This is a genomic window from Nocardioides eburneiflavus (assembly GCF_004785795.1).
GTDB lineage: Bacteria > Actinomycetota > Actinomycetes > Propionibacteriales > Nocardioidaceae > Nocardioides > Nocardioides eburneiflavus.
Window position 1 is genome coordinate 3962802 of sequence record NZ_SRRO01000001.1, and the last position, 916852, is coordinate 4879653.

Annotated in this window: 871 protein-coding genes, 8 tRNA genes, 3 rRNA genes, 7 pseudogenes, 2 riboswitches and 5 other annotated features (2 of these 896 only partly in view); of the genes and pseudogenes, 294 read left to right on the forward strand and 595 right to left on the reverse strand. The window is 71.4% G+C overall.

The window, feature by feature from the left end; all coding sequences use genetic code 11:
• A protein-coding gene (locus EXE59_RS18550) for a hypothetical protein (RefSeq protein WP_135840225.1) crosses the window boundary here: on the reverse strand, positions 1-489 show its beginning. The gene continues 588 nt to the left of window position 1, outside the view; the window shows 489 of its 1077 coding nt (coding positions 1-489); it begins with the start codon at positions 487-489; the stop codon falls past the left edge of the window.
• 726 nt (positions 490-1215) lie between these two features.
• Between EXE59_RS18550 and istA (EXE59_RS18555) the strand changes: the two are divergent.
• Positions 1216-2491: pseudogene (gene istA, locus EXE59_RS18555) on the forward strand (IS21 family transposase).
• Positions 2491-3300, forward strand: coding sequence for an IS21-like element helper ATPase IstB (istB, locus tag EXE59_RS18560; RefSeq protein ID WP_135839305.1), 810 nt, complete (start codon positions 2491-2493; stop codon positions 3298-3300). The pseudogene istA (EXE59_RS18555) and the gene istB (EXE59_RS18560) overlap by 1 nt, the downstream one beginning before the upstream one ends.
• 1106 nt (positions 3301-4406) lie before the next feature.
• Here the strand turns inward: istB (EXE59_RS18560) and EXE59_RS18565 are convergent.
• Positions 4407-5135: an ANTAR domain-containing protein gene (locus tag EXE59_RS18565; RefSeq protein ID WP_168218595.1), complete on the reverse strand. Its 729-nt coding sequence runs from the start codon at positions 5133-5135 to the stop codon at positions 4407-4409.
• Here EXE59_RS18565 and EXE59_RS18570 point away from each other — a divergent pair.
• Positions 5126-5428, forward strand: coding sequence for an MFS transporter (locus tag EXE59_RS18570; RefSeq protein ID WP_168218596.1), 303 nt, complete (start codon positions 5126-5128; stop codon positions 5426-5428). The genes EXE59_RS18565 and EXE59_RS18570 overlap by 10 nt on opposite strands.
• A gap of 187 nt (positions 5429-5615) precedes the next feature.
• Here EXE59_RS18570 and EXE59_RS18575 read toward each other — a convergent pair whose 3' ends face one another.
• Entirely contained in the window at positions 5616-5897 is a 282-nt protein-coding gene (locus EXE59_RS18575; protein ID WP_135840228.1) for a hypothetical protein, read from the reverse strand.
• Between the two features lie 408 nt (positions 5898-6305).
• Here EXE59_RS18575 and EXE59_RS18580 point away from each other — a divergent pair, with 408 nt between their 5' ends.
• The 4 genes from EXE59_RS18580 to EXE59_RS18600 all read left to right on the forward strand — a co-directional run bounded on the left by EXE59_RS18580 (position 6306) and on the right by EXE59_RS18600 (position 9448).
• Positions 6306-6860, forward strand: coding sequence for a helix-turn-helix domain-containing protein (locus tag EXE59_RS18580; protein ID WP_135840229.1), 555 nt, complete (start codon positions 6306-6308; stop codon positions 6858-6860).
• A gap of 340 nt (positions 6861-7200) precedes the next feature.
• Positions 7201-7524, forward strand: coding sequence for a transposase (locus EXE59_RS18590; protein ID WP_135840230.1), 324 nt, complete (start codon positions 7201-7203; stop codon positions 7522-7524).
• Positions 7482-7610: a sequence feature (AL1L pseudoknot), on the forward strand. (Overlaps the previous gene by 43 nt.)
• A 212-nt stretch (positions 7611-7822) precedes the next feature.
• Positions 7823-9063, forward strand: a protein-coding gene (locus EXE59_RS18595; protein WP_135838094.1) for an IS3 family transposase whose coding sequence is annotated in 2 segments (ribosomal slippage) — positions 7823-8105 and positions 8105-9063 — 1242 coding nt in all. Because the reading frame shifts where the segments join, the coding sequence is not laid out codon by codon here.
• Positions 8104-8232 (forward strand) — a sequence feature (AL1L pseudoknot). It overlaps the preceding gene by 129 nt.
• 118 nt (positions 9064-9181) lie before the next feature.
• Complete coding sequence (locus EXE59_RS18600; RefSeq protein WP_210429067.1) at positions 9182-9448, forward strand: hypothetical protein; 267 nt, start codon at positions 9182-9184, stop codon at positions 9446-9448.
• Positions 9449-9870: 422 nt separating this feature from the next.
• On the opposite strand, the gene EXE59_RS18605 is transcribed toward EXE59_RS18600, so the two are convergent.
• Positions 9871-10098 (reverse strand): homocysteine S-methyltransferase family protein, encoded by a 228-nt coding sequence (locus tag EXE59_RS18605; RefSeq protein ID WP_246056889.1) that lies wholly within the window; start codon positions 10096-10098, stop codon positions 9871-9873.
• Between the two features lie 139 nt (positions 10099-10237).
• Here EXE59_RS18605 and EXE59_RS18610 point away from each other — a divergent pair, with 139 nt between their 5' ends.
• The 6 genes from EXE59_RS18610 (at position 10238) to EXE59_RS18635 (ending at position 16934) form a co-directional block, all read left to right on the forward strand.
• Positions 10238-10609 carry a response regulator gene (locus EXE59_RS18610; protein WP_135840231.1) on the forward strand — a complete coding sequence of 124 codons (372 nt, stop codon included), beginning with the start codon at positions 10238-10240 and terminating at the stop codon, positions 10607-10609.
• Positions 10603-11886 (forward strand): sensor histidine kinase, encoded by a 1284-nt coding sequence (locus tag EXE59_RS18615; RefSeq protein ID WP_135840232.1) that lies wholly within the window; start codon positions 10603-10605, stop codon positions 11884-11886. Before EXE59_RS18610 ends, EXE59_RS18615 begins: the two co-directional genes overlap by 7 nt.
• Positions 11886-13562, forward strand: coding sequence for a sensor histidine kinase (locus EXE59_RS18620; protein ID WP_135840233.1), 1677 nt, complete (start codon positions 11886-11888; stop codon positions 13560-13562). The genes EXE59_RS18615 and EXE59_RS18620 overlap by 1 nt, the downstream gene beginning before the upstream one ends.
• Positions 13550-14203 carry a response regulator transcription factor gene (locus EXE59_RS18625; protein ID WP_135840234.1) on the forward strand — a complete coding sequence of 218 codons (654 nt, stop codon included), beginning with the start codon at positions 13550-13552 and terminating at the stop codon, positions 14201-14203. Before EXE59_RS18620 ends, EXE59_RS18625 begins: the two co-directional genes overlap by 13 nt.
• A 57-nt stretch (positions 14204-14260) precedes the next feature.
• Entirely contained in the window at positions 14261-15769 is a 1509-nt protein-coding gene (locus EXE59_RS18630; RefSeq protein ID WP_135840235.1) for a TRAP transporter substrate-binding protein, read from the forward strand.
• Between the two features lie 97 nt (positions 15770-15866).
• Positions 15867-16934 carry a TolB family protein gene (locus EXE59_RS18635; RefSeq protein ID WP_168218597.1) on the forward strand — a complete coding sequence of 356 codons (1068 nt, stop codon included), beginning with the start codon at positions 15867-15869 and terminating at the stop codon, positions 16932-16934.
• A gap of 66 nt (positions 16935-17000) precedes the next feature.
• On the opposite strand, the gene EXE59_RS23940 is transcribed toward EXE59_RS18635, so the two are convergent.
• The 4 genes from EXE59_RS23940 to EXE59_RS18650 all read right to left on the reverse strand — a co-directional run bounded on the left by EXE59_RS23940 (position 17001) and on the right by EXE59_RS18650 (position 20175).
• Entirely contained in the window at positions 17001-17159 is a 159-nt protein-coding gene (locus tag EXE59_RS23940) for a hypothetical protein (RefSeq protein ID WP_168218598.1), read from the reverse strand.
• A gap of 378 nt (positions 17160-17537) precedes the next feature.
• The gene (locus EXE59_RS18640) at positions 17538-18389 is read right to left on the reverse strand and encodes a class I SAM-dependent methyltransferase (RefSeq protein ID WP_168218599.1); all 852 of its coding nucleotides are present in this window, start codon (positions 18387-18389) and stop codon (positions 17538-17540) included.
• 4 nt (positions 18390-18393) lie between these two features.
• Positions 18394-19770: an FAD-binding oxidoreductase gene (locus tag EXE59_RS18645; RefSeq protein ID WP_135840238.1), complete on the reverse strand. Its 1377-nt coding sequence runs from the start codon at positions 19768-19770 to the stop codon at positions 18394-18396.
• Positions 19771-19812: 42 nt separating this feature from the next.
• Entirely contained in the window at positions 19813-20175 is a 363-nt protein-coding gene (locus EXE59_RS18650; protein WP_135840239.1) for a cupin domain-containing protein, read from the reverse strand.
• A gap of 188 nt (positions 20176-20363) precedes the next feature.
• On the opposite strand from EXE59_RS18650, the gene EXE59_RS18655 reads away from it, so the two are divergent.
• The gene (locus tag EXE59_RS18655; RefSeq protein WP_168218600.1) at positions 20364-23255 is read left to right on the forward strand and encodes an ATP-binding protein; all 2892 of its coding nucleotides are present in this window, start codon (positions 20364-20366) and stop codon (positions 23253-23255) included.
• 16 nt (positions 23256-23271) lie between these two features.
• Here EXE59_RS18655 and EXE59_RS18660 read toward each other — a convergent pair whose 3' ends face one another.
• From EXE59_RS18660 to EXE59_RS18715, 13 genes are all read right to left on the reverse strand, one after another.
• Positions 23272-23541: a DUF4242 domain-containing protein gene (locus EXE59_RS18660; protein WP_135840241.1), complete on the reverse strand. Its 270-nt coding sequence runs from the start codon at positions 23539-23541 to the stop codon at positions 23272-23274.
• 275 nt (positions 23542-23816) lie between these two features.
• Complete coding sequence (locus tag EXE59_RS18665) at positions 23817-24761, reverse strand: site-specific integrase (protein ID WP_246056890.1); 945 nt, start codon at positions 24759-24761, stop codon at positions 23817-23819.
• 1126 nt (positions 24762-25887) lie between these two features.
• On the reverse strand, positions 25888-26607 hold the full coding sequence (locus EXE59_RS18670) for a TetR/AcrR family transcriptional regulator (RefSeq protein WP_135840243.1): 720 nt from the start codon (positions 26605-26607) through the stop codon (positions 25888-25890).
• Between the two features lie 51 nt (positions 26608-26658).
• Entirely contained in the window at positions 26659-28320 is a 1662-nt protein-coding gene (locus EXE59_RS18675) for an ABC transporter substrate-binding protein (protein ID WP_135840244.1), read from the reverse strand.
• The gene (locus EXE59_RS18680; RefSeq protein ID WP_246056891.1) at positions 28317-29222 is read right to left on the reverse strand and encodes an ABC transporter ATP-binding protein; all 906 of its coding nucleotides are present in this window, start codon (positions 29220-29222) and stop codon (positions 28317-28319) included. The genes EXE59_RS18675 and EXE59_RS18680 overlap by 4 nt, the downstream gene beginning before the upstream one ends.
• Positions 29219-30328, reverse strand: a complete 1110-nt coding sequence (locus tag EXE59_RS18685) for an ABC transporter ATP-binding protein (RefSeq protein WP_135840245.1) — start codon at positions 30326-30328, stop codon at positions 29219-29221. The genes EXE59_RS18680 and EXE59_RS18685 overlap by 4 nt, the downstream gene beginning before the upstream one ends.
• The gene (locus EXE59_RS18690; protein WP_135840246.1) at positions 30325-31194 is read right to left on the reverse strand and encodes an ABC transporter permease; all 870 of its coding nucleotides are present in this window, start codon (positions 31192-31194) and stop codon (positions 30325-30327) included. Before EXE59_RS18690 ends, EXE59_RS18685 begins: the two co-directional genes overlap by 4 nt.
• Positions 31191-32213, reverse strand: coding sequence for an ABC transporter permease (locus EXE59_RS18695; protein WP_210429068.1), 1023 nt, complete (start codon positions 32211-32213; stop codon positions 31191-31193). Before EXE59_RS18695 ends, EXE59_RS18690 begins: the two co-directional genes overlap by 4 nt.
• Positions 32210-33829: an amidohydrolase gene (locus EXE59_RS18700; protein ID WP_135840247.1), complete on the reverse strand. Its 1620-nt coding sequence runs from the start codon at positions 33827-33829 to the stop codon at positions 32210-32212. Before EXE59_RS18700 ends, EXE59_RS18695 begins: the two co-directional genes overlap by 4 nt.
• Before the next feature lie 283 nt (positions 33830-34112).
• Positions 34113-34265: a hypothetical protein gene (locus EXE59_RS23945; protein ID WP_168218601.1), complete on the reverse strand. Its 153-nt coding sequence runs from the start codon at positions 34263-34265 to the stop codon at positions 34113-34115.
• A gap of 60 nt (positions 34266-34325) precedes the next feature.
• Positions 34326-35981 carry an urease subunit alpha gene (locus EXE59_RS18705; protein ID WP_135840248.1) on the reverse strand — a complete coding sequence of 552 codons (1656 nt, stop codon included), beginning with the start codon at positions 35979-35981 and terminating at the stop codon, positions 34326-34328.
• Positions 35978-36847, reverse strand: coding sequence for an urease subunit gamma (ureA, locus tag EXE59_RS18710; protein ID WP_135840249.1), 870 nt, complete (start codon positions 36845-36847; stop codon positions 35978-35980). The genes EXE59_RS18705 and ureA overlap by 4 nt, the downstream gene beginning before the upstream one ends.
• A gap of 108 nt (positions 36848-36955) precedes the next feature.
• Positions 36956-38047, reverse strand: a complete 1092-nt coding sequence (locus EXE59_RS18715) for a C45 family autoproteolytic acyltransferase/hydrolase (RefSeq protein ID WP_135840250.1) — start codon at positions 38045-38047, stop codon at positions 36956-36958.
• 107 nt (positions 38048-38154) lie between these two features.
• On the opposite strand from EXE59_RS18715, the gene EXE59_RS18720 reads away from it, so the two are divergent.
• A complete protein-coding gene (locus EXE59_RS18720; RefSeq protein ID WP_281280348.1) occupies positions 38155-39207 on the forward strand; it encodes a LacI family DNA-binding transcriptional regulator in 1053 nt (350 codons plus the stop codon).
• Positions 39208-39258: 51 nt separating this feature from the next.
• Here the strand turns inward: EXE59_RS18720 and EXE59_RS23950 are convergent, their stop codons facing one another.
• From EXE59_RS23950 to EXE59_RS18735, 4 genes are all read right to left on the reverse strand, one after another.
• Positions 39259-39414, reverse strand: a complete 156-nt coding sequence (locus EXE59_RS23950; RefSeq protein WP_168218602.1) for a hypothetical protein — start codon at positions 39412-39414, stop codon at positions 39259-39261.
• Between the two features lie 106 nt (positions 39415-39520).
• A complete protein-coding gene (locus EXE59_RS18725; protein WP_135840251.1) occupies positions 39521-40588 on the reverse strand; it encodes a C45 family autoproteolytic acyltransferase/hydrolase in 1068 nt (355 codons plus the stop codon).
• Positions 40588-41757 (reverse strand): agmatine deiminase family protein, encoded by a 1170-nt coding sequence (locus EXE59_RS18730; protein WP_246056893.1) that lies wholly within the window; start codon positions 41755-41757, stop codon positions 40588-40590. Before EXE59_RS18730 ends, EXE59_RS18725 begins: the two co-directional genes overlap by 1 nt.
• 77 nt (positions 41758-41834) lie before the next feature.
• Complete coding sequence (locus EXE59_RS18735) at positions 41835-42422, reverse strand: TetR/AcrR family transcriptional regulator (RefSeq protein ID WP_246056895.1); 588 nt, start codon at positions 42420-42422, stop codon at positions 41835-41837.
• A 170-nt stretch (positions 42423-42592) separates the two neighbouring features.
• On the opposite strand from EXE59_RS18735, the pseudogene EXE59_RS25165 reads away from it, so the two are divergent.
• From EXE59_RS25165 to EXE59_RS18745, 3 genes and pseudogenes are all read left to right on the forward strand, one after another.
• Positions 42593-42781, forward strand: a pseudogene (locus EXE59_RS25165) (TetR family transcriptional regulator); the annotation flags it as partial.
• Positions 42782-43264 (forward strand): TetR family transcriptional regulator C-terminal domain-containing protein, encoded by a 483-nt coding sequence (locus tag EXE59_RS18740; protein WP_246056896.1) that lies wholly within the window; start codon positions 42782-42784, stop codon positions 43262-43264.
• Positions 43265-43735: 471 nt separating this feature from the next.
• Positions 43736-45148 carry an ABC transporter substrate-binding protein gene (locus tag EXE59_RS18745; RefSeq protein ID WP_168218603.1) on the forward strand — a complete coding sequence of 471 codons (1413 nt, stop codon included), beginning with the start codon at positions 43736-43738 and terminating at the stop codon, positions 45146-45148.
• Between the two features lie 192 nt (positions 45149-45340).
• Here the strand turns inward: EXE59_RS18745 and speB are convergent, their stop codons facing one another.
• The 8 genes from speB to ald (EXE59_RS18785) all read right to left on the reverse strand — a co-directional run bounded on the left by speB (position 45341) and on the right by ald (EXE59_RS18785) (position 53825).
• Positions 45341-46297, reverse strand: coding sequence for an agmatinase (gene speB, locus EXE59_RS18750; protein ID WP_425464523.1), 957 nt, complete (start codon positions 46295-46297; stop codon positions 45341-45343).
• The gene (locus EXE59_RS18755; RefSeq protein WP_135840256.1) at positions 46294-47289 is read right to left on the reverse strand and encodes a nitrilase-related carbon-nitrogen hydrolase; all 996 of its coding nucleotides are present in this window, start codon (positions 47287-47289) and stop codon (positions 46294-46296) included. Before EXE59_RS18755 ends, speB begins: the two co-directional genes overlap by 4 nt.
• 96 nt (positions 47290-47385) lie before the next feature.
• On the reverse strand, positions 47386-48558 hold the full coding sequence (locus tag EXE59_RS18760; protein ID WP_135840257.1) for an acyl-CoA dehydrogenase family protein: 1173 nt from the start codon (positions 48556-48558) through the stop codon (positions 47386-47388).
• The gene (locus EXE59_RS18765) at positions 48555-49700 is read right to left on the reverse strand and encodes a CaiB/BaiF CoA transferase family protein (protein WP_135840258.1); all 1146 of its coding nucleotides are present in this window, start codon (positions 49698-49700) and stop codon (positions 48555-48557) included. The genes EXE59_RS18760 and EXE59_RS18765 overlap by 4 nt, the downstream gene beginning before the upstream one ends.
• Before the next feature lie 269 nt (positions 49701-49969).
• Positions 49970-50881, reverse strand: coding sequence for a pyridoxal 5'-phosphate synthase lyase subunit PdxS (gene pdxS, locus EXE59_RS18770; protein WP_135840259.1), 912 nt, complete (start codon positions 50879-50881; stop codon positions 49970-49972).
• A 61-nt stretch (positions 50882-50942) separates the two neighbouring features.
• Complete coding sequence (locus tag EXE59_RS18775; protein WP_135840260.1) at positions 50943-52307, reverse strand: NAD-dependent succinate-semialdehyde dehydrogenase; 1365 nt, start codon at positions 52305-52307, stop codon at positions 50943-50945.
• A gap of 28 nt (positions 52308-52335) precedes the next feature.
• Positions 52336-52710, reverse strand: a complete 375-nt coding sequence (locus tag EXE59_RS18780) for a cupin domain-containing protein (RefSeq protein WP_135840261.1) — start codon at positions 52708-52710, stop codon at positions 52336-52338.
• On the reverse strand, positions 52710-53825 hold the full coding sequence (gene ald / locus EXE59_RS18785; protein ID WP_135840262.1) for an alanine dehydrogenase: 1116 nt from the start codon (positions 53823-53825) through the stop codon (positions 52710-52712). Before ald (EXE59_RS18785) ends, EXE59_RS18780 begins: the two co-directional genes overlap by 1 nt.
• Positions 53826-54005: 180 nt before the next feature.
• Between ald (EXE59_RS18785) and EXE59_RS18790 the strand changes: the two genes are divergently transcribed.
• Positions 54006-55382 carry an aspartate aminotransferase family protein gene (locus EXE59_RS18790; protein ID WP_135840263.1) on the forward strand — a complete coding sequence of 459 codons (1377 nt, stop codon included), beginning with the start codon at positions 54006-54008 and terminating at the stop codon, positions 55380-55382.
• A 59-nt stretch (positions 55383-55441) separates the two neighbouring features.
• Here the strand turns inward: EXE59_RS18790 and EXE59_RS18795 are convergent, their stop codons facing one another.
• Positions 55442-56317, reverse strand: coding sequence for a LysR family transcriptional regulator (locus tag EXE59_RS18795; protein ID WP_135840264.1), 876 nt, complete (start codon positions 56315-56317; stop codon positions 55442-55444).
• 72 nt (positions 56318-56389) lie between these two features.
• Here EXE59_RS18795 and gabT point away from each other — a divergent pair, with 72 nt between their 5' ends.
• From gabT to EXE59_RS18815, 4 genes are read left to right on the forward strand one after another with little or no spacing between them, the layout of a single operon-like run.
• Positions 56390-57733, forward strand: a complete 1344-nt coding sequence (gabT, locus tag EXE59_RS18800; RefSeq protein ID WP_135840265.1) for a 4-aminobutyrate--2-oxoglutarate transaminase — start codon at positions 56390-56392, stop codon at positions 57731-57733.
• Positions 57730-59001, forward strand: coding sequence for a Glu/Leu/Phe/Val family dehydrogenase (locus tag EXE59_RS18805; protein WP_135840266.1), 1272 nt, complete (start codon positions 57730-57732; stop codon positions 58999-59001). Before gabT ends, EXE59_RS18805 begins: the two co-directional genes overlap by 4 nt.
• Positions 58998-60401, forward strand: coding sequence for an NAD-dependent succinate-semialdehyde dehydrogenase (locus EXE59_RS18810; RefSeq protein ID WP_246056901.1), 1404 nt, complete (start codon positions 58998-59000; stop codon positions 60399-60401). Before EXE59_RS18805 ends, EXE59_RS18810 begins: the two co-directional genes overlap by 4 nt.
• A 38-nt stretch (positions 60402-60439) precedes the next feature.
• Positions 60440-61468 carry a LacI family DNA-binding transcriptional regulator gene (locus tag EXE59_RS18815; RefSeq protein ID WP_135840268.1) on the forward strand — a complete coding sequence of 343 codons (1029 nt, stop codon included), beginning with the start codon at positions 60440-60442 and terminating at the stop codon, positions 61466-61468.
• A gap of 105 nt (positions 61469-61573) precedes the next feature.
• Here EXE59_RS18815 and EXE59_RS18820 read toward each other — a convergent pair whose 3' ends face one another.
• Together EXE59_RS18820 and EXE59_RS18825 are read right to left on the reverse strand one after the other, a co-directional pair.
• On the reverse strand, positions 61574-63070 hold the full coding sequence (locus EXE59_RS18820; protein WP_246056903.1) for an amidohydrolase: 1497 nt from the start codon (positions 63068-63070) through the stop codon (positions 61574-61576).
• Positions 63071-63147: 77 nt separating this feature from the next.
• Positions 63148-64614, reverse strand: a complete 1467-nt coding sequence (locus tag EXE59_RS18825) for an APC family permease (RefSeq protein ID WP_135840270.1) — start codon at positions 64612-64614, stop codon at positions 63148-63150.
• Positions 64615-64697: 83 nt separating this feature from the next.
• Between EXE59_RS18825 and EXE59_RS18830 the strand changes: the two genes are divergently transcribed.
• Both EXE59_RS18830 and EXE59_RS18835 read left to right on the forward strand, forming a co-directional pair.
• A complete protein-coding gene (locus EXE59_RS18830) occupies positions 64698-65339 on the forward strand; it encodes a TetR/AcrR family transcriptional regulator (protein ID WP_135840271.1) in 642 nt (213 codons plus the stop codon).
• Between the two features lie 185 nt (positions 65340-65524).
• The gene (locus EXE59_RS18835) at positions 65525-66499 is read left to right on the forward strand and encodes a serine hydrolase domain-containing protein (protein ID WP_246056905.1); all 975 of its coding nucleotides are present in this window, start codon (positions 65525-65527) and stop codon (positions 66497-66499) included.
• Between the two features lie 224 nt (positions 66500-66723).
• Here the strand turns inward: EXE59_RS18835 and EXE59_RS18840 are convergent, their stop codons facing one another.
• The 14 genes from EXE59_RS18840 to EXE59_RS18905 form a co-directional block, all read right to left on the reverse strand.
• Positions 66724-67434 (reverse strand): ABC transporter ATP-binding protein, encoded by a 711-nt coding sequence (locus EXE59_RS18840; RefSeq protein ID WP_135840272.1) that lies wholly within the window; start codon positions 67432-67434, stop codon positions 66724-66726.
• Complete coding sequence (locus EXE59_RS18845) at positions 67427-68209, reverse strand: ABC transporter ATP-binding protein (protein WP_135840273.1); 783 nt, start codon at positions 68207-68209, stop codon at positions 67427-67429. The genes EXE59_RS18840 and EXE59_RS18845 overlap by 8 nt, the downstream gene beginning before the upstream one ends.
• Complete coding sequence (locus EXE59_RS18850; protein ID WP_135840274.1) at positions 68206-69048, reverse strand: branched-chain amino acid ABC transporter permease; 843 nt, start codon at positions 69046-69048, stop codon at positions 68206-68208. The genes EXE59_RS18845 and EXE59_RS18850 overlap by 4 nt, the downstream gene beginning before the upstream one ends.
• Position 69049: 1 nt before the next feature.
• Entirely contained in the window at positions 69050-69925 is an 876-nt protein-coding gene (locus EXE59_RS18855) for a branched-chain amino acid ABC transporter permease (RefSeq protein WP_135840275.1), read from the reverse strand.
• Positions 69926-69971: 46 nt separating this feature from the next.
• Positions 69972-71171, reverse strand: a complete 1200-nt coding sequence (locus EXE59_RS18860) for an ABC transporter substrate-binding protein (protein ID WP_135840276.1) — start codon at positions 71169-71171, stop codon at positions 69972-69974.
• 49 nt (positions 71172-71220) lie between these two features.
• Complete coding sequence (locus EXE59_RS18865) at positions 71221-71733, reverse strand: flavin reductase family protein (protein ID WP_210429069.1); 513 nt, start codon at positions 71731-71733, stop codon at positions 71221-71223.
• A gap of 16 nt (positions 71734-71749) precedes the next feature.
• Positions 71750-72106 (reverse strand): cupin domain-containing protein, encoded by a 357-nt coding sequence (locus tag EXE59_RS18870; RefSeq protein ID WP_135840278.1) that lies wholly within the window; start codon positions 72104-72106, stop codon positions 71750-71752.
• Positions 72103-73581, reverse strand: a complete 1479-nt coding sequence (locus tag EXE59_RS18875) for a 4-hydroxyphenylacetate 3-hydroxylase family protein (protein ID WP_135840279.1) — start codon at positions 73579-73581, stop codon at positions 72103-72105. The genes EXE59_RS18870 and EXE59_RS18875 overlap by 4 nt, the downstream gene beginning before the upstream one ends.
• Position 73582: 1 nt before the next feature.
• Positions 73583-74272 carry a DUF2848 family protein gene (locus EXE59_RS18880; protein WP_135840280.1) on the reverse strand — a complete coding sequence of 230 codons (690 nt, stop codon included), beginning with the start codon at positions 74270-74272 and terminating at the stop codon, positions 73583-73585.
• Positions 74269-75090: a carbon-nitrogen family hydrolase gene (locus EXE59_RS18885; RefSeq protein ID WP_135840281.1), complete on the reverse strand. Its 822-nt coding sequence runs from the start codon at positions 75088-75090 to the stop codon at positions 74269-74271. The genes EXE59_RS18880 and EXE59_RS18885 overlap by 4 nt, the downstream gene beginning before the upstream one ends.
• 101 nt (positions 75091-75191) lie before the next feature.
• Positions 75192-76172, reverse strand: a complete 981-nt coding sequence (locus EXE59_RS18890; protein WP_135840282.1) for a helix-turn-helix domain-containing protein — start codon at positions 76170-76172, stop codon at positions 75192-75194.
• Positions 76091-76459, reverse strand: coding sequence for a DMT family transporter (locus EXE59_RS25170; RefSeq protein WP_135840283.1), 369 nt, complete (start codon positions 76457-76459; stop codon positions 76091-76093). Before EXE59_RS25170 ends, EXE59_RS18890 begins: the two co-directional genes overlap by 82 nt.
• 9 nt (positions 76460-76468) lie before the next feature.
• Positions 76469-77092 carry a response regulator gene (locus EXE59_RS18900; protein WP_135840284.1) on the reverse strand — a complete coding sequence of 208 codons (624 nt, stop codon included), beginning with the start codon at positions 77090-77092 and terminating at the stop codon, positions 76469-76471.
• Positions 77089-78306 (reverse strand): sensor histidine kinase, encoded by a 1218-nt coding sequence (locus EXE59_RS18905; RefSeq protein ID WP_135840285.1) that lies wholly within the window; start codon positions 78304-78306, stop codon positions 77089-77091. The genes EXE59_RS18900 and EXE59_RS18905 overlap by 4 nt, the downstream gene beginning before the upstream one ends.
• Before the next feature lie 142 nt (positions 78307-78448).
• Between EXE59_RS18905 and EXE59_RS18910 the strand changes: the two genes are divergently transcribed.
• Positions 78449-79423 (forward strand): SMP-30/gluconolactonase/LRE family protein, encoded by a 975-nt coding sequence (locus tag EXE59_RS18910; RefSeq protein ID WP_246056907.1) that lies wholly within the window; start codon positions 78449-78451, stop codon positions 79421-79423.
• On the forward strand, positions 79420-80733 hold the full coding sequence (locus EXE59_RS24220; RefSeq protein WP_210429070.1) for an ankyrin repeat domain-containing protein: 1314 nt from the start codon (positions 79420-79422) through the stop codon (positions 80731-80733). Before EXE59_RS18910 ends, EXE59_RS24220 begins: the two co-directional genes overlap by 4 nt.
• Before the next feature lie 276 nt (positions 80734-81009).
• On the opposite strand, the gene mobF is transcribed toward EXE59_RS24220, so the two are convergent.
• Complete coding sequence (gene mobF, locus EXE59_RS18920; protein WP_342777232.1) at positions 81010-84615, reverse strand: MobF family relaxase; 3606 nt, start codon at positions 84613-84615, stop codon at positions 81010-81012.
• Between the two features lie 1243 nt (positions 84616-85858).
• On the opposite strand from mobF, the gene EXE59_RS25210 reads away from it, so the two are divergent.
• On the forward strand, positions 85859-86284 hold the full coding sequence (locus tag EXE59_RS25210) for a hypothetical protein (protein ID WP_135840286.1): 426 nt from the start codon (positions 85859-85861) through the stop codon (positions 86282-86284).
• Positions 86285-86311: 27 nt separating this feature from the next.
• On the forward strand, positions 86312-88240 hold the full coding sequence (locus tag EXE59_RS18930; RefSeq protein WP_135840287.1) for an AAA family ATPase: 1929 nt from the start codon (positions 86312-86314) through the stop codon (positions 88238-88240).
• A gap of 170 nt (positions 88241-88410) precedes the next feature.
• Here the strand turns inward: EXE59_RS18930 and EXE59_RS18935 are convergent, their stop codons facing one another.
• Positions 88411-90048, reverse strand: a complete 1638-nt coding sequence (locus tag EXE59_RS18935; protein WP_135840288.1) for a hypothetical protein — start codon at positions 90046-90048, stop codon at positions 88411-88413.
• Positions 90049-90341: 293 nt separating this feature from the next.
• On the opposite strand from EXE59_RS18935, the gene EXE59_RS18940 reads away from it, so the two are divergent.
• The 5 genes from EXE59_RS18940 to EXE59_RS18960 all read left to right on the forward strand — a co-directional run bounded on the left by EXE59_RS18940 (position 90342) and on the right by EXE59_RS18960 (position 95019).
• Positions 90342-91004, forward strand: a complete 663-nt coding sequence (locus EXE59_RS18940) for an HNH endonuclease (protein ID WP_168218605.1) — start codon at positions 90342-90344, stop codon at positions 91002-91004.
• A 120-nt stretch (positions 91005-91124) separates the two neighbouring features.
• The gene (locus EXE59_RS18945; protein ID WP_135840290.1) at positions 91125-91370 is read left to right on the forward strand and encodes a hypothetical protein; all 246 of its coding nucleotides are present in this window, start codon (positions 91125-91127) and stop codon (positions 91368-91370) included.
• Between the two features lie 251 nt (positions 91371-91621).
• On the forward strand, positions 91622-91828 hold the full coding sequence (locus EXE59_RS18950) for a hypothetical protein (RefSeq protein ID WP_135840291.1): 207 nt from the start codon (positions 91622-91624) through the stop codon (positions 91826-91828).
• Between the two features lie 281 nt (positions 91829-92109).
• Positions 92110-93363, forward strand: a complete 1254-nt coding sequence (locus EXE59_RS18955) for an IS256 family transposase (RefSeq protein ID WP_135837333.1) — start codon at positions 92110-92112, stop codon at positions 93361-93363.
• A gap of 1122 nt (positions 93364-94485) precedes the next feature.
• A complete protein-coding gene (locus EXE59_RS18960; RefSeq protein ID WP_135840292.1) occupies positions 94486-95019 on the forward strand; it encodes a hypothetical protein in 534 nt (177 codons plus the stop codon).
• 300 nt (positions 95020-95319) lie between these two features.
• Here EXE59_RS18960 and EXE59_RS18965 read toward each other — a convergent pair whose 3' ends face one another.
• Positions 95320-95616 (reverse strand): DUF4193 domain-containing protein, encoded by a 297-nt coding sequence (locus tag EXE59_RS18965; protein ID WP_135840293.1) that lies wholly within the window; start codon positions 95614-95616, stop codon positions 95320-95322.
• A gap of 239 nt (positions 95617-95855) precedes the next feature.
• On the opposite strand from EXE59_RS18965, the pseudogene EXE59_RS25180 reads away from it, so the two are divergent.
• Both EXE59_RS25180 and EXE59_RS18970 read left to right on the forward strand, forming a co-directional pair.
• A pseudogene (locus EXE59_RS25180) lies at positions 95856-96011 on the forward strand (DUF4236 domain-containing protein); the annotation flags it as partial.
• Between the two features lie 21 nt (positions 96012-96032).
• A complete protein-coding gene (locus EXE59_RS18970; RefSeq protein WP_246056908.1) occupies positions 96033-96842 on the forward strand; it encodes a tetratricopeptide repeat protein in 810 nt (269 codons plus the stop codon).
• A gap of 125 nt (positions 96843-96967) precedes the next feature.
• Here EXE59_RS18970 and EXE59_RS18975 read toward each other — a convergent pair whose 3' ends face one another.
• Complete coding sequence (locus EXE59_RS18975) at positions 96968-97669, reverse strand: thermonuclease family protein (protein WP_135840295.1); 702 nt, start codon at positions 97667-97669, stop codon at positions 96968-96970.
• A gap of 119 nt (positions 97670-97788) precedes the next feature.
• Between EXE59_RS18975 and EXE59_RS18980 the strand changes: the two genes are divergently transcribed.
• Positions 97789-98232: a helix-turn-helix domain-containing protein gene (locus EXE59_RS18980; protein ID WP_135840296.1), complete on the forward strand. Its 444-nt coding sequence runs from the start codon at positions 97789-97791 to the stop codon at positions 98230-98232.
• Here the strand turns inward: EXE59_RS18980 and EXE59_RS18985 are convergent.
• The 7 genes from EXE59_RS18985 to EXE59_RS19015 all read right to left on the reverse strand — a co-directional run bounded on the left by EXE59_RS18985 (position 98225) and on the right by EXE59_RS19015 (position 105877).
• Entirely contained in the window at positions 98225-98419 is a 195-nt protein-coding gene (locus EXE59_RS18985; protein ID WP_135840297.1) for a hypothetical protein, read from the reverse strand. The two genes, EXE59_RS18980 and EXE59_RS18985, sit on opposite strands and share 8 nt — an antisense overlap.
• Before the next feature lie 464 nt (positions 98420-98883).
• Positions 98884-99231, reverse strand: coding sequence for a RidA family protein (locus EXE59_RS18990; RefSeq protein WP_246056909.1), 348 nt, complete (start codon positions 99229-99231; stop codon positions 98884-98886).
• 41 nt (positions 99232-99272) lie between these two features.
• Positions 99273-100064 carry a hypothetical protein gene (locus EXE59_RS18995; protein ID WP_135840298.1) on the reverse strand — a complete coding sequence of 264 codons (792 nt, stop codon included), beginning with the start codon at positions 100062-100064 and terminating at the stop codon, positions 99273-99275.
• On the reverse strand, positions 100061-101068 hold the full coding sequence (locus EXE59_RS19000; RefSeq protein ID WP_135840299.1) for a membrane dipeptidase: 1008 nt from the start codon (positions 101066-101068) through the stop codon (positions 100061-100063). The genes EXE59_RS18995 and EXE59_RS19000 overlap by 4 nt, the downstream gene beginning before the upstream one ends.
• Positions 101065-102795 (reverse strand): hypothetical protein, encoded by a 1731-nt coding sequence (locus EXE59_RS19005; RefSeq protein ID WP_135840300.1) that lies wholly within the window; start codon positions 102793-102795, stop codon positions 101065-101067. Before EXE59_RS19005 ends, EXE59_RS19000 begins: the two co-directional genes overlap by 4 nt.
• Complete coding sequence (locus EXE59_RS19010; RefSeq protein WP_135840301.1) at positions 102792-104258, reverse strand: aldehyde dehydrogenase family protein; 1467 nt, start codon at positions 104256-104258, stop codon at positions 102792-102794. The genes EXE59_RS19005 and EXE59_RS19010 overlap by 4 nt, the downstream gene beginning before the upstream one ends.
• The gene (locus EXE59_RS19015) at positions 104255-105877 is read right to left on the reverse strand and encodes a BCCT family transporter (protein WP_135840302.1); all 1623 of its coding nucleotides are present in this window, start codon (positions 105875-105877) and stop codon (positions 104255-104257) included. The genes EXE59_RS19010 and EXE59_RS19015 overlap by 4 nt, the downstream gene beginning before the upstream one ends.
• Before the next feature lie 149 nt (positions 105878-106026).
• Here EXE59_RS19015 and EXE59_RS19020 point away from each other — a divergent pair, with 149 nt between their 5' ends.
• Entirely contained in the window at positions 106027-106917 is an 891-nt protein-coding gene (locus EXE59_RS19020) for a LysR family transcriptional regulator (protein WP_135840303.1), read from the forward strand.
• A gap of 95 nt (positions 106918-107012) precedes the next feature.
• On the opposite strand, the gene EXE59_RS19025 is transcribed toward EXE59_RS19020, so the two are convergent.
• Together EXE59_RS19025 and EXE59_RS19030 are read right to left on the reverse strand one after the other, a co-directional pair.
• A complete protein-coding gene (locus EXE59_RS19025; protein WP_135840304.1) occupies positions 107013-108209 on the reverse strand; it encodes a tyrosine-type recombinase/integrase in 1197 nt (398 codons plus the stop codon).
• A gap of 6 nt (positions 108210-108215) precedes the next feature.
• Entirely contained in the window at positions 108216-108446 is a 231-nt protein-coding gene (locus EXE59_RS19030) for a helix-turn-helix transcriptional regulator (protein ID WP_135840305.1), read from the reverse strand.
• Between the two features lie 454 nt (positions 108447-108900).
• On the opposite strand from EXE59_RS19030, the gene EXE59_RS19035 reads away from it, so the two are divergent.
• Together EXE59_RS19035 and EXE59_RS19040 are read left to right on the forward strand one after the other, a co-directional pair.
• Positions 108901-109119: a helix-turn-helix transcriptional regulator gene (locus EXE59_RS19035; protein ID WP_135840306.1), complete on the forward strand. Its 219-nt coding sequence runs from the start codon at positions 108901-108903 to the stop codon at positions 109117-109119.
• A 5-nt stretch (positions 109120-109124) separates the two neighbouring features.
• Positions 109125-110306: a tyrosine-type recombinase/integrase gene (locus EXE59_RS19040; RefSeq protein WP_135840307.1), complete on the forward strand. Its 1182-nt coding sequence runs from the start codon at positions 109125-109127 to the stop codon at positions 110304-110306.
• Between the two features lie 104 nt (positions 110307-110410).
• On the opposite strand, the gene EXE59_RS19045 is transcribed toward EXE59_RS19040, so the two are convergent.
• A tRNA-Pro gene (locus tag EXE59_RS19045) sits at positions 110411-110484 on the reverse strand.
• 187 nt (positions 110485-110671) lie between these two features.
• On the opposite strand from EXE59_RS19045, the gene EXE59_RS19050 reads away from it, so the two are divergent.
• On the forward strand, positions 110672-111328 hold the full coding sequence (locus tag EXE59_RS19050) for a M23 family metallopeptidase (protein ID WP_135840308.1): 657 nt from the start codon (positions 110672-110674) through the stop codon (positions 111326-111328).
• Positions 111329-111331: 3 nt separating this feature from the next.
• Here EXE59_RS19050 and der read toward each other — a convergent pair whose 3' ends face one another.
• The 15 genes from der to EXE59_RS19125 all read right to left on the reverse strand — a co-directional run bounded on the left by der (position 111332) and on the right by EXE59_RS19125 (position 126117).
• Positions 111332-112711, reverse strand: a complete 1380-nt coding sequence (gene der, locus EXE59_RS19055) for a ribosome biogenesis GTPase Der (RefSeq protein WP_135840309.1) — start codon at positions 112709-112711, stop codon at positions 111332-111334.
• A 6-nt stretch (positions 112712-112717) separates the two neighbouring features.
• Positions 112718-113467: a lysophospholipid acyltransferase family protein gene (locus tag EXE59_RS19060; RefSeq protein WP_135840310.1), complete on the reverse strand. Its 750-nt coding sequence runs from the start codon at positions 113465-113467 to the stop codon at positions 112718-112720.
• A complete protein-coding gene (cmk, locus tag EXE59_RS19065; protein WP_135840311.1) occupies positions 113464-114171 on the reverse strand; it encodes a (d)CMP kinase in 708 nt (235 codons plus the stop codon). Before cmk ends, EXE59_RS19060 begins: the two co-directional genes overlap by 4 nt.
• 11 nt (positions 114172-114182) lie before the next feature.
• Positions 114183-115268, reverse strand: a complete 1086-nt coding sequence (locus EXE59_RS19070; RefSeq protein ID WP_135840312.1) for a prephenate dehydrogenase — start codon at positions 115266-115268, stop codon at positions 114183-114185.
• Positions 115261-115638 carry a chorismate mutase gene (gene aroH, locus EXE59_RS19075; protein ID WP_129457000.1) on the reverse strand — a complete coding sequence of 126 codons (378 nt, stop codon included), beginning with the start codon at positions 115636-115638 and terminating at the stop codon, positions 115261-115263. Before aroH ends, EXE59_RS19070 begins: the two co-directional genes overlap by 8 nt.
• A 26-nt stretch (positions 115639-115664) precedes the next feature.
• Positions 115665-116468 carry a pseudouridine synthase gene (locus EXE59_RS19080; RefSeq protein ID WP_135840313.1) on the reverse strand — a complete coding sequence of 268 codons (804 nt, stop codon included), beginning with the start codon at positions 116466-116468 and terminating at the stop codon, positions 115665-115667.
• 25 nt (positions 116469-116493) lie between these two features.
• Positions 116494-117216 carry an SMC-Scp complex subunit ScpB gene (gene scpB / locus EXE59_RS19085; RefSeq protein WP_135840314.1) on the reverse strand — a complete coding sequence of 241 codons (723 nt, stop codon included), beginning with the start codon at positions 117214-117216 and terminating at the stop codon, positions 116494-116496.
• Positions 117213-118091 (reverse strand): segregation and condensation protein A, encoded by an 879-nt coding sequence (locus EXE59_RS19090; RefSeq protein ID WP_210429072.1) that lies wholly within the window; start codon positions 118089-118091, stop codon positions 117213-117215. The genes scpB and EXE59_RS19090 overlap by 4 nt, the downstream gene beginning before the upstream one ends.
• A gap of 32 nt (positions 118092-118123) precedes the next feature.
• The gene (locus EXE59_RS19095; RefSeq protein ID WP_246056910.1) at positions 118124-118486 is read right to left on the reverse strand and encodes a hypothetical protein; all 363 of its coding nucleotides are present in this window, start codon (positions 118484-118486) and stop codon (positions 118124-118126) included.
• Positions 118471-119529 (reverse strand): ParA family protein, encoded by a 1059-nt coding sequence (locus EXE59_RS19100; RefSeq protein ID WP_342777217.1) that lies wholly within the window; start codon positions 119527-119529, stop codon positions 118471-118473. Before EXE59_RS19100 ends, EXE59_RS19095 begins: the two co-directional genes overlap by 16 nt.
• Before the next feature lie 159 nt (positions 119530-119688).
• Complete coding sequence (locus EXE59_RS19105; protein WP_135840316.1) at positions 119689-120528, reverse strand: hypothetical protein; 840 nt, start codon at positions 120526-120528, stop codon at positions 119689-119691.
• Between the two features lie 116 nt (positions 120529-120644).
• Positions 120645-123269 carry a DEAD/DEAH box helicase gene (locus tag EXE59_RS19110; RefSeq protein WP_135840317.1) on the reverse strand — a complete coding sequence of 875 codons (2625 nt, stop codon included), beginning with the start codon at positions 123267-123269 and terminating at the stop codon, positions 120645-120647.
• Between the two features lie 59 nt (positions 123270-123328).
• Positions 123329-124261: a site-specific tyrosine recombinase XerD gene (xerD, locus tag EXE59_RS19115; RefSeq protein ID WP_135840318.1), complete on the reverse strand. Its 933-nt coding sequence runs from the start codon at positions 124259-124261 to the stop codon at positions 123329-123331.
• 17 nt (positions 124262-124278) lie between these two features.
• Positions 124279-125394 (reverse strand): alanine dehydrogenase, encoded by a 1116-nt coding sequence (gene ald / locus EXE59_RS19120; protein WP_135840319.1) that lies wholly within the window; start codon positions 125392-125394, stop codon positions 124279-124281.
• A 78-nt stretch (positions 125395-125472) separates the two neighbouring features.
• Positions 125473-126117 carry an NUDIX domain-containing protein gene (locus EXE59_RS19125; RefSeq protein WP_135840320.1) on the reverse strand — a complete coding sequence of 215 codons (645 nt, stop codon included), beginning with the start codon at positions 126115-126117 and terminating at the stop codon, positions 125473-125475.
• A 45-nt stretch (positions 126118-126162) separates the two neighbouring features.
• On the opposite strand from EXE59_RS19125, the gene pepN (EXE59_RS19130) reads away from it, so the two are divergent.
• The gene (gene pepN / locus EXE59_RS19130; RefSeq protein WP_168218607.1) at positions 126163-128610 is read left to right on the forward strand and encodes an aminopeptidase N; all 2448 of its coding nucleotides are present in this window, start codon (positions 126163-126165) and stop codon (positions 128608-128610) included.
• A 24-nt stretch (positions 128611-128634) separates the two neighbouring features.
• On the opposite strand, the gene EXE59_RS19135 is transcribed toward pepN (EXE59_RS19130), so the two are convergent.
• The 8 genes from EXE59_RS19135 to EXE59_RS19170 are packed head-to-tail and all read right to left on the reverse strand — an operon-like array spanning position 128635 to position 137243.
• Positions 128635-130332 carry a CTP synthase gene (locus EXE59_RS19135; RefSeq protein ID WP_135840322.1) on the reverse strand — a complete coding sequence of 566 codons (1698 nt, stop codon included), beginning with the start codon at positions 130330-130332 and terminating at the stop codon, positions 128635-128637.
• Positions 130333-130343: 11 nt separating this feature from the next.
• Positions 130344-131240, reverse strand: a complete 897-nt coding sequence (locus EXE59_RS19140; protein ID WP_168218608.1) for a copper transporter — start codon at positions 131238-131240, stop codon at positions 130344-130346.
• Positions 131237-132436, reverse strand: a complete 1200-nt coding sequence (gene steA, locus EXE59_RS19145) for a putative cytokinetic ring protein SteA (protein WP_135840324.1) — start codon at positions 132434-132436, stop codon at positions 131237-131239. The genes EXE59_RS19140 and steA overlap by 4 nt, the downstream gene beginning before the upstream one ends.
• A 15-nt stretch (positions 132437-132451) precedes the next feature.
• Positions 132452-134224 carry a DNA repair protein RecN gene (gene recN / locus EXE59_RS19150; RefSeq protein WP_135840325.1) on the reverse strand — a complete coding sequence of 591 codons (1773 nt, stop codon included), beginning with the start codon at positions 134222-134224 and terminating at the stop codon, positions 132452-132454.
• Positions 134217-135182: an NAD kinase gene (locus EXE59_RS19155; RefSeq protein ID WP_135840326.1), complete on the reverse strand. Its 966-nt coding sequence runs from the start codon at positions 135180-135182 to the stop codon at positions 134217-134219. The genes recN and EXE59_RS19155 overlap by 8 nt, the downstream gene beginning before the upstream one ends.
• Positions 135179-136018 carry a TlyA family RNA methyltransferase gene (locus tag EXE59_RS19160; protein ID WP_135840327.1) on the reverse strand — a complete coding sequence of 280 codons (840 nt, stop codon included), beginning with the start codon at positions 136016-136018 and terminating at the stop codon, positions 135179-135181. Before EXE59_RS19160 ends, EXE59_RS19155 begins: the two co-directional genes overlap by 4 nt.
• Positions 136019-136024: 6 nt before the next feature.
• The gene (locus EXE59_RS19165; RefSeq protein ID WP_135840328.1) at positions 136025-136213 is read right to left on the reverse strand and encodes a hypothetical protein; all 189 of its coding nucleotides are present in this window, start codon (positions 136211-136213) and stop codon (positions 136025-136027) included.
• A gap of 10 nt (positions 136214-136223) precedes the next feature.
• Complete coding sequence (locus EXE59_RS19170; protein WP_246056912.1) at positions 136224-137243, reverse strand: HAD-IIA family hydrolase; 1020 nt, start codon at positions 137241-137243, stop codon at positions 136224-136226.
• A 48-nt stretch (positions 137244-137291) separates the two neighbouring features.
• On the opposite strand from EXE59_RS19170, the gene EXE59_RS19175 reads away from it, so the two are divergent.
• The gene (locus tag EXE59_RS19175; RefSeq protein ID WP_135840329.1) at positions 137292-138410 is read left to right on the forward strand and encodes a DUF1015 family protein; all 1119 of its coding nucleotides are present in this window, start codon (positions 137292-137294) and stop codon (positions 138408-138410) included.
• Here the strand turns inward: EXE59_RS19175 and EXE59_RS25010 are convergent.
• The 13 genes from EXE59_RS25010 to argC form a co-directional block, all read right to left on the reverse strand.
• Entirely contained in the window at positions 138385-138924 is a 540-nt protein-coding gene (locus EXE59_RS25010; protein WP_342777218.1) for a single-stranded DNA-binding protein, read from the reverse strand. The genes EXE59_RS19175 and EXE59_RS25010 overlap by 26 nt on opposite strands.
• A gap of 99 nt (positions 138925-139023) precedes the next feature.
• Positions 139024-139141, reverse strand: a 5S ribosomal RNA gene (rrf, locus tag EXE59_RS19185).
• Positions 139142-139282: 141 nt separating this feature from the next.
• Positions 139283-142410, reverse strand: a 23S ribosomal RNA gene (locus EXE59_RS19190).
• Between the two features lie 483 nt (positions 142411-142893).
• Positions 142894-144409 (reverse strand): 16S ribosomal RNA (locus tag EXE59_RS19195).
• The 16S, 23S and 5S rRNA genes sit together here, the layout of an rRNA operon.
• A 464-nt stretch (positions 144410-144873) precedes the next feature.
• On the reverse strand, positions 144874-145437 hold the full coding sequence (locus tag EXE59_RS19200; protein ID WP_135840330.1) for a DNA-3-methyladenine glycosylase: 564 nt from the start codon (positions 145435-145437) through the stop codon (positions 144874-144876).
• Positions 145421-146857 carry an argininosuccinate lyase gene (gene argH, locus EXE59_RS19205; protein ID WP_135840331.1) on the reverse strand — a complete coding sequence of 479 codons (1437 nt, stop codon included), beginning with the start codon at positions 146855-146857 and terminating at the stop codon, positions 145421-145423. Before argH ends, EXE59_RS19200 begins: the two co-directional genes overlap by 17 nt.
• Positions 146857-148290: an argininosuccinate synthase gene (gene argG, locus EXE59_RS19210; RefSeq protein ID WP_135840332.1), complete on the reverse strand. Its 1434-nt coding sequence runs from the start codon at positions 148288-148290 to the stop codon at positions 146857-146859. The genes argH and argG overlap by 1 nt, the downstream gene beginning before the upstream one ends.
• Positions 148287-148820 (reverse strand): arginine repressor, encoded by a 534-nt coding sequence (locus tag EXE59_RS19215; RefSeq protein WP_135840333.1) that lies wholly within the window; start codon positions 148818-148820, stop codon positions 148287-148289. Before EXE59_RS19215 ends, argG begins: the two co-directional genes overlap by 4 nt.
• Positions 148817-149752: an ornithine carbamoyltransferase gene (gene argF, locus EXE59_RS19220; protein ID WP_135840334.1), complete on the reverse strand. Its 936-nt coding sequence runs from the start codon at positions 149750-149752 to the stop codon at positions 148817-148819. The genes EXE59_RS19215 and argF overlap by 4 nt, the downstream gene beginning before the upstream one ends.
• Positions 149752-150951 carry an acetylornithine transaminase gene (locus tag EXE59_RS19225; protein ID WP_135840335.1) on the reverse strand — a complete coding sequence of 400 codons (1200 nt, stop codon included), beginning with the start codon at positions 150949-150951 and terminating at the stop codon, positions 149752-149754. Before EXE59_RS19225 ends, argF begins: the two co-directional genes overlap by 1 nt.
• 70 nt (positions 150952-151021) lie before the next feature.
• Complete coding sequence (gene argB / locus EXE59_RS19230; protein WP_135840336.1) at positions 151022-151966, reverse strand: acetylglutamate kinase; 945 nt, start codon at positions 151964-151966, stop codon at positions 151022-151024.
• Positions 151963-153114, reverse strand: coding sequence for a bifunctional glutamate N-acetyltransferase/amino-acid acetyltransferase ArgJ (gene argJ, locus EXE59_RS19235; RefSeq protein WP_135840337.1), 1152 nt, complete (start codon positions 153112-153114; stop codon positions 151963-151965). The genes argB and argJ overlap by 4 nt, the downstream gene beginning before the upstream one ends.
• On the reverse strand, positions 153111-154139 hold the full coding sequence (gene argC, locus EXE59_RS19240; RefSeq protein WP_135840338.1) for an N-acetyl-gamma-glutamyl-phosphate reductase: 1029 nt from the start codon (positions 154137-154139) through the stop codon (positions 153111-153113). Before argC ends, argJ begins: the two co-directional genes overlap by 4 nt.
• Positions 154140-154240: 101 nt before the next feature.
• Here argC and EXE59_RS19245 point away from each other — a divergent pair, with 101 nt between their 5' ends.
• Positions 154241-155053, forward strand: coding sequence for a maleylpyruvate isomerase family mycothiol-dependent enzyme (locus EXE59_RS19245; protein WP_246056914.1), 813 nt, complete (start codon positions 154241-154243; stop codon positions 155051-155053).
• Positions 155054-155119: 66 nt separating this feature from the next.
• Here EXE59_RS19245 and pheT read toward each other — a convergent pair whose 3' ends face one another.
• The 7 genes from pheT to EXE59_RS19280 form a co-directional block, all read right to left on the reverse strand.
• On the reverse strand, positions 155120-157627 hold the full coding sequence (gene pheT, locus EXE59_RS19250) for a phenylalanine--tRNA ligase subunit beta (protein ID WP_135840340.1): 2508 nt from the start codon (positions 157625-157627) through the stop codon (positions 155120-155122).
• 15 nt (positions 157628-157642) lie between these two features.
• On the reverse strand, positions 157643-158743 hold the full coding sequence (pheS, locus tag EXE59_RS19255) for a phenylalanine--tRNA ligase subunit alpha (protein ID WP_135840341.1): 1101 nt from the start codon (positions 158741-158743) through the stop codon (positions 157643-157645).
• Positions 158744-158898: 155 nt separating this feature from the next.
• Entirely contained in the window at positions 158899-161547 is a 2649-nt protein-coding gene (locus EXE59_RS19260; RefSeq protein ID WP_135840342.1) for a DUF4153 domain-containing protein, read from the reverse strand.
• On the reverse strand, positions 161544-162254 hold the full coding sequence (locus EXE59_RS19265; RefSeq protein ID WP_135840343.1) for a response regulator transcription factor: 711 nt from the start codon (positions 162252-162254) through the stop codon (positions 161544-161546). The genes EXE59_RS19260 and EXE59_RS19265 overlap by 4 nt, the downstream gene beginning before the upstream one ends.
• Before the next feature lie 71 nt (positions 162255-162325).
• The gene (locus tag EXE59_RS19270; RefSeq protein ID WP_246056915.1) at positions 162326-163411 is read right to left on the reverse strand and encodes a sensor histidine kinase; all 1086 of its coding nucleotides are present in this window, start codon (positions 163409-163411) and stop codon (positions 162326-162328) included.
• A 21-nt stretch (positions 163412-163432) separates the two neighbouring features.
• Positions 163433-163699 carry a DUF4031 domain-containing protein gene (locus tag EXE59_RS19275; protein ID WP_135840344.1) on the reverse strand — a complete coding sequence of 89 codons (267 nt, stop codon included), beginning with the start codon at positions 163697-163699 and terminating at the stop codon, positions 163433-163435.
• A gap of 33 nt (positions 163700-163732) precedes the next feature.
• The gene (locus EXE59_RS19280; protein ID WP_135840345.1) at positions 163733-164851 is read right to left on the reverse strand and encodes an epoxide hydrolase family protein; all 1119 of its coding nucleotides are present in this window, start codon (positions 164849-164851) and stop codon (positions 163733-163735) included.
• A 78-nt stretch (positions 164852-164929) separates the two neighbouring features.
• On the opposite strand from EXE59_RS19280, the gene EXE59_RS19285 reads away from it, so the two are divergent.
• Positions 164930-165910 carry a helix-turn-helix transcriptional regulator gene (locus EXE59_RS19285; protein WP_135840346.1) on the forward strand — a complete coding sequence of 327 codons (981 nt, stop codon included), beginning with the start codon at positions 164930-164932 and terminating at the stop codon, positions 165908-165910.
• Positions 165911-165934: 24 nt separating this feature from the next.
• Here EXE59_RS19285 and EXE59_RS19290 read toward each other — a convergent pair whose 3' ends face one another.
• From EXE59_RS19290 to EXE59_RS19310, 5 genes are all read right to left on the reverse strand, one after another.
• Positions 165935-166711: a TrmH family RNA methyltransferase gene (locus EXE59_RS19290; RefSeq protein WP_135840347.1), complete on the reverse strand. Its 777-nt coding sequence runs from the start codon at positions 166709-166711 to the stop codon at positions 165935-165937.
• Positions 166712-166716: 5 nt separating this feature from the next.
• Positions 166717-167103: a 50S ribosomal protein L20 gene (gene rplT, locus EXE59_RS19295; protein ID WP_135840348.1), complete on the reverse strand. Its 387-nt coding sequence runs from the start codon at positions 167101-167103 to the stop codon at positions 166717-166719.
• Positions 167104-167166: 63 nt separating this feature from the next.
• Complete coding sequence (locus tag EXE59_RS19300) at positions 167167-167379, reverse strand: large ribosomal subunit protein bL35 (RefSeq protein WP_056606600.1); 213 nt, start codon at positions 167377-167379, stop codon at positions 167167-167169.
• Positions 167380-167497: 118 nt separating this feature from the next.
• A complete protein-coding gene (gene infC, locus EXE59_RS19305; RefSeq protein ID WP_246057089.1) occupies positions 167498-168181 on the reverse strand; it encodes a translation initiation factor IF-3 in 684 nt (227 codons plus the stop codon).
• Between the two features lie 303 nt (positions 168182-168484).
• The gene (locus tag EXE59_RS19310; protein WP_246056917.1) at positions 168485-169027 is read right to left on the reverse strand and encodes an SseB family protein; all 543 of its coding nucleotides are present in this window, start codon (positions 169025-169027) and stop codon (positions 168485-168487) included.
• 45 nt (positions 169028-169072) lie between these two features.
• Between EXE59_RS19310 and EXE59_RS19315 the strand changes: the two genes are divergently transcribed.
• From EXE59_RS19315 to EXE59_RS19330, 4 genes are read left to right on the forward strand one after another with little or no spacing between them, the layout of a single operon-like run.
• Positions 169073-169552: a cellulose synthase gene (locus EXE59_RS19315; protein ID WP_135840349.1), complete on the forward strand. Its 480-nt coding sequence runs from the start codon at positions 169073-169075 to the stop codon at positions 169550-169552.
• On the forward strand, positions 169549-170766 hold the full coding sequence (locus EXE59_RS19320) for an amino acid deaminase/aldolase (protein WP_135840350.1): 1218 nt from the start codon (positions 169549-169551) through the stop codon (positions 170764-170766). The genes EXE59_RS19315 and EXE59_RS19320 overlap by 4 nt, the downstream gene beginning before the upstream one ends.
• Positions 170766-171320, forward strand: a complete 555-nt coding sequence (locus EXE59_RS19325) for a uridine kinase family protein (protein ID WP_135840351.1) — start codon at positions 170766-170768, stop codon at positions 171318-171320. Before EXE59_RS19320 ends, EXE59_RS19325 begins: the two co-directional genes overlap by 1 nt.
• Before the next feature lie 29 nt (positions 171321-171349).
• Positions 171350-172255, forward strand: coding sequence for an aldose 1-epimerase family protein (locus tag EXE59_RS19330; RefSeq protein WP_135840352.1), 906 nt, complete (start codon positions 171350-171352; stop codon positions 172253-172255).
• A gap of 23 nt (positions 172256-172278) precedes the next feature.
• Here the strand turns inward: EXE59_RS19330 and EXE59_RS19335 are convergent, their stop codons facing one another.
• The 9 genes from EXE59_RS19335 to EXE59_RS19375 all read right to left on the reverse strand — a co-directional run bounded on the left by EXE59_RS19335 (position 172279) and on the right by EXE59_RS19375 (position 179788).
• A complete protein-coding gene (locus EXE59_RS19335) occupies positions 172279-172758 on the reverse strand; it encodes a PH domain-containing protein (protein WP_135840353.1) in 480 nt (159 codons plus the stop codon).
• Positions 172742-173587 carry an ATP phosphoribosyltransferase gene (gene hisG / locus EXE59_RS19340; protein ID WP_135840354.1) on the reverse strand — a complete coding sequence of 282 codons (846 nt, stop codon included), beginning with the start codon at positions 173585-173587 and terminating at the stop codon, positions 172742-172744. Before hisG ends, EXE59_RS19335 begins: the two co-directional genes overlap by 17 nt.
• Positions 173588-173618: 31 nt before the next feature.
• Positions 173619-173882 (reverse strand): phosphoribosyl-ATP diphosphatase, encoded by a 264-nt coding sequence (locus tag EXE59_RS19345; RefSeq protein ID WP_129454324.1) that lies wholly within the window; start codon positions 173880-173882, stop codon positions 173619-173621.
• A 53-nt stretch (positions 173883-173935) separates the two neighbouring features.
• On the reverse strand, positions 173936-174412 hold the full coding sequence (gene ribH, locus EXE59_RS19350; protein ID WP_135840355.1) for a 6,7-dimethyl-8-ribityllumazine synthase: 477 nt from the start codon (positions 174410-174412) through the stop codon (positions 173936-173938).
• 37 nt (positions 174413-174449) lie between these two features.
• Positions 174450-175724 carry a bifunctional 3,4-dihydroxy-2-butanone-4-phosphate synthase/GTP cyclohydrolase II gene (locus EXE59_RS19355; protein ID WP_135840356.1) on the reverse strand — a complete coding sequence of 425 codons (1275 nt, stop codon included), beginning with the start codon at positions 175722-175724 and terminating at the stop codon, positions 174450-174452.
• Positions 175721-176428, reverse strand: a complete 708-nt coding sequence (locus tag EXE59_RS19360) for a nicotinamide mononucleotide transporter family protein (RefSeq protein ID WP_210429073.1) — start codon at positions 176426-176428, stop codon at positions 175721-175723. The genes EXE59_RS19355 and EXE59_RS19360 overlap by 4 nt, the downstream gene beginning before the upstream one ends.
• Positions 176425-177060 carry a riboflavin synthase gene (locus EXE59_RS19365; protein WP_135840358.1) on the reverse strand — a complete coding sequence of 212 codons (636 nt, stop codon included), beginning with the start codon at positions 177058-177060 and terminating at the stop codon, positions 176425-176427. The genes EXE59_RS19360 and EXE59_RS19365 overlap by 4 nt, the downstream gene beginning before the upstream one ends.
• A complete protein-coding gene (ribD, locus tag EXE59_RS19370) occupies positions 177060-178118 on the reverse strand; it encodes a bifunctional diaminohydroxyphosphoribosylaminopyrimidine deaminase/5-amino-6-(5-phosphoribosylamino)uracil reductase RibD (RefSeq protein ID WP_246056919.1) in 1059 nt (352 codons plus the stop codon). The genes EXE59_RS19365 and ribD overlap by 1 nt, the downstream gene beginning before the upstream one ends.
• Before the next feature lie 79 nt (positions 178119-178197).
• Positions 178198-178327, reverse strand: a riboswitch (FMN riboswitch).
• Between the two features lie 117 nt (positions 178328-178444).
• Positions 178445-179788, reverse strand: a complete 1344-nt coding sequence (locus tag EXE59_RS19375) for a M20/M25/M40 family metallo-hydrolase (RefSeq protein ID WP_135840359.1) — start codon at positions 179786-179788, stop codon at positions 178445-178447.
• Positions 179789-179868: 80 nt separating this feature from the next.
• Between EXE59_RS19375 and EXE59_RS19380 the strand changes: the two genes are divergently transcribed.
• The 3 genes from EXE59_RS19380 (at position 179869) to EXE59_RS19390 (ending at position 183099) form a co-directional block, all read left to right on the forward strand.
• Positions 179869-179954 (forward strand) — tRNA-Leu (locus EXE59_RS19380).
• A 194-nt stretch (positions 179955-180148) separates the two neighbouring features.
• Positions 180149-182776, forward strand: a complete 2628-nt coding sequence (locus tag EXE59_RS19385; RefSeq protein WP_135840360.1) for a glycoside hydrolase family 25 protein — start codon at positions 180149-180151, stop codon at positions 182774-182776.
• Positions 182773-183099, forward strand: coding sequence for a hypothetical protein (locus EXE59_RS19390; RefSeq protein ID WP_135840361.1), 327 nt, complete (start codon positions 182773-182775; stop codon positions 183097-183099). Before EXE59_RS19385 ends, EXE59_RS19390 begins: the two co-directional genes overlap by 4 nt.
• A 23-nt stretch (positions 183100-183122) precedes the next feature.
• Here EXE59_RS19390 and EXE59_RS19395 read toward each other — a convergent pair whose 3' ends face one another.
• The gene (locus tag EXE59_RS19395; protein WP_135840362.1) at positions 183123-183563 is read right to left on the reverse strand and encodes a VanZ family protein; all 441 of its coding nucleotides are present in this window, start codon (positions 183561-183563) and stop codon (positions 183123-183125) included.
• Positions 183564-183594: 31 nt separating this feature from the next.
• The gene (locus EXE59_RS19400; protein ID WP_135840363.1) at positions 183595-184527 is read right to left on the reverse strand and encodes an SDR family oxidoreductase; all 933 of its coding nucleotides are present in this window, start codon (positions 184525-184527) and stop codon (positions 183595-183597) included.
• 120 nt (positions 184528-184647) lie between these two features.
• Between EXE59_RS19400 and EXE59_RS19405 the strand changes: the two genes are divergently transcribed.
• A complete protein-coding gene (locus EXE59_RS19405; RefSeq protein WP_135840364.1) occupies positions 184648-185484 on the forward strand; it encodes a helix-turn-helix transcriptional regulator in 837 nt (278 codons plus the stop codon).
• A gap of 11 nt (positions 185485-185495) precedes the next feature.
• On the opposite strand, the gene EXE59_RS19410 is transcribed toward EXE59_RS19405, so the two are convergent.
• From EXE59_RS19410 to ppk2, 4 genes are read right to left on the reverse strand one after another with little or no spacing between them, the layout of a single operon-like run.
• A complete protein-coding gene (locus EXE59_RS19410; protein WP_168218609.1) occupies positions 185496-186425 on the reverse strand; it encodes a universal stress protein in 930 nt (309 codons plus the stop codon).
• Positions 186422-186883, reverse strand: coding sequence for a DUF2238 domain-containing protein (locus EXE59_RS23955; protein WP_168218610.1), 462 nt, complete (start codon positions 186881-186883; stop codon positions 186422-186424). The genes EXE59_RS19410 and EXE59_RS23955 overlap by 4 nt, the downstream gene beginning before the upstream one ends.
• Positions 186884-186895: 12 nt before the next feature.
• Positions 186896-188272: an MBL fold metallo-hydrolase RNA specificity domain-containing protein gene (locus tag EXE59_RS19415; protein ID WP_135840366.1), complete on the reverse strand. Its 1377-nt coding sequence runs from the start codon at positions 188270-188272 to the stop codon at positions 186896-186898.
• Positions 188273-188274: 2 nt separating this feature from the next.
• Complete coding sequence (gene ppk2, locus EXE59_RS19420) at positions 188275-189264, reverse strand: polyphosphate kinase 2 (RefSeq protein ID WP_135840367.1); 990 nt, start codon at positions 189262-189264, stop codon at positions 188275-188277.
• A 135-nt stretch (positions 189265-189399) separates the two neighbouring features.
• Between ppk2 and EXE59_RS19425 the strand changes: the two genes are divergently transcribed.
• The 5 genes from EXE59_RS19425 to EXE59_RS19445 all read left to right on the forward strand — a co-directional run bounded on the left by EXE59_RS19425 (position 189400) and on the right by EXE59_RS19445 (position 195065).
• Positions 189400-190380, forward strand: coding sequence for an Acg family FMN-binding oxidoreductase (locus EXE59_RS19425; protein ID WP_135840368.1), 981 nt, complete (start codon positions 189400-189402; stop codon positions 190378-190380).
• Positions 190381-190427: 47 nt separating this feature from the next.
• Complete coding sequence (locus tag EXE59_RS19430; protein ID WP_135840369.1) at positions 190428-192065, forward strand: bifunctional 3'-5' exonuclease/DNA polymerase; 1638 nt, start codon at positions 190428-190430, stop codon at positions 192063-192065.
• A gap of 76 nt (positions 192066-192141) precedes the next feature.
• A complete protein-coding gene (locus tag EXE59_RS19435) occupies positions 192142-192678 on the forward strand; it encodes a flavodoxin family protein (protein ID WP_135840370.1) in 537 nt (178 codons plus the stop codon).
• 82 nt (positions 192679-192760) lie between these two features.
• On the forward strand, positions 192761-194473 hold the full coding sequence (locus EXE59_RS19440) for a BCCT family transporter (RefSeq protein WP_135840371.1): 1713 nt from the start codon (positions 192761-192763) through the stop codon (positions 194471-194473).
• A 10-nt stretch (positions 194474-194483) separates the two neighbouring features.
• Positions 194484-195065 (forward strand): LysR substrate-binding domain-containing protein, encoded by a 582-nt coding sequence (locus tag EXE59_RS19445; protein WP_135840372.1) that lies wholly within the window; start codon positions 194484-194486, stop codon positions 195063-195065.
• Positions 195066-195069: 4 nt separating this feature from the next.
• Here EXE59_RS19445 and EXE59_RS19450 read toward each other — a convergent pair whose 3' ends face one another.
• Genes EXE59_RS19450 through EXE59_RS19465 form a run of 4 tightly spaced genes read right to left on the reverse strand, consistent with a single transcriptional unit; the run spans position 195070 to position 199264 of the window.
• Positions 195070-195735, reverse strand: coding sequence for a sulfotransferase family protein (locus EXE59_RS19450; RefSeq protein ID WP_168218611.1), 666 nt, complete (start codon positions 195733-195735; stop codon positions 195070-195072).
• A gap of 1 nt (position 195736) precedes the next feature.
• Positions 195737-197170 (reverse strand): GuaB1 family IMP dehydrogenase-related protein, encoded by a 1434-nt coding sequence (locus tag EXE59_RS19455; RefSeq protein ID WP_135840374.1) that lies wholly within the window; start codon positions 197168-197170, stop codon positions 195737-195739.
• Between the two features lie 10 nt (positions 197171-197180).
• Positions 197181-197804 (reverse strand): hypothetical protein, encoded by a 624-nt coding sequence (locus EXE59_RS19460; RefSeq protein ID WP_135840375.1) that lies wholly within the window; start codon positions 197802-197804, stop codon positions 197181-197183.
• 23 nt (positions 197805-197827) lie between these two features.
• Entirely contained in the window at positions 197828-199264 is a 1437-nt protein-coding gene (locus tag EXE59_RS19465) for a pyridoxal phosphate-dependent decarboxylase family protein (protein WP_210429074.1), read from the reverse strand.
• 97 nt (positions 199265-199361) lie between these two features.
• On the opposite strand from EXE59_RS19465, the gene EXE59_RS19470 reads away from it, so the two are divergent.
• Positions 199362-199649, forward strand: coding sequence for a YiaA/YiaB family inner membrane protein (locus EXE59_RS19470; RefSeq protein ID WP_135840376.1), 288 nt, complete (start codon positions 199362-199364; stop codon positions 199647-199649).
• Between the two features lie 57 nt (positions 199650-199706).
• On the opposite strand, the gene EXE59_RS19475 is transcribed toward EXE59_RS19470, so the two are convergent.
• Positions 199707-200921: an acyl-CoA dehydrogenase family protein gene (locus EXE59_RS19475; RefSeq protein WP_135840377.1), complete on the reverse strand. Its 1215-nt coding sequence runs from the start codon at positions 200919-200921 to the stop codon at positions 199707-199709.
• Positions 200921-202294: an acyl-CoA dehydrogenase family protein gene (locus tag EXE59_RS19480; protein ID WP_135840378.1), complete on the reverse strand. Its 1374-nt coding sequence runs from the start codon at positions 202292-202294 to the stop codon at positions 200921-200923. The genes EXE59_RS19475 and EXE59_RS19480 overlap by 1 nt, the downstream gene beginning before the upstream one ends.
• Positions 202295-202382: 88 nt before the next feature.
• On the opposite strand from EXE59_RS19480, the gene def reads away from it, so the two are divergent.
• The 3 genes from def to EXE59_RS19495 are packed head-to-tail and all read left to right on the forward strand — an operon-like array spanning position 202383 to position 204460.
• Positions 202383-202985 (forward strand): peptide deformylase, encoded by a 603-nt coding sequence (gene def / locus EXE59_RS19485; protein WP_135840379.1) that lies wholly within the window; start codon positions 202383-202385, stop codon positions 202983-202985.
• A 3-nt stretch (positions 202986-202988) separates the two neighbouring features.
• Complete coding sequence (locus EXE59_RS19490) at positions 202989-203783, forward strand: TrmH family RNA methyltransferase (protein WP_135840380.1); 795 nt, start codon at positions 202989-202991, stop codon at positions 203781-203783.
• A gap of 14 nt (positions 203784-203797) precedes the next feature.
• Positions 203798-204460 (forward strand): DedA family protein, encoded by a 663-nt coding sequence (locus EXE59_RS19495; RefSeq protein ID WP_210429075.1) that lies wholly within the window; start codon positions 203798-203800, stop codon positions 204458-204460.
• Here the strand turns inward: EXE59_RS19495 and EXE59_RS19500 are convergent.
• Together EXE59_RS19500 and cobA are read right to left on the reverse strand one after the other, a co-directional pair.
• Entirely contained in the window at positions 204408-205211 is an 804-nt protein-coding gene (locus tag EXE59_RS19500; RefSeq protein ID WP_135841413.1) for a TrmH family RNA methyltransferase, read from the reverse strand. The two genes, EXE59_RS19495 and EXE59_RS19500, sit on opposite strands and share 53 nt — an antisense overlap.
• A 10-nt stretch (positions 205212-205221) precedes the next feature.
• Entirely contained in the window at positions 205222-206472 is a 1251-nt protein-coding gene (cobA, locus tag EXE59_RS19505; RefSeq protein ID WP_135840381.1) for a uroporphyrinogen-III C-methyltransferase, read from the reverse strand.
• A gap of 50 nt (positions 206473-206522) precedes the next feature.
• On the opposite strand from cobA, the gene EXE59_RS19510 reads away from it, so the two are divergent.
• The 5 genes from EXE59_RS19510 (at position 206523) to EXE59_RS19530 (ending at position 210582) form a co-directional block, all read left to right on the forward strand.
• On the forward strand, positions 206523-207044 hold the full coding sequence (locus EXE59_RS19510; RefSeq protein WP_135840382.1) for a YbhB/YbcL family Raf kinase inhibitor-like protein: 522 nt from the start codon (positions 206523-206525) through the stop codon (positions 207042-207044).
• 342 nt (positions 207045-207386) lie between these two features.
• The gene (locus EXE59_RS19515) at positions 207387-207902 is read left to right on the forward strand and encodes a CAP domain-containing protein (protein WP_135840383.1); all 516 of its coding nucleotides are present in this window, start codon (positions 207387-207389) and stop codon (positions 207900-207902) included.
• 86 nt (positions 207903-207988) lie between these two features.
• Positions 207989-208801 (forward strand): ABC transporter permease, encoded by an 813-nt coding sequence (locus EXE59_RS19520; protein WP_246056921.1) that lies wholly within the window; start codon positions 207989-207991, stop codon positions 208799-208801.
• Complete coding sequence (locus EXE59_RS19525; protein ID WP_135840384.1) at positions 208794-209600, forward strand: ABC transporter permease; 807 nt, start codon at positions 208794-208796, stop codon at positions 209598-209600. Before EXE59_RS19520 ends, EXE59_RS19525 begins: the two co-directional genes overlap by 8 nt.
• Position 209601: 1 nt before the next feature.
• A complete protein-coding gene (locus EXE59_RS19530; RefSeq protein WP_135840385.1) occupies positions 209602-210582 on the forward strand; it encodes an ABC transporter ATP-binding protein in 981 nt (326 codons plus the stop codon).
• A gap of 16 nt (positions 210583-210598) precedes the next feature.
• On the opposite strand, the gene EXE59_RS19535 is transcribed toward EXE59_RS19530, so the two are convergent.
• Positions 210599-211744 carry a PP2C family protein-serine/threonine phosphatase gene (locus EXE59_RS19535; protein WP_135840386.1) on the reverse strand — a complete coding sequence of 382 codons (1146 nt, stop codon included), beginning with the start codon at positions 211742-211744 and terminating at the stop codon, positions 210599-210601.
• An 80-nt stretch (positions 211745-211824) separates the two neighbouring features.
• Between EXE59_RS19535 and EXE59_RS19540 the strand changes: the two genes are divergently transcribed.
• Positions 211825-212820, forward strand: coding sequence for an alpha/beta hydrolase (locus tag EXE59_RS19540; RefSeq protein WP_246056922.1), 996 nt, complete (start codon positions 211825-211827; stop codon positions 212818-212820).
• 12 nt (positions 212821-212832) lie between these two features.
• On the opposite strand, the gene EXE59_RS19545 is transcribed toward EXE59_RS19540, so the two are convergent.
• The 4 genes from EXE59_RS19545 to EXE59_RS19560 form a co-directional block, all read right to left on the reverse strand.
• Positions 212833-213576: a sulfite exporter TauE/SafE family protein gene (locus tag EXE59_RS19545; protein WP_425464525.1), complete on the reverse strand. Its 744-nt coding sequence runs from the start codon at positions 213574-213576 to the stop codon at positions 212833-212835.
• Positions 213577-213590: 14 nt separating this feature from the next.
• Positions 213591-214691, reverse strand: a complete 1101-nt coding sequence (locus EXE59_RS19550; RefSeq protein WP_135841417.1) for an SPFH domain-containing protein — start codon at positions 214689-214691, stop codon at positions 213591-213593.
• Positions 214692-214808: 117 nt separating this feature from the next.
• Positions 214809-215270, reverse strand: a complete 462-nt coding sequence (locus EXE59_RS19555; protein ID WP_135840388.1) for an NfeD family protein — start codon at positions 215268-215270, stop codon at positions 214809-214811.
• Positions 215271-215299: 29 nt separating this feature from the next.
• The gene (locus EXE59_RS19560; RefSeq protein ID WP_135841418.1) at positions 215300-216106 is read right to left on the reverse strand and encodes an ABC transporter ATP-binding protein; all 807 of its coding nucleotides are present in this window, start codon (positions 216104-216106) and stop codon (positions 215300-215302) included.
• Positions 216107-216179: 73 nt separating this feature from the next.
• Here EXE59_RS19560 and EXE59_RS19565 point away from each other — a divergent pair, with 73 nt between their 5' ends.
• On the forward strand, positions 216180-216890 hold the full coding sequence (locus EXE59_RS19565; protein WP_246056923.1) for a hypothetical protein: 711 nt from the start codon (positions 216180-216182) through the stop codon (positions 216888-216890).
• A gap of 19 nt (positions 216891-216909) precedes the next feature.
• Here the strand turns inward: EXE59_RS19565 and EXE59_RS19570 are convergent, their stop codons facing one another.
• The gene (locus EXE59_RS19570; RefSeq protein WP_135840389.1) at positions 216910-217353 is read right to left on the reverse strand and encodes a DUF805 domain-containing protein; all 444 of its coding nucleotides are present in this window, start codon (positions 217351-217353) and stop codon (positions 216910-216912) included.
• A gap of 167 nt (positions 217354-217520) precedes the next feature.
• Between EXE59_RS19570 and serB the strand changes: the two genes are divergently transcribed.
• Positions 217521-218738, forward strand: a complete 1218-nt coding sequence (gene serB, locus EXE59_RS19575; RefSeq protein ID WP_135840390.1) for a phosphoserine phosphatase SerB — start codon at positions 217521-217523, stop codon at positions 218736-218738.
• An 18-nt stretch (positions 218739-218756) separates the two neighbouring features.
• Here the strand turns inward: serB and EXE59_RS19580 are convergent, their stop codons facing one another.
• Complete coding sequence (locus EXE59_RS19580) at positions 218757-219560, reverse strand: putative protein N(5)-glutamine methyltransferase (RefSeq protein ID WP_135840391.1); 804 nt, start codon at positions 219558-219560, stop codon at positions 218757-218759.
• The gene (locus tag EXE59_RS19585) at positions 219557-220075 is read right to left on the reverse strand and encodes a SixA phosphatase family protein (protein WP_135840392.1); all 519 of its coding nucleotides are present in this window, start codon (positions 220073-220075) and stop codon (positions 219557-219559) included. The genes EXE59_RS19580 and EXE59_RS19585 overlap by 4 nt, the downstream gene beginning before the upstream one ends.
• Positions 220076-220141: 66 nt before the next feature.
• Here EXE59_RS19585 and EXE59_RS19590 point away from each other — a divergent pair, with 66 nt between their 5' ends.
• Together EXE59_RS19590 and cphA are read left to right on the forward strand one after the other, a co-directional pair.
• Complete coding sequence (locus EXE59_RS19590) at positions 220142-221119, forward strand: cyanophycinase (protein ID WP_135840393.1); 978 nt, start codon at positions 220142-220144, stop codon at positions 221117-221119.
• Positions 221119-223902, forward strand: a complete 2784-nt coding sequence (gene cphA, locus EXE59_RS19595; protein ID WP_135840394.1) for a cyanophycin synthetase — start codon at positions 221119-221121, stop codon at positions 223900-223902. Before EXE59_RS19590 ends, cphA begins: the two co-directional genes overlap by 1 nt.
• Here the strand turns inward: cphA and EXE59_RS19600 are convergent.
• From EXE59_RS19600 to EXE59_RS19620, 5 genes are read right to left on the reverse strand one after another with little or no spacing between them, the layout of a single operon-like run.
• Entirely contained in the window at positions 223866-224507 is a 642-nt protein-coding gene (locus EXE59_RS19600) for a class I SAM-dependent methyltransferase (RefSeq protein WP_135840395.1), read from the reverse strand. The genes cphA and EXE59_RS19600 overlap by 37 nt on opposite strands.
• Positions 224504-226195 carry a Mur ligase family protein gene (locus EXE59_RS19605; protein ID WP_135840396.1) on the reverse strand — a complete coding sequence of 564 codons (1692 nt, stop codon included), beginning with the start codon at positions 226193-226195 and terminating at the stop codon, positions 224504-224506. Before EXE59_RS19605 ends, EXE59_RS19600 begins: the two co-directional genes overlap by 4 nt.
• Positions 226196-226226: 31 nt before the next feature.
• Positions 226227-226997 carry an enoyl-ACP reductase FabI gene (gene fabI / locus EXE59_RS19610; RefSeq protein ID WP_135840397.1) on the reverse strand — a complete coding sequence of 257 codons (771 nt, stop codon included), beginning with the start codon at positions 226995-226997 and terminating at the stop codon, positions 226227-226229.
• 45 nt (positions 226998-227042) lie between these two features.
• On the reverse strand, positions 227043-227792 hold the full coding sequence (gene fabG, locus EXE59_RS19615) for a 3-oxoacyl-[acyl-carrier-protein] reductase (RefSeq protein WP_281280330.1): 750 nt from the start codon (positions 227790-227792) through the stop codon (positions 227043-227045).
• 38 nt (positions 227793-227830) lie between these two features.
• Entirely contained in the window at positions 227831-228043 is a 213-nt protein-coding gene (locus EXE59_RS19620; RefSeq protein WP_135840398.1) for a dodecin, read from the reverse strand.
• A 62-nt stretch (positions 228044-228105) separates the two neighbouring features.
• On the opposite strand from EXE59_RS19620, the gene EXE59_RS19625 reads away from it, so the two are divergent.
• Both EXE59_RS19625 and EXE59_RS19630 read left to right on the forward strand, forming a co-directional pair.
• A complete protein-coding gene (locus EXE59_RS19625) occupies positions 228106-228396 on the forward strand; it encodes a DUF3099 domain-containing protein (RefSeq protein ID WP_135840399.1) in 291 nt (96 codons plus the stop codon).
• Positions 228397-228591: 195 nt separating this feature from the next.
• Positions 228592-228792, forward strand: a complete 201-nt coding sequence (locus EXE59_RS19630; protein WP_135840400.1) for an acetone carboxylase — start codon at positions 228592-228594, stop codon at positions 228790-228792.
• A gap of 35 nt (positions 228793-228827) precedes the next feature.
• On the opposite strand, the gene EXE59_RS19635 is transcribed toward EXE59_RS19630, so the two are convergent.
• The gene (locus EXE59_RS19635) at positions 228828-229256 is read right to left on the reverse strand and encodes a hypothetical protein (RefSeq protein ID WP_135840401.1); all 429 of its coding nucleotides are present in this window, start codon (positions 229254-229256) and stop codon (positions 228828-228830) included.
• On the reverse strand, positions 229253-230242 hold the full coding sequence (gene moaA / locus EXE59_RS19640; protein ID WP_135840402.1) for a GTP 3',8-cyclase MoaA: 990 nt from the start codon (positions 230240-230242) through the stop codon (positions 229253-229255). Before moaA ends, EXE59_RS19635 begins: the two co-directional genes overlap by 4 nt.
• A 69-nt stretch (positions 230243-230311) precedes the next feature.
• Between moaA and EXE59_RS19645 the strand changes: the two genes are divergently transcribed.
• Positions 230312-231232, forward strand: a complete 921-nt coding sequence (locus EXE59_RS19645) for an SURF1 family cytochrome oxidase biogenesis protein (RefSeq protein ID WP_135840403.1) — start codon at positions 230312-230314, stop codon at positions 231230-231232.
• Here EXE59_RS19645 and EXE59_RS19650 read toward each other — a convergent pair.
• From EXE59_RS19650 to EXE59_RS19665, 4 genes are all read right to left on the reverse strand, one after another.
• On the reverse strand, positions 231176-231946 hold the full coding sequence (locus tag EXE59_RS19650; protein ID WP_135840404.1) for an SDR family oxidoreductase: 771 nt from the start codon (positions 231944-231946) through the stop codon (positions 231176-231178). The two genes, EXE59_RS19645 and EXE59_RS19650, sit on opposite strands and share 57 nt — an antisense overlap.
• 9 nt (positions 231947-231955) lie before the next feature.
• Positions 231956-233848, reverse strand: coding sequence for an ABC transporter ATP-binding protein (locus EXE59_RS19655; protein WP_210429076.1), 1893 nt, complete (start codon positions 233846-233848; stop codon positions 231956-231958).
• Positions 233849-233933: 85 nt separating this feature from the next.
• Positions 233934-234716 (reverse strand): enoyl-CoA hydratase/isomerase family protein, encoded by a 783-nt coding sequence (locus tag EXE59_RS19660; protein WP_135840405.1) that lies wholly within the window; start codon positions 234714-234716, stop codon positions 233934-233936.
• Positions 234717-234744: 28 nt separating this feature from the next.
• Positions 234745-236343, reverse strand: a complete 1599-nt coding sequence (locus tag EXE59_RS19665; protein ID WP_135840406.1) for an ABC-F family ATP-binding cassette domain-containing protein — start codon at positions 236341-236343, stop codon at positions 234745-234747.
• 111 nt (positions 236344-236454) lie between these two features.
• On the opposite strand from EXE59_RS19665, the gene ypfJ reads away from it, so the two are divergent.
• Positions 236455-237378 carry a KPN_02809 family neutral zinc metallopeptidase gene (gene ypfJ, locus EXE59_RS19670; RefSeq protein ID WP_135840407.1) on the forward strand — a complete coding sequence of 308 codons (924 nt, stop codon included), beginning with the start codon at positions 236455-236457 and terminating at the stop codon, positions 237376-237378.
• A gap of 12 nt (positions 237379-237390) precedes the next feature.
• Here the strand turns inward: ypfJ and EXE59_RS19675 are convergent, their stop codons facing one another.
• From EXE59_RS19675 to EXE59_RS19715, 9 genes are all read right to left on the reverse strand, one after another.
• Positions 237391-238314, reverse strand: coding sequence for a phosphotransferase (locus EXE59_RS19675; protein ID WP_135840408.1), 924 nt, complete (start codon positions 238312-238314; stop codon positions 237391-237393).
• A 67-nt stretch (positions 238315-238381) separates the two neighbouring features.
• Entirely contained in the window at positions 238382-239698 is a 1317-nt protein-coding gene (locus tag EXE59_RS19680; RefSeq protein WP_135840409.1) for an HNH endonuclease, read from the reverse strand.
• Between the two features lie 109 nt (positions 239699-239807).
• Entirely contained in the window at positions 239808-240416 is a 609-nt protein-coding gene (locus EXE59_RS19685; protein WP_135840410.1) for an acVLRF1 family peptidyl-tRNA hydrolase, read from the reverse strand.
• Between the two features lie 20 nt (positions 240417-240436).
• Positions 240437-240679, reverse strand: a complete 243-nt coding sequence (locus tag EXE59_RS19690; protein ID WP_135840411.1) for a helix-turn-helix transcriptional regulator — start codon at positions 240677-240679, stop codon at positions 240437-240439.
• 22 nt (positions 240680-240701) lie between these two features.
• Positions 240702-241277: an ABC transporter permease gene (locus EXE59_RS19695; RefSeq protein ID WP_135840412.1), complete on the reverse strand. Its 576-nt coding sequence runs from the start codon at positions 241275-241277 to the stop codon at positions 240702-240704.
• Positions 241278-241299: 22 nt separating this feature from the next.
• A complete protein-coding gene (locus EXE59_RS24890) occupies positions 241300-241548 on the reverse strand; it encodes an ATP-binding cassette domain-containing protein (protein ID WP_342777219.1) in 249 nt (82 codons plus the stop codon).
• Positions 241549-241600: 52 nt separating this feature from the next.
• Positions 241601-242146, reverse strand: a complete 546-nt coding sequence (locus EXE59_RS19705) for an NYN domain-containing protein (protein WP_135840413.1) — start codon at positions 242144-242146, stop codon at positions 241601-241603.
• Between the two features lie 31 nt (positions 242147-242177).
• Entirely contained in the window at positions 242178-242579 is a 402-nt protein-coding gene (locus EXE59_RS19710) for a hypothetical protein (protein ID WP_135840414.1), read from the reverse strand.
• Between the two features lie 43 nt (positions 242580-242622).
• On the reverse strand, positions 242623-243405 hold the full coding sequence (locus EXE59_RS19715) for an aminoglycoside adenylyltransferase domain-containing protein (RefSeq protein WP_135840415.1): 783 nt from the start codon (positions 243403-243405) through the stop codon (positions 242623-242625).
• Positions 243406-243524: 119 nt separating this feature from the next.
• Between EXE59_RS19715 and EXE59_RS19720 the strand changes: the two genes are divergently transcribed.
• On the forward strand, positions 243525-244487 hold the full coding sequence (locus EXE59_RS19720; protein ID WP_135840416.1) for an SMP-30/gluconolactonase/LRE family protein: 963 nt from the start codon (positions 243525-243527) through the stop codon (positions 244485-244487).
• 126 nt (positions 244488-244613) lie between these two features.
• Here EXE59_RS19720 and EXE59_RS19725 read toward each other — a convergent pair whose 3' ends face one another.
• From EXE59_RS19725 to EXE59_RS19770, 10 genes are all read right to left on the reverse strand, one after another.
• Positions 244614-245006, reverse strand: a complete 393-nt coding sequence (locus tag EXE59_RS19725; protein ID WP_135840417.1) for a metal-sulfur cluster assembly factor — start codon at positions 245004-245006, stop codon at positions 244614-244616.
• A complete protein-coding gene (sufU, locus tag EXE59_RS19730) occupies positions 245003-245497 on the reverse strand; it encodes a Fe-S cluster assembly sulfur transfer protein SufU (protein ID WP_135840418.1) in 495 nt (164 codons plus the stop codon). The genes EXE59_RS19725 and sufU overlap by 4 nt, the downstream gene beginning before the upstream one ends.
• Positions 245494-246732, reverse strand: coding sequence for a cysteine desulfurase (locus EXE59_RS19735; protein ID WP_135840419.1), 1239 nt, complete (start codon positions 246730-246732; stop codon positions 245494-245496). Before EXE59_RS19735 ends, sufU begins: the two co-directional genes overlap by 4 nt.
• 61 nt (positions 246733-246793) lie before the next feature.
• Positions 246794-247552 carry a Fe-S cluster assembly ATPase SufC gene (gene sufC, locus EXE59_RS19740; protein WP_135840420.1) on the reverse strand — a complete coding sequence of 253 codons (759 nt, stop codon included), beginning with the start codon at positions 247550-247552 and terminating at the stop codon, positions 246794-246796.
• On the reverse strand, positions 247549-247884 hold the full coding sequence (locus tag EXE59_RS19745; RefSeq protein ID WP_135840421.1) for a non-heme iron oxygenase ferredoxin subunit: 336 nt from the start codon (positions 247882-247884) through the stop codon (positions 247549-247551). Before EXE59_RS19745 ends, sufC begins: the two co-directional genes overlap by 4 nt.
• Entirely contained in the window at positions 247884-249104 is a 1221-nt protein-coding gene (gene sufD / locus EXE59_RS19750; RefSeq protein WP_135840422.1) for a Fe-S cluster assembly protein SufD, read from the reverse strand. Before sufD ends, EXE59_RS19745 begins: the two co-directional genes overlap by 1 nt.
• A 111-nt stretch (positions 249105-249215) precedes the next feature.
• Positions 249216-250634, reverse strand: a complete 1419-nt coding sequence (gene sufB, locus EXE59_RS19755; protein WP_135840423.1) for a Fe-S cluster assembly protein SufB — start codon at positions 250632-250634, stop codon at positions 249216-249218.
• Positions 250631-251323: a helix-turn-helix transcriptional regulator gene (locus tag EXE59_RS19760; RefSeq protein WP_135840424.1), complete on the reverse strand. Its 693-nt coding sequence runs from the start codon at positions 251321-251323 to the stop codon at positions 250631-250633. Before EXE59_RS19760 ends, sufB begins: the two co-directional genes overlap by 4 nt.
• A gap of 99 nt (positions 251324-251422) precedes the next feature.
• The gene (locus EXE59_RS19765; RefSeq protein WP_135840425.1) at positions 251423-252283 is read right to left on the reverse strand and encodes an ABC transporter permease; all 861 of its coding nucleotides are present in this window, start codon (positions 252281-252283) and stop codon (positions 251423-251425) included.
• Positions 252280-253278 carry an ATP-binding cassette domain-containing protein gene (locus EXE59_RS19770; RefSeq protein ID WP_135840426.1) on the reverse strand — a complete coding sequence of 333 codons (999 nt, stop codon included), beginning with the start codon at positions 253276-253278 and terminating at the stop codon, positions 252280-252282. Before EXE59_RS19770 ends, EXE59_RS19765 begins: the two co-directional genes overlap by 4 nt.
• A 64-nt stretch (positions 253279-253342) precedes the next feature.
• Here EXE59_RS19770 and EXE59_RS19775 point away from each other — a divergent pair, with 64 nt between their 5' ends.
• From EXE59_RS19775 to EXE59_RS19785, 3 genes are read left to right on the forward strand one after another with little or no spacing between them, the layout of a single operon-like run.
• Entirely contained in the window at positions 253343-254281 is a 939-nt protein-coding gene (locus tag EXE59_RS19775; protein WP_246056925.1) for an ABC transporter ATP-binding protein, read from the forward strand.
• Entirely contained in the window at positions 254278-255084 is an 807-nt protein-coding gene (locus EXE59_RS19780; protein ID WP_135840427.1) for an ABC transporter permease, read from the forward strand. Before EXE59_RS19775 ends, EXE59_RS19780 begins: the two co-directional genes overlap by 4 nt.
• Positions 255084-256013 (forward strand): COX15/CtaA family protein, encoded by a 930-nt coding sequence (locus EXE59_RS19785; RefSeq protein WP_246056926.1) that lies wholly within the window; start codon positions 255084-255086, stop codon positions 256011-256013. The genes EXE59_RS19780 and EXE59_RS19785 overlap by 1 nt, the downstream gene beginning before the upstream one ends.
• On the opposite strand, the gene EXE59_RS19790 is transcribed toward EXE59_RS19785, so the two are convergent.
• From EXE59_RS19790 to EXE59_RS19800, 3 genes are all read right to left on the reverse strand, one after another.
• Positions 256010-256498 carry a class F sortase gene (locus EXE59_RS19790; protein ID WP_135840429.1) on the reverse strand — a complete coding sequence of 163 codons (489 nt, stop codon included), beginning with the start codon at positions 256496-256498 and terminating at the stop codon, positions 256010-256012. The genes EXE59_RS19785 and EXE59_RS19790 overlap by 4 nt on opposite strands.
• The gene (locus EXE59_RS19795; protein WP_135840430.1) at positions 256495-257460 is read right to left on the reverse strand and encodes a hypothetical protein; all 966 of its coding nucleotides are present in this window, start codon (positions 257458-257460) and stop codon (positions 256495-256497) included. The genes EXE59_RS19790 and EXE59_RS19795 overlap by 4 nt, the downstream gene beginning before the upstream one ends.
• Positions 257461-257607: 147 nt before the next feature.
• Positions 257608-258576, reverse strand: coding sequence for a heme o synthase (locus EXE59_RS19800; protein ID WP_135840431.1), 969 nt, complete (start codon positions 258574-258576; stop codon positions 257608-257610).
• Between the two features lie 203 nt (positions 258577-258779).
• Between EXE59_RS19800 and tkt the strand changes: the two genes are divergently transcribed.
• From tkt to EXE59_RS19835, 7 genes are all read left to right on the forward strand, one after another.
• Positions 258780-260909 (forward strand): transketolase, encoded by a 2130-nt coding sequence (gene tkt, locus EXE59_RS19805; RefSeq protein WP_135840432.1) that lies wholly within the window; start codon positions 258780-258782, stop codon positions 260907-260909.
• 40 nt (positions 260910-260949) lie between these two features.
• Complete coding sequence (gene tal, locus EXE59_RS19810) at positions 260950-262065, forward strand: transaldolase (RefSeq protein ID WP_135840433.1); 1116 nt, start codon at positions 260950-260952, stop codon at positions 262063-262065.
• Between the two features lie 7 nt (positions 262066-262072).
• Complete coding sequence (gene pgi, locus EXE59_RS19815; RefSeq protein WP_135840434.1) at positions 262073-263728, forward strand: glucose-6-phosphate isomerase; 1656 nt, start codon at positions 262073-262075, stop codon at positions 263726-263728.
• Positions 263725-265248, forward strand: coding sequence for a glucose-6-phosphate dehydrogenase (gene zwf, locus EXE59_RS19820; RefSeq protein WP_135840435.1), 1524 nt, complete (start codon positions 263725-263727; stop codon positions 265246-265248). The genes pgi and zwf overlap by 4 nt, the downstream gene beginning before the upstream one ends.
• Entirely contained in the window at positions 265245-266162 is a 918-nt protein-coding gene (locus tag EXE59_RS19825) for a glucose-6-phosphate dehydrogenase assembly protein OpcA (protein WP_246056928.1), read from the forward strand. Before zwf ends, EXE59_RS19825 begins: the two co-directional genes overlap by 4 nt.
• The gene (gene pgl / locus EXE59_RS19830) at positions 266159-266884 is read left to right on the forward strand and encodes a 6-phosphogluconolactonase (protein WP_135840436.1); all 726 of its coding nucleotides are present in this window, start codon (positions 266159-266161) and stop codon (positions 266882-266884) included. Before EXE59_RS19825 ends, pgl begins: the two co-directional genes overlap by 4 nt.
• Before the next feature lie 178 nt (positions 266885-267062).
• Positions 267063-268016 (forward strand): type IV toxin-antitoxin system AbiEi family antitoxin domain-containing protein, encoded by a 954-nt coding sequence (locus EXE59_RS19835; protein ID WP_135840437.1) that lies wholly within the window; start codon positions 267063-267065, stop codon positions 268014-268016.
• Positions 268017-268071: 55 nt separating this feature from the next.
• On the opposite strand, the gene EXE59_RS19840 is transcribed toward EXE59_RS19835, so the two are convergent.
• From EXE59_RS19840 to uvrA, 11 genes are all read right to left on the reverse strand, one after another.
• The gene (locus tag EXE59_RS19840; protein WP_129454445.1) at positions 268072-268431 is read right to left on the reverse strand and encodes an RNA polymerase-binding protein RbpA; all 360 of its coding nucleotides are present in this window, start codon (positions 268429-268431) and stop codon (positions 268072-268074) included.
• Positions 268432-268465: 34 nt separating this feature from the next.
• The gene (secG, locus tag EXE59_RS19845) at positions 268466-268705 is read right to left on the reverse strand and encodes a preprotein translocase subunit SecG (protein WP_135840438.1); all 240 of its coding nucleotides are present in this window, start codon (positions 268703-268705) and stop codon (positions 268466-268468) included.
• Positions 268706-268748: 43 nt separating this feature from the next.
• Positions 268749-269552: a triose-phosphate isomerase gene (gene tpiA, locus EXE59_RS19850; RefSeq protein ID WP_135840439.1), complete on the reverse strand. Its 804-nt coding sequence runs from the start codon at positions 269550-269552 to the stop codon at positions 268749-268751.
• Between the two features lie 5 nt (positions 269553-269557).
• A complete protein-coding gene (locus tag EXE59_RS19855; RefSeq protein ID WP_135840440.1) occupies positions 269558-270772 on the reverse strand; it encodes a phosphoglycerate kinase in 1215 nt (404 codons plus the stop codon).
• A gap of 5 nt (positions 270773-270777) precedes the next feature.
• The gene (gap, locus tag EXE59_RS19860; protein ID WP_135840441.1) at positions 270778-271773 is read right to left on the reverse strand and encodes a type I glyceraldehyde-3-phosphate dehydrogenase; all 996 of its coding nucleotides are present in this window, start codon (positions 271771-271773) and stop codon (positions 270778-270780) included.
• Positions 271774-271972: 199 nt separating this feature from the next.
• A complete protein-coding gene (gene whiA, locus EXE59_RS19865; protein ID WP_135840442.1) occupies positions 271973-272959 on the reverse strand; it encodes a DNA-binding protein WhiA in 987 nt (328 codons plus the stop codon).
• A 69-nt stretch (positions 272960-273028) separates the two neighbouring features.
• Positions 273029-273997 (reverse strand): gluconeogenesis factor YvcK family protein, encoded by a 969-nt coding sequence (locus tag EXE59_RS19870; protein ID WP_246056930.1) that lies wholly within the window; start codon positions 273995-273997, stop codon positions 273029-273031.
• Between the two features lies 1 nt (position 273998).
• On the reverse strand, positions 273999-274877 hold the full coding sequence (gene rapZ, locus EXE59_RS19875) for an RNase adapter RapZ (RefSeq protein ID WP_135840444.1): 879 nt from the start codon (positions 274875-274877) through the stop codon (positions 273999-274001).
• 22 nt (positions 274878-274899) lie between these two features.
• A complete protein-coding gene (gene uvrC, locus EXE59_RS19880) occupies positions 274900-276948 on the reverse strand; it encodes an excinuclease ABC subunit UvrC (RefSeq protein WP_135840445.1) in 2049 nt (682 codons plus the stop codon).
• A gap of 42 nt (positions 276949-276990) precedes the next feature.
• On the reverse strand, positions 276991-277452 hold the full coding sequence (locus EXE59_RS19885; RefSeq protein ID WP_135840446.1) for a Rieske (2Fe-2S) protein: 462 nt from the start codon (positions 277450-277452) through the stop codon (positions 276991-276993).
• Positions 277453-277493: 41 nt separating this feature from the next.
• On the reverse strand, positions 277494-280481 hold the full coding sequence (uvrA, locus tag EXE59_RS19890) for an excinuclease ABC subunit UvrA (RefSeq protein WP_135840447.1): 2988 nt from the start codon (positions 280479-280481) through the stop codon (positions 277494-277496).
• A gap of 163 nt (positions 280482-280644) precedes the next feature.
• Between uvrA and EXE59_RS19895 the strand changes: the two genes are divergently transcribed.
• Genes EXE59_RS19895 through trxA form a run of 3 tightly spaced genes read left to right on the forward strand, consistent with a single transcriptional unit; the run spans position 280645 to position 282732 of the window.
• Positions 280645-281349: a maleylpyruvate isomerase family mycothiol-dependent enzyme gene (locus tag EXE59_RS19895; protein WP_168218612.1), complete on the forward strand. Its 705-nt coding sequence runs from the start codon at positions 280645-280647 to the stop codon at positions 281347-281349.
• Positions 281343-282032, forward strand: coding sequence for an MBL fold metallo-hydrolase (locus EXE59_RS19900; protein ID WP_135840449.1), 690 nt, complete (start codon positions 281343-281345; stop codon positions 282030-282032). The genes EXE59_RS19895 and EXE59_RS19900 overlap by 7 nt, the downstream gene beginning before the upstream one ends.
• Before the next feature lie 19 nt (positions 282033-282051).
• The gene (gene trxA, locus EXE59_RS25015) at positions 282052-282732 is read left to right on the forward strand and encodes a thioredoxin (RefSeq protein WP_135840450.1); all 681 of its coding nucleotides are present in this window, start codon (positions 282052-282054) and stop codon (positions 282730-282732) included.
• Between the two features lie 13 nt (positions 282733-282745).
• Here the strand turns inward: trxA and EXE59_RS19910 are convergent, their stop codons facing one another.
• Positions 282746-283309: a cytochrome b/b6 domain-containing protein gene (locus tag EXE59_RS19910; RefSeq protein ID WP_135840451.1), complete on the reverse strand. Its 564-nt coding sequence runs from the start codon at positions 283307-283309 to the stop codon at positions 282746-282748.
• 9 nt (positions 283310-283318) lie between these two features.
• On the reverse strand, positions 283319-283780 hold the full coding sequence (locus EXE59_RS19915; protein ID WP_135840452.1) for a hypothetical protein: 462 nt from the start codon (positions 283778-283780) through the stop codon (positions 283319-283321).
• A gap of 206 nt (positions 283781-283986) precedes the next feature.
• Here EXE59_RS19915 and EXE59_RS19920 point away from each other — a divergent pair, with 206 nt between their 5' ends.
• Positions 283987-284631 carry a sulfotransferase family 2 domain-containing protein gene (locus tag EXE59_RS19920; protein ID WP_135840453.1) on the forward strand — a complete coding sequence of 215 codons (645 nt, stop codon included), beginning with the start codon at positions 283987-283989 and terminating at the stop codon, positions 284629-284631.
• Here the strand turns inward: EXE59_RS19920 and EXE59_RS19925 are convergent.
• The gene (locus tag EXE59_RS19925) at positions 284622-285278 is read right to left on the reverse strand and encodes a sulfotransferase family protein (RefSeq protein ID WP_135840454.1); all 657 of its coding nucleotides are present in this window, start codon (positions 285276-285278) and stop codon (positions 284622-284624) included. The two genes, EXE59_RS19920 and EXE59_RS19925, sit on opposite strands and share 10 nt — an antisense overlap.
• 61 nt (positions 285279-285339) lie before the next feature.
• Positions 285340-286296, reverse strand: coding sequence for a zinc metalloprotease (locus tag EXE59_RS19930; protein WP_210429078.1), 957 nt, complete (start codon positions 286294-286296; stop codon positions 285340-285342).
• A gap of 132 nt (positions 286297-286428) precedes the next feature.
• Between EXE59_RS19930 and EXE59_RS19935 the strand changes: the two genes are divergently transcribed.
• Genes EXE59_RS19935 through EXE59_RS19945 form a run of 3 tightly spaced genes read left to right on the forward strand, consistent with a single transcriptional unit; the run spans position 286429 to position 289179 of the window.
• Positions 286429-287169 carry a dienelactone hydrolase family protein gene (locus EXE59_RS19935; RefSeq protein WP_135840455.1) on the forward strand — a complete coding sequence of 247 codons (741 nt, stop codon included), beginning with the start codon at positions 286429-286431 and terminating at the stop codon, positions 287167-287169.
• A 30-nt stretch (positions 287170-287199) separates the two neighbouring features.
• Positions 287200-288504: an alpha/beta hydrolase gene (locus tag EXE59_RS19940; protein WP_135840456.1), complete on the forward strand. Its 1305-nt coding sequence runs from the start codon at positions 287200-287202 to the stop codon at positions 288502-288504.
• 18 nt (positions 288505-288522) lie between these two features.
• Positions 288523-289179, forward strand: a complete 657-nt coding sequence (locus EXE59_RS19945) for a class I SAM-dependent methyltransferase (protein ID WP_135840457.1) — start codon at positions 288523-288525, stop codon at positions 289177-289179.
• On the opposite strand, the gene EXE59_RS19950 is transcribed toward EXE59_RS19945, so the two are convergent.
• The 6 genes from EXE59_RS19950 to EXE59_RS19975 form a co-directional block, all read right to left on the reverse strand.
• Complete coding sequence (locus EXE59_RS19950) at positions 289141-290256, reverse strand: prenyltransferase/squalene oxidase repeat-containing protein (RefSeq protein ID WP_135840458.1); 1116 nt, start codon at positions 290254-290256, stop codon at positions 289141-289143. The two genes, EXE59_RS19945 and EXE59_RS19950, sit on opposite strands and share 39 nt — an antisense overlap.
• Entirely contained in the window at positions 290253-290996 is a 744-nt protein-coding gene (locus EXE59_RS19955) for a class I SAM-dependent methyltransferase (RefSeq protein WP_135840459.1), read from the reverse strand. Before EXE59_RS19955 ends, EXE59_RS19950 begins: the two co-directional genes overlap by 4 nt.
• A complete protein-coding gene (locus EXE59_RS19960; RefSeq protein ID WP_135840460.1) occupies positions 290983-292260 on the reverse strand; it encodes a glycosyltransferase family 4 protein in 1278 nt (425 codons plus the stop codon). Before EXE59_RS19960 ends, EXE59_RS19955 begins: the two co-directional genes overlap by 14 nt.
• 75 nt (positions 292261-292335) lie before the next feature.
• Entirely contained in the window at positions 292336-293307 is a 972-nt protein-coding gene (locus EXE59_RS19965) for an NAD(P)/FAD-dependent oxidoreductase (RefSeq protein ID WP_210429079.1), read from the reverse strand.
• A gap of 64 nt (positions 293308-293371) precedes the next feature.
• Positions 293372-293890, reverse strand: a complete 519-nt coding sequence (locus EXE59_RS19970; RefSeq protein WP_135840461.1) for a hypothetical protein — start codon at positions 293888-293890, stop codon at positions 293372-293374.
• Between the two features lie 10 nt (positions 293891-293900).
• Positions 293901-294395, reverse strand: a complete 495-nt coding sequence (locus EXE59_RS19975; RefSeq protein WP_135840462.1) for a hypothetical protein — start codon at positions 294393-294395, stop codon at positions 293901-293903.
• A 66-nt stretch (positions 294396-294461) separates the two neighbouring features.
• On the opposite strand from EXE59_RS19975, the gene EXE59_RS19980 reads away from it, so the two are divergent.
• Positions 294462-295121 carry an ion channel gene (locus tag EXE59_RS19980; protein ID WP_246056931.1) on the forward strand — a complete coding sequence of 220 codons (660 nt, stop codon included), beginning with the start codon at positions 294462-294464 and terminating at the stop codon, positions 295119-295121.
• 14 nt (positions 295122-295135) lie between these two features.
• Here the strand turns inward: EXE59_RS19980 and EXE59_RS19985 are convergent, their stop codons facing one another.
• A complete protein-coding gene (locus EXE59_RS19985) occupies positions 295136-295693 on the reverse strand; it encodes a hemerythrin domain-containing protein (protein ID WP_135840463.1) in 558 nt (185 codons plus the stop codon).
• 77 nt (positions 295694-295770) lie between these two features.
• Between EXE59_RS19985 and EXE59_RS19990 the strand changes: the two genes are divergently transcribed.
• Complete coding sequence (locus EXE59_RS19990) at positions 295771-296289, forward strand: DUF1707 SHOCT-like domain-containing protein (RefSeq protein ID WP_168218613.1); 519 nt, start codon at positions 295771-295773, stop codon at positions 296287-296289.
• Between the two features lie 10 nt (positions 296290-296299).
• Here the strand turns inward: EXE59_RS19990 and uvrB are convergent, their stop codons facing one another.
• Complete coding sequence (uvrB, locus tag EXE59_RS19995; RefSeq protein WP_135840465.1) at positions 296300-298429, reverse strand: excinuclease ABC subunit UvrB; 2130 nt, start codon at positions 298427-298429, stop codon at positions 296300-296302.
• Between the two features lie 49 nt (positions 298430-298478).
• Here uvrB and EXE59_RS20000 point away from each other — a divergent pair, with 49 nt between their 5' ends.
• The 3 genes from EXE59_RS20000 to argS all read left to right on the forward strand — a co-directional run bounded on the left by EXE59_RS20000 (position 298479) and on the right by argS (position 302388).
• Positions 298479-299285, forward strand: a complete 807-nt coding sequence (locus tag EXE59_RS20000; protein ID WP_135840466.1) for an aminoglycoside phosphotransferase — start codon at positions 298479-298481, stop codon at positions 299283-299285.
• 82 nt (positions 299286-299367) lie between these two features.
• The gene (locus tag EXE59_RS20005) at positions 299368-300612 is read left to right on the forward strand and encodes a phospholipase D-like domain-containing protein (RefSeq protein ID WP_342777220.1); all 1245 of its coding nucleotides are present in this window, start codon (positions 299368-299370) and stop codon (positions 300610-300612) included.
• A 39-nt stretch (positions 300613-300651) separates the two neighbouring features.
• Positions 300652-302388, forward strand: coding sequence for an arginine--tRNA ligase (gene argS, locus EXE59_RS20010; protein ID WP_135840468.1), 1737 nt, complete (start codon positions 300652-300654; stop codon positions 302386-302388).
• Here the strand turns inward: argS and EXE59_RS20015 are convergent.
• The 3 genes from EXE59_RS20015 to EXE59_RS20025 all read right to left on the reverse strand — a co-directional run bounded on the left by EXE59_RS20015 (position 302324) and on the right by EXE59_RS20025 (position 305928).
• Positions 302324-303232: a hypothetical protein gene (locus EXE59_RS20015; RefSeq protein ID WP_135840469.1), complete on the reverse strand. Its 909-nt coding sequence runs from the start codon at positions 303230-303232 to the stop codon at positions 302324-302326. The two genes, argS and EXE59_RS20015, sit on opposite strands and share 65 nt — an antisense overlap.
• Positions 303229-304905, reverse strand: a complete 1677-nt coding sequence (locus tag EXE59_RS20020) for an NAD(P)/FAD-dependent oxidoreductase (RefSeq protein ID WP_135840470.1) — start codon at positions 304903-304905, stop codon at positions 303229-303231. The genes EXE59_RS20015 and EXE59_RS20020 overlap by 4 nt, the downstream gene beginning before the upstream one ends.
• A 78-nt stretch (positions 304906-304983) precedes the next feature.
• Entirely contained in the window at positions 304984-305928 is a 945-nt protein-coding gene (locus EXE59_RS20025; protein ID WP_246056933.1) for a DNA-3-methyladenine glycosylase family protein, read from the reverse strand.
• Between the two features lie 63 nt (positions 305929-305991).
• On the opposite strand from EXE59_RS20025, the gene kynA reads away from it, so the two are divergent.
• Positions 305992-306858 carry a tryptophan 2,3-dioxygenase gene (gene kynA, locus EXE59_RS20030; protein ID WP_246056934.1) on the forward strand — a complete coding sequence of 289 codons (867 nt, stop codon included), beginning with the start codon at positions 305992-305994 and terminating at the stop codon, positions 306856-306858.
• 19 nt (positions 306859-306877) lie between these two features.
• Here kynA and EXE59_RS20035 read toward each other — a convergent pair whose 3' ends face one another.
• Positions 306878-307693, reverse strand: a complete 816-nt coding sequence (locus EXE59_RS20035) for a resuscitation-promoting factor (RefSeq protein WP_210429080.1) — start codon at positions 307691-307693, stop codon at positions 306878-306880.
• 160 nt (positions 307694-307853) lie between these two features.
• On the opposite strand from EXE59_RS20035, the gene EXE59_RS20040 reads away from it, so the two are divergent.
• Entirely contained in the window at positions 307854-308873 is a 1020-nt protein-coding gene (locus EXE59_RS20040) for an App1 family protein phosphatidate phosphatase (protein ID WP_135840471.1), read from the forward strand.
• Between the two features lie 9 nt (positions 308874-308882).
• On the opposite strand, the gene EXE59_RS20045 is transcribed toward EXE59_RS20040, so the two are convergent.
• Both EXE59_RS20045 and EXE59_RS20050 read right to left on the reverse strand, forming a co-directional pair.
• A complete protein-coding gene (locus tag EXE59_RS20045; protein WP_135840472.1) occupies positions 308883-309539 on the reverse strand; it encodes an SRPBCC family protein in 657 nt (218 codons plus the stop codon).
• Between the two features lie 13 nt (positions 309540-309552).
• Positions 309553-310176, reverse strand: coding sequence for an SRPBCC family protein (locus tag EXE59_RS20050; protein ID WP_210429081.1), 624 nt, complete (start codon positions 310174-310176; stop codon positions 309553-309555).
• A gap of 199 nt (positions 310177-310375) precedes the next feature.
• Between EXE59_RS20050 and EXE59_RS20055 the strand changes: the two genes are divergently transcribed.
• Positions 310376-311737 carry an HNH endonuclease gene (locus EXE59_RS20055; protein ID WP_135840473.1) on the forward strand — a complete coding sequence of 454 codons (1362 nt, stop codon included), beginning with the start codon at positions 310376-310378 and terminating at the stop codon, positions 311735-311737.
• A gap of 14 nt (positions 311738-311751) precedes the next feature.
• Here the strand turns inward: EXE59_RS20055 and EXE59_RS20060 are convergent, their stop codons facing one another.
• Together EXE59_RS20060 and EXE59_RS20065 are read right to left on the reverse strand one after the other, a co-directional pair.
• Complete coding sequence (locus tag EXE59_RS20060; protein ID WP_135840474.1) at positions 311752-312363, reverse strand: hypothetical protein; 612 nt, start codon at positions 312361-312363, stop codon at positions 311752-311754.
• Positions 312360-312974, reverse strand: coding sequence for an FMN-binding negative transcriptional regulator (locus EXE59_RS20065; RefSeq protein WP_135840475.1), 615 nt, complete (start codon positions 312972-312974; stop codon positions 312360-312362). The genes EXE59_RS20060 and EXE59_RS20065 overlap by 4 nt, the downstream gene beginning before the upstream one ends.
• A gap of 61 nt (positions 312975-313035) precedes the next feature.
• On the opposite strand from EXE59_RS20065, the gene EXE59_RS20070 reads away from it, so the two are divergent.
• Entirely contained in the window at positions 313036-314553 is a 1518-nt protein-coding gene (locus EXE59_RS20070) for an ATP-dependent DNA ligase (protein WP_135840476.1), read from the forward strand.
• A gap of 6 nt (positions 314554-314559) precedes the next feature.
• Here the strand turns inward: EXE59_RS20070 and EXE59_RS20075 are convergent, their stop codons facing one another.
• Complete coding sequence (locus EXE59_RS20075) at positions 314560-315441, reverse strand: S1 family peptidase (protein WP_168218614.1); 882 nt, start codon at positions 315439-315441, stop codon at positions 314560-314562.
• Between the two features lie 44 nt (positions 315442-315485).
• On the opposite strand from EXE59_RS20075, the gene EXE59_RS20080 reads away from it, so the two are divergent.
• Positions 315486-316202: a TetR/AcrR family transcriptional regulator gene (locus tag EXE59_RS20080; RefSeq protein ID WP_135840478.1), complete on the forward strand. Its 717-nt coding sequence runs from the start codon at positions 315486-315488 to the stop codon at positions 316200-316202.
• Here the strand turns inward: EXE59_RS20080 and EXE59_RS20085 are convergent.
• From EXE59_RS20085 to efp, 3 genes are all read right to left on the reverse strand, one after another.
• The gene (locus tag EXE59_RS20085) at positions 316199-317011 is read right to left on the reverse strand and encodes a DUF1206 domain-containing protein (protein WP_135840479.1); all 813 of its coding nucleotides are present in this window, start codon (positions 317009-317011) and stop codon (positions 316199-316201) included. The genes EXE59_RS20080 and EXE59_RS20085 overlap by 4 nt on opposite strands.
• Positions 317012-317075: 64 nt before the next feature.
• Positions 317076-317486 carry a transcription antitermination factor NusB gene (gene nusB / locus EXE59_RS20090; RefSeq protein WP_135840480.1) on the reverse strand — a complete coding sequence of 137 codons (411 nt, stop codon included), beginning with the start codon at positions 317484-317486 and terminating at the stop codon, positions 317076-317078.
• 7 nt (positions 317487-317493) lie between these two features.
• Positions 317494-318057: an elongation factor P gene (gene efp / locus EXE59_RS20095; RefSeq protein ID WP_129454524.1), complete on the reverse strand. Its 564-nt coding sequence runs from the start codon at positions 318055-318057 to the stop codon at positions 317494-317496.
• Positions 318058-318289: 232 nt separating this feature from the next.
• On the opposite strand from efp, the gene EXE59_RS20100 reads away from it, so the two are divergent.
• Entirely contained in the window at positions 318290-318943 is a 654-nt protein-coding gene (locus EXE59_RS20100) for an SDR family oxidoreductase (RefSeq protein WP_135840481.1), read from the forward strand.
• A gap of 47 nt (positions 318944-318990) precedes the next feature.
• On the opposite strand, the gene EXE59_RS20105 is transcribed toward EXE59_RS20100, so the two are convergent.
• The 3 genes from EXE59_RS20105 to EXE59_RS20115 all read right to left on the reverse strand — a co-directional run bounded on the left by EXE59_RS20105 (position 318991) and on the right by EXE59_RS20115 (position 320466).
• Positions 318991-319179 (reverse strand): hypothetical protein, encoded by a 189-nt coding sequence (locus EXE59_RS20105; RefSeq protein ID WP_135840482.1) that lies wholly within the window; start codon positions 319177-319179, stop codon positions 318991-318993.
• A gap of 126 nt (positions 319180-319305) precedes the next feature.
• Positions 319306-320145: a PhzF family phenazine biosynthesis protein gene (locus tag EXE59_RS20110; RefSeq protein ID WP_135840483.1), complete on the reverse strand. Its 840-nt coding sequence runs from the start codon at positions 320143-320145 to the stop codon at positions 319306-319308.
• 42 nt (positions 320146-320187) lie between these two features.
• Positions 320188-320466 carry a hypothetical protein gene (locus EXE59_RS20115; protein ID WP_135840484.1) on the reverse strand — a complete coding sequence of 93 codons (279 nt, stop codon included), beginning with the start codon at positions 320464-320466 and terminating at the stop codon, positions 320188-320190.
• A 95-nt stretch (positions 320467-320561) separates the two neighbouring features.
• Here EXE59_RS20115 and EXE59_RS20120 point away from each other — a divergent pair, with 95 nt between their 5' ends.
• Together EXE59_RS20120 and EXE59_RS20125 are read left to right on the forward strand one after the other, a co-directional pair.
• The gene (locus EXE59_RS20120) at positions 320562-320993 is read left to right on the forward strand and encodes an aldo-keto reductase family protein (protein WP_135840485.1); all 432 of its coding nucleotides are present in this window, start codon (positions 320562-320564) and stop codon (positions 320991-320993) included.
• A 5-nt stretch (positions 320994-320998) separates the two neighbouring features.
• Complete coding sequence (locus EXE59_RS20125; protein WP_210429082.1) at positions 320999-321763, forward strand: helix-turn-helix domain-containing protein; 765 nt, start codon at positions 320999-321001, stop codon at positions 321761-321763.
• Here EXE59_RS20125 and EXE59_RS24900 read toward each other — a convergent pair.
• The 23 genes from EXE59_RS24900 to EXE59_RS20235 form a co-directional block, all read right to left on the reverse strand.
• Positions 321760-321891 carry a DUF402 domain-containing protein gene (locus tag EXE59_RS24900; RefSeq protein WP_484213860.1) on the reverse strand — a complete coding sequence of 44 codons (132 nt, stop codon included), beginning with the start codon at positions 321889-321891 and terminating at the stop codon, positions 321760-321762. The two genes, EXE59_RS20125 and EXE59_RS24900, sit on opposite strands and share 4 nt — an antisense overlap.
• A 91-nt stretch (positions 321892-321982) precedes the next feature.
• Positions 321983-323092, reverse strand: a complete 1110-nt coding sequence (gene aroB, locus EXE59_RS20130) for a 3-dehydroquinate synthase (RefSeq protein ID WP_135840487.1) — start codon at positions 323090-323092, stop codon at positions 321983-321985.
• Positions 323089-323589, reverse strand: coding sequence for a shikimate kinase (locus EXE59_RS20135; RefSeq protein WP_168218615.1), 501 nt, complete (start codon positions 323587-323589; stop codon positions 323089-323091). Before EXE59_RS20135 ends, aroB begins: the two co-directional genes overlap by 4 nt.
• Before the next feature lie 8 nt (positions 323590-323597).
• Positions 323598-324776 carry a chorismate synthase gene (gene aroC, locus EXE59_RS20140; protein WP_135840488.1) on the reverse strand — a complete coding sequence of 393 codons (1179 nt, stop codon included), beginning with the start codon at positions 324774-324776 and terminating at the stop codon, positions 323598-323600.
• Positions 324777-324788: 12 nt separating this feature from the next.
• A complete protein-coding gene (locus EXE59_RS20145) occupies positions 324789-325550 on the reverse strand; it encodes a prepilin peptidase (RefSeq protein ID WP_135840489.1) in 762 nt (253 codons plus the stop codon).
• 24 nt (positions 325551-325574) lie between these two features.
• Positions 325575-326414, reverse strand: a complete 840-nt coding sequence (locus EXE59_RS20150) for a shikimate dehydrogenase (protein ID WP_210429083.1) — start codon at positions 326412-326414, stop codon at positions 325575-325577.
• Complete coding sequence (gene mltG / locus EXE59_RS20155) at positions 326408-327595, reverse strand: endolytic transglycosylase MltG (RefSeq protein ID WP_135840490.1); 1188 nt, start codon at positions 327593-327595, stop codon at positions 326408-326410. Before mltG ends, EXE59_RS20150 begins: the two co-directional genes overlap by 7 nt.
• Positions 327588-328049, reverse strand: a complete 462-nt coding sequence (gene ruvX / locus EXE59_RS20160) for a Holliday junction resolvase RuvX (protein WP_135840491.1) — start codon at positions 328047-328049, stop codon at positions 327588-327590. Before ruvX ends, mltG begins: the two co-directional genes overlap by 8 nt.
• Before the next feature lie 2 nt (positions 328050-328051).
• On the reverse strand, positions 328052-330751 hold the full coding sequence (alaS, locus tag EXE59_RS20165; protein WP_135840492.1) for an alanine--tRNA ligase: 2700 nt from the start codon (positions 330749-330751) through the stop codon (positions 328052-328054).
• On the reverse strand, positions 330751-331059 hold the full coding sequence (locus EXE59_RS20170) for a DUF6167 family protein (RefSeq protein WP_135840493.1): 309 nt from the start codon (positions 331057-331059) through the stop codon (positions 330751-330753). The genes alaS and EXE59_RS20170 overlap by 1 nt, the downstream gene beginning before the upstream one ends.
• A complete protein-coding gene (locus EXE59_RS20175) occupies positions 331059-331586 on the reverse strand; it encodes a hypothetical protein (RefSeq protein WP_135840494.1) in 528 nt (175 codons plus the stop codon). The genes EXE59_RS20170 and EXE59_RS20175 overlap by 1 nt, the downstream gene beginning before the upstream one ends.
• A 19-nt stretch (positions 331587-331605) precedes the next feature.
• The gene (locus tag EXE59_RS20180) at positions 331606-333276 is read right to left on the reverse strand and encodes an alpha-amylase family protein (RefSeq protein WP_135840495.1); all 1671 of its coding nucleotides are present in this window, start codon (positions 333274-333276) and stop codon (positions 331606-331608) included.
• A 32-nt stretch (positions 333277-333308) separates the two neighbouring features.
• Entirely contained in the window at positions 333309-334265 is a 957-nt protein-coding gene (locus tag EXE59_RS20185) for a TIGR03885 family FMN-dependent LLM class oxidoreductase (protein WP_135840496.1), read from the reverse strand.
• Between the two features lie 44 nt (positions 334266-334309).
• On the reverse strand, positions 334310-336076 hold the full coding sequence (locus EXE59_RS20190) for an ABC transporter substrate-binding protein (protein WP_135840497.1): 1767 nt from the start codon (positions 336074-336076) through the stop codon (positions 334310-334312).
• 4 nt (positions 336077-336080) lie between these two features.
• On the reverse strand, positions 336081-337418 hold the full coding sequence (locus EXE59_RS20195; RefSeq protein WP_210429238.1) for a replication-associated recombination protein A: 1338 nt from the start codon (positions 337416-337418) through the stop codon (positions 336081-336083).
• Positions 337419-337509: 91 nt separating this feature from the next.
• The gene (locus tag EXE59_RS20200) at positions 337510-338682 is read right to left on the reverse strand and encodes an ABC transporter ATP-binding protein (protein ID WP_135841434.1); all 1173 of its coding nucleotides are present in this window, start codon (positions 338680-338682) and stop codon (positions 337510-337512) included.
• A 152-nt stretch (positions 338683-338834) separates the two neighbouring features.
• A complete protein-coding gene (locus tag EXE59_RS20205; protein ID WP_135840498.1) occupies positions 338835-339926 on the reverse strand; it encodes an ABC transporter ATP-binding protein in 1092 nt (363 codons plus the stop codon).
• An 11-nt stretch (positions 339927-339937) separates the two neighbouring features.
• Complete coding sequence (locus EXE59_RS20210) at positions 339938-340948, reverse strand: ABC transporter permease (protein ID WP_135840499.1); 1011 nt, start codon at positions 340946-340948, stop codon at positions 339938-339940.
• Between the two features lie 171 nt (positions 340949-341119).
• Positions 341120-342895 carry an ABC transporter substrate-binding protein gene (locus EXE59_RS20215; protein ID WP_135840500.1) on the reverse strand — a complete coding sequence of 592 codons (1776 nt, stop codon included), beginning with the start codon at positions 342893-342895 and terminating at the stop codon, positions 341120-341122.
• 94 nt (positions 342896-342989) lie between these two features.
• Positions 342990-344024 carry an ABC transporter permease gene (locus EXE59_RS20220; RefSeq protein WP_135840501.1) on the reverse strand — a complete coding sequence of 345 codons (1035 nt, stop codon included), beginning with the start codon at positions 344022-344024 and terminating at the stop codon, positions 342990-342992.
• Positions 344025-344199: 175 nt separating this feature from the next.
• Positions 344200-345996, reverse strand: a complete 1797-nt coding sequence (gene aspS / locus EXE59_RS20225; protein ID WP_135840502.1) for an aspartate--tRNA ligase — start codon at positions 345994-345996, stop codon at positions 344200-344202.
• Positions 345980-347410, reverse strand: a complete 1431-nt coding sequence (gene hisS / locus EXE59_RS20230; RefSeq protein ID WP_135840503.1) for a histidine--tRNA ligase — start codon at positions 347408-347410, stop codon at positions 345980-345982. The genes aspS and hisS overlap by 17 nt, the downstream gene beginning before the upstream one ends.
• Complete coding sequence (locus EXE59_RS20235) at positions 347410-348111, reverse strand: MBL fold metallo-hydrolase (protein ID WP_135841435.1); 702 nt, start codon at positions 348109-348111, stop codon at positions 347410-347412. The genes hisS and EXE59_RS20235 overlap by 1 nt, the downstream gene beginning before the upstream one ends.
• 112 nt (positions 348112-348223) lie before the next feature.
• On the opposite strand from EXE59_RS20235, the gene EXE59_RS20240 reads away from it, so the two are divergent.
• Positions 348224-349486, forward strand: a complete 1263-nt coding sequence (locus EXE59_RS20240; RefSeq protein WP_135840504.1) for a DUF349 domain-containing protein — start codon at positions 348224-348226, stop codon at positions 349484-349486.
• Between the two features lie 176 nt (positions 349487-349662).
• Here EXE59_RS20240 and EXE59_RS20245 read toward each other — a convergent pair whose 3' ends face one another.
• From EXE59_RS20245 to pdxT, 8 genes are all read right to left on the reverse strand, one after another.
• A complete protein-coding gene (locus EXE59_RS20245; protein WP_246056936.1) occupies positions 349663-351954 on the reverse strand; it encodes a RelA/SpoT family protein in 2292 nt (763 codons plus the stop codon).
• Between the two features lie 68 nt (positions 351955-352022).
• Positions 352023-352571, reverse strand: coding sequence for an adenine phosphoribosyltransferase (locus tag EXE59_RS20250; protein ID WP_135840505.1), 549 nt, complete (start codon positions 352569-352571; stop codon positions 352023-352025).
• On the reverse strand, positions 352564-352869 hold the full coding sequence (gene yajC, locus EXE59_RS20255) for a preprotein translocase subunit YajC (RefSeq protein ID WP_168218616.1): 306 nt from the start codon (positions 352867-352869) through the stop codon (positions 352564-352566). The genes EXE59_RS20250 and yajC overlap by 8 nt, the downstream gene beginning before the upstream one ends.
• A 68-nt stretch (positions 352870-352937) precedes the next feature.
• Positions 352938-354038, reverse strand: coding sequence for a Holliday junction branch migration DNA helicase RuvB (gene ruvB / locus EXE59_RS20260; RefSeq protein WP_135840507.1), 1101 nt, complete (start codon positions 354036-354038; stop codon positions 352938-352940).
• 13 nt (positions 354039-354051) lie between these two features.
• A complete protein-coding gene (gene ruvA, locus EXE59_RS20265) occupies positions 354052-354651 on the reverse strand; it encodes a Holliday junction branch migration protein RuvA (protein WP_135840508.1) in 600 nt (199 codons plus the stop codon).
• On the reverse strand, positions 354648-355193 hold the full coding sequence (ruvC, locus tag EXE59_RS20270; protein ID WP_135840509.1) for a crossover junction endodeoxyribonuclease RuvC: 546 nt from the start codon (positions 355191-355193) through the stop codon (positions 354648-354650). The genes ruvA and ruvC overlap by 4 nt, the downstream gene beginning before the upstream one ends.
• A gap of 126 nt (positions 355194-355319) precedes the next feature.
• On the reverse strand, positions 355320-356105 hold the full coding sequence (locus EXE59_RS20275) for a YebC/PmpR family DNA-binding transcriptional regulator (RefSeq protein WP_135840510.1): 786 nt from the start codon (positions 356103-356105) through the stop codon (positions 355320-355322).
• A gap of 47 nt (positions 356106-356152) precedes the next feature.
• Positions 356153-356752: a pyridoxal 5'-phosphate synthase glutaminase subunit PdxT gene (gene pdxT, locus EXE59_RS20280; protein WP_135840511.1), complete on the reverse strand. Its 600-nt coding sequence runs from the start codon at positions 356750-356752 to the stop codon at positions 356153-356155.
• Between the two features lie 45 nt (positions 356753-356797).
• Between pdxT and EXE59_RS20285 the strand changes: the two genes are divergently transcribed.
• Positions 356798-357940 carry a serine hydrolase domain-containing protein gene (locus tag EXE59_RS20285; RefSeq protein ID WP_135840512.1) on the forward strand — a complete coding sequence of 381 codons (1143 nt, stop codon included), beginning with the start codon at positions 356798-356800 and terminating at the stop codon, positions 357938-357940.
• Positions 357941-357957: 17 nt separating this feature from the next.
• Here the strand turns inward: EXE59_RS20285 and pdxS (EXE59_RS20290) are convergent, their stop codons facing one another.
• Genes pdxS (EXE59_RS20290) through EXE59_RS20300 form a run of 3 tightly spaced genes read right to left on the reverse strand, consistent with a single transcriptional unit; the run spans position 357958 to position 360343 of the window.
• Positions 357958-358890, reverse strand: a complete 933-nt coding sequence (gene pdxS, locus EXE59_RS20290; protein ID WP_135840513.1) for a pyridoxal 5'-phosphate synthase lyase subunit PdxS — start codon at positions 358888-358890, stop codon at positions 357958-357960.
• A gap of 43 nt (positions 358891-358933) precedes the next feature.
• Positions 358934-359557: a phosphatidylinositol phosphate synthase gene (gene pgsA, locus EXE59_RS20295; protein WP_135840514.1), complete on the reverse strand. Its 624-nt coding sequence runs from the start codon at positions 359555-359557 to the stop codon at positions 358934-358936.
• A 9-nt stretch (positions 359558-359566) separates the two neighbouring features.
• The gene (locus tag EXE59_RS20300; protein ID WP_135840515.1) at positions 359567-360343 is read right to left on the reverse strand and encodes an inositol monophosphatase family protein; all 777 of its coding nucleotides are present in this window, start codon (positions 360341-360343) and stop codon (positions 359567-359569) included.
• A gap of 69 nt (positions 360344-360412) precedes the next feature.
• Between EXE59_RS20300 and EXE59_RS24905 the strand changes: the two genes are divergently transcribed.
• Complete coding sequence (locus EXE59_RS24905; protein WP_281280332.1) at positions 360413-360547, forward strand: hypothetical protein; 135 nt, start codon at positions 360413-360415, stop codon at positions 360545-360547.
• A gap of 12 nt (positions 360548-360559) precedes the next feature.
• Here the strand turns inward: EXE59_RS24905 and EXE59_RS20305 are convergent, their stop codons facing one another.
• A complete protein-coding gene (locus tag EXE59_RS20305; protein WP_135840516.1) occupies positions 360560-361075 on the reverse strand; it encodes an HIT family protein in 516 nt (171 codons plus the stop codon).
• Positions 361076-361098: 23 nt separating this feature from the next.
• Here EXE59_RS20305 and EXE59_RS20310 point away from each other — a divergent pair, with 23 nt between their 5' ends.
• Entirely contained in the window at positions 361099-361587 is a 489-nt protein-coding gene (locus EXE59_RS20310) for a GNAT family N-acetyltransferase (RefSeq protein ID WP_135840517.1), read from the forward strand.
• A gap of 618 nt (positions 361588-362205) precedes the next feature.
• On the opposite strand, the gene EXE59_RS20315 is transcribed toward EXE59_RS20310, so the two are convergent.
• The 7 genes from EXE59_RS20315 to EXE59_RS20345 form a co-directional block, all read right to left on the reverse strand.
• Positions 362206-363621, reverse strand: a complete 1416-nt coding sequence (locus tag EXE59_RS20315) for an HNH endonuclease signature motif containing protein (RefSeq protein ID WP_135840518.1) — start codon at positions 363619-363621, stop codon at positions 362206-362208.
• Between the two features lie 114 nt (positions 363622-363735).
• Positions 363736-364890, reverse strand: a complete 1155-nt coding sequence (locus EXE59_RS20320) for a MalY/PatB family protein (protein ID WP_135840519.1) — start codon at positions 364888-364890, stop codon at positions 363736-363738.
• Complete coding sequence (locus EXE59_RS20325) at positions 364887-365198, reverse strand: hypothetical protein (protein WP_135840520.1); 312 nt, start codon at positions 365196-365198, stop codon at positions 364887-364889. Before EXE59_RS20325 ends, EXE59_RS20320 begins: the two co-directional genes overlap by 4 nt.
• Before the next feature lie 7 nt (positions 365199-365205).
• Complete coding sequence (gene thrS / locus EXE59_RS20330) at positions 365206-367197, reverse strand: threonine--tRNA ligase (protein ID WP_135840521.1); 1992 nt, start codon at positions 367195-367197, stop codon at positions 365206-365208.
• A gap of 84 nt (positions 367198-367281) precedes the next feature.
• The gene (locus EXE59_RS20335) at positions 367282-368253 is read right to left on the reverse strand and encodes an SDR family NAD(P)-dependent oxidoreductase (protein ID WP_135840522.1); all 972 of its coding nucleotides are present in this window, start codon (positions 368251-368253) and stop codon (positions 367282-367284) included.
• 62 nt (positions 368254-368315) lie between these two features.
• Entirely contained in the window at positions 368316-368600 is a 285-nt protein-coding gene (locus EXE59_RS20340; protein ID WP_135840523.1) for a DUF1876 domain-containing protein, read from the reverse strand.
• A 238-nt stretch (positions 368601-368838) separates the two neighbouring features.
• On the reverse strand, positions 368839-370638 hold the full coding sequence (locus EXE59_RS20345) for an ABC transporter ATP-binding protein (protein ID WP_246056938.1): 1800 nt from the start codon (positions 370636-370638) through the stop codon (positions 368839-368841).
• Positions 370639-370846: 208 nt separating this feature from the next.
• On the opposite strand from EXE59_RS20345, the gene EXE59_RS20350 reads away from it, so the two are divergent.
• Genes EXE59_RS20350 through idi form a run of 6 tightly spaced genes read left to right on the forward strand, consistent with a single transcriptional unit; the run spans position 370847 to position 376164 of the window.
• Positions 370847-371677 (forward strand): UbiA family prenyltransferase, encoded by an 831-nt coding sequence (locus tag EXE59_RS20350; RefSeq protein ID WP_135840525.1) that lies wholly within the window; start codon positions 370847-370849, stop codon positions 371675-371677.
• Positions 371674-372945: an NAD(P)/FAD-dependent oxidoreductase gene (locus EXE59_RS20355; RefSeq protein ID WP_135840526.1), complete on the forward strand. Its 1272-nt coding sequence runs from the start codon at positions 371674-371676 to the stop codon at positions 372943-372945. The genes EXE59_RS20350 and EXE59_RS20355 overlap by 4 nt, the downstream gene beginning before the upstream one ends.
• A gap of 1 nt (position 372946) precedes the next feature.
• Positions 372947-374002, forward strand: coding sequence for a type III polyketide synthase (locus tag EXE59_RS20360; RefSeq protein WP_135840527.1), 1056 nt, complete (start codon positions 372947-372949; stop codon positions 374000-374002).
• Entirely contained in the window at positions 373999-374538 is a 540-nt protein-coding gene (locus tag EXE59_RS20365) for an isoprenylcysteine carboxyl methyltransferase family protein (RefSeq protein WP_135840528.1), read from the forward strand. The genes EXE59_RS20360 and EXE59_RS20365 overlap by 4 nt, the downstream gene beginning before the upstream one ends.
• Positions 374531-375568 carry an NAD(P)/FAD-dependent oxidoreductase gene (locus EXE59_RS20370; protein WP_135840529.1) on the forward strand — a complete coding sequence of 346 codons (1038 nt, stop codon included), beginning with the start codon at positions 374531-374533 and terminating at the stop codon, positions 375566-375568. The genes EXE59_RS20365 and EXE59_RS20370 overlap by 8 nt, the downstream gene beginning before the upstream one ends.
• A complete protein-coding gene (idi, locus tag EXE59_RS20375; protein ID WP_135840530.1) occupies positions 375565-376164 on the forward strand; it encodes an isopentenyl-diphosphate Delta-isomerase in 600 nt (199 codons plus the stop codon). The genes EXE59_RS20370 and idi overlap by 4 nt, the downstream gene beginning before the upstream one ends.
• 43 nt (positions 376165-376207) lie before the next feature.
• Here idi and EXE59_RS20380 read toward each other — a convergent pair whose 3' ends face one another.
• On the reverse strand, positions 376208-377236 hold the full coding sequence (locus tag EXE59_RS20380) for an NADP-dependent oxidoreductase (RefSeq protein WP_135840531.1): 1029 nt from the start codon (positions 377234-377236) through the stop codon (positions 376208-376210).
• 6 nt (positions 377237-377242) lie between these two features.
• Positions 377243-378250: a zinc-binding dehydrogenase gene (locus EXE59_RS20385; RefSeq protein WP_135840532.1), complete on the reverse strand. Its 1008-nt coding sequence runs from the start codon at positions 378248-378250 to the stop codon at positions 377243-377245.
• Between the two features lie 193 nt (positions 378251-378443).
• Here EXE59_RS20385 and EXE59_RS20390 point away from each other — a divergent pair, with 193 nt between their 5' ends.
• The 3 genes from EXE59_RS20390 (at position 378444) to EXE59_RS20400 (ending at position 382466) form a co-directional block, all read left to right on the forward strand.
• On the forward strand, positions 378444-379487 hold the full coding sequence (locus EXE59_RS20390) for an ABC transporter substrate-binding protein (protein ID WP_135840533.1): 1044 nt from the start codon (positions 378444-378446) through the stop codon (positions 379485-379487).
• Between the two features lie 127 nt (positions 379488-379614).
• The gene (locus EXE59_RS20395) at positions 379615-380775 is read left to right on the forward strand and encodes an ABC transporter ATP-binding protein (protein ID WP_135840534.1); all 1161 of its coding nucleotides are present in this window, start codon (positions 379615-379617) and stop codon (positions 380773-380775) included.
• Positions 380772-382466, forward strand: coding sequence for an ABC transporter permease (locus EXE59_RS20400; protein WP_135840535.1), 1695 nt, complete (start codon positions 380772-380774; stop codon positions 382464-382466). Before EXE59_RS20395 ends, EXE59_RS20400 begins: the two co-directional genes overlap by 4 nt.
• A 58-nt stretch (positions 382467-382524) precedes the next feature.
• On the opposite strand, the gene EXE59_RS20405 is transcribed toward EXE59_RS20400, so the two are convergent.
• The 3 genes from EXE59_RS20405 to EXE59_RS20415 form a co-directional block, all read right to left on the reverse strand.
• Entirely contained in the window at positions 382525-384117 is a 1593-nt protein-coding gene (locus EXE59_RS20405; RefSeq protein ID WP_135840536.1) for a gluconolaconase, read from the reverse strand.
• Positions 384118-384240: 123 nt separating this feature from the next.
• Positions 384241-384993 (reverse strand): enoyl-CoA hydratase/isomerase family protein, encoded by a 753-nt coding sequence (locus EXE59_RS20410; protein ID WP_135840537.1) that lies wholly within the window; start codon positions 384991-384993, stop codon positions 384241-384243.
• 1 nt (position 384994) lies between these two features.
• The gene (locus EXE59_RS20415) at positions 384995-386167 is read right to left on the reverse strand and encodes a thiolase family protein (RefSeq protein WP_135840538.1); all 1173 of its coding nucleotides are present in this window, start codon (positions 386165-386167) and stop codon (positions 384995-384997) included.
• A gap of 88 nt (positions 386168-386255) precedes the next feature.
• Here EXE59_RS20415 and EXE59_RS20420 point away from each other — a divergent pair, with 88 nt between their 5' ends.
• Positions 386256-387011, forward strand: a complete 756-nt coding sequence (locus EXE59_RS20420) for an SDR family NAD(P)-dependent oxidoreductase (protein ID WP_135840539.1) — start codon at positions 386256-386258, stop codon at positions 387009-387011.
• A gap of 32 nt (positions 387012-387043) precedes the next feature.
• Here the strand turns inward: EXE59_RS20420 and EXE59_RS20425 are convergent, their stop codons facing one another.
• The 14 genes from EXE59_RS20425 to EXE59_RS20490 all read right to left on the reverse strand — a co-directional run bounded on the left by EXE59_RS20425 (position 387044) and on the right by EXE59_RS20490 (position 401164).
• Positions 387044-388072, reverse strand: coding sequence for an MBL fold metallo-hydrolase (locus EXE59_RS20425; RefSeq protein ID WP_246056940.1), 1029 nt, complete (start codon positions 388070-388072; stop codon positions 387044-387046).
• Positions 388069-388407, reverse strand: coding sequence for an EthD family reductase (locus EXE59_RS20430; RefSeq protein WP_135840540.1), 339 nt, complete (start codon positions 388405-388407; stop codon positions 388069-388071). The genes EXE59_RS20425 and EXE59_RS20430 overlap by 4 nt, the downstream gene beginning before the upstream one ends.
• A gap of 72 nt (positions 388408-388479) precedes the next feature.
• On the reverse strand, positions 388480-389100 hold the full coding sequence (locus EXE59_RS20435; protein WP_135840541.1) for a TetR/AcrR family transcriptional regulator: 621 nt from the start codon (positions 389098-389100) through the stop codon (positions 388480-388482).
• 73 nt (positions 389101-389173) lie between these two features.
• A complete protein-coding gene (locus tag EXE59_RS20440) occupies positions 389174-390673 on the reverse strand; it encodes a class I adenylate-forming enzyme family protein (RefSeq protein ID WP_135840542.1) in 1500 nt (499 codons plus the stop codon).
• A gap of 4 nt (positions 390674-390677) precedes the next feature.
• The gene (locus tag EXE59_RS20445; RefSeq protein ID WP_246056942.1) at positions 390678-391760 is read right to left on the reverse strand and encodes an alcohol dehydrogenase catalytic domain-containing protein; all 1083 of its coding nucleotides are present in this window, start codon (positions 391758-391760) and stop codon (positions 390678-390680) included.
• Positions 391757-392524, reverse strand: coding sequence for an SDR family NAD(P)-dependent oxidoreductase (locus EXE59_RS20450; protein WP_135840543.1), 768 nt, complete (start codon positions 392522-392524; stop codon positions 391757-391759). Before EXE59_RS20450 ends, EXE59_RS20445 begins: the two co-directional genes overlap by 4 nt.
• The gene (locus tag EXE59_RS20455) at positions 392524-393294 is read right to left on the reverse strand and encodes an SDR family NAD(P)-dependent oxidoreductase (RefSeq protein WP_135840544.1); all 771 of its coding nucleotides are present in this window, start codon (positions 393292-393294) and stop codon (positions 392524-392526) included. Before EXE59_RS20455 ends, EXE59_RS20450 begins: the two co-directional genes overlap by 1 nt.
• Positions 393291-394517 (reverse strand): acyl-CoA dehydrogenase family protein, encoded by a 1227-nt coding sequence (locus EXE59_RS20460; RefSeq protein WP_135840545.1) that lies wholly within the window; start codon positions 394515-394517, stop codon positions 393291-393293. The genes EXE59_RS20455 and EXE59_RS20460 overlap by 4 nt, the downstream gene beginning before the upstream one ends.
• A 42-nt stretch (positions 394518-394559) precedes the next feature.
• On the reverse strand, positions 394560-395540 hold the full coding sequence (locus EXE59_RS20465; protein WP_135840546.1) for a phosphotransferase family protein: 981 nt from the start codon (positions 395538-395540) through the stop codon (positions 394560-394562).
• On the reverse strand, positions 395537-396736 hold the full coding sequence (locus EXE59_RS20470; RefSeq protein WP_135840547.1) for an acyl-CoA dehydrogenase family protein: 1200 nt from the start codon (positions 396734-396736) through the stop codon (positions 395537-395539). Before EXE59_RS20470 ends, EXE59_RS20465 begins: the two co-directional genes overlap by 4 nt.
• Entirely contained in the window at positions 396733-397887 is a 1155-nt protein-coding gene (locus tag EXE59_RS20475; protein ID WP_135840548.1) for a thiolase family protein, read from the reverse strand. Before EXE59_RS20475 ends, EXE59_RS20470 begins: the two co-directional genes overlap by 4 nt.
• Positions 397884-398276, reverse strand: a complete 393-nt coding sequence (locus EXE59_RS20480; protein ID WP_135840549.1) for a Zn-ribbon domain-containing OB-fold protein — start codon at positions 398274-398276, stop codon at positions 397884-397886. The genes EXE59_RS20475 and EXE59_RS20480 overlap by 4 nt, the downstream gene beginning before the upstream one ends.
• Before the next feature lie 54 nt (positions 398277-398330).
• Positions 398331-399122, reverse strand: coding sequence for an enoyl-CoA hydratase/isomerase family protein (locus EXE59_RS20485; RefSeq protein WP_135840550.1), 792 nt, complete (start codon positions 399120-399122; stop codon positions 398331-398333).
• Between the two features lie 107 nt (positions 399123-399229).
• A complete protein-coding gene (locus EXE59_RS20490; protein ID WP_210429085.1) occupies positions 399230-401164 on the reverse strand; it encodes an oxidoreductase in 1935 nt (644 codons plus the stop codon).
• Between the two features lie 247 nt (positions 401165-401411).
• Between EXE59_RS20490 and EXE59_RS20495 the strand changes: the two genes are divergently transcribed.
• The 4 genes from EXE59_RS20495 to EXE59_RS20510 are packed head-to-tail and all read left to right on the forward strand — an operon-like array spanning position 401412 to position 404447.
• Entirely contained in the window at positions 401412-401900 is a 489-nt protein-coding gene (locus tag EXE59_RS20495) for a nuclear transport factor 2 family protein (protein ID WP_135840552.1), read from the forward strand.
• A gap of 1 nt (position 401901) precedes the next feature.
• Positions 401902-402378, forward strand: a complete 477-nt coding sequence (locus EXE59_RS20500; protein WP_135840553.1) for a nuclear transport factor 2 family protein — start codon at positions 401902-401904, stop codon at positions 402376-402378.
• 37 nt (positions 402379-402415) lie between these two features.
• Positions 402416-402850, forward strand: a complete 435-nt coding sequence (locus EXE59_RS20505) for a nuclear transport factor 2 family protein (protein WP_168218617.1) — start codon at positions 402416-402418, stop codon at positions 402848-402850.
• Between the two features lie 37 nt (positions 402851-402887).
• The gene (locus tag EXE59_RS20510; RefSeq protein ID WP_135840555.1) at positions 402888-404447 is read left to right on the forward strand and encodes an aldehyde dehydrogenase; all 1560 of its coding nucleotides are present in this window, start codon (positions 402888-402890) and stop codon (positions 404445-404447) included.
• Between the two features lie 26 nt (positions 404448-404473).
• Here the strand turns inward: EXE59_RS20510 and EXE59_RS20515 are convergent, their stop codons facing one another.
• Together EXE59_RS20515 and EXE59_RS20520 are read right to left on the reverse strand one after the other, a co-directional pair.
• On the reverse strand, positions 404474-405277 hold the full coding sequence (locus EXE59_RS20515) for an SDR family NAD(P)-dependent oxidoreductase (RefSeq protein ID WP_135840556.1): 804 nt from the start codon (positions 405275-405277) through the stop codon (positions 404474-404476).
• Positions 405274-406905 carry an MFS transporter gene (locus EXE59_RS20520; protein ID WP_246057094.1) on the reverse strand — a complete coding sequence of 544 codons (1632 nt, stop codon included), beginning with the start codon at positions 406903-406905 and terminating at the stop codon, positions 405274-405276. The genes EXE59_RS20515 and EXE59_RS20520 overlap by 4 nt, the downstream gene beginning before the upstream one ends.
• An 88-nt stretch (positions 406906-406993) precedes the next feature.
• On the opposite strand from EXE59_RS20520, the gene EXE59_RS20525 reads away from it, so the two are divergent.
• Positions 406994-408313, forward strand: a complete 1320-nt coding sequence (locus EXE59_RS20525) for an FAD-binding protein (RefSeq protein ID WP_246056943.1) — start codon at positions 406994-406996, stop codon at positions 408311-408313.
• Positions 408314-408316: 3 nt separating this feature from the next.
• Here the strand turns inward: EXE59_RS20525 and EXE59_RS20530 are convergent, their stop codons facing one another.
• Positions 408317-409432 (reverse strand): acyl-CoA dehydrogenase family protein, encoded by a 1116-nt coding sequence (locus EXE59_RS20530; RefSeq protein ID WP_135840558.1) that lies wholly within the window; start codon positions 409430-409432, stop codon positions 408317-408319.
• Positions 409433-409539: 107 nt separating this feature from the next.
• On the opposite strand from EXE59_RS20530, the gene EXE59_RS20535 reads away from it, so the two are divergent.
• From EXE59_RS20535 to EXE59_RS20550, 4 genes are read left to right on the forward strand one after another with little or no spacing between them, the layout of a single operon-like run.
• Positions 409540-409920, forward strand: coding sequence for a nuclear transport factor 2 family protein (locus EXE59_RS20535; protein ID WP_135840559.1), 381 nt, complete (start codon positions 409540-409542; stop codon positions 409918-409920).
• The gene (locus EXE59_RS20540; RefSeq protein ID WP_135840560.1) at positions 409917-410282 is read left to right on the forward strand and encodes a hypothetical protein; all 366 of its coding nucleotides are present in this window, start codon (positions 409917-409919) and stop codon (positions 410280-410282) included. The genes EXE59_RS20535 and EXE59_RS20540 overlap by 4 nt, the downstream gene beginning before the upstream one ends.
• Positions 410279-411292 carry a phosphotransferase family protein gene (locus EXE59_RS20545; RefSeq protein ID WP_135840561.1) on the forward strand — a complete coding sequence of 338 codons (1014 nt, stop codon included), beginning with the start codon at positions 410279-410281 and terminating at the stop codon, positions 411290-411292. The genes EXE59_RS20540 and EXE59_RS20545 overlap by 4 nt, the downstream gene beginning before the upstream one ends.
• 34 nt (positions 411293-411326) lie before the next feature.
• Positions 411327-412532, forward strand: a complete 1206-nt coding sequence (locus EXE59_RS20550; protein WP_135840562.1) for an acyl-CoA dehydrogenase family protein — start codon at positions 411327-411329, stop codon at positions 412530-412532.
• A gap of 38 nt (positions 412533-412570) precedes the next feature.
• On the opposite strand, the gene EXE59_RS20555 is transcribed toward EXE59_RS20550, so the two are convergent.
• On the reverse strand, positions 412571-413338 hold the full coding sequence (locus tag EXE59_RS20555) for an SDR family NAD(P)-dependent oxidoreductase (RefSeq protein ID WP_135840563.1): 768 nt from the start codon (positions 413336-413338) through the stop codon (positions 412571-412573).
• Positions 413339-413420: 82 nt separating this feature from the next.
• Between EXE59_RS20555 and EXE59_RS20560 the strand changes: the two genes are divergently transcribed.
• The gene (locus EXE59_RS20560; RefSeq protein WP_135840564.1) at positions 413421-413879 is read left to right on the forward strand and encodes a MaoC family dehydratase; all 459 of its coding nucleotides are present in this window, start codon (positions 413421-413423) and stop codon (positions 413877-413879) included.
• Between the two features lie 145 nt (positions 413880-414024).
• On the opposite strand, the gene EXE59_RS20565 is transcribed toward EXE59_RS20560, so the two are convergent.
• Together EXE59_RS20565 and EXE59_RS20570 are read right to left on the reverse strand one after the other, a co-directional pair.
• A tRNA-Val gene (locus tag EXE59_RS20565) sits at positions 414025-414096 on the reverse strand.
• 48 nt (positions 414097-414144) lie between these two features.
• Complete coding sequence (locus EXE59_RS20570; protein ID WP_135840565.1) at positions 414145-414648, reverse strand: PGPGW domain-containing protein; 504 nt, start codon at positions 414646-414648, stop codon at positions 414145-414147.
• 223 nt (positions 414649-414871) lie between these two features.
• Here EXE59_RS20570 and EXE59_RS23960 point away from each other — a divergent pair, with 223 nt between their 5' ends.
• Positions 414872-415306, forward strand: a complete 435-nt coding sequence (locus EXE59_RS23960; protein ID WP_168218618.1) for an SsgA family sporulation/cell division regulator — start codon at positions 414872-414874, stop codon at positions 415304-415306.
• A 17-nt stretch (positions 415307-415323) separates the two neighbouring features.
• On the opposite strand, the gene EXE59_RS20580 is transcribed toward EXE59_RS23960, so the two are convergent.
• The 9 genes from EXE59_RS20580 to EXE59_RS20620 all read right to left on the reverse strand — a co-directional run bounded on the left by EXE59_RS20580 (position 415324) and on the right by EXE59_RS20620 (position 425557).
• Entirely contained in the window at positions 415324-417132 is a 1809-nt protein-coding gene (locus EXE59_RS20580; RefSeq protein WP_246056944.1) for an ABC transporter ATP-binding protein, read from the reverse strand.
• On the reverse strand, positions 417129-418958 hold the full coding sequence (locus EXE59_RS20585; protein WP_246056946.1) for an ABC transporter ATP-binding protein: 1830 nt from the start codon (positions 418956-418958) through the stop codon (positions 417129-417131). Before EXE59_RS20585 ends, EXE59_RS20580 begins: the two co-directional genes overlap by 4 nt.
• Positions 418959-419096: 138 nt before the next feature.
• Entirely contained in the window at positions 419097-419846 is a 750-nt protein-coding gene (locus tag EXE59_RS20590; protein ID WP_135840567.1) for an amino acid ABC transporter ATP-binding protein, read from the reverse strand.
• Entirely contained in the window at positions 419843-420712 is an 870-nt protein-coding gene (locus EXE59_RS20595; protein WP_135840568.1) for an amino acid ABC transporter permease, read from the reverse strand. Before EXE59_RS20595 ends, EXE59_RS20590 begins: the two co-directional genes overlap by 4 nt.
• A complete protein-coding gene (locus EXE59_RS20600) occupies positions 420712-421629 on the reverse strand; it encodes an ABC transporter substrate-binding protein (protein WP_135840569.1) in 918 nt (305 codons plus the stop codon). The genes EXE59_RS20595 and EXE59_RS20600 overlap by 1 nt, the downstream gene beginning before the upstream one ends.
• A gap of 26 nt (positions 421630-421655) precedes the next feature.
• Complete coding sequence (hisF, locus tag EXE59_RS20605; RefSeq protein ID WP_135840570.1) at positions 421656-422429, reverse strand: imidazole glycerol phosphate synthase subunit HisF; 774 nt, start codon at positions 422427-422429, stop codon at positions 421656-421658.
• Positions 422426-422872 carry an NUDIX hydrolase gene (locus EXE59_RS20610; RefSeq protein WP_135840571.1) on the reverse strand — a complete coding sequence of 149 codons (447 nt, stop codon included), beginning with the start codon at positions 422870-422872 and terminating at the stop codon, positions 422426-422428. Before EXE59_RS20610 ends, hisF begins: the two co-directional genes overlap by 4 nt.
• Positions 422873-422874: 2 nt before the next feature.
• Entirely contained in the window at positions 422875-423627 is a 753-nt protein-coding gene (priA, locus tag EXE59_RS20615; protein WP_135840572.1) for a bifunctional 1-(5-phosphoribosyl)-5-((5-phosphoribosylamino)methylideneamino)imidazole-4-carboxamide isomerase/phosphoribosylanthranilate isomerase PriA, read from the reverse strand.
• Positions 423628-424084: 457 nt separating this feature from the next.
• Complete coding sequence (locus EXE59_RS20620) at positions 424085-425557, reverse strand: HNH endonuclease signature motif containing protein (protein ID WP_168218619.1); 1473 nt, start codon at positions 425555-425557, stop codon at positions 424085-424087.
• Positions 425558-426419: 862 nt separating this feature from the next.
• Between EXE59_RS20620 and EXE59_RS20625 the strand changes: the two genes are divergently transcribed.
• Entirely contained in the window at positions 426420-426935 is a 516-nt protein-coding gene (locus tag EXE59_RS20625; RefSeq protein ID WP_135840574.1) for a hypothetical protein, read from the forward strand.
• 560 nt (positions 426936-427495) lie between these two features.
• Here the strand turns inward: EXE59_RS20625 and EXE59_RS20630 are convergent.
• Positions 427496-429205 (reverse strand): alkaline phosphatase family protein, encoded by a 1710-nt coding sequence (locus tag EXE59_RS20630; protein WP_135840575.1) that lies wholly within the window; start codon positions 429203-429205, stop codon positions 427496-427498.
• 113 nt (positions 429206-429318) lie between these two features.
• On the opposite strand from EXE59_RS20630, the gene EXE59_RS20635 reads away from it, so the two are divergent.
• Positions 429319-429822 (forward strand): polyketide cyclase, encoded by a 504-nt coding sequence (locus EXE59_RS20635; RefSeq protein ID WP_135840576.1) that lies wholly within the window; start codon positions 429319-429321, stop codon positions 429820-429822.
• Here the strand turns inward: EXE59_RS20635 and EXE59_RS20640 are convergent.
• The 6 genes from EXE59_RS20640 to hisD are packed head-to-tail and all read right to left on the reverse strand — an operon-like array spanning position 429819 to position 434671.
• Positions 429819-430451, reverse strand: a complete 633-nt coding sequence (locus tag EXE59_RS20640) for a hemerythrin domain-containing protein (RefSeq protein ID WP_135840577.1) — start codon at positions 430449-430451, stop codon at positions 429819-429821. The genes EXE59_RS20635 and EXE59_RS20640 overlap by 4 nt on opposite strands.
• Before the next feature lie 54 nt (positions 430452-430505).
• Complete coding sequence (locus tag EXE59_RS20645; RefSeq protein ID WP_168218620.1) at positions 430506-430949, reverse strand: VTT domain-containing protein; 444 nt, start codon at positions 430947-430949, stop codon at positions 430506-430508.
• A 35-nt stretch (positions 430950-430984) separates the two neighbouring features.
• Positions 430985-431623 (reverse strand): imidazole glycerol phosphate synthase subunit HisH, encoded by a 639-nt coding sequence (hisH, locus tag EXE59_RS20650; RefSeq protein ID WP_135840579.1) that lies wholly within the window; start codon positions 431621-431623, stop codon positions 430985-430987.
• The gene (gene hisB / locus EXE59_RS20655; RefSeq protein ID WP_135840580.1) at positions 431620-432228 is read right to left on the reverse strand and encodes an imidazoleglycerol-phosphate dehydratase HisB; all 609 of its coding nucleotides are present in this window, start codon (positions 432226-432228) and stop codon (positions 431620-431622) included. The genes hisH and hisB overlap by 4 nt, the downstream gene beginning before the upstream one ends.
• Positions 432225-433358, reverse strand: a complete 1134-nt coding sequence (locus EXE59_RS20660; RefSeq protein WP_135840581.1) for a histidinol-phosphate transaminase — start codon at positions 433356-433358, stop codon at positions 432225-432227. The genes hisB and EXE59_RS20660 overlap by 4 nt, the downstream gene beginning before the upstream one ends.
• Complete coding sequence (hisD, locus tag EXE59_RS20665; RefSeq protein WP_135840582.1) at positions 433355-434671, reverse strand: histidinol dehydrogenase; 1317 nt, start codon at positions 434669-434671, stop codon at positions 433355-433357. The genes EXE59_RS20660 and hisD overlap by 4 nt, the downstream gene beginning before the upstream one ends.
• 79 nt (positions 434672-434750) lie before the next feature.
• Between hisD and EXE59_RS20670 the strand changes: the two genes are divergently transcribed.
• Together EXE59_RS20670 and ybaK are read left to right on the forward strand one after the other, a co-directional pair.
• A complete protein-coding gene (locus EXE59_RS20670; RefSeq protein WP_135840583.1) occupies positions 434751-435419 on the forward strand; it encodes an LON peptidase substrate-binding domain-containing protein in 669 nt (222 codons plus the stop codon).
• Between the two features lie 126 nt (positions 435420-435545).
• Positions 435546-436073, forward strand: coding sequence for a Cys-tRNA(Pro) deacylase (gene ybaK, locus EXE59_RS20675; RefSeq protein ID WP_135840584.1), 528 nt, complete (start codon positions 435546-435548; stop codon positions 436071-436073).
• 27 nt (positions 436074-436100) lie between these two features.
• Here the strand turns inward: ybaK and EXE59_RS20680 are convergent, their stop codons facing one another.
• From EXE59_RS20680 to mraZ, 28 genes are all read right to left on the reverse strand, one after another.
• Entirely contained in the window at positions 436101-437855 is a 1755-nt protein-coding gene (locus EXE59_RS20680) for a DUF3352 domain-containing protein (RefSeq protein WP_135840585.1), read from the reverse strand.
• Between the two features lie 69 nt (positions 437856-437924).
• On the reverse strand, positions 437925-438464 hold the full coding sequence (locus EXE59_RS20685) for a hypothetical protein (RefSeq protein WP_135840586.1): 540 nt from the start codon (positions 438462-438464) through the stop codon (positions 437925-437927).
• Positions 438461-442036, reverse strand: coding sequence for a DNA polymerase III subunit alpha (gene dnaE / locus EXE59_RS20690; RefSeq protein WP_135840587.1), 3576 nt, complete (start codon positions 442034-442036; stop codon positions 438461-438463). The genes EXE59_RS20685 and dnaE overlap by 4 nt, the downstream gene beginning before the upstream one ends.
• Positions 442037-442194: 158 nt before the next feature.
• Complete coding sequence (locus EXE59_RS20695; protein WP_135840588.1) at positions 442195-443157, reverse strand: DUF2332 domain-containing protein; 963 nt, start codon at positions 443155-443157, stop codon at positions 442195-442197.
• 33 nt (positions 443158-443190) lie between these two features.
• Positions 443191-443703, reverse strand: a complete 513-nt coding sequence (locus EXE59_RS20700) for a DUF6886 family protein (protein WP_135840589.1) — start codon at positions 443701-443703, stop codon at positions 443191-443193.
• A 2-nt stretch (positions 443704-443705) separates the two neighbouring features.
• Positions 443706-444404, reverse strand: coding sequence for a GNAT family N-acetyltransferase (locus tag EXE59_RS20705; protein WP_135840590.1), 699 nt, complete (start codon positions 444402-444404; stop codon positions 443706-443708).
• A complete protein-coding gene (locus EXE59_RS20710; RefSeq protein ID WP_135840591.1) occupies positions 444394-445332 on the reverse strand; it encodes an RluA family pseudouridine synthase in 939 nt (312 codons plus the stop codon). Before EXE59_RS20710 ends, EXE59_RS20705 begins: the two co-directional genes overlap by 11 nt.
• A complete protein-coding gene (gene lspA / locus EXE59_RS20715) occupies positions 445329-445937 on the reverse strand; it encodes a signal peptidase II (RefSeq protein ID WP_135840592.1) in 609 nt (202 codons plus the stop codon). The genes EXE59_RS20710 and lspA overlap by 4 nt, the downstream gene beginning before the upstream one ends.
• Positions 445910-446773, reverse strand: a complete 864-nt coding sequence (locus tag EXE59_RS20720; RefSeq protein WP_135840593.1) for a TraR/DksA family transcriptional regulator — start codon at positions 446771-446773, stop codon at positions 445910-445912. Before EXE59_RS20720 ends, lspA begins: the two co-directional genes overlap by 28 nt.
• 178 nt (positions 446774-446951) lie before the next feature.
• The gene (locus EXE59_RS20725) at positions 446952-447692 is read right to left on the reverse strand and encodes a DivIVA domain-containing protein (RefSeq protein ID WP_135840594.1); all 741 of its coding nucleotides are present in this window, start codon (positions 447690-447692) and stop codon (positions 446952-446954) included.
• A 103-nt stretch (positions 447693-447795) separates the two neighbouring features.
• Positions 447796-448089, reverse strand: a complete 294-nt coding sequence (locus EXE59_RS20730) for a YggT family protein (protein ID WP_135840595.1) — start codon at positions 448087-448089, stop codon at positions 447796-447798.
• 14 nt (positions 448090-448103) lie between these two features.
• Positions 448104-448589, reverse strand: coding sequence for a cell division protein SepF (locus EXE59_RS20735; RefSeq protein WP_135840596.1), 486 nt, complete (start codon positions 448587-448589; stop codon positions 448104-448106).
• Between the two features lie 61 nt (positions 448590-448650).
• Positions 448651-449352 (reverse strand): YggS family pyridoxal phosphate-dependent enzyme, encoded by a 702-nt coding sequence (locus EXE59_RS20740; protein WP_135840597.1) that lies wholly within the window; start codon positions 449350-449352, stop codon positions 448651-448653.
• Complete coding sequence (gene pgeF / locus EXE59_RS20745; protein WP_135840598.1) at positions 449349-450044, reverse strand: peptidoglycan editing factor PgeF; 696 nt, start codon at positions 450042-450044, stop codon at positions 449349-449351. Before pgeF ends, EXE59_RS20740 begins: the two co-directional genes overlap by 4 nt.
• A gap of 10 nt (positions 450045-450054) precedes the next feature.
• Positions 450055-451293: a cell division protein FtsZ gene (gene ftsZ, locus EXE59_RS20750; RefSeq protein ID WP_135840599.1), complete on the reverse strand. Its 1239-nt coding sequence runs from the start codon at positions 451291-451293 to the stop codon at positions 450055-450057.
• Between the two features lie 313 nt (positions 451294-451606).
• Positions 451607-452389 (reverse strand): cell division protein FtsQ/DivIB, encoded by a 783-nt coding sequence (locus tag EXE59_RS20755; protein ID WP_135840600.1) that lies wholly within the window; start codon positions 452387-452389, stop codon positions 451607-451609.
• Positions 452390-453802, reverse strand: a complete 1413-nt coding sequence (gene murC / locus EXE59_RS20760; RefSeq protein WP_135840601.1) for a UDP-N-acetylmuramate--L-alanine ligase — start codon at positions 453800-453802, stop codon at positions 452390-452392. It lies immediately after the preceding gene.
• Positions 453799-454890: an undecaprenyldiphospho-muramoylpentapeptide beta-N-acetylglucosaminyltransferase gene (gene murG / locus EXE59_RS20765; protein WP_135840602.1), complete on the reverse strand. Its 1092-nt coding sequence runs from the start codon at positions 454888-454890 to the stop codon at positions 453799-453801. Before murG ends, murC begins: the two co-directional genes overlap by 4 nt.
• Before the next feature lie 10 nt (positions 454891-454900).
• A complete protein-coding gene (ftsW, locus tag EXE59_RS20770) occupies positions 454901-456205 on the reverse strand; it encodes a putative lipid II flippase FtsW (RefSeq protein WP_246056948.1) in 1305 nt (434 codons plus the stop codon).
• 25 nt (positions 456206-456230) lie between these two features.
• Entirely contained in the window at positions 456231-457682 is a 1452-nt protein-coding gene (murD, locus tag EXE59_RS20775) for a UDP-N-acetylmuramoyl-L-alanine--D-glutamate ligase (protein ID WP_246056950.1), read from the reverse strand.
• A gap of 26 nt (positions 457683-457708) precedes the next feature.
• Positions 457709-458821, reverse strand: coding sequence for a phospho-N-acetylmuramoyl-pentapeptide-transferase (gene mraY / locus EXE59_RS20780; protein ID WP_135840604.1), 1113 nt, complete (start codon positions 458819-458821; stop codon positions 457709-457711).
• A complete protein-coding gene (locus EXE59_RS20785) occupies positions 458818-460236 on the reverse strand; it encodes a UDP-N-acetylmuramoyl-tripeptide--D-alanyl-D-alanine ligase (protein WP_135840605.1) in 1419 nt (472 codons plus the stop codon). The genes mraY and EXE59_RS20785 overlap by 4 nt, the downstream gene beginning before the upstream one ends.
• Positions 460233-461780, reverse strand: coding sequence for a UDP-N-acetylmuramoyl-L-alanyl-D-glutamate--2,6-diaminopimelate ligase (locus tag EXE59_RS20790; RefSeq protein WP_246056951.1), 1548 nt, complete (start codon positions 461778-461780; stop codon positions 460233-460235). Before EXE59_RS20790 ends, EXE59_RS20785 begins: the two co-directional genes overlap by 4 nt.
• Before the next feature lie 17 nt (positions 461781-461797).
• Positions 461798-463573 carry a peptidoglycan D,D-transpeptidase FtsI family protein gene (locus EXE59_RS20795; RefSeq protein WP_246056953.1) on the reverse strand — a complete coding sequence of 592 codons (1776 nt, stop codon included), beginning with the start codon at positions 463571-463573 and terminating at the stop codon, positions 461798-461800.
• Positions 463574-463661: 88 nt separating this feature from the next.
• Positions 463662-464237 (reverse strand): cell division protein FtsL, encoded by a 576-nt coding sequence (ftsL, locus tag EXE59_RS20800; protein ID WP_135840606.1) that lies wholly within the window; start codon positions 464235-464237, stop codon positions 463662-463664.
• Complete coding sequence (rsmH, locus tag EXE59_RS20805; protein WP_135840607.1) at positions 464234-465220, reverse strand: 16S rRNA (cytosine(1402)-N(4))-methyltransferase RsmH; 987 nt, start codon at positions 465218-465220, stop codon at positions 464234-464236. The genes ftsL and rsmH overlap by 4 nt, the downstream gene beginning before the upstream one ends.
• 4 nt (positions 465221-465224) lie before the next feature.
• Complete coding sequence (locus EXE59_RS23965; RefSeq protein ID WP_168218621.1) at positions 465225-465386, reverse strand: hypothetical protein; 162 nt, start codon at positions 465384-465386, stop codon at positions 465225-465227.
• Between the two features lie 283 nt (positions 465387-465669).
• The gene (mraZ, locus tag EXE59_RS20810) at positions 465670-466098 is read right to left on the reverse strand and encodes a division/cell wall cluster transcriptional repressor MraZ (RefSeq protein WP_056607086.1); all 429 of its coding nucleotides are present in this window, start codon (positions 466096-466098) and stop codon (positions 465670-465672) included.
• A 354-nt stretch (positions 466099-466452) separates the two neighbouring features.
• Between mraZ and EXE59_RS20815 the strand changes: the two genes are divergently transcribed.
• From EXE59_RS20815 to EXE59_RS20825, 3 genes are read left to right on the forward strand one after another with little or no spacing between them, the layout of a single operon-like run.
• Positions 466453-467448 carry an AAA family ATPase gene (locus EXE59_RS20815; protein WP_135840608.1) on the forward strand — a complete coding sequence of 332 codons (996 nt, stop codon included), beginning with the start codon at positions 466453-466455 and terminating at the stop codon, positions 467446-467448.
• Positions 467441-468709 carry a DUF58 domain-containing protein gene (locus tag EXE59_RS20820; protein WP_135840609.1) on the forward strand — a complete coding sequence of 423 codons (1269 nt, stop codon included), beginning with the start codon at positions 467441-467443 and terminating at the stop codon, positions 468707-468709. The genes EXE59_RS20815 and EXE59_RS20820 overlap by 8 nt, the downstream gene beginning before the upstream one ends.
• Positions 468706-471072, forward strand: coding sequence for a transglutaminase TgpA family protein (locus EXE59_RS20825; RefSeq protein WP_135840610.1), 2367 nt, complete (start codon positions 468706-468708; stop codon positions 471070-471072). Before EXE59_RS20820 ends, EXE59_RS20825 begins: the two co-directional genes overlap by 4 nt.
• Positions 471073-471145: 73 nt before the next feature.
• Here EXE59_RS20825 and EXE59_RS20830 read toward each other — a convergent pair whose 3' ends face one another.
• From EXE59_RS20830 to EXE59_RS20860, 7 genes are all read right to left on the reverse strand, one after another.
• Positions 471146-471592, reverse strand: a complete 447-nt coding sequence (locus EXE59_RS20830) for a DUF3040 domain-containing protein (RefSeq protein WP_135840611.1) — start codon at positions 471590-471592, stop codon at positions 471146-471148.
• 127 nt (positions 471593-471719) lie between these two features.
• Positions 471720-472889, reverse strand: a complete 1170-nt coding sequence (gene dinB / locus EXE59_RS20835) for a DNA polymerase IV (protein ID WP_246056955.1) — start codon at positions 472887-472889, stop codon at positions 471720-471722.
• A gap of 63 nt (positions 472890-472952) precedes the next feature.
• Positions 472953-473711, reverse strand: coding sequence for a methyltransferase domain-containing protein (locus EXE59_RS20840; protein WP_135840612.1), 759 nt, complete (start codon positions 473709-473711; stop codon positions 472953-472955).
• A 28-nt stretch (positions 473712-473739) separates the two neighbouring features.
• Positions 473740-477588: a DNA polymerase III subunit alpha gene (locus EXE59_RS20845; protein WP_135840613.1), complete on the reverse strand. Its 3849-nt coding sequence runs from the start codon at positions 477586-477588 to the stop codon at positions 473740-473742.
• A gap of 9 nt (positions 477589-477597) precedes the next feature.
• Positions 477598-477999, reverse strand: coding sequence for an SAV_6107 family HEPN domain-containing protein (locus tag EXE59_RS20850; protein WP_135840614.1), 402 nt, complete (start codon positions 477997-477999; stop codon positions 477598-477600).
• A gap of 10 nt (positions 478000-478009) precedes the next feature.
• Positions 478010-478342 carry a DUF6504 family protein gene (locus EXE59_RS20855; protein ID WP_135840615.1) on the reverse strand — a complete coding sequence of 111 codons (333 nt, stop codon included), beginning with the start codon at positions 478340-478342 and terminating at the stop codon, positions 478010-478012.
• A gap of 191 nt (positions 478343-478533) precedes the next feature.
• A complete protein-coding gene (locus EXE59_RS20860; protein ID WP_135840616.1) occupies positions 478534-479001 on the reverse strand; it encodes a hypothetical protein in 468 nt (155 codons plus the stop codon).
• A 47-nt stretch (positions 479002-479048) separates the two neighbouring features.
• On the opposite strand from EXE59_RS20860, the gene EXE59_RS20865 reads away from it, so the two are divergent.
• The 3 genes from EXE59_RS20865 to EXE59_RS20875 are packed head-to-tail and all read left to right on the forward strand — an operon-like array spanning position 479049 to position 481471.
• Positions 479049-479522 (forward strand): YbaK/EbsC family protein, encoded by a 474-nt coding sequence (locus tag EXE59_RS20865; RefSeq protein WP_135840617.1) that lies wholly within the window; start codon positions 479049-479051, stop codon positions 479520-479522.
• Between the two features lie 11 nt (positions 479523-479533).
• Positions 479534-480124 (forward strand): DUF4126 domain-containing protein, encoded by a 591-nt coding sequence (locus EXE59_RS20870; RefSeq protein ID WP_135840618.1) that lies wholly within the window; start codon positions 479534-479536, stop codon positions 480122-480124.
• 30 nt (positions 480125-480154) lie between these two features.
• A complete protein-coding gene (locus tag EXE59_RS20875; protein WP_135840619.1) occupies positions 480155-481471 on the forward strand; it encodes a phytoene desaturase family protein in 1317 nt (438 codons plus the stop codon).
• On the opposite strand, the gene EXE59_RS20880 is transcribed toward EXE59_RS20875, so the two are convergent.
• The gene (locus EXE59_RS20880; protein ID WP_135840620.1) at positions 481465-482067 is read right to left on the reverse strand and encodes an SIMPL domain-containing protein; all 603 of its coding nucleotides are present in this window, start codon (positions 482065-482067) and stop codon (positions 481465-481467) included. The two genes, EXE59_RS20875 and EXE59_RS20880, sit on opposite strands and share 7 nt — an antisense overlap.
• A 49-nt stretch (positions 482068-482116) precedes the next feature.
• Complete coding sequence (metF, locus tag EXE59_RS20885; RefSeq protein ID WP_210429086.1) at positions 482117-483019, reverse strand: methylenetetrahydrofolate reductase [NAD(P)H]; 903 nt, start codon at positions 483017-483019, stop codon at positions 482117-482119.
• A 63-nt stretch (positions 483020-483082) separates the two neighbouring features.
• On the opposite strand from metF, the gene EXE59_RS20890 reads away from it, so the two are divergent.
• A complete protein-coding gene (locus EXE59_RS20890; protein WP_246056956.1) occupies positions 483083-484147 on the forward strand; it encodes a polyprenyl synthetase family protein in 1065 nt (354 codons plus the stop codon).
• 117 nt (positions 484148-484264) lie between these two features.
• On the opposite strand, the gene EXE59_RS23970 is transcribed toward EXE59_RS20890, so the two are convergent.
• From EXE59_RS23970 to EXE59_RS20905, 4 genes are all read right to left on the reverse strand, one after another.
• Positions 484265-484402 (reverse strand): hypothetical protein, encoded by a 138-nt coding sequence (locus EXE59_RS23970; RefSeq protein WP_168218622.1) that lies wholly within the window; start codon positions 484400-484402, stop codon positions 484265-484267.
• Between the two features lie 38 nt (positions 484403-484440).
• Complete coding sequence (locus EXE59_RS20895) at positions 484441-484875, reverse strand: barstar family protein (protein WP_135840622.1); 435 nt, start codon at positions 484873-484875, stop codon at positions 484441-484443.
• Between the two features lie 61 nt (positions 484876-484936).
• The gene (locus EXE59_RS20900) at positions 484937-485509 is read right to left on the reverse strand and encodes a guanyl-specific ribonuclease (protein ID WP_135840623.1); all 573 of its coding nucleotides are present in this window, start codon (positions 485507-485509) and stop codon (positions 484937-484939) included.
• Positions 485509-485880 carry an Rv2175c family DNA-binding protein gene (locus tag EXE59_RS20905; protein ID WP_135840624.1) on the reverse strand — a complete coding sequence of 124 codons (372 nt, stop codon included), beginning with the start codon at positions 485878-485880 and terminating at the stop codon, positions 485509-485511. The genes EXE59_RS20900 and EXE59_RS20905 overlap by 1 nt, the downstream gene beginning before the upstream one ends.
• Before the next feature lie 92 nt (positions 485881-485972).
• Here EXE59_RS20905 and EXE59_RS20910 point away from each other — a divergent pair, with 92 nt between their 5' ends.
• The 6 genes and pseudogenes from EXE59_RS20910 to EXE59_RS20930 all read left to right on the forward strand — a co-directional run bounded on the left by EXE59_RS20910 (position 485973) and on the right by EXE59_RS20930 (position 492106).
• Positions 485973-486773 carry a glycoside hydrolase family 16 protein gene (locus EXE59_RS20910; protein WP_168218623.1) on the forward strand — a complete coding sequence of 267 codons (801 nt, stop codon included), beginning with the start codon at positions 485973-485975 and terminating at the stop codon, positions 486771-486773.
• A 185-nt stretch (positions 486774-486958) separates the two neighbouring features.
• Positions 486959-487753 (forward strand): lytic transglycosylase domain-containing protein, encoded by a 795-nt coding sequence (locus EXE59_RS20915; protein WP_168218624.1) that lies wholly within the window; start codon positions 486959-486961, stop codon positions 487751-487753.
• A gap of 161 nt (positions 487754-487914) precedes the next feature.
• Positions 487915-488796, forward strand: a pseudogene (locus EXE59_RS25185) (protein kinase domain-containing protein); the annotation flags it as partial.
• Positions 488797-489075: 279 nt separating this feature from the next.
• Positions 489076-490053, forward strand: coding sequence for a PASTA domain-containing protein (locus EXE59_RS25190; RefSeq protein WP_425464545.1), 978 nt, complete (start codon positions 489076-489078; stop codon positions 490051-490053).
• Positions 490054-490070: 17 nt separating this feature from the next.
• On the forward strand, positions 490071-490970 hold the full coding sequence (locus EXE59_RS20925) for a DMT family transporter (protein ID WP_246056958.1): 900 nt from the start codon (positions 490071-490073) through the stop codon (positions 490968-490970).
• Between the two features lie 59 nt (positions 490971-491029).
• Positions 491030-492106 carry an NADase-type glycan-binding domain-containing protein gene (locus tag EXE59_RS20930; protein ID WP_135840627.1) on the forward strand — a complete coding sequence of 359 codons (1077 nt, stop codon included), beginning with the start codon at positions 491030-491032 and terminating at the stop codon, positions 492104-492106.
• Here the strand turns inward: EXE59_RS20930 and EXE59_RS20935 are convergent.
• From EXE59_RS20935 to EXE59_RS20975, 9 genes are all read right to left on the reverse strand, one after another.
• Positions 492084-493085: a threonine aldolase family protein gene (locus EXE59_RS20935; RefSeq protein WP_135840628.1), complete on the reverse strand. Its 1002-nt coding sequence runs from the start codon at positions 493083-493085 to the stop codon at positions 492084-492086. The two genes, EXE59_RS20930 and EXE59_RS20935, sit on opposite strands and share 23 nt — an antisense overlap.
• Positions 493082-493417 (reverse strand): hypothetical protein, encoded by a 336-nt coding sequence (locus EXE59_RS20940; protein WP_135840629.1) that lies wholly within the window; start codon positions 493415-493417, stop codon positions 493082-493084. Before EXE59_RS20940 ends, EXE59_RS20935 begins: the two co-directional genes overlap by 4 nt.
• Positions 493418-493478: 61 nt before the next feature.
• The gene (locus EXE59_RS20945; RefSeq protein ID WP_210429087.1) at positions 493479-494855 is read right to left on the reverse strand and encodes a class II 3-deoxy-7-phosphoheptulonate synthase; all 1377 of its coding nucleotides are present in this window, start codon (positions 494853-494855) and stop codon (positions 493479-493481) included.
• Between the two features lie 100 nt (positions 494856-494955).
• Positions 494956-496242, reverse strand: a complete 1287-nt coding sequence (locus tag EXE59_RS20950) for an ABC transporter substrate-binding protein (protein ID WP_246056959.1) — start codon at positions 496240-496242, stop codon at positions 494956-494958.
• 47 nt (positions 496243-496289) lie between these two features.
• On the reverse strand, positions 496290-497471 hold the full coding sequence (locus tag EXE59_RS20955) for a branched-chain amino acid ABC transporter permease (RefSeq protein ID WP_135840630.1): 1182 nt from the start codon (positions 497469-497471) through the stop codon (positions 496290-496292).
• Complete coding sequence (locus EXE59_RS20960; RefSeq protein WP_135840631.1) at positions 497468-498379, reverse strand: branched-chain amino acid ABC transporter permease; 912 nt, start codon at positions 498377-498379, stop codon at positions 497468-497470. Before EXE59_RS20960 ends, EXE59_RS20955 begins: the two co-directional genes overlap by 4 nt.
• Complete coding sequence (locus tag EXE59_RS20965; protein ID WP_246056961.1) at positions 498376-500208, reverse strand: AMP-dependent synthetase/ligase; 1833 nt, start codon at positions 500206-500208, stop codon at positions 498376-498378. Before EXE59_RS20965 ends, EXE59_RS20960 begins: the two co-directional genes overlap by 4 nt.
• Positions 500205-501008, reverse strand: a complete 804-nt coding sequence (locus tag EXE59_RS20970; protein ID WP_135840632.1) for an ABC transporter ATP-binding protein — start codon at positions 501006-501008, stop codon at positions 500205-500207. Before EXE59_RS20970 ends, EXE59_RS20965 begins: the two co-directional genes overlap by 4 nt.
• The gene (locus EXE59_RS20975) at positions 501005-501805 is read right to left on the reverse strand and encodes an ABC transporter ATP-binding protein (protein WP_246056962.1); all 801 of its coding nucleotides are present in this window, start codon (positions 501803-501805) and stop codon (positions 501005-501007) included. The genes EXE59_RS20970 and EXE59_RS20975 overlap by 4 nt, the downstream gene beginning before the upstream one ends.
• Positions 501806-501986: 181 nt before the next feature.
• Between EXE59_RS20975 and EXE59_RS20980 the strand changes: the two genes are divergently transcribed.
• On the forward strand, positions 501987-503231 hold the full coding sequence (locus tag EXE59_RS20980; RefSeq protein WP_135840633.1) for a PucR family transcriptional regulator: 1245 nt from the start codon (positions 501987-501989) through the stop codon (positions 503229-503231).
• A 30-nt stretch (positions 503232-503261) separates the two neighbouring features.
• Here EXE59_RS20980 and EXE59_RS20985 read toward each other — a convergent pair whose 3' ends face one another.
• A complete protein-coding gene (locus EXE59_RS20985) occupies positions 503262-504602 on the reverse strand; it encodes a metallophosphoesterase family protein (RefSeq protein ID WP_135840634.1) in 1341 nt (446 codons plus the stop codon).
• A 61-nt stretch (positions 504603-504663) separates the two neighbouring features.
• Positions 504664-506133: an APC family permease gene (locus tag EXE59_RS20990; RefSeq protein ID WP_135840635.1), complete on the reverse strand. Its 1470-nt coding sequence runs from the start codon at positions 506131-506133 to the stop codon at positions 504664-504666.
• A gap of 155 nt (positions 506134-506288) precedes the next feature.
• Between EXE59_RS20990 and EXE59_RS20995 the strand changes: the two genes are divergently transcribed.
• On the forward strand, positions 506289-507485 hold the full coding sequence (locus EXE59_RS20995) for a pyrophosphate--fructose-6-phosphate 1-phosphotransferase (protein WP_135840636.1): 1197 nt from the start codon (positions 506289-506291) through the stop codon (positions 507483-507485).
• Between the two features lie 13 nt (positions 507486-507498).
• On the opposite strand, the gene EXE59_RS21000 is transcribed toward EXE59_RS20995, so the two are convergent.
• Entirely contained in the window at positions 507499-508749 is a 1251-nt protein-coding gene (locus EXE59_RS21000) for an MFS transporter (RefSeq protein WP_210429088.1), read from the reverse strand.
• Positions 508750-508803: 54 nt separating this feature from the next.
• Between EXE59_RS21000 and EXE59_RS21005 the strand changes: the two genes are divergently transcribed.
• Positions 508804-509661, forward strand: coding sequence for a DUF1028 domain-containing protein (locus EXE59_RS21005; protein ID WP_135840637.1), 858 nt, complete (start codon positions 508804-508806; stop codon positions 509659-509661).
• Complete coding sequence (glpK, locus tag EXE59_RS21010; protein ID WP_135840638.1) at positions 509658-511127, forward strand: glycerol kinase GlpK; 1470 nt, start codon at positions 509658-509660, stop codon at positions 511125-511127. The genes EXE59_RS21005 and glpK overlap by 4 nt, the downstream gene beginning before the upstream one ends.
• On the opposite strand, the gene EXE59_RS21015 is transcribed toward glpK, so the two are convergent.
• Positions 511124-512029, reverse strand: coding sequence for a coiled-coil domain-containing protein (locus EXE59_RS21015; RefSeq protein ID WP_135840639.1), 906 nt, complete (start codon positions 512027-512029; stop codon positions 511124-511126). The genes glpK and EXE59_RS21015 overlap by 4 nt on opposite strands.
• Before the next feature lie 9 nt (positions 512030-512038).
• Positions 512039-512485, reverse strand: coding sequence for a GNAT family N-acetyltransferase (locus EXE59_RS21020; protein WP_135840640.1), 447 nt, complete (start codon positions 512483-512485; stop codon positions 512039-512041).
• A gap of 135 nt (positions 512486-512620) precedes the next feature.
• On the opposite strand from EXE59_RS21020, the gene EXE59_RS21025 reads away from it, so the two are divergent.
• From EXE59_RS21025 to EXE59_RS21035, 3 genes are read left to right on the forward strand one after another with little or no spacing between them, the layout of a single operon-like run.
• The gene (locus tag EXE59_RS21025) at positions 512621-513481 is read left to right on the forward strand and encodes a DUF4397 domain-containing protein (protein ID WP_135840641.1); all 861 of its coding nucleotides are present in this window, start codon (positions 512621-512623) and stop codon (positions 513479-513481) included.
• A 26-nt stretch (positions 513482-513507) separates the two neighbouring features.
• Positions 513508-514131: a class F sortase gene (locus tag EXE59_RS21030; protein ID WP_168218625.1), complete on the forward strand. Its 624-nt coding sequence runs from the start codon at positions 513508-513510 to the stop codon at positions 514129-514131.
• Positions 514128-515003, forward strand: coding sequence for a hypothetical protein (locus EXE59_RS21035; protein ID WP_135840643.1), 876 nt, complete (start codon positions 514128-514130; stop codon positions 515001-515003). The genes EXE59_RS21030 and EXE59_RS21035 overlap by 4 nt, the downstream gene beginning before the upstream one ends.
• 14 nt (positions 515004-515017) lie before the next feature.
• Here EXE59_RS21035 and EXE59_RS21040 read toward each other — a convergent pair whose 3' ends face one another.
• The 5 genes from EXE59_RS21040 to EXE59_RS21060 are packed head-to-tail and all read right to left on the reverse strand — an operon-like array spanning position 515018 to position 518963.
• Positions 515018-515653 carry a response regulator gene (locus EXE59_RS21040; RefSeq protein WP_246056964.1) on the reverse strand — a complete coding sequence of 212 codons (636 nt, stop codon included), beginning with the start codon at positions 515651-515653 and terminating at the stop codon, positions 515018-515020.
• Positions 515654-515699: 46 nt separating this feature from the next.
• Positions 515700-516224, reverse strand: a complete 525-nt coding sequence (locus tag EXE59_RS21045) for a flavin reductase family protein (RefSeq protein WP_135840645.1) — start codon at positions 516222-516224, stop codon at positions 515700-515702.
• A 4-nt stretch (positions 516225-516228) separates the two neighbouring features.
• Positions 516229-517377, reverse strand: coding sequence for a MacS family sensor histidine kinase (gene macS, locus EXE59_RS21050; RefSeq protein WP_342777234.1), 1149 nt, complete (start codon positions 517375-517377; stop codon positions 516229-516231).
• Positions 517374-518141, reverse strand: coding sequence for a lysophospholipid acyltransferase family protein (locus EXE59_RS21055; protein WP_135840646.1), 768 nt, complete (start codon positions 518139-518141; stop codon positions 517374-517376). Before EXE59_RS21055 ends, macS begins: the two co-directional genes overlap by 4 nt.
• A gap of 9 nt (positions 518142-518150) precedes the next feature.
• Positions 518151-518963 carry an alpha/beta hydrolase gene (locus tag EXE59_RS21060; RefSeq protein ID WP_246056968.1) on the reverse strand — a complete coding sequence of 271 codons (813 nt, stop codon included), beginning with the start codon at positions 518961-518963 and terminating at the stop codon, positions 518151-518153.
• A gap of 101 nt (positions 518964-519064) precedes the next feature.
• Between EXE59_RS21060 and EXE59_RS21065 the strand changes: the two genes are divergently transcribed.
• From EXE59_RS21065 to EXE59_RS21075, 3 genes are all read left to right on the forward strand, one after another.
• On the forward strand, positions 519065-519523 hold the full coding sequence (locus EXE59_RS21065; protein ID WP_135840647.1) for a hypothetical protein: 459 nt from the start codon (positions 519065-519067) through the stop codon (positions 519521-519523).
• A 73-nt stretch (positions 519524-519596) separates the two neighbouring features.
• Positions 519597-520832 carry an ornithine cyclodeaminase family domain gene (locus EXE59_RS21070; RefSeq protein WP_135840648.1) on the forward strand — a complete coding sequence of 412 codons (1236 nt, stop codon included), beginning with the start codon at positions 519597-519599 and terminating at the stop codon, positions 520830-520832.
• 86 nt (positions 520833-520918) lie between these two features.
• A complete protein-coding gene (locus tag EXE59_RS21075; protein WP_168218626.1) occupies positions 520919-522298 on the forward strand; it encodes a hypothetical protein in 1380 nt (459 codons plus the stop codon).
• Here EXE59_RS21075 and EXE59_RS21080 read toward each other — a convergent pair.
• Entirely contained in the window at positions 522291-523268 is a 978-nt protein-coding gene (locus EXE59_RS21080; RefSeq protein ID WP_135840650.1) for an ROK family protein, read from the reverse strand. The genes EXE59_RS21075 and EXE59_RS21080 overlap by 8 nt on opposite strands.
• Before the next feature lie 167 nt (positions 523269-523435).
• Between EXE59_RS21080 and EXE59_RS21085 the strand changes: the two genes are divergently transcribed.
• Positions 523436-523873 (forward strand): TadE/TadG family type IV pilus assembly protein, encoded by a 438-nt coding sequence (locus EXE59_RS21085; protein ID WP_135840651.1) that lies wholly within the window; start codon positions 523436-523438, stop codon positions 523871-523873.
• Entirely contained in the window at positions 523870-525060 is a 1191-nt protein-coding gene (locus tag EXE59_RS21090) for a pilus assembly protein TadG-related protein (protein ID WP_168218627.1), read from the forward strand. Before EXE59_RS21085 ends, EXE59_RS21090 begins: the two co-directional genes overlap by 4 nt.
• Positions 525061-525066: 6 nt before the next feature.
• Here EXE59_RS21090 and EXE59_RS21095 read toward each other — a convergent pair whose 3' ends face one another.
• From EXE59_RS21095 to EXE59_RS21105, 3 genes are read right to left on the reverse strand one after another with little or no spacing between them, the layout of a single operon-like run.
• A complete protein-coding gene (locus tag EXE59_RS21095) occupies positions 525067-525453 on the reverse strand; it encodes a hypothetical protein (protein ID WP_135840653.1) in 387 nt (128 codons plus the stop codon).
• Positions 525450-526649 carry an ArsA family ATPase gene (locus EXE59_RS21100; RefSeq protein ID WP_135840654.1) on the reverse strand — a complete coding sequence of 400 codons (1200 nt, stop codon included), beginning with the start codon at positions 526647-526649 and terminating at the stop codon, positions 525450-525452. Before EXE59_RS21100 ends, EXE59_RS21095 begins: the two co-directional genes overlap by 4 nt.
• Positions 526650-526663: 14 nt before the next feature.
• Positions 526664-527101: an SRPBCC family protein gene (locus EXE59_RS21105; RefSeq protein WP_135840655.1), complete on the reverse strand. Its 438-nt coding sequence runs from the start codon at positions 527099-527101 to the stop codon at positions 526664-526666.
• 95 nt (positions 527102-527196) lie between these two features.
• On the opposite strand from EXE59_RS21105, the gene EXE59_RS21110 reads away from it, so the two are divergent.
• The 10 genes from EXE59_RS21110 to EXE59_RS21155 all read left to right on the forward strand — a co-directional run bounded on the left by EXE59_RS21110 (position 527197) and on the right by EXE59_RS21155 (position 538354).
• Complete coding sequence (locus EXE59_RS21110; RefSeq protein WP_135840656.1) at positions 527197-528993, forward strand: AMP-dependent synthetase/ligase; 1797 nt, start codon at positions 527197-527199, stop codon at positions 528991-528993.
• Positions 528994-529257: 264 nt separating this feature from the next.
• The gene (gene cpaB / locus EXE59_RS21115) at positions 529258-530037 is read left to right on the forward strand and encodes a Flp pilus assembly protein CpaB (RefSeq protein WP_168218628.1); all 780 of its coding nucleotides are present in this window, start codon (positions 529258-529260) and stop codon (positions 530035-530037) included.
• Complete coding sequence (locus EXE59_RS21120; RefSeq protein WP_135840658.1) at positions 530034-531272, forward strand: CpaE/TadZ family protein; 1239 nt, start codon at positions 530034-530036, stop codon at positions 531270-531272. Before cpaB ends, EXE59_RS21120 begins: the two co-directional genes overlap by 4 nt.
• A gap of 2 nt (positions 531273-531274) precedes the next feature.
• On the forward strand, positions 531275-532732 hold the full coding sequence (locus EXE59_RS21125) for a TadA family conjugal transfer-associated ATPase (RefSeq protein WP_135840659.1): 1458 nt from the start codon (positions 531275-531277) through the stop codon (positions 532730-532732).
• Positions 532729-534624, forward strand: coding sequence for a type II secretion system F family protein (locus tag EXE59_RS21130; RefSeq protein WP_135840660.1), 1896 nt, complete (start codon positions 532729-532731; stop codon positions 534622-534624). The genes EXE59_RS21125 and EXE59_RS21130 overlap by 4 nt, the downstream gene beginning before the upstream one ends.
• Before the next feature lies 1 nt (position 534625).
• Positions 534626-535558 (forward strand): type II secretion system F family protein, encoded by a 933-nt coding sequence (locus tag EXE59_RS21135; protein ID WP_135840661.1) that lies wholly within the window; start codon positions 534626-534628, stop codon positions 535556-535558.
• A gap of 130 nt (positions 535559-535688) precedes the next feature.
• Positions 535689-537140 carry a sensor histidine kinase gene (locus EXE59_RS21140; RefSeq protein WP_135840662.1) on the forward strand — a complete coding sequence of 484 codons (1452 nt, stop codon included), beginning with the start codon at positions 535689-535691 and terminating at the stop codon, positions 537138-537140.
• A complete protein-coding gene (locus EXE59_RS21145; RefSeq protein WP_135840663.1) occupies positions 537115-537762 on the forward strand; it encodes a response regulator transcription factor in 648 nt (215 codons plus the stop codon). The genes EXE59_RS21140 and EXE59_RS21145 overlap by 26 nt, the downstream gene beginning before the upstream one ends.
• A 178-nt stretch (positions 537763-537940) precedes the next feature.
• Positions 537941-538123, forward strand: a complete 183-nt coding sequence (locus tag EXE59_RS21150) for a Flp family type IVb pilin (RefSeq protein ID WP_135840664.1) — start codon at positions 537941-537943, stop codon at positions 538121-538123.
• 72 nt (positions 538124-538195) lie between these two features.
• Entirely contained in the window at positions 538196-538354 is a 159-nt protein-coding gene (locus tag EXE59_RS21155) for a Flp family type IVb pilin (RefSeq protein WP_135840665.1), read from the forward strand.
• Positions 538355-538433: 79 nt separating this feature from the next.
• Here EXE59_RS21155 and EXE59_RS21160 read toward each other — a convergent pair whose 3' ends face one another.
• Positions 538434-539630: a M1 family metallopeptidase gene (locus EXE59_RS21160; protein ID WP_135840666.1), complete on the reverse strand. Its 1197-nt coding sequence runs from the start codon at positions 539628-539630 to the stop codon at positions 538434-538436.
• Between the two features lie 58 nt (positions 539631-539688).
• Positions 539689-540609 (reverse strand): C40 family peptidase, encoded by a 921-nt coding sequence (locus tag EXE59_RS21165; protein ID WP_246056970.1) that lies wholly within the window; start codon positions 540607-540609, stop codon positions 539689-539691.
• Positions 540610-540709: 100 nt separating this feature from the next.
• Positions 540710-540838: riboswitch (cyclic di-AMP (ydaO/yuaA leader) on the reverse strand.
• 283 nt (positions 540839-541121) lie between these two features.
• On the opposite strand from EXE59_RS21165, the gene EXE59_RS21170 reads away from it, so the two are divergent.
• Positions 541122-542462, forward strand: a complete 1341-nt coding sequence (locus tag EXE59_RS21170; protein ID WP_135840668.1) for a hypothetical protein — start codon at positions 541122-541124, stop codon at positions 542460-542462.
• On the opposite strand, the gene EXE59_RS25020 is transcribed toward EXE59_RS21170, so the two are convergent.
• Positions 542392-543987 carry an NYN domain-containing protein gene (locus tag EXE59_RS25020; RefSeq protein WP_135840669.1) on the reverse strand — a complete coding sequence of 532 codons (1596 nt, stop codon included), beginning with the start codon at positions 543985-543987 and terminating at the stop codon, positions 542392-542394. The genes EXE59_RS21170 and EXE59_RS25020 overlap by 71 nt on opposite strands.
• Positions 543988-543997: 10 nt before the next feature.
• Positions 543998-544258, reverse strand: coding sequence for a hypothetical protein (locus EXE59_RS21180; protein WP_135840670.1), 261 nt, complete (start codon positions 544256-544258; stop codon positions 543998-544000).
• A gap of 91 nt (positions 544259-544349) precedes the next feature.
• On the opposite strand from EXE59_RS21180, the gene EXE59_RS21185 reads away from it, so the two are divergent.
• The 3 genes from EXE59_RS21185 to EXE59_RS21195 are packed head-to-tail and all read left to right on the forward strand — an operon-like array spanning position 544350 to position 547512.
• Entirely contained in the window at positions 544350-544859 is a 510-nt protein-coding gene (locus EXE59_RS21185) for a hypothetical protein (RefSeq protein ID WP_135840671.1), read from the forward strand.
• Positions 544856-545710, forward strand: coding sequence for a hypothetical protein (locus EXE59_RS21190; protein WP_135840672.1), 855 nt, complete (start codon positions 544856-544858; stop codon positions 545708-545710). Before EXE59_RS21185 ends, EXE59_RS21190 begins: the two co-directional genes overlap by 4 nt.
• Before the next feature lie 11 nt (positions 545711-545721).
• On the forward strand, positions 545722-547512 hold the full coding sequence (locus tag EXE59_RS21195; protein WP_135840673.1) for a DEDD exonuclease domain-containing protein: 1791 nt from the start codon (positions 545722-545724) through the stop codon (positions 547510-547512).
• A gap of 41 nt (positions 547513-547553) precedes the next feature.
• Here EXE59_RS21195 and EXE59_RS21200 read toward each other — a convergent pair whose 3' ends face one another.
• Entirely contained in the window at positions 547554-547832 is a 279-nt protein-coding gene (locus tag EXE59_RS21200) for an Lrp/AsnC family transcriptional regulator (RefSeq protein ID WP_129457122.1), read from the reverse strand.
• A gap of 162 nt (positions 547833-547994) precedes the next feature.
• Here EXE59_RS21200 and EXE59_RS21205 point away from each other — a divergent pair, with 162 nt between their 5' ends.
• Both EXE59_RS21205 and EXE59_RS21210 read left to right on the forward strand, forming a co-directional pair.
• A complete protein-coding gene (locus EXE59_RS21205; protein ID WP_135840674.1) occupies positions 547995-552602 on the forward strand; it encodes an Ig-like domain repeat protein in 4608 nt (1535 codons plus the stop codon).
• 100 nt (positions 552603-552702) lie between these two features.
• Positions 552703-553326, forward strand: coding sequence for a YgjV family protein (locus tag EXE59_RS21210; RefSeq protein ID WP_135840675.1), 624 nt, complete (start codon positions 552703-552705; stop codon positions 553324-553326).
• Positions 553327-553330: 4 nt separating this feature from the next.
• Here EXE59_RS21210 and trpD read toward each other — a convergent pair whose 3' ends face one another.
• From trpD to EXE59_RS21225, 3 genes are all read right to left on the reverse strand, one after another.
• Positions 553331-554365 (reverse strand): anthranilate phosphoribosyltransferase, encoded by a 1035-nt coding sequence (gene trpD, locus EXE59_RS21215; protein WP_135840676.1) that lies wholly within the window; start codon positions 554363-554365, stop codon positions 553331-553333.
• A gap of 94 nt (positions 554366-554459) precedes the next feature.
• Positions 554460-554873 carry an Rv3143 family two-component system response regulator gene (locus tag EXE59_RS21220; RefSeq protein WP_135840677.1) on the reverse strand — a complete coding sequence of 138 codons (414 nt, stop codon included), beginning with the start codon at positions 554871-554873 and terminating at the stop codon, positions 554460-554462.
• A gap of 185 nt (positions 554874-555058) precedes the next feature.
• Entirely contained in the window at positions 555059-555979 is a 921-nt protein-coding gene (locus tag EXE59_RS21225; protein WP_135840678.1) for a cytochrome c oxidase assembly protein, read from the reverse strand.
• 74 nt (positions 555980-556053) lie between these two features.
• On the opposite strand from EXE59_RS21225, the gene ctaE reads away from it, so the two are divergent.
• From ctaE to qcrB, 4 genes are read left to right on the forward strand one after another with little or no spacing between them, the layout of a single operon-like run.
• Entirely contained in the window at positions 556054-556695 is a 642-nt protein-coding gene (gene ctaE / locus EXE59_RS21230; RefSeq protein WP_135840679.1) for an aa3-type cytochrome oxidase subunit III, read from the forward strand.
• 35 nt (positions 556696-556730) lie between these two features.
• Positions 556731-557603, forward strand: a complete 873-nt coding sequence (gene qcrC, locus EXE59_RS21235) for a cytochrome bc1 complex diheme cytochrome c subunit (RefSeq protein ID WP_135840680.1) — start codon at positions 556731-556733, stop codon at positions 557601-557603.
• A complete protein-coding gene (gene qcrA / locus EXE59_RS21240; RefSeq protein WP_168218629.1) occupies positions 557600-558673 on the forward strand; it encodes a cytochrome bc1 complex Rieske iron-sulfur subunit in 1074 nt (357 codons plus the stop codon). Before qcrC ends, qcrA begins: the two co-directional genes overlap by 4 nt.
• Before the next feature lie 5 nt (positions 558674-558678).
• Positions 558679-560427, forward strand: a complete 1749-nt coding sequence (qcrB, locus tag EXE59_RS21245) for a cytochrome bc1 complex cytochrome b subunit (protein WP_425464546.1) — start codon at positions 558679-558681, stop codon at positions 560425-560427.
• A gap of 326 nt (positions 560428-560753) precedes the next feature.
• Here the strand turns inward: qcrB and EXE59_RS21250 are convergent, their stop codons facing one another.
• The 4 genes from EXE59_RS21250 to ctaC all read right to left on the reverse strand — a co-directional run bounded on the left by EXE59_RS21250 (position 560754) and on the right by ctaC (position 565143).
• Positions 560754-561977: a L,D-transpeptidase gene (locus tag EXE59_RS21250; protein ID WP_135840681.1), complete on the reverse strand. Its 1224-nt coding sequence runs from the start codon at positions 561975-561977 to the stop codon at positions 560754-560756.
• 102 nt (positions 561978-562079) lie between these two features.
• Positions 562080-562478, reverse strand: coding sequence for a cytochrome c oxidase subunit 4 (locus EXE59_RS21255; RefSeq protein WP_135840682.1), 399 nt, complete (start codon positions 562476-562478; stop codon positions 562080-562082).
• On the reverse strand, positions 562475-564190 hold the full coding sequence (gene ctaD, locus EXE59_RS21260; protein ID WP_425464547.1) for an aa3-type cytochrome oxidase subunit I: 1716 nt from the start codon (positions 564188-564190) through the stop codon (positions 562475-562477). The genes EXE59_RS21255 and ctaD overlap by 4 nt, the downstream gene beginning before the upstream one ends.
• Positions 564191-564246: 56 nt before the next feature.
• Positions 564247-565143 carry an aa3-type cytochrome oxidase subunit II gene (gene ctaC, locus EXE59_RS21265; protein ID WP_246056975.1) on the reverse strand — a complete coding sequence of 299 codons (897 nt, stop codon included), beginning with the start codon at positions 565141-565143 and terminating at the stop codon, positions 564247-564249.
• A gap of 181 nt (positions 565144-565324) precedes the next feature.
• Between ctaC and EXE59_RS21270 the strand changes: the two genes are divergently transcribed.
• Entirely contained in the window at positions 565325-566452 is a 1128-nt protein-coding gene (locus EXE59_RS21270; protein WP_135840684.1) for a cysteine desulfurase family protein, read from the forward strand.
• Entirely contained in the window at positions 566449-566706 is a 258-nt protein-coding gene (locus tag EXE59_RS21275; RefSeq protein WP_135840685.1) for a sulfurtransferase TusA family protein, read from the forward strand. The genes EXE59_RS21270 and EXE59_RS21275 overlap by 4 nt, the downstream gene beginning before the upstream one ends.
• Here EXE59_RS21275 and EXE59_RS21280 read toward each other — a convergent pair.
• On the reverse strand, positions 566696-567682 hold the full coding sequence (locus EXE59_RS21280; RefSeq protein WP_135840686.1) for a carbohydrate kinase family protein: 987 nt from the start codon (positions 567680-567682) through the stop codon (positions 566696-566698). The genes EXE59_RS21275 and EXE59_RS21280 overlap by 11 nt on opposite strands.
• Before the next feature lie 64 nt (positions 567683-567746).
• On the opposite strand from EXE59_RS21280, the gene EXE59_RS21285 reads away from it, so the two are divergent.
• Complete coding sequence (locus EXE59_RS21285) at positions 567747-568001, forward strand: hypothetical protein (RefSeq protein ID WP_135840687.1); 255 nt, start codon at positions 567747-567749, stop codon at positions 567999-568001.
• 272 nt (positions 568002-568273) lie between these two features.
• Here EXE59_RS21285 and erpA read toward each other — a convergent pair whose 3' ends face one another.
• Both erpA and EXE59_RS21295 read right to left on the reverse strand, forming a co-directional pair.
• Positions 568274-568633, reverse strand: a complete 360-nt coding sequence (erpA, locus tag EXE59_RS21290; protein WP_090971856.1) for an iron-sulfur cluster insertion protein ErpA — start codon at positions 568631-568633, stop codon at positions 568274-568276.
• A 166-nt stretch (positions 568634-568799) separates the two neighbouring features.
• Complete coding sequence (locus tag EXE59_RS21295; protein WP_135840688.1) at positions 568800-569906, reverse strand: glycerate kinase family protein; 1107 nt, start codon at positions 569904-569906, stop codon at positions 568800-568802.
• Positions 569907-569991: 85 nt separating this feature from the next.
• Here EXE59_RS21295 and EXE59_RS21300 point away from each other — a divergent pair, with 85 nt between their 5' ends.
• Both EXE59_RS21300 and EXE59_RS21305 read left to right on the forward strand, forming a co-directional pair.
• Positions 569992-570405 (forward strand): SRPBCC domain-containing protein, encoded by a 414-nt coding sequence (locus EXE59_RS21300; protein WP_135840689.1) that lies wholly within the window; start codon positions 569992-569994, stop codon positions 570403-570405.
• A complete protein-coding gene (locus tag EXE59_RS21305; protein ID WP_210429090.1) occupies positions 570402-571289 on the forward strand; it encodes a GNAT family N-acetyltransferase in 888 nt (295 codons plus the stop codon). Before EXE59_RS21300 ends, EXE59_RS21305 begins: the two co-directional genes overlap by 4 nt.
• Positions 571290-571292: 3 nt before the next feature.
• Here the strand turns inward: EXE59_RS21305 and EXE59_RS21310 are convergent, their stop codons facing one another.
• A complete protein-coding gene (locus EXE59_RS21310; RefSeq protein ID WP_168218630.1) occupies positions 571293-572528 on the reverse strand; it encodes a glucose-1-phosphate adenylyltransferase family protein in 1236 nt (411 codons plus the stop codon).
• A gap of 56 nt (positions 572529-572584) precedes the next feature.
• Between EXE59_RS21310 and nadA the strand changes: the two genes are divergently transcribed.
• On the forward strand, positions 572585-573781 hold the full coding sequence (nadA, locus tag EXE59_RS21315; RefSeq protein WP_135840691.1) for a quinolinate synthase NadA: 1197 nt from the start codon (positions 572585-572587) through the stop codon (positions 573779-573781).
• A gap of 40 nt (positions 573782-573821) precedes the next feature.
• Positions 573822-575012: a winged helix DNA-binding domain-containing protein gene (locus tag EXE59_RS21320; protein ID WP_135840692.1), complete on the forward strand. Its 1191-nt coding sequence runs from the start codon at positions 573822-573824 to the stop codon at positions 575010-575012.
• An 18-nt stretch (positions 575013-575030) separates the two neighbouring features.
• Here EXE59_RS21320 and EXE59_RS21325 read toward each other — a convergent pair whose 3' ends face one another.
• From EXE59_RS21325 to EXE59_RS21345, 5 genes are read right to left on the reverse strand one after another with little or no spacing between them, the layout of a single operon-like run.
• On the reverse strand, positions 575031-576209 hold the full coding sequence (locus EXE59_RS21325) for a sensor histidine kinase (protein ID WP_135840693.1): 1179 nt from the start codon (positions 576207-576209) through the stop codon (positions 575031-575033).
• On the reverse strand, positions 576206-576778 hold the full coding sequence (gene pspAB / locus EXE59_RS21330; protein WP_135840694.1) for a PspA-associated protein PspAB: 573 nt from the start codon (positions 576776-576778) through the stop codon (positions 576206-576208). The genes EXE59_RS21325 and pspAB overlap by 4 nt, the downstream gene beginning before the upstream one ends.
• A 9-nt stretch (positions 576779-576787) precedes the next feature.
• Complete coding sequence (gene htpX / locus EXE59_RS21335; RefSeq protein WP_135840695.1) at positions 576788-577693, reverse strand: zinc metalloprotease HtpX; 906 nt, start codon at positions 577691-577693, stop codon at positions 576788-576790.
• A 13-nt stretch (positions 577694-577706) separates the two neighbouring features.
• Positions 577707-577985 carry a PspA-associated protein PspAA gene (gene pspAA / locus EXE59_RS21340; RefSeq protein WP_135840696.1) on the reverse strand — a complete coding sequence of 93 codons (279 nt, stop codon included), beginning with the start codon at positions 577983-577985 and terminating at the stop codon, positions 577707-577709.
• Complete coding sequence (locus EXE59_RS21345) at positions 577982-578782, reverse strand: PspA/IM30 family protein (protein ID WP_210429091.1); 801 nt, start codon at positions 578780-578782, stop codon at positions 577982-577984. The genes pspAA and EXE59_RS21345 overlap by 4 nt, the downstream gene beginning before the upstream one ends.
• A gap of 230 nt (positions 578783-579012) precedes the next feature.
• Here EXE59_RS21345 and EXE59_RS21350 point away from each other — a divergent pair, with 230 nt between their 5' ends.
• From EXE59_RS21350 to EXE59_RS24225, 5 genes are all read left to right on the forward strand, one after another.
• Entirely contained in the window at positions 579013-579594 is a 582-nt protein-coding gene (locus tag EXE59_RS21350; protein WP_135840697.1) for a DUF3043 domain-containing protein, read from the forward strand.
• Positions 579595-579604: 10 nt separating this feature from the next.
• The gene (locus tag EXE59_RS21355) at positions 579605-580165 is read left to right on the forward strand and encodes a GNAT family N-acetyltransferase (RefSeq protein WP_135840698.1); all 561 of its coding nucleotides are present in this window, start codon (positions 579605-579607) and stop codon (positions 580163-580165) included.
• Positions 580166-580266: 101 nt separating this feature from the next.
• Positions 580267-580494: a hypothetical protein gene (locus tag EXE59_RS21360; protein ID WP_135840699.1), complete on the forward strand. Its 228-nt coding sequence runs from the start codon at positions 580267-580269 to the stop codon at positions 580492-580494.
• A gap of 18 nt (positions 580495-580512) precedes the next feature.
• Positions 580513-581244, forward strand: coding sequence for an AzlC family ABC transporter permease (locus EXE59_RS21365; RefSeq protein ID WP_210429092.1), 732 nt, complete (start codon positions 580513-580515; stop codon positions 581242-581244).
• A complete protein-coding gene (locus EXE59_RS24225; RefSeq protein WP_246056977.1) occupies positions 581244-581540 on the forward strand; it encodes an AzlD domain-containing protein in 297 nt (98 codons plus the stop codon). Before EXE59_RS21365 ends, EXE59_RS24225 begins: the two co-directional genes overlap by 1 nt.
• 16 nt (positions 581541-581556) lie before the next feature.
• Here the strand turns inward: EXE59_RS24225 and dapB are convergent, their stop codons facing one another.
• Complete coding sequence (dapB, locus tag EXE59_RS21375; protein ID WP_135840700.1) at positions 581557-582324, reverse strand: 4-hydroxy-tetrahydrodipicolinate reductase; 768 nt, start codon at positions 582322-582324, stop codon at positions 581557-581559.
• Between the two features lie 81 nt (positions 582325-582405).
• Between dapB and EXE59_RS21380 the strand changes: the two genes are divergently transcribed.
• On the forward strand, positions 582406-582921 hold the full coding sequence (locus tag EXE59_RS21380; protein ID WP_129454792.1) for a class I SAM-dependent methyltransferase: 516 nt from the start codon (positions 582406-582408) through the stop codon (positions 582919-582921).
• 110 nt (positions 582922-583031) lie between these two features.
• Positions 583032-583202, forward strand: a complete 171-nt coding sequence (locus EXE59_RS23975) for a hypothetical protein (protein ID WP_168218631.1) — start codon at positions 583032-583034, stop codon at positions 583200-583202.
• A gap of 21 nt (positions 583203-583223) precedes the next feature.
• Here the strand turns inward: EXE59_RS23975 and EXE59_RS21385 are convergent, their stop codons facing one another.
• The 4 genes from EXE59_RS21385 to EXE59_RS21400 all read right to left on the reverse strand — a co-directional run bounded on the left by EXE59_RS21385 (position 583224) and on the right by EXE59_RS21400 (position 587846).
• Entirely contained in the window at positions 583224-584531 is a 1308-nt protein-coding gene (locus tag EXE59_RS21385; protein WP_135840701.1) for a M16 family metallopeptidase, read from the reverse strand.
• Positions 584532-584615: 84 nt separating this feature from the next.
• Positions 584616-586844: a polyribonucleotide nucleotidyltransferase gene (locus EXE59_RS21390; protein ID WP_135840702.1), complete on the reverse strand. Its 2229-nt coding sequence runs from the start codon at positions 586842-586844 to the stop codon at positions 584616-584618.
• A 278-nt stretch (positions 586845-587122) separates the two neighbouring features.
• A complete protein-coding gene (gene rpsO / locus EXE59_RS21395) occupies positions 587123-587398 on the reverse strand; it encodes a 30S ribosomal protein S15 (RefSeq protein ID WP_135840703.1) in 276 nt (91 codons plus the stop codon).
• A gap of 181 nt (positions 587399-587579) precedes the next feature.
• On the reverse strand, positions 587580-587846 hold the full coding sequence (locus EXE59_RS21400; protein ID WP_135840704.1) for a DUF6458 family protein: 267 nt from the start codon (positions 587844-587846) through the stop codon (positions 587580-587582).
• 116 nt (positions 587847-587962) lie between these two features.
• Between EXE59_RS21400 and EXE59_RS21405 the strand changes: the two genes are divergently transcribed.
• Positions 587963-590095, forward strand: a complete 2133-nt coding sequence (locus tag EXE59_RS21405) for a molybdopterin-dependent oxidoreductase (RefSeq protein WP_135840705.1) — start codon at positions 587963-587965, stop codon at positions 590093-590095.
• Positions 590096-590234: 139 nt separating this feature from the next.
• Here the strand turns inward: EXE59_RS21405 and EXE59_RS21410 are convergent, their stop codons facing one another.
• The 4 genes from EXE59_RS21410 to ptsP all read right to left on the reverse strand — a co-directional run bounded on the left by EXE59_RS21410 (position 590235) and on the right by ptsP (position 596038).
• Positions 590235-590669: a PTS mannitol transporter subunit IIA gene (locus tag EXE59_RS21410; protein WP_135840706.1), complete on the reverse strand. Its 435-nt coding sequence runs from the start codon at positions 590667-590669 to the stop codon at positions 590235-590237.
• 175 nt (positions 590670-590844) lie between these two features.
• Complete coding sequence (locus tag EXE59_RS21415; RefSeq protein ID WP_135840707.1) at positions 590845-592350, reverse strand: PTS mannitol transporter subunit IIBC; 1506 nt, start codon at positions 592348-592350, stop codon at positions 590845-590847.
• Between the two features lie 194 nt (positions 592351-592544).
• Positions 592545-594281 (reverse strand): alcohol dehydrogenase catalytic domain-containing protein, encoded by a 1737-nt coding sequence (locus tag EXE59_RS21420; RefSeq protein WP_135840708.1) that lies wholly within the window; start codon positions 594279-594281, stop codon positions 592545-592547.
• 65 nt (positions 594282-594346) lie between these two features.
• Positions 594347-596038 carry a phosphoenolpyruvate--protein phosphotransferase gene (ptsP, locus tag EXE59_RS21425; protein WP_135840709.1) on the reverse strand — a complete coding sequence of 564 codons (1692 nt, stop codon included), beginning with the start codon at positions 596036-596038 and terminating at the stop codon, positions 594347-594349.
• Between the two features lie 89 nt (positions 596039-596127).
• On the opposite strand from ptsP, the gene EXE59_RS21430 reads away from it, so the two are divergent.
• Genes EXE59_RS21430 through EXE59_RS21445 form a run of 4 tightly spaced genes read left to right on the forward strand, consistent with a single transcriptional unit; the run spans position 596128 to position 600217 of the window.
• Positions 596128-596895: a DeoR/GlpR family DNA-binding transcription regulator gene (locus EXE59_RS21430; RefSeq protein WP_135840710.1), complete on the forward strand. Its 768-nt coding sequence runs from the start codon at positions 596128-596130 to the stop codon at positions 596893-596895.
• Positions 596892-597857, forward strand: a complete 966-nt coding sequence (locus EXE59_RS21435; RefSeq protein WP_135840711.1) for a 1-phosphofructokinase family hexose kinase — start codon at positions 596892-596894, stop codon at positions 597855-597857. The genes EXE59_RS21430 and EXE59_RS21435 overlap by 4 nt, the downstream gene beginning before the upstream one ends.
• A complete protein-coding gene (locus tag EXE59_RS21440; protein ID WP_135840712.1) occupies positions 597854-599926 on the forward strand; it encodes a PTS fructose transporter subunit IIABC in 2073 nt (690 codons plus the stop codon). Before EXE59_RS21435 ends, EXE59_RS21440 begins: the two co-directional genes overlap by 4 nt.
• Positions 599927-599974: 48 nt before the next feature.
• Positions 599975-600217: an HPr family phosphocarrier protein gene (locus EXE59_RS21445; RefSeq protein ID WP_135840713.1), complete on the forward strand. Its 243-nt coding sequence runs from the start codon at positions 599975-599977 to the stop codon at positions 600215-600217.
• Positions 600218-600377: 160 nt separating this feature from the next.
• On the opposite strand, the gene EXE59_RS21450 is transcribed toward EXE59_RS21445, so the two are convergent.
• The 3 genes from EXE59_RS21450 to EXE59_RS21460 form a co-directional block, all read right to left on the reverse strand.
• Positions 600378-601361 (reverse strand): hypothetical protein, encoded by a 984-nt coding sequence (locus EXE59_RS21450; RefSeq protein WP_135840714.1) that lies wholly within the window; start codon positions 601359-601361, stop codon positions 600378-600380.
• Positions 601358-602293: a bifunctional riboflavin kinase/FAD synthetase gene (locus EXE59_RS21455; protein WP_135840715.1), complete on the reverse strand. Its 936-nt coding sequence runs from the start codon at positions 602291-602293 to the stop codon at positions 601358-601360. The genes EXE59_RS21450 and EXE59_RS21455 overlap by 4 nt, the downstream gene beginning before the upstream one ends.
• A 90-nt stretch (positions 602294-602383) precedes the next feature.
• The gene (locus EXE59_RS21460; RefSeq protein WP_135840716.1) at positions 602384-603004 is read right to left on the reverse strand and encodes a sulfotransferase family 2 domain-containing protein; all 621 of its coding nucleotides are present in this window, start codon (positions 603002-603004) and stop codon (positions 602384-602386) included.
• A gap of 223 nt (positions 603005-603227) precedes the next feature.
• On the opposite strand from EXE59_RS21460, the gene EXE59_RS21465 reads away from it, so the two are divergent.
• Genes EXE59_RS21465 through EXE59_RS21480 form a run of 4 tightly spaced genes read left to right on the forward strand, consistent with a single transcriptional unit; the run spans position 603228 to position 607652 of the window.
• Positions 603228-604460 carry a glycosyltransferase domain-containing protein gene (locus tag EXE59_RS21465; protein WP_168218632.1) on the forward strand — a complete coding sequence of 411 codons (1233 nt, stop codon included), beginning with the start codon at positions 603228-603230 and terminating at the stop codon, positions 604458-604460.
• A complete protein-coding gene (locus EXE59_RS21470) occupies positions 604453-605679 on the forward strand; it encodes a glycosyltransferase family 2 protein (protein WP_135840718.1) in 1227 nt (408 codons plus the stop codon). The genes EXE59_RS21465 and EXE59_RS21470 overlap by 8 nt, the downstream gene beginning before the upstream one ends.
• A gap of 12 nt (positions 605680-605691) precedes the next feature.
• Positions 605692-606429 carry a class I SAM-dependent methyltransferase gene (locus EXE59_RS21475; RefSeq protein ID WP_168218633.1) on the forward strand — a complete coding sequence of 246 codons (738 nt, stop codon included), beginning with the start codon at positions 605692-605694 and terminating at the stop codon, positions 606427-606429.
• A 44-nt stretch (positions 606430-606473) separates the two neighbouring features.
• A complete protein-coding gene (locus EXE59_RS21480; protein ID WP_135840720.1) occupies positions 606474-607652 on the forward strand; it encodes an LCP family protein in 1179 nt (392 codons plus the stop codon).
• Positions 607653-607661: 9 nt separating this feature from the next.
• On the opposite strand, the gene truB is transcribed toward EXE59_RS21480, so the two are convergent.
• The 6 genes from truB to rimP all read right to left on the reverse strand — a co-directional run bounded on the left by truB (position 607662) and on the right by rimP (position 613966).
• A complete protein-coding gene (truB, locus tag EXE59_RS21485) occupies positions 607662-608519 on the reverse strand; it encodes a tRNA pseudouridine(55) synthase TruB (protein ID WP_135840721.1) in 858 nt (285 codons plus the stop codon).
• Complete coding sequence (rbfA, locus tag EXE59_RS21490) at positions 608519-609001, reverse strand: 30S ribosome-binding factor RbfA (RefSeq protein ID WP_135840722.1); 483 nt, start codon at positions 608999-609001, stop codon at positions 608519-608521. Before rbfA ends, truB begins: the two co-directional genes overlap by 1 nt.
• A 147-nt stretch (positions 609002-609148) precedes the next feature.
• Positions 609149-611977, reverse strand: a complete 2829-nt coding sequence (gene infB / locus EXE59_RS21495) for a translation initiation factor IF-2 (protein WP_135840723.1) — start codon at positions 611975-611977, stop codon at positions 609149-609151.
• 99 nt (positions 611978-612076) lie between these two features.
• On the reverse strand, positions 612077-612424 hold the full coding sequence (locus EXE59_RS21500; protein ID WP_135840724.1) for a YlxR family protein: 348 nt from the start codon (positions 612422-612424) through the stop codon (positions 612077-612079).
• A 67-nt stretch (positions 612425-612491) separates the two neighbouring features.
• Positions 612492-613469: a transcription termination factor NusA gene (gene nusA / locus EXE59_RS21505; protein ID WP_135840725.1), complete on the reverse strand. Its 978-nt coding sequence runs from the start codon at positions 613467-613469 to the stop codon at positions 612492-612494.
• Positions 613469-613966 carry a ribosome maturation factor RimP gene (gene rimP, locus EXE59_RS21510; RefSeq protein WP_135840726.1) on the reverse strand — a complete coding sequence of 166 codons (498 nt, stop codon included), beginning with the start codon at positions 613964-613966 and terminating at the stop codon, positions 613469-613471. The genes nusA and rimP overlap by 1 nt, the downstream gene beginning before the upstream one ends.
• 116 nt (positions 613967-614082) lie before the next feature.
• Between rimP and EXE59_RS21515 the strand changes: the two genes are divergently transcribed.
• Positions 614083-614613 (forward strand): hypothetical protein, encoded by a 531-nt coding sequence (locus tag EXE59_RS21515; RefSeq protein ID WP_135840727.1) that lies wholly within the window; start codon positions 614083-614085, stop codon positions 614611-614613.
• Entirely contained in the window at positions 614610-615038 is a 429-nt protein-coding gene (locus tag EXE59_RS21520) for a ferritin-like domain-containing protein (protein WP_135840728.1), read from the forward strand. Before EXE59_RS21515 ends, EXE59_RS21520 begins: the two co-directional genes overlap by 4 nt.
• Before the next feature lie 236 nt (positions 615039-615274).
• Here the strand turns inward: EXE59_RS21520 and EXE59_RS21525 are convergent, their stop codons facing one another.
• The 4 genes from EXE59_RS21525 to EXE59_RS21540 all read right to left on the reverse strand — a co-directional run bounded on the left by EXE59_RS21525 (position 615275) and on the right by EXE59_RS21540 (position 621742).
• The gene (locus tag EXE59_RS21525; protein WP_135840729.1) at positions 615275-615991 is read right to left on the reverse strand and encodes an HAD family hydrolase; all 717 of its coding nucleotides are present in this window, start codon (positions 615989-615991) and stop codon (positions 615275-615277) included.
• A 19-nt stretch (positions 615992-616010) separates the two neighbouring features.
• Entirely contained in the window at positions 616011-617093 is a 1083-nt protein-coding gene (locus EXE59_RS21530; protein WP_135840730.1) for a fibronectin type III domain-containing protein, read from the reverse strand.
• Positions 617094-617218: 125 nt separating this feature from the next.
• Positions 617219-618994 carry a proline--tRNA ligase gene (locus EXE59_RS21535; RefSeq protein WP_246056979.1) on the reverse strand — a complete coding sequence of 592 codons (1776 nt, stop codon included), beginning with the start codon at positions 618992-618994 and terminating at the stop codon, positions 617219-617221.
• A 153-nt stretch (positions 618995-619147) separates the two neighbouring features.
• Positions 619148-621742: a CHAT domain-containing protein gene (locus tag EXE59_RS21540; RefSeq protein WP_135840731.1), complete on the reverse strand. Its 2595-nt coding sequence runs from the start codon at positions 621740-621742 to the stop codon at positions 619148-619150.
• Between the two features lie 79 nt (positions 621743-621821).
• Between EXE59_RS21540 and EXE59_RS21545 the strand changes: the two genes are divergently transcribed.
• Entirely contained in the window at positions 621822-623105 is a 1284-nt protein-coding gene (locus EXE59_RS21545; RefSeq protein ID WP_135840732.1) for a S8 family peptidase, read from the forward strand.
• Positions 623106-623121: 16 nt separating this feature from the next.
• Here EXE59_RS21545 and EXE59_RS21550 read toward each other — a convergent pair whose 3' ends face one another.
• The 6 genes from EXE59_RS21550 to dxr form a co-directional block, all read right to left on the reverse strand.
• Positions 623122-623583, reverse strand: coding sequence for a hypothetical protein (locus EXE59_RS21550; RefSeq protein WP_135840733.1), 462 nt, complete (start codon positions 623581-623583; stop codon positions 623122-623124).
• Positions 623580-624173, reverse strand: coding sequence for an RNA polymerase sigma factor (locus EXE59_RS21555; RefSeq protein ID WP_135840734.1), 594 nt, complete (start codon positions 624171-624173; stop codon positions 623580-623582). Before EXE59_RS21555 ends, EXE59_RS21550 begins: the two co-directional genes overlap by 4 nt.
• Positions 624174-624276: 103 nt before the next feature.
• On the reverse strand, positions 624277-625128 hold the full coding sequence (locus tag EXE59_RS21560) for a GNAT family N-acetyltransferase (protein WP_135840735.1): 852 nt from the start codon (positions 625126-625128) through the stop codon (positions 624277-624279).
• Between the two features lie 50 nt (positions 625129-625178).
• Positions 625179-626327, reverse strand: a complete 1149-nt coding sequence (ispG, locus tag EXE59_RS21565) for a flavodoxin-dependent (E)-4-hydroxy-3-methylbut-2-enyl-diphosphate synthase (RefSeq protein WP_135840736.1) — start codon at positions 626325-626327, stop codon at positions 625179-625181.
• Positions 626328-626549: 222 nt separating this feature from the next.
• Positions 626550-627896 (reverse strand): M50 family metallopeptidase, encoded by a 1347-nt coding sequence (locus EXE59_RS21570; RefSeq protein WP_135840737.1) that lies wholly within the window; start codon positions 627894-627896, stop codon positions 626550-626552.
• Between the two features lie 26 nt (positions 627897-627922).
• A complete protein-coding gene (gene dxr, locus EXE59_RS21575) occupies positions 627923-629008 on the reverse strand; it encodes a 1-deoxy-D-xylulose-5-phosphate reductoisomerase (protein ID WP_210429094.1) in 1086 nt (361 codons plus the stop codon).
• A gap of 26 nt (positions 629009-629034) precedes the next feature.
• Between dxr and EXE59_RS21580 the strand changes: the two genes are divergently transcribed.
• Both EXE59_RS21580 and EXE59_RS21585 read left to right on the forward strand, forming a co-directional pair.
• Complete coding sequence (locus EXE59_RS21580) at positions 629035-630099, forward strand: tetratricopeptide repeat protein (protein WP_168218634.1); 1065 nt, start codon at positions 629035-629037, stop codon at positions 630097-630099.
• 22 nt (positions 630100-630121) lie between these two features.
• Positions 630122-631360, forward strand: a complete 1239-nt coding sequence (locus EXE59_RS21585; RefSeq protein ID WP_246056981.1) for an AAA family ATPase — start codon at positions 630122-630124, stop codon at positions 631358-631360.
• A 29-nt stretch (positions 631361-631389) separates the two neighbouring features.
• Here the strand turns inward: EXE59_RS21585 and EXE59_RS21590 are convergent, their stop codons facing one another.
• Entirely contained in the window at positions 631390-631992 is a 603-nt protein-coding gene (locus tag EXE59_RS21590) for an AMP-binding protein (protein WP_135840739.1), read from the reverse strand.
• Positions 631993-631999: 7 nt separating this feature from the next.
• On the reverse strand, positions 632000-633439 hold the full coding sequence (locus EXE59_RS21595; RefSeq protein ID WP_135840740.1) for a M1 family metallopeptidase: 1440 nt from the start codon (positions 633437-633439) through the stop codon (positions 632000-632002).
• Positions 633440-633625: 186 nt separating this feature from the next.
• Between EXE59_RS21595 and EXE59_RS21600 the strand changes: the two genes are divergently transcribed.
• A complete protein-coding gene (locus EXE59_RS21600; protein WP_135840741.1) occupies positions 633626-634534 on the forward strand; it encodes a serine protein kinase RIO in 909 nt (302 codons plus the stop codon).
• 18 nt (positions 634535-634552) lie between these two features.
• Here EXE59_RS21600 and EXE59_RS21605 read toward each other — a convergent pair whose 3' ends face one another.
• Positions 634553-635404, reverse strand: coding sequence for an alpha/beta fold hydrolase (locus EXE59_RS21605; protein WP_135840742.1), 852 nt, complete (start codon positions 635402-635404; stop codon positions 634553-634555).
• Between the two features lie 64 nt (positions 635405-635468).
• On the opposite strand from EXE59_RS21605, the gene EXE59_RS21610 reads away from it, so the two are divergent.
• Positions 635469-636539 carry an LOG family protein gene (locus EXE59_RS21610; RefSeq protein WP_135840743.1) on the forward strand — a complete coding sequence of 357 codons (1071 nt, stop codon included), beginning with the start codon at positions 635469-635471 and terminating at the stop codon, positions 636537-636539.
• 3 nt (positions 636540-636542) lie between these two features.
• Here the strand turns inward: EXE59_RS21610 and EXE59_RS21615 are convergent, their stop codons facing one another.
• The 10 genes from EXE59_RS21615 to rpsB all read right to left on the reverse strand — a co-directional run bounded on the left by EXE59_RS21615 (position 636543) and on the right by rpsB (position 645288).
• Positions 636543-637712, reverse strand: coding sequence for a glycosyltransferase family 4 protein (locus EXE59_RS21615; RefSeq protein ID WP_135840744.1), 1170 nt, complete (start codon positions 637710-637712; stop codon positions 636543-636545).
• An 82-nt stretch (positions 637713-637794) separates the two neighbouring features.
• On the reverse strand, positions 637795-638931 hold the full coding sequence (gene rlmN / locus EXE59_RS21620; RefSeq protein WP_135840745.1) for a dual-specificity RNA methyltransferase RlmN: 1137 nt from the start codon (positions 638929-638931) through the stop codon (positions 637795-637797).
• 46 nt (positions 638932-638977) lie between these two features.
• A complete protein-coding gene (locus EXE59_RS21625) occupies positions 638978-639325 on the reverse strand; it encodes a hypothetical protein (protein ID WP_246056982.1) in 348 nt (115 codons plus the stop codon).
• A gap of 77 nt (positions 639326-639402) precedes the next feature.
• A complete protein-coding gene (locus EXE59_RS21630; RefSeq protein WP_135840746.1) occupies positions 639403-639915 on the reverse strand; it encodes a histidine phosphatase family protein in 513 nt (170 codons plus the stop codon).
• Entirely contained in the window at positions 639912-640706 is a 795-nt protein-coding gene (locus EXE59_RS21635) for an SDR family oxidoreductase (RefSeq protein ID WP_135840747.1), read from the reverse strand. The genes EXE59_RS21630 and EXE59_RS21635 overlap by 4 nt, the downstream gene beginning before the upstream one ends.
• 1 nt (position 640707) lies before the next feature.
• Positions 640708-641619, reverse strand: coding sequence for a phosphatidate cytidylyltransferase (locus tag EXE59_RS21640; RefSeq protein ID WP_135840748.1), 912 nt, complete (start codon positions 641617-641619; stop codon positions 640708-640710).
• 11 nt (positions 641620-641630) lie between these two features.
• The gene (gene frr / locus EXE59_RS21645; RefSeq protein WP_210429243.1) at positions 641631-642185 is read right to left on the reverse strand and encodes a ribosome recycling factor; all 555 of its coding nucleotides are present in this window, start codon (positions 642183-642185) and stop codon (positions 641631-641633) included.
• A 54-nt stretch (positions 642186-642239) separates the two neighbouring features.
• On the reverse strand, positions 642240-642983 hold the full coding sequence (gene pyrH, locus EXE59_RS21650) for a UMP kinase (protein WP_135840750.1): 744 nt from the start codon (positions 642981-642983) through the stop codon (positions 642240-642242).
• A 363-nt stretch (positions 642984-643346) separates the two neighbouring features.
• Complete coding sequence (gene tsf, locus EXE59_RS21655; protein ID WP_135840751.1) at positions 643347-644159, reverse strand: translation elongation factor Ts; 813 nt, start codon at positions 644157-644159, stop codon at positions 643347-643349.
• 115 nt (positions 644160-644274) lie between these two features.
• Positions 644275-645288: a 30S ribosomal protein S2 gene (gene rpsB / locus EXE59_RS21660; RefSeq protein WP_135840752.1), complete on the reverse strand. Its 1014-nt coding sequence runs from the start codon at positions 645286-645288 to the stop codon at positions 644275-644277.
• 432 nt (positions 645289-645720) lie between these two features.
• On the opposite strand from rpsB, the gene EXE59_RS21665 reads away from it, so the two are divergent.
• A complete protein-coding gene (locus EXE59_RS21665) occupies positions 645721-646296 on the forward strand; it encodes a M23 family metallopeptidase (protein ID WP_135840753.1) in 576 nt (191 codons plus the stop codon).
• Between the two features lie 91 nt (positions 646297-646387).
• Here the strand turns inward: EXE59_RS21665 and EXE59_RS21670 are convergent, their stop codons facing one another.
• The 14 genes from EXE59_RS21670 to EXE59_RS21735 all read right to left on the reverse strand — a co-directional run bounded on the left by EXE59_RS21670 (position 646388) and on the right by EXE59_RS21735 (position 657925).
• Positions 646388-647329, reverse strand: a complete 942-nt coding sequence (locus EXE59_RS21670; RefSeq protein WP_210429096.1) for a tyrosine recombinase XerC — start codon at positions 647327-647329, stop codon at positions 646388-646390.
• 28 nt (positions 647330-647357) lie between these two features.
• Entirely contained in the window at positions 647358-648542 is a 1185-nt protein-coding gene (gene dprA / locus EXE59_RS21675) for a DNA-processing protein DprA (RefSeq protein WP_135840755.1), read from the reverse strand.
• Positions 648539-650143 carry a YifB family Mg chelatase-like AAA ATPase gene (locus EXE59_RS21680; RefSeq protein WP_135840756.1) on the reverse strand — a complete coding sequence of 535 codons (1605 nt, stop codon included), beginning with the start codon at positions 650141-650143 and terminating at the stop codon, positions 648539-648541. Before EXE59_RS21680 ends, dprA begins: the two co-directional genes overlap by 4 nt.
• Positions 650143-650544 (reverse strand): YraN family protein, encoded by a 402-nt coding sequence (locus tag EXE59_RS21685; protein WP_135840757.1) that lies wholly within the window; start codon positions 650542-650544, stop codon positions 650143-650145. The genes EXE59_RS21680 and EXE59_RS21685 overlap by 1 nt, the downstream gene beginning before the upstream one ends.
• A 170-nt stretch (positions 650545-650714) precedes the next feature.
• The gene (locus EXE59_RS21690) at positions 650715-651023 is read right to left on the reverse strand and encodes a DUF2469 domain-containing protein (protein WP_129454740.1); all 309 of its coding nucleotides are present in this window, start codon (positions 651021-651023) and stop codon (positions 650715-650717) included.
• Positions 651020-651742: a ribonuclease HII gene (locus EXE59_RS21695; RefSeq protein WP_210429244.1), complete on the reverse strand. Its 723-nt coding sequence runs from the start codon at positions 651740-651742 to the stop codon at positions 651020-651022. The genes EXE59_RS21690 and EXE59_RS21695 overlap by 4 nt, the downstream gene beginning before the upstream one ends.
• Positions 651743-651780: 38 nt before the next feature.
• Entirely contained in the window at positions 651781-652536 is a 756-nt protein-coding gene (gene lepB, locus EXE59_RS21700; protein WP_246056984.1) for a signal peptidase I, read from the reverse strand.
• Between the two features lie 148 nt (positions 652537-652684).
• A complete protein-coding gene (gene rplS / locus EXE59_RS21705; RefSeq protein WP_135840759.1) occupies positions 652685-653035 on the reverse strand; it encodes a 50S ribosomal protein L19 in 351 nt (116 codons plus the stop codon).
• Between the two features lie 195 nt (positions 653036-653230).
• Positions 653231-654421, reverse strand: coding sequence for a tRNA (guanosine(37)-N1)-methyltransferase TrmD (trmD, locus tag EXE59_RS21710; RefSeq protein ID WP_135840760.1), 1191 nt, complete (start codon positions 654419-654421; stop codon positions 653231-653233).
• Positions 654418-655008, reverse strand: a complete 591-nt coding sequence (gene rimM / locus EXE59_RS21715) for a ribosome maturation factor RimM (RefSeq protein ID WP_246056985.1) — start codon at positions 655006-655008, stop codon at positions 654418-654420. Before rimM ends, trmD begins: the two co-directional genes overlap by 4 nt.
• Before the next feature lie 173 nt (positions 655009-655181).
• On the reverse strand, positions 655182-655424 hold the full coding sequence (locus tag EXE59_RS21720) for an RNA-binding protein (RefSeq protein ID WP_129454827.1): 243 nt from the start codon (positions 655422-655424) through the stop codon (positions 655182-655184).
• Between the two features lie 5 nt (positions 655425-655429).
• The gene (gene rpsP, locus EXE59_RS21725; protein WP_135840761.1) at positions 655430-655960 is read right to left on the reverse strand and encodes a 30S ribosomal protein S16; all 531 of its coding nucleotides are present in this window, start codon (positions 655958-655960) and stop codon (positions 655430-655432) included.
• 179 nt (positions 655961-656139) lie between these two features.
• On the reverse strand, positions 656140-656793 hold the full coding sequence (locus EXE59_RS21730; RefSeq protein WP_135840762.1) for a GNAT family N-acetyltransferase: 654 nt from the start codon (positions 656791-656793) through the stop codon (positions 656140-656142).
• Positions 656794-656851: 58 nt separating this feature from the next.
• Positions 656852-657925 (reverse strand): amidohydrolase family protein, encoded by a 1074-nt coding sequence (locus tag EXE59_RS21735; protein ID WP_135840763.1) that lies wholly within the window; start codon positions 657923-657925, stop codon positions 656852-656854.
• A 115-nt stretch (positions 657926-658040) separates the two neighbouring features.
• On the opposite strand from EXE59_RS21735, the gene EXE59_RS21740 reads away from it, so the two are divergent.
• On the forward strand, positions 658041-658841 hold the full coding sequence (locus EXE59_RS21740; protein WP_135840764.1) for a lysyl oxidase family protein: 801 nt from the start codon (positions 658041-658043) through the stop codon (positions 658839-658841).
• 143 nt (positions 658842-658984) lie between these two features.
• Positions 658985-659326 (forward strand): hypothetical protein, encoded by a 342-nt coding sequence (locus EXE59_RS21745; protein WP_135840765.1) that lies wholly within the window; start codon positions 658985-658987, stop codon positions 659324-659326.
• Between the two features lie 39 nt (positions 659327-659365).
• On the opposite strand, the gene EXE59_RS21750 is transcribed toward EXE59_RS21745, so the two are convergent.
• The 5 genes and pseudogenes from EXE59_RS21750 to EXE59_RS21770 all read right to left on the reverse strand — a co-directional run bounded on the left by EXE59_RS21750 (position 659366) and on the right by EXE59_RS21770 (position 665303).
• Positions 659366-659728, reverse strand: a complete 363-nt coding sequence (locus EXE59_RS21750) for a hypothetical protein (protein WP_135840766.1) — start codon at positions 659726-659728, stop codon at positions 659366-659368.
• Positions 659725-661299, reverse strand: a complete 1575-nt coding sequence (ffh, locus tag EXE59_RS21755) for a signal recognition particle protein (RefSeq protein ID WP_135840767.1) — start codon at positions 661297-661299, stop codon at positions 659725-659727. Before ffh ends, EXE59_RS21750 begins: the two co-directional genes overlap by 4 nt.
• Positions 661300-661403: 104 nt before the next feature.
• Positions 661404-663644 (reverse strand): annotated as a pseudogene (locus EXE59_RS21760) ([protein-PII] uridylyltransferase); the annotation flags it as partial.
• A 19-nt stretch (positions 663645-663663) separates the two neighbouring features.
• A complete protein-coding gene (locus EXE59_RS21765; RefSeq protein ID WP_135840769.1) occupies positions 663664-664002 on the reverse strand; it encodes a P-II family nitrogen regulator in 339 nt (112 codons plus the stop codon).
• Positions 663999-665303, reverse strand: a complete 1305-nt coding sequence (locus EXE59_RS21770; protein ID WP_246056986.1) for an ammonium transporter — start codon at positions 665301-665303, stop codon at positions 663999-664001. Before EXE59_RS21770 ends, EXE59_RS21765 begins: the two co-directional genes overlap by 4 nt.
• Before the next feature lie 200 nt (positions 665304-665503).
• On the opposite strand from EXE59_RS21770, the gene EXE59_RS21775 reads away from it, so the two are divergent.
• Positions 665504-666448, forward strand: a complete 945-nt coding sequence (locus tag EXE59_RS21775) for a rhamnan synthesis F family protein (protein ID WP_135840770.1) — start codon at positions 665504-665506, stop codon at positions 666446-666448.
• A complete protein-coding gene (locus tag EXE59_RS21780) occupies positions 666438-669428 on the forward strand; it encodes a glycosyltransferase family protein (protein WP_135840771.1) in 2991 nt (996 codons plus the stop codon). Before EXE59_RS21775 ends, EXE59_RS21780 begins: the two co-directional genes overlap by 11 nt.
• 198 nt (positions 669429-669626) lie before the next feature.
• On the opposite strand, the gene ftsY is transcribed toward EXE59_RS21780, so the two are convergent.
• The 5 genes from ftsY to smc all read right to left on the reverse strand — a co-directional run bounded on the left by ftsY (position 669627) and on the right by smc (position 676049).
• A complete protein-coding gene (ftsY, locus tag EXE59_RS21785) occupies positions 669627-670763 on the reverse strand; it encodes a signal recognition particle-docking protein FtsY (protein WP_135840772.1) in 1137 nt (378 codons plus the stop codon).
• A gap of 12 nt (positions 670764-670775) precedes the next feature.
• Positions 670776-671687 carry a class I SAM-dependent methyltransferase gene (locus EXE59_RS21790; RefSeq protein WP_135840773.1) on the reverse strand — a complete coding sequence of 304 codons (912 nt, stop codon included), beginning with the start codon at positions 671685-671687 and terminating at the stop codon, positions 670776-670778.
• 66 nt (positions 671688-671753) lie between these two features.
• The gene (locus tag EXE59_RS23980; RefSeq protein ID WP_168218635.1) at positions 671754-671930 is read right to left on the reverse strand and encodes a hypothetical protein; all 177 of its coding nucleotides are present in this window, start codon (positions 671928-671930) and stop codon (positions 671754-671756) included.
• A gap of 103 nt (positions 671931-672033) precedes the next feature.
• Entirely contained in the window at positions 672034-672492 is a 459-nt protein-coding gene (locus EXE59_RS21795; protein ID WP_135840774.1) for an acyl-CoA thioesterase, read from the reverse strand.
• Positions 672489-676049, reverse strand: coding sequence for a chromosome segregation protein SMC (smc, locus tag EXE59_RS21800; protein ID WP_135840775.1), 3561 nt, complete (start codon positions 676047-676049; stop codon positions 672489-672491). The genes EXE59_RS21795 and smc overlap by 4 nt, the downstream gene beginning before the upstream one ends.
• 132 nt (positions 676050-676181) lie before the next feature.
• Between smc and EXE59_RS21805 the strand changes: the two genes are divergently transcribed.
• Positions 676182-676811: a sensor domain-containing protein gene (locus EXE59_RS21805; RefSeq protein WP_135840776.1), complete on the forward strand. Its 630-nt coding sequence runs from the start codon at positions 676182-676184 to the stop codon at positions 676809-676811.
• A gap of 16 nt (positions 676812-676827) precedes the next feature.
• On the opposite strand, the gene EXE59_RS21810 is transcribed toward EXE59_RS21805, so the two are convergent.
• From EXE59_RS21810 to EXE59_RS21820, 3 genes are read right to left on the reverse strand one after another with little or no spacing between them, the layout of a single operon-like run.
• Positions 676828-678372: an LVIVD repeat-containing protein gene (locus EXE59_RS21810; RefSeq protein WP_135840777.1), complete on the reverse strand. Its 1545-nt coding sequence runs from the start codon at positions 678370-678372 to the stop codon at positions 676828-676830.
• Between the two features lie 55 nt (positions 678373-678427).
• Positions 678428-679534, reverse strand: a complete 1107-nt coding sequence (locus EXE59_RS21815; RefSeq protein ID WP_135840778.1) for a pyridoxal-phosphate-dependent aminotransferase family protein — start codon at positions 679532-679534, stop codon at positions 678428-678430.
• Between the two features lie 22 nt (positions 679535-679556).
• A complete protein-coding gene (locus tag EXE59_RS21820) occupies positions 679557-680918 on the reverse strand; it encodes an FAD-binding oxidoreductase (protein WP_135840779.1) in 1362 nt (453 codons plus the stop codon).
• Between the two features lie 90 nt (positions 680919-681008).
• Between EXE59_RS21820 and EXE59_RS21825 the strand changes: the two genes are divergently transcribed.
• On the forward strand, positions 681009-681896 hold the full coding sequence (locus EXE59_RS21825; protein WP_210429097.1) for a class I SAM-dependent methyltransferase: 888 nt from the start codon (positions 681009-681011) through the stop codon (positions 681894-681896).
• On the opposite strand, the gene EXE59_RS21830 is transcribed toward EXE59_RS21825, so the two are convergent.
• From EXE59_RS21830 to EXE59_RS21875, 10 genes are all read right to left on the reverse strand, one after another.
• Positions 681891-683210 carry an MFS transporter gene (locus EXE59_RS21830; RefSeq protein WP_135841468.1) on the reverse strand — a complete coding sequence of 440 codons (1320 nt, stop codon included), beginning with the start codon at positions 683208-683210 and terminating at the stop codon, positions 681891-681893. The two genes, EXE59_RS21825 and EXE59_RS21830, sit on opposite strands and share 6 nt — an antisense overlap.
• An 82-nt stretch (positions 683211-683292) precedes the next feature.
• Positions 683293-683487, reverse strand: a complete 195-nt coding sequence (locus EXE59_RS21835) for a hypothetical protein (RefSeq protein ID WP_135840781.1) — start codon at positions 683485-683487, stop codon at positions 683293-683295.
• A gap of 96 nt (positions 683488-683583) precedes the next feature.
• The gene (gene mutM / locus EXE59_RS21840; protein ID WP_135840782.1) at positions 683584-684441 is read right to left on the reverse strand and encodes a bifunctional DNA-formamidopyrimidine glycosylase/DNA-(apurinic or apyrimidinic site) lyase; all 858 of its coding nucleotides are present in this window, start codon (positions 684439-684441) and stop codon (positions 683584-683586) included.
• Between the two features lie 3 nt (positions 684442-684444).
• Positions 684445-685200 (reverse strand): ribonuclease III, encoded by a 756-nt coding sequence (rnc, locus tag EXE59_RS21845; RefSeq protein WP_135840783.1) that lies wholly within the window; start codon positions 685198-685200, stop codon positions 684445-684447.
• On the reverse strand, positions 685155-685340 hold the full coding sequence (gene rpmF / locus EXE59_RS21850; protein WP_129454709.1) for a 50S ribosomal protein L32: 186 nt from the start codon (positions 685338-685340) through the stop codon (positions 685155-685157). Before rpmF ends, rnc begins: the two co-directional genes overlap by 46 nt.
• 46 nt (positions 685341-685386) lie before the next feature.
• Positions 685387-685965, reverse strand: a complete 579-nt coding sequence (locus tag EXE59_RS21855) for a YceD family protein (protein ID WP_246056987.1) — start codon at positions 685963-685965, stop codon at positions 685387-685389.
• A gap of 97 nt (positions 685966-686062) precedes the next feature.
• On the reverse strand, positions 686063-686548 hold the full coding sequence (coaD, locus tag EXE59_RS21860) for a pantetheine-phosphate adenylyltransferase (RefSeq protein ID WP_135840785.1): 486 nt from the start codon (positions 686546-686548) through the stop codon (positions 686063-686065).
• Positions 686549-686588: 40 nt separating this feature from the next.
• Positions 686589-687158 (reverse strand): 16S rRNA (guanine(966)-N(2))-methyltransferase RsmD, encoded by a 570-nt coding sequence (rsmD, locus tag EXE59_RS21865; protein ID WP_135840786.1) that lies wholly within the window; start codon positions 687156-687158, stop codon positions 686589-686591.
• 37 nt (positions 687159-687195) lie between these two features.
• Positions 687196-689403: an ATP-dependent DNA helicase RecG gene (locus EXE59_RS21870; protein ID WP_135840787.1), complete on the reverse strand. Its 2208-nt coding sequence runs from the start codon at positions 689401-689403 to the stop codon at positions 687196-687198.
• A 17-nt stretch (positions 689404-689420) separates the two neighbouring features.
• A complete protein-coding gene (locus EXE59_RS21875) occupies positions 689421-691073 on the reverse strand; it encodes a DAK2 domain-containing protein (RefSeq protein ID WP_135840788.1) in 1653 nt (550 codons plus the stop codon).
• 224 nt (positions 691074-691297) lie between these two features.
• Here EXE59_RS21875 and rpmB point away from each other — a divergent pair, with 224 nt between their 5' ends.
• Positions 691298-691483: a 50S ribosomal protein L28 gene (gene rpmB / locus EXE59_RS21880; RefSeq protein ID WP_056602600.1), complete on the forward strand. Its 186-nt coding sequence runs from the start codon at positions 691298-691300 to the stop codon at positions 691481-691483.
• 174 nt (positions 691484-691657) lie between these two features.
• Here rpmB and EXE59_RS21885 read toward each other — a convergent pair whose 3' ends face one another.
• Positions 691658-692608 carry a thiamine-phosphate kinase gene (locus tag EXE59_RS21885; protein ID WP_135840789.1) on the reverse strand — a complete coding sequence of 317 codons (951 nt, stop codon included), beginning with the start codon at positions 692606-692608 and terminating at the stop codon, positions 691658-691660.
• 117 nt (positions 692609-692725) lie between these two features.
• Between EXE59_RS21885 and EXE59_RS21890 the strand changes: the two genes are divergently transcribed.
• Together EXE59_RS21890 and EXE59_RS21895 are read left to right on the forward strand one after the other, a co-directional pair.
• Positions 692726-692962, forward strand: a complete 237-nt coding sequence (locus EXE59_RS21890) for an Lrp/AsnC family transcriptional regulator (protein WP_135840790.1) — start codon at positions 692726-692728, stop codon at positions 692960-692962.
• Between the two features lie 17 nt (positions 692963-692979).
• Positions 692980-693486, forward strand: a complete 507-nt coding sequence (locus EXE59_RS21895; protein WP_168218636.1) for a DUF3515 domain-containing protein — start codon at positions 692980-692982, stop codon at positions 693484-693486.
• Between the two features lie 10 nt (positions 693487-693496).
• Here the strand turns inward: EXE59_RS21895 and EXE59_RS21900 are convergent, their stop codons facing one another.
• Positions 693497-694642: a D-alanine--D-alanine ligase family protein gene (locus EXE59_RS21900; protein WP_135840792.1), complete on the reverse strand. Its 1146-nt coding sequence runs from the start codon at positions 694640-694642 to the stop codon at positions 693497-693499.
• Between the two features lie 32 nt (positions 694643-694674).
• On the opposite strand from EXE59_RS21900, the gene EXE59_RS21905 reads away from it, so the two are divergent.
• Positions 694675-695748: a trans-sulfuration enzyme family protein gene (locus tag EXE59_RS21905; RefSeq protein ID WP_135840793.1), complete on the forward strand. Its 1074-nt coding sequence runs from the start codon at positions 694675-694677 to the stop codon at positions 695746-695748.
• Positions 695749-695911: 163 nt separating this feature from the next.
• Here EXE59_RS21905 and EXE59_RS21910 read toward each other — a convergent pair whose 3' ends face one another.
• Together EXE59_RS21910 and EXE59_RS21915 are read right to left on the reverse strand one after the other, a co-directional pair.
• Entirely contained in the window at positions 695912-696913 is a 1002-nt protein-coding gene (locus EXE59_RS21910) for an NAD(P)H-dependent glycerol-3-phosphate dehydrogenase (RefSeq protein ID WP_135840794.1), read from the reverse strand.
• The gene (locus EXE59_RS21915) at positions 696910-697689 is read right to left on the reverse strand and encodes a lysophospholipid acyltransferase family protein (protein WP_135840795.1); all 780 of its coding nucleotides are present in this window, start codon (positions 697687-697689) and stop codon (positions 696910-696912) included. The genes EXE59_RS21910 and EXE59_RS21915 overlap by 4 nt, the downstream gene beginning before the upstream one ends.
• 128 nt (positions 697690-697817) lie before the next feature.
• Between EXE59_RS21915 and cofC the strand changes: the two genes are divergently transcribed.
• Positions 697818-698492 carry a 2-phospho-L-lactate guanylyltransferase gene (gene cofC, locus EXE59_RS21920; protein ID WP_135840796.1) on the forward strand — a complete coding sequence of 225 codons (675 nt, stop codon included), beginning with the start codon at positions 697818-697820 and terminating at the stop codon, positions 698490-698492.
• A gap of 31 nt (positions 698493-698523) precedes the next feature.
• Here the strand turns inward: cofC and EXE59_RS21925 are convergent, their stop codons facing one another.
• From EXE59_RS21925 to leuC, 3 genes are all read right to left on the reverse strand, one after another.
• The gene (locus tag EXE59_RS21925) at positions 698524-699192 is read right to left on the reverse strand and encodes an HU family DNA-binding protein (protein ID WP_135840797.1); all 669 of its coding nucleotides are present in this window, start codon (positions 699190-699192) and stop codon (positions 698524-698526) included.
• A gap of 115 nt (positions 699193-699307) precedes the next feature.
• Complete coding sequence (gene leuD / locus EXE59_RS21930; RefSeq protein ID WP_135840798.1) at positions 699308-699907, reverse strand: 3-isopropylmalate dehydratase small subunit; 600 nt, start codon at positions 699905-699907, stop codon at positions 699308-699310.
• A 51-nt stretch (positions 699908-699958) separates the two neighbouring features.
• A complete protein-coding gene (gene leuC, locus EXE59_RS21935) occupies positions 699959-701371 on the reverse strand; it encodes a 3-isopropylmalate dehydratase large subunit (protein WP_135840799.1) in 1413 nt (470 codons plus the stop codon).
• A gap of 80 nt (positions 701372-701451) precedes the next feature.
• Here leuC and EXE59_RS21940 point away from each other — a divergent pair, with 80 nt between their 5' ends.
• From EXE59_RS21940 to EXE59_RS21945, 3 genes are all read left to right on the forward strand, one after another.
• Positions 701452-702174, forward strand: coding sequence for an IclR family transcriptional regulator (locus tag EXE59_RS21940; protein WP_090972091.1), 723 nt, complete (start codon positions 701452-701454; stop codon positions 702172-702174).
• Positions 702175-702347: 173 nt separating this feature from the next.
• Entirely contained in the window at positions 702348-702509 is a 162-nt protein-coding gene (locus EXE59_RS23985; RefSeq protein WP_168218637.1) for a hypothetical protein, read from the forward strand.
• 48 nt (positions 702510-702557) lie between these two features.
• Positions 702558-703001, forward strand: a complete 444-nt coding sequence (locus tag EXE59_RS21945; protein WP_135840800.1) for a hypothetical protein — start codon at positions 702558-702560, stop codon at positions 702999-703001.
• Here the strand turns inward: EXE59_RS21945 and EXE59_RS21950 are convergent.
• The 4 genes from EXE59_RS21950 to EXE59_RS21965 all read right to left on the reverse strand — a co-directional run bounded on the left by EXE59_RS21950 (position 702998) and on the right by EXE59_RS21965 (position 707339).
• Complete coding sequence (locus EXE59_RS21950) at positions 702998-703480, reverse strand: methylated-DNA--[protein]-cysteine S-methyltransferase (protein WP_135840801.1); 483 nt, start codon at positions 703478-703480, stop codon at positions 702998-703000. The genes EXE59_RS21945 and EXE59_RS21950 overlap by 4 nt on opposite strands.
• A gap of 1 nt (position 703481) precedes the next feature.
• Positions 703482-704963 (reverse strand): AlkA N-terminal domain-containing protein, encoded by a 1482-nt coding sequence (locus EXE59_RS21955; protein ID WP_135840802.1) that lies wholly within the window; start codon positions 704961-704963, stop codon positions 703482-703484.
• Between the two features lie 64 nt (positions 704964-705027).
• A complete protein-coding gene (locus tag EXE59_RS21960; protein WP_135840803.1) occupies positions 705028-705720 on the reverse strand; it encodes a response regulator in 693 nt (230 codons plus the stop codon).
• Positions 705717-707339 carry a sensor histidine kinase gene (locus EXE59_RS21965; RefSeq protein ID WP_210429098.1) on the reverse strand — a complete coding sequence of 541 codons (1623 nt, stop codon included), beginning with the start codon at positions 707337-707339 and terminating at the stop codon, positions 705717-705719. The genes EXE59_RS21960 and EXE59_RS21965 overlap by 4 nt, the downstream gene beginning before the upstream one ends.
• 114 nt (positions 707340-707453) lie before the next feature.
• Between EXE59_RS21965 and EXE59_RS21970 the strand changes: the two genes are divergently transcribed.
• From EXE59_RS21970 to EXE59_RS22000, 7 genes and pseudogenes are all read left to right on the forward strand, one after another.
• Positions 707454-708449 carry a Bug family tripartite tricarboxylate transporter substrate binding protein gene (locus EXE59_RS21970; RefSeq protein ID WP_135840804.1) on the forward strand — a complete coding sequence of 332 codons (996 nt, stop codon included), beginning with the start codon at positions 707454-707456 and terminating at the stop codon, positions 708447-708449.
• Complete coding sequence (locus EXE59_RS21975; RefSeq protein WP_210429099.1) at positions 708446-708982, forward strand: tripartite tricarboxylate transporter TctB family protein; 537 nt, start codon at positions 708446-708448, stop codon at positions 708980-708982. The genes EXE59_RS21970 and EXE59_RS21975 overlap by 4 nt, the downstream gene beginning before the upstream one ends.
• A complete protein-coding gene (locus tag EXE59_RS21980; RefSeq protein ID WP_135840805.1) occupies positions 708982-710526 on the forward strand; it encodes a tripartite tricarboxylate transporter permease in 1545 nt (514 codons plus the stop codon). The genes EXE59_RS21975 and EXE59_RS21980 overlap by 1 nt, the downstream gene beginning before the upstream one ends.
• Complete coding sequence (locus EXE59_RS21985; protein WP_135840806.1) at positions 710523-710933, forward strand: universal stress protein; 411 nt, start codon at positions 710523-710525, stop codon at positions 710931-710933. The genes EXE59_RS21980 and EXE59_RS21985 overlap by 4 nt, the downstream gene beginning before the upstream one ends.
• 287 nt (positions 710934-711220) lie before the next feature.
• Positions 711221-711739 carry a helix-turn-helix domain-containing protein gene (locus EXE59_RS21990; protein ID WP_246056988.1) on the forward strand — a complete coding sequence of 173 codons (519 nt, stop codon included), beginning with the start codon at positions 711221-711223 and terminating at the stop codon, positions 711737-711739.
• Positions 711739-712278: a DUF6036 family nucleotidyltransferase gene (locus tag EXE59_RS21995; protein WP_210429100.1), complete on the forward strand. Its 540-nt coding sequence runs from the start codon at positions 711739-711741 to the stop codon at positions 712276-712278. Before EXE59_RS21990 ends, EXE59_RS21995 begins: the two co-directional genes overlap by 1 nt.
• Before the next feature lie 553 nt (positions 712279-712831).
• Positions 712832-713092: pseudogene (locus tag EXE59_RS22000) on the forward strand (transposase); the annotation flags it as partial.
• Positions 713093-713908: 816 nt separating this feature from the next.
• Here EXE59_RS22000 and EXE59_RS22005 read toward each other — a convergent pair.
• Positions 713909-714166 (reverse strand): hypothetical protein, encoded by a 258-nt coding sequence (locus EXE59_RS22005; protein ID WP_135840807.1) that lies wholly within the window; start codon positions 714164-714166, stop codon positions 713909-713911.
• A gap of 161 nt (positions 714167-714327) precedes the next feature.
• On the opposite strand from EXE59_RS22005, the gene EXE59_RS22010 reads away from it, so the two are divergent.
• Entirely contained in the window at positions 714328-715575 is a 1248-nt protein-coding gene (locus EXE59_RS22010) for an IS256 family transposase (protein WP_135838745.1), read from the forward strand.
• Positions 715576-715593: 18 nt separating this feature from the next.
• Here the strand turns inward: EXE59_RS22010 and EXE59_RS22015 are convergent, their stop codons facing one another.
• The 7 genes from EXE59_RS22015 to istA (EXE59_RS22045) all read right to left on the reverse strand — a co-directional run bounded on the left by EXE59_RS22015 (position 715594) and on the right by istA (EXE59_RS22045) (position 727048).
• Positions 715594-716046 (reverse strand): hypothetical protein, encoded by a 453-nt coding sequence (locus EXE59_RS22015; RefSeq protein ID WP_135840808.1) that lies wholly within the window; start codon positions 716044-716046, stop codon positions 715594-715596.
• Positions 716043-716480 carry a DUF2283 domain-containing protein gene (locus tag EXE59_RS22020; protein WP_168218638.1) on the reverse strand — a complete coding sequence of 146 codons (438 nt, stop codon included), beginning with the start codon at positions 716478-716480 and terminating at the stop codon, positions 716043-716045. Before EXE59_RS22020 ends, EXE59_RS22015 begins: the two co-directional genes overlap by 4 nt.
• A gap of 151 nt (positions 716481-716631) precedes the next feature.
• A protein-coding gene (locus EXE59_RS22025; RefSeq protein ID WP_135838094.1) for an IS3 family transposase occupies positions 716632-717872 on the reverse strand; the annotation gives its coding sequence in 2 pieces (ribosomal slippage) (positions 716632-717590 and positions 717590-717872; 1242 coding nt in all).
• Positions 717463-717591 (reverse strand) — a sequence feature (AL1L pseudoknot). Its footprint overlaps the gene before it by 129 nt.
• A gap of 141 nt (positions 717873-718013) precedes the next feature.
• Positions 718014-718367, reverse strand: a complete 354-nt coding sequence (locus EXE59_RS22030; RefSeq protein WP_135840810.1) for a hypothetical protein — start codon at positions 718365-718367, stop codon at positions 718014-718016.
• Positions 718364-724741, reverse strand: coding sequence for an RHS repeat-associated core domain-containing protein (locus tag EXE59_RS22035; RefSeq protein WP_135840811.1), 6378 nt, complete (start codon positions 724739-724741; stop codon positions 718364-718366). Before EXE59_RS22035 ends, EXE59_RS22030 begins: the two co-directional genes overlap by 4 nt.
• A 223-nt stretch (positions 724742-724964) precedes the next feature.
• Positions 724965-725774 (reverse strand): IS21-like element helper ATPase IstB, encoded by an 810-nt coding sequence (gene istB / locus EXE59_RS22040; protein ID WP_135839305.1) that lies wholly within the window; start codon positions 725772-725774, stop codon positions 724965-724967.
• Positions 725774-727048, reverse strand: a complete 1275-nt coding sequence (gene istA / locus EXE59_RS22045; RefSeq protein ID WP_135840812.1) for an IS21 family transposase — start codon at positions 727046-727048, stop codon at positions 725774-725776. Before istA (EXE59_RS22045) ends, istB (EXE59_RS22040) begins: the two co-directional genes overlap by 1 nt.
• Before the next feature lie 369 nt (positions 727049-727417).
• Here istA (EXE59_RS22045) and EXE59_RS22050 point away from each other — a divergent pair, with 369 nt between their 5' ends.
• A complete protein-coding gene (locus EXE59_RS22050; protein WP_135837333.1) occupies positions 727418-728671 on the forward strand; it encodes an IS256 family transposase in 1254 nt (417 codons plus the stop codon).
• 126 nt (positions 728672-728797) lie between these two features.
• Positions 728798-730038 (forward strand): IS3 family transposase gene (locus tag EXE59_RS22055; protein ID WP_135838094.1). Its coding sequence is split into 2 segments (ribosomal slippage): positions 728798-729080 and positions 729080-730038, totalling 1242 coding nucleotides; the frame shifts between segments, so codons are not numbered across the junction.
• Positions 729079-729207: a sequence feature (AL1L pseudoknot), on the forward strand. (Overlaps the previous gene by 129 nt.)
• A 691-nt stretch (positions 730039-730729) precedes the next feature.
• Here the strand turns inward: EXE59_RS22055 and EXE59_RS22060 are convergent.
• Positions 730730-731970, reverse strand: a protein-coding gene (locus EXE59_RS22060) for an IS3 family transposase (protein ID WP_135838094.1) whose coding sequence is annotated in 2 segments (ribosomal slippage) — positions 730730-731688 and positions 731688-731970 — 1242 coding nt in all. Because the reading frame shifts where the segments join, the coding sequence is not laid out codon by codon here.
• Positions 731561-731689 (reverse strand) — a sequence feature (AL1L pseudoknot). Its footprint overlaps the gene before it by 129 nt.
• A gap of 202 nt (positions 731971-732172) precedes the next feature.
• Here EXE59_RS22060 and EXE59_RS22065 point away from each other — a divergent pair.
• Positions 732173-732403: a helix-turn-helix domain-containing protein gene (locus tag EXE59_RS22065; RefSeq protein ID WP_135840813.1), complete on the forward strand. Its 231-nt coding sequence runs from the start codon at positions 732173-732175 to the stop codon at positions 732401-732403.
• A 38-nt stretch (positions 732404-732441) separates the two neighbouring features.
• Positions 732442-733494, forward strand: a pseudogene (locus EXE59_RS25195) (tyrosine-type recombinase/integrase); the annotation flags it as partial.
• Between the two features lie 195 nt (positions 733495-733689).
• On the opposite strand, the gene EXE59_RS22075 reads toward EXE59_RS25195, so the two are convergent.
• The 6 genes from EXE59_RS22075 to EXE59_RS22100 form a co-directional block, all read right to left on the reverse strand.
• Positions 733690-733762 (reverse strand) — tRNA-Glu (locus EXE59_RS22075).
• 88 nt (positions 733763-733850) lie between these two features.
• Positions 733851-733922, reverse strand: a tRNA-Gln gene (locus EXE59_RS22080).
• 72 nt (positions 733923-733994) lie between these two features.
• Positions 733995-735002, reverse strand: coding sequence for a CPBP family intramembrane glutamic endopeptidase (locus EXE59_RS22085; RefSeq protein ID WP_135840814.1), 1008 nt, complete (start codon positions 735000-735002; stop codon positions 733995-733997).
• Positions 735003-735009: 7 nt separating this feature from the next.
• The gene (gene gltX / locus EXE59_RS22090) at positions 735010-736476 is read right to left on the reverse strand and encodes a glutamate--tRNA ligase (protein ID WP_135840815.1); all 1467 of its coding nucleotides are present in this window, start codon (positions 736474-736476) and stop codon (positions 735010-735012) included.
• Between the two features lie 22 nt (positions 736477-736498).
• Positions 736499-737311 (reverse strand): fumarylacetoacetate hydrolase family protein, encoded by an 813-nt coding sequence (locus EXE59_RS22095; RefSeq protein WP_135840816.1) that lies wholly within the window; start codon positions 737309-737311, stop codon positions 736499-736501.
• A 22-nt stretch (positions 737312-737333) separates the two neighbouring features.
• Complete coding sequence (locus EXE59_RS22100) at positions 737334-738701, reverse strand: pyridoxal phosphate-dependent decarboxylase family protein (protein ID WP_135840817.1); 1368 nt, start codon at positions 738699-738701, stop codon at positions 737334-737336.
• A gap of 92 nt (positions 738702-738793) precedes the next feature.
• On the opposite strand from EXE59_RS22100, the gene EXE59_RS22105 reads away from it, so the two are divergent.
• Positions 738794-739657, forward strand: a complete 864-nt coding sequence (locus tag EXE59_RS22105; RefSeq protein WP_135841472.1) for a 3-methyladenine DNA glycosylase — start codon at positions 738794-738796, stop codon at positions 739655-739657.
• On the opposite strand, the gene EXE59_RS22110 is transcribed toward EXE59_RS22105, so the two are convergent.
• Positions 739645-740286 (reverse strand): sulfotransferase family 2 domain-containing protein, encoded by a 642-nt coding sequence (locus tag EXE59_RS22110; protein ID WP_135840818.1) that lies wholly within the window; start codon positions 740284-740286, stop codon positions 739645-739647. The two genes, EXE59_RS22105 and EXE59_RS22110, sit on opposite strands and share 13 nt — an antisense overlap.
• Before the next feature lie 41 nt (positions 740287-740327).
• On the reverse strand, positions 740328-741878 hold the full coding sequence (locus EXE59_RS22115) for an amino acid permease (protein ID WP_135840819.1): 1551 nt from the start codon (positions 741876-741878) through the stop codon (positions 740328-740330).
• Positions 741879-742094: 216 nt separating this feature from the next.
• Here EXE59_RS22115 and EXE59_RS22120 point away from each other — a divergent pair, with 216 nt between their 5' ends.
• The 6 genes from EXE59_RS22120 to EXE59_RS22145 are packed head-to-tail and all read left to right on the forward strand — an operon-like array spanning position 742095 to position 747819.
• The gene (locus EXE59_RS22120; RefSeq protein WP_135840820.1) at positions 742095-743471 is read left to right on the forward strand and encodes a glutamine synthetase family protein; all 1377 of its coding nucleotides are present in this window, start codon (positions 742095-742097) and stop codon (positions 743469-743471) included.
• Positions 743458-744255, forward strand: a complete 798-nt coding sequence (locus EXE59_RS22125) for a gamma-glutamyl-gamma-aminobutyrate hydrolase family protein (protein ID WP_135840821.1) — start codon at positions 743458-743460, stop codon at positions 744253-744255. Before EXE59_RS22120 ends, EXE59_RS22125 begins: the two co-directional genes overlap by 14 nt.
• A gap of 5 nt (positions 744256-744260) precedes the next feature.
• Positions 744261-745631 (forward strand): aldehyde dehydrogenase family protein, encoded by a 1371-nt coding sequence (locus EXE59_RS22130; protein ID WP_210429247.1) that lies wholly within the window; start codon positions 744261-744263, stop codon positions 745629-745631.
• Positions 745628-746416: a 3-oxoacyl-ACP reductase gene (locus tag EXE59_RS22135; RefSeq protein ID WP_135840823.1), complete on the forward strand. Its 789-nt coding sequence runs from the start codon at positions 745628-745630 to the stop codon at positions 746414-746416. Before EXE59_RS22130 ends, EXE59_RS22135 begins: the two co-directional genes overlap by 4 nt.
• 4 nt (positions 746417-746420) lie before the next feature.
• Positions 746421-747146 carry a FadR/GntR family transcriptional regulator gene (locus EXE59_RS24910; protein ID WP_135840824.1) on the forward strand — a complete coding sequence of 242 codons (726 nt, stop codon included), beginning with the start codon at positions 746421-746423 and terminating at the stop codon, positions 747144-747146.
• Between the two features lie 37 nt (positions 747147-747183).
• On the forward strand, positions 747184-747819 hold the full coding sequence (locus EXE59_RS22145; protein ID WP_246056989.1) for a pentapeptide repeat-containing protein: 636 nt from the start codon (positions 747184-747186) through the stop codon (positions 747817-747819).
• A gap of 5 nt (positions 747820-747824) precedes the next feature.
• Here the strand turns inward: EXE59_RS22145 and EXE59_RS22150 are convergent, their stop codons facing one another.
• The 4 genes from EXE59_RS22150 to EXE59_RS22165 form a co-directional block, all read right to left on the reverse strand.
• Positions 747825-748376 (reverse strand): TetR family transcriptional regulator, encoded by a 552-nt coding sequence (locus tag EXE59_RS22150; protein WP_135840825.1) that lies wholly within the window; start codon positions 748374-748376, stop codon positions 747825-747827.
• Positions 748377-748678: 302 nt separating this feature from the next.
• A complete protein-coding gene (locus EXE59_RS22155) occupies positions 748679-749062 on the reverse strand; it encodes a VOC family protein (RefSeq protein WP_210429101.1) in 384 nt (127 codons plus the stop codon).
• A gap of 12 nt (positions 749063-749074) precedes the next feature.
• Positions 749075-750499 (reverse strand): amidase, encoded by a 1425-nt coding sequence (locus EXE59_RS22160; RefSeq protein WP_135840826.1) that lies wholly within the window; start codon positions 750497-750499, stop codon positions 749075-749077.
• A gap of 104 nt (positions 750500-750603) precedes the next feature.
• Positions 750604-751158: an NAD(P)H-dependent oxidoreductase gene (locus EXE59_RS22165; RefSeq protein WP_135840827.1), complete on the reverse strand. Its 555-nt coding sequence runs from the start codon at positions 751156-751158 to the stop codon at positions 750604-750606.
• A gap of 73 nt (positions 751159-751231) precedes the next feature.
• On the opposite strand from EXE59_RS22165, the gene EXE59_RS22170 reads away from it, so the two are divergent.
• Positions 751232-751822, forward strand: coding sequence for a TetR/AcrR family transcriptional regulator (locus EXE59_RS22170; RefSeq protein WP_246056990.1), 591 nt, complete (start codon positions 751232-751234; stop codon positions 751820-751822).
• A gap of 27 nt (positions 751823-751849) precedes the next feature.
• On the opposite strand, the gene EXE59_RS22175 is transcribed toward EXE59_RS22170, so the two are convergent.
• Positions 751850-752527, reverse strand: coding sequence for a DUF305 domain-containing protein (locus tag EXE59_RS22175; RefSeq protein WP_168218639.1), 678 nt, complete (start codon positions 752525-752527; stop codon positions 751850-751852).
• Positions 752528-752709: 182 nt separating this feature from the next.
• Between EXE59_RS22175 and EXE59_RS22180 the strand changes: the two genes are divergently transcribed.
• Positions 752710-754482, forward strand: a complete 1773-nt coding sequence (locus EXE59_RS22180; protein WP_135840830.1) for an LVIVD repeat-containing protein — start codon at positions 752710-752712, stop codon at positions 754480-754482.
• Positions 754483-754527: 45 nt separating this feature from the next.
• Here the strand turns inward: EXE59_RS22180 and cimA are convergent, their stop codons facing one another.
• The 5 genes from cimA to EXE59_RS22205 all read right to left on the reverse strand — a co-directional run bounded on the left by cimA (position 754528) and on the right by EXE59_RS22205 (position 762284).
• Positions 754528-756108, reverse strand: coding sequence for a citramalate synthase (gene cimA / locus EXE59_RS22185; RefSeq protein ID WP_135840831.1), 1581 nt, complete (start codon positions 756106-756108; stop codon positions 754528-754530).
• A gap of 270 nt (positions 756109-756378) precedes the next feature.
• Positions 756379-756795, reverse strand: coding sequence for a hypothetical protein (locus EXE59_RS22190; protein WP_135840832.1), 417 nt, complete (start codon positions 756793-756795; stop codon positions 756379-756381).
• Positions 756796-756941: 146 nt separating this feature from the next.
• Positions 756942-759278, reverse strand: a complete 2337-nt coding sequence (locus tag EXE59_RS22195) for a PQQ-dependent sugar dehydrogenase (protein WP_210429102.1) — start codon at positions 759276-759278, stop codon at positions 756942-756944.
• Between the two features lie 185 nt (positions 759279-759463).
• Positions 759464-760483 (reverse strand): zinc metalloprotease, encoded by a 1020-nt coding sequence (locus EXE59_RS22200; RefSeq protein WP_135840833.1) that lies wholly within the window; start codon positions 760481-760483, stop codon positions 759464-759466.
• A gap of 97 nt (positions 760484-760580) precedes the next feature.
• On the reverse strand, positions 760581-762284 hold the full coding sequence (locus EXE59_RS22205) for a serine/threonine-protein kinase (RefSeq protein WP_135840834.1): 1704 nt from the start codon (positions 762282-762284) through the stop codon (positions 760581-760583).
• Positions 762285-762373: 89 nt separating this feature from the next.
• Between EXE59_RS22205 and EXE59_RS22210 the strand changes: the two genes are divergently transcribed.
• Positions 762374-762718, forward strand: coding sequence for a TraR/DksA family transcriptional regulator (locus EXE59_RS22210; RefSeq protein ID WP_135840835.1), 345 nt, complete (start codon positions 762374-762376; stop codon positions 762716-762718).
• Between the two features lie 310 nt (positions 762719-763028).
• Here the strand turns inward: EXE59_RS22210 and EXE59_RS23990 are convergent, their stop codons facing one another.
• The gene (locus EXE59_RS23990; RefSeq protein ID WP_168218340.1) at positions 763029-763289 is read right to left on the reverse strand and encodes a hypothetical protein; all 261 of its coding nucleotides are present in this window, start codon (positions 763287-763289) and stop codon (positions 763029-763031) included.
• 64 nt (positions 763290-763353) lie between these two features.
• Here EXE59_RS23990 and EXE59_RS22215 point away from each other — a divergent pair, with 64 nt between their 5' ends.
• Positions 763354-764415 carry an HNH endonuclease signature motif containing protein gene (locus EXE59_RS22215; protein WP_246056991.1) on the forward strand — a complete coding sequence of 354 codons (1062 nt, stop codon included), beginning with the start codon at positions 763354-763356 and terminating at the stop codon, positions 764413-764415.
• A gap of 609 nt (positions 764416-765024) precedes the next feature.
• Here the strand turns inward: EXE59_RS22215 and EXE59_RS23995 are convergent.
• The gene (locus EXE59_RS23995) at positions 765025-765279 is read right to left on the reverse strand and encodes a hypothetical protein (protein WP_168218640.1); all 255 of its coding nucleotides are present in this window, start codon (positions 765277-765279) and stop codon (positions 765025-765027) included.
• Positions 765280-765451: 172 nt separating this feature from the next.
• On the opposite strand from EXE59_RS23995, the gene EXE59_RS22220 reads away from it, so the two are divergent.
• Positions 765452-766579 carry a sensor histidine kinase gene (locus EXE59_RS22220; protein WP_168218641.1) on the forward strand — a complete coding sequence of 376 codons (1128 nt, stop codon included), beginning with the start codon at positions 765452-765454 and terminating at the stop codon, positions 766577-766579.
• Complete coding sequence (locus tag EXE59_RS22225; protein ID WP_135840838.1) at positions 766576-767220, forward strand: response regulator; 645 nt, start codon at positions 766576-766578, stop codon at positions 767218-767220. The genes EXE59_RS22220 and EXE59_RS22225 overlap by 4 nt, the downstream gene beginning before the upstream one ends.
• Here the strand turns inward: EXE59_RS22225 and EXE59_RS22230 are convergent.
• Genes EXE59_RS22230 through EXE59_RS24000 form a run of 5 tightly spaced genes read right to left on the reverse strand, consistent with a single transcriptional unit; the run spans position 767199 to position 772132 of the window.
• Entirely contained in the window at positions 767199-767879 is a 681-nt protein-coding gene (locus tag EXE59_RS22230) for a DUF2306 domain-containing protein (RefSeq protein WP_135840839.1), read from the reverse strand. The genes EXE59_RS22225 and EXE59_RS22230 overlap by 22 nt on opposite strands.
• A 57-nt stretch (positions 767880-767936) precedes the next feature.
• Positions 767937-769799, reverse strand: coding sequence for a Na+/H+ antiporter NhaA (nhaA, locus tag EXE59_RS22235; protein ID WP_246056992.1), 1863 nt, complete (start codon positions 769797-769799; stop codon positions 767937-767939).
• Positions 769796-770884, reverse strand: coding sequence for a branched-chain amino acid aminotransferase (locus EXE59_RS22240; protein ID WP_135840840.1), 1089 nt, complete (start codon positions 770882-770884; stop codon positions 769796-769798). The genes nhaA and EXE59_RS22240 overlap by 4 nt, the downstream gene beginning before the upstream one ends.
• Positions 770885-770901: 17 nt before the next feature.
• Positions 770902-771981, reverse strand: a complete 1080-nt coding sequence (locus EXE59_RS22245; protein ID WP_135840841.1) for a 3-isopropylmalate dehydrogenase — start codon at positions 771979-771981, stop codon at positions 770902-770904.
• 10 nt (positions 771982-771991) lie between these two features.
• Positions 771992-772132 carry a hypothetical protein gene (locus EXE59_RS24000; RefSeq protein WP_168218642.1) on the reverse strand — a complete coding sequence of 47 codons (141 nt, stop codon included), beginning with the start codon at positions 772130-772132 and terminating at the stop codon, positions 771992-771994.
• Between the two features lie 433 nt (positions 772133-772565).
• Between EXE59_RS24000 and EXE59_RS22250 the strand changes: the two genes are divergently transcribed.
• The 3 genes from EXE59_RS22250 (at position 772566) to EXE59_RS22260 (ending at position 775310) form a co-directional block, all read left to right on the forward strand.
• On the forward strand, positions 772566-773132 hold the full coding sequence (locus tag EXE59_RS22250; RefSeq protein ID WP_135840842.1) for an O-methyltransferase: 567 nt from the start codon (positions 772566-772568) through the stop codon (positions 773130-773132).
• A 158-nt stretch (positions 773133-773290) separates the two neighbouring features.
• Positions 773291-773923, forward strand: a complete 633-nt coding sequence (locus EXE59_RS22255) for a hypothetical protein (protein WP_135840843.1) — start codon at positions 773291-773293, stop codon at positions 773921-773923.
• A 46-nt stretch (positions 773924-773969) separates the two neighbouring features.
• On the forward strand, positions 773970-775310 hold the full coding sequence (locus EXE59_RS22260) for a signal peptidase I (protein ID WP_135840844.1): 1341 nt from the start codon (positions 773970-773972) through the stop codon (positions 775308-775310).
• Here EXE59_RS22260 and yczE read toward each other — a convergent pair.
• Positions 775272-775988, reverse strand: coding sequence for a membrane protein YczE (gene yczE / locus EXE59_RS22265; RefSeq protein WP_135840845.1), 717 nt, complete (start codon positions 775986-775988; stop codon positions 775272-775274). The two genes, EXE59_RS22260 and yczE, sit on opposite strands and share 39 nt — an antisense overlap.
• A 62-nt stretch (positions 775989-776050) precedes the next feature.
• Here yczE and yczR point away from each other — a divergent pair, with 62 nt between their 5' ends.
• On the forward strand, positions 776051-777517 hold the full coding sequence (gene yczR, locus EXE59_RS22270; RefSeq protein ID WP_135840846.1) for a MocR-like transcription factor YczR: 1467 nt from the start codon (positions 776051-776053) through the stop codon (positions 777515-777517).
• Between the two features lie 27 nt (positions 777518-777544).
• Here the strand turns inward: yczR and serA are convergent, their stop codons facing one another.
• Positions 777545-779155, reverse strand: coding sequence for a phosphoglycerate dehydrogenase (gene serA / locus EXE59_RS22275; protein WP_246056993.1), 1611 nt, complete (start codon positions 779153-779155; stop codon positions 777545-777547).
• 145 nt (positions 779156-779300) lie between these two features.
• On the opposite strand from serA, the gene EXE59_RS22280 reads away from it, so the two are divergent.
• The gene (locus EXE59_RS22280) at positions 779301-779873 is read left to right on the forward strand and encodes a YdeI/OmpD-associated family protein (RefSeq protein WP_135840848.1); all 573 of its coding nucleotides are present in this window, start codon (positions 779301-779303) and stop codon (positions 779871-779873) included.
• A 6-nt stretch (positions 779874-779879) separates the two neighbouring features.
• Here EXE59_RS22280 and EXE59_RS22285 read toward each other — a convergent pair whose 3' ends face one another.
• From EXE59_RS22285 to EXE59_RS22315, 7 genes are all read right to left on the reverse strand, one after another.
• Entirely contained in the window at positions 779880-780593 is a 714-nt protein-coding gene (locus tag EXE59_RS22285) for a DsbA family oxidoreductase (protein WP_135840849.1), read from the reverse strand.
• A gap of 39 nt (positions 780594-780632) precedes the next feature.
• Entirely contained in the window at positions 780633-782132 is a 1500-nt protein-coding gene (locus EXE59_RS22290) for a purine-cytosine permease family protein (RefSeq protein ID WP_135840850.1), read from the reverse strand.
• A gap of 91 nt (positions 782133-782223) precedes the next feature.
• A complete protein-coding gene (gene ilvC / locus EXE59_RS22295) occupies positions 782224-783252 on the reverse strand; it encodes a ketol-acid reductoisomerase (RefSeq protein ID WP_281280334.1) in 1029 nt (342 codons plus the stop codon).
• Between the two features lie 31 nt (positions 783253-783283).
• Positions 783284-783835 (reverse strand): acetolactate synthase small subunit, encoded by a 552-nt coding sequence (gene ilvN, locus EXE59_RS22300; protein WP_135840851.1) that lies wholly within the window; start codon positions 783833-783835, stop codon positions 783284-783286.
• Entirely contained in the window at positions 783835-785592 is a 1758-nt protein-coding gene (locus EXE59_RS22305; RefSeq protein WP_135840852.1) for an acetolactate synthase large subunit, read from the reverse strand. The genes ilvN and EXE59_RS22305 overlap by 1 nt, the downstream gene beginning before the upstream one ends.
• A 241-nt stretch (positions 785593-785833) precedes the next feature.
• Positions 785834-786523 (reverse strand): 4a-hydroxytetrahydrobiopterin dehydratase, encoded by a 690-nt coding sequence (locus EXE59_RS22310; RefSeq protein WP_135840853.1) that lies wholly within the window; start codon positions 786521-786523, stop codon positions 785834-785836.
• A gap of 49 nt (positions 786524-786572) precedes the next feature.
• Positions 786573-787589 carry a S66 family peptidase gene (locus EXE59_RS22315; RefSeq protein WP_135840854.1) on the reverse strand — a complete coding sequence of 339 codons (1017 nt, stop codon included), beginning with the start codon at positions 787587-787589 and terminating at the stop codon, positions 786573-786575.
• A gap of 25 nt (positions 787590-787614) precedes the next feature.
• On the opposite strand from EXE59_RS22315, the gene EXE59_RS22320 reads away from it, so the two are divergent.
• Complete coding sequence (locus EXE59_RS22320) at positions 787615-788067, forward strand: DUF6973 domain-containing protein (RefSeq protein ID WP_135840855.1); 453 nt, start codon at positions 787615-787617, stop codon at positions 788065-788067.
• Here EXE59_RS22320 and EXE59_RS22325 read toward each other — a convergent pair.
• The 8 genes from EXE59_RS22325 to EXE59_RS22365 form a co-directional block, all read right to left on the reverse strand.
• Positions 788051-788494, reverse strand: coding sequence for a deoxycytidylate deaminase (locus EXE59_RS22325; protein ID WP_135840856.1), 444 nt, complete (start codon positions 788492-788494; stop codon positions 788051-788053). The two genes, EXE59_RS22320 and EXE59_RS22325, sit on opposite strands and share 17 nt — an antisense overlap.
• Positions 788491-788907 (reverse strand): VOC family protein, encoded by a 417-nt coding sequence (locus EXE59_RS22330; RefSeq protein WP_135840857.1) that lies wholly within the window; start codon positions 788905-788907, stop codon positions 788491-788493. The genes EXE59_RS22325 and EXE59_RS22330 overlap by 4 nt, the downstream gene beginning before the upstream one ends.
• A 1-nt stretch (position 788908) precedes the next feature.
• Positions 788909-789682 carry a GNAT family N-acetyltransferase gene (locus EXE59_RS22335; RefSeq protein WP_135840858.1) on the reverse strand — a complete coding sequence of 258 codons (774 nt, stop codon included), beginning with the start codon at positions 789680-789682 and terminating at the stop codon, positions 788909-788911.
• Positions 789679-790884, reverse strand: a complete 1206-nt coding sequence (gene kynU / locus EXE59_RS22340; RefSeq protein ID WP_246056994.1) for a kynureninase — start codon at positions 790882-790884, stop codon at positions 789679-789681. Before kynU ends, EXE59_RS22335 begins: the two co-directional genes overlap by 4 nt.
• A gap of 50 nt (positions 790885-790934) precedes the next feature.
• Positions 790935-792626, reverse strand: a complete 1692-nt coding sequence (ilvD, locus tag EXE59_RS22345) for a dihydroxy-acid dehydratase (RefSeq protein WP_135840860.1) — start codon at positions 792624-792626, stop codon at positions 790935-790937.
• 94 nt (positions 792627-792720) lie between these two features.
• Positions 792721-793443, reverse strand: a complete 723-nt coding sequence (locus tag EXE59_RS22350) for a helix-turn-helix domain-containing protein (RefSeq protein ID WP_168218643.1) — start codon at positions 793441-793443, stop codon at positions 792721-792723.
• 284 nt (positions 793444-793727) lie between these two features.
• On the reverse strand, positions 793728-794207 hold the full coding sequence (locus EXE59_RS22360; protein ID WP_135840862.1) for an SRPBCC family protein: 480 nt from the start codon (positions 794205-794207) through the stop codon (positions 793728-793730).
• A gap of 9 nt (positions 794208-794216) precedes the next feature.
• Positions 794217-795317 carry a sialidase family protein gene (locus EXE59_RS22365; RefSeq protein WP_135840863.1) on the reverse strand — a complete coding sequence of 367 codons (1101 nt, stop codon included), beginning with the start codon at positions 795315-795317 and terminating at the stop codon, positions 794217-794219.
• A 65-nt stretch (positions 795318-795382) separates the two neighbouring features.
• Between EXE59_RS22365 and EXE59_RS22370 the strand changes: the two genes are divergently transcribed.
• From EXE59_RS22370 to EXE59_RS22380, 3 genes are read left to right on the forward strand one after another with little or no spacing between them, the layout of a single operon-like run.
• Complete coding sequence (locus EXE59_RS22370; RefSeq protein ID WP_135840864.1) at positions 795383-795964, forward strand: PadR family transcriptional regulator; 582 nt, start codon at positions 795383-795385, stop codon at positions 795962-795964.
• Positions 795965-795973: 9 nt separating this feature from the next.
• Positions 795974-796885, forward strand: coding sequence for an EamA family transporter (locus tag EXE59_RS22375; RefSeq protein WP_135840865.1), 912 nt, complete (start codon positions 795974-795976; stop codon positions 796883-796885).
• Complete coding sequence (locus tag EXE59_RS22380) at positions 796882-798024, forward strand: PQQ-dependent sugar dehydrogenase (protein ID WP_135840866.1); 1143 nt, start codon at positions 796882-796884, stop codon at positions 798022-798024. The genes EXE59_RS22375 and EXE59_RS22380 overlap by 4 nt, the downstream gene beginning before the upstream one ends.
• Positions 798025-798028: 4 nt before the next feature.
• Here the strand turns inward: EXE59_RS22380 and EXE59_RS22385 are convergent, their stop codons facing one another.
• The 9 genes from EXE59_RS22385 to gatC all read right to left on the reverse strand — a co-directional run bounded on the left by EXE59_RS22385 (position 798029) and on the right by gatC (position 809529).
• Complete coding sequence (locus EXE59_RS22385) at positions 798029-798817, reverse strand: ECF transporter S component (RefSeq protein ID WP_425464526.1); 789 nt, start codon at positions 798815-798817, stop codon at positions 798029-798031.
• Complete coding sequence (locus tag EXE59_RS22390; RefSeq protein WP_135840867.1) at positions 798814-800415, reverse strand: ABC transporter ATP-binding protein; 1602 nt, start codon at positions 800413-800415, stop codon at positions 798814-798816. The genes EXE59_RS22385 and EXE59_RS22390 overlap by 4 nt, the downstream gene beginning before the upstream one ends.
• Entirely contained in the window at positions 800412-801539 is a 1128-nt protein-coding gene (locus tag EXE59_RS22395; protein ID WP_135840868.1) for an energy-coupling factor transporter transmembrane component T family protein, read from the reverse strand. Before EXE59_RS22395 ends, EXE59_RS22390 begins: the two co-directional genes overlap by 4 nt.
• A complete protein-coding gene (locus EXE59_RS22400; protein ID WP_135840869.1) occupies positions 801536-802543 on the reverse strand; it encodes a hypothetical protein in 1008 nt (335 codons plus the stop codon). Before EXE59_RS22400 ends, EXE59_RS22395 begins: the two co-directional genes overlap by 4 nt.
• A gap of 26 nt (positions 802544-802569) precedes the next feature.
• On the reverse strand, positions 802570-804300 hold the full coding sequence (locus EXE59_RS22405) for a prenyltransferase/squalene oxidase repeat-containing protein (RefSeq protein WP_135840870.1): 1731 nt from the start codon (positions 804298-804300) through the stop codon (positions 802570-802572).
• Positions 804301-804607: 307 nt separating this feature from the next.
• The gene (locus tag EXE59_RS22410) at positions 804608-806017 is read right to left on the reverse strand and encodes a prenyltransferase/squalene oxidase repeat-containing protein (RefSeq protein WP_135840871.1); all 1410 of its coding nucleotides are present in this window, start codon (positions 806015-806017) and stop codon (positions 804608-804610) included.
• A 163-nt stretch (positions 806018-806180) separates the two neighbouring features.
• Positions 806181-807704 carry an Asp-tRNA(Asn)/Glu-tRNA(Gln) amidotransferase subunit GatB gene (gene gatB, locus EXE59_RS22415; protein WP_135840872.1) on the reverse strand — a complete coding sequence of 508 codons (1524 nt, stop codon included), beginning with the start codon at positions 807702-807704 and terminating at the stop codon, positions 806181-806183.
• Positions 807704-809230: an Asp-tRNA(Asn)/Glu-tRNA(Gln) amidotransferase subunit GatA gene (gatA, locus tag EXE59_RS22420; RefSeq protein ID WP_135840873.1), complete on the reverse strand. Its 1527-nt coding sequence runs from the start codon at positions 809228-809230 to the stop codon at positions 807704-807706. Before gatA ends, gatB begins: the two co-directional genes overlap by 1 nt.
• Complete coding sequence (gene gatC / locus EXE59_RS22425) at positions 809230-809529, reverse strand: Asp-tRNA(Asn)/Glu-tRNA(Gln) amidotransferase subunit GatC (protein WP_135840874.1); 300 nt, start codon at positions 809527-809529, stop codon at positions 809230-809232. Before gatC ends, gatA begins: the two co-directional genes overlap by 1 nt.
• Before the next feature lie 149 nt (positions 809530-809678).
• Between gatC and EXE59_RS22430 the strand changes: the two genes are divergently transcribed.
• The 3 genes from EXE59_RS22430 to EXE59_RS22440 are packed head-to-tail and all read left to right on the forward strand — an operon-like array spanning position 809679 to position 812847.
• A complete protein-coding gene (locus EXE59_RS22430) occupies positions 809679-811271 on the forward strand; it encodes a N,N-dimethylformamidase beta subunit family domain-containing protein (RefSeq protein WP_135840875.1) in 1593 nt (530 codons plus the stop codon).
• Between the two features lie 35 nt (positions 811272-811306).
• Complete coding sequence (locus EXE59_RS22435) at positions 811307-811942, forward strand: hypothetical protein (protein WP_135840876.1); 636 nt, start codon at positions 811307-811309, stop codon at positions 811940-811942.
• 26 nt (positions 811943-811968) lie between these two features.
• Entirely contained in the window at positions 811969-812847 is an 879-nt protein-coding gene (locus tag EXE59_RS22440; RefSeq protein WP_246057101.1) for an LCP family protein, read from the forward strand.
• Between the two features lie 9 nt (positions 812848-812856).
• Here EXE59_RS22440 and EXE59_RS22445 read toward each other — a convergent pair whose 3' ends face one another.
• From EXE59_RS22445 to ligA, 4 genes are all read right to left on the reverse strand, one after another.
• Positions 812857-813504 (reverse strand): response regulator, encoded by a 648-nt coding sequence (locus tag EXE59_RS22445; RefSeq protein WP_135840878.1) that lies wholly within the window; start codon positions 813502-813504, stop codon positions 812857-812859.
• A 34-nt stretch (positions 813505-813538) separates the two neighbouring features.
• Positions 813539-815791, reverse strand: coding sequence for a sensor histidine kinase (locus EXE59_RS22450; RefSeq protein ID WP_135840879.1), 2253 nt, complete (start codon positions 815789-815791; stop codon positions 813539-813541).
• Between the two features lie 57 nt (positions 815792-815848).
• The gene (locus tag EXE59_RS22455) at positions 815849-817105 is read right to left on the reverse strand and encodes a calcium-binding protein (protein ID WP_135840880.1); all 1257 of its coding nucleotides are present in this window, start codon (positions 817103-817105) and stop codon (positions 815849-815851) included.
• A gap of 142 nt (positions 817106-817247) precedes the next feature.
• Positions 817248-819395, reverse strand: coding sequence for an NAD-dependent DNA ligase LigA (gene ligA / locus EXE59_RS22460; protein WP_135840881.1), 2148 nt, complete (start codon positions 819393-819395; stop codon positions 817248-817250).
• Positions 819396-819554: 159 nt separating this feature from the next.
• On the opposite strand from ligA, the gene EXE59_RS22465 reads away from it, so the two are divergent.
• From EXE59_RS22465 to EXE59_RS22475, 3 genes are read left to right on the forward strand one after another with little or no spacing between them, the layout of a single operon-like run.
• Positions 819555-820184 carry a TetR/AcrR family transcriptional regulator gene (locus tag EXE59_RS22465; protein WP_135840882.1) on the forward strand — a complete coding sequence of 210 codons (630 nt, stop codon included), beginning with the start codon at positions 819555-819557 and terminating at the stop codon, positions 820182-820184.
• On the forward strand, positions 820181-821800 hold the full coding sequence (locus EXE59_RS22470) for an MFS transporter (protein WP_135840883.1): 1620 nt from the start codon (positions 820181-820183) through the stop codon (positions 821798-821800). The genes EXE59_RS22465 and EXE59_RS22470 overlap by 4 nt, the downstream gene beginning before the upstream one ends.
• Before the next feature lie 50 nt (positions 821801-821850).
• The gene (locus EXE59_RS22475; RefSeq protein WP_210429103.1) at positions 821851-822492 is read left to right on the forward strand and encodes an alpha/beta hydrolase; all 642 of its coding nucleotides are present in this window, start codon (positions 821851-821853) and stop codon (positions 822490-822492) included.
• A gap of 31 nt (positions 822493-822523) precedes the next feature.
• Here EXE59_RS22475 and EXE59_RS22480 read toward each other — a convergent pair whose 3' ends face one another.
• The 4 genes from EXE59_RS22480 to EXE59_RS22495 are packed head-to-tail and all read right to left on the reverse strand — an operon-like array spanning position 822524 to position 826756.
• Entirely contained in the window at positions 822524-823513 is a 990-nt protein-coding gene (locus tag EXE59_RS22480) for a uroporphyrinogen decarboxylase/cobalamine-independent methonine synthase family protein (protein WP_246056995.1), read from the reverse strand.
• Complete coding sequence (locus EXE59_RS22485; RefSeq protein ID WP_135840884.1) at positions 823510-824475, reverse strand: serine hydrolase domain-containing protein; 966 nt, start codon at positions 824473-824475, stop codon at positions 823510-823512. Before EXE59_RS22485 ends, EXE59_RS22480 begins: the two co-directional genes overlap by 4 nt.
• The gene (mnmA, locus tag EXE59_RS22490) at positions 824472-825575 is read right to left on the reverse strand and encodes a tRNA 2-thiouridine(34) synthase MnmA (RefSeq protein ID WP_135840885.1); all 1104 of its coding nucleotides are present in this window, start codon (positions 825573-825575) and stop codon (positions 824472-824474) included. The genes EXE59_RS22485 and mnmA overlap by 4 nt, the downstream gene beginning before the upstream one ends.
• Complete coding sequence (locus EXE59_RS22495; RefSeq protein ID WP_135840886.1) at positions 825575-826756, reverse strand: cysteine desulfurase family protein; 1182 nt, start codon at positions 826754-826756, stop codon at positions 825575-825577. The genes mnmA and EXE59_RS22495 overlap by 1 nt, the downstream gene beginning before the upstream one ends.
• Positions 826757-826828: 72 nt before the next feature.
• Here EXE59_RS22495 and EXE59_RS22500 point away from each other — a divergent pair, with 72 nt between their 5' ends.
• On the forward strand, positions 826829-828082 hold the full coding sequence (locus tag EXE59_RS22500) for a basic secretory protein-like protein (RefSeq protein WP_135840887.1): 1254 nt from the start codon (positions 826829-826831) through the stop codon (positions 828080-828082).
• Position 828083: 1 nt separating this feature from the next.
• On the opposite strand, the gene EXE59_RS22505 is transcribed toward EXE59_RS22500, so the two are convergent.
• The 7 genes from EXE59_RS22505 to EXE59_RS22535 all read right to left on the reverse strand — a co-directional run bounded on the left by EXE59_RS22505 (position 828084) and on the right by EXE59_RS22535 (position 837047).
• Positions 828084-828740 carry a nucleotidyltransferase domain-containing protein gene (locus EXE59_RS22505; RefSeq protein ID WP_135840888.1) on the reverse strand — a complete coding sequence of 219 codons (657 nt, stop codon included), beginning with the start codon at positions 828738-828740 and terminating at the stop codon, positions 828084-828086.
• A gap of 349 nt (positions 828741-829089) precedes the next feature.
• Positions 829090-830211, reverse strand: a complete 1122-nt coding sequence (gene proB, locus EXE59_RS22510; protein WP_135840889.1) for a glutamate 5-kinase — start codon at positions 830209-830211, stop codon at positions 829090-829092.
• Positions 830201-831793 carry a GTPase ObgE gene (gene obgE / locus EXE59_RS22515; protein WP_135840890.1) on the reverse strand — a complete coding sequence of 531 codons (1593 nt, stop codon included), beginning with the start codon at positions 831791-831793 and terminating at the stop codon, positions 830201-830203. The genes proB and obgE overlap by 11 nt, the downstream gene beginning before the upstream one ends.
• A 99-nt stretch (positions 831794-831892) precedes the next feature.
• A complete protein-coding gene (gene rpmA / locus EXE59_RS22520) occupies positions 831893-832147 on the reverse strand; it encodes a 50S ribosomal protein L27 (RefSeq protein ID WP_135840891.1) in 255 nt (84 codons plus the stop codon).
• A 44-nt stretch (positions 832148-832191) separates the two neighbouring features.
• Positions 832192-832491: a 50S ribosomal protein L21 gene (gene rplU / locus EXE59_RS22525; protein WP_056908626.1), complete on the reverse strand. Its 300-nt coding sequence runs from the start codon at positions 832489-832491 to the stop codon at positions 832192-832194.
• 193 nt (positions 832492-832684) lie between these two features.
• On the reverse strand, positions 832685-835981 hold the full coding sequence (locus EXE59_RS22530; RefSeq protein ID WP_135840892.1) for an Rne/Rng family ribonuclease: 3297 nt from the start codon (positions 835979-835981) through the stop codon (positions 832685-832687).
• 337 nt (positions 835982-836318) lie between these two features.
• Entirely contained in the window at positions 836319-837047 is a 729-nt protein-coding gene (locus EXE59_RS22535; protein ID WP_246056996.1) for a TIGR03936 family radical SAM-associated protein, read from the reverse strand.
• Between the two features lie 121 nt (positions 837048-837168).
• Here EXE59_RS22535 and EXE59_RS22540 point away from each other — a divergent pair, with 121 nt between their 5' ends.
• From EXE59_RS22540 to EXE59_RS22560, 5 genes are all read left to right on the forward strand, one after another.
• Positions 837169-838521, forward strand: coding sequence for a hypothetical protein (locus EXE59_RS22540; protein ID WP_168218341.1), 1353 nt, complete (start codon positions 837169-837171; stop codon positions 838519-838521).
• A gap of 5 nt (positions 838522-838526) precedes the next feature.
• Positions 838527-839972 (forward strand): glycosyltransferase family 39 protein, encoded by a 1446-nt coding sequence (locus EXE59_RS22545; RefSeq protein ID WP_135840894.1) that lies wholly within the window; start codon positions 838527-838529, stop codon positions 839970-839972.
• Between the two features lie 116 nt (positions 839973-840088).
• Positions 840089-841234, forward strand: a complete 1146-nt coding sequence (locus EXE59_RS22550) for a DegT/DnrJ/EryC1/StrS family aminotransferase (protein WP_135840895.1) — start codon at positions 840089-840091, stop codon at positions 841232-841234.
• Between the two features lie 20 nt (positions 841235-841254).
• Positions 841255-841956 (forward strand): LbetaH domain-containing protein, encoded by a 702-nt coding sequence (locus EXE59_RS22555; protein ID WP_168218644.1) that lies wholly within the window; start codon positions 841255-841257, stop codon positions 841954-841956.
• Positions 841957-842004: 48 nt separating this feature from the next.
• The gene (locus tag EXE59_RS22560; RefSeq protein ID WP_135840897.1) at positions 842005-843117 is read left to right on the forward strand and encodes a DegT/DnrJ/EryC1/StrS family aminotransferase; all 1113 of its coding nucleotides are present in this window, start codon (positions 842005-842007) and stop codon (positions 843115-843117) included.
• Positions 843118-843178: 61 nt separating this feature from the next.
• On the opposite strand, the gene EXE59_RS22565 is transcribed toward EXE59_RS22560, so the two are convergent.
• Positions 843179-845155, reverse strand: coding sequence for a DUF7657 domain-containing protein (locus EXE59_RS22565; RefSeq protein WP_135840898.1), 1977 nt, complete (start codon positions 845153-845155; stop codon positions 843179-843181).
• A gap of 190 nt (positions 845156-845345) precedes the next feature.
• Between EXE59_RS22565 and EXE59_RS22570 the strand changes: the two genes are divergently transcribed.
• Genes EXE59_RS22570 through EXE59_RS24915 form a run of 3 tightly spaced genes read left to right on the forward strand, consistent with a single transcriptional unit; the run spans position 845346 to position 847953 of the window.
• Positions 845346-846545, forward strand: coding sequence for a glycosyltransferase family 4 protein (locus EXE59_RS22570; RefSeq protein WP_135840899.1), 1200 nt, complete (start codon positions 845346-845348; stop codon positions 846543-846545).
• A gap of 42 nt (positions 846546-846587) precedes the next feature.
• The gene (locus EXE59_RS22575) at positions 846588-847511 is read left to right on the forward strand and encodes an NAD-dependent epimerase/dehydratase family protein (RefSeq protein ID WP_135840900.1); all 924 of its coding nucleotides are present in this window, start codon (positions 846588-846590) and stop codon (positions 847509-847511) included.
• 7 nt (positions 847512-847518) lie between these two features.
• Positions 847519-847953: an acyltransferase gene (locus EXE59_RS24915; RefSeq protein WP_135840901.1), complete on the forward strand. Its 435-nt coding sequence runs from the start codon at positions 847519-847521 to the stop codon at positions 847951-847953.
• Here the strand turns inward: EXE59_RS24915 and EXE59_RS22585 are convergent.
• Complete coding sequence (locus tag EXE59_RS22585) at positions 847940-848893, reverse strand: Gfo/Idh/MocA family protein (protein WP_135840902.1); 954 nt, start codon at positions 848891-848893, stop codon at positions 847940-847942. The genes EXE59_RS24915 and EXE59_RS22585 overlap by 14 nt on opposite strands.
• Before the next feature lie 147 nt (positions 848894-849040).
• On the opposite strand from EXE59_RS22585, the gene EXE59_RS22590 reads away from it, so the two are divergent.
• Positions 849041-850024 carry a lysylphosphatidylglycerol synthase transmembrane domain-containing protein gene (locus EXE59_RS22590; RefSeq protein WP_135840903.1) on the forward strand — a complete coding sequence of 328 codons (984 nt, stop codon included), beginning with the start codon at positions 849041-849043 and terminating at the stop codon, positions 850022-850024.
• A gap of 46 nt (positions 850025-850070) precedes the next feature.
• On the opposite strand, the gene lhgO is transcribed toward EXE59_RS22590, so the two are convergent.
• Positions 850071-851273, reverse strand: coding sequence for an L-2-hydroxyglutarate oxidase (gene lhgO / locus EXE59_RS22595; RefSeq protein ID WP_246056997.1), 1203 nt, complete (start codon positions 851271-851273; stop codon positions 850071-850073).
• Between the two features lie 75 nt (positions 851274-851348).
• Between lhgO and EXE59_RS22600 the strand changes: the two genes are divergently transcribed.
• Both EXE59_RS22600 and EXE59_RS22605 read left to right on the forward strand, forming a co-directional pair.
• Positions 851349-851939 carry a hypothetical protein gene (locus EXE59_RS22600; protein ID WP_135840905.1) on the forward strand — a complete coding sequence of 197 codons (591 nt, stop codon included), beginning with the start codon at positions 851349-851351 and terminating at the stop codon, positions 851937-851939.
• 5 nt (positions 851940-851944) lie between these two features.
• Positions 851945-854497, forward strand: coding sequence for a rhamnan synthesis F family protein (locus EXE59_RS22605; protein WP_246057102.1), 2553 nt, complete (start codon positions 851945-851947; stop codon positions 854495-854497).
• Positions 854498-854512: 15 nt separating this feature from the next.
• Here the strand turns inward: EXE59_RS22605 and EXE59_RS22610 are convergent, their stop codons facing one another.
• From EXE59_RS22610 to EXE59_RS22680, 15 genes are all read right to left on the reverse strand, one after another.
• On the reverse strand, positions 854513-856972 hold the full coding sequence (locus EXE59_RS22610) for a rhamnan synthesis F family protein (protein ID WP_135840907.1): 2460 nt from the start codon (positions 856970-856972) through the stop codon (positions 854513-854515).
• An 8-nt stretch (positions 856973-856980) separates the two neighbouring features.
• Positions 856981-857511 (reverse strand): hypothetical protein, encoded by a 531-nt coding sequence (locus tag EXE59_RS22615; protein ID WP_135840908.1) that lies wholly within the window; start codon positions 857509-857511, stop codon positions 856981-856983.
• Between the two features lie 20 nt (positions 857512-857531).
• Positions 857532-858230: a hypothetical protein gene (locus tag EXE59_RS22620; protein WP_135840909.1), complete on the reverse strand. Its 699-nt coding sequence runs from the start codon at positions 858228-858230 to the stop codon at positions 857532-857534.
• Entirely contained in the window at positions 858227-859081 is an 855-nt protein-coding gene (locus EXE59_RS22625; protein WP_135840910.1) for a hypothetical protein, read from the reverse strand. The genes EXE59_RS22620 and EXE59_RS22625 overlap by 4 nt, the downstream gene beginning before the upstream one ends.
• Positions 859082-859115: 34 nt before the next feature.
• The gene (locus tag EXE59_RS22630; RefSeq protein ID WP_135840911.1) at positions 859116-861089 is read right to left on the reverse strand and encodes a TIGR03960 family B12-binding radical SAM protein; all 1974 of its coding nucleotides are present in this window, start codon (positions 861087-861089) and stop codon (positions 859116-859118) included.
• An 85-nt stretch (positions 861090-861174) separates the two neighbouring features.
• On the reverse strand, positions 861175-862362 hold the full coding sequence (gene rodA / locus EXE59_RS22635) for a rod shape-determining protein RodA (RefSeq protein WP_135840912.1): 1188 nt from the start codon (positions 862360-862362) through the stop codon (positions 861175-861177).
• Between the two features lie 5 nt (positions 862363-862367).
• Positions 862368-864518: a penicillin-binding protein 2 gene (mrdA, locus tag EXE59_RS22640; protein WP_135840913.1), complete on the reverse strand. Its 2151-nt coding sequence runs from the start codon at positions 864516-864518 to the stop codon at positions 862368-862370.
• The gene (mreD, locus tag EXE59_RS22645) at positions 864515-865027 is read right to left on the reverse strand and encodes a rod shape-determining protein MreD (RefSeq protein WP_135840914.1); all 513 of its coding nucleotides are present in this window, start codon (positions 865025-865027) and stop codon (positions 864515-864517) included. The genes mrdA and mreD overlap by 4 nt, the downstream gene beginning before the upstream one ends.
• On the reverse strand, positions 865024-865962 hold the full coding sequence (mreC, locus tag EXE59_RS22650; protein ID WP_135840915.1) for a rod shape-determining protein MreC: 939 nt from the start codon (positions 865960-865962) through the stop codon (positions 865024-865026). Before mreC ends, mreD begins: the two co-directional genes overlap by 4 nt.
• Positions 865962-866990 carry a rod shape-determining protein gene (locus EXE59_RS22655; RefSeq protein WP_135840916.1) on the reverse strand — a complete coding sequence of 343 codons (1029 nt, stop codon included), beginning with the start codon at positions 866988-866990 and terminating at the stop codon, positions 865962-865964. The genes mreC and EXE59_RS22655 overlap by 1 nt, the downstream gene beginning before the upstream one ends.
• 134 nt (positions 866991-867124) lie before the next feature.
• Positions 867125-867550: a nucleoside-diphosphate kinase gene (gene ndk, locus EXE59_RS22660; protein WP_135840917.1), complete on the reverse strand. Its 426-nt coding sequence runs from the start codon at positions 867548-867550 to the stop codon at positions 867125-867127.
• 23 nt (positions 867551-867573) lie between these two features.
• Positions 867574-867960: a DUF4233 domain-containing protein gene (locus tag EXE59_RS22665; RefSeq protein WP_246056998.1), complete on the reverse strand. Its 387-nt coding sequence runs from the start codon at positions 867958-867960 to the stop codon at positions 867574-867576.
• Positions 867957-869327, reverse strand: coding sequence for a bifunctional tetrahydrofolate synthase/dihydrofolate synthase (gene folC / locus EXE59_RS22670; RefSeq protein ID WP_135840918.1), 1371 nt, complete (start codon positions 869325-869327; stop codon positions 867957-867959). The genes EXE59_RS22665 and folC overlap by 4 nt, the downstream gene beginning before the upstream one ends.
• 68 nt (positions 869328-869395) lie before the next feature.
• On the reverse strand, positions 869396-870424 hold the full coding sequence (locus EXE59_RS22675; protein WP_135840919.1) for a hypothetical protein: 1029 nt from the start codon (positions 870422-870424) through the stop codon (positions 869396-869398).
• Positions 870425-870433: 9 nt separating this feature from the next.
• A complete protein-coding gene (locus tag EXE59_RS22680; protein WP_135840920.1) occupies positions 870434-871351 on the reverse strand; it encodes a GNAT family N-acetyltransferase in 918 nt (305 codons plus the stop codon).
• Positions 871352-871427: 76 nt separating this feature from the next.
• Between EXE59_RS22680 and valS the strand changes: the two genes are divergently transcribed.
• Positions 871428-874073, forward strand: coding sequence for a valine--tRNA ligase (gene valS / locus EXE59_RS22685; RefSeq protein ID WP_135840921.1), 2646 nt, complete (start codon positions 871428-871430; stop codon positions 874071-874073).
• A 7-nt stretch (positions 874074-874080) separates the two neighbouring features.
• Here the strand turns inward: valS and EXE59_RS24240 are convergent, their stop codons facing one another.
• From EXE59_RS24240 to EXE59_RS22710, 5 genes are all read right to left on the reverse strand, one after another.
• Positions 874081-874692, reverse strand: coding sequence for a hypothetical protein (locus EXE59_RS24240; RefSeq protein ID WP_210429104.1), 612 nt, complete (start codon positions 874690-874692; stop codon positions 874081-874083).
• A 138-nt stretch (positions 874693-874830) separates the two neighbouring features.
• Positions 874831-876111 carry an ATP-dependent Clp protease ATP-binding subunit ClpX gene (gene clpX / locus EXE59_RS22695; RefSeq protein WP_135840922.1) on the reverse strand — a complete coding sequence of 427 codons (1281 nt, stop codon included), beginning with the start codon at positions 876109-876111 and terminating at the stop codon, positions 874831-874833.
• Between the two features lie 169 nt (positions 876112-876280).
• The gene (locus EXE59_RS22700; protein WP_135840923.1) at positions 876281-876889 is read right to left on the reverse strand and encodes an ATP-dependent Clp protease proteolytic subunit; all 609 of its coding nucleotides are present in this window, start codon (positions 876887-876889) and stop codon (positions 876281-876283) included.
• A 2-nt stretch (positions 876890-876891) separates the two neighbouring features.
• Positions 876892-877512, reverse strand: coding sequence for an ATP-dependent Clp protease proteolytic subunit (locus EXE59_RS22705; protein WP_135841482.1), 621 nt, complete (start codon positions 877510-877512; stop codon positions 876892-876894).
• A gap of 125 nt (positions 877513-877637) precedes the next feature.
• Positions 877638-878063 carry a MarR family winged helix-turn-helix transcriptional regulator gene (locus EXE59_RS22710; protein WP_135840924.1) on the reverse strand — a complete coding sequence of 142 codons (426 nt, stop codon included), beginning with the start codon at positions 878061-878063 and terminating at the stop codon, positions 877638-877640.
• A gap of 24 nt (positions 878064-878087) precedes the next feature.
• On the opposite strand from EXE59_RS22710, the gene EXE59_RS22715 reads away from it, so the two are divergent.
• Complete coding sequence (locus tag EXE59_RS22715; RefSeq protein ID WP_135840925.1) at positions 878088-879290, forward strand: phosphotransferase; 1203 nt, start codon at positions 878088-878090, stop codon at positions 879288-879290.
• A 74-nt stretch (positions 879291-879364) separates the two neighbouring features.
• On the opposite strand, the gene tig is transcribed toward EXE59_RS22715, so the two are convergent.
• The 6 genes from tig to EXE59_RS22745 all read right to left on the reverse strand — a co-directional run bounded on the left by tig (position 879365) and on the right by EXE59_RS22745 (position 883662).
• Positions 879365-880762, reverse strand: a complete 1398-nt coding sequence (gene tig, locus EXE59_RS22720) for a trigger factor (protein ID WP_168218645.1) — start codon at positions 880760-880762, stop codon at positions 879365-879367.
• A gap of 166 nt (positions 880763-880928) precedes the next feature.
• Positions 880929-881001: transfer RNA gene (locus EXE59_RS22725), tRNA-Pro, on the reverse strand.
• 46 nt (positions 881002-881047) lie between these two features.
• Positions 881048-881121: transfer RNA gene (locus EXE59_RS22730), tRNA-Gly, on the reverse strand.
• A gap of 84 nt (positions 881122-881205) precedes the next feature.
• Positions 881206-882261: a PP2C family protein-serine/threonine phosphatase gene (locus EXE59_RS22735; protein WP_246056999.1), complete on the reverse strand. Its 1056-nt coding sequence runs from the start codon at positions 882259-882261 to the stop codon at positions 881206-881208.
• On the reverse strand, positions 882258-883163 hold the full coding sequence (locus tag EXE59_RS22740) for an Fpg/Nei family DNA glycosylase (protein WP_135840927.1): 906 nt from the start codon (positions 883161-883163) through the stop codon (positions 882258-882260). The genes EXE59_RS22735 and EXE59_RS22740 overlap by 4 nt, the downstream gene beginning before the upstream one ends.
• Complete coding sequence (locus EXE59_RS22745) at positions 883156-883662, reverse strand: ribose-5-phosphate isomerase (protein WP_135840928.1); 507 nt, start codon at positions 883660-883662, stop codon at positions 883156-883158. The genes EXE59_RS22740 and EXE59_RS22745 overlap by 8 nt, the downstream gene beginning before the upstream one ends.
• Positions 883663-883766: 104 nt before the next feature.
• Here EXE59_RS22745 and EXE59_RS22750 point away from each other — a divergent pair, with 104 nt between their 5' ends.
• Together EXE59_RS22750 and EXE59_RS22755 are read left to right on the forward strand one after the other, a co-directional pair.
• Positions 883767-884813 carry an IS30 family transposase gene (locus tag EXE59_RS22750; protein WP_135839945.1) on the forward strand — a complete coding sequence of 349 codons (1047 nt, stop codon included), beginning with the start codon at positions 883767-883769 and terminating at the stop codon, positions 884811-884813.
• Positions 884814-884884: 71 nt separating this feature from the next.
• On the forward strand, positions 884885-886243 hold the full coding sequence (locus EXE59_RS22755) for an HNH endonuclease (protein ID WP_135840930.1): 1359 nt from the start codon (positions 884885-884887) through the stop codon (positions 886241-886243).
• 223 nt (positions 886244-886466) lie between these two features.
• Here the strand turns inward: EXE59_RS22755 and EXE59_RS25200 are convergent, their stop codons facing one another.
• The 5 genes from EXE59_RS25200 to metG are packed head-to-tail and all read right to left on the reverse strand — an operon-like array spanning position 886467 to position 890790.
• Entirely contained in the window at positions 886467-886853 is a 387-nt protein-coding gene (locus EXE59_RS25200) for a DUF3626 domain-containing protein (protein ID WP_425464527.1), read from the reverse strand.
• Positions 886854-886857: 4 nt separating this feature from the next.
• Entirely contained in the window at positions 886858-887736 is an 879-nt protein-coding gene (locus tag EXE59_RS22765) for an alpha/beta hydrolase (protein WP_246057103.1), read from the reverse strand.
• Positions 887736-888377, reverse strand: coding sequence for an NADPH-dependent F420 reductase (locus tag EXE59_RS22770; RefSeq protein WP_135840932.1), 642 nt, complete (start codon positions 888375-888377; stop codon positions 887736-887738). The genes EXE59_RS22765 and EXE59_RS22770 overlap by 1 nt, the downstream gene beginning before the upstream one ends.
• A 15-nt stretch (positions 888378-888392) precedes the next feature.
• The gene (locus tag EXE59_RS22775; protein WP_246057000.1) at positions 888393-888974 is read right to left on the reverse strand and encodes an LURP-one-related family protein; all 582 of its coding nucleotides are present in this window, start codon (positions 888972-888974) and stop codon (positions 888393-888395) included.
• Between the two features lie 13 nt (positions 888975-888987).
• Positions 888988-890790 (reverse strand): methionine--tRNA ligase, encoded by a 1803-nt coding sequence (gene metG, locus EXE59_RS22780; RefSeq protein WP_135840933.1) that lies wholly within the window; start codon positions 890788-890790, stop codon positions 888988-888990.
• 94 nt (positions 890791-890884) lie between these two features.
• Between metG and EXE59_RS22785 the strand changes: the two genes are divergently transcribed.
• The gene (locus EXE59_RS22785; protein ID WP_135840934.1) at positions 890885-892462 is read left to right on the forward strand and encodes a cation:proton antiporter domain-containing protein; all 1578 of its coding nucleotides are present in this window, start codon (positions 890885-890887) and stop codon (positions 892460-892462) included.
• Here the strand turns inward: EXE59_RS22785 and EXE59_RS22790 are convergent.
• The gene (locus EXE59_RS22790; protein ID WP_135840935.1) at positions 892455-893054 is read right to left on the reverse strand and encodes a mycothiol-dependent nitroreductase Rv2466c family protein; all 600 of its coding nucleotides are present in this window, start codon (positions 893052-893054) and stop codon (positions 892455-892457) included. The genes EXE59_RS22785 and EXE59_RS22790 overlap by 8 nt on opposite strands.
• Before the next feature lie 80 nt (positions 893055-893134).
• Between EXE59_RS22790 and pepN (EXE59_RS22795) the strand changes: the two genes are divergently transcribed.
• Positions 893135-895687 carry an aminopeptidase N gene (gene pepN / locus EXE59_RS22795; protein ID WP_135840936.1) on the forward strand — a complete coding sequence of 851 codons (2553 nt, stop codon included), beginning with the start codon at positions 893135-893137 and terminating at the stop codon, positions 895685-895687.
• A gap of 117 nt (positions 895688-895804) precedes the next feature.
• Here the strand turns inward: pepN (EXE59_RS22795) and EXE59_RS22800 are convergent, their stop codons facing one another.
• Positions 895805-896185 carry a DUF5130 family protein gene (locus EXE59_RS22800; protein WP_168218646.1) on the reverse strand — a complete coding sequence of 127 codons (381 nt, stop codon included), beginning with the start codon at positions 896183-896185 and terminating at the stop codon, positions 895805-895807.
• Positions 896172-896561, reverse strand: coding sequence for a hypothetical protein (locus EXE59_RS22805; RefSeq protein WP_135840938.1), 390 nt, complete (start codon positions 896559-896561; stop codon positions 896172-896174). Before EXE59_RS22805 ends, EXE59_RS22800 begins: the two co-directional genes overlap by 14 nt.
• 30 nt (positions 896562-896591) lie before the next feature.
• Here EXE59_RS22805 and EXE59_RS22810 point away from each other — a divergent pair, with 30 nt between their 5' ends.
• Both EXE59_RS22810 and EXE59_RS22815 read left to right on the forward strand, forming a co-directional pair.
• Positions 896592-897728 (forward strand): mechanosensitive ion channel family protein, encoded by a 1137-nt coding sequence (locus EXE59_RS22810; protein ID WP_246057001.1) that lies wholly within the window; start codon positions 896592-896594, stop codon positions 897726-897728.
• Between the two features lie 32 nt (positions 897729-897760).
• Complete coding sequence (locus tag EXE59_RS22815) at positions 897761-898138, forward strand: globin (RefSeq protein WP_135840939.1); 378 nt, start codon at positions 897761-897763, stop codon at positions 898136-898138.
• On the opposite strand, the gene EXE59_RS22820 is transcribed toward EXE59_RS22815, so the two are convergent.
• On the reverse strand, positions 898122-898982 hold the full coding sequence (locus EXE59_RS22820) for an acyl-CoA thioesterase (RefSeq protein ID WP_135840940.1): 861 nt from the start codon (positions 898980-898982) through the stop codon (positions 898122-898124). The two genes, EXE59_RS22815 and EXE59_RS22820, sit on opposite strands and share 17 nt — an antisense overlap.
• A 35-nt stretch (positions 898983-899017) precedes the next feature.
• Positions 899018-899200, reverse strand: coding sequence for a hypothetical protein (locus EXE59_RS22825; RefSeq protein ID WP_135840941.1), 183 nt, complete (start codon positions 899198-899200; stop codon positions 899018-899020).
• A gap of 142 nt (positions 899201-899342) precedes the next feature.
• Between EXE59_RS22825 and EXE59_RS24005 the strand changes: the two genes are divergently transcribed.
• Genes EXE59_RS24005 through EXE59_RS22840 form a run of 3 tightly spaced genes read left to right on the forward strand, consistent with a single transcriptional unit; the run spans position 899343 to position 901747 of the window.
• Complete coding sequence (locus tag EXE59_RS24005; RefSeq protein ID WP_246057002.1) at positions 899343-899951, forward strand: TetR/AcrR family transcriptional regulator; 609 nt, start codon at positions 899343-899345, stop codon at positions 899949-899951.
• Positions 899952-900008: 57 nt separating this feature from the next.
• Positions 900009-901223, forward strand: a complete 1215-nt coding sequence (locus EXE59_RS22835; protein WP_135840942.1) for an acetyl-CoA C-acetyltransferase — start codon at positions 900009-900011, stop codon at positions 901221-901223.
• Positions 901224-901258: 35 nt separating this feature from the next.
• Positions 901259-901747, forward strand: a complete 489-nt coding sequence (locus EXE59_RS22840; protein ID WP_210429107.1) for a MarR family winged helix-turn-helix transcriptional regulator — start codon at positions 901259-901261, stop codon at positions 901745-901747.
• Here EXE59_RS22840 and ettA read toward each other — a convergent pair whose 3' ends face one another.
• The 5 genes from ettA to EXE59_RS22865 all read right to left on the reverse strand — a co-directional run bounded on the left by ettA (position 901748) and on the right by EXE59_RS22865 (position 908633).
• Positions 901748-903430, reverse strand: a complete 1683-nt coding sequence (ettA, locus tag EXE59_RS22845) for an energy-dependent translational throttle protein EttA (RefSeq protein ID WP_135840943.1) — start codon at positions 903428-903430, stop codon at positions 901748-901750.
• Positions 903431-903479: 49 nt separating this feature from the next.
• Positions 903480-903920 carry a single-stranded DNA-binding protein gene (locus tag EXE59_RS22850; RefSeq protein WP_135840944.1) on the reverse strand — a complete coding sequence of 147 codons (441 nt, stop codon included), beginning with the start codon at positions 903918-903920 and terminating at the stop codon, positions 903480-903482.
• A 158-nt stretch (positions 903921-904078) separates the two neighbouring features.
• A complete protein-coding gene (locus EXE59_RS22855) occupies positions 904079-905734 on the reverse strand; it encodes a YfjP family GTPase (protein WP_135840945.1) in 1656 nt (551 codons plus the stop codon).
• A gap of 41 nt (positions 905735-905775) precedes the next feature.
• The gene (locus tag EXE59_RS22860; protein WP_246057003.1) at positions 905776-907518 is read right to left on the reverse strand and encodes a dynamin family protein; all 1743 of its coding nucleotides are present in this window, start codon (positions 907516-907518) and stop codon (positions 905776-905778) included.
• Positions 907515-908633, reverse strand: a complete 1119-nt coding sequence (locus EXE59_RS22865) for a PrsW family intramembrane metalloprotease (protein ID WP_135840946.1) — start codon at positions 908631-908633, stop codon at positions 907515-907517. Before EXE59_RS22865 ends, EXE59_RS22860 begins: the two co-directional genes overlap by 4 nt.
• Before the next feature lie 104 nt (positions 908634-908737).
• Here EXE59_RS22865 and EXE59_RS22870 point away from each other — a divergent pair, with 104 nt between their 5' ends.
• On the forward strand, positions 908738-910120 hold the full coding sequence (locus EXE59_RS22870) for an aminopeptidase P family protein (protein ID WP_246057004.1): 1383 nt from the start codon (positions 908738-908740) through the stop codon (positions 910118-910120).
• 55 nt (positions 910121-910175) lie between these two features.
• Positions 910176-911237 carry a methyltransferase domain-containing protein gene (locus EXE59_RS22875; protein ID WP_246057005.1) on the forward strand — a complete coding sequence of 354 codons (1062 nt, stop codon included), beginning with the start codon at positions 910176-910178 and terminating at the stop codon, positions 911235-911237.
• 10 nt (positions 911238-911247) lie between these two features.
• Here the strand turns inward: EXE59_RS22875 and EXE59_RS22880 are convergent, their stop codons facing one another.
• Complete coding sequence (locus tag EXE59_RS22880; protein ID WP_135840948.1) at positions 911248-911853, reverse strand: hypothetical protein; 606 nt, start codon at positions 911851-911853, stop codon at positions 911248-911250.
• Positions 911854-911884: 31 nt separating this feature from the next.
• Entirely contained in the window at positions 911885-912553 is a 669-nt protein-coding gene (locus EXE59_RS22885; protein ID WP_135840949.1) for a hypothetical protein, read from the reverse strand.
• A gap of 249 nt (positions 912554-912802) precedes the next feature.
• On the opposite strand from EXE59_RS22885, the gene EXE59_RS22890 reads away from it, so the two are divergent.
• Entirely contained in the window at positions 912803-914194 is a 1392-nt protein-coding gene (locus EXE59_RS22890) for a dicarboxylate/amino acid:cation symporter (RefSeq protein ID WP_135840950.1), read from the forward strand.
• 80 nt (positions 914195-914274) lie between these two features.
• On the opposite strand, the gene EXE59_RS22895 is transcribed toward EXE59_RS22890, so the two are convergent.
• Positions 914275-914348: transfer RNA gene (locus EXE59_RS22895), tRNA-Arg, on the reverse strand.
• A gap of 20 nt (positions 914349-914368) precedes the next feature.
• On the opposite strand from EXE59_RS22895, the gene EXE59_RS22900 reads away from it, so the two are divergent.
• Positions 914369-914836 carry a group I intron-associated PD-(D/E)XK endonuclease gene (locus EXE59_RS22900; protein WP_210429108.1) on the forward strand — a complete coding sequence of 156 codons (468 nt, stop codon included), beginning with the start codon at positions 914369-914371 and terminating at the stop codon, positions 914834-914836.
• Between the two features lie 172 nt (positions 914837-915008).
• On the opposite strand, the gene EXE59_RS22905 is transcribed toward EXE59_RS22900, so the two are convergent.
• On the reverse strand, positions 915009-915581 hold the full coding sequence (locus tag EXE59_RS22905; protein ID WP_135840951.1) for an ABC transporter substrate-binding protein: 573 nt from the start codon (positions 915579-915581) through the stop codon (positions 915009-915011).
• A gap of 292 nt (positions 915582-915873) precedes the next feature.
• Here EXE59_RS22905 and EXE59_RS24920 point away from each other — a divergent pair, with 292 nt between their 5' ends.
• A complete protein-coding gene (locus tag EXE59_RS24920; protein ID WP_281280335.1) occupies positions 915874-916008 on the forward strand; it encodes a hypothetical protein in 135 nt (44 codons plus the stop codon).
• A 20-nt stretch (positions 916009-916028) separates the two neighbouring features.
• Here EXE59_RS24920 and EXE59_RS22910 read toward each other — a convergent pair whose 3' ends face one another.
• Positions 916029-916852 carry the 3' portion of an adenosine deaminase gene (locus EXE59_RS22910; RefSeq protein WP_135840952.1) on the reverse strand. Its footprint extends 205 nt past the window's final position, so 824 of the gene's 1029 nt are visible here — the last part of the coding sequence; its start codon lies off the right edge, out of view; its stop codon occupies positions 916029-916031.

The following is a 916852-nucleotide window of genomic DNA, read 5'->3' on the forward strand; positions in this document are numbered from 1 at the left end:
CGCCATCGAGTAGACGGTGTAGGCGTAGACGAGGTAGAGGAGCGTGCCGAGCCACACCAGCCCAGCTCGGTGGGACCCGTTGTGATGGCGGTAGCCGCTGATCCACAGCGTAACCACGGCGAACAGATTGCCGATGTCCTGGCCTCGCGCCTGGCTCGCCCAGTTCTCCGTCTCCTTGGCATACACGCCCTCATCCATGAGGCCAAGCACGCTCGCCACCGTCACCAGGGCGGAGATGGCCGTCGTCCAGACGAGAACCGACCTGGATCCGTGGGTCGTCATTGTCGCCTTCCTCATCATCGTCGATCGTTGCGGGTGTCCTGGTGGTTCGGGCCTTCGGTAGGTCAGCGACCACCAGTGGGCTCCGGTCCGCTCGTCGCGAGTCCAGCCCGCCTTGATCAGATCCGCGTCCAGCTCCTGGAGGCGTTCGACGGCGGTGTCGATCCAGCCGTTCGGCTCGGCGCGGTCGTCGAGGTCCTGGAGGCGCACGGCGGGGAAGCCGGCCCCGACGGCGACGTGCTCCTGAGCGTCATGAGCGCCGGGAGCGGTGGCGACGAAGCGGTACTGGGCGCTGCCGTAGCTGCCGGTCAGGGTGTTCAAGAGGGACGCGACCCAGGAGTGCTGGCCCAGTTCCTCGAGATGAACCTGGACGGTGTGGGGCTGCGGCGCGCCGACGCACGTGGTGGGTGGGACTCGCGACGTCATGTGTGCACCTCCAGCTCCAGCGAACCCCTTCTTCCTCACCGCAGGGAAGGACCAAAGGCCCCTCCGAGCGTCTCGAAGGTCATCAACTTCTCGGACGGCATGACGACCTGACGCGACTGCGAACGGCGGAACGTCAGCCCTCACCGCAATCCGCCCCGGATGGACTCGGCGGCTCGACGTTCGGAGGCCCCGGACAGACGCACTCGCTGAGGCGCATCAAGTCCCATGCGGATGTCCCCGATGTGGTGCTCACGCGTCGGGCGAGCGCGACGAGGGACGATGGACGAGGGTCAGGGGTCTTGGGGTCCTTCGCCCCACGTGATGGGCGGGTGAGGGGCCTGTGTCCCACCCATGTCTCCGACCCGACGCAAGCTCCGCACAGTCCCCACGCCCGTTCGTCGCCTGCGTTTCCTTGTGTCGACGGCACGTGAAAACTGACCCCCGGACGGCAACTGAGAACTGACCCCCTCCGAGACCCTGTCCTTGAACCTCGAGGCAGGGGGATACGGAGTGTTGTCAGTGGAGGACTGGGCTGAGATCCGCCGGTTGCACCGTGCGGAGGGAGTGCCGATCAAGGTGATCGCCAGGTCGATGGGGATCTCGAAGAACACGGTGCGCAAGGCGCTGCGTGATGAGGGTCCGCCGCGCTACGAGCGGCCCGCGCGAGGGTCGTTGGTCGACGAGGTGGAGCCGCGGATCCGCGAGTTGTTGCGGGTCACGCCGACGATGCCGGCCACGGTTGTCGCTGAGCGGATCGGCTGGGAGCACTCCGATCCGGACCCTGCGTACCCGGGTGAGCGAGCTGCGGCCGGTGTACCTGCCACCGGACCCGGCGTCGCGCACGACCTATGAGGCAGGCGAGCTGGCGCAGTTCGACTTCTGGTTCCCCGACATCGAGCTCCCGGTCGGCTACGGCCAGACCAGGACGGCGAAACGGCTGCCGGTGATGACGATGTGCTCGGGCTACTCCCGGTGGACGGGTGCGGTGCTGATCCCTCGTCGAGAGTCTGAGGACCTCTTCGCGGGTTGGTGGCATCTGATCCAACAGCTCGGCGCGGTGCCGCGCACGCTGGTGTGGGACGGCGAGGGCGCGGTCGGGCGTTGGCGCGCCCGACGACCCGAGCTGACTGCCGAGTGTCAGGCATTTCGCGGCGTGCTCGGTGCCAGCGTGTACATCTGCAAGCCGGCTGACCCTGAGGCAAAGGGGATGCTGGAACGGTTCCACGACTACCTCGAGCGGTCCTTCCTGCCCGGGCGGACATTCACCTCACCCGAGGACTTCAACACCCAGCTGGGCAAGTGGGTGGCCAGGGCCAACACACGTCGGATGCGGGTGCTGGGCTGCTCGCCGGCGGACCGGATCGCAGCGGACAAGGCCGCGATGATGCCGTTGCCGCCGGTCGCGCCCGAGGTCGGCTGGCGCAAGAGCGTGCGGCTGCCGCGCGACCACTACGTCCGCGTCGACTCGAACGACTACTCGGTCCACCCGGCTGTGGTCGGACGGCGGATTGAGGTCCACGCCGACCTCGACCGGGTCTGGGTGACCTGCGAGGGCGCGGTCGTCGCCGACCACGTCCGGGTGTGGGCACAGCACCAGACCATCACCGACTTCGAGCACACCGTCGCGGCCAAGCAGCTGCGTCACGGTCGAGCGGACCTGCTGCGGCCGGTCGCCGACGTTGTGACCGGTGAGGAGGTCGAGATCCGGTCGCTGACCACCTACGACCGAGTCCTCGGCCTGGTCGACGAACCGGACGACGAGCTCGTGGATGAGGAGGTGTCGTGATGGCCACCCGTGCCACGAAGACGGCATCGAAGACGGGTCGTGATGTCACCAGCGAGTTGGAGTTCCTGACCCGAGCATTGAAGGCACCCACGCTGCGCGAATCGGTCGCCCGGCTGGCTGAGCGTGCCCGCGAGGAGTCCTGGACCCATGAGGAGTTCCTGGCAGCGTGCCTGCAGCGCGAGGTGTCAGCGCGCGAGTCCCACGGTGGCGAGGGCCGGATCCGGGCCGCCCGGTTCCCGGCACGCAAGTCGTTGGAGGACTTCGACTACGACCACGCCCGTGGCCTGAAGCGGGAGACCATCGCGCACCTGGGCACCCTGGACTTCGTCGCCGGCAAGGAGAACGTCGTGCTCCTCGGCCCGCCCGGCACCGGGAAGACCCACCTGGCCACCGGGCTGGCGATCCGGGCCTGTCAGGCCGGGCACCGCGTCCAGTTCGCCACCGCGTCCCAGTGGGTCGACCGGCTTGCCGACGCCCACCACGCCGGCAGGCTGCAAGACGAGCTCCGCCGACTGGTCCGCTATCCGGTGCTGGTCATCGACGAGGTCGGCTACATCCCGTTCGAGCCCGAGGCAGCCAACCTGTTCTTCCAGCTCGTCTCATCGCGCTACGAACGCGCCAGCCTGATCGTCACCAGCAACAAGAACTTCGCCCGCTGGGGCGAGGTCTTCGGCGACGACACCGTCGCTGCCGCGATGATCGACCGGCTCGTCCACCACGCCGAGGTCATCGCCCTGAAGGGCGACTCCTACCGGCTGAAGAACCGAGAGCTCGGCCGCGTCCCCGCGGCCGTCAACGAAGAGAACTAGAACCAGGGGGTCGGTTTTCACTTGCCGCGCGGGGGTCAGTTTTCAGCCGCCGTTGACACCTTGGCACCGGGTTCAACGACCTGTTCCTCCTGCATGCGGCCGTCCGTGCCCCAGGGCTCGTCACGCTGGTCCTGACGCTGGCATCCCTCGACGTGAGTTGTCTTGCCGCGTCGGTCAGTCCTGCGACCAGAGTGCGCACGATCGCCGGGATCCTCGGCGCTCGCGGTTGCGCTCTGCGGCATGTGGGCCTACCTCGCCGTGGACAACGCCGTGACGGGTGGCGTGTCGACGGGCAGCAAGCTCGTGGAGGCCGAGGCGGTGGTCCGCCTCGGGATGGCACTGGACCCAGCTGTGCTCGTGCCGATGTACGCCGCGGCGGCGGTGTTGTTGTGGCGGCGCGCACCATGGGGCTTCGCGCTTGCAGGTCTTGGGGCTCTTCGCGGGCCTCCTGCACCAGCTCACCCACCTGGTGGATGGCGTTCCAGGTCATGGCCGAGGTCCCCCATCCCGTCGCCTTCGACCCCGGCGAGCCCGTCATCGTGCTGCTCTACCTGACCACACGGCACCAAGGCGTGAGATTCCAGCGGATCAGGGGCGTCACGTGCGACACCCCATGCCACACTGCAGGCAGGCGTCGCGGTACCTCGGGCACGTGGGGGTGTGGCGCCTGGACAGAACCGTCCACGGGTCACGCATCCTTGGGCGGTTTTGTGCGTCAGGCCCGAGCCGTGAGGGACACCATCCGGGTGCTGACCCTTGGGTCCTGCGCGCGGTCGGAACGTTGCCAGCAGCGCCTTGGCCTGCGGCGCCGGTTCCGCGCCGGCCATCATTGCGGGACCCGACTCTCGCCAGCGATATCGACCGCTGGATCGCGTACGCGCACGAACTGGAGGGGCGCGCGAAGGATGGCAGCACGGAGCCACCGAGCCGGGCGGCGGAGCACCCCTACCCAGTGGCCTGCGCGTCGTTCACGCGCTCGCCAGCCGGCAGGCCTGAGCGGCTCGTCCAGACATCGAGACCGGTCCGGGACACCGTGGAACGGTGCCGTCGGACGTCCCGGGACAGCACACGACAGGATTCTGCCGGTCCCGATCCCGAACCTCGGACTACCTGACCGGCGACGGCCGGGCCGGTGGGCTGTCGTGGGGCCGTCCGGCGCCGCGGGCCTCGTCGAGTATCAGGCGCGCCATCTCGAACGGGGTCAAGGCTGCGAGCTGGGCGTCCTGGGTGAGCCATCGTTCTGCCTCGTCGAGGTCGAGTCCTTGCTCCAAGAGGTAGCCGATGGCCCTGTCAACAGTCTGCCTGGTTCGGATCTGCGCAGGTGCGAGCTCGGCGTCGAGCCTGGAACGGAAGCCAAGGTCGTCGTTCAACACCGAGGTGTCTGGCACGGCGCCAACCGCGTGTTCGATCCAGGAGACACGGCCGGTGAACGCCTGTGCGTGCCGCGAGTAGACGGTGACGATCGCCGTGAGCCGGGTCTCTGCCGCGATGTGCAGCGCGAGGCTCGACCGCATCGTGTGGAGAGTGGGTTCGCCGGTGCCCGGGTTCACTGCACCCTCCTTGTCGATCATGGTGAGGGTGAGGTCCTCGTCGACGAACCAGATGCTCAACGCTGAGGCAGGGACCATGTCGAGGACAGCCTTCGCCACCCGGCGCAGCCTGTCGTTGGTCGTCTCGTCACCGAAGGCGGCCAGCTGCTCGATGGCCTCTGCGGTGGCCGGCAGTAGTTGCAACACGGATGCCTGACTGGCGTCGACACGCTGACCAGCCAGCTGCTGGGTGTGCGTACGCCTTCCCTCAACAACGTACCCGTCACTCCCATGGAGTGCTGACACGCGCTGCCGCGTCATCGACGACGACAGGGGAGCCGCATTGCCAGCAGAAGGCCCGCGGGCCCGCGATCTGGGGAGCAATAGGCTGCCTCGGCATCGCCGTCGGCGTTGCGCTGGGCGGCGTCCTCACCACGTGGACCAGCTGGGAGGCCATCTTCTGGATCAACGTGCCGATCGGCGTTCTGGTCATCGCCGCCACCCTCCAAGTCGTCGCGAAGGACCACAAGGGACCCGCCAGCCTGGCCCAGTTCGACGTTCCCGGGGCCTGGTCGGCGTCGGATCACTCGCCACCTTGATGTTCACCCTGGCGCGTGTGGAGTCCCAGGACTGGGCCTCCCTCCAGACCGCTCAGCAGCCCTTGGTGCACCCGCACACCTGGAGGATCTCGAGCCTGGTGTCGAGCACCACGGTGATGCTCGCCATCACCGGACTCCTCATGGCAGTGGTGTTCCTGACCTCCATCCTCGGACAGACGGCCCTCGGCTACTCCCCCTGGAGTCCGGACTCGCGTTCCTTCCGCTCGCCGCGACCCTCGTCGTCGGCACCCACCTCGCCGCTCACGGCAGTGCCCACCTCCCGGTCCGCACCATTGCCGCCTTCGGCCTCGCCGTCGTCGCAACCGGTGGCGTCCTCCTCTCCCGGGCCGACGACGCGTCCTCCTACGTCGGCGGACTGCTCCCCGGACTGTGCCTCATCGGGGTCGGTGCGGGCCTGGTGTTCGCTGCCGTCGCCGGCACTGCCATGAGCGGCGTTCGCGCCGAGCACGCCCGCATGGCATCGGGATTCCTGATGACGGGACACGAAGTCGGCGCAGCCGTCGGAGTGGCCGTCATGTCAGCTATCGCGGGCACGGCGGGCAACCTCGCGGCGGCATCAGGCGTGGCCGAGGCGTACGGTCGCGGCGCCCAGACCATCACCGTCGCGGCCGTGGTTTCGCGGTCCTGGCCGCCGCATGGATGCTCAGCGGCAAGGCCTACGCCGCTCACATGCACATGCACTGACTGAGGCCGCAGTCGAGGCGTCCGTCCTGGACACGTCTGGTGGTCTCGTGGATGCCGATGAGCCGAGATGACGAACCGACAGTGTGCTGGTTCAGGACATCCCGGACACATGTCTCACGACATCCCGGACAGATGTCTCAAGACATCCGCGACACCGCGCTGATGCTCAGCCATGTCAAAGGCACGCTTGGTCATCACCGCCGTTGTCGTGGAGGGGCGACCCGTCGCCGAGGTCGTCGCGACCTACGGCGTGTCCCGCTCGAGGCTCTACGAGCTCCTCGCCCGCTACCGAGACGAGGGCGAAGCCGCCTTCGAACCCCGCTCCAAGGCCCCGAAGACCTCGCCGAGAGCAACCCCGCCCGCGACCGTCGACCCGGTCCTCACGCTGCGCAAGCAACTCCTCGAAGCCGGCCACGATGCTGGCGCGGAAACGATCTGCTGGCACCTGCTCCAGCACCACGAGGTGAGGCTGGCGCGGGCCACGATCCACCGGATCCTGACCCGCCACGGCGCCGTCACCCCCGAGCCGCGGAAGCGACCCAAGTCGTCCTACATCCGGTTCGAAGCAGCAATGCCGAACGAGTGCTGGCAGTCCGACTTCACCCACTACCCCCTCACCGACACAGCAACCTTCCCCAAGGGCGTGGAGATCATCACCTGGCTCGACGACTGCACCCGCTACGCCCTGCACATCTCCGCACACCGGGCGATCACACCCCGATCGTGAAGGCCACCTTCCGCGAAGCCGCAGGTCAGCACGGCATCCCCGCCTCGACATTGACCGACAACGGGATGGTCTACACCGTCCGCCTGGCCGGCATCGGTCGCCGCGGCGGCCGCAACGGCTTCGAGCAACAACTCCGCGACTGGCACGTCGTGCAGAAGAACAGCCGGCCCAACCACCCCACCACCTGCGGGAAGGTCGAACGCTTCCAGCAGACCATGAAGAACTGGCTACGCGCCCAGCCCACCCAGCCCGCCACCATCGCAGCACTACAGACGCTGCTGGACCGGTTTGAACCGCCCCGGGATGTCCGGAGAGCTGATTCGTTGGAAGGATCACTCTCATGGCACGTCCCTCGAAGTACCCGCCCGAGTTGCGTGAGCGCGCGGTGCGGATGGTGTTGGAGTCGCGTGTGGACTATCCGCACGAGGCGGCTGCGATCAGGTCGATCGCGGCGAAGCTCGGGATCACCTCGACCGAGTCGGTGCGCAAGTGGGTCAGGCAGGCCGAGATCGATGGTGGTGTCCGGGCCGGGAAGACCAGCGAGGAGCTGGCTGAGATCAAGGCGCTGAAGCGGGAGAACGCCGAGCTGCGGCGGGCGAACGAGATCTTGAAGAGCGCCTCGGCTTTCTTCGCGGCGGAGCTCGACCGCCCCAACAGGTATTGATCGACTTCATCGACACCCACAGGGCCGACTACGGGATCGAGCCGATCTGTCGTGTGCTCGCCGAGCACGGGATCAAGATCGCCCCGTCGACCTACTACGACGCCAGGGTTAGACGGCCCTCGCGACGTGCTCGGCGTGACGCCGAGATCGTCGCGGTGATCGCGGCCGAGAGGGGCCGGCAACGGCTGCTGGCGCGGTTCGGGTCACGCAAGATGTGGCTCCACCTACGCCGGCAGGGTCACGACGTTGAACCGCCCCGGGATGTCCGGAGAGCTGATTCGTTGGAAGGATCACTCTCATGGCACGTCCCTCGAAGTACCCGCCCGAGTTGCGTGAGCGCGCGGTGCGGATGGTGTTGGAGTCGCGTGTGGACTATCCGCACGAGGCGGCTGCGATCAGGTCGATCGCGGCGAAGCTCGGGATCACCTCGACCGAGTCGGTGCGCAAGTGGGTCAGGCAGGCCGAGATCGATGGTGGTGTCCGGGCCGGGAAGACCAGCGAGGAGCTGGCTGAGATCAAGGCGCTGAAGCGGGAGAACGCCGAGCTGCGGCGGGCGAACGAGATCTTGAAGAGCGCCTCGGCTTTCTTCGCGGCGGAGCTCGACCGCCCCAACAGGTATTGATCGACTTCATCGACACCCACAGGGCCGACTACGGGATCGAGCCGATCTGTCGTGTGCTCGCCGAGCACGGGATCAAGATCGCCCCGTCGACCTACTACGACGCCAGGGTTAGACGGCCCTCGCGACGTGCTCGGCGTGACGCCGAGATCGTCGCGGTGATCGCGGCCGAGAGGGGCCGGCAACGGCTGCTGGCGCGGTTCGGGTCACGCAAGATGTGGCTCCACCTACGCCGGCAGGGTCACGACGTGGCCAGGTGCACGATCGAGCGGCTGTACCGCCAGCAGGGCTGGGAGGGCGCACGACGGTTGAAGAAGGTCCGCACCACCATCGCCGATCCCGCGGCCGACCGTCCCCTGGATCGTGTGGACCGGCAGTTCTGGGCTGCGCGTCCGAACCAGCTGTGGGTTGCTGACTTCACCTACGTCGCGACCTGGTCCGGCACCGTCTACGTCGCATTCATCTTCGACGTGTTCTCCCGCCGCATCGTGGGCTGGCGGGCAGCGACGAGGATGACGACCGACCTGGTCCTCGACACTCTCGAGCACGCGATCTGGACTCGCCAGCAGGCCGGCATCACCGACCTGTCGGGGTTGGTCCATCACACCGATGCCGGGTCGCAGTACGTCAGTTTCGCGTTCACCGAACGGCTCGTTGACGAGGGCGTCGACCCTTCTGTCGGATCGGTCGGCGATGCCTACGATAACGCGCTCGCCGAGTCTCAGATCGGGCTCTACAAGGCTGAGCTGATCCGTCCCGAAGGACCTTGGCGCGGTGTCGAGCACGTCGAGCTCGAGACCCTCAACTGGGTCGACTTCTTCAACAACGAGCGCCCGCACGAGGCCATCGACGACCTGACCCCGGTCGAGGCCGAAGAACTTCACTACGCTGCAAGAAACCAGCTCACGCCGACCGGCTGAGCCACCAAACCCAGCCTCCGGAAACTCCGGGGCGGTTCAGTTCCAGCGCGAATACAACCAGCAGCGACCACACCGATCCCTGCCGCACCGCGCCACCCCGGCCGCGCTCTACGACACCATGCCAAAGGCCCTACCCGGCCCCAGCCGCGAACCCGACACCCACGACCGAATCCGGCACGACCGCGTCGACAAGTCCGGCAGCGTCACGCTGCGCATCGCCGACAAACTCCGCCACATCGGCGTCGGACGAACCCACGCCCGAACCCACATCATCCTGCTCGTCCACGACCTCGACGTCCGCATCGTCAACGCCATCACCGGCGAACTCCTCCGCGAGCTCACCATCGACACCAGCAAGGACTACCAACCACGCAACCCCAAATGAAGAACACCCGAACCTACGTTTCCGTAGGTCCGGGTGTCCGCGATGTCCTGCGACATCACACAGTCGGGCTGACAGGATTTGAACCTGCGACCCCTTGACCTTGAACAGGCTGAGAAGCGCGTTTGGTCCTACTTGCTCCCACCGGCTCTGACCTGCAAAGACCCCGACTCGAGGCCTTGCTGGACTTTGTGCGAACGAGTCCGCATTGGCCGGAATCTGACGAGGTTTTCGACCAGTAGACGTCCATCGCTTTGCGCTGGGGTGCGGTGGCCGTCAATGCCGCAGCCTCCGGCTAGGTTCAGCGACACGCGCCCCGGAAGCACAGCGCGGTCCCGCAGTTCCGCGTGACCCCAATCCGCTTGGGCATGCCGGCAGGTGTTGCACACGTCGGGCTGGGGGGCGACTGCGATCGCAACGCCACCTCACATCTGGCCTTGAGGCATTCTGGCCCGGTAGCTCGCCGTCGCGACGTCGGCGCCCGCCTCGAAGTACGCGCGGTGCATGGCCGCGATCTCAGCGACGCCGCCGCGGAGCAGCCGGGCGGTCCACAGGTCATCGGACAGGTCGTGACCTCGGTCCTCCAGAGCATTGGACATCTCGCAGTCGAGGATCACCATGCTGCGCTTGAACACGTCGTCGAATCGCGGCACCGATGCAGTCTGCATCCTCACGCCCGTGGGTAGACGGGAGACCGTGCCGAAGGCGAGATGACACGGTCCGAAGGGACGTGACCGCTCCTCCGGGCTTGCCCTGATGACGGCGACGCACGGCACGACGAGAATGCGGGGTATGCCGCCCGCGCGCGTGTTGGTCGTGGACGACCACGAAGGGTTTCGGGTGGTGGCGCGCGCGCTCCTGGAGGCTGACGGGCTCCAGGTGGTGGCGGAGGCGATCGACGGCGTGACGGCGGTGGAGGCCGCCGAGCGGCACGAACCCGACCTGGTGCTGCTCGACGTCCACCTGCCGGATCTCGACGGCTTCGAGGTGAGTCGGCTGCTGGCCCGGCTGCCAACGCCGCCGATCGTGGTGCTCACCTCGAGTCGACCGATCGGGGACCTGCACCGACGTGTGGCGGAGAGCCCTGCGGCGGGCTTCATCGCGAAGGACGGCCTGTCGGGCGCCGCGCTCTCGGCGCTGATCGCAGGCGGGCGGCCGTGCTGATCCTCCTGGACGCGGCGGCGGGGCTCGCGCTGCTGGCCGTGGGGCTGATGGGCTGGACGAGGGCTCGCACGAGCGCGGCGTTCGCGACGGCGGCCGGTATGGCGTGGTTCGCGGCGTCGGCGTGGCCGGAGACGGCCCTGCTGCACCGCCCGCTGCTGCTCCACGCCGTCGTCGCGCTGGCGGGCACGTGGGGCCGACCCGTCGTGCCGCGGGCGCTGATCGTGGCCGCGTGGGTGGGCATCGCGCTGCCCGCTGCCGTGCAGTCATGGGTGTCGGTGATCCTGGCGGCGCTGTGCCTCGCGTCGGCGTTCGAGCTCCGGGCGAGCACGCGACAACTATGGCGAGCGACGGCGTCGCGGCAGGCGCTGGTGGTGCTGGCGGCGGGGCTCGCGCTCCCGTGGCTGGAGCGGCTGGTCTGGCCGCGCTACGCCGACGCGGGGCTACCGCTCGGCACCTACCTCGCCGCCGTCATCCTCTGCGCCGGCGCGCTCCTGCGCGGGATCGCTGCCCCGGGACTCCACGACACCGACGCGGTCGTCGAGCTGTCCGGGCGGACGCCGGCGGAGGCGGCGGTCGAGCTCGCGCGGCTCGCGCAGGACGAGTCGGACCCCAGGCTCCGCGAGGCGATTCGCCAGGCGGTCGCGCTCCTCGATGACAACGCGCGGCTGCAACTCGAGCTCGCGCAGCGCATCGACGACGTACGTGCGTCGCGCCTACGACTGAGCGACGCGGCCGTCCAGGAACGCCGACGCCTCGAAGGCGTCCTGGCGCACGGCGCGATGCGCTACCTCGACGAGCTCGAGGAGTGCCTCGGTTCGGCGGGCGATAGCGAGCCGGTCCGCGCCTGCCTCGACGAGATCACCCGCACCCGCGAGGACCTCGAGCAGCTCGGCCGCGGCCTCCATCCGCGCTCCCTCACCGAGCACGGCCTCGCAGCCGCGCTCTCCGACCTCAGCCGGCGCAGCACCCTCCCGATCGAGGTGACCGCACCCGTGGGCAGGTGGCCGGAGCGCATCGAGTGCGCGGTCTGGTATGCCCTGGCGGAGTCCCTCGCCAACGTCTCGAAGCACGCCCAGGCGACCCGGGCCTCGGTGACCGTGGAGTGCTCGGACGACGAGCTGCGCGCGATCGTCACCGACGACGGGGTCGGCGGAGCGGTGCTCATCGGCGGCGGCGGGCTGGCCGGACTCGTCGACCGGCTCGCCGTCGTGGATGGCACGGTCGACGTGGTGAGCACCCCCGCGGGCACCACCGTGACGCTGGCGGTGCCGCTGTGATGCGGGTCCTGCGGGTCGTCGTCATCGTGGCGGGCCTGGCCGGCCTGGTCGCCGTCGTCCCTGTCGTCCACAGCTCCCCCGACGCGACGTATGGCGGCGCGGACGTCCGGCTCCTTGTGCTCGAGGTCGCGGCCGCGCTTGCCCTGCTGGGCTTGTCGGCGGCGGGGCCCGCCCGCGCCTCGTCCCTGCTCGTCGGCATGGCCGGAGCCATGTGGATCGTTCCCGAGCTCGCCGGCGGCGTGGACGTCCCGCTGACCGCGCGGACCGCGGCCGACGCGCTCCCGCCACTGCTCGTCGCCACGCTCCTCGTCGCCGCACTGCTGCGCGACGCCGCACCGGGAAGCGTGGCCGTCTGGACGCTCGCCGGCGCGGGTGTGGCCGCGGGTGCCCGACTCCTGTTCGTCGATCCCTTCGACCGCCTCGACTGCTGGCGCGCCTGCGAGCACAACCCGCTCCTACTCGGTGACGGCCTTCCCGTCCTCGAGACGCTGGGCCGAGCGGGCGTGGTGGTCGGCGTCGGCTGGGCCGCCGTCATCTGGTGGCGGCGCCGACTGAGCCCGTCAGGGGCCGACCTCGCGAGGTGGGCGGTCGTCGCTGCCGCGGGCGTGTGGCTGGTGGTCCCGCCGAGCGGTATCACCTCGGCCACCGACGACGTGGCGGCCGTGACGGCGTTCGTGGTCACCCAGGTCGCCGTCCTGACCTGGCTGGCGCTCGAGGTCAGAGACGTCGTGCTCCGGTGGCGATTGGAAGCCAGGCTCGCCCGCCAGGTGAGCCTCATCCCGGCCGGCCGCGATCCCGAGGAGCTGGTCCACAGCATCCGCGCGGCGGTGCGGGAGCCCTTGCTGCGCCTGGCCTTCTGGGCTCCCGAGCGCAACGCGTTCGTCGACTCGCGTGGTCGCCTCACCGACCCGGCGCCAGGGCCGAACGAGCGGACGACGACCTTCACCCGAGAGGGCAAGGTCGTCGCGGCGTTCACCCACCCGGCGCGGCTGGACTCCCAGCGCCTGGAACGTGCCCTCGGTCCCGCCCTCCTGCTCGCGCTCGAGAACGGCCAGCTGAGGGCAGCCGCCCTTGCCGAGCTCGGCGAGCTGGAGCGGTCGCGCGCCCGTGTCGTGGAGCGGGCAGCGCTGGAGCGACGACGACTGGAGCGCAACCTGCACGACGACGCCCAGCAGCGCGCAATGTCGCTGTCGCTCCTGGTGCGGATGCTTGAGGGACGCTCCCCGGTCGCCCCCGTCGTCGTGCACCGCGCCGCCCTACTAACTCGCGCCCTCACCGAGGAGCTGCGGCGCGTGGCGCGCGGCATCTATCCCGCCGTCCTGGCCGACACCGGCCTCGCCGGCGCCGTGCTCGACCTCGCCGAACGCTCCACCGATGTGCCCGTCCTAGTGGGCGACCTCCCCGACGTGCGCTGCCCCGGGATGGTCGAGACCACGGCCTACCTTGTGGTCAGCACGGGCGTCGAGGACGCCCGACGAGGCGGCGCGAGCGAGGTCAGGGTGCACGGCGCACGGGTCGCCGACGGGCTCCGCGTCCTCGTCGAGGACGACGCCACGGCACCCGCCAGTGGAGCCGAAGAGTTGACCGACCAGGTGGGCGCCCTCGGCGGCACACTGGTGATCGACGGAATCCCAGGACGCCGACGGATCGAGGTGGTGCTGCCGTGCGAGTCGTGATCGCCGATGACGCCGCGCTCGTGCGCTCCGGCCTGGCCACCCTCCTGGCGGAGCAGGACGTCGAGGTCGTCGGCGAGGCGGCCGACGCGCCGTCCTTGCTGGCGCTCGTCGCCCAGGTGCGGCCAGACGCCGCCGTGATCGACGTCCGCATGCCACCGACGCACACCACCGAGGGCATCGCGGCCGCCCGCGAGATCCGAGCGCGCCACCCCGAGGTGGCCGTGCTCGTGCTCTCCCAGTACGCCGAGTCGGCCTATGCCGCGGACCTCATCGAGGAGGACCCCTCGGGACTGGGCTACCTGCTGAAGGACGGCGTCGCCTCCGGCGCCACCCTCGTCGACGCCCTGCACCGACTGACGGCAGGCGAGTGCGTCGTCGACCCGGTCCTCGTCCGCCGTCTCCTAACCCGCGCGCGGCGGCCCGACCCGCTCGCCCACCTCACCCCCCGCGAGCAGGAGGTGCTCGGCCTCATGGCCGAAGGCCGCTCCAACGCCGCCATCTGCGACGCGCTCGGGCTCGGCGCCAAGACCCTGGAGACCCACATCAACCGGGTCTTCTCCAAGCTTGGCCTCACCGAGGGCGCCACCGGGCACCGACGCGTCCTCGCCGTGCTCGCGTTCCTGCGTCGGGGCAGGCCCTGATGGGCGGTCAGGGTCCGCGCCGACGACGCGGACGCCGGATCGCCGGACAGTGACGTCATGAAGACGACGACCCTGCCCCTGTTGGTCGCGAGCACTCTCCTCGCCTGCGCGGCCTGCACCGATGCCCCCGACAAGTCCGGTGGCGGCGCACCCGTCACGACGCTCGTGATGGCCAGCAACGACGGAGCCGGTCTGGAGAACGCGCCCGCCGTCGGCCGCTTCGTGGACCTGGTGTCCGAGCTCTCCGACGGCCGGCTCGAGGTCGAGGTCACCGGGAAGTGGTACATCGCCGGTGAGCAGAAGGTGCTCAACTCCGTCGCGACGGGCGAGGCCGACCTCGCCTGGAGCGGCACCCGCGCCCTCGACACAATCGGCGTGGACAGCTTCCGCCCGTTGCATGCACCGTTCCTCGTCGACTCCTACGCGGCCCAGGCTGCCGTGCTGGGCGATGACCTGGCCGACGAGATGCTCGCCGGCTTCGAGGGCACGGGGCTCACCGGCCTCGCCGTGCTCGCCGACGAGCTCCGCTTCGTGGCCAGCGCGGAGGGACCGATCCGGAGCGCGGACGACCTCGCCGGTCTCGAGTTCGGCACCTTCCCCTCCAACACCCAGACGGCCGCCCTTAAGGCTCTCGGAACCCACGTCAAGGCCCTCCGTACCCCGCACCCCCCGGACACCGACGGCCTGCACGCGCTCGAGACGAGCTGGCCGACCTACCTCGCCAACCGGCAGGTCGAGTTCATGCCCTTCGCGAGCCCCGAGGCGGTGCTCTGGCCACGCAGCACGGTGCTGGTCGCCAACGCCGACCTGTGGTCAGGACTGCCGGAGGAGGACCAGGAGGTCCTGTCGGAGGCCGCGGCCGAGGCGGCCGCCTGGTCGCTCGAGCATGCGGACGACCGCGTCAGCGGCGAAGTAGGCCGCGCGTGCCGCGCCGGCGCGCGCATCGTCTCGACCTCCGACGAGCAGCTCCAGACCCTGCGCGCCGCCGCCGCTCCGGCGTACGACGACCTGCGGTCCGACCCCGACCAGGCAGCGACCCTGAGCGCCATCGAGGCGCTCGTGGACAAGAGCGGCCCCGAGACCGTCGAGGTCCCCGAGGGCTGCGCCTACCGACGCGGCGACGAGGATCACGTCGCGGTGTCCGTCCTGCCCGCCGTGCTCGACGGCCCCGGCCGGACCGGCGACCTGCCCCAGGGCACCTACCGCTACGAGCTCGGGCACCAGGAGATCCTGGACGGCGGCGAGTTCAGCGAGGAGTTCGCCACGGCCAACGCCGGCGTCTGGACCTGGACCCTGCGTGACGGGCGCTGGGACTACGAGATGAAACTCATCGCTCAGGAGCTCCCGGCCGGCTACGCCGGCACCACCTGTGAGGGCTACTACGACGTCGTCGGGGACGAGATGCGCTTCACCACCGTGACGGTCTATGCCACTGGTGATTGCGCGTCGGAGACGTGGAAGGCCACGTGGCGGGAGACCGCCGACGGGCTCGCCATGGACGTGACCACGGACGGGGACGACCTCGACTTCCTCTTCGGCAGCAAGCCCTGGGAACGCATCGGCTGACCCGGCACCACCCCTCTCCGGCACGTACGTCGCGTGCCCAGGGCCGCAGTCGCGCGCGCCCACCACCCACCTCTCGGGACCATCGGAAGGAATGCACATGTCCAGACGCACAACCAGGACCGCCGCTCTCGTGGCGGTCACGACCGGGATCCTCCTCGCCACCACGCTGGCGCCGGCGGAAGCCACCCACCCTGGATCAAACGGCCGGATCGCGTTCCTCCGCTGGGACGGCAATGGGATCGCCCAGGTCTTCACGGCCAACCCCGACCTCACCGCCGAGCAGCAGCTCACCTTCGGTGAGGCAGGCAGCGGATGGCCGGCGTGGTCGCCGGACGGGACGCGGATCGCGTTCGACAGCGACCGCGCCGATCCCGACCGCTCCGACGACGTCCTCGTCAACGACGTCTTCACGATGCGAGCCGACGGCACCGACGTCCGCAAAGTCACCGACTCGGCCGGCTTCAGCGGCGACCCGGCTTACTCACCGGACGGGTCCCTCATCGCCTTCGACGCCGACCGTGGCGTGCCGAGCACCGACCCGGAGCCACCCTCGGCGTTGCCGGGCCTCAGTGTCTGGGTGATCCGGCCGGACGGGACCGGCCTACGGCGGATCACCACGCCGCCGGCGGGCAGGACCGACACCGAGCCGCGCTTCTCCCCCGACGGCACCCGCCTGCTCTTCACCCGCTTCCGCACCGGGCACACCCTCAGGAACGGCGGCCTGCAAGGAGACCAGTCGGCCATCTTCACGGTCCGGCTCGACGGCACCGGTGTGCAGCGGGTCACCGCGTGGGGCTACAACACCGGCCAGGGCGACTGGTCGCCCGACGGGACGAAGATCGCGTTCGAGACGGCCTGCTGCCGCCTTGCCGCGGCGGGCATCTACACCGTGCGCGCCAATGGGAGCGGCCTCAAGGCGGTCGTCAACGGCCACGGCGTGACCGGCATCGGCAACGAGCAGGCGCTCCAGGTCGACGGCTACTACGACCCGATCTGGTCGCCCGACGGGGCTCACCTGCTCGCGGGTCGCGAGTTCCTCGAGGATGACGGCACCTTCCGGGAAGGGCTCGTCATGGTGAACGCCGACGGGAGCGACCTGCACTGGGTCGCCGACGGACTCGGCGCGGAGCACCAGCCCGACTGGGGCACGGCTCCTCTCCAGTAGGCACAACGAGCACAAGACAGGCTCTGGCCGGTCGGGTCGTCCCGGCCGGCCAGAGTCAGGGATGGGTCAGTCCGGCACCCCGAAGGAGTAAACCTCGTTGTTCGGGGTGCCGGACCACGTGTGGCCCGACCCCCAGTACAACCGGCCCTCGCAGATCGCCGCCCCGGCGAGGCAGGAGCCACCGCTGGCGAAGGTCCAGAGGATCTCGCCGGTCGCGCCGTTCATCGCCTACATGTGGCCGCCGAGGGCGAGCGCACAGGCGAAGACCGCGCCGTTCGCCGTCGTCAGTCCCGGAAGAGCCGCCCGCTAGTTCCTCCCGGGAAGGGGACGGCGTGCGGGCCGACGCAGTACTCCCCCGCCGCAAACCATCACGCTCGGCCAGACCGGCGCCAGGATTTGAACCGAAAACCTCTGGGCAAGATCGGAGGCCTGTCCCGAACTACCTGAGACTTCGGGTCCCGCTGGAGAACCTCGGGTTCTTACGGAGATTCTCCATCGGACACTTTCAACTGTATCGGAACGTCTCGGGACAGTTGCCCATCGTTTCCGATGACCTTGTGATGACGTGTTTAATCCGACTCCCCTGATGCCTGAGCACCCCGCTCACCATCCCGGGGTAGCGGCCGGCGCGCCCAGCAACGGAAGTTCGGCCGTTGCCTCGGGAACCTGAGCAGTGAAACCGACACAGTCGATCTCGGCCCGAAGCGGCAGTCCTTCGCGGACGCGCTGAATCGCCAACTCCACGCAATAGCGGTGGAACTCCTCCTCACCAACGGCCTGGATCGCCTCGTACGCCGGGCCGGTCGAGGCCAGCATGCGGGCATAGGTCTCCGGGTCGGGGAACTCCCATGCGAACGGCACCGCGTGGCGTCGCACGCCGACGAAGCCGGCCTCAGCGAGCAGCTCCTCGCCCACACCGGGGCGGCCGATGGAAACCATCCGGGCTTGGGCGTCGACCTTCTCCTCGGGCGCCAGCACGAAAGGAGCGAGCGCCCACGCGCCCGGTGAGACCTTGAGATGTCCCCAGCTCGTAACCGAGATCCGGCCGCTCGGACGCAACACTCGGGAAGCCTCAGCCAAGGCCTCCCGAGTGGTCCCCCACATCCCCCGGAAGCTGGTCACCACATCGAACGAGTCGTCGTCCCACGGCAGCGCGGCCATGTCGCCCACCCGCACGTCAGCGTCCGGCACCCGGTCCCGGGCGATCGCGATCAACCGTGGGGATGCGTCGATCCCGGTGACCACGGCCCCCCGGGCCGCGGCAAGTTCCATCGCCAAGCCCGACCCGCAGGCGATGTCGAGCAACCGGTCACCCTCGCGGACCTCGAGGTGGTGGTGCATCGCGACGTACTCGCGACAGGCGGCGGGTTCGAGAAGTGAGGCGAAGTCGATGGCCCGCCGCCCCCAGCCCTCGTCGACGGTGAGCCACTGCGGCGCCTGTTTGTCGACGGTCATCGACCTACTCCGCTGGAGCGATGTTCTGGTTGATCCGGAACTGGTTGCCGGGGTCATAGGTCTTCTTGACCTGCCCCAGCCGGTCGTAGTTGGGGCCGTAGTTGGCGCGGATCCGGCCCTGGTCGTCATCGGCCATGAAGTTGATGTAGCCGCCATCGCTGGTGTGCGGCTCGAGGGCCGCGTGGTAGTCGCGCACCCAGGCGATGTTGGCCTCGTTGTCGGCCGGGTCAGGCCACATGCCGGCGACCACCGGCGAGAAGTTGACGTTGCGGTGGGCGAACGCGGTTGCGTCCACCGCCACGTCGTGGACAGCGCCATCGATCGAGTAGAGGTGCATCGTCGACTCCATCGCCGGCACCCTGGGTCCGTGGGTGAGGTGAGCGGCGATCGCGCCGTCGGTGAGCTCGGGCAGGAAGGCGGCCTTCCAGTAGTGCTGGAGCCCGGCGGGGAGGAGTCCGTCGAACGCACTGTTGAGGGCCGGGTAGGGCATCCGGCCGACATGCTCGGCCACGGGAGTGCTGACCGCGCGGAGCTGACCGAGCAGCGCTTCAGCGTCCTCATCGCTTCCGTTGAAGCAGGTGACGATCAGCAGGAACGGCTCACCGACCCGGTCCTCGGGGATGAAGGGCAGCGGCGGGGCGATCTGAAACCCCGGGAAGGCACCCATTGCGCGGGGTGCTGCGGCGATCCAGTCGCGGTAAGTGGTGAGGAGCGCCTCGGCGTCGTCGAGCTCGAAGAACATCGGGCCGCCGTAGATGGTGTCGACCGGGTGCAGGTCGAACTCCATCTCGGTCACCACACCGAAGTTGCCGCCACCGCCGCGCAGCGCCCAGAACAGGTCCGGGTGCGAGGTCTCGGAGGCGGTCACGAAACTGCCGTCGGCGAGCACCACGTCGGCGGAGCGCAGGTTGTCGATGGAGAGACCGTGAGCGCGGGACAGGTAGCCGATGCCGCCGCCCAGGGTCAGGCCGGCAACGCCGGTGGTGGAGATGATCCCGCCGGTGGTGGCCAACCCGAAGCCGTGCGCGGCGTGGTCGAAGTCGCCCCAGTCGCAGCCCCCCTGGACCCGACCGACCCGTTTCCCCGGATCGATCCGGATGCCCTTCATCCGGCACAGATCCAGCACGATCCCGTCATCGACGGTGCCGAAGCCGGGCACACTGTGGGCGCCGTCCCTGATCGCGAGCGGCAGCCCACTCTCCCGGGCCGCGTTGACCGCGATGCGGACGTCGGTGACGTCGACCGCCCGCACGATTGCCAGGGGGCGCCGGTCGATCATGCCGTTGTAGACGGCCCGCGCCTCGTCGTACTCGGGCGTGTCGGCCGTGATCACCTGACCGCGGGCTGCTTCGAGGATGCTCAGTGCTGGTGTGCCGTTCATAGCTTCTCCTGAATGAGGTGTGGGGCGAGACAGAACGAGGGGTCAGCCGAAGACGCGCAGGGCGTGCTCATGGAACTCGCGCATCGGAGCGACCGGGCCGATCTCGATGAAGACCGCGCCTTCGGTCGAGGTGGCGGTGTGACCGGCGGGCCAGTAGTAGACCTCGCCGGCAGACGCGGTCTCGGATGATCCGTCCGCGTGCTCGAGCCGGAGAGAGCCTTCGAGCACGACTCCCCAGTGCGGGCTGGGGCAGCGATCGTCGGGCAGCCCCTTCAAGACCGGGGTGAAGTCGGTGCCGGCCGGGACCCGTGCGTGGCGGATCGCCATGTCACCGAGCTCGACGTACCTGGTCTCCAGGTCGCCCTGGGCGACTTCGACGGGCAGATCCTTGATCGGTGTTGCCATGACGGACTCCTCGCATCGGGGTGGTTACCTGCGACGCTACGGAGAACCACCGGGCCGACACCTGACCTGATCTGGTCGAAGCTGCGCCCAGTTTCGTGACGAGGGGTTCAGATCTGACTATCTCCGCGGGGCCCGGACCGGGCTAGTGTCGAGAGGTGGTCGAACCTGCTCCCAAGAGCCCCCCTACGGTGCCCGGTCGCAGCGGTACTCCGTTTGTTGGGCGGCGCCCGGAGATCGAGCGCCTCGAGGCGGTCTGGTCAGCGGTGGAGGACAACAGGCGACAGATCGTCTTCATCGGCGGGGAGCCGGGCGTCGGCAAGACCCGCCTGGTGGCTGAGGCCGCGGCCGCGCTGCGCCGGTACGGCGTCACCGTGCTTTCTGGTGCATGCCGAGAAGATCTCGACATCCCCTACAGGCCATTTGTCGCCATCCTCGAACAAGCCCTCGACCAGGTGGATCCGGAGGTCCTGCGCAGCATTCCGTCCGAGGCGGCAGCCCCGCTCGTGCGCTTGAGTGCCAAGGCGGCGTTGCATTGGCCAGGCACCGCGAGCCCGACCTCTGGCGAGAGCCAGTCTCGGCCAGCGCTGTTCGACGCGGTGTTGCGCGTCCTGGTCGCCGCGGCCGAGCAGCGACCGCTCGCACTGGTACTGGAGGATCTCCACTGGGCCCCGGAACCGACCTTGGCAATGCTCGCACACCTGGTCGAGTCCACCGCCGGGGAGCAGTTGCTGGTGTTGGCCACCCGACGGACCACCGCCCCTGACCGCACCGACGCGGTCACCTTCGCGCTGGCAGACCTGCATCGGCTCGACGGTGTGGCGCGCATCGACCTAGTCGGACTCGAGACCGAGGATGTGGCGGAGTACCTCGTTCGTGCGGCCGGGGTCCCACGCGTCTCGGCCCGGTCAGCGGCACCCCTGTTGCGGGACCAGACCGGCGGCAACCCGTTCTTCCTCCAGGAGTATTGGCACGACCTGGCAGGCCACGGAGGGCTCGAGGCGATGCGGTGCGCCACAGCCCAGGCGCCGCAGTCGGTGCAGGATGCGCTCCGTCGTCGGCTGGCCGGGTTCCCTCCCGACCACGCCCAGGTCATCGAGATTGCAGCCGTCGCCGGCGACATCGTCGACCCCTCGGTCCTCACCGAGGCCTGCGACCTCGAGGCGAGCGTCGTTCTCGAGGGGATCGACTTCTGCGAAGGCGCGGGTCTCCTGGTCGCGGACGCCGATGATGGCCGCTTCCGGTTCGCGCACGCGCTAGCCCGGCAGGCCGTGCTCGATCGGATGTCCTCCACCTGCCGCGCGGCGGCACACGCGCGAGTCGCCAAGGCACTGGAGTTGCACGCCGGGGAGGACGACCCGGCGCTAGTGGCCCAACTGGCCCACCACTACGGGCAGGCGCGTGCGCTCGGGCACGCGGACAAGGCGATCCACTATCTCGTCCTCGCCGCTCAGCAGGCCGAGCGCGGCATTGCTCACCGCGAGGCCGCGGCGCTGTACGAGCGGGCAACGCAGCTCCATTTGCACCAGGGCCCGACCAGGGTCGGGCTGCTCTTGGCCGCTGCGAGGTGCCACATGCACGGTGGTGACTTTCCGGCAGCCCGTCGCATCTACGAAGAGCTTTGCACCGACGAGGACGCCCGGGTCAGGTTGCTGGCCGCCATTGGCCACGAGGATGCCTCGTGGCGTCCCTCGCACAGCGGAGAGCGTTCGCTGGCGCTGCTCGCCGAGGCCTTGGCTGCCGCCGGGCTGGACGACGACGACTCGCTGCGCATACGAGCCCGCGCCAGCATGGGCCGGGCGGCGGCGTTCACCGGTGAACTCCGACGGTCCCGCACGATCGGTGAGGAGGCATTGCTGCGGGCTCGCAGGACGGGAGATGAAGCGCTGGTCGCCCATGCGCTCGGCGCGACCTTGTGGCAGGGCCTGACCCCGGATCTCGCTCCCGAACTGCTGGCCCGTGCCCTGGAGCTCCAGGAGATCGGGGCGCGGATCGGCGACGGTGGTTTCGCCGGGATGGCCGCCTTCCACCGCGGCGGCTTCGCCTACACCGTGGGCAACCAGCCTGTGTGGAGCAGTGCCCAGCGCGACCTGACCGAGCTCGCGCTCTCCGGCGGCCAGCCCTTCTTCCGCTACGTCGCCGGGTGCTCTCGCTACGCCCACAGGTTCGCGGCCGGCGACTTCGCGGGAGCGGGACGCATCGTCGACTGGCTGGACGACCAGTTCCGCGACGAGTTCGACGGCGGGACCGAAGGCGCCTGGGGAGTGCAGCAGTTCATGCTGCGGCGGGTAGCCGACGGTCTGGACGAGGTCCGGCCGCTCGTGACGGGAGACGAGAGCCTTGCCGAGCACTGGCTTCCGGGCCTGCTGGCGCTCTACACCGAACTCGAGTTGTGGCAGCCGGCTGCCCGACTGCTCACCCACTTGCGCGAACACTTCGACGAGTACCGCGCCGGCGCCCAGTGGGCGGGCGTGCTGGCCTTCGCGACGGAGGCCGCCGTCGGCCTGGACGACACGGCCGCGGCCGCGCAGCTGCGACCCCTGCTGGCCGAGTACGCCGGCGCCAACCTGCTGGCCGGCGCGAACGCCGCAGTCTTCGGAAGCGCCGACCGGTATCTGGCCATGCTCGACTCACTGCTGGGCGCTCCCGACGCCGACCAGCACTTCGAGCGTGCCCTCGCCATGGACCGGCAGATGGGCGCCGTCACCCACCAGGCAGAGACCCTCGCCGCCTGGAGTTGGCACCGGACCAGACACCCGGAGACGACCGGCCCGCCAGCCATACGGCTCGTCGAAGAAGCGCGAGCCTTGGCCCGGCGAATCGGCCACCGCCGCGTCCTTAGCAGACTTGACGCCGACGCTGCACCGCAGGAAGTGCCGCCGACGCTGCCCAGCGGCCTGACCGAGCGGGAAGTCGACGTACTCCGCCTGGTCGCCGAGGGCCTGTCCAATCGGGAGATCGGCGAACGCCTATTCATAAGTGCCAATACGGCGGCCAACCACGTGCGCAGCATCCTGATCAAGACCGACGCATCCAATCGCACCAAGGCAGCGGTCTTCGCCACTGAGCACGGATTGCTGTAGCCCAGATCGGGGAGCGCTACAGCGGCGCGAAAGTGCCGTCCGGCGCGATGGTGCCGGACAGCTCCACGATCGCGTCGGCCGGGATGCCGGCGCGCACCGCCGCGGTCCGGATCGCCTCGACGTCGTCGGCCTCGTAGAGGCAGAACGTCTTGCGCTTGTCCGCGGACAGGAACGAGCTGAGCCAGCGCACACCGGAGTCGTCGTTGACTCGGTTGATCCCGTCGAAGGCGCCGGGTGCTGCCTCCAGTTGGTCCGCGAACTGACGCTCCACCATGAAGACCGGCATCGGTTTCCCTTTCCGTCGTCATCGGGAGCGACAGGCGAAGCCACCGATCGGAACAGTCGCTCCGGTCCTTTCACCGTAGGCGAAACGGATGCCCGGCGCAGGCGAACCCGAAGCGCTCCGCGGTGACCTGCTCGTTTCAGGCGTGGATTGCTGTGATCCCAGCCCACCAGTGCAGGCTCCCTCTCACCTTGCACACTAGGGCCGACGACCCCGCCGATACGGCTCCTCCGACGGGCTCAGCGCCAGCCGTTGGTACCGCCATCAGCGCCAGGAAATCAGAGGCCGAGGTCCTTGCTGGACGTGGCCGCGAGCGCTTCGAGAGGCCGGATGTATCGGTTGACGAGGACGCCGATGTCCTTGTGCCGGGTCTGCGCAGCGATCCGGTCGAGTGGAACGCCGGCGAGTGCGGCGGTGGTGGCGTGGCCGGCGCGCATCGAGTGGGCGGTGATCCGGGTCCCGTCGAGTCCGGCGGCTTCGGCTCGGGCGCGGAGCATTCGGGCGGGGACGTGTCCGGTGAGTGCCTGGAGGCTGATGGTGCTCCCCCAGATGCGGGTGAACACCGGACCGGGGGCTGCGCCTCGAATGCCGCGCCAGGCGTTGAGGGCTGCGACGGGGTCGGTGGCGGCGCGCTGTCCGTGGGCGACGCCGACCACCGCGCCGTGGCCGTCGGGATCGGTCTTGGACCGTCGGATGTGGAGCAACAGGCCGGCGGGCTTGTCCTCGATGTCACCGAGGGTGAGCGCGACGAGCTCGGAGCGGCGCAGCGCGGAGGCGTACCCGAGCAGGATCATCGCGGCGTCGCGGATGCCGATCGGGGTGGCGCGGTCGATGCCGTCGACGATCTGGTGGATCTCCTCGACCGACAAGGGTCGGGCCAGGCGCCGGGGCGCCGAGCCGTAGGTGCGGCGCAGGCCGCGGCGTACCTGGTGGACGGCAAGGGCGTCGGTGGGGTTGTGCAGGTCGCACATGCGGTGGACATGGCGGATCACCGTGCAGATGAGATCGAGGGTGCCCATCGCGCGGCCGTCGGCGGCCTGCTCGGTGAGGTAGGCGCAGACCGCGAGCGGGTCACTCGGGAGGACCGCGACGCCGCGGCTGGCACACCAGCGCTCCCAGCGGCTCCAGACCCCGGCGTAGACACGGCGGGTCGACTCGGTGCGCGCCGCAGCGATGGCGGCAGCGATGCGTTCGCCGTCGGTGTCGGTCAACCCCTGCGGCATGACACCGACTGTGTCGATGGGACGGACAAGGGCGGTGGCCGGCAAGGCGGAGCTCATCATCGTGGTCATGGCCTTGTCGTAGCGGCGACCTCGCCAGCCGTGCCCACCGGCGGGACGCCTCACCGAGGCTCACCGCGAGGATTGGTCAGAAAAGACTGACTTTGTGATGACCGAGTCAAGTTAGAAAGCTTTCAGGCTCGGTTCCCCAGAGGGAACCGAGCCTGAATTTGGTAGCGGGGGCAGGATTTGAACCTGCGACCTCTGGGAGAGATCGGGCGCTACGGATGGACCGGAGAAATCGCGGAAATCCTCGGGTTTACGCGGAGGATGGTGCGGATGCACATCGGAGTCTAGCGGGGACGAACGGGATCGCGGCCGGTTGTAAGTGTCTAGTTTGTGACAGCGAGTCGGGAACCAAAGAGCAGCCCGGTCGGCCCGCTCCATCCCCCCGCGAGGGGCCAACCCCCTGACCTTCTCTTTGCGAGAGAGGCGGCGCCACGTGTCGCCGAATCTCGGAGAAGTTCGATGGAACCCGCTCTGACCTGGGCCAACACCCGACATCGGTGTCGTTGACGAGCACGACGCTACCTGAACCGCAGGGACTATCGCGGAGTCTCTCGCCCCCAATCCGCGGAGTAAGCGCGGAGCAGGCAACCGGCGGAAAGGTCGGCAATGAAGAGATTCCGATCGCTGCCTGCAGATACCACTCCGGCTGGCGAGCGATCACGACACCGCACCTGCACACGGCGTAAGCCTGCATCGGCTCCGCGCCCCGCCCTGGCCGACCGCGGCCGCGGCGCTCAGCTGATCGACTCGGTCACCATGACCAAAATCGTCTGACGAGAATCGCTGGTGGGGTAGACGGTTGGCGGCGAGGCGCCGTCAAGCGGGTAGTCGCGTCGCCAGTGCGGGTTGCATCCTTCCAACTCACGAGGATGCGGCGGGAAACCGGGGGGCTCTTCAGTCCATCAATGTTCATTCGTCTGTCGGGCATTGCGCGCAGCGCGATTTCAGGCTGGTTGGCGCAGTTCACTGGGGCAGCGGCTGGGGCGGCCGCTGCTACGTCATGGCGCGGCAGGCGTCGGCCGGCAGTGTCGGAGCGGGCCCGGCGTCGAGCCGGCTGTGGTCAGCCAGTCCCGGAGGTCGTCCTGGCGCTGGACTGCAGTGACTCGAGCATCATCTCGAGTGCGGTCTCGAAGTTCTGTGGGTCGTCGAGGGCGGGCAGTGCGTGGGCGACGGCGTGGATGTTCGGGTACTCCTCGCGCGGCAGCGTCCGGTAGTCAACAGTCCAGGCGCGCATGTCGGTGTTCTTGGTATCGGTGTCGAGCGCTGCCAGGCTGGCGTCTTGTGCGGAGTAGGCGAGCACGAAGTCGCTGAACACGCGGTAGTTGCGTGCCGCGTCCTCGGGCGAGAAGCCGGCCCGCAGCATGCAGCCGATGACGCGGTCCACCTTCGCGAACTCGTGCTGCCGGCGGGCAGTACGTGCGCCGGAGAACTGCGCGACGTGAGGGTGCCGCATGAAGGCGGCGTGGGTGGCTCGGGCCAGCTCTCGCAACTCCTGGACCCAGTCCCCGCCGGGTTGTGGGGTCGCTTCGAGCGCCTCGGCGTGCAGCGCGTCGAGAAGGGCGAGCATCAGGTCGTCCTTCGTGCGGAAGTGACGGTAGATGGCGGTGGGGTGCGCCTCGAGCTCATCGCCGATGGCTTGGAACGTGATGCCTTGCGCACCTGCCTGTTCGGAGACTCGGAAGGCCGCCGCGACGATGCGCTCCTGGCTGAGCCACGCCTTGGGCCCGGGCCGACGCGGACTCTTGGCGGTGGGCTGGCGGCCTGCGTGCGAGGCTGTCACGGCGGCTCTCCGGTCATCGAGGTGAGTGGGGACTGGACGGGGTCGTTCAGGTCATTCTGTTCCACCGACGTGGGCGGCCCACGGGTAGTACAGGAAGTTGAACGCAGCCGGTGCTCCGGTGATGCGGTTGTTCATCCACACGGTGTTGTGGATCTCGAGGCCGGGAACCATCGGCAGGAGGTCTTCGCGGAGCTTCTCCTCCATCTGCAGGATCAGCTCGGCCTGCTTGGCCGGGTCCTTGGTGCCCTGGGCTTCGGCGAAGAGGTCGTCGATGCCGGTGTAGCCGTACTGGTTGAACAGGCCTCCCGTGACGGCGGTCAGGCTGAGCCAGTCAAGCGGGTTGGGGATGTTGGACCAGAAGGTGGTGTAGAAGATGTCGATGTCGCCGCGGGTGGCAGGGTCGTACAGGTAGTTCGAGTAGCCGGTTTCGGGGACGACCTTGAGCTTGAAGTTCAGCCCGATCCGGGTGGCCGCGTCCTTCACGGCGAGGGCGAACTGCTGGGTCTCGGCGACTGCGGGCAGGACCATGGAGATCTCTTCGGACCGGACGGAGGCGGGAAGCGCGTCGACGATCTTCTTGGCTTCCTCGTATTTGGCTGACGGTGGTTCGGGCAGGGTGTCGACGTACTCCTGGAGATCGTCGTTGGCTGCTCCGAACGCGTACCGGGGTGTCTGGATCTTCAGCGGCTCGGCGGTGTCCTTGTACACCGACTCCGCGATGCCCTTCCAGTCGATCGCCATCTGCAGCGCCTTGCGCACCTCTGGGTTCGCGGCGGCGCCGTCGGAGTTGGCGTAGACGAAGGTGAGGTTCAGCGGCGCGGGCCCCGCGGTGACGGTGCCCCGACCGCTGTTGCGCAGCTGGTCGATGCCGGCCTCGGGGACGAAGTAGGTGCCGTCGATTTCGCCGGAGAGCAAGGCGGAGGTGATGGCGGCGGAGTCGACGAGGAAGGTGAACTCGAAGGTGCGGACCTTGGGCTGGAGCTCGTCGTTCCAGTAGTCGTCGTTGCGGGCGAGCGTGATGGACTCGCCCTTCGTCCACTTCTCGTACATGTACGGGCCGGTGCACATCACTCCGGTGGCCGGCGAGCCGTAGGTGTCCTCGTTGGCTTCGTAGTGCTTCTTCTGCACGACGACGCCAGCGAAGCTGGCGAGCTCGTCGTTGAACAGGTAGTCGGGGCGCTTGAGGGTGACGGTGACCTCGTGCTCGCCGGTGACGTCGACGGACTCGACGTTGGAGTAGAGGTAGTTGTAGAACGTCGCTGGGTCGGTCCTGTTGTGTTCGAGGCTCCAGGCGACGTCCTCGGCGGTCATCGGAGTGCCGTCCCAGAAGGTCACGTCGTCGCGCAGCGTGTACACCCAGTGCAGGGGGTCGGGGTTTTCGAACGACTCTGCGAGGTTGGGGGCGATATCAAACTCGTTGGTCTGCGACAGCAACGTCTCGCACATGTTCGAGTTGATCATGTTGGGCGTGTAGTCCGCAGACCGGAACGGGTCCACGGTGGACGGCTCGCCCTGGAAGACGTTCCACTTCACCGAGTCGACCTCCGAGGTCGCCTCCTCGGTGAGGACCTGCAGGTCGCCCAGGCGGGACTCCCCGTCGCCGCCGGAGGACGACGCCTTGGTGCCGGCGGTGCACCCAGTGACGAGCGCGAGGCCCAGGGCGCCGCAGGTGGCCAGCGCTAGGCGTGATCGGAGTATGCGGGTCGTTGTCATGAAGTCGGTTCCTCACTGGGGGTAGGGGCGGCCTCGGATGAGGTGGCGCCAACGAGTTCGGGCTGCCGCGTCGCGGGCGGACGCCACCCCGGTCGGGGGACGCTGTCGCGCAAGAGCTGGGTGTAGGCGTGAGTCGGCCTGTCGAGGACGTCGGCGGTGGTGCCCCGCTCGACGACCAGCCCGTCGCGCATGACGATCGTGTCGTCGGTGAGCTGGCGGATCACAGCCAGGTCGTGGCTGATGAACAGGTAGCTGACGCCGGTCTGTTCGCGGATGTCGGCGAGCAGGTTCAGGATCTGTGCCTGGATGGACACATCGAGCGCGGAGACGGCTTCGTCGAGGATGACGATGCGCGGTTCCGCCGCGAGCGCGCGGGCGATCGCGACCCTTTGGCGTTGTCCTCCGGACAGTGCGCGGGGCATGGCGCGCAGCTGCCGCTGGTCGAGTCCGACCATCTCGGCGAGCTCGTCAACGCGGGCGCGAGCGTTGCCGCTGTCGCTGCCGTGGATGCGCACGACTTCGAGAAGGCAGTCGCGGACGCGTTGGCGTCGGTCCAGCGAGGTGAACGGGTCCTGGAAGACCATCTGGATCTGTCGGCCGCGTGAGCGCCAGTCCCGCACTCGCTTGGGCGGGTCGGTGTGGTCGACGCCGTTGAGGAGGATGCGGCCGGAGGTTGGCTTCTCGAGTCCGATGAGCATTTTGGCGGTAGTGGTCTTGCCGGAGCCCGACTCTCCCACGATGCCCAGCGAACCTCCGCTGCGCAGCTCGAACGACACCTCGGAGGCTGCCACGACGGGCTCGCGGCCCCGGGACTGGTAGGCCTTGGTGAGGCCTTCGACGACGAGGACCGGAGCTTCGGAGCCGTTCACAGGGTGGTTGGCGTCATGCTTGGTCGTAGTCACAGGACCACCGTCCGCTCCGTCGTGGGGCCACTTGTCGGGTCAGACGTCGGGCCAGTCGTCGTGCCTGTTGTCGTGCCCGTTGTCGCGTCGGTCTGCGGGGATGTGGGGGCCGTGACTGGCGTGACCGGCTCCAGCAGCCGGCCGCGCAGCTCGGTGCTGCGCCGGCACCGGGTGTGACCGCCGTCGAGGACCTCAAGCGCGGGCTCTGCTTCACGGCACTTCGGTTGGACGTACTCACAGCGCGGCGCGAACGAGCATCCCGTTGGGGCCTCGTAGGCGCTGGTGGGGTGACCCTGGATGGCTGGCAGACGCTCGACGGCGTGGTCGATGTCGGGCCTGGCCCGCATGAGCGCGGCGGTGTACGGGTGGAGGGGGTCGACATGCAGGATGTCCGACTGCCGTCGTTCCACGACGGTTCCGGCGTACATCACGACGGTTTCGTCGCACACAGCCGCGGCGAGCTCGAGGTCGTGGGTGATGAACAGCATCGCCATGCCATGCTCTCGTTGGAGGTTCGCGAGGATCCCCATGACCTCGGCCTGGGTCGTGACGTCCAGTGCCGTGGTCGGTTCGTCGGCCAGGATGAGCCGGGGCTTGGCGGCGAGGTTGGCAGCGATCATGACCCGTTGCAGCAGACCGCCGGACAGCTCGTGCGGGTACTGCTCCAGGCGCCTTTCGCCGTCGCCGATGCCGACCGCGGCGAGGAGACGGACCGCTTCTGCTCGGGCTGCCTTCTTGGCGGTTCCGCGGTTGTAGCGCAGCGCCTCGGTGAGGAAGTCGCCGATGGTGCGCACCGGGTTGGTGTGGGCGCGGGGATCTTGGAAGATCATGGACACGTCGTTGCTGCGGTACTTGCGCAGTGCGGAGCCGCGCAGGTCGAGCACGGACGTGCCGTCGAAGGTGACGCGCCCGCCTACCTTGGCTCCTGGTGGCAGAAGTCGGTCGATGGTGCGCGCGGTCATGGACTTGCCGGACCCGGATTCTCCGACCAGGCCGAGCGTCTTGCCGGCTTCAACTTCAAAGGACACTTCGCGCAGCACTGTGCGCATGGTTCCGTCGACGGGCAACTGCACGGAGAGCCGGTCGACTTGGAGGAGGGCGGTCATGACTTCTCCTGGGCTGCGCGGGTGAGTCGCTCACCCAGCAAGTTCGCGGCACCCACCGTGATGACGATCAGCGCGCTGGGGTAGATGGCGGTCTGCGGGTAGTTGAGCAGGATTCCCGGGACGCCTTCGGCGACCATGACGCCCCAGTCGGCGGTGGGCGGCTGTACGCCGAGGCCGAGGAACGACAGGCCGGCCAGGTCGATGAGCGCGAAGCCGAACGCGAGGGCGGAGTTGGCGATGATGAGGGTGAACACGTTGGGCAGGATGTGGCGCCCGCAGATGCGCAGCCCCGACACGCCCTGGATGCGCAGGGCCGCCACGTAGGGCAGGTTCCGTTCCCGCAGTGCCGCACTTCGCACGATCCGGGCGATGTAGGGGGTGTAGGCGATAGTCAGCGCGGCGACCGCGGCGGTGAGGCCGGCGCCGAAGAGGGCCGCGGCCAGAATGGCGAGCAGCAGGCCGGGGAACGCGAACAGGGCATCGACGACCCGAGCCACCATCGTGTCGAACCAGCCGCCGAACCACACCGCGGTCAGGGCGATGGTGGTGCCGAGCACAGCCGAGGCGATGACGACGAGCAGGGGCCCCACGAGCGCCGTGCGGGAGCCGTGCACGAGCCGGGCGAGGAGGTCGCGTCCGTTTGCGTCCTGCCCGAGCGGGTGCCCGGCGCCAGGGGCCGCGTACGCGTCGCCGAGGTTGACCTCGTTCGGGTCGGCGGTGACCAAGGTGGGGCCAAGCAGGGCAATGAGGAACACCAGGGCCAGCACGGCCACGGCCAACCAGCCGGTGAACCCCAGCAGGGGAAGGCGGCGGGTGCTGGCCTTCGGTCGCGCAGCGACGGGGATGTTGATGTCGAGGGTGCTCATGGGCGTCCACCGTTCATGGCAATGCGCGGATCAAGCAGGGAGTAGGCCACGTCGATGAGGGTGTTCAACACGATGAACGCCGCGACGTAGAGAAGGCAGATCGCCTGCACGACCGGGAAGTCCTTCTGCTGCACTGCAGTGACCAGGAAGCTGCCGAGGCCGTTGAGCTGGAACGCCTGTTCCACGATCACGCTGGCGGCGATGAGCCCGGCCACGGTCAGGCCGGCGACCGTCAGGATGGGGATGGCTGCGTTCCGCAGTACGTGGCGTCCGATGACGGTGCGTCGCGGGAGCCCGCGGCTGGTTGCGGTCTGCACGTGCTCGGAGGTGAGCTCTTCGCGCACGGCGGTCTGGGTGAGCCGGGCGACGAAGGCCACCGACGACAAGGCGAGCGCGACCGCGGGCAGGATCATGTGCTCGATGCGGCCCCGAAAGCCGTCGCCCGGACCGAACGCGGGCAGCCAGCCGAGCTGTACGGCGAACACGAGAGTGAGCACGACGGCGGCGACGAAGGCGGGCACGGCCATGGCACCGGTGGCCACGACCATCGCCAAGCTGGACAGGCGTCCGGGGCGCAGGCCGGTGATGACGCCAAGGACGAGTCCAACGACGATGATGAGCACTGCCGCGCACGCAACCAGGACCACGGTGTTCATCGCCCGCTCCGCGACGAGGGAGGCCACGCTGTCCTTGTAGAGGATGGAGTTGCCGAAGTCGCCTTGCACGACGCCGCTGAGCCAGTGCCAGTACTGGGCGGGGATCGACTCGTCGAGGTGGTACTGCTTCTCGAGCGCAGCGATGGCCTCGGGAGAGGTGGACCGACCCTGGGTCAGGAACGTCAGCGGAGAGCCGGGGGCGATGAGCAAGGCGCCGAACACGACCATGCTGGAGAGAAGCAGGGTGATGAAGAGGCCGAGCACGCGACTGCCGATGACGCGCAGGACACCGATGCTGTGGCTCAGTCGGGCAGAACACTTCTTCTTCTGCACCGGTGGCGTCGTGGCCATGAGGGCGCTCATGCGCTCCGCACCTCCTCTCCGCCGACGACGGTGCTGACTACCCCGGCTTCGAGCAAGCTCTCGGGGGCCTCCTCGAACACGTCGCGGTCCACGACGACGAAGTCGGCTAGCCGGCCCGGTGCGAGCGCCCCGAACTGGTCCTCGGCGCGGCACGCCCAGGCGGCGTCGCGGGTGGCATGCCCAATCGCGTCGGCCAGCGGGAGCGCGAACTTCTCAACGTTGGGCGTCAAGGTGGGGTCGAACGCCGAGCGGCGAGTGGCGGCGATGAACATGTTCCGCAGCGGCGGGTAGGGCGCTGTCGGAGAGTCGGTGCCGAACGCGAGCGGCGCGCCGGCGTCGGTCATCTCGGACCAAGGGAAGCCGCGGTCAACGCGGTCGTCGCCCAGCATCGCGCGCCAGTTCTCCTGGATCGCGGGGTCTGCGTGCACCGGCTGCATGCTCGCGGTCAGGCCGAGTGCGGCGAGGCGCTGGATGTCGGCGTTCTCGACGACCTCGAGGTGCTCGATGCGGTGGCGCCGGTCCAAAGGTCCATTGGCCTCGACAGCGGACTCCACCGCGGTGATCGCCTGACGAATCGCCTCGTCGCCGATGGCGTGCATCGCGACCTGTAGTCCGGCCGCGTCGGCGGCAGTGACCACGGCACACAGTGCGGCGGTGTCCCAGATCGGGTCGGCGTTGGTGCCGTCGACGTACGGCACGCCGAGCGCGGCGGTGCACCCGTCGACCGTCCCGTCGAGCATCAACTTGATGCCCGTCACCCGGAGCCGGTCGGTGTGGTGACGAGACGCCAGCTCGGCTGCGTGTGCAACCTCCGCGAGGTCCTCGCCGGTGCGGCCGCTCGGTGCGATGCGCCAGTGGGCGACGATGCGAGCCGTGAGCTCCCCTGCCTGCTCGGCGCGAGCCATGGCGGCCAGGTCGCGCTCGTGCAGTCCCATGTCCACGGCGGCGGTGACGCCGACGTTGCGGTAGCCCCGCAGCGCGGACGCCAGGTGGCGGTCGAGATCGGCGTCGGTCTGGAGGTCTTCGAGGAATGGCCACACGTAGGCATGCATGGCGGTCTCGTCGACGTACCCGGTGGGCAGCCCGTTCTCGTCGCGCCACACCTTGCCGCCGACGGTGTCAGTGGTGTCGGAGTTCAGGCCAACCTCGGCGATGGCTGCGGAGTTCAACCAGATCGAGTGGAAGTCGTACGTCTGCACGTACACGGGCCGGTCGGCAACAACCGCGTCGAGCATCTGGCGCGTGGGACGCTCGCCCAGGATGGAGGCCGGTTCCCAACTGTGGGCGCGGATGCGGGGCTCACCGGGATGGGCATCGGCCCACACCTTGATGCGGCGGTGCACCTCGGCGAGGTCGGCGGCGCGGCTGAGATCGATCTGCTCGCTCACCTCGCCGGTGCTGACTATGTGGGCGTGGGCGTCCACGAAGCCGGGCAGGACGAGCTTCCCTTCGACGCGGTGCTCTTGCGCCGTGGCGCCGGCGATGCGGCGAGCGGTGCGATCGTCGCCGACGTAGAGCAGCCGGCCCGCGGCCACCACCATTGCCTCGGCCCACGGGCGCTGCTGTGCGGTGAAGATCCGAGCCCCGGTGAAGAGCTTGGGTGCCTCAGTGGTCATGGTGACCCTTCTACTGGTCTAAGCGTGTGACGGCGGTCATAGCGAACCATCGCGTCACGACATCTGTCAACGGTCCTGACAGATGTCGTGACAGAAAAGCTGACGGAGGCTTCTCGCCGTTCAGGCGAGTCCGACACGGCAGCTGGGGTGGCGGCAGCCGCCCGCGGGCGGATGGTGTCCGATGCCCGCCGGCGAATCGGTCTAGCGGGTGCGCCGGCCGGAGGTGGCCAAGCCGGACTCTTCCTGCAGGCACTGCAGGGTGGAGCCGAGGGTTGTCCTCACATCACCACCCGCGCTCGGACAAACGGCTCGGCTGCAGGATCTCGTCGGGCGAGAGCCATGTCTCTACGTGGTCGCAGCCGGGCAGGCCGCGTGTAGTCGTCGATGTGGCGTCGCGGCGGCGGAAGTCGTCGTCGTAGGTGCCGGGCTCGAACATGAACCGACAGCAGATCAAGGGGCTCCTCGAGCGGGCCGGATTGTCGGCGCTTCGGCGGGGTCAGAGGAAGTAGGTTCGGGACAACGCGATGCGTTCGGCCGGCTCGCTGGTGAGGAGCTCGCCATCGAGGGACACCTGCGCGGACGTCACGTCGACATGGACTTCCCCGAGACGTCCGTGTCGCACCATGGTGGTCAGGTCGACGGACCGGACGCCGTTGACCGCGACCCGCAGCCGCCGGGTGGGGGTCCGGTCGCCTCCGTTGGCGACCGCTGCTGCTGAGACGTAGGCGACCGACAATTCGACCGCGGCTGCGCCGTGGGCGCCGAACAGGGGGCCCATGACGAGCGGTTCTGCGTGTGTGATGGAGGCGTTGGGGTCACCGGTGACGCCCCATGCGGGGAACCCGGACTTGAGGACCATCTCGGGGGTGGTGCCGAATCGGCTCGCCGACCACAGGACAAGGTCGGCGCGCTTGCCCACCGCGACGGTGCCGATGTCGTGGCCGAGTCCGTGCGCGAGCGCCGGGTTCACGGTCAGCTTGGCCAGGTAGCGCAGCACCCGCTCGTTGTCGTGCCGTTCGTGCTCGGGGCCACGTTCTCCCTTCATCTTGCCGGCGAGCGCAAAGGTGCGGCGCACCGTCTCCCCGGCGCGGCCCATGCCGAGGGCGTCAGAGGAGGTGATCGGGATGACGCCTAGGTCGTGCAGGACGTCTTCGGCTGCCATGGTGCCTGCCCGGACACGTTCGGCTGCCCGTTGCTCGTCTGCTGCGTGGTCCATGCTGTGGCCGTGAACCGCCAAGATCATCGGGAGGTGCTCGGCGATGGCGTCGCGTCCGTAAGGCAGCGTGGGGTTGGTCGAGGACCCGATCACGTTCTGCACCCCGGCCATCTGCAGCACGTCGGGCACGTGTCCGCCGCCGCACCCTTCGATGTGGAACGCGTGCACGGTCCGTCCGCCGATGACGGCAAGCGTGTCGGCCACCGACCCGGACTCGTTGAGGCCGTCGGTGTGCAGCGCCACCTGCACGTCGTACTCGTCGGCGACAGTCAGCGCGGTGTCCAGGGCGCGGGGGTGAGCGCCGAGGTCCTCGTGCACCTTGAACCCGCAGGCGCCTCCCTCGACGAGGGCTTCGGTGAGCGCGCCGGGGGTGGAGGAAGAGCCGCGCCCCAGGAAGCCGATGTTGACCGGCCAGGCGTCGAAGGCTGCGGTCGCGGTCCTCAATGCCCACGGGGAGTTCACCCCGACTCCCCACACCGGCCCGAACTCCTGCCCGATGACGGTGGTCACGCCGCTGGAGATGGCTTCCTCCATCACGCGCGGCGTCAGCAGATGCACGTGGGTGTCGATGACGCCGGCGGTGAGCAACAGCCCGTCCGCGTCGATGATGCTCGTGCCAGTGCCGACCACCACCTCGACACCGTCCATGGTGTCGGGGTTCCCGGCGCGGCCGATGCTGCTGATGCGGCCCTCGCGAATGCCGATAGACGTACGAACGATGCCCAGAAGCGGGTCGAGCACCAGCGCGTTGACCACCACGACGTCGCACGTCTGTGTGGCGGCTGCGGCCTTGAGGTGCAGTCCGTCGCGGGCCGTCTGGGCGAACCCGACGCTGAACTCATCGCCAGGGTTCTCGGCGTCCGACTCGACCTCGATGACCAGGCCGGTGTCGCCCAGGACGATCCGGTCGCCGACGGAGAACCGTGACGCGCTCATCTGTTCTCCTCCTGGTCGTTGGCGTCCTGGTCGTGGTCGCCCTGCGTCTGGTCGCCCTGCTTGTGGTCACCCTGCTGGTGGTCGTGCCTGCGTACTGCGTCGCGGGCGCGCTGGAGCGCGGCCGCTTTCACTTGTGGGTCGTCGAGCGGACCATCGACATAGCCGGAGAACCCGTAGGCGATGCGGGCCCCGCCGATGTCGACCAGCTCCACCGTCACGTCCTCGCCCGGCGCGAACCGCACCGTCTCACCTCCCGGGAGCGCGAGTCGGCGCCCGTAGGCCGCCTCGCGGTCGAACCGCAGCCGTGGATTCACCTCGAAGAAGTGGAAATGTGAGGTGACCGTGATCGGCACCTCGCCGGTGTTGCGCACCTCGACGGTGACCCGCCCTTCGCGTTCGCGTGCGGCGCGGCGCGCCTGAGCGAGGTGGTCCCCGGCGGGAATGATCGTCCCGGGCGGCAATGCGCCGGCAGCCACCGAGTCGAGCGGCGAGTCGCCCGAGCGGCCTGAGGCGTGCACCGCGTCGGGTACCTCGCCGGCGCGCGTCGTGTCGGTGTGGCTCCCGGTCCCGAACGGGTCGGGCACGACGACCAGCCGGGTGCCGTCCTCGAAGGTCGCTTCGACGTTGACCGTTCCGACGACCTCGGGGACGCCTGGGAGCACCTCGTCTCGCGTGAGTACCTGCTGACCGGTCGCGACCGCTTCCGCCTGTCGGCGCCCCTCGCGGGCAGCCTCCGCCACAGCGTCGGCGATCAGCGCGGTGGCTTCGGGAGCGTTGAGCAGGAGTCCGCGCGAGCGGCGAGCACGCGCCAATTCAGCGGCCAGGAACAGCAGCAGTCGGTCACGTTCAGTGGGGGTGAGATGCATCGGTCAGCCCCTCCCGGGTCCCGGCCACACTCTTGCGCGCCCCGCCCGGCGTACGTCCAGCGTCTCGGCTCGTTGGCTGGAGGTGCCTGCTCGCTGATCCATGCCGGCTCACGCCACCAGGTCGCGCCAGCCAGCGGCGCGTGCGGTGATGGGGGTGCCGGCAGCAATACGTGCGCTGCGGGTGCTGGGCTCCATGACGACGGTCGCGAGGGTTCCCCACCGCTCCCCCAGGCTCAGCGTCATGTCTGGGATGTGACACAGGGCTGGCTGGCCAGGGTCCGAGTAGAGGTAGGTGGGCAGGTCGTCGGACTGCCTGGGGGCCGGGTAGTAGCCGAGTCGTGAGCGGACAAGTTCGTACCGGTCGGTCGAGTCGGGCTGGTAGAGCTCGCCTCGTTCGCCGTCTCGGGGCTGAGGGTGGAGGAAGTGGTTGGTCCGCACCACGGTGCCGTTGACCGGTTCGATGGGCCACACGCCGAAGCCGGCGATCTCCACCGACGTCACCGAGTCCTCGTCCAGCAGCGTCAACGCGCTGGATGCGGACACCGGGGCGCTGCGGATGATCTCCACCGCCTCGGCGACCGACCCCGCCTCCTCGAGCACGGTCGCGGCCAGCACGTGGACCGGCACGCCGCCGACAGTGTCGGTGTGGTGGCCGAGGATGTTGAAGTGGGTGGCCAGGCCGGCGCTGTTCATGCCGATCTTGCCGAGCATGCCGTGCTCAGCCAGCCCGACCACGTCGTGGGCGCCGCCGCGGGTCTCGTGGGTGTGCCAGTACTGGTCCAACTCGACGTGCCAGTCCCAGGTCTGGACCGAGAACGTCTGCACACCATCCCCTTCGGTGCGCCGGTGCGCGATCGTGGAGCACTCGCCAGGTAGCGCGCGAGAGCTGGTGGCAAGGATTTCGGTGCGCGCGTTCAGGGCGTAGACCTGCCACGGATCGACGCCCGCACCGGCCGCGACCCCGCCCATCTCGTCGATACAGCCGTGCCGCCACTCCCCCACAGCGTCCGCGGACCGCAATGCGTGGTCGCGGGCCTCGGACTCAGTGATCCCCACCTGAGCGAACAACTGCAGGTAGGTGTCGAACGCGGCCGCGAAGTCCTCGCGCAACTGTTCGCCGCGCAGGCGCCCGCGCTCGAAGCGGTCGGAATGAGTGGCTTCGACGTGAAGCCGGGCGCGGGCGGGCGCGATGGTGTCCATCAACAACTGTCCCCTCGTGACGATCGGTTCCGCTGACCGTACCAAATCGATTTGTGCAAGCGGTCCGATCTCCAGTCAGAGCCCAGCTGGTTTGGTACTGTCAGCCGGTGTCAGCAGGGGCCGGACGGGCGACCATCACCGATGTCGCGCTCCGGGCGGGTGTGTCGCGCACCACCGTCTCGCACGCGATGAACGGCAAAGGCACCGTCAGTCCGGCGACCTCGGAGCGGGTGCGGGCCGTCGCTGCCGAGCTCGGCTACGAACCGAATGCCGTCGCTCGGGGGTTGCGGCAATCCCGACTGGGAGTCATCGCGCTGATCATCCGGCCTCTCGACAGCCTCGACACCGCCAACCCCGAGGGCGTTGACTACTTCCTGCGCTTCGCCGGCTCAGCAGCGTTGAGCGCGGTCGACCGTGGCTACGGTCTGCTGCTCGCCTCGGACCCCACCCGCGACGACGCACCGGCGCCTGGACCCGCTGCGGACGGGTTCATCGTGGACTCACCCGTCGAGGACGACCCGCTCATTGCGCTGCTACGCCGCCGCGGGACCCCGTACGTGGCCGTCGGCGTCGCTCCAGACTCATCCGACGACACGCCCGCGGTGACCCACGACGCGGAAGCGGATACCGATCGGATCTTGGCGCACCTCACCGCGGGCGGAGCCCGACGGATTGCGCTGGTCACTGGTACTGACCGCAACGACTGGAACCGTGTCGCCCATGCCGCGTACGTGGCGTGGGTCCAGCGCCACGGCCACCTTGTGGACGTCCACGCGCTGGACGAGAGCAGCGGCGTGGCCGGCGGTCGCGCACTCGGTCTCGACCTGCTCAGCGGGAAGCTCGACGGTCAGTCGGGCCGGGGTGGGCGGCCGGACGCGGTGTACTGCCTCACCGGCCGGCACGCCGCCGGCGTCGCCGACGCCGCGAAGGAGCTGTCTCTGCGCATCCCGGATGACGTGCAGGTCGTTGCGGGCTCCGACGCCGTGATGTGCCGTACCTCGGAGCCGCCTATCACCGCCCTGGACCTCAACCCGGAGCAGAACGCGCGCACGGCCGTGAACGCACTGGTCGCCGCCTTGTCCGGTCAACCTCCGCGATGGCCGCTGAGGGGAGCCGAGAACCACCTCATCGTGCGCGAGTCCACGTCGGCTCGGCGCTAGGCGCGTCGTTTGTACGGCCCTGTCGGCAGGGGCGGCAGCGAGCGCACGTGCCTAGCTTGGCCAGTGCGCGCCCTGAAGGTTGAGGATCACGACTCCGACGGCCACACTCAGTAGGGCCAGCATCTTCGGTGCGCCCCAGCAGTCGCCCAGCCCCGCGGCGACCTCGGCGGCGACCGCGAGCCGCAGGAGGGGCAGCGCGGTGGACATGGGATTCCGTTCTGGGTGGCGGCCGGATGACGGTTCAGCGACCGTTCCAGTGGCCGTCATGGGAAGCTCGCAGCGACCCCGCAGGCTGGGCTCGCGAGTCGAGGATTCAGATTTCGAGCCAGTCGTCTGCGGTGGTGTCGCACAGGTTTCCGTCCCGATACCGCAGTTGCGACCGCTCGAGGTCGAGCGAGATGGTGACGAGGGTGCGCCACCGCTGGCTCGGGTCGTCGGGGCGGCCAGGGTGTCGGCAGATAGCCGCGCCGTCGCTGGTATGGCTCAGCATGGCGGCTGTCCTGGCGCGGAGGTCCTCGCTTGTGAGCTCTGGGGCTTTGGCGGCGAGGCGGATCAGGCGGGCCCGGCTGTCGGGCTCGAGGGGACTGGGGCGCCGACCTTGAGAGAGGCTGGTGTCGATGAAGTGGTTGGTGTGACGCAGGAATCCATCAGGGTTCGCGTCCATCCGGCTCACTCCCGTCGGCGCAACCTCGAAGCATGCGCCCGTGGCGCGGCGGCCGTCGAAGGCGATCACGGTCAGCGCGACAGACGACGACACAGGGGCCGACCCGATGATGGCCTCCGCTGAGTCCACGTCGACGGCCTCGTCGAGGACTCGTCTCGCCAGCACGTGGACCGGGACCCCCGGGTCACCCGAGTCCGATCCGTGACGAAGCAGGTTGAAGTGAACGCCAAGGCCTGCCCTCGAGACACCGATCTTCCCGACGATGCCGCACTCCGTCAGTGTCTTGACGGTCGCGCCGGACGACGACCGAAGCTGCCACGCGACGGTCAGGTCGGCGAGCGCTTCGTGCCAGTCCCACGTCTGGATGGTCCGCGGTGCACCCGAGCTGGGCAGGAAGACGGCCGTGGAGCATTCACCCGGCAGCCGGGTGACGGCGTGGGCCAGGATTTCGCTGCGCGCGTTGAGAGCAGCGATGTTCCACGGGAGCAGGCCGCTGCCCTCGGCGATGCCGAGCATCTCCTCGGCCAGGTCGGGGGCCCAGTCCTGCACGCGGTCGAACGACGCCTCGGCGACGTCGTGGGCGAGGTGGGTCACGCCGTTCTCGGCGAAGATGGCCTTGTAGGTGTCCCACACGCGACCGACCGGCGAAGTCGCGCCCAGCTCGTAGCCCCGTGTGCGCGGGTCCGCCGCGTCGGTGCGGACGACTGCGGTGCCCATCAGCGAGGAGACACAGCTGGGGCGGCCGGCTGCTGCTGGGTGATGCAGTGGATCCCGCCTCCGCGCTCGAACAGGGGTCGTGCGTCGAGCTGCACGACGTTCCGGCCGGGGTAAGCGGCGGCCAGGACTTCACGAGAGACGTCATCGCCGGGGTCGCCGAACGCGCAAGCCACCACGACACCGTTGGCGACGTAGTGGTTGACGTAGCTGTAGTCGACGAACCCGTGGTGGTCGCGGAGCACGGTTGGTGCTGGCAGCGCCACCAGGTCCATCGGGTTGCCGTCCGCGTCCGTGGCTGCGGAAAGCACCGCGAACAGCTGCTGGGACACGGCGTGGTCGGGGTGTTCCGCGTTTGTTTGGTGATGCACCAACACACGGCCCGTGGCGTCGAAGGTGGCGAGCAGGTCGACGTGGCCCTTCGTGCCGAACCGTTCGCTGTCGCGGGTCAGGCCGCGCGGCAACCAGATCACCGACCGGGCGCCGAGGGTGCGGTTCAGCTCGTCCTCCACCTGCTGCTTGGTCCAGCCGGAGTTGCGCAGCTGATCGAGCTGCACCGTCTCGGTCACGAGGAACGTTCCGCGGCCGTCGGTGTGGATGCCGCCGCCCTCGTTGACCATGGGAGAGTCGATCCGTGTCGCGCCACTGACGTCGGTCGCCACGCCACTTGCGAGGGCGTCGTGATCCCAGGTGGCCCAGTCCTGCTGGCCCCACCCGTTGAAGACCCAGTTCACCGCCCCCAGGGGACTGAAGCCACCAGAGGCGCCCGAACCTCCTGACGCGGCGCGGCCGTGGACGAACGTAGGTCCGATGTCGCGATACCAGGCATCATCGAGCTGCACCTCGTGGACGTCGATGTCATCGGCGAGCAGCCGCCGGGCCTTCTCACGCTCGCGGGGCGGCACGAGCATGCGCAGCGGCTCGTACTCCGCGATGGTGTTGGCGACCGACGCCCACATCGCACGAGCCACGTCCGCTTCATGAGCGGTGTCGCCGAGGGTGTAGCCGCCGCCCGGCCACGCCATCCACGTGCACTCGTGCGGATCGGTCTCCGAAGGCATGGACCACTCGCCGATGCTCCTGCCACTCACGTGCTTCTCTCCATCCTGACCGACTGCTGCTTGATTTGAACGGCGCTCAAACTTGCGCCCAAGATAGGCCCCGGCCCCCAACGCCGCAAGTGGCGACCGGATCGCGAAACCCGAATCAAGGGTCGCCGCGGGCGTGATGGCCCCATGGGCCGCGCTGGTCAGTGCGTGGGGGCGAGCTCGGGCACGAGGGCGGCGACGTGGCGCCACACGAGTGAGACGTCGATGGCGTCCTCGCCAGTCATGATCGCGACGCTGAGCCCGTCCAGCAGGGCGACGATGCGACGCATCACGAGCTCTGGCTCGTGCACGCCGGCTTCGTCAAGCAGTGCCGTGAAGTCTGGGCGCCACTCGTGGTCCAAGGCTGCCTGCGATCTGGCGAGTCCTTCGACGCGCAGGGCCCGGGGCCACATCTCGATCCACAGCAGCCACCGCGGGTCGGCCGGACCGGTGGGGACGTAGAGGTTCACGAGCCCCTCGAGCTTGTCGGACACCGAGTTCTCCGACGCCATCACCGCGGCCCGCTCTACGGCGAGCTGGCTCTCGCTCCACCGCAGCACGTCGAGGAGCAGCTCGTCCTTGGACCCGAAGTAGTAGAGCAGGTGACTGGCGCTGGTCTCCACGCGCCGGCCCAGCTCGGCCAGGGTCAGCTCAGCGAGGCCTCGTTCGATCACCAGCTCCCACGCAGCCTCCAGTACCCGCTCGCGCGGCCGGTCCAGCCGGCGGTTACGACGCGAAGGCGTACTCACCGGCCTGAGCCTAGGGCAGCGTGCCCACAACGCCGGGCGCGTGTAGTGATTGGCGGCACGCGTCGGGCCCATCGGGACGCCTGTCCCCTCACCGGTCGGCTGCCGAGATTTGTTGGCCCTCTGACCAACAACCTATTGGCCAAACGACCAAAAGCGGCTAAGTTCCCTCCGTGACGACAGCAACGGGCCGACCGCGGACACGGCTTTCGCCTGAGCACCGGCGAGCCGAGATCGTCACCGCAGCGGCCGAGGTCGCCCTTCGTGAGGGCCTGGAGTGCATCACGCTGCGTCGCGTCGCGGCCGCCGTGCACGTGCGCCCTGGGCTCATCAGCCACTACTTCTCGGAAGTTGACGCTCTCGTGGCGGCCGCCTTCGCCCACGCGACGAACGGCGAGAGCCAGATCTTGTTCCCCGCGGACGACACCCGGTCCGTGGACCGCCGCGTTGTCACGCTGCTCGACGGGGTTCTCTCCCCCGATGCCGCTGACTTCAGCCGACTGTGGATGAGCGCCAGAATCGTGAGCCGCCACAACGCGGCCCTGCGGGCCGTGGTGACCGCGCAGGAGGAGACGAACCGACACCAACTGATCCAGCTGATCCGAGCTGGAGTGGAGGGCGGCACATTCGCCTGCACGACCATCGAGCGGTCTGCGCTGCTCATCTTCATCCTGCTCGACGCGACCACGACTTACGTCAACAAGGACGTCACCGAGGTGACCGACCTCGTCGGCACCTTGCTGTTCGACACCACCGAACGCGAGCTCGGCGTGCCGGCCGGCACCCTGCGTTCGCTGTCCGCCCAGCTGGCCCCCGCGGGGCTGGCGGCGACCACCTCACCATGAGCTTCCCTCCGGTACCCCAGTCTGGCCGCCGCGCGGGTAACCCCCGACGGCACGGCCGTGGTGGGTAGCGCCGACATTGCCGAGCAGCGGCCGATCGCCAGCTGCTCGACCACAAGGGCCACCCCGCCGCTTCACGGGCCATGACAAGGCCCGCTCGCGGCGATCCCGCCTGCACACACCTAACACTGAGCCGCCGCGCCGACGCCGAGCTCTGACCCAACGGAGAACCGTATGACACACAGCACCCAACGACGACTGGCCGCGCTGGCCGGAGTTGCCATCTTGGCGAGTGGCACGCTCGCTGCCTGCGCGAGCAGCCCGGAACGCGATCAGTCGGACAAGGAGTCGTCCTACGAGCTCACGACCATGACCCCGGAACCGACGACGGAAGTCGACTCCGTGAGCTGGAACGTGTTTCAGGGCGAGCCCTGGACGCTGAACCCGTTCAACTCGGCCGATTACGCGCCCAACATGATCAACTCGAACATGTGCGAGACGCTGCTGCAGCAGACGCCAGACTTCGAGATCAAGCCCAACCTGGCGCAGTCGTACAAGAACATCGACCCCCTCACCTGGGTCTATGCCCTACGCGAGGGGGTCACATTCTGGGACGGCTCCCCGATGACCGCCGCCGATGTGGCGGCGTCGATGAACTACAGCCTCGAGAATCCCACCTCGTTCCAGCACTACCTGTACGCCGGCGTGGACTCCGTGACCGAGACCGGACCCATGCAGGTCACCGTGAAGCTGAAGAAGCCCAACTACCTGTTCAACGACCAGCTCGCCAGCTACGCGGGCGTCGTGGTGCAGAAGAAGTACCTCGAGGCGCACCCTGACGACCTCGGGACCGCCGAAGGCGGCCTGATGTGCACGGGGCCGTTCCAGTTCGACTCCTGGAAGCGCGGAGACTCCATCACCCTCAGCCGATACGACGGGTACTGGAACGACGCGCTCAAGCCGAAGACCGAGCAGCTGAAGTTCACGTTCCTCACTGACGACAACGCCATCACCTCCGCGCTGCTGACCGGCGAGATCGACGGCACCTACGCCCCGCCGGCGGCCGCCACCAAGCGGCTGATGGGCAGCGAGGTCGGTGAGCTGGCGTTCGGGCCGGCGCCGCTGGTCGTCACGCTGTTCTTCCCCAACCCCAAGGGCGCGATGGCCGACTCCGCCATCCGCAAGGCCCTCCAGGCCAACATCGACTGGGCCGGGATCGCAACCGAGGCCTTCGGGGGCATCGGCGGCCCGGCACCGCTGCAGACAGCACCCGCCTCCTACGGCTCCGCCGAGGAACAGCTCACTGCGCTGGCCGATGAGTACGAGACGACTGGCGAACCGAACCTCGAGGCCGCCAAGTCGGCCCTCGAGGCCGCCTCGAAGGAGGCACTGGCCAAGACCATCACGATGGTGGTGCCCGAGCAGGCGGAGACCCAGCAGCTCGGCGTCGCAGTGAAGGCCGCCGCGGACCAGCTGGGGCTGAACTTCGAGCTGCAGGTTGTCCCCGCGACGCAGTACACCAACTACCTGTACGACCCGAAGACCCGCGGCACCACCGACATCCTCTACACCACCTTCTGGCCGAACATCCCCAACCCCCTGGACTGGATGCAGATCACGGCCGTCACCGGCGGCTCGTTCAACCCCTATGGCTACGACGGCATCGACGACATGTGGGCAGAGGCCGTCGCCACCAAGGACATCAACGAGCGGGCCAGTCTCACCGCCGACATCGAGCGGAAACTGCGTGAGGACCTGCTGCCCATGACCCCGGGCATCTACCAGGACAACGCCGTGTGGCAGCACAACCGAATCACCGGCGCACCGGCCGCGTTCAACTACACCTTCTACCCGTGGGCCGCGCACATCGGCGGGACAGGCGAGTAGCAGCGACACGCCGCACGAGGGCCGTGTTCGGAGACCCCGGGCACGGCCCTCGTTGCCCAAGACGGGGCAGTCGCCGCGGGTCTGATGGAGGCTCTGACCTGCACCACCATTCGTGCAGCAGTCCCGAATGGACAAGGAGCTGCCTCGCTGCACCCCTTCTGCCGGGCGGTCTAGATTCCTCGGGACCCTGGGTCACGGCTGCGACGTCGAGTTCCGTCCCAGAACTGCCAAGAGCTCGTACGCCACGTGGGCTGCCGCGATTCCTGTGATCTCGGCATGGTCGTATGCAGGCGCTACTTCGACGATGTCGGCTCCGACAACTTGGCAGCCGACCAAGGTGCGCAGGGTATGCAACAGCTCGCGGCTCGTGAGCCCGCCAGCCTCGGGGGTCCCGGTCCCGGGAGCGAACGCCGGATCGAGTACGTCGATGTCGATCGAGACGTAGACGGGCCGGTCCCCGAGCCGCTCCTTCATGCGATCCGTCACCGCGCTCAACCCGTGGGTCTGATAGTCGTCCGCTGACACCACCTGGAATCCGAGTGCTCGGTCGTCCGCCAAGTCCTGGGCGCCGTACAAAGGGCCGCGGATCCCCACGTGAAGGCATCCCTCTGGATCGAGGAGGCCTTCCTCGGAGGCTCGGCGGAAAGGCGTCCCGTGCGTGTAAGGAGCGCCGAAGTAGGTGTCCCAGGTGTCGAGGTGGGCGTCGAAGTGGAGCACGGAGATGGGTCCGTGCCGACGGTGCAGGGAGCGAAGCAGAGGCAACGCGATGGTGTGGTCGCCACCGATAGTCAACAGAGAGCGCGAGCGCTCGGCGAGTCCGTCGGCTCCTCGCTCGATCGTGTCGATCGCTTCGACGAGATCGAACGGGTTCACGGCGAGGTCTCCGGCGTCGGCGACCTGCTGAACTCCGAACGGGTGCACGTCCAGAGCGGGGTGGTAGGGCCGCATCAGCTTGGAGGCAGCACGGACATGGCTCGGGCCGAATCGCGCTCCAGGACGGTAGGACACACCGGAGTCGAATGGCACACCCACGATGGCTACGTCAGCCTCGGCGACAGCGTCCAGCTCGGGCAATTTGGCGAACGTTGCTGGACCCGCGAAGCGCGGGACTCGGGAAGCGTCCACAGGACCCGCTGGCGGCTTCATCATGACGACCTTTCGGTGTGCGCGGCGTGGTGGTCTCCGACGAGGGACCCGCTGATCGCGCCCTGCGGCGCCACGAGGGTCCCGTAGGTGTCAGGCCGCCGTGTGGTGAGGAACGGGAACAGTTCCAGCCAGTCGGTGCGCTGGTCCAGGTCGAGCGTGGCCACCAGCACCACGTCGCCCGCCCTGGGCGCTTCCACGAGCACGCGACCGTAGGGGTCGCTGATGAACGAGGAACCGTAGAACGTGATGAGGCCTTCATCGCCCCACCGGTTCGGAACCACCATGAAGAGTCCGCTGGTGATCCCGTGCCCGACGATGACGTGACGCCACAGGGGCTGGGTATCGAAGTCGTCGTGGTCAGGTTCAGACCCGATGGCCGTGGGGTAGGCGAGCACCTCCGCGCCCGCCAAGGAGTAGGCCCGAGCCACCTCCGGGAACCATTCGTCCCAGCAGGTCGGGAGGCCGACCTTGGGCGCAGACGGGAGCGGCAACTCGTACACCGGGTAGGGCGTCTCCGCAGGGCCCGGGCGGAAGTAGGTGTCCTCGTAGTAGCCCGCCGTCACCGGGATGTGCAACTTGCGTGTGCGTCCGACGAGCCGACCATCGGGGGCGACCATGATGGCGGTGTTGTAGCCGCGTCCGTCGTCACCGGGGGCGGCCCGTTCGTAGAGCGAGGCGTGGACGAACACGCCGTGGGCATTCGCCAGCCTGGAGGCGAGGCCGAATGTGGGGCCGTGTTCGAGGTCCTCAGCGCCGTCGACGGGACGGTCGCCAGCGGGGACATCAGCGGGATAGCGCATGAGGGTGAGCTCGGGCAGGAAGACGACTTCGGCGCCGGCGTCGGCCGCTGATCGGACCCCGTCTTCGATCACGGCAGCATGTTCGTCCGCGTCCTCGTGCCACTGGGTTTGGACGGCTGCCACGGTGAGCGCGGCACGGTCCCTTGCCCCGACGCGTGCCAAGGACGGCAGGGTTTCGGCTCGCAAGATGTTCATGATCGTTCTCCATTCGAGGCATCAGAAGGCCTGTGGATCCGCGGCAGTGTGGACTGCTGCTGGGCTGGGTGTCGCGGGACGCTGGGAGGCTCTCCTCTAGCGGAAGGCTGGGATGCCAGTCATGGCTTGGCCCACAACGAGGGTGTGCATCTCGACGGTTCCCTCATAAGTCAGGACGGACTCGAGGTTGTTCGCATGCCGAATGACTGGGAACTCCAACGAGATGCCGCTGGCGCCGAGCACCGTTCGGGCGGTTCGGCAGATCTCCAGTGCTTCTCGCACGTTGTTGAGCTTCCCGAGGCTCACTTGTTCGGGTCGCAGGGTTCCGAGATCCTTGCGTCGGCCGAGGTGAAGCGCGAGCAAGGTGCCCTTGGTGTACTCGAGTTCCATCTCGACCAGCTTCTGCTGGGTGAGCTGGAAGGAAGCGATGGGCTTGCCGAACTGTTCGCGCTCGCCGGCATATTTCACGGCCACTCTCACTGCGGACCTGGCCGCCCCCATGACACCCCACACGATTCCGAAACGGGCCTCGTTCAGGCAGGAGAGCGGGCCCTTGAGACCACGAACGTGGGGAAGCGCGGAGGTCGCCGGCAGTCGCACCGAGTCCATGACGAGCTCGCTGGTGACCGAGGCACGTAGGGACATCTTGTGTGTGATGGCAGACGCCTCGAAGCCCTGGGTGTCGGTCGGTACCACGAAGCCGCGGACGCCTTCGGAAGTGTTGGCCCAGACGACTGCGACATCGGCGATCGATCCGTTGGTGATCCACATCTTGCGTCCGTCGAGGATCCAGTCTCCCGACGGTTCTTGGCGTGCACGAGTGCGCATGCTTGCCGGATCGGACCCAGCGTCGGGTTCGGTGAGTCCGAAGCACCCGATCGCATCACCCGTCGCCATCCTGGGCAGCCAGTTCTGCTTGTGCTCCTCCGAACCCCATTTCCAGATCGCGTACATGGCGAGGGAGCCCTGGACGGACACCATGGAGCGCACGCCGGAGTCAGAGGCTTCGAGCTCTAGGCAGGCGAGGCCGTACTCCACGGCGGACATGCCGGCGCATCCGTAGCCTTCGAGGTGCATGCCAAGCAGACCAAGTCCTCCCAGGTCCTTGGCCAGGCCGCGTGGGTCGTCGATCTCGCCGCGTTCGAACCAGTCGGCCACGAAGGGGTCCAGTCGTTCGGCGCACAGTTGCCGTACCGACGATCGCACATCCTTCTCCTGGGGGCTCAGAAGGTCGTCGATTCCGGCGACGTCGAGTGTCGTGGTGGTCAAGGAGTCTCCTCTTGAAGCCAGCGGCGGATGTCGTCGCCGTTCTGGTCGAGTTGCGGCGGTGCCTGGTATTCGGTGACGGGGGTGCGGCTGTAGGTGATCGGGTGGCGTACCTGCGGTGTGGCGTCCGCGATGGGAACAAGGGGGTTGAGCTCGAGCGCGGTGGCCAGGTCGAATGCCTCCGCGATCGTGTTCACGCGACCAGCCGATACGCGGGCGGAGGTGAGCTTGGCGGTCCACGCCTCCGCGGTGTCCCGAGCCAGCGCCTGTTCAAGGAGCAGCACCAAGTCGTCGCGATGGGCGACGCGCGAGTGGTTGGTGCCGAACCGTTGATCATGGATGAGTTCGGGTCGTCCGAGGACGTCGCACAGGCGATGGAACTGAGCGTCGTTTCCGCAGCAGACAACGAGTACGTCGTCCTGGCACTGCAGCGTCTCGTACGGCGCGATGGAGGGATGCTGATTCCCCGCACGCTCCGGTGACGTGCCAGTGGCGAGGAACGAGGCCCCCTGGTTGGCCAGTGAGCCCAGGAGACTGGACAGGAGGTTCACCTCGACCCGCTGCCCTCGTCCCGAGATGGACCGTTCAGCGATCGCGGCGAGGATCCCGATGACCGCGTCCTTCCCGGTGAGGACGTCGACCAGCGCGACCCCGACCTTGGTGGGACTCTCCCCCGGCTCGCCGGTGATGCTCATGAGGCCGCCGACTGCCTGGACGAGGAAGTCGTAGCCCGGTAGGGCCGCACCCTGCCCACTTCCGAAGCCGGTCACAGAGCAGAAGACGAGGCCGGGGTTGGTTGCACTCAACGTGGCGTAGTCGAGTCCTCGTTGGGTCATGACCCCGTCACGGAAGTTCTCGACGACGATGTCGGCGCGCTGCGCGAGCCGACGCGCCAGCGCAATATCGCTGGCGTCGTCCAGGTCGAGGACGACGGACTCCTTGGAACGGTTCGCGCACTCGAAGTAGGAACTCGAGCTGATGGTCCACGGCGGCCCCCACGTGCGAGTGTCGTCCCCCGATCCGGGGCGCTCGACCTTGACCACGCGGGCACCGAGGTCAGCCAGGGTGGAGGTGGCCAGCGGACCCGCCAGGACGCGGCTGAAGTCGGCGACCAGGTAACCCTGGAGCGGAAGATTGCTGGTCATGGCCGCGTGAGGAATGGATGTCGGTCAGCGAACGTGTCGTGTCGCACGTCAGACCCGGAGTGCCGACTCGAACGCGAATGGGCGCTGGGTTTGCCTCAACTTGGCCCGGAGGCTGTGGACGTCGATGTCCACGACCGCTTCGCTTTCCATCAAGCACTGCAAGGTCACGACGGACAGGCCACAAGCCGTCGCGAAAGTCCGGTCGTCAAGGCCACACTCCTCGCGAAGTTGTTGCAAGGTCAAACCCAGGACTGCGCGCTTCACGACCGTTACCATCCGCGCTCGGCCAGGCGGTGCAGCTGCGGGATCTCGTCGACGTTGATGCCGACCATGGCCTCGCCCAGTCCGCGGGAGACCTTGGCGACCACGTCGGGGTCGTCGAAGAAGGTGGTGGCCTTGACGATCGCCTCGGCGCGCTCGGCCGGGTTGCCGGACTTGAAGATGCCCGAGCCGACGAAGACGCCCTCGGCGCCGAGCTGCATCATCATCGCGGCGTCGGCCGGGGTGGCGATGCCGCCGGCGGTGAACAGCACGACCGGCAGCTTGCCCGCGGCCGCGACCTCCTTGACGAGCTCGTAGGGGGCCTGCAGCTCCTTGGCCGCGACGTAGAGCTCGTCCTCGGACATGGAGTGCAGGCGGCGCAGCTCGCCGCCGATGGTGCGCATGTGCATGACGGCGTTGGAGACGTCGCCGGTGCCGGCCTCGCCCTTGGAGCGGATCATCGCCGCGCCCTCGGTGATGCGGCGCAGCGCCTCACCGAGGTTGGTCGCACCGCACACGAACGGGACGGTGAAGTTCCACTTGTCGATGTGGTTGGCGTAGTCGGCCGGGGTGAGCACCTCGGACTCGTCGATGTAGTCGACACCGAGGGACTGCAGGACCTGCGCCTCGGCGAAGTGGCCGATGCGGGCCTTGGCCATCACCGGGATCGAGACGGCCTCGATGATCGAGTCGATCATGTCGGGGTCGCTCATCCGCGACACTCCGCCCTGGGCCCGGATGTCGGCCGGGACGCGCTCGAGGGCCATCACGGCCACGGCGCCGGCGTCCTCGGCGATCTTCGCCTGCTCGGCGGTGACGACGTCCATGATCACGCCGCCCTTGAGCATCTCGGCCATGCCGCGCTTGACGCGGCTCGTGCCGAGCTGACTCGTCGCCGCGGCTTCTGCGTTGGTGAACATCTCTATCCTTGGTGCTTGCTTCGTGGACGGCGCGCCGTCGCGTCGACTGGTCTGGGTGGCCTCATCCGGCGCGCCGGATGAGCTTCTTGTTGACGAACTCATCGATGCCGAACCGGCCGAGCTCGCGCCCGAACCCAGATCGCTTCACGCCTCCGAACGGCAGCTCGGCACCTTCTGCGCCGACGCAGTTGACGAACACCATGCCGGCGTCCAGCTGGTCGGCCACGCGGGCGGCCTGTTCGGCGTCATCGGTGAAGATGTAGGAGCCGAGCCCATAGGCTGTGTCGTTCGCGACCTCGATGGCTTCGGACTCGTCGTGGACCTTGAACACCATGGCCACGGGCCCGAACAGTTCCTCACGGTAGGCCGCGCTGTCACGCGTGACCCCGGTCAGCACGCCAGCGGGATAGTGAGCACCGTGGCGTTCCCCCGCCGTGGCGAGCTTTGCGCCTGCGGCAACGGCTCCGCGGACCTGCGCTTCCAGCCTGTCGGCGGCGGCCGCCGAGGACAGGGGCGCCGGTGCCGAGGCGAGGATCTTGTCGGTGAACTTTGCGACGAAGTCGTCGTAGAGGTCCTCGTGGACAATCATCCGTTTGGCGGCGTTGCATGCCTGGCCGGTGTTCTCCAGACGAGCAGCGACTGCGGCATCAACGGTGGCGTCGAGGTTCTCGGACCCCAGCACCACGAAGGGGTCCGAGCCGCCAAGCTCGAGCACGACCTTCTTCAAGTGCCGGCCAGCGATCTCAGCGACGGCTGCTCCGGCTCGTTCCGAACCAGTCAGGGAAACGCCCTGCACACGCGGATCCGCAATGACCTGTTCGACCTGCTCGTTGCTGGCGTAGACGTTGACGTACGCCCCCTTGGGGAATCCCGCGTCAAGGAAGATCTGTTCGAGTGCTGCAGCGGACTCGGGGCACTGCGGGGCGTGCTTGAGCACGATGGTGTTGCCCAATGCCAGGTTGGGCGCGGCGAACCGGGCGACCTGGTAGGCCGGGTAGTTCCACGGCATGATCCCGAGCAGAACACCGAGAGGTCGGCGGCGGATCAACGCGTCTCCGTCACCGTCAAGCAGGGTGATGGACTCGTCTGCAAGGAACTTCTCGGCGTTGTCTGCGTAGTATGTGTAGATCGCGGCGCTGAAGTCGACTTCGCCGAGCGCATCGTCGATGGGCTTGCCCATCTCGCGGTGCATCGTGGCCGCAAGGTCATCGCGTCGCTCGGTGTGCAGGTCAGCTACGCGACGCACCAGTGCGGCTCGCTCTGAGACATCGCTGGTGCGTCCCCACGTTCCGAACGCTTCATGTGCGGCCGCAACCGCACCGGTGACCTGTTCGTCAGTGGCTGTCGAGAAGGTCTTGACCAGTTCCCCGGTGCTGGGGTTCGTGACTGCGTACTGCGGGGTGGGGCTGACATTGGTGGCGCTCATTGTCGGTGTCCTTTCGTCGGGGCTCGGCTCAACGGCCGGCGATCGTAAGGGCGCGCAGGGGCGTCCGTAGGGTCCACTCGGTTCGGTCTCCGGCGCGCAGCCGGACACACACTCCGGACTTGAGGGTGATCTCCTCGCCGTTCTCGAACCGGAGCACCCCCGCGCCGGCCAGGACGATGAGGCACTCATCGTTCTCGATGTCGGCAACGACGCCTTCGGTCACTTCCCACACCGACGTGTTCGTCTCCCCCAGCTGGGCAAGGAGCTCGATGCGGGCGGTCGGCCAGCCACCGTCAATCCAGGTGCCTGGCTGGCTCTCTCCACGCAGGGTCATGGTGAACACGTTGGCCGCGAGGAGTCGCGGTCCGTCCTGCTCGCGTGGCTGTAGTGCATCCATGGACATCAACCGAGAACCTCTGCGACGGCCGCGAACTCGATGCCCACGGCCGCACCGACGGGGGCGTTGGTGAGCTGGCCGGCGTGGGTGTTGAGGCCGAGCGCGAGGCTGCGGTCGTCGCGCAGCGCCTGCTGCCAGCCCTTGTCGGCCAGCGCGACCGCGTAGGGCAGCGTCGCGTTGGTCAGGGCGTACGTCGAGGTGTTGGGCACCGCACCGGGCATGTTGGCCACGCAGTAGAAGACCGAGTCGTGGACCGCGTAGGTCGGGTCGTCGTGCGTGGTGGCGTGGGAGTCCTCGAAGCAGCCGCCCTGGTCGATGGCGATGTCGACCAGCACCGAGCCGGGCTTCATCCGGGACACCAGGTCGTTGCTGACCAGCTTGGGGGCTGCCGCGCCGGGGATCAGGACCGCGCCGATGACCATGTCGGCCTCCATCACCTGCTGCTCGATGGCGAGCTTGGACGAGGCGAGGCCGTGGACGCGGTTGTTGTAGCGCCAGAACGACATCCGCAGCTTGTCGAGGTCGGTGTCGAGCAGGGTCACGTCGGCACCCATGCCGAGCGCGATGTTGGCGGCGTTCTGCCCCGAGACGCCGGCGCCGATGATGACGACCTTCGCGTTGGCCACACCGCCGACACCACCCATGAGGACGCCGCGGCCGCCGTTGGCCTTCATCAGGGAGTAGGCACCGACCTGCGGCGCGAGGCAGCCGGCGACCTCGGACATCGGGTAGAGCAGCGGGAGCCCGCCGGAGGGCAGCTGCACCGTCTCGTAGGCGATCGCGGTGACCTTGCGGTTCATCAGCTCCTCGGTCAGCGGCTTGTCGGCGGCGAGGTGGAGGTAGGTGAAGAGGGTCTGCCCCTCTCGCATCCGCTCGTACTCCTCGGCGATCGGCTCCTTGACCTTGAGGACCATGTCGGCGCTGCCCCACACGTCGTCGGCGGTGTCCAGCATCGTGGCGCCCGCGGCGACGAACTCCTCGTCCGGGATCTGCGAGCCCTCGCCCGCGGACTTCTCGACGACGACCTCGTGGCCGCGCTGGACCAGCTCGTGCACGCCGATCGGGGTCAGGGCCACCCGATACTCGCGGTTCTTGACTTCCTTGGGTACGCCGACCTTCATGACCTGTCCTTGGGTAGGTGGTGTGGAGCGCCACCGGATGCGGCGCACGTTCTCAACGCTATATCGAGAGTACGGAAAACGCGGCACGGATCGCAATTTGAGATGGAAACCACGGCAGGAGTCATCTATCACAAGTGATTCCGTTTGCAAAATCGATCCTCTATCGCGCACCATGGAACCATGAACTTCGACCACGATCACGATCACTTGCAGCGGGCCGCCAAGGACCACCTGTGGATGCACTTCACCCGTCACTCGTCCTACGCAGAGGCGGAGGTGCCGATCATCGTGCGCGGTGAGGGCGCCTACATCTACGACGCCAAGGGGAAGCGCTACCTCGACGCCCTCGGTGGCCTCTTCGTCTCCCAGCTCGGCCACGGTCGCAAGGACCTCGTGGACGCGGCTGCCGCACAGGCCAGCGAGCTCGCCTTCCACCCGCTGTGGTCCTACGCCCACCCGACCGCGATCATGCTCGCGGAGAAGATCGCGGGCTACGCACCCGGCAGCCTGAACCGCGTCTTCTTCACCAGCGGTGGCGGCGAAGCGGTCGAGACTGCCTGGAAGCTGGCGAAGAACTACTACAAGCTCGTCGGGAAGCCGATGAAGCACAAGGTGATCAGCCGTGCGATCGCCTACCACGGCACCACCCAGGGAGCGCTGTCCATCACCGGACTGCCCACGCTCAAGCAGCAGTTCGAGCCGTTGGTTCCTTCGACGTTCCGGGTGCCCAACACCAACATCTACCGCGCCCCGATCCACGGTGATGACCCCGAGGCATTCGGTCGGTGGGCAGCCGACCAGATCGCGGTCGCGATCGAGAACGAAGGACCCGACACCGTCGCCGCCGTGTTCCTCGAACCCGTCCAGAACGCCGGAGGATGCTTCCCTCCCCCGCCCGGTTACTTCCAGCGCGTCCGCGAGATCTGCGACGAGTACGACGTCCTGCTGGTCTCCGACGAGGTCATCTGTGCCTTCGGTCGTCTGGGCTACATGTTCGGGGCTGAGCGCTACGGCTACGAGCCGGACATGATCACCTGCGCCAAGGGCATCACCTCGGGATACGCCCCACTCGGTGCCATGATCGCCTCCGACAAGCTCATGGAGCCCTTCCTGGCCGAGGGCCAGATGTTCGCTCACGGCTACACGTTCGGCGGACACCCGGTTTCGACGGCGGTCGCGCTCAAGAACCTGGAGATCTTCGAGGAGGAGAACATCCTTGACCACGTCCGCTCCAACGAGCACGCGTTCCGTTCCACGCTGGAGCGGCTCACCGACCTTCCGATCGTGGGCAACGTCCGTGGGGACGGGTACTTCTACGGCATCGAACTGGTCAAGGACAAGGAGACCCGAGAGTCGTTCACCGATGAGGAGTGTGAGCGCCTGCTGTACGGCTTCGTGTCCAAGCAGCTCTTCGCGGAGGGCCTGTACTGCCGAGCCGACGACCGGGGCGACCCGGTCATCCAGTTGGCGCCGCCCCTGATCTGCGACCAGCTGCACTTCGACGAGATGGAGCAGGTGCTTCGGACCGTGCTCGACAAGGCCGGCTCCTTGCTCTGAGCCTGAGCCCCCGCGACGAGACCCTTCCTGCGCCTCCGGGCTGGGGAGGGTCTCGACGTCTAATGGCCGTAGTGCTCAGTGATCCAACCTCCGAGCCTGCCGATGAGGTCATGGACCGTGTTGGCCGCTACGGCGCGAGGGTCCCACACGGCGACCAGACGAATGGTCAAGAACTCGCCACCGCGGTCGATCGCCAACGGGACCAACCCGAATCGGGGGTCGTCCGAGACGACGGCGACACCACGCCCGGATGCCGCCAGCGCCTGGGCGATGGTGCCGTTGGCCGCCTCGACGAATGCGGCGTACGAGGTGCCGTGAGCCACCGCAGCAGCATCCAGGGCCTCGCGTGCGGTGAAGGTGGAGGGCAATCCGATCAGCGGACGTGTCATCAGTTCCTCGAGCGTGACATGCTCACGCCCCGCCCACTCATCGTCTGGCCGCACGTAGGCCCACACCGGCAGGATCGCCAGTTCATCGCCCGCGTAGGGCGCGGGGGCGAGCTGCGTACCGATCGCGAGGTCCGCGCCTGCGCGCAACATCTCTGCCGGCGCCAGCCCGTCTGCGCCTCGAACATCCACGACGGGATCGTCAGGAGACATCGTGGCCACGAACGGGGACACCACGTCGGTGAGCGTCACGGCAGGCGCAGCAATCGTGAGGCGTTCGACGCGGCCACTGCCGTGGAAGTGTGCTGATGCCTGCAGCGCGTCCGCGGCGTCGAGGAGGCGGCGAGCCGCGGGTAGCAGCGCCCGTCCGGTGCGGTTCACGGTGAGACGTCCGGCTCCGCGGTCGAACAGGTCAACCCCCAAGTCGGATTCGAGTTGACGCAGCTGGCGCGACAAAGCCGGCTGGGTCACGTGCACGCGGGCAGCGGCACCGCTGACGCTGCCTGTCTCGGCAGTCGCGACGAAGTAGGCGACATGACGGAGCTGCATATGCCTCCTAGACATGAGCTTGGAGCAAAACAAGTATTGGACAGCATACGCCAGGTGATTCAGGCTCATCCCATGAGCGCCACGACCTTCGAGCAGTCCGTGGACCAGGAGCGCCTGCTGGTCACCCGGATCCCCGGCCCCCGGTCCATCGAGCTGATGACTCGCAAGACAGGCGCGGTCGCCGCCGGGGTTGCGACCACCTTGCCTGTGTTCGCCGTCCGAGCCGGAGGTGGCATCGTCGTCGACGTCGACGGCAACCACCTCATCGACCTCGGCTCCGGCATCGCCGTCACGACGGTGGGCAACAGCTCGCCCCGCGTGGTCGAAGCGGTGACCGAGCAGGTGGCCGCGTTCACCCACACGTGCTTCATGGTGACCCCGTACGAGGGATACGTCGCCGTAGCCGAAGCCCTCAACCGTCTCACCCCGGGAAGCCACCGCAAGCGCACCGCGCTTTTCAACTCCGGCGCGGAGGCAGTCGAGAACTCCGTGAAGATTGCTCGCTCATACACCGACCGCCGGGCGGTCGTCGCCTTTGATCACGCCTACCACGGACGCACCAACCTCACCATGGCGATGACGGCGAAGAACATGCCGTACAAGCACGGATTCGGTCCGTTCGCCAGTGAGGTCTACCGCGCTCCCCTGTCCTATCCGTTCCGTGACCACGGCGTTGATGGCCATGCGGCCGCCGCTCGCGCGATCGATGTGATCGAGAAGCAGGTGGGCGCGAGCAACCTGGCTGCCGTCGTCATCGAGCCCATCCAGGGTGAAGGCGGATTCATCGAGCCCGCCCTCGGGTTCCTGCCTGCCCTCGCCGACTGGTGCCGCGCCAACGGCGTCGTGTTTGTCGCCGACGAGGTGCAGACCGGCTTCGCACGCACCGGCGACATGTTTGCGTGTGAGCGCGAGGGCGTCGTGCCGGACCTGATCGTCACCGCCAAGGGCATCGCCGGCGGACTTCCGCTGTCTGCCGTGACTGGCCGCGCCGAGATCATGGATGCCACCCACGCCGGGGGGCTGGGCGGCACCTACGGCGGCAACCCCCTTGCCTGTGCAGCCGCCCTCGCAACGATCGCGCAGATCGAGGACGACGGCCTGGTCCAGCGCGCCCGGGACATCGAGGCTCTGATGCTGGAGCGTCTGACCGCGCTGCAGGCGGCCGACAACCGTGTCGGCGAAGTCCGCGGCCGCGGAGCGATGATCGCCGTCGAGCTGGTCGAGCCGGGAAGCAACACCCCCAACCCCGAACTCGCAAAGTCTGTTGCGGCCGCCGCCCACGAGCAGGGCGTCATCGTCCTCACCTGCGGCACCCACGGCAACGTGCTGCGCTTCCTTCCGCCCCTGAGCATCAGCGACGACCTCCTGAACGAGGGCCTCGACGTGCTCGACGTCGCATTCAGGAACCTCGGATGACATTGACCACCCAAACCCAGCCGACGACGCGCGGGCCGCTCGACGACGCCATCGAACAACTCACCGAGGCGTGCCACCTCCTCGGGTACGACCACGGAACCCTGGCCATGTTGGCGGCGCCCCGCCGAGAGGTCACCGTCAGCATCCCCCTGCACCGCGACGACGGCTCGATCGAGGTGCTGACAGGCCACCGAGTCCAGCACAACCTGTCCCGCGGACCTGCCAAGGGAGGGCTGCGCTACAGCCCGCACGTGGACCTCGACGAGGTGCGCGCCCTGGCCATGTGGATGACCTGGAAGTGCGCCCTGATGGAACTGCCCTATGGCGGTGCCAAGGGCGGGGTCACGATCGACCCGAGCCGCTACTCCGCACCTGAGCTGGAGCGAGTCACGCGGCGCTACACCACGGAGATCTTGCCGGTCATCGGACCGACGCGAGACATCCCGGCGCCCGACATCGGTACCGATGAGCAAACGATGGCTTGGATGATGGACACCTACTCCGTTGCCAAGGGTCACACCGTGCTCGGGACAGTCACCGGGAAGCCAGTGAGCTTGGGTGGGTCCTTGGGCCGTGCCCTTGCCACGTCACTGGGAGTCGTGCACGTGGCGTTGGCCGCCTTGCGTCACCTGCGGATGGAACCCAAGCATTCGACCGCGGCCGTCCAGGGTTTCGGCAAGGTCGGACGCGGCGCCACTCGCTTCCTCGCTGACGCCGGCGTCCAGGTGCTTGGTGTGAGCGACGAGCACGGAGCCGTATGGAATCCCGACGGTCTCGACGTGCAAGCTCTTGAGAAGCATGTAGACCTCACGGGCAGCGTGACCGGCTTCCCCACGGCAACCGCCATCGACAACGACACGCTCCTCACTCTCGACGTCGACGTGCTCGTCCCCGCCGCCGTGGAGGGTGTCCTGCATGCCGGCAACGCGGGATCAGTGCGCGCCCGAATAGTCGTCGAGGGCGCCAACGGACCCACCACCACCGACGCGGACCGCATCTTCGCGGACCGAGACATCCTCGTCATCCCCGACATCCTCGCCAACGCTGGCGGAGTCGTCGTGTCGTACTTCGAATGGGTGCAAGCCAACCAGGCCTACTGGTGGAGTCAGGCTGAGGTCGAGTCGCGACTGGCCGACCGGATGGCTGCCGCATGGCAACAAGTACTCGCCGAGGCAGCCGAACGCCGACTCCCCTTGCGTACCGCAGCTACCTGCCTCGCTGTCCGTCGTGTCGCCGAGGCCCACCGACAGAGAGGGCTGTACCCGTGACCAACCCCACCCCTTCCGCGCCTACCTTCACGGTGGAGGATCCCGCCACGCTGGAAGTCATCGAAACCGTGCCAGACAACGGCATCGAGGAGGCTGCTGCTGCAGTCGACCGGGCCGACGCAGCCTTCACCGGTTGGTCCCGAACCTCCCCGCGCCACCGTTCCGACGTGCTCCGCCGGGCGTTTGAGCTGATGCTTCGCGACAGGGACGAGCTCGCGGCGTTGATCGCCCGCGAGAACGGGAAGTCCCTTGCAGACTCCGCCGCAGAGGTCGTCTACGCAGCAGAGTTCTTCCGATGGTTCTCCGAGGAAGCCGTCCGCCCCGGAGGTGACTACGGCCAGGCGCCGGCGGGTGGCTCGCGGACCTTGGTGTCACACCGACCCGTGGGCGTGGCGGCACTCGTCACGCCATGGAACTTCCCGGCTGCGATGGCTACTCGCAAGATCGCACCAGCGCTGGCCGCAGGGTGCACCGTCGTCCTCAAGCCCGCGGCAGAGACTCCCTTGACTGCTCTCGCGGTCGCGCGGCTGCTCATCGAGGCGGGCGTCCCGGACGGGGTCGTCGAGGTTGTCACCACGACCGACGCTCCCGCGGTGGTGACCACTTGGTTGCTGGACCCTCGGGTGCGCAAGGTCTCATTCACCGGCTCGACCGGCGTGGGCCGCGCGTTGCTGCACCAAGCAGCTGACCGCGTACTGAACGCGTCCATGGAACTGGGAGGAAACGCACCAGTGGTCATCACCGCAGATGCTGACATCGAGGCGGCAGTGGCCGGGACGATGGTCGCCAAGTTCCGCAACGGAGGGCAGGCCTGCACCGCAGCCAACCGCATCTACGTGCACGATGATGTTGCCGACGAGTTCATCGCCAGGTTTGGAGCCGAGGTGGAGAAGCTCGCGGTTGGCCCAGCTGTCGACGGGGGCACCATCGGCCCGCTGATCACCTCGGCGGCCTTGGAGCGGATCACCCGCTCGGTTGACCAAGCCGTCGCTGAGGGTGCCCGGATCTCTCACCGCGCCGAGACACCCGACGCCGCCGGCTACTTCTACGCGCCCACCGTTCTCACCGACGTGAACCCCGACGCCGCGATCCTGCGCGACGAGATCTTCGGACCGGTCGCGCCTGTTGTGCTGTGGCACGACGAGGACGAACTGCTCCGCCAGGTCAATGACACCGACTACGGCCTGGCCGCATACGTCTTCTCTGGCGACGTGGCCCAGGCGATGCGTCTCGGTGAGCGCATCGAGGCGGGCATGGTCGGAATCAACCGCGGCATCGTCTCGGACCCATCTGCCCCCTTCGGTGGCATGAAGCAGAGTGGCCTGGGACGCGAAGGGGCGCGCGAAGGACTCCGCGAGTTCCAAGAAACGCAGTACCTCACCGTTGACTGGACTTCGTAGGGGCGCATCGTCTACCGACTTGGGAGTACCTTCGCCACGTGTCGGCAACCGGGAGACGGGCAACGATCAAGGACGTTGCGGCACGTGCGGGGGTCTCTCGCACCACCGTCTCGGCTGCACTGAACGGCAAGGGCAACCTCAACGCAGGCACGGTCGCTCGAGTGCGAGAAGTCGCTGCGGAACTTGGGTATGAACCGAACGCCCTTGCGCGGGGCCTGCGCCAATCACGCCTAGGCGTCATCGCGCTCGTCATTCGTCCGCTTGACGATGTCGACACCCGCACTCTCGAAGGCGTCGACTACTTCCTCCGCTTCGCGGGCGCAGCAGCGCTCAGCGCACTGGAGCATGGATATGCCCTGCTGCTGGTGTCCGACCCGACCAGAGGGGACGCACCCTCATCGTCCCTGGCCGCCGACGGATACATCGTTGACACGCCCCTCGACGGCGACATCCTTGTCGACCTGCTCCGTCGTCGTGGAACCCCCTTCGTCGCCGTGGGCGTCGCGCCCGAGCGAACACCACCGTTCCCCGCGGTCACGCATGATGTCGCCTCAGACACCGAGCTGGTGCTCTCGCATCTTGCCGACTGCGGCGCAAGACGGATCACGTTGATCACCGGGACCGACAGGAATGACTGGAACGCGGTCGCGGCAGCCAGCTATCGTGCCTGGACGAAACAGCACGACTTCCCGGTGGACGTCGTTGCCCTCAACGAAGCAACTGGTGTCATCGGTGGTCACGAGGCTGGTTTGACGCTCCTCGAGAGCGACGCGAGGCCAGACGCGGTCTACTGTCTGACAGCACACCACGCCGCAGGTCTGGCTCAAGCAGCACAAGAACGAGGGCTGAACGTTCCTCGAGACTTGCAAATCGTCGCGGGATCAGACGCAGAGGTGTGTCGCACCTTCAATCCCACCATTAGCGCACTGAATCTCCACCCAGAAGCCAGCGCCCGCCTCGCAGCCGACCTCCTGGTCGGCTTGCTGACCGACCACCCACCTTCTTGGCCGGTGGCGGGGCCGCCGAACACGTTGGAGGTGCGGGGGTCTTCACGCGTGCGCACGTAGCCGTTTGGGCGGCTGCCCAACGGGGCCTGCGCGGCCGGGAGCGCGGCCGATAGTGACATCGCGCGAGCGAAGCCTGAGGGGGCTGACGGCGGCGCTCGCAGGCATTCAGTCGCCTCGGTGGGTCACCAGTCCGGCGCTGACGGTGAGTCGGACAGGTGCCTCGGCCAGTTCGTCGGCAGGGGCCTCGACTGGGTCGACGTTGAACGCCGTCAGATCGGCACGGCATCCCACGGCGATCCGGCCAGCGTCGCGTGACCCGTCGGCGTATGCCGCGTGGCTGGTCATGCCCTCGAGCGCCATCAGGCCGGTCAATGCTTGCGCAGGCGCGACAGGCTCGTCGGTGGTGCCCGGCGGACGACGTAGCCGAGCCTGGGCGAGGACCGTGCGCGCGTCGTACGTAGCTATCGGCCAGTCGGAGCCGAGCACGAGGTAGCCGCCGGCGTCGCGGATGTCGCGGCATGCCCACGCGCGCCGGGCCCGTTCCACACCAAGCCGCGTCGACCACTCGTCGCTGTGGTCGGCCTTCGTGAACCCGGCGTGCACCGGTTGCATGGACGAGACCAGCCCGGAGCGAACCAGACGCGGCACCAGCTCCCTTGGCAGGGTCTCCAGGTGTTCGATGCGGTGTCGGATCCCGCTCGTCTCCACGTGCTCGAGCGCCTCGATCACGTGCCGCACCGCGGCGTCCCCGATCGCGTGAGTGACCGTTTGCACGCGGGCGTCCGCAAGGTGCTGCACAGTCTTCGTGTATGCGGCGGGGTCACGCCAGAAGGCCTCGGTCCCGGCGCCGTGACAGTCTGGGTGCTCCAGCCAGGCCGTGCCGCCCTCGACGGTGCCGTCGATGAAGAACTTCACTGCCTCGACAACCCAACGGCGACCGCGGCGACCCTGCACCGCGAGCACGGACTCGACGTCGTCGCCGGGCATGCACCAAGGGGCGACGCGTAGTCGCAGCGGCAGCTCGGCCGACTCCTCATAACCCGCAAAGAGCTCGAGCGCCCCCGCCTCCGCGTCCATGACGCAGCCGCCGGTCAGGCCGGTCGCCGCCATGGCATCGAGTGATGCGCCGAGGCGATCGCGCAGCAGCGAGTCCGGCAGCGCCGGCATGACATCCTGGACCAGCGCCATCGCGGCGTGCTCGAGCAGCATGCCGGTCGGCGCACCCGTCACGTCGCAGATGACCTCGGAGCGCTGCTCAAAGGCTCTCGGACCGCTGACGCCGGCCACGCGAAGCGCCTCCGCGCTCGCCAGGGCTGAGTGGCCGTCGTACAGGCGGACGAAGACGGGTCGGCCCGGCAGCACCTCTTCCAAGACAGCGTTGGTGGGTGGTGCGCCAGCGAACACATTGTGGTCCAGCCCCCAGCCGACCACCCAACCGTCGGTGTCCGGCGCCGCCTTCGCGAGCGATCGGCGTAGGTCGCCGAGGTCCCGGCAGCCGGTCAGGTCGGCGCCGTAGAAGGTCGCTGCCCCGAAGAGCGGGTGCATGTGCCCATCCACGAGCCCCGGCGTGGTGACCGCGCCACCGAGGTCGATGACCTCCGTGCCCGCGCCACGCAGCTCGAGCGCCTCGTCGTCGAGGGCGACGATCCGGTCGCCCGACACGGCGACGGCGTGTGCCGTCGGCCGCGCAGGGTCGAGCGTCCGGACGGTGGTGTCGACGACCAGTAGGTCAGCGACGCTCATGACACCTGCGCCGTCTCGCAGGCGGCGGCAACGGAGTCGAAGACGTCCCGCCGGTTGCGACGCAGCCAGAGCGCCCAAGCGAAGCCGATCACACAGGTGACCGGGATGGTCAGCAGGAGAACCTGGTTGACCAGACCGGTGGTGCCGGTGAGGAACGAGATGTTCCTGGCGGCCAGAACACAGGCGACGATCATCAGGACGGCCGACATGATCGGAGCAACGACCGTGCTCCACACCTTTTCCGAAGTCCCGCGCCGGCGGAAGAAGACCACCACCGAGATCGCGGCGGCGACCTGCAGGAGCAGGATGCCGAAGATGCCGGGGGTGTTCACCCAGATCAGGAGCTGCGAGTAGGGGTCCGCCTTCGCCACCGCGAATCCGGCGACGATGACCAAGGCCAGCATCGTCTGCGCCGCGCCGGCGACGTACGGCGAGCGGGTGCGCGAGTGGGTGTTGGCAAGCGCCCTGGGCAGCAAGCCCTCCTCGGAGATGGCCACGGCGTAGCGGGTCACCGCATTGTGGAACGCGACCAGGCTGGCAACGACGCTGGTCGCGATGAGCAGGTGCATCGCGGTGGTGAACCAGCTGCCGACATAGGTCTCGCCTGCGACGAAGAACATGCCGACGCCCGTCTCCGTGGCCGCGCCGACGGCGCCGCTGGCGCCGAAAGCCTGGACGATCGCCCAGACGATGAAGGCGTAGGTGCCAGCGAGCACGGCTACGGCGACGTACGTCGCGCGCGGGATCGTGCGACGGGGGTTGCGCGTCTCGGAGCGGTAGATCACGGTGGCCTCGAACCCCATGAAGGCCGCGAAGGCGGTCGGAAGGATGACCGTCATCGGCGAGACGAACATGTTCGACGGCGCGAAGGAGTCCAAGCCGAGGCCCTCGCTCGAACCGCCCTGGACCACGACCGCCACGGCAAGGATGAGGAGCAAGGCGGTCTCCGCGGTGAGCAGGATGGCAAGGAACTTCGCTCCGAAGTCCACCGTGCGGAACCCGACGTACCAGACGATCAGAATGCAGCCGATGGCGTAGACCCACCACGGTGCGTCGATGCCGAAGACCTCGGCGAACGTGCCCTGGATGGCGACGCCCGCGAGTCCATACACGCCGATCTGCAGGGCGTTGTAGGAGACGAGTGCGACCAGCGCCGCGATGACGCCGGCCGTCCGGCCCAGTCCGACCGCGATGTAGGAGTAGAACGCGCCCGCGTTGTCGAGGTGCCGCGACATGGTGGTGAAGCCGACTGCGAAGATCGCGAGCGTGACGCCTGCGAAGACGTATGCCGCAGGGGCGCCGATGCCGCCGATCATGATCGCGAGGGGCGCGACGCCCACCATCACCATGAGAGGCGCCGCAGCCGCGACGACGATGAAGACGAGATCGCTGGTGCCGAGTGCGTTGGGCTTCAAGCCCCGCGCGGGCGCACCTTCCGCGGTCGACGGCGTGGTGGTTGACATCACTGCTCCTTTATCGAAACCGATTAGATTTAGGTTCGACGGTTAGGGTAGTCACAGATCACATCCAAAGGGAAGAGGTTCTCGTGACCCAGATCACCCAGCGACGGGCTGGGCGCCCGCGAAAGGCCGTGCTCGATCGCGCCCGGATCGGCCAAGCAGCGCTCGACCTCGTCGATGAGACGGGAGACTTCACCCTGCCGGCACTGGCCCGCAGCCTCGGCGTACAACCTGCGTCTCTCTACCACCACGTCGACGGTCGGTCCGGTGTCGTCGAACTACTGCGTGAACAGGTTGCGGAGGCGATGGACCCGACTGCTCTCGATGACGAGCCCTGGGATGTGGCACTCGCAGGCTTCTTCCGTTCATACCGCGCGGTGTTCGCGGCCCATCCCCGCGTCGTCCCGCTGTTGACCACCGCGACAGTGCGCTCCGCCCGCGTCATAGAGGCTTATGACCGAATGGTCGCCCGGCTCGGGGACGCGGGTATCCCGGCCACCAAGGCGATGCGGATCCTGACTGCGCTCGACAACTTCGTGATCGGGGCCGCACTCGACCTGGCCGCGCCGGAGGTCATGTGGGAAGTACCCGAGGGCGTCGAGGCACCCGCTCTTTCCGCAGCCCTCGCGGCGCAGCCGTCGAACCGCCGGCGCGCGGACGAGGCATTCGAGGAGGGACTCACACGCCTCCTCGACTCAGTTGCCCACGAATTCGGCGTATCGCAGTGACCGCACCCTCCACCACGGCGAACTGGCGCGAACCTGGTCGCATTCGGCAGTCCTTCGCTGCGATCGAGACCCTGTTCCCCACGGCCACCATCGCGCGAGGCGCACCCACTGCCGGGCCTCTCGTCCGTGCGCGCGCTGACCTGGAGGGACTGCGTGTCTCCAACGAGCACGGCACCGTAGCCGACGTGCTGGCGACGACGGAGACCGATGCCTGGCTCGTCGTGCACAGCGGACGGTTGCTCGCGGAGGGCTACACAGCGCCGATGGACGCCGCGACCCGCCACCTGCTGATGTCGGTGAGCAAGTCGATGGTCGGCGTGATCGTCGGCGCACTGACCCAGCGCGGCGTCCTCGACCCCACGCGTCCCGTGGCTGCCTACGTCCCCGAACTCGCGGAAAGCGGGTACGCCGGGGCGACGCTGCGCGACGTACTCGACATGCGCACGGGAGTGCACTTCTCCGAGGATTACCTCGACGCCGACGCCGAGGTCTCCTTGCTCGACGAGGCGGTGGGGTGGACCCCCCCACGCCCAAGCAGCCCGGCGACGCTCAAGAAGTTCCTCCAGGGTCTGTCCTCAGCTCGCCCACATGGCGGCTACTTCCAGTACCGGAGCTGCGAGACGGACGTGCTCGGCTGGGTCATCGAGGCCGCGACCGGGCAGCCGTTTGCCGAGGTCGCCACGGACCTCCTGTGGGGCCGGCTCGGCACCGAGGTCGACGCAATGATCACCGTCGACGCCGAGGGCACCGGCATGTTCGACGGGGGCGTCTGCGCTACCTTGCGCGACGTGGCCCGGTTCGGCCAGATGCTCTTGCAACGTGGCGAATCGTTCACCGGCGAGAGCATCGTCAGCCCGGAGTGGGTCGAGGACCTCTTCGTCGGCAACTCAGACCTCACCGCAGCCTTCGCCGCCGGCCCGCATGCGCACCTGCTGCCCGGCGGCCACTACCGGAACCAGTTCTGGGTTCCGGCCGGCGGCGAGGTCATCCTCAGCGTCGGCATCCACGGCCAACTGGTATACGTCGACCGGTCCACCGGGATGGTTGGAGTCAAGCTCTCCAGCTGGCCGATGCCGACCGACGACGACCGGATGGATCGGACCCTCGCCATGTTCACGTCCATCGCCCAGCACCTGTTGGCCACGCGGCCGACGACGTGACGGGCAGGCGGACTGTTGCACCGTAGGCGCGGGCGCGGCGCCCAACTTCCGTCGAGCGCGTCGTGCGGGTCGTAGAGGCGCAGCGACCCGTTGTCGTTGCGATTCATGTCCGGGGTTGACGCTGTTGATCGCAGAGCGGTCGACCGGATGGTCGACGAGCATGGCGACTGGGCGCGCGTCGTACATCGTCACGGACCAGAAGGCGGCAGAGACGTAGTGGACGCTCAATGCCCACCCAGGTAGGCAGCCTGGATGCGTTTGTCGTTGGCGGCGTCGGCCGGATTGCCCTGGGCGATCACCCGACCGGTCTCCATGAGGTAGTAGGCATCGGAGATCCGCATCGCCTGGCGGACGTTCTGCTCGACAAGCAGGATCGTCAGCCCGTCATCGCGCAGGCTGGCCAGGAGCCGCATCAGTTCCTGAGTGATCTTCGGGGCAAGCCCGAGGCTCGGCTCGTCGAGCATCAGCACACGTGGCTGGGTGAGGAGCGCGCGCCCGATGGCCAGCATCTGCTGCTCGCCACCAGAGAGGAGCCCGGCCAGACGGTCCTGCCGGGAGTCCAGGATCGGGAACCTCTCCAGGACCTCGGCCAGAGTGAACTGTCCCTTCCGGCCCGCGTCCTGCCCGAGCCGGAGGTTGTCCATCACGGTCATCCCGCCAATGATTCCGCGCCCCTCGGGCACCAGCACAAGGCCGTTGCGCACTCGTCGGGCGGGGCTCCAGCGGGTGACGTCGTCGCCGCCGTACCGGACCGTGCCGGCGTCGGGACGGTGTGCTCCGACCAGGAGCCGCAGCAGGGTGGTCTTGCCGGCGCCGTTCGCGCCGACCACGGATGTGATCTGCCCGGCTTCGACCGACACGTCGGCGTCGCGCAGGGCGGGAATCCGGCCGTAACTACCTCCGAGGCTCGAGACCTCCAGCAGTGCCTCACTCATCGTCAGCTCCAAGGTAGGCCTCGAGGACCCGCGGGTCCTTGCGGATTTCTTCCGGTGTCCCGCTCATCAGGTGTTTGCCGAAGTTGATGACGGTGACGACCTCGCAGGTACGGCTCACGAACGGCATGTTGTGCTCGATCAGCAGGACGCTCAGACCCCGTTCGCTGAGGTCGCGGATCAGATCGGCGACCTTCATCGTCTCGTCGTCATTCATGCCCGCAGCTGGCTCGTCCAGCAGCAGGAGCCGCGGCTGGAGCGCCAGCGCCCGGGCGATCTCGAGGCGGCGCTGGGCGCCGTAGGAGAGCTCGGTGGCGATCCGGTCGCGGTCCTCCCAGAGGCCGAGCGCGGTCAGGGTCGCGGGAATGGTCCCGAGCACCGTCGTGCCGTCTGCCCCGGCGCCCCGGCGGAAGGAGGTGAGGCTCCGCCATGCGGGCTCCCGGCTCTCCAGGGCCACGTGCACGTGCTCGAGGACGGTCATGCCCTTGAAGAGCCTGATGTTCTGGAAGGTGCGGGCAATCCCGTCCCTGGCTCGCTGGTACGGCGCGGTGCCGTCGACCCGCTTGCCGGCGAAGGCGACCTCTCCCCGACTCGGGGTGTAGACGCCGGTGATCAGGTTCAGCAAGGTGGTCTTGCCGGCGCCGTTCGGGCCGATGAGCCCCACAACCTGTCCGGGCTCGACAACCAGGTCGACACCGTCGACAGCGTGGATGCCGCCGAACTCGATGGCCAGGTCGCGGGTCTCCAGGACTGCGGTCCGGCCAGTGGTCGCGTTCATGCTGCCACCTCCTTCTTGGTGCGGGTGAACTTCGGCAGCACCGAGCGCTCACCCAGGATGCCGGAGGGTCGGACCACGAGGATGACGAGGAGCACGGCGCCGACGAAGGCCGGGCGCCACTCGTCCAAGCCGCGGGTGAACTCGGGAAGCAGGGTCAGCACCGTGGCGCCGATGACAGCGCCCCACATGCTCCGCCGACCACCGAAGATCACGTAGAGGACCGCGAAGATCGACACGTTGAACGAGAACGCTCCGGGTTCGATGTAGACGAACCAGTGCGAGTAGAGACCACCGGCCAGCCCGGCCAGGGCACCACCGAGGGTGAACATGCCGACCTTGACCGTCGTGGTGTTCAGACCCGCCATCGACGCAGCGAACTCATCGTCGTGGATGCTGCGCACGCGGAGCCAGAACTTGGAGAGCGTCACGGCAAGCAGCACCAGCACGGCGACGGCGGTGAAGCCGTAGAGCACACCCGGGATGACCTGCGGGATGCCGATCAAGCCCCGCGCCTGACCGGTCCACGGGAGGACCAGGCACAACGACTGCACCACGACGCCGAACGCGAAGGTCGCCATGGCCAGGTAGATTCCGCGCACCCGCAGGGCGGGCAGACCGAGGAGCAGCCCAGCAACTGACGCCGCGACGACGCCGAGCACCATGGCGATGGCGATGGATACGCCGTGGATGCTGGCCAGCGCCGAGGTGTAGGCCCCGACCGCCATGAAGCCGGCGCTGCCCAGGTTGAGCTGTCCCGTCGCCAGGACGGTGTAGACGCTGAGCCCCATGAGGACGTTGATGCACACCTGGGCGATGAGCCCGAGTTCGTAAACGGACATCTCACACCCTCCTGCTCAGGTCCGAAGCCCGTCCCAGGAGTCCCTGAGGCCGGAAGGTCAACGTCAGCGCGAGCAGGCCGAACACCAGCAGGTTGCTGTAGCTGGCGTTGAGATAGGTGGTGGCCATGACCGAGGTGAGGCCGAGCAGTGGACCGGCGATCACTGCGCCCCAGAGGTTGTCGACACCGCCCAGGATCATGGCGGCGATGCCGCTGATCCCGATGCTGACGCCGAAGTCCAGCGAGACAACGCCGTAGTTGAGACCGAGCAACACCCCAGCGCCGCCGGCGAGGAGGCCCGATATGGCGAAGGTGGCCACCTCGGCTCGCCGGACCCGGAGACCCAGGACGGTGGCTGCGTCCCGGTTCTGGGCCACTGCGCGCAGGGACCTGCCGAGGCTGGTCCGAGCGACGACGACCGCCATGATGGCGACCAGCACGACGGCCAGGACCAAGGTGATCAGTTGGATCACGGAGACCGAGATCGGGCCGATCTCGACACGGCCCGCGACCACGTTCTCCGGGAAGAACTGCGCCTGGCTCCCCCAGTGGTGCTCGGCGATGTTCTCGATGATCAGGGCGAATGCGACGGTGGTCAGCAAGGTGACGATCGGATCGTTCTTGTCGACCGAGTGGTAGCCGACGACCTCCAGCAGCAGAGCCAGAGCGCCGGCTACCAACATCGATCCGAGGAGCACGGCCACGAGCGGGAGACCAGTCTCCAGCAGGTCGAGGCCAACAAGTGCGCCCACCACGAACAACTGTGCGATGGCCAGGTTGAGCACACCGAGAATGCCCATGTTCAGCGAGAAAGCGAGGGCAACGACGGCGTAGATTCCGCCGAGCAACAGCCCATCAATGATGACTTGGAGCAACATCTGATCTCCTCGGATCGTGGTCGGCCTGACGCATCAGGTCAGACGCTCACGGAGTGGCCGACGCGAGCACGGACCACTCGCCGCCGGCGCCCTTGAGGACGTAGAACTCACGCGAGACATCGCCGGTCTCCTGCATCGAGATCACGGTGGTCAGGCCCTGGAAGTCCTTCATGTCGGTCAGGAAGTCCCGAATACCGATTCGGGCCGCTTCGACATCCGCGTCGGACAGGTCGCCGGCCTTGATCGCCTCGACGTACATGCTGGCGGCCTCGTAGACCTGGCTGTCGAACATGGTCGGCGAGCCGGGCACGCCCTCCTCAGCGAAGACCTTCTCGACCTCGGCGGTCCAATCGGCAGCATCTTCGGCGCCGGGGAAGTACGTGCCAGAGCTGTAGATCGTGGTCTTGGGCGCGGCCTCGAGGATGTTCGCCGACACCAGGGTCGAGCCACCGAAGATCGGGGTGTTGGCCCCACGGCTCGACATCTCGCGGAGCAGCTTGCCAGCGCCGTTGTAGAAGGCGCCGAGGCCGATCGCGTCTGCGTCGGTCTTGATCAGGGACGAGACCTGCGCCTTGAGGTCGATGTCGGTCGTGGTGAAGGTGACCGGTGACGTGCCCGTGGTCAGTTCGAGCCCGTTCGCCTCGACGACCGGCGGCATGATGCCGGTGCCGATCGACGTACCGACCGCGTCGGCGGAGTCGTAGGCGACCGCGACACTCGTCGCGCCGAGGTCCTTCTTCATCTCCGGCACGACCGCACCCAGGTAGGCGCCCTCGTTGACGGTGTTGCGGAACGCCCACGGGCGGTTCTGCTCGGCGACGCCGGGCTTGGATGACGCCTGCGAGATGACGGGGACCTTGAGCTGGTTGGCGACAGGGAAGGCGACCTCAGCCTCCGACGAGGTGAAGGGGCCGAGGATGCCGATCACGTTGTCCTGCGATGCGAGCTTGCGCACCAGGTTGGCGGCCTCGGCCGGCTTGGCGCCGCTGTCGTAGACCACGATCTCGAGGTCTTTGCCCTCGATGCCCCCAGCGTCGTTTACCTCGTCCTCGAACATCTCCAGGACGGCTTTGTTGCTCTCGCCCCACTCCGACACCGGCCCCGTGACCGGGAGAATGGCGCCGATCTTGATCGTGTCACCCTGCTCCGCCTCCGGGACGGAACACCCAGCAGTGAAGAACAGGCATCCCGAGAGTGCGGCCGCGCCGAGCATCGCCCGGCTGGCCTTGTGTGCGGTGGTCGACATTACGTCTCCTCTAGGTGTGGATGGACCCGGCCCATGGGCTCGGGTGGGCTCAGAAGAACCAGTGCTCGGGCTCGTGCCCGTGCTGGACGATGTCGCTGAACTTGCCTCCGAAGAAGCCCAGCGGTTCCCCGTCGCGGGTGTTCACGCCGATGACGGCACCGAACACGATCGTGTGGTCGCCGGCCTCGACGACCCGCTCCACGTCGCACTCGAGGTGCGCCAGGGCCTGAGGTACGACGGGCACTCGGTGCTCGGCGTACTCCAGGTCGAGGCCGGCGAAGTGGTCCTCTCCACGCGCCGCGAACCGCAGGGCGATCGCCTGCTGGCGCCGGGAGAGGATGTTGACCACAAACCTGCCGGACGACACCGCTGCCTCCGCAGTGCGAGCACCGTGGTTGAAGCAGACCAGCAGCAGTGGCGGGTCGAGGGAGACCGAGGTCAGCGAGTTGACGGTCATGCCGTTCGGTCCGCTGGCGTCTTCAGTGGTGATCACGGCGACGCCGGTGGCGAAACAACCCATCGTGTGGCGCATGGTCATCGGGTCGACAGACGGTGTGGTCATCGTGGTCATCTCCCCGTCAGTCCTCGGCGCGGGCGTGGTAGCGGACTTCGTAGGTGGTCACGCCTTCGTCGGTCCGCCAGGGACCGTGCGGCATGCCCGGCGGGCGGCAGGCGAACTCCCCTGCGACGAACGTCCGGTCCAGCGTGAGGTCGTGGAATGAGCCCTCGATGATGTAGACCTCTTCCCAGAAGTCGTGCCGCTGCACGCCGAGCGTGGTGGAGTCCGCGCCCGGCTCGTAGCGCAGGATTCGGGTGGCGACGCCGCCGACCGGGTCGGTGGCGAGGATCCGCTCCTTGATCAGCGGGTTGTCGCCCGGGCAGAGCGTGTAGTCGATGTCGGTGACCGGCGTGAACTCGATCTCGGGCTTGCTCATGCCGACACCTCCTCGGCGGAGGAACCGACGGGCCCGTCCACGCCGTACGACGCGAGGAACTCCTCGACGGCCTGGAGAGGCTTGTTGTAGTCGTAGTTGCGGAACGCGTAGCCCTTCACCACGAATGGCGCGCCTGAGTAGAAGAGTTCGTAGCTCTGGTGGCGGCCGGCGAACTCACTGCCGATCGCGTCCCACGCCAGCTTGAAGAGCTTGACCCGGTCGACCGAGGAGATGCCGGGGCTGGAGACGTAGCGCTCCATGTCCGCGGCGGTGTCGGTGTTGACCAGCTCGAGGACGGACGACGGCACCTGGAGGACCCCACCGCCGACAAGCTCGCGCAGGATGCCGATCACGCGCGGGTGCAGCTCGGCCTGCAGGCCCATCGCGGCGTACAGCGACTGGGCGCCGGGCCGGAAGAAGCCCTGCTCGTCCGTGGCCGCGGTGAACTGCGCGGCGTGGAGTGCAGACTCGACGACAGAGACAAGGCTGGCCAGCTCACCGAGCTTCTCGACCACACCGGGGAACTTGTCGACCCCGTTGACCGCGGCAACCTTGCGGGCGATGCCAGCGAGGAAGCGGAGCTTGGTGGCGAAGCGGATCTGGGCCTGGAAGTTGCCCAGGACGTGGGCGCCGGTGTCGAAGAACTGCTTGCGCAGACCGGGGACGTCCTTGTAGACGAAGACGTCCTCCCACGGGATGAAGACGTCGTCGAAGACCAGCAGCGCGTCGGTCTCGTCGTAGCGGGAGGAGAGCGGGTAGTCGAACTCACTCGTCGCCTCGGTGGCGTACGGGCGACGGCAGTAGAGCTTGAGTCCGTCGGCGGCGACCGGCACGGTGAACGAGATCGCGAAGTCGGTGTCCTCGGGGGTGAGCGGCTTGATGCAGGAGACCAGGATCTCGTCGGCGACCGCGCCACCGGTGGCAAGCATCTGGGCACCGCGGACGACGATGCCGTCCTTGCGCTCCTCCTTCACGCCGACCTGGATGAAGTCGCCTTCCCAAGCGTGCGCGGTGGTGGCGCGAGAGACCTGCGGCGGGATGATCGCGTAGGAGACGTAGAGGTCGTTCTCCAGCACCCGACGGTGGAAGGCCAGCACGTTGTCGGCCAGGCTCCGCTCGTCGGCAAACGCCTCCGGGTGCGACGCGAACGCCGCCACGAAAGCGCCGACGTGGTCGGGCGAGCGGCCTACCCACCCGTTGGTGTGGTCGGCCCAGACCTGCGCCGAGGCACGCCAGGCGGCAAGGTCCTCGGCGTTACGCGGTGCGACGTACATCCGGTTGACGGGGTTGCCGGTCACCTCGTCGGTGACCTGCATGCCGTTGGCGGGGTCAGCGGCGAGGTCGAAGAGCTCACCGACCGTGCGGGTGACCGGGGCGAACGCCGGGTGGGTGGCGACGTCGTCGACGGGCTTGCCGTCGACGATGACCGTACGGCCGTCGCTCAGGGACTTCAGGTATTCGGCGCTGGTACGCATTTCAGTTGCTCCTCACAGAGACGGTGTAGTCGAACTCGATGGGCATGTGGCCAGGGACTTCGAGCTGCATCCGCCAGTGGCGGCCGTAGCGAAAAGTGCCGTCGATCAGCGGGCGGGTGCCGCCGAAGAGGACCAGCGCGATGCCCTGGCTGCCACCAACCTGGTCCCACTCGTCGAGGACTTCCGTGATGAGGAGCATCGAGGCGAGGGTGCCCTCCTGGTAGAGCTCGCCATCGACCCAGCTGCGGACCACGATCGAGTCCCAATCGACCAGCGCCGGCGGGTTGCCGAGCTCGATGACGGTTGAGGCGATCGGCTTGGGGCAGGCCGCCTTGGAGAGCTGGATGCCGACGGTCTCCATCTCGCGGTCGGTGTGGTCCGAGCCGACGGTCAGGTAGTAGGTGCCGTTGGCCCGGATCAGGACCGGCTCGACCTCGCCGGAGGTGGCGTCCCCGTCGACCTCAATCTGCTGGGCGGTGGTCAGGCGGTCGGTCGAGAGCGGATAGAACGCCGGGATGGTGTCGGGCTCCGGTACGCCGATGGCAGCGAGCTCGTCGATGTGGTGACGTACCGCGACCTGGTCGCGGCCGGTGTACCCGGCGACGACGAGATGCGTGGGAGTGATCTCGACCTCCGCGCCATCGGTGGCGCGGAGTCGCAGCCGGGTGGCGGTGCCAGCAGGGGTGCTCATGCGAACTCCTTCGTGTTCTTCAGGGCAGGTGTGGCCGGCCAGCGGCGGTCGGCCAGCGCGGGGAACTCGGCGCGGACCTTGCGCGGGAGCTCGGTGTCGATGTCGGCGTACGTGAAGCCCTCGTCCTGGCCGGCCTCGACGACGACCTGCCCGGTCGGGTCGACGACCCGGCTGTGGCCGCCGAGCGTCACTCCCGTCTGGGCGCCTACGGCATTGACCGCCACGACGTACATCTGCTGCTCGACGGCGCGGACAGTGGTGAACAGGCGCCAATGGGCGAGGCGGGCCTCCGGCCACGCGGCGCAGACCGCGGCCATCTCGGCGCCGGCGTCGACGAGGCTGCGGAAGAGCTCTGGGAAGCGGAGGTCGTAACAGGTGGTGATGCCGGTCGACAGGCCGTGGACGTCGCTGGCGCCGACCGTCTCGCCCGGCGTGAGCAGCTGCGTCTCGCGGGACCCGTAACCGAAGAGGTGGACCTTGCGGTAGACGTTGCCGACCACGCCGTCGGGGCGGATGACGACCGAGGTGTTGTGCAGCCGCCCTGCGTTGTCGACCTCGACGAAGCTGCCGAGGTGGACGACCGCCCCGAGGTCGCGGGCCCATCCCCGCGCAGCCGCAAGCGTCGGGCCCTCAAACGGCTCGGCGCGGGCGGCGTACTCGTCGAAGGAGAAGTAGCCGGCCGTCCACATTTCGGGGAGGACCAAGAAGTCCGCGCCGCTCAGCGCGCTCTCGGCACGGACCATGCCGTCGACCCGGGCGAGGCGGTCGGCGACGGACTCGGCGTCGGGACTGGCGATCTGGAGGAGTGCGATCTGCATGACCTCAGAGTCATGTGAGGCTCGCCACAACCGATATCGGAACTACGCCGAGGCACACTCGGATTTGCGCATCAAGCGGGGCGCGGCAGCGCGCGCGTGGGTCAGCGGCGCGAGGCCAGGAGCGCCGACGGGGTGGTGCCGAAGCGGGACCGGAACGCCGCTCCGAACTCGCCCAGGTGGAAGAATCCGCAGCGATAGGCGACGTCGGTGACGGACAATCCGGGCGCACCGGAGAGAAGCAGCGCATGAGCCCGCTCAAGACGCTGGGACCGCAGCCACTGGAGGGGGGTAGTCCCGAGCTCAGTTCGGAACGCGGTCTGAAGGCTGCGCACGCTGGTGCCGCACTCGGCCGCCACTGTGCTTACGCTCAGCGGGTCGGCGATGTGCTCGAGCATGAAGTCCATGGCCCGCTGGAGGCGCGGCGAGGTCAGGGGCCGATCTGGCACGAGAAGCCGCGTCCGGTTGTTGGGCTGGGCTAGGAGCAGCGACTCGATGATGACCTGCTCCAGCTGCCAGAGCAGTTGCGGCCGATGCTGAGTAGCAGCAGAGTCGACCAGGTCGACCGCGGACTCCAGCATGCCGTCGAGACGGCGAACGTCAGGGGCAAGGGAGAGGTCGAAGTGCACCGGACCGGTCTCACCGGTCAGGGCTGCCGCCACCGACTCCACGCGAGCGCGGTCGAGTCGAACGATCACTTGGTCGAACGCGGCGTCGAACGCGAACTGGAACTCCTGGTGTGGACCGATGATCACGCCCTGCTCGGCTGTCGCAAGAGCGGTCGCATCGCCGTAGCGGAACTGGCCAGCACCAGCGAGCGGGAGCGTCAGGAGGTAGTCGTCCAAGGGGGCATCCCCGGCGCTGACGGTCACCTCGGCGCCGTAGTGCAGCAGGTTCACCGAGACGTCCTGCATCTGGACATGCGCGAGCCGGGTCGCTAGCCGGGCTCCGGGTCGACTCAGGGTGAGCGCGTGGGGACGAAGGGTCCCGGTGCAGACCTCGATCACCTCATCGGCGTCACGAGTCCCCAAGAGCACCGCGCGACCACGGTCGGTCGTGAGCTGTGCCAGTGCGGGAGTTCCCATGACCCTCTCCGTGAGGACTCGGTGAGCGCCCTACAATTGAGGACGACGACACCACTGATGATCATGCCCAGCGCAGCGATCTTCAATGGGGTGAGGGATTCGCCCAGCCAGACGGAGCCGATGAGCGCCACCGCAGCCGTGCCGAGCCCAGCCCAGGTGGCACACGCCGTGGACACCGGGACGTGGCGTACCTGCCGACCTCGCGAAGTGGGGAGGACGGCGTCGGAATGCGCTGTCCAGGCGGGTTCGGAAGGTCGGTTGGGAGGGCGTTTGAACGTGTGCGTCATCGCCGACTGTCATCGGCGGATGATGCGGCGCTCGATGGCTGCGGCGACGGCTCCAGCGCGTGTATCCACGCCGAGCTTGGCGTACACGTGCGACAGGTGGGACTTCACCGTGGCTTCCGAGACGAAGAGTTCCCGCGCTATCTCGCGGTTCCCCAGCCCTCCGGACAGCAGCTCCAGCACCTCCACTTCACGCTCGGTGATCGTCGATGCGCCGGTCGTGCGACGGACGAGGGTCGCGGCGACCGAGGGTGCCAGCACCGTTTCACCGCGCGCGGTGGCGCGGATGCCGGCGAAGAGCTCGTCGGGAGGCGCGTCCTTGAGCAGGTAGCCCCGGGCTCCGGCGTCCAGGGCCCGGAGGATGTCAGCCTCTGTGTCGTAGGTCGTCAGCACGAGCACTTCCGGCGGATGTGGTCTCGCGCGCAGCGCCGCAGTCGTCTCGGCGCCGCCCTCTTCGGCCTGGCCGAGGCTGAGGTCCATCAGCACCACGTCGGGGCACTCCGACTCGGCACGAGCCAGCGCCGTCTCGAACGCGTCGGCTTCCGCCACCACGGTGAGATCTTCTTGACCCTCGACCAGGGCGCGGAGGCCCGCGCGCACGACGGGGTGGTCGTCGACGATGAGGACCCGGATCACGAATCGCTCCCACCGGTGTCGATGGGCAGGTGCACGGAGACCGTAGTCCCCTCACCCGGAGTGCTCTCGATGTACGCCCGTCCACCGAGGGCCGCGGCACGCTCCCGGATACCCGCGAGGCCACGGCCCCGGACACCGCCGGGACGCACCCGCGCCGGGTCGAATCCGCGGCCGTCGTCGCGCACGTCGAGGACCACCTCGTCGGAGTGGTAGGTCAAGGTGAGCGCCACCCGTCCGGCAGACGCGTGCTCCCGCACGTTGGCGAGGGCGCCCCGGGCCGTGCGGACCAAGGCGGCCGCGACATCGGCGGGCACGGCGACGGGTTCGCCGTCGACACGGACCTCGACCGGCATCCCCGGCCCGGATTGGGCAACCGCCCGTTCGAGCACGGCCGGCAGCGCGCCGGCATCGGCGGTCGCGAGGTCCGCCGGTGCAAGGTCACGCACCACCCGCCGCACGTCGTCCAAGCCTTCTCGGGCCGTCGATGCCGCGGTCCTGACCAGGTCCCTGGCCCGGTCCGGCCGGTCGTCCCAGTCCTGCTCGGCGGCCTGCAGCAGCAGATTGATGCTCGACAGCCCCTGGCCGATCGAGTCATGGATCTCGCGGGAGAGGCGGGTGCGCTCGGCGAGCGCGCCGGTGCGGTGCTGCTCCTCGGCCAGCTCCTCCTGGGCGTCGACGAGCCGGTCGAGGAGGTCCTTGCGTGCTCGGGACTCGAGGTCGAGCGCGCGGTAGGCCAGCACGGTCACGAGAGCGATGCCGATCGGACCGGCGACTTGGACCGGGTCGAGGCCGTCGCTGATCCGCTGCCAGGACGCCGTCAGCAGGACCGTCATGGCGACGACCGTCCCCACCGCCCTGGCGAACGGCAGGACCCGGAGCACTGCGAAGGCCACGGGCACGGCGCACCACGCGAAGGACGGCGCGACCGCGGTCAGCGCTCCCCAGAGCACGACCATGCCCACGACCCAGACGGTGGGCCACCAAGACCGACCCGGCAGCAGGCCGCGGGCGGCGTACGCCGTGCCGAGCACGGCTGCCCCCAGGAGGACCGCGGCGCCGGCGACGTCGAGGCCGTGCCGGTCGAGATAGCGCACCGCGCACGTGACGAGCAGGACCACGAGGACCACCAGCAGCCAGCGGTCGAGCCGCTCGGCGGGCGCCAGGATCCCCCGCACGCCCTCGGGCGGCCGACGGAGAGATGCGGTCACGGCCATGGTCGAGCCAGCCTAGGGAAGACAGGGCCTCGCTGGAATCAACCGATCGGCTATCGGGCGATGGCCGACCGCCGGACGCGGACCGGGCGTCGCGGACCGCACAGTGGTGGCACCACCCACACCCGCTCCCAGGAGACGCACCGTGTCGCACACCCAGAACAAGCTCCGCGTCCGGCTCATCACGGCCGCCGTCGGTGCCGCAGCCACCGTGGTGGCGCCGGTCGCCGCGACGGCGCACGCGCGCCCCACGCAGTACGAGCTCGCCGGCGACGCAGACAGCCCGGTCGGATCGAAGTTCGAGGGCATCGGGGCAGACGTTCGACGCGGGCTGTTCTACGTCAGCGAGGTGACCGGCGGCGAGATCCACCGAGGCTCGGTGCACTCCTCGCAGACCGAGGAGTGGCTGGCCGGCGACGGCACCGACGGCCGGTTCACCGCGCGCGGCATCACCATCGACGACCAGGGCCGCATCTACGTCGCCGGCGGTCCCAATGGCCTCGGCACCGGTCGACCCGACCTGTGGGTCTACGACGCCTCCGGCAAGCTGCTGGCAGCCCTGCGGGCTCCCGGGCAGGACGTCTTCCTCAACGACGTGGCCATCGGCGCCGACGGAGCGGCGTACTTCACGAACTCCAACGACGCGCAGGTCTTCCGCGTCGCCGACGACGGCGCCGGCTGGCAGACCACGCTGTGGGCCGACGCCACCGACCGGATCGAGCGCCGCCCCGGCTTCAACCTCGGCGGCATCGTCCTGACCGCCGACCGCAGCGCCTTCGTCGTCGCCCAGGGCAACACCGGCCAGCTCTGGCGATTCGACATCACCACCGGCGAGGCCACCACCGTGGAGACTGGCGTCGCCGACCTGGTCAACGCCGACGGGCTGGTCCGCCAAGGCGGCCGGCTCACCGTGATCCGCAACTTCAGCAGGATGGTGGCCACCCTGCGCCTCGCCGCCGATGGCACCCGGGCCATCCTCCTCCAGCAGGAGGCGAGCGCGGGCGACCGCGTGCTCACCACCGCCAAGGCGCTGCGCGGCCGCATCCTCTACGTCGACAGCAAGTTCGACGAGCCGGTCGCCAGTGGCCCATACGAAGTCATCACCGACCCGACCCGATGACACGCACCGTCCGTCGTCTCGCCGCCTGTCTGCCACTCGCACTCGTGCTCGGCGGGTGCGGCGGCGAATCCAGCCCCGCTCCCGACCGGCCTCCGGTCGCCGACCAGAGCACCGCAGCGCCCGAGAGGGGAACAATCACGGTGCCCGACGACACCACGCCCACGCCCAGGACCACGCCCGAGGCTGCTCCGACCCCCGACCGCGACGAGCAGGCGGATCTCGACGAGCGACTCCGAGCCGCGGCGTGGGCCGACGACCTCGCCCGCGCCCGACGTCTGGTCGCCCTGGGCGCCGACGTCAACGCCAAGGACGCGACCGAGCAGTCGGCCTACCTCATCGCCACGAGCGAGGGCCACCTCAAGCTGCTGCGGCTCGCACTGCACAACGGCGCCCGTGTCAACGACAAGGACAGTTGGAACGGCACCGGCCTGATCCGCGCCGCCGAGCGCGGCCACGCCGACGTCGTCGGCGAGCTCCTCCGGGCCGACATCGACCGCGACCACGTCAACCGGATCGGCTACCAGGCGATCCACGAGGCCGTGTGGCTCGGCGCCGACAGCCCTTCGTACGCCACCACCGTCCGCGTCCTCGCCGCCGGCGGAGTGGAGCTCGACCGTCGCTCACCATCCGCCGGCCTCACCCCGCTCGAGATGGCCCGCGAGCGCGGCTTCGACCGACTGGAGCGGATCCTGACAACGGTGACGACCGTTGAGCGACCCGCCGATCCCGACGCCGCCCTGCTGACCGCTGCCCGTGCTGGAGACGCCGACGCCGTCGCCCGCGCCCTGCGCGCCGGCGCCGACATCGAGGCGCGCGACGAGCACGACCGCACCGCACTGCTGCTCGCCGCGACCCACGACCAACTCGACGTGGCCACGGTCCTCGTAGCGATGGGCGCCGACCCGGACGCGCTCGACGACCGCCACGACACACCCTGGCTGGTCACCGGCGTCACCGGCAGCGTCGCGATGCTCGAGGCCCTGCTGCCAGCCACCCCGGACCTCACCATCCGCAACCGCTTCGGGGGCCTCTCACCGATCCCGGCGAGCGAACGCGGGCACGTGGCGTACGTCCGCCGCGTCGTGGACACCGCCGTCGACCTCGACCACGTCAACGACCTCGGGTGGACCGCTCTCCTCGAAGCCGTCATCCTCGGCGACGGCGGCCGGCGCCACCAGGAGATCGTGAGGATCCTCCTCGACGCAGGCGTCGACCCCACCATCGCGGACCAGGACGGCGTGACGGCGCTGCAGCACGCCGAAAAGCGCCGGTTCGACGAGATTGCGACGCTGCTGCGAGGCGCCCGCTGACGGGCACCTCGGTGACGCGCCGACAACAGGCGAGCTTCGGATTGAGCACCTCTTTCGAGGCCTTGCAGGAGCGCCGACTCGATCAACATCGGCCTCCCCGCCGGTAACGAGCAAGGCCCGTAGCCGCGAAGTGCGGTGCTCAGGTCCAGAGCGGACCGAACATCAGAGCCTCCTTCCTGGAGGTCACCGCCTGACTCCGCGACGATGCCGACATTGCAGGTCGGCGCGGCTCCGTCCCGGTGGACAGCTTCAAGACTGAGGTCGTGTGGACGCCGATCAGCCGATGATCCGTTCCGGCAGGTGCACGCTGCGGCTCCGGTCACTGCGGGGTGCAGTGTCCTCCTGCTGGACGATGGCGCGAGCCCGACGGATCGCCTGTCGGACCTGCGCAGCGTCGCGCTTCTGCGCCGCGGTTCGCGACTCACCGAGAGCGCTTCGGCCGTCCACTCGGTATCGGTCGCGGTAGGCGGCGGTCGTGCTGACCTGGTTGGCCCAGTGGCTGCGGGCTGCGTCCGTTGCAGGGGGGATCCCCAGGCGTTCAAGCCATGGCTCCTCGGCCTCGATCGCGTTGGCGGCCAAGGCCGCCGCCCGCGACTCCATCAACGTCTGTCGCTCAGTGAGGGCGGCCCTCATCTGGGGGCTCATCGGACCGTCCGCTACGGGGATCAACCCGACGATGTGTCTGGGCTCAGCGCGGCGCTTCCCGCGTTTGGGCAGCGCTGCCTTTTGGAGTCGGCTGATGAGCACGGCTCCCACATCGTCAGCATCTTCGAGCGATCGCCGTGCGACGAGCGCCGGCAGAAGCCGGTCGACGTCGTGACGATTCGCCTCGGCACGGCGTAGCTCAGCAGTGAGCGGACCGAATGACTCGGACTCGAGCACCGTGTCGAGCTGCCCATCGGTCAACCCGCATTCCCCGATCAGGGTGATCCAGCGGTCGCGTTGCGCAACGGCTGCGATGGTCTCGTATTCCGCCGCGAGCTGCGCGATGGATGACCAGTGCTCCTGCTCCTCCGTGATGGTCTGGTGGGCGGACGATTCGGCTCCGGAGTGTTTCAGCACGCCGTACAACACGGTGCATGCGGTGACGTCGTCAGGCTCCTGCGGGGCGTGCACATCATCCGGGTGGTCGAGGGCGACGTACGCGGTGTTGGCCTCGCTCCCCCGCGTCATGGATACATAGAAGTTCTCGCGAGTGGTCGCGCTGGACACGACGACATGCGCCGTGTCCACGGTGATGCCCTGGGCGCGGTGGGCCGTCACGGCGTACCCGAGGTCGACATGCTCCGCGACGTAGGCCGCCGGCAACGTCACGGAGCCAGTGCTCGAGGCTGTGTTGCTGGAACCGAGCCTGAATACGGCCATCGAACCGTCGTTGTGCACGTGGGTGACTCGCCAGCGGTCGCCGTTGCGGACCCACCCCCCGCACCGTCCGCCGTACATGGTGTGCAGGCGGCGGTCGTTGCGGCGGGTGACGACAAGATCCCCAACGGATGCGTGGGTGCCGTCGACCAGGTGCACCTCGATGCTCCCTGTTGGATCGCCACTGGCGATGCGGTCGGCGCGTGCTCGTGTGTTGAGGCGCTGAACTGTCTCGGTCGCCTCGGCCACCAGGATCGAGGCTCGGCCGGATCGGACGTCGTCGCGCCACGCGGCGTAGGCGGCGTCCATCATCTCCTCGGTAGAACCCTCACGGACTCGATCGTGGCGGACGTAGGTGCTAATGACGTCGGTGCGTCCGGCGCGCAGGTCGAGTGACGCGGTCTTCTCCCACTCGTGGGTGAAGCGGTGGACCTCTGTGAGCTCGGGGGTGTCGGGGCGGGCGGAGGCGAGGAGGGTGAACGCCCCTCCTGCCTCGACGGACTGCAGCTGCGCCCAGTCACCAACCAGCAGCACCTTCGCCCCCGCTGTGGCCGCGAGGGCGGCGATCCGGTCGAGAGCTAAGGTCCCGGCCAGCGTCGCTTCGTCGATGATCACGAGCTGTCCCGGCTGGAACCTCGTCAGCCCACGGTCGTGGTCGTGGAGCCACTTGGCGGTGTTCTCGCACCCGATCCCGAGGTCCTCGGCCAGCACCTGCGCCGCAACGGCACTCGGGGCGAGGCCGACAACACTGCCTGGCCCGTGCACGGTCGTCCAGGCAGTCTTCAGCGCATGCATAGCGGTCGTCTTGCCGGCACCGGCGGGTCCGACGAGGAGGTCGACCTGCCGGCCGGACACCGCGATCTGAGCCAGCGTCTCGACCTGCTCGGCACTCAACAGGTGTTCCTTGCGGGCCACCCGCTCGACGACCTCCCGGCCGACTGCCGGAGCGGCGCGGTCCTCGGAACGAGCCAACAGCCGGTCCTCGGCCGCGAGCAGCTCCACCGAAGTGAACACCATGCAGTGCCGCGGCCGGAACACGGTGGTCCCGTCCTTGCGTCGGAAGACCTCGGGACTGGGCGCCAGCTCGGGCGGCGTCAGCCTGAGCGACTCCTGCTTCGCGACGTCGACGACCATGCCGATGACGGCTTCGCGGTCCTCGACCGTGGCGAAGCGCCACCTCATCGTTTGCCGCGACGCCTCGGCCCAGAGGTTCCAGTGCCGCCAGGTCGACCGCTTCTCGCTGACGGCACCCACCACCGAGACACCGACTTCGGCTATGACGTGGAGCGGGATGTCGTCGGCCCGAAGGGTGGGACGGGCGACGGGACGGGCGGTGGCATCGCGGGCCCACTCCACTGGGTTCACTCCGAGGATCGTCTGCGCCCGTTCCCGCCACTGGCCCGTGAGGTCGTACAGCGAGCGGATCACCTTCTCGGGGCGCGTCTCAAGGGTCGCCTTCGCGCGCAGCTCGATGATCCGTGTCGCGGACGGGCGCTGCCCGTGCCGGGCCACGTACTCGGCGATCAGGCGGTCGGTCTCCTCATCGATCCTTCGCGAGCGGGAGGAGAACTCACCGATGAGCGACTCCGGTACACACTCCAGCTCCCAGGCCGGGTTGTGGTTCTTGCCCCTATGGCGCTGTTCCCACTCGATCCCGAAGGCCCGGGTGATCTGGTCGGCGAGCACGGCGTTGTAGTGAGCCGACAACGCGACGACAGCCGCATGGAGCGGGCGCCCGTCCAGACTGCGCCACCGCCCGTCCCCCACAGTCTTGACCTTGTTCGAGATCACGACGTGCGTGTGAAGCTGCGGGTCCCCCACACGCGAGTCCCAATGGTCGTACGCCGTCGCAACGACGCCGACGACGTCCGCCTGCGCCACCGCACCGTCGCCGGCATCCACTCCCCGCCGGGTCGTGGCGACCTCGCGTTCCAGGAACGCGAGCACCTCGCCCATCGCTTGGTGGTGGGCCTCGAGGATGAGGGCCTGAGTGCCCGCATCGGCGACACCCCACAGCACCGAGACCGACTTCGGGACGCTGAAGGTGAAGTCGTAGCCCGCAACAGCACGACGGGTGCCGACCGCCACCTCCTCGCGCGCGATCTCAGCCGTGACCTCGCGCCGCTGCTCGACACTCAGGTCGGGAGGCAGCTTGGCCATCCGAGCCGCTACCCGGGCCTTCACCCCGTCGTACTTCGGAAACGCCCGCCCCAGCGGATCGCCAGTCACCGGATCCCGACCTGAGCCGAGCAGCAGTGCCAGCTGCTGGGGCGTCACCTCGTCCCCTTGCGTGACCTCGCCGCTGCCGAGGGCGTGGAGCCCGGAGCCGAGCCAGCGGCCGGGTGGCGTGCCCTCCTCGGTGTAGTAGCTCGTGAGTGCGGTCGACCCGTCCATGTCGCGATCCCCGCGAACCACGCTCTTGAGCAGGTAGTCGTACCCCCTGCCCGCCGACATCACCCGCATCGAGACGGTCACCGACGCACACCTCCCTGGCATGCAGGTGCCCATGCCGCTCCACATATCAACCAAGCGGTTGTCCACAGGCGCAGTCCCACAGAACCCCCCTCGATCTGCAAACGGTGTATGTCGAGAAGGAGAACCTGCAGTGCGAGGACGGGCGAAGGAGGATCAGCCTCAGCGAGTGGAGGTGGGCGGGCAGATCGGCCACGAGCCAGGCGAGCGATAGGACGCAACGTGGAAGAGGCGCAAAGTGAGGACGACGCGGCGATCGCGGTTCGGTCAACTTGAGCAGGCAGCTTCTGCAGCCCGCACTCCCCGCCGCCACGGCCATCGCCGCCGACGCGGGCGGTGACGACCCGCTTGCCGGCGAAAGAGCGGCAGGTTGGAGCTGCTCACGACCCGCCCCACCAGGGCACATCTCAGGCGATCAAAAGGTCTGCAGGGCATGCGGATGACTCGAAGGGCACTAGCTGCGGTTTCGCCGCCGTCGCACACCGTTCGAGCCCCCAGGGGCCCGCCAAGCAGAGAACCCCTGTACCGATGCCACATGCCACCGTCTCGCGCGCGCTCCATACTTACGCGCTTCCGCCCCTTCGCCCCTCCGCCCGTCCGTCCGCCCTCCGCCCGTCCGTTGGCCTCCTAGGACGGGCGCTCTCGGGAGGGGCGATTTTTGGTGCCTTGTCCGTGGATAGTCGAGCCATGGACCCGCCAGCCACGGCACCCGGCCGCAGACAGCCAGCACCGGCTGCGTCAGTAGGTCGCGGTCGTGGAGGTGACCTGGCGCCACCAACGACGTCACGTCCGGCTCGGTCGGCGGCGCGCAGGACCGAGAACACCACCCACTAGACGTTCCCGCCGAGGAAGCAACCAGGTCGGGCCAAGAGCCGAACGAGGTGGCGCGGTTGATTGCCGGCAACCCCGTACAGCGCCTGAAGCACCGACCCGCAGGTCAGCACGGTCATGCGGAATCAGCACCACCGGGAGCGGGAGACTCGGAGCCGAGAGGCGCGACGCTTAGCCCAACTCGGGCGTTGCTGGAGGCGCTGCACAGCGCCCAGAATGACGCGCAGCCTTCACGGCCGGTCGGGCTTCGCAGTCTCGATGCCGGACACGCGAGACGTCCAAGTGCGGCCCACTCCTCGACTGCGCACGCCCACGGGCACACATGACACGTCGGCCGAGTGTCTTGTCGGTGGAATCCCGTACCTTCCCGTATCAGTAGACCTACTAGCCGTCCAGGCCGGGACTGCGTATCCACAAACCGACGACGATCTCGCGATCAAACACCGATGGGGGACCTCTCATGACCCGCAACACCTGGCCACGCGACCGATATACAGGCCCTGGCGGGGGCCTCCACACCGGGCCGGGCGGCGGCTTGTACACCGGAACCAGCGGTGGAGCGTCCACCTACACGGGCGGTGGCCTCTCGACGTACACGGGTGGCGGCTTGTCCACCTACACGGGCGGTGGCCTCTCGACGTACACGGGTGGAGGTCTGTCCACCTACACGGGCGGTGGCCTCTCGACGTACACGGGTGGAGGTCTGTCCACCTACACGGGCGGTGGCCTCTCGACGTATGCCGGTGGCGGCCTCTATACCGGCGCCTGCACCACCCCGTACCGCAGCAACATTCCGCCCATCCACATCTTCATCCCGAAGCTACGCGAACTCGGGTACGACTGGGCGGCTGACATCTTGGCCGAGGCCCACGAACTCGAGCTCTGATACCAGGACTAAGGGGACGCGACGAGCATGCGCTGCATCCGCATCGATTTCGAGGGCTACAAGCGACTGGCCGACACCGGCTGCAACGTCGACGGGGACATCCTCGCGTTCGTTGGCCTCAACGAGGCCGGGAAATCGAGCCTTCTCGAGGGGCTGGTATGGCTGACCGCTGACGCCAACAACCCCCTGCCCGTCGGGCGAATGAACCGCAGTCATCCCGTCGGTGATGACGAGCGCATGGTCTGGGCCAAGTACAGACTCGAGCCCGAGGACCAAGCGCAGATTGCCGACCTCGACTTCGAGAAGTTGCCCACACACTTCATCCTCGAACGACGTCAAGACGGTACCCCTGCCTACGGCTTCACCCCGTGGCCCAAGCGCAACCCCAAGCCCTTCAACGTCGCCCGAACCAGACTCGCGGCCACCCGCAAGAGGTTGCACGACGAGTTCACCTCTGATGTGGATCCCGAGGACGAGGAGATCGTCTACGACCATTGGGCCGACCTCGTCGACAGGGCACTCGGTGCGCCAGACGACGAGTGGACCAACACCACCGCCCGGGCGATCGCACACCTCGCAGACTGGCTCGACCAGCCGCCCACCACGGGGCGTAGCACCAAACCCCGCGACGCCAAGGCCGCCGAGCTCTTGCGGACCGCGGCGGAGATCGCGGCCGAGGAGCATCCGCGCGACACTGGACGAACTAGGCTGCGCAAGCGCGTCCCGAAGTTCGTCCTCTTCAAGGAAGCTGACAGGGAACTCTCCACGGTCCATCCGATCAACGACGAAGCAGCACGTAACAGTCTTCAACCCGCTCTCGCGAACCTTCTTCGGGTCGCGAACCTCGACGTCAATCGTCTGTGGGACTACGTCAGCATCGGCGACGGCAGCAACCAGGAAAGTTATGTCGAGGAAGCCAACGAGAACCTCGAAGAGTTCTATAGCCAAGCCTGGAATCAAGCGAAGGTGGCTGTTCGTCTCAAGGTCGATGGACAACGCCTCGAAGTGCGTCTCAAAGAACTGGGGCACAAGGGATCGGTCACCGACATCGAGGAACGCAGCGACGGACTGCGCACCTTCATCGCCTTGTCGGCGTTCCTCGCTGCCCAGCACCTCTCGGTACCGCCGATCCTGCTGATCGACGAAGCCGAGACGCACTTGCATTACGACGCGCAGGCCGATCTCGTGGGCGTGCTTCTCAAGAACATCAACGCCACCCAGGTCTTCTACACGACTCATTCGCCCGGATGCCTACCAAGTGATCTCGGTACCAGCATCCGGCTCCTTTCGAAGAACCGAAGTCAGAACGACGCCAGCACCCTCAAGGCCGACTTCTGGACCAACGAGGAACCTGGATTCGCGCCGCTGCTCTACGCCATGGGTGCCTCCGCTGCGGCGTTCTCCGTCTGTCGTCGTGCCGTGCTGTCCGAGGGCCCCGCCGACATGGTGCTTCTGCCCACCCTCATCCGGATGGCCACGGACAAGAAGGATCTCGATTACCAAATCGCTCCCGGCCTCTCCAACGCCCACGCGTACGGCATGCACATGGAGGAGATCGCAGCCAAGGTCGTGTACCTCACCGACGGCGACGACGGCGGCATCAAGCACCGCAAGGCACTGATTGCCGCGGGCGTCCGCGCCGAACGCGTGTTCAAACTACCGACGGGCCTTGCGACCGAGGATCTGATTCACCGCCAGCAGTACGTCGATGTCGTCAACGCCATGCTGGCGTCCACCAAGAAGGTCACCGTAAACGACCTCGACGACGGTCAACCGATCGCGAAGTCCCTCCAAGATTGGGGCCGGCGCGAAGCCGTCAGGGTTCCCGGCCACGTCGCGGTTGCCTACGCGATCTTGAGAGAAGGGGACGACATCAAGCTCACCGCGAAAGCCAAGCGAGCCCTCGTCAAACTCGACGCCGACATCAACGCCGCCTTCGTCGCGCGACCGCGCTAGCCCCCACCCACGCAAATGGGAGCGTCCGCCGAACACTTAGACCAGAGTCCGGCCAGACCCGGTCCGTCATGGGAATGTCCTAGTGGTCGCGATGAGTAGGACATTCCACCGCGTGAATCTGGACCGCGAGCTGTTGCTTCCCTTGGAGCACTCGCCGTACCGGCACGGTCTCAGTCCTCGTCAAGGAGTTGAAGGCCGAAGACTTGATCGAGGGCGTCCGGCGCTGACTGTTGGTTCCAGCCCGAATCTGTAAGAGCAACGCAGAGTTCGCGATCGAAGACGAAGTCCGGGAATCCCGTTGGCTGCTCGAATGGTGCGTCGACGAAGAGCTCGATGTCGTCTACACGATCGACCCGCACACCCACGATCGCTTCCTCGCCGTCTGCGAGTGCGATGCGGCCCGTGCAGGTGAGGTTGGCGACGATGGACGCCCTCGTCGTGCATAGAAGCACGGGCACTGAGAACCGGCTCGGGGTTGTCGGCTCGCCCGGGAAGCCATCAAGCATGAACCCGACTCGCACAGCCGAGCTCTCAGCGTCTTCCAAGACGGTTGCAAGCCACCACAATGTTCGCATGGTCTCGTCGTCCGCGAGGTCCGGTAGGGCGGCGATCACCGGCGATCCCTCGGGTAACCGAGGTAGTACGGTCGACAACCACTCGGCGAAGCGGTTCTGGCGAGGCATCCCCTCGAACGCCCAAGCGTCCAGGGCCGGTGCGGCCCAGGATGTCCGACCGAGTTTCGCCTCCGAGGAACACGCGCGGAGGAAGTCAAGCAGGTCCATGTGCTTCCTTGGGTCCTCGACGCCCTCGGGATCGACGAAGGTCGTCAGCTCATGGACGTACTGCCCATCGCGAAGTACACGCTTGGAGATGACGAGCGACCAGCCTGCAGGATGGCGCCATCCGTTGTGGGTCGGCGTAGCCGTGCCTACTAGTTTGACGATCGATCGGGTCTCCTCAGATTCGGCGACCCACTCGGCTTCGTACTCAGCGGCGAAACCCTGGACGATCAGATCTTTCGGAAGGCCGTCTAGCTCGGCCAGGAATGTGGGTTCCACCTCCAAGGCTGCCATGCGTTCGGCCAGCCGGTGTGGAGCGCCAAACGCGGCTAAGAAACGCGCGTCTTGGTGCGCGGTGGTCGTTCCTGGCGACTTGAGGACAGAGAACAGATTCTCAGCGCTGACGAGTGTGAACGATCCCTCGCGCGACTGGGCCACATCCACCCGCACGCCCGGTAGCGTCTTTTCGATCCCCGCCATGATCGCGGCAATGCGCGACTGCTGGACAAATCCGGGCGCCAAGGCGGGTGCGAGCAGTTCTTGAATATCTGCTAGATCGCAGAAGTCCGCGGGCGTAAACGAAATCGTCTGCTTCTCGGACTGCAGGAAGGTACCGAGTTCCTTGCGGAAATCCAGGTCAAGGACGCGGACGTGCACCTTGTCGACCTCGCCTTGGTCCAGATGCACTAGCGCAACCATCGTCACGAAGTCGGCTTGGAGAAGATGGTGCGCGTCCGCACGATTCAACTTGATTCGCCCCGACTTTTGGACCGTTGCGCGTACGCACACGCCGACAACGGATCCGACGAGACCGCTCGCCGAGGTCGCGTTTGGCTGGCTGTCGACTTGGCAGATGAAGTCGATCCCGTAATCATTGGCGATCTTGGTCGCTAAGAGTCCATAGTCGGATGCGGCCGCGTCGAACTTCTTCTCGCCCCGGTCCCCAGTTCGATTGTTCGGTGCCCTGAGCTTGCGCTCGTGCTGCTTGCGAACCGCCCTGGTCTTCTTGTTCGGCTTGCTGCCTGACACGGCCGGTCCTACCGCGCGCCCCGGGTGAGCACGGTCGGGGAACAGTCGGCGCTGACGGAGCCGTGGGTCGTACCCGCCGTACCGGAGTTCCTGAACTTCCGCGCATTCCTGTCAACCATGAAGACAAGGTATGCGTCCGCGGGCCTCTCAGCCCTCAGGTGGACGAATACGCCCCGATGTGCCCGACAGCGGCCCGCGTCACTGCGCCGCTAGCGCTGTCGGGTCGCGCAGTCAGGGTGGGTCGGCTGACGTTTTCGGTCCGCAGATGAGCTCGGCCATGCCACGATTTGATGGTGGCAACTGAACTCGAGGACCAGGATGCTGCTCGGGCGTGCGCTTGGTGCGGCGGCAGCATGGAAGGCAAGAAGTCCAGCGCTCTTGCCTGCTCCGTCGCTTGCAACAACGCACGCCTCAACGCCCGCCGGGTGGCGGCGAAGTGGGACGGTGTCGACGCCGAACGACCCTGCGAGAACTGCGGCGTGGCGATGGTCGGCAAGCGCCCACATGCGAAGTACTGCTCACGCAAGTGCAAGACGGCAGCATCCGACGTGCGACGCCGAGAGTCTGGTGCGGCTCGAGAGCGAGACCGAGCCCGCTACGCGAGCGAGGCTGAAACCCGGCGCGCGTACGCCAGGCAGTATCTGCAGGACAATCCAGAGCGCATGCGAGCTATCCGTCTCAAGCGGAAGGCTCGGATCCGCGCCGCAAGCTTCGAGTTCTCCGAACGAGACTGGAGACGTCTTCTCGATCGCTACCGGCGCGCATGCGCCTACTGCGGCGATCACACACGGGACCTGCAGCGTGAGCACGTGATCCCGCTGGTTCGGGGTGGCACTCACGGCGTTGGCAACATCATCCCAGCTTGCCCGCCATGCAATTACGCAAAGAAGGACAAGCTCGTAGTCGAGTGGCGTCGTCCTTCATTCTCGCGTGCCCGCATGGGATGGCTGCCTTGAAGCCGGGTGGCTGAACATCCAGACTGCCGGCTTCACACGTGACCCATTCCGCCGCTTTCGGGCAATGTCACTCGATGCGCATGCGAGCCACCGCCCCGCCGGTCGTGATTAGGGTGCTCCATGAGCACCTGGACATTCGAGATCACAGACACGATCAATCGCAGGTTCCGCGTGGCCAGAGGTGCGCACGAAGAACTGCACGGGCAGTCCGACAATGGAACGACGGCACCGAGGCCCGTAGCCGGCAGTGCCGCTGAGGCCAGCGACGGTCGCCTTCGCGTCATGATCACCTTCGATGATGGGAACACGGCCGAATACGGTCGGAGTTCCACGGCGGGCCAGCTCGCCTTCGTGCGATGGGTATGAGCGTGTTCGTGTAAAGGCGCATTGGGCGTTTCAAGAGCATGGTCTGGCTTCGGCAGAATTCTCGACCCACCGGGGCCTGGCGGGGGAGGTAACCCGCGTCGACCCGAGTCATGCCGTTAGCTCTGCTCGCCGATCGTCGCGTCTTCCTGGGCCGTGTCCGAGCCTGTGCGCTTGCGTAGAGCGTGGACTGGTTGCCGGTCGTTTAGGGCGAACGTTGTCTACGCGTCGAGAGTGCGTGGCAGCATGCCGCCATGGGCAGCATCCATGTGAAGCTGAAGGACGGCCAGACGTTCGACTACCGTGACTATCACGACGGCCAGAGGCGTTACGAGGTCGTCGAGCGGACCTATAGCTATGACGTCATCTCAGTGCAGGCAAGTAACCACGGGGTGCCGGACTCGCGAATGACGAGGCAACAGTTTCCCATCAGCGGCGTTGACGATATCCGACGCCTGTGAGCAGACGAGACAGGAGCCAGCGGGGATGAAACGCTGGTTGCGGCGTTGGCGGCGATCGGAGCAAGTCGTGACGCGTGCTATGACGTCCGCCGAGCGGGTAGTAGAAGCCAACAAGCGATTGTCTGGCAAGCACGTGAAACTGGACCTGACATCTCCAGAGAGTTGAGTCCATGGGCGTGGTGTACGACGGGCCCGACGTGAGCGTGGCGTCCTGACATAGCGACGGCCACCGCGTGATCCTTCAGAAGACCTGCGAAAGCGCGACTGAAGGAGTCACCACGATGACCGTCGACCCCAACTCTATTGACCTGCCCACGTTCATGACCGAGCACCTGGCGCGTGCCGAGCCCGACCTACTCCGGACCATGTTGTCCACGTTCGTGCAGGCGTTGATGTCGGCCGAGGCCGACGCGATCTGCGGCGCCGGCTACGGCGAACGCAGCCCGGAGCGGACCAACTCCCGCAACGGCTACCGGACCCGGGACTTCGACACCCGCACCGGCACGATGGAGGTTGCGATTCCCAAGCTGCGCGAGGGCTCGTACTTCCCCGACTGGCTCCTCGAGCGCCGCCGTCGGGCCGAGCGGGCCCTGACCACAGTGGTGGCAACCTGCTACCTCCTCGGGGTGTCGACGCGGCGGATGGAGAAGCTCGTCGAGACCCTCGGCATCACCAGGTTGTCGAAGTCGCAAGTCAGCGTGATGGCCAAGGAGCTCGACGCGCACGTGGAGGACTTCCGCACCCGGCCACTCGACGCCGGGCCGTACACGTTCCTGGCCGCGGACGCGTTGACGATGAAGGTCCGCGAGGGCGGGCGGGTCGTGAACACCCACGTCCTGGTCGCGACCGGCGTCAACGCCGATGGGCACCGCGAGATCCTCGGCGTGGACATCTGCTCGGCCGAGTCCGAGGCCGGCTGGCTGACCCTGTTCCGCGGCCTGAACGCCCGCGGCCTGAGCGGCGTCAAGCTCGTCACGTCCGATGCCCACAGTGGCCTGGTGGCCGCGATGACGGCGACCCTGGACGGTGCCGCCTGGCAGCGATGCCGCACCCACTACGCGGCGAACCTGATGTCCGCGACACCAAAGTCGTCGTGGGGCTGGGTCAAGGCGATGCTGCACTCGATCTACGACCAGCCCGACACCAAGGCCGTGCACGCCCAGTTCGACCGCGTCATCGACACCCTGGACGAGAAGCTCCCCGCCGTGGCCGAGCACCTCGAGGAAGCCCGCGCCGACATCCTGGCCTTCACCGCGTTCCCGAAAGAGATCTGGCGCCAGATCTGGTCCAACAATCCCAACGAGCGCCTCAACCGCGAGATCCGCCGACGCACCGACGTCGTCGGGATCTTCCCCGACCGCAACTCCGCCATCCGACTCATCGGAGCCGTCCTGGCCGAGCAGCACGACGACTGGGCCGAGGGCCGCCGCTACCTCGGACTCGACGTCCTGGCACGCTCCCGCATCGCACTCATCAACACCAACGAGACCACCGACCAGAAGGAGGACCTGACACCCGCCGCACTCACTGCCTAGAGTGCAGCCACCGGATCACGCGGTGGCCCCTTCATCCACCACGACCGTGGACTCGACCCTCCAGAGGACCGGGTTCCATCGCTCGGTCGACACGCGGCCGACGGCGGTGCAGCGTTGGTCGAGGGAGCACAGCGGCCGAGGGTTGGGGGGTGGATTGCGGCTAATGCCACTGCCGGGCGGACCTACTCCTACGACTGGTGTCGCTTCCGACGCAACTCTCACTGCTACTTCTCTGGTGTCATCGACGAAGCCACCTCTCAAGAGACTGGACACAAGGTGTACGTCCCGATGGACCGTGGCAATTGCTGGCGGTCACCGTGGACATCGCAGCAGCTCTGCGGTTCCGCTCAGCCTGGCCCAAACGCGGAGAGCGAACCGCGCTATACGGACGCCACCGTTCCGTGGGAGGCCATGGGACAGCGCGACTACCCAACGGAGATCAGCAGTCGGTACGCGCCGCCGCTCACGTCCGCGGTCGCGACCATTGGGCCCGGTGAATCACCTGCCGTGCTGTCTGAAGGGATGCCCGTCTCCCGCGATGCGGCTGGCACGCGCTGGCCCGGGACCGCCGTCCCAGAACCCTTGAACCTCGAACCGGCGATAGATCTACCCCGCGCTTTCGCAGACCTCGTACAGCTTCGGACCGCCGGCTATCTGGCGTGGAACGAGTTCATGTACCTGCGGGCGCGGTTGGGAAATCCAAAGGGTCCAGTGCCACTGGGTTCATCTGACGCAGGCACGTCAGCTGGCGCACGCCTGACCAGGTTGTGCAACCTCGGCGTCCTCACCACGGACGAACTGCAGTACCTGTCCGCTCGCAGGTGACTTGCCGTGACGCAAAGCCTTGCGGGCGCTTCCCCGCCCACCGGGCTGTGCGAAAAGCGCCTCGCGACAATTTCTCGACTCGCGCAGTCATCTGAATCGACCCAATTATCAGCGCGACCTACATACGGAACTTGTACGGTTCCGCAAACGTGCGTACTTCCGCCGCTCGCTGGTCCCAACCCAAGGTTCGACCTGGGTGACATCCGCTGCCGCTGTGCGATGACGACTGCGGAACTTTCCATGGTCACCCGGTGATTTCGGCCCCCAAAGGCAGGTCCCCGAGGCAGGATTCCAGGCATGAAGCTCGGTTTCCGCCTCCACGACGAGCACGACCACCCCGACCTTGCCGGCAAGAGCGGTCGCGACTTCCGGTTGTGGTTGAACGCCCACATGATGACTGCGCATCGGGAACGTCCGACACTCAAGGGGACCGAAGAGAAGACACGGCGACGACACGCGGCGTTGCACGCGGAAATGGCGATGAGAGCGGAGCAATGGGCCACTCTCATCGGCACTGAGCTTCCTCGGCCCGGCACGGACGAAGCAAGAGCACTTGAAAGGTCGCTAGCCCCTGCGAAGACCCGGCCTCCAGCGACGAAGTTGAAGAAGCGCAGGAAGAAGAAGCTCGATGGAGGGCGTACCACGGGCACCGCATTGACGCCGAAGCCCAAGGCTCCGCGCCCGCACAACGCCAAGTGCCGCATGTGCGGCCAATCATTTCACCGTCCGGCGACCGAGAAGAAGTCGACTTGCGACATCTGTGCCCCTCCATCTTCAAATTCGGTGCGCACCGTCAGCGGGGGCCTGCCCGGTCTCGGTAGCCGGCGCTGACGGCCGGGCTACAGGGCATGGCCGCAAGCTGGCGCTGTCCAGCCTGAGAGCCTCTGCGGAGAGCGACTGGGGTGGCGCGAGCTGCGTCACTTCGCCGCCTGTCGGGGACGTTCGGACCCGCCCCGGGTTAGTGCGCCGACGGCCTATCCGGCCTCGATCCCATCGACCACGCGCACGTTCGACCACCTGACCGACGCTTGGCGAGGGACGTCCGTTCACGACGTGCCAACCGCTCTGCTGAGGACGGGACAGCCACCGCGTCGCGGGTACCGACCGCAGGCCCGACCGATGCGCGCGCGATTAGGCGCAGTCGCGACAAACGGGCGGGGTGTCTGCTGTCCGCGCGCTGCGGTGGTGCACGAGGAAGCACACCGAACATGTGAACTCGTCGTCCTGCTTCGGCACCACCTCGATGCTGAGCTCCTCATTCGACAGGTCCGCTCCGGGCAGTTCGAAGGACTCTGCGGCCTCGGTTTCGTCCTCGTCGATCTTGCTGGAGCTCGCGTCCTTGTCGGTCGCAGCGAGGCGAAGAGCCTCGAGGCTCTCCTCCTTCTGCTCCTCTTCGCTCTTGCGAGAGGCGTCGTAGTCAGTTGCCATGGCGGGAAGTACGTCCTATTCGTCGGGCGAGGGCAGTCTGCCGTACCAAGTCCGTCCTTTGAACACGCATTCAGATGAGCATTCGGCTCCCGAGGCCCCTCACCTCAGTGGACCGACGGCGATCAAGTAGCTCCGGCGCTTGTCGGGGAACGTCCGAATCTGTCACCCCTCTGTGTCAAGACCCAGCAGGAGCGGAGTTCTAGGTAGACAGGGAAACATTGACATGTGACGTTCTGTGCATGGGATTTACTGCGCGCAAGAGCTTCAAGGTCATGCCTGGCGTCCGCATGACGGTGTCAAAGGCTGGCGTCAGTACCTCCGTCGGAACGCGAGGGGCCCGCGTAACGCGCACGGCGTCCGGTCGGGTCACCCGGACGGTTGGGTTGCCGGGGTCCGGGATCTCTCACACCAAGACGATGTCCTCCGGCGCGTCGAATCGACCCGTCGCGCCGCCGCAACCGTCGAAGCCCGTCAAGCCGGGACTGATGGCGCCTAAGTGGGAGAAGGAACTGCACAAAGTCATCACTGAGCAGAAGTTTGATGAACTCCCACGCATCGCAGGGGCCTACCCAGAGGCAGCCGAGCTGGCCGCGACGCTGGATGGCCTCATGGCCATGCAGGCAGGAGAGGATGCTCGTGCACTTGAAGCGTGCCGCTGGGCATGGGCCACAGGGGGCGACATCGGAGAGCACCCCTTCGTCCGCAAGTACATCGGACGGACGTCGGTGAGAATCGTCGTCGCCTCCGGGGTCGAGGCGACAGTCCCCCTCGGTCGCGATGCTCTCGGGCTCGCTCTTGCCGAACTAGAGCAGGCCGCGGGCAACCTCGATGAGGCGATCGCCGTGGTCGAGGCGCTGGACCCCTCAGCAATCGCCGCGGTTTCGCTCTGTGAGCTCTATCTAGAGGCAGGTCGCTACGACGATGTCGTTGATCTGACCAACGGCATGGGCAACACCGATGACCCGACCGCTCTTCTCGTCGCCTTTAGAGGCGCAGCGCTCCGCGAACAGGGCCACTTCGTCGCGGCTCGCGAAGCGTTCAAGGAAGCGCTCAAGTCGAAGACGCGCGACTCCGCCATTCGACACAAGGCCCTCATCGAAAGGGCAGAGACCTACGTTGCGGAGAACAAGGTCGCCATGGCGAAGAAGGATCTCGAGCGCGTGTTGGCGGAGGACGCGTCGGCGCCCGGCGTGCGGGAACGGCTGGCAGAGCTGTCGTCGTCATAACAACGTCGCAACGACGTCGTGGGAGTCGAAACCGTCGGACGTGTGGGCATGCCTAGCCGCCTGCCGGTCCCGCGCACAGGAGAGCCCCCGACCTGGGCAGCAGGTCGGGGGCCTCCCACGGCGAGTCACCAGCAGCTGTTCCACAGCCCCCGGTCGTTGTTGCGTGCCTGCGTGATAGCTCGCACGTACTGGCCGTCGCGAGCCACGGGCTTACCGCCGAAGACATAGCGCTTGGTGTAGCCGTTGAAGGCCTGCCGGTAGGAGAGGTCCTTGTAGCCGCCGCGCTTCGCGACGTAACGGAGCAGGCGGCCATAGCGGTCCTTGGCGGCCTGACTGCGGTCAGAGACCATGTCGACGGTCGACCTGACGGGTGCGAGCTTGCGAAGGTTGTCGGTGGCGTCATTAGCGCCGCAGCGACCGCGCTCAGGGGTGTTAATGCCGAGCATGCGGACGCTGACCAGTGCGCCGCTCTTGAGGCGGACCTTGAGCGTGTCGCCGTCGATGACCTTCACGACGTTGCCGGTCTCGCGGTAGAGCGCGGGCCCGGGGTTGGGGGTGTTGTTGCCGCCGGTGTTGCCGGGGTTGGGCTGAGGGTTGCCGCGGCCGATGCAGGGGCAGGGATTGGACTCGCAAGCGATGCCGTTGCCGTCGGCGTCGAGTCGGTGGGGGTCGCCGGGGCCGGCGTTGTTGAAGAAGGTCTGAGCGGCGGCCTGGGTGGCGAAGTCGCCGCAGTCGCGGTCATAGAAGGCCTGGGCGGGCTGGGTGAAGGTGGCGAGGCCGACGAGGGCCACGAGCAGGGCGAGGGCCCTGGCTATGTGCTTGATCATGAGTTCCCCCGGTGGTGGTGATGCTGACGGGGCCACGGTGTCATGACGCTCCTGACGCCGCAGGCGTTCGAGGAGATCCCCTCCAACGGGGTGAAGGTGGTTCCGGTTAGCCTGCCGCTGTGTCCGAGTCGGGGTGGATCACGCAGCGCGAGGCCGCGCGCCTGCTCGGCGTGCACCCGAGCCTGATCCCGAAGATGCTGCGCCGAGGCGACCTCACCTCGCGCGGCCTGCAGCCGTCGCTGTCGCGTGCGGACGTGCTTGAGCTCGCGGCCGCTCGCACAGCAGCCGGCGCAGAGCGTGAGGACCGGCGTACGGCGCCACCGCGGAGTACGCAGCCTCCTGACGGGCAGCACGAGTGGTTGCGAGCACCAGCGGCCGCGGCGGTCCTGGGATGCACGACGATCGCGCTGCAGGGTCGTTGCGCGCGTGGTCAGGTGCCCTACACGGTGCACGACGGGCGACGGTGGTTCCGGCTGGACCTGCTCGAACTGCAGGTGCGCGCGCGGGTCGCGGAGGAGCGCCGCCGCGTCGGCTCCAGTGCGTTGAGTCCTTCGTCTACATGAAGATCATGGCGAGGTTGATGCCGATGTCGTCCCAGCTGCTTTGATATTCGTCGCCCATCACAGCAGGCATGGTGTCGATGACGCTGCCGCAAGCGATCCAGGCCCCGTTGAACGCGTCTTGGGCTTCATCGACCGCCATCTCGCTCCCCATCACTTCGATCCCGGTCCCCATGTCGGGGTTGGGCACGTCAGCGAACCTGGTCACTTCGCCGCGACCGAACATGGGGAACGACAGCGGCTTGGTGTTGCTGAGCTGCCCGAGCAGCCGTCGTCGCTTAGTCAGCCCTTGTCGCGGCACTGCTTGCAACGAGGAAAGCCGCCGGTGCCGTGGAGCTTGTCATGCGCTGGGATCTGCTGCCCAGTGGGGCAGTCATTGTGATCGTGGTGAACGTCTGGGTCGGACTGATTGCTCGAGTGGTAGGCCGAAACCTTCATGGTGGCTCCTGGAGGGTTTGCAGGGACGTCGCCGGCATGACGACAATCTGGAGGCTAGAGGCGACCACCGACATCTCCCCGTTGTCCACCCCCTGAGCGGCAGCGATCCATGCGGCGTACATCCGCGGCATTCCGCCGCTTGCGGGCTACTCGTCACCCGGCATTCCCAAGGCAAAGGCAGGGACGCTGAGAGGTCGATCTCCCGTGACGACGGGCCTACGTTTTCCCGACCGCGGCGACCGCATCGATCTCGATGCGCTTGTCGCCGCGGAAGCCCGCGACCTGGACCGTGGTCCGCGGCGGCAGCGGAACGCCGGCCAAGCGCGTGCAGTACGCGGCGTCGTACGCGCCGAACTCCTCGAGGTCTGCGAGGAACACCGTCACCTTGAGCAGCAGGGCGAGCGACGAGCCGGCGTCGGTGAGTACGGACTCGAGGTTGTCGAGGGCGACTTGGACCTGGTCTTCGATGGAGTCCGGAACTGATCCGTCCGCCCGCCGCGGGACCTGCCCGCACGCCCAGACGACTCCGTCGTGGGAGGCCGACGCCATGTAGGAGCGAGGCACGCCGTCGGTGTGATCGCGTCGACTCACTCCAACACCCCGGGTCACGAGTCGGCCTCGGGGACCAAGAAGTGCTGCGCGTGCGATGCCACTACGCGCCAGGTCGCCCTGTCGACGTCAACGCCGTGCCGCGCGGCCGCTAGGCGGCGCTCGGCGCGCTGTCCCGGGGTGTCCCAGGTCAACCGGGCGAGGCTGGTTTCTGTGGTCCGGACTCCCGTAGCAACGACGAATCCCTCGAGTCCCACGAGATCGTCCGTATCCAAGAGGCTCACGATGGCGGCGGGATCCAGCTCGCCGTGGGCGAGGTTGCCTTCGGGGGTCGCCATCGTCACGAGGCTGGGCTCATGGGGAAGGAGCTGGATCGCGGTCACGCTCGTGCCGGTCATCCTGGCCGCGGCGAGGAGGGGGTCGTTCAGCATCGAGTCGACCGCAACTTCGGCGGAGGTCGTGACGACCGCGGGCTCCGTTTCTCCAGCGGCGAGGTCGATCACGTACGGGCCGACGCGAAGCCCACCCGAGCGTCCTGCGCAGTCGACTTGCAGGATCGTCCTCGCTCCTGCCCGGCGTGCGCAGCTCAGGCCCTCTCGGGGCCATGCGCCGCGAGCCAGGTCGGCGACCAGACCGGTGAGTCCCACCCCGGCGTGGAGCTCGGCGTGCAGCACCTGGCTCGCGCCGGTTGCTGCTTCGCCGGGACTCGCGCCGGCCGCCACGAGCGCACGGTAGGAGTACTCGCGGATCTCCCGGATGGCGACTCGGATATTGGCCCCAGTGAGCTGCGGCACCGTGTCCTCCTCACTGTCGAACGCTGATGCGTCAAGCGTGGTGCAGGTGTTCATGCCGGCCTCCCTGAAGCGAAGACATCATCGAAGAGCCGCAGCCAGTTCTCGCCCAGCACGCTTCTGACGGTCTGCTCGTCGAGGCCGGCTGAGACCAGTCCGTCGGTGACTTGTGGGAAGTCCTCGGGCCCCCGGAACCACTGTGGCCACTGCGGCCAGGTCGCGGGGGTGTCCTCGCGGGGTCGCCAGTGGCCGCTGCGCAGCCACTCGACGTAGTCGTCCCCCCAGTTGCGGGTGCAGTCGCTACCCAGGGCGACGTGATCGGGGCCGATCTCGTCGACCAGACGGCGCACCATCGCGCAGAACTCCTCGAGCCCGGTGGACGCACCTCCGAGCACGAGCGGGTACAGGCAACAGCCCACGACCCCTCCCGATGCGGCCACCGCCCGCAGGACCTCGTCAGGCTTGTTGCGCGGGTTGTCCACGAACCAGGTCGGGTTGGAGTGGGTGATAGCCACGGGCAGCTGGGACGTCTCGACAGCATCGAGCGACGTTCGGTTGCCGACGTGCGACAGGTCGATCAGCATGCCAGCGCGGTTCATCTCCGCAACCACGTTGCGACCGAACCTGGTCAACCCGCTGTCGTGGGGCTCGTAGCACGACCCGCCGACGGCGTTCTGGATGTTGTAGGTCAGCTGGGCGACCCGGACACCCAGGCGCGCGAACACCTCCACCAGCCGGTAGTCGTCGGCGAACGGGCTGGTGTTCTGGAAGCCGAGGACGACGGCGACCCGTCCCTCCTCCTTGGCCTTGCGGATGTCGTCGGCGGTCTCGGCGAGCACCATGAGGTCCTCGTGGCGCCGGGCGAACTGGTACCACTCGGCGACCGTCCGCAGGGTCTGGTCGGTGCCCTCCCACACGGCCGCGGTCGCGTTGACGCCGGTGACCCCGCCGGTGCGGAGCTCCTCCAGCACCTCGCGGCTCCAGTTGTTGATCTGGAGCCCGTCCACGACCACGGCGTCAGCGTGCACGCGGCTCGCGTCGACCCTCGGGTTCCCGCTCATGCGTAGGTCCTCTCGTCGGCCTCGGACGGCTGGGGGGTAAAGCTCCAGTCGTCGTCGGCGGTGCCGTCGACCAGGTCGGCCACCCGCGGAGCTCCCGAGAAGAGCGTCACCCGGAGCCAGTCGGTCGACTGGGGGTTGTAGTTGTCCATGCCGTAGACGGCGAGCTGGAGCCGCTGGACGTGGAGAGGCAGGAAATCCCCTGCCAGCAGGTTGGCGTGCAGCTCGGCGTACTCGAGGTCGCGGACCGACTGCACCCGGGCCACCGCGCCGCGGTGCCAGGGGTGGCCGAGCAGGAACTCCCCGACGCTGGTCGCAGCCTCGGCGCCAGCGAGGTCCAGGCTCAGTGCGTGCACCGCACGTGCGACATCGACGGCGTGCTGCACGCGCTCGCCAGGGTCCACCCCTGCGTACGCGCGCCGGGGCTCCTCGTTGTTGGCCGAGGAGTACCAGAAGCGCTCGGTCTGCGTCGGGTCGGTGAAGTCAAACTCACGCAGCCAGTCGTAGTCCGCGTCGATCAGCCCGCGGAGCTCGCCGCACCGCATCTTGGGATCGATGTCCCGACGCTCCTGACACGTCAGGCTGGCCTCGACGACATCGTCCAGGTCGTCGGCGAGCTCGGTGAGCACGGACGCGACCACCCCGCGCACCTCGGATCCGGCCGCCGCAGCGGCCTCGTGGAGGTGTTGCCACGGCTGGGCCTCGATCGCACCACCCATGGTGCCGTATGTGGCGTACTCGGTGAGCAGGTCCTGGATCGGGCGGAGGCCGGCCGCCAACTTGGCACCCGAGGTGTACGGCGTGGGCTCGGTGTCGCCCTGCTCGGCCAGGTAGCGCGCGGCTCGCTCGAGGAGGGTGCGGACACGAGGGACGTCCGGGCCGGTGCGGTCCACCGTCCGGGCCACGACGTCAGCCAGCGGCAGCTCGCGCAGGCGGATCCAGGCGTCGAGGACTTCAGGGTGGTTCACGACGTACGGGACCATGCCGAGTCCGGTCGCGTTGCCCAGGCCGAAGTAGCGGCGCCAGTCGCCGTCCAGGCGGACGGCGGTCTCGCTGCGCGCCGCGGCGCACCGCTCTGCCAGCTCGTAGCCCAGCTCCCGCAGCAGCCAGGCGGACAACATGTGTGCGCGGTAGGGCACCGCAAACGGGTGGCCGTGCTCGAAGCGCTCGAAGTCGGCGAGCCCGAACTTCCCGTTGCTGTAGAACGCCGTGCTGCGCAGCAGGTATGGCGACAACCCGAACACGCCCGGTTCCGGTTGCGCTCCGTCGGCGAGCCGGTCGACGACGTACTCGAAGAATCGTCCGCTGCGGTTGGCGCGGGTCCAGATCAACGTCCGCTCGTCGGCACGCCCCTGCTCCTGGCGGATGACCTCCGGCCGTAGCCGCGCGACGTCGTCGTCGTCGACGGCTCCGTCGACCAGTGCTGCGGTGACGTCCCAGGAGGAGGCGACGACCCGGTCCTCACGATCGGACTCGTCGATGGTCTGCGAGAAGGCCACGAAGCTCCACCGGTGACCCTCGGCGCTGACGTCGAAGACGACCACTCCGCAGCCGTGCTCGTCCAGGTCGGCGCGACCCAGCGTGATGTCCCAGCCGCCCGCAACGGCTCGGCGCACCAGTGAGCGCGAGAAGCTGTGGCGGGTGGCCCGGGCCCCACCGAGGTCGTCCGGCGAGAGGACGACGTCGGCCGGTCGCAGCGCGGCGTACGCCGACTGGACCTGCGCGGTCATGAGTCGGCCTCGGGAGCCAGCCGCACGTAGGCGGTCTTGCTGATCGTGAAGAACTCCGCGGCGGCGTCGCTGGCCTGCTCACGCGGCGCCGGGAACGACGAGTCGCGCAGACCGCCGAACGGTGCGTGGAGCTCTGACCCGGTGGAGGGTGCGTTGACCTTGATCAGGCCAGCCACGAGCTCGTCCACGCAGCGTCGGGCCGAGCGCTCGTCTCGGGTGAAGACCGAGGCGGTCAGCCCGAAGTCCGTCGCGTTCGCGAGCGCGATCGCGGAGTCGAGGTCAGGGACGCGAAGGACGGTCGCGACAGGCCCGAAAACCTCCTCCCGGCAGATCGTCAGCTCGGGAGGGCCGGCGAGCAGCGTGGGCTGGACCCAGTGGCCGGCCGCCTCGGGGACCGGCGCGGTCGCCAGCACCTGCGCGCCCTCGTCGACGGCCAGCTGCACAGCGCTGGAGATCTGGTCGCGGGCCTTGGCCGACACGACCGGCCCAAGTGCGATGCCGTCGTCGCTGCCGCGCCCGACGGTGAGCGCCTCGACGCGTTCGACCAGCAGGGCGACCAGCGCGTCGTAGCAATCGCCCACCGCGATCACGCGACGGGTCGCCGTGCACTTCTGCCCGGTGCTGCCCATCGCGGCGGCCACGATCGCGTCGGCCGCGGACGGAAGGTGCGCGTCGGGCAGCACGAGGGCGGCGTTGTGGCCACCGAGCTCCATCTGGAGCTTGGCGCCGCGCGGGATGACGACATCGCGGATCGTGTGGCCTACCGGGACTGATCCGGTGAAGGTCACCGCGGCGGTGTCGACGTGCTTCACCAGGCTGGCGCCCAGGTGGCCGGGGCCCAGCAGGAGGTTCAGGACGCCGTCGGGCAGTCCTGCCTCGACGAGGATCTCGGTGAGTGCCACCGCGAGGGCCGGGGTGAAGCTCGCCGGCTTCCAGACCACCGGATTGCCCCACAGGAGCGCGGGGGCGATCTTCCACACCGGGATCTGGAGCGGGAAGTTCCAGGGGGTGATGACGCCGACGACGCCGACAGGACGTCGGACGGTCCGGACGATCTCGTCTGGGTGCGCCGAGGGGTACGTCGCGCCGTCCGGCCGGCGCGCGGCGCCCGCGTGGTAGTACAGGGTCTCGATGGTCGCCCCCACCTCACCGCGGGAGTCGGTCAGGGACTTGCCCTGCTCGCGGGTCATCAGGGCGGCGAGCTCCTCGGCACGGTCCTCCATGATCTGCCCGGCGCGGCGAAGGACCTGACCTCGGCCCAGCAGGCCCCGTCGGTCCCAGCCGGGGGCAGCGGTGGTCGCGGCGCTCATCGCCTGCTCGAGCTGCTCCTCGGTGGCCGTGCGGTACTCCGCGACCGGCGCTCCGGTCGGCTCGGCGGGATTCTCACTGTGTTCCGGGACGCCGTCGCCGTCGATCCAGGCGCCGCCGATCAGGTTCTTGAGCTGCAGGGTGGGGGTGTTCATGCGTGGGCTTCTTCCTGGGCGTCGGTGAGGGGCTTCGTCGGTGATGCGGGGGTCGCCGACCGGGGCGGTGTGCGCCATGAGGAGAGTCCCTGCTGGACCGCCATCCGGTACACCATCACGGGCGCAGCGAAGACGGAGGGGAGCACGATCAGGCCGACCGGGACGGCCGTGACGACGATGAAGGACTGGAGGGCGGAGATCCCCCCGTCGCCGATGCTGATCAGCACCGCGGCCGCGGCGCCCATGAGCACGGCCCAGAGGGCGCGCATCCGGGAGCCGGCGTGGTCCTTGCTCGTGCAGGACTGGGCAACGGCGTAGGACATCGAGTCGGTGGTGGTGGCGACGAACATGATGGTGAGCAGCAGGAACCCGACGCTGACGAGCGTCGACAGTGGGAGGTCGCCGGCGATCGCCATCACCGCTGCGGGGAGTCCCGCCTCGTTGAGGGGGCCGGAGATCTCTCCGGGGTTGCGCTGCTCGAGCATGATCCCGGTGCCGCCGAGCACCGAGAACCACAGGCAGGTGGCCACGGGCGGTAGCACGGCGGTGCTGACGATCAGGTCGCGGACAGTGCGACCGCGGGAGATGCGCGCGATGAAGATCGCCATCAGTGGCGCGTAGCCGAGGAACCAGCCGAAGAAGAACACGGTCCAGCCGGACACCCAGGTCGGGTCACCCCGATAGAGGCTCATCCCGACGAAGTCGGTGACGTAGACGCCGAAGCCGCCCACGAAGGCCTGGAGGACGTACCAGGCCGAACCCAGCACGAGGACCGCCGCCATCAGCGCCAGCGCCAGCCAGACGTTGACGCGCGAGAGCAGCTGGATGCCGCGGTTGACACCGGAGACGACGGAGACGGCCGCGACCGCAGTCAGGACGGCGATCACCGCAAGCTGGACGCCGTACACGTCCGGGATGCCGAACAGCGATGACAGGCCGTAGGACACCTGGAGCCCCAGGAATCCGATCGGGCCAACCGTGCCGGCGACGACGGCGACGATGCACACGATGTCCGCGACCGTGCCGATCGGGCTCGTGACGACACGGCTCCCGAGGACCGGGTAGAGCAAGGTGCGCGGCCGCAGGGGCATCCCGCGCTCCGCAGCGTACATCATCACGATCGCTGCGAGGGAGCCGAGGATCGCCCACGCCAGGAAGCCCCAGTGGACGAAGCTCTGCGCGAGTGCCACATGAGCGGCGCTATCGCTGCCGGGGACGACATCGGTGAAGTACGGCGGCGCGTAAAGGAAGTGGTACATCGGCTCGGCCGCAGCCCAGAAGACGCCGCCCCCGGCGAGCAGCGTGCACATGATCATCGCGATCCACTTGAAACGGCCGAACTCGGGGGTCGCGTCACCGAAGCGGGCACGCGCCCACGGCGTCGCCGCGAGGACCAGGGCCACGACGAAGGTCGCGAGCATGAGCAGCTGCCAGTAGAACCCGAACCACTCGGCACTCTTCGTGAAGCCAGTCGTCACCCAGCCGCCGACCGTGTCCGGAACTGCGATGGCGCCGACGACGAAGACCAGGAGCATGCCGGCGCTCACTCCCGTCACGACCCAGTCCGCACCGCCGCTGCGAACCTCGGGGCCCTCGACCCTTCGGATGTCTGTACTCATTGCGCCTCATCTCCAATGACAGTGTCTCCGAGACGGCCGGGACTGTGACGGCCGTTACAGAGATGACGGTAAGTAGCCGTTACTCATTCAGTCCAAGACCTGTTCGACACTGATTGATTCACATTGGTCATTGGTGATAGAGCTGGCCCATGGAGCTTCGTCAGATGCGTTACGCCGTCGCAGTGGCCGATGAGCTGCACTTCGGCAGGGCGGCCGAGAGGCTGCTCGTCGCCCAGCCTTCGCTCTCTCGCCAGGTGCGAGACCTCGAGCGCGACCTCGGCGTCGAGCTGTTCGAGCGCACCAGCCGCAGCGTCAAGCTCACTCCAGCGGGCGTCGCGTTCGTCAACACTGCGCGGCGAGCGCTCTCCGCGGCGGAATCGAGCCGTGAGGCGGCCGTCGCTGCGGCCGCCGGGGTGCGCGGCACCGTGACCCTGGGCTTCGTGGCCTCCGCCGCGATCCACATCCTTCCCGATCTCGTACGACGGCACAGCAGCGCGCGGCCTGAGGTCCAGCTCGCCCTGCGCGAGATGACCACAGAGGAGCAGATCACCGCGCTCCGTGAGGAGGTCATCGACGTCGGGCTCAGCCGTGACCTGGAGGCTCAGGACGACCTGGACGTCCGCACTCTCCTGCGCGAGCCGCTGCTCGCCGTCGTACCGACGTCTCATCCCCTGCAGCACCGCCGCACCATCGGGATCGCCGACCTCGTGGGATCAGCGTTCGTCACCCTTCCGCGGGACCGGGTGCCGCGCGCCTGGGACCGGCTCGTTGTCCTGGCCCACGCCGGCGGCGTACGCCTTCAATTCGCCCAGGAGGCCAATCAGTTCGCCACCCTCCTGGCGTTGGTAGCGGCTGAGGTCGGGGTGGCGGTGGTACCAGCCTCCGTACGTGCCCTACGGCAAGAAGGCGTCCACTATCTCCGCCTGCGCGATGAGGGCGCATGGACGGACGTCTGCGCCACCGTGCGAAAAGGTGACACGAACCCGACAGCCCGAGAACTACAGGCAGTGCTCAAGGATCGATTCGACTCCACGCAGTAGCCGCGGAGCGCCCCCACTGGCGACGACATCGGATCGTCCGCGCCCTGCTTAACATCGCCGCGATTCGGCGCGGTGGCAAGACTGCGGGCGTGGGGCTATCGCTCGTCGTCTGCCCTGTGTGGGGCGAGTGCCTCGAGGATGTCGGCCGTCACCGGGTTCACCGCCTCGTCCGGCTCGATGTAGTGCTGCTTGGTGATCTTGGAGGAGGTATGGCCCAGCATCTCGGCCGCTAGCTCCGCTCCCCCGGCCCGGTCGAGGACGGTCGCGACGGTTCGTCGGAACGAGTGGGGCGTCACACCGTCGATGCCTGCATCCTCCAGCACCGCGCGGAGCCGTCGGCGGATGTTGTTCGTCGTGAGCGGCGTGCCGTTGCGGCTGAAGAAGATCAACTGGTCTGGTGCCTCTGACGCGATGCTTACCAGCCGTGCGCGCAGGACCTCGGCGGTGAAGGACGGCACGGAGACGGTCCTGGTCGACGTCATCGTCTTCGGGTGGGGCTGTCGATGCGTGGGCTTCCCCGCGGGCGACACGATCGTCCCGCACAGGCGAACGGTGGCAGGCGACCTCGTCACGTCCACGTCGCACTTGCGGATGGCGAGCACCTCGCCGATGCGGGCCGAGGTGCCCAGCATGACCTCGATGATCTGCTCCAGCTGCCCGTCCGGCGGCGGGCCGGGCACGCCGGCGCCGCGGCGCCACCCGCGGACGGCCCGACGGATCTCGTCGACCTGCTCGCTGGAGAGCGACATCGCCTGGGTGGGCGGCCTGCGGAGGCGAGCGGTGTCACGGACCGGGTTCTCGCGCATCGCGTCGTAGCGCACGGCAAGCCCGAAGGCGAGGCTCATCACGGTACGGGCCTGCTTGGCCATGCTGTAGCTCCTGGTCTTGGCGAGCGTCTTGATGAACTGGTCGACCTTGCGCACGCTGATCTCACGCAGCGCGTAGTGTTCGAACGCCGGCATGACGAGCTGACGCATGTTGCGCTCGTAGAGTGCCCGCGTGCTGGGGGCGAGCGCGTCCTCGAGGTCCAGGTCGGCGAGCCACACGTCGACGAGGTGTCGGAACGAGCTGGCAGGGGTGAGCTCGCCCTGCCGGACGGTCTGCTCGGTTCGCTCGGCCAGTAGCTCCTTGAGCTTGCGTTCGGCGGCCTTCGGGGTGGCGGCCGTCGCCTGGACGCGGCGCAGCTGCCCGTCGTAGTCCCGGAACCGGGTCAGCGCACGAGCCCGCCCGTCACTTGTCCTGTCGAGGTGGATCTCACCGAAAGTGCCGATCGGAGTGCGCGGTCTAACCACGATCGTTCACCCGCCGCTGGGCCCGTGCCCCGGCTCGGCCTCGCGCTGTTGATGCAGCCAGGCCAGGACGTCGGAGGTGGCGAAGCGGACGCGGCCACCGACCTTGATCGCGCACGGCCCCTTGCCGTCGGTGCGCCAGTCGCGGATCGTCGTGACGGGCACGTGGAGGTACTCGGCGAGCTCTTCGATGCTCAGCAGCGGCTCCAGGCCGCTCAATGGGCTGGTGGTGGTCTCCATGACCGTGAGGTGCACGCGGCACCCCGAGTGCTCCCGTGGGGATCCGTGAAGCCCCATGGCGATGCCCGCGGATCCTGCCGATGGCGGTGCAGCGACGGGGTTTCTGGCAGGTTTGTGGCAGTCGGATCAAATCTCAAATGCTTTCAGGCTCGGAGATCAACGATCTCCGAGCCTGAAACTTTGTAGCGGGGGCAGGATTTGAACCTGCGACCTCTGGCTAAGAGCGCAAAACACAGCAAGCGCGATCGCAACCCGACAACCGGCGTCACGGAGCAGCAGATGCTCCCCGCGAGGTCTTGCAGGTCGGGCTCAAGGACACCGTTCGCCCGGCGATGCACCTGCGTTCGGTCCAGAAGCTCGATTAAGGGTCAGTTCTCCACAGTCTCCGCGGTGAACCCTGCACACCTTCAGTTACGAGGGCAAACCTGTCCTCGTGATCACGAAGGAGCACACGATGAGTACCACCGTCGACACCAGCCACGAGAGCATGATCCTCACCATCGACGAGGCTGCGGCCTACCTCGCGATCCCGAAGGCGACGTTGTACACCTGGCGGACCCGCCGGGTCGGGTTCGGACCACGCGCCGTGAAAGTGGGCGGTTGCCTGCGCTACCGCCGCGCGGACCTCGACGCATGGATCGTCGAGCATCTCGAGCCCGCAGCAGGCGAGTAGGGGCCATGGCCAGGCCACCACTCCCCCTCGGCACGTGGGGGACCATCACTACCGAGAAGATCCGCGACGGCAGCTACCGCGCCCTGACGCGGTTCCGCGACCACGACGGCAACACCCGTCGCGTCACTGCGACTGGTCCGAGCAAGGCGGCCGCGGAGCGAGCGCTTCGAGACAAGCTGGGCACGCGCACCGCGCCAGCGGGCGAGCTCATCACCGCGGAGATCCGGCTGATCGATCTCGCCAACCTGTGGATCACTGGTCTCGAGGCTGAGGGTCGGATCGAGCAGACCACCATCAACGAGTACCGCCGGGTGCTGGACAACCTGGTGCTACCGAGTGTTGGCGGTCTAAAACTCCGCGAGGCCACCACGGGCCGGCTAGACCGGCTCCTGCTGAGGTTGCGTGATCAGAGCGTGAACCGGCAACGCAAGGCCAAGGTCGTCCTAGGGGCCATGCTCGACCTCGCGGTCCGACACGATGCAATCCCGACCAATCCGGCCCGTGGGACGAGTCGGGTACACCGACCCAAGCAGGAGACCAAGGCTCTGCGGGTCGAGGACTTGATCGAGATCCGCGCTGCCGTACGCCGGTGGGTCAACGCGGACCGCCCCGGACCCAAGGCCACCGGTGACATGGCCGACATCATCGACCTGATGCTCGCCACTGGTTGCCGCATCGGCGAGATCCTCGCCTTGCGCTGGAGCGACCTGGACCTCGATGGCGATCTACCCATCCTCACGGTGTCGGGCACGATCAAGACCGAGACCGGAAAGGGGACGTATCGGAAGCCCACTCCGAAGTCGGACGCCAGCCGACGAGCCGTGGTGCTCCCCCGGTTCGCGGCCGAGCTGCTCCGCGTGCGCCGGGAGTTCGCGACACCCAACGAGAACGACGCCGTCTTCGCCACCCGCAACGGCACCTGGCACCAGGTCGTCAACATCGAGCGTCGGTGGCGGCAGATCCGCAAGGACACCGGCTATGAGTGGGTGACCCCACACACGTTCCGCAAGACCGTGGCGACCGTGATCTCTGAGGCGACGACGTCCGAGCTCGCCTCGCGCCAGCTCGGACACTCCTCGAGCCAGGTCACCCGCGATCACTACATCGCAAAGCCTCCGGTTTCAGCCGACCTCTCCGAGCTCCTCGAGCGCCTCGCTGAGAGCGACGATACGAGCGCGGATTCATAGGCTGCGAAATCGTTTACGACTAGTAAACGACCATTCCGCGGTTCCACGTCAAAACGAGAACTGCCTCTGACCCGCGTTTCCGCAGGTCAGAGGCAATTTTTCGGTCGGGCTGACAGGATTTGAACCTGCGACCCCTTGACCCCCAGTCAAGTGCGCTACCAAGCTGCGCCACAGCCCGAACGCCTCCGGCACGAGGCCTGCGAAGCGAGTGGAACACTACCGCAGCCCCTCCGCCCGCGCGGAATCGACCCGCGCGCGTCATCCGGCCAGTAGTCCGAGTGGGCCATTTGCATCGATTCCCACCACGGCTCGGTGCTCCCGCCCGGAGGATGAACCGTCAACCTGTGGGGGTTCACGTGTCATCCATGCTGCACCGTGCCGGCGCGGTGGTCGCCGCGACCGCCGCCGCTCTGGTCCTCGGCGCGCCCTCGGCCCACGCCGCGCCCGAGGTCGCGGTGCGTGAGGACGGACGACAGCTGCGGGCCATCGAGCTCGCCCGCCAGGTCGCCGAGCGCCAGCAGGAGCTCGCGGCCCTCAACCGCCGGGCCGACGCACACGATCGCGCCCTGATCGGGCGCAAGGAGCTCCTGGCGAGGTACGGCTACCGTGGGGACCCGGACGCCGTGCGCGTCGTGCTGCCGATGGCGTCGTACGACCTCTCCGCGGGCTTCGGCCTGACCGGGCCGTTGTGGGAGGCCGAGCACGGCGGGCAGGACTTCAGCGCCGGCGCCGGCGAGCCCCTCGTCGCGGTCGCCGGCGGCGTGGTCACGGAGGTGGCGTACGCCGGCCCGTACGGGCTGCGCACGATCCTCGAGCTGCCCGACGGGACCGAGGTCTGGTACTGCCACCAGACCGACGTCACGGTCGCGGCGGGTCAGCAGGTCGAGGTCGCGGACGTCGTCGGCAGCGTGGGGTCGACCGGCAACTCCACCGGCCCGCACCTGCACCTCGAGGTCCGTCCCGCCGGCGGCAGCCCAGTCGACCCGATGGACTGGCTGCGCGCTGCGGGACTCACCCCCTGACGTTCACCGCTTGCGCTTCTCCCGCGGCTTCTGGTTGATCACGATCGGGGTGCCGGCGAAGCCGAACTCCTCGCGCAGGCGACGCTCGATGAACCGCTCGTAGGCCGCGTCGAGCTTGCCGCTGGTGAACAGCACGAAGGTCGGCGGCGCGGTCGAGGGCTGCGTGGCGAACAGGATCTTGGGCTGCTTGCCGCTGCGCACCGGGTGCGGGTGCTCGGCGACCAGCCGGCCCAGGAAGGTGTTCAACGCACCGGTGCCGATGCGCGTCTCCCAGCCCTCGAGCGCCTTCTCGATCGCGGGGACGAGGCGGTCGACGTGCCAGCCGGTGCGGGCGGTGAAGTTGATCCGGGGCGCCCACGTGAGCTGCACGAGGTCGCGCTCGATCTCGCGCTCGAGGTAGTAGCGGCGCTCCTCGTCGACGAGGTCCCACTTGTTGAAGGCGATGATCATGGCCCGGCCGGCGTCGCGGATGGTCTGGATGATCCGCATGTCCTGCTCGGAGACCGTCTCGCTGGCGTCGAGGACGAGCACGGCGACCTCCGCCCGGTCGATCGCCGTCGTGGTGCGCAGCGAGGCGTAGTACTCGTGGCCGGAGGCCTGGTTGACGCGCTTGCGGATGCCGGCGGTGTCGATGAAGCGCCAGGTCCGGTCCCCCAGCGTGATGAGCTCGTCGACGGGGTCGACGGTGGTGCCGGCCGCGTTGTCGACGACGACGCGGTCCTCCTTGGCGAGCATGTTGAGCAGCGACGACTTGCCGACGTTGGGCTTGCCGACGATGGCGATGCGGCGCGGACCACCGACCTCCTCGAAGGACTGCTCCGGGGTCTCCGGCAGCGCCGCGAGGATCGCGTCGAGCATGTCGCCGGATCCGCGGCCGTGGAGCGCGGACACCGGCCACGGCTCGCCGAGGCCGAGGTTCCACAGGCCGTACGCCTCCGCCTCGGTGCGGGCGTCGTCGACCTTGTTGGCGGCGAGCACCACGGGCTTGCCGGACGCACGCAGGATCCGTACGACCGCCTCGTCGGCGTCGGTGATGCCCACGGTCGCGTCGACCACGAAGAGGACGGCGTCGGCGAGCGAGACCGCCACCTCCGCTTGCCCGGCGATCCGCTCCGCGAGGCCGCGCGCGTCGGGGTCCCACCCACCGGTGTCGACCACCGTGAAGGAGCGCCCGTTCCAGTCGGCGTCGTAGGAGACGCGGTCGCGCGTCACGCCCGGCCGGTCCTCCACGACGGCCTCGCGACGACCGATGATCCGGTTGACGAGGGTGGACTTGCCGACGTTGGGACGGCCCACGACCGCCAGGACCGGCGTCGGTCCGGAAGTGTCGGTCGCGTCGGTCGGGTCGACGGACTCGACGCTGGTGGCGTCGTACTCACTCATGCGTGATCACAGCTCTCTGGATGGCTCGACGAGCCCGGTGTCGGGGTCGTCCTCGGATTGTCCCGCAGGAAGCGGCCCGGGCAAGGATCGGCGCGTGTCCGCGAGCGCGCACGCGAGCTCGGACAGCATGTGCCCCCGGAGCAACACCGACGTGGCGGCCACGTGTTCCCGGGTGCGTGGCCACGGCTGCTGTGTCGTCCGCCACGGCCGTCCGAACACGACCTCCACCGTGCCACCCCGCTCGGGCAGCGCGTTGGACCCGCCCCCGGGCGGACGGGTGCCGATCATCGTGACCGGGACGACCGGTGCGCCGGTCACGAGCGCGAGGTAGGCCGCGCCGTGGTGGAAGCGGTGCAGCTCGCCGTCGCCGCGGGTCCCCTCGGGGAGGATGCCGACCACTCCGCCGTCACGGATGACTCGCAGGCACGTGCGGATCGCTCCGAGGTCCGGCCGGAACCGGTCGAGCGGGATCTGGCCGGACGCGCGCAGGAACGGGCCGAGGCCGCCGGCGAACATCTCCTGCTTGGTCAGCGCGTGGACGGGCCGCGGTGCGAGGACCGCGAGCAGCGGGCCGTCGATCACACCGACGTGGTTGGCCGCGAGGACCACGCCGCCCGCGGCCGGCACCCGGTCGGCGTGGTGCACCTCGATCGGCCACCGCCGGCGCAGGAGCGACGCGGACGGGCCGCGCAGCCGGTTCAGGAAGCGGGTGGGTGGGTGCTGGGCGGCGCTGGCAGGGAGCTCGGGCCTGCTCACGCGCCCCGGGTCCCCGGTGCCAGGGCGACGATCTGGTCGATGACCTCGGCGAGCGTGAGGTGGGTGCTGTCGACGTGGACGGCACCCTCGGCCATCGTCAGCGGTGCGGTGGCGCGGCCGGAGTCGATCCGGTCACGCTCGAGCAGCGACTGCTGCGTGCTGGCGAGGTCGGTGGCGCCCTGCTCCGCCGCGCGACGCTGGGCACGGGCGTCGGGGTCGGCGCTCAGGTAGACCTTGACCTCGGCCTGCGGCCACACCACCGAGCCGATGTCGCGACCCTCGACGACGATGCCGCCGTCGCCGATCACGTCACGCTGGAGCCCGAGCAGCCGGGCGCGGACCTCGGGGACCACGCTGACCGGGCTGACGGCGGAGGTGACCTCGTCGCTGCGGATCTCCACCGAGACGTCGACGCCGTCGACCGTGATGGTGGGGTCGCGCGGGTCGGTGCCGGACTCGATGGCGGGCCGGTCCGCCACGGCGGCGACGGCGCCCGCGTCGCGTACGTCGACACCCTCGCACAGGAGCCACCAGGTCATCGCGCGGAACATCGCTCCGGTGTCGAGGTAGCGCAGCCCGAGGCGCTCGGCCACCCCGCGCGAGGTGCTCGACTTGCCGGAGCCAGACGTGCCGTCGACGGCGATGACGAGTCCGTGCCCGTCGCGGGAGGTGCTGTCGAGGGAGGTGCTGTCGCCGTGGGTCACGGGCGAGAAGATTACCGGTGAGTCGTCCACCCGCGAGATTCGAGAGCAGCGAGGAGGCGATCGGCGCTGCCGCGCTCGACGACCAGCTCGGTGAGGCCGACCGGTCGTCCCGGGTCGTGGTCGATGTGGACGTCCTCGATGTTGACGCCGATCTCGCCCGCGTCGCCGAACAGGCGGGCCAGCTCTCCCGGGTGGTCGGGCACGGCCACGAAGACAGAGCGCGTGGGCCGTGCCGGGCCGCCGTGCTTGCCGGGGATGGCCGCGGTGCCGGCGTTGCCGCGAGCGAGGATCTCGACGAGGTCGGGACCGGAGTCGGCCGCGACAGCGGTCATCAGGGCGTCGAGGTCGGCACGGACCTCGGCGAGGAGGTCGAGGACCGCCTCGCTGTTGGCCTCGAGGATCTGCTGCCACAGTGCCGGGTCGCTCGCTGCGACCCGGGTGACGTCTCGCACGCCCTGCCCGGACAGCGCGAGGTGCTCGACCGGCGCGGCGGCGAGGCGCCCTGCGACCAGGACGGCGGCGAGGTGCGGCAGGTGCGAGATCCGGGCCACGGCCCGGTCGTGCTCCGCAGGCCCCATCCGGACCGGTGCCGCGCCGCACTCGAGGACGAGTGACTCGACCAGGCCCACCGCGCGCGCGTCGGCCGCGGCGTGCGGAGTGACGGCCCACGGACGGCCGTCGAAGAGCGCGGCGCTGGCGGCGAGCGGTCCGGAGCGCTCGCTGCCGGCCATCGGGTGCGACCCGACGTAGCGCGCGAGGTCGGCGGCGCCGACACGCCGTGCCACCGCCGCGAGGGGGGCCTCCTTGACGCTCCCGACGTCGGTGACGACCGCGTCCGAGCGGCTGAGTGCCTCGACGATCGCGTCGGGGATCCTGGCCGGCGGCACCGCCACCACGACCAGCTGGGGACGGTCGGAGGGGGTGACGGCCCGGCCCGCCCCGAGGCCGTGGGCCGTCCGGACGTTCTCCGCCGAGGTGTCGCGCAGCACGACCTCGATCCCGAGCCGCCTGCACACGAGGGCGACCGAGGTGCCGATGAGGCCTGCACCGACGACTTCGACCGGCCCGGTCAGGGCCGGCAGCGCGTCCTCAGTCATGGCTGGTGGTCCGGGTCAGGTCACGCCGCAGGTTGGCGGCCCCGTGGAGGTAGACGTGGGTGACGTCCGAGCGCGGGAGGTCGGTCTCCACGTGGGCCATCAGTCGCACGACCCGCGGCATCGATCCCTCGATCTCCAGCTCCCTGGCGCACACCAGCGGGACGTCGGAGAACCCGAGCTGTCGCGCGGCGTACGCGGGGAACTCGCTGGTGAGGTCGCTGGTCGCGGTGAAGATGATCGAGATGAAGTCGTCGACCTCGAGACCGTTGGCCTCCATCACGTCCGTCACCAGCTCGGCCACCCGGTCCAGCATGTGCTCGCGGGTGTCCTCCTCGAGCTGGGTCGCGCCCCGCACTGCTCTCACTGCCACGCCGGGAAGCCTATCCGTGGGCGGGGTCAGAGCTGCGCGCTGTCCATCAGCTCACCGAGCTCCGCGACGGTGAGCTCGCGCATCTCCCCCGACCCGAGCCGCGCGAGCGTCACCGGGCCGACCTGCGTGCGAGTGAGCCGGCGTACGGGGTGGCCCACGTGGTCGAGGAGCCGGCGCACGATGCGGTTGCGGCCCTCGTGGATCGTCAGCTCGACGATCGACCGGTTGCTGCCCTCGCGCCGCGGGTCGCCTCCGACCACACGGGCGTGGGTGACGGTGACCGGTCCGTCGTCGAGCGTGACCCCGTCGAGCAGCTCGCGGACGGTGCGGACGTGCACCTCGCCCTCGACCTCGGCCACGTAGGTCTTGTCGACCTCGTGGGAGGGGTGGGCCAGGTGCTGCGCGAAGTCGCCGTCGTTGGTGAGGATGATCAGGCCCTCGGTGTCGGTGTCGAGCCGACCGACGTGGAAGAGCCGCTCGGGCCGGTCGGCGACGAGGTCACCGAGCGTGGGCCGCCCCTCGGGGTCGGACATCGTCGACACGACTCCGCGGGGCTTGTTGAGCACCAGGTAGACCTTGTCGCTGATCGGCGGGAGCCGCTTCCCGTCGACGCGGACGACCGCCGTACGGGGGTCGACCTTGGTGCCGAGGCGGGTGACGACCTCGCCGTCCACCTCGACGAGCCCGTCGAGCATCAGCTCCTCGCACTTGCGCCGGCTCGCGACGCCCGACTGCGCGAGCAGCTTCTGGAGGCGGATCAGGCCGTCCTCGTCGGTGGCGGGTCGCTGCGAGGCGGGCTGGTCGTTGTCGGGTGCGTCGTGCGGCTTCATGCGGTCCTCGTGCGTGGCGGGGTGGTCATGCGATCTCGGTGCCGCCGTCGGGCTCGGTGCCCGATCCCGAGTGCGGCGAGTGGTGCACGACCGGCGTCGGCGCGGGCGTCGGCTCGGTCGGCGGCTGGGTGGCAGGCGCGTCGAGGCCGGCGACGCTGGCCAGCTCGTCCTCGAGGTCGTCCATGTCGGGCAGGTAGGGCGCGAGCTCGGGCAGCTCGTCGAGCGAGGTGATCCCGATGCGCTCGAGGAAGTAGGAGGTCGTGCGGTAGAGGTTGGCGCCGCTCTGCTCGTCCTGCCCGGCCTCCTCGACGAGGCCGCGGGTCAGGAGCGTACGCATCACGCCGTCGACGTTGACGCCTCGGATCGCCGAGACCCGGGCGCGGGACACCGGCTGCTTGTAGGCGACCACCGACAGCGTCTCCAGCGCCGCCTGGGTGAGCCGGGCCTGCTGGCCCTCGAGCACGAACGTCTCCACCACGCCGGCGAAGTCCGCGCGCGAGTAGAACCGCCACCCGCCGGCGACCTGGCGCAGCTCGAAGCCGCGACCCTGGTCGGTGTACTCGGCGGCGAGAGCGGCGAGGGCCTCGTCGACCTCCTCGACCGGATGGCCGACCACCGAGGCCAGACGGACGGTGCCGAGGGGCTCGTCGGAGACCATGAGGATCGCCTCCAGCGCCGGACGCAGCTCGGCCACCGCCACGTCGAGGGTGTCGACCTCGCTCGGGTCGACGTCGGGCTGCTCGCTCACTGGTCCTCCTCCGGCTCGTCGGCCGCGACCGACGTCATGGGTGCATCATCGTCGTCGGCGGGCGCGCCGTCGAACTCGTCGTGGATGTCCACGTCACCGTCCTCGGCGCCGGTCCAGCGCACGGTCAGCTCGCCCAGCGGAGTGACCTGGTCGAACGACACGGCACCCTCGCGGAACAGCTCGAGCAGCGACAGGAACCGTGCGACCGTGGTGAGCCGGTCAGGCGAGTCGCCGCACAGGGCACGGAAGGTCATCGTGCCGCTGCGGCGCAGCCGGTCGACGACCACCTGCGCCTGCTCGCGCACGCTGACGCGGGCGGCGTGGATGTGCTGTAGCGAGACCTCGAGCACCGGCTTGGGCTCCATCGCCCGCGCCGCCAGGCGGGCGAAGTCGTCGAGCCCGATCCCGATGAGGACCTCGGGCAGCAGCGTGGCGAACCGATCCTCGAGCCCCACTGCGCGCGAGTGGCGCCGCGACTCCGAGGCGAGGCGCTCCTCGAGCACCGACGCGACGAGCTTGAACGCGCGGTACTGCATGAGGCGGGCGAAGAGCAGGTCGCGGGCCTCCAGCAGCGCGAGGTCCTCCTCGTCCTCCACGTCGCCCTGCGGGAGCAGCCGGGCGGCCTTGAGGTCCAGCAGGGTGGCGGCGACCACGAGGAAGGACGTGGTCTGCTCGAGGTCCCAGGAGTCGCCGAGATTCTTCACGTGCGCGATGAACTCGTCGGTGACCTGGGAGAGCGCCACCTCGGTGATGTCGAGCTTGTGCTTGGCGATCAACCCGAGGAGCAGGTCGAAGGGTCCCTCGAAGTTGTCCAGCCGTACGGCGAACGCCGGGGCTTCGCTCCCGGGCTCGAGCGCGCTCGCGGCAGCGCTCACGGCAGCGTCCGAGGCGGGTCGGGCGGCGGCGCTCACTCGTCGAGCAGCCGCTTCACCAGGGCGCTGTCGGCCCCCTGGGCCTCGAGGTCGGCGAGCACCATGGCGAGGGCCTCGCGGACCAGGCGCCCACGGTCGACGGCCATGCCGTGCTCGCGGCGCAGCACGAGGCGGGCGTGCTCGATGTCGAGCAGCTCGTCGGAGGTGACGTACACCGTCATCTTCTCGTCGTGGCGGACCCGTCCGCTCGGACGCCTGGGCCCGGCCGGCTCGGCGTCGTCGGCCACCGCGCGCACCCGGCGTGGCCGCTTGCCCGCCTCGGCGCCGGTCGCATCGCCTGTCTCGGACGTCGGGCGGAACAGGTCGTCCGCGGCCGGCATGCTCACTCGGCGGGCCACCGGGTCACCACCTCCTTCGCGAGCTGGCGGTAGGCGTCGGCGCCCGTGGACGAGGACGCGTAGGAGGTGATCGGCTCGCCCGCGACCGTGGCGTCCGAGAACTTCACCGTGCGGCGGATGACGGTGTGGAACACGGTGTCGCCCCACGCCGAGACCAGACGCTCCATCACCTCGCGACTGTGGAGCGTGCGGCCGTCGAACATGGTGCCGAGCACGCCGTCGATCTCCAGCTTGGGGTTGAGCCGCTCCCGCACCTTGTCGATGGTCGTCTTGAGCAGTGCCACGCCACGCAGCGCGAAGTATTCGCACTCGAGGGGCACGATGACGCCGTCGGAGGCCGTCAGCGCGTTGACCGTCAGCAGGCCGAGGGAGGGCTGACAGTCGATGAGGATCACGTCGTACTGCTCGAGCGCGGGGGCGAGCACCCGCTGGAGGGTCTGCTCGCGGGCCACCTCGTGCACGAGCTGTACCTCGGCCGCGGACAGGTCGATGTTGGATGGCAGCAGGTCCATGCCCTCGATGCCGGAGGGCACCACGACCTCGTCGAGGGTGACCTCGCGGTCCATGAGCAGGTTGTAGATGGTCAGGTCCATCTCGTGCGGGTTGAGCCCCAGGCCCACCGACAGCGAGCCCTGCGGGTCGAAGTCGACGAGCAGCACCCGGCGACCGAACTCGGCCAGCGACGCGCCGAGGTTGATCGTGGTCGTGGTCTTGCCGACGCCGCCCTTCTGGTTGCACATCGAGACCACGCGGGCACCGCCGTGCCGCGTGACGGGAGGCGGCTCGGGGAAGACCGGCATCGGGCGTCCGGTGGGCCCGAGGGGTGCCGGGGTGCCGTCGGTCGCCCCGGAGCGCGGCTCGGGTCGCGGCTCGGTGAGCGTGTCGAGGGGACGTTCGAAGGGGATCGGCTGGGTCACGGGCTGCTCGTCTCGCGGGGTCGGGCCGGGCTGGGGGCTGTGGTGCGGCTGGGGTGGTCGGGCGAGTGGCGGCATCGCGGAGGCCGTGCTGCCGACGTCCGAACCGTGGAAACCCGTACCGCTCATGTCCGCTCCTACTCGCGTTCGTCGTGCCTGGACCGACGTCACGATTGGACCATGCCGAGGGCGTCCGGCTTTGTCGACACGTCGACAGTTCCGGCACCAGTTCGGGACGTGCCCGGCACGCGCCGCGGCCGCACGGCGCGGACTCTAGTGCCCCCGCGGTCAGCGCGACGAACCTGCCCGGCTGCAGCCGTCCTCGCGTTCGGCGGAGGCACTCGCGGAGTCGTAGGCGTCGAGCTCCCGCACCCCGCTCTGCCAGCTGTCCAGCCACATCTCCGTCGCCTGCTCGGGGGTCATCTGCCCGAGCCTCAGCATGTCCATGTGGTGGATGTGCTCCTCCCACGTCGACACGGACACCCGGGCCGACTGCACCGCCCGTACGGCCGCCTGCACCTCGCGGGCGCACCCCGGGAGTGCCCGGGCACCGGGCGCCAGCAGGGCGGGACCGGGGCAGTCGACGCCCACGGCACGGAGCGCGCCGAACGAGTCCCCGAAGTCACGCACCCGACGCTGGGCGCCCAGCCGCGTGCTCTCCCAGAACTCCGTCGCCTGCTGCAGGGTGATCTCACCGACGACCAGCTTGTTCATGGCACCCACGTGCACCGCCCACTGGTCGAGCGCGGGCTGCGCTGCGTCCAGGGTCTCCTCCAGGGCGCGCTGCGCGCGCACGCAGCGACCGAGCCGTGTGGGCCGACCCGGCGCCAGGTCCGAGGGCAGCGTCGACGTCGCGCCGGCGCCCACCGAACCCGCCGTCGAGGCCTGGCCGCTCGCGTCGCGGGCATCGTCGTCGCGTCCGAGGACGGCCCACGCCACCACCAGCACCAGGAGGGTGACGAGACCGAGCAGGCCCGCGGCGACGAGGGGCCCGACAGCGGGAGCGTCGTCGGCGTAGGTCTCGTCGTCTCCCTCGTCGTACGTCCCTGCGTCCAGCTGGTCGTCGTCGTGCTGGTCGTCGTCGTGTTGGTCGTCGTGCTGCTGGTCGTCGTGCTGCTGGTCGGTCATCCTGCACCCCCGGAGAGTCGCCGCCTGCCTCGCACGCTACGTCCGGTTCTTTACCTTCTCGGCCCCAAAATCGATGACGTTCAGGGTGAAGTCACCGCCCCTAGGGGTGGACTGCCCTACGCGCCGCCCAGCCGCCTCATCGCAACCGTCGCGAGCACCAGCTCGCCTGCCGCGTCGGTGGCGTCGCAGTCCACGACGCCCTCGACGACCCAGTCGTGGTGCCCCTCGGGGTCGTGGATCGTCTGGCGTACGTCGCGCACGCGTGCGGTGGTGCCCTCGTCGGCGCCCACCGGCTCGCCCGTGCGCTCCTCCCCCACCAGCAGCAGGTCCGGCCCACGGGCGTCGCCGTCGGTCAACACCCGGTCGTGCTCGGCGTAGTAGTCCTCCAGCGCGGCGTCCCAGGCCGAGCGGCCGACGACGACCTGGCGCGGCGGATCGGTGCGGTCGGCGGCGTTGCGCTCGAGGCGTACGAGCGTGTCGAGGTCGTCGCGGGCGACCGCGTCGACCCGTGCCCACATGGCGTTGCGCAGCATCACCCGGAACGGTCGTTCCTGCCGTGACAGCGCACGCGGCGGAGGTGGCGGCTCGTGGTGCGCGACGGCACTGGAGACGTGGTCGGGGTCGGACAGTGCCTCCCACTCGTCGAGCAGCGACGAGTCGGTCTGCCGCACCGTCTCCCCCAGCCACTCGATGACGTCCTCGACCTCGGGGGCACGGTGGACCTCGGGCACGGTCTGCCGAAGGGTCCGGTACGCGTCGGTGAGGTAGCGCAGCACGAGCCCCTCGGACCGGGCGAGCTGGTAGCGGCCGGCGAAGTCGGTGAAGCCCATCCCGTTCTCCCACATCTCCCGCACGACCGACTTCGGTCCGAGCGCGTCGTCGGGCAGCCAGGGGTGGGTCTGGCGATAGGTCTCGTACAGCGCCTCCAGGAGCTCGCGCAGGGGCTGGGGCCAGGTGATCTCCTCGAGCAGCGCCATCCGCTCGTCGTACTCGAGGCCGTCGGCCTTCATCTGGCCGATCGCGTCGCCGCGTGCGGCGTGCTGCTGGGCCATCAGGATCTGGCGGGGCGCCTCGAGGACCGCCTCGACCACGGACACGACGTCGAGGCCGTAGGTCTCCTCCTCGGGGTCGAGCACGTCGAAGGCGGCGAGCGCGAAGTGGGCCAGTGGCTGGTTGAGCGCGAAGTCGTCGGGCAGGTCGACGGTGAGCACGAAGCGACGGCCGTGCTCGTCGGGCTCGCCGAGGCGGGTGACGATGCCCGTACGCACGAGTGAGCGCCCCAGCCGCAGGGCGCGACGCGCGAGCCGGAGCTGGGCGCGACGCTCCTCGTGGTTGTCGGTGACCAGGCGGCGCATCACCGCGAACGCGTCCTCCTCGCGGGAGATCACGTTGATCAGCATCGCGTTGTCGACCTTCATCCGGCTGCTCAGCCGCTCCGGCACCCCCGCCACCAGCTTGTCGAAGGTCTGCTCGGTCCACACGACCGTGCCCTCGGGCGGCTTCTTCAGCTGCGCCTTCGACTTCTTCTTGCCGGCCGCGACCCGCGCGGCGGACTTGGCCTTGGCCTGCTCGTTCTCGATGACGAAGTCCGGCGCCTGCACGACGACGTACCCGGCCGTGTCGTAGCCCGCGCGCCCGGCCCGCCCGGCGATCTGCTGGAACTCGCGGGTGCGGAGCACCCGCTGCCGGTTGCCGTCGAACTTCGCGAGCCCGGAGAACAGCACGGTGCGGATCGGCACGTTGATGCCCACGCCGAGGGTGTCGGTGCCGCAGATCACGCGCAGCAGCCCGGCCTGGGCGAGGGTCTCGACCAGCCGCCGGTACTTGGGCAGCATCCCCGCGTGGTGGACGCCGATGCCGCTGCGGACCAGTCGCGACAACGTCTTGCCGAAGCCGGCACCGAACCGGAAGGCGCCGATCCGGTCGGCGATCGCGTCCTTGTCGACCTTCAGCCCCCCTCCCGCCGAGCCCAGGCGTGACTTGAGCAGATTGGTCGCGTGCTCGACGGCGGCAGCCTGCGTGAAGTGGACGACGTAGACCGGGTCCTGGCCCGTCGTCACGAGCTCCTCGAGCGTGTCGTCCAGCGGCTCCATCGACCAGCGGAAGCTGAGGGGTACGGGGCGCTCCGCGTCGTCGACGACCGCGGTGTCCCGGCCGGTGCGCCGCCGGAGGTCCTCGACGAAGAAGGACACGTCGCCCAGCGTCGCCGACATCAGCACGAACTGGGCGTCGACGAGCTCCAGCAGCGGCACCTGCCAGGCCCAGCCCCGGTCGTGCTCGGAGTAGAAGTGGAACTCGTCCATCACCACCAGCCCGACGTCCGCCGACCGGCCCTCGCGCAGCGCGATGTTGGCCAGCACCTCGGCGGTGCAGCAGATGATCGGGGCGTCCGGGTTCACCGCCGCGTCACCGGTCAGCATGCCGACGTTGTCGGCGCCGAAGACCTCGATGAGCGCGAAGAACTTCTCGCTGACCAGGGCCTTGATGGGTGCGGTGTAGAAGCTGACCTTGTCCTGGGCGAGCGCCGCGACGTGCGCGCCGATGGCGACCAGCGACTTCCCCGAGCCGGTTGGCGTGGCGAGGATGACGTGGTTGCCACCGAGCAGCTCGATGACGGCCTCGTCCTGGTGCGGGTAGAGCGCGAGGCCCTGGTCCGACACCCACGCGGCGAACGCGTCGTAGACCGCGTCAGGGTCGGCGCCGGTCGGGACCCGGGTGTCGAGGCGTGCAGGGTCCGGCATGGGTCGATCCAACCACCCTGACGCCGCGGACGCGCAGGTGGCGGCCGCAACGGGTGCGGTCAGTCCCGGGCGCGGGGGTGCGCGGTCGCGAACACCTCGCGCAGGTTGTCGACCGTGACGAGCGTGTAGACCTGCGTCGTCGTCACGGAGGCATGGCCGAGCAGCTCCTGCACCACGCGTACGTCTGCCCCGCCGTCGAGCAGGTGGGTCGCGAACGAGTGCCGCAGCGTGTGCGGCGACACCGACGCCGTCACGCCGGCGCTGTCGGCCGCCTTGACCAGGACCGCCCATGCGCTCTGCCGCGACAGCCGTCCGCCGCGGGAGTTGAGGAACATCGCCGGCCCGCCGCGCCCCGCACCGACCAGCTCGGGGCGCCCGCGGGTGAGGTAGGCGGCCACGGCGTCGCGGGCGTAGCCGCCGACGGGCACCAGCCGCTCCTTGCCGCCCTTGCCGCGCAGCAGCACGGTGCCGTCGACCTGGTCGATGTCGTCGACGTCGAGGCCCACGGCCTCTGAGATGCGCGCCCCGGTGCCGTAGAGCAGCTCGAGCAGTGCCCGGTCGCGCAGCGCGAGCACCGTGTCCGGCGCTCCCGCGGCCTCGAGGATCGCTTCCACGTCGGACAGCGGCAGCGCCTTGGGCAGCCGCTTGGCCGGTGTGGGCGGCTTGACCGCCGCCGCCGGGTCGGCCTGTGCCAGGCCGTCCGAGACCGCGAACCTGTGGAACCCCCGCACCGCCACGACGGTGCGCGCCGCGGACGTCGCGCTGAGCGGCGGGTGCGTCGCGCTCCCTTCCCGCAGGCTCACCAGGAACGCGGCCACCGTCGCCTCGGTGACCGCGTCCAGCTCCTCGATCCCCTGGCCCGCCAGGAACTCGTCGTAGCGACGCAGGTCGCGGGTGTAGGAGCTGAGCGTGTTCGCCGCGAGTCCGCGCTCGACCGCGAGGTGGTCGAGATAGGTGCGGACGGCACGGCGCAGGCTCACCCCCTGGCTCACGCTCGTCCCACCCGGTCTCAGCCGAGGACGCTGTCGAGATCCACCGACTCGATGCCCACGGCCACGCCGACAGGGGCGTTGGTGAGCTGGCCGGCGTGGGTGTTGAGGCCGAGGGCGAGGCTGCGGTCGTCGCGCAGGGCCTGCTGCCAGCCCTTGTCGGCCAGCGCGACCGCGTAGGGCAGCGTGGCGTTGGTCAGGGCGTACGTCGAGGTGTTGGGCACCGCGCCGGGCATGTTGGCCACGCAGTAGAAGACCGAGTCGTGGACCTCGTAGGTCGGGTCGTCGTGGGTGGTGGCGTGGGAGTCCTCGAAGCAGCCGCCCTGGTCGATGGCGATGTCGACGAGCACCGAGCCAGGCTTCATCCGCGAGACCAGGTCGTTGCTGACCAGCTTGGGTGCCGCCGCGCCGGGGATCAGCACGGCGCCGATGACCATGTCGGCCTCCATCACCTGCTGCTCGATGGCGAGCTTGGACGAGGCGAGGCCGTGGACGCGGTTGTTGTAGCGCCAGAACGACATCCGCAGCTTGTCGAGGTCGGTGTCGAGCAGCGTCACGTCGGCGCCCATGCCGAGCGCGATGTTGGCGGCGTTCTGTCCCGAGACGCCGGCACCGATGATGACCACCTTGGCGTTGGCCACACCGCCGACACCGCCCATGAGGACACCGCGGCCGCCGTTGGCCTTCATCAGGGAGTACGCCCCGACCTGCGGCGCGAGGCAGCCGGCGACCTCGGACATCGGGTAGAGCAGGGGCAGCCCGCCGGAGGGCAGCTGCACCGTCTCGTACGCGATCGCGGTGACCTTGCGGTCCATCAGCTCCTCGGTGAGGGGCTTGTCGGCGGCGAGGTGGAGGTAGGTGAAGAGGGTCTGACCCTCTCGCATCCGGTGGTACTCCTCGGCGACGGGCTCCTTGACCTTGAGGACCATGTCGGCCTCACCCCACACGTCGTCGGCCGTGTCCAGCATCGTCGCGCCCGCAGCGAGGAACTGCTCGTCGGGGATCTGCGAGCCCTCGCCCGCGGACTTCTCGACCACGACCTCGTGGCCGTGCTGGACCAGCTCGTGCACGCCGATGGGCGTCAGGGCCACGCGGTACTCGCGGTTCTTGACTTCCTTGGGTACGCCGACCTTCATGCCTTGCTCCTCAGGGGTCCGGGAGCCACCACGGTGTGGCTCGCCTCACAGCGGGAGCGAGACTACTCCCGGGACGCCTCATGGGGCCTCGAGGGCCCCCCGCTGCTTGAGCACCGCGTAGGCGAGCACCGCCTGGACCAGCGGACCCTGCCGGACCCGCCCCTCGAGCACCGCGTCCAGCAGGTCGGCCATGGGCACCCAGAAGCGCTCCATCTCCGCCTCCTCGTGCCGCAGGTCGAAGTCCCCGCGCGACGCGTGGGTGAGTCCGCGGGCGAGCAGGATCTCGTGCACCTCGTCGCTGATGCCCGCGCTCCCGTACGTGCTGAGCAACGGGCGCCACTCGCGCGCCTCCAGCTCGACCTCCTCGCGCAGCTCGCGCCGGGCGGTCTCGACCGCGGGCTCGTCCCCCGCGTCGCGCAGGCCGGCCGGCAGCTCGACGAACTCGTACCCGCTCGTGTGGCGGTACTGACGCAGGCACATCACCCGCTCGTCGTCGTCCACGGCGAGCACGACCACGGCGCCCGGGTGCTCGAGGCTGATCCGGGTGAACTCCTCCGGATGTCCCGGCCGGGTGATCCGGTCCTCGCGCAGCGCGACCACCCAGTCGTCACGGTGCAGGTCCCGGCTGGCCACGACCGGCCACGACATCGGCCGGTCGGCGAGCGGCTCGGCAGGAGATCCTCCTGCCTCCCCGGGGTGCGGCGCAGCGTCGTCGTCAGGCATGCCCAGACGCTAGCGCGGCTGGACAGGTTGAGTACCGTCGGGCCCATGACGTTGTCGAGCCTCACCAAGTCCGAAGCAGCGATCCGCTCCGACCTCCTCGAGGTGCAGCGCTACGACATCGCCGTGGACATGACGGGCCTGCTGGAGGGCGAGCTCTTCTCCTCCGTCAGCACCATCAGCTTCACCTGCTCCGAGCCCGGCGCCACGACGTTCGTGGACGTCGCCATGGAGGTGCGGAGGGCGACCCTCAACGGCGAGGAGATCGACGTCGCGCTGGCCGCCGACGGGCGGCTCCCCCTGCCCGCGCTGGCGGCAGACAACGTCCTCGTCGTCGAGGCCGACACCACCAACACCGGTCGCGGCGAGGGCATCCTGCGCACCGTCGACCCCACGGACAAGCTCGTCTACGTCTGGACCAGCCTCGAGCCCGACGAGGCCCGCCGCGTCTGGGCCTGCTTCGACCAGCCAGACCTCAAGGCGCCGCACCGCTTCGTCGTGACGGCTCCGTCGTCGTGGGTGGTGACCTCCAACGGCGCCCCGGAGTCGGTCGTCGACGCCGAGACCGAGGACGCGAGGACCTGGTCCTTCCCCGACACCCCTCGCCTCTCGACCTATGTCGTCGTGGTCAACGCCGGCCCGTTCCACGAGGTACGCCGCCGGCACGACGGCTACGACCTCGGCTTCTACTGCCGGCAGTCACTCGTGCCCGTCCTCGAGCGCGACCTCGAGGAGATGGTCACCCTCACCCGGCAGGGCCTGGCGTTCTTCGGCGAGAAGTTCGGCTACCCCTTCCCGCAGGAGCGCTACGACCAGGTCTTCGTGCCCAACCTCGGCGGCGCCATGGAGAACTGGGGCTGCGTCACCTACGGCGACGGCCAGCTCTTCCGTACGCCCCCGACCCACGCGCAGCGCGCCGTCCGCGCGGAGTTCATCTTCCACGAGATGGCGCACATGTGGTTCGGCGACCTCGTGACGATGCAGTGGTGGGACGACCTCTGGCTCAACGAGGCCTTCGCGTCCTGGGCGGCCAACTGGGGCATGGCCGGCGCCAGCGAGTTCACCGACCAGTGGGCGACCTTCCTGGCGGTCTCGAAGCGCACCGCCTACGAGATGGACATGAGCCCGGCCCGCCACCCGATCCGCAGCGACGTCCCGGACGTCTCGGCCGCCATGTCCAACTTCGACGCGATCACCTACGTCAAGGGCCAGAGCGTCCTCCACCAGCTCGTCGCGTTCATCGGCGAGGACGCGTTCGTGGAGGGGCTGCGCGACTACTTCGCGCGCTACGCCTTCACCAACACGCGGCTCGACGACCTCATGGACTGCTACGCACGCGCCTCCGGCCGCGACCTGTCGGCCTGGACCAAGGCCTGGCTCGACGAGGCGGGGACCGACGTCATCTCGCTGGTCGACGACGAGCTCGTGGTCGAGACGACCGACGACCAGGAGCCGCGGCCGCACCGGCTCGACATCGCCGTCTTCGACACCTCCGGCGACGACCTGGTGCCGGTGGGACGCTCCTCCCACGAGGTCGACGGGCGGCGCACGCCGGTCGAGCTGCCCGCCGGCGACCTGCGACTCGTCAACGCCGGCGACTACACCTTCGCCGCGGTCAAGCCCGACCGCGTGTCGCTCGCCCGCATGCTGGAGCGGATCCAGCAGCTCGACGACCCGCTCGACCGGGCCCTGGTGGCCGCCACCGCGGGACAGCTGCTGCTGCTCGGCGACGTCGCGCCCCGGGACGTGTCGGCCGCGCTGAACCGCGCCCTGTCGTCCGAGACCAGCCCCGCCCTCATCGAGCCGTTGCTCGCCCAGGCCCTGCAGGTGGCCGACCGGTGGGCACCTGCCTCGGAGTCGCCCGACCTCCTGCGCGGGCTCGCCGACGCCGCGGCCGGCCTCGTCGACCTGCCCGACGCCCGCCAGGCCGCGCTCCGTACGCTCGCCGCGTCCGCGTCCACCGACGCCCACTGGGCGACCCTGGAGGCGGCCGCCGAGGACGCGACCGACCTCGACCTCGCGTGGCGGATGACCGTGCGCCGCTCCGAGCTCGGCGACTACGACGAGGACCGGGTCGCCCGGCTCCTCAAGTCCGACCCCGACCCCGACGCCGGGATGCGCCGCCTCGCGGTGCTCGCCGCCCACCCGAGCCGCGAGGCCAAGGAGGAGGTGTGGCGTGCCTTCTTCGTCGACTACGCCGTGCCCGCCAGCAGGGAGACCCTTGTCCTCGGTTCCACGTTCTGGCGTCCCGGCCAGGCCGAGCTGCTGGCCCCGTTCACGCACCGCTACCTCGAGGAGCTCCACACCCTCAAGGGCGGCCTGCTCAACCAGGGCCTCACCATCCGCGCGATGTACCCCCTCGGCGCCGGCGACGCGGAGTTCCTCGCCGCCGCCGAGGCCGCCGCCGACGACACGAGCCTGATGGCGTACGCCCGCAACCAGCTCCGCTCGAACTCGTTCGTCCTCGGCCGGATCCTCCGGGCGCGACAGCTCTAGCCCGCCACCACCCGCCGCCGAGGGTCAGACCTCGGCGGAGTCCTCGTCCTTGCGGCGCAGGCCCGACTCGTCGATCGGGAAGCGCTCGGAGCGCTGCCGCTCGATGGCGGCACCCACGAGACCGGCGAAGAGCGGGTGCGGCCGGGTCGGGCGCGAGCGCAGCTCGGGGTGCGCCTGGGTCGCGACGTAGTAGGGGTGCACGTCGGCAGGCAGCTCGACGAACTCCACCAGACCGAGCTCGGGGTTGACGCCGGAGAAGACCAGGCCGGCCTGGGCCAGGGTGTCGCGGTAGGCGTCGTTGAACTCGTAGCGGTGGCGGTGGCGCTCCTCGACCGTCGCCGACCCGTACGCGCCGCGCACCACGCTGCCCTCGGCGAGGTCGGCGCGCTGGAGGCCCAGGCGCATGGTGCCGCCGAGGTCGCCGGCGCCCTCGACGAACTTCTTCTGCTCCTCGATCGTGGAGATGACCGGCTCGAGCGTGTCGGGATCGAACTCCGTCGACCCCGCCTTGGCCAGTCCGGCCACGTTGCGGGCGTACTCGATGACCATGCACTGCAGGCCCAGGCACAGGCCGAGGGTCGGGATGCCGTGGGTGCGCGTGTAGCGCAGCGCCCCGAGCTTGCCCTCGATGCCGCGCACCCCGAAGCCGCCGGGGACGAGCACCGCGTCGACGTCGGCGAGCTGCCGGGCGGCACCCGCCTCGGTCTCGCACTCGTCGGAGGCGACCCAGCGGATGTTGACCTTGGCCTCGTGGGCGAACCCACCGGCACGCAGGGCCTCGCTGACCGACAGGTAGGCGTCGGGGAGGTCGATGTACTTGCCGACGAGCGCGACCGTGACCTCCTCCGAGGGATGGTGCACCCGTCGCAGCAGGTCGTCCCACGTGGTCCAGTCGACGTCGCGGAACGGCAGGTCGAGGCGCCGCACGACGTAGGCGTCGAGACCCTCGCGGTGCAGCACCTTGGGGATGTCGTAGATCGACGGCGCGTCGGCGGCGGTGACGACCGCCTCGTCGTCGACGTCGCACATGAGCGCGATCTTGCGCTTGATGCCCTCCGGCAGCTCACGGTCCGCGCGACACACGATGGCGTCGGGCTGGATGCCGATCGAGCGCAGGGCGGCCACGGAGTGCTGCGTGGGCTTGGTCTTCAGCTCCCCCGACGGCCCGATGTAGGGCACGAGCGACACGTGGATGAAGAAGCAGTTGTCGCGGCCGATCTCGTGACGCGTCTGGCGTGCGGCCTCGAGGAACGGCAGCGACTCGATGTCGCCCACCGTGCCGCCGACCTCGGTGATCACGACGTCGATGTCGGGACCGCCCATCGCGAGGATGCGGTCCTTGATCTCGTTGGTGATGTGCGGGATGACCTGGACGGTGTCACCGAGGTAGTCGCCGCGGCGCTCCTTGGCGATGACCGTGGAGTAGACCTGGCCGGTCGTCACGTTGGCGATCTGGTTGAGGTCGGTGTCCAGGAAGCGCTCGTAGTGGCCGATGTCGAGGTCGGTCTCCGCGCCGTCGTTGGTCACGAAGACCTCGCCGTGCTGGAACGGGTTCATCGTGCCCGGATCGACGTTGAGGTACGGATCCAGCTTCTGCATCGTCACGCGCAGTCCGCGCGCCTTCAGCAGGTTGCCCAGGCTCGAGGCGGTGAGCCCCTTGCCGAGGGAGGAGGCGACGCCTCCAGTGACGAATACGTGCTTGGTCGGCGTGCGGCTCTTCACGGGCTTCGATCCTACCCGAGCGGGACCGGTCCGTCCGCACCCGACGCACCGAACGCACCACCCGGTGTCGCCAGCGAGCGCTGGAGCGTGATGATCGTCGCCACGCGCCCGGCGACCGTGTCGATCCCGTCGAGGCTGGCGACGCCGGCCGAGGCGGGGTCGGCGCGGAAGCGGCCGAGCTGTCCGGATCCGCCGTCGGCAGTGGTGCCGGCCAGCACCAGGCCGACCGACTGCGCGGCGAGTCCCTGGGCCAGTCCGGCGAGGATCGCGTCGGAACCCTCGTCCCCGGCGTCCGTCCCGAGCACGAGCAGGACCAGCGGAGCGCGCTGCGCCACCTCGGCCGGCTCCTCCATCAGCCCGGCGCCGCTGACGGCGTCGACGATGGCACGCGCCTTGCCGTTGACCTCCTGGCCCTCGACCTCCTTCGTGGCAACGGCGAGGCCGAGCAGCTGGCCGATCCGGTCGTACGTCGACGCGTCGGCGGCGACGTCACCCTCGGCCTGCTGGGTCAGCAGCTGGCTGCCGAGCGTGTCGACCAGCGACTTCTGGCCGGGGTCGACGAGGTCGTCACTGATCTCGTAGCGCGCGCTGACGGTGCCGCCGGAAACCCCCACCTGCTCAGCGAGCGCCGACACGAGCCGCTCGTCTGCCCCGGGCAGGGTCACCATCGCGACCGAGCGGTCGGCCAGCCGTCCGCCGATCGCGCCCGGGCCGAGCGCCCTGACGTAGCTCTCGGTGTAGGCGGTGCGGGCCTGGTCGTCCGTGGCCGCAGGGTCGTCGTCGTCGTCGGCCGCGGCCACGACGGTCTGGCCGACGTCGGACAGCGGCCCCCCGCCCAGGACGATGCCGACCGCGAGCGCGAGGAAGACGGCGACGACGGTGAGCAGGTGGTGGCGCAGGGTGATCACGGGAGGAGTCCTCGTACGTTGTCGATCAGGTCGGACGTGGTGGTCGTGACGCCCGGGGACAGGTCGTCCACCCACTGCTGACCGACCGGTGTGACGCTGACCGCGGCAGCGAGGGCGAGCGTCCCGGCGGCGAGCGCGCCGGCGAGGTGCCTGGGCCGCACGGCTCCGTCGTAGAGCCGGGGCAGGGCGGCCGCGTCGACGAGGTCCGGACCGAGCTTGAGCCGGGTCAGGAAGGTGCTGGCCAGCCCGGTGCGGCGGCTGTCGAGGAACTCGTCGAGGGTGGCGTGCAGGCCCACGCCCACGACGAGGGACGCGTCGCTGGCGGAGGCCAGCAGCAGCGCGGCGTCCTCGGTGGTCGCGGTCGTCTCGAAGCGGAGCGGGCGGATGCCGAGGCGCTCGAACGGCTCGGTGGCACTGCGGGGCGCGCCGCGCTGGACGAGCACGACGACGTCGCGGGCCTTGCGGAGCACCGCGGCTGCGGGGACGTCGTCGGAGCCGCCGGTCACCACGACCACGTCGGGTCGGTGCCCGGCGCTGACCAGCGCCTCGGCCCCGCGGTCCACGCCGATCAGGACCGGGCGCTGCTCGCGCACGAACGGCTTGATGCCGCGCAGCTCGGACTCCCAGCCGTGCGAGCGCACGGCGACCACCACCGCCCGGCCGGCCATCTCGGTCGCCGTCCTCGGGACGCCGTGGCCGTGCAGGAGCAGGTCCTCCTCGCGGCGGAGGAACTCGGTGCTGTTGTGGGTGAAGCTCTCCAGCTGGGCGACCAGGCCCGAGCGCGCCTTGTCCATCTCGGCCCGCACCAGCTCGGCGGTGAGCTCGCGGGCGGGTGCGACCAGGCTGTCGCCGGCGAACACGTCTCCCCCGTCGATCCGGAGGGCGGCTCCGTCCTTGACGCGGTCGAAGACCGCCGGACCGGCGTTGTCCACCACGGCCAGGCCCGCCTCGACGAGGAGCTCGGGCCCGAGGTTGGGGTAGCGCCCCGAGATCATCGGGCCGGCGTTCACCACGGCCACGACACCGGCGTCCACCAGGGACTGCGCGGTGGCCCGGTCCATGTCGAGGTGGTCGAGGACGGCGACGTCGCCGTCGTGCAGGCGGCCGAGCGCGTGGGCCGTGCGCCGGTGGACCCGGGCGGTGCCGTGGACGCCGGGAAGGGTGGGGGCTGGGCGGGAGCGGACTGCGAACTTCATGACCGCGCCATGGTGTCAGCCGCGACCCGGCCCTTCGGGGAGGCACGCCCGCTCGGGCGCGGCGGCCTCGAGCAGCTCGCGAGCGTGCGCGCGCGCACTGTCGGAGTCCTCGACGCCGGCGAGCATGCGGGAGAGCTCGCGCTCACGATCCTCCTCGCTCAGCGACACCAGGCCGGAGGTCGTGACGGATCCGTCGCTGGACTTGTGCACGACCACGTGCCGGTCGGCGTACGCCGCCACCTGGGGCAGGTGCGTCACCACGAGGACCTGCGAGGTGCGCGCGAGCGCGGCCAGCCGGCGACCGACCTCGATGGCTGCCTTGCCACCGACGCCGGCGTCGACCTCGTCGAAGACGAACGTGGGCACCGATCCGGTCTCGGCCAGGGAGACCTCGAGTGCCAGCATCACGCGTGAGAGCTCTCCCCCCGAGGCCCCCTTGTGCAGCGGTCGGGCGTCGGCGCCGTTGTTGGCGGCGAGCAGGAACTCCACGTCGTCGACCCCGTGCACGCTCCCTCGCACCCATCGGCCGTCCACCAGCAGCTGTGGCCCTGCCGGGGTCTCCGGCGCAGGCGTCTCCTGCTGCGTGACGGCGATGGTCACGGTCGCGTGCGGCATCGCGAGCGACGTGAGCTCGTCGCTCACCGCGGCGGCCAGTCGCTCGGCCGCGTCGGCCCGCTGGGCGCTCAGCGTGGACGCCAGCCGGCCGAGCTCGCCACGCAGGCGGTCGCGCCGCTGCTCGAGCTCGCTGATCCGGCCGTCGGTGTCCTCGAGGTCCATCAACCGCTTCGCGCCGTCCTCGGCCCAGGCCAGCACCTCGTCGATCGTCTCGCCGTACTTGCGCGTGAGCGCCGTCAGCGCTGCCCGGCGCTCCGAGACCGCAGCGAGCCGGCCCGGGTCGGTCTCCAGCGAGGCGGCGTAGGACGCGACGTCACCGGCCACGTCGACCAGGAGGTGACCGAGCTCGGCCAGCCGGTCGGCCAGCTCACCGGCCGTGGCGTCGTGCACGCGTACGCCATCGAGGGCCCGGCGCGCGGCGCTCGTGGTCGCCAGGGCGTCGGTGGCCCCCTCGTCGCTGGACAGCGCCTCCCGGGCCGTCTCGGCCGCGGTGCGCAACGTGTCGGCGAAGCCGAGCCGGGTCTCCTCCGCGGCGAGCTCGGCGTCCTCCCCCGGTCGCGGGTCCACGGCCTCGACCTCGCCGAGGCCGAACCGGAGCTGGTCTGCCTCGCGGGCACGCTCACGGGCGGAGCCGACCACCTCGGCGAGGGTGCGCTCGGTGGCCGCGAGCTCGGCCCACGACTCGGCGAAGGCCGTCGACGTGGTCGCGAGCGGGTCGCCCCCGAACCGGTCGAGCGCGGCGCGCTGGGCCCCGGCCCGGAGCAGGCGGTGCTGGTCGGACTGGCCGTGGACGGCAACGAGCGGCTCGGCGACCTCGGCCAGCGTGGTCACGGGCACGGCGGCACCCCCGACCCAGGCACGCGAACGGCCCTGGGCCGCCACGTTCCGCGCCAGCACGACCTGGTCGTCCTCGACCTCCCCGCCGAGCCCTTCGACAGCCTCCCTGAACCCGGTCAGCGACCCGGTAGCGACGACCCCCTCGACCCGCGACTGCCGGGCCCCGGATCGTACGGCTCCCGAGTCGGCCCGGCCGCCGAGCAGCAGGCCGAGCGCAGTGACGACCATCGTCTTGCCGGCGCCGGTCTCGCCGGTGATCACGGTCAGGCCGGGGCCGAGCTCGAGGGTCGACGACTCGATGACCCCGAGCTGGCTGATCCGCAGCTCCTCAAGCATCCCGCTCACCTGCCTCGGCGTCCCCGCCGTCGCGGCGACGACGCTCGGCGGCGCCTCGCCAGCCCTCGACCGGCAGGTCGAACTTCGCGACCAGGCGGTCGGTGAACGGCGCCTGGTGCAGGCGGACGAGCCGCACCGGGCGTGCGCCCCGGCGCACCTCGATGCGCGCTCCGGGCGGAAGGTCGACCGTCCGGCGCCCGTCGCACCACAGGACACCCGAACCCTCGGTGTGGGAGAGCACCTCGACGGCCAGGACCGAGGTCGGGGCCACCACCATCGGCCGGGCGAAGAGGGCGTGGGCGCTCAGCGGCACCATCAGCAGTGCCTCGACCTCTGGCCACACCACCGGTCCCCCGGCACTGAAGTTGTAGGCGGTGGAGCCTGTCGGCGTGGCACACACGACACCGTCGCAGCCCCAGCGGGAGAGCGGGCGGCCGTCGACCTCGATGACGACCTCCAGCATCCGCTCGCGGGCAGCCTTCTCCACGCTCGCCTCGTTGAGCGCGAAGGTCGAGAACACCGTGTCCTGCCCGACCTTCACCCGCACGTCCAGCGTGAGCCGGTCCTCGGCGGTGTAGTTGCGCTCGACGATCGCGGCGATCGTGGACTCGACGTCGTCCTGCTCGGCCTCGGCGAGGAAGCCGACGTGGCCGAGGTTGACCCCCAGCATCGGCGTGCTCGTCTCGTGGGTGAGCTCGGCGGCTCGCAGGATCGAGCCGTCGCCACCGATGACGAGCACGAGCTCGCAGCCCTCGCCGGGCAGGTGGTCGGGAAGCGTCGTCTCGACGAGGCCGTCAGCCTCCGCCAGCCCGAGGTCCGAGGCCTCGTCGGGCAGCAGGCGTACGGCGATGCCGTGCGTGGTGAGGCTCTTGACGCACTGGCGGGCCACGTCGCGCGCTTCCGCGCGACCGGTGTGCGCCAGCACCAGGACTCGGCGCCGCGGGCTCTGGTTGGTCACGGATCCACCCTCTCACCCGCCACCCCCATCGCCCCGGCGCGCTCCACCTCGGCACGGATCTCGTCCGCTCCGACCGAGGCGGGCCCCTGGCGCAGCAGCAGGAAGAACTCGACGTTGCCCGACGGCCCGGGCAGCGGGCTCACGGTCACGGCGACAGCGCCCCAGCCGCGCTCGGCAGCCAGGTCCGCGATGGTGGTGACGGCTTCGGCCCGCAGCCCGAGGTCGCGCACCACCCCACCCCTGCCGACGCGGTCCTTGCCCACCTCGAACTGCGGCTTCACCATCAGCGCGAGCGCACCGTCGTCGCGGGTCACCGACAGGAGCGGGTCGAGCACCAGGGCCAGCGAGATGAAGGACAGGTCGCCGACCACGAGGTCGACCGGCTCGCCCACGAGGTCGAGGGTGAGCTCGCGGATGTTGGTGCGGTCGTGGACCTGTACGCGGTCGTCGCTCTGCAGCGACCACGCCAGCTGGCCGTAGCCGACGTCGACGGCGACCACCTCCCGGGCTCCCCCGCGCAGCAGAACGTCGGTGAAGCCGCCCGTGGAGGCACCCGCGTCCAGGCAGCGCTTGCCGGCGACGTCGAGGCCGTGCTCGGCGAACGCCGCCAGCGCTCCGGCGAGCTTGTGCCCGCCGCGGGAGACGTAGTCCACCGTCGACGGATCGTCCTTGACCACGATCGCGACGTCGGTGGTCACCCCGGTCGCCGGCTTGGTGGCCGGGGCACCGGAGACGGTCACCCGCCCGGCTGCCACCAGCTCGCTGGCGTGCTCGCGCGAGCGGGCCAGGCCGCGCCGGACGAGCTCCTGGTCCAGGCGAAGTCGTCTGGGCGGCACGGTCGCTCAGGCGTCCCGGTCGTCGCCGGACGCGTCGGGGCGGGCGTCGAGTGCTCGTCGGAGCTGGTCGTGCGCACGCTCGAACACCTGCACGTGCTGGTCCAGCGGGGACTCGGCCAGCGCAGCGACCTCCGCCAGCACACGGTCCACTGCCTCGACGCCGGTGGACTCGTGGTCGGCGGACACCTCGCTCATGGCCGCGAGCCTACTCGGCGCCGAGCCGTCGAACCGGTCCGGGCGGCGTCGTGTCGGAGACGTCGGCGACCTTTCCCGACTCGTCGAGGTGCCGCCAGCACGCGGTGGCGGCCACCCGCCACCAGTCCGCGTCGGTCCCCTCCCCCGTCACCCGGAGCCGGCCGTCGTCCACCCGGGCCGCCCACCCGCCGAGCTCGACGCTCCCGCCGTCCTGCGAGGGGATCGGGTGGGGCTCGAACAGCCCCTCCAGCGTGGGCGAGATGTACGTGGGGCGCAGCTCCTCGGTGGCCGCGGCCAGCTCCTCCAGCCACGTCACGCCGGTGAGGACGAGCAGGGACGGCGCCGCGATGGCATGCGCACCCTCGATGTCGGTGTCGAGCCGGTCCCCCACCATGAGCGGCCTGTCGCCACCGACGCGCAGGACGGTCTCCTCCATCAGCGGCTTCTCGGGCTTGCCGGCGACCGTGGCCTCGACGCCGGCGAAGCCGGTGATCGTACGCACCAGGACGCCGTGCCCGGGGGCGAGGCCGTAGGGGGTCGGGATCGTCAGGTCCGCGTTGCTGGCGACGTAGGGCATTCCGTCCCGCACGAGCGTCGAGACCCGCATGATGTCCCGCCACCGGACGTCGGGGCCGTAGCCGCTCGCAACCGCCACGGCGTCCGCGGGGTCGTCGGTCGGCTCGAGGCCCGCCTCGAGGAGCGCCACCCGCAGCCCCTCACCTCCGAGCAGCAGGATCCTGGCGCCCTCGCCGTGCGCCTCGGCCAGCAGGCGCGCTGCCGCCTGGGCCGACGTGACGACGTCCGCCGCCACCGCGGCGACCCCCACCCCGGTGAGCTTCTCGGCCACCTGGGCCGGTGTACGCGAAGCGTTGTTCGTCACGAACGCGACATGGCGTCCCGTCGCCCGTACGCGGTCGATGTGGTCTGCGACGCCGTCAATCGCCTCCCCGCCGACGTAGACCACGCCGTCGAGGTCGAACATGACCAGGTCGTGAGCCTCGACGACCGGCGTCGCGGACTCCTCGAGCATGCTGAACCCCTCTCCGGGGCGTGACGAGCACACCCCTACGATGCTTCGATGGACTCCGCCACCATCGTGCCTCCCTACGTGGCGAAGCCCCTCGAGCTGTTGCCGTTCCGGGCCGTGATGCTGGCGCCGGAACGCGTGGGCGACCCGGCCTCCGCGCGGGCGTTGGCGCGACCCTACCGCGACGTCGCCACGCGGCTGACGCAGTGGATCCAGCATGGTCGTGCGAGCACCGACAACGCGGCCGCCCTGTACGTGCACGAGTACACGTCGGGGGGCCTCACGGTCCGTGGCCTCGTCGGAGCCCTCCGCGTGTCCGAGCGAGCAGCCTCGCCCAGCGATCGAGCGGTGTGGCCCCACGAGGCCATCCATCCCGAGCAGGCCGGTGAGCTCGCGGACCGGATGGCGCAGATGGAGCTCAACCCGGCGCCGATCCTGCTCGTCCACCACGGCCCCGACGCCCTGCGCGAGGTCCTCGGCGAGGTCACGCGCGCGCAGCCGGACTGGCGCTACCTCGACAAGACCGGACAGCGTCAGCGCATCTGGGCGGTCCGCGACACGGAGCGGCTGGACACCATCGCCACCCTGCTCGCCACCTCCCGCTGCCTCATCGCCGACGGTCACCACCGGTACGCCGCGTACCTCCGTCTCCAGGAACAACACCCTGGAACGGCGTGGGACGCCGGACTCGCGATGCTCGTCGACCAGCACGACACGCCGCTGTTCCTCGGCGCGATCCATCGCACCCTTCCCGGCATCTCACTCATGCAGCTGGCAGAGGCGGCCCGTGGTGCCGGCGCCGACGTCGCCGAGCTAGGTCGCGCGCGGGCCCTCGGCGCCCTCGACAGCACGCATCTCGTGCTCACCGATGCCGCGACGTGGTACGCCGTGGCGCCGGGCGACCTCTCCCGCCAAGCCGCGGTGTCCTGGCTCCACGACCACGTGCTCGTCCGACTCGCCGATCCGCTCCCGAGGGTCGAGTACCACCACAGCGTCGACGAGGCGCTCGCTGCGTCGTCTGCCACGACGCCTGGGGTGCTGCTCCCCAGCCCTGACTTCGAGCAGGTTCGCTCGATCGTCGAGTCCGGCGGGCTCCTCCCCGAGAAGGCGACCTCGTTCCAGCCGAAGCCGAGCCTCGGCGTCCTCATGCGACCGATGAACGGCGCATGATCCGCGCGGCGGACGCCTCCACCTCGACGCGCGACCGTGTGGCACCTCCCGCCTGGTAGAACCGGCACCGCACTGCTCCCACCACCTCCACGAGGTCACCGGCACGCCAGGTGGCGATGCTGCGCCGTAGCCGAGGGGCCCACGCCGTGCACGGGACCGAGTCGACGCGCTGCCCCGGGGTCGGTCCACGGCCACTCGGCGACGCGCGGGGCACCGAGATCCGAAAGGTCATGAGCACGTCCCCGCTCGGGAGCTCCACGGTCGCTGGAGCAGCGCTCAGCCGCCCCAGCAGCCGCACCTCGTTGGCCGGGACCTCGGCATCGTCGGGATCCCGGGTGGGCGGCCTCCTGGCCACCTTCTTCGGGGTCCGAGTGTTCACGGTCTGTGCTGTCGTCACAGTGCACCTCCTGGACCGAGAGGATGCTCGACACCTCCGACCGCCGGCTCCTTCGACCACGGCACCCTGTGGACAACGCGTCTCGCGGATGCCCTGTGGACGATTGGTGGTCGTCACGCCACCTGTCTGGGCCCGCGGCCACCCACCTCCTCGTGAGGTGACTCAGGAAATGCAAAAGTGGGGCCACCCGAGGGTGACCCCACTTTCACAATGTTTGTCCGGCGGCGTCCTACTCTCCCACAACCTCTCGGTTGCAGTACCATCGGCGCTGAAAGGCTTAACTTCCGGGTTCGGTATGGGACCGGGTGTTTCCCGTTTCGCTATGGCCGCCGTAACTCTTTCAACCTGATCAAACTCTCTCACCCCTGGCACACGCCCTTCGGGCGTGTGGGGGGTTGGGTTTGTTGGTTGGGAACTGCCTAGTGGACGCGAACATGTGTTCGTTGTTTTGCGCGTGTGTGGTCTTGTACGTGGTTGGGACAAGCCCTCGGCCTATTAGTACCGGTCGGCTGGGCATTACTGCTGTACACCTCCGGCCTATCAACCCCATGTTCTGTGGGGGGCCTTACCCCATTGTTGGGTGGGAAACCTCATCTTGAAACGTGCTTCCCGCTTAGATGCATTCAGCGGTTATCACTTCCGAACGTAGCCAACCAGCCGTGCTCTTGGCAGAACAACTGGCACACCAGAGGTTCGTCCATCCCGGTCCTCTCGTACTAGGGACAGCCTTTCTCAAGTTTCCTGCGCGCGCGGCGGATAGGGACCGAACTGTCTCACGACGTTCTAAACCCAGCTCGCGTGCCGCTTTAATGGGCGAACAGCCCAACCCTTGGGACCTACTCCAGCCCCAGGATGCGACGAGCCGACATCGAGGTGCCAAACCATCCCGTCGATATGGACTCTTGGGGAAGATCAGCCTGTTATCCCCGGGGTACCTTTTATCCGTTGAGTGACCACGCTTCCACATGCCGTGGCCAGATCACTAGTTCCGACTTTCGTCCCTGCTCGACATGTCTGTCTCACAGTCAAGCTCCCTTGTGCACTTACACTCGCCACCTGATTGCCAACCAGGCTGAGGGAACCTTTGAGCGCCTCCGTTACATTTTAGGAGGCAACCGCCCCAGTTAAACTACCCATCAGGCACTGTCCCTGATCCGGATAACGGACCTAGGTTAGACATCTAGTACGACCAGAGTGGTATTTCAACGTTGACTCCACCCACACTGGCGTGTGGACTTCACAGTCTCCCACCTATCCTACACAAGCCGTACCAAACACCAATACCAAACTATAGTAAAGGTCCCGGGGTCTTTCCGTCCTGCCGCGCGTAACGAGCATCTTTACTCGTAGTGCAATTTCGCCGAGTCCATGGTTGAGACAGCGGGAAAGTCGTTACTCCATTCGTGCAGGTCGGAACTTACCCGACAAGGAATTTCGCTACCTTAGGATGGTTATAGTTACCACCGCCGTTTACTGGGGCTTAAATTCTCAGCTTCGGCACAAGTGCCTAACCGGTCCTCTTAACCTTCCAGCACCGGGCAGGAGTCAGTCCGTATACATCGTCTTACAACTTCGCACGGACCTGTGTTTTTAGTAAACAGTCGCTTTCCCCTGGTCTCTGCGGCCCTTCACGCTTCCCCAGCAAGTGGGTACACGATCCGGGCCCCCCTTCTCCCGAAGTTACGGGGGCATTTTGCCGAGTTCCTTAACCATGGTTGTCTCGATCGCCTTAGTATTCTCTACTTGATCACCTGAGTCGGTTTGGGGTACGGGCGGCTCGTTGCTCGCTAGAGGTTTTTCTCGACAGCATAGGATCACCCACTTCGCCATACATGGCTCCGCGTCACGTCTCAGGCTCCACACTGAAGTGGATGGTGCGGATTTGCCTACACCACGCCCTACACGCTTGCCCACAGACAACCATCGCTGTGGTTGGGCTACCTTCCTGCGTCACCCCATCGCTTGACTACTACCAGCTCGGGTCCCACGCTCCACCCACCAGCCTCGCCCCGAAGGGTCCGGTCCGATGAGCTTCGGGTGGTTAGCATCACCAGGTTCGTCATGGGCGCAACTTCGCCGGTACGGGAATATCAACCCGTTGTCCATCGACTACGCCTGTCGGCCTCGCCTTAGGTCCCGACTTACCCAGGGCAGATTAGCTTGACCCTGGAACCCTTGATCATTCGGCGCACGGGTTTCTCACCCGTGATTCGCTACTCATGCCTGCATTCTCACTCGTGTGGCCTCCACGCCTGGATCACTCCGACGCTTCACTGCCCACACGACGCTCCCCTACCCATCCAGCGCACTGAACACCGATCGAGTCGATGCTGATGTATTCGCTGAATGCCATAGCTTCGGCGGATGACTTGAGCCCCGCTACATTGTCGGCGCGGAATCACTTGACCAGTGAGCTATTACGCACTCTTTCAAGGGTGGCTGCTTCCAAGCCAACCTCCTGGTTGTCAATGCGACTCCACATCCTTTTCCACTTAGTCACCGCTTAGGGGCCTTAGCTGATGGTCTGGGCTGTTTCCCTCTCGACTACGGAGCTTATCCCCCGCAGTCTCACTGCTGCGCTCTCACTTACCGGCATTCGGAGTTTGGCTAACGTCAGTAACCTTGTAGGGCCCATCGGCTATCCAGTGCTCTACCTCCGGCAAGAAACACGCAACGCTGCACCTAAATGCATTTCGGGGAGAACCAGCTATCACGAAGTTTGATTGGCCTTTCACCCCTATCCACAGGTCATCCCCTCAGTTTTCAACCTAAGTGGGTTCGGTCCTCCACGTCGTCTTACCGACGCTTCAACCTGCCCATGGATAGATCACTTCGCTTCGGGTCTTGAGCGCGCTACTGAATCGCCCTGTTCGGACTCGCTTTCGCTACGGCTTCCCCACACGGGTTAACCTCGCAACACACCGCAAACTCGCAGGCTCATTCTTCAAAAGGCACGCCGTCACCCCCCACAAGTGGGAAGCTCCGACGGATTGTAGGCACACGGTTTCAGGTACTATTTCACTCCCCGCCAGGGGTACTTTTCACCTTTCCCTCACGGTACTTGTCCGCTATCGGTCATCAAGGAGTATTTAGGCTTAACGGGTGGTCCCGCCAGATTCACACGGAATTTCAGGGGTTCCGTGTTACTTGGGAACACGCTCGGAAGCCTGCGCTTTACGTCTACGGGCCTATCACCCTCTACGGTACGGCTTTCCAACCGACTTCGACTTCCACACAGGTTTCTTACTTCCTCGGTGCACGGCAGCACACCATGAGCGGTCCCACGACCCCATGACTGCAACCCCTGCCGGGTATCACACAGCCATGGTTTAGCCTCATCCGATTTCGCTCGCCACTACTCTCGGAATCACTGTTGTTTTCTCTTCCTGTCGGTACTGAGATGTTTCACTTCCCGACGTTCCCTCCACACACCCTATGTGTTCAGGTGCAGGTAACACGACATGACTCGTGCTGGGTTTCCCCATTCGGACACCCCCGGATCACAGCTTGGTTGCCAACTCCCCAGGGCTTATCGCAGGCTCCAACGTCCTTCATCGGCTCTTGATGCCAAGGCATCCACCATGTGCCCTTCATAGCTTGTCTCAACAACGTCAAGACAACACACACAAAGAGACAACACCAGCCCACCCCCCAATCAAAGAGGCAGGCCAGCCTTCGACGCGACCCGTCAGGAAAAACAGGCCACGCCAGAACTCAAAAACTTGAGCTCATTGAACTACTTGCAACCAACCACAACCCAACCGGTACAACCCGAAAGGGCCCGAAAGGGCGGGCGGCTACAAAGATGCTCGCGTCCACTATGCAGATCTCAAACAACAACCCCACCAACACCCCCGACCACCCACACAGGGCACCCACGAGCAAAGGGAGGACCAGAACAACCAACCATCCGGCTGATCCTTCAGGACCCAACAGTGTGCCTGACCCCATCCCCCACCAACGCAGGGCCATGAGCAACCAGCCAAGACCCCCGAAGGGACCCCGACCAGCCATCGACGATTCCACTAGTGAACACCACCATGCGTGCCAGAACATCCGCCTGGCATCGGGGCGCGTGCTCCTTAGAAAGGAGGTGATCCAGCCGCACCTTCCGGTACGGCTACCTTGTTACGACTTCGTCCCAATCGCCAGCCCCACCTTCGACGGCTCCCTCCACAAGGGTTGGGCCACCGGCTTCGGGTGTTGCCGACTTTCGTGACGTGACGGGCGGTGTGTACAAGGCCCGGGAACGTATTCACCGCAGCGTTGCTGATCTGCGATTACTAGCGACTCCGACTTCATGGGGTCGAGTTGCAGACCCCAATCCGAACTGAGACCGGCTTTTTGGGATTCGCTCCCCCTTACGGGATCGCAGCCCTTTGTACCGGCCATTGTAGCATGCGTGAAGCCCTGGACATAAGGGGCATGATGACTTGACGTCATCCCCACCTTCCTCCGAGTTGACCCCGGCAGTCTCCTATGAGTCCCCACCATTACGTGCTGGCAACATAGAACGAGGGTTGCGCTCGTTGCGGGACTTAACCCAACATCTCACGACACGAGCTGACGACAGCCATGCACCACCTGTACACCCCCAAAAGAAGCCCCATCTCTGGAGCGGCAGGGTGTATGTCAAACCCAGGTAAGGTTCTTCGCGTTGCATCGAATTAATCCGCATGCTCCGCCGCTTGTGCGGGCCCCCGTCAATTCCTTTGAGTTTTAGCCTTGCGGCCGTACTCCCCAGGCGGGGCGCTTAATGCGTTAGCTGCGGCACGGAATCCGTGGAATGGACCCCACACCTAGCGCCCAACGTTTACGGTGTGGACTACCAGGGTATCTAATCCTGTTCGCTCCCCACACTTTCGCTCCTCAGCGTCAGGTCATTCCCAGAGAACCGCCTTCGCCACCGGTGTTCCTCCTGATATCTGCGCATTTCACCGCTACACCAGGAATTCCGTTCTCCCCTGAATACCTCTAGTCTGCCCGTATCGAAAGCAAGCGCCGTGTTAAGCACGGCGTTTTCACTCCCGACGCGACAAACCGCCTACGAGCCCTTTACGCCCAATAATTCCGGACAACGCTCGCACCCTACGTATTACCGCGGCTGCTGGCACGTAGTTGGCCGGTGCTTCTTCTCCCACTACCGTCACTTGCGCTTCGTCATGGGTGAAAGAGGTTTACAACCCGAAGGCCGTCATCCCTCACGCGGCGTTGCTGGATCAGGCTTCCGCCCATTGTCCAATATTCCCCACTGCTGCCTCCCGTAGGAGTCTGGGCCGTGTCTCAGTCCCAGTGTGACCGGTCACCCTCTCAGGCCGGCTACCCGTCGAAGCCATGGTGAGCCATTACCTCACCATCAAGCTGATAGGCCGCGAGCACATCCCTGGCCGAAAAACTTTCCACCACCATCCCATGCGAGAAGTGGTCGTATCCGGTATTAATCACCGTTTCCGGTGGCTATCCCAAAGCCAAGGGCAGATTACTCACGTGTTACTCACCCGTTCGCCGCTCGAGTACCACCGAAGTGGCCTTTCCGCTCGACTTGCATGTGTTAAGCACGCCGCCAGCGTTCGTCCTGAGCCAGGATCAAACTCTCCATCGAAAAACACCACCACCCAACCCACAGGGCCAGGCAGCGACTATCAATAAGAGCCACATCCCCCGACTGAACAAAACTAGCGAAAGACACCCCAAACCCAAAAGAGCCCAGGGCATCAGCCAGAATCATTGTCAAAGAAACCGCGACACCAACCAAAGCCAGTGCCAACGGGGCATAACAAACTAATTCGTCGACTAATCAAACACACTGTTGAGTTCTCAAGAATCAGACGCACCCGATCCTCGCCAGCTGGGCTGGTCCGGTCGCGGGGCAACCTGCAGAAACTTACCGGGCGCTCCATCCCGCGTCAAACTCGGCGGGACTTCGTGCTTCGGTGGTCGCAGCTGGTTTCCGCTTCATCTGACCTTCTGGCCAGGAGGCGGCGCCGCTTGCGGCGACAGGTGAAACATTAGACGACGTCCTCCCGACATGCCAAACCGGGGGTCGCCTCCACGCAAAACCGCAGGTCAACGGCCTGCGGGGCGAGGCGCCGCCGGCCGGTAGGCGCTGACGGTGGGGTCGTCCGTCGCCCAGAAGCGCCACGGCAGGTCGGCGGCGCGGCGCAGTCCGACGCGTGGCCCGCGACTGATCTGGACCACCCTCTCCCCCGGTTCGAGGTGCGGAACTACCCCGTTGGCGGCCAGGTCGATGCCGAGTGCGCGGCACAGACGGGCGGGTCCGCGAGCGAGATCGCGGTCCGAGGACCCCGGGCGGCGGGACCGGGCGCGATCGATCCCACCCACCACCTCGCCCGCGCGGAGCAGCACCGCTCCCGGGTCCCCGTCGGGACCCGTGACGAGGTTGGCGCAGTGGTGCATGCCGTAGACGAAGTAGACGTACAGGCGGCCCGGCGGTCCGAACATCACCGCGTTGCGAGGCGTACGGCCGCGGTAGGCGTGGGACCCGGGGTCGGCAGGACCGGCGTAGGCCTCCACCTCGGTGAGGCGTACGGACACGTCCCCATGGGTGAGGACGGCGCCGAGCAGCCGGGGAGCGACCTCGAGCGGGTCGCCCTCAGCCCAGTCGACCACGGTGACCGGCGCTGCTGGTCCGCAGCTCGTCGAGCTGCTCGCGCACCCGTACAGGGGCCGTGCCGCCGCGACCGGCGCGCGACGACACCGAGCCGGCCACGGTGAGCACCGACCTGACCTCGGGGGTGAGGGCGGGCGAGATCGCGGCCAGCTGGTCGTCGGTCAGGTCGGGCAGGTCGCAGCCGAGCTCCTCGCAGCGGCGTACGCAGGCACCCGCGAGCTCGTGCGCGTCGCGGAACGGCACTCCTTCCCGCACCAGCCACTCGGCCACGTCGGTGGCGAGCGAGAAGCCCTGGGGGGCGAGCTCTGCCATCCGCGGGCCGTTGAAGGTGAGGGTGGCGATCATCCCGGTGACCGCTGGCAGCAGCACCTCGAGGGTCTGGACGGAGTCGAAGACCGGCTCCTTGTCCTCCTGCAGGTCTCGGTTGTAGGCGAGCGGCAGGCCCTTGAGGGTGGCCATCAGGCCCGACAGGTTGCCGATGAGCCGGCCGGACTTGCCGCGGGCGAGCTCGGCGATGTCGGGGTTCTTCTTCTGCGGCATGATGCTCGAGCCGGTCGACCACGAGTCGTGGAGCGTCGCGAAGTCGAACTCGCGGGTGGTCCAGAGGATGACCTCCTCGGCGAGCCGGGAGAGGTCGACGCCTACCTGGGCGGTGACGAAGGCGAACTCGGCAGCGAAGTCGCGCGCGGCAGTGCCGTCGATGGAGTTCGCGGAGGATCCCGTGAACCCGAGCTCGGCGGCGACGGCCTCGGGGTCGAGGCCCAGGGTCTGGCCGGCGAGCGCGCCGGAGCCGTACGGGGAGTCGCCGGCCACGCGGGCGTCCCAGTCTCGCAGCCGCTCGACGTCGCGCACGAGCGGCCACGCGTGCGCGAGCAGGTGGTGGGACAGCAGCACCGGCTGGGCGTGCTGCAGGTGCGTGCGTCCCGGCATCACGACCTCGAGGTGGTCGGCGGCCTGGCCGGCGAGCACGTCGACGAGGTCGAGCAGCAGCCCGGAGATGGTGCGGGCGTGGTCGCGGAGGTACGCCCGGAACAAGGTCGCGACCTGGTCGTTGCGCGAGCGTCCGGCGCGCAGCCGGCCGCCGACCTCGGGGCCGACCTCCTCGAGGAGCAGCCGCTCGAGCGCGCCGTGCACGTCCTCGTCGCTGTCGGCCGGTCGGAGGTCTCCGGAGGCGTACCGCTCCCCCAGTGCGGCGAGCCCGCGGAGGAGCTCGGCGTGGTCGGCGTCGGTGAGGAGCCCGGCGCGGTGCAGCGCGTTGGCGTGGGCGCGCGAGCCCGCGAGGTCGTACGGCGTGAGCTGCCAGTCGAAGTGCGTCGACCGCGACAGCGCCTGGAGCTCCGGGGACGGGCCGCTCGCGAACCGTCCACCCCACAGCGACCCCTCGTTGGTCGTGCCTGCGCCCGTCGGTGTGTCACCCATCAGTCGGTCCCGAACTCCATCGCGGCGCTCTCGAGCGCGCTCTCGTCGGCCGATGCGTCGGCGGCGGGGTTGTCGGTGATCCGGTCGTAGCCCCCGGACTCGATCTCACCGAAGAGCGTGCCGTTCTCCACGAGCACCTGGCCCTGGTCGAGTGGCTGGGCGGCGTACAGCTCGAGCTTGGCGCGCGAGTCGGCGATGTCGAGGTTGCGCATGGTCAGCTGGCCGATGCGGTCGGTGGGGCCGAAGGCGGCGTTCTCGGTGCGCTCCATGGACAGCTTGTCGGGGTGGTAGCTGAACGAGGGGCCGTCGGTGCGCAGGACCGTGTAGTCCTCGCCGCGCCGCAGGCGGAGGGTGACCTCGCCGGTGACGAGCGAGGCGATCCAGCGTTGGACGGACTCGCGGATCATCAGCGCCTGCGGGTCGAGCCAGCGGCCCTCGTAGAGCAGCCGGCCGAGCTTGCGGCCCTCGTTGTGGTACTGCGCGACGGTGTCCTCGTTGTGGATGGCGTTGACCAGCCGCTCGTAGGCGATGAAGAGCAGCGCCATCGCGGGGGCCTCGTAGATGCCGCGGGACTTGGCCTCGATGATGCGGTTCTCGATCTGGTCGGACATGCCGAGGCCGTGGCGGCCGCCGATGGTGTTGGCCTCGTGGACGAGCGCGACCGGGTCGCTGTAGGTCGTGCCGTTGATGGCGACCGGACGGCCCTGGTCGAAGCGGATCGTGACGTCCTCGGCCTCGATCGCGACCGAGGGGTCCCAGAACTTCACGCCCATGATGGGCTCGACGGTCTCGAGGGAGACGTCGAGGTGCTCGAGGGTCTTGGCCTCGTGGGTGGCGCCCCAGATGTTGGCGTCGGTCGAGTACGCCTTCTCCTGGCTGTCGCGGTAGGGCAGGTCGCGCTCGGTGAGCCAGGCGCTCATCTCGTGGCGACCGCCGAGCTCGGTGACGAAGTCGGCGTCGAGCCAGGGCTTGTAGATCCGCAGGTCGGGGTTGGCGAGCAGGCCGTAGCGGTAGAACCGCTCGATGTCGTTGCCCTTGAACGTCGACCCGTCGCCCCAGATGTTGACGTCGTCGTCGTGCATGGCCCGCACCAGCATCGTGCCCGTGACCGCACGGCCGAGCGGCGTGGTGTTGAAGTAGACGCGGCCGCCCGAGCGGATGTGGAAGGCGCCGCAGGCGAGGGCGGCCAGGCCCTCCTCGACGAGCTGGGTCTTGCAGTCGACCGCCCGGGCGAGCTCCGCGCCGTACTGCATGGCGCGCGACGGCACTCCCGAGATGTCGGGCTCGTCGTACTGGCCGATGTCGGCGGTGTAGGTGCAGGGCACCGCTCCCCTGGCACGCATCCAGGCGACCGCCACGGAGGTGTCGAGGCCTCCGGAGAACGCGATGCCGACGCGCTCGCCGACCGGGAGGGAGGTGAGGACCTTGCTCACTGGGAGTCCTTTGCTGGGGTGGTGTGGTGGGCGTTGGCCAGGTCGAGGAACCGCTGGGCGAGGGCGTCGCCGCCGAGCGGGTCGCGACCGATGACCAGGACGGTGTCGTCGCCGGCGATCGTGCCGAGGATGTCGCCGAGGTCGGCCTTGTCGAAGGCGCTGGCCAGGAACTGTGCGGCGCCCGGCGGGGTGCGGAGCACGACGAGGTTGGCGCTGGCCTCCGCGCTGACCAGGAGCTCGCCGCAGAGCCGGGCGAGCCGGTCGCGGCCGGCGGCCGTCTCGCGGGGCGCGGACACGGACCGGTCACCGCCCTCGCCCGGCACGGCGTACACGAGGACGCCGTCGACGCTGCGCACCTTGACCGCGTCGAGCTCGACCAGGTCGCGACTGAGCGTGGCCTGGGTGACGCGGACCCCGTGGTCGCCGAGCAGGTCGGCGAGCTCGGTCTGCGAGCGCACCGGGTGGGAGGTGACGATGTCGATGATCCGCTGGTGCCGGGCGCTCTTGGTCAGAGGTGACACGGCGCTCATGATGACCGCTCCAGCAGCCAGGTCAGCACCGCCTTCTGGGCGTGGCGGCGGTTCTCCGCCTCGTCCCACACGACCGAGTGCGGCCCCTCGATGACCTCCTCGGAGATCTCCTTGCCCCGGTAGGCGGGCAGGCAGTGCATGACGATCGCGTCCGCGGCAGCGTGCGCGAGGAGCTCCTCGGTGATGCCGTAGGGCGGGAAGACGCGCAGCCGCTCCTGCGCCTCCTCCTCGCGGCCCATGCTCACCCAGGAGTCCGTGATGACGACGTCGGCGCCCGTGACCGCCTCGACCGGGTCGGTGACCAGCTCGACCGACCCGCCCGTGCCCTGGGCGATCTCACGCGCCCGGGCGACGACGTGCGCGTCGGGGGTGAAGCCGTCCGGCGCGCCGACCACCACGTGCAGGCCGGCGTTGGCACCCGCGAGCACCCACGAGTTGCCCATGTTGCACGCGCCGTCGCCGACGAACGCGGCCCGCACGCCGGCGAGCCGGCCCTTGTGCTCGCGGACCGTCTGGAGGTCGGCGAGGAGCTGGCAGGGGTGGAACTCGTCGGTCAGCGCGTTGAGGACCGGCACGCCGGAGTAGGCCGCCATGGTCACCACGTCGGCCTGGTGGGCGGTGCGCCACACGATCGCGGCGGCCTGCCGGCCGAGGATCCGGGCGACGTCCTCGACGCCCTCCCGGGACCCCATCGCGGCGAGCCCGCCGTCGACCGTCATCGGGTTGCCCCCGAGCTCGGCGATGCCGGCGGCGAACGACACCTGCGTGCGCAGCGTCGGGCGGTCGAAGACGAGCGCGACCGTGTGCGGGCCGGCCAGGGGCTTGTGGTCGAACGGCTCGGCCTTCATGCGGTCGGCCAGGTCGAGGACCTCGAGCAGCTCCGACGGCGAGAGGTCGTCGTCGCGGAGCAGGTGGCGCGTGGTGGGCGTCATCAGGTGGCCTCCTGGCCGGAGAGCGCCGCTCGCGCGGCGTCGAGGATCGCGGGCAGGGCCGCGTCGAGGGCGTCGAGGTCGGCGGCGGTGATGACCAAGGGCGGTACGAAGCGCAGCCGGGTCGGACCCGTCGCGTTGAGGATGAATCCGGCCGCGCGCGCCGAGGCGACGGCGTGGGTGGCGTACGGGCCGTCGAGCTCGGCGCCGCGCATGAGGCCGACGCCGGTCACCTCGACCACGCCCGCCTGCTTGCGCAGCAGCGCCTCGAGCTGCGCGCCCCGCTCGACCGCTGCCTCGAGCAGGCCGTCGGCCGCGACCGTCTCGATCACCGCGCGACCCGCGGCGGCGGCGACCGGGTTGCCGCCGAACGTGGTGCCGTGGTTGCCGGGCTGGAGCAGCGAGGCCGCCGCACCGTGCGCGACGGTGGCACCGATCGGGATGCCGCCGCCGAGACCCTTGGCGAGCGTGACGACGTCGGGGCGCACGCCCTCGACGAGGTGGTGGGCGAACCACGCACCGGTCCGTGCGATGCCGCTCTGCACCTCGTCGAGCCACAGGAGCGCGCCGTGCTCGTGGGCGATCCGCTGCGCCGCGGCGAGGTAGTCGGCGGAGGGCACGACGACACCGGCCTCACCCTGGATCGGCTCGAGCACCACGGCGGCGACGGTGTCGTCGACGGCGGCCTCGAGCGCATCGACGTCGTCGTACGGCACGAAGGTGACGTCGCCGGGCAGCGGCTCGAACGGCTCGCGGTAGGCGGCCTTGGACGTCAGCGCGAGCGCACCCATGGTGCGGCCGTGGAAGGAGCCCTCCGCGGCGACGAGGCGGGTCCGACCGGTGCGCCGGGTGAGCTTGAGCGCGGCCTCGTTGGCCTCGGCGCCGGAGTTGCTGAAGAAGACGCGCGCCGACGAGTCCCAGCCCAGCAGACCGACGAGCTCCTCGGCGAGGGCGACCTGCGGCTCGGTGGCGAAGAAGTTGGACACGTGGCCCAGGGTCGACAGCTGGCTGCTCACGGCCTCGACCAGCGCGGGATGCGCATGGCCGAGGACGTTCACCGCGATGCCGCCGAGCAGGTCGACGTACTCCTTGCCGTCGGCGTCCCACACGTGCGCGCCCGCGCCGCGCACGAGGGCGAGGACCGGAGGACCGAAGGTGTTCATCACCGCACCGGCGTAGCGGTCCTGGAGTGACTCGCTCATGACGGGGTCCCTGCGGCGTTGTCGAACGGAGGAGCGAAGCGGAGGAGGTCGAGAACGTCGTGGGGTGTCTTCATGAGGGCTCCTCGCTCCCGTAGGGCTTGCGCAGCTTCGTCGCGGCGCCGGGAAGCACCTGGGTGCCGACGCCCTCGTCGGTGAAGATCTCGAGCAGCACCGCGTGCGGCTCGCGGCCGTCGACGACGGTCGCGCGCGGCACTCCCCCGGTGACTGCCTCGTAGCAGGCACGCATCTTGGGGACCATGCCCGCGTCGAGGGTCGGCAGGATCTCGCCGAGGGCCTCGGGGCTGATCTCCTGGATCAGGTCGTCGGAGTTGCCGTAGTCGCGGTAGAGGCCCTCGACGTCGGTGAGGACGAGGAGCTTCTCCGCGCCGAGCGCGACGGCGAGGGCGGCGGCAGCGGTGTCGGCGTTGACGTTGTGGACCACGCCGTCGACGTCGGGAGCCACCGAGCTCACGACGGGCACCCGACCGGCCTCGATGAGGTCGAGGACCGCCTCGGGGCGGACCTTCGCGACCTCGCCGACGAGGCCGAGGTCGACCTCCTCGCCGTCGACGACGGTGTTGGTCGCCTCGGCCGTGAAGAGGCCGGCGTCCTCCCCGGAGAGCCCGACGGCGAGGGCGCCGTGCTGGTTGACCAGCCCGACGAGCTCGCGCTGCACCTGGCCGACGAGCACCATCCGGACGACGTCCATCGCCTCGGGGGTGGTGACGCGCAGGCCGCCGCGGAACTCCGACTCGATGCCGAGCTTGTCGAGCATGCGGGAGATCTGGGGGCCGCCGCCGTGGACCACGACGGGCTTGAAGCCGGCGAAGCGGAGGAAGGCGATGTCCTCGGCGAACGCGACCTTGAGGGCGTCGTCGGTCATGGCGTTGCCGCCGTACTTCACCACGATCGTCTGGCCGTGGTAGCGCTTGAGCCACGGCAGCGCCGCGGCGAGCGTACGGGCCTTGGCGGGGTCGGGGCGGCGCGGGTTCTGGTTGGTCACTGGATCCGTCATGAGCTGTAGGCGCTGTTCTCGTGGACGTAGGCGTGGGTGAGGTCGTTGGTCCAGACGGTGGCTCGCGCGTCGCCGGACTTGAGGTCGATGGTGACGCTGACCTCGCGGCCGGTCAGGTCGACGGAGGCCGGGTCCTCTGCGGGCGTGGACTGCTTGCAGACCCACACGCCGTTCATCGCGACATCGAGGTCGGCGGGGTCGAACTGCGCCTGGGTGGTGCCGATGGAGGCGAGGACGCGGCCCCAGTTGGGGTCGTTGCCGAAGATCGCGGCCTTGAAGAGGTTGCTGCGCGCGACGCTCCGGCTGACCTCGACGGCCTCGTCCTCCGACGCCGCGTGCAGCGTGGTGATGGCGATCTCGTGGTCGGCGCCCTCGGCGTCCTTGAGCAGCTGCATGGCGAGGTCGGTGCAGGCCTGCGTGAGCGCGGCGGTGAAGTCCTCGGGCGTCGGCGTGATCCCGCTGGCGCCGCTGGCCATGACGGTGACGGTGTCGTTGGTGGACATGCAGCCGTCGGAGTCGAGCCGGTCGAAGCTCACCCGGGTGGCAGCGCGCAGCGCGGCGTCGAGCTCGGCGGCAGGCACGACCGCGTCGGTGGTGAGGACGACCAGCATGGTGGCCAGCTGTGGGGCGAGCATCCCGGCACCCTTGGCCATGCCGCCGATCGACCAGCCGGCGCCCTCGACGACCGTGTTCTTGCTGACCGAGTCGGTGGTCATGATCGCCTCGGCCGCGCTCACGCCGCCGTCGGAGGAGAGCGCAGCGGTGGCCGCGTCCACGCCGGCGAGCAGGTCGTCGCGGTCGTTGGCGAGGCCGATCAGCCCGGTCGAGCAGACGACCACGTCGATCGCGCCGATGCCGAGCCCCTCGGCGACCTTCTCGGCCACGGCGTGGGTCGTCCGGAAGCCCTCCGGGCCGGTGTAGCAGTTGGCACCGCCGGAGTTGAGGACGACCGCGCGCACGACGCCGTCCTTGACGACCTCTTGGCTCCAGAGCACGGGGTTGGCCTTGCAGCGGTTCGCGGTGAAGACGGTGGCGGAGTCGAAGGCGGGACCCTGGTTGGCGACGAGCGCCAGGTCCTTGGCGCCGGTGGACTTGAGTCCGGCCGCGACGCCGGCGGCGGTGAAGCCCTTCGGGGTGGTGACACTCATGGGGCGAGTCCGATCGTGGAGAGCCCGGTGGCCTCGTCGAGGCCCAGGGCGAGGTTCATGCACTGGACGGCAGCACCGGCGGTGCCCTTGGCCAGGTTGTCGACCACGGCCACCGCCACCAGTCGTCGTACGCGCTCGTCGACGGTGACCTGCACCTGGACGGCGTTGGACCCGAGCACCGACTGGGTCTGCGGCCACTGGCCGTCGGGGAGCAGGTGGACGAACGGCTCGGAGTCGTACGCGGTGGTGTAGGCGTCGCGCACCTGCGCTGCGGCGACACCGTCGAGCAGCGGCGCCTGGACGGTCGCGAGGATGCCGCGGGACATCGGGACGAGGAGCGGGGTGAAGCCGACCTTCACGGGGCTGCCCGCGACGCCGCTGAGGTTCTGGACGATCTCGGGCGTGTGCCGGTGGGTGCCGCCCACGCCGTAGGCGCTGGCGTTGCCCATCACCTCGCTGCCGAGCAGGTGCGGCTTGGCGGCCTTCCCGGCCCCGCTGGTGCCGGAGGCGGCGACGACGGTGACGTCGGGCTCGACCAGCCCTGCCGCGACGGCCGGGGCGATCGCGAGCGTGGAGACGGTCGGGTAGCAGCCGGGGACGGCGATGCGGCGCGCGCCGCGGAGCAGCTCGCGCTGGCCGGGCAGCTCGGGCAGGCCGTAGGGCCACGAGCCGGCGTGCTCGCCGCCGTAGAACGCCTGCCACTCCCCCGGGTCGTCGAGGCGGAAGTCGGCGCCGCAGTCGATGACGACGGTGTCGTCGCCGATCGCCTGCGCGATCGCCGCGGACTGGCCGTGGGGCAGGCCGAGGAACACGACGTCGTGGCCCGCCAGCGTCTCGACCGTGGTGTCCGCCAGCACGCGGTCCGCGAGCGGGAGCAGGTGTGGCTGGAGCGCTCCGAGGCGCTCACCGGCGTTGGAGCCCGCGGTGAGGGTGCCGATCTCGACGCCGCCGTGGCCCAGGAGGAGGCGCAGGACCTCGCCCCCGGCGTACCCACTGGCTCCGGCAACGGCGACTGATGCGGTCATGTGCATGACTATACATTGCTCTGCATGGATTGCTGCACCGGGGTCCGGCGACGTCCGAAATGCAGGGGCGGGCCGCAGGTCGCTCACCGTACGGTGCCCGGGTGAGCCCACTCCACACCCGCCTGTCCCCCGACGTCTACCTGGACCACCTCGTCCGTGAGTCCGCACTGTTCCGCACGGTGCTCGCCGAGTGCGAACCCGCCGCCCGCGTGCCGGCGTGCCCGGACTGGGACGCCGCCGACCTGCTCTGGCACCTGGCCACCGTCCAGCGGTGGTGGGCGGAGGTCCTGTCCGTGCGACCCGCGCGGCCGGAGGAGGTCGAGCCGGAGCGCCCGGCGGCGTACGACGACCTGCTGGCGGCGTACGACGGGTGGTCGCGCGACCTCGCCGAGGTGCTCGCGGGGGCCGACCCGCGCGACGAGGCCTGGAACTGGTCCGACGACCACACCGTGGGCTTCGTCCTGCGTCGTCAGGCGCACGAGGCACTGGTGCACCGGGTGGATGCCGAGCAGGCAGCGGGGCTGCCGAGCGAGATCGATCCCCGGCTCGCGTCCGACGGCGTGCACGAGTGCCTCGACGTGATGTACGGCGGGATGCCGCCGTGGGGCAGCTGGGAGCCCGGTGAAGGGCTGGTGCGGGTGGACGTGACCGACACCGGCGAGGAGTTCTGGCTCCGCTTCGGCACGTTCTCCGGCACCAGCCCCGAGAGCGGGACGACGTACGCCGACGAGGAGGACTTCCACGTCGTGGATGCGCCGGCTGACGGCGCCGAGCCGGACGTCGTCGTCGACGGGCCGGCCGCGGCCCTGGACCTGTGGCTGTGGAACCGGGGCGGCGACGCCGACATCGCGGTCGCCGGGGACCGGGGCGTGCTCGAACGCTTCACCGCGATCGTGGCGTCGCCGATCGACTGACGGGCCTGGACGTGCACTGGCCCGCGAGTCTCGACTCACGGGCCGGTGGACGTCCTGCCGGGGTGGTCAGGTGCGCTGGACGGCGCCGGTGCGCTCGGCGGCGAGGGCGACGGCGGCGTCGCGTGCGGCTGCTGCCTCACCTTCCTTGAGCGTCCGGTCGGGCGCGCGGAAGCGCAAGGCGTAGGCGAGCGACTTCTTGCCGGCGCCGACCTGGTCGCCGGTGTAGACGTCGAAGAGCCGGATCGACTCCAGCAGCTCTCCCGCGCCCTCGCGCAGCGCTGCCTCGACGGCGGCGGCCGGGACGGACGAGTCGACGACGAGGGCCACGTCCTCCTTGGCGACGGGGTAGGAGGAGAAGCTCGGCGCCTTCCGGAGGTGCACCGCACGCGCCATGAGCAGGTCGAGGTCGACCTCGGCCGCGACCGTCCGCTTGGGCAGCCCGAAGGCCTGGCAGACGGCGGGGTGCACCTCGCCGGCGTGGCCGATGACCTCCCCGGCGACCGAGAGCTCGGCGCAGCGACCCGGGTGCCACGGCGCGAGCTCCACCGCCGAGGCAGCCACCTCGAGGCCGAGCGCGTCGGCCACGGCGCGTACGGCGTCGACGGCGTCGGCCCAGGAGACCGGACGCCCCTCGCCCCACCAGCCGCCGGAGACCGCGTCGCCCGTGGCCACGAGGGCCAGGTGGAGCGGCTGAGCCGGGAGCGCGGCGTCGAGGGCTGCGAACTCCTCGTCGGTCGGACGACGGTCCACGGGCAGGATCGCCGCCGGGCCGGCGTGGCGCGGGAGCGTGACGGTGGCGGTCTCGAAGATCGCCACGTCGGTGATGCCGTGCCCGACGTTCTTGCCGGCGGCGCGCAGCACGCCCGGCAGCAGCGTGGTGGTCATGAACCCGGCCTCGGCGTTGAGCGGGTTCGACAGCTCCAGCAGGTCGCGACGTGGGTCCTCGGCGGTGAGGCCGAGGGCGTCGAGGTCGGCCTCGCCGACGAACGGGAAGCTGACGACCTCGACGAAGCCCTCGCCGGCGAGCGTGCGGCCGATCCGGCGGCGCAGCTGCTGCGGTCGGGTCAGGCCCCTGCCCGACGGCGGGGTCGGCAGGACGGACGGCACCTGGTCGTAGCCGACCAGGCGGACGACCTCCTCGGAGAAGTCCTGGGCGTCGGTGAGGTCGGGGCGCCACGGCGGCGGGGTGACCGACAGCGTGCCTCCCCCGGCACTGGACACCTCGCAGCCGACGGCGCGCAGGCACTCGACGCTCTGCTCCTCGGTGATCGGCATGCCGGACACCCGGGCAGCGAGGTCGCCCGCGACCTCGACGACGGGCATCGCCGGTGGCGTGCCGACGACCGTCACACCGGGGTGGGCCTGGCCACCGCCGTGCTGGACGAGCAGCTCGACGACGCGGTCGGCCGCGGCCTCGCAGATGGTCGGGTCGACGCCGCGCTCGTTGCGCTTGCCCGCCTCGGAGGTGATCTTGTGCCGGCGTCCCGTGCGGAACATCGAGACGGCGTCCCAGTGCGCGGCCTCGACGAGGATCGACGTCGTGGTGTCGGACATCTCGGTCGTCTCACCGCCCATCACCCCGCCGAGACCGATGATCCCGGAGTCGTCGGTGACGACGAGGTCGGCCGGGTCGAGCGGGCGCTTCGTGCCGTCGAGCGTGGTCAGCGTCTCCCCCTCGCGGGCCCGGCGCACGCCGAGGGCGCCCTGCACCTTGTCGGCGTCGTAGCCGTGGATCGGCCGGCCGGTCTCGAGCATCACGTAGTTGGTGACGTCGACGGCCAGCGAGATCGGCCGCATGCCCGCGGCGGTGATCCGCCGGACCATGAAGTCCGGCGTCGGAGCGGCGGGGTCGAACCCGGTCACCATGCGGGCGACGAAGACGGGGCAGCCCACGGCGTCCTCGACGACGACCGGGTGGCCGTGGTCGTTGGCCGCCGGGGTGTCCCGGATCGCCGGGTCGCGGAAGCCGGTCGCGCCCTCCACCGAGACGAGCACCTCGCGGGCGATGCCGCGGATCGAGAGGGCGTACGCGCGGTCGGGGTTGACCTCGAGCTCGATCGTCTCCTCGTCGAGCCCCAGCACCGGGCGTACGTCCTGGCCGGGCTCCCCGGCGTCGGCGGGGAGCACGATGATGCCGTCGTGGTCGTCGCCGAGGCCGAGCTCGCGGGCCGAGCAGATCATGCCCGCCGACAGGTGCCCGTAGGTCTTGCGGGCGCTGATCTCGACGGCGCCCGATCCATGGCTGCCCGGCAGCACGCCGCCGGGCAGGACGGTGGCGACCAGGTCGCCCGGCTCGAAGTTGTGCGCGCCGCAGACGATCCCCTGCGGCTCACCGGTGCCGTTGGCGTCACCGACGTCGACGGTGCACCAGTTGATGGTCTTGCCGTTCTTCTGCGGCTCGGGCTCCATGGTGAGCACGCGGCCGATGACGAGGGGACCGGTGATCTCGCGGCCGGGGCTCTCGATCGCCTCGAGCTTGAGGCCGGTGAGGGTCAGCCGGTCGGTGATCTCCTCGGTGGTGGTGCCGGCAGGCACGTCGACGTGGTCCAGGATCCAGGACAGGGATGCCTTCATGTCAGTTCTCCCCTCTCAGATCTCGGTGCCGAACGCGCTGCTGAACCGGACGTCGCCCTCGAAGAGCGGGCGCAGGTCCTCGAGGTCGTGGCGGAACATGAACGAGCGGTCGATGCCCATGCCGAACGCGAAGCCGCTGTAGACCTCCGGGTCCACGCCGCAGGCGACGAGCACCCGCGGGTTGACCACTCCGCAGCCGCCCCACTCGATCCAGCCCTCCCCGCGGCAGGTGCGGCACTCGGCCACGCCCTCCCCGCCCCGGCACACGAAGCACCTGACGTCGACCTCGGCGGACGGCTCGGTGAAGGGGAAGTAGGACGGACGGAAGCGGGTGGTGATGCCGTCACCGAAGAGCTGGGAGGCGAAGTGGTCGAGCGTGCCCTTGAGGTGCGCCATCGTGATGCCCTCGTCGACCACGAGGCCCTCGACCTGGTGGAACATCGGCGAGTGGGTCGCGTCGTACTCGTCGGTGCGGAACACGCGGCCCGGGCACACGACGTAGATCGGGGGCGTGCGGGTCAGCATGGTGCGCGCCTGCACCGGGGAGGTCTGGGTGCGCAGCACGACGTGGTCGTCGGCGGGCTCGGTCCAGAACGTGTCCTGCATGGTGCGCGCGGGGTGGTCCGGGCCGAGGTTGAGGGCGTCGAAGTTGAGCCACTCCGCCTCGACGACGGGGCCTTCTGCCACCTCGTAGCCCATGGCGACGAAGAGGTCGGCGATGAGCTCCGACTGCATGGTCAGCGGGTGGCGTCCGCCGCGCCGGCGCCGCGTGGTGGGCAGGGAGACGTCGACGGTCTCCTCGGCGAGCATCCGCTCCTCGTGCTCGGCCTCGAGCACGGCCTGCCGCGCCGCCAGGGCCTGGTTGATGGCCGCGCGGGCCCGGCCGACGCGCTGGCCGGCCTCCTTGCGCGCCTGCGGCGGCAGCGCTCCGATCTCGCGGTTGGCGAGCGCGATGGGGGAACGGTCCCCGGCGTGGTCGAGGCGGACCTGCTTGAGGGCGTCGAGGTCGCCGGCGCCGGCGATCGCGGCCAGGGCCGCCTCGCGCATCGCCTCGACCTGGTCGGCCTTGAGCGGGGTCACTTCGACAGGGTCGTAGTCGGTGTTGGGGCCGGACATGGCTCTCTCTCGCGCAGCGACAGCAGGTCGCAGCGAAGTCTAGGAGTGGACGGGCGTCGGGTCGGACGGGGACTCCCCGGACCCGGTGACGTCAGCTGCCCGACGGACCAGGTCCGGGGCGGAGAAATCGCAGGCTCGTGTCCACGGACGCCATGCTACTCGTCGAACGCGGTCCAGACGCCAGCGCATTCCTCGGCGGACGGCCGTGGCCTGCCGTCGAGGTCGACGTCTGCGAGCGCCTCCTCGCCGCGCGAGCGGGCGAGGTTCCACGCCCTCGGGTCGTCGAGGGCCTCCGGACGCAGCGAGCCGGAGGGCAGGTCCTGGAGCACGCAGCGCGCGACGTCGCGCGGCAGCCGCTCGGCGATGACGGGCGCTGCGTCGGCCGAGAGGGTCTGGAGGTAGCGCACGTCGAGCTCGGACGTCGCGTCGTAGCGGTCGAGGTTGCGCCCGGCGACCCACGCGTCGGGGTTGATCGCGGCGAGCCCGATGAGCGCGACCGCGCCGGAGACCAGCGCGATCCGCGGGAGCCACCGGCCCAGCCCGGCAGCCCCGGCGGCCATGATGGAGAGGACCACGAACCCGAGCCAGCCCTCGAAGACGTCGACGAACAGCCGCAGGGTGGTGAAGCCGTACGCGTCCTGGTAGACCGCCATCCCGCGCAGCGCCGAGGCGACGACGAGCAGCGTGAGCGCGCAGAGGACGCCGAGGGAGCCGTACAGCCAGCGACGGTCCTCCGGGGTGCTGCCGGCGCGGCGCGAGGCGACCCAGACGACGAGGACGGTCAGCGCCGTGGCGAGCGTCAGCTGCCCGAACCCCTGGTGGACGAAGTCGGCGTAGGTCAGGCCGGTGGTGGCCTGGATGTAGTCCTCGCCCCCGACGAGTGCCCGGGCCTGCGCGGCGATGAAGGCGACGAACACCGCGTCGACGACGAGCACGGGCACGAGCCACTCGAAGCGGTTGGCGAGGGCGGGGGGACGGCGACCGCCCAGGACCTCGACGTCGGCGGGGTTGAGGGCGAGGTAGGCGGCGCCGAGCGTCGCGGCGAACACGAAGCAGGCGAGGAAGGCCCGCCCGACGAGGTCGTTGAACGTGAGGTTCGGGACCAGCTGGTCGACCCACGACCCGAACACCGGGTTGGCGCTGGCGAAGATCGTGCCGAAGACCCCGAGGCCCAGCAGCGACCAGGCGGTCGTCCGTACGACCGCGGGCGTCCGCGACCCGGTGCCCGCCAGGCGCAACGACCGCGCGAACCACGGGAGCCCGCGCAGCGAGGCCAGCGGCCAGGAGATGCCGGTGAGCAGGATGCCCGCCAGGGTCCGCGCCCCGGTGACACCGCTGAGGAAGACCGCGGTGGCCGCGAGGAGACCGAGCATCTGGACCCACCACGCGTCGAGCAGGGTCATCGGCAGCACCAGCAGCAGCGCCAGGCCTGCACAGGCCAGGGTCCAGGGGTCGCGCCGGCCGCGCGCGGTGAGCAGGGCGGCGACGCCGCACCCGATGGCGACGAGGGTCCACGTGATGCCGACCGCGTTGAACGAGAGGGCGAAGCCCGCGAACAGCCCGGCCGCCGCTGCGGCGACGACGGTCCGCAACCCTGACGGTGCTCCGTTCTCGGGCCAGAACCGGCCGAACAGTCCGTCGAGACCGGGCTGCTGGCGTACGGGTGCCGTCGTCGCCTGCGACTGCGCCGCCGGGCGGGCGGGCGGCTCGACGGACCGCTCGGCTGGCTGCAGGGCGGATGCTGGCGCGGTCATGGCGGGCTCCCGGGTGGGCGACGAAGGGCTGGCGGGCGGCGTCGTCGCGGGCACATCGAGACGGAGCCGCGCACCGGACCCGGTCGCGGGGTCGAGGAAGCGGAGGGTCCCGCCGTGGAGCTGCGCCACCCAGCGAGCCACGGCCAGCCCGAGCCCGGTGCCGCCGGCGCCGTCGGTGCCGAAGCGGTCGAAGACCCGCTCGCGGTCCTCGGGGGCCACTCCCCCGCCCTCGTCGACCACCTCGAGCCACCAGGATCCCGCGCCGGCACCGGGGCCGGCCCCGTCGCCCGTGCCGGCACCGCCCGTGACCCGGACCGAGGTCTCGGCCGGGGCGTGCCGCGCGGCGTTGTCGAGCACGTTGACCAGGAGCTGGCGCAGGCGTGCAGGGTCGGCGCCCACCAGGAGGTCGTCGGCGATGTCGAGGGTGATGGTCCCGGGGCGACCCGCGGCGAGGACCTGGGCGACGGAGTCCTCGACGAGGGCGCGCAGGGCGACGTCCTGGCGGTCGAGGTGGACCACGCCGGCCTCGAGCCGGGAGAGCTGGAGCAGGTCCTCGACCAGCCGTCCCAGCCGGCGCGCCTCGTCGAGCGCGTCGCCCAGGTGGCCGGGGTCGGCCGGCACCACACCGTCGGCGAGGTTCTCCAGCTGCGCGGTCATCGCGGTGAGGGGCGTGCGGAGCTCGTGCGACACCGTGGCGATGAGGTCGCGCCGCTCCCGGTCGACCGTCGCGAGGTCCTCGGCCATCCGGTTGAAGGCGGCGGCGAGCTGGCCGACCTCGTCGGTGGCCGTGGTGCGCACGCGTCCGGAGTAGTCGCCGCGCGCCATCGCGCGCGACACCTCGGTCATGCGTCGCAGCGGCGCCACCATGCCGGCCGCGAGGAGCTGGGTGACGCCGAGCGCGAGCGCGACGCTGACCGGGAGCACCAGGAGCGCGGGCACCCGTGCCGCCGAGCCGAGCAGGGACAGCAGGACGGCGGTGACCACCGAGGCGGCGACGAGGATCCCGAGCTTGACCTTCAGGCTCGAGACGGTGTCGAACCACGCGCTCATGAGAGGTCCTCGAGGGCGTACCCGACGCCGTGGACCGTGCGGATCCGCGCGGCGCCCACCTTGCTGCGCAACGCCTTGACGTGGCTGTCGACCGTACGGGTCGCGCTGGCGCTGGCCCAGGCGTCGCCCCAGTCCCAGACCTCGCGCAGCAGCCGCTCGCGGCCCAGCACCTGCCCCGGCGTGCGGGCCAGGCAGAGGAGCAGGTCGAACTCGGTCGGAGTGAGGTGCACGGCCTCCCCTGCCACGCTCGTACGCCGGGTGCCCGGGTCGATGCGCAGGCCGCCCACCTCGATGGCCGCTGGGCGCTCATCGGCCAGCGCGGCCGCCCGCTCGACCCGGCGGAGCAGGGCCGCGACCCGGGCCACGACCTCGCGCATCGAGAACGGCTTGGTGAGGTAGTCGTCGGCACCCACGCCGAGGCCGACGAGCACGTCGGCCTCGTCGTCGCGAGCGGTGAGCATCAGGACGGGGACCGGTCGCGCGGCCTGGATGCGTCGGCACACCTCGAGGCCGTCGAACCCGGGCAGCATCACGTCGAGCAGCACGACGTCGGGTCGCACCGCGGCCGCTAGCTCGACCGCGGACGGCCCGTCGAAGGCCTGCTCGACGACGTACCCCTCGGCGCGGAGCCGCTGCGCGAGCGCCTCGTTGATGGCGGGCTCGTCCTCGACCACGAGGGCGGTCCGCGGCGCCGGTCCGGATGTCATGGCACGACCCTAGGATCCTGGACGGTCGGGAGACGGGGGCGACTCGTGAAGGTTGTGTGGAGGTGGGGCCCTCAGTCGGGTCGCAGGTCCTCGCGCGGCCAGTCGACCATCACCCGGGCGCCGCCGCCGGGGGCGTCGTCGATCGTGACCCAGCCGCCGTGGGCACGGGCCAGACCGCCGACGATGTACATGCCGAGGCCGCTGCCTCCCGACTCCCCGGTGGTCCAGAACTTGGTGAAGACGCGCCGGCGGAGCTCGACCGGGATGCCGTCGCCCTGGTCGTCGACGGTGATGCGCACGCCGTCGAGGCTGTCGGAGGACGCCAGGCTGACGCTCACCCCACCCTGGCCGTGGCGGACCGCGTTCTCGACGAGGTTGGTCACGACCTGCGTGAGCTTGTCGGGGTCGGCGAACACCTCCGGCAGGCCCGGCTCGACCGTGAGGGTGATCTCGCGGGCGGTGCCGGCCTCGATGGAGTCCACGACGCGGCCGACCAGCACCTCCGCGGACGACTGGCGGGGGTAGAGCTGGAGGCGTCCGGTGTCGATCCGCGCGACGTCGAGCAGCTCGGCGATGAGCCGTGCGAGGCGGTCGGCGTCGGCGTTGACGGTCGTCAGCATCAGCTTGCGCTGGTCGTCGGTGAGCTTGTCCCAGCGGTTGAGCAGGGCCTGCACGAAGCCCTTGACGCCGGTGAGCGGCGAGCGCAGCTCGTGCGCCACGGTGGCCACCAGGTCGGAGCGCTCACGGTCCAGCCGGGCGCGCCCGCGCCCGCTGCGGAGGCCGACCGCGATGCCCGTCACGGGCTTCAGCGGCTCCTCCCGCACGAGCCGGGCGGTCGTGAGCACCTCGTCGCCCGAGGCGTTGAGCCAGGACTGCTCCGGGACGCCGCGCACGATCGAGACGGAGTCGAACGGCCGGTTGACGTCGAGCCAGGTGCGTCCGTCCTGGTCGAGCAGCCGGAGCACGTCGGCGAGCGGCAGCCCGAGCGCCTCCTCGGCGTCCACCCCGAGCAGCGCCGCACCCTGGGCGTTGAGGATCGTCACGACTCCCGAACGACTCGCGCCGAGGATGCCGTCGGGGTAGAAGTCCGCGAGCGTGCGCAGCCGGGTCTGGCGACCGTTGTCCACGCGGTGACGTGGTGCGCTGTGGTCGGACACGGTCGCCACCCTAGGCCAGACCTACCTGCCGAACTGCGCTTTGGGCCGCCGCAGCCCCGCGGCGCGAAGAGCGAGGACCAGCTCGCGCGAGGAGACCGGGACGGCACCGGCCGCCACCATCGCGGCGTAGTGGTCGGCCGGCACGTCGTAGTGGTCGCGGTCCCAGCCGCGGGGCGGGATCCCGTGAGCGGCGGCGAACTCGTGCGCCTCGGCGTACGACGTGTCGCTGGCCAGGTGGGACCAGAGCCGGTCCCACCTGGCCACGGCGGGTGGGTCGATGAGGATCATTGTCGAGCGAGGCTAGCCGGTCCCCGCTGGAGCTCAGGAGAAGAAGCCCCGGATCGCGCCGGCCAGCTCCTCGGGCACCTCCATCGAGGCGAAGTGCCCACCGCGGGGGTGCTCGGTCCAGGACACGATCGAGGTGTTGTCGCGCTCGGCGAAGGGCCGCATCGACCGGAAGTCGTCGGCGAAGACCGCCACGCCGATCCGGCCGTCGTTGATGCGCGGCTCGCCGTCGCGGTCGGCGTGGTAGAGCCGGGTGGCGCCGGCGCTGCTGTTGGTGAACCAGTAGAGGCTGACCTGGGCCAGGACCTGGTCGCGGTTCAGGAGGCCGGTGCCGTTGCCGAAGTTCTCGAACAGCTCGTTGTAGGCGAGCTGGCCGACCGGCGAGTCGCTGAGGGCGGCGGCGACGGTCTGCGGACGCGAGGCGTTCATGGCCGCGAACCCGTTGACAGTCTGGAACCACCCGGCGAACTCCAGCGCCCCGTAGTCGGCCGGGGTCATCCGCTCGAACTCGGCCGGGTCGCCCGACGGGAAGGAGAAGAGCTGGAGGACGTGCGCGCCGAGGAAGCCCTCCGGGGCCAGCATCGCCAGCTCCCGCGCCACGATCGCGCCGTTGTCGGACCCGTGCGCGCCGTACGAGTCGTAGCCGAGGCCGCGCATGAGCGCGTCCCACGCCCGCGCGATCCGCGGCGAGTCCCAGGCGCCGTCGGCGAGCGGCTGGCTGAAGCCGACCCCCGGGATCGACGGGATCACGAGGTGGAAGTCGTCGGTGAGGTGCGGCACCAGGTCGATGAAGTCCAGGAACGAGCCCGGGTAGGTGTGGAGCAGCAGGAGCGCGGTGGCGTCCTCGTTGGCCGAGCGCACGTGCACGAAGTGGACGGTCTGGCCGTCGATCTCGGTGAGGAACTGCGGGTGGGCGTTCATGCGGTCCTCCTGCGCGCGCCAGTCGAAGCCGTCGCGCCAGTGGGCGACCATCTCGCGCAGGTAGGCGACGGGGGCGCCGGCGGTCCAGTCGTGGGTCCCGGCGGTGTCGGCGGGCTCGGCGGCGTAGCGGGTGCGGGCCAGCCGGCCCTGGAGGTCGTCGACCGCGTCCTGCGGGACGGCGACCGTGAACGGGCGGAGGTCGAGGGTCTGGGACTGGTTCTGGTGAGTGGTCATGCCGGTACGGTAGGAAGGGTTCCGGCACGCTTCGTTCCGCTTCTACCGCCCCTCGTCCACGATTCTCCGAGGCATCCGATGCCGCTCCAGACCTCGTCACGCCTGCTCGCCCTGCTCGGCCTGCTCCAGGCCCGCGCCATCGTGCCGGCGTCCGACCTGGCCGCGCGGCTCGGCGTGGGTGAGCGCACCGTGCGCAAGGACGTCGAGCGGCTCCGCGAGCTCGGCTATCCCATCGACTCCGTGCGCGGGCCGTCCGGCGGCTACCGCTTCGGCGACCACGGACGGCTTCCTCCCCTGCTCCTCGAGGCGGACGAGGCCGTGGCGGTGGCCGTGGGACTCGGCTCCGCGGCCACGGTCCGGGGACTCGAGGAGCCGAGCGCACTCGCGCTGGCCAAGCTCGAGCAGGTCCTGCCCGATCGGTTGCGTCGTCGCGTCCGGGCCCTGCACGAGAGCACCGACGTGGGTCCGGCCAACACCACCACCAACACCGAGGCCCCCGTCGTCGACGTCACGGTCCTCGCCGACCTCGCTGCGGCGATCCGTGACTGGGACGGGCTGCGGCTGCGGTTCCGCCCCGGAGGGGACCCCGCTGCGGACGTGCGGGTCGAGGTCGACCCGTACCGGCTGGTGACGTGGCAGGAGCGCTGGTACGTCGTGGGCCGCGACCGGAGCGACCGCCGGTGGCAGGCCTACCGGGTGGACTGGCTCGAGCTGCGTACGCCGGGTGCCGGCCGGTTCGCGCCCGACCCGCTGGAGGGCGGCGACTATGCGGCGTTCGTCCTGCGGGAGGTGGCGTCCACGGGGTGGTCGGTCCACTGCCGCATCGCGGTCGACGCGCCCGCCGAGGAGGTGCTGCGACGGATCAACCCGGCCGTGGGCGTGGTGGAGACGGTCGACGAGGAGCACAGCGTCCTGGTCACCGGGGCCGACAGCGTCGAGACCGTGGCGGTCTGGATCGGGATGCTCGGCCTCGACTTCCACGTCACCGAGCCGCCGGAGCTGGTCGCGCACGTCGCGACCCTCGCCGAGAGGTACGCCGGCGCCGTGACGGGTCGCTGACGGCCGGGTGCGGGCCGGGTGGCCTCAGGTGCGCTGCGCTCGGGCGCTGGCGTAGAGGCAGACAGCGGCTGCGGTCGACAGGTTGAGGCTCTCGGCGCGGCCGTGGATCGGGATCGCGACCCGGTGGTCGGCGAGCGCCGCGAGCTCGTCGGGCAGGCCCCAGGCCTCGTTGCCGAAGAGCCACGCGGTCGGACCGGACAGGTCGGCCTCGAACAGGTCGACCTCGCCCGCTCCGTCGGCGGCGAGGACGGTGAGGCCCCGCGCCTGCGCTGCCCGCACCGCGACCGCCGGGTCGGGCTCGTTGGCGAACGGCAGGTGGAACAGGCTGCCGACGGTGCTTCGGACCGTCTTGGGGTTGTAGGCGTCGACGGACTGGCCGGCCAGCACCACGGCGTCGGCGCCCGCGGCGTCGGCCGTACGGATCACGGTGCCGGCGTTGCCGGGATCGCGGACGTCGGCGCAGATGGCGAGCAGCCGCGCCGACACCGCCACCACGTGCTGGAGCGGCGCGTCGAGGTGACGGCACACCGCGACCACGCCGGCCGGTGACACCGAGTCGGACAGGGACGCGAGCGCGCGCTCGTCGACCAGGGTCACCGGCGCGTCGGCGAGCAGCCCGGCGTACTGCCCGAGGGCGGCGGGGGTCGCGAAGACCTCCACGACGCAGCCCTCGACCGCGAGGGCTCCTCCGACCGCCTTCGGACCGTCGGCAAGGAAGAGCCGCCGCTCGGTTCGCACCGAACGGCGGCTCAACTTGCGGGCCTCCTTCACGCGCGTGTTGCCGGCGGTGAGGGGCTCCATGTGGGTCAGGCGGAGACCTTGGGCGCGTTGACGTCCTCGGGCAGCGCGGCCTTGGCGGTCTCGACGAGGGCGGCGAAGGCCGGGGCGTCGTTGACGGCGAGCTCGGCGAGGATCTTGCGGTCGACCTCGATGCCGGCCAGTCCGAGGCCCTGGATGAAGCGGTTGTAGGTCATGCCGTTGGCGCGGGCCGCAGCGTTGATGCGCTGGATCCAGAGCTTGCGGAAGTTGCCCTTGTTCTTGCGGCGGTCGTTGTAGCTGTAGACCAGCGAGTGGGTGACCTGCTCCTTGGCCTTGCGGTAGAGCCGCGAGCGCTGGCCGCGGTAGCCGCTCGCGCGCTCGAGGGTGGTACGACGCTTCTTCTGGGCGTTCACTGCGCGCTTCACGCGTGCCATGGGGTTACTCCTTGATGCATTGGGAAAGACGGGACGGCGGCTGAGCCACCAGGGGATTGAGGCTCAGATGCCGAGCATCTTCTTGGCGCGCGAGACGTCGCCCTTCTCGAGCTCGACCATGCCGGCGTTGCGGCGGTGCTTCTTGCGGCTGCCCGTGGTCGGCGCGGACGCGAACGCAGCGCCGGACTTGCGGCCGGCCTGCAGGCGCATGATCTTGCCCGAGCCGGTCACCTTGAAGCGCTTCTTCGCGCCCGAGTGGGTCTTGTTCTTCGGCATGTCTGCCTCAACTTCCTTGTTCGTGCGTGGTTCGGGGGTGGTGCTGGGGTGGGGCGAACGGGTTCAGGTGGCTGTCACGGCTTCGCCGCGACCTGCTCGATCGAGCCGTTCGCTGCGCTCACGCCTCGATCTCAGGATCGAGGTTCTCGGAGCGACGGCGCTCCTTCTTCTGCGCGACGGGGCCAGCCGCGTGGGCTGCCTCGCGCTCGGCGTCCTCCTCGGCCTTGCGGTCCGCGCGCTCCTTCTCCTTGGTGGCGCGGGCGGCGTCGGCGTCGATCTTGGCGTCGGCCTTCTTCTTGTGCGGGCCGATGACCATCGTCATGTTGCGACCGTCCTGCTTGGGCGCGGACTCGACGAAGCCGAGCTCCTGCACGTCCTCGGCCAGCTTCTGCAGCAGGCGGAAGCCCAGCTCGGGACGGTGCTGCTCACGACCGCGGAACATGATCGTGATCTTGACCTTGTCGCCGGCTCCCAGGAAGCGCACGACGTGACCCTTCTTGGTCTCGTAGTCGTGCTTGTCGATCTTGGGACGAAGCTTCATCTCCTTGATGATCACGTTCGTCTGGTTGCGGCGCGACTCGCGGGCCTTCTGGGCGTTCTCGTACTTGAACTTGCCGTAGTCCATGAGCTTGCAGACCGGGGGGCGTCCCTGGGGCGCGATCTCGACGAGGTCGAGGTCGGCCTCCATGGCCAGCTTGAGTGCCTGGTCGGTCGGCACGATGCCAACGGTCTCGCCGTTGGGTCCGACGAGCCGGACCTCGGGTACGCGGATCCGCTCGTTGATGCGCAGCTCGGTGCTGATGGGTCCTCCAGTGGTTCGGTGGGTGGGAGCTCCACTGTGCCCTGTCGAATCACTTCGCCCGGAAATGCACAATGGCTCCCGCTGGTGCCAAGCGGGAGCCAGTCACGACACGTCCCCCTGTCGGAGGAGCTCGTGGTCACAGAGGTCGCGCGACTCCTGTGCTCACTGGGACCTTGACCCGACGATCTGTGGTGCAGGGCGATCGATGCGGGTGGGAGACGGTGGTGCTGCCTCCGCTTGGCGGGATCGGCGCCACCGTGGATCCGTGGTGGCACTGATCGGTCAACACGGAAGGTTAGCGGATCATTCCGCCGACGGGCCAATCCAGCCGTGTCCTCCACCCGACCCGGTGAGCTCGACGAGGCGCCAGCCCGCGGCCAGTCTGCCGAGGTCCTCGCCGTCGACGACGTAGGGTGCGGGTCCGGCGAGGTCGACGAGAAGGGCCTCGGCCCCGTCCTGGACCGCGGCCGTGGCCGCCGTGGCGGTCGTCACCGGCACCGGACGCGCCTCCGGGTTCCAGCGGGCCATCGTCTCGGTCGAGGTGAAGGCCAGCAGGCCCTTGCTCCTGTCGGCGGCCTGGACGAGCACCGCGGCCATGTCGGACGACTTGTCGTGCGCGAGCCCCTGCTCGTCGTGCTCGACCTCGCCGAGGATCGCGACGACGGGCACGAGCAGCCTGGCGTCCTGGAGCGCTGACAGCGCGGCGCCCGACGTGACGGTCCCGGCGACGTGCCCGGCCAGCGCCTGCGCGAGGCGTACGTCTGCAGCGCCGTCGTCGTCGGCGAAACCGGGGTCCGGGATCGTGCGCACGAGGTCGTCGGGGTGGGGGCTGTCGGCGGGGGGCACGGCGCCATCCTCTCGCCCTGTGGAGCGCTGTGGGAGTCTGGGGCCGTGGATGGGACTACCTGGGCCGCACTGACCGCAGCGCTGACGGTGGCGGGAGCCATCTGGACGTGGATCGCGTTCCGCCGGCGCGGGGCCGCCAACGGCCTGCGCGCGATGGGGTTCACCCTGCTGCCTGCCGCCGCGTGGCTCACCGGGACGCTCGAGATGGTCGTCGAGATCGCCGGCTCGATCACCGACTGGGCCACCAGCCTGGTCTTCAACGTGCTCACGTGGACCGGCGTGGGTCTCGCCGGCCTCGCGGTCGTGCTCTTCCTCGTGAGCGGGTTCATCCGCGACCGCCAGCTCGCGCGCGGCCAGGCCGCTGGCAGGACGGGCAGGAAGGGCATGTCGGGCACGACGTCGGCGGCGTCGCCCCAGGGCCTGCCCGAGGCGTCGTCGACGCGCCCCGGGACGCGCGGCGGGTCGCCGGTCGACGACGACCTGGCCGACATCGAGGCATTCCTACGCAAGCGGGGCATCGAGTGAGCGATCACTTCGTCGACCGCAACCGCCTGTGGTCGAGGCTCGACGCTGCACTGGAGGCGCTCCCGGAGCCGCCCCCGACCCCGATCGCCGTGGTCGACCTGGACGCCTTCGACGCCAACGCCGCCGACCTGGTCCGCCGGGCCGGCGGCAAGCCGATCCGGGTCGCCTCCAAGTCGCTTCGGGTGCCGGCGCTGATCCGGCGTGCACTCGCGCACGACGGGTTCGCCGGCGTGCTGGCGTACACCCTCGCTGAGGCGCTCTGGCTGCACGAGGCCGGTGTCAGCGACGACATCGTCGTGGCGTACCCGACGGTCGACGCAGCCGCGCTGCGCCGGCTGACGTCCTCCCCCTCCGCGGCCGCCGCGATCACGATCATGGTGGACGATCCCGCCCACCTCGACGCCGTCGACGCCACCCGCTCCTCCCTGGCCGTCCCGATCCGGGTCGCCCTCGACATCGACGCCGGGCTGCGGATCGGCGGTCAGCACATCGGCCCGAAGCGGTCACCACTCTTCGACACCGCGGACGTCGTCGCCATGGCCCGACGGGTGGTCGGGCGCGAGGGCTTCCGGCTCGTCGGGGTGATGACCTACGAGGGCCAGGTCGCGGGCGTGCAGGACGACGTGCCCGACCAGCGCACGAAGTCCCTGCTCGTACGCCGTCTCAAGCAGGCGTCGATGGCGCAGCTCGAGGTGCGCCGGCGCGAGATCGCCGAGGCCCTGGCCCCGATCGTCGACCTCGAGTTCTGGAACGGCGGCGGCTCCGGTTCGGTCGAGGCGACGGCGGCGGACGGTGCGGTCACCGAGATCGCCGCCGGCTCCGGCCTGCTGGTGCCGGGCATCTTCGACCACTACGCGTCGTTCGAGCCGCGACCGGCGGCCTTCTTCGGGCTGCGGGTCACCCGCAAGCCCCAGCCGACCATCGCGGTGGTGCACGGTGGCGGGCTCATCGCCAGCGGCGCGACCGGGGCGGACCGCTCCCCCGTGCCCTGGGCGCCGCCCGGCCTCCACCTGACGGGGCTCGAGGGCGCCGGTGAGGTGCAGACACCGCTGACCGGTCACCCGGCCGCCCTGCTCGGGATCGGCGACCTGGTGTGGTTCCGCCACGCGAAGTCCGGCGAGCTGTTCGAGCACGTGCGCGACGTGCACCTGGTCCGCGGCGAGGCGGTCGTCGAGGTGGTGCCGTCCTACCGCGGCCACGACCTGGCCTTCTGATGGCGGCCGACCCGGCCGAGCTGGCCCGGGAGGTGGCGCACCGCGTGCAGGCGGCCCCGCCGACCCTGGGGTCCGGGCGGCTGGTCTGCGTCGACGGGCCCGCCGGGTCGGGCAAGACCACGCTGGCCGCGGCGATCGCGGGCGTCGTACCCGGCACGCAGGTCGTGCACTGCGACGAGCTGCTCCGGGGGTGGGCGGGCCTGCCCGGCCTGGCCGACTCCGTCGAGGCGCTGCTGCGACCCCTCGCGGCCGGCGAGACCGGTCACTGGCGCCGCTGGGACTGGCTCGCCGACGACTGGGCGGAGACGCGCGCCGTACGGCCGGGTGGGCTGCTGGTGGTCGAGGGCGTCGGCTCGTGGTCGCCCGGGATCGCCGACCTGGTCGGCCTGCTCGTCTGGGTCGAGGCAGGCTCCGCGCTGCGCCTGGCTCGTGGGATCGAGCGTGACGGGGAGGCGATGCGACCCCAGTGGGAGCAGTGGCGGATCGACGAGGACGCGCTGTTCGAGGCCCACGGGACCCGCGCCCGCGCCGACCTGGTCGTCACCACCGACTGAGGGCAGTGCCGCTGTCTAGGGTGGCCGTCATGGTGTTGCCGAGCGGCGAGCAGTTCGAGATCTCGGCGGCGGGCTACGTCGCGGTGGTCACCGAGAGCGGGGCCGCCCTGCGCACCCTGCGCCACCACGGGCGCGACCTCGTCCACGGGTTCGGCGAGACCGAGATGTCCGGCGGCGGCCGCGGCCAGCTGCTGATGCCGTGGCCGAACCGGATCCGCGACGGCCGCTACACCTTCGGCGGCCGCGAGCTCCAGCTCGGCCTCACCGACCCGAGTCGTGGCAACGCCTCCCACGGGTTGGCGCGCTGGGCTGCGTGGACGCTCGAGGAGCACACCGGCACGTCGGTGTCGCTCGTCTACCGCCTGATGGCGCAGACCGGGTACCCGTGGGCGCTCGACCTGCACGTGCTCTACGACCTGTCGGCCGACGGCCTCGTCGTCACCCAGACCGCCACCAACCTCTCGCCGGAGCCCGCGCCCTACGCCAGCGGCGCGCATCCGTACCTCTGCGTCGGGTACGCGGTCGAGGACCTCGAGCTCACCCTTCCCGCGCACGAGCGGGTGCTGGTCGACGACCGTCAGATCCCGACCGGCACGGAGCCGGTCTCGGGTGCGTACGACTTCAGGACCCCGCGGCGGATCGGCGACCTGGTCCTCGACGACGGCTTCGGCTCGCTGGACCGCGTCGACGGGCGGGCCACCGTGACCCTCGTGGACCCCTCGAATGGGGCAGGCGTCGCGCTGTGGGTCGACGAGCGGCACCGCTGGTTGCAGCTCTACACGGCTCCGTCGGACGGCCCGCGCCCCGCGCTGGCCGTTGAGCCGATGACGGCGCCGGCCGACGCGTTCAACTCCGGCACCGACCTCGTGTCCCTCGCCCCCGCCGGGACGACCGGCGACGAGCTGTCGGCGTCGTGGGGCATCCACGCGCTCTGACCACTGTCGGGAGGGTGACGACCTCAGCGACCCGGCGACGGCCCGCGGTCGATCAGCGCGCGCAGCTGGCGTACGCCGTCGCGGGCGACCCGCCCGTCCGAGCCCTGGAGCGCCATCGCCGAGATGGTGGTGCCGTCGGCGAGGTCGAGGGTCGCCCACGGTGCACCCTCGGGCAGGTGGATGCCGAGGACCTGCTCCCACTCGAGGTGCCGGGTCTTGAAGCCGTTGACCACGACCAGCCCGCCGGTGGTGGCGGTGACCCGCGCGCGGCCGAGCGCCCAGCCGATGACGGCGAACCCGGCGCCCATCACCAGGAGCGTGATCCGCTGCAGGATGTTGAAGCGGTCGCGGACCGACTCGTCGAAGCCGAACCAGGCCGCCGCGCACACCACGAACAGCATCAGCCCGAACCCGATCACGGCGATGCGCACCCCCATCGGCCGCCAGGTGCGCGGCAGGGACGGGAGACCGCCCGTGGGAGCGGGGTCAGAGGCGGCAGGCATGGATGTCCGTGAGCAGGATCGCGCGGGCACCGATCGAGTAGAGGTCGTCCATCAGGCGCTGCGAGCCCGCACGCGGCACCATGACCCGTACGGCCACCCAGCCGGCCTTGCCGAGGGGCGAGATGGTGGGACCCTCGCGCCCGGGCGCCAGCTCGGTCGCACGATCGAGGTTGGACTCCTCGATGTCGTAGTCCATCATCACGTAGCTGCGGGCCACGAGGACGCCCTCGACGCGGCGGCGGAAGATCTCGAAGTCGTCGGGGACCTCCCCACCGCGGGTGATCAGCACCGCGTGGGAGTCGAGGATGACCTCACCGAAGGTCGCCAGGCCGGCGGCCCGCAGCGTCGAGCCGGTCTCGACCACGTCGGCGATGACGTCGGCGACGCCGAGCTGGATGCTGGTCTCGACCGCTCCGTCCAGGCGCGTGACGGTGGCCTCGATGCCGTGGCGGAACAGGTAGTCCTCGACCACCCCGACGTACGACGTGGCGATCCGCAGGCCGTGGAGGTCCTCCAACGACGAGTAGCGACCGGCGGGGCCGGCGAAGTGGAAGCGCGAGCGGCCGAAGCCGAGGTTCATCACCTCGGCGGCCTTGGCGCCGGAGTCGAGGAGGAGGTCGCGACCCGTGATGCCGACGTCGAGGGTGCCCTCGCCGACGTAGAGCGCGATGTCGCGCGGGCGCAGGTAGAAGAACTCGACGTCGTTCTCGGTGTCGACGAGTGCGAGCTCCTTGGAGTCGCTGCGCTGGCGGTAGCCCGACTCCCGCAGGATGTCGGTGGCGGCCTGGGACAGCGCCCCCTTGTTGGGGACGGCGATGCGGAGGGTCATGCGAAGGTCACCTGGTTCTCCCAGCTGTGTCTCACAGGTGGGCGTAGACGTCGTCGAGGGTCAGGCCGGAGGCGAGCATCAGCACCTGGGCGTGGTAGAGCAGCTGGCTGATCTCCAGCGCGGTCGCGTCCTTGCCCTCGTGCTCGGCGGCCATCCAGGACTCGGCGGCCTCCTCCAGCAGCTTCTTGCCGATGGCATGGACCCCGGCGTCGAGCTGGGCGACGGTGCCCGAGCCCTCGGGGCGCTCCTCGGCCTTGGTGGACAGCTCGGCCCACAGCTCCTCGAACGTCTTCACGGGCAGCAGCCTAGTTGGCGCCGTGGCGGGCGACGGACCCCGTCCGCATGCGCTCAGCCGCGGATGACCTGCACCACGCGCGCAGTGTCGAGCGCAGCGAAGGTGGCCTCCCAGCCCTTGTCCTCGGCCGATCCCTCCAGCCCGGCACGGTCGAGCGCCTGCTCCTCGGTGTCGCAGGTCAGCACGCCGAAGCCGACCGGCATCGCGTGGTCGACGCTGACCTGCGTCAGGCCGTCGGTCGCGGCGGAGCAGACGTAGTCGAAGTGCGGGGTCCCGCCCCGGATCACCACGCCCAGCGCGACCACCGCGTCGTACCCGTCCCGGGCGAGGGCGGCGGCGACCACCGGCAGCTCGAAGGTGCCGGGGACCCGGATGACCTCCGGCTCGGTGATGCCGTACGCCGCGAGCGCCCGCTCGGCGCCGGCGACGAGGCCGTCCATCACCTGCGTGTGCCAGGTGGCGGCGACGACGGCGACCTTGAGGCCGCTGGCGTCGTAGGGCTCGGCGGTGGGGGCTCCGGCGCCGCTCATGGCGCGCTGTCCTGGATGATTCGCTCGCTACGCTCGCTCATGTCAGGTCTCCTTGGAGGCTGGGGTCGTGCTCGTCCTGGTGGTCGACGGCGAGGTCGGGCAGCTCGTGGCCCATCCGGTCGCGCTTGGTCCGCAGGTAGGTCAGGTTGTGGTCCGTGGGGTGGGGGGTGATCGGGACCCGCTCGGTGACCCTGATGCCGAAGTCCTCGAGGCTGGCGACCTTGTCGGGGTTGTTGGTCATGAGCCGGACGGACCCGATGCCGAGGTCGCGCAGGACCTGGGTGGCGGTGCCGTAGTGCCGCGCGTCGGCCGGCAGGCCGAGGTCGAGGTTGGCGTCCACCGTGTCGCGACCGCCGTCCTGGAGCTGGTAGGCCTGCAGCTTGGCGACCAGGCCGATCCCCCGCCCCTCGTGGCCGCGGAGGTAGACCACCACTCCCCTGCCCTCCTCGACGATGGCGCGCAGGGCCTCGTCGAGCTGGGGTCCGCAGTCGCAGCGCTCGCTGCCGAAGACGTCGCCGGTCAGGCACTCGCTGTGCACGCGGGTCAGGACCGACTCCCCGGCCGCGATCGCTCCCGCGACGTCCCCGTGGGCGAGCGCGACGTGCTCGCTGTCGTCGATGGTGATCCGGTAGCCGTACGCCGTGAACTGCCCGTGGCGCGTCGGTAGCAAGGTCTCCGCGACCCGCTCGACGTGCCGCTCGTGGCGGCGGCGGTACCGGACCAGGTCCTCGATGGAGATCATCGCGAGCCCGTGCTCGTCGGCGAACTCCCGCAGCTCGGGCGCGCGCTTCATCGAGCCGTCGTCGTTGACCACCTCGACGAGCACCCCGGCCGGGGTCAAGCCGGCGAGCCGGGCCAGGTCGACGGCCGCCTCGGTGTGGCCGCGCCGCACGAGGACGCCGCCCTCGCGGTAGCGCAGGGGAAAGACGTGCCCGGGGCGGGTGAGCTCCCACGGCTCGGTGGCGGAGTCGGCGAGGGTGCGCGCCGTGTGGGCGCGGTCGGCGGCGCTGATGCCCGTGGAGACGCCGTCGCGGGCGTCGACCGAGATCGTGTACGCCGTGCGGAGGCGGTCCTTGTTGTGCGGGGTCATCAGCGGGATCTCGAGCCGCTCGAGCATGTCGCCCGGCATCGGCACGCAGATGACGCCGCTCGAGTGACGGATGGTGAAGGCCATCAGCTCGGGCGTCGCCTTCGCTGCGGCGAAGATGATGTCGCCCTCGTTCTCGCGGTCCTCGTCGTCGACGACGATGACCGCCTTGCCGGCGGCGATGTCCTCGATCGCCTGCTCGACGGGGTCCAGTCGCACACTCATACGGTAATCGTCTCCTTGTGGTCGGGCTGGTCGGGCTCGTCGGTGACCTCGACGACCGTCGTGCTGTCGCGCCACCAGATGACGAAGCCGATGACGACGAAGACCGCGTAGAAGAGGTACATGCCCGCGGTCGGGTAGAAGCCGGCGTTGACGAGCGTGGTCACCCCGACGACGTCGACGAGGACCCAGACCAGCCAGAACTCCACCCAGCCGCGGGCCATGCCGTAGGTCGCGAGCATGGAACCGGCGAGGATCCACGCCTCGGTGCTCGGCCCCCAGGAGCCGATCCGCAGCAGCAGGGCGTACGCCGCGGCGTAGCCGACGATGCCGAGGACGACGAGCTGCACGCGCTCGGACGAGGTCGCCCAGCGGGGCGCGATCGCGCCCCCGTCGGACGCACCACCGGCGTTGCGCGCCTGCGACCAGCGCCACCAGCCGTACACGGAGACGGCCGCGAAGAACACCTGGCGCCCGGCCTGGCCCCACAGCGGCTCCTCGACCGCACCGGAGAACTCACCGGTCGCGAAGACCGTGAAGAGCAGCAGGTTGCCGACGAGACCGACCGGCCACGCCCAGACGAAGCGCTTCATCCCGAGGATCGCGCTGGCGAGGCCGAAGAGGTTCCCGATCACCTCGCGGGCACCGAGGGCGCCGCCGGGCACCGGGATGGTGCCGTGGAGGAGCCAGTCGAGCAGGGCCATCATTCTTCCTCGTCGTTCGTGGTGGTGGCGGCCGACGGTGCGGGCGCGTAGGCGCCGAGCAGCTTCTCGACGTGCTTGGCGATGACGTCGGCCTCGAGGTTGACCAGGTCGCCCACCCGGCGGCTGCCGAGCGTGGTGCGGGCGAGGGTCTCGGGGATGAGGCTGACGGTGAAGCTGTTCTCGCGGGCCTCGACGACGGTGAGGCTCACGCCGTCGACGGTGATCGAGCCCTTGTCGACGAGGTAGCGCGCGAGGTGCCCGGGGAGGGAGATCTCGACGACGTCCCAGTGCTCGCTGGGTGAGCGCGAGATCACCTCGCCGACGCCGTCCACGTGGCCCTGCACGATGTGGCCGCCGAGCCGCTTGTCGACAGTGACGGCCCGCTCGAGGTTGACCCGGTCGCCCGGCGCCACCCCGCGCAGCGACGTCTTGTCGAGCGTCTCCTGCATCAGGTCCGCGGTCCAGCGGCCCTCGCCGATCTCGGCGACCGTGAGGCAGCAGCCGTTGACGGAGATGGAGTCGCCCAGCACGGTGCCGTCGAGCACGGTGCCGGCGGCGACGGTGAGCCGGATGGCGTCGCCCTGGTCGGTGACCTCGGCGATCGTGCCGAGCTCCTCGACGATCCCGGTGAACATCACTTCCTCCTCAGGTGGGGGCGCAGGTGGGGCCTCATGGTCAGGCGCACGTTGGTGTCCTCGCCGTCGTGGCCCTGCAGCACCGCGACGTCGGAGACGTGCAGGTGGAGGGCGTCGGCGACGGTGCCGATGCCGAGGTCGCCGACGGCCGCGCGTCCGGCGCCCAGCAGCACGGGTGCGACGTAGGTGACGACCTCGTCGACCACCCCGGCGGCGAGGAAGGCGGCGGCGAGCGTGGGACCGCCCTCCAGGAACACGTGCTGGCGGTCCCGGGCGAAGAGCTCGGCGAGGGCCTCCTCGGGGTCGCGCGTGCGCAGGAGCAGGGTCTCCGCACGGTCGTTGAGGACCCGTCGGTCTGCCGCGAGGTCGCGCAGGCCCATGACCGCGCGGAGCGGCTGCATCGCGACCGGCTCGTCGAGCTCGTCGCGGACGGTGAGCTCGGGGTCGTCGACCTCGACCGTGTTGGTGCCGACCAGCATGGTGTCGCACAGCGCGCGGAGACGGTGGGTGTCGAGACGGGCAGCACGGCTGGAGACCCACCGGCTGGTGCCGTCGGCGGCCGCACTACGGCCGTCGAGGGTGGTGGCGAACTTCCAGGTCACGAAGGGCCGTCGCCGCGCGATGGCGAAGGTCCACGCCCGGTTGATCGCCTGCGCCGCCTCGATCATCTCCCCGCCGACGACCTCGATCCCGGCGGCGCGCAGCCGGCCCGCGCCGCCGACGGCGACCGGGTTGGCGTCGGGCTGGGCGAAGACGACGCGTACGACTCCGGCCGCGATCAGCGCCTCGCTGCACGGCCCGGTGCGACCGGTGTGGTTGCACGGCTCGAGGGTGACGACGGCGGTGGCGCCGCGAGCAGCCTCGCCGGCCTCGGCGAGGGCGGCCGCCTCGGCGTGCGGCGTACCTGCCCCACGGTGGAAGCCCTCCGCGACCGTCGTGCCGTCCGGCGCGAGCAGCACGCAGCCGACCCGCGGGTTCGGGCCGAGCGGCACGCCGGGCGTGGTGGCGAGCGCCAGGGCGCGCCGCATGGCGCGGCGCTCGGCCTCGCTGGTCGTCATCTCCGCCTCCGGTCCGGTGTCTGGACTCAGGGGGGCGGCGACGGGAGCGCGCCGCCGCGAGCGGTGGCGCGCGAGCCGTCAGCGTGCACTTCTCATCCGGACTGTGACCGTCGGTCCAGGAGTTCCACCTGGTCAACCGGCCACTGGCTGTGGACGGGTCGCGGACTGTGACCGCCGGTGCGGAGTTCCACCGCCCCCAGAGCACGCAAGCTCTTCGTGCCGGTAACCATGCCACAGCCGCGGCCATTCCCTCACCGGTGTCCGCGCGTGACGTGCGCAACACCTTCCGACGGGGTGCTCGGCGCTCGCTGCCACCGCCGCCCTGCTCAGGCCCGGTCGAGGAACCTGTCGAAGACGCGGGCACCGAACGCGAGCGCGTCGACGGGCACGCGCTCGTCGACGCCGTGGAACAGGGCGGTGAAGTCGAGGTCCGCGGGCAGTCGCAGCGGCGCGAACCCGTACGACCGCATCCCGAGCCTGCGGAAGTGCTTCGCGTCGGTGCCACCGCTCATCAGGTAGGGCGCGACCACCGCGTCGGGGTCCTCCGCGAGCAGGCTGCGCGTCATCGCGGTGACCAGGTGGCCGTCGTACGGCGTCTCCCACGGGTCCTGCTTGGACTCGAACTCGACGTCGATGCCGTCGCCGGCGAGCTCGCGCAGGGTCGCGAAGAACTCGTCCTCGTAGCCGGGCAGGAAGCGGCCGTCGACGGTGGCCTGGGCGTCGGTCGGGATGACGTTGGTCTTGTAGCCGGCCCGGAGCATCGTCGGGTTGGCGGTGTTGCGGATGACCGCACCGAGCATGCGGGCGGCGTCGCCGAACTCCTCGACCAGCGCCTCGGCGTTGTCGGGAGTGGCCTCGGTGCCGGCGAGCTCACCGATCGTGGCGAGCAGCACCTCCATGGTCGGCGTCAGCCGTACGGGCCACTGGTGGGCGCCGATGCGCGCGACCGCGCCGGCGAGACGGGTGACGGCGTTGTCGTAGTTGATCATCGAGCCGTGCCCGGCCCGGCCGCGGGCGGTCAGCCGCATCCAGGCCATGCCCTTCTCGGCGGCCTCGATGAGGTAGACGCGGCGACCCCGCACGGTGGCGGAGAACCCGCCGACCTCGCCCACCGCCTCGGTGCAGTCGGCGAACAGGTCGGCGTGCTGGTCGACGAGGATGCCGGCTCCGTGGTGGCCGCCCGCCTCCTCGTCGGCGGTGAAGCAGAGCACGAGCTCGCGGTCGGGTGCGGCCTGCGCGGCCGCGCGGGCGCGTACGACGCTGAGCAGCATCGCGTCGAAGTCCTTCATGTCGACCGCGCCGCGACCCCAGACCTGGCCGTCCCTGATCTCGCCGCTGAACGGGTCGACCTGCCAGTCGGACGCCTCGGCGGGTACGACGTCGAGGTGCCCGTGCACCAGCAGCGGAGCGCGGCCGTCGCCGCCGCCCCAGCGCGCGACGACGTTGGCCCGGCCGGGCCGACCCTCGATGATCTCGCTCTCGATCCCGACCTCGTCGAGCAGCGCGGCGACGTGCTCGGCAGCCTTGCGCTCCCCCGGCCCGTCGTCCGTGCCGTAGTTGGAGGTGTCGATGCCGATGAGGTCCTGGCAGAGCTGGACGACCTCCGCAGCGGGGTCGTACGAACGGTCCTGCGGGTTGGCTGCCGAGGGGTCAGTGGGCACCTGTTCCATGCCGTCCATCCTGCCCCACGAGCAAGCAGCAGCCCCGATTCGTCGGCGGCGAAGTGCCTTGCTACTCTTCTCCAGCACTCGTCCGGGTGGCGGAATTGGCAGACGCGCTAGCTTGAGGTGCTAGTGCCCGTATTAGGGCGTGGGGGTTCAAGTCCCCCCTCGGACACAGAACCGATGTCATGGGACGTCGGGACGAGATCCGGACCTGCAGCAGCAGGTCCGGATCTCGTCATTTTCGAGGGTCTCGGCGGACGCATGTCTAGACGTCCCTTTACCAAACGGCCCGGGAGGTGGACCGTCGTGTGATGGGGCTCCACCGGGGCCAGGCCGGTCGCCGGCTGCGGAGCCCGGGGGTGAGCCATGGCGGAGAAGGTCGACGTGCTGACGTCCAACGGAGCCGCGCCGCCGGGGATGCCCGCTCCGCCCGTGCCGACGACCCGCTCCTCCCGGGCCGGGACGACGGCGAAGGCCTCCGCCGTCAGGACGTTCCGCGTCCTGACGGCCAACGTGCAGTCGTTCCCCCGTACGGCCATCACCCTTGCCCAGGCACGCGAGGACCTCCGGGCGAACGCGAGGGACGGTGACCTGGTCCTGCTGCAGGAGATCGACCAGCGCTACCGCCGCGTCGTGCTCGACGAGTTCCCCGCCACGGACTGGCACGTGTTCTACGGGCCGAAGGACAACCGCGCGGCGATCGCCGTCCGTACGGAGGCCTTCGAGGTCCTCGACGAGGAGGCCGTACGGATCCACCCCGGCGTGGCCGGCCTGCACGAGCGTCGGCACCTCGTCCACCTCCACCTGCGCCACCGCGAGCTCGGCGTCGACCTGCACGCCATCAACCTCCACCTGGTCTCGGGCGCGTTCCACAGGCCGCCCAAGGACAACGCGGCTCTGCGTCAGACCGAGTGGCACGACGCGATGGGTACGCACGACACGCTCATCGAACGCCTGGTCGCGACGGGCGCCCCGGTGGTCGCCGGCGGCGACTACAACCGACAGCTGCGGGCCTTCCGCACCCGGCTCGAGGCGCTGGGCGGCGGCCGCCGGGTGTCCTTCGCCACCGACACCGCCTCCATCGACCTCCTCTGGTTCGTCGACGGCCTCACCGCCACGTGGGCCGAGCGCGCCCGGACGACCTTCCGCGGTCGCGAGGGCCGGCCTCCGCAGCAGCGCAACAGCGACCACCACGCGCGGCAGGCCACGCTCGCCCTCACTACGTCCGTGCAGCAGGTGCCCACCACCACCGCGGCCACGGTGGTGATCGCACCCGACGGGAGCTCGGCCACGGGTGACAGGTCCAAAGCCGGCAAGAAGGCCGCGAAGAAGGCCGCCGCCAAGAAGGCCGCTGCGAAGAAGGCCGCTGCCGAGCAGCAGCGCAGGAAGAAGCAGGCGGTCGCCTCGTTCGCGGCCCAGCACGCCACACCCGGCGCCACCGTGGTCGGTGCGGTCACCCCGGCGGTCGGACGACCGTTCGCGGGCCCGCCCGACAAGCCCTTCGCCCTCACCGAGTTCGGCGACCGGAACCCCAAGGTCGTCGACTGGATGACCCGGGCCGCGCTGGAGGAGGTGGAGCGCCGGCTCGACTACCGGCTCACCGTCGTCCAGGGCTCCTACAACAACGGCCGGGTGAAGGCCTCCGGCCCCACGCACGACGGCGGCGGGGTCGTCGACCTGCTCGACTGGGACTGGCGCCGCAAGGTCCGGGTGCTGCGCGAGGTCGGGTTCGCCGCGTGGTACCGCGCGGAGCGGCCCGGCTCGTGGGGTCCCCACATCCACGCCATCCTCATCGGCCACCCGCGGCTGGACCCGAGCGCAGCGGCGCAGGTCGTCGCCTACCGCGCCGGACTCGACGGGTTGCGTGGCAGGCGGGTCGACGACTTCCCGCGGCCGAGTCCCATCCCGGTGTTTCGCTACCCGCCCGAGCCCGTGGACGTGCCCGTGCCGGGCGCCGGGGACGACCGACGCAAGGACTCGGTGCGGCCGTTGGGGAGCGCATTCCCCCCTCGCCGGACCCTCGACGGCGTCGACATCAGTCACCACCAGTCCGGGCGTCTCGACTTCAAGGCCGCCAGGGCGGCAGGCGTGCGCTGGGTGTACGTCAAGGCGACGGAGGGATCGACGTTCAAGGACCGGCTGCACCGCAAGCGCGTACGCCAGGCACGCGCAGCGGGCCTGCCGGTGGGCGCCTACCACTTCGCCCGTCCCGAGGGCCGCGACGCCGTCGCGGAGGCTCGCTTCTTCCTGGCCCACATCGACCTGCGCGCCGGCGACATGGTGCCGATGCTCGACCTGGAGGACATCGGCGACCTCACGCTCCCCCAGCTCACCGAGTGGACCGGGACCTGGGTGCGTACGGTCAACCAGGAGCTGCGTCGCAGGAAGCTCACCGGCAGGCCGGTCATCTACACGCCCTTCAACCTCACCAAGGGGTTCGGCTGCCTGCTGTGGGTGGCGCGCTACAGCGACGACTTCCGGGCCCCCGTCATCCCGCGACCGTGGGTCCGAGCCGCCATCTGGCAGCACTCCAACGGCCGGCTCGGTCCAGTGAAGGGCGTGCCCGGACTGGGTCGGGTGGACGTGAACGCCCTGCACCCCGACCTCCCGCTGTCGGCGCTCCGACTGCGGCCCGCTGGCCGGCCGGCGAAGCCCGCGCGCGGCAAGACGTCGCCACCTGTCGTCGTGACGACGGCGCCGGTCGTGGACCACGCACCGACGACGGCCGCGACGACCTCGGCCCTGGGGGGCACCACCGCCACGTCGGCGACCCAGCCGTCGGCCGTGGCCGCTCCCACCGTCACCACCACGGCGACGGGCGGGACGGCAGACCAGCAGGGCACGATCGTCATCACCGTGACCGTGCCGCTGCCGGCGACGCCGGCGCCCGTCGTCCTCTCCCCCGACCTCGGCCCGCTCGAGGAGCAGCTCACACTCGCTGCCCGCGGCATCCAGGGCGCGATCGAGGCCCTCCCCGAAAGGCAGGAACCATGAACCCGATCACCGTCGCCACGGAGCTCCTCCGTCGCCTGCACCCCCGCGTCCGCAAGACCATCTACACGGTGCTCGCCGGTGTCGGAGCCGTGCTGGGCTCACTCGTCGCGGCCGGGGTCGAGGACCTCGGCCCCTGGACGGTCGACCAGCTGGTGGAGTGGTACGCCTACCTCTCCCCCCTGATGGGTGTCGTCGCGGTCGCGAACGTCACGCCGGGCGACGGGGACGAGGCATCGCTCCTGGACTTCGACGAGGACGCCGACGCGTCCTCCTTCGAGCCGATCGTCGACGAGAGCGAGGTCTTCGCCGACGCGGTGCACTGAGCCGCTGCGCGTCCTCGCGCGGATCACTCCTGTCGCCGGCGCAGGGCCGCGGGCAGCGTCAGGACCACAGCCAGAGCGACACCGACGAACATCCCGATCGAGTTGGCGGCCACGTCGCGGGGGTCGGAGACCCGGCCCGGGATCTCACGCTGCACGGCCTCGATCATCGACGTCAGGACGATGCCGGCCGCCAGCGCCGCGAACCAGTGCCGCGTACCCACGAGGAGCAGCAGGAACACCCCCAGCGGGACGAACAGGCCGATGTTGGCGAGGAACTCGATCCGCTCGATGCTCAGGCGACTGGTGAGCGGGTCGAGGTCGGGGTAGCGCTGGAGGCGGGCCAGGAGACGCCCCGCCAGGCTGGCGTAGTCGGGCTGGTCCTCGGCCGGGGTGAGGGTGACGAGTCCGACGAACCCCAGGTAGAGGAGCGTGAGCAGGCTGAGGAACGGGTGGCGGTGCAGCACGCGGCCCATCATCCCGGTCGCACCCTGACCGTCAGCCGAACCTCACCCCGGTCAGCTCCTCGGAGACCTCCCAGAGCCGGGCGGCGTCGGCGTCACGGCGGAGCGGGGCCCAGAGGTCCTGCCTGCCGGGCGGGCCCCCGGCGTTGCCGGGCCACTGCGGGCCGTAGAACCCTCCGTCCTCCCCCGTGGTGACGGCCAGGAGCGCGGGGAGCTTCGCGCTGTCGACCGTCCCGGCGACGACGCCGTGCGCCGAGAGCCAGCGGATCACCCTGACACCGACGGTGTCCCGCGGCCGTCCGAGCTCGGGTCGCGCCGCGAGCAGGCTGGTCGGCGCGACGCCGGGGTGTGACACGTTGCTCGTGACGCCCCAGCCCTCCGCGGCGCTGCGCCGGCTGAGCTCGAGCCCGAAGAGGCCGCAGGCGATCTTGGACTGCCGGTAGGCCGCCATCCCGTCGTACGAGCGCTCCCAGTCCAGGTCGTGCCAGTTGATGGTGCCGCGGCGGGCCGCGACGCTGGACTGCGAGGTGACCCGGCCGCGTCCGGCGCGCAGCAGCGGAAGGAGCCGACCGGTCAGCGCGAAGTGGCCGAGGTGGTTGGTGCCGAGCTGCAGCTCGTGGCCGTCGGCGGTCGCCTGCCGCTCGGGCGGCGTCATCACGCCCGCGTTGTTGACGAGCAGGTCGATCGGGACCCCCTCGTCCCCGAGCTGCCCGGCCAGCTCGGCGACCGACGCGAGGGAGGACAGGTCGAGGTCGCGCAGGCCGAGGCGGGCGTCCGGGACGGTCGCGCGGATCGTGGCGACGGCGGCCTCGCCCTTCGCGCGGCTGCGGACCGGCATCAGCACCTCGGCGCCCGCAGCGGCGAGCGAGGCGGCCATGCCGAGCCCCATCCCGTCGCTGGCGCCGGTGACGACGGCGCGCCGGCCGGTCAGGTCGGGGAGGGTGAGGTCGTACTGCCGGGGTCGCACGTGGTGGCTCCTGCGGACGCGGTGGTCGGGGACGTGCCGCCAGCGTGCCGGGGGACGCGAGGCGCAGCCACGGCCTGGCGATCCGTGGATACGCGCCGGCGGAGCGGTCAGGATGGGCGCATGATCGATCGCGCCGGTCTCGCGGACTTCCTGCGCCGCCGCCGGGAGGCCCTCCGGCCCGAGGACGTGGGGTTGCCACGCGGCGCCCGACGACGTACGCCGGGCCTGCGCCGCGAGGAGGTCGCGGCGCTGAGCCACATGTCGACGGACTTCTACTCCCGGCTCGAGCGTGAGCGCGGTCCCCAGCCGTCGGAGCAGATGGTCGCCGCGATCGCGCAGGGCCTGCACCTCTCCCTCGACGAGCGCGACCACCTGTTCCGCCTCGCCGGCCACCACCCGCCCCTCCGTGAGGCCAGCGGTGACCACGTGGCGCCCGGGATGCTGCGCATCTTCGACCGGCTGACCGACACCCCGGCGGAGATCGTCACCGAGCTCGGCGAGTCGCTGCTGCAGAACCCGTTGAGCGTGGCGCTGGTCGGCGACAACACGCGCTTCGGCGGACCGGCGCGCAGCATCGGCTATCGCTGGTTCACCGACCCTGCCGCGCGGGACCTGCATCCCGCGGAGGACCACGAGCTCCACTCCCGCATGTACGCCTCGGGGCTGCGCGGCGTCCTCGCGATGCGGGGCCCGGGTTCGCGCGCGGCGCACCTCGCCGACCTCCTGCTCGCGCGCAGCGAGGAGTTCCGCCACTGGTGGGCCGTGCACGAGGTGGGCATCCGGCCCCGCGAGGTCAAGCGCTACGTGCACCCGTCGCTCGGCCTGCTCGAGCTGAGCTGCCAGGTCGTCCAGGACCCGTTCCAGTCGCACGTGCTGCTCGTCCACACCGCGACCCCCGGGACCACCAGCCACCAGGCGCTCGGCCTGCTCGCGGCGGTCGACCCGCCCCGGGCGTGACCGGACCGCAGTCAGGTCTGGGGGGAGACCTCGTCGGCCACGAGGGCCCAGTCCCTCGGTTCGCCGGAGCGTTCCACCACCGGCACGACCATCACCGGGCACCGCGCCGCCCTCATGACCGTGCGGGCGAGGGAGCCCAGGTGCTCCGGGACCCATCCGTGGACGCCGCGTCGACCGATGACGACGAGCGAGGCGTTGCGGGAGTCGTCGACCAGCACGTCTGCCGGCCACTGGTGCCGTACCTCGACCTCCACCTCGACCTCGGGCCACGCGCCACGGACCTCGGCCACTGTCGCGACGAGGCGCTCCTTCTGCTCGGCACGCCACTCGGCAGCCACCCGGTTGCTGATGATGTCGTCGTAGGCGGCGTCGAGGCGCCACGCGTGGACGACACGCAGGAGCGACCCGGTGGCGGCGGCCCACGCGAAACCTGCCTCGAGCACCTGGCGCGGCACACCGCCCTCGTGGACGCCGACGACCACCTCGGCCGCCCGCGGGTCCGGTCGCCAGTCGCCCGGGACCGACACCACGGGGCAGGCGCTGTGGGCAGCGGCGCCGTGGCTGGTCGATCCGACGACGAGGCGTTCGAGGGCGCCGGACGTGCGGTGCTGCACCACGACGAGGCGGGCGGCACCGCTGAGCCCGACCAGCACCTCGGCCGGCACGCCCCTGCGCGAGAAGGTGTCGACCGCGACGTCGCCGCGGGCGAGCTCCTCGGCCTCCTCGGCGACGTCCGCGAGGATCCTCTCGGCCACCTCAGCCGCCTCGACCCGGTCCACCAGCGCTGCCGGGACGCTCGGCAGCGGGTTCCGCGTGACGTGCACCAGGGCGACCCGGGCACCTTCTCGTCGTGCGACGTCGACGGCGAAGCGCAGGGCCGGCGCCTCGCGACCGCGTCCGGTGACACCCACGACGATGCTCCCTGCAGAGATGGTCCTCATGTCTCCACGGTCTCCCGTCGAGGGAGGTGGGCGGCAGGGCCGGAGGTCCCCTCCGGCGCCCGCACGAGTCCTGCGGCGAGGACGGCGCCGAGCCAGCCCAGCGCGAGGTCTCCGAGGGTGTCGGCGTACGCCGTGCTCGACTCCGCCGAGCGGGTCACGAAGGCGACGAGCTCCCACAGCTCCCACGCCAGCGACAGCGTCAGCCCGGCTGCGACCGCGACCCCGAGCCGCAGCCACAGTGGTGCCGCGGCAGCGCCGCTGAGGAGCAGCACGCCTGCGCTGAGGGCGGCCGTGTTGCCCAGGTGGACCACGTCGTCGAACCACACCACCCGGTCGTACAGGTCGAGGCGGTTGCCGAGCAGGTCCGAGAAGCCCGGCACGGTGACGAGGAGGTCGGCGCCCCACGGGTAGGTCCGTCGTCCCCCGCCCGGCGACCACCACCCAGACCGACACCGCATGCGGCGAGGACATCAGTCCACCAGCACGCGCTCGCCGTAGGACGGGACCACGGCCGTCCAGCCGAGCTCGTCGGAGATCGACCGGGCCAGGCTCGCGGCCGACCTGGCCTCGCCGTGCACGACGTACACCGTGCGGGGCGGTCGCGGCGCGCGCGCGAGCCACTCGAGGGTCTCCCGGGCGTCGGAGTGCACCGAGAAGTCGGGCACGACGACCACCTCGGCGCGCACCGGGACGTACCGGCCGTGGATCTTCACCTGCCGCGCGCCCTCCGCGAGCTGGCGGCCGCGGGTGCCGTCCGCCTGGAAGCCGGTCAGGACGACGCAGTTGCGCCGGTCCGGCAGCTGGTGGGCGAGGTGGTGCACGACGCGCCCACCGGACGCCATGCCGGAGGCGGAGATCACGATGCTGGGCGTGCGCGGCCGGTTGAGGCGCATCGATCCCTCGACGTCGTGCACGGCGTGCACGCGATGGTCGTCGAACTGGCGGACGAGCTCGCCGGCCTCCGCACGGAGCTGGGGACCGCCCCGCTGCGGCGCGCGTCGGTAGCAGTCGAGCGCCGCGAGGGCCATCGGGCTGTCGACGAAGACCGGCACGTCGGGGATGTCCCCCTGGTCGACGAGCCGCCGGAGCTCCAGCAGCACCAGCTCGGTGCGGTCCACGGCGAACGCGGGGATGAGCACGCTGCCGCCGCGCTCGACGGTACGGCGGACCGCGTCGGCGAGGATCCCGGGGTCCGGCGGTGGGTGTCGGCGGTCGCCGTACGTCGACTCGACCACCAGCGTGTCGACCTCGGGCGGGGCGAGCGGTGGCCGGAGGAGGGGGTGGGCCCGGCCGAGGTCGCCGCTGAAGGCCACCCGGTGGTCGCCGGCCTCGATCGTGACCGTCGCGGAACCGAGGATGTGCCCCGCGGGCCGCAGCGTGGCGGTGAACTCCGACGACAGCGCGACCGGTTGCTCGAACCCCACCGGACGGATGAGGCCGAGCGCCCGCTCGACGTCGCGGTCGTCGTACAGCGGCAGCGCCGGGCTGTGCCGGGAGAACCCGGCGAGGTTGGCGTACCTCGCGTCCTCCTGCTGGAGGTGCGCGCTGTCCCTCAGCACGATGGCGGCGAGCTCGGCGGTCTCCTCGGTGCACGTGACGCGGCCGCGGAAGCCGTCCTTGACCAGGCGTGGGAGGTAGCCGGTGTGGTCGAGGTGCGCATGGGTCAGCACGACGTCGTCGATGCCGGCCGGGTCGACGGGGAACGGCTCCCAGTTGCGGCGACGGTGGACCGCGAGGCCCTGGTAGAGCCCGGCGTCGACCAGCAGCCGACGTCCGCCGGACTCCAGCAGGAACCGACTGCCCGTCACCGTGTCGACGGCACCGAGGAAGGTCAGCGCGGTGGACACGGTCAGGTCCCGGACCGGGGGAAGAAGCGAGCGGGGTCCTCGTCGTCCTCGTGCACGCGGGCCGCAGGTCCGACCAGGAGCGGGTCGGGCACGCCGACGAGCTCGTGGTCCTTCTGCGGGTAGTCGAGCTGGGAGAGCAGCACGCGCATCGCCTCGAGGCGTGCCCGCTTCTTGTCGTTGGACTTGATCACCGTCCACGGCACGTCGCCGGTGTCGGTGTGGAAGAACATCGTCTCCTTGGCGTCGGTGTAGGCCTCCCACTTGTCGAGGCTGGCGAGGTCCGTCGGGGACAGCTTCCACTGCCGCACCGGGTCGGAGGACCGTGCCGCGAAGCGGGCGGCCTGCTCCGCGCGCGACACCGAGAACCACAGCTTGACCAGGTGGATGTCGGCATGGGTGAGCATCCGCTCGAAGTCGGGAGTCTCGCGCATGAAGTTGAGGTACTCCAGCGGCGTGCAGTAGCCCATCACCCGCTCGACGCCGGCGCGGTTGTACCAGGAGCGGTCGAACAGCACGATCTCCCCGGCGCTCGGCAGGTGTGCCACGTATCGCTGGAAGTACCACTGGGACTGCTCGTGCTCGGTCGGCACGCTGAGGGCGACCACCCGCGCGCCGCGCGGGTTGAGGTGCTCGGTGAAGCGCTTTATCGCACCGCCCTTGCCTGCGGCGTCGCGGCCCTCGAAGAGGATCGCGATCTTCTGGCCGGTGTCCCTGACGTGCGCCTGCAGCTTGAGCAGCTCGATCTGCAGGAGCCGCTTGGTCCGCTCGTACTCGCGACGGCTCAGCTTGGTGTCGTACGGGTAGCCCTGCCGCCACGCGGGGAGCCCGTCGGGCCCGGGCCTGTCGTCGGCCTCCTGCCCCTCCGGCCGCAGCTCGTCGCTGAGGTCCACCAGCTCGTCGAGCTCCTCCGCGTGGCCCGGTGTCCGCGGCGTCGCCGCGTCGAGGTGCCGGTCCCGGTCGTCCCGCGCGTGCCACTCGTCCAAGGTCGTCATGCGACGACGCTAGGAGCCGGTGGCAGTGTCACGGCAGAGACCGACGGCCCCGGCGGCCGGGACCTACGGCACTGCCCCGGGGCTCCGCGACGGCGCAGTCTCGGACCAGGAACCGCACCCGAAGAGGAGCCGGCCATGACCGCCACCCGCCTCGTCCCCGTCGAGACGCTCCAGCGCATCGTCGAGACGGCCTCGCGCGCACCGAGCGTGCACAACACCCAGCCGTGGCGATGGCGGGGCGGTCCTCGCACCCTCGAGCTGTTCGCCGACCGGACCCACCAGCTCTCGGAGACCGACCCGCTCGGCCGGAACCTGACGATCAGCTGCGGGGCTGCGCTCCACCACGCGCAGGTCGCGGCCGCGGCGCTCGGCTGGTCGACAGGCGTCGTACGCCACCCCGACGCCGCCCAGCCCGACCTCCTCGCCGCCCTCGAGCTCTCCCCGGGCACGCCCTCGCCCACAGCCAGCGAGACCCTGGCCGCGATCGCCACCAGGCGCACGGACCGGCGTCGCTTCAACACGTGGCCCGTCCCGGAGGAGCGGCAGGCACACCTGGCGCGGATCGCGAACCAGTGGGACGCGCGCGCCGTCGCCCTCACCGACGAGTCCGAGCGCTACATCGCCGAGCGCCTCGTCCGACGCGCCGCGGAGCACCAGCGCGAGGACCCGGCCGCCCGCGCCGAGCAGGAGCGCTGGCCGCAGCGCCAAGCCGGCGACGGAGTGCCGGCGGGAGCCCTCCCCGCGCCGTCGGACCGGGCCGGCGCGCACCCGCACCGCTTCGAGGGGACCGTCTGGGAGGACCACCCGGGACCGGAGGTGGAGGCCACCGACGGGCTGATCGTCTTCTTCGACACGCGCGACGACCCTCCGGCCTGGCTCCGCGCCGGCGAGGGGCTGAGTGCCATGTGGCTCGCCGCCGAGGAGGGCGGGCTGTCCCTCGTCCCGCTCAGCCAGGTCATCGAGGTGGCCGAGACCCGCCGCGCGTTCCAGGTCGAGGTCCTCGGCAGCCTGGCCCACCCACTCCTTCTCGTGCGGGTCGGCTGGCGCTCCACCGCCGGCACCTCCCTGGCCCCCACCCCGCGTCGGACGGTCTCGGAGGTGCTGGACCTGGCGTGACCGCGGCGACGCGGGCGCCCGTCGGTGCCGTGGGAGAGGGTATCCCCATGGCTCGCATCCGGCTGTCCCGCCTGCCGGGCGATCGTGTGCTGGTCTCCGACGACGACGAGGCACGCGAGATCGCGCTCGGCGACCTGCCACCGCTGGTCCGCGAGCGCGAGACGAGCTCGCCACGGTGGGTGTGGGACGACACCGCACGCTGGTATCCCTCGCTCCTCGCGGCGGGCGTACGGGTCGAGCGGTGCCACGACCTGCGGCTGTGCCGGCGGTTGCTCGCGCGGGCGCCCGCCGTCGACCCGGGACTGCTCGGCGGCGAGGAGACCCGGCTGTGGGACGCCCTGCGACCCGTCGTGGCCTCGGAGCCGGTCCTGTTCGGCGCCGGGGACGCCGCCGACCACCTGCGTGCCGACGTCGAGGACGCCCGCCAGCTCGCGGCGGTGGCGGCATCTCCGGAGGCCGCCCGGCTGCGCCTGCTCCTCGCCGCCGAGTCCGCGGGAGCACTCGCGGCGGCCGAGATGACGCACGCAGGAGTCCCGTGGAGCGTCGACGTGCACGAGGCCCTGCTCGTCGACCAGCTCGGTCCGCGCCCGCCCCGCGGCGCGCCTCCGCGACTCCTCGCGGCCTGCGCCGACGACGTACGCCGCCTCCTCGGCGCGCCCGGCCTCAACCCGGACTCGCGACCCGACCTCCTCGCTGCCCTGCGGCGCGCGGGCCTCGAGGCGACCGACACGCGCGCGTCGACGCTGCGGCGCCTCGACCACCCCGCGGTCGAGCCGCTGCTGCGCTACAAGAAGCTGGCCCACCTCTTCCACACCAACGGCTGGGCGTGGATCGACGAGTGGGTCCGGGACGGCCGGTTCCGGCCGTCCTACCAGCCCGCGGGGTCGATCACCGGCCGCTGGTCCTCCAACGGCGGCGGAGCCCTGTCCTTCCCCGCCCAGGTGCGACCCGCCGCCGTGGCCGACGACGGCTGGGTGCTGGTCGTCGCCGATGTCGCACAGCTCGAGCCACGGGTGCTGGCAGGCATGAGCGGCGACCGCGAGCTGGCCCGGGCCGCCCGCGGCGCCGACCTCTACCAGGGGATGGTCGACGCCGGCGCGGTCGCGAGTCGCCAGCACGCCAAGCTCGGCCTGCTCGGTGCGATGTACGGCGCGACGAGCGGCGAGAGCGGGCGCATGGTGGCCGACCTGACCCGCCGCTACCCGCAGGCGTTCGGGCTCGTCGAGGCGGCGGCACGCGCCGGCGAGCGGGGCCAGGCGGTCCGTACGCTCCTCGGTCGCGGGTGCCCGCCCCTGGGCACCGCGTGGGACGAGTCACCCGACGCACCACCCGCCGACCTGGCGGACCGGGACCGCCGACGACGCGCCCACGGCCGGTTCACCCGCAACTTCGTCGTCCAGGGCACCGGTGCGGAGTGGGCGCTGTGCTGGATCGCCGACCTGCGCAACCGGCTGTGGCGCCTGGCGGGCGACGGGCCGCTCGAGGCGCGCCCCCACCTGGTCTTCTTCCTCCACGACGAGGTCGTCGTCCACGCGCCCGCCCGCGTCGCCGACGCGGTGACGGAGGCGGTGACCGCAGCGGCCGCCTCCGCCGGTCGGCTCCTCTTCCGCGAGCTGGCGATCGACTTCCCGCTCGACGTCGCGGTGGTGCGGTCGTACGCGGACGCCGGCAAGGCCGGGACCTAGGGCCCGGGGGTCGGCCGACGTTCGCCCCTGCCGCCGACAGGCGCTCCGGCGACAGGATGGTGACCAGGAGGCCACCATGAAGACCTTGGTCGTGCACGAGTCGCACTTCGGCAACACCCGCGCCGTCGCGGAGGCGGTCGCGGACGGGATCGCGGAGGGAATCGCGGACTCGACCGGCACGGGCCGCGCGGAGCGGGTGGCGGTCGTCGACGTGACCGACGCCCCGGACCGGCTCGCCGCCGATGTCGACCTGCTGGTGGTGGGCGCGCCGACGCACGCGTTCTCGATGAGCCGTGCGTCGACGCGGCGTGACGCGCTCGGCCAGGGTGCTGAGCCCGGGCACGACGCCCGCGGGGTCCGCGAGTGGCTCGCCACGCTGACCCTGGCCGGGGCTGGGCCGACCGTCGCGACCTTCGACACCCGCGTGAAGGCGGTCAGGAGGCTGCCCGGTTCGGCAGCCCACGCAGCCGGTCGTTCGGTCGTGAGGCACCACCTCGGCGAGGTCGTCGACTCCACCTCGTTCTTCGTCGAGGACTCCCACGGTCCACTGGCCGACGGCGAGCTCGACCGAGCGCGGGCCTGGGGTCGGGCACTGGCGACCCACAGCGCCTGAGCCTGTGGGTCATCTCACCCTCGGAGCGGGAACCCGTGCTCCCGGTTTGCCAACCCCGGACGCGGCCTGATGTGTTGGACGGATGGCCACCGGAATCGAACACCCGCGAGACCTGCCCACACCCGACCCCGTCGATGAGCCGCACCCGGCCCTCGACTCCGCCATCGAGCCCAGCGTGCCTCGCGAGAAGGGCCTGGACAAGGTCGTCTTCGGCGTCACCGCGCTCGTCAGCCTCGCCTTCCTGGCGTGGGGCTTCGTCAGCACCGGCACCCTCGCCGACGCCTCCGCGACCGGCTTGGCGTGGACGATGGAGCAGACCGGCTGGCTGTTCGTGCTGACCTCGAGCTCCTTCGTCGTGTTCGTCATCTGGCTGGCGCTCGGCAAGTTCGGCAACATCCCGCTCGGACGTGACGACGAGGAGCCGGAGTTCCGCACGATCTCGTGGGTCGCGATGATGTTCAGCGCCGGCATGGGCATCGGTCTGATGTTCTACGGCGTCAGCGAGCCGATCACGCACTTCGTCACTCCCCCGCCCGGGACCGGTGAGGCCGGCAACGCCGAGGCGGCGCAGCACGCGATGGCGACCACGATGTTCCACTGGACCCTGCACCCCTGGGCGATCTACGCGGTCGTCGGCCTCGCCGTGGCGTACGGCGTCTACCGCAAGGGCCGCCTCCAGCTGATCAGCTCTGCCTTCGAGCCCCTCCTCGGGCGCCACGCCCACGGCGCCGGCGGCAAGGCGATCGACATGTTCGCCATCTTCGCGACCCTGTTCGGCTCGGCCACCTCGCTGGGCCTGGGCGCCCTGCAGATCCAGTCGGGCCTGCAGATCGTCGCCGGGCTGGGCGACACCGGAAACGCCGTCCTCGTCGGGATCATCGCCGTCCTGACCGCTGCCTTCGTGCTGTCCGCGGTGTCCGGTGTGGCCAAGGGCATCCAGTGGCTGTCCAACATCAACATGGTCCTCGCCGTCGTGCTGGCCCTCTTCGTCTTCATCGTCGGCCCGACGGTGTTCATCCTGAACCTCCTGCCCACCTCCATCGGCAGCTACGTCGCGGACCTGCCGATGATGGCTGCGCGTACGGCCGCCGAGGGGTCCGAGGTCAGCGAGTGGCTCTCTGCCTGGACCGTCTTCTACTGGGCCTGGTGGCTCTCGTGGACGCCGTTCGTCGGCATGTTCATCGCGCGGATCTCCCGCGGTCGCACCATCCGCCAGTTCGTCACCGGCGTGCTGCTCGTCCCGAGCCTCGTGAGCGTCGTGTGGTTCTGCATCTTCGGCGGTGCCGCGATCGACCTGCAGAAGGCCGGCACCGACATCGCCGGAGCGGGCGGTCTGGAGAACCAGCTCTTCAGCACGCTCGACGCCTACCCGCTGGCCACCGTGTCGAGCATCGTGGTGATGGTGCTCGTAGGCATCTTCTTCGTGTCCGGCGCCGACGCCGCCTCGATCGTGATGGGCTCGCTCTCCGAGCGCGGCACCATCCACCCGAGCCGCCCGACGGTCATCTTCTGGGGCGTCGCGACGGGTGCGGTCGCCGCCGTGATGCTGCTGGTCGGCGGTGCCGACGCGCTCAGCGGCCTGCAGACGATCACGGTCATCGCCGCGCTCCCGTTCGTCCTGATCATGGTCGGGCTCGCCGTCGCGCTGGTGAAGGACCTCGCCAACGACCCGATGGTCGTGCGCCGCAAGTACGCCCTCGAGGCCGTCGAGGCCGCGGTGATCACCGGCGTCACCGAGCACGGCGACGACTTCGTCCTGTCGGTGGAGAAGGACCCAGGGGCGACCCGCAACTAGGGTCTGCCCCATGAGCGTCCCCCTGCGCATCGGCTTCGTCACCGGCGCGACCCCCGACAAGTGGGCTCGCCACTGGCGCGACCGCCGGCGCGAGCCCCTGGAGCTCGTGCCGGTGACGGAGCCAGAGCAGACCGACGGCGTGCGCGCCGGCAGCCTCGACATGGCGATCGTCCGCCTTCCCGTCGACCGCGAGGGCCTGCACTGCGTACGCCTCTACGAGGAGCTGCAGGTCGCCGTGGCGTCCCGCGACCACGTGCTGGCCGCCGCCGACGAGGAGGTCACGACGGCCGACCTCGTCGACGAGCAGCTCGTACGCCCCCACGTGAGCGGCTGGACGCCCGACGCGGACCAGCTCGACTGGCCGACGATGACCGAGCAGGAGGCGATCGAGACCGTCGCCGCCGGCACGGGCATCGTGGTCCTCCCGATGTCGATCGCCCGCCTGCACCAGCGCAAGGACGTCGTGACCCGCCTCGTGTCCGACCTCGAGCCCACGACCATCGCCATCGTCTGGTTGGTCGAGCGCGACGACGACGTCACCCAGGCGTTCGTCGGGGTGACGAAGGGGCGCACGGCCAACACCTCGCGCTGAGGCGTCAGTCCCGGTGCTTCCCGCGCCGCGAGTGGGGTGTCGCCATCACGGCCTCGACGGCGGCGAGGTCGAGCTCCTCGCCGAGCCAGTCGAACAACCCGCGCAGCGCACCCGGGTCGGCGACGTAGTCGTCGTAGTGGACCCGGTGGACCGCGTCACCCAGCCCCTCCGCGGCGGCGAGCATCTTCGCCTCGATCCGCTGCACCTGTCCCAACGGGTCGTCCTTGTGCGTCCAGTAGTTGCTGGCCGCGACGTCCTCGAGGTTGCGGGTGTTGAGCACGAACCGCGCCCCGGGGAACACCTGGCGCAGGAAGCCGAGGTAGTCCGAGAGGTCCTCGTCGTACCAGCGGATCTCCTTGAAGCCGGTGACCCGCGTGTCCGGCTCGGGCCGCAGGAGCGTCGCCTCCGCCAGGTCGCGGATGCGGGCCAGGGAGACGTCCTCGGGGAAGGACTCGATGCCGAACCACGGGTGCGTCGGCTGCGAGGCGCGAGCGGGGTCGACGCGCGCCTTCTCGACCAGGCCGCTGCGGTGGAAGTCGTAGAGGTGCCGCATGGCGTGGCGGTTCTCCCCGCGCAGCAGCCACCCGGGGATGGAGTTGAGGATGCCCATCAGCAGGGTCGAGCCCGACCTGCCGTACGTCATGACGAAGACGTGCTGGAGGTCGCTCATCTCACCACGACCTGTCGAGGGGCCGGCCCTCGTGGAAGCCGGCGGCCGACTGCACGCCGACGAGGGCCCGCTCGTGGAGCTCGGAGAGGTCACGGGCGCCGGCATAGGTGCACGAGGAGCGCACGCCCGAGCAGATCTGGTCGATGAGGTCCTCCACGCCGGGTCGCTGCGGATCGAGGTACATCCGCGAGGACGAGATGCCCTCCTCGTAGAGGCCCTTGCGGGCCCGGTCGTACGACGACTCGCCCGCGGTGCGGTGGGCCACCGCCCGCGCCGACGCCATGCCGAAGGAGACCTTGAACGGGCGACCGTCGGCGTCGTGCATCAGGTCGCCGGGCGACTCGTGGGTGCCGGCGAACCACGACCCGATCATCACCGAGGAAGCGCCTGCGGCGAGCGCGAGGGCGACGTCGCGCGGGTGGCGCACGCCGCCGTCGGCCCAGACGTGCCGGCCGAGCTCGCGGGCCGCCGTCGCGCACTCCAGCACGGCGGAGAACTGGGGACGGCCGACGCCGGTCATCATCCGGGTGGTGCACATCGCGCCGGGCCCGACGCCGACCTTGACGATGTCCGCGCCCGCCTCGATGAGCGTGCGGGTGCCCTCGGCCGACACCACGTTGCCCGCCGCGATCGGCACGGTGGGCGACAGGGCGCGTACGGCCTGCAGGGCCTGCACCATGCGGTCCTGGTGGCCGTGGGCGGTGTCCACGACGAGGCAGTCCACACCGGCGGCGAGCAGCTCCGAGGCGCGGTCGGCGACCTCGCCGTTGACCCCGACAGCAGCCGCGATGCGCAGACCACCGGCAGCGTCGAGGGCGGGCCGGTAGAGCGTCGCGCGCAGCGCGCCGAGCCGGGTCAGGACGCCGACCAGCTCGCCCGCGTCGTCGACTGCGACGGCCAGCGGGGCCTTGGCACGCTCGATGGCGTCGTAGACCTCACGCGGGTCCGTGTCCGCCGAGACCGTGACGACGCCCGGGTTCATCACCGAGCCCACCTGGGCGAAGCGGTCGACCTCGGCGCAGTCGGCCTCCGACACCACCCCGACCGGCCGGCCGTCCTGGACGACGACCGCGGCGCGATGGGCCCGCTTGGGGATCAGCGAGAGCGCCTCGGCGACGGTCTGGTCGGGACGCAGCTCGATCGGGGTGTCGAAGACGTGGTGGCGCTGCTTGACCCACGCGACCACGTCGGCCACGACGGGGATCGGGATGTCCTGGGGGATGACCGTGATCCCTCCCCGGCGGGCGACGGTCTCGGCCATCCGCCTGCCGGCGATGGCCGTCATGTTGGCGACGACCAGCGGGAGCGTGGCACCGGTGCCGTCGGAGGTGGCCAGGTCGACGTCGTAGCGGCTCGCCACGGCGGAGTGCCGAGGGACCATGAAGACGTCGTCGTAGGTCAGGTCGTGACCGGGGTTCTCGTGGAGGAACTGCACTGGCGGGAGTCTACGCAGCCGGGCGCGGCAGCTTCCGCGGTCGCAGCCCGACCTCGGCGAGCTCGAGCTCGGCGAGACGGCGTACGACCTCGGGGTCGCGTGCGCGCCACGCACCCGCGGGGTCGTCGCTGACCGCGGCGAGCACCCGCATGGGCTGGTTGGCCAGCGCCCGGAGGGCGAACAGGTCGAGGTCCTCCTGCGCGTCGATGAACCTCGCGCCGACGCTCGCCTCGCGGGCGAACCGCCAGCGAGTCGGCAGGTGGACGGCGGCCGCGACCAGGATCGGGATCAGCGCGACGGACAGGCCGAGCAGCAGGGCCAGCCGCTCCACCGCCTCGACGGTGTCGCGACCGGCAGCCGCGATGCCGTCGGCGCCGGCGGCGGCCTTGTCGAAGGGCGACGCCAGCTCGTCGCCGACGAGGGGCGCCTCGCCGAGCCGGCCGCCGGCGTCACGGAGCTGGTCGGCCAGCGAGGTGGCCGAGGCGTCCGTCTGCCGCGCCGGCCCGGCCAGCTCGGTCGTCCCGTCGTGGACCGCCGTGCCGATCCAGGCCCACAGCACCAGCCAGGCAACGAAGAACAGGTCGGCGAGCAGCTGACGGGTGCGACGGGCGGGCGCGTCGGCGTAGAGCTTCATGCGGCCCACCCTGCCACCCGGGATCACCCCTCGGCTGCCGCCGCCTGCAGCGCCCGCCAGGTCCGCTCGACGTCCGCCCGGGTCGTACACCAGCTGCCAACCGCGAGCCTGATGGCGGCGCGGCCCTCGACCGTGGTGTGGGACAGGTACGCCTCGCCGGACGCGTTGACCGCCTCCATCGCGGCCATCGTCTGCTCGTCGCCGGCGACCAGCCGGAACACGACGAGGGACAGCGACGGCTCGGTCACCATCTCGAAGCGGTCGTCGCCCGCGACGAGGTCCGCGACGTGCGCGGCCAGCTCCACCCCGCTGCGCACGTGTGCGCGCAGGCCCTCGAGGCCGTACGTCCGGAGCACCGCCCACAGCTTGACCGCGCGGAACCTCCGGCCGAGCTGTGGGTGCCAGTCGCGGTAGTCGACGACCTCGCCCGACTCGGTGGCGGCGTTGCGGAGGTACTCCGGGAGGATCGAGAGCGCTCCGGTGAGGGCGGCCCGGTCGCGTACCCAGAAGGTGCTGCAGTCGAAGGTGGTCAGCAGCCACTTGTGCGGGTTGGTGACGAACGAGTCCGCGGACCCGACCCCGGCGAGGTGGGTGCGGTGCTCCGGGCAGACCGCGGCGACGCCGGCCCAGGCGGCGTCGACGTGCACCCACGCGCCGTGCTCGCGAGCGATCCGACCTGCACCGACGAGGTCGTCCATCGCGCCGGTGGACGTGGAGCCGGCGGCGAGGTGGACCAGGGCCGGCGTCAGGCCCCGCCCGATGTCGGCCTCGATCGCCGACTCCAGCGCGTCGAGGTCGATCGCCTGCGTCAACGGGTCGACGCCGATCACCCGGACGGCGTCCTCCCCGAGCCCTGCCATCATGGCGGCCTTGACCAGCGAGGAGTGCGCCTGCGAGGAGCCGTAGACGCGCCAGCCGGCGTCACCGAGGCCGTGCCGGCGCACCTCTCCCCCGCTGGCCCGGTGCAGCGCGGCGAGCAGCGCGGTGAACGTGGCCGTGGACGCGGTGTCCTGGATGACCCCGCCGCCGGCGCCGTCGCTGCGGAAGTCGTCGGGCAGGCCGAGCGCCTCGGCGAGCCAGTCCAGGACGACCTGCTCCACCTCGGTCACCGCAGGGCTGGTCGCCCAGATCATCCCCTGGGCCCCGATGCCGCTGGAGAGCAGGTCGCCGAGGATCGCGGCCGGCGAGGAGTTGGCCGGGAAGTAGGCGAAGAAGCGGGGGTGCTGCCAGTGCGTGAGGCCCGGGACCACGACACGGTCGAGGTCGGCGAGCACCGCGTCGAACGGCTCACCGGTCTCCGGCGCCGACTCCGGCAGCAGGCGGCGTACGTCGCCGGGAGCCACCTGCGCCCGCACCGGCAGGTCGTCGAGGGAGGCCCAGTAGTCGGCGATCCAGTCGATCGCGGCGTGCCCGTTCCGGCGGAACTCCTCGGGCGTCATGTGGGCTGGCTGGTCTGGCATGCGCCGAACGTACTCGGCGAGGTCGAGCCCGCGTACTCAGCCGGGACCGGGTAGGTCGGCGGCTGCCCCGCCCCGCTGCCGGGACGAGGGTTGACCCATGGCCTCCACGACTCCCTCCAAGAACACCAACGCCTTCTTCCTGCAGGCCGGCGTCTCCTTCGCCGTCGCGCTGCTGACCATGATCTTCGCGATCTTCTACCTCCCGGTCGACCCGTGGATCCGCGCCTTCCTCGGCCTCGGGACGATGTTCCTCACGACCTCGAGCTTCACCCTCGCCAAGTGCGTGCGCGACGCGCAGGAGGACAGCTACGTGGTGTCGCGGATCGACCAGGCCCGCGTCGACAAGATCCTCGCCGAGCACGACCCCTTCAAGTCCGTCTCCTGACTCCATCCGTGACGAAGCCCCTCCCGGTCCGACCGGGAGGGGCTTCGTCACGCACGCCTACTTGAGCTCGGCGCTCGACAGACCGAGGATCCGGCGCGCCACGATCAGCTGCTGGATCTGCTGGGTGCCCTCGAAGATGTCGAGGATCTTGGAGTCACGCGCCCACTTCTCCAGCAGCTCGGCCTCGCTGTAGCCGAGGGTGCCGCACAGCTGCACGCACGACAGCGTCACGTCGGACCCGACGCGGCCGGCCTTGGCCTTGGCCATCGACGCCTCGAGCGAGTTGGGCTTGCGGTTGTCTGCCATCCAGGCCGCCTGCATCATCAGCAGCCTGGCGCCCTCCCAGTCGGCCTCGAGCCGCAGGAAGGTCGCTGCCGCGGCCGACTGGGCCTGCCCGGGCCGGTCGTAGTCGACGACCACGCCGGCCTGCTCGAGCAGGTCGCGGGTGAGGTCGAGCGACGCGCGGGCGCACCCAATCGCCATGGCGGCGACCAGCGGGCGGGTGTTGTCGAAGGTGGCCATCGCACCGGCGAAGCCGGACTTGACGTCGATCTCCGGCGAGCCCAGCAGGTCCTCCGCCGGCACCCGGCAGTCGGTGAACGTGATGACCGCGGTGTCGGAGGCGCGGATGCCGAGCTTGTGCTCGAGCCGCTCCACCCTGAGGCCGGGGTTGTCCTTGCGGACGAGGAACGACTTGATCGCCGCGCGGCCGAGCTCCCTGTCGAGGGTCGCCCACACCACCACGGAGTCGGCGCGCTCGCCGGAGGTGACGTAGATCTTCTCGCCGTTGATGACGTACTCGTCGCCGTCCTTGACCGCGGTGGTGGTGATGTTGGCGGAGTCCGAGCCGGTGCCCGGCTCGGTGATCGCCATCGCCGCCCACGTGCCCTTGTAGCGCTCGAGCTGCTCCTGGCTGGCCACCGAGGCGATGGCCGAGTTGCCGAGCCCCTGGCGCGGCATCGACAGCAGGAGTGCGGTGTCGCCCCAGCACATCTCGGCCACGGACAGCACCGAGGCGAGGTTGGCACCGTTCCGCACCGTGCCGGAGTCGTCGCCGCTGTCGTCGCGGCGTACGCCTCCTGCACCGGCGCCGCCGGTGGCACCCGTCTCGGACACGCCGTCGATCAGCGCGGCGAGCATGTCGAGCTCCTTGGGGTACTCGTGCTCGGCCCGGTCGTACTTGCGCGAGATCGGGCGCAGCATGTTCATCGCCAGCTGGTGGGCCTGGTCGACGAGTCCCGCGTGCCTGCGGGGGGTCTCGAGGTTGATCATCAGATCATCACCGCACCTTCCATGACGCCGACGGCCCGCAGGTCGCGGTACCACCGCTCGACGGGGTGTTCCTTGACGAAGCCGTGGCCACCGAGCAGCTGGACGCCGTCGAGCCCGATCCGCATGCCCTTCTCGGCGCAGAGCTGGCGGGCCAGCCCGACCTCGCGGGCGAAGTCCTCGCCGCGGGTGGCGCGCGAGGCGGCCTTCCAGGTCAGCAGCCGCATGGCCTGCACCTCGATGGCGATGTCGGCGACCATGAACGCCACCGACTGGCGGTGGCTGATGGGCTCGCCGAACGCCTCGCGCCCGTTGACGTAGTCCTTGACGTAGTCGAGCACGGCCTGGCCGGTGCCGACCGCCAGCGCACACCACGCCAGCCGGGACAGGCGTACGCACTCGCGGTAGGCCTCGCCGTCGGTGTCGCCGAGCAGTGCGTCCGCACCGACGCGTACGCCGGTGAGGTGGAGCCGCGACAGGCCCGCGGCACGGATCCCCATCGACGGGTCGGCCTCGACCTCGAGCCCGGCGGCGCCGGACTCGACGAGGAAGAGCGCCGGCGTGCCGTCGAGCATGGCCGCGACCACGAAGAGCTCGGCGTCGGCACCGCGGACCACTGCGGACTTCACGCCGTCGAGGACGAAGCCGTCGCCGTCGCGCAGGGCCGTCGTGGCGAGCGCGAACGGGTCGAACAGCACCGTGGGCTCGGCGATGGTGAGCGCAGCGACAGGCACGCTCTGTCCGTCGCTGGCGCCGGTGAAGGCGGGGAGGTAGGTCTGCTGCTGTTCCTCGGTGCCCCAGAGGCCGAGCGCGGTGGCGACGGCGCCGGGCGCGAGTGCCGCGACGGCGAGGCCCATGTCGCCCTTGGCGAGCGCCTCCGCGACGAGCGTGCCGGCCATCGCGGAGCGCTCCTCCATGATGCCGCCGAGTGCCTCGGGCACGCCCAGACCGGGCAGTCCGACCTCCTGGGCGGCCGCGAGGACCTCCTGCGGGGCCGCGCACGCGTCGTCGGCGGCTGCGGCAGCGGGCCGCAGGAGCTCGTCGGCGAGCTCCCGGACGACCTCGAGGAGCATGGTCTCGTCCTCGGTCGGGGTGAGGTCGAAGACGCCGCTCGAGCGGGCGCTGGTGGGCCGGGTGCCGGCTCTGCGCCGACCCGCGCGGGCGAACTGGCGCCCGGCGGCCGTGGCCACCCGGAAGCCGTTGCGCGTGGTCGAGTAGACGACCTGCTCGGTCTGCCGGCGGAGCCCGACGCGGTCGATGATCTCGCTCTGCGCCAGCCGGTTGACGGCGGCGACGGCGAGGCCGATGGGGTCGCGGGTCTCCCGGGAGGACAACCCGTGACGACCGCCCGGCCGGAGGCTGTTCATGATGGACATGACGAGACTGTAACTCTGAGTTACACCTTTTGCCAGAGGCCCTCCCGTGGTGCCGGTCACCCTTCGCCTCCTCGTTAGGATCCACCGCATGCCAGACGACGAGACCCCTCAGCCTCATGCGCCGCACGGTCCCCTCCCCGAGGGTGGCACGGTCCGCGCGATCACGCGGTGGGGCACCCCCGTGATGCACCGCCCGCAGGCGGCGGTCACGGTCTACGACGACACCCTGCGGTCGCTGGCGGCCGACATGGTCGCCACGATGTACGCCGCCGACGGCGTGGGGCTGGCGGCCTGCCAGGTCGGCGAGGACGTCGCGATGTTCGTCTTCGACTGCCCCGACGACGAGGGTGTCCACACCGTCGGCGTCGTGTGCAACCCGGTCCTGACCCTTCCCGAGGGCAAGGACCGCCAGCTCGACAGCGACGACGAGGGCTGCCTGTCCTTCCCCGGCTCGTTCGAGCCCTGCGCCCGACCGGACCGGGCGCGCGTCGACGGCACCGGGCTCGACGGCGAGCCGGTGTCCTTCGAGGGCAGCGGCCTGCTCGCGCGCTGCCTGCAGCACGAGACCGACCACACCCTCGGCACCGTCTTCGGCGACCGGCTCTCGGCGAAGTCACGCAAGAAGCTCGGCAAGAAGCACGACGCCGCGGCGGACGACTACCCGCCGGCCTGGCCCGCCGAGAGCGCCTGAGCGGTGCACGAGCTCCGCGTCACCCGTGAGAACGCGCGCTTCCAGCAGTGGGAGGCACTGCTGACCAACCGCTCCAAGCGACACCGCGCCCGCGAGTTCCTCGTGCAGGGCGTACGCCCGATCACCCGCGCCGTCGACGAGGGCTGGACCGTGCGCGCCCTCCTGCGCGCCGACGGCTCGGGCTCCGACTGGGCCGACGCCCTGTGGGGCAGCACCGACGCGGAGCGGGTGACCCTCTCCCCCGAGCTGCACTCCCGCCTCAGCGGCAAGGAGGACGGCGCCGAGCTCGTGGCCGTGGTCGAGATGCCCGAGGACGGCGTCGAGCGGCTCGCCGACACCGCCCGCCCGCACGGGCCGATCGTCGTCCTCGACCGGCCGACGAGCCCCGGCAACATCGGCACCCTCGCCCGCTCGGCCGACGCGTTCGGCGCCTCGGCACTCGTCGTGACCGGCCACGCCGCGGATCCCTACGACCCCCGTGCGGTACGGGCCAGCACCGGCTCGCTGTTCGCCCTGACGGTGCTGCGGGTGCCCGCTCCGGGCCCGGTCGTGGAGTACGCCCACCTGCACGGTCACCGCATCGTGGGCACCGACGAGGACGGCAGCCCGCTGTCGTCGGTCGACCTGGGCGGTCGGCTCCTGGTCGTCGTCGGCAACGAGACGTCGGGCCTGTCCTCCGGGTGGCGGGCAGCGTGCGACGAGGTCGCGAGCATCCCCATGGTCGGTACGGCGTCGTCGCTCAACGCCGCCGTCGCGGGGTCCATCGTGCTGCACGAAGCGCTGCGGCAGCGCGGCTGACGGGGCACGGACAGATGGAAGCAGTGCTCGACTGGGTCGTCCTCGTCATGCGCACGATCGGGTCGCCGGGCGTCGGGGTCGCGACGGCGCTGGAGACCGTGTTCCCGCCCGTGCCGAGCGAGCTGGTGCTCCCGCTGGCGGGCTACACCGCGAGCCAGGGCCACTACGGGCTCTGGCCCGCGATCGCATGGGCGACCACCGGCTCCCTCGTCGGGGCCCTGACCCTCTACTGGCTGGGAGCGGCCTGGGGACTCGAGCGCATCTGCGCGCTCGCGGACCGGATCCCGCTCATGCACGCCGAGGACGTGCGCAGGGCGGTCGCGTGGTTCGGCCGCAACGGTCGCAAGGCGGTCTTCCTCGGCCGCCTGGTGCCGGGCGTACGCAGCCTGGTGTCGATCCCGGCTGGCGTCGACCGGATGCCGCTGGCGACCTTCTGCGTCTACACCACCGCCGGCAGCCTGGCCTGGAACGCGGCACTGATCCTGGCCGGCTACGAGCTCGGCGCCCAGTGGCACCTCGTCGAGGGCTACGTCGGCCCGGCCGGCAACGTCATCTACGTCCTGCTGGCCGTCGTGGTCGTGGTCGTGGCGGCCCGCAGGCTCCGCCACCGGGTCACGGCCAGCGTCAGCGGCGCGACGCGGCGTAGCAGGCCACCGCACTCGCGGCCGCCACGTTGAGCGAGTCGATCCCGGCCGCCATCGGGATCACCGCGCGCCGGTCCGCCGACGCCTCCCACCGCGCCGACAGGCCGTGGCCCTCCGACCCGAGCACCAGCGCGAGGCGGTCCACCCCCGCGACCGCCTCCTCGATCGGCACCGAGTCCGGCCCGAGCGTCAGGGCCACCGTGGCGAAGCCACGCCGGGACAGGTCGGGCAGCGCCTCGTACCAGTCCGGCAGACGGGTCCAGGGGGTGGAGAAGACGGCGCCCATGCCGACCTTGATCGAGCGCCGGTAGAGCGGGTCGGCGCACCGCGGGGCCAGGAGCACCGCGTCGAAGCCGAGGGCCGCGCCCGAGCGGAAGACGGCCCCCACGTTGGTGTGGTCGACGAGGTCCTCCAGGACCAGCACCGACCGCGCGCCCGCGAGCACGTCGTCGACGGAGCGCAGCGGCCGGCGGCGCAACGAGGCGAGGGCGCCGCGGTGGACGTGGAACCCCGTCACCTGCTCGATGAGCGGCTCGGGGAGGACGTACACGGGTCCGGTGGACGCGGCGAGCACGTCGGCGAGCCCGTCGAGCCAGCGCGGCGCCATCAGGAAGGAGCGGGCGTCGTAGCCGGCCTCCACCGCGCGGCGCACGACCTTCTCGCCCTCGGCGAGGAAGAGCCCGTGCTCAGCCTCGAGGTGCTTGCGGAGCTCGACGTCGCGCAGGTCGCGGTAGTCGGCGAGCCGGGGGTCCCCGGGGTCGTCGAGCTCGATGACCTCGGCGATCTCGACGGCGTCAGGCACGACCCTTCCCATGATGTGCATAGTGTGCCGGACGCGCCACGGCGACCACCTCTCCGATGACGATGATCGCGGGCGGGACCACCTCGTGGGCGGCCAGGTCGTCGGCCAGGGCGCCGAGAGTGGTGAGGACCGTGCGCTCGGTGGGCATGGTGCCGTCGGCGATCACGGCGACGGGCGTGCCTGCGGAACGGCCGCCGGACACGAGGGCCTCCGCGATGGCCGGCGCGTTGTCCACGGCCATCAGCAGGACCAGCGTGCCGCGCAGCCCGGCGACCGCGTCCCACGCGACCAGCGACTCCGGGTGGCCGGGCGGCAGGTGCCCGGAGATGACCGTGAACTCGTGCGCGACGCCGCGGTGGGTCACCGGGATCCCGACCCGGGCCGGGACCGCGATCGCCGAGCTGAGACCGGGGACGACGGTGACCGGCACGTCGGCGGCCGCACACGCCAGCAGCTCCTCGAACCCGCGGCCGAACACGAAGTTGTCGCCCCCCTTGAACCGCACCACCCGCTTGCCGGCCCGCGCACGGTCGACGATCACGTCGTTGATGTGCTCCTGCGTCGCCGAGCGCCCGCGCGGCAGCTTGGCGACGTCGATGAGCTCGACGTGCGGGCCCAGCTCGTGGAGCAGCTCGCGCGGCGCCAGGCGGTCGGCGACCACGACGTCCGCCGTGGCGAGCGCGTGCCGGGCGGCGACCGTCACCAGGTCGGGCTCCCCCGGCCCACCACCGACGAGGACGACCCCGGGGCTCCGGTCGAGGGCGTCGGAGGCCGCCAGGTGCCCGTCGCGCAGAGCAGTGACGATGTCGTCGCGCAGCGCTGCGGACTTCTTCGGCTCGCGGTTGCCCAGCACCCCGACCGTGAGGCTGCCGTGGTGGCCGACGGCCGGAGTCCATGCGGTGCCGCCGAGCGCGTCGTCGGCGCGCACGCAGAAGGTGTGCCGCTGCTCGGCGGCCGCGACCACGCGCGCGTTGACCTCGGGATCGTCGGTCGCGGCGACGACGTACCACGCGCCGTCGAGGTCGGACTCGGTGAAGTCGCGCAGGACCAGGGTCAGCTCACCGGCGAGGCCCTCGATCGCCGGGGTGACCTCGGGGCTCACCACCGTCACGTCGCCCCCGGAGGCGATGAGCGCCGGGACTCGCCGCTGCGCGACGTGGCCGCCCCCGACGACGACGACGCGGCGGCCCGTGAGGACCAGTCCGGCGAGGTACGGATGGGGATCAGCACCGGTGTCGGTCATGGGGCCATTGTCTCTGGCCGACGTCACGGGGCGGTGGCTAGGTTCGAGGAATGAGCATCGAACGCCCCGTGTCCCCCAATCCGTACGACTACCTGCCGCCCACCGCGTCCTTCACCGTGACGAGCGCGGACGTGACCGACGGCGCCCCGTTGAAGGACGACCAGGTGGCCGCCCTCGGCAACACCTCTCCACAGCTGAGCTGGTCGGGCGCACCCGAGGGCACCCGGTCCTACGTCGTGACGTGCTTCGACCCCGACGCCCCCACGCCCAGCGGCTTCTGGCACTGGTGCCTGGTCGACATCCCGGCCGACGTGACCTCGCTGGACACCGGCGCGGCGTCGGGCGACCTCCCCGGCGGGGCCTTCCACGTCCGCAACGACGGCGGCGAACCCGGGTTCATGGGTGCCGCACCGCCGGAGGGTGACCAGCCGCACCGCTACTTCTTCGTCGTCCACGCCGTGAAGGACGACTCGCTGGGCGTCGACGCGGACGCCTCCAACGCCGTCGTGTCGTTCAACCTCGCGTTCAAGACGCTGGGGCGCGCCATCCTCCACGGCACCTACCAGCACTGACGGAGCGGCGGCGCCGCGCCCGGCGTCGCCACACACGTCACATCCGCCACAGCAGACACACCAACCTCAGGAGACTCGCGGTGTGGGCCGACAGGTCCAGACCGCGGGTCTCTTTTTTTGTCATTTGCGTCATGGAGAAACGGTCAAGCCGTTTTGATCTGTGACGAGCGGTTCCTTCAGGTCGTCCCTCGAAACCTTGACGAAGTACCGGGATGTCGCGGTGAGGTTCGGCGAGATCTCGACACACATCACACGTAGTGCGTATCTTCAACCCTGAAACTCTGAAGATTTCATCAAGATCCAGCATGCCCCCGAGCTGCGGATCTGCTCTGGAGGACCACCGTGCAGCACCCTCGATTCCTCTCGCGCCTCGCGGCCGTCGGCCTCGCCGCCGCGGTGGTGTGCGGCGTGCCCACGGCTGCCGAGGCCAGGACGTGGTCGGTGCCCCGCGCCGTGTCGGCGACGGACCCCGCCGACCTGACCAACAGCGAGCTCGAGGACGCGCTCATGGTCCGGATCAACCAGGCCAGGGCCACCAACGGACTGCGCAAGATCTGGAACTTCGACGTGTGCACCGACCGGCTCGCCGAGGCGTGGGGTGAGCGCATCGCCCGGACCGGGGTCTTCGAGCACCGCAACCAGGGCGAGGTCATCCGCAGGTGCCACAAGTCGTGGGCCGGCGAGACGCTGGTGCGCGGGACCGCACTGAGCCCGGACCAGATGGTCGAGCTCTGGCTCGACTCCCCCGGTCACCGCGAGATCCTGCTCAACCCCCGCGCCCGTCGCGCGGGCGTCGCCATCACGAACGACGCGCAGGGGCGCACCATCGGCGTCGTCAACCTGGTGCGCCACGGCTGACGTGCACCTGAGCCTCCGGGTGTGAGACGATCCCCGGCCCCCTCGTGGGTGGGCCGGGGATCGAACTCGTCGAAGGGGGCTGTGCGATGCGGGGCGGGGGGATGCTGCACGTCGCGGTCGCGACCCGTGCGTTCCGGCGCTACTCGACCTACCGGGCCGCCACCCTGGCCGGGATCTTCACCAACTCGGTCTTCGGCATCATCTACTCCTACGCCTACCTCGCGTTGTGGAAGGCCAACCCGACCGCGGGCGGCTACGACGCGCAGGACGCGGTGACGTACGTCTGGCTCGGCCAGGCGCTGCTGATGACGATCGCGCTGTGGGGCGGCGGCACCACCGACGACCTCGCCGAGCGGATCCGCACCGGCGACGTGGCGATCGACCTCTACCGACCCGTCGGGCTGGTCGGCTGGTACCTCGCCAGCGACGTCGGTCGCGCGGCGTACCACCTCCTCACGCGTGGGTTCGGGCCGACGCTCATCGGCCTCGTCGTCTTCGACATCGCGCTCCCCCCGTCGCCCCTCGCGGCCGTCGCGTTCGCCGTCTCCCTCGTCCTCGCCGTCGTGGTGAGCTTCGCGATCCGGTTCCTCGTCGCCAGCACCGCGTTCTGGCTCCTCGACCAGTCGGGCATGAAGGTGATGAGCGGCGCGTTCGCGATCTTCTTCAGCGGGATGATGCTGCCGCTGGTGCTGTTCCCCGGCTGGCTCGGGACGCTCGCCAACGCCCTGCCGTGGGCGTCGTACATCCAGGTGCCCGCGGACATCTGGCTCGGCAAGCACACCGGTGCCGACCTCGCCGCCGCGCTCGGCTTCCAGGTGATGTGGGCGGTCGTGCTGCTGGGCGCGTGCCAGGGCGTGCTGCGGCTGGCGACCCGCAAGGTGGTGGTCCAGGGTGGCTGACCTGGCACAGCACCTGCGCACCTACGGCCAGATCGCCTGGCTCTGGATCCGAGCGGCCTGGCAGTACCCCACGTCGTTCGTGCTCCTCGCCGTCGGCAACGGGCTCATCACCGGGCTGGACTTCATCGGGCTCTGGATCATGTTCGCGCACCTGGAGGACCTCGAGGGGTTCACGCTCCCCGAGGTCGCACTGCTCTACGGCAGCGCCTCCCTGGCGCTCGCGTGCGCCGACACGGCCATCGGCAGCGTGGAACGCATCGGCACCTACATCCGGACCGGACGCCTGGACCAGATGATGACCAAGCCGGTCCCGTTGCTGGTGCAGGTGTGCGCCGACCAGTTCACCCTGCGCCGCCTCGGCCGGCTGACCCAGGCCGGCCTGGTCTTCGGCTGGGCCTGCACGTACGTCGACTGGACGCCGCTTCGGGCGCTGGTGGCCGTCTCGATGCTCGTCAGCGGCGCCCTGGTGTTCTTCGGCCTCTTTGTCGGGTTCTCGTGCATCCAGTTCTGGACGACCGACGCGACCGAGTTCGCCAACGCGTTCACCTACGGCGGCGCGACGGTCACCCAGTACCCGCTCAACATCTTCCCGCGGGAGGTGATGGTCGGGCTCACCTTCGTGGTCCCCGTCGCCTTCGTGAACTGGTACCCCTGCCTCTACCTCCTCGGCCGCGCCGACCCGTTCGGGACGCCCGAGGTCTTCCAGTTCGCCTCGCCGCTGGCGGGGCTCCTCACCATGACCGCAGCCCTCCTCGTCTGGCGCACCGGGGTCCGGCACTACACCTCCACCGGGAGCTGACATGACCGAGCACCAGCCGGGCACCGACCCGCTCATCGACGTCCAGGACCTCGGCCGCAGCTTCGACGTACGCCGCAAGGTGGAGGGACGCCGGCGCCGCTCGCGCGAGTCCGTCGTCGCCGTGCACGACCTGACCTTCGCGGTCGGTGCCGGCGAGATGGTGGGCTACATCGGGCCCAACGGGGCCGGCAAGTCGACCACCATCAAGATGCTCACTGGCATCCTCTTCCCCACCGCCGGCCGGGTGCGGGTGGCCGGGATGGACCCGAGCCGCGACCGGGTCGAGCTCGCGCGGCGCATCGGCGTCGTCTTCGGGCAGCGCTCCACCCTGTGGTGGGACCTCCCGCTGCGCGACTCCTACGACCTGCTGCAGAAGATGTACCGCATCGAGCCGGCCCGCTACCGCGAGAACCTCGCCCGCTTCGTCGAGCTGCTCGACCTCGGCGACCAGCTCGACACGCCGGTGCGCCAGCTCAGCCTCGGCCAGCGGATGCGCGGGGACATCACGGCCGCCCTCCTCCACGACCCCGAGGTGCTCTACCTCGACGAGCCGACGATCGGCCTCGACGTGGTGAGCAAGGGCCGCCTGCGCGAGTTCCTCCGCGCGCTCAACGCCGAGCGCGGCACGACGCTCCTGCTGACCACCCACGACCTCCAGGACATCGAGGCGCTCTGCGACCGGGTGATCGTGATCGACCACGGCACGAGCGTGTACGACGGCTCCCTGTCCAGCCTCCACGCCCAGGGCGGGTCCACGCGGACCCTGGTGGTCGACCTCGTCGACGAGGCGCCGCCGGTCGAGGTGCCCGGCGCGACCGTGCGCCGGGTCGAGGGTCCGCGCCAGTGGCTGTCGTTCCCCGCCGACGCGAGCGCCGCGCCGATCGTGGCCGCAGTCGCCGCGGCGTACGACGTCGCCGACCTCTCCATCCAGGAGCCGGACATCGAGGACGTCATCCGCGAGCTCTACTCGCGGGGCGCCTGACGCGTCGTGCGGGCGCTCAGAGGCCGCGGTGCTGCTCGGAGTGACGCTCCGGTGACGTCAGGGGCTGGCGCTCGAGCACCAGCATCGCCCGGTCGTCGTCACCGCGCGGGACCTTCTTGAGCACCCGCCTGGGCAGCCCGGTGAAGCCGCGCGCATCGACGGCCTTGAGCGCCTCGTGGCGCAGCCAGTCGATGCCCTGGTCGAGGTCGCGGTCGGCCGACTCGATGACCCCGTCGGTGTAGAACATCAACGCCTCGCCCGGGTGCAGGCGCCCCTTGCTGGGGGTGAACTCGGCCTCGTCGATGACGCCCAGCGCCATCCCGCGCGCGTTGTCGATCGACCAGCCCCGGTGGCCGAGGTGCCAGTGGAGCGCGGGCGGGTGCCCGGCGCTGGTGATCGTGTAGTCACCGGTCACGAGGTCGACCTTGATGTGCACGGCGGTCGCGAGCGACTCCTCGGACTCCTGGCGGAGCAGGAAGGCGTTGGCCGCGGCCATCAGCTCGGCGGGCGGCAGCGCACCGATGAGGCCGCCGAGTGCGCCGGCGAACTGCAGCGCCTGGGGACCCACCGCCGTGCCCTTGCCGCACACGTCGACCAGCGCCATCTCCAGCCACCGGCCCTCGCGGAGGTCGGCCACGAGGAAGTCGCCGGCATAGCTCGGTCCGTTGGCGGTGATGGTGGCCGACTGCGAGCGCCAGCCGTCGGGCAGCGGCGGCACGACTCCCTGCCGCTGGAGCCGGTCGCGCAGCTGGGTCAGCACCGCCTCGCTCAGTGCCATCGGCAGACCGGAGCGCTGGCGGCTCGACTGGTAGATCGCCAGCATCAGGGCCAGGGCGAAGATCACGAGTGCCGAGGCCCGAGAGGGTGTGGCGAAGTCGGTCTGCATCGAGTTCCACACCGAGACGGCCCCGAGCACGACGGCGAGCAGCAGCAGCGGGACGAAGCGCAGGAGCATCGTCCCGACCATCAGGAACAGGAACCACATCGCCACGGGGACGATGACCTCGACCAGCAGCCCGAGGACCACGGTGAGGCAGATCATCGCCACCAGGACGAGCAGCAGGAACATCTGGCTGGCCCGCGAGCCGGTGCGCCAGCCGTCGATGCGCTGCTGGACGTAGGCGGCGAACCCGCGCAGCACGGACCCCAACGCGTTCGACACGTCCGAAGGGTAGGGCTCGACAAGGGTTGGCCGGAGTGGAACCGACAAAATCTGCGGCCGTCGCTGGATAGGCTCGACCCATGCCTCTGGTCCCGCTGCAGGCCGACGTCCTCGGTCCTGAGTTCCGGGTGGAGACCATCTCCCTCCCGCCCGATCCCGAAGGGCCGGTCGTCGCCACCCTGGTGACCCTCGAGCCGGCCGAGCCCAACGGTCGCGCCGTGCTGCACGTGCACGGGTTCGCCGACTACTTCTTCCACACCGAGTACGCACGGTGGTGGGCCGATCGCGGCTACACCTTCTACGCCCTCGACCTGCGCAAGTACGGCCGCTCGCTGCTGGAGCACCAGACGCCCCACTACGTCGCCGACCTCGACGAGTACTTCGCCGAGATCGACCTCGCGTGGTGGCGCATCACGCGGCGCGACGGTCACCGCGAGGTCATCGCCTCGGCCCACTCCACCGGCGGCCTCACCGTCCCCCTGTGGGCGCGCAGGCGCCGGCCGCCCGAGCTGGTCGCGCTGGTGCTCAACTCGCCGTGGTTCGACATGCAGGGGGCCGCGTGGCTGCGCAGTCCCGCGACCCGCCTCGCGCTCGAGCGGATCGGCACCAGCCGTCCGCTGCAGGAGATCCCGCGCAAGGTCAGCACCGTCTACGGCCGGTCGCTGCACAAGGAGCACGGCGGCGAGTGGGACTACGACCTGTCGTGGAAGCCGCTGGAGTCGCGACCGGTGTACGTCGGGTGGCTGCGCGCCGTACGCCGCGGGCACGCACTGCTCCACGCCGGCCTCGACCTCGCCTGCCCCACCCTGGTGCTCTCCTCGGCCCGGTCGTTCTTCGGCGAGCAGACCGACGAGACCGCCGCGTCCCACGACATCGTGCTCGACGTCGAGCAGATCCGGCACTGGGCCTCGTCGGTCGGGCGTCACGTCACGTCGATCGCGATCGAGGGCGCGATCCACGACGTGGTGCTCTCGCGCCCCGAGGTGCGCGCCCAGGCGTACGCCGCCATCGACACCTGGCTCCGGGCGTGGGTGGAGCCGGGGGTCGTGGAGGGCACCGCAGGCGCCGGCGGCTGAGGGGCGGCTGCCTCAGGCGAGCAGCGCGACGAGCGCGACGATCCCCACCGTGGCGATCACGGCGCGCAGCAGCGCGGGGGGCAACCGGCGTCCCACGCCCGCGCCGACCTGCCCTCCGACGACGGAGCCGAGGGCGATCAGGCCGGCGACGACCCAGTCGATGTCCGCGACCGCGACGAAGACCAGCGCGGCGACGGCGTTGACCAGCAGGGCCAGGACGTTCTTGGTGGCCGTGTGACGCTGCATCGAGTCGGCGACCCCGATGCCGAGGATCGCCATGAGCAGCACGCCCTGCGCCGCCCCGAAGTAGCCGCCGTAGACGCCGGCCGCCGCGACCGCGGGCCACACCCACCACACGCCGTGGTCGGGGATCCCGCCCCGCGACTCGGCACGGGCAGCGACCGAGCGCTGGATCCGGGGGCCGAGCAGGACGAGCAGGACGCCGAGGGCGATGAGCGCCGGCACGATGGCGTCGAAGGCGGACGACGGCAGCCAGAGCAGCAGCAGTGCCCCGGCGATGCCACCGAGGAGCGACGCGGACCCGAGGCGGAGGACCCGCGCCCGCTGGCCCGCCAGCTCGCGTCGGTAGCCGAAGACGCCGGACATGCTCCCCGGGACGAGACCGACGGTGTTGCTGACGTTGGCGGTGACGGGGGGAACGCCGAACGCCAGCAGGGTCGGGAACGTGATCAACGTCCCCGACCCCACCACGGTGTTGATGGTGCCGGCTGCCACCCCTGCGAGGGTGATCAGCACCGCCTCGATCGGACTCACTGGCCGGCAGGTGCCTCCGGGTCGCCGGTGTCGCCGAGCCCGAGCGGGCCGTCGGAGCCGGGCGTGCCCTCCGACGTGGTCGGCCGCAGCTTGCCCGGGCTGGCGGCGATCTCCGCCTCCGCGATCGCCCGCTGCACGGCCTCGTTGGTGGCCGAGGTCCCGTCGTCGTCGGAGCCGCGCGGCAGCTGCGGCTCGCTGGGGCCCATGTCGACCCGCTTGCGCGGGCTGGCGTCCCGGGGGATGCCGGCGATCTCGTGGATGGACGAGCCGAGGCCCTCCATCGCCTTGGTGATCTCCGAGGGGATGACCCACACCTTGTTGGCACTGCCCTCGGCGATCTTGGGCATCATCTGGAGGTACTGGTAGGCGAGCAGCGACTGGTCGGGCTGTCCGTCGTGGATCGCCTGGAAGACGGTCTGGATGGCCTGGCCCTCACCCTGAGCACGCAGGATGGCTGCCTCGCGGTCGGCCTGGGCGCGCAGGATCTGCGACTCGCGGTCACCCTCGGCGTTGAGGATCTGCGACTGCTTGTTGCCCTCGGCGGTGAGGATGGCCGACTGACGCTGGCCCTCGGCGGAGAGGATGAGCGCCCGCTTGTCGCGGTCGGCGCGCATCTGCTTCTCCATCGCGTCCTTGATGGAGGGCGGCGGGTCGATGCCCTTGAGCTCCACCCGGTTGACCCGGATGCCCCACTTGCCGGTGGCCTCGTCGAGCACGCCCCGCAGGCCCGTGTTGATCGAGTCACGGCTGGTGAGCGTCTCCTCGAGGTCCATGCCGCCGACGATGTTGCGCAGGGTCGTCATGGTGAGCTGCTCGATCGCCTGGATGTAGTTGGCGATCTCGTAGGTCGCCGCGACGGGGTCGGTCACCTGGAAGTAGATGACCGTGTCGATCGACACCACGAGGTTGTCCTCGGTGATCACCGGCTGCGGCGGGAAGCTCACGACCTGCTCACGCAGGTCGATGAGGTAGCGCACCTTGTCGATGAACGGCACGACGATGTTGAGTCCCGCTGGCAGCGTCCCCTTGTACTTGCCGAAGCGCTCGACGATGCCGGCCCGGGCCTGGGGCACGATCCGGACCGTCTTGGCGAGCATGACGACGATGAACAGGACGACGAGCAGGAACAGGATGAACAACGCTGACGGCACTGGTCTCCCCCGATCTTGTGGTGTGCGTGTGGGTGATGCGGATGAAAGGGCCCGGGCGACGGGTCAGGGCTCGAGCGTCCCGACGGGGTGCACGTAGGCCGTGGCGCCCCTGATCTCGAAGATCTCGACGGTCTCGCCCGGAGCGATCCGGACGTTCTCGTCGTAGGGCAGCGCCGTCCAGATCTCGCCGCCGGCCTTGATCCTCCCGGGCGCCAGACCGGTGATCTCCTCGGTCACGAGCCCCCGCGTGCCGACCAGCTTGCCGTGGCCGAGCGAGAGCTCGGGCCCGCCGTGGAGACGCTTGACGAAGGCCGGCCGGACGAAGGCCAGCATCGCGGTCGACGCAGCGAGTGCGGCGAGGATCTGCACGAACACCGGCAGGCCGAGCAGGGCGGCCGCCATCCCGATCACGGCGCCGGCCGCGAGCATCGCGAGGATCAGGTCGAGGCTGAACATCTCGGCGAGGCCGAGGCCGATCGAGAGCGCGAGCCAGGTCTCCCAGAGGTGGTCGCGGATCCAGTCCATGTCCCGAGCCTATCCAGTGTGTGCTGACATCACGCGGGAGCGACCCGCTGGGCGGGGCGACGGCGCGCGGCGAACCGGTCGTCGGCCCGGCTGAGCAACAGGGGCATCCCGAACGTCTCCGAGAGGGTCTCGGCGGTGATGACGTCGTCGACCGGGCCCGAGTCGACCACGCGGCCCTCGCGCATCAGGAGCGCGTGCGTGAAGCCGGGTGGGATCTCCTCCACGTGGTGCGAGACCAGCACGGTCGCCGGGGAGTCCGGGTCGAGGGCGAGGTACGACAAGGTGGCGACGAGGTCCTCGCGGCCCCCGAGGTCGAGACCCGCGGCCGGCTCGTCGAGGAGGAGCAGCTCGGGGTCGGCCATCAGCGCGCGGGCGATCTGCACCCGCTTGCGCTCGCCCTCGCTGAGGGTGCCGAAGGTCCGCTCGAGCAGGTGGCCCGCCCCGACCTCGGTCAGCAGTCCGGTCGCCCGGTCGTGGTCGAGGTCGGCGTACTCCTCGCGCCAGCGACCGACCACGCCGTAGGACGCGGACACGACCACGTCCCTGACGAGCTCGCTCCGGGGGATCCGGTCGGCGAGCGCCGCGCTCGTCAGCCCGATGCGCGGGCGGAGCTCGAAGACGTCGGTGGTGCCGAGCACCTCGTCGAGGATGCCCGCGACCCCTGACGTCGGGTGCAGCTGGGCCGCAGCGACCTGGAGCAGCGTGGTCTTGCCGGCGCCGTTGGGACCCAGCACCACCCAGCGCTCGTCCTCCTCGACCAGCCAGCTCACGTCGTCGAGCAGCAGCGACGCACCACGGCGCACCGTGACGCCTGCGAACTCGACGACGGCGACCATGTTCCTCACCCTATCCAGCAGCCGCCCCGCTACCGGGCCGGACACGACGAGCCGGGGAGTAGCCTCGCCCGCGATGTCCTCGACCATGCCCGCCCTCCCCCACTCGGCAACGCTCGCATGGTGGCTGACCGCGTGGCTGCGCGGCCACGAGCAGACCGACCACGTCCTCGACGAGCTGTCAGGCGGGACCCACCTGCTCCGGGGGGGCTCGGCACTCGACCTGCTCGTGCGCGCCCGCGGCACCGGCGCGACGTACGCCGGGCTTGCGCTGCCGGTCGACGGTGACCCGCTGGGCCTGGGTGGGCCGCCCGCCTTCAACGCCGCGGCACTCGACGCGGGTCAGGCCGTCGTGGTCGGCGACCTCGGCCTCGTGCCCGAGGAGCAGGGCGAGACGGTGCAGTGGCGGACCTTCGAGGCGACCCGACGCCAGCTGCCCGACGTCGGCGAGGCCGACCGCGGGCTGCGCGAGGAGCTCCTCGGTGCAGCCGCGGACCTGGCGGACCTCGACGTGGCGCGGTGGCGCCCCGAGGCCGCCGACGCACTCATGAACCTGCACCACCGGCCTGCGGTCGACGCACCGCTCGGCACCCCGGCACGCTGCGTCGACCTGGCCGCGCGCGGGCTCCAGGCGTGGGCGATCGTCGACCTGGCGCTCGCCGACGACGGCGGCGCGGTGTCGGCGTACGAGGTGGAGCGGCGCCGCGCCCTGCTCCGGCCCCTGGGTCGGGCGGCACGCCGCGCGATCGTCGCGGCGTGCTCGCCCGAGGTGTGGCCTCCGGCCTGACGGGCCGGTCAGAGTGGCGTCAGCCGCCGTACTGGCCGGTGCCGTACGCCGGGGGCGGGGGCGGGGGGTAGCCACCCTCGTAGCCGGCCGGACCGGTCTTGGGGTTGGGGCCGTACTTGTTGTCGGCCTTCGAGTCGGTGCAGAACCACACGATGATGAGGATCCACCCGACGATCGGGATGATGCCGATCAGGATCCACCAACCGCTCTTGTCGATGTCGTGGAGGCGTCGCACGCCGACCGCGAGGCTCGGCAGGAACAGGGCCAGGCTGACCACGGTGTTGATCAGGCCGCCGCTGGTGGCGCCGTCGTAGTCGGTGCCGATGACGGTGTCGAGGATGTTGGTGACGATGCCGACCAGGAACGAGAACAGCGCGAAGTACCAGTACTCGGAGCGACGTGCGCGCCCGGAGAAGTCGACGTACTTGGACAGGCACGTGCGGACTGCGGTCATGAAGTCCATGGATTACCCCCTGTGTATGGGCGGTGCCGTAGCGGACCGCCGGCGGGAGCACCGTAGGGCATCCGGCGGCGCGGGACCAGCACCCCGGCCGCGGGCGGCTCGGGCCTCGCCCGAGGCGCGGACCCGGCCGCCCGGCGACGCGGCGCGGGGCTAGCCTTCCTCCCACCATGGAAGACGAGCCGAAGACTCTCCTGGTCACCCTCACGGGCAAGGACCGGCCGGGCGTCACCTCAACGATCTTCGCCGCACTCTCGGGGGCCGGGGTCGAGGTCGTCGACATCGAGCAGATCGTGCTGCGACGGCGCCTGGTGCTGGGCATCCTGGTGACGGCACCGCGGGACTGGAAGAAGCTGCGCGACGTCATCGAGCGCACCGCCGCCGACCTCGACATGAACGTCGAGGTCGAGCGTGGCGCCGGCGACAACCGCAGCCGGCAGGGCGACCGGTCGCACATCACGATCATCGGCAACCCGCTGAAGGCGTCCGCGATGTCGGCCATCGCCGGACGCATCGCCGACTCCGGGGCCAACATCGACAAGATCGAGCGGATGGCCCGCTATCCCGTCACCGCCATCGAGCTGCACGTCTCCGGCGCGCCGGCCGACACGCTCCGACCGCTGCTCGCCGTCGAGGCCGTCAAGCAGGGCATCGACCTCGCCGTCCAGCGCGACTCCCTCCACCGCCGCGGGATCCGCCTGATCGTCATGGACGTCGACTCCACGCTCATCCAGGGAGAGGTGATCGAGATGCTCGCCGCCCACGCCGGCCAGGAGGCCGAGGTCGCCCGGGTGACCGAGGCGGCGATGCGCGGTGAGCTCGACTTCGAGGCGTCCCTGCGCGAGCGGGTCGCCCTGCTCGAGGGCGTGCCCGAGTCGGCGCTCGGCGAGGTCTACGACTCGATCGTCCTCGCGCCGGGCGCCCGGACCATGGTGCGCACGCTCCGGCGCCTGGGATACCGGTTCGCGATCGTGTCGGGCGGGTTCACCCAGATCACGGACCGCCTCGCCGCCGACCTGGGCATCCACTTCTCGCGGGCCAACGAGCTCGAGGTGGTCGACGGCCGGCTGACCGGCCGGATCGTCGGCGACGTCGTCGACCGCGCCGGCAAGGCCACCGCGCTGCGCGAGTTCGCCGCGGAGGTCGGCGTCCCCCTCGACGCCGTGATCGCCATCGGCGACGGGGCCAACGACCTCGACATGCTCAACGCCGCCGGTCTCGGGATCGCCTACAACGCCAAGCCGATGGTGCGCGACGCCGCGGACACGTCGGTCAACGTCCCCTACCTCGACGCGATCCTCTACCTGCTGGGGATCTCCCGCGAGCAGATCGAGGAGGCCGACGCCGCCGTCGGCATCGTGACCCCCGCACCGCCCCTCACGACCTGACCGCTGTTGCCTGATCTTCTAGGCCGAGACCCCGACGACGACGCACCCGCCGACCGTCGGGTCCTCGACGACCCGCGTCGCCAGGCCGGCTGCCTCCAACGCCCCCACCGTCAGGCCGGTCTGGGACCGACCGGTCTCCAGGACGAGCACTCCTCCGGGCGCCAGCCACTCGCACGCCCCGGCTGCGAGCCGGCGGTGCAGGTCGACCCCGTCCTCGCCACCGTCGAGAGCGACGACCGGCTCGTGGTCGCGGGCCTCCGGCGGCATCTCGGGGATGCGGTCGGTCGGGACGTACGGCGCGTTGGCCGCCGCGACGTCGACCCGGCCCCGCAGCGCGCGCGGGAGCGCGTCGTAGAGGTCGCCCTCGTGCAGGACGGCGCGGGGCGCATTGGCGCGGGCGCACACGAGGGCCACGGCGCTGATGTCGGCCGCGTGCGCCTCGACGTCCGCCGGCAGGCAGGCCGCCACCGGCGCCACCCCGCAGCACATCTCCGCGACCACGACCGGCGCACCACCCGTCCGCGCCCTGGCCGCTGCCTCGGCGAGTGCCGTACGTGCCAGCAGCTCGGTGCGTCGGCGCGGGACGAAGGCGCCGGGTGCCACCCGCAGCCGCCGCCCCAGGAAGTCCACCCAGCCGAGCACGAGCTCGAGCGGCTCGCCGCCGACGCGCCGGGCGACCAGCGAGTCGAGCTCGGCCGGACCGGCGGCCGCCTCCAGCAGGAGCGCGGCCTCGGCCTCCGCCCACACGCACCCGGCACCGCGGAGCCGGGCCACCACCCCGTCCGCCCGGCCCGGCCCGAACGCGTGTGCGGGACCGCTCATCCGTTCCCGACGTGGAAGGCCTCGAGCCGCCCGGTGCCGGGCGCCAGGTCGGTCCAGGGGACGGTCACCGCGAAGGCGGCCACCGCCGAAGTGGGGAACCCGCGCGCGAGGAGTGCATCGGTGGCGGCCGCGTCGCCGTCGCCGTCGTCGATCAGCTCAGCCAGGTAGGCCATGGTCGGGTTGTGGCCGATCACCACGAGGCACGCCACGGACGGCTCGGTGTCGCGCAGCAGGTCGAAGGCGGAGTCACCGCCGGCGGCGTAGAGGCCCGCGGAGAAGTCGGCGGCACAGTCCCAGCCCGCACCCAGCGCGACCTGCTCCCAGGTCTGGACGGTGCGCCGCGCGTCGGAGACCAACGCCGCGTCGGGGCGTACGCCCTGCGCACGCAGCCAGCGTCCGGCGTCCTCGGCGTCGGCGCGACCGCGGGCGGCGAGGGCGCGCTCGTGGTCGGTGGGGGCCGTCGCCTCGGCCTTGGCGTGGCGCATCACGACCAGCCGTCTCGACGCACGTCCCACCGCGTTCCTCCCCACTCTGTCGCACTCGTGCTCGGGTCCAGCCTTGCAGCCGCTAGCCTGCCTGTCATGCCCAAGGGACCACTCATGATCATCGGTGGCGCCGAGGACAAGGTGCGCAAGCCGACCATCCTCAAGCACTTCGTGGCCCTCAGCGGAGGCCGCGACGCCCGCATCGCGGTGATCCCGACCGCGTCGTCGCTCGGACGCGAGGTCGTCGACGTCTACGACGCTCTCTTCTCGAAGTTCGGCGCGGACCGTGTGGACTCCGTACGCCCCGAGTCGCGCGAGCAGGCCCATGACCCCGCGCTCGTGAAGGCACTCGACGAGGCCACCGGCGTGTTCATGACCGGCGGCAACCAGCTCAAGCTCTCCTCGATCGTGTGCGGGACGCCGGTGGGCGAGGCGATCATGCGCGCCCACGAGCGCGGCGCGGTGGTCGCGGGCACCTCGGCCGGCGCCAGCATCCAGTCCTCGCACATGGTGGCCTTCGGCGTGGGCGGGGCCACGCCGAAGCAGCGGATGACCCAGGTCGCGGCCGGCCTCGGCCTGGTGGACGCGGCGGTGATCGACCAGCACTTCGACCAGCGCAACCGCTACGGCCGGCTGCTGATGATCGTCGCGCAGAGCCCGCAGCTGCTCGGCATCGGCGTCGACGAGGACACCTGCGGCCTCGTCGAGGACGTCGACGGCGACCTCGTCATGCGCGTCCTGGGCAAGGGGGCCGTGACGATCTTCGACGGGTCCCGCATGGTGTCCAACGCCTACGAGGCCACCCGCAGCTCGCCCCTGCTGGCCAGCGGCGTCGTCTTCCACACGCTGCCCGAGGGCACCGTGTTCAACCTCTCCACCCGCGCCCTCGTGCCGCAGGAGCCGGTGATCGAGCCCGAGGACGCCGACGAGCTCGCCGAGGCGACCCGGGACCTGCGCCAGCTGGCACGCGACATCGCGGCCGCCGACGCGACCCCGGCCGCGATCCGCCGGCGGCTCAAGCTCCGCCGTACGACCCCCCACCAGACCCCCGACCCGACCCAGGGAGATGACTGATGAGCGAGCGGCCCACCCCGGACCTCGAGATCGTCGAGACCCGCGTCTACCGCGGGCCCAACATCTGGTCCTACGACAAGTCGATCCACCTCGTGGTCGACCTGGGCTCGCTCGAGCAGTTCCCGACCAACACGATCCCCGGTTTCACCGAGGACCTCGTCGCGATGCTGCCCGGCCTGCGCGAGCACTCCTGCTCGCGCGGGCGCCGCGGCGGCTTCCTCGAGCGCCTCAACGAGGGCACCTGGCTGGGCCACGTCGCCGAGCACGTCGCGCTCGCCCTGCAGCAACTCGTGGGGCACGACATCCGCAGGGGGAAGACCCGCCAGGTCAAGGGCCAGCCCGGGCGCTACAACATCATCTACGGCTACATCGACGAGAACGTCGGCCTCACGGCCGGCCGCCTCGCCGTACGCCTGGTCAACCACCTGGTCGAGGGGGACCCCGACTTCGACTGGGAGACCGAGCGCGACGACTTCATCCGTCGCGCCGAGCGCACCGCGTTCGGTCCGTCGACGCAGGCGATCGTGGACGAGGCCGTGTCGCGGGACATCCCGTGGATCCGGCTCAACCAGTACTCCCTCGTCCAGCTCGGGCAGGGCGTGCACGCCAAGCGGATCCGCGCGACGATGACGTCCGAGACCTCCTCGATCGCCGTCGACATCGCCTCCGACAAGGACCTCACCACCAAGCTCCTCGGTGCCGCCGGCCTGCCGGTGCCCAAGCAGGAGTCGATCCGCACCGAGGACGGCGCCGTCGCGGCCGCCCGCCGCATCGGCTACCCCGTGGTGCTCAAGCCGCTCGACGGCAACCACGGCCGCGGGGTCTGCCTCGACCTGCAGGACGAGGCAGACGTACGCGCCGCCTTCCCGATCGCGCACGGCCAGTCGCGCCGCGGCAACGTCATCGTCGAGTCGTTCGTGACCGGCAAGGACTACCGCTGCCTGATCATCGATGGCCGGATGGTCGCGATCGCCGAGCGCGTGCCCGCCTCCGTCACCGGCGACGGCACGTCCACGGTGGAGGAGCTCGTGGACCTCACCAATGCCGACCCGCGGCGCGGCGTCGGGCACGAGAAGGTGCTGACCCGGATCAAGGTCGACGAGGCCGCGATCGAGGTCCTCGCCGACCAGGGCCACACGCTCGACTCGGTGCCCGCCGAGGGCGAGATGGTCAAGCTCGCGCTCACCGGCAACATGTCGACCGGCGGCATCTCCATCGACCGCACCTTCGAGGCCCACCCGGAGAACGTCGAGATCGCCGAGGAGGCCGCGCGCATGGTCGGGCTCGACATCGCCGGCATCGACTTCATCTGCCCCGACATCACCCAGCCGGTGCGCGAGACCGGCGGCGCGATCTGCGAGGTCAACGCCGCCCCCGGCTTCCGGATGCACACCCACCCGACGATCGGGGAGCCGCAGTTCATCGCCAAGCCGGTCGTCGACATGCTGTTCCCGCCCGGCGCGACCTCCCGGATCCCGATCGTGGCCGTCACCGGCACCAACGGCAAGACCACCACGAGCCGGATGATCAGCCACATCTTCAAGGGCATGGGCCGCAAGGTCGGCATGACCTCGACCGACGGCGTCGTGATCGACGAGCGGCTGCTGATCCGCGCCGACGCGTCCGGTCCCCGCTCGGCGCGGATGGTGCTGCAGAACCCCCGCGTCGACTTCGCCGTCTTCGAGGTCGCGCGCGGCGGCATCCTGCGCGAGGGCCTCGGCTACGAGCGCAACGACGTCGCGGTCGTCCTCAACGTGCAGCCCGACCACCTCGGCCTGCGCGGCATCGACACCGTCGAGCAGCTCGCCGACGTCAAGGCCGTGATCGTCGAGGCGGTGCCGCGCGACGGCCACGCCGTGCTCAACGCGGACGACCCGTTGGTGCGCGAGATGCGCCGCAAGTGCTCGGGCCAGGTCGTGTGGTTCTCCATGGAGGAGCCGGGCAGCGAGGTGCGCGACATGATCGACGCGCACTGCCGCCGCGGCGGCAAGGCCATCGTCCTCAACCCGAGCGACCGCGGCGAGATGATGGTCGTCCAGCACGGCCGCCGCGAGATGCAGCTGGCGTGGACCCACCTGCTGCCGGCCACGTTCAGCGGCCGCGCCCGGATGAACGTGCAGAACGCGCTCGCCGCGGCGGCCGCCGCCTTCGCGGCGGGTGCGCCGCTGCACGACATCCGCCAGGGCCTGCGGACGTTCTCGACCAACTACTACCTCTCCCCCGGCCGCCTCAACGAGGTCGAGGTCAACGGCGTCAACGTGATCGTCGACTACTGCCACAACGCCCCCGGCATGAAGATGCTCGGCGACTTCGTGGACCGCGTCGGCGACTCGCTCGAGTCCTCCCACGACCTCGCCCGGCCGTCGCGCATCGGCATCATCGCGACCGCCGGCGACCGCCGCGACCAGGACATGGTCGAGCTCGGCCACATCGCCGCCCAGCACTTCGACGTGTGCATCGTCCGCGAGGACGTCGCCCTGCGCGGCCGCGAGCGCGGCGCGACCGCCCAGCTCGTGCTCGACGGCGTGCGCACCGCGATGGCCGAGGGCGCGCGCTGCAAGCAGTCCGAGTTGGTGCTCGAGGAGATCGAGGCCGTGCGCCACGCGATGAGCCGCGCCAACCGCGGTGACCTCGTCGTGGTGTGCGTGGACAAGCACGCCGAGGTGATGGCAGAGCTGGAGGCCTGGTCCGACGTCGCGCAGGCGGGCTCGGGGTCCAACCCGGACGCCCCGTCCGCCGACCCCGACTACACGCCGCCGGCGGACCAGACGACCAGCTCGTAGACCGCCGCGCCGTCGCCGTCGCCTCGCTGGAAGGCAGTCTCGACGCGGCTCGCGACCCGACGCAGGCCGTACGACGCGGCGCGCCGCTCGACCTCCTCGACCGCGTGCCGGGACACCGCACGACCTCGGTCGAGGATGCTGACCGGGCGGGCCTGCACGCCGGTCCCCAGGAGCGGCTCGTGGGACGCAACCAGGTGGCCGCCGGGCGCGAGGCGAGCGGCGGCGAGCCGCAGCACCTCGAAGAGGTCGGGCACGAGCTCGAGGCACCCGATCGCGGAGACCAGGTCCCACCGCCCGGCGGAGGCGGCTAGGAACGCGGCCGCGTCCTCCTCGACGAACGTGGCGCCGGGCAGCTTCGCCCGCGCAGCTCGCAGCATCCCCGGGGCCGGGTCGACCAGGGTGACCTCCGCATCGGGGAAGAGCCGCAGCAGCGCCTCCGCGGTCTGACCGGTGCCGGCCCCCAGGTCGAGGATCCGTGCCGGCGCGAGCCCGAGGGGTGCCAGCATCTCCGCCGCCCGGTCGTTGAGCCGCCAGTCGTCCTGTGCGGTGCGCTGGTCGTAGGTCGGCGCGAGGGCGTCGAAGTCGGCGACCCAGCCGTCTCTCACGCGCTCCCCGCCCGCACCTTCGCGGACAGGGTCTCGGGGCTGTCGGCCGTGCCGCCGTGCGCGGCGATCCAGTCGTACGCCTCCTGCCGCTCGGCGTGGCACATCAGCCCCACGACGTCCCCGGGCTGCGCGGCCCCGACCAGGGCGGCGAGGCACGCGACCTCGGTCGGGTAGGTGTCGATGTCGGTGACGCCCACGCGGGCGGCCCCCGCGCGCAGCAGCTCGTCGACCTCGTCCATCGTGCGGGTGCGGAGGTAGCGCTCCTTGTGGCCGATGGCCACCACGTCGCTGCCCTTGGCACCGATCTCGCCGAGGGCGCCGATCAGCTCGTCGGTGCGGTCACCGACCGCACCGAGGCCGAGCAGCAGGCGCGCTCCGGGGCGGCGTACGCCCGACATGACCTCCAGCAGCGCCTCCAGGCCGGCCTCGTTGTGGGCCAGGTCCATGACGACGCTCACCTCCCCGGGCAGGGTGAAGAAGTTCATCCGGCCGGGGTTGTGCTCGGCGTCGGGGCGGAACGAGGTCAGGCCCGCCACCACGTCGTCGCGGGACAGCCCGATCGCCAGGGCCGCGGACGCGGCGGCGAGGGCGTTCTCGATGTTGAAGCGCGACAGGCCGGCGAGCGTCATGGGCACGTCGACGAGCTCGACCAGCGGGTCGGGGTCGACCCCGGGCGCGAGGACCGTGATCCACCCGTCGATGACCGTCGTCGCGCGACCACCACCGTGGCTGAGCACCTCACGGACAGCCGGCGAGTCGGGGTCGCGGCTGAAGATCCACGGCTGGGCCTGCACCACCGACGTCATCGCGCGCACGCGCGGGTCGTCGCCGTTGAGCACCGCCCAGCCGTCCTTGCGGGTGATCCGCGGGACGACGGACTTCACCTCGGCGAGCTGGTCGACGGTGTCGATGCCCTGCAGCCCGAGGTGGTCGGCGGTCACGTTGGTCACCACCGACACGTCGTTGCGGGTGATGCCGATGCCCTTGAGCAGGATGCCGCCGCGGGCCGTCTCGGTCACTGCGAGCTGGACGCCGTCCAGGCCGAGCGCGCGAGCCGCACCGGACGGGCCGGAGTAGTCGCCGCCCTCGACCAGCACCCCGTCGCGGTAGATGCCGTCGGTGTTGGACCAGCCGACGACGAGCCCGCTCGTGCGCGCGATGTGCGCGACCATCCGGCTGGTGGTGGTCTTGCCGTTGGTGCCGGTCACGGCGACCACCGGGATGGTCGGCGTGATCGTGGTCGGGCGCTCGCCGCGCGGAGCGGCGGCGACCTCGTGCGCCGCTGCGCTCACCGCAGCCTCGACGTCCGGGGTCGGGAGCGCGTCGAGCGCGTGCGCGACCGCCTCGCCGAGCGCGCGGGCGCGTCCACGGTTGCGCCACGGGAAGGCCACGACGACCACGTCCGGGTCCGGGGTGGGGCGGACGCGCACGGCGAGGCGACGGGTGCCCGCCTCCGCCGCGATGGCGCGCACGAGCCGCTCCACCGCCCGCAGCGCGAACCGCTGGCGGAAGCCGGAGCCCGCGGCACCCGGCCGCGTCGTCCTCAGCCCGATGCGGCGGGCGAACCGCAGCACCGTCTCGTCTCCCGCCTCGGTGATGGTCGAGACGTCGAGGGTCAGCTTGACCGCCGCCCGGGGGAAGTAGAGGTTCGGTCCTTCGAGGACGCGCAGCTCGACGAGTGAGGTCACCCGGGGAAACTACCGAACGGTGGACGCGCGGCTACAGCCCCATCGCGTGGAAGCCGCCGTCCACGTGGACGATCTCGCCGGTCGTCGCGGGGAAGAAGTCGCTCAGCAGCGCGACCACGGCCTGCGCGGTCGGGGTGTGGTCGGACTCGTCCCAGCCGAGCGGGGCGCGGTCCTTCCACGCCGACTCGAGGTCCTCGAAGCCCGGGATCGCCTTGGCGGCGAGGGTCTTCAGCGGTCCGGCGGAGACCAGGTTGCAGCGGATGCCCTCGGGGCCGAGGTCGCGGGCGACGTACCTGCTCGTGTTCTCCAGGGCCGCCTTCGCGACGCCCATCCAGTCGTACGCCGGCCACGCGGTCGTCGCGTCGAAGGTCAGCCCGACGATCGAGGAGCCGCGGGAGAGCAGCGGCCTGGTCGCGACGGCGAGCGACTTGAGGGAGTAGGCCGAGACCTGCACGGCCTGCGCCACGTCGTCCCACGGGCCGTCCATGAACTTGCCGCCCAGCAGGGTCTCGGGGTTGCCGTAGGCGATGGAGTGGACGACGCCGTCGAGGCCGTCGACGTGCTCGCGCACCTGGTCGGCGAGACCGGCGAGGTGGTCCTCGTCGGTGACGTCGAGCTCGAGCACCGGCGCCTCCTGCGGCAGCCGCTTGGCGATGCGCCTGGTGATGCCGAGGGCGCGGCCGAAGTTGGAGATGAGCACGGTGGCGCCCTGCTCCTGCGCGACCTTCGCGGTGGCGAAGCCGATCGAGCTGTCCATCGTGACGCCGGCGACGAGGATGCGCTTGCCGTCGAGGATTCCCATGAGTGTGTCCCTTCGTGTGACCCGGGGGCCGTCAGGTGGTCGGTGTCAGTGGCCCATGCCGAGGCCGCCGTCGACCGGGATGACGGCCCCGGTGACGTACGCCGCCCCGTCGGACGCGAGCCACGTGACGGCAGAGGCGACCTCGGCCGTCGAGGCGTAGCGGCCCAGCGGTACCTGCGTCTTGATCGCGGCCTTCTGGTCGTCGCTCAGCACGTCGGTCATGTCGGTCTCGACGAAGCCCGGCGAGACGACGTTGGTGGTGATCGAGCGGCTGCCCAGCTCGCGGGCCAGCGAGCGCGCCATGCCGACGAGGCCGGCCTTGGACGCGGCGTAGTTGACCTGGCCGGCGGAGCCGAGCAGGCCGACCACGGAGGAGATCAGGATGATCCGGCCCCGGCGCAGGCGCAGCATGCCCTTGGCGGCCCGCTTCGCCAGGCGGAACGTGCCGGTGAGGTTGGTGTCGATGACCGACGACCAGTCGTCCTCGCTCATCCGGAGCAGGAGCGTGTCCTTGGTGATGCCGGCGTTGGCCACCAGCACCTCGACCGGGCCGTGCGCCTCCTCGACCTGCTTGAAGGCTGCCTCGACCGCGTCCGGGTCGGTGATGTCGCACCGCACGTCGAGCGCACCCTCGGGCGCGCCGCCGTTGCGCGTGGTGACCGCGACCTTGTCGCCCTGGGCGATGAACGCCTCGGCGATCGCGCGGCCGATGCCGCGGTTGCCGCCGGTCACGAGGACCGAACGGGGCTCAGCAGCAGCGAAGGTGGGGGCGCTGGATCCGGGAATCTCGCTCACGGTGTCGACGCTAGTGATTACTCAAGGGTAGGCCGAAATCACTCGTCCTCGAGCCGGAAGCCGACCTTCATCCCGACCTGGAAGTGCTCGACGGAGCCGTCCTTGGCCTGGCCGCGGATCTGGGTGACCTCGAACCAGTCGATGTGGCGCAGCGTCTGGCCGGCGCGCTCGATGCCGTTGCGGACGGCCTGGTCGATCCCGTCGGGCGATGTGCCGACGATCTCGGTGACGCGGTAGGTGCGGTTGGACATGGTGGTTCCTCCTGCTCGACGGCTGGCGTGGTCGCTTGAGCCTAGCGACGTACACTCGGAGCATGGCCAGGTCCGATGCGGTGCGCATCACGACGGCCCGCAGCAGCGCGGCCGACGACATGCGCATGCGGAAGCGTCGCTACGCCTGGTCGATGAGCATCCGACTGGTGTGCTTCGTGGCGGCCGTGGCCGTCGGACCGGGTGCCCTGCGGTGGATCCTGGTCGCGGCGGCGGTCTTCCTGCCGCTGTTCGCGGTCGTCATGGCCAACGCCAACGACCAGCGCGACGACGGATTCACGCTCCCCGACGGGGCAGGCGCGCACGAACTGACGTCACGCAGCGACCAGGACTGAGGAAAAGATTGCCCGACACGACCGAGTCCAAGGTTTGGTTTTCACCCAGTCCCGTGGCACGATCGTCCTGCGAGCGCAGCATCCCCCGTCTGCGTCAGCATCGAGGTGCCGGACAGCTTCCCCCCGTGGCTGTCCGGCACTTCTATTTGTGCCCACCTCGCCTGACCCGCTCCGGGCCACAGAAGGAGGACGTCGATGGACCTCGACCGTGACATCTGCTCGGCGAAGGGCTGCCAGGCCGACGCCGTGTGGGACCTGCAGTGGAACAACCCGAAGATCCACACCCCCGAGCGTCGCAAGTCGTGGCTCGCGTGCGACGAGCACCGCGCCTCGCTGTCGGACTTCCTCGGCGCGCGCGGGTTCCTCAGGGACGTCGTGGAGCACCGACCCGGCTGACCAGCGGCCGTGGGCACCGCGTTCCCTCGGCCGGCTCAGGCCTGCGGCGCCGTGTCCGCGAGGGCCCGGTCCCGAGACCGTGCACCCGTGATCCCCGCGGCGCCGAAGGCAGCGATCACTATCGGGACGTGCAGCACGACGGCCTCCGACAGCGCCTGCGCAAGGATCAGCGCCGCGCCCGAGAGCCCGACCACGATCGTCCCCGTCCCGGGGAGCCCGGCGCGGTTGGTCGGGCGCGGACGGAGGGCGCGGCGCGCATCGTGACGTCCCATCAGGACACCCACCGCGGCACCGCCGACGAGGACGGCCACGAGCAGCACCGGCCGTCGCTGTGCGGCGTCGACCCACAGCGGCAGGGCGAGGTGCACCGCCGACCCGGCCGCTGCGAAGATGGCCCACCGCCACCAGGCGATCGGCCCGAACCAGGAGCTGAACGGCGCCGGCGCCTGGTCGCCCGGGCTCATCCCCCGATCGCCGACATGGGACGGTCCGGCTGGAGGAAGGTCACGTCGTCGATCCCGTGCCCGGCGCGCTTGCCGAGCATGGCGATGACCCAGCGCTCGGCGATCTCCTCGTCACCGGCGCCGGAGCGCAGGGCCGTTCGGAGGTCGGACTCCTCGCGGGCGAACAGGCAGTTGCGCACCTGGCCGTCGGCCGTGAGCCGGACACGGTCGCAGTCGCCGCAGAACGGCCGGGTGACCGAGGCGATGATGCCCACTGTCGCCGGGCCACCGTCGACGTCGAACAGCTCGGCGGGAGCACTCCCCCGCGGCTCCCCGTGGGGAGTCAGGGTGAACTCGGTCGACAGCGCCTCGAAGATCTCGTCGGCGGTCACCATGGCAGCGCGGCTCCAGCCGTGCTGGGCGTCGAGGGGCATCTGCTCGATGAACCGCAGCTCGTAGCCGTGCTCGACGCTCCACCGGAGCAGCTCGGCGGCCTGGTCGTCGTTGGTGCCGCGCAGCAGCACTGCGTTGAGCTTCACCGGGCCGAGCCCGGCGGCCTTGGCCGCCTGGAGGCCGGCGACGACGTCGGCGAGGCGGTCGCGCCTGGTGATGGTCGCGAAGGTCTCCGGCCGCACGGAGTCGATGCTGGCGTTGACCCGGTCCAGCCCGGCGTCGGCGAGCGCCTGCGCGGTGCGGGACAGTCCGAGCGCGTTGGTGGTCAGCGACGTCTCCACGCCGAGCGCGTGCGTACGGCCCACGATGTCGACCAGGCCCCGGCGCAGGAGCGGCTCACCGCCGGTGAAGCGCACCTCGCGGATGCCGAGGCGCTCGACGCCGATCGTGATCAGCCGGACGACCTCGTCGTCGGTCAGGGTCTGCTCCGTGGGGAGCCAGTCGAGGCCCTCGGCGGGCATGCAGTAGTTGCAACGGAGGTTGCAACGGTCGGTGAGCGAGACACGAAGATCCGTGGCCACGCGTCCGAAGCGGTCTGCCAGCGGTGTCGTCACTGTCACAGTCTAACGAGCGGGCCCGAGCCACTCTCCGTACGCTCAGGACGAGACGGATAGCCTCGGCGCGTGCACAAGCTGCGGTTCCTGGTCTCGCGCCGCTGGATCGTGTTCGCACTCGTCGTGGTCGCGCTGGCGTGGGTCGCCTGGCGTCTCGGTGAGTGGCAGTTCCACCGTCTCGGCGACCGCCAGGAACGCAACGAGATCATCCAGCGCAACGAGGAGGCCGGCGCCTCCCCGGTCGCCGAGGTGCTGGCGCCGGGCCGGGAGCCCTCCCTCGCCGACGAGTGGCGCATCGTCGAGGCCACCGGCACCTACGCGGTCGAGGACACCGTGATCGTGCGCTACCGCACCCGTGAGGGCGCCGCCGGCGTGGACGTCGTCGTCCCGCTCGAGCTGGCCGACGGCACCAGCCTGCTGGTGGACCGCGGCTGGTACGCCACCGACAACCGGGGCGCGACGACCGCCGACGTGCCCGAGCCGCCTGCGGGCGAGGTCACCATCACCGGGTGGGTACGCCGCGACGCCGAGGGCGACAGCACCGAGGTCACCGACCGGTCGACCCGGGCGGTCGACAGCGGCCGCATCGGCGACGCCCTCGGTCGTGACGTGGTCGGGGGCTGGGTCGACCTGCGCTCGGAGTCGCCCGAGCCGGCGACGCCACTGGTCCCGGTCGAGCTGCCAGAGCTCGACGAGGGTCCGCACTTCTTCTACGGCCTCCAGTGGTGGTTCTTCGGGGCGCTGGCGATCTTCGGCTTCTTCTACCTCGTCTACGACGAGTGGCGCGGCGGACGCGGACCCTGGGGCAGCAACCAGGCGCCTGCACCCGAGCCCACCGCACCGGGCCGCACCGAGCCGGTCCTGGCCCGGCGTCGCACGCTGCGCGAGAGGCTCGACCCGGGCGCAGAATCCGGAGATGAGCCTGAGGACGTGTCAGAGGGTCCGGAGGAGACCGCCGTCGACCGGGAGCATCACGCCCGTCAGGAATGACGCGGCGGGCGAGAGCACGAACGCCGCGACCGCGCCGAACTCCGCGGGCTCGCCGTAACGGCCGAGCGGGATGGTCGCCTCCGCCGCCCGGCGGGCGGCGTCGGCGTCCCCGGTCGAGGCGTCGAGCTCGGCCACGCGCTCGGTGGCGATGCGGCCCGGCAGCAGCCCGTTGACCCGTACGCCGCGCGGGCCCAGCTCGTCGGCGAGCGTCTTGGCGACCATCGCGAGGCCCGGACGCAGGCCGTTGGAGATCGCCATCTCCGGCAGCGGCGCCCGTACGCTGCTCGAGAGGACCAGCCCCAGCGAGCCGCCGGCCGGCAGGGCAGCGCCGACCTCGCGCGCGAGGCGTACGGCTCCCAGGAAGACGGATTCGAAGGCCGCGCTCCACTGCTCGTCGGTGATCGCCCCCACCGGGCCCTTCGGGGGACCGCCGACGCTGATCAGGGCGCCGTCGAGCCGGCCCCACGCGTCCTCGGCAGCGGCCAGCAGGCGCGCCGGCGTCGTCCGGTCGGCGTTGTCGGCGACGACGCCCACCGCGGCGTCCCTGGCCGCAGCGTCGTCGAGCGCGGCGACCGCCCCGTCGAGCGACCCCTGCGAGCGCCCCGACAGCACGACTCGCGCGCCCTCGGCGACGAGTGCCTCGGCGCTCGCCCGGCCGAGCCCGCGGGCTCCCCCGGTGACGATGAAGACACGGTCGGTCAGCTGGAGGTCCATCCGACCAACCTAGCCAGCGACGGTGGACTCGGTCCTGCCCTCGCGGAACTGGGTCGCGTGGAGCGTGGCGTAGAGCCCGCCGGCAGCCAGCAGCTCGGCGTGGGTGCCCTGCTGGACGACACGCCCGTCGTCGAGGACCAGGATCAGGTCGGCGTTGCGGACCGTGGAGAGCCGGTGCGCGATCACCAGCGACGTACGTCCCTCGAGCGCGGCGTCGAGCGCCTGCTGGACCGCCGCCTCGGACTCGCTGTCGAGGTGCGCGGTCGCCTCGTCGAGGACGACGACGGAAGGCGCCTTGAGCAGGAGCCGGGCGATGGCCAGGCGCTGCCGCTCGCCGCCGCTGAGGCGGTAGCCCCGGTCGCCGACGACGGTGTCGAGGCCGTCGGGCAGGGCCCGCACCAGCGACGCGACCTGCGCCGCCTCCAGGGCAGCCCAGATGTCGGGCTCGACGGCGTCCGGGCGGGCATAAAGCAGGTTCGCGCGGATGGTGTCGTGGAACATGTGCGCGTCCTGGGTGACGTAGCCGACGACGTCCTCGAGCGACTGCAGCGTGACGTCGCGGACGTCGTGGCCGCCCACCCGCACCGCGCCGGACTCGACGTCGTAGAGGCGCGCCACGAGGTGGGTCACCGTGGTCTTGCCGGCGCCCGACGGCCCGACGAGGGCCACCATCCGTCCTGGCTCGGCGGTGAAGGTGACGTCGTGCAGGACCCGCCCGGTGTCACGCGACTCGGTCCGCGCGATGGTCTCCAGCGAGGCCAGGGAGATCTCGTCGGCCCGGGGGTAGGTGAAGGCGACATGGTCGAACTCGAGTCGCGACGCGGTCGCCGGCAGCTCGACGGCGTCGGGCTTCTCGCGGATGAGCGAGGGCAGGTCGAGGACCTCGAAGACCCGGTCGAAGCTGACCAGCGCCGTCATCACGTCGATGCGGACGTTGGAGAGGCCCTGGAGCGGACCGAGCAGCCGGGTGAGCAGCACCCCGAGCGCGACGATCGTGCCGACGGACAGGTCGCCGCGGATGGCCAGCCAGCCGCCGATGCCGTAGACGAGCGCGGTCGCGAGCTGCGGCACCAGCGTCATCGCCGCGAAGAAGATCCGGGTCAGCAGGGAGATGCGTACGCCGAGGTCGCGCACGACCGCGGCCTTGCGGGCGTAGGCGACGTCCTCGACCTCGCGTCGGCCGAAGAGCTTGAGAAGCATCGCGCCGCCCACGTTGAAGCGCTCGGTCATCGCGTTGCCGAGGTCGGCGTTGCCGTCCATCTGCTGGCGGGAGAGGTCGGCGAGCTTGTTGCCGACCACCCGCGACGCGACGAGCAGGATCGGGAACAGCGCGAGGCACAGCAGGGTCACCGGCCAGCTGAGGAACAGCATCGTCACGCCCACCACGACGGCGGCGATGATGTTGGAGACCGTGCCCTGCAGCGTGGAGGTGAAGGCACGCTGGGCGCCGATCACGTCGTTGTTGAGGCGGCTGACCAGCGCACCGGTCTGCGTACGGGTGAAGAAGGCGAGCGACTGTCGCTGCACGTGTGCGAACACCTGGGTGCGCAGGTCGTAGATCAGGCCCTCCCCGATGCGGCTGGACAGCCACCCGGTGACCAGGCCGAAGCCGGCATCGACGACCGCGACGACGGCGACCAGGGTGGCGAGCCACACCACCAGCGAGACGTCGCCGGTGCGAACGCCGTCGTCGATGATCGCCTTCAGCAGCAGCGGCGGCGCCACCACGAGGGCGGCGTCGACGACCGTGACCGCGAGGAAGCCCGCGATCAGGCGTCGGTGCGGACGCGCGAACCCCAGCACCCGGCGTACGGTCCGGCGCTCGATCTTGTTGTCGACGACGCTGCGGTCGCTGCGGAGGAAACGCCACGGAGGGCCACCCGCCCCCGGTCCCATCGACATGCCAGCTCCTCCGTCCGCTCAGCCTGCTCAACCAGCCGCCGGGTGGCATTGTTCCTCGTGGTGCCCGGTCGGGCGCTCCTCGCGATCAGGCGAAGGCGGCGGCCACGGCGCGGAACCGGCGTACCTGCGCCTCCCGCTCCAGCCGGCGCTGCTCGTCGAGGTCGCGGTCGGCCGCCCCCTGGAGCAGCGTCTTGGTCTCGGGCACGACGCCGGCCATCGGGGCGACCAGGGCCGCGGCCAGGTCGGCGACCGCCGCGTCGAGGTCGGCGGACGGCACGGACGCGGTGGCCAGCCCGATGCGGACGGCCTCCTCGGCGGGGACGACCCGAGCGGTGGCGCAGATCTCGAGCGCCCGCGCATAGCCGACGTGCTCGACCAGCGGCTTGGTGCCGGTGAGGTCGGGCACCAGGCCGAGGGCGGACTCCTTCATGGAGAACTTCGTGTCGTCCGCGACCATCCGGAGGTCGCACGAGAGGGCCAGCTGGAAGCCCGCGCCGATGGCGTACCCCCGGACCTTGGCGATCGAGACGAACCGCGGGTCGCGCAGCCACGTGAAGCCGCGCTGGAACTCGTCGATGCGCGCGGAGGCGTCCTCGTCGCTCAGCGCCAGCAGGCCCAGCACGCTGCCCTCGCCGGCGTTCGTCGGGTCGAGCATCGCCCGGTCGAGGCCGGCGGAGAAGGTCTCGCCCTCCCCCGTCACCACGACGACCCGGACGTCGTCGTGCAACGTCCGGCCGATCTCGGCGAGCGCGGTCCACATCGCCGGGGTCTGCGCGTTGCGCACCTCGGGGCGGTCGAGGGTGATCGTGGCGATCGGGCCCTCGACCTCGAGGCGGAGTCCGACGGCGGCGAGGTCTTCGGGAGTCATGGACCGAGGCTACTACCGGTGAGTAACTTCAGGCGAGGGAGACCAGGTCGGCGTAGTCCTCGCTCCACAGGTCCTCGTCGCCGTCCGGCAGCAGCAGCACCCGGTCGGGGTCGAGCGCACGCACCGCGCCCTCGTCGTGCGTCACGAGGATGATCGCGCCGGTGTAGCTGCGGATCGCGTGGAGCACCTCCTCGCGGGAAGCCGGGTCGAGGTTGTTGGTCGGCTCGTCGAGGAGCAGCACGTTGGCGCTGGAGACGACCAGGATCGCCAGCGCGAGCCTGGTCTTCTCGCCGCCGGACAACACGCCGGCCGGCTTGTGGGCGTCGTCGCCGGAGAACAGGAACGAGCCCAGCACCGAGCGTGCCTGGGTGTCGGTCAGCTCGGGCGCCGCGCTGTGCATGTTCTCCAGCACCGTCCGGTTCACGTCGAGCGTCTCGTGCTCCTGGGCGTAGTAGCCCATCTTGAGGCCGTAGCCGGGCACGACCTCACCGGTGTCGGGCTCGTCGACGCCCGCGAGGATCCGCAGCATCGTGGTCTTCCCGGCGCCGTTGAGGCCGAGGATGACCACCCGGCTCCCCCGGTCGATCGCCAGGTCGACGGCGGTGAAGACCTCGAGCGAGCCGTAGGACTTCGACAGCTCGGAGCCCATCAGCGGCGTCTTGCCGCACGGGGCCGGCTCGGGGAAGGCGATCCGGGCGACCTTGTCGGCCGCGCGTTCGCCCTCGATGCCGGCCATCATCTTCTCGGCGCGCTTGAGCATCGACTGCGCGGCCTGTGCCTTGGTGGCCTTGGCGCGCATCTTGTTGGCCTGGTCGGTGAGCACCTTGGCCTTGTTCTCGGCGTTCAGCCGCTCGCGCTTGCGGCGCTTCTCGTCGTCCTCGCGCTGGGTGAGGTAGTTGTGCCAGCCCATGTTGTAGACGTCGATGACGGCGCGGTTGGCGTCGAGGTGGAAGACCTTGTTGACGGTCGCCTCGAGCAGTGCGTTGTCGTGGCTGATCACCACGAACCCGCCGCGGTGCGCCTTGAGGAAGTCGCGCAGCCAGATGATCGAGTCGGCGTCGAGGTGGTTGGTCGGCTCGTCGAGGAGCATGATCTCGGCGCCGGAGAACAGGATCCGCGCGAGCTCGACGCGGCGGCGCTGACCACCGGACAGAGTGCCGATCGGCTGGCTGAGGATCCGCTCCTCGATCCCGAGCGCCGCGGCCATCTGCGCAGCCTCGGACTCCGCGGCGTACCCGCCACCGGCGTGCAGCTCGGCGTCGGCGCGGGCCCAGCGCCTCATGCCCCGCTCGTGGACCTTCGGGTCCTCGTGGGCCATGTCGACCTCAGCCTCGCGCAGGCGGCGTACGACCTCGTCGAGGCCGCGCGCCGACAGGATCCGGTCGCGCGCGATCACCTCGGGGTCGCCGACGCGCGGGTCCTGCGGGAGGTAGCCGACCTCTCCGCTGCGGAGGACCTGCCCCGACGCGGGCTGGCCCTCTCCGGCGAGGATGCGGGTGAGGGTCGTCTTGCCGGCGCCGTTGCGCCCCACGAGGCCCACCTTGTCGCCTGCGGCGATGCGGAAGGTGACGTCCTCCATGAGGAGCCGCGCGCCGGCTCTGACCTCGAGCTTCTGGGCGGTGATCATCTTGGTCCACATCCTACGAAGGGGTGGAGGCAGGAGCCCCATCGGCGCACGTCGCGCTACTGTGCGCAAGAGGCTGTCCCAACCCTCCAGACCCGCGGAAAGGCCACGCACATGCGCTTCAACCCGAAGGCCGACATCAGCGGTGGCCGCGTCCGCGACGTCGGCGGAAGCGGCGGCGCCGGCGGCGGCGGCGGGATGCGGATCCCGCTCCCCGGGGGCACCCGCGCCGGAGGCGGCATCGGCGGCCTCATCATCATCATCCTGTTCGTCGTGCTGACCCAGTGCATGGGCGGCGGAGGCGGCCTGCCCAGCCCCGGCGGTTCCGGACAGGCCCAGCCGGAGGGCATCGACACCGGCGACAAGCGCTATGCCAACTGCGACAGCGGTGCCGACGCCAACGACGACCCCGACTGCGCCCGCCTCGGCGTCGCGGTCTCGCTCGAGGACTACTGGGGCGAGACCCTGCCCGACCAGGGCGACGTCCGGTTCCAGCCGTCCACGATCAACACGTTCGCCGGGGGCGTCGACACCGCGTGCGGGCAGGCCACCTCGCAGGTCGGCCCGTTCTACTGCCCGGGCGACCAGCAGATCTACCTCGACACCACGTTCTTCCCGCAGGTGCTCGAGCAGGAGCTCGGCGGTCAGGGTGGCGACTTCGTCGAGCCCTACGTCCTCGCCCACGAGTACGGCCACCACATCCAGAACCTCATGGGCACCATGGGCAAGGTGCGCACCCAGCAGGGCCCGGAGTCCGACGCCGTACGGCTCGAGCTGCAGGCCGACTGCTACGCCGGCATGTGGACCGCGTACGCCGAGGACAGCGAGCTGCTCACCCTGGACGAGGGCGACATCGCCGAGGCGCTCGACTCAGCCAAGGCGGTCGGCGACGACCGCATCCAGCAGCGGTCGGGACAGGGCGTCAACCCCGAGGGCTGGACCCACGGCTCGTCCGAGCAGCGGATGGCCTGGTTCAGCCGGGGCTACGAGGAAGGCACGCTCGACGCCTGCGACACGTTCTCGGCCAGCGAGCTCTGAGCCGGGCGGCCATCACGCCAGCAGCGCCTCGATGTGCCCCACCTGGCGCTGCATCGCATGGATGTAGGGCGCGACGCTCGGGTGGCGGAACTTGCCGGCCAGCGCTCCCTCGCCCTCGGCGACGCGAGCGAGGGCCCAGTCCAGCCGGGTGAGGGCGGTGTAGACGGCCATCACGCGCGCACCGGTGAGCACGTCGGCGGGCGACGCCACGCCGGGTGGCAGCGCCGAGACGTACGCCTCGACCAGCGGCTCGACCTCCTCGCGCGTGGCGAGCGAGAGGTAGCCGAGGTCGGCACCCACAGGCCCCAGCCCGAGGTGCGCCCAGTCGATCGCTACGGCTCCGTCGCCGTGCCGGCCCGGGATGTTGGCCGCCGACGGGTCGCCGTGCTGCGCGACCTGAGGGAGGGCGTCGCAGCGGTCCAACCACGGCTCGCGACGCGACCAGAGGTGGTCGGCGATGTCGGAGACCGGCGTGCGGGCCAGGGTGCGCCACCCCCCTCGGCGATCGACGAGGCGCAGCCTGCTCCGCAGCTGGTCGCGTGCCAGCCAAGGGTGCTCGCCCAGGTCGACGGCGGCGAAGCGGCCGAGGCAGGCCGCCAGCCACAGGCCGGGGGGATCGTGGGGCTCGACCCGCTCGTGGACCAGGGTGACGCCGTCCTCGTCCTCGTCCACGCGGACGACGGGCGCCTCCCGCAGACCCGGCGCGTCGGCCAGCACCCCGCTCAGCGCCACGTCGGCTGCGCGCCGCCAGTAGTTCACGTCGCAGGGCACCAGCACGCCCGGCACGTCGTGGGGATCGGGAGCCTGCAGCCGCTTGACGACCACGTCGCGTCCCTGGTGGGTGGCGGACCAGAGGCCCACGGTCGCGGGACCGGAGCCCGGCAGCCGCTGCCAGCCCGGCTCCGGCTGCCAGCCCGCCACAGTGGACCCGTCCATGCGCGCGAACCTAGCGCACCCGGCGTCCGTGTCGGGCGACCCGCACACTCGCGCGAGGACCCCGTGACTACGAGGCCAGGGTGTAGGTGCTGGCGAATCTGAGCTCGAAGGGTGAGTAGTCGACCGCTCCGGTGGGGCCGCCGGGGAGCGGTGGTGCCGTGGATCTGAAGATGCGGAGGTGCTCGGTGACGCCGTGCACCTCGTGGAGTGTGGTGTCTTCCGGGTCGGCGACCCAAGAGGTCCAGCCGGGTGACTCCTTGACGTAGTTGCAGCGCTCGCACAGGCCTTGGGCGTTGCTCGCCTCGGTGCGGCCGTCGTCGGTCGCACGGGTGACGTGGTCGTGGTGGCGGATCGCCGCGTTGCAGCCGGTGGTGCGGCAGGTGCCGCCGTCGCGGAGGTCGAGGAGCTCGGCGAGCAGGCCGTCGAAGCGGCGGCTCGTGGACTCCATCGCGACCAGCGCACGGTCCTCGGGGCTGACGAAGAGGCGTCGGAGGGTGGCCTTCGCGGCGTCGCTGGCACGACGTACCCATGCGGTGCACAGCGCTGCGGGCAGGAAGCCCTCGCCCGGCACGAGGCCGGGCTCGGTGCCCTCGCCGAGGAGGGACTCGACACCGATGACGAGGTTGACGCGCACCGGCACGGCCTCTGTCATGGTCTCGACCCCGGTGATCCGGTCGGCGAGGGTGTCGGCGCGAACCTGACCTGAGGTGCGGTCGTCACCCTCCGCACGAGCGGTCGCGGCCGCAGAGTCGAGGGTCGCGCGGACCGCGGCGAGCACCTCGAGGGGCAGGGTCGCGACCAGCTGGCCGGTGCCGTCGTCGAGACGACGCGAGGTGACCCGGCGCTCGGCACGCGCGCGGGCGTGACGCCGGGCCTCGGCCTCCGCGGCGATGGTCAGGCACGAGCGCCGCACCGCTTGGCGCAGGCGCACGTCGCCCAGACCGGCCGACCGCGGTGCCAGGTCCTCATCGACCTGGCTGCGCTGCTCCGGTGTGAGGTGGGCGACCTCGCGGGCCACCGCGAAGGCGCGGCCCTCGGTCAGCTCGCCGCGACCGAGCGCGGCCAGCGTGAGCGGCAGGTCGTCGCGCAGGCGCCGCGAGAGCAGCACCCGCTGCTCACCGGCGTGCGGGCTGGCCAACGTGGCGAGCGCGACCTCCGCGCCAACCGACATCGCCCGCGGGGGCGTACGCCGACCGCTGGCCGGCAGGTCCTCGCTGTCGGCGGCGTCCGCGAAGGTGGCCGAGACGACGGCCTGCGCGGCCGCGGCCGCGGACTTGATCCGCTCGAGCGCCTCGAGCTGGTCGAGCAGGTCAGGACCGAGCGCGGCGGGCGTCAGGTCGGCGAGGAGGTCAGCAAGGGCGTGCAGGTCGTCGACCTGCCACATCTGACCCTCTTCTCGACCTGCCACCAGACTCTTCCCGTCTCATCGAATGTATGTTCGATTATCTCATAACTGGGTCGCTTGGTCAACGTGTCGCAGAGATTCGACGACGTCAGGCGTTGACGACCTCGACGGCGATCGCCTGCGCGTCCGCGATGGCCCCGTCGAGGACCGCCCGCCGGGGGTCCGGCACCGGCAGCCACGGCGCGACCACCGTGGCCGACGACAGGCGCGGATCGTCGAGGACGGCATCGACCGCGGCGTGGTCCCCGCCGGCGACGACGAGGCGGGTGGTGCCGCTCAGGATCCGGGCTGCGTGGTCGGCAGCGGCCTCGTACGCCTGTCGCGCCTGGTTGTCGCGGCGGCGCGCGAACCGCTGCTGGCTCTGCCCGCCGGCCTTGGTGCGACCCTGCACGTGCCGCTGCCCGACCTTGTGCTCGACGAGGTCGGTGCCGCGCAGCCGCGCCACCGCGAACCCGCCCTTGCGGACCAGCAGCACGCCCCACTCCCCCGGCGCCACCGCCAGCGCCGCGAACGCGCCCGCCTCGGGAACCCCGGCGTACGACGTCCCGAAGGGCAGGCGCGCGGCGAAGTGCGAGCCGTCCACCGCCCGCCCGCACAGCGCACCGTCGGCCACAGACAGGGTCGCTCCCCCGTGGCCGGTGGCGAAGTTGGCCACCCAGCGCTCCCAGCGCGCGACGGGGACCAGGACGTGGGGCACGTGGCGAACCTAGCGGTCCGTCAGGCGGGGCGACCTGCCTGGTCGCTGATGCGCGGGAACGGGGACAGCGAGAAGACCGCCTCGACCGGGAGGTCGAAGAAGGCGGAGATCCGCAGGGCGAGCTCGAGGCTGGGGCTGTTCTCGCCGCGCTCGAGGTAGCCGACGGTCTGGTAGTGCACCCCCAGCGCGGTCGCGAGGTCGCGGCGGGAGACGCCCTGCTCGGCGCGCAGCAGCGCGATGCGGTTGTGCACGGACTCGCTCACCTGACCCTCCTCCTCCGACCCTTCACCTGACCCACTGTGTCGCAGCCTCGCGCGCCGCAGCCACCTGGGACCCCGACTGCCTCCTGGCCATGCGGCGCAGCAGCGCCGGGGCGACGAGCGCACCGAGGACCGCCCACGCGCCGAGCACCGCGACGGTCTCCCACGTGCGCCACGAGTCGGCGATCTCGGCGCCGACGTAGGAGTCGGGCAGGAAGGCGGACCGCATGCCGAGGCCCATCCAGTACATCGGGAAGAGCTGGGCGACGACCTGGACCCATCCCCACAGGGCCTGGATCGGGTAGAAGATGCCGGAGATCCCGGCGAGCACCATGACCGGCAGCATCCCCCACATGCCGACCTTCTGCACCGACGGCACGAGGGCTCCCACCGCCATGCCGATCGGGAGGGTCGCCAGCAGCCCGAGGACGACCACCCACGCGATCGTGAACCAGCCGCTGGGGTGGGCCATCAGGCCGTCGAACAGCAGGAAGCTCGGCACGAGCACTGCGACGGTCTGCGGGAGCAGGCTCGCAGAGTGCAGCACCAGCTGGCCGGCGAAGTAGCCGACGAGACCGTGCGGGACGGCCTTGGCGCGCAGGAGGGGCGAGCCTCGAGGACGCCTACCTCGACCTCGTGCAGCGGCACGAGTCCGGGAGCGCCGACGAGGCGGCCCGGACCTCCCCCGCCGAGCGGTCGCGGAAGCCCTCGAGGATCTCGATCGTGGTCGTCTTGCCGGCGCCGTTGGGCCCGAGCAGGCACACCACCTCGCCGGCTGCGATGGAGAAGTCCACCCCGCACAGGACGTCCTTGTCGCCGTAGCGCATGCGCAGGTCGCGGACGTCGACGACCGGGTCGGGCACGCTGCTCACCGGTCGAATGTAGTCCTGGTGCTATCTCGATAGCAAGAGTGCTACATCGGGCTCAGAGGAAGTCGAGCGGGTCGAACTCGTCGATCGGGATGACCCGGGTGCGCGGCAGCGGGGTGTTGAAGGCGCCGAGGTCGTACTCGAGGTCGAAGATCCGCAGGCCCGGCAGGTTGCGGAACTGCGAGTTGACGAACTCGGTGAAGCCGATGACGCCGACCTGCCGGGAGCCGTCGCACAGGGCCGAGACCTGGTCGACGAAGTCCCCGTCGTGGCTCACCAGGACCACGTCGGCATCCCGCGGCACGAGCGCCTCGGCGGTGCGCTGGATGGCGATGTCGACGACCTTGCCCTCGCCGCTCAGCGGGATCGGCTTGAAGCCGATCGCTAGCAGCGCCTGGACGAAGCTGATCGGCAGCTCGGTGGTGGCGGCGAGGAAGAAGAGGCCGGTGACGTCCTGGTCGAAGGCCCGCTCCGCCCACTCGAGCAGGCGGTCCCAGCGGGGTCGCTCCTCCGGACGGGGGCGCCGACCCAGGATCGAGGTGCCCAGGGTGGCGTCGATGTTCTCCCCGTCGACGAGGAGGTAGGTCATCCGGTCGGCCATGCGAGGACTCTCCCACACCGACCGGCGGGGATCAGGCCTGGTAGACGACCTTGAAGGACTCGACGACCTCACCATCGGTCACGGCCACGTCGGTCACCTCGACGAGCGCCCGCGGGACGCCGGACCCGTCGCACAGGATCGACAGCACGCCCGGCTGCGGCAGCTCGCCGGCGTACTCGGCCTCGGTCGCGGTCGTGCTCCCCGTCCCGTCGGCGAGGACCTGCGCGACGAACGCGTCCGACTCCTCGGGCGTGTCGCCGTACGCCCAGGCGGGGGGCGGCACGGACTCGAGGGTCGTGGGCCCGAAGTAGGTCGGGGCAGCGTTGAGCTTGGCGTGGAAGCGGGCGAGGTCCCAGAAGACCCGCAGCTCCTCGTGGTCGAAGGCGACCTCGGTGGTCTCGACGGCACTGGGGTCGACCTCGGGCTGCTCCATGGCCGCAGCCTAGCGACCGGCCCGTCGGGCGGTGCCCGCCCGGTCAGGCCACGGCGGCGACGTACGCCGCGAACTCCCGCGCCGCCTCCATCGAGCCGGGCCTCGGCTCGGCCAGCGGGTCGAGGCCGAGGTCCCGGTCAGCGAGCACCTGCTGGAGCAACGGCCGCCACCGGGGGTCGCCGTGCATCATCGCCCAGCGCAGGGCGTCGCGCTTGCTGGCCACCTCACCGGTGCGGACGGTGTACATGCTGCGGCTCGCCTGCACGACGAGGTAGCGCTGGCACCACGCGATCGTGGGCGGGCACCATCGGAGGACGTCGTCGGCGAGGGTCACCAGTCCGGCGCGCGCGCTCTCGCGGAGCACGTGGTCGGGCACCGCGTCCATCAGCTCGACCGGGCACGGACCGACGATCGTCACCCCGTGCTCACGCAGGATCCAGCGCGTCCACGGCTGGTTGCAGTGCTCCGACCACCGCATCTCGTCCGCGCCGTGGTCGACGTAGAGCCACTCCCGCCCCAGCCCCTCGACCGACCTCAGGTCGCGCGCGACGGCGTACGACCCCTCGAGGTGCCGGTGCCAGTGGCCTTCCCGGTGCGGCAGGTCGCGGTGCAAGGCCCGCAGCGCCGCCTCCTGCCCGGCGTCCGGCCGCTCGCGCACGACGACGAGGAAGTCGCAGTCGCTGTGCAGGTCCCCCGCGCCCAGGGCGAAGGAGCCCTGCAGGTAGGCGCCCACGAACGACTCGCCGAGCGCGGACTGCGCGCTGGTGACGAGGTCGTGGAGCACGCCGTTGAGCTCGGCGTAGCGCGTCGGGTGGGGGTTGAGCACGCATGGAGTGTGCGCCCGTACGTCTCGCGCCGCCACGGAATATCCGGCTCCCAGCGCACTGGTCCGGCGTGGGTGCGCAGGGCTACGGTCGAAGGTCCCCCACCGACTCGGAGGTCCTCATGCGTCGCCTCGTCCTCACCTGCACCATCGCCGCCCTCGGCGTGGCCCTGTCGCCGGTCGTACCGACCGCCAGCGGCGTGACCGCGGCCCCCCGGGACACATTCCCCGCCCGCGTCGAGCTGCCGGACGGCTTCCAGCCCGAGGGCATCGCCCTCGGTCCCGGCCCCACGGCGTGGTTCGGGTCGCGTGCCGACGGGGACATCTACGAGGTCTCGCTGCGCACCGGCGACGGCTCCGTCATCAGCCAGGGCCCGGGCACCCCGTCGGTGGGGATGAAGTCCGACCGACAGGGTCGCCTCTACGTCGCGGGTGGCACCTCCGGCACCGCGCGGATCATCGACACCGAGACCGGTGTCGTGCTGGACGACCGCACCCTGACGACCGGCCCCAGCTTCGTCAACGACGTCGTCCTCACCCGCACCGCCGCGTGGTTCACCGACTCCTCGCAGGCCCAGCTCTACCGCGTCGATCGCGGGGCCGGCGGTGGGCCAGGGACGGCGACCACCACCCTGCCCCTGACGGGCGAGTGGGAGCAGGGCACCGGGTTCGGCGTCAACGGCATCAGCACCACCCCGACGGGCCGGGCGCTGCTCGTGGTGAACTCCACGACCGGGCTGCTCTACCGCGTCGCCCCGGCCACCGGCGAGGCCACGGAGGTCGACCTCGGGGGCGCGTCGCTCACCATGGGCGACGGCATGCTGCGCCACGGCCGCACCCTCTACGTCGTACGCAACCGGATCAACGAGGTCGCCGTGCTGCGCCTCTCGCGCACCGCTCTCACCGGCCGGCTCGTGCGGACGATCACCGCCGACGACCTGCCGGCGTCGACGTCGTTCGACGTGCCGACGACCGTCGCGAGGTTCGGTTCGCACCTCTACCTGCCCAACGCGCGGTTCACCACCCCGCCGACCCCGACCACCGACTACTGGGTGACGAAGGTCAGGGCGAAGGCCGGCGACTAATCGCCCGCCAGATGTTCTGAGCCTCCTCGAGCAGGTTTCGAGCCGCCCGTCGCGGGCTCGCGAGCTCGCCCGCGGGGCTCCCTCAACCTCTTCGGGTTCGGTCACGCGCTGCGCGCGTGCCCGACCTCAGACATTGAACCCGAGGGCGCGCAGCTGCTCGCGGCCGTCGTCGGTGATCTTGTCCGGGCCCCACGGCGGCATCCAGACCCAGTTGATCGCGACGTCGCCGACCAGGCCCTCGAGCGCGGACTCGGTCTGGTCGGTGATCACGTCGGTCAGCGGGCAGGCCGCGGACGTGAGGGTCATGTCGAGCACGGCGTTGCTGTGCTCGTCGAGGTGCACGTCGTAGACGAGGCCGAGGTCGACGACGTTGATCCCGAGCTCGGGGTCGACGACGTCCTTCATCGCCTCGGTCACGTCCTCGACGGTCACCGTGGACGTGCCAGCGCCCTGGGCGGCCTGGGCGGCCTGGGCGGCCTCGGGAACCTCGGGCAGGTCGGAGTGGTCGATCTCGCTCATGCGGTCTCTCCTTGGGTCTGGGCCGAATCTGCGCGGGCCTGGGTGGTCGCGTCCTTCCACGCCATCCAGGAGAGCAGCGCGCACTTGACGCGCGCGGGGAACCTGGCGACGCCGGCGAAGGCGATCCCGTCCTCGAGGACGTCCTCGTCCGGCTCGACCTGCCCCTTGCCCTGCATGAGCTCGAGGAAGGTCTGGTGGATGGTCATCGCCTCGTCGACCGGCTTGCCGATCACGAGGTCGGTCAGCACGGAAGCCGACGCCTGCGAGATGGAGCAGCCGACGCTGTCGTAGGACACGTCCTCGACGACCGGTCCGTCGGCATCGTCGGACAGGTGCACCCGCAGGGTCACCTCGTCGCCGCAGGTGGGGTTGACGTGGTGCACCTCGGCAGTGCCGGCAGCGGACGGGTCACCTCTCAGACCCTTGTGGTGCGGGTTCTTGTAGTGGTCCAGGATGATCTCCTGGTAGAGGGCGTCGAGGTCGGTGCTCATCCGCCCACCTTGAAGTAGCTGCGGGTGTGGTGGAGGCCCTCGACCAGCGCGTCGACCTCGGCCGGCGTCGTGTAGAGGTAGGACGACATCCGGGTCGAGCTCTGCACGCCGAAACGCGCGTGCGCCGGCTTCGCGCAGTGGTGGCCGGCCCGTACGGCGACGCCTCGCGAGTCGAGGACCTGCGCGATGTCGTGGGGGTGCACGCCGTCGAGCTCGAAGGAGATCGCTCCGCCGCGGTCGGCGGCGTCGAGGGGACCGAGGACGGTGAGGCCCGGCACGGACTGGAGGCCCTCGAGGGCGTACGCCGTGATCGCCTGCTCGTGCCGGTGGATGGAGTCGAGGCCGATGTGGCGGAGGTAGTCGACCGCCGCCCCCAGGCCCACCGCCTCGACGATCGGGGGCGTACCGGCCTCGAAGCGGTGCGGCGCCTTGGCGTAGGTCGAGCGTGCCATGGTGACGGTCTCGATCATCTCGCCGCCGCCGTGGAACGGCGGCAGCTCGTTGAGCAGCTCCTCACGTCCCCACAGCACGCCGATGCCGGTCGGACCGGTCACCTTGTGGCCGGTGAAGACCAGGAAGTCGCACCCCGTCGTCCGTACGTCGACGGGCAGCTGGGGCGCCGCCTGCGAGGCGTCGACGACGGAGTACGCGCCGACCGCGGTCGCGCGGGCGCACAGCTCTGCGACCGGGTTGATCGTGCCGAGCATGTTGGACACCCAGGTGAACGCGACGACCTTGGTGTGCTCGTCGACCAGCTGGTCGGCGTTGCTCAGGTCGAGCCGACCGTCGTCGGTCAGGCCGAACCACCGCAGCTCCGCGCCTGACCGCTCGCAGGCGAGCTGCCACGACACGATGTTGGAGTGGTGCTCCATCTCGGTGATGACGACGTTGTCGCCGGGACCGAGCTCGATCGTGCGGGCGAGCAGGTTGAGCGCCTCGGTCGCGTTCTTGGTGAAGATCACCTCGTTGCGTGAGGGTGCGTTGAGGAACCTCGCGACCTGGTCCCGCGCCGCCTCGTAGGCCTCGGTCGACTCCGCACCGAGCTGGTGCATGGCGCGGGCGATGTTGGCGTTGTGGCGCTCGAGGTGGTCGACCATCGTGTCGATGACGACCTGGGGCTTCTGCGAGGTGTTGGCGCTGTCGAGGTAGACCAGCGGCACTCCGCCCGCGAGCGTGCGCTCGAGGATCGGGAAGTCCTTGCGGATCACGTCGAGATCCGGGAGCAGTCCTTCCATGGTCCTTCCTTTCGTGCCTACCGTCGGTGGTTGAGGTGCGAGCGCAGCGAGCCTCGAACCCTCAGGCGTTCGCCTTCAGGTACTTGTCGTAGCCCTCGGCCTCCAGCTGGTCGGCGAGCTCCTTGCCACCGGACTCGGCGACCTTGCCGTCGACGAACACGTGGACGTGGTCGGGCTCGATGTAGCGCAGGATGCGCGTGTAGTGGGTGATCAGCAGGACGCCCTTGCCCTCACGCTGCCGGAAGCGGTTGACGCCCTCGGCCACGATCTTGAGGGCGTCGATGTCGAGGCCCGAGTCGGTCTCGTCGAGCACCGCGACCTTGGGGTCGAGCAGCTCGAGCTGGGCGATCTCGTGGCGCTTCTTCTCGCCACCGGAGAAGCCCTCGTTGACGCTGCGGGTGCCGAAGCTCGCGTCGAGGTTGAGTCGCTCGAGGGCGCCGTTGACGTCCTTGACCCAGGTGCGCAGCTTGGGCGCCTCGCCGTCGATGGCGGTCTTGGCCGTACGCAGGAAGTTCGAGACCGAGACGCCGGGGACCTCGACGGGGTACTGCATCGCGAGGAACAGGCCGGCGCGGGCGCGCTCGTCGACGGAGAGGGCGAGCACGTCCTGGCCGTCGAGGGTCACCGTGCCGCTGGTGATCGTGTACTTCGGGTGGCCGGCGATCGAGTAGGCGAGCGTCGACTTGCCGGAGCCGTTGGGCCCCATGATGGCGTGGGTCTCGCCCTCGTTGATGGTGAGGGTGACGCCCTTGAGGATCTCCTTGGGGCCGTCCTCGGTCTCGACATTGACGTGCAGGTCGGTGATGACGAGCTTGCTCATGCGGGGGTGACTCCGTTCAGGGTGGTCTCGGTGTCGACGTAGACGTCGTTGCCGCGTACGTCGACCGGGAAGGTGGCGACCGGCTCGGTCGCGGGGAGGTTGGTGGGCTTGCCGGTGCGCAGGTCGAACATCGAGCCGTGCAGCCAGCACTCGATCTGGCAATCGGCGACCTCGCCCTCGCTGAGGGCGACCTCGGCGTGGCTGCAGGTGTTCTCGATGGCGAAGACCTCGTCGCCGTCGCGCGCGATGGCGAGGCCGTAGCGGCCGACGGTGACTGCGAGGGCCTGGTCGGCCTGGACCTCGTCCAGCGCGCACGCGCGCTCGAAGGTCATCAGTCGTCCGATCCGAAGGCGGCGAGCGAACCGACGTCCTTGAGGACGTTCTTGGCGAGCTCCGCCTCGACCGTGGTCAGCAGCCGCTGCTCGATCGACGGCACGCCGACCTGGCGGATGAGGTCGTTGAAGAAGCCGTGCACGACCAGCCGCTGGGCCTCCTGCTCGGAGACGCCGCGCGACTGGAGGTAGAAGAGCTGGTTGTCGTCGAAGCGCGCCGTCGCCGAGGCGTGGCCCGCCCCCTCGATCTCGCCGGTCTCGATCTCGAGGTTGGGGATCGAGTCGGCCTGGCACCCGTCGGTGAGGACGAGGTTGCGGTTCTCCTCGTAGGTCTCGATTCCCTCGGCGACCTTGCGGATCAGCACGTTGCCCACCCAGACGGTGTGCGCCTTCTCGCCCTGGAGCGCGCCCTTGTAGACGGCGTGCGACTTGGTGCGCGGGGCGGTGTGGTCGGCGAAGATCCGGTGCTCGATGTGCTGTCCGGCGTCGGCAAAGTAGAGGCCGAGGAGCTCCGCGGAGCCGCCGGGGCCGTCGTAGGTGACGTTGGCGTCCATCCGGACCAGGTCGCCGCCGAACGAGATCGCGGCGTGCTTGTAGGTCGCGTCGCGACCGACCCGCGCCTGGTGGTGCGAGAGGTGGACCGCGTCGTCGGCCCAGTCCTGGATCGACACCACGGTGACGTCGGCACCGTCCCCCACCGCGACCTCGACGACCGCGGCGACGGTGGACGAGCCGGTGTGGTTGAGCACGACGATCGCCTTGCTGTGCGCGCCGAAGCGGAGCGCGACGTGACCGCCCTCGGTCACCGTGACGTCCGTGCCGTCGAGGTCGACGACGATGGGCTCGGCGACCTCGGTGTCGGCCGGGACGTCGACGAGCAGGCTCGAGGGGACCTCGGCCAGGACGCGCGCCGCCCAGCGGGTGTTGGGCACCAGGCCGGAGATGCCGCGCAGGCTCCGGGCCTCCTCGCCGGAGACGCCCTCGACGCGGACGCCCTCGGGGGTGTTCCAGGTGCAGGAGGTCGCCGAGCGCATGAACTCGGCGTCCGCGTGGAGGCCCCGGAGCCGCTTGAGCGGCGTGAAGCGCCAGATCTCCTCGCGGCCCGTCGGGACGGCGTGGTCGGCGACGTCGTACGAGCCGGCCGGGTGGAGGTGGCTCTCCACCTTGTCCAGCTCGGGGGTCTGCTCCAGCGCGGAGCGGACGGAATCAGTGACGGTCAAAGCTCTACTTTCCTCGTTGCTCGAAGGACACGTCCTCCGAGGGACTTCATACTGTCTTCCGGAGCGCGCGGTGCGAACCGCTTCGCGGGCGCGGCGTGCGCTCCGGATCAGTCAGCCGACGGCGCCTTCCATCTGCAGCTCGATCAGGCGGTTGAGCTCGAGGGCGTACTCCATGGGCAGCTCCTTGGCGATCGGCTCGACGAAGCCGCGCACGATCATCGCCATCGCCTCGTCCTGCTCCATGCCGCGCGACATGAGGTAGAAGAGCTGGTCGTCGGAGACCTTCGAGACGCTCGCCTCGTGGCCCATCGACACGTCGTCCTCGCGGATGTCGACGTAGGGGTAGGTGTCGCTGCGGCTGATCTGGTCGACCAGCAGCGCGTCGCACAGCACGTTGGACTTGGAGCCGTGGGCGCCCTCGTTGACCTGGATCAGGCCGCGGTAGGACGTACGGCCGCCGCCGCGCGCCACCGACTTGCTCAGGATCGAGCTCGAGGTGTGCGGGGCCGCGTGGACCATCTTGGCGCCGGCGTCCTGGTGCTGGCCCTCGCCGGCGAACGCGATCGAGAGCGTCTCGCCCTTGGCGTGCTCGCCCATGAGGTAGATCGCGGGGTACTTCATCGTCACCTTGGAGCCGATGTTGCCGTCGACCCACTCCATCGTCGCGCCGGCCTCGCAGGTGGCGCGCTTGGTGACGAGGTTGTAGACGTTGTTGGACCAGTTCTGGATGGTCGTGTAGCGGCAGCGGCCGCCCTTCTTCACGATGATCTCCACGACGGCGGAGTGCAGCGAGTCGGAGGAGTAGATCGGTGCGGTGCAACCCTCGACGTAGTGCACGTAGGCGTCCTCGTCGACGATGATCAGCGTGCGCTCGAACTGGCCCATGTTCTCGGTGTTGATCCGGAAGTAGGCCTGGAGCGGGATGTCGACGTGGACGCCCTTGGGCACGTAGATGAACGAGCCGCCCGACCACACCGAGGTGTTGAGCGCGGCGAACTTGTTGTCCCCGACCGGGATGACGGTGCCGAAGTACTCCTTGAAGAGCTCCTCGTGCTCCTTCAGCGCGGTGTCGGTGTCGACGAAGATGACGCCCTTCTCCTCGAGGTCCTCGCGGATCGAGTGGTAGACGACCTCGGACTCGTACTGCGCGGCGACCCCGGCGACGAGGCGCTGCTTCTCCGCCTCCGGGATGCCGAGCTTGTCGTAGGTGTTCTTGATGTCCTCGGGCAGGTCCTCCCACGAGGTGGCCTGCTTCTCGCTGGAGCGCACGAAGTACTTGATGTTGTCGAAGTCGATCGTCGACAGGTCGGAGCCCCAGGTCGGCATCGGCTTGCGGTGGAAGAGCTTGAGCCCCTTCAGGCGCAGGTCGAGCATCCACTGCGGCTCGGACTTCTTGCCCGAGATGTCGCGCACGACGTCCTCGTTGAGGCCTCGCGTCGCCGCAGCGCCCGCGGTGTCGGAGTCGGACCAGCCGAACTCGTACTTGCCGATGCCCTTGAGCTCCGGGTTGAGTTCTTCGATGGAGGTCATGCCTTCTCCTTCTTCGGGGTCTGGGGGATGCAGGTCGTGCAGACGCCGTCGCCGTGGGCGATGGTCGCCAGCCTCTGGACGTGGGTGCCGAGCACCGCGCCGATCGCCTCGGTCTCGGCCTCGCAGAGCTGCGGGAACTCGTGCGCGACGTGGGAGACCGGGCAGTGCTGCTGGCACAGCTGCGGCAGGCTGACGCCGGTCGCGGGCGCGAGCTCGCGCACCGACGCGGCGTAGCCGTTCTGGGTGAAGACCTTCGCCAGGGCCTCGGCCGGGCTCAGGTCGGGGTCGACGGCCATGACGGCCGCGTAGTCGCGCTCGACGAACGCGACCCGACGACGGGCGAACTCGACGACGGCGTCCTCGCCCTGGGTCTCGGCCAGGAAGCGCAGGGCCTGCACGGCGAGGTCGTCGTACTGCTGGTCGAAGCTGTCACGCCCGGCCTCGGTCAGGGCGAACACCCTGGCGGGTCGCCCGCGACCGCGGGTGCCGTAGACCTTCTGCTCGCGCGACTCCACGACGCCCTCGGCGACGAGGTGGTCGAGGTGGCGCCGGACGGCGGCCGGGGTGAGGTCGAGGCGGCCCGCCAGGTCGGCGGCCGTGGACGGACCGTTCTCCAGGATCGTGCGCGCCACACGGTCGCGCGTGGGCGCGTCCGTGTCGAGGCTTGCAGCCGTCCTGGTGAATTCCACAACGACAGTGTGACGTTATTGCCGTACGCCCTTCAAGCAAGGGTCACCTAAGTCACGCTGGTGGGTCCGCCGGGACCTCGTCGCTGCGCGGAACCCGCCTCAGTCGGCCGTGCGGGCGCGGAAGGTGCGGATCGCGAGCGGCGCGACGACGGCGGTGATCAGGATGATCCAGCCGATCGTGAACGGGATCGGGTGGTGCATCGGGAACGCCGCCCCCTCGGCCAGCGGCTGGTCGTTGCCCCAGAGCTCGCGGACCGCCTGGGTCAGCGACGAGATCGGGTTCCACTCGGCGATGAACCGCAGGAAGGTGGGCATGCGGTCGGTGGGCGCGAACGTGTTGGCGAGGAACGTGATCGGGAACATCGTGGCGAACATGACGCCGTTGACGGCCTCGACCGAGCGCATGGCCGACCCGACCCAGATGCCGACCCAGATCATCGCGAAGCCCCACCCGAGGAGCAGGAGGTAGCCCAGCGCCGCCTCGAAGACGTTGGTGTGGATCCGCCAGCCGATGACCAGGCCGGTCAGCGACATCACCACGAGGCCGATCGAGGAGTGGGCCAGGCTGGAGATGCTGCGACCGACGAGCACCGCGGCGGGGTTGATGGGCAGCGAGCGCATCCGGTCGACGATGCCCTTGTCGAGGTCGGCGGTCAGCCCGACCGCGACGATGAACGAGGCGAAGGCCACGGTCTGGGCCATGATCCCGGCGAGCAGGAAGGCGCGGTAGCCGGCGGGGGTGGCGACGTCGATGGAGGAGCCGAAGACGTAGGCGAACAGCAGCACGAACATGACCGGCTGGATGGTGACGTCGAGCAGCATCTCTGGCATGCGCCTGATGTGGAGGAAGTTGCGGCGCGCGATCGCCCACGACTGCGCCAGCAGGCCGGTCGTGCGGACCTCGGGGCGCTCCAGCGTGGTCGTCGAGCGGGTCGTCGGGTCGGTCGTGGGGCTGGTCATCGGGTCATCTCCCCTGCCGGCTCGCCGGCTGTCTGATCTGTGTCGTCGGGATGTTCCTCGGCCCGGTGGCCGGTGAGGTGGAGGAAGACGTCGTCGAGGCTCGGCCGCTTGAGGCCGATGTCGTCCAGGACGATCTCGCTCTGGTCGAAGAGTCCGGCGACGCGCGTCATGTGGCCCAGCCCCTCGGCCGGAGCGGTCAGCTGGCGGGAGCCGGCGTCGACGTGGACCTCGCGAACGTGGGGGCGCAGCAGCTCCTCGGCGGCCGCCAGGTCCCTCGCGTGGGACACGGTCACCACCAGGGCCGCGGCGCCGGACTGGTCCTTGAGCTGGAGCGGGGTGCCCTCGGCGATCACGGTGCCACGGTCGATCACCACGATGTTGTCGGCGAGCTGGTCGGCCTCCTCGAGGTACTGCGTGGTGAGCAGCAGGGTGGTGCCGTCGGCCACCAGCTCGCGCAGCACCTCCCAGAGCTCGACCCGCGAGCGCGGGTCGAGGCCGGTCGTCGGCTCGTCGAGGAAGAGCACCGGCGGGGTGGCGATCAGGCTCACGGCCAGGTCGAGCCTGCGCCGCATGCCGCCGGAGTAGGTCTTGGCCGTGCGGTCGCCGGCGTCGGCGAGCGAGAACCGCTCGAGCAGCTCGTCGCTCGCACGCCTGATGTAGCCGGCGTCGAGACCGTAGAGGCTGCCGATGAGGCGGAGGTTCTCCCGGCCGGTCAGCAGCTCGTCCACGGTGGCCGCCTGACCGGTCAGCCCCATGCTGCGCCGCACCCCCGCAGGATCGGCCGTGATGTCGTGGCCGGCGACGCGCCCGGTGCCGGCGGTCGGCCTGGTCAGCGTGGTCATCATCCGCACCGTGGTGGTCTTGCCGGCGCCGTTGGGCCCGAGCAGCCCGAGCACCGAGCCCTCCGGGACCTCGAAGGACACCCCGTCGACCGCGACGGTCTCACCGAAGTGCTTGACGAGGCCGTCGGCCTCGATTGCTGGAGCTCGCGTCATGGACAGCACGCTAACCGTAGGGACCGACAACCGCTCCTCGATATGGCGCACCTAGAATCGGGGCGTGCCACCCGCCTCCCCCGCCGTCGAGATCGACGGACTGGTGATGGCCTACGGCGACAAGGTCGCGGTCGACGGTCTCTCCCTCGACGTGGCGCGCGGCTCGATCACGGCGGTCCTCGGACCCAACGGTGCCGGCAAGACGACCACGCTGGAGACCTGCGAGGGCTACCGGGCCCCCCAGCGCGGCACGGTCCGTGTGCTGGGGCTGGACCCCCAGCGCGACCGTTCGGCCCTGCTGCCGCGCATCGGTGTGATGCTGCAGGGCGGCGGCGCCTGGAGCGGCGTACGCGCCGTCGAGATGCTGGAGCACATGGCCGCGCTGCACGCCCACCCGCTCGACACCTCGATGCTCGTCGAGCGCCTCGGCCTCGGCGACTGCGGCCGTACGCCCTACCGCCGGCTGTCCGGTGGGCAGCGCCAGCGGCTGGGCCTCGCGGTCGCCCTGGTCGGGCGCCCCGAGCTGGTCTTCGTCGACGAGCCGACCGCCGGCATGGACCCGCAGGCCCGGCGCACGACGTGGGAGCTGCTGGAGGAGATCCGTACGGACGGGGTGACCGTCGTGCTGACCACCCACCACATGGACGAGGCCGAGCACCTCGCCGACCGGATCCACATCATCGACCGCGGCACGGCCATCGCCAGCGGCACGCCCGCCGAGCTGACCCGCGGCGGCCGCTCGGCCACGATCCGGCTCGTCGTCAACCGCCCGTTCCCCGACGGAGCACCCGAGTCGCTGCGGGGTGACCTCGGTCCGCAGACCGAGGTCCGCCAGCTCGACGAGGTCAGCATGCTCATCCACGGTCCGGCCGACGCCTCGACGCTGGGGAGGGTCTCCCGGTGGTGCGAGGAGCATGGCGTGCTCCCCCAGACCCTGAACCTGGGCCAGCGCACCCTCGAGGACGTCTTCCTCGAGCTCACCGGACGGGAGCTCGCGCCATGACCCCACCCCGTACGGACACGCCCCCGACCACCTTCACACCCGCACCCGGCAGCGCACCGCTCGCCCGGATGGTGCTCGCGCAGGCGCGGATGGAGGCGCGGCTGATGCTGCGCAACGGCGAGCAGCTCCTGCTCGCCCTCGTCATCCCCGTCATCGTGCTCGTCGGCGGCGTCGCCGCCGCCGGCCGTCTGGGCAGCACCCTCGGCGGCCTCGGGGCGGTCGAGGTGCTCACCCCCGGCGTGCTGGCCCTCGCCGTGATGTCGACCGCGTTCACGTCCGTGGCCATCGCCACGGGGTTCGAGCGCCGCTACGGAGTGATCAAGCTCCTCGGGTCCTCGCCGCTGCCGCGGCACGGCCTGCTGCTCGGCAAGGCGCTGGCCCTGCTCAACGTCGTGGCCCTCCAGCTCGTGGTGCTGGTCGTGGTCGGTCTCCTGCTCGGCTGGGAGCCCACGCTCACGCACCCGGTCCGTACGCTGCTCGGCCTGGCCCTGGCCGTCGGCCTGGGCACGGCGGCGTTCGCCGCACTCGGCCTGTTCGTCGCCGGTGTGCTGCGCGCCGAGGCGACCCTGGCCCTCGCCAACCTGGTCTACCTCCTGCTCATGGCCGGTGGCGGCGTCGTGCTGCCGACCAGCACCTACGGTGCGGCGGGCGCGGTGATCCAGTGGCTGCCGTCGGGCGCGCTGGGCGAGGCGATGAGGACCGCGCTCGTGGACGCGCAGGTCGACGGCCGGTCGCTGCTGGTGCTCGTCGCCTGGGCAGCGGTGGGCACGGTGCTCACCGCACGGACCTTCAAGTGGGAATGATGAGAGACACCATCCTCGACAGGCTCGCGCCGCACCTGTGGCCCCTGGCCGTCGCCAACCTGCTCGCCAACATCGGCATCGTCGTCACCGGCGGCGCCGTCCGGCTGACCGGCTCGGGGCTCGGCTGTCCGACGTGGCCGCGGTGCACCGACGAGTCGTACGTCGCGCACGGGGAGCTCGGCCTGCACGGCGCCATCGAGTTCGGCAACCGGCTGCTGACCTTCGTGCTGGGTGCTGTCGCCCTCCTGTGCTTCCTCGCCGCGCTGGGCGCCATGCACCGGCGCGCGACGCGGCTCTCGCTCCTGGTCGGGCTCGGCATCCCGCTGCAGGCAGGCATCGGCGGCATCACCGTGCTGACCGACCTCAACCCGTGGATCGTCGCCGGGCACTTCCTGCTGTCGATGGCGATGGTCATGGTGTGCGTCGCGCTCCTCGACGAGCTCCGCAGCCCTGACCGGGGCCCGGCACCCCCGCTGCCCCGCGCGCTGGCGTGGGCGACGCTGGCCTCGGGCTGGGTGGCGCTCTACCTCGGCACCGTCGTGACCGGCGCCGGACCGCACGCCGGCGACACCGACTCGCCACGCAACGGCCTCGACCCGGCGACGGTGTCGCAGGTGCACGCTGTCTCCGTGTACGTCCTGGTCGCACTCACCGTCGCCCTGCTCGTCGTCGCGGTGCGCGGTGGGCACCACTGGCTGGCCCGCGTGACCGGCCTGGTGCTCGTCGTCGAGGTCCTGCAGGGCGTCGTGGGATGGGTGCAGTACTGGCTCGACCTGCCGGTCGCCCTGGTGGCGCTGCACATGCTCGGCGCCGCGCTGCTGGCCGCCGGCCTCGCCCGCGTCGCCCTGGCGGTGCTCCCCCACCGCGTCGACCGCGAGGCGGTGGCCGACGGCGGGCCGCAGCCCCACGCTGCGACCCGCCCGGTCTAGCGTCCGACCTTGCGGGCGAACACGACGGTGCGCCGCGAGTAGTCGTCGGGCTTGCAGCCCACGAGCACGATGCGCGCCGGCCCGGAGACCGAGTAGAGCGAGCCCATCCGGCGCTTGGCCGGCCAGTACTCCCGCCGGGTGACCTCGAACCTGCACCCGGCGACCCGGACGACGTCACCGCGCCGGAGCCTGCCCCACCGGTCGGCGACTCCGTTGCCGGCGCGCCACGCGTGCCCTGCGTAGACCGTGCTGCCGGTCGGGTCGCAGGGCGGGTCGCCCTTCGACCAGGTGTAGACCGCTCCCCGCAGCCGGGAGCCGACCGCCAGGGTGTCGCCGCGCGCGGGCACCTTGATCACGACGGCGTCCGTGCCCGTCCGGGCGACCTGCAACCGGTCAGGGGCGGCGTTGGCCGCACCCTGACCGGTCAGGACGGCTGCCCCGAGCACGAGTGCCGCGACCACGCCGAGCGCACCGGTGCGCGTCATCGCGCCCCGGTGTCGGGCGCGACCTGGGGCGCGCGGGCGCACGGCTTGTCGGTGAAGGTCATCCGCCACACCTGCTTGCCGCGCAGCCGGAACGTCTCGTCCACCGCCCGCGCACGCACGGTCACGCTGCGCTTCTCGGCCTTGATCCAGGCGCCCTGCCGCACGACCTTGCCGTTGGCCCGGTAGACCACGCCTCGGCTCCTGACGACCTTGAACAGGTCACTCGCGCGGCCGCACTTGTCGATCTTGCGGGCGTTGGCGGACACGACGCGCACCTGGGCAGGCAGCACCTCCGGCGGCGTGGTGACCGGCGGGGTGACGACGGGCGGGGTCGGGCACGGCTGGTTGCTGTCGGCCGGCGCCGGGTAGGTGAGGGTCGTCTGCCCGTCGGGGAACTGGTGGCCGGGCGTGGTGGTCACGGTCACGCTGCCGTCGGGGTTGGTGGTCGACGTCCAGGGGCCGGAGGGCACCTGGCCGTAGTGGGCGTTGCCCGGCCCGCACTCGTCCACCACGGGGATCGACGGCGCGTCGACGGTGGTCACGTTGCACCCGTCGGCGAACGACGACACCGCGATGCTGCCGGAGTTGGTGGCGGTCGTGCCGTTGGACCACCGGGCCGACAGCTCGAGCCTGAGCGGCGACGTCGGCTTGGCGGTGACGGTCTCGGTGAACGTACGCGTCTGCCTCGCGGTGAGCTGCGTGCCGACCGGGACGACGGCGGCTCGGTTGGAGGCGGTGATGGTCTCGGTGATCTGCTCGCTGTTCTCGACGCTCCAGGCGACGCTCCACCCGCCGCCCGACTTGCAGGTGACGGTGCCCGTGATGGTGTTGTGGTGGGCGCTGGCCGCGCCGGCGACGCCGACGACGGCGAAGCCGACGGCAAGGACGAGGGTGACGACCCTCGAGACGGATCGGGCCGCTCCCCCAGCGGTCCGGTCCTGTCGCTTCCGTGATGAAGACATGCTGAAGTACTCCCCTGCTCCCGCGGGGGAGACCCACTGCCTCCCCCTGCGAGAATTCAACGGGGCTTCGGGCCGTCCAACACGGCAGGTTTCCTCAAGATGGTCTCTAGGGTTCGCAAGACTCCTGACGAGACCTTGGGAATTGGGCTAGAGGCCGAGCAGGGGATCCAGTGCCACGGCGACGAAGAGCAGCGACAGGTAGAGGTTCGAGGCGTGGAAGAGCCGCATCGGGTTGATCTCGCCGAGGGCCTCGGACGCCTTGGTGCGCGACCACATCCGGTGCGCCTCGACGAGGAAGACCGCTCCCAGCGCGGCGGCGATGACCGGGTAGACCAGGCTCGTGCCCGCGACCGGCCAGAGGACCAGCGAGGTCGCGACCATCACCCAGCTGTAGACGACGACCTGCCGGCCGACCTCACGGGCGGGCTTGACCACCGGGAGCATCGGGACGTCGACGTTGCGGTAGTCCTCGCGGTAGCGCAGGGCCAGCGCCCAGGTGTGCGGCGGGGTCCAGAAGAACACGACGAGGAACAGCACGACCGGCGTCCACGCCAACGACCCGGTGACGGCCGTCCAGCCGATGAGGGTCGGGAAGCAGCCGGCGATCCCGCCCCACACGATGTTCTGGGTCGTCCGGCGCTTGAGGACCATCGTGTAGACGAAGACGTAGAAGGCGATCGCGATGACCGACAGGACGGCCGAGAGCAGGTTGACGCCGGCGTAGAGGATCACCGTCGAGAGGATGCCGAGCACGAAGCCGAAGACCAGTGCCGCGCGCGGCGAGACGATGTGGCGCGGCAGCGCTCGGCGGCGCGTCCGACGCATCTGCTCGTCGATGTCACGGTCGTAGACGCAGTTGAAGACCGACGCCGACCCGGCCGAGAAGGTCCCGCCGAGCACGGTCCACACGACCGTGTCCAGGTCCGGGATCCCGCGCGCGGCGAAGAACATCACCGGCACGGTGGTGAGCAGGAGCAGCTCGATCACGCGGGGCTTCGTCAGCCCGACGTAGGCCCCGACCACGTCGCGCCAGGTCTTCGGACCCTCCGGCCCGGTGTCGTCGTCACCGGTCGACGGCCGGGCGGACGCGGCAGCGTCGGGACCGGCGTGGGACACGGTGGAAGACCTCGGGGACGGGGACGGATGGGATGCGGACAGCGGGGAACCGATGGGACGAACAGCCGACGGTCCGGCGTCCGGGACGACCTTCGGGCACGGTCGAGTCTACTCGGCCACGACGATAGGGTCGCAGTCGAGGCCACCCCTGCTGGGCTGTGATCCTGACCGCACCCGGTTGCACTCCACCGAGAGGAACTGCGTTGACCAAGAAGTCCGCCCTGCCCGCCACCCTCGAGTGGGACGACATCGACGAGCGAGCCGTCGACACGGCCCGGGTACTCGCGATGGACGCGGTCCAGAAGGTCGGCAACGGCCACCCCGGCACGGCGATGAGCCTCGCCCCGGCGGCGTACCTGCTCTTCCAGAAGGTCATGCGTCACGACCCGGCCGACCCGGAGTGGATCGCTCGCGACCGGTTCGTACTGTCCTGCGGCCACTCCAGCATCACCCTGTACACCCAGCTCTACCTGGGCGGCTTCGGCCTCGAGCTCGACGACCTCAAGGCGCTGCGCACCTGGGGCTCCAAGACCCCCGGCCACCCCGAGCTCGGGCACACCGCCGGTGTCGAGGTGACCACCGGTCCGCTCGGCCAGGGCGTCGGCAACGCCGTCGGCATGGCCCTGTCGGCGCGACGCGTGCACGGCATGCTCGACCCGGACGCCGCCGCCGGCGAGGGCCTGTTCGACCACCAGGTCTACGTCCTGGCCTCCGACGGCGACCTCCAGGAGGGCGTCAGCTCCGAGGCGAGCTCGATCGCGGGCACCCAGAGGCTCGGCAACCTCACCCTCATCTACGACCGCAACCAGATCTCGATCGAGGGCGACACCGACATCGCCTTCACCGAGGACGTCGCAGCCCGCTACGAGGCGTACGGCTGGCACGTCCAGACGGTCGACTGGACCAACGGCGGTACCGAGTACGTCGAGGACGTCCCGGCCCTCTACTCCGCCATCCGCGAGGCCCGTGGCGTGGACGACAAGCCCTCGCTGATCGTCCTCGACACGGTCATCGCGTGGCCCGCACCCAACGCCCAGGGCACCGAGGCCGCACACGGCAGCGCACTCGGCGCCGACGAGGTCGCCGCCACCAAGAAGATCCTCGGCTTCGACCCCGCCCAGACCTTCGAGGTGCCGCCGGGCGTGCTCGAGCACACCCGCGGGCTGCGCGAGCGCGGCTCCGCGTGGAGCGCGGAGTGGGACGAGAAGTACGCCGCCTGGGCCGAGGCGCACCCGGAGTCCGCCGAGCTGCTGCACCGGCTCAAGCGCCGGGAGATGCCCGTGGGGCTCGGCGACGCGCTGCCGACCTTCCCCGCCGACGCCAAGGGCGTCGCCACCCGGTCCGCCTCCGGCAAGGTCATCAACGCCCTCGCGCCCGTTCTTCCCGAGCTGTGGGGCGGCTCCGCCGACCTCGCCGGCTCCAACAACACGACGATCACCAGCGCTCCGTCCGTCGGTCCGGAGGTCGCCAAGATCGGCGAGTGGAGCACCGACCCCTACGCCGGCCGCGTCCTCCACTTCGGCATCCGGGAGCACGGCATGGGCGCGATCATGAACGGCATCGCGGCCGACCGGCTCACCCGGGTCTTCGGGGGCACGTTCCTCACCTTCTCCGACTACATGCGCGGCTCGGTCCGGGTGGCCGCGCTCAGCAAGCTGCCGGTCACCTACGTGTGGACCCATGACTCCATCGGCCTCGGCGAGGACGGCCCGACGCACCAGCCGATCGAGCACCTGGCGGCGCTGCGTGCCATGCCCGGCCTCGACGTCGTACGCCCGGCGGACGCCAACGAGACCGTCGCCGCCTGGCAGGCCATCCTGGAGCGCACCGACACACCGGCCGCGCTGGCCCTGACCCGGCAGAACGTGCCGGTCTTCCCGCGCGGCGACGACGCCGACACCGGACAGCAGTGGGGCTCGACCGAGGGCGTGGCCCGGGGTGCCTACGTGCTGCTCGACGCCGACAAGGGCACGCCCGACGTGATCCTCATCGGCACCGGCTCGGAGGTCCAGCTCGCCGTCGAGGCGCGTGCGCTGCTCGCGGAGGACGGGATCGACGCCCGCGTGGTGTCGATGCCCTGCCTGGAGTGGTTCGAGGAGCAGGACGAGTCCTACCGCGACACGGTCCTGCCGCCCACGGTGAAGTCGCGCGTCTCCGTCGAGGCAGGCGTCAAGCAGGGCTGGCGCGAGGTCGTCGGCGACAACGGCCGGATCATCTCGATCGACCACTACGGCGCGTCGGCCGACTACGCCCGGATCTACACCGAGGTCGGCATCACCGCCCAGGCCGTCGCCGACGCCGCGCGCGACAGCGTGGCCGTCGTCAACGCCTGACCGACCCCGACCGTCCAGACCCACCCACGGGAGGAACCCCATGAACGACCGCCTCAAGGCCCTGGCCGACGCCGGGGTGTCCATCTGGCTCGACGACCTGTCGCGCGAGCGCCTCGAGACCGGCAACCTCGCCGACCTCGTGGAGAGCAGCAACGTCGTCGGCGTCACGTCCAACCCGGCGATCTTCCAGGCCGCGCTGGCCGACGGAGAGCGCTACGACGCCCAGGTCCGTGAGCTCGCGGCCGACGGCGCCGACGTCGACCGCGCGACCCTGGTGATCACCACCGACGACGTGCGCGAGGCCTGCCGGGTCATGCGCCCGGTCTTCGACGCCACCGACGGCGTCGACGGCCGCGTCTCGATCGAGGTCTCCCCCGGCCTGGCCCACGACACCGGCCAGACCGTGACCGAGGCCGCCGAGCTCCACAAGACCGTCGGCGAGCCCAACGTGATGATCAAGATCCCGGGCACCGAGGCCGGCTGGCCGGCCATCACCGAGACGATCGCAGCCGGGATCTCCGTCAACGTCACGCTGATCTTCGGCCTCGAGCAGTACCGCAACGTCATGGAGGCGTACGTCTCGGGCCTCGAGCAGGCGGCCGACAACGGCCACGAGCTCGCCGACATCCACTCGGTGGCCTCGTTCTTCGTCTCCCGGGTCGACACCGAGATCGACAAGCGGCTCGAGGCGACGACCGAGGGCCCCGGCACGGACCCCGCCCTGCGCGGCAAGGCCGGCGTCGCCAACGCGCGGCTGGCCTTCCAGATGTACGAGGAGTTCTTCAGCGGCGGGCGCTGGGAGGCCCTCGAGGCCAAAGGCGCCCGCAAGCAGCGTCCGCTGTGGGCCTCGACCGGTGTCAAGAACCCCGACTACGACGACACGATGTACGTCGTGGACCTGGTCGTCGAGAACACGGTCAACACCATGCCGGAGAAGACCCTCGACGCGGTCGCCGACCACGGCGAGGTGCGTGGCGACCGGGTCCGTCCCTTCTACGACGACGCCGCTGCCCACATGCAGGCGCTGGCCGAGGCCGGCATCGACTACGACGACGTGATCGCCGTGCTGATCGCGGAGGGCGTCGACAAGTTCGTCGTCGCGTGGGACGAGCTCCAGAAGACGCTGGGCGCCTCGCTCGAGGCCGCGCGGGCATGAGCACCCGATGACGGCCCCGGACCCGGCCGACCCGACCACGACTGCGGCGTGGGCCCGGCTCGCCGGGCTCGCCGAGACGTACGAGCCGGACCTGCGCACGTCCCTCACGCAGTCGTGGGTCGAGCACCAGACCCTGCGTGCGGGCGACCTGCACGTCGACCTGTCGAAGAACCTGTTCGACGACGGGATCGACACCACCCTGCTGCGGCTGGCGGAGGAGGTGGGTGTGCTGGCCCGACGCGATGCGATGCTCGCCGGCGAGCGGATCAACGTCACCGAGGACCGCGCCGTGCTCCACACGGCGCTGCGGCTGCCCGCCGACGCGTCGCTGACGGTCGACGGGCAGGACGTGGTGGCCGACGTGCACGAGGTGCTCGGCCGGGCGTACGCCTTCGCCGAGCGGGTGCGCTCGGGTGACTGGACCGGCGTGACGGGCAAGCGGATCGAGACGGTCGTCAACATCGGCATCGGCGGCTCCGACCTCGGCCCCGTCATGGCCTACGAGGCGCTGGAGCCCTACCGGCAGGAGGGCCTGTCCTGCCGGTTCATCAGCAACATCGATCCGACCGACGCCGGGCAGACGCTGTCCGGCCTCGACCCCGAGACGACGCTCTTCATCGTCTCGAGCAAGACCTTCGGCACCCTCGAGACCCTGACCAACGCGCGCCTGTGCCGCGCGTGGCTGCTGGACCGGCTCCCCGCGGGCGCCGACCCCGCTGCCGCGGTGGCGCAGCACTTCGTCGCGGTGTCGACCGCTCTCGACAAGGTCGCTGACTTCGGCATCGACCCCGACAACGCGTTCGGCTTCTGGGACTGGGTCGGTGGCCGCTACTCGATGGACTCCGCCATCGGCCTGTCCCTGATGGTGGCGATCGGACCGGAGCACTTCGCCGACCTGCTCGCCGGCTTCCACACGATGGACGAGCACTTCCGCACCGCTCCTCCCGCCTCCAACGTGCCGCTCCGGATGGGCCTGCTCAACGTCTGGTACGTCAACTTCCTCGGCGCTCACACCCACGCGGTCCTGCCCTACGCGCAGCTGCTGCACCGGTTCCCCGCCTACCTCCAGCAGCTCACGATGGAGTCCAACGGCAAGAGCGTGCGGTGGGACGGCGAGGCCGTCACGTACGACACCGGCGAGGTGTTCTGGGGGGAGCCGGGCACCAACGGGCAGCACGCGTTCTACCAGCTGATCCACCAGGGAACCCGCCTGGTGCCCGCCGACTTCATCGCCTTCGCGCAGCCGGCGTACGAGCTCAAGGACGGAGACACCGACGTCCACGAGCTCTTCCTCGCCAACTTCTTCGCCCAGACCAAGGCCCTGGCGTTCGGCAGCACCGCCGACGAGGTGCGCGCGGAGGGGGTCGCCGAGGAGCTGGTGTCCGCGCGGACCTTCCCCGGCAACCGGCCCACGACCTCGATCATGGCGCCCGCGCTGACGCCGTCGGTGCTCGGCCAGCTGGTGGCGCTCTACGAGCACATCACCTTCGTCCAGGGCGCGGTGTGGGGCATCGACAGCTTCGACCAGTGGGGCGTCGAGCTCGGCAAGGTCCTCGCGCAGGAGATCGGTCCGGCCGTGACGGGCGACGCCGCCGTCGCTGCCGAGCAGGACCCCTCCACGCAGTCCCTCATCGCCTACTACCGGGAGAACCGAGCACGATGACCTGGACCAATCCGCTGCGCGACCCCCAGGACCGCCGGCTGCCCCGCATCGCCGGCCCGTGCGGGATGGTGCTGTTCGGAGTGACGGGCGACCTGTCGCGCAAGAAGGTCATGCCGGCCATCTACGACCTCGCCAACCGGGGCCTGCTGCCGCCCGGCTTCAGCCTGGTGGGCTTCGCGCGTCGCGACTGGGCCGACCAGGACTTCGCGCAGATCGTGCACGACGCGGTGAAGCAGCACGCGCGTACGCCCTTCCGCGAGGAAGTGTGGCGCCAGCTCGCCGAGGGCTTCCGCTTCGTGCCGGGCGACTTCGACGACGACGCCGCCTTCGACCAGCTGCGCCGCACCGTCGAGGAGCTCGACCAGCTGCGCGGCACCGGCGGCAACATGGCCTTCTACCTCGCGATCCCGCCGTCCTTCTTCGGCACGGTCGTCGGCCAGCTCAAGGAGCACGGGCTCGCCGACCCCGGTCCCGACCAGTGGCGTCGCGTCGTCGTGGAGAAGCCGTTCGGCCACGACCTGGAGTCGGCCCGCGAGCTCAACGAGACCCTCGCGGGCGTCTTCCCCTCGGGCTCGGTGTTCCGCATCGACCACTACCTGGGCAAGGAGACCGTCCAGAACATCCTCGCGATGCGGTTCGCCAACAACATGTTCGAGCCGATCTGGAACGCCAACTACGTCGACCACGTGCAGATCACGATGGCCGAGGACATCGGCATCGGCGGCCGCGCGGGCTACTACGACGGCATCGGCGCGGCGCGCGACGTCATCCAGAACCACCTGCTCCAGCTGATGGCGCTGGTGGCGATGGAGGAGCCCATCTCCTTCGACGCCGAGAGCCTGCGCATCGAGAAGCAGAAGGTCCTCGCCTCGACGATCCTGCCGCCGCGGCTCGACACCACCACCGCCCGCGGTCAGTACGCCGCCGGCTGGGCCGGCGGCGAGAAGGTCAACGGGTTCCTCGACGAGGAGGGCATCAAGAAGACCTCCACCACCGAGACCTTCGCCGCCATCACCGTGCACGTCGAGACCCGACGCTGGGCTGGCGTCCCGTTCTACCTCCGCACCGGCAAGCGCCTCGGTCGCCGTGTCACCGAGGTCGCCGTCGTCTTCAAGCGCGCGCCGCACCTGCCGTTCAGCCAGACCTCGACCGAGGACCTGACCCAGAACGCGCTCGTCATCCGCGTCCAGCCCGACGAGGGCATGACGATGCGGTTCGGGTCGAAGGTGCCGGGCACCGCGATGGAGATCCGCGACGTCAACATGGACTTCGCCTACGGCGGCTCGTTCACCGAGGCCAGTGCCGAGGCCTACGAGCGGCTCATCCTCGACGTGCTGCTGGGCGACCCCCCGCTGTTCCCGCGGCACGAGGAGGTCGAGCTGTCCTGGAAGATCCTCGACCCGGTGATCGCCCACTGGGCCAGGAAGGGCAAGCCGGAGGCGTACGACTCCGGCACGTGGGGACCCGCGTCCGCCGACAGGATGCTGGCCCGCGACGGCCGCACGTGGAGGAGGCCATGACGATGATCGAGCTCACCGACACCAACTCGTCCAAGATCGCCGCGGAGTTCGTGCAGGCGCGCACCCGCGCCGGCAGTCCCGCGATGGGGATGGTGATGACGCTGATCATCGTCGCCCCCGAGGACGACGCCGCCGAGGCGATGGCCGCGGCCAAGCGGGCCTCGCGCGAGCACCCCTCGCGGGTGCTCGGCGTGATCCTGGGCGACGCCCGCGGGTCCGCCCAGGTCAACGCACAGGTCGGCAGCGGCGACGGCTGGGGCGGCGAGACGGCCCTCATCCGGCTCAAGGGCGAGGTCGTCAAGCACGCCGAGTCCGTCGTGCTGCCCCTGCTGCTCCCCGACTCCCCCGTCGCCATCTGGTGGCCGACCTCGGCCCCGGCCGACCCGGCCGCCGACCCGCTCGGCGCCCTCGCCCAGCGCCGCATCACCGACTCCGCCGCCGTCTCCCGCGGGAAGTCCACCGCGATGCTCAACCAGTGCGAGGTGTACGCCCCCGGCAACACCGACCTCAGCTGGACCCGGCTCACGCCGTGGCGGGCGCTGCTGGCCGCCGCCCTCGACCAGCACCCGCTCAAGGTCACCGGGGCGCGGGTCGTCGCCGAGCGGACGAGCCCGAGCGCGGACCTGCTCGTGGCATGGCTCACCGACCGGCTCAAGGTCGACGTGGCCCGGGGCAGCTCGGACGGGCCCGGCATCACGGAGGTCAGCATGGACACCAAGGAGGGCGCCATCCGGATCTCGCGCGCAGACGGACGACTGGCGACCTTCTCCTCGCCCCACCGGCCCGACCGGCCCGTCGCGCTCAAGCGCCGCGAGGTACCGGCCCTGCTCTCGGAGGAGCTGCGCCGCCTCGACGAGGACGACGTGTACGCCCGGGTGGCGGCGCGGCTCGTCAAGCTGAGGAGCGCGAGGTGAACGCCCCCGAGATCCGGCGCCACGACGACGCCGACGTCCTCGTCGGCGACGTCGCCTCGGCGCTGCTCGACCGGATCGAGGCCGCCCAGGCACGCGGCGAGGTCCCGCACATCGGGCTCACCGGCGGCTCGATCGCCGAGGAGCTCCACCGCGAGCTCGCCCGGCGGGCCGCGGACTCGTCGGTCGACTGGTCACGCGTGGCGTTCTGGTGGGGCGACGAGCGCTTCGTGCCGGCCGATTCCCCCGACCGCAACGCGGGCCAGGCACGTGCGTCCCTGCTCGACCACGTCCCGGTCGACCCGGCCAACGTCCACGAGGTGCCCGCCAGCGACAAGGTCGCGACGGCCGAGGACGCAGCCGAGGCGTACGGCACGGCGATGCGCGAGGAGGGCGCCGGGTTCTTCGAAGTACTGATGCTCGGCATCGGCCCCGACGGCCACTGCGCCTCGCTCTTCCCCGGCCACCCTGCCCTCGACGCCCGTGACGCGATCGCCGTCGCGGTGCACGACTCCCCCAAGCCGCCGCCGGACAGGGTGAGCCTCACCTTCGAGGCGATGGAGCGCTGCCGTGCCGTCTGGTTCATCGCGAGCGGCGAGGGCAAGGCCGAGGCGGTCGCGCGTGCGCTCGCGGAGGACGGCACCGTGGCCGAGACGCCCGCCCGCGGCGTACGCGGTGACGAGACCGTCTGGTGGCTCGACGAGGCAGCCGCCTCCGCCCTCTGACCACGCGCGCCGAGTAGGCGCGTCCTGACGCCAGCGCCACGCCGAGTCGGCGCATCCTGACGCCAGCGCCACGCCGAGTCGGCGCATCCTCAGCCCGTACGGCAGCCCCCGGCGTACTTGTCCACAGGTGATGGCACGCCACGGGTGGCGCGGACGCACACGGGGAATCAGTCAGGCCATGCGGACTACACGATGGCTCCAGCTGCCCCACCTCGACGACACCTTCCCCTTGCCGCTCGACGGGCCCTTCACCACCCAGGACGCGGTGCGCGCCGGCGTCACGCCGCGCGAGCTGACCCTCCTCACCAGGCAGGGTCTCCTGCGCGCGCCGATCAAGGGCGTACACGTCGCCGCGCAGGTGCCGGACGACACGGCCCATAGGCTCGCCTGCTTGGCACTCGTCACGCCACCGGACGCGATCGTGGTCGACCGCCATGCGGGTTGGGCCCAGGGCGCCACCATGGTGCTGCATCCCAATGAGCACCTGGAGGCCCAGCCGATCGCCATGTTCCTGCCCCACGGGCGCGGCCGGCTCCGCAACAAGCTGGTCGAGAGTGGCGAGCGCACCTTCCGCGACAGCGACCTGACCGTCGTCGGCGGCATCAGGATGACGACGCCACTCCGGACGGCGCTCGACCTGGGTCGCCAGCGCTGGCCCGAGCCGGCCCTGACGGCCTTGGACGCCCTCCACCGACTGGGTGCGTTCAGCGTCGAGGAGCTCGTGGCGGAGGTCGGGCGCTTCGATGGCATGCGTTGGGTGAGGACGCTTCGTCACGTGGCCCCGCACACCGACGGGCGGGCGCAGTCCGGTGGGGAGACGGTCGTGCGCTGGCGCTGGAAACACCTGCCGGTGCCGCCGCCGGAGCCACAGGTCGAGGTGAGGTGCGACGGCCGGCTGGCCTTCGTGGACGTCGGCAACGCTGGACTCCGCTTCGGGGTCGAGTTCCAGGGCCTCGAATGGCACACGGGTGAGCGCGAGAAGGACGACGAGACGCGCTTCACGTGGTTGCACGAGGATGCCGACTGGATCCTCGAACCGGTCTGGACGGCGGACGTCTACTGCCGCAATTCTCGCCTTGACGAGATCATCTTCGACGGCGTGCGCCGCGCCCGTCACCGCCCTGCTGCATGACAGGACGCGCCCACTCGGCGGGACCTGCGCGTCAGGACGCGCCCACTCGGCGGGGTCAGAAGATGATCTCGCCGGCCTTGCGGCGGCTGCGCAGGAGGGCGACGGCCTCGTCGAGGATGTCGGCGGCCTCGGTCTCGCTGCGACGCTCCTTCACGTAGGCGAGGTGCGTCTTGTAGGGCTCGATCTTCGGCGCGGGCGGAGGGTTCTCGCTGTCGAGGCTGGCGGGGAGGCCGCACTTCGGGCAGTCCCACGAGTCGGGCACGGCGGCCTCGATCGCGAAGGTCACCACCGAGCGGTGGTCATGGCTGCAGAAGTAGGTGACGGTCTGCCGCGGCGCGGCATCACCGCGCTCCGCCTCACCCATCGGACCGGCTCCGACCCGGCTTCCGCGGATCGCGTTACCAGCACCAGCCATGACGACTCCTTCTCAGAAACGCTCAGGGGGATGATCAGTTGCCCTGGTAGGCCATGAGCAGGCCCAGGGCGATGATGCAGGCAAACCAGATGACGCCGACCCCGACCGTGAAGCGGTCCAGGTTGCGCTCAGCCACCGACGATCCCCCCAGGCTGCTGGACACGCCGCCGCCGAACATGTCGGACAAGCCGCCACCTCGCCCCTTGTGGAGGAGGACCAGCAGGATCTGAATCGCGCTCGTGGTGACGAGCAGGATGGTGAAGAGCAGAATCACGGTCGGAAGCCTACGTCACGTCTCGCGGGAACCGGCCAGCGCCTCACGGCACCGGCCCGGAAAGGTCGGGCAACGAGTAGAAGCGGCAGATCCCGCCGAACTCGTCGACCTGCAGGCTGGCCCCCCCGACGAGGCACCCGTCGACGTCGGCCTTCTCCATGATCCCGCCCACGTTGGCGGCCTTGACGGACCCGCCGTAGAGGATCCGGAGGCTGTCGGCCGCGCCGTCGCCGTGCACCTCGCGCACGCGCTCGCGGATGGCCGCGCAGACCTCCTGCGCGTCGTCGGGGGTCGCCACCTCGCCGGTGCCGATGGCCCACACGGGCTCGTACGCGACCACGAGGCCCGCGACCTGCTCGGCGGTGAAGCCGTCGAGCGAACCGTCGACCTGCGAGAGCGTGAACGAGACGTGCTCGCCGGCCTGGCGGGTGTCGAGGCCCTCCCCGACGCACACGATCGGCGTCATGCCGGCGTGGAGTGCCTGGTGTGCCTTGGCGTTGACCAGCTCGTCGGACTCGTTGTGGTACATCCGGCGCTCGCTGTGGCCGACGACGACGTAGGAGCAGCCCAGCTTGGACAGCATCCCGGCCGTGATCTCGCCGGTGTAGGCGCCGCCGTCGTGCACCGAGACGTCCTGGGCGCCGTAGCGGATCGACAACCGGTCGCCGTCGACCAGGGTCTGCACCGACCTGAGGTCGGTGAACGGCGGCACGACGACGACCTCGACCTTGCCGTAGTCGTGCTTCTTGTCCGACAGCGTCCAGGCGAGCTTCTGGACCAGCACCACCGCTTCCTGGTGGTTGAGGTTGGCCTTCCAGTTGCCGGCCATCAGGGGTGTGCGCGCCATGGTGTTCAGTCCCTCTCCAGTACGGCGATGCCCGGGAGCTCCTTGCCCTCCAGGAACTCCAGCGACGCGCCACCGCCGGTGGAGATGTGGCCGAACGCGGCCTCGTCGAAGCCCAGCTGGCGCACGGCCGCGGCCGAGTCGCCACCGCCGACGACCGAGAGGCCGTCGACCTTGGTGAGGGCCTCGGCGACGGCACGGGTGCCGCCCGCGAAGGCGTCGACCTCGAACACGCCCATCGGCCCGTTCCAGAACACTGTCCGCGCGTCGGCGAGCTCCGCAGCGAACGCAGCAGCCGACTCGGGGCCGATGTCGAGGCCGAGGGCATCGGCCGGGATCTCGGAGGCCCATACGACGGTGGGCTCGGGCTCGCGGTCGCCCGACGGGAACGCCGTGTCGACCACGACGTCGGTCGGGAGGACGATCTCGACGCCCCGGTCCGCCGCCTCGGTCAGGTAGCGGGTGCAGGTGTCGAGCTGGTCGGCCTCGAGCAGGCTCTTGCCGACCTCGTGGCCCTGGGCCTTGAGGAAGGTGAAGACCATCCCGCCGCCGATCAGCAGCTTGTCGGCCTTGTCGATGAGGTTGTCGATCACGCCGAGCTTGTCGGAGACCTTCGACCCGCCGAGGACGACGACGTAGGGCCTGTCGGGGTGCTCGGTGAGTCGGCGCAGCACGTCGACCTCGGAGGCCACCAGGCCGCCCATCGCCGACGGCAGCCGCAGCGCGACGTCGTAGACGCTCGCCTGCTTGCGGTGCACCACGCCGAAGCCGTCGGAGACGAAGGCGTCGGCGAGCTGGGCGAGCTGGTCGGCGAACGCGCCGCGCACGGCGTCGTCCTTGCTGGTCTCGCCGTCGTTGAAGCGGACGTTCTCGAGGACGGCGACGTCGCCGTCCCCGAGCGCGGCCACGGCCTCCGTGGCGCCGGCGCCCACGGTGTCGGTGGCGAACGCCACCGGGCGTCCGAGCAGCTCCGCGAGCCGCTCGGAGACGGGCCGGAGCGAGTACGCCGGGTCGGGCGAGCCCTTCGGGCGGCCCAGGTGGGCGGTGACGACCACCCGGGCGCCCGCGTCGGACAGCTGCTTGATCGTGGGGACGCTCGCGCGGATCCGGCCGTCGTCGGTGATGAGGGTGCCGTCGAGGGGCACGTTGAGGTCCGAGCGGACCAGCACGCGCTTGCCCCTCAGGTCACCGAGCGAGTCAATGCCTGCGGTCGTGTCGCTCATCGCCGTCAGAGCGAGGAGCCGACGTGCGTGATCAGGTCGGCGAGGCGGTTGGAGTAGCCCCACTCGTTGTCGTACCAGCCGAGGACCTTGACCTGGTTGCCGATGACCTTGGTCAGGGGGGCGTCGAAGATGCACGAGGCGGGGTCGGTCACGATGTCGGTGGAGACGATCGGGTCGGTCGAGTAGCGCAGGAAGCGGCCGTCGGCGGCCGCCTTGACGATCTCGTTGACCTCGTCGACCGACGTCTCGCGCGAGGCCTCGAAGGTCAGGTCGGTGGCCGAGCCGGTCGGCACCGGGACGCGCATCGCGTAGCCGTCGAGCTTGCCCTTGAGCTCCGGCAGCACCAGGCCGATGGCCTTCGCGGCACCGGTGGACGTCGGCACCATGTTGAGGGCCGCGGCGCGGGCGCGGCGCGGGTCCTTGTGGATGTTGTCCTGGAGGTTCTGGTCGGCGGTGTAGGCGTGGATCGTCGTCATCAGGCCCTTGTTGATGCCGAGGCCGTCGTGGAGCGCCTTCGCCATGGGTGCCAGGCAGTTGGTGGTGCAGGAGGCGTTGGAGATGACCGTGTGCGCGGACGGGTCGTAGAGGTCGTGGTTGACGCCCATCACGATCGTGATGTCCTCGTTGGAGGCGGGCGCGGAGATGATGACCTTCTTGGCGCCGGCGTCGACGTGGGCCCTGGCCTTGGTCGCGTCGGTGAAGAAGCCGGTGGACTCGACGACGACGTCGACACCGAGGTCGCCCCACGACAGGTTGGCCGGGTCGCGCTCGGCGGAGACCGCGATCTTCTGGTCGCCGACCATGATCGAGGTGTCGTCGCTCGACACGTCGGCGTCGAGGCGGCCGAGGATCGAGTCGTACTTGAGCAGGTGCGCCAGCGAGGCGTTGTCGGTGAGGTCGTTGACGCCGACGATCTCGATGTCGGCGCCCGACGCGCGCACGGCGCGGAAGAAGTTGCGGCCGATGCGGCCGAAGCCGTTGATGCCTACGCGAACGGTCATGGTGGATGTCTCCTTCGGATGGGGCCTTCGGTGACCCCGTCGACGATCTGGCCTTCGGTGACCGGTTCCGACCCTATCGGGTGACGGACGGGGGTCCACCCGCAGTCTCCCGCGGTACGGACCGGTAACGTTGGAACGATCCAAGCCTCGGGACGCAGAACCCCGGCCGCATCCGGCGGGACGACTCCGGGCAGGGCCGTCAGGCGTCCTCGGCGAGCATCTCCGGGGTCAGCGACGCCTCGGTGTCGGGGATGTTGAGCTCTTCGGCGCGCTTGTCGGCCATCGCGAGCAGCCGGCGGATCCGGCCGGCGATCGCGTCCTTGGTGAGAACCGGGTCGTGCAGCTGCCCGAGCTCCTCGAGCGAGGCCTGCTTGTGCTCGAGCCGGAGGTGGCCGGCCTGGCGCAGGTGGTCGGGGATCTCCTCGCCGAGGATCTCCAGTGCCCGGTCCACCCGAGCACCCGCGGCGACGGCGGCGCGGGCCGAGCGCCGCAGGTTGGCGTCGTCGAAGTTCGCGAGACGGTTGGCCGTGGCGCGGACCTCGCGCCGCATCCGCCGCTCCTCCCACGCCATCAGGGACTCGTGGGCGCCGAGGCGGGTCAGCAGGGCGCCGATCGCGTCGCCGTCACGGATCACGACCCGGTCGACGCCGCGCACCTCGCGCGCCTTGGCGGAGATCCCGAGGCGGCGGGCCACCCCGACGATCGCGAGGGCGGCCTCCGGACCGGGGCAGGTGATCTCCAGGGAGGAGGACCGGCCGGGCTCGGTGAGCGAGCCGTGGGCGAGGAAGGCGCCGCGCCACGCGGCCACGGCGTCACAGCCGCCCCCGCTGACGACGGCGGGCGGGAGGCCTCGTACGGGGCGGCCGCGCTGGTCGAGCAGGCCCGTCTGACGCGCCAGTGCCTCGCCGTCCTTGGTGACGCGCACGATGTAGCGGCTCCCCTTGCGGATGCCGTTGCCCTGCACCATCACCACGTCGGAGGGGTGGCCGTAGACCTCGGCGATGTCCTTGCGGAGCCTGCGGGCGGCCGCACCGGTGTCGAGCTCTGCCTCCACGACGATGCGTCCGCTCACGATGTGGAGGCCGCCGGCGAAGCGGAGCATGGAGGCCACCTCGGCCTTGCGGCAGCAGGTCTTGGTGATCTGGGTGGAGGCGAGCTCTGCCTTCACCTGTGCCGTCATAGCCATGGGGCGAATCCTGCCATGAGGGTCAACGACTCTCGACGCGTTCGGCCCCACCTCCCCCGCACGGGTGATTCACGCCTCGTCGACGATGCGCCGGAACGCCTCGGCCAGCCGGTCGGGGTCGTGGCGCGGCTCCCCCGGCACGGCGATGTCCGCGACGACGAGGCGGGCGCCCCGGTCGGCGACGTCCTTCTCCAGCCGGGCGTGGTCGTCGGCGAGCGCCGAGGAGTCGACGAGGACGGCGTGGACGGTGAGGTCCGGGGCGTGCTCGAACAGGGCCGCGAGGTGGTCGGCCGGGCCGAAGCCGGTCGTCTCCCCCGCCTGGGCCTCGAGGTTGAGGACGACGACGAGGCGCCCGTTCGTCTCGGCCAGCGCCCGGCGCAGGCCCGGCACCATGAGGTGCGGGATCACCGAGCTGAACCACGAGCCGGGGCCGAGCACGACCCACTCCGCCGCGAGGACCGCGTCGACCGCCTCCGTGCACGCCTGCGGATCCTCGGGGACCAGCGCGACGGACTCGATGCGGCCCTCGGTGGTGGCCACCTCGACCTGGCCCCGTACGAGGGTGACCTCGTCCGGCGCGCCGGCATCGGCGCCGCGCACCCGGGCGGTGATGTCCATCGGCGTCGTCGCCATCGGCAGCACGCGGCCGTGCGCCCCCAGCAGCCGGCCGACCCAGTCCAGCGCCCGCACGTGGTCGCCCATCAGCTCCCACAGCCCCACGATGAGGAGGTTGCCGATGACGTGGCCGTTCATGTCTCCCTGCCCGGCGAAGCGGTGCTGGATCACGTCGGCCCACGTGCGGCCCCACTCGTCGTCACCGCACAGGGCGGCGAGCGCCATGCGCAGGTCGCCCGGGGGCAGCACGCCGAACTCGCCGCGCAGCCGTCCCGACGAGCCGCCGTTGTCGGCGACCGTGACGACGGCGGTGAGGTCGTCGATCGTCAGGTCGTCGTGGAGCCGGCGCAGCGCCGACAGCGTGGCGAACAGGCCGTGCCCCCCGCCGAGGGCCACCGCGGCCTGCGCGGTGTCGCGCGCCACGTCATTCCCTGCCGAGGTCGCGGTGTGCGGTGCTGACGTCGTAGCCGGCATCGCGCAGCAGCCCCGCGATCGCCTCCGTCATCGCCACGCTGCGGTGCTTGCCACCGGTGCAGCCGACGGCCACCTGCATGAACCTCTTGCCCTCGGCGAGATAGCCCTCGGCGACGGTGCGCAGCACGGGGAGGTACTGCTCGAGGAACTGCCCGGCACCGGGCTGGGAGAGCACGTACGCCGACACGTCGGGGTCGCGACCGTTCTGGGGGCGGAGCTCGGGGATCCAGTGCGGGTTGGGCAGGAACCGCATGTCGGCCACCCAGTCGGCGTCGACGGGGATGCCGTACTTGAAGCCGAAGCTGATCACCGTGACCTTGAGCCGCGTCGAGGCGGCGGTGCCGAACAGCTCGGCGATGCGGTCCTGGAGCTGGTGGACGTTGAAGTTGGACGTGTCGAGCAGGACGTCGGCGTCACCGCGGAGGTCGGCCATCACCCCGCGCTCGCGCTGCAGGCCGTGCAGCAGCCGGCCCCCGCCCTGGAGCGGGTGCGGTCGTCGCGCGGCCTCCTGACGGCGTACGAGGACCTCGTCGGTGGCCTCGAGGAACAGCAGCGTGGTCGGCCGGCCCGTGACCTGCTGGTGGCGGTTGGCCTGGAGGGAGTCGAAGAACGAGCCCGAGCGGACGTCGACGACGACGGCGATGGGCTGGTGGATGCCGCGGCTGTCGTCGACGAGCCGCACCACGTCTCGCACGAGGGTCGGCGGGAGGTTGTCGACCACGAAGTAGCCGAGGTCCTCGAGCTCCTTGGCCGCGGTGCTGCGACCAGCACCCGTCATGCCCGTCACGATCACCAGCTCGCCGGGGGTCGGCTCGTTCGTCAGGGACATGCCCTAGTCCTCCATGCTGTGTCTACTCATCATCAGAGATGATCTCGCCGGTGGCGGTGTTGATCGTCGGCGCCTTGGGTGAAGTCTTGCGGGTTGCGTCGGCCTTCGCGACCGCGTCCTTGATGGCCGTGGCGGTGCGGGGGCCGATCCCGGGGACGAGGGAGATCTCGTCCACTGCGGCCTCGCGCAGCTTCTTGAGCGACCCGAAGTGCTTGAGGAGCGTCTTGCGCCGCACCTCGCCGAGCCCCGGGACGTCGTCGAGCGTGCTCTCGACCATGGACTTGGACCGGCGGTTGCGGTGGTGCGTGATGGCGAAGCGGTGCGCCTCGTCGCGGATGCGCTGGAGGAGGTAGAGGCCCTCGCTGGTGCGCGCCATGATCACCGGGTCCTCCTCGCCCGGCAACCACACCTCCTCGAGCCGCTTGGCCAGCCCGCAGACCGGGACGTCGGTGACGCCCAGCTCGGCGAGCGCCTGCTGGGCCGCGGCCACCTGCGGCGGGCCGCCGTCGACGACGACCAGCGAGGGGGCGTACGCGAACTTCCGCGGCCGGCCTGTGTCCGGATCGACGAGCATCGGACCTGACGACGGTTGGCCAGGCGGCTCCGCTTGCGGAGCATCCTGGCCAGCCGGAGGAGCCGCCTGAACCTCCATGCCGTTCTTGCTCTGCTCGTCGAGCAACCGCCTGAACCGCCGCGTGATCACCTCGTGCATCGAGGCGACGTCGTTCTGGCCGTCGACGCCGCGGATCACGAAGCGGCGGTACTCGGACTTGCGGGGCAGGCCGTCCTCGAAGACGACCATCGAGGCGACCACCTCGGTGCCCTGGAGGTTGGACACGTCGTAGCACTCGATGCGCAGCGGCACCTCGTCGAGCCCGAGCGACTGCTGGATCTCCTCGAGGGCCCGGTTGCGGGTGGTCAGGTCGCTGGCCCGCTTGGTCTTGTGGAGCGCGAGCGCCTGTGCGGCGTTGCTCGCCACGGTCTCCTGCAGGTCGCGCTTGTCGCCGCGCTGGGGCACCCGGATGGCGACCCGGCTGCCGCGCCGCTCGCCGAGCAGCTCCTCCATCACGGTGTGGTCGGGCGGCAGCGCCGGCACGAGCACCTCCCGCGGGATGGTGTCGCCGGCGTCGGGGTCGGCGCCGCCGTAGAGCTGGAGCAGGAACTCCTGGACGAGCCCCGCGGTGTCGCTGTCGTCCGAACGGTCGGCCACCCAGCCCCGCTGGCCGCGGATCCGCCCGCCCCGGACGTAGAAGATCTGGACGGCGACCTCGAGCGGGTCCTCCGCCAGCGCGATCACGTCGGCGTCGGTGCCGTCGCCGAGCACGACCGCCTGCTTCTCGAGGGCCTTGGTCAGGGCGCCGAGGTCGTCGCGCAACCGCGCGGCCTTCTCGAAGTCGAGCTCCTCGGAGGCGGCGTACATCTCGCGCTCGACCCGCTTGACGAAGGCGGTGGTGTTGCCACCCATGAAGTCGCAGAAGTCGTCGACGATCTCGCGGTGCTCCTCGGGCGTGACGTTGCCGACGCACGGGGCCGCGCACTTGTCGATGTAGCCGAGGAGGCAGGGTCGGCCGATCTGGGCGGAGCGCTTGAAGACCCCGTTGCTGCACGAGCGCATCGGGAAGACCCGCAGCAGCAGGTCGACGGTCTCGCGGATCGCCCAGGCGTGGCTGTAGGGTCCGAAGTAGCGGGTGCCCTTGCGCTTGGCGCCGCGCCCGACCATCACCCGCGGGAACTCGTCACCCACCGTGACCGCGAGCCAGGGGTAGGACTTGTCGTCGCGGTACTTGACGTTGAAGCGGGGGTCGAACTCCTTGATCCAGCTGTACTCGAGCTGGAGCGCCTCGACCTCGGTGTCGACGACCGTCCACTCGACGCTCGCGCCGGTCGTGACCATCGTGGCCGTGCGCGGGTGGAGGTTGCCGATGTCCTGGAAGTAGGACGAGAGCCTCGGGCGCAGGCTCTTGGCCTTGCCGACGTAGATCACGCGACCCTTGGCGTCGCGGAAGCGGTAGACCCCCGGCTTGGTCGGGATCGACCCCGGCGCGGGTCGGTAGGAGCTCAGCGTGGCCACCCGTCAACCCTACGGGCGGGCACCGACACGCAGCCGGACGGCTCAGGCGCGGAGGATCGAGTCGCCGTCGACGGTGATCTCGACCGCCGCCAGGGCCGCGGTGGCCGGCCCCGACGTCGGCGAGCCGTCCTCCAGGGAGAACCGGCTGGCGTGGCAGGGGCACGGGATCTCGCCGTCGCTGCTCGTCTCCACGAGGCAGCCCTGGTGGGTGCACACGGCCGAGAAGGCCTTGAAGTCGCCCTCCGTCGGCTGGGTCACGACGACCTTGGCGCCGGCGACCACGAGGCAGCCGCCGACGGGGACGTCGGCCGCACTGGCGAGCGCCTCGCCGCCCCCGCTCTGGGTCTCGGTGCCGTCGGAGGTGGGCTCGGGGCTCGGCTCCGAGGTCTCGGACCCGGCGGCATCGGACGCCGCGGAGTCGTCCGAGCAGGCAGCCAGGACAGGGACGCCGACCGCGATGGCAGCGGTACCGGACAGGGCGCGACGTCGGTTGATGGCGGTCATGGGCAGACCCTAGCCAGCCGACCTGTGAGGAACCTGACAGCTCAGGCCTTCTTGGCGGTGGCCTTCTTGGCGGTGGCCTTCTTGGCGGTCTTCCGGGTCGCCTTGCGGGCCGGCGCGGAGGTCGCGGCCACCGCCTTCTGGCGGCGCGGTGCTCCGGGCTGCTTCGCACCACGACCCTCGAGGATGGGGGCGAGGAACGAGCCCGTGTGGCTCTCGGCGACGCCCGCCACCTCCTCGGGAGTGCCCTCGGCGACGACCATGCCGCCGCGCGACCCGCCCTCCGGGCCCATGTCGATGAGCCAGTCGGCGGTCTTGATGACGTCGAGGTTGTGCTCGATCACGAGCACGGTGTTGCCCTTGTCGACCAGGCCGGACAGCACGTGCAGGAGCTTGCGGATGTCCTCGAAGTGCAGGCCGGTGGTCGGCTCGTCGAGGACGTAGACCGTGCGGCCGGTGGACCGCTTCTGCAGCTCGCTGGCGAGCTTGACGCGCTGCGCCTCGCCACCGGAGAGCGTGGTGGCGGGTTGGCCGAGGCGGACGTAGCCGAGGCCGACCTCCTGGAGCGTGTTCATGTGGCGCGCGATCGCCGGCACCGCGGCGAAGAAGTCGGCGGCCTCCTCGATCGGCATGTCGAGGACCTCGGCGATCGTCTTGCCCTTGTAGTGGACCTCGAGCGTCTCGCGGTTGTAGCGGGCTCCGTGGCACACCTCGCACGGGACGTAGACGTCCGGGAGGAAGTTCATCTCGATCTTGATCGTGCCGTCACCGGAGCAGGCCTCGCAGCGGCCACCCTTGACGTTGAACGAGAACCGGCCCTGGAGGTAGCCGCGCATCTTGGCCTCCGGGGTGGAGGCGAAGAGCTTGCGGACGTGGTCGAAGACGCCGGTGTAGGTCGCGGGGTTGGAGCGCGGGGTGCGTCCGATCGGCGACTGGTCGACGTGGATGACCTTGTCGACGTGCTCGAGGCCGGTGATCTTGGTGTGCCGGCCCGGGACGGTGCGGGCGTTGTAGATCTGCTTGGCGAGCGAGGTGTAGAGGATGTCGTTGACCAGCGTCGACTTGCCCGAGCCGGACACGCCCGTGACCGCGGTGAAGACGCCGAGCGGGAAGCTGACGTCGACGTCCTGGAGGTTGTGCTCCCGCGCGCCGTGCACCTTGAGCTCGCGACCGACGGTGCGCGGGCGGCGCACCGCGGGGACGGGGATCTCGCGGCGACCGCTGAGGTACTGGCCCGTCATCGAGTCGGGGTGCGCCAGCAAGTCCTCGACCGAGCCCGAGTGGACGACCTGGCCGCCGTGCTCACCGGCGCCGGGGCCGATGTCGACGACCCAGTCGGCGACCCGGACCGTGTCCTCGTCGTGCTCGACGACGATCAGGGTGTTACCGAGGTCCTTCAGGCGGAGCAGCGTCTCGATCAGGCGGTGGTTGTCGCGCTGGTGCAGTCCGATCGACGGCTCGTCGAGGACGTAGAGGACACCCACGAGGCCGGCACCGATCTGGGTGGCCAGCCGGATCCGCTGTGCCTCGCCGCCGGAGAGCGACCCGCTCGGCCGGTCGAGGGAGAGGTAGTCGAGGCCGACGTCGAGCAGGAACTGCAGGCGCTCCTGGATCTCCTTCAGCACCCGCTCGCCGATCTGGCGCTCGCGCACGGACAGGTCGACGGTGCGGAGGTAGTGGGCGGCCTCGTTGATCGGCAGCGCGCAGACCTCGGCGATGTTCTTGCCGCCCTGGTCGCGGGCACCGAGGGTGACCGACACCGAGACCGGCTTGAGCCGGGAGCCGTGGCAGGTCGGGCACGGCACCTCGCGCATGAAGCCCTCGAACCGCTCGCGGCTCGTGTCGGACTCGGCCTCGCGGTGGCGGCGCTCGACATAGGGGCGTACGCCCTCGAACGCGGCGTAGTAGGCGCGCTGGCGGCCGTAGCGGTTCTTGGTGACCACGTGGACCTTGGTCTTGTGGCCCTCGAGGAGCGACGTACGCGCCTTGGGGGTCAGCTGGTCCCACGGGGTGTTGAGGTCAAAGCCGAGCTCCTCGCCGAGCGCGTTGACGAGGCGGAGGAAGTAGTCGGCGACGTGGGCCCCGCTCCACGGCGCGATCGCACCCTCGCCGAGGGTGGCGCCGGGGTCGGGCACGACCAGCTCGGGGTCGACCTCCATGCGGGTGCCGAGGCCCGAGCAGGCCGGGCACGCGCCGAAGGGCGAGTTGAAGGAGAACGAGCGCGGCTCGAGGTCGTCGGTGTCGATGGTGTGGTCGTTGGGGCACGCCATCTTCTCCGAGAACTTCATCTCGCGCCCGGGGTCCTTGGCGTCGAGGTCGACGAAGTCGAACACGACCAGCCCGCCGGCGAGGCCGAGCGCGGTCTCGACCGAGTCGGTCAGCCGGCGCTTGGACGACTCCTTGACGGCGAGCCGGTCGACCACCACCTCGATGGTGTGCTTGAGCTTCTTGTCGAGCGTCGGCGGCTCGTCGAGCGTGTGCGTCTGGCCGTCGACGCGGGCCCGGCTGAAGCCCTGCTGCTGGAGCTGGCGGAACAGCTCGACGTACTCGCCCTTGCGGCCGCGGATCACCGGGGCGAGCACCTGGAAGCGCCGCCCCTCCTCGAGCCCGAGGATGCGGTCGACGATCTGCTGCGGCGTCTGCCGCTCGATCGGGGCGCCGCACGTCGGGCAGTGCGCGCGGCCGGCGCGGGCGTAGAGCAGGCGCAGGTAGTCGTAGACCTCGGTGATGGTGCCGACCGTGGAGCGCGGGTTCTTGGAGGTGGACTTCTGGTCGATCGACACGGCGGGCGAGAGGCCCTCGATGAAGTCGACGTCGGGCTTGTCCATCTGGCCGAGGAACTGGCGCGCGTAGGCCGAGAGCGACTCGACGTAGCGGCGCTGGCCCTCGGCGAAGATCGTGTCGAAGGCCAGGCTGGACTTGCCGGACCCGGACAGGCCCGTGAAGACGATGAGCGAGTCACGCGGGAGGTCGAGGGAGACGTCCTTGAGGTTGTGCTCCCGGGCGCCCCGGATGATGAGCTGGTCGGCCACAGTGGTCCTCGGTGAGATGGCATCGGCGGAGTCGAACACATGTTCGCCTCGATCGTGTGTCGCGGTCAAGGCGACGCACCGCTCCACACTATGACCCACCACCGACAACGGGCCCATCCGTCACCCTCGGGGGTGGACGTGGAGAAGTGGCACGATGGGTGCCGTGAGCGATGCAGCGGGCCGCGCGCCCGACCTTCTCCCGGCCGCCGACCAGGCGCTCGTACGCACCGTCGACGGGCTCGACGACGGTGCCTGGGCCGCGCCGTCCCTGCTCCCCGGCTGGTCCCGGGCGCACGTCGTGGCGCACCTCGCCCTCAACGCCGAGGGGCTGGCGGGAGTGCTGCACGGCGCCCACCTCGGCCGGCCGCAGCCGATGTACGCCTCCCCGGAGGCGCGCGACGCCGACATCGCCGAGCTCGCCGGGGTGGGGCCGGCGGCGCTCCGGGAGCGGTTCCTGGCCTCGACAGCCACGTTCTCCGAGGCGCTGGCCGCGATGCACGCCAGCGACTGGGCCGGGCGGTTCGAGCGGACCCCCGGCGGACCGGACTTCGCGCTGGCCAACGTCGCGCTGATGCGGGTGCGCGAGGTCGAGATCCACCACGCCGACCTCGACGCCGGCTACACGGCTTACGACTGGTCGGAGGGCTTCCGCACGCTCCTGCTGGACTCGATGACGAAGCGGCCCTACCCCGCGCCGTTCGTCGTACGCCCCACCGACCTCGACGGCACCTGGGAGTACGGCGAGGGTGGGGGCGGCCCAGTGGTCACGGGTCCGTCCGCGGCCGCCGCCTGGTGGCTCACCGGCCGCGGCACCGGCGAGGGCCTCACGTCCGACACGACCGAGCTCCCGGAGGTGGAGACATGGTGACCGACACCTACACCGGGGACGTCTCCCCCGGCGGCGACGCCGACGTACGCCGCCTGGGCTGCCTGACGTTGACCAAGGTCGCCGTCGACCCGGAGATGTCCAACAACTGCTACGTGCTGCACTGCAGCGACACCGACGAGGTGGTCCTGGTCGACGCCGCGGCCGAGCCGGAGCGCCTGCTCGAGCTCGTCGGCGACCGGACACTGACCGCGATCGTCACCACCCACCAGCACTGGGACCACCACCGCGGACTGGCGGCGGTCAAGGCTGCGCACCCCGACGCCGTCGTGGTGGCGGGCGCTCCCGACGCCGACGCGATCGAGGAGCAGACCGGCGTCACGGTCGAGCGGCGCGTGGGCGAGGGCGACACGGTGGCGGTGGGGACCTGCGACCTCGCGGTCGTCCCGGTCGCCGGCCACACCCCCGGGTCGATCTGCCTGGTCCTCGAGGACGAGAAGGTGGGGCCGACCCCGCACCTGTTCACCGGCGACTGCCTGTTCCCCGGCGGCGTCGGGGCGACCTTCGGCGACGCCGCCAAGTTCTCCCAGCTGATCGACGAGGTGGAGTCGAAGCTCTTCGGCCGACTGCCGGACGAGACGTGGTTCTACCCCGGCCACGGCAACGACGGCGTTCTCGGCGACGAGCGCCCGCACCTCGGGGAGTGGCGCGAGCGCGGCTGGTAGGCCGTGGCAGGCTGGGTGCATGAGCACGCGCGAGCTGACCCTGGCCGACTTCGAGCAGACCGTGAGCGGCGACGGCATCGTCCTCGTCGACTTCTGGGCTGCCTGGTGCGGTCCGTGCCGCCAGTTCGCCCCGGTCTTCGAGAAGGCGTCGGAGGACAACCCCGACATCGTGTTCGGCAAGGTCGACACCGAGGCCGAGCAGCAGCTGGCCCAGATGGCGGCGATCAGCTCGATCCCCACGCTGATGCTCTTCCGCGACGGGGTCCTGCTCTTCAACCAGGCTGGCGCGCTGCCGCCGCAGGCGCTCTCCGACGTCATCGCCCAGGCCCGCGCGCTCGACATGGACGCCGTGCGCCAGGAGGTGCAGGCCGCGCAGGAGGCCGCCGCCAACGGCCCGCAGGACGAGGTCGGTCTCGACGACTTCGCCGCCGCGCACAGCCAGGGGGCGTACGTCGTCGACGTCCGTGAGGCCGACGAGGTGGCCGGCGGCCGGGTGCCGGGCGCGGTCCACATCCCGATGCACGAGGTGCCCGGCCGGATCGCCGAGCTGCCCCAGGACGAGCCGGTCTTCGTGATCTGCCAGGTCGGTGGCCGCAGTCGTCAGGTGGTCGACCACCTGCGGGCACAGGGCATCGCGGCGATCAACGTCGCCGGCGGGACCGGCGGGTGGGCCCAGCGCGGCTGGCCGCTCGAGGCCTGACCCGCGCCCCGAGTCAGAGCATCCGGCGCAGGACCGCCGGTCGCAGGTTGGTGCACAGGTGTGCCGCCAGGGCCACGAAGAACGCGATGTGCGCGCCGACGTGCAACGGCACCCAGGCGTCGACGGCCGTGGCGACGAGCACGATCCCGGTGAGCGGCACGACCACGAGCAGCGCCATCAGGGCGTGCTCGGTCCGGGTCGCGAGCCGTCGCTGCCCGGCGGACAGGTGCTCCGACCACGGCGGCAGGCCGGCGACGCGGCGCCACAGGGGCCGTACGACTCCCAGCGAGAGCACGGCCAGGCCCAGCAGGAGGTGCACCTCGGCCAGGTCGAACCCGCCGCCCAGCAGGTCGTAGGAGTCGGCGCGCGCCTCGCACGCGTCCTCGAGCCGGTCGAGGCGCTCCTCCTCGGCATCACTGGTGTCGCCGCCGCTGCGGTCCTCGCCCGGGGGGTCGCACCCGTCGTCGAGGTCGAGGTTGTAGCCGACCACGAGCTGGGCGGAGACCGCGAGCACGGTCAGCCAGTGCAGGACCTTCTGCGACGCGCGGTAGCCCGCTCGGGGCGCCGGTGCGGGCACCCGAGGATGCTACGCGCAGTTCCGGACGCCGCTGAGGGCGTAGTCGCCGCCGAGGTTGGACGTGGTCACGCCGGTCCGCTGGTTGGTGGCCGAGTAGCGCAGCGTCAGGTTGAACTGGCTCGGGCTGGAGGCGGTGCAGAAGACGAAGTTGATGAGGTTCGAGGTCGCCGTCACCTGGAACGTCTGGGGGCTGGTCTGCGCCAGGAAGCTGGTCCCGTCGACGACGAGCTGGGTGAACTGGATCGTCCACGTGTCGCTCGGCTGGACCGTCAGGTTGAGCGAGAACTTGTAGCCCTGGCAGTTGGGGCCGTTGGGGCCGCCCGGCTGCTTGCAGACCGTGAACGCGCCGGGGCCCGGCACGACGGGGGTGTCGGTCGACGCGGCGAAGGCCGGGGCCGTCGAGGCGACTGCGACGACGGGAATGGTCCACGCGGCTCCGCGCACGATCGTCCGGCGGTTGTACTGGGACATGCTCGAACCCCCACGGTCCTCGGAAGGCGCCATCCCCACGATGGCTCCGAGCTCGAACGTACGGGCCCCCAGACTCCGCCACACACGGACACGCCTTTCTTGAGGATTCCTTCGATTTTCCTTGGCAAATCACACGCTGCTGGTCTGGACCAGTTGCCACCCCGTGCCCGATCCGGCGTGCGCCGGCCGTGGGATAGCCTCGCCGCGTGCTCATCAGCGACTCGCGCAAGGTGCTCTTCGTCCACGTCCCCAAGACCGGCGGGGTGTCGGTCGAGGAGACGGTGAAGGAGGCCTGCCCCGACGCCCGCAAGGCGCGCGTCCCGATCGGCCGGCACGCCACGCTGGGCAAGATCATCAAGACCGAGCCGCAGGTCATCGACTACTGGACGTTCGGCTTCGTGCGCAACCCGTGGGCGCGGATGGTCTCCTGGTACTCGATGATCTCGGCGTGGGACCGCCGCCACGGTCCGCGGAGCGGCAAGCCGCAGGACGTCAAGCACGGCTCGATGCGTGACGGCAACGCCATGTGGCGCGCCGCGGCCGCGTACTCCGGCTTCGACGAGTTCGTGATGCGCGGCACCGAGGAGCTGCCCCGCGTCGGCACCCCGCAGATCACCTACCTCCGCGCGCCCAAGCACGGCCGCGAGGTGGACTTCGTCGGCCGCACCGAGAACTTCGTCGAGGACCTCCAGCGGGTGCAGGTGCAGCTGGGGCTCGAGCCCTCGACACCGGTGCACAAGAACAAGTCCAAGCACGGGACCTACCACGACTACTACACCGACGAGACGCGGCAGCGGATCGCCGAGGTCTACGCCGAGGACATCGAGATCTTCGGCTACACCTACGACTGAAGCGGGTTCTCCAGCGGCGTGCCCCGCGCGCCCGACCACTCCCCCGTGGCCTCCAGCCGTCGCCAGATCTCGTACTCCGGCGCGAAGTGGGCGGCCAGCGCCTCGCGCGTCGCGAACGCGAGCTCTCCGCGCTCGGCGTCGGAGGCGTTGCGCCGCTGGACGTCGAGTGGCGCCCCGACGCGGTCGCCGAACCACGCCGTCCAGACCTCGGGGTGCGCGACGCTGAAGATCCGGTCGACGCCGATCGCGCCCTGGGCGTGGACGAACCGGGCCGGCCTGCCCCTCGGTACGGGCGCGTCCCCGTCACCGGCGAGGTAGCGCAGGGCGAACTCCTCGAAGGTCATGTCTGCCGTCGACTGCCGGCTGTCCTCGCGCGCCCGGTAGCGCCACCACGACTCGAGCCAGTCGATCGGCTCGCGGAACATCGTGACGAGCTCGTACGACTCACGCGGGTGCCCCTGCGCCGCCAGCTCGGGGGCCTTGGTGTGGACGAACCCGCGTGCCGGCAGGTGCTTCTGGCCCGGCGGGGACCCGACGACCTCCGTGGCGTACGGCGCGAGCGCGCGCTCGAGGCTGGTGCTGGCGGTCTTCGGCATCGCGAGCAGCACGAAGTCGCGTCCGGGCCCGAGCTCGAGGAACGTCATCACGCGCCCGATCATCCCGCACGGGCCGCGCCGGGCCGCGCCCGGCTCGGCGCGGCCCGGCGGGTCAGGCGGCGCGGTACTGGTTCCAGGCGTCGCTCATCCGCGCGACCTGGCCTGCGGTGAACTGGTACATGCAGGAGTCCTGCGTGTAGTCCATGTAGTTGTGGATCGGGTCCGCACCGGGTGAGGCGCACGTGTCGGCGCCGACCGGGCAGTCGAACTGCGGACCGGCCTCGGCCGGGGTGTCGGCGACCTGGTCGCCCTTGCCGTTGCAGCCGCCCTGGAACGTGTGGTACAGGGCCAACCAGTGGCCGACCTCGTGGGTCAGCGTGTCGCCCAGCGCGTACTTGCCGGCGGTGCCGCCCGGCATCGACTCGTCGAGGATCACCACGCCGTCGTTGGTGCTGAGCTTCCTCGTCGGGAACGTGGCCCAGCCGAGGAGGTCGTCGCCGATGCTGGCGGTCCAGATGTTGAGGGTCTCCTTGCCGCCCCGGCGGGTCGCGGCCTTCATCTCCCGCTCGACGCCGCCCGGCGTGACGGTGTACCAGGCGTCGTCGACCGGGTAGGTGAAACCGGCGAGCTCGAAGCGGAACGGCGTCGCCGCGGAGGCCTGGGTGCCCGTACGGCCCGTGTAGGCCTCGTTGAGGACGTCGAGCTGCGCCGTCGCGAGCCGGGTGAGGCGGTCGCGGTCGGCCTGGGTCGCGGTCGTCGGGGTGACGATGTGGAACCAGGTCGGCACCGTCACCGACCCCGCGCCGAGGGTGGAGGCGTTGTCGAGGGTCAGGTACTGCTCGCCGGTGCCGGCGAAGGGCTTCGGCTCGTTGGCCTTCGTGCCCTTGCGCACGCGCGCGTTGGCGGCGGCGTCGCCGTGCTCGTCGGAGTGGCCGTCGGCGCACTCGGCGGCCTTCGGGGAGATCGCCACGGCGGTGGCCGGGATCGCGGCGGTGGCCGACAGCGTGGTGGCGACGAGCGCCATCGAGCCGGCCACGACGAGACCACGCAGGGAACGGGAGTGCTGCATCCGAGATGTCCTGTCTGTGTGAGATCGGGGACAGCAACCTAGCCGGGCGGTCAGCAAGAAGGACAGGTCCGCACCACGATCTCGTGGACACGCTCTTCCGGTCAGGCGCCCCGGCTGCGAGATTTCCGTCTCGTGGACGCACTCGAGACCTGGACCCGCAGCGAGCACACCGCCGACGTCGCCGGTCGCCCGACGACGCACCCCGTCTGGCGCAAGGGCGTCGGCCCCGGCGTCGTCGTGATCCACGAGCTGCCGGGGCTGACGGCCGGGGTGATCAGGTTCGGGGAGGAGCTTGTCGCGGCCGGTCACACGGTCCTCCTGCCACACCTGTTCGGCCCGGTCGGGCGTGAGTTCAGCAACCTCGACGTCGCCCGTGTGTTCCCGCGGATCTGCGTCAGCCGCGAGCTCACCAAGCTCGCCCGGGGCGTCACGACGCCGGTCGCCGGCTGGCTGCGGTCGCTGGCGCGCGACCTCCACGCCGAGCTCGGCGGACCCGGCGTGGGTGCGCTCGGCATGTGCTTCACCGGTGGCTTCGCGCTGGCGATGATGGTGGACGACGCCACCGTGGCCCCGGTGCTGTGCCAGCCCGCCGTGCCGTTCATCGGGCTGCCCGGGCGGGCCGCCGACCTCAACCTGTCCCCCGCCGACGCGGAGGCCGTACGCCGGCGTGCTGCCGACGGCTGCTCCGTCCTGGGCATCCGCTACGCCTCGGACCCGTCGGTCGGGACCCGCTTCGACACGCTGGCGTCCCTGATCGGTGACGCCTTCATCCGCGTCGAGCTCGACGGGCGGGGCCACTCCACCGTGACCGAGCACCGCTCGCAGGTCGCCGTCGACACGGTGCTGGAGTTCTTCGGGGAGCGGCTGCGGTAGCCCTGCCGTACCGACGAGTAGGTTGGGCACGTGAGCTTCCTGAGCCGTCAGACCGTGATCGCCGCCCTCACCGCCAACGCCCTGCGGCCGCCACGCCACCAGCGGGCCGGGGTGCCGTCCTTCGCCGCGGGCTGGCTCTTCGGCGAGACGGCCCCCCAGATGCTCGCCTTGACGGCGCTCGACGCGGCCGCACACCTGACGAAGGGCCGCCGGCGCGGCGTACGCGCCAAGGCGGGCCTCGCGCTCGCCGGGGCCAGCGCGCTCGGCCTGGCCCACATGGTCCGGCAGAGCCTCCGGGCGAAGGACTGCTTCGAGGACGCGCTCGTCGAGGGGCTCGGCGTCGACGACGTCGAGCAGCTCGACGAGGTGCCCACCCCTGCCGACCTCGCAACGCCCTGGCGGCGGCTGGCCCGGCCGTTCAACTTCGCCGACGACTCCGTTCGGGTCATCAGCAACCTGCCCTACACCGAGGCCGGACGTCGCGGGCACCTCGACATCTACCTCCCCGCTGGCGAGGACGCCATCGAGGACGCCCCGGTGCTCCTGCAGGTCCACGGCGGCGCGTGGTCGCTCGGCGCCAAGGAGCACCAGGGCCGGCCCCTGATGAACCAGATGGCCGCCAAGGGCTGGGTGTGCGTCGCGATCAACTACCGCCTGTCCCCGCGCGACGCGTGGCCCGCCCACGTCGTCGACGTCAAGCGCGCCATCGCGTGGGTCAAGGACAACATCGCCGACTACGGCGGCGATCCCGACTACGTCACCATCACCGGTGGCTCCGCGGGCGGGCACCTCGCCGCGCTCGCGGCGCTGACGCCGGGCGACCCGGACTTCCAGCCGGGGTTCGAGGACGCCGACACCAGCGTGCAGGCGGCCGTGCCGTTCTACGGCGTCTACGACTTCGCCGGCTCGACCGGCCTGTCCAACGCCATCGGGATGCGCGACGCGTTCCTCGGCCCGCGCATCATGCAGACGACGTGGGCCGACTCCCCCGACGTCTACGAGGCGGCGTCGCCGATCCTGCGCATCACGCCCGACGCCCCCGACTTCTTCGTCATCCACGGCGAGCTCGACACGCTCGTGTCGGTCGACCAGGCCCGGCTGTTCGTCGCCGAGCTGCGGCGCACATCGAAGGCCTCCGTGGTCTACGCGGAGCTGCCGGGCGCCCAGCACGCGTTCGACGTCTTCCACTCGATCCGCAGCGCGTACGCCGTGCGCGCGGTCGACCGCTACCTGACCTGGCACTGGACCACCTGGCGTCACGGCCTGGAGGCCGACAGCGGCGTCGATCCCGAGGGGATCGAGATGCTGGACGACGCCGACCGGGACGCCGGCTGACCCGTGCCGGACCCGTCGATGCCCACCCACCTGTCCGCGGACCTGCTCGCGCACGCCCGCGCCGCCAAGGGCTTCATGCCCGAGGACGAGGGCGAGCTGCTGCACCGGTGGGCCCGCGTACGCCTCCCGCACGGGCCGGCCCTCGAGGTCGGCACCTACTGCGGCAAGTCGGCGATCTGGCTCGGAGGCGCAGCGCGCGAGGTCGGCGGCACCGTCTTCACCGTCGACCACCACCGCGGCTCCGAGGAGAACCAGGCCGGCTGGGAGCACCACGACGAGACCCTCGTGGACCCCGCGCTGGGCCTGATGGACACGCTCCCGACCTTCCGCCGCACCATCCACGCCGCCGGGCTGGAGGAGCAGGTCGTCGCGGTCGTCGGCCGCTCGGAGACCGTGGGTGCGTGGTGGCGCACCCCGCTGTCGCTGCTGTTCATCGACGGCGGGCACGGCGTCGAGCCCGCGCGCGCCGACTTCCGCACCTGGCCGCGCTGGGTGGAGGCCGACGGCGTGCTGGTCGTCCACGACGTCTTCCCCGACCCCGCCGACGGCGGTCGTCCGCCCTACGAGGACATCTACCTCCCGGCGCTGGCCAGCGGCGCCTTCAGCGAGGTGGAGGTGGTCGGGTCGATGCGGGTGCTACGCCGTACGTCCGGCGACGCCGGCGACCCGGTCTGAGCACCCGCACTCGAGCGCCAGGTCGGACGGGCGCAGGTCCGCGAAGTCGGCGGCCAGGGTCGTGCCGCGCATGATGTCCGAGCCCGGCGTGCTGTCGGTGAGCGCGTCGACGGCGAGGATCACGGCGGCCGCGGTGTAGGTGGTCTGCTCCACCGGCCAGTTCACGCCCTCCTCGCCCGGCACCGTGGGGAAGACGTAGCCGGTCCAGTAGGACCCGTCGTCCGTACGCAGGTGCTGCATGTCGGCGAGCAGCCGGCGGGCACGCTCCCGGTCGCCGATCGCCTCGAGCGCGAGCGCCAGCTCGCACGTCTCCGCGCCGGTCACCCACGGGTTGGTCGACACGCAGCGGATCCCGAGACCGGGCTCGACGAACGTGTCCCACCGCTGGGCGAGCAGCTCGACGGCGGCCTCGCCGCGGACCGCGCCGCCGAGGACGGGGTAGTACCAGTCCATCGAGAAGGTCGACTTGTCCAGGAACCGGTCGCGGTGCTCGCGCAGCGCGTGGCCGAGCCGGCCGCCGGCCAGCTCCCACTCGACCTGCGGCTCCCCCACCAGCTCCGCCAGCGCGACGCCGGCCCGCAGCGAGTGGTAGATGCTGGAGGACCCGGCGAGCAGGGCCTGCTCGTTGACGGCCGCGGGCCGGCCCGCCGCCCACTCCTGCGACCAGGCGACGCCCCCGAACGGCAGCTGGAGCGACACCACGAAGTCGAGCGCGCGCCGGACGGTCGGCCACATCAGCCGGACGAACGCCTCGTCGCGCGCGACCAGCCAGTGGTGCCACGTGGCGACCGCGACGTAGGCCGACATGTTGGTCTCGCCGGAGTGGTCCTCGACCTCGCCGACGACGATCTTCATCGGCCACGAACCATCGGACCGCTGCGTCTCCCGGGCCCAGGCGAAGGCCCGCTCGGCGGCCTCCCGCCGACCGCCGACCATCAGCGCCATGGCCGCCTCGAGGTGGTTCCAGACGTCGGTGTGCTCGCCGGGTGTCCACGGGATGGCGCCCGACGGCTCCTGCATCGCGACGATCGTCGCGGCCGTCTGCTCGACCTGGGCCGGGGTGAGGACGTGCGTCATGCCGGCTTGCGGAAGTAGAGCACCATGCTCTTCCCGATGAGCGGGTCGAGCACCTTGCCGGCGTACTGGAGCGCCTTGGGGTTCTCCATGATCTCCCAGACCAGGAGCTTGTGGTACGCCTTGGCGAGCGGGTGCTCGTCGTTGGTGACGCCGACCGCGCACTTGATCCACCAGTAGGGCGTGTGGAGGCCGTGGGCGTGGTCCTTGCCGGTGAACACCATCGCGTCGCCGGGCGTGCCGTCGTTGGAGCGTCCGGCCTTCGTGACCTTGTCGACGAGCTCCTCGGCCGTGTAGATGCGGACGTGCCCGCCCTCGGCGTTGTGGTAGTCGTCGGAGAGCTTCCAGTTGACGATCTCGGGCAGCCACCGGGGCACGGAGACCGCGAGCGTGCCGCCCGGGCGGAGCACGCGGACCAGCTCCTTGATGGCGTCGACGTCGGCGTGGATGTGCTCGAGGACCTCGGCGGCGACGATGCGGTCGAACTCGCCGTCGGCGAACGGCAGCGCCAGCGCGTCGCCCTCCTTGACGTCGGCCTCGGCGCCCTCGGGAACCTCGCCCGCCTCCCGCATCGCGGCGAACCACTCGCGCACGGTCGCGAGCTCGTCGGCGTCCTGGTCGAAGGCGACGACGTCGGCGCCGCGCTTGTACATCTCGAAGGCGTGCCGACCCGCGCCGCAGCCCATGTCGAGGACGCGGTCGCCCGGGCGCAGCCCGAGCCGGTCGAAGTCAACGGTCAGCACGGTGGCTCTCCTCCTGCGCTCGCGGACCCCGCTCCTCGGCGAAGTCGGCGATGGTCACCTCGTAGGCGGCGGCGGTGGCCTCGGCCACGGCACGCCAGCTGAACATCTCCTCGACGCGCGCCCGCCCCGCGGCACCCATGGCCGTACGCCGCTGCGGGTCGTCGAGCAGCGCTGCGAGCGCCTGCTCCAGCTCGCCGACGTCACCGGGCGTGACCAGGTCGGCGCACTCGCCGTCGGGGCCGACGACCTCGGGGATCGCGCCCGCACGCGACACCACCAGCGGGGTCGCGCACGCCATCAGCTCGGCGGTCGGCAGCGAGAAGCCCTCGTAGAGCGACGGCACGCAGGCGACCTCGGCGGAGCCCATGACCTCGACGAGCTCGGCGTCACTGACACCATTGACGAAGCTGACCTTGTCCTCGATGCCCAGCTGGTCGATGAGCTTCTCGGTGCGACCGCCCGGCTCGGGGCGGGTGACGAGCACGAGCGAGACATCGCGCTCGACGGCGAGCTTCGCGAACGCCTCCAGCAGGGTGGCGATGCCCTTCATCGGCGCGTCGGCGCTGGCCATCGCCAGGATCCGGCCCGGCACGCGCGGCGCGGTCGGCGGCGCGAAGACGTCGTCCACCCCCAGCAGGATCGTCTGCATCCGCGCAGGGTCGACGCCGAAGTCCCGGGCGACGTCGCGCGTCGAGGACTCGGACGGCGTGAGCACCTTGCGGTAGCGCTTGGCGACCCCGGTCTGCATGCGGAGGAAGCCGTACCACCGGCGCAGCGTCATCCGCTTGCGCCAGGTCGGTGCCGTCTGGAGGTCGATGCGACGGTCCATGGTGATGGGGTGGTGGATGGTCGCCACCACGGGCAGGCCGTAGGCCTCGAGCGCGAGGATGCCGGGCGCCAGGACCTGGTTGTCGTGGGCGATGTCGAAGTCACCGGCGCGGTCCTTCATCAGCCGCGCGATGCGCGAGCCGAACGTCTTGGGCTCCGGGAAGCCCGCCGCGCACATCGTGAGGAACTCCTCGACGTCGATGAGGTCGCGGAACTCACGCAGGTGCGGCACCCGGAACGGGTCGGGCTCGCGGTAGAGGTCCAGGCTCGGCACCTTGGTCAGCCGCACGCCCTCGTCGAGGTCCGGGTAGGGCTGGCCGGAGAACACCTCGACCTCGTGCCCGAGGCGTACGAGCTCGCGGCTCAGGTGGCGGATGTAGACGCCCTGTCCGCCGCAGTGGGGCTTGCTGCGGTAGGACAGCATGGCGATGCGCACTCTGGTCTGCCTTTCGGTGGCGCTCGATGAGCCCCCATTATGCCTACTGGTCGGTAGCGCCCGACCGCGCGGCTCTCACGCCTCGCTCGAGTGACCGGGGAAGACGTGGGCGGTCGGGTCCAGGACCACTGCGGCGTTGTTGACCGCGGTCGCGGCCTCGCCGAACCCCACGGCGATCAGGCGGACCTTGCCGGGGTAGTCGGTGATGTCGCCCGCGGCGAACACGCGCGAGAGGTTGGTCCGCATCGAGGAGTCGACGACCACGTGCCGCTTCTGGGTCTCGAGGCCCCACTGCTGGATCGCGCCGAGGTCGGCGACGAAGCCGAGCGCCGCGACGAGGGCCTGGGCCTTGCGCAGCTGCGGCTCCTGGCCGTCGACGCTGATCTCGACCTCCTCGAGGTGCCCGTCGCCGCGCAGCTCGGTGACCTGGGCGTTGGTGATGATCTCCACGCTCGAGTCCTTGACGGCCGCCACGGTGCGCTCGTGGGCGCGGAACGCGTCGCGACGGTGCACCAGCGTCACCGACGCGGCGATCGGCTCGAGGTGCTGGGCCCAGTCGAACGCGCTGTCCCCTCCCCCGACGACGACCACGTCCTTGCCTGCGTAGGGCGCGAAGCTGGGCACGAAGAACTCCATCCCGCGACCCACCCATCCCTCGCCGGCCGGCAGCGGGCGAGGACTGAACTTGCCGATGCCCGAGGTGATCAGCACGGCCCCGGCCGTGACCCGGGTGCCGTCGTCGAGGGTGACCACGACCTCGTCGTCACCGTGCTCGAGCGTGGTGGCGGTGCGGTCCAGCAGGTACGTCGGGTCGGCCGTCGCGGCCTGCGCGACGAGCCCCTCCACGAGGTCGCGCCCCTTGATGCTGGGGAATCCAGCGACGTCGAGGATCGCCTTCTCGGGGTACATGGCCGTGATCTGGCCACCCAGCTCGGGCAGCGAGTCGACCACGGCCACGCGCAGGCCACGGAAGCCGGCGTAGTAGGCGGCGAACAGGCCGGTCGGGCCGGCTCCGATGATCAGCAGGTCGGTCCTCACGTCGTCCACGTCGCGGATCCTTCCGGTCGGGAGGTCCGCCGACAAGGGCCGGTCCGCGGCTGCCGCCTGTGTGTCACAGGGCGTCGAGCTCGCTGAGCCGCCACTCCCCGCCCTCGCGTCGCAGCGTGACGAGGACGCGGTCGAGGTCGAGGGTCGGCTCCTCCAGGTCGTCGCCCGAGGTGCGCTGGTTGACGAAGACGAGCACGCGCGCGTGCGTCGCCGAGGCAGTGACGAGCGCGGTGTCGACGACCTCGGCGGACACCACCGTGTGGTCGCGCTGGCTCGAGGTGGCCACGCCAGCCATCGTCCGGTCGTAGCGGTCCTGCATCGCCGCCGTCATCAGCGCCCTCGCCGCGGCCTTGTCCTCGGCGAGGGTCTCCCAGGAGTAGCCGTACGCCGCGGCTGCACCCTCAGCGGCCCGCTCGCGCACGGCGTCCTTCACGGCGGCTGAGACCACGGACACGTCGGGGTCGTCGGCACTGCTGATCGCCGCCCCCGGCCCGGGTCCGGGGTCCCTCAGCACCCAGACGAGCGCGACGGCGGCCGCGCACACCAGCACCGCGAGGGCCGTGATCCATCTCCTGCTCGTCACCACGGCCCGCTCACCGCACGAACTGGAGGTTGTCGGTCAGCCACCGGTCGCCCTCGCGGACGAGCTCGAGCCGCAGGCGGTAGTAGCGGACCTGTCCCTCGCCCCTCGTACCGGTGTTGGACACGGTGCTGTTGGCCGCGACCAGGACCGTCGCGGAGTCCTCGTCCTGGTCACCCACGCCGAGCGCGACGACCTCGGGCACCGAGGTGGCCTCGGTCCGGACGGCCTCGCGGACCAGCGTCTCGCGCTGCGCCGCGTACTGCTCGGCGAACTCGCCGGTCGCGCCCGCGAGCACGGCGTCGACCAGCCGTTCCATGTCCTCGTGGTCGACGGTGAGGAAGGCCAGCGCCTCGGCGCGGGCCGCGGCTGCGGCGTCCTGCTGCGCAGCAGTCAGCTCGGTGTCGACGGCGTCGCGGGAGGTGACGACGAGCCCGATCGCGACGAGCAGGCCGACCAGCACGACGGTGAGTCCGCCTGCCGCCCAGTTCCGTGCTCGTACGCCCACGCGGCGAACCTAGCCCAACGGAGCGGCGCCGTGCGGGTGATCGGCGCGTCCCTAGACTGCGTCATCGTGAGCCGACCGCTGCGCTACCTCGTCGAGCACCCCTCCGCGATGTTGCTGGGCGCGCAGCTGCTGCAGGTGCTCCTGTGGCCGTTCCTCGACGACTCCGTGGTGGGTCGCGCGGGCCTCGGTGGCATCGGGATGCTGGCCGTCGCCGCGGCTGTCCTGGCGGTCCGACGCACCCCCATGGCGAGCCGGGTGATCCTGCTGCTCGGCGCGCCGGCCATGGTGCTGACGTTGATCGAGCCCGTGTTCGCCGATGAGGACGTCGTCGTGCTGCTCTCCGGCGTGCTGCACACGCCGTTCTACTTCTACGTGTCCTACGCGATGCTGCGTTACCTCCTCCACGACGACAAGGTCACGACCGACGAGTACTTCGCCACCGGTGCTGCGTTCACCGTGGTCGCGTGGGGCTTCGCGTACCTCTTCTCCTGCGTCCAGGTCGTGTGGCCGGGCTCGTTCAGCAGCGGCAGCGGCGCCGTCGACCAGACCTGGTTCGAGCTGCTCTACCTGTCGTTCTCGATCCTGACGAGCGTCGGGCTCTCGGACATCGTCGCCGTGGGCGCCCAGGCGCGGTCGGTGGTGATGGTCGAGATGATGACCGGCGTGTTCTACATCGCGATGGTCGTGGCACGCATGGTCGGCCTGACCATCCTGCGCCAGCGCTGACCCGGACGCCGACGTCAGGCCTCGTCCTCCTCGTCGTCCAGGAGGCCCTCCTGCTCGGCCTCCCGCACGATGCGGCGTACGTTCTCGATGCTGCCGCAGCCGGCGTCGAGCTGCTTGTTGCGCTCGGTGGCGAAGGCCACTCCCAGCTCGGCGCGCACCTGCTCGCCGACCTCCTCCCGAGCGGGGTTGAGGATCGTCAGCTCCTCCTCGGTGAGGTGGTGGTTGAGCGCGGTCGCGAGCTCCTCCACGGCGTCGTCGAACGCCTGGGTGTCGGTGCCCTTGAGCTCCAGCACCTTGAGCATGGCCTCATGGCCCTCGGCGTGCTCCTCCTCGCCGTGCTCGGCCTCGTGCTCGGTGATCGCGTCCTTGCGCCGCAGCTTGGGGTAGACGTGCTGCTCCTCCGCCTCGGCGTGCGCGACGTGGAGGGCGGCGAGCGCCTGCCGCACGGCGTCGCGGTCCGAGGAGCTGTCGCGCAGCTGGCGCATCAGTGACTCGAAGCGGCGGTGGTCCTCGAGGATGAGGTCGATGACGTCGCCGGAGACCGGCCTGCCCAGGTCGATGGGGGTGCTCATGGTGGCGACGCTAGCGAGCGCCCCCGACGGGGACCAGCGCCCACCTCCGGATGGGTGGGCATGCCTATGCTGGCGACGTGTCGGAGATCGAGGTGTGGCGACAGTTCGACCACGACCCGCGCAACCCGGCGAACCGGACGATCCGGGCCTCGGACCGCGATCGCGCCGTGATCGAGACCGTCCTCGGCGAGGCGTTCGCAGAGGGACGCCTCACCCGCACCGAGTACGACGAGCGCACCGACGCCGCGCTCGCCAGCCGCATGCTCGGGGACCTCGTGCCACTCGTCGAGGACCTTCCTGTCGCCCGCGCGCCTCGTACGGACATCCCGCGGGCCGCCGCGAAGGCGTACGCCCACCAGCGCCGTCAGGCCACGTGGGGGTTCCTGTCGGCGTCCTTGATCTGCTGGGTCATCTGGTTGGCGTCGAGCCTCGGCGGCGACGGCTTCGACGGTGGGTTCCCGTGGCCCCTCTTCGTCATGCTGGGCACCGGCCTGAACGCAGGTCGGGTGGTCTGGCAGAAGGACGAGATCATCGAGGCAGAGACGCGGCGACTGGAGAAGCGCGAGCGCACCCGGATCCGGAGGCACGAGGACTGAGCGCTGTCGCTCACTTGGTCGCTTCCATCATCTGGCGGAGCTCCTTCTTGAGGTCGTTGACCTCGTCGCGCAGGCGGGCGGCCACCTCGAACTGCAGCTCGGCGGCGGCCGTCTTCATCTGGTCGGTGAGCTCCTGGATGAGCTCGGCCAGGTCGCTGCTCGGGATGCCGGCGGTGTCGGGAGCCTCCTGGTGGATCCTGGACAGCGCCGGGGTCGGGGACTTGCCCGCCTTCACGCCACCTGCCCGACCCTTCTGGCCGACGTCGGCCCAGGTCTTGAGCAGCTCCTGGGTGGTCTCGTCCTCGCGGGCGAGCATCTCGGTGATGTCGGCGATCTTCTTGCGGAGCGGCTGCGGGTCGATGCCGCGCTCGGTGTTGTAGGCGACCTGGATCGCGCGGCGACGGTTGGTCTCCTCGATCGCGTTCTCCATCGAGGGCGTGATCTTGTCGGCGTACATGTGGACCTGGCCGGACACGTTGCGAGCGGCACGGCCGATGGTCTGGATCAGCGACTTGTCGGAGCGCAGGAAGCCCTCCTTGTCGGCGTCGAGGATCGCGACCAGCGACACCTCGGGCAGGTCGAGGCCCTCACGGAGCAGGTTGATGCCGACGAGGACGTCGTACTCCCCGAGCCGCAGGTCGCGCAGCAGCTCGATGCGCTTGAGGGTGTCGACCTCGGAGTGGAGGTAGCGGGTGCGGATGCCGGCGTCGAGGAGGTAGTCGGTGAGGTCCTCCGACATCTTCTTGGTCAGCGTGGTGACCAGCACGCGCTCGCCCTTGTCGGAGCGCTCGCGGATCTCGTGGATCAGGTCGTCGATCTGGCCCTTGGTCGGCTTGACCACGACCTCGGGGTCCACCAGGCCGGTCGGGCGGATGATCTGCTGGACGGCGTTGTCGACCCCGCCGACCCGGTCGAGCTCGTAGTTGCCCGGGGTGGCCGACAGGTAGATGGTCTGGCCGATCCGGTCGACGAACTCCTCCCACCGCAGGGGCCGGTTGTCCATCGCGCTGGGCAGGCGGAAGCCGTGGTCGACGAGGTTGCGCTTGCGCGACATGTCGCCTTCGTACATGCCTCCGATCTGCGGCACGGCGACGTGGGACTCGTCGATGACGAGCACGAAGTCCTCGGGGAAGTAGTCGAGGAGGGTGTTGGGGGCACTGCCGCGGGTGCGGCCGTCCATGTGCATCGAGTAGTTCTCGATGCCCGAGCACGAGCCGACCTGGCGCATCATCTCGATGTCGTAGGTGGTGCGCATCCGCAGGCGCTGGGCCTCGAGGAGCTTGCCCTGCTTCTCGAAGGTGGCGAGCTGGTCGTCGAGCTCGAGCTCGATGCCCTTGATGGCCCGCTCCATGCGCTCCGGGCCCGCGACGTAGTGGGTGGCGGGGAAGACGTGCAGCTCGGTGTCGTCGGAGACCACCTCGCCGGTGATCGGGTGCAGCGTCATCAGCCGCTCGACCTCGTCGCCGAAGAACTCGACGCGGATCGCGAGCTCCTCGTAGACGGGGAAGATCTCGAGGGTGTCGCCCCGGACCCGGAAGGTGCCGCGGGTGAAGGACATGTCGTTGCGGGTGTACTGGATCTCGACGAGCCGGCGCAGCACGGAGTCGCGGTCGTGCTCCTCGCCGACCTTGAGCCGCAGCATCCGGTCGACGTACTCCTGGGGCGTGCCGAGGCCGTAGATGCAGGACACCGTCGACACCACGATCGTGTCGCGGCGGGTCAGGAGGCTGTTGGTGGCGCTGTGCCGCAGCCGCTCGACCTCCTCGTTGATGGAGGAGTCCTTCTCGATGTAGGTGTCGGTCTGGGGGACGTAGGCCTCGGGCTGGTAGTAGTCGTAGTAGGAGACGAAGTACTCGACCGCGTTGTCGGGGAAGAGCTGGCGCAGCTCGTTGGCGAACTGCGCGGCGAGGGTCTTGTTGGGCTGGAGCACGAGCACGGGCCGCTGGAGCTGCTCGGTCACCCAGGCGACCGTCGCGGTCTTGCCGGTGCCGGTCGCGCCGAGCAGCACGACGTCCTGCACGCCGGCGTTGACCCGCTCGACGATCTCCTCGATCGCGGCCGGCTGGTCGCCCGACGGCTGGTAGTCGGAGACCACCTTGAAGGGGGCCACCCGGCGCTGGAGATCGGTGACTGGACGCATGCGTCGAGCCTACGGGGAGGCACCGACAGTGACGTCATACGCTCGCGCGGTGCCACATCCCTCCCCGCCGCCCGACCACGTCCTCGACCTGTTCGCGGCCGAGGGCGTGCTGGAGCCGCTGCCCGGCGGCCAGGGGACGAGCTGGCGGGCCGGAGACCTGGTCCTGTCGCCCGGTCATGACGAGTCGGAGACGTGGCTGGCGCCGATCCAGGCCCGGCTGGCCGTACGTCTCGACGAGTCGTTGCCCCACTCGCTCCGGCTGGCGATGCCCGTCCCGGCCCGGGACGGAAACCTGACTGTGGACGGCTGGGCCGCCACCCGCTTCGAGCCGGGCACCACGCCGTGCCACGACCTGGCGACCCTGCGGGCCACGGCCCACCTGCTCCACGCACACCTCGCTACCTCGGTCCCCGAGCGGCCCGACGGGCTCGACGCCCGCACCGGCCGCTGGGCCGACGCGGAGCGACAGGCGTACGACGCCGACGCCGCGCAGCGTGCCGCAGCCGGGCGGCCCGAGGCCGGGCTCGCCGACCTCGTGCGCGCCCTGACCGCGGGCCTCGACAACACCGACCTCGGCCGCGAGCAGCTCGTCCACGGCGATCTCGCGGGCAACGTCCTGCTCGATGCGACCGGTGCCCCCTTCGTCATCGACCTCTCCCCCGCCTGGCGCTCCCCGCTGTGGGCGGAGGCGGTCTGCGTGCTGGACGCCGTGCTCTGGCTCGGTGCCCCGGTCGCCGCGCTGGACGAGTGGCGCCATGGCGTCCAGAGGGAGGCGATGCTGCGTGCCGCGCTCTTCCGGGTGCTGTCCGACCGCCCGTGCGACGTCGAGCGGTACGCCGCGCTCGGGCTGGCCTGATCAGCGCACGCGGTCGAGGGGATCACCAGCACCCGCCGCGTCGCGCCACGAGCTCGCTGGGTCCCGTGGCTAGATTGAGCGCGTGACCGTCGCCCGCACGCTGACCGCCCTGCGGCGCACCCTGCTCGGTCTCGTCGGGCTGCAGGTCGGCCTCGCGGTCGCGCTCTCGCTCATCGACTCCTACCGACGCCGGGGCAAGAAGCCGAAGCCCTTCCCCGTCAGCGGACCCGACACGGTGCCGGTGGGCGACGGGGAGATCACGACGTACACGTTCGGCCGCGACCTCTACGACGACATGCTCGCCGCGATCGACGGCGCGAAGAAGCAGATCCTCTTCGAGACCTACATCTGGAAGGGCGACGACATCGGGTGGAAGTTCAAGACCGCCCTGACCGCGGCCGCTGCCCGCGGCGTCGACGTGCACTGCGTCTACGATGGCTTCGCCAACATGGTGGTCTCCCCCGCGTTCAAGCGCTTCCCACCCTCCCTCAAGGTGCTGCGCTACCCCGTGTGGACGGCCGGCCTCCGGGTGTGGGACCTGCGCCGCTACGGCCGCAACCACCGCAAGATGCTCGTCGTGGACGAGGAGGTCGCCTTCCTCGGCGGCTACAACATCGGCTCGGCGTACGCCACCGAGTGGCGCGACACCCACGTGCGCATCACCGGCCCCGGGGTGTGGGACATGAAGCGGGCGTTCGCCGACTTCTGGAACCTCAACCGCCACCACCGGCTGCGCCGCAACGAGCGACCGCTGCTCCTCGAGACGGCGTCGGACTGGGACCCCCAGATCCGGGTGCACAAGAACGTCCCGCGCCAGTGGAACTTCCCGATCCGCAGCATGTACCTCGAGGCGATCAACCGCGCGAGCCGCAACATCTGGCTCACCACGGCGTACTTCCTGCCCGACCAGGACTTCGTCGACGCGCTGGCCGAGGCGGCACGGCGGGGAGTCGACGTACGGATCCTGTTGCCGCTGAAGTCCAACCACATCGTCGCCGACTGGATCTCGCGCGGCTACTACGGCCAGCTGCTCGGCGCCGGGGCGCGCATCCTGCGGTTCCGCGACGCGATGGTGCACGCCAAGACCGCGACCATCGACGGCAGCTGGTCGACGGTCGGCACCGCCAACATCGACCGGCTGAGCCTCCAGGGCAACTACGAGATCAACCTCGAGGTCATCGATCCGGCGTTCGCCGCGGTGATGGAGGAGGTCTTCCGCACCGACGAGTCCAACTGCCTGGAGCTGACCCTCGACGAGTGGGAGGCGCGCGACCTCAACCGGAAGTTCACCGAGAGCTTCCTGGCTCCGCTGCGGCCGCTGCTGTGAGTGCCCGGGAGCACGGCACGCCGCAGTAGCCTTCGCGCCATGCCGTCCGCGTCCGCCACTCTCGCGCCCGTCGTCTCCGCAGCGATCGAGGAGGCCTTCGGCCCGGAGCACCGCGACGCCGACCCGGTCCTGCGACCGAGCCAGTTCGCCGACCTCCAGTCCAACGCGGCCCTCGCCCTGGCCAAGGGGCTCGGGATGCCGCCACGCGAGGTGGCCCAGCGGATCGTCGAGGCACCGTCGGTCCGGGCACTGGCCGGCGACGTGTGCGAGTCGATCGAGATCAGCGGACCGGGCTTCATCAACCTGACGCTGGGCGGGAGCTGGCTCGGCTCCGCCGCCGAGGCGCTGGCGGCGGATGCCCGTACGGGGGTGCCGCGAGAGAGCCCGGAGCGGGTCGTCATCGACTACTCCGCGCCCAACGTGGCCAAGGAGATGCACGTCGGGCACCTGCGCACCACCGTCGTGGGCGACGCCCTCGCGCGGGTGCTCGAGCACCTCGGCCACACCGTCGTCCGGCAGAACCACATCGGCGACTGGGGCACACCCTTCGGCATGCTCATCGAGCACCTCCTCGACGTCGGCGAGGGCTCCGCCGAGGCGTTGCTGGTCGAGACCGACCCGAACACCTTCTACCAGGCGGCCCGACGGAACTTCGACGACGAACCCGGGTTCGCCGTCCGCGCCCGGGCCCGCGTCGTCGCGCTCCAGGGCGGCGACCCCGACACCCTGCGGCTGTGGGGCGAGCTGGTCGACCTGTCGAAGCACTACTTCAACGCGATCTACTCCCGGCTCGGGGTGAGCCTGACCGACGCCGACCTCGCGGGCGAGTCGACCTACAACGCGGACCTGCCGCGGGTCTGCGACGAGCTCGTCGAGGCCGGCATCGCCACCGTCAGCGACGGCGCGCTGTGCGTGTTCCTCGACGGCTTCACCGGCCGCGAGGGCAAGCCGCTCCCCCTCATCATCCGCAAGTCGGACGGCGGCTACGGCTACGGCACCACCGACCTCGCCACCGTGCGTCGCCGGGTGCGCGACCTCGAGGCCGACCGGATGCTCTACGTGATCGGCGCGCCCCAGGCGCTGCACCTGCAGATGGTGTGGGCGACCGCACGCCGCGCGGGCTGGCTGCCGGAGGACGTACGCCCGGTGCACGTGCGGATCGGCAACGTCCTCGACCCGGACCGCAAGATCCTCAAGACCCGCTCCGGCGCGCCGCTCCGCCTGATGGCCCTGCTCGACGAGGCCGTCGCCACCGCCCGCGGCGCGCTGGACGAGGACCGTCCCGGGCTCTGCGAGGACGAGCGCGCGACGCTGGCGCCGCAGGTGGGGATCGGGGCGGTCAAGTACGCCGACCTCTCCGTGGCCCACGACAGCGGGTACGTCTTCGACCTCGACCGGATGGTGGCCCTCCACGGCAACACCAGCCGCTACCTGCAGTACGCCGTGGCCCGCACGCGGTCGGTGCTCCGGAAGGCGGGGGCGGCCCCCGCCGAGGGGCCGGTCGTGGTCACCGAGCCCGAGGAGCGGGCGCTGGTGCTGTCGCTCCTCGACTTCGGCGACGTCGTCGGCGAGGTCGGCCGCGAGCTCGAGCCGCACCGGCTGTGCACCTACCTGTTCGAGCTGGCACAGACGTTCTCGGTGTTCTACGAGCAGTGCCCGATCCTCGTGGCCGAGCCGCCGGCGCGGGCCTCACGCCTGGTGCTGACCCGGCTCACCGGTGACGTGCTGGCCCGGGGCCTGCACCTGCTCGGGATCGAGACGCCCGAGACGATGTGACCGTGCGCCCGGCGCCCGCCTCGAGCGCAAGGATCCATCCGGCGACCACGGCCGTCCAGGCCAGCCCCACGACGTACGCCGTCGCCTGCCACGTCCCCCAGGCCAGCGCGTCGCCGTACCTCAGCAGCGCAACCGTCTGGAGGACCACGAAGGTGGTGCCCGTCAGGCCCAGCGGGCGGACGTCGTCGATGTCGTCGACGAGGCGGGCGTGGCCCGCGGCCCACCCGAGGCCGACGAGCCACGCGCCGACGGCCCGAGCCGTCAGCGGGGTGAGCGGCCACGCCCATCCGTCAGCCGCCCACTGGGGAGCCACCAGCAGCGCCAGGCCGGATGCGACCAGCACCGCGGCGAGGCCCACGAGCAGCCACCCGAGGCCGGCTGGGAGACGTCGTCGGTCGCGCATGCCTGCCGGCGCGCGCCTCCCACGCGCCTGGAGAAGCAGTGCAGCGAGCATGGCCAGGGGGACGCCTGCATAGATGGCGAGCCAGCCCCAGGTGACCGCCCGAGCACTGACCGGGTGCTGGGCGCCGAGGTGGAGCTTGTCGAGGTGCACGAGCGTGACGGCCAACGTGAGCACCGTGAAGACCAGCACCGCCCAGACAGCGAGTCGAGCGGAGGTCCACCTCGACGATCGCGCGCCGGCGACCTCGAGGACGGCGCTGGACCCGTACGCCGCGCCGAGGAACACGGCCGTCATGCGGACGTCGATCGTCCACGAGAACCAGTCCGCCGTGCGGGTGGGGAAGGCGGTGAGCTGGAGGCCGGCCAGGAAAACGAGCACGGCGGCCACGGCCAGCAGGCGGCGCATCGCAGCCGTGACCGTGCCGTCGGTGACGGCAGTCATGCGGAGGGGGCCGGATGGGCGGCGAGGTAGCCGTGGAGCAGGGCGATGACGGTGGCGCCGTCACCCACCGCCGTCGCGACCCGCTTGATCGAGCCCGAGCGGACGTCTCCGACCGCGAAGACGCCTTCCATGGTGGTCTCCAGCAGCAGCCGACCGTCCTGACCGGTGCGGATGAAGCCGGCCTCGTCCCGGGCGACCTCGGCAGGCAGCCACGACGTGCGCGGCACTGACCCGATGAGCACGAAGAGACCACTCGCTGACACGTCCTCGGCGGCTCCCTCGCCGTGTGGGTCGCCCCCTGCCGGACGGCCCAGGGTCAGGCCGGCCAGGCACCCGTCCACCTCCCGACCGTCCAGGACGGCCGTGCGGTAGCGGATGGCGACGTTGCGGGTGGCCTCGAGCTGGGCGATCAGGTACTCGGACATGCTCGCGGCGAGCGACGGCCCGCGCACCAGGAGCGTCACCTCGCGGGCGTAGCGGGCCAGGTGCAGGGCCGCCTGACCGGCCGAGTTGCCCCCGCCCACGACGTACACCTCCGCCCCGGCCATCGACGGCGCCTCGGACACCGCAGCGCCGTAGAAGACTCCTCGCCCCACGAGCCGCTCGAGGGAGGGCACGTCGAGCATGCGGTAGTCGACGCCCGTGGCGATGACGACGCTGCGGGTGCGGACCACGCTGCCGTCGGACATCGAGACCGTGCGCAGGCCGCCGTCGGTGCCCAGTCCCTGCACCTCGCGCAGGAACAGGTACTCGCTCCCGAAGGCCCAGGCCTGCTGGAACGACCGGTAGGCCAGGTGGGCGCCGCTGACCCCGCGGGCGAACCCCGGGTAGTTGCGGATCAGCGACGAGGTGCCCGCCTGGCCGCCGACCGCGTGCTGCTCCACCACCATCGTCGAGAGCCCCTCGGAGGAGGCGTAGACCGCCGCCGCCAACCCGCTGGGGCCGGCACCGATCACCACGACGTCGTAGACGTGGTCCGTCGCCAACGGGCGCATCAGCCCGAAGGCGTCGGCGATCTCGAGGTCGGTCGGCGCGACCAGCGTCGTGGGTGGCGTGGTGAAGGCGAGCTGGAGCACCGGCAGCTCCGGATCGGTGAGGCCGAGCCCGGCGAGCAGCCGGTTGGCCGACTCCGTGCCGGCCTGGTGGAAGCCGACCGGGATGTGGTTGCGACCGAACTGGTCACGCAGCGCGTGGGTGCGCTCGTCGCGCTGCTCGCCGATCATCCGTACGGCCTCGAACCCGATGCCCTGGGCCAGGTGCCAGTCGTCCAGGGTGTCGGTGACGGCGCCGTGGAACTCCTCGTCGCGCGGCCTCTCCGGCCGGAGCAGCACGAGCTCGGCATGGCCGTGGCCGATGGCCGCGAACACGTCCGTCGTGCTGGCGAAGTCGCCCCAGATGCCGGCGACGGCACGCTTCGCCGAGGGGTGCAGCGAGTACGCGCGCCGCAGGAAGTCGAGGCCGCCTCGGTCGTCGGGTCCGTAGCAGGCGATCACGAGGGCCACCTGCCGGTCCCACCGCCGCAGGCCCTCGAGGACGGCGCGTGCGTGGACGTAGTCGGCGCACACGACCACCTCGTAGTCGCCTCCGTACCTGCGGCGCAGCTCCGACTGGAGGACGTCCCGCGACGTCTCGTCGGTGGTCGCCAGCAGCAGGACGGGGTCCGTGTCGCCCATGACGATCGACGCTACCCCCGGCCACGTCGGGCTGCGACACCATTTCTGGGGGTCTGGACCGGCGTGACGAGCTGCCGGTCAGCGGGTGGGCAGGTGCGTCGGGATGCTCATCCGCGGCCCCCGACGCGGGCGCGACCGGCCACCGGCGATCGCCATCGACGCAGCCCTCCCGCGGTGCGGCCGATAGGGCTCGAGCAGCACCGCCATCTGGTCGTCGGTGATGTCGTGGCCGACGAGCGCCCAGCCGACCCAGTTGGCGAGGTGGTAGTCGCCGAAGCTGACCGCGTCGGCGTCGCCGAGCGCGCGCTGGCGGACCTCGGCGCTGGTCCACACCCCGATCCCCCGGACCGACCGGAGCCGCCGGTCGGCCTCGTCGGCGGCCACCTCCGCGACCCGTTCCAGCGACGGTGCGAGGCGGCACGCGGTGACGACCGTGCGCGACTGGGCCGGCTGCACGCCGAGGCGCAGCCACTCCCACGACGGGATCGCGGCGATCGTGGCGGGCGTGGGCTGGAGCATCAGCCCCAGCGGCGCCACCGGCCCGGGAGCCGGCTCGCCGTGGCGGCGTACGAGCTCGCGGAACGAGCCGAACGCCTGCTTGCCGGTCACCTTCTGCTCGAGGATCGACGGCACCAGCGACTCCATCACCAGGCCGGTGCGACCGATGCGCCAGTGCTGGTGGGCGCGCCAGCCGTCGGCGACCTCGGCGTGGTGGTGCGGCTCGAAGCCGGTGGGGTCGTCGTCGGCGCCGAGCAGCGCAGGCATCCGGTCGAGCGCCCACTCCGCTCCCAGCCCCCAGGCACGTCCGACGACCTCCCCCGCCGACGGTCGCGGCTGCACGCACAACGACGCCGGCCCGGTGGGCGTACGCATGGCACGCCAGATGCGGCCGTCGTCGAGGTGTCGCTGCGTCGGGTCCCCGGCACCGCGCCGCTGGGGGCGCAGCACCTGTGCGGGCGCGCACGGCCAGCCGGGCACCCAGGTGCGGGTGCGCCCGGCGGACGGGGCGGACGTGGCGGCCATGGTGCGACGGTAGACGAGGCCACCGACCGCCACGACGGACAGGTCGACGGATAGGTTGCAGCCATGTCAGAAGGAATGGGCGGGACACCGAACAAGCGCGACCTCGAGGACACCATCCAGAAGGACTTCTCGAGGTCCATGTCCTACGGCGACTACCTGCGCCTCGACGTGCTGCTCTCGGCCCAGCAGCCCCTGTCCGACCCGCCGCAGCACGACGAGCTGCTCTTCATCGTGCAGCACCAGACGAGCGAGCTGTGGCTCAAGCTGATGGTCCATGAGCTGCGCTCGGCCCGGGCGCTGCTGCGCACCGACGACCTCTCCCCCGCACTGAAGCGGATGGCGCGCATCAAGCACATCCAGCACACCCTGACCGACCAGTGGTCGGTCCTCGCGACGCTCACGCCCAGCGAGTACGCCGAGATCCGGCCGTTCCTGGCGACCAGCTCGGGCTTCCAGTCCGCGCAGTACCGCGAGGTCGAGTTCCTCCTGGGCAACAAGAACGCCGACATGGTCGACGTCTTCTCCCACGACGAGACCGCCCGCACCACCCTCACGGAGCTGCTCCACGAGCCGTCGCTCTACGACGAGTTCCTCGCCCACCTCTCCCGCCAGGGGTACGCCGTCCCGCAGCGGCTGCTGGAGCGCGACTGGTCGCAGCCGCACACCACCGACCCCGAGCTCGTGGACCTCTTCGCGTCCGTCTACGCCGCGCCCGCCGAGCACTGGGGCGTCTACGAGACGTGCGAGGAGCTCGTGGACGTCGAGGACGCCTTCCAGCAGTGGCGCTTCCGCCACCTCCAGGTCGTGCAGCGGGTCATCGGCCACAAGGTGGGCACCGGCGGGTCGTCCGGGGTGGACTTCCTGCGGCGGGCGTTGAGCCTGACCTTCTTCCCCGAGCTCTACGAGGTGCGCACGCGCATCGGGCAGTAGGCCGGGCCCAGCGTCAGCGTCAGAGCAGGCGACCGCAGTTCGGCCACGGGGAGCGGCCGCGCTGCTTGTACAGCAGCTTCGCGCGGTAGGTCTGCTCGCCGGCCGAGGCGGCGGTGGGGAGGCCGGAGCCACCCACGCTGCGCCAGGTGCTGACGTCGAACTGGTAGAGCCCGTAGTAGCCGGCCGGGTTGACCGCGCGGGGATTGCCGCCGGACTCGCAGTCGGCCAGCGCGCCCCAGTTGAGACCGGCGGTGCCGGCGACGGCGTACGGCTTGCGGCCCACGAGCACGCGGCGCGGGCGCGGGTCCTTGACGAGCTTGCGCTTGACGACGCGGTACTTCGCGGGCTCGCCGTTGTGGAGCGTCTTGACGGCGACGACCTTGCGGACACCGGGCCGGCCCTCGCGAACGACCTTGCGCTTGCCGGGCTCGAGCTTGGTCGTCGGCACCTCGACGGTGCCGCGGCGGACCTTGGTGCGCTTCGTCCTGCGCTCCTTGACCACGTCCGTGACGCGGACGACGTCGCCCTGCCGCAGGCGCTTGCGCTTGCCGGAGACCTCGCGGCCGTCGCGCACGACGTCGACCAGGTCGTTGCCGTCCACCGGGACGCCCTGCGCCTCGAGCAGCTTCCCGGGCCACACGCGCGGGACGGTCGCCACGTCGACCGGCGGCTGGTCGGCCACCTTGACGCGTACGGCGACGGCCTGGCGCGGCTCGTCGGCCGCGGCGCTGCCGGGGACGAGGGCCAGGGCGAGCGCAGCCGCGGCGAGGCCGGCGACGGCTCCGCGCGGTCGGATGGAGCGGGCGGACTGGACGGGTGTGGTGGTGGCACGCACGTGCTTCGGACCTCACAGGGGTTGGGGGCGACGGGCCGCGGCGTGCGTCACCTCACGATGGGAGGCGCCTCGCTCATGGGCGAGGGCGCTGCCTGCGGCCCATCCACCAGAACACGATCACGCCGTCATGTCGAATCGGGCGCACGCATACGGTTGACCCATGGACGTTCGCCGGGTGGTCGTCGCAGCCGAGCGCGCATGGGACGGGGCCCGCCTGCGCCGGGCACGCTCCCGGCAGCCCGAGCACTTCCGGATCGAGGCCTACGTCGGCCACGGCGGCCGTGCCGGGGTGGTCGTTCGCGGACGTGTCCTCGACAACCCCCTCGCGTCCGAGGCCGAGGACGGGGAGGGCGTGGGTGCCGCTGTCCGCCGCACGCTCGGGCACTTCCTGACCAACGACCTGCCCGGGGTGCCGCTGACGGTCACCGTGGCCGGCACCACGGTCGAGGCCGTGACCGACGCGGAGGGCTACTTCCTGGTCCGGGTGCACACCGAGCCGGGCGCCCTCGAGAGCCCGTGGACCCGTGGCACCGTCGAGCTGCGCGGCGACTACCGCGGGCTGTCCGGCCCGCACACGACGCCCGTGGACGTCCGCGTGCCGGCTGCGGGCGCGCGGTTCGGGATCCTCTCGGACGTCGACGACACCATCCTGCAGACCGGCGTCCAGCGGGTCGGCCGGATGATCCTCCAGACCCTCACCGGCTCCTCGCTCACCCGCACCCCGTTCCCCGGGGCGGTCGAGCTCTACCAGGACCTCGCCGCGGGCGTGAACCCGGTCTTCTACGTCTCGTCGAGCCCGTGGAACCTGCACGACTTCCTCCTCGGGTTCCTCCGCCACCGCGGCTTCCCGCTCGGGCCCGTCCTGCTGCGCGACCTCCTCGGCACCTGGGCGGGCCGTGAGCAGAAGCACGACCGCATCCGCGAGGTCCTCGAGGTCCACCCGGACCTGCGCTTCGTCCTGCTCGGCGACTCCGGCGAGCACGACCCGGCGATCTACGCCGACATCGTGCGCGAGCACCCCGGACGCGTCCTGGCCGTCTACATCCGGGAGGTGCGCCTCGACCCGGGCGACGGCCGCGTGGAGGAGGTCTCCGACGCGTGGGGCTCGGACGTGCCGTTCGTGTTGGCGGCCGACTCCGATGCCGTACGCCGGCACGCGCGCGGCCTCGGGCTGCTCTGAGGCCGGTCGTCAGCCGGGGGCGGCCTCGGCGCGGGCCTTGACTCCGCGGAGGTGGTCGCGCGCCATGACGAAGTCGGCCGGTACGACGCCCAGGAGCCCCAGCAGGCTGAACCACCACGGCTCAGTGACCCAGCGCGACCTGAAGTGGTAGCGCGTACGTCGTCCCCCGTCGACCGGGGTCAGAACGAAGGCCCAGGTCCAGTCGAGCTCCGCCCACCGTCGCCACGCCTTGGGGAGGTGGCTGTTGGAGCGCAGCACCAGTGCCCGCTCGGCCCGGAGCTCCACGACGTGCAGGCCGCACTCGGTCTCGGGTGGACCGTCCGGGATGAAGGTGCCGACGTCGATGTCCTGGAGCTCCGCCACCACGTGATCGGCGCTGGGGCCGTTCGCGGGGAAGAACAGGCGGTCCACCCAGCGGGCCGTGTACCAGCCCGCACGCCCCCAGCCCATCTGCACCAACCAGGGCCAGACCGCAGACGGTGGCGCGTCGATGGTGACGGCGTGGTCGGTCTGCACCTTCGGGCGCGGGACGAGGCTGTCGCCCGGCAAGGCGGCCGCCCGTTCGGCCGGAGTCGACCCGTAGGTGCGGCCCAGCTGGATGAGTGCAGCCTCCGCAGCAGCGGCCAAGGTGACCGCCGCCAACGCCGTACGCGATGTCGTACGCATGCCTCCCACTTCCTCAGACCGGACGTTCGGCCCTCTCGGCGATGCCCAGGAGCATGCGGCGCATCATGGGGAAGTCCCCGATCTCCATGAGGAGCACGGTGATCGGCCAGAACGGCCCAGGGCCGTAGCGCGCCTTCAACCGGGTCACCAGTCGCGTCCCGCCGGCATCATCCGGGGTGAGTCGCCAGGCCCAGGTCGAGTCCGGCTTGTGCCACACCAGTGACCGGGGCTCCTCGATGCTCGCCACTCGGAAGGAGGTGCGGTCGTCGTCGCCGGAGGACATGGGGGCAGCGAGGTCGCCGACTGCGGGGTGCTGGAAGTCGTCGAGGACAGCGTCGGCGCTCGACCGGCCGAGGTTGTCCAGCAGGTCGTAGGAGTAGAAGCCGGCTCGCCGGAAGCCGACCTGGACGATCCACGGCCACACCCGCTCGGGGGGCGCAGCGATGGAGATCGCCCGCGTCGCGACGAAGTCCGCCCTCGTCAGCAGCTCGTCGCCGGGCATCGCCCCGGCGACCTCGGCCGAGGTCGCGCCCCAGCGCAGGTGCCATGCCCGGTACCTGGTCACGACGAGCGCCCCGCCGACCGCTGTGGCGAGGAGGAGCACCGCTCGACGTGCCCGCGGCCCATGGTTCGGCATGGACCCATTCTCTCCGCGAGGCGTGCCTGGTGCACCCCCCCGCGTCGGACGCAGTCGGGGACGGGAACTCGCGCGCCCCTCAACCCGAGCCTCGTTGCATCAACCGCTTGAGCTCGCGCTTGACAGCGCGGGCCCGCGGATGCCATAGTCGAACATCTGTTCGTAGTGTGATCGATGGAAGCCTGGGGGTGGTCACAGGATGACCGACACCACCGACACCACCGACGCTCCCGTTGCCGCCGGCTGCTGGTCCGCGGACGAGCTGCACGCCCTGGCGGATCTGCTGGTCGGGATCGACACCACCGGCCACCCCGTCGCACTGCTCGACCAGCTCGAGGCTCTGGAGCGGGTCAAGGCCGCCGCGGCGGCTGCGCAGGTGCTGGCGACCGCCGCGTTCGCCGAGGCCGCAGAGGCCGCCGAGGACCTACCGTCGGACGGCAGGCGTCGGCCTCGACGCGCGTTGTCGATCGGCGCGGAGGTGGCTCTCGCCGCTCGCACCAGCCCCTACCAGGGCGAGCAGCGGGTCCTGCTCTCCCGCCGGCTCCGCGACGACCTGCCCGGAGTGCACGCCGCCCTGGGCCGCGGTGAGATCCGCGAGGACCAGGCCTTCGCCGTCGCCCGTGAGGTGGCCCACCTCGACCCCGCGCAGCGGACGGCGGTCGACGCGGACGTGACGAGGTTGTCGGCCGGGCTGGCCGGCCTCGGCGACGAGAAGCTCCGCGGGGCCGTACGCCGCTCGTGTCTCACCGTCGCCGCCGACGCCGAGGCCCGTCGCCACGAGCGCGCGCGGGCCGACCGGCACGTGACCACCCGTCAGCTCGGGGACGGCACCGGCAGGGTCACCGCCATCGTGGCGGTCGAGCACCTCTCGGCCATCCGCCAGGTCCTGGACGAGGATGCGGCCTCGGCGCGCGCCGCCGGCGACGAACGCACGGGCGGGCAGGTCCGCGCCGACACGCTCGTGCGCCGCATCACCGGCCAGGACCCGGTCGAGGCGGTCCCGGTCAGCGTCAACCTCGTCATCACTGCTGAGTCACTGCTCGCCGGCGGCGACGAGCCCGCCCAGCTGCCGGGCATCGGGTGGCTGCCCGCCGGACTGTGCACCCGACTGGTCCGCGACGCCTCCGCGATCGCCAAGCTGAGTCTCCGACGACTCTTCGTACGTCCCGATGACCGTTCGCTGGTCGCGATGGAGTCCCGCAGCCGCACCTTCCCGACGGCGCTGGCCGAGCTCCTCGACCTGCGTGACGGCGGGCGGTGCCGCACTCCCGGCTGCGACGCAGCGATCCGCCACCACGACCACGTCGTCCGCGAGAGCGACGGCGGCCCGACAAGCGCCCACAACGGCCAGGGGTTGTGCGAGCGGTGCAACTACGCCAAGGAGAGCCCCGGCTGGACGTCCTGGGTGGCGTCCCCCGAGACCGGTCCCCACGAGGTCCACGGGGTGACCGAGCACCTCCGCATCCTCAGGTCGACCGCGCCACCACTCCCCGGCGGCCGGGAGCCCGACTTCTCACCAGCCGAGCTGCGGCTCGCGCAGTCGCTCACGCTCGCCGCCTGAGCATCGAAGCCTGCCTACCCAGCCCGCTCGACCGTGGTCACCACGCTGGTGACCGACGGTCGCCGTGGCGTGCTCGAGAACCCGAACCGGCAGGGCGGGTCGACGGGTGCGAGCCTGCCGAGGTCCCTGCCGCGCCACTCCCCCGCGGCTGCCGTGACCGTACGCACCGAGGTCGCGCCGTACCACTCCCGTCGGTGACCGCCGGCCGTCCCGCGCGTGCGCACCCCGCGCATGGCGAGGCGCGCGAGCGGGTCGACGAGCGAGCACCAGGCGGGCGAGGTCGCGACGCCGGCCGGCACCAGGCCGAGTGCGGCGCCCAGCGGCGTACGGCCTCCGACCACGAGGCGCAGGGACAGCGACGGCGTGGTGACCTGCCAGCCGTCGGCCGTGTCCTCCACCGACACCGACTCGATGACGTGCTCGTCGAACGAGTAGGTGGCGGCGACGAAGTCGCGGACCCGTTCGTCGGGCGCCAGCAGCACGCGGCGGCCGGCCGCGTCCTCGACCATGACGTCGGCGAAGGAACCCCACGGCGAGTCGTCCCAGCGGCCGACGACGACCCGCACCCCGCTGCTGCTGCCGACGCCGGCGATGCGGCCGCTGAAGCGTTCGCGGAGGCGGGTCACGGTGCCACGAGGCCGTCGGGGTCGCGGCCGTCCGCGGCCAGCCCGGTGGCGACGCCGGCGCGGTCCTCGTCGGACCGGTTCTGGCTGAGCTTGGCCTTGGCCTCGACCGACCGGACGACGAGCTCGACCCCGACGATCGGGCGGAGGTTCTTGTCGACGTAGTCGGCCGGCGCGTCGGTGACCGCCCAAGGCTCGGCGCGCGGCTGCTCGTGCCGGTCCGTGAGCCGGGTGACGAGCATGCGCACCCAGTCGGGGTCGTCGTGGACGGTGACGGCACCGCGGAGGTGGACGACCGAGTAGTTCCACGTCGGGACGACCCTGCCGTGCTCGGCCTTCGTGGCGTACCAGGACGGCGAGACGTAGGCGTCCGGACCGGTCACGATCGCCAGCGCCGGCGACCCGTCGACGATGCGGCGCCAGTGGGCGTTGGCCCGCGCGAGGTGCGCGACGAGCCGGTCCCCCTCCCACAGCACCGGCAGGAAGGTCGCGTCCGGCTTACCGTCCTCGCCCACGGTGACGAGCTGCGCGGTGCCGACGGCGGCGACGAAGGGGCGTACGTCGTCGGGGTCCATCACGTTGAAGCGCGGGACGTAGAGCTGCGGGTCGGACATGCGCCCCATCCTGCCCGTTCGGGCGCGGCTAAATGTCGGTGGTGGGCGGCAGGATGGACCCATGCTGCTCGCCGAGCTCGTCTCGACCTCCGCCGAGGTGTCCGCCACCCGATCCCGCAAGGCCAAGGTCGTGCTGCTCGCCGAGCTGCTCGGCCGGGTTGATCCGACGGAGCTCGAGGTCGTCGTGTCCTACCTCGGCGGCGCCCTGCGCCAGCGGCGTACGGGCCTGGGCTGGCGAGGCGTCAGCGACCTGCCCGCGCCCGCCGACGAGCCGTCGCTGGAGGTGCTCGCGGTCCACGAGGCCTTCGAGGCCATGTCGCAGCTGTCCGGGGCCGGGTCGCAGCACGCTCGCCGGGAGGCCGTGGTCGACCTGTTCGGACGGGCCACGTCCGCCGAGCAGGCGTGGCTCCAGGCGGTCGTCACGGGCAACCTGCGCCAGGGTGCCCTCGACGCGGTGACGCAGGAGGCGGTGGCGGTGGTGGCCGAGGTGCCGCTCGCCGCCGTACGCCGCGCCGCGATGCTCGCCGGGTCCACCGTCGCGGCGGCCGGGGCAGCGTTCGAGGGCGAGGAGGCGCTCGCCGCGATCGGCCTCGAGGTCGGCCGGCCGATCATGCCGATGCTCGCCTCCAGCGCGCCCGACGTCGCCTCGGCGATGGCCGGCCTCTCCAGCGACGGCACCACCGACGTCGCGATCGACGCCAAGCTCGACGGCATCCGGATCCAGGTCCACCGCGACGGCGACGACGTGCTGGTCGTGACCCGCTCGCTCGACGACATCACCGGCCGCTTGCCCGAGGTCGTCGAGGTGGCGCGATCGCTCCCCGCCGAGCGGTTCGTCCTCGACGGCGAGGCCCTCGCGCTGGCCGACGACGGCCGCCCCATGGCCTTCCAGGACACCGCGAGCCGCACCGCGCAGGAGACCGGTGTCGAGGTGACCCCCCACTTCTTCGACCTGCTCCACGTCGACGGCCACGACCTCCTCGACTCACCCGGCCACGAGCGGCTCGCCGCTCTCGACAGGCTGGTGCCCGAGCAGCACCGCGTACGCCGCCTCGTGACCGGCGATCCCGCCGCCGCCGACGCGTTCGCGGCCGAGACGGTGTCCGCCGGCCACGAGGGCGTGGTCCTCAAGGACCTGTCCGCCCCCTACGCCGCCGGCCGTCGCGGCTCGGCCTGGGTCAAGGTCAAGCCGGTGCACACCCTCGACCTCGTCGTGCTCGCGGTCGAGTGGGGATCGGGCCGGCGCGAGGGCTGGCTCTCCAACATCCACCTCGGCGCCCGCGACGAGACGTCACCCACGGGCTTCGTGATGCTCGGCAAGACCTTCAAGGGCATGACCGACGAGATGCTCACCTGGCAGACCGAGCGCTTCCTCGGCCTCGAGACACACCGCGAGGGCCACGTCGTCCACCTCCGCCCCGAGCAGGTGGTGGAGATCGCCTTCGACGGCCTCCAGCGCTCCACCCGCTACCCGGGAGGACTCGCGCTCCGCTTCGCGCGGGTCCTGCGCTACCGCGACGACAAGTCGGCCCACGAGGCCGACACCATCGAGATGGTGCGCTCCCACGTCACCGGCTGACCCCCGTCAGCCCCGCGGCTTCGCTAGCCGGCACCCCGGGGTGCCCAGGTCGAAGGTCCGACCGCCGTCGAGGCAGCCCAGCACCCACGACGTCTGCTGCCCGTAGTTCATGTGCCGCACCATCCGCACCCGACCGCGCCGGTCCTCCTCGCAGGCCGAGTCCACGCAGCGGCGCCCGCCGACGTAGCCGGTGTTGGCGATCCCCACGACCAGACCGGTCTCGCGGGAGACGATCGGCGACCCGGAGTAACCACCGCGGATCGCGCAGCCGTCCCGCGCCGGCAGCCGGATCGAGCGCCACCAGTCCCAGGACCGCTCGTGCAGCCGGTACGCCGTGCCGCGGGTCGCGCAGGCGCGCTGCTCGGTCCAGTAGCCCGACGGGATCCGGATCCGGTCCCCGCGAGACGGACCTCCCCCGGCCAGCGTGAGCGGCTCGACGCCGCTGCCGGCCAGCTCGGCGTACGTCTCGCGCAGCGACAGCACGGCGAGGTCGGTGCGGAACATCGACGCGTACACCAGGCGCACGCCGCGCACGGTCCGGGCCACCTCCCCGCTCGCGTCGAGCAGCTCGATCCGCGTCCACCTCCTCTGGTCGACGAGCACCTCGCGGGCGCCGAGGAACGGGGAGCGGACGCAGTGGCCGTTGGTGATCACCACGGCGCGGTCGGTGTCGAGGGCGCCCGGCCAGCGCACGACGCCGCCCGAGCAGCCGGGCAGGCGTGCCGTCCCGGCGAACCGGCCCGCCGCGTCCGCGCCGGCCGACACGATGACCGTCGACGTGGCGCCCGTCGAGGGGGCCGCCGAGGCGTCGATCGCCGACATCACCCCGAGAACCAGCAGGACGGGTGCGACCAGCGAGGCGACCCGACGGGCCCGGAGGAGCGGCATGGGGGGCATCGAACCACACGCAAGCGCTCCCTAGACTGGCCGCCATGAGCACCGACCCCACGCCCACGGCGGCCTCCGGACGCGGCGGCTCCGCGGCCGCGCGCCGCCGGGCGCGCGAGGCGGAGATCATCTCGGCCACCCGCCAGCTCTTCGACGAGCGCGGTGTCCGCGATGCGCAGATCGAGGACATCGCGAAGGCCGTCGGCATCAACCGCGCCATCATCTACCGCCACTTCACCGGCAAGGAGGAGCTGTTCAGCCTCACGCTGGTGCAGTACCTCGACGAGCTGCGCGTGGCCCTCGAGCGCGCGGCAGCGACGACCGACGACCCGCGCGAGCAGCTCGTCCGCCTGGTGGAGGCCTTCGTCGACTACGGCCTGGCGCACCCGGCCTTCGTCGACTGCGCGCAGTCGATCATGCGCCGACCGGGCGGTGACCTCCTCGAGGAGGTCAGCGAGTCCGCGATGTACCGCCTCGGCCAGGCGATCAGCGGCTGCCTGTCGGTGCTCACCCGCACCATCACCTCAGGTGCGGGCAGCGGCGACTTCCACGTCGAGGACCCCGAGCTGCTCGCCAACATGCTCTACGCCAGCGGTCTCGGCACCCTCCAGCTCGGCCGGGTCGCGATGCTGGTGGCCGAGGAGGAGCCCGGCGTGCCGCGGATCAGCAGGATCACGGCCACCCAGGTCCGCGACCACATGGTCGCCACCGCCCTGGCCCATGCCGCCGGCGCTCCCGCGACGGCAGCCCCGGGACGCTAGCGCGACAGGTGCTTGGCCCGGGCGAAGCAGAAGATCCCGTACGCCGCGATGCCGATCGCGATCGCGGCGAGCAGGGCCTGGCCGAAGGGGACCTGGAGCACCTTCTGGAGGGCCTGGTCGAGACCACCCGACTTCTTCGCGTCGTGCGTGATCGCCGCGTAGACGAAGAGGCCGCCGACGAGGCCGATGGCGATGCCCTTCGCGATGTAGCCCACCTTGCCGGCCAGGACGTACGCCGAGCCGTCCTGCCCCGACTGGCCCTGGGCGTCCAGGTTCTCCCGGAACTTCTCGGTCCAGCCGCGCACGACCAGCGAGATGCCGTAGCCGATGATCGCCAGGCCGACGGCGCCCACGATGAGCTGGCCACCCGACATCTGCATCAGCTTCGCCGTCATCGAGTCGGAACCGCCCTTGCCCCCACCGTCGCCGGTGGCGGTCGTGAACGCGCTGAAGGCGATCGCGCCGTAGATGACGGCCTTGAGGAGCGACGTCGCCCTCTTGCGCCAGCGCTTCTTGTCGTCGGACTCCTCGGGGTAGCCGAAGCCGAACTCGAGCAACCGCCAGATGACCAGGAATACCATCCCGATCGCGATCACCCACACGAGGAAGCCGCCGAGGGGCTGCTGCGCGAGGTAGTGCATGGCACCCGAGTTGGAGGCCTGGTCCTCCTTGTCGCCGAAGGCGAGCTGCAGGGCGAGCCAGCCGACGAGCAGGTGGACGACGCCGTACGTCACGAGGCCGATGCGGATGGCCCAGTCCATCCACTGGCTCTGGTGGACGGACTCGGCGCTGCGGGAGGGGGTGCTCATGACGCCAACCTAGGACGTACGAGCGTTCACCGGCGAGCGGCGGTCACCCCTGCGAGGGGGACGCTCAGACCAGCGTCGCCCGGTCGCGCTGGACCGAGCCCAGCAGACCGTTGACGAAGGCCGGCGAGTCGTCGGTGGAGAGGTCCTGCACGAGGTGCAGGGCCTCGCTCACCGCGACCGTCTCCGGCACGTCGGCGTCGCCCCAGAGCAGCTCGTAGACGCCGATGCGGAGCACGTTGCGGTCGACCGCGGGCATCCGGCTCAGGGTCCAGCCCTTGCTGTAGGTCGACAGCACCTCGTCGATGCGCTCACGGTGCTCGACGACGCCGCGCACCAGCGTGCTGGTGTACTCGTTGGTCGGACCCTCGCCGGCCTCGATGGCGCGGTCGAGCGCCACCACCGGGTCCTCCGAGCGGAGCTCGGAGGCGAAGAGGATGTCCAGCGCGCGCTTGCGGGCCTTGGAACGGGCAGCCACGTCGGCGTCAGGCCTTGACGCGGCCGAGGTAGGACGAGTCGCGGGTGTCGACCTTGACCTTCTCGCCGGTCGTGATGAACAGCGGCACCGCGATGGTGTGGCCGGTCTCGAGCGTGGCGGGCTTGGTGCCGCCGGTGGAGCGGTCGCCCTGCAGGCCCGGCTCGGTCTCGGCGATCAGCAGTTCGACGGAGGCGGGGAGCTCGATGAACAGGACGCGGCCGTCGTTGGTGGCGACGATCGCCTCCTGGTTCTCCAGCATGAAGTTCTTGGCGTCGCCGACGACCTCGGGCGAGACCTCGAGCTGCTCGTAGGTGCTGGTGTCCATGAAGACGTAGGACGAGCCGTCGTTGTAGAGGTACTGCATCGTCCGCTTGTCGACGTTGGCGGTCTCGACCTTGGTGCCGGCGTTGAAGGTCTTGTCGACGTTCTTGCCCGACTCCACGTTGCGGAGCTTGGTGCGCACGAAGGCCGGGCCCTTGCCGGGCTTGACGTGCTGGAACTCGACGACGGCCCAGAGCTGACCCTCGATCCTGAGGACCATGCCGTTCTTGAGGTCGTTGGTGCTTGCCATGTGCTCGATCTCCGCCTTCGTCGCGTGTCCAGGTGTCAAGAGGTGCAGGCGCTGCGACCACTCGGGCCCAGCGCCGACGCGCCAGTCTAGTGGTGGGCCACGAGAGCCATGAAATGCTCGGCCTGGTCCTCGTGGTCGGCGCGGAACTCCTTGCGGACCTCCGTCGCCCCGATGGTCAGGCCCTGGGTGGACGTCTGCACCGGCTCACCGTAGCCGCGCTAGCGTCGCTCCCATGCGAGTCACCATCTTCGGCGGACACGGCAAGATCGCCCTCCTCCTGGCTCCGATGCTGGTCGAGGCGGGGCACGAGGTCACCTCGGTAATCCGCAACCCCGACCACGTCGCGGACGTGGAGGCCACCGGCGCCTCGGCGCTCGTCTCGTCCGTGGAGGACGCGGACACGGCGGCACTGGCCGACGCGCTGTCCGGGCAGGACGCGGTCGTGTGGTCGGCGGGTGCCGGCGGCGGCGACCCCGACCGGACGTACGCCGTGGACCGCGACGCCGCGATCCGGTCGATGGAGGCGGCGAAGGCCGCTGGAGTGGGTCGCTACGTGATGGTGTCGTTCTCCGGCTCGACGCCCGACGCGCTCGTGCCCGCGGACAACCCGTTCCGGCACTACCAGGACGCCAAGATCGCCGCCGACGACCACCTCCGCGCCTCCGGCCTCGACTGGACGGTCCTCGGGCCCGGCACGCTGACGACCGAGCCCGGCACGGGGTCGGTCAACCCCCGGGCCGGCTTCCGGGACGGCGACACCACCTCACGCGAGCTCGTCGCGCAGGTCGCCCTCGCGGTGCTCGACGACCCCCGCGCCCACCGGAAGACCCTCGTCTTCGGTGACGGCGACGTCCCGATCAGCGACTGGCTGGCGTCGCTCGCCTGAGTCCGGCCCCACGACGCCCCCGCCGCCGGCCGCGCCGTCGCGCACCATCACCGGACCGACCGCCTCGGACGCACGGTGCTGAGCCGATGCAGCACCGCGTCGCGGCGCGCCGCCCGCACCTCCCCCAGCTTGACCTGGCAGTCCCAGCACCGGTCGGTCGGCACGCAGCACATCGCGTCGCGGACCTCCGCCTCGAGCTGGTCGGCGTGCGCGCTCCTGCTGACGACGCTTCTCATGGTTCCCTCCCCCGGCGACACGACCTCGTGACCGCCTCGCCCGAGTGTGGCCGCACCGTCCGACATCCGGCATCGGCATTACTACGCATGTCTGGACCGGTCGACCGGGGCCGGGGTGCTCGCGGTCTAGAGGTCGACCTCGCCCACGATCCGGGTCACAGCGTCGCCGGACACCCACACCTGCCCGTCGGCCGCCTCGAGGCGTACGCGCCCCTCCCGCCCGATCACGCTCCCCTGTCGGGAGGTGTAGGCCGACGGCAGCGTCCCGGCGCCGCTGAGCCACTGGGCCAGCCCGGCATTGGCCGAGCCGGTGACCGGGTCCTCGCCGAAGTCACGGCCGTCGGCGTAGAACGCCCGCACCTCGACGTCGGCCCCGAGCGCGGTCGCGGACGCGGGGTCCCAGCGCCCCAGGACGGTCACCTTGAGGTCGGTGAAGGCGGCGACGTCGGGCTCGACGGCCACGACAGACTCCGCCGACCCGAGGTCGACACCGACCCAGCCGGGGCCGTTGTCGATCCAGGCCATGGCCTCGACCGCGGCGTCGGCGACCCCGAGCGCACGCACGATGCGCGCACGCAGGTCGGGCTCGACGGGGCCCGAGCGCCGCAGCGGCGGCGCCGCGAACCCGAGGCGGGGTGAGCGGCGTACGTCCACGAGGCCCGCGCCGCACTCCTGCACGACCGTGTCCCCGCGCGGCACTCCCCCGGCCTCCAGCCACGCGTGGGCGCTGCCGATGGTGGGGTGCCCGGCGAACGGGAGCTCACCGCCGGTCGTCCAGATCCGCACCCGGTAGTCCGCAGCCGGATCGGTCGGCGTGCAGAGGAAGGTGGTCTCCGACAGGTTCGTCCACCGCGCGAACTCGGCCATGGCCGCATCACTGACGCCGTCGGCGTCGTGCACGACCGCGAGCGGGTTGCCGAGCCACGGCTGGGCACTGAAGACGTCGACCTGGCGGAAGGGCAGCACCCGCCGATCCAACCAGACGGCCGATCCAACCAGAACGGCCGATCAGGCGTGGGCGGCCCAGCGGCGAGCGGCCTCGTCGGCAGCCGCCGAGATCAGCGCTGCCAGCTCGGGTCGGTCCGGGACGGGGAAGGAGACGTACGCCCCGCGCCCGCCGGCGACCGGCCGGCCGTACGCCTTCGCGGCCAAGGTGCGGTCGGGCAGCATCCTGACGGTGAGGGACTGGAGCTCGAACTCCTCGTCGCGGCGGGTGTCCCGCCATCGCAGCTCCTCGGGGATCACCACGTTGATGGCCAGGGCACTGACGTCGACCGGTGCGTCCATGCGCCGATCGTGCCACCAGTCGCCGCCGGACGGGCCGCGCCGTCATGACCTCGCACGTCATGGTCTCCCGGCGCCGGCGTCACCAGTCTTGTGCCATGACCACGACACAGCAGGCCTCCACACAACACACCTCGACCCGCGCGGCCGGGATCACCGTGCCGGTCGCCGGCGCCTTCCTCCTCGTCGACGCCGCCATGACCGGCGCCAACGGGCTCGCGTACGCCCTCGCCGGCGGCTGGCTCGCCGACTGGTTCGGCGCACCGGAGGCACTCGTACGCTCCCTCGGCGCCTTCCTCCTCCTCGTCGCCGCGGGGGTGGTGCTCCTCGCCACCCGACGGCCGGTCCCCCGGCGCGGGGTCGCGGCGCTCGCGGCGCTCAACGTCGTCTGGGTCCTCGCCAGCCTCGACTACGCGCTCCTCGGCGGGCTCACCACCCCCGGCGTCGCCTGGACCGTCCTCCAGGCGGTCGTCGTCGGCGTGTTCGCCGCGGGACAGGTGTGGCTGGCTCGCAAGGGGCTGACACAGTGACCACCATGACCTCGGAGGTGGGTTCGCTCGTCCGGCACTGGCGCCAGCGCCGCCGGCTCTCGCAGCAGGCGTTGTCCGACCAGTGCGGCGTCTCGACCCGCCACCTGTCCTGCATCGAGACGGGCAGGGCGAGGCCGAGCCCGACCATGGTGGGCCAGCTGAGCGAGGCGCTGGCGGTCCCGCTGCGAGAGCGGCGCCGGCTCTTCACGGCGGCGGGCTTCGTCCCGGACACCACCGAGCTGCCGCTCGACGCCCCGGCGCTGGCGGAGGTCAACGACGCGCTCGAGCAGATCCTCGCCGGGCACGAGCCCTACCCCGCGCTGGTGATCGACGGAGGCTGGGACCTCGTCACCGCCAACGAGGCGGCCTACCGCCTGCTCGCCGGCGTGCCGTCCGAGCTCCTCGAGCCCCCGGTCAACGTGGTGCGGCTCAGCCTCGACCCGCGCGGGCTGGCGCCGCGCATCGCCAACCTCGACGAGTGGCGCGCGGCGATCATGTCGCGGATCCGACACGAGCACGACACGACGGGCGACCCGCGGCTGGCGGCGCTGCTGGCGGAGTTCCCGGTCACCCGGCCGCATCCGACGCCGGGCATCGTGCTGACGCTGCGGCTGCGCGCGGGCGACGACGTGCTGACGTTCCTGACGACCACCACGGTCTTCGGCACACCGGGCGACGTCACGGTGGCCGAGCTGGCGATCGAGGCGCTCTACCCCGCGGACGCGGCCACCCGCGCCGCACTCGCCGCTAGCGACCAGGCCGCCGGCTAGCCGCGCGCGGCCCGAACCTCGTCCGCGAGCTCGCGGGAGTCGCGACCGCACGCGACGGCCGTCTCCAGCTCGTCGGCGTCCTTCAGCCAGAGCCCACCGTCGGGCTCCAGCCAGAGGTCGAGCACCAGGTCACGGGTCGCGGCGTCGAGCGTCCGACCAGGCGCGTCATGGTGCCGCCCGAGTCGCTGGTGGTCGTGTCGTCGTCCCCCGAGGTGTCCGTCACCCGGCGGACGACAGCGCGGCGTACGCCGCCCGCAGGTCGTCCTCGCCGGGACCGGCCAGGATCCGCGGCGACGCGAGGGCGTCGAGCACGACGAACCGCAGCTGGGACCCGCGGGCCTTCTTGTCGACCTTCATCGCCGCGTGCAGGTCGTCGAAGGAGGCGGCGTCATAGGTGGTCGGCAGCCCGACGCGGGACAGCGCGGCCCGGTGGCGCTCGACCAGGGCCGGGTCGAGGGAGCCGGCGCGGGCGGCGAGCTCGGCGACGTAGACGCAGCCGATGGCGACCGCCTCCCCGTGGCGCACGGTGTAGTCGCTGGTGCGCTCGATCGCGTGGGCCAGCGTGTGGCCGTAGTTGAGCACCTCGCGGCCGGGGTGGCCGTCGGCTCCCCCGGTCTCCCTGAGGTCGTCGACGACGACGTCGATCTTGACCCGGACCGCCCGCTCGACCAGCTCGCGCAGCTCGGCGGAGTCGTGGGTGAGCGCCGTCGGCTCGGTGCGCTCGACGATGTCGAGGATCGCGGGGTCCGCGATGAAGCCGCACTTGACGACCTCGCCCAGCCCGGCGACGAGCTCCTCGCGGGGCAGCGACGCGAGCAGGGAGAGGTCGCAGAGCACCCCGGCGGGCTCGTGGAAGGAGCCCACCAGGTTCTTGCCGGCGCCGGTGTTGATGCCGGTCTTGCCGCCGACCGCCGCGTCGACCATCGCGAGCAGCGTGGTCGGCAGGTGCACGACGCGTACGCCGCGCAGCCAGGTCGCGGCGACGAAGCCGCCGAGGTCGGTGGTCGCTCCCCCGCCGATGGTCACGACGGCGTCGGAGCGGGTGAAGCCGGCCTCGCCGAGCGCCTCCCAGCAGTCCGCGGCGACCGGCGCGGTCTTGGCGCGCTCCCCGTCGGGCAGGCCGAGCGCGAGGACGTCGTAGTGCTCGACCAGGGCGTCGACGACAGGGTCGGCCAGCTCGCCCAGCGAGCCCGCGTAGAGCACCGCCACCCGATCGACGGACTCGCCCAGCAGGGCGGGCAGGCGGCCGGACAGGCCGTGGCCGACCACGACGTCGTAGGGGGACGCGCCGCCCACGTGGAGGACCGTGTCAGGGCTGGGGTCGCTCATCGGAGCAGCTCCTGGATGTCTGCGGCCACCTCGAGCGGGAGCCGTCCGTCGGTGTCGACCACGTGGGTCGCGACCGACTCGTAGACCGGGGTGCGCTCGTCGAGCAGCGCCTTGATCCGCGAGCGTACGTTGCCGAGCAGGAGCGGCCGGCCGACGCCGAGGCCGACCCGCTTCACCGCGTCGGACAGCCCCACGCGCAGGAACACCACGGGCACACCCGCCAGCAGCTCGCGGGTCTCCGAGCGCAGCACGGCGCCTCCTCCGAGGGCGAGCACGCCGTCGTGCTCGGCGAGCGCGGCAGCCACGGCAGCGGCCTCGAGGTCACGGAAGTGCTCCTCGCCGGACTCCACGAAGATGTCGGAGATCTCGCGACCCGTGCTCGCCTCGATGTCGGCGTCGGTGTCGCGCACCGGGACGTCCCAGGCCTCCCCGAGCAGGCCGGCGACCGTCGTCTTGCCGGCACCCATCGGGCCGACCAGCACCACGCGAGGACTCATCGCGACGCTCACCGGAAGCGCAGGGTGTCGAGGTACGCCTCGGCGTTGCGCCGCGTCTCCTGCACCGAGTCGCCGCCGAACTTCTCCACGACGGCGTCCGCGAGCACCAGCGCGACCATCGCCTCGGCGACGATGCCGGCGGCCGGCACGGCGCAGACGTCGGAGCGCTGGTGGTGCGCGACCGTCGCCTCGCCGGTGGCGACGTCGACGGTGCGCAGCGCCTTGGGCACGGTCGCGATGGGCTTCATCGCCGCGCGCACGCGGAGCACCTCACCGGTCGACATGCCGCCCTCGGTGCCGCCGGAGCGACCCGACGTGCGCCGCAGCCCGTCGTCGGTGGACACGATCTCGTCGTGGGCCCGGGAGCCGGGGGTGTCGGCGAGCTCGAAGCCGTCGCCGACCTCGACCCCCTTGATCGCCTGGATGCCCATGAGGGCCCCGGCGAGCCGGGCGTCGAGGCGCCGGTCCCAGTGGACGTGCGAGCCGAGACCCGGCGGCAGGCCGTGCACGACGACCTCGACGACGCCGCCGAGGGTGTCGCCGTCCTTGTGGGCCTGGTCGATGCGCGCGACCATCGCGGCGCTCGCCTCGGGGTCGAGGCAGCGCACCTCGTCGGCGTCGAGCCGCTCGACGTCGTCGGGCGCCGGCACGGAGCCGGCGGGCGCCTTCACGCCGCCGAGCGACACCACGTGCGACACGATGCGCGCGCCGACGGCCTGCTCGAGGAAGTTGGACGCCACCCGGCCGAGCGCCACCCGGGCGGCGGTCTCGCGCGCGGACGCGCGCTCGAGGATCGGGCGGGCCTCGTCGAAGGCGTACTTCTGCATGCCGACGAGGTCGGCGTGGCCGGGGCGCGGCCGGGTCAGCGGGGCGTTGCGGGCCTGCGCCTCGAGCTCCATCGGGTCGACGGGGTCGGCCGACATGACCTTCTCCCACTTGGGCCACTCGGTGTTGCCGACCTCGATCGCCACGGGTCCGCCCTGGGTCTCACCGTGGCGCACGCCGCCGAGCACGCGGACCGCGTCCTGCTCGAACTTCATCCGCGCGCCACGGCCGTAGCCGAGCCGGCGGCGGGCCAGCGAGTCGGAGAGGTCGTCGGTCGTGACGCGGACGTGGGCGGGCAGCCCCTCGAGGATCGCCACCAGCGAGGGACCGTGGGACTCGCCTGCTGTGAGCCATCGGAGCATGGGTGAAGTCTCTCAGCCCCAGATGCGGCCAGCGAGCGCAGTCCCCCAGACGAGACCCACCACGGCGCCGACGAGCATGAACGGCCCGAACGGGAACGGCTTCCTGAGCAGCGTCCGGTCCCACCGGACGATGGCCAGCACGAGGCCCGGCAGCCCGAAGACCGCCATCCCGACCCAGACGCCGATGGCCACGGCGCCCCAGCCCAGCCAGCCGAGCACGAGACCGACGATCGCCGCGAGCCGTACGTCCCCGAAGCCCATCCCGACGCCGGGCAGCACCGACCACAGCACCCAGTAGAACGTGCGCACCACCACCATCGCGACCAGGGCGCGGACGAGCGCGTCCCGCTCCCCCGTCGCCAGGCCGACGACGACGACGAGGACGATCGCGGCCAGGGTGGCCGGGATGACGATGATGCGCGGCAGCAGCCGGGTGTGCCAGTCGATCACCGACAGCGCGACACCGACCGGGACCAGCGGCACCAGCCACAGCAGTGACCAGTCGAGGCCCGTGGCCCAGCCGATCAGCCCCCCGACCAGGGCGGCGGCGACCGCGCTCCGCCGGCCGAGGCCGGGGCGAACGGCGATGTCGGCGTAGAGCATCTTCGGGGGCTCGGGCTGCTCGGGCTCCTCGGACTCTTGGGGCTCTTGGGGCTCCTCGGGCTCGGCGCGCGGGGCAGGCTCCGGCACCCGCGCGATGAGCCGCGGCACGAGCAGGCCGCCGAGGCCGGCGAGCAGGGCCGTGACGAGGGTGGCGAGCAGCGTGTCGGTCACGGGAGCATCCAACCCGATCGGCGCTCAGTCGGCATGGCGCGCCGCGAGGGCGCGTTCGCCGGCGTGGCGCATCGCCGCGAGCGGGGCGGGCATCCCGGTGAAGATCTCGAGCTGGATCGCGGCCTGGTGGACCAGGAGGTCGAGCCCGCCGACGAGCGTCCGGCCCGAGCCGGCGGCCGAGGCCGCGAGCGGCGTGGGCCACGGGTCGTAGAGCGCCTCGAAGACCACCTGGACACCGGCGCAGCGCGCGACCAGGTCCGGGGTCTGCGCCGCCGCCGGGATGGTGGACGCGACGATGTCGGCGGCCACGGGTCCGCCCGTCAGGGACGTCACGACCACGTCCGGCGCGGCGGGGTGGGCCCGCAGCGTGGCCAGGGTCTCGGCGGCGCGGGCCTCCTCCCGCACCGCCACCGCGATCGACCGCACGCCGAGGTCCACGAGTGCGAGCCCCACCGAGGTGGCGGTCGCGCCGCCGCCCAGGACCACCGCGGACGCCAGCGGTGCGGACGTACGCTCCCGGATCGCGGCAGCCGCACCCGGCAGGTCGGTGTTGTCACCGACGCGCGTGCCGTCGTCCTCGAGCACGAGCGTGTTGACCGCCCCCGCCATGCGCGCACGGTCGGTGAGCCGGTCGCCGTCCCGGTCGAGCAGCGGCAGCGCCTCCCGCTTGAGCGGCATCGTCAGCGAGAGCCCGCGCCACGTCGCGTCGAGCCCGTCCACGAAGGCGGCCAGGCCACCAGCGGGCACGCGGTGCGCGTCGTAGGTCCAGTCCAGCCCGAGCTCGGCGTACGCCGCCCGGTGCAGGACCGGCGACAGCGAGTGGGCGATCGGGTCGCCCAGCACGCCGCAGCGACGGTTCAGCAACGGTCGGAGGTCTCGCAGTAGGCCTTGTACTCGTCGCGTCCCTCGAGGAAACCGTCGTAGTCCTCGTAGAACTTGGTCTCGCCGGTGGCGAGGTCGACGGTGACGTAGTAGTACCAGTCGCCCTCGGCCGGGTTGGCCGCCGCGGCGATGGCGTCGTCGCCCGGCGCCTCGATCGGCGTCGGCGGGAGCCCGGCGTTGATGCGCGTGTTGTAGGGCGTGTCCTCGGCCAGCTGCTCGGGCGTCAGCTCGGTGGAGCCGGGCGAGAGCCCCAGTCCGTAGGCGATCGAGGCGTCGATGCCGAGCGTGCCGTTGGTGCCGCCCTTGTCGCCGGGGCCGTCGAGGCGGTTGTAGATGACGCGCGCGATCTTGGGCATGTCGTCACCGCGGCCCTCGGCCTCGATGAGCGAGGCGATGATCATCAGCTCGCCGGGCGTCTTGCCGAGCTCGGCGGCCCGCTCCTCGAGGCCGGCCTCGTCGGCCGCCTGCCGCCACCGGTCGACCATCATCTTGAGGATGCGCACGGGCTTCATGCCCGGCTTGACCTCGTAGGTCGCGGGGAACAGGTAGCCCTCGGCGTTGCCCTCGGCGTAGTCGGGCAGTCCGATCCTGTCGGGCTGCTGGAGCGCACGGTTCCAGGCCTGCTCGGGAAAGTCGGTGTTCTCGGCCAGCGTCGAGACGATCTCGGTGAGCCGCAGCCCCTCGGGGATGGTGACGGTGGGGAAGCCGATGAGGTTGGCCGGGTCGATGAGGACCTCGAGCGCGTCGGCGGCCTTCATCTCCTTCTGGAGCTCGTAGGCGCCGACCTGGATGCCGCTGGAGTCGGGCTCGCCGGCGGCGGCGTCGATGAAGGCCTGCACGGACAGGGTGACGCCCTCGGCCTTGAGGTTGCGGCCGATCTGGGCGACCGTGTCGCCCTCGTTGACGGTGAACTCCACCGACCCGGTGCCGGGGCCGGGATAGTCCTCGGGGCCCTGGAACTGGTCGGCGACCCAGGAGACGCCCTGGGTCAGCGCGACGTAGAAGCCGCCGAGCAGCACGACAAGGGCGACGAGCACGGCGACGCAGCCCTTGGCGCCACGGCCCTTGCGCCGCCGGCCGCCGGGGACGTATTCACGGTCGTCGAGGTCCTCGCGCTCGTCGGAGCGCAGGTCCTCGTCCGGACCGGCATCGTGCTCACTCATCAGTCACCTCGACGATCTCTCCCGGGGCTTGCCCACTCGACCGTTCGGTGTCGAGCGCGGTCTGCAGGATCAGGACAGCGGCTGCCTGGTCCACCACGGCCCGCCGCTTGGCGCCACGCCGACCCTGCTCGCGCAGGATCGACTCGGCCGACACCGTGGTCAGTCGTTCATCACACAGCCTGACGGGCACGGGTGCAACTCGGCGCGCCAGCCGGCCGGCGAGCGCGCGCGCCTTGTCGGCCGCAGGACCCTCGGACCCGTTGAGCGAGAGCGGGAGTCCGACCACGACCTCGACGGCCCCCAGCTCCTCGACCAGCTGGGCGATCCGGCGTACGTCTCCCCCGCCGCTGCGCACGGTCTCGACGGGCGTGGCGAGGAAGCCGGAGGGGTCGCTGCTGGCGACGCCGATCCGGGCGTCCCCGGGATCGATGCCGAGCCGCACCCCGGACCGCATGCTCAGGCCTGGACCTTCGCGGCGACGTCGCGGGCGACGAGCGACAGCGCCTCGTCGATGCGCGAGGCGTCGGTGCCGCCGCCCTGAGCGACGTCGTCCTTGCCACCGCCCTTGCCGCCGAGCAGCGGACCGACGGAGCGTACGAGCTCGCCGGCCGACAGCCCACGCGCGCGCGCCTCGTCGTTCGTGGCCGCGACGACCGACACCTTGCCGTGGGTCTGACCGATGATCACCACGACGCCCGGCTCGCCCTGCGGGAGCCGGGCGCGCACGTCCATCGCGAGGTTGCGCACGTCGCCGCCGCCGGCACCGTCGGCGCGGTGCGCCACCAGCCGGACGGGGCCGACCTGGGTCGCACCGGCCGCGAGGTCGGCGCTCGCGCCGAGCAGCTGGGCCAGACGGGCCTTCTCCAGCTCCTTCTCGGCGACCTTGAGGCGCTCGGTGAGGCCCTGGACCCGGCTCACCAGGTCGTCGGGCTGGGTCTTGAGCAGCCCGGTGAGCTGGGCCACCACGTCGCGCTCGCGGGCGAGGTAGCCGAATCCCTCGACGCCGGTGAGGGCCTCGATGCGCCTGTTGCCGGAGCCCACGCTGGTCTCGCCGGTCACCACGACCGTGCCGATCTGCGAGGAGTGGTCGACGTGGGTGCCGCCGCACAGCTCGCGCGACCAGGGGCCGCCGATCTCGACGACGCGGACCTTGGTGTTGTCGTAGGTCTCGCCGAACAGCGCGATCGCGCCCCACTCCTTGGCCTGCTCGAGGGTCATGTAGTCCCAGGCGACCGGGAGGTCGGCGCGCAGCGCCTGCTGGGAGACGAGCTCGATGTCGCGGACCTGCTCGGGGCTCAGCGCCTGCGTCCACCCGAAGTCGAGACGAAGGTAGCCGGGCCGGTTGTAGGAGCCGGACTGCAGCGCCGTCGGGCCGAGCACCTCGCGCAGCGCGGCGTGCACGACGTGGGTGCCGGAGTGGGCCTGGCGGGCGCCGGTGCGCCACTCGGGGTCGACCCGGGCGTGGACCGGGCGGCTCGCGTCCAGCTCGCCCTCGAGCACGCGCACCTGGTGCACGACGAGACCCTTGATCGGGCGCTGCACGTCGACGACCTCGAGGGTGCCGCCGTCGAAGACGATCGTGCCCGCGTCGGCGACCTGCCCGCCGGACTCGGCGTAGAACGGGGTGCGGTCGAGGACGACCTCGCCGACCTCGCCCTCGGCCAGCCGCGCGACTGGCGCGCCGCCGCTGAGCAGGGCCAGCGGCTTCGACTCCGTCTCGAGGGTCTCGTAGGCCAGCCACTCGGTGGGGCCGAACTCGTCGAGCACCCCGCGGTAGGCGCCCGTGTCACCGTGGGCGCCCTTCTTGGCGCGCGCGTCGGCCTTGGCGCGCTCGCGCTGCTCTGCCATCAGGCCGCGGAAGCCCTGCTCGTCCACGGCCAGGCCCTGCTCGGCCGCCATCTCCAGCGTCAGGTCGATCGGGAAGCCGTAGGTGTCGTGGAGCGCGAAGGCCCGCTCGCCGGACAGCGTGGAGCCGCCGGTCTGCTTCACCTCGGACGCGGCGACGTCGAAGATCTGGGTGCCGGCCTGGAGCGTCTTGCGGAACGCGTCCTCCTCGGCGTAGGCCACGCGCGAGATGCGCGGCCAGTCGGCCAGGAGGTTGTCGTAGGTCTCCCCCATCCGGTCGCGGGAGACCGGCATCAGCTCGGGCAGCACGCGGTCCTCGCAGCCCAGCAGGCGCATGGAGCGTACGGCGCGCCGCAGCAGGCGGCGCAGGACGTAGCCGCGACCGTCGTTGCCGGGGGTGACGCCGTCGCCGATGAGCATCATCGAGGAGCGGACGTGGTCGGCGACGACGCGGAAGCGCACGTCGTCGCCCGCGTCGGCGCCGTAGCGCTTGCCGGTGAGCTGCTCGGCACGCTCGATCACGGGGAACATCACGTCGATCTCGTACATGTTGTTCTTGCCCTGGAGCAGGAACGCGACACGGTCGAGGCCCATGCCGGTGTCGATGTTCTTCTTGGGCAGCGAGCCGGCGATGTCGAAGTCGGACTTGGACCGCACCGCGCTCAGCTCGTCCTGCATGAAGACGAGGTTCCAGATCTCCAGGAGCCGGTCCTCGAGCTCCACCGGCATGTCAGGGCCCAAGGTGGCCGCGTCGAAGTCCGGCCCCCACTCGGGGCCGCGGTCGTAGAGGATCTCCGAGCACGGGCCGCCCGGGCCGGGCACGCCCATCGACCAGTAGTTCTCCTTGGGGCCGAGCTGCACGATGCGCTCGCGCGGAAGCCCGGTGACCTTCATCCAGAGCCCGATGGCCTCCTCGTCGCCGACGAGCACCGACGGGTAGAGGCGCGACTCGTCCAACCCGAAGCCGCCGTCGGCGACGGGCTTGGTGATGAGGTCCCATGCCAGCTCGATGGCGCCTTCCTTGAAGTAGTCGCCGAAGGAGAAGTTGCCGCACATCTCGAAGAAGGTGCCGTGCCGGGTGGTCTTGCCCACGTCCTCGATGTCAGGGGTGCGCACGCACTTCTGGACGCTGGTGGCGCGGTCGTAGGGCGGGGTCTCCTGGCCGAGGAAGAACGGCTTGAAGGGCACCATCCCGGCGTTGACGAACATCAGGTTGGGGTCGTCGACGAGCAGTGAGGCGGAGGGCACCACGGCGTGTCCGGCGGCCTCGAAGTGCGCGAGGAAGCGGCGGCGGATCTCGGCGGTGTCCATCAGGGCTGGTCCTTCTGTGTGTCGTTGGTTGAGGTGCGAGCGCGGTGTCCACCCGAGGAGGGAGCCTCGAAACCGCTCGTCAGCTCGGGGAGTCCATGAGGCCGGAGCCCCAGCTGCTCGCGCAACTCGGTTTCGCGCTCGAGCCGGCCCTGGTGGACCTCCTCGGCGAACAGGCGGGCGCCGACCTGCCACCCGCGGAGGCGGTCGCGCATCCCGTCGGCGGTCAGCGCCTCGGCGGCACGGCGGGCGCGGGCGGCGGCGTACACCCCGACCCCCGCCCCGGCGACGAACCAGAGTGGGCGACCCATCAGGCGACGTCCTCCCCGGTGCCGCCCACGTGGGGGCGTCCGCCGAGGTCGGCGCGCTGCCGCGCACGGAACTCGCGCAGCGCCTGTCGGGTCTCCGCGCGGCGCTCGCGACCGGCGCGCCGGGTCTCCTGGCGCATCTCGAAGCGGATCCGGTTGCGGTTCGCGGGCGAGAGGGCCCGGCGCAGGCCGTGGCTCCAGGACGCGGCCTTGACGACGGTCTCGCGGGCGACGATGTCGGTGAAGAGCCGCCCGTCGATGGGGGCGGCGACAGGTGTTGGATCGACCGGGGGGCGATCGACCGGGACGTCCGTCCCGACGCCGGTGATGACGTACGTGCCCGTGGTCGCGTCGTCGGCCCGGGGCGGCGGCACGGACGCGACCGGCGACTCGAGGAGGGCGACCCGCTCGGCGAGGGCCGCCGCGCCCGCCTCGGCGCGCGCGGCGCGGGCGTGGGCGCGCACGGCGACGAGCAGCGCCACCAGCGCCACCAGCCCGGCTGCGGCCAGCCCCACCTGCTCCGAAGTCACGGCGCCGAGCCTACAAGGCTCACGGGATGGCGAGATCACCCGTCGGGCGCACGCGCCACCAGCGGAAGCCGTAGCCGTCGAGGGCGACCCGGGCGGCGGACTCCCCGGTCACCACCTCGTCCGCCATCAGGTCCACGGCCTCGAGGCCGTCCTCGCCCGGATCGACCGGCACCTCGACGGTGACGGGCTCGGCTCCGAGGTTGTGGACGGTGACGACCGCCGTCCCGGCGAGGTCGCACCGCTGCACCAGCACCTGCGGCTGGTCCTGCTCCGCCACGCTCCACGTCCCCCAGCCGAGCTCGGCGCAGGTGCGGCGGATGCCGATGAGCTTGCGGATGAAGCTCCACAGGGAGTCCGGGTCGTGCAGCTGGGCCACGACGTTGACGTGCTCGGGGCCGAAGGCACCGGGCACCACGCGCTGGACGAGGCGGCCCGGCGACGCGGAGGAGAAGCCCCCGTTGCGTCCCGCGCTCCACTGCATGGGCGTACGCACGGCCATCCTGCCGTCGGCCTCGAGGTCCTCGCCCATGCCGATCTCCTCGCCGTAGTAGAGCGTGGGCGTGCCGGGCAGGGAGAACATCAGGCTGTAGGCCATCCGGATCCGTCGCGGGTCGCCCCCGAGCATCGTCGGCAGGCGCCGCTTGAGACCGCGGTCGTAGAGCTGCATCTCCGGCTCGGGGCCGAAGGCCGCGAAGACCTCCTCGCGCTGCGCGTCGGTCAGCTTGTCGAGAGTGAGCTCGTCGTGGTTGCGCACGAAGGTCGCCCACTGGCAGGTGTCGTCGATGGCCGGGCGCTGCGAGACGGCCTTGACCAGCGGGCGCGCGTCCTCGCGCGCGAGCGCGAGGTAGGTGGCCTGCATCCCGATGAAGTCGAACTGCATCTGCAGCTCGTCGGCGCCGTCCCCGCCGAAGAACGCTCGCTGCTGGGAGTGCGGGAGGTTGACCTCGCCGAGCATCATCGCGGAGCCCGATCGCCGGTTGAGGAAGGCGCGGATCGTCCGCATCAGCTCGTGGGGGTCGACGGCGAGCGCCGGGTCGCCGGAGTTCTTCGCGTTCTGCTCGAGGAACGGGATTCCGTCGACGCGGAACCCGTCGAAGCCGAGCTCGAGCCAGAAGCCGACCGTACGCAGGACCTCGTCGACGACCTCGGGGTTGGCGAGGTTGAGGTCGGGCTGGTGCTTGTAGAAGTTGTGGAGGTACCACTCGCCGGTGCGGTCGTCGAGCTCCCAGATGGAGTCCTCCCGGTCGGGGAAGACGACCAGCCCGGAGGTGTCCGGCGGCTCGGTGTCGCGCCAGACGTAGTGGTCGCGGTAGCGGTTGGTCGTGCTGCGCCGCGACGCCCGGAACCACGGGTGCCGGTCGGAGGTGTGGTTGACCACCAGGTCGGCGATGACCTTGATGCCGCGGTCGTGGGCGGTGCGGATCACCTCCACCAGCTGGCCGAGGGTGCCCAGGCGCGGGTCGACGCCGTAGAAGTCGGTGAGGTCGTATCCGTCGTCACGGTCGGGGCTGGGGTAGAACGGCATCAGCCACAGGCAGGTGATCCCGAGCTCGGCGAGGTAGTCGATGCGCTCTCCGAGGCCGCCCAGGTCGCCGATCCCGTCTCCGTCGGAGTCGTGGAAGGTCTCGATGTCGAGGCAGTAGATGACCGCGCTCTTCCACCACAGGTCGCTCGTGTCGGTGACTCGCACGCCCCCACACAAGCAGACCGCGGGCCCCGGCGTCAGCCCCGCAGGGCGGGGAGGACGTGCTCGCCGAAGGCGTCCACGAACCCCTGCTGCTCCTGCCCGACGAAGTGCAGGTAGACGTCGTCGAACCCGACCGCGGCGAGCTCGGCGATCCGGTCCCGGTGCCAGCCGAGGTCCTCGGACACCTCGACCGCACGGCGCACCCCGTCGATGCCGACGTGCTCGGCCATCACGTCGAACGCCTCGGCCGTCTCGGTGTCCCAGTTCACCGGCTCGGTGAAGACGTTGGTGCGCCACTGGTCGAGGGCGACCGCCTCCGCCTCCTCGAGCGTCGGCGCCCAGGACAGGTGCACCTGGAGGGCCAGCGGCCCCTGCCCACCCGCGTCGCGGTAGGCGGAGACGATGTCACGCAGCACCTCGACCGGCTGGTTGATGGTGACCAGGCCGTCGGCCCACGCCGCCACGCGGGCTGCGGAGGCCACCGACACGGCCGGTCCGACGAGGCGCGGCGACACCTCCGGCCGCTCCCAGACCCTCGCCCGGTCGACCGTGATGCGGCCGTGGTGGGTCACCTCCTCGCCCGCCAGGAGCCGCCTGATCACGTCCACGCACTCCTCCAGGCGGAGGGTGCGCTCCTCCTTCGGGGGCCAACGGACCCCCGTGACGTGCTCGTTGCTCGCCTCACCGCTGCCGAGCGCGGTCCAGAAGCGTCCGGGGAACATCTCCGCGAGCGTCGCGATCTTCTGCGCGACCACCGCCGGGTGGTAGCGCACGCCGGGGGCGCAGACGCAGCCGAGCTCGAGGTCGGTGGTGGCGAGGGCGGCGCCCAGCCAGCTCCAGGCGTAGCCCGAGTGCCCCTGGCGTTCGCTCCACGGGGAGAGGTGGTCGGAGCACATGGCCATGTCGAAGCCCGCCCGCTCGGCGTGCTGGAGGTCGGCCAGCAGCCGGGAGGGGGCGATCTGCTCGTGCGAGGCGTGGAACCCGATGCGCATGCCCCACCGTAGACCGGCCGGGCGACCTCGGTGGACGCACCGGGTCACCGCACGACGAAGAGGTCCTTGTAGTTGGGTGCGCCCATCGAGCCCTCGCCCGTGGGGTTGCCGACGCGGTCGCCGAAGGCGAACAGGCGGTTGGCGTAGGAGGTGGGGATGAACGGGAGGTGGTCGGTGAGGACCCGCTCGTCCAGCTCCCCCCAGGCCGCGGCCTGCTCCTCGACGGGCAGCTGCGCGATGTCGTCCATGGCCCGGTCGATCGAGGGCTCCGCGAAGTGGGCGGTGTTGAAGGGTGCGCCGCTCCTCAGCAGGGGCGGCAGGAGCGCCGACCCGGCGGGCCACATCGGGCACCAGCTGACGCCCCGCAGGTCGAGCCCCTGGTTGACCTCGTTGTCGGGGTCGAGCCACACGCTGTAGATCGACTGCTGGACGGGGATGGCCGTCACGTCGAAGCCGCCCTCCTCCAGGCCGGTCGTCAGCTGGGCCTGGGCAGCGGTGGCGAGCGGGTCGAGCTCGTTGTAGGCCATCGTGATCGGGTACGGCTCGTCGCCGTGGCCGGCCTCGGCGAGCAGCTCCCGGGACCGCTCCGGGTCGTACGTGGCCTCCTCGCCGTCGACCTGCACGTCCCTCCTGCCCGCCATGCCGGGCGGCATGATCGGTCCGGCCGGGACCCGTGTCACTCCGGGGACCTCGCCCGAGGCGATCCACACGTCCTCGTAGGGGTAGGCGTGGGCCAGTGCCCGCCGGACGCGGATGTCGGTGATCCGGGTGTGGTCGGGCGCGATCGTGGAGACGCACTGCGTGGCCTGCTGGACGAGGCGGTCCCCGAGCAGGGCGCTCGCCTCGAGGTAGCGGCCCGACCCGACGGAGGTCGACACGGCGGTCCGACCCCCGGTGCTGCCGGAGAGCATGATCTCGTCGACCCTGGCCTGGTCCTGGTTGAACTTGAAGACGAACCGGTCGGCGTACTGGTGGCGGGCCGGGTCGGAGCCGGGCTCCCACTCGTCGTTCCTGACCAGCACCAGCTCCTCCGCCGGGTCCCAGCTCTCGACCTCGTAGGGGCCGGTCGCCAGCGGTCGCTGGGCGTACGTCGACGGCTCGGACGCCTCGCCCAGTGGCGCGGGACCCATCGCCATCACCGCGCCCCAGTGGTCCATGTCCGGGAACGGCCGGTCCATCTCGATCGTCACGTCCTGGCCGTCGACCGAGATCCCGGCGTAGTCGTCGCACCCGGGGTCGTCGCCGGTGTAGGGGCCCGCGTAGTCCTCGGCGCCGGCGAAGTAGTGCGTGGAGTACTCGGTGCCGGGCCCCGACGGGAACGCGCCGGAGTCGAGCGAGCGGCAGATGCCGAAGGCCACCTCCTCGGCCGTGACGGGTGCGCCGTCCTCCCACGTCGCGTCGTCACGGATCGTGAAGGTCCACTCGGTGAAGTCGTCGTTGGGGCGCCCCAGGTCGGTCGCCAGGTCGGGCACCAGCACGGGTCGCCCGTCGTCGCCGCGGGCGTACTGGGTCAGCGAACGGCTGACCAGCGCCTGCTGGATGGCGTTGCCCGTGACCGACCAGCCGCCGGTGGGGTCGAGCGTGTCCGGACCGGGTGCGCCGGGGAGGAACACTGTGATCGTCCCGCCGGGGGTGGCGCCCGCCACCGCGGGGGCGGGACCGCGGCGCATCGGGTCCTTCGACACGCCGGGCGGCTGCGCGTACGCCCCGGGGCGGGGCGAGTCCCAGCCCCGCTCGGTGTGCTGGCCGCTGCAGGCGGCGAGCAGCAGCGCCGCTCCGGTCGCGACGACCAGCGGACGAGTCCCCCTCATGCTCTCAGCGCTCCCCGTGTCCCCGGACGATCCGCCGGACCCGCTCCCAGCGGTCCTTGACCCCGGCCTCCGCACCGAGCGCCGTCGGACGGTAGTAGGTCGCGTCCGCGAGCACGTCGGGGAGGTACTGCTGCTCGGCGACGCCGAACGGCTCGTCGTGCGGATAGGCGTAGCCCTTGCCGTGGCCCAGGTCCTTCGCGCCCCCGTAGTGGGCGTCGCGCAGGTGGGCGGGCACCTGCCCGATCCTGCCGGCCCTGACGTCGGAGATCGCCGCGTCGATGGCGGTGATGACCGCGTTGGACTTCGGCGCGACCGCGAGGTGGATCGTGGCCTGCGCCAGGTTGATGCGGGCCTCGGGCATCCCGATCAGCTGCACGGCCTGGGCTGCGGCGACCGCCGCCTGGAGGGCCGTCGGGTCGGCGAGTCCGACGTCCTCGCTGGCGTGCACGACGAGCCGTCGCGCGATGAAGCGCGGGTCCTCCCCCGCCTCGATCATGCGGGCGAGGTAGTGCAGCGCCGCGTCGGGGTCCGAGCCGCGGATCGACTTGATGAAGGCGGAGATCACGTCGTAGTGCTGGTCGCCCTGACGGTCGTAGCGCACGGCCGCCTGGTCGACCGCGGTCTCGGCGGTGGCGAGGTCGATCGCGTCGAGGCCGTTGCTGGCAGCAGCCCCGGCGGCCGCCTCGAGGTAGGTCAGCGCGCGCCGTGCGTCGCCGCCCGCGAGCCGTACGAGGTGGTGGCGGGCGTCGTCGTCGAGCAGCGTCGACCCGGCCAGGCCGCGTTCGTCGGCGAGCGCCTGATCGATGACCTCGGCCACGTCGTCGTCGGTCAACGACTGGAGTCGCAGCAGCAGGCTGCGCGACAGCAGCGGGCTGATGACCGAGAAGAACGGGTTCTCGGTCGTGGCGGCGATCAGGGTCACCCAGCGGTTCTCCACGCCCGGCAGCAGGGCGTCCTGCTGCGCCTTGGTGAAGCGGTGCACCTCGTCGACGAACAGGACGGTCTCCTGCCCGCCCCGGGCCAGCTCGGCACGCGCCCCGTCGATGGCCGCACGGACCTCCTTGACCCCCGCCGCGACCGCCGAGACCTCCACGAACCGACGACGGGTCTGCTGGCTGACGATGGCCGCGATCGTGGTCTTGCCGGTGCCCGGCGGGCCCCAGAGCAGCAGCGACATCGACTGGTCGCCCTCGATGAGGCGGCGCAGGGGCGACCCGGCCGCCCGCAGCTGCTGCTGGCCCACGAGCTCGTCGATCGTGCGCGGACGCATCCGTACGGCAAGCGGTGCCGACGCGTGGGTGTTGGCGCCCAGCGACCCGGCCCCGGGCATGGCTGCGCCCATCGACGAGGAGGGCGCGGATTGCCCCGCGCCCTCGATCTCGAACAAGCCGTCCACGTCGGTGAGTATCCCCCGACGTCGTCGGGGGTCCTCATCAGACCCCGGTGGTCTGCTTGGTCTTGAGGTCGTACCAGGTCTTCTCGTAGCCGGGGATCGTGAGCTGCGTGTTGCTCGGCACGGCCCCGGGGACCGGGCTGCCCTGGTCATCGACGCCCAGCAGGTCGGTCGTCACCGGCGTGGCGGGGTGGGCACCCAGCTCACCGGCGAAGTGGCACGCGACCTTGTGGCGCTTGCCGATCTGCAGCAGCGGCGGCTCGACCTTGGCGCAGATCTCCTGGGCGAACTGGCAACGCGTGCGGAACCGGCAGCCGGACGGCGGGTTGATCGGGCTCGGCACGTCGCCCTCGAGACGGATGCGCTCGCGGCGACCACCGACAGCCGCCTGCTTCACGTCGGGCACCGCGGAGAGCAGCGCCTGGGTGTAGGGGTGGTGGGGCTTGCCGTAGATCGTCTCGCGGTCGCCGATCTCCACGATCTTGCCGAGGTACATCACGGCGATCTCGGGGCAGAAGTGGCGCACGATGGCGAGGTCGTGGGCGATGAAGAGGAACGCCACGTCGAACTCGGACTGGATGTCCTGCAGCAGGTTGATGACCTGGGCCTGGATCGACACGTCGAGCGCGGAGACCGGCTCGTCCGCCACGAGCAGCTTGGGGTTGAGCGTCAGCGCCCGGGCGATGCCGATGCGCTGGCGCTGGCCGCCGGAGAACTCGTTGGGGTAGCGGTTGTAGTGCTCGGGGTTGAGACCGACGACCTCCAGCAGCTCCTGGACGCGCGGGAGCACCTTGTTCTTCGGGACCACGTCGTGCACCTCGAGCGGCGCACCGACGATCGTGCCGACCGTGTGGCGCGGGTTGAGCGAGGTGTAGGGGTCCTGGAAGATCATCTGGACGTCGCGGCGCAGCGGCTTCATCTCCTTGTTGGAGAGCTTGGCCAGGTCCTTGCCGTCGAACATCATCGAGCCGCCGGTCGGCTTGTAGAGCCGGGTGATCAGGCGGCCGGTGGTCGACTTGCCGCAACCGGACTCGCCGACCAGGCCGATCGACCCTCCTTGCGGCACCTCGAACGAGATGCCGTCCACGGCCTGGACGTGCCCGATGGTCCGGCGCACGATGCCCGACGACTTCACCGGGAAGTACATCTTGAGGTTGTCGACGGTGAGCACCGCGGGAGCGTCGGGGTCGAGCTCGGACGCGGTGTGGCCCATCTCGGCGACGCTCGCGAAGTCGAGCGCGTCGACCTGGACCTCGTGGTCGGTGACGACGTCTCGGCCACCACCGAGCTGGCGGTCGCCGGTCTCGGCGGCGTTGGCCCCGACGTCGGTCGGCTCGACCTCGGCTCGGGCGTTGGGGTCCTGGGTCATCGGGTCTCCTCGAGGAGCTCGGGGGCGATCTCGGGCAGCACCTCGGACTGGTAGACCCCGACCGGGTCCGCGAGGTGACAGCGCTTGAGATGGGCCGTGCCCGAGCTGGCCGGCAGCAGCTCGGGGAGCTGGGTGCTGCACAGGTCACCGGGGACCTTGTCGGCGTGCACGCAGCGCGGGTGGAAGGAACATCCCGGCGGCGGCCGCAGCAGGCTGGGCGGGTTGCCGGGAATGGGGATCAGCCGGGCGTCGGTCGAGGACGACACGTCGGGGACGCTGGACAGCAGGCCCCACGTGTAGGGCATCTCGGGCGTGGTGAGGATCTGCTTGGTGGTGCCGAACTCGACGCATCGCCCGGCGTACATCACGAGGACGTCGTCGGCCATCTCGGCGATGACGCCGAGGTCGTGGGTGATGATGATGACCGCGGAGTTGAACTCGCGCTGGAGGTCCTGGAGCAGGTCGAGGATCTGCGCCTGCACGGTCACGTCGAGCGCCGTGGTCGGCTCGTCGGCGATCAGCAGCGACGGGTCGTTGATGAGGCCCATCGCGATCATCGCGCGCTGGCGCATGCCGCCGGAGAACTGGTGCGGGAAGTCGTCCACGCGCCGGTCCGGCTGCGGGATGCCGACGCGGTCCAGCATCTCGATCGCCTTGCGGCGGGCGTCGCGCTTGGACGCGCTCGAGTGGTGCACGAGGTAGGCCTCCTCGAGCTGCGCGCCGATCTTGTAGAACGGGTGGAGCGCGGCGAGGGCGTCCTGGAAGATCATCGCCATCGCGTTGCCGCGCAGGCCGCGCATCCGCGACTCGCTCAACCCGACGACCTCGGTGCCACCCACGCGGATGGAGCCGGAGATCTGCGCCGACTTGGCGTCGTGCAGGCCCATCACGGCCATGCTCGACACGGACTTGCCGGAGCCGGACTCGCCGACGATGCCGAGCGTCTTGCCCTTCTCGACCGAGTAGGACAGGCCCTGCACCGCGGTGACCGGGCCGTCCTCGGTCGGGAAGGTGACCTTGAGGTCCTCGACCTGGAGGAAGGGACCGTCGGTCTCGGCGGCCGCCGCGGCGGCACTCGACTGGGTCATGGGAACGCTGGTCACGAAAGCCTCACCCTCGGGTCGAGGACGCTGTAGACAACGTCGACGAGCAGGTTGGAGATGATCAGGATGACGGCGCTGAACAGCGCGGTCGCCTGCACGACGGGAAGGTCACGACCCTGGACGGCCTCGAGCGCCCACCAGCCGATGCCCTGGATCTCGAAGATCCGCTCAGTGAAGATCGTGCCGGCGAGCAGGGTGCCGAAGTCGATGCCGAAGATCGTCACGACCGGCACCAAGGCCGCACGCAGGCCGTGCTTGTAGACGATGGTCCGCGCGGGCAGGCCCTTGGCCTTGGCGGTGCGGATGTAGTCCTCGCTCAGCGCCTCGACCATCGCTCCGCGCGTGAAACGCGTGTACTGGGTGCAGCCGAAGATGCCGAGCGCCACCCAGGCGAGGAACAACCCGCTGAACCACTTGAACGGACCGTTCTCGCCTATCGAGAAGTAGCCGGTGTCGCTGAACAGCGGCACCTCGAAGGTGATCGTCAGGTAGAGCCAGGTCAGCAGGGCGAAGAGGTAGTAGGGGATCGAGCTGATGAACAGGAAGCTCGAGACCAGGGCCTTGTCGGCCACGGTGCCGCGCCGTCTCGCGGCGGCGACGCCGATGGGGATGCCGAAGAGGAGGTAGAGGAAGGCACCGCCGATGGCCACGGAGAAGGTCGCGGGAATGCGCGAGACCAGCTCCTCCTTGACCGGCTGCTTGGTGCGGAAGCTGACGCCGAGGCACGGCGCGGCGCACTCGTACTCGCTGGAGGCGATCATGATCTTGCGGCCGCTGAAGACGCCCTCGACGAACTTCCCGTACTCCACGTAGACGGGGTTGTCGTAGCCGAGCGTCCGCTCGTAGACCTCGAGTCGCGCGGGGGTGCACCTGTTGCTGGTCTCGCGGTCGCAGATCGGTTGCGCAGGGCTCGACGGTCCGTACCAGAACAGCAGGAAGATCGCCATCGAGACCAGGGCCACGACGAGGACTCCCGAGATCAGGCGCTTCACGACATAGGCAAACATCGCTGGTCACTCTCCGGGGATGGTGGATGAGTCGGACCTCCGAGGCAGGAAGCCTACTGGGTCCGGGCTGCCGAGTGGGGGCTCCCGTTGTTCGGGAGCCCCCACCCGTCAGTGTCGTGCTACTGGGGTACTACGTGGTGCTCCGGGCCCGAGCCCGGTGGGCGACCAGGATCACTGCATCACGTACAGGTCCTTGTAGTTCGGCGCACCGATCGAGCCATCGCCCGTCGGGTTGCCGATCTTGGTGCCGAAGGCGAACAGGTCGTTGCGGAACGCGGTCGGGATGATCGGGAAGTACTCGGTCATGATCTTCTCGTCCAGGTCGCCCCAGGCAGCGGCCTGGTCCTCGAGCGGGAGCTCGTTGATGGCGTCCATCTCCTCGTTGATCGACGGCTCGTCGAAGAACGCGGTGTTGTAGACGGCCTCGCCCTTCAGCAGCGGCGGGAGCATGGTCGAGCCGGCCGGCCAGTCCGAGCACCAGTTGACGCCACGGAGGTTCAGCTTCTTGTTGACCTTGTTGTCGGGGTCGAGCCAGATGTTGTACGGCGAGTCCTGGACCGGGATCGCGGTGACCTTGAAGCCGGAGGCCTCGAAGCCCTTGGTGATCTGGTCCTGGGTGGCGACGGCCAGCGGGTCGACCTCGTAGTAGACCATGGTGATCTCGTAGGGCTCGTCACCGTAACCGGCCTCGGCGAGCAGCTCCTTGGCCTTCTCCGGGTCGTAGGTGATCTGCTCACCGTCGACCTGGAAGTCCTTCTTGCCGGCCATGCCGGGGGGCATGATCGAGTTCGCGGGGACGCGGGTCACACCGGGAACCTCGCCGCCGGCGATCCAGACGTCCTCGTAGGGGTAGGCGTAGGCCAGGGCCTTGCGGACCTCGATCTCGGTGATCTTGGTGTAGTCAGGCGTCAGCGTGGACACACACTGCGACGTCTGCTGCACGAGGCGGTCGCCGAGCTGGCTGTTCGCGTCGTTGTACTTGTCGGAGCCGAGGCTGGTGGAGACGGCGGTCTGGCTGTCGGCGTTGTCCGACAGCATGATCTCGTCGACCTTGGCCTGGTCCTGGTTGAACTTGAAGACGAACTCGTCGGCGTACTGGTGACGACCCGGGTCGGACTCAGCGGCCCACTGGTCGTTCTTCACGAGGACGAGCTCCTCGTTGGGCTTGTAGCTCTCGACCTTGTAGGGGCCGTTGGAGAGCGGCTTGTTGCCGTAGTTCGGCGGCTTGGAGGCGTTGCCGAGCGGAGCCGGGCCCATCGCCATGAAGGCGCCCCAGTAGTCCATGTCCGGGAACGGGACGGACATCGAGATGGTGATGTCCTGGCCGTCGACGGAGATGCCGTCCCAGGCCTCGCACTTGGGGTCCTTGCCGGTGTAGGGGCCTTCGTACTCCTCGGCACCAGCGAAGTAGTGCTTGGAGTACTCGGTGCCGGGACCGGACGGGAACGCCTCGGAGTCGAGCGAGCGGCAGATGCCGAACGCGACCTCTTCGGCGGTGACGGGCTTGCCGTCCTCCCACGTGGCGTCCTCACGGATGGTGAAGGTCCACTCCGTGAAGTCCTCGTTGGGGGTGCCGAGGTCGGTGGCGAGGTCGGGGACCAGCACGGGCTGACCCTCCTCGTCACGGACGTACTGGGTCAGCGAGCGGCTCGTGAGCGCCTGCTGGATGGAGTTGCCCGTGACCGACCATCCACCGGTGGGGTCGAGCGAGTCGGGACCGGGGTCACCGGGGAGGTAGACCGTGATGGTCCCGCCCGGGGTGGCGCCCTCGACGTCAGCAGCGGGGCCCTGACGCTCTGCGTCCTTGGTGCCCCCCTCCTGGTCGCCGAACTCTCGGTCCGAACCCGAGCCGTTGGAACCGCCATCCTCCGACGATCCGCCGCCACAGGCAGCGAGCGTCAGGAGGGCGGCACCAGCAACGAGTGCGAGCGGCTTGTTCCGCTTCATGCTGTCCAGCCTTTCTTTCTTGTTCTCACCGAGGACGGCGTCTCCGGCGACGTGCGTGGGACCCGCGGGTCGCGTGCGATGGGCCTGGCGTGGCTCAGCGGCGGGTCTTGGGGTCGAGGGCGTCGCGCACGGCGTCGCCCAGCAGGTTGAGGGACAGCACCAGCGCGACGATGCCGAGCAGCGGCTGCCACAGGTACTGCGGGTACTCGCGGAAGTAGGTCGGGGTCGCGGCCTTGAAGATCGTCTGGCCCCACGACACACCGTCGGTGACACCGATGCCGAGGTAGGCGAGGCCGGCCTCGAGCGCGACGAAGGCCGGCAGCATCAGCGAGACGCTGATGATGATCGGAGCCGCGAGGTTGGGCAGCAGCTCCTTGAACAGGACGCGGGAGGTCGGCATGCCCATCACCCGGGCCGCCTGGACGAACTCGCGCTCGCGGAGCGCGAGGACCTCGCCGCGGATCAGGCGGGCCGTGCCCATCCAGCCGAAGAACGCCAGCACCATGACGAGGCTGAACTTCTGGATCGTGCCGTAGTTCGCGGAGGTGTTGAAGCGGTCGTTGAGGATCGGCGCGAGCGTGAGGGCCGCGAGGAGGAACGGGATCGTCAGGAACATGTCGATGAAGAACGACAGGACCTTGTCGACCGCGCCGCCCAGGAAGCCGGCCAGCAGGCCGACGATCACGCCGACGGTGCTGGCGATCATGGTCGCGACGAAGGCGATCATCAGGGAGATCCGGCACCCGTGGAGCCAGTAGGCCAGGTTGTCCTCACCGGTGCGGGGCGCGACACCCATCGGGTGGTCCCACGTGAACGGACCGGTGGGCGGACCCATCTCGGGCTTCGGCAGACCGTTGTTGAGGCCGTCGACGCGCTCGGAGGCCAGCGGGGTCTCCAGGCTCACGCCGAAGATGTTGCTGATCGTGCCGGCGAAGACCGCGCAGATGACGAAGAACAGCACGACCACGGCGCAGACGACGGCGATCTTGTCCTTGGCCAGACGGCCCAGCGCGATCCGCATCGGCGACTTGCCGGAGATCTCCTTGGCCTTCTGGCTGTTGGGATCCTGGTGCTCCGGCTCGTCGCTCAACGAGCCCAGCGTCTCCGGCCCTGCGGTCTCTGCCGACATGCTCTCCCCATCTTTTTCGGGACTGTCAAGGCACAGATCGGGGATCCCCCGGGTGCTGCGCCGAGACGGGACTCTATGTGACCTGCGCCGCGTTGATGATCACCGACGGGTAACGATCCCGTTACGACGCCTTGACCTCGTGGTGGCCCCGAAGTCCCGGCAAACGTGCGGGAGATCACTCCGTGGGCGGGACGTCCTTCACGGGCTGGGCGTCGACACCGGCTTCCTTTCGCTGCTCCGCGGTGATGGGGGCAGGGGCCGCGGTCAGCGGGTCGTAGCCGCCTCCGGACTTCGGGAAGGCGATCACGTCGCGGATCGAGTCGGTGCCGGCGAGCAGCGCGACGATGCGGTCCATGCCCACGGCGATGCCGCCGTGCGGGGGCGCGCCGAACTTGAAGGCGTCGAGCAGGAAGCCGAACTTCTCCTGTGCCTCGTCGGCGCTCAGCCCCATCACCGAGAAGACGCGCTTCTGAATGTCGCCGCGGTGGATACGGATGGACCCGCCGCCGAGCTCGTTGCCGTTGCAGACGATGTCGTAGGCGTACGCCAGGGCGCTGCCGGGGTCGGTGTCGAACGTGTCGACGAACTCCGGCTTCGGGCTGGTGAAGGCGTGGTGCACCGCGGTCCAGGCGCCGGCGCCGACCGCCACGTCGCCGCTCGCGACCGCGTCGGAGCTCGGCTCGAACAGCGGTGCGTCCACGACCCAGGTGAAGGCGAAGGTCGAGTCGTCGAGCAGGTCGAGCCGGCGGCCGATCTCGAGCCGGGCGGCGCCGAGGAGCGCACGGCTGCTCTTGACCGGGCCCGCGGCGAAGAAGACGCAGTCGCCGGGCTGGGCGCCGACGTGGGCGGCGAGGCCTGCGCGCTCCGCGTCGGTGAGGTTCTTGGCGACCGGTCCCCCGAGCGCGCCGTCGTCGGCGATGGTGACGTACGCCAGGCCCTTCGCGCCGCGCTGCTTGGCCCAGTCCTGCCACGCGTCGAACTGGCGGCGCGGCTGGCTGCCGCCGCCCGGCATGACGACGGCGCCGACGTAGTCGGCCTGGAAGACCCGGAAGGGCGTGTCCGCGAAGTAGTCGGTGCACTCCACGAGCTCGAGGCCCATCCGGAGGTCGGGCTTGTCCGAGCCGAAGCGCGCCATCGCCTCGGCGTACGTCATCCGCGGCAGCGGGCGCTCGATGGCGTGGCCGGCCTGGGCCCACATCGCCTCGAGCACGTCCTCCATCAGCTCGATGACGTCCTCCTGGTCCACGAAGCTCATCTCGATGTCGAGCTGGGTGAACTCGGGCTGGCGGTCGGCGCGGAAGTCCTCGTCGCGGTAGCAGCGCGCGATCTGGTAGTAGCGCTCCATGCCGCCGACCATCAGCAGCTGCTTGAACAGCTGCGGGCTCTGGGGCAGGGCGTACCAGCTGCCGGGCGCGAGACGCGCCGGCACGAGGAAGTCACGGGCGCCCTCGGGCGTCGACCGGGTGAGCGTCGGGGTCTCGACCTCGACGAAGTCGCGCGCGTCGAGCACGTCGCGTGCGGCCTTGTTGATCTTGCTCCTCAGGCGCAGGGCCGCGTTGGGGCCGGTGCGGCGCAGGTCGAGGTAGCGGTGCTTGAGGCGCGCCTCCTCGCCGACCTCGCCGCCCTTGTGCCCGGACGCGTCGTCGATCGGGAACGGCAGCGGGTCGGACGTGGAGAGGACCTCGACCTCGGTGGCGACGACCTCGTAGTGCCCGGTCGGGAGCTGCGGGTTGACGTTGCCCTCGCTGCGCTCGACCACCTCGCCCGTCACCTTCAGGCAGAACTCGCTGCGGAGCGGGTGCGCCACCTCCGGGTCCCGGATCACGACCTGCACGACACCCGATGCGTCGCGCAGGTCGATGAACGCCACCCCGCCGTGGTCGCGCCGCCTCGCCACCCATCCGGCGAGCGTGACGGTCTGGCCGACGTGCGCAGGCAGCGTCAGGGCGCCGGCGTCATGGGTGCGGATCACTGGATCTCCTCGGAGTTGATTCGGTGGTTGAGGTGCGAGCGCTGTGTCCGCTCGTCAGGGGAGCCTCGAAACCGGCGGTGCTGACGATCGTGGGCCGCTGATCGGCCTTGGGTGGCGTCCAGGCCGAGGGATCGGCCTCGACCTGCTCGCCGGTGCGGATGTCCTTGACCTGGTGGGTCACTCCCCCGTCGTCGGCCGGCTGGACGAACCAGACGTACGGGATGCCACGACGCTCCGCGAAGCGGATCTGCTTGCCGAACTTCGCCGGGGTCGGCGCGACCTCGCAGGCGATGTCGCGCGAGCGCAGCGCTGCGGCGACTCCCGTGCTGGCAGCGCGGTCGTCCTCGGTGTTGAGCGCGACGAGCACGGCGCTCGGCACGGGGCGGCTGCCCTCGAGCACGCCGTCGGCGATGAGCGGGATGAGCGTGCGGGAGACGCCGAACGACACGCCGACGCCGGGGTACGTCGTACGCCCGTCGCTGGCGAGCGCGTCGTAGCGCCCTCCCCCGCCGACGGACTTCAGGCGCTCGTAGCCCTCCATGAAGATCTCGACGACGGTGCCGGTGTAGTAGTCGAGGCCGCGGGCGATGCGGAGGTTGGCCTCGACGCCGACCCGGTCGCCGGCCACGGCGCGACAACCGTCGACGACGGCCGCGAGCTCATCGAGGCCCTGGTCGAGCAGCTCGTCGGTGACGCCGAGCGCGCGGACCTGCTCGACGAACGAGGTGTCCTCGACCCGGATCGTCGCCAGCTCCAGGCAGCGCTGCGCCTGCTCCGGCGTCGTGCCGACGCGCTCCACGAGCATCGCCGCGACCTCCTCGGCCGGGAGCTTGTCGAGCTTGTCGATGACCCGGATGGCGTCGGTGACGTCGTCGATGCCGAGGCCCCGGTAGAAGCCCTGGATGAGCTTGCGGTTGTTGAACTGGAACGACACGCGCGGGATCGGCAGCCGGCCGAGCGCGTCGACCATCACCGACATGACCTCGACGTCGTGGTGGAACGGCAGCTCGTCGCGGCCGACGATGTCCACGTCGGCCTGGGTGAACTGGCGGTAGCGCCCCTCCTGCGGCCGCTCGCCCCGCCACGCGGGCTGCACCTGGAACCGGCGGAACGGGAACTCGAGGTGCCCGGCGTGCTCGAGGACGTAGCGGGCGAAGGGCACCGTCAGGTCGAAGTGGAGGCCGAGCTCCGCCTTGGTGTCGGGCTCGGCGGCGATGCGCTGGAGGACGTAGATCTCCTTGTCCACCTCCCCGCCCTTGGCCAGCCGCTCGATCGGCTCGACGACACGGGTCTCGATGTTGGCGAAGCCGTGCAGCTCGAAGGTGCGCGACACGGACGCGATGACCTCGCGCTCGACGGCGCGCTGGGCAGGCAGCAGCTCGGGGAACCCGCTCAGCGGGCTGATCTTGCTCATCAGTGGTCCTGGCGGAGGTCTTGGAGGAACGGGTTGGTGGCGCGCTCGCGCCCGATGGAGGTCTGCTCGCCGTGACCGGGCAGCACGACGACGTCGTCGGCCAGCGGCAGCACCTTGTCGGCGAGGCTGCGCAGCATCGTGGCGTGGTCGCCGCCGGGGAGGTCGGTGCGTCCGATGGAGCCCGCGAAGAGCAGGTCGCCGGAGAACATCACCTCGGAGACGTCAGCCGCGTGCCCTGGGCCCGTCGACGGGTACGGAGACCGGAAGGTCACCGAGCCCTCGGTGTGGCCCGGCGTGTGGTCGACGACGAACCGGAGGCCGGCCAGCTCGAGCTCGGCGAGGTCGTACAGCTCTCGTACGTCGTCGGGCTCGGCCCACGAGTAGTCGCCCCCGAGCAGCATCTGGGTCGTCTCGCGGCTCATCCCGGCCATCGGGTCGGAGAGCAGGTGGCGGTCGGCGGGGTGGATCCACGCCGTCGCGTCGTAGGTCCCGGCGACCGGCGCGACGCACCACATGTGGTCGACGTGGCCGTGGGTCACCAGCACGCTGACCGGCTTGAGCCGGTGCTCGCGCACCACCTGGTCGACACCTGCTGCGGAGTCCTTGCCCGGGTCGATGACCACGCACTCGGCCCCGGGACCCGTCGCCACGACGTAGCAGTTGGTCCCCCAGGGCCCGGCGGGGAAGCCGGCGATGAACACGGGCGTCAGTCCTTGCTTGTCGTCCACTGGTCGCCTGGCCGTCCGGCCAGCCGTCGCTTGTCGGTGGGAAGCCTACCGACGGCACTCGGGGCCATGACTACGATGGGCGACCATGAGCGCCGACAAGCAGTCCCCAGACGACGCGACCCGGGCCGGCACGGCCTGGGGTCGGGTTGCCGAGGACGGCACCGTCTACGTCCGCACCGCCGACGGGGAGCGGTCCGTCGGGTCCTACGAGGCCGGTACGCCGGACGAGGCCCTGGAGTTCTTCACCAAGCGCTTCGAGGAGCTCGAGGGCAAGGTCCACCTGCTCGAGCAGCGCGTCGCCTCGGGACGGCTGGCCCCGGAGGAGGCGACCTCGTCGGTGAAGGCGCTGCGCGAGCAGGTCGTGGACGCCCACGCCGTCGGCGACCTCGTCTCCCTCGCCGCGCGGCTCGACGCGCTGGCCCCGGTCATCGCGGTGCAGCGCTCGGCCCGCAAGGAGGAGCGCGCGCAGAAGACGGCCGAGTCGAAGGCCGCGAAGGAGAAGCTGGTCGCCGAGGCCGAGCGCCTCGCCGAGAGCACCGACTGGCGCAACGGCGCCAACCGCCTGCGCGACCTGCTCGCCACGTGGAAGGAGCTGCCCCGGCTCGACCGGGCCACCGACGACGCCCTGTGGCGCCGCTTCTCCACCGCCCGCACGACCTACACCCGCCACCGCAAGGCGCACTTCGCCGAGGAGCATGAGCGCCGCGACTCCGCGCGCGTGGTCAAGGAGCGGCTCGCCAAGGAGGCCGAGGCGCTGTCCACCTCGACCGAGTGGGGTCCGACCGCGGGCAAGTACCGCGACCTGATGCGTGAGTGGAAGGCCGCCGGCCCTGCCCCGCGCGAGGTCGACGACCAGCTCTGGCAGCGCTTCCGGGGCGCGCAGGACACCTTCTTCGGTGCCCGGGACGCAGCCAACGCCGCGCTCGACCAGGAGTTCGCCGCAAACGCCGAGGTCAAGGACGCGATCCTCGTCGAGGCCGAGGCCCTCCTTCCCGTCACCGACCTCGAGGCCGCGAAGAAGGCCTTCCGCGACCTCGCCGACCGGTGGGACGCCGCCGGCAAGGTCCCCCGCGACCGGATGAAGGAGCTCGAGGGCCGGATGCGGAAGGTCGAGCAGGCCATCCGCGCGGTCGAGGACGAGCAGTGGAGCAGGAGCGACCCGGAGAAGTCCGCGCGCGCCGACGACATGATCGGCAAGCTGGAGGCCGGCATCGCCGAGACGCAGGCCAGGCTCGACAAGGCGAGCGCAGCGGGCGACGACCGGCGCGTGAAGGACCTCGAGGCCGAGCTCGCCAACAAGCAGGCCTTCCTCGACATGGCCCGCAAGGCGGCGGCCGACTTCGGCTGACCCAAACGCCGAGTCGGCGCATCCTGGCGCGTCCCGGCCGCCGAGTCGGCGCATCCTGGCGCTCTGCCTGCGTCGAGTCGCCGTGTCATGACGAGCCACCTCGGCCACGTTCTGGCGTCAGGACGGGCCGACTCGCGCCCCTGGGCACGTCAGGACGAGCCGACTCGGCGCGTCGGTCAGGACGTCACCCGGTAGGCGTCGAACACGCCCGGCACCGCGCGTACGGCACGCAGCACGCCGTCGAGGTGGGCGGCGTCGGCCATCTCGAAGGAGAACCGGCTCTTCGCCACCCGGTCGCGGGTGGTGGAGAGGGTGGCGCTGAGGATGTTCACGTGGGCGTCGGAGAGCGCCATCGTGATGTCGGACAGCAGGCGGGCCCGGTCGAGCGCCTCGACCTGGATGTTGACCAGGAAGGTCGACTGCGACGTCGGCGCCCACTCGACCTCGAGGACCCGCTCGGGCTGGCCCAGCAGGCTGGAGGCGTTGGTGCAGTCCTTGCGGTGCACCGACACTCCCCCGCCCTTGGTGACGAAGCCCAGGATCGGGTCGGGCGGCACGGGGGTGCAGCACTTGGCGAGCTTGACCCAGAGGTCGTCGACCCCCTTGACGATGACGCCCGAGTCCGTCGGGCCACGCTTGGTGGCCGTGCGCGAGCGACCCGTGATCGTGACGCCCTCGGAGAGGTCCTCCTGGGCACCATCGTCTCCGCCGTGCAGGTCGATGACGCGGCGTACGACCGCCTGCGCGCTGAGGTTGCCCTCCCCGACCGCGGCGTAGAGCGCCGACACGTCGGCGTGGTGGAAGTGCTCGGCCACCAGCGCGAGGATGTCGTGCGTCATCAAGCGGGTGAGGGGCAGGCCCTCCTTGCGCATGAGCTTGGCGATCTGGTCCTTGCCGCGTTCGATGGCCTCCTCGCGCCGCTCCTTGGTGAACCACTGGCGGATCTTGGAGCGGGCGCGCGGCGACTGGACGAAGTTGAGCCAGTCACGCGAGGGCCCCGAGGTCGGCGACTTGGAGGTGAAGACCTCGACGACGTCGCCGTTGTCGAGAGTGGACTCCAGCGGGACGAGGCGGCCGTTGACCCGCGAGCCGATGGTGTGGTGCCCGACCTCGGTGTGCACGGCGTAGGCGAAGTCGACCGGGGTCGCACCGCTCGGCAGGGGGATGACGTCACCGCGCGGGGTGAAGACGTAGACCTGCTGCTGGTTCATCTCGAAGCGCAGGGACTCCAGGAACTCGCCCGGGTCCTCCACCTCGCTCTGCCAGTCGAGGAGCTGGCGCAGCCAGGTGAGGTCGTCCTTGTCGCCGAGGCGGTCGGTGTCGACGCCGGCCTTGCTGTTCTCCTTGTACTTCCAGTGGGCGGCCACGCCGTACTCGGCGCGCCGGTGCTGGGCGAACGTGCGGATCTGCACCTCGACCGGCTTGCCCTGCGGGCCGATGACCGTCGTGTGCAGCGACTGGTACATGTTGAACTTCGGCATCGCGACGTAGTCCTTGAACCGGCCCAGGACCGGGTTCCAGCGGGAGTGGATCACGCCGAGCGCGCTGTAGCAGTCACGGTCCTCGTCGACGAGGATGCGGATGCCGACCAGGTCGTAGATGTCGGAGAAGTCGCGACCGCCGACGATCATCTTCTGGTAGATCGAGTAGTAGTGCTTGGGTCGCCCGGTGACCTTGGCGTTGATCCGCGCCGCCTTGAGGTCCTGCTCGATCTCGACGACGACCTCGGCGAGGAACTGGTCGCGCGACGGGGCCCGTTCGGCGACCATCCGGACGATCTCGTCGTAGATCTTGGGGTGGAGGGTCGCGAAGGCGAGGTCCTCCAGCTCCCACTTGAGGGTGTTCATGCCGAGCCGGTGGGCCAGCGGGGCGTAGATGTCGAGCGTCTCGCGCGACGACCGCTCCTGCGAGGCGGCGGGGACGTAGCGGAGCGTACGCATGTTGTGGAGGCGGTCGGCGAGCTTGATGACCAGCACCCGGATGTCGCGCGACATCGCGACGATCATCTTGCGGATGGTCTCGGCCTGCGCCGAGTCGCCGTACTGGACCTTGTCGAGCTTGGTGACGCCGTCGACGAGCAGCGCGACCTCGTCGCCGAAGTCGGCGCGGAGGGCGTCGAGGGTGTAGGGGGTGTCCTCGACCGTGTCGTGCAGCAGCGCCGCGACCAGCGTCGGCTCGGTCATGCCGATGTCGGCGAGGATCGTGGTCACCGCGAGCGGGTGGGTGATGTAGGGGTCGCCGCTCTTGCGCATCTGACCCGTGTGCCACTTGTCGGCCACGGCGTACGCCCGCTCGAGCAGCGCCAGGTCGGCCTTCGGGTGGTTGGCGCGGACCGCGCGGAACAGCGGCTCCAGCACCGGGTTGGACGACGGGGGGCGCGTACCGACGCGGGCGAGGCGCGCACGCATGCCGCGCGCGGTCAGGGGCGCCACCTTGGGCTCCTGCGCGGGCACCGTGTCCTCTGCCATGGGAGCAGTCTAGTGACGGCCCGGGCGCTGCCGGACGTCGCCGCCGAACGGGATCTCGTCGGGCCGGCTCAGATCGTGAGCAGTGTCGCGACCGGGAGGTCGCGGGTGACGGTGCGCGGCTCGAGGAACGACAGCTCCATCAGCACCGAGGCGCCGGTGGCGACGCCGCCGCAGGCCTCGATGAGACGCCGGGTCGCGTCCACGGTGCCGCCGGTGGCGAGCACGTCGTCGACCATCAGCACGCGCTCGCCCGGGGCGATCCCGTCGCGGTGCACCTCGAGCGTGGCCTCGCCGTACTCCAGGGAGTAGGACACCGCGTGGGACTCCCGCGGGAGCTTGCCGGCCTTGCGGACGGGGACGAACCCGATGCCGAGCGCGAGGGCCACGGGCGCGGCCAGGATGAAGCCGCGGGCCTCCATGCCGACGACCTTGTCGACCACGACGTTGCCGTGGTCGTCACGCCCGGCCGCCGCCAGCGCCGTGATGATCGCGGAGAACGCGTGGTGGTCGGCGAGGACGGGCGTGATGTCCTTGAAGGTCACGCCCTTCTCGGGCCAGTCCGGGACGTCGACGGTGAGGCGCGTCAACGCCTCCTGGGCCGTGCGCCGGTCAGGCATCGCCGCGCTCGTCGCGCTCGTCCACCCCGGCCTGGTCGACCGGCTCGTCGACCTTCGCGATCGCGGCGCGCGCGATCTCGATCTGGGTGCCCGGGGCGATCTCGAGGCGGGCGCGGTCCTCGGTGAGCGATACGACGGTGCCGAAGACGCCGGACGACATCATCACGCGCTGGCCGACCTGGATGCTGTTCTGGAGGGCGACGACCTCCTTCTGCCGGCGCTGCTGGGGCCGGATCACCATGAACCAGAAGAGGGCCAGGATGGCCACCAGGGGCAGAAGCGCGGCAAGGTCGTTCACGGTCGTACGTCTCCTCAGGAGGTGGGGTGCGTGAGCGCGTGGAGTCTACGCGGCCCCGCAGGCCCGCCTCACAGGTCGTCGAAGAGGGTGGAGTCGACGGTCGGCACCGGGGGCGGGGTGAGGCCGAGGTGGTGCCACGCGGCCGGCGTCGCGACCCGACCCCGCGGGGTGCGGGCGAGCATGCCCATCCGGACGAGGAAGGGCTCGGCGACCTCCTCGACCGTCTCGCGCTCCTCGCCGACGGCCACGGCCAGGGTCGACACACCGACCGGCCCTCCGCCGAAGCGGCGGCAGAGCACGTCGAGCACCGCCCGGTCGAGCCGGTCGAGGCCGGACTCGTCGACCTCGAACAGGTCGAGGGCGGCCTGCGCGACCGGCAGGCTCAGCACCCCGTCGGCGCGGACCTGGGCGTAGTCGCGGACCCGGCGCAGCAGCCGGTTGGCGATGCGGGGCGTGCCGCGGGAACGCGACGCGATCTCGCCGGAGCCCTCCGCGGTCAGGTGCACCCCGAGCAGCCCAGCGGAGCGGTGCACGATCTGGTCGAGCTCGTGGGGCTCGTAGAACTCGAGGTGGGCGGTGAACCCGAACCGGTCGCGCAGCGGGCCCGGCAGCAGGCCGGCCCGGGTCGTGGCGCCGACGAGCGTGAAGGGTGGGATCTCGAGCGGGATCGCCGTGGCGCCCGGCCCCTTGCCGATGACCACGTCGACCCGGAAGTCCTCCATGGCCATGTAGAGCATCTCCTCGGCCGGACGAGACATCCGGTGGATCTCGTCGACGAAGAGCACGTCGCCCTCGTTGAGGCCGGAGAGGATGGCGGCGAGGTCGCCGGCGTGGGTGATCGCGGGGCCGCTCGTGAGCCGCAGCGGGGTGCTCATCTCGGCGGCGATGATCATCGCGAGCGTGGTCTTGCCGAGGCCGGGCGGACCGGACAGCAGCACGTGGTCGGGGGCGCGGCCCCGGCGGCGGGCGGCCTCGAGGACCAGCCCGAGCTGGTCGCGTACGCGTGCCTGTCCGACGACCTCGTCGAGGGTCTTGGGGCGCAGGGCCGCCTCGACCGCGCGCTCGTCGCCGTCGGCCTCGGCGTCGGTGAGTCGCTGGAGGTGGCTGAGCTCCGCCCCGGAGAGCTCCGTCTCGTCGTAGGTGTCCTCGTCGGTGTCGTCCCAGTTCATCGTCGGCCCCGCCTCAGGCCTTGCTCAGCGTCCGGAGGGCCGCGCGCAGCAGCGCGCCGACGTCGGGCGTGTCGCCCGCCTCGGGCGCGACGGCGTCGACGGCCTTCTCCGACTCCTTGGCCGACCAGCCGAGACCGATCAGGCCCTGCTGGACCTGGTCGCGCCACGGCGCCGCCGGGGTCGCGGCAGCGGCCGGGTGGTGGACGCCGACCGGCGGGCCGACCCGGTCCTTGAGCTCGAGGATGATCCGCTGGGCGCCCTTCTGGCCGATGCCGGGGACGCGGGTGAGCGCCTTGACGTCCTCGGTGGTGATGGCGCGACGCACGTCGTCGGGGCTCATCACCGCGACGATCGCCTGGGCGACCTTGGGACCGACGCCGGAGGCGGTCTGGGCGATCTCGAAGATCTGCTTCTCGTCGTCGTCGACGAAGCCGAAGATCGTCAGGCTGTCCTCGCGCACGACCATGCTCGTCGGCAGCGTGGCCGTCCTGCCGACGCGCAGGGTGGCGAGGGTGCCGGGGGTGCACATGAGCTCGAGGCCGACACCTCCGACCTCGAGGACGGCGCTGTTGAGGGTGACGGCGGCGACCTCGCCGCGGACGAACGCGATCATCGGGTCCTCACTGGATAGCTGGTGCGGCGGGGGCCGGCCTGGGCGGCGGCCGCGTCGATGCGGGCCTGGGCTCCCCCGCGCCAGACGTGGGTGATGGCGAGGGCGAGCGCGTCGGCGGCGTCCGCGGGCCTGGGCAGCTCGGTCAGGCGGAGGATGCGGACGACCATGGCACCGACCTGCGCCTTGTCGGCCCGGCCGTTGCCGGAGACGGCAGCCTTGACCTCGCTGGGCGTGTGCATCGCGATCGGCAGGCCGCGGCGCGCGGCGACGACGAGCGCGATGCCGCTGGCCTGCGCCGTGCCCATGATGGTGCTGGAGTCGGAGCGCGCGAAGACCCGCTCGACCGCGACCGCGTCGGGGCGGTGCTCCTCGATCCAGGCGTCGAGGCCCTTCTCGATGGTGACCAGTCGCTCGGCGATCGGCAGGCCGGCGCTGGTGCGGACGACGCCGACGTCGACCATCGTCAGCGGCCGGCCGACGGTGCCGTCGACGACGCCGACCCCGCAACGGGTCAGTCCGGGATCGATGCCGAGCACCCGCACGCCACTCCCCTTCCGTCGACCCGCCAGCCCTGCCCGTCCGAACATGTGTTCGTGCGCCACGCTAACCCGCCGCGGGGGCGGGAGGGCGTACGACACGCGGTGCACGCTGTGACGAGGGGCCCCGCCTCAGGCGTCGGCGGACTCGAGCTCGGCCATCACGTCGGCCGGGATGTCGACGTTGGTGAAGACGTCCTGCACGTCGTCGAGGTCCTCGAGGGCGTCGACGAGGCGCATGACCTTGCCGGCGCCGTCGGCGTCGACCGGGATCTCGAGGCTGGCGACCCACTCCACGTCGGCGGAGTCGTAGTCGATGCCGGCGCCCTGGAGGGCCGTACGGACGGCGACCACGTCGGTGGCCTCGCTCTGCACCTCGAAGGCCTCGTCGAGGTCACTGACCTCCTCGGCGCCGGCGTCGAGGGTCGCCTCGAGGACGTCGTCCTCGGTGACGTCACGCACCGTGCCGTCGTGGTCCTGCGACTTCGGGACCATGATGACGCCCTTGCGGGTGAACAGGCGCGAGACCGAGCCGGGGTCGGCCATGGTGCCGCCGTTGCGGGTGACGGCGGTGCGGACCTCCATCGCGGCACGGTTCTTGTTGTCGGTGAGGCACTCGACGAGGAAGGCGACGCCCTGCGGGCCGTAGACCTCGTAGGAGATGCCCTGGTAGTCGACGCCGCCGGACTCGGCACCGGAGCCACGCTTGACCGCCGAGTCGATGTTCTTGTTGGGGACCGAGCTCTTCTTGGCCTTCTGGATGGCGTCGTAGAGGGTCGGGTTGCCGGCGGGGTCGCCGCCGCCCTGCTTCGCCGCGACCTCGATGTTCTTGATGAGCTTGGCGAAGAGCTTGCCGCGCTTGGCATCGATCGCGGCCTTCTTGTGCTTGGTCGTTGCCCACTTGGAGTGGCCTGACATGAGTCCCTCTATCTGTCGCAGATCTGGTGCAGTTTCGCGGCCGTACGTCAGATGGCCGAGCGCACCAGGTCCACGAACATGCCGTGGATCCGGTGGTCGCTGCCGACCTCAGGGTGGAACGAGGTCGCCATCAGGGGGCCTTGACGGACCGCGACGATCCTACCCGCGGCCGGTCCGTCCTCGACCCGAGCCAGCACCTCCACGTCGCCCTCGACCGACTCGACCCACGGCGCACGGATGAACACCGCGCGCACCGGCTCGGCCAGGCCCTCGACGTGGAGGTCCTCCTCGAAGGAGTCGACCTGGCGGCCGAACGCGTTGCGCCGCACCGTGATGTGCAGCCCGCCGATCGACTCCTGCCCGGCTGCGCCGTCCTCGATCCGGTCGGCCAGCATGATCATGCCCGCGCAGGTGCCGAAGGCCGGCAGGCCGTCCCGGACGGCCTCGCGCAGCGGCTCGAGGAGGTCGAAGATCCGGGCGAGCTTGACCATGGTGGTCGACTCGCCGCCGGGGATGACGAGGCCGTCGCACGCGGCGAGCTCGGCGGGACGGCGTACGGACACGGGGTCGGCGCCCAGGTCGCGGAGGGCGGCGAGGTGCTCGCGCACGTCGCCCTGCAGGGCGAGGACGCCGATGACGGGGTTCACGAACGCCGATCCTAGGACCGGGCACCGACCGTAGGCTCAGTGCCCATGAGGTCCTTCCGACCGGCCGCCCTCCTCCGACCGGCCACGATGGGCGCCGCCGCCCTCGCCCTGGCGCTCGTGGCCGCGAGCACGCCCCCGGCCGGCGCCGCCCCGGCGACCGACAGGGCCGGGACCGTGGACGGGTGGACCGTGCGTACGCCGTCCGCGCTGGGCTTGCGCGGCGCGCCGATCCGCCGGGGAGCGGCGCAGGCGGCACGCCTGGACTCGACCTGCTTCGCCGTGCTCCGCCACGGCAGGCTCGCCCGCGACTGGAACTGGCGCCTGGCGCGCGACGAGCCCCGCGAGGTCTTCTCGATCACCAAGTCGGTGACCGCCACCCTGGTCGGCATCGCGGTGCGCGACGGCGACCTGCGCCTCGACGACCGCGTCTCGCGCTGGGTCCCGCAGTGGCGCGGCACGGCGTCGGAGGCGGTGACGGTGCGCCACCTGCTGTCCAACGACAGCGGCCGGTTCTGGTCGTTCGAGTCGGACTACACCGGGCTGCTGTCGGCCAGGAGCCGCACGAGGTACGCCGTCTCGCTGCCCCAGCAGTACCCGCCCGGCAGCGCGTGGGCGTACAACAACGCGGCGATCCAGGTGCTCGAGGCCGTGCTCGAGCGGGCGACCGGGAGGCCGGTCGCGGCGTTCGCGCGGGACCGCCTCTTCGAGCCGCTCGGCATGACCCACTCGGAGCTCGTCACCGACCGCGCCGACGACGCAGCGGTCTTCTACGGCATGCGGACCACCTGCCTCGACCTGGCCCGCCTCGGCCGCCTCTACCTCGGCGAAGGCGCGGTCGACGGCCGCCGGCTGCTCGGCAGGTCCTACGTACGCGGCGCCGTGGGGCGCTCGTCGACGGAGCACAACGCCGCCTACGGCCACCTGTGGTGGTTGAACCGCCCGGGCGCGCTGCGTGGCGCCACCGACCCGGTGGACGCCCAGGGGCAACCGTTGCGTCCGGTCACCGGCCAGCTCGCTCCGGATGCGCCGGAGGAGCTGTACGCCGCGCTGGGCTTCGGCGGCCAGGTGCTGCTGGTCGACCCGACGACCCGGACGATGGTGGTCCGCCTCGGCCTCCCCGCCCAGCCGGGCGAGGAGGCGTACGGATTCACGGACGCAGCGCGGGTGCTGACCCGGGCCCTGCGTTGACCGCTAGCGTCTGATGGCTACCAGCCGCGCTCGGCCAGGCGGTGGGGCTGCGGGATCTCGTCGACGTTGATGCCCACCATGGCCTCGCCGAGCCCACGCGAGACCTTCGCGACCACGTCGGGGTCGTCGAAGAACGTGGTCGCCTTGACGATCGCCTCGGCGCGCTCGGCCGGGTTGCCCGACTTGAAGATGCCGGAGCCGACGAAGACGCCCTCGGCGCCGAGCTGCATCATCATCGCGGCGTCGGCCGGGGTGGCGATGCCGCCGGCGGTGAAGAGGACGACCGGGAGCTTGCCCGCGGCGGCGACCTCCTTGACCAGCTCGAAGGGGGCCTGCAGCTCCTTGGCTGCGACGTAGAGCTCGTCCTCGGACATGCTGTGCAGCCGGCGCAGCTCACCACCGATGGTGCGCATGTGCATCACCGCGTTGGACACGTCGCCGGTGCCGGCCTCGCCCTTGGAGCGGATCATCGCCGCGCCCTCGGTGATGCGGCGCAGCGCCTCGCCCAGGTTGGTCGCACCGCACACGAACGGGACGGTGAACTTCCACTTGTCGATGTGGTTGGCGTAGTCGGCCGGGGTCAGCACCTCGGACTCGTCGATGTAGTCCACGCCGAGGGACTGCAGGACCTGCGCCTCGGCGAAGTGGCCGATGCGGGCCTTGGCCATCACCGGGATCGAGACGGCCTCGATGATGGAGTCGATCATGTCGGGGTCGCTCATCCGCGACACGCCGCCCTGGGCGCGGATGTCGGCCGGGACGCGCTCGAGGGCCATCACGGCCACGGCGCCGGCGTCCTCGGCGATCTTCGCCTGCTCGGCGGTGACGACGTCCATGATCACGCCGCCCTTGAGCATCTCGGCCATGCCGCGCTTGACGCGGCTCGTGCCGTGCTCGATGGGGGTCTCGGAGGACGTCTCGGAAAGCGTCTGGGGGGTGTGCTCAGCCATGCCCTGATCGTAGTGCTGACTCATCCCAAAGGATGCATCGGTCTCAGGCCTGGGCGGCCGCCCGCGCGAGGGCCTGGCGGCGTACGACCCAGATGCGCTGGGCCACGGTCACGGTGGCCGCGACGGCCAGCGCCCAGAGGGCGACCTCGAGCAGGATCCACAGGTCGAGGACGTCGGCGAAGAAGGCGGGGACGAGCATGCCGACGAGTCGGTCGGGACGCTCCGCGATGCCGACCTTGGCGTCGTAGCCGAGGTGGTCGGCCTTGGCCCGGGCGTACGACGTGACCGCGCCCATGACCAGGATGACGAGGGTCAGCACGAGGTAGAGGTGGCTCTCGCGGTGCCAGGCGAAGAAGAGGGCCAGCCCCCCGAACAGGGCTCCGTCGGCGATCCGGTCGAGGGTGGAGTCGAGGAAGGCGCCGAAGTCGTCCTTGCGGCCGACCTTGCGGGCCATCGCGCCGTCGACCAGGTCGCTGAAGACGAAGGCGGTGATGAAGAGGACACCCTGCCAGACCCAGCCCTGGGAGAAGAAGTAGAGCGCGCCGAAGCTCACCCCGAGAGTGCCGACCAGCGTCACCACGTCGGGGCTGATGCCCAGGCGGACGAACAGGTTGACGAAGGGCGCGAGCATCTTGCCCTGCCAGAAGGCCTTGAACCGATCGAGCACGGCCGCAGGCTACCGGTCGAGCAGGGCGGCGCGGACGTCAGCCACGGCGGCCGGGGCGCCGGTGACTGTCCAGGCCACCCCGGACGCCGGCACGAGGACCGACTCGCCGCCCGCGCCACGGATGATGGCCGCACCAGGGAGCCGGTCCCAGTCGGCCACGGAGTGCTGGAACAGCACGTCCCACTGGCCCGAGGCGATCGCCATGACGTCCATCGTCCCCGAGCCCAGCATCCGAAGGGTGCCGACCTGCCCGAGGGCACGGGTGAACGCCTCTCCCACCTCGCTGCCGTAGAACGGCGGGTGGAGGTAGGTCGCGGCGCACCGCTCCTCGCGCGGGGTGTCGGGCAGGGGGCCGAGCGGCACCCCGTCGCAGGTGCTGCGCAGCTCGGGTCCGCCGACCCACGTGCGGAGCGAGGCGGCGTGGTGGACCGCGCCGAGCAGCACGTCCTCCTCGTCGCGGAGCGCGATCGCGCTGCACCACCAGTCGCTGCCGCGGGAGAAGTTGAAGGTGCCGTCCACCGGGTCGATGACCCACGTACGACCCGAGGTGCCGGGCCGCGACGTGCCCTCCTCCCCCACGATCGCGTCGTCGGGGCGCTCGGCCGTGAGCTGCTGGACGATCAGCCGCTCGGCAGCGGTGTCGGCCTGGGTCACGATGTCGGACCCGCTGGTCTTGCGCTCGACGTCGAGCCCTTCGGCGCGGATCCGCGCGGCCAGCAGGGCGGCCTCGCGGACGAGGTCGGCGGCGAGCGCGGCGTCGCGCTGCAACCGGGAGTCGTCGTCCACGAGGCCACCGTAGCCGGGGGCGTACTGTGGCAGGACGGAGCCACCCAGGCTTCCTACTGAGGAGCCTCCATGAGCGACAAGTCGCCGCGACAGGGCATGTCCAAGAAGTCCGGGAAGTCCATCAAGGAGAAGCGTGCGGAGAAGCACGCCAAGTCGGCTGCGAAGTCCGACACGCCGGACCCGATCGTGCCACGCAAGAAGTGAGTCCCCGGGTCCTCAGGCCCCGGACCAGGCGTCGGCCAGGAGCTCGCGGGTGTCGTGGAGCAGCTGGGGCAGCAGCTTGGTGCCGCCGACCACGGTGATGAAGTTGGCGTCACCGGTCCAGCGCGGCACCACGTGCTGGTGGAGGTGCTCCGACAGCGAACCGCCGGCCGAGCGGCCGAGGTTGAGCCCGACGTTGAACGAGTGGGGCCGGCTCACGGACCGGATCGTGCGCAGGGCCTGCTGCGTCATCGCCATGACCTCGGCCGCCTCCTCGGGTGTGAGGTCGGTGAGGTCGGCGACGTGGCGGTAGGGCAGCACCATCAGGTGGCCGGGGTTGTAGGGGTGCAGGTTGAGCACGGCATACGCGGTGTCGCCGCGCGCGACGACGAGCGACTCCTCGTCGGGGTGGGCGGGGATGGCGCAGAACGGGCAGCCCTCGTCGTCCACGGCGGTCCGGACGTAGGCCATGCGGTGAGGTGTCCAGATGCGCTCGAGTCCATCGAGGCTCTCGTCGCTGACATCGCTCATGCCCGCGATCCTAGGGTGGGCCCATGACGTCGATCCGACCGGCCGTGCCGGCCGACATGGCCGGGGTGGCGGACCTGTGGCACGAGGGCTGGCACGACGGGCACGCCGGGCACGTGCCGGACGGCCTGACCGCTGCGCGCACGCTGGCGGCCTTCCACGAGCGCACTCCCCTGCGCGTGGCGGACACGGCCGTCGCGGTCGCGGAGAGCGGATCGGAGGACGGATCGGTCGTCGGCTTCGTGATGGTGGTGGGCGACGAGGTGGAGCAGGTCTTCGTGTCGCGGGCTGCACGCGGGACCGGGCTAGCGTCCGCCCTGCTCACCGAGGCCGAGCGCCGGGTCGCGGCCGGCGGGCACGCCACCGCCTGGCTGGCAGTCGTGGTGGGAAACGCCCGGGCGCGGCGGTTCTACGAGAAGCAGGGCTGGGTCGACGAGGGCGACCTGGCGTACGAGGTGACGGCGGGCGGGGAGACGTTCGTGTCACCGTGCCGGAGGTACGTGAAGCGGGTGTGACCTGCAGCGGCGTACGACGATCGCGCCGACGCCCGCCAGCGCCACCCTCGAGGACTGTGGGGGTGCCGGACTCGACGTCCCACGCGACGAGCTGGTCGCTGCGTGAGTGGCGCTGCCGTTCGTCCGGCAGCGCGTAGCTCGTCAGCAGGTAGCGGGAGTCGCAGGAGAACTGGAGCCCGTCGGGGCTGGGCCGAAGCAGGCCCGGCACGGACGCGGGGTCCACCAGCTCACGTACCTCGCCCGTCGCGTTGTCCATGACCGCGTAGCCGTCGACCCACCCCTTGCCGACGCCCCACCCGGCGTTCCGCCCCCAGGCGACGGCGCCCGTCCGGGGACACGGCGAACGCGTCGCCGGCGGGCCGGCTGATGTCGAGGTCGGGGAGGCTCAGCCAGGTCGACCGGCCGTCGAGGGCGGACACGGCGAACATCTCCAACGACTCCCCAGGGCCCCGGCGCATTGACGGCGGGCGGCTGCCGTTCGAGGGAGTCGCACTTGCGGATGGCCGCGCTGCGGGGAGTGCCGACGGTCAACCCAGGCGATCACGCCACAGGGTCGTCACGTGCGGACAGACCTCGTGCCCCGTCAGCGGATGGCCCTGTTCGGGGTGTGGGGCGGGGTCATCGTCGGCGTGGTCGTGGAATGCCGGGTGGGTCTGGTGGGTCGAGGTCGGTGGTGCCGGTGTGGTCGCGGCGGTAGCGGTGGCCGTGCGGTGAGGTCCACTTGAACACTCCGGGCTCGACCATGGCGTAGCGCCAGGGTGAGTGGGTCTTCAACCGGTGGTGGAACCGGCACAGGCAGGCGAGGTTGCTCGTGGTCGTCGGCCCGGGTTGCGGGCGACCCTCGGCATGGGCGTCGTCGTCCCACGGGATGATGTGGTCGACGTCGCAGCGCCGTGCCGGGCGGGTGCAGAACGGGAACACGCACGTGCGATCCCTCAGGATCACGTGTTCGCGGATCGTTGCCGGGACCTTCCGCGTCTGCGCGGTCAGCGTGGTGTTGAGGTCGATGACGGGCTTGATGGTGACCTCGGTGCGGGTGTCGGCGCACCAGGACTGGATCTGCTCGAGCAGGACGAGACGTTGGCCGTTCTCCATGCGGCCGGTGGGCCCGAACACGGTGGTGTCGCCGGAGAAAGACGCGTCGACGTGGGCGTGGATCACCACCGCCCGAGCAGCCGGCAGGTCCGGCTCGTCGATATCGGCGGCGGCGTCGGCACCCTGGAACGCGAGCTCGAGCGCGGTCTGCGTCCTGGCGAGGTCCCCGAGGGCCTTCGCCCGCCGCACGTCCAGGGACTCGGTCGAGCCGAGCGCGGCCCGAGCCGCAGCGTGGTGGGCGACGGCGCGGTCGAGGTCGAGGGCGTCGGCGATGTCGACCTCGGCCTCGATCCGCATCGTGCCGGCGTAGTGCACGTCGTCGGTGTCCACGGTGACGTGGCGCGGGTCCACGTGCAGGTAGCCGTCCTCGGGATCCGCGGCCGGGTCGGCGACCGCAAGGTCGTAGCGCCTGATGGTCTCGGCGACGAGCCGGTCGAGCTGCGCGGACCCGACACGTCCGGCGACGGCCGCGACCTGCGCGTCGACGAACCCGGCCGCCTCACGAGTCAATGCGGGCGAGGAGTGGATGGTGGTGTCCGCGATCGCCCGGGCCCGCCAGGCGGGCACCTGCCCGGCGTGGACCTGAGCCCACAACCGCGGCAGGCGGTGGCGCAGCTCGAGGGCGTGGCCGATGAGCTTCTTCGCCGCCGTCGACGTGATCCCGAGGACGGTGCCGAGCTCGGCGCAACAGAACTCCGCCACCAGCGGAGCACCCTCACCCGCGATGGGCTCCTCGTGCTGCGACCCCGGCACCGTGAACGACGCTGCCGTGTGGATCGACTCCGGCGGGTGCAGGTCCGCCCAGCGGGCCGCGACATCGAGGAGGTCTGCTGCGGCCCGGTCCTCGGCGGACTTCCGGCTTCGAGCGAGCGCGAGCAGCTCGGCAGCAGAAAGGTCCTCGACCTCACCTGCTCCCGGCACGAACAGCACTTCGCTCATGTGTTCGATCGTAGACGTCGGGTACGACAGTGGCCCTGGCCGTGATCGGACGTGGCCACCGAGGGCGGAGTGGTTTCGAGGCTCGCTGCGCTCGCACCTCAACCACCGGGGCGCTCAGGTCCAGGCTGTCGCGAGCCGCTCCACGATCTCGGTCAGCCGCCCGGGCGAGGTGGCGATGTTGAGCCGGACCTGGCCGGTGGAGCCAGGGGCGTACGAGTGTCCCGGGCTCACCTTGACCCGGCCGCGGTCGAGCGCGACCGCGGCGGGGTCGTCGTGGCCGTAGGCGGAGGCGTCGAGCCAGGCGAGGTAGGTCGCCTCGAGCGGGCGCATCCGTACGTCCGGCAGGTGGGCGGCGAGGAGCTCGGCGAGCAGGGTGCGCTGCTGGTCGAGCCGCTCGACGAGCGATGCGAGCCACGGGTCGCCCTCGGCGTACGCGGTGCGTGCGGCGATCGCGCCCAGCGGCGAGTGCGAGTCATTGCGCGCCATCGGCTGGTCGGCGAGCAGCCGGCGGGACTCGGGGTCGGGGACGACCAGCTGTGCGCACCGCAGGCCCGCGGTGTTGAAGGCCTTGGACGCGGCGACCACCGCCACCGCGTGGTCCTGGGTGCCCTCGATGGCGAGGTAGGAGACGTGCTCCGCACCGGGAAGCGCCAGCGGGGCATGGATCTCGTCGCTGACCACCCGAGCGCCGTGGCGCAGCACCACGTCGCGGATACCCTCCAGCTCGGCGCGGGTGAAGACCCGGCCCCACGGGTTGTGCGGCTGGGTGAGCAGCAACGTCTGCGCGCCGTCGGCGAGGAGCGCGTCCAGGCGGTCGAGGTCGATCTCGGCACGGTCGGCGGACGGCGGGACCTCGAGCAGGTGCTCCTCGCGCCCCGTGAGCCCGGCCAGCCCGAGCTGCGCGTTGTAGCCGGGCGTCGGGAACACCACTCCACCGGGACCGGAGAACACGTCGAGGGCCACCCGGACACCGGCCGTCACGTCGACGACGGGCAGGACGGCCTCGGGCTCCGGTGCCCAGCAGAAGTGCCGCCCGGCGAACCCGGTGTACGCCTCGGCGAGGCCGGGGTCGAACCCGAAGAGCGGGTAGCCGGTGACGCCGTCGGCGAGGGCCCGCTGCAGCGCCTCGAGCACCACCGGGTCGAGGGCGTAGTCCATCTCCGCGACCCAGGCGGGGATGACGCCGGGCGGGACCGTGCCCCACTTCAGGGGCAGCGCGCGCCGCGCCTGCTCCTCGGTGAGGTCGACGACGGGCCGGCGGCCGGTCACGAGCGAGCCCCCGGCTGGTCGTCGGGGGTCCACGAGGTCATGAACTCCTCGGGTGTGAGCTTGGCCAGCCGGTCCTCGAGATGGAGCCGCATCCCGCCGATCTCGTCGTGCGTGACGTCGACCCGGAGCACCTCGGTGCCGTCGGAGCGGCGGGTGAGGACGTACGCCCCGCCCGCACCTGTCGTGTCGTTGCCCGAGATGGTGTCGGCCAGGGTCACCGCCTGCATGATCGCCGCCGCGAGCACCCGGAAACCGCGCTGCTCGCGCGGCTCGAAGCGCAGCTCGTAGACGTCCCCCGCCCGCTGCACGGCGGGCTCAGACCTGCTCGCGACTCGCGACCGCGGCGGCCACCCGCTCGATCGCCTCGGCGAGCGGCACGCCGTTGTCCTGGCGGCCGTCGCGGTAGCGGAAGCTCACGGCACCCTTCTCGACGTCGTCGTCGCCGGCGATCATCATGAACGGCACCTTCTGCAGCTGCGCGTTGCGGATCTTCTTCTGCATCCGGTCGTCGGACTCGTCGATCTCCACCCGCAGGCCCTTCGCCTTCATCTGCCGCGCGATGTCGAAGAGGTAGTCGTTGTGGCGCTCGGCGATCGGGATGCCCTGGGCCTGGACGGGCGCGAGCCAGGGCGGGAACGCGCCGGCGTAGTGCTCGACCAGGACGCCGATGAACCGCTCGATCGAGCCGAACTTGGCGGAGTGGATCATGACCGGCTGCTGGCGGCTGCCGTCGGCCGCGACGTACTCCAGGTTGAAGCGGTCGACCGCGGGCTGGTTGAAGTCGTACTGGATGGTCGACATCTGCCACGTCCGGCCGATCGCGTCCCTGGCCTGCACCGAGATCTTCGGACCGTAGAAGGCCGCGCCGCCCGGGTCGGGCACGAGGTCGACGCCGAACTTCCGAGCGGCGGTCTCCAGCACCTCGGTCGCGGTCTCCCACTGGTCGTCGGAGCCGATGAACTTGTCGGGCTTGGAGTCGTCGCGGGTCGAGAGCTCGAAGTAGTAGTCGTCGAGGCCGAAGTCGCGCAGCAGGCCGGTGACGAAGGTGAGCAGGTGCTCGACCTCCGCCGGGGCCTGCTCCGGGGTGACGTAGGAGTGGGAGTCGTCCTGGGTCATCGCACGGACCCGGGTGAGGCCGTGGACGACGCCGGACTTCTCGTAGCGGTACACGGACCCGAACTCGAAGAACCGCAGCGGCAGCTCACGGTAGGACCGCTGGCGCGAGCGGTAGATCAGGTTGTGCATCGGGCAGTTCATCGCCTTGAGGCGGTACTCGGCGTGCTCCATCTCCATCGGCGGGAACATGGTGTCCGCGTAGTAGGGCAGGTGCCCGGAGGTGTGGAACAGCCCGTCCTTGCTGATGTGCGGGGTGCCGACGTAGTCGAAGCCCTCCTCGAGGTGCCGGCGACGGACGTAGTCCTCCATCTCCCGCTTGATCACGCCACCCCTGGGGTGGAAGACCGCCATGCCCGACCCGATCTCGTCGGGGAACGAGTAGAGGTCGAGCTCGCGACCGAGCTTGCGGTGGTCGCGCCGCTCGGCCTCCTCGATGCGGTGGAGGTGCTCGTCGAGCGCCTCCTTGGACTCCCACGCGGTGCCGTAGATGCGCTGGAGCTGCTTGTTCTTCTCGTCGCCGCGCCAGTACGCAGCGGCACTGCGCATGAGCTTGAAGGCCGGGATCCGCTTGGTGGTCGGCAGGTGCGGGCCGCGACACAGGTCGGACCACTTCGCCTCGCCGTTGCGGCCGATGTTGTCGTAGATGGTGAGCTCGCCGGCCCCGACCTCCACCGACGCACCCTCGGTGTCGGCGGCGCCCGCGCCGCCCTTGAGGCCGATGAGCTCGAGCTTGTAGGGCTCGTCCTTGAGCTCGTCGAGCGCGTCGGCGTCGGTGGTGACCCGGCGCTCGAAGCGCTGGTTCTCCTTGATGATCTTGCGCATCGCGGACTCGATCTTCACCAGGTCCTCGGGCACGAACGGGGTATCGACGTCGAAGTCGTAGTAGAACCCGTTCTCCACCGGCGGGCCGATGCCGAGCTTGGCCTCGGGCCAGATCTGCTGCACGGCCTGCGCCATCACGTGCGCGGTCGAGTGCCGCAGGATGTCGCGACCGTCGGCACTGTCGATGGCCACGCCCTCGACCACGTCGCCGTCGGCGAGCTCGTAGGCCAGGTCCTTGAGCTGGCCGGCCACCCGCGCCGCGACCACGTCGGCGTCGTCGCGGAACAGCTCCCAGGCCTTGGTGCCCGTCGTGACCGTGGTCTCCGCACGCTGATCGGCGTGGATGCGGACGACCTGGATGTCGGACACGAGAGCTCCTTCGGGAGGTGTGGCGGCGGGACGGACGTCCCCCGCGCGTGTGTCGGTGATGCTATCGGCCGTACGCCGGCCGCCTCACCCCGGTTTCGCCTCGCCGGCGGCCCGCACCCGCCGTCGTACGAGCTCGACGACGTTGGCGCCCGCGGCCAGCACTGCGTTGCCGTGCCCACCGCGCAGCCCGTTGTGCTCCTGGCGGGAGGCGAGCACGTTGCCGGGCCCCGGACGCGGCGGCACGGTCTGGTCCTGCGCGGCCACGGCGAAGAGCGGACCGACGAGCCGGTCGTATGCCCACGGCAGGACGGTGAAGCCCAACCGGATCACCTCGTTGGCGATGCCGACCTGACCGCTCTGGCGTCTCCCGTCGGCGACCGCCATCACCCGGTCGGCGATCCGCTCCGGCGTGGCGACCGGAAACGGAGGGCGTCCGACCGCTCCCCCGTACGTCGCGGCCTGGCCGTAGATGGGCGTGTCCACACCGCCCGGCGCGACGTAGCCGATGTGCACGCCGGGGATGTCGCGGTTGTCGACCCGGAGCTGGCGGACGAGGGCGCGTACGCCCCACTTGCTGAGGACGTACGGCGCCATGTCGGGCACGGCGATGTGCCCGATCAGCGAACCGACCAGCACGAGGCTGCCGGAGCCCTGCGCGCGCAGCACCGGGAGGACGTGCCGTGCCAGGTTGACCGACCCGAGCAGGTTGGTGGCGACGACCTGGTCGAACACCTCGACGGGTACCTCGTGGACACGTCCGTACGCCACGACGCCCGCGCTGCCGACGACGGTGTCGATCCTGCCGTGGCGCGCCATCGTGGCGCTGACCGCGGCCCCGACCTCCGCGTCGACGCCCATGTCGGTCGGGTGGACCGACGCCGACGCGGCCCCGAGGCGCTCGCAGTCGCGGGCGACCCGCTCGAGGGCGCGGCGACCGCGGGCGAGCAGGACGACGTGGTCACCGCGCCGCGCGGCGACGTGCGCCGACGCCTCTCCGATGCCGCTGGAGGCACCCGTGACGAGGACGACGCGCGAGAACCGCTGGTGGGTGGGCATGACCGCCCGTACCCCACCGGGCCACGCTCACACACCCGCATCACGGGGTGCAGCGGACGCGGTCAGCGCACGTCGCTCAGCTCGACGTCCTCGTGCGTCACGTCCGCGATGTCGCCGACGGCCGCGCCGAGGAGGCGGTCGGCGAGGTCGTGCAGGGCCCGGGCGGTGGCCAGCTCGGCGCCGATCTCCGGCACGTCGCGGTCCGTGGGGTTGAGCCGGGCGAGCCCGGTGCCGACGAGCGCCGTCCGGTCGTGCGTGTGCAGCCGGGCCACCGCACGCGTGCGGCCGTCGTGCTCCGCGAGCTGGATCTCCACCTGCCAGGTCGATGCGCTGACGTCGCCACCCATGATCGTTCCTCGCTCGTCGTACGGATGCAGTGGGTGCCGGGGCCCCGCTCCCTCCGAGAGCAGGGTCCCCGGCAGTGGCCGGGAGGCGCTCGCTGCGTGAGCGGAGCCCGTCCGGGCCGTGTGCGCCTGTTCGGTCTCCCCTGACTGGACCAGCGCCCACCTGGCACGCTAGGCGGACGGGCGGGCGACAGTCAGGGCCATTGGTCCCTGTTCGTGCCGGCCCGCCCGGGGTCCGCCCTCACCTGACGGCGGGGTCCTGCTCGCCCGTCTGCACCCGCCAGAGCGCGGCGTACGACCCGTCGGCGGCGATCAGCTGGTCGTGGGTCCCGGACTCGACCACGCGGCCCGCGTCGAGCACCCAGATCCGGTGCGCGTGCCGGACGGTCGAGAGGCGGTGGGCGACGACGATCGCGGTGCGCTGCGCGGTGGCCCTGCGCAGGGAGCGCTGGATGGCGGCCTCGGTCTCGTTGTCGACGGCGCTGGTCGCCTCGTCGAGGACCAGCACGGCGGGGTCGCGCAGCAGCGCCCGGGCCAGGGCCAGGCGCTGGCGCTGGCCGCCCGAGAGCGTGACCCCGCGCTCCCCCACCCAGGTGTCGAGGCCGTCGGGCATCGCGTCGACGAAGTCGAGGGCCGCCGCACCCTCGGCCGCGGCCCGGATCTCCTCGCGCGTGGCGCCGGGCCGGCCGTAGGCGATGTTGTCGGCGACGGACCCGGCGAACATGAAGACGTCCTGCGCGACGTAGCCCATCGACCCGCGCAGCGAGTCCCAGTCGAGGTCGCGGACGTCCTGGCCGTCGAGGAGCACCCGCCCGTCGCGGGGGTCGTCGAAGCGCAGCACCAGGCGCAGCAGCGAGGACTTGCCGGACCCGGTGGCCCCGACGATCGCGTGGGTCTCCCCGGCCGGGACGACCATGTCGATGCCGTGCAGCACGTCGGGGCCGTCGGCGTACCCGGCGCGTACGCCGCGCAGCTCGACCCGGCCCGCCACCGGGCGCGCCAGGGCCGTGGCGCCGGCGGGGACGGTGACGGGCACCGCGAGCAGGCCGAGGATCCGGGCGGCGGACGCGCGGCCGCGCTGGTAGAGGTCGAGCACCTCCGCCACCTCGGTCAGCGGCCAGAGCAGGCGCTGGGTCATGAAGACGAGCACGGAGTAGAGCCCGACCTCGAGGTCACCGCGCAGCGTCGCCCAGCCACCCAGCAGCAGGGTGCACGTGAAGCCGGCGAGGATCGCCATCCGCACCAGCGGCACGAACGCGGCCGAGGAGCGGATCGCGTCGGTGTTGGCCTCGCGGTAGGCCTGCGAGACCGCGGCCACCCGGTCGCGCTCGCGGTCCTCGGCGGTGAACGCCTTGATGGTCGCGACGCCGGAGATGTTGGACGACAGCGTGCTGGACAGGTCGGAGACCGCGACGCGGACCCGGTCGTAGAGCGGCTCGAGGCGCCGTTGGAAGACCAGCGACCCGACCACGATCACCGGGATCGGCAGGAACGCCAGGACCAGCAGCTGCCCGGACGCCGCTGCGAAGACCGCGCCGACGAGCAGCACGTTGAGCACCGTCTGGAGGATCGCGGGCGCACCCACGTCGAGGAAGCGCTCGAGCTGGTTGACGTCGTCGTTGAGGGTGGCCAGCGTGGAGCCAGCCGGCCGGCTCTCGTGCCAGCCGAGGTCGAGGTGCTGGACGTGGTCGTACGCCTCCACGCGCAGGTCGTGCTCCACGCCCTGCGCCAGGCCACGCCACAGCACGCTGGCGACGTACTCGCTGAGCGACTCGACCACCCACACCACGGCGTTGACGACCGCGAGCCAGCCGAGCTGCGCGAAGCGGGACTCGACGCCGAGCACCTCGCCCACGAACGACGCCTCGCCCCTGACCACGACGTCGACCGCGGCACCGATCAGCAGCTCGGGGACGACGTCGGCGACCTTGTTGACGGTGGACGCCACGACCGCGCCGACGAAGCGGCTGCGGTAGGCGCCGTAGCGACGCCACAGGGCACGCAGGGGCTGGACGGCATCGGGGGTGGCGGGCTCGGACACCCGCACAGGTTAGGTGGCCACGAAGCGTGGAAATGGGTACCCCAGTCCTGTCGGCCAGGTCGGCGCTCGACTGCGAGACGCGGGAGCTGGCATCCACCACGGTCGATCCCTTCGGCGTTGCATAGATTGGTGGCGACGGACCAGCTTGCGGAAGGCACCACATGACCGGCACGGACACCGGCACGGACACCGGCACGGACGGCGTGAGGTGAGCAGCCCCGGCGCCGCGCTCGGCGTACCCCCCGCGAGGTCCCTTGGCCGCACCCTCGTGGCTGCCTCGCACCCGGGCCCCGCCCTCGCGGTGACCGTCCTCGCCGGCCTGCTCGCGCTGGCCCAGGGCCTGTCCCCGGCGACCGGCGCCCTCGTGGTGGCCGCGATGCTCGCCGGGCAGCTCACCGTGGGGTGGAGCAACGACCTCGTGGACCGCACGCGCGACCGCGCAGCCGGGCGTACGGACAAGCCGCTCGCCGTCGACGGCGCGCCGGTCGCCGTCGTACGTCTCGCGTGCGCGCTGGCCGTCGCGGCCTGCGTCGGGCTCTCGCTCGCGCTCGGCACGGCCGCCGGCCTGGTCCACCTGGCGTGCGTGGCCTCCGCCTGGACCTACAACCTCGGGCTGAAGGCCACGATCTGGTCGTGGCTGCCCTACGCCCTCTCCTTCGGCGGCCTCACCGCCGTGGTGACCCTCGCCGACGGCCAGGTCCCGCCGTGGTGGTGGCCGGTGGGCGCCGCGCTCCTCGGCGTCGCGGCCCACCTGCTCAACGTGCTGCCCGACCTCGCCGGCGACGCCGCCACGGGGGTCCGCGGGCTCCCGCACCGGCTGGGGGCGCGCCGCATCGCCCCGGTCGCGGCCGCAGTCCTGGCCGCGGCATCGGCGGTGGTCCTCGTCGGCGCGGCGCCGCCGCCGGCCGTGACGGTCGCGGCAGTCGTGGTCGTGCTCGGGCTCGACGCGGTCGTCGTCGCGGGCCGGGGACGGGCGCCGTTCGCCGCGGCGGTCGCCGTCGCCCTGGTCGACGCCCTGCTGCTGGTGGCGGGCCGATGAGCCGCCGCACGCTGGAGCACCAGGGCCTCGAGCACGGCCACCTGGAGCACGGCGACCTCGAGCACTGGGACGTGGTGGTCGTCGGCGCCGGCCCGGCGGGCTCCGCGGCGGCGCTCGGGGCGCTCGCCGAGGACCCGGGGCTCCGGGTGCTGCTCCTCGACCGCAGCGACTTCCCCCGCGACAAGTCGTGCGGCGACGGCATCGCCCCGCACGTGCTCGACGCGCTCGCGCCGGTCGGGGCCGCCGACGTCGTCGACGGGTGGACCCCGCTGCGCGACCTCGAGCTCTCCCACGGGGAGGTCACCGTGAGCGGCCCGATGCGCCGCGAGGTGCACGTCGTGCCACGTGCCGTGCTCGACGCCCGCCTGGTGCAGCGCGCGGTCGCCGCCGGCGCGGTCCTGCGCACCCACCGGGTGTCGTCGCTGGCCAACCTCCACGCGCCGCGCGCTCCCGGGGTCCCGGTGGTCTCCGGTGCCGTCTCGGCCGACGTGCTCGTCGGCGCCGACGGCGCCCACTCCCTCGTCCGCACCGCGCTCCTCGGTCGGCGGCGCGAGCCGCGCGCGATCGCGATCCGCGGCTACGCGCCCACGACGCCGGAGCTGGCCGGCCGGCAGGTCATCCGCTACGGCACCCGCCGCCAGCCGTCGTACGCGTGGGCCTTCGACCGCGGCGACGGGCTCGCCAACGTCGGCTACGGCGAGCTGCTCCCCGGCGAGCGCGGTACGGCCGGCACGCCCAGCCGGCGGCTCCTGCTCGACCAGCTCGAGGAGCTGGTCCCCGGTGCTGCCCGTACGGGCAGCGACTGGCGCGGCCACCACCTGCCGCTCAGCACGTGGCACTGGGACCAGCCCGACGGACCGGTGCTGCTGGCGGGCGACGCCGCCGGGCTGGTCAACCCGATGACCGGCGAGGGTATCTACTACGCCGTCGCCACCGGCATCGCCGCCGGCCGCACCGCGGCCCGTGCGGTGGCCGCCGGCCGCCCGGGCGACGCCGGTGCCCGGCACCGCCGGGTCGTGCGCGACCTGCTCGGCACCCACCTGCGCCACACGTGGGCCGCCGCGCGACTCTCCCGCTCCCCCCGCATCGTCGACGCCGGCATCCGCGCGGCCGGGCGCGACCGCCACGCCTTCGACGCCCTCGTCGAGCTCGGCCTCGGCGACGGCCGCATCGACGCCCGCCTCGCCGGCGGGCTGCTCCGCAACCTGGCCCGGCCCCACCATCCCGACCACGCACCCGACACCCAGACCCCGACCAGAGGTGGCTGACATGAGGATCCTCGCCGTGCGAGGCGCACTGCCGACGCACGCCCACCCGCAGGCCGAGATCACCGAGGCCTTCGCCGAGTTCATCTCCGAGCGCAGCCTCGACCGGTCGCTGCTGCGCCGCTTCCACGCCAACGCGGGCGTCGAGCGACGGCACACCGTGCTGCCGCTCGACGCGTACGCCGGCCTGGGCGACTTCGGGCACGCCAACGACCTGTTCATCGAGCACGCCGTCGAGCTGGGGTCGCGCGCGCTCGTCGACGCCCTCAAGGCCGCAGACCTCACCCCCTCCGACGTCGACCTGGTGGTCACGGCCACGGTGACGGGCCTGGCCGTGCCGTCCCTCGACGCCCGCATCGCCGCCCAGGTGGGCCTGCGGGAGGACGTACGCCGCATGCCGCTCGTCGGGCTCGGCTGCGTCGCGGGTGCCGCCGGCATCGCGCGGGTGCACGACTACCTCCTCGGCCACCCCGGGCACACCGCGGTCCTCGTCGCCGTCGAGCTGTGCTCGCTGACCGTCCAGCGCGACGACACCTCGGTGCCCAACCTCGTGGCGAGCGGGCTGTTCGGCGACGGTGCCGCAGCCGTCGTGGCCGTCGGCTCCTCCGGGCGGCCAGGACCGGTGGAGGTGCTCGACTCCCGCAGCCGGCTCTACCCCGAGAGCGAGCGCACGATGGGCTTCGACGTCACCGGCAACGGCCTGCGCATCGTGCTCGACGCCGAGGTGCCGTCGCTGGTGGGCCGGTACGTCCGCGGTGACGTCGACGGCTTCCTCGCCGACCACGGCCTGACCCGCGCCGACATCGGCTGGTGGGTCTGCCACCCGGGCGGACCGAAGGTGATCGAGGCCCTCGAGGAGGCGCTCGAGGTGCCGCGCGACGCGGTCAGCCTGACCTGGGAGTCGCTGGCGCGGGTCGGCAACCTCTCGTCGGTCTCGGTGCTCCAGGTCCTGGAGGACACCCTGCGCGAGCGGCCACCCGCACCGGGGAGCCACGGAGTGCTGATGGCGATGGGGCCGGGCTTCTGCTCCGAGCTCGTGCTGCTGCGGGCGGCGTCGTGACCGGGCTGGTGGCGTTCACCGTCCTCGTCGCGCTCGTCGGGCTCGAGCGGGTCGCCGAGCTCGTCGTGTCCACCCGCAACGCGCGGTGGAGCATGGAGCGCGGCGGTGTCGAGCACGGCCTGGGCCACTTCCCCTTCATGGTCGTGCTGCACACCGCGCTCCTCGTCGGGGCACTCGCCGAGGCGTGGGTCCGGCAGCCGCAGGTGCCGTCCGTGCTGGCCTGGTCGATGCTTGCGCTCGTCGTCGCCTCGCAGGCGCTGCGCTGGTGGTGCATCGCGACGCTCGGCCGACGCTGGAACACCCGCGTGATCGTGGTGCCGGGCATGCCGCCCGTCCGCTCCGGGCCCTACCGCATCCTGCGCCACCCCAACTACGTCGCCGTCGTGGTCGAGGGTGTCGCGCTGCCCCTGGTGCACGCGGCCTGGATCACCGCGCTCGTGTTCACCGTCCTCAACGCCGGGCTCCTCGCCGTACGCATCCGGGTGGAGGACGCGGCGCTCGCCACGCTGCCGACCGAGGAGGCCACCCGTGCATGACCTGGTCGTGGCCGGTGGGGGGCCGGTCGGCCTCGCCGCCGCGCTGCACGCCGACCGTGCCGGGCTCTCCGTGGTCGTGCGCGAACCTCGCTCCGGCCCGATCGACAAGGCGTGCGGCGAGGGCCTCATGCCCGGAGCCGTCGCCGAGCTCGCCGCGCTCGGCGTGCACCCCGAGGGCCGTGACCTGGCCGGGATCCGCTACCTCGACGGCTCCGGCGGGAGGCAGGCGACGGCCCGCTTCGCCCGCGGGCCCGGTCGGGGCGTACGCCGTACCGTGCTCCACGACGCCCTCGCCCAGCAGGTCGCGGCCGCCGGGATCGACCGCGACCCCCGTCCGGTCGCGGCCGTCGTCGACGCCGGCGACCACCTGCTCGTCGACGGCGAGCCGACGCGTCACCTGATCGCCGCCGACGGCCTCCACTCCCCCGTACGCCGCCTCGTGGGCCTCGACGCGCCGGTGTCCGGCCGGCGTCGCTTCGGCCTGCGCTGCCACGTGCAGCAGGCGCCGTGGACGTCGTACGTCGAGGTGCACTGGTCGCCGCGGGCCGAGGCCTACGTGACGCCGGTCGCCGACGACCTCGTGGGCGTGGCGGTGCTGGCCGAGGCGGGCTCGCGCTTCGAGGACCTGCTCGACGACTTCCCGCTGCTGCAGGAGCGCCTGACGGGCGCCCGCACGCGGGTGCTGGGTGCCGGACCGCTGCGCCAGCGCGCGCGGGCGCGGACGGCCGGCCGGGTGCTGCTCGTCGGGGACGCCGGCGGCTACGTCGACGCCCTGACCGGCGAGGGGCTCGCGCTCGGCCTGGCCCAGGCCCGGGTCGCCGTCGGGTGCCTCGCCGACGGCCGTCCCGACCGCTACGACCGCCTCGCGCGCCGGCTCGGGTTGCGCCACGAGCTGCTCACCCACGCGCTCCTGCGCGGCACCGCGCTCGGACCCGTCCGGCAGCGGCTCGTGCCCGCGGCAGCACGCCTGCCCTGGCTCTTCGACACCGCCGTCAACCAGCTCGCCCGACCCGTGGGGAGGCCCGCATGACCGACACCCGCCCGACCGATCCCGGCACGCCAGAGCTGGTGGTGCTGCTCGACGAGGACGGCGCCGCGACCGGCACCGCCGACAAGGCCACCGTCCACCACGCCGACACCCCGCTCCACCTGGCGTTCTCGTGCTACCTCTTCGACGGTGACGGCAACGTGCTCGTCACCCAGCGGGCCCTGCACAAGCGGACCTTCCCCGGGATGTGGACCAACAGCTGCTGCGGCCACCCCGCACCGGGCGAGGCGCTGGACGAAGCCGTACGCCGCCGGGTCGAGCAGGAGCTCGGCACCACCGTGACCGACCTGAGGCTGGTGCTGCCGCGGTTCCGCTACCGGGCCGAGCAGGACGGGGTCGTCGAGAACGAGATGTGCCCGGTCTTCGTCGGCGCGGCCGAGGGAGACGTGCACCCCGACCCGGACGAGGTGGGCGTGGCCAGGTGGGAGCCGTGGCCGGAGTTCCGCCGAGGGGTGCTCGACGGCACCCGCACCGTGTCGGTGTGGTGCCGCGAGCAGGTGGCCGAGCTCCCCGCCGACCCGACCGCCGCTCCGTCCGCTGCCGCCGACGAGCTGCCCGCGGCGGCACGCCCTGGGTGACCGACGTGGGCGGGCCGGGTCGGGACGCCCTCGCGCCCCCGTGTCACAGCCTGACCAGCGTCTTTCCTGAGGTCCGTCCGGACAACATGTCCTGCAGGGCGACCGGGGCCTGGTCGAGGCCGGCATACACCGTCTCCCGGTGGGTCACGCTCCCCTCTCGCAGCCAGCCCCCGAGGCGCGACTGCATCTCGTCCAGGAGCTCCATGTGCAGGCTGCCGCGGAATCCCGACAGCGTGAGGTGCTTGGCGGTCGCCAGGAAGATGTTGCGCGGCCCGGTGGGCTCGCCCTCGTAGTCGGAGATCGACCCGCAGAGCGCGACGCGCCCGTGCATGCGCAGTGCGTCGAGTGCTGCCTCGAGGTGGTCACCGCCGACGTTGTCGAAGTAGACGTCGATCCCGTCGGGGGCCAACCGTTCCAACGCCCGCGCCGGTTGCTCGCGGTGGTAGTCGAAGGCACCGGCCACGCCGACCTCGTCGACGAGCCACGCCACCTTCTCCGCCGAGCCGGCGCTCGCGATCACCCGGTGGCCCAACCGGACGCCCATCTGCGCGACCAACGAACCGACCGCCCCGGCGGCCGCCGAGACCCACAGCGTCTCTCCGCCACCGAGGGCGTCGGCCACGGCCAGGCCGGAGTACGCCGTCAGGCCGATGGCGCCGAGCGGTCCGAGGTACCACTGCGGCGGCGTGTCCGCGACGTCGAGGACGCGCATCGTGCCGGCACCGTTCATCAGCTCGACGCCGGCGTCGACGACGGCGTGCTCACGCCAGCCGTACGGGTGCCAGACCGTGTCGCCGACCTCGAAGCCCTCGGCGTTCGACGCGATGACCTGACCGACGGTGAGCACGCCGTCCAGGGCGCTGCCGAGCGGGAAGGAGGCGAAATATCCAGCCGGGGCCTCGGCGCGCAGGCGCAGCCGGAGACCGGGGTCCACGGAGGTCCACGTGTTGCGCACCAGCACCTGGCCGGCGCCGGGGTCGGGCACGTCGACGCTGACGACCTCGAAGTGCTCGGGACCGACCTCGCCCTCGGGGTAGGAGACGACCTGGACCTGGCGACTGGGCGCGGCCACGGTGGTTCAGTCCTCCTGTGTCCGTGCAGCGGCTGCGGTCTCGTCGTCCATCAGCACGACGAGCCGCCCGGTGACCGTTCCGGCCCGCAGGCGGTCGATGCCGAGGGGCACCTGGTCGAAGGCGAGGTGCTCCACCGTCGGCACGATCTCACCGGCGGCGAGGTAGTCGTAGACCCGGACGATGTCGTTGCGAGTGCCACCCGAGGAGCCGTGGATGTGCGCCTTCCGGTGGATCACGTCGGCGGTGTTGAGGGTGGTCGACACGGCACCGAGCCCGACCATCACGATGGTGCCGCCGGTGCGGATGGCACCGACGGCGGCCGCCGTCGTGGTGCCGAAGCCCGCGAAGTCGACGACGACGTCGAGGTCCATGCCCACCAGCCCGTCGGCCGAGTCGACCACCGACGCCAGGCCGAGCCGCTCACCGAGGGCGAGCGCGTCCGGGCTGATGTCGGCGCCGTGCACCTCGGCCCCGCGCAGGACCGCGATCCGGGCGCCGACCTGGCCCAGGCCGCCGAGCCCGATGATCCCGACGCGGTGGCCGGGCCCCACGCCCGCCACCTCCACGACGGCATGGTGGGAGGTCATGCCGGCGTCGGTCCCCAGCGCGGCGAGGTCGAAGGAGAGATGCTCGGGAAGTGGGACGAGGTCCTCGGACGGCGCGAGGGTGAAGGCGGCGTACCCTCCGTCCCGGCCGTAGCCGGGGACCGTGCGCCCCATGGGAAAGACGCCCACCCGGTCCCCGGTGCGTACGTCGCGGGCGTCGGGGCCGACAGCGACCACCTCGCCCGCGATCTCGTGGCCGAGCGTGAGCGGGTTGCGCGTGATGTTCTCGACCCAGCTCGGCTCATCGAGCTCGCCGACGTCGGAGTGGCACATGCCGGCGGCCCTGACCCGCACCAGCACCTCATCACGCTGGGGCGTGGGCACGGGCACCTCGTTGCGGACGAGCGGGCGCCCCGTTCCGGTCCACTGCCACGCGGACATCCGCGCGGGGATCGTCGTCCGACTCATGCTGACCTCCACCAAAGAATTGAACTCAGTTCATGAACGTAGGACCCCGTGCCCGGACCGTCAAGGCGATGTCGTCGAGCCATCGCCGACACCGGGGGGTCGTGATGAACTGATTTCAAACCGGTGATTGACGTCACAGGGCAGGAGTCCTACGCTAACTGAACTGAGATCACTTCAATCTAAGGAGCACGGCATGACCATCAAGAGTCTGCGACTCGGGGCGCTGGTCACCGGTCTCGCATTGACCCTCGCCGCCTGCGGGGGAAGCAGCGGCGGCACCCCGAGCGGAGCAGTCGACGGCGGCTGGGACGACGTCGTCGCAGCAGCCGAGAAGGAGGGCAGCGTGATGCTGTACTCCAGCCACAACCCGGTCAACCTCGAGTCCCTCAAGAAGGCCTTCGAGGCCGAGTACCCCGACATCACCATGGAGTACGTGCGTGGCACCGACGCGGAGCTGAACCCCAAGGTGGAGGTGGAGAACCAGACCGGGCGCGGCACCGCCGACGTCCACATGGTCACGGACACCAACTGGATCAACAGCGCCGCCGAGAGCGGCACGTACTCGGCCGAGCTCCTCGGCCCCGAGGTCACCGAGTCCGGAAACTACGACGACGACACGAGCCTGATCGCCGACCGGTTCGTGCTCACCAGCGTCGCCGTCTTCGCCCTCGGCTGGAACACCGACATCCTGCCCGAGGGGCTGGGCGACGTGACGGACGTGATCAAGCCCGAGCTCAAGGGCAAGATCGGGATCGTCAACCCGACCGGCATCGCGGTCTACAACGACCTCTACCGGTTCCTCGAGAACACCTACGGCGAGGAGTTCATCGAGGACCTGGCCTCGCTCGAGCCACGCATCTACCCGAGCTCACTCGGTATCGCCCAGGCCCTGACATCGGGGGAGATCGCGGCGGCCCCGATCGTCAACACCCTCGGCACCGAGAAGGCCTCCGGCGCACCGGTCGACTGGAAGCTCGCGCCCGAGCCGTGGGGCGCTGCCTGGTACACCCACGTCCTGTCCTCCGCAGCGCACCCGAACGCGGGACAGGTCCTGGCGGACTTCATGGCCTCCGAGGAGGGACAGACCGCCCTCAGCGCCGGTTACGCGGCTACCCTGCCCGGCATCGAGGGCGCCGTGGCCCAGGCCTCCGACGTGACGCTGGCGGACCCGTCCGACCTGACGGCGGACGACCTCAAGGCGCGTGAGAGCGACTGGGAGTCGCTGTTCCTCAACTAGGGAGCGACGCTCCGGGCACCGTGACCACCAGGTGCCCGGGGCGTTCCGCCGTGTCGGACCCCCGCCGCCCCGGACCCGCCCCGGGCGCCGACCATCGACCACTCCGAGCCCCCGAAGGACCCCCACCATGTCTCGCATCCGGGTGACCAACCTGACGAAGCGCTTCGGCTCGTCCACGATCGTGGACGACCTCGAGCTGACCATCGAGGAGGGTGAGTTCGTCGTCCTGCTCGGACCGAGCGGCTGCGGCAAGACCACCACCCTGAGGTGCCTCGCCGGCCTGGAGACGCCTGAGGGCGGCACCATCAGCTTCGCCGACAAGGTGGTCCACGACGCCGAGCGCCGGGTCAGTGTCCCGACCCACAAGCGCAACATCGGCATGATCTTCCAGTCCTACGCGCTGTGGCCGCACATGACGGTGCGCGACAACATCGCCTATCCGCTCAAGGTCCGACGCCAGAAGGACGCCCTGCGCACGGGCGCGGTGGAGAAGGCGGCCGGGATGGTCGACTGCGAGCAGCTCCTCGACCGGTACCCCTCCCAGCTCAGCGGCGGCCAGCAGCAGCGCGTGGCAGTGGCCCGCGGCCTGGTCTCCGAGCCCGACCTGGTGCTCTTCGACGAGCCCCTCAGCAACCTCGACGCCCGCCTGCGCGACCAGGTGCGCACCCAGATCCACCAGCTGCACCAGCGCCTCGGCTTCAGCGCGGTCTTCGTCACCCACGACCAGTCCGAGGCCTTTGCACTGGGCGACCGGCTCGCCATCATGAAGTCCGGCCGGCTCGAGCAGGTCGACACTCCGCAGCAGGTCTTCGACGAGCCGTCGTCGGACTACGTCGCCCAGTTCATCGGCATGGCCAACCGCCTCGACCTGACCCGCCACCAGGACGGGTGGAAGGCCAGCAACGGCGATGTCGTTCACCTCGGGGACCGCACGCCCGAGCGCGGTTCCACCGACACGGTCGTCGCCCGGCTGAGGCGGGACGACCTCCGGCTGCACCGCCCGGACGACCGCGTCGCCCCCGGTACGACGGTGCTGCACGGCACGCTGGTCACCACCGAGTTCGGCGGGCGGCACCACGACGTGCTGGTCGACGTGGACGGGCAGAAGCTCACGCTCCAGGCCGACACCCGCGAGCACGGCGGTTGGCTGCCGAAGGCCGAGGGCGGTCATCCCGTCGTGGTGAGCTTCCGGTCCTCCGACGTGCGGGTCTTCGACGCCGAGGGTCGGGCCGTCCGGGGCGCCTCGGTCGTCACCCCCATCCGCGCGACCGGCTCGGCGACGTCATGACCTCCCTGGTCCAGCGCCCCCTCGCGCTCGTCATCGCTGTCGGCTGGAAGGCGCGCCTCGGGTACGCCGTCCTGGTCGCCGCACTCATCTACATGGTCGTGCTCCCGCTCTACCGCCTCCAGTCGCTCGCGTTCGGCGACGGCGCCCGCGGCTACCGGGCCCAGTACGGTCGCGCCGACATCGGCGAGGTGATCTGGACGACGGTGCAGCTGGCCCTCGCGTCCGTCGTCATCGCCCTGGTCCTCGGCACCCTTCTCGCGTTTGCGACCAGCCGCCTCCCGCAACGATTCTCCTTCCTGCGGATGGTGCCGGTCCTGCCGATCGTCATGCCGGCTGTCGCCAACATCGTGGGGTGGGCGTTCCTGCTCTCCCCCGGCCCCGGCTACCTGAACGCCGCGATGCGCCAGCTGCCGTGGTGGGACCACCTCGACTCCGGACCCGTCGACGTCTACAGCGCCACCTGGATCATCATCCTGACCGGCTTCGGACTGACGTCGTTCGTCTACCTGTTCGTCAGCGCCGGCATGGCCGCGATCAGCGCCGAGCACCTCGAGGCCGCACAGACCAGCGGGTCCTCCACCATCGGTGTCTTCTTCCGCGTGGTGCTCCCGCTGCTGCGGCCGTCCCTCATCTACGGCGCCGGCGTCGCGCTGCTGCTCGGCCTCGGGCAGTTCACCGGACCGCTGCTCCTGGGCGCCAACACCGGCGTCAAGGTGCTGACCACCGAGATGTACCGGCGCGTGTCGGAGTCACCCGCCGACTTCGCCGCAGCGGCGGCCGCCGGTTCCCCCCTCGTCGTCCTCGGCCTGCTCGTGGTCCTGGCGCAGAAGCTACTGCTGGGCGACCAGACCCGCTTCGTCACCCACGGCGGCAAGGCCTTCAAGTCCACCCCGACCCGCTCGTGGTGGGCCGTCACGTTCGTGGTCGCGTACGGCGTGGTGGCCCTGCTGCTGCCGCTGGTGGGGCTGGTGCTCGTCTCGTTGATGCCCTACTGGTCGGCCTCGCTGAGCCTGGACCTCTTCAGCCTGGACAACTTCCGAACGCTCTTCGCCACCCCGGACATCATCGACGCCGTGGTGACCAGCATCGTGGCGGCCTCGGTCGCCGTGGTGTTCTGCGTGCCGATCGGCTTCGCCATCGCGAACCTGCTCGTGCGGGGGCGTCGCTACCGCGTGCTGCGGATCGTCGCCGACCTGGTCTCGGCGCTGCCGCTGGGCATTCCCGCGGTGATCTTCGGCGTCGGGTTCCTGCTGACCTACACGCAGCCGCCGATCATCCTGTACGGCACGCGCACCGTCATCATCCTGGTCTACATCGTGCTGATGATCCCGTTCGCCACCCGTCTGCAGATGACCGCGATGCTGGCCCTCGGCGAGACCTACATCGAGGCGTCCGCCACCAGCGGTGCGAACCCGTTGACGACCAACGTGCGCATCGTGTTCCCCCTCATGCGGCCCGCGATCCTGAGTGCCGTCGCCCTCATGTTCATCCTGCTCACCCACGAGTTCGCGGCGTCACTGCTCGTCCGGTCGCCCACCACCCAGGTCATGGGCACGCGCCTCTTCGACCTCTGGAGCAACGGCTCCTACCCGCTGGTGGCGGCCATGGCGCTCCTGATGACCGTGGTCACCGGAGTGGGCGTCGCCGTCGCGATGGTCGTCGGCGGACGCAACGTGCTGGACAACCTCTGACGTACGACGAAGGGCCCGGTCCTGGCGGACCGGGCCCTTCGTGCTGCTGGCTGGATGCCTACTCGGCCCTCGTGAGCACCACGACCGTGCCGGTCCGGTCGCCGGCGACGTAGACCCGGCCGTCGGGGCCCGCGTCGATGCCGGCGAACGGCGGGATCGGACCGGGGATCATCTGCGGCAGGCCGTTGAGCACCTCACGGGTGCCTCCTTCGGCTGTGCCGAAGGGCAGGTCCGTCGCGACCGGAACGAGGTCGCCTCCGTCGAGGGGTACGGCGATCACGCGCGCGCTGCCGACCTCGCACACCAGGACCAGCTCGTCGACGACGGTCACGCCCTGGGGGGAACGCAGCCCCGACGCGAGGACCGCCCGCGTGCCGTCGGCCCCGATCCGCTCGAGGGTCCCGGCCACCTCGTCGGTGACCACGACCGCGTCGTCCGGACCGACCGCGACGCCCGCCGGTCGTTGCAGCCCGGCGGCCAGCACCTCGACCGCACCGGGCGCCGTGAGGCACAGCACGCGGCCACCACCGCCGTCCGTCACGAGGACCCGTCCGTCGGACGTCGAGGCGACGTCGAGCACGGTGTCGCCGAGCCCCTCTGCCCACACCTCGGCCTGCGTCCACGCGCCCGCAGGGTGCTTGGTCACCGTGCCGAGGTTGTTGGTCACGAGCATCGCGGCGCCGCCGTCGGCCGAGGCGACGGCGCGGGCGTACCCGGGGAACCCGGGGTCGGTGATCTTGTCGGTACGCGCCAACGTGCCGTCGTACGACAGGAGGGCCGCGCCGAGCCCGTCGGCGATGCAGACGCCGACATCGGTGGCGGCCAGTCCGTAGGGCGCCATCAGGCCCGGGGCGAGAAGCTGGCGCAGTCCCGTCCCGTCCACCTCGTGGACGGACCCGTCGATGTAGTAGGAGACGAACGTCCGACCGTCCGGGAGCAGGTCGAGGTTGTCCATCCCGGGACGCCCCGTGCGGTGGACCGTGACGACGTCCCGCGTGGCGGTGTCGATGGCCACCACGTCGCCGGATCCACCGAGTCCGACGTGGACGAGGCCGTCGGGGCCGGTGCGGCACGAGCACGGAGCGGCCAGGCCATCGACGACGACCTCGACCGGTCCCCCGTCGATGGACACCCGGACCACCTGCCCGGCGAAGGGAAGGGCGCTGTAGAGGTGACGGTCGGGACCGACGCACATCCCGTTGGGGCCGGCGATCCCGTCGGCCAGGAGCACGCGTGGGCGGTCGTCGCGGAAGACCTCGTAGATGGACCCGCTCGGGAGGAACTCCGTGACGAAGATCCGGTCCTCGAAGACGGTGATCCCGTTGGCGCCCTCGACACCGTCCTCGATGACGCGGTAGGCGCCGTCCGCCAGCTCGGTCACCCGGGCGTTCATGCACTCGGCGACGTACAGCCGGCCCTCGCTGTCGAAGTCGAGGTCGTCCGGGCTCACGATCGCGCTGCCGCGCGGCGAGACGACCATCAGCTCGCCGGTGTCGATGTCGATCCGGGCCACCTCGCTGCCGAAGGCGGACGCGCAGTAGAGCGCGCCGTCGGGGCCGAAGCGGAGGCCGTTGGCCCCGGCGAGGCTACGGGGCTGGGTCTGGTCGACGAGGCGCCACCCGGTGTGGGCGGTCGGCTGGTCCGATGTCATCAGGACGCCTTTCAGGAGGAGAGCTGCTCGGGCCCGCGGCCCTGCCTCTCAATTGACATGAAGTCATTTCAGGTGAAACTAGCCACACCGGACGTCGCCGTCAACGGCTGGTCCAGGGCAACCTCATCCTCGGACGAAGGCACGGACGAGCGTCTGCGCCTCCTCGCCCCGCGCCATCTCAGAGATCGTCCTGGCTTCCTCGGCCCCGACGTCGACCCGGCTCGACTCCCAGCCTGCCCGCAGCAGCCGGCGCACCTGGCCCAGCGCGCCGGACGGACCGTCCGCCATCGCTGTCGCGAGCTCCCAGGCCCGCACCTCGGGGTCCGGAGCCAGGTCGGTGACCAGCCCCCACTCCAGCGCCTGGGCGGCCGTCGCGGCGCGGCCGGACAGCGCGAAGCGCAGGGCCCGCTGCTGGCCGATCGCCCGGGGCAGGAGGAAGGAGACCCCGCAGTCGGGAGTGAGCCCGATCGCGGGATAGGCGAACACGAAGGACGTCGCGGGATCTGCCACGACCACGTCGCACGAGAGCATGACGGCGAGCCCGGCGCCGGCCACAGCACCGTGCACGGCGGCAACCACGGGCTTCTCGACCTCGGAGAGCGCCCGGACAGCGGCATCGGCCTCGCTCGCGAGCTCGTGCAGGTACGCCGCGGGGTCGGCGGCGGCCGCGAAGGACGCCACGTCCCCGCCCGCGCAGAACCGGCTCCCCGCGCCGCTCACGAGCAGCGCACGGACGGCCGGGTCGGCGCCCGCCTCCTCGACGGCCGACCGCAGGGCGCGCGCGGTGGGCAGGTCGAGGGAGTTGGCCGCCTCGGGCCGCTCGAGCCGGAGGTGACCCACGCCGGCGGCGACACGGAGGCTGACCGTGGACGCCACGTCAGACCCTCCTGAAGAGGGCGGCGAGTGCCTGGCCGCCGCCGATGCACATCGTGACCACGCCCAGCTCGAGGTCGCGTCGCACCATGTCCTTGGCGACGCGCAGCGTGAGGATGGCACCGGTGGCCCCGACCGGGTGACCGAGGGCGATCGCTCCGCCGTAGGGGTTGACCCGGTCCGGGTCGAGCCCGGCGTCCCGCACGACGGCGACGGCCTGCGAGGCGAAGGCCTCGTTGAGCTCGATGGTGCCGATGTCGGACGGTCGGGTTCCGGTCCGCTCGAAGAGCGACCGCAACGCGAGGACCGGCGCGTAGCCCATCAGCTCGGGCTCCATCGCTGCCGTCGCGACGGCTTCGAGGCAGACGAGGCCGGCGAGCCCGCGCTCGGCCGCTGCGGACTCGCGGGCGAGCACGAGTGCGGCGGCACCGTCATTGATGCCCGACGCGTTCCCCGCCGTGACCGACCCGTTCCGCTGGAAGGCCGGACGCAGCGCAGCCAGGGTCTCCACCGTCGTCTCGGGCTTGGGGTGCTCGTCGCGGTCCGCGGTGAACGGGCGACGCCCTCCCACCTCGACCGGGACGATCTCCTCGGCGAACGCAGCCTGCGCCGCCGCGGTGGCGGCGCGACGCTGGGACTCGGCGGCGAACTCGTCCTGCTCCGTGCGGGACACGGCGTACCTTTCCGCCACGTTCTCGGCAGTGACACCCATGTGGATGCCGTGGAAGGGGTCGGTCAGCATCATCACCGTGCCGTCACTGAGCGTACGGTCCCCCAACCGGTAGCCGTTGCGCGCGCCGAAGTCGTAGAACGGCATCCGGCTCATCGACTCGTCCCCGCCCGCGAGGGTGATGTCGAGGTCGTTCCACCGCATCTCCATCGCGGCCGACCAGACGGCCTGCAGGCCGGAGCCGCACAGGCGGTTGACCGTGTACGCCGGTACGGCGGCGGGCAGGCCGGCGGCGACCGCGACGCGTCGGGCGTTGTAGGCGTCGGCGCCCACCTGGCCGATGCAGCCCATGACGACCTCGGAGACGTCCGATCCGCCGACGCCCGCGCGAGCGAGCGCGGCGCGCACGGCTGTGGCGCCCAGCTCGAACCCGGGAACGTCCGAGAACATCCCGCCGAAGCTGCCCACTGGCGTCCGGGCGCCGTCGACGACGACGATCCTCTCCATCTTGGAGCTCCTCGCACTCAACTTGAATTCACTTCAGACTGTTACGCTACCCGCTGTCCCGACGAGCCACAACCGTCCAGGAGGTTCGATGACCGCGAAGCGCTATGCCGCACGACGGGTGCTGGTGACCGGTGCCACGGGTGGGCTCGGCGAGGAGATCTGCCGCCGCCTCGCCGAGGAGGGCGCCACGGTCGTGGTGGCGGACCTGGACGGAGCCGACGTCGGAGGTCTCGCTGCGTCGCTGTCCGGTGGTCCGCACCCGACGACGTACCTCGACGTGGCCGACGAGGACCAGTGGCGCACCCTCGCCGAGCGGGTCCGGTCCGAGCTCGGCGGGCTCGACGTGCTGGTCAACAACGCCGGCATCGGCAGCCTCGGCACGGTCGAGGACGAGGAGCGCGAGCTCTGGGACCGCGTGCTGGCGGTGGATGCGACCGGCGTCTGGCTGGGCATGAAGCACCTCGGCCCCGTCATCGAGGCCTCAGGCGGCGGCGCCATCGTCAACGTGGCGTCCATCCTCGGCAGCACCGGCGGCCTGGGCAACAGCGTGGCCTACCACGCCGCCAAGGGCGCGGTCCGCACGATGACCAAGAACGCAGCGTTGCACTGGGCGACCCGCGGGGTGCGGGTCAACTCGCTCCACCCCGGCTTCATCGCGACTGCGCCGCTCCTGCAGAGGTACGAGGGCACCGAGCGCCACCGGGCCATGCTGCACGGCACACCGATGGGCCGCCTCGGGCGCCCCGAGGAGATCGCCGGGGCCGTGGCCTTCCTCGGCAGCGACGACGCGGGCTTCATGACCGGCAGCGAGCTGTACGCCGACGGGGGGTGGACCGCCCGCTGAGGCCGACCACGGACCTGTGGCCGGCGTCCCTGTCAGCGGCCGGCCGCGACGGCGAAGCGCGCGACCGGGCCGTCGTACGCGACCGAGAGGAGGCCACGTTCGGCCAGCACGTCCAGGTGGGCCATCGTCTCGCAGGTCGCGATCATCTGGTTGAACGGATCGAGCCCGTCGAAGGGCCGATCACGGCGCGTCCACCCCAGGCGCCCAGCGACGTCGATCCCGGTGCTCCCGGGCGCTTCGGCCACCGCCGACACGGTCCGTGCGAACCGCTGGTCGTGGTGGGACAGCAGCTCCCGCACGCGCTGGTGCACGGAGCCGCCGGGAGCCCCGTGGGCCGGGAGCATCACCGCGTCCGCGCGCAGCAGGAGCAGCTCGAGCGACTCCAGGTAGCGGCCCAGCGGGAGCTCCCAGTCGCCGAGCTCGAAGCCGATCGACGGCGTGATGGTCGGGAGCACGTGGTCGCCGGTGAAGAGGGCGCCCGCGACGAGGTCGTGGAGGACGACGTGCCCCTTGGTGTGCCCCGGCGTCGGGACCACCTCGACCTCCCGGCCGGCCAGCGCGAGCATGCCCGGCTCCAGCCAGTGGTCGGGGTCCTCCCAGTCGGAGCCGTTCCACTCCTCCCCCGCCCCCAGGATGCGTACGGCGTCGACGAGGTCGCCCGCCCCGGCTCGCGCGAGCTGCTCGAACGAGGAGACCGGGTCGTTGCCACCGAGGTCTCGCACGAGGCCGAGCCCCACCGCCTCCCCGGCGCCGAGGTGGACGCGCGTGCCGGCGGCGCGGCGCAGGGCGGGCGCCAGCGTGTAGTGGTCGCGGTGCACGTGGGTGACCACGACGTCGCGGACCTCGGACAGGTCACGGCTGATCGAGGCGAGCGCCGCGCCGAGCACGTCGAGGGCGCCGGGGACCCGCCAGCCGGCGTCCACGAGCGCCAGGCCGTCGGGGCCCTCGATCGCATAGACGTTGACCGCCCGCAGTCCGTCCTGCGGCATCGGGAGCGGGATGCGGTGGATGCCCGGGAGGACCGGGTGGCACCCCGGCGCGGTCCAGTCGGGGTCGGTCACGCCTCGACGACCGTCTCGGGGACCATCACGCGCTCCTCGCCCATGACGGCGATCCGGCGGCCCTTCATGGTGCCGACGTGGGCCACGGCCGCGGCCCACTCAGGGCTCGCCAGCGCGGCGTCGAGGTCGGCGCGGGAGTCGAAGCTGAGGATCGAGAGCCCGTCCCAGCCGGCGGAGCGGCGGTCGTCCAACGCGTCGAGGACCTCGGTGTGCTGCCAGCGCCGCAGCCCGGGCAGGCCGTAGGTCATGTCGGCGTGCTCACCGCGCCACCACTCGATGAACTGGTCGTGGGTCCACTCGTCGGGCTTGGCTGCGAGGAGGACGAGGTTGTACATGGGAGCTCCGATCAAGACGAATTCAGTTCGAACAATGGATGACGGATCGGGGACGTCCCGACCGGCGACGGGTCAGCGAACGAGCCGTACGCAGGCCTCGACGACGATGTCGGAGACCTCTTGCAGGGTCTGCGGGCCCTTCGGTCGGTACCAGCGCCACACGCTGTTGACGAGACCGAGGACGAGGCGGACCAGCACCCTCTCGTCGCGCTCGGGGAACACACCGGCGTCCATGCCGGCGCGCAGCATCTCGGCCCAGGTGGCCTCGATCTCGCGCACCAGCTCACGCGCGCGGACGCGCTCTGCCTCCTCGCGCTCGGACGGGCGCGGGGCGACCAGCAGGTCCTGGTGGCTGAGCAGGATGCGGGCCTGGAGGGCCTCGCGCTGGGTGACCTCGAACGCGCTGGCCACGGCCTTGCGGAGGACCTCCTCCGGGTCGGAGATGCCCTCGACGGCCACCCGGCTGCGCTGCTGCGCCTGGAGCAGCTCGGCCGACATGATGGTCAGCAGGCAGTGGGTCTTGGACTCGAAGTAGTGGTAGAGCGCGGTCTGGCCGATCCCCACGTCCTTGGCCACCGTGGCCCACTTGGTGTGTTCGAAGCCGACCTCGCCGAAATGGTCGACGGCGGCCTCGAGGATCATCCGCCGCTTGGAGCGCGGGCCCTCGAGCTCGTCCGTTGCTGCTGCGGTCATGGTCGGTCCTCCTGTGCAGATGGGCGACAGGGTAACTGAGGCGACTTCAACTCAGGAAGCACCGACACCCTGTTCACTGCACGACGCTCCCGGTCAGACGCTCGGCCAGGGTGGTCGCCTCGCCGCGGTTCAGCTTCCCCACGCGGTTCTGGGGCAGGTCGCGGACGACGTGCACGAACTCGGGCCACTTGAACTTCGGGAAGTCGGCCTCGGCCAGGTGGCGGCGCACGTCGTCGATGTCGAGGTCGCCCGCCCCCATCACGACCAGGGCCGCGGCCCGCTCCCCCAGCAACGGGTCCGGCACGGGGACGACGCACACCTGGGCGACGCCGGGGATGGCCGCGACGGCGGCCTCGACCTCGTTGATGTCGATGTTCCGACCGCCGCGGATGATCACCTGCTTCTCACGGCCCAGGATGCTGAGCGTGCCGTCCTCGTTGACGCGCGCCCGGTCACCGGTGGGCAGGAACCCGTCCTCGGTCACGCCGGGCTGCTGGGCGACGCCGTCGCGGGCATAGCCGACGAACATCGAGGGGCCGCGCACCTGGAGGTGACCGACGCTTCCCTGCGACAGCACGCTGCCCGCGTCGTCGACGACGCGCACCTCGGTCCCCGGGAACGGCCGGCCGTCGCGGCCCAGACGTACGTCGGCGTCCTCGGCGGGCAGCGGCGTGGTGTGGCCGAGCGCCTCCGACATGCCGAAGACCCGGAGGAACCGCGTGCCGAGGTGACTCTCGGCGCGCTCGAGGGCGCCGGCGTTCATCGGGCCGCCGCCGACGGTGAGCGCCTTGAGTGACGCGAGTGCGCCCTCGGAGCCGTCGACCAGCGAGAGCTGCAGGGCCATCGTCGGGACGAGCATCGTCCACGCGACCTGCTCCTCGCGCATCAGCCGGACGGCCTCGTCGGGCTGCCACTTCTCCAGGCACACCATGGGCGAGCCGAGCATCGCGGGGAGGTGCATGCCGAAGCAGAACGCCGCCACGGAGGACAGCGGGACCAGTGCCCCGACGGGGTCGCCCGCAGTCAGCCCGACCGCCTCGATGGTCGCGCGGCCGGCATAGCGCAGGGCGTCCTCGGACTGCACGACGCACTTGGGTCGGCCGGTGGAGCCGGACGTCATCGCGACGACGCACCCTCCCCGCCAGCGAGCCGGCCCCAGGCTCGGACCGCCGGTGGCGACCAGCACGGGCCAGCCGTCGAGCACGTCGCCGACGTGCTCGAACCCGTCCTGCGCGTCCCAGGTGGCGATCGCGACCGGACCGGCGAGGACCGCGTCGGGACGGAGGTCCTCCAGCGCCATCGCGAACTCGGAGCGCGTGGCGTGGGCGCTGACCACCGCGATCGTCCCGCCCCGGAGTCCGACGGCGACGGCCGCGGCCAGGGTGCGCCAGGTGTTGTCGGCTTGGACCAGCACCGTCGGCGCTCCCCCGGGCCGTTCCTCGAGGATCCCGGCCAGGGCCGTCGCCTCGCGCACGACCGAGCCCAGGGTGTGAACGCCGGTGCCGTCGACGACCGCGACCTGGTCCGGGGTCGCGGCCGCGCGCTCGGCCATCTCGCGTGCCAGCTTCTGCATTGCTCTACGTCCTCCTGGTGTCGGTGTGGGTCGGCGGCGCTCCGGGGACGACCACCGCACGACCGCGGACCTGGCCGGCGCGGAGCCGCTCGTAGGCGGTCATCGCGTCCGCGAGGGCGTACGTCTCGGTCTCGGCGTGCACCCGGCCCGCCCTGCTCAGTGCCACGACCTCGACGAGGTCCGCGCGGGTGCCCCAGAAGGGAGCCGAGACGGTCCACCCGCGGGCGAGCGTGCCGCCCTTCGCGACGGTCAGGCTGCCACCGCCCGAGCCGACCACGACGGAGCTGCCGCCGGGGGCGAGGAGCAGGTCGGTGGCGCCGAGGGTGTCGGGCGAGCCCACGAAGTCGAGCACCAGGTCCGCGCCGGCACCCCCGTCGAGGGTCGCCAGGGTGGCGATGGCGGCCTCGGCCGACCCGGCGACGTGCGTGGCGCCGAGCTCCGCTGCCAGGTCGCGGGCCTCGGGTCGCGGGTCGACCGCGACGAGGGCCGTCGTCCCGGTGTCGTGCAGCAGCTGCAGGGCCAGGTGGCCGAGTCCGCCGACGCCGATGACCACGACCAGCGCCTCGGCCAGGGCGTCGCGGTGCGGGCTGATCGCGTGGAAGGCGGTGAGGGCCGCGTCGGTCAGCGGGGCGAGGGCGACCGGGTCGCCGTCGCCGACGGGCACCAGGTGGCGGGGCGAGGGCACGAGCATGTAGTCGGCCAGGCCGCCGTCGCGGCCGATGCCGCAACCGATCGACCGGGTGAGGGCGGTGCAGTAGTTCTCCCGGCCGCGCCGGCACTGCCGGCACGACCCGCACGCCCAGATCCCGTGCACGGCGAACCTGCCGGAGACCTCGCCGGCGTCGCTGCCGGTGGCGACGGCGGTGCCGACCACCTCGTGGCCCAGCGTGTACGGCGGTGCGAACGGCACCGCGCCGGCCGCCCCGTCCATCAGGTGGAGGTCGGAGTGGCACAGGCCGGCCGCCTCGACGCGCAGCAGCACCTGCTCTCCGGTGGGTCGCGGCACCGGCACCTCCTGCAGCACCGGCGGTGTGCCCCGGTCGAGCAGGCGCCAGGCGCGCATCGTGTCGGGCAGGTCCGTCGTCATCTCGCTGTCCACCCTCCGTCGACGGTGAGCACGTGGCCGGTCACATAGCTGGAGGCGTCCGAGGCCAGGAAGAGCAGCGCTCCGTCGACCTCCCCCTCACGGCCACCTCGCCCCAGCATGGTCCCCCGCCGCACCCAGCCGGCGGACTTCTCGTTGGTGAAGAGACCGGCCGTCATCTCGGTGTCGAACCAGCCCGGCACGATCGCGTTGACGCGTACGCCGCGCCGGCCCCACTGGCCGGCGAGCTCGCGGGTGGTGCCGATGACGGCGGCCTTCGAGGCGGCGTACCCGGCCCCGCCGATCGGTGCCGTCGACACGAGGCCGACGACCGAGGAGACGTTGACGATGGAGGCGCCGCGTCCCTCGGGCAGGCCGGAGACGACCGCCACCGAGAGATGGAAGCCGGCCGAGAGGTTCACCCCGAGGATGGCGTCGAACTCGTCCGCCGACTCGGTCAGGGCGTCCGGGGGGCCGGCCCGGCCGGCGTTGTTGACGAGCACGTCGATCCCGCCGTTGATCTCCGACGCCGCGGCGACCAGGCGCGCCCGGTCCTCGGCCACGGTCACGTCGCACTCGACCGGGACGAGTCCGGGCACCTCGGCCGCGAGGGAGGTGAGCCGGTCGGCCCGACGGGCCGCGGCGAACACGGTCGCCCCGGCCGCCGCCAGGGTCCGGGCGAAGCCGTCCCCCAGGCCGGAGGACGCGCCGGTCACGACGGCGACCCGTCCGGTGAGGTCGAAGGCGCGGGGCAGGTCGGGCGTCATCAGTAGACCGCCGTCCGGCCGCCGTCGACCGGGATGAGGGCACCGGTGGTGTAGCCGGACCGGTCCGAGGCGAGGTGCACGACGATGTCGGCGAGCTCCCGGGGGTCGCCCAGCCGGCCGGCGGGCAGGCGGTCGACCACGAGGCCGACGAACTCCTCGTCCCAGCCCTGCGCCATGTCCGTGGCGAACGCGCCCGGCATCACGCAGTTCACGCGCACGGTGGGGGCGTACTCCTGGGCGAACGCGCGGGTGAGCGCGTTGAGCCCGTTCTTGGTCGCGGCGTACGTCGCCTCCGGCGGACTGGGTCGTTCCGCCCCGATGCTCGAGATGTTGACGATCGACCCCGAGCCCGCGCGGGACATGTGCCGGCCGGCGACGGCCATCAGCCGGAACGGGCCCTTGAGGTTGACGTCGACGGTCTTGTCGAAGAGCGCCTCGCCCACGTCGTACGCGCTGGGCGCGAGCGGCGCGATGCCGGCGTTGTTGACGAGCACGTCGATCCGGCCGTGGTCGCGCACCACCCGGTCCACTGCTGGCTCGATGGCGTCCCAGTCGCCCACGTGCAGGGCCAGGGGGAAGGCGCGGACGCCGGTGGCCTCCGTGATCTCCCGGGCCACCTGCTCGCAGGCCTCGGCCTTGCGGCTGGAGACGATCACGGTCGCACCGGCCTCGGCGAGCGCCTGGGCGATCGCGCGACCGAGTCCTCGCGTGGCTCCGGTGACGAGCGCGACCTTGCCGGCCACCTCGCCCGCCTGACCCGTGCCCGTCATCGGGACACCTCCGCCCGCAGGTGCTTGTACGGCGCGAGCTCACGGCGGGCGATCGTGCGCAGGTGCACCTCGTTGGGACCGTCGGCGATCTGGAGGGCGCGGGTGATGGCGTGCAACCGGGTGAGGACGGTGTCGCCGCTGACGCCGGCAGCCCCCCAGGTCTGCACGGCCCGGTCGACCACGTCGTGAGCGGTCTCCATCGCGGCGACCTTGATGGCCGCGGCCTCGGTGCGCGCGGCGGCGTTGCCGCGGGTGTCCATCAGCCAGGCGGCCTTGAGGGTGTAGAGCCGGATCTGGTCGATCTCCATCCGGCTGCGTGCGATCCACTCGCGCACGACGCCCTGGTCGGCCAGCGGCCCGCCGAAGGCGACCCGGGCCTGCGCGCGCTCGCACATCAGCTGCAGGGCCCGCTCGGCCATGCCGATCGCCCGCATGGCGTAGTGCATGCGCCCCGGCCCCAGGCGGCCCTGGGCGATGGCGAAGCCGTCACCCTCCTGGCCGAGCATGTTGGCGGCCGGGACGCGGACGTCGGTGAACTGGACCTCGCCGTGGCCGAGCCGGTCGCGGAAGCCGAACATCGGCAGGTCGCGCAGGACCTCGATGCCCGGGGCGTCGGCGGGGACGAGGACCATCGACTGCTGCCGGTAGGTGTCGGCGTCGGGGTCCGACTTGCCCATGAAGATCACGAGCCTGCAGTCCGGGTCGAGGATGCCGGAGGTGTACCACTTGCGTCCGTTGAGGACGTACTCGTCACCGTCGCGGCGGATGGTGGAGGTGATGTTGGTGGCGTCGGAGCTCGCCACGTCGGGCTCCGTCATCGCGAAGGCGGAGCGGATCGAGCAGTCGAGCAACGGGTCGAGCCACTGCGCCCGCTGCTCGGCCGTGCCGTACATGGCCAGGATCTCCATGTTGCCCGTGTCGGGTGCGGAGCAGTTGATGGCCTCGTTGCCGATGATCGACCGCCCCACGATCTCGGCCAGCGGGGCGTACTCGAGGTTCGTCAGGCCGGCGCCGAGGCCGCCGTGGGTCATGAAGAGGTTCCACAGGCCCTGCTCGCGGGCGATCACCTGGAGCTCGCGCATCACCTGCGGTTGCTCGTGCATGTCGGCGTTGGCCGCCACCTGGGCGTCGTACACCGCCTCGGCGGGATAGACGTGCTCGTCCATGAAGGCGTGCAGCCGCTCCGCCAGGTCGGCGGTGCGGGCGGAGTACTCGAAGTCCACGGGGCTCTCTCTCGGTGAGTTCTCGGTGGGTTCTCGGGGAGGTCAGGACAGGCGGTCGCGGCCGGTGGCGATGAGGCGCTCGATGGTGGCCGGGAGCTTCTCCTGGTCCGGGTCGTGGTGGCGGCCCTCGCGGTGGCGTCGCAGGTTGTGGCCCATGATCGCGGCCATCTTGAATCGCCCCAAGGCGTCGAACCACGCCAGGTCGGGCAGCTCGGTGGGACCTGCGTACAGCCCGACGAGCTCCGCGGTCGAGGGCAGGCCGGGGACCTCGCGACCCACGCCGGGGAAGTTGGACCCGTCGGCGAACACCAGGAACCAGCCGAGCTCGACCCGCGGGTCGCCGGGGCTCCAGATCTCCCAGTCGATGAGGGCAGCCGGCTCGGTGCCGGCCGAGATGATGTTGCCGAGGCGGTAGTCGCCGTGGACCAGGACGGGGTCGACAGGGTCCGGGACGTCCGCCGACAGGACCCGGCGCAGGTCGACGGCGCCCGGCACGAGCTCCTCGGGGACCGCGTTCATCGTGCGCACCCAACGGGCCAGCTCGTCGAAGGGGTGCAGCGGCTCGGAGTCCACCGGGAGCGAGTCGAGAGGTACGCCGTGCAGCCGGGGCAGCACCTCGGCCGCCCGGCGCATCCGGGCCGCGGCCAGGTCAGCGGGGACGGCCGGGTCGTCGAGCACCGGCTCGAGGGCCTCGCCCCGGACCAGGTCCATGGCGAACCACCCCTGGCCCTCGCCGTCGCCGGGGTCCTCGCTGGCGCGGACGGCCGGGACAGGGACGTCGGTGCCGGCGAGCGCGTCGAGGATCCGGGCCTGGCGGAGCATGTCGTGCCTGCCCACGGCGCGCTGGCCGGGCGGCACGGCCTTGACGACCAGCTCCCGGTCGCCCACAGCGACCCGATAGGTCAGGCCCGAGTGCCCGCCGGGCAACGGCTCCATCGCCGAGGCCTCGCCGTCGAGACCCGCCTCTCGGAGGGCGGCGACCACCCGGGCCGCGAGCACGTCGGTGTCGGCCGGTGTCGTCATCGTGGCTCCCGGGGAAGGCCGAGCACCCGCTCGGCGAGGATGTTGTGCTGGATCTCGTCGGTGCCCCCGGCGATCCGGTAGCCCGGTGCACCGAGGACGTGCTCGGTCCATGCCCAGGTGCCCCAGCGACCGTCGTCGGCGGTGAGGGCGGCGCCGAGCAGCAGCCGCGCGACCTCGGAGGTGCGGGCCATGGTGTCGGTCGCGAGGAGCTTGCCCACCGATGCCTCCGGGCCGGGGTCGTTGCCAGCGACGAGGGAGGCGGCCACGCGCATGCCGGTCAGGCGCTGGACATAGCTGCGGGTCACGAGATCGGCCACGGCGTCGCGCTCGATCTCGGTCAGAGGTCGGTCGAGGTGGCGCGCGAGCTCGACTGCGCGGTCGGCGTTCTCCAGGCCGAGCGTGCCGGAGTCGAGCCGCTCCGAGGCGAGCACCGTCAGGGCGACCTTCCAGCCGTCGCCCACCGGGCCGAGCCGGTGCGTGTCGTCGAGGACGACCCCGTCGAGGTAGACCTCGTTGAACGAGGTGCCGCCCGTCATCTGCCGGATCGGGCGCACCGTGACGCCCGGGGCGCCCATCGGGACAAGGAAGACGGTGAGGCCGGCGTGCTTGGCGGCGTCCGGGTCGGTCCTCGTGACGGCGACGCCGACGTCGGCGACGCGCGCGCCCGACGTCCAGACCTTGTGCCCGTCGAGACGCCACCGGTCCCCGTCGCGCACCGCCCGGGTGCGCACGGCCGCGAGGTCGGACCCGGCCTCGGTCTCGGAGAAGAGCTGGCAGGCGATCAGGTCGGTGCGCAGCATCGCGCGGACGTACGTCGCCCGCTGCTCCTCGGTGCCCCACTGGTCGATGGTCGGGGCGACCAGCTGCTGGGTGACGGGGAACATCTCGGTGCGCCGCGGCACGTCGAACTCGGCCTCGACCCGACGGAACGCGAGCAGGTAGGAGGTCGGGAGGTCGCTCCCGCCGTATGCCGCGGGCCAGGTGATCGCTCCGAAGCCGGCGTCGTACCTGGCCTGCTCGTAGGCGCGGATCCGGTCGGTCTCGGCGCGTTCCTCGTCCTCGGTCCAGTTCTCGAAGACCGAGACGGAGTCGCTGCCGGTGCCCCAGGCGCGCGTCGTCCGACGGTCCGCGACGGTGGCCAGCCACGCGCGCGCATGCTCCTCGAAGGTCGCGAGGTCGGGTCGGTCGTGGGTCATCGCACGGCCTCCAGGACGGTGCAGGCGCTGATGCCGGGTGCGCCGTAGACGTGGGTGAATCCGAGTCGTGGCGCACCCGGCACCTGGCGCTCACCGGCCTCGCCGCGCAGCTGGGTGACGACCTCGTGCACCTGTCGCAGCCCGGACGCCCCGATGGGCTCGCCGTTGGCGATGCAGCCACCATCGGTGTTGACCGGCAGCCGGCCGCCGAGATCGGTCTCGCCGCGGAGGATCCACTCCTCCTGCTCACCGTGCTCGCAGAACCCGCACTCGGCGAGGTGCATGACCTCGGCGCCGGCCTCGGTGTCCTGGAGCTGGGCGACGTCGATGTCGCCAGGGCCCACGCCCGCGCTCTCGAACGCGGCGCGGGCGGCGTCGGTGCTCACGCTCGACGGCGTCCCGCCGCCCTGGATCGAGGGCGCGAACACCTCGAAGGAGCCGAAGCCGCGCGTGCGGGTGGCGACGGAGCGGAGCCGGACCGGCCGGCCGCCGAGGCGCTCGGCGGCGGCCGCGGACGCCACGACGATCGCCGCGCCACCCTCGCCGGGTGAGCAGAACATGTACTGGGTGAGGGGGTCGTTGACCATGGGCGCCCCGGCGATCTCCGCCTCCGACAGCGCCTCGCGGCGCCAGGCATTGGGGCTGATCGAGCCGTTGCGGAAGGACTTCGCGGCCACCCGGGCGAGGGTCCGCTCGGAGATCCCGTGCTCGCGCATGTAGCGGGCGATCTTGATCGCGAAGAACTGGGTGGTGACCATCAGGCCCGCTTCGCCGTAGCCAGCAGGCAGGCCCCAGTCCTCGGGCCGGGGGTCGAAGGCGCCGCGGGGATGCTTGTCGAACCCGACCGCGAGCGCGACGTCGGCGGCTCCGGAGCGGATCGCGTTGACCGCGGCGACGAGGGCGCTGCCGCCTGTCGCGCACCCGTTCTTCACGTTGGTGAAGGGGATGCCCGTGAGGCCGAGGTCGGCGACGAGGGTGTCGGCGAGTCCCGAGCCGTCGCTGCCCCCGAAGGCGACCTGGACGTCGGGCCAGCCGATGCCGGCGTCGGTGAGCGCGGCGTGGATCGCGTGCAGCGCCATCTGCCGGCCGGAGACGCCGGGCTGACGGCCGAAGCGGGACAGTCCGGCGCCGATGATCGACACGGAGCTCATCGAGCCTGCTCCTGGGGCGAGGGCGCCGACGTGCGATCGAGCCAGGCCGGCGTGGCGAAGCGGGGCACGGGCTCGGTGGCCACGAGGACCACCTCGGCACCCACGAGCTCGGCCGGGTCGGAGCAGTCGAGCACCGCCTCGACGCGGACGCCCTCCGGCAGCTCGACGTACCCCACGGCGAAGGGCGTGAAGCCCTCCGCCGGGGGGACGTAGGGAGGTGACTTGGGAGCGAACCGCTGGACCGTGTGCGACCAGACGGTGCCGCGCCCCGTGAGGTCGACGGCTGTCACCTCGGCGCTGCCGCAGCGCTGGCAGCCGACGGCGACGGGGAACGCGACGTTGTCGCACCCGGCGCACCGGCTTCCCCGCAGGGTCGTCTCGACGCTCACTCCATCTCCTCCGTGTGCTCCAGTTGGGCTGTGACGCAGGGTCGGTCGGCAGCGTCAGCGGCCGACCCACACCGGGTCGCGCTTCTCGAGGAAGGCCTGGACGCCTTCCTTGCCATCGGCGGACTGCAGCGCGTTGCCGACGGCGAGGTGCTCCATGATCATCAGCGAGCGGACGTCCGCATCGAGGCCCTGGTTGATGGCCATCTTGGTCAGCTTCATCATGTAGGGGCTCTTGTCGGTGAGCGTGGAGATGAAGTCCTCCACGCGCTTGTCGAGCTCCTCGGCGGGCGCCGAGTCGTTGATGAGGTCGAAGTCCTTGGCCTCCTGGCCCGACAGGAGCTTGCCGGTGAGCATGAGCTCCTTGGTCTTGCGCAGGCCGATCATCCGCGGGAGGCGGTAGATCGGGCCGGCACCGCCGAAGAGGGCGCGCCGGATGTGGAAGTCACCGATCTTGGCGTCGTCGTCGGCGATGGCGAAGTCGCAGGAGATCATCAGCTCGAAGCCACCCGCGGTGACGTAACCCTCGAGGACCGCGACCGACGGCGTGTTCATCTGGTAGAGCCGGTCGCACACCTGGGCCGACAGGACCGCGACGTCCATGGCGGTGGTGGTGCCGATGAAGTCGGAGAGCAGCTCGTCGAGGTCGAAGCCGGAGCAGAACTGGTTCTGCACGCCGCGCAGGACCAGCACCCTGAGCTCGGGGTCCTCGTCGACCTCCTTGATGATCTCGTCCAGGCGGTGGAGCAGCTCCACCGTGACGGCGTTCTTCTTGTGGGGGCGGTTGAGCCACACCCGGGCGACGTTGCCGTCCTTCTCGAGGATGACGTGGTCGGTGTCGATGGCCATTGTGCAGCGTCCTTTCAGAACCGAACTGGATTCAGTTTAGTTTGAACTCACTTCAAGGTGATGTCAAGCACGCCGCGGACGCAGCCCGGAACGACCCGGATCCCGGCTCAGATCTCGGCGCCGACGCGGTAGCCCTCCGCGATCGCGTGGCTGATGCGACGGGGAGTCACGCAGTCCCCGATGACGCTCACACCCGGACCGGCCGCCAGGCCGAACGGCGCGACGACGACGCGGGGCCGGTGCCACACGGTGAGCGATGCGGGCAGCTCCAGGTCGGGTCCTCCGAAGACCGGGCGCAGCACAAGTGGCTCGCCGGCGTCCTCCGGGACCACCAGCTCATGCGCGACATGGAGCTGCGCCCCCCCGGCCCCGAGCCGGCGCAGCAGTGGTGCCGTGCTCTCGTGCGGGACCCGGGAGGCGAGCGCCGTGAGTGGCGTGGCGAAGGTGACCCGCCAGCCCTGCTGCAGGAGGGCCTCGACCGCGCTGTACGCCGGCCAGAACCCGTCACCCTCGTCGTAGACGACGGCCCGTCGTCCGGGCACCTCCCGCTGCCGCGCCAACAGCACCTCGTCCACCGTCGCGGCCGGGCGATCGGCCAGGACCGTTGGTTGCGCCGCCGGGGCAGACCCGGTCGCCAGGACCACGTGGTCCGCCAACGTGCGGATCTCGGCCAGGTCGTCGGCGTCGATCCCCGCCCCGAGGTTGACCTCGACACGCAGCCGCTTCATCTCGTGGGCGAGATGGTCGACGATGTCGATCAGCGTGGCGCGGTGCGGTGAGGCCGCGGCGACCCGTACGGCACCGCCGAGCTGGTCGGACTGCTCGAAGACGGTGACCCGATGACCGCGCCCGGCGGCCACACGAGCAGCCTCCAGCCCCGCCGGCCCGCCACCGATGACGTACACCTCCCGGGGCCTCGCCACGGGCACCCCGACGTTGGCGTGCCGACCCCGGCCCACCTCCGCGTTGACCGCGCAGTGCAGGTGCGGGTCGAAGGCCCGGCAGTCCTGGTTGACACCCAGGCACCCACGCACCTCGGCGAGCCGACCCTCCCGAGACTTCACCGGCAGGTCCGGGTCGGCGATGAGGGCGCGAGCCATCCCGACGAGGTCGGCGTGACCGGACTTGACGACGTGCTCGGCCGTCGCGACGTCACGGATCCGCTGGCCCACCAGGACCGGCAGTCCCGTGGCCGCACGGACACGCGCGGCCGACGGCACGGCGACCGCGTCCGGGTGCGTGGAGTCCTTGACGTAGGCACCGCGCGTGCCGTGCGTGATGCTGAAGTAGTCGACCCCGAGGCCGGCGAGGTGCTCGGCGACGCGCACACAGTCTTCGATGCCCATCCCGCCGGGGATCTCCTCCTCCCCGCTGAGGCGGACGCCGAGGACGAAGCCGGCGGGGGCCTCGGAGCGCATGGCCTCGAGGACCAGGCGCGTGAACCGCAGCCGGTTCCCGAAAGAGCCGCCGAAGCCGTCGGTGCGCAGGTTGGTGAGCGGTGACATGAACTGGGCAGGGAGGTAGCCATGGGCCGCGTGGACCTCCGCTCCGTCGGCGCCGGCCCTGACGAGGTTCGCCGTCGAGACCCGCCAGCCCTCGACGATGTCGTCGATCTCGGCGACGGTGAGCTCGTGGGGCGGGTAGGCGTCGCGCACGGTCTTGAGGGCGGACGGCGCGACGGGCGGTGCGTCGGACTCGCCTCCGATGAACTCCCGGCCGAGGTGGCACAGCTGGCCGATGAAGCGCGCGCCGTGTCGGTGGATGACCTCGACCTTGGCCGCGGTCGCGGGGACGAACTCGTCGCGGTAGGCCTCGACGAGCTTGCGCGAGCGCAGCGTCGTGGTCGGGTGCACGACCGTCGCACCACCGATGACGAGACCGACGCCGCCTGCTGCGAGCCGTTCGAAGTGCTCGGTGTCGCCACGCGTGGGCACGCCGCGCTCGGCCATGCTGGTGCCGGCCGGGAGGGCGACCAGGCGGTTGCGCAGGGTGAGCGCTCCCAGCCGGAACGGCGAGAAGACGTGCGGGAAGTCGTCAGTCACCGGGACTCCGCGAGCCACTTCTGATCGGCATGGTCGACCTCCGTCGCGTAGCATCGAAGAACGTGTGAATTGAAGTGAGTTCATGTCAGCCTAGGAGCCAATGCGCCCGTTGGCAACCCGCCCGTGCCTCCGCATTGTGACCCTTGACACATGACGTGCCTACTTCTACGTTGAACTTGATTCAGCCCTGAAGTTAATTCACTTTGGTCGGCGCGACCGCGCCTACCCTCGCTTCGGAGGAGCGCTCATGAGCGACCTGCGTGATCTCAAGGCCATCGAGGACATCCACTACCGCTATGCATCGAGCGTCGACTCGGGGCAGATGCACCGCCTGAGCGAGGTCCTGCACCCCGACCTCTGGGCTCAGTACGGCAATGCTGATCCGGTCCGGGGCGCGGACAACGTCATCTCGTGGATGTCCGATTTCACCAAGTCCTGCGAATGGCAGCACCACTTGCTGAACGTCTACCACGTCGATGTCGAAGGTGACCGGGCCACGGCGCTCGTCTACCACACCTCCTACGAGAAGTTCGCCGGGGACGACGAGGTCTGCTTCCTCGTCGCGAGGTACCACAACGAGGTCGTGCGCCACGAAGGGACATGGAAGATCTCCCGCCTGGTCTTCGAGATCCTCTACGGCGATCGGCGTCCCGCCGAGACCGACTACCTGGCGGCAGTCGGCGGACGAGGTCCCGCCGTTCCGGGCTGGCCGGCACCGCGCGCGGAAGCCCGCTGAGATGAACATCGACGAGCTCCTCGAGATCGAGACGATCAAGGCGCTTCGGATCCGCGGGTCCGCCTACTTGGACGCGGGCCGACTGGATGACCTGGTCGACCTCTACCACCCCGATGCCGTGTGCGAGTTCGGCCCGTACGGCAGCTGGACCGATCGATCGCGCTACAAGGAGAGCTTTGCGGCGGCCGAACAGCCCTTCTACGCAAGTGGCTACTTCTCCAATCTCCACGTGGTCGTGAACCACGTGGTGGACCTGACTGGACCCGACAGCGCGACGGGGCTGGTCTACCTCCTCGACTTCGTGACCGGCGACCAGATGCGCGAGGGCGGTAACCCTCTCTACTGGCTGGGGGTCTACGAGGAGGAGTACCAGCGCACGGATGGCGACTGGAAGATCCTGCGCCAGAGCCTCAACTTCGTCTGGCCCCAGCGCATGCTCAACGACGGCTTCCTCGAGCGTCAAGCAGCAACCGACTGACATGGACAACCACTCGACAGGAGACGAAATGACGAGCATGACGACCGACGCAACGACCCGGGCGGCAGACATCGAGGAGATCCGGATGCTGTCCGCGCGCTACGCCAAGGGTCTCGACACCTTCGACATGGATGCGCTCATGGCTCCCTACACCGCCGACGCGGTGTTCGACGCCGGGCCCATGGGCCTCGAGAGCTACAGCGGGACGGAGGCGATCCGGGACTTCTTCGCGCACAACCAGGAGGTCATGGCTGACCAGATGCACCTGTTCAGCAACTTCATCATCGACTTCGACGGCCCGGACCAGGCCTGCGGCAGCAACTACCTGCTCCAGGACGGGCACAACAAGGAGGGCGCGACCGTGAAGTGCTTCTGCATGAACGAGGACGTCTACAGACGTACTCCCGATGGTTGGCGCATCGCCTCCCGCAGGATCAGCCCCCTGATGCCGCCCCAGCTCGAGAACTACTGACCCCGGCCTGACTCCCACCCGAGAACGGAGACGACGCATGGCCCTGGACCGCACCTACACCGGCTTCTACATCGACGGACAGTGGCGTGAATCGAGATCGAACGACCACTTCGATGTGGTGTCGCCCCGGAACGAGGAGGTGATCGGCACGGTCCCTGCCGCCGACCGGGACGACATCGACGCGGCCGTGGCAGCCGCGCGTCGTGCCTTCGACGAGACTGACTGGCCTCGCCTCGCCCCGGCAGAACGAGCCGGCTACGTACGCAAGCTCGCCACGGCACTGCACGACAGGGCCGGCGAGCTGGCCGAGCTCATCTCGGAGGAGCTCGGCTGCACCCTCTTCCTCTCGCAGGTGTACGAGGCCGTCTCAGCCACCATGAGCTTCAACTACAACGCCGAGCTGGCAGAGTCCCTGCAGCTGTCGGAGGTCCGTCGGAGTGACCTGACCTACCTGTCCGGCGGGTCCAGCGGCGGCAGTGTCATCCCCATGGCTGGCCGCAGCCTGGTCGTGAGGGAGCCCCGCGGCGTGGTCGCCGCCATCCCGGCCTACAACTTCGCCCTCCCAGCCGTTGGCCAGAAGGCAGGCCCGGCGCTCATCGCCGGGTGCACGGTCGTCCTGAAAGTGCCTGAGGCGAACCCTCTGGCGATCTTCGCGGTGGGTGACCTGATGACCGAGGTCGGCATGCCTGCAGGTGTCCTCAACATCGTCGCGGCCAGGGCGGAGATGTCCCACTACCTGGTGACCCACCCCGGCGTGGACATGGTCAGCTTCACAGGTTCGACCGAAGTCGGTCGAGCCATCGGCCGTGCCTGCGGCGAGCTGGTACGCCCCGTGGTTCTCGAGCTCGGAGGAAAGTCAGCTGCCATCGTGCTGCCGGACGCGGATCCCGAGCAGGCCGTCCCCGCCATCATGGGTGCCAGCGTGATCGCCAACTCCGGCCAGAGCTGTGTGGCCCAGACGCGGATCCTCGTGCATCGCGACCAGTACGAGCAGTACGCCGCCGCGTTCGAGCAGGCCTTCGCCTCGCTCAAGGTCGGCGACCCCTTCGAGGCGGACACGATGATCGCGCCCGTGGTCTCCGAAGCGCACCGCGACCGCATCGAGGAGAGGATCCAGCGGGCGATCGACGAGGGTGCCACCCTCCGGTTCGGCGGCCGGCGGCCGGCGCATCTCGACAAGGGCTGGTACATCGAGCCGACGCTCTTCACCGACGTCACGAACGACATGACGATCGCACAAGAAGAGGTGTTCGGACCCGTTGCCGCACTGATCGCGTACGAGGACGAGGACGACGCGGTCCGCATCGCCAACGACAGCAAGTACGGCCTGTCGGGTTCGGTGTTCACCGCGGACCCCGTCAAGGGTTTCGAGATCGCACACAAGATCAGGACCGGGACGTTCTCGGTGAACGGCTTCGCGGCCGACCTCGGCTCCCCCTTCGGGGGCTACAAGCAGTCGGGCTTGGGGCGGGAACATGGAACTGCCGCCATCGAGGAGTACTTCGTCACCAAGACGATCTCCGTCGATCCGACCACCGACCTCCCTGAGGCAGTGGTCGCCGGAATCCCGTCGGGAGCTGGCCCGGGCATCGCCTGACGTGGAACCGGAGGTCTGGTTCGTGATCAGACGGTGAACCGCCCGCCGTTGCTGAGCAGCACCGCGCCGACGACGTTGGCCGCGCCCGCGGAGGCGAGGTAGCAGACGGTGTCGGCGAGCTGCTCGGGGCTGGCGAACCCGATCGCGCCGGTCGCGGCCAGCGCGTCCCGCACCGCGCCCGGCGTACGTGCTGCCATGGGGGTGTCGACCGGCCCGGGTGCCACCGTGTTGACCCGGATGCCGTGGGCGATCGCCTCCTTGGCCACCGACTGGCTGAGCGCGTGCACGCCGGCCTTGGAGGCGGCGTACGCCGGGTAGCCGACGAGGGTGTCGAAGGCGGCGGACGAACCGATCGTCACGATGGCCCCGCTGCGCTGGGGTCGCATCGCGCGCACCGCAGCGCGCAGCACGTGGAAGGTGCCGTCGAGGTTCACCGCCACCACGCGACGCCAGGTCTCCTCCGTCATCCGGCCGATCACGTCGACGGGGTCCCCCGACTCCCGCGCCTCCTGCAGCCAGGCCTTGGCCTGCGGGTCGTCCACGCCTGCGCAGTGCACCACCACGTCGAGGTGCTCGTCGGCCGCCACCACGTCGGCCACCAGCCGGTCGACCGCGGCTCCGTCGGTCACGTCGACCACGTGGGCGGCACCGCCGACCTCGACGGCGACCGAGCCGGCCGAGGCCGCGACCACGTCGACGACGTGGACCCGCGCGCCCTCGGCGGAGAGCTGTCGGACGACGGCGGCACCGATCCCGGAGCCGCCTCCCGTGACGAGGGCGACCTGGCCCTGGAATCGGCCGGGGGCGACGGAGGTGGTGCTGTGGCTCATCTGGGAGATCCTCTCCGGGTCCGACCACGGTCGGCCCGTCTTCTCGGGTCCCGCGCGGGTGCGGAGGACATCAGGGGGCCGCACACCTCGGTGGCCGCGGCCCGGACAGCGGTGCGCAGGCGCGCCTCCGGGACAGTGAGCCGGACCGACTCCTGCTCGACGAGGTCATGGCGGCTGAGGACGCGGTAGGTCTCGACGAAGACGTCTGGCTCGTCCGGGTGAGGGGCGAGCAACCAGTCACGGGCCCCCAGCCGCAGCCGGGACATCCGCAGGCGCCCCATCGCCTCCCCGAACGCGTCCCGGAGCGGGTGCGGCACGGCGTACTCGTAGCGAACCTCGAGCTCGCCGTCGCCTGCGGCCGCGAGGCGCCCGTGCAGCACGGCGTCCACGTCGGCCAGGTCGGGCTCGATGCCGACACTCGAACCGAGCCCCGCCCTCAGGAGGACCAGCACGGAGAGCACCATGAGCATGGTCGCCGCGAGCAGGGCGCCGGGCAGTCCGGCCAGATCGGCGACGAAGCCCCAGAGGAGCGCCCCGACCGCCTGTGTCCCCTGGAACAGGAAGAGGAGCAGCGCGATGATGCGCGGTCGCACCCAGTCGGGCATCGCCTGGTGGGCCAGCATCATCCAGGTGCTCTGCACGCCGACCCAGGCGACGCCCCCCAGCACCAGCGCGCCGCCGACGAGCACCGGGCTGGTGCTCGTGCCGAGGACCAGCATCGTCAGGGCGTACGCCGACGAGCCCGCGGCCGCGAACACCGGGACGGGGAGTCGGCGACGCAGCGGCGGGAGGACGAACGTGGCCACCACGGCGCCCGACCCGAGCAGCGCCATCACCACTCCGAAGCCGCGGGAATCCAGGCCGAGCCGGTCATGGGCGACCAGGGAGACCAATGCCCAGAGCGCACTGGCCGGTAGCCCGAAGAGCACCATCCGGGCGAGCAGTCGGCGCGTCCAGGGCGAGTACTGCGCGAACCGCAGCGCCTGGACGATGTCGGGCAGGATCGCGCGTCGCGGTTCCCGCCGCCCGGGGCGCCGCGTCTCCACGACGAGGAAGACCGAGCCGCAGGCCGTGAACGCGCCCGCCACCACGAGGAAGGTGCTGGTGGACCCGGCGAGCCCCAGCCCGATGCCGGCGACGAGCGGCCCGACGGCACGGGCGACGTTGTAGACGGCGCCGTCGAGGACCGTGGCCGACCCGAGCATCGGGCGGCCGACCAGCTCGGTGATCAGCGACTGCCACGCGACGCCGACGACGGCGAGGGCGGCGCCCACCACCAGGACGGTGCCGACCAGCAGGGCGGCGTCGTCGATCCCGGCGACCCCGAGCAGCGCGCCGACGACGGCCGAGACGGCGGACGCGAGCATCGCGACCGCCTGGAGCCGCTCGCGGGAGGCGAAGCCGACGACCGCACCGACCGGGAGGGCGAGGAGGAGGAACGGGAGAGCCATGGCCGCGGGCGCCAGCGACACGACGGTCGCGGACTCGCCGCGCTCGGTCAGCATCCACTGCACCGTCACCACGTGCGACCACACCGCAGTCGCGTTGACCAGCTGGACGGTGAGGAGCAGCGCGAACAGGCGCCGACGGAGCGCGGCGAACGTGCCCGGAGGGCCCTCGGCCGACATCGGCACCACGTCCCGCACCTCCTTCTGCGTTCCTGAAGTGAGTTTGGTTTGGTAGTGTAGCCGCAGTCACACAACGACGGGAGACCCAGTGAACGACCCGGACCTGATCGTGGTCGGCGCCGGCATGGCCGGCCTCACCGCAGCCGCTCGCGCCACCCGCGCAGGCAGCCGTGTGCTCGTGGTGGAGTCGGCCGACGACGTCGGCGGATCCGCCCGCCTTGCCGGCTACGCCTGGACCGCGCCGAGCCGCGAGGTCATCGACGCCGTCGTCCCCGACGGCGACGCCTCGCTGCGGTACGCGCTGGTCGACCGCTTCGCCGACGGGATCGACTGGATCCGGACTACCGGGGTCGAGGTCCGCGACCCCGTCGCGATCCTGGGGTTCGGCCTCGGCCACCAGTTCGACACCAACCAGTACGTCGACACCTGCCGCCGCCTCGTCGTGGAGGGCAGCGGCGAGGTCCGTACGCGCACCCGCACACGCCGGCTCCTCGTCTCGGAGGGCCGCGTCACCGGCGTCGAGCTCGAGGCTCCGGACGGGTCGACGGAGGAGGTGCACGCCGCGTGGACCATGCTGGCCACCGGCGGCTTCCAGGGCGACCCCGACCTGCTCGCCGAGAAGGTGCACCCTGCTGCCGGCCGGATGCAGCTGCGCTCGAACCCCCACAGCACGGGCGCGGGCTACCGCCTCGCCACCGCAGCAGGAGCAGCCACCGGCACCGACGACGCCGGCTTCTACGGCCACCTCGTGCCCACCGGCATCCCCTTCGCCGATCCTGCCGACTTCGTCGACCTCTCGCTCTACTACAGCGAGCACGCCCTCCTGCTCAACCTGCGCAACGAGCGCTTCGTCGACGAGACCCTCGGCGACCACCTCACGACCATGGCCCTGCTCGCACAGCCGGAGTCACGCGGCCTGCTCGTGTGCGACGCCCGGACCCACCGGGAGTGGGTCGTGGGCTCGTACGTCGAAGGGGCGGTGGCGGTCGACAAGTTCGCCGTGGCGACCCGGCGAGGCGGCCGGACCGGACTCGCCGAGTCGCTGGAGGAGCTGCAGTACCTGCCCGAGGAGTGGGGCTACGACGGCGCCGCGGTCCGTGCCGCGGTCGAGGCCTTCAACGCCGAGGCCGCGGCGGGCTCGCCGGCACCCGGCCGCACGCACGACACCCGGCCACAGGACGAGGGTCCGTGGTACGTCGTGGAGTGCGAACCGGCGATCACCTTCCCCTTCCACGGGGTGCTGATCGACGACCGGGCTCGCGTGCTGGGCACCGACGGGCAACCGGTCCCCGGCCTGCTGTCGGCCGGGGCGGACACCGGTGGCCTCTACCACAGGGCGTACGCCGGAGGGCTCGCCTCGGCGCTCGTCTTCGGCCTCGCTGCTGCCGACACCGCCGCCAGCAGCTGAGCATCAGACCCCGACCAGGTCGGCGATCGCCGCGCGGTGCTCGCGCGAGCTCCCGAAGACTCCCTCGTCGCCCAGCACCCGACGGAGGTAGTAGTGGGCCCGGTGCTCCCACGTGAAGCCGATGCCGCCGTGCAGCTGGATGGTCTCGTGGGCCGCGCGGAGGGCGGCGTCCTGACAGACAGCGGCAGCGACCGAGGCGGCCAGGTCCGCCTCGTGGGGGTCAGCGTCGGAATCGAGCAGGGCGGCCGCATAGCGGGCCGCGGAGAGGGCGCGCTCGCGGTCGACGAGCACGTCTGCCAGCCGGTGCTTGACAGCCTGGAAGGAACCGATGGCCCGGCCGAACTGCTGGCGCTGCACGACGTACTCACACGTCAGGTCGAGCAGGCGCGCCGCGATCCCGGCGTGCTCGGCCGCGAGAGCCACCAGCGTCAGACGGCGGAGGTCGGCGATCACGACCTCCGCACGCGGGGCGGCCACCAGCTGCGTTGCGGGGGCGGAGGCCAACGCGACGTCAGCCTGGCGCCGGGTCAGGTCCACGACGCGTCGAGGAGTGACCGAGCAGTGCTCGCGCGCCACGAGGAACAGGCCCGGACCGGCGTCGGTCCCGGCCACCACCACCACGTGGTCCGACGACTCCGCCTGCAGCACACCTGCGACCGAGCCAGTGAGCAGCCAGGAGTCCTCGCCGACCTCTGCATCCAGGCCGGCGGCAAGCGAGACGGTCAGCACCGACTCACCGGACAGGGCCGTGGCGCGCAGGTGCGCGACGCCCGCGGCGTCGTCGGCTGCCGCGAGGGCCCGGCACCCGAGCACCGCCGAGGCAAGCACCGGCTCGGGCAGCAGCGAGGCACCCGCCTCCTCCAGCACGACCGCGATCTCGCGCACCCCGAAGCCCGCTCCCCCGAGCGCCTCCGGCACCGCGAGGCCGCCGATCTCGAGCTCGCCGTTGAGCCGGCCCCACAGGTCGGCCGACCAGCCGAGCGCGGAGTCGGCAGAGGTCCGCACCTGCTCGTGGTCGGCGTGCTTGGCCAGCACCTGGCGCACGATCGAGCGCAGCTCGTCGTGCTCCTCGACCGGCGCCAGGAGGGCCGGGTCGGACTCTGGCCACGGCTGGGACATCAGCGTTCCTTCCCACACAATTTGACATGAGTTCAGTTCAGACTAGGCGCAGCCCACGCAGTCCGCAAGGCTGGACACCGCTCGCCGGATTGAACTAAGTTCAAATCATGCCCGACGCCGTCACCACTCTCGAGCGCTACTACGCCCTGGTCGACTCCGGCGACCTCGACGCCGCCATGGAGCTGCTGCACCCCAAGGCGTCGTTCGCGATCCTCCTTCCCGGCGGCGGCGTACGGGGAGACAGCCGCGACGGCATCCGCGCCTACCTCGAGGGCCGCGGCCCCGTCGTACGACGACACGTCCCGCTGCGCAGCTCGACCGACGGCGACCTCGACTTCGTCTACGGCTCCGTGCTCGAGGACGAGACGACCACGACCGGGCACTTCCTGGCCGCGGCGCACGTCGTCGACGGCGTCATCACCCGCTACCAGGTCAGCTTCGACCCGGACCTCACCCTGCTGCCCGCCACCGAAGGAGCTCCTGCATGAGTGCCACGCCTCTGCTGCGCGACTGGTTCGAGATCATGGACTCGGACACCCCCGAGCGCGTGCTCGACATGATCACCGTCGACTTCGAGCTGTCCATCCTGTTCGCCACGGCCGACGGTGCGGCGGAGTTCCACGGCGACCGCGCCGGGCTGGTCGGCTACCTCGAGCAGCGCGAGAAGAGCACCCTGACCCACCACCTGCTGTCGGGCGCCGAGGTCGACGGGACCGAGCTCGCCCTCGGCGAGACCCGGCGGGACGGCACCTTCGAGGCCTCGTTCAACGCCACCGCCGCCCTCGTGGACGGTCGCCTGGTCCGACGCCTCCTCATCTGCCGCACCCCGCGTGTCTCCTTCAGCTCGTGAACGCCGAGCTGGTGCCCTGGGACCGGCTGGGTCCCGCCCTCGTCGAGGCCACCGGTGACGAGCGCTGGCTCCACGGCCGGCCGGAGCTGATCGCTGGCGGGAAGTCCAACCTGACGTTCCTGCTCCGCAGCGAGGCCGGGGAGCTGGTCCTGCGCCGGCCTCCGACCGGCGAGCTGCTGCCGAGCGCCCACGACATGGCCCGCGAGGCCCGCGTGCAACGCGCCCTCGCGCCGACCGACGTGCCCACCGCGCGCGTGGTGCTGGCCGACGGCGGCGACCTGCTCGGCCTGCCCTGCTACGTGATGGAGAAGGCGGCAGGTCACGTGGTGCGCGGCACCCTGCCGGCGGGGTACGCGGACGACCCTGCGCAGCGGCACGCGATCGGGGCGGCCTTCGCGGACACGCTCGCGGCGCTCCACGCGGTCGACCCGGAGGCAGTCGGCCTGTCCGACTACGGGCGACCGGAGGGCTTCATGGCCCGGCAGGTGCGCCGGTGGACAGGCCAGTGGGAGGCCTCACGCAGCCGCGACGTGCCCGAGATCGACGAGCTCGGCCGCCGCCTCGCGGCCACCGTCCCGGCCCAGCAGCGCTCCACGATCGTGCACGGCGACTACCGCCTCGACAACGTCGTCCTGCACCCTGACGAGCCCGGCCGGATCACTGCCGTCCTCGACTGGGAGCTCTCCACCCTCGGCGACCCCCTGACAGACCTGGCCCTCCTCCTGCTGTTCTGGCGCGAGGAGGGCGAGCCGGGGCTCAGTCTCATCCCCGGCGTCTCGCACCTGCCGGGCTTCCCCGGTCGGGCCGAGCTGCTCGAGCGGTACGCCGCCGCGTCCGGGCTGGACGTGTCCGAGATGGACTGGTACCTCGCGTTCGCCCACTTCAAGTTCGCCGTCATCGCCCAGGGCGTCTCGGCCCGCTCCCGCGCCGGCGCGATGGGCGGGCAGGACTTCGGCGACCTCGACGCCGAGATCCTCGGTCTCGGCCGCCGCGGCCTCGCCCTCGTCTGATCCCCGCCCCTCGCACGTCCACCAGGAGCACCCCATGGACCTCTCCCTCTCCCCCCGCGCCGCCGAGACCGGCGAGAAGATGTGGGACTTCATGCGCACCCACGTCCTCCCTGCCGAGCGGGAGTGGACGTCGTACCTCCGCGAGCACGGCCCGCACGAGCACCCACCCGTCATGGAGGAGCTCAAGCGCGAGGCACGCAGCCGGGGCCTCTGGAACCTCTTCCTGCCGCGCGTCTCGGGACTCAGCAACGTGGAGTACGCGACCGTCGCGGAGATCTCCGGCTGGTCGCCCGTCATCGCCCCTGAGGCGATCAACTGCCAGGCCCCCGACACCGGCAACATGGAGACGATGGAGCTCTTCGCCACGCCCGCCCAGCGGGCGCAGTGGCTCGAGCCGCTCCTCGCGGGCGAGATCCGGTCCGCCTTCGCGATGACCGAGCCGGCCGTCGCCTCGTCGGATGCCACGAACATCACGACGACGATCACGCGCGACGGCGACGAGTACGTCATCAACGGCCGCAAGTGGTTCATCACCGGCGCCGCCGACGAGCGCTGCTCGATCTTCATCGTCATGGGCAAGACCGACCTCGAGGCCGAGACCCACCGCCAGCAGTCGATGGTGCTCGTCCCGCGCGACACCCCGGGCATGACCATCGAGCGGCACCTGCCGATCTTCGGCTACCAGGACCAGCACGGGCACTCGGAGATCGTGCTCGAGGACGTGCGCGTGCCCGTCACCAACCTCCTGGCCGAGGAGGGTGACGGGTTCGTCATCTCGCAGGCGCGCCTCGGGCCCGGCCGCATCCACCACGCGATGCGGGCCATCGGCATGGCCGAGCGCGCCCTGGCGCTGATGGTCGACCGGGCGAAGTCCCGCGTCGCCTTCGGCCAGCACCTTGCGGACTTCGCCAACGTGCAGGACCTCATCGCCCAGTCGCGCATCGACATCGACCAGGCCCGCCTCCATGTGCTGGACGCAGCCTGGAAGATCGACCAGCACGGCGCCAGGGGCGCGCGAAGCGAGATCGCCGCGATCAAGGTGTCCGCCCCGGCCATGGCCACGCAGGTGATCGACCGTGCCATCGAGGTGTTCGGCGGCGCCGGGGTCTCCGACGACACCCCGCTCGCCTACTTCTACGCCTGGGCCCGGGTGCTGCGCATCGTGGACGGGCCGGACGCAGTCCACCGGCGGACCATCGCTCGCATGGAGATGAAGCGGACACCGCCCTACGTCGGCTGACCCGTGCCGACGTCGGGCGGTGCCCTCATGGTGAGGAGCTAGGCGACGCTCGCCCCGCCGTCGACGTACAGCGTCTGGCCGGTGGTGTACGACGCCTCGTCGCTGGCCAGGAAGGTGACGGCCGCCGCGATGTCGTCTGGGACCCCGACGCGCTTGACGGGCACGGCCTCGGCGTTGAGCCGGCGGAACTCCTCGACGTCGAGGCGCAGCCGGGCGGCGGTCGCATCCGTCATCTCGGTGGCCACGAAGCCGGGCGCCACCGCGTTGACGTTGATGCCGAACGGGCCGAGCTCGATGGCGAGGGTGCGCGTCAGTCCCTGGATCCCCATCTTGGCGGCGGAGTAGTTGGCCTGCCCGCGGTTTCCGAGCGCGGAGATGCTCGACAGGTTGACGACCTTGCCGTACTGCTGGGCGACGAAGTGTCCCTGGACGGCCTTGGTCATGAGGAACGCGCCCTTGAGGTGGACGTCCATCACCAGGTCCCAGTCGGTCTCGGTCATCTTGAACAGCAGGTTGTCGCGGGTGATGCCCGCGTTGTTGACGAGGACGTGCACCCCACCGAGCGTCGTCTCGATCCGGTCGACGGCACCCGCCACCGCTCCGGCGTCCGAGACGTCGGCCCCGACCCCGACCGCCCCGACGCCCGCGACCGACGACACCCGGGCGGCGGCCTCCGCAGCGGCGCCCTCGTCCAGGTCGACGATCGCCACCGCCGCGCCCTCCTCGGCGAACCTCGTCGCGGTGGCGAACCCGATCCCTCGGGCACCCCCCGTGACAACGACGACACGTCCCTCGAAACGACCCATGTCCTGCTCCTCTCCATCCGTGGTGGTTGCGGTGGACCGCACCCGTCAGGCATCCTGACCTGAATTCACTTTAGGAGATTGTATGGCAACGTCGTTCGGCACCCTCGACGAGTTCCGCGCCGCGAGCGGCACCCACCTCGGCGCCGGGCCGTGGATGGCGGTCGACCAGGAGCGCATCCAGTCGTTCGCCGACGTGACGGAGGACTGGCAGTGGATCCACGTCGACGTGGACCGCGCCGCGAGGAGTGACATGGGCAGCACCATCGCCCACGGCTACCTGACCCTGTCGCTGCTCCCCCGGCTCAGCTCGGGGATCTTCGAGTTCACCGGCGCGGGCAAGGTCTTGAACTACGGCCTCGACCGCGTGCGCTTCCTCAACCCGGTCCGCGCGGGGGACCGCATCAGGGCGCACGCCGAGCTGGTGGAAGTCACCGACAGCGGGGACGGCGCGCTGGGGCGCGTCAGGTACACGCTCGAGATCGATGGCCGTGTCCGTCCGGCGTGTGTCGTGGAGGCCCTCATGCTGGCCCTGCCGGCCTGACCCGTCATCACTCGGGCGGACGATCAGTCCCGACGAGCACGCCCCTGCGGGAAGCATCGGGGTGATCAGGTCAGCGCGGCACCTGCCTGCGGAAACAGCCCCTGACCTCGCGTCTGCGCAGGTCAGGGGCTGTTCTTCTGCTCGGTGGGCGATACTGGGTTCGAACCAGTGACCTCTTCGGTGTGAACGAAGCGCGCTACCACTGCGCCAATCGCCCGAGCTCGGCAGAACCGTATCCCATGCTCGGGCCCGAACCTGAATCGGGTCAGGAATCGGCGCCGACGCCCGGCCGGTCGCCGGTGGAGCGGCCGCCCTTGATGTCGCGGCGCAGCTCCTCTGCCTTCTCCGGGTGACCGTGGAAGCGACGGTAGCTGTAGATGATGAGGCCGACTGCGATGAACGCCGACGCGACCTGGGTGACCCCGGTCCAGATGCCGCCGGGCAGCCACCACGTCTCCGAGACCGGCCACCACTCGGGGGCGGGGGGTTTCATGATCCAGAGCACCCCGCACGCACCCAGGACCACGGCGCCGAGGCAGGAGGCGATGATCCTCGGCCAGGTCTCGACGCCCTCGGCGGCGCCGAGCATCGCCCGCAGCCGTACGGGCTCGACCCGCTTCTCCGCCCAGTCGTACTGCTGGGAGAGCAGCGCGAGCCCGGCGAAGATCCCGAGGAGCCCTGGGCCGGGCAGGAAGATCGCGGCGATGCCGAGCAGCAGCAGGGTCCACCCCAGGATCTCGAGACCGATGCGCTTGGCTGCCCCCGTCATGGCTAGAACCTATCGGGCCGCACCAGCGACTTCTCGCCGCCGAGCCCACGACAGCCGTAACCCCGGGCATACCGTCAAGTTGAACAAGAGTCAGCCTCAAGATCCGGTCTGGACCGGTTGCGGTGAATTTTTGCCGTTCTGCATCACGCCCGGCCCCGCATGCCGTCTCATGAGCAACGCAACCCGGGGACCCACCGCCCCGGGCGACCAGAAGGAGCTCTCGATGAATCTGTCCGGAAGCGGGCACACCCTGTCCGACGTGGCGTTGGACATCACCGTCGAGTGCATGGACGACCGCGGGATCCGCCACGAGATCGACACCGTGCTCAGCTATGTCGGCTCCGACCCCTTCGCGGTCGCGATGACGTTCGTGACCTCCGACGGCGACCTGGTGTGGACCTTCGGCCGGGACCTGTTGATCCGCGGCACCGAGGCCCCTGCCGGCGACGGTGACGTGCACGTCTCTCCGGCGATCGGCCTGAGCGGACGTGCGATGGTCGCCATCGAGCTCACCTCCCCCGACGGCCACCTGGTGCTGATGGCCCGTGCCGGCGACGTCAGCGACTTCATCGCCCGCACCGCCGCGGTGGTCGCTCCCGGCACCGAGTCCGACGCCTTCGACGCGGACCTGCTGATCAGCCGGCTCCTCGCCTCCTGACGCACCACGCAGCGCCGTCAGGCGCGTGAGTGCTGGGACACCCAGCTCGCGTGCAGCCCTGCGTAGACGGTGCCGGCCTGCATGACCAGCTCGTGGTGCGGACCGCGCTGCACGATGCGCCCCTTGTCGACCACGATCACCTCGTCGGCGCCCTCGGCCGTCGAGAGCCGGTGGGCGATGGTCACCGACGTGCGTGACTGCATGAGCCGCTCGAGCGCGCGGCCGATCTGCATCTCCAGCGCGGGGTCGACCGCGCTCGTGGCCTCGTCGAGCACCAGGAGGTCGGGATCGGCCAGGTGCGCGCGCAGCAGCGCGACGAGCTGCCGCTCCCCCGCGGACAACGACTCGCCCCGCTGGCCGACCGGGGTGTGCAGGCCTCGCGGCAGGCCCGCGAGCCAGTCGTCGATGCCGAGCTCGACCGCCGACGCGCGGATCTCGTCCTCGGTGGCGTCGAGCTTGCCGTAGCGCACGTTGGCCGCGATGGTGTCGTCGAAGAGGAACCCCTCCTGCGGCACCAGCACGACGCTGCGCCGCAGCGAGCGGGCGTCGATGCGGCGCACGTCGATGCCGTCGAGCAGCACCGACCCCTCGGTCGGGTCCATCAGGCGCGTGAGCAGCTTGGCGAAGGTCGACTTGCCCGACCCGGTCTCGCCGACGATCGCCACCCGGGTGCCGGCATCGATGGTGAGGTCGATGTCGCGCAGCACGGGAGGTCCGGCGGGGTAGGCGAAGGTGACGCGGTCGAAGCGCACGTCGATCGGGCCGCGCGGCAGGGCGTCCCCCTCGGGGCCGGGGTCGATCAGGTCGGCAGGCGTCTCGAGGATGCCGAGGACCCGCCGCCAGCTCGCGATGGCGTTCTGCGCGTCGGTGAGGATCTGGGTGCCCATCTGGACCGGTCCGACGAAGAGCGTGACGAGGAACGCGAAGGCCAGGACCCGTCCCGGGGTCATGTCGGAGGTGAAGCCCAGCAGGATGCCGACGATGATGACGCCGGCGTTGGCGAGCCCGGCGGAGAGGCCGCCGAGCGAGAACGACGTGACCGTGTAGGTCTGGGCGTGGGTGTAGGCGTCCTGCCAGTGGGTGATCGCGGTGTCGATGCGGTCCTGCGTGCGCTCCTCGACGCCGTAGGTGCGGACGACGGCGGCGCCGACCACCGGCTCCGAGATGGCGCCGAGCAGCACGCCGACCTGCTGGCGCACGACGGTGTAGGCGGCCGAGAGCTTCTTCTGGAACCAGCGGATCGACAGGAAGAGCGGGGCGAAGCAGAGCCAGACGACCGCGGCGAGCTCCCAGCTGTAGACCAGCATCAGCACGGTCGCGACCAGCATCTGCCCGATGCTGACCACGAAGATCAGGCCGCCGAAGACCAGGAACTGGCTCACCTGGTCGACGTCGGAGGTCACGCGCGAGACCAGCGCCCCGCGACGCTCGGTGTTCTGCGTCAGCAGGGGCAGGTCGTGGACGTGGCGGAAGGCCTTGGTGCGCAGCGTGGCGAGGCCGTGCTCGGAGGTGGTGAAGAGCCGGCTCGTCATGGCGTAGGACGCGACGCTGGTGACCACGATGGCCAGGGCGGCCAGCACCCCCATCCACGCGACGTAGTCGAAGCGCGGGCCGCCGGGCCCGTTGAGTCCCTTGTCGAGGGTCTGCTGGACCGCGATCGGCACCACGATCTGCCCGCACGAGGCGATGACCGCCAGGGCCAGGGTCCAGCCGAGGCCGTCGCGGAGCTCCGGGGAGTACTTCATGCCGAGCCGGATGGTCGCCCAGGCGCCGATCGCCTCGCCGGAGTCCATCTTGGTGCCGGACATGGGTGCGGTGGTGCTCATCGTGCGGTCCCCTCTGCACTGACGTCGGCATCGAGGTCGGCGCCGACCTCGGCGTCCACCTCGTAGGCGTTGACGAGCTGGGCGTAGGCGGGGCTGGTGGCCAGCAGCTCGGCGTGGGTGCCGCGCCCCACGATCCGCCCCTCGTCGAGGTGCACCACCTCGTCGGCCAGCGAGATCGTGGCCTTGCGGTAGGCCACGACCACCAGCGACGCGGCGGACCCGTCGACGTCGTCGCGCAGCGAGGCCAGGATGCGGGCCTCGACCTCGGGGTCCACGGCGGACGTGGCGTCGTCGAGGATCAGCAGCCGGGGCTTCCGGACCAGCGCGCGGGCCAGGGAGAGCCGCTGGCGCTGGCCGCCGGAGAGCGACGTGCCGCGCTCGCCGAGCAGCGAGTCGAGGCCGTCGGGCAGCGCCGCGACGAAGCCGTCGGCCTGGGCCGTGCGCAGCGCCGCCCACACGTCCTCGTCGGAGACGTCGGCGCCCAGCGTGACGTTGTCACGCACGGTGTCGTCGAACATGAAGGCGGTCTGCGGCACCAGCGAGACGTTCAGCGAGAGCTGGCCCTTGCGCAGCTGGGTCACGTCGCGACCGTCGACCCGGATCGTGCCGGAGTCGGGGTCGACCAGGCGCGTCAGGAGGTTGGTCAGGGTGCTCTTGCCCGACGCGGTCGCGCCGACGACCGCGACGGTGCGGCCGGGGCGTACGTCGAAGTCGACGCCGCGCAGCAGGGGCGTGTCGGCGTCGTAGGAGTAGTGGAGGTCCTCGACCTCGAGCAGGGCGCCCGCGTCGGTGCGGGGCAGCTCGGCCTCTCCCCACCGCATCGACCCGTGGGCGTCGAGCACGGCCTTCGCGCGGCGGTAGCCGACGACCGAGCGCGGGAACTCGCCGAGCAGCCAGCCGATGGCGCGGATCGGGAAGGAGACGATGGTGAGGAGGTAGGCGACGGTGACGACGTCGCCCGCGTCGGTCGCACCGCTGGTGACGCGCGAGACGCCGACGGCGAGCACGACCAGGACGCCCAGTCCCGGGAGGCTGGCCAGGGCGGGGTCGAAGACGGCGCGGATGCGCCCCGCTCGGATGTTGACGTCGCGCAGCTCGCGCGCCTTCGCGCCGAAGCGCTCGGTCTCCTCGACCTCGCGGCCGAGGGTCTTGACCACCATCGCGCCGTCGAAGGACTCGTGGGCGATCTCGCTGACCTCGGCGCGCAGGCCCTGGGCGCGGGTCATCAGGGGCGAGGAGTAGTGCTGGTAGAGCAGGTTGGCGACGACGACGGCCGGGAAGACCAGCAGCCCCACCAGCGCCAGGACGGTGTCGGCGATGAACATCTGGACGACGGCGATGGCCATCATCACGACGGTGCCGAGCGCCATCGGCAGCGGCATGATCGGCGACCACGCGGCCTCGACGTCGGAGTAGGCGTTGGAGAGCAGCTGGCCGGTCGGGTGGCGCTGGTGCCACTCCATCGGCAGGGAGAGGTACTGGCGGGTGACTGCGCGCCGCGTGTGGGACTGCATCCGGTAGTACATGATGCCGCCGCCGAGGCGCCGGGCCACGATGCCGACGGCGCGCAGGATGGCGACGGCCATGAAGAGCGCGAAGACCCAGACCAGCATGTCGGTGCCGATCTCGCCGTTGTCGAAGGCCGGGATCAGGACGTGCTCGGTGGACCACCCCAGCACCCACGCGTCGGCGACGGTGAGCACCCCGAAGAGGACCGCCCCCAGGGTCGCGACCGTGAAGACCGTGGGCTCGCGCTTGATGCCGACCCACAGGACCCGGAAGCCGTCGAGTGTGGTGGTGCCCCTCAGCTCCGCGTCCTCGCTCACCGGTGTGGCCCGCCCCCTCGCATCTCAGTCCGTCTCGTCCGTCGACCCGCTCGTCGGTTGCCGAGCGCAACCAACCGGCCGGGTCAGGCTATTCCTCGGGACCGACAGCGGACGAATCGAATACCTCCCGGGGTGTGCTCACACCCGGATCCGGGACAGGAACGCGCGGGTGCGCTCCTCCTGCGGGTCGTCGATCACCCGGGCGGGCGGGCCCTGCTCGTGGATGCGGCCGTCGTGGAGGAAGCACACCTGGTCCGCGACGTCGCGCGCGAAGCCCATCTCGTGGGTGTTGAGCAGCATGGTGACGCCCTCGGCCTTGAGCTCGCCGAGCAGGTCGAGCACCTCTCCCACCAGCTCGGGGTCGAGCGCGCTGGTCACCTCGTCGAGCAGCATCAGCCGTGGGTTGGCCACGAGGGCGCGGGCAATGGCCACCCGCTGCTGCTGGCCCCCGGACAGGTCGTCGGGCCGGGCCCCGGCCTTCTCCGCCAGTCCGACGCGGTCGAGCATCGCCAGCCCCCGCGTACGCGCCTCGTCGGGCTCCACGCCGTGGACCAGTCGCAGTGCGAGCGTGACGTTGCCGATGACGTCGAGGTGCGGGAACAGGTTGTAGGCCTGGAAGACCATCCCCATCCGCGCGCGGACCTCGTCGCCGTCCACCCGCGGGTCGGTGATGTCACGCCCGTCGAAGGTGATGATGCCGTCGTCGACGACCTCGAGCAGGTTGACGCACCGCAGCAGCGTCGACTTGCCGGAGCCCGATGCGCCGATGAGCACGACGCACTGGCCGGGTTCGACGGCGAGGTCCACGTCACGCAGCACGACGTTGTCGCCGAAGGACTTGCGCACGCCCTCGAGGCGCAGCAGCTCGGTGCGTGGGGTGGGGCTCACAGGTGGCCTCCCGCCCCGTGGTAGCCCTTCTTGCGGGCGTAGCGGTCGGTGAGCCGCGCCATCGGGATGGTCAGGCAGCAGAACAGCACCCCGGCCACGACGTACGGCGTGTAGTTGAAGTCGAGGGCCGTCTCGATCTGGGCCTTGCGGATCGCGTCGCTCACCCCGAGCACCGCGATCAGGCCGGAGTCCTTCTGGAGCGAGACGAGGTCGTTCATCAGGGGCGGGATCACGCGGCGCCAGGCCTGCGGCAGCACGACGTGGCGCAGCGTCTGGCCGTAGGAGAGCCCCAGCGAGCGTCCGGCCAGTCGCTGGCTCGGGTGCACGGACTCGATGCCCGCGCGGAACACCTCCGCGACGTAGGCGGAGTAGGACAGCACCAGCGCGGCACCGCCCCAGAACAGCGGCGACGTCGGCAGTCCCTGGAGGCTCAGCGCCGGACCGCCGAAGCCGAGCAGGAAGATCACCAGCAGCAGCGGCAGGCCGCGGAAGACGTCGACGTAGGCCGTGCCGAGCATCCGCAGCGGGAAGGCGACGGGTCCGCGGAGCGTACGCACGATCGCCACGGTCAGGCTGAGCACCAGGATCAGCAGCCAGCAGACCACCATCACCCGGATGTTGAGCCAGAGCCCGTCGACGACCGCCGGGAACGACGAGACGGCCTTGTCCCAGTCGAAGTAGGTCTCGCGCACGCGCTCCCAGCCCGGCGAGCTGACCACCGCGCCGGTGAGGGTGCCCAGCAGGAGCAGGGTGCTGACGGCGGCGATCGCCGCGCTGCGCACCGTACGGCGGCGTCGCCACTCGTCACGCTCACGCTGGACGTCGGAGGGCTGCCAGTCCGCCTCTGGGGCGACCTGGTGGGTCATCAGGACAGCTCGGGCGCGCCCTGCTGGGCCAGCCACTCCTGGCCGATCTGGTCGAGCACGCCGTCCTCGCGGAGCGTGTCGACAGCGCCGGTGACGCAGTCGGTGAGCGGGCTGTCCTTGCCCAGGACGGCGCCGAACTGCTCGGTCTCGCCCTCCGGGAGCGGCAGCTGGCCGACGATCACGCCGTCGTCGAGCTGGACGGCGGTCATGAAGTAGGCCGTCGGGAGGTCGACGACGATGCCGTCGATCTGGCCGTTCTTGAGGGCCTGGACCGCCTGGTCGTTGGTGTCGAAGACGGCCGGCTCCCGCGAGGGCTGGATCTGGTCGGTGATCGCGGTGTAGCTGGTGGTGCCGACCTGGGCGCCGAGCTTGGCGTCGGCGAGGTCGGCGACGCTGGTCGCGCCGTCGATCGAGCTGCCGGAGTTGGTGATCACGGTCTGCACGACGTCGTAGTAGCCGGAGGAGAAGTCGACCGCCTTGCGCCGGGCCTCGGTGATGGAGACCTGGTTGATGTCGAAGTCGAAGTCCTTGGGGCCGGGCTGGACGACCTTGTTGAACGGCACCTTGACCCAGGTGACCTGCTCGGCGGTGTAGCCGAGCTGCTCGGCGATCGCGTAGGCGACGGCGGACTCGTAGCCCTTGCCGTTGGTCGGGTCGTTGTCGACGAACCACGGCTCGTAGGCCGGGTCGTCGGTCGCGATGGTGAGCGTGCCGTCGGCGACCGTCTCCATCGTGTCGGGCGTGCACTCGTCGGCGGCGGGCGTCTCCGAGGAGGTGTCGCCCTCGGTGTCGCTGGAGGTGTCGTCGGCGCTGTCGGCCTCGTCGGTCGGGGCGCAGGCGGTGAGCGCGAGCGTGGCGGCCGCGAGGGCGGCGACGGCGAGCTGGCGCAACGCGTAGCGCCGGGAGGTCTTCAGCATGGAGGAATCGTACGACTCCGCCCACCTCAGCGGACGGGGTGACCCGCCGCGGACAGACCGGCCTTGACGTCGCCGATGCTGAGGGTGCCGAAGTGGAAGACGGTGGCTGCCAGCACGGCGTCGGCCCCTGCTTCCACGGCGGGCGGGAAGTGCTCGACCGCTCCCGCTCCCCCGCTCGCGATGACCGGGATGCCCACCTCGCGGCGCACCGCCCGGATCAGCTCGAGGTCGAAGCCGTCGGTGGTGCCGTCGGCGTCCATCGCGTTGAGCAGGATCTCGCCGGCGCCGAGCTCGGCGGCGCGTACGGCCCACTCGATCGCGTCCAGCCCGGCGCTCTTGCGGCCGCCGTGCGTGGTGACCTCGAACCCGCTGTCGGTGCGCTGCTCGTCGGACCGCGTGCGCCGCGCGTCGACGCTCAGCACGAGCACCTGGTTGCCGAAGCGACCGGCGATCTCGGCGACGAGCTCGGGGCGGTGGATGGCCGCGGTGTTGACCGCCACCTTGTCGGCGCCGGCGCGCAGCAGCCGGTCGACGTCCTCGACGCTGCTCACCCCGCCGCCGACCGTGAGCGGGATGAAGACCTCCTCGGCGCACCGGCTCACCACCTCCATCGTGGTGGCGCGGCCCTCGTGCGAGGCGGAGATGTCGAGGAAGGTCAGCTCGTCGGCACCCTCGGCGTCGTAGAGCCGCGCGAGCTCGACCGGGTCACCGGCGTCGCGGAGCTCGGTGAAGTTGACGCCCTTGACCACCCGGCCGCCGTCGACGTCGAGGCAGGGGATGACGCGGATCGCGAGGCTCATCGCTCCGCCATCCGCTGGCGTCGGGCCGCGAGCGCGACGTCGACGATCTCCACACGCGGCTCGCCCTCGAGCTCGGCGAGCGGGACCCAGGCGGCGTGGTCGGTCGAGCCGTCGACCTCGGTCGTGCCGAGCTCGCCGCCGGTGATCGACGCCTCGAAGACGAACCGCTGCGAGCGGTACCAGCCGTCGAAGGTCCGACCCCGCGCGGTGAAGTGGTGCTCGGCGAGGAGCGCACCCGGCTCGACGTGGTAGCCGGTCTCCTCGTAGACCTCGCGCACCAGCCCGTCGCGGACCGACTCCTCGAACTCGATCCCACCCCCGGGCAGCGTCCAGGCGGGTTCGGCGATCCCCTCGCCGTTCCACCAGGCGAGCAGTGCGCGCTCCTGCTCGTCGACCAGGAGGACGTAGGCCCCCAGCCGGGTGTGGTACTCGGTGAACTCCATGCTCAGCTGCTCCTCGGCAGGGTCATCGCGAGGGCGTCCTCGAGGGTGAAGCGGCCCTCGTAGAGCGCGGTGCCGGCGATCGCACCCTCGACCCCCTCGTCGACGAGGGTCATCAGCGCGCGGATGTCGTCGAGGGTGGTCACGCCACCGCTGGCGACCACCGGCTTGTCGGTCGCCGCGCAGACGTCGCGGAGGAGCTGGAGGTTGGGGCCCTGGAGCATGCCGTCCTTGTTGACGTCGGTGACGACGTAGCGCGCGCAGCCCTCGGAGTCGAGGCGGGCGAGGGTCTCGTACAGGTCGCCTCCCTCGCGGGTCCAGCCGCGGGCAGCGAGGGTGGTGCCGCGCACGTCGAGGCCGACCGCCACCCGGTCGCCGTACGTCGCTATCGCCCTCGCGCACCACTCGGGCTGCTCGAGCGCGGCGGTGCCGATGTTGACCCGTCGGCAGCCGGTGGCCATGGCGGCCTCGAGGGACTCGTCGTCGCGGATGCCGCCGCTCATCTCGACCTGGATGTCGAGGGTGCCGACGATCCTCGCCTGGAGCTCGCGGTTGTGGCCGTGCCCGAAGGCGGCGTCGAGGTCGACGAGGTGGATCCACTCGGCACCGGCGTCCTGCCAGCGCAGCGCGGCCTCGACGGGGTCGCCGAACCGCTTCTCGGACCCGTCCACGCCCTGCACCAGCTGGACGGCCTGGCCGCCCTTGATGTCGACGGCGGGCAGGAGCTCGAGATAGGGCTGCTCGGGAGTGCTGGGCATGGGTCGATCCTAGGAGTGGCGGCCCCGGCGCCCTCCAGGGCGTCGCACCGGCGAGACGGGGGCCACCACTGCGGGCGGACCTGCCAGCGGCGGCTGCCGTGGTCGGTCGGTGGACCCGTGCGCGCGACGACGGAGCGCATCGGCGAGGACACGATCCTGGAGGCACTGCTCGAGAGCCTCGACTGCCGGACACGAGCGAGCGGTCCGACGTCCTGCGACTGCCCGACGGAGGTGGCGGCGGCGAGGTTCACCGCGCGACGCCGCCATCCGGGCATCACGACAGGAGCCGGTCACCACACGAGATCCTCAAGTCGCTCCACCGCCTGCCGTCGGCGGCTCGCGTGCCGCTGGGGTTGCCCACCGTCGTACGCGTCGACACCACCCTCCTGACCGGGCCGACGCAGTCGGGACGTGCCTCTGACCCCGCCGGGTGTCGTCGGCGGGGTGTGGGGCGTGGTCATCGTCGGCGGGGTCGTGGGACGCCGGGTGGGGCTGCCACATCCGGTGGTTCTGGTGGGTCGAGGTCGGTGGTGCCGGTGTGGTCGCGGCGATAGCGGTGGCCGTGGGGGGAGGTCCACTCGTACGCCCCGGGCGCGGTCATGGCGTAGCGCCAGGCGGAGTGGGTCTTGAGCCTGTGGTGGAACCGGCACAGGCAGGCGAGGTTGCTCGTGGTGGTGGGACCGGGTTGCGGTCTGCCCTCGGCCTCGGCATCGTCGTCCCACGGGATTATGTGGTCGACGTCGCAGCGGCGTGCGGGGCGCGAGCAGAACGGGAAGACACACATGCGATCCCGCAGCTGGACCTGTTCGCGGATGTCGGCGGGGACCTTGTAGCCCTGCGCGGTGAGCTCGCTGTTGAGGTCGATGACGGGCTTGATGGTGACCTCGGTGCGGGAGTCGGCGCACCACGACCGGATCTGGTCGAGCAGGACCAAACGCCGGCCGTTCTCCATCCGCCCGGTGGGACCGAACACCGTGGTGTCGCCGGAGAAGGACGCGTCGAGGTGGGCGTGGATGACGACCTGACGCGCAGCGGGCAGGTTCGGCTCACTCTCATCGGTGGTTGAGGTGCGAGCGGAGCGAGCCTCGAAACCACTCCACTGGACACCACCGTCCGCGAACGCGAGCTCGAGCGCAGTCTGGGTCCGGGCGAGGTCCCCGAGGGCCTTGGCGCGTCGGGCGTCGAGCGGCAGCAGGGACCCGAGGGCGGCCTGGGTGGCGGCGTGGTGGGTGACGGCGCGGTCGAGGTCGAGGGCGTCGGCGATGTCGACCTCGGCCTCGATCCGCATGGTGCCGGCGTAGTGCACGTCGTCGGTGTCGACGGTGACGTGGCGCGGGTCGACGTGCAGGTAGCCGTCCTCCGGGTCCTGCGTGGGGTCGGTGGTCGCGAGGTCGTAGCGCTTGATCGTCTCCGCGACGAGCCGGTCGAGCTGCGCGGTGCCGATGCGTCCGGCGACGGCGGCGACCTGGGCGTCGACGAACCCGGCCGCCTCGGGCGTGAGGGGCGGGGTGGAGTGGATGGTGGTGTCCGCGACCGCGCGTGCCCGCCACGCCGGCACCTGCCCGGCTTGCACCTGTGCCCACAGGCGGGTAAGGCGGTGACGGAGCTCGAGGGCGTGGCCGATGAGCTTCTTCGCCGCCGTCGACGTGATCCCGAGGACGGTGCCGAGCTCGGCGCAACAGAACTCCGCCACCAGCGGGGCACCCTCACCCGCGATGGGCTCCTCGTGCTGCGACCCCGGGACGGTGAACGACGCGGCGGCGTGGATCGACTCGGGCGGGTGCAGGTCGGCCCACCGGGCCGCGACATCGAGGAGGTCTGCTGCGGCCCGGTCCTCGGCGGACTTCCGGCTTCGAGCGAGCGCGAGCAGCTCGGCAGCAGAGAGGTCCTCGACCTCACCTGCTCCGGGCGCCAGCAGCTCTTCGCTCATGCGTTCGATCCTAGAGATGGGGTACGACAACGGATCGCACCGCGCACTCGATGCCCGCCCTGTGGAGGGAGCACGGAGGCCGGGCTGAGCGCGTACCTTGCCCTCGTCACCGGGCCTCGGGGGCAATCGGTCCATGGCGGGCCTCGCAGCACGCGGCGGCGGACGGGGGGTGCCGTCGACCTGCGCCGCGGTGGGCCCTGCGGTCGCACCAAGTTACGCCAAAGCGCTCGTCGCCGTCGACGTGAACGGTCTGCCAGACGGCCACGCTGGTCGTGCCCGCCTCAACCCATGAGAACCGGGCGAGCGACTGATGCTGGCGCATCTGGACCGGCGGGGCGTGACCGAGCGGCTCGAGTTGGTCCCGGTGGACCGTGGAGTTACGGCCGGCGCGTTACGCACCCTCGGTCGCGACCACGACGTCGAGGTCGCTCGACCGCCTCGGCCGCTTGGCGACGTCGTTCGAGAACACCACCACCTCGGCGACTCGCTAGCTCCAGGTCGCCTGCATCGCCACCACGCTTCGCCACCTGACGCGAGGGCGGCCACGGCGAGGCGCGTGGGCACTCGCCGCCCCACCGGCCGCCGACGCAAAGCGCGGAATGCGGCAGAAGCCATTAGATCCGGATGTTCGACAGCAGGTGACACTCGGTGCATCAGTTGGAGCAATAGGCTGAACGACCTTCGCCTCGACCGACTCGGAGCAGCCGTAATGCCCCACCCCTCGCAGACCCGACGCAAGCCACGCCGTCGGTGTGTTCACTTGAGCCACGGTTCGACGCTGCTCGTCCTAGTCACCGCTCTTGCGGGCTGCTCGGGAGCCTCTCCGAGGGAGGCCGTCACGAGGAGCTCGGTCCCCGACGCAGTGGGTGATGTGGTGGTGGGCGGGCTGGGCAAAGACCGAGAGACCGTTACTGCCGCTCCTGGAAATACGATCACCGACATCATCACTACGACCGTTGACCACGGCGCTGACGTGGTAGCCATCGAGGTCGCCTTCAATGACCTACGCCCCCGCCAATACCTGGACCTGAGTGCCTATGTGACGACGGACAGCACCGGGTCCCGCCTCCCGACTCAGGCGACCGCGTTGACTTATCTCGGCGACAGCAGCATCGACATCTACTACGAAGGTGACCCGCCGTCGCGCTGCACTGATGCAACTGTCGCCATCGACTACGACATCAACACGTTGACCATGTCCATACCTCGCAGATGCCTGGGTGAGCCCCGCTGGATCGAGGCTGAAGTGCGCGCGGCCACCATGCGCTATGAGGCAACGGGCTCGCGCAGAGATGCGGTGTGGGAGGACGACGCCTATCGGACCGGTCAGGACCAACCAGCGGGGGGTCAGACCAGCGGCAGGCTCCACCATCCGTAACCCGCCAAGCAGCGCCCACGTCACGAGTCGCGCAGATGAGTGCGTTACCCCTGCAAGGATGTTCGGATGGATCCCCCGTGCTGCGCGACATCGCCGCGGAGCGCAGCGCCCGTTGGGCGGACGCTGGCCTCGGGTGGGAAGTTGTCGACGGTCGCCGGACGGACAAGCCAGCGTCCTGGCTGATCCTCGGCGCGAACGCGGTCCTGGGGCAGGTGACCGTGTGGGTTTCGGGGAGGGCGAGATGGACTGGGGCACCCCAGACGACAGCGGCGAACGCCATGACGACATCGACTCTCGTGACGATCTGAACCACGGCGTGGACGACCTCGAGGCTGCACTCAGTGCCCATCTCTGGACGCTCGCGTCTCGGGTGCTCGTTCCCACCGGTGGGTGTGTGAGCGCGACCGGGAAGTAGGACAACCCCAGGTGGTCGTCGGTGCGCGGCATCGGCGCGTCCGGGACAGGCGGTCGAGGACGTCGACGAGCGCACCCGTGGCGCTGTGATGCTCGCAGGCCGCGACGCGGTAGGCCGGGAGCTGCTCCTCGAGATCCCCGCGAGGCTAGGGTCGCCCGCCCCTCCGCACCGGCAGCTCGTGGGCGGTGCCGTCCATCGGGACCGTCGGCGCGATGCCCATCGCCCGCAGGATCGTCGGCATGATGTCGACCGACCGCACCTCGGCACGCAGGTCGTGGTGAGAGGTGCCGGCGCCGGCGAACACGATCGGGACCTGCTGCGACGCGCGCTGGATGCCTCCGTGGTCGCCGAGGACGGAGTACGTCGTGTCGTCAGGCAGGGTGGCGATCAGGTCGGGCCCGTAGTCGGCGGCCTGGGTGTCGACGAGCTCCTGGGCCTTCGTGGCGAACCACCGCTTCTCCGCGCCGTGCATCCGGTCCCACCGGACCGGGGTCACCCGCTGGTAGCGGTCGCCCCGCCGCTGCCACACCGCGGTCACGTCGGGCAGGTCCGCCATGATGGCCGCCGCGTCGGCGACCGCTGCGGACGACTGGTCGTCGAGCCACACGTTGAGCGAGGAGTCGCTGTAGGAGAGGCCCACGTTGCTGTCGCCGGTCCCGTCGTCGGTGCCCTCGATGAGCGGGAGCAGGGCCTCCTGCGGGCGCAGGTAGGGCACGTCGTTGGCCGGCGAGCCGTAGTACCAGTTGTAGTAGCCGTAGTCGTTCTCGGGCTCGAAGTCGCCGTGGAAGTGGCCCTCGGCGGCCGCGACGGAGCCGTGGTCGGCGGTGAGGACGACGAGCGTGTCGTCGAGCTGGCCGCTCTCCTCGAGCGCCTGCACGATCCGGCCGACCTGCGCGTCGGCGGTCGCGGCGGCGTACTCCATGTGCGTCATCGGGTCGTACCCCGGCGTCGCGCCCTCCGGGTCGTTGACGCCACCCCACATGTGGGCGGCCTTGTCGACACCCGGGAGGCTCACGAAGATGCCGCTCCAGTCGTCGCCCTCCTGGTCCATGATCTCCAGCACCGCGTCGGTGGCCCACACGTCACCGCCCGCCTGGGCCGGGTCGTTGCCCACGACGTAGCGGTGGTCGGTCGCGGGGTAGAGCTGCGCCGGGAACTGTCCGGTGTCGTAGATGGTGTCGCGGCGGGCCAGCCACCGGGAGCCGCAGGCGGCGGAGAAGTACGCCGGCACGTTGAAGCCGGTCGGCTGGCGGTAGCGCGTCGTGGTCCCGTCGGGGTTGGGGCAGGTCGGCCCGCTCCCGAAGGTGATCGTCGAGGTGTTCGCCGAGCCGGGACCGCTGAGCCCCCAGGCGGCGTACCCCTTGGGGCTGACGGTGAACACGGTGCCGGTGTCGTCGAGGTAGTCGGAGAGGTGGGGGTAGCCGGCCGCCTGCTGCAGCGGAGCCATCTGGGCGCGCCCGAAGTTGCTCGTGATGTAGAGGCCCCCGGGGGCTCCGAGGAGCCCGTCGACGTCGCGGTAGCCCTCGGTGGTCCAGCCCATGTTCTTGGGCAGGGCGCCCGTCGTGACGACGTTGTGGGTGACGACGGTGACCGATCCGGTGTGGCCGAGGTAGCCGTTCGGCGTGTCGACGCCGTCCTTCATCAGCGCCTCTACGTTGCGCATGTCGTAGGTGTCGACGATCTCCTTGCTGAGCGCGTCCACGACGATGATCACGACCTTCGTCGGCCGCTCGGCGACCCCTGGGCCGCGCCGGTCGCGGTCACCGGCCTGGGCGCCGGACTGGGTCCCGGCGACGGTGAGCGCGACCGCGGCGGCGGTGACGACGGCGAGCAGCTGGGCACGGGTCCGGGGCATCACGACTCCCTCCACGCGCGGCGGCGCTGCCGCGGACGTGAGCCGAACGTAGACCCGGCCCGCGGTCGCGGCAATCCCCAGTGATGGGTAGGTCGCCCGGCTAGCGTGGCCTCGTGATCGGGGACCAGTGGGGTGTGAGCGACGCCGAGGTGCAGCGCCGCTACGGGTGCGACGACCTGGTCCTCGTCCCGACGCAGGAGGCGTGGCGTGGGGTGACGGTCCACGCCCCACCGGAGGTCGTGTGGGCGCGGCTGCGGCAGGTGCGCGTGGCGCCCTACTCCTACGACCTGGTCGACAACCTCGGCGCCCGGTCGCCACGTCGGCTCCTCGACGTGCCGGAGCCGCAGGTCGGTGACCCGTTCACCCGTGCGTTCGGCCGCGACCAGGGCCGGGTGGTGGCGGTCGACCCCGGGCGGGAGCTGACCGCCCAGATCCTGGGCGCCTGGATGTCGTACGCCGTGCTGCCCCACCCGCGCGGCGCACGGCTGGTGCTCAAGGTGGTCGCCCGGACGAACCGGTGGCTCGCGCCGGCGCTCTCCGTCGGCGACCTCGTGATGGCGCGCAAGCAGCTGCTGACCCTCAAGGGGCTGGCCGAGGCCGACGCGGCGAGTCGCTAGCGCCAGACCGGCGCGACCTCGCGGCGGTAGCGGCGCGCCAGCAGGAGCGTCAGGATCGTCACCACCGGACCGGGGATCGTGGCCCGCAGCGACGACCGTTCCCGCTCCCCCGCGCCGTCCTGCATCCACGCCAGCGCGTTGGCGGCGTCGACGATGCTGGCCGGGCGCATGCGGCCGGCGGCCGTCTTCCACTCGGGGTCGTCCTCGAGCTCGCCCATGACGCCCTCAACGTCGGCCTCCTCGTGGGCGAGGTGGCCGTTGATCACCTCGCTCGCACGGGCGACCTCGTCGGCGGCTGCCGTGGCCGAGGCCACAGTGGGTGCTGCGACGACCGCGTCGATGGCGGCCGACGACGAGGCCAGGGCGTGCTTCATCGCGACGTGCTCGGCCTCCATCTCCTCGAGGAGTGCGGTGTCGAAGCCGCGCGAGGCCAGGAACGGCCACGCGATGCTGTCCTCGGCCTCGTGGTGGTGGGTCAGCTCGCGGACCAGGTTGCGCCAGGCGGTGCGGACCTGCCGGGCGCGTACGACGTCGCCGGCCGGCAGGCCACGGAGCGCCTGCTCGGTGCGGGCCACGTCGCGACGCACCGCGGCGTGGATGACCTGGTTCATGCTCATCCGATCGCTCATGCCCGGGACGCTAGCTTCCGCTGCGGGGCTGTGACGACCCCATTTCGGTGGACCTCAGCCGGTGACCCGACGCCGCAGCAGGTGCCGTACGGCGACCGCCGTGAGTCCTGCCGCGCCGAGCACGGCGAGCAGCAGCCACGGCCGCCTGCTCCCCCAGAAGGTCTCGACGACCGCGATGCCCACCGTCAGGTAGACCCCGGCCCACAGCAGCGCGCCGAGCAGCAGCGCGGGCAGGTAGTGGCGCAACGGCATCCGCAGCGTCCCCGCCGCCAGGTTGACCGCGGTCTGGACGCCCACGGTCATGAAGCACAGCGTGACCGCGGGCGCTCCGAAGCGGCGTACGACGTCCTCGCCCCGCCGCAGCCATGCCGCGTCGAGGCGCCAGCGCCGTCCGGCCGCGCCGCGTGCCACCCGTCCGACGGCGTACGTGGCGCCGGCCCGGCAGAACGCGACGACGACGAGGAAGGCGTAGAGCGGCAGGACCGGCCAGTCGGGCACGCGCCCATCCTCCCAGCCCGGACGACCCGGCTGCGTCAGGTCAACGAGGAGACCCAGTTGCGCAGCAGGGCGGCCCCCGCGTCGCCTGACTTCTCGGGATGGAACTGCGTGGCGGAGAGCGGACCGTTCTCGACCGCGGCGACGAAGCGGTCGCCTCCGTGCTCGGCCCAGGTGACGAGGGGCGCGGCCGTCCGGTCGTTGGTCACCAGGTCCCACGAGCGGGCGGCGTAGGAGTGCACGAAGTAGAACCGCTCGTCCTCGACGCCCGCGAAGAGGCGCGTCGCCTCGGGCGCCTCGACGGTGTTCCAGCCCATGTGCGGCACCACGTCCGCCTGGAGCCGGGTGACCAGCCCGGGCCACTCGTCGCAGCCGTCGGTCTCCACGCCGTGCTCGACGCCGCCGGCGAAGAGGACCTGCATCCCGACGCAGATGCCGAGCACGGGTCGGCCGCCCGCGAGGCGACGGCCGATGATCCGCTCGCCCTTGATCTCGCGCAGGCCGGCCATGCACGCCGCATACGCCCCGACGCCGGGGACGACGAGCCCGTCGGCGGCCAGCGCGGTGTCGAAGTCGCCGGTCAGCGTCACCGACGCGCCGGCACGCTCGACGGCGCGCACGACGGAACGGAGGTTGCCCGAGCCGTAGTCCAGGACGACGACGTCAGGAGAGGTCACAGGCTGCCCTTGGTCGACGGCACGCCCGTCTCGCGGGGGTCGAGCGCGACGGCGTCGCGGAAGGCCCGGGCGAACGCCTTGAACTGGGTCTCGACGATGTGGTGCGGGTCGCGGCCCGCGAGCACGCGCACGTGCAGGCCGAAGTGCCCGTGCTGGGCGATGGACTCGAAGACGTGCTGGGTGAGCGAGCCCGCGTAGAGCACGCCGCTGCCGCCGATGGCGGCGTAGACCTGGCCCTCCGGCTCGCCCGTGTGCACGCAGTAGGGGCGTCCGGAGACGTCGACGACGGCCTGGACGAGCGCCTCGTCGAGCGGGACGGTCGCGTCGCCGAAGCGGCGGATCCCGGACTTGTCGCCCAGCGCCTCGCGCAGCGCCTGCCCGAGCACGATCGCGGTGTCCTCCACCGAGTGGTGCGCGTCGATGTGCGTGTCGCCCTCGGTGCGGACGACGAGGTCGACGAGCGAGTGGCGGGCGAACGCGTCGAGCATGTGGTCGTAGAACCCGACCCCGGTGGACACCTCGGAGCGGCCGCTGCCGTCGAGGTCGACCTCGACGAGCACCTTCGACTCCTTGGTGGTGCGCTCGATCCTGGCGGTGCGGCTCATGCCGGCTCCCTCTCGCTCGTCTGCGGCACCGTGTCCACCAGTGCCTGCCTGAATGCTGCCATCTCGTCGGGCGTGCCGACCGAGACCCGCAGCCACCCGTCGGGGCCGGTCTCCCGGATCAGCACGCCGCGGTCGACCAGACCCTGCCAGACCGCGTGCCGGTCGGCGAAGCGGCCGAACAGCACGAAGTTGGCGTCGGAGTCGGCGACCTCGAACCCCTGCTCGCGCAGCCACGCCACGGTCGCGTCGCGCTCGGCGCGCAGGTCGTCCACCCGGCCGAGCAGCTCCGGCGCGTGGCGCAGCGCGGCGAGCGCGGTCGCCTGGGTGACGGCCGAGAGGTGGTAGGGCAGCCGGACGACGCGGATCGCGTCACAGATCGCGGGATCCGCGGCGAGGTAGCCCAGCCGCGCCCCTGCCAGGGCGAACGCCTTGCTCATCGTGCGGGTCACCACGAGGTTGCGGTGACGAGGCAGCAGCTCCAGCGCGCTCGGCGTGCCGGCGCGACGGAACTCGCCGTACGCCTCGTCGACCACCACCAGCCCGCCGGGCTCGTAGGACGCGGCCGCCTCGCACAGCATGGTCACCGCCTCGGGCGGCAGCGCCGTCCCGGTGGGGTTGTTGGGGCTGGGCAGCAGCACCACAGACGGCCGCCGCTCCAGCACGAGCTCCCGCGCGGTGTCGAGGTCGAGGGAGAAGTCCTCGGCCCGGTGGCCGGCCACCCACTCCGTCATGGTGTCGCGGGCGTACTCGGGATACATCGAGTACGTGGGGGCGAACGACAGCGCGACGCGCCCCGGCCCGCCGAAGGCCTGGAGCAGCTGGAGCATGACCTCGTTGGACCCGTTGGCGGCCCACACCATCTCCGGGGTGGTGCCGCTGCCGCCGGAGGTGTCGATGTAGGCCGCGAGCGCGGTCCGCAGCTCGACGAACTCCCGGTCGGGATAGCGGTTGAGCGAGACCGCGGCCTCCCCGACCGCGCGGGCGATGTCGGCTGCCGCCTCCGGCGAGGGGCCGTAGGGGTTCTCGTTGACGTTGAGCTGGACCGGCGCCTGCTCGCGCGACAGCTGCGGCGCGCCATAGGGCTCGATCCCCTGCAGCTCGTGGCGCAGAGGTGGGAATCCGGCGCTCATCGCTCGGAGCTGTCCACGAACCGGGAGCTCACGCCGGCGCCGTGGCCGGGCAGGTCCTCGGCCTCGGCGAGGGTCACGACGTGGTGGGCGACCTCGGCGAGCGCCTCGCGGGTGTACTCGACGTGGTGCACCCGGCGCATGAACGAGTGCACGCCGAGCCCCGAGGAGTGGCAGGCGCAGCCGGCGGTGGGCAGGACGTGGTTGGAGCCGGCGCAGTAGTCGCCCAGCGCGACCGGCGACCAGGGGCCGATGAAGACGGCACCGGCGTTGCGGACCCGAGCAGCCACGGCACGCGCGTCGCGGGTGTGGATCTCGGTGTGCTCCGACGCGTAGGCGTTGACCACCTCGAGGCCCTGGTCGAGGTCGTCGACCAGCACGATCGCGGACTGGACGCCCCCCAGGGCTGCCGCCACCCGCTCGCTGTGCCGGGTCACCGCCACCTGCTTGTCCAGCTCGGCCTCGACCTCGTCGGCCAGGCCGACGGAGTCGGTGACGAGCAGCGAGGCCGAGGTGCCGCCGTGCTCGCACTCGGTGAGGAGGTCCGCGGCGACGAAGGCGGCCTCGGCCGAGTCGTCGGCGAGGACGGCGATCTCGCTGGGACCGGCCTCGGAGTCGATGCCGACGACGCCGCGCAGGAGCCGCTTGGCCGCGATGACGTAGAGGTTGCCGGGACCGGTGACCAGGTCGACGCGACGGCAGGGTCCGGCACCGTGGGCCAGCATCGCGATCGCCTGCGCGCCACCCACGGCGTACACCTCGTCGATCCCGAGCAGGGCGCAGCCGGCGAGGATCGTGGCGTCCGGCAGTCCGGTCTCGCGGGTGGGCGGGGCGGCCACGCACAGCGACCGCACCCCGGCCACTTGGGCCGGGACGACGTTCATGACGAGGGTGGACACCAGGGGCGCCAGGCCTCCCGGGACGTAGAGCCCGGCCCGGTCGACAGGGACGGACTTGTGGGTGATCACCGCTCCGGGCGCCACCTCGACCACCGAGTCGGCCTCGACGTCGGCCTCGCTGGTGGCCCGCAGCCGACGGATCGACTCCTCCAGACCGGCTCGCACCGCGGGGTCCAGCGCCGCGAGCGCGTCGGCGAGCGCCGCCGCGGGCACGCGGGGGTCGGGCACGTCGACGCCGTCGTGCTCGAGCGTGAGCTCGCGGACGGCGTCGAGGCCCCGGGCCCGGACGGCCTCGATGATCGGCCGCACCACGTGCGTCGCCGCCTCGACGTCGAACTCGGCGCGAGGCACGCTCGCGCGGTAGTCGACGGACGCCGGGTCGGCGCCCCTCAGGTCGATGCGGCGGATGAGGGACATGCCGTCGATTCTAGGTTCCCCGGCGGGTCGGGCCGAAGTCGCGGGTGTGGGGTGGACAGCGGCGACTAGTGTCGTCGGTGTGAGCGACCAGCTGCCGATGTTCCCGCTGAGCACCGTGGTGTTCCCGGGGATGAGCGTGCCGCTCCACGTGTTCGAGGATCGCTACCGGATGCTCGTACGCCACCTGCTCGAGGTCGACGACCCGGTGCAGCGCGTCTTCGGCACCGTCGCCATCCGGGAGGGCTACGAGGTCGGCGACCACGGCGCCCAGTCGGTCTACCGGGTGGGGTGCGTGCTCCAGCTCACCGACGTCGAGCGCCGCGACGACGGCACCTTCGACATCGTGGCGGTCGCCCGCGAACGGCTCGTGCTGGAGGAGATGCAACGGGGCACCGACTTCCCCCAGGGTGTCGCCGAGGTCCTGGCCGAGCCGGAGGTCGAGGTGCCCGAGGACGTGCTCGACCGCGCCCGCGCGACCTTCACCGCGTTCCGTGCCGCGATGACCGAGCTGCAGGGCGACGACCCCTACAGCGGGACGCTCCCCCGCGACCCCGACTACCTCGCCTGGACGCTGTCCGCCCTCGCTCCCCTGCCGATGGCCGAGCGCCAGTCGCTGCTCGAGGCCGAGGACGCGACCGAGCGGCTCATCCTCGTCACCCAGCTGCTGACCGACGAGCTGCGCGCCATCAACGTCATCCCGTCGCTGCCCGCCACGCAGGTCGCACGTACGGCCTGGTCGCCGAACTGAGAGCCCGCAGCTGCGGCGAGGTACGAGCCGAAGCGACGGGGGCGAGGATTGAGCAAGCGACGCGACTGAGGCACGAAGTCGCACGAGCGCGTCGAAATCGACCGCGGAGGATGTGAGGATCGAGCCGTGGCAAGACGGACGAGCGGTGGCGGCACCCCGGCCACGGTCGCACTCACGCGAGCCGGAATCTCCTACGAGGTGCGGGCCTACGAGCACGACCCCCGGAGGACGTCGCCTGCCCTGAGCAGGTCGCGCAGCGACCGTGTCGAAGGGTACGGCCTGGAGGCGGCCCAGGCGCTGGGCGTCGAGCCGGCCCGGGTGTTCAAGACGCTGCTGGCCTCCCTCGACGGCACCCTGGTGGTCGGCATCGTCCCGGTGTCCGGCCAGCTCGACCTCAAGGCGCTCGCCCGTGCGCTGGACGGCAGCAAGGCCGTGATGGCCGACGTCGCCGCCGCGGAGCGGGCCACGGGCTACGTCGCGGGTGGCATCTCACCCGTCGGGCAGAAGCGCCCGCACCGCACGGTGCTCGACGCGTCGGCGCTCGACCACGGCACCATCCTGGTCTCGGGCGGACGGCGCGGCCTCGACATCGAGCTCGCGCCGCAGGACCTGGTGGCGATCACCGGAGCGGTGATCGCCACCATCCGTCGCTGAGCGGGTCGCGGGTGTCCGCGCCGACCGTCAGTCGGTCGTGACCTTCATGAGGCCGTGGACGGTCTCGTCGTCGACCCAGGTGCTGAACCCGAACGCGGCCAGCGGCTCGAGGTTCTCGCTCACCTCGGGCATGTCCTTGGTGAGGCGCACGAGCCAGTCGTCGTCGGCGTTGAAGTTGACGAACAGCACCGACTGGGCCTCGTCGGCGTCCACCACCTCGGAGTAGGTCGCGCTGTCACCGAGGCTGCCCCCGTCCTCCAGCGCGCTGCGGTAGTCGTCCGCGAGGGCGAGCACGGCGTAGCCGTCGCCCTCGGTGACCTCGAGGTACTCGGCGGCCTCGGGCCCGGCCTGGGCGCTGATCTTGTCGAGCACGGCCTGGATCTCGTCGGCGTCGCCCTTGATGCGGATGCCGGCCGGCACCTCGCCCGGCCCGCCGTTGGCGACGGCGTCGGGGTCGAGCCCGCCGCCCATCGACACGGTCACGCCGTCGCCGAGCAACGTCTCGACGTCCTCGGGGAAGGCCAGTCCGGTCTCGGACTCGAACTCGGCGATCTGCTCGTCGATGGACTCCGTCTCGTCGGGCGCGAGGGTCTTGACGTAGTCGAGGAGCCCCTGCGCCCAGCCCTCCTCGAGGGCGAACCCGAACGCCGCGACCGTGTCCTCCGGGAGGCCGGAGATCATCTCGACGCCCTCCTCACTCTCGACGAAGCGGGTGAGGTCCTTGTTGTAGTTGGACATGGCGTACTCGACCTCGACCGCGCCGTCGTCGAAGCGGACGGTGGCCGCCGCGCCGTCGAAGTCGTTGATCATCTGCTGGAGCTCCTCGGGGACCTCCTCGGGCTCGCCCGAGGCGGCGTCGTCCGAGGTCTCGAAGCACTCCTCGATGTCCTCCGGGGCGGCGTTCTCGAAGCACTCCGGGTCCATGCCCATGGCGTCGGGCGCCGGGGCGAACGGCGAGCCGGGCATGCCCAGCATGCCCATGCCGGCGGCGTCCTCGACGTACTTGGTGACGCCCTTGGCGACGTACATCGACATGAAGCCGTCGTCGCCCGCCTCGCCGGTCCACTGCGTGAACGAGGAGTCGGCGGCCAGCGACGAGCCGTCCGCGGCGTCGACGACCTGCTGCGCGATCTCCTCGGTCTCGGCCAGGACGATCCAGTCGCCGTCGACGACCCAGCCGCCGACGCCGTCGCTGCTCTCCTCGCCCCCGTCCCCGCCGCCGCCGTCGCCCTCGGCGCTGCCGCCGCACGCGTCGACGAGCGTGGCGAGGCCGTCCTCGGCCTTGCCCGCGTCGGTGGTCTGGACGACGCCGACGGCTGCCGGCTCGTCCTCACCGAGGTCGACGGCGGCCATCGCGGCGCGCGAGCCGAGCCACGGCTCGACGTCGGCCGCGTAGTCGAGGCCCTCGCACTCGCCGGAGGAGGTGATCTCCTCGAACAGCCGCTCGCGCAGGTCGTCGTCGGTCTCGAGGTCGACGTTGTCGGCGAACCCGGGGAACTTGCGCAGGGTCTTGATGGCCTCGATCTTCTGCCCGCCGCTCGGGTCGAGGTCGACGCTGAAGTAGGCGACCGTCGAGTCGGGCAGGGCCTCGGCCGGCTGCGCGCCCGTGGCGAAGAAGCTGGTGGCGGCCCAGGCACCGCCGGCGACCACGGCGCCGCCGGCGAGGATGGCGCCGAGCGCGACGAGGCGCTTCTTGGTGTCGTTGGTGGGCGCGGTCTCGACCGGACCCGACCCGTCGAGGTACTCGGGGCCGTTGGTCGGGCCACCCGGTGTCATGCTCATCTTGCTCTGCTCCCCCGTTGCACGGTTCCCGGCGGGCGCCGGGACTGCCCTGGTGCGGGCGTGCAAAGCCTACCCACGTGGACGGCGGACGAACCCCCGACTTCCCAAGAGATAGGTGCCGACCAGACCAGTCATCGCCCCGGCCGGTAGGGCGACCAGCGCACTGGAGTGCCACGGCACCCGACCCTGGTCAGGAGCGTTGAGTCCGAGGTCCCCGGGAAGGGGGGTGTAGTCGGGCTGGCCGGCCGCCAGTGCCTGCGGGTCACCCGGGCCGAGCGCGTGGCCCACGGCGTACATCGCGAAGGCGGCGAGGCCCGCACCGACGAGCACGCTCACCAGCGTCGCGCTCTCGTGGCCGCGCCACATCCCGGCCAGGACCGCGAGCACCAGCCCGAGCGGGAAGGCGATCACGACGAACAGCGCGATCGCCTCGAAGGAGACGTCCGGTCCGGCCGGCTCGAGGTACCAGGTGCCCTGGTAGGCCAGGCCGGTCGGCGCCTGCCACAACCGCTCCCACAGCACGCCGCCCGCGGCGCCGCCGGCGACGAACAGCACCAGCACGGACAGCACCCGCGGCAGCGGCGAGGAGCGTACGGCGGGCTCGCTCATCCCGTCAGGCACCCGGGACCGAGGAGCTGCTTGAGGTCGGCGAACAGCGCCGGGCTCGGGCTGACCCGCAGGTTGTCGTCGAGGCGCAGCACCTTGGTCGAGCTGCGGGTCAGCAGTCGCAGCTGGACCTCGGTCATGCCCGGGTGCGTGCCGAGGACGTCGCGGAGCTGGGCCACGACCGGCGGCGTGCACCGCGTCGAGGGCAGGCTGATCACGACCGGGCCGGCCGGGCCCTGGGTGAGGTCGGGCGCCGTGACCTCCTGGGCGCGCAGCTCGGGCTGGTCCTTGTCGCGCGAGAGCTGGCCCTTGATGCGGACGATGTTGTCCTCCACGAGGAGGGTGGAGGCCAGCGTGTAGGCGCTGGGGAACAGCAGCACGTCGATGGCGCCGTCGAGGTCCTCGAGGGTGATCGTCGCCCACGGGTCGCCGCGCTTGGTGATCTTGCGCGAGACCGAGGTGATGAGTCCGCTGACGGTGAGCGTGGAGTTGTGGGCACGCTCCTCGTCGAGCAGGAGCTGGCCGATGGTGCAGTCGGTGCCCTGGGACAGCACGTGCTCGAGGCCGAGGAGAGGGTGGTCGGAGACGTAGAGCCCGAGCATCTCCCGCTCGTGGCCGAGCAGGGTCATCTTGTCCCAGTCGTCGATGTCGGGGATGGTCACGCTGACCCCGAAGCCCGCGTCGTCGTCACCGTCGCCGAGGCCGCCGAAGAGCGAGTCCTGGCCAATGGCCTCGTTCTTCTTGAGGTCGACGAACTGGTCGACCGCCGTCTCGTGGACCGCGGCGAGCGCGCGCCGCTTGTGCTTCATGTCGTCGAACGCGCCGGCCTTGATCAGCGACTCCACGACCCGCTTGTTGCACACGAGCGCGGGGACCTTCTCCATGAAGTCGTTGAAGTCTGCGTAGCGGCCCTTCTCCTCGCGGGCGGCCACGATGCCGGCGACGACGTTGTGGCCGACGTTGCGCACGGCGGTGAGGCCGAAGCGGATGTCGTTGCCGACCGGGGTGAAGTCGGCGTGGGACTCGTTGACGTCGGGCGGCAGGACCTGGATCTTCATCCGGCGGCACTCGTTGAGGTAGATCGCCATCTTGTCCTTGTCGTCCTTCACGGACGTGAGGAGCGCCGCCATGTACTCGGTGCGGTAGTTGGCCTTGAGGTAGGCGGTCCAGTATGTGATGACGCCGTAGGCAGCGGAGTGCGACTTGTTGAACGCGTAGTCGGAGAACGGGAGCAGGATCTCCCACAGCTTGTCGATCGCGACCTGCGGGAAGCCCCGCTCGAGCATGCCGGCCTGGAACCCGGCGTACTGCTTGTCGAGCTCCTCCTTCTTCTTCTTGCCCATCGCGCGGCGCAGGTTGTCGGCGGCACCCAGGGTGAAGCCGGCGAGCACCTGCGCGATCGCCATCACCTGCTCCTGGTAGACGATCAGGCCGTAGGTCTCCCCCAGGACCGGCTCGAGCGCCTCGGCGAGCGCCGGGTGGATCGGCTCGATCGCCTCGCGGCCGTTCTTGCGGCGGGCGTACTTGTTGTGCGAGTCGGCGCCCATCGGGCCGGGGCGGTAGAGCGCGCTGACGGCCGTGATGTCGGCGAACGCGTCGGGCTGCAGCGAGCGCAGCAGCGACCGCATGCCCGAGCCGTCGAGCTGGAAGACGCCGAGGGTGTCACCGCGGCCCATCAGCTCGTAGGTCGCGCGGTCCTCGAAGCCGAGCTCCTCCAGGACGACCTTCTCGCCCCGGTTGACCTCGATGTTGCTGATCGCGTCGTCGAGGATGCGGAGGTTGGACAGGCCGAGGAAGTCCATCTTGACCAGGCCGAGCGACTCGCACATCGGGTAGTCGAACTGGGTGATGACTGCGCCGTCCTGCGGCCTGGCCATGATCGGCACGATGTCGATGAGGGGTTCGCTCGACATGATCACGCCCGCGGCGTGCACGCCCCAGTTGCGGATCTGGCCCTCGAGGCCCACCGCGGTCTCGTAGATCGTGCGGACGTCGGGGTCCTGGCCGTGCAGCGCCCGGAACTCGCCGCCGTCGTTGTAGCGCTTGTGGTCGGCGTTGAAGATGTCCTTGAGCGCGACGCCCTTGCCCATCACGTCGGCCGGGTAGGCCTTGGTGATCCGGTCGCCGATCGCGAAGCCGTGGTCGAGGACGCGGGCGGCGTCCTTGATGGCGGCCTTGGCCTTGAGCCGTCCGAACGTCGCGATCTGGGCGACCCGATCGGCGCCGTACTTCTCGCTGACGTAGTGGATGACCTCGCCGCGGCGGGCGTCGTCGAAGTCGATGTCGAAGTCGGGCATCGACGGTCGCTCGGGGTTGAGGAACCGCTCGAAGAACAGGCCGTGCTCGAGGGGGCACAGGTCGGTGATGCGCAGCGCGTAGGCCGCGATGGAGCCCGCACCCGAGCCACGGCCGGGGCCCACGCGGATGCCGTTGTCCTTGGCCCAGTTGATGAAGTCGGCGACCACCAGGTAGTAGCCGCAGTAGCCCTTCTGGGAGATGATCGCGAGCTCCATCTCGACCCGCTCGCGGACCTCCTCGGTCGTCCGCTCGCCCGGGTAGCGGGCCTCGATGCCGCGCCACACCTCCTTGCGGAACCACGACTCCTCGGTCTCGCCGGCCGGCACGTCGGCGCGCGCCATGTAGCCGCCGGTGGACTCGGTGAACTCGACCTCGCAGCGCTCGGCGATCGCGAGGGTGTTGTCGCAAGCCTCGGGCATCCCGAAGCGGTCGGCCCACAGCTCGCGCATCTCGGCGGCCGACTTGATGTAGTAGCCGCCGCCGTCGAACTTGAGCCGGTTGGTGTCGGAGAGCCGCTTGCCGGACGCGACGCAGATGAGGGCGTCGTGGGCCGCGGCGTCCTCGGGGTTGTTGTAGTGGGAGTCGTTGGTGGCGATGGGCGGGAGACCCATCTCCTTGCCGAGGCGCAGCAGGTCGTCGCGGACCCGCTTCTCGATGTCGATGCCGTGGTCCATCAGCTCGAGGAACACGTTGTCGCGGCCGAAGATGTCCTGGAGTTCGGCGGCCTCGCGGACCGCCTCGTCGTACTGGCCGAGGCGCAGCCGCGTCTGGATCGCGCCGCTCGGGCAGCCGGTGCTGACGATCAGCCCCTTGCTGTGCTCGGCGAGGATCTCCTTGTCCATCCGGGGCTTGAAGTAGTAGCCCTCGAGGCTCGAGCGCGAGGAGAGCCGGAACAGGTTGTGCATGCCCTCGGTGGTCTCGGCCCACATCGTCATGTGGGTGTAGGCGCCGCCGCCGGCGACGTCGTTGCCGCCCTCCTCGGCCAGGTCGCCCTGCCCCCACCGCACCCGGCGGCGCTCGCCGCGCTGGGTGCCGGGCGTGAGGTAGGCCTCGATGCCGATGATCGGCTTCACGCCGTGCTTGCGCGCCTTGGAGTAGAAGTCGTAGGCGCCGTGCAGGTTGCCGTGGTCGGTCATCGCGATGGCCGGCATGCCGAGATCGCTGGTGCGGGTGAACAGCCCGTCGAGCAGCGACGCGCCGTCGAGCATGGAGTACTCGGTGTGCACGTGCAGGTGCACGAAGTCACCCGTGGAACTGGTGGAGGAGCCGGCCGACATGGAGGAGACTTCCGCGCCTTTCGATGGTCGCTGACGGGGGTCGTACGGGGGTGCTGACTGCTCAGCGGGGCCACGCAGATCAGGAAGGGGGGAAGAGCTGTCAGCCTACGTCAGTCTGCCGGGCCCCACCGACAGGACACTCGCCGTGCTCGAGGTGCTCAGAGCCAGTCGATCGCGTGGCCGTGGCCGTGGGCGTACGCCACCGGGACGCCGTCCAGCGCGGTGACGAAACGCCCCGACGGGACGTCGCGGTCGCCGGTGACCCGGGGCAGCACGCGGCCCCCCTCGTTGCTGATCCACCGACACCTGCCCGCGGCCACGAGCCCCACCATGAGGTCGTGGAAGCGCTCGCGGTCCGGCTCCTCGAGGTAGGCGATCACGGCGGAGTGGTACACCACTGGGGTGCCGTGCGGAGCCGCGTCGTCCAGCAGGTCCGGCAGGTGGTCGAACAGGTCCCCGCTGCGCACCGCGGGCGGCTCCGCGCGGGCGACGTCGATCGCCGCCCGGAGCCGGTCGCGCCGCTCGTCCTGCTCGGGCCACACGAGGTTCTCCAGCCAGGCGGTCGCGTCGTCGTCGGTCACGTCGAGCGGGTTGAGGTCGACACCGGCCCGCCAGGCGACGTCGGGGTGGGCGGACGGCACCGGCAGCGGTCCCGTGGCCCGCGCGGTCAGCAGCGGCCCGCCGCTCCCTCGCAGCCCGCCTGCGGGCGACCAGTCGTAGTCGTACCGGTCCGGGAACAGGCACAGTCCCGCACTGGCCCCCACCTCGACCAGCGCGAGCGGCCCCTCGACGAGGCCCAGGACCGGAGCCAGCGTGGCGAGCCGACCCGCCTCGTTGGTGTGGGTCGCCCGCGTCATGACTGTCGCGCGCACCTCCGGCTCCCGCTCGAGCAGCACCGCGCGCAGCCCCTCGTACGGACCGGGCGCGGGTGCGCCGTGCCAGCGCGCGGCGGCGAAGACCAGGTTGGGCTGGCGCTTGATCGGCGGCAGCGTGCCCAGCCAGGCGAGCAGCTCGTCGTCATCGGCGACCCCGAGCGCCCACTCCTCGAAGCAGGGCGAGTCGCCGGCGGCGTACGTCGCGAAGTCCCGGTACTCCTCGATCACGTCGTCATGGAGCAGCATGCGCCCATCCTGCCCCGGCGGTCGGGCCCGGCGTCAGCGGCGGGTCGGGAACGGACCGGCCGGACCGATGCCGGCGTTGCCCAGCCGGATCCCGGAGAACTCCAGTCCGCGTTCGCGCACGTCGGCGAAGTGGTCCTCGAGGTCGGGCAGCGCCAGCAGCTCGATGTCGTGCTCGTCGTGGAGCCGGACGAGGCCGCCCACCTCGTCGGGCGGCCCCAGCGGCGACACCGGCCGGGTGGCGACGTGGGCGTGCGGCCGGTCACCGAACGGCTCGAAGTCCGCGGCGGCGAAGCGGTAGGCGTAGAGCCGCGTCGTCCGCATGGCGTCGAGCCAGGCGTCCTCGACCGCGTGCACCCTGTCGACGCCGTCGCCCCACGAGCAGACCCGGGGGCACTGTCGCGGGAACCAGTAGCACGGGGCGTTCAGGGCGTCGACCGACCACACGTAGGCCTCGGGCTGCCGTGCGGTGGCGGCCACGTGGGGCACGAACCGCTCGATTGCCGGGTCCTCGCTGAGGTGGAGGACCTCCCCGGGACCCGGCAGCACGATCAGCGCGCGGCGTCGAGGGACTCGGTGATGATCACGTCGACGATCCGCGCGACGCGCTCGGTGCCGAGGTCGGGCACGACCGCGGCCACGCGCGCGACGATCTCCGCCTCCCGGCGCGGGTCACGCTCGCCCGAGGGCTTCACCGCCTGGATCGCCCGCGTCAGCGCCGTACGCCGGGCGAGCACGTCGCCCAGCACGAGGTCGACGTCGTCGACCATCGAGCGGAAGCACGCCAGGGCGTCGGCGCCGGGCCACACGAGCCGGATGTCGGGCGCCCGCTCCTCGTTGGCCGCGCCGTCGGTGCGCTCGAGCGCGACGAAGCCGTGGCGGGTGTAGAACTCTCGGGCGGGCCGGTTGGACTCGAAGACCCACAGACCGATGCCTTCGGGGTGCAGTGCGAGGACCCGGTCCAGGAGGGCGCTGCCGACGCCGCGGCCCTGCGCGCCGGGCAGCACGTAGAGGTCGTCGAGCCACGTCCTGGTGGCGCGGGTGTAGCCCACCACCCGTCCGTCGAGCACGGCCACGCACACGTCGTACGCCGCCAGGTCCCAGCCGGCGACCCAGGCGCGCACCTCGTCGTCGGTGTGCACGGCCGGAGGGAAGTCCGCCCCCGCCGCCGCGCGGGCGGCCAGGTGGACCTCGGCGAGGGCCGGGAGGTCCGCGGCCGTGGCCGGGCGCAGGGCCAGCTCAGTGCTCATCACGGATGACGTCGAGCGCGTGCGCGAGGTCGTCGGGGTAGGTGGACTCGTAGCTGACCTGCTCGCCGCTCTCGGGGTGCTCGAAGCCCAGCCGCATGGCGTGCAGCCACTGCCGCTGGAGCCCGAGCCGCGCCGCGAGCGTCGGGTCGGCGCCGTAGGTCAGGTCGCCGACGCACGGGTGCTTGAGCGCACTCATGTGCACGCGGATCTGGTGCGTGCGGCCGGTCTCGAGGTGGACCTCGAGCAGGCTGGCGAAGCGGTGCGCCTCGAGGGTCTCGTAGTGGGTGACGCTGTGCCGACCGTCGGCCATGACGGCGAACTTGTAGTCGTGGTGCGGGTGCCGGCCGATCGGCGCGTCGACCGTCCCGGCGAGCGGGTCGGGGTGCCCCTGGACCAGCGCGTGGTAGGTCTTGTCGACGGTGCGGTGGCGGAAGGCGTTCTTGAGCACCGAGTAGGCGTGCTCCGACTTGCAGATCACCATCACGCCGCTCGTGCCGACGTCGAGGCGCTGCACGATGCCCTGGCGCTCACTGGCGCCGCTGGTCGAGATCCGGAAGCCGGCTCCGGCGAGGTGGCCCACGACCGTGGGACCGCTCCAACCGGGCGAGGGGTGGACCGCGACGCCGACCGGCTTGTCGATCACCACGATGGCGTCGTCGTCGTGGATGATCCGGATGCCCTCGACGATCTCCGGGACGACCTCGAGCGGGTCGGTCTCGGCGGGGATCGTGACGTCGAGCATGGAGCCCGCGTGGACCCGGTCGCTCTTGCCGACGCCGGAGCCGTCGACCAGCACGTGGCCCTGCGCGATCAGGTCGGCGGCCCGGGTGCGGGAGAAGCCGAACATCCGGGCCATCGCGGCGTCGACCCGCTCGCCGGCCAACCCGTCGGGAACGAAGACCGTGCGCTGCTCGGCTCGGGTGCTCACGCCGGCGACCCGGAGCCGGAGCCGGGCTGGGCCTCCGGACGCTCACGGTCCTTGCCAGCGGCGCCCTCGCGGGTGCCGTCGAGGCTGATGCCCCGGAAGGTCTGCAGGATGATCAGGCCCGCCGCCACGTTGATGCAGATGTCGGCGATGTTGAAGACCGGCCAGTTGGGCAGCATCAGGAAGTCGACCACGTGGCCGTGGAACGGCTCGGGCGGGCGCACGATGCGATCGGTGAGGTTGCCGGCCACGCCGCCGAGCAGGATGCCGAGCGCGAGCGCCCACCCCGTGCTGGCGACGCGCCGGCTCAGCCACAGCACGACCACCACGGCGACCATCGCGAGGGCGGTGAAGACGATCGTGAAGTCCGTGCCGGTGCTGAACGCCGCGCCCGGGTTGAACGTCAGGTGGAACGTGAACCAGTCGCCCAGGACCGGGATGTCGCCGTCCGCCAGCGCGGAGAGCGCCCACTGCTTGGACCCGAGGTCCAAGGCGTACGCCAGAACGGCCATGCCTGCGAAGACCAGCCGCGCGTCGACGCGTCGGCGGGCAGGGACTGGATCGGCCTGGTCGCTGGGGTTCAGCGACGCTCCTCGCGCTGCTTGCATGACATGCACAGTGTGGCATGTGGCACCGCCATCAACCGATTCTTGCCGATGGGGTTGCCGCAGGAGTCGCACACACCGAAGGTGCCGTCGTCGATGTGGGACAGCGCGCGCTTGATCTGCTCCAGGGTCTCGCGCTCCTTGGCCAGCACGGTGAGCTCGTGGTCGCGCTCGAAGCTGGTCGCTCCGACGTCGGCCTGGTCCTGTCCGGCGCCGTCGCCGGCATCGCGCATCAGGCCCGCGAGCTCCTGCTCGGACTGCCCGACGATCGTCGTGAGCCGGTCCTGGTGCTCCTTGAGCTCCTTGACCACCTCGTTGAGCTCCGCGCGGGTCCAGGCATCCTCGCCGTCGAGGACGACGAGGGTGGAGGGAGTTGCCTTGCGTACCTTCTTCGCCGGCGCGGCCTTCTTGGCGGGCGTCGGAGCAGCCTTCGTCACGGGCGGAGCTTTCTTGGTAGGTGGAGCGCTCTTCTTGGATGCGGCCTTCGTGGCCGGAGCGGCCTTCTTGGCCGGAGCGGCCTTCTTGGATGCGGCCTTCTTGGCCGGAGCGGCCTTCTTGGCGGCGGCCTTCTTCGCGGGGGCCTTCTTCGCGGCGGCCTTCTTCGCGGGTGCCGTCTTGGCAGCGGCCTTCTTCGCGGGTGCCGTCTTGGCAGCGGCCTTCTTCGCCGGGGCCTTCTTCGCGGGTGCCGTCTTGGCAGCGGCCTTCTTCGCCGGGGCCTTCTTCGCGGGGGTCTTCTTCTCGGCCGGCGCGTCCGTCGTGGCGGCCCCGCGGCGACCGATCACGCGCTTCGCCGCGGCGGCGGCCGTACCGGCCAGGGACTTGCGCGTGGTGCCAGCCATCTCCGAGGGCCTCCAGCATGCGTCGGGTGTGGCGGGAACCACACGGTGGCAGGGAGGCTAGCCGCTGCTGCCTGACGAACCAACCGTGGCTCGCCGAAATGCGAGAACGACCACCCTCACGGGCGGTCGTTCTCGCTTTTCAGAGGCCTGTTCGAAGGCCGCTCGCAGAGCGCGGGGATCAGCCCTCGTCGTCGCCGAGCACGGAGCGCAGGCGCTTGGGAGCGTTGCCGCTCTCGACGGGCGCCTGGGTCTCGCTGCCGTTGTTGAGCGCCTCGAGCTGCTGCGTGAAGTAGGTCTTCAGGCGGGAGCGGTACTCGCGCTCGAACTGGCGGAGGGTCTCGACGTCGCTGTTGAGCTTGTCGCGCTCCTTCTCCAGGTCACCGAACATCTGCTGGCGGCGCTCGGCGGTCTCGGAGTCGAGCATCTGCGAACGCTGGCGGGCGTCGGCCTCCATGCGGTCGGCCTTGGTCTTCGACTCGGACTCGAGACGCTCGGCCTTGGTCCGCGCGGCACCGACGATGCGGTCGGCCTCGTTCTTGGCGTCCTCGACCAGCTCATCGGCGTTGCGGGTCGCGATCTCGAGCAGGCGGGCCGCGGCGTTGGACGCGTCGGCGACGGTCTCCACGCGCACCGTCTGCACGGGTGCGGCGACCGGGGCGGCGGCGACGGGCTCCGGCTCGGGCTCCGGCTCCGGCTCGGGCGTCGGCGCGAACGACACAGGAGCGGGCGCGGGCGTCGAGGCCCCGCCGGACTGGGCGGCCGACAGCTTGGACCGCAGGTCGTCGTTCTCCTTGGTCAGCCGGGCGAGCTCCGCCTCGACCTCGTCGAGGAACTGGTCCACCTCGCCCATGTCGTAGCCCTCACGGAGACGGACAGGCGTAAAGCGCTTGTTGCTCACGTCCTCAGGCGTCAGCGGCATGACCTCACCAAACTTTCACGATCGATATACAGGGTGGCTCTGCTGTCAGGAGACAATAGCGCCCGGGTACCCACGGGGCACAGTGACCCGTGTGGCGGATGGTTCAGAGCCCGAAGATGGTGGCGACCACGTTGAGCAGCAGCCATGCTCCCACCATCACGAGCAGGAAGCTCAGGTCGAGGGCGACCGAGCCGATGCGGAGCGGGGGCACGACCTTGCGGAGCGCCACGATCGGCGGGTCGGTGGTCGTGTAGACGCCCTCCAGCGCGACGAGGAGCGGCCCGCGCGGCTCCCACTGGCGCGCGAAGACCTGCACCCAGTCCACGATGAACCGCACCCACAGGAGTGCGATGAAGAGGAAGAGGACGATGTAGAGGACCTGGCCGATGGCTTGCACGAGACGAGTATGTGTCAGCTCTGGTTGAAGAAGCCGTCCTCGGCGATCCGCTCCTTGTCCTCGGCCGAGACCGCGACGTTGGGCGGCGAGAGCAGGAAGACCTTGTTGGTCACGCGCTCGATGGTGCCTCGGGTGGCGAAGATCAGGCCGGCGGCGAAGTCGACGAGACGCTTGGCGTCGTTGTCGTCCATCTCGCTGAGGTTCATGATCACGGGCGTGCCGTCACGGTAGTTCTCACCGACCAGGCGGGCCTCGTTGTAGTTGCGGGGGTGCAGGGTGGTGATGCGGCTCAACTCGGCCACGACTCCCGTCTGGACCGAGGCCGGTCGACGGCGCTCGGCAAGGTCGGACACTGGGGCTGGGCGACGCTCCCGCGCGACGGGGCGCTGGTCGACAGCGTCGTGCGTCGTGGTCTCGGTGTCGCCGTCGTAGTCGTCGTAGTGGCCGGTGTCCTCGAGCAGGCCGAGGTACTCGCCGATCTTGCGCATCGCGCCGCTCATGAGACAGATCCTCCGCTAGACCTGGCGCCCCGTTCGGGACGCCTGTTGACTGTTGTGGACATTACTGGACCGCAGGCCTCGGACCGAGGACCGCGGAGCCGACACGCACGTGTGTCGCACCGCACGCGACGGCCGCCTCGAGGTCGCCGCTCATCCCCGCGGACAGCACGCTGGCACCCGGGTGCTCGCGCACGAGCTCCTGGTGCACGTCCGCGAGCCTCGCGAAGGCCGTACGGGGGTCCTCCCCGAGCGGCGCGACCGCCATCAGGCCGCGCAGCCGGAGCAGGTCCGCCTCGACCACCCGGCGGGCGAGGTCGGGCAGGTCGGCCGGCGCCGCCCCGGACCGGTGGTCGGCCCCTGGCGGGTCGAGGCTGACCTGCAGCAGCACGTCGACCTCTGCTCCGCGCGCCTGGGCACCGCGCGAGAGCGGGCCCACGAGCTTGGCGCGGTCGACCGACTCGACCACGTCGGCGTACGCCGCCACGGCCGCCGCCTTGTTGGACTGGAGCCCGCCGATGAAGTGCCACCGCAGGCCGAGGTCGGCGCACTCGGCGGCCTTGGCCTCGGCCTCCTGGTGGCGGTTCTCCCCCACGTCGGTGACACCGAGGTCGGCGAGGACGCGCACGTCGGAGGCGGGGAAGAACTTGGTGACCACGACGAGCGCGACGTCGTCCTCGGGACGGCCGGCCTCCGCGCAGGCGTCGCGGATGCGGCGGCGCACGGCCTCGAGGTTGGCGGCGATCTCGTCGCCGCGGCCGCTCACGGATGGCTCCAGATCACGCCGGCGAACCGCGTGGCCGCCGGGCCGTCGCGGCGGTTGGACGGCCAGGTGGGGTCCTCGCGGGTGCAGGCCCCGACGAGGCGTACGTCGGTGATGCCTGCGGCCGCGAGCTGGGCGCGCACGCCGGCGCCCAGGTCGAGTGCGGGTGTGCCCCGCGACGTGGTGGAGCGCGACTCGGGGACGACGGCGGCCACCTCGTCCTGCATCTCGGCAGGCACCTCATAGCAGGTGCCGCACACGTGCGGTCCGATCCACGCGACGCCGGGCTCGGCCCCCTCCTCGCGCAGGGCCGCGATCGTGGCCGGGACCACCCCCTCCACCAGACCGGCACGGCCGCTGTGCACGGCGGCGATCCACCCCGTCGCCGGGTCGGCCAGCAGGACCGGCACGCAGTCGGCGGCTCGGGCGAGCAGGGAGACACCGGACTGCGCCGTGATCATGGCATCAGCCCTCGGCGCACCGCTCGCGCGGCGGTCGTCGATGACGTCGACGTGTGCGCCGTGCACCTGCTCCATCAGGACCGGCGTGGACCCGGTGGCCTGCGCGACCCGCCGCAGCGCATCGGCGCGTACGTCGTCGGCAGCCGCGTCGCCGAGGCTGAGGGAGACGTCGGTGAAGGCGACCTCGATCACGAGGTCGCCTTCGATCCGGTCTCGGTGGCGGAGCAGGCTCAAGGGGTGGGCGTCACTTCAGGAAGTCGGGCACGTCGAGGTCGTCGTCGTCGAACTGCACCTGTCGGGCCGGCCGCGGCGCGGCGGGCTGCTGGGCGGGCTGGGCCGACGGGGACGGAGCCGACTGCTGGGCGGGCTGCTGGGGCGACGACGGCGCGAAGGTCGTGGTCGCCGGGCTGCCGGACCCCGACTCGGAGCGTGCCGGCGCCTGCGACGCGAGCTGCTGCGCGGCCGCACGGGTCTGCTCCTGCGTCTGGGCCGGCTGGCCCTGGCGCAGCACGTTGCCGTCCGAGCGACGCTTGGGCATGCCGCCGTCGAAGCCGGCCGCGATCACGGTCACCCGCACCTCGTCGCCCAGGGCGTCGTCGATGGTGGCGCCGAAGATGATGTTGGCCTCGGCGTGGGCGGCCTGCGAGACCAGCGCAGCGGCCTCGTTGATCTCGAAGAGACCGAGGTCGGAGCCACCGGCGATGGAGAGCAGCACGCCGTGGGCACCCTCGATGCTCGCCTCGAGCAGCGGGCTCGAGACGGCCATCTCGGCGGCGGCGACCGCGCGGTCCTCGCCGCGGGCCGAGCCGATGCCCATCAGGGCGGAGCCGGCGTTGGCCATCACGGACTTGACGTCGGCGAAGTCGAGGTTGATCAGGCCCGGGGTGGTGATCAGGTCGGTGATGCCCGAGACGCCCTGGAGCAGCACCTGGTCGGCCTGCTTGAAGGCGTCGAGGATCGACACGTTGCGGTCGGTGATCGACAGCAGCCGGTCGTTGGGGATGACGATGAGGGTGTCGACCTCCTCGCGGAGCTGGCTGATGCCCTCCTCCGCGGAGTTGGCGCGGCGACGGCCCTCGAAGGCGAACGGGCGGGTCACCACGCCGATCGTCAGGGCGCCCAGCGAGCGGGCGATGCGGGCCACGACGGGCGCACCGCCGGTGCCGGTGCCGCCGCCCTCGCCGGCGGTCACGAACACCATGTCGGCGCCCTTGATGACCTCCTCGATCTCGTCGGCGTGGTCCTCGGCCGCCTTGGCCCCCACCTCGGGGTTGGCGCCGGCACCGAGGCCGCGGGTGAGCTCGCGGCCGATGTCGAGCTTGACGTCGGCGTCGCTCATGAGGAGTGCCTGGGCGTCGGTGTTGATCGCGATGAACTCGACGCCCTTGAGGCCGACCTCGATCATCCGGTTGACGGCGTTGACGCCACCTCCACCGATGCCCACGACCTTGATGATCGCCAGGTAGTTCTGCGCTGCTGCCACGGCTCCGGGGCCTTCCTTGAGTGGGTCTGTGTGACGTAGGGGGTGCGGGTCGACTGGTGCTGTCCCTCGGGCCGGGCGGAACTCTAACCGTGAGCCTGAGGGTTATAGTTATGTCAACCTCGCCTTTCGCTAGACCATAGGGAGTACGCGCACCGAAACCCCGCCGGACACGCCGCGTGTCGATGGGTGGCGCAGGTTTTCTGCCGCGCGCCCCTCAGCGGTGCCACGGCCACATTCCGGGTGGTCGGAATGTGGGTGGCGCACCGCTCGCGGGACCGGCCGGGCGGCCGGGCAACGACGGGTCAGGGGCGCCTCAGGGGCGGTAGGTCGGGTTCCCCGGGACGCTGACGTCGTAGTAGGACGCCTGCTGGGCGGCCAGCAGCCGGTCGACGACCTGGGCCTTGAGCTCGGACTCCTCCGCGCTCCCCCAGAGCACCTGGCGCTGGTCGCGCATCACGAGGGTGATCTGGTCGATGGTCGTGACCTCGACGTGGTCGACGCGCGTCGCGAGGTCGTCCGGGAGTGCTGAGACCACGGTGGCCGCCTCTCGCAGCGCGTCGGTGCCGGCGGTGGAGCCCGGCCGGATGCGCGGCATCCCCTGCGGCACCCGCTGGTACTCGCGGAAGACGACGCCGTCGGCGTCCAACCCGCGCAGGCGTCCGGCGAGCTCGACGACGGCGACCGCGGTGCGCTCGGTGACCTCGATGCGTACGGTGTCGGGCCAGGTGCGCGTGACGTCGACGGACCGGACCTCGGCCAGCGAGCCGACGCGGGCGTCGGCGCGGCCGAGGTCGACCAGCGCGAGCTGCTCGCCGAGCGGCACGTCGGCGATCTCGCGGACCCGGCCGTCGCTCAGCAGGTCGTTGCCGACGACCTCGACCCGCGCGACCTGCATGGTCGTCGAGAAGAACAGCAGGTAGACCGCGGTGCCGACGCCCGCGAGCACCAGCAGGAGCGCCAGGACGTAGCGCAGCGAGAGCCAACGACGAGCCCACTGGCGGCGGGCGAACCGGCGGCGGGTGCGGGAGGCCGTACGGTCCCGCCCGGTCGACCCGTCCCGCGTCGGCGCGGCGCCGGGCGCGGTCTCCTGGTCCACTCACGCACCCCCGAGCAGGTCGAGCACCTGCGGCCCGACGCCCGTGATGTCACCGGCACCGAGGGTGATGACGAGGTCGCCCGGGCGCGAGCGCTCGGCGAGGGCCTGTGCCGCGGCGCCGAGCCCGTCGACGTAGGTCACGTGCTGGGCAGGGAGGGGCACGGCTTCGGCGACGAGCAGCCCGGTCACGGCGGGGTCCGGGTCCTCGCGGGCGACGTAGACATCGAGCACGACGACCTCGTCGGCGGCCCCGAGCTCCACGCCCATGGCCTCGCCGAAGATGCGGGTGCGGGAGACCAGGTGCGGCTGGAACGCCGCGACGACGCGACCGTCGCCGGCGAGTGCTCGAGCAGCCTCGAGGTCGCCGCGGATCTCGACCGGGTGGTGGGCGTAGGAGTCGTAGACCCGTACCCCGGCCGCCTCGCCCTTGAGCTCCATGCGGCGACCGGTGCCGGTGAAGAGCCCGAGCCCCTGCGCCAGCGCGTCGTGGGGCAGTCCGAGCTGGAGGCCGGTGGCCAACGCGGCCACCGCGTCGAGGACGTAGTGACGCCCGGGGATCCGCAACCGGAGGCCACCCAGGTCGGTGCCGTGGCGCGAGACCCGGCACGAGGAGGTGGACCCCTCGAGCGCGAGGTCGTGGATGCGGAGGTCGGCGTCGGCGGACTCCCCCACCGTGACGACGTCGAGGCCCTGGGCCCGGGCACGCGCGGCGAGCTGGGCGGCCCCCGGGTCGTCCAGCACGCAGACCAGGAACCCGGACCGGTCGATCGTGTCGGCGAACTCCTCGAAGGCGCGGTGGTAGGCCTCCTCGGTGCCCCAGTTGTCGAGGTGGTCGGCCTCGACGTTGGTCACGATCGCCGCGAACGGGCGGTAGTGGAGGAAGGCGCCGTCGCTCTCGTCGGCCTCGGCGACGAAGAGGTCGTCGGTGCCGGCGTCGGCGTTGCGGCCGGTGGCGGTCAGCACGCCGCCCACGGCGTACGAGGGGTCGACGCCGGCGGCGAGCAGCGCGGAGGTGAGCAGGCCGGTGGTCGTCGTCTTGCCGTGCGTGCCGGCCACGGCGAGGACGCGGGAGCCGGCCATGACGGCGGCGAGCCCGGCCGAGCGGGGCAGGATCCGCAGACCCCGGCGCCTGGCCTCGACGACCTCGGGGTTGTCGTCGCGCGCAGCCGTGGTGACGACAAGGGTGTCGGCGTCGCCGACGTGGGCGGCGTCGTAGCCGAGGTGGCAGGTCACGCCGAGCTCGCGCAAGGCGGGCAGGAACGGCGTGTCGTGGTCGTCGCTGCCGGTGACGTGGACGCCCTGCGCCGCCATGATCCGGGCGATCGCGGAGATGCCGGCGCCGCCGATGCCGACGCAGTGGACCCGGCCCAGCTCGGCGGCCGGCAGCAGCTCGTCGGGGACCGGGATCCTCACGAGGCGGCTCCCGTCGCGCCGCGGGCCGCGTCGAGGACGATGCGGGCGAGCTTCTCGTCGGCGTCGAGCGGGATCACTCCGGTCGCGGCGGCGCCCATCTCGGCGAGCCGACCCGCGTCGGTGAGCAGGCCGGGGACGCTCGCGGCGACCCACTCGGGGGTCAGTGCCGCGTCGGCGACCAGCAGCCCCCCGCCGGCGTCGACGACGGGGCGCGCGTTGAGCGCCTGCTCGCCGTTGCCGATGGGCAGCGGGACGTAGATCGCCGGCAGGCCGACCCCGGAGACCTCGGTGACGGTGTTGCTGCCGGAGCGGCAGAGCACGGCGTCGGCCGCGGCGTAGGCGAGGTCCATCCGGTCGACGTAGGTGCGGACGACGTAGGGCACCACTCCCGAGGGGACCGACAGCTCGTGCTTGGGACCGACGACGTGGAGGACCTGGACGCCGGCCCCGGCGAGCGCGGGCGCCGCGCCGGACACGGCGGCGTTGATGCGCGCCGCGCCCTGGGAGCCGCCGGTGACCAGCAGCGTGGGCAGGTCGTCGCGCAGGCCGAAGCTCGCCAGCGCCTCGGCGCGCAGCGAGGCACGGTCCAGGGTGGAGATGAGGCGACGGATCGGCAGCCCGGTGCAGACGGCGTGCGGGAGCGCGGTGTCGGGGAAGCTGGTGGCGACGTGGGTGGTCATCCGCGCACCGAGCTTGTTGGCGATCCCGGGGATCGCGTTGCCCTCGTGCACCACGATCGGCAGCCGCCGCGCCCGGGCGGCGAGGTAGGCCGGGACCGACACGTAGCCGCCGAAGCCGACGACCACGTCGGGACGGACGCGGTCGACCACCTCGAGCGCCGCGGCCCGGGCGGCGCGCAGCCGGGACGGCGTACGGAGCAGGTCGGGGCCGGGGCGGCGCGGCAGCGGCACCCGCGGGACGACCTCCAGCGGCAGGCCGGCCTCCGGGACGAGTCGCGCCTCGAGGCCCTCGCGGGTGCCGAGGCAGGTGACCTCCGTCGCCGGGTCCAGACGACGCAGGGCGTCGGCGGTGGCGAGCAGGGGCGAGGTGTGGCCGGCGGAGCCGCCGCCGGCGAGGAGTACGCGCATCGGGGTGAATCTATCGAGAGCGGTCGAAGGAAGGAGCAGCGGAGAGGCCCGCGGAGCGATCACGGCGCCGCGCCGCGAGGGCGGCGGCCGCCTCCGGCTCGCGGCGGGCGAAGCCGATGAGGAGGCCGAGGGCCACCAGTGACGGCAGCAGGGCCGAGCCGCCGTAGGACACGATCGGCAGCGGGATGCCGATGACGGGCAGCACGGCGAGCACCATCCCGACGTTGATGATCATCTGGCCCAGCAGCCACACCACGATCCCGAAGGTGGCGTAGCGGACGAACGGGTCCCGGGTGCTGAGCGCGACCCGGATGGCGGCGTAGGCGATGGTGAAGAACAGCGCGATCACGAGGAGGGTGCCGACGAGGCCGAGCTCCTCGCCGAGCACCGCGAAGATGAAGTCGGTGTGGGCCTCGGGCAGGTCACCCCACTTCTGCGTGGAGGCGCCGATCCCCTGACCGAACCAGCCGCCGCTCGACAGGGCGTAGAGACCGTGTGCGGGCTGCCAGCCGGCGTCGGTGTAGTCCTTGAACGGGTCGGTGAAGTGCGTGATGCGGTTGAGCCGCTCGGGGTCGGTGGCGGCGAGCGCGACGGCCGCGACGCCGAGCACGGACAGGCTCAGCCCGAAGAGCCTGAGTGGCGCGCCGACCACCCACAGCATGCCGAGCAGGATCGCGGCGAGGACCAGCGCGGTGCCGAGGTCGCGCCCGACGAGCACCAGCGCGATCACCGCGAACAGCCCTGGCACCACCGGCACGAGCAGGTGGTGGAGCTCGCGCAGGCGACGCTCCTTGTGGGCGTAGATGTTGGCGGCCCACAGGATGATCGCCAGCTTGGCGATCTCGGCGGGCTGGATGTTGACCGGGCCGAGTGCCAGCCAGTTCTTGTTGCCGTTGATGATCACGCCGAAGCGGGCGACCAGGCCCAGCAGCACCAGGGCGACGAGGAAGCCGGGATAGGCCAGGCGGCGTACGTGCCGGACGGGGATCCGGGACGCCACCCAGGCCGCGGGCACACCGAGGGCGACCCACATCAGCTGCCGCTTCACCACGGCGTAGGAGTCGTCGTAGGTCGTCCAGGCGTGCACGCTGGAGGCGCTCAGCACCATGATCAGGCCGATGGTGAGCAGCAGCGCGGACGCCCCGAGCAGCAGGTAGTAGGAGGCGAGCGGCTTGTCGACCGCCTCGCGCAGCGCACGCCAGCCACCGACGACGGTGTCGCGTACGCCCTGCCAGGCCGCGACCACGCCCGAGCCGAGAGGCGGACGGCCACGGTCGGGCGTGCCCTCGACGTCCTCGGGGTTCGCGGTGGTCACTCCTCGCGCTCCCCTCGTGTGGCGGCTAGTCGGTGCGGGCGATCCGTCGGTGCACGGCGGCCGCGAACGCGTCGCCGCGGGCGCCGTAGCTGGTGAACATGTCCATGGAGGCGCAGCCCGGCGCGAGCAACACCGTGTCACCGGACCTGGCGAGCCCGGCGGCCGCGTCGACCACGCGCTCCATCGGATCACCAGTCTCGTCGGCGCCCACATCGATGACCGGCACATCGGGCGCGTGTCGCGAAAGTGCGTCGGCCACGACGTGGCGGTCCCGGCCGAGCAGGACGACGCCGCGCAGCCGCTCGCGCGCGGCGACGACGAGGTCGTCGAAGCGCGCACCCTTGGCGAGCCCGCCGGCCACCCACACCACGTGCTCGAAGGCCGAGAGCGAGGACTGGGCGGCGTGCGGGTTGGTGGCCTTGGAGTCGTCGATCCACGTGACCCCGTCGGCCTCGGCGACGTGGGCGATGCGGTGGCCGTCGGGGCGGAAGGCGCGCAACCCGTCACGGACGGCCTGCTGGCTCACGCCGTGGGCACGGGCGAGGGCCGCGGCAGCGAGGGCGTTGGCGACGAAGTGGGGTGCGGGCGAGGCCAGGTCGGCCAGCGTGCACAGCTCGGCGGCGCTGGTGGCGCGCTCCTCGATGAAGGCCCGGTCGACGAGGAGGTCCTCGACGACACCGAGGTCGCCGGGCGCCGGCATGCCGAGGGTGAAGCCGACGGCGCGCGCGCCCTCGACGACGTCGGCCTCGCGGACCATCGCCTCGGTGGCGGGATCGGCGAGGTTGTGGACGCACGCGCGCTGCACCCGCTCGTAGATGCGCGCCTTGTCGGCGGCGTACGCCTGCATCCCGGTCGGTCCCCCGGGCTCGTCGTCGTACCAGTCGAGGTGGTCCTCGGCGACGTTGAGCACCACGGCCGACTCCGCGGACATCGAGTGCGTGTAGTGCAGCTGGAAGCTGGACAGCTCGACGGCGAGGACGTCATAGGGCTCGGGGTCCATCACGGCCTCGACGATCGGCAGGCCGACGTTGCCGACCGCGGCGGCGCGCAGGCCGGCCGCGGTCAGGATCGACTGCAGCATCTGCACGGTGGTCGTCTTGCCGTTGGTGCCGGTGACCGCGAGCCAGGGCGCGGGACGCTCGGGGTCGCGCAGCCGCCAGGCGAGCTCGACCTCGCCCCACACGGGGACGCCGCGCTCGACCGCCTGGGCCAGCAGCGGGGCGTCCGGCCGCCACCCGGGCGACGTGATGACGAGGTCGGTGTCGTCGGGCAGCACCGCGGTGGCGCCCGGCTCGAGTCGGATCGTGGCGCCGAGGGTCTCGAGCAGGCCGGCCTTCTCGGCCTTCTCCTCGCTCGTGGACTCGTCGAGCGCGGTCACCTGCGCGCCGAGGAAGAGCAGGTTGTCGGCGGCGGCGAAGCCCGAGACGCCGAAGCCGGCGACGACGACGCGTACGCCGGACCAGTCGCTGGTGCGCATCAAGGAGAGGACATCAGGTGCCATCGTCATCCGATTCCGGCGACCCACTCGGCGTAGAAGATGCCGAGGCCCGTGGCGACCGCGAGGCCGGTGACGATCCAGAAGCGGATCACGATGGTGACCTGCTCCCAGCCGAGCATCTCGAAGTGGTGGTGCAGCGGCGTCATCCGGAAGACGCGGTAGCCGGGTTGGACGCGGAAGACGCTCCGGAAGAGACCGCTGGCCCGGCTCAGCTTGAAGACCGAGACCTGGATCATCACCGAGACGGTGATCGCGACGAACAGCCCGCCGATGATCACGAGCAGCAGCTCGGTGCGGGTCATGATCGCGAAGCCGGCCATCGCCGCGCCGAGCGCCAGCGAGCCGGTGTCGCCCATCATGATCTGGGCGGGCGAGGCGTTCCACCAGAGGAAGCCGAAGCAGGCGCCGGTGATGGCGGCGGCGACCACGGCGAGGTCGAGCGGGTCGCGGACCTCGTAGCACTTGGGCCCGGCCTCGAGGGCGCACGACTGGCTGTTCTGCCAGATGTTGACCAGCGTGTAGGCCGCGAACACCAGGATCGAGGCGCCGCCCGCGAGGCCGTCGAGGCCGTCGGCGAGGTTCACCGCGTTGCTCGCACCGGTCACGATGAGCCAGATCAGCAGGATCGCCACGACGGCGGGGAGCGTGATGCCCTCGTAGTCGCGGATGAAGGAGAGATGGTCGGAGGCCGGTCGCCAGCCGCGCTCGTCCTCGAGCGCGGGCGAGAGTGCGAGGAAGCCGAAGACCAGGCCGACGACGGTCTGGCCGATCATCTTCGCGCGGCTGCGCAGGCCGAGGTTGTGCTGGCGGCTGACCTTGAGGAAGTCGTCGAGGAACCCGACCGCGCCGATGCCGACGAGCAGGAAGAGCAGCAGCAGCGCGGAGGCCGTCGGCGCCGTCTGGGTGATCAGCTTGGCCGCGAAGTAGCCGATCACCGTGGCGAGGATGATCACCGCGCCACCCATGGTGGGCGTGCCCCGCTTGGTGTGGTGGGTCGTGGGGCCGTCGTCACGGATCGGCTGGCCGAACCCCTGGCGCGTGAAGAAGCGGATCGCGTAGCGCGTGCCGAGCAGCGAGATCAGCAGGGAGAGTCCTCCTCCGAACAGGATGGCTCTCATCTCGTGGTGCTCCCTTCGTTGCCGCCCCGGGTGAGGAGGTCGTCGGCGATCAGTTCCAGCGCCGCCCCCCTCGATGCCTTCACGAGGACGACATCAGCAGCCGAGACATTGTGCCGCAGCCAGTCGGCAGCCTCGCCACGCCCCGCCGTGGGGATGGTCACCCGGCCCGTGCCGCCCGCTCCGGAGCCCTCCCTGAACCCGTCGGCGATCGCGGCGGCGGCGGGCCCGACCGCGACGAGGACGTCGACGCCGACGTCCGCCGCGTAGGCCCCGACGCCGTGGTGGGCGGCGGCCGCCTCGTCGCCGAGCTCGCGCATCTCGCCGAGCACCGCGACCGTACGCCGACCGCTGCGCGAGCCGATGCCGGCGAGGGTCTCGAGGGCGGCGCGCATGGACTCGGGGTTCGCGTTGTAGGCGTCGTTGACCACCACGAGGCCGTCGGCGCGCTCAGTGAGCTCCATCCGCCAGCGGCTGGCCGGTCCGGCGTCGGCGAGCGAGTCGGCCACGGTGTCGAGGTCGAGGCCGGCGGCGAGCGCCATCGCCGCCGCCGCCGCGGCGTTGCGCCACTGGAAGGCGCCGACCTGGGCGAGATGGACCGTGGCGTAGGACCCCCGGTGCGCGAGCTCGAAGGACTGGCGGCCGATCTCGTCGGTGGTCACCTCGCTCACCGACACGTCGGGTGGGTGCCCGGCCGAGCCGTCGCCGAAGGTGGTCACGGTGGCGGACGTGCGGGCGGCCATCGCGGCGACCAGGTCGTCGTCGGCGTTGAGGACGGCCGTGCCGTCGGCCGCCAGGGCCTCGACGATCTCACCCTTGGCACGGGCGATCGCCTCGCGGTCGCCGAACTCGCCGATGTGGGCGGTGCCGACGTTGAGCACGGCCGCGACGTGCGGCGGCGCGATCCGGCAGAGGTCGGCGATGTGGCCCACGCCCCGGGCGCCCATCTCGACGACGAGGTAGCGGGTCTCGGGCGTCGCGCGCAGGACGGTGAGCGGTACGCCGAGCTCGTTGTTGAAGTTGCCCCGGGTCGCCACGGTGGGGCCCGCCTCGGACAGCACGTGGGCGAGGTAGTCCTTGGTGCCGGTCTTGCCCTGCGACCCGGTCATCGCGAGGACCACCACGTCGGGCAGCCGGCTCACGACGTGGCGGGCCAGTCGCCCCAGCGCGGCGGTCACGTCGTCGACCACGACGGTCGGCAGCTCGGTCGGGCGGCTGCCCAGCACCGCGACGGCACCGGCGTCGCCGGCCGCCGACGCGAAGTCGTGGCCGTCGACGCGCTCCCCCGCCAGCGCCACGAACAGTCCGCCCGTCTCCGGCGTACGGGTGTCGACGAACGCAGCCCCCGTGACGGTCGCGGTGCCGTGGGCCACGCCACCGACGACCTCGGCGACCTCGGCGAGGCTCATCTCGATCATCGCGCGCCCCCGAGCCCGGAGATCTCCTCGGCGGCGACGACCCGGTCGTCGAACGGGTGCACCACACCGCCGACCTCCTGGCCGGTCTCGTGTCCCTTGCCGGCGATCAGCACCACGTCGCCGGGACGGGCACGGCGTACGGCCTCGCGCACCGCGAGTCGGCGGTCGCCGATCTCGAGGACCTCCGCCGTCGCGCCGTCGGCCCCGGCCAGGACGGCGGCGCGGATCGAGGCGGCGTCCTCGGTGCGGGGGTTGTCGTCGGTCACGATCACGACGTCGGCCAGCCGGCCGGCGATCTCCCCCATCACCGGTCGCTTCGAGGTGTCGCGGTCACCGCCCGCCCCGACCACCACGACGACCTGGCCGTCGGTGAGCGGACGCAGCGTGGCGAGCACGGCCTCCAGCGCGTCGGGCTTGTGGGCGTAGTCGACGACCACGGTGAAGTCCTGCCCGGCCGACACCGGCTCGAGGCGACCCGGTACGCCGCCGACCTGCGCGATGCCGTCCGCGACCCGGCGCGGGTCGAGGCCGGCGAGGGCGGCGGACGCGATCGCTGCGAGGGCGTTGGAGACGTTGAACTCACCGGGGAGGCGGACCGCTGAGGGGACCTCGACCCCGGGGCCGCGGACGGTGAAGGTCGCACCGTGCGGGCCGAGGTCCACGTCGACGGCCTGCCAGTCGGCGTCGGCACCGCGCGAGGAGTAGGTCGCCATCGGGATCGTGGCGACGTCGAGGAGCCGACGGCCGAAGTCGTCGTCGAGGTTGGTGAGGCCGACCGCCGCGCGCTCCGGCGTGAAGAGGCCGGCCTTGGCGGCGAAGTAGTCGTCGAGGTCGGCGTGGAAGTCGAGGTGGTCGCGACCGAGGTTGAGGAACACCGCCACGTCGAAGACCACCCCGTCGACCCGGCCCATCACCAGCGCGTGGCTGGAGACCTCCATCGCACAGGTGTCCACGCCACGCTCGCGCATCACCGCGAAGAGGCCGTGCAGGTCGGGCGCCTCGGGCGTGGTGAGCTGGGTCTTCACGTCCTCCCCGGCGATCCGCGTGCCGACCGTGCCGATCACGGCCGACGTCACGCCCGCCGCGGTGAGGCCCTGCTCGAGCACGCGGGTCGTGGTGGTCTTGCCCTGCGTGCCGGTCACGCCGATGACCCGCAATCCCGTGGCGGGCTCGCCGTGGAGGTGGGCGGCGAGGCGGCCGAGGACGCGGCGCGGGTCGGGCACCACGATCGCGGGCGTGCCCTCCGGCAGCCGGTCCGCACCGGCGGCGTCGGTCAGCACGCCCACGGCGCCGGCAGCGAGCGCCTGCTCGGCGAAGTCCGCGCCGTGGGCCCGGGCACCCGGGAGGGCGGCGTACAGGTCACCGGGCCGCAGGCGTGCGGTGCTCAGCGAGAGGCCGGACACGGCGACGGCCAAGTCGCCGTGACGGACCACGCCCGAGCCGGGCGGGAGGGCGGTGGACAGCCAGTCGGCGAGCTCCGCGGCGGAGGTCGACGGGGCCACGCGCGGGCGCGTCGCGCTGCCCGGGTCTGCTGCGTGGTCCACCGGCCGAGCGTATCGACTCACCACTCGACGGGGAGACGCGACGGCGTGCCGCCGGTCGGCTCCACGCCGTAGCGGCCGAGGACGTAGCCCATGATCCGCGAGAACACCGGACCGGCCACCGATCCGCCGCCGCCGTCGACCTTGGGGGCGTGGACCACGACGTAGACGGTGAAGCGGGCGTCGTCGGCCGGGGCGAACCCGCCGAAGGACAGCGACGTGCTGCCGTCGTAGCAGCCGCACTCGGGGTCCACGCGCTGCGCGGTGCCGGTCTTGCCGGCCACGAGGTAGCCCGGGACCTGGGCGCGAGGCGCGACGCCGTCCTCGGGGTCGACGACCTTCTCCATCATCTTCGCGGTGGCGCGGGCCGCCTGCTTGCTCACCACGCGCGAGCGGGTGGCGACGTCGGTCCCGACGGTGACGCCGTCGTCGGTGACCGCGGCGCCGGAGATCACGCTCGGGGAGACCCGTACGCCGCCGTTGGCGATCGTGTTGACCGCCGCGGCCATCTGGACGACGTTGACCGACAGCGACTGCCCGAAGGCCACGCGGTCCTTGGTCTGCGACGTCATCGCCTCACCGGGCGTGAGGATGCCGGGGGTCTCGCCGCGGACACCGATGTCGGTCCGCCGGCCGAGCCCGAAGCGGTTGAGGTAGTCGACGAGCTGCACCGGCGTGAACGCGTCGGCCGCGAGCACGGTGCCGATGTTGGACGACTTCGCGATGATGCCGGCCAGGGTCAGCCGGATGTTGCCGTGGTCGAACCAGTCGCCGATGACCCGGTCCTGGCGAGCGAGGTTCGGCGGGACCTTGAAGCGCTGCCGCGGGAAGGCCTTGCCGGCGTCGATGAGCGCGGCCGCGGTGAGCACCTTCTCGACCGAGCCCGGCTCGTAGGTGTCGCTCATCGCCCGTGAGCCGAGGTCGTCGGTGGACGCCGCCTCGGTGGGCTCGTTGGCGTCGAAGGTGGGCACGTCGGCGAGCGCGAGGACCTCGCCGGTGCGGGTGTCCATGACGACGGCCGCACCGCTCTCGGCGCGGTACTGCTGGACGGTCTGGGCCAGCACCTTCTGGGTGAACCACTGGAGGTCGCGGTCGATCGTCGTGCGCAGCGGAGCGCCGTTCTGGGCTGCCTTGAGGGTGCTCTCGCGCAGCGGGATCCGTACGCCCTTGCCGGAGTTGGACTGCCAGGTGGCCTCGCCGTCGACACCGGCGAGCTGCTTGTCGAAGGTGCGCTCGAAGCCGCCGAGCGGCTCGTCGGTGCCCATGTAGCCGAGCAGGTTGGCCGCCACGTCGCCCGCGGGATAGGCGCGGATCGGGTCGTCCTCGAGGCGGATGCCCTCGAAGCCGGCGTCCTCGACCGCGGCGAGCGTGTCGCCCGCGAGGGTGCTCGGCACCCGCCGGGCGACGTACTCGTAGCGGCTGCCCTCGTTGCGACCCTCCAGCGCGGTGAGTGCCTTGAAGTAGTCGATGGAGAGCCGTTCCGACAGGAGGGTGGCGAGCTCGGGTGCCCGGTCGGCGGTGAGAGCGGGGTCGGCGATGACCATCTTGCCCTTGACCGAGTCGGCGAGCGGGATGCCGTTGCGGTCGAGGATGTCGCCGCGCTCGGCCGGGAGCGTCACCCGGGCCGCGCCCTCGGCAGCGGCCATGGCGGCGTACGACTGCGGGTCGACGCCCTGCAGCTGCACGAGCCGGGCGCCGAAGAACGAGAGGGCCATCGCGATCACGACGAAGCCGATCCGCAGGCGTAGCATCGGCGCGCCGCGCGAGGCGCCACGCCTGGTGCGGGTGCTCGGCACTGGTCTCCCTCTCCTGCCGACTCCGGTCTGGAGGCGGCGTGATCGTCAATCTAGGTCGGTCATCGCGTCGATCGGCGCGACCGCGCCGTCAGCGGTCGCGGTTCTTGCGCTGCTTGCCCTGCTGGCCGGTCGGCTCCGCTGCGGCCGCTGCGGCCGCGGCCTGCTCCTCCGCCGTCGGCGTGGCGGGCACCTCGACGACGATCGGCGCCGGAGCGAGGTTGGCCGGCTTGATCGGCGCCGGCGGTTGCAGCTGGATCGCGTTCTCGCGGGTGGCCGGCGTGCGCACGCCGCTCGTCCTGCCCGACTCGAGGTCGAGGAAGACGGGCGCGGAGGGGATGACCATCCCCATCTGCTGGGCCTGCGTCGCGACCCGCTGCGGGTCGCGGAGCTCGTCGAGCTCCATGCGCAGCGTCTGCTCGCGGGCGGCGAGCGTGTCGGCCTGGCTCTCCAGCGACGACGCCGCGAACGACGCCTGCTGCATCGAGGTGTTGAACAGCAGCAGCCCGACGATGCCACCCACGAGGACCAGGCTCACGAGCGTCACGAACGGCACCCGCGGCGCCCGGCTCCGCACCCGCGGCACCACGGTGAGGCGGGCCCGGTCGACGGCCTCCTGGGCGATGCGGGTGACGCGCGTGCGTGGCTGGAGGGCGGGACTGCTCATCGGGCGACTCCTGGGGAAGTGGAGCGGGTGGCTGGACGAGGCCGGACACGCTCGACGGCGCGCAGGCGTACGGAGGCGGCTCGGGGGTTCTCGGCGATCTCGTGCTCGTCGGCCTGCTCCGCGCCCCGGGTGACCAGGCGAAGCGCGGGCTCGGCGCCCTCGGGCACGAACGGCAGGTCCGGCGGCACGTCGAGGCGGGTGGCGTCGGCGAAGGCCCGCTTGACCAGGCGGTCCTCGAGGGAGTGGTAGGACTCCACGACCACGCGGCCACCGACCCCGATCACCTCGATCGAGGCGGGGATGGCCCGGCGCAGCACGGCGAGCTCGTCGTTGACCGCCATCCGCAGGGCCTGGAAGGTGCGCTTGGCCGGGTGGCCGCCCGTACGACGTGCCGGCGCGGGGATCGTCGCGTAGAGCAGCTCGACCAGCTCGGCGCTGGAGGAGAACGGCGTCGTCTCCCGGCGGCGGACCACCTCGCGGGCGATCCTGCTGGCGAACTTCTCCTCGCCGTACTCCCGCAGGATGCGGGTGAGCTCCTGGGCGGTCGCGGTGTTGAGGAGGTCGGCAGCGGTCTGCCCGGTCGTGGGGTCCATCCGCATGTCGAGCGGCGCGTCCTCGGCGTAGGCGAAGCCACGCTCGCGGACATCGAGCTGCATGGAGGAGACGCCGAGGTCGAAGAAGACGGCGTCGACGTGGTCGAGGCCGAGCGAGGCGACCACCTCGGGCAGCTCGTCGTAGACCGCGTGCACCGCGGTGAAGCGGTCGCCGTGGGCGGCGAGCCGCTCGCTCGCCATCCGGAGGGCCTCGGGGTCGCGGTCGATCCCGATGACGCGGGCCTGCGGGAGTCGCTCGAGGACGGCCTCGCTGTGGCCGCCGAGGCCGAGGGTGCAGTCGAGGTAGACCGAGCCGGGGGACTCGAGCGCAGGCGTCAGCAGGGCGACGACCCGGTCGAGGAGCACCGGGGCGTGGCGGGGAGTCGTCATCTGCTCAGCCCTGGGATCCCAGGTGCGTGAGCAGGAGGAGCGCCAGGGCGAGGCCGCACGCCGTGGCTGCGGAGAACGCGATCAGGGCGGCCGCCTCGCGCGCCTGGTCACGCACCCGCAGCGGCGGTGCCGCGGCGGTGCGTCCCAAGGGCTGGGTGGTGCTCATGGTCTCGACCCCACTTGTTGCTGCTGGCGTGTGCTGCTGACGTGTGCTGCTGACGTGTGCTGCTGACGTGCGTGCCGACGTTGGCGGTGCGGCTGACACCCCCCGTCGTGTGGCACGGGGTGAGCCGCCGCACCAGGTCCCTGCCCGCTCCCCTGCGCTGGGAAGTGCCCTCTGGTGCCGGGGAAGTGCCCCAGATGGCCCACGCGAGGAGCGGGCTCGAGACCTGGTGATGCGGGTCGCGACGTCAGCTGTGGAGTTGTCGGGCGGTGCGGGTGCGGGTGGTTCAGATGCCGGGGAAGACCTCGTCGCTGAGCTCGGAGAACTTCTGCTCCTGCTCCTCGGAGTAGGTCGCCCAGGCGGTCGGGTCCCAGATCTCGATCCGGTTCATCGATCCGATGACGACGCACTCCTTGCGGAGCGAGGCGTACTCCCGCAGCGGTGCCGGGATGTTGATGCGCCCCTGCTTGTCCGGCACCTCCTGGCTGGCGGCGGCGAACAGCATGCGGACGTAGTCGCGGGTGTTCTTCTGCGTGACCGGCGCCTCTCGGAGCCGGTCGGTGAGCCTCCCGAAGTCCTCCAGCGACCAGACGGTGAGGCAGCGCTCCTGCCCCCTGGTCACCACGAGTCCCTCCGTCAGCTCGTCCCTGAACTTCGCCGGGAGGAAGAGCCGGCCCTTCTCGTCGAGCTTGGGCGTGTAGGTGCCGAAGAACATCCGGCACCTCCCCTTGCTCGGCGGGCAGATCGACCCTGTCCCCCACTTCGCCCCACAGTACGCCACTTTCCTCCACCGTCAACCAGATTCAGCGTGTTTCACGCGTGAATTTCGGTGATCCGGCGGCTCTCGTACCCGCCGGCTCGCGACCGCCGATCGGGCCGGCCGAGCGGGAGCGGACGCGTTCCCACGCTCAGGACGGCCGGACCGGACCCCGGGTGGAGCGCCGGTGGGGAGCAGCGGCCAGGGGTGGTGGAGCGAAGTGGGGAAAGCCGTGCGAGCAGGTGTGTATGTTGCGCGCACCACATACCGTGTTCTCAGCGTGACGAGGACGGACGAGGGGACGTAACAGACGTGACGACAGGGTTCTCCGGGCAGGCGCCCGACCTGGACACCGTGGGCCGGGTGACCGGCGCCGTGCGCCAGAACATCGAGCGGGTCATCGCCGGCAAGCCGGACGTGGTCAACGCCGCACTGGTCGTCCTGCTCGCCGAGGGCCACCTGCTCATCGAGGACGTGCCCGGAGTCGGCAAGACCCAGCTGAGCAAGGCCCTTGCGCGCAGCATCGACTGCTCCGTGCGGCGCATCCAGTTCACGCCGGACCTGCTGCCCTCCGACGTCACCGGCGTCTCGGTCTTCAACCAGGACACCCGCGAGTTCGAGTTCCGACCCGGCGGGGTCTTCGCCAACATCGTGGTCGGCGACGAGATCAACCGCGCGTCGCCCAAGACCCAGTCCGCGCTCCTCGAGGCCATGGAGGAGCGCCAGGTCACCGTCGACAACGCGACCTACATGCTCGAGAAGCCCTTCATGGTGATCGCCACCCAGAACCCCATCGAGATGGAGGGCACCTACGCGCTCCCCGAGGCCCAGCGCGACCGGTTCATGGCGCGGGTCTCGGTCGGCTACCCCGTGGAGTCCGCCGAGATCGCGATGCTCGAGGGTCACACAGCCCACAACCCGCTCGACGACCTCGAGCCCGTCACCGACGCCGGTGAGATCCGCAAGGTGATCGAGATCGTCGGCAGGGTCCACGTGTCGTCGGCCGTGCAGCGCTACGCCGTGGCCCTGACCACGGCCACCCGCACCAGCAACGACCTCCACCTCGGCGCCTCGCCCCGCGCCACGCTGCACCTCGTACGGGCGGCCAAGGCGGTCGCCGCGACCCAGGGTCGCGACTACGTCCTCCCCGACGACATCCACGGCATCACCTCGCCGGTCCTCGCGCACCGGCTGCTGCCCAACGTCGAGGCGACGATGAGCGGACGCACCACCGCAGCGATCCTGTCCGGGATCGTCGAGTCGGTGCCCGTGCCCACGGCGCCCGACACCCGCGGCAGCCGTGCGTGAGGCACTCGGTGCCCTGACCGTCCGCGGACGGGCGTTCCTCGCCGCCGGCATCACGACGGTCGTCGCGGCGATCGTCGTCGGCCACTCGTCTGTCGTCCGGATCGGCGTCCTCGTCGCGGTGCTGCCGCTGCTCACCGCGTGGTGGGTCGGCCGCTCCCGCTACCGCCTCTCGCTGGTGCGCACGGTCTCCCCGCAGCTCGTCGTCGCGGGGCAGCCGGCGACCGTCGAGCTCACCGTCTCCAACGAGTCGCGGACGCCCACGGGGGTGCTGCTGCTCGAGGAGCGCCTCCCCTACGTCCTCGGCACCCGACCGCGCTTCGTGCTCGAGGGGCTCGGCCACGGCTGGCGTCGCCACGCGGCCTACCAGGTCCGCTCAGAGCTGCGCGGCCAGTTCGACATCGGCCCGATGTCGGTGCGGGTGACCGACCCGTTCGGGCTCGTCGAGCTCGGGCGCACCTTCCACGCCACCGCCCGGCTCACGGTCACGCCGCGCACCGTCGCTCTGCCGAGCATCCCGCTGGGCGGCGCGTGGACCGGGTCCGGCGACAACCGGCCCCGCGCGTTCGCGACCGGAAGCGCCGAGGACGTCACGGTCCGCGAGTACCGCCGTGGGGATGACCTCCGTCGCGTCCACTGGCGCAGCTCGGCCCGCGTGGGCGAGCTGATGGTGCGGCGCGAGGAGCAGCCTTGGCAGTCGCGCGCGACCGTCTTCCTCGACAACCGCGGCACCTCGCACCGCGGCCAGGGGGCGGCGAGCTCGCTGGAGGGCGCCGTGTCGGCGGCCGCCTCGATCGCCGTCCACCTCGCCCACCACGGCTACACCGTGCGGCTGGTCACCGCGTCCGGCGACAGCCGCGAGACCGAGTGGCACTCCCACACCGCAGGGGCCGGCACGATCCCGCTGCTCGAGGCCCTCGCGGTCGTCCAGCTCGACCACTCCCCCGCCCCCGACACCCAGTGGCTCGCCGAGCCCGGGCACGGCGGCCTCACCATCGGGATCTTCGGCGGGCTCGGCGATTCCGACCTGCCGTTCCTGCGCCGTCTCCAGCACCACGCGTCGTCGAGCCTCGCGATCGCTCTCGACGTCGACGCCTGGGCACCGCACCTGCCCGTGCAGCCCGGACCGGGCGCGGCCGCACACCTCACCTCGACCGGCTGGCGGTCCATCACCGTGGGCCCGCGCGACCGGCTCGACACGGCCTGGCAGGAGCTCGGCCTGCTCCAGAGCCGCGCGACCGCCTCGGCGGGAGCCGCGCGATGAGCGCCCCGTGGAGCACGCTCCCCCACCAGCTGCGAATGGCCGGCATCGCCCTCCTCGCCGGCTGGACCACCGTCCTGTCGTGGCGCGTGCTCACCGAGGGCTTCGCGCGGGTCGGCATCCCGCTCCTCCTCATCGGCGTCGTCCTCGCCGGGGCCGGTGCGGTGGCGCGGTGGCAGCGGCTGCCCGCCGCCGGCATCATCGCCACCCAGCTCGTCGTCGCCGCGCTGCTCGTGCTCGGGACCACGACAGGCTCGCCCCTTCCGACCCCGGGCAACGTCGACGTCTTCGTCGCCGCCCTCCAGGACGCGCTCGAGACGTCGCGCAGCTTTGCCGCGCCCGTCCAGCTCGGCGTGCCACCGGTGCACCCGCTGCTGCTCATCGGCGGCGCACTGGTGGTGCTGCTCGTCGACGTCATCGCCTGCACCCTGCGCCGGGCGCCCGTGGCCGGCCTCGTCCTGCTGGCGGCGTACACCCTGCCGGTCGCCGTCACCGGCAACCCGGTCTCGTGGTGGCTCTTCGCCGTGATCGCCGGGCTGTTCCTCACCCTGGTGTTCCTCCAGCACAGCGACCACGTCACCAGCTGGGGGCGCGCCCCCGACGGCGAGAAGGGCTCCTTCTCCGTCCGCACCGGCGCGATCGCCAACACCGCCCTCGCCCTGGGGACGGCCGCCATCGCCCTGGCGGTGGTCGTGCCCGCCGCCGTGCCCACGATGAGCATGAGCGTCTTCGAGGGCAACGGCCCCGGCACCCGCGAGGTCGAGGTCCAGGACCCGATGGTGGACCTGCGTCGCGACCTGCGCCGCGGCGTCGACGTGCCGCTCCTGTGGGTCACCACCTCCGGTCCCAGGCCGAGCTACCTCCGCTACACCGTGCTCTCCCGGTTCAGCGGCTCGGAGTGGACGCCCGGTGACCGCGAGATCCCCGAGTCGCAGTCGGCCACGGGTGCACTGCCCCCTCTCGACGGCGTCGGGCTCGACGTGCAGCGCCGCGAGTTCAAGTACGACGTGCGCGTCGGGCCGGACTTCCGCTCCACGTGGCTGCCCACCGCCGCGCAGACGTCGCGCATCGCTGCGAGCACCGACTGGCGCTACGACCTCAACACCCGCGACGTGATCGCGGCTCGCGAGGACGTCACCACCGCCGACAGCACGTACGACTACACCGGCGTCCAGCTGACCTACGACGCCGACTCGATGAACTCCGCCGTCTCCGGTGCGGGCGCCGTGGCCGGCATCTTCACCGAGGTGCCGAGCACCCTCAACAACGAGATCCGGCGCCTCGCGGCGACCGTGACCGCCGACGCCCCCACCCGCTTCCAGAAGGCCCAGGCGCTGCAGCGGTGGTTCCGCGAGGACGGCGGATTCCGCTACGACATCGGCCAGGTGCCGTCGGCAGGGGACGGCGGCGCCGACCTGCTGGCGTTCCTCGACGACCGCGTCGGCTACTGCGAGCAGTTCGCGGCCTCGATGGCCATCATGGCGCGGGTGATCGGCATCCCGAGCCGCGTCGCAGTGGGGTTCCTCGAGCCCGACCGCGCCACCAACGGGTCGTGGGAGTTCTCCTCGCGCGACCTGCACGCGTGGCCCGAGCTCTACTTCCCCGGCTCCGGGTGGGTGCGCTTCGAGCCCACACCGCAGGCCCGCGCCACCCAGCCGCCGGACTACACCGAGGCCGAGTTCGAGGCGGTCCCCGAGACCGCGTCGCCCAGCGCCAACAGCTCGACCGAGCTCCTCCCCGAGCGCGGCGAGCAGGCCGACGCCGAGGATGCGGCCGCCGACGAGAACACCTCGTCCATCCCGTGGGTCCCGGTCCTGGCGGCGCTGCTCGGCCTGGGCGTCGTCGCCCTGCTGCTGACGAGCCCCCGGCTGGTGCGCGCCGCGCGCCGCCGGCGCCGCCTGGCCGGCGACATCGAGGACCTGTGGGTCGAGCTGCGCGACGTCGTCCGCGACCTGGGGCACGCGTGGCCCGACGGCCGCTCACCGCGCCGCGCCGGCGACTGGCTCGGCCGGCTCCTCGCGGCGCCCGTCCACGACGCCTCACGGCCCGACCGACCCCGGCGCGGCCGCGACCAGGCCCCGGAGGCTGCGGACGCCCTCGACCGGCTGGTCGCGGCCCTCGAGCACAGTCGCTACGCACGCGACCCGGAGACCTTCACCGCCGACCGCTTCGCCGACGACCTCACGCTCGTCGAGGACGCGCTGGCCGCGGGAGTCACGCCGCGCGAGGTGCGGCGTGCCGCGTGGTGGCCCGCCTCGGTGGTGGGCCACCGTACGTCGTGGCGCTCGCGCACCCGTACGGGTCAGTCCCGGAGCGACGCCACCGCCGAGGAGGCCGGCCGGTCGGTCGACGAGCTCGTCGGCTGAGCCAGGCCGCCGGGGCGCAGGCGAACGAACGCCCCGGTCCGTGGGCCGGGGCGTCGAGTGATGGAGCGGAAGCTCAGAAGCCGCGCTCGCGGCGTCGACGCCACCGCTCCTCCATGCGCTCCATGAAGGGAGCGCCGGAGCGCTGCCGGCCCTGTCGGCCGGGGCGGTGCTGGCGGCCGCCGTCGACGACGCCGAAGCCGGTGCGACCCGACGACCGCACCTTGGGGGCTGGGCGGCCCGGCGTGCGCGCGGACGTGAGGGCGAGGATCGCACCGCCCAGCATGATCACGAAGCCCGCCACGCCGACCACGGTCTGGAGGACGGAGGTGAGGTCGAGCAGCACGGCGACGATGAGGAGGCCGATGCCGGCCAGGACGACGCCACCGCCTGCGATCATCCGGCGGCGGGCCGTGCGGGCGATCGACGTGCCGCGCAGCGTGGAGGCGAGCTTCGGGTCTTCCTCGACGAGGGCGCGCTCCATCTGCTCGAGCAGTCGCAGTTCTTCCTCGGAGAGCTCCACGGTTCCTCCTCACCTTCTTGTCGCAAGTCTAGGCACGCTCTTCCAGTCACGGTAGGCGTCCCCCGAAAATTCCACCCGGACGCAGGGGGCAGCCCCCCACCCGGGCGGTGCCGCGTCGCTCACCGGGCTAGACGAGGCTGGCCGGACGCACCGCGGCCGCCCCGAACCGCCTGGTCGCGCGGTCGACCGCGCGGTCCGCCTCCGCCCAGCCGCGGTCGGGCTCGCCGAGCTCCAGCTGGTGGTGCACGGTGGCGCGCGGGACGAGGCCCTCGACGCGTACGCCCACCAGCCGCAGGCGGGCGCGCTGGAGGCCGAGCCGGTCGTAGAGGCGGGTGGCGGCGCGATGGATCTCGACCGTGACGTCGGTGGCCTCGCCGAGGGGCCGGGAGCGGGTGATGGTGGTGAAGTCGGCGAAGCGGACCTTGATGGTGACCGTCCGTCCGGCAACCCCGGCCGCGCGCATCCGCCCGGCGACGCGGGCGGAGAGGCGCAGCAGCTCGCGGACGATGACGTCGCGGTCGTCGGTGTCACGCGCGAAGGTCTCGTCGGCGCCCATCGACTTCTCCGGCTCGTGCGGTCCGGCGCTGACGTGCAGCTCGCCCCGGTCGGTGCCCCAGGCGAGGTGGTGCAGCTCGCGACCGAGGTGGTGGCCGACGGCACGCTGGAGGGTGTCGAGCGGGGTGTGCGCGACGTCGCCGACCGTGAGCAGGCCGAACCGGTGGAGGAGCGCCTGGGTCTTCTCCCCCACGCCGTAGAGCTCCCCGACGTCGAGCGGGTGCAGGAACGAGGTCACCTCGGCCGGCGGCACCACCAGCACCCCGTCTGGCTTGGCCCGACGGCTGGCGAGCTTGGCGACCGAGATCGTCGCCGCCACCCCCACCGAGCAGGTGATGCCCTGTTCGTCGTGGATCGTCGACCGCAGCCGCTCGGCGATCCGCGCCGGCGGGCCGAGACGACGGGTGGAGCCCCGGACGTCGAGGAACGCCTCGTCCAGCGACAACGCCTCGACGAGCGGCGTGACCTCCCGGAAGGTCTCCATCACCGAGGCGGACACGCTCGTGAAGGTGTCGTAGTCGGGCGCGAGCACGACGACGTGGGGACAGAGGCGGCGTACGCGGGTCATCGGCAGGGCCGAGCGGACGCCGTAGCGGCGAGCGACGTAGTTGGCCGCGAGCACGACACCCCGGCCGCTGCCGCCCACCACCACCGGCTGGTCGACGAGGTCAGGACGTTCGCGCAGCGCGACGGAGGCGTAGAAGGCGTCCATGTCGACGTGGAGGATCGGTGTCACCGTCACGCCGCACCCCCGTCGGGGCGTGACGGGGTGGTGCCACCGGCGGACGGGTCAGCGGCGGAGGGGTCAGCGGCGGCGGGCGATGACGTGGACCTGCGCCGCGAGGGGGAGGTACTCGGGTCGTGTGGAGACTGCACGCTCGAGCTCGACCAGGGCCGCGGTCGCGCCGGGCTCGAGGTCGAGGAGGCTGCCCGGCACCAGGTCGGAGAAGACTCGCACCGCGTGCACGGACGTCGGCTCCAGCCCCGCAGCACCGAGGAGGTCGACGACCTCGTCGTGGGTGAAGCGTCGGCCGCCCCGGCCGCCGGCCGGGGCCGTCGCATCGCCGTCGAGAAGCTCGCGCGCGGCCTGGAAGTGGCCGGCCATCGCTCGGGCCACCACGGCTGCGTGGCGCTGCGCGACGAGCAGGCTGAGGTGACCGCCGGGACGCAGCGCGCCGGCGATCGCCGCCAGGGAGGCTGCCGGGTCGTCGACCATCTCGAGCACGCCGTGGCACAGGACGAGATCGGCGTCGTCGACCAGGCGCGCGAGGTCGTCGAGGTCACCCTGCTGGCCGGTGACGCGGTCGGCCACGCCGCCTTCGCGGGCGCGACGGTCGAGCGAGGCGAGGGCGTCGGGGCTGGGGTCGATGACCTGGACCGAGTGCCCGAGCTCGGCCAGCGGGACGGCGAACCCTCCGGTGCCACCACCGACGTCGACGATGCGGGCCTGCTGGTCGTGGAACGCCCCGGGAGCCTCGAGGAGGCGGCGTACGCCGTCCCACACCACTCCGGCCCGGACCGACTGGCGGCGCTCGCTGGCAGAGGCGGTGGCGGGAGGCTGCATGGGCCCAACCCTAGTGCGTGGGGGGTGGTCATCCCGGACTCCCCGGGCTGCGGTGCCAGAGGTGGCGCGCGACGTCCTTGGCGGGGTCGCCGGCCGGCCTGGTGTCGGAGTAGGGCGAGACCCGGAACCCGCTGGGGTGGACGAGCACCCGGCGCCCGGCCGGGTCCTCGCCGCTCGGGTCGCGTGGCCGTGCCAGCTCGGCGCGCACCAGCGCCGCCCCGTCCTCGCCGGACCGCGCGCCGAGCCACAGCCCGTGGAGGGTCGGGAGGTCCCATGCGCCCGTGGCACGGACTGAGACGCCTCGGCGTCCGGTGCGGCGCAGCTCGCCGCGCACCAGCAACAGCCACGAGGAGAAGATCGTGGTGGCGTGAGGGCCTTGGGCGTCGTCGAAGAAGGTGGCGTCGATCGGACCGGTGCCGTCGTCGACGGTGAGGAAGACGACCCGGCGCCCGGACCTGACCGGCGGGGTCTGGGTGGCGACCTTCACCCCGGCGACCAGCAGGTCGGCGCGGCTGCGACGCCTCAGCAGGTCGCGGCTGCGGGTCACCCCGAGTGCGTCGAGGAACGGGTCGTAGGCCGCGACGGCGTGCTGGCTGACGTCGAGGCCGAGGATCTCCAGCTCGGCGCGCATCCGGTCGAGCGTGGTCATCTCCGGCAGCCCGCTCGGCCGCTCCCCGGGCTCCCCCGGCTCGTCGCCGAGACGGAGGGTGAGCTGCACCGAGTCGGCCGGGGTCACCGGTCCGGCGGCACGTGACTGCGCGGCTGCGCGCGCCCACACGCCCCCGTCGGCGAGCGCGTGACGCTCGGTGGACGCGGACCCCGCTCGCAGCGTCGGGTCCGAGCTGTTGCGCGCGGCCGCGGCGCTGGCCGACCCTCCGCTCGCGGACTCGGCGGACGGCGTACGCCGCGCGGTCGGCCCGCGGCCCCGCGCCCGCGAGCCGCGGTCGACCGAGCGGGCGTAGCGGTCGAGCTCGGAGACCTGCAGCAGCAGGTCGCGGCGCGTCACCCGGCCGCGCCGGTGCACCGCCTGCTCGCCGGAACCGATGCCGTAGACGCCGTCGAACCCGCCGGCGAGGACCAGCCGTTCCAGGATCGGCCGGGCGACCCGTGCGCGGTGGAAGAAGTCGGACAGCGAGGCGTACGGCGCGCCGTCCCGGGCCTCGACGATGCGGGCCACCTCGGCCGAGCCGATGCCCTTGACGTCGGCGAGCGAGAGCCGGATGGCGTGTCCTTCGCCGGTCAGGCTCGCCTCGACGAGGTAGGACGACGCGCTGGAGTTGACGTCGAGGCCGAGCACCCCGACACCGAGCTGGCGGGCGTCGTCGAGGATGAGCCGCTTGGGGTACATGCCGGGGTCGTGCGTCAGCACGCCCGCCAGGAAGTGGGCGGGCCAGTGGGTCTTGAGCCAGGCCGACTGGTAGGTCGGGAGCGCGAAGGCCGCGGCATGGGCCTTGCAGAAGCCGAACGACGCGAACGCCTCCAGCACGGCCCAGAGCTGCTCGACCAGCCCGAGGTCGTAGCCGCGGGCGAGGGCGCGGGGGAAGAACCAGGCCCTCGTCGCCGCCATCCCCTCGGTGGCGCCGAGGGCCCGCCGCTTCTCGTCGGCCTCGGCGAGGGTGACGCCGGCGAACCGGGCGACGATCTCGATCACCTGCTCGTGGAACACGACCACGCCGCGGGTCTGCTCGAGGATCGGTCGCAGGTCGTCGTGGAGGTAGCGGGCGCTCGACCAGCCCTGCTTGGCCTCGAGGTAGGGGGTGACCATGTCGCTCTTCACCGGGCCCGGGCGGAACAGCGAGATGTCGATGACGATGTCGTCGAAGGTCTCGATGCCGGACTTGCCGACGAGCTCGCGCTGGCCCGGCGACTCGATCTGGAAGACCCCGAGGGTCCGGGCGCTGCTGATCAGCTCGAAGGTCGCCGGGTCGTCGAAGGGCACCTGCCGCTCGTCGTCGAGGTCGATGCGCACGCCGTCGACCCGCTCCACCTCCGCGACCGCGTGGGCCATCGCCGACTGCATCCGGATCCCGAGCACGTCGAGCTTGAGCAGGCCCAGCTCCTCCACGTCGTCCTTGTCGAACTGGCTCATCGGGAACCCGGCCCAGGACGCCTCGACCGGGGTGCGGTCGAGCAGCGTGGCGTCGGAGAGCAGGACGCCGCACGGATGCATGGCGATGTGGCGCGGCAGGCCGTCGAGGCGCTCGACGAGTCCGAAGAACCGGTCGAGCGCTCCGTCGCCGAGCCCGCTCGCGCGCAGCTCGGGCAGGTCGCGCAGCGCACGCCGGGCCTCGCGGGCGCGGACGTGCGGGAACGCCTTGGCGATCGCGTCGACCTCGCCGGGCGGCATGCCGAGCGCGGCGCCGACGTCGCGCACCGCGTGGCGGACCCGGTAGGTGTCCATCATCGACACGGTGGCGCACCGCTCGCCGCCGTAGCGGTCGAGGATCGCGCGGTAGACCTCCTCGCGCCGGGCGGACTCGACGTCGACGTCGATGTCGGGCAGGGAGGCGCGCAGCGGGGAGAGGAACCGCTCCATCAGCAGCCCGTGCCGCAACGGGTCGACCCCGGAGATGCCGAGCAGGTAGGTGACGATGCTGCCGGCTCCCGACCCACGGGCGGCACGACGGATGCCCATGCGGGCGACCAGGTCGGTCACGTCGGCCACCGCGAGGAAGTAGGAGGCGTAGCCGAGGGTGGCGATGGTCAGGAGCTCCTGGTCGAGCCGCGTCCAGATGCGCAGGCGGGGCGCGCTGCCGTAGCGGTCGCCGATCGCGGCCTCGCACCGGTGGCGCAGCAGCGCGTCGGCGGTCTGCTCGCGGGAGGCGCCGCCCGTCAGCTCGAGCTCCGGGAAGTGCACCTCACCGATCCCGAGGTCGCGGCGCGGGTCGAGCGCGCAGCGGTCGGCGACCAGGCGGGTCCGGGCGAGCAGTCGGCGGCCCCCGGCCCTGCCGTCGCCGAGCCCGGCGAGCCGGCAGACCTCCTCGGCGACCTCGCCCATCTGCTTGCCGGACTTGAGGAAGCCCTCGGCGTTGCCACGGGCGGCCGACGGACCGACGTCGCGCAGGCCGGCCGAGCCGAGCGGGACCAGCCGCCGGGCGGCGTCGAGCACGTCGATCGTCGGCGCGTCGAGGCGGTCGGCGTAGCGCACGGCGTTGGTGAGCACCGTCGTGAGGCCGGCCGTGCGGGCGACGCCGAACATCCGGGCGGCGTGGGGGGAGGTGCCCGGACCCCAGTCGCCCCGGCGGCCGCCGAGGCGGTGCGAGACCAGCTCGACGACGAGGTTCTCGCGGGGCAGCAGGTCGAGCCACGGTGCGATCGCGGCCAGGCCCAGGTCGTCGCGTCGGCGCGTCGCGGCGAGGCCCAGCTCGGAGGACGGCCCCAGCAGGGCGACCACGTGACCGCCGGCCAGGTGCGGGGCGAGCACGTCGAGGGTGGCGACCGGTCGGCCGCGCTCCCCCGCGAGGTGGACCGCGGAGACCATCCGGCACAGCGCCGCCCACCCTGCCCGGCCGTTGGCCAGGAACGTCACCCGCGGACTGCCCGGCCCGTCGGCCGCCCCCGGCGGCGCCTCGCGGAACGCGCCCCCGCGCGTCGGCGTACGTCTGGTGTCGCGGCGGGCGGGGACCGGACCGGCTGGCCGCACCACCGACGACACCGGGGCGACCGCGAGGTCGACCCCCAGCACCGGCCTGATGCCGGCGCTGCGGGCCGCGCGGACGAACCTGACCGCACCGTAGGTGCCGTTGCGGTCGGTGAGGGCGAGGGTGTCCATGCCGTGCTCTGCGGCGCGCTCCACCAGCACGTGCGGATGGGACGCGCCGTACTGGAGGGAGTAGCCGGAGGCGACGTGCAGGTGGACGAAGGGGTCGCGCGACACCTCGCTCCCTCAGGCGACGCTGGCGTGCGGGACCAGGCCCAGCGCCTGCTCGACGACCGCCAGGAACCGGTCGGCGTCGCGGACCAGGTCGTCCGCCTCGCGCTCCGTCACCGCTCGGGTCGACCCTGCCTCGGCGGCCGCCCGCTTGGCGGCACCGGCGGCGAAGAAGGTCGCCCACTCCGAGAGCTCCGGTGCGACCTCGGCGAGCAGGACCCAGGCGTTCTTCTGCCGCCGCGCGCGCGGGGCGGGCCGGGCGCGCGCCGCCAGCAGGGCCGCCGCGGCGCACAGGGCCGCCACGTGGGCGCAGGCGTAGCGGGTGGGCACGTCGCGAGCGGTGATCGCGTCGCGCAGGGACGTCGCGGAGCGCTCGAGGTAGGAGTGGGCGGTGGCCGGCAGCATGTGGGGACCCATCGGTGCCCCCTCAGTCCAGGCAGCCGACGAGCTGCCAGCGCCCATCGGTCCAGTCGAAGGACAGGTCGAAGACGCCGTAGGTGTCCTCGTCACCGGCGACGGTGCGTGCGCTCCGCCTGGCGCCCGGCCCGCGGCCCGCCTCCACCCGCCAGAGCTCACGCTCGGCGACGAGGTCGGCGGCCGCGTGCCGCACGTCGTCGTGCGCCCCCTGCCACCAGGGACCGGTCTCCACCCAGTGCGCGACCACGGTGCGCACCTTCCACAGCCTGCCCCGCCACAGGAACTGGTCAGGGTCCTCGGCCTCGCCCCGTCGCACCTCGACGGGGTCGTCGTACTGCCTCATCGCGCCTCCTCGCACATCCGTCGACCCCGCGGCCGACCCGGGCAGCGGTGGGGGTCGAGGTCACCGCCACCCGGGCCGCATCGAACATCTGTTCGAACACCGCGAACGGTACTACCCCCCACCGACAGTCCGTCAAGGGCCGGTCGTCAGGTGGTGGAGGACGCGCGGAGGACCGGCGCCACGGCGGAGCCTCAGCCCCGGCGCAGGAAGTCGGTGGTCTCCCGGCGCCACAGGAAGAACGAGAGCACCAGGCCCTCGAGGATCACCAGCGCCGACAGCACCACGAAGATCACCGGGAGGTGCGAGTCGAGGCAGACGACGCCGACGAGGACCCCGACCCCGGCGGTGGCGGCGAGCACCGGGCGGGTCCACCCGTGGCCGCCGACGAAGAACGACCCGAGCACCAGCGCGAGCACGGCGAAACCGACGAACGCCACCACGGCGAGCGCCACGAACCCCGGCACGATGGGGCTCTCGCGCAGCTGCGCGATGCCGCCCTGGGCCAGGATCTCCTGCGCCGACGGGTTGCCCTCGGCCCAGCCGAGGATCACCTCGTCGCGCATCCACCAGATCAGCAGCGTGATCACGCCGGCGGTGGCCACGATCAGTCCGAGCACTCGCATGCTGTTGACCACGGATCCGGGCAGGTCGCGCGCCATCTGAAACTCCCCTGAGGCTCGTCGTCGTTCGTCGCTAGGCTCGGATCATGGCGACCGAGCACGCATCCATCACCTCGTTCCGAGGCGACCTCGTCCGGCGCGGCGGCACCGGTGACGTGGTCATCCTGCCCGACAGCGCCCACACTGCGGCACTCGCCGCGGCGGCGCTGGGCTGCGAGGTCGGCGCGATCGCCAACAGCCTGCTCTTCGACGGCGACGGAGGACCCGTCCTCATCCTCACCTCGGGGGCCCATCGCGTGGACACCACGACGGTCGCCGAGCGCATAGGCGTGGGCCGCCTGGAGCGCGCCGACCCCGACTTCGTGCGCCGCCACACCGGGCAGGTGATCGGCGGGGTCTCTCCCATCGACCATCCCGCCCCCGTCCCGACGTGGATCGACCCGTGGCTGCGGCAGCACGAGGTCGTGTGGGCCGCGGCCGGGCACCCGTCGGCGGTGTTCTCGACGACCTACGACGAGCTGGTCGCGATGACCGGTGCCGTCGAGGTCGAGGTCGTCTGAGGGGACAGCACGTGGACGCACTGGCGCTGACCTTCTCGAGCGGGTGGGCGAGCGGCATCAACGCCTACCTCGTCGTGCTGGTGCTCGGCATCTCCGACCGGGTCGGGTCGTTCGCCGAGATCCCCGACGTGCTGGGCCGGTGGGACGTGCTGGCCGCGGCCGGATTCATGTACGCGATGGAGTTCATCGCCGACAAGATCCCCTACATCGACTCGACCTGGGACGCGATCTCCACCGCCGTCCGCCCCACGGCGGGCGCGGTCATCGGCGTCCTGCTCGCCGGGGACGCCTCCTCCCTCGACCAGGCCGTGCTGGGAGTCGTGGGCGGCGGCACCGCGCTGCTCAGCCACCTGGTCAAGGCCGGCAGTCGGCTGGCGATCAACACCTCGCCCGAGCCGGTGACCAACATCGCGGCCAGCCTCGCCGAGGACGCCGCGGTCCTGGTCGTGGTGTGGTTCGCGATTGAGCACCCCCGCGCTGCCGCGGCCGTCGCCGGCGTCCTGCTGCTGCTGGGACTGGTCGTCGTCCACCTCCTCGCCCGCCTGGTCCGCAGGGGCTGGCGCCGGTGGAGGCAGGAGGAGCCCTTCCACCAGGTCGCCTGAGGTCCACCGGTCGGGCTCTAGTGTTCCCCCGTGGCTCGCGTGGTGGTGGTCGGTGGTGGCTTCGGTGGCATGGCTGCGGCCGCGCGCCTGGCCAAGCTCGGCCACGAGGTCACCCTGGTGGAGCGCTCCGACCACCTCGGCGGCGCCCTGTCGACGGTCGAGCACGACGGCTTCGCGTGGGACGCCGGGCCGAGCAGCACGCTCCTGCCGGCAGTCGTCCGCGACCTCTTCCGCAAGTCCGGACGCCCGCTGGAGCGCGAGGTCGACCTGCAGTCCCTGCCCCTCGTCCGCGAGCACCGCTTCGCCGACGGCACGTCCCTGCGGCTGCCCGGCGGCTCGCGCGCCGCGCAGCTCGACGCCTTCGACGCGCTGGCGCCCGGCCTCGGTCAGCAGTGGGTCGACCACGTGGCGTCGTACGGCGACCTGTGGGAGCTGCTCCGCAAGGAGTGGTACGAGCGCCCGTACGACCCCGACGTCGCGCCGCGCGAGCTGACCGCGCTGCTCGACCGGCGCGAGTCGCTGCACAAGCGCCTGCGCCGGACCCTCCGCGACGAACGGCTGCGCCTCGTCGCCGGCCACCGGCTCGTCATGGACGGCCACGACCTGCGTGACGCCCCGGTCCTCGCCGGGGTCGACTCCTACCTCGAGCAGCGCTTCGGCACCTGGACCGTCCCCGGCGGCCTCGCGGCGCTCGGCACCGCGATGGCCGATCGGCTCGTCCTGCGGGGCGTGACCGTCCTGACCGGCACCAGCGCCACCGACCTCGTCGTCCGCGACGGCCGCGTGGCAGCCGTGCAGGTCGCGGCGGGCGAGGTCGACGCCGACCTCGTGGTGGTCGCCATCGACCCGCGCCGCCTGCCCGTGCTGGCGGCGTACGTCCGGCGCACCGTTCCCGCCTTCCCGCCGGTCGTGTGCCACGTCGGCCTCGACGGCGCGGGCGCGGAGCTGCCCGACCTGCCCCACGAGGTGGCGCTGCACGGCGACCCGCTGCTCGTCGTCCGTACGGGCGGGCGGGCGCCCGACGGCGGCGCGGCCTGGACGGTGCTGGCACGCGGCCGGATCGCCGAGGACGTCCTGACGGCGCTGGCGCGCCACGGCCTCGACGTGCGCGGCCAGGTCGTCACCCGGGTCGACCGGACGCCGCGCGACCTCGTCGAGGCGTGGGGCGGCTCACCGCACGGCGTGCAGTGGCAGGGCCCGCGCACCGCACGGACGCGTCTGGGCCCGCGTACGCCGATCACGGGCGTGCTCACGGCAGGTGCCCACGCCACCACGGGCTCCGGGCTTCCGTTCGCCGGGCTCAGCGCCGCGCTGGTCGCCGACGTCGTCGGCCGCGCGGGTCAGTAGGCCAGCTCCCACACGACCGTCACCGAGCTGGTCACCGTCGTCTCCCCCGCTTCGAGGGTGGATTCGCGTGCCATCGCCATCCTCGGCATCGGCGACGGGCCGTTGCCGGCATCGCCCTCGACGATGCTCTGCACCGGTCCCAGCCCGGCGCCCGCCATCCGCGCGAGCTGCGCGGCGCGCTCGCGGGCGTCGTGGAACGCGGCCTCCCGCGCCTTGTCGCCGGCGCCGTGGTCCTCGGTGACCTCCAGACCGACGCTGTCGATCGCGAGTCCGTCACCGACCTCGGCCGCGAGCGCGGCGAGCATCGTGCCGGCACCGGCGAGGTCGGCGCACCCGATCGCATAGGAGTGCCGGGCCTCGAAGCCCTGCTGGTAGCCGGTGCCGTCGTGCCACGGCCACACCGTGATGCCGGTCGAGGCGATGCGCCGTTCCTCGGTGTGGCGCCGGGCGACCTCGGCGATCGACGCGGCGGCCGACGTCATCGCCGCGTACGCCTCGGCGACCCCGCTCCCCCGCGCGACGGCCGCCAGGCGGACGACTGCGCTGTCCGGGGCGACCCTGCTGGTGCCGGTCCCGGTGACCGTGACGGTGAACATGCCGCTCACGGTAGTGGCGACCTCGCGGCCCGGACAGGCTCCGGTGCGCTCAGACGGTGATGCGCAGGTTGCCGAAGATCTCCCGCGTCGCCTTGGACCGGTTGAGCGTGTAGAAGTGCAGCCCGGGCGCGCCCGCGTCGAGCAGCGCCTCGCAGAGCTCGGTCGCGATGGCGATGCCCTCGGCCCGCAGCCGCTGCGGGTCGTCGGCGTACGGCGTGAGGCGCGCGACGACCTCGGCGGGCAGCTGGCGGCGGGACAGCTCGGCCATCCGCTCCATCGAGCGCAGGTTCAGGATCGGCATGATGCCGGGGATGATCGGCAGGTCGGCCCCGGCGGCCGCGGCCCGCTCCACCAGGCCGACGTAGTCGGAGGCTCGCAGCACCATGTCGGTCACGGCGAACTCGGCACCGGCGTCGTACTTCGCCCGGAGCACGCGCGCGTCGTGGTCGAGGTCGGTCGCCTCGACGTGCCCCTCGGGGAACGCGGCGACACCGATGCGCAGGTCGGTGCGCTCGCGGATCAGCGCGACCAGCTCGTTGGCGTAGGTGAGGCCGCCGTCGGTGGGGGTCCAGGGCGACCCCGGCCCGCCCGGCGGGTCCCCGCGCAGCGCCATCACGTGGCGTACGCCGGCCTCGCCCAGGTCGCGGAGGATGGCGATCAGCTCGTCGGTCGTGTGGCCGACGCAGGTGAGGTGCGCCACCGGCAGCATGCTGGTCTCGCGGGCGATCCGCGCGGTGATGGCGACGGTGCGGTCGCGGGTCGTGCCGCCGGCGCCGTAGGTCACCGACACGAACGTCGGGCCGTAGGGCTCGAGCTCGGTGATCGCCTGCCAGAGCTGCTCCTCGCCCGCGGCGTCCTTGGGCGGGAAGAACTCGAACGAGAAGGAGCGCTCGCCGCTGTCGAGGCGCTCGCGCATGCTCAGCCCCCGGCCGCCGTCCCATCCGTGCGTCATGCGCAACAGCCTACGGACGACCGCGGCCGACGGTGCTCCCGTCCCACTGTTTAGGCTGGATTGGTGACGACCTGGGACCCCACAGCCTTCCGTGACCAGGTCCAGGGGGTGCTCGACGCGTTCCTCGACGACCGCGAGGCGGAGCTGGCCCCGCTCGGCCCCGACGCCGGCCGGCTGATCGCGGAGGCCCGTACGGCGGTGCGCGGCGGCAAGCGGTTCCGCGCGGCGTTCTGCCACTGGGGGCACCGGGCGATCCGGCCCGACGTGCCGGACGAGCTGGCGCTGGCCCGGGCCTGCGCGTCGCTCGAGGTGCTCCACGCGAGCGCCCTGGTCCACGACGACTACATGGACGCCTCCGACACCCGCCGCGGCCGCCCCGCGACGCACCGGGCGTTCGAGGCCGAGCACCGCGCCGCCGGCTGGCGCGGCGACCCGGGGCAGTACGGCGCCGCCGCCGCGATCCTGCTCGGCGACCTGCTGCTCGGCTGGGCCGAGGACATGCTGCGGCGCAGCGGCTTCCCCGCCGACGAGGTGGCGCCCGGGCTCGCCCTCTTCGAGCAGTGCCGCAACGAGGTGATCGCCGGGCAGTTCCTCGACGTGTCCGTGCAGGCGCGCGGGCGGGCCGACGTCGACACCGCCATGACGGTGCTGCGCTACAAGTCGGCCAAGTACTCCATCGAGCGCCCGCTCCACATCGGCGCCGGCCTGGCCGGCGCCACGACGCAGCAGATCGAGCAGCTGACCCGGTTCGGGCTGCCGCTCGGCGAGGCCTTCCAGCTGCGCGACGACCTGCTCGGCGTCTTCGGCGACCCGGCCGAGACGGGGAAGCCGGCCGGCGACGACCTCGTCGAGGGCAAGCGCACGGTCCTCGTCGCGCTCGCGCTCGACGCAGCCCCACAGGCGGCCGCCCAGCGGCTCGACGCCGCCCTGGGCACTCCCCTGTCCTCGGCCGACGTCGACGAGCTGCGCGGCATCATCGACGGCTCGGGCGCTCGCGCGCAGGTCGAGGCCGTCATCACCCAGCTCGCCGACCACGCCGTCGAGGCGCTGCGGGCCGCCGACGTCGACGACCGCGCGCGCGAGGTGCTGACGGAGCTGGCCGCCGCCGCGACCCAGCGGAGCGTGTGATGGGCCCGCCGGCCGCGCGACCGCGTGCGGTAGTCCAGTGGGAAGTGGCTGCTGCGTGCGGTAGTCCAGTGGGAAGTGGCTGCTGCGCGGCCTGAATCACGACCACAGGCCACTGGACTACCCCACCCCCACCTCGCCCCGGCCCGTCCGCGTCGCGACGGCACCGTGCAGGAGCAGGGCTGCGGCCGGAGGAGCGAAGCGGGGGAAGGTCGCAGCAACGACGACGAAGGTGCCGTCCTGCAGCGACGCGGACACGCGCCGAAGCGAAGCGGAGGCGCCAGAAGGCACCGCAGCTAGTCGAGGCTGGTGATGCCCGGCACGGGCGGGCCGTCTCCGCGCAGCAGCACCGAGAACGGCACCCCGCGGTCGGCGTTGACGCGGGAGCCGAGCACGGTGAGCGCGATGCTGAAGGCCTTCTCGTCGGCCCGCGCGAGGGTGGCCCAGCCGTCCCAGAGCAGGACGACCCCGTCCCGCCCGGCGCCGATGTCGTGCAGGCAGTCGGCCAGCGCGTCGAAGTTCTGCCCGTAGTGGTCCGGGAAGTCCAAAGCCTCGCCGAGCGCGGCGAGGAACGCGGCCTTGCTGTCCGCGCCCGTCCAGCCGTCGACGTGCCCGAAGCCCCATCCCGCGTGCTCGACGGAGTGGCGTACGTCGGCGACGTCGAAGGCGCCGTGCCACAGGTGGATGCCGGGTGCCTCGCGCCCGGCGAGGACGGCGGCGAGTCCGCTCATTCGGGGTCCCCTCGGCGTCGTTCGGGCGAGCGCAGCGGAGGAGAAGGACGTCGTGAGGTGTTCATGGCTGCCTCCGGATGAGGGAGAAGGAGCTGTAGTGGTCGGCCGTCCAGTAGAGCTCCCCGCCCCGTCCGGCGACGATCCGGCGGGCGCCGCGGGTCTCGGCGCCCGGCGTGGGGACCGTGTACTCGCGGTAGTAGCCGTACGGCTGGTCGGGCAGCAGCTCCTCGCGGTTGCCGAAGGTGCCGCCGTCGTGCTCGGGCTCCGGGAAGGGACCGCCGGCGTCGATCAGCTCGACGGTGCGGGCCGCCTCGGGCGGCAGGTCCGCGAGCCGTACGACCGGGAGGCCGCTGGCGGGGTCGGTGCCCTCGCTCGCGGGTGGCGCGGAGGGGAACGTGGTCGGTTCGGTGCTCGGGGTGTTGGTCTCGGTCAGCCGGTGCGTGGGGGACGACGACGGGGACTCGGACGGCGACTCGGACGGCGACTCGGACCGGGACCCGGACGAGGACGTGTCGCCGCTGCTCGCGGGCGGGCCGTCCTGGTCGGCCGGGGTGAAGAACCACACGACCAGCGCGGCCGCCGCGACGAGCAGCAGGAACGCCCGGTAGCGCCGGCGCCCGGGCGAGGCGGCCATCAGTACTCCAGCACCTGGGCGCGGCGCTTGACCTCGCTGCCGCGGTTCTCGCGCAGCGCGTCGATCGGGCGGCCGGGGAGGTCGTCGTCGGTGAACAGCCACGCGATGCACTCGCGGTCGTCGAAGCGATGGTCGTGGAGGAGCGTGAGCAGACCGGGCAGGCCCTTGACCACCAGCCCGTCCTGGATGAAGTCCGCCGGGACCTTCGGGCCCGCACCCGGCACGGGGACCGCGGCGGCGAGCTCGTGCTCGCGGATCATGGTGCGGACCTTGCCGGGCGTGACGCCGAGCAGCCCGGCGACCTGGCTCCAGTCGAGCCACTCCGGGACGAGGGCGGCCAGGTCACGGTCGGCGAGGGGCGTGTCACTCATGCCCGCAGCCTATGAGAGCGCCCCGCCCCTCGCTAAGTCGTGCCGGCCGCCGAAGTTGTCGACCCCGCTGGGCGTTCCGTAGCGTGTCGCGGATGCACCCCCTGAGATCCGCACTCGCCGCTGCCCTCGCCGGCCTGCTGGCGATCACCCTCTCCACGTCGGTCTCCCCTGCGGCGGCCGACCACTACGACGGCGCCCCCGGCCCGGTCCACGCCGGCAACACGTTCGGCTGGTACCAGCACGGCGTGTTCCGCCAGGAGTTCATCGGCCCCAAGCCGGCGTTCTGGAAGAAGAAGGGCCGCGGCGTCGTCCGCACCCAGAACGGCATGCTGACGCTGATGAGCACCCAGCGCGGCAGCGTGTCGGCCACCCTCGACCTCAAGGGCCACACCTATGGTCGCTGGGAGATCCGGATGCGGGCCCGCACCATGTCGAAGGTCAAGGGCGGCAAGCCCTTCAAGGTCGTCACCGAGCTCGTCCCCGGCGGCACCCGCGACCAGCACTGCGGCGGCCGTGACATCGGCATCGAGAACTTCACCCTCGGCACCAACACGGTGAAGTCCTACGTCCACACGCTGCCGAACAACTCCTACCGCGGGTTCCTGGGCCGCCACCTGCGCAACGACCGGTGGCACACCTACGGCGTCGAGGTCGCCGAGGACCACGTCTCGTGGTTCGTCGACGGGCACGTCATCAACACCGAGCGCCGCGCCGAGGCCCTCGACCCCGTCACCCGTCAGCTCAAGTTCGAGCTGCGCGCCAAGGGGGGCCAGAAGATGGACCCGGCCCGGATGCAGATGGACTGGATGCGCTACTGGACGATGCGCGCCCCCAACGAGAAGTCCATCAAGGCGCCCCAGCTCGAGCTCAGCACCTTCAACGGCGCCTGCTGAGGCACCTCACACCTGCCCGGCTCCTTCCTGGCAGAGAGGCGGCGGCCGGGTCGCGCGACACGCCCGACCCGGCCGTCGCCTCGCGTCGTCGTATGCAGGTCGGTAGCGTCGAACGCTCGTTCGCGCGCTTCCCCCTCGGTGGACCTCGGCCCCCGGGCGCAGCGGACGGGACGAGGAGCACGCCCGTGACCCGACCCCATGCCCGACCAGCCGCCCGACCAGCCGCCCGACCAGCCCGCGGACCACTCGACCGCCTCCGCCGTGGCGTGGGCCTCGCGGTCGGACTGGTCCTCGCGGTCACCGTGGCGGCCGGCCACGCCGCTCCCGCGCACGCCGACCACCAGCGCCTGCCGTCCGGCCGCACGCTCGTGCCGTACGTCGTGGAGCGGGGCGACACCGCGTCCGGCCTCGCCGTGCGCTTCGGCGCCTGGACCGCGGAGATCGTGTCCCACAACCACCTCGGCCGGGACGGGGCGTTGCGGGTGGGCCAGCGGATCGAGATCCCGGTGGTGCGCAGGCGCGGGACGCCGGCCCAGCCGACCCGCACGAGGATGTGGCAGCACCCCGATCGGGACCGCGAGAAGGTGCGCCGCGTGATCGCCGGCGCCGCGCGCAACCACGGCGTCGACCCGCAGCTCGCCCTCGCCGTCGCCTGGCAGGAGTCCGGCTGGCAGATGGACGTGGTGTCGAGCGCCGACGCCATCGGCGCCATGCAGGTGCTTCCCTCGACCGGGCGCTGGATGGAGCACTACGCCGGCCGCGACCTCGACCTGCGTCGGACCGGCGACAACGCCAAGGCCGGCGTCCTGCTGCTCCGCGTCCTCTCACGCCACACGCAGCGCCGAGCGCACAAGATCGGCGCCTACTACCAAGGCCTCGGTGCGGTCCGCCGGCACGGGCTCTACGGGGAGACCCGGACGTACGTCTCCAACGTCGAGGCCATCAAGCGGCGGCTGGAGGCGGGCCGGCCGCCGGCGTGACGCCACGCCGGAGCCGTGCCTGAGCGGGGCGTCGGGCAGCACTTCCGTACGATGGGGCGGCCGGATCCTTCCCCGCCCCACCGCGGTCCGGCGCTGGAGGTCGATCAGTGGAGCCACCCGAGCACGCCCGCGCGACGGCGCCCGGCACTGCTGGCGACCCCATGGTCGGACGCCTGCTGGACGGTCGCTACCGCATCGGCGCCCGGGTGGCGCGCGGTGGCATGGCCAGTGTGTACGAGGCCACCGACACCCGCCTCGACCGCCTCGTGGCGGTCAAGGTGATGCACCCGGGCCTCGGCGACGACCAGGAGTTCGCCCACCGCTTCGTCCGCGAGGCGCGGGCGGCGGCCCGGCTCAACCACCCGCACGTCGTGGGGGTCTACGACCAGGGCGACGACGCCTCCGACGGCACCGACACCGTCTTCCTCGTCATGGAGTACGTCCCCGGTCACACCCTGCGCGACGTGGTCCGCAAGGAGGCGCCCATGCCCCCCGGGCGCGCCCTGGCGCTGCTCGAGCCGGTCGTCTCCGCGCTCGCTGCCGCACACCGCGCGGGCCTGGTCCACCGCGACGTGAAGCCCGAGAACGTCCTCATCGCCGACGAGGCGCACGGGGGTCGGGTGAAGGTCGCCGACTTCGGCCTGGCCAAGGCGGTCAGCGCCGACACCCAGCACACCGCGACGGGCGGCGTGCTGATCGGCACCGTGTCCTACCTCGCCCCCGAGCTCGTGGTCGACGGCCGCTCCGACGCCCGGGCCGACGTCTACGCCGCCGGGGTGGTGCTCTACGAGCTCCTCACCGGCAAGAAGCCGCACGAGGGCGAGTCACCCATCCAGGTCGCCTACCGCCACGTCCACCACGACGTGCCGATGCCCTCGCTCCTCCAGCCGGGCATCCCCGACTACGTCGACGCCCTCGTCGCGCGGTCGACCTCGCGCGACCGCGGCCAGCGGCCCGCCGACGCGACGGTGCTGCTGCACCACCTCCACCGTGTCGAGCAGGCGCTGCGCGACGGGCTGCGCTCCGACCCCGACCTGGCCGCCGACCTGCTCCCCCGGCGTACGCCCTCCGACGCCACCAGCTCGGGCGACGCGGACGACGACACCGGGGAGCGCACCACGCCCGAGCCGTTCGACGCGAGCGCGCTGGCGCTGCTGACCGAGGTCGACCCGCGCGACTCCGGCCTGGTCGACGACGGCAGCCCCGACCGGACCACCGCGCTCGAGCGCCACCCGGTGCAGACAGACGCACCGGCCGGCGGACCTGCGACCGAGCCGATGCGGGCTACGCCAGCCGTCGCGGCCGCCGCGCCCACGACGACCATGACCAGCACGCCCGCCACGCCCGTACGGCAGGGCCCGCCCGGACGCGCGCCGACACGGGCGGTGCCCGTCACCACCACCGCACGCCGCCGGTCCGTGAAGGGCCCGGTCGCGCTGCTGCTCTCCGTCCTCCTCCTCGGCGGCGTGGCCGCCGGGGCCTGGTGGTTCGGCTGGGAGCGCTGGACGACCACCCCCGGCGTCCTCAACCTCGACCAGGTTGCCGCCACCGACGAGCTCGAGGACGCGGGCCTGGAGGCCGAGGTGGGCGAGCCCGCCTACTCCGAGAACGTGGCCGCCGGCCTGGTCATCGCGACCGACCCCGAACCTGGCGGGCGGGTGCTCGACGGCGGCACCGTGACCCTCGTGCTGTCGCTCGGCCCGGAGCGCTACGACGTGCCCGACCTCGCCGGCCAGACCGAGGACCAGGCACAGGACGCGCTCGCCGCGACCAACCTCGCGTTCGGCGAGAGCTCGGGGCGGTGGAGCGAGACGGTGCCCGAGGGCCAGGTCATCCGGAGCTCGCCGAAGGTCGGCACCACGCTCAAGCCCGGCGCCACGGTCGACCTGGTGCTGAGCCGCGGCCGCAAGCCGATCGAGGTGAAGGACTTCACCGGCCAGTCGTTCGAGGACGCCCGGGCGGCGCTGGAGAAGCGCCGCCTGCAGGTGAGCGTCACCGACGAGCAGTTCAGCGACACCGTCGCCGAGGGTGACGTCATCTCGCAGGACCCCACCTCGGGCACCCTCTTCCGCGGCGACACCGTGTCCTTCGTGGTCTCCCTCGGACCGGAGCTCGTCGAGGTGCCACGGGTGCGGGCGATGGGCGTCGAGGCGGCCACCGAGCTGCTCGAGGGACTCGGGTTCCAGGTCGAGACCGAGCAGTCCGACACCTATCTCGGCCTCGGGTTCGTCTCGAGCAGCGACCCCGAGCAGGGCGAGCAGGTCCCGAAGGGCTCCACGATCACGTTGTTCCTCGTGTGAGGCCCTAGCGTTCCTCCGTGCACGCCCAGCAGACCCGCCGTACGACCCTGCTGGCCGCGCTGGTGCTGCTCGCGCTGGCCGCGAGCTGGGGGTCGACGTTCTTCATGATCAAGGACCTCCTCGACCGGGTCCCGACGCTCGACTTCCTCGCCGTACGGTTCACGATCGCCTCGCTGGTGCTGGTGGTCGTCGCGCCGAAGGCCCTCGGCCGGCTCTCCCCCGTCGTCCGCCGCCACGCGGTGGTCCTCGGGCTCCTCTACGGCCTGGCCCAGATCCTCCAGACCGCTGGCCTGGCGCACACGCCCGCCAGCATCAGCGGCTTCGTCACCGGCCTGTACGTCGTGTGCACGCCGCTGCTCGCGGCGGCGATCCTGCGTACCCGGATCCCGCCGATCACGTGGGCGGCCGTCGCGCTCGCCACCGTCGGGCTGGGCGTGCTGGCCCTCAACGGGTTCAGCATCGGCTACGGCGAGCTCATCACCCTGGCCTCGGCCGTCCTGTACGCCCTGCACATCGTCGGGCTCGGCGCCTGGTCCAGCGCGCAGGACGCGGTCGGCATGACGATCCTGCAGATCATGGTGATCGCCGTCGTGTGCACGCTGGCGACCGTGCACGACGGGATCGTGCTGCCGGACCGGTCGGGCGACTGGCTGTCGGTGGCCTACATGGCCGTGGTCGTCGGCGCCGCAGGACTCCTCGGCCAGACGTGGGCACAGGCCCACCTGGCACCGACGCGCAGCGCGATCATCATGAGCATGGAGCCGGTCTTCGCCTCCTTCTTCGCGGTCTGGCTCGGCGGCGAGGACCTCACCACGCGGCTCCTCCTGGGCGGTGGCATGGTGCTCGTCGCGATGCTGGCCGTCGAGCTCGCCCCGCGCCGGGTCGTCGAGGGAGAGGTCCCGCACATCGCCGTGTGACGCGCCCCGATCGTGATTTCACCGGGTCCCGGTGGACGCGTCCCCCTATCGTGGGGCGCGTGGACAGCTGCGTGTCGTGCGGGGCCGAGCTCGGCGTGGGCCGGTTCTGCCTCAACTGCGGACACCCGATCGGGGCGCCCGCGCCTGCGCCGGCGCGCCCGCGCCTCGCCCCCGCACCCGTTCCGGTCGAGCAGCAGCCGATCGCTCCGCCTGTCCAGGCAGCCGACCCGACGCCGGTCGCGCCGACGAGCCCGCCCGAGGTTCCGGTCGAGGGCTCGACCCAGCCGCCGCTCCACTCCCCGACCCAGCCCACGGTCCGCCCCCCGGCCGCGCGCCGGGCCGAGCCGCCGGCCCCCGCCCCCGCCCGTACCCGACCCGAGTGGGACCCGCGCGACGAGCTGCTGCCCTACGAGGAGGTCGACGAGGTCGACCTCCCGGCTGTCCGGGGCCACGCCTGGTTGTACTGGATCGCCGGCGCCGCGCTGCTCGTGGCACTGGTCCTCGTGCTGCTGGAGGTCCTCGAGTCCGACGACACCGCGGTCGACGCCACCGCCGCGGTGGACGGCACGGCCTCGACGGAGTCCTCGCAGGAGGCGGGAGCGAACGAGGAGGCCGCAGCGGGGCAGGACGAGGCGCAGCCGCCGGAGGGCGTGGGCAAGCGCCGCGAGCTGGCCGGCACGGTCACCTTCGACGTGCCGGGCACCGCCCCGCCGACGCAGGACTTCGACGGCAGCCTGGTCGCCTACGAGGCCGGCCAGATGGGCGACGGCGACCCGAGCACCGCGTGGCGCATCGCCGGCGACGCCACCGGGCAGAAGATCACGATGACCCTGCCCGAGACCGCCGTGATCCACCGCCTCGGGATCGTCAACGGCTATGCCAAGAACGTCGCCGGCGTGGCGTGGTACCCCAACAACCGGCGCATCCTCACCGCGACGTGGCAGTTCGCCGACGGCTCCGCGATCGAGCAGACCTTCGCCGAGCGCCCCGGGCTGCAGATGATGAAGGTGCCGCCGGTGGCGACGAGGACGCTCTCCATCACCATCAACGCCGTGACCCCTCCGGGGAGCGGCAGCCTGGGGCGCGACTACACCGCGATCAGCGAGGTCTCGATCATCGGCCAGCGAGCCGGCTGAGCACCACGGCCGCGCGCTCGGCGTCGGCCGGGGTGACGTCGAGGTGGGTGACCAGGCGTACGGCGCGCGGGCCGACGGCCGCGATCCGCACCCCCTCCTCCGCCGCCCGCTCCACGAACGACGCCGCGTCGGGTCGGTCGACCACCACGATGTTGGTCTCGACCGTGTCCGGGTCCAGGCCGAGCGCCTCGCCGAGCAGCCGGGCGTGGGCGTGGTCGTCGGCCAGCCGCTCGACGTGGTGGTCGAGGGCGTACGCCCCTGCCGCCGCGAGTACGCCGACCTGCCGCATCCCGCCGCCGAGGCGCTTGCGGCGTACGCGTGCCTCCGCGACCGCGTCGGTCGAGCCGACCAGCAGCGACCCGATCGGGGCGCCGAGCCCCTTCGACAGGCACACGGCGAGCACGTCGGCGACCCGGCCGTACTCGACGAGCGGGGTGCCCGTGGCGACGTGTGCGTTCCAGAGCCGGGCGCCGTCGAGGTGGACCCGCGTGCCGCTCCGGTCGGCCCACGCACGCAGTGCGCGCAGGTCGTCGACCGGGAGCACCGCGCCGCCGGCGAAGTTGTGCGTGTTCTCCACCGACACCGCCGCGGTCCGCACGAAGAACGGACCCATGTCGGGGGCGTGCATCGACTCGATGGCGGCGAGGTCGACCTGGCCGCGGGGCTGCGTCCACGTGCGCATCGTGATGCCGCTGATCGCACCGTGGGCGCCGAGCTCCGCGCGGGCGATGTGGGCGGAGGACTCGCAGAGCACCTCCTCGCCCGGGGACACCACGCTCGCCACGGCCAGCACGTTGGCCATCGACCCGGTCGGGGTGAACAGCGCCGCCTCGTGGCCGAACAGCTCCGCGACCCGCTCCTGCAGCGCGGCGGTCGTGGGGTCCTCGCCGTAGACGTCGTCGCCCACCTCCGCGCGCGCCATCGCCTCGCGCATCCCGGGCGTCGGGCGGGTCAGGGTGTCGGAGCGCAGGTCGATCACGGCGTCATCCCATCACGTGCGCTCGCGGTCCGGCGAGCGGTGGTGGAGCCACGTCCCAGCGCGTCGTCGGCACGACTGGACGTACGCCGTGGACGCCTGACGTACGGCATGCCGTACGTCGAGCGGACGTTGGTCCGCTCGACCCGCGCCGTGGCGCCCGGCCAGCGACTGGACGTACGCCGTGGACGCCTGACGTACGGCATGCCGTACGTCGAGCGGACGTTGGTCCGCTCGACCCGCGCCGTGGCCCCCGGCCAGCGGCTGGACGTACGCCGTGGACGCCTGACGCACGCCATGACGTACGTCGAGCGGACGTTGGTCCGCTCGACCACACCCGTGCCCGGCGTGCGAGCCAGGGCCGCCGACGCAGCCAGGGCGCGTACGCGACAGCGCTCAGGCCTTCCGCAGCATCTCCGCGACGAGGAACGACAGCTCGAGGGACTGCACGCGGTTGAGGCGCGGGTCGCAGACGGACTCGTAGCGGTGGGCAAGGCCGACCTCGTCGATCTCCTCGCCGCCGCCGACGCACTCGGTGACGTCGTCACCGGTGAGCTCGACGTGGATGCCGCCCGGCCAGGTGCCGAGGGCACGGTGCACGTCGAAGAAGCCCTGCACCTCCTCGATCACGTCGTCGAAGCGGCGGGTCTTGTAGCCCGACGACGCCTCGAAGGTGTTGCCGTGCATCGGGTCGCAGACCCAGGCCACGTTGAGGCCCTCGGCCGTGACCTTCTCGACCAGCGCGGGGAGCCCGTCGCGGATCTTGCCCGCGCCGAAGCGGGTGATGAAGGTGAGCCGGCCCGGGGTGTTGTCGGGGTTGAGCCGCGAGGCGTAGGCGAGGGCGTCGTCCGGGGTCGTCGTGGGCCCGAGCTTGATGCCGATCGGGTTCCGGATCTTCGACAGCAGCTCGATGTGCGCGCCGTCGAGCTGGCGGGTGCGCTCACCGATCCACACGAAGTGCGCGGAGACGTTGTAGGGCAGGTCGGTGCGCGAGTCGATGCGGGTCAGGGCCTGCTCGTACTCCAGCAGCAGCGCCTCGTGGCTGGAGTGGAAGTCGACGCGGTGGAACTCGTCGGGGTCGGCGCCGATGGCCTTCATGAAGGTGAGCGCGCGCTCGATCTCGTCGGCCATCGCCTCGTAGCGCTGGCCGAACGGCGAGGACTGCACGAAGTCGGTGTTCCAGGTGTGCACCTGACGCAGGTCGGCGTAGCCGCCCGTGACGAAGGCGCGCACGAGGTTGAGCGTCGCGGCGGACGAGTTGTAGACCTCGACGAGGCGCTGGGGGTCGGGCACGCGCGCCTCGGGGGTGAAGTCGTAGCCGTTGACGGCGTCGCCGCGGTAGGCGGGGAGCGTCACGCCGTCGCGCGTCTCGAGGTCGCTGCTGCGCGGCTTGGCGTACTGGCCCGCGAGGCGGCCGAGCTTCACGACCGGCACCGACGCGGCGTACGTCAGCACGACGGCCATCTGCAGCAGCACCCGCAGCTTGTTGCGGACGTTGTCGGCGGTCACGCCGGCGAAGGTCTCGGCGCAGTCGCCGCCCTGGAGCAGGAAGGCCTCCCCGCGGGTGACCGCGGCGATCTTCTCGGTGAGGTCGTCGCACTCGCCCGCAAAGACCAGCGGCGGCGCGGTCCGCAGTCGGGCCACGGCAGCGTCGACCGCCCCGGAGTCGGGGTAGGTGGGCTGCTGGAGGGGCCCGAGCGCGTGCAGCTGCTCGAGGGTGGGGATGGCGGCCTGTCCTGAGGAGCCGAGGGACGAGGCGTCTCGAAGGGTCACCGCTCAAGGGTACGGCGGGCGCGCCCCCGCGCCCGAACCCTGACCGCTCTCCGGGCGGTCGGGTCCGGGCACGAGCGGCGTCCAGACCGGTTCGGAGTGGCTAGCCCTCGAAGCACGCCCCGTCGAAGGTGTGCTCGGACGCGGTCGGGCCGGCGGTGAAGTCCGACACGATGGTCACGCCCGACGGCGCCTCGGGGTCGACCTTGCTCAGGACCGACTCGCGGAAGATCGTCTCGTCGGGGTCACCCGTCCGGTTGCCGGCCTCCTCGGGCAGCATGCCCTCGTAGTCGATGGTCTCCAGCGACTGGACCGCCTCCAGCAGGCCGGCACGGTCCTTGTCGTAGTCGCCCTCGAGCCACTCCTCCAGCGCCGCCTTCAGCGGGTAGGACCACGCCCAGCCGGCGGTGTAGCCGTCGTTGGGCTGGGCGACCTCGCCGAGCGCGTCGCGCATGGCCTGGTGGCCGGGCGTCTCGGTGCCGAAGGGCCCCCAGTAGCCGGACTGCATGTAGAGCGCCTCCAACGCCGGGGCGGCAGGGGTCTCCAGCAGTGCCGGGTTCCAGGTCGGACCGAGGCCGATGAACTGCCCCTGGAATCCCTGGGCGGCCGCCTGTCCGACGATGACAGCGGTCTCGGTCGGGCCGGTGCCGAGCAGGACGAGGTCGGGCTTCTGCTTCACGATCGCGCTGATCGCACCCGCCTGCGCCTCCTGGCCGGGTGCCGTCTCGACCCCGGTGAACTCGAGCCCGTTGGCCTCGGCGGCGATCTCGGCGCCCGCTGCGCCGTCACCGCCGTAGTCGCCGGGGAAGCCGACCGCCATCACCGAGGAGATGTCCTTCTCACCGACCATGTAGTCGACGGCGTTCATGCCCTCGACGCAGTAGTTGGCGCCGGACTCGAGGATCGCGTCCTCGAAGGCCCATAGCGAGGTCCACGACGCCGGGGCGCCGACCATCTCGTCGCGGTCCATGTCGGGGATGATCGCCAGCGTGGTCGGCGAGCCCAAGGTCTGCGCGAGCGCCAGCACGTCGCCCTCGATCTCGCCGTAGACCTGCTGGTGGGTCTGCGGGTTGTAGAGGTTGTCCTTGACGTAGGTGGTCACGTCGATGTCGTAGCCACCGATGCCTCCGTCCTCGTTGACCCGGTTCCAGAACGCCGCCTGCGCCTCGGTGATCGGCACGCCCAGCGGCGCGAACGGCCCCTGGGTCAGGTCGGAGATGGTGCCGAGGTAGATGCACCCGTTGTCGGCGTTGACCGCGTCGGGGCACGCCTCGTCGCTGACACCCGGGGCGCTGACCGCCGACTCGCCGTCGGCCTCCCCACCACCGCGACAACCGGTGGCGAGCAGTGCCAGCGCGACGAGCAGCACTCCTGACTTCCTTGACTTCACGGTGCTCTCCTTTGTGTGTGTCCGGCCGCTCAGTAGCTACAGCACTGTCAGTAGCTGAAGGGCCAGCCTTTCCAGTAGTTGCGGATCCGGATCCAGATGCCGAAGAGCCCCCGCGGCTCGAACAGCAGGAAGCCGACGATGAGCAGGCCGTAGAGGACCTGTTCGAGCTGGAACACGTTGGGGGTGTCGGTGACCTGGCCCGAGATGAAGGGCACGTACGCCGGGAGCTCGCGCGTCAGGGTGGGCAGCAGCGTGATGAACAGCGCGCCCATGATGGCGCCGCTGACCGTGCCCGCACCCCCGATCAGCACCATCGCGATGAATTGCACCGACAGCAGCAGGCCGAAGGTGGACGGCTCGAAGAACCCGATGATGCTGTAGATCAGCGCTCCGGAGCAGCCGGCGTAGAACGACGAGATGGCGAACGCCACGGTCTTGGCACGAGGCAGGTTGATGGCCATCATCTCCGCGGCCATGTCACGGTCCCGGACGGCGGCGAAGGCCCGCCCCGTACGCGAGCGCGCCAGGTTGCGCGCCCCCAGGGCGAACACCAGCATCAGCACGAGCATCAGCAGGTAGAACTTCTGGTCGGACGTCAGGAGGTCGCCGTCCCGGGCGAACTCGATGCCGAACAGCTCCGGCACCGCCGACTCACGACCGACGCCCGCGCCGCCGGTGAGGTCGCTCCACTCGCGGAACAGGTGCTCGCCGATGAAGACCAGCCCCAGCGTGACGATGGCGAGGTAGAGCCCACGGAGCCGGGTGGCCAGCGGCGCCACGACCACGCCCGCGATGCCGGCCACGAGGCCGGCCGCGGGCAGCCACACGAGGATGTTGGTGATGCCGAAGCCGATGGTGCGCCCGTCCGGGTCGCCGGAGATCGCGGCGGCGGTGTAGGCGCCGACACCGAGGAAGAAGGCATGGCCGAGGGACACCTGTCCGGCCAGGCCGGTGATGATGTTGAGCCCGAGCGCCCCGATCGCGAAGGCGTACGCCAGTGCGAGGGTGTTGAGGTGGTTGTCGGTCAGCATCTGCGACAGCCCGAAGGCGGTCAGGACGATGATGCCGACCCAGATCCGCTTGGGCCGGGTGTTGAAGAGCGCCAGCTCCTGCGCGTACGACCGGTAGAGCTGCGGCCGGCCGGACGGTCGCCCGCCGCGGCGCGCCCGGGTCGCGGTCCCCCGCGCGGCGCCCGTCGAGCTCGTCGAGCCCGTCGAGAGGGTGGTCATACGCGCCTCACCTCCGGCGTCCCGAAGATGCCGTAGGGCTTGGCCAGCAGCACCAGCAGCATCAGGACGTAGGGAGAGACGACGGCGAAGTTGTCTCCCAGCCACGGCGCGTAGTCACGCTGGTAGGTGCCGACCAGGGACTCCACCACCCCGATGGCGAGCCCGCCGATCACAGCGCCCTCGAGGGAGTCTAGGCCGCCCAGGATGATCGCGGGGAGCGCCACCAGGGCCACGATCCAGATCTGCCGGTCGACGCCCGCCGAGATCGCGAGCAGCGACCCCGCCACGGCTGCGAGGGCGCCCGCCATCGCCCACGACAGGGCGAAGACGCTGCCGACGCTGACGCCCTGGGTGAGGGCGGCCTCCTGGTCGAACGCCGCGGCCCGCATGGCGAGGCCGTGGCGGGTGTAGCGGTAGAACCAGAAGAGGACCGCGACGACGACGGCCAGCGTGGCCAGTGACACCAGGTGTCGCTCCTGCACGCGCAGGCCGGCGAGCTCCACCCGCTCGAGCCCCCACGGGTTGGGGATGTTGCGGGCACCGAGGCCGATGAAACCGCTGGTCACGACCCGGACCACGATGTCGATCCCGATGGTGATGATCGCGACGACGAACGCCGGGCGTCCCACCATCGGGCGGACCGCGCCCCGCTCGATCACCAGCGCGAACGCGGCGGTGAGCAGCGCCGCGACGGCCATCGAGGCGAAGAAGGAGAAGCCGGCGAAGAGCATCACGCCGAGCGCCGGCCCGACGTAGCTGGTGATCGTCGCACCGGTCAGCATCATGGCGGGCTGGGCGAAGCTGATCACGCCGGTCGACTTGTAGATGATCACGAAGCCGAGCGCGAGCAGCGCATAGATCGCGCCCGAGCCGAGCCCGCGCAGCACCACTTCCAGGAAGTGGGTCATCGTGTCGCCCCGCTGTACATCTCGCCGACGGTGTCCTCGAACATCTGGGAGATCGCGGAACGCTTGACCTTCTGCGTGGCGGTCAGCTCACCGTCCTCGTGGTCGAGCTCCTTGGGCAGCAGCCGGAAGGCCTTGATCCGCTCCACCTGGGCCAGGTTGGCGTTGACGGCGTCGACCACCCCCGAGACCAGCTCCACGACCTCGGGCTTGGCGCTCAGGTCGCGGTAGGTGCTGTAGCCGAGCTGGCGGCGCTGGGCCCACTCGCCGACGGTGTCGAGCTCGATGCCGATGAGCGCCGTGAGGAACTTGCGGCCGTCGCCGATCACGATCGCCTCGCGGATGAACGGCGAGGCCTTGAGCTCGTTCTCGATCATGGACGGTGAGATGTTCTTGCCTCCCGCGGTGATGATGATGTCCTTCATCCGGTCGGTGATCTTCACGTGCGTCCCCTCGACCCACTCGCCGACGTCGCCGGTGTGCAGCCACCCGTCGGGGGTCAGTGCCTTCCGGGTCGCCTCCTCGCGCTGCCAGTAGCCGGCGAAGGTCGCGCCACTGCGGGTGAGGATCTCGCCCGTCTCCTCGTCGATCCGCAGCTCGGTGCCGGGATGCACCTCGCCCACGGTGCCGAGCCGGATCCGGCCGGGACGGTTGCCGGTGGCGACGGCCGTGTTCTCGGTCATCCCGTAGACCTCGTGCATCGGCACCCCGATCCCCATGAAGAACTTCAGGACCTCGGGGGCGATCGGAGCGGCGCCGGAGGCGGCGTAGCGCACCTTCCGCATGCCCAGCCGGTCCTTCAGCGCGCGGTAGAAGAACACGTAGCCGACGGCGTACCGCAGGCGCGTCGACGTGCTGTGCACGCCGCCCTGCTCGACCAGGCGCTGCCCGATGTCGTCGGCGACGCCCAGCCAGAACCGCGACACCGCCCGCTTGAACCAGCTGGCCCCGGAGAGCCGGGTCTCGACGCCGGCCAGCAGCTTCTCCCAGATCCGCGGTACGCCGAAGAGGATCGTCGGCTGCACCTCGCGGAGGTTGGCCGGCACCGTCTCGATGGACTCGGCGAAGTTGACCTGAGTGCCCGCCGCGGCGTTGAACCAGGTGGAGAAGATCCGCTCGGCGACGTGCGCCAGGGGCAGGTAGGACAGGGTGAGGTCCCCCGGCCCGGGCGGCGGGTCGGTGAAGGCGCCCTGCTCGACGAGGACCTCGATCGCGCACTCGACGTTGCTGACCGTGAGCATCGCGCCCTTGGGCGGCCCCGTGGTGCCGGAGGTGTAGATCAGCGTGGCGAGGTCCGCGGGCTCCTGCCCGGCCAGCACCTCGGCGAGCGCGTCGGGGTGGGCCGTACGGTGCTCGCGGCCCAGGTCGAGGAACTCCTCCCACGACAGCAGCAGCTCGCTCTCGTAGCGGTGCCGGATGCCGCGCGGCTCGAGGTAGACGACGCGGACCAGCTCCGGTGCCTGGTCGAGCACCGCGAAGGTCTTGTCGACCTGCTCCTGGTCCTCCGCGACGAGCACCTTGGCGCCCGAGTCGTTGAGGAGGTAGCCCACCTCGGCGGCCGGGTTCGTGGGGTAGATGCCGACGGACGCCGCACGCACGGCCAGCGCGCCCATGTCGCAGATCAGCCACTCCGGCCGGTTCTCGGAGTGGATCGCGACGCGGTCGCCGGGCACGACGCCCAGCGCGAGGTAGGCTTGGCCCGCCAGCTGGACGTGCTCCCAGTAGGACGCCCACGTCCACTCCCGCCAGATGCCGAGGTGCTTGTCGCGCAGGGCCACCGCGTCGGGCATCGACGCGGCATGGGCCCGGATCCGGGTGACGGGGCTGCTCACGGTCCGACCTCGCTGCCGAGGTAGGCGCGCACCACGTCGGGGTGGCGCTGCACCTCGTCGGGGGTCCCCGTGGCGATCGGGGTGCCGAAGTCGACGACCAGCACCCGGTCGGCGAGGTCCATGACCAGGCCCATGTCGTGCTCGACCATGATGATCGGCACGTCGAGCTCGTCGCGGATGTCGAGGACGTAGCGGGCGGTGTCCTCGGTCTCCTCGAGGTTCATCCCCGCCACCGGCTCGTCGAGCAGCAGCAGCTTGGGCTCCATCGCGAGCGCCCGGCCGAGCTCGACGCGCTTCTGCACGCCGTACGGCAGCAGCCCGACCGGCATGTTGCGCCACTGCTCGAGCTCGAGGAAGTCCACGATCTCCTCGACCGCGCGACGGTGCTCGATCTCCTGCCGCCGCGCGGTGCCCACCCAGGCGAACGCCTGGAGGAAGCCGTAGGTGATGTGCTGGTGGCGGCCCAGCATGAGGTTGTCGAGCACGGTGAGGTGCTCGAAGAGCGCGATGTTCTGGAAGGTCCGCGCCATGCCCATGGCGGCGATCCGGTGCGGCCGGCGGCCCAGGATGCTCTCCCCCAGGAACTCCACCGAGCCCTCCTGGGGCCGGTAGACGCCGGAGAGCACGTTGAACAGGGAGGTCTTGCCGGCACCGTTGGGACCGATGATCGCGAACAGCTCCCCGGGGCGCACCTCGAAGCTCACACCGTTGACGGCCTTCACGCCTGCGAAGGAGAGGTGCACGTCGTCGAGCCGGGCCACAGGCGCCGGCTCGGTCCGCTCGGCCGACGGACCCGTCATGCCGACCACCGCTTCTTGCGCCGGTAGTGCTTGGTGTCGCGGAAGGACTTGCGGCCGTCCTCGCCGGGGTGGAGGCCCAGGTAGAACTCGCGTACGTCGTCGTCCCTGAGCAGGGCCGCGGCCGGCTTGTCGAGGACCACCCGGCCGGTCTCCATGACGTAGCCGTGGTCCGCGATCGAGAGCGCCATCGTGGCGTTCTGCTCGACCAGCAGGACGGCGGTGCCGCCCTTGTTGATCTCGAGCACCACGTCGCGGATGTTCTCCACCATCCGTGGCGCCAGGCCCAGCGTCGGCTCGTCGAGCAGGAGGTAGCGCGGCTCGGACATCATCGCCCGACCGATCGCGAGCATCTGCTGCTCACCGCCGGAGAGGTAGCCCGCGGTCGCGGCGCGCCGGTCGCCCAGCACCGGGAACAGCGCGTAGACGCGCTCGAGGTTGTCCGCCATGCGCGCGCGGGCGGTGTGGGCACCGACCTTGAGGTTCTCCTCGACACCCAGCTCCACGAACACCCGCCGCCCCTCGAGCACCTGGCGCACGCCCTGACGGACGATCCGCTCGGGGCTGGTCCGGTGGATCGGCGTCTCGTCGAGGGTGACCCGCCCCTTGGTGACCTCGCCGTCGTGGATGTCGAGCAGCCCGGTGAGGGCACGCAGGAGCGTCGTCTTGCCGGCCCCGTTGGAGCCGAGGAGGGCGACGATCTTGTCCTCGGGCACGTCGATGCTCACCCCGCGCAGGGCGAGGACGACGTCGTCGTAGACGACCTCGAGGTTGCGGGCCGAGAGCATCGTGGACCTCACCCCCCTTCCGGCAGCTGCGAGTGACGACAGTCACATCGTGGACCGGGTGCGGCGACCGTGTCACTGGTGGACCGTCCAAAGCCTCGCCCGGCAGGTCATGGTCGGGTCACAACTCCGCAGGAGGGGTGGCGCAACGGCGATCGGCAGGCGACCATGAGCGATCACTCGGAGGGAGAGGTCGATGACGGACGGGATGGTGGCGCTGGCCGGCGAGGCGCGCAGCGCTGACCGGCTGGCCCAGTGGGTCCAGCGGCGCGAGTCGGTCATCGCCCACGACGCGACCAACTCGATCTGGCACCAGGTGCCGGCGTACGGCGACCGGGCGGACGCGGGGCTCCGCGATGACGTGGAGGCCCACTGCCGGCAGGTCTTCGCCGCGTTCCTCGCCAGCGTCAACGAGCGGCGTCACCCCCTCCGGTCCGACTTCCCCTGGAGCGGGCAGCACGCGATGCGCCGCGTCGAGCTGGGCATCACGCTGTCGGACTTCATGAAGGCCTTCCGCGTGGGGCAGCTGACCCTCTGGGACGACATCCTCGCGGGCGTCAACGAGTGGCCCTCGACCAAGGACGCCGCGCTGCTGCTGGTGAGCCAGGTGATGCGGACCATCGAGGTCGGCAGCACGGCCGCGGCGGAGGCGTACCTCGAGGCCCAGCAGTACCAGCTCGCCGACTCCGCCCGGCTGGCCCGCGACCTCCTCGAGGACCTGCTCGCCGGCAAGCCCCCGACCGTCGAGGAGCGCCAGCTGGCGCTGGCCCAGATGGGGCTGGCCGACGACGTGCCCCTCGTCGCCCTCGTGGCGACGCTGCCGGCCAAGCTCGTCGGGGTGCAGCAGCGGGCCAGGCTGCGGGCGGCGCTGACGGCGGAGGGCCGCGGCATGGTCGTGGCACGCCACCACGAGGTGGTCGCCCTGCTCCCCGTGGGTCCCACCGGCCCGGCGGCGGTGGTGGAGGGCGTGCGCACGGCGGTGGCCTCGCTCCTCGCCGACGGCGTCCTGACCAGCGTCGGCCTCAGCTGCCCGCGCACGGGCTTCCGCGAGATCCCCTGGGCCTACGAGGACGCCCGGACCGCGATGGACTCGCTGCTCGGCCGTCCCGGCGTGCGCGCCATGGAGGAGATGTCGACCCTCGACCTGCTCATCTCGAGCCAGAAGAACGCGCGGTTGGTGCCGCCCGAGGTGCGTGCCTTCGTCGAGGAGGACCTCGCGACCGGCGGGATCCTGGTCGAGACGCTCAGCACCTACGTCTCCCACGACCTGAACGCCAAGCTCACCGCGATGCACCTCCACGTGCACGCCAACACGATCTACTACCGCCTCGACCGCATCGCCGAGCGCACCAGCTGCGACGTGCGCCGGGTCGAGGACCTCATCGACCTGCTGCTGGCCGTACGCCTGATCCGCGCCGAGGTGCGCTGGCCCGCTCGCTGACCGGCTCGCTGACCCGCTCCCCCAGGACGGTCAGCCCCGCGGCGCGAGGACGCCGTCGGCGTCCTCGACCCGGAGCCCGCCGGAGCGCGTACGGCTCGCCGCCAGCGTGCCGGTGACGACCGAGCGGAGCGGGTAGCTGATCTCGCCGGGCGCCCCCTGGCGCGAGGTGGTCCACAACCGCTCGTCGTAGCCGACGGTGCCGCGGAACTGGCGGTTCTCCAGGACGAGGTCGTCGCGCGTGGCCTGGCCGACCACGTAGGACGCCTCGCCGCGGTAGAACAGCGAGCCGTGCGACACCTCGAGGATCCCCTCGCGCTGACGCACCGTCTGGTCGTGCACCTCGCCGCTGAGGTAGACGTCGACCCCGCCCTCGACCATCGTGCGCCACAGGTCGGAGCGAAGGCCGCCCTCGTAGACGAGGTGGGTGGAGTTGCGGACGCGGACCGCGCCCGGCATCGGCGTGTGCGCCTGGACCATCACCCACGACACGTCGTCGCGGCGGGCACGCCGCAGCACGCCCTCCAGCCAGCGCAGCTGCGCCGGGTCGACCGAGATGTGCACGTCTCCCCCGCGACGCTCGAACACGTCGAGCGTCACCAGCACCACGTCGGCGTCGAGGCGTACGGCATAGGCGGTGCGGCGCGACGGGCCGCGCCGCGGGCGGTCGCGGAAGCGCGGCCGGCCGTCGGGCCCGGTCAGCGCGTGGTCGGCGAAGACGTCCTTGATCTGCGGGACGTGGCGCCGCTTGAAGTCGACCCACGGGTTGCGCCGGCGCGTGCGCCACGGGTCGTCACCCACCTCGTGGTCGCCGACCGCGGGGAAGGTGCGGAGGTCGTGGTCGTCGAACCGCTCGAACCAGGCGGGGTAGTAGACGTCGGCCGCGCGGCGCCAGGCGCGCATCCGCTGCCGGTCGGTCCGGACGGGCCCGAAGACGCCGGTGCGGGCGTCGTCGCGGCCCCACCGGCCCTCGACGAGGTCGCCCGGCACGAGCACGTCGCGGGTGCCGTGCGAGGCCATCTCGTCGATCACCCGGTCCAGGGCGGTCTCGTAGGAGGCGTTGGTGGAGTTGGCGACCTCCCCGGTGCGCCTCACGACGTGTGTACGGCGGCCGTCGGCCGTCAGGTCGGCGACGTCCTGGTTGAGGAAGTCGGGTGCCGAGACGAAGCGGTAGGCGTCGGCCAGCTCGGGCGCGGGCGGCACCGGCGGGCGCTCCCGCGGGCCACGCGCGTCGGGCTCCGCGTCGATCGTGGGAGCGGGGTAGTCCCCGCTCGGCGTCGCGCTCGCCGGCGGCGCGGGAGGCGTGACCGTCGAGCAGCCCAGCGCGCCCGCGACCAGCACGGCCAGCAGCGGCCCGAGAGATGGTCGTGTCACGCGGCCAACCGTAGACGGCGGGTCCGGCACGACCGGGCAGCACCCGGCCGTGTCGGCGATCTCAGCGGACGTCGTCCTCCATGTGCTCGATGTCGCGGAAGCCGGTCTTCTTGGCCCGGACTCCGCGGTTCGTGAGCCAGGTCAGGGCCCAGAGCACGACCCCGGCGAGGAGCAGGAAGCCTGCGATGAGGTACTGCTCCTGCTGCTCGTCGCTGCGCGCCCATGGCCCAGCCAGGAAGGCGCAGGTGACGGCACCGAGGTAGGGCAGGATGGTCGGTGCCGTGAAGTGCTCGTGGTCCCGGCTGCTGGGGCGGCGCCGGATCACGATCAACGCGATGTTGACCACCGTGAACACGCACAACAGCAGGAGCGCGGTCGTTCCGCCGAGGAGTGCCACTGACGTCGCTCCCTCCTCCGACGCGCTCGCCCGGACGACGTAGATGATGAGGCCGAAGGAGATCGCGGTCGTGAAGAGGATCGAGACCCACGGCGTACGACGAGTCGCGTGCACCTTGCCGAGCGTGCGGGGCAGCACGTCCTGGTTGGCCATGCCGTAGAGCAGCCGGCTGGCCATCAGCATGTTGATGAGCGCCGAGTTCGCGACGGCGAACATGCCGATGAAGGGGAAGATCGTGTCGAAGGGGAGGTCGGGCGCTCCAGCGGCCACGACCTGGGTGAGCGCCGATCCCTTGTCCGGGTCGGTGAGGTCCCCGACCGGGACGAGTGCGACCGCAGTGATGGAGACCAGGACATAGATGAGGCCGGTGACACCGAGTCCCGTGAGCATCATCTTCGGGAAGTCGCGGATCGGGTCCTTGCACTCCTCGGCCATGTTGACCGAGTCCTCGAAGCCGACCATGGCGAAGAACGCCAGCGACGTGGCGGCCGTGATGGCGAAGAAGGTGTTGCGGTCGCTCGGGCTCTCGAACACGACGACGCGGGAGAAGTCGGCGTTGCCCTGGGTGACGGCCCAGAGGCCGATGAAGATGATCATCAGCAGGCCGGACAGCTCGACGAGGGTCAGCACGACGTTCGCCTTGACGCTCTCACCCACTCCGCGGAAGTTGACCGCCGCCACCAGCGCCATGAACGCGAGCGCAGTGAGGAGGATGCCGACGCCGCCCACCTCGAAGCCGAGGTCGAAGCCGTCGTTCAGGAAGCCAGCGAAGGCGTTGGAGGCAGTCGACGCCGACGTGATCCCGGAGCACATGACGGTGAAGGCGACGAGGAAGGTGACGAAGTGGATGCCGAAGGCCTTGTGCGTGTAGAGCGCGGCTCCGGCCGCCTGCGGGTATCGCGTGACGAGCTCCAAGTAGGAGAAGGCCGTGATCGTGGCGACCGCGAACGCCACCAGGAACGGCGCCCATGCGGCTCCGCCCACCTCCCCGGCCACGCTCCCGGTGAGCGCGTAGACGCCCGTGCCGAGGATGTCTCCCACGATGAACAGCAGGAGCAGCTTGGGGCCGATGACGCGCCTCAGCTCCGGCTCCGGTCCGTTGACGTCCTTCTGCGTGGCTTCTGTCGCGCTCATCGAGACTCCCGTCGTCGTTCCGTGCACCGCACCGCCTCGCCTCACAATGGCCCCGCTGGACGGGCGAGGCAACCACCGCCCGCCCTCAGGGGGCGTGTCGGCGGCGGCGCGGAACACCCTTTCGGGCTTAGAACGTTCCAACTACCCTGCTGCCCATGCCGAAGCGTGTAGCCCTCCTGACCGCGGGCGGGTACGCCCCCTGCCTCTCCTCCGCCGTGGGCGCCCTGATCGAGACCTACGACGCCACCGATCCCGACATCGAGCTGATCGCCTACCGGCACGGCTACCACGGCCTGCTGACCGGCAACAGCGTCGCCATCGGCGCCGAGGAGCGGGCCGGCGCGGCCCTGCTGCACCGCTACGGCGGGAGCCCGATCGGCAACAGCCGGGTCAAGCTGACCAACGACGCGGACTGCCGCAAGCGCGGCCTGATCGGTGCGGACCAGACCGCGCTCGAGGTGGCCGCCGCGCGCCTGCAGGCCGACGGCGTGGACGTGCTGCACACCATCGGCGGCGACGACACCAACACTGCCGCGGCCGACCTCGCGGCGTACCTCGCGACCCAGGGCTCCGAGCTGACCGTCGTCGGCCTGCCGAAGACCATCGACAACGACATCGTCCCGATCCGGCAGAGCCTCGGGGCCCAGACCGCCGCTGAGCAGGCCTCGCGCTTCGCCCAGAACGTGCTCGCCGAGCACGGCTCCAACCCGCGGATGCTGATCGTCCACGAGGTGATGGGGCGCGCCAGCGGCTGGCTCACCGCCGCGGCCGCCCGCGACTACATGGCCTGGCACGCGGAGCAGGAGTGGCTGCCCGGGATCGGCCTCGACGGACGCACGTGGGCCATCCACGCGGTGTACGTCCCCGAGCGGGCCATCGACCTCGCCGCCGAGGCGACCCGGCTGCGCGCGGTGATGGACGAGATCGGGTGCGTCAACATCTTCCTGGCCGAGGGCGCCGGCATCGACGACATCGTCGCCGACCTCGAGGCTGCCGGTGAGGAAGTGGGCCGCGACCCGTTCGGGCACGTCAAGATCGACACCATCAACCCGGGCCGCTACTTCGCCGACCGGTTCTCCGAGGCGATCGGCGCGGAGAAGAAGATGGTGCAGAAGTCGGGCTACTTCTCCCGCTCGGCCCCGGCCAACGACACCGACCTCGCCCTCATCAAGGAGATGGCCGAGCTCGCCGTCGCCTCGGCCCTCGAGGGCCGCCCGGGCGTGATCGGCCACGACGAGGACCGCGGCGACGAGCTCCGCGCGATCGAGTTCGAGCGGATCGCCGGCCACAAGCCGTTCGACGACAGCCAGGCCTGGTTCACCGAGCTGCTGGAGGGCATCGGCCAGGCCTGAGGCCGGCAACCACTCAGGCGGCCTCCGGAGCGGGCTCCTGCCCGGACCGGTCCGTCACCCGCAGCCCGGCTGCGGGCAGCACCCGCGGCAGCCGCTGGAGGTACGCCCCGCTGGCCACCGCGACCAGCGCGAGCACCCACCACAGGGTCGTCTCCCCGTGGGCGAGCAGCCACGTGAACGCCACCGGCGTGACCGCTCCCCCGATGCCCCAGCTGAGCTGGAACAGCCCGAGGTAGCGGCCGCGGAGGTGGTCGGGCGCGGCCTCGGCCGCGGTGGCGCTGAAGACCGGCCCGCCGGTGAGCTCGCCGAAGGTGTAGACGGCAGCGCCGACCAGCATGACCGCGACGGCCAGCCAGACCGGCAGCCACCCCGCCAGCACGAAGAGGGCATAGCTGACGACGAAGACGACCTGGGCGAGGCCCATCATCCGCGCCCGGACGTGACCGGTCATCCGGCGTACGACCAGGCCCTGGCCGAGCCCCACCATCGCGGTGTTGAGGGTGAAGATCGCCCCCACCACCCACCCGGGCAGGTCGATGGTCTCGGCGACGTAGACCGGCAGCGCGAAGTTGAGCACCATCATCCCGGCGACGAAGCCGAACTGGCCGACCACCAGGCGCAGGTAGGCCCGGTCGCGCAGGACGACGCCCCAGCCCTCGACGGGGGCGTCGTCGGGGTGCGCGGCCCGGTGGTCGGGCACGTCGAGCAGCAGCACGAAGGCGACGACGAAGGTCACCGCGTTGACGACCACGACCGTCTCGTAGGCGAGGTCGGTGCCGATCTGGAGCGCCATGCCCGCGAGCACGCCCCCGACGGAGTAGCCGAGGTTGCGCACCGCCTGGAGGAAGCCGAACCACACCTCGCGCTCCCCCGGCGCCGAGATCGCCGTGACCACGTTGCCGAAGGAGCCCCAGAACGCCTGCCGGCCGATGTTGAGCAGCGCGGTCCACAGCGCGACGGCGAGCAGCGCGTCGGCCCACAGGTAGGCGACCATCCCGACCGCCTGGACGAGGTTGCCCGCGAGCATCATCCTCCGCGGGCCGAACCGGTCGACGAGACTGCCGATGACGAAGGCGCCCGGCATGGTCAGCACGGCTGACAGCGACAGGGCGGTGCCGATCTGCACCAGCGACAGGTCGGTCATCGCGAGGAAGTAGAGCAGCGTGATCGGCATGAACAACCCGCTGCCGACGGTGTCGGCCACGATCGCCGCGACGAACCTGCGATGCTCGCCCACGCGGGGGAATCCGAGGCGGCTCAGCACCGGCCCAGACTAGGACCACGGGCCGACATCACCGGCCCCGGCTATGTTTCCGCCATGACCTTCTCGATCGTGGCCCGGTCCGACGACGGCGATTCGTGGGGGGTCGCCGTCGCCTCCAAGTTCCTGGCCGTCGGGTCGGCCGTGCCGGCGGCCGCGGCCGGGGTGGGGGCGGTCGCCACCCAGGCCGACGCCAACACCGCCTGGAAGTACCTCGGGCTGGCCCACCTCGACGAGGGCGCGACCGCGCAGGTCGCGCTCGACCGTCTGGTCGAGGAGGACGAGGGCCGCGAGCACCGGCAGGCCGGGATCGTCGACTCCGACGGCAACGCCGCGACCTGGACGGGGTCCGAGTGCTTCGCCTGGGCGGGCGGGGTCACCGGCCGCAGCGGCGACCGCGGCGGCTACGCGATCCAGGGCAACATCCTCACCGGCCCCGAGGTCGTCGAGGCCATGGAGCGGGCCTGGCAGGGCGGTGACGCCCTGTCGTTGGAGCGCCGCCTCCTGGCCGCCCTCGCCGCTGGCGACGAGGCCGGCGGCGACAGCCGGGGCCGGCAGAGCGCGGCCCTGCTCGTCGTACGCGACGGAGCGGGCTACGGCGGCAACGACGACGTCGCGGTCGACCTCCGCGTCGACGACCACACCGACCCCGTCGCCGAGCTGGCCCGGCTCGTCGACCTCAACGAGCTCTACCTGACGGCGTCGACGCCGGAGGAGCAGGTGCCGGTCGGCGACGCGCTGATGATCGAGCTCGAGTCGCTCGCCAAGGCCGAGGGCAAGGACAGCTTCCGGGAGTGGGTGGGGTCGGAGAACTACGAGATGCGGGTCGGCCCGGGGGTGCGACCTCCGTGGATCGACCGCCGGATCCTCGCGATCATCCGGGGCGAGCAGGAGGGGCAGGAGGGAACGGCATGAGCATCCTCGCGATCGACGCCGGCACGACCGGCGTGACGGCGGTCGTGGTCACGCCCGACGGCCGCATCGAGGCCAAGGGCTACCAGGAGTTCCGCCAGCACTTCCCGCAGCCGGGATGGGTGGAGCACTCCGCCGAGGAGATCTGGCAGGCCACGCTCGAGGCGACCCGCGAGGTGCTCACCAAGGTGGACGCCGGCGAGCTCACCGCGGTCGGGATCACCAACCAGCGCGAGACGGTGGTGCTGTGGGACCGCGAGACGCTCGGCTCCCCGCGTCGCGCCATCGTGTGGCAGGACCGGCGTACGGCCGACATCTGCGACCGGCTGCGCGCGGACGGCCACGAGGAGCGCGTCGCCGAGCTGACCGGACTGCGGCTCGACCCCTACTTCTCCGGCACCAAGCTCACCTGGCTGGCCGAGAACGAGCCCCACACCTGGGCGCTGGTCGAGTCCGGCCGGTACGCCGTGGGCACCGTCGACTCCTACCTCATCGCCCGGATGACCCGCGGCACCTGGCACGTCACCGACGTCTCCAACGCCTGCCGCACCCTGCTCTTCGACCTCGAGGCCGGCGACTGGTCCGACGAGCTGTGCGGGCTCTTCGGCGTGCCGCGCGACGCGCTGCCCGACCTCGTGCCCAACTGGGGCGAGGTCGCCGTCTCCGACCCGACGTCGTTCGCCGGCCTCTCCCTGCCGATCGCCGGCATCGCGGGCGACCAGCAGTCCGCTCTGTTCGGGCAGACCTGCTTCGAGGAGGGCGAGTCCAAGTGCACCTACGGCACCGGCTCCTTCATCCTCACCAACACCGGCGGCCGGGTCGTGCGCAGCGACGCCGGGCTGCTCTCGACCGCCGCGTGGCGCTCCCCCGACGGTGAGATGACCTACGCCCTCGAGGGTGCGATCTTCGTGACCGGCGCCGCCGTCCAGTGGCTGCGCGACGGGCTCCAGATCGTCGGCAACGCCGCCGAGACCGCCGCCATCGCTGCGACCGTCGAGGACACCGACGGCGTCGTCTTCGTGCCGGCGCTGACCGGCCTCGGCGCCCCGCACTGGGACCCCCACGCGCGCGGCACGATCATCGGCATCACCCGCGGCACCACCCGCGCCCACCTCGTACGCGCCACGCTGGAGGCCATCGCGTTCGAGGTCCGCGACGTGCTCGAGACCCTGCCCGAGCTCACCACGCTGCGCGTGGACGGCGGGGCCGCGGCCAACGACCTGCTCTGCCAGTTCCAGGCCGACCAGGTCGGGCGCGCGGTCGAGCGGCCCGAGATCGTCGAGACGACCGCGCTCGGGGCCGCGTTCCTGGCCGGCCTCGGCACCGGCGCGTGGTCCTCCACCGACGACCTGCGCGACACCTGGGCGCTGGACCGCCGGTTCGAGCCGGCGGGCGACCGCGCGGCCCTCGACGCGGCGTACGCCCTCTGGAGCAAGGCGGTCGAGCGCTCGAAGGGCTGGGCGGACTAGAGCCCGTCCCGGGCCTCGCGCGCGGCCTCGACCTCGGCCTTCGCCTCGTCGACGGCCTCCTCTGCCTCGGTCCGCGCGGCCTCGGCCTCCCCGAGCTCGTCGTCGACCTCCTCGAGCGCGTCCTCCTGGGCGGCGACCCGGCTGCGGAGCTCGTCGAGCTCGGACTGGAGCTGGAGCGTCCGCGCCTGGAGCTTCTCGACGGACCGGCGTGCCGCCCGGTGCTCCTTCTCCGCCTCCTTGAGCACCGCCCTGGCCTCGGCGAGCCGCTCGTCGGCCGCCTTCCTCGCCTTGAGGTCGGCGTCCGGGTCGGGCACGACGTGGAGCTGGGGTCGCTGTGTCGGGTCGGGCGCCGCCACCGGACGGGCGCGCGCGGTGAAGCCGAGCGCCTCCGGTGCGGCGACGGCGCCGGTGAGGTCGAGGTCGCCGAGCCCGGTTGCGCTCAGCGACGTCACGAGCAGCCCGCTGCGCACCGCCCGCGCCGCGTCGGGCTCGAGCATCGCGGCCGTGAGCGTGGCCTCGACCTGGTCGGCGACCGACTGCGTGGTGCGTACGCCCTCCTCGCGGGCCATCCGCCGGGCGGCGGTCGTCACCGACGCGGTCAGCTGGCGCCGCTGCTTGGTGAACTCGCGCAGCTGCGTGGCGTCGAGGTTCTCCTGCGCGTCGCGCAGCGCCTCGCCGACGGCGAGCACCTGGTCGACCTGGTCGGGGTCGCGCCGCACGAGGAGGTTCACCACCCACGCCGCGAGCGACGCCTTGCGCAGCCCCTTGATCGCGGCGGCGAGCTCCTTGTCGGCCTTGTGCTCCTTGGCCAGCGCGTCGCGCGCCGGCGTGAAGTCCTCCAACGGGAGCGCGTAGAGGTCGTCGGCGATCTCCAGCAACGGGTCGGGCCTCGAGTCGGGCATGCCCTGATCCTAGGGAGCCGCGTACTCGAGCTCGGTCGGGTACGGGCGCCACGGGCACTCCTGGGTGGTGCCGCTCGGCCGCCAGCCCAGCGACTCGTAGAGCCGCCGCGCGCGCCCGTTGGCCTCCAGCACCCACAGCCGTCGCGCCCCCGCGGCCTCCGCGCGGGCGAAGGCCTCGCGCCCCAGCCCGGCGCCCCAGTGGTCGGGGCGGACGGCGAGGTGGCGAAGGGTGGCACCGTCGTGGGCCACCAGCGCGACGAGGCCGAGCCCGTCCTCGACCACCTCGACCACGACCTCCGGGTCGTCGAGCAGCAGCGCCCACCGGGCGAGCACGTCGTCGTCCGGGTAGGGCAGCTCGCCGAACACGTGGGCGAGCCCCGCCCGGCTCGCAGCGCGCTCCAGGTCGCGCAGCCCGGCGGCGTCCACGGCGGTGGCCACCCGCCACAGGATCCCCATGCCGAGGCAACCTACCCCCGCCTGGGTACGGCCCCACCGGGCGTACCCGATATCGGGGTTGAGCCACCCACGCCCCGGTTGTTCTGGTGGAGCCAGCCCCCGTGCCAGAGGGCGACTTGCGGGGGGTGAAGGCAGATGCGTCGACTCGTTCTCTCATGCCTGGCCGCGCTGCTCGCGGTGCTCGGCCTGAGCACCGCCAGCTCGCAGGCGAGCTCTGGGTCGGAGGCCCCACGGCCCGCCCGGGTCACCGTCATCCAAGCCGTGCCCGGCGCGATCGTCGACGTGTCCATCGACGGCAGCGAGGTCGCCGGCGGCTCCGGGGTCGGTGACGTGCTCGGCCCCTTCGAGCTGTCGCCCGGCTCCCACGACATCGGCTTCACCGGCGACGGCCTGGAGGTGGACACCACACTCGACGTACGGGCGGGCGCGGCCAGCGACGTGGTGCTGCACCTGCCGGCCGAGGTCGACGGCGACCCGGTGGTCCACTCGTACGCCGCTCCCGACGGGCCGATCGGTCCCGGCAAGGCGCGCGTGCTGCTGGCCCACACGGCGACTGTTGCACCGGCCGACGTCCAGGTCGACGGCCAGACGGTCTTCACGAACATCGCCAACGGCGAGTACGCCGACGCCGACGTCCCGGAGGGGACCATCGAGGTGGCGCTGCTGCCGTCCGGCACCACCGAGGACCCGATCCTCGGCCCCCTCGACGTCACCCTCGAGGCGAGCACGCTGTCGATGATCTATGCGTACGGCAACCCGCGCGACGGGTCGATGAACGTCATCGCCCACACCTCGCCGCTCGGTGCCGACGGCAGCGTCACGCCGGAGCGGATCGACACCGGGTCGGCCGGCCTGGCCTCCGCGTCGGTCACCACCTTCGGCGGTGACGAGCAGCGCGAGCCCGTGTTCCTCGGCCTGCTCGCCCTCGCAGCCGTGGTGGCCGGGATCGGCGCGATCGCCCGGCTCCACACCGCGGCACGCCGTCGGGTGGGATGAGTCCGGGCCGGGCGCCGGGAGTCGCCGTGGCTGCCGCGATGCTCGCCGTCCTCGGAGGCTGCGCCGACGCCCCGACGGAGTCGCCCGGGTCGGGCGCTGCCCCCGCACCGGTGCCGGCCGAGAGCTCGTCGGGCACGGCCGGCGCGACCCCGGTCGCGCCGGCGCGGCGTGCGCCCTCCGTCGCGCAGGCACAGCCGCCGCGGAGCCTGACGCTGCCCAGCGGGCTGACCGTGGCCATCAGCGCCGTCGGCACCACCCGGGCCGGGCTCCTCGACGTCCCGGCCGATGTCGCCGTCGCGGGCTGGTGGGAGGGCGGGGCGCGGCTGGGAGACCCGTTCGGATCCGTCCTGGTCGCCGCGCACGTCGACTCCCGCACCCAGGGGCTGGGTCCGTTCGCCGAGCTGCTCGAGGTCGACCGCGGGGACCGGCTGCTCCTGGAGTCCGCGGGGCTGCGTCAGTCCTTCGGGGTCCGCTCGCGCCGCCTCGTGCCGCAGGGCAGCCTGGTCGACGACTCGTGGCTCTTCGACGCGGCCGGTCCGGCTCGGCTCACGCTCGTGACCTGCGCCCCGCCCTACGTCGCCTTCCGCGGCGGCTACCAGAACCTCGCCGTCGTGACGGCGGTCCCGCTCGGACGTCCGGAGGAGCGGTGAGCCCCAAGAAGCCCTACCAGCGGCGCCTGCCCACGGTGCTGCCGCCGGTGCAGCTGCCCACCCCGCGGGTCGCTCCGGAGCTGGAGTCGCTGCCCCCGGAGGCGGACCTACTCCCCGAGCCGGCGCCGCCCCTCGCACCCCCCGTCGCCGCGCCCCGGGAGCCAAAGCCGAAGCCGATGCCGAAGCCGGGGCCGGAGCCCGCGGGGCCGCGCGAGCGCCGGGACAAGGTCGTCCTCATCGCCGTCGCGTGGCTGGTGGGCATCGGCGTGCTCGCGTACGCCCTCCTGGCCGGACTCCGCGACGACCCGGCTGACCCCGGGGCGGGCGGTCCGGCGGACCCGCCGCGGGCACTGGCGCCGGCCGAGGCGTACGTCGACACGCGGGTGCTGCCCGCCGGCGACCTCGTCGTACGCCAGTGGATCCGCGCCCGTGAGCCCCTGACCGCGCTCGGCCTGGAGCTCCCGGACCTCCCGGGTGCCGATGACGTGTCGGCCGACCAGGTCGAGGTCGTCGCCGACGGCGTCGTCGCCGCCGGCCCCGACCGGGTCACCGCGGCGGGCGCGACGTACACCTTCGAGGAGTCCACGACCGTCCTCGTGGCCTACCGGCTGGAGGGCGTCGTCCAGGTCAGCGACTCCGTGGCGGGGCGGGCGCTCGCCCTGGCCACGGCGCTCGACACGGCGTACGCACCGAAGGTCGAGCGCGAGACGCGCGTGGTGCACGGGCCCGAGGTGCTCTCGCTCGCGTGCAGCAGCCAGTCCGACGAGTCGCCGGAGCCGTGCGGGCGCGACAGCGGGGACGGCCAGTGGCAGGTCGACCTCAGCGGCGACCGGGTCGACGACCGCGTCCTGGCGCAGCTCAACCTCGGCTGACCGGCGCGTGCCGGTCAGGCGGGGTCCTCGTCGAGGCCGTGCTCGATCGCCCAGCGGGTCAGCTGGACGCGGTTGTTCATCTGGAGCTTGCGCAGCGTGTTCTGGACGTGGTTCTGCACGGTGCGGTGCGAGAGCACCAAGCGGGCCGCGATCTGCTTGTAGCTCATGCCGGTCGCGACCATCTTGAGGATCTCGGTCTCGCGCTCGGTGAGCTGGTCGCGCGGGTCGTCGGCGGGGCCGTCGGCGATGCGACGGAACTCGCCCAGGACGAGGCCGGCGAGGCCCGGCGTGAAGACCGTGTCACCGTCGGCGACGCGGGTGACCGCGTCGATGAGCTCGGCGCTGGAGGCCGACTTGACCAGGTAGCCCGTGGCTCCGGCCTTGATCGCCTCGAGCACGTCGGCCTGCTCGCCGCTGGCCGAGAGGATCAGCACCCGGGCCGTCGGGTCGTGCTCGAGCATCATGCTCGTCACCTGCACCCCGCTGCGGTCGGGCAGCTGGAGGTCCAGCACGACGACCTGCGGCGCCGCCGCGGGGAACCGTGCCATCGCCTCGCGCCCGTTGGACGCCACCGCGACGACGTCGTGACCGGCCGCCTGCAGGTCGCGCTCGACCGCGTCGCGCCACATCGGATGGTCGTCGACCACCATCACCCTGACCATGGCCCTGCACCCCCTCCCAAGAGATGGGGGAAGACTAGACCCCTCCACCCGTCGGGGTGGAGTAGCGTCCGCGCCGGTGCACCAGGGGCTCGGGATCGTCGCCGACGACCACCTCGTCCAGGGTGCAGGTCACCAGCCGCGACCAGCCCACCTCCACGTCCGACTCGACGCTGACCAGGGCCCACGCGGCGGCCTCCGCCAGCCGCGGTCCGTGCTCCGTGGACACCCAGTCGGCGAGACGCCACGGACCGCCCGGGGCCGGGGTGGTCCCCGCGAAGGCGTCGGCGAGGTCGCGGTGCCCCCACGACAGCAGCTGCACGACGCCGCGGCGGGTCTCGAGCAGCGCCTCGGTGAGGTCGGCGTCCGGGTCGAGGAGCCCGAGGACCCGGCCCGGCTCGCCGCCGGCGACCAGCAGCGACGACACCGTGAGCCCCGACGGTCCGGTCGGGTCGTCGGCCGACCCGGCCGTCCACAGCGAGACCGCGCCGCCGAGCCGTCCGCGCAGGCGGCGTACGGGGTCGTCGGGGGTGGGGAACGGGTGGCTGCTGTGGATCGTCACCGGGTCACGCTAACGGCACCGTGAGGTCCCACTCGGTCCCCCACTCGCCGCTCTCGACAGCGGCGGTGCCGCCCAGCTCCTCGATGCGACCACGGATCGAGGAGGCGACACCGAGCCTCCCCTCGGACGCGGCGGCGTCGAGCCGGCCGGCGGGGATGCCGGGGCCGTCGTCGCGCACCGAGATCGTGACCGCGTCGGGACCGGCCTGGGCGAGCACCCACGCGGCGGCATCCGGCCCGGCGTGGGCCAGCACGTTGTCCAGGCAGGCCCGGACCGCGGCGATGGTCTCGGTCGCGAGGTGCTCACCGACGAGCACGGCGCCGCCGGGCGTCGCGACCTCGACGCGTACGGGGTGGGCGGTGGCCATCGCCTCCAGGGCACCGGTCAGGTCGACCAGTCCCCCGGACTCCGTCGGCACCGTGTCCTGCTGCCGGATCAGCGAGCGCAGGCCGCGCTCCTGCTCGCCCGCGAGGCGGCCGAGCTCGGCCCACTCGCCTCCGGCCGCTGAACCCTGGCGCTGCACCATCGCCAGCACCTGGAGCACGCCGTCGTGGACCGCGCGGGCCAGGCGCGTACGTTCGTCCGCTGCGGCCGCTGCGCGCTCGGCAGCGTCACGCTCGCGCGCCATCCGCTGCAGCGACTCGCACAGGAAGCCGACGACCGGTCCGCCGATGAGGATGAGGAACGTGTTGCCGTAGTTGGCCTGGTCGACCTCCGAGCGCGGCAGCAGGTCGAACGTCGCGATCAGCACGGAGGCGACCAGGCCTCCGCGCCAGTGCCAGTGGATGGCCCAGGCGAAGAAGGCACCCATCACGTAGAACCCGGGGACGGTCGCGTTGAAGTCGGGCGACTTCACCCACGGCGTGACCGCCAGGGCCGCGAGCACCACCGCGAGGTCGGCCACCAGCAGCACGGGGGTGCGCCGCGCCCGGTCGCGGTAGAGCCAGGTCGCCGCGGCCGTCCAGACGGCGAGGGCCACGACGACGAGCAGGCCGACGGTGGGGTGCTCGAAGTTGTCCCGGCGATAGGCGTTGAGACCCACCATGTTGATCGTGACGACCACCCGGACGATGGCGAGCGCGGAGTAGAGGCGGTCCTCGACGGCGAGCGCGGAGTCGGCGCGCGGTCCGGGCGCCAGAGGGTGGGCGTTCAGGACGCCTTCTGCTCCGGCCCGTCCGCGGCCTTGTCGCCTTCGGCCTTGTGGCGCTCGGCCTTGTCACGCTCGGCCTGCCTGGCCTTCTCCTTGTCGAGCTCCTTGGCCTTGCTGGCGTAGAGGTCGACGTACTCCTGGCCGGAGAGGCGCATGATCTCGTACATGATCTCGTCGGTGATCGAGCGGAGGATGTAGCGGTCGTTCTCCATGCCGGCGTATCGCGAGAAGTCGAGCGGCTTGCCGAAGCGTACGACCGGCCGCGTCCAGGTGCCGTAGACCTTGCCGGTGGGCGCCACGACGTCGGTGCCGACGACCGCGCACGGGATGACCGGGGCGCCGGTCTCGAGCGCGAGGCGCGCGACGCCGGTCTTGCCGCGGTAGAGCCTGCCGTCGTGCGAGCGGGTGCCCTCGGGGTAGATCCCGAACAGGTCCCCCTGGGCGAGGATCTTCATCGCCGACCTCATCGCACCCTCGGCGGCGTTGGCGCCCGAGCGGTCGATCGGCACCTGGCCGGCGCCGGTGAAGAACTTCTTCTGGAACCACCCCTTGATGCCCGGCGTGGTGAAGTACTCCGCCTTGGCGACGAAGGTGACCCGCCGGTTGAGGGTGAGCGGCATGAAGAGCCAGTCGGCGTAGGAGAGGTGGTTGCTCGCGAGGATCGCGGGACCCTCCTCCGGCACGTGGTCGACACCGTAGGCCTTGGGCCGGAAGACGAGGCGGAGCACCGGCCCGAGGGCGATCCACTTCAGGAACCAATAGAGCACGGGCCGAGCCTATCCCCGCCCGGCTGCGGTGACCCGCTCGATGAACTCCGCGGACTCCGCGAAGATCCGCGGGGCGTCGTTGTCGAGCGTGGCGACGTGGTAGCTGTCCTCGAGCACGCGCTCCTCGAAGTCCTTCGAGGACAGGCTGGCGTTGATCGCGCGCGAGCTGGAGATGTCGACGACGTGGTCCTCCGCGGAGCGGAAGAACAGCACCGGGATGGTGATCTTCGGCAGGTCGCGGCGCAGCTCGGCATAGCCCGCGAACATCGACGCGGCCGCCTTCAGCGGCGTCGTCGGGTAGCCGTGCTCGTCCTGCCCGGGCTTCTTGATGTCGTTGGCGATGCCGGGGAAGCCGGGCACCAGGTGCTTGAGCACTGGCAGCAGCTTGACGTCCTTGCGCAGGGTGTCGACGGCCGCATTGACCACCACCACGCCCGCGAGGTCCTCGCCGTGGTCGGCCGCGAGCCGCAGGCAGAGCGCGCCACCCATGGAGAGGCCGACGGCCACGACCACGTCGTTCTCGGCGGTGAGCTTCTCGAGGGCACCCTCGACGGTGGCCACCCAGTCGGCCCAGGTGACCTTGTTGAGGTCCTGCCAGCGGGTGCCGTGACCGGGCAGCAGCGGCATCTCGACGGCGTAGCCGCGGGCCGCGAGGTCCTCGGCCCACGGGCGCATCGACACCGGGTTGCCGGTGAACCCGTGCTGCACGAGGACGCCGATGCGACGCCCGCCGGTGAGCTCGGGCTGCGCGGCCGTCGACATCGGGGCGACCAGGGTGGGATCGAGGGGCGCGGCCTGCGCGCCGCGGAACGGGATCTTCACGGGCACAGTCTGCACCAGTAGGTGGCCCACCGCTGGTTGAGGAGGGCGCGCAGCGCCCGTCTCGAAACCCCTGTTCACCTCAGGCGGCTACCGTTGGCCGGGTGAGCCGACCGGAGGACGAGAGCCGCACCGAGCTGGCGTGGCGCGAGATCGTCGAGCACTACGGCGAGCGCCCGGTGCTGGACGACGACACCCCCGCGGCCGACGAACCGGCGACCGCGGAGCAGGACGCCGACGCGCCCGACTCCACCGACCTGCCCGACCACCTCGAGGACGACGACCCGGTCGAGCGCCGCGAGCAGGCGATCGCCGAGGCCGAGCGCTTCCGCCCGCCCCCGGCCCCGCCGTTCCCCACCCCGCGCACGTGGCAGCGCGGCCTGGCGTGGACAGGTCTGTTCGTGGCACCGATCCTCGCGCTCGTGCTCGGCCTGTTCTCGCTCTACTTCACCCCCCTGCTCGGCTGGGCCCTCGTCGGCTGGTTCGTCGGCGGCTTCGCCTACCTGGTCCGCGAGATGCCGCGGTCGCCGCGCGATCCGTGGGACGACGGCTCCCGCATCTGACACCGCCCTTCGCTGGTCGAGGAAGCCGCGCCGCGCCTGTCACGAGACCCGGCCCGGGCGTAGTGTCGTCGGGGTGGGGCCACAGGAGACCGTCGAGGTCACGGGGCACTTGATGGACAGCGGGATCCTGTCGCGTGTCCTCGACGACATCCGCGACTTCGGCGGCGACTACGTCATCGAGCAGCTCGACGTCGGCCACGACGCGCACGACCCGAGCAGTGCCCGGATCACCGTCGAGGCGGCCGACGACTCGTCCCTCCAGCGGCTGCTCATGCGCCTCCAGACACGCGGGGTCAACCAGGTCTCCGCGGGTGACGCGGTCCTCGCCACGGCCGAGGTGGACGGCGTGCTGCCCGAGGACTTCTACGCCACCACCAACCTCGCCACGCACGTGCACGTCGACGGCGGGTGGCACGACGTCGAGAACCCCGAGATGGACTGCGGCCTGGTGGTCGACGTCGTCGCCGGTGCGACCCGGGTCCGTACGGTCCCCCTGTCCGACGTGCGCGCCGGCATGCGGATCGTCGTCGGCGCGGCCGGCGTACGGGTCTCGGTGCCGACCGCCGACTCCGCTGCGGACCCGCTCGACCTCTGGGACAGCGGGGCCGTGCCGGACCGTCCGCAGGCAGTGCTCGTACGCCAGGTGGCCGACGGCATGCGGCAGGCCCGCGCCGACGGCAAGCGACTGCTCTGGGTCGCCGGCCCCGGCGTGGTCCACGCCGGCGCCGCGCCCGCGATGGTGGCGCTCGTCCGGGCAGGGTGGGTCGACGTGCTGTTCGCCGGCAACGCGCTGGCGACCTACGACATCGAGGCCGCCTTCTACGGCAGGGACCGCGCCGCCGACGTGTCCCCCCACGGTCACGAGCACGGTCACGAGCACCAGGTCCGCGCGGTCAACACGATCCGACGGGCCGGCTCGATCGAGGCAGCGGTTGCCCAGGGCGTCCTGACGAGGGGCCTGATGCACGCGCTCGCCACCTGCGGGAGCCGCTTCGTGCTGGTCGGCTCGGTCCGCGACGAGGGCCCGCTGCCCGACGTCCACACCGACGTGGTCGAGGGTCAGCGCGCGATGCGTGCCGAGATCCGCGACGTCGGCTACTGCCTGATGCTCGCCACGCAGCTCTACTCGGTCGCCACCAGCAACATCCTGCCGGCCACCGTCCCCGTCGTGTGCGTGGACATCAACCCGGCCATGGTCACCCGGGTCGCCGACCGCGGGACCAGCCTCGGGCGCGGCATCGTCACCGACGTGGGCCTCTTCCTCGAGCAGCTCGCGCTGGAGCTGGTCGCGGACTACCGGCGGACCTGAGCGTTCGCCCACGCATCCCTGTCATTCTGACTAACCTCGTTGCGGCGCGATCGACGAGCGGGCGCCGTTGGAGGACCGGGACGGTTATGACGAGCGAAGTCGACCAGGCGACCACAGCCGCCGTGGACAGGGACTCTCCACGCCGAGCGACCGCGCTCTTCGTGAGGATGTGGGCGGTCGCCCACATCATCCACCTCGTCGCCGCGAACGGATCCGCGCTGGGCTCCGTCTGGAGCATCGCGACGGTCGGGCTCGCCTGTCTGGTCGTGCTGCGACCGGGGGGACGCATCTTCGCCGCGATGCTCCTGGCCCAAGTCGCTGACTACGTGGCAGAGATGCCCGGAAGCCCCGACCACTGGGCACTCATCCTGTTCGTGAACATCGCCATCCTGCTCAATATGGCAGCCGGACGTTCGACGGCACTTCCGGTCATCGAAAGAGCGTTCCCTGCTGCGCGGACGATCGTGCTGCTCACGTACGCGTTCGCTGCGCTGAGCAAGTACAACACCCACTTCCTGGACCCGGTGACGAGCTGCGCCAACGCCATCGCCGGACGCGCGAGCTTCGGGTTGGCGGGAGCTCTGCAGGACACGCTGGTGTTCCCGCTCGCGAGCCTCGCCCTCGAGACCTCGGTCCCCCTCCTTCTGCTGATTCCGTACAGTCGGCGTCACTGGGTCCGCGTGGCGATGCTGTTCCACTTCGTCCTCAGCGCCAGTCCCGCCTTCTCAGTGGTCGACTTCACCAGCGCGCTCTTCGCGATCTTCGTCCTCTTCCTGTCTGCCGCCGAGGTGGACAGGATCCTCGACACGATCGGCCGGGTGGCTGCGAAGTCGGCGATCGTCCGCGACGCCCGCCGCAAGCCGCCCGTCACCGCGGCGCTGGCCTTCGCAACCTTCGGATTCGCTGGCTATGCGAGTCCTGTGGTCGCCGCTGCGCTGGTGTTCGTCGCCGCTGAGATCTACCTGTTGGCCCTGCTCCTGGCGACCCTGTGGACGTGGCCCGCTGGCGGTGAGCGTCAGGCGATCGGACGGGTCCCGTGGTTCCACGTCCCCGTCCTCCTCCTGGCACTGGTCTGGGCGCTCAGCCCCTACCTGGGCCTGCGGACCACGGGTGTCTTCACCATGTTCTCGGGGCTGCAGACCGAAGGCACCCACGGCAACCACCTGTTCCTCCCCACCACCCACCTGACGTCGTGGCAGGACGACATGGTCACGATCGTGGAGTCGAACGATCCGGTCCTCGACGAATCCACCACGTACGACCTGGCCATACCCCTGATCGCACTGCGTCGGATGGCCGAGGACGACCCCTCGCTCACTGTCATCGGCACTGTGGGCGGCAGCGAGGTGGAGTTCGGCCCTGAAGCTGGTCAGACCCGCCTCGAACCCCTGTCCTACTGGGAGTACAAGCTCTTGCACTTCCGGCCGGTTCCTCGCGGGGACACGCCGTTCTGCTCGATCAGCTGACCAGCGAACGGGCGACGAGCGCGGCGCCCACCATGCCGGCCTGCGGTCCCAGCTCGGCGGCGACCAGCGGTGGCACCACCCGGTGCTCGGCCCCGACGAGGGTCCGCTCCAGCGCGGCCCGGGCCGGGTCGAGCAGCCGATCCCCCGCGGCCGAGACGCCGCCCCCGACGACCACGACCGCCGGGTCGAACGCCGCGACGAGGTTGGCGGTGCCGACCCCGAGCCAACCGCCCACGGTGGCGAACGCCTGTCGCGCCACGAGGTCGCCCTGCTCGGCGGCCGAGGTGACCATCGGCCCGGTGACCTGCTCGGGCGCACCGTCGCTCATCTCTACGAGCACCGACGGCAAGTCGGCCATGAGGGCGCGCGCCTCGCGGACCAGGGCGTTGCCTGACGCGTACTGCTCCCAACAGCCCCGGCGACCGCACTCGCACGCCTGGCCGTCCGGCACGACCTGCATGTGCCCGAACTCCCCTGCCATCCCGTTGGCACCGCGGACCACCACACCGTCGAGCAGCACGGCGCCGCCGATGCCGGTGCCCATCGTGATCATCAACGCCGAGGCCGCCCCCCGCGCGGCACCGTGGTGGCCCTCCGCGCGCGCCGAGCAGTTGGCGTCGTTGTCTAGCGCGACCGGGCAGCCGAGTCGGCCAGCGAGGAGGTCACGCAGAGGTTGTCCCTGCCATGGCAGGTGCGGGGCGAACATGACCCGCTCGCCGGCCGAGTCGACGAACCCCGCCGCTGCGACCCCGACGCCCGCGAGCGGCCGGCCGTCCGCTGCCTCGCGCACAGCAGCCACCAAGGCGTCCTCGACGCGGCTGGTCACCACCCTGCGGCCAGGAGTGGTCCGGCGGGCCGTACGCCCCACCTGTCCGTCAGGATCGACGACCCCGGCCAGCACCTTGGTGCCGCCGATGTCGACGCCGACGACCACGCTCCCCGCCGCCTCGCTGCTCGTACCCCCGCTCATGGGCGCAATCCTCGCGCACGCACGCAGACATGGGCCGATCGGACCAATGGTCTAGTCACAACGAGCCATCTTTCGTCATGGAGGGTCGAAAGTGCCGTCAAAGAAGCGACAGCCGAGGTCACCGACTCCTACGGTGACAGGCGAACATCTCGGGGAAAGGGGATCTCATGCGCTGGCGCACACGTACGAACGGTCGCACCGAGCGGGGTGCTGCCGCGGTCGAGTTCGCCTTCATCGTGATCCCGCTCATGTTCATCATCTGCGGCATCGTGAACTTCGGGGTGATCTTCGCCCAGCAGCTGAGCCTCGACAACGCCACCCGTGCCGCCGCCCGAGCGGCCGTCGTCGACTCGGGCGTGGACGTCGTGACCCGCGCCGACACCGAGTTCAACGGCGCGCTGGCACGCAACCAGGCGGGGGCCCTGAACATCACGTTCCCCGGCGGCGCCGGCGCGACCTGCGAAGGCAGCGACTTCGGCGAGCTCCTGATCGTGCGCGGCGAGGTGACGACCAACGTCCTGATCCCGTGGGTCTTCCCGGACGCGGTCCTGCCCGGCTCCTTCGACCTCGAGAGCGAGGCGGCATTCCAATGCGAGTACTCATGACCACACGTGAGCGGGACGACAACGGCGCCACGGCCGTTCTCGTCGGCATCCTCGCCTTGTTCCTCGTCGGCCTCTCGGCCTTCACGATCGATGCAGGCTCGGCCTTCGTGTCCAACCGGAACCTGCAGCGCGCTGCCGATGCTGGTGCGCTGGCCGGAGCGCAGGCCCTCACGCAGTTCCCGGGCTCGTGCGAGTCCGTTGCCGGCAGCACTGCAGCGCGGACAGCCGCACACGACGCCGCAGTGTTGCGGGCTCAGGAGAACTACCCCGACGAGAGCTGGAGCGAGACACACTTCGACGTCAAGTGCGACCCCGAGCTCAAGGTGCTGCTCGTGGAGTTCGCCAACGAGGGCACGACCGATGCGGTGTTCGCCCCCGTCTTCGACGGCGACGACGAGATCACGACCTCGCGCGACGCAGAGGCGACGGTCGACGTGGCGCCCGGCGCCGGCGAGAACGTGCGGCCCCTCGCGCTGTGCTCAGCCGCGGTCGGCGACACCGAGCCGGGCGAGTTCGTCCAGATCTTCTACCCCGGCCACGGCACCAAGTCTCCCCCCCAGTGCCCCAAGCCCAAGAGCGCCGGCAACTGGTGGACCCTGGACTGTCCCGAGGAGCGCACTGGCTCCACCGGCGCCCTGGAGGACCAGATCCGCGAGGGCTGCGAAGACCGCGTCACCGTCATCCCCGGCCAGTCGGACGTGGACACGCCCGGCCAGCTGACGGTCGTGCTCGAGGACGCGTGCCCGTCGGCACCCATCGGCTCCGAGACGTGCATGAGCGGCGATCCGGGCAACCTCGACGCTGGCCACATCGCGGACGCCTGGGAGCACCTGGTCGACACGCAGAAGGAAAGCATCTTCCCGGTGTTCTGCGTGTCGCCGCAGTGCAGCGAGGACACCACGTCGGGCTCAGGAACGGGAACCGTGTTCCCGGTCTACAAGCTGGTCTCGGCGATCGTGTGCGGCTACCACTTCAGCAAGAAGGAGAGGAAGCACTCCACGACGGGCAAGTGCGCCGGCAACCCCTTCCTGGCCGAGTCGGACCCCGACGACAGCAGCGGCAACAACTACCTCATCCTGAAGTACATCTCGACCCGCACGAGCGGATCCAATGCCGAGTCGGAGTGCGCGCTCGGTGCGGAGTGCGACGGCGGCCTCCGCCGTACGCGGCTCACCGGCGGCGGCTAGGAGCCCTCAGTCGTCCGACGGCCAGTCGTCGGCGACGTCGATGTGCTCGACGTCGCCGGCCCGGGCCGTGCCCGAGTGCGTCGTCGCCATGACTGCCGCCGCGGCCTGGGCCAGCGAGGCCATCGCCGAGGTCAGGTGCGCGGTGACCTCCGGGCTCAGCTGACGTACGGCGTGCACGGTCCGGCAGACCGGGCACACCGTGCACTCGGCCGCCCCGGTCGCGAGGTGCTCGTTGAGGTCGTGCGCCGACGCTGCGGCCTGGGCGGCGAGCCCGGACAGCCCCTCGCTGGCGTCGCCGGCGTGCTCACGGGCCCAGCCGGAGAGGGCGCCGAGCAGCTTGGCGGTCTCCTCGCCCAGCGACCCGACCTCGTGTGCGTCACCCGCGTCGGTCACAGGGCTTCCTCCGGCGTATCAGTCGTGGAGTTGTCCGGCTCGGCGAACCGGACCTGCAGCTCTCCGTCCCGCACCCTGGCGCCCACCACGCGGTGGCGCGCCAGCCCGGACGGCAGCGTCAGGAGGCGACGATACGACGCGACGGACACCACGAGCTCGTCGCCCTTGCGCGCGAGACGTACGTCGTCCTGTTCGGCGAGCGGGAGGGGCACCGTCAGCATCCTGCTGCTCCCGGTCCTACGCACGGACATGCCCGCGGTGCCGGACCCCTTCGCGAGCGGGTCGGAGCCGTCGTAGAGGTCCGCCGCCAGGTCCAGCAGCGCGTCGCGCCCGACCGGCTCGGCGGCGCGGTAGACCGACGTCCGGAGGTCCAGCCCGGCGAACGAGTCGGCCGCTTCCTCGAGCACCGTGCGCTGGGCCGCGACCCACGTCGTGCGCCACTCGTCGGCGCCGCCGTCGGGGAAGACCCGGTTCACGACGGCCGCGTCGACGTGGTAGCCGAAGAGGCTCAGGAACGTGTAGGCACGCCGCGCCTCGGCGAGCACCACCGACTCGGGGGTGAGGACGAGGCGGACGGAGGTGTCCGGCCCGGTGAGCACGGCACGTACGTCGTCAAGCTCGGTGTGGAGCCGCTCGATCGCGTCGAAGACGGAGTCCTCGGGCATCGGCACCCCTGCCGCACGGGTGAGGACCGGCTTGAGGGCCTTGACGACACGACGCTCGACGGGCAGGACGCGGGTCATGTACCACCCGAGGGCCTCGGGCAGCGCGAGCAGCCGCAGCGTCTCGGCCGTCGGCGCGCAGTCGACCACGAGGACGTCCCACTCCCCCGACCTCGCCTGTGCCCGCACATCGAGGAGGGCCAGCACCTCCTCGGCCCCGGGGATGACGGTGAGCTCCTCGGCGGCGACCGGGTCGACCCCGGCGACGTCGAGGACGCTCATCAGGTAGCCCTGGATGTCGGCCCAGGAGCGCTCGAAGCGGTGCTGGGCATCGACGTGCTGCACCCAGAGGTTGGGTGCGACCTCACTGGGCTCGGTGGTGGCGGCCACCTCGAGCGCGTCGGCCAGCGAGTGGGCGGCATCGGTGGACAGCACCAGGGTCCGGTGGCCGGCGGCCGCGCTCGCGCAGCCCGTCGCGGCGGCCAGCGTGGACTTGCCGACACCGCCCTTGCCGGTGAACAGGAGGATCCGCATCCCGGACCCGGGCGTCAGAGCGACTCGACGCGCTTCTTAAGGCCCTTCAGCGCGGTGTCGATGAGGATCTTCTCGCCCTTGCGCTTGAGCATGCCGATCAGCGGGATGCTGACGTCGAGGGCCAGTCGGTAGGTCACCTCGGTGCTGCCGTCACCGCGGTCGACCAGGGTGTAGGCGCCGTCGAGGGCCTTGAGCATGTTGCCCTCGACCAGGGTCCAGGTGACCTCGCGGTCGCCGTCCCAGTCATAGGCGAGGGTGTACTCGTCCTTGATCGGGGAGACATCGAGGGCGAAGTAGACCTGCTCGGCGCGGTCGCCGGTCCCCGCCGCGGTGACCTCGGCGGTCTGCACGCCCTTGGCCCACTCGGGGTAGGACTCGAAGTCCGCGATGACGGCCATCACGTCGGCCGGAGGAGCGTCGATCGTGATCGACGAAGAGGTCTGTTCGGCCATGGCCGGAGCCTAGCCCACGGCACCGGGCGTGCTGGGCCGCCGGCCCCGCGGGATAGCCTGCGGACCGCACACGTCGACCCTCAGGAGGTTCCATCGTGCGGGAGTTCTCCACGCCACTCTCCATCTCGATCCCGACGACCGGGAACCTCACCGACGACGTCGTCGCCAACGCGCGCGACCACGCGGACACCGCGGTCTTCAGCCGGGCCACGTCCGACGGTTGGGTCGACGTGACGGCCGCGCAGTTCCATGTGGAGGTCTGCGCCGCCGCGAAGGGCCTGGTCGCCGCGGGGGTCGAGCCCGGCGACCGCGTCGCCCTGCTGTCGAAGACCCGCTACGAGTGGACGGTCCTCGACTACGCCATCTGGTTCGCCGGCGCCGTGACCGTGCCGATCTACGAGACGTCCTCCGCCGAGCAGATCGGCTGGATCCTCCAGGACTCCGGCGCCCGTGCCGTGGTGGCCGAGGGGCCCGACCACCTCGCGCGGGTCCGCGAGGCCCGCCGGGCCGGCGACCTCGGCGAGCTCCAGCACGTCTGGTCGATCCAGGACAACGCGGTCGACGTCCTCGGCCGTCTCGGCTCCGACATCTCCGACGAGGTGCTCGAGGAGCGCCGCACCGGCGCCACCCCCCTCGACCTGGCCACCCTGATCTACACGAGCGGGACCACGGGCAAGCCCAAGGGCTGCATGATCACCCACGGCAACTTCATGTTCGAGCTGGGCGTCGCGGTCGACGAGCTGCACGAGCTCTTCGACGCCGACGACTCCTCCACGCTCCTCTTCCTGCCCCTCGCCCACGTCTTCGCCCGGATCATCCAGATCGGCGCCGTCAGGAGCCGCACCCGTCTGGGCCACAGCGCCGACATCAAGAACCTCGTCGCCGACCTCGGCGAGTTCAAGCCGTCGTTCATCCTGGCCGTCCCCCGGGTCTTCGAGAAGGTCTTCAACACCGCCTCGCAGCGCGCGACCGCCGACGGGCGCGGTCGCATCTTCGACCGCGCCGCCGACACGGCGATCGCCTGGTCGCGCGCGCTGGACGGCAAGCGCGTCCCCGTCCGCCTGCGCGCGCAGCACGCGCTGTTCGACCGCCTCGTCTACGGCAAGCTCCGCCAGGCGCTCGGCGGCAGCTGCACGTACGCCGTCTCCGGCGGCGCGCCGCTGGGCGACCGCCTCGGTCACTTCTACCGCGGCATCGGCCTCACGGTGCTGGAGGGCTACGGCCTCACCGAGACGACCGCCGCGCTCTGCGTGAACCTGCCGGACGCGCAGAAGATCGGGACGGTCGGCCGGCCGATCCCCGGCACGAGCGTACGGGTGGCCGACGACGGCGAGCTCCTCTTCCGCGGCGGCCAGGTGTTCGCCGGCTACTGGGGCAACGAGACGGCCACGGCGGAGGCGCTGGACCGCAACGGCTGGTTCCACACCGGCGACGTCGGCGAGGTCGACGACGAGGGCTTCGTGCGGATCACCGGTCGCAAGAAGGAGATCATCGTGACCGCGGGCGGCAAGAACGTCGCCCCGGCGGTGCTCGAGGACCGGCTGCGCGCCCACTCGCTGGTCGACCAGTGCCTCGTCGTCGGCGACGGGCAGCCGTTCATCGGCGCCCTCGTCACGATCGACCGCGAGACCTTCCCCGCCTGGGCCGAGCAGCACGGCAAGGACGACGACCTTGCCCGCCTGGTCGACGACCCAGACCTCGTCGCCGCGGTCCAGGAGGCCGTCGACGAGGCCAACAAGGCGGTGTCCAAGGCTGAGGCCATCCGCAAGTTCACGATCCTGCCCGGCGAGTGGACCGAGGAGGGCGGGCAGCTCACCCCCAGCCTGAAGCTGAAGCGTCGCGTCGTCATGCGTGAGTCGCGCGATGAGATCGAGGCGCTCTACCTCGGTTGAGCCGTCTGGACTGGGCCGTCCGGAGGAGGCTCGGGCTAGTACCTGACCAGGGGCCGAGTAGTCACAACGGACTACTCCGGGGCCATGTTCGGGTGGTTTGCGAGGTTTAGCCCGCGGACCCGATTGCGCGCCCCTAGATTCGGGTCGCTGGGACGGACATCGGGACCCTCCCGCGATCGGGAAGCGGATGTGCGCTCCGCCGATCGGGAGGGTCTCATCCGGCCGAGTGACCACGAACTCAGGTTCCCGACCGAAGGATCCCCCATGGCTCGCCGCTCCGTTCTTCTCATCGTTGCGGTGCTGATCGCACTGATCGGCACGGCCCTGATCGTGCTCTACGTCCAGGGCATCGACGAACGCGCCACCGAGGGCCAGGAGCTCGTCGAGGTCCTCGTCGCCACCGAGGCGCTGGAGGCCGGCGAGTCCGTCTCGGCCGCGCAGGAGGCGGGCAAGTTCGACACGAAGGAGGTGCGACGCACCGACGTCGTCGACGGAGCCCTCTCCTCGACCGGCTCGATCTCCGATCTCGTCGCGACGGGGCCGATCTATCCCGGCGAGCAGCTCATCGCCAAGAAGTTCGGCACGTTGGGCGACACCGACTCGCTCGTGATCCCGGATGACAAGATGGCGATCTCGGTCGAGCTCACGGACTGGGAGCGCGTGGCGGGCTTCGTCAACCCCGGCAACGAGGTGGCCATCTTCGCCACCGCCGTCGGCCCGGTACGGATCGACGCGGAAGGTCAGGAGACCAAGCTGGGCGACTGGACGCGCGTCGTCCTCCCCCGCGTCCCCGTCGTGGGCGTGGGCACCACGAGCGTCACGTCCCGCACGACGAGGAGCGAGGACGGTGACACCGCGACCGAGGAGGTGGCGCGCACCATCCTGACCATCGCCGTCACGCAGGCCGAAGCCGAGAAGCTGATCCACGCCGACCGCACCACCGAGCTCACCTTCGGCCTGCTCACCGATGAGACGGACACGCAGGACGAGCCCGGGATCGGCCTCGGCGGCGTGATGCCCGAGATCTTCAGGGCGCGGCCGTGACCGCCATCCTCGAACCCGACGTCGCGCAGGCGAGCATCCTGCAGGCGATGCTCCACGGCTCGGTCTCGTTCCGCGACATGGACGCGCTGCGCGACCACCTCGAAGCGACGCCCAACGAGTTCGCCGTGGTGATCGGGCCCTCCGTCGCCGGCGACTTCGCCGCGGAGTTCGCCCAGTGGGCACGCGTCCAGCGACCGGACCTCGGCGTGATCCTGCTGCGCAACACGGTCGACAGCGACGCCTTGGCCCTGGCCCTGCGCAGCGGCATGCGCGAGGTCGTCGGTGCCCGCGACCTGGCCGGCGTCACCACCGCCGTCCAGCGGGCCCGGAGCGTGGCCAGCGCGATCGGCCAGACCCTGATGGGCGAAGCCCAGGCCGCGGCCAACGCTGTGAAGGCCGAGATCGCCGCCGAGGCAGCCGCCGCCCAGGCCGCTGCCGAGGCGCCGGTCGGTCGCCTGCACACCGTGTTCTCGACCAAGGGGGGCGTCGGCAAGAGCCTGGTCGCCACCAACCTCGCGGTGGCGATGGCCGATGCGGGCAGCAAGGTGTGCCTGGTCGACCTCGACGTCAACAGCGGCGACGTCGCCATCATGCTGCAACTGAACCCCACCCGGACGATCAACGACTTGGCCGGCTTCCAGGGCGTCGTCGACGACGGTGCCGTCGACTCCGTGCTGACCAGGTACTCCGACAACCTCTCGATCGTGGCGGCTCCGATCCGTCTCGACAGTCCCGAACAGGCGACCGCCGAGGACATCGGCAAGCTGCTCGACGCGCTGAAGTACCGCTTCGACGCCGTCGTGGTCGACACGTCCGGGGTCTTCGACGACCAGGCGCTGACCGCGCTCGACCGCAGCGACACGATCGTCCTCGTCGGCACCCTCGACATCCCAGCGCTCAAGGGGCTCAAGCTGGCGACCAACACGCTGGACCTGCTGAACTTCGGCAAGGACTCGTGGCGGTTCGTGCTCAACCGCGCCGACGGCCGGGTCGGCCTCTCGGTCGACGAGTACGAGTCCACCCTGGGCCTCAAGGCCGCACTGACCCTCGTGTCGGCCAACGAGGTCCTCAACGCCGTCAACCGGGGCGAGCCCTTGGTGCGTGCCTACTCGGGGCACCAGAACAGCAAGGGCCTGGTGCGCTTCGCCGCCACGCTCACCGATTCCTCGACCTCCGCAGCAACCTCGGAGTCCGGCGCGCGCAAGGCCGGCCGGCTCCGTCTCAGGAAGGGCTGACCATGGGACTCAGCGACCGACTCGCCGCCGCCACGCGTCACAGCGCCAACGGGGCCGCCAACGCGACTGCCACCGAGCAGGAGCGGCCCAACGGCGCCGCGCCCGCCGGCGAAGCACCCGGCTCGGCGGTCACCTCTGCGTCGAGCCTCGCGGCCCGTCGCAAGCAGAAGTCGCCGGAGGGCACTGACCCCTTCCGCGACCTGAAGCGCGTGGTCCATGCCCGGTTGGTGGAGTCGATCGGCCCGAAGCTCTACGACGCCAACATGACGCAGTCGGAGCTCGAGCAGCAGGTGCGGCTCGCACTGCAGACGACGCTCGCCGACACCGACATGCCGATGACCTCAGCCGATCGCACCCGGATCGCGCAGGAGATCGCAGACGACATCCTCGGCTACGGGCCGATCGAGCCCCTGCTGCGCGACCCGAGCCTGTCCGAGGTGATGGTCAACTCCTTCCAGGACATCTTCGTCGAGCGGAGCGGCAAGCTGGTCAAGGTCGAGACCTCGTTCACCGACGAGGCCCACCTGCGGCGCACCATCGACAAGATCGTGAGCAAGATCGGCCGACGTGTCGACGAGACCAGCCCGATGGTGGACGCCCGCCTGCCTGACGGCAGCCGTGTGAACGCCATCATCCCCCCGCTCGCGCTCGACGGATCCAAGCTCACCATCCGCAAGTTCTCCGAGGACCCCTACACCGTGGACGACCTGATCGGGTTCGGCACGTTGACCCGCCAGTCGGCCGACCTCCTCGCCGGATGTGTCAAGGGTCGGCTCAACATCCTCGTCTCCGGAGGAACGGGCGCAGGCAAGACGACGACCCTGAACGTCCTCTCGTCGTTCATCCCCGAGGACGAGCGCATCGTCACGATCGAGGACGCTGCCGAGCTCCGTCTCGTCCAGGACCACGTGCTGCGGCTCGAGTCGCGCCCGCCCAACATCGAGGGCAAGGGCGCGGTGACGATCCGCGACCTGGTCAAGAACTCGCTGCGCATGCGCCCTGACCGCGTCGTCGTCGGTGAGATCCGTGATGCCGCCGCGCTCGACATGCTCCAGGCCATGAACACCGGCCACGACGGCTCCATCTCGACCCTTCACGCCAACACGCCTCGAGACGCACTGGCGCGTCTCGAGACCATGGTGCTGATGGCGGGCATGGACCTCCCGGTGCGCGCCATCCGCGAGCAGGTGGCCAGTGCCGTCGACCTGATCATCCAGCAGTCCCGTCTCAAGGACGGCACCCGCCGGATCACCGCCATCACCGAGATCGTCGGGATGGAGGGCGACATCATCACCACCCAGGACGTCTTCCTCTTCGACTATGCCGCCGGTGTGGACGAGATGGGCAAGTTCAAGGGCGGGCTGGTCTCCACCGGCCTGCGTCCCCGCTTCATCGAGCGCCTCCAGGACCACGGAGTCCACATGGACCCGGCGATCTTCGCCAGCGGCGGACGACGATGAGCACGCTCGTCGGCAGGATCGCCGCCGGCGCGGCGGCGGGCGTCGCCCTGCTGCTGGCGACGCCTCTGCCGTCCCACGCCGCCGACGAGATCACGATCGACCACGTCGCAGTCACCGAGGGCACCGTCGACCTCCTGCTCTCGGTCGACCGCCTCCCTGGTGGACCCGACGTCGACGCAGACGCAGTCGAGGTGGCCGTGGAGGGACGGGCCGTGGCCTCGACTGTGAAGGCCGTGGCAGCCGGCGACATCGATCGCTCGACGATGCTCGTGCTCGACGCGAGCAACAGCATGCAGCGCGGCGGCAAGTTCGACGCCGCCCGAGCCGCGGTAGACGCGTACCTCTCAGCGGCTCCGGAGGACGTGCGCATCGGCCTGGTGGCGTTCGCCGGCAAGGTGTCCACCACCATCGACCCGACCACCGACCATGCAGCGGTCGAGGACGCCCTCGCCGGGATCAGCCTCAAGCGCGGAACCAGCGTCTACGACGGCATCGACGCCGGAATGGCGGCGCTGGGCACGGACGGGTCCCGGTCCATCCTGGTGCTCTCCGACGGTGCCGACACCGGCAGCACGACCACGCTGGAGGTCCTGTCCCGCCAGGCCGCCGACGCCGGTGTGGTGATCGACGTCGTCTCACTCGCCTCAGCCGACCGCGCTGCCGAGCTCGCGGGGCTCGCGGACGCGACCCAGGGCGCGGTCATCCCAGCCGACCCGGCAGCTCTCGCCACGGTCTTCTCCCAGCAGGCCGACGCGCTCTCGCAGCAGCTGCTGATCACGTTCGAGCCGCCTGCGGACGTCACCGCGGACGCCACGGTCGACGTCTCGGTGACCTCGCAGGGTGAGACCTACAACGACTCGGCGCTGATGACGCTCCCCGACAACGGGACGCAGCTCGACGTCGTCGAGTCCGGCGAGGCCCTCATCAGCCGGCCTGTCATGCTCATGGGCGCCCTCGCCCTCGCGCTGGGCCTGGGCGGCATCCTGGTCACGGTCCTGGTCGGCGCGACCGACGGGCGGTCCAGCACCGAGCGGCGCCTCGACAACTACTTCGGCGAGGACGGCAAGTCGGGAGGGCACCGCGGCTCAGCTGCCAGGACCGACATCAAGGGGTCCGCTGTCGCGGTCGCGGACAAGGTGGTGACCGCCGACCTCGAGACGCGCATCTCACAGCGACTGACCGGCGCCGGCTCTGCGCTCACCGCTGCCGAGTGGTTGCTGCTCCACGCCGGAGTCGCCGTCGGAGGTGCGGTCGTCGGCTTCCTGATGGGCGGCGGCGCACTGGCCGTGCTCGGGCTGGTCCTCGGAGCCGTCCTGCCGTGGATCTACCTGAGGTTCCGCCACAAGAGGCGGCTCAACAAGTTCAACGCCAACCTCGCCCAGTCCCTGGGGCTCATGGCAGGCGGCCTCCAGGCGGGACTCTCGCTGCCGCAGGCCGTTGACACCGTGGTGCGCGAGGGGAACGAGCCCATCGCCGGCGAGTTCAAGCGCGCCCTCATCGAGCAGCGCCTGGGCATCGACATCACGGACGCGATGGAGGGCATCGGTCAACGGATGGAGAGCCAGGACTTCACGTGGGTCGTCATGGCCATCCGCATCCAGCGCGAGGTCGGCGGCAACCTCGCGGAGATCCTGCACACCGTGTCCGACACGCTGCGTGAGCGCGAGTACCTGCGCCGCCAGGTCAAGGCACTCAGTGCGGAGGGACGCATGTCGGCCTGGATCCTCGGCGCCCTTCCGGTGGGCATGTTCGGCTACATGCTCATGGCCAACCGCAAGTACGTGGAGCCGCTCTACACGACGGGGATCGGATGGGCCATGCTTGCAGCGGCAACGGTTCTGCTGAGCGTAGGGAGCTTCTTCATGGCAAAGCTGGCCAAGGTGGAGGTCTGAGATGATGTCTCCGATGCTGATGCTCGGCGCCGGGTTGCTGTTCCTCGCCGGAACGCTCGCTCTCTCCCTGATCGGCGTGGCGACGTCCGAGCGCCGCGGTGTCGCGCGCTCCGTTGCAGCCATCAACGCCCTCGACGCAGCGCCCGACGTCATCAAGGAGGAGCTCGAGCGGCCCTTCAGCGAGCGGGTGCTCGCGCCCCTCGGCGATCGCTTCGTGGGCATAGGTCGCAAGGTGGCGGGCGCCGACACTGCGAAGAAGATCCAGCACCGACTCGACATCGCCGGCAATCCCGCGGGATGGGACGTCAACCGCATCCTCGGGCTGAAGGTGCTCGGGCTGGGCGTCTTCGGCGTGCTCGGCTTCCTCTACATCTCGGCGACCGATTGGCCCATCGTCCGCGTGGTCCTCGCAACGGTCGCGCTCGGCGCGTTCGGCTACCTCCTGCCCAACATCCTGCTCTACAACGCCGGCCAGAAGCGCGAGGCGCTGATGCGCAGGTCCCTCCCCGACGCGCTCGACCTGCTCACTGTCTCTGTCGAGGCCGGACTCGGCTTCGACTCAGCCGTCGGACGCGTCGCCCGCAACACCGAAGGCCCCCTCGCACAGGAGTTCGGCCGTCTGCTCCAGGAGATGCAGATCGGCGTCGGCCGAGTCCAAGCCATGCGCAGCATGGCCGAACGGTCCTCCCTGGACGACCTTCGGTCCTTCTGCACGTCGATGGTGCAGGCGGACAGTCTCGGCATCCCCATCGGCCGGGTGCTGCGCGTCCAGAGCCAGGAGATGCGCACCAAGCGCCGCCAGCGAGCCGAGGAGAAGGCCCAGCAGGTGCCGGTGAAGATCATGGTGCCGCTCGTCCTGTTCATCCTGCCGTGCCTGTTCATCATCGTCATGGGCCCTGCGGCCATCGGGATGATGGAAGCCTTCGGCAGCTAGGCCCCCGGTGCAGACGCTCCCATCGACCGAACCACCGGGCGGCCCTCAGCTCCGGACGTGGCGCACGACGACTGCCGTACGGGTCTTCGCACTGGCGCTGGCGACGGGCAATGCCATCAGCGGTGGAACAGTGGGAGAGGTCTTTCCGCTCCTGCTGGTGCTCGCGATCGCGGCAGCGGCCTCCTCCCTGCTGGAGCTGTCGAGCCGGAACAGGCTCACCCACTGGCACTCCGTGGCCGAGGCCGTCGCCGTCACCATCGTCATCGTCGGCACGTCCTCGACCGCGAGCCCCGTGGCCTATCTCGCCGTTCCGCCCGTGGTGGCCGGCATTCGGCACGGTCTGGTCACCACCCTCAACGTCACCCTGCTGTCCGCCCTGACCGCCGCCGCCACCTTCGCGCTCGAGCCCGACGGGGACGCCCTGGAGGGTGCCGCGGCGTGCGCACCGTGGCTGGCGATCGGCTTGGGGGTCGGGCTGCTGGCGAGCTGGCAGTCTCGTTCCACCCGCGATCTCGCCGCGCGCCAAGCGCCGTACGCGGCCGCCCACCACCTGATGGCGCGCATCCACCAGCTGGCGACGTCGGGGACCCTGGGGCTGGACAGTGCCTCCCTCGCCACCGAGCTCGAGGACGCCATGCGACGCGCGACGGGTGGCGCCCGCTCGACCGTCTTCGTCGTCGAGCCGGACACGACGCTGCGCGCGCTGAACCCCGGTGCCGACGTCGAGCGTCTGGCACGGGAGATCGAGCTGCCCGACTCCGAACGAACCCCCGGCGCGGCGGTCATCCCGCTCCGCGGTGCACGGCAGGTGCTCGGCTACTGCGTGGTGGTCGGCGTGCCCCGATGGACCGATGAGCTCGACGCCCGGGCCCGCGAGGTGGCGGACGACTTCGCCGTACGACTCGACACCGCGGTGCTCTTCGACGACGTCCGGGCGCTGGCCACGTCCGAGGAGCGGAACCGGATCGCGCGCGAGATGCACGACGGTGTCGCACAGGAGATCGTCGCGATGGGTTACATCGTGGACGAGATCGAGTCGATCAGCGACCACGACCAGACACGGGAGCTGGCGTCCGCGCTCCGGGACGAGATCACCCGGCTGGTGTCCGAGATCAGGTTCTCCATCTTCGACCTCCGACACGAGGTCATCGACGGTCGCGTCTCGAGCTCCCTCGCCGACTACGCACGTGCGGTCAGCCTCGCAAGTGGCCTGCGGGTGCACCTGAGCCTGGCTGAGTCCGGTCCACCCCTCTCACCGCGCACTGCGACAGAGGTGCTGCGGGTCGCCCAGGAGGCGATCGGCAACGTCAGGAAGCACGCAAACGCCGAGAACCTGTGGCTCACCTTCGAGTCGGACGGGACATCGCTGCAGCTCGATGTCGAGGACGACGGAGTCGGCAACGCCGGCCCTCGCGAGCACCACTGGGGACTGCAGACCATGCGTGAACGGGCCGAGGGCGTCGGCGCCCGGCTCGAGATCGGTCCACGACGAGATGGCGGCACAGTCGTCAGCCTGCGGTCCCCTGCGACCACCACCCGAGAAGGAGGCACCGCCCATGGGCACCACCGTGCTACTGGTTGATGACCACGAGCTGATCCGCCAGGGACTCGCCCGGGCGTTCGAGCGAGACGCCGACATGACCGTGGTGGGTCAGGCTGGTTCCGTGGCTGACGGCGTTGCCGCGTGGCAAGCGCTCACCCCGGACGTCGTGGTCACCGACCTCCAGCTGCCCGACGGGCACGGCCTCGAGATCGTCCGGGCAGTGCGGACGCTGTCCGACTCCACTGGATTGGTCGTGCTGACGATGCACGCGGGTGACGACCAGATCTTCGCAGCGATGGAGGCCGGCGCCTCGGCCTTCGTGGGCAAGGACAGCAAGGCGACCGAGGTCGTCAGTGCAGCCAAGCACGCCGCTGTTGCACCCCGCACGTTCCTCTGTGCGGGACTCAGCGGGGCGATGATGCGCCGCGCGACCAACCCCGCACCGCCCAAGCTCTCCGGACGTGAGGAGGAGGTCCTGGCCCTCCTCGCAGACGGACTGGGCACGGGCGAGATCGCTGGCCGCCTCTACATGAGCGAGTCGACGGCCAAGACCCACATCACCCACATCTACCAGAAGCTCGGTGCAGCCAACCGGGCGCAAGCGCTCGTCACCGCCATGCGACTCGGCATGCTCGACCACGCTTCCCCTCAGCGTTTCTGACGTGACCGGATCGGGTGATGCTGGGGCCGTGCGGGTGGGTAGCCCATAGTCACAAGGGACTACTGAGGCGCGGCCGATCACCCGATTCGTGCGGCAGCGACAACCGGCAGAGTTCTCCGTGACGGGTCCTCGTGGGCTCGCACAGGACCCACATCACAGACACCAAAGGGGAAATCCAATGCTCGAGAAGTTCGTTGCCTTCCAGCTCTTCATGCTCGCCGACCGCGAGGAGAAGGGCGCCACCGCCGTCGAGTACGGCCTGATGGTCGCGCTGATCGCCGCCATCATCGTCGCCACCGTCGCGCTTCTCGGCCAGGCGATCCTGGGCGCGTTCCAGACCGTCCTCGCCGAGGTCAACTGACGCCACACCCTGTCTCAGGCCGGCGTTGCTCCGCAACGCCGGCCTGAGTCGGTTTTGCAGAAAGGTGAGGCCGTGAAGCACGAAAGAGAAGTCACGGACGAGCAGGGCGCCACCGCCGTCGAGTACGGCTTGATGGTCGCCCTGATCGCCGCCATCATCATGGGCTCGGTAGCCCTGCTCGGCGAGGCTGTCTTCGGTATCTTCCAGGGCACGCTCAGCTGGCCGTGGTGACACTCGCGCTGAGCTGCGCCACAACCTTGCTGTCACTCAGAAGGCGACCGGATTCCCCGGTCGCCTTCTTTGTCGTGCCTCACCTCCGGGCCACCATCCGGCGCAACTCAGCTCGCCACGTGGCGGTCAGGTCGTCCGGGGCCAGTCCGGCCCGGTCCAGCACCCGGTTGAGGACCGCGCCTCGCGTGACGGCCTCGTACACCTCCACCAGGCCCCGCTCCCCCAGCCGCTCGGCGATGATCCGACACGCCAGCCACGCCTCCTCGTACCGCGCCTGCAGGTCCTGGGCCCGCGTGTCGAAGTCCGCGGCCGTGGGCAGCGTCTCCGGCACCCCGTCGCGCCGCGCCGCCTCGATGGCCCGGCCCAGCGTGACCCGGTCGGGCAGCCGCGTGTCACGCAGCGCGACGTAGTCGGCGAAGCCCTCGAGCAGCCACGGCTCGACCGGCCGGCGGACCGCGTCCGTGGCGACGTGGACCAGCTCGTGGCTCGTCACGACCTGGGCGCCGGCGCGGCGCAGGCCGTCGGTGACCTCGGGGTTCACGAACACGTGGACCGGCGCGTCTTCACCCGTGTCAGTGCCCACGCCGGCCGTGACGGCAGCGATCCCGGCGTACGTCCCCGGTGCGACGCCCAGGGTCTCGTCGAGGTCGGCGGCGCTCGCGGGCACCTCCACGACGACCGGCCCGGTCCACTCCGGCAGGACCTTCCGCACGACTGGGATCCCCCGGGCCACCCGCTGCGCGACCTCGTCGGCCTCGCGCTGCTCGCCGTCGACGAGCACGAGGTGGTCCTCCGTACGAGCGACGGCCAGCTCTCCCCGCAGCCAGAGCGGCACGCGGCCCTCCGCCGCGGAGGGCGCGCCGAACCCGGAGATGGCCAGCTCGTCGCCTTGTCCGTGGGCGAACCGGACGACGACGTCCGCACTCGCCGGGGCGTCGTCGAAGCCCCGGAACCTCCACGTCATCTCGACCACGCCGGACCAGTCGCCGTCGGCACTCACGGTGCCGACCTGGTCGACGTACCGGGCGCTGACGTCCCGCAGGTCGAGCGACTGCGCGTTGGCGGCGATCCCGGACAGCTGCTCCTGCACCTCGGCCAGTGCGTCCGGCGCCAGGGCGGCGAGGGCCTCCCCGTCGCGTTCGTCCACCCCGGCGACGAACGAGGCCAGGGCCGCCGCTGCCTCGGCGGGGCTCGCCCGCGGCGCCTCGACCGGGCGCGGCGGCTCGACCGGTTCCGAGCCGTCGCGCGTCAGGACCACGACCAGCGCGACGACCACGAACAGCGAAAGGCCGGCCGCCCACAGGAGTGGACGACCGGCCTTCGAGGTCTGCTGGTCAGCCAGGGCGGACCGCGCCGACGTAGGGCATCGAGTAGAGGCCCGACACGGCGACCCCGGTGCCCGGGTTGGCCGCGTGGACGATCATGCCGTTGCCGATGTAGATGCCGACGTGGCTGATCGGGCTGTAGTAGAACACCAGGTCGCCCGGCTGCAGGTCGCTCGCGGCGATGCGCGGACCGGAGCCGAACTGGGCGCTCGAGGAGTGGGGCAGGGACACGCCGGCCTGGGCCCAGGCGCGCATGGTGAGTCCACTGCAGTCGAAGGCGTTCTCGCCCATCGCGCCGTAGACGTAGGCGTCGCCGACCTGGGCCATGGCGTACTGCACCGCGGCAGCGGCCCGGCCGGTGGCGGGCACGGAGCTGGGCAGGCGCGTCGTGCTGCCGCGCGAGGCGAGCAGGCGCTCGCGCTCCTCGGCCTCGAGGTCGGCGAGCAGGTCCTTGGCCTCGGCGAGCTTGTCGTCGACCGTGTCCTTCTCGGCGCTCAGCTGCTCGGTGAGCTGGGCGATCTCCCGGGTGCGGTCGTCGGTGGCCTCGCGCCGGATCTCGAGTGCCTCGAGCTCGGTGTCGTAGTCGGAGAGCAGGGAGGACTGCAGGTCGTTGAAGGACGACATGGTCGACAGGGAGTCCAGGAACGAGCCCGGGTCATCGGAGACGACGATCTGGCCGACGGTCGAGATGCCCTCGCCCTCGAGCTGGCGGACGACGGCGTCGGAGACCTGCTCGCGGACGGCGTCGAGGCGCTCGTCCTGACGTGCCTGGTCGGCCTTCAGGCCGCTGAGGTCGCGACGGAGGTCGGCGAGGTCGAGCTTGGCGTCGTGCAGTCGCTCCTGGGCGGCCTCCGCCTCGTGGTAGAGGCGGTCGACACGGGCCTTGACGTCCTTGATGTCGGGGTCGGCCTGCGCAGGGGTCGCGGGCACGAAGGCAATGGCAGCGATCGCGGAGAGACCAAGTACGGTCGCGCCAGCTCGCTTGCGGGTGTGAGCCACGAGCGGGGGAACTCCTCGGGGTGTCGTACGCCTACCAGGTGAGCTGACGGGTTCGGCACGACCGGCCTACCCCTGCTCCACGCACCGCTCGCGCAGTGCGTCTCACAGGGGATTCACCCCAGGGGGAAGAGTGGTTCCCCGGCTCGCGGACCACGGGTGGTGCAGGGGACGTGGTCCACGACTCGGCGCGACGCCCGCGCGGGCCGGGTGACCCACTGCCACGGACGTCAGCCCACACCTTAGACCGCCCACCGCCGCCTCGCCAATCTTCGCCACGCCGCCGTGAGCGGAGCGGGACACGTCCTGCTCCTCCGTCGCCCGGGACGACGGATGGCCGACAAACGCCTGCGGGCCGGCGACAGCAGCGATACGGTTCCCCACTACCGACCGTTGCCGGGCCACGAACTCGCCCCGAGCCACCCACCCCGGAGGGCACGATCCAGATGGCCCCCTCGATGCGTTGGTTCGCCAGGACCTTCGGCCTCGCCGCGGTGGCGCACCTGGTGGGCAATCCGGCGGGATGGCGGAGCGACCACTTCGGCGGGTCGCCAGCACTGGTTGCGGTGTCCGCGACACTCGGGGCCGCCGCCATCGTGCTCCTCGTGCGTCCGAGCCGGCTGGCGCTGGCGACGACTGCGGTGCTGGCACTCGCCTCGCTCTGGCTCGAGCTGCCCGTGACGGGCAACCACTGGCTGCTGGTCGGGTTCGTCGCCGCGGCCACGCTGCTGTCACTCGCCACCCGCGACCCCTGGGCGTGGCTCTCGGTGACCGGACGCTGGATACTGCTCGGGTTCTACTGCTTCGCGGCGTTCGCGAAGCTGAACTCGGGTTTTCTCGACCCTGAGGTCTCGTGCGGGATCTTCTATGCCCACCAGTCGCTGGCCTCCTTCGGCCTCCCGACCTTCGACAGGTCCGGCGTTCTCGGCACGGCAGCGATCGCGGTCCCGGTCCTGACCGAGCTCTCGGTCCCGATCCTCCTCGCCTCCAGCCGCACCCGGCGCGCCGGAGTGCTCCTCGCGCTGGTGTTCCACACCGTCATCTCGCTGGACTTCGCCCAGCACTTCTACGACTTCACGGCCGCACTGGTGGTGCTGCTGTGCCTGTTCCTCCCGGAGGCCACGCTCGAGCGGCTGGAGAGCACCATCCAGCAGTCGCCGCGGGTCCAGGTCGTCGTCACCACGGTTGCAACGATCCTGGTGGCGGCATCGCTCCTACCGCCTGCACCCACCACCATCGCGACCATCAAGCTGATCGGTTTCGGCGCCTGGGTGCCGGTGGGCGCATGGATCATCTGGCGGGTGGCGCGCGAGGGAGTCGGTCCGGCCCCCGTGCCCATGCGCCTTCCGAGTGCAAGCGCATGGATCGTCGTCCTACTGGTCGTCGCGAACGGGCTGACGCCCTACCTCGAGCTCAAGACCGCGCTCGGCTTCAACATGTACGCGAACCTCGTCACGGTTTCCGGCGAGACCAATCACCTGGTGGTCCCGAGGACGCTTCACCTGAGGAACGTCCAGGACGACCTGCTGCGGGTCGTCGAGTCAGAAGCCGATGAGCTCGACGTGTATGCGCAGAGTGGTTACCTCGTCCCCGAGCGCAACCTCCAGGACTACCTCGCCCGGCAGCCCGGCGTGACGGTCGTCGTCGCGGACGCGAGTGGCGAGCGAACGCTCGACGGCGACGACGCTGTGCGTCTGCCGTTGCTGGTCAGGAAGTTCATGACCTTCCGCTCGGTCGACAGCCAGGATCCGCCACGCTGCCAGTCAGCCTGGTTCCCCGCCTACTGAAGAAGGCAGCACTCACGCCGACTCGATCACCGGCCCCGCCACGGGTTCCACCATCCTCAGCGGCGGCACGAGGCCACCAGTGGCCAGCGCGTCCAGCGCGGCCAGCTCGTCGTCGTCGATGGTCAGCTCGGGCGGTGGGCCGAGGAGCACCGTCACCACGCAGTCGTGGCAGTGCAGCCCGCGCACCACGCAGGTGTCGCAGTCGATCCGTGTCGTCATGTCCTGAACGGTGGCAGGGCCCACCGACAGCGCCCCCTCGGCGTGTCGCGCGCCGGCGTGTCGGGCTACGCGCCGATGACGCCGAGCAGCGCCGCGGTCGGCACCGACCGTGCCCCGGCCCGCGCCGCGTCGCGCGCCACGGCCCGGTCGTCGCTGACCACCACGACCACCCTCCCCGCGGCTCCGCCGCGACGAGCTGGCGGATCACGTCGTCCGCGATCACGCCCTCGGGACTGAACACCACCCGCACGCCGCGCGGTGCCGGCATCGCCGTGCGCACGGAGGACTCGGCCGCGTCGAAGACGACCGTCGTCTCCGCACCGGAGCGAGCCACCAACGGGCCGAGCGCCGAGACCAGCCGGCTCCGCTGGGCCTCGAGGCTGGCGGTGGGCCACGCCTGCTTGGTCACGTTGTAGCCGTCGACGACCAGGCGCGATCGCGGCATCGCGAGCGTCTGCTCGAGGAGGAGCGGGGTGGCCGGAGCGCTGGACGTGGGCGCCGCGTCGATACCGGCCAGGTCGGCCTCGACGGCGTCGCCGGGCGTGCCGCTCACCGGCGGCAGGGCCAGCTCGCGGCGCAGCCCGGTCGCCGCGTCGACGACCGCGTCGAGCAGGAGACGGGCGCGGACGCTCGCAGCGTCGCGCTCGGAGCGGACGTCCCGGCGACTCGCCGCCAGGCCCGACTCCGCCTCCTCGAGCTGCGACCGGAGCCGGCGTACGTCCGCCTCCGCGGCGCGGGTCGCGCGCTCGGCAGCCGCCACCGCTGAGTCGCGGGCGACGTACGCCGCGTCGCGTTCTTCCTCCGCGGCGCGCAGGACGCCGCGGGCCTCCCCCAGCCGCTGCCGCAGCACCTTGTGGTCGGCCTTCGCGGTCTCGAGCTCCTGCCGGTGGAGCGCGCGCGCAGCCACGAGCTCGGCCTGGAGCGCAGCCACCTGCGCGGTGAGCCGTGCGTGCTCGGCGCTGGCCTGCTCGTCGAGCTGCTCCTCGGCGCCCAGGGAGTCCACGACCTGCGAGACGACCGCCTCCCAGCCGTCCTCGCGAGCCAGCCAGGCTCGAGCCGCCGCGTCGACCGGGTCGTCCTGCTGTCCCGGCACGGCAGCGACCTGGACCGCCGCGTGCTCCCGGAAGGCGTCATCGGCGAGCGCGGCCCAGATCGCCCCGCCGCCGAGACGGGCCCGGCGGGCGGGCGCGAAGCCGGCGACCTTGCGCAGCGACGGCGGCACCGGCGTGACTGACGGCAGGACCGCCGACACCAGGGCGACCACCCGCAGGCGCAGCCGCTCCGGCACGGGCGCGGGCTCGGTCACGGACGTCCGGTCACCCGGCGGCCGGGTCGGCGGCGGTGTCGGCCGAGGCGCGGTCGACGATCTCGATGGCGTCGGCGCGCCCGCACCAGCGGCAGGACACGGACTCGACGTCCTCCGAACGCACGGTCTCCTCCTCGACCTGGTGGTCGCCGGCGAGGTCGAAGTGCCAGTACTCGGTCGTGCGTCGCGTGCGCGTCACGTCGAAGCGGGTGAGGTTGCCGCAACCGGCGCAGCGGTAGCGCTGGGTGGAGTCGGGGATCGGGGTCGTCACCCCGGAGACACTACTGGCGAGATCGGGTTCCTACACCGGTCGGCCGGACTTCTGCGGATCGACTGCCTGCGAGAGTCGGCTCCCTGCATGCTTGACCCATGAAGAGCTCACCTCGGCCACAGACGTGAACGAAACGCCATCCGTCGACGGTGCCGGCGGACCCGGGCGCGCCTGGGCTCGGCCGGTCGCCAGGTTCCTACCCCTCGCGGTCCTCGTTTCCATGATGGTCTTCCATGGCTGGCAGATCGTCGTCGAGCATGACGACCCGCAGAGAAGTGGCGCGTTCGCCATGTTCGCGACCCCCGACATCGGAGCCACCCGGCGGGTCGTTGCCACATGCCCTGACGACAGACTCTCGCTCGAGATTCCCGACAGCCTGCAGAAGCTGCGAGAGCAGGTCGCGGACCGTCCGTCCCGAGAAGCTGTCGAGGAGCTCGCACGCCGACTGGCTGCTCTGCAGTGGGACGAGTCAGGAGCGGTCGACACTGACGGCGGTGGCTCGACGCTCACGGTGCAGGTACAGGTGATGGGGCTGCGCGTCAACGACCGCACCGTCGTCCGGCGGGTGCTGGCCGACGCGACAGTGGAGCCCGAACGATGATCGACCAGATGCTGGACCACCTCCGGCAGCCGCGGGTCGGCATCGTGATCCTGACCGGAGCAGTCTCCCTGATGATGTCGGTCCACTGGTGGCCGCTCGCCATACCGAGTGCCGCGTTCCTGCTCGTGGCCACGGTGCGTCCGGGCCATGCGGCCAGACCATCAGCAGTGGCGCTGCTCGCCGCCTGCTGGTTCGTGGGCCTCGTGGTCGCGAGCGACCGCATGGAGGACCACGTGCCCCTCTTCGCGGTGTGGTTGGTGGCACTGGCGGTCTCGCTGACAGCAGACGGTGACGAGTTCGTCGACCGAGCGGCCTGGCACGCGCGCATGCTGATCGGTGTTGCCTTCGCTGCTGCCGTCGCGTGGAAGCTCTACTTCGGCACGTACGTCACCGGCGTCAGCTTGTGGTCGTTCATGCTGATCGACGGGCGATTCGCTCCCCTGGCCTTCGTCGTCGGCCTCTCCGACGCGGAGATCGAGCAGGACCGGAACGAGTTGCGAGAGCTGCTCGCTGGAAATGTCGACGCTGTCACTCTCGACGCCCAGGCAATGACCATCACGGCGATCGTGGCGACGTCGATCCTCACGCTCTTGCTCGAGGCGGTGATCGCACTGTCCCACCTGCTGCCCGACGCCAGTCCGCTGGCCCGGGTGCGCCTGCCGTCGGTCGTCCTCTTCGCAGTCGTCACCTACGCGGTCGTGCCGGTGATGCCCTTCGCTGCCCTCCTGTCACTGCTGGCCATGACTGCGGCGAGATGGCAGCGAGGAACGCTGTGGGTGCTTCCCGTCCTGATGTTCGTCAGCGCGACTCGCCTGGCCACCTTGATCCCGGCTGTCAGAGCTCGCGGATAACGTCGGGAGGCATGAGCACCACCGCCCTCCGCTCCCCCCGTGGGACGTCCCGCTGGGAGGCGCAACGCAGCTTCGACGAGCTGGGGCGGCCGCTGCGCGACCTCACCTTCTGCGTGGTCGACCTCGAGACCACGGGCGGGTCCGCCGATGGCGGATCGATGATCACCGAGATCGGCGCGGTCAAGGTGCGCGGCGGTGAGGTGCTCGGCGAGTTCCAGACCCTGGTCAACCCGCACACCGAGATCCCGGCCTTCATCGCCGTGCTCACCGGCATCAGCAACTCGATGGTCCACGACGCACCCTCGATCGAGGCCGCGCTGCCGGCGTTCCTCGACTTCGCGGCCGGGTGCGTGCTCGTCGCCCACAACGCCCCGTTCGACGTCGGCTTCCTCCAGCACTTCGCACGGCAGCAGGGTCGTCCGTGGCCGAAGTTCGAGGTGCTCGACACCGCCAAGCTGGCCCGTCGCGTGATCACCCGCGACGACGCCCCCAACTGCAAGCTCTCGTCGCTGGCCAAGGTGTTCAACGCCTCGACCACGCCCAACCACCGTGCGCTGTCCGACGCCCGCGCCACGGTGGACGTCCTGCACGGCCTGATGGAGCGCCTCGGCGGCCTCGGCGTGCACACGCTCGAAGAGCTCCAGACCTTCTCGTCCCGGGTGAGCACCGCCCAGCGCCGCAAGCGCCACCTGGCTGAAGGGCTCCCGCACTCCCCCGGCGTCTACCTCTTCCGCGACGAGCAGTCGCGTGTCCTCTACATCGGCACCTCTCGCGACCTCCGCACCCGGGTCCGGACCTACTTCACCTCCTCCGAGACCCGCACGCGCATGGGCGAGATGGTCGGCCTCGCCGCCTCCGTGACCGGCATCGAGTGCGCCACTCCGCTCGAGGCCGAGGTGCGCGAGCTGCGCCTGATCGCCGAGCACAAGCCGAAGTACAACCGGCGCTCGCGCTTCCCCGAGAAGGTCCACTTCCTCAAGCTCACCCGCGAGGCGTGGCCCCGCCTGTCCTTGGTGCGCAAGGTGCTCGACGACGACGCCGACTACCTCGGCCCCTTCTCGTCGAAGAAGACGGCCGAGAAGTGCCTCGCCGCCCTCCACGAGACCTTCCCCGTCCGTCAGTGCAGCGGCCGCCTCCCGCTCGCGCCGTCGGGTTCCTCCTGCGCGTTGGCCGAGATGGGACGTTGCCTCTCACCCTGCGACGGATCGACCGACGCGTCGACCTACGGCGCCGTCGTCCGCCAGCTGCGGGACACCCTGCTCCGCAGCCCGCACGAGGTCGTCGAGGCGATCAACCAGCGGATGACGGCCCTCGCCGACCGCGAACGCTTCGAGGAGGCGGGCGTCCACCGCGACCGGCTGGCGACGTTCGTCCGCGCCGCCGCCCGCACCCAGCGCCTCTCGGCGCTCACCCGCTGCCCGGAGATCGTGGCAGCGCGACGCGAGGACAGTGGTCGCTGGTCCGTGCACGTCGTCCGCCACGGTCGTCTCGCTGCGGCCGGGGTGATCCCGCCCGGCGCCGACGCGCACCAGTACGTCCGCGAGCTGACCGCGAGCGCAGAGACGGTCAGCGACGCTCCCGGCCCGGTCCCGGCCGCCACGGCCGAGGAGTCGGAGAAGATCCTGCGCTGGCTGGAGTCACCCGGCGTACGCCTCGTCGACGTCGACGGCGAGTGGGTCTGTCCGCTGGGAGGCGCGGCCCGACACCTGGCGGTCTACGACGCCGCGAACCAGTCGCGGCTCTCCCTCGTGCCCTTCGACGAGCACCGGCTGCCCTCGCCGGTGCACCGCCCTACGAGATAGCCGCTGGTCGAGGAGGGCACTCAGCGCCCGTCACGAGACCCTCAGTCCAGCCCGATGCTGAACGCCGACTCGAGGTCGTGCTTCGAGTACGTGCGGAAGGCGATGTGGGTCTCGGTCTCGGTGACGCCCTCGACCTTGTTGAGCCGGTCGGCGACGACGGACGCGACGTCCTCGTGCTCGCGCACCCGTACGAGCGCGATCAGGTCGATCTGGCCGGTCACCGAGTAGACCTCGCTGACGCCGTCGAGGGAGGCTATCGCCTCCGCGACCTCGGGGATGCGCGCGACGTCGGCCTTCACGAACACGATGGCGGTGATCATGGCTTCACCGTAGCGCTCCCGACGACCGCGGCACCGGCGGCGACCGATCGGACGGACCCACTAGTCCTTTGTGACTAGGGACGGGTCATTTCGGCCCACGGTGACCCGCGACACACCTAGCGTGTGACGGTCTGCCACCGCCCGACGAGGGGAACTTTCGGGATGTCACGCTCCACGCACCGCGCCACCGTCCGTCTGCGCATCGCTGCCGCGATCACCCTGGGACTCGTCGCTGCGACGTTCGGGCAGCTGTCGCCGGCGTCCGCCATCCCACCGGACATGCCAACCGGCCTGTCGGTGAACCAGCCGGACAGCACCACCACGATCCTGTCGTGGGAGCACGTGCCCAACGCGACGCGGTACGCGGTCACGGTCAACGGAACCACGACCAACACGGTCAACAACTCCTTCGTGCCTCCCCAGGCGCTGCCGGAGGGGAACCTCGACTGGTCGGTGACTGCCTTCGCCGGCACCGAGGCCGGTCCCACAGCATCCAGCAGCTTCTCGAGCACGCGCTTGGCAGCCCCCGTGCTGTCCTCGCCGTCATCCAACGCGGTCCTGGCACAGCCGACCAATCCTCCGCTGCTGAGCTGGGCACCCTCGGCGGGCGCCACCTCGTACAAGGTCGAGGTCGACGGCGACGCGGACTTCGTCGGTGCGTCCTCCTACTCGACCGAGAACACCAGCCTCGTCGTACCAGTGCCGCTCGGTGACGGCGACTGGTTCTGGCGCGTCACGGCCAGCAAGGGCAGCGGTCTGAACTCGCCGGCGAGCGAGGAGCGCCGCTTCGTGGTGTCTCCGCTGGCCGCGCCGACCATCACCTCGCCGCCCGACGACGCGGCCCTCAACCTGCAGGACGTCGTCCTCGACTGGACCCCCGTGCCCGGAGCGGTCTCGTACGACCTGCAGGTGTCCACCGAAGCCGACTTCAGCCAGGGCTCCGCCCTCACCGACGACCGGACGGGCATCCTCGGCACTCGCTACTCCCCCGCCATCACCTACGACAACAAGAGCTACTTCTGGCGGGTCCGTGCGATTGACATGTCCGGCCAGGCAACACCGTGGACCGCAGCTCGCTTCAGCTTCACCCGCAACTGGCCGGATCGCCCGACCGCGGTCTACCCGGCTGCCGATGGCGCCGAGGAGGTGCCGGCGCCGCTGTACTTCCAGTGGACCCCGATCAAGCACGCCTCGGAGTACGAGTTCCAGCTCGGCACGCAGGCCAACTTCTCCGTCGGCACGTTCGAGAGCTGCCGCGTGGCGGGCACGACGTTCACGCCGGGCATGTTCGCCGTGAACACCACCGGCATCCTCGCCCCACCGCGCGTCAACGAGGACTGCATCCCGCAAGCGGGCGAGATCAACTACTGGCGGGTTCGCGGGCTCGACCGGCCCTTCACGAAGTCCGGGGACATCCCTGGCGTGCAGGGGCTGTTCTCGGACACCCAGGCCTTCACCTACCTGCCGTTGAGCGTGACCAACATGTCGCCGCGCAACGGCGACGTCGTCGACGTACCCACCCTGACCTGGGACACCGCCGTCGGCGCCGAGGCCTACGAGATCGTCATCCTCCGGGCCAACGGGTCGCAGGTCGTCAAGAAGGAGACCGCGGCGACCAGCTACACCCTGAGCGGCACCACCCGCCTCGCCCCGGGCGACGGTCCCTTCACCTGGCGGATCACGGCGCTCGGAGCGGACCGCAGCCGTTCCGTGACCTACAGCAACACGTTCAACGTGTCGGGCAACGACCCGGTCAGCGCCGAGCCGGCACTCACCCCGCTCACTCCAACGTCCACCACGACCGGCATCATGACCGCCCCGTCGCTGACCTGGTCGCCCATGGCGGGCGCACGCCACTACGCAGTGAGCGTCGGCAACGCCACCGACGGGACGCAGGTGTGGTTCGGCCACGGCACCGACGACCTCTTCGGTGAGCCCGTCCCCTACCCAGCCATGACCGACACCTCCAAGCGATTGCTGCTGCCCGGCAGCTACGACTGGCGGGTCACGGCGTACGACGCGAACAACGTCGCGATCGGGACCGGCCCGGAGGGAAGGTTCACCGTCGAGGAGATCCGGTCGACGACTGGACACGCACTCGCCCAAGGCGGACAGCAGCTCGACGTCAATTACGCCGGGGCGAAGAACCCGTGCACGCCGACGACCGGCAGCTGCACCGTGCCGAGCACGCCGGTGCTCAGCTGGACGCCCGACCCGCGAGCGTCCCACTACATGGTCTACGTCGCGAGCGACCCGAGCTTCACCAACCTGCTCGAGCCGAGCAACGCCGTCCCGGCGACCCGGAACACCATGTACGCACCGGCGCTGGACAACCGGGCGCACACCTATCCCGACAGCCAGGCCGGCCAGTCGTTCTACTGGCACATCCGGCCGTGCCGCACCGCCCTCAACTGCGGTCCCGACCCGGTGTCCCAGACCGATGTCGCGCAGGGGACGTTCAAGAAGCGCTCGCCCGAGGTGCAGGGCCTGTCCAACACGACCCCTGCTGGCACCGAGATCACGTTCTCATGGACCGACTACTGGGCGACCAACCAGGAGCAACCCTGGGCGCAGACGGGCGAGATCCCCAACCAGTCCGGCAAGCAGTACCGCATCGAGGTCGACGACGACGCCTCGTTCGCCGGGACACTCGTGGACACGGCGCTTGTCGACCAGACGACGTACACCGCGACCGACAAGCTCTATCCCGAGGGCACGCTCTACTGGCGCGTCCAGGCGGTCGACAGCGACGACAACGGCCTCGCCTGGTCAGAGGTCCAGACCTTCACCAAGCAGAGCCCGCAGGTGAGCCTGAGCTCGCCCACCGGCAACGCCCAAGTGGCCGGCACGGTGCCCTTCCGCTGGACTCCGCAGGCCTTCGCCAAGTCCTACGACATCGAGGTCTACAAGAACGACGACACCACCTTCTCCTCCGGGAACAAGGTCGGCTTCGCGTCGGCCACCAACCTGCGCAACGCGGCATTCGTGCCCACCGCGACGCTGCCGGTGTCGGACCAGTACTACCTGTGGCGCGTGCGGCGTACGGACTCGGACAGCAACAAGGGCCCGTGGTCCGTGGCCGGTCGCTTCCGCGTCACCGCTGGGGCGATGAACCTCCTGGCCCCAGCCCCCGGTGCCTCGACGCCGCCGAACGGCGCAGTCCTCCAGTGGAACCAGGTCGTCGGAGCCGCCACCTACAGCGTGGCATTGACGGCACCGAACAACTCCACGCAGACGTTCACTACCGCGGCGAGCGCGTACGCGCCTCTCACCAACCTGGTCAGCGGCACCTACCAGTGGACGATCACCGCCAGGGACGCGAGCGGCAACGCGATCGGCTCCGCGTCGTCGTCGTTCGTCGTCAACAGCCAGCTGCAGGCCTCGCTCAAGCCTGTCATCGAGACTCCGGAGGGCACGGGGTTGGGCAAGACCCTCACGCTCTCCCCGCCCGAGTGGACGCCGTCTGGGGTCAGCGTGACCACGACCTACCAGTGGCAACGCGACGGGGCCAACATCAGTGGCCAGACGGGGACGTCCTACACGCTCGTCACGGCCGACTTCGGCAAGTCGATCACCGTCAAGGCGACGGGCAAGGCACCCGGGTACCTCGATGGCGTCAGCACCAGCCTGCCGATCTCGCCCACCTCTGGTGACGCGATCGCCAACGTGACCCCGCCCAGCATCACCGGGTCACCAGTCGCCGTGGGCAACCGTCTCACCGGCAACCGGGGCACCTGGCCGACGCAGTACGGGACCTTGACGTACACGTACGCGTGGCTGCGCAACGGCACGCCGATCGACGGAGCCACGACCTTGAGCTACACGCCGGTGGCAGCCGACGTGGGGACCGACCTCGTCTTCCGCGTCACCGCATCGGCGACCGGCTACACCGACGGAGTCGCCCACTCCAGCCCGGCGCGCGTCGAGACGCTGAGCGCCGTGGCCGGACCGCAGGTGTCGGCTCCGTCCGGCACGGGGATCGGTGCCGCGCTGGTCGGGACGGCCCCGGTGTGGAACCAGCCTGACGTGACCACCACCTACCAGTGGGTGCGCAACGGCACGAACATCTCAGGTGCGACCACGGCCAGCTACACGCTGACGGTGACCGACCTCGGCAAGGAGATCGCGCTGAGGGCAACCGGCAAGAAGGCCGGTTTCCAGGACAGCGTCGCGGTCAGCAACGTGGTGGTTGCCACGGCCGGTGGAGCGCTCCAGGCCACGGTCCAGCCGGTCATCACCGGCACCGCCGTCTCCGGCAGCAACCTCAAGGTGGAGCCGGGCACGTGGTCCCAGCCGTCCCCGTCGTTCAAGTACCAGTGGCTTCGCAACGGGGCTCCCATCCCGAACGCGACGACCTCGAGCTACCGCCTGACGCCCGAGGACGCCGGCAAGAACGTCGCCGTCACCGTCCTGGCCACCAAGACGGGGTTCACCGACGGGTCGGCCAACGCGGCGGCGGTCGCGATCGCCAAGCTGAGGTCGACGACCACCGCCACCCTGTCCGCCACCCGGATCAAGCCGGGCCAGAGGGCCAAGGTCGGCATCACCGTCACGGTGCCCGGCGTGAAGGGACCGGTCGGCGTCGTCAAGATCATGGACCGCACCAAGGTCCTGAAGAAGCTGACGCTGGTCACGGCCAAGAACGGCAAGATCACGTTCAAGCTGCCCAAGCTCAAGAAGGGCAAGCACCGGATCCTGGTGAAGTACCTCGGCGACGCCAGCACCCAGGGCTCGCGCTCCAAGGCGATGAGGCTCTCCGTCCAGCCGTGATCGACCTCGAACGGCCCGTCCCGCACCGCGGGGCGGGCCGTTCGTCGTCGCGGCCGTCGACGATGCCTCGCGCACGTCACGGCGGCAGTAGCATCCGGCCGTGAACTGGCTCGCTGACCACTGGCTCGACGTCCTCGGATGGGGCGGCAGTGCGCTGCTCGTCTACTCCCTGCTCCAGGCGAGCGTCCTTCGGCTACGCGTGCTCAACGCCGTCGCCTGCGTGATCCTGATCGTCTTCAACGCGGTCCTCGAGGTCTGGCCGATGGTCGGCATGAACACCGTGCTCGTGGCGATCAACCTCTGGTTCATCGTCCAGCTGCTGCGCGACCGTCACGACGAGACGGCGTTCGACGTGCTCGAGGTGGCGCCCACCGACGAGTACCTGCGCCACACCCTGCGCGTCCACGGCGGCGACATCCTCAAGTTCAACCCGGGGTTCGTGCACGACCCGTCCGAGGCCCAGGACGCGTTCATCGTCCAGAAGGGCGACGAGACCGTCGGCGTCGTGCTGCTCCGCAAGGCCGGGGACACCGCCGACGTCCTCCTCGACTACGTGACGCCCCGCTACCGCGACTTCTCCCCCGGCGAGTTCGTCTGGCGCCGCAGCGGCCTCCTCACCGACCGCGGCATCCGCCGCGTGGTCACGCCGCCCGGCATGGTCGGCGCCTACTACGACCGCCTCGGCTTCCGCCGCGAGGGCGAGTCGTACGTGCTCGAGCTCTGAGCCGTCAGCTCCCGGCGGAGCTCGCCGCCACCCACCGCTCGAGAGCAGCCTGCGCCGCCCCGGAGTCGATGGCCCCGGCGGCCTTCGCCACCCCAGCGGCGAGCGCGGTGTCGACGTCGTCGTCCGGGGTGTCGTGGACCGCGAGAGCGGCGCCCGCGTTGAGCACGACCGCGTCGCGGACCGGACCCTCGTCGCCGGCCAGCACCCGGCGTACGACCTCGGCGTTGTGTGCGGCGTCGCCGCCGCGCAGGTCCTCCGTCGTCGCGCGGGCGATGCCGAGCGAGGCCGGGTCGACGGTGTGCTCGGTGACGTCGCCGCCGCGCACCCGCCACACCGTGGAGGTGGTGGTCGTCGTCAGCTCGTCGAGGCCGTCGTCGCCGCGGAAGACCCAGGCGTCCACGCCGCGCTCGGCGAGCACGCCGGCCATGACGGGTGCCATCCGCGCATCGGCGCAGCCGATGGCCTGCGCCTGCGGGCGGGCCGGGTTGGTCAGCGGGCCGAGGATGTTGAAGGTGGTGGCGATGCCGAGCTCTCGGCGCGGGACCGCGGCGTGCCGCATCGCAGGGTGGAAGGCGGCGGAGAAGCAGAAGGTGATGCCGGCCTCCTCGGCGACCTCCGCGACCCGGGCCGGAGCGAGGTCGAGGCGGATGCCCAAGGCCTCGAGGACGTCGGCGGAGCCCGACTTCGACGAGGCCGAGCGGTTGCCGTGCTTGACCACCCGCGCGCCCGCGCCGGCCGCGACGATCGCGGCCATCGTGGAGATGTTGACCGACATCGACCTGTCTCCGCCGGTGCCGACGATGTCGAGCAGCCGTCCGGGCACCGAGATCGGGTTGGCGGCGGCGAGCATGGCCGCCGCGATCCCGGAGACCTCCTCGACCGTCTCGCCCTTGGCGCGCAGCGCCACCACGAGACCGGCGAGCTGGACGGGCGTCGCCGCCCCGGCGAACACCTCGTCCATGGCCCATCGAGCCTGCTCGGTCGTCAGGTCGCTCCCGGCGACCAGCGTGGAGAGGACGTCGGGCCAGGTGTGGGACATGGGGCGAGTGTTCCAGACCCTCCGACAGTCACCGGTCGGGTGTGGTCGGGTTTCGAGACGGTCGCTGGGCGACCTCCTCAACCAGCGATGAACGTCAGGACGTGGCCGGCACCGAGGGACGCAGCAGGCCGATGACGGCCTCGGCGAGCTGGATCGGGTCGATCGGGTGCGGGACCGCGGCCTCGGCGCGCGACCAGGTGGCTAGCCACGCGTCCTGGGGCCGGCCGGTGAGGACCAGGACCGGCGGGCACTCGTAGATCTCGTCCTTGAGCTGCTTGGCGATGCCCATGCCGCCCGCGGGGACGGCCTCGCCGTCGAGGATGGCGAGTGCGATGTCGCCGCGGTCCATGTTCTGCACGACGACCGGCTCGGTGGCGACCTCGACGTACTCGAGCTCCGGCAGGTCGGGGTGCGGGCGACGGCCCAGCGCGAGGATGACCTGCTGGCGGGTGTTCACGTCGTCGCTGTAGACGAGGACCTTGAGGGAGCGCTGCGCGGCATCAGTCACGGGGGCATCGTATAGGCCTCGGTTTCGACACGCTCGCTGCGCTCGCTGCTCAACCAGCGGCCAGTCGTCGCTGCGCTCGCTGCTCAACCAGCGGCCGGTCGTCGCTGCGCTCGCTGCTCAACCAGCGGCCGGTCGTCGCTGCGCTCGCTGCTCAACCAGCGGCCGGTCGTCGCTGCGCTCGCACCTCAGCCGCCGGGGGTGGGCGTACGCCGCTCCGCGAGGTCGAGCCGCCGGTCCTCGCGCGCCGCCTCCTTCATCGACGAGCGCACCCACTGGGTGAAGAGCACCGCGAAGAACAGCACGCCGATGAGGTCGCCGCTGGCCCACAGGATCCCGCCGGCGAGGTGCTGGTCGTCGATCGCCGGCGGCAGCCACGCGCCCATCGGCCCCTCGCGCAGCGCGAGGTAGTGCGCCCCGCCGATCAGCGTGGTCTGGCCCATGATCGTGACGCCGAGGAAGGCGTGGAAGGGCAGCGTCATGAGCGTGAGCAGCACCCGGAACGGGTGGCTGACGCGCCCCGGCACCGGGTCGACCCCCATCAGCGGCCAGAAGAACAGCGTCCCGACGAGCACCAGGTGGATGTGCATCATCTGGTGGACGTACGCCGAGCTCAGGCTGGCGTCGTACCACGGGCTGAAGTAGAGCGCCCACGGCGAGGCGACGTAGAGCACGAACGCGAGCGGCGGGAACGCGAGGACCTTCGCGACCCGCGAGTGGAGCACCGCCAGCAGCCAGCGGCGCGGCCGCGGCGGGAGCGTACGGAGCGCGAGCGTCACCGGCGCGCCGAGCGCGAGGGCGAGCGGGACCACCATCGAGAGCAGCATGTGCTGGACCATGTGCACGCTCAGCAGCGTGGTGTCGTAGCGACCGAGGCCCGACATCGTCGCGAACGCGAAGGAGCCCATCCCGAGGCCGACGAACGCGAGGGTCCGACCGACCGGCCAGCGGTCCCCCCGGCGCCGCAGCAGGAGCACTCCCCAGGCGTACAGGCCGACCGCCCAGACCGTCACCACGAACGGGATCGGGTCGATCCCCCAGTCCGTGAGGACGCTCCCCAGCGTGAATCCGGGGAGTGGCTCGGAGGCGTCGGAGAGGGCGGTCAGCACGCTGTGAACTTTATGACGTGGCTGTACAGGGGGTCGGGGTGCCCTCTGTCGGCGCCAGCGGCCATAATGACTCCGTGGCGACAGCAACTGCGACGATTCCGGCCTCCCGTCTGCACGGGCACCACGACCGACCCAGCATGGTCAGCGTGGGCACGATCATCTGGCTCTCGAGCGAGCTGATGTTCTTCGCGGCGCTGTTCGCGGCCTACTTCACGATCCGCGCGGTGAGCCCCGAGCTGTGGGCGCAGGAGACGGCCGGCCTCAACGTCCCGTTCGCGACCGCCAACACTGCGATCCTGGTGGCGTCCTCGTTCGCCTGCCAGTGGGGCGTGTTCGCCGCCGAGCGCGGCCAGGTCGGGCGCACCGGAGGCCTGCTCAACGTCGCCAAGTGGGGCCTGCGCGAGTGGTTCATCCTCACCTACGTGATGGGGGCGATCTTCATCGGCGGCCAGGCCCTCGAGTACGCCGAGCTGGTGCACCACGGCATCACCATGGGCAGCTCGGCCTACGGCTCGATGTTCTACCTGACCACCGGTTTCCACGGCCTGCACGTGACCGGCGGCCTGATCGCCTTCCTGTTCGTCCTGGGCCGCACCTACCTGGCCCGACGCTTCACCCACGAGCAGGCCGTGACCGCGATCGTCGTGTCCTACTACTGGCACTTCGTCGACGTGGTCTGGATCGGCCTGTTCTTCACGATCTACGTCATCAAGTAATCCGCCCTCGTCACCGCAACCGGCAAGGACTCATCGTGCGTTTGCTCAACCGAACCGCTGGTCGCCTCTCCCGGCACCGTCGGGGACCGCTTGCGGGTCTCGCGGTGCTGCTGCTGGGACTCCTGATCAGCGGCTCCCTCTACACGGCCCTCGCCCCCGCCCAGGCTGACAACCAGCCGAGCGAGACCGAGCAGGTCGCGCAGGGCAAGGAGCTCTTCCTGGCCAGCTGCTCGTTCTGCCACGGCCAGAACGGCGAGGGCGTGCCCACCGTCCGCGAGGGCTACCAGCTCGGCCCGTCGCTGGTCGGCGTCGGCGCCGCGGCCGTCGACTTCCAGGTCGGCACCGGCCGCATGCCGATGGCGAGCCCGGGCGCGCAGGCGCCCCGCAAGAAGGTCATCTTCACCGACGAGGAGACCGCCGCACTCGCCGCCTACGTCGCCTCGCTCGGCCCCGGCCCCGCGATCCCCAACGAGTCCGACTACTCCATCGAGGGTCTCTCGGAGGAGGAGCGCGAGGAGGCCATCTCCCGCGGCGGGCAGATCTTCCTCACCAACTGCACCGCGTGCCACAACTTCAACGGCGCCGGCGGTGCGATGCCGCGCGGCGGGTACGCCCCCTCGCTCCACGGCGTCGAGGGCAAGTACATCTACGAGGCCCTGCTCACCGGCCCGCAGCAGATGCCCAACTTCAGCAACGGCAACCTCTCCCCCGAGGAGAAGCGCGACGTCATTGCCTACCTCGGTAGCCTCGAGGAGACCCCCGAGTACGCCGGCTTCACGCTCGGCGGACTGGGCCCGGTGTCCGAGGGCCTGTTCGCCTGGGTGGTCGGCATCGGTGGACTCGTGGGTGCAGCGGTCTGGATCGCCTCGCACACGACGCGCAGCAACAAGAACAAGGTGGACGCGTGACCAACGACAACACCCCCGCTCCGTACGAGTCGCACGTGCCTGCGCACCGCGAGTCCGAGCCGATCGCCGACCCCGGTCTCCCGGCGCACACGTGGCGCCCGACCGACGTCGACCCCAAGGCCGAGAAGCGCGCCGAGCGGCAGATCGCCGCGATGTTCATCGCCGCGATGGTCTTCGCCGTGCTGTTCGTGGTCGCCTACTTCTCCTTCTCCGTGGGCGACAACTGGGACACCTTCGCCGGCATGGGCGCCTCGACGGTCTCGCTCGGCGTCACGCTCGGCATGAGCCTGCTGCTCATCGGCATCGGCATCATCCACCTGGCCCGCAAGCTGATGGCCGACCACGAGATGGTCGAGATGCGGCACCCCGCCGCGTCCCCGCCCGAGGACCGCGAGGCGACCGTCCAGGCGCTCAACGACGGCCTCGACGAGGCCGGCATCGGCCGCCGCCCGCTCGTGCGCAACACGATGCTCGGCGCGGTCGGCATCCTCGGCCTCCCCGCCGTCGTGCTGTTGCGTGACCTCGCCCCCGGCAACGCCCTCGACATCAGCAAGCTCGGCCACACGATCTGGGAGCCGGGCATGCGCCTGGTCCGAGACGTCGTCGGCACCCCGATCCTCGCCAGCGAGGTCGAGGTCGGCGACCTGATCAACGCCGCCCCCGAGGCCATGTTCCCCTCCGAGGAGAACGGCTACCCCGAGCTGCACGGCGCGGAGGAGCAGGCCGAGAAGGCCAAGGGCGCGATCATCATCGTCCGGATGGACCCGAAGGACATCACGCCCCTCGAGGGCCGTGAGAAGTGGACCACCAGCGGCATCATCTGCTACTCGAAGATCTGCACCCACGTGGGCTGCCCGATCTCCCTCTACGAGCGCACCACGCACCACGTGCTGTGCCCGTGCCACCAGTCGACCTTCGACCTCGCCGACCACGCCAAGGTCGTCTTCGGTCCGGCTGCCCGCCCCCTTCCCCAGCTGCCCATCGCGGTGGACGACGAGGGCTACCTGATCGCGCAGAGCGACTTCACCGAGCCCATCGGGGCCAGCTTTTGGGAGCGTGAGAAGCTGTGAGCAGCATCGACACCAGCAAGGTCGCGACGAGCAACCGCACCGACGCCGCCACGGCGTCCAAGCCCGGCCCCGCCGGCTCGCTGGCCTCGTGGTCCGACGACCGCCTCGGCCTCGCCACGGCCATGAAGAAGAACCTGCGCAAGGTCTTCCCCGACCACTGGTCGTTCATGCTCGGCGAGATCGCGCTGTGGAGCTTCGTCGTGCTGCTCCTCACGGGCGTGTTCCTCACCCTGTGGTTCAACCCGTCGATGGGCCACATCACCTACGAGGGCTCCTACGACCAGCTCCGGGGCGTCGGCATGTCGGAGTCGATGGCCTCGACCCTGCACATCTCGTTCGACGTGCGCGGCGGCCTGCTGATGCGCCAGATGCACCACTGGGCGGCGGCGATCTTCATCGCCTCGATGATGGTCCACCTGCTGCGCGTTGCCTTCACCGGCGCCTACCGCAAGCCCCGTGAGCTCAACTGGGTCATCGGCTGCCTGCTGCTCCTCCTCGGCACCCTGGAGGGCTTCACCGGCTACTCGCTCCCCGACGACCTGCTGTCGGGCACCGGTGTCCGCGCCGCCGACGGGTTCCTCAAGGCCACCCCGGTCGTCGGCACGTACATGTCGTTCCTGCTCTTCGGCGGCGAGTTCCCCGGCGAGTCGATCATCCCGCGCCTCTACATCATCCACGTCCTGCTGATCCCGGGCATCCTGCTCGCGCTCATCGCCGCCCACATGCTGCTGCTCGTCTACCACAAGCACACCCAGTGGCCCGGCCCCGGCCGCACCGAGCAGAACGTCGTCGGCTTCCCGATGCTGCCCGTGTACGCCGCGAAGGCCGGCGGCTTCTTCTTCATGGTCTTCGGCGTCATCGCCATCATGGGCGGCCTGCTGTCGATCAACCCGGTGTGGAAGTTCGGCCCCTACGACCCGACCAAGGTGACGGCCGGCTCGCAGCCCGACTGGTACATGGGCTGGCCCGACGGCCTGCTCCGCATCATCCCGACCGGCTGGGAGTCGGTGATCTTCGGCTACACGATCTCGTGGAACGTGCTGATCCCGATCCTCCTCGTCCCGCCGCTGATGCTGGTCATCCTGATGATGCTGCCCTTCCTCGAGGGCTGGATCACCGGTGACAAGCGCGACCACCACCTGCTCCAGCGCCCCCGCAACGCGCCGACGCGCACCGCGGTGATGGTGTCCCTGATGACCTTCTATGGCCTCGCCTGGGCCGCGGGCGGCAACGACATCATCGCCATCAAGCTCGACCTGAGCATCAACCAGATCACCTACTTCATGCGAGTGGCGATCTTCGTCGGGCCGCTCATCGCGTTCTGGATCACCCGCCGCTGGTGCATCTCGCTGCAGCGTCACGACAACGAGAAGCTGCTCCACGGCTACGAGACGGGCATCATCACCCGCTCGCCCGAGGGCGCGTACGCCGAGCGTCACCTGCCGATCAGCGAGACCGCCGCCTACACGCTCACCGCGCGTGACCGCGACGAGGTCTTCACCGTCGGCGGCGACACCGACGCCTCCGGCGTGGCCGCGCCCAACTCGCGCTCGGAGAAGCTGCGGGCCCGGCTGTCGTCGTGGATGTACAGCCACAACGTGCAGAAGCCCACGCGGGCCGAGCTCGAGGCGGCGCACCACCACGCCGAGCACGAGGCAGAGCTCCAGGCGGGTCTGGACCACCCGGTCGACGGTCACCAGTTCGACGACCACCGCCTGCGCGACACGACCGACGTGCCGCTGCGCGACCACTGAGTCACAGCTCCACGCACGACGGCCCGCCGGGATGATCCCGGCGGGCCCTCTGTGGTCTCGGGTCGGGGACTTCGGCACGCCGTGGGCGGTGCGTGAGCCACATTCCGCGCGCGTCGAACGTGGGTGGGGCACCGCTCCCCCGCGCGCCGCCGTACGACACGCCGTGGGCGGTGCGTGAGCCACATTCCGCGCGCGTCGAACGTGGGTGGGGCACCGCTCCCCCGCGCGCCGCCGTACGACACGCCGTGGGCGGTGCGTGAGCCACATTCCGCGCGCGTCGAAGGTGGGTGGGGCACCGCTCCCCGGAGCGCCGTACCACCGGCCCGTCAGGAGAGCGCGGAGCCCTGCTTCCACTCGGCGGGCGGGAGGTTCCAGTCGCCGTAGCCGTTCTCGAGGGTCATCTGCCGGGCGGAGCCGGTGACCTCGACGACGTCACCGCGGCTGGTGCGGTCGTAGAGCCACTGGGCGTCGGCCAGGCTCATGCCCACGCAGCCGTGCGAGACGTTGGCACTCCCCTGCGAGCCGGTCGACCAGGGGGCGGCGTGGAGGAACTCACCGGAGTAGGTGACCCGCAGCGCGTACTGCACGTTGGACAGGTCGTAGTACTCCGGGTCCGACTCGTCGACGCCGATCGTGGCGGCGTTCATCCGCTTGCGGCGGAACTTCTCGATGATGACCTTGGTGCCCGAGCGCGTCTCCCAGCCGGCCTTGCCGGCGCTGATCGGCATCGTGCGGGCGAGCTCGCCGTTGACGAAGGTGCGCATCGTGTGGGTGCTCACGTCGACGCGGCTGACGACCGAGTCACCGATCGTGAAGTCGATGCTGCGTGACTCCTGGCCGTAGATCCCGTTGCCCGCCGGCAGGCTGTTGATGTCGAGGTCGACCGAGACAGCCGTGCCGGACCTCCAGTAGCGCGCGGGTCGGTAGTGCGCCTCGCGGTCGCTGAGCCAGTACCAGGAGCCCTTCTGCGCAGGCTGGCTGGTCACCGACATGTGCTTCTCGAACAGGGCGCGGTCGGTCACCGGCAGGTCGAAGGTCACCACGACCGGCATCCCGACGCCGACGGTCTCGCCGTCGAGCGGGGCGATCGAGGGGAAGGTCTGCTCGTCGAGGGTCAGGTCGACGGTGTGGAACGACCGCGTGCGCTCGACGCTGCGGCCGTCGTCGCGGGTCGCGGTGGCGGTGATCGAGTAGTCGGTGCCCGGCTCGAGCCGGGTCGAGGAGGTCCACGTGCCGTCGGAGACCGTGCCCTCGACGTCTCCGACCGCGGACGTGACCCGTACGGCGTCCAGCGCCCCGCCGGAGGCGGTCACTGTGACGGGCGCGTCGATCGGCACGGCGGCGGAGTCGGCGAAGCTGGTCGTCAGGCGCACCGGCGCGGGCTTCGGGTCGTCGGTGGCGGCGGAGGCTCCCGGGCTGCCCGCGTCGCCGGCTCCGGCGTTGGACGGCGTGCTGCACGCGGCGAGGCCGCCCGACAGCACCAGCAGCGTCGCGGCAGCGGCCGTACGACGGCGTGCGGCGTGTGTGGACCCGAGCGCGCGTGAACGCATGCGACAAACCCCCCGTGCAGAGCCCGCCCGGACGGGCGGTGGAACAGAAGAACCCGTCCAGAGTACGTCCTGGACGGGTCCTTCCGAAAAGCGCGGGGTGCGTCAGTGGGCGTGCTCGCCGCGGTAGTACTCGAAGACGAACCCGCAGGTCACGACGGCACCGACGGTGAAGCCGATGATGACCAGCCACCAAGCGGTCATCGCCGTGCCGTAGACGATGACGCCGAGGGCGAGGGCGCACCACAGCGGCCACCACGAGTAGGGCGGGAAGAAGCCCAGCTCACCGGCGCCGTCGGAGATCTCGCCGTCCTTGCGGTCCTCGGGGCGCGAGTCCATGCGCGAGGCGTGGAAGCCGAGGTAGAGGGTGACCATGCCGAACAGCAGGGCCGTCATCACCAGCGCGGTGGTGCCGGTCCAGTCCTCGGCGAGGAACCAGTAGGCCGGGGTGACCACCGCGACGAACAGGGCGGTGATCCCGAAGATCCATGCCTCGGCCTTCATCGGTGGTCTCCCTCGGTGTCATCGGTGGGCGAGTCGGCCCGGTCGCGCAGCATCTCCTCGCGACCATCCACCTCCGGCGCGTCGGCGACATCACCGTTGCGCTCGGCGGGGTTCTCGTCCAGCTCGAGCAGCGCGATCTCCGGGTGGTGCAGGTCGAAGGCCGGCGACTCGGAGCGGATCCGCGGGAGCGTGTGGAAGTTGTGGCGCGGCGGCGGGCTGCTGGTGGCCCACTCCAGGGAGCGGCCCCAGCCCCACGGGTCGTCCACCTCGACCTTCGGGCCCTTGGCGGAGACGTACACGTTGTAGAGGAACGGCAGCGTCGACGCGCCGAGCAGGAAGGCACCCACGGTCGAGATCTGGTTGAGCGTGGTGAAGCCGTCCTCGGGCAGGTAGTCGGCGTAGCGACGCGGCATGCCCTCGACACCCAGCCAGTGCTGGACCAGGAACGTGGTGTGGAAGCCGATGAACAGGATCCAGAAGTGCAGCTTGCCGAGGCGCTCGTCGAGCATCTTGCCGGTCATCTTGGGCCACCAGAAGTAGAACCCGGCGAACATCGCGAACACCACGGTGCCGAAGACGACGTAGTGGAAGTGCGCCACGACGAAGTAGGAGTCGGACACGTGGAAGTCGAGCGGAGGGCTGGCCAGGATGACGCCGGTGAGACCACCGAAGAGGAAGGTCGTGAGGAAGCCGATCGACCACAGCATCGGGGTGTCGAAGGACAGCGACCCGCCCCACATCGTGCCGATCCAGTTGAAGAACTTCACGCCAGTCGGCACGGCGATGAGGAACGTCATGCCCGAGAAGAACGGCAGGTCGACGGCGCCGGTGACGAACATGTGGTGGGCCCACACGGCCACCGACAGCATCGCGATGCCGAGGGTCGCGGCGACCAGGCCGACGTAGCCGAAGATCGGCTTGCGGCTGAAGACCGGGAGGATCTCGGAGATGATGCCGAAGAACGGCAGGGCGATGATGTAGACCTCGGGGTGGCCGAAGAACCAGAACAGGTGCTGCCACAGGATAGGTCCGCCGTGCGACGGGTCGAAGACGTGGGCGCCGAGGATCCGGTCGGCCTCCAGGGAGAGCAGCGCGCCGGCGAGGATCGGGAAGACCAGGATCACGAGCATGCTGGTGATCAGCGTGTTCCACACGAAGATCGGCATCCGGAACATGGTCATGCCGGGCGCGCGCATGCAGATGATCGTGGTGATGAAGTTGACGCCACCGAGGATCGAGCCGAGACCGGCCATCCAGAGGCCCATGATCCAGAGGTCGCCGCCCACGCCCGGGCTGCGGACGGCGTCGGACAGCGGCGTGTAGGCGAACCAGCCGAAGTCGGCGGCGCCGCCCGGCGTGAGGAAGCCGGACGCGGCGATCAGGCCACCGAACAGGAACAGCCAGTAGCTGAACATGTTGAGGCGCGGGAACGCCACGTCGGGCGCACCGATCTGGAGCGGCATGATGACGTTGGCGAAGCCGAAGAACAGCGGCGTCGCGAACAGCAGCAGCATGATCGTGCCGTGCATCGTGAACAGCTGGTTGTAGAGCTGGTCGTTGACGATCTGCGAGCCGGGGTAGGCCAGCTCGGAGCGGATCAGCATGGCCATCAGGCCGGCGATCAGGAACCACGCGAACGAGGTGATCAGGTACATCTTGCCGATCAGCTTGTGATCGGTCGTGGTGAGGATGCGCACGGCCTGCTCACCCAGGGGCTTGCGCTCCGGCGGCGGTGCCGCGGCGTGCGGCGTGGCGGTGGTTGCGGCGCTCACTCGCTGTGTCCTTCCGACTCGTCATCGAGACCGGCCTGGTCCCGGACGTAGCTGCCACCGAGAATGGGCGTCTCGGCGGTGTTGCCGGCCTCGGCCAGGTCGGCGAGGTAGGCGTCGTACTCCGACTGGCTGACGACCTCGACGTTGAACAGCATCCGCGAGTGCGAGACACCGCAGAGCTCGTAGCACTTGCCGACGTACTCGCCCTCGACGGTCGGGGTGACCTGGAGCCTGTTGACCCGGCCCGGGATGACGTCCATCTTGACGAGGAACGACGGCACGCCGAAGTCGTGGATCACGTCGGGCGAGTGCAGGTTGAACTGGATGGTCTGGTCGACCGGGATCACGAGCGTCGGGATCTGGGCGCCGGTGCCGGAGGTGTAGACGTAGGAGCCGTACGCGAAGTCGGGCTCACCGTTCTCGTCCTCGCCGCCGGTGGCCGAGGGGTCCTGCTCGCCGACACCGTGGTTGAAGGTCCACGACCACTGCTGGCCGAGCACCTCGACGGTCATGTCGGGCTCGGGGTCGAGCTTGAGGACCTCGTCCTGGACGCGGACGGTGTGGAAGAAGAACACCACGCACATCAGCACCGGGGCGATCGTGTAGAAGACCTCGAGCGGCAGGTTGTAGCGCGTCTGCCGCGGGACCTCGTCGTGGCTGCGGCGGCGGAACCTCACCACGGCGTAGAAGATCAGGCCCCAGACGATGACGCCGGTCACCATCGCGGCGACCCAGGCCCACTTCCAGAGCTCATAGGTGTAGGGACCTTCGGCGCTGGCGCGGTCGGGCATCGCGAGGTTGCGGATCTGGTGCTGGTCGGCCTCGGAACATCCGGCCAGCACCAGCATCGTCACGCCCAGCAGCGCGGCCTTCAGGGTGCGCCTCGCAGGCACGCCTGAAAGCTTGGGGACTTGCAGACCCACTGACGAGCCTCTCTCTCGGTCCTTTTCGACGTACAGAGAGTATCCCCAACGGGCGACGCCGGGCAGGGCAGGGTCGGGTGTCGGGCGATCCGTGCAGGTCAGGCTCCGTGCTCGCGCCTGCAGCGCGCGGTGCGTGGCATAAGTTGCCCATGTGACTGCTGCTCCGACCGGGCCCGGCGACCTCGACAGCGCGTCCTCGGCGCCGCTGCACCCGGCTGCCCGCGACGTGCTGCTCGCCGCCCTCGACCGGGGGTACGCCGACCCGCGGCGGCTGCACCGCGCGGGCCGCGAGGCACGGCTCCTGCTCGACAACGCGCGCGAGGCCACGGCGGACGCGCTCGGCGTACGCCCCGACGAGGTCACGTTCACGCCCAGCGGCACCCACGCGGTCCACCTGGGGCTGCTGGGCCTGCTGCGGGGCTCGCGCCGGGGCGATGGGGTCGTGCACTCCGCGGTGGAGCACTCCGCCGTCCGGCACGCCGTGGCGTGGGGCGGACGGGCCGTCGATGTGGGCGTGATGGGCGACGGCCGGGTGTACGACGGCGACCTCGTCGAGAACGCCTGCTCCCCCGGCGTCGGTGTCGTGGCGCTGCAGACCGCCAACCACGAGGTCGGCACCGTCCAGGACGTCGGAGACTTCGAGCTGCCCGACGACGTCCCGCTCTTCACCGACGCCTGCGCGTCGATGGGTCGCCTCCCGCTTCCGGGAGGCTGGGCCGCGGCGGCCGGCTCGGCCCACAAGTGGGGCGGCCCGGCCGGGGTCGGCGTCCTGCTGGTCCGCAAGCGCGCCCGGTGGCGCAACCCGTTCCCCGGCGACGACCGCGCCGACGAGCGGTCCACCGGCTTCGAGAACGTCCCCGCGGCCCTCGCCGCGGCCGCTGCGCTGCAGGTGGTCGTCGCCGAGCGCGACGAGGTCAACGCCCGCCAGCACGAGCTCGTCGACGTCGTGCGCCGCCGGGTGGCCGCCGAGGTGCCCGACGTCGAGGTCGTCGGCGACCCCGTGCGACGGCTCCCCCACCTCGTGACGTTCTCGTGCCTCTACGTCGACGGCGAGGCGCTGGTCAGCGAGCTCGACCGCCGCGGGTTCGGGATCGCCAGCGGGTCGGCGTGCACCGCGTCGACGCTGACCCCCAGCCACGTGCTGGAGGCGATGGGGGTGCTGACCCACGGCAACGTACGCCTGTCGCTCCAGCGCGAGACGACGCGCGCCGACGTCGACGCGTTCTGCGACGCGTTGCCGGGCGTGGTCGCCGAGATCCGCTCGCGGGTGGGGCTGTGAGCGCCTCTCACGACGGCCACGAGGTCGCCCTCGAGCTCGACTGCACCACCCTGCCCTGTCCGATGCCGGTCATCGAGCTCGCGCGCCACCTCACCGACGTCGAGGTCGGCGAGCTCATCGCCGTGGTGGCGATGGACGCCGCCGCCGAGGTCGACGTGCCGGCCTGGTGCCGGATGAAGGGCCAGGAATACGTCGGCGCGGACGTGACCGAGGACGGCCGCCCGCGCTACGTCGTACGAAGGGTCACGGCCTGATCGTCGTGAGGTGCGGCTCGAAGTCGGCGACAGCGTCGTCGCCGTAGGTCGCGGCGCAGCGCGCGAGGAAGGCGCTGCGGGAGATCTCGTACTCCTGGGTGCCGACCTGCTCCACGACGTAGACGGCGAGCAGACAGCCGAGCTGCGCGGCACGCTCGTGGGACAGCCCCCAGGTGAGCGCGGCCATGAAGCCGGCACGGAAGGCGTCGCCGACGCCGGTCGGCTCGACCTTCTCGATCTCGGGCACGGCCGGCACGAGGACGGACTCCTCGCCCTCGCGGTCGATCCGTACGCCGGCGGGACCGAGGGTCACCACCCACGTGCCGACGCGGGAGAGGACCTCCTCGCGGCTCCAACCGGTCTTCTGGGTGATCAGGCTCGCCTCGTACTCGTTGGAGAAGAGGATGTCCGCACCGTCGATGAGCGGCCGGATCAGCTCGCCGTCGCCGAAGGCGAGCTGCTGCGAGGGGTCGGCCAGGAAGCGGTAGCCGCGCTGGCGGCACTCCTCGGTGTGGCGCAGCATGCCCTGCGGGTCGTCGGGACCGATGATCACGTAGTCGGGCTCGCCCACCCGGTCGACGATCGGCTTGAGCTCGATCTCGCGCGCCTCGCTCATCGCCCCGGCGTAGAAGCTCGCGATCTGCGCCATCGAGGAGTCGGTGGTGCACACGAAGCGAGCGGTGTGGCGGGTCTCGGAGACGTGCACCGAGCCGCAGTCGACGTTGTGCCGCTCGAGCCAGGCGCGGTACTCGGCGAAGTCCTCGCCGACCGCCCCGACGAGCACCGGGCGCAGGCCCAGGTTGCCGAGGCCGAAGCAGATGTTGGCCGCACACCCACCGCGGCGCACGTCCAGGTCCTCGACGAGGAAGGACACCGACAGCTTGTCGAGCTGGTCGACGACCAGGCTGTCGTTGAACCTGCCCGGGAAGGACATCAGGTGGTCGGTCGCGATGGATCCTGCAACGAGGAGGGACACGCCGCGAAACACTACCTCCCGGTACAGCTCGGGATACGCATCAGTAGCGAATACGGTCGGGCTCATGACGACTTCGCGACGCCCCGCGCCACTCTTCAGCGACGAGCTCGGCACGCCCGCCGAGATGGCCGCCGACGGCCGTGCGGCCAGCCGCAACCTCGGTCTGCAGGGTCGCCTCGAGCGAGCCGCCCAGGCGGCCGTGAACCCGGCCCCGAGCCTCCGCTTCGACGACTACCCCGACGAGGTCGGCAAGCGCGAGATCCGGGTCTCCGACGCTGCTGCCCGCATCGCCAACGCGCTGCACCTGCACCTGGACTGAGCGAGGACGCGCCAGCGGACTCGATCGTTGGTGGTTGAGCAGCGACCGCGGCTGAGGAACGAAGCCGCGACGGAGCGTGTCGAAACCCGGAGAGCCGCGAAGCAGCCTCAGCCAGCACGTACGTACGACGAAGGGCCCCAGCCAACCGGCTGGGGCCCTTCGTCGTACGTCATGGAATTCGACGCGGCCGTCGCGACCTCGTTCCTCGGTCGCGGGCCTTGCTCAATCTGGCCGCTCGTCGAGGCTTCGCAAGCTCAGCCTCGAGCGTCACATCAGTGGAACGAGTCGCCGCACGCGCACGAACCCGTGGCGTTGGGGTTGTCGATCGTGAAGCCCTGCTTCTCGATGGTGTCGACGAAGTCGATCTCGGCACCGTTGAGGTAGGGGACGCTCATCCGGTCGACGACGACGGTCACGCCGTCGAAGTCGGTGGTGACGTCGCCGTCGAGCGTGCGCTCGTCGAAGAAGAGCTGGTAGCGCAGGCCCGAGCAGCCGCCAGGCTGCACGGAGATGCGCAGTGCCAGGTCGTCGCGACCCTCCTGCTCGAGGAGGCTCTTCACCTTGCCGGCGGCGACAGCGGAGAGGTTGATCTGGTCGGTGCGGCGCTCGGTGGTCTCGACCTGCTCGGTCATCTCATCACTCCAGAAGTCTCGGGGTACTGCTTGCCTCAATGGTCGCACACCGGCCGATATTCCCCGTGCTCGTGCCCGCGGCCGGAGACACGCGGACAGAAGTCGGTCGAGCGCGAGGTGCTGAGCCTCTCGGCTGCCGGGGTTTGTCCGCGCGCCTCCGCCGACCTCAGCGCGACCAGGTCCGGGCGACGCGGGCCGCGAGGTCGGCGAGGGCGTCCGCAGGGGCGCCGAGGGCCCGCTCCTCCCCCACCAGCTCGACGAGGGAGTACGCCGACTCGATGCCGAGGGCGCGCATCTCGCGCGAGCCGACCAGCACCTGGCCGGCGAGGGCGACGCACGGCCGCAGGGCCTCCGAGGCGATGCCGGCGACGCCGTAGGGGACCTTGCCGGCGCGGCTGGAGAAGTCGAAGGCGCCCTCTCCCGTGACGACCAGGTCGGCGGCGCTCGCCCGCGAGGCCAGGGACACGGCCTCGGCGACCAGGGCGATGCCGGGCTCGCGCGTCGCGCCGAGGGCGAGGAGGGCGTACCCGATCCCGCCGGCAGCGCCTGCGCCCTTCTCGAGCGACGTACGCCGGTCGGTGGCCGCCGCGAAGGACTCCAGCCAGCCGTCCACCTCCGCGATGCGGTCCTCGGCGAGGCCCTTCTGCGGACCGAAGGTCTTGGTCGCGCCGAACAGCCCGGTCAGCGGGTTGTCGACGTCGCTGGCGGCGACCAGCGTGACGCCCGCGAGGCGCGCGCGGGCCGCGGCGAGGTCGACGGAGGTCACCGCTGCGAGCGCCGCCGGACCGCGGTCGAGGGCGACGTCGGCGGTGGCACCGAGCGCCGCCAGCACGCCAGCGCCTCCGTCGTTGGTGCCCGAACCGCCGAGGCCGACCACGACGGTCGTCGCACCGCCCTCCACGGCCGCCAGCACGAGCTCGCCCACCCCTGTGCTCGTCGCGGTCTCGACCTCGCTGGACCCCGGGCCGGACTGCGCTCCGGAGACCAGGTGCAGGCCGGCCGCCTGCGCGCTCTCGACGTACGCCGTGTCGCCCACGCGGAGCACCACGGCCGGCACCGGCACTCCGTGCGGGCCGCTGACGGTGACGGCGGACAGGTCGCCGCCGAGCGCCGCGTGCAGCACGTCGACGAACCCGGGGCCGCCGTCGGCCATCGGGGCCAGGTCGAGCTCGTCGTCCGGCGCCTGGCGTCGCCAGCCCGTGGCGATCGCCTCCGCGGCCTGGACCGCCGTGAGGGTGCCGGCGAACTTGTCCGGGGCGATCAGCACGCGCATGGCGCCCATGATCCAGCACGGCCGGTCCAGCACTGCCCCGGGTGGGTGCGTCGGGCATGCTTGGCCCCATGAGCCTGGACACCGCATGATCGAACCCGTCGTCGCCGAGATCACGGTCCCGGTGACCGTCACCGAGGCCTTCGTCGGCTTCACCGCCCAGATGGGCGAGTGGTGGGACCCGATGCTGAGCCCCGACCCTGCGACGTTCACCGGGATCGCGATCGACCCCGACGGGTCGGTCGCGTCGGTGCACGGCGACGAGGAGCACGTCTGGGGGCGCGTGATGAAGTGGGACCCGATCGGCCACTACACGCAGGAGTTCTGGCTGGGTCACCCCGAGGACGAGGCGACCGTCCTCGACGTCCGCTTCACCGAGGCACCCGAGGGCACGCTCGTGCGACTGGTGCACAGCGGCTGGGTCCCCGGCACCGAGGAGCTCCGCGAGAAGTACACCCACTGGGGCGAGCTGCTCCAGCGCTACGCCTCCCACGTGTCGTGACCGCGCCGGTCGTCCGGCCGATGCGCGGCGAGGACCTCGAGGCGTTCGCCGAGGTCACCGCGACCAGCTACTACGAGGTCGACGCGCGGACCTACCAGCGGGCCTGGCCCGACCCCGTACGCCGTCCCCCGGGCCGCAACGCGCACTGGATGCGGCGGACCGGCCGGGCGCTCGTCACCGATCCCGGCGGCTGCTGGGTCGCCGAGGTCGACGGCGAGGTCGTGGGCGGGGCCGTGTCGCGCGTGCGCGAGCTGATGTGGATCCTCGCCTCCTTCGCGGTGCGGCCCGACCACCAGGGCCAGGGCATCGGCACCCAGCTGATGGCGGCGGCGATGCACCACGGCCGGGGTTGCCTGCGCGGGATGTTCGCGGCGAGCGCCGACCCCGGCGCGGTACGCCGCTACCGGCTCGCGGGGTTCGACCTGCACCCGCAGATGCTGCTCACCGGGGTGGTCGACCGCAGCGCCATACCCGTCGTCGAGCGCGTCCGCGAGGGCACGGCCGCGGACGTGGACCTGATGAACTCGGTCGACCGGCGCACCCGCGGCGCCGCCCACCTCGACGACCACCACCTGCTGCTCGAGCAGTTCCGGCTCGTCGTCACCGACCACACCACGGGGTCCGGCTACGCCTACGTCGACGACCAGGGCGTCCCCGTGCTGGTCGCCGCCACCAACCGGCGTACGGCGTCGGGGTTGATGTGGGAGGCACTGGCCTCCTCCGCGCCCGGGGCCCAGGTCGAGGTCCGCCACATCACCGCGGTCAACGCGTGGGCGCTCGACGTCGGTCTCGCCGCGCGCCTCGCGATCTACTCCAACGGCTACCTGTGCGTGCGCGGGATGAAGCCGCCGGCGCCGTACGTCCACCACGGCTCGCTGCTGTAGCGCTCAGGTCGCGGACCCGGGCTCCAGGCGTGCCCCGGCCGCGATCCCGCCCGAGACCCGCGAGTCGCGCCCGACCAGCACCAGGTCGTCGTCGTGGGCGAGCCTGCGCGTCGGCTCGGCGCCGACCCGTGCGCCGGCGAGCACCTCGCAGCGCTCGTCCAGCACGGTCGTACGGACCACCGCGCCCGCGCGGATGACACAGTCCTCCATGACGACGCTGTCGTGGACCTCGGCGCCCTTCTCGACCACGACGCCGGGCCCCAGGACGCTCCCCGAGACGACCCCGGCGACGTCGGCGCCCGGGGACAGCATCGAGTCGCGGCACTCCCCCGACGCCCGTACGCGCGCCGCGGGACGGTCCGGCCAGTGCGAGATGACGGGCCGGTCGGGGGCGTCGAACACGTCGACCTTCCCGGCCAGCAGGTCGCGGTGGGACTGGAGGTAGAGGCCCGGCTGGCCGACGTCGCGCCAGTAGCCGGTGAGCGGCACCGCGACCGCACGGCCGGTCTCGGCGAGCCGCGGGAGCAGGTGCTCCCCGAAGTCGCCGATGCCACTGTCGCCGTCGTCCTCGGCGTCGGCGTCGCCCGAGAGCTCGCGCCGCAGGTCGCGCAGCGTCGCGAGGAGCACCTCGGTGTCGTAGAGGAAGATCTCGGTCGCGACCGTGCCCGACGAGGGGCGCGACGGCTTGTTCTCGACGCCGGTGATCGTGCCGTCCCGCCCCGCGAGCACCACGACGTTGTCGGTGGCGTCCTTCTTGGTGACCTCGCTCGTCAGGACGGTGGCCACCCGGCCCGCGGCGACGTGCTCCTCCACCACCGGGGCGAGGTCCATGTTGAACACGTGGTCGGCGCTGCACACCACGAGCGTGCGGGCACCGAACGCCTCGATGTCGGCCGACATCCGCAGCAGCAGGTCGCCGTTGCCGTGCGCGAAGCCGCTCTCGGTGGCCGGACCGGTGCCGGTCTGCGGCACGATCCGGCGGAAGCCGCCACGGTTGCGGTCCAGGCTCCACGGTCGCCCGCCGGACAGGTAGTCGTCGATCGACGTCACCTGGTACTCCAGGGAGACCCAGACGTCGGCGAGGTCGGCGTGGACGAGTCCGGACAGCGCGAAGTCGATCAGTCGGTGCACCCCACCGTACGGCAGCGCCGGCTTGGCCCGCTCCCTCGTCAGGACGTCCATCCGGGACCCCTGCCCCCCGGCCTGCACCAGGGCCAACACCTCACCACGACGCGTCATGGGCCGAAGCATGGCACCCGGGACCGACTGTCCGGCCCCCCTCCTAGGATGGGGACATGAGCCTCGTCGACCTGCCGCTCCTCCCCCTCGGCAAGGGCCGCGACCTCGACGCCGAGCGCGGCGTCGAGTGCCCCGGCGACCTGCCTGCGGCCTCCGACCCCGACCTCGTCGCACGGGCCCGCGCAGCCAAGGAGGCGCTGGGCGATCGGGTCTTCGTGCTCGGTCACCACTACCAGCGCGACGAGGTCATCCAGTTCGCCGACGTCACCGGCGACTCCTTCAAGCTCGCCCGCGACGCCGCGGCGCGCCCCGACGCGGAGTTCATCGTCTTCTGCGGCGTGCACTTCATGGCCGAGTCGGCCGACATCCTCACCGCGCCCAGCCAGCAGGTCGTGCTCCCCGACCTCGCCGCCGGGTGCTCGATGGCCGACATGGCCCGGCTGCGTCAGGTCGAGGACGCCTGGGACGCGATGGCCGACGCCGGCATCCAGGACAGCGTCGTCCCCGTCACCTACATGAACTCCAGCGCCGACATCAAGGCGTTCTGCGGTCGCAACGGGGGCGTGGTCTGCACCTCCTCCAACGCCGACGTCGCCCTCGAGTGGGCCTTCGCCCAAAAGCCCGACGCCCAGGGTGACGGGCAGGGCGGCGCCAAGGTGCTCTTCCTCCCCGACCAGCACCTCGGCCGCAACACCGCCGTCCTCCAGATGGGCATCGCGCTCGACGAGTGCGTCGTGTGGGACCCGCTGCAGCCCGGCGGCGGCCTCACCGCCGAGGAGCTCCGCGACGCGCGGATGATCCTCTGGAAGGGCCACTGCTCCGTGCACGGCCGCTTCTCCGAGGACGTCGTCGACGAGCTGCGCGCGCAGCACCCCGGCATCAACATCCTCGTCCACCCCGAGTGCAAGCACGAGGTCGTGCTCAAGGCGGACCTGGTCGGGTCGACGGAGTTCATCATCAAGACCATCGAGGCCGCCGAGCCCGGCACGGTCTGGGCGATCGGCACCGAGCTCAACCTCGTCAAGCGGCTGGCCGACGCCCACCCCGACAAGACGATCGTCTTCCTCGACCGCAACGTCTGCTACTGCTCGACGATGAACCGCATCGACCTGCCCCACCTCGTGTGGGCGCTCGAGAACCTCGTCGCGGGCACGGTCGTCAACCAGATCGTCGTCGACCCCGAGACCGAGGCCGACGCGCTCGTCGCGCTCCAGCGGATGCTCGACCTGCCGGGCAAGTCGCACCGCGACTGATGCGGGCCGCGGGGGCCGAGCGGGACCGGGTGGCGGCTCCATGAGCGCCGCGCCCCGGATCAGCGACGCCGAGCGACGCAGGCGCATCGCCGTGCGCCACGGCCTCGCGCCGGCGTACCGCCTCGACAGCGTCGTCGCCGTCACCGAGGCGATGACCGCGCTGCACGCCACCGAGGCCGCCACCGTCCACCTCGCCGTCGCGGCACGCTCGGAGGGGCTCACGCCCGCCCACGTCGACCACGAGCTCTACGAGGCGCGTGGGGTGGTCAAGCAGCTCGCCATGCGCCGCACGCTCTTCGTCGTTCCCCGCGAGCTCCTGCCCGCGGCGTGGGGCAGCGCGTCGGCCCGGGTCGCGACGTCGGAGCGCAAGCGCATCGCCAGGGCCATCGCCGGCGCCGGCATCGCCGACGACGGAGGCGCCTGGCTCGACATGGCCCGCGCGGCCGTGCTGGAGCGCCTCGGTGCCGGGCCGGCCACCACCTCCGAGCTCCGGGCAGAGCTGCCGGAGCTGACCGGCATGGTCGGCGGCGACACCGACAAGCCCTACGACCGGCCCGTGCCGGTCGCGCCGTGGGTGCTCACCCACCTCGGCCTCGAGGGCGCGATCGTGCGGGGCCGCAACGCCGGCCACTGGCGACTCAACAAGCCCATCTGGACGCGGACCGTCGACTGGCTGGGGCCGGTGCCGGACCCGCTCGATGAGGCCGCCGGCTACGCCGAGCTCGTCCGCCGCTGGCTGGCGACCTTCGGGCCGGGCACGGCCGCGGACCTCCAGTGGTGGCTCGGCTCCACGAAGACCGCCGTCACCCGAGCGCTGCGCGACGTCGGCGCGGTCGAGGTCGGCCTCGATGACGGCTCGACCGGCTGGGTCAACCCCGACGACGTCGACGACACCGGCCCGGTCGAGCCATGGGCCGCACTCCTGCCGACCCTGGACCCGACCGTGATGGGGTGGAGGTCGCGGGCCTTCTACCTCGACCCGGCCCACGTGTCCCACCTCTTCGACACCAACGGCAACGCCGGCACCACCGGGTGGTGGGACGGACGCGTGGTCGGCTGCTGGGTGCAGGACGACGACGGGACCGTACGCCTGTCGCTGCTCGAGGACGTCGGGGCGGACGGCGTGGCCGCCCTCGAGCAGGAGGCGCGACGGCTCACCGCGTGGCTCGACGGCGTCGTCGTCGGCCACGTGTACGCCTCGCGCCAGATGAAGCAGGCCAAGCTGCCGTAGCCGTTCGGGGCCAGTGGTTCAGGCCCGGGCGAACGGCAGCTCGAACCAGAACACGGACCCGCCGCCGGGGCGCCCGTCGACCCCCATCGACCCGCCGTGCGCCTCGACGATCCGGCGGCAGGTGGCCAGCCCGATGCCGGTGCCGTCGACGGTCTTGTCGAGCCGCGCGAGGGGGGCGAAGACGCGCTCGCGCTTGTCGTCGGGCACGCCGCGGCCACGGTCGCGGACCTCGATCCGGCTGTGGCCGTCGAGGAGCACCGCCTCGACCTCGATCTCGGGCGGTGCGTCGTCGACGGTGAACTTCGCCGCGTTGTCGAGCAGGTTCATCAGCACCGACCGCAGCTGGGCCGCGTCGCCGCGGGCGGGCGGGAGCGGGCCGGTGCGTACGCTCCCGCGCGGCACGCGGTCGTCGAGGTCGTCGAGGGCCGCGGCCAGCTCGGCGTCGAGGTCGACGACCTCGTCACCCGGCGCAGCTCCCTGGGTGGCGAACTCGAGCAGGTTGCTGATCAGGCCGCCCATCCGGTCGACGCCCCGGCGGGCCCGTGCCAGGGTGTCGGTCTGGTAGGGGTCGGTGAGCTCGAGCTCGAGCGCCTCGAGGGACAGCGAGATCGCCGTCAACGGATTCTTCAGGTCGTGGCTGACCTGCCCGGCGAAGTGGGCCAGCCGGTCGTTGGAGGTGCTGAGGCGGGCGTTGACCTCGCTCAGGCGCCGGGACGCGAGCTCGAGCTCGAGGACGTCGACGACACGGTCGGCCAGGTGCTCGAGGCCCTTGGCCGTCTCCGTCGTGACCCGGTGCACCTCGTTGTCGAAGACGCACAGCGTCCCGATGACGACCCCTGAGGGCGTGCGAAGCGGCTGCGAGCCGTAGTAGCGCACGTCGGCGAGGTCGCCGGTCGTCCAGGGGTTCCCCGCGAACCGCACGTCGCGACCGGCGTCCTCGACCATGATCGGGGCGCCCGACTCGACGACGAGGCGGCACATCGCGTCGTCCGCCGGCGTGCTCCGCCCCTCGAAGCCGGAGGTGGCCACCTGGTGCTGGAGCTCGCTGCTGAAGAGGTTGACCGCCGCGAATGGCACGCCTGCCACCTGGGCGGCGAGCTCGACCAGTGCGACGAGCTCCCGGCGGGGCGGCCCCCCCAGCACGTCGTACGTCGCCAGCACGCGCTCACGACGCGCGTCGTCCACCGGCCCGCTCACAGCCCCGGCGCCTTCCAGACCGCCAACCACCGCTTCAGGTCGGGCTCCATCGGCAGCTCCTCCTCCAGCAGGTCGCGCACGGACAGCTCGAGCAGGGTGTCACGGGCCTGGTCCCCGGTGGGCGCGAACGGGTAGAACGTGCCCTGCTTGTAGAGGTAGGTCAGGCCGAAGCGCTGGCCGGCGGCGTTGACGAACGGCACCAGCGAGCACAGCAGCCCCGAGCCGAACCCGTTGAGCTCGAGCGTGGTGTTGACCGCGTGCAGGTCGGTGCACAGCCCCGCCAGGTCGGTCCTGTCCCCGCTGACGACGAGCCAGGTGAAGCCGAAGTCGTCCTCGGTGACCTCCACGTCAGGGGCCTCGGCGTCGTCGCGGATCAACGCGAGCACGTCGGCCTGGGTCTGGGTGAAGGCGGCACCGGCCGCCGAGCGGTAGCAGACGGACCCGGTGCCGGTCGGCTCGAAGCCGAGCGCCGTCTGGAGCGTGATGGCCGCGCTCGGCACGTGGAAGAGCGCGTCGAGGTCGTTGCGCCGCGGCTGCACCCGCCCCCGCATCGCCTCCCACAGCCCCATCGGTCCCCCTCAGCCCGCCGGCCGGCCCAGCTCGGTCTGGATCCGGGCGAGCTGCTCGAGCCGCTGCTGGAGCGGCGGGTGGGTCGCCACCAGGCCGCTGAGGCCGCCGCCGACGGCCGGGACGATGCACAGTGCGCTGGCAGCGCTGGCGGCGCGCAGGTCGCGCCGCGGTGTCGCGGCCGCCTCGCCGCTGATCTTCTGCAGCGCGCTGGCCAGCGCTCCGGGCTTCAGCGTCAGGTAGGCGCCAGCGCGGTCGGCGCTGAGCTCGCGGTAGCGCGACAGGAGCCGCAGCAGCAGGTAGCTGACGACGTACACGACGAGGCTCACCACGACGGCCACCAGGACGGCCGGCAGGCTGCTGCTGTTGCGGGAGCGGCCCATCCCGCCGAACTGGGCGAACCGCATCAGCAACCCGGCCGCGATGCCCGCGGAGGAGGCCACCGTCATCACGAGCACGTCGCGGTGCGCGACGTGGCTGAGCTCGTGGGCCAGGACGGCCTCGAGCTCCTCGGCGTCGAGCGTCCGGAGGATGCCGGTGGTCACGCACACGACCGCGCGGTCGGGCGATCGTCCGGTCGCGAAGGCGTTGGGCACGGCGAGGTCGGAGATTCCGACCCGGGGCTTCGGCATGTCGGCCAGCGCGCAGAGCCGGTCGATCATGCCGTGCAGCTCGGGGGCCTCCTCCGGGGTGACCGCACGGGCGCGCATCGCGCGCATCGCGACCGAGTCGGAGGTCCACCACTGCCAGAACGCCATCCCGACCGCGATGACCGCGACGAGGACCGCGCCGCCCGTGCTGCGCACGAACACCATGACGGTGACCACCAGCCCGACGAAGAGCGCCCCGAGGAGGAACATCGTCAGCGTCATCCGGGCCGTGAGGCCGGAGTCCTTGATGAAGCGGGAGGTGGCCACCGGGTGGGGCCTCTCAGCCAGGGATGAGGCCGTCGTCGCCCAGGAGCTCGCGGACCTCGTCGATCGTCGCGTCCGGCGGCGGCAGGATCAGGTCGGACTCGTCGAGGGAGTCGAGGTCGTGGTGGGTGCCGCTGGAGCGCACGGCGGCGAGCAGGCCCTCGAGCGCGGTGCGGAACATCGCCTCGTCGCCGGACTCGATGGCGTGCTCGATCTGGTTGTCGAGCCCGTTGAGGGCGTCGAGCGCGTGGTCGTCGAGGTCGTACTGACCCTCGCCGAGGATCCGGACGATCATGCTCGTCCGCCCTCGTTGCTCTCGCCCTCCGAGCGCACGGCCTCCGGCTCGGCGGCGAGGATGTCACCGCCGGCGTCGGAGGACTCGATGGCCTGCGGCGTGCTGGAGGCCTTCAGCCGGGCGAGCTCGGCCTCGACGTCGGAGCCGGAGCTCAGCGCGTCGAGCTCGCGGGAGATGTCGTCGCCGGCGTTGAGCTGCGAGGCGTCATCGAGGGCCCCGGAGGCGATGAGCTCGTCGATGGCCTGGCCGCGCGCCTGCATCTGGGCGGTCTTGTCCTCGGCGCGCTGGATGGCGAGACCGACGTCGCCCATCTCCTCGCCGATGCCCGACATCGCCTCGCCGATGCGCGTCTGCGCCTCGGCGGCGGTGTAGGTCGCCTTGATCGTCTCCTTGCGGGTGCGGAACGCCTCGACCTTGGCCTGCAGCCGCTGCTGGGCCAGGACGAGCTTCTCCTCCTCGCCCTGGAGCGTGGCCTGCTGCTCCTTGAGGCTGGTGATCTGGGAGGCGAGCCCGGACTTGCGGGTGAGCGCCTCGCGGGCGAGGTCCTCGCGGCCCGCGCCGATCGCCTTCTCGGCCTGACCCTGCAGCTTGGCGGCCTGCTGCTCGAGCTGGTTGACCTGGAGCTCGACCCGCTTGCGGCTGGTGGCGACGTCGGCGACGCCGCGACGCACCTTGGAGAGCAGCTCGAGCTGGCGCTGGTAGCTGTAGTCGAGGGTCTCGCGGGGGTCCTCCGCCCTGTCCAGGGCCTTGTTGGCCTTGGAGCGGAAGATCAGGCTGATGCGCTTCATGAGACTCATCGGGGTGGAGACCCTCTCTTGGTCATGCGGGGGTGGTGGCGGTGACGTCCGGAGACGTACGGACTGGTGTCCTCACCCTAGGACCAAACCCAAGCCGGAGGTAGGGCATCGGCGCGACACCGGTCCCGGCGGGTCGCGAGGATAAGCTGGCCCCCACATCCCGTCGGGCGCCCGATCGGCCCTCCGATCCGCGTCCGGTCCCCATCGAAGCCCACGTGAAGGCAGCACCCGTGTTCCGTCGTTCCACCCCCGAGCCCGAGCTCCCGCCAACCCACGACAAGGTGGGCGGCAAGGGCCGCCCCACGCCGTCGCGCAAGGAGGCGGAGGCCGCTGCCCGGGCCCGCGCCAAGGTGCCGCGGACCCGCAAGGAGCAGGCGGCCGCCCAGCGCGCCGCCCGCGGCGACGCCTCCCGCAAGATGCGCGCCGCGATGAAGACCGGCGACGAGCGCTACCTGCCCAGCCGCGACCGCGGCCCCGTACGTCGCTTCATCCGCGACTTCGTGGACTCGCGCTTCTCGTTCATCGAGCTCATGGTCCCGCTGCTGGTCGTGTCGATGGTCCTCGGGTACTCCGGCAACCCGAGCATGATGAGCCTCAGCAACACGATCCTGTTCACGACGCTGCTCGTGATCGTGTTCGACATCGTGATGCTCCGCTTCCGGCTGCGTCGCGAGATCTCCCGTCGCTTCCCGGGCGAGCCGATGAAGGGCGTGACGCTCTACGCCGCGATGCGCTCGCTCCAGATGAAGTTCCTGCGCCTGCCCAAGGCCCAGGTCAAGATCGGCGAGAAGCTCCCCGAGACCTATCGATGAGCCCCCTGCGATGACACACAGCCACTCCGGCGGTCCGACCGCCGACGTCTCCGTGCGCGTGGCCTGGGCCGACGACGCCGACGCGATCGCCGCGGTCCAGGTGCGGGCGTGGCCCGAGCTGTACGCCGGGCTGCTCCCCGCGGAGGCCTTCCCGACCGACGTCGAGGAGGTCGCGGCCCGGTGGCGCGACTCGCTCGCCCGACCTGCCGACGCCCGCAACCGGGTGCTGGTCGCCCTCGAGCGCAACCGTGTCGTCGGCTTCGCCCTGACCCTCCCGGCGGCCGACCCCGATTGCGACCCCGTGGCCGACGGCGAGCTGGCCGAGGTCACCCTCGACCCGGCCGAACGCGCCAAGGGCCACGGCTCCCGGCTGCTCCAGGCGGCCGTCGACACCCTGGCCGCCGACCGGTTCAGCCGGGCGGTGACCTGGGTGAACTCCGCCGACGACGCACTGCGCACGTTCCTCACCGAAGCAGGCTGGGCCCCCGACACGGCCCACCGTGAGCTCGACCTCGACGGCACCGGCGAGACGACGGTCAAGCAGGTCCGGCTCCACACCGCGATCGTCTGAGGCGCCAGGAACTCACCCCCGCAGCTGCTTGATTTTCCTGTGACGCGCGTCACTATGGACAGGCCGGCTACTTCGCCGGCCGACCACGGGGGTCCCACACGATGCTCGGTCCGCTTCCCGCTCTCCACAGGTTCGCACTCGTCGTCGCCGCGCTCGTCGTCTGCGTCGGCCTCGGACTCTGGTTCGGGGCCATCCCCGAGGTCCCGGTCAACCTCCGCCTCGGCCTGCTCGCGGGCGGCGCCGCCGGAGCCGCCGCAGCCTTCGTGCTGGTCCACGACTTCCACCACCGCGAGGCCCGCCCCGCCCGCGCCCGTCGGCGCGCCCACTAGATCACCTAGCCTCGGGGCGTGACCGAGGCCGCCCTGACCCCCGTCGAGCGCTCGGCGATCGTCCGCGACGGCCTGGCGGTGGGCGTGGCCACCGGGGCGTACGGCGTCGGTTTCGGCGCGGTGTCCGTGTCCTCCGGGCTGAGCGTGGCGCAGACGTGCGCGCTGTCACTGCTCATGTTCACCGGCGCCAGCCAGTTCGCCCTGGCCGGCGTGGTCGCCGCCGGCGGCGCGCCCCTGTCGGGGGCAGCGACGGCCCTGCTGCTCGGCACCCGCAACACGCTCTACGGCCTCCGGATGGGGCCGCTGCTCCGGTGGCGCGGCTGGCGGCGGGCTGCGGCCGCACACGTGCTGATCGACGAGTCCACGGCGATGTCGGTCAACCGCGAGACGACCGAGGCGGTGCGGCTCGGCTTCCTCACGACCGGCGTCTCCGTCTTCGTCCTGTGGAACCTCGCGACCGCGATCGGCGCACTGGCGGGCGAGGCCGTCGGCGACCCCCGGACCTACGGGCTCGACGCCGCGGTCGGCGCCGCCTTCCTGGCGCTGCTCTGGCCACGCCTGAAGGACCGTCGCAACATCGTGGTCGCCGCCCTGGCTGCGGCGGTCGCCCTCACGATGGTCCCGCTCTCGGCGCCGGGCGTGCCGGTGCTCGCCGCCAGCGGCGTGGCGCTCCTCGTCGGCGTGCTGGCGAAGCGGCAGGACCCGACCGAGATCCCGGGACCGGACGACGTGGCAGGAGGACACCGCTGATGTGGACCGCCGTCCTGCTGGCCGGCGTGGGCTGCTACCTGCTCAAGCTCACCGGCCTGTCCCTGCCCGAGCGGGCGCTCGCCCACCCCGCGGTGGAGCGCGTGGCCGACCTCATCCCCGTGGCGCTGCTCGCCGCCCTCGTGGCCGTTCAGGTCGGCTCGTCCGGCTCCGCGCTGACGTTGGACGCCCGGGCCCTCGGCCTCGGCTTCGCCGCCGTCGCCCTGCTGCTGCGGATGCCGTTCCTCGTCGTGGTCGTGGGGGCGTCCGTCGTGGCGGCGCTGGCCCGCCTGGTGTGAGGTCTCCCGCGCGAGGTCAGCCGATGTCGAGGAACGCGTCCAGCCCGACCGTCAGCCCGGGGTGGGCGCCGACCGAGCGGACGCCCACGAGCACTCCGGGGGTGAACGACACCCGGTCGAGTGAGTCGTGCCGGATCGTGAGGGTCTCCCCCGCCGTGCCGAGGAGGACCTCCTGGTGCGCCACCAGGCCGCGGATGCGCAGGCCGTGGACGCGTACGCCCTTCACGTCGGCGCCGCGGGCCCCGTCGAGCATGGTCGAGGTGGCGTCGGGCATCGGTGCGCTGCCAGCCTCGCGTCGGGCGGCGGCGATGAGCTCGGCCGTACGCCGCGCGGTGCCGGACGGCGCGTCGGCCTTGTCGGGGTGGTGCAGCTCGACCACCTCGACGGACTCGAAGAACGGCGCCGCCTGCGCGGCGAAGCGCATCATGAGGATCGCGCCGATCGAGAAGTTGGGGGCGATCAGGACGCCCACGCCCGGTGCGTCGGCGAGCCACGCCTCGAGCTGGTCGAGCCGCACCTGGTCGAAGCCGGTGGTGCCGACGACGGCGTGGATGCCGTGCTCGATGCAGAACCGCAGGTTGTCCATCACGACATCGGGGTGGGTGAAGTCGACGACCACCTCGGCGCCCGCGCGCACCAGCTCCTCGACGTCGTCGCCGGCGTCGACCGTCGCGACCAGCTCGGTGTCGTCGGCGGACTCGACCGCTCGGCAGACCTCGGCGCCGACCTTGCCGCGCGCGCCCAGCACGCCGACCTTGCGGGGGGCCTCTCCAGGTGTGCTCACACAGTCCACCGTATCGGCCGGACGGCATCACCAGAGTGGCGGTGGCTGACTGGTGGACCAGGGTCTGGCAGGCTGTGGGCCATGCCTGCCTCGACCATCCCGCCGCGCATCAAGTGGGCCGTCGACCTCATGGACGTCCAGCCGGGCGACCAGGTCCTCGAGATCGGCTGCGGGCCCGGCGCCGGCGCCGAGGCCATCTGCAGCAAGCTGGAGACCGGCAAGCTGTTCGCGATCGACCGCTCCGAGTCCGGCGTGGACCGCACCAAGCGCCGCAACCAGAAGTACGTCGACGCCGGCCGGCTCGTCGTACGCCAGATCGACCTCGCCACGCTGCGGGTGCCGGTCAAGCGGCTCAACAAGGTCTTCGCGTTCAACGTGAACCTCTTCTGGGTGCGCGCCTGCGACGACGAGGTCGCCCTGCTCCACGAGCGGGTCGTCCCCGGCGGCGCCGTCTACCTCTTCTACGAGGCCGCACGTCCCGAGCTGGTGCCCAACATCGTCAAGAAGGCCTCCGAGAACCTGCTGCGCGGCGGCTTCCGCGTCAGCGTGGTGGAGCAAAAGGCTCCCCCGGTCATCGGGATCATCGCGCGCAGGTGATCGCCGGACGGAGCGGAGCTCCGGACGGCGATCCCTGGTGGTTGAGCAGCGAGCGCGACCGAGGCACGAGGTCGCGACCGAGCGTGTCGAGACCCGGAGAGCCGGGAAGCATGCTCAACCACAGGGCCTTGGTTTCGACACGCTCGCTGCGCTCGCTGCTCAACCAGCGGCCGTCCGGGTCCGCTCGCTGCTCAACCAGCGGCCGTCCGGGTCCGCTCGCTGCTCAACCAGCGGCCGTCCGGGTCCGCTCGCTGCGCTCGCTGCTCAACCAGGGACTGTGATGCTCGGCTGCTCGACCCGCCCTACTTCGTCGGCCCCACGACCGCGAGCAGCTCGGGCTGGGTGAACAGCTCGTTCGCCAGCAGGGCGACGTCCTCGACCGTGACGGCCTCGATGCGGGCGACGACCTCGTCGATCGTGAGCAGCTCGTCGTGGACCAGCTCGGCCTTGCCGATGCGCGACATCCGCGAGCCGGAGTCCTCCAGGCCGAGCACGAGGCCGCCCTTGAGCTGGCCCTTGCCGCGCTCGACCTCCTCGGTGGTCAGGCCGTCGGCGGCCACCTTGGCGAGCTCGTTGCGCACGGTCTCGAGCACCGCGTCGTACTTGCCGGGCAGGCAGCCCACGGAGACGCCCACGACGCCGGCGTCGGCGTGGTGGGTGGCGAAGGAGTAGACCGAGTAGGCCAGCCCGCGCAGCTCGCGCACCTCCTGGAACAGCCGGGAGGACGTGCCGCCGCCGAGGGCGGTGTTGAGCACGCCGAGGGCGTAGCGCCGCGGGTCGGTGCGCGTGATGCCCTTGACGCCGAGGACGAGGTTGACCTGCTCCTGGGGGCGTACGGTCCGGGACTCGCCGGCGGTGACACGACGCGCCTTCTCCGACTGCTCGGTGTGTGTCGGGGCGGCCTCGGCGTCGAGGAAGCCGCCGCGGCCGAACGCCTGCCGGACCTGGCGCACCACGGACGTGTGGTCGATGTTGCCGGCCACCGAGATGACCATGTTGTCGGGTCGGTAGTGGCGGACGTAGAAGCGGTGGATCTGCGCGCGCGTCATCGCGGTGATGGACGCCTCGGTGCCGGCGATCGGGCGCCCGAGCGGGGTGTCGCCCCACGCCTGCTGGGCGAAGAGGTTGTGCACCACGTCGTCGGGGTCGTCGTCGTGCATGGCGATCTCGTCGAGGATGACGTCACGCTCGGCCTCGACGTCGGCCTCGGTGATCGTGGAGGCGGTGACCATGTCGCCGAGCACGTCGACCGCTGTGGGGAGGTCCTCGTCGAGCACCCGCGCGTGGAAGACGGTGTACTCCTTGGTGGTGAAGGCGTTGAACTCGCCACCCACCGCGTCGAGCGCGACCGAGATGTCCATCGCGCTGCGCTCCGGGGTGCCCTTGAAGAGCAGGTGCTCGAGGAAGTGCGAGCAGCCGTGCAGCGCCGGCGTCTCGTCGCGTGATCCCACCGCGACCCACACGCCGATGCTCGCCGAGCGGGTGCCGGCCATCTGCTCGGTGACGATCCGCAGGCCGCTGGGCAGGACCGTGCGGCGTACGCGGGAGGTCACCGCGCCGTCGGCGTCCTTGACGGTGTGGAGGGTGCGGGTGGTGCCGTTCTTCTGCACAGGGGTCCTTCCGGGGTGGGGTGAAGCGCCACGACCGGCCGGCCTGTCGGCCGACCGGTCGTGGGGTGGAGCGTCAGGCGAGGATCACTCGTCGCCGGCCTCGGCCGACTCCTCGGCGGCCTCGGCGTCGGACTCCTCGACCACCGGGACCAGCGACAGCTTGCCGCGGTCGTCGATCTCGGCGATGGAGACCTGGACCTTCTGGCCCACCGAGAGCACGTCCTCGACGGCCTCGACGCGCTTGCCGCCGGCGAGGGCGCGGAGCTTGCTGATGTGCAGCAGCCCGTCCTTGCCCGGCATCAGCGAGACGAAGGCACCGAAGTTGGTCGTCTTCACGACCGTGCCGAGGTAGCGCTCGCCGACCTCGGGCATCGTCGGGTTGGCGATCGCGTTGACCGCGGCCTTGGCGGCCTCCGCGGCCTCGCCGTTGGTCGCACCGATGTAGACCGTGCCGTCGTCCTCGATGGACAGCGTCGCGCCCGTGTCGTCCTGGATCTGGTTGATGACCTTGCCCTTGGGACCGATCACCTCGCCGATCTTGTCGACGGGGACGCGGATGGTGATGATGCGCGGCGCGTGGACCGACATCTCCTCCGGGGCGTCGATCGCCTCGGCCATCACGTCGAGGATCGCCAGGCGCGCGTCGCGGGCCTGGGTCAGCGCGGCGGCCAGGACCTCGGCGGGGATGCCGTCGAGCTTGGTGTCGAGCTGGAGCGCGGTGACGAACTCGCGGGTGCCGGCGACCTTGAAGTCCATGTCGCCGAACGCGTCCTCGGCGCCGAGGATGTCGGTCAGCGCGACGTAGCGGGTCTCGCCGTCGACCTCGTCGGAGATGAGGCCCATCGCGATGCCGGCGACGGAGGCCTTGAGCGGCACACCGGCCTGGAGCAGCGACAGCGTCGAGGCGCAGACCGAGCCCATCGAGGTGGAGCCGTTGGAGCCCATGGCCTCGGAGAGCTGGCGGATCGCGTAGGGGAACTCCTCGCGCGAGGGCAGCACCGGCAGGAGGGCACGGCGCGCCAGGGCGCCGTGGCCGACCTCACGACGCTTGGGCGAGCCCACGCGGCCGGTCTCGCCGGTGGAGAACGGCGGGAACACGTACTTGTGCATGTAGCGGCGGTGCTTCTCCGGCGACAGCGTGTCGAGCTGCTGCTCCATCTTGAGCATGTCGAGAGTGGTGACACCCAGGATCTGGGTCTCGCCGCGCTCGAACAGCGCCGAGCCGTGCACGCGCGGGATCACGTTGGTCTCGGCGTGCAGCGGACGGATGTCGGCGAGGCCGCGGCCGTCGATGCGGACCTTGTCGCGCAGCACGCGCTGGCGGACCAGGCTCTTGGTGAGCGAGCGGAACGCCGCGCCGATCTCCTTCTCGCGACCCTCGAACTGGCCGGCGAGCTTCTCGAGCAGCGCGCCCTTGATCTCGTCGACCTTGAGCTCGCGCTCCTGCTTGTCGCCGATGGTCATCGCGGCGGCGGTGTCGTCCTTGGCCGCGGCCTCGACGGCGGCGTAGACGTCGTCCTCGTAGTCGAGGAAGACCGGGAAGTCCTGGACCGGCTTGGCGGCCTCGGCGGCCAGCTGGGCCTGGGCCTCGACGAGCTGCTTGATGAAGGGCTTCGCGGCGTCGAGGCCACCGGCCACGACGTCCTCGGTGGGCGCCTGCGCACCGTTCTGCACGAGGGCGAAGGTGTCCTCCGGCGCCTCGGCCTCGACCATCATGATGGCGACGTCACCGGACTCGGTGACGCGGCCGGCGACGACCATGTCGAAGACGGCCGACTCGAGCTGCTCGTGGGTCGGGAAGGCCACCCACTGCCCCTCGATCAGCGCGACGCGCACGCCACCGACGGGGCCGGAGAACGGCAGCCCGGAGAGCTGCGTGGACAGCGACGCGGCGTTGATGGCCAGCACGTCGTAGGGCATGTTGGGGTCGAGGGCCATCACGGTGATGACGACCTGGACCTCGTTGCGCAGGCCCTTCTTGAAGGTCGGGCGCAGCGGGCGGTCGATCAGGCGGCAGGTGAGGATCGCGTCCTCGCCCGGGCGACCCTCGGACCGGAAGAACGAGCCGGGAATCTGGCCCACGGCGTACATCCGCTCCTCGACGTCGATCGTGAGGGGGAAGAAGTCGAAGTGGTCCTTGGGCGTCTTGCCCGCGGTCGTCGCCGAGAGCAGCATGGTCTCGTCGTCGAGGTAGGCGGTGACGGAGCCGGCGGCCTGACGGGCCAGGAGGCCGGTCTCGAACTTGACGGTGCGCTTGCCGAACTTGCCGTTGTCGAGGACGGTCTCGACAGCGGAGATGATGGGTTCACTCATGGAAGCAGGATCCTGCTTTCTCTTCGCGGAGCGATCCGCGGCGTCCACCCCTCATGTGGTGGACCATCGAAGGTCCCGCGGGGCCGGTCTTCGATCGAGGCCCGCAGATCGTCCGCAGCCGGAGGCTGGAGGATCTGAAGGCCACTACCGAGGACCGGGCGACGAGGCGGGTCGCTCCTGTTGGGTGGTTGTTCAGTTGTGCCGGGTCGACACTAGCGCGATCGGACCCGGATGTGAGAGGAGCGGCCCCCCGTGGCGGGGAGCCGCTCCTGACGCGGTCAGCGTCGCAGGCCGAGGCGCTCGATGATGGAGCGGTAGCGCTCGATCTCGGTCTTCTGCAGGTAGTTGAGCAGACGACGGCGCTGGCCCACGAGGAGCAGCAGGCCACGACGGCTGTGGTGGTCGTGCTTGTGCGTCTTGAGGTGCTCGGTGAGGTGCGAGATGCGGTGGCTGAGCAGCGCGATCTGGACCTCGGGGGAACCGGTGTCGCCCTCGGTCAGGGCGTACTCGGCGATGATCTTCTTCTTGGTCTCCGCGTCGGTACCAATCGACATGGGGGCTCCTTCGGTTCTCGTTGCGCGGCGCGCCCGGGCCTGTTCACCGGGGCACTCTGGTTCCGCGGCCGTCGTGACGGCGTGTCGCCCGTCGGGGCAACCGCAGAAGCATATCGAGGCGCCGGACCTGTGGACCAATCCGCGCCGCGCTCCGAGGACGTACGAACCCCTCAGAGGGTCCTCAGACGGCCGGCGGGGGCGGCGGGTCGGACTCGTCCGTGCGCTGCGTGGTGGCCTGGCGGCCGTGCGCGTCGGTCGTGGTGGCCGTCGTGGTGTGGCGACGCTTGGTGCTCTGCTGGACGACGGTGAGCACCAGCCACATCGCACCGGCGAGGACCAGGATCCAGCCGAGGGTGTTGACCTGGAGCGGCCCGATCTGCTGCTCGGTGAACGCGAGCGACAGGATCAGTCCGACGACGATGAGGCCGATCGGCCCTCCGAAACCCATGACGGTCTCCTTCTTGTTGGGGGATGCTGCCCGGTCTGGACCGGGCGCGGCAGAGTCTGGCCTGCGAGCCGTCGCGTGTCACCCCCCTGCGGGGTGCCCCGTGCGACGATCGCCCCATGGCAGCGGAGAAGCGGATCGGCGTGTGCAACCTGTGCGAGGCGATCTGCGGCCTCGAGCTGACGATCGAGGGCCGCGAGGTCGTCGGGGTGCGCGGCAACCCGGCCGACCCCCTGTCGCGCGGCCACGTCTGCCCGAAGGGCGTCGCGATCGCCGACGTGTACGCCGACCCGGACAGGCTGCGGCGCCCGGTGCGCCGCGTCGGCGAGGGGGCCGACGCCCGCTGGGAGCAGATCGGCTGGGACGAGGCGTACGACCTGGTCGCCGACAACCTCGCGCGCGTCATCAACGAGCACGGGGACGACGCGCTGGGCGTCTACCTCGGCAACCCCAACGTCCACAGCCTCGGCTCGATGACCCACGGCACGGCGATGTTCAAGTCGTTCCGGACGAGGAACCGATTCTCCGCCACCTCGGTGGATCAGCTCCCCCACCAGCTGGTGGCGCACCTCATGTTCGGCCACCAGCTGTTCCTGCCGATCCCCGACGTCGACCGCACCTCGTGGTTCCTGGTCGTCGGCGGCAACCCGATGGCCTCCAACGGCAGCCTGATGACGGTGCCCGACTTCCCCCAGCGCGTGCGCGACCTCAAGGCGCGCGGCGGCCGGATGGTTGTCCTCGACCCGCGCCGCACCGAGACCGCCAAGGTGGCCGACGAGCACCACTTCGTCCGGCCCGGGACCGATGCGTGGGTGTTGCTGGCGATGCTGCACGTCCTCACCGCCGAGACCACGCCGGAGACCACGCCGGCCGTCGCGCCGTACGTCGACGGGGCCGACACCGTGACGGACCTCGTCGCGGAGTTCACCCCCGAGCGGGCCGAGGCGATGAGCGGCCTGCCGGCCGACGTCGTACGCCGTCTCGCCCACGAGCTCCTGGCGGCCGACGCGGGCGTCGTCTACAGCCGGGTCGGCGTCTCGGCCGGGCCGTGGGGCACCGTGTGCCAGTGGGCGGTCAACTGCCTCAACGTCCTCAGCGGCAACCTCGACCGGCCGGGCGGTGCCATGTTCACCACGCCGGCGATCGACGCGGTGGGCACCGGGCTGATCGGGCGCGGCCACCACGACGCGTGGCGCTCGCGGGTCCGCGGCCTGCCCGAGACCGCCGGCGAGCTGCCGGTCGCGGCGCTGCGCGAGGAGATCGAGACGCCCGGCGAGGGCCAGGTCCGCGCCTTGCTCACGGTCGCCGGCAACCCCGTGCTCTCGACGCCCGACGGCGCCAGGCTCGACGCCGCGCTGCGCGGCCTCGACTTCATGGCCGCCGTCGACATCTACGTCAACGAGACGACACGCCACGCCGACGTGATCCTGCCGTCGACCACCGCGCTGGAGCGCGACCACTACGACCTGGTCTTCCACCTGCTCGCCGTGCGGGACACGGCGCGGTTCACCCCGGCGGTGTTCGACAAGGACCCCGACCAGCGTCACGACTGGCAGATCTTCCGCGAGATCACGCTGCGCACGACCGCCCGGCTGACCCGCAAGGCGCCGCTGAAGAAGCGTCTCGTGCAGCGCGCGCGACTGACCGCGAGCCCCACCTTCCTCGTCGGGCAGCTGCTGCGCCGTGGGTCGAGCGGGGTCACCCTCACGAAGCTGCGGGCCCGCCCCGCCGGCATCGACCTCGGCCCGCTGCGCGGCGGCCAGCTCCCCGGACGGCTGCCGTCGAGGACCAAGCGCCTCGACCTGGCGCCGACGCTGGTGGTCGAGGACGTCGCCCGGCTCGCCGCCGTCCCCGCGCCGACGGGCGACGACCTCCTGCTGATCGGCCGTCGGCACCAGCGCGACTGCAACTCCTGGATGCACAACTCCGAGCGGCTCACCAAGGGACGTCCGCGGCACCAGCTGCTGATGAACCCCGGCGACCTCGCCGCACGCAGCATCGCCGACGGGGCACGCGTACGGATCACCTCCCGTGTCGGCTCGGTCGAGGTCGACGTCGCCGCGTCCGACGACCTGATGCCGGGCGTGGTGTCACTCCCCCACGGCTACGGACACGCCGCTGACGGTGTCCTGATGGGCCGCAGCCGCGAGGTGCCGGGGGTCTCGGTCAACGACCTCACCGACCCCGAGCGGCTCGACGTGTCCGGCAACGCCGCGCTCAACGGCGTGCCGGTCGAGGTCACCGCCTGCTGACGTCGCGCGGCGCAGCGGCAGGTCGCGCGGCGCCCGGGCTCGGTAACTGCCTCATAACAGCACTCCCGCCCCATCGGTGGGGGCGGGAGTGCGAGGACGGACCCGTGACCGGGCGTGAGGTGGGACGACGGGCGCCGGGTCAGGCGCTGACGTCGCCCAGCACGGCGAGCACGTCGTCGGGCGTCTGGGCCGCGTCGAGGGCGGCGATCTGGGCGTCGTCGGTGAACGCGCCGGCGAGGGCCTGGAGCACCGTGAGGTGGTCGTCGCCGGCACCGGCGATGCCCACGACGTACTTCGCGGGGCTGCCCTTCCAGTCGATGGGCTCGTCGTAGCGGATGAACGAGATCGCGGTGTGGCGGATCAGCGCCTTCGCCTCGTTGGTGCCGTGCGGGATGGCGAGCCCGTTGCCCATGAAGGTCGAGACCGACGTCTCGCGCTCGTGCATGGCGTCGACGTACGCCTCGTCGACGGCACCGGCTGCCACGAGCAGCCGGCCGGCCTCGGTGATGGCTGCGTCACGGTCCTTGGCCTGTCCGCCGAGCACGATCGCTTCCCGGCTCAGTACGTCGCTCATCTGGCGCCTCTTTCCTCGCAGGTGTCGTGGTGGTTGTCAGTCGGGTGTGTCAGTCGGGTGCTGCTCATCAGACCACACCGTCGCGGGACGGACCGGGCCCGAGAACCGTCGAGCCCGGCCCTCCCGGGGGAGGGAGAGCCGGGCTCGACCGTCAGGTGCGCCCAGGTCGGGGACGTCAGGTCCGGTTGTTCTCCTGGACCATGGCCACGATCTCGTCGTAGCGCGGGCTGCCCATGAAGTTGTCGACCGACACGTGGACGGCGGACGGGGTCTTCAGGCGGGCCCGGTCGGTGAGGTCCTGGTGGGTGACCACCAGGTCGACGTCGTCACTGAGGTTGGAGATGGCCTTGTTGACCACCGTCACCTCGGTGTGACCGGAGTCGTGGATCTTCTTGCGGAGCACCGAGGCGCCCATCGCCGAGGACCCCATGCCGGCGTCGCAGGCGAACACGATGGTGCGGATCTCACGGGTGTCCGTGGCGGTTGCGGTGCCGCCGACAAGGGCGGAGGACGCGACGGACTTCTTTCCCTTCATGGCCTCCATGTCCGCGGTGGCGTGGACGAGCTGGTCGTCAGCCTCCTCGGCCTTGTCGGTCTTGAGCAGGACGGCCGCGACGATGAACGTCGCCGCAGCGCCGAGGATCACCGAGAGCGTGACGCCCAGGTACTCTCCTCGTGCGGTCTGCGCGTAGACCGCGAAGATCGAGCCCGGGGCCGCGGGGGCGACCAGGCCGGTGCTGAAGATGACGTTGACGAAGATCTGCGTCATGCCGCCCGCGATCATCGCCACGATGAGCTTGGGCTTCATCAGCACGTAGGGGAAGTAGATCTCGTGGATGCCACCGAAGAAGTGGATGATCGCCGCGCCGGGGGCCGACGCCTTGGCCAAGCCCTTGCCGAAGAACATGTAGGCCAGGAGCAGGCCGATACCGGCGGCCGGGTTGGCCTCCAGCAGAAACAGCACCGACTTTCCGTCCTCGAGCACCTCCTGGCTGCCCAGCGGGGTCAGCACGCCGTGGTTGAGCGCGTTGTTGAGGAACAGCACCTTCGCCGGCTCGATGATGAGCGAGGTGAAGGGCAGCAGGTTGTTGGACACGAGGAAGTCGACGCCCTCGCCGAGGCGGTCGGCGATCCAGGTGACGATCGGGCTCATGACGAAGAAGGCGAAGATCGCCAGGATCATGCCCCAGATGCCTGCCGCGAAGTTGTTGACGAGCATCTCGAAGCCGGGCCGGATCTTGCCGTCCCAGATCGCGTCGATCTTCTTCATGCTCCAGCCGCCGAGCGGGCCCATGATCATGGCACCCATGAACATCGGGATGCTCGTGCCGGCGATGACGCCCATCGTGGCGATCGCTCCGACGACGCCTCCGCGCTTGTCGTAGATGTTGTAGCCGCCCGTGTAGCCGATGAGCAGCGGGAGGAGGTAGGTGATCATCGGCCCGACGATGCCGCCGCCGTCCTCGTCCCAGCCGCCGATCTCAGCGACCCAGCTGTCGGGTGAGTCGCCGATCCCGAGCTCAGGGAGCCAGCCGACTTCGATGAACAGGGCGGTGATGAAGCCCCAGGCGATGAATGCCCCGATGTTGGGCATCACCATGTTGGAGAGGAATGTGCCGAACTTCTGAACGCGGACCCGGGCCCCGGAGCCTGCCGCGGGAGTGCTTGTCGTGGTCGCCATGCTGATGTCCTCCAGTCGAACTGAGGGGTGACCCCCATCACATGATGTCGTGATTAAACCTCACGATCGGGCATGTTGCCAAGCATTCGGGCAGGAATTCATGCCCGAGTGTGTGGCTTTGTCCTGGAAGAGGGTGCCTCGCCGCCTGAATCGCCAAGCGGGACCAAGTGGCCGGCAGCGGCTGTGGAGCGCTGCTAGCCGCTCAGCTGGCTGTCGAAGAGCGCCTTCTCCGCCTCGTCGTTCCACGTGTCGCCCGGCCCGAGCTTCTCGGCGACGTCCGGCAGCGTCTCCTTCAGCTCGTCGAGCCCCATCAGGGGGAGGTCGTGGATCTGCGGGAAGATCAGGACCTTCCCGGAGTAGGTTCCGTCGACCAGGGCCTGGAGGCCGTCCTTGGCTGCCCGCATGCCGCCGACCGCACCCACGATGGATCCCGGGGAGAGCTCACCCCGCTCGGCCAGGTCCACGACCTGCTGCTGGTCGTGGATCGTCAATCCAGACGTCCCGGTGTACTGGGCGTTGTCCAGGTAGACCGCGCCCAGGTTCAGTGGCGCCAGCGTGCCGTTGGGGACACCGGCGAAGAAGACCAGCATGCCGTCTGACCTCATCAGGGTGTCGGCCTCGGCCATCACGGCGGCGATCGGGACGCTGACCACCACGTCGTCGGCCCCCCGGCCCTCGGTGATGCCCATGACGAAGTCGTGGAGGGACTGCTCCGAGGTCTGGGAGTTGAAGGTGAGCAGCTCGCAGTCGTTGCTCTCCGCCAGGTGGGCCAGACGGTCGTCGAGGCTCTGCAGTCGTTCGTCGCTCACCTCGGTGGCGACGATCGTGCGGGGGCCGTCGGGCTGCTGGATGGCCCGCTGCACGTGCATCAGCCCCATGGGGCCGCCGGCGCCCACGAAGACGGTGGTGCCCCCCGGACGCAGGTCACAGCGGTTGCGCGCCTCTCCGTAGGAGGCGGCGATGTCCGGACCGCGCCCGCCGATGTAGGCGGTGTAGTCGTAGTGCAACCGGCCCACGTCGGTGTCCACCAGGCCGTCGAGGGCGGTCTCGCCCACCAGGTTGAGGGTGCCGCGCCGGGCGATGTGCGTGGCCACGGCCCCGACCGTCGCGGCCGCACGCGGGTCCAGCATCACGATGTCGTCGAAGCCGGCACCGTCGGTCAGCTCGTCCACCAGCGCCTGGTAGTCGCCGGTGTCGAGGCCGTCGCGCACGACCGTGGTGGCGGAGGTCTGCTCGACGAGCGCCACCACGGAGGCGGGCACGTCGGTCAGCACGATCGTGGCGGGCGCATCCAGCCCGGACGAGAACGCGTACTCCCGCTCGTCGCCGGGCCGGCCGACGATCCACATGGTCCCGCCAGACTTCGGCTCGAGCCGGCGACGCTGGGTGTAGGCCGCCATCACGCACCCCCACGGCTCCAGCGTGGAGCCCTCGGCGTACCCCATCGTGTCGGGGAGCGGCAGCAGGCAGGCACCGTCGTCGGTCTCGAGCATCTCCGAGCCCATGAGGTGGTACTGGATCAGCCCGCCGGGGATGGTGTAGCCGTAGGCCGTGCTCGTGCCGTCCTGGTAGATGTCGGGCTGCACGGCCAGCCGCTGGCCGGCGTGATAGCGGTCCTTGAGGTTGTCGCCGACCTCGATGACGGTGAGGCTCACCTCGTGCCCGAGCCGGGTGGGGTCCTGCGAGAGGTCGCGGTCGTAGAGCTTCGGGTGGCTGCCGCCCTGGCGCATGATCTTCACGTCCGAGAAGCAGAGGCCCACGCTGTCGATGCGCACCAGCATGTGGTCGGCGTCGGGCTCGGGGATCGGGACCAGCTCGGGCGCGCTGTCCTTGCCCATGTTGTCCTCGCCCGCCCCGTGCAGGAGCCAGGCCCAGGCCTCGTCCGGCACGTCGAGGTCAGCCGCGCGGTAACGGTCGTACGCTGATGTCATGGTTCCTCCGTGTCGAGGTGGATGGAGCCTCCGTGGCGGAGGCGACGGATCGACGGCGATGGGCCTCAGTGGCCGAGCAGCTCCCGTACGGCCGCTCGCGCCGCCATCGGGTCGGGGGCGCCGAGGGCGGCCTCGGCCGCTGCCTCGCACGTCTCGAAGCTGACCTTGCCCAGCTGTGCACCGACGGGGCGTACGGCGCGGGCCGCCATCGAGAGCGACGAGATGCCCATGCCGATGAGCGCCGTGGCCAGCAGCGGGTCCGCGGCGGCCTCGCCGCAGACACCGACGGGCTTGCCCGCCTCGACCCCCGCGTGCGCCGTGATGGCGATCAGCTGGAGCACGGCCGGCTGCCACGGGTCGGTGAGGTGGGCGAGGTCGGTCGCCATGCGGTCGGCGGCCATCGCGTACTGGGTGAGGTCGTTGGTGCCGATGGAGAGGAAGTCGACGACCTCGAGCATCCGGTGGGCGAGCAGGGCCGCACTCGGGATCTCGACCATGACGCCGGCCTTGAGTCCGCGGGCGCGCACCTTCTCGGCGAACTCGGCGGCCTCGGAGACGGTCGCGACCATCGGCGCCATCACCCAGGTCTCGGTGCCGGTGCGCTCGGCCGCCGCGGCGATGCCGTCGAGCTGGCGGTCCATCAGGCCGGGGTTGCCGAAGCTCAGCCGCAGGCCGCGTACGCCGAGGGCGGGGTTCTCCTCGCCCTCCTGGGTCGCGAACGCGATCGGCTTGTCGGAGCCGGCGTCGAGCGTGCGCACCACGACGTAGCGGCCGTCGGAGTAGGGCGACAGGACCTCGGAGTAGATGTCGGCCTGCTCCTCCACGCTGGGCTCGTCCTTGCGGTTGAGGAAGCACAGCTCGGTGCGGAACAGCCCGACCCCCTGCACCGGCTCACTGCCGGCGGACGCCGCGGACGGGCCGTCGGCGACGTTGGCGAGCAGCTTGACCGGCAGGCCGTCGGAGGTCGACGCCGGGCCGCTCCAGCTGGCCAGCTCCTCGCGCAGGCGACGGCTCTCCTCGACGCGGGCGTACGCCTGGTCGGGGTCGGCGCCCTGTTCGACGACGCCGGTCTCGCCGTCGACGACGACGAAGGTGCCGGCGGGGATCTCCATGACACCGGCCGCGCCGACCACGCACGGGATGCCGAGCTGGCGGGCGATGATCGCGGTGTGGCTGGTGGCGCCCCCGCGCTCGGTGACCAGGGCGGTGACCAGCGCGGGGTCGAGCCCCGAGGTGTCGCTCGGGGCGAGGTCCTCCGCGACCAGGATCGACGGCTCGCTCGGGGTCGGCACGCCCGGAGGGGGTTCACCGACCAGGTGGGCGACGACGCGCCGCTCGATGTCGCGCAGGTCGGTCACCCGCTCGGCCATCAGCCCGCCCATGTTGGTGAAGATCGTGACGAACTGCTCCACGGCGCCCTGCACGGCAGCGACCGGGCCCTGCCCCGCCTGGAGGTTCTTGGACACGGCGGAGCGCAGCCCCTTGTCGCGCGCGAGGCCGGCGCTCGCCGTCAGCACCTCGGCCGCGGCGCCCTGCGCGTCGGCGGCCTTGGCGGTGAAGGTGTCCGCCACGGCGGCGGCCGCCTCGTCGTACGCCGCGAGTGCGGCGTCCGGGTCGGCGAAGTCGCCGTCACCGAAGCGGGCGATCGCGTCGGGTGACACCTCCCCCCGCACGTGGAGGACGGGCCCGGCGGCGACGCCCGGCACGACCGGGGTCCCGCTCAGGGAGTTCGCGGAGGAGCTCGCGGGTGTGGTCATGGACACACCGTAGATCACCGGGCAGTTGACAAGCAACACATTCGGGACTAAAACAACACATACACAGATCATCCCGGGAAGGTGGACCGATGTACGCCGAGGAGCGCCAGCAGGCGATGGCTCACCTGATCAGTCGTCGCGGGCGACTGTCGGTCGTCCAGCTGGCCGAGCAGTTCGAGGTCACCACCGAGACCGTCCGCCGCGACCTGTCCACCCTCGACCGGATGGGGCTGGTCCGCCGGGTGCACGGCGGCGCCGTGCCGGCCGGGTCCCTCACCGTCATCGAATCAGGGATCGTCGAGCGCGACCAGTCCAACACGCAGGCCAAGGAGGCGATCGCCAACGCGGCCGTCGCCCTGCTGCCGCCCCCCGACTCCATCGTGGTCATCGACGCCGGCAGCACGACTGCCCGGTTCGCCGCGGCCCTCCCCCGCGACCACCGCCTCATCGTCATCACGCACGCGGTGCCGGTGGCGACGCGGCTCGCGGGCCTGCCGCAGATCGAGCTGCACCTGCTGCCGGGCAAGGTGCGGCCCACCACGCACGCCGCCGTCGGCGCCGACACCGTCGCCACCCTCGCCGACCTCCGCGCCGACGTCGCCTTCGTCGCGACCAACGGCATGACGGTGGGGCACGGTCTCACCACGCCCGACAGCGACGAGGCGGCGACCAAGCGCGCGATCATCGCCTGCGCCCGCAAGACCGTGGTGCTCGCCGACTCCACCAAGCTCGGCGTCGAGACAGCCGTACGCTTCGCTACCCTCGACAGCATCGACGTCCTCGTGACCGACAGCGACATCGACCCTGCCGAGCGCCGGGCGCTCGAGGGCGCCGGCATCGAGGTGGTGGTCGCATGATCCTGACCCTGACCCCCAACCCGAGCGTCGACCGCACCGTCGCCCTCGACTGCGAGCTGGGCCGCGGCCAGGTCCACCGTGTCGCCTCGGTCACCTCGCAGGCCGGCGGCAAGGGCGTCAACATCTCCCGCGCGGCCGTGAGCGCCGACATCCCGAGCATCGCCGTCGTGCCCGCCGCGAAGGACGACCCGTTCGTCCTGGAGCTGCTCGGCGCCGGCATCGACTGCCGTCCCGTGCAGCCGGCGGGCGACGTCCGGGTCAACCTCACCATCACCGAGCCCGACGGCACCACGACCAAGCTCAACTCCCCCGGCGCCGCCGTGCTCCCCCTCCACCTCGAGCTGATGGCGCAGGCGGTGCTGGTCCGTGCCTCGAGCGCGGACTGGACCGTGCTCGCCGGCTCGCTGCCCGCGGGCGCACCCGCCGGCTTCTACGCCGAGCTCGTACGCCGCCTGCGCGAGGTGGGCGGCCGGGTGGCCGTCGACACCAGCGAGGCGCCGCTGCAGGCACTGGTCGACGCGCTGCCGCACTCGGCCCCCGACCTGATGAAGCCCAACGGCGAGGAGCTCGCCTCCTTCACCGGCGGTGACGCGGACGAGCTCGAGTCCGACCCGCGCGCGACCGCGGCCGCCGCCCGCCAGCTCATCGACCGCGGCGTGGGCGCCGTGCTCGCCACCCTCGGTGGCAACGGGGCCGTCCTCGTCACGTCCGAGGGGGCATGGCACGCCAGCCCGCCGCCCACCACGGTCGTCAGCACCGTCGGTGCCGGCGACTCCAGCCTCTTCGGCTACCTGCTGGGCGACATCCGGGGGCTGCCGGCCCCGGACCGCCTGGCACTGGCCGTCGCCTACGGCAGCGCCGCCGCAGGTCTCCCCGGCACCACCATCCCCCAGCCGTCGCAGGTCCGCCCGGACCTCGTCGGCGTCACCGCACTGACCCCTTCACCCGGAGGCACAGCATGACCGCACTCATCACCACCGAACTCGTCAGGCTGGGCGCCGACTGGGGCTCGGACAAGCACGACGTCATCCGAGCGCTCGCCGGGGTCGTCGACGACGCCGGCCGCGCCACGAGCAAGGACCAGCTCGTCGAGGACGCGTTCGCCCGGGAGTCCACCTCGGCCACCGGTCTGCCCGGCGGCATCGCCATCCCCCACTGCCGCACGACCGGCGTCGAGGTCCCCACGCTCGCGTTCGCGCGCCTGGAGCCCCCCGTCGACTTCGGCGCCAAGGACGGCCCGGCGGACCTGGCGTTCCTGATCGCCGCACCGGCCGGCGGCGACGCCGACCACCTCACCATCCTCACCAAGCTGGCCCGGGCCCTGGTGAAGCCGGCGTTCACCGACGCGCTGCGTGCCGCTGAGAGCGACGAGGAGGTCGTCGACCTGGTCACCCACGAGCTCGGCGAGCCCGCGCCGGGGGCGAGCAAGCCGGCCGCTGCTGCCGCCGCCGCTCCCGCTGCTGCCGCTGCTCCTGCGGCCGCCGCCCCGGCCACCTCGGGCACGTCCGGCGACACGCCGTCGCTCGTCGCGGTCACCGCCTGCCCCACCGGCATCGCGCACACCTACATGGCGGCCGAGGCCCTCGAGGCCGCCGCCGAGCGCGCCGGCGTACGGCTCCAGGTCGAGACGCAGGGCTCGGCCGGCTCGGCCGGCTCGACACCGCTCGCCCCCGCCACGATCGCCGCCGCCGGTGCGGTCATCTTCGCCGTCGACGTGGGCGTGCGTGACCGTTCCCGCTTCGCCGGCAAGCCGATGGTGGCCTCGGGTGTGAAGCGTCCCATCGACGACGCCGACGCGATGATCGCCGAGGCGCTGCGCTACGCGGCGGACCCGTCCAGCGCCCCGCGCGTGGAGGGGACGGCCTCCGAGGCCGACGCCACGGCGGGCGGCAAGGAGTCGTTCGGGGCCACGGCGCGCCGGGTCCTGATGACCGGTGTCTCCTACATGATCCCGTTCGTCGCCGCGGGCGGTCTCCTGATCGCCCTCGGCTTCCTCTTCGGCGGCTACGAGATCGTCAACGACGGCCAGACAATCGCGGTCGACAACACGTTCTTCAACCTGCCCGACGTCAACGAGCTCGGCCTCGACCACGCGCTCGGCGGCAGCGCCTTCTTCGCCTACCTCGGCGCCCTCCTGTTCACCCTCGGTGCCGCCGCCTTCGGCTTCCTCGTCCCGGCGCTCGCCGGCTACATCGCGTACGCCATCGCCGACCGCCCCGGCATCGCGCCCGGATTCGTGATGGGCGCCATCGCCGGCACCCTCAACTCCGGATTCCTCGGCGGCATCGTCGGCGGCGTGCTCGCCGGCATCGTCGCGCTCTGGATCACCCGGTGGAAGGTGCCCACCTGGATGCGCGGCCTGATGCCGGTGCTGGTCATCCCGTTGCTGGCGACCCTCATCTCCGGCTTCGTGATGGTGGTCATCCTGGGCAAGCCCCTCGGTCGCCTGATGGAGGCCCTGAGCGACGGCCTCAACAGCCTGCAGGGTGGATCGGCGATCATCCTCGGGGTGATCCTCGGCCTGATGATGGCCTTCGACATGGGCGGCCCCCTCAACAAGACCGCCTACGCCTTCGCCACGACCGGCCTCGGTGCCGCCGCCACCGCCACCGACGCCCCGGAGCTCAAGGTGATGGCTGCCGTCATGCTCGCCGGCATGGTTCCGCCGCTGGCGCTGGCCCTCGCCACGGTCGTACGCCCGAAGCTCTTCACCGTCCCCGAGCGCGAGAACGGCAAGGCCGCCTGGGCGATGGGTGCCTCGTTCATCACCGAGGGCGCCATCCCGTTCGCCGCAGCCGACCCCCTGCGGGTCATCCCGTCGATCATGGCGGGCAGCGCGGTCACCGGTGCCCTGTCCATGGGGCTGGACGTCGGCCTGCGGGCCCCGCACGGCGGCATCTTCGTGCTGTTCGCCGTCGACGGGATCCTCGGCTTCGTCATCGCCCTCGCCGCGGGCGTGCTCGTGAGCGCCGCCCTGGTCGTCGTCCTCAAGACGGCCAGCCACGCCGACGCCGACGTCGCTACTGTCTGACCCACTCCACCCGACCCGGCCCCACCAGACCGACCCTCAAGGAGAACCATGCCCAGCAAGTCCGTCGTCGTCGGCTCCGCCGTCGGCCTCCACGCCCGTCCCGCCGCGATCATCGCCGAGAAGGCCGCCGAGCTCGGCTCGGACGTCACCATCAACGGTGTCGACGCCAGCTCGTCGCTGATGATCATGACCCTCGGTGCCGGCAACGGCGACACCGTCGAGGTGGCCGGCGACGACCAGGCGGCCGTCGACACGATCGCCGCGCTGGTCGAGCAGGACCTCGACGCCTGACCTGGTCGTCCTCGTGGGCGGTGCGCCAGCCACATTCCGTACGTGGGAATGTGGGTGGGGCACCGCCCATCGGCGTGTCCGGGCTCGACATCCCCACGGGCGGTGGCCGAGCCACATTCTGGGCCGCCGGAATGTGGCTGGGCCACCACCCGGGCAGGCGTCAGGAGCGCTCGCGCATCGCGAGGTAGACCGCGCGCATCCCGACCGCCCGCTCGAGCTGGCTCTCGACGACCGAGAAGAACTGGCGCCGGTAGGTCTCGTCGGTGACCGCGGAGACGGTGAAGTAGAAGCCGCTGAACGAGGCGAGGAACAACGAGACCTTCATCAGGGAGACCGAGACACTGGAGATCAGCGGCGCGTTGCGCAGGTCGCTGACGTCCTTGCCGATCCAGGAGGCCTGCGTCTCGGGCTCCATCACCAGCGAGCCGAACAGCATGAAGAACGCGAACACCGTGATCGACAGCAGCAGGACCTGCACCGTCTGGATCACCAGCAGCACGAGGATCAGGTTCCAGCGCTCGAACCCCGTCACCTGCGCGTGGTCCTGCGGGTCGATGCCGGGGTCGGCGGCCATCTCCCGGCTGGCGGCCTCGAGCGGGGTGCCGGCGCACGCGCGGACCAGGAAGGCGTCGTCCACCTCGTCATCGACCCGGTCGACCTCCTCGGGCAGCCGGGTGAGCAGGAACAGCACGGCCAGTCCGAACATCAGCAGGACGGTGACCCACAGCAGCCCGAAGGGCAGGTTGGTGGTCATCTCCCAGGCCTCGGCGTTGACGAACAGGAACGTCACGAAGACCAGCAGCAGCGGCAGCGCCCGCGAGGCCATCGGCGCCACGAAGCGCAGGCTGCCGAGCGTGCGGGAGAGCGCGAAGCCCAGGATGGGCCGGGCGTGCAGGGCGGTGGAGGCGTACCAGAGCAGCCCGAGCCCGGCCACCGAGAGCCACAGCGCGGGTCCGGCGGCGTACGACTCCGAGGCCCAGGCGAGCGCGCCCGCGCCGGCCGCGAGCACGACCAGGACGGCGGCCAGGGACAGCAGCCGTCGCGGCCGCAGCCCGGCCCGGGCGGCGGCCCGCTCCTCGGCGACGAAGTAGGGCAGCCCGTGGGCCAGGAACCACGCCTCGACGGCCGTACGGTCCCCCGTCACGCCAGCAGGGCCCGCGCCCGGCGTACGTCGTCGTGCATGGTCTCGACGAGCGCCTCGATGCCCTCGAACCTCACCATGCCGCGCAGCCGGTCGACGAAGGCCACCTCGACCTCGACGCCGTAGAGCTCGAGGTCGTCGCGGTCGAGGACGTAGGACTCGACGCGCCGGTCGCGCTCGCCGTCGAAGGTCGGGTTGGTGCCCACCGAGATCGCGGCCGGGAACCGCTCGCCGGTGTCGAGCCGGGTCAGCCACCCGGCGTAGACGCCGTCGGCCGGAGCCGCCTCGACGGGCGGGAGCGGGACGTTGGCGGTCGGGTAGCCGAGCTCGCGTCCACGCTTGTCGCCCTCCACGACGGTGCCGCGCACGGTGAACGGCCGGCCCAGGGCCTCGGCCGCACCGGCCACGTCACCGGTCGCCAGGCACTGGCGGACGTAGGTCGAGCTCCACACCTGCGGACCCCCGTCGAGGGCGACCCCGACGGTCTCGAAGTCGCGCGACGCGCCGGCCTCCACCAGCGTGGCGACCTCGCCGGCCGCCTTGTTGCCGAAGCGGAAGTTGGATCCGACCACGACCGCTCGGGCACGGAGGGTGTCGACGAGGATGCGGTCGATGAATTCCTGCGGCGACCACGACGCGACCTCGCGGTCGAAGCGGAGGACGAGGATCGAGTCGATGCCGACGGCCTCGAGCAGCCGGGAGCGCGTCTCGATCGAGGTGAGGGTCGGTGGGGCGTGCTCGGGGCGCAGCACCGCCATCGGGTGCGGGTCGAAGGTCACCGCCACCACGGTGTCGATGCCCAGCCGCTGCGCGGTCGCCTGCGCCTCGCGGAGCACGTGGGCGTGACCGAGGTGCACGCCGTCGAAGTTGCCGATGCTGACCACGGTCCGGCCGAGGTCGGCCGGCACGTCGTCGACGTCTCGCCAGATCTGCACGGGAGCAGGGTACTCACCACGCACTCGTCGCCTCCCCGCACGTCGGCTCTGCAACGACTCGGGCCGTGATCCGCCGACGCCGGTCGGGGATCAGTACTCGAAGTCGTGGAAGTCTCGTGCGTAGAGGTCGCGCAGCCGCTTCTCCAGCCTGTCGCTGACCACCACGTCGCGGCTCGACACCCCGTTCTCCATCTCCCGGTCGCTCGCGCGCGGCAGGTCCCCGGTGAGTCCGAGGTCGAATCGCGCGTTGAGGTCCTCGACCATGCTCTGCAGGCCGGCCTCCAGTCGGTAGACCGACGCTCCCGGGACGATGAACTCGTGCTGCGGGCGCAGGTGGTTGTCGAAGACGAATCCGTCCGCGGCGTACGCGGCGAGCGCTGACTCGCCCCACGCATCGACGGAGTCAGGGTCGGTACGAAGATCCGCCGCGTTGCGCATGCAGTACTCGGAACGGAAGCGTGCGATGGGCTCACGCACCGTCGAGAAGACCAGGTCGAACTTCTCCAACCGGAAGAGCTCGGCCAGCCGTCGCGCCTCCACGTGCTGAGGAGAGCACTTGAGGTACGAGTTCAAGGTGCCCTCGCCGGCGACGCCGTCGCGCCAGTCGAGCGACCACCCGTTCTGCACGAAGAAGCGCTCGATCGACGTGCCGCCCGTCTTGGGCACGTGCACGAACAATGCGGCAATCCCAGCCTTGAGCAGGACGGGCATGCGAACTCCTCGATGAGCGGGAAAAGCGGTGGCACGGGCAGGGTTGTGCGAATTCGAATGGTGCGATATGTGGCAAGCAATTCCTCGTCTGGCTCACCCCTTTGGGGTTGTAGCGCTCATTGTCGAAGTGTGAGGATCATTGCACCGCAGCACCTCGCGAATACATTTCGAGTCCCACGCCGCGTTTCAGGAAGCGTGAAGCGCCAACATGATTGGAGCTCCAGTGCCCGAGCCTGCACAGGCACCTGACACACATGACAACACGGCGGCCGCGGGCGGTGCGAGTGCGGGGGACGTCGTCTACACGGCCCTGTTCGGTCGATATGAGTCGCTCGTCGAGGAAGAATGTGCACTGGACTCGGACGCGGAGTTCATCTGTTTCACCGACGACCCCAGCCTGACCAGCAAGACGTGGCGCGTCGAGCTGGTCGAACCGCGCTTCCCGATGGACCCGATTCGAAGTGCGAGGTGGGTCAAGGTCTTCGGTGACGAGTCCATCTGGCAGGGCTTCGACCGATCTCTCTGGGTGGACAACCGGGTGTCGTTGAAGGCCGATCCCGCGGAGATCCTGGATTCGTTGCTCGAGGAACCGCAAGCCGACATGGCGTTGTTCGAGCACAGCTTCCGGCACCGCGTGATCGACGAGTTCGATGCGGTGGTCGAGGGCCGGTTCGACGACCCGGACCGCGTCTACGAACAGCTCATCCACTACGCGGAGGCATCGCCGGACGTGCTGGACGAGCAACCACTGTGGACCGGCTTCATCGCCCGACGTCACAACGAGCAGGTCGTCTCCGCCATGCACACATGGGCTGCGCACATCTGCCGGTACTCGAGACGAGACCAGCTCTCGGTCAACCTCGCGCTCCAGGACGCGGGCCTCTGCGTCACCCGGATGGCCCGCGACAACCGTGAGTCCGAGTGGCACGTGTGGCCACCGCTGTCCGACACGCTCGGTCGGCAGCACAACACCCGAGTTCGGGCCTTCGAGCACTCGATCCGCGCGCCGCTCGCGCGCCTGCGCTCCATCGAGCGCGAGCACCACGACCTCCTCGAGGCGCATGCCGTCTCGGCGGCGAAGCGCGACAAGGTGGTCGCGACGGAGAAGCACCGCGCCGACGACCTCGAGAGCCTCCTTGCGGAGGAGAAGCGCCGCAGGATGGAGGCGGACCTCGCCCTCGCAGCGTCGCACGAGAGGATCGCCAGGCTCGGCGAGCGCGTCGAGCGGCTGCGCAGCCGTATGCTCGTCCTGAGGAAGCGCCTGGAGCAACGACAGCGGCGAATCGTGATCCTCAAGAAGCAGGTGGACCGCCTGCAGCGCCGGATGGCCGTCCTGACCGAGAGCGCAGGAACGCAGGCCGCGGCTCGACCACGGCCGACGTCCACGGACGCCAAGAAGGTCGTGAGGGCAGGCAAGCGCCTGGCGGCCCGAGCGCGGACACGGCTCCATGGCTGAGCCGTTTCCCTTCGAACGTTATCGCGACGTCGATCCGCACTCCCTGCGCCACAAGATCGCGGCCGTCGGCCCGCGGGTCTCGGTGGTGGTCGCCGTGCACAACGGCGGCGAGGTCGTGCGCTCGTGCCTGCAGTCCGTGATCGACAATTCTCCGACTTCCCACCGCATCATTGCCATTGACGACGGAGGGGAAGACGTCCATACGCGTCATATCCTCGACGAATTCCACGAGCGCGGAGACGTGGAGCTCATTCGTCACGAGAAATGCAGGGGATACACCCGCACGGCGAACCATGGCCTGCTCCTGACTGAGGGCGATGACGTCGTGCTGCTGAACAGCGACACGGTCGTCCCTCCCATGTGGCTCCAACGACTGTCGTGGACTGCCTACAGCGAGCCGGGGATCGGAACGGTATCGGCCGTGTCGAATGATGCGGCCGCCAACAGCGTCCCCGTGCGCCACCGACGAAATGACTGGTATCCGCGACTCGAGTGGGAAAGCACCGGACGGCTGATGAGCCGCGGAATGCGCGTGTGGAGCCAGCACGTGCCGTCGGCGCACGGATTCTGCATGTACATCCGCCGCGCCCTGATCCGGAAGCTGGGCGCCCTGGACAGGTACGGCTTTCCCGTCGGTTATGGCGAGGAGGTCGACTACTCGCAAAAGGCGATCCTCGCCGGCTGGTCCAACGTGGTCGCTCCCCACGTGCTGGTCAAGCATCTCCGTTCACAGTCGTTCGGGCCTGACCGACGCAAGCAGCTCGTCGACGCCTCCAAGGTCGTCCTGACGGAGCGATATCCTCAGCTGAGAGCAGACGTCGCGAGCTGGGAGAGCTCGCTCGGGGCCGCCCTGGTGCAGCAGAACGCGGCCAGGGTCAGGAGCGGCTGGTCCGGCAAGGGACCGGGAGCGCGGGCGGTCGTGGTACGCGACCTCGACCTCCAGTACACCCTGGTGGAGCTGCTCGGGGAAGACGGGTCCCTGGCCCCCCAGGACGAGTGGTGCTTCCCGGCGAACCAACGACGCGTGGACTCCACAGAGGCGCTGGACCACGCGGTGAGCGAGATGATCCTGCTCGGTTGCGCCGAGTCCGTCGTCAGTCACTCCCGCTCGACCCACAAGGAGAGGGTGCTGCGCCGGCTCGCCCGCGACCTGGGCGTGGGATACGAGCAGGCGCACGCGCCGGACACGGATCCCGCGGGGCTGACCCGTGATCGTTGAGGGATGCCCCACATGTCGAGGCAGCAGGACGAGACCATGACCGCGGCTCGACTGGACGACGTCGACTGGGCGGAGGTGGACTTCATCGACTTCGGGTCGGGTGTCGGAGGCTCGCTGCAGAGCGCCGAGAAGCGGACCGGCGGACGGGGCGTGGGCATCGAGATGCGTGCGGCCAAGGTCGAGATCGCCCGACGCGAGGGCAGGAACGTGGTCCTCGGTGACATCTTCGACCTGCCGACCGACATCTCCGTGCGCTACGTGACGATCGACAACGTCCTGGAGCACCTTCCGTCGATGGACCTCGTCGAGGCCGCGCTGCACTCGGCGACGCGGATCGCACGCGAGTTCGTGTACGTCAGGCATCCCTCCTTCGAGGACGAGCCGTACCTCAACGCACTCGGTCTGAAGCAGTTCTGGACGGACTGGCGCGACCACCCGTCGCACATCACCATGGCCGACTTCATGCGGATGGCCCACAAGCTCGGCGCCACGAGCTGGAGCATGCACCCCGTACGCGCCGCAGCGGACAGCTCCGACAGCACCATCCTGCCCATCGGTGCACCCACGGACCAGCACGACTACGACGCCGGGCGCCACGGCGACAAGCCCGACGTGGTGTTCCCACGTCCCGTCTACTACGCCTGGGACGTCCTGATCCAGGTGCAGGCCGGCATCTCGGTCAACCTCGACTACATCGACGATCCCGAGGTGTCGGACCGGCGCCCGCGAATCGTCGTCTCAGGCACCTGACGTGGCGTGCACTGGTCCTCGACCCACCTGACCCGAAGGACCACATGCCAAGGACTCTCGTCCCGCTCGCCCTCGTCGGTCTCGCCGTGTCCGCGTACGCCCTCGGCGGGCCCGTCGTACGCCTGGTGGTGCTGCCGGGGGCGTTGGTCCTCCTGCTGCTGGTCGCCGCGGTCGTCCTGTGGCGGCGTACGCGTCGTGGTCCGGCCGCGTTGGCCGCGGGGCTCGCGCTCGCGGTGGTCGCGGCGAGCGGCTGGTACTGGTCGTCCCTCCACCAGCAGCTCAGCGAGATCCCCCGGGTGGACGACGCCGTGCTCGACAGCGGCACGCGCCCGCCGCCACCGAAGAAGGGGGCGCTCACCTTCCTCCTCCTCGGCGCCGACGCGCGCGACACCGGTGCGAGACCGTCGGTGGCGGACCTGATGGAGAGCGACGAGTGGTCCCCCGGGGCCTATCGGAGCGACACCGTGGTCGTGGTCCACATCCCCCAGCACCGGAGGTCCGCCACCGTCGTGTCGCTTCCTCGCGACTCCTACGTGCGCATCCACAGCCCCGCCGGGGAGCCCGGTGGCATGGACAAGCTGAACGCGGCCTTCGCCCTGCACGGGCCGTTCGGCGCGATGAGGACGGTCGAGGAGCTCACCGGCATGCGGCTGGCCCACCTGGCAGTCCTCGACTTCGAGGGGTTCCGCGACCTCACCGCGGCCCTGGGGGGAGTCGAGGTCTACGTTCCCGAGCGGATCGCCGACCCGACGCTCGACCGCGTCTGGGACCGAGGGTGGACGACCGTGGAGGGAGAGGAGGCACTCGACTACGTCCGGAGCAGGGCCGGCTTCGCCGATGGGGACTTCGGCCGCATCCGCCGCCAGCAGAACTTCCTGCGGGCCGTCGTCGCCCAGCTGGGCGCCGACGGCACCACCTTCGACCCGGTGCGACTGATGGACACCGTGGAGGCGCTCGCCGCTCCGTTGACGGTCGACTCGAGCTGGACCCCGCGGGCCATGGCCTCCCTCGCCCTGTCCGTGCGCGGCATCGGCCCGGACCGCATCCGGTTCCTCACCCTGCCGTTCGACCACTACGAGACCGTCGAGGGCGTGGGGTCGGTCAACATCATCGACGAGGAGCTCGCCGCCCAGCTCTTCAGGGCCGTGCGCGACGGTCGGGTCGCCGACGTCGTGGAGGACCACCCCGAGCTCGAGCTGCCCGACGCGGACGAGGTCCGCTGAGACGCGCGCTCAGACGAAGACCGCGACCGGCCTGGCCTGGTCGCCGCGCCGCTCGTAGAGGGCCAGGAACTCGCCACCCGGCGCGAAGACCGCGTGCGGGCCGTCATCGGGGAGGGCGAGGTCGAGCGCACGACCGAAGCGCACGTGCGCGGCCTGCTCGTCGTCGAGGTCGACACCCGGGAAGGTCGCGCGTGCGGCGGCGGCGATCGGGACGACGGCGAAGTCCTCACCCAGCTGCTCGAGGGTGCGCGCGAGCGACAGGTCGAACGAGCCGACGGCCGTACGCCGGAGCGCGGTCAGGTGGCCACCCACCCCGAGCGCGGCGCCGAGGTCGCGCGCGATGGCGCGGATGTAGGTGCCGGAGGAGCACCGCACGGAGATCCGTACGTCGGGCAGCGCCACCTCGTGCACCACCAGCTCGTGGACGGTGACCGGCCGTGCCTTGAGCTCGACCTGCTCGCCGTCGCGGACCCGGGCGTACGCCCGCTTGCCGTCGACCTTGATCGCCGAGACGGCGGTCGGCACCTGCTCGATGTCGCCGACGAACCGCGCCAGCTCCGCGCGTACGGCCTCCGGGTCCACGGCGTCGACCGCGCGCGTCTCCAGGACCTCGCCCTCGGCGTCGTCCGTGGTCGTCGCGACCCCCAGCCGGATGGTCGCGTCGTAGGACTTCTCGGTGAGCATGAGGTGCCCGAGCAGGCGGGTGGCGCGGTCCACGCCCAGCACCAGCACGCCGGTCGCCATCGGGTCGAGGGTGCCGGCGTGGCCGACCTTGCGGGTGCCGGCGAGCCGGCGCACCCGGGCCACGACGTCGTGCGAGGTCATGCCCGGGGACTTGTCGACGACGACCAGACCGGGGTCGACCATCAGGAGCGGTCGTCCTCGACGTCGTCCGGCTCGGCGGCATCGAGGTCCTCGTCGAGCTCGTCCTCGGCCACGCGCGGCTTCTTGTAGGGGTCGGGCTCGCCGGCGTACGCCTCGACACGACGCGCCGCGACCTCCTCGTCCTGCTGCCGGGCGCGCGCGAGCACCTCGTCGAGCGCGCGGGCGCTCTCGGGCAGGGCGTCGGGGATGAAGGTCAGCGACGGCACGATACGCATCCCGAGCTGCTTGGCGACCTCGGAGCGGATGACGCCCTTGGCCGACTCGAGCGCCGCGGCGGTGCTGGCCAGCTCGTCCTCGGTGCCGAGGACGGTGTAGAAGATCGAGGCCTGCTGGGAGTCGCCGGTGAGGCGGACGTCGGTGACGGTGACGAAGCCGAGGCGCGGGTCCTTGATCCGGCGCTCGAGCATCTCTGCGACGACCACCTGGATCCGGTCGGCGATCTTGCGCACGCGGGGGTTGCTCATGGGTCCACTCTCTCAAATCACGCCGAGCCGGCGCGTCCTGGCGACCTGATCGCGTCGAGTCGGCGCATCCTCACCACACGGGTGTTCAGGATGCGCCGACTCGACCTTGATCGAGCGTCAAGGATGCGCCGACTCGACGAACGGGGATCAGCTGCGCGGGATCTCGCGCATCTCGAACGCCTCCACGACATCGCCGATCTTGATGTCCTGGAAGTTGCGGAGCACCAGACCGCACTCGAAGCCCTCGCGGACCTCGGAGGCGTCGTCCTTCTCACGGCGCAGCGAGGCGAGGTCGAGGTTGTCGGCCACCACCGCTCCGTCGCGCAGGACCCGGACCTTGGCGTTGCGCCGGATGAGGCCGGAGGTGACCATGCAGCCCGCGATGTTGCCGGCCTTGGACGAGCGGAAGATCTCGCGGATCTCCGCCTGGCCGAGGGTCGACTCCTCGTAGACCGGCTTGAGCATGCCCTTGAGCGCCGCCTCGATCTCCTCGATCGCCTGGTAGATGACCGAGTAGTAGCGGATCTCGACACCTTCCTTGTCGGCCATCTGGCTCGCCTTGCCCTGCGGGCGGACGTTGAAGCCGATGATGATGGCGTCGGAGGCGGCGGCGAGGTCCACGTTGGTCTCGGTGATCGCACCGACACCGCGGTCGATCACGCGCAGGGAGACCTCGTCGCCCACGTCGATCTGGGACAGCGCGTCCTCGAGCGCCTCGACCGAACCGGACACGTCGCCCTTGAGGATGAGGTTGAGCTCCTGGCTCTCGCCCTTCTCCATGGACGCCATGAAGTCCTCGAGGCTGCGGCGCACACGGCGCTTGGCCTGCATGGCCGCACGCTCGCGCGCCTCGCGCTTCTCGGCGATCTGGCGGGCCATGCGGTCGTCCTCGACCACGATGAAGTTCTGGCCCGCACCCGGCACCGCCGAGAGACCCAGCACCATCGCGGGACGCGACGGGTCGGCCTCGGTGATCTCGTTGCCGTGCTCGTCGAGCATCGCCCGGACGCGACCGTGGGCCGGACCGGCCACGATCGAGTCGCCAACGCGGAGGGTTCCGCGCTGGACCAGCACCGTGGCGACCGGACCGCGACCGCGGTCGAGGTGCGCCTCGACCACGAGGCCCTGGGCGTCCTGCGTGGGGTTGGCCCGCAGGTCGAGCGACGCGTCGGCGGTGAGCACGACGGCCTCGAGCAGCTTGTCGAGGTTGAGCCCGGCCTTGGCCGACACGTCGACGAACATCGCGTCGCCGCCGTACTCCTCAGGGATCAGGCCGTACTCGGTGAGCTGGCCGCGGACCTTGGTGGAGTCGGCCTCGGGCTTGTCGATCTTGTTGACCGCCACCACGATCGGGACCTCGGCGGCCTTGGCGTGGTTGAGCGCCTCGACCGTCTGCGGCATCACGCCGTCGTCCGCCGCGACCACGAGGATCGCGATGTCGGTGGCCTGCGCGCCACGGGCACGCATGGCGGTGAACGCCTCGTGACCGGGGGTGTCGATCAGGGTGATGCGACGGTCGACACCCTCGACCTCGGTGTGGACCTGGTAGGCACCGATGTGCTGGGTGATGCCACCGGCCTCCTTGTCGACCACGTTGGCGTCACGCAGCGCGTCGAGGAGCTTGGTCTTTCCGTGGTCGACGTGACCCATGACCGTGACGACCGGCGGACGGACGACCAGGTCGGCCTCGTCGCCCTCGTCGGCGCCGAACTCGAGGTCGAACGTCTCGAGCAGCTCGCGGTCCTCGTCCTCCGGGGACACGATCTGGACGACGTAGTTGAGCTCCTCGCCGAGCAGCTCGAACGTCTCGTCACCGACGGACTGGGTCGAGGTGACCATCTCGCCGAGGGAGAACAGCATCTGGACCAGAGCGGCCGCGTCGACGTTGATCCGCTCGGCGAAGTCGGTCAGGGACGCACCGCGCGGCAGGCGTACGGTCTCGCCGTTGCCCTTGCGGACGCGCACGCCGCCGATGGTCGGGGCCTCCATGGCCTCGAACTCCTGACGACGCGCCCGCTTGGACTTGCGGCCGCGACGCGACGGACCACCGGGACGGCCGAAGGCACCCTGGGTCTGACCACGCTGGCCGGGACGACCGCCACCGGGACGACCACCACCGGACGGGCCGAAGCCGCCGGGGCGTCCGGGGGCGCCGCCGGGAGCGCCGGCACCGGCGCCGGGACGACCCGGGGCACCACGGCCGGGGGCACCCGGGCGACCGGGGCCACCACCGGGGCCACCGCCGGGACCGCCGCGGGCCGGACGGCCACCGGGACCGTTGCCGAAGGCAGCCGGGGACTTGGGCATCATCGCCGGGTTGGGACGGGGCATGCCGGGGCGGGCGTCGCCGCCACCGGCCGGCGGGCGCGGCGGACGGTTGTCGTCGCCGCCCGTACGGGGTGCGGGGCGCTGCCCCATCCCCTGGCTGGGGGCGAACGGGTTGTTGCCGGGGCGCGGGGCGCCCGGGCGGCCGACCGGCCGGGGGGCCGGGCTCGGAGCCTTGGCCGCCGGAGCGGCCGGGGCCTCGGGCTCGGAGGCGGGTGCCTCCGGCTCGGTAGGCGGAGCCTTGGGGCCGGGCTTGGGTCCGGGCTTCGCGGCCGGAGCCGCAGGCTCGGCGGACGGCGCGGCGGGCTCGGCGGACGGCGCGGCGGGCTCGGCGACCGGCTCGGCAGCGGCCGGAGCCTCGGCAGGCGCCTCGGTCCCGGCCGGCGCGGGCGCCGGCTTGGGACCGGGCCTGGGCGCGGCCTTCCTGGCGGCCGGCTTGTCGGCCTCGGGCGCCTTGTCGGCGGCGGGGGCGGAGGCCGCAGCGGCCTTCAGCTCGTCGCCGTACTGCTTCTTGAAGCGCATCTCGACGGGGGGCTCGACGGTCGACGAAGCCGACTTGACGAACTCACCCATCTCCTTGAGCTTCTCGAGAACGAACTTGCTCTCGACTCCGAACTCCTTGGCGAGTTCGTGGACTCGGGTCTTTGCCACGGTTGGTTACTACTCCTTCTGGTCCGTGACCCCCAGAAGGAGAGGAAGACGGACCAGCTAGTGGGTGTGCACACTCATTACGAGTTACTCATCGAGTGCTCATGAGCTGTGTGCTCCAGTTTCTGGTCGGTGCTGCTGTGATTCGGACTGGTCGTGCTGGCGCGAGGCGAGGTAGTCCTCCACCGGCGCCCCGGCGAGCGGGACCTCCGAGCGGAGTGCCCGGGGGAATGCTCGGCGTCGCACCGCGAGCCGCCAGCACTCCGTCGTGGGGTGCAGGTGCGCCCCGCGGCCGGGTGCCCGGTGCTGCGGGTCCGGCACCAGGGCCGGTCGGCCCTCGGCGTCCGAGCCCGCGACCACGCGGAGCAGCTCGCTCGCAGCGGCCTTGGTCCGGCAACCCACGCAGGTCCGGACGGGTCCGGGCGCAGGGGTGTCAGACGTGGTGGCCACTGCCGATCACTCTACTGCGTACGGCCAGTGGTTTACGAACTGACCCTCGCGGGCGCGAGCTCGGGCCTCACTCCTCGCTGGGCGCCTCATCGGAGCGGATGTCGATGCGCCAGCCGGTGAGCCGCGCGGCGAGGCGGGCGTTCTGGCCCTCCTTGCCGATCGCGAGGGAGAGCTGGAAGTCGGGCACGACGACCCGGCACGAGCGCGCGGCCAGGTCGACGATCTCCACGGAGTTGACCCGCGCCGGCGACAACGCGTGCGCGACCAGCTCGGCGGGGTCCTCGGCCCAGTCGACGATGTCGATCTTCTCGCCGTGCAGCTCGCTCATCACGTTGCGCACCCGCTGGCCCATCGGGCCGATGCACGCGCCTTTGGCGTTGACGCCGGGGACGGTGGAGTGCACGGCGATCTTGGTGCGGTGTCCGGCCTCGCGGGCGATGCCGGCGATCTCCACCGTGCCGTCGGCGATCTCGGGGACCTCGAGGGCGAAGAGCTTCTTGACCAGCGTCGGGTGGGAGCGCGAGAGCGTGATCTGCGGCCCGCGCATGCCCTTGCGCACCGACGTCACCAGGCACTTGATGCGCTCGCCGTGGACGTACTTCTCTCCCGGCACGCGCTCGCTGATCGGCAGGATCGCCTCGAGCTTGCCCAGGTCGACCATCACGTCGTCGGGGTTGCGACCCTGCTGGATGGTGCCCGAGATGATGTCGCCCTCCTTGCCGGAGAACTCGCCGAACGTCTTCTCGTCCTCGGCGTCGCGCAGCCGCTGGAGCATCACCTGCTTGGCGGTGGTCGCCGCGATGCGGCCGAACCCCTGCGGCGTGTCGTCGTACTCGGGGCCGGCTGTGCCGTCCTCGCCGAGCTCGCGCGCCCACACGGTGACGTGGCCGGTCTTGCGGTCGAGCTCGACGCGGGCGGGGTGGTGCGACTCGGTGGCGCGCTGGTAGGCCGTCAGCAACGCCTGCTCGATCGCCTCCGCGAGCACCTCGAAGGAGATCTCCTTCTCCCGCTCCAGCATCCGCAGGATGCTCAGGTCGATGTCCATCAGTCGTCCTTCTTCTCAGGCTTCTCGGTCTTGCGGTTGAACTCGATCTGCACGAGCGCCTTGGCCACGTCGGCGTAGGCGACCTCGTGCTGCTCGCCGTCGACGTCGAGGGTGGCGACGGTGTCGTCGGACGAGACGATCCGGCCGGTCACCTCGGTGCCGTCGGCACGGGTGACCTTGACGAGGCGATCGGCGTTGCGGCGCCAGTGGCGCGACCGGGTGAGTGGCCGGTCGACGCCGCGCGAGGTGACCTCGAGCGTGTAGGGCATCTCGCCCATCACGTCGGACTCGTCGAGCACGCGGGACACCTCACGGGTCGCGTCGGCGACGTCGTCGAGGGTGACGCCGCCGTCCTTGTCGACAGCCACCCGCAGCACCCGGCGCTTGCCGGCAGGGGTGACCTCGACGGCCTCCACGTCGAAGCCCAGCGCCAGCAAGGGGTCGACCAGCTCCGCCTCGATGCGGTCCCGGGTGGCGTCCTGTCGCGGGGTGCTCATCGGGTGCGACCTCCTTGTGCAGTTGTCGAAGGCATCACGATAGCGGCCACCTCCCGAGCCCCGACATCCACCGGCGACCGGTCCGGACCAGGGCGCCGGGTGGGTAGGGTTCAGGGGTGCCCGGACGACCGCTGACCCGTCGTACGGCGGTGGTCTCGGCGGTGGGCTCCGCACTCACCGCGCCCCTGCTCCTCGCGGGCTGCGACATCGATCCGCCCGCGTCCTCGGACGACTCGTCCCCCGCCTCGCCGACTCCTTCGGAGGACGCCCAGCTCGTGGCGACCGTGGTGGCGGAGCTCGTCCGCGCCGGGGCGGCACTCGAGGCGGCGACACTGTCGGTCCCCGACCTCACTCCCCTGCTGGCGCCCGTCGCAGCGGCCCACGCCGACCACCTCGACCTCCTGGCCGGCGCGGTGGCCGACGCCGACGTACCGGCCGCCGAGCCGCCGGCGATCCCTGCCGGCCGGGCGCGGGCGCTGGCCACGGTCCAACGCTCGGAGCGCCGCTTGCAGCGAGTGGTCAGGCAGGCCTGCGTGACCGCGGCCAGCGGCGACCTGGCCCGGGCCATGGCCAGCGTGGCCGCCTCCACGGCCCAGCACGGAGCGACCCTCGCCGACGCTCCGGTCGACACGGGGGCGACGTCATGAGCGTCCTCGACGCCCTCCAGGCCGCGCTCGCCGAGGAGCACGCCACGCTCTGGACCTACGGCGTGCTCGGCGCGCGCACGTCCCAGACGGCGTCCCCCGCGCTGTACGACGCGGTGACCGCGGCGTACCGACGTCATCGTTCACGGCGCGACCAGCTGCGCCTGATGGTCCGCGACGCCGGCGGTGAGCCCGTCGCAGCCGCGGTGGCCTACGAGGTCGACGGCGCGCTCGTCCGCGCGCCCCAGGTGCAGCGCGCCGCGGTCGGCCTCGAGTCGGCCGGCGTGGAGACGCTGCTCGCCCTGGTCGCGCAGTCCAGCGGCGAGGTGCGCGAGTGGGCGCTCACCGAGGCGACGTGGTCGGCGGTGTGGCAGCTCGAGCTCGGCGGCACCGCAGAGACCTGGCCGGGCGCGCCCGAGCTCGACTGAGAGCTCCCGGAGACAGGGAAAGCGGCCCGCGGCCTCAACCCTTGGGAAAGTCCCGAGATCTCTCCCAAGGGCCGAGGACGCGGACCGCTCCATGGGGTTGGTCAGCATCACCCTGCGTCGGCCGGCCTGTGGGGTGGCCGGTTCGACATGCACAATCATGCATTCGATCCGAGTGGAGCGAAAGCAGAACCCACTTGCACGTTCCTGCAACGCACGAAGTTGCAGAAGTGCCTCGCTCAGGTGGCGCCGAGGCGGCGCACGACGGCGGGGACCTCGGCCAGCGACGTGACGGTCGCGTCGGGCTCCCCCTCGGTGTGCCCGACCTGTGAGGGCGGGATGGCGCTGTGCGGGACGTGGACGGCGCGCAGGCCGGCGTTGTGGGCGCCCCACACGTCGTCGAAGAGACGGTCCCCGACGTAGACGCAGGCGGCCGGGTCACTCACCCCGACCGCGTCCATCGCGGCGCCGAACGCCTTCGGTGAGGGCTTCGTCCACGGGATCTCGCTGGTGTAGACGTCGCCGTCGACCAGGTCGTAGACGCCGTCGCGCTCGAAGAAGCCGACGTGCCACGCACGCGGCCACACGGTGTTGGACAGGACCCCGACCTTGAGGCCCATGCCCCGCAGCTCCTCCCACATCGACTGCACCTCTGGGTCGGTCGCCGTGTGCGGCTCCCAGAAGTCGTAGTAGGCGGACAGCAGCTCGGGGTCGTGGTCGAGCCCGGCCTCGGCGAAGAGGTCGGCGATCGTCGCGCTCTGCTGGTGGTCGCGACTGCGTCCCCAGACGACCTCGCCCGCTCGGTGCAGGCGCGCGGCGTGCGCGTGGTGGTCGTCGTCCGGCGTGGGGGTGCGGCGTACGGCCTCCGCCAGGGCCAGCGACTCGGCGTGGAAGTCGACGTCGTGCCAGCGGGTCAGGGTCCCGCCCCAGTCGAAGATGACGGCCTCGATGCTCATCGGCCGCACCCTAGCGCCCTCACGCGCCGGGACGGACCGCCCGCCGTGCCGACCACTCGCCGTGACCGACCGCATTCACCGCGCGCACCCGGAACCAGTGACGGCGACCCGCCTCCAGCCCGGTGACGACCAGGCGCTCCCGGTCGGAACGGATCGTCCGGCCGGCCGCACGCGGGTGCCGGGCGACGCGGACCTCGTAGCCGGTGACCGGGCTCCTTCCCGTGCGCGACGGCGGGCGCCAGCGCACGCGCACGCCGTCGCGCACCGCGCGGACCCGAACCCGCCGGGGATTGCTGGGGACTGTCGTCGTGGCGGGCGTGGTGGGGGCGGACGTGGTCGGCGCCGAGGTCGGCGAGGCGGGGGGCAGGGCCGGCGGCGCCTCGCCGTCGAAGCCGAAGTCCTGCGTCGTGGTGGCGGCGAAGTCCACCTGGAGGCGGACGCTGGCGCCGGGGGGCGCTGTGGACGGCAGGTCGCCCGGCACGCGGTCGATCCGCACCAGGACGTCGCGATCCGCGACGACGTAGGGGATGCGGTAGCCCCCGGCTGCGTCCGAGGTGTAGGTGAAACCGCCCTCGGCACCGTCGTTGGCGTAGACCCGTGCGCCGGCGATGCCCGGCTCCCCGGGCTCGCGGACACCGTCCCCGTCGTGGTCGTTCCACACCACACCCGCCACCGAGCCCACCGGCGCGACCGTCCCGAGCTCGGGGACGGGCGTCGTCGATCCGGCGTCGACCTGCACCACGTGGCCGCCGGCCGTCTGCGTCCATCCCTGGTAGGACCCGATGCGGATCGTCACGGTCCAGCTCCCAGCGGCAAGGCCCGTCAGGGTCCAGGTGCCGTCGGCCCACGTGCACCTGTGGCCCTCGGGCGCCGGGAGGGACGCATGGTCTGCGCACACCCCGACCTGGGCCTGGTCGTCGCCGTCCAGAGGCGGCTCGCCGGTGTCCCGCACGCCGTCGCCGTCGGTGTCGAAGAACACCGTGCCAGTGAGGGAGCCGGTGTCCTCTGCGTGGGCGGGTGCGCCGGCCCGCGCGACCACGACGAGGGCGACCGCGAGCGCGGCCGCGAGGGCGGGTCGGACCGCGGCCTGCCACCTGCCCATGACGCCTCCTCGGGGTGCCTGCTCAGGCTACGACCGGGAGGCCGGTGCCGTCACTGCCGGACGGGGAACCACCCGGCCCGCATCGTGGAGGCCGTGAGCCGGCGGCCGGCTCACGGGCTCCATGGTCAGCTGCGGACGATCTCGGTGATCCGCGCGACGGCCGAGGTGACGGCGACGTCCTCGCGCTCGTCGGTGCGGCGGTCGCGGACCTCGACGTTGCCGTCGGCCAGGCCCCGGCCGACCGTGACGATCGTGGGCACGCCGATGAGCTCGGCGTCCTTGAACTTCACGCCCGGGCTGACCTTGCCGCGGCGATCGTCGTAGAGCACCTCGATGCCCTGGGCGGCGAGGTCCGCGACGAGCCGCTCGGCGGCGTCGAAGATCGCGTCGTCCTTGCCGGCCGCCACGACGTGCACGTCGGCGGGCGCGACCGCGCGGGGCCAGCACAGACCCATCGAGTCGAGGGTGTTCTCCGCGATGGCGGCCACGGCACGCGAGGGCCCGATGCCGTAGGAGCCCATCGTGACCGTGACCAGCTTGCCGTTCTCGTCGAGCACCTGGAGCCCGAGCGCGTCGGCGAACTTGCGGCCGAGCTGGAAGATGTGGCCCATCTCGATCCCGCGCGCGGCCTCGAGTATGCCGTCGCCGCGCGGGCAGGGGTCACCCGCCCGCACTTCGGCGGCCTCGATCGTGCCGTCGGGGGTGAAGTCGCGGCCCACGGTGAGGTCGACCACGTGGCGACCGGGCTCGTCGGCGCCGGTCACCCAGCGCGTCCCCTCCACGATCCGCGGGTCGACGAGGAAGCGGATGCCGGACGTGCCCTTCTCGCCGAGCACGCCGGGTCCGATGTAGCCCTTCACGAGGTCGGGGTACTTCGCGAAGTCCTCTTCGTTGAAGGGCCGGAACTCGGCCGGGTAGAGGGTCGCCTCGAGCCGCTTGGGGTCGACCTCTCGGTCGCCGGGGACCCCGATCGCCAGCGGCTCGCTGGTGCCGTCGAGCTGGGTCACGACCATCAGCACGTTCTTCAGCGTGTCCTCGGCCGCCCAGGCGCGGTCCTCGCGCGGGAAGCGCTCGTTGAGCAGCTCGACCAGGGAGTCGATGGTGGGTGTGTCGGGGGTGTCCTCGACGTGTGCGTCGGGCGCGCCGTCGTACGGCACCGGGGCGGGCGACGGCGTCTCCACGGCCTCGACGTTGGCGCTGAACCCGCAGGCGGGGCAGGTGACGTAGGTGTCCTCACCGACCGCGGCCTTGGCGAGGAACTCCTCGGACTTCGAGCCCCCCATCGCGCCGGCGTGCGCCCGCACGATGACGTACTCGAAGCCGAGCTTGTCGAAGATGCGGATGTAGGCCTCGCGGTGCCTGGCGTACGACTCGTCCAGGCCGGCGTCGTCGACGTCGAACGAGTAGGAGTCCTTCATGATGAACTCGCGCCCGCGCAGCAGGCCGGCACGCGGACGGGCCTCGTCGCGGTACTTCGTCTGGATCTGGTAGATCGAGAGCGGCAGGTCCTTGTAGGAGGAGTAGAGGTCCTTCACCACGAGGGTGAACATCTCCTCGTGCGTCGGGCCGAGGAGGTAGTCGCCGCCCTTGCGGTCCTGGAGCCGGAAGATGTTGTCGCCGTACTCGGTCCAGCGGTTCGTCGCCTCGTAGGGCTCGCGGGGCAGCAGCGCCGGGAACGACAGCTCCTGCGCGCCGATGTCGTCCATCTCCTCGCGGACGATGTTCTCGATCCTGCGCAGCACACGCAGCCCGAGCGGCAGCCAGGTGTAGATGCCCGGGGCGTTGCGGCGGATGTAGCCCGCGCGGACGAGAAGCTTGTGGCTCGGCACCTCGGCGTCGTTGGGGTCGTCGCGCAGGGTGCGCACGAACAGGGTCGACATGCGGAGGATGCGGCCAGTCATGGGCGCAACGATAGGGGTGGGCCTTCCGGGACGGCGAACCAGATTCGTCCTCGGACCCCGCGAGACCGCCGCCAGAGGTGGCGGCGGGTCGCACGTACGACCGCCCCCCACGTGCCATGCGCCGCCACCATCCGGCGGACGTGCGGCGGCGGCTCAGGTCCCCAGAACGGTGAACGACGCAGCGGTCGCGGCGAGCACCGGGTCGCCGGCGGCGACCTCGCGCGCGGCGAGCATCGCGTCGCCGAGTCCGCCGCCCTGCCGGAGCCGGGCGTGCAGCGCGACCATGACGTCGACGGTCGCGGCGTCGTCGACCTCGGCGAGGCTGGACACCACGCCGGCGGTGCCCATCGACAGCAGCGCGGCGGCGAGGCCGAGGAGCTCCTGGTCGCCGACCGGCTGCATGACGCCGGACTCGCAGGCCGACAGCACGACCCGGTGGGGCGGGCGCTCGAGTCGCTGCAGGTCGTGCACCAGCAGCGGGCCGTCCGCGAGGGTCAGGGAGGAGAAGAGCGGGCTGTCCTCGCGGAAGTGGCCGTGGGCGGCGACGTGGGCCAGCGAGGCACCGTCGAGGGCGGCGAGCGCGGCCGCCACCGTCGCGGCGTCACCGTCGAGCACCACTGCGCCGGGGTCCTCCGCGGCCACCGCGGGCACCTCGGCCCCACCACTCCCGAGCCCCGGCCCGACGAGCATCACGCGCCGGTCGTCGTCGGCAGGGACGGCCCCGCGGGCCCGGAGCCACAGGCGCGCCGACGGCGTGCTGGTGACCGGCCGGTGCACGAGCGAGGGCAGCAGCCCCCACGGCACGCCCTGCAGTGCAGCGGTGCCGGAGACCACGATGCGCGACTCCTCCACGCCATCGAGAGCCGCGCCGAGCAGGGATCGTTCGAGTCGCGCCCCGGCGACGTCCAGCTGCGCACGGCGGCCGCGCGCGGCCTGGCGCAAGGTGAAGAGGGCGAAGTCGACGGCCGTCGCGGCGGCCGCGGCCTCGCCGACGACGCGGTGCCGTACGCGTCCGCGGCCTGCAGTGAGTGCGTGCAGGACGCCGTCGACCTCGGTGAGCTCGACCAGGACGGTGTCGTCCTCGCGCAGGGCGTCGAGGAGCTCGCGCACGTCGAGCGCCGAGGCGATCTCCCCCGACCCGCGTGCCTGGAGGACACGCTGTCGCACCCGCTGCTCGAGGCGGTTCGCGCGCGCCTCGAGCGCCGCCGTGGGGATGCCCTCGGCGCGGGCGAGGTCGAGCCGCCGACGCTGTGCGCGGAGTGCAGCGAGGTCATCGCGGGTCTGGGCATCGTGGGCGCCGCCGGTCGTCGTTGCTGGCGTGGCCAGCGCGGTGGCCCGCCAGCGCTCGGCCCAACGGAGCAGCTGACGGGCGTCGTCGGACGCCACCGCCGTGCGAGTGCCGAGCTCGGCCAGCACCGCTCCGTGACCCGAGGACACAGCGCGCAGCTCCTGGCTGCCGAGGGTCGCCCGGTGCTCGTCGAGCGCGCGCAGGCCCCTCTCGCACGCCCGCAGGACCCCACCGGAGTCGCCGGCCAGCTCGCGTGCCCGGGCCTGTGCCAGCCAGCCGAGGGCGCGCAGGGCTGACGTGGGTGCCTGCCGGAAGGAGGCGGCCTCGCCGAGCCACTGGACGGCCAGGTCCGCTGCCCGCGCGGACCGGACCCGGGCGGCGAGGGCCGCGCCCAGGAGCAGGGCATGGGGCAGCTGCGGGGCCCGGGCGTCCCGCATGCCACCGACGACCTTGTCCGCGCGCCGCAGCAACGCGACCGGTGACCCGCCAGCGCGGTCCCCTGCGGTGACGGACAGCAGCTCGGCGTCGAGCCGGTGGACGTCACGTGACTGCGCACGCATGAGTGCCGAGCCTGTGTCGGCGGCCGCCCTCGCACGTGACCAGTCCCCGGCCGCGAGCGCGACCTCGGCCACGGCCACCAGCAGGTCGGCGTGCTCGCGAGCCTGCAGCGGCCGGGCGACCAGGGCGGACTCCACGAGGGCGAGCGCGTCCTGCGCGAGCCCACCGGACAGATAGGCGGTGGCCCGGTCCAGGACCAGGTCGACGTTGGTCACGCCCATCGCGTCGAAACGTGCCGCCGCCGCTGCGTACTGCTCCAGCGCCCGCGGCAGGTCACCGCGGAGGAAGGCCAGCCACCCGATGTTGTGCTCGGTGAAGGCGACGCCCGCCTCGTCACCGATGCGTGCGGAGAGTGCGCGGGACGCCGCGAACGCCGATGCGGCCGACTCGGCCTCGCCCAGCCGGACGTCGACGAGGCCCTGGAGGTTCAGCACGCGGGCCTCCCACACCTCGTCCCCGGAGACCGCGAAGATCCGGCGTGCCCGCGCCAGGTCCGCCGCGCTCTCCTCGAAGCGCGCGAGCAGGTGACCCAGCACGTAGGCGCGGCGGTAGAGCACCCGGCCGAGCGGAACACCCTCGAGGGCGGACGCTGCCTCGCCGAGGTGGCGAAGTCCCTGTCCCATGTGGCCGGCGACGCACAGGGAGAGTCCCAGGGTCGCCATGGCGTCGGCCGAGCGGGACGTGTCGCCCGAGCGTCGGGCCAGCCGCAGGGCGGCGCGGAGCTCGCGCAGCCCCGCGTCCGTGTCGCCGAGATCGCGCAGCAGGATCCCCACGACCTGGTGTCCGATCGACGCGAGCGCCGGGTCCGGGTGCGGCACGAGGACCTGCTCGGCGCGTGTGCGTGCTGCGACCGGATCGATGAACATGGTGCGCAGCAGCTCCTCCGCCTCGTCGCGCTCCACACGCCCATCCTCGCGGATCAGCACAGGAAACTCTGCGAAACCGTCGTACGCGGAAGCCGACCGGCGCTAGCGTCGAACCATGGCGGGCGACTGGAAGATCGGCAGCGACGAGCGACGGCGTGCGACGGACCAGCTGCGGAGCTTCCGCGCGGCCAACGACGGCGGGGTGGCGTGGGACACCGAGGCCCCCGCCGACTTCACCTACATCTTCCACCCCGACCGGGTGCTGGTGCGCGCCGCGGACGCGGAGAGGTTCGAGGGACTCGTGGCGCAGCTGGGAGATCGCGTCCTGCTGGGCGACGTCCGCCGCGACGACGTATCGCTGCTGGACGGTGAGCTGGTGCGGTACCTCCTGCCCGAGCGTCGGGAGGGACAGTCCGTGCCCGACGTCCTCGACCTGCTCGAGGCGGGCGGGCTGCGACTCGGCGCGGCGTCGCCCGACCACTGGGTGCACGTCGCCCCAGGCGGGGGTGGCGGCCACCTGTGCCCCGCCATCGAACCCCAGGAGACCGGCCTCACCGAGCCGTGGCCGCCCGTCGCCCCGCAGGAGAAGGGGCACGAGGTGAGCGTGGTGGTCGTCGACACCGGCTGGCACCCGCCCGCTGCGACCGACCCCCGTACGCCGTGGCTGAAGGGCGTCGAGGGTGACGACGAGCTGAACGGCCCTGTTCTCCGTCCGTACGCCGGCCACGGCACGTTCATCGCCGGCGTGGTGCGGTGCGTGGCGCCGGTGACGAAGGTGTTCGTCGAGGGGTTCGCGATCGGCGGCGTCGGTGGCGGAGGCATCCTCGAGTCCGACCTCGTCGTGCAGCTCGAGGAGGCCCTCGACCACGATCCGCAGGTCATCAACCTCTCGGCGGGGTGCCGCACCCGGCTCGACCTGCCGTCGATCGCGCTCGAGACGTTCTACCGCACCAGGCTCCGAAAGCGGGACTGCGTGCTGGTGGCTGCCGCGGGCAACGACTCGTGGGCGGCGCCGTTCTGGCCCGCGGCCTTCGACTGGTGCGTCGGCGTGGGCTCGCTCGACCGCAACGGCCGGGTCTCGGCGTACTCCAACTTCGGCGTCTCCGCGGACGTCTACGCGCTCGGGCGCAACCTCGTGAACGCCTTTCCGGACGGGACGTTCGAGTGCAACGAGACTCCCGACATCGGTGACGTCCGGGTCTTCAGCACCGGCATGGCGCGGTGGAGCGGCACGTCGTTCGCCGCCCCCGTCGTCGCGGGACTGATCGCCCGCGAGATCAGCGAGACCGGGGCGTCAGCCGCCGACGCGCGCGACATCGTCCTGGCCGGGGCTGCCTACGACTCCGACCCGACGATCGGGCCGCTGATGGAGCTCCGGCAGCCCTACCCCCGCCCCTGAGGGGCCGAGTCAGCGCTCAGAGCTCGACCCAGCGGCTGCTGACCGCCTTGCGGCGGTAGCGGACCGTGAAGCGGATCGACCCGGTCGGCTCCGCGGCGATCGCGAAGAACCCCACCTCGTCGAGGTCGGTCGTCCAGCTCTGCCCGTCGGTGGTCTCGACCTCGACCTCGACGGAACGCAGGTCCCCGTCGAAGTCGAGCAGCTGTCCACGCACCTGGCCCTCGTCGAGCTCGGCGTCGAGCGACCAGCCCTCGGCGGCGGTGAAGTAGAGGATCCGGGACGTGCCCAGCCCCCTCACCTGTGCGGCGGGCTCGTCGGCGGAGTCGCGCACCAGGACGAGCATCTCCCACTCGTCGTCGAGGTCGGCGGCCGCGACCACCGCGATCATCGTCGCGACCAGGTCGGGTGGCGGCGGGTCGTAGGTCGTCCACATGTCACGCAGCTCCACGAGGAGAGCGGCGTCGCTCTCGGCGGTCATCGCTCGCCTCCTCTCGATAGGGCGGTTCGGACCTTGGCCAGGCATCGTGCCCGCGTGGGCCCGATGCTCCCGACGGGCATGTCGAGCTCCTGGCTCAGCGACTGGTAGTCGGGGCGGTCCATGAAGGCCACGACCCGCAGCAGCTTGCGGCATCGCTCGTCGACGGACGCCACGGCACCCCAGAGCCGGGACGCCTCGTCGTCGAGCACGGCGAGCGCCTCGGCCGACTCCGCGTCCGGGAGTGCGGCGTGCAGCGTCTCGTCCTGCACCGGGGTCGCACGGCGTGCGGTCCGGGAATGGGCGGCTGCGCCGCGCCTGGCCGAGGTGATCAGCCAGGACGCGACCGCCTGCGGGTCCTCGATGGTCCGGTGGAGCCGTACGAAGCCGAGCCAGGTCGCCTGGACCACGTCCTCGGCGGCCTCGCGATCGAGACCGTACGCCCTCACCACGTGCCACAGGACCGGTGTCATCGCAGCAACCAGCTCGTCCACCGCACCGGCGTCCCCCTGACGCCAGGCGATGAACGCCCCACTGGCCATGTCCCACGGTGACAGGTCGGACTGCCCCTCAGTCCTACGGTCCTCTGACATGGCGACCATTGTCCCCATGTCAGCACAGGTGTGCGTACACCCCCTGGTGATACACGGCAGGCAGATCTTTTCCTTGCCTGCGTCCGGCAGCTGGAACGGGCGCCTAGAACATGAGCGTCGCGAAGGTCGCGGTCTGCTCGAAGCCGACCCGGGCGTACGCCGCCCGCGCGGGCGTGTTCCAGTCGTTGACGTAGAGCGAGACCACCGGGGCCAGCCCGGAGCCGAGGACGTGGGAGACGACCGCGGCCATGCCGGTGGTGGACAACCCCTCGCCGCGGCGGTCCGGGCGTACCCAGACGCCCTGCACCTGGGCGGCGTACGGCGTCACGCAGGCCACCTCGGCCTTGAAGACCACGCCGTCGTCGTCGAAGCTCGCCAGCGACCAGCCGCGGCCGATGAGCTGCTGGATCCGCGCGCGGTAGAGGTCTCCCCCGCCGGCATCGTTCTCCGGGGAGACGCCGACCTCCTCGGTGTACATCGCCACGCACGCGGGGTAGAGCACCTCCAGGTCGCGCGGGGTCGTGGGGCGTACGTCGGGGGCCGCCGGCACGGCGGGCGGCCGGGCGATCTCGAGGTGGGGCTGGCTGGCCCGGATCTCGCGCGGGCGGGCCCAGCGAGGCTCGATGACCTCCCACAGCGCGGCGACCACGTCGCTGGGCCCGACGATCGTCCCGACCGTGCTGCGGCGGCGCAGGGCGACGTCGGCGAAGGCGCCGACGTCGTCGGGGGTGCACTGCACCGGGACCAGGTTGGCGCCGAGGTGGCACCCGGCGACGAGCTCGTCGCCCTCGAATCGGCCCCACACCTGGCCGCCGAGCCAGCGCTCGTCGAGGTTGGTGAGGCGGGCGCGGTAGTCGGCGAAGACGTTGACGACCGGGTCCTGCTCCGCGAGCGCGATGAAGGCGTCCCGGTCGCCCGGGCCCAGCACTCGCACCTGCTCGCGGGTCCTCAGCACGATCGGAGCCTAGTGGCCTGCGCCACGGACGGGTCCGCGGCGACGACGTGTCAGGAGACGCTGACCGACGCCTCGGCGCCCTCGACCGGTTCCATGCCCTCGGCGATGCGCATGGCCTCCTCGATGAGGGTCTCCACGATCTGCGACTCGGGCACGGTCTTGATGACCTCGCCCTTGACGAAGATCTGGCCCTTGCCGTTGCCGGAGGCGACGCCGAGGTCGGCCTCGCGGGCCTCGCCGGGGCCGTTGACGACGCAGCCCATGACGGCGACGCGCAGCGGCACCTCCATGCCCTCGAGGCCGGCGGTGACCTCCTCCGCGAGCTTGTAGACGTCGACCTGCGCACGACCGCAGCTCGGGCAGGAGACGATCTCGAGGCGGCGCGGCTTGAGGTTGAGCGACTCCAGGATCTGGATGCCGACCTTGACCTCCTCGACGGGCGGCGCGGAGAGCGAGACGCGGATCGTGTCGCCGATGCCCTTGCTGAGCAGGTGGCCGAAGGCGACCGCGGACTTGATGGTGCCTTGGAAGGCCGGGCCCGCCTCGGTGACGCCGAGGTGCAGCGGCCAGTCGCCGGCCTCGGCGAGCAGCTCGTAGGCGCGGACCATCACGACCGGGTCGTTGTGCTTGACCGAGATCTTGAAGTCGTGGAAGTCGTGCTCCTCGAAGAGGCTGGCCTCCCACACCGCGGACTCGACGAGCGCCTCGGGCGTGGCCTTGCCGTACTTGTCGAGGATCCGCTTGTCGAGCGAGCCGGCGTTGACGCCGATCCGGATCGAGGTGCCGCGGTCCTTGGCGGCCCTGGCGATCTCCTTGACCTGGTCGTCGAACTTGCGGATGTTGCCGGGGTTGACCCGGACCGCCGCACAGCCGGCGTCGATGGCCGCGAAGACGTACTTGGGCTGGAAGTGGATGTCGGCGATGACCGGGATCTGCGACTTCTGCGCGATGGCCGGCAGCGCGTCGGCGTCGTCCTGGCTGGGGCACGCCACCCGCACGATGTCGCAGCCGGAGGCGGTGAGCTCGGCGATCTGCTGGAGGGTGCTGTTGACGTCGGACGTCAGCGTGGTGGTCATCGACTGGACCGAGATCGGCGACTCGCTGCCCACGCCCACGGACCCCACTTTGATCTGGCGGGTGGGACGGCGCGGGGCGAGGACGGGGGGCGGGAGGGCAGGCATGCCAAGGCCGACGGTCATGTCCGTCATCGTACGGGCCGGGCCGTCGGATCCCCGCGCCGCCATGGCCCGGCCCGAGCGGTGAGTGAGCCACATTCCGCACTCGCGAAATGTGGCCACGGCACCGCCCACCGCGCGAGTCGGGCGGGACACACCGGCAGCGGTGCCCCAGCCACCTTCCGTACGAGCAGAAGGTGGCTCACGCACCGCTTCCACCGCGTTCGGTGGCCGGGCGTACGGCCGTCAGCTCAGGCGCAGCGGCACGACGATGTCGGCGACGATGAGCACCACACCCATGACGAGCATCGCGAGACCCACGACGTACGCCACCGGGAGCAGCCGGGCGACGTCGACGTGACCGGGGTCGGGGCGACCGAGGAGGCGGGCGATCCCCCGCTTGAGGCCCTCGTAGAGCGCGCCCGCGATGTGACCGCCGTCGAGCGGCAGCAGCGGCACGAAGTTGAACATGCCGATGAAGAAGTTGAAGCTCGCGACCAGGAAGAGGAGCGTGACGATCTTCTCGGTGAGCGGGAACGCCTCGCTGGAGGCCGCCTCGCCGGCGAACCGGCCGCCGCCGACGATGGAGACGGGGCTCTCGGGGTCGCGCTCCTGGAGCCCGACGACGGCCCGGCCGACCTCGTAGACCTTCACCGGGAGCTGGCCGAGCGCCTGGAGCGTCTCGACGGTCATCGTCCCCATCTGGGAGGTCGTGTAGACGAGGCCACCGGTCTCGAAGCGCGTCTCGGGCTGCACGCCGAGGAAGCCGACCTCGGTGAGGGTCTCGTCCTCGATCGACGTCTGGCGCAGCGTGACGGTGGTGTTGGTGGTCAGCGTGAGCTGCTCGTCGCCGCGGCGGACCTCGATGACGGCGTCGCCGTCGGCGTTTCCGCGGATCAGCGACTGGAAGCTCTCCCAGTCCGAGAAGGTCGTGCCGTTGAAGCTGATGATCTCGTCGCCGGGCAGGATCCCTGCCTCGCGGGCCGGGGTCGGGGGGTCGGCGGCGGTGCACTCGCGGCCGGCCTCCTCCACGGGGATCACGCACTCGGGCACGGCGGCCACGGTGGGCTCCACGACCTGGTCGCGCGGGTTGCCGTAGGTGGCGAACAGGATCGCGAACAGCCCGAAGGCGATGGCGATGTTGACCGTCGGGCCACCGGCCATGACGATCACCTTCTTCCACCAGGGCAGGCGGTAGAAGAGCCGGTCGGTGTCGTGCTGCTTGACGTACTCCCACTCCGCGGCGCGCGCGTCGGAGATCAGCTGGGTGAAGAGGCCGGTGTTGGAGCGGCGCACCTTGTGCACCGGCTCGCCGTCCTCGTCGTACGTCGTCTCCTCGACGAGGTGCTCGGCGCCCGGCGGGAGCATGCCGACGATCTTGACGTAGCCGCCGAGTGGGATCGCCTTGATGCCGTACTCGGTGTCGCCGACCTGCTTGCTCCACACGGTGGGGCCGAAGCCGATGAACCACTGCGGCACCTTGCAGCCGAACTTCTTGGCCGGCACGAGGTGGCCGAACTCGTGGAGCCCGATCGAGACCAGGATCGCCAGGACGAAGGCGACGACACCCAGGGTGTAGAGCAGGGCGGTCATGCGGAGATCCTTGTCAGGTCAGAGCGTCAGATGAGAGCGGCGGCCTCGGTGCGCGCCCAGGAGTCGGCGGCGAGCACGTCGTCCACCGTGAAGTGCTTCCTCGATGGTACGTCGTGGAGGTCCAGGACCTGCGCCACCGTGGCCACGATGTCGGGGAATCGCAGCCGGCCGTCGTGGAAGGCGTCGACCGCCACCTCGTTGGCGGCGTTGTAGACCGCGGGCGCGGTGCCGCCGCGCTCCCCAGCCGCACGCGCCAGCGTGACGGCCGGGAAGACGGCGTCGTCGAGGGGCTCGAAGCGCCAGTCGGCGGCCCTCGTCCAGTCGATCGGCGTCTCGGCGTCGGGCACGCGGTCGGGCCAGCCCATGCCGAGCGCGATCGGGACGAGCATCGTCGGCAGGCCGAGCTGTGCAACCACCGCGCCGTCGACGAACTCGACCATCGAGTGGATCAGCTGCTGCGGGTGCACGACCACGTCGATGTGGTCGAAGGGGATGTCGAAGAGCAGGTGCGCCTCGATGACCTCGAGGCCCTTGTTCACGAGCGTCGCGGAGTTCGTGGTGATGACGCGGCCCATCGCGAAGTTGGGGTGGGCGAGCGCCTGCTCGGGGGTGACAGCGGCGAGCTCGTCGGCCGTACGCCCCCGGAACGGGCCGCCCGACGCCGTGAGGACCAGGCGGCGCACCTCCGCGGCGGAGCCGGCGCGCAGGCTCTGCGCGATCGCGCTGTGCTCGGAGTCGACCGGGACGATCTGGCCCGGCCGCGCGCGCTCCTTGACGAGCGGGCCGCCGATGATGAGCGACTCCTTGTTGGCCAGCGCGAGGGTGTGGCCGGCGTCGAGCGCGGCGAGGGTGGGGCGGAGCCCGACGGCCCCGGTGATGCCGTTGAGGACCACGTCGCACGGCTGGGCGGCGGCCTCGGTCGAGGCCTCCTCCCCGAGCCCGGCGTACGCCGGCGCGAACTCCGCGACCTGCGCGTCGAACAGCTCCCTGTTCGAGCCGCCGGCGGTGAGGCCGACCACCCGGAAGCGGTCGGGGTTGGCGCGGACGAGGTCGAGCGCCTGGGTGCCGATCGACCCGGTCGAGCCGAGGATCACGATGTCGCGCGCAGTCACGCCGCCAGTTTGTCAGGATGGGCGGCGTGAGCAGCGGCGGGGAGGACTGGCGGGCACTGGCCCACGCCGAGCAGCTCCTCGACCTGCGCCGCGACGCGGAGGCCGAGCAGCGCTTCCGCGACGTGCTCGCGAGCGACCCCCAGTCCGTCCGAGCGCTCCTCGGACTGGGCCGGGCCCTCAACCGCCAGGACCGCCACGCCGAGGCGGAGCGGGCCGTGCGCAGTGCAGTCGCGCTGGACCCCGAGCACGCAGGTGGCTACCAGGTGCTGGTCGACATCCTCTGCGACCGGAGGGACGGCCCGGCGGCGGTCGCGGCGGCCGAGACCGCGCTGTCCCTCGCGCCGCACGACTTCACGTCGCACTACCAGCACGCCCGGGCGCTGCTGAGCCAGCGACGGCCCCGGGTCCGCGACGCGTACGAGGCGGCGTTGCGCGCCGTCGACCTCGCCCCACACAGCCCCGACGCGCACAACCTCGTCGGGCTGTGCCTGGACGCGCTCGGCTACCACGACCACGCCCAAGCGGCGTTCCGCAACGCCCTGGCCATCGACCCGCTCCACACGCTCGCGCAGAACAACCTCGCCGCTACCGAGATGGACCGCGGTCGCCTCGGGCACGCGGCCGGGATGCTGCGATCGGCCGTCGGCAACGACCCGCAGGAGAAGCGGCTGCACCAGAACCTCGACGCGGTGCTGCTGCTCCTCGGTCGGCGGGTGCTCTGGTCGCTGTTCGGTGCCGCAGTGGTCCTCGGCATCATGCTGGCGGCTGGAGCGCCGTGGTGGGCCCGCGCGCTCGGTGGCGTGGCGTACGTCGGGGCGGTGGCACTGCTCGTCCACCGGGTCCGCGCCGAGCTGCCCGCGGGCGTCAGCCAGTGGGGTCGCGGGCTCTGGGGGCGCACCCGGTGGACCGGCCGCTACCTGATGATGCTGCTGGTCCTCCTCTCGGTCGGCGTCCTGCTGCTGGCGTTCGCGCCGTACGCCGTGGCGACGGCGGCAGGCCTCGCGCTCGCGTCCTCGCTGCAGGTGCTCGGCCTCGTCTGCGTCCTCGGCTGGCTGGGGTACGCCGTGGTGAACCTCGTGCGCGGCCGCTGACCTCGCGCCTAGGGTGGGCGCCGTGGACGAGCGCCTGATCGAGAGCCTGGCCGCCGCGGTGCGCGCCGCCCCGGACGACCTGACGCTGCGGCTGCACCTGGCCGGCCTGCTGGTCGACGCCGGGCGCGGACCCGACGCCATCGCGCACGTGGCGACGGTCCTGGCCGCCGACCCCGAGTCGGCTCAGGCGCGCGAGCTGATGGGGCGGGCGATGGGCCCCGCGCCGGTCGCCGACTCCCCCGCACCGGAGACGCACGCCCCGGACGAGGCGGCCGCGCCGACGACGGCCGAACCGGCGACCTTCGACTGGCACGCCGCCGAGTCCGACCTCGGCGAGCCCGTCGGCCCGATGTTCGTCGACGGGTCCACCGAGGACCCCGGCCCGGCGCCGTACGACGTCGAGGCCGCCGGCATCCGGCTCGCCGACGTCGGTGGGCTGACGGAGGTCAAGAAGCGCCTCGAGGCGAGCTTCCTCGCGCCGCTGCGCAACCCGGAGCTGCGCGCGCTCTACGGCAAGTCGCTGCGCGGCGGGCTGCTCCTCTACGGCCCGCCCGGGTGCGGCAAGACGTTCCTCGCCAAGGCGGTCGCCGGCGAGCTCGGCGCGTCGTTCCTGCACGTGTCGCTGGCCGACGTGCTCGACATGTACATCGGCCAGAGCGAGCGCAACGTCAAGGAGCTCTTCGAGGTGGCCCGCAGCTCGGCCCCGTGCGTGCTGTTCCTCGACGAGCTCGACGCGATCGGCGGCAAGCGCTCGCTCAACCGCAGCTCGGGGGCGCGGACGACCGTCAACCAGCTGCTCACCGAGCTCGACGGCGTCGGGTCGGACAACGAGGGCGTGTTCGTGCTGGCCGCGACCAACCACCCGTGGGACGTCGACCCCGCGCTGCGCCGCCCGGGCCGCCTCGACCGCACCCTCCTGGTGCTGCCCCCGGACCGCGAGGCGCGCGAGGCCATCCTGCGCACCCACCTGCGCGACCGTCCCGTCGAGCGCATCGACACCCGCCGCCTCGCCAAGGCCACCGACGGCTTCAGCGGCGCCGACCTGGCCCACCTGTGCGAGTCGGCGTCCGAGAACGCGCTGATGGAGTCCGTCGGGTCCGGGCAGGTGCGGATGATCGGCATGGCCGACTTCGACCAGGCCCTCGCCGAGATCCGTCCGTCGATCGGCCCGTGGATGGAGACCGCCCGCAACGTCGCGCTCTACGCCAACGCCTCCGGGGAGTACGACGACCTCGCGAAGTGGCTGCGCAAGAAGCGCTGAGGCCGGGCCGTCGGCGCGGTCGCTTCGCACTAGCCGCCGGGCGCGTCGAACGACCAGAAGGTCAGTCCGCCGACCTCCACGAGCGTGGCCCCGGCCGGCGCGACGAGCTCGTGGCCGTCCGACGCGCCGAGGGCGGCCAGCACGGACAAGGTGTGGTCGGCGTGCCGGCACAGGATCGCGTCACCGGGCACGTCGGCACACCCGGCCGGGTCCGTACGCCCGGCGCGCATCGCGACGTCCCACGCGAGGTCATCGCCGTCGGCCCTCAGCACCACGCCGTCCGGGGTCCCGGCGAGGACGACGGTGCCCTCGGCGCCCGGCGAGTCGTCGTGCTGGACGACGGCGCCGACGCGGGCGGTCGCAAGCACGGCGATCACGGCCGTCTCGGGCGGCAGGGACCCGACGGCCACCTGGTCGCCGAGCCCGACGCCGAAGGCGCGCAGGACGCCGGCGCACGCGGCCACCTCGGTCAGCAGCCGGGCGAAGCTGCGCTCCACGCCGTCGAGCGCCAGCGCCGTGTCGTCGGCCCGGCCCCGGATGACGTGGACGTCGAGGGCGTTGTAGCAGGCGTTGAGGGTGCCCGGGTCGCCGTCGGAGGGCACGCGGAACCAGGTCACGTCGTCCGTGGTCATCGCGGCCTCAGGCCAGCCCGTTGTCGGCGGTGGCCGCCGGCTTCGACGGGGTGCGCAGCCACGCCGTGAAGAACGCGCCCAGGTCCTGCCCGCTCACTCGCGCGGCCACCTCCTCGAACTCCGCGCTGGAGCCGTTGCCGCCCTCCTGCTCGCGGATCCAGGTGCGGACGATCCGCCAGAAGACGGCGTCGCCGACGCGGTTGCGCAGCGCCTGGAGGGTCATGGCGCCGCGGCCGTAGATGGCGGAGTCGAAGATGCTCGCCGCGCCGGGGTCGCCGACGACGACCTCCCAGAACTCCGAGGCGGGGGCGACGTTGTCGTAGTAGCTGCGGAGGACCGAGGCGCCCGAGCGACCACCGTGGGTCTCGGCCCACCGCCACTCCATGAAGGTGGCGAAGCCCTCGTTGAGCCAGATGTCGGACCACTGCTGGACGGCGATGTCGTCGCCGAACCACTGGTGGGCGAGCTCGTGGACGACGAGGCTGGTGTAGCCGGCGCCGACGGCCGGGTAGGTCGGACGGGTCTGGTTCTCCAGCGCGAAGCCAGGGTTGAGGCCGGTCGTGATGCCTCCGACGACCGAGAACGGGTACGGGCCGAGGTCCTTCTCGAGCCCGGCGACGACGGCCGGAGTCTTCTTCATCAGGCGCATGCTCGCGGCCTGGTCGCCCTTGCTCAGCCGCTGGGAGACCGCGACGAGCCACGGCAGGCCCCGGTGCCGGCCCTTCGCGATGGTGAAGTCGCCCGCCGCGAAGAAGGCCAGGTAGGGCACCATCGGCTCGTCCGCGCGCCAGTGCCACGTGGTGTTCCTCCTGCCGACCCTCCTGCCCTTCAGCTCGCCGTTGGAGATGACCTCGCGGCCGTTGGGGACGCGGACCCGGACGTCGACGACCGCCTTGTCGAGCGGGTGGTCGTTGGCGGGGAACCACCACGGGGCCATGTGGGGCTCGTTCATCGTGACGACCTCGCGCTTGCTGGCCAGCCAGTTGCGCTCCCCGGCGTACGCGCGCCTGGACGGCCGGTCGGCGTACCGCACCACGACCGCGTGCTCGGTGCCCGCGGCCAGTGGCTGGGCGGGCGTGATCCGCAGCTCGTGTCCCCCGTCGGTCTTCTCGAAGTCGGCCTCGACGCCGTCGACCGTCACGTCCGAGACCTTCAGCAGGAAGTCGAGGGAGAAGCTGGACAGGTCCTGGGTCGCCGTCAGCTCGACCGTCGTCCGCCCGCTGAGCCGCTTGGTCGCCAGCGCGTAGCGGTTGGCGATCCGGTAGGACCGCACGTCGATGCCGCCGTTGCCGTCGAGCGGCCAGTAGGGGTCGCCGATCCCGGACGCGCCGTCGACCGGCGCAGCGGCACGCACCTCGCCAGTGGCGGGCACCCCGGTGAACGCGACCGCGAGGGACGCCAGCAGCGCGACGGACAGCAGGGGCCGGGACATCGTTCGCGTGGACACCGTCCGAACCTAGCGCGCCTAATTCCGTTGCGCTGGCGACCGGCGCCCGTGGACGATGGCTCCGGCGACACCCGCCCGCCGCGTGCCCCCGTACGCCGGTGCCCCGACACGAGAGGAGCCGTGACATGTCGACGACTGTCCCCGGCCTGCCCGCCGACCACCTCTCGCACACACGGAGCACCCACGTTGTCCCACCTGCACACCGATCGCACGTTCCCGGAGGACTTCCTCCGGCCTGACGACCGCTCGCCCCTCGAGGGCATCGACGAGTCGTTCGTCTTCACCTACGACACCTACTCCGACGAGCTCGGAGAGGGTCAGCGCTGGTCCCGCTGGGAGGACCTCGAAGCCCTGATGAAGGGTCCCGAGCCACGCCCCGACTGGGTCGTGACCTCCAGCGGCGCCGTCGACACCGAGCTCGGCGTCCTCAAGACGGGCAAGGAGGCCGACGTCTTCCTGCTCGAGCGCGAGGACCCGCACCGCCCGGAGACCGCTGTCGTGATGGCCGCCAAGCGCTACCGCGACACCGACCACCGCTCGTTCCACCGCGCGGCGTCCTACACCGAGGGCCGGTCGATGAAGCGCTCGCGCGACAACCGCGCCCTCAAGCGCAAGTCGACCTGGGGCCGTCAGGTCGCGGCCGGCGAGTGGGCGGTCTCGGAGTGGAACGCGCTCCGCCGCTGCTGGGAGCTCGGCCTCCCGGTGCCGTACCCGGTCCAGATCGACGAGACCGAGATCCTCATGGAGTGGATCACGGTCACCGTCGGCGGGGAGGCCGAGACGGCGCCGCGGGTGTCCCAGGTCCGTCCCGACCCCTCGGTCGTCGAGGGCTACTACGAGCAGCTCCGCGACGCGATGGCCACCCTGGTCCAGGCGGGGCTCGTGCACGGCGACCTCTCGCCCTACAACACCCTGGCCGCCGGCGACCGGCTCGTCATCATCGACCTGCCGCAGATGGTGGACCTCGTCGGCAACCCCCGCGGCATGGACTTCCTGCTGCGCGACTGCGCCAACATGTGCGCCTGGTTCCGCTCGCGCGGCCTCGGGGTCGACGAGCAGGAGCTGTTCGGGGAGCTGATGGCGCACGCGTTCTGACGAGGGACCGCGCGCGGGTCATCGAGCGGCGACCTCGGACCGCAGCCGCTCCATGGCCCGACGCACTGCGTCCGGGGCCTCGAGCCAGACGAAGTGCCCGGCGCCCTCGGCCACCTCGGCCCAGGCGCCCGGCACCAGCGCGACCGCCTCCGTGGTCGCGGTGAGGGGAATGGGGCTCCGCTCGCCGTGCACGGCGCCCAGCGGCACCCGTACGGCGCGCAGGGCCGCGACCAGCCAGGGCTGCAGGGCGTCGGCCGACGCCACCAGCGAGTCGAAGACGTGGCAGGCGACCCAGTCGTCGGCCACTTCCCCCGCGCGCGCCGGGTCGGCGAAGTAGGCCGGCATCAGGAGCCGACCCTGCTCGATCACCTCTGCGGACGTGAGACCGGGCGACGCCCACGCCGCCTCCAGCTCGTCGTAGCGCTCCAGCACCGTGTCATCGGTGCGCCGGCGGAGCTCCTCGGTGAAGCCGGCCATCCCCATGTCACCGACGGCGCCCATCGGGTCGATCGCCAGCACCCCACCGACCTGGTCGCCGAGCGTCGCGGCGACGTGCCAGGCCAGGTGGCCACCCCACGAGTGGCCGGCCACCAGTGGTCGGTGCCAGCCACACCTGGCCAGGTGGTCGAGGACGTGGCCGATGTCGGCGAGCGAGGTGGGCACGTCGAACGGACCCTGGGTCGTGCTGGGGTCGCGCCCCCGCTGCTGGAACGACGCGATGCTCCAGTCGGTCAGCACGTCGAGCAGGCCGTCGAGGTAGCGGTACGACATCGCGGGACCGCCGTGCAGCAGCAGCACGCGGCGGTCCTCGTCGGCGTCCCGGACCCAGCCGACGATGCCTGCGACCGCGAACGGGACCGGCGCGCCCATGGCCGCACGCTACTCGGGGCCGCCCCCGCCTCCATCACCAAGACGGGCGACCTAGGTTGGGCCCGTGAAGCACTCCCACGGACGCCTCGTCGACGTCACCTCCCTGGCCGAGCTCGACCGGCGGCTCGCGACCGGCGCGACCTCGCTCACCGGATGGCGCCTGGTCGGGCTCGACCTCACCGACCGCGGTCCCGCCCTGCTGGGGCGCTCGCTCGAGCAAACGCTGTTCCTCGGGTGCGAGTTCGCCGAAGGGGACGACGACGCCGTACGCCGGGCGGGCGCGATGGTGCTGCACGAGATCCCCGGCGTACCGGTCGACACCTACCGGGCGACCCTCTACTCCCCCGGCGATCTCTACGACACGCCCCGCTACGAGGACAGCCGCGACGCGCGGGCGTACGCCTGGTCGCGCCGCGGCGACGGTCCGGACGACACCCTCGCGATGGCGCTGCACGACCACCACGTCGACGCGGCACTGGCCGCCTGGGTGGTGGGCCGCGACGTCGTCGGCGTCATGGGCGGGCACGCGCTCGAGCGCGGGACCCCGGCGTACGCCGACGCAGTGCGCCTCGGCCACGCACTCGCCGACCGCCTCATCGTCGCCACGGGTGGCGGACCGGGCGCGATGGAGGCGGCCAACCTCGGGGCGTACATCCCCGAGGACCTCGACTCCGCCCTGGCGGCCGTGGCGGCGGTTCCGTCGTTCGGCCCCGACGTGGGCGCGTGGGCGCGGGTCGCGCTCGACGTGGTGGGGGCGACGAGCGGCGGGCGGGAGTCGCTCGGCATCCCGACGTGGCACTACGGCCACGAGCCGCCGAACGTCTTCGCCACGTCGATCGCGAAGTTCTTCCACAACGCGCCGCGCGAGGCCGTGCTGCTGGAGGTCTGCAACGCCGGCATCGTCTTCCTTCCGGGGGCCGCCGGGACGGTGCAGGAGGTCTTCCAGGACGCCTGCGAGAACTACTACGCCGACGCGTCCGCGGTCGCGCCCATGGTGCTCGTCGGACGGCGCCACTGGACGGAGGACCTGCCGGTCTGGCCGCTGCTGCAGGCCCTGGCCCGCGACCGGGAGATGGGGCCGTACGTCCACCTGGTCGACAGCGTCGAGGAGGCCGTGGACGTGGTGGCCGGGTAGGCGTCAGCCGGCCCGGCGCGTCGTCCCGGCCGGGGCGCTCACCTCGCGGTAGTGGCTCACCAGCAGGTCGTTGACCGCCCGCCACGTCCGGTCGCGCACGCTGAGCCGGGCCGCGGCCGCCATCCGACGCCGCAGCACCGGCTGCGCCACCAGCCGCGCGACGTGGGCCACCATCTCCCCCGCGTCGCCGGGCTCGTAGAGGAAGCCGGCGACGGTGTCGTCGACGACGTCGATCGGTCCGCCGGAGCGCGGCGCGACCACCGGCACCCCGCTGGCCAGCGCCTCCTGGGCGGACTGGCAGTAGGTCTCGTGGCGCCCGGTGTGCACGAAGACGTCGAGCGTGGCGTACGCCCGGGCGAGCTCGTCGCCGTGCAGCACGCCGAGGAACGCCGCTCCGGGGAGCAGCGCACGCAGGCGCCCCTCCTCCGGCCCGCCACCGACGAGCACCAGCCGTACGCCCGGCAGCCGCTCGACGTGGGCGAGGAGCTCGAGCTCCTTCTCGGCCGCCAGTCGACCGACGTACCCGACGAGCACCTCGCCGTTCGGAGCCAGCTCTGCGTGCAGCGCCTCGTCCCGCTTCGCCGGCTCGAACAGCACCTGGTCCACCCCGCGCGGCCAGCGGGCGACGTCGTCGATGCCGAGCCGGGCGAGCTGCGCGATGCTGGCCGTCGACGGGGCCAGCGTCCGGTCCACGCCGAGGTGGATCCGGCGGGTGAGCGACTCCATGGCACGGGCGCCGCCCGGCACGCCGTAGCGGTCGGCGAACCCGACGAGGTCCGTCTGGTAGATCGCCACGGTGGGGATCCCGAGCGAGCGCGCCGCCTTCGCCGCCTGGTGGCCGAGCGTGGCCGGCGAGGCGATGTGCACCACGTCGGGATCGAACCGCTCCATCGCCGCCCGGAGCCGCCGCCGCGTCTCCAGACCGATCCGGAAGTCGGCGTAGAACGGCAGGCTCGCGCCCCGCGCGTGCCTGACCGGGAAGCCGGCGTACACCTCGGGGCCGGTGGGTGCGATCAGCTCGGCCTCGTGGCCCTCCGCCGCCAGGTGCTCCAGCACCCGGCGCACCGAGTTGGTGACGCCGTTGACCTGCGGCAGGAACGACTCGGTGACCACGAGCACGCGGAGCCGGGAGGGGGTGGTGCGGCTGCGACGCCGCCTCTCGAGCAGGTCCATGCCACGGACGCTAGGAAGCGACCCGCAACACCTGCCCCGGTCCCGGCGAAGGACACGTGAACGGTGCCCGACGCTACGGGGGCTACTCCTTGGCGGCGAGCTGCCCGCAGGCGCCGTCGATCTCCCGGCCGCGGGTGTCGCGGACGGTCGTCGGGATGCCCTTGGCCTCGAGGCGGCGGACGAACTCCCGCTCGTCAGCAGGGTCCGAGGCGGTCCACTTCGAGCCCTCGATCGGGTTGAGCGGGATCAGGTTGACGTGCACCCACCCCCAGTCACCGTAGGAGTTGAGCACGTCGCCGAGCAGGTCGGCGCGGTGGGCCTGGTCGTTGATGCCACGCATCATGGCGTACTCGATGGAGACCCGGCGCTTGGTCTTCGCCGCGTAGTTCCAGGCGGCCTCGACGGTCTCGGCGACCGAGAAGCGGGTGTTGATCGGGACCAGCTCGTTGCGCAGCTCGTCGTCGGGCGCGTGCAGGCTCAGCGCGAGAGTGACCGGGATGCCCTCGTCGGCGAGCTGGTTGATCCGGGGCACGAGGCCGACGGTGCTGACGGTGACCCCGCGGGCGCTCATCCCGAGTCCGGCCGGCGAGGCGTCGGTGAGGCGACGTACGGCCCCGATGACCGCCTTGTAGTTGGCGAGGGGCTCGCCCATGCCCATGAACACCACGTTGGACACGCGACCGGGGCCGCCGGGGACCTCGCCGCGGGCCAGCGAACGGGCGCCGGCGACGACCTGCTCGACGATCTCCGCGGTCGACATGTTGCGCTGGAGGCCGCCCATGCCGGTGGCGCAGAACGGGCACGCCATGCCGCAGCCGGCCTGGCTCGAGACGCAGATCGTGGCGCGGTCGGGGTAGCGCATCAGCACCGACTCGACGAGCGCGCCGTCGAAGAGCTTCCACAGCGTCTTGCGGGTGGTGCCCCTGTCGGCCTCCATGGTCCGCAGCGGCGTCATCAGGTGTGGCAGCAGCGCGGACACCAGCTCGTCGCGCTGGCCGGCCGGGAGGTCCGTCATCTCGGCCGGGTCGTCGACCAGGCGGGAGAAGTAGTGGGTGGAGAGCTGCTTGGCACGGAAGCCCGGCAGGCCCATCTCCTCGAGCCGCGCCTTGCGGCCGGCCTCGTCGAGGTCGGCGAGGTGCGGCGGCGGCTTCTTGCGGCCGCGCGGCTCGTCGAAGACGAGGGGCAGGGTCTTGATCGGCTGCTGAGTTGAGTCGGACATCATGCCGAGTGTCCCATCCCGGCGGCTGCCGGGGCGATTCAGCGGGTCAGGCGTCGACCATGAAGTAGAGCACCAGCGACGCCACGCCCAGCACCACGAGCGCCGTCACGACCATGCCGACGAACATGAACTGGGCGAAGCGCCGGGTCTTGCGCTTGACCAGCATCGCGATCGGGAGCGCCAGGGCGAGCAGGACGAACGGGAAGAGCCTCTCGGCGGTCTCGTAGGTGAAGAGCAGCCGGAGGATGCCCACGAAGGCGCCGGGCACGGCCGTGACGTAGAGCATCCCGGCGAAGAACCCGGTGATGCCGGCGAAGGTCGGGTGGCTGTGGTGCCACCACTCGAAGTGGCGGTCCTGCGGCAGCTCGCCCTGCTGGGCCTCGTGCGTCTCCACCAGGTCAGCCTAGGCGGTCGACGACGTGCGACGACGGCGGGCACGCGGTGAGAGGGAATTCGACCGGGTGCCGCGGATCACGGATCGACCCGGATGACGTCCGGCATCGCCAGCGCCGCCCAGCGCCCGAGGTCGGGCGCCTGCCCGGTCAGGTCCGCCGCCACCAGCGTCCATGCGGTGCCGTGCCCGACGAGCACGACGTCCGCGCCGGCGTGCACCTCCAGCACCCCGCGTACGGCGGCGGCCACCCGCCTGCGGCAGTCGTCGAGGGGCTCCCACCCGTCGAGCGCCGGGCGGTCCGGGTGGTCGAACGCGCGCCGGACGGCTCCGGCGAAGTCCTCCACCCACTCCCCCGTGCGCTGGTGCTCGCGGAGGTCGGGCAGGACACCGACGTCGCCGTCGGTGAGGAGCTGGGCGGTCTGCACCGCCTTCGGCTCGGGGGAGGTGAGCCACGCTGCCCGCGCTGGCAGCCGACCGGAGGCCCGCAGCGCCCACACGTCGTCGTACGCCGCCGGGTCGAGGTCCCACTCGGCGGCGGGCACGCCGGGGGTGACGAGCGGACGGCCGTGCCGGACCAGGTGGAGGGTCATCGTGTCGTCCCCGGCGCCAGGAACTCGCGTGCTCCACGCAGCCGCGTCGCGAGGAGCCGCGAGGCGAGGGACGAGTCGAGGCGTACGTCGACGGGGCCGGGGTCGGGGAGGTCGGCCCGACGGCCGGCACGCAGGACGGTGGCGTCCAGGCCGTCGCGACGGGCGACGAGGCGACCGAGCTCGAGGCGGCTCGTCGCGTCGGCGCCGCCGAGGTGCAGCACGCCGCGCACGTCGTTGGCGGCGAGCTCCACCAGGGCGGCCGCCAGGTCCTCGACGTGGACCGGGCAGCGTCGCTCGTCCTCGAAGAGCGCACCGTGGGCGCCGAGGGCCAGCGACCGGAACAGCCGCTCGTGCCCGGACTCACCGTCCCCCAGGATCAGCGACGTGCGGGCCACGACGACGTCCGGGTTCGACGCGAGTGCCGCGGTCTCGGCCAGGACCTTGGCCACGCCGTAGGCCGACACCGGGTCCGGCGTCGCGGACTCGTCGTAGGGCACCGGGCGACCGCCGAACACCACGTCCGACGACACCAGCACCAGCCGCGCCCCGACACGTGCGGCGGCCCGCGCGACGTGGACGGCGCCCGCGCCCGTCACCTCGGGATCCGCCTGGACGTACGCGGTGTGCACGACGACGTCGGGCCGGTGCCGGTCGACGAGTGCGTCGACCGCCGCAGGATCGCGTACGTCAGCGTCCGCGGAGCCGACCGCCACCACCTCGTGGTGCGCCGCCGCGGCGACGACGCGCCGACCGAGGTAGCCCGTACGACCACCCGTGACGAGGAGCCGCACCTCAGAAGACCAGGTAGTAGAGGACCAGCCAGATCGGCGCGACCGTCGCCAGCAGCGAGTCGAGGCGGTCCATCAGTCCGCCGTGGCCCGGGATGACCTGGCTCATGTCCTTGATGCCGAGGTCGCGCTTGATCACCGACTCGCACAGGTCGCCCAGCGTGGCCATGACCGCGGCGATCACGCCGAGCAGGACCCCGACCCACCAGTCGCCGCCCAGGAACGCCGTCACCAGCCAGACGCCCACGGCGATGGTGCCGACCATCGAGCCGACGAACCCTTCCCACGACTTCTTCGGCGAGATCACCCGGGCCATCGGGTGCTTGCCGAAGAGGACGCCCGCGACGTAGCCACCGGTGTCGGAGGCGACGGTGATCGCGATGAAGGTGACCACGCCCCGCATGCCCGGGTCGTCGAGGTCGAGCCCGAGGGCCGGGGCCTTCCCGCCCTCGCCGAGCAGCAGCGCGACGAAGGAGGCGAGGAACGGGACGTAGACGAGGGTGAAGACGGAGGCGGTCGCGTTCTTGACGTAGCCGTCGACGCCGCGTCGCAGCAGCCACAGCATGATCACGAGCGCAGTGACGGCGGTGGCGGTCACGAGCGCGGGCGCGCCCCAGACGTAGGCGACGACCACCATCACGACGCCGCCCAGCATCAGCGGCTGCTCGGGGATGTCGATGCCCTTGGCGGACAGGCCCTTGTGCAGCTCCCAGACGGCGACCACCACGGCGATCGCCACGATGCCCATGAAGGCGGGCTTCCAGAACAGCAGCGACAGCAGGATCGCCGCGACCAGGAGCACCGCCGAGGTGACGGCGGCACGCAGGTCGCGCCCCGCGCGACCGTGGTCCTTGGGCGCCGGGCTCGTCGCTCCGGGCTCGGGAGCCGGCGCCGCCGGGGGTTCGGGTGTGGTCATCGAAGGGGCGCTCAGACCTCGAGCAGCTCGGCTTCCTTGTGCTTGAGCAGCTCGTCGATCTTGTCGGTGTGGGTCTTGGTGACGGCGTCGAGGCGCTTCTCCGCGCCCGTGACGTCGTCCTTGCCGACCTCGCCGTCCTTCTCGAGCTTCTCGAGGGCCTGCTTGGCGGTGCGGCGCACGTTGCGCACGGACACGCGCCCGTCCTCGGCCTTCGCCTTGGCCAGCTTGATGAACTCCTTGCGGCGCTCCTCGGTCAGCTCAGGGAAGACGCAGCGCAGCACCCTGCCGTCGTTGGCGGGATTCACGCCGAGGTCGGAGTCGCGGATGGCTCGCTCGATCGCGGACATCGCCCCGACGTCGAACGGCTGGATCAGGATCGTGCGGGCGTCCTGCGAGGTGAAGCTGGCCAGCTGCTGCAGGGGCGTCTGGGTGCCGTAGTAGTCGGCCGTGATCTTGGCGAACATCGCCGGGTTGGCACGACCGGCGCGGATCGCGGCGAACTCCTCGCGGGTCGCCTCGACGGACTTGCCCATCTTGGCGTCGGCATCGTTCATGACGTCGTTGATCACGGTTGCTCTCTCTCGTCGTACGTCCGTGGTGCGGGTGGGAGCTCGGCCCGGTCAGACCGAGCTGCTGACCAGCGTGCCAATCTTCTCACCCCGCACCGCGCGCACGATGGTGCCTGGCGTGGAGAGGTTGAAGAAGACCATGGCCATCTTGTTGTCGCGCGCCATCGCGATGCCCGTGGCGTCGGCGACCTTGAGGTCGCGGGCGAGGTACTCGTCGTAGGTGAGCTCGTCGAACTTCACCGCGTCGGGGTTCTGCTTGGGGTCGGAGTCGTAGACGCCGTCGACGCCCTGCTTGCCCATCAGGATCACCTCGCAGCGGGTCTCGAGAGCGCGCTGGGCGGCGACGGTGTCGGTGGAGAAGAACGGCATGCCGGCGCCGGCGCCGAAGATCACGACGCGGCCCTTCTCCATGTGCCGGATCGCACGGCGCGGGATGTAGGGCTCGGCGACCTGGCCCATCGTGATGGCGGTCTGCACGCGGGTCTCGACGCCGTGCTTCTCGATCAGGTCCTGCAACGCCAGGCAGTTCATCACGGTGCCGAGCATGCCCATGTAGTCGGCGCGGGCACGCTCCATGCCGCGCTGCTGGAGCTCGGCGCCACGGAAGAAGTTGCCTCCACCCACGACGATCGCGATCTGCACGCCCGACTTGGCGACCTCCGCCACCTCGGCCGCGACGGCGTTGATGACGTCGAGGTCCAACCCCACCTCGCCTCCGCCGAACACTTCACCGGAGAGTTTGAGGAGGACTCGTTTGTACGCCACGTGCTTCCCTTCGAGCGCCGGGTGGGTCATCCGAAACCTACCGGCCAGCAGCCCCGGGGGTCGAACCCGGCTGTCCCGCCGGGCGGTGCGTGAGCCGCATTCCACGGCGCAGAAGGTGGCTGTGCCACCGCCGGCCCGGTGTCACCGTACGACGCGCCGGCGGGCGGTGGTCCAGCGACATTGCCGAGCGCCCGGAGGTGGCTGTGCCACCGCCACCGCGTCGCCGCACCTGGGCGGACACCTGTCGCGACGTGCTCGCCCGTGGGGAACCGACCGCAGGCGATCGGGTCTGACCGGCCTGTCGTTCGTTCCCCAGACTCGTGGATCCCGAAATGCAGCCAGGGCCCGTACGCGGTGCGTACGGGCCCCAGCTCTGCTCAGGTGGAGCGTGGCTCAGGCGCCGACCTCGAAGCGGGCGAACCGCGTCACGGTGGTGCCGGCCTCGTCCAGGACGGCCTTGACCGACTTCTTGGACTCGGTGACCGACTCCTGCTCGAGCAGCACGATCTCCTTGAAGAAGCCACCGAGGCGACCCTCGACGATCTTGGCGATCGCCTGCTCGGGCTTGCCCTCCTCGCGGGTCTTCTGCTCGGCGATCGAGCGCTCGGACTCCACGACGTCGGCCGGGACCTCGTCGCGGGTGAGGTACTGGGCCTTCATCGCCGCGATCTGCATCGCGGCGCCGCGCGCGGCGGCCTCGTCACCCTCGAACTCGACCAGCACGCCCACGGCGGGGGGCAGGTCGGCGGCACGCTTGTGCATGTAGGTGACGGTGGTGCCCTCGAAGTAGGCGACCTCGCCCAGCTCGATCTTCTCGCCGATGGTGATGGCCAGGTCCTGGACCACCTCGCCCACGGTCTTGCCGTCGAGCTCCGCGGCCTTGAGGGCCTCGGTGTCGGTGGCCTTGACGTCGTTGGCGACCTCGGCGATCTGCTGCGCCTTGGCGATGAAGTCCTCGTTCTTGGCGACGAAGTCGGTCTCGCTCTTGAGCTCGACCAGCGCGTTGCCGGCGGTGGCGACGAGGCCGGCGACGGCCTCGCGCTCGGCGCCGCGGGCGGCAGCCTTGGCGGCACCCTTGACGCGCAGCAGCTCGACGGCCTTGTCGAAGTCACCGTCCGTCTCCGTCAGCGCCTTCTTGCAGTCCATCATCCCGGCCTGGGTCAGCTCACGGAGCTTCTTGACGTCGGCAGCGGTGAAGTTGGCCATGATCGGTCCTTCTTCCTTCGATCCAGAGAGTTCAGCGTCCGGCTCCGCGAGCCGGCGCGTGGGGACGGTGCGGGGCGCCGGCCGCGGGCGGGGGCCAGCGACCGGCGCGACCGGCTCAGTCCTTCTTGTCGGCCTCGGCCTCGACGGCGGTCGCCTCGGCGGCCGGCTCCTCGGCAGCAGCCTCGGCGGGCGCCTCGGCAGCAGCGGTCTCGGCGGCAGGGGCCTCGGCAGGAGCGTCGGTCGCAGCCTCGGCGGCGGCCTCGGCCTGCGGGGCCTCGGCAGCGGCACCAGTGGCCTCGGAGGCCGGGGTCTCGGCGACAGCGTCACCGGTGGCGGCCGCAGCCGTCTTCTCGGCGTCGCCCTGGAGGAGCTCGCGCTCCCACTCGGCGAGCGGCTCCTCGGCGCCGACGGACTCGTCACCGTCGGTGGCCTTCGAACCCGATCGGGCCACGAGGCCCTCGGCGACGGCGTCAGCGACCACGCGGGTCAGCAGGCCGACCGCGCGGATGGCGTCGTCGTTGCCCGGGATCGGGAAGTCGACGAGGTCGGGGTCGCAGTTGGAGTCGAGGATGCCGATGATCGGGATCCGCAGCTTGCGCGCCTCCTCGACGGCCAGGTGCTCCTTGTTGGTGTCGACGATCCACACCGCGGAGGGGACCTTGGACATCTCGCGGATGCCGCCGAGGGTCTTCTCGAGCTTGGCGTGCTCCCGCTTCATCTGCAGGAGCTCCTTCTTGGTGCGACCCGAGCCGGCGACGGTGTCGAAGTCGACGTCGTCGAGCTCCTTGAGGCGGTTGATCCGCTGGTGCACCGTCTGGAAGTTGGTGAGCATGCCGCCGAGCCAACGCTGGTTGACGTAGGGCATGCCGACGCGCGTCGCCTGCTCGGCGATGGCCTCCTGGGCCTGCTTCTTGGTGCCGACGAACATGACGACGCCGCCCTTGGCGACCGTCTCCTTGACGAAGGCGTACGAGCGGTCGATGTAGGCGAGCGACTGCTGCAGGTCGATGATGTAGATGCCGTTGCGCTCGGTCATGATGAAGCGCTTCATCTTGGGGTTCCAGCGACGGGTCTGGTGACCGAAGTGGACGCCGCTCTCGAGCAGCTGGCGCATGGTGACGACTGCCATGGGTTCTCCTGTTGTTGCGGAGGCGCTCGCCGACGTGCCCGACCTTGATGCAGGTGCGGACCGGGAGCGGACTCCTGTTGGTTTTCAGTTGCTGCGCCCGGCGGGTGCCGGGAGCCCTGACGCTCGCGCGCCGGTCCGATCCGCAGCGGTGGAGCTGGCGGAACTGAGGACCGACGCCCACGGGCGGTCCGGAACCAGGGATGCATTCCGACGCGGTCAGCGAGCGTGCGAAGTCAGTCCGTGAGGACTGCTCCGGACATCGTAGGCCCTCCGTTCCCGCATCGGCGAATCCGGGTGAGGCCGTCGTCACGACACCGGCCGAGCGGGGATCCGGTGGCCGCGAACCGTCCACAGCCGCCCCTGTCGGCGGGTCGTCCACAGACGCGCGGGGCGTGCGTCGCAGGTGGGCCCGACAGGGGCGACGATCGCCCGATGCGCGCCCTCCTGTCCGTCGCCCTCACGGTCCTGGTGCTGCTCGGCTCCTCCCCTGCCACGTCGGCGTCGGAGGACCAGGGTGGGATGTGGCCGCTCGACCCCGAGCCCGAGGTGGTGCGGGGATTCGAACCGCCCCCGCACCCGTACGCCCCCGGGCACCGCGGCGCCGACCTCGCCGGCTCGCCGGGGCAGGCGGTGCGGGCCGCGCTCGCCGGGACCGTCGGCTTCGCGGGGTCGATCGGGGGCAAGCCCGTGGTCACCGTGGTGCACGGGAGCCGGCGTACGACCTACGAGCCCGTCGCCGCCTCCGTCGAGCGCGGCCAGAGCGTGATGGCCGGCGACGTCCTCGGGCGGCTCGTCGTCACCGACAGCCACTGCTTCCCCGCGGCGTGCCTGCACTGGGGCCTGATCGCGGGTCGCGGCGCGGACGAGGCGTACCTCGACCCGCTCACCCTCGTCGGCGGCGGGCCCGTACGGCTCCTGCCGCTGTGGCGCGACGAGCCCGTCACCCCGCGTCTCCCCTGGGCTCCGCCGCTCGAGGCGTGGAGGCGCCCGGTGGACTCCCTGGTCTGATCCGGGTCTCGGTACGAGCCGGTCGCCGCCTCGTCCCTCGGCGGCGCGGCTCACTCGACCACCATCAGCGGATCCGCTTGCGCGTCTCCGCTCAGGCCCGCGGGTGGGCCTGCTGGTAGGCCCGTCGCAAGCGGTCGGTCGTCACGTGCGTGTAGAGCTGGGTCGTGGCGAGCGAGGCGTGCCCGAGCAGCTCCTGCACCGACCGGAGGTCGGCCCCGCCCTCGAGCAGGTGGGTTGCCGCCGTGTGGCGCAGGCCGTGCGGCCCGATGTCGGGCGCCCCGGGGACGTCGGCGATCCGGCGGTGCACCAGGTCGCGGACGGCACGCTGGTCGATGCGCCGACCGCGGACGCCGAGGAAGAGCGCCGGCCCGGATCCCTCCACGCGCAGGGACGGACGTCCGCCGGCCAACCAGCGGTCGACCGCGCGGCCGGCCGGGACGCCGTAGGGCACCGAACGCTCCTTGCGGCCCTTGCCGAAGACGCGCACGACACGGCGCTCGCCGTCGACGTCGTCGATGTCGAGGCCGACCAGCTCACCGACCCGGACGCCCGTCGCGTAGAGGAGCTCGAGCATCGCGACGTCGCGCAGGCCGACAGCCGTGCCGTCGTCGGCCCGGGCCGCCGCCGACCGGATCAGCGCCTCGGCCTCGTCGGCGCGCAGGACGGGCGGGAGGGTCTTGTGCTTCTTGGGCGAGCCCAGCGCCGCGCCGGTGTCCGTCGGGACGCGACCGGTGCGGTGGAGCCACGCGGTGAAGACCCGCGCGGCCGTGGCGCGGCGCGCGATCGTCGTCCGGCTGCGACCGGTGGTCTGCAGCTTGGCCAGCCAGCTGCGGAGGGCGCGCAGGTCGAGGTCGGCGACGTCGTCGATGCCCAGGCGTACGCAGTGGTCGAGCAGCCCGGCGATGTCGCCGAGGTAGGCGCGGACCGTGTGCGGGGCGAGGTCGCGCTCGGACACGAGGTGGCGCTCGTAGTCGCCGAGCAGCCGGACCAGCTGCTCGGGCAGGCCGTCGACCTCGTCCGTGCTGTCGCTCACCCCCGCATCGTAGGTGCGTCCGGGCGCCTCATCCGGCACCTGCGAGTCGCCAGCCGCCGTCGATCCGTCGGACGAAGCCCTTGGCCTCGAGCCGGCTGAGCGCGCCCATGGTGTCGCGGGCGTGGAGCAGGCTCAGGCTCGCGATGGCGTCCACGGCCAGGGGCGCCGCGGGAGGCACCTGTTCGAGCACCCGGCGCTCGACGGCACTCAGGCGGTCACGCGGCCGCTCGGGGCCGCGCGGCACCTCGACGAGGTGCTCGCCCGACTCACCGACGACCTCGAGCACCTCGGAGCCGTGGGTGACGAGGGTGGCGCCGCCGCGGCGCAGGCACTGGTGCACGCCCGCCGAGCTGTAGCTCGTGACCGGGCCCGGCACGCCCATCACGGCGCGGCTCATCTGTTCGGCCCACCCCACGGTGTTGAGGGCGCCGCTGCGCAGGGCTGCCTCCACGAGCACCGTGCCGCGCGTGAGCGCCGCGATCAGGCGATTGCGGGCCAGGAAGCGCAGCTGCGTCGGTCCGGACCCGGGCGGTTGCTCGGACACCACGGCGTACTGGTCTGCCAGGTGGGCCAGGAGCGGGCGGTTCTGCTCCGGGTAGATCCGGTCCACGCCGCAGGCGAGCACCGCCACTGTGGCGCCGCCGGCACGGAGTGCTGCGTCGTGGGCGACGAAGTCGATGCCGAGTGCGCCGCCCGACACCACGGGCACACCGGACAGGGCGAGGTGGCCTGAGATCGCGCGTGCGGTCTCGACGCCGTAGACCGAGGCCGCCCTGGAGCCGACCACCGCGACCGAGCGGGCCAGCTCGGTCAGTGGCATCGGGCCGCGCACCCAGATGCCGGGCGGGGTGCCACCGAAGGTGACGGGCTCGCCCTCGCGGCCGTCCTCCGAAGCCCCGGACCGGTGGTCGAGCTGGTCGACCTGGTCGAGGTCGTCGAGCCCGGGCGGCCACTCGGCGTCGCCGGGCACCACGAAGCGGATGCCTCGTTGCTCGGCCCGCTCGAGCTCACGCGCCGGGTCGACCTCGCCCAACCTCTCCGCGAGGCCGCTGCCGGGCTTGGGCACCAGCTGCTCGCCCAGCGCCCGCTGCGGGCCGAGGGCGCGGACCAGCCGCGAGGTGGTGATGTCGCCTGGCTCGACCCCGACGCTCAACACGACCCGGGCGAGCCGGTCGGCCTCGGTCGGGCTGCCGGTGCTCCGCAACCCGCTCATGACGCGGCCACCGCGACGACCCGTGCCGGCAGGCTCCGCGCCGGATCGCTCGAGCGCAGGGCCAGGGCGAGCGCGGCCTCCTCCCTCCCGGGACGCGACACCCCGGCGCAGTCGGCGACCGTCCACGCCAGCCGCTGGACGCGGGTCAGCCCGCGACGGGTGAGCCTGCCGTCGGCCAGCTCCTGGTCCACGAGGGCCTGCCCCTCCCGGGTGAGGGGCCACCGCGTCTCGATCACGGGACCGGGGACGGCGGCATTGAGCATCCAGTCGCAGTCGCGGAAGCGCCGAGCCTGCCGCTGGCGGGCCTCGGTCACCCGGGCGCGGACGTCGGCCGAGGACTCGCTGGGCGGCGCGTAGGCGACCTGCGGCATCCGGGCCTGCGGGCGGACCTCCATCCAGATGTCGACCCGGTCGACGATCGGGCCGCTGAGCTTGCGCAGGTAGTGCTGACGCTGGACGGGGCTGCACTCGCACGCGCCGCCCGACAGGCCGTGGTACCGGCCACAGGGACAGGAGTTGGCTGCGAGGACGACCAGCGAGCGAGCGGGATAGGTCGCGGACTCCTCGCCGCGAGCGATCGTCACCTCACCGCACTCCATCGGCTGCCGCATGGCCTCGACGACGTCGGCGCGGAAGTGCGGGAACTCGTCGAGGAACAGCACCCCGTGGTGGGCGAGGCTCACCTGCCCCGGGCGCACCCGACCCGTGCCGCCGCCGAGCACGCTGGCGCCACTGGCCGAGTGGTGCGGCGCGTACCAGGGTGGGCGCCGCAGCAGTCCCGATCCGTCGGGCAGCGTGCCGGCGACCGAGTGCAGCGCGGTGACCTCGAGCGACTGCTCGGTCGTCAGGTCGGGGAGGATCGTGGGGATCCGCTCGGCGACGGACGTCTTGCCCGAGCCGCGCGGCCCGACGAGCATCAGGGGGTGCCCGCCCGCGGCGGCCACCTCGACGGCGTAGCGGACGTCCTCGAGCCCGTCGACGTCACTGAGATCGACAGCGGCGAGCCGGTCCTCGCCCCGCCACGTCGCCAGGGGGCTCGCGGAGGGCGCGACCACCGGCGACGCCTCCGGCACCTCCGCCCCGCGGAGCACCGCCGAGACCTGTGCCAGTGACCTGACGCCGAAGACCGTCATGCCCGGCACCAGGGACGCCTCGACCGCCTGCGGCTCCGGCACGAACACGCGCGTCAACCCGTGGGCGGCTGCCGCGATCACCATCGGGAGCACGCCCGGGACCGGGCGCAGGCCGCCCGAGACCGAGAGCTCCCCCACGAACGCCCACCCCTCGAGCAGGTCGGCGGTCAGGTCCTTGCAGGACGTGTCCGCGGCCAGCACGGCGACGGCGATGGCCAGGTCGTAGTGGGTGCCGCCCTTGGGGAGGTCGGCCGGCGAGAGCAGGACCGTGACCCGCTTGGTCGCCGGCCAGCGCCCGCAGTCGTTGTTGATGGCCATCCGCACCCGGTCGCGGGCCTCGGAGAGACTCTTGTCGACGCGGCCCACCAAGGTGGTGCCGACGACTCCGGGCGAGACATCGACCTGCACGTCGATCACGTGTCCGTCGGCTCCCTTGAGGGCCAGGGAGCGGGCCGTCGCGAAGGCCATCAGCCGGCCCCCTCGACGTGCTCGATCTCGACGGGGAGCCCGGGCGGGGCCAGGACCCCGACCATGTCGATCCGGACGTCGTCGGGATGGCAGTCGTGCACCCGCAGCCACCGGGCGGCCAGGCGCCGCAACCGGTCGAGCTTGCGCTGGTCGATGGCCTCCAGCGGGGTTCCGTAGGCGGTGGAGGTGCGGGTCTTCACCTCGCAGACGACGAGCACCCGGCCGTCCCGCAGCACGAGGTCGATCTCGCCGGCGTCGCAGCGCCAGTTGCGGTCGATCACCTCCATGCCGAGTCCGGTCAGGTGTCGTGCCGCGATGGCCTCACCGCGCTGGCCCAGCAGGCGCTTGCGCTCGGTGGCAGGGTCGCGGGCGAACGGGGACGCGCTGACGGGTCGGGCCATCTGGGTGCCTTCCGGGTCGTACGGGATCGGGAAGGCACCAGCACACCGCGACGCACCGACGGCGGTGGACCGCGCGGTGCGGCGGCTGTGGAGGACGGCTCCTGGGAGGCGCCTGTGGACGATTCGTGGTCCTCGACCCGGCGGCGCGCCGCGTCGACCCGGACCGAACGTCAGTCCTTCGGCGGGTCGATCTCCTGGGCCGCCAGCTCCTCGACGTTGACGTCCTTGAAGGTCAGCACCTTCACGTTCTTGGCGAAGCGGGCGGGCCGGTACATGTCCCACACCCACGCGTCGCTCATCGACACCTCGAAGAACACGTCGCCGCTCTCCGAACGGGCCTTCACGTCGACCTGGTTGCAGAGGTAGAAGCGGCGGTCGGTCTCCACGACGTACTTGAAGATGCCCACGACGTCGCGGTACTCGCGATAGAGGGTGAGCTCCATCTCGGTCTCGTACTTCTCGAGATCCTCGGCGCTCATGCGTCCTCCTCCACGGTGTCGGCCCCCGGTGCCGGCTGGTCCTGCCCGAGACTAGTGGCCGGGTCCAGCGCCGGCTCGGGCATCGGCTCGAGACCCGCCGCGCGGCGTACGTTGACGAACCGCATCCGGTGGACCGGCGAGGGGCCGTGCTCGGCGAGGGCGGCCTCGTGCTCGGAGGTGATGTAGCCCTTGTGCGTCCGGAAGTCGTACGCCGGCCAGTCGTCGTGCATGCCGACCATGAGCCGGTCACGCGTCACCTTGGCGATGACCGAGGCCGCGGCGATGCAGGCGGCGACCCGGTCGCCCTTCCACACCGCGAGGCCGGGGACCCCGAGCCCGTCGACGGGGAACCCGTCGGTCAGCACGTACGACGGGCGCGTCGACAGCCGGGCGACCGCCCGGCGGAGCGCCTCGACGTTGGCGACGTGCATGCCGAGCCGGTCGCACTCCTCGCTGTCGATGACCACGACCGACCACGCCTGGGCCCGGCGCACGACCTGGGCGTAGACCCGTTCGCGCGCGGCCTCGGTCAGCAGCTTGCTGTCCGCCAGGCCCGGGACGATCCCCGCCTTCCCCGGCGGCAGGATCACCGCGCCGGCGACCAGCGGACCCGCGCACGCCCCACGACCGGCCTCGTCGACGCCCGCGATCGGCTCGAGGCCGGCCCGGCGCAGGGCGCGCTCGTAGCCGTAGATCCCGGCGTCGCGGCGCACGGTCACCCCGCCGGGCAGGGGCGGCGGCAGGTGTGACGCGGAGGTCACGGTGACGGGTCCGGCACGTCCTCGAACGTGGCCGGACGGGTGTCCCAGCGGAAGCGGTCGGCGGGCCACAGGAGGACGAAGACCTTGCCGACGACCAGGTCGACCGGGACGAACTCGTCGCCGGGCACGCACTCGGTCTCGTCGGACTGGCACATCTTCTGGGAGGAGTCGGCCGAGCGCGAACGGTTGTCGCCCATGACGAAGATGTGGCCGTCGGGGATGGGCCCGACCGACCACTTCTCGTCGCACGCACCGTTGGTCGGCATCGGGCCGTTGCACGCCGCGCCGCCGCGCTTGACGTAGGCGCCCTCCACGAGCGGCTGCCCGTTGACCATCAGGCGGCCCCGGTCGTCGCAGCACTCGATCGTGTCACCGGCGACACCGATGACGCGCTTCACCAGGTGTCCGCCGGTCGGGTAGAGGCCGATCTTGGCCATCACCTTCGCGACCGGGTTGGTCGGACCCGCGGAGTCCATCGGTGGGAGCCAGCCGCCGGGGTCCTTGAAGACCACGACGTCGCCTCGCTCGGGCGCCTCGTCGCCCCAGTAGGAGACCTTCTGGATCAGGATCCGGTCGTTGAGGATCAGTCCCGGCTCCATCGACTCCGAGGGGATGTAGAAGGCCTGCACGAAGAAGGTCTTGATGACCACGGCCAGCACCAGGGCGACCCCGAGCAGCAGGATCGTCTCCTGCCACAACGGCAGCTGCTTGCGCTTGCTGCGGCGCGACTTCCGCTCGCCGGCACCGCTCACCACGTCATCCCCCACAGGCTCCACCGAACGCGACGACCGCGGTTCCTCGTCCATCGAGACAGACGTGGAACCGCGGTCATCAGAAGTCACTCGCAGAGACTAACCAGTCCCTGGTCGAACCGACGCCTCGCGGCGCGCGGTCCGAGGATCACGCCTCGCGGCGCTCCTTGATCTTGGCGGCCTTGCCGCGCAGGTTGCGCAGGTAGTAGAGCTTGGCGCGGCGCACGTCGCCGCGGGTCACGACCTCGATCTTCTCGAAGATCGGGGAGTTGACCGGGAAGGTGCGCTCGACGCCGACGCCGAAGGAGACCTTGCGGACGGTGAAGGTGCGGCCGATGCCCGAGCCGTGGACGCGGATCACGACGCCCTGGAAGACCTGGACGCGAGAGCGGCTGCCCTCGATGACCTTGACGTGGACCTTGACGGTGTCGCCGGCGCGGAAGTCCGGGACGTCGTCACGCTTGATGGCGGTGCCGAGATCGGCGATGACGTTGGTCATGACTGCTCCTCGCGAGTGCCACAGGTCAACCGCGGATGAGGTGGTGACGGAATTCGGTTGGTGCCCGAGCTGGCCGGCCGGTGCGCCCCCTGTGGCAGGTGCGGTCCGGCGGGACCCCGGGGCGGTGCATCAGCGATGCGTCCGGGCGACCCTGGCCTCGAGCAGACCAAGGGTGAAGTCTGCCAGAGCGCGCCGTCAGCGTGAAATCCGTCGTCGTGCCCTCTTGGTGAGCACGACGGCGCCCGCGGGCGCCGTGCGGTCGGGGCGAAGCCGGAAGCCGGCCTTCTTGTACATCCGCAGGTTGTCGGTCGAGCCGGCGCCCGTGAACAGCACGTACGTCTCCACGTCGGCGGGAGCCAGGCCCTCGACGAGCTCGAGCAGCGCCCGCCCGAGGCCGCGGCCCTGGAGGTCCGGGGCGACCATGATCCGGCCGATGTCCCACTCGCCGGCGGGGTCGGCGTGCGTGTCCACCCGGCCGCGCACGGCGCCGACCAGCCGCCCGGAGGAGGGCTCGCGGGCGACCATCACGGTCCACTCCCCCAGCCCCCGGCGTACGTCGTCGAGCGACTCGCGCAGCGCCGGGATCTCGACCCCGGGGTTGGCCTCGAGCTCCTGCAGCCAGCAGGCCCGCTGGAGGGTGTAGAGCTCGCCCGCGTCGGCGGGGACGGCTGCGCGTACGTCGAGGTCCGCCAGGGCGCCTACGGTGGCCGCTGCCGGCAGCAGGTCGGGGCGCCGCTCCGCGGTGCGCCGGGCGGCCTCCTCGCGACGCCACGCCGCGATCCGGCCGTGGTCGCCGGACAGCAGCACGTCGGGGACGTCGCGCCCCTGCCACGACGCGGGCTTGGTGTAGACGGGGTACTCCAGGAGCCCGTCGGCGTGCGACTCCTCCACCAGCGAGTCGGCGTTGCCCATGAAGCCCGGCAGGAGGCGTACGACCGCCTCGGTGATCGCGAGCGCGGCGACCTCGCCGCCGTTGAGGACGTAGTCGCCCAGGCTGATCTCGCGGACCGTGCCGATGGTCGCGGCGTGCTCGATGACCCGCTGGTCGATGCCCTCGTAGCGACCGCAGGCGAAGACGAGGTGCTCGTGGGAGCTCAGCTCCCCGGCGAGCGCCTGCGTGAACGGCTCGCCGCTCGGGGTGGTGAAGATGATCGTGGCGCCCTGCGCGACGTCGTCGAGCGCCCGGCCCCAGGGCTCGGGCTTCATCACCATCCCGGCGCCGCCGCCGTAGGGCGTGTCGTCGACGGTGCGGTGCCGGTCGGTCGTCCACCGGCGCAGGTCGTGCACCTCGAGGTGGAGCAGGCCCTTGTCGCGCGCCTTGCCGGGCAGGCTCAGCTCCAGCGGTGCGAGGTAGTCGGGGAAGATCGTGACGACGTCGATCCTCACGCCCCAGGCTCCTGCTCGTCGGGCCCCTGCTCGTCGGGGAAGGGCGAGACCAGTCCCGGACGGTCCGCCACCACCAGCCGGCCCGCGGCAAGGTCGACCTCGGGCACCAGCGCGCTGACGAACGGGACCAGGGCGTCGCGGCCGTCGGGGGTCCGTACGGTGAGCAGGTCCTGGGCGGAGCCGTGGACCAGCGCCGTGACGTTGCCGAGAGGGGTGCCGTCGAGGTCGACGACGTCGAGGCCCACGAGCTGGTGGTCGTAGTACTCGTCGGGGTCCTCGGGCACCTCGTCGCGCCCGAGGGTGGCGTGGAGCAGGGTGCCGCGGACGGCCTCGGCAGCGTTGCGGTCGGCGAGCTCCTCGAAGGTGACGAGCAACGTCCCCTGATGCCAGCGCGCGCGACTCACGGTGAGGGCCGACGGCCTGCGGTCGGCCCCGGCGGGGGCCTCCGCGCGGATCCTCGTCCCGGGGGCGAAGCGGCGGTCGGGCTCGTCGGTGCGTACGTCGACGGTGACCTCGCCGCGGATGCCGTGGGGCTTGCCGATGCGGCCGACGAGGACCTCGATGTCGCCGGGCTGCTTGTCACTCACGGGGCGAGGCTATCGCTCCCGTCGGAACCACCGGCCACCCGGTGATCGCTGAGGTTCTCGGCCGTTGCAACGGACTCCGCCCTGCGCAGAAAGGGCTGGAACCCGCGGGAAATGCACCTCGGGCGCCACCCCGGGCTGGGGTGGCGCCCGACGATCAGTGCGTGCGTACGCCGTCAGCGCCGCCGGTCGGTGTCGACGAAGTCGACCCGTGCCCCGCCGCGGCCCGCGAGGGCCGAGACGACGGTGCGGAAGGCGGTCGCGGTGCGGCCGTTGCGGCCGATCACCTTGCCGAGGTCGTCGGGGTGGACCCGGACCTCGAGGATCGAGCCACGACGGAGCTGCTTGTCGCGGACGATGACGTCGTCGGGGTGGTCGACGATGCCACGCACCAGGTGCTCGAGAGCCTCGGCCAGCACGTCGCTCACGCCTCGCTCTTGCCGGCGTCCTCGGCGGTCACCGTCTCGGTGGCCTCCGCGGCGTCGGCAGCGCCCTCAGGGGTCTCGGAGGCAGGCACCTCGGCCGGGGCCTCGGCAGCGGGCTCCTCGGTCTTCTTCTCGGTCTTCTTCTCGGTCTTCTTCTTGGCGGTGGTCGCGGAGCCCTTCGACTCGGCGGACACCTCCTTGAGGGCCTCGTTGAAGATGTCGAGCTTGGAGCGCTTGGTCTCCTTGACCTTCAGGGTGCCCTCGGCGCCCGGCAGGCCCTTGAACTTCTGCCAGTCACCGGTCACCTTGAGGATCGCCTCGACGGCCTCGGAGGGCTGCGCGCCCACGCCGAGCCAGTACTGCGCCCGGTCGGAGGTCACCTCGATGAAGGAGGGCTCCTCCTTCGGGTGGTACTTGCCGATCTCCTCGAGCACGCGACCGTCGCGCTTCTTGCGCGAGTCGACGACGACGATGCGGTACTGCGGCACCCGGATCTTGCCCAGGCGCTTCAAACGAATCTTGACGGCCACGTTTGTGGTGTCTCCTCAGGAATTGTCGTGGGTGAGGGGCCGTTCCCAGGTGGGGTCACCGGTGCTGGTCCTTCGAAGGGCACTGCGTCGCTCGGATGAGAGGGTCCGGGCGCGCAGGACACGAGGGAAGATTCTGCCAGAGGGTCGGGGCCTGCGACCAATCGACCACCCGGCGACGCTCAGTCGTCGAGACCGAGGAAGGGGCGCACCGCCTCCGCCCCGGTGACCTCGACCGGCTCGCCGAGGCGGACGAACGCCTCCGGCGTCAGGACCAGCCCCTGCTGCATGGCGAGCTCCCCCTCGCGTCGCTTGATCCGGGACACGGTGGTCGGGCGGTAGCCGACCTTGCGGGAGACCGCGAGCGAGGCCGGGTTGTCCACGAAGGCGCCCGAGGTGATCTCCTCGAAGCCGAGGTGGTCGAGGAGCAGCTCGCACATCGCCTGCCGCATGACCGTGCCGAGCCCACGGCCCTGGAACTCCCGTCCGAGCCAGGACCCGGTCTCGCCGGTCCGCGTGACCGGGAAGTTCTTCGCAGCCACCCCCTGGCTGCCGATCACCCGGCCGTCGAGCAGCACCGCGAGATCGAGGCAGAAGTCGTCGGGCGCGAAGGTGGACCGCTTGCCCCAGTGGTACGCCGCGGTGTTGCGCGAAAGCTCCCCGGCCGGGGCGGTCGACCACGGGAAGTAGAACGGCATGTCGGCCGGGTCGTGGATGCCCGCCTCGGCCACGTCGCACAGCTCCGCGATGAGCTCGTCGGTCAGCCCCCGCAGCTCGAGCGGGCCGGCGACCACGCGGAGCCCGAGGGGCGGGAACAGGTCCACGAGAGCGCTCATGGCGCCATCCCATCGTGGGGACACGAGCCGGCACAACCCGGTTTGCCCCGGGCTCGGGTCATCGGCCTCGGACGACCCCGCGCAGCACGACCGCCGTGGGCGTACGCAGCACGGACAGGTCCTCCACCGGGTTGCGGTCGTAGACCACGAAGTCCGCCGAGGCCCCCTCGGTCAGCCCGTCGACGTCCAGCCACTCGCGCGCCCGCCAGCTCGCCGCCCCGAGGGCGTCGTGGGCCGGCACCCCGATGCGTGCCAGCGCCTCGACCTCACCGGCGATGTTGCCGTGGCGGCTGATGCCACCGCCGTCCGAGCCGGCGTAGATGGGCACCCCCGCCTCGTAGGCAGCCATGATCGTGGCCGGCATCCGGCTGTAGAGGTCGGTCATGGTCTGCGCGTAGGCCGGGAACCTCTCCTGCCCGGCGGCCGCGTGCTCGGGGAACTTGTCGAGCTGCATCACGGTCGGGACGAGCCGGGTGTCGTGGGCGACCATCGCGTCGATGAGGTCCTCGGTGAGGCCGGTGCCGTGCTCGATGCAGTCGATGCCGGCCTCGATCAGGCCCGGCAGGACGCCGTGGCCGAAGCAGTGCGCGGTGACCTTGGCGCCCTCCGCGTGGGCGGCGTCGATCGCGTCGCGGAACGCCTCGGCGGGGAAGGACGGCGCGAGGTCGCCCTCGTCGCGGGAGATCCAGTCGCCGACCAGCTTGATCCAGCCGTCGCCGTTGCGGGCCTCCTGCGCGGCGTACGTCGCGAGGTCGGCGGGCTCGACCTCGTGGGCGTAGTTGCGGATGTAGCGCTTCGTCGCCGCGATGTGGCGCCCGCACCGGATCAGGCGGGGGAGGTCGTCGCGGTCGTGGATCCAGCGGGTGTCGGCGGCCGATCCGGCGTCGCGGATCAGCAGCGCTCCCCCGTCGCGGTCGTCGATCGCCTGCTGCTCGGTGGCCTCGTCGTCGGTGGGACCGAAGTCGTCGAGGCCCAGGTGGCAGTGCGCGTCGACCAGCCCGGGCACGATCCACCCCTCGGCGGCCGTGTCGGCGCCGGGCTGGGGCTCGTAGGTGATCCGGCCGTCGACGACGTACAGGTCGCCTGCCTCACCGTCGGGGAGGACCGGTCCGCGGAAGCGCAGCGCACTCATGCACCGACCCTAGCGATCCCGGCCGAGGCCGGCCGCCGAGCTGCCGACTCCCACAAATGGGGTACGTGGCCGGTTCGGCGCTGTCGGCACGCAGGGGCCTTGCCACCATCGACGGATGGGGAAGGCGCGTGACTGGGTCCGTCGAGCCTGGACCTGCGCAGCCGTGGCGGCCCTGGCAGCCGTGGCAGGCTGCGGCGGCGACGCCGACGCCCGCTGGTCCGAGGACCCTGCTGGTGCGGAGCGACTGCCCGACTTCGCCCCCGCCCCGCCCGAGGACATCCACACCAAGAAGGTCGGTGACAGCTGGTCGGTGGAGTTCAGCTCCGCCCTCGTCAACGTCGGTGCCGGGGACTTCCACGCCACGGCGGAGAAGAACCTCGGCGGCGAGTGGACCGTGACCCAGGACATCGAGCACGCCGACGGCGGGGCCAGCCACGTCCCCAGCGACGCGCGGCCGGTGTGGGGCGGCGACGGCCACGAGCACTGGCACGTGGAGCGCTACGTGACGTACCACCTGTTCGCCCTCGACGAGCAGGGCGAGGAGTCCGGGAAGCCGCGCACCGACCACAAGGTCGGGTTCTGCATCTACGACTTCGAGCACTCGGGGCTCGACCTCGGGCCCGACGAGGCGGTCTACGAGCGCGAGGGGTGTGGCAGCGAGGACTCGAACCGTCTCGTCATGGGGCTGAGCCGGGGGTGGGTGGACTACTACCACTGGAACCTGCCCGGCCAGAGCATCCCCGTGGACGGCCTCGCCGACGGGGACTACCGGCTCCACGCCGTCGCCGACGAGCAGGGCGTGTTCCGCGAGGAGACGACCGACAACAACCGGACGTGGGTCGACTTCACGCTCGCCACCGACGCCGCCGGCACGCGCTCGGCCCTGGTGGTCGAGGTGGGTCCCCAGCCGGGCTGAGCACGGGCCCGTCCCCCGAATTGGCGATCTGGCCGTCGCCGGCGAGAGATCGCCCAGCGCGCGGCGCACAGTGGGAGGTCACCGCCGGGGGGACGGCTGCCGTTCGGCAGATCGCCGGACGGACCTGTAGTGAGGAGCACAGCATGAGGAGCAGGAAGTACTGGGTGATGGGCGCCACCGCCGCACTGGTGATGGTCAGCTCACCGGCGGTGGCCGCCACGCTGAGCAACGGCAACGGACAGTCGTGCGGCGACGGCATGGGCGTGTGGCACTTCGTGAACAACCAGACGGGCGGAGCCGCGGCCGGCACGCTCAACGCGACGTTCTCGGACGGCTCGGTGTGGAACGTGGCGCCCTCCGCCGTCAACCAGAACGTGCAGCACTTCTACGTGGAGTCGACCGGCACCCTGATCTCCGCCACGACGACGCTTCCCGGGAAGCTGGTGCTGTCCGACTTCACCTGCGAGGACGTCAAGAAGAAGTGAGCCGGGCCCGCGTGGCCTGCTGGATCGTTTCCCTCGTGCTCACAGCCGGTCCAGCAGCCACGCGGGGCTGAGCACCTGCGCCGGGGACACGTTCGCGGCGAGGGCGCGGTCGGCGGTCACCACCGCGACCTTGGCTCCGGACTCGCCGGCGCGCCTGGCCTGCTCGCGGATCTCCGCGTCACCGTCGCGCGAGGCGTGGACGATGCGTACGTGCGCGTCCCGGCCCGCGCGTACGCCCGCCTTCGCCTGTCCCTCGAGCACCAGCACGATCTCGTCGAACCCGGTGTCGGCGACCAGGAGCCGCTCGTGGAGGCGTCGCGCCGCGCCGGCGCGGTCCTTCCACCAGCCGTCGGGCACGGAGCCGACGACGTTGGCGCCGTCGACGACGAGGACCGAGCTCATTTCAAGAACTGCGAGAAGTCCTTGGGCAGGTTCAGCTGCTCGGCGGCCTTCTCGTAGTCGACCGCCGTGCCGTCCGGGTTGCCGAACGGGTTGTCGGCCCGGTCTGCGGCTGCTGCCTTGCCGGCGGCCTTCTGCTGGGCTGCCTTGGCGGGGTTGCCGGAGACGCGCTTCTTGCCCTTCTTGCCCTTGGCCTGCTGCTTGGCGCCGGCACGCTTGCCACCGCCGAGACCCGGCATCCCGGGCATGCCCGGCATCCCCGGCACCCCGCCGCCGCGCGCCATCTGCTCCATCATCTTGCGCGCCTCGAAGAAGCGGTCGACGAGCTGGTTGACGTCGGAGACCTGGCGTCCGGCGCCGGCGGCGATGCGGGCGCGGCGGGAGCCGTCGATGATCTTGGGGTTGTCGCGCTCGGCCGGCGTCATCGACTGGATGATCGCCTGGATCCGGTCGATCTCGCGCTCGTCGAAGTTCTCGAGCTGGTCGCGGAACTGGCCCATCCCGGGGAGCATCCCCATGATCTTGGTCATCGAGCCGAGCTTGCGGATCTGCATCATCTGCTGGAGGAAGTCCTCCAGCGTGAAGCCGCCCTTGGTGGCGAGCTTCTCCGCGGCCTTCAGCGATTCCGCGGAGTCGAAGGCCTTCTCGGCCTGCTCGATCAGGGTGAGCATGTCGCCCATGTCGAGGATGCGCGAGGCCATCCGGTCGGGGTGGAAGAGATCGAAGTCGGTCATCTTCTCGCCGCTCGAGGCGAACATGACCGGCTTGCCGGTGATCGAGCGGATCGACAGGGCGGCGCCACCGCGGGCGTCGCCGTCGAGCTTGGTGAGCACCACGCCGTCGTAGCCGACGCCGTCGAGGAAGGCCTGCGCGGTCGTGACCGCGTCCTGGCCGATCATCGCGTCGACGACGAACAGGACCTCGTCGGGCTGCACGGCGTCGCGGATGTCGGCGGCCTGCTGCATCAGGGTCTCGTCGACGCCGAGTCGGCCGGCGGTGTCGATGATGACGACGTCGTGGAGCTTGCGCTTCGCCTCCTCGATCGACGCGCGGGCCACCTCGACCGGGTCGCCCGCGCCGTTGCCCGGCTCGGGCGCGAAGACGGGCACCCCGACGCGCTCGCCGTTGACCTGGAGCTGCTGGACGGCGTTGGGTCGCTGGAGGTCGGCCGCCACCAGCATCGGCGTCCTGTCCTGGTCCTTGAGCCACCGCGCGAGCTTGGCCGCGAGCGTCGTCTTGCCGGCACCCTGGAGGCCGGCCAGCATGATCACGGTCGGGCCGCTCTTGGCGTAGCGCAGCCGGCGGGTCTCCCCGCCGAGGATCGTCACGAGCTCCTCGTGGACGATCTTGATGATCTGCTGCGCCGGGTTGAGCGCGCCGCTGACCTCCTCGGAGCGGGCCCGCTCCTTCACCGCCCCGACGAACTCCTTGACGACCGGCAGCGCCACGTCGGCCTCGAGCAGCGCGATGCGGATCTCGCGCGCGGTGGCGTCGATGTCGGCCTCGGAGAGCCGCCCCTTGCCACGCAGGTTCTTGAAGGTGTCGGCAAGGCGGTCGGAGAGTGTGGCGAACACGGTGTGGGTCTGTCCCTCGCATCGAGTGGTGGATCAGGGCGGATCAGGGGTCCTACGACCACTCAGCCTAACGTCCGGACCCCGGTGGGCCTGCCTCGACGCCGCTAACCGCCGAGCGCGGTGCGTACGGCGTGGGCGGCCGCAGCGGCCCGCTCCTCGGTGGGGCGTACGCCTCCCACCTCCTGCACGTAGAACACGTCGACCGCCTGCGGGCCGAGCGTCGAGACGTGGGCGGAGGCCACCGTCAGGCCCAGGCGGGCGAGCGTGGTGAGCACGCGGTGGACCACGCCGGGACGGTCGGAGGTGCGGATCTCGAGCACCAGCGAGGCGCGCGAGGCGTCCGGGCGCACCTCCACGATCGGCGGCAGCTCGCCCTCCGGACGGGCCGGCAGGTCCGGGAGTCGCTGGGTGCCCTCGACGACGCGACGGATGCGCTCGCGGACGACGCTCGCGTCGAGGTAGGCGTCCGGCACCTCCCACGCGCTCACGCCCCACTCGCCGTCGGAGTCCACCTGGGCCCAGGCGCGCGCGGCGTGGACCGGCACCCGCAGCGCCGCCAGCCCGCCCGCGACGTCAGCGAGCAGCCCGACGCGGTCGGCGGCGATCACCGTCACCGTGGCACCGACCCCGTGCGGCGTGATCTCGACCGAGACCGCACCGGGGTCGCGGCGTACGGCATCGGGCACCGGCAGCGAACCGGCCGGGGTGACGTGGGTGACCTCGGCGCCGAGGGCCTGTCCCGCGCGGGAGACGAGCCGGTCGACGAGCGAGGCCCGCCAGGTCGTCCACGCCGCAGGCGACGCGGCCCGGGCGTCGGCCTCGGTGAGGGCGCGCAGCAGCTCGAGGCTCGCCGCGTCGGGGACGTGGGTGAGCAGCTCGGCGGTGGTGGCCGGGTCGTCCGGGTCACGGGTGGTCGCCAGGTCGGCGAGCAGCAGGTGCCAGCGCACGAGGGACGCGACGACCTCGGCGTCGAGGTCGGCGAACCCCATCCGCGCCACGATCTTGCGGGCGAGCGGCTCCCCCGCCACCGAGTGGTCGTGCAGCGAGCCCTTGCCGATGTCGTGGAGCAGCGCCGCCACCAGCAGCAGGTCGGGTCGCCGGACGGTGCGGATCAGGCCGCCGGCCTCGGCGCAGGTCTCGACGACGTGACGGTCCACGGTGAAGCGGTGGATCGCCGAGGCGTGCGGCAGCAGCCGGATCTGCTCCCACTCAGGGAGGAAGGTCTCGATGCCGTCGACCTCGTCCAGCGTCTCCCACACCGGCAGCAGGCCGGGTCCGCTGGCCAGGAGGCGTACGAGCGCGTCGCGGGCGGTGGCCGGCCACGGGACCGGGAGCTCCGCGCCCTCGCGCACCAGCCGGGCGGCGGTGGTCGGGGCGAGGACGGCGTCGCGACTGGCGGCCTCAGCCGCGGCGCGGAGGAGCAGGGAGGGGTCGTCGCCGGGCTTCGTGCCCGCGTCGAGCACCACCTCTCCGCGCGACAGCGCGATGCCCGGGGCGATGCGCTCCAGTGCAGGCGTACGCCGCCCCTTCTCCCCCGTCGTGCGTGCCAACACCGCGTCCGTGCGCCGCCAGGCGAGCCGGGACAGATGGGCGATGCGGCGCCCGAGCGAGCGCACGTGGCGCTGCGCGGCCTCGGCCCCGGTGAGGTCGAGCCGCTCCGCGAGCGACCCCCACATCTCGGGGGCGATGCGGTCGCTCGGCCGGCCGGCCAGCTCGTGCACCTCGTCGCGGACGTCGAGGAGCATCTGCCGGGCCGCCTCGAGCGCGGGCGTGGAGGCGTCGACGAGCCAGCTGGCCTCGATCGCCTTGAGCACCCCGGCGTCGCGCAGGCCGCCCTCGGCCTCCTTGACGTCGGGCACCGAGGCGTGGGCGAGCTCGCCGGTGACGTCGTGCCGCTTGTGCGTGATCGCCTTCAGCTCGGGCAGCCGGGTGCGGGCCTGACGCCTCCAGTCCGCGAGCATGGTGGTGCGCAGGCGGAGCGTCAGGCCCGGGTCGCCGGCCAGGTGGCGCGCGTCGAGCAGGCCCAGCGCGACCCGGAGGTCCGTGGCCGCGTCGAGCATCTCCGCCATCGACCGCACCGAGTGGTCGAGGCGACGCCCGGAGTCCCACAGCGGGTACCAGAGGGTGTGGCCGAGGTCGCCGAGCGCGACGTCGTCGTCGTGGACGAGCACGACGTCGAGGTCGGAGTGGGGGGCCAGCTCGCCGCGGCCGTAGCCCCCGACCGCGACCAGGGCCACCCCGGCGGCGGGCCCCGCTGAGGCAGCGTATGCCTCCCTGCAGAGCTCGTCGGCCGAGGTGGCCCTGGTCTGGCGTTGTGCAGCGGTCACGAGAGCACGGTCCTCTCGGCCCCGAGAACGTCCGTCATCAGAGGGCGGACGCGTCCTGCTCGCCCGTGCGGACCCGCACGACGGTTTCGACCGGGCTGACCCAGACCTTGCCGTCGCCGATGCGACCGGTCTGCGCGGTCTTGACGATGATCCCGACGACGTCGTCGGAGTCGGCGTCGTCGACCACGATCTCGATGCGGATCTTGGGGACGAGCGCGATGTCGTACTCGGCACCGCGGTAGACCTCGGTGTGGCCCTTCTGCCGGCCGTAGCCGCTGACCTCGGAGACCGTCATGCCGGCGACCCCGAAGGTCTCGAGCGCCTCGCGGACGTCCTCCCACTTGTGCGGCTTGATGACCGCGGTGACGAGCTTCATGCGCTGGCTCCTTCCGTCTTGGTGGGGGCGGGGGCGGTGGCGGCGGCGAGGACGCTGCTGCTGCCGCCGCTGGTGCCGCTGTGCAGGTCGTACGCGGACTCGCCGTGAGCGACCAGGTCGATGCCGTTGACCTCGTCCTCCTCGTCGAGGCGCAGGCCGATCGTGTACTTGATCGCCAGGGCGATGACCGCGGTGAGGATGCCGGAGTAGACGACCGCGACCACGACACCGAGCGCCTGGTCGGCCAGCGATCCGAAGCCGCCGCCGTAGATGAGGCCGTCGACGCCGCCGGCGCCCTCGGAGGTCGAGAACACGCCGATCAGCACGGTGCCGATGATGCCACCGACGAGGTGGACGCCGACCACGTCGAGCGAGTCGTCGTAGCCGAGCCTGTACTTCAGGCCCACGGCCCAGGCGCACACGGCGCCGGCGATGGCGCCGATGGCCACGGCACCGGACAGGTTCACCGCGCCGGTGGCCGGCGTGATGGCGACGAGGCCCGCGACGATGCCGGAGGCGGCGCCGAGCGACGTGGCCTTCTTGTGGATCAGGCGCTCGACGGCCAGCCAGCCGAGGATGGCGGCCATGGTCGCCAGCGTGGTGGTGGCGAAGGTGCGGCCGGTCTCGAGCGGGAACTGGGTCTCCGGGTCGTCGCCGAAGACGATCGAGCCGACGTTGAAGCCGTACCACCCCATCCACAGCAGGCCGGCGCCGAGCATGGTCAGCGTCAGGTTGTGCGGACGCATCTGCTCCCGCGGCCACCCGATCCGCTTGCCGAGCAGCAGCACGAGCACGAGGGCCGCGATGCCGGCGTTGATGTGGACGGCCGTGCCGCCCGCGTAGTCCTGTGCGCCGATGCGGCCGCAAATGAGCGAGTCGTCGGTGCAGCTGAACACCATGTGGGCCATCGGGAAGTAGACGATGACGGCCCACAGCGGCACGAACAGCACCCAGGCCGAGAACTTCATCCGGTCAGCGACCGCACCACTGATGAGGGCGGCGGTGATGATCGCGAAGGTCATCTGGAACATCACGAAGATGTAGTCGCCGGTCGAGACGCCGTCGAGCCAGAGCAGCTCGAACGGGTTGGCGAAGAACGTGCCGTCCCCGCCGAAGCCCATCGACCAGCCGACGGCGACGTACAGGATGCCGACGATCGCGGCAGCGACGTACGACATCATCATCATGTTGAGCACGGACTTCGACCGGGACATGCCGCCGTAGAACAGGGCCAGCGCGGGAACCGTCATCATCAGGACGAAGGCAGTCGCCACCAGCATGAAGGCGTAATAGCCGTCCACAGAACCTCCAGGGAACGTACGGGGGTGGGCCCAGGCTCATGACGCCGCTGTCGTGACGGTGCCCACGTGTTGTCCCGTACCTTCCGCGGGCGAGGTTTCACCCGGCCGCGACGGATGTTGCGCGCAGGCAACGGAATGGGCCCTCGTGTTACGGGTGTGTGAACGGACCGCCACGGAACCCGCCTTGTTAGTGTTCGGCCGTGTCCAGACTGGCCGTGATGGCGCACTACGACGTCGCCGGGGAGCTGCGGCCCCACGTGCGCGGTCAGGTGGAGGCGCTGGCCGCGTCGGTCGACACCCTCCTGGTGTGCACGACGGCCAGCCTGCAGGACTCCGCCCGCGCCTGGCTCAACGAGCGCGCGACCGTCGTGGAGCGCGCCAACTACGGCTACGACTTCTTCAGCTACAAGGTCGGCCTCGATGCCGCCGGCGACCTCACCGCGTACGACGAGGTGGTGGTCTGCAACGACACCTACGTCTTCGCGCTCGACTCCTACGACCCGGTCTTCGACGAGATGGCCACCCGGCCGTGCGACTTCTGGGGCCTCACGGCCGCGGAGCGCCTGGCACCGCACATCCAGTCGTTCTTCGTCGCGTTCCGCCCGTGGGTGGTGGGCTCGCACGCCTTCACCCGGTTCTGGGAGGAGATGGAGCCGATCTCGAAACGGCGGCAGGTCATCCGGCGCTACGAGATCGGGATGTCGCGGCGGCTCTACGACGCCGGCTTCGTCTCCGACACCTACTTCGTCGAGACCCCCGAGGACCGCCGGATCGCCCGCGAGCGGATGCGCTGGTGGGCCGCGCACCGCTCCACCTTCCCGCGCACGCGCGCGGAGGTCCGCGAGTGGCGCGAGCGGGCCAACGAGCCGTGGAACCCCGCACGCAGCCTGGCCGACCGGGTGCTCGACAACGCCCGGCTGCCCTACGTCAAGATCGACACCCTGCGCTACGACCCCTACAACCTCGACGCCAAGCGCCTGCTCGAGCTGTGCGAGCGTCGCTTCCCCCAGCGCTTCGAGGGGGTGCGCGAGTTCCTCGAGGAGACCGCGCAGTACTACCCCCTCCGCGACACCGAGCGGCTGCTGCCGACGCCGTTGGCCCTCGAGCCGCTCTTTCCCCGCGTGAGGTACTCCGATGCGCGGTGAGCGTCGCCGCGCGGGGCAGGTGAGGCTCGACGACCCCGCGGAGGTGCTCGTGGACTCCGGTCTCGTCGACGCCGACTATGTCGCCGCGCAGCTCGGCACCACCTTCGACTCCGTCGCCGAGGCCGCCCGCGCCGCGGTGGCCGCCGGGGACGTCTCCCCCCACCCGCTCTTCGAGGCCCAGTGGATCGGGCGCCGCCGGTCGTGGCAGCGGCTGGGCCAGCACCCGGTGCTCTGGTACGTCTCGGAGCGCCGGCGCCGCAACCGGATCGCGCCCCACCCGCTGGTCGACCCGCGGATCATCTTCGCCGCCCACCCCGAGGCCCGGCACCACCCCTACGGCGCCCTGTCCTACTGGCTCTCGGTGTCGGGCCCGGGCACGCCCCTGCCGACGCGGATCCTGCCCCGCAAGGTGTCCTGGTCCACCTACCGCGCGGCCGCGATCGACGCCGCTGCCCAGTGGCGCGACGAGGTCGTGCGGGAGCGCCCCGAGCTCGTCGGCCCGACCCCGGCGCTGCCCGCGACGCTCGCGACGTCCCCGGCGGTGACCGTGGTGATGGCCGCCCAGGACGCCGGCCCGCTGGTCCGCCGGACCGTCGCGTCGCTCCAGGCCCAGACCTTCACCGACTGGCACCTCGTCGCGGTGGACCGTGGGTCGGCCGACGACACCGCGGCGGTGCTCCAGGGCGTGGCGGCCTTCGACGACCGGGTGACCCTCGTCCGGGAGGGGCGTTGCGGCGAGGCCCGCGCGCTCAACGTCGCCCTCGAGCACGGCACGGCCGAGCACGTCGCCGTCCTCCCGCTCGGGCGCGAGTGGCTCCCGGAGATGCTCGCCGAGCTGCTGGCGCACGCCCACCACACGGGCGCGGCCGCCGTCCTCGCCGGGACGGGCGCGGTCGCCCGCTCCCGCCTCGAGCTCCTCTCCGGCCGGCCGGTCGACCTCGCCACCGCACTGCTGCGCCGTGACGCCGTCAAGGACGTCGGCGGGTTCGACGAGGGCCTCGGCGGGTCCGTCGAGCGTGACCTGATGCTCAGGCTCACCCGCGACCACGACCCGCTCTCCGTCGACGTACCCGCCCTCAAGCGCCCCGACGCCCCCCAGCCGGCGTACTCCGACGACTGGGGCTCAGTCGTCCTCGAGCGTCAGCTCGTGGACTGGGAGGCCGCCGCAGCCCGGGAGACGCAGGAGGACCTGGTCAGCCACGTGATGCCGGTCGGCACCGAGCCGCGGCGCACCGTCGAGTGGCTGGGCGCGGTGCCGCGCGAGGGGTCCGAGCTCATCCTCGTCGGGGTGCGCCTGCGCCGCGCCCACCACGTGCTGGCCGCCTCGATCGCAGCGATCATCTCGGGTGCCCGCTTCGTCTCGGTGCCCGCAGCGGTCTCCACGTCAGCCGCCACCAACGTCGGCATCGCGGCCGCTGCCGGCAGCACCGTGCTGCTGGTCCGCCCCGAGGCGATGCCGCCGCGACAGCCCATCGCCCACGAGCTGGCCGAGGTCGTCCGCGGCACCGACGTCGCGGCCGCACAACCGCTGGTCGTCGACCTCGACGGCGTCGTGCTGAGCGCCGGCGCTCGCTTCGGACCCGACAGCCCCCACCCGGAGCTCTTCCTCTCCGGCCTGCCCAGCAGCGACGCCGTACGGATCGGCAGGTGCGCGGTCGCGGCCCCTGCCGCGCCGATGGTGGCCGTACGCACCGAGACGGCCGTCGCGCTGCGCGGGCTGGACGCACGCTTCCACTCCGTCCTCGCCGAGACAGACCTGGGGCTGCGCGCCCGGCGCGCGGGGCTGGGCGGCTCCGTGCTGGTGCCCGACACCGTGATCACCTCGCGCACGCCCTACGCGAGTGCCGAGGAGCTCATCGGCGCGCTGTCCTCGCTGCGGTCCACGGTGCACGCGGGGGCCGCGCCTCCGCCCGACACCGCCCCCGAGCTGCTCGCCTCCGCCGGGCTCGAGGTGGTCGCCCAGCGCAACCGCCGCGTCTGCACCGACCCCGAGGAGCGCACCGCACCGGCGGTGCTCGTGCCGGAGCTGGTCGTCCGCCCGATCGAGGGGATCCACGAGTCGCCCCCGCGGCTGAGGTGGGCCGTCGACATCGCCGCCCCGGCCGCGCAGCGCGGCGACCGGTGGGGCGACACCTACTTCGCGCGATCGCTCGCCGACGCCCTCGAGAGACGCGGCCAGCACGTCGCGATCGACCGGCGCGACGCGCGCGACCGCGACTCCCGCGACCACGACGACGTGCTGCTCGTGCTGCGCGGTCTCGACCGGGTGACCCCGCGCCCGGGGCTGCTCAACGTCGAGTGGATCATCAGCCACCCCGACATGATCACGGCGGACGAGGTGGCGGACTTCGACCTCGTGTACGCCGCCAGCACCAGCTGGTCCACCCGGATGAGCCGCGAGTGGGGCACCCGGATCGAGCCGCTCCTGCAGTGCACCGACACCCGGTGGTTCCACCCTGACCGGGCCGAGCCCGACACCGGCCCCGCGCTGCTCTTCGTCGGCAACTCGCGCGGTGTCTACCGCTACGCCGTGCGCAGCGCGCTCGCCATCGGCGCTGACCTGACCCTCCACGGCAACGACTGGACCGAGTTCGTCGAGCGCGACCAGATCGCCTCCGGCGGTGTCGACAACCGTGAGGTCGGGGTGCTCTACGCGTCCGCCGGGATCGTGCTCAACGACCACCACCTCGACATGCGGCGCGACAGCTTCGCCTCCAACCGGCTCTTCGACGCGGCCGCGTGCGGGGCACGCATCCTCAGCGACCGCATCGACGGCCTCGAGGAGATCTTCTCGGGCCTGGCGCTGCCGTTCGACAACGAGCACGAGCTCGCCCGCCTGGTGAAGCCCCCCTACGAGGCGTTTCCCGACAACGCCACCCGCCGCGAGATCGCCCACCGGATCATCGCCGAGCACAGCTTCGACAAGCGGGCCGAGACGCTCGTCGACGACGCCGTACGCCGCCTGCTCGCCCGCCGCTGACGTCGAGGCGGCTCGTCCTGACCGCACAGACCTGCCGAGTCGGCTCGTCCTGACCGCTCAGACCTGCCGAGTCGGCTCGTCCTGACCGGCGGCGCGTCAGGACGCGCCGACTCGGCGGGGTCGAAGCGTCAGGACGCGCCGACTCGGCGGGGTCGAAGCGTCAGGACGCGCCGACTCGGCGGGCGCTGCGCGTACGGCTCAGCCGAGGAGCGCGTCCACGAACGCCGACGCCTCGAAGGGCGCCATGTCGTCGGGACCCTCACCGAGACCGACGAGCTTGACCGGCACGCCCAGCTCGCGCTGCACCTGCACCACGATACCGCCCTTGGCGGACCCGTCGAGCTTGGTGAGCACGATGCCGGTGACGTCCACGATCTCGCTGAAGACTCGGGCCTGGATCAGGCCGTTCTGCCCGGTGGTCGCGTCGAGGACGAGCAGCACCTCGGTGACGTCGGCCTGCTTCTCGATGACGCGTTTGATCTTGCCGAGCTCGTCCATCAGGCCGGCCTTGTTCTGGAGGCGGCCGGCGGTGTCGACGAGCACGGTGTCGACGCCGTTCTCGACGCCGTGCTTGACGGCCTCGAACGCGACGCTGGCGGGGTCGCCGCCCTCGGGTCCCCGGACGACCTCGACGCCGACGCGCTCGCCCCAGGTGGCCAGCTGGTCGACGGCGGCCGCGCGGAAGGTGTCGGCCGCGCCCAGGGTCACGGTGAGGTCCTCGGCGACGAGGATGCGGGCGATCTTGCCGACGGTGGTCGTCTTGCCGGCGCCATTGACGCCCACGACCAGCACCACGCCGGGCTTGCCGTCGGCACCGGTGACCTGTACGCGGCGGTCCAGGTCGGTGCCGACGAGCTCGACCAGCTCCTCGCGCAGCACGGTGCGGGGGTCGGGCGCCTGTCCGCCCTCGACGCGCAGGCGCGTCCGCAGCTTGTCGACGAGCGCCTGGGTGGGCGCGACGCCCACGTCGGCGGTGAGGAGGGTGTCCTCGATCGCCTCCCAGGTGTCCTCGTCGAGCCGGTCGCGGCTGAGCAGCGACAGCAGGCCCTGGCCGAGCCCGCCCTGCGAGCGGGCGAGCCGCTCGCGCAGGCGCTGCATGCGGGTCGCGGAGCGCTCCGGCCTCTCGATGGTCGGGGCAGCGGGTCCGGCGGTGTCAGCGGCCGGCTCCGGCGGGGCCTCGGTCGCGGTCTCCGTCTCCGTCGGCGACGGGACGATCACGTCCGTCGTGCCGCTCGGCCGCGCGGCCTTGCGGCGGCGCCCGGACGTCAGCAGTCCGGCGAGCGTGAGCACGCCGACGACCGCGATGGCGATGATCAGATAGAGCCAGTCACCCATGGGCCAATCCAATCAGAGGTGCGCGGCACGACGCAGGCGGGTGAGCATCGGGTGCTCCGCCGACGGCTGTCCGCCCGCCAGCCGGGCCCGCAGGGCGTCGCGCTCGGCGGCCAGCCGCTCGGCCCGCGTACGTGCCCGGGCGAGGCGGGCCTCCGTCCGCGCAAGGTCCGCGAGCACCGCGTCGAAGGCCGCCGCCAGGCCGGACCCGCTGCCGGGCAGCACCGGGGTCCCGCAGGCCTGCCCTGGTCGCGCGACCCACACCACCTCGTGCGCCATCAGGCGGAACCACGACACCGCGGCCTCGCCGACCAGGGCGGGCGGCGTGACCCGTACGGAGGACAGGCCCGCCGCGGCGAGCCGGTCGTCGAAGTCGTCCCCGTACCACCGCACGTGGTCGGCCTGCCCGAAGCGGCGCACCCGGTCCTCGGGCGCGGCGAGCGGGTCCTCCTCCGTCGCCACACCCATCCTGATCGGCACCTCGAGCAGCGCGATCCCCCGCGGGCTCAGCACGCGCGCGATCTCGCGCATGGCGGTGCAGTCGTCCGGGACGTGCTCGAGCACGTGGTAGCAGACCAGCAGGTCGACGGACGCGTCGCGCAGCGGCAGCGCGGTGAGGCTGGCGAGGGCGTCGACCTCACGCTTGTCGTGCCCGAGGTCGAGGCGCACCCGGCGACGGGCGCCCAGCCGGTCGATCAGGGGCGTCGACTGGCGCGACGGGGCGATCTCGACCACGGTGTCGAGGTCGCGCAGGTCGGGTCCGAGCGAGCCGAGCAGCAGGGACAGGAACCGGTGCCGCTCGAGGCTCCCGCAGCGCGGGCACTTGGCGTCCGGGCGTCCGTCCGGCCCCGGGCGGAACTGCCGGGACACCCTCGTCCCGCAGGCCGCGCAGTAGGCCCTGTGCACGTCGTGGCGTGAGCCGGTCACGCCCCGCACGTTAGCCCTCTGCGACCCCGCCGTGGGGTGGCGCGCCGGATCGGGGTCCGGGGTCCGTCAGACGCGGGACTCCGAGTCCGCCAGCGTCGGGAGGGCGTCGACGCCCTTGCGCATGGCGTTGCCGAGCTGCGGCGCGACGGGCATCTCCTCGCCACGGTGGGGGTAGGCGACATAGACGCCGACGCCGACGGCGACGAGCACGCCGAGGGTCATCATCACAACGATCGCGAGCACGGGATTCCTCCGAGGTGGGCCGGTCGGGTCCCGTCCACCGTGCCACACCGGCGGGGCATGGGGAGAACCGGCGACGACCTGCGGCGCGTCGGGGTGAGGACGCTCACCCCTCGGGGCGAAGCAGGGGTACGACCGCCGCGCGCACGACGTCGGGCACGGGGGTCACCGGGCGGTCCCCCGCGCCGCGGGAGTTGTCGACGTAGACGTGGACGAACCGGCCCTCGGCCGCCGCCTCGTCCGAGCGTCCCTGGAAGAGCCCGATGCGGTAGACGACCGAGCTGGTGCCGACCCGGTCCACGACGAGGCCCATCTCGATCGGCTCGGGGAACCCGATCTCGCGGAAGTAGCGGCACCCGGTCTCGGCGACGACCCCGATCTGCGGCAGCGCGCGTACGTCGAGACCGGTGGCCTCGTAGAGGTGGGCGTTGACCGCCGTGTCGAACAGCTCGTAGTAGGTCGCGTTGTTGAGGTGGCCGTAGGCGTCGTCGTCGCGCCACCGGGTGGTGGCGGTGCGCCACGCGACGTAGTCGGCGCGCGTGGGCCTGGCGGGACGGTCGTTCATGCAGGCTCCGCGTCGCGCAGCCGCTGGCTGATGACCGCCGAGACGCCGTCGCCACGCATGGTGACGCCGTAGAGCGCGTCGCCGACCTCCATGGTGCGCTTCTGGTGCGTGATGACGAGGAGCTGGGAGTTCTCGCGGAGCTCCTCGTAGATCTCCAGCAACCGGCCGAGGTTGGTGTCGTCGAGGGCCGCCTCGACCTCGTCGAGGATGTAGAACGGCGAGGGTCGCGCCTTGAAGAGCGCGACGAGGAACGCCACCGCCACCAGCGAGCGCTCGCCGCCGGAGAGCAGCGAGAGGCGCTTGACCTTCTTGCCGGGCGGGCGGGCCTCCACCTCGACGCCGGTCGCGAGCATGTCGCTCGGGTCGGTGAGCACCAGCCGACCCTCACCACCCGGGAAGAGGCGCGCGAAGGTCGCGTCGAAGGCCTTCTCCACGTCGGCGTACGCCTCGGTGAACACCTGCTCGACCCGGGCGTCGACCTCGCGGACGATGTCGAGGAGGTCCTTGCGGGTGCGCCTGAGGTCCTCGAGCTGCTCGGTGAGGAACTTGTGCCGCTCCTCCATCGCGGAGAACTCCTCCAGCGCGAGCGGGTTGACCCGCCCGAGCATGGACAGCGCGCGCTCGGCGGTCCGGAGCCGCTTGACCTGCTCCTCGCGCACGAAGGCGGTCGGCTCCGGCGGCTCCTCGCCCTCGGGCACCTCGCCGCTGAACGGGACGAGCGTGGTCGGGCCGTAGTCGCTGACGAGGCCGTCGGGGTCGAGGCCGAGCTCCTCGAGCGCACGCTCCTCTAGCTGCTCGATGCGCATCTTCTGCTGGGTGCGGGCCATCTCGTCGCGGTGCACCGAGCTGACCAGCTCGTCGTGCTCGCGCCCGAGGTCGCGCAGCCGGGTGCGCACCGTCATCAGCTGCTCCTCGCTCCCCCGGCGTGACTCCTCGACGGCGGCGCGCTCGTCGGCGGCGAGCATCACCGACCGCTCGAGCTGGTGCAGAACGACGCGTACGGCGACCGCCACGGCCTGCGCGGCACGCCCCTCCTCGATCAGCCGCTGACGCCGTTCGGCGGCGCGCGCCCGCGACTCCCGCTCGGCCTGGGCTGCCCGGAGGAGCGAGTCGGCGCGACCGTGCAGGGCGCGGGCCCGCTCCTCGGCCGTACGGAGCGCCAGCCGCGCGTCCATCTCGCCCTGCCGCGCCTCACGCGCGGCCTCGGCGAGTCGCTCGCGCTCGGCGGTGTCGGGCTCGTCGTCGGACTCGTCGACGTCCTGGGCGGCTGCCAGCCGGGCCTGCAGCTCCGCCAGGCCGGCGAGATCCTTCTCACGCGCCTCGCGTGCGGTCCTGATGGCGCGCTCGAGCCGCTCGGCCTCGCCCTTGGCAGCGCGGGCCGCGGAGCCGTACTGGCCGAGCTCCTCGGCCACCGCGGCGAGGGTCGCGTCGGACTCGTGCAGCTTGGACAGGGCCACGTCGACGCGCTTGAGCGCGTCGTGGCGGGCGGCCTCCAGCCGGGAGATCTCGAAGCCGAGCCGCTCCGAGGTCGCGGTGGCCTCGGCCAGCCTGCTGGTGGCCTCGTCGACAGCTGCCTGGATCTCGATGAGGCTCGGCTGGCTGGTGGACCCGCCGGCCGCGAAGTGGGCGCCGAGCAGGTCACCCTCGCGCGTCACCGCCACGACGTCGGGGAGCTCCTCGACCAGCCCACGGGCGGCGTCGAGGTCGTCGACGACGGCGACCTTGTGCAGCAGCCGCACCAGCGCGGGTCGTACGTCGTCGGGTGCGGAGACCACGTCGACGGCGTAGGCGACGCCGTCGGGCAGGCCGGGCCAGTCGCGGTCGGTCGCGGGCGCCCCGCCGAGCACCAGCCCGGCGCGGCCCAGGTCGTCGTCCTTGAGGTGGCCGATCGCGTCGATCGCGGCGTCGGGGTCGGTGACCACGACCGCGTCGGCGGCGGTGCCGAGTGCGGCGGCGACGGCCGTCTCGTAGCCGTGGTCCACGTCGAGCAGCGCAGCGACCGAGCCGAGCAGGCCGCCGACCTTGTCGGTCGCGGCGAGCAGGGCGCCCGCGCCGTCCTTGCGGTTGAGGCCGAGCTCGAGGGCGTCGCGCCGGGCGACGAGCCCCGCGCGGTCGCGGTCAGCCTGCTGGGAGTCCTCACGGGCCCGGGCGAGCTGCTCGTCGACCTCGTCGAGGGCGGCCACCGCGTCCTCGTGCTCGGAGTCGAGGCCCTCCTCGCCGGCGTCGAGCCCGGCGACCTTCGTCTCCAGTGCGGTGAAGTCGCGCTGCGCCCGCTCGGCACGCGCGACGGCCTCCTCGCGGGCCTCGGTGAGCCGCTGGATCTCGGCGTCGGCGGCCTCGGAGCGCGACGTGAGCGCGTTGACCTGGCCGGTGAGGCGGGCCAGGCCCTCGCGCCGGTCGGCGGCGGCGCGCTGGAGCCCGGCGACCCGCTTGTCCTCCTCGGCGGCAGCCTCCTCGGCAGCACGCTTGGCGACGACCGCGGCGTCGAGCGCTGCCCGGTTGGCCTCGACCTGCTCGGCGATCTCCGCCTCCTGCCGGCGTACCCGCTCGGCCTGCGCCTCGAGGTCGTCGGGGTCGCGGCCGGAGTCCACGGTATCGCCCTCGGACGCACCGGCGGCGTTGCGGATCCGCTCGTCGGCGAGCGACGCGGTGCCGCGCAGCCGCTCCTTGAGCCCCGACAGCGCGAACCACGTCTCCTGCGCGGCCGCCAGCCTGGGCAGGTCGTCGCGGAGGGTGGCCTCCAGCCGGGCCTCCTGCTCGCGCCCGGTCGCGATGGCCGCCTCGACCTCCTCGCGCCGCTCCAGCAGCACCGACTCGTCGGCCAGCTCGGACTCGAGGGCCGTACGGGCGGTGACCAGGTCGTCGGCGAGGAGCCGGGCCCGAGCGTCGCGCACGTCGGCCTGCACCGTCTGCGCCTGCCGCGCCACCTCGGCCTGGCGCCCGAGCGGCTTGAGCTGGCGGCGGATCTCGGACAGGAGGTCGGCGAGCCGGGTCAGGTTGCCGTCGGTGGCGTCGAGCTTGCGGAGCGCCTTCTCCTTGCGTTTGCGGTGCTTGAGGACGCCCGCAGCCTCCTCGATGAAGCCGCGGCGGTCCTCGGGGGTGGCGTGCAGGATCGAGTCGAGCTGGCCCTGCCCGACGATCACGTGCATCTCCCGGCCGATGCCGGAGTCGCTGAGCAGCTCCTGGACGTCGAGCAGCCGGCATCCGCTGCCGTTGATGGCGTACTCGGAGCCGCCGTTGCGGAACATCGTGCGGCTGATCGTGACCTCGGCGTAGTCGATCGGCAGTGCGCCGTCGGAGTTGTCGATGGTCAGCTGCACCTCGGCTCGGCCCAGCGGCGGACGGCCGGACGTACCGGCGAAGATGACGTCCTCCATCTTGCCGCCGCGCAGGCTCTTGGCGCCCTGCTCGCCCATCACCCAGGCGAGCGCGTCGACGACGTTGGACTTGCCCGACCCGTTGGGGCCGACGATGCAGGTGATGCCCGGCTCGAGCTGCATGGTCGTCGAGGAGGCGAAGGACTTGAACCCCTTGAGGGTCAGGCTCTTCAGGTACAACGCGGGCTCCTCACCGGAAGGGAGACTGACGACTGGGGAAGCTCAGCGCCGCTCACCCTACGACACCGGCACCCGTCGATGCCCACGACGAGGCCGTTGCGCGCCGGCGTGGCACGCCGCCATGCTGGGGCGATGCGCGCGACCGCCCTCGCTCCCGTCTCCGTCCTGGTCTTCGTCCTGGCGCTGCTCGCCCCCTCACCGGCGGTCTCGGCGCCGTCGCCCGTGACCCGCGACCACCTGCTCACGTCCGCCGACTACCTGGTCGCCTATCCCGACATGCGTGACCCCTCGCGCATCGTGCTGCGCTCCCCGCTCTTCGCCCCGCGCGGCTGCGACGACCAGGACCTGCTGGTCCGCGGGACCAGTCGGATCCTGGGCAGCGTCTCCCCCAGCGTCCGCCGCAGGTCCGTGTCGCTCATCGACCAGAACGTCGTCCGCTTCGCCTCCGTGCGGGAGGCGAAGGACCTCCTCCAGCGCTACCGCTTCTTCAGCAAGCGATGCGTGGGTGACGTCGACACCGACGACGGGGAGGGCGGCGCCGTCCGCCTCAAGAACCGCGCCTGGTTCCCCCCGAGCGTGGGGGACCAGTCCGCGGGGATGCTGATCGGCTGGTTCCAGCGCGGCTCCGCCGACTGGCGCCGGGTGCTGGCGGTCCGCGTCGGTCGCACCGTGTCGGTCCTCGACGTGAGCTTCACCGACGTACGTCCCCCGAAGGACGACGTGGTCACGCTCGGGGAGCTGGCGGCAGAGCGCCTCGGCTGAGCCGTACGGGCATCGTTCAGGCGTGGGCGCCGGGGTGCCGGCGCCGCCGGTGCAACAGCAGCGCCACCACCATGCTGCCGCCGAGCAGGGTCCCGGGCACCGTCGCAGCGCCGGTGAGACCGGCCGGCGCCTCCACGGACGGCAGGGTGCCGATGCCGTCACCCGGCACGTCGACGACGTAGACGTCGAGGCCGCGCACGAGGTCGACCGAGTAGACCAGGTTGGTCCTCTGGGACGTGGCGACGCCCTTGCGGTTGTAGACCGGCACCCACATCGAGTCCCACACCTCCGAGGCACCCCACGTGGCGAAGCCGTGGCTGACGGGGTTCGTCGGGTCCGTGACGTCGATCAGCTGGGTGCCACCGCCGTAGAAGCCGACGGCGGCGATGCCGCTGGGGTGGAAGTCGAACCAGTGCGAGGAGCAGAAGGCGCCCACCGGCACCGGGTAGGTGCCGAGGTCGGCGAGCTCGACCTTGGCGAGCGGCACGATCGACCACTCGGAGCCGTCGAGGCGCTTGACGTGCCAGGTCTGGAACGAGCCGGCGGTCGAGCAGTCGGGGTCCTCGTAGTCCTCCTCCGTGACGAGCAGGACGTTGCCGTTGGCCAGTGACGGCGGCGCGTCGGGCCGGAAGGCCTTCGCGTTGGGCCGGAAGCTGTTGTGGTGGATGAAGTCGTTGTAGTGGTTGACGGCTCCGTCACGGGCGGAGTCGCCCGCAGCACCCGTGTCGGCGACCTCGCGGGGGTTCAGCGGGTCCCGCACGTCGAAGACGTAGGACCCACCGGCACCGGTGTGGGTCGCGAAGCCGGCCTCGTCGACGTTCCACTTGTGCCCGCCCCAGCCGACGGCGTCCGAGCGGAACGGCTGGGTGCCGGGCGTGCCGGGATCGCTGTCGACCTCGGCCGGGGCGTCGAGGTCGGTGAGGTCGAAGATCGAGAAGCTGCCCTGTCCGGCGACCTCCGAGTCGTCGCCGGCGGAGTAGGCGTAGCGGCAGTCGGTGCCGTCGATGCAGGTGACGGTGTGGGTGCTGGTCGTCGACGCGACGCGCGAACGCACGTGCGGGTCCGTGGGGTCGCTGACGTCGACGACGACCAGCTCGTAGTCGCCGGTGACCGGGTCGTTGACGTGCTCGAGGTCGTCCGGTGACGCCTGGTAGAGGTCGACCCCGATCATCGCGAAGCGGTCGGTGCGGGTGCGGGAGACCTTCCGCTCGCCGCAGTTCATGGCCTCGTTCTCGAACTGGGCGCTCGGCATCGAGCCGACCTCGCGCGGGGCGACCGGGTCGCTCACGTCGTAGACCGTGACGTCGTCGAGCCCCGACATCACGAAGTAGGGCGCGGAGTGCAGGAAGCACCCCGAGATCCCGGCGCTGCCCGGCCGCACCGCGGCGAGGCGGACGTTGGGCGAGGCGACGAACGGCACGGTGAGCCCCGCGTCGTAGGCCTCCGCCATCCGCTCGGCCCGCTCACGGTCACCGTGGGCGTGGGCGGCCGTGCTGGTCAGGACCGGGGCGAGGACGAGGACGCCGGCGACGACCGGGCGTACGAACGTGGCGGGGCGCATGCCCGTGCAACGACCCGTGAGGCGCGGGGGTTATGGCCCGGTCACCGGCCCGGGGTCAGGCTCGTCCCAGCACGTCCTCCAGCGCCGCCAGCACGAGCAGCACCGCGTCGGGACGCGCGTTGGGGCCCATCAGGCCGATGCGCCACACGCTCGTGGCGTACGCCCCGGCGCCGGCGCCGATCTCGATGCCGTGCGTCTCGAGGAGCTCCTTGCGGACCACTGCCGAGTCGACGCCGTCGGGGACCTTGACGGTGGTGAGCTCCGGCAGGCGGCTGCCCGCGGCGGCGAACAGCTCGAGGCCCAGCTCCTCCAGCCCGGCCTGCAGTGCGTCGCCGGCCGACTGGTGGCGCTCGCGCACCGCGTCGAGGCCCTCCTCGAGGATGCGGGTCAGCCCGGCGTGGAGGCTGGCGACCATGGCCGTCGGCGCGGTGTGGTGGTAGGTCCGCTGGCCGCCCCTGACGCCCGCCTCGCCGACGTAGCCGCCGAGCATGCCGAGGTCGAGGTACCACGATCGCGGCTTCTCGACCCGGCGGTCGAAGGCGCGGTCGCTGATGGTGAAGGGCGCGAGGCCGGGGGCGACGCCGAGGCACTTCTGCGTGCCGGCGTAGCCGATGTCGACGCCCCAGTCGTCGGCGCGCAGCTCGATGCCGCCGATGGACGTGACCGCGTCGACGAGCAGCAGCGCGTCGCTCCCCCGGGACCGGATCCCGGCACCGAGGGCCGCGATGTCGGAGCGTACGCCCGTGGACGTCTCCGCGTGGACCGCCGCGACGATCGCCGGCGAGGGGTGGGCGGACAGCACGCGGTCGACGTCGACCGGCTGCCCCCAGTCGTGCTCGACCGCGACGACCTCGGCCCCGCAGCGGGCGGCGACGTCGGTCATCCGCTGGCCGAAGAGCCCGTTGACCGCGACCACGACGACGTCGCCGGGGTGCACCGTGTTGACGAACGCCGCCTCCATGCCGGCGGAGCCGGTGGCGCTGAGCGGGAGCGTACGGGCGTTGTCGGTCCCCCAGACGGTGCGCAGCATGTCGCACGTCTCGTCCATGATCCGGAGGAACTCCGGGTCGAGGTGGCCGAGGAGGGGCTCGGCCAGGGCGCGGGTGGCCTCCGGGTAGGGGTTGGAGGGACCGGGACCGAAGAGGTGGCGCTCGCGGATCATGGGAGCGAACCTAGCGGGGTCGTCACAGCACCGCTCCCGGGTTGAGGATGCCCAGCGGGTCGAGCGCGTCCTTGATCCGCCGGGTCAGCGCCATCACGTCGTCGCCGAGCTGCTCGGGCAGCGCCACCTTCTTCGCACGGCCCACGCCGTGCTCGCCGGTGATGGTGCCGCCGAGCCGGATCGCGGCGCGCAGGATGTCGTCGAACGCCGCCCGCGCGCGACGCTCCGAGTCGGGGTCGGCGGCGTCGTAGACGATGATCGGGTGGGTGTTGCCGTCCCCGGCGTGGGCGACGGTGGGGATCTCCACGTCGTGGCGTGCGGCCACCTCCGCGACCGCGGCGAGCAGGTCAGGGAGCAGCGGCACGGGCGCCCCGACGTCCTCGAGCAGCAGGGCGCCGCGCGCCTCCACCGCGGGGAACGCCGCCCGCCGGGCCGCGACGAACATCTCGCCCTCCTCCGGGTCGTCGGTGACCACGACCTCGGTGGCGCCGGCGGCCGTGCAGGCCGCCTCGACCGTCGCGATCTCGGCCACCCGGGCATCGCCGGGGGCGTCGGACTGCACCACCAGCAGCGCCCCCGCGGCGCGGTCGAGGCCCCGCGGCGAGTGGTCCTCGACGGCGTTGATGGAGGCCTGGTCCATCAGCTCCATCATCGAGGGCCGCAGCGTGCGGCGTACGGCGACGACCGCCTGTGCGGCGTCGGCCACGGAGGCGAAGGACGCCACGAGGGTGGCTGCCGGGAGCGGCAGCGGGACGAGGCGCAGGATGGCGCGGGTGACGATGCCGAGGGTCCCCTCTGAGCCGACGAAGAGCTTGACCAGCGACAGGCCGGCGACGTCCTTGATCCGCATGCCACCGAGGGTCACGAGGGTGCCGTCCGCGAGGACGACGTCGAGGCCGAGGACGTAGTCGGTGGTCACGCCGTACTTCACGCAGCACAGGCCGCCGGCGTTGGTCGCGACGTTGCCCCCGATGGAGCAGATCTCGAACGACGAGGGGTCCGGCGGGTACCACAGGCCGTGCTCGCGGGAGGCGGCCTTCACCTCGGCGTTGAACGCGCCGGGCTCCACGACCGCGACCTGGCAGTCGGGGTCGATCTCGATCGCCCGCATCCGCTCGAGGCTCAGCACGATCCCGCCGTCGACCGCGCTGGCGCCGCCGGACAGCCCCGAGCCCGCTCCTCGCGGGACGACCGGCACCCGGTGCTTCGCCGCCCACCTGACGGCCACCTGCACCTGGTCGGCATCCTCGGCGCGGACGACCGCGACCGGGGTGCCCGCGCCGGTGTCCCGCGACCAGTCGTGGCGGTAGCCCTCGGTCGTGGCCGGGTCGGTGGCGACGACGCCGGGTGGCAGGGAGTCGACGAGCTCCGCGAGGGCTTCCATCCCGCCATCGTGGCACGGCCGGGACAGCCGGACGGCGGGGCTCGACGGCGGGGCTCGACGGCGCCCGGTACGGGCTGTCACGCTCGTCGGGTGAGCGAAACGATCGAGGAGGCGACCCAGGGGCCCAGCGAGCACGAGCGCGAGAAGGCCCGCGTCGCGGGCATCTTCGACCGCGCCTCCGCGACCTACGACCAGGTGGGCGTGGACTTCTTCGCGACGGTCGCGGCCGAGCTGGTGAGGCGTACGGACCCGCGTCCCGGCGAGGCGGTCCTCGAGCTCGGGAGCGGCCGGGGGGCCTCCGCGCTGCCTGCCGCGCACGCCGTGGGTCCGACCGGCCACGTGCTCGCGACGGACCTCGCCCCCGGGATGCTCACCGCGCTGGACGCCCTGGCCGCGGACCTGCCGTGGCTCGAGGTGCGCGCCGGCGACGCCGAGTGTCCGCCCCCCGGACCGTGGGACGTGGTGCAGGCCGGCCTCGTGCTGTTCTTCCTCCCCGACCTGCACGGCACGTTCGACCGGGTGCGCGAGGTGCTCCGCCCGGCGGGGCGCTTCGGCTTCACCTGGTTCGGCGACAGCGACGACTCGTGGGACGAGGTCACCGACCGACTCCAGGCGCTCGCCCCCGCGTCGCCGACGACGGCCCCCGGCGTCGAGGATGACGAGGACGGCGAGGACGACCGGCCCGGACCGTTCTCGTCGGTGGAGGCCATGCACGCCGTCCTCCTCGACCACGGTTTCACCGCCCCGACGACCTCCACGGTGCGCATCCGGGTCGACTACGCCGACGTCGAGCAGTGGTGGGCCTGGATCTGGTCCGCCGGGCTGCGGGCCCTGCTCGAGCGGCTCGAGTCGCGCGGGCTGCTCGACCGGGCACGGTCCGACGTCGATCCCGAGCTCCGACGCCGCGCGGCGGACGGGACGCTGACGTGGTGGACCGACATCCGGTGCACCGTGGCGACCCGACCGGCCGGCTCATGACTCCGGGGGGCGTCCGTCCACGACCCCCGCGGCCGCGCTCCCGATCGCTGCCTCGTCGGCATGGGCGATCTGCGCCAGGGAACGCCAGACCACCGCCAGGGTGACGCCTGACCCGACGAAGGCGAACCACCAGGGCGCCGTGAGCCCCCACACCTGCGCGATGACGCCGCCGAGCAGCGAGCCGGCCAGCATGCCGCCCATGACGCAGATCATGTAGACCGAGCCGACGCGCCCCTGCAGCTCGCTCGGGACCGCGCGCTGACGGACCGCCTGCGACAGCGTGCCCCACACGAAGGCGTACGCGCCGAAGAAGAACATCAGCGGGTACGCCGCCCACGCCGAGGTCGTCAGTGCCATGGCGAGGTGGAACAGCACCTCGGCCAGGAGCACCGTCCGCATCAGGGTGGCGAGCGGCACCAGCCGCTCGAGACGACCGTAGGAGGACGTGGCCAGCAGCCCGCCCAGCGCGGCGGCCGTGGTCAGCAACCCGAAGCCCGCCTCGTCGATGCCGACGCGCTCGAGCGCCCACAGGACCAGCACCGACCACGGTGCCGCCCAGGTGACGTTGAAGACCACGATGATGATGGCCAGGGTGCGCACCGGCGGGTTGCCCATCAGCCACCTGACCCCGTCGACGATGTCCTGCCGGATGTGGGTGTCCACGTCGGCGCGGACGGCGCCCGGCGGCGTACCGATCCGGGACACCAGCACCACCCCGACGCCGATGCAGACGACGGTGAGGGCGAAGGGCCACACCATGCCCGCCGAGAACAGCAGTGCACCGACCGCGGGCCCGACGAGCTGGTTGCCGGTGATCATGCCGGTCATCAGCCGGGCGTTGGCGATGCCCAGGTCACGCTTGTCGACCAGCATCGGGGTCAGCGTGCCGGCGGTGGCGTCGACGAAGGTCTCCGCCGTCCCCAGTGCCACCATCGACACGAGCACGACGGCGATGTTCACGTCCCCGGTGACGATCGTGCCGCACAGGCCGGCGAGCACCAGGCCGCGCACGGCGTTGGCGGTCATCATCACGACGCGTCGGTCGAGGCGGTCGGCCAGGGCCCCGGCGAGCAGCCCGACGACGAGCCACGGCGCGGTCAGGGCCAGCATGGCCGCCGAGACCAGGACCGGGTTGCGGGTCTGGGAGGCCACGAGCAGCGGCCCCGCCGCGATGAGCATCCCGTCGCCGAGGTTGGTCACCCACGACGACCCGACCAGCCAGCGGAAGCCGGTGCCGAGCCGGGCGGGGAAGACGGTCTCGACGAGGCGGCTCGTCCTGAGGAGGCCGCCCCGCGGCCGTCTCGAAGGGGTCACAAGCACCTGAGCGTACGCATGCCGCGCGGGGGACCGCACCGCGATATCGGGTCGGGCCGGGGTGCGGGGCCCGGGTCCGGGCTCAGACGGGCTGGAGGTCCTCGACCGTCAGCTGCTCGTCGCGGGCCGCGGCGGCGAGCCGGTCGTTGTCGGCCTGCAGGCGCAGGACCAGCGCCTCGAGGTCTTCGACACGACGCCGGAGCCGCCGGTTCTCGACGGCGAGGGCCGTCGTGGTCCGTGCATCGCTGTTCAGATGACCCAACAGCGCCTTGGCCATGGGGAACCTTTCGAGAAAGTGTGGATCGACCGGCCGGCGAACCAGCCGTCTACAAGAGTCCCACCGCGTCGGGCCGCGGTCAATGCGGGGCGCGGGTCAGCGTGCACGGGGAGGACGCTGGCAGCGCGGGCAGAAGTAGGACGAGCGGTTCATGAAGGCGACCCGACGGATCGGGGTGCCGCAGCGGCGGCACGGCTCGCCCTCCTGTCCGTACGCGTCGAGCGAGCGGTCGAAGTAGCCGGACTCGCCGTTGACGTTGACGTAGAGCGCGTCGAAGGACGTCCCGCCCTGGGCCAACGCCTCGCCCATGACGTCACGGACGTGACCGAGCAGCCCGCGCAGGACGGGGCCGGTGAGCCGGTCCCCCGGTCGCTCGCCGTGCAGCCGCGCACGCCAGAGGGCCTCGTCGGCGTAGATGTTGCCGACGCCGGAGATGAGCCCCTGGTCGAGCAGGAGCCGCTTGATCGCGGACGTACGCCGCCGCGCGCGCCGCACGAACTCGTCGTCGTCGAAGTCCGGGTCGATCGGGTCACGGGCGATGTGCGCGATCTCGGTCGGCAGGTCGGCTCCGCCGGCCGAGACGACCAGGCCGCCGAACATCCGCTGGTCGACGAACCGCATCTCCAGGGCGGTGCCGTCGGGGGTGCGCAGGGTGAACCGCACGCGCAGGTGCCGCTCGTCGGCGGCGCCGGGCGCGTGGAGGAGCATCTGGCCGCTCATCCCGAGGTGGCCGAGGAGGGCGTCGCCGCTCCCGAGCGGGAGCCAGAAGTACTTGCCGCGGCGGCGGACGGCGACGATGCGGTGCCCGACGAGCGCGGCGACGAAGCCGGTCGAGCCGCGGTGGTCGCGGCGTACGGGTCGGGGGTGCAGCACGTCGACCGACTCGATGGTGCTGTCGACGACGTGGCGCTCGAGGCCGGCGCGGACGACCTCGACCTCGGGGAGCTCGGGCACGGGTCAGGCGTCGGCCGCGGCCTGCTCGGCAGCGGGTAGCGCGGCCTTGATCTCGCGGTAGGCGGTCTCGGCGGCGCCCTGCTCGGCCTCCTTCTTGGAGCGGCCGGTGCCGTTGCCGAGGAGCTGCTCGCCGACGCGGACGCGTGCGACGAAGGTCTTCATGTGGTCGGGGCCGTCGTCCTCGATGAGGTACTCGGGGACACCCATGCCGAGGTCGGCGGAGAGCTCCTGGAGGGAGGTCTTCCAGTCGAGACCCGCACCCATGGACGCGGCGGCCTCCATCACCGGGTCGAAGAGCCGGTGGACCACCTTGGCGGCCTCGTCGATGCCGCCGCTGAGGTGGATGGCGCCGATGACCGCCTCGACGGTGTCGGAGAGGATCGAGGCCTTGTCGCGGCCACCGGTCGTCTCCTCGCCGCGGCCCAGCATGATGTGCTGGCCGAGCCCGATCTCGCGGGCCACGTCGGCCAGGGCGCGGGCGTTGACGACCGCGGCCCGCAGCTTGGCCAGCCGGCCCTCGGAGAAGTCCGGATGGGCGCGGTAGAGCGTCTCGGTGACCACGACCCCGAGCACCGAGTCCCCGAGGAACTCCAGGCGCTCGTTGGTCGGGATCTGCCCGTTCTCGTAGGCGAACGAGCGGTGCGTCAGGGCACGCTGCAGCAGCTCGGGATCCAGGACCGGATCACCGAGCGCTGCGCGGAGCTCGTCGGTGGTCAGAGGACCTGGCGACGGTCGGCCTTGGCGCCGTACTGGCCGCACTGGCCGCACGCACGGTGCGGGAGGTGCTTGGAGCCGCAGGCGGGGTTGGCGCACGTCACGAGGGTCGGCGCGACGGCCTTCCACTGCGAACGGCGGTGGCGCGTGTTGCTGCGCGACATCTTCCGCTTGGGAACAGCCATGGTTGTCTCCTGTTGCTTGCTCCACCGGGGGCTCCCGGCGAGGTGGTCAGTCGTGTGGGTCCTGCTTGGTGTCTGCCTGCAGCTGCTGGAGTCCTGCCCAGCGCGGGTCGATCGGCGCGTCGTGCGAGTGGTCCGGGTCGTCCGCGAGCCGCGCACCGCACTCGGTGCACAATCCCGGGCAATCGTCCATGCACAGCGGCTGGAACGGCAGTGCGAGCACCACCGCGTCCCGCAGCAGGGGCTCGAGGTCGAGCAGGTCGTCCTCGAGCCGGCTGGTCTCGTCGTCGAGGTCGCGGTCGTCGTGCTCCGCGGCCCTGTCGTGCTGGTCGGGGTAGACGTAGAGCTCCTGGAGCGTGACGTGGACCTCGTCCTCGATCGGCTCCAGGCACCGTACGCACTCCCCCGCGAGCCCGGCCGTGGCCGTGCCCGTGAGCAGCACTCCCTCCATGACCGCCTCGAGCCGCAGGTCGAGCTCGACCGGCGATCCCTCGGGGACACTGAGGACTTCGATGCCAAGTTCTGCTGGTGCCGGAACGGAGAGCTCGAGCTCACGCTGGGACCCCGGGCGGCGGCCGAGCTCGCGGGTATCAAGCACGAGCGGCGCCCTCGGGTCCAGGCTGTTCACTGCGAACTCCCACATCTGGACACCAACACAACCTCGGAATCGTATCCGCCGCCCGGGCACAGGGGCAAAACGAGTGACGGGCGGGACCGCCCGGACATCAGGACGAGCGCTCCGCCAGCCGCGCCACGAGCTGCCCGCGGACCGCCTCGGGGACCAGCCCGCGTACGTCGCCGCCGAGGGCCGCGACCTCCTTGATCAGGCTGGAGGACACGAAGGCGTTGCCGACGGCACCGGGGAGGAACACGGTCTCGACGTCGGTGAGGTGGGAGTTCATCTGCGCCATCGGGAGCTCGTACTCGTAGTCGCCGGCCCCGCGCAGCCCCTTGACGATGGCCACGGCCTCGATCTGGCGGCAGAACTCGACGATCAGGCCGTCGAAGCCGGAGACGCGCACGTTGGCGAGGTCGCCCGTGGCCTCCTCGAGCATCGCGATGCGCTCGTCGGGGGTGAAGAGCCGGTTCTTGCTCATGTTGACGCCGACGGCGACGACGACCTCGTCGAAGAGCTTGGCGGCCCGGCCGACGATGTCGAGGTGGCCGTTGGTCACCGGGTCGAACGACCCGGGGCAGACAGCGCGACGCACGCTGGACTCCCTTCGATCAGGGGCTCCCGAGGGTGGAGGTTCAGGGTGCCGGGGTGGCGTGACCGTACCAAAGGGCAGTCTCGCCGTAGCGCTTCGTGCGGTCCTCCTCGATGCCGCCCGGCCAGGTGACGACAGTTCTCTTGGCGGCGCGCTCGACCACCACGAGTGCTCCCGGGACCAGCCACCCATGGGCGACCAGGGCGCCGAGGTCGGCGTCGACGTCCGCGTCGGACATCGGGTAGGGCGGGTCGGAGAAGACGACGTCGTAGGGCGCCGCGGGAGGCGATGCGAGGAAGGCGGCCACGGAGGCGGCCACGACTCGGGCGCGCGAGAAGCCCAGTGCCGCGGCGTTGCGGGAGATGAGCGCAGCCGTACGCCGGTCCTGCTCGACCATCGTCACCACGCCCGCGCCCCGTGACCACGCCTCCAGGCCGACCGCGCCCGAGCCGGCGTACAGGTCGAGGAACCGCAGCCCGTCGAGCGAGCCCGTGCGCGACTCGATCGCCGAGAAGAGCGCCTCTCGCACACGGTCGCTCGTCGGCCGGGTCGTCTGGCCGCGCGGCGTCTCCAGCCGACGCCCGCCGGCCGTTCCCCCGATGATCCGCGTCATGTCCCCGTGCTCAGCCCTTCTCCGTGCCCGTCTCTTCTCAGCCCTTGTCCAGGTAGGCCGACGCCGCCGAGCGCTCGACCTCGGCGACGGCTGCGGCGAGGTCGGGCGCCTGGGCGAGCGCAGGATCCTCGGAGAGTAGCGCCTCGGCGGCCTCACGGGCACGGACGATCGTCTTCTCGTCGCGCAATACCCGAAGTGTGACGAGCCCCGACCGGAACCCCGACTGGCTGGCGCCGAGCACGTCGCCCTCGCGTCGCTGCTCGAGGTCGACGCGGCTCAGCTCGAAGCCGTCGGTGGTCGCGGCGACCGCGTCGAGCCGGTCGCGCGCCGGGGAGCCGAGCTCCGCGTGGGAGACCAGCAGGCACAGGCCGGGGAGCCCGCCACGGCCCACACGACCGCGCAGCTGGTGGAGCTGGGAGACTCCGAACCGGTCCGCGTCGAGCAGCACCATCGTGGTCGCGTTGTGCACGTCGACACCGACCTCGATGACGGTGGTGGCGACGAGCACGTCGATGTCGCCCCCGGCGAAGGCCCGCATCGTGCGGTCCTTGTCGTCGGGCGGCATCCGGCCGTGCAGCACGGCGGTGCGCAGCCCGGCGAGCGGACCCGACGAGAGCTCGGCGTGGACCTCCTCGACCGCAGCGAGGGACCGCCTGGGCGCGATCTCCCTGCCCTCGTCGTCGAGGTCGAGCTGGTCGCTCTCGCCCTCCTCCTGCGCGTCGCCGGAGATGCGGGGGCACACGACGTAGACCTGGTGTCCCTTCGCGACCTCCTCGCGAACCCGCTGCCACACCCGGTCGATCCAGGTCGGCTGGTCGGCGAGAGGGACGACGTTGGTCTGGATCGGCGCCCGACCGGCCGGGAGCTCGGCGAGCACGGACGTCTCGAGGTCGCCGAAGACGGTCATCGCGACCGTGCGCGGGATCGGGGTCGCGGTCATCACGAGGACGTGCGGCGGGCTGCCGGCCTTGTCGGTCAGGGCAGCGCGCTGCTCCACGCCGAAGCGGTGCTGCTCGTCGACGACGACGAGCCCGAGGTCGGCGAGCTCGACCCTGTCCTCGAGCAGCGCGTGGGTGCCGACGACGATGCCGGCCTCGCCGGTGACGAGCCGGAGCATCGCCTCCTGGCGGGCGGCCTTGCCCATCGACCCGGTCAGGAGCACGACCTGGGTCGCGTGCGCGTCGCCACCGAGCATGCCGCCCTGCGCGAGGTCGCCCAGCATCGCGGAGATGGACCGGTGGTGCTGCTGGGCGAGGACCTCGGTGGGGGCGAGCAGCGCGGCCTGGCCCCCGGCGTCGACCACCTGGAGCATGGCCCGCAGGGCGACGAGGGTCTTGCCGGAGCCGACCTCGCCCTGGAGGAGGCGGTTCATCGGGTGGTCGCGGCCGAGCTCGTCGGCGACCAGGTCGCCGATCTCGCGCTGGCCGCGGGTGAGCTCGAACGGCAGCCGCGCGTCGAACGCCGCGAGCAGGCCGTCGTCGCGGCGTACGCGCGCCCGGGCGCCCTGGGCACGGTGGGCGGCGCGACGGCGGGCGAGCACCAGCTGCAGCACCAGCGCCTCCTCGAACCGGAAGCGCTTCTGCGCCGCGCCGAGCTGGCTCCACTCGTCGGGGGCGTGGATCCAGCGCAGCGCCTGCATGACGTCGAGCACCTCGAACCGCTCCCGGAGCTCGGGGGTGAGGACGTCAGGTACCCCGGTGACCAGCTCGAGGGCGGCGGTGACGACCTTCTGGATGTCCCAGGTGTAGAGCTTCGCGGTGAGCGGGTAGACCGGCATGAGCTTGCTGAGCGTGGCGGCCTCCGGGCCGTCGAGCGCGAACCCGTGGGGCTGCTCGAGCTGCCAGCTGCCCCGGAACTGCTTGGCCTTGCCCGTGAAGATGGCGCGGCAGCCCGGCCGGAACTCGGCCTCGTGCTTGTCGGCGAGGCTCTGGTAGGGGCTGAACAGGGTGACGGAGAAGTCGGGTCCGTCGGTGCGCAGCCGCACGGTCGTGCGGAACTGGCGGCGGTTGCCGCTGAAGAAGGAGGCGCTCTCGCACGAGCGCACCTCGCCGACGATCGTCAGCTGCTCCCCCACGGTCGGCGTGGCGACCTCGGACAGCTCGGTGGCGGCGACGTAGCGACGCGGGAAGTGGCGCAGCAGGTCGCCGACGGTGGCCAGACCGAGGCCATCCTCGGCGAGCTTGCGCTTCTTGTGGTGGTTGCCGAAGACCGCCCCGATCGGGCTGTCCGGCGTGATCGCGACCATGGTGACTTCCTAGCCGCTCACTCCACGCTGACCAGCAGCGGGTAGCGCGGCTGGCCGCCCTCGTGGACGGCGACGTCCACCGTGGGGTGGCGCTCCTCGACGTGCGCCGCGAGGCGGTCGGCGAGCTCGGCCCCGCCCTCGCCGGACACGATGGTCACGAGCTCCCCGCCGCCGGCGAGCAGCCGCTCGAGGACGTCGGTGGCGACGACGTCGAGGTCGGACCCCACCACCGCGAAGTCCCCGGCGACGACGCCGAGCGCGTCGCCGGGCTCGCACGGACCGGCCATCGTGATGGCACGGCGGGCGGCGACCGTCACCGCTCCGTGGCGGGCATGGCGTGCGGTGGCGGTCATCTCGCGGACGTCGGCGTCGAAGGCGCGGCCGGGCTCGTGCACCGAGATCGCGGCCAGTCCCTGCACCTGGGCCTGGGTGGGGATGACCTCGACCGAGACGTCGAGCTCCGCCTCGGCGGTGCCTGCGGCGATCTCGGCCGCGCGGATCGTGTCACCGTCGTTGGGCAGCACCACCACCTCGGCGGCGCCGCACGCCGTGATGGCCTCGAGGAGCTGACCGGTCGAGGGGCGCTGGCCCGGGCCGCCCGGCACGACGACGGCGCCCGCCGACTCGAACAGCGCGGTCAGGCCGGGGCCGGCCGCGACGGCGACCACTCGGCGACCGCTCCGGGTCGAGGCCCGCTGCCGGCTCGCGGCGACCTGCTCGGCGAAGTGCGTCACCCGGATGCGGTGCGGGCGGCCCGCCACGATGCCGGCCTCGATCGCGGCTCCGACGTCGTCGACGTGGACGTGGACGTTCCACAGGCCGTCGCCGCCGACCACCACGAGGCTGTCGCCGAGGCCGGCGAGGGTGTCGCGGAGCGTGGCGATCGCCTCGTCCTCGCCGTCGGAGCCGGCGTCGAGGAGGTACATCACCTCGTAGCCCGGACCGTCCGGGGTGAGGTCGTCGCTCGGCACCGCCGCGGCCACGGGGATCTGGTGGGTGCCGATCGGGGGCGACCACGGGGTCGGTCGACGTCCGGTGGCCGTGGTCTCGACGGCGTCGAGCACCACGCAGAGCCCGCGACCGCCGGCGTCGACCACGCCCGCCTGGGCCAGCACCTCGAGCTGCTCGGGCGTACGTGCGAGCGCCGCGCGGGCGGCCGCCGCAGCCGCCGTGAAGACGTCGCGGGTGCGGACCCCGCGACCGGCCGCCTCGAGGGCCGCGTCGGACGCGGCCCGCGACACGGTGAGCATGGTGCCCTCGACGGGCGTGCCGACCGCCGCATAGCTCGCCTCGGTGGCCTCCGCCATCGCCGCGGCGATGGTCTCGGCCGGCCGGTCCTCGATCGCGGCGCCGGCGAGGTGGCGGACGTAGGCGCGCAGCATCTGGCTCAGGATCACGCCCGAGTTGCCCCGGGCACCCATCAGCGCGGCGCGCGCCAGCACCGCCATGCCGTCGCCGAGCGACAGGTCGGGGTCTGCCGTGCGGGCCTCGCGCAGCGCGTCGCGGGCGGCGGACACGGTGAGGAACATGTTGGTGCCGGTGTCTCCGTCGGGCACCGGGTAGACGTTGAGCGCGTCGATCTCCTCGCGGGCCGAGGACAGGGCGTCGGTCGCGATCTCGACGAAGCGCGCGACGCCGTCCAGCGTGATGCCGTGGGTGACGTGCTCCATTGCGTCGGTGCTCTCCCGGTGTGTGCCATCTGTCGTGCGCTGCGGTCGTACGATGTGGTGCGCGCCACAGGGTAGTGCCCTGCACCGACCGGTCTGACTCGACGCGGCTTCGATTTCATCCCAGCGCGGGTCCTCGGCTACTGTTGCCCGGTTGCCTCGTGCCGCTTCCTGCGGCGTGCTGGCCTCTCGAACATCTATCAACCTCGAACGGATCGGAGTGCACGGTGGCTGCCGTCTGCGACATCTGCGCCAAGAAGCCGGGCTTCGGAAACAACCGTCCCTGGTCGCGCAAGATCACGAAGCGTCGCTTCAACCCCAACATCCAGCGCGTCCGGGCGACCGTGAACGGCACGCCCAAGCGCCTCAACGTCTGCACCGGCTGCCTCAAGGCCGGCAAGGTCTCCCGCTGACCTGACCCAGACCTCGTACGAGAGCCCCCCGTCGCTGATGCGGCGGGGGCTTCGTCGTTTCGTGGGCGACGCCCCATCGCAGAGTCCCCGCTCGAGCGGGGAGTCGCTCACCTGGAGGCCCGTACAAACCCCTTCAGGTGTCGGACTTCCCCATCAGGTCCCGCGGGACCGGCCTCAGAAGTGGGTCCAGCCGGTGGGGCCCTCGTAGGCCCCGCCGTCGACCGTGACGCCCTCGCCCTCGGCCACCTCGCCGACGACGTGCCACCCGGACGGCACCGACGCGAGGTCGGGGAAGGTCGCCAGCAGCGCGTGGTCGTCTCCCCCGCCGAGGATGAACTGGAGGGGGTCGGCGCCGAGGGCGGCGCCGACGGCCTGCAGCGGCTCGGGGACCTCGAAGGCACCCGTGCGCACGTCGATCGCGACGCCGCTCGCCTCCGCGAGGTGCCCGGCCTCAGCGAGGAGCCCGTCGGAGACGTCGATGAGCGCGGTCGCGCCGGCCTCGGCCGCCTGCTTGCCCGCGGCGTACGGGGGCTCCGGACGGCGGTACGCCTCGACGAGCACCCGCGGGGAGCGGAAGCCCCGGCCCAGGACCGCCAGCCCTCCGGCCGCCCAGCCCTGCCGCCCGGTGAGCGCGAGCACGTCGCCGGGCCGCGCACCCGAGCGGAGCACGGGTGACTGGAAGCACTGGCCGAGCACCGTCACGGCGATGACGATCTCGTCGGCGCGCGTGACGTCGCCGCCGACGACGGTGGCACCGAGGCTCGCGCACTCCTCGGCGAACCCGCGGGCGAAGTCGAGCGCCCACGCGACCGGGAGGTCCGCGGGCGCGGCCAGGCCGATCGTGAGGTGGCGCGCCGTGCCGCCCATCGCGTTGATGTCGGAGAGGTTCTGGGCGGCCGCCCGGTGGCCGACGTCGGCGGCACTGGCCCAGTCGCGACGGAAGTGGCGACCCTCGACCATGAGGTCGGTGGAGACGACGACGTGGCCGTGCTTGATGCGCAGGACGGCGGCGTCGTCACCGGGGCCGACGAGCACGTGGTCGTCCCCCTCGAAGATCTCCACCAGCTCCGCGATCAGCCCGAACTCGCCTGCATCGCCGAGGGTTGCGTCCGCGTCGAGTGCCATGTCCCCATCCCACCAGACGGGGACCGTGACCACAGGCACCCATCCCCTGTCGGCCCGCCCGCGTGGCGCGGTAGGTTGTGCCGGTCACACCCGTTGAACGAGACCGAGGAGTCCACGATGGTCGTCCAGGCCTACATCCTGATCCAGACCGACGTCGGCAAGGCCGCCGAGGTGGCCAAGGCCATCGCCCAGGTCAACGGCGTCACCCTCGCCGAGGACGTGACCGGTCCCTACGACGTGATCGTCCGCGCCGAGGCCAAGAACGTCGACGAGCTCGGCAAGCTCGTCGTCTCCAAGGTGCAGAACCTCGACGGCATCACCCGCACGCTGACGTGCCCGGTCGTCCACATCTGATCCCAGGCCTGTCCGCAGTGCCGCCCGCACGACGCCTCGGCTCCTCGTGGAGCCGGGGCGTCGTCGCGTCGGCTGCCGCCTGCCTGGTGCTGGCAGGGTGCAGCAGCACCATCACCATCGACGACCACGACCTCTCCGACGCCGATCGTGCCGCGTGCGAGGCCCTGGTCGCCGACCTGCCGGGCACGCTCGCCGGGAAGGACCGGGTGGGCGTCGAGCCGGCGGACGCGCTGGGCGCCGCCTGGGGCGGACGGGCGTCGTACGTCCTCACCTGCGGGGTCCCGGAGCCGGAGGACTACGAGCCCACCGCCGAGTGCAGCGTCATCGAGGGCGTCGGCTGGTACGTCCCCGACGACCAGCTCACCGACCCGGCCGAGGACGCCACGCCCGTCGCGCTCAGCCGTACGCCCTTCGTCGAGGTGCTGGTGCCCGCCGAGCACCGCACCGAGGGCATCGACCGCGCCCTCGCCGAGCTCGCACCGGTGCTGGAGGAGCACCTCGGCGAGGGGCTGTCGTGCCTGTAGCGGAGACCGTTCAGCGCAGGCCCGTGTCGCGGCGCAGCGCCAGCTGCACGAGCCGGTCGACGAGCTCGGGGTAGCTCATCCCGGTAGCCGCCCAGAGCTGGGGGTACATCGACGTGGGGGTGAAGCCGGGCATCGTGTTGAGCTCGTTGATGACGAGGGACCCGTCGGGCATGACGAAGAAGTCGACGCGGGCCAGGCCCTCGCACGAGAGCGCCTCGAAGGCGCGCACCGCCATCGCCCGGAGCTGCTGCTCGACGTCGGCGGGGATGTCGGCGGGGATGTCGATCTCGGTGTGCTGGTCGGCGAGGTACTTGGCCTCGAAGTCGTAGAACTCGTGGTCACCGCCGGTGCGGACCTCGCCGGGGCGGGACGTCTCGGGCGGACCCTCGAGGGTGCCGAGGACGCCGCACTCGACCTCGCGCGCACCCTCCATCGACTGCTCGACGAGCACCTTGGGGTCGTGACGGAAGGCCTCCTCGAGCGCGTCCTGGACCTCGGAGGCGTCGTGGACCTTGCTGATGCCCATGCTCGAGCCGGCGCGCGCGGGCTTGGCGAAGACCGGGAAGCCGAGCTCCTCGACCCGCGCGCGCACGCCGACCGGGTCCTGCTCGAGCTCGGCGCGGGTGACGACCATGCCGGGCGTGACCGGCAGGCCGGCGGCCTGGAGGACGACCTTCATGAAGGCCTTGTCCATGCCGACCGCCGAGGCCAGGACGCCAGAGCCGACGTAGCGCACGCCCGCCATCTCCAACATTCCCTGCAGCGTGCCGTCCTCGCCCCACGGCCCGTGGAGCAGCGGGAAGACCACGTCGACCTCGCCGATGACCGACGGGACGCTCGCGGGCTCGGTGACCACGAGGTCGGTGCCGGTGGTCGCGCCCATCAGGGCGACGGGCGAGCGGTCGGCGTCGACCTCGGGCAGGTCGTTGCCGCGGATGGCGAGCCGGCCGGGCTCGTCGGCCTCGAGCACCCAGCGGCCGTCGGTGGCGATGCCGACCGGCACCACGTCGTACGCCTCGCGGTCGATCGCGGCCAGCACGCTCCCCGCGGTGACGCACGAGATGCCGTGCTCGGAGGAGCGGCCACCGAACACCACGGCGACGCGGGGCTTGCGTCCGTGGGCGTCGGCGGTCCTGTCAGGGGAGGTGTCGTTCATCGGCACGACCCTATCCACCTACGCTGGCGCCCATGGCTCCCGACCCGCAGCTCCGACCCGGCACCCTCGCCGTCACCGCCGGTCGACCGGACAAGACGCCCGACGCGCCGCTCAACACCCCGATCACGATGGCCGCGACCTACGTCGCCGGTGGTGAGGTGGAGTACGGCCGCTACGGCAACCCCACGTGGACGGCGCTGGAGGACGCGCTCGGCGCCCTCGAGGGCGGTCGCTGCCTGACCTTCGCCTCGGGGCTCGCGGCCGTCGCCACCGTCCTCGACCTCGTCGGCAAGGAGGGCCGGGTCGTGGTGCCGAAGCACGCCTACACCGGCACGATCATGCAGCTCGCCGACCTCGAGTCCCGCGGACGGCTGACGGCCGAGATGGTCGACATCACCGACACCGAGGCCGTCGTCAAGGCGTGCGACGGCGCGGCGCTGGTGTGGCTGGAGTCGCCGACCAACCCCGCGCTGGAGGTCGCCGACATCCCCACCATCACGGCAGCCGCGCACGAGGCCGGCGCGTACGTCGTCGTCGACAACACCTTCGCCACTCCCCTGCTGCAGCGTCCTCTCGAGGACGACGTGGACCTGGTCGTGCACTCGGCGACCAAGTACCTCGCCGGACACTCCGACGTGCAGATGGGTGCCATCGTCACCCGCGACGACGAGCTGTGGTCCGTGCTCAAGGGACGCCGCGACCTCGTCGGCGCGATCCCCGGCCCGTTCGAGGCGTGGCTGACCCTGCGCGGCCTGCGCACGCTCCACCTGCGCGTCGAGCGCGCGCAGGCCAACGCCCAGGAGCTCGTACGCCGGCTCGGCGAGCACCCGGCGCTGTCCGAGGTGCGCTATCCCGGCTTCGGCGCGATCATCAGCATCGTGCTCGCCCAGGGCGAGATGGCCGCCGACCTGCTCAGCCGCAAGACCCGGCTCTGGATCCACGCCACCTCCCTCGGCGGCGTGGAGTCGAGCCTCGAGCGCCGACGCCGGTGGAAGGCCGAGGCCGCGACCATCCCCGACGGGCTCGTCCGGCTGTCCGTGGGCATCGAGGACGTCGAGGACCTCTGGGAGGACCTCAGGGCGGCACTCGACGGGTGCGTGGGCTGAGCAGTCACGACCGAGGCACGAGGTCGGGGCGTGGCGAAGCCAGATTGAGCAAGCGACGCGACTGAGGAACGAAGTCGCACGAGCGCGTCGACATCCGGTCAGCCGGACAAGCAGCCTCGGTTTCGACACCGTCGCTGCGCGACCTGCTCAACCAGCGGCAGGCCTATCCCATCTCGGCCTTGGTGTCGCGGGCGATGAAGGAGTTCATCATGTCGAGCGCGGTCATCTTGCCGTCGACCACGGCGTCGACCGCCTCGGCGATCGGCGCGTCGACGCCCGTACGGCGGGCGAGCTCGAGCAGGGACTTGCAGGACTTCGCACCCTCGGCGACCTGGCGGGTCGAGGCGTAGATCTCCTCGGTGGTCATGCCCTGGCCGAGACGCTCGCCGAACGTGCGGTTGCGCGAGAGCGGGGAGGAGCAGGTGGCGACCAGGTCGCCGAGGCCGGCGAGCCCCATCAGGGTCAGCGGGTTCGCGCCCTGCGCGGTCGCCAGGCGTGCGGTCTCGGCGAGGCCGCGGGTGATGACCGAGGCCGTCGTGTTGTCGCCGAAGCCCAGCCCGACGGCCATGCCGACAGCGAGGCCGACGACGTTCTTGTAGGCCCCGCCGATCTCGCAGCCGAGCACGTCCACCGACGTGTAGGGCCGCCACGACGGCCCGTGGGTGATGGCCTGGATGTGCTTGGCGCGCTCCTCGTCGAGGCAGGCGACGACCGAGGCGGCCGGCTCACGGCGCGCGATCTCACGCGCGAGGTTGGGCCCGCTGACCACGGCGATGCGGTCCGCGGAGGCATCGGTGACCTCCTGGATCACCTCGCTCATCCGCATCAGCGAGCCGAGCTCGACACCCTTCATCAGCGACACCAGCGTCGCCTTCTCCGGCAGGACCGGGGCCCACGCGGTGAGGTTCTCGCGCAGGCTCTGCGACGGCACGGTGAGCACGACGACGTCGGCGTCGGCGGCGACCTTCTCGGCGTCGGTGGACGCGGTGATCGACGGCGGCAGCTCGATGCCGGGGAGGTAGTCGGTGTTCTCCCGGCGCTCGTTGATCGCCTCCACGACCTCGTCGCGTCGGGCCCACAGCGACACGTCGTTGCCTGCGTCGGCGAGCACGAGCGAGAACGCGGTGCCCCACGATCCGGCACTGAACACTGCGATCTTGGTCATCGGCTGCGCTTCCTCTTCGTTCGGTGGGGCTCGTCGTAGGGGTTGCCGATCTCGCGAACCCCACTGGCGCGCGGGTCGTAGCGCCGATCCGGCGCCGGCTCGTCGCGGATGTCGGCGACGAGAGCGGTGATGGCCGACATGATCCGCTCGGTGGCCCTCGCGGTGGTCTCCGCCGACTGCGGCAGGGCGAGGAGGTCGTCGAGCGGCACCGGGTCGCCCGCCTTCATCACGATGTCCTTTCGCGGGACCAGGTGCGGCCGCTTGGTGTAGGGCGGCAGCACCTCGTGCGCACCCCACTGTCCGACCGGGATCACCGGGCAGCCCGTGGCGAGGGCGATCCGGGCGGCACCGGTCTTGCCCTTCATCGGCCAGAGGTCCGGGTCGCGGGTCAGGGTGCCCTCGGGATAGATCACGATGCACTCCCCCTCGCCGATCGCGCGCACCGCCGCGTCGTACGCACCGATCGCGTTGCGGCTCAGCCGCTCGACGGGGATCTGTCCGGCGGAGGTCAGGAAACCGCTGAGAGCCTTGTTGGTGAACAGCCCCGACTTCGCGAGGTAGCGCGGGAGCCGGCCGTGGTCGTAGACGAAGTGCGCCGACAACAGCGGGTCGACGTGGGAGATGTGGTTGATCACGACGATGCACCCACCGGTGGCGGGGATCTTCTCGCCGTCGATCCAGGTGCGGGACGTGGCCGCGAGCAAGGTGGGCTTGAGGATGGCCGCCGCCACCGTCATCGCCCAGCCGCGTGGCTGCTCCAGCTTCCTGACGCGCACCGACTCCCCTCCCGACCAGATCTCCGCGGGCAGTGCCCGGACGCTCCCTGCGTCGCGAGCAGGCTACTCGGTCACCCCGGTCCGCGGACCCCACCGGCACGCTGGTCCGGGATGGGAGAATCGTCGCGATGTCCACTCCGCTGCAGGCCTCGTCCGTCGCGACCCGGTGCGTGGTCGTCATCCCCGTCAAGCCGCCTGCCGTCGGCAAGTCCCGGCTGGGCGGGCTGAGCGACGAGGTGCGCCGTGACGTGGCCGAGGCGTTCGCGCTCGACACCGCACAGGCAGCCGCGTCGACGCCCGGCGTGGAGGCCGTCCTGGTCGTCACCGACGACTTCCGCCTGGCGTCCTCGATGCGCGCGCTCGGCTGCGAGGTGATGCCCGACGGGACCAGCGAGAACCTCAACGCGACCCTCGTCCAGGCCGTGGCCGAGGTCGTGCGTCGCTGGCCGGGCGCGGTGCCGGTCGCCCTGTGCGCCGACCTGCCGCGGCTCCGTCCGGTGGAGCTCGCCGCTGTGCTCCGCGAGGTCGCCGGGCACGTCGCTGCCGGCCGCTCCGCGTTCGTGCCCGACCGCGCCGGGAGCGGGACGACCCTGTACGCCGCGCCGGCCGCACACTTCGACCCTCGGTTCGGCGCGGAGTCGGCGGCGCGTCATCGCAGCACGGGCGCCGTCGAGGCGGGCACCTCCGCCACCAGCGTGCGTACGGACGTCGACGACCTCGCCGACCTCGGCGAGGCGCTGGCCGCCGGCGTCGGTCCGCACACCTCGCGGGCATGCGAAGGGCGGGTCACCCCGTTGGGGTGACCCGCCCTCGCGCCGAGCCCGAGCCTGCGGCTCAGGACTTCTTGGCGGCCTTCTTGGCCGGCGCCTTCTTTGCGGGTGCCTTCTTGGCAGCGGTCTTCTTGGCCGGTGCGGCCTTCTTGGTCGTGGTCTTCTTGGCGGTGCTGGCCGGCGTCGTCTTCTTGGCGGTGGTCTTCTTGGCCGGAGCCTTGGCAGTCGTCGTCTTCGTGGCCGACGACTTCTTGGCGGCGGTCTTCTTCGCGGGGGCCGCCTTCTTGGCCGGAGCGGCCTTCTTGGCAGTCGTCTTCTTCGCCGGGGCGGCGGACTTCGACGCCGTCGACTTCGCCGGGGCCGCCTTCTTGCCGGTGGCGCCGGCGACGGCAGCGGCCGCGGCGCGTACGCCCGGCGGCTTGGGCATGGTGGCCGCGGTCAGCCGCGGGAGCTTCTTCGCGCCGGAGATGACGTCCTTGAGCTCCTTGCCCGCGGAGAACTTCGGCACGGCCTTCTTCTTCGACTTCATCCGCTCCCCGGTCTGGGGGTTGCGCACCCAGCGCGCGTTGCGGACGGCCTTCTCGAAGGAGCCGAAGCCCGTGATCGCGACCTTCTCGCCCTTGGCGACCTCGCGGGTGATGGTGTCGAGCACCGACTCCAGTGCATGGGCCGCCTGCTTGCGGTTCCCCTCGTAACGCGCGGCGAGCGCGTCGATGAGCTCTGACTTGTTCACTAGCTTCCCTTCCCAATGAACCTCGGATGCCGAGCTCGTGCTCGACCCTGCAAGGCACGCTAGGCACAAGGAAGGGTGAGGACAATCACCATCGCCCTTGTTCGTAGGGGTTTTTTCAAGCAGTGACGGGCTTCCAGCCCGCACGACTCGCCTCGAACTCCGTGATCACGTCGTCGTGGCCGAGGGTGATCCCGATGTCGTCGAGCCCCTCCAGCAGGCGCCAGCGGGTGTAGTCGTCGATGTCGAAGGAGTCCTCGACGGCGTCCTCGCCGGCGCCGGCGCGGAGCGTGCGGCTCTCCAGGTCGACGGTGATCTCGCCGCCCGGGTTGTCCTCGAGCCAGTCCCACAGCCGCTGCACGACCTTCTCGTCGACCTGCGCCGCGAGCAGCCCGGCCTTGCCGGAGTTCCCCCGGAAGATGTCGGCGAACCGGGAGGAGATGACGACCCTGAAGCCGTAGTTCTGCAGCGCCCACACGGCGTGCTCGCGCGAGCTGCCGGTGCCGAAGTCAGGACCCGCGACCAGCACGGAACCGCTGGCGTAGGTGGGGTTGTTGAGCACGAAGTCGGGGTCGTTGCGCCAAGCGGCGAAGAGTCCGTCCTCGAAGCCGGTGCGCGTCACGCGCTTGAGGTAGACGGCGGGGATGATCTGGTCGGTGTCGACGTTGCTGCGCTTGAGCGGTACGCCGACTCCGGTGTGGGTGGTGAACTTGTCCATCAGGAGCTCCTGGTTCAGAACGGGTTTCGAGACAGTCGCTGCGCGACTTCCTCAACCAGCGATGGGGGGAAGATCGGCAGGGGACGAGAGGGTGCCGCGCACCGCGGTGGCGGCGGCGACCGGGACGGACACGAGGTGCGTACGACCGCCCTTGCCCTGCCGGCCCTCGAAGTTGCGGTTCGACGTCGATGCGCTGCGCTCGCCGGGCGCAAGCTGGTCGGGGTTCATGCCCAGGCACATCGAGCACCCCGCGCCGCGCCACTCGGCGCCGGCGGCGATGAACACCTTGTCCAGGCCCTCCGCCTCGGCCTGGAGGCGTACGCGCACCGAGCCGGGCACCACGAGCAGGCGGGTGCCGGCGGCGACCGTACGACCCTCGAGGATGGAGGCGGCCAGGCGCAGGTCCTCGATGCGGCCGTTGGTGCAGGAGCCGACGAAGACGGTGTCGACCTCGACCTCGCGCAGCGGGGTGCCGGCCCGGAGACCCATGTACTGGAGGGCCTTCTCGGTCGCGATCTTGTCGTTGGGCTCGTCGAAGTCGTCGGGGCTCGGCACCGAGGCACCCAGCGGCGCACCCTGGCCGGGGTTCGTGCCCCACGTGACGAACGGCGTCATGGTGGACGCGTCGAGCTCGATCTCACGATCGAAGACCGCGTCGTCGTCGGTGCGCAGGGTCTTCCAGTGCGCGACGGCGGCGTCCCAGTCGGCGCCCGTGGGAGCCTCGGGCTTGCCCTCGATGTAGTCGAAGGTCGTCTGGTCGGGCGCGATGAGGCCGGCCTTGGCGCCCCACTCGATCGACATGTTGCACACCGTCATCCGGCCCTCCATCGAGAGCTCCTCGATGGCCTGGCCGCGGTACTCGACGATGTAGCCCTGGCCGCCCCCGGTGCCGGTGTGGGTGATGAGGGTGAGGACGAGGTCCTTCGCCGTGACGCCCTCGGGCAGGCTGCCGTTGACGGTGACCGCCATGGTCTTGGGCCTGGCCTGGGTCAGCGTCTGCGTGGCGAGGACGTGCTCGACCTCGGAGGTGCCGATGCCGAAGGCGATCGCGCCGAAGGCGCCGTGCGTGGACGTGTGCGAGTCGCCGCACACGATGGTCATCCCCGGCTGGGTGAGGCCGAGCTGCGGACCGACGACGTGCACGATCCCCTGCTCGACGTCGCCGAGCGGGTGCAGCCGCACGCCGAAGTCGGCGCAGTTCTTGCGCAGCGTCTCGACCTGGGTGCGGCTCACCGGGTCGGCGATCGGCTTGTCCCAGTCGACCGTGGGCACGTTGTGGTCCTCGGTGGCCAGCGTCAGGTCGGGGCGGCGCACCGTACGGTTGGCGAGGCGCAGGCCGTCGAAGGCCTGCGGCGAGGTCACCTCGTGGAGGAGGTGGAGGTCGATGTAGAGCAGGTCGGGCTCTCCGGGGGCGCTCCGGACGACGTGCTCGTCCCAGACCTTCTCGGACAGGGTCTTGCCCATGACACACACTCCTTCTGCTGCATTGCGGTGGGACGACGCTACATCTTGCATCCCACTCTCTGAGATGAGAATATCGGCATATGGACAACGGATCTGGTGTCGGCGTGCTGGACAAGGCCGCCCTCGTGCTCGCGGCCCTCGAGGCCGGACCGGCCACCCTGGCCGGGCTCGTCGCCGGCACCGGGCTGGCCCGACCGACCGCGCACCGCCTCGCCGTCGCGCTCGAGCACCACCGCCTCGTGGCCCGTGACATGCAGGGTCGCTTCGTGCTGGGTCCGCGCCTCGCGGAGCTGTCCGCCGCGGCAGGCGAGGACCGCCTGCTGGCGGCCGCCGGACCGGTCCTGGCGCGCCTGCGCGACATCACCGGTGAGTCCGCTCAGCTCTGGCGACGCCAGGGCGAGCACCGCGTCTGCGTGGCCGCCGCCGAGCGCCCCTCGGGCCTGCGCGACACGATCCCGGTCGGCTCCCAGCTCACGATGAACGCCGGCTCGGCCGCCCAGATCCTGCTGGCCTGGGAGGACCCGGAGCGCATGCACCGTGGTCTCCAGAACGCCGCCTTCTCCGCGACGGCGCTGTCCGGCATCCGCCGTCGCGGCTGGTCGCAGTCGGTCGGCGAGCGCGAGCAGGGCGTCGCCTCGGTCTCGGCCCCGGTCCGCTCCCCCGGCGGCAAGGTCATCGCCGCCGTGTCCGTCTCCGGGCCCCTCGAGCGGCTCTCGCGCCAGCCCGGCCGGATGCACGCGCCCGCGGTGCTCGCCGCCGCCGACCGGCTCTCGGAGTCGCTGCGCCGGGCTGCCTCGGAGTAGTCCTGCTCGAGCCGCGCCGGGGTGGCGGCACCTCGCAACGAGAGACGGCACTCGACCGCAGTCGGCCGCCGCCAGTGACGGCGGCTGGCCGGACGTCGAGCCCGGGTGGCGCGAAGCTCTCGGACAGCGGGTCCCCGCACTCGCCGCGGCCTGGCGCAACCCGGAGGCGTGGGATGGGACGACCCGCGCCGGCGTGCATGGCGTTCGTCTCGACCTTCGACGAAGGCGGCACGCCGGGGCTCTTCGGACCGTCGAGGACCGTCGGTCCCACCGCTCCCCTCGTCGACCACCTGCTGGCTCGCTCGGGTCGCGACCCCCAGTGGTCGCCTGCCTGAGTACGCCGGCGGTGTCGCGTCAGACCCCACGAGGCGCAGGCTGGCGACATGGGACACCACGCCATCGCCACCCTCGTCCGTGTCGTCGTACGCCTCGCCGTGATGGGCGCCGCGCTGGCCGGCTACTACGCCTCCCTGCCCTTCGTCTTCCCCGACGACGGCGGCGGCGCCAACATCGGTGCGGGCCTGATCGCGTTCGGCGGCGTGGTGCCCGTGAGCTTCGGCTGGGCGTACGTCGACGGTCGCCGCCGGGGTGCGGCCGCGACCACGGCGACCTGGGCGATCGTGGCCCTCGCCTTCGGGGCGCTCTGGCTGATCGGCCTGGCAGTGGCCGAGGCCGACGACAGCATGGGCCTCGTCGAGCGTCTGCGGTTCGACGCCTTCCTCGCCGTGTGGACCGCCGGCCTGGTCCTCCTGCCTGCCGGGGTCGGCGCAGCCATCGGCGGGACGACGCACCGTCCGGACAGTGGGCTGCGCCCCGACCAGCCCTAGAAGAGCGCGTCCTGCTCCAACTCGAGCAGCTGCTGCTTGCGCTCGATCCCGCCGGCGTACCCGGTGAGGGTGCCGTTGGCGCCGATGACGCGGTGGCACGGCACGACGATCGGGATGGGGTTGCGACCGTTGGCCAGGCCCACGGCCCGCGAGGCGGCGTTGGTCATCCCGAGCCGGCCGGCGATCTCGCCGTAGGACGCGGTCTCGCCATAGGCGATCTTCTCCAGCTGCTCCCACACCCGACGCTGGAAGTCGGTGCCGGTGGGCGCGAGCGGGAGGTCGAAGGCGGTGAGCTCGCGGTCGAAGTACGCCGTGAGCTGGCGTACGGCCTCTGCGAGCACGGGCTCGTCGTCGGACCGCGCACCGAGCGGACGGCCGTCGGCCGGAGGCAGGAACGGGGAGAACTCGATCGCCACGATCGAGCCGTCCCGCTCGACGATGCGCAGGTCGCCGACGGGCGAGGGCATCAGGGTCCACATCTCAGTTCTCCTCGGTCGGGGTGGGCGAAGCGGAGTCGGGCATCAGGGTGTTCCACAGGTGCATCAGGGCGTAGGAGCGCCACGGACGCCAGGCCACGGGGTCCGCGCTGCCGCCGAGGTCGGCCAGGACCCGGCGCACCCCGAGGTCGGTCGGCAGGAAGACGTCGGGGTGCCCGAGCGCGCGCATCGCCACGTAGTCGGCCGTCCAGGGCCCGATCCCGGGGAGCTCGAGCAGGGCGCGGCGTACGTCGTCGCGGTCGGGGCCGCGGTCGAGCAGGACCCGGCCGTCCGCCAGGGCCGCGGCGAGCCCGACGAGGGCACGGCCCCGGGCGCGCGGCATCGGCAGCGTGACCGGGTCGAGGGTCGCGAGCGTCGCGGCGCCGGGGAACAGGTGGGTCAGGCCCGGCACGGTCGTCGAGACCGCCGTGCCGTGCTCCGCCACGACGCGACCGGCCACGGTGCGGGCGCCGGAGACGCTGACCTGCTGGCCGATGACCGTGCGGATCGCGGTCTCGTCACCGTCGACCTGCCCCGGCACACGAAGTCCCGGCGTGGCGCGGACGAGCGCCCCCAGGAGGGGGTCAGCACCGAGGTGCTCGTCCACCGCGCGCGGGTCGCAGTCGGCGTCGAGCAGGCGGCGTACGCGCTCGCTCGCGGCCGCGGTGTCGCGCAGGTCGTCGAGGTGGAACTCCGCCGTGACGAAGCCCGTGCCGCCCTCGGCGAGGTCGCCGAGCCCGAGCCGGACCGTGCCCGCGCCATGGGGCAGGGCGAGGGTGCGGGCGTACCACCCCGGACCGGCGACCTCGACGCCCGGGACGAGGTGGAAGGCGAGGAAGTCGAGCAGCCGGCGGCCCGCGAAGGGCGTGCGGACGGGCAGCCGCATGGTGACGGCGCCTGCGCTCGGGGCGCCCGTACGCCTCCCGCGCAGCTCGCTCGGCGAGGCGGCGTAGATCTCGCGCATCGTCTCGTTGAACTGGCGCACGCTGGCGAAACCGGCGGCGAAGGCGACGTCCGTCAGCGGGAGGTCGGTGGCCTCGATGAGGGCCCGCGCACTCTGCGCACGCCGGGCCCGCGCCAGCGCGAGGGGCGCGGCGCCGAGCTGCTGGGTGAGCAGCCGGCCGAGGTGGCGCGGGGTGTAGCCGATGCGGCGGGCGAGACCCTCGACCCCCTCGCGGTCCACGAGCCCGTCGGCGATCAGCCGCATCGCGCGGCCCGCGACATCGGCGGCCACGTCCCACTCGGGGCTGCCGGGCGTCGCGTCGGGAAGGCAGCGCTTGCACGCGCGGTAGCCGGCGGCGTGCGCGCTGGCCGCGGTCGGGTGGAAGCTCACGTTGCCGGCGGCGGGGGTCCGTGCCGGGCAGGACGGACGGCAGTAGATGCCGGTCGTGCGGACCGCCGTGTAGAACACCCCGTCGAAGCGTCGGTCGCGGCTCCGGACCGCGCGGTAGCACGCGTCGGTGTCGAGGTGTCCGGTCGGCGTCATGCCCCGAGCCTGTCACCCCCCAGCACACGGCACCAGCGGAAAACGGACACCGCCGTGGCCGGGCTCAGGAGCCACCCGCGCGGTAGCGGCGCTCGGGACGGCCGGCGCCGCCGTACTGGAGTCGTACGCTCGCCGATCCGCGGGCGACGAAGTGCTCGAGGTAGCGCCGCGCCGAGACCCGCGAGATGCCGACCGCGTCGGCGCACTCGGCCGCCGACAGCTCACCGCTCCCGCGCAGGGACGAGAGCACCGTGTCGGCCGTCTCGGGGCTCAGGCCCTTGGGCAGGCTCGCGGCGGGAGCCGGCGCGACCGCCGCGCCGAAGACGGCGTCGATGTCCTGCTGGCCCGGTGCGTCGGCGCCGGAGAGTGCGAGCCGCGAGGCGCGGAACGCCTCGAGGCGCACGCGCAGGTCCTCGTAGTCGAACGGCTTGACGAGGTAGTGCACGGCACCCCCGGACGCCGCGGCCCGCACCGTGTCGGCCTCGCGCGCGGCGGTGACCACGAGAACGCCCACGTCGTCGCCGGCGGCTCGCAGCCGGCGCAGCACGTCGATGCCCGTCATGTCGGGCAGGTGCACGTCGAGGAGCAGGAGGTCGGGCCGCAGTCGCGCGACGTCGTCGAGCGCGGCCTGGCCGCTGCTGGCGACCCCGACGACGACGAAACCCTCGGTCCGCTCGACGAACTGCGTGTGGATGCGCGCCACCATGAAGTCGTCGTCGACGACCAGCACCGTGACTGCTCCGGCCGGTCCCGTCATCGGGCCTCCACTCCTGCTCCCACTCCGGGCAGCCGTGCCTCGAACACCGCGCCCGCGCCGTCCGGTCCGGCGTGGACCGTCACGGCGCCACCCCGACGCTCGCAGACCACCTGCACCAGCGCCAGCCCGACACCCCGGCCCTCTGCGGTCGCCGCCTTGGAGCTCCACCCCCGACGGAAGATCTGCCCGACCAGCTCCGGCGGCACGCCCGGTCCGCTGTCGGAGACGGCGAGGTGCACGACGTCGTCGTCGAGCCGCAGGTCGACCTCGACGGACGTGCCGCCCACCGACACCGACGCGTCGATCGCGTTGTCGACGAGGTTGCCCAGCACGGTTCCGACGTCCGTCGAGGCCTCGGGATCCAGTCGCGGGAGGTCGCAGTCAGGGGCCATGGCCAGGTCGACCCCGCGCTCGGCGGCGAGGCTGGTCTTGGCGATGAGGAGGGCCGCCACCGCCGGGTCCTCGACGTGAGCGGTCACGGCGTCCGAGATCTCCCGTCGACGACGGGTCAGGGTGCCGACGAGGCGCGACACCTCGTCGTACTCCCCGAGCTGGACCAGGCCGGAGATGGTGTGCAGCTGGTTGTGGAACTCGTGGGTCTGGGCGCGCAGGGTGTTGGTGATCGACTCGCGCGCGCTGAGCTCGCTCTGGAGGGCGAGCAGCTCGGTGCGGTCGCGCAACGTCGTCACCGACGCGACGCGTCGGCCGCCCTCGACGACGGGGTTGCGGTTGACGACCAGGACCCGCTCCCCCAGGACCACGACGTGGTCGCGGATCTCGGCGTGGTCGGCGAGCAGGTCCCGGACGGCGGGATCGAGACGGAGGTCGTCCACGCGCCGGCCCTGCACGTCGTCGTCGAGGCCGATCAGCTCTCGAGCGCTGTCGCTGAGCACCGTCACGGTGCCGTCCTCGGCGACGGCGACCACTCCTTCCCGGATCGAGTGGAGGAGCGCCTCGCGCTGGTCGGCGAGGGCGGCGATGGCCGCCGGCTCGAGGCCGCGCGTACGCCGCCTGATCAGGCGCGACAGGAGGAACGAGCCGGCCACGCCGAGCGCGAGGCCCAGCCCGGCGAAGGTGAGCAGGTCCGGCAGCACGCCGCGGGCGCGCTCCGCCCACGTCGGGTACTCCTCGGCCACCATCGCGATACCGACGAGGTCGCCCTCGTCATCGATGATCGGCACTTGTGCGGCGATCGACGGGGTGCCGAAGTCGTCGACGTCGCCGGTCCAGGTGCGACGCCTCTGGACGGTGCTCCCCGACAGGTCGATGCGGCGCTCGCGCCCCACGAAGTCGCTGCTGACCAGCACCACGCCGTCCGGGTCGGTGAGGTAGACCCCGCTGGCCTGGACGTTGGTGCGCACCCGCTGGGTGTACGACGTCAGCGATGCCCGCCGTTCCGCTACCTCGCCGTTCAGGTAGGGGTCACGGACGGCCGCGATGTTGGCCATCGACTCCGCCGCGGCGCGCAGCCGGGCGCCTCGCGTGTCGCGGAAGTCGGCGTCGCTCTGCTGCACCGACACCATGCTGGCGACGGCCACCACGACGAGCAGCACCGTCAGCTGCAGCACCAGGAACTGCCCGGCGAGCGTCGCCGGCCACCACCGCGAGCGTGACCACAAGTTCCACAACCTCCATTGCTTTCCCAAGCGTGACGAGCACCACACGCAGTCTCCACCATCGTGGTGGGCGGACCTGCGAACCGCCCCCACGAACCCCAAGAGATCGGAGTGCACATGAGGCGCCGAAGGACGACGCGGGCCATCGCCACGGCGGTGGCGCTCGGCAGCGCGCTGGTGCTGGCCACGGGCTGCGGGGTGACCCGCGGCGACGAGAGCCGGGACCTGACGATGCTCATCCCCAACAGCCCCGGCGGCGGCTACGACCAGACAGGCCGCGCCGCGGTCGCGGTCATGGAGAACGGCGACATCACCGGCGGCTCCTTCGAGGTCACCAACGTGATCGGCGCCGGCGGCTCGGTCGCGATGACGCGGCTGATGAACGCCGAGGGCGACGAGCGCACCCTGATGACCGCCGGCCTCGGCGTGGTCGGGTCGCTCTACTCGTTCGGTGCGCCGTACTCGATGGACGACGCGACGCCGCTCGCCCAGCTGATCGAGGACCAGGAGGGCGTCCTCGTCCCCGCCGACTCGCCGTACGAGACGATCGACGACCTCGTTCAGGCGTGGCAGGACGACCCGGCCTCCATCGTCGTCGGCGGCGGGTCCTCACCCGGAGGGCCCGACCACCTGTTCCCGATGCAGCTCGCCAGCACCGTGGGCGTCGACCCGCGCGACGTGCGCTACGTCCCGTACGACGGCGGCGGCCCCCTGACCAGCGCGCTGCTCGGCAACAAGATCGACGTCGGCTTCTCCGGCGTCGGCGAGTTCGAGGGCCAGCTCTCCTCCGGCGAGCTCCGGCTGCTGGCGGTGTCCGGCGAGGAGCGGCTCAAGGGCGAGGGCATCAGCGACGCGCCCACCCTCACGGAGGCCGGCATCGACCTGGTCTTCACCAACTGGCGCGGCGTCTGGGCGCCCCCCGGCATCAGCGACGAGCGGCGTGACGAGCTCATCGGGATGCTCGAGGAGATGCACGAGACCCCCGAGTGGCAGCAGGCCCTCGAGGACAACGGCTGGATCGACGAGTTCAAGACCGGCGACGAGTTCACCCAGTTCCTCCGGGAGCAGGACGAGCGCGTCGCCACCACCCTCGAGGAGCTGGACCTGCTGTGAGCACACCACTCGACACCCCCACCACCGCGGAGTCGCCGCGGACGTCCCCCGGTCCCGACCGCGACCTCGCGCAGCTCGGCCTGGCCGGCGCGCTGGTCGTGGTCGGCGCCTACACCTTCTATGACGCCACCACGCTCCGAGTCGGCTTCGGCGACCCGGTCGGGCCGCGCGTCTTCCCCTACGTCATCGGCGCGATCACCGTCGTGCTCGGCCTGCTGCTCGTGCTGGCCACGCTGCGCGGTGACACCCCGCAGGCGGAGGGCGGCGAGGACGTCGACCTGCGGCACCCGGCCGACTGGGTGACGGTCCTCAAGCTCGTCGGCGTGCTGCTCTTCACCGTCCTCACCATCACGTTCCTGGGCTGGGCGGTGAGCGGCGCGCTGCTGTTCGTCGGCTGCGCCTGGTCGCTCGGCAGCCGCACGCTGGTGCGCGACGTGATCGTCGGCGTCGTGCTGTCCGTGGCCAGCTGGTACTTCTTCCACGAGGGCCTGGGCGTCATCCTCCCGGCCGGGATCCTGGACGGGGTGCTCTGATGGAGAACCTCAGCCTGCTGATGGACGGCTTCGGCTCCGTCCTCACCCCGGAGAACCTCATGTACTGCGCCATCGGCGTGCTGCTCGGCACGTTCGTCGGCGTCCTGCCGGGCATCGGCCCGGCCATGGCAGTCGCGCTGCTGCTGCCCGTGACCTATGGCCTCGACCCGGTCGCCGCCTTCATCATGTTCGCGGGGATCTACTACGGCGGCATGTACGGCGGCTCGACGACCGCGATCCTGCTCAACACCCCGGGCGAGTCGGCGTCGGTGATGACCGCGCTCGAGGGGAACCTGATGGCGCGGGCCGGGAAGGCCGCCCAGGCACTCGCCACGGCTGCCATCGGCTCCTTCATCGCCGGCACGATCGGCACGCTGCTCGTCGTCTTCTTCGCCCCGGCGCTCGCGTCGGTGGCGGTCGAGATCGGCGCACCCTCGTACTTCGCGCTCATGGTGCTCGCGATCGTCTCGGTGACCAGCGTGCTCGGCGGCTCGCCGCTGCGCGGCTTCATCGCGCTGTTCATCGGGCTCACCATCGGCCTCGTGGGCCTCGACCTCAACACCGGTCAGCCCCGGCTCAGCTTCGACCAGCCGCTGCTCGCGGACCGGATCGACGTCGTCGTCGTCGCCGTCGGCATCTTCGCCCTCGGCGAGGCGCTCTGGGTCGCTGCCCACCTGCGACGCAACCCGGCGCACGTGATCCCCGTCGGTCGCCCGTGGATGAGCCGCGTGGACCTCAAGAGGTCCTGGGGCCCGTGGCTGCGCGGCACGGCCTTCGGCTTCCCGTTCGGCGCGGTGCCGGCCGGTGGCGCGGAGATCCCGACGTTCCTGTCCTACATCACCGAGAAGCGGATCGCCTCGCGCAAGGGCCAGGACGAGTTCGGCCGGGGCGCCATCGAGGGCGTCGCCGGCCCCGAGGCGGCCAACAACGCCTCGGCCGCCGGCACCTTCGTGCCGCTGCTCGCCCTGGGCCTGCCGGTGACGGCGACCTCAGCCGTCATGCTGGCCGCCTTCCAGGGCTACGGAATCGAGCCCGGTCCCAGCCTGATGACCGATCAGCCCGAGCTGGTGTGGGCGCTGCTCGCCAGCCTGTTGATCGGCAACGTCCTGCTGCTGGTCCTCAACCTGCCGCTCGCGCCGGTATGGGCCAAGCTGCTCCGGATCCCCCGGCCGCAGCTCTACGCCGGCATCCTGTTCTTCGCCGCCCTGGGGTCGTATGCCACCAACCTGCAGGCCTTCGACCTGTTCCTGCTGCTGGTGCTCGGCCTGCTCGGGCTGATGATGCGGCGGTTCGCGCTCCCGGTGCTGCCGCTGATCCTCGGTGTGATCCTCGGCCCGCTGATGGAGCTCAAGCTGCGGGAGGCGATGGCGATCTCCGGTGGCGACGTCGCCGGCCTGTGGAGCGAGCCGCTCGCGGTCGTCATCTACGCGGTCGTGGCGCTCGCCGTGGTCGCCCCGCTCGTGCTCCGCCGCGTACGACCGGCTCCGGCGGCAGCCGCCGCGGAGCTCGACCACCCCGCCGACGACGAGGAGAAGGTGCGATGAGCGACCCTGCAGTGACGACGATCGTGGTGGGCTGGTCCCCCGACGAGTACGGCGAGGCGGCCCTGACCCGGGCCGTCGAGGAGGCGCGGCTGCGGTCGGGGCACGTGGTGGTGGTCAACGCCACCCGCGGCGACGCCCTCGTGGACGACCGGTACGCCGACGAGGAGCAGCTGGCCCGGCTGACGGCCGGCCTCGCCGACAGCGGCCTCGAGGTCGACGTACGTCGCTCGATGGGCGGCGACGTGGGCGACCAGGTGCTGGCGGTGGCCGAGGACGTCGCCGCCGACCTGGTGGTGATCGGCCTCCGCCGGCGCTCCCCCGTCGGCAAGCTGCTCATGGGGAGCGTGGCGCAACGGATCCTGCTCGGCGCCGACTGCGCGGTGCTGGCGGTGAAGCCACCGCACTGACCCCTGCTCGGCACGCGGAGGAACGACGAAGGGCCCGGTCTGGCGACCGGGCCCTTCGTGTGCTGTACCCCCGACCGGATTCGAACCGGCGCTACCGCCTTGAGAGAGGGATCGAGGGGTCGACGGACGACGTTGGAAATCGCTGAAACTGCAGGTCAGCGGCACATCTGGGGATCGGCTGTCGTTGGCCGTTTCGGGCTGTTTCTGGACCTCGTGTTGCCCCAGTGTTGCCCGGGACCCAGGAATCGAGGCCTGATCGACATAGCACATACCGCTATAATCTGACCATGACCACTCGTAGTGGGGTGCTGCGCGAGGTGATGCTCGAGACGGGCACCACGCAGTCAGGCCTGTCGCGGCTCAGCGGCGTGCGCCAGCCGAGCATCAGCGGCTTCCTCTCCGGCAGGGTCGACCTCAGCGACGAGCAGCTCGACCGGCTGCTGTCCTGCATGGGCTTCCGGCTCGAGGTCGTACGTCGTCCGGTCGTCCCCCAGCTGACTCGCTCCGAACGCCGTTCATGGCAGTTGCACCGGCGGCTCTCGACGCTGCTCAGCCGGGAGAGCTTCGAAGACTGGCGACCGCGGATCGAGCGCAACCTCGACCGTCTCGGCAACCGGGTGACGGGTCAGCCTCACGAGCGAAATCTCGAACGGTGGCGGCAACTCGTCGACCGCGGCGACGTCCCCGGCATGCACCGCGTCCTGACTGGGCTCGACCGAGACTCGATCGAGATGCGCGAGGTCTCCCCCATGTCCGGCCTGCTCCCCGACGACCAGCGCCGCGACGTGCTGCGCCAGGCCGGCTGATGCGGCGAGACCAGCTGGAGCACGCCATCCGCACCGCCTGCCAGATCATCCAGCAGCCCGAGGTCATCGTGGTCGGCTCGCAGGCGATCCTCGGCACGTACGACGAGTCGCAGCTCCCCACTGCAGCGACCATGTCGATCGAGGTGGACATCCTTCCGATCGCCGACACCAACGACGAGACCGCGCGGTTGGCCGACCTCATCGAAGGTGTCGCCGGTGAGCTCTCGCCGTTCGAGGAGCAGCACGGCTTCAGCATTGACGGCGTTGACCTCCAGTCGGCCGTACTCCCTGACGGCTGGCGTCATCGACTGGTCAAGGTGCAGAACGCCAACACCGCAGCCCCGGACGGCGAGCCACGGTTCACGGGCTGGTGCCTCGACAAGGAAGACCTGTGCGTCGCCAAGCTGCTCGCCTTCCGCGAGAAGGACCGCAACTTCGTGGCCGCGCTGCTCGATGCGAATCTGGTCGACGCGGACCCATCGCCGAACGCCTGTCAACGGTTCCACCTGAACACGCAACGCAGGTCGAGCGGGCCCTGACCTGGCTCACTTCGACGCGGTAGACAGTCTTCCCGAGAATGAGCGGCCGACCACAACCCGAAAGGTGCCAGCCGGCCTGTCGAGTCCCGCAAGCGGATCCGCCTACGGTGACCGGCCTCGCGACCCGACTGGCAGCCCCATTGTGGCGTTGAGCCTGTCCACCCGCTTTGTCAGAGTGGCCGCCATGGATGAAGATCTCGATGAGCGGCGAACCGCCGATGGCGTGGCTGTCCTCTCCACCACTGCCGATGCGGTTCGGCGTCCGTCGCTTGTGCCCGGGCACTGGGGCTCCCCGCCGACGATCCCGAGGTCATCGCCGCGGGCTACAGCGTTCGCGTACGACTCAGGCCCGCACCAGTAGTCACCCGTGTCGTGACCGTCGGGCGCGAGCTGCGCCCAAACCCCCTGCCCTGGCTTGAGCGTGAAGTGTCCGTCGCCCAATTCCTCGCCGCCTCGGGCGTTCCCATCGTCGCCCCGTGGGAGGACCCCGGGCCCCACAGCCAAGGGGACTGAACCGCCCCGGCGAGTCCGGAGGCTCCGTTCCTTGGGAAGGATGGAGTCATGTCAGGGACCGTCGAAGAGGTACCCGGCCGAGCTGCGTGAGCGGGCGGTCCGGATGGTCGGCGAGATCCGTGCCGATCACGACTCGGAGTGGGCGGCCATGAGCAAGGTCGCTGAGCTGCTCGGGGTTGGCACGCCGGAGACGGTGCGCAAGTGGTGTCGCCAAGCCGAGGTCGATGCCGGACAGCGGCCCGGGGTGACCTCGGAGGAGTCCGCGGAGTTGAAGCGGTTGAAGCGGGAGAACGCCGAGCTCGACTGAGTGCCGCCGGGACGCTCCTCGATCGTAGCTGCAGGCCGCGGGAGTCGTGGCATCGTCCAGGCGCACAGAAGCGCCATGCGCCCAGCGGTCGACGGCGTTGTCGGTGATGGCGAGGTTGTACGCCGTAGGCGGTCCGGCTCGAGGGTGGTGTACGTCAACGCCGCAGGGTGGTGGTAGCTGTCGTAGGTGTAGACGTCGGTCGTTGGTGACGTCACGGCAGCAGTCGACGTGGCCACGCTTGGCCCGAGCGGCATCGCAAGGCAGCGCGCCAACTACCGCGAAGTGACGACAAAGAATCGCCTCACGGCAGGGAGCCCAACCACTCGGCCAGTTGCGCGTCAGACGGTGGCTCACCCAGTGACAACAGGCGCCCCAAGAGTTCTGCTGCCAGCTCGGCAATCAGCGGGGACGTCTCGACGGGGTCGTACCCTGCCCGGTCGATGGTGACGACACCCGGAGGAAGGGCAGTGGTCCGGCTCAGCCCAGCCAGTGTCGGCTCTGCCAATTCGACCAAGAGCCCGGCGTGTAGTCTTCTACGCCGCAAAGTCGAGCGGCACATTCGGCGGCCAACCGCCGCAGAGCTGAACTCAACTCGTAGCAACAAGGAATCGCCGTCGGGTTCGAAAACTCCTCCCAGAAGAACATGAGGGGCAAGCCCTCCGTGGAATCTGCGCAACTCTACGAGAGCACGGCGTTGATGGGCCGGTCCTGGGCTTGGTTCGATCGAGAGTTCCGTGGAGCCGATCGAAACGAACCCAGCGGTCGCCTCGTCGACCGCCACTGACGCGGCACGCGAGCCAAGGTCCACGATCATTGGATCCCCCAGTAGTTCTTCCAGCCAGGCGAGAAGTTCTGCGGGAACTGCTTGATAACTGATGGGTCGTAGTTGCCAAAGGTGCGGTGCGTCCAACCCGCTATCCGGTGTGCTGGGCCAGAACCAAGGCCTCGGTTCATCAGCCAGTTCTCGGCAAGTTCGTGCCGCATGAAGGCACGATCTCCAGCCGACAGGGGTGTGCCCTCGGTTGCAGCCGATCGAATGCGCGCGATCATCGCATCGTTGTGCGGCATGTTATCGAAGACAGGCCGAGCTAGGTGCTGCTCGATCCGATCAGTGACGTCCAGCAGAGTGGTGTACGGCTCCCGGTGAGCGTGTCGCTGTAGAAGCAGTGACGGCCACCGCGTGATCCTTCGAGTGATCTCCTACAACCGACTCGAAGAAGGACACGACGATGACCGTCACCCCCAGTATCGACCCTGCCCGCCTGCTCGAGGAACAGCTCGCCCAGGCGAGCCCCGATCTGTTGCGCGAGCTCCTCGGCACGTTCATCAACACGCTGCTGTCCGCTGAGGCCGACGCCGTCTGCGGCGCCGAGTACGGCACGAGCACCCCGGAACGGGTCAACCGTCGCAACGGCTACCGGCACCGCGACTTCGACACCCGTGCCGGCACTCTGGATCTAGAGATCCCGAAGCTCCGGCAGGGGTCCTACTTCCCCGAGTGGCTCCTCGAACGCAGGAAGCGTGCCGAGCGGGCGCTGACCAGCGTGGTGGCGACCTGCTACCTGCTTGGTGTCTCGACGCGTCGGATGGACAAGCTCGTGGCCTCACTCGGCATCACCAGCTTGTCGAAGTCCCAGGTCTCGGAGATGGCCAAGGAGCTCGACGCCCACGTCGAAGAGTTCCGCACCCGCTCGCTGGCCGAGGCCGGACCGTTCACGTTCGTGGCTGCCGACGCCCTGGTCCTCAAGGTCCGCGAGGGTGGCCGCGTCGTGCCGGTCCACGCGCTCGTCGCGACCGGCGTCAACGGCGATGGGCACCGCGAGATCCTCGGCGTGCAGGTCACCACCAGCGAGGACGGCGCCGGCTGGCTGGCGTTCTTCCGCGACCTGACCGCCCGGGGCCTGTGCGGGGTGCGGCTCGTCACCAGCGACGCTCACCGCGGACTGACCGCGGCGATCGCCGCCACCATGGCCGGCGCCTCGTGGCAGCGGTGCCGCACCCACTACGCCGCGAACCTGATGTCCGCGACCCCGAAGTCCAGCTGGGGATGGGTCAAGGCGCTGCTGCACTCGATCTACGACCAGCCCGACGCTGAGGCGGTCCACGCCCAGTTCGACCGCGTCGTCGACGCGCTGAGCGAGAAGCTCCCTGCGGTGGCCGACCACCTCGACAGCGCGCGCGACGACATCCTCGCCTTCACCGTGTTCCCGAAGGAGATCTGGCGCCAGATCTGGTCGAACAACCCCAACGAGCGCCTCAACCGCGAGATCCGCCGACGCACCGACGTCGTGGGGATCTTCCCCGACCGGACATCGGTCATCCGGCTCGTCGGCGCCGTCCTGGCCGAGCAGCACGACGAATGGGCCGAAGGACGCCGCTACCTCGGACTCGACGTCCTCGCCCGATCACAGGCCCTCGACACCACCACCACCGACGAGGAGATGAACGAACCAGCCCTTCAGGCCATCACGGCCTGACCCACCAACGACGAGGGATCACCCGTCGTACACCACGTCACAGGACTTGACCATCCGATCAGCCTTGGCCAGCAGCCGTTCAGTGTTTGCGGCAACATGCCCTCGCTGAAGCGACAAGAGATCCCCGTCGATCAACTCAGCTGGCAGCGTAGTCGTACCCGTAGGCGTGCGGCCCTGTGCGACCCCCGTGGGCGGGGCGTCGGTGATGTGGGTGTGAGTCGCCACGCCGTCGGGGCGCGACGACGTGCCGTTCGACCCGCGGTCGACGGATGCTTCGGACGTGTCACGGACGGCGACGGATGGCGGGCCGCGCTCCAGCGCGCCGTTGTCGCGAGGCGCTGAGTGGGCCGGGGCGTTGTAGGTGTAGATCGGGGTGGGGAACTCAATTGCCGCCCAGCTCGGATACGCAGTGAGACTTCCAAGGAGCGTTGCCAGGAACGCCACGAGGTAGGTCCGAATGGCTCCGATCACGTGCGGCCTCGCAGCACTTCGGGCGGAAGGGACTTGCTCGCGTCGAGGATCGCGATTCCGAGCAGTCGGCCATCCGCGCCAAAGTCCAGATTGATCATGCCCCCGAGCTCGACGAGGTCGACCGGGATGGTGCGCTCCACCTCGTCGGACCGAATCGCGTCGACGAGGGTGACATACGCCGCGTCGGCGTCCTGGTCATAGCTGATTCTCACGGAGAGTCGCTGGGTCGCCTGTAGGGTCTCGTCAGCCAGTACGCGGCTGGCGCCAAGGATCTCGATCCCCAGCACCTTGCCTTCGGCATCAAGGTCGAAGTCGATGGAGGCGAGTTCCAACTCCAACATCGACGATCTTGTTTGAGCGACTCCACCGGGCGCGGTGGAGTCGACGAGGTAGACGTAAGCGGCGTTCGCGTCACTGTCGTAGGTCAGCCTCACGGGTATCCCGACCATCCGTAGTTCCGGGCGCGATTCCCGAGTTCCTGCCTCGTCAGACCCTTCATGCCAGTGATGACTCCCCGCTCGCCGACGATCACGACGTTGTACAGATTGAACCGCCCCGGAGTTTCCGGAGGCTGGGTTTGGTGGCTCAGCCGGTCGGCGTGAGCTGGTTTCTTGCAGCGTAGTGAAGTTCTTCGGCCTCGACCGGGGTCAGGTCGTCGATGGCCTCGTGCGGGCGCTCGTTGTTGAAGAAGTCGACCCAGTTGAGGGTCTCGAGCTCGACGTGCTCGACACCGCGCCAAGGTCCTTCGGGACGGATCAGCTCAGCCTTGTAGAGCCCGATCTGAGACTCGGCGAGCGCGTTATCGTAGGCATCGCCGACCGATCCGACAGAAGGGTCGACGCCCTCGTCAACGAGCCGTTCGGTGAACGCGAAACTGACGTACTGCGACCCGGCATCGGTGTGATGGACCAACCCCGACAGGTCGGTGATGCCGGCCTGCTGGCGAGTCCAGATCGCGTGCTCGAGAGTGTCGAGGACCAGGTCGGTCGTCATCCTCGTCGCTGCCCGCCAGCCCACGATGCGGCGGGAGAACACGTCGAAGATGAATGCGACGTAGACGGTGCCGGACCAGGTCGCGACGTAGGTGAAGTCAGCAACCCACAGCTGGTTCGGACGCGCAGCCCAGAACTGCCGGTCCACACGATCCAGGGGACGGTCGGCCGCGGGATCGGCGATGGTGGTGCGGACCTTCTTCAACCGTCGTGCGCCCTCCCAGCCCTGCTGGCGGTACAGCCGCTCGATCGTGCACCTGGCCACGTCGTGACCCTGCCGGCGTAGGTGGAGCCACATCTTGCGTGACCCGAACCGCGCCAGCAGCCGTTGCCGGCCCCTCTCGGCCGCGATCACCGCGACGATCTCGGCGTCACGCCGAGCACGTCGCGAGGGCCGTCTAACCCTGGCGTCGTAGTAGGTCGACGGGGCGATCTTGATCCCGTGCTCGGCGAGCACACGACAGATCGGCTCGATCCCGTAGTCGGCCCTGTGGGTGTCGATGAAGTCGATCAATACCTGTTGGGGCGGTCGAGCTCCGCCGCGAAGAAAGCCGAGGCGCTCTTCAAGATCTCGTTCGCCCGCCGCAGCTCGGCGTTCTCCCGCTTCAGCGCCTTGATCTCAGCCAGCTCCTCGCTGGTCTTCCCGGCCCGGACACCACCATCGATCTCGGCCTGCCTGACCCACTTGCGCACCGACTCGGTCGAGGTGATCCCGAGCTTCGCCGCGATCGACCTGATCGCAGCCGCCTCGTGCGGATAGTCCACACGCGACTCCAACACCATCCGCACCGCGCGCTCACGCAACTCGGGCGGGTACTTCGAGGGACGTGCCATGAGAGTGATCCTTCCAACGAATCAGCTCTCCGGACATCCCGGGGCGGTTCAATGTCGATTCACCGACGGCGAGCGGCGTTCCTGAGCCGAGCCACCCGGTGACGCTGGCGATGAGCACGAGCAGCATGCGGGCCAGGAGCCTCATGAGATCCGCACCATCTCCGGAGGGGGCCACGACTGGGGCGGGTCATCGGTGTACCAAGCCTGCTCTAGCCCGATCAGTCGGCCGTCTCGGATCCACACGAGCAGTTCGCCAACCAGTTGTTCGCGCTCGTACACGAGAGCGCTTCCCGGGGCCGGGCCGTCCGGCAGATCGACCGCTGGAATATCGGACGGCACCTCGACATCCAGCATCGTGGCTGAGTAGCGAACAACAGTTGCGCCTTCGGCCTGGCCCAACAGCTTGCTCGAGGTCTCGGCGAGTGGCGACGTCACGTGCGCGATCAACCGCAGCATGTCCGCGCTGAGGCGGTCTCCGGGCATCAACTCGTTCATGGCGTAAAGGCCGTTCCGATGCGCGGAATGCCATCGACGACGGCGCCACGGATGACGACGGCCTGGCCTCCGATGCTCTGCGCAATCTCGAACCGCCCGGCCTGTGGCAGCGGGCCGCCGATGCTCCTGACGATCTGCTCCATGGCGGCCTCGCGGCTCCCGAACTGCTGAACGAGCGGCTGGAAGTTGTGCTTCGGATCGAAGATGTGATTGAGCTTGTCAGGCCGAAGCGCGTCATCGAGTGTCCGCCGCTCGGTTGCGCTCAGCGCTCGAACAACGTCGTCCCCTGCGTTTGCGGCACCGCGGCCTAGGAGTCGGATGCCGCCGGCGGCGACGCTGCTCGGGAGTGGTACGCCGAAGGCGTCGCCGGTCATGTAGCCGAAGGATTGACGGTTGGCTCCGAGGTGACGAGCGAAGCTGTCGGCCGCGTTCTCTCCGGCCCTGACTCCGCCTCCGGTGAGGTAGTCGCCGCAGTTGGTGATGGCGGTGCCTAGGGATCCGCAGTTGCTGACGAGGTCGACGCTAAGGGCTGCGCCGTGCACGACGCCGGCTGCCCAGTCTCTGGGGCTGCCGAAGTCGAGGTTGGGGTTGTAGGTGGCGGCTTCGTAGTCCCAGCCCATTGCTTCGCTGGTGGACTTGCTGCAGTTGTCGACGCTTTCGCACCAGTCGTCTTCGAACGTTTCTTGGGAGGGGTTGCCGCCTGCGGCGCCGTCTCCTCCGGTTGAGGCGTGTCCGTCGAGCTCGACGCCGGTGATGGGGTTGCCCCCGGAGAAGGCGTACCGGTTGGTGTTCCAGGGGTCCATGCCTAGGGCGAGGTCGTCGAGGGCGCCGTTGTACATGTCGCGGGTGAGGAATCGGTTCAGGCCGGGGTCGTAGTTGCGGAACCCCATGTCGTATTGCCCGGTTGTGGGCTCGATGCGCTTGCCGTTGAACCGGTACGGGTTGGTGACCTCGTCGTCCGGGACGGGAGTCGTTCCGGTCTGTTCGGGTGCCTCGTCGAGGCCCTTGGTGCCGGTGGGGTCGGGTGCTCCGTAGGCGTGGTAGCGGTAGGTGGCGTCGACCTCGCCGGTGGGGTTGGTGAGGGTTTCGATGTCGCCGTGCGGGTTGGTGCCGTAGTAGAGCGTGGTTGAAGGGTCAGTGGAGTTGACCGGGGAGTCCACCAGCGAGAGCTTCTCGCCGCTTGGCCCGTAGGTGAAGGCCTTGGCGACTGCCCAGGCGCCGGCGTTGTTCTTGCGCTCTTCCTGCACGACCTGGTCGGAGAGTCCGAGGTAGGTGTAGCGGGTCGTCTTCGCTGTGTTCGTCTGCACCTTGGTAGTGACGGAGGTGGTGCGGTCGAAGGCGTCGTACGTGGTGGTCTTGGTGACGTCGTTGGCGCCGGCCGGAACGAGGAGGAATTGCTGGTCCTTGATGAGCCGGTCGAATCCGTCGTACTGGTACTCCTTGATCTTCACTCCGTCCTGGGTGACTTTCCACAGTCGACCCCAGGGGTCGTAGGTGTAGGCGTTGGTGGTCTTGACGGTTCCGTTCGGGGCGACGATCTGTGTTTGGTCGAGGCGGTTGCGTTCGTAGGTGGACACGCTGGTGTTGGCGGTCGTGTCTCCGATGCGTTGTTCGATAGTGTTACCAGCGGCGTCGTAGCGGTAGAACTCGTCCTTGCCCGCTTCGGCCCCGCTTTTGGTGACCTTCTCGAGCTGACCGGCGGGCGTGTAGGTGTAGACGGTGTCCTGGGCCAGCGTGCCGGCGGTGTCGGGGTGGTCGAGGGTGGCGTCGTCGCGGCGGCGGTCGCCGTCGGCGTTGAACCACAGGAGGTGGCGGGAGACGAGGTCGCCGTTGGTGCGCCTTTCCTCGGTGCGCTTGGGTAGCCCGTCCTCGTGGTAGGTGTACGTGGTGGTGTTGCCGTTGGCCTTGGTCAGGGTGTCGCGCATGCCGCGGGAGTCGTAGGTGAAGTGGGTGGTCTTGAGCGTGGTGTCGCTCGACGATGACCCGGTCTGCACGGTCACGACCTGGTCGCGTGCGTCGTAGGTGTAGGCGGTGTAGCGGGCGGCGTTCTCGTTGCCGCTTTCACCGTTGCCTTCGACCTTGCGGGGTCGGCTGCGGTTGGTGGTGAGGACGTTGTTATTCGCGTCGTAGGTGTAGGTCGTGGTTCGTCGGGGTGTTGAGGTGCCGTGCGCGGACTCCTCGACCTTGATGATGCGACCAAGACCGTCGGGGGTGGAGGTCCAGCGCTGGACGGTGAGGCCGTCCACGATGCGGCGTACCTGGGTGCCTGACCCGTCGAGATCGTAGGAGTACTCAAACGCCCGGCCTTGGGCTTGTTTGGTGAGCTTGACGGCGTCGGCGTCGGCGACGGTGGTGCGGCTGGTGGTCTGCGTCGGTGGCTCGGGATCCAGGGTCGGGGTGCTCAGTGGGGACGTGAGCGTCTGCGTTGGCGGGTCGATGTCGCCGAGATCCTCGTAACTGATGTGTGCGGTGATCTTATAGGGCTGACCACCGAGGAGTTCGACGTTTCGCACCGCGGCGTAGCCAGTGCTGCAGGCGCGCTGGTCGAGTTGGGCGATGCGGGTGCCGTGGTCGGTGGCGACGGAGTAGGAGGCGTAGTTCGGCTCGGTCGAGGTTGCTTGGGGGCAGGTGGCGGCGATGTTGTAGGTGCCGTCACTGGGCACAGTGACCGGCCACGTGTAGGTGCCGTAGCTGTCGCACGCTCGGCCGTCGCACAGGGTGGTGGTGCTGGTGCGACGGCTGGTGCCGACCATGCCGGTTCGGGCTCGGGTGTCGAGGGTCCAGGTGCCGGTGCTGCTGGTGCCGGGAGTGTCGTTGTCGACCACGATGGGGGGTTCCCATGCGTTGGATGCTGCGTTGTCGTTCCTGGTCCGCAGCGATCCGTCGGACCAGTAGGTCCACGTCATGGTGCGGTTGGCTGAGTTGTCGGTGGACTTGATGGTGCGGCTGGTTTGGCGTCCGGCGCGGTCGTAGTCGTAGGTGGTGACTAGGTTCCATGGGTCGGTGGAGGACTTGACGTCCCCGGAGTCCCAGTAGTCGAACTCGGTCCAGTGCTGCCCGGTGGTGGCCCATGAGGGGTTGGATTGCCGCTTTAGTTGCCCGGCGGCGTCGTAGCTGAAGAACGTGTTGGCGGGTTTGTCGTAGATCGGGGCGTCGGTGTCACCGGGACGGAAGGGTCCGGAGCGCTGGATCGGGCGGTTGAGCGCGTCGTACGTGGTCTCGGTCGTACGCCCGCTGGGGTTGGTGACGGTCGTGGGGTTACCCGTGTTGTCGTAGCCGTAGGTCGTGACGCGAAGTTCCGCGGCGGTAGCGCCGATCGGGGTGTGCGGCGTGGTGACGGTCGCAACGCGTGATGCGGCGTCGTAGGTGTAGGTGCGGTCGTTGCCGTCCTGGTCGGTCTGGGCGGTGACGAGGCCGTCGTAGTCGTAGGCTGTGGTGCTCGCGTTTCCGAGGGCATCGGTCACGCTGTCTTGGCGATGGGCCAGGTCGTAACCGAACAGGGTGGTGTAGTCATCGGTGGCGAGTGTGGCGCTCTTGCGGGGATCTTCGACTTTCACGAGGTTCGAGACACGGTCGTAGGTGTACCTGGTGGTGGGCCGCTTCCACTGCCCTGCGTCGAGGTGCGGGGTGGTGACGGTGAGGACCTGACCGAGGTGGTCGTAGGTGTAGATCGTCTGGTGGTCCTCCGCGATGGTGGTGCTCGCGACTCCCAAGGGCGTGGTCTCGGTGAGGACCCGGTCCAAGTCGTCGTAGGACATCTCGGTCTTGCGCGTCCCTGCCGCGCCGTTGCCGGGAAGGGTGATCGTGGCCGGTGCGTCCATCGCGGTGTAGGTCGTCTGGGTGATGGCACCGGTGGGGTCGGTGACCTCTACGACATTGTCGTTCAGGTCGTAGTCGGTCTGGGTGGTGCGGACCTCGGTGGGCTGGTGGGGGGTGGTGATCTTCCATGGCCGTCCGAAGGCGTCGTACTCGGCTGTAGTGATGCGTGAGAGCTGGTCCGAGATCTGGGTCACGTTGCCGCGCACGTCGTAGGTGAGGTTCGTGTCCCGGGTACCAGGGTCGCTGGTGGTGGCGGCGGTGATGGGGTCGATGATCCGGCGTGGCATACCGTTGGGGTCGTAGTTCTCGTACGTGGTGGTGTGCCCGCGTGGATCGGTCGCGGTAGCGAGTGTTCCGTCGGGGTTGTAGGTGTAGGCGGTGGTTTCTCCGGCGCCGTTGGTGACGGTCTTCAGGTCCCCGTTGGGGTGGTAGCCGTAGGTGCTGGTGCGACCTTCTGGAGTGGCGGTGGAGGTCAGGACGGTGAGGGGCACGCTCTGACCGGTTTGACCGACCTGGACTGTCATCGGCTCGTAGGTCAGTCGCGTGGACTTCTCGACCGGGTCGCCCACGCTGTCCCACTGCTGCTTCAGGTAGCCGGTGTTCAGGTCGTAGAGCCACCTCGATCGTGCTCGAGGCGCCCCGGGTGACGCGGCCGGTTCGATGAGGGTCTGGACGTTGTTGTCCGCATCCCACGCCAGGTCGGTGCGGTAGGTGGGGTCGGTCGGGGCCAGCGCGTTCGCGTTGGCGTCGATGATGCTCGTCGCCAGACCGAACGAGTTCATCTCATACGCCGTCACCGACGGTGTGGTGCCGTTTGCGTTGGTCACCGTGGCTCGAAGGACGGACCCGTCTTGCGCGTCCGGGTCCTCGTAGGCGTAGGTGGTGTCGTGACCGCGCCTGTCGGTGAGTCGCTCCGGCCACAACGCGAACTTCGGGTCGCCTGTTGGAATGTAAAAGATGGTGGTTGTCGCGTCGCGCGGGTCCGTGACCGAGGTCAGCTTGGCGTGCTTGTTGCCTTGAGGGACGGCGTAGGTGAAGTCGAACGTCTTGACCGGTCCGGCGAACGAGTTGCTGCTGGGGGTGTAGGCGCCGTCTTCGATGCGGGTCACCTGGCCTGCGTCATAGGTAAACCGGATGCCGCGTCCCGACAGGTCACGAAGCCACCTCAGCTGCCCCTGAACCCAACCTAGCGTGAGGGTTTCGCGACCTGTCGCGTCCCCGAGTGAAGTGAGCTGCCAGTTGGTGTCGTAGCCGAAGGTCAGGGCGTTGCCGTGGCGGTCCTGGATCGAGTTCGGCAGCCCTGCGTCGCCCCGTCCGGGTCCTTGTCCCTGACGGTAGAAGAATCGTGTGCCGTCAGGGCGGCTGAACACCCACTGCTGCGCCGACGGTGCGGTGCGGTGCCAGGCCAAGCTCAGGTGGACTCCGGCTGGTGCCGCGTACGTGACGACAGGGTCGTCCTTGGTGGCGTCGTTGCGCTCATAGACGTGCGTGGTGCCGTCCCCGTCGATGAACGTCATCTCCTGCGGCGCAGCTCCGTTGTCGCTGGAGGGGACCGAGAGCCGGCTACCGAGCCGTGTCAACGTGGAGGTCTGCACCGACCACCCAAACCCGGTCCCGTCATCCGTGACATCGGTGGAGTTGTACGCCAATCGGACGAACGTCGACGGACCGACCGAAGGGTTCGAGATCGGGTCATAGGACCAGACCAGGTTGCCTTCATACAGGTTGGTCATCACCCCCGACCCGGCGCCCGTAGCCTCTCCTGCGTAGGTGAGCCACCTCTCGAGCCCGAGCTGATTGGAGGACGCGTCCTCGACCAACCTGTCCGGGCACAGCAGTCCCGCGGCTGCCATGGCGCAGAAGACGTTCGGGCGCGTGAGCGGCGACGCGCTGGGCGGGTTCGAGCTCGACCAACGAGTCGAGCCGTTCCACAGGTCGAGGTAGAAGTCATAATCCAGGCGCTTGGCGCCCTCGTCACTGTTGATCGGCGGTTCCACCACGACGTCGAGCGTCGTTGACTGCCCCGGTGCCAAGTCCTCGCCCAATGCGACGGCGGCTACATTGCCCGGCGTCTCGTCGGCTGAGGCATCACCGACCCTCGTCCACCTGTAGGACAGCAACAACGAGGCCGGCATGACCGCGCCGGAGTAGTTGTGCACCGTCGCCGTGACGGTAACGTCGTCGTTGGGAGCCCAGCGCACGGGCGCCGTCGGCGCCGTGATCTCCCAAGCCAGATCGGGTGCGGCGAGCATTGACGTGGTCGTCTCACTCGTCGTCACAGATGAGGTGCTACCGGACGACGGGGCTGCCGCATTCAACACGCCGGCGTCGCCGCGAGCCAGGCCCACCTCCCCCCAACTGACTGATGGGACGTCGACTACGGCGCGCGTAGGAGGGACGAGAGCCGGCGTCGCCGCGCCAGGGAAGGTCTTCGACACCGCGTCCGAACTGCCAACGGCTGCTGAGGCCGACACGTCAGGAACAGCTAGAACGCTGCCGCACATCGCGATAATCGGAACCATGCAGGCGAAAATGCGGACGCCGATGCCACTCATGGCGGTCTCCCCCGAGACGCGGCCAGCCCGGCGGGTCGGCCTTGGTGTGGTAAGTCAAGACACACCAACGGGCGGCAGCAATAGCCCGAAGTGACTATGGACATCAGCGGCGAGTCCAGCCACGGTACCGCGCGTCCAGTGGCGGCCCGCCTGCGGGCCGCACGATGTCAACGGCGGCTGAAAACTGACCCCCGCGCGGCAAGTGAAAACCGACCCCCTGGTTCTAGTTCTCTTCGTTGACGGCCGCGGGGACGCGGCCGAGCTCTCGGTTCTTCAGCCGGTAGGAGTCGCCCTTCAGGGCGATGACCTCGGCGTGGTGGACGAGCCGGTCGATCATCGCGGCAGCGACGGTGTCGTCGCCGAAGACCTCGCCCCAGCGGGCGAAGTTCTTGTTGCTGGTGACGATCAGGCTGGCGCGTTCGTAGCGCGATGAGACGAGCTGGAAGAACAGGTTGGCTGCCTCGGGCTCGAACGGGATGTAGCCGACCTCGTCGATGACCAGCACCGGATAGCGGACCAGTCGGCGGAGCTCGTCTTGCAGCCTGCCGGCGTGGTGGGCGTCGGCAAGCCGGTCGACCCACTGGGACGCGGTGGCGAACTGGACGCGGTGCCCGGCCTGACAGGCCCGGATCGCCAGCCCGGTGGCCAGGTGGGTCTTCCCGGTGCCGGGCGGGCCGAGGAGCACGACGTTCTCCTTGCCGGCGACGAAGTCCAGGGTGCCCAGGTGCGCGATGGTCTCCCGCTTCAGGCCACGGGCGTGGTCGTAGTCGAAGTCCTCCAACGACTTGCGTGCCGGGAACCGGGCGGCCCGGATCCGGCCCTCGCCACCGTGGGACTCGCGCGCTGACACCTCGCGCTGCAGGCACGCTGCCAGGAACTCCTCATGGGTCCAGGACTCCTCGCGGGCACGCTCAGCCAGCCGGGCGACCGATTCGCGCAGCGTGGGTGCCTTCAATGCTCGGGTCAGGAACTCCAACTCGCTGGTGACATCACGACCCGTCTTCGATGCCGTCTTCGTGGCACGGGTGGCCATCACGACACCTCCTCATCCACGAGCTCGTCGTCCGGTTCGTCGACCAGGCCGAGGACTCGGTCGTAGGTGGTCAGCGACCGGATCTCGACCTCCTCACCGGTCACAACGTCGGCGACCGGCCGCAGCAGGTCCGCTCGACCGTGACGCAGCTGCTTGGCCGCGACGGTGTGCTCGAAGTCGGTGATGGTCTGGTGCTGTGCCCACACCCGGACGTGGTCGGCGACGACCGCGCCCTCGCAGGTCACCCAGACCCGGTCGAGGTCGGCGTGGACCTCAATCCGCCGTCCGACCACAGCCGGGTGGACCGAGTAGTCGTTCGAGTCGACGCGGACGTAGTGGTCGCGCGGCAGCCGCACGCTCTTGCGCCAGCCGACCTCGGGCGCGACCGGCGGCAACGGCATCATCGCGGCCTTGTCCGCTGCGATCCGGTCCGCCGGCGAGCAGCCCAGCACCCGCATCCGACGTGTGTTGGCCCTGGCCACCCACTTGCCCAGCTGGGTGTTGAAGTCCTCGGGTGAGGTGAATGTCCGCCCGGGCAGGAAGGACCGCTCGAGGTAGTCGTGGAACCGTTCCAGCATCCCCTTTGCCTCAGGGTCAGCCGGCTTGCAGATGTACACGCTGGCACCGAGCACGCCGCGAAATGCCTGACACTCGGCAGTCAGCTCGGGTCGTCGGGCGCGCCAACGCCCGACCGCGCCCTCGCCGTCCCACACCAGCGTGCGCGGCACCGCGCCGAGCTGTTGGATCAGATGCCACCAACCCGCGAAGAGGTCCTCAGACTCTCGACGAGGGATCAGCACCGCACCCGTCCACCGGGAGTAGCCCGAGCACATCGTCATCACCGGCAGCCGTTTCGCCGTCCTGGTCTGGCCGTAGCCGACCGGGAGCTCGATGTCGGGGAACCAGAAGTCGAACTGCGCCAGCTCGCCTGCCTCATAGGTCGTGCGCGACGCCGGGTCCGGTGGCAGGTACACCGGCCGCAGCTCGCTCACCCGGGTACGCAGGGTCCGGATCGAGTGCTCCCAGCCGATCCGCTCAGCGACAACCGTGGCCGGCATCGTCGGCGTGACCCGCAACAACTCGCGGATCCGCGGCTCCACCTCGTCGACCAACGACCCTCGCGCGGGCCGCTCGTAGCGCGGCGGACCCTCATCACGCAGCGCCTTGCGCACCGTGTTCTTCGAGATCCCCATCGACCTGGCGATCACCTTGATCGGCACTCCCTCCGCACGGTGCAACCGGCGGATCTCAGCCCAGTCCTCCACTGACAACACTCCGTATCCCCCTGCCTCGAGGTTCAAGGACAGGGTCTCGGAGGGGGTCAGTTCTCAGTTGCCGTCCGGGGGTCAGTTTTCACGTGCCGTCGACACACGAAGGGTCTGCAGCACGACCAGACAAGAGGTTGGGCTGAGCGAACCGTCACGGTCTGCAGGGCCGCTCCTGGTTAGTTGAGGAAGTTGCGCCCAAGAAGGTGCGCGCTGCACTGAAGGGTCCGGCGCCTGACGACGAGATCCTGCGGAGGAGTTGAGTCCATGGGCGTGGTGTACGACGGGCCCGACGTGAGCGTGGCGTCCTGACATAGCGACGGCCACCGCGTGATCCTTCAGAAGACCTGCGAAAGCGCGACTGAAGGAGTCACCACGATGACCGTCGACCCCAACTCTATTGACCTGCCCACGTTCATGACCGAGCACCTGGCGCGTGCCGAGCCCGACCTACTCCGGACCATGTTGTCCACGTTCGTGCAGGCGTTGATGTCGGCCGAGGCCGACGCGATCTGCGGCGCCGGCTACGGCGAACGCAGCCCGGAGCGGACCAACTCCCGCAACGGCTACCGGACCCGGGACTTCGACACCCGCACCGGCACGATGGAGGTTGCGATTCCCAAGCTGCGCGAGGGCTCGTACTTCCCCGACTGGCTCCTCGAGCGCCGCCGTCGGGCCGAGCGGGCCCTGACCACAGTGGTGGCAACCTGCTACCTCCTCGGGGTGTCGACGCGGCGGATGGAGAAGCTCGTCGAGACCCTCGGCATCACCAGGTTGTCGAAGTCGCAAGTCAGCGTGATGGCCAAGGAGCTCGACGCGCACGTGGAGGACTTCCGCACCCGGCCACTCGACGCCGGGCCGTACACGTTCCTGGCCGCGGACGCGTTGACGATGAAGGTCCGCGAGGGCGGGCGGGTCGTGAACACCCACGTCCTGGTCGCGACCGGCGTCAACGCCGATGGGCACCGCGAGATCCTCGGCGTGGACATCTGCTCGGCCGAGTCCGAGGCCGGCTGGCTGACCCTGTTCCGCGGCCTGAACGCCCGCGGCCTGAGCGGCGTCAAGCTCGTCACGTCCGATGCCCACAGTGGCCTGGTGGCCGCGATGACGGCGACCCTGGACGGTGCCGCCTGGCAGCGATGCCGCACCCACTACGCGGCGAACCTGATGTCCGCGACACCAAAGTCGTCGTGGGGCTGGGTCAAGGCGATGCTGCACTCGATCTACGACCAGCCCGACACCAAGGCCGTGCACGCCCAGTTCGACCGCGTCATCGACACCCTGGACGAGAAGCTCCCCGCCGTGGCCGAGCACCTCGAGGAAGCCCGCGCCGACATCCTGGCCTTCACCGCGTTCCCGAAAGAGATCTGGCGCCAGATCTGGTCCAACAATCCCAACGAGCGCCTCAACCGCGAGATCCGCCGACGCACCGACGTCGTCGGGATCTTCCCCGACCGCAACTCCGCCATCCGACTCATCGGAGCCGTCCTGGCCGAGCAGCACGACGACTGGGCCGAGGGCCGCCGCTACCTCGGACTCGACGTCCTGGCACGCTCCCGCATCGCACTCATCAACACCAACGAGACCACCGACCAGAAGGAGGACCTGACACCCGCCGCACTCACTGCCTAGAGTGCAGCCACCGGATCACGCGGTGGCCCCTTCATCCACCACGACCGTGGACTCGACCCTGCGGAGGCCTCGATCTGAACCGCCCCGGGATGTCCGGAGAGCTGATTCGTTGGAAGGATCACTCTCATGGCACGTCCCTCGAAGTACCCGCCCGAGTTGCGTGAGCGCGCGGTGCGGATGGTGTTGGAGTCGCGTGTGGACTATCCGCACGAGGCGGCTGCGATCAGGTCGATCGCGGCGAAGCTCGGGATCACCTCGACCGAGTCGGTGCGCAAGTGGGTCAGGCAGGCCGAGATCGATGGTGGTGTCCGGGCCGGGAAGACCAGCGAGGAGCTGGCTGAGATCAAGGCGCTGAAGCGGGAGAACGCCGAGCTGCGGCGGGCGAACGAGATCTTGAAGAGCGCCTCGGCTTTCTTCGCGGCGGAGCTCGACCGCCCCAACAGGTATTGATCGACTTCATCGACACCCACAGGGCCGACTACGGGATCGAGCCGATCTGTCGTGTGCTCGCCGAGCACGGGATCAAGATCGCCCCGTCGACCTACTACGACGCCAGGGTTAGACGGCCCTCGCGACGTGCTCGGCGTGACGCCGAGATCGTCGCGGTGATCGCGGCCGAGAGGGGCCGGCAACGGCTGCTGGCGCGGTTCGGGTCACGCAAGATGTGGCTCCACCTACGCCGGCAGGGTCACGACGTGGCCAGGTGCACGATCGAGCGGCTGTACCGCCAGCAGGGCTGGGAGGGCGCACGACGGTTGAAGAAGGTCCGCACCACCATCGCCGATCCCGCGGCCGACCGTCCCCTGGATCGTGTGGACCGGCAGTTCTGGGCTGCGCGTCCGAACCAGCTGTGGGTTGCTGACTTCACCTACGTCGCGACCTGGTCCGGCACCGTCTACGTCGCATTCATCTTCGACGTGTTCTCCCGCCGCATCGTGGGCTGGCGGGCAGCGACGAGGATGACGACCGACCTGGTCCTCGACACTCTCGAGCACGCGATCTGGACTCGCCAGCAGGCCGGCATCACCGACCTGTCGGGGTTGGTCCATCACACCGATGCCGGGTCGCAGTACGTCAGTTTCGCGTTCACCGAACGGCTCGTTGACGAGGGCGTCGACCCTTCTGTCGGATCGGTCGGCGATGCCTACGATAACGCGCTCGCCGAGTCTCAGATCGGGCTCTACAAGGCTGAGCTGATCCGTCCCGAAGGACCTTGGCGCGGTGTCGAGCACGTCGAGCTCGAGACCCTCAACTGGGTCGACTTCTTCAACAACGAGCGCCCGCACGAGGCCATCGACGACCTGACCCCGGTCGAGGCCGAAGAACTTCACTACGCTGCAAGAAACCAGCTCACGCCGACCGGCTGAGCCACCAAACCCAGCCTCCGGAAACTCCGGGGCGGTTCAATCTTCTTCGCGGGGGACTCGACCCCCGCAGCAGCTGACCATCGAGGACATGAGAGCCGAAGGTCACTACCGTCGAGACGGTACGCAACCCGCCTGACGAATTTGTTGGCTGCGTCGCTCCCGGTACGTCGCTCTCGGTGGGCGCGGCCTCCTCCAGACCGCCGGTGCGTAGCGCGGTGACCGCGAGCACCGGCGCGACGTACCTACCCGAGCGTCGCGCGCCGCGACGTCTCACTCACCCTTGGTCATCACCCCTCGCCGCTTCCCCCGCCAGTGCAATACTCCGCATTGGGTTCACCCGCAGGAGGAACCTCTGGCGAGACGCGAAGTGCGTCGGGAGCGACTCGGGAAGCCCCAGCTCGATGAGGGGGATCAGGTAGGCCACGGCCTTCTCTCGCGTCCCGTTTGCCCTGTCCGGTGAGGGCACCGGAACGGGGTCGCTCTACGAGAGACACGCTCACCCCTTCAATCGGCTCCTCTCGCAGCGAACTCCCCCTTCTGCTTCTCCTACCCTCAGATCGCTTGCCTTCGTTGACCATCGACGGCCCCCAGAATCTCCTCCAGATCGCTGTCTTTCTGCTACCCCAACCTCTTCTTTCGCAGCGGCACGCATTGAACCGCCCCGGAGTTTCCGGAGGCTGGGTTTGGTGGCTCAGCCGGTCGGCGTGAGCTGGTTTCTTGCAGCGTAGTGAAGTTCTTCGGCCTCGACCGGGGTCAGGTCGTCGATGGCCTCGTGCGGGCGCTCGTTGTTGAAGAAGTCGACCCAGTTGAGGGTCTCGAGCTCGACGTGCTCGACACCGCGCCAAGGTCCTTCGGGACGGATCAGCTCAGCCTTGTAGAGCCCGATCTGAGACTCGGCGAGCGCGTTATCGTAGGCATCGCCGACCGATCCGACAGAAGGGTCGACGCCCTCGTCAACGAGCCGTTCGGTGAACGCGAAACTGACGTACTGCGACCCGGCATCGGTGTGATGGACCAACCCCGACAGGTCGGTGATGCCGGCCTGCTGGCGAGTCCAGATCGCGTGCTCGAGAGTGTCGAGGACCAGGTCGGTCGTCATCCTCGTCGCTGCCCGCCAGCCCACGATGCGGCGGGAGAACACGTCGAAGATGAATGCGACGTAGACGGTGCCGGACCAGGTCGCGACGTAGGTGAAGTCAGCAACCCACAGCTGGTTCGGACGCGCAGCCCAGAACTGCCGGTCCACACGATCCAGGGGACGGTCGGCCGCGGGATCGGCGATGGTGGTGCGGACCTTCTTCAACCGTCGTGCGCCCTCCCAGCCCTGCTGGCGGTACAGCCGCTCGATCGTGCACCTGGCCACGTCGTGACCCTGCCGGCGTAGGTGGAGCCACATCTTGCGTGACCCGAACCGCGCCAGCAGCCGTTGCCGGCCCCTCTCGGCCGCGATCACCGCGACGATCTCGGCGTCACGCCGAGCACGTCGCGAGGGCCGTCTAACCCTGGCGTCGTAGTAGGTCGACGGGGCGATCTTGATCCCGTGCTCGGCGAGCACACGACAGATCGGCTCGATCCCGTAGTCGGCCCTGTGGGTGTCGATGAAGTCGATCAATACCTGTTGGGGCGGTCGAGCTCCGCCGCGAAGAAAGCCGAGGCGCTCTTCAAGATCTCGTTCGCCCGCCGCAGCTCGGCGTTCTCCCGCTTCAGCGCCTTGATCTCAGCCAGCTCCTCGCTGGTCTTCCCGGCCCGGACACCACCATCGATCTCGGCCTGCCTGACCCACTTGCGCACCGACTCGGTCGAGGTGATCCCGAGCTTCGCCGCGATCGACCTGATCGCAGCCGCCTCGTGCGGATAGTCCACACGCGACTCCAACACCATCCGCACCGCGCGCTCACGCAACTCGGGCGGGTACTTCGAGGGACGTGCCATGAGAGTGATCCTTCCAACGAATCAGCTCTCCGGACATCCCGGGGCGGTTCAAACCGCCCGTCCTGAGGACGGGCGGGACAGGACGGGCGAGTTTTGGTGCTCCCAGCGCGCACCCTAGGACGCGTACCTCTCGACGACAGACACCCACCCACCAACGACCGGCGACGAACGTCACCGCGAACCGACCCACCAGGAGGCCGCCATGACCGCACAACCCGACACCCCACGACCCCGCCAGAACCCCGGCGACGAGATGCTAAGCCTCCAGGAAGCCTGCGTCTTCCTCCGCGTCCCCGAAGGCACCCTGCGCTACTGGCGCCACCTCGGGGCCGGCCCTCGCAGCTTCAAGGTGGGCCGCCACATTCGCTACTGGCGAGCCGACCTCGTCCTCTGGCTCACCGAACAGACCAACCGTCCCCAGGGACGGGGCTGACCGGCGACAGCCGGCCGACCCGACAGGCACGATGAACCATGGCCAGCATCGAGAAGCGCATCCGTGACGGGCAGACCTCGTGGCGGGCACACTATCGGACGCCCGCAGGGGCCCAGCGCAACAAGACCTTCACGCGCAAGGTCGACGCCGAGCGGTTCCTCGCCAGCGTCGAGAGCGCCAAGATCGTCGGGACCTACGTCGACCCGGCGCTCGCGAAGGTCACCGTCGGCGACTGGGCACAACGGTGGCTCGACGGACAGGCACATCTCAAACCCACCACGCGATCGCGCTACGAGGGCGTCCTGCGCAAGCACATCCACCCGAAGTGGGACCGGGTGAAGCTCGCCAACGTCTCCCACGGCGACGTCCAGGCCTGGGTGACCGAGCTCGCCAAGGATCACTCCCCCGCCACCGTTCACAAGATCCACCGGGTCCTCAGCCTGGTCCTCGACATGGCGGTCAAGGACGGCCGGCTCGCGCGCAACGTCGCCAGCGGGGTGAACCTGCCGCGCGTGGGCAGGCACGAGCACCGTTACCTCACCCACGAGCAGGTCGATGACCTGGCGATGGCGACCGGCCATCCCGCGGAGCCGAGCAAGCACAGCAGCCTCGACACCCGGGCCAACGAGACATACCGGCTGGTCGTCCTCTTCCTCGCCTATACCGGTGCGCGCTTCGGTGAGATGGCGGCGCTCCGCGTCGGGCGGCTCGACCTGCGCCGCAGCCGCGCCGTCATCATCGAGTCGGTCACCCCGGTGCAGGGACAGGGGCTCGTCTGGGGCAGCACCAAGACCCACCAGCGCCGCGAGGTGCCGATCCCGCGCTTCCTGACTGCCGAGCTCGCCGTCCACGTGCAGGGCAAGCGACCCGACGACCTGGTGTTCGCAGGCATCCGGAACGGCCAGCCGCTGCGGGTCAGCACGTTTCGCACCGCCTTCACCGCAGCGGCGAGGACGATCGGCGTCCCCGACCTGCACCCGCACCAGCTCCGCCACACCGCGGCCAGCCTCGCCATCGCCGCCGGCGCAGACGTGAAGGTCGTCCAGCAGATGCTCGGCCACAGCTCGGCGACGATGACGCTGGACACCTACGGGCACCTCTTCGAGGACCGTCTCGACGAAGTCGGCGATGCCCTCGACGCCGCGCGCACCGCCGCCCGGGTGCGTCGGGACGCCCTGCGAGCGTTGCCCCGTGTTGCCCCAGTGTTGCCCGAGCCCGATACTGGTCGAAATGCCGAAGCGGCCCCTCCCAGCGTTTCCGCTGGTCAGGGCCGCTTTTCCGTGCTGTACCCCCGACCGGATTCGAACCGGCGCTACCGCCTTGAGAGGGCGACGTGCTAGGCCGCTACACAACGGGGGCTTGCGGTGCTGCTCCGAGGAGCAACGGAGCTGAACTCTAGCGGGGCCGGAGTGTCGCTCCAAATCCTGACCCAGGGGCCGGGACCTTGCTGGGGTACTAGGACTCGAACCTAGAACAACTGAACCAGAATCAGCCGTGTTGCCAATTACACCATACCCCATGGGGGTATCGGATCATCTCCGACCACCCACGACGTCCGGCAGCGATGACCACTGCGGAACGACCCCGAACGTTACACGCGCGGTGGCGGCACGGCCAAAACGGGGTCCCCCGCGGGCGGCGGCAGCGACGCTCCCCCGACCGGCGGTCCGACGTCGACCAGACCCATCGCGCGCGCCACCCAGCTCGCGAGGCCGAGGTAGACCAGCGACTGCGTCAGTGTCGACAGGATCGTCCACCAGCTGCCGCCGCCCTCGGCGTTCAGCGCCGCGGTCAGGTCGCCGAAGGCGAGCGCGAGGCCGAAGGCGAGGAAGTTGTTGAGCACGTGCATCGCGATCGGCGCCTCGAGCCCGCCCGTACGGATGACGAGGATGCCGGCGACCACGCCGAAGGCGAAGCGGTCGAAGAACACGGGCCAGTCCTGGGAGAGCCCGTGGAAGAGCGCGAAGACCAGTGCCGGCACCAGCACGGCGAGCGCCTGCGAGGCCCGTCGGCCCCACACCAACGAGCCGAAGGCCTGCGTCAGGTAGCCACGGAAGAGGTACTCCTCGCCGGCTGCCTGGAGCGGCGTGAGCAGCAGGATCACAATGATGAAGTCGCGGGTCTGGGTGGTGAAGTCGTTGACCTCGCCGACCGGGGCGTCGCCACCCTGCACCGGCAGCAGCAGGCCGACGCCCAGCGAGGCGAGGAGCGCCACCACCGACAGTCCCACGCAGACGAAGAGGTAGCCCCATCGCAGCCGCGGTGCGACCGACGAGACCCAGCGCGGCTTCAACCGGTGGAGCCACCACGTGACCAGGAACGTCAGCGGGATCGCTGCGGCGATGATCGCGTTGAGCAGGGCCAGCCCCGCCGGCGTGGCCTCGGCCGTGACGTCCAGGACGCCACCCGCCTCCTCCATGCTGCTGCCCGTCAGCAGGAGGACGGCGAACGCGACGCCGCCGACGACGAGCGGGACGACGCCGAAGACCAGGACCAGCAGGAGCAGCGCGCCCACGATCGAGCGCCACTCCCCGGGGCGGCCGACGCGGTGCAGCTGGTGGTACTGCGGCTGGAAGTCGGGCGGCAGTGGGCGGGCCATGGGCGGATCAGGCCAGGGCCGACTGGAGCCGCGCGAGGCTCCGCTCGCGGCCCAGCAGCTCCATCGACTCGAACAGCGGCGGGCTCACTCGCCGACCGGTGACGGCCACGCGTACGGGTCCGAACGCGACCCGCGGCTTGAGCTCCATGCCCTCGATCAGCGCTACGCGCAGCGCCTCCTCGATCGCGGCGGTCGACCACTCGCGCAGACCCGAGAGGGCGTCGTACGACGCCTGGACCACGCCTCGTCCGGTCTCGTCGAGCACCTTGGCGACGTCGTCGGGGTCGCGCTCGAAGTCGGACTCGTCGACGAAGAGGAAGCCGAGCATCGGTGCGGCCTCGGTGAGCTTGTTGATCCGCTCGGCGACCAGCGGCATCGCCAGCTCGAGCATCTGCGCGTCAGCGTCGTTGACCGGGTCGCTGACGACACCGGCCTCCTTGAGGAACGGCAGCGCCCGGTGGGTGACGTCGTCGAGCGGCAGCAGGCGCATCTGCGAGGTGTTGATCGCCTCGGCCTTCTTGAGGTCGAAGCGCGCCGGGTTGGGGTTGACGTCCTTGATGTCGAACTTCTCGACCATCTCCGCCATCGAGAACACATCGCGGTCCGCGGCGATCGACCAGCCGAGCAGCGCGAGGTAGTTGAGCAGGCCCTCGGGGATGAACCCCTGCTCGCGGTAGGCGAGCGCGTGCGCCTCGGGGTCACGCTTGGAGAGCTTCTTGTTGCCCTGGCCCATGACGTAGGGCAGGTGGCCGTAGACCGGGACCGTGGTCGCGACGCCGAGCTCGACGAGCGCGTCGAAGAGCGCAAGCTGGCGGGGCGTGCTGGAGAGCAGGTCCTCGCCGCGCAGCACGTGGGTGATCTGCATGAGCGCGTCGTCGACCGGGTTGACGAGCGTGTAGAGCGGGTCGCCGTTGGCGCGCGAGAGAGCGAAGTCCGGGACGTTCTCGGACTCGAAGGTGATGTCGCCGCGGACGGCGTCGTCCCAGGTGATCGCGCCGTCGGGCATGCGGAAGCGCACGATCGGCGCGCGCCCCTCCGCCTCGAAGGCGGCCCGCTGCTCGTCGGACAGGTCGCGGCAGAAGCCGTCGTAGCCCTGCATCTTGGAGCCGGACGCCTTGCGGCGCGCGTCGACCTCGTCGTTGCGGCAGTAGCAGTCGTAGGTGTAGGACGACTCGCGCAGGCGGGCGAGGACGTCGCGGTAGATCTCGCCGCGCTCGCTCTGCTTGTAGGGGCCGTGCGGGCCGCCGACCTCGATGCCCTCGTCCCAGTCGAGTCCGAGCCAGCGCCACAGCTCGAGGATCGCGTCGTAGGACTCGCGGGTGCTGCGCTCCTTGTCGGTGTCCTCCATCCGGAAGACGATCTGGCCGCCGTGGTGGCGCGCGAACGCCCAGTTGAACAGGGCGGTGCGGACCAGGCCGACGTGCGGCGAGCCCGTCGGCGAGGGACAGAAGCGGACGCGTACGGGGGTGCTCATGGCGATGGTGGGCTCTCTGTGGTCAGCTGCGCTGGGCGACGGGGTTGGTCAGGGCGCCGATGCCGACGATCGAGATCTCGACCTCGTCACCGACCTGCATCGGCCCGACACCCTCGGGGGTGCCGGTGAGGATGACGTCTCCGGGCAGCAGCGTCATCACGGAGGAGACGTGGGCGACCAGGGTCGGCACGTCGAAGATCATGTCGGCGGTCGACCCGTCCTGGACGACGTCGCCGTTGAGGAAGGTCTGGACCTGGCGCCCGTCGACGAACGCCTGCGGGTCGAGGTCGGTCTCGATCCACGGCCCGAGCGGGCAGAAGGAGTCGAAGCCCTTGGCCCGGGTGAACTGCACGTCGGACCTCTGGAGGTCGCGGGCCGTCACGTCGTTGGCGATCGTGTAGCCGAAGATCACGTCGGTCGCCTGCTCGGCGGGCACGTCCCGGCAGATGCGGCCGATGACCACCGCCAGCTCGCCCTCGTAGTGGAGGTTGCTGGTCTGCGGCGGGTAGAAGATCGGGTCGCCCGGACCGACGACGGTGGTGTTGGGCTTGAGGAACATGAGCGGCTCGGACGGGACGTCGTTGCCGAGCTCGGCGGCGTGCTTGGCGTAGTTGCGGCCGATGCCGACGACCTTGCTGCGCGGGATGATCGGCGCGAGGAGTCGTACGTCGCTGAGCCGGTGCTGCTCCTCGAGCACCTTGACCCCGACGTAGAGGGGGTCTCCGGCGAGGGCCACGACCACCGAGTCCTCGGCGGGCTGGCCGAACTCGTCGACCTCGCCGGTGACGACGCCGAAGCGGGGCTCCTCGCCCGTGCTGAACCGACAGATGCGCATGCGCCGACCCTATCCAGCGGGCCTACCGACCGGCCGCGCGCCTCAGCGCCGCGAGGCTGTGGGCGACGTCGTCGACGGTCGTCGACCAGTTGCTCACGCTCACCCGCAGGACCGCCCGGTCGTGCCAGCGCGAGCCCGTGGTCCACGCGGTCCCCTCGGCGAGCATCGCCTCGACCACGGCGCGGGTGCGGTGGTCGTCACCGTCACCGAAGGACGCGCACACCTGGGTGAAGACGACGTCGTTGAGCACCTCGGCCCCGTCGATCGCGGCGATGCCCTCCGCGAAGGCGGCGGCGTGGTCGCAGAAGCCGTCGACGAGGTCGGCGACACCGTCGCGCCCCAGCGCCCGCAACACCGCATACACCGGGAACGCCCGCGCCCGCCGGCTGATCTCCGGCACCTTGTCGAAGGGCTCGCCCGCCGCGTCGTGGATGAGGTAGTCGCCGTGCATGCCCATCGCCGCCCGCAGCGCCGCCCGGTCGGACACGATCGCGAGCCCGCAGTCGTAGGGCACGTTGAGCGTCTTGTGGGCGTCGGTGGCCCACGAGTCGGCCCGCTCCGCACCGGCCAGGAGGTGACGGTGGCGCGGGGAGGCGCCGGCGAACAGGCCGAACGCACCGTCCACGTGCACCCACGCACCGGCGTCGTGGGCCGCGGTCACCGCCTCGTCGAAGGGGTCGAACGCACCGGAGTGCACGTTGCCGGCCTGGAGGCACACGATCGTGGGACGACCGTCCCCGGCGTCGAGGGCCGCCGCGAGCGCCGGCGCCTCGATGCGACCCTGGTCGTCGACCGCGACCGGTTCCGGCGCCCCGAGCCCGAGGTAGCGAAGGCTGAGGTCGATCGTGTCGTGCCGCTCGGCACCGACGAGCACCCGTACGCCCGGGGAACCGACGAGCCCGCGCTCGGCCACGTCCCACCCCGCGCGCCGCAGCACCGCGTCACGCCCCGCGGCCAGGCAGGTGAAGTTGGCCATCGTGCCGCCGGTGACGAACCCGACGGCGCTGCCGGCCGGCAGGCCGAGCAGGTCGACCACCCACGCCTCGGCCACGTCCTCGACGGCGGAGTGGGCGGGCGTCAGCATCCGCAGCCCGGCGTTCTGGTCCCATGCGCTGACCAGCCAGTCGACGGCCAGCGCCGCCGGGTGGGCGCCTCCGATGACGAACCCGAAGAACCGGCCGCCGGGCATCGCGGTGAGGCCGGGCTCGCACGCGGCGGCGAGCTCGTCGACCACGTCCGCCGGGGCCGTCGGACCGTCCTGGAGGTGCCGGTCGAGGCGCGCGAGCATCTCGTCCGTCGTGAGGGACGGCGGCACCGGTCGGTCCGCGAGCGAGGCGAGCCACCCGACCGCGTGCCGGTGGGCGCGGTCGAGGCCCGAGGTGCGGTCCATGCGGGCAGTGTCCCCCGCGGAGGTGGCTGGGTCGAGGGTTCGTCGAAGCGGTCCGGACCGCCCGGTCGCCGTACCGTTGTCGCGTGCAGGTGATGTCCGGACCCGAGTGGCGGGCGCGGGCAGACGCCCACGCCGCTCGCGTCGACGTCTTCCTCGAGCCGCACCTCGCGCGCCGGGCCGAGAAGGTGAAGCACCCGGTGCACGACTTCCTCTTCACCTACTACTCCCAGCGCCCGGCCCAGCTGCGCCGGTGGCACCCGGGGTATGGCGTGGCCCTGGCCGATGCGGAGGCGTACGCCGGGCTCAAGGGGTACGGCGGCGACCCGCTGACGGTCACCGAGGCGTACGTCTCCTCGCAGCGCCCGCTGCTGCGACAGCTGCACACGCTGCTGACGGCGACCGCGGGCCGGACGCCGCAGCTCGGCTGCTTCGGCCTGCACGAGTGGGCGATGGTGCACCGCTCTGCCGAGCACGGAACCCGCCACGACTGGCCCCTGCGGCTCGGCCAGGAGGGCACCGACGCGGTCGTGGAGTCGCACCGGATCGGCTGCTCGCACTTCGACGCGTTCCGGTTCTTCACCCCCACCGCCCGGCCGCTCAACACGCTGCAGCCCGGACGCGACGACCGCGCGGACTTCGAGCAGCCGGGCTGCCTCCACGCGGGGATGGACCTCTACAAGCACGCCTTCCGGCTCACGCCGATGGTCCCCAGCGACCTGGTCGCCGACTGCTTCGAGCTCGCCCGCGACATCCGGGTGCTCGACATGCGCGCAGCGCCGTACGACCTCTCCGACCTCGGGTTCGAGCCGGTGCGGATCGAGACGACCGAGGGCAAGGCGGCGTACGTCGAGGCGCAGCGCGGGTTCGCCGAGCGCGGCGCGCCGCTGCGGGCGCGGATCGTCGCCGAGTGCGAGCGCCTGCTCGACGTGCTCGACCGACAGCCTCAGAACTCGTAGCCGAAGGCCTCGATCGTGTCGGCGAAGACGTCGGCGACCCGCTGCTTCGAGGTCGGCGTGTAGAGCTCGCGGTAGTGCCCGGCCGGGCGGGCGTTGCCCTTGGCGCGCGGCAGGTCGGGCGCGCCGGGCAGGCGGAGGTGGTCCCAGACCTCCTGGAGCTCGTCGTCGAGGTTCTCGTAGCGCAGCACGCGGTCGAGCACCATCGTTCCGCGGATCCGGTAGAGCCGGCGGTTGTTGGCGAGCTGCTCGATCCAGATCTCCTGGACGTAGGTCTCGAAGTCGGGCAGCTCGTCGCGGTCCTTGTACTTCCAGAAGTAGAGCGAGACGACCGCGTCCCACGGGTTCCGCTCGATGGCGAAGGTGAAGTAGTCGTCGAACACGTCGGCGCCCAGGAGGTCGCGCGTGGCCTTGGCGCCCATGTGGTTGTAGGCCTTGCGCGGCAGCGGCGGCGACTGGAAGTTCTGGGGCGGCCGGCCGCCGGCGGCGCGGCGGAGCTCCTCGTCCTCCGGGCTGATCTCGGTGATGACGTCGTCGGGGCCGCACACCTTCGACAGCGCGATCTCCACGCTCGTGCCCGCGGTCTTGCGGGTCTTGAGGAACACGAAGCGGTGCTGGTGGGACGCGATCACGGGCACGACCCTATCCGTCGACCCGCGGGGGTGGTCCCGAACTACCCGCGGTCCTCCTCGGCCAGCAGCTCGTCCTCGACCGAGCCGCCGTAGCCCTCAGCCTCGGGGTCGCCGTGCAGGCCGTGGCTCACCGCGTACTCCTCCTCCGGCGACAGGATCAGACGGTGTCGGCCCACGACCCCGAAGAGCGCCAGGCCGATCGCGTACACCACGGCGATGGCCACGATGGCCGGGCGGAAGTCGGGGTTGATGAAGACGCCGATGAAGGTGATGCCCGCGATGACGCCGGCGACCACGGCACCCGGTACGCCGACGGGGCTGACGTAGGGCCGCTTGGCGGTCGGGAACTTCTGGCGCAGCAGCACGTACGACACCATCTGCAGCACGTAGGCGAGGACCGCGCCCCAGACGGCGATGTTGAGGACGATCGCGGTCGCCTGCTCGCCCGCCTCGCCGCCGCGGCGGGCCAGGATGTCGACGACGAGCAGCACCACGAAGCCGAACGCGGCTCCGGCCACCAGCGCCACCCACGGGGTCTTGCGCGCGCCGGTGATCGACAGGAACTTCGGGTAGTAGCCGGCGCGGCTCAGCGAGTACATGTTGCGGCCGTAGGCGAACATGATCCCCTGCAGGCTTGCGAGCAGGCCGATCAGCGCGAACAGGGACAGCAGTGCGGCGAGGTCGTCGGACAGGAAGGCCCGGAAGCCGTCGAGCAGCGGCTCGCCCGACGCGCCGAGCGCGGCGGAGCCGGTCACCGCCGGGTTGAGGACGAAGACCAGGGCGCCGGTCGCGCACAGCGTGATGAGCCCGATGATCCCGGCGCGCGGGATGTCGGTCTGCGGCGAGTGGGCCTCCTCCGCGGCCAGCGGCAGCTCCTCGATGCCGAGGAAGAACCACATCGCGAACGGCAGCGCGTAGAGCACGCCGAGCCAGCCGTACGGGAGGAACTCGCTGTTGCCGGGCTCGGGCTCGATGTCCATCAGGCGACCGAAGTCGACGGCGCCGTTGGCGATCGCGAGCACCGCGAACAGGACCAGCACGCCGATCGAGATGATCGCGACGACGATGGCGAACTTGAAGGAGATCTCCGCGCCCGCCGAGTTGAGCCCGACGAAGACCGCGTAGAGGACGATCCACCAGATCCACTGGTCGTCACCGACACTCAGGCCCAAGAGCTCGTCAGTGATCGAGTCGAGGTAGAGCGCGGAGAACAGCACGATCACGCCGGTGGTGAAGACGTACTCGATCGTCTCGGCGAGCCCGGTCACGAACCCACCCCACGGGCCCATCGCCGAGCGGGCGAACGAGTAGGCGCCACCGGTGTGCGGCATCGCGGCCGACATCTCGCCGATGGAGAACAGCATCCCGAAGTACATGACCACGATGACGACGCCGGCGACGGCGAGGCCGCCCCAGCCGGCCTCGCCGATGCCGAAGTTCCAGCCGGAGAAGTCACCGGAGATGACGGCGGCGACACCGATGCCCCACAGCCCCCAGAACCCGGCCGAGCGCTGCAGCTGGCGCTTGTCGAAGTAGCCCTCCTCCGCGTGGTGGTAGCTCACACCGGAGACGTTGCGGGTTTGCTTGCTCATCTCGGACACTCCTCGAAGGACTGGGTCGCACGACGGCTCTGGCCGGATGCTAGACCCGCCAATGGCAGGCCCGCTATACCTTTGGGCCGGAGATTCCACGGAGTCGAGGGACACTGTCACCCGGCAGCTGGGCTGCAATGGTTGACTGCGCTCGTCAATGAGCGGATAACTGGTCGCACACCGCAGCCCCTCACAGCTCCCATCCCAGGAGGTCCCATGGCACGTGACCGGCACACCTCAGGCCTCCTCTCGCTCGACGACCTGGCTGCCCTGGTCGACGCCGGCGACGTGGACACCGTCGTCGTCGGGTTCGCCGACATGCAGGGCCGGCTGGTCGGCAAGCGGGTCTCCTCGCGGCTGTTCCTCGAGGAGGTCGAGCCGCACGGCGCCGAGTGCTGCAACTACCTCCTGGCCGTCGACGTCGAGATGAACACGGTCGCCGGCTACGCGATGTCGGGCTGGGAGCGCGGCTACGGCGACATGGTCATGCGCCCCGACCTGTCGACCCTGCGGCTCACGCCGTGGCTGCCGGGCGGCGCGCTGGTGATGGCCGACCTCGAGTGGTTCGACGGCTCCCCCGTCGCCGCCGCGCCGCGCAGCATCCTCCGGCGCCAGGTCGACCGCCTCGCCGAGCGATCGCTCGTGCCCTACGCCGGCACCGAGCTCGAGTTCATGGTCTTCGACGACACCTTCCGGGACGCCTTCGCCCGTCGGTACGCCGACCTGCGTCCCGGCAGCGACTACAACATCGACTACGCCATGCTCGGCTCGACCCGGATGGAGCCGCTGCTGCGCGACATCCGCCGCGGGATGGAGGGCGCGGGGATGTACTGCGAGGGCTCCAAGGGCGAGTGCAACCTGGGCCAGCAGGAGATCGCGTTCCGCTACGACCACGGCCTGGTCACCTGTGACAACCACACGATCTACAAGAACGGCGCCAAGGAGATCGCCGACCTCCACGGCAAGAGCCTGACCTTCATGGCGAAGTACGACGAGCGCGAGGGCAACAGCTGCCACGTGCACCTCTCGGTGCGCGGCGACGACGGCTCGGCGGTCATGGCGGACGAGTCGCGGCCCCACGGGATGTCGCAGCTCTTCGAGCACTGGGTCGCCGGCCAGCTCGCGTGCATGCGCGAGCTGACGCTGTTCCTCGCGCCCAACATCAACTCGTACAAGCGCTTCGTCGAGGGCAGCTTCGCGCCGACCGCAGTCGCGTGGGGCATGGACAACCGCACCTGCGCCCTGCGGGTCGTCGGGCACGGGCTCGGCATGCGCCTGGAGAACCGGGTCCCGGGCGGCGACGTGAACCCCTACCTCGCGGTCGCGGCGATCATCGCGGCCGGCCTGCACGGCATCGAGAACGAGCTCCCGCTCGAGCCGGCGTTCGAGGGCAACGCCTACACCAGCGACGTCGACCGGCTGCCGACCACGCTGCGCGAGGCGGCCGACCTGTTCGAGGGCTCCGCCGTCGCCCGCGCCGCCTTCGGCGACGGGGTGGTCGAGCACTACCTCAACAACGCCCGCGTCGAGCAGCAGGCGTACGACGCTGCGGTCACCGACTGGGAACGGGTGAGGTGCTTTGAACGGATGTGACACCACCCCTCCCGAGGCTGGTCCCCGCCGCCCCGTCGTCGGGGTCACGACGTACGTCGAGCGCGCCCGGCAGGGCGTCTGGGACGTCCCGGCGGCCTACCTGCAGTACGACTACGTCGAGCTGGTGACGCGAGCGGGCGGCGTGCCGGTGCTGCTCCCGCCGCCCGGCTCCGGCGCCTCGCCGGTCCGCGAGGTCCTCGACCGGGTCGACGCGCTCGTCCTGGCGGGCGGCCGTGACGTCGACGCCCGCCGCTACGGCGCGGAACCGCACGAGACGGCCGACCCGCCGGCGACCGATCGCGACGAGTGGGAGATCGCCCTCACCCGGGCCGCGCTGGAGCGCGGCGTGCCGCTGCTGGGCATCTGCCGCGGCGCACAGGTGCTGACGGTGGCGCTCGGCGGGACCCTCGTGCAGCACGTGCCCGACCTGCCCACGGCCGGGGCGCACAAGCACGGACCGGGCGAGTTCGCCTCGCACACGGTGCGTACGGTCGCCGGCAGCCGGGTCGCCGCCGCACTGGGCAGCGACGCGCGGGTGTCCTGCTACCACCACCAGGCCGTGGAGCGGCTGCCCGACGGCCTGCGGGCGACGGCGCACGCCGAGGACGGCGTCGTCGAGGGCGTCGAGCTCGACGGCGAGCTCGACGCCGAGCTCGACGCCACCCGCTTCGCGGTCGGCGTGCAGTGGCACCCCGAGCAGACGCTCGACGACCTGCGGCTGATGGAGTCGCTCGTGCAGGCAGCACGTGACCAGCTGGAGCAGCGACAGAGGGAGATGGCGTGACCGCGATGTTCGACATCGTCAACCCGGCCGACGAGTCGGTCGTGACGAGCGTCCCCGAGCTGGAGGCGGGCGACGTCGACGACGCCGTCGCGCGGGCGAGGACCGCCCAGCGGCGGTGGGCCGCCCTCGCGCCGGCCGACCGCGCGGCCGCGCTGCGCTCCTTCGCCGCCGCGGTGGACGCCCACGTCGACGAGCTGGCCGACCTCGAGGTGCGCAACTCCGGGCATCCCCTCGCTCAGGCCGAGTGGGAGGCCGGGCACGTCCGCGACGTGCTCACCTACTACTCCGCCGCCCCGGAGCGCCTCTTCGGTCGCCAGATCCCGGTCGCCGGCGGCCTCGACCTCACCTTCGCCGAGCCGATCGGCGTCGTCGGCGTCGTCACGCCGTGGAACTTCCCGATGACGATCGCGTCGTGGGGCTTCGCCCCCGCGCTGGCCGCCGGCAACGCCGTCGTCCTCAAGCCGGCCGAGTGGACGCCGCTGACGTCGCTGCGCCTGGCCGAGCTCGCGCTCGAGGCCGGCCTGCCCGAGGGCCTGCTGCAGGTCGTGACCGGCAAGGGCTCCGTGGTCGGTGAGCGCCTCGTCGACCACCCGGACGTGCGCAAGGTGGTCTTCACCGGATCGACCGCGACGGGCACCCGGGTGATGGCGCGGGCCGCCGCCCAGGTCAAGCAGGTCACCCTCGAGCTCGGCGGCAAGAGCGCCAACATCGTCTTCGCGGACAGCGACCTGGAGAAGGCCGCGGCGACCGCGCCGTACGGCGTCTTCGACAACGCCGGGCAGGACTGCTGCGCCCGCAGCAGGATCCTCGTCCAGCGCAGCGTGCTGGACCGCTTCATGGAGCTGCTCGAGCCCGCGGTCGCCGGCGTACGAGTGGGTGACCCACGCGACCGCAGCACCGAGATGGGCCCGCTTGTCTCCCGTGCCCACTGGGAGAACGTCGCCTCCTACGTCCCCGACGACGCGCCGGTGGCGTTCCGCGGCACGGCGCCGGACGGCCCCGGCTTCTGGTTCCCCCCGACGGTGCTGACGCCCTCGCGCGGGGACCGTACGGCGCGCGAGGAGATCTTCGGCCCGGTGGTGGCGGTGCTGCCGTTCGAGGACGAGGCCGACGCGATCGCGCTGGCCAACGACTCCGACTACGGCCTGTCCGGGTCGATCTGGACCCGCGACGTGTCCCGCGCCGTACGGGTGAGCCGGGCGGTGGAGGCCGGCAACCTGTCGGTCAACTCGCACTCCTCGGTGCGCTTCACGACGCCGTTCGGCGGGTTCAAGCAGTCCGGGGTGGGCCGCGAGCTCGGCCCCGACGCGCCCCTGTCGTTCACCGAGACCAAGAACGTGTTCATCGCCGTCGAGCCAGCCGAGGAGTCCTCATGAGCACCACCCGCGTCGACCTCACCCAGCGGCTGCGCGACCGCGTCGCCGTCGTCACCGGCGGCGCATCGGGCATCGGCCTGGCCTCGGCCCGCCGGCTCGCCGCCGAGGGCGCGCGCGTCGTGGTCGCGGACCTCGACCCCGAGACCGGCGGTGCGGCGGCCGAGGAGGTCGGGGGCACGTTCGTCGCCGTCGACGTCGCCGACCGGGAGCAGGTGGACGCGCTCTTCGACTCCGTCGCCGCGTCGCACGGCTCGGTCGACATCGCCTTCAACAACGCCGGCATCTCGCCGCCCGAGGACGACCTCATCGAGTCGACCGACCTCGACGCGTGGGACCGCGTGCAGCTGGTCAACCTCACCTCGGTCTACCTCTGCTGCCGCGCGGCCCTGCGTCACATGGCACCCCAGCAGCGCGGGTCGATCATCAACACCGCGTCGTTCGTCGCGGTGATGGGGTCGGCCACCTCGCAGATCTCCTACACCGCCTCCAAGGGCGGCGTGCTCGCGATGTCACGCGAGCTCGGCGTGCAGTACGCACGCCAGGGCATCCGGGTCAACGCGCTGTGCCCCGGCCCGGTGAACACCCCGCTCCTCCAGGAGCTGTTCGCCAAGGATCCCGAACGTGCGGCGCGACGCCTGGTCCACGTCCCGGTCGGCCGGTTCGCCGAGCCCGAGGAGCTCGCCGCCGCAGTGGCGTTCCTCGCCAGCGACGACGCGTCGTTCATCACCGCCAGCAGCTTCCTCGTCGACGGCGGCATCCACGCGGCGTACGTGACGCCGCTCTGATCCGATGACCGAGTCCCGCCTCGCCGAGGAGACGTTCTTCCGACCCGTCCGGCCGGGCAACGCCTTCGAGGACACGGTGCAGCGGCTGCTGCAGACGATCCGCCTCGGCGTGGTCGCGCCGGGCGAGTCGCTGCCGTCCGAGCGCGACCTCGCGGTCCGGCTCGGGGTCAGCCGCGACACCGTGCGCGAGGCCCTGCGCTCGCTCGGCGAGGCGGGGTACGTCGTGGCGCGGCGCGGCCGCTACGGCGGGACCTTCGTCGCCGACGAGCTGCCTCGTCCCGAAGCGCACGACGGCGCCGAGGCGGCAGGCGCCGAGGCGGTCGACCTCGAGGAGGTCCTCGCGCTCCGCGAGGTGCTGGAGGTGGGGGCCGCCCGGCTGGCGGCGTCGCGGACGCTGCCGGCACCCGAGCGGGACCTGGTCTGGCGCGCGCTCGAGGAGGTGACCGGCGCATCGCCGGCCGACTACCGGCGGCTGGACTCGCGGCTGCACCTCGTCGTCGCCGAGATCACCGGGGTGCGCTCGCTCGTCACCCTCGTCGCCGACAACCGCATGCGGGTCAACCGGTTCCTCGACGGGATCCCCCTGCTGGAGCGCAACATCGCGCACTCCGACGAGCAGCACCGGACTCTGGTCACCGCGATCCTGGCGGGCCAGCCGGACGTCGCGGCCGCCGCGGCCGAGGAGCACCTCGCTGGGTCCGCCGCCCTGCTGCGGGGCTTCCTGGCCTGAGCGGCCCCCTGTCCCCGGGCTCGCTAGCGTGGCCGCCATGGAGCCGATGGACGCGACCGGTCACCCCCACCACGACAGGCCCCACCGCAACCAACACTTCCGCGGCGACGACTGGTACGGCGACGACCTGGGCGCGGCCCGCTTCGTCGACTGCACCTTCACCGACGTGGACCTCTCCGAGGCCACCACGACGGGCGCGACGTTCGAGCGGTGCACCTTCCACGGCGGCCGGTTCAACGCCTCCACCCACACCGCGACCGCGTTCGTCGGCTGCGACTTCCGGCGGACGTCGTTCTTCGACGCCACGCTCGACGGCTGCAAGCTGGTCGGCTCGGCGTTCTCCGACTGCACCCTGCGCCCCCTCACGGTGACGGGCGGCTCGTGGCTGGGGGTGACGATCCGCGGCACCAACCTGTCCCGCCTCGACCTCACCGGCGTCGACCTGCGCGAGGCGGACCTGTCGATGTCCGACCTCACCCTGAGCACGCTGGCCCGCGCCCGGCTCGACCGGGCGACGCTGCGGCAGACCAGGCTCGACCGCACCGACCTCCGCGGCGCCAGCCTCGACGGCGTCGACCTCGCTGCCGCCGAGCTCGAGCGGACCCGGCTCGACCTGGCCGGCGCGGTCCTGCTCGCCGAGCTGGTGGGCGCCGACGTCGACACCTCCGCGTGATGGCCTCAGCCCAGGCGGGCGCGCAGACCGTCGATGACGAGGTCGAGCCCGAGGTCGAAGTCGGGCAGCGAGTCGAGCGAGCGCTCGACGGCCCCGAGGCTGACGGCCTGGCGCGCGGTCTGCTCCTCGAAGGCATGGCCGAAGACGTAGTGCACCAGCGTCCGCGAGGCGACCGCGACGAGCTCGGGGGGAGCGTCGGCGTCGGTCAGCACCTTCTCCAGGTCCGCGACCGGGGCGGCCGCGCCGAGTCCGAACGCCCACACCGTCGCGACGACGTCGGCGCCGTCGGTGCAGGCCAGCATCGCGTCGCGCAGCTCGGAGCAGACCTCGCGCAGCTGGTCGGGCCACGCGGAGGCCGTACGAGGTCGGGCGCCGCGGGCGAGGATCTCGTCGGCCACGGCCGCGAGCAGCGCCTGCTTGCTGGCGAAGTGGTGGTAGATCGCGCTCGGCTGCACGTCGAGCTCCGCACCGAGGCGACGCATGGTGAGGGCGGACAGGCCGTGGGTGTCGAGCAGCGCGACCGCGTGGGCCAGCACGTCGCTGCGCTTGTGGGCCATCACGCTCTCCTCGGGTCGCTGTCAGGGACGGGACGTCGTTGACGTCGGTCCCCACGACCAGCCTAACCTGAACACAGTTCATCCTGAACGCCGTTCAGGTCACTCCCCCGTGCCGCACCGGTGTTCCTGGCCGTGACGCTCGTGCTCGCCATGTCGCGCGGGTGCCGCTGCGCTCGGCGTGGCACGCGACCCGGTCGATGGACTTCCACGCGTACGGGTCGATCTTCATCTGAGGCTGAGCGTGGACGCGGCGACGGGGCGCTGGACTTCCACTCGTGCGAGTGGAAGTTCAGCACAACGAGTCAGTCGAGCGGCTGGTTGAGGAACCAGCGGTGCCCGAACGGGTCCCGGAACACCGCCACCCGCCCGGCCGGCGGGCTGTCCTCGGGACCGCGGTCGAGGACGACCCCGGCCGCCACCACCCGCTCGCACAGCGCGTCGACGTCGTCGACCTCGAGGTGCAGCGAGACCGCGGCGCCGCGCGAGGCGTCCGGTGCCGCGACCCCGGCGGACGCGAACTCCGCGGACATCATCCAACGGCCGCCGCCGACGGCGAGCTCGACGTGGCCGATCCGGCCGTCGTCCGTGACGATCGGGGTCGAGCACGACCTCGGCGCCGAGCACGGCGACGTACCAGTCGATCGCAGCCCGCGCGTCGGCGACGCAGAGGTACGGCGTGAGCTCACCCATGCCTCACCTCACCAGCAGGGCGGGCGCCTGTCCACCCATGCCGCGCCCGCGTCGGCCGCGGCCTGCTCGACCTGGGCGGCCAGCGAGAGCAGCAGCTCCTCCTCGGCCGGCCGCGCGGCGAGCATCACCCCGACCGGCAGGCCGTCGTCGGTCCAGTGCAGCGGCAGCGACATCGCGGGCATGCCGGTGACGTTCCAGGCGGACGTCCACGGCGTGAAGGCCTTCTGGTTCGCGAAGTCGCGGGCCGGATCGGCGTCGTCGCGCAGCTCGCCGACCAGGGCGGGCGGCCGGGCGAGGGTCGGCGTGAGCACGACGTCGTACGGAGCCAGCGCCGCGAGGGCCGCCGCCGCGTGCTGGCGCAGGCGGCCGATGGCGAGCCCAAAGTCGGGGCCGCTGACCGCGTGACCGATCCCGCCGAGCCAGCGCGTGAGTGGGCGGAGCCGGTCCTCACGGCCGGGTGGCGCGGGCGAGAGGGCGGTGAGGACGGCCCAGCAGGTCTCGAAGTCGGCGACCGCGTCCGGCGGGATCGGCACGGGCACGTCCTCGACGTCGTGGCCCAGCGACTCGAGCAGGTGGGAGGCGTCGTCCCAGGCGGTCACGGACGACGGATGCACGTCGACGTCGGTGATGACCGGGGTGATGAAGCGGGCGACGCGCAGCCGGCCGGGGTCGCGGTCGCACGCGTCGAGGAAAGGGCCGCTCGGCGCCGGCGCCCAGAACGGGTCGCCCACCCGCCGCCCGGCGAGGACGTCGAGCAGCGCGGCCGCGTCGCGGACCGTACGGGCGAGGGTGCCGGCGGTCGCGAGGCCGACCGGGTCGCCGTAGCGCGGGGCGCCGCTGATCCGGCCACGGCTGGGCTTGAGGCCGACGAGACCGCAGCAGGACGCGGGGATCCGGATCGACCCGCCGCCGTCCGAGCCGGGGGCGACCGGGAGCAGGCCGGCCGCCACGGCCGCGGCCGCTCCGCCGGAGGACCCGCCCGCCGTACGGCTCGGGTCCCACGGCGTCACGGCCGCGGGCGCCACGTCGGGCTCGGTGTAGCAGGGCGAGCCGAACTCCGGCGTGTTGGTCTTGCCCAGGCTCGGCATCCCCGCGGCCTCGACGGTCAGGACGAGGTCGTCGGAGGCGTCGGGGACGAAGTCGTCGTACGCCGCCGAGCCGAAGGTGGTGCGCACCCCCGCGGTGGCATGCAGGTCCTTGATGCCGGTCGGGACGCCCCAGAGCGGACCTGCGTCCGTGGGGCGTCCCGACCCGGCGAGGAGGGAGGTCAGGCGGCGCGCGTGCTCCCGCGCCAGCTCGTGGGTGGTGGTGATGAAGGCACCCACCTCCACCGAGCCGGCGCGGTCGGCGTAGTGCTCGACGAGCTCGAGCGGCGACACGTCACCGTTGCGCACGGCGTCGCCCTGCTCGAGCGCGGTCAGGTCGTGGAGCACACGCCGAACCTAGCCGGTGGCCTCGGTTTCGACTCGGGCTCGTTCCTCGCCCGGCTCAACCAGCGGTGAGCCGCTGGGCGAGCGTGTCGAGACCGAGGTGGCGATCAGGCCGCGGCCTCGACCTCGTGTGCCACGAGCGCGTCGAGAGCGCCGAGGAAGCGCCGGACGGCGGCCTCGTCCTGCAGGGGGTCACCGTCCACGGCGGGCTCGTCGACGACGATGCCCTCGACCACCACGGCGCCGGCGATGGTGGCGGAGTGGCGGGCGTGCTCGTGCGACCACTTGCCGCCGTACGGCGTGGGCGTGGCGCCGATGGCCGCGAAGGGCTTGCCGACGATGGCGCCCTGGCCGTAGGGACGCGAGAGCCAGTCGATGGCGTTGTTGAGCACGGCCGGCATGGTGCCGTTGTACTCGGGGGTGACGGCGAGGACGCGGTCGGCGGCGGCGACGGACTCGCGCAGCGCGGTCGCGGCGGCGGGAGCCGTCTCGCCGTCGATCTCCTCGTTGTAGAACGGGATGGCGTCGATGCCCTCGACGACGTCGACGGTCACGCCGGCCGGGGCGTGGTCGCGCAGGTGCTCGGCGATGCGGCGGTTGAGGGAGCCGGCGCGGTAGGAACCGAGGAGCACGGCGACGCGGGTCTGCTTGTCAGTGGTCATGGAGGTCGAAACGGACCACGGTCCGCTTCTATTCCGGTGCGGCGGAACTTTTCCCGCACCTAGTCTTGCCGGCGTGACCCACCTGCTGCCGCTCGCGGACGAGCCCGCTCCGGAGCGGGCCGACGCGGCGCGCAACCGGGAGGCGATCCTCGCAGCCGCGCTGCGCCTCGTGCAGACCAAGGGCGTCGGCTGCGTGACGATGGACACGGTCGCGACCGAGGCGGGCGTCGGCAAGGGCACGCTGTTCCGGCGCTTCGAGAGCCGCGAGGGACTCATGGGCGCGGTGCTCAACGAGTCGGAGACGGCGTGGCAGGCCAGTGTCATCTCCGGTCCCCCGCCGCTCGGACCGGGCGCCCCGCCGATGGAGCGGCTGCTGGCCTTCGGTCACTCCCGGCTCCGGACGAACCTGACCCATGCCGAGCTCATCGCGGCGGCCGGTCGCCCCGGCACCCGTTCCGCTGCGGCGCTGTCCTTCGCCAACATGCACGTGCGCTACCTCCTCGGTGAGCTCGGCGTCACCGGCGACCTGCTGATGCTCGCCACGGCACTGCTCACGCCCCTCGAGATGGTCGTGCTCGACCAGCAGGTCAACGCCGAGCACATCTCGCTCGAGCGGATCGAGGCAGGCTGGGACGACCTCGTGCGTCGCGTGGTCGGCTGCTGACGGGCCGGCGCAGCCCGTACGCCCCGGTCAGCCTTCGAGCTCGGCGAGCTTGCGCTTCATCGCCGCGATCTCGACCTGCTGGTCGGTCCCGATGTGGCTCGCGAGCTGGAACACCTCGGACTCCTGCCCGCCCTCGCCCTCGGTCAGCAGCATCTCCACCATCACCACGGCGCCCTCGTGGTGGCGGATCATGCCCTGCAGGAACAGCCGGTCGAATCGCGGCCCCGACGCCCTCTCGAGCCTGGCCATCTCCTGTGGCGTGAGCATCCCGGGCATCCCGTGCCCGCCGTCGGAGTGCCCGGCGTGCATGCCCGACACGCTCTCGCCGCGTCCGGTCAACCACCCCTGGAGCTGCACGATCTCGGCGACCTGGGTGACCTCGATCCGTTCGGCCATCGCGGCGAGGCCCGGGTCGTCGGCGCGCCGGTCGACGAGCGCGGTCATCTCCAGGGCCTGCTGGTGGTGCGGGATCATCCCCTGGACGAAGGCGACGTCGGCGTCCGTGTACGCCGGCTCCTCGATGCTCTCCGCCTCCTCCGGCGACAGCGTGGTGCCGGACTCCCCCGGTGCACCGAGCTGCACCACCGGCGCGGCCGTCTCCTCGGGCTCGGGCCCGGCCTCCGAGGTGCACCCCGCCACGCCGACCAGCAGCACGACGAGCGCGGCAGCGGTCCGGCCGGGACGGAGGTTCGGGGTCGTCGGCATGGGGTCTCCATTCACGAGGTCGTGCCACATTCTGGGGCTGGCGGTGCCGACCTGTCATCGCTACGTTGACAGGTCATAGTAGGTCGACCACGCCGCGGACCTTCCGGACCGAGCACCACGTGCCGACCTGACCTTGGGAGGCCCCCGCGATGTCTCGTCAACCCCGTAGGAACAGGACCACGATGCGCGCGGCGGGGGTGATCGTGCTGGCGGCCGCGCTCCTGCCCGCCGCGGCGTACGCCGCCGACGACCCCCGCGAGGACCTCGCGCCCGGCTACATCCCGTGGTCTGACGCGGCGAGCAACATCGAGCTGCTCGACAACGACCCCCGCGTGGCGCCGTTCGACGCACTGCCCGGCAACTTCGGCTTCGTCAACTCCGACCTCGCCTTCTCCGGCGACCGCGCGTTCGTCGGCAGCTTCAACGGATTCCAGGTCTACGACCTGTCCGACCCCACCGACCCGGTCCTCGAGTCGTCGTTCGTCTGCCCGGGCGGCCAGGGTGACCTGTCCGTCCACGGCGACCTGCTCTTCATGTCGGTCGAGGAGACCCGTGGCCGCATCGACTGCGGCACCCAGGGCGCGCCCGGCACCGTCAACGCCGAGCGGTTCCGCGGCGTACGGATCTTCGACATCCGTGACGTCGCCAACCCGGTCCAGCTGCCGGGCGTGCAGACCTGCCGAGGGTCCCACACCCACACGATCGTGACCGACCCCGACGACTCCGAGAACATCTACATCTACAACTCCGGCACGTCCGGGGTCCGCTCGCCGCTCGAGCTCGCCGGCTGCGAGAACGCCACGCTGACGCAGAGCCCGGTCACCACGGGCAACCCGACGCAGTGGCGCATCGACGTCATCAAGGTGCCGCTGGCCGCTCCGCAGACGGCTGCGATCGTCAGCCAGCCGCGGATCTTCACCGACCCGGCGACCGGTGCCTTCAACGGGCTGCAGAACACGTTGTCCTGCGCCCAGCAGCCCGTCGGCTGCCTGCACCCCTCCGGCACGCAGTACTCGCCGACGCCCAACACCAACACCTGCCACGACGTGACCGCCTTCCCGGCGCGCGAGCTGGTGGCCGGCGCCTGCCAGGGCAACGGCATCCTGCTCGATGTCGAGGACCCGGTGAACCCCGTACGCCTGGACGCGGTCAGCGACCCGAACTTCTCCTACTGGCACTCCGCCTCGTTCAACAACGACGGCACCAAGGTGATCTTCACCGACGAGTGGGGCGGCGGCACGAGCGCCCGCTGCCGGGTCACCGACAAGCCGGAGTGGGGCGCCGATGCGCTCTTCGACATCGCCGGCGAGCAGATGGAGTTCGCGAGCTACTACAAGATGCCCGCTGCTCAGACCGCGCAGGAGAACTGCGTGGCGCACAACTCGTCGCTGGTGCCTGTGCCGGGACGCGACATCCTCGTGCAGGCGTGGTACCAGGGTGGCCTGTCGGTGATCGACTTCAGCGACACCGCCGCCCCGGTCGAGATCGCCTACTTCGACCGCGGTCCCATCGACACCCCCAACCCGACAGGGCTCAACCTCGGCGGGCTGTGGTCGACCTACTGGTACAACGGCCTGGTCTACGGCAGCGAGATCGCGCGCGGCTTCGACACCTTCGGCCTGCTCACCAGCGACCTGCTGAGCGAGAACGAGCTCGACGCGGCCCGCGAGGTGAAGCTCGACGAGTTCAACGCCCAGCACCAGCCGAAGATCGTGTGGGAGCCGAGCTTCAACGTCGCCGGCGCCTACTACGACCAGGCGGTCCGCTCGGGCGCGCTGACCGGCAAGACGCTGACGACGGTGACCCGTCACCTCGCCAAGGCCGAGCTGCTCGCCGGCAAGGGCGAGACCGCCTCCGCGAAGGACCAGCTGGCCAACGCCATCCGGGTCCTCGGCGACAGCGGCGACCAGGGTGAGCTCAAGCAGGCCCTCCGGGAGCTGCGCGACAGCCTGTGACCGACGTACGGCGCCGCCACCCCAGCGGTGGCGGCGCCGTACGGCTCAGCGGTGGTGGCGCCGCAGGCCGAAGGTGAGGCCGTCGACGAGCGCGCCCCACGACGCCTCGATCACGTTGGCCCCGACCCCGACGGTGACCCACGACGACTCCCCGTCGGTGGTCTCGATCAGGACCCGGGTGATGGCGTCGGTGCCGTGGCCCTGGTCGAGGATGCGGACCTTGTAGTCGATCAGCTCGAACTTCGCGACCTCCGGGAACGCCTGCCCGATCGCCTCGCGCAGCGCCGCGTCGAGGGCGTTGACCGGGCCGTTGCCCTCGCCCGTCACGACGTACCTCACGCCCTCCGACCGCAGCTTGACCGTCGCCTCGGAGATCGCCTCGCCGTCCGTACGGGTCTCCGTGATGACCCGCCACGACTCGACGTCGAAGTAGGACGGGCGCCTGCCCTCGACCTCCTCGGCGAGCAGCAGCTCGAACGAAGCGTCGGCGGCCTCGAAGGTGTGGCCGCGCTGCTCCATCGCCTTGACCCGGTCGGTGACCCGGGTGACCAGCTCCCGGTCCGCCGAGAGGTCGTAGCCGAGCTCCTTGCCCTTGAGCTCGATCGAGGCCCGCCCGGCCATGTCGGAGACGAGCAGCCTCATGTCGTTGCCGATGTCGACCGGGTCCATGTGCTGGTAGAGGTTGGGGTCGACCTTGATCGCGCTCGCGTGCAGCCCGGCCTTGTGGGCGAACGCCGACGTGCCGACGTACGGCTGGCGCGAGGCCGGCGGGACGTTGGTGACCTCCGCCACGGCGTGCGCGATGCGGGTCGCCTCGCGCAGCAGCCCCTGCGGCAGGACGGTGCGATCGAGCTTGAGCTCCAGGTTGGCCACGACGGTGACGAGGTCGGCGTTGCCCGTGCGCTCGCCGTAGCCGTTGATGCAGCCCTGCACGTGGGTCGCCCCGGCCGCCACCGCGGCGAGCGAGTTGGCGACCGCGCAGCCGCTGTCGTTGTGGGCGTGGATGCCGACGCGGGCACCGGTCGTCTCGATCACGTCGAGCACCACGTCGGAGACCCAGTCTGGCAGCATCCCGCCGTTGGTGTCGCAGAGCGCGACGACCTCGGCGCCGGCCTCGGCCGCGGTACGGAGGACCTCCAGGGCGTACGCCCGGTTCGCGCGGTAGCCGTCGAAGAAGTGCTCCGCGTCGAGGAACACCGTCTGCCCCTCGGCGCGCAGGTGCGAGATCGTGTCGCGCACCATCGCGAGGTTCTCCTCCAGCGTGGTGCGCAGCGCCAGCTCGACGTGGCGGTCGTGCGACTTCGCGACGAGGGTGACCACGCCCGCGCCGGAGTCCCGCAGGGCAGCGACGAGGGGGTCGTCGGCGGCACGTACGCCGGCGCGGCGGGTGGCGCCGAACGCCGCGAGCCGTGCGTGGCGCAGGTCGAGCTCCGCAGCTGCACGGCGGAAGAACTCGGTGTCCTTGGGGTTGGCGCCCGGCCAGCCGCCCTCGATGTAGCCCACTCCGAGGCCGTCGAGCTGACGCGCGATGCTCAGCTTGTCGGCGACGCTCAGGTTGAGACCCTCCTGCTGGGCGCCGTCGCGCAGGGTGGTGTCGTAGACGTGGAACGAGCCGTGCAGGTCCATCGGTGGTCTCTCGGTCGGGGCGGGGGTACAAAAAAACCTCCTGGGGTGCAGGAGGTGTGCGCGGCGGGGTGTCCCGTCGCGCTAGGCAATGATGATCGTGGTGGTGCTCACGGAACCGATGGTGCCACGCATCGGTCCGTCGTGAGACGGCTGTCTCGGGATCCGGTCGCCCCCGCACGCGACCGAGCCCCGGGCTCCGCCCCCACGACGGCTCCCGGGGCCCGGTTTCCCCCAGCTGTGTTCCCCTGGCGTTCCCAGGCCCGAACCGGATCAGCAGGCGTACGCCTCCGCGCCGGCGACGTAGGTGGCGACCATCTGCTCCGGCAGCGGCGAGCCGTCGCCGAAGTACTCCAGGCCGACGCCGTCGGCCCCGTTGGGGTTCGTCCGGCCGGTGTGCTTCGGGTCCCCGATCGTCATCTTCTCGAAGACCTTGAGGCCGACCGGGAGGCCCGCCTCGCGCAGCGCGGCGTACCCGGCCTCCTCGGCCCCGGCACAGTCGGCCGTGTAGCCCTCGAAGCCCGCCCCCATCGCGGCCGAGACCACGAACCAGTTGGCCGACGACGGCCCGGTCAGGGAGTACATCGGGACGAAGCAGTGGTGCGCGCTGGCGCTCGTCGCCGTGAGCGCGACGGCTGCTGCGGCCGCGCCGGCGACGACGCCGAGACGTCGTACGGTGGTGATGCTCATGTGGTGTTCCCCTCGCGATGGGACCCCCTGTAGGTCCCGACACCACCAGTCCAGCGTGGGTGCGGGCCACCGACCACGGTCAGTGACCCGCACACTTCTCGCACAGTTCCGCCGCCGCACGGCACGGACCGTGGCCCGACCCGGGCCTAGCGGAACCGCGCGGTGAAGGTCTGGCTGGTCGCCGGAGCGACCACGTCGTGGGTCTGCGCGCCGCCGTCGGACCAGGAGACGAACTGGTAGGTCTTCGAGCCCTTCTTCTGCGGCGCTGGGGCACTGATCGAGTTGGTGGATCCGACGATGACCGTCCGCGTGAACGACGCCTTGGCGGTGCTCCCGCCGACCGTCAGCGACAGCCCACCCGGATTGGTCTGGAACGTCAGCGACACCGTGCGCGGGTCCAGCCGGACGCTCCGGGTGGCCTGCATCCCGCCGGAGTCGGTCGCGGTGAGCCTCAGCTCGAGGTGCGAGGGGTACTCGTGGTCCGGAGCGGTGAACGAGCCGCTGGCCACCCCGGGCCACGTCTGGACCTGGTGGCTGTGGCAGTTCGACGGACAGTGCTGCATCAGCAGCTCCCACGACAGCGCCGAGGGTGGCATGGCGCCGTCCTGGGCATCGGTCGCGGAGCCGGAGAAGCTGAGGACGTCGCCGACCTTCCACGCGGTCCCGGACGTGGGTGTCTGGATGGTGGGCGTCGGCGCCGTGTTGCCGACCGAGATGACGAGTGTGTCCGTGGCCGTGAGACCGTCACTGTCCGTGACCCGGAGCGACGCCGCGAAGGTGCCGGAGACGGTGTAGGTGTACGTCGGCTGCGCGCTCGTCGAGTCGTCGAACGCACCGTCGCCGTCGAGGTCCCAGGCGTGGGTGATCACGTCGCCGGGGTCAGGGTCGTACGACGCGGTGCCGTCGAACGACACCGTGAGCGGAGCCGCCCCGGACGTGGGCGTCGCGGTGGCCACGGCCACCGGCGCCTGGCCGCCGGCCTCGTAGTGGATGCGCCGGATCGTCCCGCCGTCGAAGTCGACGTAGAAGAGGTCGCCGCCCGGTCCGACCTGGAGGTTGACGGGGTTCGCCGCACCCGAGACGAAGGTCCGCACGAGACCGGGGGCCGGCTTGCCGTCGGCGCCCTTGGGCATGACCCAGATGCAGTCCCGGGAGTAGTCGGCGAAGAAGAGCGCGTCGTCGTACTCGGCGGGATAGGAGTGCTGGCTCGCCGCGAACTCGAACTGCAGCCCGGCCACGGAGGAGCTGCCGGTGGGGCACGTCTCGTTGGGCACCACGCGGTTGCTGTGGTGGTAGGCGTGGTACGGCGCGGTCACCGCTCCCGGCGAGGCGTACAGGTTCTCGCACATGGTCAGGTTGGCCGAGTCGTAGCCCGACTGGCGCTGTGCGCCCTCGTAGCAGGGCCACCCGAAGTTCTGCATCTGTCCGGCCGAGGGGATGACGTTGATCTCTTCCCAGTCGTTCCAGCCGACGTCGCCCACCCAGATCTCGTCCGTTCCGGGCCGGGGCGTGATCCGGAAGGGGTTGCGCAGCCCGTAGGAGATGATCCGGCGGGCGTTCGGGTCTGCGGAGGCCGCCAGCGGGTTGCCCGCGACGCCGGCGCCCGTGGCGCGGTCCACGCGGATCACGGTGCCGTCGAGGGACACCGGGTCGCTCGGCGTCCGGAGGTCCTGGCTGCGCAGGGCGCCACCCTCGGCCGTCGGGGGCGTGAGGGCCGAGCCGACGGTCCCGGGCGGATCGCCGCAGGGGTTCACCGGGGACCCGTCCTGCCCGTAGTCGACGAAGTTGAAGCTGGCGCCGTCGCCGCCACTGGCGTAGAGGGCGCCGTCCCGGCCGAACTCCACGCTGCCGATCGAGTGGCTCGGGTACTGCTGGCACCAGTCCTCGACCAGTACGTGCTCCGGACCCGTCATGGCGTTGCCGCTGGCCTGCAGGCGGGAGAGTCGGCCGCTGACGACGCACCCGTCGGCAGTGGCACCCGGAGGCGTCGGACAGGGATCGGAGTACACCCCCGGAGTTCCCCACCGCGGGGCCGCGGCGGAGGATCCCAGCACGTGGTCGTAGGTGTAGAGCACGTAGACGTAGGGCTCGGCCGGGAAGCTCGGATCGAGTGCCATGCCGAGCAGCCCCCGGTCCCAGAAGTTGTGCACGTTGACGTTGAGGTCGGCGAAGACATCGGGCGTCGCGTCGGTGAGCGAGTCGAAGACCTTGATGACGCCCCGCTTCTCGGCGACGAAGACCCGGCCGTCGGCAGCGAAGCGCACCGCGGTCGGGTTCGTCAGACCACTGAGAACCACCGTCTCCCGGAAACCGGAGGGCAGGGTGGAGGCGCCACGTGCGTCGGTGCTCCCCAGCGCGACGAAGGCGGCACTGCTGGCCGCCAGGAGAGTGACGAGGAGGATCCGCCATCGCGCCAGGCCCGCTGGGGATCCGGGACCTGCGACCACGCGTCCCGTTGCCGTGATGATCGCCATGCGAGTCATGGCCTCACCCTTCCCGAGCGCGTGGACGCGCTCGTCCCACCATCAGCATCGGCCGGGGTGGCAGAGCGGCGCATACCGCGTTCAGGGCATCCTCGCGCAGCCGAACGACGGACCCGGCCCGGCGGCGGAATGGAGCTTCCGCCGCCGGGCCGGGTCCTGGTCAGGATCGGCCGATTCCTGCTCGGCTACGAGATCGCGCGGTACTCCGTCCACGCCATCTGCATCCGCGCGGCCTGGCCGGCGGTGAACTCCGTCATGCAGGAGTCGTAGGTGTAGTCCATGAAGTTGGTGATGGGGTCGACTCCCCCGCCCTCGCACGTGTCGCGCCCGACCGGGCACTGGAAGGCCGGCGAGGCCTCGGGGGCGGTGTCGGCGACGTAGTCACCCGGCTCGGAGCACCCGCCCTGGAAGGTGTGGTAGAGCTCGAGCCAGTGACCGACCTCGTGGGTCGCGGTGTCGCCCTCGCCGTAGACGGTGTAGACCGTCGAGTCGCCGGTGTCGTTCTCGACCGTGGGCAGGCTGCGGTAGTCGACGACGACGCCGTCGCGGTAGGCCGGCAGCGGGTCGCCCAGGGTGGACTCGTCGGTGAAGTCGGAGGGGAAGTAGGCCCAGCCCAGCAGCGACTGCGCCAGCGAGGCGGAGTAGATGTTCAGCGTCTCGGAGGTGCTGTCGTCGTAGAAGTACTGCTTCATCTTCACCTCCTTGCCGCCGCCGCGGTAGAAGCGGGGCAGCCCGCCGTTGGACGAGACCAGGTTGAACCACTCGGGCTGCTTCACGCGGTGGATCTCCTCGAGCACGAACGAGAAGCCGGTGCCGGCGAAGCCCTCGTTGAGCACCCTGATCTGCTCCGCGACCCGCTCGTCGGACAGGTAGCCGCCGTCCGCGCTCCTGTCCTTGTAGACGACGTTGAAGCGGACCGGGATCTCGACCGGCGCGAACGCCGCGGCGGCGGTGGCGCCCGGCTTGCCCCTGGCTGACGTACGCGCCGCGCGGGCCGCCTTGGCCAGCGGGTCCTTGTGGACGACGTGGAGGTCGTCGCGCGGGATCGTGCCGGCCGGGGCCTTGGCGACGTCGCCGTACTCGATGCAGTCGACCGCCTTGTCCTTCGCCGGTGCGCCGAACGTCGGCGTGGACACGGCCATGCCGAGGGCCAGTGCCGTGGCCGTGACGCCGAGGCGTTGCAGTGCGCGGGTGCTGGGGTTCATGCGGGGGGTCCCCTCTCGTCGGAGTCGGTCGAGGGGAACGTAAGCCCCGGCACCGACCCGCGGGAAGACCACTCCGGGGTGGATTTGCCGGAATCTGTCAGAGCCAGCCGGGCAGCCGGACGTCGGAGAACGGCGCGTCGTCGTACGGCGTCCAGCTGGTGCCCTGTGCCGACGCGGCCGCTCCCAGCCCCGAGCCGGCCGCCGCCACCACCAGGGTGACCAGCAGCCAGGGCACGCCTCGCCGGGCCAGCGGGTCGACGAGACGGTGCACCGGGGAGCGGACGCGCTCGGCACCGGGTCCCCACCAGGCCGACACCGCGAAGGCTCCGCCGATGGCGGCGAGCGAGGTGGTCATCGAGAGCGACGCCGCGAAGCAGAGCAGCGCCACCGCGCAGGCGATCCCGGCACTCCAGAGGAGGAGGACGAGCGAGCCGCCGAGGCCGGCGACGACGTGCCACGGCGCGGCGAGCAGCACCTGGATGCCGTCGTACCACTTCACCCCGCGCCGGTCGCGGCGGTGGCCGGCGGACGCGGCGGCGAGCGAGCCGCTCCGCAGCAGCCAGATGGCGACGAACAGGACGGCGAGGCTGGCCCAGGGCGCCAGCACGATGCCACCGGTGACGACACCCCCGAGGGCGACGAGCGTCAGCGACCGGCGCAGGCGCTCGCCGGCCGGCACCCTCTCGCGCGCGGGCGGGCCGTAGTCGGTGACGTACTCGGTGGAGCCGTCCGGCAGCACCCTGGTCCGCCGGTGCGGGACCGTGCCCGCGGCCTCCCAGTCCTCGTCCGGGCGGTCGTCGGGCTCCCCCGCCGGGGCGGCCCAGCCGTCTGACCAGTGCACGGGCTCGTCGAGGGGCGCCTGCGCCGCGGCTGCGGTGCCGGCGTGGGTCGGCGCGGCGTACGCCTCCGCGACCGCGGCGTAGGGCAGGGTGACCGGCGCCGGGCCGCGGTGGTCCCGCGAGGTGCCCCTCTCGTCGTGCCCGGCCGGCTCCGAGGCGAGGTCCTCGAGCCAGTCACGGACCTCGTCGAGCGACGGCCGGTCCTCGGGCGACGGCGCGAGCGCGTCCTCGACCAGCTCGAGGACGTCGGGGTCCAGACCGGTGAGGTCGTGCTCGCCACGGCGGACGCGGTCCATGATCGCCATGGAGGGACCCCGGCCGTACGGCGCGCGGCCGGTGCCGGCGTAGGCGACGGTCGCGGCCCAGGCATGCACGTCGGAGGCGGCTGTCGCGTCGTCGCCGTAGAGGATCTCGGGGGCGAGGTAGCCGGGCGTGCCGAGCAGCCAGCCGTTCATCGTGATGCGCGAGTCGTCGGCGACGCGGGCCAGGCCGAAGTCGATGAGGATGGGCGTACGCCCCTCCATGATCACGTTGGACGGCTTGATGTCGCGGTGCAGCACGCCAACGGCGTGCACGGCCTCCAGCGCCTCGGCGAGGCAGTCGGCGAACCACAGCAGGTCGTCCCCGGCCAGGGGACCCTCCTCCTGCACGTGGTCGTGCAGCGACAGGCCCGGGACGTAGCGGGTCGCGACGAAGGGGATGTCGCCGAAGGGGTCGGCGTCGACGATCTCGGCGATGCGGCGGCTGCGGACGCGGCTCAGGGAGCTGACCTCGCGCGCGAGGCGGCGTCGGGCCTCGTCGTCGCCGACGACGTGCGGGCGCAGGACCTTGATGGCCACCGGTCGCTCCCCCGGCTTCTGGCCGAGGTGGACCACGCCCATGCCGCCCTCGCCGAGCCGGGCACGCAGCGCGTAGCCGCCGACGGTGAGCCCGGGCGGCGGCGCCTTCGGGGACGTCGTCACGGCACGAGGATACGGGCGACCGGCGGCGATCACCCTGATCCGCGCGCCGCGCCGGGGACGCTGTCGTACGCGTGGGACACCATGGCGTGATGGACGAGACCCGACACCGCCTCGCCGTCGAGCGCGAGCAGGCACTCGCGCGGCTCGCGAGCCTCACCGGGGACCACGAGTCGATGGTGGCGGCGTCGCTCGACACCAACGCCGACGACGAGCACGACCCGGAGGGCGCGACGATCGCCTTCGAGCGCTCGCAGATCGGGGCACTGGTCCGTCAGGTGCGCCACCACGTCGCCGAGGTCGACGCCGCCCTCGAGCGCGTCGACGCCGGCACCTACGGCGCGTGCGAGCGCTGCGGGACGGCGATCGGTGAGGCACGGCTCGACGCGCTCCCCGCGGCCCGGACGTGCATCGCGTGCGCGTCGGGCAGCGGCTGAGGTGCGTGCGCCGCCCCGCCCGTCGTCCCTCGCTGGTCGAGCAGGGCGGCCGCTGGTTGAGCAGGTCGCGCAGCGACCGTGTAGAAACCCCTCCGAGCCGGTGGTTGAGGCGCGAGCCCCGCGAGCCTCGGAACCACTTCTTCCTCGCTGGTCGAGTAGCCCGCGAGGGACGAGCGGGCGTATCGAGACCCACCACGAACCCGGCCACAGCCGTCGCTCGAGCCGATGGGCGTTGTCGGTGGGCTCCCCTAGGATCGAACACATGATCGACGGACTGGCAGCCGAGGCACGAGGGGTCGCAGACGACCTCTCACCCGCCGACCTGCTCGCCACGATCAAGGCCTCCCGCGACGTCGAGAACACCGAGGCCGCCCGCCAGCTCGCTCTCGCCGCCCGGTGGGCCGACCTGCACCCGCCGGAGTCGATCCACGACGCGGCGTCGTTCACGGTGCCCGGGTCCCAGCACGAGGAACCCATCGCCGGTGAGGGTGCCCCGCTGGTGGCGGAGTTCTGTTGCGCCGAGCTCGGCACCGTCCTCGGCATCACCGTCGACCGCGGCGAAGAAGCTCATCGGTCACGCCCTCGAGCTGCGCCACCGCCTGCCGCGGTTGTGGGAGCAGGTCCACGCAGGTGCGGTGCCCGCCTGGCGGGCCCGGGCGGTCGCGGACACCACCATCCACTCCACCCCTCCCCTCACCGCCGAGGCGGCCGGGTTCGTCGACGCGCAGGTCGCCGCCGTCGCCGGACGGGTCGGCACCGCGCAGCTCGACCGCCTCGTCGCCGAGACCATCAGGCGCTACGACCTCGCGACCGCCGACCCCACGCAGGACCCGGAGGACGGCTACCTGCACGTCGACCCCCGCCACGTCACCGTCGACACCGACGACGTGCACTACGCCGGCACCCTGCGGATCGAGGCCGAGGTCGACATCGCCGACGCCCTCGACCTCGACCGCGCCCTCGCCCACCACGCCGAGACCCTGAAGGCCCTCGGGTCGCTGCTGCCGCTCGACGCCCGCCGGGCCAAGGCCCTCGGGGACCTCGCCAGGACGCAGACCGCGCTCGAGCTCGCGTGCCAGGGTGCCGACGCCGCCGCCGATATCGACGAGCCGGACCTGCCGGCCGCCCGCGCGGTCGTGATCCACGCCCACTTCGACGCATCCGTCTCCGGCGACACCACGGTGTTCGGTCCCACCGGGAGGATGGAGAACGGCCAGCGCCTGGTCCTGCTCGAGCAGGTCCAGTCCTGGTGCGCCGACACCCGCACCGAGGTCACCATCAAGCCCGTCATCGACCTCAACACCACGCTGACCGCGCAGACGCGGAAGGTCCCGGCGACGATCCGCGAACACGTGATCCTGAGAGATCGCACGTGCGTGTTCCCGCGATGCACCCGCCCGGCACGGCGCTGCGACGTCGACCACGTCATCCCGTGGGACGACGACGCCGAGGCCGAGGGCCGCCCGCAACCCGGCCCGACGACCACGAGCAACCTGGCCTGCCTGTGCCGGTTCCACCACCGCCTCAAGACCCACTCGCCCTGGCGCTACGAGATGACCACCCCCGGGATCTTCGAGTGGACCTCACCCCATGGCCACCGCTACCGCCGCGACCACACCGGCACCACCGACCTCGACCCACCAGATCCGCCGGACCTGGCAATCCCACCCGGCCTCCCGCGACCACGCCGACGATGACCCCGCCCCACACCCCGCCGACACAGGTACGGCGGGGTGTCAGGTGCGTCCACCTGGGGGTGGTCCCTGATGCCCGGACGAGCCCGGCGCTCAACGTGCCGGGCATGCCGTACCAGCGACGGTGGCTCCGCTGGACGACCTCGTCCCCGGTCGCGCGGGATGCGGCTGCAGTGCGCGGGCAGGACCGAGCACTCCTGGTCAGCCTCCCCACGACGGAGGCAGCTCGCCCGTCGCAGAAGGGACCAGGTCGACGCCCCTGTCGCACACGAGGAACGGTTGATCCTCAGGTAGCGCGAGGATCCGTTCCCGCACGCTGCGAGGGGTATCGCGCCCGACGAGGCTGACCAGCGAATCCCACTCGTCTGGGGTCAGCACGAGCTCCACGGTCCGGTGCCCCCCGGTGGGCCTCCTGAACGTCACCGCGATGCCACCAGTGACCTCTCGTGCGTCCGCCCACGAGCTGAGGGACTCCACGAGACGGTTCCAATGGATCGCCATAGGCCCAGTGTGACAGCGCTTGCCGGCGTTGCCTCCCTCTGCGTGCCGTCCTCGGGACGGAGCGCGCAACGTCACCGCGGTAGGCGGCATCGCCCGAAGGCAGCCACCGAGTCAGGCGAGCCCCTGCCGCCGGATGGCCGTGATCACGGCGAGGGCGCCCCCGCCGACGAGGAGCAGCAGTCCGAGGAGCGGCAGCCCGTACTGGATCGCGTCGTAGTAGATCCGCGGGTGCATGGGTGCCAGGTGGAGCTCCTGGACCGGGGTGGCGTCGACGTCGGCACAGGTCACCACGACGACCCCGTCCGCGGGAGCCGTGAAGGTGGACGACGCCTCGGGCACAGCGACCCACGGCCCGAGCCCCACCACGCCCAACGCTGCTGACGCCCATGTCGCCGCGCCCCGCCGCCTGGGCCTGGTCAGTACCGATCCCCCGTGCATGCGCCGGAGCGTACGGGCTTCCGGCGGCTCACCGCCCCGGCACGCGCACTCAGCCATCCGGCCGATCCGCAGCGCGGTCCCAGCGCACTACCGTTCACGCGTGCGCACCGTCCTCCGCCAGCTCTGGCGCCTGCCCGCGCCTGCGGACGCGCGCCCGGCCACCCGCTGGGACGTGGCGGCGGTCGCAGCCCTTGCCGTGCTCGCGGTGCTCGAGGCGGTCGCCTGGCAGCCCGACCTGGCGTGGCGCTGGGTGTCGCTGGGCATGTTCCTGGTGTGGCTGCCGACGCTGCTCGTACGCCGCACCCGTCCGCTGCTGATGGCGGTGGTGTTCGCGGTGCTGGCGCCCGTGCCCATGGTCACCGGCTACGTCGACGGCACCACGCCCGAGGAGCTCGTCACGGCGGTCGTCGGGCTGCTGATCCCCTACTCCCTCACCCGCTGGGCGGCCGGCCGCGACCTCGTCGTCGGGCTGGGGCTGTTCCTCCTCGTCGCCGTCACCTCGCTCGTGACCCAGCCGCTCGTGGCGGCCGACCGGATCGGCGGGGTGGCCGTCATCGTCGCCGCGATGGCGACCGGAGCGGCGGCGAGGGCGCGGTCGTTGCTGCACGGGCGCCAGCTCGAGGACGTACGCCGGGACGAGCGCGAGCGCCTCGCCCGCGACCTGCACGACACCGTCGCCCACCACCTGACGGCCATCGCGATCAGCGCGCAGGCGGGGCTGGCGGTCGCCGACACCCAGCCGGGCGCCACCAAGGACGCCCTGCGGCGGATCGACGCGGAGGCGACCCGTACGCTCGCCGAGACCCGCCGGGTCGTGCGGATGCTCCGCACCGAGGAGGAGCCCCCCGACGCGCCGCTCGACGACATGGCCGGGCTGGCCGCAGCCGCGGGGCCCGGCCCGGTCGTCGAGGTCTCGCTCGACGAGCGCCTCGAGCTCTCCCCCACGGTCGCGGCGGCGCTCCACCGCATCGCCCAGGAGGCCGTGGCCAACGCCCGCCGTCACGCCTCGGACGTGACCGAGGTCCGGGTGGAGGTGGCAGCCCGGGGCGACGACCTGGAGCTCACCGTCACCGACGACGGCGCTCCCGTCGCGCGCCGGGCGAGCGGGTTCGGGATCGTCGGCATGACCGAGCGGGCCGCCCTGCTCGGGGGCACCCTCGAGGCGGGCCCCACCGAGCCCCGCGGGTGGCGTGTGCGCGCGGTCCTGCCGAGGGAGGACGTCGGATGAGCCTGCGCGTGCTGGTCGCCGACGACCAGGAGATCGTGCGCACCGGACTGGCGATGATCCTCGGCGCGCAGGACGGCATCGAGGTGGTCGCGACCGCCGTCGACGGACAGGACGCCGTGGAGCAGGCCCGGGACCTGCGCCCGGACGTGTGCCTGCTCGACATCCGGATGCCCCGGCTCAACGGGATCGAGGCCACCCGCGCCCTCGCCGGTCCCGACGTCGCGGACCCGCTGGCGGTCGTGGTGGTGACCACCTTCGACCTCGACGAGTACGTCTACGGCGCCCTCCTCGCGGGCGCGAAGGGCTTCCTGCTGAAGGACTGCGGACCCGAGCTGCTCACCCACGCCGTACGGGCGGCCGCGGACGGTGGGTCGCTGATCGCGCCGAGCGTGACGACGCGGCTGCTGAAGGGCTTCGCCACGAGGGACGCCCCCGCCGCGCCCGTCTCCCCCCTCACCGACCGGGAGGAGCAGGTGCTGGTCGCGGTCGCCCGCGGACTGACCAACCACGAGGTCGCGGCGGAGCTGTACATCTCGCTCAGCACGGTGAAGACCCACCTCGGCTCGCTCATGGCCAAGCTCGGGGTCCGCAACCGGGTCGAGCTCGCCCTGTGGGCCTATCAGACCCGTCGCCTGGACTGACCCGAGCGCGCCTGGCTGCACCGCACCAGCCACTCCGCGACCACCAGGTTGATCACCCACGCGACCGTCATGCCGGCTGCCTTGAGGTTCCCGCCCGGATCGTCCACGAGGAGGACCATCGGCCCGAGGACGATCGCCTGCGTCCCGGCGCCCTGCGCCACGGCGTACGCCCGCGCCATCCACCGCTGGTGGGCGCGCACGTCGCGGCGCCGGATCGCGAGGACACCGAGCGCGAGCCCGGCGACCATCACCGAGCCGAACACCAGCCGGGACACCATCAGGGCCTCGTTGTCGTGGGCCGGGAGCGGGTACCAGAGCGTCATCCACAGCCCGCTCAGCGCGGCGGCGAGACCGGCCGGCACGAGGACCCGTCCGCTCCAGCGGTGCCACCGCGGGCGCCGGGCCCGGAAGGACGGCATGAGCTGGAACGCGCCGAGCACGGTGTAGATGCACGCGCCGATGACGTGCACCACGACGGGCAGCGGCGAGTCGAAGAAGCGCTGGTCGGCCGCGTCGGCCTCGCCCGCCGCCAGCTCGGCGACCCTGAACACCCCAGCTGCGACCGGGACCAGGGTGAGCGCGAGCAGGCTCGCCGGGATCCACCACTCGCGGCGCGGTCGGGTCGGGACGTCGGGCCGGTCCGGGGCGAGGGTCGTCATGCCACGAGCCTCGCGGCGAGGGACGTACGTCCGCATCGGCCCGCGGGCCGATGCGGGTCAGCCGATCGGCCGAGACTGCGTCGATGCCTCGAGGGCTGCGATGAGGGTGCGGGCGTCGTGGGGGCCGACGTGCCGGGTGGCGCCGACGAAGAAGGTCGGGGTGCCGCGCACGCCGCTCGCCTCCGCCGACGCCACGTCGTGCTCGACGTGACGCGACAGCTCGTCGTCGTCGAGGTCGCGCATGAACTGCTCCAGGTCGAGGTCGAGGTCGGCGGCGTAGCCGACCAGGTCCTCGAGCTCGAGCTGGTCCTGGTGGGTGAAGAGCATCGCGTGCATCTCCCGGAACCGGTCCTGCCGCGCTGCTGCCTCGGCCGCGAGGGCGGCCAGCTCCGCGTGCGGGTGCACCGGGAGCGGGAGGTGGCGGGTGACGTAGCGCAGCCGGTCGCCGAAGTGCGCCCGGAGCTCGTCGCCGACGCCGCTGACGCGGGCACAGAAGGGGCACTCGTAGTCGAGGTACTCCACGAGCGTCAGCTCGGCGTCGTCCGGGCCGACCACGTGGTCGCGTGCCGGGTCCACCGGAGGACTCAGCAGCGTCGGCAGTGCCGCGTCGCGCTGGCCGAGGAACCGCGCCGCGAAGCGGAAGGCGAGCCACCCGGCCAGGCTGGCCAGCACGGCAGCGAGGAGGACGCCGACCCGGGCCTGGTCCTGCAACCGGGTCGAGTCGAAGGCGAGACTGATGATGAGGAGGGACACGGTGAAGCCGATGCCCGACAGCGCGCCGCCGGCGAGGGTGTGACCCAGCCCGACGCCCTGCGGCAGGCGGCCCCAGCCGAGACGTACGCTCGCGAACGCGCCGAGGAAGATGCCGAGCGCCTTCCCGACGACCAGGCCGAGCACGATGCCCCACATCAGCCGCGAGGCGAGGGCGTCGCCGAGCACCCCGTCGCGGAGGTCGACCCCGGCGTTGGCCAGCGCGAAGACCGGCACGACGACGTGGCTGGTCGGGGTGTGCAGGGCCTCCTGGAGGCGCTCGTTGACGGAGATCGCGCGAGTGAGGGAGCGGCGGGCGGCGCGTTGCACGCCGGGCATCGGCGACTGCCGGAAGGCGCGGAAGCTGCGTGCGGCGTCCTCGACGTCGGCTCGCCGGGGGTCCAGTGCCGGCACCAGCAGACCGCTCAGCATGCCCGCGATGGAGGCGTGGACGCCCGACTCGACCGTCGCGATCCACAGGACGAGCACGACGACCACGTACGGAGCGGCCTGCCACACGCCGGCGCGGTCGAGCACCACCAGCACGAGCAGGCAGGCCGCCGCCAGGGCGAGCGCACCGAGCGAGAGGTCGTCGGAGTAGACGACGCCGATCACGCTGACGGCGACGATGTCGTCGATGACGGTCAGGGTCAGCAGGAAGATCCGCAGCTGCGTGGACACCGCAGGCCCGACGAGCGCCATCACGCCGAGGAGGAAGGCGGTGTCGGTGCCGATCACCGCACCCCAGCCCGCCGCCTCTGGGCCAGAGGGGTTGAGGGCGAGGAAGAGTCCGGCCGGCACGAGCATGCCGGTGACGCCGGCGACCAGCGGGACCACGACCCGGCTGCGGTCGGTGAGCTCGCCGATGGCGAACTCCTTGCGGACCTCGAGGCCGATGACGAAGAAGAACACCACCATCAGGCCGTCGTTGACCCAGTGGTGCAGGTCCATCGACAGGCCGCCGTCGCCGAGCCGTACCGACAGCTCTGTGTGCCACAGGTCGACGTAGGACTGCGACCACGGCGAGTTCGCCCAGACCAGCGCCACCAGCGCCGCGACGACGAGCATGCCCGCCGAGCCGGACTCGGTGCGGATGAAGTCGCGCAGCGAGCGCGAGGTCTGCGCCTCGAACGTCGCCGACCCTCGGCCGGTGGACTGGTCCGTGCTCACACGACCTGGTGCATCCAGCCGAAGGTGTCCTCGGCGCGGCCGAACTGCATGCCCACCAGCGCCTCGCGGATCCGCATCGTCAGCTCGGTGCTGGCCGGCGCCGGGGTCACGCCGCGCGGCGAGCGCAGCTCACCGACGGGCGTGACGACCGCGGCGGTGCCGCACGCGAAGACCTCGGTGATCTCGCCGGAGGCCACGCCGTCACGCCACTCGTCGATGCTGAACTTGCGCTCCTCCACCGAGTGGCCGAGCTTGCCGGCGAGCTCGATGATCGAGGCGCGGGTGATGCCCTCGAGGATCGTGCCGGTCTCGGGCGTGACGATGTGGCCGTCGGCGTGGACGAAGAAGAGGTTCATCCCGCCGAGCTCCTCGATGTAGCGGAACTCCTGGTCGTCGAGGAAGACCACCTGGTCGCAGCCCATCTCGATCGCCTCGCGCTGCGCGGCCAGCGACGCGGCGTAGTTGCCGCCGGTCTTGGCCGCACCCATGCCGCCGCGACCGGCGCGGGTGAAGGTCTCCGAGAGCCACAGGTTGACCGGCTTGACGCCGCCCTTGAAGTAGGCGCCGGCGGGAGAGGCGATCACCATGAAGGTCACGTGCTGCGCGGGACGCACGCCGAGGAAGACCTCGGAGGCGAACATGAACGGACGGAGGTAGAGCGCCTTCTCGCCCTCGCCCTGTCCTGTCGAGTTCTGGGGCACCCAGCGCTGGTCGGCCTGCACGAGCGCGTCCACGCACGCGACGAAGTCGTCGACGGGCAGCTCGGGGAACGCCAGGCGCTGCGAGGAGCGCACCATCCGCGCGGCGTTCTGCTCGGGCCGGAAGGTCCAGATCGAGCCGTCGTCGTGGCGGTAGGCCTTCATCCCCTCGAAGGTCTCCTGCGCGTAGTGCAGGACCGCGGTCGCGGGGTCGAGGGTCAGCGGGCCGTACGGCTCGATCCGGGCCGCGTGCCACCCCTCGTCGGGCGTCCACTCGACCGTGAGCATGTGGTCGGTGAAGTGCTGGCCGAACCCGGGGTTGGCGAGGATCTCGGCCAGCCGGGCGTCGTCGACGGGCGTGGGGTTGGCGGTCGTGCGGATCTGCATGGGGTCAACCTATCGAGTCAGAGCCGGGCGGCGATGGCGTCCCCGACCTCGCTCGTACGACGGGTCGCCCCGGGCGCGCGCTCCGTGAGGTCGGCCAGCACGGCTGCCTCGATCGCGGCGGCCGCGGCGGCGTGGCCGAGGTGGTCGAGGAGGAGGGCGCCGGACAGGATCGCGGCGGTCGGGTCGGCCTTCTGCTGGCCGGCGATGTCGGGGGCCGAGCCGTGGACGGGCTCGAACATGGACGGAGCCGTGCGGTCGGGGTTCACGTTGCCCGAGGCGGCCAGTCCGATGCCACCGGTGATGGCGGCGGCGAGGTCGGTGATGATGTCGCCGAAGAGGTTGTCGGTGACGACCACGTCGAAGCGGGCGGGGTCGGTGACCATGAAGATCATCGCGGCGTCGATGTGGATGTAGTCGGTCGTGACGTCCGGGTGCTCGGCGGCGACCTGCTCGAACAGGCGCCACCACAGCGACCCGGCGTTGACCAGGACGTTGGTCTTGTGGACCAGGGTCACCTTCTTTCGCGGCCGCTTCTCGGCGCGGGCGAAGGCGTCGCGGATGACCCGCTCCACGCCGTACGCGGTGTTGACCGACACCTCGGTCGCGATCTCGCCGGGGGTGCCGACCCGGAGGGCACCGCCGTTGCCCGTGTAGGGACCTTCGGTGCCTTCACGGACCACCACGAAGTCGATCTCGCCCTTCTGCAGGACCGGCTCGGCCAGGGGTGAGGCCGTGCCGGGGAAGAGGCGCGACGGACGCAGGTTGACGTAGTGGTCGAGCTCGAAGCGCAGCTTGAGCAGCAGGCCACGCTCGAGGATGCCGGGAGGCAGGTCGGGGTCGTTGGGCTTGCCACCTACGGCTCCGAGCAGGATCGCGTCGTGCTCGCGGATCTCCGCGAGCACCGAGTCGGGCAGCACCTCGCCGGTCGCGAGGTAGCGCTCGGCGCCGAGGTCGTAGCGCGTCGACTCGAACTTCACCGGGGACGCGACCTCGAGGACCTTGAGGGCCTCGGCGGTCACCTCCGGGCCGATGCCGTCGCCGGGGATGACGGCGAGGGTGGGCGTGCCGGTGGGAGCGGTCTGCTGGGTGTCTGGCATGCGGGCGACGTTAGTTGTCGTCCGGGCGCTCACCGCCGCCGTCTCGCAGGTCAAGCGCGGTCTGCAACGCCAGGGCGACGTTCTCCGCGCTGCGCGGGTTCTCCGGGTCGTGGGCCGCGGGGCCCCAGGCGTCGGGGTACAGGTCGTACATCGTTCTCACTCCTGGTCACATCGTGCGGTGTGTGCGGATGGTGAGTCCGAAGCTGCCGACACCGCGGCGGGTGACGGAGCTGGGGTGCGGGGATCGCCCGGGCCCGGCTGCCGGCCGACGAGCGTGCGGATCGCGCAGGGACTGCGTGGACCCGCCACGGAGGCGGCGGCTTCGAACTCGGCTGGGCTGCTGCCCAGCGAAGGGGCGAAAGGCCGGGTGGCGGAACCTCGTCAACGCCGAACACCGCGACGAGGTGGCCTCTCTGTCAGGCCCCGCCGCGGCGATCGATAAGTACGAAGACGCTCCGCATGGTGGGTCGACTGTACGACCGCGCCGGGTCGCCGCGCAGCCGCTTTTCACAAACGTGTCAGATCGTGAGATGTCGGCCCGCCCACTGGGATCGGCGCCGTGGGGTGACAGACTCGGCGGCCTCATGTCTGCTCCCCCGGATCTTCCCCACATCGTCCAGCGCGCGTTCGACGTGTGCCGCCAGGCCGGCTACGTCGCGTTCTGCCGCAACGAGACCGGCCGCCTGCTGGCGACCCTCGCCGCCACGCGCGGCGGCACGATGGCGGAGTTCGGCACCGGCTGCGGCGTCGGCACCGCGTGGCTGCGCAGCGGCGTGCGCAACGGGGCGCGGATCCTCACCGCCGAGCTCGACGAGTCACTGGCCGGCGCGGCCTCGAAGATCTTCGACGACGACCACAAGGTCGAGGTGCTGGCCGCCGACTGGAACGTGCTGCGCGAGCACGGGCCGTTCTCCCTGCTCTTCCTCGACTCGGGCAGTCCGTCGGAGGTCGGCGTCGACGCGGTCATCGACCTGGTCGAGCCGGGCGGCATCGTGGTGCTCGACGACTTCGCGCCGTGCGAGTCCTGGCCGCCGATCACCTACGGGCGGGTCGACACCCTGCGCGAGCAGTGGCTCACCGACGACCGCTTCACCGCGGTCGAGGTGATGGTGGCGGCGGACGCGTCCGCGGTCATCGCCACGCGTCGATGACACCAGGGCGACTAGTTGTCAATACCGAACTGACTAGATTTTGCCGAACGGCAGATTTCTTTACCTTGTCGTTCCTACGGTGTGGCTGCACCCAGTGCCGGGCGCCACGATCGGGCGCCCCGACCATTCGCACGTTCTCGGTTGGAGAGACACACACCATGATCAAGCCGTCCCGTCGCGCCCAGAAGCTTATGGCCGCGGCCACCACCCCCGTCGCCGTGGTCGCGGCGGGCGCCCTCGTCTACCAGGCGTCCTACGCCGCCTTCACGGGCCAGACCCGCAACTCCGGCAACGAGTGGGCGACCGGCTCCGTCCGGCTGACCGACGACGACAACGGGCAGGCCCGTTTCCGGGTGGCCAACATGCTCCCCGGCGACACCGAGACCAAGTGCATCAAGGTGACCGCCGACGCCAGCGTGCCCAGCACGGTGCGGGGCTTCACCATCAACCCGGTCACCTCCGTGCAGGGCCTGGAGAACCGGATCATGATCACGATCATCGCGGGCAACGGCGGCGGCTTCGCCGACTGCGCCGGCTTCGCGCCGCTCCAGGACGCAGCCAACGGTGTCATCGTCGCCGACGCGCCGCTGTCGATGGTCTCGCAGAAGAACACCTTCGAGACCGCGATGGGCGGCTGGGACGTGCCGTCCGGCGTCAGCAGCCGGACCTACAAGATCACCTGGGAGTTCGACACCACGGGCATGACCCAGGCGCAGATCGACCAGATGCAGGGCGCCAAGACCGGCGTGGACATCCAGTGGGAGATGCGTACCGCCGAGCCCACCCCCTGATCACTGCTCGGCGACACCCTCTCTTCTCGGAGCGACACGCGTGCGCATGCCACCACACGACGCAGCAGCCGGGTCCGGCTGGACCCGGCTGCTGCTCGTGCTCGTGTCACGCGCCTACCGGGCGATGCTGCTCACCCTGACCGTGGTCGCCGCGGCGCCGCTCGCGGCCGGGTGGGGCTCCTACGTCGTGGCCTCTGCGTCGATGCAACCCTCGATGGCTCCGGGGGACGTGGTCCTGGGGCGGCCGACCGCGACCGACCACCGGGTGCGCGTGGGCCGCGTCTACGTCTTCGACGATCCCGCGCGCGCCGGTCGCCTGCTGGTCCACCGCGTGGTGGAGCGGCGCGACGACGGCGACTACACCACCGCGGGCGACGCCAACGACGTCACGGACATCGCCCCTCTGGAGCCCGCCGCCATCCGGGCCCAGGCGATCCTCCTCGTCCCGCTGGTGGGGCTGCCCGTCCACTGGGGGCGCACCCGCGACTGGCTGCCGCTCCTGCTGTGGATCCTGGCCAGCAGCGCGGCGTTCGTGCTCGCCGGGCAGCGGCTCGACACCCAGCGGCCCCCACGCCCGGGCCGCTCGCGGACGGCGGTCGCGACGGCCGTGGCCGTGGGAGCCGTCGCTGCAGGAACCGCGGGGTCCGCCGGCGCGACCTTCACCGACCGGACCACCGCCTCGGGCAGCGAGTGGACGGCCGGAGCGTGGACGCAGCCGTACGTCGGCGCGGTGCTCGCCGACTCCCCCCGGTTCCTGTGGCTCCTCGACGAGAAGGCAGGAACGACCACCGCCCAGGACAGGTCCGGCAATGCGTTCCTCGGCGACTACCGGTCCGCCGCGGGGCTCGGCCAGCCGGGCGCCCTGCCGAACAACCCCGGCACCTCGATGAGCACCAGCGGCGGCCTCGCCCTCACGAGCGCGTACACCGCCGGATCCCCCGGCACCCACTCGATGGAGCTCTGGTTCAGGGTCGCCCCCCGGAGCGCCGGCCCCCTGATCGGCTTCGGGTCCAGCACCACGGCGGGCGCCCCTCCGCAGGAGGACCGCGTCGTGCGGCTCACGTCGTCCGGGCAGATCACCTACGGCGACTGGGACTCCAACCCGAGGAGCATCATCACCACCCCGGGCGCCTACGACGACGGCGCCTGGCACCACCTCGTGGTGGTCTCCGCCGCCGCGAACGGCGGGCGGCAGAGCACGGTCATCTACGTCGACGGGGTCGCGCGAGCCAGCGGCCTGACCTCGAAGGTGGGCGACTACTCCAGCCACGTCCGCATCGGCGGCGGGTCCGGGACCGTCACCTCCACCGGCTCCGTCGACAACGTCGCGGTCTACCACTCCGCACTCTCAGCGAGTCGTGTCGCGGCCCACTGGGCCGCCCGGTAGCGCGACGGTGAACCACGGGAGCATCAGCTGCGTCAGCGGGCCGATCGCCAGGGCGTACGCCACGGTGCCGAGGCCGAGCACGCCGCCGAGCAGCAGCCCGATCACCACCACGGTCACCTCGAGCCCGGTGCGGACGAGGCGCAGCGACAGCCCGGTGCGGCGGGACAGCCCGGTCATCAGCCCGTCACGGGGCCCGCGCCCGAGCTGGGCGCCGATGTAGAGCGCGCTGGCGAGACCGCAGAGCACCACGCCGCCGACCATGAGCGCGATCCTCGCGACGAGGCCGTCGGGGCGTTCGAGCACCGCGAGGGTGGCGTCGGCGGACAGCCCGACCACGATGGCGTTGCTGATCGTGCCGAGCCCTGGCATCTCACGCAGCGGGACCCAGAGCACCAGCACCACGAAGCTGAACAGCACGACGGCCTGGCCGAGGGTCATCGGGACGTGGCGGACGAAGCCGGAGTGCAGCACGTCCCACGGCGCGAGCCCGAGCGCGCCGCGGACCATCATCGCGAGCGAGACGCCGTAGAGGAACAGGCCGACGTAGAGCTGCGGCAGGCGGCGGGCGAGCCGTCCGGCGCGGAGCTGCGCGATCGGGCCGAGGTCGACGAGCCCGTCGCGGGGGGCGTGGACGGTGCCGGCGGGTGCTCCGCCGAGGTCAGGGGTGGTGCTGGTCATGTCGACCATCCTGACGGCGATTGGCCTTGTTGGACATAGCCAATCGTGCAACAGTGGCCTGCATGAGCCGCGTGATCAGTGCCCAGCGCATAGCCACTCTCGTGGGCGACTTCCCCCGCTCCCCGGCGTACGTCGGTCTCGCGGACAGCCTGCGGGTGCTGATCGGCGACGGCCGCGTCGCCATCGGCGTACGGCTGCCGAGCGAGCGCGACCTCACCTCCGCGCTCGACGTCTCGCGCACCACGGTGACCCGGGCCTACGAGGTGCTGCGCGAGTCGGGCTACGCCGAGGCGCGCCGCGGGGCCGGCACGTTCACCACGGTCCCGGGAGGACGACGCCGCGCCCACGACCGGTCCCTGCTGCCGGGCGCCGGCGGCGAGGACGCGATCGACCTCAACTGCGCGGCCCACTCCGCCCCGCCCGGCCTCGTGGAGGCCTACCAGCGCGCCACCGAGGAGCTGCCGGCCTACCTCAGCGGTCCGGGCTACTTCCCGCTCGGCGTCCCCGCCTTGCAGGCGCGCATCGCCGCGGCGTACGAGGCCCGTGGCCTGCCGACCGTGCCCGAGCAGGTCATGGTCACGGCGGGGGCCCTGGCTGCCGCCTCGATCGTCGCGCAGGCCTTCACCGCGCCCGGTGAGCGGGTCGTGGTGGAGTCGCCGACCTACCCCAACGCGACCCAGGCCGTCCGCCACGCGGGCGCGCGTCTCGTCCCGGCGGCCGTCGACCCCGACGGCTGGGACCTCGACGCCCTGGCCGCGACGCTGCGGCAGACGTCGCCGCGGCTGGCCTACCTGATCCCCGACTTCCAGAACCCGACCGGACACCTGATGTCCGACGCGCAGCGCGAGGAGCTCGCCGCCGCCCTCGCCCGCACGCGCACGGTCGTCGTGGCCGACGAGGCCCACCAGGCGCTGGCGCTGCGCCCCGGACTCGCGGCAGCGATGCCGCGCCCGCTCGCGTCGTACGCACCCGACGCGATCACGATCGGCAGCGCGAGCAAGTCGTTCTGGGGTGGCCTGCGCCTCGGGTGGGTGCGGGCGCCGCTGGCCGAGATGGACCGCCTCGTCCACGCCCGGATCGGGCTCGACCTCGGGGCGCCCGTCCTCGAGCAGCTCGTGCTGGCCGACCTCCTGGACCACGCCGACGAGGTGCTGCCGCTGCACCGCGAGCGACTGCTGGCCGGGCGGGACGCGCTCGTGGCGGCCGTGCGCGAGCACCTGCCGTCGTGGCGGTTCCGGGTGCCGGAGGGCGGCCTGGCGCTGTGGTGCGAGCTGCCCGAGGCCCTCGGCACCGCGACGTCGGCGGAGGCCGAGCGGCGCGGGGTGGTCGTGGCGCCGGGCCCGGTGTTCGCGGTCGAGGGCGGGCTCGACCGCCACGTGCGCATCCCGTGGACCGCCTCGCCGGAGGACCTCACCGAGGCCGTACGCCGGCTCGCCGCCGCATGGCAGCACGTCGGCTCGGACGCGACCCGGCCGGCCACGCAGTCCGCGGGATCGCGTCGTGCCGCTGGTCGGGTGATGGTCGCGTAGGGGCAGTGCCCCCGGTCCGACGACGTGTCAGGCCAGGTCGACCGCTCTCACCGTGGTGGCCTTCATGGCCGTCGCGATCTCGGCGAGCGTGTCGGCCGGGATCGCCGAGTCGACGCTCAGCGCGACCAGCGCCTCGCCGCCGCGGTCCTGGCGCGAGACCTGCATGCCGGCGATGTTGACCGCGGCGTCGCCGAGGATGCCGCCGACGACGCCGACCATGCCGGGGCGGTCCTCGTAGGTCACGAACGCGAGGTGCGTGGTGGGCTCGATGTCGACGTCGAAGCCGTTGACCTCGACGAGCCGCTCCTTCTGCGAGATGCCGACGAGCGTGCCGCTGACCGAGACCTGGGTGCCGTCGGCGAGGGTGCCGCGCAGCGTGATGAGGTTGCGGTGGTCCGGGCTCTCGGCCTCGGTCACGAGGCGCACCTCGGTGCCGCGCTCGGCCGCGAGGAGCGGCGCGTTGACGTAGGAGACCTGGTCCTCGACGATGTCGGCGAACACACCCTTCAGCGCGGCCAGCTCGAGCACCTTGACGTCGAACTCGGTGATCTCGCCGCGCACCTCGACGTCGAGCTGCTGGGCTACCTCGCCGGCCAGGGCGGTGAACACGCGGCCGAGCTTCTCGGTGAGCGGGATGCCGGGACGGACGTCCTCGGCGATGACGCCACCCTGGACGTTGACGGCATCGGGGACGAGCTCGCCGCTCAGCGCCAGGCGCACGGACCTGGCGACGGACACGCCGGCCTTCTCCTGCGCCTCGTCGGTCGAGGCCCCGAGGTGCGGGGTCGCGACGACGTTCTCGAGCTCGAAGAGCGGGCTGTCGGTGCAGGGCTCGCTGGCGAAGACGTCGAGGCCGGCGGCGGTGATCTGACCGGTCTTGAGGGCGTCGAAGAGGGCGGCCTCGTCGACGATCCCGCCGCGTGCGGCGTTGACGAGCACGAGGCTCGGCTTGGCGGCGGCGAGCTGGTCGGCGCCGATCAGGCCGACGGTCTCGGGCGTCTTGGGCAGGTGGACGCTCATGAAGTCGGACTCGGCGAGCAGCGTGTCGAGGTCGACGAGGCGGACGCCCATCTGCGCGGCGCGGCCGGCCTGGACGTACGGGTCGTAGGCGATCACCTTCATGCCGAAGGCGCTCAGGCGCTGGGCGACGAGGACGCCGATGCGGCCGAGGCCGACGATGCCGACGGTCTTCTCGTACAGCTCGATGCCGGTGTACTTCGAGCGCTTCCACTCGCCACCGCGCAGCGCGGCGTGCGCGGGGCTGATGTGGCGCGCGGCGGCGAGCATCAGCGCGACGGCGAGCTCGGCGGCGCTGACGATGTTGCTGGTCGGGGCGTTCACGACCATCACGCCGGCCTGGGTGGCGGCCTTGACGTCGACGTTGTCGAGCCCGACACCGGCTCGCGCGACGACCTTGAGGCGCTGGGCCGCGGCCAGCGCCTCGGCGTCGACCTTGGTGGCGGACCGGACCAGGATGGCGTCCACGTCAGCGATCGCGGGCAGCAGCTCGGCGCGGTCGGCACCGTTGCAGCTGCGGATCTCGAAGTCCGGCCCGAGCGCCTCGATCGTGGCGGGGCTCAGCTCTTCGGCGATGAGTACGACAGGCCGTGCGTGGGTGGAGGATTCGGGTGCGTTCACAGCGGGGTCCTCGTGATGATCAAGGGTGGTCCGGGACTGCACGACGCTGTGCCCGACCCACACTACCGGGGAGTCGGGCGTGCGGCCCATCGCCCCACATGCCGGACGCCGAGCCTCTGTCGGCGCCCGCCCCTACGCTGGGCCGATGGGTGCGATGGACGACGCCGAACGCCTGGAGCCCGGGACCGTCGAGGAGTGGAGCGCATGGCTGCGCGAGCACCACACGCAGCCCTCCGGGGTGTGGCTGGTGTCGCCGCGCAGGGCGGCGCAGAGGACGTTCTCCTACGAGGAGGCGGTGCTCGAGGCGCTGCGCTACGGCTGGGTCGACTCGACCGTGCGGCCACTCGACGAGCTCCGCTCGATGCAGTGGTTCGCGCCACGCCGTCGCGGCAGCATGTGGACCCGCATCAACAAGGGTCGCGTGGCGCGGCTGGAGGCGGCCGGACTCATGGAGCCCGCCGGCGCCGCAGCGGTCGCCGCCGCCCAGGTCACCGGCATGTGGACGCTCATGGACGACGTGGAGGACTGCGTCGTCCCCGACGACCTGGCTGCGGCCTTCGACCGGCACCCGGGCGCACGCGCGCACTTCGAGTCGTGGTCTGCCTCGGCGCAGAGGCTGATCCTCACCTGGATCGTGCTGGCCAAGCGGCCCGAGACCCGCGCCTCCCGCGTCGAGACGACCGCGGAGATGGCCTCACGCGGCGAGAAGGCTCGCTGAGCGGCCTCAGATCGCGCAGCCGTCGGGGCCGCACGCCTCACCGCCGTCGGCGGTCGCGAGCACCTCGATCCTCGGGTGCGACTCCGACCATGCCTTCTCGAGCACCTGGCTGAACACCTCGGCGGGCTGTGCGCCGGAGATGCCGTACTTCTCGTCCACGACGAAGAACGGGACGCCGCTCGCGCCGTACGCCTGCGCCTGCGCGATGTCGGCCTGGACGTCCTCGGTGAACTCGGTGCCGGCGAGCACCTCGTCGACGCGCTGCGGCTCGAGCCCGGCCGCCACGGCGACCTCGCGCAGCACGTCGTGGTCGGCCACGTCGCGGGCCTCGGTGAAGTACGCCTGCAGGAGCGCCTCCTTCACCTGCCCCTGGAGCTCGTTGCCGCCCTGCTCGTGGCCGAGGTGGATGAGCCGGTGGGCGTCGACGGTGTTGAGGTGGAGGGTCTCGGAGAGCCGGTAGACCAGGCCGTCCTCGGCCGCGACGGCCTCGACGCGGTCCTGCATCTGCTGGGCACCCGCGGGTGACTGGCCGTACTTGCGGGCCAGCATCGAGGAGGTCCTCTCCGTCGGCGTGGTCGGGGCGCCGGGGTCCAGCTGGTACGACCGCCAGTGCACCTCCACCTCGTCAGCGTGCTCGAACCCCGCGAGGGCCTTCTCGATGCGGCGCTTGCCGATGTAGCACCACGGGCAGACGACGTCGGACCAGATCTCGATCTTCACGTCCGGCCCAACACGCGGCCGGACCCGCGTGTTCCCGCGTCAGGCCTCCTGCCGGCGCACCGTGCCCCGGCGGGCGACGTACGTCACCACGAACCCCAGGACCAGGGCGAGCAGCACGCCGAGGTTGGCGTAGGGCCAGTTGCCGTCCCAGTAGGGCCCGGCCGGGTCGTCGACGTAGGTCCCGAGGCCGAGGGGCCCGAGGAAGTAGCCCTGCCAGTTGTTCCACGCGGCGTCGACGGCGAAGTTGTTGACCACCAGGCCCCAGCCGACGACCGAGGCACCGACCATCGTGGCGACCGAGGTCCAGTCGACGGCGCGGTAGCGACCACGGCTGTCGAAGAGCGCCTCGTCGTCGTAGTCGCGGCGGCGCAGCGCGATGTCGGCGATCATGATCCCCGCCCAGGCGGCCAGCGGCACGCCGAGCGTGATCAGGAAGCTCTGGAACGGGCCGAGGAAGTCCTCGGCGAAGAAGACCACCCACACGGTGCCGCAGGTGAGGATCACCCCGTCGATGAAGGCGGCGACGGGCCGCGGGACCCGTACGCCGAGGGAGAGCAGCGTCAGTCCCGAGGAGTAGATGCCCAGCACGGCCCCGCTGACGAGGGCGAGGATCGCCGCCAGCAGGAACGGCACGAGGAACCACGTCGGCAGCAGCGTGCCGAGGGTGCCGATGGGGTCGGCGGCGATGCTCGCGCTGAGGTCGCCGGACGAGGCGGCGAGCAGCAGGCCGAACACCACCAGCAGGACCGGCGCGACCGCTCCGCCGAAGGTGTTCCACCCGACGATCGCGGAGCCCTTCGCATCGCGGTGCTGGTAGCGCGACCAGTCGGCCGCGATGTTGATCCAGCCGAGCCCGAAGCCGGTCATCACCATCACGAGCGCCCCGACCATCTGCTGGGTGCTGCCGGCGGGGACGGCCTGCACGGCCGACCAGTCGATCTCGTCGAGCGTCAGGGCGACGTAGACGATCGTGGCGATGCCGGTCAGCCACGTCAGCACCGACTGCATCCGCATGATGACGTGGTAGCCGGCGACGCTCGCCGACACGATGAGCGCGGCGACGACGACGGTGGCGAACACCTGGGTGGTCGTGCCCGCGGACCAGCCGAGCTGGTCGAAGATCGTGGCCGTGGCGAGCACGGCGAGGATCGCGAGGAAGGTCTCCCAGCCGATCGAGACCAGCCACGAGACGACCCCGGGCAGCTTCTGCCCCTGCACGCCGAACGCCGCCCGGCTCAGGATCATGGTGGGCGCCGAGCCGCGCTTGCCCGCGATCGCGATGACCCCGCACAGCGCGAAGGAGATGACGACGCCGACCACCGTGACGACCAGGGCCTGCACGAACGAGATGCCGAATCCCAGCACGAACGATCCGTAGCTGATGCCGAAGACCGAGACGTTGGCCGCGAACCACGGCCAGAACAGGTCGCGCGGGCGCGCGGTCCGCTCGGACTCCTCGATGATCTCGATGCCAGTGGTCTCGACGCCGAGGCGACGGGTCTGGTCGAGGCCCGTGCCATTGGTCGTTGTGGTGCCCATGGAGGAATCGTAGGCCCGGGAACGAGCACGGCGCGCCGGGCAGGAGGTCTCCTGCCCGGCGCGCCGTACGACGGGTGCGCGCGGTGTCGCGTCAGCGGGCGGCGGTGCCCTCGACGTAGTCGGTGTCGTGGGACTTCACCCAGGCCATGAGCTTGCGCAGCTCGCGACCGGTCTGCTCGATCGGGTGCGACTCACCCTTCTTGCGGAACTCGGTGAACTCCGGCGAGCCGTTGTCCATGTCGGTGATGAAGCGCTCGGCGAACGCACCGCTGGTGATGTCGGCGAGCACGTCCTGCATGTTCTTCTTCACGTCGGGCGTGATCACGCGCGGGCCGGAGACGTAGTCGCCGAACTCGGCGGTGTCCGACACCGACCAGCGCTGCTTGGCGATGCCGCCCTCGTACATCAGGTCGACGATCAGCTTCAGCTCGTGGAGGCACTCGAAGTAGGCGACCTCGGGCTGGTAGCCGGCCTCGATGAGGGTCTCGAAGCCGTACATCACCAGCTGCGAGGCGCCACCGCACAGGACGGCCTGCTCGCCGAACAGGTCGGTCTCGGTCTCCTCGGTGAAGGTGGTCTTGATGCCGCCGGCACGCAGCCCGCCGATGGCCTTGGCGTACGACAGGGCGAGCGGCCAGGCGTCGCCGGAGGCGTCCTTCTCGACAGCGACGAGCACCGGGACGCCACGGCCGTCGACGTACTCGCGGCGCACGAGGTGGCCGGGGCCCTTGGGGGCGACCATGAAGACGTCGACGCCCTCGGGCGGGGTGATGTAGCCGAAGCGGATGTTGAAGCCGTGGCCGAAGACCAGGGTGTCGCCCGGGGTCAGCGCGGGCTCGATCTCCTCGGCGTAGAGCTTGCGCTGGTGCTGGTCGGGGGCGAGGATCACGATCAGGTCGGACTCCTCCGCCGCCTCGCGGGGCGTGAGGACGCGCAGGCCCTCGGCCTCGGCCTTGTCGCGGCTCTTGGAGCCGGGCTGCAGGCCGATGCGGACGTCGACGCCGGAGTCGCGCAGGGACAGCGCGTGGGCGTGACCCTGGCTGCCGTAGCCGATCACCGCGACGTTCTTGCCCTGGATCAGGCTCAGGTCGGCGTCGTCGTCGTAGAACATCTCAGCCACTGGGGGCTCTCCTTCGGTTGTTTCTCTGGGGTCAGTTGGCGATTGCTGAAAGGGGGGCGGGTACGGCGACCGAGCGCTGCGGGCGCTCGCTGATGGAGCGCGAGCCCCGGCCGATCGCGACCATGCCGGACTGCACGAGCTCGCGGATGCCGAACGGCTCGAGCACCCGCAGCAGGTCGGCGAGCTTGTCGGAGTTGCCGACGGCCTGGACGGTGACGGCGTCGGGGGCCACGTCGACCACCTTGGCGCGGAAGAGCTGCACCGCGTCGAGCACGGCACCGCGGGTGGCGGCGTCCGCACGGACCTTCACCAGCAGCAGCTCGCGGTTGACCGAGCCGGGACCGTCGAGCTCGACGATCTTGATCACCTCGACCAGCTTGTTGAGCTGCTTGGTGACCTGCTCGAGCGGGGACTCGTCCACGTTGACCACGATCGTCATCCGGGAGATCTCCGGGTGCTCGGTCGGCCCGACCGCGAGGCTGTCGATGTTGAACCCGCGCCGGGAGAACAGGCTGGCGATCCGGGCCAGGACGCCCGGCTTGTTCTCGACCAGCACGGACAGGGTGTGCTTGTTGCTGCTCATCAGATGTCGTCCTCGTCGAACTGGGGCGCCAGGTCCCGGGCGTACTTGATCTCGTCGTTGCTGGTGCCGGCGGCCACCATCGGCCAGACCATCGCGTCGCGGTGGACGCGGAAGTCCACCACGACCGGCTGGTCGTCGATCGCCATCGCCTTCTCGATCGTGGCGTCCACGTCGCTCGGCGACTCGCACGCCAGGCCGACACAGCCGTAGGCGTCGGCGAGCTTGACGAAGTCGGGGATGCGCTTGGAGTGCAGGTCGGTGTTGGAGTAGCGCTCGTTGTAGAACAGCGTCTGCCACTGCCGCACCATGCCGAGCGACTCGTTGTTGATGATCGCGACCTTGATCGGGATGTCGTTGATCGCGCAGGTGGCCAGCTCCTGGTTGGTCATCTGGAAGCAGCCGTCACCGTCGACCGCCCACACGGTGCTGTCGGGCTTGCCGACCTTGGCACCCATCGCGGCGGGGACGGCGAAGCCCATCGTCCCGAGGCCACCGGAGTTGATCCACGTGTTGGGCCTCTCGTAGCCCACGAACTGGGCGGCCCACATCTGGTGCTGGCCGACGCCAGCGACGTAGATCGAGTCGGGGCCGGCGATGTCGCTGAGCCGCTCGAGGACGTACTGCGGGGCGAGCGAGCCGTCGGTCGGCGCGTCGTAGCCGAGCGCGTACTGCTTCTTGACGCCCGCCAGGAAGGCGATCCACGCCTCGTAGTCGCCGTCCGCGCCCTCGGCCTGCAGGCGCGCGACGAGCTGCGCGATGACCTCCTTGCAGTCGCCGACGATCGGCACGTCTGCGTGCCGGTTCTTGCCGATCTCGGCCGGGTCGATGTCGGCGTGGATCACGAGCGCGCCGGGCGCGAACGAGTCGAGGTTGCCGGTCACCCGGTCGTCGAAGCGCGCACCGAGGCTGATGATGAGGTCGCTCTTCTGCAGCCCGGCGACCGCAGCGACGGTGCCGTGCATGCCCGGCATGCCGAGGTGCTGGGCATTGCTGTCGGGGAACGCGCCGCGGGCCATCAAGGTGGTGACGACCGGGATGCCCGTCAGCGCGGCCAGCTGGGCGAGCTCACGGTGGGCGCGGGCGCGGATCACGCCGCCGCCGACGTAGAGGACCGGCCGCCTCGCCTCCCGGATCAGGCGCACGGCCTCCTTGATCTGCTTGGCGTGCGGCGTCGTGACGGGGCGGTAGCCGGGCAGGTGGAGCTCGCTCGGCCAGGCGTACGTGGTCTGCGCCTGAAGGGCCGACTTGGCGACGTCGACGAGGACCGGACCGGGGCGCCCGGTCGAGGCGATGTGGAAGGCCTCCGCGATCGTGCGCGGGATGTCGGCCGGGTCGGTGACGAGGAAGTTGTGCTTGGTGACCGGCATGGTGATGCCGCGGATGTCGGCCTCCTGGAAGGCGTCGGTGCCGATCATCGACGCGCCGACCTGCCCGGTCACCGCCACCATGGGCACCGAGTCCATGTGGGCGTCGGCCAGCGGCGTGACCAGGTTGGTCGCCCCCGGACCCGACGTCGCCATGCACACGCCCACGCGTCCCGTCGCCGCGGCGTACCCCTGCGCGGCGTGTCCGGCACCCTGCTCGTGGCGCACCAGGATGTGCCGGATCCTGGTGGAGTCCATGAGGGGGTCGTACGCCGGGAGGATCGCGCCGCCCGGGATGCCGAAGATGTCCGTCACGCCGGCCGCCTCGAGGGACGTCACCAGGCTCTGCGCGCCCGTGACCGATCCGCTGCCCTGTCCGCCCTGCTCCGTCATGTCCTTCTCTCCTGCGTCTGGCTGTCCAGCAACTGAGCCCATAAAAAAGCCCCTCGGCCCGGTGGGCGACGAGGGGTGACGCGCGTGCGTTCGGCCGGGGGCCTCAGCTCACGCGTCGCGTGCGTACAAGAATCTCGGTGCGCATGCGACAACCGTCGTCGCCGGGGCGGTCCGGCGTCAAGCGAGTGTGACACTCGTCCCAGGATGTGGAACAGCGGTCTCGGAATGTGGCTGCTCTGGGTCAGCCGCGGTCGAGCGGCGTGCAGATGCAGGAGCGGTTGCCGTCGGCGTCCTCGACCACCCAGTAGGACGGCGCGGCGGCGTCGCTGACCAGGCGTCCGCCGGCGTCGAGCACCGCCCGCAACCGCCGCTCCCCCTCGTCGTGCGGCACCCACACGTCGAGGTGCCAGCGCTGCTCGGGGACCTGCTCTGGGAGCACCGGGCCGGCGTCGTCCGCGCTCGCAGCGGGCTCCTGGAACCACATCGTGGAGACCTGGCCGCTGGGGTCGACGGGCTCGCCGCCCTGCACCTCGCCACCGATCAGCGCGGCGTAGAACGGCGCCAGCCGCGAGCCGTCCGCGGTGTCGAGCCCCGGCTCGACCTGGGTCAGGCCGGAGACGTCGGCCGACGCGCCCAGCTCGGCGGCGAAGCCGCTGATCCGGCGGGCCAGGTCGACGTCGCGACTGGTGATGCCGCCGACGTCGTGGCTGGACAGCGTGACGATGACCTCGGGGTAGGTCAGCGAGATGTCGGGGTGGTGGTCAGCCTCCTCGGCCGCTGCGCCGATCCTGTCGACGAGCGCGAGACCGGTGGCGAAGTCGCCGGTGCGGAAGCGGGCGCGGAGCCGGTTGAGCACCTTGCGCCAGTCGTCGAGGCCGGCCTCGAGGAGGTCGTCGTGGCTGAGCCTGGCCTTCGGGTCCGGTTCGCTCATGGGACCGACCCTGCCACGACCCACCGACAGCGACCACCCCCTGACGGGCTCAGCCGAGCGTCTGGGTGATCTCGCGGGTGTCGCCGTCGACGACGACCCGCGCCAGCGCACCGTTGACGAGCGGCAGGTGCGGCGGCACGTGGCCGATCTCGAGGTCCCACACGATCGGCACGTCCAGGCGCCCGAGCGCGTCGACGACCGCTTCGCGCTGGGTGAGGTCCGGGTGGTCCGGTGCGTTCGTCCGCCCCACGAGCACGGCCGCGGCCCGGTCGAACCAGCCGGCGAGGCGCATGCCGTGCAGGCAGCGGCAGATGTCGACCGCGTGGTCCTCGCACGCCTCGACGTAGACGACCGTCGGCTCGTCCAGCCCGTCGGCCCACGCCCGCACGTCGCCGTACGGGGTGCCGGCGAGGTGGGCGACCGTCTCGATGCAGCCGCCGACGAGTCGGCCGGTCACGTCCAGACTGTCGCCGCCCAGCACCTCCCAGCGCCCCTCCCCCGCGCGCCTCCACTCGGTCGCGCGCGGGTCCTCCTCGAAGCGGACCCAGTCCGTGACCAGTCCGGAGTCCCGCTGCACGAACGGACCCTCGCCACCGACGAGGTCGAGCCAGTGCAGCAGCCCGTCGGGGACGGCGTACGGCGTGTCCGCGAGGTTGTCGCCGTGGACGGTGGCCCAGCCGAGCCGGGTGGTGATCGGCACCATCACGGTCGTGAGGTCGGAGAAGCCCACGAGCCAGGTCGGCTCGCTCGCCGCGAGGAGGTCCCAGTCGAGCAGGTCCACCAGGTCGATCGCGGTCTCGCCGCCCCACGGCGGCACCACGCAGGCGATGTCGGGGTCGGCGAGCATGCGGGTCAGCTCGGCCGCCCGCTGCCCGGCCGGCGCGGAGGTGAGGCCGGTGCCGTCCATGCACTCCCCCACCTCGACCTCGTAGCCCCGCTCGCGCAGCCACGCGACGCAGAACTCGATCCGCGTCGCGGCATCACCCGAGGCCCCGGCGGACGGCGAGGTGACACCGATGCGGTCACCCGGACGGAGGGGGCGCGGGAAACGGAGTGGTGGAGCCATGACCCGATTCTGACAGTCTGTGTCCATGGGTTTCGGTGACGTGGTACAGCAGGCGATCCACGCGGGCACCGGCGTGCCGCGGCTCTACGCAGCGGCCACGCGGGCGGGCCTCGGCGCCTCCGGCGCGGTCGAGGTGCTCCGGATCTCGCAGGCGGCCCTGTCCGCCGCCGCGGGCCACGGCCGCGGCGTCCCCGGGCGCTCCAACGCCATGCGGCACTTCATGTGGCAGGCCGCGCTCACCGCGCGCTTCGGTGTCGACGCGGCACGCTCGATCGCAGCGGCCCAGGAGGCGGGCAGCACCCGTCGTCGCGACTCGCGCGTCGACGAGCACAACAACGCGGCCGGCCAGGCGTACGGCGCCGAGCACGCGGACGACCTGGCGACGCTCTCGCCGTCCGAGGCGATGACGAGCCTGGTGCCCGTGGCGCTGGCGATGTGGGAGGCGGGCGAGCTGGTCTGGGTCAAGCCCAGGTCGTGAGGCCGGCGCGGTCGTGCTCGCCCCCGGGCCAGACCGCCCGCACGACGCCGGCCGCCGCCAGCGCCTTGCGGCACCCCGGGCACGGCGGGTCGGTGATGTACGCGGTGGCGCCCTTGGTGTCGCGGGTCGCGAAGAGCAGCGCGTTCACCTCGGCGTGGATCGCGATGCAGAACCCCGGCGTGCCCGGCCGGTCGTAGTCGCCGAGGCCGGGGACGTCGTCGTAGCCGAGCTGGCCGCGCGGGCACGCTCCGGCCAGGCAGTCGTCCTCCCCCGGAGCGGCGCCGTTGTAGCCGGTGGCGATGATCCGGTGGTCGATGGTGAGGACCGCGCCGACGCGGCGGCGGGTGCACTTGGCCCGCGCGGCGACGGCGGCGGCGATGCCGAGGAAGTAGTCGTCCCAGCCTGGGACCGCGGGGGTCTCGCTCACGGGAGGACGGACTGCCCGATCTCACCGGGGTTGCAGGCGACTTCCCAGCGGAACCCGTCCGGGTCGGCGAAGTAGCCGGAGTAGCCGCCCCAGTCGCGCTCGCTCGCCTCGCCGACGTCCGAGGCACCCGCCGCGCGGGCCTGCTCGAGGACGGTGTCGACGCCCTGCGTGGTCGCGAGGTTGTGCGACAGCGTGACGGGCGGCGTGCCGCCGCGCGCAGGTGCGTGGCCGACCTCCGCCGTGAACCCCGTCTCGACCCAGAGGCTCAGCACGACCTTCTCCGCGACCCGGAACATCAGCACCTCCCCCGGCACGTCGAGCTCCGCCTCCCAGCCGAGCCCCTCGACGTAGAACTTCCGGCTCGCCTCGAGGTCGCTCACGACGAGGGTGATGAAGCTGACGCGCTGGTCCATCTCAGGCCTCCTGCTGGTCGGCGTGCTGGTCGGGTGCGGGCGGGCGGGCAGCGAGGCGTACGCGCTGGCGGCCCGCGGAGTCGAAGTTGCTGTCGTCGAGCCAGGCGTCGAGGGCCGCGCGGACCCGCGGCCACTCGCGGTCGGTGATCGAGAACCAGTCGGTGTCGCGGTTGCGCCCCTTGTAGACGAGCGCCTGGCGGAACCGTCCCTCCCAGATGAAGCCGAGCCGGATCGCCGCCCGGCGCGACGCAGCGTTGAGGCTGTCGCACTTCCACTCGTAGCGGCGATGGCCGAGGTCGTCGAAGACGTGGCGCGCCAGCAGCGCCATCGCCTCGGTCGCGGCACGGCTGCGCTGGAGCTGGCGGCCGAACGCGATCTGACCGACCTCGATCGAACCCATCGCCGGGTCGATGCGCATCAGCGAGCAGAAGCCGACCGCGCGGCCGGTCTCCCGCGCCACGATCGCGTACATCACCCGTTCGGGGTCGGCCGCGCCGTCCTCGACGATCGCCGCCATCTCCTCGCGGGTGCGTGGCCGCTCCCACGACAGGTAGGTCCAGATCGGCTCGTCGTCCTCGCGGCACAGCGCGGACAACAGGTCCTCGACATGCTGGGGTCCGATCGGCTCGAGGCCTACGCCGGCCCCCTCGAGGACCACGTCCTTCGCGGGCGCGGTCGCCCCGGTCCACTCGACGGGTCGTCCGAGCGGCTGGCCGTGGTCGTTGGTCGTCCGGGTCCGGGTCGCCGAGAGCCGCACCCCCACCGGTCCGGTCATCGCAGCGCCTCCGCGACGGCCGCGATGCCGCGCTCGACCTCGTCGAAGGAGGTGGACAACGGCGAGAGCCCGATCCGCAGGCCGCCGGGGTCGCGGTAGTCGGGGATCACGTCGCGCTCCCAGAGCCGAGCGGTGACCTCGCGCATGCGGTCGTGGCGGAGGGTCACGTGGCCGCCGCGGATCGCCGGGTCGCGGGGTGAGGCGAGGGTGACCTCCGGCAGCGTCGCGTCGGCGAGCTCGACGGCGTACGACGTCAGCGCGACCGACTTGGCACGGATCGCGTCGATGCCCGCCTCCTCGACGAGCTCCAGCATGCTCTGCATCGCGACCATGCCGAGGATCGGCGGTGTGCCGGAGGTGAACCTCCGCATGCCCGGCGCGGGCGTGTAGCCGGGCCCCATCAGGAAGGGGTCGGCGTGGCCCATCCAGCCCTGGATCGGCTGGGTGAGCTCATCCTGCAGACGGGCGTTGACGTAGCCGAACGCCGGCGAGCCGGGGCCGCCGTTGAGGTACTTGTAGGTGCAGCCGACGGCCAGGTCGACGTCCGACTCGTCCAACGCGACCGGCACGGCGCCGGCGGAGTGGCAGAGGTCCCAGAGCACGAGCGCGCCCGCGGCGTGCGCGACACGGGTGAGCTCCGGGAGGTCGGCCAGCCACGCCGACCGGTACGCGACGTGGTTGAGCACCACCAGCGCCGTACGCTCGCCGACGGCCTCGGCGAGCTGCGCGGCGGTCACGCCCGCGGACGTGTCGACCTCGATCCACCGCAGGGTGAGGCCGCGCTCGGCGGCGACTCCCTCGGCGACGTAACGGTCGGTCGGGAAGTTGTCGGTGTCGATCACGATCTCGGTGCGGCGCGGATCGGTGCGTACGGCATGGTCGACCGCGGCGCGCATCAGCTTGTAGAGCCAGACCGTGGTCGAGTCGCCGACGGCGCTCTGGCCGGCTGCGGCGCCGAGGGCGATCCGGCCGAGGTCGTCGCCGAGACGCGTCGGGAGCTCCATCCAGCTCTCGTCCCAGCCCCGGATCAGCCGGCCGCCCCAGTCCTGCCGGACGAACTCGCCCAGACGGTCGGCGGCGGCGGCGACGGGACGGCCCAGCGAGTTGCCGTCGAAGTAGACGAGGTCGGTGTCGGCGCCGACGAACCGGTCCCGGAACCGGGCGAGCGGGTCGGCGGCGTCGAGCTGTGCTGCAGTGGTCACCACGGCAACCTATCCGTCGCTCCGTCCCCGCCCGACCCGGACCGGCGTGCTCAGTAGCAGACGGCGCCGTGGGCCGCCGACTGCACGACCTTGCGGTACTTGCCGAGCACCCCGCGCGTGTACTTGGGCGGCAGCGGCTCCCAGCCCTCGGCGCGCGAGGCCAGCTCGGCCTCGTCGACGTGGAGGTCGAGGGTCATGTTGGCCACGTCGAGCGTGATCTGGTCGCCGTCGCGGACGAACGCGATCGGTCCCGCGTCGCTCGCCTCGGGAGCGATGTGGCCCACGCAGAGCCCGGTCGTGCCTCCGGAGAAGCGCCCGTCGGTGATGAGCAGGACGTCCTTGCCGAGGCCGGCACCCTTGATCGCGCCGGTGATGGCCAGCATCTCCCGCATGCCCGGGCCGCCCTTCGGGCCCTCGTAGCGGATCACCACGACGTCGCCTGCCTGGATCGCGCCGTCCCCCAGGGCGTCGAGGGCCTTGCGCTCGCCGTCGAAGACGCGGGCGGTGCCGGTGAAGGTCGAGTCGTCGAACCCCGCGCTCTTGACGACCGCGCCGTCGGGGGCCAGTGAGCCCTTGAGGATCGTGAGCCCGCCCGTGGCGTGGATCGGCCGGTCGAGCTGGCGCAGGATCTCGCCGTCGAGTGGCTTGGGGTCGAGGGCGGCCAGGTTCTCGGCCATCGTCCTGCCCGTGCAGGTCAGCACGTCGCCATGCAGGTGCCCGGCGTCGAGGAGCGCCCGCAGCAGCACCGGGATGCCGCCCACCCGGTCGAAGTCGGTCCACACGAACCGGCCGAACGGCTTCATGTCCGCCAGGTGGGGGACCTTCCGGCCGATGCGGGTGAAGTCGTCGAGGGTGAGGTCGACCTCGGCCTCCCGGGCGATTGCGAGCAGGTGCAGGACGGCGTTGGTCGACCCACCGAGGGCCATCGCCATCGTGATGGCGTTCTCGAAGGCGGGCCGGGTCATGATCTGGCGCGCCGTGATGCCTTGGCGCAGCATCTCGACGACCGCCTCGCCCGACTTGTGGGCGAAGCCGTCGCGGCGACGGTCCACCGCAGGCGGGGAGGACGATCCGGGCAGCGACATGCCGAGCGCCTCGGCCACGCTGGCCATCGTGTTGGCGGTGTACGCCCCACCGCAGGCGCCTTCGCCGGGACAGATCGCCCGCTCGATCTCGTCGACCTTCTCGCGCGTGATCTTGCCAGCCAGGCAGGCTCCGACGGCCTCGAAGGCGTCGATGATCGTGACGTCCTTGCCGTCGACCTGGCCGGGCATGATCGTGCCCGCGTAGAGGAAGACGCTCGCGAGGTCGAGGCGGGCCGCGGCCATGAGCATGCCGGGCAGCGACTTGTCACAGCCGGCGAGCAGCACCGACCCGTCGAGCCGCTCCGCCATCATCACGGTCTCCACCGAGTCGGCGATCACCTCCCGGCTGACCAGCGAGAAGTGCATGCCCTCGTGGCCCATGGAGATGCCGTCCGAGACGGAGATCGTGCCGAACTCCAGCGGGAACCCGCCGGCCGCGTGCACGCCGTTCTTCACGGCCTTCGCGAGCCGATCGAGGGAGAGGTTGCACGGGGTGATCTCGTTCCAGCTGGACGCGACGCCGATCTGCGGCTTCTCCCAGTCGTCGTCGCCCATGCCGACGGCTCGGAGCATGCCCCGCGCGGCCGCCTTCTCGAGACCGTCGGTGACGTCGCGGCTGCGGGGCTTGATGTCGGGTCCGTCGGCTGCGTGGGTCATGGCGTCAGGCTAGTGGCCGCTGCACCGGGCGGACCCCTGCGTCTCACCCGCTCGCCGCGCGTCGAGCCGGTCGGTGGGTCGGCCGGCCAGGCGGTCAGCCGGCGCGGCGGCGCTTGATCTCCTGGCGTCGTCGTTCGAGCTGTTCCTCGCGCCACTCGACCTCGGCGGCGAACTGGTGCACCGCCGGATGGTCGTCCGGAACCCCCCACCGCTCCCGCTCACGGCGCTTGTCGTGCGGCTGGAGGCAGAACCCGATCGCCGGGTCCCTCGCCGCTCGCGAACGATCCAGCCACTGCCACGCCTCGATCGAGGTCATCGCCCGCAACCGCCGCGGCAGCCACCAGCCCCGCGCCCGCAGGTCCACATGCGCAGGGAACCGGCTCCCCGCATGCGTACGCGCCCCATCCGCACGCATCGGCACCACCTGCTGCCCGGTCTCCGCATCCGTGAAGCCCACCCGCAGCCCGGCCAGCTGCAACATCTGCTGCACCACCGCCACCCGCGGACTCGTCCGACCCGTCTCCCACCGCGCCACCACCGACTGCGAGACCCCCAACAAGCCCGCCAGCCCCCGCTGCGACACGTCCAGGATCCGCCTGATCCGACGCACCAGCCCCGGCACCTGACCCGCGAACGGGCCCATGAACCACCACTCCCGCTCGGCCTCGGACCAGTTCACCATCGCATCCCACGCCGGCTCCACCACCGGACCCAGCACCGGCTCCAGCACCGGCTCCAGCACCGGACCCGCCTCCGGCTCGTGGACCGGTTCCCCGGCCGGCTCCCGGGCCGGCTCGGCCCCACTCGTCTCGCGCACCCTCGATCACCCTCTCCTGCCCCCGGGGGCCCCGCCACCCGGGGCCGCCTCAGAGCCATCCCACGCCCCACGACCGACACCCCGCACCCCGTCATCCACAACCACCCCCACCCAGCCCGCCAGCACCCACCCTGTGGACACTTCCCGGCCACCCCGGGGCACACGCCAGCGCCCCGACCCGGCCCCTTGCCCGTGAGTCGCCCAGAGACTCACCGGCAAGGGCGCCGACACGAGATGGGCTCAGCGACCCTGAGTCGCCCAGAGACTCACTGGCAAGGGTGCCGTCAGCGGGGCTGGCCGGCCGACCGCTCGGCTTCCTGCTTGAGCGCAGCGAGGCCCTTCTCGAAGTCGCCGCCGATGGCCTTGTCGAAGAAGAGCCTGCCGGCGAGGGACATGACGGCGCTGCGCGAGCCGGTCATCGTCCAGGTGACCTCGGTGACGTCGGCGGCGTCGCCGAAGGCAGCGAGGGTGAAGGTCGTGATGTTGGTGGCCTTGAATGGCTTCAGGAACTCCAGGTCGACCACGACGGCGGCCGGTGTGGACGCGGTGATCCGCATCTCGCCCTCACCGGCCTTCCTGTTGCCAGACCAGTGGTACGTCGACCCGACCCCGTGGTCCGGGCCTGAGTACTCGCGGGTGAGGTCGGGATCGACGCCCTCCCAGGGCGACCACTTGCGCCACTCCCGGAAGTCGTCGATCAGTGCGTGAACGGAGCCTGCGTCCGCGTGGATGCGGGTGCTGCGGGAGAGAGAGAAGTCGGCCATCCCGCGACCCTAGATCGTGGCCGCCCGGACGACGAGCACGTCCGGCAGGTCCTTGTGGATCTCACGCCAGGTCGCACCCTCGTCCGGCGACGCCCAGACACCGCCGTTGCGACCGCCGAAGTACAGGCCGGCCTCGTCGTGGTCGTCGACGCACATCGCGTCGCGCATGACCGCCGTGAAGTAGCCGTCCGGGAGCGCCCCCTCGCCGAGGGGCTCCCACGAGGATCCGGCGTCAGTCGTGCGGTAGACCCGGGCCTTGCCGTCCACGGGCCAGCGGGCCTCGGCTCCGGTGATCGGGAAGTTGTACGCCGTGTCGGCGCGGTGCGGATGGGCGACCATGGCGAAGCCGAACTCCGTCGGGAGGCCGGGGGCGATGTCCTGCCAGGACGCCCCGCCGTCATCGGAGCGGTAGACCCCACCGTGGTTCTGCAGGTAGAGACGTTCGGGGTCGACGGCGTCACGGGCCACCTTGTGCACGCACTGGCCGAACTCGGGGTAGTTGCGCTCCCCCGGGAAGAACTCGGCCTTCACACCGGTGTTCGACGGCGACCAGGACTCCCCACCGTCGCTGGTGACGTACACCCCGCCGGTCGAGAGCGCCGCGAGCACGCGCGAGGGGTCCGACGGGTGCGGCAGGACCGTGTGGAACGCCTGGCCGCCGAACCCCTCGTTCCACTCCTCCCGGTGCGGGTGGTCCCACAGCCCACGCACGAGCGAGAAGGTCTCGCCCCGGTCGGTCGAACGGAAGACGGCGCCGGGCTCGGTGCCGGCCCACACCACGTCGTCGTCGCCGTCGGCCGAGGGTCCGGGCTGCAGCTGCCAGACCCGCGCGAGCGTGGCGCCGGTGTCCTCGGGGAAGCGGACCGCGCCGTTGGGGGTCTCGTCCCACGTGGCACCGAGGTCGTCCGAACGCCAGACCTGCGGGCCGAGCCAGCTCGACGACGCTCCGGCAAGCAGGCGAGGTGCCGTGCCGCGGGTGTCGATCATGACGGAGTAGACCTCCTCCATCGGGAAGTGCGGCCCGGTCCACTCCCACGACGAGCGGGCCTCGTCGGAGGTCCCGAGCCACATGCCCTTGCGGGTTCCGACCATGAGCAGCGTGCGCGACATCCGTGGGCCTCCTGGCGCTCGAGGTACGAGACTATTCCGATTAGGAACACTACTCTCGGTGGGAGATGAGTCAAGACATCCCGGTCACGGGCTACGCGATCCTCGGCCTCCTCACGTTCGGCGACGAGCTGACGGGGTACGAGATCAAGCAGCGCGCCGACGTCACCCTCCGCTTCTACTGGGTGTCGCCCGCGATGAGCCAGATCTACACGGAGCTGCGCCGCTTGGCCGAGCATGGCCTCGTACGGGCCGACTCCCGCTCCGACGGCGGACGTGACGTGACGTCGTACGCCATCACCCCGGCCGGGCAGGACGCCCTGAAGCGCTGGATGGACGACACCCCGGCGGGCTTCCCGGTCCTCAAGCACCCCGTCCTGCTCCGCCTGCTCGTCGGCCATGCGACGGAGCCCGAGCAGTCGCGGCGGATGCTGCACGACTACCTCCGCGAGCTCGACGCTGCCCTGCACGACCTCGGCGAGGTCCGCGAGTCGTTGCGTGGTGCGGACGGACGCGGTGAGCCCTTCCGGTTCCCGTCGCTGGTCGCGGACTGGGGCCTCGACTACTTCGCGGCGGAGGCGCGCCACGCCCGGCGCGCCCTCGAGAGCCTTGACGAGACCGGCGACGAGACTGAGCGCGCGTCTGAATAGGCTGACGCGGTGACCACTCGAGCCCGCAGGGACCTGCTGGGCCCCGTCGGCCTGGTCCTCGGCGGCATCCTCTCGGTCCAGGTCGGGGCCGCGATCGCCAAGGGGCTCTTCGGCGAGATCTCCCCCACCGCGATGGTCTGGCTGCGCCTGGCCACCAGCGCCATCGTCCTGGGTGCCGTCGTCCAACCACGCATGCGCGGCCGGACCCGACAGGACTGGCTGGTCGTCCTCGGCTTCGGCACCAGCCTGGCCACCATGAACTGGGCCATCTACCAGTCCTTCTCCCGCATCCCGCTGGGCATCGCGGTGACCATCGAGTTCATCGGCCCACTCACGCTGGCAGTCCTGGGGTCGCGACGCGTGCGGGACCTGCTGTGGGTGCTGCTCGCGGGCGTCGGCGTCGCGTTCCTCGGGTTCCAGCGCACCGGGCTCGACCCCGCCGGCGTGCTGTACGCCCTGCTTGCCGGTGCGGCCTGGGCGGCGTACATCCTGCTCAGCGCGAGCACCGGACGGCGCTGGGACGGGTTCGACGGACTCGCGGTTGCGAGCATCGTCGCCGCCTTCGCGATGACGCTGCCGGCGCTGCTGACGGCCGGTACGTCGCTCTGGGACGGCCGCATCCTCCTCATCGGCGCGCTCGTCGGCCTGCTCAGCTCGGTCATCCCCTACAGCTGCGAGCTCGTGGCGCTGCGCAGCCTGCGGCCCGCGGTCTTCGGGATCCTGATGAGCCTCGAGCCGGCCGCGGCGGCACTGGCCGCGATCGTCGTGCTCCAGGAGCACCTGTCGCCGGTGCAGTGGCTCGCCATCGCGTGCGTCGTGGTGGCATCGATCGGGGCGACCCGGTCGGGGGCGGGGCCCGGGGAGGCGCCCGGCCACCACGACGACGAGCGTTCGACCGCACCCGGCACACTGGCGACATGAGCAGGGTCGACGGGAGATGGCGCGCGGCGCTCGGATCGCTCGCCCTCACGCTGGCCGTCTCCGGCTGCGCGAGCGACTCCGCGGAACCGATCCCGCGGGTCACCCAGCCGACCGACCTGCCCAGCCAGCCGACACCCAGCGAGACGACACCCGACCCGCCCACGGGCGCCCGCGACCCGGAAGTGGTCGACGTCCTCGCCGAGCGCCTCGAGGTGCCGTGGGGCGTCGACTTCCTCCCCGACGGCGCGGCCGTGGTCACCGAGCGCATCTCCGGCCGCGTCCTGCGCGTCCCCCCCGACGGCCGCGTCAGCGTCCTCGGCGCGATCACCGCGGCGGTCCCCCAGGGCGAGGCCGGACTGCTCGGCACCGCCGTGTCCCCCGACTTCGCCACCGACCGGACACTGTTCTTCTACCTCACCACGGGCTCCGACAACCGGGTGCTCAGGGCCCGGCTCGAGGGTTCGCGGCTCGGCGCGAGCAGCGTCGTCCTCGACGGCATCCCGGCGGGCTTCATCCACGACGGCGGACGCATCGCGTTCGGCCCTGACGGCCACCTCTACGTGACCACCGGCGAGACGGGGAACCCCGAGCTGGCCCAGGACCCCGCCAGCCTGGCCGGGAAGATCCTGCGGATCACCGCCGACGGCGAGCCCGCTCCCGGCAACCCCGACCCCGGCTCCCCCGTCTGGTCGCTCGGCCACCGCAACGTCCAGGGCCTGGCGTGGGACGACGAGGGCCGGCTGTGGGCCTCCGAGTTCGGCGACTCCGCTTGGGACGAGCTCAACCTCATCGAGAAGGGCGGCAACTACGGCTGGCCCCGCGTCGAGGGCACGGGCGGCGGCCCGGACTTCGTCGACCCCCAGCTCGTGTGGCCTGTCGAGCAGGCCTCGCCGAGCGGGCTGGCGTACGCAGGCGGACACCTCTGGATGGCCGGCCTCCGCGGCCAGCGGCTGTGGCGGATCCGGGTCTCGGCCGACGGTGGGGCGACCCGACCGCAGGCGTACTTCACCGAGGAGTACGGCCGGCTGCGCACGGTGGCCGCGGCGCCGGACAGCCTGCTCTGGCTGACCACCTCGAACCGGGACGGCCGCGGCACCCCCACCCCGGACGACGACCGGATCATCCGGGTCCGGCCCTGAGCCCTCAGCCCGGACGTACGACCGCGCGCCGGGCCGCGCGACGCAGGGTGGTGAGGATCGCCGGGCCGAGGACGACGATCGCGACGGCGGTGGTGATCGCGCGTCCCGTGTCCCAGCCGCCGGTCGAGGTCAGCAACGTGTAGACGAGGAAGCGGTGCGCGTTCTCGAGCACCGGCGCGCCGGCGACGTACGCCAGTGAGCCCTCGTGGCCGGGCACCACGATGCCGAGCGCGAACGGCCACGAGCTGAGGTTCATCAGCAGGCCGTAGAGGTAGGAGGCGACGACCGCGTAGGCGGCCAGCATCGCGATCTCCGCCCGACCGCCGACCCGGCGCGGCAGCAGCCCCGCGCCCATCCCCACCCACGCCGCGCAGATCATCTGGAAGGGCAGCCACGGCCCGACGCCCGCCGCGAGGAGGGCCGAGGCGAACAATGACGTGCAGCCGAGCGCGAAGCCGAAGCCGGCCCCGAACACGCGGCCGCCCAGGACCAGCAGGAAGAACACCAGCTCGATGCCGGCCGTGCCCGCGCCGAGGCCGCGCATCACCGCGTTGATCGCGGACAGCACGCCGAGGACGGCCAGGACCCGCGAGTCCATGCCGCCCTCGCCCATCTCGGCCAGGACGACGACCATCACGAGCGGGAGCAGCGCCAGGAAGACGAAGGGCGGGTCCACCCGCTGGCCCGGCTGCGCCTCGAGCAGCAACGGCCAGCACAGCATCATCAGCCCGGCCGCCGACGCCAGGACGAGCACCGCGGCGGTCCGCGGGCCGATGGGGAGGGCGACGTTCACCGGGTGGCTCCGTCCAGTGCCGCCGCGACTTCCTCGACGACCAGCCACGGCGCGCCGAGCACCTTGGTGACCTGCGGTGCGAAGGCCGGCGACTCCGCCAGCACACGACGGGGAGGTCCGCTGGAGACGACCTCGCCCTCGGCCATCACGACGACCTCGTCCGCGACGTGCGCGGCGAACTCGACGTCGTGCGTGGCGAGCAGGACCGCGTGGCCGTCGGCGGTCAGGTCGGCGACGATCCGCGCCAGCTCCGCCTTGCCGGCGTAGTCCAGGCCGCGGGTCGGCTCGTCGAGGAGCACCACCGGGGGCCGCGCGGTGAGCACGACCGACAGCGCGAGTGCCAGGCGCTGGCCCTCGGAGAGGTCGCGCGGGTGGAGGCCGTCCTCGATGCCCGGGGCGAGGCGGCCGAGGAGGCCGCGGCAGGTGCCGGTGTCGACCTCGGCCCCGACGTCGGCCGCGGCGCACTCGTCGGCGACCGTCTCGAGGTAGAGCAGGTCGGCCGCGGTCTGCGGGACCAGGCCGACGTGCATACGCCGCTGGGCGGGTGCGAGCTCCGCGGGATCGCTCCCGGCGACCTCGATCGAGCCGGAGCGGCGCCGCCCGGAGCCCTGGAGCGCCCAGATCAGGCTCGACTTCCCCGAGCCGTTGCGTCCCATCAGCACGGTCGTGCGGCCGCGCGACAGGGTCAGGTCGACGCCCCGGACGGCGACGTGTCGCCCGCGCACGACCGTGACCCCGCGGGCCACCATCACCGCCTGCGGGCCGGGCGCGCCGGCCGCCTCGACCGGCCCGGGGGCGGGCAGGTCCGGGAGCGTACGGGCGTGGCGGCGGGCGTCGCGCACCGTGAGCGGGAGGGGCTGCCACCCGGCGAGCCGACCGAGCTCGACCAGCGGAGGCGCGACGGGCGAGTCGGCGAGCACCGACCTCGGGTCGCCGACCCGTACGCCGCCCTCGCCCGTGACCAGGCAGATCCGGTCGGCGAACGGCACCACCCGCTCCAGTCGGTGCTCGGCGAGCAGGACGGTCAGGCCCAGGTCGTGCACGAGGCGCGTGATCGTCGCCAGGACATCCTCCGCGGCCGTCGGGTCGAGCGCCGAGGTCGGCTCGTCGAGCACCAGCACCCGCGGGTGGGTGGTGAGCACGGCACCGATCGCGACCCGCTGCTGCTGGCCGCCGGAGAGCGTGCGCAGGTCCCGCGCACGCAGGTCGGCGATCCCGAGCAGGTCGAGGGTCTCCTCCACGCGCCGCCGCATGGTCTCGGGCGCGGTGCCCAGCTGCTCCATCCCGTAGGCGAGCTCCTCCTCGACGGTGTCGGCGACGAACCCCGCCAGCGGGTCCTGGCTCACGTAGCCGACCAGGTGGGCGCGCTCGCGCGGCGGCTGCGCGACGATGCTCCGCCCCTCGAGCAGCACGTCGCCGGTCAGCACGCCGCCGGTGAACCGGGGCACGAGGCCGGTGACCACGCCGAGGAGCGTCGACTTGCCCACGCCCGTACGGCCGGACACGAGCACCAGCTCCCCCTCGTCGAGGGTGAGGTCGACCCGGTCGAGCACGACCTGCTCGTCGTAGTGGAAGCCGATCCCGCGCAGCTCGATCATGCGATCGCCTCCCGGCGGACCGGGGCGCTCGCCGGGACCGGCGTCGCGAATGCAGGCAGGGTGCCGATCACGCCGAGCAGCAGCGCCAGCGGCGAGAGGTACGGGACGACGTCGACGCCGGGGTGGGCGACGACGACCTGGGTGTGGGCGAGGTACCAGCCCAGCACCGCGACGAGCACGCCCACGCCCGTGGTGAGCAGCTCGGGCCCGCGCCACGGGTCGGGGCGGTAGCGGGTGCGCGGCACGCGACGTCCCGCGCTGAGCAGGCCGACCACCGCGACGACCACGCCCGCGCCCAGCATCGGGAGCGCCAGGACGCGGGGCGCGGTGGGGTCGAGCCAGGCGTACGTGCCGACGCAGATGCCGGTGAGGGCGAGGAGCAGCAGCGACCCGGTCACCCACCGTTCGCGGGTCGACGCACCGCCGGAGCGGCCGTAGCCGCGGGTGTCCATGCCCGCGGCGAGCGCCAGGGACCGCTCGAGCGCGTCCTCGAGGACGGGGACGAGGAACCGACGCAGCCGGCCGGCCCCTGTCGTGGTCCCGCCCCTCAGCGCCTGAGCGGCGCGCACGCGGCGCGCGCTGTCGGCCAGCTGGGGGAAGATCGTCACGGCCACCACGAGCGCGGTGCCGATCTCGTAGAGCGCCGGCGGCACCGAGGCGAGCAGGCGCTTGGGGTTCGCGAGCGAGTTGGCGGCGCCGACGCAGAGGATCACCGCAGCCAGCCGCAGCCCGTCGTACAGCCCGGCCAGCAGCGCCTCGCTGGTCACCGGGCCGAGCAGCCGGACCCCGGCCGCCCACGCAGGCAGCGGGATCTCCGGGAGGTCGACGAGCACGTGGCCGACCTGCTGCCCGCCGAACAGGATGCGGAACACCACCCGCAGCACGACCGTGACGGCCGCGAGGAGTGCGTAGAGCCGGAACGAGCGGCCGAACGGGTGGCCCGACCGGCGAGCCATGACGACCAGCGTCGCGGACCCCATCACCAGCACGAGCAGCAGCGGGTTGGTGGTGAGCGACGCAGCGGTGGCCAGACCGACCGCCCAGGCCCACCAGGCCAGAGGGTGCAGGTCACGTGCCAGGCCGGGACGGGTCGTCCCGGGACGAGTCGTCGCCGAGTCGGTCACGACGCGCCGGGCTCCCGCCGACGACGGGCCACGAGTGCGCTCACCGCGACGGCTGCGCCCAGCAGGCCGAGGGCTCCCCAGGTCACGGCCGCCGGGACCTTCGTCGGTCCGTCGGCGGCCGGCTGACCGGCGGCCGGGACGTCGCTTGCCGTTGAGTCTCCAGGAGACTCACGGGTCTCCGCGGCGGGGTCGTCCGGGTCGCTTGCCGGTGAGTCTCCAGGAGACTCACGGTCGTCGGACCCCTTCTTGTTGCGCCCGCCCGAGCCGGCCGGGGACCTTGAGTCTCCAGGAGACTCACTGGCAAGGGGCGACTCGGACGGGGTGCCGGAGGCCGACGCCGAGGGGCTCGACGACGGGGACGACGACTCGGGGCTGTCGTCGCTCGAGGGGGACGGGCTCGACGGGGAGCCACCGCGCGGCCCGCCACCGGACCCACCGCCGCTCGAGGGAGAGGAGGACGGAGAGGAGGACGGAGAGGAGGACGGAGAACTGGTCGGCGCGGAGGACGGCGACGACGACGGCGCAGGGGTCGCGACCGGCGGGGCGACGCCGGGAGGTACGGCGTTGCCGCTGCCCTGCTTCCACGCCCAGCCGACCGAGCCGCCGGCCGGGACCGTCAGGGAGCCCGAGCTGTACGACGAGTAGGTCCACGATCCCGACGTCCCGTCGGACCACCACAGGCCCCAGTACGCGTCGGGGGGCGAGGTGTTGACGCAGGGGTCGCTTGCAGGGACGCCGTTGACGCGACACACGAACCCGGGCTGGCGCTGGGCGTAGTCGAGGCTCACGCCCACCGACGCGACGATCGCCGTGGCGCTCTTGCCTCCGCCGTCGGCGGCGCAGGCGGTGAACGCTGGGCCGCCGAGCTCGCGGTAGTCGACGACCACGCTGACGCCGCCGCCGGAGGTGCAGGTGGCCGCTCCGGCGGCGGGCAGGACCGTGGTCGGCCCGAGGCCGAGCACCACGGCGGCACCGACGAGGCCGGCGGCCACGGACGCGGCCACCCGCCGAGCCCCGGCTCCCATCGTCATCACTTTCGACGCAGCCAGAACTTCGTGGTCACGGGCTCGGCACCGCGCACGGTCTGCGTGGCCACGACACGCATCCGCTTCTTCCCGAGGACGGCACGCGCGGGCTTGGTGAGCCGGAGCGTGACCCTGGCGGTCCTGCCGGGCTCGACCGAGTACGCCGACTTCGCCACGACCAGCCTGGCCAGGGTGCCGTCGGCGCGCTCGACCTTGCCGGCCGTGCGGACCTTCAGCTTGCCGGCGCAGGCCACAACGCCGTCGCAGGCGACGGCGACCTTGAAGCGGTCGTTGCGGCCGACCTTCTCGACCTTCGCGACTGCCAGGTCGCCGACGACCGGGGAGGGCGCGACCGGCGCGACCGGCGTGGCCGTCGCAGCGGTGGTCGCGGTGGTGGCGGTGGCAGACCCGGTGAGCGTCGTGACCCGGAACGTGTGCGCCAGAGCGCCGGCGGGCAACGTGAACGTGACGGGCACGACCGAGCCGGTGCCGGTCACCGGCGTGGCCCGACCCCCGAGGCTGACGCAGGCGGGCTCGCCGGCGCCCAGGCCGGCGACGCTGACCGTGACCGTGCTCTTCTCGACGGCGGTGGCCGGAGCCGACAGGCTGACCTCGCTGCCGGCCGGGACGTGGGCCAGCGCCGGGAGTGCCTGCGCGGTCGCCCGGCGCGCCAGCTCGCGGAGCGGCACGGAGAACGATCCCGCGGTGCGGGCGGTCGTCAGGTCGGCGGGCTTGTAGGCGACCGCGCCGTTGTCGGCCGACAGCACGCTCGCGCACGGTGCGAGGTCGGCGACCTGGACTCCGCGGAGCCACGCGGCGGCCTTCGTCGCGGCGCCGTCGTGGCCGGCCACGGCGAGTGCCCAGCCGGCCAGTCCGGTGGTGTTGGAGTTGATGCCGAGGGCGCCGGCGCTGAACGACCCGTCGGCAGCCTGCTGGGACCGCAGCCAGCTCGCTGCCAGGTGGGCGGCGCCCCTGGCCGTGGTCGAGGCCTCGGGGGTCCCGAGGATGTTGATGACGGCGAGCGCGGTCGTGTCGACCTCGCCCGTGTCGGTCTGGGGGTCGCAGCCCTGGTCCGTGGCGGTCTTGTCCACGGTGAGGGCGGCGCGGAAGAAGCCGGCGTTGCACTGCTGCTCGAGCAGGAAGGCGGTGGCATCGCCCGCTCGTGGTGAGCCGGCGTGCGTGAGGGCACGCACGGCGAAGGACTGAGAGATCACGTTGACGAAGTCAGCGTCGAAGGGGTCGGCCGGGTCGACTCCGGCGTCCTGGAGTCGGCCGGTCACAGGCGCCTCGGAGGACACCAGTCCCTCGAGGCGATCGACCTGGTCGGTCCCGTTGTAGGACTCCGGGTTCCGGTCAGCCGCCTGCACGACGGCGACCATCTTGGCCACGCTGCCGGCGTAGACACGGCTGGAGGGGAAGCCGGCGACCCACTTCTCCACGTCAGGCTCGATGGCGTCGACGACCTGGGTGACCGCGGCCTCGTGGCCGCCGACGACGTCGAGGGCGAAGGCGATGTCGGCGGACAGGCCGAGGTCGTCGAAGTCGTACTCCTCGTTGTGCAGCACGCCGCCGGTGAGCTGGTCCTGCAGCCAGGTGGCGCCGGCGGACACGGCGCGCTCGCCTGCCGACTGCCCGGCCGCCGCGGTGGCAGGAGCGGCGTTGACGAGGGTCGCGGTGAGGGTCGCGGTGAGGGTGACGGCGACCGTGGCGGAGGCCAACCCTGGGGTGAGCTTCATGATTTCCTCCCTCGCCGCGACAGCGAGGGAATCGGCACGTGCCGGTCCGCCTCGCTGCATTCCTCGACAGCGATGGTGATCAAGACGCGTCGAGGTGGGTGTTCCGGCTCGCACGGGATCGCTCCCGTGCCCACGGTTGCGGGTCAGCGCCGGTGTTGGACCGGCTTTCCCCAGCTCGGGCGTGTGTGGTGCCGACCCGGGCGGGTGCGGCCTGCGAAGCGTAACCCTCCCGCACCCCCGGACGCACTCCGGCCCGGCGTCTCGGGACGCCGGGCCGGAGTGGTGTGTGGCTGGTGGAGCTGGTGGGTCAGTTGCGCACGCGGATCGACGTACGTGCCTCGTCGTCCGAGGTCTTCACCAGTCCGACGCGGCGCTGGTTGCCCGTCGGCAGCTGGAGCTTGCGGACGATCTTGTCTCCGGACTTCTTGCCCTTCACGCGCACGAAGTCGCCCTTGACCTGCATGCAGGCGCTCTCGCTCGGCGCGAGGCCGTAGAGGCGGAACTGGACGCGGTCACCGGCGCGGGCCTCCTTGCGCACCGACACGATGCGGAGCTTGTCCTTGCTGGCGGGGGCGAACTGCAGGCCCAGGATCGCCTGCGCGGTGGCACGGCGCCACTCGTCACGGCCGTCGGCGGGGATGCCGCTGGTCTTGGACGCGGTGACCCGGTCCGGGCGGAAGGCCACCGCACCGGTGTCCTTGGTCAGCGCGGTGCGGCAGCGGTACTTGTCGACCGGCTGGTTCCTGCGGACCCAGAGCGCCGCCTTGAGGGCCGCGTCGCGGTTCTTCAGCAGGCCCATCGCGTAGCCGCCGACGGCGGTCGTGTTGGTGTTGATCTGCGCCCCCTGCCCCGCGCTGCGGATCGCGCCACTGCGGCGCTGGCGCGCGTCCAGCCAGGCGCCGGCCTTGGCGAGGGCGGTCGTCACGGCCGCGCTCTTGTCGCCCGACTCGACCAGGTTGATCACCGCGAGCGCGGTGGCGTCCGGGTCTGCCTCGCTGCCGGCGACGCCGTCGGTGCATGCCTGGCTGGGCACGTCGGCCTTGTCGAAGTTGAGCCGGAACGCACCCGACGCGCACTGCTGCTTGAGCAGGAAGTCGCGCGCCGCACCCGCCTCGGCGGAGTTGGCCAGCGACAGCGCGCGCACGGCGTAGGACTGGCCCACCACGTTGGCGTAGTTGCCGAACTCGGACTTGTCGAAGATCCGGCCCGCGATGGCGGCGGCCTGCGGCTCGGCCGCCGGGTCGGCCGGCACGTTGGCCGTGCGCTCCTCGAGGCGGGTGATCAGGTTGACACCGCCGTAGCTGGTCGGGTTCTTCTTGGCCGTGCGGGCGAAGGCGGCTGCCTTGGCCAGCGGGCCGGCGTAGCTCTCCTTGGTCCCGTCACCGACGTAGTCGGCGATGCGGGGCTCCAGGGCGTTGTTGATCGCCGTCACCGTCGCACCTTGGCGAGCGACGGTCGACACGGCCATGCCGGTGTCGATGGTGAGCCCGAAGTCGGGGCCGGAGGTGCCCATCATCAGGCCGTTGGTGAGCTCGTCGGAGATCCACTCCGCCGCGATCGTGGAGGGCGTGCTGTCGGTGGCGGCCGCGGCCTTGGCCGCGCGCAGCGCGGGCGACGGCTCCGCGGAGGCGGGCGGAGCGGCGAGCACGCCGACCCCGAGCGCCGCGGTCGACAGGGCGACGGCGGCCGTACGGATGGGTCGAATGCGATGGTGCATGACTTCCTTCCCGCTCGCCGGGACGGTCACGACCGCATGCCGCGGCCGACCTGTTCCCCCGATGGTGCGAGCGTTGGTTGGTGATGTGACCAATGTGACGCGCGAGCAGCCTAACAAGTTGTCTAGACCGCGCCCCGGTCGCATCTCCCGACCAAAGTAGGGGTCAGGCGAGCTTCTCCAGGATCAGCTCCCGCACCCGGCCGGCGTCGGCCTGCCCGCGCATCTCCTTCATCACCGCACCGATGAGCGCTCCGGCCGCGGCGACCTTGCCGTCGCGGATCTTGTCGGCGACGTCGGGGTTGGCCGCGATCGCGTTGTCGACGGCCGCGCCGAGTGCGCCGTCGTCGGACACGACCGCGAGGCCACGCTTCTCCACGACCTCGTCGGGCGTGCCCTCGCCGGCGAGGACGCCCTCGAAGACCTGGCGGGCGAGCTTGTCGTTGACGACCTTCTCGTCGACCAGCGCCTGGATCCGGGCGACGTCGGCAGGCGTGATCGGCAGGTCGACGAGGTCGATCCCGTCCTCGTTGCTGCGTCGCGCCAGCTCGCCGAGCCACCACTTGCGGGCGGCCTGGGGGGCAGCGCCCGCGGCGATGGTCTCCTCGACCAGCCCGAGTGCGCCCGCGCCGACCGTGTCGCGCATCTCCATGTCCGTGAAGCCCCACACGGCCTGCAACCGCGCCCGGCGTACGGTCGGGTTCTCCGGCAGCGTGCCGCGCAGCTCCTCGACCCACTCGCGGCTCGGTGCGACCGGCACCAGGTCCGGCTCGGGGAAGTAGCGGTAGTCCTCCGCGTCGGACTTCACCCGGCCGCTCGTGGTGATCCCGGTGTCCTCGTGCCAGTGGCGGGTCTCCTGAAGGATCGTGCCGCCGCCGCTCAGGATCGCCGCGTGCCGCTGCATCTCGAAGCGCACCGCCCGCTCGACGGAGCGGAACGAGTTGACGTTCTTGGTCTCGGTGCGGGTGCCGAGGGTGCCGCTGCCCTTGGGCGCGAGCGACAGGTTCACGTCGGCGCGCAGGTTGCCCTGGTCCATCCGGGCCTCGGAGACGCCGAGAGCGACGATCAGCTCGCGCAGCTGCGCGACGTAGGCCTTGGCCACCTCGGGTGCCTTCTCCCCCGCGCCGAGGATCGGGCGGGTGACGATCTCGATGAGCGGGATGCCGGCGCGGTTGTAGTCGACCAGCGAGTAGTCGGCGCCGTGGATGCGACCGGTGGCGCCGCCGACATGCAGCGACTTGCCGGTGTCCTCCTCCATGTGGGCGCGCTCGATCTCGACGCGGTAGGTCTCGCCCTCCCCGTCCTCGGTCGGCACCGTGACGTCCATCCAGCCGTCGAAGGCGATGGGCTCGTCGTACTGCGAGGTCTGGAAGTTCTTCGGCATGTCCGGGTAGAAGTAGTTCTTCCGGGCGAACCGGCACCACTCGGCGATGTCGCAGTTGAGCGCGAGGCCGATGCGGATGGCCGACTCGACGGCCTTGCCGTTGACGACCGGCATCGCGCCGGGCAGGCCCAGGCAGGTCGGGCACACGCCGGCGTTGGGCTCGCCGCCGAAGGTGGCCGGGCAGCCGCAGAACATCTTCGAGGCGGTGTTGAGCTCGACGTGCACCTCGAGGCCGAGGGCCGGGTCGTACGCCGCCAGCACCTCGTCGAAGGGCATCAGGGTCGTGTCGGTCGTGGGGGCGGTCATCACTCGGTCTCCAGTCCGGGGGCGCGGTCGAGCAGCGGGCCGCCCCACTGCTCGGCGTAGATGGCCTCGAGGGCGGCACCGACGCGGTAGACGCGGTCGTCGGCGAGCGCGGGCGCGAGCACCTGGAAGCCGCTGGGCAGGCCGTCCTCGTCGGCGAGGCCGTTGGGGACCGAGATCCCGGGCACGCCGGCGAGGTTGGCGGGGATGGTGGCGAGGTCGTTGAGGTACATCGCGATCGGGTCGTCGAGCTTCTCCCCCAGCCGGAACGCCGTGGTCGGCGCGGTCGGCGAGACGAGGACGTCCACACTGGCGAAGGCGGCGTCGAAGTCGCGGCTGATCAGCGTACGGATCTTCTGTGCCTGACCGTAGTAGGCGTCGTAGTAGCCGCTGGAGAGGGCGTAGGTGCCGAGGATGATGCGGCGCTTGACCTCGTCGCCGAACCCGGCGTCGCGGGTGGCGCGCATCACGTCCTCGGCGCTCGGGCTGCCCTCGGGGGTCACCCGCAGGCCGAAGCGCATCGCGTCGAACTTCGCGAGGTTGCTCGACGCCTCCGCCGGCAGGATCAGGTAGTAGGCGGCGAGCGCGTGCACGAACGACGGGCACGACACCTCGACGACCTCGGCGCCGGCCTTGACCAGCAGGTCGACGGACTCCTGGAAGCGGGCCATCACGCCGGGCTGCCAGCCGTCGCCTGCGAGCTCGGTGATGACACCGACCTTCACGCCGGTCATGTCGCCGGTCGAGCCTGCCCGCGCGGCCTCGGTGAAGGAGGGCCACTCCTGGGCGATGGAGGTGGAGTCGCGCGGGTCGTGGCCGCCGATGACGTCGTGCAGCATCGCCGCGTCGAGCACCGTGCGGGTGACCGGGCCGGCCTGGTCGAGGCTGTTGGCGAGGGCCACGAGGCCGTAGCGGGAGACTCCGCCGTAGGTCGGCTTCACGCCGACGGTGCCGGTGACCGCGCCGGGCTGGCGGATCGAGCCGCCGGTGTCGGTGCCGATCGCGAGGGGCGCCTCGAAGGCCGCCACCGCAGCCGCCGAGCCACCGCCGGAGCCGCCGGGGATCCGGTCGAGGTCCCACGGGTTGCGGGTCGGGCCGTAGGCGGAGTGCTCGGTGGAGGAACCCATCGCGAACTCGTCCATGTTGGTCTTGCCGAGGATCGGCAGCCCCGCCTCGCGCAGTCGGGTCACGACGGTCGCGTCGTAGGGCGGGATCCAGCCCTCGAGGATCTTCGAGCCGCAGGTCGTCGGCAGCCCACGGGTGGCGAGCACGTCCTTGACCGCGATCGGCACGCCGTCGAGCGGGCCACGGACCTCGCCGCGGGCACGACGGGCGTCGGACTCGGCGGCGTCGGCGAGCGCGCCCTCGCGGTCGACGTGGAGGAACGCGTGGACACCCCGTCCGTCGGGGCGGGCGTCGACCGCGTCGATGCGGTCGAGGTGGGCCTCGGTGAGCTGCACCGAGGTCACGTCGCCGGCGGCGAGGGCGTCGGCGAGGGCGGCAGCGGTGCTGCGGGTGATCTCGGACATCAGGCCTCCTCGCCCAGGATCCGCGGCACGGAGAAGCGCTGCTCCTCCACCTCGGGGGCGCCGGCGAGCGCCTCCTCGGCCGTGAGGCCGGGCACCACGACGTCCTCGCGGAACACGTTGGTCAGCGGGATCGGGTGCGACGTGGGCGGCACGTCGTCCCCGGCGACACCGGTGATGGAGGCGACGGAGTCGAGGATGACGCTCAGCTGGGGCGCCAGGTGGTCGAGCTCGGCGTCGGAGAGGTCGATGCGGGCGAGCGTGGCCAGGTGGGCCACCTCGTCGCGGGTGATCTCGGGCATGCGGGCAATCCTAGGTCCACGCCACGTCCGGTCCCGACGCCGGTCGGGAGCCGGTCGGGAGCCGGTCGGGAACAGCGTCCGGATCGTCCCGGGCTGTCGGGATCACCGCCTCGTGTGCCGGGATCGGTGTCGGCCGGATCGTCGGCCCCATGAGGATCAGGTGGGAGATCATGAGGGCGGGGACGGCCGTCGTCGGGGTGCTGCTCGCGCTGGGGATCGCGGGGTGCGGGTCGCCCGCGGCGCGCACCGTGCCGGCCGTGGCCACGAGCGCTCCGCTCCCGCACCCGGCGGGGTCCGGGGCCGACGATCCCGGGCAGGACGAGCATGACGAGCAGGAGGAGACCGTCGCCGGGCCGCGCGGCTCCGAGGACTGGCGGATCTCGCGGCCTGCGCACCGCGGCGAGCTGGCGGCGTACACGACCCGCGCGAGCGGGCGTCCCGGCACGCGGGTCGGGCTCAAGGTCTCGACCACCGAGGGCGGGTGGGAGGCCGCGGTCTTCCGGATCGGCTCGTACGCCGGCGGGACCGGCGCGTTCGTGTGGGAGTCGGGATTCCGGCGCGGGCGGCTGCAGCCCCCGGCCCGCTTCGCGCCGCACGCGACCCGCACCGTCGTCGCCCCGTGGGCGCGGGACCTCACGGTGGACACGTCCGGCTGGGAGCCCGGGTTCTACGTCTTCCGGCTGGAGACCGACACCGGCTGGCACACCCAGGTGCCCTACGTGGTCACCTCGCCCTCCGCGGAGGGCACGGTCGCGCTCGTCGCCCCCGTGACGACGTGGCAGGCCTACAACCAGTGGGGCGGCTACAGCCTCTACGCCGGAGCGGACGGTGACCGGCGCAGCCACGTCGTCAGCTTCGACCGCCCGTACAACGGGGCCACCGGCGCCAACGACTACCGCACCGCAGCCATCCCCGTCGTCGTGCGGGCCGAGGCGACGGGTGCTCCGCTGTCCTACTTCACCAACGTGGACCTCCACACGACGCCGGGCGCGCTGGCGGGCGCCCGCGGCTACGTGTCGATGGGCCACGACGAGTACTGGACGACCACCATGCGCGAGGTCGTCCTCGCGGCCCGCGACGCCGGCACCAACCTGGCCTTCCTCGGCGCGAACACCATGTACTGGCGGGTGCGCCTCGAGGACGCCGCGTCCGGCCCGGCGCGGCTGGTCGTCGGCTACCGCCACGACGCGCACCTCGACCCGGCGTACGCCGCGGGGTCGCCCGACGCGACCGCGATGTTCCGGGAGGGGCCGGTGCCCCGGCCCGAGCACGACCTGGTCGGCATGCAGTACGAGTGCTTCCCGGTCGACACCGACTACGTCATCGCGAGCCCGCGCTGGTGGGGCTTCCGCGGCACGGGCGTACGCCGTGGTGACCGCGTCCACGGCCTGGTGGGCCCGGAGGCCGACCGCGTCTACCCCGACGACCGGCTCCCCCGCCCCCTGCAGGTCCTGGCGCACACGCCGTACTCCTGCCGCGGAGTCACCACCTCGTCGCAGTCGGTGTACTACACGACGCGGTCGGGTGCCGGGGTGTTCAACGCGGGCACGCTGCGCTGGGGGTGCGCGATGGTCGACCGCTGCGAGCGTCCGCTGGGCGCCGCCACCGCGCGCTTCGTCCGTACGGTCACCACCACGCTGGTCACCGGCTTCGCGCGGGGGCCCGTCGGGGAGCGCCACCCGGCCCACGACAACGTCGACGACTTCCCCCTCCCGACCGCCAACACGGTGTCGGCGAGTTGAGGCACGGGGCGGCGGCTTCGGCCATGATGAAGCGCATGGGCCACCCACGAGACCTGGCGGCACTCGCCGCCGCGGCGCTCACGCTGCTGGCCACGGCCGGGTGCTCCGGGGGCGGTCCGCCGGACGAGCCGGACCGGCCGCCGTCGCAGGGGGTCGCCCTGCGCGTCGAGACCGTGGCGGGCGCGGACCGCCTCGACGAGGACACCCGCGCCGAGGCCGAGGCAGCCGTCGGGGAGCTGCTGTCGGCCTACGTCGTGGACGCCTTCCTCGGCACGTTCCCGCGCCAGGAGTTCGTCCGCTCCTTCGAGTCGTTCACGAGTGTCGCCGCGCGCGACGGTGCCGGCGACATCGACGTGCTCACGGCGGCGAGCGCGCGCGACGCGACGGCCGTGCGCGCGACCGACCTCGAGGCCCGCCTGTCGTTCCTGGCCAGGGGTGGCACGGTCCACGGCAGCACCGCGACGGTGCACCTCGCCTTCGACGCGACGATGGAGGACGGATCGAGCCGCCCGCTCGTGCTCGACGGCCGCTTCCTGCTCGTCGCCGACAGCGAGGGCTGGTCGATCTTCGGCTACGACGTGGCCCTGGACGACGGCGCACCGGTCGACGCCGAGCTCGAGGACGACGCCGAGGGCGACGCCGGGGACTCAGCGACGGACGGCTCGTCGTGAGTGCCGTACGACGCCTCGTGGCGCAAATGCTGCTGCTGGCCGGCGCGGCCCTGCTCGTCCCGGCGGGCTCGGTGCACCCGACGACCCTCAGCCTCACCACCGTCACGACGGCCAAGTCGGTGGACGCCGGCGACGGCGTGCTCTGGGTGCTCGCCCTCGGCTCCGAGGCAGGTCCCGGCCAGGACGTGATGACGGGGCGCACCGACGCCATCCAGCTGATCGGGGTGAGCTGGGAGACCCGCCGGGCGGTGGCGATCGGCCTCCCCCGCGACCTGTGGGTCGAGCTGCCGAGCGGTCGCGCGCGGATCAACGAGGCGCTCGCCGAGGGCGGTCCCGACGGTGCTGCCCGGGAGGTGGACGACCTGCTCGGGATCACTCCCGATGTCGTGATGGTCACCGCCGCCGACGGCTTCCTGTCCATGATGGGCGCCGTCGGCGACGTACGGGTGGACTCGCCGATCGGCTTCACCACCGAGGAGGGCGGGGTCCGGGTGCGCCGCGGCACCAACACGCTCGACGCCCGGCAGGCCCTGGCGTACGCCACCACGCGGGAGGGCCTGCCCGCCGGCGACTTCGACCGGGCCGCCAACCACCAGCGCCTGCTGCTCGCCACGCTCGCCCGACTGCGCGCCGCGGAGGACGAGGTGGGGTTCATGGAGCGGGTCGCGCTCGCCGCGCTCGAGGGGATCGACACGGACCTGTCGCCGTCCGCCGCCTACCGCCTGGTCCAGGCGCTGACCACGATCGACCCCGCCCGCACCGACGCGTGCATCATCCGCGGTGACTTCGGGGTCGAGTTCGGCGCCGACGTCGTCTACCCGGACGAGGAGCAGGCCCGGGCGGTCGGTGCGGACGCGCGCGACGACGTACGCCTCCAGGGCGGGTGCCGCGACGGGAGCGGCTGAGGCCTGCCTCTACTGTCCGAGGCCCGCCTCGCGAGCCTTGACGATCGCCTGGGCCCGGTGGGCGACCTGGAGCTTGGTGAAGATGTTGCTGGCGTGGTTGCGCACCGTCTTGACCGACAGCCCCAGCTGTCGCGCGATCTCGCCGTTCTCGCGGCCCTCGGCGATGAGCCCCAGCACGACCCGCTCGCGGTCGGTGAGGTCCGGGAAGGCGTCGGCGACGGGCCGGCTGCGGACCCCGGCGAAGTAGGTCATCACCCGGTCGGCGATCCCCGGCCCGAAGATCACCTCGCCGGCCCCGACGGCCTGCACCGCGCGCGTGATCTCGGCGCGGCGCGCCCCCTTGAGCAGGTACCCGCGCGCGCCGGCCCGCACGGCGGCGAACACCGACTCCTCGTCCTCCATCATGGTCAGCACCAGGACCCCGATGTGCGGCGAGGACGCCACGATCTGCGCGGTCGCGTCGATGCCGTTGACGCGGGGCATGTGCAGGTCCATCAGGACGACGTCGGGCTGCAGGTCGAGAGCCAGGGCGACCGCCATCGCCCCGTCCGCGGCGGTGCCGACGACCTCGATGGCGGGGGCGGCGGCGAGGAGGGCCTCGAGTCCCTTGCGGAACGCCTCGTGGTCGTCGGCGATCAGGACCCGCTGCGTGTCCATGCCCTCACCCCTCCGTCGTCGGTCGTGACCGGCGTCAGCCGCTCGACGGTCCCGTGACCGGCAGCCGTGCCCGGACGACGGTCCCACCGCCCGGACGGTCCACCGCCTCGAAGGAACCGCCGAGCTCCTCCGCGCGCTCACGCATCGAGGACAGGCCTACACCCGGCGACCGGTCCGCGGCCAGCCCCGTGCCCGTGTCGGACACCTCGATCTCGAGGTCGTCGCCGGCGCGGCCCAGTCGTACGGTGCAGCGGGAGGCACCGCTGTGGCGGCGTGCGTTGGTCACGGCCTCGAGGACGATCCGGTAGGCCGCGACCTCCACCGCGGCGGGCAGCGGCTCGAGACCGTCCTCGGCCTCCACCGACCAGGGCACCCCGACGGGGCCAGACCCACCCGACCCGCCTGCGTGGTCCGCCGCCAGGTGTCGCAGCGCCGAGACCAGCCCGAGCTGGTCGAGCGCCGGCGGGCGCAGCCCCTCGACCAGCCGACGCACCTCGCCGATGTCCTCCCTCGCCCGCTCGGCGAGGCGGGCGACGAGGTCCGCGGCCCGGTCGGGGTCGTCGCGGATCAGGTCCGTGGCGGACTCGAGCCCCATGGCGAAGGTCGCCAGCGACGGCCCCAGTCCGTCGTGCAGGTCGCGACGCAGGCGCCGCCGCTCCTCCTCGCGGGCGGCGACCAGGCGGCGGCGCGACAGCTGCAGCTCCCGGTTGGCGGTGACGGCCTGGACGAGGGCTCCGACCTGTGCGCCGACGTCCTCCAGCAGGCGCCGGTCGCCGGGGCCGAAGGGGTCGTGTCCGGCGTCGACCTCGACGCGCAGGCGCCCCAGCGTCGATCCGCCCGCGATGAGGTCGACGGTCGCGGGTGCCCCGGCGGGATGCCCGACGGTGGCGGCGACCGGTCCGGAGGTCGAGGTCGCGAACACGTCGACAGCCGCGAAGGACAGGTGGAGCCGCCGGGCGAGCAGCTCGAGCGCCTCCCGCAGGGCCTCCTCCGGCGCCGTGAGCGCGTCGAGGCGCCGCAGCTCGGAGACGACCCGCTCGGGGAAGTCGCGGTCGCCGTACACCCACCGCCGCACGGTCCGTTGCACGGCCACACCGACGGGGAGGAGCAGCAGCGCGAGCAGCCCGCCCGCGAGCATCGACTCGACGGCGACGTCCGCGGCGAGCTCCACGGCCCGCACCACCACGGCGAAGGCGGCACCGACCACGACCAGCACCAGCGCCTGCACCAGCCCGCGCCGCACCCGGGGCTCGATCTCCTCGAGCCGGTAGCGGGCCGACGCCGCCGCCACGCAGGCCAGCACCAGCCCACCTGCGAGCAGCACCAGCAGGTCCCCCCGGACGAGCGCCCGGTCGGTCAGCAGCGCCGGCGAGGGTCCGAGGACGAGCCAGGCACCCACCCCGGCTCCGGTGCCGAGCAGTGCGAGACGTGTCGCCAGGACGTCCTCGCGGCGGCTCGCGCGCAGGTGCGCCAGCGTCGCCGCGACGAGCAGGACGGGGATCGTGGCCCACAGGGTCGGGGCGGCGACGCTCGACAGCACCTGGAGGCGGGCCGCGGGCGAGCCCGCCGCGTCGAGCCGCGGGCCCAGCGACGCGGCGTACGCGAGGAGCGGGACGGCGGCCAGCGCGGCCGTCACCCAGCGCTCACGCCCTGACGGCCGGGTCGTCAGGGAGACGGCGAGCACCAGCGCCACGAGCCCGAGCGCGGCGACCGTCTCCCCGACCGCCTGCTGCCAGGCCCCGCGCCCGAGGTCGAGGACGTCCGGACCCCACGGGGTCGAGGTCGCCGCGGCCGGCAGCAGCGCACAGGCGGTGAGGTACGCGCGCGCCGCCGCGGCCCCGGACGCCGACCAGAACACCAGCGAGCCGACGCTCAGGACCAGCACGGCGAGGAGCGGGACCACAGGTGCCGCGCGCACCGCACCCAGCACCGGGTAGGCGCCGACCGTGACGTCGACCTGCTGGATCAGGTCCAGCCCGGCGCCGGCGCGGCGGACCTCGTAGCGCACGACGTCGCCGGCCTCGAGCGCGGCCGCTCCCCCGCTGTCCACCCAGTCGGAGATCGACCTGCCGTCGACCGCCTGCACCTCGTCGCCAGGTCGCAGCGGCGTGTCACCGTACGTCGCGGCGACGCGGACCGACTCACCCCAGTGCACCGTGCCCGACGGCACCAGCCGCGAGGACAGGCTCGTGCCGTCCGACGGCGTCGCCAGGAGCGCGAGGAGGGTCCAGCAGACCGGCACCGCCCACGCCGCTGCCAGCACGAGCAGCCTGCCTCCGCGCGACATGCAGGCATCGTGCCCCTCGCCACCGGCACGGGGGAAGCGGGCGCGCTCGGCGACCTGTCAGCAGCTCGAACGCTTCTCGGCGCTCTTGCAGGTGTCGTTGCCGCCGCGACCGCGCGCGATGTCGAAGCCGGTGCCGCCGTCGAGGCGGTCGGGCTGGCGGGAGCCGGTCATCACGTCGGCGCCGCCGCGGCCGTAGATCATCGCGCGGTAGTCGGGGTGCGCGGTGATGACCTCGGAGTCGTTGCTGCCCTTGAAGATCGACAGGGCCCGGGCCGGGAGCACGATGTCGCTGAACCCGGTGATCCTGCCCTCGAGCGTGTAGGGCTGCAGGTCGCGGATGGTGGACCTCTTCTGCTGGTCGATGCGCACCGTCGGCTTGGCCAGCGGGTTGCCGTTGGGCAGCAGCCGGAGCTTGTCCTGCCCGCCGTGGCCCTTGGCGACGAAGCCGGACTCGAGCGGGATCGGGAAGGTGACGGTGTCGACACCGCTGCCGCCGCGGAAGCTCTGGTGGCTCTCCGAGGTCGAGGTGAGCACGTCGCTGCCGCTGCCGCCGACGAAGGTGTCGATGCCGACCGCCCCGGTGATGGTGTCGTCGCCGGCGTCGCCGTAGAGCCTGTCGTTGCCGGCAACGCCGGGGCTGTCGCCCACGATGGTGTCGTCGCCGCCCTGGCCGTAGAGCAGGTCGTCGCCGCCGCGGCCCAGGATCACGTCCTCGGAGTTGGTGCCCTTGATCATGTCGCCCTGCGGTGAGCCGATCACCCGGATGCCCTGGCTGTAGCCGCTGATGGTGTCGGTGCCCTCGGCGGTGATCACCGACGTCGCCGCGGCCCGGAAGTCCACGACCACCGCGGCGGGCGCGTCGGCGTAGGACAGTCCGTCCACCACGACCTTGGTCCCCTCGGTCGCGGGGCGCGGGTCGACGCCGAGGTCGATCGTGTCGTCACCGGCGCCACCGGAGATGGTGTCGCCCTTCTTCACCACCCGACCGAACTGGTCGATCCGGACCAGGTCGGCGTCACCCCAGATGCGGTCGTTGCCGTCGCCGCCGAGGATGGTGTCGGCACCGTCGCCACCGCAGATCACGTCGTTGCCGCCGACGCCGCGGATGGTGTCGTTGCCGCCCCGGCCCACGATGACGTCGCGCTGGGGAGTTCCGGTGAGGGTGTTGGCCTTGTTGTTGCCGATGATCGTGGCCTTCAGCCCGGCACACGTGGGCGCGGCCGCCTGGGCCGGAACGACCAGGCCGACCGCGGGGACGACGAGCGCCAGCCCGACGGCGGCGGAGCGAGCGAGTCTGCAAGCCGAGAGAGACATGTGACTACCTTTCAGTGGGGCACCCCGAGGACGCCTGCGCCGGTGAGACCTCCCGGTCAACCGGAAAGTTGTCCGCAGCAGGTCCCGTTCTCGACACGCCTACCCGTTGCGGGAGCCCCTACACACCTGCCGCACCACCGTCTCAGGCCAGCCCGTCCGGCCCCTTCTCCAGCAGCACCGTGAACTGCTCCTCGTCGAGCACCGGGACGCCCAGCTGCTCGGCCTTGTCGGCCTTGGAGCCGGCGTTCTCGCCGACGACGACGTAGTCGGTCTTCTTCGACACCGAGCCGGAGGCCTTGCCGCCGCGGCTGATGATGGCCTCCTTGACCGAGTCGCGGGTGTATCCCTGCAGCGAGCCGGTGGCCACGATCGTGAGGCCCTCGAGGGTCCGGGCGACCGACTCGTCGCGTACGTCGGCCATCGTGACGCCTGCCGCCGCCCACTTGTCGAGGATCGCGGTGTGCCAGCCCGACTCGTCGCCGTCGAGCCACTCACGCACCGATGCCGCGATGGTGGGCCCGACGCCCTCGGCCGCCGCGAGCTGCTCCTCGGTCGCGGCACGGATGGCCTCGACCGAGCCGAACTCCGTGGCCAGCGCACGGGCCGCCGTCGGGCCGACGTGCCGGATCGACAGCGCGACGAGCACCCGCCACAGCGGCACGTCGAGGCGGGTGGCGAGGGTGGCCAGCAGCCGCTCGCCGTTGGCGGAGAGCTCGCGTGAACCCGGTTCCTGAGGAGGCGCGCCAGCGCCGTCTCGAAGGGCCCCCTTCTTCGCGGCACGGGTGAAGAGGTCGGTGCGCATCAGCTTGTCGGCGGTCAGGTCGAAGATGTCGCCCTCGTTGTCGATCACCCCGGCGTCGAGCAGGGCGACCGCCGCCTCGGAGCCGAGGCCCTCGATGTCGAACGCGCCGCGCCCCGCGACGTGGAAGACCCGGTCGAGCACCTGGAGCCGGCACTTCTCGTGGTTGGGGCAGCGCAGGTCCTTGTCGCCCTCCTTCTGCTCGACGAGCTGGGTGCCGCAGCCGCCGATCTCGGTCGGGCACACCGTCGGCATCACCCACTCGGGCAGTCCCTCGGGGCGCAGCGCCAGCACCGGCCCGAGGATCTCGGGGATCACGTCGCCGGCCTTGCGCAGGATCACCGTGTCACCGGGCCGGACGTCCTTGCGGCGTACCTCGTGGGCGTTGTGGAGGGTGGCGCGCTCGACGGTCGAGCCGGCCACCTTGGTCGGTCGCATCACCCCGTAGGGCGTGACCCGGCCGGTGCGGCCGACGTTGACCCGGATGTCGAGGAGCTCGGTGTTGACCTCCTCGGGCGGGTACTTGAAGGCGATCGCCCAGCGGGGCGCGCGCGAGGTCGAGCCGAGCTGGCGCTGCTCGGCCACCGAGTCGACCTTGACCACGACGCCGTCGATCTCGTAGGGGACGATCGAGTGGCGGTGCTCGCCGACGTGCTCGATCCGCTCCTCGACCTCGGCCAGCGTCGAGACGACACGCACCTGCTCGGAGACCGGCAGCCCCCACGCCCGGAGGGCGTCGTACGCCGCGCTCTGGGCGGTGGGCTCGAAGCCGTCGCGCGCGCCGATGCCGTGGCAGACCATCCCGAGGTCGCGCGTGGCGGTCACGCGTGGGTCCTTCTGCCGCAGGGAGCCCGCGGCCGCGTTGCGGGGGTTGGCGAACATCGGCTTGCCCGCGTCGACCATCGCAGCGTTGAGCCGCTCGAACGCGTCGCTCGGGAGGAACACCTCGCCGCGGACCTCGACGAGGGCGGGCACCGGGTGCTCGCTCGTGCCGGTGAGGCGGTGCGGCACGGAGGCGATCGTCTTGACGTTGGGCGTGACGTCCTCGCCGGTGCGGCCGTCGCCGCGGGTGAGCGCGCGCACCAGGCGGCCGTCCTCGTAGAGCAGGTTGATGGCCAGGCCGTCGACCTTGAGCTCGCAGAGCAGCGCGGGGGCCGCGACGCCCTCGCGCCCGAGGCGGGCGTGCCAGGCCCGGAGCTCGTCGAGGTCGAAGGCGTTGTCCAGGCTCTCCATGCGCTGGAGGTGGTCGACCGCGGTGAAGTCGGTGGAGACGGCGCCGCCGACCTTCTGCGTCGGCGAGTCCGGCGTGCGGAGCTCGGGGAACTGCTCCTCGAGCGCCTCGAGCTCGCGCAGCCGGAGGTCGAAGTCGGCGTCGGAGAGCGTCGGGTCGTCGAGGACGTAGTAGCGCCAGCGGGCGTCGTCGACCTGCTCGCTCAGCTCTGCGTGGCGCTCCCGGGCGGCGGGCAGGTCGGGGGCCTCGGACGTCGTCATGGGGACAGTCTGCCGTCCCCCGCCGACACCGCGGCGGCCCGGAGGTCTGGACCGGACGAAACACACTTGTTCCATCGGAATGGATCTGCCTACAGTGCGGTTGTGCGAAACGAAACCGTTTCGTTTTATCGAGTTCCCCCGACCGAGCCTGGAGCCCGCATGACCCCGACCGAAGCCGGCACCCGCCCCCGCGTGGAGGGCGAGCGCGAGCTGGAGATCCTGGAGGCGACACTGACCGTGCTCGCCGAGACCGGCTACGACCGGCTCACCATGGACGCGGTCGCCACCGAGGCCAAGGCCTCCAAGGCCACGCTCTACCGGCGCTGGAGCTCCAAGCCCGAGCTCGTCGTCCAGGCCATCTGCTCCCACAAGCAGCACCCCGCACCGCCGGACACCGGCACCCTGCGGGGTGACCTGGTGGCCGCGCACTGCGGCATGGGCGGGCTCGGCGACGAGCGGGCGACCGCGGTCCAGGCGGCCGTGGTGACAGCGATGGCGCGCGACCCCGAGTTCGCGGCGGTCTACCGGCGCGACTTCATCGCCCCCAAGCTGGCCGCCTCCCGCACCATCTTCGAGCGCGCCCAGCAGCGCGGCGAGATCCCGGCCCACATCGACCTCGAGGTCCTCGCCTCGGCGCTGCCCGGGATCGTCCTGCACCGCATCTTCCTCCTCGGCGACGAAGCCACCCCCGGGCTCATCGAACGAGTCATCGACGAGGTGATCCTCCCGGCCGCGCTGCACGGCCCGACCGGCTCCGCTCGACCCACCACTCCCGAAGGAACCCCATGACCGACCTCGCTCCGGCCACCGAAGAGGTGACCCCCGAGCAGCACAAGCGCCTGCGCTGGGCCCTCGTGCTCATCTCGCTGGCGCAGCTGATGGTGGTGCTCGACAGCACCATCGCCAACATCGCCCTCCCCTACATCGGCACCGACCTCGAGATCGACCAGGCCAACCTGTCCTGGATCGTCACCGGCTACGCCCTCACCTTCGGCGGCTTCCTGCTGCTCGGGGGCCGGCTGGCCGACCTCTACGGCCGCCGACTGGTCTTCATCATCGGCGTGCTCGTCTTCGCCGTCGCCTCCCTGGTGGGCGGCTTCGCCCAGAACGAGTTCATGCTCCTGTCCGCCCGTGCCCTGCAGGGCCTCGGCGCCGCGATGGCCTCCCCGGCCGCCCTCGCGCTGATCACCACCACCTTCCCGGCCGGCCGCGAGCGCAACCGCGCGTTCGCGGTGTACGCCGCGATGGCGGGCGTCGGCGCGGCCGTCGGCCTGATCCTCGGCGGCTGGCTCACCGGTCTCGACCCGATCCTGGGCCTGGAGGGCTGGCGCTACACGTTCCTCATCGTCGTGCCGATCGGCCTCGCCGCGGCCTTCTTCGCCCCGCGCTTCTTCGACGAGTCCGAGCGCCACACCGGCTGGCTGGACATCCCCGGCGCCATCACCGGCACCGGCGGCCTGCTCGCCATCGTCTACGGGCTGTCCCGCGCCGGCGACGAGCGCTACGGCTGGGGCGACACCACCACGATCGCGAGCCTGGCCGCCGGAGTCGCCCTGCTCGGGCTCTTCCTGCTGGTGGAGTCCCGCGTGCAGCACCCCCTGATGCCGTTCCGGATCTTCCGCAGCAAGAACCGCGCCGCCGCCTTCGCCGTGATGATGATCGTCCCGGCCGCGATGTTCGCGATGTTCTTCTTCCTCTCGCTGTTCATCCAGCTCGTCGTCGGCTACTCGCCGCTGCAGACCGGCGTGGCGTTCCTGCCCTTCTCGATCGCGATGATCATCTCGGCCACCGTGGCGTCCAGGCTGATCAGCGCCGTGGACCCGCGCCTCCTGTCCGGCGTCGGCACCCTGCTCTCCGCGATCGCCCTCTACGGCTTCAGCCGGATCACGGTCCCCGAGGACCCGTCCTCGATCCTGGCCTCGCTCCCGCAGGCGCTCGGCGGCCAGGGCGTCGCCCTCGGCGACGGCGTCGGCTACTGGACGCAGATCCTGCCGTTCGTCGTGCTGATGGCCTTCGGCATGGGCCTCAACTTCGTGCCGCTGACCCTCGTCGCGGTGCACCACCTGCGCGCCCAGGACACCGGCATCGGCTCGGGCGTGCTCAACACCATGCAGCAGGTCGGCGGTGCGCTGGGCCTCGCCACCCTCAGCACGGTGTCGCTCCACTTCGCGCAGACGCGGGCCGACGAGATCGCCCCGTCGATCGCCGGCGCAGCCCCCGGCATCGACGAGGCGACGCTCGGCCAGCTCGCGTCGCTCGGCGCGTTCACCGAGGGCGCCACCATGGCGTTCTTCGTGGGCTCGCTGATGATGATCGCGGCGTCCGCCATCGTGTGGCTCTTCCTCGACGTCAAGCACGAGGAGCTCGCCACCGAGTCCGCGCCCGAGGGCGTCGGGGTCCACTGACCCCCGGTCCGACGCCCGATCCGTTCCCGCCGCAGCTCCGAAGGAGAGTCGTGACCGCGCCGCACCTCACCCGCCACGACACCGCCGACGGATCCACCCGCGCGATGATCCTGCTGCTCCACGGCGGCAAGCCGCGTTCCACCCAGTCCGTCGACGGGCGCAGCGCCTCGTGGCGTCGCGTGCTCTGGCTGCAGCGGGAGATCGCCCAACGGGCCCACGAGGCGGGCGTGGGCGTGTGGTCGGCGCGCTACCGCACGCGCGGCTGGAACGGTGGGCGCGAGCCCCGGTCCGACGCCCGGTGGGCGCTCGAGCAGGTGCGCGCCGAGCTGGGCGAGGTCCCCGTCGTGCTGCTCGGGCACTCGATGGGAGCGCGGGTGGCGGTGCACGTGGCCGACGACCCGTCGGTGGTCGGCGTGGTCGGGCTCGCGCCCTGGTGGTCGGCCGAGGACCCGGTGCACACCCTCGCGGGGCGCCGGCTCCGGGCCGCCCACGGCCGCCGCGACCGCATCACGTCGTTCCGTGAGACCGCTCGCTACGTCGATCGTGCCCGCGAGGTCGCCGACAGCGCCGAGCTCCGCGACATGGGCGGGCTCGGCCACTACATGCTCGCCGGCTCCCGGCGCTGGCACGACGTGGCGATCGAGTCGTGCCTCGACGTCCTGGAGGCGCAGGTCCCGCACCGGGACAGGTGAACCGCCCGGTCTTCTCGCCCGGAGGTCTCGCCTAGAGGTTCCGGGCGACCGTCGCCGTCAGCCGCACCGCCCGCGCCGCCCACTGCGGGGTGGCGCCCGCCAGCCCGCAGGTCGGGCTGACGACCAGGGCCTCCCCCACGGCCTCCGGGTCCAGGCCGAGCATGTCGAGCCAGCGCTGGACCCGCTCGGTCACACCGGCGTCGGACGGGTCGGTGGCCGGGTCGGTGGGCGGCACGACGCCAAGGGCCGCCGTACGCCCGGCCTCCAGCACCTCGGCGAAGGTGTCCAGGTCGCCCGGACCGAGCAGGTCCAGGTCGGCCGACAGGCCGTGCACCCCGGTGCCTGCGACGAGCGACCATGGCGTGCGGGGCGCGCAGGAGTGCACCCACGCCTCGCCGCCCGCCTCGGTGATCGCGGCCACCACCCACTCCAGGTGGGCCGATGCCTCGGGCAGGTCGACGCTGCGGTGCCGGCCGTAGCCGCTCGCGGTGGGCACCTGGCCGTGGACGACCGCGGCGAGGGCGGGCTCGTCGACCTGGACGATCCAGCGGTCGACACCACGCACACGACGCTGCAGGTCGGCCAGGTGGAGCCGTACGCCCTCCGCCAGCGCCTGCGCCAGCTCGCGGCGCGCACCGTGGTCGCTGAGGACCTTGTCGCCGCGCGGCTTCTCCACCGTCGCGGCGAGCGTCCACGGTCCGACGACCTGCGTCTTGAACGCCCCGCCGTGGTCCTGGGCCAGCTCCTCCACCGTGTCGAGGTCCTGCGCGAGCAGGGACCGTGCCCTCCGGTGGTCGACACCACTGACGTCGGTGAGGCGCCACCCGGCCGGCTGCAGGTCCGCCGCCAGCCCGTCGAGGACCGCCAGGCCACGTCCGGTCATCGCTGCCCAGACGCCGCGCGCCGGCAGCTCCGGGACGTGCGGCAGGTCGGGCAGCTCGCCGAGGACGAGCCGGACTGCCTCGGCGTACGCGTCGTCCGTCGTCCCGGGCATCGAGCCGATGCCGGTGGCGGCGCTCACGTCCGATCACCCGCCTCGGCCAGCAGCCGAGCGGCGGCGCCGTCGACGGACCGGGTGGACGCGCTGACCAGCGCCACCCCGACGCCGTGCTCACGGTCGATCGCGACGAACGACCGGAAGCCGCCCGTGCCGCCGTTGTGCCACGTCACCGTGCGCCGCAGCAACGGACCGGTCAGCCATCCCGCGCCGATGCGCATCCGGCCGGTGAACGGCGCGACCGGCTCCAGGGCCTCGGCACCTGCGACCGTGCCCTCGAGCATGGCCCGCAGCAGCACCGCCAGGTCGGTGGCCGAGGACCGCACTCCCCCGGCCGGGGCGAGCGCGACGTTGGCCCACGGCTCGACCTCGCGTCCCGCGCGGTTGCGGGGTGCGACGGCTCCGGGCCGCAGCTCGTCGGTGGAGGTCGGGACGTAGGTGTCGACCAGCCCGAGCGGGGCGGCGATGCGCGTCGCGACCAGGTCGGCGTACGTCGTCGCCGCGGCCGCGGCCACTGCGTGCCCGAGAAGCTGGAAGCCGAGGTTGGAGTAGGACGGGCCGGTCCTGCCGGGGACGACGCCGTCGAGCCGGGCCAGGAGGCCCGCCAGGTCCTCGCGGTAGGGGTTGCGCCCCGAGCGCCACAGCTGCCACGTGCGCGCCAGCACGTCGGCGCCGCCGGCGAGCCGGGGCAGCCCGGAGGTGTGGGTGGCGAGGGCGGACAGCCGGATCCCCGCGAGGGCCGCGGGGACGTCGAGGTGGTCGCCGAGGACGGCGTCGTCGGCGAGCTCGCCGCGGGTGATCGCATCGCGCCACAGCAGCCCGGTGACGCCCTTGCTCACCGAGCCGAGCTCGACGTCGCCGTGCACCCCGGCTCCGACCGCGTCGACCTCGTCGTCCCCCGGCGTCACCAGCGCGACGACGTACGTCGGGTGCTTGCTCCCGAGGAGCGCGCCCGCCTGCGTGGCCAGGGCGCTGCCGGCGCTCACCGGGCCGTCACCGGGCGGGTGGCCGAGATCGTGGCGGAGCCGACGACGCGGGTGCCGTCGTAGATCACCGCCGCCTGGCCGGGCGCGATGCCCTCGGCCGGCTCGAGCAGGTCGATCTCCACGCGGTCGCCCGAGACCGCCACGACAGCACGGTGCTCGGCGCCGTGGGCGCGCAGCTGCACCGTGCCGTCGACCCGCTCGGGCACCGTGCCGCACCAGCGCGGCCGGATGCCCGACACGTGGTCGACCGCGAGCCGTTCGCGCGGCCCGACGGTGACGGTGCCGCTGACGGGCTCGATGTCGAGGACGAAGCGCGGCTTGCCGTCGGCGGCGGGGACGCCGAGCCGGAGCCCGCGGCGCTGGCCGATGGTGAAGGCGTAGGTGCCGGCGTGGCTGCCGACCTCCTCCCCCGTCGTGGCGTCGACGATCGAGCCCCCGTGGTTGGGGGCGCGGTCGCCGAGCTTCTCGCGCAGCCAGCCCGCGTTGTCGCCGTCCGCGACGAAGCAGATGTCGTGCGAGTCGGGCTTGTCGGCGACCAGCAGCCCGCGGGCCTCGGCCTCGCGGCGCACCGCGGGCTTGTCGGTGTCGCCCAGGGGGAACAGCGAGTGGCGCAGCTGCTGCTGGTCGAGCACCCCGAGGACGTAGGACTGGTCCTTGGCGTGGTCGGTCGCCCGGTGCATCTCGATGAGGCCGTCGGCCCCGGTGCGCAGCTGTGCGTAGTGGCCCGTGGCGACGGCGTCGAAGCCCAGCGCCAGCGCGCGGTCGAGCACGGCCGCGAACTTGATCTTCTCGTTGCAGCGCAGGCACGGGTTCGGCGTCCGCCCGGCGGCGTACTCGTCCATGAAGTCCTCGACCACGTCCTCGTGGAAGCGCTCGGAGAGGTCCCAGACGTAGAACGGGATGCCGATGACGTCGGCGGCGCGACGCGCGTCGTTGCTGTCCTCGATGGTGCAGCAGCCGCGCGCACCGGAGCGGTAGGACGCCGGGTTGCGGCTGAGCGCGAGGTGCACGCCGGTCACCTCGTGCCCCGCCTCGACGGCCCGGGCCGCGGCGACGGCGGAGTCCACGCCGCCCGACATGGCGGCCACCACACGGGCCATCAGCGTGCTCGCGCGGCGCGGGCCCGCTCCACGACCGGCCCGATCGCCTCGACGAGCCGGTCGACGTCGTCGCGGGTGGTGGTGTGGCCGAGCGAGAAGCGGAGCGAGTGGCGCGCCTGGTCGTCGTCGCAGCCCATGGCGAGCAGGACGTGGGAGGGCTGTGGCACGCCGGCGGAGCAGGCCGAGCCGGTGGAGCACTCGATGCCACGCGCGTCGAGCAGCATCAGCAGGGAGTCGCCCTCGCAGCCGGGGAAGCCGATGTGGGCGTTGCCGGGCAGCCGCAACGGCCCGGGCGGCGTGCCGTGGAGGTGGGCGTCCGGGACGACCTCGACCACGCGGCGCACGAGGTCGTTGCGGAGGGCGGCGACGCGCACGGCGTGCTCGTGCTGGTGCTTGACCGACTCCTCGACCGCGGCGGCGAGGCTCGCGATGGCGGGCACGTCGAGGGTGCCGCTGCGGATGTCGCGCTCCTGCCCGCCGCCGTGCACGAGCGCGCTCACGGCCAGGTCGCGGCGTACGACGAGTGCGCCCACACCGTAGGGACCCCCGACCTTGTGGCCGGTGAAGGTCAGGGCGTCGACACCCGATGCCGCGAAGTCGACTGGCACCTGGCCGAGAGCCTGCACCGCGTCGGTGTGGACGGGGATCGCGTGCTCTGCCGCGAGCGCCACGACCTCGTCGATCGGCTGCAGCGAGCCGACCTCGTTGTTGGCCCACATCACCGAGATCAGGGCGACCGAGCCGGGGTCCCTGGCCACCGAGTCCCTGAGGGACTCGAGGTCCAGCACGCCCTCGGAGGTCACCGGGAGCAGCTCGACGTCCGCGCCGTCGCTCTCCGCCAGCCAGTGCAGCGGGTCGAGCACCGCGTGGTGCTCGATCGCGCTCGACAGGATGCGCGTGCGGCGCGGGTCCTCCGCCCGTCGCGACCAGAAGATGCCCTTGATCGCGAGGTTGTCGGACTCGGTGCCGCCCGAGGTGAAGACCACGTCACCCGGGCGCGCGCCGATGACGCGGGCGATCGTCTCGCGCGACTCCTCGACCACGCGGCGGGCGCCGCGGCCGGAGGCGTGCAGCGAGCTGGCGTTGCCCACCCCGGTGAGCTGCCGCGTCATCGCCTCGACCGCGACCGGCAGCATGGGCGTGGTCGCGGCGTGGTCGAGGTAGACGAGCGGCTGCTTCATGACCTGCCAAGCCTACGGGGCGACCCTCGCCAACTGCGCCCGAGTGTCGTGCCGACCACCTAGGCTCCCCGCGTGCGCGCATCCCGGGCCTGGTTCGCCTGCCTCCTCCTGCTGCCGACGGTCGCGTGCCAGGGCGGTACGCCCCCACCGGCCGAGCCCAGCCACCCGGGGCTCCCGGCACGCTCCGCACCCCCCGCCGGCATGGACGAGTCGCTCCGCGACGCGGCGCTGGAGCTCGTCGAGACCCGTGAGCAGGCCCTGGTCGACGGAGACCGCGACGCCTTCCTCGCCACCATCGACCCGTCGGCCGAGGAGTTTGCGAGGACGCAGGCCCGGTGGTGGGACAACGTCGCCCGCCTGCCGGCCACCGAGATGGCCCTCGCGCTCGGCGACGAGGGCGTGATGACCCGCGTCCACGGCGAGGGCGACCTCCAGCTGCCGATCGACTTCACGATGCGCCTCGACGGCTACGACGAGCACGCCGTGACCCAGCCGCTGATCTACACCTTCGTGGGCGACGAGGACGAGGTGCTGCTCACCAGCGACCGCAACCTCCAGAACGACGCGCTCACGGGCTGGCTGCCCGCGCCGTGGGACGTCACCTCGATCACCGTCGAGGAGTCCGACGGGGTGCTCGGTGTCTTCGACGACGAGACGAAGGACCAGGCCGCGGAGCTGCAGGACGCCATCGTCGCGGCGCGCGACGCCATCGAGCCGCTCGTGCCGCCGTGGTCCGGGCGGGTCGTCGCCTACGACATCAGCGACGTCGACGCCATCGACAAGATGAGCTCGATGTCGATCGACCGGACGGCCGGCATCGCGTTCCCGGTGATGGCGCGGCTGGGTGGCAAGAAGGTCGCGGCCCACCGCTTCGCGGTCAACCCCGTCCACACCGACGGCGAGGAGTGGCGGGGCATCCTCTTGCGCCACGAGCTCGTGCACGTCGCGCTCGGGTCCTCCGACAACGGCAGCCCGCGGTGGTTGAGCGAGGGCGTGGCGGACTACGTCGCCTACTCGGCTGCCTACGACGTCGACCAGCGTCGCCGCGGCCTCGCCCAGCAGCTCGGGTCGATGGCACCGCGGAGCCTGCCGACGGGGCGCGACTTCTACCAGGGTCGGTCCCGGCTCAACTACGCGCTCGCCCACCTCGCCTGCGCCTACCTCACCAGCACGCGCGGCGACGACGTGCTGTGGGACCTGATGGGCAGCTTCCGGCGCAGGGGCGCCCCGTTCCCCGCCGACGTGGAGGCCCGGGTCCGGGCGGAGCTCGGCATGTCGACCAAGGAGATCGTGGCCGACGCCCTCGCCTGGGCGCGGTCGGCCTGAGTCAGGCCATCAGCCCCAGCCACGGGTGGTCGGGGTGGAGGCGGCGTACGACGTCGGCGAGCCACGCCTGCGCCTGCGGATCGAGGAGCGGCCAGGTCACCGCCAGGTCGCGGTCGTCCTTGGGCCGGTGCAGCGCCGCCTTGTAGTGCAGCGTGACCTCCGGCCGCTGGTAGCGCACGCCGTCCCCGGCGACCCACGTCACGTCGTCGAGGGGCAGGACGATGTCCGGATCGCGCTTGCTGGTCCAGAGGCCGTCGCGGTCGGGGGTCGGGACCATGTCCACCACCCACGGGTCCGAGGCGCTCCGCCGGATCCAGACCTGGCTGCCCACGTCGAGCACCTCGGGGTGCCGGTCGTTGAAGGGCCGCAACGTCCCACCGTGGTTGCTCCAGAGGTTCCAGTCGGCGCCGACGTGCGCGCGGAAGGCCCCGAGGTCGCAGCCGAGGATCGAGACGTCGACGTCCTCGTGCTCGCGCGGGCGACCGGTGTACGCCTCGATGGACCATCCGCCCACGATCCACCACGGCCGCTCGAAGCCGGCCATGAGCTCGACGACGCCGGCCGGGTCGAGCGGCGCCCACCGCCCGTACCACCGGAAGAACTCCTCGTCCTCCGCGACCTCCTCCGCCGTGCGGTGCAGTGGCTCACGCTCGCCCATGCGCCGACGCTAGCGCCCGTCCGGGAGTCGCTGTGGGGGGATGACGGGTGGGCTTCTGTGGTGGCCGGCCAACGAAGGTGCCGTGCTCGTGATCCCCGCGGGCACCACGAGAACCTCTACGCCATCCCCGACGACGCCGGCCGCGCCGTGTGGGACCTCACCCCAGCGCGTGGCCGTCGCGATGCGGGCGGCGTACGGCTGCGACGGGATCTCCAGCCGCCAGTCCTCCAGCCCCGGGATGAACTTCCACGCGCTCGGGTCGAACTTCATCCGGGGTTGAGCGTGGGCGACTCCGGATCGACCTGAACTTCCACGCACTCGGGTGGAAGTTCAGGCCGAGCCGTCCGGGCTACAGGAGCACCAGGTCGTCGCGGTGGATGACCTCGCGCTCGTACGCCGCCCCGAGCGCGGCCTTGAGCTCCTTGGTCGAGCGGCCGAGCAGCGCCGGCAGCTCGTCGGCGTCGAAGTTCACCAGGCCCCGGGCCACCACGGCCCCGGCCGGGTCGAGCAGGTCGACGGCGTCGCCCGCCACGAAGCTGCCGCCGACGGCCGTCACACCCGCCGCCAGCAGCGAGGCCCGGCGCTCGACCACGGCCCGTACGGCGCCGGCGTCCAGGGTCAGCGTGCCCTGGCCCGAGGTCGCGTGGGCCAGCCACAGCAGCCGCGTCGGGCGGCGCTTTCCGGTCGCCTCGAACAGCGTCCCGACCTCCGCGCCGGCGAGGGCGGCCGCAGCCTGCTCGGCCGATGTCAGCACCACGTCGATGCCGGCGCCGGTGGCGATCCGGGCGGCGTCGACCTTGGTCGTCATGCCTCCGGTGCCGACGCCGGCTGCGCCGACGGACCCGATGGTCACCGACGCGAGGTCCTTCTCCGAGCGTACGACCGGGACGAGGCGCGAACCGGACCGCCAGGGCGGCCCGTCGTAGAGGCCGTCGACGTCGGAGAGCAGCACGAGGAGGTCGGCGTGGACCAGGTGCGCGACGAGCGCGGCGAGCCGGTCGTTGTCACCGAAGCGGATCTCCGAGGTGGCGACGGTGTCGTTCTCGTTGACGATCGGCACGACGCCGAGCTCGAGCAGCTTGGCGAAGGTCTGGTGGGCGTTGCGGTAGTGGGCGCGCCGGGTGACGTCGTCGACGGTCAGCAGGACCTGGCCGGTGACGATGCCATGCCGGGCGAACTCCTCCTGGTAGCGGTGGGCCAGCAGGCCCTGCCCCACGGACGCGGCAGCCTGCTGCGCCGCGAGACCCCGCGGGCGCCGCTTCAGCCCCAGCGGCGCGAGGCCGGCGGCGATGGCGCCCGACGAGACGAGGACGACCTCTGCTCCGCCGTCGCGCGCGGCGGCCAGCACCTCGACCAGCTGGCGCACGCGCGCCGGGTCGATGCCGCCGGCTGCGGTGGTCAGCGACGACGAGCCGACCTTGACCACGACCCGGCGGGCGGCGCCGACCAGGGCCGAGCGGTCAGTCGTCACTGCCGTCCCAGTCGGGGTCGTCCTTCGTGCCGATCTCGTAGGCCATCGGTCCCACACCGGAGCTGCCCGAGCTGCGGTTGGGACCCTTCTTGCGGCGGCGCTCCTCGTCGAGCCGGCGGGCGACGTCGGCGCGCGCCTCCTCCTCGGCCTTGGTCTCCATGCCCTCGGCGATGTCGCGACGGCGCTCGCGCGCCGGCCGCTCCTCGCGCAGCCGCTCGTCCTCGCCGCGCCGCCCGAGCATCTCTGCGCCGGCCTCGATGCTGGGCTTGAAGTCGAAGACGACCGAGTTGTCCTCGGGACCGATGAGGACGGTGTCGCCCTCCTGGGCGCCCATCCGCGCGAGCTGGACCTCGACGCCGAGGCGGTTGAGGCGGTCGGCGAGGAATCCCACCGCTTCCTCGTTGCTGAAGTCGGTCTGGCGCACCCAGCGCTCCGGCTTGGTGCCGCGCACCCGCCAGCCACGCTGCCCTGAGCCTGCCGAAGGGTCCTCGGTGGCCACGACCGTGAAGTCGTCGCCGCCGTCGACGGCCTTGGGCCGGATGACGATCCGCTCGGGCTCGACGGCGGGCGCCGCCTCGCGGGACGCCACGACGATCTCGGCCATGGCGAACGTGAGCTCGCGCAGGCCGGCACCGGACGCAGCGCTGACCTCGAACACGCGCAGCCCGCGGCCGCGCAGCTCCTCGACCACCATGTCGGCGATGTCCTGGCCGTCCGGCACGTCGACCTTGTTGAGCGCGACCAGCCGCGGCCGGTCCTCGAGGCCGCCGTAGCGGGCGAGCTCGCCCTCGATGACCTCGAGGTCGTCGAGGGGGTTGCGGCCGGGCTCGATGGAAGCCGTGTCGATCACGTGGACCAGCGCGGCGCAGCGCTCGATGTGGCGCAGGAAGTCGTGCCCGAGGCCGCGGCCCTCCGCGGCACCCTCGATCAGGCCGGGCACGTCGGCGACCACGAAGGTCGTCTCGCCCGCGGTGACGACGCCGAGGTTGGGGATCAGGGTGGTGAACGGGTAGCCGGCGATCTTGGGCCGCGCCCGCGAGATCGCGGCGATCAGCGAGGACTTGCCGGCGCTGGGGAACCCGACCAGGCCGATGTCGGCGACGACCTTCAGCTCGAGGCGTACGGCGAGCTCGTCGCCGGGCTCGCCGAGCAGCGCGAAGCCGGGAGCCTTGCGCTTGGAGGAGGCAAGGGCGGCGTTGCCGAGCCCGCCGCGTCCCCCCTGCGCGATGACCATGGTGGTGCCGTGGCCGACCAGGTCGGCCAGCACGTTGCCGCCGGCGTCCTTGACCAGGGTGCCGTCGGGGACGGTGAGGACGAGGTCCTTGCCGTTGCCGCCGTTCTTGTGGTCGCCGGCACCCTGGCCGCCGTTCTCGGCACGCCGCTTGGGGCTGTGGTGGTAGTCGACGAGCGTGGTCACGCTGGTGTCGACCTGCAGGATGATCGACCCACCCTGCCCGCCGTTGCCACCGTCGGGGCCGCCGAGCGGCTTGAACTTCTCCCGCTTGACGGAGGCCACGCCGTTGCCACCTCGTCCGGCCGCGAGGTGCAGCGTGACCTGGTCGACGAACGTGGGGATGGCCATCAGATTCCTTGCATCGGTGGGAGAAAGCACGAAGGGCGCCCCCAGGCAGGGACGCCCCTCGCAATAGAGCTCAGTGCAGAAATGCTCGGTGTCGCGTCGTCACTCGCCGGGGACGATGTTGACGACCTTGCGACCGCGGCGGGTGCCGAACTCGACCGCGCCGGCCTGCAGGGCGAACAGGGTGTCGTCGCCGCCGCGGCCCACTCCGGTGCCCGGGTGGAAGTGGGTGCCGCGCTGGCGGACGATGATCTCGCCCGCGCCGACGACCTGGCCGCCGAAGCGCTTCACGCCGAGGCGCTGGGAGTTGGAGTCACGGCCGTTCTTGGTGCTCGCAGCACCCTTCTTGTGAGCCATTGTTCAGTCCTTCTGGGGAGACTTGGTCGACCTCGAGCGAACGCTCAGAGGGAGATGTCGGTGACCTTGACCTGGGTGTACTTCTGGCGGTGACCCTGGCGCTTCTTGTAGCCGGTCTTGTTCTTGTACTTCTGGATGATGATCTTCGGGCCCTTGGTGCGGCCGGTGACCTCGACGGTCACGCTCGCCTTGTCCAGGCCGGTCGCGGTCACCTTGTCGCCGTCGACGACCATCACCACAGGAAGGGTGAGGGTGTCGCCGGCGGCGGCCATCGCGTCGATCTCGATGACGTCGCCCACGGCAACCTTCTGCTGCTTGCTGCCACTGCGCACGACTGCGTACACGGCGAGTCACTCTCCTCGATACGGACTACAGGTAGAAAACTTGCGGGACTGCGCACGACACCGCCTGATCGGGCGAGTACGCCGCGTGGCGGGCGCGCAGAATCGGTGCATCGAACACCGAGGGCCAAGACTACGGGATCGGGTGCCGACCGGGCAAAACGAGGTCGGCCCACCCGGGTTGAGTCCTCAGAGGTCAGCGCTTGCGCGAGCCCCTCTTCTTGATCGGGACGTGCTCCACGACCGGGGCCTCGGCGGCGGGCTCGGATGCGGGCTCGGCGACGGGCTCGACGACGGGATCCGCCCCCTGCTCCACCACGACCGTGCCCGGCTCGACGGCGCCCGAGTCCGGCACGGTGCCGACACCGGCGGGCGGGCCGGCCGGCCGGCTGGCCGACCGTCGGCGCGTACGTGTCACCACGCGCGGCTTCTCAGCCTCGGCGGGGGCCTCGTCGGGGGTCTCGGGCGCCTCGGCGGGGGTCTCGTCGGGGGTGTCCGCGGACGCCTCGTCAGGGGTCTCGGCCGGGGTCTCGGCCGGGGTCTCGGCCGGGGTCTCGGCCGGGGTCTCGGCAGGGGTCTCGGCCGGGGTCTCGGCCGGGGTCTCGGCCGGAGCCGCCTCGGGGGGAGTCTCGGCCTCGTCCGCCGGCTTCTCGTGGCGCGCCATCGCGGCCACGTCCTTCGGTGACGGAGCGTGGTGGGGCTCGGCAGTCCTGGCGGTGGAGCTGGCGGTGGAGCTGGCGGTGGAGCCTCCCGCGCCGCCGTTGTCCTCGCCCGACGAGCCGCGTCGCCCGCGTCGGCGGCTGCCGCGCCGGCCCTCCCCGCCGTCGTCCGAGGACTTCGTGTGGGGGTCGACCGGCTGGTCCTTGATCACGACGCCGCGACCGTGGCAGTGCTCACAGCTCTCGCTGAAGGCCTCGACGAGACCGGTGCCGATGCGCTTGCGGGTCATCTGCACGAGTCCGAGCGAGGTGACCTCGGCGACCTGGTGGCGGGTGCGGTCGCGGCCCAGGCACTCCACGAGGCGTCGCACGACGAGGTCGCGGTTGGACTCCAGGACCATGTCGATGAAGTCGACGACGATGATGCCGCCGATGTCGCGCAGCCGGAGCTGGCGCACGATCTCCTCGGCCGCCTCGAGGTTGTTCTTGGTGACCGTCTCCTCCAGGTTGCCGCCGGAGCCGGTGAACTTGCCGGTGTTGACGTCGACGACGGTCATCGCCTCGGTGCGGTCGATGATCAGCGAGCCGCCCGAGGGCAGCCAGACCTTGCGGTCGAGGCCCTTCTGGATCTGCTCCTCGACCCGGTACGTCGCGAAGACGTCGCCGGCGCCGTTGCGCTGGTACTTCTCGACGCGGTCGACGAGGTCCGGGGCGACCGACTCGACGTAGCCGTGGACGGTGGTCCACGCGTCGTCGCCCTCGATGACGAGCTTGGAGAAGTCCTCGGTGAAGAGGTCGCGGACCACCTTGAGGGTCAGGTCGGGCTCCCCGTAGAGCAGCTGCGGGCCGGACCCCTTGTGGGCGGCCTTCTTCTCGATGTCCTCCCAGCGCGCCTTGAGCCGCTCGACGTCGCGGGTCAGCTCGTCCTCACTGGCACCCTCGGCTGCCGTACGCACGATGACGCCGGCGGTGTCGGGGACGATCTCCTTGAGGAGGGTCTTCAGGCGGCTGCGCTCGGTGTCGGGCAGCTTGCGGGAGATGCCGGAGGTGGTGCCGTCCGGGACGTAGACGAGGAACCGGCCGGCGAGGCTGACCTGGCTGGTCAGCCGGGCGCCCTTGTGCCCGACGGGGTCCTTGGTGACCTGCACCAGGACCATCTGCCCGCTCGAGAGGACCGACTCGATCTTGCGCGGCTGGCCCTCCTTGTGGCCCAACGACTGCCAGTTGACCTCACCGGCGTAGAGCACGGCGTTGCGGCCCTTGCCGATGTCGATGAAGGCGGCCTCCATGGACGGCAGCACGTTCTGGACGCGGCCGAGGTAGACGTTGCCGATGAGCGAGGTCTGCGACTCGCGTGCGACGTAGTGCTCGACGAGCACCTTGTCCTCGAGCACGCCGATCTGGATGAGGTCCTCGCGCTGGCGGATCACCATGACGCGCTCGACGGACTCGCGGCGGGCCAGGAACTCTGCCTCGCTCACGATCGGGGCGCGGCGGCGACCGGCCTCACGACCCTCGCGGCGGCGCTGCTTCTTCGCCTCGAGGCGCGTGGAGCCCTGGACCGAGGTGATCTGGTCCTCGGCGGAACGTCCCTTGCGGACCCGGGTGACGGTGTTGGGGGCGTCGTCGTCGCCACCCTCGTCGCCGGACCTGCGGCGGCGCCGGCGACGCCGGGAGGTGCCCTCGCCGTTGCCGTCGCCGTTCGCGTCGGAGCTGCTCTCGGCGCTGTCGTCGGAGCTGGTCCCGGAGCTGTCGGACGTGTCCGCGGAGTCGTCCCCGGGCTCGGACGAGCCGGCCTCGGCGCCGGACTCGGCACCGTCGCCGCCGGACTCAGACGACTTGCGGCGGCGGCGGCCCCCGCGGCGACGGCGACGCCGCGCGGGGCCGCCCTCACCATCGGTGTCGGCGTCGTCGTCCGAGTCGGAGTCGGCGTCGGCGTCGGTGTCGTCGGAGGAATCGGTGGACTCGGCGCCGGCGTCCGCGGCCGCCGTGCCGTCGGCGGTCTGGTCGGCAGTCTCGTCGGTGGCGCCCGCGGCGACCTCGTCGGTCACCTCGTCCTCGGCGACCTCCTCGGTCGCCGCAGCGTCGGCGGCGTCCTGGGCGGCCGCTCCGCGACCGCCGGACTTCTTGCCGGACTTCTTGCCTGCGGCCTTCTTGCTCGCGCCCCTCGTCCTCGCCGACGTCGTGGGCGCGACCTCGTCGCCGGCCACGTCGACCGCAGCCGACTCGGGTGCGGCCGACTCGTCCGCTGCGGGAGCCTCGACCGGGATCGGCGTCGGCTTCTTGCGGGTCCGGCGGGTCGTCGTCGTCACGACCGGGGCCTGGAACAGCACGGCGTGCCCGCTGTCGGCCTCGGGGCCCGACTCGTCCGAGACGGGCTCGACGGCGGGCTCGACGGCGGCCTTCTTGGCCGTGGTCCTCTTGGCCGGGGCCTTCCTCGCGGCGGTCTTGCGTGCGGCGGCCTTCTTGACCGGGGCGGCAGGCTCGTCGACGGACGCGGCCGCGGGAGCGTCAGCAGCGGCGGACGCCTCGGCGTCGGCCTCGGGTGCGGCGGCCTTCTTGGCGGCGGACTTGCGCGGGGCGGCCTTCCTGGCCGTGGCCTTCTTCGCGGTGGCCCTCCTCGCGGGGGGCGCCGACTCGCCGACGTCCGTGGCCTCGGCGGTGTCACCGGTGTCGGCCGGCGCCTCCGGGGCGGCGGCCGCCTTCTTGGCGGGTGCCTTGCGCGTACGTCGCGTCACGACGGGAGCCGCGGGGGCCGTCTCCGTGGGTGCCACCGGGGCGTCTGCCCCCGACTCGCTGCGCTCGGGCTGGTCGTTCTGGTCATCACTGAGCATGTGGTGCTCCTCGGGCACCCAGACGGTGCCGATTCGGCGTCCGCCGCTCTCGAGTGACGATCCCGGGGACGCAAAGCTTCTGTGGCGGCGACACCCTCCGCGTGTGCGTCTCCGGGCAGGAGATCCGTCACCTGCCGCGGTCGCCGGGCCACCGTCGAGTCGCTGTCACCGACTCCTGTGGCCGCGTCGCGGTCCGGTGACGTCCACCCACCCGGGGTGCCGGCCCCTCCCCATCCATCAGGGCGTGACCGGCGAGAACGTCGTCGGCTCGACGGGATCCCGGCGGGAGCCGGGGCGTCGAACGTGGCGAGTATCGCACACCGCCGCAGGCCTGGCCCTATGCGCGAGCCGCCAGCGGGTCGCCCACCTCGCCGGAGTCGCTGAGCGGCCCCTGGGCCGCGCGGGTCATCAGCGGCGCCTCCCCGGCCGGCAGCCCCGCGACGGACTCGAGTCCTCGCAGCACGTCGTCGGGGCGTACGGCCGGGGTGCCGTGCCGCAGCACCACGTCGAGCGACGTACGCCCGCCGGCCGCCGGGTCCTCGGGCAGGACCACGAGCGACACGACCGCTCCCCGGGCGTCGAACTCGCGCATCCCCTTCTTCGTCATCCGCTCCACCAACGTCTCGTCGGCGGCGAGGAACCGCTCCACGGCGGCGGTCGTGGCGTCCCGGTCGGCGGCGAGGTCGATGCGCCAGCGGCTGCCCTCGAGCAGGTCGGACAGCGACCCGCCCGGGGACTCGACGACCTCCAGCACGTCGAGGCCCGGCGGCAGCGCCTCGTCGAGCTGGGCGTGGACGTCGGCCGGGACCACGACCTCGGCGAGCGCCAGCTCGAGGTACTCGGCCTCGCTGGCCGAGCCGGTGGGCGCGGCGCCGGCGTAGGAGATCCGGGGGTGGGGGTTGAAGCCCGAGGAGTACGCCATCGGGATCCGGGCGCGGAAGACCGCGCGCTCGAAGGCCCGGCTGAAGTCGCGGTGGCTGGTGAAGCGGAGCCGACCCCGCTTGGCGTAGCGCACCCGGAGGCGCTGGACGGGCGGAGCCTGCTGCTCGGGCTGTTGCTGGGGCACGAGAGGAAACGGTAGTCGCCGGTCCGTCTGGTTAGGGTGCTGCCGTCGCCGGAGTCGAAGGGGGAACCAGTCCGTGCGTAGAGCTGCCGCGTCGCGGCGAGGGCCGACCCGTTCGCGGACGGTGCCGGTCCTGCTGGTGGTCACACTGGTCGTCCTGCTCACCGCGCTGTGGCGCGAGGCAGGGTCGCGCCAGCCGATGAGCAGCGTCGACGAGCACATGCACCTCGACACGCACGCGCACGTCCACGACGGCACGTACCCGCACCGCGGGTCGCTCATGACGATGGAGGTCGTGCGGGAGTGGGCCTGCGGCGTCGGCCACGAGGCAGGCGACGCCATGGCGCCCTGCGACCACCCCGACCTCGGACCCAACTCCCTGCCGTCCGGCATCTACACGTCGGGCTACATCCACTACCCCACGTACTTCGTCCTGGCCGAGGGATATCGCAGTGCCGCGGAGGCCGTGGGCGGTGGCGGGTCGTTCGTCACGCCCTACCGTCACTTCGCCGCCCTCATGGCCGGCTCGGGGATCCTGATCTGCCTCCTCGCCGGCTGGCGCCTCGGCTTCCGGGGGGCACGTCTGCTGGCGGCGACGTTCGCCCCCTCTGCCGCTGCGGGCATCCTGCTCTACGGCACGATCGCCAACCCACAGTCCTCAGCGGTGCTCACCGGCGCGCTGATCGCCTGGAGCGGTCTGCGCTGGGCGATCGGTGGACACGGCTTCTGGTGGCTCGCCGCGGCCACGGCCCTCGCCGCCTCCCTCGCCGTCGTCCAGTCCCTTCCGGCAGGCGTCTTCATGGTCGCGATGCTCGCCACCCTCGTGCTGCGCCGCCTCGGGTGGACCGTCCCCGGACCGTGGCGACCGCGCTGGTGGCAGCTCGGCCTGCTCGCGGTGATCGTGGTGGCCCCTGTCATCGCCTACGGCCGGTGGCTGGAGTCGCGGGCCACCATCCCCAACAGCGAGCTCTACGGCTTCGCGTCGTTCGACGGTCTCGCCGACGTCGTGCGCGGCGCGCTGTGGGAGCTCTCGATCCTCCACACGCCGTGGTACGAGTCGGTCTCGCTGGGCGCGGACCCACAGGCACCGCTGGTCCAGCACGCGGCGCGGGCGGCCGTCCAGGGCGTCCCGCTCTGGATGACGCTCGCCGTCTTCGCGCCGCTCGCCGTGGTCGCCGGCCGCGCACTGCTGCGCGCCCGCGCGGCGTCCACGCAGGAGGACCGCACGGTGGGGATCGTCCCGCTCCTGGTCGTGTCCGCGTTCGTCACCCTGGTCCTCTTCCCGCCGGCACTGCGGGTGAGCAACGCCTTCAACGTGGGCTTCGACTACCCGATCGTGTCGCGGTACGCGATCTCGTTCGTCCCGGTGCTGGTGTGGCTCGTGCTGCTGGCCACGCCCGGGCGGCCGGTGCTGGGCAGGGTCCTCGCGACCCTGGGGACGGTGGGCGTGCTCGGCGTCGGACTGGCGATCTGGTGAGGCCCGTGACGCGTACGACCTCCCTGCGCAGCCGCGCGGCCTCGTGGCTCGGCGTCGGCGTCCTCGTCGCCGGCCTGGTCCTCACCCTGGTCACGACGTGGCGCCTGGCCGGAGAGGGCAAGCCCCTCTCCCCCGTCGACGAGATCGCCCACGCCGACACGGCCTTCAAGGTGCACCGGGGCACCTACCCCTACCGCGGCGCCGACATCGGCCGGCCGCTCGTCGACACCTGGACCTGCTACTCCGGGCACCAGTCCATCGCGTGGCAGGCGCGGTGCGGCTCGGCGAAGGCGGTGCCGAGCCGCCTGCCGCAGCCCACGGGCTCGCACACCACCGGCTACATCCACTACCCGACCTACTTCGTGGCCGGTGAGGGGTTCCGCCGTGCCCACGACGCAGTCGCCGGCGAGGCCCGGTGGGAGCTCGACACCTACCGCCGCTTCGCCGCCGTCGTCGCCGTGCTCGGCATGGCGCTCTGCGCGTACGTCGCCAGGCGGCTGGGGCTCGGGCCGGCCGGGCAGGTGGCGGCGGCCTTCATCCCGGTCGCCGCGCCGTCGGTGCTCGTCTACTCCACGATGGTCAACCCCATGTCCGCCGCCGTGCTGTGCGGAGCGCTGGTCGCCGGTGCCGGCCTCCGGTGGCTGCTGACCGGACGCGGCTTCGGCTGGGTCGCGGCCGCCACGGCGGTCAGCGCCGCCGTCGCGGTGACGGCGTCACTGCCGGCCGGGGTGCTGCTCGTCGCCGTCCTGCTCGGCCTCCTCCTCCGGCTCCGGGGACGGCGGTTCGACACGCCGTGGGACCCGCGCTGGTGGCACGCCGCCGTCCTCGCCGGGCTGCTCGTCGTGCCGATCCTCGCCTACGGAACCGTGATCGACGCTCGCGCGACGATCGACGACGCGACGCTCTACGCGCCCTACGCCCGTGCGGGCTGGGAGCAGGTCGCGCTCGGCGTGTGGGCGGAGATCTTCGCCTCCCACCTGCCGTGGGTCGAGGACGGCAGCCTCGTGCGGCCGGAGCTGGGCACGGTGCGCACCTACGTCCGGGCGGCCGGGATCGGCATGCCGCTGCTGGTCACCGCGATGGTCGGGGGCGGCCTGATCGCCGGTGCGACGGGCGTGCTGCGCCGGCTCGACCTGCCGTGGCGTCCCACATCGGCGACGGTGCCCGAAGGGCAGTCCGACGGCCAGCCCGACCGGGAGCCCGTACGCGTGCTCCAGCTGGCGGCCGTCTCGGCCCTGCTGGGCCTGCTGGCCTATCCCCCGCTGCTCCGGCTGCTGAACGCCGTCAACGTGGGCATCGACTACCCGGTCGTCTCCCGCTACTCCATCTCCCTCGCCCCGTTCTTCGTGCTGGTGGTCCTCCTGCTCGCGCGCGACCACCCTTGGTTCGCCAGGGTCCTCGCCGCGGTCGGCGTGATCTCCGTCGCGGCCTGGTGCGTCAGCGCCTGGTGAGGGCCCGCCCCGGGCCCTGGCCACGTTTTCCGTCTTGCCCGTGGCGACGCGTAGGTTGTGACGGTCACACCACACGATGCGCAGGCCCTCTCGGGCCGTGATCCGGAAGGTCCTCCATGCTCGCCACCCGTCAGGTCGCCCTCGGTCAGCCCACTGTCGGCGAGGAGGAGATCGAGGCGCTCCGCGAGGTGTTCGCGAGCGGCTGGCTCTCCGGCGCGGGCCCGACCTGCGTCGCCTTCGAGGGCGAGCTCGCCGCGGCGACCGGCACCGCCCACGCGCTCGCGACGTCCAACTGCGGCTCGTCCTTGCACCTGGCGCTCCAGGTGCTCGGCGCGGGCCCCGGCGACGAGGTGATCGTCGCCGACTACACCTTCCCCGCCACGGGCCACTCGGTGATGTGGACCGGCGCCACGCCGCGCTTCGCGGACGTCCGCCCCGACATCGGCACCATCGACGTCGACGCCGCGGCCGCCCTGGTCAACGAGCGCACGGTGGGCATCATCGCCGTCGACATGGTCGGCCAGCCCGCCGACTACGACGAGCTCGCCGCGCTCTGCCGCAGCCGTGGGCTGTGGCTGTTGGAGGACGCCGCCTGCTCGGCCGGCGCGACCTACAAGGGCCGGCCGGCCGGCAGCCTGGCCGACCTGGCCGCGTTCAGCTTCCACGGCCGCAAGGGCATCACTGCCGGCGAGGGCGGCGCGCTGGTCGGCGACGACGCCACGCGCATGGACCTGGCCCGCAAGCTGCACACCTACGGCATCGCCCCCGCCGTCAGCCGCGAGGGCTCCTCGGCTCTGGCGGTGCCGTCCTTCGACATGGCGGGCTACAACTACCGGATGTCCGACGTGCAGGCCGCCATGATGCGCGTCCAGCTCACCCGGCTCCCGGCCCTCGTCGCGGCGCGCACCGCTGCCGCCGCCGGCTACGCCGAGCGCCTCGGCGACGCCGAGGGGATCACCCTGCCGGTCGTCGCGGAGAACCGCACCCACCCCTACCAGTCCTACCTCGTGACCACCGACGACACGGTCGACCGCGACGCCGTGGTGATGGCGCTGCGCGAGCGCGGCGTCGGCAGCAACTTCGGCACGTACGCCTCCCACGTCCAGCCCGTCTACGGCACCCAGGACGTGTGCCCGGTGTCGGCCCGACTCTTCGCCACGCAGTTCGCGCTGCCGATGCACGCCAACCTGGTGGCCGACGACCTCGACTACGTCTCCGAGCAGCTGCGCGACGTCCTCGCCGACCCGGCCGTGCGCCGCTGAGGCGCAGGAGCGCGACGCACGTGGGCAACGACAACAGGATCCACCCGACCGCGGTCATCGGCCCGGAGGTCACCCTCGGCACGAACAACGTCGTCGGACCGTTCTGCGTCCTGCAGGGCAGGGTCAGCCTCGGCGACGACAACTACCTCGCCTCGCACGTCGTGGTCGGCGGTGCCGCGGAGGTGCGCGGCCACGACATGACCGCGTCGTGGGAGGAGCCGTTCGACGGCAACCCCGTCGCCATCGGGTCGCGCAACGTCTTCAAGGAGATGGTGACGATCAGCGGTGGCTGGGCCCACGAGACCGCGGTGGGCGACGACGGCTTCTTCATGACCAAGGCCCACGTCAACCACGACGGCCGGATCGGTGACGAGGTCACCGTGTCCGCGATGGTTGTGACCGCCGGCCACGTCACCGTCGGCGACGGCGCCAACCTCGGCCTCGGCACCGTGGTGCACCAGCGCCTGACCGTGCCGGAGGGGTCGATGATCGGCATGCAGTCCGCCGTGACGCGCCAGCTGCCCCCCTTCGTCGTGAGCATGGGCGTCCCTGCCCGGGCGGCGCGGCTCAACACCTACCGGCTCGACCGCCTCGGCGTGGCCGCCGACCAGCACGAGCCGCTCGCGGCCGTCGTGCTGCACGGCTCGCGCGACACGAGCGGCCTGCACGACCCGCTCAAGGCCCCTGTCGAGGCGTGGCTCTCACGCCTCGAGCACCACTGACGACCTCTGACCGCACCGACTGCACCGACCGCACCCGAAAGGCTCCACATGTCCGCCGAGTCCCTCCCGTTCATCCCGCCCGCCAAGCCGATCGTCGGCGACGACGAGCGTGCCGCCGTGGACCGCGTGATGCGCTCCGGCATGATCGCCCAGGGCCCCGAGGTCGCCGCGTTCGAGCAGGAGTTCGGCGCCGCGGTGGCCGGCGGGCGTACGACCGTGGCCGTGAACTCCGGCACCTCGGCCCTCCACCTCGGCCTGCTCGCCGCCGGCATCGGGCCGGGTGACGAGGTGATCGTCCCGTCCTTCACCTTCGCCGCGACCGCCAACTCGGTCGCGCTGACCGGAGCGACGCCGGTCTTCGCCGACGTCGAGCCCGACTACTTCTGCCTCGACGCCGAGAGCGTCCGCGCCGCTGTCACCGAGCGCACCGTGGCGATCATGCCGGTGCACCTCTACGGCCACCCCGCCGACGTCGACGCGCTGCGCGCCGTCGCCGACGAGCACGGCCTGCGGCTGTTCGAGGACGCCGCCCAGGCCCACCTCGCGACGTGGAAGGGCGCCCAGGTCGGCTCCTTCGGCGACTTCGCGATGTTCAGCCTCTACCCGACCAAGAACATGACCTCGGGCGAGGGCGGCATGGTCTCCTGCGCCACCGAGGAGATCGCGCGCACGGTGCGCCTGCTGCGCAACCAGGGCATGGAGCGCCAGTACGCCAACGAGGTCGTCGGCTTCAACGCCCGGATGACCGACATCCACGCCGCCATCGGCCGCGTCCAGCTGACCAAGGTCGAGGGCTGGACCAAGGTGCGCCAGGAGAACGCGGCCTACCTCGACGCCCACCTCGAGGGTGTCGTGGTGCCGCCCGTCGCCGACGACGCGACGCACGTCTACCACCAGTACACGATCAAGGTCGACGGCGACGAGCGCGACCGCATCGTCGCCGCCATGCGCGAGGAGCACCAGGTCGGCTCGGGCGTCTACTACCCGATCCCCAACCACCAGCTCGCCTCGCTGACCCGCTACGCCGAGGGCCTCGAACTGCCGGTGACCCAGCAGGTCGCGCGCGAGGTCATCTCGCTGCCGGTCCACCCATCGCTGGGCGAGGCCGACCTCGAGCGCATCGTCACCGCCGTCAACACGACGGTGCGCGCCGGAGCCTGAGCGGCCCCTGCACGACCGCACCGCGGCCGGTGTCCCTCACGGGCACCGGCCGCCGTGCGTCTCACCCGCGCTCGCGCAGGGCGTAGACGTACTGGGGGCCGCCGTTCCAGGTGAAGGTGCGCAGCGGCCGCACGCACGGACCGGGGATCTCCAGCGTCGCGACGACGTAGCCGACGTCGAGGTCGCTCTCGGCCAGCCAGCACGGGTGGGCGTGGATGACGATGACGTCGGGCGCCGCCTCCTCCACCCACGGGGCGTCGCGCTCGCCGTCGAAGGCGACGTAGAGGTAGCTCGCCCCGCGGTTCCACACGTTCTCGTACTCGTGGTCGGGGTCGACCTTCTCCCACTCGGACACGATCGGGCCGGTCACCTGGTTGCCGGTGAGGGTCGGCGCGCCGTTGGCGATGAGCAGCGCGTTGGCCGCCATCGAGTTGGTCGCGATGAGCGTGCCGTCCGCCTCGGCGCGGCGGGTGAGGGCCCGGGCCGCGTCGGCCGCCGGGCTGCTGCGCAGGTCGCCGACCCCGCGTACGACCGGGTTGGCGTCGATGCCTGCGGCCAGGCACACGACGAGCGTGCCGACGACCGGCCACGAGCGGGACGGCCAGCGGGTCACGGCGTAGGCGACGGCCGACACCGCCAGCACGGCCGCCCAGACCTGCCAGGTGGCCAGGTCGGGCAGCGCGCGGCGCGCGTCGGAGGCGCCGTAGGCGGTGACGACGCCCGTCGTGACGGCGGCGGCCACGGCGAGGCGCGAGGAGTCCCCGGTGAGGCGGGAGACCAGCAGGACCAGCAGGAGCGTGGCCGGGAAGCCCACCGTCTGTGCCGCCCGGACCGGCAGCACCGCGCTGAGCAGCGGGACGTGCTCGCCGAGCAGGCCCCAGTCGAACATCGCCCACGCGCTCCACAGCGCGGTGGCCGCGGCGAGGGTGGTGATCGCACCCCTCTGGGCAGTGGTCGCACCCGCCCAGGCGCGCCGCCACACCACCAGCGCCCAGAAGGCGCACACCAGGAAGCCGGAGGAGATCTCGCTCTGGTTGAGCAGGGTGGGCGCGGCCCCGTCCTCCATCTCGAACAGCGCCGGCCCGCCGACGAGCTGGGAGGGCATCTGGGCCGCGCCGGTGACGCGCCGCAGGCCCGGGTAGACCGTGTTGAGCTCGGCCGACAGCGACGCCGCGTTCTCGAGCAGCGTGCCGGCCAGCACGGCCAGCGAGACGAGCGCGCCGGCGCCCACCGTCAGCAGCGCCTGGCGGCGCGTGACCCGGTCCGCGACGAGGTAGACACCCGTGGCGATCACCAGGGGCACGCCCAGGGTGAGGGACCACGGCACGTAGTAGGTCACCAGCCGGGCGAGCAGCACCCCCGCAACCGCGGCCTGGAGCACCGCGACCACCCGGTGCCCGGCGACCATCCGGTCGCGCGCCAGCCAGAGCACGTAGCTGCCGGCAGCCGCGAAGGCCATGATCCGCACCGGCATGAAGGACCACCACAGCGACGCCGGGGCGAGGAAGACGAGCACCACGCCCAACCAGGACAGGGGCCGCGACGCGCCCATCCGGCGCAGCAGCGGTGGCAGCGCGAGCACGAGGAGCAGCCAGGGCCACGCCCGGAACGCCGAGAACAGCATCTCGTCGGGCAGCCACGGGCCCAGCCGGAGCAGGTTGCCCTCGTGGAAGAGGACCGACTCCACGACCTGCCCGGACGAGATCTGGTAGATCAGGTCGGGGTCCTGCGACAGCGACGGGGCCGTCGACGTGCCGTGGGCGAGCACCGAGAGGTCGATGGGAGCCTGCGTCAGCCACTCGTCGCTGCGGATGGGCAGGGACGTGCCCCACTGGTCGGCACCCTCCCCCGTGCCCTCGACCGACAGCAGGCCGAGCGACGAGGTGGACAGGCTGCCGAGCACGATCGCGGTGTAGGCCAGCAGCGGTAGCAGCACCTCGAGGCGATCAGGCCAGCTGCCCAGGATCCGCCAGGTGCGCCGCTCCTCGTCGGGGAGCGGCGATTCCGGTGGCTGCGGTGAATCCGGGGACTCCGACACCGCTGGTTCCGGCGACGTGGTGTCGATGACGGCCTCCCCGTGTCTGGTCCCGAGCGGCGGTCAGGCTACTCCATGCCGTACGGCGCACCGCCTGCCCGGGCCGCGCCCGTGGCCGCGGCCGGATTGGGAGCACACCGCCGCGGATCGTTATGGTGGACCGGTTTGTCGGCGCAATCGATCGGGGTCATACGTGCGCATCGTCGTGGTGAACAACTTCTACCCGCCGCGGGTGGGAGGCAGCGCTCACCTGAGTGACGCCCTGGCGCGCGGCTATGCCGCCCGGGGCCACGAGGTCCTCGTGGTGACCGCGGCCTACCAGGACGCCCCTGCCGAGGAGTGGCGCGACGGCGTACGGGTGGTGCGCTTCCCCGCCTTCGTGCTCCCCGAGAGCCGGCTGGCGGTCTCCTTCGACATCTCGTTCGCCACGCGGCCGTCGCTGCGCCGCCGCCTCGCCGCGCTGCTCGACGACTTCGCGCCCGACGTGATCCACCAGCACGGACAGTTCATGGACCTCACCTGGGCCACCGGCGCATGGGCGCGGCGACGGGGCGTTCCCGTGCTGCTGAGCATCCACACGCGCCTGGAGAACCCCGCGGCCACCTACCGGCACGCCTTCCGGTTCCTCGACGCCACCCTCGTGGCGCCCCGCCTGCGCCGCTCGCGGCCCTCGCTCGTGGTGATGGACTCCTACATGGACGACTACATCAAGGAGCGCTACCGCGGCCGCTACCGCGACCTCGTCGCGATCCCCGTCGGCGTCGACCCGGCCTGGGTCCGCTCCGGCGACGCGACCCGCGGTCGCGAGCTCGCCGGCGTCGGCGACGCCCCGATCATCCTCTCCGTCGGGCACGTCATCCCGGTCCGCGACCGGCTCGGCCTGGTCGAGGCGCTGCCCGCGGTGCTCGCCCGGCACCCCGAGGCCCGCCTGGTCGTCGTGGGCCGCGTCTACTACGACCTGTTCCAGAAGCGTGCCGAGGAGCTGGGCGTGGCCCACGCCGTGCAGAGCCTCGGCGCCGTCCCCAAGTCCGACATCCCGCACCTGCTGGCCGCGGCCACCGTCGAGAGCCACGAGCAGGGCCTCGGCCTGGGCACCGCGACGCTGGAGTCGATGGCGGCCGGCACCCCGGTGGTGGCGTGGGGGCGCATCGACAACTTCCCCGGCATCCCGATGATCGACGGCGACGACATCTTCATGTGCGACGTCGGCGACGTCGACGGCCTGGCCGCCCGCCTCAACCTCGCGCTCGACGACCCCGAGGCGACCCGTCAGGTCGGCGAGAGCGCCCGCGCGATCGTCGACCAGCACTTCGCCCTCGACCGGGTCACCGAGCGGCACCTCGAGGTCCTCGGCGGCCTCGTCGCCCACCCGGTCCCGCAGCGCACCCGCTGACCCCCGAAACCCACGATCCACACCCCTGAGGAGATCCACCAGATGAGCTCGAAGGAAACCGTCTTCTTCACCGGCGGAGCCGGCTTCATCGGCCTGCACGTCGTGCCCATGCTGCTCGAGAAGGACTACAAGGTCCGCATCTTCGACAACATGTTCCGCGGCGACCGCGAGGCCGTGGCCGCCCTCGGCGACGACGTCGAGCTCATCGACCAGGACGTGCGCTACGGCGGCTCGGTCCACGCCGCGATGAAGGGCTGCTCCAAGGTCATCCACGCCGCCGCCGTGTCGATCAACAAGAGCCAGGCCGACCCGCACGAGTCGATGGACATCAACATGATCGGCAACCACAACGTGTTCGCGGCCGCCGCCGAGCACGGTGTGGACCGACTCGTCTACTGCTCCTCGGCGTCGGTCTACGGCGACCCCGAGCGGCTGCCGATGCACGAGGACGACAAGCTCCTCCCCATCACGCCCTACTGCATCGCCAAGCGCGCCGGCGAGGACCTCCTCGCCTACTACCAGCGTCGCGCCAACCTGTCCTGGGTCGCGCTGCGCTTCTTCAACGTCTACGGCCCGGGCCAGAAGACCACCGCCTACTACACCTCGGTGATCAACCACTTCGTCAACCGGATCAAGAACGGCGAGCCCCCGGTCATCGACGGCAAGGGCGAGCAGTCGATGGACTTCATCCACGTCCACGACATCGCACGCTCCGTCGTGCTCGCGCTCGAGTCCGAGCAGGCCAACGTGCCGGTCAACGTCGGCACCGGCATCGACACCTCGATCGCCGACCTCGCCCGGATCCTCATCGACGCCGTCGGCGCCGACGTGGAGCCGCAGTTCAACCCCCGGGACGTCCTCGTCGGCCGCCGGGCCGCCGACACCACCCGCGCCAAGGAGGTCCTCGGCTTCGAGCCGACGATCGACGTGCGGACCGGCATGACCGAGCTCATCCGGGGACAGTGAGCCTCCGGTGAGCGCGTCCCTGCCGCCCAACCCGTGGAACGAGCACGCCTGGGTGGTCGGCGAGCCGACGGTCGGTGAGGGCACCTGGATCGGTGCCTTCACCGTCATCGACGCCTCGGGCGGGCTCACCATCGGCCGGGGGTGCGACATCTCCTCCGGCGTGCACATCTACACCCACTCCTCGGCGAGGCGCTGCGTCTCCGGACGCCGCTTCGCCGAGGTGGAGCGCCAGCCCGTCACGATCGGTGACCACGTGTTCGTGGGCGCCGGCGCGATCATCAACATGGGCGTCACGATCGGTGACGAGGCCGTCGTCGGAGCCGGGGCCGTCGTGACCGCCGACGTCCCTGCCCGCGCGATCGTCGGCGGCGTACCTGCGCGTCAGATCGGTCGGGTCGACCTCGACGACCCGACCGACCCGCGGCTCGTCACCGGGTCCTGAGGACCTCGTCGACCACGCTGTGCGCGGGCAGGATGCTCGCGCGCTCGGCGTCGAGGTCGACGGTGCCGTCGACGAGGTCGACGAAGTGGGCGAGCTGTGAGACCAGCGGCTCGGCCCCGCCGATCTCGGGCACCTCGATCTCGGTGAACTGGCGGAACCCGACGAAGTCGTCGTCGGGCTCGATGCTGGAGTGGCGGTAGCTGGTCAGCCCGCGGCGCAGCAGGTCGATCTCGATCATCCGGTCGAGCTCCTGGATGACCATCGAGCGGACCTTGACCTGCCCGAGCCGGCTCGCGGACACCGAGGCGATGCCGCCGCCGGAGAAGCGCACGCCGGCCTCGACGATGTCCTCCGCGCCGGGGACGCTCTCGGGGTGGAACTGCCCGACCTTCACGTCGAAGGACTCCGGCTGCTCGCCGCCGAAGGCGCGCACCACGAGGTCCACGTCGTGGACGAGCAGGTCCCAGGCCACCCCGGTCTTGATGCGCGAGGCGTACGGGGAGTGGCGCTGGGCCCGCACGTAGAGCGGGGCCTCGACCATCTTCATCGCGGTCATGACGGCCGGGTTGAAGCGCTCGAGGAAGCCGCACATGAGCGGGGTGCCGGCCTCGGCGGAGGCGTCGACGAGCTCCTGGGACTGCTCGAGCGAGGGGCACAGCGGCTTCTCGACGAGCAGCGGCAGCCCGGCGGCGATGACCTGGGCGGCGAGGTCGTGGTGGGCCTCGGTCGCCGCAGCGATCACGACGGCGTCGTAGGCCCCGATCCCGTCGAGGTCGGCCTGCCACGCGGAGTCGTACTGACCGGCGACGGCGCGGCCACTCTCCTCGTGGGGGTCGATCACGGCAGCCAGCTCGGTCCGCGGACCGGTGGCGATGACACGTGCGTGGTTGCGGCCCATGGACCCGGATCCGACGAGGGCGATGCGCAGTGGTTCAGCCATGCCCGAACCCTATATACGGGTCGCGTTTTGGCCGCATCGCGCCCCGGTGGGGCAAGATGGCCGTGCAGACGCCCCCACCGCGGCGTCGTCTCAGCAGGTGCCGCTCCGGGCGGCCACCCGACGAAGGGATCCGTCACGTCCACCGAAGTGCAGCCCGCGCACACCATGCGCGGCCGGCTCATCCACTGGGCGCGCCTCCTCCTCGTCGTCGCCGTGGTCGTGGCGGCCGGCTATGCCCTCTGGTCCAACCACGAGGTCGTGCAGGAGACCCTCGCCGAGCTGTCCTGGCGTGACTGGCTGCCGTCGTTCCTCGCGCTGCCCGTCGCCATCCTGCTGTCCACCTGGAGCTGGCAGCTCCTCGTGGACGAGCTCGGCAAGCCGATCGGCGTGGCCCGCGGCGCGCAGATCTTCCTCGTCGGCCAGCTCGGCAAGTACCTCCCCGGGTCGGTGTGGGCCTACCTCCTGCAGATCGAGCTCGGGCGCCGCGCCGGCCTGGCGCGGGCGCGGATCTTCACCGCCACGCTGTTCTCGCTGGCCGTGGCCGTCGTCGCGGCCCTCCTCGCCGGCTCGCTGGTGCTCCCCGGTTTCATCCGGGACTACGAGGAGCTCCGCAACCTGGTCTGGCTCTACCTGCTGCTCCCGATCGGCGTCGTGTGCCTCCACCCGCGCATCCTCGAGCGGCTCGTGGCCCTCGGCTTCAAGATCCTGCGCCGCCCGCAGCGTGACCACCCCGTCCGCACCCGCGCCGTGGCGCTCTCGCTCCTCGCGGCTGTCGGGTCGTACGGCTTCTTCGGCCTCCACCTGTGGCTGCTGGTGCGGGGCGTGTCCGACGTCGACGGCAGCGCGGACTTCCTGCTGGTGTGCATCGGGACCATGGCGATCGCGATGATCTCGGGGCTGTTCTTCTTCCTGCTGCCCTCCGGCGCCGGCGTGCGCGAGCTGATCATCGTCACGGCGCTCGCGCCGACCATCGGCGCCGGCGAGGCGATCGCCCTCGCCGCCGTGTCCCGCGTGCTGATCGTCGTGGCGGACCTGCTCACCGCCGCGTGCGCCGCCGGGCTCGGCTGGTGGGAGCGACGGCGCTACGGCCCGATCCCCCACGACCAGGGCGTCGACGACGACGAGTCCTGACCGGCCTGCCTGACCCGGCGCCGGGTGACCCTGGGCACTGGGCGGATCAGCCCTGGACGCCGTCCACCCGGTCGACGATCAGGTCGGCGATCGGCAGCGCCGAGGTGGCGGCCGGCGACGGCGCGTTGACCACGTGGAGGGTGCGCGGCGTGTCGCGCATGAGGAAGTCGTGCACGAACGAGCCGTCGCGCATGACCGCCTGTGCGCGGATGCCGGCCTCACGAGGCGTCAGGTCCTCGAGGCGCAGGTCGGGGCAGTACTTCTGGCACAGCCGGAGGTAGCCGCGCTTGGACAGCGAGTTGCGCATCTCGCGCACCCCGGTGCGGACGTTGGCGCGCGCGACGTGCCACATGCCGGGGAAGGTGACGATGTCGCGGACGTCGCGGCGGTCGAAGGAGAACTTCGGGTAGCCCTCTCGGGCCAGGCCCAGCACGGCGTTGGGGCCGACGTTGAGGCCCCCGTCCACCGTCGGCGTCAGGTGGACGCCGAGGAAGGGCAGCTCCGGGTCGGGGATGGGGTAGATCAGCGTGTCGACGAGGTCGGCCCGCTCAGGGCGTACGTCGTAGTACTCCCCCCGGAAGGGCACCATCGCGAAGTCGACCTCGACCCCCGCCATCGCCGCCACCCGGTCGGCCTGCACGCCGGCGCAGAAGACGACGTGCGACCCGCGTACGTCCCCGCGGCTGGTCGTCAGGACGACCTCCTGCGCGGTCTCCCGGATGCCCAGCACCCGGGTGTCGCGCATGAGGGTCCCGCCGGCCTCCTCGACCAGCGTCGCGAGGCGGCGGTTGATCATGCCGTAGTCGGTGATGCCGGTGGCCGCGACGTGCAGCGCACCCAGCCCGGCCACGTGCGGCTCGCGCTCGCGCAGCTCGGCGCCGGAGAGGACCGTGGCCTCGATGCGGTTGACCGCGGCACGCTCGGCCAGCGCCTGCATCGCGGCGAGCTCGCGCTCGTCGGTCGCGACCAGGAGCTTGCCGATGCGTCGCCACGGGATGCCGTGCTCCTCGGCGAACTCCTCGGTGGCGGTGGCGCCGGCGCGGCACAGGTCGGCCTTGAGGCTGCCGGGCGTGTAGTAGATGCCGGAGTGGATGACACCGCTGTTGTGGCCCGTCTGGTGACGACCGAACTCGGGCTCCTTGTCGAGCAGCAGCACCCGCCGGTCGGGGTGGCGCCGGCTCAGGGTCCACGCGGTGGCGGCTCCCACGATGCCGCCGCCCACGACGACGTGGTCAAAGGTCTCGGCCACTGGGGTCCTCCAGGGTGCTGGTGCGAGGTCGGGCGACAGCATAGGTACTGACCACCGAGGGTAGGGTGCTGCCCCGTGGAGAACCGGGGAGACGACACCGACGAGACCGGCACGGCCGCGAGGCTGGCCCGTGCGGAGAAGGCGCTGCGCCAGTCCGGCCGCGAGCTGAAGTGGTGGCAGATCGAGCTCGAGCACACCAAGGAGGCCCTGCAGCGCGCGCGGCGCCAGCGGGCCCGGCTGCGCGACCAGGTCGACTCCCTCTCCGACGCCCTCGCGACCACGCTGTCCGAGGCCTACTGGGCCGCCCAGGACTCGCGCGGCTCCGGCGTGGCCCGCCTCGTCGGGCGGCGCTCGTCCGGCGACGCCGAGGCCGACCTGGTGCGCGAGGTCGAGGCCAGCGCGGCCTTCGACGGCGGCTGGTACCTCCGGACCCATCCCAAGGTCCCCGGCACGGGGCTGAGCCCCGCCCTGCACTACGTACGCCACGGCAACGCCAAGCGGCTCGACCCGGGGCCGTCCTTCAGCACCGCGGCCTACCTCGAGCGCCACCCCGAGGCGGCCGACGAGGGTCTGCCGGCCCTGCTCCACGCGATCCGCCACGATCGGCTCGGCGAGACCCGCGACGACGACGCCACCGCGTCCCCGGCCAGCGACCTGCACCTGTGACGGGCATGCTGGACCTCGCCGAGTTCTCCTCGCGCTGGCGCGCCTTCGTCCCCCGGTGGGTCGCCGCGTCCGACGAGGAGCGCACCCGGCTCGTCGCGGAGGCGATGGCCCACGGCCTGCCCGCTGTCGAGGAGGGCGAGGCGGGCGAGGCCCCGGACCGCGACGCCGTCCTGGCCGCGGAGGTCGCCGTCATCCGCGCGAGCGGTGAGTTCGACGAGTTCGGCTACATGTGGCACAACCCGGACCTGCGCTGGCACCTGTGCACCGGGCCCGAGCAGGCGATCCACTTCGCCGAGCGCGGCTGGCACGAGATGCGACACCCCTCCCCCGGCTTCGACCTCTGGCACTACACCAACGCCCACCTCGACCCAGAGGACGACGAGGTCAACCCCGTCGTCCACCACGCGCTCGAGGGACGACGCCACGGCCTCGCCACGCTCCCCGAGGTGCAGGAGCTGCCGGCACCGACGGCGCCCGAGGGCACGCCGCGACGGGTCTGCCTGTTCGCCGCCTTCGACGTCGACGGCATCGTCGACCCGACCGTCGTGTCCTACCTCGCCGACCTCAGCCGGTTCGCCGACATCTACTACCTCGCCGACTGCGAGCTCGAGGACGGCGAGCTCGACAAGATCGCGCCCTACACCAAGGGCGCCTGGGCGATCCGCCACGGCCGCTACGACTTCGGCTCGTACTCGATGCTCGCCACCGACCTCGTCGGCTGGGACGTCATCGACCAGTACGACGAGATGATGCTCGCCAACGACTCGTGCTGGCTGGTCCAGCCGCTCGACACCGTCTTCGCCAAGATGGACGCCACCGCGTGCGACTGGTGGGGGCTCCAGGCGACCTACGAGGACTTCGGCATCAAGGACTACGAGGCGCTCGGCCGGCCGCTGTCGCTCGACGACGTCGAGGAGCAGATGCGCCAGCAGGACCTCTGGCGCTACTCCGACTTCATCCACGTCGGCTCCTACTTCCTCGTCTACCGCCGACGCGTGCTGCAGGACCCGGAGTTCCGCCGCCGACTCGAGACCGTCGCCAAGCAGCGCGACAAGACCGCGATCATCCTCAAGTACGAGATCGGGTTCTCCCGCCACCTCATCCTCGGGGGCTTCCACCTCGCCACCTTCGTCGACGGGATCCTCCCCTACCACCCGGTCTACCGGGCCTCGGCCTTCGACCTGATGGCCGAGGGCTTCCCGCTCCTGAAGCGACAGTTCCTCTACGAGAACCCCTTCTCCGCCCCCGACCTGCGGTTGTGGAAGCAGCGCGTGCTCGAGCACGTCCCGGACGCCGACGTCGACGCGATGGAGTCCAACCTGCGCCGGATCGCGCCGGCCTGGAGCCTGCACCGCAGCTTCGCCATCCGCTCCGGTCCCGACGGCACCGCGGTGCTGCCGGAGCCCCTCGGCTCGGAGACCTTCCCCGACGAGGACCGGTGGGTCCCCTCCTTCGACCACTGGTGGGGCTTCCCCGTCGACCCGCGCACCGGCCTGCTCAGCGGCGCGGTCCGCGCCGTGTTCGACGCCGTGCGCGACGACCCGTCGGTGAAGAAGATCGTGCTGGAGGGTTCGCGCCCGCTGGACGTCTCCGGCCAGAACGTCGTCCGCATCGCCACGGAGAGCCCGCCCGGCCAGATGTACGGCCTGCGGATGGGCACGATCTTCACCACGGTCGGCCCCCGCAGCGACGTCAACCACCCGCTGTCGCCGCGCCACCACCGCTTCCTCCAGCTCGGCAGAGCCACCGGTCTGGCGTCCCCGGACGTCGGGCTCGACGGCAGCGGCGACACCTGGGGCCTGCGCGACGCCAGCGCCCTCGAGCTCGACGACGCGCTCACGCGGGTCGTCGTGGTCTCGGGCACGCCCGGCGCCGAGGCTGCCGCACGCCTGCCCAGGCTCGACGACGACGGGGTGTGGGCGCTCGGCTCGCCGCGCATCGACCTGCTCGTCGCCGACGAGGGCGACCTGGCGCCGGCACACCGCGGTGAGCTCGACCGGCTGCGCCGGGTCCTCGCGGGCCGACGCCTGGTGGTCGTCGAGCCGTGGGACACCACGCTCGACCTCGACGCGCTGGTCGCCTGGGCGAGCGCGCACCCGGACGTCGCCGTGGCCGTACGCCCCGGGACGGGCACGGGCGCCTCCCTGCCCGAGCCACTGCTCGACCTGTCGGACGAGACCCTCGTCTCCGACCCCGCGAAGACCCCGCTCCCGGTGCACCCGGAGACCGCGTGGCGCTCGGCCGACGTGCTCGTCTCCGGCTCCGCCGCCGACCTCGCCGACTGGGCGGTGCTCGGCCGGCCGGCCGTCAGCATCGTGACGGACGAGCGGGCTCGCGACGCCGGGCTCCCGCTGCGCTCGACCGGCGTGCGCGACCTCGGGCCCGCTCTCGACGCAGCGCTGGAGGCCGGCCCGGACGACGCGTACGTCTCCTGGGGCCGCGGCCTGCACTCCGCGAGCGACGGGCACGCCGCCGAGCGCGTCGTCCTCGCGCTCAAGGCGACCTACCTGCCGGTCGACGAGTGGCTGGCCGAGGAGGCCTCGGCCGGGGCGGACTGACCCGACGAGGGTCCTTCAGAGGTGCGCGAGCTCGCGCTCGCGCACCCGGCGAACGAACCGGCGCGCAGCGCCTCCGTCGAGCGCCACCACCTCGTCCGGGACACCGGGCGGCGCCTGCCAGCCCGCAGCGGCGGCGGTCGAGAGCGCGTCGAGGAGCCGCTCGACGGGGTCACCCGGGCCGTGCACCACGAGGGCGTTCCCGGCGGCGCGGGCGTCGAGCAGACCCGCCGCGGAGCCACCGACGAGCGCGGAGGCAGCCCGGAGGACGACCGCGGCGGACACGACGCTGCGGTCGCTGAGGCCGACCGGAGCCAGCGGCCGGAGTGCCTGCGTCAGGCTCGTCGGCGCGTCCGGCCGGTCCTCGCGCACGCCGAGGACCACTCCGGCGCTGCGGGCCCAGTCGCCGAGCCGCGCCACGTCGTCCGGTGACCAGGTCGCGGGCCGGTCGCCGCTGAGGACGACCAGCGGGCGACCCTCGAGCCGAGCCCGCAGCCGCGCCTCGGCCTGTGCCAGGTCGTCGGGCAGCACGTCGGCGAGCAGCAGGTCGTGGCGAGGGAGACCGGTCAGCCACACGTCGTCCGCAGCCAGGTGCGGGTCGGCGACCCGGCGTGCTGCGGCCTCGTGGTCGGAGGTCACCGCGACCGCGTCGACGGCGCCGAGGACCGGCGCTGCTCGGCCGGGCGCCCACGGTGCGCCGACGTGGACGACGCGGTGCCGGGCGGGCAGCGGCGCGTGCGGGAGCGCGGCGTCGAGCGGGTCGGCGACGACGATCACTCCGCACCGCACCACCGCCTCCTGGCCGTCGAGGGTGGCGATCGGGACGACGCTCACGTTCGTGCCGCTCACGTCGTCGCGCAGGGCCCGGGTGCGGGTCAGGACGACCTTGCGCACGGTCGGGTCGTGGCGGACCTGCTCGAAGACGGCGCGCACGCTGGGGTCCAGCCGGCCCGACGGCCCGGCCGCGAAGGCCCACCAGTGCCCGAAGGACGGCGTCTCGCGGTCCATCCGCCGGAACGGGTGGCCCGCGAGGGCGGAGGTGCGTACGGTCCGGCGCCCCGTCGCCGGGTCCTGGACGACGTCGTACGCGTCGTGCACCCGCGCCGGATCGGTGACGCGGTCGATGTTGGCCGCCATCTCCTCGACCCGCGCCGCCGGAGCGAGCTCGCGCAACCGCTCGCGCCACCGGCCGACGTCGGGCGCGCGGCGCGGGTTCTCCCCCAGGAAGTTGCGCTTGGCCAGCGGGAAGCCGCGCCCGACCAGGTCGAACACGTGCCGGGAGTAGAGCGGGTGGAACGGCTGGAGGTCGGGCAGCCAGGTGTCGAAGTCGTAGCCGGCGTCGGTGAGGTGGCGGCTGAGGCCGACCTCGTACTTGTGCACCACGAGGCCCTTGGCCTCCTGCGGGACGACCGTGTCGAGCCGCCAGCGGAAGCCCTCGTCGGCGACCACCGGCCGGCGGAAGACCAGGAAGTAGGAGCTCAGGTGCAGGTAGCGAACGTCGCTGAAGTGCCGCGGGCCGATGAACCGCTGCTTGGCCTCGGCCAGCGGGATCGGGGAGTCGTCGCGGAAGTAGTTCTCGTCGTGCTCCATCGACGTGGCCTGGAGGCTCCACCAGTCGCACGCCCGGGCGTCCATCGTCGCGAACACGTCGTCGAGCGGGTGGAGCAGGAAGCACGAGTCGTTGGCGAGCAGCAGCTCGTCGTAGGAGTCGACGACGTCCCAGCCGACCAGGTCGCGCGCGAGCATCGAGAACGAGCCGAAGTCGTAGCCCCCGTGCGGCACGCTCCACGCGCCCGCTGTCACGTCGGCCAGCTTGTCGAGCTCCCCCGGCTCGAGGACACCGTCGGCGAGGTAGTGGACGTCCGCGTGCCGCGAGAGCTCGCGGAGGTAGGTCACGACGTAGTCGTCGACCACCCCGTCCGCGTCGTAGGCAGCGAAGAGGCAGAGACGGCGGGGCGTCGTGCCCGCCGGGGGCTGGACGGCGGACCGCTCCGGGGGCGGGTCGGGGACAGGCCCCCAGCCGAGGTGGCGACCGACGACGAGCCAGTGCAGGAGGGGGTCGGCGCCGTCCGTGGTCGGGTCGAGGCGGTCGACCCAGTAGGACCAGAGGTCGAAGCGCGGGCTGGGGTTCTGCAGGAGCCGCCAGCCGGTCTCGACGTGGTGGCGGTAGGGGTCCGTGCCGCGTCGCAGCCGGTGGCGCACGGCGTACTCGTCGGCGTCGAGGAACCCGCTCGCGGCCACCACGGCGCGCGCGGCGGCGACCCGCGCCCGCTCGGGTGGCTGCGCACCGCCGGAACCGCCCGCGGGCAGCCCGTCACGGAGCACCTCCTCGACGAGCGCGTGGGCCGCCTCGGGGCCGTCGGCGGCCGCACGGCGCCAGCGCCGGACGAAGCCCGCCCACCGGTCGTCGAAGTCGGCGACGACGGCGCGCCTCTCCGCCAGCCGGTCCTCGAGCCGATCCTGCCCCTCCGGCTGCACGCCGCCCGTCACCGGCTCGCCGGCGGGTAGGCGTCGGCGCCCTCGGCCTCGGCCGAGGCGAGGAAGTGCACCAGCGGGTTGATCCGCTCGACGATGACCTCGGGGTGGTCGAGGACGTACTGGGCGATGTCGAAGGCCTCGCTCGGCTTGCGGAAGGGGTGGTCCCAGTGGCGCAGGAAGTGCACGCCGGGGTCCTCCCCGCGCTTGGCGACGTCGAGGTGGGTGCGCAGGTAGTAGGCGGCGTCGAAGAGCGGCGACTGCCGGATCAGCTCCAGCTGTCCGGCCTCCTCGGCCGTCACGCTCGTCGAGCCGCGCCTCCACCACGACTTCTCGCCGGCTCCCGCCACCGCGGTCTCACCGCGCAGCCTCTCGGCGAGCAGCGCGGACAGCGTCTCGGCGGCCTTGGCCGCGCGGTCGCGGGACTTGCGCAGCCGCGCCTCGCGCTCACCCCACTTCTCCTGCTCGGCGCGCGCGGCGGCCAGCTCGCGGCGCAGCAGGTCGACCTCGTCGCGCAGGGTCTCCAGGTCGGGCTCGCTCACCCGCCGCACTCTAGCGACCCCTAGCGGACCGGGACGATGCCGCTGCGGCCCTGCCACGTCCCGTGCTCGGACAGCGGCCGGAACCGGTAGGTCGCGAACTCGCGGTGGAAGTCGCGACGCTCCCGCTCGGCCATCGCGGTGGCGTGGCGAGCGGGCTCCGAAACCTGCGAGCGGCCGTGGACCATGTCCTCCATCTCCCGCACGCTGCGCCACACGGAGAACGTCGAGATCGTGCGCGGCGGGCGTACGGCGGCCAGCGCCAGCGTGACGCCGGGATGGTCGCGCACGAGCCGCTCCACGGGCTTGCCGTGGCGCAGGAAGCGGGGCACCTCCGGGAGTCGCATCCGCGCCAGGGTGACGGCCACGACGGGCTCGTCCTGCGCCCAGGTGCCCGCGCGGACCGGCAGCCCCGGGAGCGCGTCGAGGGTCGACCAGCGCCGCAGGAACTCCAGCCGCACGTGCCAGCCCCCGGCGAGCGAGCGGCCGAGCGGGTCGTGGGCGAGGAAGCCCTCGAGCGCCGCCTCGTCGCGCCACTGCGCGAAGACGGCGATCCGGCGCAGCTGCAAGCGGTCGGGCGACACCGTCGGTGCACCGAGCCGCATCAACGACAGGCACTCGGCGTGGTCGAGCCCGTCGACCGCGTGCCCCCGCGGGCGCAGGAGCGCCTGCGCACCGACCCGGCGCGGGACCTCGGCGAGGTGGAAGGAGTGCAGGCTCACGCGGCACGGTCCGGATCGTGGTCCAGCCTGTAGTGCAGCCGCACGGCCGAGGCTCCCCACAGCCGGACCTCGTGGTCGGTGCGCAGCACGCCGTGCTGGTCGACGTCGAGGTGGAAGGTCTCGTGCAGCGGCACCCGGGCCGCGTGGGTGCGCCCGCCGTCGCGGACCACGACGTACGCGCCGTCCTGGCCGAAGCGACCGGCCGGGGACTCGAGCAGGAGCCCGCCGTCACCGGCCACCGACGGCCGCAGGAACACCTGCACGTTGCCGGACTCGAGCGGGAAGGCGACGTGCACGCTCGGGCCGACCGCGCCGGGGAGCGTACGCGCGGAGTAGGCGCCGCTGAAGACGGGCCGTCCGCTGCCGCGGAGCGTACGCGTCCACGCCGCCGCGACCTGGCTGCCGTGGGCGTCGCGGACAGGGGTCACCCGGCTGTCCATCCCCCGCGCCACGTCGAGCGGCCGCATCGGCAGCGCGAGCTGCTCGACGCGCCGCCCCCACAGCCGCGAGACGAGCTCGCCGCCCGGCCAGAACAGCGGCGACCAGCCGGTCCACACCTCCATCTGCCACTCGGACGTGTGCTCGTAGAAGTCGCGCACCTCGGGACGGAGCCGGCGTGAGTCGAACCCGGGACCGTCGAGCGCGGCCATCGAGGGCAGCAGCCCGGCACTGTCGTCGTGCGGGCCCAGCACTCCCCCGCGTCGGGCGGCCTCTGCCTCGAGCCACGCGGTGGTGACCCGTGACGACTGGCTCATGGGGGCGTCCAGCCACCGCTCGGGTCCGTCGAGGTCGACCTCGCGGCCGGTCAGCCGCCAGAACTTGCGGGTCCCGAGATCGAGGAGGTGCAGCACGAGCCGGGATCATGCCACGGTCGTGCGGCGACCCTCAGACCACGCTGAGCGGGAGCAGCTTCTGCCCGGTGGGGCCGACCTGGATCTCGGTGCCCATCTCGGGGCAGACGCCGCAGTCGTAGCACGGGGTCCAGCGGCAGTCCTCGATCTCGATGTCGGCGCCGTCGGCGGCCGCGAGGGCGTCCTCCCAGTCGCCCCACAGCCAGTCCTTGTCGAGGCCGGAGTCGAGGTGCTCCCAGGGCAGCACCTCCTCGTAGTCGCGCTCGCGGGTGGTGTACCAGTCGACGTCGACACCGGTGCCGGCCATGGCGGTCGCGGCCGACTCCATCCAGCGGTCGTAGGAGAAGTGCTCGCTCCAGCCGTCGAAGCGGCCGCCGTCGCGCCACACCTGCTCGATGACCTTGCCGACGCGACGGTCGCCGCGCGAGAGCAGGCCCTCGACGATGCCGGGCTTGCCGTCGTGGTAGCGGAAGCCGATCGCGCGGGCGAACTTCTTGTCCGCCCGGACGACCTCGCGCAGCAGCCGCAGCCGCTCGTCGGTGGCCTCGTGGTCGAGCTGCGGGGCCCACTGGAACGGGGTGTGGGGCTTGGGCACGAAGCCGCCGATGGAGACCGTGCAGCGGATGTCGTTGCGCCCGGAGACCTCGCGCCCGGTCGCGATGACTCGCTTGGCGAGGTCGGCGATCGCGAGGACGTCCTCGTCGGTCTCCTGCGGGAGGCCGCACATGAAGTAGAGCTTCACCTGCCGCCAGCCGTGGGAGTACGCCGCCGCGACCGTGCGGATCAGGTCCTCCTCGCTGACCATCTTGTTGATGACCTTGCGCATCCGCTCCGAGCCGCCCTCGGGGGCGAAGGTGAGGCCCGAGCGCCGGCCGTTGCGGGAGAACTCGTTGGCGAGGGTGATGTTGAAGGCGTCGACGCGGGTGCTCGGCAGCGAGAGGGAGACGTTGGAGCCCTCGTAGCGGTCGGCGAGGCCCTTGGCGACCTCACCGATCTCGGTGTGGTCGGCGCTCGACAGCGAGAGCAGGCCGACCTCCTCGAAGCCGGACTTGCGGATGCCGTTCTCGACCATGTCGCCGATGGTCTTGATCGACCGCTCGCGCACCGGGCGGGTGATCATGCCGGCCTGGCAGAACCGGCAGCCGCGGGTGCACCCGCGGAAGATCTCCACGGAGAAGCGCTCGTGCACGGTCTCGGCCAGCGGCACCAAGGGGTTGGCCGGGTACGGCCACTGGTCGAGGTCCATCAGCGTGTGCTTGCGGACCCGGAACGGGATGCCGGGCCGGTTGGGCACGACCGCCTCGATGGCGCCGTCGGCGGCGTAGGCCACGTCGTAGAAGCGCGGGACGTAGATGTTGCCGGTGACCGCGAGGCGGCGCAGCAGCTCGTCGCGCCCACCGGGCCGGTCCTCGAGCTTCCACTCGCGCACGATGTCGGAGATCGCGAGCACGACCTCCTCCCCGTCGCCGAGGACCGCGGCGTCGATGAAGTCGGCGATCGGCTCCGGGTTGAACGCCGCGTGACCGCCGGCGATCACGACCGGGTCGTCCTCGCCGCGGTCGACCGCGTGCAGCGGGATCCCGGCGAGGTCGAGCGCGTTGAGCATGTTGGTGTAGCCGAGCTCGGTGGAGAAGCTCAGGCCGAAGAGGTCGAAGGCACCGACCGGGCGGTGGCTGTCGACGGTGAACTGCGGGATCGGGCCGTGCTCGTCGCCCGTGCGCATGACCTGCTCCATGTCCGGCCACACCGAGTAGGTGCGCTCGGCGAGGATCCAGTCTCGCTCGTTGAGCACCTCGTAGAGGATCTGCACGCCCTGGTTGGGCAGGCCGACCTCGTAGGCGTCGGGGTACATCAGGGCCCAGCGGACCGTGGGACCGCCCGTCTCCGAGGCCGCGGCGCAGTCCCAGTCCTTCACGACGGAGTTGAGCTCGCCGCCGACGTACTGGATGGGCTTCTGCACCGACGGCAGACGTGCCTCCAGACGCGGGAAGACCGACGCGACGGACATGACAGCAACACCTCGATGTGGGACGGGGGCGGGACGGGGAAGGACCGACCCTCAAGGTTACGTCCCCCGCGGTGGTGCGGCCTACTCAGCGACGGATCGCGCCGGACGACCTCAGGTGGATGTTCTGGAGCAGGCCGAGGGCGAGCATGCCGGCGAACAGCGAGCTGCCGCCGTAGGAGACGAAGGGCAGCGGCACGCCGGTCACGGGCATGATGCCCAGGCACATGCCGATGTTCTGGAAGGCCTGGAAGCCCCACCAGCACGCGATGCCGGCGGCGGCCACCCGGCCGAACAGGTCACCGGCCTGCGCCGAGATCGCCAGCGCGCGCCAGATCACGACCGCGAGGAGCAGGATCACCAGGCCCGCGCCGACGAGGCCGAGCTCCTCGCCGGCGACGGTGAAGATGAAGTCGGTGTGCTGCTCGGGGACGAACCCCGACCGGGTCTGCGAGCCGTCGAAGAGCCCCTGTCCGAACAGCCCGCCGTTGCCGACGGCGATGCGGGCCTGCTCGGTGTTGTAGCCGGCCCCGCGCGGGTCGAGGCCCGGGTTGGTGAAGGCGAGGAACCGGTCGACCTGGTAGGGCTTGAGCACCCCCATGGCCACCGCCCCGGCAGCTCCGGCGATGCCGGCCAGGGTGAGACCGGCGAGCCACCCGCGCCCGGCTCCTGCGATGGCCAGCACGCCGAAGACGGTGGCGGTGAGCACGAGCATGGTGCCGAGGTCGGGCTGGAGCAGGATCAGCGCCGCGGGCAGGGCGGCGATGGCGAGCATCGCGACCACCTCGAGGCTGCCCACTCCCCGACCCCAGCGGCGCTCGGTGCGCTCGGCGACGACGAGCGCCATGCCGACCACCACCGCGAGCTTGGCGAGCTCGGCCGGCTGGATCGACATCCCGCCGAGCTGCAGCCACGAGCGGGACCCGTTGATCGTGCTCCCGGCGACGAGCACCATCACGAGGCCGGCCACGCTCGCGACGTACGCCAGCGGGGCGAGGATGCGCACCCAGCGGTGGTCGGTGGCGAGCACGGCGACCATCAGCACCAGGCCGATGGCGACGTTGACCAGCTCCTTGCGGAGGTAGGCGTTCGGGTCGCCGCCGGTGAGGTCGGCGCGGGTCGAGGTCGCCGACCACACGAGCAGCGTCCCGATCGTGACGAGCGCGAGCGTCGCGGCCATCAGGACCCAGTCGAGGCCGGGGGCGCGCAGGGTCGACGCGCGTCCCACGGGACGGCCGGCGGGACGGCTGGCGGGACGGCTCGAGAGGACGGTCATCGCCGTCACTCCCCTGCCTTGTCCGATGCCGCTTTCTCCGGCACGGGCGGCATGATCGACCCGTCGTCGAGGAACTGCGGCAGCCGGGAAGGCGGGACGGTGCCGGGGATCGCGGCCCGCGCGGGGCGTACGGTCTCGCCCTCGACGCCGTAGAGCGCCTCCCAGATCGCGCGGATCCCGTCCCCGGTGGAGCCGGAGCCGGTGCCGCCCTGGCTGATCATCATGACCACCACGTAGTCCTCGGAGTAGGACGCCACCCAGCCGGTCGACTGCTTGCCGTAGACCTCCGCCGAGCCGGTCTTGGCGCGGATGGTCACGTCGTCGATCGGGAAGCCGACGAGCTTCCAGGCCATCGTGCCGACCCGCGACACGTTCTCGAGCGCCCCGTCGATGTAGTCGAGGTACTTCTTCGGCACGTCGACCTGGCCGACCTTGCGCGGCGCGATGCGGCGCAGGACCTCGCCCTCGGGGCTCACCACCGCCTTGGCGACGGTGGGCGCCCAGAGGGTGCCGCCGTTGCTGAGGGCGGCGTAGCCGCGGGCGAGCTGGAGTGGGGTGACGATCGTGTCGCCCTGCCCGATCGAGAAGTTCACGGCGTCACCGGCGCGGTAGAGGTTGCCCTCGAGGCAGAACTCGCGGGCGAACTTGTAGACGAAGTCGCTGGTGTCCGCGGTCTGGGGCTTGTCGCTCAGCTCGCAGTAGTAGTCCTTCTGGGACTCGTAGTAGTCCAGCTTCCACTGCCGGTCGGCGATCCGGCCCGGTGCCTCGCCGGGCAGGTCGATGCCCGTGCGTGAGCCGAAGCCGAACTCCTTGGCCTCCTCGACCAGCGGGTCGCGGGCGTCGATGTCGGCCGGGTCGCTGCCGAACCGCTGCCAGAAGTCGTAGCCGATGCGGTAGAAGAAGGTGTTGCAGGAGACCTCGAGCGCCTTGGCGAAGCCGATGCTGCCGTAGGCGCCGGACTCGTAGTTCTTGAAGACGCGGTTGCCGACCTGGAAGCCCGACGAGCACGGCAGCGCGGTGTCGAGGGCGTAGCCGTTGGTGAGCGCTCCGGCGGTCATGAACGGCTTCCACGTGGAGCCCGGCGCGAACTGGCCCTGCGTGGCGCGCGAGAGGAGCGGCGTGCCGGCCTTCTCGGAGTAGAGCCGGCTCAGCTGGGCCTCGCTGATGCCGCCGGTCCACACGTCCGGGTCGTACGTCGGCTGGCTGGCCATGGCGATGACGCGACCGGTCTTCGTGTCGAGGACCACCGCCGCGCCGGAGTCGGCGGCGAACTTCCGGCCGGTGACCTTGTCGAGCTGCGTGCGCTGGAAGGCGATCCGCTCGGCGAGCTGGCGCTCGACGACGGACTGCACCTTGGCGTCGATGGAGGTGACGAGGGTGTCGCCGGGGGTGCTCTCGACGACCGAGTCGTCGCCCAGCACCCGGCCCATCGAGTCGACCGCCACGCGGTGGTAGCCGGGCAGGCCGCGCAGCCACTCGTCGTACTCCTTCTCGACGCCGGCCCTGCCGACGACCGAGGCGCCGTTGAGCGAGCGGTCGTCGCGCTCCGCCGCGAGGTCGTACTCGTCCTCGGTGACCGGGCTGAGGTAGCCCAGCACGTGCGCGAGGTTGATGCCGAAGGGACGCGGGTAGGACCGCACGCTCTGCTGCTCGGCGAGCACGCCGGGGTAGTCCTCGGGCTGCTCGAGGATGCGCAGCGCGACGTCCTTGCGCACGTCGGTGGCCACGGGCACGGGCTGGTAGGGCGAGCCGTTCCAGCACACGTCGCGGACGCTGCCGGGATCGCCGCAGGTCACCAGGCGGGCCTCGACGTCCTCGGGCGTCGCGTCGACGACGACCGCGACCCGGCGCACGAGCTCGGCCCGCTGGCGGTCCTCGAGCTTGCCGAGGAGGGTGCGGTCGACCGAGATCACCCACGACGTGCGGTTGGCGACGAGCGGGCGACCCTGGCTGTCGACGATGAGCCCGCGTTGGGGCTGCACCACGATGTCGCGCACCGACTGGTCGGCGGCCTGGGCCTGGTAGGACTCCCCGCCGATCACCTGGAGGTAGTAGAGGCGGACGAAGAGGGTGGCGAACAGCGAGAAGACGAGCGCCTGGACGACCACGAGGCGCAGCCGGCTCCTGCTGGCCGACCGGCTGGTGGCGGGGCTCACGTGGTCGCCCACTGGGGGCTGAGGCGGGCGAACAGCTTCATCAGCGGCGGCAGGACGAAGGGAGTGAGCAGGACGTCCCACACGACCGCGACGAGGACGACCTCGAGCAGCCCGGCGACCGACATCGCCGGGTCGTCGAGCAGCAGTCCGGACAGCGCGAAGAGCGAGGTCGCCACGAAGGAGGCGGCGGCGACCGTGCCGACCACGGCCAGCGCGCTGGGCTTCTGGTCCTGGCGGACCCGGGCGGCGAGGAAGGCGGCGACGGTGAGCGCGAGCGCCCAGCGTCCGGCGACGTGGTCGGCCGGCGGCGCGAGGTCGAGGGTGAGGCCGGCGGCGAAGCCGAGGAGCAGCGCGAACGGCGCCTCGACGGTCAGCGCGGCCGCGACCACGACGAGCAGGCAGAGGTTGGGCACGACGCCGTGCCAGGCGACGTGCGGGAAGAGCGAGACCTGGACGACGAGGGCCACGACGACCGCGGCGAGGGCGGCGAGCCAGCGGAGGTGGCTCATCTGAGGCTCCCGTCCGCCTCGATGACCGCTCGGTCGCTCTGGAGGCCGCTCGGGACCATCACGCCCACCACGTCGAGGGCGGAGAAGTCGACGAACGGCTTCACGACCGCGCGCTGGGAGGCCTCGCGCAGCGAGCTGTAGACCTCGGTGATGGTGCCGATGGGAACGCCGGGGGCGTACGGGCCGGTCGTGCTGCCCCACGTCACGACCGTGTCGTTGCGGGCCGGCACCGAGGCGTCGTCGACCAGGCGCAGGTCGAGGCCCGACTCCTGGCGGAGCGATCCGCTGCCGGTGACGAAGCCGATCTCCATGCTGGACCCCACCCGCCCGCCGACGGTCGAGTCGGGGTCGATGACCAGCAGCACGGTGGCCGTGCTGCGGGTGACCCGCAGGACCCGGCCGACGAGCCCGTCGTTGTTGACGACCGTCATGTCCGGGCCGATGCCGGCCTCGGATCCGGCGTCGATGGTCACGGTGAAGCTCTGCGACTGGCGCGAACCGAGCGCGACGACGCGGGCCGGCACGAGGGCGGACCCGAGGTCCTCGGCAGCCGTGGTGAGCCCGTCGTACTGCTCGAGGCGGTTGCGGTCGAAGCCGGTCAGCTCCACCTGCCCGCGGAGCTCGGCGTTGCTCGCCTCGAGGTCGCGGACCTGGTCGGCGAGGTCGTCCTTGCTGCGGAACCAGGCCGGGACGGCCGTGAAGGGACGTACGGCTGCCGCGACGCCTGCCTCGGCGGGACCGAGCGCCTCGCCGACGACGCGGCGGGCCGGCTCGAGCGGCGAGGCGCCGTCGCCGGAGACGTCGAGCGTGATCAGCGTGATGCTCGCGAGCACCAGCGCCACGAGCAGCGAGCGCGGCGGGCGGTTGCGCGACTCGAGGCGGTCGAGGCCGGTCCAGCGCCGCTCCCGCCCGTCGTGTCCCCCGAAGGCACCCATCAGAAGCGCCTCGGATCGGAGACGAGGACCTGCTGGAGCGCCTCGAACTCCTCCACGCACTTGCCGGCGCCGTAGGCCACCGAGGACAGCGGGTCCTCCGCGACGTGCACCGGCATGCCGGTCTCGTGGCGCAGCCGCTCGTCGAGGCCGCGCAGCATCGCACCACCACCGGTGAGGACGATGCCGCGGTCCATGATGTCGCCGGCCAGCTCGGGCGGCGTCTGGTCGAGGGTGGTGCGGACCGCGTCGACGATGCTGTGCAGCGGCTCCTCGAGCGCCTGGCGCAGCTCGGAGCTGGACACCACGACCGTGCGGGGCAGCCCGGAGACCATGTCGCGGCCGCGGATCTCCGCGTCGGGCTCGGTGGGGAGCGGGAACGCCGACCCGAGGGTCATCTTCATCTCCTCGGCGGTGCGCTCCCCCAGCTTGAGGGAGTACTCCTTCTTCATCCACGCGATGATCGCCTGGTCGAGGTCGTCGCCGGCCGTGCGCACCGACAGGCTCGTCACGATGCCGCCGAGGCTGATGACAGCCACCTCGGTGGTGCCGCCTCCGACGTCGACGACCATGTTGCCGGTGGCCTCGTGGACGGGCAGCCCGGCGCCGATCGCGGCGGCCATCGGCTCCTCGACGATGTAGACGCGTCGCGCGCCGGCCTGGTAGCCGGCCTCCTTGACCGCGCGCTGCTCGACCGCGGTGATGCCGCTCGGCACGCAGATCACCATGCGGGGCTTGGCGAAGTAGCGGCGGCGGTGGACCTGGTGGATGAAGTAGCGCAGCATCTGCTCGGTCGCCTCGAAGTCGGCGATGACGCCGTCCTTGAGCGGACGGATGGCGGCGATGTTGTCGGGCGTGCGACCGATCATCCGCTTGGCCTCGTGGCCGACGGCGAGGACCTCGCCGGTCGTGGTGTTCATCGCCACGACCGACGGCTCGTCGAGCACGACGCCCTTGCCGCGGACATAGACCAGCGTGTTGGCGGTGCCGAGGTCGACGGCCATGTCTCGGCCGATCAGGTTGTGTGCCATTGCCGCTGCTGCCCCTGCAGGTCGGGTGGTGCTCCGGGAAGAGGGGTCAGCGCTGGCTCCGACCCACGCTCAGGTTAAGGAGCGCGGGCGGGTGTTCCCGGCAGGACACGCGCGGGACGGGTGTGACTGGTGGGTCAGAGGTTCGGAAACCAGATCCCGATCTCGCGGGCGGCGGACTCGGGCGAGTCGGAGCCGTGCACGATGTTCTGCTGGACGGCGAGGCCCCAGTCGCGCCCGAGGTCGCCGCGGATCGTGCCCGGCAGGGCGACCGTGGGGTCCGTGGCACCGGCGAGGGCGCGGAAGCCCTCGATGCACCGCTCGCCCTCGATGACGACGGCGAGGACGGGGCCGGAGAGCATGAACTCGACGAGGGGCCCGTAGAACGGCTTGCCCTCGTGCTCGGCGTAGTGGTCGGCGAGGATCTCCGCGGTCGCGGTGCGCAGCTCCACGGCCGCGAGCGTATAGCCCTTGGTCTCGATCCGGCGCAGCACCTCGCCGGAGAGGCCGCGGCGCACGCCGTCGGGCTTGACGAGGACGAGGGAGCGCTGGACGTCGGTCATGCCGGGCAGCCTAGCGAGGACGCTCAGCCCTGTTCCGCGCGGTAGGCCGCCCACGCCCCCGCGCGCTCCCGCTCGATCTTGCGTCCCAGCAGGTCCGCCGCCGTCCACAGCGCCGCGAAGATCAGGCCGAGGCCGAACATGACGGGCAGGACGAAGCCCAGCGCGACGGCCGCGACCTGGACCGCGTAGCCGGCCAGGTAGGCCCACTCGGCGCGTAGCATCCCGGCGAGGAGCAGGCACACCACGGCCAGGCCGAGGCCGACCGAGAGCGCCAGCGAGGTGTCGACGTCGGCGATGGTGATCATCACGGGCGTGGTCAGCCCGAGGGTGATGGCCTCGAGGCTGAGGACCGCGGCGGCCATCCCGCGTCGCGGCGAGCGCTCGGTGTTGGTGGGTGCGGCCTCGGTCATCGACGGCCCTTCAGCAGGCCGCGCGCCTCGCCCACGGTCACCACCGATCCGGTGACGAGCACGGCGCCGGCGCCGATCGAGACGTCGATCGCCTCGCCGACCTCGGCGAGGGTGGCCGCCCGGTCGATGGCGTCGGCGAGGTCGGGGACGACGCTGACCCGGTCCTCGCCGAACACCTCGGCCGCGGCGCGGCCGAGGGCGGCGGCCGACATCGACCGCGGCGTCGAGTTCTGGGTGCAGACGACGTGCTCGAAGTAGGGCTCGAAGGCGGCGAGCACGCCGTCGGCGTCCTTGTCCTCCATCACGCCCATCACGCCGATGAGCGGGCTGAAGGAGAACGAGTCGTCGAGCGCCGCGGCGACCGCCTCGGCTCCGTGCGGGTTGTGCGCGGCGTCGAGCACGATCGTGGGACTGCGGCGGATGATCTCCAGCCGTCCCGGCGAGGTGACCTCGGCGAAGGCGGCGCGCACGAGGTCGTCGTCGAGCTCGCCGGTGCCGAACGCCTCGACCGCTGCCAGGGCGACGGCGGCGTTCTGTGCCTGGTGGGCCCCGTAGAGCGGCAGGAACACGTCGTCGTACCGAGCGCGCAGGCCCTGCAGCGAGACGACCTGGCCGCCGACCGCGGGCGTGCGCGAGACCACGCCGAACTCCATCCCCTCGCGGGCGACGGTGGCGCCGACCTCGGCCGCGCGCGCCAGCAGGACCGCCGCCACCTCCGGGGTCTGCTCGGCAAGGACCGCGACCGAGCCGGGCTTGATGATCCCGGCCTTCTCCACCGCGATGGTGGCCGGGTCCTCGCCGAGGTACTTGGCGTGGTCGACGGCGATCGGCAGGACCACGGCGACGTCGGCGTCGATGACGTTGGTGGCGTCCCAGCTGCCGCCCATGCCGACCTCGACGACGGCCACGTCGACGGGCGCGTCGGCGAACGCGGCGTACGCCATGCCGACGATGGTCTCGAAGAAGCTGAGCGGGTGCTCCTGCTCCGAGTCGACGAGGTGGGTGTAGCGGGCCACGTCGTTGAAGGCCCGAACGAACGCCTCGTCGTCGAGCGGCTCGCCGTCGACACTGATCCGCTCGCTCATCCGCTCGAGGTGCGGGGAGGTGAACCGGCCGGTGCGCAGGTCGAGGGCCCGCAGGAGCGTCTCGATCATCCGGCTGGTGCTGGTCTTGCCGTTGGTTCCGGTCAGGTGCACCGAGCGGAAGGAGCGCTGCGGCTCGCCGAGGAGCTCCGTGAACGCCTCGATCCGGTCCAGGCTCGGCTCGAGCTTGGTCTCCGGCCAGCGCGACAGCAGGGCGTCCTCGACCTCTGCGTAGGTCTCGGCGAGGCGGGGGGCGTCCTGCGGGTCAGGGAAGGCGTCAGTCATGGCGCCACGAGTCTATGGGCCTCGGTTTCGACACGCTCGCTGCGCTCGCTGCTCAACCAGCGGGGTGCTCAGCAGCGGACGGTCCGCCGCCACGGCTTCACGACCTCCAGCGCCTTCCCGTCGAGGGGGCGCTCGCGGAGCTGCTCCAGGGCGTCGGCCCAGCGCGGGTCGGCCGTCCCGGTGACGTACATCGACGAGCCCTGGTCGGCGTAGACGAGTCCGTACCTCTTCATCGCCACCACGATGGTCCGGGCGACACCGGTGTAGCGCCGGGCGGGGAACGACGCCCGCAGCCGGAACCGCATGCCGTACGCCGGCAGGTCCCGCGCGGTGTTGCCGCTCGGACCGCAGTGGCGGGCCGGCCACGTGTACGCGTGCCGCGCGGTCGGGAGCGTGAAGCGCAGCGCGTGCGTGATCCGCCCGGAGGCCGCCTCGTCCCACGACAGGAGGCCGGGCAGGATCGGCAGACCGGCCGCGTCGGCGGAGGTCCAGCCCGCCGGGCGCAGGCGGTTGGAGGACAGGTCCCACCGGGCCGCGGACGCGGCGCGCCACGCCACGACGTCGCCGGAGGCGTCCCGCACCCGCTCGGCGGCGTACAGCTCGACGAGGTCGCACGTGCCGCGACGGACCGTGATGACGTGGCGATCACCCTCGTCCGGGTCGGGGTCGCGGGTGCTGCCGCCCTCGATGGCGGCATCGGCCGGGATCCACACCCGACCGCGGTCGCTCTCGCTGCGGTAGTCCTCCCCGTCGACCCCGAACTGCAGCGGCAGCAACGGCTGGTCCTCGTCGACGACGTTGACCGGGATGCCGTAGTACTCCTCCGTCGTGCCGAGGTCGAGGTGCAGGTCGTGCCCGGCGGCCTGCCGCCCGACGATCGCCGCCGAGTGCCGCCACACGGGGCGGGAGTCGACGCGGCGGTTCCACGGGTTGTCGGGCGGGAAGAGCTCGCACCCGCCCACGGCGTGCACCGGGGCACGCCGCTCGCGCTCGGGCACGACGCCCGCCAGCACCGGCGACGACGCCGTGGCCGCGACCACGAGGGACAGGGTGAGGGCCAGGCTGGTGACCAGGCTGGTGACCGTGAGGGGCCGCATCCGCCGAGACTAGGGCGTCGCCGGGAGCCTGACGAGGTGCTCGGCCATGTCGACCACCGGCTCGTAGCCGAGCCGGGCGTAGATCTTGTTCGACGTCGGGTTGGCCCGGTCGGTGAACAGGCACATCCGGTGCCCGGCCGCGAGCCCGCGCCTGGTGAGCTCACCCACGACGTACGACGCGATGCCGCGTCCGCGGTGCTCGCGAGGCGTGTAGACGGGACCGATCCTGGAGACGCCGTACGACGGCAGGCCGGCGCCGCTCAGGTGGGCGACCGTCCCGTCGGGCAGCTCCCACAGCCACTCGACGCCCTCGCGGATGCGGACCAGCACGCTGTCGAGCGTGTTGTGCTCGCCAGAGGTCGGGTCGGGCTCGCGCCCCGCCTGCTCGTCGGCCTCCTCGTGGAACGCCGTGAACCACGCGAGCACCAGCTCGGCGTCGTCCTCCGTCGCGAGCCGCAGCCGACCCACGGGCGCGTCGGGCACCTCGACGGAGGTCGCCTCCCACAACCGCGTGCCCTTGTCGACGAGGAGCTCCCCGCCGCTCAGCTCCGCGGTCGTCCGGGCCAGCACCTCCGCGCCCGGCAGGGCACCGTTGGCCCCGCCCAGGTGCTCGCCCCGCTCGTGCAGGGCGGCTGCGAGCGCGCGGGCCGCGTCGTCCGGCATCGGCACGGAGAAGGTGGGGAACGGCTTGAACGGCGCGGTCCGCATGACCGCACTGACGACCTCGCCGGCGTCGTCGCGCACGACGAGCCACCAGCGCTCGAACGGCGCGCCGACCCCGGCCCACGAGTCGTGGCCGTCGGCCAGCTCCCGGGCGGTCCGCTCGCTCACGCTGGCGATGACGCTGCCGAGCACGGGGTCGGCGGCGAGCAGGTCGCCCGCCGCGGCGAGGAACGGCTGCGGGGTGTCGAAGAACTCCAGCTCCATGGCGCGACGCTACGACCCGGCCATCCGTCGTGATACTCGTTTTCGCAGGCCGGAGGCCCGTCAATAGACTCAGCGCATGACTGAGAACCCCAGCACCCAGGCACCGGACAGTGGTCCGACGACAGCGAGCACCGACCAGCGTGCCGTCGTCGTACCGGAGCGTCCGGCGCTCGAGGGTCTGGAGGACAAGTGGTCGCGCGCGTGGGCCGACAACGACACCTACGCCTTCGACCGCACGCAGCCGCGGGAGAACGTCTACTCGATCGACACTCCCCCGCCGACCGTGAGCGGCTCGCTGCACGTCGGCCACGTCTACTCCTACAGCCACACCGACCTGATCGCGCGCTACCAGCGGATGCAGGGCAAGGCGGTGTTCTACCCGATCGGCTGGGACGACAACGGCCTGCCGACCGAGCGGCGCGTGCAGAACTACTTCGGCGTCCGCTGCGACCCGACCCTGCCCTACGACGCCGACTTCACCCCGCCGGAGAAGCCCGACCCGAAGAAGCAGGTCCCGGTCAGCCGCCCCAACTTCATCGAGCTGTGCGAGCAGCTCGTCGTGGAGGACGAGAAGGCGTTCGAGGCGCTCTGGCGCCAGCTCGGCCTGTCGGTCCAGTGGAACCCGACCTACACGACGATCGGTGACCACTCGCGCACCGTCAGCCAGCGCGCGTTCCTGCGCAACTACGCCCGCGGCGAGGCGTACCTCTCCGAGGCGCCGACGCTCTGGGACGTCACCTTCCAGACCGCGGTCGCCCAGGCCGAGCTCGAGGCCCGCGACTACCCCGGCGCCTACCACCGTGTCGCGTTCCACACTGTTCCGACCGACGAGGCCTCCGGCCGCCCGATCCACATCGAGACCACGCGCCCGGAGCTGATCCCGAGCGTCGTCGCGCTGATCGCCCACCCGGACGACGAGCGCTACCAGGACCTCCTCGGCACCACGGTGACCTCGCCGGTCTTCGGCGTCGAGATCCCGGTCCTCGCCCACCCGGCCGCGGAGCCCGACAAGGGCGCCGGCATCGCGATGTGCTGCACGTTCGGTGACCTCACCGACGTCATGTGGTGGCGCGAGCTCGACCTGCCGATCCGTACGGTCGTCGGCCGCGACGGCCGACTCACCCGCGAGACGCCCGAGTGGCTCGCTGCCGAGCCCGCCGCCGCGGCGTACGCCGAGATGGCCGGCAAGACGACGTTCAGCGCGCGCGAGGCGATCGTGGGCCTGCTGCGGGAGTCCGGCGACCTCGACGGCGAGCCCAAGGCCACCCAGCGGATGGCGAACTTCTACGAGAAGGGCGACAAGCCGCTCGAGATCATCGCGACCCGCCAGTGGTACATCCGCAACGGCGGCCGTGACGCGGCGCTGCGCAAGGAGATGCTGGTCCGCGGCGAGGAGGTCACCTGGATCCCCGCCCACATGAAGCACCGCTACGACAACTGGGTCGGCGGCCTCAACGGCGACTGGCTGATCTCGCGCCAGCGGTTCTTCGGCATCCCGTTCCCCGTCTGGTACCCGCTCGACGCCGACGGCGAGCCCGACCACGATCACCCGCTGCTGCCCACCGAGGACCAGCTCCCGGTCGACCCGTCGACGGAGGCACCCCACGGCTACGACGAGGACCAGCGCGGCAAGCCCGGCGGCTTCGTCGGCGACCCCGACGTGATGGACACCTGGGCGACGTCCTCGCTGACCCCGCAGATCGCGGGCATGTGGGAGGTCGACGACGACCTGTTCTCGCGGGTCTTCCCCTACGACCTCGCCACCCAGGCACACGACATCATCCGCACCTGGCTGTTCTCCCGCGTCGTCCGCGCCGACTTCGAGCACCAGGTCGTCCCGTGGTCGCACGCGATGATCTCGGGCTTCATCGTCGACCCCGACCGCAAGAAGATGTCGAAGTCCAAGGGCAACGTCGTGGTCCCCACCGACATCCTCGACAAGTACGGCGCCGACGCGGTGCGCTGGCGCGCCGCCATCGGCCGCCCGGGCATGGACTCGCCCTTCGACGAGTCGCAGATGAAGGTCGGCCGCCGGCTCGCGATGAAGGTCCTCAACGCCTCGAAGTTCGTCCTCGGCAACGTGGGCGCCACCGAGCTCAGCCCGGCCGCGGTCAGCGCCCCGGTCGACTGCGCGCTGCTCGGTCGGCTCGAGGTCGTCGTCCGCAGGGCCACCGAGGCGTTCGACGCCTACGACTACACGACCGCGCTCGAGGTCACCGAGAAGTTCTTCTGGGAGTTCTGCGACGACTACCTCGAGCTCGTCAAGGAGCGTGCGTACGACTCCGAGGGGGGCCAGGGCACGGACTCGGCCCGCGCCACGCTGGCGATCGCGCTCCACGTCCAGCTGCGGCTGCTCGCCCCGTTCCTGCCGTACGCGACCGAGGAGGTGTGGTCGTGGTGGCAGGACGGCTCGATCCACCACGCCGCCTGGCCGACCGCCGCCGACCTCGGCTCCGCGGCCGCCTCGCAGCCGCTGGTGCTCGACGCCGTGGCCGCCGCCCTCACCGGCATCCGAGGCGCCAAGTCGCAGGCGAAGGCCAAGATGCGCGCGCCCCTCTCGCGCGTCGAGATCACCGGCCCGGCCACGCTCCTCGAGGCTGCCCAGCAGGCGCAGGACGACCTCCGCGCCGTGGGCACCATCGTCGGCGACCTCGACTTCGTCGTCGACGAGTCGGCCTCCGAGCTGCGGGTCACCGCAGAGCTGGCGCCCACCGAGGACTGACCACCGGTCAGCCCTTGCCGTGACCCTTGCCGTGGCCCTGGCCGGCGTGCCCGGCGGCCTTGGCTGCGTCACGCGCGGCCATGCGGACAGCCTTCGCGGCCTCGCGCTCAGCCTTCCGAGCAGCCTTCGCGGCCTCGCGCTCAGCCTTCCGAGCAGCCTTCGCGGCCTCGCGCTCAGCCTTCCGAGCAGCCTTCGCGGCCTCGCGCTCAGCCTTGCGAGCCGCCTTCGCGGCCTCGCGCTCAGCCGTACGGGCAGCCTTCACGGCGTCCTTGGTGTCCGAGGACACGGTGGGCGTGGTCTGCTGGGTGGGCTGAGCAGTGGCCTGCTCGGTGGCCTGCTGGGCTGCCCCGGCGGCCTGCTCCTGCGCAGGCGCCGGGGAGGCGACGACCTCGGCCAACGGCTGGGCGCTCAACTCGGCGGGGATGCTGACGGGAGCCTCGTCGGACTCCTCGACGGGGGGTGCCACCGGGCGCCGTTCGACGGGCGCGGCGATCGGCCTGGCGGGCTGGACGAGGTCCTCGATGCCGAAGCCGCGGCCCACCGACAGCGACATCAGGACGGCGCAGAGCACGGCTACGAGAGCGAACCCCACGAGTGGCCGCTTCTGGTCAACCCCCACCGGGTCCCCTTCCCACATGCAGACGAGACGCCAGTCTCTCCGGACCATGACGCGTGTCCCACGTCGATGGCCCGGAATAGTCCGAAGTGACTAGGCCGCCATGGTCAGATCAGGCCAGTGTCACACCGGGCAAGTGGGTCAGGCGGACTTCTTCTTCCGGCCCTCTGCCTCGCGGAGGACCAGGGTGGGCGCGACGTCGTCCTGGACGACCTCGCGGGTCACGACCACCTTGGCGACGTCACCGCGGGAGGGCACGTCGTACATGACGTAGAGGAGGACCTCCTCGATGATCGCGCGCAGTCCGCGAGCACCGGTGCCGCGCTCGAGGGCCGCCTCGGCGATCGCGTCGATCGCGTCGTCGGTGAACTCGAGCTCGACGCCGTCGAGGTCGAAGAGCTTCTGGTACTGCTTGACGAGCGCGTTGCGCGGCTCGGTGAGGATCTGCACGAGCGCCTCGCGGTCGAGCTTGCTCACGCTGGCGATCAGCGGCAGGCGTCCGATGAACTCGGGGATCAGGCCGAACTTGGTCAGGTCCTCGGGGCGGACCTGGACGAGCAGGTCGTCAGCCTCGCGCTCGGCGGCACCGCGCACCTCGGCGGTGAAGCCGAGGGACTTCTTGCCGACGCGCTGCTCGATGATCTGCTCGAGGCCGGCGAAGGCACCACCCACGATGAAGAGGATGTTGGTGGTGTCGATCTGGATGAACTCCTGGTGCGGGTGCTTGCGGCCGCCCTGCGGGGGCACCGACGCGGTGGTGCCCTCCAGCATCTTGAGCAGCGCCTGCTGCACACCCTCGCCGGACACGTCGCGCGTGATCGAGGGGTTCTCCGCCTTGCGGGCCACCTTGTCGATCTCGTCGATGTAGATGATGCCCGTCTCGGCCTTCTTGACGTCGTAGTCGGCGGCCTGGATGAGCTTGAGGAGGATGTTCTCGACGTCCTCGCCGACGTAGCCGGCCTCGGTGAGCGCGGTGGCGTCGGCGATCGCGAACGGGACGTTGAGCATGCGCGCGAGCGTCTGCGCGAGGTAGGTCTTGCCGCACCCCGTCGGCCCGATGACGAGGATGTTGGACTTGGCGACCTCGACCACGTCGTCCTTGGCCTTGCCGGAGACCGGCTGGAGGCCGGCCTGGACGCGCTTGTAGTGGTTGTAGACCGCGACGGCGAGGGACTTCTTGGCGTGCTCCTGGCCGATGACGTAGGAGTTGAGGAACTCGAAGATCTCGCGAGGCTTCGGGAGCTCCTCGAGGCTCACCTCGGTGCCCTCGGCGAGCTCCTCCTCGATGATCTCGTTGCAGAGCTCGATGCACTCATCGCAGATGTAGACGTTGGGGCCAGCGATGAGCTTCTTGACCTGCTTCTGGCTCTTGCCGCAGAAGTTGCACTTGAGCAGGTCGCCACCGTCACCGATACGTGCCACGAGTCGTGTCCTCCAGTCTCGCCGGGAAAGGGTCCCGACACTCAACACCTTGCGCTGTGCTGTCTTGCAGTGAGCCGTACGACGGTACCCCGTGCCGCCCCCCGAAGGGGGTCGGACACGAGATGTCGTCGGCCTTCATTGTCGAGCTCCGGTCAGCCGCCCCGCGCCCTCAGGCGAGGGCGGGGGCGCCCTTGCGCGACTCGATGACGGCGTCGATCAGGCCGTACTCGACCGCCTGCTCGGCGGTCAGGATCTTGTCGCGCTCGATGTCGGCGCTGACCTGGTCGATGCTCTTGCCGCTGGAGTCGGCGATCATCTGCTCCAGGAGCTCGCGCATGCGCAGGATCTCGTTGGCCTGGATCTCGATGTCGGAGGTCTGGCCGAACGTGCCCTCGGTGTAGGGCTGGTGGATCAGGATGCGGCTGTTGGGCAGCGCCATCCGCTTGCCCTTGGCCCCGGCACCCAGCAGGATCGCCGCCGCGGAGGCCGCCTGGCCCAGGCACACGGTCTGCACGTCCGGCTTGATGAAGCGCATCGTGTCGTAGATCGCGGTCAGCGCGGTGAACGAGCCGCCGGGGCTGTTGATGTAGATGCTGATGTCGGTGTCGGGGTTCATCGTCTCCAGGCACATCAGCTGGGCGATGACCGCGTTGGCCACGTCGTCGCTGATCGGCGTGCCGAGGTAGATGATGCGCTCCTCGAACAGCTTGGCGTAGGGGTCGATGCGGCGGAAGCCGTAGGAGGTGCGCTCTTCCCACTGGGGGATGTAGTAGTTCATGTTCAGTCCTTCTGCGTCGAACCGGTTTGGCGGGCGGGGCGGCCCTCGTCGGCGGCTTCGCGGGCACTGGTGATGACCTGGTCGACGAGGCCGTACTCGACTGCCTGGTCGGCGGTGAACCACCGGTCACGGTCGGCATCGGCGATGACCTGCTCGACGCTCTGGCCGGTGTGCTCGGCGATCAGGTCGAGCAGCACCTTCTTGATGTGGAGCGACTGCTGGGCCTGGATCTTGATGTCCGAGGCCGAGCCGCCCATGCCCGAGGAGGGCTGGTGCATCATGATGCGCGCGTGGGGCAGGGCGTAGCGCTTGCCCTTCGTGCCGGCGCAGAGCAGGAACTGGCCCATCGAGGCCGCCAGGCCCATGCCGACGGTCGCGACGTCGTTGGGGATGTAGTTCATCGTGTCGTAGATCGCCATGCCGGCGTCGACGGAGCCACCGGGGCTGTTGATGTGCAGGAAGATGTCGGCGTCCGGGTCCTCCGCGGACAGCAGGAGGAGCTGCGCGCAGATCGCGTTGGCGTTCTGGTCGCGCACCTCGGAGCCGAGGAAGACGATGCGCTCACGGAGGAGGCGCTGGTAGATGTGGTCGTCGAGGCCATACATCCCACCGGCGCCGTTCATCTCGGGCGAGAGGGCTGGGCTGGAGTTCTGGTTCACGCTGGCGACACTAGCCGGAAGGACGGACAGTTCCACGCGGGAACCCGCCCTGTTCGCCCACAGCGGATTCATGCGCCCGGCGCGAGCACTCAGCCGAGCGCGACCTCCTCGAGCACCTCGCGGAACACGCGCCACCGCTCGGCACCCACCTGCTCGGCCCAGGCCTCGTCGCACGAGCGGAGCACGGCCGCGGACCGGGCCAGGGCGGTGCGACCGCGGTCGGTGATCCGTACGACCCGGGCGCGGGCGTCGTGGTCGGCGACCGCGACCTCCACCATGCCGAGCGCGTCGAGCTGGCGGACGAACTGGCCGCAGCCCTGCGTGGTCATCTCCGCGCACTCGGCCAGCTCGCTGATCGTGAGTCCCTCCGGCGGCAGCCACTCCAGCACCCGCAGCTGGGACGGACGCAGCTCCGGGGCCTGCTCGGCGAGCCGCTCGCGCAGCCGGCCGAAGACCATCCCCATCAGCATGGGCAGGTGGGGCTCGGTCGCGGGGCGCCTCTTGACGCGGGTCATGAAACCAACTTACCTTTTCTGATCATGAAAGCAACTTTCACGCCGCCCGCGGGGGTCGACCGGCGGGAGGTGCTGGGAGCCGACGACGTGAGCGACGCCGAGCTGGCCGCGATGGTGGCCGACCTCTGGGGGGTCGACACCGTAGACCTGCTCGACTCCACCGCCGAGCCCGTGGCGTACGACGTGCCGTCGATCCTCACCGGCGCACGCACGTGGGTGCGCGGCCACGCCGACGCCGGCGACGGCCCGCGCGAGTTCACGCTGTTCGTCAAGCACGTGCACAGCTGGCGCCACTCCCCCGCCTTCGCCGGGGTGCCACCGCATCTCCGCGAGTGGGCGGCGTCGTCGGTCCCCTGGCGTGCCGAGCCGCTCGTGTACGCCTCCGACCTGGCGGATCGGCTGCCCAGCGGCCTCGGGATGGCGCGGGCCGTCCGCGTCGAGGAGCGTCCCGACGAGACCGCGGTCATCTGGATGGAGGTCGTCGAGTCGGACCCGGTCCCGTGGGAGGCGGACGACAGCGTCCGCGCCGCACGCCTGCTGGGACGTATGTCCGCCAGCCCCCGGGTCGCGGAGCTGGCTGCCATCGACCCCCAGCCGTGGCATGTCGACGACTACGTCGCCGGCCGGCTGACCTTCACGGTGCTGCCCGGCCTGCAGGACGCCAGCACCTGGCAGCACCCGCGCGTCGACCAGCACTTCGGCGACCTCCGGGACGGACTCCTCGACGCCGCAGCACGCCTCGACGCCCTCGCCCGGGAGTTCGCCACCGCGCGCCACCTCGCCTCCCACGGTGACGCCTGCCCCAACAACCTCCTGCGTCGCGAGGGCGATCCCGGGTTCACCCTCATCGACTTCGGCTTCTGGCACCCGCAACCGGTCGGCTTCGACCTGTGCCAGCTCCTCGTGGGCGACATCCAGATCGGACGTCAGGACGTCGGCGACCTGCCCGAGCGGGCCGCCGCCTGTGTCGCGGCGTACGGCGCTGGCCTGGCGGACGAGGGCCTCGACGTCCCCCTGGCCGAGGTCCGCCGCAGCCACGCGGTGTGCCTGATGCTGTTCAACGGCCTGCCCAGCCTCCCCCTCGAGATGCTCGCGGAGGAGGCCGCGCTCGACGCCGAGGACGAGGTCACCGACGACTTCCGGGCCGGGCTCGACCACTGGGCCAGGCAGCGGGCCGGGATCGCGCGCTACGCCCTCGAGGTGCTGGCGGACACCGAGGCCGGCTGAGCCCGGCCGGCTGAGACTGGAAATGCCGACCGGCGCCCACCAGAGGTGGACGCCGGTCGTGTGCTGCTGCGGGGTCAGGCCTTCTCGGAGTCCTCGCCGGTCTCCTCGGCAGCGGCGTCCGCGGGCGCCTCGTCGACGGGCTCGCCGATGGTGCCGTCGGGGCGCAGGTTCTTCAGCTCGACCACGTTGCCGGAGGCGTCCTTGACGGTCGCCGCCTCGACGATCGTCGCGAGCGCCTTGCCGCGCAGGATCTCCTGCACGAGCTCGGGGATGTGGTTGTGCTCGAACATGTGGTTGGCGAACTCCTGCGGGTCCTGACCGGACTGCTGGGCGCGCCGCACGAGGTGCTCGGAGAGCTCGGCCTGGTCGATGCCGAACTCCTCCTGCTTGGCGATCTTGTCGAGGATGAACTGGGCGGCGACGGCGTCGCGGACCCGGCGCTCGAGGTCGGCCTCGAACTCCTCCTGGGTCTGGCCCTCGTCCTCGAGGTACTTCTCCATGGTGATGCCGGCGAAGCCGAGCTGCTGCTCGACGTTCTGGCGGCGGGCGTTGAGCTCGTCGGTCACCATGACCTCGGGCAGCGGGATCTCGACCTTCTCGAGGAGGGCCTCGAGGACCGCGTCACGGGCGGCGGCAGCCTGCTCGAGGCGCTTCCCGCGACCGAGGCGCTCGCGCACGTCGGCGGTGAGCTCCTCGGCGGTGTCGAACTCGGAGGCGAGCTGGGCGAACTCGTCGTCGTACTCGGGAAGCTGCTGCTCCTGGACGGCGGAGACCTTGACGGTCACCTGGACCGGCTCGCCGACCAGGTCGCCACCGACGAGCTCGGAGTCGAAGGTCGCCTCCTCGCCGGCGGACAGGCCCGCGAGCGCCTCGTCGAGGCCGTCGATCATGCCGCCGCGGCCGACCTTGTAGGACATGCCGGTGACCTCGCCGCCCTCGACGGTCTCGCCGTCACGGGCCGCGACCAGGTCGATGGTGACGAAGTCGCCGTCGGCGGCCGCGCGCTCGACGGGGACCAGGGTGCCGAAGCGCTCACGGAGCGCCTCGACCTGCTCGTCGACGTCGGCGTCGGAGATCTCGACGTCGTCCACGCTGGCCTCGAGGCCGTCGTAGGAGGGCAGGTCGAAGTCGGGCTTCACGTCGACCTCGGCGGTGAACTCGAGGGACTCGTTGTCCTCGAACTTCGTCACCTCGATCTCCGGCTGGGCGAGGGGCTCGAGGTCGTGCTCCTGCAGGGCAGCCATGTACTGCTGCGGGACGACGGCGTTGATCGCCTCGTCGAGGACCGGGCCGCGACCGACCTGGCGGTCGATGACCGCCGGCGGGACCTTGCCGCGGCGGAAGCCCGGGACGTTGATCTGCTTCGCGATCTTCTGGTACGCCGCGTCGAGGCTCGGCTTGAGCTCCTCGAAGGGCACCTCGACGGTCAGCTTGGCCCGGGTCGGGCTCAAGGTCTCGACGGCGCTCTTCACAAATGTCTCCTGATGCTGATGGTCGTGGGGTGACGTGCGGCAGCGCCGGGGCACGCGCCCGGCGACCGCAAACCCGATGAGTCTATCGACGGCGTGGGCACACGCCGAATCACGCCCGAGCCGCCCGTGGGGGCTGGGACAGGAGGACACGGGAGGGACAGGTGGGTCGGGGCGACAGGACTCGAACCTGCGATCTCCTGCTCCCAAAGCAGGCGCGCTAGCCACTACGCTACGCCCCGCCAAACCGGCCCCGCGCGCCCCGGAGAGGGGGTACGGGAGCCTGCTTGGAGCGGATGACGGGAATCGAACCCGCGTAGCCAGTTTGGAAGACTGGGGCTCTACCATTGAGCTACATCCGCGCGCGTCCCGACGACGTCGTGGCCGCCGGTTGCGGTGTCATGGTGCCACACCGGCGCGCGCTCGCCGCAACCGGCTCGCGCGGTTCAGCGGCGGTGGACGAGGAGCAGCGCTCGGTCGTCGTTGCGGGAGCCGAGCGCCTCCACGAGCCGCGTCGCCCCGCCCTCGAACTCGCCCCGCAGGAGTCGCTCGGCCTGGCCGAGCATCCGGTCGATGCCGAGGGCGATGTCGCGGGTGCGCGTCTCGACCATGCCGTCGGTGTAGAGCAGCAGGGCGTCGCCGTGGCGCATCTCGCCCGAGACGGTCGGGAAGTCGGCGCCGTCGATGAGGCCCAGGATCGGCCCCTCGGACTCGAGGACCTCCCACCGCCCGGAGCCGGCGTGACGCAGCGCGGCGGGCGGGTGCCCGGCGCTGCGGATGTCGTAGTGGCCGGTCTCCAGGTCCAGGGACAGGTGGATCGCGGTCGCGAAGCCCTCGTCCCAGTCCTGCTGGAGCAGGAACCGGTTGGCACCCGCCAGGAACTCGCTCGGCGGCAGTGCGCTCAGCAGCCCGCCGATCGCCCCGCACAGCAGCAGCGCGCGGGTGCCGGCCCCCTGGCCCTTGCCGGAGACGTCGACCACCGCCACCTCCAGCCGGCCCTCGACGCGGGAGGCCACGACGAAGTCCCCCGCGAACGGGGTGCCGCCGGCCGACCGCAGCTCGGAGGCGGCGTACCACTCCTCGGGGAGGTCCGGGATCCCGCCCTGGCGCAGGATCCGGTCCCGCAGGTCGACGAACATCATCTCGCCCTGGATGCCCGCGACGCCGAGGCGCGAACGGCGGAACGAGGACAGCAGCACCATGAAGCCGAGGCCGAAGATGATCACCACGGTGAGGCCGATGCGGACGGTCATCGGGTCCTGGGCGGGGATGACGAGGGCGAGGACCAGCAGCACGAACACGACGAACCACGGCAGCTGACGCGGGCCGAGGACGAGGCTCGACACGACGAGCGGGACCAGCAGGGTGACCAGCGGCATGTCCACCGGGAAGAGCCAGATCGCCCCGCCGATGAGCAGCGTGGCGGCCACGAGCAGCGTGAGCACGCGCGAGCCACGTGGGACGACCCGTCCCACGGCTGTGCCCAGCGATGGAGAACTCACGGCCGAGCTCCTCCCGCTGCGCCAGGCCTCTTGCTGGGAGATCGTACGGCCCGCGAGCGGAACTTCGGCTGGCATCGCGGACACCAGAAGACATTGCGCCCCACCAGCTCGCTCGTGCGCACGGAAGTGGTGCAGACCAGGCACGGCATCGAGGTGCGCCGGTAGACGTACACCTCGCCCCCGTGGTCGTCGCGACGGGGCTCGCGGCCCATCGCCTCCGGCGTGTGCTCGGGACGCACGGTGTCGATGCGTCCGGTGCGCACGCCCTCGGCCATGAGCTCGACGAGGTCGTCCCACATCGCCTGCCACTGGCCGACGCGGAGCGTGTCGCCGGGGCGCAGCGGGTGGATGCCGTGCCGGAACAGCACCTCGGCGCGGTAGACGTTGCCGACCCCCGCGAGGACCTTCTGGTCCATCAGCAGGTCGCCGATCGCGCGAGGGCTCCTCGAGATCCGCCGCCAGGCCAGACCAGGATCGGCGTCGTCGCGGAGCGGGTCCGGACCGAGCCTCGCGAGCACCTGCTCGCGCTTGTCCGGGCCGACCAGGTCGCACAGGATGGCACCGCGCAGGTCGGCGTACGCCGTCTGGCGGCCCACCTGGGGGACCGTGACCAGCCGCAGGCGTACGGCTCCGACCGGGGCCGGCACCTCCTGCCCGCCCGCGTCGAGGACGTGCACGTCGAAGCGTCCGATCAGGCCCAGGTGGACGTGCACGAACCGCTCGCCGTCGAGCTCGACGAAGAGGTGCTTGCCCGCGGACTCGGCACCGACGAGCCGCGAGCCGTCGACCTGCTCCGCGTCGGCGGCGAAGCGTCCCTGCGGTGAGCTCACCCGTACCGCACGACCGGCGAACGCGGCCGTGAGGTCGTCGGCCAGCTTGCGGAGGGTGTGGCCCTCAGGCATCCGGTCCGCGGAGCGCAGACTCGGGCAGCGGCGGGAGCTCCTGGGTCTCGTCGTACGTCGTCAGCTGGCCGATGCGGCGCACGTGGCGCTCGTCTCCCGAGAACGGCGTGGTCAGGAACACCTCGACGAAGCGGGTCATGTCGTCGAGCGAGTGCATCCGGCCCCCGACGGAGACGACGTTGGCGTCGTTGTGCTCGCGCGCCAGCACGGCGGTCTCCTCGGACCAGACCAGGGCGCAGCGGATGCCCTCGACCTTGTTGGCCGCCATCTGCTCGCCGTTGCCCGATCCGCCGATCACGACGCCGAGGCTGTCCAGGCCCTCGGCACGGTCGGCGGCCACGCCTTCGGCTGCCCGGAGGCAGAAGCAGGGATAGTCGTCGAGGGCGTCGTAGACGAAGGGACCGTGGTCGACGATCTCGTAGCCGTGGTCGACCAGCCAGGTGACGAGGTGGTCCTTCAGGTCGAGGCCGGCATGGTCGGAGCCGAGGTGAACGCGCATGGGAGGAGTTTGGCAGAGCGGCAGCAGTGGTGGATCGATGGGCTCGCGCCCCGCGAACTCAACCGGTTGTTGCAACTCGATCGTGGAGTGAGAGGTTGCGGCGCGTGCCGGGAGTGAGGTTGACCGCGGATCAGCGGTTGGTGATAGAGCGGGCGTACATGGCGGGCCTGCCACAGGCCACGATTGCGGCGTTGGTGGGCAAGCATCCCTCGACGATCTCGAGGGAGTTGCGGCGTGCGGGGTCGTTCGGGACCAGGTCGCCACGTGCTCGCACCGCGCGGGGGCGTGGTGCTGGGTATCGGGTGAAGTACTCCGCGAAGTGGTCCCAGCGTGAGGCAGCGAGGAAGGCGCGCCGGCCCAAGGCGCGGCGCCTGGACCACGCGCCGTTGCGGGAGAAGGTGTGGGGGCTGCTACGCGACGACTGGTCGCCTGAGCAGATCGCGGCGATGCTGCCGGTGTTGTTCCCACGCGATCTGAGGATGCGGGTGTCGCACGAGACGATCTACCAGTCGCTGTTCGTCCAGACCAAGGGCGAGCTCAAGCGTGAGTTGACCGCGCACCTGCGCACCCGCCGGCAGCGCCGCAAGGCCCAGACCGGCGGCGCGAAGCGGGTCACGCTGGGGATCACCGATGACATCCGGATCTCACAGCGACCCGCTGAGGCGGACGATCGGGCCGTGCCCGGACATTGGGAGGGCGATCTGCTGCTCGGTGGTGTCGGCAAGGGGGCGGTACTCACGCTGGTCGAGCGGTCCTCGAGGTTCGTGCTCCTCGCGCCGCTGCCAGGCCAACACCGCGCCGACCAGGCCCGGTGGACGTTGAACGAGATGATCGCGACCCTGCCGTTGGAGCTGCGGAAGTCGATCACCTGGGACCGTGGATCCGAGATGGCTCAGCACGCCAAGTTCAGCATCGAGTCTGGGATCCCGATCTACTTCTGCGACCCCCAGTCGCCATGGCAGCGGGGCACCAACGAGAACACCAACGGCCTGCTGCGCCAGTACTGGCCCAAGGGCGCCGACCTGCGTCACCTCACCATGGCCGAGTGCGACCGGGTGGCCCTGAAGCTGAACACCCGCCCCCGCAAGACACTCGAGTGGCAGACTCCGGGCCAGGCGCTCAATCAGAGGCTCGTTGCATCAGCCGTTTGAATTCGCGCCCTTGACCCAGGTCTGCCAAGGTGAGACAATCGAACACCTGTTCGATCCGCGGAGGAGCGAAGATGGACGAGACGGTTGACACCACCTGCCAGACGGTTGACACCACCTGCCAGACGGGTGAGCTCCATGCCCTCGCAGACCTCCTGGCCGACGTGGTCCCGGGTGCCCTGCCGGTCGATCACCTCGACCAGCTCGAGGCGCTGGAGCGGATCAAGTCCGCGGCGGCAGCGGCGCAGGCCGTGGTCGCAGCTACCTTCGCGGACGCCGCCGACATCGAGGACGTCCCGGCCAGCCGTCGGCACACGCCCCCGCGCGCGATGTCGGTCGGTGCCGAGGTGGCGCTCGCCACGCTGTCCAGCCCGTACGCCGGCGAGCAGCGGGTCCTGCTCTCGCGCCGGCTCCGCGACCAGCTCCCCCTCACGCTGGCCGCGCTGCGGCGGGGCGAGCTCACCGAGGACCGGGCGTTCGCCGTCGCGCGCGAGGTCGGCCACCTCGCCCCCGAGCAGCGCTCGCGCGTCGACGAGGACCTGGCACCGCGGCTCGCCGGCCTCGGCGACGTTCGTCTCCGCGATGCCGTGCGCCGGTCGTGCCTGACGCACGCCGCCGACTCGGAGACCCGCCGTTGTCGGCGGGCTCGTGCCGACCGGAGAGTGACCAGCCGTGCCCTCGACGACGGCACCGGCCGGCTCACAGCCGTCCTCCCGCTCGAGGCCCTGGCGGCCGTACGCAGCGCCCTCGACGTCGAGGCAGCCGCCGCACGTGCCGCCGGGGATCCCCGGACCGCGGGTCAGGTCCGGGCCGACGCCCTCGTCGCCCGGTTGACGGGGCTGGACGAGGTCGACGGCGTCCCGCCGGTCCAGGTCAACATCGTCATCGCGGTGGAGTCACTCTTCGGCGTGGGCACCGAGCCCGGCCGGGTCACGGGGGTCGGGCACCTCCCCGCCGCCCTGTGCATCGACCTGGTCCGCCGCGCCAGCCACGCCGCCAGGGCCACCCTCCGGCGACTCTTCGTCTCCCCCACGGCTCGCGCGCTGGTCGCGATGGAGTCCACGAGCCGCAGGTTCGACGGACTGCTCGCCGAGTTCCTCGATCTTCGCGACGACGGGCTGTGCCGCACGACCGGCTGCAACGCGCGGATCCGCCACCACGACCACGTGATCCGCGCCGCGGACCATGGTCGCACCGCTGCTGCCAACGGACAGGGACTCTGCGAGCGCTGCAACTACGTCAAGGAATCGCCGGGCTGGACCTGCTGGGTCGCCGACCCGGGCGACGCCGGCCTCCACGAGGTCCACGGGGTCACCGAGCACCTCCGGATCCTGCGATCCACCTCGCCGCCGGTGCCCGGCGGTGGCGCAGGCAGCGTCGACTACTCACCACTCGAGCTGCAGCTCGCCAGCAACTTCACGCTGGCCTCGTAGGTCCCGACCTCAGTCGGATCTCCGCCCGAACCGGGCCAGGCAGTGCCAGAGCCACTTGACTGGCTGTGCGTGGTCACCGGACCGCGGTAGGACGGGTCGATGCTCTCTGCGCGGACCCGGTAGCCGGGATGCACCTCGACGGCGCAGTCGATGCGAGTCAGTGCGTCGGCATGCTCCTCCCGATCGGTGGGATCCATCACGAGTGCGTCGACGTCCCTGGCGATCACCAGTCCCCCGTGCCGCGCCTGCTCGCCGAACGCTTCGGGCTCGTAGACGCTGTCAGGCCAGCAGAACGTCGTCCGGGTCGGCACCGCCGGTCGCACCGGAGGTACGCGGACCCGAATCGTGGCGCCGCCCCGAAGGGGTCGTCGTAGCGGTGCCATGCTCCGTACACCGGCCGATCGGCGGGGGCCGCCGAGTCGTAGCGCCCCGCGAACATCCGACTGTCCCGCCGCCAACGATCTCCGTCCGGATGCGCAGTCAGTCCGCCGTTGGACGTGCCGGTCTCCCACTGCGTGCGATAGACGCCCCCGGATGCCAAGGCGTCGATCACGGTGGAGTCGCCGAAGCACCACCCCGGATGGAAGTGGACGGTCATCGACGGTGACATCGGCTCAGGGGGTCGTCAGGTGCTGGTCGAGCCAGCCCGCCACCTGCCGGACGAGGGGCTCGGACGCGGTGAACTGCGCGTGCCGCCAGAAGCCGTGCGTCTGTCCGAGGCAGCGGATGCCGACGCTCTCGACGCCGGCCTCGGCGATGCGCCGCGCGAGCTCCTCGCCCTCGTCACGCAGCGGGTCGGCCTCCGCGGTGGCCACGAAGGTCGGCGGGAGGGTGTGCAGCCGGTCGGAGAGCAGGGGCGCGAGGTCGGGGTCGTCCAGGTCGGCCTCGCTGCGGGCGTACTGCTGCCAGTACCAGGTCGCCTCGGACGGGTCGAAGCCCGACGCCGCCCCCAGCTCCCACGACGGGAAGCTGTTGCGCGGGTCGAGGAAGGGGTAGACCAGCGCGACCGCGCGGAAGAAGCCCGGGTTGTGCAGCGCAGCGACGAGGGCGAGGTTGCCGCCGGCGGAGTCGCCGTGGGCGGCGTACGGCCCCTGGGGCCCCCGGCCGTCGCGCAGCCAGCGCACCACGGTGTCCAGGTCGTCGGGGGCCGCGGGGAACGGGTCCTCGGGCGGGCGACGGTAGTCCACGCTCAGCACCGCGCGCCGGCCCCGGTTGGCCATCCGCCGGCAGATGCCGTCGTGGACGTCGACGTCGTTGAGGACGAAGCCGCCGCCGTGGGCGTGCACGACCAGCCCCGGCAGCGGGTCCGTGGGGGTGAAGAGCCGGCACGGCACGCCGTACGCGTCGACGTCCTCGACCGAGGCGACGTCCTCGCGGGGCTGGCGCAGGTTGAACCGGCGCACGTCCTCGCGGTGGGCGGAGAGGTCGAAGCCCGGGGCACGGAGGTCGGGGCCCGGGTCAGCCGCGACGGCGGCGCGGACCTCGGGGTACATCACGTCCCCCGCACCACCTTGATGTTGAACTCGGCCGTGCCGAGCGAGCCCATCAGGCGCAGCCACAGCGGCAGCCACATCTCCACGCCGCGCGCGGTCTCGATGCCGCCGAGGTCGATCACGTCGCGGTGGCCCAGCTCGGCCAGCACCCCCGCGACGAGACGCTTCGCGTCGGCGTCGTCGCCACTGACGAAGACGCTCGTCGGCTCGGGGAGGCGGTCGGGGTGGGCCATCAGGTCGGCCGTCAGGGTGTTGAGCGACTTGACCACCCGCGCGTCGGGGAAGGCCCGCTGGACCTGCTCCCCCAGCGAGTCGGTGTCCTTGACGCTCAGCGTCGGCGGGAAGCCGGCGGAGAAGTCGAGCGGGTTGGAGATGTCGAGGAGCACGACGCCGGTCAGGTCGCCGGCCTGCGCGAGGAGGTCGAGCGCACTCGCGCCGTTGCCCGCGTGCACGACGAGGTCCGCACCCGCCGTCGCCTCGGCGAAGGTGAGCAGCTCGACGCCGGGCAGCTCGCTCCACCCCTCGCGCACCTGGGTCGCGGCCGGGTCCCGCGTGCCGAGGCGTACGACGTGGCCGAGCTCGGCGAGTCGTGGGGCGATGGTGCGACCGACCGTGCCGGTGCCGAGGACTGCGATGTGCACGACGACCTCCTGGGGCTAGCGGGACATGAGCGCGTCGAGGCCCACCGCGACGGCGGCGGCCACCCGGAAGTCGACCCGCTGGTCGGGGACGGTGACGCGATAGCGGTCGCCCAGCGACATCTTGCGCTCGACGGAGAAGAGCGGGCTACCCGCGGAGTCGACGAAGTCGAAGTGGATCGGGATGAAGTCGAGGTCCGTGAAGCGGCGCAGCAGCCCGACGACCTGGCTGCGCTCCTGGCCGGTGCCGGTGTAGCCCGGTCCCTCGATGTGGAAGGTGGAGCGCAGCAGCGAGGCGCCGAAGTCCTTCCTGAAGAACCCGATCTGCGCGCCGGACTCGTCGGTGATGTCGTAGCCGGCGTTGAGGTCGAGCTTCTTGCGGGCCTTGAACCCGAAGACGGGTCTCGTCCTGCTCCCGTCGGAGAAGAACGTGACCTGCTCCTTGAAGGCCATCCGTTTCTGCTCGGCGAGCGCCATCAGCCGCGTCGGGTTCCCGGCCTCGTCGGACTCGGAGACCTCGTAGCGGTTGACCATCAGGGTGAGCTTCTGCTTCACCACGAAGTGCGGCAGGTACATCTCGGCGGTGCTTCCGGCGGTCATGTGCCGAGCCTAGTCAGGCCCCGGCGCGGGCGAGCTCCTCCTCGACCACGGAGGGGTCGAGCTTGGTGAAGACCGGCGTCGGCTTGTCGACCTTCGCCCCGACGACGACCGGGCGCGACTCCCACGCGGGCGTCGAGGAGTACTCGCCGGTGATGATCGAGTACGACGTGTGGCCGGCGCCGTTGCCGGGCTCGAGCTCCTCGACCTGCTCGACGCGCGGCATCGGCATGAGCTCGCCCTCGCCGCCGAGCACCGCGTGCACCTTGTTGGCCGAGTGCGGCAGGAACGGCGACAGCAGCGTGTTGCAGTCGCTCACGCACTGGGCCGCCACGTGGAGGACGGTGCCGAGGCGCTCGCGCTGCGACTCGTCCTTCATCTTGTAGGGCTCGGTGAGCGTGAGGTACTTGTTCACCTCGCCGACGACGCGCATCGCCTCGGCGATCGCGGCCCGCAGCCGGTGCTTCCCGACGAGGCCGCCCACGGTGTCGAAGCCGTCGCGCACGGTCGCGAGCACCTGCTCGTCGACCTCCTCGAGCGCTCCCGCAGCCGGGATCTCGCCGAAGCTCTTCGCGATCATCGTCGCCGTGCGGTTGACCAGGTTGCCCCAGCCGGCGACCAGCTCGGAGTTGTTGCGGGTGACGAAGTCGGCCCAGGTGAAGGCCGCGTCGGAGGTCTCCGGGCCGGCGGCGCAGATGTAGTAGCGCAGCGCGTCGGGGCCGTAGCGGGCCAGGAAGTCCCCGACGTAGATCACGTTGCCCCGGCTGGTGGAGAACTGCAGGTCCCCGAAGGTGAGGAACTCGCTGGAGACCACCTCGGTCGGCAGGCTGAGGGTGCCGAACATGCCGGGCTCGCCACCCTTGGCGCCCTCGCCGTTGTAGGCCAGCAGCTCGGCCGGCCAGATCTGCGAGTGGAAGACGATGTTGTCCTTGCCCATGAAGTAGTAGGACTCGGCGTCGGCGTCGTTCCACCACTCGCGCCACTTGTCGGGCTCGCCGAGTCGCCGGGCCCACTCGATCGAGGCCGACAGGTAGCCGATGACGGCGTCGAACCAGACGTAGAGCCGCTTCGTGGGCTGGTCCTCCCAGCCGGGGACCGGGATGCCCCAGTCGATGTCGCGCGTCATCGCGCGCGGCCGGATCTCCTTGAGGATGTTCTGGCTGAACTTGATGACGTTGGGCCGCCACAGGCCGGTGGCCTCACGCTGGTCGAGCCACTCCCCCAGCGCGTCGGCGAGCGCGGGCAGGTCGAGGAACCAGTGCTGGGTGTCGATGAACTCGGGCACCTCGCCGTTGATCTTCGACCGCGGGTCGATCAGCTCGGTCGCGTCGAGCTGGTTGCCGCAGTTGTCGCACTGGTCGCCCCGAGCGCCGGCGTACTTGCAGATCGGGCAGGTGCCCTCGATGTAGCGGTCCGGGAGCGTACGGCCGGTGGACGGGCTGATCGCGGTCTTCGTGGTCTCCTCGACCATGTAGCCGTTGCGGCGGCAGGTCTCGAACATCTCCTGCACCACCGCGTAGTGGTTGCCGGTGGTCGTGCGGGTGAAGAGGTCGTAGGACAGCCCCAGGCCGCAGAGGTCGTCGACGATCACCTGGTTGTACTTGTCGACGAGCTCGCGCGCGGGCACGCCCTCGTTGTCGGCGAGCACCAGGATCGGCGTGCCGTGCTCGTCGGTGCCGCTCACCATGAGGACGTCGTGGCCCGCCATCCGCATGAACCGGCTGAACACGTCGGAGGGCACGCCGAAACCGGCGACGTGGCCGATGTGGCGCGGGCCATTGGTGTACGGCCAGGCGACGGCGGACAGGACACGAGTCATGGGTGCAGCGTAGTGAGCCTCGCTAGCCGGTTTCGAGGCGGTACGCGGAGTACGTCCCCACTAGGGTGGCGCCGACCGACCGCTGGGAGGTGGGATGTCGATCGACCTGGTGCTCATGCTGTCGGCGGCCGCGGCCGGGGGCCTGCTGGCCCATGCCGTACGCCTGCCTCCCATGGTCGGCTTCCTGCTCGCGGGCTTCGCGCTCGCCGGGCTGGGCGTGGAAGGCACTCCCGCGCTGGAGGCGCTTGCGGACCTCGGCGTGGTGCTGCTCCTGTTCGCGATCGGACTGAAGTTCGACATCCGTGTGCTGGTACGTCGCGAGGTGCTCGGCGTCAGCCTGGCGCACGCCCTCATGAGCATCGTGCTGGTGCTGACGCTGCTCACGGTCGCTGGAGCCGTCGGGGTGGGGCTGCTCGCCGACGTCGGGGGCGCCGACCTGGTGCTGGTGGCGCTCGCCCTCTCGTTCTCCAGCACGGTGGTCGCGGTCAAGGTCCTCGAGGAGCAGAACGCCACGCGATCGCTCCCGGGACGCACCACCATCGGGATCCTCGTCGTGCAGGACCTGGTGGCCGTGGCCGTGCTGGCGGTCGTCGAGGGCGAGGGACCCCGTTGGTGGGCGCCCCTGCTCCTGGTCCTGGTGCCTGCCTCGTGGCCGGTGCGCCGGATGCTCGCCCGGCTCGACCACGGCGAGCTGCTCACGCTCGTCGGCGTCGCCCTCGCGCTGGTCCCGGGCTACGCCCTGTTCGACGCCGCCGGGTTGAAGGGGGACCTCGGAGCCCTGGCGATCGGCGTCCTGCTCGCGCCCTCACCGCGGGCGGAGGAGGTGGCCAAGTCCGTCTTCTCCGTCAAGGAGCTGCTCCTCGTCGCCTTCTTCCTGTCGGTCGGACTGCATGGCGCGCCCGACGTGTCCGGCATCGCGCTGGCCGTGGCGCTCGTGGCGCTGGTGCCGGTGAAGGCCGCCCTCTTCGCGCTGCTGCTGGGGGCGTGCGGCTTCCGCGTACGGACGGCCAGCCGCGCTGCGGTCTCGCTCGCGAGCTTCTCGGAGTTCGCCCTCATCGTCGTGGTGGCGGCAGCCGCCGCCGGCGCCGTGGACCCCGAGTGGCTGGTCGTGGTCTCGACGGCCGTCGCGCTGAGCTTCGTCGTTGCGTCGGTGACGAGTGCCGTCGTCGATCCCGTGTCGTCCGCGGCGTCGCGGCGCGTGCCTGACCCCCGTGGCCTGCATCCCGAGGAACGACCTGTCGACCTCCGGCGCGCCGATGCCCTGGTGCTCGGGATGGGCCGGTTGGGGCGGGCTGCCAGCAGCAGGCTGATCGAGGGATACGGGCTGCGCGTCACCGGCGTCGACTCCGACGCCGCGCGGGCCGGAGACCTGACGGCCGAGGGGCTCCACGTGGTCGAGGGCGACGCCACGGACCCCCTCTTCTGGGCCCGGGTCCGGGACGAGGGCACCGTGCGACTGGTCCTCCTGGCGATGCCCTTCCACGGCAGCAACCTCGCCGCGCTCGAGGAGCTGCAGCGCAGCGGGTTCGGGGGCTCGGTCACCGCCGTGACGCGCTACGACGAGGAGGTCGCGCAGCTCGTGGAGCGGGCGGCGGTCGTCGGGCTGTACGACGCAGCGGGCGCCGAGCTGGCCGACCGCGCGGTGCGCACGGCCGACCCCGGCGTCAGCTGAAGTCGAGGTCGCCGGTCCGCGAGCGCTTCAGCTCGTAGAAGTAAGGGAACTTCGCGACCGCGACGGCGCCGTCCCACAGCTCGCCGGCCTCCTCGCCGCGGGGGATCTTCGACAGCACCGGGCCGAAGAACGCCGACCCGTTGATGTGGATGGTGGGCGTGCCGACGTCGTCGCCGACCGGGTCCATGCCCTCGTGGTGGCTCTTGGCGACGGCGTCGTCGAGCGACGCGTCGTCCCAGGCCTCGATCAGGTCGGCCGGCAGGCCCACGTCGGCCAGCGACGCCGCGGCGGTCTCCATCGACAGCTCCTCGCCGTTGTTGTGGCGGCGCGTGCCGATCGCGGTGTACCAGTCGCCGAGGGTCCTGTTGTCGTACTGCTCGGCGATGCTGATCGCCACCCGGACCGGCTTCTCGGTGCCCTGGAGCATCTCGCGGTACCCGGCCGGGATGTCCTTGTCCTTGTTGAGGTGGGCCAGCGACATGACGTGCCACTGCACCTCGATGTCGCGGACCTGCTCGACCTCACGGATCCAGCGCGAGGTGATCCAGGCGAACGGGCAGAGCGGGTCGAACCAGAGGTCAGCGGTAGCCATGTCCACCACAATCCCTCGCCTCGGCCACGTATTCCCCACCGGTGTGGGCCGGGCCACAGCCCCGGTGGCAGGATGCCCGCATGCCTGGAACCAACCTCACCCGGGACGAGGCCGCCACCCGCGCCGCTCTCCTGGACGTCTCGGCGTACACCGTCGACCTGGACCTGACGTCAGCCACCCGCCCCGACGAGGCCACCTTCGTCTCCACCACCACGCTCGAGTTCGCCTGCCGTGAGCCCGGCGCCAGCACCTTCGCCGACCTGGTCGCCCCGACCGTCCGCGAGATCACCCTCAACGGTCGCAGCCTCGACCCGGCCACGGCGTACGCCGACAGCCGCATCGCGCTCGACGACCTCGAGGCGACCAACACGCTCGTCGTCACCGCCGACTGCGCCTACTCCAACACCGGCGAGGGCCTGCACCGCTTCGTCGACCCCGCCGACGACAAGGTCTACCTCTACAGCCAGTTCGAGGTTCCCGACGCCCGCCGGGTCTTCACCACCTTCGAGCAGCCCGACCTCAAGGCCGTCTTCACCTTCAACGTCACCGCGCCGTCGCACTGGGTCGTGGTCTCCAACGCCGCGACGCCCGAGCCGACCGAGTCGGGTGACGGTGCGTCGGTCTGGCGATTCCCCACCACCAAGCGGATGTCGACCTACATCACCGCCATCGTCGCCGGCGAGTACCACGGCGAGTTCGACACCTACGAGGGCAAGTTCGGCACGATCCCACTCGGCCACTACTGCCGCCAGTCGCTCAAGGAGCACATGGACACGGCCGAGCTGGTCAAGCTCACCAAGCAGAGCTTCGCGTGGTTCGAGGAGCAGTTCGACTACCCCTACCCGTTCGGCAAGTACGACCAGCTCTACGTGCCTGAGTACAACGCCGGCGCGATGGAGAACGCCGGCTGCGTGACCCTGCGCGACGAGTACCTCCCCCGCAGCCGCCAGCCGCGCTCGTTCTTCGAGTTCCGCGCCTCGGTGATCACCCACGAGATGGCCCACATGTGGTTCGGCGACCTCGTGACCATGAAGTGGTGGGACGACCTCTGGCTCAACGAGTCGTTCGCCGAGTGGGCCTGCTACTGGTGCGAGGCCAACGCCACCGAGTTCGACGATGCGTGGACCGGATTCGCCAACGCCCGCAAGCAGACCGGCTACCGCGCCGACCAGCTGCCCTCGACGCACCCGATCGCGGCCGACAACGTCGACCTGCACGCCGTCGAGGTCAACTTCGACATGATCACCTACGCCAAGGGCGCCTCGGTGCTCAAGCAGCTCGTCGCGTGGGTGGGCATCGAGCCGTTCCTCGAGGGTCTGCGCGCCTACTTCAAGGAGTGGGAGTACGGCAACCCTGAGTTCAAGGACCTGCTCGTCACGCTCGAGAAGGCGTCGGGCCGCGAGCTCCAGGGCTGGGCCCAGGAGTGGCTCCAGACGGCCGGCGTCAACACGCTCGCGCCGGCATTCGAGCTCGACGGCGAGGGAGCGTACGCGTCGTTCTCCGTCGAGCAGACCGCCCACGAGGACTGGCCGACGCTGCGTCGCCACCGCCTCGGCATCGGCCTCTACGACGAGGTGGACGGTCGCCTGGTGCGACGCGACTACCTCGAGATCGACGTCGAGGGCGCCAGCACCGAGGTGCCCGAGCTGGTGGGCGTCGAGCAGCCCGCGCTGCTGCTGCTCAACGACGAGGACCACGCCTACGCCAAGATCCGCCTCGACGAGCGCTCGATGGCGACCGCGATCTCCGCCCTGTCGACCTTCGCCGACTCGCTGCCGCGCGCGCTGGTGTGGGGTGCCGCGTGGGACATGACCCGCGACGGCGAGATGCGTACGCGCGACTGGGCCGACCTGGTGCTCGCCAACATCGGCGCCGAGACCGACGCGTGGGCCGTGACGCGGATCCCGTCGTCCACTGCACTGGCGATCAGCTTCTACTCCGACCCCGCCCACCGTGCGGAGCTGAAGGCACGCTGGGAGACGGGCCTGCGCGAGCTGCTGCTCGCCGCCGAGCCCGGCAGCGACCACCAGCTCACCTTCGCGCGGTCCTACGCCGGCGCCGCGCACAGCGACAGCGCGCTCGACGACCTCATCGGACTGCTCGACGGGTCGTTCACCGTCGAGGGGCTGGCGATCGACCAGGACATGCGCTGGGCGCTCATCACCGCGCTCGCCAAGCAGGGTCGCTTCGGCGACGCCGAGATCGACGCCGAGCTCGAGGTCGACAGGACGATCTCGGGCCAGGAGCAGGCGGCCGCCGCCCGCGCCGCCCAGCCGACCGCCGAGGCCAAGGCCGCCGCCTGGGCCGCGCTCGTCGACCCGGCCACCCCCAACGAGACCTCGCGCGAGATCGCGTTCTCGATCTTCCGCTTCGGCCAGGAGGACGTCCTCGGGCCCTACCTCGAGAAGTTCCTGACCGCCTCGGAGACGCTCGTCGACACCCTGGGCTTCCACAAGGCCTCGACGATCCTCGAGTACGGCTTCCCGAGGCCGCTCGGCTCGGAGGCCACGCTCGCCCGCCTCGACGAGTGGCTCGCCGGCACCACTGCCCCCAAGCAGGCGCAGCGCTACGTCGGGGAGGCGCGCGCCGAGATCGCCCGCGCGCTCGCCGCCCAGCGGTACGACGCCCGCTGACATGCGAGTCGGCGCGTCCTGACGCGCGTACGACGCCGAGTCGGCGCATCCTGACCGCTTGGAGGTCAGGGTGCGCCGACTCGCGGCAACTTCGGCGTCAGGATGCGCCGAGTCGGCTCAGGCGTGGAGCGTGTTCTGCGGGCGCGCGTGCTCGGCGAGCATCGCGATGCCGCGCTGGAGCCCCGCGGCGAGGTTGCCGGCAGCGAACTCCGACGACATCGCCAGCACCGCCAGCTCGACCTCGGCGTCGGTCAGGTGCCGGCGCACGTCGCCACCGGTGACGACCTCGACGACACGCCGGCGCGGGTCGACGAGCACCAGCACGCTGCGCGCGGGGGCCACGAGCCGGTTGTGCAGCCGGGTCGCCCAGGCGCGGGTGTCGTCACCCTCCGCCGGCCCGACGTAGACCGAGAACTCGAAGCGGCAGGACTGCTCGGCGAGACGGATGGCCTTGTCGAGGGCAAGACGGTCGGTCTCGCTCAGCTCACCAGCTGCCACTGGCTCCACCCGCCCGGGAGTCCGCGCCGTCGGGGGCGGGGAGCTCGGCGACACCCTGGCGGGGGCCGCCGATCCACTGGGCCTCGCCGGCGGAGTGGTCGGGGAGCAGCTTGTCGCCGCGGATCATGGCCGGCAGGTAGACCGCGACGGCGATGAGCACGACCAGCAGCAGTGGCGCACCGAGGAAGAGGCCGAGGGTGTGCAGGGCGTCGAGGCCCTGGTGCTCGGTCTGCTCGCCCCACCCCGCCGGCACGTCGGCGCTGGCCGGCGCGGACAGCAGGGCCAGCGCAGGGGCACCGGTCAGGACGACGGCGCGTCCGGCCCAGCGGGCGTACGCGCTGCGGGACGGGCGGGAAGGGCTGACGTGCGTGGTCACGGCTACAAGGCTATCGCCATACTGGCGGGCATGCCTCACCCCCTCGCCACCCCGATCATCAACGTGACCGAGGTCTCCGGGAGCGAGACCGCCACCCCCAACCTGATGTCCACGTGCGGGCCGGACGAGAACATCTGCGGCTGGGTCTACGACTGGACCGGCAACCAGCAGCTGGCCAACGTCGCGGACTGGGTCGTCGGCAAGCCGTCGGCCCTCGTGGGACTGATCCTCATCGGACTCGTGGTCCGGTGGCTGCTCCACCGGCTGATCGACCGCATCGTCATGAAGGCCGAGCACGGCGTGCTGCCCGACCGGGTCAGCCGCGCCATCTCAGGCGGCCGGATGGGAGCCGCGCTCAACCTCCGCGAGGACCCGGGCTACACCCGCCGCGTCCAGCGCGCGGCGACCATGGGATCGCTCCTCAAGAGCATCGTCACCGGCATCGTGCTGGTCGTCATCGCGCTCATGTTCATCGCGGAGCTCGGCTACGACATCGCCCCGCTGATCGCCAGCGCCGGCATCATCGGCGTCGCCATCGGGTTCGGCTCGCAGGCGCTGGTCAAGGACTTCCTGTCCGGCATCTTCATGATCTTCGAGGACCAGTACGGCGTGGGCGACGAGGTCGACCTCGGCGAGGCCGTCGGCACCGTGGAGGCGGTCAGCCTGCGCGTCACCCGGCTGCGTGACGTCAATGGCACCGTCTGGTACGTCCGCAACGGCGAGATCCTGCGGGTCGGCAACATGAGCCAGAACTGGGCGCGCACCGTGCTCGACGTCAACGTGGGCTACGGCGAGGACCTCGCGCGCGTACGCGCGGTGCTGGCCGACGTCGCCCACGACCTGTGGGAGGACGACGACTTCAAGGGCCGCATCATCGAGGAGCCGTCCGTGTGGGGCGTGCAGGACCTCGGTCCGGATTCGGTGGTCGTGCGGGTGGCGCTCAAGACGGCGCCGCTGGAGCAGTGGGCGGTCGCCCGCGAGATGCGCCAGCGGATCAAGTACCGCTTCGACCACGAGGGCATCGAGATCCCCTTCGCGCAGCGCGTGCTGTGGATGCGCGACGGCGACCCGCGGGAGCCCGACGGCGACGCCGCGGACTCCCCTGCCGACCCGCCTGCCGACGCTCCTCCCGCGGAAGGTCCGTCCCGCGCCGAGGGACCCGCCTGAGCGCGCGAACGGCCAGCGGACACAATGGCCGGGTGACGACCACGTTCTACGACGAGATCGGCGGCGAGGCGACGATCCGCACGATCGTCCACCGCTTCTACGAGGGCGTGGCCGACGACGAGCTGCTGCGGCCGATGTACCCCGAGCAGGACCTCGGTCCCGCCGAGGAGCGCTTCACCCTGTTCCTCATGCAGTACTGGGGCGGCCCGACGACGTACGGCGACACGCGCGGGCACCCGCGGCTGCGGATGCGCCACGCCCCGTTCCGGGTCACGCCCGACGCCGCCCAGCGCTGGCTGGTGCACTTCCGGGCGGGCCTGGACGAGGCCGACCTCACCGAGGAGCAGGACGCGCGCTTCTGGGACTACGTGACCCACGCGGCCCAGTTCATGGTCAACTCGATGGAGTAGCGGCCGCGACGATCTCGCGGAACCCGTCGGGGACCGGCGCCGGCCGGCCGGTGGCGCTGTCGATGCACACCCCCACGACACGGGCGCGGGCCAGGACCTCGTCGCCGTCGCGCACCACGGACTCGAAGACCACCGACGTGCTGCCGAGGTGGGAGACCCACGTACGGCAGTCGTACGGCTCGGCGCGGAAGAGGATCGGACGCCGGTAGTCGACATCCGTCTGCGCGACGACGAGGTGGTAGCCCACGCCGAGCTCGCGGCCGGTGGACACCATCAGCTGGATCCGCGCCTCCTGGAAGTACTCGAAGTACTTCACGTTGTTGACGTGGCCGTAGACGTCGACGTCGCTGAACCGCACGTGGACCGGGTAGTGCCCGCCCGGCACGTCGACGACCTCGGGCGCCGGGCGCGGACGGGCGGGCTCGTCCGGCTCGAGGAGCCGCGACAGCGACTCGCGCTCCTCCTCGTGCAGCCGGCGCGGCCGCTCGGTGGCGAAGACGTAGGGCGTCAGCACCGTGCGCGCGCTGAGGAACACGGTGCGCTCCCCCGACTCGTCCTCCTCGAAGACCTCGTAGGCCATGGTGAAGCTCGCCGCGCGGATCTCGGTGACCCAGCACTCGATGGCCACCGGCTCGAAGCCGAAGGTCAGCGCGGACACGTACGTCACCTCGTGCCGGACGACCACCACGCCCTCGGCGAGGTCCTCGGCCCTGCTGTCGGGGGCGTGGGTGCGGAACATGTCGACCCGCGCCTCCTGGAGGTAGTCGACGTAGGTGACGTTGTTGACGTGGCCCAGCAGGTCGAGGTCGGCCCACCTCAGCGGGCAGCGGTAAAGGTGGCGCACGCCCCGATCGTCGCAGATGCGGCCGGGGTCGGCGATCAGTGCGCGAAGTGCAGACGGCCGTAGTAGGCGGGGATCGACTCGTGGCGGGCCAGGCGGTCGCGACGTGTGCTGCGCACACCGACGACGAGCGAGGCGGCCAGCAGGCCGACGACGGCCAGGGCGGCGATGCCGACGACGACGAGCAGGACGGTGACGGCGGTGGGATCGAGGAGCTGCATGGCAATGCCTTTCTACAGATGTAGGTTCTACGTACGTAGAAGACTACCCTCTCGTACCGAAGAGGCAAGGGGCCGCGGCATGGCGCGCGTCACCGTGACCCGAGCGACATCCCGGCCCACCCGACCCCACCCCAGGAGTGCCGTGCCCCCCAGGACCGACGGGCTCACCCCGAGGCGCCGCGAGATCCTGTCCGCGGCGACGACCGTGCTGGCGAGGACGGGCAACCGCGGCCTGACCCACCGCGCCGTCGACCGCGAGGCCGGCCTGCCGGAGGGGAGCTCGTCGGCCTACTTCCGGACCCGCGACGCGCTCCTCGGCGCCCTGGGGGACTTCGTGGCCGACCGGCTGGCGAACGACGTGGAGGCGCTGGGCACCCGGCTGGCATCGTGCCCGGGCGACCATGAGCGCGCCGTGGCCGAGGTGTCCGGCCTGTTCTCCCGCTGGCTCGAGCAACCAGACCTGCTGGCGGCGCGCCTCGAGCTGACGGTCGCGGCCACGCGCGACGACCGGCTGGCCGAGCGTTTCACGCAGTGGCGCGCCGACCTCGTCACCAGGGTGCGCGAGGTGATGGCCGCAGCGGACGAGGAGGCCGGCCAGGACAGCGCCGCCGCCGCGGAGACACTCGTCGCCGCCCTCGACGGCGTGCTGCTGGCCTCCCTCCTCCAGCCGGCTCGCGAGCGGCGACGGTTCGTCAGCGAGAGCGTCGAGCTGCTGCTGACCGGCCTCGCCCCGGGGCCCGCGCCGGCCTGAACGACCGCAGCGCTAGTCTGCCGACAGACCCCAACCGACGAGTAACCGGAGTTCCCCATGCCCGAGGCAGTGATCGTTTCCGCAGCGCGCTCCCCCATCGGCCGGGCCAACAAGGGCTCGCTGAAGGACTTCCGCCCCGACGACCTCACGGCCCTCGTCGTCCAGGCCGCGCTGGACAAGATCCCCGGGCTCGACCCCGCTGCGATCGAGGACCTGCTCCTCGGCTGCGGCCTGCCCGGTGGCGAGTCCGGCAACAACATGGCGCGAGTCGTGACCACGCTCCTCGGCCTCGAGGTCCCGGGTGCCACCGTCACCCGCTACTGCTCGTCGTCGGTGCAGACCACCCGGATGGCCTTCCACGCCATCAAGGCCGGCGAGGGCGACATCTTCGTCTCCGCCGGCGTCGAGACCGTCTCCCGGTTCGCCAAGGGCACCTCCGACCACCTCCCCGACACCCGCAACCCGCTCTTCGCGGATGCCGGCGCCCGCACCGACGAATACGCCGAGGGCGGCAAGGACTGGCACGACCCGCGCGAGGACGGCCTGCTCCCCGACATCTACATCGCCATGGGCCAGACGGCCGAGAACGTCGCCCGGCTTCGCGGCCTGGACCGCAGGGAGCTCGACGAGTTCGCCGTGCGGTCGCAGAACCTCGCCGAGAAGGCGATCGCCGACGGCTTCTGGGACCGCGAGATCACCCCGTTCACGACTCCCGACGGCACCGTGGTGACCAAGGACGACGGCCCGCGTGCCGGCGTGACCTACGACGCGATCGCCGGCCTGGACCCGGTCTTCCGCCCCGACGGCGTCGTCACGGCCGGCAACTGCTGCGCGCTCAACGACGGCGCAGCAGCGGTCGTCGTCATGTCCGACACCAAGGCGGCCGAGCTCGGCCTCACCCCGCTCGCCCGCATCGTCTCCACGGGCGTCTCGGGCCTGTCGCCGGAGATCATGGGCCTCGGCCCGGTCGAGGCGACGAGGAACGCGCTGAAGTACGCCGGCATGACCATCGACGACATCGACCTCGTCGAGATCAACGAGGCCTTCGCCGCCCAGGTCGTCCCGTCCTACCAGGACCTCGGCATCGACCTCGACCGCCTCAACGTCAACGGCGGCGCCATCGCGGTGGGCCACCCGTTCGGCATGACCGGCGCCCGGCTGCAGAACACGATGCTCAACAGCCTCGACTGGCACGACAAGTCGACCGGCCTGATCACCATGTGCGTCGGCGGCGGCCAGGGCATGGCGATGATCCTCGAGCGCGTCTCCTGACCGTCCCAGGGGCTCGTCCGCACTAGGCTGTGGCCATGACCGTGACGGGGGAACCGCGCTGGCTCGACGACGACGAACAGCACTCCTGGCGTGCCCTGATGATGGGCATGACCCTGCTGCTCGAACGTCTCGACGACGACCTGCGCCGCGAGTTCGGCATGTCGCTGACCGAGTACGAGGTGCTGGTGCGGCTCTCCGAGCGCCCCGGCCGGGCGATGCGGATGGCGCAGCTCGCCGACGCCATGGCCTACTCGCGCAGCCGGGTGACCCACACCGTCGCCCGGATGGAGGCGGCGGGGTACGTCACCCGCGGGACCACGCCCGAGGACGGGCGTGGCGTGGTGGCCACGATGACCGAGGCCGGCTACGAGCTGCTGGTCAAGGCCGCGCCGTGCCACGTCGAGAGCGTGCGCCGCAACGTGGTCGACCTGGTGCCGGCCGCCGACTTCGCCGCCGTGGGCCGGGTCTTCGACCGGATCTCCGACCACCTCGTCACGCGGCACCCGGAGTCGGAGATCAGGTAGCTAGTCCCGCGTGAGGCGGCGGTGCGTGACCCGGTGCGGTCGCGCGGCGTCGATGCCGAGGCGCTCGATCTTGTTCTCCTCGTAGGACGCGAAGTTGCCCTCGAACCAGAACCACTTGGCCGGGTCCTGGTCGTCGCCCTCCCACGCGAGGATGTGGGTCGCGACACGGTCGAGGAACCACCGGTCGTGGGAGGTGACCACTGCGCAGCCGGGGAAGTCGAGCAGCGCGTCCTCGAGCGAGGACAGCGTCTCCACGTCGAGGTCGTTGGTGGGCTCGTCGAGCAGCAGCATGTTGCCGCCCATCTTGAGGGTCAGCGCCAGGTTGAGGCGGTTGCGCTCACCACCGGACAGCACGCCGGCCTTCTTCTGCTGGTCGGGGCCCTTGAAGCCGAACGACGCGACGTAGGCGCGGCTGTTCATCTCGAAGTTGGCGACCTTGATGAAGTCGAGCCCGTCGGAGACGACCTCCCAGACGTTCTTGTTGGGGTCGATGCCGCCGCGGCTCTGGTCGACGTAGGAGATCTTCACGGTCTGGCCGACCTTGAGCTCACCCGCGTCGGGCTCCTCCTGGCCGGTGATCATGCGGAAGAGGGTGGTCTTGCCGACGCCGTTGGGGCCGATCACGCCGACGATGCCGGCGCGCGGGAGCTTGAAGGAGACGTCGTGCATGAGGGTGCGGCCCTCGAAGCCCTTCGCGAGGTCGTCGGCCTCGAGCACGATGTCACCTAGGCGCGGTCCGGCCGGGATGTTGATCTCGGAGGTGTCGATCTTGCGCATCCGGTCGGCCTCGGCCGCCATCTCCTCGTAGCGCGCGAGTCGCGACCTGCTCTTCGTCTGACGGGCCTTGGCGTTGGAGCGGACCCACTCCAGCTCCTTCTCGAGCATCTTGGCGCGCTTGGCGTCCTTCTGCCCCTCGACCTTGAGCCGGTCGCGCTTGGTCTCGAGGTAGGTCGAGTAGTTGCCCTCGTAGCCGTGGATCTGGCCGCGGTCGACCTCGGCGATCCACTCGGCGACGTTGTCGAGGAAGTAGCGGTCGTGGGTGATGGCCATGACGGCGCCGGGATAGGACTTGAGGTGGCCCTCGAGCCACTGGACCGACTCGGCGTCGAGGTGGTTGGTGGGCTCGTCGAGGAGCAGCAGGTCGGGCTGCTCGAGGAGCAGCTTGCACAGGGCGACGCGGCGACGCTCACCACCGGAGAGGTTGTCGACGAGCACGTCCGGCGGCGGGCAGCGCAGCGCGTCCATGGCCTGGTCGAGCCGGCTGTCGAGGTCCCACGCGTTGGCGTTGTCGAGCTCGGTCTGCAGGTCGCCGGTCTCCTGCATGAGCGCGTCCTGGTCGGCGTCGGGCTCGCCCATCTCCATGTAGGCGTCCTCGAGGCGCTTCATCTTGCCCTTGAGCTCGGCGACCGCCTCCTCGACGTTCTCCAGGACGGTCTTGCCCTCGGTCAGCGGCGGCTCCTGCTGGAGCATGCCGACCGTGGCCTCGGGGTCCTTGATCGCGTCGCCGTTGTTGGCGTGCTCGAGCCCCGCCATGATCTTGAACAGCGTGGACTTGCCCGCGCCGTTGGGTCCGACGACTCCGATCTTGGCGCCGTGGAGGAACGAGAGGGTGACGTTGTCGAGGACGACCTTGTCACCGTGGGCCTTGCGCACATTGCGCAGCGTGAAGACGTACTCAGCCATGCGGGCGAGCCTACGGGGCAGCGTGCCCGCGCCGACAATCGCGCCGCGCTCAGGCCGCCCGGGGCTCGGGGGCGGGCCCGGGGACGGGCTCGACCACCGACTCGACGACCGACTCGACGACCGGCTCGGCGGTTGCGGGCTGGGGCCTGCGGAAAGTGGCCGTGCCGTGGGCCAGGTCGTGCCCGACCGAGGACGCGACGACCTCGAACGAGGTCTGCGGCTTGCCGTCGCGCTCCCACACGTCGGCCACCAGCCGCCCGTGCACCACCACCGGGTCGCCGTTGTGGAGCGAGGCCGCGACGTGGCGGGCGAGCCGGTTCCACGCCTTGACGGTGTGCCACGAGGTCGTGCCCTTGACCCACTCGCCGTCGCGGTAGCGGGTGGGGGTGCAGGCGAGGCGGAACGAGGCGACCGCGCGGCCTCCGGCGACCTGACGCAGGGTGACGTCGCCGCCGATCCAGCCGGTCAGGGTGATCTGGGTGTCGTTCATCGAAGGCTCCTCGGGTGGGGCGGCGGTCCTCCGCCGCGATGACCCAAGGCTGCGCGACCCGGCCGACAGCAGGACCCGATCGCACGGGAGCCCTGTGGATGAGCAGCCCGACGACCCGCCTGTGGACGCCTGCTGGCCCGGAACCGTCAGGAGGGCCTTCAGCGCAGGGCCGCCGTGAGTCCTTCGCGCACCGCGGCGTACGACGCCAGCTCGGCCTCGATCGGGGCGACGACGAGCTCGCCGGAGACCTCGGAGATCGCGTCGCGCAGCCGCTTGTCGGCCGTGCGGGCTCGCTTGCGCGCGGTGGCGGCGACCAGCCACCGGCACACCAGGGCGAGCAGCAGGCCCAGCCCGATCCCCCCGAGGAGCAGCAACGTCGGCAGGGGGAACGCGCCGACCTCCGGCGTCGGCGGCTCGGGCAGCCGGGCGTACGACCCGAGGGCGAGCAGGGCCAGCCAGCCCGCACCGACCAGGGCCGAGATGATCAGGACGTACTGGAGGACGCGCACCAGGCCGGCCCAGGCCGGGATCCGCGCGGCACCGAGGTCGGTGGCGGCGACGGCACGGTCGAGGCGGTCGTTGATGTCGGGCAGCCGCGAGACCGAGGCGGCCCGCACGGCGCCGGCCCACGCGGGCGCCATCCCCTCGCCGACCTGGTCGGCGAGCGCGCGCACCTCGGTGTCGACCCGGGCGCGTTGCACGCCGGTGGCCTTCGGGACGGACGTGCGGGCGGTGCCGGTGAGCTCCTTGCCGGCCGTGCCGAGGTCGAGGTGGAGGCGCTTGAGGGGGTCGGGTTTCAGCCGGGAGAACCACGCCGTGACGGGCCACCCGGTGGCACGGTTGGCGCGCAGGCGCGTCGAGTCGGCGACGGCCTTGACGACGGTGGGCACACCGGCGGCGTCGGCGAAGGCGTCGTCGAGGGCGGCCACGCGCTCCTTGGACAGGGTCGGGGCCTTGCCGGTGCCGACGGCCTGCTCGAGCCGCTCCGCGGCGGACCGCACGTCGGCCTCGAGCCGCGACCGGGTGACCTTCTTCTCCGCGACGCGCTGGGCGACCAGGCCGCGCAGCTCGTCGATCCCCCAGCCGTAGCGGGCGCTGACGGGCACCACGGGCACCCCGGCCAGGCCGTCGGCCTCGAGGAGGCGGCGTACGTCGTCCACCATCCCGGCACGACGGTCCTCGGGCACGGTGTCGATGTGGTTGAGCACGACGAGCATCACGTCGCGGTGACCGGCCAGCGGCTTGAGGAAGCGGTCGTGGATGGCGGCGTCGGCGTACTTCTGCGGGTCGAGGACCCACACGAGCATGTCGGCGAGCTGCACGAGGCGCTCGACCTCGAGGTGGTGCGACACCTCGGTCGAGTCGTGGTCGGGCAGGTCGAGCAGCACGACCCCGCGCATCTCGGCGTCCTCGTCGGCCTTCGACAACATCGAGTCGCGGGTGACCTGGTGGCGGGCTGGGATGCCCAGCCACGCCAGCAGCTCCTCGGCGCCGTGCTTGCCCCAGACGACGGCGGTGGCCCACGACGTGGTGGGACGGCGTACGCCGACCGCGGCGAGCTCGAGCCCGCTCAGCGCGTTGAAGGTGGAGGACTTGCCGGAGCCGGTCGCCCCGGCGAGGGCGACGACCGTGTGGTCGGCGGAGAGCTTGAGCCGGCCCGCCGCGCGGGCGGCGACCGTCGCCGCCTCGTCGACCACGGCGTCGTCGACGCGGCCCCGGGCAGCCTCGGCGGCTCGCTCGAGACCCTCGACGCGAGCGCCGATGTCAGAGCTCCTGGTGACCAGCTTCTTGGCCCCTTCGAGCAACGACGTCATGACTCCCTCACGGCTGTGGGCGGACTTCTTCTCCCTTTACCCTAGGGCGCGGCGTCGCCGGTGTCCGAAACCGCAGACGTGTGCGCTGCGGCATAGCGGAGGTCGTCGACCTTGCGGGCGGCGGCCCGCATCCGGTCCGGCGTCTCCGGAGCGATCCCGAGGCTGTCGAGGAGGTCGGTGTAGCGGCGGCGCTCGGCGTCGAGCAGCTCGCGCATCGCGGCCTCGAGCTGAAGGCGTGCGCGCTCGGCGAGCGAACGGACGGCCTGGTCGCCGAAGACGGCCTCGAGGAGCTTCTGGCCGAGCACCGCGGACCCGCCCGCGATGCCCGCCTCGGCGCCCGTGACGCCTGCGGTGTGGGCGAAGACGACGACCATCAGGGCGACGGAGAGGCCGTTGACACCGAAGGCGAGGAAGCGCGCGGTGGAGCGCTTGTCGGCCCCCTCCGTACGGACCATCTCCAGCACGTCGGACTGCCAGTCCCGCACGGCCCGCTCGGCACGGCGCCGGAAGTCGCGCGACGCGCGGCCGAGGTCCTCCCCCGCATCACGCAGCAGGACCTGGCCGGCAGCGGTGCCGCGCCACGACGCCTCCGCGCGCTCGGCCGCGGCCTCGGCGTGCTCGAGGATCAGCGTCTCGAGGCCGGACTCGACCGCGACGCTGACCCGCTCGGCCTGCTGGGGCTTGCCCTTCACCGCGTTGACGACGCGGTCGCGCAGCCAGCCGACGCGGGTCTCCAGGCTGCGTAGCAGCTCGCCGGTGCCGACGAACTCCTGCCAGCGGGCGAGCACCTCCCCGCGCAGCAGCGAGCCGTCGGCCGAGGCCTCGCCGACCGCGACGACAGCCCGGTCGTAGGCGTCGTTGGCGTCCTCGCGGAGCCGGCGCACGGCGTCGACCTGCTCGGTGGCGGCGTCGGCGACGACGTGCGTACGCCGGCCGAGGGTGCGGATCGCGCCGTCGAGGGTCTGCTGGACCACGGAGCTGCGCGCCTCCTGGTCGTCGGCGAGCGCCCTGAGCCACTGCCGGATCTCCATGATGGCCGACCCCGGCAGGAGCCCCACGTCGGACACCTCGCCCTCCTCGACCACGAACAGCGGCGAGTCCTTGAGACCCCTGCTGGCCAGCATCCGCGCCAGGTGGGTGGAGATCGTGTCGACCGCGTCCGGGGGCGTGCGATCGAGGACGATGGCGACCGCGGCTGAGCGCTCGGCGGCCTTGCGCAGGAACTCCCACGGGACCTGGTCGGCATAGCGGGCGGCGGACGTGACGAACAGCCACAGGTCGGCGGCCGCGAGGAGCTGGGCGGCGAGGACGCGGTTCTGCTCCTCGACGGAGTCGATGTCCGGTGCGTCGAGGATCGCGAGACCGGGCGCCATCGCCGGCGACGGCACCAGCTGCAGCGCCCCGGGGTCGTTGGTCTGCCGGTCGACGCGCTCGAGCTCGGGCAGCAGCCGGTCCTGGCCGAACCACCTGGCGTCGTCGGGGTGGTGCACGAGGACGGGCGAGCGCGTCGTCGGGCGCAGCACGCCCGGCGCGGTCACGCGGGTCCCCACGAGGGAGTTGACGAGCGTCGACTTGCCGGCGCCGGTGGACCCGCCGACGACCGCGAGCAGCGGGGCGTCGAGCGTCATCAGCCGCGGGATCACGTAGTCCTCGAGCTGGTCGACCATCTCCGCCTGGGAGGCGCGCTGCTCGGCCGCCCCGGGGAGCTCAAGCGGAAGCCGCGCCTCCTGGAGGGCACCACGCAGGCGTACGAGGGCCGTCACCATGGCCGTGGTGTCGCTCATCGGGTGGGTACCACCTGTCCGGGGAAGGAGATGTAGGGACGGATGCGACGCAGCTCCTCGACGTGCTCCTGGCCGCGCACGGAGAAGTCGTCCGGTGCGGTCCCGCGCAGGTAGCGGTGGTGGAGGTAGCCGAGCTCGATCGCGACGGCCTGGTACTCGCGCATCCCGCGCTCGGCCTGCTGCCCGCCCTGCTGACGTGCCCAGCGCCGGGCGTGCCGGCGGGCGGGCAGGTCGACGAGCCAAGGGATGTCGGTGGCGGGGAGCAGCCCCCGCTCGGCGGCGTCGTGCAGGGCCGCGGCGAGGAGGGGGCGTTCGGAGCGACGGCGGTAGACCGCGAAGGCGACGACCCCGAGGAAGGCCGGGAACATCAACGTGCCGTAGACGACGAGGAAGTCCCCCGTGCCCGACAGCGTCGAGGAGTTCCACACACCGTGGAGGAAGGCCGCCAGGACGAAGCCCACGACCGGCGCGAGCAGGCGTACGGCGACGCGACGCGAGGCGATGGCGAGGCCGACCCCGATGCCGATGAACGCGGTGAAGAACGGGTGCGCGAACGGGCTGATCAGGCACCTCAGGACGAAGGTGACGGTCAGCGCGGTGGTGCCACCGGGGCCGAGGCCGTCGGTGCCGTCGTAGGCGGCGGCGAGGTAGAGGATGTTCTCGGTCCAGGCGAACCCGATGCCCACCATGCCGGCGTAGACGATGCCGTCGAGCACGCCGTCGAGCTCGTGGCGGCGCCACCACAGCAGCAGCATGAGGAACGCGCCCTTGGTGAGCTCCTCGGTGACCGGGGCGACGACGGCGAGGCTGTCGCGCTCGCTCGCACCACCGACGAGACCCAGGCCCTGGAAGACCAGCGCCGCTCCGGTCGCGGCGAAGGCACCCCAGAGCAGGCCGGCGACCAGCAGGTTGCGCGGCTCGGGCTCGTAGCGGTCCAGCCACATGAAGCAGCCGACCAGCGGCCCGACGGGGACGGCCGCCACCAGCGCCGCGAGGGCGAGCGTGCCGGGAGCGCCGGAGAGCGCGACGACGGCTGCCATCACGACGCCGCCGAGGAGGACCAGGGCCGCGACCACCACGGTGAAGGCGACACTGTCGCGGCGGCCTCTCTGCATGGTCCCGACCCTAACGGAGCGGGCACGTCGCACCCGCCTCGCCGCACCCCTTGGGGCGACGCCTCCGGGCCTCCGGCGGGGCGCCCGCGTCGTACAGTGGCCGCGTGAGCGAGCAGACCACTCCTGAGAGCACCGAGCCCCTCAACCACCCGGGGGCCGAGTCGCACGATCCGGCCGTGCCGGCGGCCTACGCCGCGTTCATGCGCCAGGGCTGGGGCGACCGCCGGCTCGACATGCCGCGGCACCCCGTCGCGGACCTGGCCGCGATGCGCCGCGCGAGGCTGACCGAGGCCTTTCCCGAGGACCGCCTGGTGCTCCCGGCCGGCACCTACAAGGTGCGCGCCAACGACACCGACTACCGGTTCCGCCCGGACACCGCGCACACCTACTTCTCCGGCAACCAGACGTCCGACGCCGTGCTGGTGATCGAGGACGGCGAGTCCGTCCTCTATGCCCGCCCGCGCTCCGAGCGCGACACCGACGAGTTCTTCCGCGACCGCCAGTACGGCGAGCTGTGGGCCGGCCGCCGCCCGTCGGCGCAGGAGATCTCCGACTCGCTCGGCATCGAGGTGCGCCACGTCAAGGACCTGCCGTCGTTCGACGACGATCGCAAGACCCGTGACATCACCAAGGACGAGGACCTCGCCCGCGTCGCCGACGAGCTGCGGCTCGTCAAGGACGACTGGGAGGTCGGCGAGCTGCAGCAGGCGTGCGACATCACGACCCTCGGGTTCGAGGACTCGGTACGCGAGTGGGACCGGGTGCTGGAGTTCGGCGAGCGCTGGATCGAGGGCACCTTCTTCCGTCGCGCCCGCGCCATGGGCAACGACATCGGCTACGACTCGATCTGCGCCGGGGGCTCGCACGCCACCACGCTGCACTGGATCGACAACACCGGCTCGATCGAGCCCGGCAAGCTGGTCCTGCTGGACATGGGGGTGGAGGGCCGCAACCTCTACACCGCCGACGTCACCCGCACGCTGCCGGTCGACGGCACGTTCACCCCGCTCCAGCGCGAGCTCTACGACCTGGTGCACGCCGCGCAGCAGGCGGGCATCGACGCCGTACGCCCGGGGGTGCCGTTCCTCGCCGCCCACAACGCGGCGATGGAGGTGCTGGCCCACGGCCTCGCCGACATGAGTCTGCTGCCGGTGCCGGCAGAGGAGGCGCTCGACCCCGAGTCGAAGGTCTACGCCCGCTGGACCCTCCACGGCACCTCGCACATGCTCGGCATGGACGTGCACGACTGCGGTCGCGCGTCGGCGGACATCTACCCCAAGGGCGACCTCGCCGAGGGGATGGTGCTCACGGTCGAGCCCGGCCTCTACTTCCAGGAGGACGACCTGCTCGTCCCCGAGGAGCTGCGCGGCATCGGCATCCGCATCGAGGACGACATCCTCGTCACCGCCGACGGCAACCGGAACCTCTCGGCCGCGCTCCCGCGCACCTCGGCCGACGTCGAGGAGTGGATGGGCCGGCTGCGCTGAGGTGGACTGCCACCACTACGACGCCTTCCGGTGCCGCTCCTGCACGCTGCTGGAGATGCCGCGCGCGCGCCAGCTCTCCGACAAGGAGCAGCACGCCCGGTCGCTCGTCGACGCCCCGCTCTGGCTGCCGACCGTGGCCGGCCCGGAGGCCGGCTACCGCAACAAGGCCAAGATGGCGGTCGGCGGCACCGTCGACGCTCCCACGCTCGGCATCCTCGACCGTGACCTGACCGGGGTCGACCTGCGTGACTGCGGCCTGCACTCCCCCGGGCTGACGGCCGCCCTCGACCGGATCGCGGACTGGAGCAGCGACGCCGGCCTGGTGCCGTACGACGTGGCTGCCCGCACGGGCGAGCTCAAGCACGTCCTGCTCACCGAGTCCCCCGACGGCGAGCTGCTGCTCCGCCTGGTCATGCGGTCCACGGCCCTCGAGGCACGCGTACGGTCCCGCCTGCCCGCGCTGCTGGCGGCGGTCCCGGGGCTGCGGGTGGTGACGATCAACGTCCAGCCCGAGCACAAGGCCGTGCTCGAGGGCGAGCGCGAGATCGTGCTCACCGAGCACTCCACCCTGCCGATGCGCCTCGCCACCGGGGTCACGCTGCGACTCGGGCCCCGGTCGTTCTTCCAGACCAACACCCTCGTCGCCGAGGCGCTGTACGACCAGGGCCGGGCGTGGGTGGACGCGCTGCCGGACGTCCGCACCGTGTGGGACCTCTACTGCGGGGTCGGCGGCTTCGCGCTGCACCTCGCGGCTCCCGGTCGCGAGGTGCTCGGCGTCGAGGTGTCGGCCGACGCGACCGAGGCCGCGACGGTCACGGCGGCCGCTCTCGGCGTGGCCGCGCGCTTCGTCGCGGCGGACGCCACGGCGTACGCCCTGGCCGCACCGGACGCGCCCGACCTCGTCGTGGTCAACCCGCCACGGCGCGGGATCGGCGCCGATCTCGCGGGCTGGCTGGAGGCGTCAGGCGTACGGCACGTCGTCTACTCCTCGTGCAACGCCGAGTCGCTCGCTCGCGACCTCGCGCTCGTGCCGTCGCTGCGGCCCGTCGAGGCGCGGGTGCTCGACATGTTCCCGCACACGACCCACTACGAGGTCATGGTGCTGCTGGAGCGCTGAGCCCGGGCAGTCAGCCGCGACGGATCCGCGGGCCCTTGCCGATGCTGTTCTCCCGGATCCCGCCGCGGTGGCCGTCGTCGGCGAAGTAGGTCGTCATGGTCTGTGCCTCCGGGTCCGCCTCCGGGGAGGCGATGGACCTGACCCCGAGTCGCACCCACCGCGGGGAGCCGATGCAGCGAGTGGGCACCGAGAGGGCCACGGTGTCGGCCGCCCCGTCGTACCCCACGCTGAGTCCACGACACCCGAACGCCTCGCCGCGCTGGCGCGCCAGCGAGGCCGTCGCGCGACGCGCTGACAGACGCTGGGCGGTGACGTCGAAGGTGTCGCGGGGCGTCCAGATCCGCAGCAGCGTCTCGTGCCGCGGCCGCACCTCCAGGTCGCGGAAGTGCACGGCCACGCTGAGCCGACGCTTGCCGAGCGCCGCAGCCGTACGGATGACGTCGACCGACGCCTCCTCCGGCGCCTCGACGAACTGGAACTCCTGGAAGTACGTCCACGCCCGAGCGTCCCCGGCGGGGTCCTCGGTGACCACCGTCTCCGCGTGCGCGGCAGTGGGCAGCAGCAGGGCGACGGGGGCGAGGAGGGCGGCCAGCCGGTGAGCAGTCGAGCGAGACATGCGAAGTCTCCGTCCGGGTTCGAGGTCGGTGTCAGCCGCGCCGGACCCTGGGGCTGCGGCCCATGCTGTTCTCGCTGAGCCGCGATCGGAAGGCGTCGTCGGCCCACCCGGCGAGGTTCACGGAGCCGTCGCCGACCGGGGTCACCTGGATCCGGCTGGCCACGGAGGTGACCTGGATCCAGCGAGGCTTGTCGATGCACACCGCGGGGAACGACACCGTGACGGTCTCGGCGACCACGTCGTAGCGCCCACGCACCGACCGGCACGGGCGCGGACGCACGTCGCCGTCCTCGGTGAAGACCATGCGCGGCGCGAGCTGGGCGTACCCGGACCCGTCCGCGGATCGAGCGACCGACAGGTCGAACCGTCCCCGGGGAACGATGACGCGCATCTCGACGGAGTGCTCCGCGGTGTCGACCAGGTCGCGGAAGTGCGTGGTCACGGTGACCCGCTTGCCGTGCTTGATGGTCGTGCGGGTGATGTCGGTGGCCGCCTCCGCCGGCGCGTCGAGGAACAGCGGCTGCCCCTCGGACTCCGTCCCGAACAGGAACCCGGCCAGCTCGGAGCCGAAGTTGAGCGCCTTGGCGTCGCCGACGGCGTCGTCGATCGTCACCTGCTCAGCGTGGGCCGCGGTGGGCAGGAGGAGGAGGACGACGGGGGCGAGGAGGGCGGCCAACCGGGCGCCGTGGCGGGACATCATGCGCGCACTGTAGTCAGGCGACTCCTGACGTGTGACCCGAAGCACGGAATCAGTGTCGATGGCCACAGGTTGAGCCAGTCGTGTGCCTTAACGTGACAGTCGGAGACCTGCTGACGCAGCGCCGTGCCGTCGACCTCGCCCGCACCGAGAGCGCCCTGTGTCGCCTCGGACGCACCGTCGACTGACCCGAATCGTCCTGCGTCCCCGCCCGGTTGCCACCGCGCGGTACCGAAAGGTTACTTTTTCACTATGACTACTTCTCTTACGGCTGAGGAGAAGCCCACCCGCTTCAAGCTCCCCTCCTTCGGCGTCCAGGTCCTGCTCGGCCTTGGGGTCGGCGTCGCGCTCGGCCTCGTCGCCCGCAGCATGGGCGCTGACGGCGTCGACGCCTCGACAGGCGAGGTCGACCCCAACTGGCTCACCGAGACCCTGGACACCGTCGGCGGCACCTTCGTGACGCTCCTGCGCGCGGTGGTCCCGCCGCTGGTGTTCCTCGCGATCGTCGCCTCGATCGCCAACCTGCGCGACGTCACCGGCGCCGCCCGCCTGGCGTGGCGCACGCTCGCCTGGTTCGCCATCACGGCGCTCATCGCCGTCGTCATCGGCATCGTCCTCGGCCTGGTCCTGCAGCCGGGTGACCACGCGAGCGTCACCTCCGACGCGGCGTCAGCCCCCTCGTCGACCGGGTCGTGGCTCGACTTCCTCACCGGCCTCGTGCCTGCCAACGTGCTGGGGCTGGAGGGCTACGACAACGGCGACGGCTCGGTCGGCTTCTCGTTCAACGTCCTCCAGATCCTGGTGCTCTCGATCGCCGTCGGCATCGCGACCCTCAAGGTCGGTGAGCCCGCCGAGCCGTTCCTGGCGTTCGTACGCTCCGCGCTCGCGGTCGTGCAGAAGGTCCTGTGGTGGATCATCCTGCTCGCCCCGATCGCGACCGTCGGCCTGCTCGGCAACGCCGTCGCCAGCTACGGCTGGGACGCCCTCGGCTCGCTCGGCATGTTCACCGTCGCGATCTACGCCGGCCTCGCCCTGGTGATCGCCGGCGTCTACCCGGCGCTGCTCCGCGTCCACGGCCTCTCCGTGCGGCAGTTCTTCTCCGGCGCGTGGCCGGCCATCTCCCTGGCCTTCGTGTCGCGCTCGTCGGTGGGCACCATGCCGCTGACCGAGTCGGTGACCGAGCGCAACCTCGGCGTGCCGCGCTCGTACGCCTCCTTCGCCGTGCCACTGGGCGCTACCACCAAGATGGACGGCTGCGCCTCGATCTACCCCGCGATCTCGGCGATCTTCGTTGCGCAGTTCTTCGGCCTCGACCTGTCGATCACCGACTACCTGCTGATCGCCTTCGTCTCCGTGATCGGCTCGGCCGCGACCGCCGGCGTCACCGGCGCCACGGTCATGCTGACGCTGACGCTCTCCACCCTGGGCCTGCCCCTCGAGGGCGTCGGGCTGCTGCTCGCGATCGACCCGATCCTCGACATGGGTCGCACCGCGGTCAACGTCACCGGCCAGGCGCTGGTGCCGACGATCGTCGCCAAGCGCGAGGGGATCCTCGACCAGGAGGCGTACGACGCCCCGCGCGGACGCAGCGTGTGGCGTGACGAGGGCGCGCGCACCGAGGAGTCCGCGCGGGCCGCTGCCTGACGGGACGGGGTGCCCCACACAGGCATCGGGTCCACGATCTCGTGGGCCCGATGCCTGTCGCTGCTCGGACGAAAGCGCCGCGCCCCCGGCAGGATTCGAACCCGCGGCCCAGTCATTAGAAGTGACTCGCTCTATCCAGCTGAGCTACGGGGGCTGGTCATCCACAAGTAAATCATGTGGCCGCCGCGCGGTGAGGCATTGCTCCTAGGGTTCGGGAATGGCGGTCCACCACACGAAGGACAAGGGAGATCTCGGCACGGCCAAGCGCATGCCGACCTGGTCGAGAACGGCTTCGTCGTGCTGTTCCCGGCCACGGAGCACGCCGAGTTCGATCTCGTCGCCTACCGAGACGGCTGCTTCCATCGCGTCCAGGTGAAGTACCGGTCCGCGCGGCTCGGCACGTTGTCGGTCCACTTCCGCTCGGTCTGGGCGGATCGCCACGGCACACACATGAGGGCCACCGACAAGTCCCAGGTGGACGTCATGTGCATCTACTCTCCCGAGACGGACGAGTGCTACTACCTCCGCCCGACCGAGCACGGCCAGTCGGTGACGTTGCGGGTGGCTCCGAGCAAGAACGGGCAGGCACGCGGCGTCCAGATGGCCTCGTGCTTCCGCGCCTTCCCGGTGTCCCAGCCCTGACCCGTCCGGGCCTCCCGAGACGCGGACGACACGCCCCGTCACCTCCCCGGCCACGCGGCGGAGCCACGGCACGATGTGGTCAGGCCCCGCCACGTATGAGGTAGCGGGGCCGAGTACGTGCCCAGCGGCCCGGGTTCGAGGACTCGTCCCCGAACCCGGGCCGCTGCGGCGATCAGACGCCGAGGTTGAGCAGCCCCAGGATCTGGTTGAGCAGGGTCCGCAGCTGGCCGAGGAGCCCGGCGAGCGGGCCGCCGTCGAGGAGCCCCGCGACGGCGCAGAGCAGGTTGCCGAGCAGGTTGCCCGCCCCGGGCACGGCGATGATGTCGAGCACGACGCGCTGGAGGTGGATCTCCAGGCCCAGGAGGTTGAGGTCCAGGGGGCCCAGCACCAGGTTGAGGATGTCGCAGGCGGCCGCGCTGGACGCCATCCGGCCGTCGGTGAGCGACTGTCCGTTGATCTTCTTGACCGGGATCAGCTTGACCCCGGAGAACCTGGTGTCCGGCCCGGAGTCCTTGATCCGGCCCTCCAGGAAGCCCTTCATGTAGAGCACACCGTCGCGGTTGACGGCCTTGATCGGTGTGAACGAGCCGGTGACGCGGTCACCCTCCGAGGTGCGGCCCACCACCTTGCTCGTGATCTTGCCGACGTCGGACTTCCCGACGACCGAGCGGCTCGTGGTCTCGGCGGCCGATGCCGAGCCGACGGTGAACGATGCCAGTCCGACGGACATCGCCAGGGCGATCACGAATCCTCCGGCGAACCGCCGTGCTGCATGTGTGATGTGTGGCATTTTCTTCCTCCGAGTCGAACGCCTCCCGCAGGACGACAGGCGCCGCCCCCTGCTCGCGACGCTAGGCACGGCGGCGGACGACGGGTCATACCCCAACGGGCTAGGACACGTGTGCGACTGCCGTTTACGCCCACCAGGCACCCCCCTGCGGGTGGACGACGCTCATGCGCGCCGACGGCGTGGGTACCGCTCTGGGATCGACCCGGATCACCCCAGAGAAGACCGAGGAAACTCGATGTCCTACGACATGAGCACGACACTCCTGACCGTGATCGGCGTGCTCGCCGGGATCGGCGCACTCCTGTACGTCATGGCAGTCCTCGACCCCACCAGCACGCCGAAGCCGTCGCACCGCGCCGATCGGCACCGGGTCGATCCCTGACCCCTCGCCCCGGTCAGCGCTCAGCGGCCCGCCGTGCACGCTGTCACGTGGGCGTCGATCTCCGTACGGATGCGCGCCTTGACGTCCTCGGGGGCGAAGGACGCGTCGACGGCGGCGCGGGCGAGGTCGGCGACGCCGCGCTCGTCGAGGTCGAGCAGGCCGGCGGCCACCTCGTAGTCCTGGTTGAGGGTGGTCGCGAACATCGGCGGGTCGTCGGAGTTGATCGTGACGGCGACCCCGGCCTCGACGAAGGTGCGGAGCGGGTGCTCCTCGATCCGCTCGACGGCCCGCGTGGCGAGGTTGGACGTCGGGCAGACCTCGAGCACGACCCCGCTCCCAGCGAGGTGGGCGAGCAGCTCGGGGTCCTGCGCGGCTGAGACGCCGTGGCCGATCCGCTCGGCGCCGAGCAGCCGCAGCGACTCCCAGACCGTCTCCGGCCCGGTCGTCTCGCCGGCGTGCGGCACCGACCGCAGCCCTGCGGCACGGGCCCGGGTGAAGTGCTCCTCGAACTGTGCCCGCGGCACACCGATCTCGGGACCGCCGAGACCGAAGCCCACGAGTGCATCGGTGCGGTGCTCGAGCGCGTACTCGAGCGTCGCGTCGGCGGCCGGGATCCCGGACTCACCGGGGATGTCGTAGATCCAGCGCAGCACCAGCCCGAAGTCGCGCTCGGCCGCCACCCGCGCGTCCTCGATCGCCTCGGTGTAGGCCTCGATCGGTATCCCGCGCACCACCGACGTGTAGGGCGTGCAGGTCAGCTCGGCGTACCGGAGGTGCTGGCCCTCGGCCATCTCACGCGCCACCTCGTAGGTCAGCAGTCGGACGTCCTCGGGCGTACGGACGA

Coding starts and splice junctions, on each gene's coding strand:
- istB (WP_135839305.1), top strand. CDS start 2,491: ATGGCCACCCGTGCCACGAAGACGGCATCGAAGACGGGTCGTGATGTC.
- EXE59_RS18580 (WP_135840229.1), top strand. CDS start 6,306: ATGTCAAAGGCACGCTTGGTCATCACCGCCGTTGTCGTGGAGGGGCGA.
- EXE59_RS18590 (WP_135840230.1), top strand. CDS start 7,201: ATGGCACGTCCCTCGAAGTACCCGCCCGAGTTGCGTGAGCGCGCGGTG.
- EXE59_RS18600 (WP_210429067.1), top strand. CDS start 9,182: ATGCCAAAGGCCCTACCCGGCCCCAGCCGCGAACCCGACACCCACGAC.
- EXE59_RS18610 (WP_135840231.1), top strand. CDS start 10,238: ATGCCGCCCGCGCGCGTGTTGGTCGTGGACGACCACGAAGGGTTTCGG.
- EXE59_RS18620 (WP_135840233.1), top strand. CDS start 11,886: ATGCGGGTCCTGCGGGTCGTCGTCATCGTGGCGGGCCTGGCCGGCCTG.
- EXE59_RS18630 (WP_135840235.1), top strand. CDS start 14,261: ATGAAGACGACGACCCTGCCCCTGTTGGTCGCGAGCACTCTCCTCGCC.
- EXE59_RS18635 (WP_168218597.1), top strand. CDS start 15,867: ATGTCCAGACGCACAACCAGGACCGCCGCTCTCGTGGCGGTCACGACC.
- EXE59_RS23940 (WP_168218598.1), bottom strand. CDS start 17,159: ATGAACGGCGCGACCGGCGAGATCCTCTGGACCTTCGCCAGCGGTGGC.
- EXE59_RS18640 (WP_168218599.1), bottom strand. CDS start 18,389: ATGACCGTCGACAAACAGGCGCCGCAGTGGCTCACCGTCGACGAGGGC.
- EXE59_RS18645 (WP_135840238.1), bottom strand. CDS start 19,770: ATGAACGGCACACCAGCACTGAGCATCCTCGAAGCAGCCCGCGGTCAG.
- EXE59_RS18650 (WP_135840239.1), bottom strand. CDS start 20,175: ATGGCAACACCGATCAAGGATCTGCCCGTCGAAGTCGCCCAGGGCGAC.
- EXE59_RS18660 (WP_135840241.1), bottom strand. CDS start 23,541: ATGCCGGTCTTCATGGTGGAGCGTCAGTTCGCGGACCAACTGGAGGCA.
- EXE59_RS18665 (WP_246056890.1), bottom strand. CDS start 24,761: ATGCCGCAGGGGTTGACCGACACCGACGGCGAACGCATCGCTGCCGCC.
- EXE59_RS18675 (WP_135840244.1), bottom strand. CDS start 28,320: ATGACAACGACCCGCATACTCCGATCACGCCTAGCGCTGGCCACCTGC.
- EXE59_RS18685 (WP_135840245.1), bottom strand. CDS start 30,328: ATGACCGCCCTCCTCCAAGTCGACCGGCTCTCCGTGCAGTTGCCCGTC.
- EXE59_RS18690 (WP_135840246.1), bottom strand. CDS start 31,194: ATGAGCACCCTCGACATCAACATCCCCGTCGCTGCGCGACCGAAGGCC.
- EXE59_RS18695 (WP_210429068.1), bottom strand. CDS start 32,213: ATGAGCGCCCTCATGGCCACGACGCCACCGGTGCAGAAGAAGAAGTGT.
- EXE59_RS18700 (WP_135840247.1), bottom strand. CDS start 33,829: ATGACCACTGAGGCACCCAAGCTCTTCACCGGGGCTCGGATCTTCACC.
- EXE59_RS23945 (WP_168218601.1), bottom strand. CDS start 34,265: ATGTTCGAGCCCGGCACCTACGACGACGACTTCCGCCGCCGCGACGCC.
- EXE59_RS18705 (WP_135840248.1), bottom strand. CDS start 35,981: ATGAGCGCGTCACGGTTCTCCGTCGGCGACCGGATCGTCCTGGGCGAC.
- ureA (WP_135840249.1), bottom strand. CDS start 36,847: ATGCATCTCACCCCCACTGAACGTGACCGACTGCTGCTGTTCCTGGCC.
- EXE59_RS18715 (WP_135840250.1), bottom strand. CDS start 38,047: ATGGACACCATCGCGCCCGCCCGCGCCCGGCTTCACGTCGAAGCCACT.
- EXE59_RS23950 (WP_168218602.1), bottom strand. CDS start 39,414: ATGTCCACCGCGCTGCCCCTCCTGCGGCTCGCGGTCGCCGCCGAGGTC.
- EXE59_RS18725 (WP_135840251.1), bottom strand. CDS start 40,588: ATGGGCACCGCAGTCGTCCGCACCGACGCGGCGGACCCGCGCACACGG.
- EXE59_RS18745 (WP_168218603.1), top strand. CDS start 43,736: ATGATCAACTCGAACATGTGCGAGACGCTGCTGCAGCAGACGCCAGAC.
- speB (WP_425464523.1), bottom strand. CDS start 46,297: ATGATGAAGCCGCCAGCGGGTCCTGTGGACGCTTCCCGAGTCCCGCGC.
- EXE59_RS18755 (WP_135840256.1), bottom strand. CDS start 47,289: ATGAACATCTTGCGAGCCGAAACCCTGCCGTCCTTGGCACGCGTCGGG.
- EXE59_RS18765 (WP_135840258.1), bottom strand. CDS start 49,700: ATGACCAGCAATCTTCCGCTCCAGGGTTACCTGGTCGCCGACTTCAGC.
- pdxS (WP_135840259.1), bottom strand. CDS start 50,881: ATGTTCACCAACGCAGAAGCCGCGGCGACGAGTCAGCTCGGCACGAGC.
- EXE59_RS18775 (WP_135840260.1), bottom strand. CDS start 52,307: ATGAGCGCCACCAATGTCAGCCCCACCCCGCAGTACGCAGTCACGAAC.
- EXE59_RS18780 (WP_135840261.1), bottom strand. CDS start 52,710: ATGTCCATGGATGCACTACAGCCACGCGAGCAGGACGGACCGCGACTC.
- ald (WP_135840262.1), bottom strand. CDS start 53,825: ATGAAGGTCGGCGTACCCAAGGAAGTCAAGAACCGCGAGTATCGGGTG.
- EXE59_RS18790 (WP_135840263.1), top strand. CDS start 54,006: ATGAACTTCGACCACGATCACGATCACTTGCAGCGGGCCGCCAAGGAC.
- EXE59_RS18795 (WP_135840264.1), bottom strand. CDS start 56,317: ATGCAGCTCCGTCATGTCGCCTACTTCGTCGCGACTGCCGAGACAGGC.
- gabT (WP_135840265.1), top strand. CDS start 56,390: ATGAGCGCCACGACCTTCGAGCAGTCCGTGGACCAGGAGCGCCTGCTG.
- EXE59_RS18805 (WP_135840266.1), top strand. CDS start 57,730: ATGACATTGACCACCCAAACCCAGCCGACGACGCGCGGGCCGCTCGAC.
- EXE59_RS18825 (WP_135840270.1), bottom strand. CDS start 64,614: ATGTCAACCACCACGCCGTCGACCGCGGAAGGTGCGCCCGCGCGGGGC.
- EXE59_RS18840 (WP_135840272.1), bottom strand. CDS start 67,434: ATGAGTGAGGCACTGCTGGAGGTCTCGAGCCTCGGAGGTAGTTACGGC.
- EXE59_RS18845 (WP_135840273.1), bottom strand. CDS start 68,209: ATGAACGCGACCACTGGCCGGACCGCAGTCCTGGAGACCCGCGACCTG.
- EXE59_RS18850 (WP_135840274.1), bottom strand. CDS start 69,048: ATGTCCGTTTACGAACTCGGGCTCATCGCCCAGGTGTGCATCAACGTC.
- EXE59_RS18855 (WP_135840275.1), bottom strand. CDS start 69,925: ATGTTGCTCCAAGTCATCATTGATGGGCTGTTGCTCGGCGGAATCTAC.
- EXE59_RS18860 (WP_135840276.1), bottom strand. CDS start 71,171: ATGTCGACCACCGCACACAAGGCCAGCCGGGCGATGCTCGGCGCGGCC.
- EXE59_RS18865 (WP_210429069.1), bottom strand. CDS start 71,733: ATGACCACACCGTCTGTCGACCCGATGACCATGCGCCACACGATGGGT.
- EXE59_RS18870 (WP_135840278.1), bottom strand. CDS start 72,106: ATGAGCAAGCCCGAGATCGAGTTCACGCCGGTCACCGACATCGACTAC.
- EXE59_RS18875 (WP_135840279.1), bottom strand. CDS start 73,581: ATGCGTACCAGCGCCGAATACCTGAAGTCCCTGAGCGACGGCCGTACG.
- EXE59_RS18880 (WP_135840280.1), bottom strand. CDS start 74,272: ATGAGCACCCCTGCTGGCACCGCCACCCGGCTGCGACTCCGCGCCACC.
- EXE59_RS18885 (WP_135840281.1), bottom strand. CDS start 75,090: ATGCAGATCGCACTCCTCCAGATCGCCAGTCCCGACGCCGAGTCCGTC.
- EXE59_RS18890 (WP_135840282.1), bottom strand. CDS start 76,172: ATGGGAACTCCCGCACTGGCACAGCTCACGACCGACCGTGGTCGCGCG.
- EXE59_RS25170 (WP_135840283.1), bottom strand. CDS start 76,459: ATGACGCACACGTTCAAACGCCCTCCCAACCGACCTTCCGAACCCGCC.
- EXE59_RS18905 (WP_135840285.1), bottom strand. CDS start 78,306: ATGGCCGTGACCGCATCTCTCCGTCGGCCGCCCGAGGGCGTGCGGGGG.
- EXE59_RS24220 (WP_210429070.1), top strand. CDS start 79,420: ATGACACGCACCGTCCGTCGTCTCGCCGCCTGTCTGCCACTCGCACTC.
- mobF (WP_342777232.1), bottom strand. CDS start 84,615: ATGTGGAGCGGCATGGGCACCTGCATGCCAGGGAGGTGTGCGTCGGTG.
- EXE59_RS25210 (WP_135840286.1), top strand. CDS start 85,859: ATGACCCGCAACACCTGGCCACGCGACCGATATACAGGCCCTGGCGGG.
- EXE59_RS18930 (WP_135840287.1), top strand. CDS start 86,312: ATGCGCTGCATCCGCATCGATTTCGAGGGCTACAAGCGACTGGCCGAC.
- EXE59_RS18945 (WP_135840290.1), top strand. CDS start 91,125: ATGAGCACCTGGACATTCGAGATCACAGACACGATCAATCGCAGGTTC.
- EXE59_RS18950 (WP_135840291.1), top strand. CDS start 91,622: ATGGGCAGCATCCATGTGAAGCTGAAGGACGGCCAGACGTTCGACTAC.
- EXE59_RS18955 (WP_135837333.1), top strand. CDS start 92,110: ATGACCGTCGACCCCAACTCTATTGACCTGCCCACGTTCATGACCGAG.
- EXE59_RS18960 (WP_135840292.1), top strand. CDS start 94,486: ATGAAGCTCGGTTTCCGCCTCCACGACGAGCACGACCACCCCGACCTT.
- EXE59_RS18965 (WP_135840293.1), bottom strand. CDS start 95,616: ATGGCAACTGACTACGACGCCTCTCGCAAGAGCGAAGAGGAGCAGAAG.
- EXE59_RS18970 (WP_246056908.1), top strand. CDS start 96,033: ATGTCCTCCGGCGCGTCGAATCGACCCGTCGCGCCGCCGCAACCGTCG.
- EXE59_RS18975 (WP_135840295.1), bottom strand. CDS start 97,669: ATGATCAAGCACATAGCCAGGGCCCTCGCCCTGCTCGTGGCCCTCGTC.
- EXE59_RS18995 (WP_135840298.1), bottom strand. CDS start 100,064: ATGAACACCTGCACCACGCTTGACGCATCAGCGTTCGACAGTGAGGAG.
- EXE59_RS19000 (WP_135840299.1), bottom strand. CDS start 101,068: ATGAGCGGGAACCCGAGGGTCGACGCGAGCCGCGTGCACGCTGACGCC.
- EXE59_RS19005 (WP_135840300.1), bottom strand. CDS start 102,795: ATGACCGCGCAGGTCCAGTCGGCGTACGCCGCGCTGCGACCGGCCGAC.
- EXE59_RS19010 (WP_135840301.1), bottom strand. CDS start 104,258: ATGAACACCCCCACCCTGCAGCTCAAGAACCTGATCGGCGGCGCCTGG.
- EXE59_RS19015 (WP_135840302.1), bottom strand. CDS start 105,877: ATGAGTACAGACATCCGAAGGGTCGAGGGCCCCGAGGTTCGCAGCGGC.
- EXE59_RS19020 (WP_135840303.1), top strand. CDS start 106,027: ATGGAGCTTCGTCAGATGCGTTACGCCGTCGCAGTGGCCGATGAGCTG.
- EXE59_RS19030 (WP_135840305.1), bottom strand. CDS start 108,446: ATGGAGACCACCACCAGCCCATTGAGCGGCCTGGAGCCGCTGCTGAGC.
- EXE59_RS19035 (WP_135840306.1), top strand. CDS start 108,901: ATGAGTACCACCGTCGACACCAGCCACGAGAGCATGATCCTCACCATC.
- EXE59_RS19040 (WP_135840307.1), top strand. CDS start 109,125: ATGGCCAGGCCACCACTCCCCCTCGGCACGTGGGGGACCATCACTACC.
- EXE59_RS19050 (WP_135840308.1), top strand. CDS start 110,672: ATGCTGCACCGTGCCGGCGCGGTGGTCGCCGCGACCGCCGCCGCTCTG.
- der (WP_135840309.1), bottom strand. CDS start 112,711: ATGAGTGAGTACGACGCCACCAGCGTCGAGTCCGTCGACCCGACCGAC.
- EXE59_RS19070 (WP_135840312.1), bottom strand. CDS start 115,268: ATGACTGAGGACGCGCTGCCGGCCCTGACCGGGCCGGTCGAAGTCGTC.
- EXE59_RS19080 (WP_135840313.1), bottom strand. CDS start 116,468: ATGAAGCCGCACGACGCACCCGACAACGACCAGCCCGCCTCGCAGCGA.
- EXE59_RS19100 (WP_342777217.1), bottom strand. CDS start 119,529: ATGAGCGGTACGGGTTTCCACGGTTCGGACGTCGGCAGCACGGCCTCC.
- EXE59_RS19105 (WP_135840316.1), bottom strand. CDS start 120,528: ATGACCGACCAGCAGCACGACGACCAGCAGCACGACGACCAACACGAC.
- EXE59_RS19110 (WP_135840317.1), bottom strand. CDS start 123,269: ATGCCGGACCCTGCACGCCTCGACACCCGGGTCCCGACCGGCGCCGAC.
- ald (WP_135840319.1), bottom strand. CDS start 125,394: ATGAAGGTCGGCGTACCCAAGGAAGTCAAGAACCGCGAGTACCGCGTG.
- EXE59_RS19125 (WP_135840320.1), bottom strand. CDS start 126,117: ATGCCTGACGACGACGCTGCGCCGCACCCCGGGGAGGCAGGAGGATCT.
- pepN (WP_168218607.1), top strand. CDS start 126,163: ATGACGTTGTCGAGCCTCACCAAGTCCGAAGCAGCGATCCGCTCCGAC.
- steA (WP_135840324.1), bottom strand. CDS start 132,436: ATGAAGTTCGCAGTCCGCTCCCGCCCAGCCCCCACCCTTCCCGGCGTC.
- recN (WP_135840325.1), bottom strand. CDS start 134,224: ATGCTTGAGGAGCTGCGGATCAGCCAGCTCGGGGTCATCGAGTCGTCG.
- EXE59_RS19165 (WP_135840328.1), bottom strand. CDS start 136,213: ATGAGCGAGGTGTCCGCCGACCACGAGTCCACCGGCGTCGAGGCAGTG.
- EXE59_RS19170 (WP_246056912.1), bottom strand. CDS start 137,243: ATGCTCGAGGAGTCCGCGACGCCGGTCGTCGAGGCTCACGACCTGGTC.
- EXE59_RS19175 (WP_135840329.1), top strand. CDS start 137,292: ATGGACTCCGCCACCATCGTGCCTCCCTACGTGGCGAAGCCCCTCGAG.
- argH (WP_135840331.1), bottom strand. CDS start 146,857: ATGGGTGACACACCGACGGGCGCAGGCACGACCAACGAGGGGTCGCTG.
- EXE59_RS19215 (WP_135840333.1), bottom strand. CDS start 148,820: ATGAGCGCCGTGTCACCTCTGACCAAGAGCGCCCGGCACCAGCGGATC.
- argF (WP_135840334.1), bottom strand. CDS start 149,752: ATGACGCCCACCACGCGCCACCTGCTCCGCGACGACGACCTCTCGCCG.
- EXE59_RS19225 (WP_135840335.1), bottom strand. CDS start 150,951: ATGAGCGAGTCACTCCAGGACCGCTACGCCGGTGCGGTGATGAACACC.
- argB (WP_135840336.1), bottom strand. CDS start 151,966: ATGACGGATCCAGTGACCAACCAGAACCCGCGCCGCCCCGACCCCGCC.
- argJ (WP_135840337.1), bottom strand. CDS start 153,114: ATGAGTGTCACCACCCCGAAGGGCTTCACCGCCGCCGGCGTCGCGGCC.
- argC (WP_135840338.1), bottom strand. CDS start 154,139: ATGACCGCATCAGTCGCCGTTGCCGGAGCCAGTGGGTACGCCGGGGGC.
- pheT (WP_135840340.1), bottom strand. CDS start 157,627: ATGAAGGCATCCCTGTCCTGGATCCTGGACCACGTCGACGTGCCTGCC.
- pheS (WP_135840341.1), bottom strand. CDS start 158,743: ATGTCCGGCCCCAACACCGACTACGACCCTGTCGAAGTGACCCCGCTC.
- EXE59_RS19260 (WP_135840342.1), bottom strand. CDS start 161,547: ATGAGCGCGTGGTTCGACACCGTCTCGAGCCTGAAGGTCAAGCTCGGG.
- EXE59_RS19265 (WP_135840343.1), bottom strand. CDS start 162,254: ATGACATCCGGACCGGCGCCGCGGACCGCCCTCGTGGTCGAGGACGAG.
- EXE59_RS19275 (WP_135840344.1), bottom strand. CDS start 163,699: ATGATCCTCATCGACCCACCCGCCGTGGCCAGGTGGGACCGGCTCTGG.
- EXE59_RS19280 (WP_135840345.1), bottom strand. CDS start 164,851: ATGACCACTCACCAGAACCAGTCCCAGACCCTCGACCTCCGCCCGTTC.
- EXE59_RS19285 (WP_135840346.1), top strand. CDS start 164,930: ATGCCGCTCCAGACCTCGTCACGCCTGCTCGCCCTGCTCGGCCTGCTC.
- EXE59_RS19290 (WP_135840347.1), bottom strand. CDS start 166,711: ATGGAGCCCCTCACCGCCGGCAACACGCGCGTGAAGGAGGCCCGCAAG.
- rplT (WP_135840348.1), bottom strand. CDS start 167,103: ATGGCACGCGTGAAGCGCGCAGTGAACGCCCAGAAGAAGCGTCGTACC.
- EXE59_RS19300 (WP_056606600.1), bottom strand. CDS start 167,379: ATGCCGAAGAACAAGACCCACTCGGGCGCGAAGAAGCGCTTCAAGGTG.
- EXE59_RS19325 (WP_135840351.1), top strand. CDS start 170,766: ATGGCGGCCGACCCGGCCGAGCTGGCCCGGGAGGTGGCGCACCGCGTG.
- EXE59_RS19330 (WP_135840352.1), top strand. CDS start 171,350: ATGGTGTTGCCGAGCGGCGAGCAGTTCGAGATCTCGGCGGCGGGCTAC.
- EXE59_RS19335 (WP_135840353.1), bottom strand. CDS start 172,758: ATGCCTGCCGCCTCTGACCCCGCTCCCACGGGCGGTCTCCCGTCCCTG.
- hisG (WP_135840354.1), bottom strand. CDS start 173,587: ATGACCCTCCGCATCGCCGTCCCCAACAAGGGGGCGCTGTCCCAGGCC.
- ribH (WP_135840355.1), bottom strand. CDS start 174,412: ATGAGCGGCGCCGGAGCCCCCACCGCCGAGCCCTACGACGCCAGCGGC.
- EXE59_RS19355 (WP_135840356.1), bottom strand. CDS start 175,724: ATGAGTGTGCGACTGGACCCCGTCGAGCAGGCGATCGAGGACATCGCC.
- EXE59_RS19360 (WP_210429073.1), bottom strand. CDS start 176,428: ATGATGGCCCTGCTCGACTGGCTCCTCCACGGCACCATCCCGGTGCCC.
- EXE59_RS19365 (WP_135840358.1), bottom strand. CDS start 177,060: ATGTTCACCGGGATCGTCGAGGAGCTCGGCACGATCGCCGAGGTCACC.
- ribD (WP_246056919.1), bottom strand. CDS start 178,118: ATGACGACCAGCGAGGCCGAGCGCCGCGCCATGCGGCGCGCCCTGGCG.
- EXE59_RS19375 (WP_135840359.1), bottom strand. CDS start 179,788: ATGGAACAGGTGCCCACTGACCCCTCGGCAGCCAACCCGCAGGACCGT.
- EXE59_RS19385 (WP_135840360.1), top strand. CDS start 180,149: ATGGCGGAGAAGGTCGACGTGCTGACGTCCAACGGAGCCGCGCCGCCG.
- EXE59_RS19390 (WP_135840361.1), top strand. CDS start 182,773: ATGAACCCGATCACCGTCGCCACGGAGCTCCTCCGTCGCCTGCACCCC.
- EXE59_RS19405 (WP_135840364.1), top strand. CDS start 184,648: ATGATCGATCGCGCCGGTCTCGCGGACTTCCTGCGCCGCCGCCGGGAG.
- EXE59_RS19410 (WP_168218609.1), bottom strand. CDS start 186,425: ATGAGGACCATCTCTGCAGGGAGCATCGTCGTGGGTGTCACCGGACGC.
- EXE59_RS23955 (WP_168218610.1), bottom strand. CDS start 186,883: ATGCGGTGTCGGTCTGGGTGGTGGTCGCCGGGCGGGGGACGACGGACC.
- ppk2 (WP_135840367.1), bottom strand. CDS start 189,264: ATGACGACCTTGGACGAGTGGCACGCGCGGGACGACCGGGACCGGCAC.
- EXE59_RS19425 (WP_135840368.1), top strand. CDS start 189,400: ATGACCGCCACCCGCCTCGTCCCCGTCGAGACGCTCCAGCGCATCGTC.
- EXE59_RS19430 (WP_135840369.1), top strand. CDS start 190,428: ATGGCTCGCATCCGGCTGTCCCGCCTGCCGGGCGATCGTGTGCTGGTC.
- EXE59_RS19435 (WP_135840370.1), top strand. CDS start 192,142: ATGAAGACCTTGGTCGTGCACGAGTCGCACTTCGGCAACACCCGCGCC.
- EXE59_RS19440 (WP_135840371.1), top strand. CDS start 192,761: ATGGCCACCGGAATCGAACACCCGCGAGACCTGCCCACACCCGACCCC.
- EXE59_RS19445 (WP_135840372.1), top strand. CDS start 194,484: ATGAGCGTCCCCCTGCGCATCGGCTTCGTCACCGGCGCGACCCCCGAC.
- EXE59_RS19450 (WP_168218611.1), bottom strand. CDS start 195,735: ATGAGCGACCTCCAGCACGTCTTCGTCATGACGTACGGCAGGTCGGGC.
- EXE59_RS19460 (WP_135840375.1), bottom strand. CDS start 197,804: ATGAAGCTCTACGCCGACGCGCCCGCCCGTCGCACCCGTCAGCTGCTC.
- EXE59_RS19465 (WP_210429074.1), bottom strand. CDS start 199,264: ATGCCAGACCAGCCAGCCCACATGACGCCCGAGGAGTTCCGCCGGAAC.
- EXE59_RS19470 (WP_135840376.1), top strand. CDS start 199,362: ATGGCCTCCACGACTCCCTCCAAGAACACCAACGCCTTCTTCCTGCAG.
- EXE59_RS19475 (WP_135840377.1), bottom strand. CDS start 200,921: ATGATCAACCTCGAGACCCCCCGCAGGCACGCGGGACTCGTCGACCAG.
- EXE59_RS19480 (WP_135840378.1), bottom strand. CDS start 202,294: ATGTCCATCATGAACAGCCTCCGGCCGGGCGGTCGTCACGGGTTGTCC.
- def (WP_135840379.1), top strand. CDS start 202,383: ATGCCAGACGACGAGACCCCTCAGCCTCATGCGCCGCACGGTCCCCTC.
- EXE59_RS19495 (WP_210429075.1), top strand. CDS start 203,798: ATGGAAGCAGTGCTCGACTGGGTCGTCCTCGTCATGCGCACGATCGGG.
- cobA (WP_135840381.1), bottom strand. CDS start 206,472: ATGACCGACACCGGTGCTGATCCCCATCCGTACCTCGCCGGACTGGTC.
- EXE59_RS19510 (WP_135840382.1), top strand. CDS start 206,523: ATGAGCATCGAACGCCCCGTGTCCCCCAATCCGTACGACTACCTGCCG.
- EXE59_RS19520 (WP_246056921.1), top strand. CDS start 207,989: ATGCGGGGCGGGGGGATGCTGCACGTCGCGGTCGCGACCCGTGCGTTC.
- EXE59_RS19530 (WP_135840385.1), top strand. CDS start 209,602: ATGACCGAGCACCAGCCGGGCACCGACCCGCTCATCGACGTCCAGGAC.
- EXE59_RS19540 (WP_246056922.1), top strand. CDS start 211,825: ATGCCTCTGGTCCCGCTGCAGGCCGACGTCCTCGGTCCTGAGTTCCGG.
- EXE59_RS19550 (WP_135841417.1), bottom strand. CDS start 214,691: ATGCTCGCCAAGACGGTCCGGATCGTGCCCCAGGCCCGGGCCGGCATC.
- EXE59_RS19555 (WP_135840388.1), bottom strand. CDS start 215,270: ATGGACTGGATCCGCGACCACCTCTGGGAGACCTGGCTCGCGCTCTCG.
- EXE59_RS19560 (WP_135841418.1), bottom strand. CDS start 216,106: ATGGTCGCCGTCGTCGAGTTCGCAGGCGTCACGGTGCGCCGTGGTGCG.
- EXE59_RS19565 (WP_246056923.1), top strand. CDS start 216,180: ATGTCCTCGACCATGCCCGCCCTCCCCCACTCGGCAACGCTCGCATGG.
- EXE59_RS19570 (WP_135840389.1), bottom strand. CDS start 217,353: ATGGACTTCATGACCGCAGTCCGCACGTGCCTGTCCAAGTACGTCGAC.
- serB (WP_135840390.1), top strand. CDS start 217,521: ATGGAAGACGAGCCGAAGACTCTCCTGGTCACCCTCACGGGCAAGGAC.
- EXE59_RS19580 (WP_135840391.1), bottom strand. CDS start 219,560: ATGAGCGGTCCCGCACACGCGTTCGGGCCGGGCCGGGCGGACGGGGTG.
- EXE59_RS19590 (WP_135840393.1), top strand. CDS start 220,142: ATGCCCAAGGGACCACTCATGATCATCGGTGGCGCCGAGGACAAGGTG.
- cphA (WP_135840394.1), top strand. CDS start 221,119: ATGAGCGAGCGGCCCACCCCGGACCTCGAGATCGTCGAGACCCGCGTC.
- fabI (WP_135840397.1), bottom strand. CDS start 226,997: ATGGGAATCCTCGACGGCAAGCGCATCCTCGTCGCCGGCGTCACGATG.
- EXE59_RS19620 (WP_135840398.1), bottom strand. CDS start 228,043: ATGTCCAACCGCACCTACCGCGTCACCGAGATCGTCGGCACATCGCCC.
- EXE59_RS19625 (WP_135840399.1), top strand. CDS start 228,106: ATGGCCAGGTCCGATGCGGTGCGCATCACGACGGCCCGCAGCAGCGCG.
- EXE59_RS19630 (WP_135840400.1), top strand. CDS start 228,592: ATGGACCTCGACCGTGACATCTGCTCGGCGAAGGGCTGCCAGGCCGAC.
- EXE59_RS19635 (WP_135840401.1), bottom strand. CDS start 229,256: ATGAGCCCGGGCGACCAGGCGCCGGCGCCGTTCAGCTCCTGGTTCGGG.
- EXE59_RS19650 (WP_135840404.1), bottom strand. CDS start 231,946: ATGGACCTCCAGCTGACCGACCGTGTCTTCATCGTCACCGGGGGAGCC.
- EXE59_RS19655 (WP_210429076.1), bottom strand. CDS start 233,848: ATGTCGATGGGACCGGGGGCGGGTGGCCCTCCGTGGCGTTTCCTCCGC.
- EXE59_RS19660 (WP_135840405.1), bottom strand. CDS start 234,716: ATGACTCCCGAAGACCTCGCCGCCGTCGGACTCCGCCTCGAGGTCGAG.
- EXE59_RS19665 (WP_135840406.1), bottom strand. CDS start 236,343: ATGATCACCGCCCAGAAGCTCGAGGTCAGAGCCGGCGCGCGGCTCCTC.
- ypfJ (WP_135840407.1), top strand. CDS start 236,455: ATGCGCTTCAACCCGAAGGCCGACATCAGCGGTGGCCGCGTCCGCGAC.
- EXE59_RS19675 (WP_135840408.1), bottom strand. CDS start 238,314: ATGGACGGGTCCACTGTGGCGGGCTGGCAGCCGGAGCCGGGCTGGCAG.
- EXE59_RS19680 (WP_135840409.1), bottom strand. CDS start 239,698: ATGTGGCAGGTCGACGACCTGCACGCCCTTGCTGACCTCCTCGCCGAC.
- EXE59_RS19705 (WP_135840413.1), bottom strand. CDS start 242,146: ATGGCCGACCGGATGACCTACCTCCTCGTCGACGGGGAGAACATCGAC.
- EXE59_RS19710 (WP_135840414.1), bottom strand. CDS start 242,579: ATGGAGCAGCCCGAGGTCGACCCCAGTGCCGTCGAGACCACCGAGGTC.
- EXE59_RS19720 (WP_135840416.1), top strand. CDS start 243,525: ATGCGTCGCCTCGTCCTCACCTGCACCATCGCCGCCCTCGGCGTGGCC.
- EXE59_RS19725 (WP_135840417.1), bottom strand. CDS start 245,006: ATGAGCGAGATCGACCACTCCGACCTGCCCGAGGTTCCCGAGGCCGCC.
- sufU (WP_135840418.1), bottom strand. CDS start 245,497: ATGAGCACCGACCTCGACGCCCTCTACCAGGAGATCATCCTGGACCAC.
- EXE59_RS19735 (WP_135840419.1), bottom strand. CDS start 246,732: ATGGAAGGACTGCTCCCGGATCTCGACGTGATCCGCAAGGACTTCCCG.
- sufC (WP_135840420.1), bottom strand. CDS start 247,552: ATGAGCAAGCTCGTCATCACCGACCTGCACGTCAATGTCGAGACCGAG.
- EXE59_RS19745 (WP_135840421.1), bottom strand. CDS start 247,884: ATGACCTTCGAGCGCGCGTGCGCGCTGGACGAGGTCCAGGCCGACCAG.
- sufB (WP_135840423.1), bottom strand. CDS start 250,634: ATGACCTCCATCGAAGAACTCAACCCGGAGCTCAAGGGCATCGGCAAG.
- EXE59_RS19765 (WP_135840425.1), bottom strand. CDS start 252,283: ATGACCAGCCCCACGACCGACCCGACGACCCGCTCGACGACCACGCTG.
- EXE59_RS19770 (WP_135840426.1), bottom strand. CDS start 253,278: ATGACGCGAGCTCCAGCAATCGAGGCCGACGGCCTCGTCAAGCACTTC.
- EXE59_RS19780 (WP_135840427.1), top strand. CDS start 254,278: ATGACCCCACCCCGTACGGACACGCCCCCGACCACCTTCACACCCGCA.
- EXE59_RS19785 (WP_246056926.1), top strand. CDS start 255,084: ATGAGAGACACCATCCTCGACAGGCTCGCGCCGCACCTGTGGCCCCTG.
- EXE59_RS19790 (WP_135840429.1), bottom strand. CDS start 256,498: ATGACGCGCACCGGTGCGCTCGGCGTGGTCGCGGCACTCGTGCTCGGG.
- EXE59_RS19795 (WP_135840430.1), bottom strand. CDS start 257,460: ATGTCTTCATCACGGAAGCGACAGGACCGGACCGCTGGGGGAGCGGCC.
- tal (WP_135840433.1), top strand. CDS start 260,950: ATGAACGACCGCCTCAAGGCCCTGGCCGACGCCGGGGTGTCCATCTGG.
- pgi (WP_135840434.1), top strand. CDS start 262,073: ATGACGGCCCCGGACCCGGCCGACCCGACCACGACTGCGGCGTGGGCC.
- zwf (WP_135840435.1), top strand. CDS start 263,725: ATGACCTGGACCAATCCGCTGCGCGACCCCCAGGACCGCCGGCTGCCC.
- EXE59_RS19825 (WP_246056928.1), top strand. CDS start 265,245: ATGACGATGATCGAGCTCACCGACACCAACTCGTCCAAGATCGCCGCG.
- EXE59_RS19835 (WP_135840437.1), top strand. CDS start 267,063: ATGCGGACTACACGATGGCTCCAGCTGCCCCACCTCGACGACACCTTC.
- EXE59_RS19840 (WP_129454445.1), bottom strand. CDS start 268,431: ATGGCTGGTGCTGGTAACGCGATCCGCGGAAGCCGGGTCGGAGCCGGT.
- tpiA (WP_135840439.1), bottom strand. CDS start 269,552: ATGGCGCGCACACCCCTGATGGCCGGCAACTGGAAGGCCAACCTCAAC.
- EXE59_RS19855 (WP_135840440.1), bottom strand. CDS start 270,772: ATGAGCGACACGACCGCAGGCATTGACTCGCTCGGTGACCTGAGGGGC.
- gap (WP_135840441.1), bottom strand. CDS start 271,773: ATGACCGTTCGCGTAGGCATCAACGGCTTCGGCCGCATCGGCCGCAAC.
- whiA (WP_135840442.1), bottom strand. CDS start 272,959: ATGGCTATGACGGCACAGGTGAAGGCAGAGCTCGCCTCCACCCAGATC.
- rapZ (WP_135840444.1), bottom strand. CDS start 274,877: ATGTCCCTGACGAACGAGCCGACCCCCGGCGAGCTGGTGATCGTGACG.
- EXE59_RS19885 (WP_135840446.1), bottom strand. CDS start 277,452: ATGACCGCCATCAACCGACGTCGCGCCCTGTCCGGTACCGCTGCCATC.
- EXE59_RS19900 (WP_135840449.1), top strand. CDS start 281,343: ATGGTGACCGACACCTACACCGGGGACGTCTCCCCCGGCGGCGACGCC.
- trxA (WP_135840450.1), top strand. CDS start 282,052: ATGAGCACGCGCGAGCTGACCCTGGCCGACTTCGAGCAGACCGTGAGC.
- EXE59_RS19915 (WP_135840452.1), bottom strand. CDS start 283,780: ATGTCCCAGTACAACCGCCGGACGATCGTGCGCGGAGCCGCGTGGACC.
- EXE59_RS19930 (WP_210429078.1), bottom strand. CDS start 286,296: ATGCAGCACTCCCGTTCCCTGCGTGGTCTCGTCGTGGCCGGCTCGATG.
- EXE59_RS19945 (WP_135840457.1), top strand. CDS start 288,523: ATGCCCACCCACCTGTCCGCGGACCTGCTCGCGCACGCCCGCGCCGCC.
- EXE59_RS19950 (WP_135840458.1), bottom strand. CDS start 290,256: ATGACGCACGTCCTCACCCCGGCCCAGGTCGAGCAGACGGCCGCGACG.
- EXE59_RS19985 (WP_135840463.1), bottom strand. CDS start 295,693: ATGAGCACCCCCATCGACCTGGGCAGGCCGGTCTCCGGCGACGTCATC.
- uvrB (WP_135840465.1), bottom strand. CDS start 298,429: ATGCGTCCAGTCACCGATCTCCAGCGCCGGGTGGCCCCCTTCAAGGTG.
- argS (WP_135840468.1), top strand. CDS start 300,652: ATGCCGTCCGCGTCCGCCACTCTCGCGCCCGTCGTCTCCGCAGCGATC.
- EXE59_RS20015 (WP_135840469.1), bottom strand. CDS start 303,232: ATGACTGCCGTCACCGACGGCACGGTCACGGCTGCGATGCGCCGCCTG.
- EXE59_RS20020 (WP_135840470.1), bottom strand. CDS start 304,905: ATGGGCGACACGGACCCCGTCCTGCTGCTGGCGACCACCGACGAGACG.
- EXE59_RS20025 (WP_246056933.1), bottom strand. CDS start 305,928: ATGGCCGCCACGTCCGCCCCGTCCGCCGGGCGCACCCGCACCTGGGTG.
- kynA (WP_246056934.1), top strand. CDS start 305,992: ATGTCAGAAGGAATGGGCGGGACACCGAACAAGCGCGACCTCGAGGAC.
- EXE59_RS20040 (WP_135840471.1), top strand. CDS start 307,854: ATGGACGTTCGCCGGGTGGTCGTCGCAGCCGAGCGCGCATGGGACGGG.
- EXE59_RS20045 (WP_135840472.1), bottom strand. CDS start 309,539: ATGCGTACGACATCGCGTACGGCGTTGGCGGCGGTCACCTTGGCCGCT.
- EXE59_RS20050 (WP_210429081.1), bottom strand. CDS start 310,176: ATGCCGAACCATGGGCCGCGGGCACGTCGAGCGGTGCTCCTCCTCGCC.
- EXE59_RS20055 (WP_135840473.1), top strand. CDS start 310,376: ATGACCGACACCACCGACACCACCGACGCTCCCGTTGCCGCCGGCTGC.
- EXE59_RS20065 (WP_135840475.1), bottom strand. CDS start 312,974: ATGTCCGACCCGCAGCTCTACGTCCCGCGCTTCAACGTGATGGACCCC.
- EXE59_RS20070 (WP_135840476.1), top strand. CDS start 313,036: ATGCTGCTCGCCGAGCTCGTCTCGACCTCCGCCGAGGTGTCCGCCACC.
- EXE59_RS20075 (WP_168218614.1), bottom strand. CDS start 315,441: ATGCCGCTCCTCCGGGCCCGTCGGGTCGCCTCGCTGGTCGCACCCGTC.
- EXE59_RS20080 (WP_135840478.1), top strand. CDS start 315,486: ATGAGCACCGACCCCACGCCCACGGCGGCCTCCGGACGCGGCGGCTCC.
- EXE59_RS20085 (WP_135840479.1), bottom strand. CDS start 317,011: ATGAGCACCCCCTCCCGCAGCGCCGAGTCCGTCCACCAGAGCCAGTGG.
- efp (WP_129454524.1), bottom strand. CDS start 318,057: ATGGCAAGCACCAACGACCTCAAGAACGGCATGGTCCTCAGGATCGAG.
- EXE59_RS20100 (WP_135840481.1), top strand. CDS start 318,290: ATGCGAGTCACCATCTTCGGCGGACACGGCAAGATCGCCCTCCTCCTG.
- EXE59_RS20105 (WP_135840482.1), bottom strand. CDS start 319,179: ATGAGAAGCGTCGTCAGCAGGAGCGCGCACGCCGACCAGCTCGAGGCG.
- EXE59_RS20115 (WP_135840484.1), bottom strand. CDS start 320,466: ATGGACGCACCGGTCGACGTCAGTGCCCTGGCCATCAACGTGGTGATC.
- EXE59_RS20120 (WP_135840485.1), top strand. CDS start 320,562: ATGACCACGACACAGCAGGCCTCCACACAACACACCTCGACCCGCGCG.
- EXE59_RS20125 (WP_210429082.1), top strand. CDS start 320,999: ATGACCTCGGAGGTGGGTTCGCTCGTCCGGCACTGGCGCCAGCGCCGC.
- aroB (WP_135840487.1), bottom strand. CDS start 323,092: ATGAGCGACCCCAGCCCTGACACGGTCCTCCACGTGGGCGGCGCGTCC.
- EXE59_RS20135 (WP_168218615.1), bottom strand. CDS start 323,589: ATGAGTCCTCGCGTGGTGCTGGTCGGCCCGATGGGTGCCGGCAAGACG.
- aroC (WP_135840488.1), bottom strand. CDS start 324,776: ATGCTCCGATGGCTCACAGCAGGCGAGTCCCACGGTCCCTCGCTGGTG.
- mltG (WP_135840490.1), bottom strand. CDS start 327,595: ATGAGTGAGCACGATGCCGGTCCGGACGAGGACCTGCGCTCCGACGAG.
- ruvX (WP_135840491.1), bottom strand. CDS start 328,049: ATGCGGTCCGGGGTGCGGCTCGGCATCGATCCCGGGGACGCCCGGATC.
- alaS (WP_135840492.1), bottom strand. CDS start 330,751: ATGGACACCGCCGAGATCCGCCGCCGCTTCCTCGCGCACTTCGAGGCC.
- EXE59_RS20170 (WP_135840493.1), bottom strand. CDS start 331,059: ATGGGTCGCCCACTCTGGTTCGTCGCCGGGGCGGGGGTCGGGGTGTAC.
- EXE59_RS20185 (WP_135840496.1), bottom strand. CDS start 334,265: ATGCGCATCGGGTTCCACGCCTCGCACGAGCAGATCGCCCCCTCCCGG.
- EXE59_RS20190 (WP_135840497.1), bottom strand. CDS start 336,076: ATGAGGGGGACTCGTCCGCTGGTCGTCGCGACCGGAGCGGCGCTGCTG.
- EXE59_RS20195 (WP_210429238.1), bottom strand. CDS start 337,418: ATGGGCGCAGCCATGCCCGGGGCCGGGTCGCTGGGCGCCAACACCCAC.
- EXE59_RS20200 (WP_135841434.1), bottom strand. CDS start 338,682: ATGGGCCACACCGCGTCCGAGCTCGACCCCGACGCTCCCGCGGTGCTC.
- EXE59_RS20205 (WP_135840498.1), bottom strand. CDS start 339,926: ATGACCCAGTCGAGTGCCGCCGCGGCGGCCGCCGAGACCGACGGTCCC.
- EXE59_RS20210 (WP_135840499.1), bottom strand. CDS start 340,948: ATGTTTGCCTATGTCGTGAAGCGCCTGATCTCGGGAGTCCTCGTCGTG.
- EXE59_RS20215 (WP_135840500.1), bottom strand. CDS start 342,895: ATGAAGCGGAACAAGCCGCTCGCACTCGTTGCTGGTGCCGCCCTCCTG.
- EXE59_RS20220 (WP_135840501.1), bottom strand. CDS start 344,024: ATGTCGGCAGAGACCGCAGGGCCGGAGACGCTGGGCTCGTTGAGCGAC.
- hisS (WP_135840503.1), bottom strand. CDS start 347,410: ATGAGCAAGATCAGCCCGCTGAGCGGGTTCCCCGAGCTGCTGCCTGCC.
- EXE59_RS20240 (WP_135840504.1), top strand. CDS start 348,224: ATGAGCGCCGACAAGCAGTCCCCAGACGACGCGACCCGGGCCGGCACG.
- EXE59_RS20245 (WP_246056936.1), bottom strand. CDS start 351,954: ATGGCAGAGGACACGGTGCCCGCGCAGGAGCCCAAGGTGGCGCCCCTG.
- EXE59_RS20250 (WP_135840505.1), bottom strand. CDS start 352,571: ATGCCTGACCGGCGCACGGCCCAGGAGGCGTTGACGCGCCTCACCGTC.
- ruvB (WP_135840507.1), bottom strand. CDS start 354,038: ATGAACTGGGACGACACCGACGAGGACACCTACGACGAGACGGAGCTC.
- ruvA (WP_135840508.1), bottom strand. CDS start 354,651: ATGATCGCGTTCGTCCGCGGCGAGGTCGCCGCCGTCACCCTCAACAGC.
- EXE59_RS20275 (WP_135840510.1), bottom strand. CDS start 356,105: ATGTCAGGCCACTCCAAGTGGGCAACGACCAAGCACAAGAAGGCCGCG.
- EXE59_RS20285 (WP_135840512.1), top strand. CDS start 356,798: ATGAGGTCCTTCCGACCGGCCGCCCTCCTCCGACCGGCCACGATGGGC.
- pdxS (WP_135840513.1), bottom strand. CDS start 358,890: ATGGCTGAGCACACCCCCCAGACGCTTTCCGAGACGTCCTCCGAGACC.
- EXE59_RS24905 (WP_281280332.1), top strand. CDS start 360,413: ATGAGCGACAAGTCGCCGCGACAGGGCATGTCCAAGAAGTCCGGGAAG.
- EXE59_RS20305 (WP_135840516.1), bottom strand. CDS start 361,075: ATGAGCGATGTCAGCGACGAGAGCCTCGATGGACTCGAGCGCATCTGG.
- EXE59_RS20310 (WP_135840517.1), top strand. CDS start 361,099: ATGACGTCGATCCGACCGGCCGTGCCGGCCGACATGGCCGGGGTGGCG.
- EXE59_RS20315 (WP_135840518.1), bottom strand. CDS start 363,621: ATGAGCGAAGTGCTGTTCGTGCCGGGAGCAGGTGAGGTCGAGGACCTT.
- EXE59_RS20335 (WP_135840522.1), bottom strand. CDS start 368,253: ATGCCCACCCACCAGCGGTTCTCGCGCGTCGTCCTCGTCACGGGTGCC.
- EXE59_RS20340 (WP_135840523.1), bottom strand. CDS start 368,600: ATGGGTGGCGACGTCAGCGCATCGACCTGGCAGGTGGAGATCCAGCTC.
- EXE59_RS20355 (WP_135840526.1), top strand. CDS start 371,674: ATGAGCCGCCGCACGCTGGAGCACCAGGGCCTCGAGCACGGCCACCTG.
- EXE59_RS20360 (WP_135840527.1), top strand. CDS start 372,947: ATGAGGATCCTCGCCGTGCGAGGCGCACTGCCGACGCACGCCCACCCG.
- idi (WP_135840530.1), top strand. CDS start 375,565: ATGACCGACACCCGCCCGACCGATCCCGGCACGCCAGAGCTGGTGGTG.
- EXE59_RS20385 (WP_135840532.1), bottom strand. CDS start 378,250: ATGAGTCGGACGACGATCCCCGCGCGGATGTCCGCGTGGCAGTGGACC.
- EXE59_RS20390 (WP_135840533.1), top strand. CDS start 378,444: ATGACCATCAAGAGTCTGCGACTCGGGGCGCTGGTCACCGGTCTCGCA.
- EXE59_RS20395 (WP_135840534.1), top strand. CDS start 379,615: ATGTCTCGCATCCGGGTGACCAACCTGACGAAGCGCTTCGGCTCGTCC.
- EXE59_RS20400 (WP_135840535.1), top strand. CDS start 380,772: ATGACCTCCCTGGTCCAGCGCCCCCTCGCGCTCGTCATCGCTGTCGGC.
- EXE59_RS20405 (WP_135840536.1), bottom strand. CDS start 384,117: ATGACATCGGACCAGCCGACCGCCCACACCGGGTGGCGCCTCGTCGAC.
- EXE59_RS20415 (WP_135840538.1), bottom strand. CDS start 386,167: ATGGAGAGGATCGTCGTCGTCGACGGCGCCCGGACGCCAGTGGGCAGC.
- EXE59_RS20420 (WP_135840539.1), top strand. CDS start 386,256: ATGACCGCGAAGCGCTATGCCGCACGACGGGTGCTGGTGACCGGTGCC.
- EXE59_RS20430 (WP_135840540.1), bottom strand. CDS start 388,407: ATGTACAACCTCGTCCTCCTCGCAGCCAAGCCCGACGAGTGGACCCAC.
- EXE59_RS20435 (WP_135840541.1), bottom strand. CDS start 389,100: ATGACCGCAGCAGCAACGGACGAGCTCGAGGGCCCGCGCTCCAAGCGG.
- EXE59_RS20440 (WP_135840542.1), bottom strand. CDS start 390,673: ATGCAGAAGCTGGCACGCGAGATGGCCGAGCGCGCGGCCGCGACCCCG.
- EXE59_RS20445 (WP_246056942.1), bottom strand. CDS start 391,760: ATGACGACGGACCTGCCCGACACGATGCGCGCCTGGCGCCTGCTCGAC.
- EXE59_RS20450 (WP_135840543.1), bottom strand. CDS start 392,524: ATGACGCCCGACCTGCCCCGCGCCTTCGACCTCACCGGACGGGTCGCC.
- EXE59_RS20455 (WP_135840544.1), bottom strand. CDS start 393,294: ATGACGGGCACGGGTCAGGCGGGCGAGGTGGCCGGCAAGGTCGCGCTC.
- EXE59_RS20465 (WP_135840546.1), bottom strand. CDS start 395,540: ATGACGACACCGGCCGACACCGACGTGCTCGCGGCCCGGGTGGTCGCC.
- EXE59_RS20470 (WP_135840547.1), bottom strand. CDS start 396,736: ATGACCCACGACCGACCCGACCTCGCGACCTTCGAGGAGCATGCGCGC.
- EXE59_RS20475 (WP_135840548.1), bottom strand. CDS start 397,887: ATGAGCTCCGTGTCGATCATCGGCGCCGGACTGTCCCGCTTCGGCCGT.
- EXE59_RS20485 (WP_135840550.1), bottom strand. CDS start 399,122: ATGGCCATCGACACCGACCACGTCATCCTCGAGAAGGACGGCAACGTC.
- EXE59_RS20495 (WP_135840552.1), top strand. CDS start 401,412: ATGAGCGACCTGCGTGATCTCAAGGCCATCGAGGACATCCACTACCGC.
- EXE59_RS20500 (WP_135840553.1), top strand. CDS start 401,902: ATGAACATCGACGAGCTCCTCGAGATCGAGACGATCAAGGCGCTTCGG.
- EXE59_RS20505 (WP_168218617.1), top strand. CDS start 402,416: ATGACGACCGACGCAACGACCCGGGCGGCAGACATCGAGGAGATCCGG.
- EXE59_RS20510 (WP_135840555.1), top strand. CDS start 402,888: ATGGCCCTGGACCGCACCTACACCGGCTTCTACATCGACGGACAGTGG.
- EXE59_RS20515 (WP_135840556.1), bottom strand. CDS start 405,277: ATGAGCCACAGCACCACCTCCGTCGCCCCCGGCCGATTCCAGGGCCAG.
- EXE59_RS20520 (WP_246057094.1), bottom strand. CDS start 406,905: ATGTCGGCCGAGGGCCCTCCGGGCACGTTCGCCGCGCTCCGTCGGCGC.
- EXE59_RS20530 (WP_135840558.1), bottom strand. CDS start 409,432: ATGTCCCAGCCGTGGCCAGAGTCCGACCCGGCCCTCCTGGCGCCGGTC.
- EXE59_RS20535 (WP_135840559.1), top strand. CDS start 409,540: ATGCCCGACGCCGTCACCACTCTCGAGCGCTACTACGCCCTGGTCGAC.
- EXE59_RS20540 (WP_135840560.1), top strand. CDS start 409,917: ATGAGTGCCACGCCTCTGCTGCGCGACTGGTTCGAGATCATGGACTCG.
- EXE59_RS20550 (WP_135840562.1), top strand. CDS start 411,327: ATGGACCTCTCCCTCTCCCCCCGCGCCGCCGAGACCGGCGAGAAGATG.
- EXE59_RS20555 (WP_135840563.1), bottom strand. CDS start 413,338: ATGGGTCGTTTCGAGGGACGTGTCGTCGTTGTCACGGGGGGTGCCCGA.
- EXE59_RS20560 (WP_135840564.1), top strand. CDS start 413,421: ATGGCAACGTCGTTCGGCACCCTCGACGAGTTCCGCGCCGCGAGCGGC.
- EXE59_RS20570 (WP_135840565.1), bottom strand. CDS start 414,648: ATGACGGGGGCAGCCAAGCGCATCGGTCTCGAGATCCTGGGGTGGACC.
- EXE59_RS23960 (WP_168218618.1), top strand. CDS start 414,872: ATGAATCTGTCCGGAAGCGGGCACACCCTGTCCGACGTGGCGTTGGAC.
- EXE59_RS20580 (WP_246056944.1), bottom strand. CDS start 417,132: ATGAGCACCACCGCACCCATGTCCGGCACCAAGATGGACTCCGGCGAG.
- EXE59_RS20595 (WP_135840568.1), bottom strand. CDS start 420,712: ATGACCCACCAGGTCGCCCCAGAGGCGGACTGGCAGCCCTCCGACGTC.
- EXE59_RS20600 (WP_135840569.1), bottom strand. CDS start 421,629: ATGCTGAAGACCTCCCGGCGCTACGCGTTGCGCCAGCTCGCCGTCGCC.
- hisF (WP_135840570.1), bottom strand. CDS start 422,429: ATGAGCCTCGCGATCCGCGTCATCCCCTGCCTCGACGTCGACGGCGGC.
- EXE59_RS20610 (WP_135840571.1), bottom strand. CDS start 422,872: ATGGAGTTCACCGAGTACCACACCCGGCTGGGGGCCTACGTCCTCCTG.
- priA (WP_135840572.1), bottom strand. CDS start 423,627: ATGCCCAGCACTCCCGAGCAGCCCTATCTCGAGCTCCTGCCCGCCGTC.
- EXE59_RS20620 (WP_168218619.1), bottom strand. CDS start 425,557: ATGAGCGAAGAGCTGCTGGCGCCCGGAGCAGGTGAGGTCGAGGACCTC.
- EXE59_RS20630 (WP_135840575.1), bottom strand. CDS start 429,205: ATGCCCCGGACCCGTGCCCAGCTGCTCGCCGTCGTCACCGCCGCCGCG.
- EXE59_RS20640 (WP_135840577.1), bottom strand. CDS start 430,451: ATGAGCGATCGGATGAGCATGAACCAGGTCATCCACGCCGCGGTGCGT.
- hisB (WP_135840580.1), bottom strand. CDS start 432,228: ATGAGCCGCACCGCCAGGATCGAGCGCACCACCAAGGAGTCGAAGGTG.
- EXE59_RS20660 (WP_135840581.1), bottom strand. CDS start 433,358: ATGAGCGCCGGATTCCCACCTCTGCGCCACGAGCTGCAGGGGATCGAG.
- hisD (WP_135840582.1), bottom strand. CDS start 434,671: ATGTCCCTCATCCGCCGCATCGACCTGAGGGGCGCCGACCCGGCGTCC.
- EXE59_RS20680 (WP_135840585.1), bottom strand. CDS start 437,855: ATGAGCATGACACCGGGTGGCCCGACCAACGGCCCCGAGTACCTCGAC.
- EXE59_RS20685 (WP_135840586.1), bottom strand. CDS start 438,464: ATGAGCGAGCCCGCCGTACGCTCCTCGCCGCTGCCGCGGGTGCTGTCC.
- dnaE (WP_135840587.1), bottom strand. CDS start 442,036: ATGTCGGCCGGCTCCTCCACCAGTTCCACGGGTGACTTCGTGCACCTG.
- EXE59_RS20695 (WP_135840588.1), bottom strand. CDS start 443,157: ATGCTGCTCCATGACGACGTGATCGAGGAGTACCGGGACTTCGCGACG.
- EXE59_RS20705 (WP_135840590.1), bottom strand. CDS start 444,404: ATGAGCACTGAGCTGGCCCTGCGCCCGGCCACGGCCGCGGACCTCCCG.
- lspA (WP_135840592.1), bottom strand. CDS start 445,937: ATGCAAGCAGCGCGAGGAGCGTCGCTGAACCCCAGCGACCAGGCCGAT.
- EXE59_RS20720 (WP_135840593.1), bottom strand. CDS start 446,773: ATGGCTGGCACCACGCGCAAGTCCCTGGCCGGTACGGCCGCCGCCGCG.
- EXE59_RS20725 (WP_135840594.1), bottom strand. CDS start 447,692: ATGCCGCTGACGCCTGAGGACGTGAGCAACAAGCGCTTTACGCCTGTC.
- EXE59_RS20735 (WP_135840596.1), bottom strand. CDS start 448,589: ATGAGCGGCGCGATGCGCAAGATCGGCGAGTACCTCGGCCTGCTCGAG.
- murG (WP_135840602.1), bottom strand. CDS start 454,890: ATGCGCGTACTCCTCGCCGGCGGCGGCTCCGCCGGCCACACCTCGCCC.
- murD (WP_246056950.1), bottom strand. CDS start 457,682: ATGCGCACCAGCGACTGGTCCGGCGTACGCGTCGTCGTCGCCGGCTTC.
- mraY (WP_135840604.1), bottom strand. CDS start 458,821: ATGAGAGCCATCCTGTTCGGAGGAGGACTCTCCCTGCTGATCTCGCTG.
- EXE59_RS20785 (WP_135840605.1), bottom strand. CDS start 460,236: ATGATCGAGATGAGCCTCGCCGAGGTCGCCGAGGTCGTCGGTGGCGTG.
- ftsL (WP_135840606.1), bottom strand. CDS start 464,237: ATGAGCAGTCCCGCCCTCCAGCCACGCACGCGCGTCACCCGCATCGCC.
- rsmH (WP_135840607.1), bottom strand. CDS start 465,220: ATGACGACTCCCCGCCACGCCCCGGTGCTCCTCGACCGGGTCGTCGCC.
- EXE59_RS23965 (WP_168218621.1), bottom strand. CDS start 465,386: ATGAGCACCACCCAGCCCTTGGGACGCACCGCCGCGGCACCGCCGCTG.
- mraZ (WP_056607086.1), bottom strand. CDS start 466,098: ATGTTCTTCGGCACCTACACGCCCAAGCTCGACGAGAAGGGCCGGCTC.
- EXE59_RS20825 (WP_135840610.1), top strand. CDS start 468,706: ATGAGCGCCCCGTGGAGCACGCTCCCCCACCAGCTGCGAATGGCCGGC.
- EXE59_RS20840 (WP_135840612.1), bottom strand. CDS start 473,711: ATGCAGCCTCCCGCCACCGCCTCTGCCAGCGAGCGCCGCCAGTCGGTC.
- EXE59_RS20850 (WP_135840614.1), bottom strand. CDS start 477,999: ATGGGTCCCCACATGCTGCCGGCCACCGCCCACTCCTACCTCGAGCGC.
- EXE59_RS20855 (WP_135840615.1), bottom strand. CDS start 478,342: ATGAGGCAGTACGACGACCCCGTCGAGGTGCGACGGGGCGAGGCCGAG.
- EXE59_RS20860 (WP_135840616.1), bottom strand. CDS start 479,001: ATGGCGCGCGACCTGCCCGGATCCGTGGTCAACAGCATGCGAGTGCTC.
- EXE59_RS20865 (WP_135840617.1), top strand. CDS start 479,049: ATGGCGACCGAGCACGCATCCATCACCTCGTTCCGAGGCGACCTCGTC.
- EXE59_RS20880 (WP_135840620.1), bottom strand. CDS start 482,067: ATGTTCACCGTCACGGTCACCGGGACCGGCACCAGCAGGGTCGCCCCG.
- metF (WP_210429086.1), bottom strand. CDS start 483,019: ATGACGCACGGATGGGACGGCGGCCGGGGGCTGAGCATGCGCGAGCGC.
- EXE59_RS20895 (WP_135840622.1), bottom strand. CDS start 484,875: ATGAGCGGACTCGCCGCCGTCCTCGCCGGGCGCGAGGCACCCGGCATC.
- EXE59_RS20900 (WP_135840623.1), bottom strand. CDS start 485,509: ATGGCCGCCTCGCCCGGGCGCCGGCGCTACCGGGCGTTCCTGCTGCTC.
- EXE59_RS20905 (WP_135840624.1), bottom strand. CDS start 485,880: ATGAGTGACACGCCCCTCGCCGACCGTGACCTGGCCGCCCTCGTCCCG.
- EXE59_RS20910 (WP_168218623.1), top strand. CDS start 485,973: ATGCACCCCCTGAGATCCGCACTCGCCGCTGCCCTCGCCGGCCTGCTG.
- EXE59_RS25190 (WP_425464545.1), top strand. CDS start 489,076: ATGACCAGCACGCCCGCCACGCCCGTACGGCAGGGCCCGCCCGGACGC.
- EXE59_RS20955 (WP_135840630.1), bottom strand. CDS start 497,471: ATGACCACCCTCTCGACGGGCTCGACGAGCTCGACGGGCGCCGCGCGG.
- EXE59_RS20960 (WP_135840631.1), bottom strand. CDS start 498,379: ATGACCCACTTCCTGGAAGTGGTGCTGCGCGGGCTCGGCTCGGGCGCG.
- EXE59_RS20970 (WP_135840632.1), bottom strand. CDS start 501,008: ATGACGGGTCCGTCGGCCGAGCGGACCGAGCCGGCGCCTGTGGCCCGG.
- EXE59_RS20980 (WP_135840633.1), top strand. CDS start 501,987: ATGACGGACGGGATGGTGGCGCTGGCCGGCGAGGCGCGCAGCGCTGAC.
- EXE59_RS20990 (WP_135840635.1), bottom strand. CDS start 506,133: ATGAGCGCGACAGAAGCCACGCAGAAGGACGTCAACGGACCGGAGCCG.
- EXE59_RS20995 (WP_135840636.1), top strand. CDS start 506,289: ATGCCGAAGCGTGTAGCCCTCCTGACCGCGGGCGGGTACGCCCCCTGC.
- EXE59_RS21005 (WP_135840637.1), top strand. CDS start 508,804: ATGACCTTCTCGATCGTGGCCCGGTCCGACGACGGCGATTCGTGGGGG.
- glpK (WP_135840638.1), top strand. CDS start 509,658: ATGAGCATCCTCGCGATCGACGCCGGCACGACCGGCGTGACGGCGGTC.
- EXE59_RS21015 (WP_135840639.1), bottom strand. CDS start 512,029: ATGCCCGACTCGAGGCCCGACCCGTTGCTGGAGATCGCCGACGACCTC.
- EXE59_RS21020 (WP_135840640.1), bottom strand. CDS start 512,485: ATGGGGATCCTGTGGCGGGTGGCCACCGCCGTGGACGCCGCCGGGCTG.
- EXE59_RS21025 (WP_135840641.1), top strand. CDS start 512,621: ATGCGTCGACTCGTTCTCTCATGCCTGGCCGCGCTGCTCGCGGTGCTC.
- EXE59_RS21040 (WP_246056964.1), bottom strand. CDS start 515,653: ATGGTGGTCGACGACCATCCGATGTGGCGCGACGCGGTCGAGCGCGAC.
- EXE59_RS21075 (WP_168218626.1), top strand. CDS start 520,919: ATGACGAGCGAAGTCGACCAGGCGACCACAGCCGCCGTGGACAGGGAC.
- EXE59_RS21080 (WP_135840650.1), bottom strand. CDS start 523,268: ATGAGCGGGGGTACGAGCAGCGAGGCGGCGGGGAGCGTGGTCGTCGGC.
- EXE59_RS21085 (WP_135840651.1), top strand. CDS start 523,436: ATGCGCTGGCGCACACGTACGAACGGTCGCACCGAGCGGGGTGCTGCC.
- EXE59_RS21090 (WP_168218627.1), top strand. CDS start 523,870: ATGACCACACGTGAGCGGGACGACAACGGCGCCACGGCCGTTCTCGTC.
- EXE59_RS21100 (WP_135840654.1), bottom strand. CDS start 526,649: ATGCGGATCCTCCTGTTCACCGGCAAGGGCGGTGTCGGCAAGTCCACG.
- EXE59_RS21105 (WP_135840655.1), bottom strand. CDS start 527,101: ATGGCCGAACAGACCTCTTCGTCGATCACGATCGACGCTCCTCCGGCC.
- cpaB (WP_168218628.1), top strand. CDS start 529,258: ATGGCTCGCCGCTCCGTTCTTCTCATCGTTGCGGTGCTGATCGCACTG.
- EXE59_RS21125 (WP_135840659.1), top strand. CDS start 531,275: ATGGGACTCAGCGACCGACTCGCCGCCGCCACGCGTCACAGCGCCAAC.
- EXE59_RS21130 (WP_135840660.1), top strand. CDS start 532,729: ATGAGCACGCTCGTCGGCAGGATCGCCGCCGGCGCGGCGGCGGGCGTC.
- EXE59_RS21135 (WP_135840661.1), top strand. CDS start 534,626: ATGATGTCTCCGATGCTGATGCTCGGCGCCGGGTTGCTGTTCCTCGCC.
- EXE59_RS21145 (WP_135840663.1), top strand. CDS start 537,115: ATGGGCACCACCGTGCTACTGGTTGATGACCACGAGCTGATCCGCCAG.
- EXE59_RS21150 (WP_135840664.1), top strand. CDS start 537,941: ATGCTCGAGAAGTTCGTTGCCTTCCAGCTCTTCATGCTCGCCGACCGC.
- EXE59_RS21170 (WP_135840668.1), top strand. CDS start 541,122: ATGGCCCCCTCGATGCGTTGGTTCGCCAGGACCTTCGGCCTCGCCGCG.
- EXE59_RS21190 (WP_135840672.1), top strand. CDS start 544,856: ATGATCGACCAGATGCTGGACCACCTCCGGCAGCCGCGGGTCGGCATC.
- EXE59_RS21195 (WP_135840673.1), top strand. CDS start 545,722: ATGAGCACCACCGCCCTCCGCTCCCCCCGTGGGACGTCCCGCTGGGAG.
- EXE59_RS21200 (WP_129457122.1), bottom strand. CDS start 547,832: ATGATCACCGCCATCGTGTTCGTGAAGGCCGACGTCGCGCGCATCCCC.
- EXE59_RS21205 (WP_135840674.1), top strand. CDS start 547,995: ATGTCACGCTCCACGCACCGCGCCACCGTCCGTCTGCGCATCGCTGCC.
- trpD (WP_135840676.1), bottom strand. CDS start 554,365: ATGTCCCACACCTGGCCCGACGTCCTCTCCACGCTGGTCGCCGGGAGC.
- EXE59_RS21250 (WP_135840681.1), bottom strand. CDS start 561,977: ATGCGTTCACGCGCGCTCGGGTCCACACACGCCGCACGCCGTCGTACG.
- EXE59_RS21255 (WP_135840682.1), bottom strand. CDS start 562,478: ATGAAGGCCGAGGCATGGATCTTCGGGATCACCGCCCTGTTCGTCGCG.
- EXE59_RS21285 (WP_135840687.1), top strand. CDS start 567,747: ATGACGACTTCGCGACGCCCCGCGCCACTCTTCAGCGACGAGCTCGGC.
- erpA (WP_090971856.1), bottom strand. CDS start 568,633: ATGACCGAGCAGGTCGAGACCACCGAGCGCCGCACCGACCAGATCAAC.
- EXE59_RS21295 (WP_135840688.1), bottom strand. CDS start 569,906: ATGCGCGTGCTGATCGCCCCGGACAAGTTCGCCGGCACCCTCACGGCG.
- EXE59_RS21300 (WP_135840689.1), top strand. CDS start 569,992: ATGATCGAACCCGTCGTCGCCGAGATCACGGTCCCGGTGACCGTCACC.
- EXE59_RS21310 (WP_168218630.1), bottom strand. CDS start 572,528: ATGACGCGTCGTGGTGAGGTGTTGGCCCTGGTGCAGGCCGGGGGGCAG.
- nadA (WP_135840691.1), top strand. CDS start 572,585: ATGAGCCTCGTCGACCTGCCGCTCCTCCCCCTCGGCAAGGGCCGCGAC.
- EXE59_RS21320 (WP_135840692.1), top strand. CDS start 573,822: ATGAGCGCCGCGCCCCGGATCAGCGACGCCGAGCGACGCAGGCGCATC.
- pspAB (WP_135840694.1), bottom strand. CDS start 576,778: ATGGGGCTGTGGGAGGCGATGCGGGGGCGGGTGCAGCCGCGGCGCAAC.
- pspAA (WP_135840696.1), bottom strand. CDS start 577,985: ATGATCGTCCGGATCCTCGGCGAGGGTCAGTACGACCTCGACGACCAC.
- EXE59_RS21345 (WP_210429091.1), bottom strand. CDS start 578,782: ATGAGTCTCATGAAGCGCATCAGCCTGATCTTCCGCTCCAAGGCCAAC.
- EXE59_RS21355 (WP_135840698.1), top strand. CDS start 579,605: ATGACACACAGCCACTCCGGCGGTCCGACCGCCGACGTCTCCGTGCGC.
- EXE59_RS21360 (WP_135840699.1), top strand. CDS start 580,267: ATGCTCGGTCCGCTTCCCGCTCTCCACAGGTTCGCACTCGTCGTCGCC.
- EXE59_RS24225 (WP_246056977.1), top strand. CDS start 581,244: ATGTGGACCGCCGTCCTGCTGGCCGGCGTGGGCTGCTACCTGCTCAAG.
- EXE59_RS21380 (WP_129454792.1), top strand. CDS start 582,406: ATGCCTGCCTCGACCATCCCGCCGCGCATCAAGTGGGCCGTCGACCTC.
- EXE59_RS23975 (WP_168218631.1), top strand. CDS start 583,032: ATGCTCAACCACAGGGCCTTGGTTTCGACACGCTCGCTGCGCTCGCTG.
- EXE59_RS21390 (WP_135840702.1), bottom strand. CDS start 586,844: ATGAGTGAACCCATCATCTCCGCTGTCGAGACCGTCCTCGACAACGGC.
- rpsO (WP_135840703.1), bottom strand. CDS start 587,398: ATGTCGATTGGTACCGACGCGGAGACCAAGAAGAAGATCATCGCCGAG.
- EXE59_RS21400 (WP_135840704.1), bottom strand. CDS start 587,846: ATGGGTTTCGGAGGGCCGATCGGCCTCATCGTCGTCGGACTGATCCTG.
- EXE59_RS21405 (WP_135840705.1), top strand. CDS start 587,963: ATGGCAGCGGAGAAGCGGATCGGCGTGTGCAACCTGTGCGAGGCGATC.
- EXE59_RS21410 (WP_135840706.1), bottom strand. CDS start 590,669: ATGAGCGACGTACTGAGCCGGGAAGCGATCGTGCTCGGCGGACAGGCC.
- EXE59_RS21415 (WP_135840707.1), bottom strand. CDS start 592,350: ATGGCGACCACGACAAGCACTCCCGCGGCAGGCTCCGGGGCCCGGGTC.
- EXE59_RS21420 (WP_135840708.1), bottom strand. CDS start 594,281: ATGACATCAGCGTACGACCGTTACCGCGCGGCTGACCTCGACGTGCCG.
- ptsP (WP_135840709.1), bottom strand. CDS start 596,038: ATGACCACACCCGCGAGCTCCTCCGCGAACTCCCTGAGCGGGACCCCG.
- EXE59_RS21430 (WP_135840710.1), top strand. CDS start 596,128: ATGTACGCCGAGGAGCGCCAGCAGGCGATGGCTCACCTGATCAGTCGT.
- EXE59_RS21435 (WP_135840711.1), top strand. CDS start 596,892: ATGATCCTGACCCTGACCCCCAACCCGAGCGTCGACCGCACCGTCGCC.
- EXE59_RS21440 (WP_135840712.1), top strand. CDS start 597,854: ATGACCGCACTCATCACCACCGAACTCGTCAGGCTGGGCGCCGACTGG.
- EXE59_RS21445 (WP_135840713.1), top strand. CDS start 599,975: ATGCCCAGCAAGTCCGTCGTCGTCGGCTCCGCCGTCGGCCTCCACGCC.
- EXE59_RS21460 (WP_135840716.1), bottom strand. CDS start 603,004: ATGCCCGTCCTGCTCAAGGCTGGGATTGCCGCATTGTTCGTGCACGTG.
- EXE59_RS21470 (WP_135840718.1), top strand. CDS start 604,453: ATGGCTGAGCCGTTTCCCTTCGAACGTTATCGCGACGTCGATCCGCAC.
- EXE59_RS21475 (WP_168218633.1), top strand. CDS start 605,692: ATGTCGAGGCAGCAGGACGAGACCATGACCGCGGCTCGACTGGACGAC.
- EXE59_RS21480 (WP_135840720.1), top strand. CDS start 606,474: ATGCCAAGGACTCTCGTCCCGCTCGCCCTCGTCGGTCTCGCCGTGTCC.
- truB (WP_135840721.1), bottom strand. CDS start 608,519: ATGGTCGACCCCGGTCTGGTCGTCGTCGACAAGTCCCCGGGCATGACC.
- rbfA (WP_135840722.1), bottom strand. CDS start 609,001: ATGAGCAACCCCCGCGTGCGCAAGATCGCCGACCGGATCCAGGTGGTC.
- nusA (WP_135840725.1), bottom strand. CDS start 613,469: ATGGACATCGACCTGAGCATCCTGCGGATGCTGGAGCGGGAGAAGGAG.
- rimP (WP_135840726.1), bottom strand. CDS start 613,966: ATGAGCACCCCGCGACAGGACGCCACCCGGGACCGCATCGAGGCGGAG.
- EXE59_RS21520 (WP_135840728.1), top strand. CDS start 614,610: ATGAGCGTCCTCGACGCCCTCCAGGCCGCGCTCGCCGAGGAGCACGCC.
- EXE59_RS21525 (WP_135840729.1), bottom strand. CDS start 615,991: ATGAGCATCGAGGCCGTCATCTTCGACTGGGGCGGGACCCTGACCCGC.
- EXE59_RS21530 (WP_135840730.1), bottom strand. CDS start 617,093: ATGGGCAGGTGGCAGGCCGCGGTCCGACCCGCCCTCGCGGCCGCGCTC.
- EXE59_RS21535 (WP_246056979.1), bottom strand. CDS start 618,994: ATGACTGGCCGCATCCTCCGCATGTCGACCCTGTTCGTGCGCACCCTG.
- EXE59_RS21545 (WP_135840732.1), top strand. CDS start 621,822: ATGGCGGGCGACTGGAAGATCGGCAGCGACGAGCGACGGCGTGCGACG.
- EXE59_RS21550 (WP_135840733.1), bottom strand. CDS start 623,583: ATGACCGCCGAGAGCGACGCCGCTCTCCTCGTGGAGCTGCGTGACATG.
- EXE59_RS21555 (WP_135840734.1), bottom strand. CDS start 624,173: ATGTCAGAGGACCGTAGGACTGAGGGGCAGTCCGACCTGTCACCGTGG.
- ispG (WP_135840736.1), bottom strand. CDS start 626,327: ATGACCGTCGGCCTTGGCATGCCTGCCCTCCCGCCCCCCGTCCTCGCC.
- EXE59_RS21570 (WP_135840737.1), bottom strand. CDS start 627,896: ATGACCGCCCTGCTCTACACCCTGGGTGTCGTCGCCTTCGTCCTGGCG.
- EXE59_RS21590 (WP_135840739.1), bottom strand. CDS start 631,992: ATGACCACGGACGACGTGACCTGGTTCCGCGTGCCCTCCGACGGCGAC.
- EXE59_RS21605 (WP_135840742.1), bottom strand. CDS start 635,404: ATGGGCGCGCCGGTCCCGTTCGCGGTCGCAGGCATCGTCGGCTGGGTC.
- EXE59_RS21615 (WP_135840744.1), bottom strand. CDS start 637,712: ATGGACCTGCTCGAGAGGCGGCGTCGCAGCCGCACCACCCCCTCCCGG.
- rlmN (WP_135840745.1), bottom strand. CDS start 638,931: ATGTCCGACTCAACTCAGCAGCCGATCAAGACCCTGCCCCTCGTCTTC.
- EXE59_RS21630 (WP_135840746.1), bottom strand. CDS start 639,915: ATGACCCTCCACCTGGTCCGGCACGGCCGTCCGCTCGTCACCCCCGGC.
- EXE59_RS21640 (WP_135840748.1), bottom strand. CDS start 641,619: ATGACCACACCCGAACCCCCGGCGGCGCCGGCTCCCGAGCCCGGAGCG.
- pyrH (WP_135840750.1), bottom strand. CDS start 642,983: ATGACCCACCCGGCGCTCGAAGGGAAGCACGTGGCGTACAAACGAGTC.
- tsf (WP_135840751.1), bottom strand. CDS start 644,159: ATGGCCAACTTCACCGCTGCCGACGTCAAGAAGCTCCGTGAGCTGACC.
- rpsB (WP_135840752.1), bottom strand. CDS start 645,288: ATGGCAGTCGTCACCATGCGCCAGCTGCTCGAGAGCGGCGTCCACTTC.
- EXE59_RS21665 (WP_135840753.1), top strand. CDS start 645,721: ATGCGCGCCCTCCTGTCCGTCGCCCTCACGGTCCTGGTGCTGCTCGGC.
- dprA (WP_135840755.1), bottom strand. CDS start 648,542: ATGAGCGGGTTGCGGAGCACCGGCAGCCCGACCGAGGCCGACCGGCTC.
- EXE59_RS21680 (WP_135840756.1), bottom strand. CDS start 650,143: ATGGCCTTCGCGACGGCCCGCTCCCTGGCCCTCAAGGGAGCCGACGGA.
- EXE59_RS21685 (WP_135840757.1), bottom strand. CDS start 650,544: ATGGCCCGACCCGTCAGCGCGTCCCCGTTCGCCCGCGACCCTGCCACC.
- EXE59_RS21690 (WP_129454740.1), bottom strand. CDS start 651,023: ATGAGCGCCGAGGATCTCGAGAAGTACGAGACCGAGATGGAGCTCACC.
- rplS (WP_135840759.1), bottom strand. CDS start 653,035: ATGACCAACGTCATCGCCGATCTCGGCACCGCCATCAAGCGTGACGAC.
- EXE59_RS21730 (WP_135840762.1), bottom strand. CDS start 656,793: ATGAGCGCTCTCGTGGACCTGTTCCCGCCCCTCGGGCTCCGCGTGGTC.
- EXE59_RS21735 (WP_135840763.1), bottom strand. CDS start 657,925: ATGAGTGCGCTGCGCTTCCGCGGACCGGTCCTCCCCGACGGTGAGGCA.
- EXE59_RS21740 (WP_135840764.1), top strand. CDS start 658,041: ATGGGGAAGGCGCGTGACTGGGTCCGTCGAGCCTGGACCTGCGCAGCC.
- EXE59_RS21745 (WP_135840765.1), top strand. CDS start 658,985: ATGAGGAGCAGGAAGTACTGGGTGATGGGCGCCACCGCCGCACTGGTG.
- EXE59_RS21750 (WP_135840766.1), bottom strand. CDS start 659,728: ATGAGCTCGGTCCTCGTCGTCGACGGCGCCAACGTCGTCGGCTCCGTG.
- EXE59_RS21765 (WP_135840769.1), bottom strand. CDS start 664,002: ATGAAGCTCGTCACCGCGGTCATCAAGCCGCACAAGTGGGAGGACGTC.
- EXE59_RS21780 (WP_135840771.1), top strand. CDS start 666,438: ATGCGCGGTGAGCGTCGCCGCGCGGGGCAGGTGAGGCTCGACGACCCC.
- ftsY (WP_135840772.1), bottom strand. CDS start 670,763: ATGGGTGACTGGCTCTATCTGATCATCGCCATCGCGGTCGTCGGCGTG.
- EXE59_RS21795 (WP_135840774.1), bottom strand. CDS start 672,492: ATGAACGACCGTCCCGCCAGGCCCACGCGCGCCGACTACGTCGCGTGG.
- EXE59_RS21805 (WP_135840776.1), top strand. CDS start 676,182: ATGCGCGCGACCGCCCTCGCTCCCGTCTCCGTCCTGGTCTTCGTCCTG.
- EXE59_RS21810 (WP_135840777.1), bottom strand. CDS start 678,372: ATGCGCCCCGCCACGTTCGTACGCCCGGTCGTCGCCGGCGTCCTCGTC.
- EXE59_RS21815 (WP_135840778.1), bottom strand. CDS start 679,534: ATGATCCGCGAGCGCCACCTCTTCGGTCCCGGTCCCTCCAACCCCTAC.
- EXE59_RS21820 (WP_135840779.1), bottom strand. CDS start 680,918: ATGGAAGCCCTCGCGGAGCTCGTCGACTCCCTGCCACCCGGCGTCGTC.
- EXE59_RS21835 (WP_135840781.1), bottom strand. CDS start 683,487: ATGGCCAAGGCGCTGTTGGGTCATCTGAACAGCGATGCACGGACCACG.
- rpmF (WP_129454709.1), bottom strand. CDS start 685,340: ATGGCTGTTCCCAAGCGGAAGATGTCGCGCAGCAACACGCGCCACCGC.
- rsmD (WP_135840786.1), bottom strand. CDS start 687,158: ATGACGCGGATCATCGGGGGAACGGCCGGCGGGCGTCGGCTGGAGACG.
- EXE59_RS21870 (WP_135840787.1), bottom strand. CDS start 689,403: ATGGTCGCGATCACGCCGGACAGCCCGATCGGGGCGGTCTTCGGCAAC.
- EXE59_RS21875 (WP_135840788.1), bottom strand. CDS start 691,073: ATGGAGCACGTCACCCACGGCATCACGCTGGACGGCGTCGCGCGCTTC.
- EXE59_RS21885 (WP_135840789.1), bottom strand. CDS start 692,608: ATGGCACTCGACGCGGACGCAACCCTCGGCGATGCAGGCGAGTTCGGG.
- EXE59_RS21890 (WP_135840790.1), top strand. CDS start 692,726: ATGGTCGTCCAGGCCTACATCCTGATCCAGACCGACGTCGGCAAGGCC.
- EXE59_RS21900 (WP_135840792.1), bottom strand. CDS start 694,642: ATGAACGACACCTCCCCTGACAGGACCGCCGACGCCCACGGACGCAAG.
- EXE59_RS21905 (WP_135840793.1), top strand. CDS start 694,675: ATGGCTCCCGACCCGCAGCTCCGACCCGGCACCCTCGCCGTCACCGCC.
- EXE59_RS21910 (WP_135840794.1), bottom strand. CDS start 696,913: ATGACCAAGATCGCAGTGTTCAGTGCCGGATCGTGGGGCACCGCGTTC.
- cofC (WP_135840796.1), top strand. CDS start 697,818: ATGTCCACTCCGCTGCAGGCCTCGTCCGTCGCGACCCGGTGCGTGGTC.
- leuD (WP_135840798.1), bottom strand. CDS start 699,907: ATGGACAAGTTCACCACCCACACCGGAGTCGGCGTACCGCTCAAGCGC.
- leuC (WP_135840799.1), bottom strand. CDS start 701,371: ATGGGCAAGACCCTGTCCGAGAAGGTCTGGGACGAGCACGTCGTCCGG.
- EXE59_RS21940 (WP_090972091.1), top strand. CDS start 701,452: ATGGACAACGGATCTGGTGTCGGCGTGCTGGACAAGGCCGCCCTCGTG.
- EXE59_RS23985 (WP_168218637.1), top strand. CDS start 702,348: ATGGGACGACCCGCGCCGGCGTGCATGGCGTTCGTCTCGACCTTCGAC.
- EXE59_RS21945 (WP_135840800.1), top strand. CDS start 702,558: ATGGGACACCACGCCATCGCCACCCTCGTCCGTGTCGTCGTACGCCTC.
- EXE59_RS21950 (WP_135840801.1), bottom strand. CDS start 703,480: ATGTGGACCCTGATGCCCTCGCCCGTCGGCGACCTGCGCATCGTCGAG.
- EXE59_RS21955 (WP_135840802.1), bottom strand. CDS start 704,963: ATGACGCCGACCGGACACCTCGACACCGACGCGTGCTACCGCGCGGTC.
- EXE59_RS21960 (WP_135840803.1), bottom strand. CDS start 705,720: ATGACGGGACCGGCCGGAGCAGTCACGGTGCTGGTCGTCGACGACGAC.
- EXE59_RS21970 (WP_135840804.1), top strand. CDS start 707,454: ATGAGGCGCCGAAGGACGACGCGGGCCATCGCCACGGCGGTGGCGCTC.
- EXE59_RS21980 (WP_135840805.1), top strand. CDS start 708,982: ATGGAGAACCTCAGCCTGCTGATGGACGGCTTCGGCTCCGTCCTCACC.
- EXE59_RS21985 (WP_135840806.1), top strand. CDS start 710,523: ATGAGCGACCCTGCAGTGACGACGATCGTGGTGGGCTGGTCCCCCGAC.
- EXE59_RS21990 (WP_246056988.1), top strand. CDS start 711,221: ATGACCACTCGTAGTGGGGTGCTGCGCGAGGTGATGCTCGAGACGGGC.
- EXE59_RS21995 (WP_210429100.1), top strand. CDS start 711,739: ATGCGGCGAGACCAGCTGGAGCACGCCATCCGCACCGCCTGCCAGATC.
- EXE59_RS22005 (WP_135840807.1), bottom strand. CDS start 714,166: ATGCCGCACAACGATGCGATGATCGCGCGCATTCGATCGGCTGCAACC.
- EXE59_RS22010 (WP_135838745.1), top strand. CDS start 714,328: ATGACCGTCACCCCCAGTATCGACCCTGCCCGCCTGCTCGAGGAACAG.
- EXE59_RS22030 (WP_135840810.1), bottom strand. CDS start 718,367: ATGAACGAGTTGATGCCCGGAGACCGCCTCAGCGCGGACATGCTGCGG.
- EXE59_RS22035 (WP_135840811.1), bottom strand. CDS start 724,741: ATGAGTGGCATCGGCGTCCGCATTTTCGCCTGCATGGTTCCGATTATC.
- istB (WP_135839305.1), bottom strand. CDS start 725,774: ATGGCCACCCGTGCCACGAAGACGGCATCGAAGACGGGTCGTGATGTC.
- EXE59_RS22050 (WP_135837333.1), top strand. CDS start 727,418: ATGACCGTCGACCCCAACTCTATTGACCTGCCCACGTTCATGACCGAG.
- EXE59_RS22065 (WP_135840813.1), top strand. CDS start 732,173: ATGACCGCACAACCCGACACCCCACGACCCCGCCAGAACCCCGGCGAC.
- EXE59_RS22085 (WP_135840814.1), bottom strand. CDS start 735,002: ATGGCCCGCCCACTGCCGCCCGACTTCCAGCCGCAGTACCACCAGCTG.
- gltX (WP_135840815.1), bottom strand. CDS start 736,476: ATGAGCACCCCCGTACGCGTCCGCTTCTGTCCCTCGCCGACGGGCTCG.
- EXE59_RS22095 (WP_135840816.1), bottom strand. CDS start 737,311: ATGCGCATCTGTCGGTTCAGCACGGGCGAGGAGCCCCGCTTCGGCGTC.
- EXE59_RS22100 (WP_135840817.1), bottom strand. CDS start 738,701: ATGGACCGCACCTCGGGCCTCGACCGCGCCCACCGGCACGCGGTCGGG.
- EXE59_RS22105 (WP_135841472.1), top strand. CDS start 738,794: ATGTCCGGACCCGAGTGGCGGGCGCGGGCAGACGCCCACGCCGCTCGC.
- EXE59_RS22115 (WP_135840819.1), bottom strand. CDS start 741,878: ATGAGCAAGCAAACCCGCAACGTCTCCGGTGTGAGCTACCACCACGCG.
- EXE59_RS22120 (WP_135840820.1), top strand. CDS start 742,095: ATGGCACGTGACCGGCACACCTCAGGCCTCCTCTCGCTCGACGACCTG.
- EXE59_RS22130 (WP_210429247.1), top strand. CDS start 744,261: ATGTTCGACATCGTCAACCCGGCCGACGAGTCGGTCGTGACGAGCGTC.
- EXE59_RS22135 (WP_135840823.1), top strand. CDS start 745,628: ATGAGCACCACCCGCGTCGACCTCACCCAGCGGCTGCGCGACCGCGTC.
- EXE59_RS24910 (WP_135840824.1), top strand. CDS start 746,421: ATGACCGAGTCCCGCCTCGCCGAGGAGACGTTCTTCCGACCCGTCCGG.
- EXE59_RS22145 (WP_246056989.1), top strand. CDS start 747,184: ATGGAGCCGATGGACGCGACCGGTCACCCCCACCACGACAGGCCCCAC.
- EXE59_RS22150 (WP_135840825.1), bottom strand. CDS start 748,376: ATGGCCCACAAGCGCAGCGACGTGCTGGCCCACGCGGTCGCGCTGCTC.
- EXE59_RS22165 (WP_135840827.1), bottom strand. CDS start 751,158: ATGACCACTGACAAGCAGACCCGCGTCGCCGTGCTCCTCGGTTCCTAC.
- EXE59_RS22175 (WP_168218639.1), bottom strand. CDS start 752,527: ATGCCGACGACCCCGAACCTCCGTCCCGGCCGGACCGCTGCCGCGCTC.
- EXE59_RS22180 (WP_135840830.1), top strand. CDS start 752,710: ATGCGCGCGGCGGGGGTGATCGTGCTGGCGGCCGCGCTCCTGCCCGCC.
- cimA (WP_135840831.1), bottom strand. CDS start 756,108: ATGGACCTGCACGGCTCGTTCCACGTCTACGACACCACCCTGCGCGAC.
- EXE59_RS22190 (WP_135840832.1), bottom strand. CDS start 756,795: ATGAGCATCACCACCGTACGACGTCTCGGCGTCGTCGCCGGCGCGGCC.
- EXE59_RS22195 (WP_210429102.1), bottom strand. CDS start 759,278: ATGACTCGCATGGCGATCATCACGGCAACGGGACGCGTGGTCGCAGGT.
- EXE59_RS22200 (WP_135840833.1), bottom strand. CDS start 760,483: ATGAACCCCAGCACCCGCGCACTGCAACGCCTCGGCGTCACGGCCACG.
- EXE59_RS22210 (WP_135840835.1), top strand. CDS start 762,374: ATGGACGAGACCCGACACCGCCTCGCCGTCGAGCGCGAGCAGGCACTC.
- EXE59_RS23990 (WP_168218340.1), bottom strand. CDS start 763,289: ATGAGCTTCTTCGCCGCGGTCGACGGTGATGCCGAGGACGGTGCCGAG.
- EXE59_RS22225 (WP_135840838.1), top strand. CDS start 766,576: ATGAGCCTGCGCGTGCTGGTCGCCGACGACCAGGAGATCGTGCGCACC.
- EXE59_RS22230 (WP_135840839.1), bottom strand. CDS start 767,879: ATGACGACCCTCGCCCCGGACCGGCCCGACGTCCCGACCCGACCGCGC.
- EXE59_RS22240 (WP_135840840.1), bottom strand. CDS start 770,884: ATGCAGATCCGCACGACCGCCAACCCCACGCCCGTCGACGACGCCCGG.
- EXE59_RS22245 (WP_135840841.1), bottom strand. CDS start 771,981: ATGCCAGACACCCAGCAGACCGCTCCCACCGGCACGCCCACCCTCGCC.
- EXE59_RS24000 (WP_168218642.1), bottom strand. CDS start 772,132: ATGTACGACCTGTACCCCGACGCCTGGGGCCCCGCGGCCCACGACCCG.
- EXE59_RS22250 (WP_135840842.1), top strand. CDS start 772,566: ATGTCTGCTCCCCCGGATCTTCCCCACATCGTCCAGCGCGCGTTCGAC.
- EXE59_RS22255 (WP_135840843.1), top strand. CDS start 773,291: ATGATCAAGCCGTCCCGTCGCGCCCAGAAGCTTATGGCCGCGGCCACC.
- EXE59_RS22260 (WP_135840844.1), top strand. CDS start 773,970: ATGCCACCACACGACGCAGCAGCCGGGTCCGGCTGGACCCGGCTGCTG.
- yczE (WP_135840845.1), bottom strand. CDS start 775,988: ATGACCAGCACCACCCCTGACCTCGGCGGAGCACCCGCCGGCACCGTC.
- yczR (WP_135840846.1), top strand. CDS start 776,051: ATGAGCCGCGTGATCAGTGCCCAGCGCATAGCCACTCTCGTGGGCGAC.
- EXE59_RS22280 (WP_135840848.1), top strand. CDS start 779,301: ATGGGTGCGATGGACGACGCCGAACGCCTGGAGCCCGGGACCGTCGAG.
- EXE59_RS22290 (WP_135840850.1), bottom strand. CDS start 782,132: ATGGGCACCACAACGACCAATGGCACGGGCCTCGACCAGACCCGTCGC.
- ilvN (WP_135840851.1), bottom strand. CDS start 783,835: ATGAGCAGCAACAAGCACACCCTGTCCGTGCTGGTCGAGAACAAGCCG.
- EXE59_RS22305 (WP_135840852.1), bottom strand. CDS start 785,592: ATGACGGAGCAGGGCGGACAGGGCAGCGGATCGGTCACGGGCGCGCAG.
- EXE59_RS22310 (WP_135840853.1), bottom strand. CDS start 786,523: ATGAGCGAACCGGACCCGAAGGCCAGGCTCAGCCACGACGACCTCCTC.
- EXE59_RS22315 (WP_135840854.1), bottom strand. CDS start 787,589: ATGGCTCCACCACTCCGTTTCCCGCGCCCCCTCCGTCCGGGTGACCGC.
- EXE59_RS22320 (WP_135840855.1), top strand. CDS start 787,615: ATGGGTTTCGGTGACGTGGTACAGCAGGCGATCCACGCGGGCACCGGC.
- EXE59_RS22330 (WP_135840857.1), bottom strand. CDS start 788,907: ATGGACCAGCGCGTCAGCTTCATCACCCTCGTCGTGAGCGACCTCGAG.
- EXE59_RS22335 (WP_135840858.1), bottom strand. CDS start 789,682: ATGACCGGACCGGTGGGGGTGCGGCTCTCGGCGACCCGGACCCGGACG.
- ilvD (WP_135840860.1), bottom strand. CDS start 792,626: ATGACCCACGCAGCCGACGGACCCGACATCAAGCCCCGCAGCCGCGAC.
- EXE59_RS22360 (WP_135840862.1), bottom strand. CDS start 794,207: ATGGCCGACTTCTCTCTCTCCCGCAGCACCCGCATCCACGCGGACGCA.
- EXE59_RS22365 (WP_135840863.1), bottom strand. CDS start 795,317: ATGTCGCGCACGCTGCTCATGGTCGGAACCCGCAAGGGCATGTGGCTC.
- EXE59_RS22370 (WP_135840864.1), top strand. CDS start 795,383: ATGAGTCAAGACATCCCGGTCACGGGCTACGCGATCCTCGGCCTCCTC.
- EXE59_RS22380 (WP_135840866.1), top strand. CDS start 796,882: ATGAGCAGGGTCGACGGGAGATGGCGCGCGGCGCTCGGATCGCTCGCC.
- EXE59_RS22390 (WP_135840867.1), bottom strand. CDS start 800,415: ATGATCGAGCTGCGCGGGATCGGCTTCCACTACGACGAGCAGGTCGTG.
- EXE59_RS22405 (WP_135840870.1), bottom strand. CDS start 804,300: ATGAAGCTCACCCCAGGGTTGGCCTCCGCCACGGTCGCCGTCACCCTC.
- EXE59_RS22410 (WP_135840871.1), bottom strand. CDS start 806,017: ATGCACCATCGCATTCGACCCATCCGTACGGCCGCCGTCGCCCTGTCG.
- gatB (WP_135840872.1), bottom strand. CDS start 807,704: ATGACCGCCCCCACGACCGACACGACCCTGATGCCCTTCGACGAGGTG.
- gatA (WP_135840873.1), bottom strand. CDS start 809,230: ATGTCCGAGATCACCCGCAGCACCGCTGCCGCCCTCGCCGACGCCCTC.
- gatC (WP_135840874.1), bottom strand. CDS start 809,529: ATGCCCGAGATCACCCGCGACGAGGTGGCCCACCTGGCCACGCTCGCC.
- EXE59_RS22430 (WP_135840875.1), top strand. CDS start 809,679: ATGAGGATCAGGTGGGAGATCATGAGGGCGGGGACGGCCGTCGTCGGG.
- EXE59_RS22435 (WP_135840876.1), top strand. CDS start 811,307: ATGGGCCACCCACGAGACCTGGCGGCACTCGCCGCCGCGGCGCTCACG.
- EXE59_RS22440 (WP_246057101.1), top strand. CDS start 811,969: ATGCTGCTGCTGGCCGGCGCGGCCCTGCTCGTCCCGGCGGGCTCGGTG.
- EXE59_RS22445 (WP_135840878.1), bottom strand. CDS start 813,504: ATGGACACGCAGCGGGTCCTGATCGCCGACGACCACGAGGCGTTCCGC.
- EXE59_RS22450 (WP_135840879.1), bottom strand. CDS start 815,791: ATGTCGCGCGGAGGCAGGCTGCTCGTGCTGGCAGCGGCGTGGGCGGTG.
- EXE59_RS22455 (WP_135840880.1), bottom strand. CDS start 817,105: ATGTCTCTCTCGGCTTGCAGACTCGCTCGCTCCGCCGCCGTCGGGCTG.
- ligA (WP_135840881.1), bottom strand. CDS start 819,395: ATGACGACGTCCGAGGCCCCCGACCTGCCCGCCGCCCGGGAGCGCCAC.
- EXE59_RS22465 (WP_135840882.1), top strand. CDS start 819,555: ATGACCCCGACCGAAGCCGGCACCCGCCCCCGCGTGGAGGGCGAGCGC.
- EXE59_RS22470 (WP_135840883.1), top strand. CDS start 820,181: ATGACCGACCTCGCTCCGGCCACCGAAGAGGTGACCCCCGAGCAGCAC.
- mnmA (WP_135840885.1), bottom strand. CDS start 825,575: ATGGCCCGTGTGGTGGCCGCCATGTCGGGCGGCGTGGACTCCGCCGTC.
- EXE59_RS22495 (WP_135840886.1), bottom strand. CDS start 826,756: ATGAAGCAGCCGCTCGTCTACCTCGACCACGCCGCGACCACGCCCATG.
- EXE59_RS22505 (WP_135840888.1), bottom strand. CDS start 828,740: ATGGGCGAGCGTGAGCCACTGCACCGCACGGCGGAGGAGGTCGCGGAG.
- obgE (WP_135840890.1), bottom strand. CDS start 831,793: ATGGCCATCCCCACGTTCGTCGACCAGGTCACGCTGCACCTCGCGGCC.
- rpmA (WP_135840891.1), bottom strand. CDS start 832,147: ATGGCTCACAAGAAGGGTGCTGCGAGCACCAAGAACGGCCGTGACTCC.
- EXE59_RS22530 (WP_135840892.1), bottom strand. CDS start 835,981: ATGCTCAGTGATGACCAGAACGACCAGCCCGAGCGCAGCGAGTCGGGG.
- EXE59_RS22550 (WP_135840895.1), top strand. CDS start 840,089: ATGCTCGCCACCCGTCAGGTCGCCCTCGGTCAGCCCACTGTCGGCGAG.
- EXE59_RS22560 (WP_135840897.1), top strand. CDS start 842,005: ATGTCCGCCGAGTCCCTCCCGTTCATCCCGCCCGCCAAGCCGATCGTC.
- EXE59_RS22575 (WP_135840900.1), top strand. CDS start 846,588: ATGAGCTCGAAGGAAACCGTCTTCTTCACCGGCGGAGCCGGCTTCATC.
- EXE59_RS22585 (WP_135840902.1), bottom strand. CDS start 848,893: ATGGCTGAACCACTGCGCATCGCCCTCGTCGGATCCGGGTCCATGGGC.
- EXE59_RS22605 (WP_246057102.1), top strand. CDS start 851,945: ATGCTGGACCTCGCCGAGTTCTCCTCGCGCTGGCGCGCCTTCGTCCCC.
- EXE59_RS22630 (WP_135840911.1), bottom strand. CDS start 861,089: ATGTCCGTCGCGTCGGTCTTCCCGCGTCTGGAGGCACGTCTGCCGTCG.
- rodA (WP_135840912.1), bottom strand. CDS start 862,362: ATGACCGTCCTCTCGAGCCGTCCCGCCAGCCGTCCCGCCGGCCGTCCC.
- mreD (WP_135840914.1), bottom strand. CDS start 865,027: ATGAGCCACCTCCGCTGGCTCGCCGCCCTCGCCGCGGTCGTCGTGGCC.
- mreC (WP_135840915.1), bottom strand. CDS start 865,962: ATGGGTGCCTTCGGGGGACACGACGGGCGGGAGCGGCGCTGGACCGGC.
- EXE59_RS22655 (WP_135840916.1), bottom strand. CDS start 866,990: ATGGCACACAACCTGATCGGCCGAGACATGGCCGTCGACCTCGGCACC.
- ndk (WP_135840917.1), bottom strand. CDS start 867,550: ATGACCGACGTCCAGCGCTCCCTCGTCCTCGTCAAGCCCGACGGCGTG.
- EXE59_RS22665 (WP_246056998.1), bottom strand. CDS start 867,960: ATGACCGAGGCCGCACCCACCAACACCGAGCGCTCGCCGCGACGCGGG.
- folC (WP_135840918.1), bottom strand. CDS start 869,327: ATGACTGACGCCTTCCCTGACCCGCAGGACGCCCCCCGCCTCGCCGAG.
- EXE59_RS22675 (WP_135840919.1), bottom strand. CDS start 870,424: ATGCGGCCCCTCACGGTCACCAGCCTGGTCACCAGCCTGGCCCTCACC.
- EXE59_RS22680 (WP_135840920.1), bottom strand. CDS start 871,351: ATGGAGCTGGAGTTCTTCGACACCCCGCAGCCGTTCCTCGCCGCGGCG.
- valS (WP_135840921.1), top strand. CDS start 871,428: ATGACTGAGAACCCCAGCACCCAGGCACCGGACAGTGGTCCGACGACA.
- EXE59_RS22700 (WP_135840923.1), bottom strand. CDS start 876,889: ATGAACTACTACATCCCCCAGTGGGAAGAGCGCACCTCCTACGGCTTC.
- EXE59_RS22705 (WP_135841482.1), bottom strand. CDS start 877,512: ATGAACGGCGCCGGTGGGATGTATGGCCTCGACGACCACATCTACCAG.
- EXE59_RS22710 (WP_135840924.1), bottom strand. CDS start 878,063: ATGACCCGCGTCAAGAGGCGCCCCGCGACCGAGCCCCACCTGCCCATG.
- EXE59_RS22715 (WP_135840925.1), top strand. CDS start 878,088: ATGAAAGCAACTTTCACGCCGCCCGCGGGGGTCGACCGGCGGGAGGTG.
- EXE59_RS22740 (WP_135840927.1), bottom strand. CDS start 883,163: ATGCCTGAGGGCCACACCCTCCGCAAGCTGGCCGACGACCTCACGGCC.
- EXE59_RS22745 (WP_135840928.1), bottom strand. CDS start 883,662: ATGCGCGTTCACCTCGGCTCCGACCATGCCGGCCTCGACCTGAAGGAC.
- EXE59_RS22755 (WP_135840930.1), top strand. CDS start 884,885: ATGGACGAGACGGTTGACACCACCTGCCAGACGGTTGACACCACCTGC.
- EXE59_RS25200 (WP_425464527.1), bottom strand. CDS start 886,853: ATGTCACCGTCGATGACCGTCCACTTCCATCCGGGGTGGTGCTTCGGC.
- EXE59_RS22765 (WP_246057103.1), bottom strand. CDS start 887,736: ATGTACCCCGAGGTCCGCGCCGCCGTCGCGGCTGACCCGGGCCCCGAC.
- EXE59_RS22775 (WP_246057000.1), bottom strand. CDS start 888,974: ATGACCGCCGGAAGCACCGCCGAGATGTACCTGCCGCACTTCGTGGTG.
- metG (WP_135840933.1), bottom strand. CDS start 890,790: ATGACTCGTGTCCTGTCCGCCGTCGCCTGGCCGTACACCAATGGCCCG.
- EXE59_RS22785 (WP_135840934.1), top strand. CDS start 890,885: ATGTCGATCGACCTGGTGCTCATGCTGTCGGCGGCCGCGGCCGGGGGC.
- EXE59_RS22790 (WP_135840935.1), bottom strand. CDS start 893,054: ATGGCTACCGCTGACCTCTGGTTCGACCCGCTCTGCCCGTTCGCCTGG.
- pepN (WP_135840936.1), top strand. CDS start 893,135: ATGCCTGGAACCAACCTCACCCGGGACGAGGCCGCCACCCGCGCCGCT.
- EXE59_RS22810 (WP_246057001.1), top strand. CDS start 896,592: ATGCCTCACCCCCTCGCCACCCCGATCATCAACGTGACCGAGGTCTCC.
- EXE59_RS22825 (WP_135840941.1), bottom strand. CDS start 899,200: ATGCAGCTCCTCGATCCCACCGCCGTCACCGTCCTGCTCGTCGTCGTC.
- EXE59_RS22835 (WP_135840942.1), top strand. CDS start 900,009: ATGCCCGAGGCAGTGATCGTTTCCGCAGCGCGCTCCCCCATCGGCCGG.
- EXE59_RS22840 (WP_210429107.1), top strand. CDS start 901,259: ATGACCGTGACGGGGGAACCGCGCTGGCTCGACGACGACGAACAGCAC.
- ettA (WP_135840943.1), bottom strand. CDS start 903,430: ATGGCTGAGTACGTCTTCACGCTGCGCAATGTGCGCAAGGCCCACGGT.
- EXE59_RS22850 (WP_135840944.1), bottom strand. CDS start 903,920: ATGAACGACACCCAGATCACCCTGACCGGCTGGATCGGCGGCGACGTC.
- EXE59_RS22855 (WP_135840945.1), bottom strand. CDS start 905,734: ATGACGTCGTTGCTCGAAGGGGCCAAGAAGCTGGTCACCAGGAGCTCT.
- EXE59_RS22860 (WP_246057003.1), bottom strand. CDS start 907,518: ATGAGCGACACCACGGCCATGGTGACGGCCCTCGTACGCCTGCGTGGT.
- EXE59_RS22865 (WP_135840946.1), bottom strand. CDS start 908,633: ATGCAGAGAGGCCGCCGCGACAGTGTCGCCTTCACCGTGGTGGTCGCG.
- EXE59_RS22875 (WP_246057005.1), top strand. CDS start 910,176: ATGCCGCGCGCGCGCCAGCTCTCCGACAAGGAGCAGCACGCCCGGTCG.
- EXE59_RS22880 (WP_135840948.1), bottom strand. CDS start 911,853: ATGTCTCGCTCGACTGCTCACCGGCTGGCCGCCCTCCTCGCCCCCGTC.
- EXE59_RS22885 (WP_135840949.1), bottom strand. CDS start 912,553: ATGATGTCCCGCCACGGCGCCCGGTTGGCCGCCCTCCTCGCCCCCGTC.
- EXE59_RS22890 (WP_135840950.1), top strand. CDS start 912,803: ATGACTACTTCTCTTACGGCTGAGGAGAAGCCCACCCGCTTCAAGCTC.
- EXE59_RS22900 (WP_210429108.1), top strand. CDS start 914,369: ATGTGGCCGCCGCGCGGTGAGGCATTGCTCCTAGGGTTCGGGAATGGC.
- EXE59_RS24920 (WP_281280335.1), top strand. CDS start 915,874: ATGAGCACGACACTCCTGACCGTGATCGGCGTGCTCGCCGGGATCGGC.